This is a genomic window from Acinetobacter defluvii (genome assembly GCF_001704615.3).
Taxonomy (GTDB): Bacteria; Pseudomonadota; Gammaproteobacteria; order Pseudomonadales; family Moraxellaceae; genus Acinetobacter; species Acinetobacter defluvii.
This window is the reverse complement of sequence record NZ_CP029397.2, coordinates 1,211,100-2,133,845: the sequence shown is the minus strand read 5'-3', so window position 1 is coordinate 2,133,845 and position 922,746 is coordinate 1,211,100. Positions and strand designations below refer to the sequence as shown.

Here is a 922,746-nt window from a genome sequence, read left to right as displayed (position 1 = left end):
AAATGCCACGTCCAATTCGTTTCTATGCAGGTGACACAATTAAATATTGTGCTTCGTATGACAGTGAAGCTGAATCAGATTTAATCGTACCATCAAGTTTTGGTAGCAATTTCGCTGTTGACCGTTCAATTATTTTGGGTGGACAAGCAATTGCGGAAGCAATGGCTGCAAGTGATAAGTCTGGCGTACCTTTCTTCTGGTCTGAAAAAGACCTTGATCATGGTGATAAATGGGAATTATTGATCGGTGCCATTCGTGGTACATCAAAAATCCGTTTCGCTGTTGATACTGGTGAACGTACAGAATTTACCGACTATGGTGTAACTGTTGTCGATACCGCTGTGCCAATCATTGGTGCTAATCAGTAATTGTTTTGGGTATGTCCAGTTATGGGCATACCTCATCTTATTCTAATCCTTGGAGATTTTTAAAATGGCGACAATTAAGAAGAAGCCTAGTGGTTATGGTCAGTTTGGTGGATTTAGTCCATTTGGTAATTTAACAACATTGCTATTTCCGTTAGCAACCAATGCAACAGGTGCGGTGATTGACTCAGATACAACGACTGCTGTAGCAAGTGGTGATGTGATTGATTTGGGTGAATTACCGCAAGGTATGCGCCTAGATGATGCTCAAGTCCTGATTAAAACAGGTATGACAGCCACCGTTACAGGGTCACTTGGTTTTAAGTATCTTGATGGTGATAGTACAGAAGTACCACAAGATGCGGCATATTTTATCAGTGGTGGCGATCTTGCAACGGCAGGTCGATTGCGTGCAAATACGGGTAAATTGGTAACTTTACCTAAACCTGCACGATTGATTTTAACCACTGGTGTAGCGGCGAATGCTAAGGCAAGCGACATTAAGGTTATTGTCAGTGGTGAATTGACGGGTCCTCGTTAATGTTTTGATGGTGTAGGTTTTAGACAGACCTACACCATTCTTTTTATTTTTTAACTTATTACGGTGATAAGATGAAAACGATTGCAATAGCGATGATGTGTCATGCAATTAATGCTGCATATTGCCAATCAATGGGTGATGATAGTCAACCTACTTGGGATGACACACCAGAATCACATAAACAAAGTTTGATTGCTGGCGTTGAAATGCATTTGGCAAATCCTGATGCCACACCTGAACAGTCTCATGAGTCTTGGTATAAGGTCAAAGAAGCTGAGGGCTGGAAGTATGGTGAAGTAAAAGATATGGAGAAAAAAGAACATCCATGTTTTTTACCTTATGAAGAATTACCAGATGAACAAAAGGCAAAGGATTATTTATTCCGTACAACGGTGCATTTGGTTAAGCACTTGCCTGATCCTGAAGATTACTTGGCATTGAGTGCGGAAGTTGTGAATCTACGCCAAAAGGTTGAGCATCAAAAGAATGTCGCAATTAATACAGCGACAATAACCCCAACCAATGTTGTTCAAAAATCTGCTGGTGTATCAATTCAGTATATTGGGAATAAATCTCTATATACCGACCACTTATACGAATCAGCTTTAACCTTTGAACAAGGTCAAGTGCGATCAATTCCAAGTGATTTGGCAACCAAGTTTTTAAAACATCCTGAGTTTACTCGTTATGAGGGTGAGCCTGAATCCATTTCTGGTGAATCTACTGAGCAAGGCTTAGATGATGATACGTCAAGTATTCTCAATCGCTCTAAAGAAAAACAGCAAGAAGAAATTGATAAAGAAAATAAAATTCTTGATGAAATTGAAACGATTGGAAAAATGACAAAGGCTGGCTTGGTTCAATATGCTTTAGAAAAGTATGAGCAGAAACTTAGCCCACAAAAAAATCTTGATGAATTAAAAGAGTCAGTTACTCAAATGATTCATCAATACGGGGTTGTGTAATGCAGCTAAATGACCTGATCAGCCGTTTTCGTACACTGGCCAACGATAAATTAGAACCATATTTTATTGATGATGCTAGTGTCATTGATTGGCTTAATGATGCCGTAAGTGAAGCGTGTATCCGTGGTCGTTTATTGCATGAATCTCAAAACAATGATGTTTGTAAGATTAATATATTGATTGGTTCATCTCGTTATCAGTTACATGAATCGTTATACGAATTGACTCGAGTGTGGTTCCAGCCAAGCGATGGAACAAAAGGGCAATACTTGACTTTAATGTCAGCTGAATTACTCGATCATTATTATGATGGTGAGAATTGGCGAGTGAAACAGGGTAAACCTGAACACATTGTTCAGGATGATACTGGTATTCGTCTTGTTCCAATTCCTGATGTAGGCGGTGAATTACAATTGGAAGGCTATCGTGTGCCATTGTCACCAATGGAAAATGATACCGATGTTCCAGAAATTAACCAAATTCACCATGTCCAATTGATTCAGTGGGTACTACACCAAGCATTTAAGGTACCAGATGCAGAATTCTTTGATCCAAATCGGTCAGCATTAGCAGAGCAGGAATTTACAGATTATTTCGGTATTCGTCCTGATAGTGATTTGCGACGCATCACCCGCGAGGATATACCTCATAACGTTATTCCATTCATGCCATGACTTGCTTGTGACATAAGCACCCCTGTAAGGCTAAAGCTTTTCAGGGGTTTTTTACATAATAATTTTACTTATTTTATTTAATCACGCACAAATATGGGCAAACGTATTATTGATTTAAAGACCGAAGATACGCTTTACATTGGCGACGCCAAAGTTCAATTGATCAAAAAGTCTGGGCAATTGGCTCGAATTTGTGTTGAAGCAGACAATCACATCGAAATTAAACATGAGCGCATGAGTGCTTGCGATTCAGCTACGGAGACTCAAGCACATGGCAAACACACTTTATGATTTCGCACGTCAACGCTTCCTTGAAGCACAGATCAATTGGATGACTGACACAATTAAAGTTTTGTTGGTTGATACAGGTGCATATACACCACAAACAGCAGTACATCAATATCTTTCAGATATTCCAACATCGGCACGTATAGCGGGTCCAGTAACACTAACTGCAAAGGCTACCACAGGCGGTGCAGCCGATGCGGCAGATGTGACATTTACAGCAGTATCAGGTGCATCTATTGAAGCAATTGTGATTTATGCGGATACAGGTACCGAGAGTACAAGTCCTTTGATTGCATACATTGACACAGCGACAGGCTTAAATTCGGTGAGCCTCTATCAAGTAATTGATAGCAATCGTTTGGCAGCGTGACCGATTACGCCAAATGGCGGGGATTAACTATAAGTCCCCGAAAAACTTTGTGAATTGCTGGGAGTCCCTTAGAGCCTAAACACTACAACGTAACTAGAAATGGTAAGCGTGAATGTTTGAAAAGTTTAGGATTGGGTAATCAGCAGCCAAGTACCGTATAGGTAAAGGTTCAACGACTAGCCGCAAGGCGTACACTCAAGCGAGTGGAAGCGCAAAGCCCCTGACAACAGGGTGATGATATAGTCTAATCTGCAATGAAAGTTGCAGCAGTCGAAAGGCGGCTTAACAGGTAGCGTAGTTAAGTGAATACAGTTGATTATAGTCACATGGGATAACGGCACCAATAAAATCTTTAAAGTTTAATCAAGAAGGTGGGGTATGGAAAATAACCAAAAACCACCTGCGCAATCAGTAGGTGTAGCAGGATTTAAAGCAGATTTATATGCCAGTGATATTAAAAAAATTGACTGGCATATATTGATTCATTTACCCAAGTTTCAAATGTTTTGTGTAGAACATTCAAAACGTTCAGTTGATAACGTGATGCAGTGGGTCATGGGCTTTGTTCAAGACAAATGCTATCAGGATGAACAAGCGTTTTTTGATAGCTATGTGCAATGGCATGACAAAAAAGGCTATTGGAAGAATGAAGATGTGTATGGCGAGTTGGTGGGGGTGAGTGATGCACAAACAAACACAAACGAAGTTATTTGATTTCAGTGATGTAGGGCTAGATTTTTGTGCGGGTTCAAAAAACCTATTTCCAGACCGCTTTAAGAAGATGTTGGCACAAGGCTATAACGAGAAAACAGCAAATAGTGTAACCATTAGTGGTAGCACAATTACACTTACATTCGGTGTAACACATGGCTATGTGGCGGATAGAGTTCTTCAAGTCACAGCAGCAGGCGGGTTTAATAAAGAAGTTTATATTGATAGCGTTACTGAAAATGCAGTTACTTGCACAGTGCTAGATGGAGTTACATCAGGCTTGACGGGTACTGTAACAACCAAAATTGCTAGCTTAGGATGGGAAATTGTCTACGAACAAGCACATATTCACATTTACAAATTTAAGCACATTGATGATACGGATATGTATGCCCGACTGTGCTTCCAAAATGCAACAGCGGCAGGTAACCGAAACTGCATTGCAGTGGGCATTGGGCGCACGGTAGATCTTGCGCTTGGGCATATCACTGACCCAAATTGCATGCCGGACTTGGCAACCTGTGCCACAGTTGCCGATGCAACATCGAATTTAAGATGGGATTTCACAAATTCTACCGCTGCGACATTTAACAACTACACTTATAGTCAGGGCTTTTCAACTTTTGGGCAGGGTAAAATCGTAGGCAGTCCCTACCATTTGATTGCTATGTATAGACTTTCATCTGGCTCCGGTTTGAATGCTTTTTGTGGAGTGGTGCCTTTTATCTCTAGTTATGAAAATATAAATTATCCAGCATTACTTTGTTCAAATAATGGAGCAGCAACAACTGCAGCATCTTATCAGATTGGGGCTGGTCGCATCCTGGTTGGGAAAATCTTGTGCGGTACAGCATACACCTCATCTAATGGAACAATTTATCCAACCAATACAATGGCATCTAGTTTTCTATCCAATAAAGTGGATGGATTTAACACTACTACTTGCGAGCCATACCGGTTATATGAAGATGAAACAAATCAGTTTCTTGGATGCTTTGCGGGTGGTATTTTTCATGTTCTGTATGGTTCATCAGATCGGCCAAATATTCAAAACGAGTCAGAGTCTCCAACATTAACCCTTGATATTGATTTTAAAAATTTGGTTTTTATTCAGGGCATATCAAGCGGTGGTAGCTCATCTATTCCGCGCCATTATATTGCTGTGCCAGTGGAGGAAATTAAAATTGGCTATTAAAATCAACAGAGTGTTTTTTGGTGGTTATACCCCAAACTACGCAAAGCTTCTAGCAATGAGATATATGGTTGCCCGATTACAACGACCAATAATAACTATTCTTGATGCAGTTCAAGGATTTGGTCAAATCAAAGGCACAACCAAAAAAGTGGGCGCAAATTATTCACCTGTACCTGTTTGTGTATTTCGTCGTGACAATCGCCAATTGCTCTGGGAAGTCAAATCTAAAGCCGATGGCTCTTACACATTTCGAAATATTGCTGTAGGTCTTGAGTGCTTTGTTGTGGCTTTTGACCCTAATAACCAATACAACGCAGTCATTCAAGATAACGTGGTGCCAAAATGATACAACGAATTACGGTGTGTGATGATGCACTACTTGTAAGGTAAGGCGCTGTATGAGCCATACACCCCCAGACTCCCATAATGTTGTGCTTGATTTTGATTCAGAAGTACACACGCCCACGAATCCATATAATGTTGTACTTGATTTTGGTGCGAACTCTAGTACAACACTATATGTCAGTGCGGGCGGCATAGATTCTTCAACTTATGGGCAAGTTGCTGTTAAAGGTTCTCGTGCATTATTCCAGACAGGCTTTATCGCCACATCTTTCGGTGTACAAAAGCTAATCCCATCTCTTTTAATCAAGACTACTGGTTATAGCGCTGCATCTTATGGCGCTGCTTATGTCTGGAACTTTAATAAAGAAATTAAAGTTAGTGGGTTTAATGCATTATCGATTGGAACTCCATCGAAAGTCTACAATTTAAAGCAAATTCTAAATTTAAACGCCAGAGGTATTAATGCTGCATCTTACGGCACCACTTACTTACAAGGTGGTGTTAAGTACCTCAACCTTAGTAATCGCGGTATTAGTGCGGCACTATATGGTTTAGCAACTGTTATTAATACCAAAGCAGACCAGTTTGCTAACTTGGCTAATGAGGGTATTGCACCGCCAACAACCCCTAAACCTAATGTATCACCACGCATTTTATATCCGACAGGTATTTTACCTGGGTTATTTGGTACACCATGGGTACAACGTAATCCATCCCCTAAAGGTTTTGATACATCATCCTATGGTGCAGCATGGGTATCACATAGTCCTCGTTATATTCAGCCTACTAAAGTTGAAGCATTTTTATCAGGCTATCCGAAAGTATTTGACCCTACTCAGAAAATATATGTGACAGGTGCAAATGCTGTAATAACGGGCGGTGTATTTGGTGATATTTCAATAAGAAATACTAGAAGAATAATTACAGTATCAGGTTTGTATGCACAATCATTCAGTGATTGGGGTGTTGTTGAGAGCACTCGTCGAGTTATTGAAATAAAAGGTTTTGATTCAAAAAATTTCGGCATTACCAATATTTATAATAAAACACCATCTATTGCACCAATCGGGATTAGCAGCTTTGCTGGATTAAATGCAGCAATTGGTTATCGTATTCGTACACTGAAGCCAAGTGGTTTTTATCAACCAAAACTCGGCAATCATAGACTTACCAAGACGCCTGAGTTAAAGCCTAGTGGATTGAATCAAAGTACATTTGGCTATACATGGATTTCTAACAAAACTCGAAGTATTTATGCTGGGCTTGGGCGTGAATCCCTTGCGATTGGCGAGTCAAAGATTTGGCATTATTCAAGAAGCATAAGAACAAGTGGTTTAGAATTTTCACAATATGGTACTGCAAGTATTGAACATGGGCGCAGAACAATACTTGCAAAAGGTTCTGCACATGCTACTTATGGCAACAATTCATGGGTATCTTATGCAGTACGGTCATTATCACCAAGTTCTATCGCTTATCCCAACATACCTAATCATCGTGTAGGTGGTACACAAAGGATAAATGTATTTGGTTACGTGGCGACATTGTTTGGTAGTCGTATTATTCCTGAAAGCCAGTCGATTTATCCGAAAGGCTTCATCAATACCTTTGGCATATCTGCAATTGATTTATGGAAAAAATACATTAAACCAAATAGCTTTTTGACAACTGGTCAAGAGGGCGGTCATCGTTTTGGTACGCATAAATTTTGGAATTTACGCCAATACATTAAAATGTACTATGATGCTGATAGTGGTTTAACGCCTCCTAAATGGATTGGATGGACATCTGTAGCCAATAAAAATAAAGTCATCGGAGCAATTGGTGCAAACGTAGCTAAAGTTGCAGAGCCAAGCATAAACAACAATGCACGTTTAATTATTCCAGATGGAATAAATAGTACGCAATTTAGCCAGCACATGATTTCAGATAGAGTTCGTTATTTGCGATTACAGGGTATTGAATATCCCTATATTTCTGGTTGGTCTAACATCCATAATTCTGCATTTGTAATAACACCTAAGGGGATAAATACTCAATATTTTGGCACTGCCAACATGATCAATACTCGTAGGTACTTCAATCGTATTGGTAATTTTGAAAGTCTTGAGTTTGGTAAACCGATGATTGCAGATCGAATCAGGACTTTAAAATTTGAACAACGATATACGATTGCTCCACCTTATATACCAATTCATAAAATTCATTTGCACACTCGATACATCGAAGAAGTTGGACGTTTTGATGATTATCAAGCCTTTGGTGATGCGTCATTAAGCATTCATTGGAATAAAATTACAACTCGATGGGCTCATAGAGATTACTTTGGTGATCCACGATTATTTAATGTCACTCCGGAGTTGAATACACGTGGTCGTAACAGCGAGGAATTTGGACAGGCAAGTATTCGCACACAATGGCGTGAACTGTTACAGCAAGGCAGCGAAAATGTTTTGTGGGGTAAAAGTGAAATTGCCTTTCGAGATAGACAATTTTCTGTTTCAGGATTTACTCAATGGGCTATTCCAACACACAAAGTCACTAAAACAGGTGTGCCACCGTATTTCCCCCAATTTATATGGCTGGATGCTGTAGAAATTGATGGAAAAGAAAATTGGGGGCATGGAATTCCTATACCTGTTGAGCAAGTGTCATGGCCTTCACTAAAAACTAATGTCATATTCACGAATGGTTTTATTGCAACAAAATATGGTGAAGATATTCAGGTTCAGTCAAATGGTATTTTGGTTGAATATGGGATCAGTATGCCATTGTTTGAACAAGGTCCATTGGTTACGTTAAAGAATAGAACCATATCTGTTGAAAAGGGAATTGATTCTACAATAACCGTTGGTACACCAAGATTTACACCTCATACCATTTATGCTGTGATGGAAGCCCCTACACAAGCCAAACAAAATCACCCTTCTTCAAATTTGCACTATGTTAACAGTGATGGTGGATATAGGAAACCTGGTGAAGTCTTTGGACAAACTCGAGTTACATTGAAACATCGTGTACTTCAAAATTTAGGCTTAGGTAATTTATCAAGATATGGAGCTCCTCAAATCCAGCTCAAACGTCGGTATATTGATGTGAAAGGACTTCAATCATATCGAATGGGTTGGCATTCTGTTGGTGATGGTACTCAAAAAATCATTCAATTTAGTTTTTTTATAATGACTTTATTTGGAAGACCTACATTACAACGAAATGAACAGCTACATAGAACCATTCGACCAAGTGGTTTTAATTCATTAGGTATTTCATCAATCAATTGGATTTCACATTTTCATAGGACAGTTCAATCAATTGGTTTTAATTCACAGAGAATGGGTACTAGATTAAGCGATGATAAGCCTTTTATGTGGCAAGGTTTGCGAGTGGGTGAACTGATCAAGGGAAACTATGGTGGTTTTGCCAATGAATATTTTGGTGAGGCTTGGATTTCATTAAAAGTTAGAGATTTGAAGGTACAAGGTTTTGAAAGTTTTAGAATGGAATATGACTATACGCAATTCGATAAAAGAATGAGAGTTACCCAAGAACAAATATCTTTACCAACAATGTTTATTACTGCTATAGGGTTTGATGCTTTAAACAATGGAGTGCCTAATATCAGACCAGCAGCACATTACATTCGTCCAGATGGTAATGCTGATCAATTCAGGAAAGGGGCTTTTTAATGGCAGCTTTAAAATTATTTCCCATCGCAGGCATGAACAATGTTGTTGCAGATGACGGATTGCAGCAAGGTGGAGATTCACCTAAGTTATATTTACGTGATGCAGTGAATCTTGATATTACAGATACTGGTCGTCTTAAATTACGTCAAGGTGCAGAGCAAATTTCGCCTTTCAGTTTCAAGAATATATGGCAAAGTCCTCTGCATAATGATGTTTTCGCAACATTGGAAAGTGAGTTTGTAAAATTAGATTCACAAACATGGCAACATGAAGTATTAGCGAAAATTGGTCATACTCAACTCTGTTATCAGGTCATCAATAATCTGGTTTATATAGCAAGTGAATTAGGTTTGTGGACATATAATGGGAAAGTGATTCATCCATTAACAATTGATACGCCTGCAATGCCAATGCTAACTATGCAAGGTAATGGCGGTTCGCTAAAAAGTGGAACTTACAGTGTGGCAATTTCATGGCTACGCGACCAACAAGAATCAGCTTTATCACAAGTTGTATCAGATCAAATAGAACTTACATCCAGTGGCAATCTTGATGATCAGGCATTTGCCAGTATTCAAATAAATTTACCTTATTGTTTTGACCAGTCCATCACGCATGTAAGAATTTATATAACTGATCGCAATGGTGGTGAATTATTACTTCATTCTGATCATCCAATCAACAAAAGTAACGTCACAATTAGCAGTTTGGATTTGGGTATGACAGCTCGGTTTAAAGGCTTATCCCCTATGCCGACAGGTCGATATATGAAATATTGGCAAGGACGTTTGCTAACGGCAGATAAAAACATACTCAGATTTTCAGAGCCAATGGCATACCATCTTCATGATGAAAAATTTGGCTTTGTCATTATGCCACAACGTATCACTTTCATTTTACCGGTTGATGGTGGTATTTGGATTGGGCAAGTAACTCATGTTGTTTTCCTAACAGGGACTAATCCAGCAGAAATGACATTTCAGTCTAAGACCTCTCATGCACCAGTACCTGATAGTGCGATTGAAATTGACAATAATGATATTGGCCCTGATATATCTCAGGGTGGCAATACGACTGCATTATGGTTGGCAGAGAATGGTTATATTCTTGGAACATCGAGTGGTCAGATTATTGAGTTACAAGCTGGCATATTAAAAGGAATCACTGCAAAGTCTGGTAGGTCTGTAAGGCTAGGGAGAAGGGTTACAACCATTGTAACGTGATGTCATTGTTTACTTACATGGTATCTAATGATGAACTCGAAAGAACTGGCGAATGATTTAAAAGCGGAAAACTATCAGGTGACTGAGCAAGGCATCTATTTTCCAAAACAGGGAATTTTGGCTCAAGGTGAATATTTTGACCGAATTAATGGTGGTGAATGGCAAACGACTCACAACCTTGTGGTGAATGAAGGTCTTGCACATTTGCTCAATGTTGCAATGGGTACAACTGCGAAACCTGCAGGTTACTACTTAGCATTGTTCAGTGGTGCAACAGCACCAGCAGCCAATTGGACGGCAGCAAATTTTGCATCTGTTGCAGCTGAAATTGTGAGTATGACTGAAGGTTATACATCTGCAACACGCCCACAATGGACACCGCAAAATACATCAACCAATTCAATTGATAACTTCAACTCAGTTGCTAAAGTTACTATTGCAACATCTTCACAATTAACAGTGACAGGTGCAGCAATGTTAACGAATAGTACAAAAGGCGGTACAACTGGCACCTTAATTTCAGCATCAAAATATACTGCAGCACGTGTGTTCCAAGACGGTGATGAGTATGAAATTGGTTACCGATTAAGCTTTACCGCAGCATAAATAAATTATGCATAGTCCACGTCCATACGGATTATTGGTTTTAAATGGTCAATTAAGTAATAGTGATAAAAACTTTATTGATCATGAGATTAAAAAGCTATCAAATAATAAAACCGTATCAAAACTTCAGAGCATCAGGCAGGTCAAGAACTTGCCTGATCGTGGCTACGTCATTCTTCAAGATATGGCAGGACTTCTAAAAGCTATTGCACATAAAGAGTTAAAGATCGCTGAATTTGAACCTGATGGTTTAGCAAAACTTTATATTCCAATGCTATATAGCGGAGTCATTACAAAATCCATCCCATTAACAGAAGGTGGAAAAGTAGGTATTAAATTAACTGAACAATCCAGAAGAAGATTAGTTCATTACTCCAATGAGAATTTGCCAGATAAAGACATAGAATTAGAAAAATTTAAAATTGAATATAGTCCAAATTTTCAATACTTCAAACCTCGATATTCTGGAATTTATACACACACTCAATATGTTAAACAGCGTCCTACTTGGTATAGCGGAGCTATGGTTGAAGTTGTACAAATTATTGGTGGCTATGGAAGACAGGATATTTCTAATTTACCTGAGAACGATTTAGAAAAAGCAGCGCTTAAATTACCAGATAGTTATATTGAGAAAATAACTGGTGAATTAGATGGTATTCGATTGCCTGGTTATTCAGGTTTACCCAACATTGATGGCCAATTTCAATACGATTATAAGTTCAGCAAGACTCATCTTGTTTCTTTTGATAGTGAAAATAAACCTTGGTTAATACAAATTGATCCAAGTGGTGTTTGGGCAATGCCTTTACCACTTATACCTGCAACGACCACTGAAGCATTTCGTGAATATATTGAAGAAGTGGGTGATGATGAAATTTTGAAGATATTGGATCGCTTTGGTGGAATGCCAAGTGGTGAAACCTTTCCATTCGGAGCAGATTTTCAAGCATGGCGTAGAGCAGGTGCAGTCATAAAGATATGCGATACATCTGATTTTTATCAATATGAGGCAATGTATAGTGCATGTGGGTGGTCATTCAATTCAAAGGGAAATGAGGGATTTAACACCTGTTGGGGATATGCTGATAATGGCTTAATGTACGCTTATGGATACAAGATTAAGTTAAATTTGGTTCCAGCGCAGAAAGAAGGCTGGCTTGATAAGGTAGATGTTGATAGCAACTATATTGAAGTAATTTCTCAATATTTAAATAAATTAGGGGTGCTTCTTCCTAAAGGCGAGCAAAAGACATTAGCAATATTGTATAAGTTGCGTCGGGTACCACAGGAAGATATTTATCAAAAAGCTTTGAATAGTTTACGTAATCCATCAGGTGTAACCGAAATTGATATTGATTATTGGGATAATTATGAAGTTAAACCCATTGCATCTCACTCAGGGAGTGTGACGCGAGTATCAAGCGGTGCAGTATGTTGGTTGTTAGGTAAACAATACCCAACATCTATGGGGCGTTTGAAATTTCCTGAATTAACAGGGCAAGGATGTGAATCATTTATATTCGCTTCGCCTGATTACACAGGAGAGTTTGTACGTTGTGATACGGTTATGTTTGGCTGTTATGTTGAAGATCAGCTCAAAGTCGTTAAATTCTTTATTGATAACCGTACATTCACTAAAGAAGTACAGTCTACTTTTGAAGATATAATGATCGTTGGCCAATGGGAAAAAACGGAAACAACTGGTTCCACAGGTTTAATGGGGTATTTTTATACATCTGATTTTGATGATCGACGTGAAGCCCCAGAATCAACTATTTACACTCATATTAAGGGAACTGATTTAGGTTATGGAAATCCGGCTTATCAAACCCCTCAATTATTATATACACACGGAAGTTTAAGCCGTTCTAGGTATTACAAACACGAAACTACAATTAAAACCGAATCATCGAACTCTTTAGATATTGGCATATGTGTACCTGCATTTAATCGAGATGGAATTTTGTACGCATATCAAGAGTCAACAATTAGTGAATCAATTAATGAAAAACACACATTGCATTCAATAGCAGATCCAACATCATACCCACTATGGACATATGATCCTGTTTTTTATTGGATTGGCGGATTTGGAAAAGGCGAACCAAAACCAAAAACAGGCGAGTATGTCTATGTATATGGCCCTCCAAAGTACAACCCTAATGATTATAGTGATTTTGCCGACTCTGGTGATTGGTTTGGAGTGGGATCAACCTATAAAGATGTAAGTGGTGTCTGTGCGCCTTACACGAGTAGAGCATCAGGAAATCATCAGGCAGGTGGTGTTGTGATTGGGGGAGAAGGACCAACAATAGATCCTTATGATAAAACTGAAAATTTTAATGGGAAAACAATTGGTAAAGTAAATTTCAGTTATCAAAGTGTTGGGGCAAAGCTAGTGCATCGTAACGTTCCAGATGCATGGTATTTTGCATTCTCACCGGTTGATGCTGGTGGTGACTTGTCATACTTTTATCGTGATGCCTGTAGGGTTGGTTTTGGTGATAGTGAATATGCAAACATATCTGAAACAGACCAGTATAACCGTCGATACAAATGGGGCTATACAAGTTTAGTTGATCATCAATCTTCGTATCATTTTATTGGAGTAATTAACGAGTGACTTTATATCGAGATGATATTCAGGAAACGATAGCATATTCCAATAACACTATTGGGAAGTCAAAAGCAGTCACAGAAGAACTCATTAGGATTAAAGAAGAATCTTTATATCGACTTTTAGTGCTGTCAGGTGATGTTGTTTTAGTCAAAGATGAATTAGTTGATTCTGCTATTTTTCCAGTCAAAGATAAAATCAAGATAATTGATCATTTCACTGGTCGTAAACGCCATGTAGATTTTATCCATGATCAAATAATCGTTTCTGATGATTTTAAAAACCGTCTACGTGCAAAATCATTGATTCAAGATAACATTAGCTCTACAACAGTACAAAAAGATAAGCAACGAAATATAAATATTGAGCGATTGTTAATTGCTGAAAACCTCAACACTAAAAAATATAGTCTGTCTAAATTAAATGAAGCTTTAAAAATTAAAGAGAATTTTAAGACAATTGCTCGTTTTAAAGATTCAATTACTGATGATCTTGATATTTTAGATGCATCTTTAAAGTTTAAATTACGTGCATTTACGAATGATTATGTTATTTATCAAGAAAATTATAGGCTTAAAAAGCTATCACGCTCAGTGATTACAGAAACATTGAAAGCACAGGATAGTTGTGTCACTCGATATTCTGATTTTGTTGTGGATCATATTGCATACTCAGAACAATATACGCAGCGTATAAAGGCAAAACAACGTGTCATTGATACGATAAACATCAATGAAATATTAAAGCAACAACGTAAATCACAAGAAAAAATTAATGAAACATTAATAGCATCTGAGTTTAATCAAGGGAAAAATATTGCCAAGCAATTAATCAATGACCTTGTTTTTATTGAAGATGATTATTCTAAAGAAAAACAATATGGATATGCATGGACAGCAAATGTTGATACATGGGCAATGAGCCGTTACCAAGATTATGGTTTTAGTGAATTAGCTGTAATTAATGGCGTGCTCTATGGTGTTGCTGAAGATGGTTTGTATCAACTGGATGCCAAAGAATTAATAGAAGCAAAATTGGTGACAGGACAATTAGATTTAGGACAAGGACAGTTAGTTCATCCTTTAGGTGCATACTTTGAATATGAACTATCTGGAAATACCAGAAAGTTGGAAATTGGTGTGAGCACTACTCAAAGTGGCACTAAGCAAACCTATTACTATTTGTTGCCTACAGAAAAAGCGGATTATCTGACCAATGGCCGTGTGTTATTTGGTCGTGGTTTACGTGGTCGTCACTTTGCATTTGAAATCAAAATATCTGGTGAACATGGTTATATCAATGATTTAAATATTGATATATCTGCTACAAAACGGAGAGTTTAAAATGACAGTTACAGTTCCTCAGATTGATATTGTGACGAAAGAAGTCACTGAAAAACTCGATTATTTTGAGCGAAAAGTAAATACTTATGCAAATGATGTATCAGAAGCTTTGGGTAATCTTACTGAAATTTCTGTTGCGGAAATTACCCCACCTTCCAATTTAGCTAAACCTAGTGAGTCAGGGTTTGAACCATTAGATGGTTTGAAAGCTCCTGAATTGAATATTGAGCGTCCAGTACCGCCTGTTATCGATCTTGATATTCAGCAGCCTAAAGAAATGGTGAGCCCTGAGTTTTCAGGTTTAAATATTGATATTCCTGAAGCGCCTATTTTTTCAGAGGATTTATCTACACCTGATTTTATTGATGCATCAACAATTCCTGAATTTGATACAGCAATTAACTTACCTACAGCACCAACTTTTGATGTGCAAAATTTTGATGCAGGTGCTTTACCAGATAAGATTAATTTAAATGACTTAATCAAGGATTTAGATTTAAGCGATCTGGAATTACCTGCAACTCCCGAAGCACCAATTTTAAACCTACCTACTGTACCAAGCATGGATGTCATCTCAGCTCCATTACGACCTGAAATAAATGATGACATTGAAATGCCTAGTGCCCCAAGCATTGTGATTCCAGAAATGGAAGTGATGGAGAAGATTGAACTTCCTAATTTCAAATATGAAGAAATTCCTGTATTTGAAGGCAAACCACCTGAGTTCAATATAGCGATTCCAGATAATATTGATGCTTTAATCTCTGATGCCAGTAAGGTTGTTAAACAAGATTATTATGCCTTTAATACTGAAAGTGCAATTAAGCCATTGGTATTGGAAATCCGTTCATGGCTGGATGGAAGCCATACAGGTCTTGGTTTACCAACTGCAGTTGAGCAATCGTTATTTAATCGGGCTAGAGAGCGCACTAGCCGAGAAACTGAACGAGCAGTACAAGAAGCTGTTACTGAGTGGGCAAGTCGTGGTTTTTCAATGCCACAAGGGATGTTGGCAAAGCAGGTCAGCGACATTCGTGATCAAGGTAAACTTGCTATTGCGGATTTAAATCGTGATATTTTAATTCAGTCTTTTGATAAACAGCTTGAGCATATCCGTTTCCTGACTGAGCAAGGTATGGCTTTGGAAAAAATGAAGCAAGATATGTGGCTTGCTTATGTTTCTAACACCATGGAACTGGTTAAGTTTCAAATTGACAGTAAAATCAGTGTGCTAAATGCTCAGATTAGTATTTTTAATGCTCAAAATTCTGCATTTGAGAGTTTGATCACAGTTTATAAAACTAAAATTGATGCAACTATTTCACGTATCAGTGCCTACAAAGCAATGCTTGATGCACAGGCAGTTATTGGGCAACTCAACCAACAAAAAGTTGATGTTTTTAAAGCTAAAATTGAAGCGGTTATGACCAATGTTGAGGTATATAAGGCATTGGTGCAAGGTGCAACTGCACGAGCTGGATTGATTGCGACTAAATTTGATGCATATAAATCTGAGGTTCAAGCGTATTCTGAACAAATTGGAGCTGAAAAGCTTAAAGTCGAAGCATATGATTCTCAAATCAAGGCTGAAACGTCCAAAGCATCCATGTATGAATCGCTTGCTCGTATGTATGCAGCAACTGTAGATGGTGTATCTGCTAAAGCCAATGTTAAATCTAAGCAGATTGAACTCAACCTTGAAGCTGCACGTGTAAAAATATCTGAATATCAAGCAAATATTGAAGCGTACAAGGCGGAAATTGATGCAAAAATGGGTGTTGTTCAAAGCAATACATCAGCATTTAATTCACAAGTAGAATTGTTTAAAGCACAAGCTGACGTTGAAACATCCAGAGTAAATACTCAGGCAAGCGTTATTGACTCAATATCACGTACTAAAATTTCTTTTGCAGATGCACAAGCCAAATTTGCTGAAATGAGAATGCGTGTTGGCATTGCAAATAGTGAATCATTGGCTCGATTTGCTGACATGAAATCACGTACAGCGATTGCGGTATCAGAAGCACATTCACGTTATGCAGACCTAAGTTTAAGAACGACGATTGCGAATGCAGATGTTTATAACCGTTATATTGAATCGAAGTCACGCGTTTCTATTTCAAATGCTGAGATGCAAGCACGTTATGCTGACATGAATAGCCGAACCAATATTGCATTTGCAGAAACTCAGTCACGATATAATGACATGCTACTTCGTACCCAGATTGCAAATGCTGAAACGAAAGCAAGATACGCAGATATGAATGTTCGTACCAATATTGCATTTTCTGAAATGCAATTAAAAGAGTATGAAGCCAAGATGCAAAATGCGATACAAAAAGCACAGCTTGCATTAGAAGCAGCCAAAGCAGTGGGGCAGTTTTCATCTCAATTGGCTGCAGGTGCAATGTCAGCAATACATGTGTCAGCTGGAATAAGTGCTGGAGCTTCAATTGGTGGTAGTGTGTCGGAAGGGACGAGTACTAACCATAATTATAGTTATGGAGGTTAAGTCTGTAAGGCTAATAAGAAAGCCACCTTTCGGTGGCTACTCCTAACTTATCTTTGACGGAAAAAACTTATACGGTCACGTGGATCAAGATCATAAGGCAACTGCAACAAAATACTTTCATTAATTTTTTGTGCTTGATTACGACCAAGAACCAATCCTGCACAAAATGCACCATCGGCAAAGTGATCATTTATCATGCTTGCCATTGTAGGATTTAACATTTGAATTGATCCACCGAAACATTTCCACCAAGCATTTACCCAAAGCATGTGACTTGCAGCATTAATAGCATGACTTTCAAAATACTGACTTCTAGTTTTATTGGGTTGTTTGTTTTGATACCAACCATCGCCAAGCCAATTTAATGCTTCTTCAAATTTTGCCAAAGGCAACTCTTGATAACGTGGAATATCAAATACATTGTAAAACTCATGGTAAATAGATTGATAAGTACGTTTATCACGTTGAGCTTTGCGAAGTACAGCATCTTTAATGGCTTGTTGTTGTTCGAGGGTGATGGTTGGTATTGCTTGAATAGGTTGACCAACTTCTTTATCAAGAATGTCTAAAACCCATTTGCGGAATTGTTTAGCCATTGCTGTACGAGCAAACATAGCAATTAGGTGGCAGCCACGTAGTGAGAAAATACGAGTTTCACGAGCTTGCCCCTTTAACGTCAATTTGACGTTGCAGGTCATCTTATTTGTAAATTCATCAGCATTGCGCTCATAAACCTTGTTTACTGCATCTTCACGAGCGTAACCAAGTGCCTCACCTAATTCACGAGAAGTTAGCCAAATTTGGTTATCTTGCTGTGGTACAGGGTTTAATTTCACATCATGGAAAGATAGTGCTAAACTAGACATATCAATATCCTTTAGTTGGTTTGTTGATAACAAGCCCTTGCCTTTGGTTGGTAGCCTGCAAGGGCTTATTTGTTACTAAAAATAGTAACATTGACATCACTATAGTATATTACTAGAATTAGTGTCAAATATTTTTTGAGAGTCTCTCATGAGCCGAGAAAAACAAGATGACTGGAAACGTACACAATTGCGAATCCCACATAGTCAATACGAAGCTGTTTCTAGATATGCTGTACGAAAAAGTTTATCCTTAAATTCGGCTATGCTTGAGTTGATGAATATTGCATTAAATGCTGAAGACGGAAACTCACAACAAGAGCTAAAGAGAACACCTGTAGTTCACTCAGACTTCATTCATGATCAAATTGGCATTAGCGATCAAGCTATAGATAAAATTGCTGATAAAGTGATTGAGCGTTTAAACAAGAATAAAGAATAACCCTGTAAGGCTAACGCCTATAGCCTAGATTGATTGACCATACATGATATTTATATTGGAAAAATGTCATGTACGGTTTAAAAAAACGCCAAAAAGATGAAAGTGGACTGATTCAAGGTGCAGGTACTGGCACTTCTGATGATATTAAAAAAAATGTTCCAGCAGGTAGTTATATTATGCCTGCTGATTCTACTCAGCAGATTGGTACCAATAATTTAAAAAATATGGGGAGTCCCACGCCGGTTAATCTCAGTAACGGTGAGTTCCAACTCTCGCCTGACCAAGTTCATTCGGTGGGTGTGCAAACACTTGATGCCATGAAAAATCAAACGCATGTACCTGTTGATCAACCTCAATTGGGTTTTAAACCCGGTCAAAATAAACCTGAATTATTTTTTGCGAATGGTGGCTTGGTACCAAGTGTTTATCCAAGTGCAGATGATATTCGTCGTGCACAACAAAATAGAATTGGTGGTCCACAAATGCGTGATGTCACACCAGTAAATCGTCAACTTCCAACGACTTCGACTACACCATCAACAACTAGCACACCATCGACTAGTCCGAATGTAAGATTTCCTCAATTTAACACACCAACAACAGGGCAAATGCTTGCAAGTAGTGCTAAGAATATTGCTGGAGGATTAGCGAAAACGCATGGAGTTGGTGCAATGCTTGGAGGTGCTTATACTGGAATGCAAACTCCCACTGAAGACTATAGAGAGCGTTTCGGTTTTGGCGATTATAACTCTAATGATTCAGACTTAGTACGTCTTGGTAAAGACGTTGGAACTCGTGCATTAGGTGTATTATCTGATGTCGGAAATTCAGCATCTTTTGGTATTTTAGGTCGTAATTTTGCTGATAAACAACGTATCAATGCTGAGAATGTAAATAATGCGCAGCAGAAACGTTTTGATGAGTGGAATGCAAAAAAAAATAATGAAAATGGCACCATCCCTAATCCGTTTGTAAAAGAAACAAATACTGTGCCAACGGCAACGCAAAATACTCAACAACAAGATCCTTATGCTATTCAGCAAAAAGGTAACAGCTTTAGCTATACTAATCCTGGTGCAGCAGCTCAAGCTCGGGCGAATGGGGTTCAAGAGGGTGAGGGATTAGGATTCAGAGTACGTCCTGCAAATGATCCTAAGGGCGTAGCGAATTTCATGAAGAATACTCAAGAAATGGGACCGACTGAACAACAGATTCAAAATGCAATTGCTCAACGTGAAATGAATTTGGGTATGCAAGGTTATGGTGGAATATCGAGACTACCAAGTTCTCCACAACGTAGCGAAGAAGATGAAGCAGAAAGACGCGCACTTTTTAGAGACGCAAGTACTGTGATACCTGGGGCAAGAGGATTGACAACAGGGCAAATGCGAATCCGTCAATCGCTGATTGATAATGATTCCAATCTTGCAAATCAGCGTTATGCTACAGATGCAAATAATGCTACCACTATACAGCGTGAAGCCATGGGGCAAGCTGGACAGAACTATCGTACAGAACTAGGTGAGCAAGGTACAAATAACCGATTTAATGCAAATTTAGGCTTTGATGCGCAAAAATTCCAAGCTACCAATGATTTAGCTAATCGAGAATTTAATCTTAATGCCACTGAAAAAGGTTTTGGCATTCGTAACTCAGCACGATTAGAGAAATTGTATGAACAATATGATTCTGCAAAATCGGATGAAGATCGTAAATCCATTCAAGAAAAAATTAATCGATATACGGGTAATAAAGCTGATACAGGTAAAGATCGTTATATGACTGTGGGTGGTGGTCAGCAGTGGGATGATAAGGCGGAAGGGACACTTACTCAGCCACAAAGGCTGTTTGACACCCAAACACAGCAGTTCATTGATACACCACAAGGTAAAAGCAATAGTCAGCAAATTGAAAATAATTATAAAGACGGTCAAATTTATACAGATGCAAATGGCAACCAAGCTGTATTTCGTAATGGGCAATTTCAACCAGTTAAATAAGCTTTAAATATTTGTTAAGCCACCATGAGGTGGCTTTTTTATTAACCTATCCCCCTCTAAGGTTAGACCATTCTTTATATAAAAATCATTATTGATACATATCATTAGGAGTGTGTCATGTCTGATACTCAAGATAAAAACAAGTCAAAGCCCTCTTTTGACCCTACAACAGCTAAACCAGTTGATACCCCTTTAGTTGCTAAGTCCGAAGGTTTTAATTTCGATCCAAGTTCAGCAAAAGAAACCAAGAAAAGCAAAACTGATCTTATTAAAGATACAGGAGCGTCTTTGGCAGCTGGTATTGCACGCATTCCCGATACTTTAATTGGTATTGGTGATATTTATACAGAAGGACGTTTGGGGCGAGATATTGATAAATCTGATGTTTACAAAACAGGTGAGGGACAAAAGTATTGGGAAGATAAAAAATCAGACATTTCAAAAGAGCAAGAAAAGACTCGACAAAATATAGATGGTATTTGGAATAAAACTAAATATGTTTTAGAAAACCCATCACAAATTACGAACGCTGTTGTCGGATCACTACCTGACATGGCATTAGGCATGGGAATTGGGCGTGCATCCAAAATTGCTAACCCTATAGTTGCGGCATCAGTAGGCGAAGGTGCTGTAATGGCAGGTGCTCAGGCTGAAGGGATACGGCAGCAATCAGATGATCAATTACTTAATAATGGACAAGAAGCAGCAGCATTTGGTACAGGTGTGATTGGAGGTTCTTTAGGTGCCTTTGGCGGATGGGTTGCTAATAAGGTATTTAAAGTTGCAGATGTAGATACTGCACTCCAAACAGGTCGTCTCACTCGTGAACAGATAGGTGAAGCTACTTCACAAGTTAAAGCAAAAGATATTCCTTTATCTATAATTAAAGGTGCATTTTCTGAAGGTTTTTTAGAAGAATTACCACAGTCAGTATCAGAACAGATCATACAAAACCTTGCCCTAGATAAACCATGGAATGACAGCATTGAAGATGCTGCTGTTATGGGAACCCTTGCAGGTATGGCGATGGGTGGGACAGTCAGTGGTGTTGGTAAAACTATGGATTGGATGAACAATCCACGTAGCAACATATCACCACAGCAAGATCAGATCGAACCAAATAACACTGAATCAGTGGGTAGTGTTACGCCTGAGCTTGGCTATAACGGATTGCAAGGTGAGTATATTCCACGTGCTGATCAGGTTGATCCACAACAGGCACAGGCTCGATATACCTATGATCAACAATCGACTGATGCTGAGAACCGTTTAAATTTTGACAATAGAAATGATTTATCAGGGGCAATGGATAATAATGACAACCCAACAGGTCCTGATACACCGCCTACGCCTAATGGCAATTATTTTGATCGTCCTAATACATATGCATCTATAGATCAACCCCCTTCTCAGCAAATGGGAATTGATCCAAACAATGGTCCTTTATCTACAGCAGCAGCTTTGTCAGTGGATAGTGGTGCTTCTCAAATCATCACAACGCCAACCGAGCAATCTACAGAAAGTACAAATAGCATGCTTACAGATGCAGCTATTGAAGATAATTTAGAGGCTCAACCTACAGCACAAAATGAATATACAGACCCAACTGCACAAGATATACAACATGGCATGAGCGAAATTGCCAAAGGTGCAAAAGAGGGTGCGCTTGAGAACACAATTCAACGCCTTGAAAAAGATGGTGAAGTTCAATTATTTAAAGAAGATTCGATAGCTAAAGCACTTGAGGATCAGAATTATAATGTCCGTTTAAATGATGACGGCTCTGCTTCGATTATTGGTGTAAAAAATCCAGCAACCAATCAATGGCATGGGCAAGGTAAGACTGATTTAAATCAGCCTGAAACATCTATTACGGAGGCTCAACCTAAGCAAATTGAAGTATCGCAACAGCTTGCAACTTTACAACAACGATTCGATGAAGCTAAAACTGTTCCTGAAAAGGCAAGAATTCGTAAAGAAATTAATGCACTTCAGCAAAACCATGAAACACCACAGGGAGTAAATTCCAGTGATATTCAATCCACAAATGGAGCTGAAAATAGCACTTCGCAATTACCAAATTCAGCAAGAGTTGACTCAACAACAACAGAAAGCTCACCAGAATTTAATGCAGAAAATGTTCAACCAACCTCAAAAAACGCATCTAACTTACCCACCAAAATAAACAGTGATACTGTATCAGTCGATGATAGTCGTAAGATTCAAAACATCAACAATCTAAATACCACAGAAATTACTGCTTCAGCTTCTGAAAATAATATTTCTATGCCTAAAAATACTATTTTGGATGCTCAAAATAATATTGACATAACCCAAACTAACAATGTTGTAGATCAACTTACACAACTCGAACAACAGTTTTTAGATGCCAAATCTGTTCCACAAAAAGCAAAACTTAAAAAACAGATTGATCAGCTTAAATCTCAGCAAACTGAAATTACTACAACACCATTTGGTTCTGAGCAAATTCAAAAACAATATGGTGATACAGCCGAAAGTGTAATGTCTGATATTGAAATTTTGGGCGATGATTTCACAATTGATTTGCGTGATAAAAATAAAAAGACCAATGCATTAAATAATCCTAATTATAACGCTGTGCAGAAAGCCGATGGTTCAGTAGAAATTGTAGGCATGAAACACCCAACTACAGGAGAATGGGTAGGTAAAAAGCCTAGTACGATTAGTATTGAGGAAAGCGCACAAAATAATATGTCAGAATCCACTCGATGGACAAAGCATCCAACTCGTAAAAAGACTTGGATAGCAGATAATGACATGATGATTACAGATGAGTCGTCTTTAGGGAAAAAAACTTTCTACGTTTTTAAAGATCGTTCTGGATATGAGCAAGGGGATTTTCTAGCTCGTACTGAATCTTTAAGAGATGCCAAGCAAAAAGCTGTCAATATTCTCACTAAAAATAGTAGTGAAAAACTTCCTAAGAATACGAAGCTAATAGAATCTGACCCAGTTACTCAACCTAAAAATTTTAAAGACAGTATTGAAAATATACGTGCCGAAAAAATCCGACAAAAAGACTTAGCTGATATGCACAACAGTGTATATGGATTGGCTTCAGATGAGCAATTACAGCAATCACTGAAACATCTAAATAAAGAAATTGCCAAGGCACAAAAGCAAAGCGAAAATGAGGTGGTGAACGGGAAACGTAGTACACGTAAGGCGGTTGCAGCCGGTGCGTTGGATCGGTTTTTAAAAAATCGTGTGGATTTGGAAACCTATATTAAGGCACGTAAGAATGGGGAATTAAAGCAAAGAAATAAAAAAATAGATGACTATAGCCGTGACAAATTAAAACCTGACAACGAGCGTAAAGGTGCATCACCATTATCAACTTTATTCTCGCCTCTTCCTAAAAATGTCGTAGATCGGCTTGTAACGGATATACTCCTTCGGATCACGAAAGGGAGCACGCCAAGTGGGGCGAAAAGTGTAGTCAACAGGGTAGTACAACCCAAATTTCCGTTTATTGTCGTTGAATCGTTTGAGGCTTTGCCAGAAGCGATACAGCAAGACAACTATTACCAAGACAAAGATGGTAATACTCAACGTTATGAGGTAAGTGCTGTTTGGCATAAGGGTACACTTTATATTAATGCTGGCGATGTCCAAGGAAATCATAATACACAACAAACTACTTATGAAGCATATGAGGAAGTTTTATTACACGAAGTGGTTGGGCATTTTGGTGTTCAGCAATTATTTGGGAAAGAGTATAAAGTCAAATTTCAGCAACTTTTTAATGCCCTAGGTGGGGTTGACGGTGTTCGAAAAATTGCCAAAGAAAATGGCGTTGACATGGATCAATTTGAAAATGCCTACCTAAAACCATTTAAAAAAGGCGTGGATGAAGGGCTTTACGATCCTCTTGATGCTCAACAAGCAACTGTAAGTGAGTTATTTGCCTTTATCGCTCAAAATGCTAAGTCACGTCCTTTTGTACGTCAAAAGCTAAAAGAAGTTATTGGATATATTCGTCAGTGGTTCCGCGATCGTGGCTTTGATAAATTCCTTTCACGTTACAATGATGCCGATTTGATGATGTTTTTGTCAGAAGCTCGTAAGGCTGTAGTTGATCGAAGCTATTTTGGTAAATATAAAAATCAAGAATTTTCATCTAAGAACAATTCTAATACTCCACTTTATAGCCGTCGCACTAAGAGCAATTCAGGTTCTACAACTCAACAAGTACGAGACGTGTTGATTGATCGTTTTGGTAAAGAGACCATTGATGAGCTTGAACGACAAGGTAAGCTTGAGATTATTCAGGATTATCAGGTTGAAGGTGTTGAGGGCTTCTATTACAAGGGTAAAGCGGTACTCGTTGCATCGAATCTGACTGCTGAAAGCACAGTGCCAACATTCTTACATGAGTTGGGTGGTCATGCTGGTTTTCAAAATATGATGAACCAGAAACAATATAATGAATTGATGAATCAATTTAATAAATTAGTTGAGCAGGGTAATCCTGTTGCTTTAGCTGCAAAGATGCTTGCAGAACGTGAACAAGGCTCTGAACGTCAGCAGCTTGAATATTTACCATATTTATTAACGCTTTCGGCAACGATGCAACAAAGAAATGTGCTCCAACGGAATGCATTACAAAAATTGATTAACAATATTATTTCGTATGTAAAAGCATGGGTATTTGATCATTTTGGTATCAATCTTAATTTAAATCCTGACGATATGCTCGCATTGTCAGAGCGCATGATTGGGCAAATTAAACATCAATCATCATTGGATCTAGTTCGTCAAAAATATCATGGTACAAATCAATGGATGAAAGCACCAAACGGTGCAGCCACCCATCTTTCAGAACAGCAATGGTTACAAGTCCGTACACCTGAGTTTAAAAAATGGTTTGGTGATTGGGAAAATGATGCTGCAAATGCTTCACAGGTATTAGATGAAAATGGGGAGCCTAAGGTTGTTTATCATGGTACTGCCACCGAGTTTAATGAATTTAAGCAGGGTCATGGCTTATTAGGGGATGGCATTTACTTAACTGATAGTTTTGATACAGCAGATGTATACGCCAATATCCGTGGGGAAAATGGCTTTGTACTTCCATTATTTGTAAACATTCGGAATGCGTTCAAAACTACAGGTAATGTTTCACGTGAGGAAGTTGTAGAAGCGACAACTTCTGGGAAATATCAGGGAATTGTTCATCAGTTTGAAAATCAAGAATATATTGTTGCGTTAGAGCCTAATCAAGTAAAAATGGCTGAGGGGAATAAAGGCACATTTAATAGTGAAAGTTCAGATATTAGATTTAGCCGTAGTTCTAACTATGATGATATTACCAATCGTATCGCTAATGGGTTTAAAAATTTGCCCAAAACAGGTGACTGGATTAATAAAAAAGGTGTCGATTGGTTGAAATTCGGCTTACAAGCTTTAAGTCGCCGACATTTAACTGAGATTTATGGAAAATTATTACCACCACTAAATAAATATAATGAACTTGCAGCTCAGATGGATGCTGATAAGAATGATATTGCTGCTGAAGCGGATAATATTGTACGTGAGTGGTCTAAATTAAAGGATGAAGAAGCTTTAGCAAATGTAATGCATGATGCAACTTTAGCTCAAATTGACCCTGCTAAACCATACCAACAGGGCGATAATAAAGTTAAATATCAACAATTACTCCATGCGTATAATAATTTATCCCCTGAAGCACAGGCAATGTATAAAAAGGCTCGAAATGCCTATAGTGGGCATTATGCCAAAGTTCGTGAAGCGATTAGAGAACGCATTTTGCGATCAGCTTTAAGCAGCCAGAAAAAAGCAGATTTATTGCAGAAAATAGAGGGTTCTTTTGGTCAAATTAAAGGTGTTTATTTTCCTTTAGCTCGTTTTGGTAAATACGTGGTGGTACTGCGTAACCAAAATGGTGAGGCTGAGGTTGTTAGTCGTGCTGAAACTAAAAATGAAGCTGAATCGGTTCGTGCAGAGTTAATAAAAAAATATCCACAATATAAGGCTGATGACGTAAAAAAAGATGCGGAGTTCAATGCAAGTCGTGACAGCGTTGGTCGTGGATTCATGTCTGATCTTTTTGATGAGGTGGGAAATTTGGGTTTGGATGCAAAATCACAAGCTGATTTTGAAGACACTCTAAGTCAATTATATCTATCATCTATGCCTGATTTATCCTGGGCAAAACATGGGATTCACCGTAAGGGTACAGCAGGCTTTAGCAATGATGCACGTCGGGCATTTGCACAACATATGTTTAGTGGTGCAAATTATTTAGGGAAGTTGCGTTATGGCGATCAATTGGCTCAACAACTTGATGAAATGAAAAAGTATTCTGAAGATCAATTTAAAAAAGGTGTTGGCTATGACCAGAATTCTGCTAATGATGTTATTGATGAAATGGAAAAAAGACATGAACTTTTAATGAATCCTAAAGGGAATCCATTATCAAGTTTTCTTACAAGTGTCGGTTTCATGTATTACATGGGATTATCTCCCGCTGCTGCCATGGTCAATTTATCTCAGACAGCTTTGATTGCTTATCCAATCATGGGTGCGAAATGGGGTTTTGATAAAGCTGGAAAGGAATTATTAAAAGCATCACAAGACTTTGGAATTGGTTTAAAAAGTGGATATAAAACGCCAGACTTTTCAAGCTTAGAGGGCTTTAAAAATAGTGTTGGTGATATCTATAACCCAGATATTGCATCAATATTAAAAGGTGATGAACTAGTTGCGTATGAAGAAGCTGTAAAGCGTGGTGTGATTGATGTTACGCAGGCTCATGATTTAGCAGGTATTGCTCAAGGTGAAGATAGTAAGGTGATGTGGTATTTCCGACCAGCTATGCGTTTGGCAAGTGGCATGTTTCATCATGCAGAACGGTTTAACCGTGAAGTAACTTTCATTGCAGCCTATCGTCTAGCACGTCAGCATGTTAATACTAATGGTTCAAAGGCAACACACAGTGAAGCTTTTGAACAAGCAATCGATGCTGTATATAAAGGTCATTTTGATTATTCAACAGGAAACCGAGCACGTTTTATGCAAGGTAATATTGCAAAAGTGGTATTACTATTTAAACAATATGCTCAGAATATGATTTATACCTTGGTACGCAATGCCCATCAGTCAATTTATGCGCTCGATCCTAAGGAACAAAAAGAGGCTCGTCGTGCTTTGGCTGGTATTTTGGGTATGACGACTTTGGCAGCTGGTGCAATTGGATTACCAATTACAGGAATGCTTTTCACTGCCTCTATTTTAATCGCAAAGAAAAGTAAACTCGGTTCTGCTGCATTTTTTGCGGCTTGGGCTGTGGCGTTCTTTGGTGCTGCGGATGGCGACGAGGAAGACCCTTATGAGTTGGAAATTGTAATCCGAAACTGGTTGGCAGATATTCATCCTAAGTTTGCTGATTTGGTATTTGGTGGTGTACCTCGCGTATTCAGCCCAGTGGATTTATCAGGTCGAGTCGGTCTAAACAACTTAATTATTCCTGACGTACAGGAAGGACTTGAAGGTGCAGATTGGGCAACTGCAATGCAATCTGCATTACTTGGACCAGTCGTAGGTATTAGCACAAGTACAGTAAAAGGCTTGCAACAAATTCAAGAAGGTGATTACGGTCGTGGTATAGAGACTATGCTGCCGATTTTTCTTAAAAATGCGATGAAGTCTTACCGTTATGCTGATGAGGGGGTGTTAACCAAAAATAAGGATGTGATTCATGATAAGGATGTCACAGGGGTTGAGTTATTTTCTCAAGCCATTGGTTTTTCACCGGCATCGGTAAGAACCTCATACGAGGGGCGGTCTGCGATTTTCCAATATAGAACTAAGCTGGAAGATCATCGACGTGAGTTGATGCGCAAGTGGGTGGTGGCTCGACAAGAAGATGACAGTGATGGCATGAATAAAGTATGGACTGAAATTTTGGAATTTAATGCAAAAACTGCCGAGAAAAATCCAAAGATGCGAATTAGTCGCATGAACCTTATGCAAAGCTATAAAGCTACTGAGCGTAAAGCAAAAGAAACTGGTGATGGAGGTGTATACCTTACTAAACGGCAGAAAGGTGCTGAGGAGCAAGGTGGGTTTGCGTTTAATCGTTAAAGGGAAAAGCCACCTTGCGGTGGCTTCTTTATTGGATTTTATTTGAGTTTTTCCTTATTTACTAAACCTGTAATCCTAGTCAAGCCAAATGCTGTCACTCGCATGTGTAAAAATACACGCTCTTGACCATCATTTTGATTTTTGATTACTGGTGATGCTTTATTGGTAAAAACACCATTCAACACATACTGTGCATGTGGTTGTAATTTCTTTTCAGCATCTCGATAACACCATTTTTTTTGAAGTAAAAGATTAATGAGATCCTTTTCTTTTATTCCAATTGTTTTGGCACATTCACGGATACAGTAGGTATGTACTGTTTCAGCAATGGTATCGAGTGCTTGCGCTTTGGGCTCAAGTTTTTCAACTTTTTGGGTTAGCTCGATATTTTGTTTTGCCTGAGTTTCAATTGCTTGTAGTAGGTGATAAGGATTTGAAATATCAAATACTGGTTGAGCAACCTGAGCCTCAAGTTCTTGCCAACGATCTACCAAGCGAGCTGTAAATTCAGGGCATAATTGAGCAACTACAATAATACTGTCACGCTTACCTTGTTCACCTGTGAACTTATAAACAATAGTGTTTTGTTTTCGACCAATTGAATTTAGAAAAGACGTTTCCTCAAATTGAGGAAGCGTTATAACTCGTTGATCTACTAAATTTTTGATTGTACGCTTAACATTGTCATGGCGTTTTTCAACAAGCTCAGCAATTTCCAAACTTGTCATCATTTGAATTTGTACAGGAACAATTGCATTCATGCTGCCAACTCCTCTGCAAAAAACTTTACCAAATCTGGTGAGCGTTCTTTGAAGTTATCAAATTCTTCAACACAAATATCTTGAAAGTTATTTGCTATTGATGAAGCTAAATGTGCCAAAGTTTTGATTGTTGGGGATAGTTCTGACTTTTCAGCAATTACAGTTGTTAATGCTGAAATTTCATCAAAACGATTATTTGCGATACGCACAAATTCAAGCAAACTCCGTAATTGTTGCTCACTGACTTGAACTTGCTTGTCTTGGGTGAATTGAGTTATATTGTTCATAGGTATTCATCCTTAGTGATGGCAACTGAACCTTGTGCGATGTGGTAGTTGAACAAGGTTTTTTTGTGCCTGTTGATTTCATGCTTTCGCACTCTTTCTATTTTCAATTAATAATTTAACTGCCTCATTCAATAGAAATACCATTGAGCGTTTTTCTGAATTAGCAATAACCTTAAGTTCTTTGTGAAGTTCTTCTTCTAAGCGAGCTTTCACATAAACAAATTCATTCTCCACTATCTTCTCCTAGTCCCCATTATGGGGTGTTGATTTATAGTACCCATTTTGGGGTTATTGGTCAAGACCCATTTTGGGGGTAATATTCGTTTTATTTGGGTTAATTTTTCATGAGTGAAGATCAAAACAGTGTTGTGACGCTCAAAGTTCGAGTATCACCTGAATTTAGAGAGAAAATTGTAAATACAGCAAAAGCAAATAATCGTTCTATGAATCAAGAAATTGTTGCTCGTTTAGAAAAGAGCTTTGAAAACAATATTCCTTCAACATTAGTTTCTGAATACATGCAGGCTGTTGAAGAAAAAAATGATATGATTAAAAAACAATTAGAAATCTCTAATCTTCTTGTACTTAAACTAGCTGAAAAGCTACCTGATGACGATCCATCGAAAAGCAGAATGTTAGAATTAATTAATCAATTGAATTAAAAAAAGCCGACTTGATGTCGGCTTTAATTGTTTAATTACACTGCATTTGTCCGCCGACATTTTGGCATGAGCCACCAGTAGAAGGAAAGTAAGTATCACCAGCACCACGATTATAACGAGTACCATCTGATCCCCAGCAACCTGAACTATCACAATTTGATACTGTCGATGGTTGGCGTTGAGAACTATTTGAATAGCCACCGCTAGAATTATCACCACCATTTAAAGTTGATAGTGTATTGCGTTGACTGGCTGTTAAACCTCTTGCTCCACTATATGGAGTGCTTGCTGACCTTAATAACGCTTGTCTTTCAGCCTCTTGTTCAGCAGAGCGTGTTGGTTGTCGAGGTGGACTATATGTTTGGCGACTATAATTTTGCGACTGATAGGATTGTTGCGCAGAATTTCGATTGCTCTGTGAATATGCTCGTTGAGGAGCAGGAGCTGATCCAAGCGAGCGGATCGTTTCAATCTTCTGTTGTTTTGCACCCGTTGGTGGTGGTTTACTTGAATAGGTAACATTACCTTTTGCATCAACCCATTTGTAAACCCCTGCATATAGATTTACTGGAATACACAGTAAAATAAATGTTGTAATTTTTAATACACTCATGCGCATCTCAAAGATAATAATTATATGAAATTACGATAGATTAATTTTAGAGCAGTATCAACCCCCTGTAAGGTTCGCTAAATAACCACCTTTAAATAAAACTCTACGAAATAAAGTAGAGTTTTATTTCGGGGCAAGTTATGCAAGAAAACACAATTCCATGGATCATCAAAGTTGTGCCTGCCGTAGTGGGGGCTATTCTTGCCCTGGTATTAAGTGGTGACATTGATAAAAACGGAAAAATTCAAGTTTCTTTGGGTGTTATAGGCAAGTTTCTATTCAGCGTTTCAGTCAGCCTTTATGGCGGTTCGGCATTTATTGAATATTACGAATTATCAAAATATTCTCACATGGCTCAAGGCTTTGTGATGCTTATGTTTGCAGTTTTTGGATTATTAGGGATTGGCATTCTTTATCAGTCCATTGCACTGATGCAGGGTAAGCCTTTATCCGAGGTTATTAGTGAGGTCAAAGCTGCCTTTATTTCAATACTTAGTAATGGTAAAGGTGGGAAAAATTGATGAATACTCTTGATATTACACAACTTCAAAAAGCCGTTGGCGTGAAAGCTGATGGAATTCTTGGGCGTAATACTTTAACAGCTGTATTTCAAAAACTTGGTGCTAATCCTGCACGAGCTACTGAATTAGCATTAGCAGCAAATGTGCACTTAGAGACATATTCAATCAAGACGCAGTTACGCTTTTGTCATTTCTTTGCTCAACTTGCTCATGAAAGCGGAAATTTTCGCTATATGGAAGAAATTGCTTCAGGTACAGCTTATGAAGGTCGAAAAGACTTAGGTAATGTAAACAAAGGCGACGGTGTACGTTATAAAGGTCGAGGACCAATCCAGTTAACTGGTCGAGCTAATTATCGTAAGTATGGTCAAGAACTTGGAATTGATTTTGAAAATAACCCTACAATTGTTGCGCTGCCAAGTGTTGGAATGCTTGTAGCTTGCAAATACTGGTCTGAAAATAACTTAAATGTATTTGCAGATTATGATGATGTAACCACGATTACTCGTCGTATTAATGGCGGTTTAAATGGCTTTGATGATCGTAAAAATAAACTTTCTATGATTAAAGGGTGGTTTAAATGATTGATGCTGTGTTAGGTAAATTTTACAAATACATTATTTTAGGCTTGATGATATTTATCTTTGGATATGTTTTTTATGCCAATTCTCTTGCTGGAAAATTGGCAAATGCTGAAAAAGTTAAAACTAAAGCAGTAGCTGATGCTATTAAGCCTTATCAAGATGCAATTGATCAGGCTCAAAAGGAAAAAGCCGCCATTATGCAAACATGGTCAGCTAAAATTATAGAGGTAGAACAAAATGCGATTAAAAAAATACAAGATGCGAATGCTGCCGCTCGTAGTGCTGACTTGGCTGCTAGTGGGTTGTCAAAGCAACTCAGTGAAGCCAACAAACGTTTGTCCAGTGCTCCCAAGCAAACCATCATTAACTACACCATTGCCAACTCAGAATTACTCGAAAGTTGCACAACAGAATATACAAAAATGGCAGAAATTGCAGATGGACACGCAATTGATGTCAGGCGATTAAATGAAAGTTGGCCAGAACTAAATAAAACCCTCAATTGAGGGTTTATTTCTTGATAAGGTTTGAAATATCGGCATCAAAATATTTAGTAATATCGAACCATTTTTCTATTTCTTTTTCCCATTTATACACATGTTCATTTTCAATTTTTAATACGTCTAACCCTTTGATGCTAAAGTGAGTTGTATCATCTGGAAGCTGTTTCCAATCAATATTTCCATTGTCATTAAACCAATTTTCCCAAGCATTTTGTATGTATGGGACTACAAAAGACTGTTGCACATCATTCCATGCAAATATGTTCTGTATATTGGATTTTTCTTTATACATATCTTTAACACTTTTAGTCGGGCGGAATGATTTCATAAATCTTTCCAATTGTTCTTTGATAAAAGAAAATTCAGTATTTATAACGTCAGGTGTTTGAACTTGAGAATAAGCTTCCTCTGCATCCGCAATATCAGCAGCTGATACATACCTTTGTTTTAAAGCAAATTTAGAATAATTATCGTCATATTGTTGTCGGGCAAATTGAATAGCTGCTTGGTAATCCAGGCGTTCGCCACGCTTCCTTAAATTCACATAACGTTTAAGACTGTTCCATGATGAATGTAGCGTGATAGTCTGAAGCTGAGGTATCGTAAAACCATCCTCTGCATAGCGTGTTGCAGCTTCATGGCGTAAATCATGGAACCTTAAATCTTCAATACCATTTAAACGACATGCTCTACGAAAATAATCACTGACCGTCTGTACATTGACAGGTAATAAAAGCTCATCACTATAACCCAGCTCCAGCATTCTTTTTCGAGTAGAAGGTTCAAGTAATTCTTCAATAATGAGGAGGGCATTAGGCTCTAAATGGGCAAACTTATGATTTCCTTTGGATCCATCTGGATTTTTAACGTCTCTGATCTTCCATTGACTATTTTTTTTGTCAAAATCAGCTAAACGCATTTCACATAGTTCACCTTCACGACGACCTGTATAGATCGCAAGCCACATGACCAGGTGCATAGGAATGGCATTGCGAACTCGTTTCCAGCCTTTATAAAAGTGATTGGTCAGAATATGAAGTTCTTCTGATGTGATTAAACGATCACGTTCCTTTGATTTAGTAACAATACGAGCTTTTTTTAGACCGATCAGCGAATGTGATAATTCATTTTTTGCATGTGCAACATCTTCACCCCATACAAGTTCAGCATGGTTTAGAACCGATGAAATATGGGATAAATCTTTTAATGCAGTTGCTGGGGCAACTCCATCTATCATTTCAATTGGATTGCCTTTTCGTCGCTCAATGGCAAATGATGAGAAATCTTGACGTGAAAGGGTATAAGCATCTTTATGGGCAATATCATAATTACATATATTTTTTAGTGCTGCAGTTTTGGTATCAGCAAATTCATCACTAATTTCATCTAAATATTGAGTGATGAATTGTTCTAAAGTTTTTGACACAACCTTAGCTTCTGGATTTAGAATAGCAGGATTAACAAGAATCTCTGCTTCAAGTCGCTTAATCCATTCTTTGGCTAATGACTCTTTTGCAAAAGTTCTTGTTTTAATAAATGGTGGTAAGCCTTTACGAGTTATTCGTATTTGAGCTCTGTATCGAGTTTTACCATCTGCTGTAGTTCGTTCTGCAATTGTTCCCATATTTACGCCATAAAGTTGGATTTACGCCACAAGGGTGATTATGGCGCAAATAAGGCGTAAAGAATAGTTAAGAATGATTGAAAATGATGTAAAACCTTTGAGAATATGGGAAAGTGAAAATTGAGTAAAAACAACGTAATTGCAGAATTGTTTGATAAATCAAAGCATTCCCCTATTTTTGTCGCCCCGATGGCAGGTGTCACAGATCGCCCTTTTAGAACTCTGTGCAAGTACTTTGGTGCAGGTCATGCGGTCAGTGAAATGATGACCTCTGATCAAACTTTGCGTATGACCAAAAAAAGTTTGTATCGTGCCAATTTTGATGGTGAACTCGCACCGATTTCAGCGCAAATTGCAGGTTCAGAACCTGAACAATTAGCTGAAGCAGCCCGCTATCAAGTGTCTAATGGTGCCCAAATTGTCGATATCAATATGGGGTGTCCAGCCAAAAAAGTCTGTAATAAATTAGCAGGCTCCGCTTTACTCAAAGATGAAGATTTAGTCGCTCGAATTTTGGATGCTGTTGTAACTGCAGTGGATGTGCCTGTGACCTTAAAAACTCGGTTGGGGTTTTTAAATGGACATGAAAATATTATGCGTGTTGCCAAGCGAGCAGAAGAAGCTGGCATTGCTGCACTTGCTTTACATGGACGTACCCGTGAAGATATGTATTTAAATACAGCACGTTACAGCTTAATTAAAGATGTTAAACGCATGTTGAATATCCCTGTCATTGCCAATGGTGACATTGATAGTCCAGAAAAAGCCAAATATGTGTTGGACTATACAGGGGCAGATGCAGTGATGATCGGGCGTGCAGCACAAGGTCGTCCATGGATTTTCCGTGAAATTGATCATTATTTAAAAACAGGTGAGCATTTAGCAGCACCCGATATTCAAGAAGTGAAAGACGTATTACTTGGGCATTTATCTGAGTTGTATCAGTTTTATGGTGAGTATTCGGGTTGTCGCATTGCACGTAAGCATATTGCTTGGTATACCAAAGGTTTACGTTCAAGTAATGAGTTTCGCCAGAATATGTATAAAGTTGAAAATACTGCGGATCAAGCCAAAGTGGTCGAAAGCTATTTTAATGATTTACTTGCACAAGGAAAAATTATGAGTGATGTACAAGTAGAGAAAGTGAATTTACTTGATGTATAAATAAGATTAACGACTTAGATGCTTTGATCAAGCTAACTTGAATAGATGGGTGATTTTTAAGCAATGAATAAAGCGACATTTCAACTTCTTGCTCAATATAATCTTTGGGCAACTCAAGGTTTGGTTAAACATTTAAAAAAAATGCCAGATGATGATTTTCACCAAGATGTAGGACTATTCTTTAAAACTATTTCAGGTACTTTAAATCATTTATTGCTTGGAGAGCATTATCTTTGGTATCCACGCTTTAAAGAGGAGGTTTCACCTCGAATAGCTTTAGATCACACTATTCATACGGAAAAATATGTACTGTTAAATGAGTTAGAGCAGAAATCCCAAAACTGGATTGATTTTGTAGCAACAATTCCAGAGTCTATGTTGAATGGAAATTTAACCTATCAACGCGCTTCGGGTCAAACCTTGACATTGCCTTATGCAGCAACATTATTGCATGTGTTTAATCACGGGACGCATCATCGAGGGCAGGTCACGGCTGCAATGACTGTTTTAGGTTATGCATGTCCTGAGCTTGATTTAGTATATATGTTGGCAGAGAAAAATCAGGCTTAAAGTTAAACCTGATTTTTTAGCATTAAGATTGATTCATTTCTAAAATTAATTGATTCATCAAATCCTGAGCTTCTAATTCACGAATTAGCGCAACATTTGAACCCGCCCAAAAAGCTCCATAACCGCTCTCACCCTGTTGAACAGCTAAAGTATTTAATTGTTTTGCCAAATCATAAGCATAAGGATAGGGCGCAACATTTGGACGATCAGGCAAATCAACAAAACACGCCCATTGATTGATCAAACCACGTGCAGGACGACCAGAAATACTGGCAGTGATTTGAGTAATAGGATGATCAAATAAAGCTTTACGATATGCAGCATTGGCATTGGAGCTTTTGCATTGTACAAATGCTGTCCCGAGCTGCACAGCTTCAGCACCCAAGTTCAAGGCTTGTTTTGCTTGCTGACCATTCATAATACCACCTGCTGCCACTACAGGGATTTGACAATATTTTTTAATCAGTTGAATTAAATCAAAAGTTTTAATTGCACCATCTAAGTTTGGATTGAAAATTCCACGATGTCCGCCAGCCTCAACACCTTGAGCAATAATGATATCAATACCTGCCTCTTCAATTGCTTTGGCTTCAGCAAGATTGGTTGCAGAAACCATCGTAATGATGCCAGCATCCTTTAGTTTCTGAATTTGGTATTGATGAGGAATACCAAAATGAAAGCTGACAGCTTTCGGTTGAGTTTCTAAGACTAAATTTAAAAAATCATCATTGTCTAAAAAACTTGGATAAATACATTTTAAATCTGTAGGAACTTTAGAGTTAAACTTTGCAAATTCAGGTTGTAAATGTTCAAGCCAAATTTGATTTGCATTTTCATCTAAAGGTTCTGGTTGATGACAAAAAAAGTTAACTTGGAAAGCATGCTCAGTCAAAGCCTGTGTTTTCAAAATTTGCTCACGTGCAGCCGCAACTGAACTTGCGCCTAAACCCAATGATCCAAGTCCACCTTGATTTGACACTTCTGCTGCGAGTTCAGGTGTTGAAACTCCCGCCATTGGTGCCAGAAAAATCGGATGCCGAATCTCTAATCGTTGTAATATATTCATCGCTAAACTCCCTCAATGATGTTATTAACTTAGCTGATCTATATAAAAAATGGCAAATAATAATCATTATTTAATCAGGAAATATCATTCGAGATAGTAATAATTAATACGACACGGTTTGTCGTTTAAAAGATCATTGAAAAAATATGTTGTGATTAAAATTTTATAATTTAGACATCTCGATAACAGGTGATCAAAGTTATGTCTGATCGTATCAGTGAAAAGTTAAAAATTTTAGCTGATGCTGCCAAATATGATGTGTCATGTTCGTCCAGTGGCAGTAATCGTAAAAATAAAGAAAAAGGCTTGGGAAATACGGGCTCTGGCATTTGTCACAGCTATACCGAAGATGGACGCTGTGTATCTTTGTTAAAAATTTTATTTTCAAATGTTTGCATTTATGACTGCTCTTATTGCGTTTCTAGACGTTCAAATGATGTTCAACGTGCAGCATTTACGGTGCAAGAAGTTGTTGATTTGACCATAAATTTTTATCGTAGAAATTATATTGAAGGGTTGTTTCTAAGTTCGGGTATTTTTAAATCTGCTGATTTTACCATGGAGCGAATGCTGCAAGTCGTTAAGAAACTTAGACTTGAAGAAAATTTTAATGGTTATATTCATCTTAAAACTATACCTGGTGCATCTCCAGAAATCATTCATGAGGCAGGTTTATATGTTGATCGTATGAGTATTAATTTAGAAATGCCTACCGAAGCAGGGTTAAAACAATTTGCACCCGAAAAATCGCACCAAGAAGTTCAAAAAGATTTGGGAATTGTGCGAGATCGTTTGATTCAATTCAAAGATGAACGAAAAATAATTAAATCTGTACCTAAATTTGTTCCTGCAGGGCAGACCACACAAATGGTCATTGGTGCACATCATGAAACCGATCAAGATATTATTTTAATGGCGGCTCACCATTATCAAGAGTTTAAATTAAAGCGTGTTTATTTTTCAGGTTATATTCCGATTAATCATGAAGAAAAAATGTTGCCAGCGATTGGCTCAGCACCGCCTTTATTACGTGAAAATCGTTTATATCAATCTGATTGGCTGATGCGCTTTTATGGTTTTGATGCGACAGAAATTGTGGACGAGCAGCATCCAAATTTAGACTTAGAGGTTGATCCAAAACTGGCGTGGGCTTTAAGAAATCCCCAACAATTTCCTGTAGATATTAATAATGCAGAGTATCGTATGATTTTGCGTGTACCTGGAATTGGCGTGCGTTCTGCTAAGAAAATTGTGCAAGCCCGACGTTTTGGAAAAATCCATATTGATCAATTAAAACGTTTAGGTGTGGCATATAACCGAGCGCAGCATTTTATACGCTGTGCAGATACGCCTAAGTTTTTAAAAGAGCAATTGCCAAGTCAGATTCGTCAGCAAATTTTGCAATCGGGTCAATCAAAATATCAGAAACAACTTTCACCACAGTTAGGTTTTGGTTTTTAGATGGCTAGCTATATTTTTGATGGCAGCATGACAGGATTATTGTGTTGTGTATTTCGGGCATTTCAATTCAGAGAATTTGAAGTTGAAATTCATCATGAAGCAGATTCGCAACAGGGGCTATTTGGTGAAAATATTCATGTTGCATCTGATGAAACCCAAGCACTGCGTGTTTGGCAAGGCTTACAACAAAGAATCTCAGCCAATGCGATTAGAAATTTTTATTACACATTTTTATCTGAGCAAGCTCAAGCTTTTCAGCAGCTTTTTGAGTTTAGCGTGTATGTTTTTTTATCCCAGAAAAATGTAGATCAAAACTATGGTCATACCGCTGTTTTAGCTTTATCGCAATGGACGAAGCAAGTCGGACGAGAAAAGCATCGTATGGAGGCTTTTGTACGTTTTAAAAAATCTAAAGATGGATTGTTTTTGAGTTTGATTAAGCCAGATTTTGATGTTTTACCTTTAATTTTGAAGCATTTTAAAGCACGTTATCAAGATCAACGTTGGCTGATTTATGATGAAAAGCGCAAATATGGAATTTATTATGACTTAAAAAATGTACATCAAATTCAAATGAATGCCAAAGAAGTCGATCAAAACTTAGTGACTGGGCGTAGCCAAAACTTTAATATTGAACTTGATGAGAAAGAAGTATTATATGATCAACTCTGGAAGGATTATTTCAAAAGTGTCAATATTCAAGCACGGCAAAATATGAAACTACATATCCAATATGTGCCAAAACGATATTGGCGTTATATGAATGAAAAAATCATCACTTAAGCATCTGAATACGTTGAAGTCTTAAGGGGATTCTTTTCTGCTATGATTAAGCGAGGCTTTTACATTGGATTCACTTCAAATAAAGAACCAATCCACATTGCAAATGCCATGGCGATGATTCCCCAAATCACAACACGTAAACTTCCTTTAAGCATAGACGTTCCAGCAAAATAGCTGGACAATGCACCTAAAGTAGCCAGTGATAAAATACCCACCACTAAAACTACGTGTTCTAAATAGGCTTCTGGACTGATTAAAATTGATAATGTGGGAAATAATGCCCCTAAAGTAAAGGAAAGCGCAGATGAGCCTGCTGCTTGTAATGGTTTTGCGGCAGTCATTTCATTGATACCAATTTCATCACGTGCATGTGCCTCTAAAGCATCTTTTTCAGTTAATTGAACAGCAACTTGATGCGCTAAATCAGGGTCTAAGCCACGATGAATATAGATTTGAGTTAATTCTTTAAGTTCTAAATGTGGATTATTTTTTAATTCTCGTGCCTCGATTTTGAGATCTGCTTCTTCAATATCTGTTTGAGATTTAACAGAAATGTATTCGCCAGCAGCCATTGAAGTTGCGCCCGATATTAGACCTGCGATACATGTGACCAACAATGTGTGACTAGATGCGCCACTGGCTGCCATGCCAACCACTAAACTTGTTACTGAAATAATGCCATCATTTGCCCCAAGTACTGCTGCACGAAGCCAACCTGCGCGATGAATAAAATGTTGCTCGTGGTGAGAAAAATGTGAAGACATATTTATCTATTTAATAAAAAAAATATTATTATCAATATAATAGAACGCTGGTTAAAATAAAACACTTCGTCAAAAATTATCCATAAAAAAACTCCCGAAGGAGTTTCTTTAGTGACTCATTATCTTAGTTTTTGGCAGCTTCTTTAACATCTGCAGCACCTTTTTCAACTGCGCCAGCAGTTGCAGCAGTCGCATCTTTTGCTGCATCTACAGTTGCATCCGCAGCATGAGCAGTTGCATTTGCAGCATCATGAGCAGCATTTTCAGTAGCGCTTGCAGCATTGTCTACAGCAGTTGCAGTTGCATTAGCCGCATTTTCAGTTGCATTTGCAACATCATGACCCGCTTGCTCAGCAGCATTTTCTAAATGCTCACCAGTCGATGCACCCGTTTCAGGTGCTTTGTCTTTATTACAACCCACAAGTGCAACGGTAGCAGCAAGACCTAGAGCAACAAGTAATTTATTCATTTGTTTTACCTTCTTAACCTATTATTTTTTTATCCATAGCAATGGATATTCTGAATATAAACAAAATAATGAGAAAAAAATATTAAAAATTGTTAATGCTACAAAAAAATTAAAGCCTTTCATTTCTAAAAATAAAAGGCTATATAAATTCAGATCAATTTTGTGTTTAAAAGCTTACTGTCCAGAACGAATCATATAATCAAATGCAGATAATGCTGCTTTCGCCCCTTCACCTGATGCAATGATGATTTGTTTGTATGGTACCGTCGTACAGTCACCCGCAGCAAACACGCCTTTGACATTGGTTTCGTTACGCTCATTGACTACAATTTCATTACGGTTTGAAAGCTCAACAGCTGTATCTTTTAAGAAATCAGTATTTGGCAATAACCCAATTTGTACAAAGATCCCTGCAAGTTCAACGATATGTTCTTCATCCGTTGCACGATCTTTATATTTTAATGCGGTCACTTGTGAACCATCACCAATGACTTCAGTAGAAAGCGCATTCATGATTACTGTGGTATTTTTCAAACTATGCAATTTGTCTTGAAGTACTTGATCCGCACGAAGTTTGGTATCAAATTCAACCACAGTCACATGCTCTACGAGACCAGCAAGGTCAATTGCAGCTTCTACACCTGAGTTACCGCCACCAATCACTGCAACACGTTTTCCTTTGAATAATGGACCATCACAGTGTGGACAGTATGCAACACCACGTGTTTTATAGTCTTTCTCACCCGGCACATTCATTTCTCTCCAACGTGCACCTGTAGACAAGATGACAGTTTTCGATGCCAGTTTGGCGCCATTTTCAAGTTCAATTTCAACTAAGCCCTTGGCAGTTTGATCTGCACCCACAATATTTTTCACTTTTTGTAGGTTCATGATGTCCACACCGTACTCACGTACATGTGCTTCCATATCTGCTGCAAATTTTGGACCTTGGGTTTTTTGCACGGAAATAAAGTTTTCAATGTCCATGGTGTCCATCACCTGACCACCAAAGCGTTCAGCGACAATACCTGTACGAATGCCTTTACGTGCAGCATACACTGCAGCAGTTGCACCTGCAGGTCCACCACCGATGACTAAAACATCAAATGCTTCTTTAGCGTTTAACTTTTCGGCATCTTTAGCAGCAGCTCCTGTGTCCAGTTTTGCTATGATTTCTTCCAAGGTCATACGACCTTGACCAATATGTTCACCATCTTGGAACACCATCGGTACAGCCATGATTTTGCGTTCTTCAACTTCATCTTGGAAGAATGCACCATCGATCATGGTTGTAGTAGTACCTGGGTTGTTAATGGCAATCAAGTTCAATGCTTGCACGACATCAGGACAGTTATGGCAGCTTAAAGACACAAATACATCAAAGTTTGCTTTCAGGTCTAGGCTTTTGATTTGTGCCAAAATTTCATCAGATACTTTAGGCGCGTAACCAGACACTTGTAATAACGCCAAGATCAAGGAGGTAAACTCATGTCCCATCGGTAAGCCAGCGAAGAATACACGTGGTTGTTCGCCAGTTTTAGCAATACCGAAGCTAGGTTTACGCTCATTTTGACCGTCAAAACGTGCAGTGACTTGGTCTGAAAGTGCAGCGATTTCAGTGACTAACTCTTTAATTTTGTCTGATTTATCAGAGTCATTTAAAGAAGCCACGATATCAATTGGGCTTTCAAGACGTTCAAGTAAAGTTTTAAGTTGTGCAGAAGTATTGGTATCTAACATTGCTAACATCTCCAAGGGAGTAAATTTATTCATTGAGCTTATAATAATTCAAATTAAATCATAGGTAAAACAGTTTGTTTTTATGGTTGTGATCATTTTTTTCGATTTTATTAAATCATCATTTTATTTTTATATAAGCATATCGGGAAATATAAAATAATGCATGGAACAGTATTCATTATTTTATTTAGAAAATATGAAAAGTAAATTAATTTAACTGTTAAAATTAATTATACAAAATCTAGAATATTTTCAAAATAACAAAATATTTTGCCAAAAATGTATTAAATATTAAATTTTATGTGATATATTTCGCATAGATTGGGGCGATATAAAAATTAATTAATTTTTTATGAGGTATAAAATCATGAAAAGTAAATTAATTTAATCAGTGAATAAGGTGGATTATGTTAGATGTAAATCTATCAAGAAAAATTCCAGATGAATTTGTAAAATTTGGGGAACAAAAGATTAGAGAGTTGCTGAACAGTGTTTCTGGCATTGATTTTGTGATGTTATGTTCTTCTGATGGCTTTGAGGTAACACTCGCAAATAAAAAGCAAGTCAATAATTCAGGTAAAATTGCTGCTGTGAGTAGCTCTATTCTTGCAATGGTGACGGCGTTTATTTCTGAAATTAATTTGGTTGGTTGCCAAACGATCACGCTTGATGCTGAAAATGGTAAAGCTTTATTAACTTCGGTGCCTCATCCAAAATATCCAATGGTATTGGTTGCTTTGACATCTAAAGATATTTTAATTGGACAGATGTTATATGAAACTAAAGTGACAGTTGATCAATTAACTAAATATTAAGTTATATTAATGTGTAATATAAAAAGGCATATAAGTTTAAATTATTTTCAATGAACTATATACATCCGATTATATATTGTTATATTAGTATAAAATTATGTAGAAATAAAAATTTGATATTGTAGTGAATAGAATTAACAACTCAATATTAATTTTTAAGAGAACTCGATTTAAAGTCGAGGGCAGATGGTTTTAGTTGTATTTCAAATACAATTAAAGCAAAAGACACGTTAAACAAAAACAATGGGGAATCCTATGGCACGTATTACTTTAGAACCTTTAACGGATATTGATGGTTTCGTTTGTGCTGCATTAGTAGATAGTGAAAGTGGTTTATCACTTGCTACGGCTGGTACAGGTCTTGATTTAGAATTAGCTGCTGCTGGTAATACAGAAGTAGTTCGTGCTAAACGTAAGGTTGCGAAAGCATTGAAATTAGATGACCAAATCGAAGATATCTTGATTACTTTAGGTAAACAATATCACTTGATCCGTCCTTTAGAATCTAATGAGAATCTATTCCTTTATTTGGTATTAGATCGTAGTAAATCAAACTTAGCTATGGCTCGCCATGAGTTAAAAGGTTTTGAAAAAGAATTAGATTTTTCTTAATTCAAAATCACAAAAAGAATCCGCTATTTATAGCGGATTTTTTATTTAAGATTTGTATAAATAGATGTTGGCTTTTATACTTATATTTTGATCATACAGTGTAAGAATATGCAACAAGGTATATACCGTCATTACAAAGGAAATTTGTATCAGGTTCTGTATGTTGCCACGCATAGTGAAACTCAGGAAAAACTGGTTGTTTATCAATGTTTATATGGTGATTATTCTATTTGGGTAAGACCTTTGAATATGTTTAATGAAAGTGTAATCTTAGAGGATGGGAGTAAAAAATCTAGATTTGATTTTTTATATAAAACAAATGAATTATGACATATTGCAGTATGCCATTTGTTTTATTTTTTAACCACTAACTTTATAAATAAAAAATCAAAATATTTTGATAATTAAGCATACTGGCTATATAAAGCTTTAAATTATATTTTTAATGAATTTAAGATGTTAAGCTGAATAATATTATAATGAAATTATAAAATAATGTTAATTATAGTGAAAAAGTATGCTACTCATTTTAGCGTTACTACACAAAATTATAATATATATAAAACAATCCGAGATTAAAAGCTTTGTATTATTTGGGTTTTGAGATTATGGGTAAGAAACACTTATTAAGTTTGTATTTTTCTAAAAGTAAGGATTTTAGTAATTTAGATTTTACACCATCTCAATAGCTAATATTCTAATAACTTGTGTGGATGAGCTAAAGATATTAAAAAATGGAAAAATATTTGCTAAAAATATTTGCTGAAGTTGCGAGAGTAAACTTTAAAGGGATGAAAACTGAGTTAAGATTGTAGTTAAGTGCAACAATATTATTGATTATTATTTTAAGCTGATAATTTCTATTCACAAAAAAAGCCCTAAAAGGGCTCTTTTCACGCAACAAATTAGTTCGCTAATGCTTTAACTTGTGCATTTAAACGGCTCTTATGACGAGCAGCTTTGTTTTTATGGATGATGCCTTTATCAGCCATACGGTCGATGACTGGTACAGCTGTTTTATACGCTTCAGAAGCAGCAGCATAGTCACCAGCAGCGATAGCAGCTACTGTACGTTTAAGATAAGTACGAACCATAGAACGTAAGCTTGCGTTGTGTTTACGTGCTTTAACGTTTTGTTTAGCACGTTTTCTAGCTTGAGCAGAGTTTGCCACTCGTGCACTCCTTGAAAATAGATTGGTCTGGGCGGGCTGAAATTACATCTGAAAACCTACATCAGAGAATTTTCACCAGCCCGTAAACAAGTGCCATATTTTGATTAAAGCGCACATTAAAGTCAAGTCTTGACATGCTTTGACACCAATTAGATGCAGAAAAAAATTCAACAAAGCGTTAGATTATTTATAAATCAAGGAGATTGTTTAAAAATGACACAAACGATTAAAAATGCAGTCGTGATTGGTGCAACAGGTTTGGTGGGTAAAGCTTTAGTCAAACAACTAGACCAATTAGCGCAATGTGAAAAAATTACAGCAGTTGTTCGACAGGAAGATATTGAGCTTAAACAACGCTCTAAAGTGGAACAATTGGTATTAGATGATTTTCTTTTACTGAATGATCAGGATGTTCATGGCTTTAGCCACGCCTTTAGTTGTCTAGGGTCAACTCAGAAAAAAGCAGGATCTAAAGAAAAATTTTATGCCATTGATTTTGAGATAAATGCACATTTTGCTGATTTGTTCGAAACTACGGATACTCACTTGATTTTAGTGAGTGCAATGGGGGCAAATGCAAATTCTAAGATTTTTTATAATCGAGTAAAGGGTGAGTTGGAAAATTACTTACAAAGTTTAGGTTTGGCACGCATTTCTATTATTCGACCTTCTTTGTTGTTAGGTGAGCGAAATGAGCAACGAACATTTGAAGATCTGGGACAAAAAGTTTTTCAAAAATTGTCGCATTTCATTCCAAATACATTTAAATATAAGCCAGTGACAGCCGAACAAGTGGCTCATACTATGGTCGAGATTGCACAAACTCAGACGGATAAATTTGAAATTTATGATAATTTACGCATACAAAATTCCAAATAAAGGAGAATTAAATTGACTTCACCCGCTTTTGTAACTTGCGATTTACTGGATGATCATCCTGAAAAAGACATTCAAACTTTAATTCCTTCTTTAGATGGTCGTTTCTTTAAAAGTTATGGTGCACGCAAAAGTTTTGGCGGTCAAATCGTGACCGTAAAATGCTTTGAGGATAACTCTCGTGTTAAAGAATTATTAGCGACGGATGGCACAGGTAAAGTTTTGGTGGTCGATGGTGGGGCTTCTATGCGGTGTGCCTTGATGGGCGATATGATTGCTGAATCTGCTGTCAAAAATCACTGGAATGGTGTTGTTATTTACGGTTGTGTACGTGATGTGGATGCAATTGCTGAACTTGACCTTGGCATACATGCATTGGCTTCAATTCCACAAAAAAGTAACCGTAAGGGCATAGGCGAAGTCGATGTTCCTTTGTATTTTGGTAGCGTAACTTTCAATTCTGGCGATTTTATCTATGCAGATAACAATGGAATTGTGGTTGCCAAAGAAAAATTAGTTGATCTTTAAAATAAGGGTGCTTAAAACCCTAAGGATAACAAAATGGTGCATCATCAGATAAAAGTTGCTCAAGCATTGATTTCAGCAATTACAGAGGGTGGGCGTGGCGCAAACGGTACGCCATTTCCTAATCAGCCTGAAAAAGCGTTAAAGTTATATGAATTTGAGGGGTCACCATTTTGTCGTCGTGTTCGGGAAGTGATGACATTATTGAATTTGGACTATGAGGTTTATCCATGTCCAAAAGGTGGCACAAAGTACCGTGCAATTGCCAAAGAGCAAGGTGGAAAAGCCCAGTTTCCGTTTTTAATTGATGAAAATACAGGTGAAAAGCTGTATGAATCTCAAGATATTATTAATCACTTATTTAAAAATTATGGTAAAAATGGCAAAACACCGAAAAGATATGCTCGTTATCCCAAATTGCCTATTGTGGCATTTGCAGGGACATTGATAAATGGTGCACGCGGTGTTTGGGTTGATAAAAAAATTGTCAATCGTGAAGCGCCTAAACAACTTTTAGAGTTATGGGGTTTTGAGGCGAGTCCATATACCCGTGTGGTGCGTGGCGTTTTAACTGAGCTAGAACTGCCTTTTGTTTTTCATAATGTGGCAAAAGAGCGTTGGCAAGATCAGGGTCCTTCATTTTTGCGTTTGAAACCTGGTAAATATGTACCCTTAAAAGAGGGTAAACGTTCAAAAGTTGTGGATGTTATGGGGCGTCATAAAAAAGACATTCAAGTGCCATACTTGGTTGATCCAAATACAGGTGCTCAATTATTTGAGTCTGAAGCAATTGTTGATTATTTACAAAAAAAATATGGTGCTTAAATTTTAAGCCTGAAAACATCCGTAAAGGTGCTTTTTTATTGAGATCGGGGATGAGTTTAGGCAAAATATTATACCACTCTTGGAAAGTAACATAATATAAGTGGTTTGTTTTCGACGGAGTCTTACATCTAAAGTTTATATTTTGGAACTAGCCTTCGGCTCGACCTACTTTTGTTTTGGCAAAAGTAGGCAAAACCATTGTCATCCGCAAGACTCGACAAATACCGCAAATTGATTGATGTATTGCAAAAACATTATTCATCATTGGTAGTCCTGCCTCAGACAATTGCGGATGACGTTTCCGCGTCTCAATGTATGATTGGAAGCAGAAAAAAACATTCCGAAATATATTATAAAACTTTTATTGATTGGTATTAAATGACTAGCGTTAATGTTTGAGCAAGAAAATAATTGCTTTAAAATTTGGGTTTATCGTGGACTTGAAAAGCCAATGCTAAAACAAGTGTTGAAAGATGAAATATTTTTCTTCATTTTAGAACATAGAAATTATGTTAAATTAAAATAAATATAACGAATTTAGGAAATATGATGGCGAACACTCGAATTCAACCGGTTATGAGTCGTCCTGGTGAAAATGCGCTATTCATCGTTTTAGGTTTAAATCCAAGTGAAGATGCGATCAGTACAGTGCTCGATTTTGCAGCAAATTTTTCGGCTTTAACACGTAGTTTAACGGGGCGTTATCCAGAAGCACAGTTCAACGCAATTTTAGGTTTTAGCTCAAATGCATGGGATCGTTTATTTCCACATCAAGTAAAACCTAAAGAATTAGAAACATTTAAAGAAATTAAAGGTCCAAAATATACGGCAGTTTCAACTGAAGGGGATTTATTTTTCCATATACGGGCTGATCGTCAGGCTTTGTGCTTTGAGTTAGGCAGTATTATTCAACAACAACTGCAACAGGCGACTTATTCAATCGATGAAGTGCATGGCTTTCGCTATTTTGATGGGCGTGCCATCATCGGTTTTGTGGATGGTACAGAAAATCCTGAGCCTGAAATTGCCGCAGAATACGCTTTAGTCGGGGATGAAGATGCTCAGTTTAGAGGTGGAAGTTATGCCTTTATTCAAAAATATACCCATGACATGCAAAAATGGCGTGCTTTAAGTGATGAAGAACAAGAAAAAGTCATAGGACGTAAAAAGTTTAATGATGTAGAGCTCAGTGATGAGGTAAAACCACTTACCGCACATAATGTAGTGAGTAAGGCACATGATGAACAGGGCAATGAGTTAAAAATCATGCGTGCCAATATGCCATTTTCAAATCCTTCTAAAAATGAATATGGAACATTCTTTATTGGTTACGCACGAAAATTTAGTGTGACTCGTCAGATGCTTGAACATATGTTCCAAGGTGATGCTGCTGGAAATTTAGATCGCCTGCTTGATTTTAGTACAGCACAAACAGGGACTTTATTCTTTGTCCCTACGGTTGATTTCCTTGATGATTTGGGAGATGAGTAACTTTCTAACTAGTCGCTAAGGGATGTGGTGGCGTCCTTTTTCGCTTAATGTTGAATGATTTGCTAAAATGAGATTTTAATCAGGATGAATTTCAAGATGTTTGCAAAAATTGCCGAGCTATTTAAAGCGAATAAAAATACAGCAGAGCAAGCATTTTTACAGGAAAATAATATTCAAATCGATGCTGAAAAAGGTTTTATTGTCGATGGAATCATGGTGAATGATTTATCTGAGCGTCTTGAATATTTTTCTAATCGTAAATTAAATCATTTTGATGACTTAGAGGCATTATTTTATAAAGCAATCTTGATCAATGAAAAAATTGATTTGGAAATTGCTTCAGGGCGTTATGTTCAAAGGCTTGGAAATAATGAGGAAAATTTGAAACAATTAAAAGAGATTATACGAAAATTAAATGCGTATTATAAAGAATTTAAAAGAGAGAAATAGAAAGCATTAAGTAAAACAAAATATGAGCATAACAACTGATGTAAATATAGTGATTTTATTCTGAAGCAAAAAAGTGATATTTAGTCATTTTAAAGCACCACAACAAGATAAACAAAATCACTCAACTGAATAAAGTCATCATGTTAAACTATCGCTCATGTCTTTTAGACCTAAAGCGATTATGTTTAAACAAGAAATTTCTGATCTTCATTTAAAACAACTCAAAGCAGGTGAAAAACGTTGGATCGGCTCCATGCTCGGTTCTTCGGCTGCACTATTATTCAAAGAAATTTCAGAGCAATCTGAGCAGCTATTTGTATTGGTGGCTCGAAATAATCAGCATGTGGGGCAGCTTGAAAGTGAACTTGAGTTTTATGGCATAAAACCGACCATTTTTCCTGACTGGGAAATCTTACCTTATGATCGTTTATCCCCCCATCAAGATATCATTTCAGAACGGCTTTCAATCCTTTCAAATATGCCAACTAAAGGCATATTACTTGTTTCAGCGACAACTTTGGCACAACGTGTTGCACCTACATCATGGGTTCTAGGTGAGCATTTTGATATTAAAGTTGGACAAAAATTTGACTTAGAACAACAAAAAATGCGTTTGATTCAAGCAGGTTATCACTTGGTCGATACTGTTTATGATCATGGTGAGTTTGCGGTACGTGGCAGTATTATGGATATTTATGCCTCTGGGCAAAATGCTCCGATTCGCATAGATTTATTTGATGATGAAATTGATAGTTTAAAATTTTTCGATCCTGAAACGCAAAGAACTACCACCAAACTAGACAACTTTACAGTATTGCCTGCTAAAGAATTTCCACTGAAAGAAGCACGTTCGACATTCCGTGATCGTTATGCAGAGAGTTTTCCAACGGCAAATCCAAAGAAAAACCCGATTTATGCTGATGTACTTGATGGGATTGCTTCAGCAGGATTAGACTTTTATTTCCCATTATTTTTTAGTAAAGAGGCGATGCAAGGTCAAAGTAGTCTGACAGCGTACTTACCTGAGCATTGCATTGTCATTACAGATACACATTTGGATGAAGGTTTAACTCATTTTTGGAAAGATGTGATGCGTCGCTATGAAGATCGTCGTCACAATGTGGATCAGCCTTTATTGCCGCCTGAAGAACTGTTTATCCAACCAAATCAGTTGTTTGAATATTTAAATCATTTCCCAAGAATTATTGCTTCCACTGAAAAGATTGAGTTAAAAGCGGGTGCACTTAACTTATCAGCAGAATTACCGCCTCGTTTGCCTGTCGATCCAAAACAAGAGCGCCCCTTCAGTGCTGTTAAAACTTATATTGATGAAGCCAATCATCCTGTATTACTGGTGGCTGAAAGTGCGGGTCGTCGTGAAACCTTAAAAGATGCCTTGCGTCCAAGTTTGGGTGAAATTCCAGTTGTAGAAAACTTTAGCGAATTTCAAAGCTCAAATTTTTCAGTTGCGATTACCCATGCGCCTTTAGATCGTGGTTTGGTAGTCACAGATAGTTTGTCGGTTATTTCTGAAAATCAATTGTATGAACATCGTGTGGTACAGCGTCGTCGTAAACGTCAACAAGAAGTTTCTGAAGAATTTTTAATTAAAAGTTTAACGGAACTGAATATCGGTGCGCCTGTGGTGCATATTGATCATGGTGTGGGGCGTTATGCAGGTTTGGTTACCTTAAACATTGACGAGCAAGATTATGAGTTTTTACAGCTCAATTATGCAGATGAAGCAAAAGTTTATGTGCCTGTGACGCATTTACATTTGATTAGTCGTTTTAGTGGTGGTGATCCTGATCTTGCGCCTTTACATAAGCTCGGTACCGATGCTTGGAATAAAGCCAAACGCAAAGCACTTGAGCAAATCCATGATGTTGCAGCCGAATTATTGCATATACAGGCACGTCGTCAGTCTAAGCCTGGTATTAGTTTTGAGCTTGAACAAAGTGCTTATATGCAATTTTCAAGTGGTTTTGCTTATGAAGAAACGCTTGATCAAGCCAATGCGATTGAGGCGACTTTGCATGATATGCAACTTGCTAAACCGATGGATCGTTTGGTCTGTGGTGATGTGGGTTTCGGTAAAACAGAAGTGGCGATGCGGGCAGCATTTGTTGCAGTACAAAATGATAAGCAAGTTGCAGTGCTTGTACCGACTACACTTTTAGCACAACAACATTATGAATCATTTAAAGATCGTTTTGCCGATTGGCCAATTCGTATTGAGGTTTTATCACGTTTCGGAACGAGCAAAACTCATACCAAAACCATTGAAGATTTAGCGGAAGGTAAAGTAGACATTGTCATCGGCACGCATAAGATTTTGCAAGAAAATGTGCAATTTAAAAACTTAGGTTTGATGATTGTTGATGAAGAACATCGTTTTGGTGTGCGTGACAAAGAACGTATTAAAGCCATGCGTGCGGATGTGGATATGTTGACGCTGACAGCGACTCCGATTCCACGAACATTGAATATGGCATTTTCAGGCATGCGTGATCTATCCATTATTGCCACGCCACCTGCACGCCGTTTAGCTGTCAAAACCTTTGTCAATGAACAAACTAACGAAACCATGAAAGAGGCGATTCTGCGTGAATTGTTACGTGGTGGTCAGGTGTATATCCTACATAATGAAGTTGAAACCATTGAACGTGCCGCTGAAAATATTCGCAATCTTGTACCTGAGGCACGTGTTGCGGTAGCACATGGGCAAATGCGTGAACGTGAACTTGAACAAGTCATGCAGCAGTTTTATCACAAAGAATATAATGTTCTTGTCTGTTCAACCATTATTGAAACAGGCATTGATGTGCCGAATGCCAATACGATTATCATTGAACGTGCTGATAAACTAGGGCTTGCACAACTACATCAACTTCGTGGACGGGTGGGGCGTTCACATCACCAAGCCTATGCTTATTTGATGGTACCGTCGATCAAAGGTTTAAAAGGTGATGCAGAAAAACGTCTTGATGCGATTTCACGTGCATCGACTCTGGGTGCAGGCTTTATGTTGGCAACTGAAGACTTGGAAATTCGTGGTGCAGGTGAATTACTCGGTGAACAGCAAAGTGGTTCAATGAATGCGATTGGTTATAGCTTGTATATGGAAATGTTGGAAAAAGCCACCAAAGCTATTCAACAAGGCAAGACCCCGAACTTCGATGCACCATTGTCTTTAACTTCGGAAATTACTTTGCATATGCCAGCATTGATTCCAGATGATTATTTGGGAGATGTACATCAACGTTTGATGTTCTATAAGCGGATCAGCAATACCGATACCCAAGAAAAGCTCGATAATATTCGTATGGAGCTGATTGATCGCTTTGGTGTACCGCCGATTGCAGTCAAACAATTGTTTAGTGTGCATCAGATTCGTATTCAAGCCGAACAGTTAGGCATTACTAAAATTGATATTGGTGCAAATGGTGGTTCTATTGAGTTCTCACCAGACACACCAGTGCAAGCCATAACCATTATCCAACTCATGCAAAAGCAACCTACTTACTATCGTATGGAAGGGGGGCAAAAACTCAAAGTGATGGTGATGCTTGAGGAAAATGACAAACGTATTCAGTTTATTTTAGACTTACTGAATAAGCTTCTCGCTGACTTAAAATAGTTCAAACGCCAATCGTTACACTTTTGTGGTGTAACGATTGCAAAAATAGACGGCAATATATCAGCCAATGTGTGTACCTAATATGTTTATCACTTTTTAGTCAATAGATTTGTCATCCAGATCCAAACAAACTGTATTTATTTGTACCAAAACACAAGCCTAGCAATATTCACGCTAAAACTGATGTGTTAGTATTAGATATCGTTTTTACTTTTATGTCATTTATAAAGATATGTTTAGTTTGCATCCCCAACTTGCTCAAGATACGTTTTTTGTCGGCGATTTTCCGCTTTCTACATGTCGTTTAATGAATGATATGCAATTTCCTTGGCTCATTCTCATCCCTCGTGTGCCAGGGATTACTGAGCTCTATGAACTCAGCCAAGCCGATCAAGAACAGTTTTTACGTGAATCAAGCTGGCTCTCAAGCCAACTTTCTCGTGTATTCCGTGCAGATAAAATGAATGTCGCTGCTTTAGGAAATATGGTGCCACAATTACATTTTCATCATGTGGTGCGTTATCAAAATGATACAGCGTGGCCAAAACCAGTATTTGGTTTACCCGCAGTGCCTTATTCAAATGAAGTTTTAGCACATATGCGTCAAACTTTGATGCTTGCGCTTCGTGGTCAAGGGGATATGCCATTTGACTGGCGCATGGACTAAAGACTTGCATATGGATAAGTGAATAATAAATGACATTCGAGGTCATCATTTGCCATTAGAACGTATGTTTGATAAGCAACCTAAGCAATTTGAAATATTTCAGCGTTTGATGGGATATATCATGATTGCGGTGATGTTGCTGATTTATTACTTCACTTCTCCCAATGCACATAATCAGCTTTATGTGCCGATCTTTATTCTTTTTATTTTTCTCATTAGTCCTCGCTTGTCACGTTGGCTAGAATATCAATATGGTTCTGTGGTTCGCAAAAGTGTCTATTTCCTGATTGATATTGTGGTCATTGCAACCGCTTTAGCTGCTGTCCATCTCAGCCTTGTCATTACCTTTATTTTATTATTTGTTGCGATTTATTTGGCAGTAAATCATAAAATTTCGATGATGATTGGTTCGTTAGCGCTTTTAATCAGTATTTTTGTTTTTTATTTTAATATTATTTTTATCTTTGGTTTTGATGATTATTTTCAGCAAACTTCTATAGAACTGACTGTGCTAAGTTTTATGGGATTGATTATTTTTATTAATATTTCAAATTATTATCAAAAAAGAAGAATGAAGCGAGTCGATTTACAGCGTCAAAATTATTTTAATGAAATGAATCGATATATTCAGCTTTCTAATCAACTGAGTCGCTATGCGCCATTACAATTATGGCAATCTATCATGCGTGGTGAAACTGAGGCAAAGTTAGAATATAAACGTAAAAAAATAACAGTATTTTTTTCAGATATTCAAGGTTTTACAGAGCTTTCTGAAACTTTAATTCCCGATGATTTGGCTTTTGTATTAAATGATTATTTGAGTCATATGACAGAAATTGCCAAGCAATATGGTGCAACCATTGATAAGTTTATGGGGGATGCTATTTTAATCTTCTTTGGCGATCCTGAATCACAGGGCGTAGAACAAGATGCAAAAAACTGTTTAGATATGGCACTGGCAATGCGTCAGCAAATGAAATTTTTGCGAGCACGATGGGAAAAAATGGGCTATGCACCGCTACATATTCGTATGGGAATTAGTACGGGGTATTGCCACGTAGGCAACTATGGTGCAGTGCATCGTATGACTTACACCATTGTTGGGCGTGATGCAAATTTAGCAGCACGTTTACAAAGTGCTGCTGAAATTGATGAGATTTTAATTTCAGATGATACTTATAAATTAGTAAAAAGTTGTTATTTATGTGCACCTAAAGAGCCGATGGAGTTAAAAGGTATTCAAGATGCTGTGAAAACTTGGCAAGTTATGGAAAAATATTCAAATATTCAGAATGAAAATGAGCAATGGTTTGACTACGAGTACAAAGGTTTTCATTTAGTTTTGGATATGCAGGAAGTTCAAAATTTTGAATATATTGAATTAATTAATGTATTAGAAAGTATGATTAAGCGTATTCAAGCTCAAGAGCAGTTGACCAATACGCATGGGGTTGCAAAGTTAAGATTAGAGGATGAAGTGATATCTTTCGAAAAAACTTTAGATTTGAGTGATGAGAAATAAGGCATAAGTTGTTGATTTCTTTTTTGACTTATATTCAGCAAAGTGTTTCAAAAAAGTATGCTAACGATATTTTATTGGCTATATTGGTGTCGTAAGATCTTAAAAGTAAATTTAATTTATTTTTTCTATCGGCAGATTTGACTAACATATAATATAATTTAGAGCACGAAGGCTGAAGCAGTATCAGCCTTATAAGATGTTTTATTCTGTTTTTTGATATTCATTAATGACTTCGAGTGCAGCACGAAATGCTTCTTGAGTGGCTGGTGCGCCGCAATATGGCAAGCTGTGTAGTAAAACTTCTTGGATTTCCTCAACCGTTGCGCCATTGTTTAATGCGCCACGAACATGACCTTTGAGCTCAGTCGGGCTTTTTTGAGCAGTTAAAAAAGCAATGGTAATGAGAGAACGATACTTACGCGGTAAAACACCTTCACGTTGCCAAGTTGAGCCCCAAGCATGTTCATTGATCCAGTCTTGTAAGGGTTGGGTGAATGGTACGGTATTGTCTTGTGCGCGCTTTACAAAACTTTCGCCCATCACTTCGGTACGAACTTTTAAACCATTTTCATAGTCTTGTTGTGACATGATTGCATCCTAAAATTTAAAAATATATGTATTAGCCTAACCTTTTTTATTAAGAATGCCATAGTCGAAACGTCTAAGTATGCAATAAAAAAGTGACCCCGCAGAGTCACTTTTAATGACGTATAAAACTTTATTAAGTCAACACAATATGTTCATCAACTTCACTTTGTTGTGCGGTGATCGCTGGGGCAATGTGCGGATTTTCTAAGGGTAAAACCTGTTGTAAAGATTCATCAAAAATGTCGGTGAGCATACTGTCATAACGCATCGCGTTATAAGTTGTTAATTTTTCCGCTTGTTCAGCATTGATAAATCCTGTTTCAAGTGCATTTTGAATGTGTTCCTCAAAACTTAAACCCGTAAATTGTCCTTTAGATTCCGCTTTTTTGAATTTATCCCAAAGTTGTTCAATGTCCAATAACATTTGGAAAGTGATTTCCATACGTCCGAATGCACTGTTTGGATCAAGTGAATAATGTACATGCTGTTTCAGTACATCTCGGAAAGGATTTTCCTCAAGCATTTGTGCTGCTACGGTTTGTTTAAGCTGATCGCTTACAGCTTGAATTGGACGACCAAAAGGAAAGCACATCCATTTCACTAATTTTGCTGGGAAAGCTTTTGGAAAATTATCAAATAAGCCCAAAAATGCTTCTTGCGCTGCAAGTAAGGCTTTATTTAATGCCAGTTTTGCATGCAGCTGCTCTTGTTCAGAACGATTGCTTTGCTCATAAAATTTTAAAATGGCGGTGCTAATAAACATTTGTGCATGAATATCTGCTAAACGTCCTGATAGCATTTCTTTACGTTTAATATCACCTGCTAACAGGCCTAAACACATGTCTGCGGTGAGGGCAAAATTGGCACTGAAACGATTTAAAATTTTATAATAAGGACGAGTAAATTCATCGGCAGAATCAGGGGCTGCATTTGATGCACCAATATAACCATAGGTAAATGAACGTGCAGCACGATTAAAAGTATAGCCTAAATGTTGATACAACATTTCGTTAAAAGTTTTTAAGGCAGTACTTTTATCTTCTGCTTGCAACAATTGTAATTCTTCAAATAGATAAGGATGGCAACGCATTGAACCTTGACCAAAAATCATCAGTGAACGACTGAGAATATTTGCCCCCTCCACCGTGATCGAAATAGGAATTGCTTGATACATATTCGCAAGGAAATTACGAGGTCCTTGTTGGATGGCACGACCACCCACCACATCCATGCCATGATTGACAACTTTACGCATGGTTTCTGTGGCATAGTATTTTGCCATTGCGGTCATGACGGCAGGTTTACCGCCCTGATTTAAGCCACAGGTGACCAAATAACGAAATGCCTCAAGCATATAGGTGTCACTCGCCATGTCACTCATGACTTCTTGCACACCTTCGAATTTACCCACAGACAGTTTGAATTGTTGGCGAACTTTAGCAAAAGCACCAACAGACAAATAGCTCATTTCACCAGCTGCTGTAGACAGGGCAGGCAGTGAAATGCCACGTCCTACACCTAAACATTCCATCAGCATACGCCAGCCTTTACCTGCGTTTTTAGGTCCACCAATGATCCAGTTGATTGGAATAAATACATCTTTTCCTTCCACGGTACCATTCATAAATGGTGAGCCGCCAGGGTGGTGACGAGGACCAACACGTACACCTTCATGGGATGCTGGAATTAAGGCGCAAGTAATGCCATATTCTATTTTATTTTCATCGCCCAATAATCCTTCAGGATCATAAAGTTTAAATGCCAAACCAATTACAGTGGCAACAGGTGCTAAGGTAATCCAGCGTTTAGAAAAGTTCATTTTCAAGCCAAGCACTTGCTGACCTTCAAACTCTCCGTAACAGACGATACCAGTATCTGGAATTGCACCTGCATCTGAACCTGCTTCAGGACTGGTTAAACCAAAACATGGAATTTCAGTACCTGCGGCTAAACCAGGTAGGTAACGGTCTTTTTGTTCATCTGTTCCATAATTTAATAATAATTCACCTGGTCCAAGTGAATTTGGCACCATACAGGTCACTGCCGCAGTTAAAGATTTGGAGGCAATCTTGCTCATGATGCGACTTTGTGCAAAAGGGGTAAATTCACGTCCACCATAAGATTTTGGAATGATTAAACCAAAGAAACCGTTGTCTTGGATAAAGTGCCATGCTTCAGCAGATAAATCTTGTTGTTGATGAATTTCCCATTCATCTAACATTGCGCACAATTGTTCTACTTCATTGTCTAAAAAAGATTGTTCTTCCGTCGATAATGTTGGATAGGGGTAATCATTCAATTTTTTCCAATCGGGTGCCCCCATAAATAACTCTTTTTCCCACCAACTGGTGCCTGCATCTAGTGCTTCACGTTCAGTGGTACTCATACTTGGCATAGCATTTGCCAATATTTTATAGGCAGGTTTTGAAATTAAAGCCATTCGTAAGGGTGAGATCAGCACAATCAAACTGATCAGTATGAGTGGCACACCAAGTAGCAGTGACCACGGGTTTAAAAATGCAGTTGCGATACCCATGAAAATGACAGTCACGGCGCCTAGCGTACGCGGAAAGGCAAAAAAGAAAACTGTCCATAAACTTATAATTTGTAAAAGAATTGCGATAACAAGGCTGAGCCATAGCATGAATGTCTTACTCCTCTTGCATGTAATTGGTTTTAATCGGTGGCTTAAGACAACAACAGAAATAGAGTGAAATCGGTAAAAGTTCTATTTCATGAATATGTATAAAAAACAATGTACTGTTTATTGTTTTAGTTTTAGTCAATTTGGAGGGGGTGTTTCAACCAAGATTGTTAGGTATTTTGTGAGGAAAAGTTAACCACGTAATCAAGTTGAAATTTAAAAAGTTAAGCAGATGAATCCGTTGCTAACTTTTGAAAGACAAAATAAGGCGTTTTGGGTTTATTTTTTCAAAATAAAAAGCATTAAAATTACAAATAGAAATAAATTAAAAATAAGCATTTATGTAATAAAAAAGCCCACATTTGTGAGCTCTATCTAACGGCTAAAACTTAACGTCCACTCCGTCCACGACCACGTGGAGTTTTGGTATTCGGGCGAGTGGTTCCATTGGTTCTACGTTTTGGTTTTTCATGCTCTTCCATTTGCCAAATACGTTTAGTACCTGATTTTTTAACAGAACCATCTTTGTTTTTACGTACCATTGGCTTACCACCTGTACCACCTGGTTTTTTTACATAAGATCGAGAACGATACGGTTCTTCAGCAGGAATATTTTGGAAGTCTGGATACAGTAATGGTTCGATTTCTTTGGTTTCACCAGATTTTAACTGCATTTGTACCAAATCAATTGCACCAATTTTGGTGCGAATTAAACGTAAAGTTGGAAAACCAACGGCTGAAGTCATACGACGCACTTGACGATTACGCCCTTCACAGATTGAAATTTCAATCCAAGATGTAGGAATATTGGCACGGAAACGGACAGGCGGATCACGTTCCCACAACCAAGCAGGTTGCTCAACCTTTTCAGCTTTAGCAGCTAAAGTCATGCCATCTTTGAGTTCGACACCTTTACGTAGTTGCTCTAAAGCTTCTTCAGTGACATCACCATCGACCTGAACCAAGTAAGTTTTAAACTTTTTATTGGCAGGGTTGGTGATATATTGGTTTAGACCGCCGTGATCAGTCAGAAAGACCAAACCTTCAGAGTCCATGTCCAAACGACCAGCCAAACGTAAACTAGGATCATCTACGAAGTCTGACATCGTCATATGTGCTTCGTCTTTACGGAATTGGGAGAGAACACCGTAGGGTTTGTTCAAGATGACGATTTTCATAAAAATGCTTCTTTGATTCAGATAAATTCTAAAAACAATGTGTTTTATTTAATAGAGAAATGTTGTTATTCCTCATATAAATCTCAAAAAACACTGGAATTCAATTAATCTATTATGCGTGAAGAAAGGTAGAAAGTATCGTTTCTCGGCAATTATTTTTAAAAATCGCCAATTATAAAAAGGGAGAACCTGAATCATGGGTTATCAAAAAATCGTAGTACCTGTAGATGGAAGTAAAATTACAGTTAACGCAGATTTATCCTTAAATGTCCCAAATCATCCGATTATCCCTTTCATTGAAGGTGATGGAATCGGGGTGGATATTACTCCGACCATGCAAGCTGTGGTCAATGCCGCAGTACAAAAAGCTTATGGTGGCAAACGCTGTATAGAATGGATGGAAGTCTATTGCGGTGAAAAAGCAAACAAAATTTATGGCACTTATATGCCAGAAGAAACATTTGAAGCATTACGTGAATATGTTGTTTCCATTAAAGGTCCTTTAACCACGCCTGTGGGTGGTGGAATCCGTTCATTGAATGTTGCTCTGCGTCAAGAATTAGATTTATATGTTTGTGTGCGTCCTGTACGCTGGTTTAAAGGAGTTCCTTCTCCTGTAAAACATCCAGAACTCACAGATATGGTGATTTTCCGTGAAAATTCTGAAGATATTTATGCTGGTATCGAGTGGAAAGCTGATTCTCCTGAAGCGAAAAAAGTCATTAAATTTTTAAAAGAAGAAATGGGCGTTACCAAAATTCGTTTTGAAGACAATTGTGGTATCGGGATCAAACCTGTTTCAAAAGAAGGAACTGAGCGTTTAGTGCGTAAAGCTATCCAATTTGCGATTGATAATGATAAGCCAAGTGTAACCTTAGTACATAAAGGTAATATCATGAAATATACCGAAGGTGCGTTTAAAGAATGGGGCTACGAACTTGCGCTTGATCGTTTTGGCGGTGAGTTACTTGATGGTGGTCCTTGGGTGAAAATTAAAAATCCAAAAACGGGCAAAGACATTATTATTAAAGATGTGATTGCGGATGCTTTCTTACAGCAAATTTTAATGCGTCCTGCAGATTATTCTGTGATTGCGACTTTAAACTTAAATGGTGACTATGTTTCCGATGCTTTAGCTGCAGAAGTTGGTGGTATTGGAATTGCACCTGGTGCGAATATTGGTGGCGCAATTGCAGTATATGAGGCAACGCATGGCACAGCACCTAAATATGCAGGTCAAGACAAAGTCAATCCTGGCTCGATCATTTTATCTGCGGAAATGATGTTGCGAGATATGGGATGGATCGAAGCAGCTGATTTGATTATTAAAGGTATTTCAGGTGCGATAGCAGCGAAAACCGTGACTTATGACTTTGAGCGTTTAATGGAAAATGCCAAATTATTACGTTGTTCTGAGTTTGGTGAAGCTATCATAGTGCACATGGGCGACTGAACACATTCCAATGCAATAAAACCCATAATCTATTTATGGGTTTTATTGCCAGCTTAATACTTAATTCTGTTGATATTTGTGTGTGCTTATTCGCATGCTATAAACAAAAAACTGCACTGTTCCCAATAATAAAACTGCTGAAGCTAAAATAAACTGTTGATGATAAGACACCCCAAAATGTTGTAAAGCGCTAAAACACAAACCACCGATCAGTTGTGTCAACGCAAAACATAAGGTAGCGATACTCCATAATTTTTTATACGCAATTCCATATAAATGCATGATGGTATAAGAGGTTAAAAACACAACAGCAGGATTGAGCAGACCTGTAAAAAATGAGGATGCATACGTAAAAATAGGATGAATATTTAAAACAGCAATAATAATCGCAATCACATAAGCACTATATAAGATTTTTAATGCCATAAAATGCCCAAATTTTCTTGCACAGAGATAGGCGGTTACTGCACCCAATGCACTACCTGTACCATATAAAATCCAATTAAAATTGATATGATATAGATTTAAATGCAAGGTGTTTTTTAAGTAATCAATCCAGAATAACGAATGAGGTACATAAGCAAATGCACTACAAGAATAGACAATCAACAAACAAAAATACATAGCGTCGATGCTGTTTGCTTGTTGAGTCGGAGCTTGAATATTACTTAAATGGCTTTTGAAAATATTGAGTAAATACAAAAGAATCAAACTAATTAAAAATGCGAATGCAAACAAAATCAGCCATGCTGTTTGGGTCGCAATTCGGTCTAAAAATGGCATGAATAACGTTGCCAATAAAACACCAATCCCAATCCCACTAAAGCCAATAAAATTAATATTTAAGCGATCTTGTGCAGCACAGCATTGTACAACCACACTTGGTGCAAGAATCATGAGCAAGCCACCACTAATCCCTGAGATGGTGCGCCAAACTACATACCAAAGGTTTGGAAAGTCGGAAAATGCACAACTTAATAAGCTAAGCGTTCCTACAAAAGCTGCATACAGCAAATACTTTGCCATGCTTTGGTTTTGCGGTAATTTCATCGCTACAAAAGCCCCGATCAAATAACCGAGCAAATTAGCACTGCCTAAAATACTAGCAAAATTTGCTGACCACTCATAACTCTCACGAGTGGAGGGTAGCAGTGCGGTATAAGAAAAGCGTAATAAGCCGATTCCTAGACATGTACTTAAGCACAAGAAAAGGCTCAGTTTAATTTTACTAATATAAGTATTATCATCCATGCTATTTTTATCTTTTGGTTAAGATTTGAACTTACACTAAATATCTTATGCATGCTTGGCAAGCCATAATCATCATTTATTTAATAAATATTTTGGGTTGAAACAACTTTGTTTTTACATGAAAAGGAAATTAAAAATATAAAAAGATGTGAACTGTATCTATTTTAAAAATAAAATTATATCTGTCATCATTTTCAGCATTGCTTAAAATAATAAAAAATGGAGATATGCGATGAAAATGTACCAAGTAGACGCTTTTACACAAAGCTTATTTAAAGGAAATCCAGCAGCTGTATTGGTTTTAGATGAATGGCTCGATGATGCCTGGATGCAAAACATTGCTCAGGAAAATAATCTAGCAGAGACAGCTTTTGTTAAAAGAATCGATGACACTCATTATGAAATTCGATGGTTTACACCTACTTTAGAAGTCGATTTTTGTGGACATGCGACTTTAGCATCTGCATTTGTACTTTTTAAAGAGTTTACGATTGCAAAAACTGTCCATTTGCATGTTAAAAATTTAGGAATTTTTATCATTGAACAAGCGGAAGATGGCAAAATCAAAATGAATTTTCCAATTCGTGCAGCGCAGCCACTGACAGATTATCCAGAATTACTTAATTATGTGATTGACCAACCTTTTAAAGCAGTTTATCAAAATGCACAGGCATTTATTTTAGTATTGGAATCAGCGCAAGCTGTAATCGATGCTGTGCCAGATTTAGTTACTATACAAAAGTTAGCAGCAAGTTATCAAGTGAGTACTGCCATTACCGCATATACAGATCAGCCAGATGTCACCATTACTGCGACTTCTGAGCAATATGATTATGTTGCGCGTTATTTCGCACCACATAAAGGGATCAATGAAGATCCTGTGACAGGTTCGATGCATACAGGTTTAGCACCTTTATGGGCGGAGAAATTAGGGAAAAATCAATTGATTGCGTATCAAGCCTCAAAGCGTGGCGGTCAGTTATATTGCAAAATTTTAGATGAAAATCGTATCGAAATTTCAGGTTATGCAAAATTATATATGCAAGCAGAAATAGAGGTTTGATTGGATCAAATAGCACATGATTAAGCCGTAGAATGTATGTGTACTGATCAGATTAATGAAGCGATTTAGCGTATTGGGAAGGGCTTTGTCCGAGTACGCGATGAAACATGGTGCTAAAGGCTGCAGGATTTTGAAAGCCAAAATGATAAGCAATATGTTGGATCGACTGTCCTTGCATTATTTTTTCTAAACTAAGAAGCACACAGGCATGTTGTCGCCATTTTGAAAATGACATGCCGACTTCATTTTTGAAGAGGCGGCTAAAGTGTCGTTCACTCATAAAAATAGATGTTGCGATGTGCTCTGGGGATAAATGGATATTGGGATTTTTTAAAAATTTTTGACAGATCTCTAAAATCAGTGGTGTTTGTGGTAAAGGCAGATGTAGCGCAATGCTGGATGCAATTTTTAACTCCGATAAAATTAAATCAAAAATTTGCGTAGCATACAGTGAGTGAGGATCGTTTAATTCAGGTGCTTTTAGCAAAAGCTGTCGTAGTAAAGGGGTGATCGATAAAACTTCACATTGTTGAGAGGGTCTTGGTGAATATTCAGGTTGAATATACAAACTACAGGTTTTGACATTAAATAAAGTTAACTGATGCGGAGTGTGGGCAGGAATCCAAACAGCACGTTCAGGAGGAATAATCCAATTTCCTTGGGGTGTTTCAACATGGATGACACCTTGCGCACCATAAAGAAGTTGTATGCGTTGATGTGTATGCATCTCTAAGACGGTATGAGCTGCGTACTGTGTTTCAATTGCAAGAATTTTTTGTTCTAAATGTTCAACACTATGAATAGAAATCTGTTTCATATTCTTGTCTGATTGGCGTAATTAAAAGCGGAATATAACAAATTTTAGTGTGCTATCTCATCCTAAACTGGTCACGATTCGTTAAATTGTGATTGTGTATGGAAATTTATATTGCTTTATGTGTGGTAGGAATTGTGAGTGGCATGCTTACAATACTATTTGGTTTTGCGGGTGGTTTTGTCATCATTCCCATTGTATATAGTACGATCCGTCTCACCCACACAGTAGATTCTGCTGCTTATGCGATGGCATTCAAAAGTGCAATTGCAACGTCATTGTTATTGATGGTTTTAAATTCAGCATTGGCAAGTTATCAACAATATAAAAATAACCGAATCCAATTTCAGTATATTTTCCCACTCGCTTATTGGATTGCTTTGGGTGCGATCGTCGGAACAACACTCTCTTTTTTTATAAGTGCTTCTCTATTGAAATGGATTTTTGTCATCTATCTGCTTGTCACGATTGTGGATTGCCTCAAGCGACAGATGTTTTCAGTACATCATATAGTTGAAGAGCAAACACGTACATTAACCAGTACAGAAAAAACGCTGGGTGGTTTTTTGATTGGAAGTATTGCTGCTGCGTTGGGTGTCGGAGGAAGTGTGATGACGGTACCTTTATTTCGCCGTTGTGGTTTAAAAATGCTATCCGCCGTTGCATTAGCCAACCCTCTTTCAATACCTGTTGCAATTGCGGGGTGTCTAACATATGTATTTGGATCTATTCTGCACCCAATTTTTTTAGGAGCGCAATTCATTGGCTATTTTTATCTTCCTGCCTTGATTTGTTTGATTGTTGGAAGTTTTATAGGAATGAGAATTACGAAAAATTGGGGAACTAAATTTTCTAATACGATACATGAAAGAGGCTACATTATTTTGTTGATGTTGGTTCTTGCAGTTATATTGTTTCAATAAAACACATAAAGTCTAGAAATAAACAGCAATTTTTTCAAAAATTTACTGTATTTTTATGTAGGATTTTTTAAGATGAATGGTTGATAAAATTTAAAAAATTTGGACTTTTTATGTTAATGCGGTTGAAGAAACTTACTTTATCTCTTTGTTTATTGGGAATCAGTGCGACAGGTTTTGCACAAACGGTTTTAGTTAAAGCTGAACATGATATTGAAGAATATAAACTCGATAATGGCTTTCGAGTTTTACTTGCACCAAATGATAAAGAAAGCAAAGTTTTTGTAAATACAGTGTATTTCACAGGCTCTTTGAATGATCCTCAAGGCAAAGGTGGTTTGGCACATTTATTAGAACATTTGGCATTTAAAGGAACAGAAAATGTCAAAGGCGAAGAGTTTCAGCGCCGCCTAGATCGCTATACTTTGATGACCAATGCCAGTACAGATTACTATTCGACAAAATATACCAATATCGTCCGCCCTGAAACAGCAGCGCTCAATGAGATTATTTATTTAGAAGCTGAGCGTATGGACAAACTCGTCCTACAAGAAAAATATGTACCTTCTGAAATTAACATTGTCATGCGTGAGCGTGAAGTACGTATGGATCAGCCTTTTGCTGTGCTCATGGATCAAATGTGGAAAGCAGCTTATGGCAATCAGTCATTAGGACGTTTACCCATTGGTGATTTATCGGAATTACAATCGATTAAAATGAATGAGTTAAATAAATTTTATAAAGATTGGTATGCACCTAACAACGCGGTCATGGTGATTTCAGGAAAATTTGATAAAGCCGAAGTATTAAAGCAAATTGATAAAAACTTTAGTCCGATTCCTGCACGCAAGCTACCACAGCAAGCGCAAGTTCCATTGTTAGATTCTGCAAAAGTTAAAAATCGTCAATTCCTCGTAAAAAAGGGCAGTGACTTAGCCAAGTTTAATATTTATATGAATGGTAAAAATGAAGCCATTCAGCCAGTATTAGCATTAGCACCTTATTTATATACCTTACAACCGAGTGGTCATCTATATTCCAACATGGTGGAAACAGGAATTGCAACCAATGTGCAAGCTAGCACGTGGTTAGATGAAGATTTTAACTTGGTGTTTATGGGGGCAATTTACTCACCAAAACACGATGAGAAACGTATTGCTCAGTCTTTGATCGCTGAAGTCGAGAAAAATCCTAGTTTTAATGAGGTTGAATTAAAACGTGTTAAAAATCTCATGAAAAATGCACAAGATAATTTATTGACTAGTGCAACTGCAGTGGGTTCAATGCTGAGTGATTATGTGGTGTCTTCACAGGGTGACTGGACGCAATATTTTAAAGATCAGCAAGCCATTCAAGCGCTTACTGTCGAACAAACCAATCAAACTTTACAGGCATTTTTAACTACACAGCACCGTTTCAGTGGAGATATCAAACCCACCCCTGAAGAGCAAAAAAAAGCTTTAGAGCAAAAGCAAAGTAGTGAAACTGCGAAGACTTTAGATCAGCAAGCAGTTGCAGAAGAACCTTTAAAGTCGGCAGATGAGTATAAAAATGAAGTTGCTGAATATGTGAAAAGTTCAGAAAATTTATTAAAGCAAACGGAACAAAAAATTCAGCGTGGTAAGCTAAAAAATGGCATGCAATATGTGCTATTTCCAACCACTACTCGTGATGATAAAACCTATGCTACGATAAATATCGGCTTTGGTACTGCAGAGTCTTTGTTCAATAAAGATGAAGTTATTGAATTTACTTCTTATTTATTATTAAGAGCTTCAGATAAATATAGCTTGCAAGATATTGCAGATAAATCTATTGAATCTGGTGGTTTGGCAACTGCTTCTTCTGCGAATAATGGGATTGAAATTCAAATTTCAGCAAAAAGTGAAAAATTTGATGATTTCTTTGCTTATATCGTCGATGTGATGAAAAATCCAAAATTTGAGCAATCGCAGTTTGATTTGATCAAATTACAAAGCTTAGCGACTTTAGATCGACCTTATACCGAGCCTGAAACTGTTGCTGCACTCACGATTTCTCGTTTATTGGAAACGTATAAAGCAGGTGATTTACGTTATCATTATGAGCCTGAGCTTGCTAAGAAACAAATCAAGGCGATGTCTAATCAGCAAGTCAAAGATTTATATCAAAAATTCTTTACAACTGAACATGCACAAATTGCAATTACAGGAAAATATGACGCCAAACATATTCAAAATGTCTTAAATCAACAACTTGGAAACTGGAAAAGTAAAGAAAAATATCTGCGTTTAAGCGGAGATTTTGATCAATATAAAGCGCAAAAAGTTCATGCTTTATCAGAACAACGTGAGTTTGGTAATTATCAAAGTATTTTAACCATTCCTGTCGGAGCATATCATAAAGATGCACCTGCTTTGATTGTGTTGGATAGTATTTTAGGCGACTCACAATTGTCCTCACGTTTAGGTAAAGAATTACGTGAAAAGAATGCTTTAGTCTATGGTTTTGGCAGTCAGTTACAATTAGATGATGTGGTCGATTCAGGTGCGATTAAGGTCGAAGCAAATTATACAGCAGGTAAATCTGCACAAGTGTCACAAGTCATTCATCAAGTATTTACTGAGCTTTTAAATACGGGTGTGACAGAGCAAGAAGTGGAAGCAGCCAAAGCACGCATTATGAAAAAACGTGTTACTTCCCTTGAAGATGACCGTATTATTCATCAGATGCTTGTGCCCCAAATGCAAAATCAAAAAACGCTTATGGATCGTGCACAACGAGATCAGGAGTTTGCCAAGTTAGGCAAAGTTGATATTGATGCGGTAATTAAAAAATATATTAAGTTAGATCAACTAGTTGAAGTGATGGCAGACCAATATGGGAAGCCGCAAAAGCCTTGAGGAGCTAAGTGAGATATATAGTATTTTACTTAAAACCGAGTTAAGAAATTTGCTCGGTTTTCTTTTACTTAAATATTTGATCAGCGCTCAATATACTTAGGTTTCAATGTACTTTAAATTTTAATCATGCTAGCTTTTGCATTTAAACAACCTAATTTTTATGTAAGCTAAACTGTGCTAGGTCTATCATAATCCTAATTTTCTTAATCCTTATAAAAAAAGACCCTTATAAAAAAGACCCTTGCAAAAGCAAAGGTCTTTTCTAATAACTTAGCTTAATTGTTTAGGTCAAACCAAATGAATTGGCTGTTTTTGTTGGCATTGATGGTAGCGTTCTCATCAAATAAGTAAGCATCACCAGCCTTAACCACTTGACCTGCAATCTCAATTTCACCTTCAATCACATGGACATAGTTAAATTTTTGAGTGGCTTCAACAAGTAGTGAATGACCTTGCTCCAAGTATGCTGCTTTGATTTCAGCATTTTGACGAATGTGCATAGGCGCATTGTCATTTGGACCTGCTATTAATAGCCATTCATTTGGTGACTTTTTAGGATCACGCTCAATTTGTTGATAATTTGGTTCAGCATCACGTACATTCGGAATTACCCAAATTTGTAACATATGTACAGGCACATCACCATTGTTCATTTCACTATGTTGAACACCTGTACCAGCACTCATCAGTTGCCATTCACCTGCATTGATATGGCGTTCATTACCCATCGTGTCTTTATGAGAAATTGTACCTTGAAGCACACAGGTTAAGATTTCCATATTGTCGTGCGGGTGTGTACCAAAACCGTTATGTGCTGCAATAGTATCATCATTGATCACACGTAAAGAACCTACGCCCATATATTTAGGGTTGTACCAACTGCCGAATGAAAAACTATGTTTGCTGTCTAACCAACCAATTTGAGCATGACCACGGTCTTCACTACGGTGTAAGAAAGTATTCATATCAAATCTCCAAATCTTTATTATTAACTGAGTACTATCTTAGTCTTTGCAAATTTGAGTTGAAATATTAAACATGCAACGTATTGTTGTATTTTTGGAATGATCTCGTGTTGAAGATGCCTTGCTAAACATTTAGTGTAAATATTGGGTCTAATAAAAAACCAGTGCGAACACTGGTTGAATACTGATTACAAATAATATGGATTATTCTAAGAATTTAACAGTAACACCAGACTTAACTTTTTTACCTAAGTCATTAGCATCCCAGTTGGTTAGACGGATACAGCCATGTGATGCAGTTTTAGAAATTGCAGACGGATTTGGTGTACCGTGAATACCAAATGATTTTTTACTCAAACCAATCCAGATATTACCTACAGGACCATTTGGACCGGGTGGTAAAGATAAAGGTTTACGATTATTACCTTGCACAAAGTTACTTGGTGAATAGCCATACCAAGGATTTGGTGCTACACCTGTCACCTTATATGTACCAGTAGGTGATGGTGTGTCGGAACTCCCAATTGTTGCTGGGAATGAACCGACCATTTGGTTTTGAGCATTAAATAAATAAAGTTGTTTTGCACCCTTATGCGCTACGATCAAATGAATATTTTCAGGTAACTCATTGCGAATATTGGTCACAACGATTTTTTCACCTGCTTTTTTGAAAGTCGCTTTTGGATTTAATTTCTTTAAGAAATCTTCATCCATGTGAAATTTTTCAGCTAACATTTCAGTTACACGTGTGTAATACAAACCTTTCATTTTTGCTTGTAAGGCATAGTCACGTGGAATAGATGCAGCATAAGGACCTTTGAGGTCTGCTTCTGTGATGGTGTATTCTACAAATGCGGGTTTACCACCTTGTTTTGCCACTAAGGTATCCCAAGTTTCTTTGGTCAGTTCACCTGTTGGTTTTAAACCATTCATTTGTTGAAATGAAGAAATGGCTTTCAGGGTATTCATACCACTTGAACCATCGATTGCACCTGGTGAAGCATGTGAGTTGTTTAACATCACATGGGCACGCGCATACACAGGGAATTGACCTTTACCAATATTTTCATACCATTCAGCATTATTGATACCATCTAAAGTCCAAGATGCTTTATTAGCATTGCTTGATTTTGTTGTTGATGGTGCTGTACTAGGCGTTGTTGTTTCTGTCGTACTTGGTGTCGCTTTTTCTGTGGTTGTGCTCGGTGCAGCAATGGCTGTATCAGCAGTTTTATCTTCAGTTTTTTCTAAATTTTGCAGTGTATTGGCAGCTTGATCTAAATCATTCAGCTCTTGTTGAGAAATTTGAGCTTCGCTTGCACTGCCAGTATTGACTGTAGAGGCAGCGGAAGATTCGACAGCAAGAGGATCAATAGGATCTTCAATTGCTATAGATGTTACTTTATGAGGGCTAAGGGGTTGCTCAGCAGTTGTAGGTGCAGCAAATGCTGTGCCAGTGAAAATACAACTTAAACTCAAAGCAAGAATTGAGCGAACGAACATGTAATTCAACCTTAAGAATTATTCATACTGATTTAATAAACTAGGCAAGTATTGCAGAAAATAAATGGAGATGCAGTATTTGTTTTGTTTAAATCTTATTTTTTATGCAATTCTATGCCTGTGATAAAAATGAGATTTCAAATAATTTTCAAAAATTAAAATCTCACCAGAAATGACGATATGGGATAGATTTTTGCTATGATGAGCGACATTGTTCAATTTAAAAAATAGGAAAGTAAATGACGACCCTCAAGAATGATCGTTTTCTACGTGCTTTGCTACGTGAACCTGTCGATACCACGCCTGTGTGGATGATGCGTCAAGCAGGTCGTTATCTACCTGAGTATCGTGAAACACGAGCTAAAGCAGGTGATTTTCTTTCTTTGTGTAAAAATACTGAATTTGCTTGTGAAGTGACTTTACAACCTTTGCGTCGTTATGATTTAGACGCTGCGATTTTATTTTCTGATATTTTAACAATTCCTGATGCATTAGGCTTAGGTCTGTATTTTGAAACAGGTGAAGGACCTAAGTTTCATAAAACGATTCGTACTGAACAAGACGTTGCCAATTTGCCTAAATTCAATGCTAAATCTGATTTGGATTATGTCATGAATGCAGTTTCGACCATTCGTTCTGCTTTAGGTGGGCAGGTGCCATTGATTGGCTTTTCGGGTAGCCCATGGACGTTGGCCACTTATATGGTTGAAGGTGGCTCGAGTAAAGATTTTCGTTTTACGAAACAGATGATGTATGCCCAACCCGAAGTTTTGCATGCATTGTTAGAGCGTTTGGCTGATGCAGTCACAGAATATTTAAATGCACAAATTGATGCAGGTGCACAAGCGATTCAGATTTTTGACAGTTGGGGCGGGGCACTTGCCCATCGTGAATATATTGAATTTTCATTGAAGTATATGCAGAGAATTGTATCAGGTTTACAACGTGAAAAAGACGGGCGTAAGATTCCTGTAATTTTATTTACCAAAGGTGGCGGGCAATGGTTAGAACCTATGCTTGCAACGGGTGCGGATGCTTTAGGTTTGGATTGGACAACCTCGCTCAATGTTGCACGTCAAACTGTCAATGGTCGTGTAGCATTACAAGGGAACTTAGATCCTGCAACTTTATATGGTTCAGCAGCAAGTATTGAAAAAGCGACGAAAGCCATGTTAGATGACGCCTATGCCAACGGTGAAAAAACAGGTTATGTTGCCAACTTAGGTCATGGTATTACCCAATGGGTGGATCCTGCACAGCCAAAAATATTTATCGATACTGTGCATGAATATAGTGCAAAATATTTGGGCTAAGTTATTCGACACATGCGGTATTTAAAATCAAGTATAGAATTTACCTTTAAGGCAGCATCGGCTGCCTTATTTGGTATTTTATTGCTTATCGCTTTTGCTTTGACAGCAAAAATGGGCAGTCATGAATATTACAGTTTGTTTCGCTATGATTATTTATTGATCTATGCTTTACTGATTCAAACATGTTTGCTTTATCTCAAGCTTGAATCTTGGGCAGAAGCCAAAGTGATCGCACTATTTCATCTCATGGCAATGGTTATGGAAATTTTCCTTACCCATCCTCAAATTGCTTCATGGCAGTATCCACAGCCTGCTGTTTTTAAAATTATGACGGTGCCTTTATTTGCTGGATTTATGTATTCGGCAGTGGGAAGTTTTTTCGCACGTTCACTTAGACTATACCAAGTTTCATTCACACATTTACCTCATTTTGCCAATATGCTGTGTTTAGCGGTATTGTCTTATATCAACTTTATGAGCAAATTTTTTGTGCCAGATATTCGTAATATTTTGTTTGCTTGGAGTATTTTTATTTTCTGGAAAACAAAAATTCGTTTTCGATTACAACAACATCAATTTCAACTACCGATGTTACCTATTCTTATTTTATTGGCATTTATTATTTGGATTGCAGAGAATATCAGTACTTTTTATAAAATTTGGTTATATCCGAGTCAGGTCGATGCATGGCATATGGTCGGCTGGGGGAAATTAGGTTCATGGTATTTATTGTTATTGCTTAGTTTGGTTTTGGTTTTAAAGATTTTGGGAAATAGAACAGATACAGGGGATTGGACAGTACGGCAGCTAGAAAAATAATCAATGCAGTAATCGTGATAGCGATTTTTGTTTGATTTAGTTATTGAAAGGCGATTTGCGACCTTATATTAGAGTGTTAATTTATTGATTATGGAATTAATAGAGGTAGTTATAAGATTCTAAAAATAAAAATTGATATAGGGGGCAGCTTAACTTGATCTCAAATATCGAAAATAATAGAACTAGAAATAGTCTGCAGGGATCTTATTGAAACTAAAATGAAGAACATGACTTTATAATAATTTGAAAATAAAGCCATGTCGATTTTGTAATACTTGAACATTAAAAAAGTGAAAATTTATTTACCCGTTCGTAAAGTAATTTTCCTAAAAGTTAAATCATTTACTCTGTGCTTCACATTCACGGCGAAGTTCCTCAATGATTTTTAACTCTTCATCACTAAAAGGGGTTTCTTTGGCTTGCTGTTTATTAAAGGTGGGATCAAGCAAAGATAAACGATGACATAAATTGTTCATTCGCATTTCATTGTGTTGAATACGCTCAAGTAAAACACGCATACCCTCAAGCATCGGGTCAGACTGATCTTGGGTTGCTGCATAGGGTTGGAAACCAATACTTTCAGCATAATCACGGCGTTGTTTTTCTTGCACATTGTCTTTTTCTTTATCTTTAAAAATTAAACGAGCAGGACTTCCGACAGCAGTTACACCTTCAGGAATGGCTTTGGTAACGACTGTATTTGAACCAACTTTGGCATTTTTACCGACAGTAAAAGGTCCTAAAATTTTTGCGCCAGCACCCACGACAACGCCGTCTTCGAGGGTCGGATGACGCTTGCCTTTATTCCAAGTTGTACCACCTAAGGTTACGCCATGATATAAGGTAACATCATCTCCAATTTCAGCAGTTTCACCGATCACTACCCCCATGCCATGATCAATGAAAAAACGTTTGCCGATTTTTGCACCTGGATGGATTTCAATGCCTGTGGCAAAACGACTAAAAGAGGACAAGATACGTGCTGAAGTTTTACATTCTTTTTTCCATAATTCGTGTGCAACCCGATGCATAATTAATGCATGAATGCCTGGATAAGTGGTTAAAACTTCAAATGTATTGCGTGCAGCAGGATCTCGCGCAAATACAGCTTGGATATCTTCTTTGAGCTGTTTCAGCATCAGTTTTGATCCTCTTTCGATTTTGAACTTTTCCATGTGCCATTATTCAAGGCTTGAACTCGACTAAATATGCCTCGAAGTAAATGATATTCCATTTTATCTAATTGTATACGTCCAAATAAACGGCGCAAGCGTAATGGTAATAATCTTGGATTTTTTGGATCCATAAATTCAATTTCAGCCAACATTTTTTCGATATGCGGATAAAATTGTGCCATTTGTTCATGCGTGACCAAAGGTTCGTCCCAATGCATATCTTCGGAATCGGTCACATGCATTACCGCTTGATCATCATGTTTTTTATCTGAAAACTCTATAGCTGCCATACGCATTTCATAGCAAATCACTTGAATGGCTTGTGCAACATTGAGCACACCATAATCAGTATTTACAGGAATAGTCACATGATAGTTGGCTAATGCCAATTCTTCATTGGTCAGTCCTCGATCTTCACGACCAAAGACAATGGCAATTTCTTGCTGTCCTTGTATCACGGCTTGCATTGATTTTTGTGCAGCAGGACGTGCATCTAGTAAAGGCCAAGGAATAGTACGACTACGTGCGCTTGTACCAAATACCAAATGACAGTCTTTAATTGCGTCTTCTAAAGTTTCAACGATTTCAATCTGTTCAATCAGATCGGCTGCACCTGCTGCCAGCGCATCAATATCGGGATGTGGATAGGTTTTTGGTGCCACCAAGACTAACTTTGATAACCCCATCGTTTTCATGGCACGTAAAGCACTACCAATATTTGCAGGTAATGTGGTATTGACCATGACAATACGCACATGGCTTAAATGCTGCGAAAGTGCAGCATTATCAATAATATCCATGATATTTCCAAAATATAGCTTGAATGAGAAGATGTTAAGAAAATTGACTGACTTCAGCGTTATACATGTCCATTGCATCATCCATACTCATATCCTCTGGCGGAGGAGCAACTTGGGTAGGTTGGGCAAGTTCTCGATGATCCACAGTTTTTGCAGCCTTAGACTTGACTTGATACTGGATATGAATGGCTTCTTTACCAAAATATTCACGCAGTTTAAACAGCAAATCATCCAGTGGCGCAACTTTCCATTGTGCACCCAAATGTACATCGGCACTGGCATAGTCATAATCAACTTGGATTTGAAATGGAATATGCTGACACATATCAACATTACAATAGGGGAGGAGAATTTTTTGTAGATCACTAGCTAAAGTTTTGCTGATTATATCGGGCTTGAGTTCAATGGCGATAGAGTTTGCCCGTTTTTGACGGATTTCATTGAGGCTAAAAGCTTTGGTTAAGCGTCCCATCGGGCGATCATAACCTTCACGCTCATAAATTTCACCTTCAATCACCACCACTTTTTCATTTTGTAAAATGTCTTTAAAGCGTTGGAAACGCTCATGATTCGCTGAAACCTCAATACGTGCTGTACCATCATCGAGCGTAATCATCATACGGTTCGGGAAGTTGGCAACATCTACCACTAATCCTGCAAATACCGTGGTGACACCACGACGAGTAGGCGTAAGCTCATTAATCCGTTGAGAAATAAAAGACTTTAATTCAGGACGATAAACATCAATCGGATGACCTGTTAAATACAAACCTAAAGTATCTTTTTCACCTTTTAAACGAACTTCATCTGACCATGGTTTCACCGGTTTGGCTGGTTTACGCTGAACTTCTTCAACTTCACCAAATAAGTCCATGATGCCAGTTTCACGGTTAGAACGAGCTTGTTCAGCAGCTTGCACAGCTTCAGGTAGTTGCGCCATGATGGTCGAACGTTCCATGCCTAAGCAGTCTAAAGCACCTGCACGAATCAGCGCTTCAAGGGTGCGTTTATTGATTTTTTTCAGGTCAATACGATGGCAGAAATCAAATAAATCTTTATAAGGACCCTCTTGTTCACGTGAATCAATCACGGATTGCATGGCTTGTTCACCAACCCCTTTGATCGCACCTAAACCATAAATGATGGTTTTTTCATCGCTGGCATAGAAATGGTAAAAGGACATATTAATAGACGGTGGCAGTACTTCTAAGCCATTGATACGACAGTCATCAATCAAAAATACGATGTTATCGGTATTTTGCATTTCCGATGACATCACTGCGGCTAAAAATTCAGAAGGATAATGTGCTTTAAGCCAAGCAGTTTGATAAGCTACTAAGGCATAGGCAGCCGCATGGGATTTGTTAAAACCGTAGCCAGCAAATTTTTCCATATAGTCGAAAATATGGTTGGCTGTTTTTTCGTCAATGTCTTTTTTCGCAGCACCTTCAATAAAGATTTGACGTTGCTTAACCATTTCTTCGGGTTTCTTTTTACCCATGGCACGACGTAAAATGTCCGCACCACCCAAAGAATAGCCTGCACAGAACTGAGCAGCTTGCATTACTTGTTCTTGGTACACCATGATGCCGTAGGTCGGTTCGAGTACACTTTCAAGCAAAGGATGTAAATACTCAAACTCCCCCCCATGCATACGGTGAATAAAGTCTGGAATAAGATCCATTGGACCGGGGCGGTACAAGGACACAAAGGCAATAATTTCTTCAAACTTACTTGGGCGTGCTTCTTTGAGCATTTTTTTCATGCCCACGGATTCAAACTGGAATACCGCAGTGGTATTGGCATCAGCGAATACGGTATAGGCATCTTTATCGTCTAAAGGAATATGTGCTATGTCTAGTGGCGTTTCTGACAGAATACGTTTATTAATATTTTGAACAGCATCTTCGATTACGGTTAAATTTCGCAGACCCAAGAAGTCAAATTTAACCAAACCAGCAGCTTCAACATCATCTTTGTCAAATTGGGCAACACGGTTGGTGCCATCTTCATCACACAAAACTGCTGAATAATCAGTAATTTTAGTTGGTGCAATGACCACACCACCTGCGTGTTTTCCTGTATTTCGGGTAATGCCTTCGAGTTTAAGTGCCATTTCCCAAATTTCGGCAGCATCTTCATGATCAGGATTAGATGGATTAGTGACAATATCTTTGAGTTGTGGCTCGGCTTCTATTGATTCTTCTAAACTTAAACCTAAAGGTTTAGTTGGGATCATTTTGGAAATACGATCAGCCAAACCATAAGATTTACCTAAAACACGTGCTACATCTCGAATCGCACCTTTGGCTGCCATCGTACCAAATGTTGCAATCTGAGAAACAGCATCACGACCATAATGACGTGCCACATAGTCAATGACTTTATCTCGACCTGCGATACAAAAATCGACGTCAAAGTCGGGCATGGATACACGTTCAGGGTTTAAGAAACGTTCAAAGAGTAAGTCATAACGTAATGGGTCTAAATCCGTAATTTTTAAACTGAAAGCGACCAATGAACCTGCACCAGAACCACGCCCCGGACCCACAGGAACCCCGTTATTTTTTGACCATTGAATAAAATCCATGACGATCAGGAAGTAGCCTGGGAATCCCATTTTATTAATAATGCCAAGCTCATAGGCAAGGCGCTCATCATAAGGCTTACGGATTTCTGCCCAATCTTCATCTCGTTTTTCAATCGGATATAAAACAGCTAAACGCTCTTCTAAACCTTCTTCAGATAAATGTTCAAAGAAGGTGTTAATAGTATGACCTTCAGGGATTGGATAATCTGGTAAGTCATGGAAACCTAAGCGTAAAGACACAGTACAACGTTTAGCGATTTCAACGGTATTTTGAATCGCACTTGGGATATCTGAAAAGAGCTCGACCATTTGCGCTGAACTTTTGAAATATTGTTCAGGGCTGTAGTTTTTGGGACGTTTGTCATCACCTAAAACATAACCGTCGGCAATACAAACACGTGCTTCATGTGCTTCATAATCTTCAGGTTTAACAAAATGCACATCATTATGTGCAACCACACCGATGTTATATTTACATGCAAGTTTTACTGCTTCTTGGTTAAAGTCTTCTTCTCTCGGGCGGTCAGTACGTGTCAGTGCTAAATAAACACGATTGCCAAATTTTTCGATCCATTCTTCAAGCAAAGGCTCGGCTTTCTGTGGGTTCGAAGACACCAACATTTGCCCAACATCACTATGTAAACCGAGCAGCACGATAATGTCCTGCTGCTGTTCTAAAACCCATTGTTTTTGAATACATGGGATAGAAAGTTGCTGACCTTCAATGAATCCACGGGACACAATCTCAGTCAGCCCACGCCAACCTTTTTTGGTCATCGCCAGTAGCGTTACTTTATGCTCAGCATCATTTAAACGAATAGTGCTACCAAAAATAGGCTTAATGCCTTTACTTAGACATTTATTATAAAATTTAACCGCTGCATGTAAGTTGGATAAGTCTGTAATCGCTAACGCAGGCATTTCATCCTTAGCAGCAGCTGAAATCAGATCAGGTATCCGTACAATCGATTCTGTAATCGAAAACTCTGTATGAATACCAAGATGAACAAACTGCATAGATGAATCCCTTTTTAAACCGCCTCCGATTTTACCACGCTTCATTTATATATGCAGATGAAACTTAAGTGAACTTATTTTGTTAATGGCTGGATGAATATTTTGCAATCAGTAAAAAAAATTAATATCATCGGGTTTTACAATAATCTGCGGACTTTCTGAAAGGAAATACATGAAAATTAGAACACTTTTACTCTTGGGTTGTTTGGCATTACCTATCACCACGATGGTTTATGCAGAAGAAGTTCAATATAGTGCAACATTGCTTAAAAAAGCACAATCTGGTGATGCGCAAGCGCAATATGATTTGGGTGAAGCTTATTATCAAGGTTATGGTGTTGAAGAGGATTTAGATAAAGCTTTAGAGTGGTATAAAAAAGCAGCCGCAAAAGGCAACTTAGATGCAATTTACTCGATTGGGTATATGTATGATGAAGGCGAAGCTGTTGAAGAAAACAATGTAGAAGCCATGAAATGGCTGTTAAAAGCAGCGGAAAAAGGGCATTTACTGGCACAATATCGTTATGGCTTTACTTTGGAGTCAGGTGAGGATGGCGTAAAAGCTGATCCAAAGAAATCAATGATGTGGATTACGAAAGCTGCCGATGGTGGATTGTCTGATGCACAATATCACCTTGGTTATAACTATGAAATGGGTGAGTTTGTAGAAAAAGACCTTAAAAAAGCCATTAAGTATTATGAGCTTGCAGTTGCACAAGAAAACCGTGATGCGCAAAATAATCTAGGGGTTTTATACCATGATGGTGAGGGCGTAACCCAAGATTATGCCAAAGCACTTAAACTATATACGGCAGCTTCAGAACAAGGAAATGAGCTTGCATCTTCAAATATTGGTGTTTTGTACGAAAATGGCGAAGGTGTGAAAAAAGATTTTAAACGCGCAGCAAAATATTATGAGTTAGCCTATGAGCAAGGCGACCATTCGGCACTCGAAAGTTTGGCAAACTTATATGAAACAGGTGGTTTTGGTTTGAAGAAGGATTTAAGCAAAGCCAGAGAATATCGTGAAGCCATCGATGCGACTGCAGCAGCAGAAGATTAATAGTTATTTTTTGAATAAGCGCCAAATTGGCGCTTATTTTTTTAAACATTTAAATTAATACTCCCAAAACATACGTTGAATTTCTTTAGCATTTTTGGTTTTAGTAAGCGCAAGAGCAGCAAGTAGTTTCGCCTTTTGCGGATTTAAATCATGGGCAACTACCCAACCATATTTATCATCAGGTTGTTCAGCGTTTCTGAGTACAAAACCTTGTGGAACTCGTGCTGAGCGAATGATTTGTACGCCTTGTTGCTGTAATTGATTCAAAGTAGGTACGATATAATTGGGAATTGAACCATTTCCTGTCCCTGCATTAATAATCGCTTTCGCACCTGCTTTTGCATAAGCTTGATACGCATCAGGCAGCATATTGCCAGAACCGTATACAATTTGTACCAGTGGTAAAGCATCTCCTTGAATATTTTCAATATTAAACTCAGAAGAATTGTTAAATCGTTTTGCAACATTTCTGAACCAATAAGGTTTACCTTCAACCAATGTTCCTAAAGCACCCCATTGGCTAGCAAAAGCATTGGTATGAATATTGATAGTCTTGGTGACATCACGTGCTGCAAAAATACTATCATTCATGAGCACAAAAACGCCTTTACCTTTAGCACTATCGGCTGCTGCAAGTGCAACTGCACTATAAAGATTCAAAGGACCGTCGGCAGAAAGTGCTGAAGGTGGGCGCATCGAGCCAACCACGACAATTGGTTTATCTGTATGTACGGTTAGACCTAAAAAGAATGCTGTTTCCTCTAAAGTATCTGTACCATGTGTAATCACCACACCGTTTACATCTGGTTTTTTGACCAGCTCATTGACTTTACGGGCAATGGTTAAAAGTTCTTTATCCGTGATACTTTCAGATGCAATTTGTAAGGCTTGTACACCTGTCACATTGGCTAAATTTTGAATCTGTGGAACAGCATTCAATAAATCATCTACAGGAACTTTGGCAGCGGTGTAAGTTGCACTATTGGTTGAGTTTGCACCTGCACCTGCAATTGTCCCGCCTGTAGCAACTACCACAACATTATTTTTGGCAAAAGTTGAAAAGGGTAATAATAAACCCAAGCTTAAAGTCAGTGCCGTCAGTGTTCTCTTCATTGTCTTTCCTTATTGAAGTTCGGTACAGTCCAAGCATTTTTGTACTACTTTTAACTTAATATAAAGAATAATGTTTTGCACATACCTTTTTTAAAATGTGTTTTTTTGAATAATCACTCAAATTTATAGTCAAAATACTTGATCATGTGAAAATAGATGAGCACTGTGTGAGTATAGAGCTGAAAAGTGATAATTTATAAGCTAATAAAGATTCTAAATATGAAAAATTTACCTATTTTGGCTAAAAAGGTTATTTTGATTCAAAGTAAAGACTTCCTTAAAATTAAGTATTTTTAAGGAAGAAATTTTTAGTAAAATAGAGTTACTTTTGAAGTTGTTTAATTCGCGGATTCAAAATGAAGTTTACTGTTTTTTTAGAATATAAATAAAACCGAATTCAGGTGTGATATATAAAGATAATTGTTCATTAACAAATAAAAAATGAGTTCTTTCTTTCAAATAAGTTTGTTCGACGAAGCTGATAGCATGATATTGCTTTTGTGGGTCAATCATCTTGAGGAAGGTGGATGAAATATAAAATTCAGACTCAGGGTGACTATTAACTTGTTGTTTATTGATTCGATCAATAATTTTTTTACCTTGAATATAAACGATTTTTTGATCCATGCTTTTAGGAAAGTTTGTTTCAGATTTTGAGGTGGAGGGGTAAGGTGGGTAATCTTCCATTCCATATTTAGATACTTCAATGGTATCCGTATTAGGATAACCCTCCCATTTGCCATAAGAGGCAGCGATATTATTAAAGTCGGCAAATATACTTGGACTTTGAAACACCATTAGAGTGAATAAAAGTATTTTAATTTTTTTCATACGTGGTAAATCTCATTTAAGTATTTGTTTTATTTTTTAATTTAATGGCTAATGAAACTGTGGTAATAAGCATAACAAGTTTTTTTAAATTTAAAAATAGAAGTTAAGCGGTTTGCTTAACTTCTATTACATAATATTTTTGAATCTTAACGGATTTTAGATAAGAAACGACCTAAACGCGTGAGTGCTTCGCGTAATTCATTTTCAGCAGGTAAGAACACTACGCGGAAATGATCAGGGGTTGGCCAGTTAAAGCCTGTACCTTGAACTAACAATACTTTTTCAGCTTTCAAGAAATCCAACATGAACTTTTCGTCATCTTCAATTGGATAAATTTCAGGATCAAGTTTAGGGAAACAATACATCGCACCTTCAGGTTTAACACAGCTTACTCCCGGAATGTCATTTAACATTTCCCAAGCGATATTGCGTTGTTCATATAAGCGACCGCCCGGACGAATCAAATCATTGATCGACTGATAACCGCCAAGCGCTGTTTGGATCGCATACTGAGCTTGGTGATTTGCACACAAGCGCATAGAGGCAAGCATATCTAAACCTTCAATATAATCCATCGCACGAGATTTATCGCCTGTGATCGCCATCCAACCTGAACGATAACCTGCGATACGATATGCTTTAGACAACCCGTTAAATGAAATACAGAGTTGATTGCCTGCCAAAGCTGCAACTGATACATGTTCAATACCGTCATAAACAATTTTGTCGTAAATCTCATCAGCAAACAAAATTAAGTCATATTTTTTAGCCAAAGCGACAATTTGCTCTAACACATGACGCGGATAAACTGAACCTGTGGGATTGTTTGGGTTAATAATCACAATCCCACGCGTATTAGGTGTGATTTTGCTTTCCATATCAGCAATATCAGGATACCAGTAGTTTTGGTCATCACATTTATAATGAATCGCTGTACCACCAGAAAGATTGACCGCAGCCGTCCATAAAGGATAGTCAGGCATTGGAATCAACATTTCATCGCCATCATCCAGCAAACCTTGCATCGCCATCACGATCAGTTCAGATACGCCATTACCGACATACACGTCATTGACGTGCATATTCAAAATGCCTTTTTGCTGATAATACTGACAAATGGCTTTACGTGCAGGGAAAATCCCTTTTGAATCTGTATAGCCAATCGCATTCGGTAAATTCAGCGCAACATCATTAATAATTTCTTGTGGTGCTTCAAAACCAAATGGGGCAGGGTTACCAATGTTTAGTTTAATAATTTTATGCCCCGCTTCTTCCATCTCGTTGGCCGCGCGTAACACAGGTCCACGGATGTCGTAGCATACATGCTCGAGCTTAGACGATTTTTTTATTTCGCGTGGGGTTTGGATACTGTTCGGCATTTTGAGGTTCTCGGAAAGAGTGGAGTTCACTTTTGCATAACGATATAAGTAACTTTTAAATGTTTCTGTTGTTACAAGATCAAGATCATGTTTGTCTTTGAGTAAAGCGACAATTTTTTCATGGGTAAATCCTTCCTGTTGATATTGTTTAATCACAGGGAGAAGATTTTTGAAAATTACGCTTTTTTTCTGCGACATTTTTTAATCCTGAACAAGAACAAGCCTAAGGTTAACACTAAATTTGCTCACAAAAAAGAATTAATTGAATAAATTTGCTTACCTTGAGTTTAAATTTGCTTTCTTTTTGCTATTGGTGTCATTGGTAAGTCTTTTGTAAATTGTGAAGTTAGGACTAGAAATTTTAAGATGAATCACGTAAATATAAGATTATCCTATTTTAAGTGGCATGATCGTAAAGGAAATAGTCATGGGAAAACTCAATAAAACAGAAAGAGAGTGGCAAAGAGAATTATCGCCAGAAGAATTTAAAATAACACGCCAAAAGGGAACTGAACCTGCATTTACAGGGAAATATTGGAATACCAAGCAGCAAGGAACTTATGTATGCCGTTGCTGTGGCACGCCTTTATTTTCCTCAGAAACCAAATATGACAGTGGTAGTGGTTGGCCAAGTTTTTATAAACCTATCAATGCTGCTGCGGTTGAAGAGCATGATGATGGTTCGCATGGTATGCAACGTACAGAAATTATCTGTCACCATTGTGATGCGCACTTAGGACATGTCTTTGAAGATGGTCCACAACCCACAGGTTTGCGCTATTGTGTAAACTCAGCTTCATTAGAACTCCAAACAGAAGAAAAAAGTGACGAGGGAACTTATCCATGACCAATATTTATCAGTTTGAAGCTGAGTTATTAGAGGGGGAAAATAAGGCTTTTTCAGATTATAAAGGGAAAGTTTTATTGATTGTAAATACTGCGAGTAAGTGTGGATTTACACCACAATTTGCAGGTTTGGAAAAGTTATATGAAAAATATCATGATCAAGGCTTTGAAGTTCTAGGTTTTCCATGTAACCAATTTGGTGGACAAGACCCCGGTAGCAATGAACAAATTGGAGAATATTGCCAGCGGAACTATGGTGTGAAATTTCCAATGTTTGCCAAAGTAGATGTTAAAGGGCCTGAAGCACATGTGATTTTTCGTTATTTAACCAATAACAGCAAAGGTGTATTAGGTAATGGCATCAAATGGAATTTCACTAAATTTTTAATCAATAAAAAAGGTGAAGTGATTAATCGTTACGCCCCAACGACTAAGCCAGAAGCTTTACAAGAGGATATTGAGAAAGCATTAGCTGAATAGTTTTTTTAGAAATTGTTCGGCTAAAACGATGCAGTCTGCAAATATTTTGAAGTAGGATAATCTATAAAAAGCAAAGCCTTGCATAGAGCAAGGCTTTTTTGATGCATGGCAGATAAATTAATGCTCATGATCATGTTTATGTGTATGAAAATCTTCATTTTTACGGAAGCGTAAATAATTTTCAAATTGTTCACAGTATTCATCATAATTATCTTCTAACATCATTTGAAACTGTTGAAGAATGTAAGACATCACTTGATCTTTGGCATCACGCATCTCATTAGCGTCTTTAAAGGTATTGGCAGCTACCCAAGTATTAAAACGGGCTGTGCCGAATAACATCGCTGCACTGACTTGACTGCGTAACTCACTTGGATCCGGCTTTTCACCTTTGGGCGGACGACAAAACTCATTGGCTTGTTTAATAAATTCGTCAGCACGCTCAAAAAAAACCGCATTTAACGCTTCTTCTTCGGTGACATCCGTCGCATCAATTTTTTGAGACATGAAAATTTCCACAACAATGGTTTAAATATAACAACATTATAGGCAATCTTGCCCTTAAACGAAACGTTTAACTTCATCCTCAGGCGGATTCATATATTCTTCAAAATTATTGGAATATTCTTCAAAATTATCTTCAAGCATCAATTTATATTGTTCTAAGAAATAGTTTAAAACTTGTTCTTTGTTGGCTTTTAAATCTTCAGCTTTGTTATAACCGCATGCGGTTAACCAAATGTTGAAACGTGCATTGGCATACATCAAAGATGCACTCACTTTTGCTGCGGAATTTGCAAATTCTTCATCACCATTGGATGCATCTGAAAGCTCATTGGCAAGGGCAATAAACTCATCTGCACGTTGGTAAAATTGTTCATCTGCAACGGTTTCAACAGGCTCTAATAAACTGTCAAAATTATTAGAATTTTCTGACATATTAAATTTCTCAATGACTTGTATGTATAAATGAACTATAGCATACTTAAAATAGCCTAAGTATTTAAATCACAAACTTTCAGGATGCCTTATGCAAGATGCAATCGCAGTACAAAGTTTAAAAAGTGACATTGCTTTATTACGTCAAAATATTTGGCCACCACTAGAATTAGCCAATGTTGAAGGCTTGCCGATTTATTATGGAACGAAACAACAAGTTGCTGATTATTATCAGCAATGGACAGGCTTGATTGAACGGGCGCAAGATTTATTTCAGCCGTTTATGCAAGATGAAGTTTTGGATGTAATTCATCTGCCGAGTCATTTAAATTTACCGCTATTTTTCTTTCATGTAGACCGCATTCGCATTAATAAAACGCGTGCCAAAGAATCTAAAACGTTTCGTGGTCTTGCCAGTTTAATGGAAAAATGTGGACAGTTTGAGCCTGAGCAAGTTCTTGCAATGAAGCAATGGTTAGACAGCGATGATACCGCTGCATTGGTCGCACATCGTGAATTTATTGATTTGCGTACTTATATTTTCCAACATGGACAAAGTGAATATACACGCACCCGTTTTTATGTGAATGGCTTGGTTTTAAGTACAGAACAACATTTTGAATTGGTAGACGCGCGTGATAAACCCAGAAAACAGCGCAATGACAGTTATAGCGATCCTTTAGCAGACAATACGACTTGGAAGGTTTTTGGGAAATATCGTTAAGTGTATTTCCCAAAGTATTTTAAAGACCGCTTAGGTTCTACTTATATAAGCAAAGTTTACCAAAAAGGCTTTGCAGCTGAAAAAAGAGCTAAATCTTGTGAGGTTTGTTCTAATAAAAGTTGTTGGCGTGCCGCAAGCCAACCCAACGCAAACCATGCTTTAGGTTCATGCTCCACCATACTTTTAAACAAATCCTCAGCAACAATTAAGTCATTATATTGCCCTAAGCTTTCTTGAGCAGGTTTAAGTGCTTTGAGATATTTTTTAACTTTTTCAGTATCATAAATAGATGAAATAAACTCAATGCTATATCTTAAACGTTTTAAGCGTTTACGTGTGCGATGACGTTCATCAATCGTTAAATCTAAATAATGCTGTGCATCATCTACAATCTGTTGATGAAGTTTTTTAATGTCTTTTTCAAATTTTTTCTTTAAGTTTTCTTTGGTTTTTTCACTATTTTTTTCATTTACATATTGGATCAGAGACAAAACTAAATTATTAAATTGCATCGATTTAAAAACACTGTCTAAAGCTATTTCATTTTCATGAGAAGGGGAAGTTAATTCAAACTCAGGTGCACCCGCCATTTTAAGCTGCGGCAATAATTCTTCTTCGATGACATCGAGGTCACGCGTTGTACCCAGTTGCCTAAAGAGTTGTGCCAGTTGTTCTTCCCACGTTGGATCAAGATGATTTGACCATTTAGAAAAAGTTTTTAAAGCACTTCTTAAACGACGAATAGCGACTCGTGCTTGATGGACATGTTCACTGTGAAAATTGCCTGAAGCAATTGCTGTACTATTTGGCAAAATATGTTGTAAGGCATTATTTATAATATCTTTAAGTGCTTGTTCTGGCGACTCATCTGCATTTAGAGTTAGTGGTGTTTGAAACGCAACAGGATTTTCGGGACTATTTTGCGCTAATAAAAAACCACGTTGGGCTTTACTGCGAACATCAAGCCATAATCCATAACGTTTAACACGCGGTAAAACAAAAGAAATCAAATCTTGGATCGTGCCTTGTTTAAGTTCAAATTCTATTTCAAAAATTTCTGTGACTTGGTCTTGGTGAGTGATTTTGCCTATATCTAAGCTGACTTCTATTTGGCTTTTTTGAAAGTTAAAGACTGTGACAAATCGCTCAACTTGTGTTTCAAACTGGATATGCAGATCTGGCTGTATTTTTTTAAAGAGTTTGAGGGTTTTTTTATCAATGTCTTTTTGCTTTTGATAAATATCTAGATCTAAATTCTCGGGTTCTTGCTCTCCTAAGTCTTGTTCAAACTCTGAGCGTTGTAATTGCTGAACAGTTGGTAGTTTAAGTGTTTGTATCCAATCTGAATTTTCTAAACGTTGTCGTAATGAAATTTGTTTCTCGGAAAGTTTAAATTCATCAGTATCAAAATATTTTGCATTGAGTTGTAGGGTGTTAAAGTTTTTTCTTTGAATGGTTTTGACCAACAAATCTTGTTTATCTGGTGCAATTTGAAATTTTAATTCTACTTCGAGCATAGCAATACATCCTAAATTAAGACTTATTGTTCGTATTAAAACAATACCTTATCCATATCTGAAAGGAGTAAAAATATTGTATATAAACGTGTCATGTCTGTATTTTGTTTTAATTGGTTATTTCTACGGAGATTTTGGATTGAGTTTTATACAATGAAATAGTTCATTAGAATGAATGTATTATAAAAATTATGTTAAACAATCACTTAGAAGTATTGAAAATTTACCACTCAGTTTGGAATGTGGTCAAAACTCGTTATGAGCATCCGATCCGAGATATGTTGATCTTGGGATTTATTTTATTCATCCATACGTTATTGTCTGTTGCAGTGCCTTATATTTTAAAAGAAATTGTCGATCAGTCGAAGTCAGGTACAACTCAGCTAGAAATAACACAGCTATTTACATGGATGAATCTCTATATTTTAGCAACAGCTTATGCACTAGGTTGGTTGCTGATGAATCTTTTAAACCATGTGCAAGGATTTCTTAGTGCAAACTTACAAACTAAATTTAAAATTGCATTATTACATGGAAGTGTACAACAGTTTTTTAAGACCACATTTGCTGAGCAGAAGAAGATAGAGGTAGGTGTTTATCAAACAGATATTTTACGTGGTGCGACCTCATTTGGCACGATTACTTATGTGATTCTTTTCGTATTAATTCCTATTATTTTTCAAATACTAAGTATGGTATGGGTATTAGCACAGTCTATTGCCTTAAATTATGCTTTGTATTTTATGATTTTTGCTTTTGTTACCTTTGTATTGAATATTTATTTTACAGCCAAAGGAAATGATATTTTTACCGCTATGTATGATGCACAAAATCAAGTGGGTCAGTTTTTTGTGGAAAAAATTCAAGCCAATTATGATATTAAGGTCAATGGTGCACAACAGTATGAAATGAATTTATATGAAAAGCGTTTAAATCACTATAAAAATGAAATGGTCAATAGTTATCGAAAATTAGCTTGGATTATGGCGATACAAGTATTTTTTGTGGGTGCATTTTTGCTTACGTTTATGCTTTTTACAGTATATTTATTTAAACATCAAAATGTTACGTCAGGTGACTTTGTTCTGATCAGTACTTATATAATTGCATTAACCATGCCGCTGCTCATGGTGTCACAAAGTATTATTCACTTGAAAGGTGACTTTATTGCCATCGAAAAATTTTACCAATATTTTAACTTGGAAACTGACCAATTGAAACTTGAAAACATCATAGATCAGCCAGTTTTCTACACCTTTAAAAATGCTCAATTGTATTTAGGAAAAAACTTAATCCAAAATTTTAACTTGGAAATCGAGAAAAATAAAATCTATGTCGCAATTGGACAAACTGGTATAGGAAAGACCAGTTTGATTAACTATTTAATTGGTTTAGAACGTATAGAAGCAGGGCAATTATTTTATAAAAATATTGAGATCAGCCAGCAATTCTCGGAAAATATTTTTAAGGAAATTGCGGTGGTTAGCCAAATGCCTATGGTTTATTCAGGCACACTTCGGGAAAATTTAATCCATAATAGTCCCTATCATTATAAAGATGATGAGTTGAAAGAGTATTTATCTAAATTCAATTTAATCAATTTATTAGAGAAAAATAATTTAAGTTTAGATGATGACCTACAACATATTTATAAAAGTTTTTCAGGTGGGGAAAAACAACGAATTAGCATTATTCGCGCATTGTTGAAAAAGCCGAAGTTGCTGATTATGGATGAACCTACAGCAGCATTGGATGAGCAAACTAGTCTAGAAGTGATACAATTTATACGCAATCAAGTGTCGACTATTTTCATGATTTCTCACGCAAACTATGCAATCAAATATGCAGATAAAGTGATTAATTTTGATGAGCTCATTCAGCAAGATCAGCGCAGCGAAGACGACTTTTAGATTACGCTGCGCTGATTCAATTATTTTAAAAACTTACGGCTGACGAGGAATTGCTCTGTCGCTTCTAATAGTTTTTCTGCATAAACTTCTTGTTTTGCCGTGAGCCAACCTAAAGCAAACCAGTCGCTCGCTTCTAGATCGCTTTGTTGTAGATATGATGCAGATGAAGCAAGTACTTGATATTGTTCAGAAGCATGTTGTGCATCATTCAGTGCTTTGCCATATTTTTGCAAGTTTTTGACATCATAAATCGTGGTTAAAATTGGAAAACTAAATTTTAATTCACTTAATCTTAATGCGAGTTCCTCTAAGGTTTCGAGGTCAGCAAGATCAGCATGAGTTAAGCTTTCTTGCAATTGTTTATACTGATTTTGCAAAGTATTTTGCGCAAACCATTTTAAATCATGTGCTTGAGTTTGCTTTTCGTCATTTAGACTGAACATAAGCAGCTCTAAATAATGTTGAACATTCAGCGTAGATTTCACTAAATTATTTAACTTTTCTTTAGCATATAAAATATCTTTGTCCAAGCTCTCTGCAGTTTTGGGATTTTGTAATAACGCACCCAACGTATTTTGCATATGTTCAAAATGCGCTAAGTTTTGGAAATGACTTTTAAATGCTGCCAATTGATACGCCCATTTATCTGAAATATCCTCACTCCATTCCTTAAATAAACAAATACTTAAATGTAAATGATGCAGTGCAATTTGTGCCTGTTGTAAGTGCTCAGGCTCAGCAACATGTGCGGAAATTGCAGCGATATTGGGCAATAAATGCTGTAATTGATTAGCAATAAGCAATCTTAAATTAAAATCTGCAGATTCTTTTTTATTTAAAGTGAGTTCTTTAGCAAGCTTGGCTGGACTGACAGATTTATTTTCAAGTAATAAATTGCCAAATTCGGCTTTACTGCGTACATCAAGCCAGAGTTGATATTTTTTTACCCATTCAAAACTAAAAGCAAGGAGGGATTGGATTGAGCCATTCTTAAGCTCAAATTCTACTTCATAAATGTCTCGCTTAGCCGTTTCGGTACGAATTTTCCCAATATCGAGACTGATTTCAATTTCTGCATCTTGGTACTGAAACACACGAAAAGTACGTTGAATATCAGTTTCAAACTGTAGTTTCAGCTGGTCATGCGTTTCACCTAAGGCATTTTTTAAAATTTGTAATGCTTCAGGATTTTGTTGATAAATCTCTAAATTTAACTCAGGTGCTTGTTCTGACTCCCCCAGATCATGATTATCTTCAAAGCGATGGAGTTGACTTTTTCCCATAGCTTTTAAAGTTTGAATCCATCGACTGCCTTCAAGCCGTTGGCGTAAAGCTGCAGAATGTTCTGCCAATGCTTTTTTTTCAGTATCGTAATATTTGGCTTGTAATTGAATTATTTCAGATTTTTTGGGGTCTAAAGCCTTGAGAAGTGCATTGCGACGAGCCTCTGGAATCTGAAACTTTAACTCAACTTCAAGCATGGAATTTTCCTAAACAACAATAATCATCACTTTAATCTTAGCGTAAATTTTTCTAAAAAATGTTGAAATATCAACTCAAAATACACTAAGACTGAGAGATTGAAATTGTAACGGATATTGAAAAATAAAGCAGATCAATCCTGTTACCATCTTAGGCAAAACACAAAAAATCTGTCGAAAAGCAGATTGCCTTTTTTAAAACGAAACTATACTCTGAAAGAGATAAAAATTATTCAAAAGGAAACCATCGTGAATAGCCAAGTTGAATCTAAGCAAGAATTGATGACCCAACCACAATTTCAACTTCCCATTAAAAACTATTCTGAATTTTATCGTTTTTATTTAACTGAACATCGCAATATTAGCAGTCGTCGTTTGCATGCCTTGGGCAGTAGTGTCGGTTTGTATTTTTTTAATAAAGCCATTCGTCAGCGTAAAGCAAAATATTTCGTATATGGTTTAGTGTCTGGTTATGCTTGCGCATGGGTGGGGCATTTTGTATTTGAGAAAAATAAACCTGCAAGTTTTAAGCAGCCTTTATATAGTTTTATTTCTGATTGGAGAATGTTGGCAGATATTCTTCGTGGAAATTTAAGTTTAAAAGATCGTGCTTTAGATAAAATCGAAAGCTAAAAATCTAATGAAATTTTAAAATAAAAATTGAAACTTCTTTTATTTGAATGAACTAGCTGAACAGTTAAGTTGTGAGTAAAAGAAGTGATTGAACTTTATAAAGTAAAGTTGTGAGGTGAAATATGGCGAAAATTGAGTTAACTCCACCAGATACAGTCCCTTTGATTGAAGAAAAACAAGTGGGTGGCGCAGTAAAAATCAAGCCAGAAGTTGTGCAAGTTTAAATTTACAAGTTAGCTGCCTAAAATCTCCCAAGTGGAAGTGTCCTGTTATTTCAGCACATATCAATGGTGTATATGCATATATTTTCGGATCCAAAGCGATTTTAATTCATGATTGAAAGAATAAATCATAACCCATTCGTCCAATTAAAAAGATTAATAAAATCAAAAAGAAAATACGGATAAATCCACTGCCATATTTCATAGCAAGTGCTGTACCTGTGATCGCACCTAAAATGTTACATATTGCTAATATCATTGCAGCGAGCCAAATCACATGGCCTGTGGGAATAAAGAAAAAGATTGCAGCAGCATTGGTTGAAACATTAACCAGTTTTGCAGAAGCGGAAGCATTTAAAAAATCGAAAGCAAACACCTTTACAAATAAAAATAATAAGAAACTGCCTGTGCCCGGACCAAAATACCATCATAGAAACCGATAACTGCACCAAACAAGATTCCAAGCGCGATTTCTTTTTTACCTGCTTGTAAAACCGTATGAATCTTACCCAAATCTTTTTTAGCAAAAGTATAAATTGCAATGGTGATTAATAAGAAAAATACGATATATCGCATGAATTCTTTGGGAATCATTGAAACTGACATTGCACCAAAGAAAGAAAATATAAAAGCAGCCAGCATAGTTGGAAGTACTAATTTCCAATTGATTGTTACTTTCTTAAAGTAAGCAAAAGCAGAAGAAACTGTACCTGCCATAGCGATGATTTTATTGGTACCAAAAACAGTAGCTAAACTGTGTTTTGGAAGTGCATGAATTAAAGCAGGTAATTGGATCAAGCCACCACCGCCAACCGCAGCATCAATAAGCCCACCACAAAAGGCGAAAAAGCCAAGGCTCAGCAAAATACTTTGATATTCCATTATCGATCTGCTTGGAGGAAGAGTGGGAAGTTTATGCTAGAAATATTGGGAATAAAAGTAATGATAAACCATGAAATCTCATTAAGTGAAACTTGATGGGTTGGATAAGGCTACATTCTCATTTACTTTATATAGCCTTTATCAATAAAAGGCTTAAAAACACGATAATAAATTGCCAAGACTAAGTTTAAAATAAAGTCTTTATATTTGTGCCATAACGCTAGTCCAGAAATATTGACTAATAACGCCAGTAGAAAAGCGCCCAACATATCAATAGGAAAATGTACACCCACATACACACGTGACCACGCGACTAACCATGCGATAAGTATGAGTAACTTGCCAAGTTCACGTTGTACTGAAAAGTAATAAGCAAACGCAATACTACTAAAAATAGTCATGTGATTGCTTGGAAATGAACCAGTTGGCTTATGTTGAATGAGTGTAATTCCCAAGTCCATCATAAAAGGTCGTGGTGAGTAAAAAACATGAGAAATCAGTTGACTAATTGAAAGTGTAATACAGGTAAAAATAAACGCTTTTAAAATCTGTTTTTTGACATTTTCGTTACCACGAAACCACATGATAGCAAACGCAAAAATCATTAAATACAATAAATCATTGGCAATGAAAATCGCATAGCGCACCATAAATGATGATGCATGTTCTGGTGCATTTAAAAGATTAAATAAGGCAAGATTTAAGTTTTCAATCGACATTATATTCAAACAGGCAAATCGTCGGCTGCTTACTTTAATCATCTTGTCATTAAAATGAAATATATAGGTAACTTAAAGGCAACATTGTAAATAAAATTTGTGATGACCATCTGTATATTTCTAATAAAAAAACAGCAAAACGATATATCGGTTTGCTGTTTCTATGTATTCAAATAAGTCCTGCCTAAAATAGGCAACAGTCCTTATTTAAACTGAATTGAACCGTTTGCATTTACAGTAATTTTAGACTCGCCAGCAGCCATATTTTGCCCACCCCCCGCATCAGCGGCTTCAAACTTTGCCATGCTTGCACGCATCATGATCGGTTGAGGTGCATAATTATTGGTATTGATATTTAAACTAACTAAATTATATGCAGATTTATTCCATGCTTGGGTTAAAATTTGTGCACGTTGTTGGAAGTTTTTCGATGCTTCCACCATAAGTTCATTTTCAACTTTTTTGCGTTGTTCATCTGAAACAGTAAAGTTGATCGATTGGGTTTGGAAATTCTGTTGTAGTTCATTGATTAATTGGCTTGCTGCCTTGAAATCTTTACTTTCTAGACGAACCTCAGCACGACCACGCCATTCTTTTAATTTTTGGCTGTCATTGTCATAAATCGGATAAGTGGTTTGTGAACCCGTTTCAACTTTCACTTGTGGGTATTTTTTTGCAGTGGCAATCGCTTGGTTCATGAGCTGGGTAATTTGTGCAGACAGCTCAGCAGGTTGTTTGTTGGTTTTCTCAATGAAAAGAACTGCATGCATTTCATCATTTGAAACTTGACGTGTTGCGTCAGCTTGCACATTGACAATGTTGTAATTTAAAGGCTCATTTTCAGCGGCGTTGCTCATAGTGCTTAGTGTTGTTCCTAAAAGTAGAGTAGTTAAAGCTAAATAACGCATGTTAAATCCTTAAAAAATATTGATATACAAATATATTTTTGAATAAATTTGAAGATACTTCGATCTTAAAGCCAAGTTTAGGAATAGATTCGAGGATATTGTGGTGGATTTGTAATGTTTCAGGTGTATTTTGAAATCATTTTATTTTAAAAAAGATTTTAAATATTAATCTGTTATTGTAATTTTTCTAAAAAAGCTTACTACGAAAACTACATAAATAAAAATCTTTAAAATATTTCAAAGTTTTCTTTCATCTGTCACATAGTATGATGATACTCTTAGTCTAAGTTAGGATGAATGTTTTTTCCAATGAACTACTAAGCAATAAGTTCATAAAAGATATTTATTTTCTTGAAAAAAACTGTATTATCGCCCTCCTAGTTAGGGCTATGAAAAAATTCTGACTAACTAGATTTCTATAAAGCACCGAGTCAAAGGACCGCAAGTCACCCGACTTATTTCTTTCAACCCATATCAGAGATGGTAATTCGATATGAGCGTTACTTCTGTAAATCCTGCTGCCACTTCCACAAACGAATACTACTTGACTCGCCAAAGTCAGATGGAATCGAATGTTCGTAGTTATCCACGTAAATTACCGTTAGCGATAGCGGAAGCACATGGTTGTTGGGTTACCGATGTTGAAGGTACAAAATACCTCGATTGTTTAGCTGGGGCAGGAACATTGGCTTTAGGCCATAACCATCCTGCGGTGATTAAAAGTATTCAAGACACTTTAGCCAGTGGTTTGCCTTTACATACTTTAGATTTAACAACGCCTTTAAAAGATGCTTTTACTGAAGCGCTACTTGAGCAATTACCTGGTGGTAAAGAAGAGTATTGTCTACAGTTCTGTGGTCCATCTGGTGCAGATGGTACAGAAGCAGCGATTAAGTTGGCTAAGACCTACACTGGTCGTAGCACAGTGATTAGTTTTTCTGGTGGCTACCATGGTATGACCCATGGGGCACTGGCAATGACGGGTAACTTATCTGCTAAAAATGCGGTGAATGGCTTAATGCCAGGTGTACAGTTTATGCCATATCCGCATGAATACCGTTGCCCATTGGGGGTTGGCGGTGAAGCAGGTGTTGATGCGCTTACTTATTATTTTGAAAACTTCATTGAAGATGTAGAAAGCGGTGTAACCAAACCTGCTGCTGTGATTCTTGAAGCGATTCAAGGTGAAGGCGGTGTTGTGACTGCACCTACAAAATGGTTGCAAAAAATCCGTGAAGTGACTGAGCGTCATAACATCGTTCTTATTCTTGATGAAGTTCAAGCTGGATTTGCCCGTTCAGGAAAAATGTTTGCTTTTGAACATGCAGGGATTGAACCTGATGTGGTGGTGATGTCGAAAGCAGTAGGTGGTAGCTTACCGCTTGCAGTATTAGGAATTAAACGTAAGTTTGATGCTTGGCAGCCTGCAGGTCATACGGGTACTTTCCGTGGTAACCAACTTGCAATGGGTACAGGTCTTGCAACGATCAAAACCATCAAAGAGCAAAACCTTGCGCAAAATGCACAAGAGCGTGGTGATTTCTTACAAGCTGAATTGAAAAAATTAGCACAAGAATTCCCGTGTATTGGTAATGTTCGTGGTCGTGGCTTAATGATCGGTGTTGAAATTGTAGACGAGCGTAAGCCAGCAGATCATATGGGTTCACTTCCTGCGGATTCACAATTGGCTGCTGCAATTCAAACAGCATGTTTCAACAATAAATTATTGCTTGAAAAAGGTGGTCGTGGCGGAACAGTAATTCGTTTGCTTTGCCCATTGATCATTACTCAAGAAGAATGTGTAGAAGCGATTGCACGCTTTAAGAAAGCAGTTGCAGAAGCTCTTGTTGCAGTTCGAGGCGCGTAATTTATGGTAGATTTTGCAGAACATCGTAAAGCGTTACTCTGCAATGATGCTAAGTCCATTGCTGACTATGAGTCAGCAATGGCTGAGGCGACCAAAGCGGTCGCAGCATGGTTGCAAAACGATAAAATGTATACGGGTGGTAGCATTAAAGAACTTCGTCAAGCGATTTCTTTTAACCCATCAAAAGAAGGTTTAGGTTTGCACCAATCGCTTGAGCGTATGGTGGAACTTTTCCTCAATAAAAGTTTAAAAGTACATCATCCACATTCTTTAGCGCATTTGCATTGTCCAACCATGGTCACCAGTCAAATTGCTGAAGTGTTGATTAATGCAACAAATCAATCTATGGACTCATGGGATCAAAGCCCTGCGGGTTCATTGATGGAAGTGCAACTCATTGACTGGCTTCGTCAAAAAGTCGGTTATGGTGCAGGTCAAGCAGGTGTGTTCACTTCAGGTGGTACGCAGTCGAATTTAATGGGTGTACTTCTTGCACGTGACTGGTGTATTGCCAAGAACTGGAAAGACGAAAACGGCAATCCGTGGTCTGTACAGCGTGATGGCGTGCCAAATGAAGCAATGCGCAATGTCAAAGTAATTTGTTCTGAAAATGCACATTTCTCAGTGCAAAAGAACATGGCGATGATGGGCATGGGCTTCCAATCTGTTGTGACTGTTCCTGTGAATGAAAATGCACAGATGGATGTCGATGCACTGGAAAAAACCATGGCACACCTTCAAGCTGAAGGCAAAATTGTGGCATGTGTGGTTGCAACTGCGGGTACGACTGATGCAGGCGCAATTGATCCATTGAAAAAAATCCGTGAAATCACCACCAAATATGGCGCTTGGATGCATATCGATGCGGCATGGGGTGGGGCATTGATTCTTTCAAACGATTACCGTTCTATGTTGGATGGTATTGAATTGTCAGATTCGATCACGTTGGATTTCCATAAGCATTATTTCCAAAGCATTTCTTGTGGTGCGTTCTTGTTGAAAGATGAAGCGAACTATCGTTTCATGCATTATGAAGCTGAATATTTGAACTCAGCTTATGATGAAGAGCATGGTGTACCAAACCTAGTATCTAAATCACTACAAACAACGCGTCGTTTTGATGCGTTGAAATTGTGGATGACGATTGAAAATTTAGGTGAAGAACTTTACGGTTCGATGATCGATCACGGTGTGAAGCTGACACGTGAAGTTGCAGACTATATCAATACAACTGACGGTCTTGAAATGTTGGTTGATCCACAGTTTGCATCGGTATTGTTCCGTGTTGTGCCAGAAGGTTATCCAATCGAACTACTCGATACACTGAATCAAAACGTGGCAGATGAACTGTTTGCGCGTGGTGAAGCAAATATTGGTGTCACCAAAGTTGGTAATGTTCAATCATTGAAAATGACGACTTTAAGCCCAGTTGCAACTTTAGAAAACGTACAGAACTTGTTGGCACTCGTGCTTGCAGAAGCTGAACGCATCAAAGGTGCTATTGCAGATGGTACTTATACACCTGCGATTGATTAATTCATTTCGTTGATCTTAGTAATTTTTGAAAAACCGAGTTAAGAAGTTAGCTCGGTTTTTTATATTTTTAAAAATCTAAAATAAGTATTTAAAATATTGAAGATGCTATTGCTTTTTTATTTCAATAATTTAAAGCATAATTATATCTGCACAATATATTTATTTAATTTTTTATTTTAGGTCAATTATGCCTATCGAAGTCGTTGAAAGATGGTTGCATTTGACCACACAAAAAAATCAACAAGTGATGCACAATGTTGCACGCTTATGGGAAATCGGTCAAAAGGCAAAATCTCAACAAGATATTTTAGATGGTCTGCATCCGTGGGGCGATTGTAAGGATTTATATTTCCATAATTTTATTGCACAAATTTGTTTTATTGTGGGGGTATTCATTGTAATTTTTGGGTGGGTTATTCACGCTTATATTGCTTTTGCTTTAACGTTTTGCATCGGTGTTTTGTGTTTATTTATTGCTTACCTGATCTATGAGCCGAGTCAGCCTGTCGATGAGGTGATTGAGTTTTTAGAACATCGTATGATTGAGCTGAAATATAATTTTAAAACCAATCAGATACCAGAGTATTTACCGCAGTATAGCCACTCCGTCTTGGTGATAAGTAAGCTGAAACAGGCATTCCCTTTATTTTCCAAAGGTAATGCAAGCAATGAAATTACACAATATATTTCAACCATATGGCAAATTGAAAATAAAAAACTGCCTGTACTATTATTTCATTATCGTTATATGAGCGAATTATCCATCAGTCCTTTAAATAATGAACCAAATAAAATGAAAAGTACTTATAAAAATCAATGGGGCGCTTTTATTTTTGGCACAGAGCCGCTAGGTATTGCTACAAATAATCGACATAGCAGCTTTTTTGAGCCTTATACAAAAAAGTGGTCAACCAGTGATATCTTTCTAAATGAAAACGTACATATTTTTGGTTATGATCAACAACAACTTGCACGTATAATTAGTCCAATGTTAACTTTAAAATTAAGTGATTTTTTTCAAAACTATTCGGGGGAAGTGATCTTTCACTTTGAGGAAAGAATGTTGTGTTACATGGGGGATCAAAATTTATTGGCTCGTCGTCAACAGAAACAAAAAATTCGTGATACTTCTCAGTTACGAGGACATTTGCGCACATTACGTATGCCAGAATATGAATTATTTAAGCAGCAAATGACGAGTTTGATTTCATAAATACATTAGGGGAAATAGGCATGGGGATTTTAATTTTTATTACTATTTTTATGGTATTGATTGTCTGGGGAATTTTAATTCGCAATAATATTGTTCGGTATTTTAATGCAACTCGTCGTGCATGGGCGGAAGTTGCTAATTTTGAAGCACAAAAAGCTAAAATTTTAGAAGGATTGGAGCGGATACTCTCGCGATATACCCAATTTGAAAAATCCACTTTGGAAAAAGTAACCGAATTACGTCAACAAATTTTGAACTTAAATATGAGCAATGCCGATGTTTCCCAACTACAGCACATTGAAAAATTAAGCCAAGATTTAATGAAAAATTTAAATGTCGTGGTTGAGAATTATCCTGAATTAAAGGCAGATCAGTTGTATTTAACCATGATGGATGATATTCAAGAGCAGAATGAAAATGTCGGAGCAGCCATTACGATTTTTAATCGGAATGTTGAAGCCTTTAATAATACCATTCAAATCTTCCCTAATAATGTGATTAATACTTTAACCTTGTCTAAAAAACCAATTCGTCCCTTTTCAGATCCGATTTTATTAAAAAACTTTAATTATCGCCCAAATTTTTAAATTGAATTTAAATTTCTGTTATTTATAAGTTTATTTGTGAATGGTCTTGGTTTTAAAGATATTATGTTTTGATTTTCTTATATCTAAAAAGTAAAAAGATGAAGTTGAGATAAATTTTAATACATGTTGAATAATTCTATTCGAGAATTTTTTCAAAATATGGCAGAATATGCGGTTTTAAAGTTTTTAGAGGATTGGCAGCATGCGCTTTGTTGATGAAGCAGTCATTACCGTAGAGGCTGGCGACGGTGGCAATGGCGTAGCCAGTTTTCGCCGTGAAAAGTTTGTGCCATTTGGTGGTCCAGATGGTGGTGATGGTGGTCGTGGCGGCAGTATATATATCCAAGCCGACGATAATACCAGTACCTTAGTAGATTATCGTTATACCCGTAAATTTCGTGCAGAACGTGGTAAAAACGGTGCTGGCGCAAACTGTGCTGGTCGAGGTGGTGAATCGGTCACATTGAAAGTTCCAGTGGGAACAACCATTGTCGATACTGAGTCAGGCGATATCATTGGTGATTTAGTCGAAAATGGTCAACAAGTTTTAGTTGCAGGTGGTGGTGACGGTGGATTGGGTAATACCCATTTTAAATCATCGACCAATCGTGCGCCGCGTAAGTGTACACATGGTACCAAAGGTGAGTTTCGTGAAATTCGCTTAGAGTTAAAAGTATTGGCAGATGTAGGTTTACTGGGTATGCCAAATGCAGGTAAATCTACTTTTATCCGTGCAGTTTCTGCGGCAAAGCCAAAAGTTGCAGATTATCCATTTACTACGATGGTACCGAACTTAGGCGTGGTCGATGCAGATAGTCACCGTTCATTCGTGATGGCAGATATTCCAGGATTGATTGAAGGTGCGGCTGAAGGGGCTGGACTTGGGATTCGCTTCCTAAAACATTTGGCACGTACACGTATTTTATTGCATATCGTAGATGTTCAACCCATCGATGGTTCTGACCCTGCATATAATGCGAAAGCCATTTTGGAAGAATTAAAGAAATTCTCTCCAACATTGTCAAAACTTCCAATTGTTCTGGTTTTAAACAAACTTGATCAAATTGCTGAATCTGAACGAGAAGAATGGTGTAATCATATTCTTACAGAATTACAATGGGATGGACCGGTATTTAAGACTTCAGGTTTAACTTCTGAAGGAACCAAAGAAGTTGTGTATTACCTCATGGATCAAATCGAACAACAACACGAACGTGAAGTTGAAGATCCTGAATATGCAGCGGAAATCAAAGCCTTCCGTGATCAGCTTGAGGCTGAAACACGTGAGCAAACAATTGCCGCAAAAGAAGCTTATCGTGAAATGCGCCGTCAACAACGCCTTGCAGGATTGTTGGGTGATGACGACGAAGATGACGATGGTGATGATGGCGAAATGGAAGTGTATTACGTACGTTAAGCAAACGTACAACTGAGGACAAGATGATAGAAGTGGTAGATGGGCAACGTCAGCTCAAGGCTTTAAAACGTATCGTTGTTAAAATCGGATCATCTTTACTCACAGCAAATGGGCAAGGTTTAGATTTGGAAGCTATTTCGCATTGGGCGAAACAGATTGCGGATCTACACAATGCAGGGCACGAAATTATTTTAGTGTCATCAGGTGCTGTGGCTGAAGGTATGGTTCGTATGAAGCTAGAGAATCGACCCACCGATCTACCCAGTCTGCAAGCTTGTGCTGCCATTGGTCAAATGGGACTGATTCAAACTTGGTCAAGCGTATTGGAAAATCATACCATTCAAACTGCACAAGTATTGTTGACGCATGATGATTTGGCAGATCGTCGTCGTTATTTAAACTCGTGTGATGCACTGCAACACTTGATTGATTGGCGGGTGATTCCAGTCATCAATGAAAATGACACAGTCTCTACTGACGAAATACGTTTCGGGGATAATGATACTTTGGCTGCGATGGTTGCAGGTCAAGTGCATGCAGATTTGTTAATTATCCTCACTGATCAACAAGGCATGTTTGACTCTGATCCTCGTTCAAATCCAGATGCGAAACTTTTCCATACTGTTCGTGCGATGGATGAATCTCTGTTTGATATGGCAGGTGGTGGTGGTAAGTTTGGTCGCGGTGGGATGTTGACTAAAGTCCGTGCTGCGCGTTTGGCTGCAAAGTCAGGCTGTCCAACGCTGATTGCGAGTGGTGAAAGTGACAATGTCCTTGCTCGTTTAATGGCGGGTGAGATGCTCGGTACATTATTTATCACCGATGATGATCGTGTAACTGCGCATCAACAATGGCTTGCTGCACATTTACAAACCGCAGGGCGTTTAGTTTTGGATGATGGTGCTGTGAAAGCCATTAAAGAAAATCATCGTAGTTTATTGCCTGTTGGTGTAAAAGCAGTTGAAGGGCATTTTGAGCGTGGTGATGTAGTGGAATGTGTCGATACACAAGGTCATCGTGTGGCAGTAGGGCGTGTCAACTTTAGCTCTCGTTCTGCTGAGATCGTTAAAGGGCTAGCTTCAGATAAAGTGCATCAGGTATTGGGTGAGGCACGTTCTTTAGAAATGATTCATCGCAATCATATGGCAATATATTAGCTTTAAAAGTTAAGAATAAAAAACCTCGCACGTTAGCGAGGTTTTTTATTCTATGAATATCTTTAAATATCATCATAGCTCTATAAATTTTCATTTAAAGCTTGTTCAATTCGAATAATCTCATCAAATGTCAGTTGTTTATATTGAAAAAGTGGTGTTTTTAATAATTCATTGATAGCAAGAAGTGCATCCGTTTCAGGCTCAGTAATTTGAAGCACACTATTGTTAAAATGGAAACATGGATATTGTTCAATGGTCGCTTTGAGCAATACAGGAGAATCGCTTAACTCGTGTAAAGAGCCTACTAATTTTTCTGGAATATTTTTGGCAATAGTATAATTATTGACGAGTTTTTCTAAAGTTTCAGCTTTACTGAGAAAAATTTGTGGTGGTTCAAGTTCAGGAACATTCGCATCATTGATGTCGTAGTCATTTTCTGCTGCATTCCATAAGACATAAAATTTAGTTTAGTCAATATATTCAATACATGAAAAAATATTGGCATCTAATTCGATTAAAATATTGAATAGATCTTCTCGGTTTAATTCACTGAGCACTTGGTAAACGTCAGTCTTATGGTTCTGAATGATTTTTTGAAAAGTTGAGCTTGTATCCAAACCATTTTCATTATTGATAATTTGCAGCCATGAACTCTGATGCGCGAATTGAAATTCTAAGGATTTCCACTGCTCAGTTAAGCGGTCAAGATCGTGACTTTTATACAGTATCGCACCATATTTACCATCAAGTACACAATGATAATTTTCATCATTAAACATAAAAGATCGCTGTTTTAATAAATAGGTTTTATTCATAAAATTTCTCTTATTTTATTGTTTATATGTGGATTATTTAAAACGGCACATTGTTGAAATAAAAAAATCAGCAAGTTTTAGGCAAATTTCTTTTGTTGCTTGAGTACAGGTAAATCTTGATCTTTACCTACCATAAAGGGATGATCCGCAAGGTTTAACATTTCTGTATCTTCAATGCTATTCCCATAAGCATAAATTTTATCATACTGATCTAGATTATATTTTTCTAAAATACGAGTTCTTTTCTGATCACAACTACAATCGGGCGTCGAATAATGTCCTGTAAATACCTGATTTACAATTTCAGTTTCAGTACAAATGAGATCGACTTCTAACAGCGCACAAATATATTCCAAATAAATATCCACCGAGGCTGAAACAATGACAATCTCATCACCTAGATTTTTGTGTTTTAAAAACTGCTGATACAGTTTTTGATCAAGTTGTGTGAGTAGATATGGCGCATATTCTTCAGCGAGTTGCTGAATTTCAGCAGCATTTGCTTCAGTAAACATGGCTTTAAAGAGTTTAGGACGCATCGCAGCAGCAGGATAAATATTTAAATAATAGGCTTGTATCCAAGGCAAAATTTTAATGCCTTGTTTCATGATATGACGTTTTGATAAGGCGTAAAAAATGAACCCTGTGAAACTATCTTTTCTACACAAGGTACCATCAAAATCAAATAAGGCTAGGTTTTTATACGTTTTGCGCGTTGCATGCATGTTTCATAGCGTCCATTTACACGGCTTGCATACCAATTGGTATTATAATCACGGCTCAGTTTTGGTCCAGAAATGACCACTTCAGGCATGATCGCATACATCGGCTCATTACCTGTCTTTTCTTTATATAATTTACCAATCGCAATGTAAGTTTGAGTTTTCTCAAAGCCTTTTTCTTTCTCTTTTTTTAAGTCATTACGCAACTGACGGGGCGTAACCAATATATTATTTTTCGCAAATAAAGCAATAATCGTTTTTTCAGTGGTCGTTGTCGTAGTCCGTGGATTGCCATTTTTGTCGTAAGAGAGCAAATCGCCATCTAATGCTAAATCCGCACCTGCCAATTTATCTATCATCTTTTGGAAAGCAGCATTTCGACTTGAATACATTCCTGAATTATAGTCAGCAAAACGATAAATCGCCTTGTCATAATCGGCAGGGTAGAGCATCAAACGATGAATACCATAATATAAGCCACCATATTCGGTGTATAAATCATCACGTAATTGATTGGTGCTCATGCTACTGCGTTTATTTTCTTTGGCATAATTAATATGCACTTGCATAGAACCCAATGTGGTAATTGGATTCATTTTTTCACCAATGTCTTGTCCAACCAGTTTTGCAGCGCCTGTGAGGGCACTGACATGATAATGTTGTGCCATATAGGCAAAAATTTCTCGATACAAAACGTCTAAATCTTTTTCTGTTTTAACTTTACGCATTTGTTTAAGATAGTTGTCATCGGGTGTGGGTTGAGTTTTTAATACTTGCTCAAAATAGGTAGCAACTGTACCGCCGATGGTGGCACCAAGTTTATCTTCAAATTTCTCATTTAAACGTGTAGTAACTTCTTTGACGGCTTTATCGCCTAAGCCTGGCACAACAGGGTTGGCGATGAAGTTTGATTCCTGATCGACCACAGCAATCATGGTGCAGACATTGTCTTTGGTGGTCGGAATATTTAGCTCTTGAGAGATATCAAACATATCTTTTGCCCAAGATTCTCGGTTTTGCACACGGTTTGGAATGAGTTTACGAATTTGTTCCGTTTCAAGCTGAGGCTCATCTTCAGCAAACCATGAGCCTTTGCCACATGCAACGAGCCCAATGGAGATCGCTAAGACACTTAAAGATTTCACAAATGTTTGGGATAAACTGGAATTTTTCATAGTGATGAAAATGCACTCAGAAAGAAATGAGCTAAATAGATCACAGCAGTATACTATGTCGAATGATAAATGTAAGAAAATATATGTATATGAATTTTACTTAGAAGACTAAATTCATTAGCTTGAAAATAATACAATTTAGATGTTCATCTTAAAAATGTAAAAATTAGGAGTGGGGTTTACGGATTTTAGATGGTTATTTAAAAAATATTAAATTTTGCGTATTTAAGAAAATCATGTATGTTGGTGTAAAACATAATTATTTAATAGGAATTTTTATCGTGTTTTGGGGACAAAAAACAAAGCAAAATGAGACAATTGATTTAATATCTGAACAGGAATTAACCCCATTTTATGAAAAAATAGATGCTTTTTTACAACAAATCAATAATATCGTTTTAGATAAACCGCAACAAACAAAGCTGGCATTGTGTAGTTTACTTGCAGGTGGTCATCTGTTGTTTGAAGATTTACCGGGTTTAGGAAAAACCACATTGGCAAGTGCTTTGGCACATTTGGCAGGGCTTGATTTTCAAAGAATTCAATTTACCAATGATATGTTGGCAAGTGATGTTATCGGCATCAATATGTTTAATCAAAGTGAACACGTGTTTGAGTTCAAACAAGGACCAATTTTTACGCAAATTTTATTGGCAGATGAAATTAATCGTTGTAGTCCAAAAACACAAAGTGCCTTGTTAGAGGCAATGGAAGAAGGGTTTGTGACCATTGATGGAATGCGTTATGAGCTACCCCAGCCATTTTGGGTGATTGCCACACAAAACCCATTGTTTCAAAGTGGGACTTATCCTTTGCCTGAGTCACAATTAGATCGATTTTTGATGCGTTTATCTTTAGGTTATCCATCACGTGATGCTGAAAAACTTTTATTACAGCAACGTCCTCGTCATATATTAATTAATAATGTGAATGCTGTTTTTAAAGCTGCTGAAATTATAAAACTACAACAACTTGTACAAAAAATTTATTTAAATGACTTAGTGTTTGACTATTTGCTTGATTTAGCCAATGAAACACGCAAAACCCAACATGGCTTATCTACACGCGGTTTGTTAGCTCTAAAGAAAGCTGCACAAGCCTATGCTTTGCTAGAAAAACGTAATTTTGTCACAGTTGATGATGTAAAAGCTGTTTTTGTTGCTGTTGCCTCACATCGGCTGAATTTAGGAGAAAAAGATACTTTTGCCTTAATGCAAAAAGTTGCGGTAAATGGTTGAGGATGCCTAAATGCTGCAACAGCGATTTTTAAAATGGTTACATCAACGCTTTCAATATGAAGGTATAAATGTATTAAAACAAAAACAAGTTTTAGTATTTTTATATCAACAAGGTTATTTATATGTAGTCTTAATTTTGATTACATTTATTGCAGGTGTGAACTATGCAAATAATTTGATTTTAGCTTTTTGTTTTCTGATTAGTGCAATATTGTGTATTAGCTTTTATATTACTTTTAAACAACTTTATGCCTTGAAAATTGAAGTAGTTTTTCCAGAGGTAGGGAGAGTAAATGAAGTACTCCCATTAAAATTAATACTTCATAGCCCCGATCAAGCAATAAAATTTTTAAATTTTAAAATAGATAACCAGTTTCAGCATATCGCAGTTCATTCTCAACAACAAATAGAATTTAACTTCCAACCTCCACAAAGAGGAAAGTTTAAACTCCCCACGCTTCAAATTTTCTCAACGTATCCTTTAGGTTTGGTTCGAGCATGGACATATATCTATATGTCTGAGCCGATTTGGATTGCACCTGAACCCTATAAGTCGGAAAATGAGTTATTCAGCTCACGAAGTTCTGGTATGCCAGACTGGGATGAGTTCTATGAATTAAATCAATACAAACAAGGTGACTCGCTTAACGCAGTGTCATGGAAGCAAGCTGCACGCGGTCAGGGGCTATATATTAAAAGGTTTGAGGATCATATAGATCAAGAAACCATGCAGATTGATTATCATCGTATGCCTGCAGATGAACATGAAGTTAAACTCAGTTTAATGATGGCTCTTGTAGATGAATGTGAACAACAGCAGCGAGTTTACCAAGTCACTTTGCCTCATGTAGAAATAGAACAAGGTGTAGGATTTACACATTATCAAATGGTTAAAATAAAATTAGCGCAGGCATAATTATGCATAAATCACTACAAATTATGATTCTCGCAATGCTTGGACTGATTTGTTTAGCCTTGGTTGCTTTTATTCCAATTGCTTTATCTTTATTTTATATAATACAAATTTTTATTATTTATCAGTTTAATAAAAAACCATCACGAGATAAAATACCAAAATTTTATTCTTATTATAAATTAATCTTTGTTCTAGTTAGTTTAGCCATAATCTATTTTAATTATGCTACTTTTCTTGGCGTAGATGCCGGTGTTCCTGTGTTGGCAACTTTTTTATTTGCAAAAGCTTTAGAAACTAAAAAACAAAGGGATTTAATTATTTTATTTAACTTTGCATTATTTGTAAGTGCGAGTTTATTTTTATTTAGCCAGTCATTTATTATGGCAGTGGTGGTTTTGCTATGTTTGACGCTTGGTTTGGTTGGGCTATATCGTGTACAAATGGCATTATTTTCAGTTACCGATGTTTATACTGAAAATTTAAAAACAGATCTCCTGAATGTGCTGAAAGTAATGGCTTTAGCCGTACCATTTTTTATTTTATTATTCTTGTTTTTTCCAAGATTTCCACCTTTATGGCATGTACCTATTCCTAAAAATAATGCTGTAACGGGTTTAAGTGATCAAATGTCACCGGGTAGTATCGCTGAGTTATCACAATCAACAGCATTGGCATTTCGAATTATTGGAAATATACAACAATTACCGCACAGAGAAAATTTATATTGGCGCGCCATGGTGTTGGATCAATATGATGGTCAAACATGGACACGAAATACACTAAATACCTTACCTCAAAAAAATCTAAATATTCATTTAAATAAGCATTTGAATTATCAATATTTAAATGCAGATCAAAATCAAACATTGATTACTGCTTTAGAGCAGTCTATACCGAATGAATCTCGTTATTATTTACATCAAGATGGTGCGATTACAGCACGTCGCGCAGTTCAAGTGAATAGTCCCATAAATTTACAATGGGTTGGCAATAAAGAAATATTTGATGATCATCATCGAGAAAATAGAGAAAGAATTAATTTAAAATACCCACAAAAATTTGATACCAAGGCACAACAATTGGCAACGCAACTTTTTGTCCAGAGCCAATCTAACCCTGAAAAGTATGTCAATAATGTTTTGAATTGGTATCGCATAAATGGCTTTAGCTATACTTTGTCACCCGGTCGCTTAGGAGAAAATCGTGTTGATGATTTTTTATTTGGGAGCAGACAAGGATTTTGTGAGCATTATGCGTCAAGTTTTACCCTTTTAATGCGTTATGTGGGAATTCCAGCACGTGTGGTGATTGGTTATCAGGGCGGACAATTTGCCCCCGATCAAAAAAGTTGGGAGGTACGTCAATTGGATGCACATGCTTGGTCTGAAGTTTATTTAAATGGAAAATGGCAACGTATTGATCCGACAGCAATTATTTCACCGCAACGTATCGATCAAGGGATGCAGGATTTAATCAATCAAGACCGTAATATTTTAGGGGATTCAAATTTTAGCTATCAGCATTATTCGGTGTTAAAAACTTTACGTGTTTGGAGTGATTATGCAAGTTACCAATGGCAAAGCAAAGTTGTGGGTTATGATACGGATAAACAAAAAAATTGGATGAAAAAACTAGGACTGGACTCAAGTTATAGTTATGGGATGATTTTAATTGCTGGAATATTATTTATTGTATTGACTTATTTTTTAATTAAAACTGCCAATAGTTATATGAAACAAAGTAAATTTGAGCGAGTGATTGCAAAATTTTCTAAGCATTTAAATAATGAAGATCGACAAAAAGAGTATGAAAGCTTTCAGCAGTGGATGTTACGTTTGGCTGAATATACAGATCAGCCACAATGTTTTAAACAGAGTTATCTCATGTATCAAAAAATAGTTTATTTAAAACAAGAAAATAGCGAGTTAGTTGTAAAATTTGAAAACTTGCTTAAAGAATGTTCGACTGAATTAAGAAATGTGAAAAAAACTTGTCATCATCAAAAATAGTGAATATGATCTACTGCATTCTAGGTTTATAGCTCAGTTGGTTAGAGCGCTACGTTGACATCGTAGAGGTCACCAGTTCGAATCTGGTTAAACCTACCAAAATTTTTATTGATATATATCAATAATATAAGGGCAAAATTGTAATGATTTTGCCCTGTTTTTTATGTCAAATAGGTCAGCTTTGAGTAATCAAAATACTCAAAATTTGCATTAAAAACTGCTTTATATTTCGCTTTTGGGCGCCAAATTTGAAGAACGTATGTGTCTTTAAAGATTTTGGTGCCCAAATTACGGCCCCAAATATTTAGAGTTAGTAATTATGCAAAAACCTGTCAAACGTGGCAATGCCTGGCGCATCCAAGTCAAATACAAACATCTCCGTGATGCAGCTACTCGCGATACTCCTGAAGAGTGCACTCAATGGGCATATAAACGCCTAATAGAATTGCAACTTGAATATGAAAAAGAACTAGAAAATCTGAATAAACCTAAATGTACCTTACGCGAGCTTTTCCACCTCTATTATGAAAAGTGTGGCCAATTCAAAAAAAGCAAAGAATATACACGTAATCATCTAAAGTGGCTTGATCGTTACTATGGCGATCTAGTTGATAAATCTATTCATGAAATCACACCAAAACTTATTACAGAAAATCGTGATAGACGTTTGAAGATGGTACAACCTGCAACTGTACATAGAGAAATGAGTTTAGGATCCGTGGTATTTACCTTTGCTGTACGTGAAGCATTTCTAATTCCATCAAATCCATTTAACTTGGTTAAGAAACCTATTAGATCGCAATCACGGCAAAACCGTATTAGCCAAACACAGATTGAACAGATCCTAAAAGGTTTGGATAATTATCATGAAAATATGGTACCCAATACACCAGGACATTTTGTTGCTTGGTCTTTCTTATTTGCGCTTGAAACAGCAATGCGTAAAGGTGAAATTTTAGGTATCCATAAAGAACATGATCATGGTGATTATGTACATTTGCCTGATACCAAGAATGGTACTTCACGTGATGTACCACTTTCACATAAGGCTAGAAAGCTTTTAGATTTATTGCCAAATCGAAAAGGTGGTTTAATTCCTCACAGTTCTAATTCATTTAGACTTTTATGGCAGAGAAATTTAAAACGTATTGGCTTAGATGGTGATTTGACGTTTCACGATACACGTCATGAAGCAATTACACGTATGGTAAATAATCAAAAACTACCTGTAGAGATACTGGCAAAGGTGACAGGGCATAAAACCCTCAGTGTATTAGTGAATACTTATTACAATCCAACAGCTTCCGAGATAGCAAAAATGTTGAATGCTGCTTAAAATTATGCCCCATTGAATGGGGCTTTTTCTAATTCTTACGTCTAGCACCACGTTTGGTAGCGATAACATTTAAGTTCTCTAGAACAGGTAAAACTTCTTTTGGATCGTATAGGTGTTTATTTTCATCACCTTTATTAAACGCACCAACTTTTTCAATAATTGTTTTGCGAGAATAATTAAAACGTTTTGCAAGCCAAGCTGCTGTTACACGGTGAGGTAATTCTTCAGCTTTTAATTCAACGATTGTTCCACCAGCGAAATCATCACCTAGGAATAATTGTGGTGGTTTACTTGCTTCAATGACAACAATATATTTATTCATCATATAATCTTAATCCCAATCAGATTGGATCGCAGAGGGTCAGCTATACGATCCGATTTTTCTTTGACTGGCGATTCCTCCATTAATATATTTTTAATGTGGCCAAACTGCTTTAAGCTGTGATTTCTGCTTCACGACGTTCGGCAGCTTGCTCAATTAACAATTTTTCTTCAGGACTAAATTTGTTATAAGGATTACTTTCGAGTTCAGCCCAAACCTGATTTATTTCATCTTGAGTCGTGCATTTTTCAATTCGTGTAATTGCACGATCTACCGCTGTGTCTGGTGCCGACTGCGCCTCGCCAAAAATATCACCTTGGCTTAGGATCTCTTTGCGTTGTGCATAAGAGGTTAAAACTATTTGGTGATGCTCATCTGTCATTTGAGCCTTATTTTCAGTGATGCGTTTAGCGACCACTTCAAGTTCTGCAACGTCTTTTGACTCTTGGATTTGTCTAATCAAACCACCTTTAATGCTATTGCTCTTGATCTCATTAATCACAGGTGCTTTTGGTTTGTTGGGTTCATCAATCTTTTGCTGAACTGCATTTAAAACATAGGTCTTATGAGCATCAGTTAAGATTTCATCACTCTGAATAAAGGGAATGATTGCTTGTAAATCTTGAGAGTTTGTAAAGCCATTAATTTGATCCAGCATTTGCTTACGCACCTGTGCCGAAGTTGGTTTTTTCTCTTCAACTGGTGGTGCTTCTTGCTGAGTTGATTTAGGCTTTTTTGCTTCAGTTGTTTTAACTGGCTCAACGTCAGTCACTTTGTATTTTTCTGATTGAGCAGTCCAAAACTTAATTAATTCATTACGTTCTGATTCATCAGCAAGAGCATAGATGCTGCTTTCCAATTCTTCCAAGGCATCCATTGATTTCGCTTTTAAGATTAAGTTTTTAATGTGTTTAAAATCAGACGCATTGATTACAACGGATTCACTTTCAGGTGTAACATCAATCATACGGTCTTGTTCTTCTTCCGCAGAACGTAAGCCCATCAATAGCTCAGGTGCATATACACGACCAAAGAACGAAGCAGCACGATAACGTAACATTTGCTCAGACATGGTTTGCCATTTGCTACCATCTTTCGTGTACCAGCCTTCTTTTACAGCCATTTCAATTGTGATTTTTGAAGAATCAAGGCGTTCACCAGTGTCCTTCTCAATAGCCCAAGCAACACAGCTATAGTCATGAATTTTAATAGTCTTGGTTATGTTTTTCTTCTTACGGTTTTCCCAAACCGTTTCTGTATATTCAATTTCCTTTTCGCCTAAATCTTCAAATGCAAAACGCAATGCAGAAAAACGACCACTGCTATTAATGCTGGCCATAATGTACTGTGATGACCAGCTAGGGCGACCATTCACAATGTAAAGGTTTTGCATGATCATGATTGGATCTGCGCCCATACGGTTTGACATATTCAAAGCAATGATGCAGTTCGGCAAGCCGTTCGGATTTGGTTCTTCACGCCATAGCTGATTTCCATAATCATCTTTACCAGCTTTCTTTTGAATCGTTGCGCGATATTGTTCAGGCACAAGGGTAGAGCTAGACAACATTTTCGCAATGCGTTGTGATAGCTCGAAAGACTCAAGGTTTAATAATCCAACTGATTGTTGAGTTGGTGCAGACATTTGTGTTTGAGCGTTCATGAATAAAATTCCTTAAATTTGAATAAAACTGTCTTAAAAATGAATAAAATTAGTGAAAATCAGCATCTAGGGCTTGTTTGGCCATATAAGATGGTAAAAAAATGTCTTCAATTTCTTTTGAATAACCATCCCACTCATTGATCAACAGCGACTCGGCAAGCAATTCTTTCGCTTTGTTATAGCGAGCATCACCAACACTTAAAAATAGATCAGAAGCGTTGTACTGCTTAACGTTGAAGGGAATAGAACTTTCAGCGGTGAGAAGAATAAAAGGGGGCTTATCCTCTGTTTGGTAGTACTGCTGGAAGCCTTCGCGGTACATCGATGCTGATAGGTCATAACCAAAGTCAGCACATTTTTTCGAGAAAGCGTGAGGACGTGCATCCGTTGTTGTTTTCACATCAAGAATCAAGCCGTTTGGAAAATTCTTGCAGGGCACTATATGGTAGTCGGGACGTACACGAAGTTTTAAGCCATACACAGGATCTGTGAAGAATATGCTTGCTTCTGCCATGCCGTATTCATTCATCATGAATTGGTATGTACTTAACGTACGCAAGTTATTTGCGATGCGTTCAGCGCCATCTACCTGTTCTTGAGTAACCAAAATTTTTCCCTGGTTCGCTTCCTCCCAAGCCAAAGCTTCTTCTTTGCCAGCTTTGGTGCGCTTATCAAACTTTGGAGCAATCACAAATTCTGATTCAAATTGCTCAGGTTCAAGAAACATGGTGTGCGCTAAAGTCCCAAAGTTCATTGCCTCTTTGGTTTCTTTTTCTGTTTCTTTCAAAATATTTTTTGAATAGAAATGAGCACCTGAGCGAAGCATGTCTTTAAGCTGACTTGAGCTAAATTCATGACGAGCGTGATATTCATCGTTACTCATTTTTTCAATGAGTTGGGCAGGGGTTGAAAGTTCTACATAGGCGTTCATTGGTTAGCTCCCCATTTTTCTGCACAATTGTGTGCGATTAAATTGCCAGCTCCAGTGCGCCAAACAATGCCGTACTCACCATCCATTCTGAAACGTAAGATTTCATCTTGTGCAAGATGGGCATAAACATCAGCACCATTATCTATAAGCCAATTACTAAATTCTTCAACTTGGCTTGGAAACACTGCTATACGCTTTTTATATTGTTTTGTGCTGCCATAGCGAGCACGTAGTTTTTTCCAATCGTTCACAGGTCAACCTCCAAACATTGCAACTAATGCAGCAGTGATAGCAAACCAAAACACCAAGGCAATAAGTGCAAAAATCGCGAATTCTTTAGCATTGGCAAGGATGATCGAGAGGCGTGAAGTACGCATTTCAGCAGCAGTTGGCTCTTGATAGAGCCGAGTCGTTTGACTCTTAGTAGGTTTTTGTTTCATAATGATCTCGCTTTATGTAAACCGCCAAGGGTCTCAGTTCTTCGGCGGTTTTTTTGTAGGTACGAGATAAATATCGCATTAACGATATGTTTATGTCAATAGCGATAGATTGAAATATGGCTAAAATGATAAAATATTTTTATAGCAATAAAAAAGCCGTCAATAAAATGACGGCTTTAGTTGAGATTAAATATCACTCTCTATAGTTGGGCATATTTATGCTGTATTTCCTCAAGATTTTTATAGTGTTTTTATGTTGATCATGAGATATATGGCAATATTTTTCGGATAGTAAATCACGTATATAGAATGCCTCGTATTGTATTAGATCTAGCATCATTTCCATATTTTCATTAATCCCACCTCGTTTCATTAATTTGTTAATTTTCTTATTGTTAGAGTAAAGATCATATAAATTTAAAGCTATCTCGTAACTAACGTCAACAGGCAACCTCGTATCGAGTTGAAGTAAAGTTCCAGGCAAGGACTTGTGTATCAGCCTTTTGGGTGCAATAAAGAAAAGAAAATAAGCTACTATTATGTTAATAATTCTCATATTACCAATTTTCCATTGCTTGCCAAGACCATGCCCAACCAATAATTTCAAATTGCTGGTCAATAATTTCCTGTGCTGTTAAACGCTCTTCTGGATACTCAATCGAGTTATCACTCACTATTCGCACACCACCAAGTGGTAAGTTGTAAAGCCTTTTAAACTTAAATAAACCACCATGACAAACAGCAAAAATCTTCCCATCTTTAACAGTGTTTCTAGATAAATCAACATATACCAAATACTTATCCTTAATTGTTGGATCCATTGAATTTCCTATTGATGGAAAAACAACACAGTCATTAGGCCTAATCCCTCTATCCTTGAGTGGCTGGAAGTTTGTTTTTAATACCTTGAAGTCACTCTCCATTATTTCGCCGATCGCACCATTTCCACAAGAAATAGGTAATTGATCAAAATATTTTATTTCCACTTCATCAATTTCATTAAAGTCTAAAATATTTTTAAAGGGGCTTTTTTTTGAGTGAAAATCCAAGTTTTTACTCATATTTTCATTAAATTCAATCCTTTCAATTTGTTCTTTATTTAGTTGAAAAGTCTCATCCTTACCAGTCAATAAATATTTAGCTGTTGTATTTAGTGCAGCAGCAATTGCATCCATCTTTTCTGCAGATGTGCTTTTCTTATCATTCTCTAAATCAGATATTGTTGATTGTCCAACTTTAGCTTTTTTAGCTAAAGCAGGTTGCGATAAACCACAACTAGATCTAAGAGATCGAATTCTATTACCAACAGACATATAGATTACCTATTTTTATTTATCGCTATTGTGATATAAAAAAGTATCGCAATGGCGGTTGATTAAATATTGCAATCGAGATACATTATCGCTATAGCAATACTTAGAGTGAATAAAATGACTTACTGGAGTCAATTAATTAACGAGCTGCAAGACAAAGAAAAGGGAAACATGTCCCAGCATGAAATTGCAGCCCAAGTTCCATGCTCACAAAATTATATAAGTGAGCTAAAGGCAGGAAAAAAGGGCAAAAGAATTTCTCATGAAATTGCAAAAGGCCTTGAAGATTTACATAAGAAAAAAGTTCAAGTTTCTTGAAGGGTGAACCTATGTCCGAAAAACTCACCGATAGCATCACATTTAAATGTACATATGAAGAAAAAAAAGAATTTGAAGCTATCGCATTGGCTGAGAAATCTGACATTTCTAAATTAAGTCGTGTGTGCATGAAGAAGAAAATCCAAGAAGTTCGGGAATATCTTTATTCTCTCCAATCACTTACATGTCTTACCACAGATACAAGAGATACGTTTGAGCTAACAGCTCCTTTACGTGATGTCACCCCACCAAAAACTACAGCCACAAAAAAAGCCCATCTGTGCGACCAGTTGAGCTTGATTTGCCATACCAATGAATTGATATGAGGGATTTACCGATGACCAATGTATCACACACAAATGAATTGGCAAAAGAAAAATTGCCAAAGTATATCGAAACAGAATTGGGCAAAGAAAAACTTTGCATTGAGTGCCAAGAGTATTGGCCACTGGACGAGGAATTTTGGTGGACACGTAAGAACAAGTCCCTCAAAGACCCAAACGGCATTAGATACGAAGCAGCTTGTAAATGTTGTTACAACGTCCGCTATCGCCCTGGTCATGTTAAAGGCACATACAAAGTTAAATCACAGCATGAGAAGGTGGCAGCATGAGTATTGCAGAAGTAATTCCATTTCGCGCGCCTGATCCGCAAGTCAAAGAGGTAGTTGTGGACAAGGAAGATAAGAACAATGGTTATACACCGTTGCCTAACTTCATCTGTGATGAGGGTTATTTAAGTGCATTAAGTGGCGAGGCTATTAAGTGCTTAATTCTTCTTAATCGTCATATCAATGGCTTTCATGTTGAAAATAAAGCTATCGGTGAAGCACTGATTATGAAATTAACAGGGTTCAAAGATAAACGCACTGTGCGTAGAAATATGGCTGAATTAGCAAAGTTCAAGTTAATAGAAATAGTCAAGGAAAAGGGTAAATCATCAAACTATTTTCTAACATTTGAAAAGCGAATTACCTTAAAACTAGTGACATTGAATGATACTAGTTTGGAGAAAAAAGAGTATCTAAAAGTAGTAGCATCGAATGTACCCACCTCAAGCAAACTAGTAGCATCACATGTCACTACACTAGTAGCATCGAATGTACCTACCACTAGTGACATTGAATGTACCCCTGTAAAAGAAATATATTTAAAAGAAAATATTAAAAAAGATGAAGAGGAAGCACAGGCGAAATTTCAAGCTCAAAATCGTCAGCTCAATTTCATCGAATATCACACTTCGGATCGTGAAGCGATTTCACTGAAAAACCTATTTCAAAAATATCCAGCACAGGTCGATTTTTACGATCAAGCCAAAATGAGTTTTCCTGACCACAGTCACGAACAAATCGTCACTGAGTTACGAAAACTTGCCCAGTGGTCACTGTCAGCAGCAAACCACATGCCGCAAAAGTGGATGAATATCTGGCTTGGTTGGATGCAAAAAATTCCAACTCAAAGCGAAATTGCAGCAGCCGAAGCACGTAAACAACAAAAATCTCAAACTCAAACGCCTAAGGCTGAAAAACCGAAACGTGTCAGCCGCTTTGGAAAATATTTAAAACCGCAGCAACCGCAGCAAGGGGAGATCTACGATGTTTGAAGTTCAGCAGTACCAGCAGGCACTTGAACAAACCGTCACTTTCCCGATCGAAGTTGCTCAAGAAATTTTAGGAATTATCGAATCGATATTTGGATCTGATTTTGAACGTGTACACGGTGCAACGGATGAAGAAATTTTGATTGAAACGTTTCGTGTGGTCCTGGATGGACTCACTCCAGGACAAATTAAAAACGGCATCAAAAACATGCGATCTGAAAAATGGTGTCCAACGCTTTCTGAGTTCAGACGTTTGTGTTTACAAGATGATTCTTGGTGGACAGCGGAAATGGCTTGGGCCATGGCACTGAATTGGAAAAAGGACAATTCAAAACCGATCACAACTTTGACAAGAAAAACCATTCTCGAAGTGTCTGAAATCCTGAATACACAAGGGCAGAAGGCAGCATACAAGCCATTCATCGAAACGTATGAATTTAATTTACGTGAAGCGAAAAAGCAGAACCGTACGCAGCTCATGTGGATTAAACCAACTCGTACAAATAACGATGAAAAACAAAAGGAATTTGAGCAGAAACAGGTTGAACGCACTAGAACAGCATCACCAATGCCAGCGAATTTAGCCGCAGCAGCAGAGCTGATTTACAAACGTGCAGGTAAACCGATATGAGCGATACAAATTTAATCAGAATCGGGTGTTTTTTGTTTTTATTGGTGTGGTTTTTAGCAACGATGCAAAAAGAGGAGTTTTAAATGCGTTGGAGTGAACAACAGCTAGAAGCGCATTTAAAAGCGCACAGGAATAAGGCAGAACGCTCGAAATTGCGATTAAAAAGCGAAAATGATGCAAAGGTACATCAAGCTAGGAAAAACATCGTACAAGAGAAATTAGAGCCAAATACGGAATATGACGAAAAACAAGTTTTATTTTGTGAAGTGGCAGCAACACCGCCATCTGTAAATCATTACTGGGAACGCACAGAAAAGGGAATGAAGTTATCTGAACGAGCACAACGGTTTCATGCATTGATGATTGCCCTTATACCAGCTTTGAGACTGTCATCACGTTTGAAATTAGAAGTTGTTTTTCATTTTCCTGATCGTAGACGTAGAGACATAGATAACCCACTTAAAGCAACGATCGACAGCTTAGTGAAGTGTGGACTTTGTGATGATGATGAACAGTTTGATGAGTTAATCGTCAAGCGTGGTGCGGTCGTAAAAGGCGGTCTTATTCGCTTAAAAGTTTGGGAATTATAGGGGGTAGGGATGGTTGTAGGTGCTGTTAGAGATAACAAGTATGGAATGGCTAGAGATAGCGATTTGATGGAGTATTCGAACTCTCCTCGCGCGCGCGCACGTTTTGTTGACGCCCGCAAACAAGCCAAGGCTTTCATTGTTAAAAAACGTGCCTACAGGTGTCCTGACTTCAACAGAATTATCCTGGATCTTCGCAACCTAGGTTGGTCACACGAAAAGATAGCGCACGTGCTAGATGTTTCAAGCGCTTCAACTGTGTCGGCTTGGTCTACAGGGACAAAACCATTTTACGAAAACGGCGAACAACTCATCATGCTATGGCAAGAGCAAACAGGCATTGAGCGATACCCGCGTGAGGGTGAATGGCAAACATATAAATACAGGGTGGGACAGTTGGATCTATTAGACATATTAGACGATGTGATCGACCAGTTAGATGAGGAAATTAGGAAATGACTACTAGGAAAATTAAGCAAGTTCTAAAAAAGAAAGGGTATGAACTTTTAGACATGAGGATTTTACCTTGGACTTGGCAAGGTGAAACAGAGTGGTTGATTTTGGTCCCGAAAGATCAGCAGCAACTCATCATTAAACATGGGAGTGATTATTTTTGCGCCCAAGACTTTTCTGGTGATGGGTATTTTGGTGGCAATGCTGAAGTGATTGCAGAGTCGTTAGAGTTCTTACCTGATTTGAATAGCTTGGAAATCTAAAAATAAAGGGTTTTATGGTAAATTAAAAAAAATAACTTAGGAGTAAAAATGTATATTTTAGAGGAATTTAAAAGTTCGCCACTGGCAGAGAAGATAACAGCTATCTCAACTGCAATTATAATTGTGGGTATTAGTTATAAATTTGGATATTATAAATTTACACCCTTAACAAGTGGTTGGGTTTTGCCATTTTTTAACTTATTTGATATTGCATTTTCAGCTTCAAAATTAATAGGAATTTATATTAGTGGTCTCTTAATTTTGGATAAAAGTTTTACTAGTGAGAATGGTAAACAAGAATCACAAAAAATAATTTTTTTGATAATTATTGTTTGTATTGTATGTTACTTCCTGGATACTACTGTAATTGATATTTTATCAATAGCAGTACCAATTATCTCCGCAATCTTGTTGGTAGGCTTTGATGGAATCACAAAATATATAGCCTTGGCTTTATTGATTTTTATTTCTCCATTTGTAAATGGATTGGCTGACATTAAGAATGATTTAAAATATGATGCTTTACCAACTGTTGTTTTAAAGGAAACAAAACCAATAGAGGATTGGCGTCTACTTGATAAAGCCAATGAAAAAATACTTTTAATAAATTTCAGAAAAAAAGAAGAAATAAAGATTGTTGAATTTGGCGAGATAGAGAAAATCATTAATAAATCACCCAACCAAAGCTAACTACTCACTTTGCACACTAGCCCTATCACAACGATGGGGCTTTTTTATGGCACGTACTCTTAAAACACCAGGCGAAACCACAACTACAGAAACCGAAGTAGATACATCAAATGTACCTACATCTGATGCAGCTACATTAAATGCTACTACTTCCGAAACAGAAGCAGAGCAAGCCAAACCAGAAACCACCACTACAGAAACCGAAGTGGGGCAAATGTCACCTGCAGAAATGCAAGCCATGATTTTGTCTTTGCAAAAACAGGTAGCACAACAAAAACCAGCAGAAGTTATGCCTGTTGCAGAACAAAAAACAGTTGAACAGCGTTCACGTGTGGTACTGGGCAAACATGGCTGGACTCGGGAGTACTACTAATATGTGTGGTGGCAAAGTAGTTAAACAAGATCCTGAAGCTGACGCAAAAAAAGCAGCGGAAGAAGCTGCAATCAAAGCAAATGCTAAGGCAGCTCAACGTAATCAGTCACGCAGTCAATCTATGTTATCAAGCACGGACACTGCAGCACCTCAGCAAAAAACAACCTTAGGCGGTGGCTAAATGAATTTGACTGTTCAGATGTGCCAACGGCACGGACAAATGAAACTGCAACGATCAATGCACGAAGCTCATTGGCGTGAATGCTATAAGTTTGGTGCACCTGAGCGTCAGCAAAGTTTTAGCGGCGGTGATGTTGAATCAACACGTGAAACTGAACGTGCAGATCTATTTGATTCAACTGCTGCTGAGTCTGTCCAGTTGCTTGTGGCGTCAATCATGTCAGGTGTTACACCTTCCAATGCACTTTGGTTTAAAGCCGTACCTGATGGTGTGGACGACATTACAGAAGTGACAGAGGGTGAACGCTGGCTTGAAGAAGTTTGTCAGTTCATGTGGCGCAATATTCACGCTGCTAACTTTGACAGTGAAGCACCTGAAACCGTAACTGATGTGACCGTGGCTGGCTGGGGTGTTCTTTTTGTTGATATTGATCGTGAAGCTGGCGGCGGTTACGTCTTTGAATCTTGGGCCATTGGTGATTGTTTCTTAGGTTCAAGTCGTGCGGACGGAATGGTAAATATAATTTATCGTGAACACATGATGACGTGTGAAGCCATGATCAATGAGTACGGCGAAAAGAATTGTCATCACTCAATCTTAGAAGCTGCTAAACGCAATCCTGAAGAACGTTTTAGAGTTCTGCATGTGATTAAGCCAAGAAAGGTTAAAGGCGCAGGGCAGCTTAGTAAAGACATGCCTTTCGCTTCATATCACATTGATCTAAACAATAAGCACATGATGAAAGAATCAGGCTTTCATGAATTCCCTTGCGCTTGTCCACGTATGCGCCGAATCCCTAATTCAGTCTACGGCAAAGGACAAATGGCAGTCGCTTTACCTGATGCTAGATCTGCAAATCATTTGATGCGTAAAACATTGGAATCAGCAGATTTAGCTGTGGCAGGGATGTGGATCACAGTAGATGATGGTGTACTCAATCCGCATACAGTCCGTATTGGTCCTAAAAAAATCATTGTGGCCAATAGTGTGGATTCAATGAAACGCTTGGATGATGGATCTAATTTCCAAGTATCTGAATTGATTTTAGACCGCTTACAAGGCGGTATTCGTAAAAAGCTGATGGCTGATCAGTTGCCACCAATTGGCACACAACAAATGACAGCGACCGAGATTAATACACGTGTTGCAATTATTCGTCAGATGCTTGGGCCTTTGTATGGACGTTTTCAGTCTGAATACCTACTTCCACTTTTAGATCGTTGTTTCGGTTTAGCTTTGCGCTCAGGTGTTTTGGGTAATCCACCACAGGAGCTTCAAGGACGCAATCTTTCATTCAAGTTCATGTCACCAATGGCACGTTCTCAACAAATGGAAGAAGTCGTAGCAACTGAACAATACATTGCAAGTATTGCCAATGCAGCGCAGATCGATAACACCATTTTAGACAATATTAATTTTGATGCAGCAGCTCAGATCATGGCAACAGGTCGTGGTGTACCAGCCGCTATTTTGCGAAGTACTGAGGAAATTCAGGATCTACGTAAAGCACGTCAAGAAGCCCAAGAAAAACAAGCTGAAATGCAACAGCAACAAGCCATGCAGCAAATGGCAGGTCAAGCAATGGCAAAGGGTATTGAAGGGCAAATGGCACAGCAAATGGGTACTGAGGTGATGCAATGATTTATTTCTTAATTGTCCTGGTACTTATCTTCGCAATAGCAACTGTGATCTGTGGCCTTGGTTGGTTAGAGGCTCATCGAGCGTTAGAAGAAGAACGTTTGGTGAATCATCGAATCAAAGAAGATGCACAGAATGTAGGTACATCAAATGACACTACTTCTGTTTCAGAAGTGGAAACAGGACATCAAATTAAACGCAAGTTTTATCGAAAGCCTACAGCAGAAACATACCGCAATGTCTTTGATTTCGACATCAATGGACAACGAATTTTAGAAGATCTAACCAACGTATTTTGTCGATCGACTTATGTACGTGGTGGTCAAGATGCAGAACGAGAGTCTTGTTATAGAGCTGGGCAATCGTCAGTGGTAAACCATATTTTGGCAAAAATCAATCAAGCCAATGATCCAAACTTTAAGGAACAATTAGATGACTGATCCAGTAATTACACCTGAACCAATCGAACCAGCACCAAGTTTATTGGGTGGAGATCCTCAGCCTACTGAGCCAACAGAACCCACTGAACCAAGTGAGCCAGTATCAACCGCACCTGAATCGATTGATGGTTATAACGTTGAAGTTGAAGGCTTTGACTTTGAAGAATTTAAAGCAATTGAAGAAAATCAGGCATTTTTAGAACGTGCACGTGAAGCAGGTTTAAGTAATGAAAGCCTGAATTTCTTGCTGAAAGAATATAACGACATTATTCCGGGGCTGATGGAAGCCAATGCACATTTAGACAATGAGGCATGTGTCCAAGCAATGACTGATGTGTGGGGTAATGAGACGCAAGCCAATTTTGGTTTTGCCCAAGCTGCCGCAAACAATGCAATTCAAAACGGTATTTTGACTACAGAAGAAGTGAATAGCGCAGCCTTTGGGAATAATCCAGCCGTTTTAAAAGCTATGGCGTATTTCGGTCAACAACTTGGGGAAGATTTACCCCCTCAAAATACACAAACAAACACAGCTACAGACGTTACAGAATTGATTTCATCAGAAGCATACATGAATGAAAGTCATCCTGATCATAAGCGTGTCTATGCTCAAGTGGAAAAACATTTCCAGAAAAATAGTCGTTAAAGGGGAATAATCCAATGGCTACAGTGAACGAAAATAAAATTACGGCGGCGTTTGTACAGCAGTTTCACAACACCTATGAAGTTGCAGCAATGCAAAATGAATCACGACTGCTTAAAACAGTTGTGAATCGTGGTCGTATTGAGGGTGAATCATTTACGATCAACGATATGGGGCAAGTAGAAATGCAAGCCTCAGGTGCTCGTTTTGGTGATACCAATTGGCAAATTCCTGACGCTGGTGTGCGTACTGCTTTAATGTCAGATTTTGATTGTTTTATTCCAATTGAAAACCGTGATTTACCGAAATTAAAAGCCCTACCAAATGACAAGTACATGAAAAACTTGATCAGTGCGAAAAACCGTAAAACGGACGATATTATTTATCAAGCATTGGTGGGTTCTATCACTCGTACAACGGTGAATGATGCAGGTGCTAAAACTCCAACATCAGTAGCATTGCCAGCAGCTCAGATCATTCTTTCTTCTGCTGGAACGTTGAAACAACAATTGATTCATGCAAAATCATTATTCCGTAAAAATGAATGCGATGAGCAAGCAGGTGAGCAGCTCTATATCCTGTACACATCTGACATGCTGATCAACATTTTGTCTGATACCACACTTACATCTGCTGATTTTATGGCAGGTAAAATGCTGCAAGAGGGTGCAGTCGGTGGTAAGTGGTTGGGCTTCAATTGGATTCCATACGAAAAACTGAATCAAGGTGCAGCAGTTGGAGAGCTACGTACTGTTGCTTACTGTGGATCTGCCGTGCATTTCGGTGATGCAGCGATTACAGGTTTTGATATTTCTACCCGTCCAGATAAGAAAAATATCAAACAGGTTGGTGGTGTGCATTCGTTTGGCGCAGGTCGTGCGAATGAAAAGAAAGTCGTTGCAATTGATTTTGTAGTCTAAGTTTTTGCTCTGCATCTTCTGGCGAGGTGCAGGGCTTTTTTATTATTTAAGATAGGAAAGTGAAATGATTAAAGGTATTACAGAACAAGAGTTAGCAGCAAAAGCAGTAGCACCACGTGTAACCGCTGATCAAATTAACGCATTGATGGAACGTGTAACATTTGTTCCTGTTATGCAGCCAGGTGGTACAACTTCAACATTTGTACATGCATTTCTTGATGGTAGTTTCTTTTTAGCTACTGGTTTTAGTGCGTGTGTAAATAAAGCAAATTTTGATGAAGAAATCGGCTTCCATATGGCACGTGATGACGCATATAAAAAAGCGCAATCTAAGCTGTGGGAATTAGAAGGCTATCGTTTGTTTGCTTCTCAGAACAAGCTTTAACACCCAACCGAACCACATTAAATCCCAGTCATGATGTTCAAAATGATTGGGATTTTTATTATGTCTACAAAAGTATCTATCTGTAATGAAGCGCTGAATATGATTGGTTCTAAATCAATCATTTCATTTGATGAAGCAAGTCACAGTGCCAGACGATGTGCCACGATTTATGATCAAACACGTAAAGCATTGCTGCGTATGCATCCTTGGTCATGTGCTAAAAAACGTATTCAACTCGCACCAATTTCAACTTATCCAAGCTTTGGTTATGCCAATGCATTTGTTTTACCTAAGGATTTTATGCGTTTGATTGATGCTGGTACAAAAGAGTTTGAAATTGAAAATAGACACATCTTGGCGAACACAAATATCATTAATTTGGTCTATGTTTTTGATAATGATAATGAACAAACATGGGATTCATTGCTCACTGAGAGCATGATTTATTACATGGCTTCAAAATTAGCCAAAGCAACAACGGGTAGTAATGCAGAAGCTGATAGTGCTTGGCAAAAGCTTCAAGTGACATTAAAACAAGCACGTGCAATCAATGGTCAAGAACGACCAAGTCAAAGCTTTAGTGATGATTACGACAGTACTTCATTAATTGGAGTGCGCTACTAATGCCTAAATACAGCCTAATTAAAAATAATTTTAGCTCTGGTGAGTTGTCACCAATTTTAAGTACTCGAACCGATGTAGCACAGTACTCGAACGGCGCACGCAAGCTTTTGAATGTTATTCCATTGATTGAAGGTGGGGTAAAGAAAAGACCAGGCACATATTTTCGCTCAATTATGGATGGTGCTAAACGGCTTTTACCCTTTGTTAGCACATCAAAAGATGCTTACTTAATTATTTTGAAAGAAAAAATGTTATTGGTGTATGACCCAAGAACAAATACAGTGATCAAAACACTTATCACCCCTTATTTAGCTGCTGCAACGTTAGAGCTGCATTATGTGCATACACGTTATGTCATGTACTTTACACATCAATCGTATCCAGTCCATTTGCTTGAATGCTCGGAGGACTTTAGCAATTGGGAATTTCGGGCGATGTCATTTGATATTCCCCCAATTGATGAGGTGACTACAACACCAAACGTCGCTTTAACACCAAGCGATAAGGAATTGGGAATGACCATCTCATTGATTGCAGCTGAATATCCAACGTGGTCAAACACAGTCACTTATTTTCAGAATGACCGTGTGATTTATGCAAACAAAACATGGCGTGCGGTCACTGATAACACTAATTCAGCACCCACCGTGAACAATGCAGATTGGGATGAGGTGACGGGATCAGAAGCAAATGTATTCACTAGTGCACATCTAGGCGCAATTGTTGAAATCAACGGCGGTCATGTCCGTATCACTCAAATCGTAGATCCTGGAAAGGTGATGGGAGAGGTTGTTGTTGAATTAACTGCAGTCGTTCAAGCGATTGCTAAATCTTGGGTGCTAAAGACTGCAGCATTTAACGCAACTTTAGGTTACCCAAAGTGCTGTACTTACTTTAAACAGCGTCTAGTTTTCGCAAATACTCGAAAGTTTCCGAATAAAATTTGGTTCAGCCGTATTGGTAACACAACCAACTTTTTAGAAACAACTGACGATGCTGACGCTTTTAGTGTTGTTTCATCTTCCGATCAGTCTGACTCAATCACATTCTTGGTACCACAAAAAGGATTAGTCGCGCTAACTAGTGGTGCTGAATTTCTCATTGGATCTGAGGGGGCACTTTCACCAACAACCGTACAAGTGGATGAAAACACGGCCTATGGAGCATACCCCTTAACACGTCCTTGTCGAGTGGGTAATGAGATTTTATTTGTACAGCGTGGCGGTGAACGTTTACGTGCATTGTCGTATCGATATGAGGTTGACGGACTGGTATCGCCTGAGGTGAGTGCGGTCGCTGGGCATATTGGTGAAATGCATAAAGGAATAAGTGAAGCAACGTATCAGCAAGAACCTGAATCGCTTGTATGGTTAGTTTTGGGTGACGGCAAAGTTGCCAGTATTACATTCAATCGAGAGCAAGAAGTAATTGCTTGGGCACAACATGATTTTGGTGGTGCGGCACTATCCATGTGTTCAATCCCAACCGAATTGGGTTCAGATTATTGTTATATGCTGATCAATCGGAAGGGTAAGGTAGTGTTAGAAGAACTGTCTTTTAATGCATACACGGACTGTCAACGCACAATAACAATGACGGGTGATACTTTTGATAATCTGCAATATAACTTTCTTGAAAATTTAGCTGTTTATCAATCTTCAAATACTTTTCAGTTCTACATTGATTACAAGAAAAACGGGGATCAATACACGCTAAATAACATCACTGATAAAACTCAAAAAACTTACTATGTTGGACAGGGATTTACTTCTGAAGTTGATTTATTTCCACCTGAATTGACACAGGTACCACAATCATCCTTATCGAATAAAGCAAAAATCCAGTGTGTTTGGCTTTTCTTTTATAAGACACAAGCACCTAAATTAAACGGTGAAATTTTAGAGCTTTATACCTTTCCTGAATCACCCATTAATTCACAAAAGCCTTTTACTGGTCGGCACTTGTATGAGGGTGGAGACTGGTCAGATCTCTATGACGTAAAACTCACGATAACACACGACAAACCGTTGCCATTTCATCTGCAAGCTATAGCTATCGATATTTCAATCAATGAGCGTTAGTCATGAAAATACGTGTAGCAACACTGAATGACATACCAATTTTATTAAAGTTTGGAGCAGCCTTTGTCCAAGAGTCACCAAACTATAAAAATCGTGAATTTATTGCACAAGAAGCACAGCAACATTTTGAAAGTTTGATTAATGGCCAAGGCGTTATTTTTGTCATTGAGAGTCGCCGAAAAGTGATTGCAGGCTTTGCAGGTAGCATGGGTAAAGACTGGTTTAACAATCAAAAAATTGCCATTGATCATGTGATGTATGTACTTCCTGAATTCCGTAAAACACGTGCTGCATATCTACTGATCCAAACTTTTATTGGGTGGGCGGCTGGTATGGGTGCGAATCGAATCCAGTGTGGTACCACAACAGATGTGGAGTCAAAAGGCTGTATTCGTTTGTATGAACACTTTGGATTTAAGCAATACGGCACAGTTTTGGATATGGAGCTATAAACATGTCAGAAATTATTTCACCAGATAATACGGCGCTTTTAACACAAATCTTGGGTGACATTCATAACAAAGCTTACATCGATGTTGTGCGTAATGTGCAGCAACAAGTGACCGAACATGCTGAATTAATCGATGTGCCTATTCAGAATCATTTTGCTCCCGGTGTTTATATGCGTCAGATGGATGCCAAGGCTGGAACGCTCGTTGTAAGTAAGATGCATCGGACTGAGCACATGAATATTTTGCTTAAAGGCTCATTAACCGTGGTAACCGAAAACGGTATTGAATTATTAAAAGCACCAGTGGTTTTAAAATCCATGCCTGGCACAAAACGTATTGGCTATTTTCACGAAGATAGTTCATGGATCACCGTGCACCCCACGAACAGCACAGATTTAGAGGAAATTGAAAAAGAAGTCATTGTCCCGGATGAGGATATTGACGACTTCTTAAAATCTATTGGTCACAACTTTAAGGAGTTTACATTATGTCATGGGCAGCCGTAGCAGCAGTTGCAGCCGTAGCAGGTGCTGCAATCAGTGGATATTCTGCATACTCATCAAATAAAACAGCAGCAGAACAAGCGGAAGCAGATGCAGAGGCGCAAGTAAAACAAGGGCGTGTCGAAGCTGAGCGTATTCGCAAACAAAAAGAGAAGGTGCAATCAGCAGCACGTGCAGCAGCTGCGGAAAATGGACTTGATGTGAACGAAGGTACTTCGGTTGTAATTAACGATCAAATTGAGCGTGACGGATTGTATGACGAAGAGATGGCACGTTTAACTGGGTTTAATTCATCTCAAAAATTAAAAGCAGCAGCAAGTGTTTATCGTAGTGATGCGAATACTGCAGCAGCCACAGGTGTTTTAAATACAGTCTCGGCTGGTGCAAGTGGTCAAGCTAAAGCACAAGGTGGGTGGAAATAATGGCTAGAATCCCGATGGGTAATTTCGGTCAGTCTATGCCACAGGCTGAACGGACTCAATTACCACAATCCCAAAGCGGTCAGATGATCGCTAATTCACTGCAAAATGTATCGCAAGTTGCACAACAGCTTGATCAACAGCAACGTGAAAAAGAAGCGCAACAGAAGCAAATTGCGCTATATCACGATAAGTTAGCGACTGATGAAGCCAAGATAAAACTTGATAATGTACTTACAACAGAAATGAGTGATCAGGTTGTATCGATCAAAGACCAAGTTTCCAAAGGTGTAATCAGCGCTGAAGAAGGTAAAACACAACTGCAAACTTGGTCAAAAACGAAATACGATGAGTTTGCACCCACACTTCCAATGCATTCTAAGCATGAGCTAGATGCATATTGGAACGATAATATTCAGCGTCAAGAAAATGATTTTTTACCACTGCAGTTACGTGCAGATCTGCAAAAGTCATCGCAGTTGGTTGATCGTTCTTTTGATATTGCGACGCGTTATGATGAGCAAAAAGGACGTGAATATCTTGAAACTTATTTAACAAACTCGAATTTACCTGAATCTGATAAAGCTGCTTATCGTCAAAAATACAACACAACACGTAATTTAATGTCGATTGATGGGCGCATTAATACAGCTTTAGAAAATGGAAGTGTTGAAGAACTGAACGGTTTACTGACTGATTTACGTGGTGGTCAGTATGCCTATGTTGATGGACCAACAATTCAGGATAAACAAAAACAAGTTTTAAGCCGTATCGATGCACTGAATCAACAAAAACAAGTTGAAGAAAACAAGCGTGTCACAATGGCAGGTAAGGTTTTTAGCGACTTTAAAGCCAATGTCTTGACTGGTCGTGCAATAGATTCTGAATATGCATCAAATGTAGGTACATCTGTTGCAGGTACTGAATATGAAGGTGAGTATCAATTTTATAAAGCACAGTCTGAAAATTTTCAAAAGTTCAGTCGCTTAAAAACAAGTGATCAATTGGCAATGATCAATCAGCAAAAAGCCAAAATGAAAAATAGTTCTTCTACTGATGCTCAGACTGAAGAAAAAGTACTGGCTGTTTATGAAGAAATCTATCGCGATAAACTTGGCACAATCAAAGACAATCCAAACCAAGCAGTACGTGAAGCAGGTTTACAACCACACGATTTGACTGCAGCAGAATTAAAAACAGATTCAGGATCATTTGCTAAAAAAGCAGTTGAAAACGGCGTGAATCAAATTGCTTTAAAAGATGCCAACATTAAACTCCAGCCCATTTCTAGTGAAGATCTGCCAGAAGCAAAGCAGGCTTTTGAAAGTCTTGGTGTGAATGGAAAGCTTAATTTTATTGGCAGTTTGATTGGTCAGTCTAAAGGGTTGCCGAATGGCCATAAAATTTGGGGTGCAACATTAGGGCAATTGGGTGGGGGTGATCAGTCTTATATTTTGGCTGGAATCGCTCGTTTAAATGGTTATAAATCCACTGAAGGAGAGGATGTAGCAACCGCCATTATTAGTGGCACGCAAGCACTTAAAAATAAGCAAATGATCATGCCTAAAGATGAGTTATTAAAACAAGAATTTAATAAGTATGTAGGAAATTCAGCAAGTGGCCAAACTGCAAATATGACCTTTGCTGGCTTTAAATCTATCTATGCACATTTAGTTGAACGCGATAATTACCAACACAAAGACAAAGATGACATAAGTAAAACTGCTTTAAGTACTGCACTAAGTTTGGCGACAGGTGGTGTGTATGAACAGGATCTTAAATTTGGCAATGAAAAATGGAAGGTTTCCAAACCCTACGGTATGGCAAATGATGCTTTTGAAGCCAATGTCACATCTGGTCTTAAATACATTTCATCTAAAACCAATATTAATGTGAATGATCTTGAATCGTTACGTTTAAGACGCTCAGATCAGCGCTCAGCAAAAGGTGAAATTCAATATGATTTAGTCAATGCACGTGGCAATCCATTGATTGTGAATGGTGTTGTTTGGCGAATTAACATGAAAGGTAAAACCAAATGAGTAATTGGCTATCTGAGTTTTCAGGCGAAGAACAACAACAAGTAGATACATTAAATGCTATTGGTATCGCTCATAAACCTACGCAACAAAAAACACCTGGTTTATGGGATGGGGCTGCATTGGCAGTTCCTAAAGGCATGGTTGCAGGGACAATTAAGGTTATTGATACAGTTGCAAAACCTTTTGAGCGCATTAAAGACCATGTGCAATATGCTTATGAGGATATTGAAAAAAACGGCATTGATGGTGGTATCAATGTCGCAGATCCGTCATTTAGTGAAGTACATGAAGCTAAAAACAAAGTCAGAAAACAAGCATTGGTATCTGAGATTGAGCAGCTTCAAGATGCAGAAAACACAGGAACTATTGGGAATATTGGTTTTTCACTTGGTGACTATGTAACTCGTGCTGTTCTAGGTTCACCATTAGGTGTTATTGGTGCAGCTAGTACAACAGGTTTATCTGAAACAAATTTCGTATATGACAACCTTACAACCAAAGGAGTTGATGAGGGTACTGCATTAAAAGTTGCTTTGACCGATGGTGTCATTGCAGGTGGTGCGACTGCTTTACCCATCACTTATGGTTTTAAAGGTACAAAAGGTTTGCTTGCTGATGCAGGGTTATCCATCGGCGGTGCGACTGGGATCATGACCGCCGGACAATGGGTTAGTGGTGATATTTTAGAATCAGCAGGGTATGACCAACAAGCCAAATATTATGAAATTACCAAACAGAGTGTAGGAACAAACTTTATTCTAAATACTATATTTTTTGGTGGTGCACGTGGTTTAAAACATATTCAGCAACGTAATTTAAATGAAAGTGTAGATGCTGAAATACAGTCATTAGATGCAGACACCGCACTAGCACGGCAAGATCTAGCAGAACATACCTTAGTTGCTAACGAGCTTGATTTAGATAATATCTCAACACCAGTACGCACGACAGATCCAATCCAGCACAATAATAATTTAGTCAATTTAGATACTGCACGATCGCAAATTGAAAGTGGCCAACCTGTCAATGTACCTCATAACGTGCAAGGTGCACCCAAAACAATAGTTTTAACTGCTTCAAGAGTTGCAAGCTATACCAACAAGCCTTGGGCAAAAACAATCGCAACTGAAGCAGAAAAGCGTGGTATTGACCCCATCAATGCGGTGGTTATTTCTCACATTGAAACAGGTGGCACGTTTGATCCTAAAATCCAACCCAAGGATAGAAATGGAAAGTTGCTTTCAAGTGCCAAAGGTTTATACCAAACACTTGATAGCACATTTGATTCAATGGGCGGTGGTGATCGATGGAATGGTAACGACCAGATTCGTGCTGGCTTAAACTATTACCAACACAATGCCAAAATATTTAAAAATAAATTTAATCGTGATCCGTCAGGGCTTGAAGTGTACTTCATGCATTTCTTTGGTGAAGGTGGTGGTCCCGTATTCTTAAAAGCTGGTGATGATGAGTTGTTTGTTAATGTGGCCACACGTTGGAGTAAAACATATAAGAATAAAAAAACAGGTCGAATGATTACTGCAGCAGAACAAGGGGCAAGTATCACCAAGTCACATGGCTTTAATGGTATGACCGTCGGGCAAGTGAAAGCAAAATATCAAAAAAGATGGAATGATATTGCTAAAAAATATGGTGGTGATGGTTCAAATATTCAGACTGTACATGCAATGGACAATACCAGCTATGACGTATCCTATGATGTGAAACCTTTGGGTGAGCTAATCGCATCAAATGATACGGCTTATGGTGTAAATCCACGTTATCCAGCCGAACTACAGCCACGTGATCGGACACGTGAAGCATCACGCCAACAAATTGAAAGCATGGCCAACGACTTAAAACCTGAATTACTGGGTGAATCTTACAAGTTGTCAGACGGCGCACCAATTATTGGTTTTGATAATGTTGTTGAATCGGGCAATGGTCGAACATTGGCGATTAATCGTGCTTATGAAACAGGTAAAGCAGAAGCATATCGACAATTTGTAAGTGATTTTGCAGCAGCTCGAGGACTTGATATTTCAGGTATTGAAAACCCAGTTTTAGTGCGTACACGCTTGACTGATACAAATCGTGCAGACTTCGCAAAGCTTGCAAATCAAAGTGATGTAGCACAATTCAGCGCAACGGAACGGGCAAAAACAGATGCTGATCGTTTACCTGATTCCTCACTTTTAAAGATCAATAATGATGGTTCGATCAATCTCGAGAGTTCTATGGACTTTGTTCGGGGCTTTGTTGATCAACTTCCACAGTCAGAGCGTGCAACAGCAATCACACCTGAAGGACGTTTATCACAAGAAGGAAAACGGCGTATTGAATCTGCCCTGGTGCAACGCACTTACGGTGATTCCAACCTTGTGACACGACTTGCTGAAAATCTTGATGAAGATGGGAAAAATATTTTAAATTCTTTGCTTCGTGCTGCACCACAACTCGCACAGCTTGCAGATTTAGTGAAGCAAGGCGGTAGACATCAAAATACAATTGCATCTGATCTAGCGCAAGCCACGCAAAAATACAGCGACATTAAAGCTAGTGGTTCAAATATCCGTGACTATCTTGATCAGGGTCAGCTCATCGATGATGGTTTATCTGCAGGTGCACGTGACTTCCTCAATGTTTTTGACAGCAATAAGCGAAGTGCCAAAGCTATTGGTGACAACATTCAATCCAAAATTAATGAAGTGGAAGCAATGGGAGATCCACGCCAAGGCAGTTTATTTGGTGAATCACCTGAAGAAAAAGCAGCTTTAGAAATTATTACTAATAATCCTGATCAGCAAATTACTGTTTCTCGTACCAAACCTGATGGTGAGGTGGAAGAAATTACAATGACTTTGCGTGAGCGTTTGGATGAATTAGATGCTGAAGCAAAGGCAGCAGAGCAAGATGTTTTAGCAGCACAAACAGCACTGACTTGTGCTTTACAGTTTGGAGTTTAATCAATGAAAGACCAATGTAAACAAGCCGTAGCACAAGCCCTAGGCAAACAAACATTAAACGCACAAGAAGTTGCGGCAGTTGAAAAAAGCATTACCAAGACAATGCAAAACTTAGCACGTGAAGATCGTCAAAAATGGCAAAACATGAGCTTGAACGATCGTATTTCTGCGGCTGGTCAACGGATTGCCCAGGATATTTTAGGCGAGGTTAGACGTAAAAATAAAATAGCTGCAAATGACATTATTATTCAGGCACGAAATTTAAATCAGTTGGATCACCCAAGCTTACCAGCTTCCCAAGTTGTCGATCGTATGATTGCACCACACGGCGACATGTCAGGCATTCAGTCTTTTAGTTCACAAGCACGTGCCATTGCAGGGATTTATCGTGGTGAGCTCATGGATTTTTACACAAACGTAAAAGGAGGTATTGGCGTATGGACTGATAAAGCATTGGTGCATGACATTATCAAAGAACGCTTTGGTGAAAGCTCAGGTAATGCGCTGGCCAAACAGATTTCTAACAAGATGGGCGAAGTTTTTGAAGGGATGCGAGAGCGTTTTAATCGCTCTGGTGGTGATATTGGAAAGCTTGATAATTGGGCATTACCTCAAACCCATAGCGCACAGAAACTGATTGAAGCCAAAAAAGACCAATGGGTACGTGATGCTGAAAATGTGATTGATCGTGAAATGTATGTCAAAGAAGATGGTTCTTTATATTCTGATGCGGAAATCAAAGCATTATTAGAATATTCATACGACTCAATCACCAGTAATGGTGCAAACAAATTAGAGATTGGGCGAAATAATTTTGGTGGTAACTCTAAAGTCACTAGTAAACATAGTGAAAGCCGTGTACTACATTTCAAAAATGCTGATGCTTGGCTTGAGTATCAAGAGAAATACGGTGGTATGCAGTTTGTAGATCTAGTTGAAGCGCATATCAATGGACTATCTAAAGACATTGCTCTGGTCGAAAACTTAGGGAGTAACCCCAAAGGTGCTATGCGTATTCTTATGGATGCAGCACGTCAAAAAGATTGGGAGAAAGGTGTTGATTCAAATGATACTAAAAAGGGTTTGAATCGCTCTCAAGTCATGTTTGATGAATTTATGGGTGCAAACATGCCAGAAAATGAAGTATTGGCAAATATCGGTTTAACTTATCGCTCTACAAATGTTGCATCAATGTTGGGTGGTACTACGCTTGCATCATTGACTGACCAAGCAATGACATTTAAAACAGCGCAGATCCACGACATTGCGTATCGTAAAATCTTTGGCGAAGTCATCGGACAATTAAACCCAAAAAATAAAGCAGATCGAGAGTTGGCACACAGCCTAGGTTTAGCCACTGAAGAGATGTTAGGTACAATTACGCGTTGGTCAGACGATGGCTTAACATCAGTGCATGGTAAAGCGGAAAAGGCTGCAAAACTGTCAAGCTCATTGGCAACCCAAGTATTAAGACTATCTGGATTAAATGCTTTAACAGCAGCCAATAAAGTTGGTTTTTCAAAAATGCTGATGGATAAGTACGGACGTTTAACACGTGAAAAATCATGGAATGATTTAGAAGCAATTGACCGTGAGCTGCTGCAAGGTACAGGTTTAAATGAACGTACATGGGAAATCATGCGTTTGGCTGAGCCAGTTTTAGATCGTAAAGGTAATCAACTCATGAGCGCCCGATCCATCTATCAAATCCCTGATAACTTGCTGACTCAATTTGGAGATCCAAAACGAGTACGTGACGAAGCAGCTTCACGCTTTCAAGCGCATTTGTTAGATGAGCAAGGCATGGCTGTCATTGAAGCTGGTTTACGTGAAAAAACATGGATGACTGGCGGTTTACGTAAAGGTACTGCAATGGGTGAGATCCTACGCTCAATGCTGCAGTTTAAATCATTCCCAGCAGCTATGCTTATGCGCCACGGTAGCCGAACTTTTAGCAGACCAACAACAATGAGCAAAGCAACTTATGGTGCTTCATTGGTTGCGCTAACTTCGTTACTTGGTGCATTTGTAGTACAGCTTCGTGAAATTGTAAACGGCAATGATCCGCTCACCATGTGGGACAGTGACGATCCTGAAAAGACAGTGGACTTTATGAAACGTTCGATTGCTCAAGGTGGTGGTTTGGCGATCATGGGAGATATCGTTGTTGCCGGTATGGATCCAACAGGGCGAAGTACTGAGAATGTTTTAACTGGTCCTTTTGGATCTGATGTAAAAACTGCACTTAATGTGACTTTAGGTAATGCTACTCAACTCGCCAATGGCATTGAAACCAATGCAGGGAATGAGGCTTTTAAAGCTATTAAAGGAAAAATACCGGGACAAAATCTTTGGTACACAAAAGCTGTGCTGAACCGTATGATTTTTGATGAATTGCAAGATACCATTGCACCAGGATATCGTGAAAAAGTTTTACGGAAAGCTGAACGTCAGCATGATAAAACACGCTTTTGGGGTGATGATCTTTCTGATATACAAATGCCTGATTTTGAGCGTGTAGTCCAATAGTACCCAACCAAACACAAGTCTTTCACAGCAACACTAGCCCTATCGAAACATGATGATAGGGCTTTTTTATGCGTGACGATCAAGTTGAAAAAATGGAAAAACTAGCAGAAGAAGTTGCAGATGATTTCATCATTACAACTTGTGCAGCTATCAATACTTCAATTGCAGATAAACAGGGACGAGGTGATAAAGGTTTTCTATACAAAATTTCAAAAGATACTGCAGGTGTGCTTGCAACAATTGAACGAGTACTAGCTTTTAAAAATGGGAAACTTCCACCAATTAGTGCTACTGCTGAAACACAAGAAAAATATGAACAGCAATTGATTAAGAAGGCAGAAGAAGAAGCGGCAAAAGTTAGACAGCGTGTAAGCTAATGACTAAGCCAAAAATTAGTTTTCTTGCATTCTTTCTACTGTGGGCTGAATTTCAGGGATGGAAAGTACCTGATTTTCATGTTCGAGTATGTGAGTTTTTAGAGTATTGGTATATCAATGGGCGTACTGCGTTATTGATGCTGCCACGTGGACACTCTAAATCAAGCATGTTGGATGTGTTTAATGCATGGGTAATTTATTGTTGGCCTGAAGAAACTATGATTTTGCATCAAGGCACAACCGATCCTGATGCTTACAAATGCTCAAATGGTACGAAAAACGTTCTTGAAAATCATCCGCTCTGTATCGGAAATGAATCTGTAAAGCGTAGAAGCGGAGAGACTGAACGGTGGTGGGTTCAAGGCTCAAAGGATATTCGATACGGCACAATGTTATCAAAAGGTATTCTTTCCGGGGTAACAGGGCATCGTGCTACATTCATTCAAAATGATGACGTTGAAACTCCTAAAACAACAGGTACACCTGATCAGCGTGAAAAATTGCGCTTTCGATTATCTGAGCAAACTCATATTGCTATTCCAGGTGCAAAAAAGCTTTGGATTGGCACACCTCACTCTCATGACTCTCTGTATGACGAAATTAAAAAATTAAGAAGAGTAAGCGTATTGGTGCTGAAAATGTTTGAGCATGAAAGGCGAATTAAAAAAGCTGAAGCAGATAAAGTTTATACGATTAATTTTAATCCTATTCATGCTTTCTCTGGAATTGGTGAGGGTTCAAAATATCTTCATAAAGGCGAAGATTATGAATGCTTTAAATCTGGTGATCTATTTAAGGTAGTTTTAAAAAAATCTGCTTTTGTTGTGGATTTTTATTCTGAAGGTATATGGGCAGAGCGATTTACACCTGAAGAAATGGAAGCACGTCGTGAAGAATGTAAAACTTTAAACGAATGGGATTCCCAATATCAGATGCATGCCAAGCCTGTTGGTGATGTGCGTCTTGATCCTAGCTTCATGATTCCTTATGAGTGTGAGCCTGTACTTCGTCGTGCGAATGGTCAGTACATCATGATGTTGGGCGAACGACAAATTGTTGGTATCACTCTGCAGTGGGACCCATCATCTGGTAAAACTAAATCTGATATTTCATCTACTGCATTGGTGCTACATGATGATTTCGGAAATAAGTATTGGCATAGATCGCTTAATCTGGTTGGTCCTGTTGTTGAACATAATGAAAATGGTCATATTAATGGTGGCCAGGTATGGCAATTATGCGATCTGATTGAACAATTCCATGCACCAAGGGTAACGATAGAAACCAACGGTATTGGTGGTTTTGCTCCTGCAGCTCTTAAAGGTGCATTAAAGGCAAGAAAAATAAAATGTGGTGTCACTGAAAAACATAATACAAAACCAAAAAATAAACGTATTTTAGATGCGCTTGAAGGTCCATTATTATCTGGTCTTTTATGGGTGCATACGTCAATTATTGATAAGCCTGAAGGGGGTGAAAATAACTCTGCAGTTTATAAAAAATTCAGTGCTTTTAATCCAGCAATCACAGAACAAGAAGATGATGAAATGGATTCCCTAGCTGGAGCAATCACTGATTCACCTGAACGCATCGGAAAAATACACAGACAAAACGAAGCGAATGACAGGCCTAATTGGAGAACGGACGGTGGTGTTATTGAAGCCACCTTAGATTTTGAATATTAAGGTGAATTTACCATGGCAGTGTCAGAGCAAACACCCTACATTGAATATATTGGCAATGGCATAACAAAAAGTTTTGCACTCGGATTTGATTGTGAAAATCAGGATCATTTAATTATCACGATTGATGATATTGAGCCTTTAGTTGGTGATTGGTCTTTAGTAAATGGGAGTATTATTTTTAATATAGCGCCAATAGATGGAGCTTTAATTACTATTCAGCGTAATACACCTTTCTCACGCACTACAGATTATCAGTCTTATAACAACTCATTTCGCCCACAATCTGTAAATAAAGATTTTGACTGGATATGGTTGAAGCTTCAGGAGCTTGGTCTTTCAGACTGGTTGTTATCAAAAAGAATTGGTAAAGAAATTTCAGACAGAATATTGGTAGATAATCAGCTGAAAGAATACATTGATAATCAAGACAATATATTCCAAGCTGATTATATCTTGCGTGATGTATCCTTAAAAAAATACATTGATCAAATGATCGCACTCGTAACAGGAGATTCATCATTTGAAGGCATAACAACTGACTTTGTTTTTGATGCGCTAACTGGTAAAACACAAGAAAAAATTAATGTTGAGAGAGTCGAAGTAGTTAATTATTATTCTGATTTATCGGATTTAGATACATTCGATGGCAAAGTAGTTTTTGTTAACAGTTTTTCAGAAAATTCAGCAGAAATGGGGGCAAGTTTATACCAGTATAAAAAAGGCTCTTGGAAAAAAAGATCAGATTTTCTGACAGTATTTGATTTTGGGGCAAGTGCTACAACTAATGTCGATTCAACAGATTCTTTAACCATTGCACCGCCTAAGACAGAACTGCCAGATGGCTTTACAGTTAGTGCAGATAATTCTAATTTTGATACATCAAAATTTAAGGGTAATGGTAATTTACGCTTTTCAAATCATAACCGAATAATGAAAGCTGAATATCGGAAAGGGGCGAATAAGAACGGAATCATCACGCTGGAGGATGAATTTGGTCAGCATGTAGATGCTAATAATCGTTACTCTGGATTTGGATGTTCATCTATTGCAAATGGTAAAGAATATATAGCTGTGCGATGTGGACAAAATCATTATTACAATACAAGTGTTTCGTCACATTTAGTTATGTATATAATTGATAGAAATAAAAATAATACAGTAACAAAACAAGTATTATTAACAAGCCCACAAGGGCATGATATTCGTGACATTAATATCTCGATCATGCCTCAATACGCTAACCGTCTATTGATTAAATTTGCTATGCAAACTAGCTCAAATACATTTGAGACTTATTTACTAGTTTACAACTGCACAAATAATACTGTAGAAAACACTCGTAAAATCACACTCCCAACAAATCAATTTACATGGGGTAATTCAATAATTACACCGACAGGTTATTTGTTAGTGCCAAGTTATGGACTAGACGGTTCTTGCCGCATTTATCGATCAACTACAATTTTTGATTATAGTCTTTCAACTGATATTGCTGTAACTCAAGCTGCACAATTTGAATCAGGTGGCTCAGCAGAACCAACAATATGTTATTACGATGATCAATTAATATGTTTTTGGCGTATGGGTGCAGGCGTAAATGGTAAATACAATAAAACATACAATCTTGAAGGTACAAGCGGTTGGGGAGCAAATTTAAACATGGCACGTGAAATTCACGCTCCATATGTTGATCCATACAATTTTGGTAAAAAAGAATTATTGATGATGTGTTCATTAGGAAACGCAAGATCATTACTTGCTACTTTTGCGACGCAAAATCTTGAGAGTTGGTACACAACTGCCCAACTTTATATTGCTGGTGATACTACGCTTGCAAACGGTCAAAGTGGCGGGTATCCGTCATTTGTAGATTATGGGGAAAATCTCAGTGTTCAAAGTTATGCGGATTTTCGAAGTTCTAACATGGCGTTGATGTCTCGCCTAGATGTTAGAATGACTAAAAAACAAATGTTCTCAGCATTAAATAGCTATGAAGCTCAACGAATTACTTATAAAGACTCTAGTTTAGATTGGGGGGAGTATTCATTAGAAACAAGTGCAGCGACAATTGATATTGCTATTGGACTAAAACGTAGTCTAAGTGTAACGAAGGTTCGTATTCGCATGACAGGAGTAAGTACAAACACTTTTGTTGAAATACTTAATAGTAGTGGTTCTGTGATAGCTACAAGTGCTATTTCAAATATCAATACAACAGGATACCAAGACGTTGAGTTTGTTTTTTCACCAACTGCGCTGACAGCTGGAAATTATACTGTTCGTATTCAGCGTCGAGATACAGCAAATCCTTTAGTTTTTAATTGGAATAATGGGTCAATCGTAAAAAAACGCGTTATTAAAAACCGAATTTTAGATATTCTAGGTTTAATTAGCGCAAGCAATTCAACCCTATGGAATAATGCTGGCATTCATATTGATTTAAGTTAGAAAAGCGCATTAAGCGCTTTTCTTAATAGTATTGTTTGAGTGAATAATAAATAGTAAAAAGAACAATACTGTATCATAAGGAGTAAACAAACCTAGTTGATCCACAAAAAAACGACTAAGTATCACTACCCCAAATAAAGTTAAGGTCAGGTTTCTCGAAAGAACAATATATATTAATATTCCTACAGATAGCAATGTATGAGCTATTCCATAGCGCAGATGACCCATTATAAAAGAATTATGGGGGTTATTTTGAAACGATTGAATCCATGAGCAACAGTCAGAAAGCTTTCTACCAAAGAAAAAATCTGAATTATTATGCATAATACCAGTCAAATATTCAGTTAAGAATATTGATCTTTCTGAGCTCAATCCATTAGTAAAATTGGTGTTTAGTTCTATGAAATTAATAATAGTATTAAATTTTATTATACAAATGACGATAATAGTCGCAAAGAAAACGCCTATCAGTTTATAGTTTTTCTGGCGTGCCATAATAAATATAAGCATGACTAAAGAGAATACAATACCGCTACGACCAAACAATCCCACACAGCAAATGAAAGTAACTAATGGATAAATTAAAGGAGTTGGCTTTTTAATTTTCTCAAAAGACAGTGCTAATAGAGCCAATAAGATGACAAAAATTGCACTTAAATAGTTTCGACTAGAGCCTTTTAATACTTCATTGTATAAGTCTGGATCAGAAAATCCAAATGCATAAAAATAATACAGAATAAGGGATGTATAACACCAGAATAGAATTTTTATGAACGTTTCACTATTTCGCAATGTAAATAATGCATATGCAGTAATTAATGAAGAGATACCATAAAGTAAGTTGTAATATGTTATTAAGGTTGGAAATTCTTGTGAAAACAACCCAAAAGTAGCTAAAATTAATGTTATCAAACCTAAAAGAAGGAAGAATTTCTGATTTATTGCTTTATTTAGCAATACCATTAATAATGGTAAAGATATAAGAAAATACGTGCCTAAAAAAATGTAACTTTCAGTTCTTAAGTACATGAAGTACATAAAAAACTGAATTACTATCAAAGTGCCAAAAATATAGCTTTGATCCAATAAGTATTTCTGATTTTGATTCATATTCATGACATGAAGTCTTTTGTAAAATTCAGAAAAGAGTTTAGCTTCTAAGTTGTAAATATCAATCAAATTTAATAAATTAAAGCAAATTTCATCCTTTAACCTTAAGTTGAGTGAATCTTGAAGAAAATTAGAACCATTTTGATGATGATTATTGCAGGATTATTAATGCAAGCTTGCAGTATGTCAGAAGACAAAGTTTTCGCATCGCAAACAGTTTGTAAAGAGAAGCAGTGCCCACTAATGGCAATTAAAGAGTCAGAAAATAAAAATTATAGTTTGTTTTTTGATGTGGAAAATGATAATTCTGAAATAGAACAAGTAAATTTAGTTTTGGATAATCAGCAGCATATATATAAATTGGCTGATGAGAATGTAGAATATTCAAATACCGGCGAGAGTACTTACATTGTGTTGAATGTAAATAAAGATCTTGTTGATAGCTTAGTTGCAGCAGAAAATTCATCTCTAAGTATCAAAACAAAGAGTAGAACATTTAATGGAATTATTCGTACTGGACAGCAAGAGAGTGAATTATATAAGGCTGCTAAAGAGTTTAAAAGCAAATTGAATTAATCACCCAAACAACCACACCTAACCCTGATCTTTAATACGAAGATCGGGGTTTTTATTATTTAAAGTTGAGGTGGGTATGCAAGAAAATACGATTCCGTGGATCATCAAAGTTGTTCCAGCGGTTGTAGGGGCGTTATTAGCATTAGTGTTAAGCGGTGATATTGATAAAGAGGGGAAAATTAAAATCTCATTTGCTGTAATTGGTAAATTTGTTGCAAGTGTGACAGTGAGTTTGTATGGTGGTTCTGCCTTTATTGAGCATTTTGACTTGCTTGAAAAGTCAACGATGTATCAAGGTTTTGTGATGTTGATCTTTGCTGTCTTTGGTCTGCTTGCGATCGGTATCGTGTACCAATCAATCGCACTCTTAAAAGGCAAGCCGTTATCTGAAGTTATTTCCGAAATTAAAGCTGCATTTATTTCAATTATTGGGAATGGCAAAGGAGGGCAAAGCTAATGAATAAAGATCAAATTAAAAAGCTGCAAAAGAATGTAGGTGTGAATTCTGATGGTTTTATTGGTCGCGACACATTTACAGCATTATTTAAAAAACTAGGTGCATCAGATGTACGTGCTAATGAATTAGCACTTGCAGCAAATGTACACATGCGTACTTATAAGATTTTAGATAGTGCAAATCGTTTTGTACATTTCATTGCTCAACTTGCACATGAATCTGGCAACTTTCGATATATGGAAGAAATTGCATCTGGTGCAGCGTATGAAGGTCGAAAAGATTTAGGTAATGTGATTGCAGGTGATGGAAAGCGTTATAAAGGACGTGGTCCTATTCAACTCACTGGACGTGCAAACTATCGAAAGTATGGCCAAGCTTTAGGTTTTGATTTTGAAAATCATCCTGAGATTGTCGCTTATCCAAGCGTAGGTATGCTGGTAGCGTGTAAGTATTGGTCTGATAATAGGCTGAATGAATTGGCAGATCAGGACGATGTTTTAGCGATTACCAAAAAAATTAATGGTGGTACGAATGGTTTGGCAGATCGTAAAGCACATTTTGCAAAATTGAAGTCATGGGTTTGATTTTATTGTAACAAAAATATTGGGCGCAACTTGGGCACCAATAATATTTAACTAATTGATTTTTAAGGTTGTACTGTTCTTTGACATCGTAGAGGTCACCAGTTCGAATCTGGTTAAACCTACCAAATACCTAAAATCGTATAAACTTATATAGTCTTATATGTATGATAAAGCCTTGAATTATAAAGATTCAGGGCTTTTTTATGTCCTTTTATAACCTATCTTAAACTCATATAGCAATAGCATCCGTGTACACAGTGGTGTACACTGAATGCCTACCTTAACTCAGTGTACAAGGTTGTGAGCATGAAAAGACAAGACATTAAGAAAAGACCTTTATCCGATACCGTCTTAGAGAGTTTAGAACCCGAAGATAAAGAATATCGGGAGCTTGACGGCAACGGCTTGTATTTCCGTGTACAACCAAATGGGAAAAAGGCTTGGTTATTTCGTTATAAAAAAGAAAATGGGAAATGGTCATGGCTTGGACTTGGTACTTACCCCACCATAAAAGGGGCTTTGGCAAGAAAAAAGGCAAATGAGTTTGCTGATAAGCTTTCTAATGGTGAGCCACTAACTACTCGAAAGATGGTGAATCAACAAAAGATAGAAAATGAAAATCTACGTTTCAAAGTTTTAATGTTTGATTGGTTAGATACTAAAAAATCGAATTGGGGATTTGATACCTATGATAAAGCGGTGAAGTCGATCAAACGGCATATCATCCCTGAATTTGGTGAAAGGGATTTTACAGCTATATCACCAAAAGAATGGTTTGATTTTTTTCAGGGCTTGCAACGTGATTTGGGCATTTATACCCAAGTCGAGAAATTAACCTCGTATGTCCGTAATGCTTATGATTGGGCAAAGTTCCAAGAGAAAATTGTATTTAATCCACTGGAGGGCATCACTAGGCATTTGGATAAGAATAATGGCGGTAATATGAAATTTGTTGAAATAAATGAATTTCCGTCTTTGATCCATGCGATAAGAAGATACCCCAAAAGAGATATGGCAATCGGTTTAGAGTTGTTTGCTTTGCTATTTCCTCGTCCTGTAGAGCTGAGGTATGCCACTTGGGAACAGTTCGATTTTGATCAAGCTGTATGGATTAAGCCCGCAGAAATTATGAAAAAAGATATTGCTCATGCAGTACCTTTACCAAAACAAGCAATTAAGCTGTTAAAGGAATTAGAAACGTATCGGACGGAATCAAATCTATTGTTTGCAGGGAGGGGGAGCTTAACCGAGCCTGTATCTGACAATACATTCAATCAAGCTTTAAATCGTCTAGGTTATCAAGGGCGACAAAATCCACATGGTTTTAGACATATCGCCAGTACACAGTTAAATAATAAATTCAGCGATAAGGAGCAAGTCGTGGAAGCTTGTTTGGCACACCTTAAAAAAGGGGTAAAAGGAGTTTATGACAAAGGCGCACATTTTGAGGAACGTATAGGGATGATGCAGTGGTGGGCAGATGAAATAGATCGTATGACCAACACGCCGTAATATGTCGCACTAGATAGCCTTATATATTCTTATTTAACCTTTTATCGTATATATTCAGTTTGCTAAGCCTAGGTTGATCCCCGAAAGTCGAATACCCAATTCGATTGGCTTAGTCATTTCTATTGGGTGTTGCTGTGGGAGGCAAATAGGTGAATTTATTTGAAGATATAGAAATAGAAAATACCAAATTTATAAATATTGTTGAGGCTTTAGAGTTAGCATCAAGAAAAATAAGTTATGGGGTTTCTGATATTGCTAGAAGATTGTTACTTGATGAGTTTAATAAAACTGCTTGTATGTTTAAGTTAAATGATTATGGAAAGATAGAATTATATTGTTCTGAACAAGAATTCAATGGCAATTATGGAGTAACTACCGAGTTTCTAAAGCTGGCTATATCAACTGATGGAACTTTTGAATATGTAGAAACAGATGTTTATGATAATGAATATGAATATACTAAAGATCATTGGCTTGAGTATTATTGGTTAAAATCAGACTTTTTTAATTTTTCATCAATTAAAAAAATAGATATATCGGAAGAAGACTATAAAAACTTTTTAGAGGCGGATAGCCAAGAGTGCCTTTATGATTTTATGGCTCAACTAAACAAGCAAGAGGACGATAAAAAATTTAAGGAAAAAGCCAAAAATGTATCTATCAATTTTTTTCAAGAAGTAACAGAATTTGAATCTATTCAAGAATTGGGTGAAAATACAGTTAAAAATTCTAATAATCAAAGTGATTTAGTAAAAGAATTAAATGAAGAAATAGAAAAATTAAAAACCGAGCTTCTAAAGAAAGAGGAAGAAATGCAATGCCAACAAGATAAAAATGCAATGGAACCTCAGGAAATAAACTATAAAAACAGTGACTTGTTATTAATAGCGGCTTTATTGAGTGCATTGCAAAATGAAATAAAGGTTAAGGCGAATAGGTCACAATCGAAAATTTTGCAAAAAATAGAAGATGAACATATTGGCATCAAAGGTTTTTCAAAAAGTCGTACTGAAAAAATTATTGCAGAGGCAAACAAGGCATATAAATTATTGAAAAATTAAAGAATGAAATAGTAAATAATTGCAATGCAATTTTATTTCATTGCATTGAAATGAATAAAAAAATAATAAATCAAATACTAGCTCCACGTTATACAACTATGTGGAGCTATGTACATGCAACCCATCCGAATTACATTTAACCAGACATGCGAGTTATTAAGCATAAAGCGCAATGCTTTACGTGAACTCACATTGAATGACCCTACATTCCCGAAGCCATATAAAGCAGGCACCACACGCCAAGCCCCTGTTTATTTTGACTATGCACAGTTAATCGAATGGCATAACAATCAAATGAAAAGCCTTGCTGTACTGGAGGCTTAACCATGACTAAAACCCAAATTAAAGCCATCGGTTTAAATGCCAGTCGCCAATTAAACGCCGTGTCCAAGGACGTTTATAACCGTGATTTGGTTACAGCTCTTAATCATGAACAGTTAAAAGCAGTATCTGTATTCCTTAATGATCTATACGGCGTACTCGATACGTTCTATGAGCGTAACCTCAAATCATGTTTTACAGAGGCTATGGAATACACCGAGCTTGTGAAAAAACGTATTGATGCATTAGCCGAATACATCCGACCAACACGCCTTAAAACTACACATATATCGCCTAAAACAATTGTTCAAATGCTCGATACAGAGCAACAGGCAATGCACCACCTTTCTACGCTACTCGACAATATCAAAGTGGGAGAAAAAGCATGAATCAACTCGTTAATTTACCCACTGTGACAATGAACAGTATCCAAATTGCTGACTTAGTTGAATCTGAACCACGAGCAGTAAACCTGTCAATTGAGCGCTTAGCCAAAAAAGGAATTATTCAACTTCCTCCAATGGTGAAAGTTGAGAATAAACAATCAACTAGTCCAAATAGATTTGCAAATGTTTATGAGTTTTCAGGTGAACAAGGTAAACGTGATTCAATTATTGTGGTTGCTCAATTATGCCCCGAGTTCACAGCTCGTTTAGTCGATCGGTGGCAAGAGCTGGAGAACCAACCTAAACAACATAATGTTGATTTAAATAACCCTCATGCACTGCGTAAGGCATTGCTTGAATATACAGAACAGGTCATCGAGCTTGAGCATAAAAATTTAGGCTTAGAACAATCTATTCAAACCATCACCCAAACACCTGCAGGTGTGAAGTTCCAACAGGCTTGTAAGATTCTCAATATCAAACGTCATGTATTGGCTGAATGGCTTTCTAAGCATGGTTGGGATAGACGATTGAATAATACTCGTGCATCGACTTACTACAGCCAAGAACGTGGTTATTGTGAAACTAAATACGAGGAAGTCGTAAAGATCAAAACAAATGGTGAGCTTGGGAGTTATACCAGGATCGAGTTTTTTATTCTGCCGAAAGGAATGCAGATCCTCGTCAAGCATTTTGGGAGTGCTGCAGCATGAGTACAAACCATCAAACCCAAGTCTTAGCCCACCTCAAACAAGGTAAAACTCTAAGCCAAGCCGAGGCAATTAATCTATTTCACTGTTATCGCCTCAGTGCTGTGATTAATCGCCTACGCAATTCAGGTTATGACATCGTAACTCACCAAGAACCCAACCATAACCGAGATGGTTATCACGCTCGCTATGAATATCGGGAGTTGAAAGTATGAAAGAGTTTTCAATAAATCTTTTAAAACTCGCTTTAGTTTGGGTAATTGCTATTTTTCTTATTGCAAGCTGTAGCAAACCATCTTATGCTAACGGCGTTCAGTGCCAAATCACTGAATTTGCCTTGGCCGGCAATAAAATTAACACAAGCGCATATAGTCCGCTCAGGGCTTTTTTTATGCGTACTATCTCTATGCGTTCGCATTTTATGGTGAAGCTGGAGAGGGACACTTTCGAGTGTGCAGGTTTCTTGTGTTACCTGTCGGCCAACCCTTTTCAGCTTTGCCACCCTCATCACTTGGCCGTGATTGGCAAAGCTCCAATGAACACAGGAGCGCATTAATCATGCCTAAAAATACAAACACGCCTAAAATTTATAATGATGCTGATCTAGCCAGTATGTACGGTGAATCATGCGAGTTCACGGAATGGCTATCTACTCTAATTGCTCAAGTTAAAAAAGAAACAGACCAAATCAAAGAGAAATTATCTACGCATTACAATGTAGATAATTGTCATTTTTATACCCTAGATAAGCTTTTAGCCCTTTCCGAGTTTATGGCTGATGAACGTGTGGCAACTTTGGAACGCTTACACCAAGAACATGCTCAAGAATGGGCAGCACATAAGGAGGGCGTTTAACATGACTAAACATGACACAAATAACGCTCTACAGACTTATGATGCAGGTGAATTGGTTGATGCTCATACCTTAGCAAAATCACATCTATCATGGGTAAATGCACTGGTATCTACAGTCATTCAGAACAATAAAACAGGTAAGACTTTTTTCAACCAAGAATTATTAGATGTAGCCCAATATCTATCTGATACATTTGCCGATGAACACGATCTACAGCGTGAAGCCTATCAAAAGGAAGTAGATTCAAATAAAAAGGCGGTGACACTATGAATATCACCACCTCCATCAAACCCGATTCGATTCTAGCAAATTGTACGGTACTTAATCCACTCGATGACGCTTATATCAATCATCCGATTATTCAGCGTTTTGGCAGTCCATCACAGCCGATCTACGTGGAACAATGCAATGTAGAGATTAACGGCGTGAGCTATGAACAGCCTTTGATTCTACCGATCTATAACGCTCGATTGGAACTCGTACAATGTGCTGTAGTACAAGATAGACAACTCATTCAAGTCATGCCTGATGGCTTGGCAAAAGGCTTTGCCTACTTTGGTGACTTGCACCAGGATAAACATGTCATCGTCACACATAGTTTAGAAGCTTTCTTTAAAATTGCTTCAAGTATAGCGATTGGTTTTGAGCCACCATTACAGCCCTTTGCTGTGGTATTGGTCATATTGCCCCACCTATACCATGCCAATAAAACAACACTCAAAGCCTTTGATTTTGAGCAAATACAGTTTGTGATTAATCAACTCTCACAAACAGGCTATACACAGATCTACATGCCAACACGAGCAGAGCATATAAAACTTAAACCCTATCAAAACCTCGAGCAAAATACGGTGGTACGCTTATTAAATCAAACCATGCAGTATGGCGATAAAGCATTTCATATTGATTTAAATCGTGATGATGATACTGCAGAAGTACAAGCTTTTATTCATGAGGCAATCAGTCAATTGCCTAAACAGGATGACCACTGGGGCGAGTTGCTACCACTGACACAAGCTGAATCCGCTATAAATACCCCTTATCCGATTCATGCTTTGCCACCATTGGCGAGAGAGGCTGTACTTGCCATTGCTGAGTATGTGCAAGCACCAATAGCCATGGCTGCCCAATGTGTTATAGGTGCCATGTCCCATATTGCCCAAGCCCATGTAAATGCACCACATCCGTTCAATGCTCAAGGTGAGCCATGTAGCTTATATCTTTTGACAGAGGGACAAAGCGGAAGTCGTAAGAGTACAAGCCGAAATATGGCAGACAAAGCCATTATTCAATATGAGCGTAAACAATACGAGCAGTACCGCCGTGACCTTGAACAATGGAAAAGCGGACAAGCCTCATTAAATAAAAAGGATCGTGAAGCCTATTGCGCTGAGAATCCGCCACCACATGACCCAAGTACGCTTTACAGTGACATTACCCTTGAATCTATTGCAGGGCTTTATGTGGATGGTGTACTCAATAACGCCTCTATTGCCAGTGATGAAGCAGGGCAATTTTTTGGTGGCTATACCATGAAAGGTGACACTCGTACTCAAGCGATTGGAGGCTATGCCAAGTTATTTGATGATGGTTTTGTAGAACGCACCCGGTCTAAGTCCAATTTGAATGGTAGCGGTCGTGCTTATGATGTTCGCTTGACGTTCAACCTACAGGGACAACATGAGGTATTAGCCGATGCACTTAAAGACCCAGTGTTAAGAGGACAAGGCTTTTTACCTAGATTTATTCTCACTATTCCTGAGAACTTGGCAGGTACACGGCTACAGGATGCAATCTATCAAAATAAGAATGCCAACACGGACCATCGCTTAATTGCTTACTGGACACGTTGCGAATACTTGCTTGATGACTGCCCACGCCCTCATGCCGATCAAGAGCTGTATAACGGTCGCTACGTCATTCCCATGAATGAACAAGCAAGAGAAATAGATCTAGCCTTTTACAATATGTTTGAGGAATTACAAGGCAAAGGTAAACGCTATGAATATCTACAGGCTTTTGCTAGTCGAGCGAGCCAATTAGCACGGCGTTTAGCGACCGTGTTCGCTTACTTTCAGGGTTTACAGTGGATTGATGCCAGTACCTTAAAAGGAGCGTGTGAAGTCGTTAAGCATTCGTTAAATGAATGGGCAATGTATGCAGATATTGAGGTTAAAACAGAGAGTGATGCAGAGAAGTTGATTAAGAACATTTTGTCCAAATGTATTAAGGAGAATACAAACCGTATTTTAAAATCTTTAGCTGCAAAAGGTGCGCCGTCACATCTAAGAAAGGCTAAAGCATTTGATCCATGCTTAAACGAGTTAATTGAATTTAATTATGTTCGATTGGTCATTATTGATAAGTCTACATACATTGAATTGAATCCATTACTATTGAAATAGATGCGATTTTGCGGTTTATGCTTGAAAGCCTTTACTGATAAGGCTTTGCATACCGCAAATGGATTGCGGAGCGACTGCGGAGGATTGCGTTTTTTGTGAAGAGCTATATTTTTAGATGTACTATTCCGCAGAAACCGCAATCATACGCAAGGTGTCGCAAATAGATTGCGGAGCGGAAACCTTTATATAGCAATGGATATAAGAGGAAACCGCAAAATCGCAAAGATTTCTAAGAAAATATATAAAAATGAAAAAATTAAACGGAGAGACTGTAAATAAAACTGTGTAAACGCTTAGACTATCCCTCAACGCTGTTAGGGGCAACACAGGTGTTTACCATGAAAGATGAAGCAATGCTGGCATTAGCCAAAGAATTTGCCAAGAACTTAAAGACAGAAGCTGACCTGAATAATTTCAGTAAAGCTCTAAAGAAATTAACGGTGGAAACTATTCTAAATGCTGAACTCACTGACCATTTAGGTTATGAGAAGCATAGTCCTAGAGTAGGTAAAAATGCTCGTAATGGCTATACAACTAAACGCCTACTGACTGATGATGGTGAGTTTGAGCTAGACACGCCTAGAGATCGTGATGGTACATTTGAGCCTCAGTTCATCAAGAAAAGTCAAACTCGAATCACGCAAATGGATAGTCAAATTCTATCCCTTTATGCTAAAGGAATGACGACACGAGATATCGTTGCCACGTTCAAGGAAATGTACGATGCAGATGTCTCTGCTACCTTAATTTCCAAGGTGACAGATGCTGTGATCGACCAAGTCACTCAATGGCAAAACCGCCCTTTGGATGCATTCTATCCAATCGTTTACCTAGACTGTATTGTCGTGAAGGTGCGACATAACAACACCGTCATCAACAAGGCTGTATTTCTTGCTTTGGGTGTCAATGCAGAGGGGCAGAAAGACTTACTTGGACTGTGGATGGCTGAAAACGAAGGGGCGAAGTTCTGGTTATCAGTTCTCACCGAACTGAAGAATCGTGGCTTACAAGATATACTGATTGCATGTGTAGATGGATTAAAAGGCTTTCCTGATGCGATCAATACGGTCTATCCTGATACCCATATCCAGTTGTGTATTATCCATATGGTACGCAATAGCTTGAAGTATGTCAGTTGGAAAGATTATAAGGCCGTTACATCTGATTTGAAGAAAATCTACCAGTCGGTAACCGAAGATGAAGCTTTACACGCCCTTGATGAATTTGGTCAGAAATGGGATGACAAATACCCTCAAATCAGCAAATCATGGCTCGGGCATTGGCCGAATCTCAACACGTTCTTTGCTTATCCTATGGATATTCGTAAAGCAATCTACACAACGAATGCGATTGAATCATTGAACAGCGTGATCCGTCATGCGACCAAGAAAAGAAAAATCTTCCCGACTGATGATTCAGTGAAAAAAGTGGTATATTTAGCGATTATGGCAGCAAGCAAAAAATGGACAATGCCTATCCAAAATTGGAAATCTGCTATGAACCGCTTTAGTATCATGTTTGAAGAGCGTGTAACCAAGTATTTTTAAAACTGTATTTACACAGAATTATTTACACCCTCTAAACGGATGTTGGACGGTCATTCAACACATATCAAAATTAAATGAATTTGATCATCACCCCTATATTATTTTTAAACAATTACTTAAATACCTAAATCGTCACTTTGGTCATCACCCAAAACTATACTTTATGACGTAACAAAGCCTAAATTGCAGCCAGTGTATGACGTAACAGTGATTACATATTGCCCACTTTATGACGTAACAAAAATATTACTAGATAAAATTTGCGGTGAGTAACAGTAGTTTTGCATATAAAATACTCAAAAAACCGTACTAACTTTATAAGTGAGAGCTTTGTTTATTTCTTAATTTTCCTGTAATTGCATTAAAAGGTCTGCAATCACAATACTTGAAATCTCATTTAAAAACTCATTATATTGATTTACCTTTGAAGATGTTATTTCTAAAAATTGTATATACTCCGAGTAAGATTCTTCATCTTCATTCTTAGCACTTACCTCTCCAAACCTAATTAAAAGAGAATTTGCTATTACAAATATTTCCTTTTGTTTTTTTTCAACTATTCCCCAATACCTTAATTTATCTAAAAATATATTAAACTCTTCTTGTATATCATTAATTTTTTTAAAAAAACTAAGAATTAACACTTCATTTTCTTTAAATAATTTATCATTTATATAAATTGGTCGATATTCTAAGTTGAGTTTATTCTTAAATTTATCTGGTACTAAATGGTCCATTTCGATCCAGATCATTCCAGCATTATGAATTTCTTTTTCAAGGCTTTCAAATTGATTGAATACCTTTAAAGCGAAATCATTTTTTACGGACTTATTGTGCTGTTCTCGCCAATCATTAAAAAGTACAAAAGCTACTGCGGGAGCAAGAAAATATGCAGATAGAGTCAATCCATCTCTAAGAACTTCATAGGCTTTAATAAGATTAAAAGAATATTGATAAGTTGGGTAATTACTATTTAAGAAAAAACCAATAACCAAATACCCAAAAAAAAATGTAAAAATATACATTCCAACCTTTTTTAATTCCTTTTTTAAATCATTAATTTTCATAATTTCCTCCTATTTTAGGGGGATGTTAATAGAATGATGGGGTTTTGCAATCAATATATTCACAATGTGAGATTAAAATTTAGATAGTGGTGCCGAATTTAGGTGATACCACAATGGGTATGTTTAGGTGGTGCAGATCGGTAGGCATTACTATTGCTTTAAAAAAGAAGCTCCTTAAATATGAGGAGCTTTTAATATCTGCATGGTCATTTTAACCATTGAGGCTTAACTTGCTGCGATTCTAAATACGACCAAGTTGATATATCACTGAAGCCCTGATGGTTGAAAGCTCGTTTTATTTAACAGGCTTAATAAACTACAAAACGCATTTTTGCACTTTGCTTTGAAAAAAATAACTTAATTCTCAATTTGAGTTCATTTAATTTAGGTTGACGAGGTATAGCGAAATAACACATAAAATCACCCCCAAAGCCTTACGCCGTATAACTATAACCGATATTAATAAAACTCCATTCTGTCAACCTACGTCAACCTAAATGGGCGAATTTAGCGATACAGCATCTTTAGTATTTACCTTGATGACAACTAACGCCAAAGCACTATAAAACCCTATCAAAACCTTACTAAATAAGCATTACAGCCATTTTATTAAAACCGCATTCCATCAAGGTACATCAAGGTAAAAGTTTAAAAGCTGTATTGTTAAGATGACAACGCAGCTATTGAGTGATGATCAATTCATATTGCTAAATCTTGCATGACAGACCTTTTTTATTTGTTGGACAAGGTACGTATGAAATTAACTATAAAAACACGTTAAAAGCCATGCCATATAAGGCATACAGCATTTTTAATAAACACTCGTTTTGTCTAACTACATCCAACAAAAAAGTTGGTTTTGTCATGCTACGTCATGCAAGATTCCCCCTTATAGATTTGAAATCCAATAGGGATTGGAGTACTTTTATACCCCTAATCTGTATCACAAAATCACTTTAAATCTTGCTATACAAGCGGAGTTTGAAAACACTTGTAAAAACCCCTTCAGAGCCATGCTATGTAAAGCATACAGGGATTTAATAAAACTTAACTTTTGTATAGCTACGTATAGTAAGAACACGTCCTATCACATTTGAAATGTCAAAGGGTCGCATTTCAAATGATATCCTGTATTTAGTCTTACAGCTCAGCATCCAAAATCATCATAAATTAGGCTTAGAGCTATATGGTGTAGGCTTTACGTCATCTTTGACGAATATTCATTTTGTAAGACTACGTAAGACAAAAAATCAAAACCAAATATTGAATCCAGGGATACTAAATATTTTTGTGGTTAAGTAAGTTAGAACTTGATATTTTGTCATATTGATTAGTTTAAGTTTTAAAAGATATTTATGAAAAAAGTTGATTATCCAGAGCGTGGTTACTTTGAAATTAATATTGATCATATAGATAATTTTATTGAGTTAATTAGACCAGATAAAGAAAATCTTAGACAGTATTTAAATTATGCAAATAAAAAGCTCCTATTTAGAGGCCAAGAGAACTCAGAATGGGAGCTGACTCCCAATTTATTTAGATCAATACCTCATTTTATAGCAAGAAAATTTGATGGCTTAGCCTTTGTAGAATGGACTTATTTACATTCATTTGTTAAGGCATGTGATTTAAATGGCGTTCAAATACCCTATGATTCAATGATATTTAGAAACAATTTTCTAAATGAATTTCCAAACTCTTGTGCATTAGCTCCAGCAAAATGGCCTCTGAGTGAATATTATGAATTACTAAGTTTTGCACAGCATTATGGCATTTCGACTCAACTTTTAGACTGGAGCTATCAACCTTTAGTTGCATGTTATTTTGCAGCTTCAAATGTAGTTAAGAATAACAATATAGAGGGCGACTTCTCAATATGGTGCATGGATATTGAAAAAATCAATTTACTTAATGATTTTGAGAAAAAAAATATAGAAATAATCGATGTTCCCAAGTCATTAAATCAAAATATTTCTTCCCAACAAGGGTGTTTTACTTTAGTTCGACAAGATGTTACTAGGGATTCCAAATGCACATTCTGTGATGAAAAAAAAAGAATTAAGGAAGTCACGTTGGTTAATGATTTAGTTGCTAAAAAAGAACAACACACTATGCTATTAAAAATAAACTTACCAAATAAGTTTGCAAGTGATGTATTAAATTTTTGTGATGCTTACTCTATTAATGCCACTACAATTTTTCGGGGAGTCACTGGAGCATCTCAACATGTTAAGGATCAGATTAATAAAAATAAATTTGATGATTGCTTAAGAAGTAGAAATTAAAGCTTCATGGCCATTATTAATCTATCTAAGAATAATGAAAAAGCACTATCGATAAATGGTACTGCTATTACCTCATCCTTCATTTAAGGGAGCAGCTCAGATATGCCTGTCCGTCTTTTTTGACGACAAGCTTTTGGACGGTTGTTTTTAGTTGTCATTGTCTACAGATCAAGGCGATTGAACTCGCCATTTGAAATGTGAAAAACATAATGAACCCGAACAACTCACCAGTAGAATAAAATGCACTGAAGCGCATGAAGGAAAGCAGCCGATCAGTTCACTTTAAAGCTAAATCTCCTTATCTAGCTACAATACATATATCTAAATGGTTATTTATTTAGCTCAAAGTATATGAGTTTTATCTTGCTTTACCTAAATCATTAGGGTAAGCGTCCGCTGAATCCCATACCAATTTTAATTCGATTTAGGTTTCCAGCAGTGTGGCAGTAACTCTTCAATCTGGGTCACTTTATGTGTCGGCAGCCTTTTCAGCACATCACTTAAATAGGCATACGGATCCAAGCCATTCAGCTTTGCTGACTGGATTAACGTCATGATGTTTGCCGCTCGCTGACCACTGCGCAGCGAACCTGCAAACAGCCAGTTCTTGCGCCCCAACGCCCAGGGACGCATCTGATTCTCGACCCAATTATTGCAAATAGGTAGATTGCCATCATCCAGATAGCGGCTTAAAGCTGGCCAACGCTTCAGAGTGTAATTGATGGCCTTGGCGGTGGGAGAACTCGATGGCACTGTCAGATGATGTTGGTTGAGCCATTCATATAGTTGTTGCATCACTGGTTGACTATGCTGTTGTCGGTATTCGCGGCGGTCTTCCGCTGTACCATCGGTCTTTTTCCTGAGCTCTGCTTCTATCGCATACAGTTTCTGAATCAGCACTAATGCCTGTTCAGCGACCTGACTTTTCCCAGTTACATGCAGTTCATGGAATTTACGACGTGCATGGGCCATGCAGCCCACCTCAATGACCTGGCCTGATTTAAAGCGTGCTTTATAACCACTGTAATCATCACAGACTAGATAACCCTGCCAGCCTTTCAAGAACTCTGCAGCATGCTGGCCTGAACGACTATCCTGAAAGTCATAGATCACCGCCTGAACTGGATTGTACTGTGTAGTGGCATAGGCCCAGACATAACCTTTCTTCGGTTTTTTATCATTCTCACCCATCCGCATGATGGTGACCGGTGTTTCATCTGCATGCAGCACCTGCTGTTGTAGTACCACCTCTTTTAAGGCATTGGCTAGAGGTTCCAGTTCTACACCGCAGCGACCTATCCAGTCAGATAAAGTTGATCTAGAAAGTTCGATTCCCGCCCGCTGATAGATCAGACGTTGACGGTACAGCGGCAAATGATCGGCATATTTCGATACCAAAACATGGCTGAGCAGTTCAGGTGAAGCAATGCCTTTATCAATCACATAGGCGGGCATCGCTTGCTGAGTCAGGGTGTCACACTGATCACAGACCCATTTACCACGCACATGCTGTTCCTTATAGAACTGTGCCGGTCTGAAATGCAGTTTTTCACTGACATCTTCGCCGATACGACGGAGTTGGCAGCCACAAGCGCATTGGGTTGATGCAGGTTCATGCTCAATACGGATGGTGTGTAGATGATCTGGCAGTGGTCGACGTTTAGGTTTATTGGTTTTGGCTTTCTGTGTCGCTGCATCGGTTTTATCTGCATTTAGCCGTTCCAGTTCTAGATCAACCGCAGCAATATCTTCTTCAACCGCTTCATCCCACAGGTGGATTTGTTTTGCAGTGAGATGTTCGTTTTTACTGCCGAATTTGTGCTGTTTAAATAGTGCGAGTTCATGCTCGTATTTTTGATTGAGAATAGAAAGATGTTGAACTTTAGAATCTAATTGCTGATTGGTGACTTCAAGATGTTGAACTTTGGCATCCAATTGCTGGTTTGATTTTTCTAATTCTTGATTTGATTGTGCTAGAGACTGATGCTGCATCGCCAACTGTCTGGTGAATTCCAGCAGTTGTTCATGGGTCAGTTGGCTTAAGTCAGGCAGCGTATTCATGACCGCAGTATGCCTGAGGTCATGAGAAGAATGAAATAGAACGTTTGGAGAATAGCAGAATGGAACAGCCTGGTTTAAAGCATCGTCACCACCTGCTGTCGTCCAATGCGCTGCCAGGGCAAACCTTGGATCAGTGCCTGTAACTGTTCCGGGCTGAGGGCCACGGTTTCACCTTGGTGAACTTGAGCCCAGTGAAATTTGCCCTGTTCCAGCCGCCGGGCACACAGCCAGATGCCCAGTCCATCATGTACCAGTACTTTCATGCGATGGCCACGTTTATTACAGAACAGGTAAGCACAATGCGGTTTGATGTAGCCAAAGGCTCTCACCACCTGAGCCATGGTCGTATCCATACCTGCACGCATGTCCATGGGCTGAGTAGACAACCAGATTTCATCAATGCGGATCATGTTGCAAGTGCCTTGAGTAATTCTGCCAAGGCAGGTATTTCTGATGTCTGCCATTTTAGCTGAATATCATTATTCGTATGAGGCACGGTGATACACAACGTGATCCTCTCATCAATAGGTTGGCTGATTGCAGCAGTGTAAGGCAAAGCAATAAATGCTGGATTCACATGAGTAGGATCCTGCACGGCACCCTCATGATGGCTGAAGATCCTGATCCAACGACTGACAAGGTTGGCATTAATACTATGTTGCAGTGCGACCGAAGCGATCGAGGTATTAGGATTTTTACAGGCATTGACAATACTGAGTTTGAATTCTTTGCTGTATGTTCTGCGTTTTTTAGCAACAGGAGGTGTTGCTGAATATATATCCATGTTCATGGATTAAGTCCCCACTTGTTTTTAGGTGGGAACTAAATTAAGGCTTATAGGATCGCTTGGTAAGGCTGTGTTAGCCGGATGCTTACTCATTAGGGAAAAAGTGCAACGGAAAAATGCTTAAATTCCTTGTAATTATTGCTGTATAAGGCTTAGAGCCGCGTTATACAAAGTGCTAACTGTCAAGGTAAAATAGCGAGTTTTTAGTTGTTTTATAGCTATTTCTAGTCATTTTTAGCCCTATTTTCATCAAAAATAAGCCTTTTTATTCAAAAATAGTGAGTTTTGAGGATGTTTAAGCAATCAAAAGTACAAATTGAGAGCCTAAGAGCAATGGATAGCCGAGTGATGCAGAAACAAGGCATCTTTAAAAATGGTACAGGCTCATATTACTGGAGAGATGCAAAGACCAATGAAACAAGAGCTAATATTGATTACAGATATCAAGATCAACAATTAACGCTTTCTTATCACTGCAATGGTGAATCTTATTGCTATATCATCCGTATAGATCGAACTACCTGTCACTACGGCGGAACACGGTCATGGTTTATATGTCCATCCCAAAAATGTAGAAAGCGAGTTGCCAAACTGTATTTTTCGGAAAGCGGATATTTCACATGCAGACATTGTAATAATGCAAACTATGCCATTCAGCAAATGAGCGAAAAAGATAAGCCACGTTACCACATGCACAAAATGAGGGATAAGCTAGGTTGGAGTTATAACCATGTGCCATTTATTAAAAGAATAAGCAAACCTTTAAACATGCACCATAAAACATTTAAGGCGATGGTCGCCAAGCATGATGAGTATGAAAGGCAATTTTTAGTAAACTTTCAAGCATTCATAGATAAGTTTGAGAATATGTGAATGAGGTATTTAATTTAAAAATAATAAAATGACCATACCTTTAATGTTATGTATTAGGCTTATTATAAAACCTAGCAACAGATAATTTGTACACTGTGGTGTACACTAAAATTTATCTTAAAAATAATTAAATATAAAACAATTGTTTATATAAAAGTTTGGTAGAGGTTAAACCTACCAAGATACAAGCCTTATGGCACAAGGGTTTTAAGACATTTCAATGGCTTAAAACCCTTTTTAATGCCTGAAATTTATATACTGTTATCAGTAATATCGGCATAATCTGCGCTTTTTGCCGTTTTCACAGTTAAATTTACGTCAAGGATTTTAGGTTTTTATGAAACTACCAAAACCAATAAAGCGTGGTTGATACGATGTGCGAAAATACAGGTAAATACTCTCAAGTTGCGTGAGGAAAAGCAAATGGCATTGAAATTAGCAACCTTAATACCTGATTTTGCGAATAATAAAAGCGCCTATGGGGATATTTAGTTTACTCCATATTTCAGCACACAGCAGTTAAAAGTGCGTCACAAAAAAAGATGCAATACATTGATATTACATCCTTAAGAAAAAAATAAATTAAAATTGCAGAGTAATTACTTAATAAACTGGCGTACTGCTTGAGTAAACTCTTCTGGACATTCGATATTTGAAATATGGGAAGCATTGATTTCAAACAGTTGACTGTTTGCAATACGATCTACTATAAACTGACCATCTGCAACAGTTGTTACTGGGTCTTGTTGACCCGCAATGACCAAAACGGGCACAGTTATACTTTTTAAGTTTTCACGTAAATCCGCCTTAGCCAAAGCTTCGCAACAACTTGCATAACCTTCTGCGCTGCCAGCTCCTAAGTCGTTACTTAAAGACTCTACAATTGCGGCTTGGCTTTGGATAAAGCGTTCTGTGAACCAACGTGTAGCTGCAGTTGCAGCAATTGGTTGTAGCCCTTGTTCACGTACCAGTTTGGCACGATCATTCCATGCTTGTTGTTGACCGATTTTGGCTGCGGTATTACATACAACGACATGGTTAAAATATTCGGGTTTATGAATGGCAAGCCATTGACCTGTCAAACCTCCCATTGAAATACCACAGAAATTGGCTTTTTTAACATTTAGATGGTCAAGTAGGTTGATTACATCTTGTCCAAGTTGGTCAATGGTATAGGGACCTTGTGGGGCAGAAGATGCGCCGTGACCACGCGTGTCATAGCAAATGATAAAGAAATCATCTTTTAGGGCATCAATTTGCGGTTGCCACATGCTGTATTTTGTACCCAGTGAATTTGAAAATACAACGGCAGACTGATTGGCATTACCAAAAGTTTGGTAGTTAATTTCGGCATCGTTAGAGGTAAATTTTGGCATTTTCTTTTCCTAATCCTCCCTCAATCCCTCCTTTGAGAAAGGAAGGAAGAAAGAGCTGTTATTTCTTAAACACGTTCAATAATCAAAGCGATCCCTTGACCGACACCAATACACATTGAACACAGTGCATATTGACCATGGGTTGCTTCAAGTTGATTCAGGGCTGTTGTGACTAAACGTGCACCTGATGCACCAAGCGGATGACCAATCGCAATTGCTCCACCATTTGGATTGACGTGTTTTGCACCATCTTCTAAACCGAGATCACGCGTGACTGCCAAAGCTTGTGCTGCAAAAGCTTCATTCAGTTCAATTACATCCATTTGATCTAAAGTTAAACTTGTTTGAGCAAGCAATTTTTTGATTGCAGGCGCAGGTGCAAATCCCATGATGCGAGGTTCAACACCAACCGTGGTTGCACCAATAATTTTAGCACGCGCTTTTAAACCATATTTTGCAACTGCATCATCCGATGCAATTAAAAGGGCTGCTGCACCATCATTAATTCCAGATGCATTACCTGCGGTGACTGTTCCATCAGCTTTAACTACAGGTTTAAGTTTGGCTAAGCCTTCAGCTGTGGTTGATGCACGAGGATGTTCATCGGTATCAATGACAATGGCATCGCCTTTACGTTGCGGAATGGTGACAGTAATAATCTCTTTGTTAAAGAAACCATTGGCTTGTGCAATTGCAGTTCGTTTTTGGCTTTCTAAGGCAAATCTGTCTTGATCTGCACGATTGACATTGAATTGTTCAGCGACGTTTTCGGCTGTTTGTGGCATGGTGTCAACACCATACATTTCTTTCAGCTTTGGATTGATAAAACGCCAACCCATGGTGGTGTCTTCAAGTTTTTGACTACGCCCATAAGCACTGTCAGATTTGCCCATTACCAATGGTGCACGGCTCATGCTTTCCACACCGCCTGCAATAATCAGATCAGCTTCACCTGCTTTAATCGTACGCGCTGCCATTGCTACAGCATCTAGAGACGAACCACATAAACGATTTACTGTCGTTGCAGGCACTTGATACGGCACACCTGCCAAAAGTGCAGACATACGTCCAACATTACGGTTGTCTTCACCTGCTTGGTTGGCACAGCCATAAATAACATCGTCAACCAATTCCCAATTCACAGATGGATTACGTTCCATCAATGCCTTGATGGGTAATGCACCAAGATCATCAGCACGAATTGGCGCAAGACCGCCTGCATAACGTCCAAATGGGGTACGGATGGCATCAATGATATATGCGTTTTTCATGTTCTATATTCCAAAATCTTTGAATCCCTCCCTTGCGAAGCAGTGCTTCGCAAGAGGGGAGATTTATGCTTTGAAGTCCCTTTTTGAAAAGAGGGACTGGTCCATTCGCGATTCAATACTGTTTTAATGCTTCACCTCCCTTAGTCCCTCCTGAGAGGAGGGAGACTTTCCAATGTGAAAAGAGGTTTATTGGTTATATTCACATTTAAAAAAGGTACTTAGGGAGTTTTTAAATATCGTTAAGCTGTTTTAAACCGTGGTATCAATCAACTTAGCACCTGTCATCGACTGCAATTCCTCAAAGCTTAAACCATCTACTTTTTCAATCACTTTCAGACCTTCTGTTGTTACATCAATCACACAAAGATCAGTGTAAATACGGTCTACACATTTCAAACTTGTAGCTGGATATGACAGTTCAGCGACAATTTTCGGTTCGCCTTTCTTGGTGACATGATCAGTAGTAATAAACACTTTCTTCGCACCAACGGCTAAATCCATCGCACCACCCACCGCAGGAATCGCATCGGGTGCACCTGTATGCCAGTTGGCCAAATCACCATTTTCAGCAACTTGAAAGGCGCCCAATACAGCAATATCTAAGTGACCACCACGCATCATGGCAAAGGAATCACCATGATGAAAAAATGCTCCACCCGTCAGCATGGTGACAAATTCTTTACCTGCGTTGATTAATTCAGGGTCTTCTTCACCTTTTTCTGGGGGAGGACCAAAAGCGAGTAGACCATTTTCAGAGTGTAAAAAAACATCTTTGTCTGATGGCAAATAATTTGAGATTTTAGTCGGTAAACCAATACCCAAGTTCACATAAGCGCCATCTGGAATATCTTGTGCCACACGTTCAGCAATTTGATCACGGCTTAATTTGTTATAACTCATTTTAATTTCTCCGTATCTTATGACTGTGCTTTATTGTCAGTAGAACCGACAGCAACAACATGTTGAACAAATATTCCTGGTGTGATGATGTGTTCAGGATCGAGCGCACCCAGTTCAACGACTTCAGATACTTGTGCAATGGTGATTTCTGCTGCCATCGCCATAATTGGACCAAAGTTACGTGCAGATTTACGATAGACTAAATTGCCCCAACGGTCGCCTTGGTGGGCTTTGATTAAGGCAAAATCCGCTTTGATTGGATTTTCTAAAACGAAATCTTTACCTTCATAATTTAAAGTTGGTTTACCTTCTGCCAACAAAGTTCCAAAACCTGTCGGTGTGTAAATTGGACCAAGCCCCATACCTGCCGCTTGGATACGACAAGCTAAATTGCCTTGTGGTACGAGCTCGAGTTCAATTTTTCCTGCACGATACAATTCATCAAATACCCATGAATCAGACTGACGTGGGAATGAGCAAATAATTTTACGGACTGCACCAGATTTTAAAAGTTTGGCTAAGCCATAGTCACCATTACCTGCATTGTTATTGACAATGACAAGATCTTTGATACCTAGCTCAATCAATCCATCAATCAGTTCAGCAGGTTGTCCTGCTGTACCAAACCCACCAATCATTACAGTTGAACCGTCTTTAATTTGCGAAAGAACTTCCTTGAGGGAAGTTGAGCTTTTATCAATCATGACCTTAACCTTATCTACATTTCCATATATTGCTATGCGTAAATATCACTTCAAAATACTTATGCATAAAAATTATGCTGTCTATTCTTTACAAGCCGAATATCCATTTGAAACATTGTGCTGAGTTATTCAGCTTTAAATAATGGTGTATAAAATGGATTCAAACCATCCTAAATAATTAGAATGGTTTGGCTTTTTTGATCAGGTGTCATCTTCACGAATTGAAGATGGATGACGATTTAAGGCAGTCACCTGAATATCCATATAAGGGTAGAGCGGTAAGCCTTGTAAGATATTGTGCAATTCTTCATTACTCTCAACATCAAAAATACTAATGTTTGAATATTGACCTGTAATGCGCCAAATGTGACGCCATTTCCCTTGACGTTGCAAATCTTGAGAATATGCTTTTTCAACGGCTTTAATTTCATTGGCTTTTTCAGTTGGCATATCGAGTGGGATATGAACATCCATTTTTACTTGGAAAAGCATGACGACTCCTTCAATTATTGACGACGTAGGTTGTCGATTTTGTCTTCATCCAATTCAATCCCTAAGCCATGTCCTGTTGGAATTTTTAGCTCAAAGTTTTCGTATTGAAGTGGTGTTTTTAAAATTTGTTCAGTAAGTAGTAATGGACCAAAAAGTTCAGTGCCATAAGCTAAGTTACTGAATGTAGAAAATACGTGTGCCGATGCAATTGTTCCTACAGGACCTTCAAGCATGGTGCCACCATAAAGGTCGATCCCTGCTAAATTGGCAATTTTCCCAACTTCACAGCCTTCGATTAAACCGCCAGACTGTGCAACTTTAACTGCAAAAACAGAAGAAGCATTACGTTTAGCCAGTTCATATGCACTTTGTGGGCCCATTAAAGATTCATCAGCCATAATGGCAATATCAAATTTACGCGTCAGTCGTTCCATTGCATCAATATTGTGAATGGCACAAGGTTGTTCGATGAGATCAATGCCACCGTCTTGGAGCATTTGAATACCTTTAATCGCAGTTAACTCAGACCAAGCACGATTGACATCAACACGAATTGAAATGTCATCGCCCAATGCTTTTTTAATCGCTAAAACATGTTCAACATCTTGTTCTACAGGACGAGAGCCAATTTTTAGTTTGAAGACATTGTGGCGTTTGCTTTCAATCATTTTTTGCGCTTCAGCAATGTCTTTTTCCGTATTGCCAGATGCAAGCACCCAAAGCACCGAAATGCTGTCACGCAAACGCCCACCAAGTACTTCACTTAAAGACAAACCTAAGCGTTGTGCTTGAATATCAAGTAGAGCCGTTTGAATCGCACATTTTGCAAAACGATTACCGTTGATATTGCGGTTAATTGTTTGCATGGTTTGTGCGACATTCAAACCATTGAGTGTTTTTAATAATGGCGCAAAATAAGTTTCAATATTGGTTTTAACACTTTCAGGGCTTTCTTCGCCATAGCCTAAGCCACCAATTGTGGTTGCTTCGCCCCAGCCGATCAAGCCGTCTTCCGTGCTTACTTTCACCAGTACTAAGGTTTGTGTTTGCATTGTTGCAACCGCCATCTTGTGCGGACGGATGGTTGGTATCTCAACAAGCAATGTTTCTATGGACTTATACATTGCAAATATTTCTTAAGTGTTTAGCTATTTATATACCCTAAATTAATGTAATATCTTAAACTAGAGCCAAATTGGTATTTTTAAATACTTAAAAGGTATATAAATGGAGGTTTAAAAAATGGAATTACGTCATTTACGTTATTTTGTCACGGTTGTCGAAGAGCAAAGTATTACCAAAGCTGCGGAAAAGCTTTGTATTGCTCAACCGCCTTTGAGCCGACAAATTCAAAAACTCGAAGAAGAATTAGGAATCTTATTATTTGAACGTGGTTCTCGTCCTGTAAAAACCACAGAAGCAGGGCAGTTTTTCTATCAACATGCAGTACAAATCCTAACCCATACTGCACAAGCGACTTCTATGGCAAAGCGCATCAGCTCGGTGAATAAGGTCGTGCGCATTGGGTATGTGAGTTCTTTGCTTTATGCATTATTGCCCCTGATTATTTTTTTATTTCGTCAAAAAAATCCTGACACAGAGGTTGAGCTGATCGAATGTGGTACCAAGGATCAAATTGAAGCATTAAAATTGGGTAAAATTGACATCGGTTTTGGTCGTCTCAGAATCAGCGATCCTGCAATCAAACGGATCTTAATGCGTAAAGAAAAGTTACTACTGGCAGTGCATAAAAATCATTTTCTTGCACAATATATTGAAAAAGGCGTGTATTTATCTGAAATTACCAATGAGTTGATTTTTTCTTATCCTGCCTCACAAAAACCCAATTTCTCTACACTGATTCAGTCTATTTTTACCGAATTAGGATTGGTTCCTAAAAATATGCAAGAGGTGCGTGAAATTCATATGGCATTGGGTTTGGTTGCATCGGGTGAGGGCATTTGTTTGATTCCAGAAAGTGCCAGTGAAATTGGGATGCGTAATTTAGTTTATATTCCAATTTTAGATTTGGAGGCTTATAGCCCGATTTCGATGTCTGTTCGAAACATGGATCAGAGTGCTTATATTCCTAACATTTTAGAATGTGTGCGTGAGGTTTTTGAAGCAGAAGGGATTGCTTTATTAATGAATGCAGACTAAAGGTTATTCTATTTTTAGTTTGAAATAGATCGACTTATAAGGAATTTTGTGTGTCACGATGCAGGAATAGAACAATATTTTACTGATAAAATTTATTTTTAAATTGAAAATTACATTTAAATTTGTATTATTGGTAAATCATTGGCGCTGAATAAGGATAAATTATGGCTCTAAATAAAGAAGCAGCAATTCAAAGTACTTACACTTTACATGAATTGATTCAAGCGGTATTTAATGCAAAAGGTACGGATGCACAACTTGCCGAACTGGTAGAATATTTCACACAAGACTTTGAGATGGTGGGTGCAGCAGGTAAACGTATTCAATATGAACAGGTTGTGCAGTTGTTTAAAAATAACCAAGGCAATATTGCTGATTTAAAAATTGTCATTTCTGATGCAGAAATTGTAATGCAAAAAGATGATGCAATTTTGATGAATTATACTGAAACCCATCACAAAGATGCAGGTGTAACCAGTCGTCGTGCTTCAGTTTTGTTGGTGGAGCAGAATGGGAAAATGTACTGGCGTTATCTACAAGAAACTTTCTTAGCTTAAATCTCTATTGCGATTTAGAAAAATAGCGAGTCAGAAATAGCTCGCTATTTTATTTTCAAATGAATCAAATGACCTTGAAATATATAAACATTTTTAGAATATTAAAATAATATAGCCAAAAAGTATAAATATATACTTAAATTTATATGGAAAATTACATTAATAATTAAAATAATACAGTGAGAGATAAATCTTTATATGCTTATAAATCTTTTAAAAATAAAGGGATTTATAAAATATAACGGAGTGGTCTTTATCTCTACACGGTCGTGATGACTGCATCTAAAGACTGAGTACAACAATTTTAAAATATTTGGAAAGGATTTCCATAATGTTCAAATTCAATCGCTTATACCAAGCACAACATGGTGTAAATCTAGCATTTTTAGCTTTTTTAAGTATAAATACCGCTTATGCAGATTTTTGGCAAGACAGTCAGAAGTCAGTATATTTACGAAATTTTTATGTGGAACGAGATTTAGAGGGGACAAACAAAGATCTTGGAAGTTGGTCACAAGGATTCACTGGTCGTTTTGAGTCAGGCTATACCGATACGCCAGTGCAAGTTGGTTTAGACCTTGGTTTTCAATATGCGCTGCGTTTAAGTGATCATAACGAAGAACGATTGGATACAGTATTTCATTATGATTCCTCGGCAGCTAAACAAGAGCGTGATTTTTTTAAACTGGGTGCAACTTTAAAACTGAAATATCAAGATACTGAACTCAAAGTAGGTGAGTTATTTCCCAAAACACCTGTATTGGCGATTGATGATTCACGGCAGTTGGTTACTACTTTTGCAGGTGCAATGTTAGAAAGCAAAGAGATTGAAAATTTAAAAATCTCAGCAGGTCGTTTTACCCATATCAATGCACGTGATGATGATGAGTTTGAAAAATTAACTTTAGCAGGCTCAAACGATCCAAACAAAAAAAGCGATGGTTTAAATTTTGTCGGGTTGGATTATAACTTTAATACAAAATTATCAGGTGCATACTGGTTTGGACAACTCGAAGATATTTATCAACAACATTATTTAAATGCGGTTTATACCGAACAAGTCGGTAAAAGCAAAGTCAAAGTCGATGCACGCTATTTTAATTATACTGAAGATGGCGATGCTTATTTGGGTGATATTGATACACAGTCAGTTGGCTTACAAACAACCATTCAAAATGGTGCAAATACTTTAACCGCTGGTGTGCAAAAGCATATGGGTGAACATGCGATCCCTGTATTAGGGGGGTATGTTCCACAGCCATTTTTACAAAGTTGGTCATCGTTAGGTTTTTATCGAGCCAAAGAGTTTACTTGGCATGTTTTATATAGCTATGACTTTAAAGAAGCAGGCATACCAGGTCTAAAACTTACTTTACGTTATTTGAACGGGAGTGAAATTTATCGTCCAGGGTTAAAAGATAACCAAGAAACTGAGAAAAATGTCATTGTCAATTACACCATACCTGAAGGCACCTTTAAAGGTTTAGGCTTTGAGTGGCGACATATTCGTGCAGATATTAAATATGGGGCAGGAAATACACCAGGCACAGATTTTGTTGAAGATCGTATTGCAACTACATATACCTTTAAATTTTAAAGTCTTACACATGGAGGTATAAAAATGAAGGATCATTCTGTGCACGATTTAACATCAGCAAAATTGCTAAAAAAAGCATGGCTAGTCACTGCTTTACTGATGATTTTTCAAATGATCAATTTTGCTGATAAAGCAGTTTTGGGACTTGTTGCTGAATCAGCAATGGCAGAGCTTGCAATGACCAGTACGGAGTTTGGTTTTATTGGTAGTTCATTTTTCTTTTTATTTGCAATTTCAGGGGTTGTGGTTGGTTTTGTCGCAGGAAAAATTCAAACCAAATGGATCATTTTAGTGATGGGCGTGAGCTGGGCAATATTACAATTTCCAATGCTGTTCGGTGGTGGTGCAATGGCGCTATTGATTACCCGAGTGATTTTAGGTGCTGCTGAAGGACCTGCATCTTCGATTAGTTTGCAACATGTACAAGGGTGGTTTGAGCCCACTTCACGTGGTTTTCCAAGTAGTATGGTGGCGGCAGGTACTACAATTGGTCCGATTATTGCTGCGCCAGTCTTGGCGTATATCATCGCACACCCACAATTAGGCTGGCGCTGGGCTTTTGGGTTTTTAGGCATCGTTGGTCTGATTTGGACAGTGATTTGGTTTTTTGTTTGTAAAGAAGGTCCATATAGCCACATCGGTGATACATCTGAGCAAAAAACAGTACAAAGCGATGAGGTTTTAAATGTTGATACACACAGTATTGCAGCAGTTGTAGATCAACTGCAACCTGTTTCATATTTTAAGATTTTTAGTTCGAAAATGTTTATTGTGGCGGTATTAACAGGGATCGGTTGCTTTTGGCCATTAGGTTTTCTCACCACGTGGTCACCTAAATATATTGCGACTGTGGCACAGTTAACTCCGCAAATGGTTGGTACACTCTCCACATTGCCATGGATTTTGGGAGCTTTTGCGTTGATGTTTGCAGGTTATATTTCACGGCTACTTATGAAAAGAGATCATACTGTTCATGTTGCACTTGGCATCAACTTTGGTGTAATTATTTTAATCTCTGGTATTTCATTTTTGTTATTACCCCACACTCAAGCAAATCTGGCAATTTTATTGATCACGATTGCTGCTGGCGCAGCTATGACTTTTCCATTAGCAACCATGACAGTAGGTTATAGTGTGTGCTCACAACAACGTGCAGCAGTGATGGCAACATTGGTGTCCTTGTCATCTATTGGTGGAATTGTATCACCTTTAATGGTCGGGCATTTGATGGATCGGGCAGGGTATGTACAACCGCATAAGGGGGAAATGTTGTCAGAACAGATGGCTGCAAACTTAATTTATGGAATGAATCAAAGTTTTACTTATATTGGTGTGTATTTGGTTGTTGTGGCTATTTTAGCGATTTTATTTCTAAATCCAGATAAAACTGCAAAACAACTGAACTTTAAATCTATCTAACAAAGATTATCTTATTTCCGTTGCTAAAAAGCCTGCGCTTTGGCTCAGGCTTTTTATTTTTAGCTGAATTAAGGTTTGTATAAACCTAAATGCACTAAATGTAATCTTAAAATTCGTCTTAGCTCAAGCACAGCTTGTGGCGTTTCTTGAATAGAATGTCCCCCTTTGATAATAATCTCAGAAGCAGCACCATCTAAATGCGCACTTTTATAAGGTACAATTCCATCTGACATTACATCAGGGTCTTGGCTGTTGGTGCTATTGCCGATGATAGAATGATAAACCATTCCTTTTTTAGGCATGACATTTTCAGTAAGTTGAGTGAATTTTGAGTTATTACTGAGGTCACTCGGACCATTTTGAATCAGACCATTACCTACATCTTTCACAAAGTTTTGTACATTTAAGTCTTGCTCTTGAATGGTATCAGCCAAAGCACCTAAGAAAGCACCAGGAAGTTTAATAATTTTACGTGCAGCTAAAGTAAACCAACGATCAGCAAACTCAGTACCGCGATGTGGCGAGGAAAGGAAAATCGCACGATCAAAGTTGGGGATTGGTTGCATATTTAAACGTGCGCTAAGAATAGGATCATCTTTAAAGCGGTTTAATTGGCGGTTTTTTAGTAGTTTAAATGCAGGCTGAGTTAAATTAATATCACTCACCAATAAGCGAGAAATAATACCACCCATACTGTGACCCACTAAAACTGCATCTTTAGCAGCAGGCGTGTCTTGTCCAATATAATTGAAAGTTTGATTGATAATGGCATTAATTTGATAACGACTTTCTAAAATAGGCATATTGGTTGAGTAGAACACTTGCCAAACTTGATAATGTTCACGCAGTACATGGTCACCCATAATATCGTTGGTTAAACGAATCCAGGCTTCAGGGCTGCTGGCTAACCCATGTACTAGAACAATCACCTTTTTGTTAGGGTTGAACGGCTCTAACATATATAAATGTGGCATGGTTAGGTGCTCATCTCGATCAATCAAAGTGAGATACGCTGAAGCGCCTAAATTATTTTCAGCCAACCATAAACCATAAGGTGCAGAGAAATTTGCAGCAAGCGGATATTGTTTTTTTGCTACTTGGATCTTTTCTATCGAATAAGGATCATAAATTTTTAAGCTAAAATTTGGATTATGCAGAATTTCATCCACACTTTCGCCTGTTCGGGGTTGTGCGGTAATACTGACTGCCAAGTAACGTGGGTCATGGATATTCGGGTTGACTCCACCTTGATAATGATGATGGAGAGGATCAACAATATATTTGTCTTCCTCTGCTTTTTTAGGCGCAGTCAAAATGGCAACGAATTCTGCACCGAAACCGTCTCTGCGGTTAAGAGAGCGTAAACCCGAAAAGTTAAGGTTATAACTCGACAGTAAAGTTTCAACTTCTTGTGTATTTAATTGCGGATAGTGACTGTAGTCAATGCTATAAATACTTTTTCCAATTTTAATATCTTTGGGAACGGTTTTATTGCCTTTGTAACGTAAAGCATAGCTAGTGATCATTTTAGCTAAGGCTTGATTGTAAAAATCTCGAATCTGAACCTGTCTATTATCAAAAATTCGATCTTGGGGTTGGCGTTCTGTTTTAAACAAGTAGGCGTAACTATAACGAATGCTTTTGTCTAGCATGACTAACTGTTGGTCTAAGCAATCATCATACGCCGCTTGATTCAGTTTTTGCTTTTCTTCTGATTGGTGTTTAGAAATGATACTAACTTTGCAGCTAGATGAATTACTGAGTGCAATCGCTTTTGCAAGATAAACTTCACTTGCTGTAGATAATAATTGTTCATCTTGTATCTGTGGAATTTTTTCTAAGTCTTGAATGCATTGATCAGGTTGTTCAGTACACTTTTTAGCTTCACTGCCTGTCATTGACAAGACATTTAAACTTGCCTCGCTGATTTTATTACGTGTCAGAATGCTATCCCGTTCATTGGCGATAGTCACATTGACTTTCTGATTCTTTACACTGACAACTTGACAACCATTGAGGAGCAAAGGTGTCATTGCAGCAAGGATAAGCAGTATATTTTTTTTACTGTGCTGCATGAGCATCCTCTATAAATTAATTTTAGAAAAATCATACGATATTGTATGAAAAATTCAATTTTTTTCACAAAAAAATAGGTTGATAAAACTCAACCTATTTTTTATCTTTCAATCTAGAAAAGTTGCCCAATTATTTAGATTGAGCAGGGTTTTTCAATATTTGCCAAACATTGTAGCGACCTTCTTTTTCAACTTCTTGAACTAAGCGGTCAACAACTTCTGTTTCATCTGGATATTTCACTTTGTAGTTTTTCAAAGTTTGAAGCGCATTTTTTTTCTGATCCATCCATAAGTAATTATTTACAGAAGATAAATATGCTTCTTGTACGCCAGATTTCATTGCATTATTTAAATAAGGCATTGCTTCTTTTTGACCGCCACCTTCAGACAAAGAGAAACCAAACCATAAGTTTGCTTCTTGGTCATCTTTGTTAATTTTTAAAATACGTTGTGCGTAATCCAATGATTTTGTGGTGTAACTTGAACCTAAATCTAAATTACGCCCCATGATGCTGGCTTTAAATGCACGGATCAAGATATCAAATGATGCATTTGGATTTGCTGCAAGTGTATCTAATTGAGCAGAAACCTCTTTCAATTTACTTTCAAAACCACGACGTTCTTGGCGATCGGTAAACTGTGGCGGATAGTGACGTGCTTTACCTTCAACCATTTGTAAAAAATCATCGATATTGGTGATATCAATTTCATCTTGTCCAGCAATTACAGCATATTTCATTGCACGCTGGGTATTGTTGACTGTTGGTACAATTAGTTTATTGGTATCTAAAATGATTTTTGCAGTAGGATTATTTGGATCAGGCACTTCCATTTTTTGTACAGGTGCTGCTGCTGCTTTTTGTAATTCTAATTCAAAAACAGGAGGTTGGTCATAGTTAAATGGATTTAGTGCATAAAATGGTGGTGATATTTCTGGTTCAGTGTAGACGATTGGTTCATTGTTGACAGCTTTTTCGGGAGCTTTATTGATTGAGGTTGTAGAACACGCAGCTAGTAATGAAGCTGAGAAAATAGCGACTGCTAAGGGCTTAATCGTCATATTTGTCTTCCAAGAATTTGTTGTATAAGTCAAAATAAATATGCGTATCAGTCTAAGAAAAGTCATGTAAACATGCAACGTTTAAAGCTTTAAGTTTTAAAATTTATACAGAATATACACGTGTTTTACTGAATTTATCTGGCTTAACTTTCATTTGATTACTTAAGCATATTCAAGTCATACATTAAACTGATAATTGTGTGTCGATTTATATGGTTTATATCTTAATTTTTTATTTATCGCTGTGTTAAATTGCTCAATAAAAAATGGAGATAAATATATTTAAATTTACTGTATTTTAAGTAGATCAAACTATTTTAATTTGGCAGTTGAAAAAAGTATCAGTATGCTTTTAAAACCCCCACTATATTTTGAATACCTTATAAAATCCCATAAGTTCTATTCAACTTATGGGATCCATTCACCTAAGTATTTTTATTGTATTAAGCTCTCGGCTGACAAGTAAAGGTGAGTGTAGTTTGATAGTCTGTATCTTTTTCAATTCCTCCTTTACCAATCACTGAGCCTAATACACCTGCCGCAGCCGTAATCATTTTTCCTGTTTCTTCATCAAATACACCTTTTAAAGCGCCATTAAATTCAACTTTTTCATCGACTACGATAGGGGCCGCTTTTTTACCACAAGCATTGTTAGCAGCGCTAATGGCATTATTTTTAGAAATGACTTGGCTTTTACCTAAGCCCGTGACTTCATATTGATTGTTGGGCTTTTGAATAGCCTGAGTTTGTGTTGGATTTGAGCTACAAGCCGTAAACAAAAAAGCACTAGATAGCATAGATGCGATCACGAGAGTTTTTTTCATAAGTCCGCCCTAAATAAAACATGAATATCAGATTATTGCAGCATAGGAATGCAGATAAAAATGTCCAAATATGTATTAAAAATGCTGTTTTATATGGTAATCCTGTGAAATCAGAGAATTTGTATTGGGTAAATACAGCAAATAACACGCTTTTTTAAAAGTTTATGCTAATCTTGTGGGAAAAGTTTTTTATAGAACACGGTCAATGATAGATTCAAATCTTCAAATTGTGCATCAGAATATTCATCAACGTCAGTCGGTTGGTAACTTAGTTGAACCCGCGCCGAGTATGGAACAATTAGAGCAGGCATTTCAAGCTGCATTAACAGCACCTGATCATCATCGTTTAAAGCCAACGCGATTTATCGTGGTAGCAGGTGAACAGCGTCTGGCATTTGGTGAATTACTGGCACAAGCTGCACAAGATTTAGGTGAAATTGATCCTGCACAAGTAGCGCGTGTCAAACAGCATCCATTTCGTGCGCCCTTGTTGATTTTAGCGGTGACAAAATTTGTTGAGCATCCAAAAGTACCGAAATTTGAACAAGTTTTAAGTACTGGTGCAGCGATTCAAAACTTATTACTTTCTTTACAAGCACAAGGTTTTGCGAGCATGTGGCGTAGTGGTGCTGTGGTGGAGTCGGCATTATTAAAAGAAAAATTAGGCTTAAATTCACAAGATTTAATTTCTGGCATTATTTATGTGGGGAGCGCAGCCAAAGCAATTGCTCCACGTTTGGAACAACACACACAAGATTATGTCAGTACTTGGCAAGCACTTTAAAATTAAAATACTAACCATACGATTGGTATAAATGGACAAGAGTTTAGTAGGATAACAAAAATGTCAGAGTTAAAATTTTCAGATTTGGTTGAACCTGTCGTATTAAATCAAAAAACAGCACTACGCGTGACAGTCTTAGGTGGAGGAAGCTTCGGAACTGCTATGGCAAATACTGCCACGCGCAATGGGTGCGATACCATGATTTGGATTCGTGATGCAGCAGTTGCCAAAGAAATGAATGAAACGCATATCAATCAGCGTTATTTACCTGATTATCCTTTAGAGGAAGGATTAAGAGCTGAATCAAATCTTGAAAAAGCAGTTCGAGATCGTGACATTATTTTGGTGGCGATTCCGAGTCATTCATTTCGAGATGTTTTAAAGCAAATTAAACCTTTTATTAGCGCACAAGCGGTGGTGTCTTTGACTAAGGGTATTGAGGCGAAGACCTTTAGTTTTATGAGTGATATTATCCGTGATGAATTGCCTGAAGTTCCTTATGGAGTGTTGTCAGGACCAAATTTAGCCAAAGAAATTATGGCAGGACAACCTGCAGGGACAGTGATTGCCAGTGATTCAGAGCTGGTACGTTATGCAGTTCAACAAGCTTTGCACAGTGCTTTATTTCGGGTATTTGGTAGTGATGATGTGCATGGCGTTGAGCTGGGCGGTGCGCTGAAAAATATCTATGCTGTCGCAATGGGAATGGCTGCCGCTTATAACGTGGGTGAAAACACTAAAAGTATGATTTTGACACGTGCTTTGGCAGAGATGAGTCGTTTTGCAGTAAAACTTGGTGCAAATCCTTTAACTTTTTTGGGATTATCAGGAGTAGGTGATCTATTTGCAACTTGTAATAGTCCGCTCAGTCGTAATTATCAAGTAGGATTTGCCTTGGGTTCTGGTCAAAATTTAGAACAAGCCACTAAAGCTTTGGGGCAAACTGCAGAAGGGATCAATACCATTGTGCAGGTTAATACCCGTGCGAAAGAGTTGGATGTCTACATGCCCATCACTACGGCATTACATCAAGTGATCTTTGAGGGGGCACCACCTTTGAATATTGCAGTGTCTTTAATGAAAAGTGGACATCGTAGTGACGTTGAGTTCGTGTTACCGCATCATGCGGTCTAAAAAAATAGCAAACTGAGATAGTGTTGTCATATAGAATTGGTATAATTCATCATAAAGCAATAAGGAAATTTTATGCAACTGACTTTAGTTCGTCATGGGGAAGCAGCACCTCCAGTGAATGGAAATGATCATAAACGTCCATTAACTGAGCGTGGTCATGCACAAGCGGAGCAAACAGCCGACTTTTTAAAAGACATGCTGAAACCTGATATCTTTGTGGTGAGCCCGTTATTGCGTGCACAAGAAACGTTGGCGCATATCCAAAAATATTTTAGCGATGTGAATGTATTAATTTGTGATAAGATCAAACCTGATGATGATGCAAAACAAGCAATTGATTGGCTTGCACAATTGCCTTTTGAAAATATCGTAGTGGTGTGTCATATGAATGTCGTTGCGCACATTGCTGAACAGTTAACCAATGAAAATTTTCATCCATATGCATTAGCCGAAGCTCGTATTTATGAGCAAAGCGTAGTTGCACAAGGGTTATCTACACAACAAACAGCCTTTATTCCAACAGTATAAAAGTCTTTTAAAAACAAATTACACGGCAGAACACAATCGATGTTGTATTTATGGATGCCAGAAGCCGATGGGGTTTGGCAATGGTCACGTGGTGAAGAATGGAAAAGTGCAGCAAGTCTTGAGCAATTGATTCAAGAATTGAAGGCAAATCAAGCAGAAGAAGCGGTTGTTTATTTTCCGAGTCGTGAAGTACAAATTCTTCAACAAACCTTAAGCAAAGAACAATATAAAAAGCTTGGTCAGGAAGGCTTAAAATACCTCCTTGAAGAATACGTGATTGTTCCAATTGACCAAATGAAAGTTTTTTCACACTTTCAAGCGCCCAATCAAGTGACAGTATTGGGGATTAATCAACATGCTGTGACGACCATGCAGCATTCATTGTCATTGTTGCCGATAAAGATTGTTTCATTATTGCCAGATTTTCTCGTTTTACCTGTACCTACTGAAAATCAGACAGTACTTGCAAACTTAAATGGACGTTTGTTGGTACGTGAAAATGAGTGGATGGGAAATTCTGTTGATGATTTGGGTTTGTATTTAGAGTTTGCACCCAAAGAACAACAGTATAAATATGCTCAACTCAGTGCTGAACAATTAGAAAATGTTTTTGCGATCACCACCTCTGACCACTTGGAACAGTTTAATTATCAGTTTGTTGTACCGAAAAAACCAAAAAATCACCCATTTAATGTTTTGCCTAAAGCGAAGCAAGAAAGTGGGGGTATTTCAGGTTATTGGAAAGCCTGTGCAATGCTATGCGTTGCTTTGATTTTAGTACAATTGAGCTATGATGCTTTGCGTTGGGTGAAGTTAAGAAAAGTTGCTGACCAAACTGCGGTGATTGCGATTGATCAATATAAGTCATGGTTTGGTGAAAATAGTCGCGTGACTGAGCAAAATATCAAAAGTCAGTTTGAGAGTAATTTACGTTTAAGTCAAAGTGCTAATACCCAAGCCTTGCAATTGCTCAGTCGGGTGGGACCGATTTTGATGCAACATCAAATTGTGGCAAATAAAGTCAATTACGATACTGCAATTTTAAATATGGACTTGGTGGCAAATAGCTCAGATAAACTTCAAGCACTCGTGCAACAACTGAACCAACAAGGGTTTAAAGCAGAATTGGGAACGATACAGACACAAGGCGCTTCAGTCATAGGATTGGTGAAAATACAATAATGAAAGCACTTGAGAATATTCAAAATAAGTTTGATGCTTGGGCAGATCAGATCGCTGATCAGCTTGACAAAATGTCAACACGTGAACGTGTGATGGTGATCTTCACCACGATTTTTGTGGCCGTGGCGATCATTGGTTCAGCACTGTGGTATATGCACCGCGCAGCAGAAAATCAACAAAAGCGTTTAAATGAACTCAAAGACCTTGTAGTTTGGATGCAAAGCAATGTGGTTACCATGAAGCCTGCAGATGATTTGTCACTCACCGTCCCTGATAAAATTCAGCGTGTGGCACAGCAACAAGGTTTATCTATTGCTAGTCAGCAAGTGGGAGAGCAGTATCAAATCGTGGGGCAACATGAAAACTATGCAATTTTGGCAAACTTTTTAACGCAGATTGCGCAAATGGGTGTCAGCATTGAAAAAATGGAATTAATAAAAGCAGATGGGGAGATTAAATTAACAGCGACAGTACACTAAGCAGTGAAAATAAAGCAGCGAGAAGCATAGCCTTTTTTACATACTGTGCCTATAATACGGCAACTTAAAAAGCAGTAGACTTTTCTAGCTATGATGTATTCACTTGCTCGCCCAATGTTGTTTTCTTTAGCACCGGAGCGTGCACATGAGCTGACATTATCGCTGTTAAAATCAGCGCATAAAGTAGGCGCAATGCGTCAAAAAATTGCACCTAAACCTGTTACCTGTATGGGAATTGAATTTCCAAACCCAGTGGGTTTAGCCGCAGGTCTAGATAAAAATGGTGCATATATTGATGCCTTAGCTGCATTAGGCTTTGGTTTTATTGAAATTGGCACCATTACTCCAAAACCACAAGAAGGCAATCCAAAGCCTCGTTTATTTCGTATTCCTGAAGCAAAAGCCATTATTAACCGTATGGGGTTTAATAATGCAGGTGTGGATCAACTGGTTGAAAATGTAAAAGCTGCCAAATTTAAAGGTATTTTAGGTATTAATATTGGCAAAAATGCCACTACACCTGTAGAAGATGCGGTTTCTGATTATTTGATCTGTTTAGAAAAAGTTTATAACTACGCTTCTTATATTACGGTGAATATTTCTTCACCAAATACAAAAAACTTACGTTCATTACAAAGTGGTCATGCTTTAACAGAACTGTTAGAAACATTGAAAAACCGTCAACTTGAACTTGCTGAAGAACATCAGCATTATGTCCCTTTGGTGTTAAAAGTTGCGCCAGATTTAGAAGCGGGTGATATTCAGTTTATCGCCTCTCAGCTTTTAGAGTTTAAAATAGACGGTTTAATTGTCACCAATACGACTTTATCTCGTGAAGGGGTTGAAGGCTTGCCTTTTGGTGATGAGGCTGGCGGTTTGTCGGGTGCGCCTGTATTTGAAAAAAGTACTGCATGTTTGGCAGCATTTTCAAAATTACTCAAAGGTCAAATTCCTTTGATTGGTGTCGGTGGAATTTTGTCTGGCGAACATGCTGTTGCAAAACAACAAGCAGGTGCAAGTTTAGTACAAATTTATAGTGGTATGATTTACACAGGTCCAGTTTTAATTAAAGATTGTGTTGATGCCATGACCTAAAATGAACACCATTGATATTATTGTACTTGTGCTTTTGCTCATTGGAGGGCTAAACGGTTTGCGAAAAGGATTCGTCAATGCCTTTGCGAACTTAGTCGGTTGGATTTTTGCATTGATTGTTGCAGCAAAATATTCAGCAGTTTTCGCACCTGCCATGCAAGTACTCAGTCAAGATCCTGTAGTGCAAAAAATTTCTGCATTTGCATTTATTGTTTTAATTATTGTAGTTTTAACATGGATTGTGTCTGCACTACTCAATAAAATTCTAAAGACTTTTAAGCTTGGTCCACTTAACCGTTTAGCAGGAGGCACCTTGGGCACCTTGAAAGGTTTGTTCATCGTCCTCATAACTATGCAAGGATTAGGTCCATGGGTGGAAAGTTCACCTGTTTGGAAACAATCGAAAGTCATTCAAACACTTTTACCTTACGCGCCTTTAGCAACAGCTCTTTCTAAGGATGCTGCAAATGAAGCGCTCAATCATATTCATACTGAAGATCATCTCGATGATACTTCAAAAAATGAGTCTTCGAGTCAGTCTTCCTCGCCAGAAGATCGCTCGGCACACTCAACCAAGAACCCGTTTTATTAATCCTAGCTGGTCTGCGAGGTAGCTATGTGTGGAGTCGTTGGTATAGCCGGTAAATCACCTGTTAACCAAATGTTATTTGATGCGTTAACGATGTTACAACATCGGGGACAGGATGCAGCTGGGATTGTAACTTGTCACAACGGTCGATTATTTCTCAGAAAAGACAATGGTATGGTGCGTGATGTATTCCATACTCGTCATATGCGTGCATTACTTGGAAACTATGGGATTGGGCATGTCCGTTACCCAACGGCAGGTTCATCGAGTAGTGCAGAAGCACAGCCATTTTATGTAAACTCACCCTACGGGATTACACTTGCACATAATGGCAATTTAACCAATGCTGCTGAAATTCATGATGATTTATTCAAAACTGACTTACGTCATATGAATACTGACTCTGACTCTGAAGTCTTATTGAACGTATTTGCCCATGAACTGCAAAAATGTGGCACTTTGACACCGAAAGCAGAAGATATTTTCCATACTGTAAAACGTGTACATGAGCGCTGCAAAGGTGCTTATGGTGTTGTGGCAATGATTACGGGACATGGCATTGTTGGTTTTCGTGATCCAAATGGGATTCGTCCACTGATTTATGGTTCACGTTTAACTGAAACTGGTGAAAAAGAATATATCATTGCGTCTGAGTCCGTTGCGATCACTGCGCTTGGCTTTAAAGTTGAGCGTGATATTGCACCAGGTGAAGCGATTTTCATCAATGATCAAGGTGAATTGTTTACGCAGCAATGTGCGGAAAATTCACGTTATCGTCCGTGTATTTTTGAGTATGTCTATTTTGCACGTCCAGATGCGACCATAGACGGCATTTCTGTGTATAAAGCACGTTTGAAAATGGGTGAAACTTTAGCCAAGAAAATTCTTCGTGACTGGGGCGAGGATCATGATATTGATGTGGTGATTCCAATTCCAGATACCAGTCGTACCTCTGCTTTAGAGCTAGCAAATGCGTTGGGTGTAAAATTCCGTGAAGGGTTTATGAAAAACCGTTACATTGGTCGTACCTTTATTATGCCAGGTCAACAGCAGCGCAAAAAGTCAGTACGTCAAAAATTGAATCCTGTAGAGCTTGAGTTTAAGGGTAAAAATGTATTGTTGGTAGATGATTCCATTGTACGTGGTACAACGTGTAATGAAATCATTCAAATGGCACGTGATGCAGGTGCGAAGAAAGTGTATTTTGCTTCAGCAGCGCCTATGGTGAAATATCCAAATGTGTATGGTATTGATATGCCAGCAAAAGCTGAATTGATTGCATCCCATCGTACTGTTGAAGAAATTCAAGACATTATTGGTGCTGATCGTCTTATTTTCCAAGATTTGGATGATTTAAAAGCGGCGGTCAAAACCCATAAAGTACCTGAAGTAGAAGAGTTTGACTGTTCTGTTTTCGATGGTATTTATGTGACGGGTGATATTGATGCACAATATCTCACTAATCTAGAAAATAGTCGCAGTGATTTGGCGAAAAAAGAAAAAGATGGTTATATTGATGTCAATATCGATGCTGCATCGGTTGATCTAAGTGGCATTAAAGAAGAAGCTTAAACCTTCAAATAAGGTGAAACTCTTAAAAAGCGGGTAATTCCCGCTTTTTTACTTTATGATATTTCGCATGATAAATCCTGTATCATGTTCTTAATATCCTAACAATGTAATGAGGATGTTTACATTGAAAGATGTCAGCCATTATTTAATAAAAAACAAAAATATACTGTGGTCTGCAAGTATTTGCTCAGTTGCTGTACTGATTACGATTTTTATTTTAAATACGGTTTTAGGCTTATTGGTTCATTATGTTGATCCTTTAGAGTCAATATTTTGGCATTTTTTGAGTCCATTTTGTGTTGGGCTTTTATTGACTGTGATTTTAAGCTCGATCATTTATGAGTTTTATGTATTTCGTGAGGGGGGACATTCTTTAGCAAAACAATTAAAAGCTCGTCGTTTAACTTTGATCGAAAGTACCCCAGAAGAAAATGTGGCATTGAAAATTACTGAAAAACTCGCTGAGAATTTTGATATTGATGTACCTTCCGTGTATGTGTTACCAGATGAAGTTGGGGTAAATGCTTTAACAGCCGGTTTCCATCCACGCGATACGGTGATTATTTTAACGTGGGGAGCTTTGCAAAATTTAGATGAATTAGAGCTTTATGGATTACTTGGGCATGAGTTTAATCAAATTTTGTCAGGCGAAGCGAAAGAAAATACCCGCTTAAAAATTTTGTATAGTGGCTTAACCTCATTTAGTCAGTTGGGCAGTAAAATTGCTAAACAAGGTTTTGGTGTATATGAAAAAAGTCGTCGCCATAAATTTGAAACCAGTTTTGTGGCAGTCGGTGGGGTGATTTGGCTGATTGGCAGTATGGGGATTTTAATTTCTCGTTTAATCAAATACGTTACTTTGGGTGGGCGGACATTTTATAACGATTACAAAGCCAAGCGTTTGATGTTAAATAATGCCAATATCCAAACTTTATTAAGAATTTATGTGCACCATGCCGGTTCACAAATCCATAGTGAATATTCAGAGTCTATTGCACATATGTGTTTTGCAAACTCACTCAGTCCGCAAAGTTGGTTGAATATTCATCCTAGTATTGAGGATCGCATTTATGAGTTAAATCCGACATTATTACAAGATTTACAAATTGAAAATTTAAAAAAATTACGCAGCCAACCCTTGTTTGTATTGATGCGTCCTTTGGAAGAATTAAACACGGAAACCTATAGTCCTTGGATTTCACCACAACCTTTGCCATTGATTCGTTTGTCCCCGATTAGTTTTGCTTTGAATGATGCAATTAAGCCATTAAACTCGGAAGTGCGCTGCCAAATGCAACGCCCAGACTTGTTGCAACGTGCGATGCAAACCTCCACAGGTTCACGTGAAGTGATGGTGGCGATTTTAATGATTCGTCAGTATCGTGAATTTATTCCCTCAAATGCGGAAGTGAGTCGTGCCATTGTGGATGCTTTATTAAATTTAGATGGACGTGTACATATTCAAATTTTTCATGATGCCTGTGCTAATTTGGGTAATATGCCTGCAACCAGCGCACGTCAATTCGTAACAAAGTTGGCTAAAATTATTCAGGAAGATGGTGAGATTGGCTTATTAGATGCATTGTTAATTGAACGGGTCAAAGCAGAACTCAACTTATTACCATTACACACCCCATCGTCTTTAGAAACTGTTAAACCCCAAATCGTGCGCTTGATTGATGCCTTATTACATGTGCAGCAGATCAATAGTGAAAATCAGCTTGAAGTGCGCTATGACATTTTACAGCGAGTTTTAAGCAAAGAAGAATTAGAGTTGTTTCGTGAAATATCGGATGAACCAATTGATTTAAGTGAAGTTTTAAATGATATTGCGGGTTTACTATTGCGAGATCGCTTAAGTATTTTAGGGGTTGCTGAAGTCTGTTTATGGCATGATCGTATTATTACCCAAGATGAATTAGATGTTTTGGAATTGCTGTATTGGCGTTTAGGTTTTGAAACTGAAGAAATTGTTGATCAAATGCATAAGAAAAATAGCGTGATGATTATCTAGTATCTAACTTTTTGATCTATATGCTATTTTAGAAAAACCTGTTGGTTTTGTATGCTGATGAATATAAATCACAACAAAAGTGTGCAAAGCTCGGTAGAATATGCAGTGAATTAAAAGTTGAATAATGTGATGAATGTGAGTGTACAACAACACCAGCGGAGTCTTTTAGCTGCGATGGGAATCGATGTCTGGGTTCCCAAGTTAGATGTGCCTGTTCGTCACATGCAAAGTCAATTATATCGTGACAGTGCAGCACCAGAAAACGTATCAGAAGCAGTCATCTCAGATCTACTTCAGACAGAACTTGTGATAACGGAAGATATTCCTGCGCAACAACAACCAGAACAACGGTCTATTCAAGTAAAAGTTGGCTCTATTCAACACGCTGAAGTTCTTTCAGAAAAACAGCCAATAAATAGTCCAACTGAACCTATAGAAATAAAAAATCTTGCAGCTTTTGAGTTGCAAGCCATTTGCTTAAAAAGTTGTGTGATTGTGATCGATGCAACACAAATCAGCTCAGAACAACAGAAACTTTGGTTTAACATTCAAAATGCTATGATCAGTGAATATTTTGAGTTGAAATGGCCATTTCCTGTGACGCAGTTTCAAGATGGACGAGGCGTACACATGTATATTCAGGGTTTTTTGGATGCTTTGAAACATGATAAAGTGATCATCACATTGGGTGAAATTTCACACTTAAAAAATACGGATGCGATCCAATTGGCAAGTTTGCAAGAAATGTTAGCGCAGCCAAAATTAAAACGTCGTTTGTGGAAGTTTATGCAGAAATCATCAGTAAATTAAAATGATTGGGAATGCAAAACAACAGGGAAATGTCATGCAAAAGAAAGTTGTAGTGTTTAGTCAAATAGACACTGAAATTTTAGAGAAATTACAAGCACGCTATCAAGTCGTGATTATTAACCCCAAAATGGGCGATGTGAATGAGCAAATGCAGCGTGAGCTTGTCGATGCTGATGGCATGATTGGGGCTGGACGTGTACTCAATGAAAAAAATTTAGCCACTGCACAAAAACTAAAAATCATTTCTTCAGTCAGTGTTGGCTATGATAATTATGATCTTAGTTATTTAAATCAAAAGAAAATCTGGTTAAGTCATACACCGCATGTCTTGACTGAAACGACCGCAGATTTGGCTTTTACCTTACTGATGAGTGCAGCACGCCAAGTTCCGAATTTAGACCAATGGACCAAACAAGGACAGTGGAAAAGAACAGTAGGTACAGCCCAATTTGGACAAGATATTTTTGGGAAAACACTCGGCATTATTGGCTTAGGACATATTGGGGCAGCAGTGGCTCGGCGTGGTTTTTATGGTTTTAATATGAATATTTTGTACCATAATCGCCGTGAAAAAATAGAATTGGTACAACCTTTAAATGCCCAATATCGAAGTTTAAAAGATTTATTACAACAATCTGATTTTGTTGTGGTTGCTGTTGATTTAAATGCAGATTCAAAGGCTTTAATAGATGCGAATGCTTTTGATTTGATGCAGAAGCATGCTGTTTTTGTGAATATTTCACGTGGTTCAGTGGTCGATGAGCAAGCATTAACTGAGGCTTTGCAGCAAGGTAAAATTTTTTCTGCAGGTTTAGATGTCTATCAAAAAGAACCGTTACAAGTGTCGCCATTGTTTAGTTTAGAAAATGTCGTGACATTGCCACATGTGGGTTCTGCAACGGCTGAAACACGTAAAAAAATGGCAAATTTAGCTTATCAAAATCTTGTAGATGCGCTTGAAGCACGTACCCCACGTTATTTAGTGAATGAAAATTTTTCCAACTAAAATGTTGTTAAAAAACTGCTACATTTTGTCTCGAATTTGTGCTAAATCCGATGCTATAGTGGCAGTAAATATTTGTTAGAGCATGGCATTGAAAAAGATTTTACTGACACTGGGTTTAAGTCTAAGTTGTACGGTAAATGCAATGGAAGATTTCTATCCCATACATAGCCCACAGTTAGAGATTCCTGACATTGGTGGTGGTGTGGGCTTAATTGATCAGCAAAAAGAAAAAATGATTGGTGAGAAAGTCTATCGTGAAGTTCAACACCAAATGCCGATTGTGCAAAACCCATGGTTAGAAGATCAATTTATGTTGGTCTTTTCTAAAATCTTAAGTCAAACCCAAATTGGTTCACCCATCGGTTTGGTGATTGTCAAAGACCCTCAAATTAATGCTTTTGCCGTACCAGGTGGGTTATTTGCTTTAAATACAGGGATGGTGACTTCATCAAAAAATATGGATGAGGTTGTGGGGGTTATGGCGCATGAGATTGCGCATGTGACACAGCGCCACTATAGTCGCTCGCAAGAAGCATTTAAAGGGCAGGGGTTATTGGCATTGGCAGGGATTATTGTCGGTGCTGCATTAGCCTCAAAAGCAGATGGCGATGTAGGAAGTGCCGTAATGTTGGGATCTCAGGCTGCACTTTGGGATAAGCAACTTAGCTATAGCCGTAACCAAGAGCGAGAGGCAGATCGTATTGGTATGCAATTTATGTATAATGCAGGCTATAACCCTGAAAGCATGGCAGATTTTTTTGAAACTATGCATCGAGCAACCAGTCGCTTAAGTTTTTTGCCTGATTTTTGGTTAACCCATCCCTTAAATACTGAGCGTATGAGTGAGGCACGCTTACGCGCCAATCAATTCCCACGTGTGCCTTTTAACAATAACCAACAAGAGTTTGATCTGGTCAAATGGTACACTGCAGCCGTTTCAGGGCAAACCTCACAACAACAACTTGATATATTGGTAAAGCAAAATAGCTATGCAGGACTATTGGCAGCGAGTGAATATAATTTACGTCAAGGCGACTATGTACAGGCACAGAGTTATTTAAATATTGCGAGAAAAATGAATCCTGATTACACCTTGTTTAATATTATCCAAACAGATGTATACTTGGGGCAAAATAAAATTGAAGATGCTTATCAAACCATTATTAGTAAGCAGCGTATCATGCCTGAGAATAGAGCACTGACTTATAAATTAGCTGAGGTACTCATTCGTCAAAATAAAGGAAAAGATGCTGAAAAATTGGTGAATCGTTTTGTGAATAAAAATAAAACAGATATTCAAGGTTGGCAGTTATTACAACAAGCATCCAATTTAGATCAAAATAACCCAATGCGTACGGTCAATGTGTTGCGTTATCGTGCGGAAGCACAATATTGGGGAGGTGACGAAGAAGATGCTATTAAATCTTTATTACATGCACAGCGTTTGGCAAAAGATAATAATGCGATGCGCGCACGTATTGATATCCGCTTAAAAACAATGCAAGATGACCGTAAATTACGTATTTAAGTTGGTTGATGTGTGCTGAAATAACAGGAGACTTCCACTTTGGAGATTTTAGGCAGCCAACTTGTAAAAGTCCTCTGCTATAGTCAATCCGACAAAAAACAAATACAATGATGATATGAGTTATCCAATACCTTTTAGAAAGAAAATATTAGCCAAGCTTGAAGAAGGCTAGGGTCTGTTGACATTTATTGCCTAAAAAAATAGCGAGATAGTAAAATCAAATCGCCAAACCCAATTTTACTCTCGCTATGCCTCGTACAATGCTGAATGATCAACACTGGTCTAAGTTACTTGCTATTTTCCGTCACTTTAATATTTATCTCAAATTAAATTTAAGAAATTTTATTGAAGCCATTCTGTTTCGTATCAGAACTGGCTGTCCTTGGAGGGATTTGCTTCAAGAATTTGGCAATCATAACTCTATTTTTAAGAAGTTTAATCGCTGGTCTAAAAAAATAAGTTTATGAATATTTTTTAAATTATTTAGCAAACAGGCTGATAAAGAATGGATTTTTATTGATGGCAGTCATGTCAGAGCCCATCAACATTCAGCAGGGATTAAGAATCAAGATATTTCTAAAAGTATTAGTGGTAATAGTTCCAAAATTCATTTAGCTATCGATTCTGATGGTAATCCTATTGAGTTTATCATTTCTGATGGAACTTCCCATGATATCAAAATCGCTCCTGATCTTGTATCCAAATTAGATCTAACTGATCCAGATATATTATGTGCTGATAAAGGTTATGATTCAGATGGTTTCAGAAATCAAATTGAAGCAACAAAAACCAAGTCTAATATTCCAAGGAGATCAAATACTAAATCTAATAATAATCATATGGATTGGTATATTTATAAAATCAGATACTTAGTTGAGAATACCTTTTGTAGATTGAAACAATTTAGAGGGATTGAAACTCGCTTTGACAAGCTAAAGCGTAATTATCAGAGTGCTGTCGCTCTAGCCTGTATATTTATTTGGTTGCCTTTATAGAACAAATTACACTCTACAAATGTCAACACACCCTATTCTATTCGAGAAGTTGCTCTACAATTTGAAATTGATAAAAATACAATTGTTGAATGGAAGAAGCGAATCGAAATAAAAAAACTCGACCAAGGAAACCCTCTAAAGTTGATGATGATGCACTACGTGCAGATGTTGAAAAATATCCTGATGATTTTCAATATGAAAGAGCTGCACGTTTTGGCTGTGGTAAATCTACAATTGGCGATGCCCTTAAGCGGCTAAAAATCACAGTTAAAAAAAGACCTTACGCCACCCGAAAACAAAAACAGAACTCAGAGAACAATACTTAAAAGATTTAGAGCAATTGAAGTGCCAACAACCCGATCATATCTTGATGAAAGTGGCTTTAAATCACATGAACATAGAGCGCATGGTTATTCTAAGAAAGGAATACCATGTTATGGGACATACAACTGGCAATTAAAAAATCAGACCAATGTGATTGGTGCAATTTATCAAAATAAGTTATTTGCAGTGGGTTTACTTGATTGCAAAGTGAATTCAGATGTATTTCACTTTTGGGTAGAGAATTTTTTGATACCAGAATTGCCAGAGAACAGTGTAATTGTCATGGATAATGCCGCATTTCATAAACGACAAGATATTCAAGACTTAATAATGCAACACGGACATCAAATACTATGGCTCCTACCTTGCAGCCCAGATCTCAATCCTGAACAAACTTCAAGCACTGCTTGAAGTGTAGTGCAAGACGAAGTGGAGAAAATATGGGTATGGGTGAAGAAGAAAAGGAGAGAATGGTTGGTTGATTCGATAGATACTCTTTTTAGTCAATTTCTTGATGTATGTATGGGGAATTACGCGGTTTCACTATAGATTTATTACTTTTCAAACAGCGAAAAATCTCGTATCTTTCATTTTGAGAAAGTTGGGTGTATTGCTTCATGTTGTGCTTTCCAATTGAGAGTTGAAAAAATCATAATGATTATAATTCACTTAATTTTCTCAACCCATTACAAATGTGTTGTACTTAACTTTTGAATCCGCGTTATCTAAACTTTACTTTCTATTTTCTTTTAAATATCCTTTCGAGATCATTTATCAAAATCGTCTGTTTTCTTGTTAATTGCTTTCATTATCGCATCCATTTCAAAGCCTCGATATTGTAAAAAACGGATTTGTTTAGCTTTAGTTTTCGGGTCGTGACTCACTTCAGTCCCATATTTTTTAACTTTTAGTTGGTGGGCTTGCGCATACCAATCAATGTCTTGTAAATCCTCACTGACCAATGACTTATCTAAGTGTTTATTACGTAATGCCATTTTGATGCGATTAGGTCCTTTACCTTGGCGAATTTGGCTGCGTACAGTCATTTCAGCAACACGTTGATCACTTTGATAATTTTCATGGGCTAACTCTTCTACCAATGCAATAACTTCATTTCGATCTGCTGCGTATAGACACAGTTTTTCGATTAAATCTACTTTGGAATATTCCTTACGGGTTAATGTTGCAAAAGCATAAGAACGTAAACGAGTGCCTGTTAAGCCTTGCGATTTTTTTTCAGACTCTTGCTCAAAACTTAATGCTTGTTGGTCATGCGTGTCATGTTGTGCGATTTCAGGTGCAGATTCAGCAGAGAACTGTTGTTTTAATGCAGCGTAATTTAGCATTTTAGGAAATTTAGAAGCAGACATGGCAGTAGAGGAGTTCAACCTTTAAATAAGAGGTATCTAGTTTAATGCTTTTGGTGTGACGATTCCAAAATTAGATTGTATGGGTTTAGCATGATAAAAACGCCCAAATTTGGGCGTTTAGACATAGCATATACACTTAAAGATGTAACTTAGACATCTAAAAAGTCTGATTCTTCTTCGTCTTTTTCTTCAACTGGTGCAGCATTTGATGTGGTGAGTAACTTTTCACGAATCAATTTTTCGATTTCGGCTGCCATTTCTGGATTTTCTTCCATGTGACGGATGGCATTGTTTTTACCTTGACCGATTTTGTCACCTTGATATGAATACCAAGCACCTGCTTTGTGCACGATATCCTGTGCAACGGCAAGATCGACTAACTCACCTAAATGGTTAACACCTTTACCATACATGATTTGGAAAACTGCTTCACGGAACGGAGGTGCCATTTTATTCTTGACAACTTTAACACGTGTTTCAGAACCAACGATCTCATCGCCTTCCTTGACTTGACCGATACGACGGATATCAAGACGTACAGATGCATAGAATTTTAAAGCATTACCACCAGTAGTGGTTTCAGGGCTACCAAACATCACCCCAATTTTCATACGAATCTGGTTAATGAAGATTACCATACAGTTTGAGCGTTTGGCATTACCTGTGATTTTACGCAATGCTTGGCTCATCAAACGTGCTTGTAGACCCATGTGTGAGTCGCCCATTTCACCTTCAATTTCAGCCTTTGGTGTGAGTGCTGCAACTGAGTCGACTACGATCATATCAATCGCACCTGAACGAACCAGCATATCGGCAATTTCAAGGGCTTGCTCACCATTATCTGGTTGAGAAACCAATAAATTATCAATATCTACACCAAGTTTACGTGCATATTGAGGATCAAGTGCATGCTCAGCATCAATAAAGGCACAAGTTCCACCCGCTTTTTGGCATTGTGCAATCGCTTGTAAAGTCATGGTGGTTTTACCTGAAGATTCAGGACCATAAATCTCAACAATACGACCTTTAGGCAAACCACCGATACCCAATGCGATATCTAGTGTTAAAGAACCTGTAGAAACTGACTCTACTGCTTGGACAGTATTGTCACCCAAACGCATCACTGTATTTTTACCAAATTGTTTTTCAATTTGACTTAATGCAGCATTGAGCGCTTTACTTTTGTTATCATCCATCTTGAAACCTCAAAACAATATAAATTCACTATTCGCTAAAGTGGATGTCTTTAAATTTGATCTTCGTCCACATCAGCAATAGTGACAGAAAAATAATTATTGATCTACATTAAACTGCGTCATTACGACATAAGATGTCGCATATGCAATCTTTAATTTTATTCATCATGATATGACCAATTTTGCGCATAACCAGCATCATTTTCTTGTCTAAACCTACTGATGTCTCGACGGTCTTTTTTACTTGGTCGATGCTCAGGTCGTGCAAGATTATGCAATTTTCTTTGGGTTGAAATCAATTCTCGTCGTGCAATACTGACCTCGGTTTCTTCATATAATAGCTGGGCAGCGGGCGCACCACCACGAATATTCGACAAGGCTTTAACCACCACAGTTTTACGATCAAAACCTTGTTGGATAGTCAGCTCCATACCGATACGAATTTCTTTCGAAACTTTGATACGTTCGTTATTGTGGTGGACTTTACCACCTTCGATTGCTGCTTTAGCAATGGAGCGAGTTTTAAAAAAGCGAGCAGCCCACAACCATTTGTCGGCACGTACACTATCTGTTTCTTGGGTGTTTTGATCTTTCTGATTTTTAGGCTGTTTTGACATCGACATCCTTACTTTGATATTGCGCCAAAATTGGCAATAATTCTGTTAAATGTTGAATCGCTGGATAACGTAACTCTAATGGATTACGTGCAGCTTTTAAACTGGAAGGCTGCGTAATGGTGATTAGATTTGCAATTCCAAAACGTTTCGCACCTTCAAGTACTGGTGCTGTATCATCAATCATAAATGCGTGTTGCGGATCGAAAGGGTGTTTTTGTTGTAAAATTTGCCAAAACTCTACAAACTCTTTGGAATATCCGATTTCTTGACTGCTGACAACCACTTCAAAATAGGGTGCAAGATCGACATTTTCAAGTTTTAATTTTAAACCTGCACTGTCGGCATTGGTCAGTAACCAACAATGATAACCTTGTGCTTTTAAGTTTTCTAATAATTCAATACAGCCTAGGCGTGGTTGGATTTTATCTTGAAAATCATATTGTAATTTTAAAACATCAACTCCGACTTTTTCACTCCAGTATTGTGATGAATACCAAAGAATCGTATGTTTATGTTCTTGATAAAATTCAAATAAAGCACTTTTACTTTGTTCTAATGAACATTGATGAGTCTGAGCATGACGCTCAGGTAGTTTTTGATTCCAAATAAAATCATCAAATGCTAAATCAAGAAGAGTTCCATCCATATCAAACATCAGGATAGGTTGCATAGTTCAAGTACCTTTAACTGTTTTTAAAGTACAAATAATTTGTACTTTTTATTTGTTAATGATTGAAATTTAAATAAATCAAGTTATTCGATCTCGATGTATTTTTAAAGTTCAACAAGTTTTTCAGCTTTTTAAATAAAAAATGTGTACATATTTTTAAAAATCAATAGATGATCACAAGTATAGCCATAAATTTCTGAAAAATCTTTATATTGATGTAGAGACAGAGGTACTCTTAAAACAAAATCATCCTCAGTCCTAAGAAATATCTGTAAAACACGAGTAATTCATTGTATTAAAACATAAGTTTTCGTTATATTGTTTTTATTGAAACTATAAAATTTTATAGAAAATATGCAAAAGTCTAAAAAAACAGTGGTCATTGGTTTTGTTGGCTCAACGCTAGATCAAGGGAAAAAAGAAGAGCGTTGGCAGCGTTGGCGTCCGACCATGAGTTTGCTGATGCATGAGGATTTATTGGTTGATGAATTGATACTTTTGCATGACCATCGTAGTATAAGTTTAATTGAGCATCTAAAAAAAGATGCTATTCAAATTTCACCCTCTACGCAGATTACAGGACAACAAGTCAATATCCGTGATCCGTGGGATTTTTCTGACATGTATGGCGTACTGTATGACTTTGTCAAATCCTATTCATTTGATACTGAAAAGAATAATTACTATCTGCATATTACTACAGGTACCCACGTTGCACAGATTTGTTGGTATTTACTCATCGATGCACATTATTTACCTGCAAAGTTGATCCAAAGTTCACCTGCAGGCAAGCAACAGCCTGAAGGTGAATATCGCATTATTGATTTGGATTTATCACGTTATGCGGCTTTAACACAGCGTTTTGAAAATGAACAATCTGCCAATTGGCAGCAGCTTAAAGCCAATATTGCTACGAAAAATAAAGACTTTAACCAATTGATTCGAGAGGTTGAATTGGTCGCAACACGTTCCAAAGCCCCAATTTTAATTATAGGGGCAACAGGCGTGGGGAAATCACATTTAGCCAAACAAATTTATCAATTGAAAAAAGAGAAATTTCATTTAGAAGGGCGGTTGGTCGATGTCAACTGTGCGACTTTATGCGGTGATGGCGCAATGTCGGCATTGTTTGGACATATCAAAGGTTCATTTACAGGTGCAGCCAATGCCCGTACAGGTTATTTAAAAAGTGCCGATGGCGGGATTTTATTTTTAGATGAAATTGGCGAATTGGGGCTCGATGAACAAGCCATGTTACTCAAGGCTTTGGAGGATAAATCCTTTTTTCCTGTTGGTGCAGACAAAGAAGTTCAGGCGGATTTTCAATTGATTGCAGGAACCAATAAAGATTTACGGACAGAAGTGCAGGCGGGACGTTTTCGGGAAGATTTGTGGGCGCGTTTAAATACTTGGACTTTCTTTTTGCCTGATTTAAAACACCGCCGTGAAGATATTGCACCAAATATTGAGTTTGAATTACAGCGTTTTGCGATGCAGCAACAGCGTCAGTTGCGTTTTCATAGTGATGCTTTGGAAAAATATTTAAAATTTTCACAATCTTCTGAAGCGACGTGGCAGGGTAACTTTCGTGATTTAACCGCAAGTGTGACTCGAATGGCGACTTTGGCAAATGGTGAGCGGATCGGTTTGCTTGAGGTTGAAGCGGAAATTAAACGGCTACAACGCTTATGGCAGAGACAGGCTGAACCTGAAAAAGTTTCAAATTTGACCACTTTGTTTAGTGCAGAGCAGTTGGCGGAGATCGATGAGTTTGATCGGATTCAGCTTGAAGGTGTAATTCATGTATGTAAACAATCAAAATCAATGGCAGATGCAGGCAGACGTTTATTTGCCATTTCCCGTGAACAGCGCCAAAGTACCAACGACTCAGATCGAGTGAAAAAGTATTTGGCAAAGTTCGGTTTAACGTGGGCGGATATCGCTTAATTCCGTTGTAAATTTGACATTGCTTGTGCTAAACCAGCTTGATCACGACCTTTAAGTCGTTTAATCACTGCATTAAAGTCAGTTGGCTCACGGTTTTGACTGAGTTTAGATTGGGCTTGAATACGTGTAACCTCAATTTCAAAGACGACTAAGTCTTCAAGTAATGCCAATAAATAATCTTTGGGGGCATCGGACATTTTCCACGCCTGTGCGCTATTGGTTTTTTGTTCTTGTATTTTGGTCAGCATTCCGACAGCAGCAAGTTTAGATTTCTGATCATCATAAAATTTGAGTGTGCCATGCACATGAACGGCTTGATAATTCCAAGTCGGTACTTTTTTATGGTCAATGAGTTTACTTGGATAATCATTGGCAGAAATATAAGCATCTTCACCTTTGAAAATAGCAAGAACACTTTGATTTTCAGTGATTAGAGCATACATTTCATTGGCTTTGGCAATATGCCCAATGAGTATGTTATCTGATTTAAAAAGTAAAGGAATATGGTTGGCAATTAAACCTTGATCAGTGTGTGCAACGATCGTTGCTAAAGGATAATCTTGAACAAGACGTTGAATTTCTTTGGGTCGGTTTTCTTGGAATTCAGGTGCAATGAACATATAACTTCACTTTTTAACATGATGATTCTGAATTTTGATTTAAATATTTTCCTCAATTAAAAAAAATGAGGAAAATATCATTTTAAAATAATTATTTCGCCATTTTTAAAATCGCTATTTGTGTTTTACATACTTCAATTGCTTCCTCTTTCTTCATTTTATTCACCTCTTCTTCAAAAGCTTTTTTCTGCGTTTGAATTGAGTCTTCAGGAATACCGCTAGTTTTTGCCATTTTTTCAATATGTTGCCAAGATTCTTCACATTCTTTTGGCATATTATTGCGACTACATGCACTGATAAAAATACTGATCATTATCATGCTTAGACATATTTTTTTCATTGTTTTTACTCGGTTTAATTTAAAAATTAAAAGTTATAATTGCCGATTGATGTTAGCAGCACTTTGATAGAATGTCTGCATAAAAGCCGTGATTTGAAAGCAAAAACATTGAACAAAGCAAGGTCTTATTTTCTTTGTAAAAGTACTGGGTCTTGAATGTTGTAACCGGTTTCAAAAGGAATACCTAAGTATTCTACAGTCACTAGCATTGTGTTTTGTTTGGGAATTAAGAACTGCTGTACCACTTTTAAGGATGTATCATAAGCGATAGCTTTTTGTGGTCTGCTTTGAAACTTCGTATTAGATACTGTAAAAGTATAGCGAATTTGTGCTTGTGTTTGTTTTGGGTCGTACCAAGTTGCTACCTGTTTAATGTCTTTCTGAGAATATACAATACGATTTTGCATGTTGCTTGACTGAAGGGGTTGCAACCGTTTTTTGATTTTATTGAGTGCTTGATTAAATTGAGTATCATCTTGATCATAGTCAATTTTTTTGGTTTTAGGGTTGATATATAAAGAATTAACTTGAATAATTTTGCTTGGATTTTTATTGTTTTTAAACTGATAGTAGTACAGTTGTGGGAGTCGTCCACGACCATCTTCATAATGTCTTAATACATAAACTTTTTGTTCTTTGGCTTCATAACCTAAAACTTCAATACTTTCAGGTCCACCTACAGTTGCAAATACAGGCGTTGATAGACCTGCACTGCAGCTCAATATAAATGTTCTAATGAATTTCATTTTTTATTCCAAAAGTTGTATTTCAAATATCTTGGCAGAAAAATCCATAGAAAGCATGAATACTTTGTGAACTTGCGAATATCTGTTGTTTTGGATAGTGGCTTATTTATGTTTTAAACCATGAAAATCACTGAAGGTATAAAAATATACTTAAAAAGTTATGGAAAATTACATTTAAAAGTGTAAATAATGTTGGCTCATGGACAGGGTTATTCACAATGTAGGTTAAATGTTGATGGCTTTTTAAATCGCTCATTTCACCATTCTTTTATTGAAAATAGTGACATTTTAAAATTGAAGTTTTACTCAAAATTTTAACTTTACATTGTGTGTTGCTTAAGGAAAACGCAAAACGATTAACGTAAGTTATCGTTTCACAGGATGAAAATGGATGAGTAATTTAAATATCCATAAGGAACAACAACAAAGTAAATCAAGTGCTTATGCATGGTATGTAGTTTTACTGTGCATGCTGGCATATATCTTTTCATTTATTGATCGGCAAATTTTGGCATTGATGATTGAGCCCATCAAAGCTGATTTAAATCTAACCGATACACAGTTTAGTTTATTACATGGTTTAGCATTTTCATTGTTTTACGCTTTTATGGGTTTGCCATTAGCATATTTGGCAGATCGTTTTTCTAGACCCAAAATTATAGCCGTTGGGATTATCTTTTGGAGCATTGCCACTGCACTGTGCGGTTTAAGTAAAAACTTCATCCAATTGTTTTTAAGTCGTATGGGGGTGGGTGTTGGAGAAGCAGCTTTATCTCCTGCAGCATATTCAATGTTTAGTGATATGTTTAGCAAAGATAAGCTTGGTCGAGCAGTCGCAGTTTACTCGATAGGTTCTTTTGTTGGCGGTGGTATTGCATTTTTAGTCGGTGGTTATGTCATTGGCTTATTGAAAAATATGGATTTAATTCAAATTCCTATTTTAGGTGCAATTAAGGCATGGCAAGCAGCCTTTATTATTGTGGGATTGCCGGGTATCTTTATTGGCTTATTGTTTATCTTGACTGTACGTGATCCTATCCGTAAAGGTCAGCAATTAAATGCAAATGGTCAAGCAGAAAAAGTGACCATTCGTGCAGCGTTTAAGTTTTTGAAAAAACATCGCACAACATTTACCTGTCATTATTTAGGCTTCACTTTTTATGCAATGGCATTGTATTGCTTGATCAGCTGGTCACCCGCATTTTTTATGCGTAAGTTTAATATGACACCGACTGAAGCCGGCTATATGTTGGGTACAGTGTTATTGATCGCAAATACTTTAGGCGTGTTTTGTGCAGGATGGTTGAATGACTGGTTTATTCAAAAAGGACGTAAAGATGCGCCAATGATCACAGGTGTAATTGGTATCATTGGTTTAGTTTTACCTTTGGTTGCATTTACTCAAGTATCTGAGTATTGGTTGGCAGTGACTTTACTTGCCCCTGCAATGTTTTTTGCGTCATTTCCAATGCCAATTTCTACTACAGCGATGCAAATGTTAGCGCCTAATCAGTTACGTGCACAAATCTCAGCAATATTTCTTTTGATTAGTAATTTGGTTGCTGTCGGCATAGGTACAACTTTGGTTGCCTTAGTGACCGATAAAGTTTTTGAAAATCCACTCATGGTGGGTACCTCTTTATCTATTGTCGGTGGAATTGCCTGTGTCTTAGCGTTTATTTTATTAAAGAAAGGAGGCAAAGCCTTTGCAAACAGTATGCAGCAGGAACATTCAGCCTAATCTGATAGGTCAATCATTTCATTCTAACAAAGTGATTTCGCTAGCGCTTGAATTGAAAAAATAAATAAACAGTTAAGTTGTAATACGTGATTGCCCATTGTGAATAAATGGGCTTTTGCATTAAAAATATCGTCAATGGAGTGCAGTGATGAATCAATTACTTAACTTTAATCATTTGCATTATCTGGATGAGTGTTTGCTTTTTAATTCAGATGATTATCAAACGATCAAGGATCAAATTAGTCATTATTTATGTCCGCATCAGTTCGATGTTGATGCAATTGCCAGTTTGAATACCCGATTAAATGGTTTTAGTTTTGGAAATTCAGCCCTCTATGATCTGAAATATAGTGCCCCAGTGGCGATCACCATCGATGAAGCATCACAAAACTATTTGTTTCGTATTACGTTAGAGGGGCAATGCAAAGTGGAGCATGCTCAGAATCAAGTGCTGCAATCCGTTGGCATCATGACGGTGACCCATCCAAACACTAAAAATCGTATCATCACCAATCATCGTTGTCGCAATATTATTTTAAAATTGCCCCAACAAGATGTTGAAGCACAATTATTTAAGATGTTGGGTTATACCAGCACGGATGCTGTGATTTTTGATAGTGGCATGTTGTGTACCGATGAGGGGTTGAGTTCAATCCTTGAAACACTCAATTATTTATGTCATGCCTATTACAATATTCAAAATTGGAGTTTTATTTCAGCAAGTTTTACCCAATATTTGATCGAATTGATTTTATTAAAAGTTCCGAATAATTATAGTCAGCAGCTGAATGAGCAACGGCAAAGGGTATTGCCAAGTTATATGAAGAAGGCACAGCAATATATTCAACAGCATATTAAAGACACTATTGCTTTGTCTGCGTTAAGTGAGTTTTGTGGTGTCACCACTCGTACTTTGCAAAAAGGCTTCAACCAATATTTTCAACAAACACCGATAGAGTATATCCGTCAGCTACGGGTCGAGTTGGTACATCAAGCATTACTAAATAGTCAAAAAAACCAAACAGTGACTAATATTTTACTGGAAAATGGCATTCAAAGTTTTGGACATTTTTCTAATATTTATAAAAAGCGTTATGGCTGTTTACCTTCATATACCTTAAAAATGCGTGCCGCTTAAAGGTGTAGTTTAGAGTTTTTAACTTCGTAAATTGAACACTTCATTCGCATATGGAGAAGTCATAAACTAACTAATTTTCTATGATGAATTCAGTTAATCAGGAGGATTCAATATGAAAATTACAGTACTTGGTGGCGGTCACGGATGTTATGCAGCAGCTTTAGAAATGGCAGAAAAAGGGCACGATGTAGTGTTATGGCGTCGTGATGCAGAAGCATTACATGCACTTGCTGTGGCAGAAAAACTTTTTGTTAAAGACTTTCAAGGTGAGCGTTCAGTAACAGTAGGATTTGAAAATAGCCAAATCAATTTACAAGATAATTTAGAAAAAGCGATTGCTCATGCTGAGTTGGTTATTATCCCATTACCCGCAACAACACATGTGAATCTTGCTGAACAAGCAGCAGCATACTTTAAAGAAGGGCAAGTGGTGTATCTACCACCTGGTACTTTTGGAAGTTTCATTTTTGCAAAAGCCATGAAAGACGTTGGAAATAAAGCAAAAGTTGCATTTGCTGAAACAGGGACATTGCCTTATTTGGTGCGTAAACATGCTGTAAATAATATTGTAGTGAGTGGTTATGCAACACGTTTACCGACAGGAGTATTCCCAAGCAATTTATCCGAACATGCTTTCAAAGTTTTAAAACAAGCCTATCCAAGTGTAGAACCCATTGAAGATGCTTTAAGTGGTGCATTGATGAATGCAGGTCCTATTATTCATCCCCCTTTGATCATAATGAATGCTGGACCTCTAGAGCATTTTGAAGCATGGGATATTCATAATGAAGGGACCCAACCCTCGATTCGTCGTGTAACTAATCAACTAGATAGCGAGCGTATGCGTATTCGTGAAGCATTGGGTTATACAGCACCGCACTTCCCATTGGCAGATCATTATAATATGCAAGGTGAGGGGGATGAGTGGATGTATGGTCGTGGTGCGCACGGTAAGTTAACTGACAGCGGTGACTGGCGTGAAGACATTAATTTAAAAGAACATCGTTATATGCTTGAAGACACCCGTTTAGGTTTATCTTTGATTGTTTCTGTAGGGCGTTGGGCTGGTGTACCAACGCCAGTTGCTGAAGGTTTGTTAAATATTGCTTCCGCAGTGTCGGCTCGTGATTTATATGCTGAAGGACGTACCTTAGAAAATTTAGGTTTGTCTAATCTTTCTAAACGAGAAATGCAAGCATTACTGCAACAAGGAGTATGAAACAATGTCTAAAATTCAAAACGTTGCAGTGATTGGTGCAGGACGTATGGGCAAGGCAATTGCGATTGCTTTTGCCTATGCAGGGCTGCAAGTGAAACTGGTTGATGCCAAAGTGCGTTCTACTCAAGAATTTTCCCAATATCAACAGCAGATCCAACAAGATCTCGTACAAGAGTTGACTTTACTGAGCAGCATTCAATTTATTCAAGCTGAGCAAATTGTAAGTATTCAAGCGAATATTCAAGTACTTGCCAAGTTGGATTCAGTTACATTTTTAAAACAATGCGACTTGATTATGGAAGGTGTACCTGAACAACTGCAAGTCAAGCAAGAAATTTTTGCTTGGTTAGATCAATATCTTCCATCTCAATGTATTGTCGCTTCAACGACATCTACATTTTTAGTCACGGATATTGCCAAAATGCTGTCACATCCTGAACGTGTAGTGAATGCCCATTGGTTAAATCCTGCTTATTTAATTCCACTGGTTGAGCTTAGTCGTTCAGAGGAAACCTCTGCTGCTGTAGTTGAACAGCTAAAATCATTTCTTACAGAAATCGGTAAAGTGGCTGTGGTGTGTAATGCCAAAGCAGGTTATATCGTTCCACGCATTCAAGCTTTAGCCATGAATGAAGCAGCACGTATGGTTGAAGAAGGTGTTGCATCGGCTGAGGATATTGATATAGCAATCCGTACGGGCTTTGGTCTGCGCTTTTCTGTACTGGGTTTATTGGAGTTTATCGATTGGGGCGGTGGCGATATTCTGTATTATGCTTCGCAATATCTACAAAAAGAATTGGGAGAGCGTTATCGCACGCCACAGATTATTGCGGATAATATGCAAAATAAACGAAATGGTTTACGTGAACGTCAAGGTTTCTACGATTATGAATCAATGGATATTGATGCCTATAAACTAAAAGTATTAAATACCTTTAGTCATCGTATTGAAACGGCTGAATTAAAGCCTAAATTTAATGTGTTGAAAAGTTAAATGGTTTTTTCAAGTTCAATAAAGGAATACTGCTCATTTCAAAACAAAAAACTCATCCAAAAAGATGAGTTTTTATATTTTTATAACTGTCTGATTATGAGTCAAAATATAGGTTTTAAGTATTTGATTCAATAACGTTTTAAAATAATTTTTTTAACTGATCGGCATGAGCTCAAATAGCTTTTTTAATTGTGCATTTAAGTGATGTAACTCTTGTTCCTCAAAAGCATTTAGGATACCTGCCAACGTTACATGACTGATTTGATTGATTTGTTCAACCAAAGATCTTCCTTTTTCAGTGAGTTTTACCATCGAAATCCGTTCATCATGTTCTGAAGAAAAAACTTCAACAATGTCATCTTCTACCAGACGATACACTGCTTTAGTCGCAGTGGTGAGTTTAAGGGTAGAAAGGTTTGCAATTTCAGTAATGCTGGCTTGTCCTAAGGCATTCGTACTTAAAATTATTTTACGGCGAGTATTGTCTATACCTAATTTTTTAATAGATTTTTCAATAAGTTGAGTATATTTTCCATTCACTTGGGATATCCAAAAAAATGGATAACTTTGTAAGCTTTGTGGCTCATTATTTGGAAGAAATTGTTCTAAATTGGTAAGCATGGCGAAAGCAATAACTTAATAAAAAATAAGAAGTTTGATTATACAAAAAATTAAAGCAAAAAAACTTTAATTCTAGTAATAAAAAATTGCTTGACAATTACATTACTTTTTCTATTATTATAGCTATATATAAAAATACATGGAAAAGTGAATGAATATTGTAGCAAAGGATATGCTATTAGGATCTGGAAAACTGACGGTGATGGTCAAAGATTCTATAGATATTCAAGGATTTAAAACGCTTTCTGGAAGTCGTGCATTAGAAAATAGTGCACCAGCAGCACAAAATGCGGAAGTGATTGATCGTATTCTCAATGCTGACTGTGTCATTACAGCAAAAACCAATTTACATGAACTGGCTTTCGGGATTACAGGGATTAATCATGCATTTGGTACACCGATAAATCCGAAATATTCAGATTTAATTCCAGGGGGGTCATCAAGTGGTTCGGCTGCTGCGGTGGCTGCCCATCTTGCAGATTTTGCTTTAGGTACAGATACAGGCGGTTCGATTCGTATGCCCGCTGCGTGTTGCGGTGTTTATGGTTTAAAGCCGACATTTGGTCGAGTAAGTCGCAAAGGTGTTCATCCTGCACAAAGTTCATTGGACTGTGTGGGTCCATTCGCTAACTCAGTGGATATGATTGAAACGGCGATGCAGATTATTGATCCAACATTTGTGAAGACTGCGTGTGTGACCGCGCCAAAACTAGCATGGTTGAATGTTGAGGCAGACACAGTTGTTACTGAATGTATAGAAAGTTTCTTAGAAAAAGCGAAGGTGTCAGTCACAACTGTAGAGGTGCCATCTTTTCAGGCGGCTTTTCATGCTGGCATGCAAATTATTAATTATGAAAATTGGCAAGCTTATGCTGATTTAACTCGAACAGGGTTGATTGGTGCTGATGTACAAGCGCGTTTGTTGAAAGCCGCTGAAACAACAGTGGAACAGGTGCAACAAGCCGAGCAGATCAAAACTCAATTTATTCAAGAAATCGATGTTTTGCTTGAGCAGTATGATGCTTTGATTTTGCCTACACTTCCGCAAATTCCACCCAAAGTGGCAGATGCTGAAAATACCGTTGCATTTTTAAATTTAACTGCTTTGGTTCGTCCATTCAATTTGTCAGGGCATCCTGCAATTTCAATTCCATTGGAAACAAAAAATGGTTTACCTGTGGGGTTACAAATCGTAGCGAAACAGCATGCAGATGCACAGTTATGTGCAATTACAAAATTTGTCGTGAAGGCAGCACAATAACCTACAAGGAGTGAGGGAATGAATGATTTATCAAAAGGATTTAATGCGAGCTTTACAGCAGCCCCTATTGATGTAGAACAGCTTTGTCTGGAAATTCGTCAACGTGCCATCACAGGTGAGTTCGACCAACAGGCATATGTAAGCCAAGACATTATTGACAAGCTCAAACAGCTTGGGGTGTATCGAGCACTAGTACCTAAACGTTTTGGTGGTTTGGAGGTTTCTCCTCGTGAATTTTGTGAACTGATTGAAAAGCTGTCTATGGCAGATGGTTCTGTCGGTTGGGTTGCAAGTTTTGGTATGAGCCCTGCTTATTTAGGTAGTTTGCCTGAAGAAACATTAAACCTTTTATATAAAGAGTCACCTGATATTGTCTTTGCAGGTGGTATTTTCCCGCCGCAACCTGCTGAAATTACGGATCAAGGTGTTGTGGTAAAAGGACGTTGGAAATTTTCAAGCGGATGTATGGGGGCAGATATTGTTGGGGTAGGAATTTCTCCACGCAAGGACAATGAAGCACCAGGTTTACCACGTATGGCAGTGATGCCAGCAAAAAAAGCCAAAGTAGAAATGACATGGGATACGGTCGGTCTTAAAGGTACCGGGAGTCATGATCTGGTCGTGGACAGTGTACTGGTAGCAAAAGAATGGACTTTTGTTCGTGGTGAACCCTCAAAACTGCCTGAGCCATTTTTTAAATATCCATCTTTATCTTTGGCGACACAGGTACTTACTGTGGTTGGGATTGGTGTTGCTGCAGCAGCTTTAGAAGAGTTTAAGAAACTTGCACCAAGTAAAGCCTCGATTACAGGTGGTTCAGAAATAGCCAATCGTCCTGTGACGCAATATGAATTTGCCCAAGCCGAAGCTGAATTTAAAGCAGCACGTACATGGTTCTATGAAACGATGGATGTGGTGTGGCATGAAGTGCTTGCAGGAAATAAGCCGACAGATGAGCAAGTCAGTGATATGCGTTTGTCTTGTACCCATGCTGCTCGTGTTTCTGCACAAGTTGCTCGCAAAATGCAAATGTTGGCAGGGATGACTGCGATTTATACCCACAATGTATTTAGCCGTTTTGTGAATGACACCAATGTCGTGACACAGCATGCCTTTATGGGCGATGCCACCTTGCAAAATGCAGCCGCTATCAGTTTTGGGCTCAAACCAACACCGGGTTATTTATAAGAGAAAATAGAAAAGATGAATGCACAAATGGATTTGACAGCCATCTTAGAACGCCTTGCCAAGCTTGAAGCTGAAACGGCGATCCGCAATTGTATCAACCGTTATATGGAAATCTGTGATGCTTTAAATGCACACACAGACTTGAATGAGTTGATGAATTTGTTTGCTGATGACGCAGTTTGGGAAGGGGTTGGCGAAAAATATGCAGCCTCTTTTGGGCGCTATGAAGGTCGTCTTGCGATTGGGAAAATGTTTCAAAGCTATATGCAGCAAGACTCGCACTTTATTTTGAATGCGCATTTTGTCAGTTCAGAACAAATCTATGTAAAACAGCAACAAGCCGATACCTCGTGGCTGATGTTACAAAGTTCGACTTTTCGAGATGGTCGTAGCCATTTAAATGCAGCCAAACTCACGGTGCGGTTTCAGCAACAAACAGATGGCACATGGAAAATTCAACATTTTCAGACTGAAAATATTTTTAGTCGCCCTATATCACATTGGAACAGTACTGCCGAACTGCCTGTACCGAACCAGAAATAAACCAAGGAAAAATTTAAAAAGGATCATTTTTATGAATAGTTTAATTCCAATGCAAGACATTGATCGTGATTACAATGAATTAGTACAAAGCGATCGTGCACATACTTCGCTGTATAAAGACCCAGCAATTTTTGAAGATGAAATGGAAAAAATCTTCTATAAAACATGGGTGTGGGTGGCACATGCCAGTGAAATCCCAGATGCAGGCAGTTATAAAACCATGAATATTGGTAAGCAACCAGTTGTTGCGGTACGTGACCGCAAAAAGAAAGTTCATGTGTTATTAAACCGTTGTCGTCACCGTGCTGCGACGGTTTGTGAACATAAAAAAGGTAAAACCAATAGCTTCGTTTGTCCATATCACGGTTGGAGCTATGCACTTGATGGCAGTTTACGTGGTGTGCCATCCCCTGAAAGTTATGGTGAATGCTTAGATAAATCAGAATTACCAATGATTAGTCTGCGTGTTGAAGAATATAACGGCATGATCTTCGCTTCATTTAATCATGAGATCGAACCACTAGAAGACTTCTTGGGTGCTGCGAAAAAGTGGATTGATTTATTCATGAAACAAGGTGCAGGTTATCCAGTGAAAGTCTTAGGTGAGCACCGCTTTAAATTCCCAGGCAACTGGAAAATTCAGTTGGAAAATACCACGGATGCGTATCATTTCCCATTGGTGCACAAATCTTTCTTAAGTTCAGTTGATGAAAAAACCGAAGAATTATTCAACTTTGAAAACCAACCAGGCTTTGTTGAAGACTTGGGCAACGGTCATAGTGTCATGGTCATGATTCCTGAATTGGTTGATTTGGATGAAGAACTGATGGAACGTCCAATTCAAAAACGTTTTGAAGATTTAGCACAAGCCTTACGTGACGAAGGTCATGCTGAACTTGAAGTACGCCGTATTGTTCGGGCTGTTGGTGGTTCAGGCTTTAACTTAAATATTTTCCCAAATATTGCGTGTTCTATGGCGTTCTTCCGTGTGATGCAACCAATTTCGGTAGAAAAAACTGAAATTCACCATTCTGTGATTACGATGGATGGTGGTCCACAAATTGCCAATCAATACCGCTTACGTTTACATGAACATTTCCAAGGTCCGTTTGGTTTTGGGACGCCTGATGATGCGGAAGCATGGGAACGTGTACAAAAAGGTGCGAGTGCAGGTGATGATTTATGGATCATGCTCAATCGTGGCTTACCGGGTGAAGTCAAAACCGAAGATGGCTTAAAAAGTGATGTCAGTGCAGAAACAGGGATGCGTGCTGCTTATCAGCAGTGGAAAAAGTTGATGACGGCTTAAGGAGAATGCTATGAAAATTGATTTAAACTTACTCAATGAAGTGACTGCTTTTGTATGGGCAGAAGCAGATATGTTAGACCATTCAGAACATGAAGCTTGGTTGAATTTGTGGGATGAGCAGGGTGTTTATATTATTCCGATTGACCCAACATTGACCGATTATGAAAATAATTTGAATTATGCCTATGACAATCATCACATGCGTCAATTACGTGTTGATCGTTTGAAAAATGGTGAAGCGATTTCAACATCCCCCAAAGCCAATACGGTACGTAGCGTATCACGCATTCGTGTGATTAAAGATGAAGAGGGTGAAATTATCTTGCGCTGTGCACAGAACTTACGTGAATTTCGTAAGGAAAACTTAAAGCACTATACGGCTGATGTGACCTTTCATTTGGTGCGTGATGCGGAGCAAGGCTTTAAAATTAATCGTAAAATTATTAATTTAGTCAACTCTACTGATACTTTGGCAGGGATTAGCTACATTCTCTAGGAGAACACAATGAAACAGGTTGTTTTAGTGACAGGTGCTGCCTCTGGTTTAGGAAATGTCATTGCAGAATATTTTGCAGCGCAAGGTCATCAAGTCATTCTATCTGCGAGTACATTAGAAAAGGCTGAAAATGCGAAGGCACGTAGTCCGCATCCAGACAATATGTTTCCACTTAAACTGGATATTTCAGTTGAAGCTGACTTTCATACCGCAGTGCAGTGGATTGATGAAAAATTCTCAAAACTTGATGTGTTGGTTAACAATGCCACGGTCACTAAAGCTACGCCTGTTTTAGAGATTACTGCCGCAGATTTTGACTGGATTACACAAGTGAATCAACGCGGTACATTCCAAGCGTGTCAAATCATCGGCAAATACATGGCAGACAGAGGCTATGGGCGCATCATTAATATGGCATCACTTGCGGGGCAAAATGGTGGTACAGCAACAGGCGCACATTATGCGGCAACAAAAGGTGCAATTGTGACTTTGACCAAAATTTTTGCCAAAGAATTTGCTGCCAAAGGTGTCACTGTGAATGCCGTTGCGCCAGGTCCGATGGAATCCCCGATTGTACATAGTGTCGTTTCTGATGAAAAAATGGCACAGTTTATTCAAAACATCCCTGTGAAAGCTTTGGGCAGTATGGAATTTATTGCAGAAACCTGTGGATTATTGGCAAGTCCAAATGCAGCATTTGTCACAGGTGCAACATGGGACATTAATGGCGGATTATTTATGCGTTAAGCGATCAACTTAACGTATAAGAGGGAGAAGAATCATGACAACACTTTATCATGTTGTGGTTAAAAATCGCCATGTCGAAGGTGAAAATATTGCAGTCATGGAGTTTGAATCTGCAACATCGACAATATTACCTAAAATTGAAGCAGGCGCGCATATTGATGTACATTTGCCCAATGGCATGGTACGCCAGTATTCATTGTGCCAGAACCCAAAACATCAAGGTGTTTTCCGTTTGGGTATTTTACGTGATCCTGAGTCCCGTGGCGGTTCATTTTCGGCATTTGATGATTTAAAAGAGGGTATGACAATTCAGGTCAGTGAACCTAAAAATCTATTTCCATTGGTTAAAGCTAAACATTCAGTGTTGATTGGTGGTGGCATAGGTATTACGCCATTGATCACGATGGCGTATCAGTTGGCACAAGATGGGGCATCCTTTGAGTTGCATTATTGTGGTGCGAGTCCTGAGCGTTGTGCTTTTGTAGATGAAATTAAAAATGGTGAACTTGCAGCATTTACAACGTTTCATTTTAAATCAGAAGGTGCAAGTCATCGTGAGTTCTTTGAAGCTGCAATACAAGATATTGATGCAGAGAGTCACATCTATACCTGTGGTCCAAATGGGTTTATGGATTGGGTGATTAATTTAGCGACAACGCAACATTTCCCAGACAGTCAAATTCATAAAGAATATTTCCAAGTAGATGTGGAAACAGGTGGTAATGCTTTTGAAGTGGTGGCACAACAAAGCGGTAAAATTATCATGGTGGATGCCGAAGAAACCATTTTACAAGCATTGGCACGTGAAGGCATTGAAATTGAAATGTCATGTGAACAGGGTGTCTGTGGAACATGTATGTGTGATGTGATTGAAGGCGAGCCTGATCATCGTGATGTCTATTTTACTGATGAAGAAAAAGCCAGTAATGAACAAATTTTAGTGTGCTGTTCACGATCTAAATCAGCGCGATTGGTACTCGATATTTAAGACATTTATTTTTTAATATTAAGTATATAGCAGTAATACAAAGATTCAGGAGAGAATAATGAATACATTAAACGCTATGGATGGCGTAAAAATAGATCCAATGAAGTTTCGTCGTGCTTTAGGTAATTTTGCCACAGGTGTGACCATTATGACTGCACAAAATGCTGAAGGTGAAAAAGTTGGGGTCACTGCAAATAGCTTTAATTCCGTATCACTTGATCCTGCATTGATTTTGTGGAGTATTGACAAAAACTCTTCAAGCTTTCACGTTTTTGAGCAAGCAACACATTTTGCCGTAAATATTTTATCGGGTTCACAAATTGAACTATCTAATAAATTTTCACGCCGTAATATCGATAAGTATGAAGGTACTCGTTATCATGAAGGTGCAGGGAGTGCGCCGATTTTAGAAAACTGTTCTGCGGTATTTGAATGTGAACGTCATCAAATCTTAGAAGGTGGTGATCATTGGATTATCGTTGGCAAAGTAGTGAATTTCCATGATGAAGGTCGTAGCCCATTGGTTTATCATCAAGGTGCGTATTCGGGGGTAATTCCGCATCCATTGCTACAGCTCAAAGATACCGTTGAAGCGGAAGTCGATGTGGGTGAAATGCATCAAGGACATTTGCACAGTAATGTGTGCTATCTGATGAGTCGGGCATTTAAGTTTTACCAAACTGATTATATTCCAAAGCAATTGGTAACAGGTTTTCGTACCAGTGAAGCACGTTTACTTTTAGTGTTAGGTAGCGGGACAGCCTCAAATAAAGCGGATTTACCACGCGATATTGCTATGCCTATGCGTGAAGTTGAGCAAGCAGCTGAAATTTTGAAAAAAGATGGATTGCTGGTTGAAGCAGAAGGGTTCTTTAAACTCACTGAAAAAGGTAAAAAAACCTCGCATTATCTGTTTGATATTGCAGACAGTCATCAAAATGAGGTATTTGCAAAATATCCTGAAAAAGAAAAGGAAATTTTTATTAAAATCTTAAAAGATATTGCAGGTATTGTCTAAGTATCAAACCGATATATCAAAATGGTATATCGGTAATTTATTTTGTAAAACAAAGAAGCTGGTTTGTTTGGGATTGTATGATAGTCAGCGATGAGATATTTGAGAAATATAAAAATAAGTGCTTACATCAGTTTTTACATTGAAAGCGATGTAATGTTATCATGAAGCACTGCTTTTACCGTGTTGTCTCGATTTATGCAATATTCATTTAAACTCAGCCTCAGCAATGAACAAGATACTCAAAAGTTAGCCCGTATTTTGGCGCAAAACTTTGCTCAAGGTGTAATTTATTTGATTGGTGATTTGGGTGCAGGTAAAACCACATTAACGCGTTATTGGTTACAACAGTTGGGACATCAAGGGGCTGTAAAAAGTCCAACCTATACCTTAGTTGAACCTTATAAAATTCAAGGAAAAGAAGTTTTTCATTTTGATTTATATCGTCTAAATGATCCTTACGAACTTGAGTTAATGGGAATTCGTGATTATTTAGATATTGAAAATGCTTTATTTTTATTTGAATGGCCCTCTAAAGGTGGAGATGAAATCCCACAAGCGGATATGATTTTAAATATTTTAAAAACTGATACTGAAGAGATGCGAGAGGTCATCATTGAGTTAAATGATGTAGCACTTTATACCCAATTACAGGAAAATTACGCATAGGTTTTGGCATGTCGACAGTAGAATTAAGCCAAAAAAGAATTCATACTTTACAACCAGCACTTGCCAATCAGATCGCAGCAGGAGAGGTGATTGAGCGCCCATCTTCTGTGGTCAAAGAATTATTAGAAAACTCAATTGATGCGGGTGCAACTGAGCTCATTGTCAGAATAGCCAATGGTGGCAGTACTTTGATAGAAATTATTGATAATGGACAAGGCATTCATCCTGAAGATTTAGCGCTTTCTGTAACCAGACATGCAACCAGTAAAATTCAAACCGCAGATGATTTACATGCTATTGTGAGTTTGGGCTTTCGAGGTGAAGCGTTGGCTTCGATTGCTGCTGTTTCACGTCTGACGCTAAGCAGTAGTCAAGATGAGTCCGGTGTAGGTTATCAAGTTGAAGTGAATGGTACGGCATTTGATCACCAAGAAATTCAAGCGGTAGCTGCTCAAAAAGGAACGCATATTCGAGTACAGGATTTATTTTTTAATGTGCCTGCACGGCGTAAGTTTTTAAAGAAACCCAATACTGAGTTTGGTCATATTGAAGAAATTGTTCGACGTTTGGCTTTAACCCATTTTGATATCCGTTTTGTGTTAGAACATAACGAGAATATTCGCTTGAATCTTCCGATTGCGGACAGCGGTGAATTACGTTTTCAGCGTGTGCAACAGCTCTTAGGTCGTCAATTCACTGAAAATGCGTATTGGATCGATGCAGATAGTATTAGCATGCATTTGTCAGGTTGGTTGGGGCATCCATCCGATGCCCGTGCACAAGCAGATTTACAGTATGTTTATGTGAATGGGCGGATTGTCAAAGATAAAACCATTTCACATGCACTGCGTATGGCATATGACGGTATTTTGCATGGACATCAGCACGCAGCATATTTGTTATTTTTAGAAGTTGATCCTGAAAATATTGATGTTAATGTACATCCAACTAAACATGAAATTCGTTTTCTAAATCAACGAGAAGTCCATGAGTTTGTGCGCCATTTTGCCAAAGAAACCTTAGCACAATTTCAAACAGCAACGTCTGATCTATCCAGTGCCATGAAAGTTGAGCAAACCCAACAGGAGAGTCAAACAGTTCAGCCTCGTTATCAAGAACAATTTCAATTGCATCGAGATATTACAGCTACACCACAAATGTCACAGGAAAATAGTCGAAGTCAACATGGTAATGATTCTTCACCTGAACCTGAGGCATTGACTGATTTTAGTTCCAATCAACCACAAACTGTGCACTATCAGACACAACAACAATATCGTGGTACGCAGCAACTCAATAATGCTTTAAAAAGTTATCTTGCGCCTTTACGTGAAGTTTCTCATCAAGATGAAGCGCAGGGAGCTTTGTCTGACCAAGCTTCATTTGAGCAATCCGTTGCAGCATTAAATACAGCTAAAGTAGCGCAGATAGATGAATATCCTTTAGGCGTTGCAATCGCACAGTTACACGGTATTTATATTTTGGCGCAAAATACTGAAGGCTTGATCATTGTCGATATGCATGCCGCACATGAGCGTATTTTGTTGCAACAAATGAAAATGGCGTGGGACAAACCTGAGTTTTGGACATCACAACAATTGTTGATTCCAAAAGTGATCTCAATTACCCGTATGCAAGCAACTCGAATTGAAGAATTAAAGCCACAATTAGAACGCTTAGGTTTAGACATTGACCAATATGGCGATGAACAAGTGATTGTTCGTGGTGTGCCTGCGATTTTGCATAAAGCTGATTTTGCCGCACTTGTCCCTGAATTATTGAATGATTTAGATCCAAATGACGAAGCGCAAGCACTACAACAAAAGCGTGATCATATTTTGGCAGGTATGGCATGTCATGGTGCGGTACGTGCCCATCGAATGTTAAGTTTATCTGAAATGAATGCTTTACTTCGTCAGATGGAACAAACCGAATTTGCCAGTCAATGTAATCATGGTCGTCCGACTTGGCGTGCGTTTCCATTGACACAATTAGATAAATTATTTGCTCGAGGAGAGTAGTTGTTCATGTCAAATCAATTGCCTGTTATCAATTTAATGGGACCTACTGCAAGTGGTAAAACTGCTTTGGCATGTGAACTCTATGAGCGTGGTGATGTAGAGCTAATCTCGGTAGATTCTGCTTTGGTGTATCAAGACATGGATATTGGAACAGCAAAACCCAACAAAGCTGAACAACAGCAGTATCCTCATCATTTAATTGATCTTATTACCCCTTTACAGGTGTATTCTGCTGCAGAATTTGTTGAAGATGCATGTAACTTAGTTGAGCAAATACATGCACGTGGCAAAATGCCTGTATTGGTGGGTGGAACGATGCTTTATTTCAAAGCATTGCTGGAAGGCTTATCTTCAAACTTACCGAGTGCTGATTATGCTGTGCGTGCAGAAATCGAGGCAAAAGGTGAGTCTGAAGGTTGGCAAGCTGTGTATGAGGAATTAAAAACAGTTGATCCGCTCGCAGGTGAAAAATTTAAAGTCAGTGATAAACAGCGTATTATTCGTGCTTTGGAAGTTTATAAATTAACAGGGCAACCGATTACAAAACTACAAGCAGAACAACCTAAAAATGTTGCATACCGTTACAGTTTTTATAATTATGCTTTATTACCTGATCGGGTAGAATTACATCAAAGAATCGAACATCGTTTAAAAAATATGTGGAAAATCGGATTTTTGAATGAGGTTGAGAATTTGATTGAAAAATATGATCTAAATGATAATTTACCTTCAGCTCGCTCTGTTGGCTATCGTCAAGCCTTAGATTATCTAAAAAACAGTGACAGAAGTCTTAAAAGTAAGCAAGAAATGGAGGATAAAGCGTTATACGCGACACGACAATTAGCAAAACGTCAATACACTTGGTTGAGATCTTTGCAAGAATCCCACCAATTTAAAACCTATTTGACTATAAAGCAAGCGCAAGAAGACTTGCGAAACTTATATGGATAAAGCAAAATTTACCTACTATCTTTTTTATAAATTTTAATTGAAAAATAAAGATAGTTTTTGCGCTGATTTTTAAAATTTTTTGGAGTATAAAATGTCTAAAGGTCAAACTTTACAAGATCCGTTCTTAAATTCTCTCCGTAAAGAACGCATTCCAGTTTCTATCTTTCTTGTAAACGGTATTAAGCTACAAGGTCATATTGAATCGTTTGACCAATATGTAGTGTTATTAAAAAACACAGTAAGCCAAATGGTTTATAAGCATGCAATTTCTACTGTAGTTCCTGCACGTAATCCACGTCCAGCAGGTGCTCCAGCAGGTGCGGCTGGTCAAACTACGGGTGGCTTTGGCGGTCAAGGTGGCTTTGGTGGTAACCAAGGTGGTTTTGGTGGTAATCAAGGCGGCTTTGGTGGTAATCAAGGCGGCTTTGGTGGTCAAGGCGGCTTTGGTGGTCAAGGTGGCTTTGGTGGTAATCAAGGCGGCTTTGGTGGCCAAGGTGGCTTCGGTGGTCAAGGTGGCTTCGGTGGTCAAGGTGGCTTCGGTGGTCAATCAAGCTCTGGTTTCGAAGCTGAAACTAAGTTTGAAGATACACAAGATGATGAAAATAATCGTTAATACTGATTTTAACGATTTAAAAAGAGCGCACATTTTGCGCTCTTTTTTTATAAATCATTGATGATTCAAAAAGTAAAAGCAATAAAAAAGCCAATTATGTGATTGGCTTTTAAATCACTAGACTTTATTGCGGTTGATAACTTTTATCGTCTAAGTTTTTGTCTTTAATTTCAACGTAGGTATTGGCACGTAATTCACGTAACCAACCATCAAGTTCAGAGTCAAATTGACGTTCACCTAAAATTTGACGTGCCATACGTTTTTGATATTCATTGGTCATGTCTTGTTTACGAATATCTTGAACTTTTAAGATATGCCAACCAAACTGAGTTTCAAAGGGTTGACTGATTTCACCAGCAGGCGTGTTTTGCATGACTTTATCAAATTCAGGTACCATCATTCCAGGACTCACCCAGCCTAAACTTCCGCCATCACGTGCTGAACCTGGATCATTTGAATAAGTTGCAGCAAGGGTTGCAAAATCATCACCCGCTTTTAAACGATTATAGATACTTTCAATACTTTGTTTGGCATTTTCAGGCGTTACAATTTCAGAAGGCTTAATGAGGATATGGCGTGTTTCGTATTGGGTAACTAGTGCTTTTTGCTCATTGCCTTTACGTTCAATCAGTTTGAGTACATGAATACCATCTTGTGCTTTGATTAAATCGGTCGTTTGTCCTGTATTCAGTGAACTGACACGTGCTGCAAGATCTGCTGGAATGGCAGAAAGTGGACGGAAGCCCATGTCGGCACCTTCAACCTTCACTTTATCATTGCTAAACTTTTGCTCTAAGGCTTTCACATCATTATGGCTATTTAACTCAGTTTTAATTTGTTTTGCTGCATTTTCAAGTTGGTTTGTACTTGCATCACCTGAAATACGCACATGAATCACATGTACTTGGCTACCCACAGCAGCTTGACCTTCAGGAGATTTAAGGAAATTTTCCACATCTTGATCAGAGATCTTGATACGAGACATGACTTGTTGTTGACGTAAGCGTTGAATGAGCAAATCATCTGAAATACGATTACGTAAGCCTTCATAAGTTCCTGGTGCCATCGCATCCAATTTTTGTTGGAAAGCTTCAAGTGTGGTTACACCTGATTGATTAGCAACTTTAAGTACTGCATCATTTAAAGTTTTTTCATCAATTTTTAAATTATAACGTTTGACTTGTTCCAGCTGAGCATTTTGTATGATTAATTGGTTTAAAATCTGACGTTGTAAAATCTGAGCTGGTGGAACTTCTTTCTTTTGCGCTTGCAATTGGTGTGCAGCTTCAGCCATTCCTTGTTGTAAATCACTTTTTAAAATTGCACGATCACCCACGACTGCGATCACTTGGTCAGTAGGTGCAGCAAATGTCGGCATTGATGAAGAAATGAATAGTGCTAATGCGCTAGCCTTAAAAAGTTGTTTTAAATTTTGCGTCTTCATTAATGTGTCCAAGTTTGATTAACTTTATCGAAGCCTAAGATACGGTTTTCTAACAGCGAACTTAATTTATTATTTAAGCCACCTAAGCCTTTTAATGTAAATTCTACCATCACAGCACGTTTAGGCTTGGCATCTGGTGCATTTACATCGTCTAAATCATTAAAATATTCACGACCATACAGTGAAACACCCCAGCAGCATGATTCATAATTGATTCCTGCAAGATATTCACGTGCAACGTTATTGTCTATATCATATTGCACATGGCCCATGATACGCCAATTGTCTTTTACAGGTTGTATAAATGATGCAACCATTTGATCATATTGTTCTTGTCGATCTGGTAAATAATCTCGGTAGAAATAACCGATGTTATATAAATTTCCTTTGTTACCTGTGTAATACAGTTGGAAATCACGCTGTGCGTTATCTCCATTGGACATCCATGCTGAGTTTGCGCTTACAGTAAAATTTTCTGTCAACTGGCTAGATAAACTCACCACAGGTCCTGTTTTACGTTCTGTATTAAATTCATCACTACGTTCATTCAGGGTTACACGACGATCTTGGAAATAATAACTTTGACCAATACCTGCACGTAGACGCTCTAAGCCCACTGTATCAAATAAACTATAGCTTACGCCCAGCGATAGGAAGTTATTGTCTTCTAAACGGTCATGTCCGTAGAAACGGCGCGGGTTAAAGAGTTGATCATAGCTGATGGATGCAGTGGTAGAGTCAAAGTTAGGATAACCATTTTGATTCTCATAGGGCGCATAAGCATAAAATGCGCGTGGTGAGAGGGTTTGTAAGTATTTACCTTCACGCTCAAAGGTTAAGCCTGTGTCAAGTGTAAATTCAGGCACAACAACCGATTTATTCTTATTATCACTGCTCTGGCTTGGGTTAGCAGCATCAATACGATCAATGGTTTTTTGATCATAAAAAGTATTTAAAGTGCGCACACTGGCTTGTGGAATGGCAAAACCCCACGGATTTCTAAAGTTGTAACGTGCAGAAAATTCGTTATAAAGTCGCGTACCACTGGGTTGATATATAGAGGAGTCGGTATTGGTGGCTCTATTAAAGTCATTTATATCTTTTTGGAAATAAGCAGTATCGTTATTAAATTCGAACTCTAAGCCTTGAGGATTACCTTTGACATAATTCACTAACAGCTGTGGTAGACGTGCATAGGGCTTATCTACATCTGCTAAGGTTTTATCAAGTGTTTGGAAGTCTTCGACACGTAGCTTTGCATTTAAACCAGGAATGCCATTCCCATAGTTTAACTCCCAAGTACGACGCTGATTGAGTTCTGTACGTGAGTTCGGGTCGCTGTCTAAGTCTGAGAAAAAATCTTTATCAGAAACATAGTTGTATTCTAAATTGGTTGACCATTGATCATTGATTTGCCAAGCATGTAAGAAATGTAAATCTTTACGATCTTTGTCTTCATATTCACGGTCAGAAGGTAAGTAGCTTCCCCAAATACGACCTGCACCAAAATCCTCTGTTAAATAGCGAAATGAACCAGCAGCTTGTACGCCACGATCACTAATCACACGTGGGGTCACTGTTGCATCGTAATTGGGTGCCAAGTTTAAATAAACCGGTACTGCAACTTCAACACCACCATCGTTGGTAAAACCAAATGTTGGATTTAAAATCCCGGTGGTACGACGGTCGTCAATTGGGAAGTTGAAATAGGGTACGGCTAAAACTGGGGTATCTTTAATATATAGTTTTGTACCCCGTGTCACACCACGACCAGTATCTTGGTTTAACTCAATCTGTTTGGCTTTTAGCTGCCATGTTGGTGATTGTTCAGGTGGACAAGTGCTATAGCTTGCATCTTCAAGTACGACTTTTTCAGGCGAAGTTCTTTCGATTTTTTTAGCATGACCGTGAGCATGCGTTGCTTCAGCAATATAGAAACTATTGTTAAGTTCGCCTGTTTGGGTCTTTAAATTGTAATCAATTTGATCACTTTGTGCGATTAAGCCACCTTGTGCCATTTGCACATTTCCTTTGGCTTTGGCAAAGGTTTGGGTTTTATCAATAATGACTTCATCAGCACGTACCATACGACCATCTTGATCAATGACCACATCCCCTGAAAGGGTAGAATCCCCATTTGGATTGTAATAACCATGATCCGCAGTAATCACTGAGGTGGTTTCTTCAGGTGATGCTGCTTTTTGTTCGGTGCTAAAAGGTGTGACCCAAACCCCATCACAATAACGATTGCTGATAGCATCAGGATCTCGCACTTGGGCTTGTGCAGATTCTTTGTCTACATAATATTGATTAAAAAAGTTTTGCCCTGGATAGCTTTCCTGAATGGCTGATTTTAATGTTTCATTATCGACAGCAGGCACAGTGTCCGTAGGTTCGGCATAGCTGGATACTGAACTTCCACAAAGAAGTGTCAAAATAGCAGTCGCTAAAGGATTAAATTTAAACTGATGCTTCATTTGTCTCATTAACCAAGTATGCAGATCGCAATTAATTATTGTCGAATCATAGAGAAAAAGTTGATAAGTAGCTACACTTAGCACTTCAAAAAATCAGCCTGTAATAGATTTAATTGCAAATGAAAACACAACGTGAACAATTGATACAAACATGGATAACATCTGTACTCAATTCAGATCAATTTGAAATCAACTTTTTAGCAGGCGATGCTAGTTTCCGTCGTTATGCACGAATTAGCTTGAATAATAAAACATTTATGTTGATGGATGCACCACCTGAACAAGAAGATTGTGTACCTTTTGTGTCGATTGATGAATTCTTTGACCAACATGGTGTGCGTGTGCCACATATTGTGGCAAAAGACTTGGAGCAAGGTTTTTTATTGCTTGAAGATTTTGGTGATGTTTTGTTATCAACTTTGCTGAATGACGAAACTGTAGATGCCTATTATGCACAAAGTTTTAAGCAGTTGGTGCAACTACAATCCATTGATGGCGAAACACATTTCCCAGCTTATGCTTATGAAAAGCTGATTTCGGAAATGGAATTGTTGACTGATTGGTTGTTACCGTCCCTCAATATTCAGCCGACTACAGATCAAAGCGCTTTAATCAAACGTACTTTTGCGATTTTAGCTAATGCAGCGTTGGCGCAGCCACAAGTCATCGTGCATCGTGATTTTCATAGTCGTAACCTGATGAAGTTGGATAATGAAACGGACTTAGGGGTGATTGATTTCCAAGATGCCGTAATTGGTGCAGATACTTATGATCTCATTTCGATCACTCGTGATGCTTATGTGCAGTGGAATGCTGAACGTGTTTATACATGGTTTAAAGTATTTTACGATTTATTGCCAGAAGTACAAAAACAAGATCGGGATTTTGAACAATTTAAAAAAGAAGCCGATTTTATGGCGATTCAGCGTCATATCAAAATTTTGGGTATCTTTGTGCGTTTGTTTGAGCGGGATGGAAAGTCTGGTTACTTAAAAGATTTACCACGTGTGATGTGGTACTTAGTTGAAGAATCTAAACCGTATGCAGAACTACAACCGTTTATGCAATTTATCCATGCTAAAGTTTTGCCCGCTTTTGAAGAGAAATATGGCAAATACGAGGTTGTAGCATAATGAAAGCTATGATTCTAGCGGCAGGTTTAGGTAATCGCATGCGTCCTTTGACACTGTATAAACCAAAGCCTTTACTTGAGGTAGGTGGAAAAGCCTTAATCGTTTGGCACATCGAAAAATTAAAAAATATCGGTGTGACGGAGATTGTGATTAATTCGGCTTGGTTGGCTGATATTTTGATTGGCACATTGGGGGATGGCTCTCAGTTTGGTGTGACGATTCGTTGGACACGTGAAGATGAAGGCTTAGAAACCGCAGGCGGTATTATCAATGCTTTGCCTTTGTTGGGGGATGATCCCTTTATTTTGCTAAATGGCGATGTGTGGACGACTTTTGATTTTGCATCATTATTAGATGTAAAACTGGGCGAAGACTTGGCACACTTGGTTTTTGTAGAAAATCCAAGCCAGCATCCAAATGGTGATTTTACCTTAGCCAATGGTCGTGCTTATACCTTTGATCAAGATGTGCAAGGTGAAAATTTAACTTTTAGTGGCATATCTGTGATTGACCCGAAAATGTTTAATGGTTTGGAACAAGGTAAACGACCATTAGCACCTTTACTGAAACAAGGCATGCTGGATGCGAAGGTGTCTGCGGAAAAAATGGCTGCTGCATGGGTCGATGTGGGAACACCTGAGCGTTTAAGCGCTTTAGATTTACAAATTCGACAAGGTAAATACGCTTAAGTGTGCCTGAATACGCTTGATTGCGTATTAACTCATCGTTCACTAGTGTTCCACGACCAAGAAATCGGTATACTTTCACTAACTTTTTAGAGATGTTGTGCGTTTATGCATCCATATTTTCAAGACTTAAAGCAAGGCAGTGAAAAGCTTGGGTTAAAACTCAGCGATGAAGCACTTGGGCTTTTATTAAAGTATCAAGATGCACTGGTGCTGTGGAACAAAGCATATAATTTGACCGCCATTCGTGATCCCAAAGAAATGTTAGTGAAACATCTTTTAGATAGCCTAAGTATCTTAAATGATTTGCCACAAGGTCGCTTGCTCGATATTGGTACAGGTGGCGGTATGCCAGGCATGATCATTGCTTTATGTCAGCCAGAGCGTCAATGTGTGTTGCTTGATTCAAATGGTAAGAAAATCCGTTTCCTGAAACAGTTTATTGCGGATTTAAAATTGCAAAATGTGGTTGCTGTGCAAACACGGGTAGAAAATGAAGACAGCATCCAAGAATTAGGTCAATTTGATGTAATTACCAGCCGTGCTTTTGCATCATTGACCGATTTTGTTGCAGCTTCAAAACCATTTATGCATACTGAAAGTGTAATAGCATCAATGAAAGGTTTGATTCCTGAAGATGAAGTGGCGCAGCTGAAAGATCAATTCAATTGTGAAATTATTGAGTTACATGTACCTCGCTTAGATGAGCAGCGTCATCTACTTCTATTAAAACAAATTTAAATCATCTTGGAAATTGGGGTTACCATGGCTCAAATTATAGCAATTGCGAACCAAAAGGGTGGCGTAGGTAAAACCACAACCGCAGTAAATTTAGCTGCCTCTTTGGCGGTGTTGAAGAAACGTGTGTTATTGGTCGATATGGACTCACAGGGCAATGCCACAATGGGTTCAGGTATTCAGAAAAATGACCTATTGTACTCTGTGACGGATGTTTTGCTCGGTGAAGTACCTATAGAAACTGCCATTACCAAAGCTGAAGTCGGCTATAAGGTGTTGGGTTCAAATCGTGATTTGGCGGGCGTGGAGCTGGCAATAGCAGAACAAGAGGGACGTGAGTTTATTCTGCGTGAAGCACTCAAAGAAATTAAAAATCAGTTTGACTATATTATTGTTGACTGTGCGCCAAGTTTAAGCTTGATTACTGTTAATGCATTGGCAGCAGTACAAGGTGTTTTAATTCCAATGCAATGTGAATACTATGCCTTAGAAGGTTTGGCAGACTTAACCCAAACTATTGATAAAATCCAACAAGCATTAAATCCTGAGCTAGAAATTATCGGGGTGCTGCGTACCATGTATGATGCACGAAATGCATTAACCCGTGATGTGTCGGCAGAGCTTGAACAGTATTTTGGCAAAAAGTTATACGATACTGTTGTACCTCGTAATGTCCGTTTGGCTGAAGCACCTGCACATGGTTTACCGATTATTTATTTTGAGAAAAGCTCTAAGGGGGCGATTGCCTATCTAAACTTAGCAGCGGAAATGTTGAAAAAGAGTAAAGTGAAAAAAGGAAGCAAAGCATGACCATTAAAAAACGAGGATTGGCAAAAGGTCGTGGCTTAGATGCATTATTAGGTTCAATCCAAAAAGAAAAATTACAGCTTGAAGCGCAAGCCTTAGATCATGGTCAGCTGAAACAAATTGAAGTTAACCAATTGAAGCGGGGCGAATATCAACCACGTCGTTTTATTGATGAACAAGATTTACAAGAGCTTGCAGCATCGATTAAAAAGCATGGCGTGATGCAGCCGATTGTCATTCGACCAGTGGATGATAACGACACACCTTATGAAATTATTGCAGGCGAGCGACGTTGGCGTGCAGCACAAATAGCTGGTTTGACTGAAATTCCTGCGATTGTGCGTGATTTAACCGATCAGGTTGCGATAGCTTTGGCGCTGATTGAAAATATTCAGCGTCAAGACCTTAATCCCATTGATCAAGCTTTGGCACTACAACGTTTCCATGAAGAATTTGGCTTAAGTCATCAAGAAATCGCTGAAACAGTGGGCAAGGCACGAACCACAGTAAGTAACCTGTTACGTTTGTTAAGTCTTGCAGATGAAATTAAGGATCTGATGCAACAAGGTTTGTTGGATATGGGGCATGCTCGTGCCATTTTAACTTTAAAAGCCAAAGATCAATTACAGATTGCAAACACTGTGATCGAAAAAAGTTTATCAGTGCGTCAAACTGAGCAATTGGTACGTGATTGGAATACACCTAAGCAAGAAAAAGCCAAACAGATTGCGCCAGATGTGGAACAGTTAACACAAAAACTTTCTGAGCGTTTTCGTGCCAATGTTAAAATTGACTATAATAAGCAAGGCAAAGGCAAGCTTGTGATTAGTTATAACTCACTTGATGAGTTAGATGGCATTCTAAATATTTGTTTAGCTGAAGAATAAAATTTATAGCGCATGTTTTAAAAAATTAAATTTGGGGAATAAATATGTGGGAACTTATTAAAGCAGGCGGGTGGCTGATGCTACCGCTTGTCCTATGTTCAATTTTTACCGTGGCAATTTCAATTGAGCGATTTATTCGTTTAAGACGTATATCAGTGCTGCCAAAAAGTTTATTGATTCAAAAAAATCAGCCACTTGCTACAGTGATAAATAATTTAAAAACCGACGCAAATGCAAGCCAAAGTTCATTGGGCTTTATTTTTAATGAGGGCTTAGACGCATCCAAAAATGGTGAGCAATTTGCTCGTGCACAAATGGAAGCGACAGCTTCTCGTGAAATTTCATATTTAGAAAAAAATATTAACTTTTTAGGAACATTGAGTGCTGCTGCGCCACTGTTAGGTTTATTGGGAACTGTAGTGGGAATCATTGAGTCATTTTTAGTCATAGATTTAGGCTCAAATTCTAATCCCACAATGATGATTCCGGGGATTTCTAAAGCGTTAATTACCACAGCAGCAGGTATGCTTATCGCAATCCCAGCATTATTTGCCTATCGTTATTTTCAACGTCTAGTACAAGAATATGTAGCAGAACTTGAACAACAAGCAACTTTATTTCATGCGGCTTTGTTTTATCAGGAAAATGATGATGCACAAGTTAAGAATGATTTAAAAGTTGCAGGTTAAAGATAGGCGACTTCAATGAAATTTAAAAGAAAAACTGTTGAAGATCTACATATTAATCTCACCCCGATGATTGATTGTTTGTTGTTTATTTTGGTGTTTTTATTACTTACCACCACATTTACCCAACAAAGCCGTATTAACTTATCCTTGCCGGATGCACAAGGCGTGCCACCAAAAGACTATCAACACAAAATTGAAGTGGTGGTAGACTCAAGTGGACATTATGCGGTGAATGGTCAAGCCCTTTCATCCAAAGAAACAGCAGATTTGAGTACAGCCATTAAACAATCTTCACAAGATCGTCGTGATCTGATGTTCGTAATTGCTGCTGATGCAAAAGCGACTCATCAAGATGTGATTCGTGTTATGGATGTTGCAGGTCAACTTGGTTTTGTGAATATTAACATCAGCACCAAAGTCCCTTCCCGAGGTTATTAATTAGTGAAACAGGATTTCAAAGTCTATTTACGACTATTAAGTTATTTAAAGCCGTTTTGGGGCATAGCGATTTTAGTCGTCATAGGTTTTGCATTGAATGCTGCTACAGAAGTATCTGTAGCAAAACTGCTTGAAAAGATTATCACCGCTATTCAAGAAAAAGACCGCAGTTTTACGGCGTTATTTCCTGCACTTGTTGTCTTACTGATGTTTTTTCGTGGCGTAGGCTTGTTCATGGGTGGTTATTTCACTGCGGTGATTTCACGAAATTTAATCTTTAATATTCGTCAGGAAGTCTTTGCCAAGTTACTAAGGCTACCTGCGCAATATTATTTGGACAATAGCAGTGGGCATATCACTGCTAAAATTATGTATAACGTTGAACAGCTTACAGCAGCATCAACAGAGTCATTAAAAACCATTGTACAACAAGGCTTAATTACCATCGCTTTAATGGGTTATCTGTTTTACATCAACTGGAAATTGACTTTCTGTATTTTAATTTTTGCGCCATTGATTGGGCTTATTATTCGTAAAGCCTCAAAACGTATGCGTAAATTATCGACACAAGTGCAAAACACCATGGGTGATGTTAACCATGTGGTACAAGAGTCGGTGAATGGTCACTTGGTGGTGAAAGGTTTTGGGGGGCAAACTGCTGAGCAAACTCGTTTTCGAGATCACTCTTTAGAAAACCTTAAACGTGGTTTGAAAATGGTGGTGGTGCAACAGCTAAATAGCCCTATTGTACAGCTCATTATGTCAATTTCTCTCAGTATTATTATGTGGATTGCGCTTAGACCTGAAATTATTGGTGATATTTCTGCAGGTGAGTTTGTATCTTATATTACTGCTGCAGGGATGCTGAGTAAGCCGATTAAAACGTTGACAGATGTAAATGAAAAATTGCAGCGAGGGATGGCAGCCGCACATTCAGTTTTTGAATTGTTAGATTTACCTGAAGAAAAAAATACGGGGACATTAACACCACAGTTACAAGGTCATGTTGAGTTTAAACAGGTCAATATGATTTATCCCGATGGTTATCAAGCCATTTCAGACTTTAATCTTTCTATTGAGAAAGGGCAGACTGTTGCAATTGTAGGACGTTCAGGCGCAGGTAAATCCTCTTTGGTAAATCTACTCATGCGCTACAATGAAATTAGTTCAGGGCAAATTGAACTAGATGGCTATCCAATTCAAGATATTGAAATCACATGCTTACGTACACAAATTGCAATTGTGAACCAACAAGTGGTTTTATTTAATCGAAGCATTCGTGAGAATATTGCCTATGGTCAGCTGGAAAATGCAACCGATGAACAAGTGATGGCTGCTGCAAAAGCAGCTTATGCACATGATTTTATTATGGCATTGCCACATGGCTATGATACCGAAATTGGTGCACAAGGTTTAACATTGTCGGGTGGTCAACGTCAACGTATTGCTATTGCGCGTGCGATTTTAAAAAATGCACCAATTTTGATTTTAGATGAAGCGACCAGTGCATTAGACAATGAGTCTGAGCATTTTATTCAAAAAGCATTTGATCAAGCGATGCAAGACCGAACCACTATTGTGATTGCGCATCGTCTTTCAACGATTGAAAATGCAGATTTGATTGTGGTGATGGATAAAGGGCGTATTATTGAACAAGGCACGCATGCCGCATTATTAGCAAAGCATGGTGCATATCATCAATTACATGAACGTAGCTTTGAGGAATAAATCTCTATGTCTATAGCGCAAATCATTCAAGATGCTTGGAATCGACAAGCAAAATGGTTGATTGTTTTGCGTCCATTGTCATGGTTATATCGTTTGGGCTTTGTGTTGAATCGTCAGCTTTATCTCTCGGGGCTTAAACAGCGTTATCATGCACCCGTACCTGTGATGATCATTGGAAATATTACCGTGGGGGGGAGTGGCAAAACCCCACTGTTGATTCATTTGGTGAAATATTTACAGGGAAATGGTGTGCGTGTTGGCGTGATCAGTCGAGGTTATGGGGGGAGTGGTCCTTTTCCAGCTCAAGTAACTTTAGACGCTGTGCCTGAAACGGTGGGGGATGAGCCGTGTTTGATCGTACAATCTACCGATGTACCCATGGTTGTTGGTTCAAACCGTAAAGCTAGTATTGAGTTGTTACTCCAACAGCATGATTTAGATTTGATTATCAGTGACGATGGTTTGCAGCATTGGGCATTAGAGCGTCAAATCGAGTGGATTGTGTTGGATAACAATCGTGGTTTAGGAAATGAAAAACTCTTGCCCGAAGGTTATTTACGAGAACCGATAGCCAGATTGAATCAAAGTACGGTCATTGAACATGCATATCAGCCGAAATCTGCATTGAGTATGCATTTACAAGTAGCTGAACCGTATTTATTGAATCCAAGTTATGATCAAGCTGAAATTTTTGATACAAGTTTAGATTATTATGCGGTGGTTGGAATTGGTTTTCCGCAGCGCTTTTATAATACCTTGGAAAGTATGGGAGTGTACCAATTTCAATGCCATGAATTTCCAGATCATTATGACTATGAAATTCAAGATTTACAGTTTGAAGATACTAATCCGATTATTACCACTGAAAAAGATGCAGTGAAATTATTACCCTTATTAAAACAACATCCAGATTTTCAACGTGAAATTTGGGTGGTTCCAGTGGAGGCTGTGCTTTCATCTGAATGTTATCAAGTCTTAAATCAGCAATTGGCTGAGTTGGGTATTACGCTTTCACAAGGTTGATGCAATGAAACATATCATTATTCCTGCACGTTATTCGAGTTCTCGATTACCTGCTAAACCCTTATTGCTGATTCATGGTCGTCCCATGATCTTACGTGTGGTTGATCAAGCCAAAAAAGTTTTGGATTTTGATGACTTATGTGTTGCAACGGATGATGCACGTATTGCAGAAGTATGCCGTGCTGAAGGGGTGGATGTGGTGATGACCGATCCTGATCACCCTTCAGGAACGGATCGTCTTAGTGAAGTAGCTCGCATCAAAGGCTGGGCAGCTGACGATATTATTGTCAATGTACAAGGTGATGAGCCTTTATTGCCTGCAGCATTGGTACGTCAAGTGGCAGACTTGTTGGTGGCGAAACCAGATTGTTCAATGTCGACCTTGTGTGAACCGATCAATCAACTTGAAGAGTTTGAACGTGACAGCATCGTCAAAGTGGTGATGAGTAAGTTTAACCAAGCTTTGTATTTTAGTCGTGCGACTATTCCTTATGATCGAGAAGGTATAAAGCAAACTCCTAAAACTTTACATTCTCAAGCGTATCGTCATTTAGGTTTATATGCTTACCGTGTACGTTTGTTACAAGACTATGTGACTTGGGAAATGGGCTCACTCGAACAACTAGAAAGTTTAGAGCAGTTACGTGTTTTGGAAAATGGTCATCGTATTGCCATTGATATTGCACAAGTGAGCTTACCACCAGGTGTGGATACGCAAGCAGACTTAGATCGTTTAAATGCGATGGATGTGTCAAATTTTGAATAATTGGATACAGCAATGAAGATGAGTTCATCTAATGATCAAGTCTATCCTTGGCAACAACACGTATGGGAAACGCTGACAGGGCGTTTTCCAAAAATTGGTCATGGATTATTATTTTATGGTAAAAAAGGCTGTGGTAAACATGCATTTGCCCAACATTTTTTAGCTTGGGTGTTGTGTCTAAATAGACAAACCCACGCTGCTTGTGGTGAGTGTAGTAGTTGTTTGTGGCTCAAATCAGACACCCATCCTAATTATGTCTATATCAGTACCGATGAAGACAATAAAAAACAAAATGCTAAAATTAAAATTGAAAAGATTCGAGAACTTTTGCCTTTTGTACAGCAAACGGTAGATGGTTGGCGTGTCATTGTCATTGAGCCTGCGGAAGCATTAAATATCGCTTCAGCCAATGCGTTGTTAAAAACCCTAGAAGAGCCAGGCGAAAAAGTAGTGATTATTTTGTTGGCAGCGCATTATTTAAAATTGCCTGCTACTATTCGCAGCCGTTTACAACATTTTGCCTTAGATCGTATTTCACTTGAACAAGCGCAAAGTTATTTACAAAATCATTTCACCGCAGCATCCACACAGCAGATTCAGTTATTGATGAATTTATCCAATCAAATGCCTTTACAAGCCATGCAGTTGGCAGAAAAAGATTGGTTAAATCGTCGTGCTGAGTTTGTGCACGACTGGCAAAAACTAGTGACGCAAAAAAGCATGCCGATGCAGTTTGCAACAAAGTGGAATAAAGAACTCAATTTTCAAGATTTTGTGGAAATGTTTGAGTATTTATTGGGGGATGTGGTGGCAATAAAGTTGCAGCAAACAATAAAAAATACAGATTTAGCTTTAAATACACTCGCGGAGCAATATGCTTTAGAGGTATTATTTTCTATCTATGAAAGTTTGCAGCAATCTAAAAGAAATGCTGATCAAAATGTACAAACTAATCTAATGATTGATCAACTTTCAATACAATTAATGAATGTTTCATAATTTGGGGGAATAATCATGCAACCACGTATGGGCGGTTTAATACAAGTAGTCATTCCAGACCGAGCAACTTTGCAGGCGAGTTATATGCCTTTTGTGCAAGGGGGAGGGTTATTTGTTCCTTCTACACAACATGTAAAAATGGGTGAAGAGATTTTTCTGTTAGCAACTTTACCCGAACAGTCGCAAAAAATTCCATTAACAGGAAAAGTCGTTTGGATTTCGCAAAAACAATCTGGTAAAAAGCCGCAAGGTTTTGGAATCCAACTCAGTGGTGAAAAAGGTATGTATTACAAAAATGAAGCAGAAAGATTACTGGCAGGGGTGAAAGCCTCTGAACGTAATAGTTTCACCATGTAAGCTGCCATTAATAGAAATGTAGGAAAAATCGTGTTTGTTGATACCCATTGTCATTTAACTTTATTAGATCTTAAACCTTATGGTGGAGATTTGGATGCAGCGCTACAACAAGCACGTGAAGGCGGGGTGTCTAAATTTATGGGCATTTCTGTAGATTTGGACGATCATATCGCTTTATCTGAGATTGCAGCTCGACATGCTGATGTTGGTTATAGTGTTGGTGTGCATCCGTGTGAGGATGCTGTAACCATGCAAAGGGCAACGGTTGAAAAATTAGTTGAGTTAGCACAAGCTGAAAAAGTATGGTCACTGGGTGAAACAGGTTTAGATTATTTTCATAGCACTGAATTTATTTCTGAACAAAAAGCGTGTTTTGCTCGACACATTCATGCATCACAAATTATTAGAAAACCAGTGGTGGTACATACACGTTCTGCAAAACACGACACAGTAGATATTATTCGTGCTGAAAAATCGACGCATGGTATTTTGCATTGTTTTACTGAAGATTGGGAGACTGCCAAAGCTGTTTTAGATTGTGGTTATTACATTTCATTTTCAGGCATTGTGTCGTTTAAAAATGCACAAGATCTTAGAGATGTTGCCAAGCAAGTGCCATTAGATCGCGTGTTGATTGAAACGGACAGTCCGTATTTAGCACCAATGCCTTATCGCGGTAAAACCAATGAACCAAAATACGTTCCTTATGTAGCCAAAGCTTTAAGTGATGTATATGATAAAACAGTTGAGGAAATTGGATTGATTACATCGCAAAATTTTGAAAATTTGCTCAAACAAAATTGAATTGAATGGCATAGATATAAGATTAAGAAGAGAGTTTATCGAGTGAAGATGGATCGTCAGGCTCAGTTTAGAGCAAGAGAAGCTTTAATTTTTCAGGTCGCTGAGCAGTTATTGCTAGAAAATGGTGAATCAGGCATGACGCTTGATGCTTTGGCTGCCGAATTAGATCTTGCAAAAGGGACGCTTTATAAACATTTTCAGAGTAAAGATGAGCTGTATATGCTGCTGATTATTCGTAATGAGCAGATGTTATTAGAAATGATCAAGGATACAGAGAAAGAATTTCCTGAACATTTGGCATTTTTTATGTTGCATCATTTGCATCACCCAGAACGTACAGTGTTATTTCATCAAATCGAAGAGCGCTTATCCACTACAGGACAAGGGATTCATCACTTATTTCATGAGCTATATCAAGTTCGTAAGCAGCGTTTACGCATTATTATTCGTATGACGGATCAATATTTAGCAGATATTGAAAGTCAAATGTCAGGACGTGATTATCTTGCATCGATTTGGTCAATCACCCATGGTGGGGCAGCAATTCTTAACTCAAGCTTTTATCAGCGTTATTTGGGCTCACGAGATACGCTACGAGTTGCCTTGATTGATCAAGCTTTACTAATGCCAAGACATGCGCAGTCTGTTGAATTAAGGGCTTAACTTCAGCATGAATACGCCATCATCAGTTACCCTTCAAAAAGGTTTTACCTTGATTGAATTGATGGTGGTCATTGTAATTATTAGTATTATGGCATCCTTGATCGTATTAAATATCGATGGAGTGGATCATCGTAAGGCATTACAAGCACGAGAGTTTTTACTGCTTGATCTAAAGAAAATTAATCGGGATGCCAATGATCAAGCACATGTATACGCACTAGATATCTTACCCGCAACTGATGTTGCACCATTTCGCTATAAGTTGGTGCAATATCAACCTTATACTGAAAGTGCAGATAAAAGTTTAAGAGTAATCGAACAAAAACCGTGGAAAGATGTACCAAATTTTGATTTTCGTAGTTTGCCTGAACGTATTTCATTTACAGTGCAAAGCCAAGAGCATCGTTATCAAAATGCCAATAATGCAGACTTGTTGGGAAATAATGCCCCAAAAATGATTTGGTTTGGCAATGGTGAAGCCAAACCAGTCAAAATTCAAATGTATTATGATCAAAAGCCAATTGGAGATTTGATTGATTTGGATTACTTGGGGAAAGTCACAGATGAAGAATAAAGACACGATACGCACTTGCTCATCTTGTACTCGGATAAAGCATTGTCCTGCTTATTCTTTATCTTCAAGCAGAGCTTTTGATCTTACAGCAAGATCGAATACCAATGTGAACTACTCGAAACATAATTTCTCATCTTGTGCTCAGGCAAAGGGTTACTTTGCTATTCCTCGCTCAGGATTTACTTTAATCGAAGTGGTCGTGGCACTGGCAATCTTTGCTGTAGCTGCGATGGCACTGACCAAAGTTGCAATGCAATATACTCAGTCTACTGCAAACTCCATTTTAAGAACGAAAGCGCAATTTATAGCGCAAAATCAAGTAGCATTGATGGAAATTAATCAAGAGCAACTGACAGGAACACAGTCTGAGCAAATCTCCTCGCAAGGTGAAATGTGGCAAGTCGATAAAAAAGCTGAAAATACGATTAGTCCAGATATTAAAAAAATTGATATACAAATAAGTTTATATAATCCTGACACTAATAAAGTGGAAGCAGGCATTACCAATGTTGTGTTTTTTAATTATCCACAAAAAAATGTACAGTGATAGTTTGAGTGGAATGTATGTCGAATAAGACTAAAATAAAAGGATTTACACTGATTGAACTCATGGTTGCTATTGCAATCTTTGCTGTTTTGGCGGCATTGGGGTGGAAAATTTTTGATTATTTGAGCAAAGTCAAAGATCGTAATGCAATGCATGAACAAAATCTTGATCAATTACAACAAGCCTATCAGCAAATTCAACGTGATACTTTACAGACGATTCCTGTGACTGGCAGTCTAGGGCAACAGATTTTACCTGCGCTACAACTTGAAAATCAAAAAATGAGTTTTAGTAAAACAGGCATGACTGATCCTTTGAAGCAAGGTATTGCCAGTTTTGAGCGCATTGAATATGTTTATAATGTACAGGATAAAAAGCTATATCGTTTAAAATACAGTAACTTAAATTTATCTGCTGCGGCACAGCCTTTATCTAGTGTATTGCTGAGTGATGTGGATCAATACCAAATCAGTGTGCTTAATCCAAATGAGGGGGATCGTTGGCCGGATGAAAATGCCTTTAATGAGCGTCAGTTACCACGTGGCATCAAGATCAAAGTTATGATTCATGATGTGGAGTATGAATGGATTTTTAGTTTATTAAATACTGAATTTTTGCGTGAGCAAAATAATGGTAATAATTCCCCATAATAAATATAACTTGAGAGAAATATGAAGCAGCAAAAAGGGATCGCATTAATTACCATCTTGGTGATGGTGGCTTTGGCTACCATTCTTGCTGCAAGTATTGCAAAACGCCAGTACGCTACCAATGAAAACACCGCAGTTTTGATGCGTCAGAATCAAGCTTTAAATTATGCAAAAAGTGCAGAAGCTTTTTTCTCAGAACTTCTTATTCAAGATACACAAAACAGCCCCAATACAGACAATTTACAAGAAGTTTGGGCAAAACCAATGCCTGCTTTTCCTGTTGAAGGTGGATTTATCTCGGGTACACTCAAAGATGAGTCTGGAAAATTTAATTTAAATAGCTTATTCACATCAGATGGAAAAGTGGATGAGGAAAATAAAGCCTATTTTGAGCGTATTTTAGTACGTGTAGGTTTGCCAGCAGAGATCAGTCAAGCAGTGATTGACTGGCAAGATCAGGATGATATTCCAATGGGGGCGATGGGCGCAGAAAGTAATTATTATAATGGTTTGCAGCCGCCATATTCTGCAGCAAATCGTCCATTTTTTAGTGTGGAAGAATTAAAACTAGTGCGTGGTTTTGAAGGTGGAAAATACGATCTAATAGAGCCTTATGTGTCTGCACTGCCTGATGTTTCTACCAAAATTAATATAAATACTGCACCAGCATTACTACTCGCTGCACTTGATCCAAAAGTCGATGTTGCGCAAGTGGCAATCTTACAAAAACAAAAACTTGAAAAAATGGAAAATTTTAATAATGTGCAGGATTTGTTAGTGACCGATTTATTTAAGTCGATAGAACCTGCAAATAAAGCGATTGCAGAAAAAGCTTTTGATGTACGGAGTAATTATTTCAAAGCTGAAATCGATGTGGCATTAAGTCAGCGTAACCGTCAAATGAGCAGTTATTTGATGCGAAAAAATAATCAAGTCACTGTATATGCTCGAAGTTTGGCACCATTTTAAATTGCATTGTTGGACAAAAACTACATATTTCACATTTAAATAAAATATGCTGTAACTCTGAGTCGATTTTATGCACTAAATTTGATTGATTTTTGTTTATACCTTTTGCCTATTGCAACGAACGATAAAATTAATCCTCAGTCCCTGTATTTTGCTTTATAATCAAATTTCTTTACTATTGTTTTTATATAATTTGACCCATGCTAATTCGTAAGTTATTTAAATTTGAAAATGCGCATATTGTGCGTAACTGCACCTCGGATCGTTGTAAACGTTCGATTCATGGGCACAGTTATAAAGTAGAATTACTGCTTAAAGCTTCGAAGCTTGATCATGGTCAAATGGTCTATGACTTTGGTCTGCTCAAAGGTGTGATTAAAGACATTTTTGATAGTTTTGATCATGCGATTTGCTTTTGGCAAGAGGATAGCTTGGACTATACTCAAGCCTGTAAAACTTTTAGTGCACGTTGGGTATCTTTACCTGTATCGCCTTCAGCCGAGCAATTTTCACGTATTTTCTTCTTTCTCGCTCAACAAGTTCTCCAGTCAACCATTACTCAAAATGGGGAGGGTGATGTTGAAGTTTATTCTGTAATCGTGCATGAAACAGATACAGGTTATGCACAAAGTTTTCTTGAAGATATTGAAAATGAACAAATGGGTATTTTAAATTTGGATCAAATTGTATTTTCAGAGCAAGTTCAAGCTGAATGGCATGATCCTGAGATGTATGAAAAATTGAAAAAAGGGGTGAAGTTTCAAAACCCTGAAGTGGATTTACAAGTAAAGCTGTAATTTTCCATAAAATAAAGATCATTTAAATTTAAGAAAGATTAGCTTCAGTTAGGAATGAAGGAAGGAACACAGTGCAATTCACTGAACAAGAGCAAGCAAAGTTAAATCACGTTCGCTTGGATGAAAGTTGGAAAGCAGGATTGGCTGAGTTTTTGCTGAGTCCAAAAATGGATCAGCTACGTGAATTCTTAAAGTCACAATTTGCCCAAAATAAACAAATTTATCCTGAAAATTCATTGATTTTTAATGCCTTGGATACCACACCTTTGCATAATGTAAAAGTTGTGATTTTGGGGCAAGACCCATACCATGGTCCAAAGCAGGCACATGGCTTAAGTTTTTCTGTGCAAAGAGGGGTTGCATTACCGCCATCTTTGCGTAATATCTTCCATGAATTAAATACTGACCTTGGTGTGAGTGTGTCTAAACATGGTGACTTGACCAAATGGGCAGAGCAAGGCGTACTTTTACTCAACAGTGTTTTAACGGTTGAAGCGGGGCAGCCTACTTCGCATCAAAAACAAGGTTGGGAAGAGTTTACCGATACAGTCATTGATGTGATTAATGAGCAATGTTCGCACGTGGTGTTCATTTTATGGGGCGCTTATGCACAACGTAAAGGGCAACGTATAGATCAAACAAAACATCTGGTGTTAAAAGCTGCGCATCCTTCTCCTTTGGCAGCGAATCGAGGTGGTTTCTTTGGTTGTAAAGTATTTTCAAAAACAAATAATTATCTGAAACAACATGGCATTGAGCCAATTGACTGGCAGCTGGACGCATGACAAATTCTCCTGAAATCAACACTTATCATCCTGATTTAATTATCGAAGAAGCAGCCAATGGTTGGCGAATTATTCGTTTAAATCGCCCAAAATCTTTGCACGCTCTGGATGAGTCCATTGTGGCAGCTTTATTGAAGTTGTTTGAAGACTTTCATTCGGATGATCAGGTTAAAGCCATTTGGTTAGATTCAACTACACCAAAAGCATTTTGTGCGGGTGGCGATGTCAGAAAACTTCGCCAATTGGTCATTAATGATGAGGTTGACACAGCCAATCAGTTCTTTAAAACTGAATACGCATTAGATTTGCTTTTACATGACTATGCTAAGCCTGTGGTGGTATGGGGTGAGGGTTATGTGATGGGTGGTGGTTTAGGTTTGTTTATGGCGGCACCATTTCGTTTAGTGACGCCTTACTCACGTTTAGCGATGCCGGAAGTGAATATCGGCTTGTATCCAGATGTAGGTGCGACACGCTTCCTTGCAGATCGTGGACCAGTAGGTTTATTTACAGGTTTAACAGGCTCAATCATGACTGCGGCAGGGGGTTATGGTATTGGTTGGGCGACACATATTTGTGATGCGCAGCGTGATGTAGTGTTGCAAAAGCTGATTGATATCGATTGGGATCATTATCCAGCGGGTGACTTCCGTGCCTTAGATGACACTTTAAATAGTTTGCATCGTCCTGTTTCTCCGGGTCCATTACAAAACTCACTTGATGTGATTCATAGTGTTTGTCGTGGTGTAAATTTCCAACAAGACTATGAAGCGATCATTGGTCTTAGCGAAGCACGCAGTGATTGGTTACGCCAAGCCAGTGAAAACTTGCAAAAAGGCTCACCAAGTACAGCAGCGATCACATGGTTGCTTTGGCAATGGGGACGCCAAGTGCATCCTTGGAGTGAAGTGTTTGAGTTAGAAGCGCAAATTTCTGATTGGAAAATTCGTCATCCTGACTTTGTAGAAGGTGTACGTGCACGTTTGGTGGATAAAGATTTATCACCTGAATGGCAAGCGGTTGAGTCAATGACGCTAAAAGGCATTCTTGCAAGTAATCCACCAACGACGACTATTGAAAGTTGGAATGTATTGCTTAGACAATATGATGTGATTGCTTAACTTTGATCAATGACAGATACGCAAAAAATACAAGATGAATTTTGGATGCAGCAGGCTTTTGAGCAAGCTGCATCTGCTGCTTTGCAGGGAGAAATTCCTGTGGGTGCGGTGCTTGTAAGCGAAGGTGAAATCATTGGGCAAGGCTACAATACGCCTATTTCGGCACATGACCCTACTGCACATGCTGAAATTCAAGCTATTCGCCAAGCTTGTTTAAATATTCAAAACTATCGTTTACCTGAAGATACAACCCTGTATGTCACTTTAGAACCTTGTACAATGTGTGTAGGGGCATTAATTCATGCACGCGTGAAACGTGTAGTTTTTGCGGCAGCAGAGCCTAAAGCGGGTTCTTTAGTCAGTAGTCGGCAGTTGTTAGAAAATGGTTATTACAATCATATTTTTGAATTTGAAGGTGGCTGCATGCAACAACAATGTTCACAACAGCTTTCTGATTTTTTTAAAATGCGCCGTGAACAAAAAAAGCAGCAACGTTTACTCGAAAAGTCATTAAAAGATCAAATAAAATAAGTTAAACTCACAAAACTTTGACAATATTAATTGTCATTTTATAAAGGAAATAACAATGAATTCAATTCAAGTAAAACAAGAGTTTAATGCACCCATCGATCAAGTGTTTGATTTATTATCAAAACATGCCACTTATAATGTTGCCTTTGCGCCTATCCAAGTAGTGCGTGTGAAAGATGCTGCTGATCCAGAACGCCCAGATGGTCTCGGTTCTGTGCGCCGTATGGGATTTGGTCCAATTAAACCGATTCAAGAACAAATTACTTTAGTTGATGTGAATAAACGCATTGAATATAAATTGATTAAGAATCCTTTGATCAAGCACCATCTTGGAATGATTGAGTTTACTGAGCTTGCACCAAATAAAACACAAGTGGATTATACGATTGAATTACAAGCACGTGCACCTTTTGTGAGTAAATTAATACTTGCACAGCTCAAGCTAGCGATTACACTTGGCTTTAAGAAATTAGCAAAGTCTATAAAGTAAACTGGAAGATTAATGACGATTCAAATTATTACGATTGATGGGCCAAGTGGTTCAGGTAAAGGTACACTTGCAGCAAAATTGGCTGCGCATTATCAATTTCATTTATTAGACTCGGGTGCGATCTATCGTTTACTTGGATTATCATTGCATAAACATAATTTGCTTGATTGTTTGGATGATGTAGAAGCCTTAAAACAATCTGAAAAAATTGCAACAAATTTAGATATTAAATTTGTCACAGAAGCCGCATTAGCAACACAAGTTTTTTTAGATGACGAAAATGTCACTGAAACTATTCGTACTGAGCGAGTGGGTGAGTTTGCATCAAAAGTGGCAGCAATTCCTGTCCTTAGAAGCGCGCTTTTTGAACGTCAACGTGCTTTTGCGCAAGCTCCTGGTTTGGTTGCAGATGGTCGAGATATGGCGACCTCTATTTTTCCAGAAGCACAAGCGAAAATTTACTTGACCGCCTCAGCGGAGTCTCGTGCAGAGCGCCGAGTAAAACAGTTGCAGGCGATGGGCTTGGATGTTAAAATAAGCGACATTTTAGCTAACATACAGGCACGTGATAAGCGTGATATGGAACGTACAGTCGCTCCACTCAAGCCAGCACAAGATGCATATATTATTGATAGTTCTACATTAAATATCGATGAAGTATTCAAATTGATGACTGATTTTATCGATGCGCAGTTAGCAAAATAACAAATTTAGTGGAAGCATAGCCTGATCAGTTTTATACGGACTATGTGGAGACTTAACTAAACCGGCCTTGTCTGATCCAAGACCGCTGACTTTTCTAGGTATATCATGACCGAATCTTTTGCAGCCCTCTTTGAAGAAAGCGAATTAAACCTCAACGTTGAAAAGGGTGCAGTCATCCAAGGTATCGTTGTTAGTATCGATTCTGACTGGGTAACTGTTGATACTGGCCTTAAATCTGAAGGCGTTGTATCACGTGCTGAATTCTTAAACGAACAACGTGAGCTTGAAGTTCAAGTTGGCGATACAGTAGACGTAGTTGTTGAAGCGCTTGACAACGGTATGGGTCAAACTGTTTTATCACGTGAAAAAGCAAAACGTGCTGAAACTTGGACTAAACTTGAAAAAATCTTTGAAGATGGCGAAATCGTTACTGGTGTTATCTCTGGTAAAGTTAAAGGCGGTTTCACTGTTGACATCGGTCCAGTTCGTGCGTTCTTACCAGGTTCTTTGGTAGACACTCGTCCAATCCGTGATACAACTCACCTTGAAGGCAAAGAGTTAGAATTCAAAGTAATCAAACTTGATGCTAAACGTAACAACGTTGTTGTATCTCGTCGTGCTGTTATGGAAGCTGAATCTTCAGCTGACCGTGAAGCGCTTCTTTCTCAATTGGAAGAAGGTCAAACAGTTACTGGTACAATCAAAAATCTTACTGACTACGGTGCATTCGTTGACCTTGGTGGTATTGATGGTCTTCTACATATCACAGATATGGCTTGGAAACGCATTAAACACCCTTCAGAAGTTGTTGAAGTGGGTCAAGAAGTTACTGTTAAAGTACTTAAATTTGACAAAGAGCGTAACCGTGTATCACTAGGTCTTAAACAACTTGGTGAAGATCCATGGTTAGCGATCATGAACCGTTATCCTAAAGGTTCTATCGTTAAAGCACGTGTAACTAATTTAACTGACTACGGTTGCTTTGCTGAAATCGCTGAAGGCGTTGAAGGTTTAGTACACGTTTCAGAAATGGATCACACAAACAAAAACATCCACCCATCTAAAGTTGTTCAGATTGGTGACGAAGTTGATGTTATGGTTCTTGAAGTTGATGAAGAACGTCGTCGTATTTCTCTTGGTATCAAACAAACTCGTGCGAATCCATGGGAAGAGTTTGCTAAAGCACATGAGAAAGGTGAAAAAGTTTCTGGTACGATCAAATCTATCACTGACTTTGGTATCTTCATTGGCTTAAACGGTGGTATCGACGGTCTAGTTCACTTGTCTGATATTTCTTGGAACGAACAAGGCGAAGAAGCGATTCGTCGTTACAAGAAAGGCGACACAGTTGAAGCTGTTATCTTGTCTGTAGATGCAGAAGGTAACCGTATCAGCCTTGGCGTGAAACAATTGAACAGCGATCCATTCAATGACTTCTTAGCTGCTAACGAACGCGGTGCGTTGGTTAAAGGTACAGTAACTGCAGTTGATGCGAAAGGCGCAACTGTTAAGTTAGCTGACGAAGTTGAAGCTTCTTTGAAAGCATCTGAAATCAATCGTGATCGCGTTGAAGATGCAACTAAATTCTTAGAAGTAGGTCAAGAAGTTGAAGCTAAAATCATCAACGTTGATCGTAAATCTCGCTCTATCAACTTGTCTATCAAAGCGAAAGACGAAGCTGAAGAGAAAGAAGCGGTTGCTAACTTGAAAACAGCTACAACTGCTCAAGACAATGGTCCAAAAACGATTGGCGACTTGATCAAAGCTCAAATGAATCACTAAGTTGCTGTAAAAAAGTATTATTTAATGTAATTAATTAATACTTTTTATACAAATACTGTAAAAGGTAGCGTAGTATACGATTACTGCGCTACCTTTTTGTATTTAAAAAGGATATTATTTAAAGTAAGCTAAATAGCATTAAAATGAAATTGAGGTCGTAGGATGACAACTGAAGCATTAAACAAATCTGACTTAATTGAAAGAATTGCGCTTAAAAATCCACACTTAGCTGAACCCTTAGTGGAAGAAGCAGTAAAGATCATGATTGATCAAATGATCGCATCATTATCGGCTGATAATCGTATTGAAATTCGTGGCTTTGGCAGTTTTGCGTTACATCATCGCGAGCCACGTGTAGGGCGTAATCCTAAAACAGGTAAATCAGTAGAAGTAGCTGCAAAGGCTGTACCGCATTTCAAGCCAGGTAAAGCTTTACGTGATGCAGTAAACGAGTCTGCGAATAAATAAAATTCGAATGGGGTGTTTATGCGCTTTATTTTAGGTCTACTTTTGGTTGCAGTGTTTGTTTATTCTTTAGCACTGGTTTTAATCAATGGGACAGAATTACCAGTAGACCTTTGGTTTACTCAAGTTCCAGCAATGCGTTTAGGGTTATTGCTTTTATTAACTTTAGCCATTGGAATTGTCTTAGGGCTGTTAGTGGGTGTTCAGGTTTTCCGAGTATTTCAAAATAATTGGGAAATTCGCCGTTTGCGCAAAGACATTGATCATTTACGCAAAGAGCAGATTCAAAATGCTCAATTGGCAGCAGCCGAAGCAGCCGCAAGTGTACGCCATGAAAAAACTGTGATGGATGTATATCCTGAAGATAAAAATTCTAAGCCATTATAATTTTTATAAACCCTCAATCATTGAAAATAATGAAAGATTGAGGGTTTTTACTTTCATAATAAATATATTAAATCTGGTTTACATTTCACATTAATTCTTGGTACTCCTGAGGAATATCCCTATAATAAGGCACCTTATTGTGATGGAAATGAATCTCTTGAGTATTATTGTTGCCTTAGATGCTAAAAGCCAATATGACGCATTAAAAATTGCTGATCAATTAGATCCATCACTTTGCCGTTTAAAAGTGGGTAAAGAACTCTTTACGCACGAAGGTTCATCGATTGTAAAAGCATTGCATGATCGTCAGTTTGAAGTCTTTTTAGATTTAAAATTTCACGATATACCAAACACAACAGCACAAGCTGTATGTGCCGCAGGTGATATGGGGGTATGGATGGTCAATGTCCATGCTTCAGGTGGTCGTAAAATGATGGAAACCTGTGTCGAGCGTTTAAAAGCAGGAAATTATCAGACGCAATTGATTGCAGTAACTGTATTGACCTCAATGGGGCGTGAAGACTTACGTGATATCGGTTTAGATATTGAGCCTTTTGAGCAAGTGAAGCGTTTAGCGAAACTCACCAAAGACAGTGGCTTGGATGGTGTAGTATGTTCTGCACAAGAAGCAAAAATGCTACGTGAAGACTTGGGGAAAAATTTTGCTTTAGTGACGCCTGGAATTCGTCCTGCAGGTTCAAGTGCAGATGATCAAAAGCGGATTGTGACCCCGAAACAAGCGATGTTAGATGGTTCTACACATTTGGTAATTGGTCGTCCGATTACGCAGTCAGAAAATCCAAGTCAAACTTTGAAAGATATTTTGGCGACATTGTAATATGTGCTATTGTAAATAATATCTAGTAGAAAACCTTTTACAAGGTTTTTCTACTTATTGAAAAATATTGATTTATATAAATTAAAATAATAATAAGGTATATGTTTAGTGTTTAAAATTAAACTATTGGTTATTATTTTGCTGTTAATTTTATTGCACTTTGATGTTTAGAACTCTATAAACAGAGAGTTTATGCTCATGCGATGAAAAAGTTTTGTGTGCAGTCGTACATAGAAAACGGTCAATTAAATTTTAGTAATGATTGCTAAAAGCGGTCAATTTAAACTTATCGAAACCCTAATCAGAAAAATTAAAATTTAAGTAAAATGAACATTTTTCTAAAAACCCAAGCTTAGATACAGCACTTTTTCAGCTAGAGATTAAGAACAATAAAGTGATTCATATTCGTTATTCTCCAGCCGAATATGGGTGCGAAAACTTATAACGCTGCTAAAATACTCACAGCAATCGGTGCAAGCACGGACAATATAAAACCACTCACCATTGCATGGGGAATAAAATCATTCCCACACGCTTGTTTGACCATGGGTAGGGTCACATCCATTGCGGTTGCACCGGCAGAAGAAATTGCAGAACGTGGATAACGCCAACCGATCATATACATCAATAAAATCGCAAAAATTTCTCTAAATAAATCATTAATTAAAGCAATACTGCCAAGGTGTGCATTTTTCAGTTCAGTGACTACAATTCCTGTCATAGAATAAAAGCCATAACCTTGTGATAACATAATTAAGTCTTTTAAGCTAATGTTGCTTATCATGAACGAGCAAACCACCGCACCTAAAATAGAACCGATAATACACCCAACAGGTACGAGTAAGATTTTCCAATTTAGCCAAGAACGATCTAATGGAGAATAAGCGAGGTCTAAACCGATTAATGACATGAAAACGAGAAGTAAATACCATGTACTCACATGGAGTTGATAATCAAAATAATTAAATAATATAGATAAGCCATATCCCAAAGCCAATGCAATAAAGGCATAACTGATATTGAGTAATGAACCTATTAACAAGTCTATTGAAACTTTGCCTTGTGTAGGCTGAAAACCGATACTTTTAAATAAAATATAACAGCATAAAAAAGCACCGACAGAGGTTGCTAAAGCAATCGAAATGGCATCACTTAGAATTTGGGTAGGATGAGCAATACGATCTAAGGTTTGTGCAAATTCAATTGCTATCGCAATCAATAGAATGTAAGTAAAATAAGGAAGGATTTTTAAAGCAATTTTTTCTAGCCATTGCGGTAGCCTGCGTGCCAGAATAAAACCGACGAATAGACAAAATAAAAGCTGAAAGATAAGCCAAAGAGATTGCATAAAAAAGGGCAGATAATCAATATCTGCCCATTATAGCGAAAGTTTTAAGCAGCACGTGTGCTTTTATTTGTATTTTGCTTTTGACCTAGCAGTACATAATCGGCTGGATTAGCTTTACGGGTTTGTAACCAAAATTTCCATGTATAGGTTGGCCATAAGGCAAAGTTTTTACCGCCATCTTGTTGATACCAACTGACACAGCCAGACTGCCACACTGTACCTTTCAGTTTCTCTTGTACATCTTCATTAAATTGATCTTGAACTTCAGGTTTTACCATCACAGATTGGGTTTTAGTTTTATCGACCAATTGGATCAGTTGTAAAATATAGTTAACTTGAGATTCGATCATGAAAATAACTGAGTTATGTCCAAGTACGGTATTTGGTCCTAATAATTGAAATAAATTTGGGAAATTTTTTGTGCTGATGCCGTAGTAACTTTCAGCACCATCTTTCCAAGCGTCTTTGAGTTCAATCCCATTTAAACCATAGCATGCAAATGATTTTAAATAAATGCGAGGGTCAGTGATAAAACCTGTACCATAAATTAAACAATCAATAGCACGCTCTTTACCATCTTTGGTGATGATACTATTTTCAGTAAGTTCCTGAATCGCATCCGTAATCAGTTCCACATTTTCACGGTTAAATGTTGGGAAATATTTATTGGAAATTAAAATACGTTTACAACCCATCACATAATCAGGTGTCAATTTTTTTGCAATCGCTTTATCTTTCACTTGAAACTTAATGAAGGCTTCAGCCAGTTTTTGTCCATATTTCATGATTTGTGGTTGTACAATGGGTACAACACGGAATTCATTTGACCAATATAAACGAGCACGATGCAGTTTTCTAAACCATTCAAAGCGACTAAATAATTTTTTATCTACATCGTTGTATTTGCGTTCATCACGTGGAATGACCCAAGCCGCTGTACGTTGGAAAACGTATAAATTTTTAACTTTAGGTGCAATTTCAGGAATATATTGAATCGCACTCCCTCCTGTGCCAATCGAAGCGACATTTTTTTCATTCAAATTATATTGATGATTCCATTGTGAAGAGTGGAAAACTTCACCTTTGAATTTTTCAATGCCTTTAATTTTTGGAATTTGTGGGACATGTAAAGGACCAGATGCAAAAATTACAAATTGTGCATTAATTTTTTGTCCATTTTTTAAGACTAAATGCCAATGACATTGCTCTTCATTGTATGTAGTAGAAACAACTTCTTGGTTGAATTGAATATATTTTTTAAGATTATATTCTTTAATGAGATCTTGGATATAGTCAAAAATTTCAGGTGCTTCGGCATAACGTTTTGACCAATCTTTCTTCGGGGCAAAAGACAATGAATACATGTGGGATTGCACATCACAAGCAGCGCCAGGATATTGATTTTCACGCCACGTTCCCCCGACATCACTTGCTTTTTCGAGGATGATAAAATCATGAATATTGGCTTGTAACAAACGAATCGCCATCGCTAATCCGCCAAAACCTGCACCAATAATGGCAATTTGCGTATTTTGTTGATTATTGTTAGTCATGGAGCTTGCTGCACACATTTTTAAAACCCAGTTTTTTTGATTTTGCCAAGATTAAATTAATTTTGGCAGCAGTAACATGATTCTATTAACAGAAAAATTGATCAAATCGGCAATGTTCAAAGTGGATAGAGTATAGTAAAAAACAGACAGCAAAAAATATTGTAATGATGATGAAAAGATCGATACTTGGTTTGATGTACTTGATTCAGGGCATGCGTAATGCAGGAATTGATGTGGATGAACGTCTAGCTAGCATCGGAATTCAGTCAGATGCCCTTGATCCAAGTTCAATTATTCACCCAAGTTTAGAATGGGATATTCAAAAAATTATTGGGCAAGGGGTCAAGCCAGAAACAGGATTATTTATTGGTCAACATTATGCTTTGGCTGGCTATGGTCCTTTACTGATGCTCTTGGTGACATGTAATACCGTGGGTGAGGCTATTGAAAATGGCATACGTTTTCAGGGTTTAACCCATTTATATGGTGAATTAAGTACGATTGAGAATCATCGACAAATCGCTTTGAGTTATCAGCCTGTTGACTTAACTACAGAAATGGGTTTGTTACGGGCGCAGTGTGAAATCTCAGGGACTTATAAATTTCTTCAAGATATTTATAAAATGATGGGATTATTTGTACCTGATATGCGAATCGAATTGCCATTTCAGCAGCCTGAAGATGCAGAAACATTGCAACAGTTTTATGACTATTATGGTGTTAATTTATATTTTGGTTGTAAAACGGCAGCATTTTGGTTAGATAAATATGTGGTCGATGTTAAAATTCCATCCGCAGACCCAATTACCAATCGAGTTTATGAAGCAAAATGTATTGAGGAAATTCAAAGGCTTAGTTTTGTTGAGAATGAAGTTCCTGTCCTAATTCAGCGGGTGAATGATTATTTGGAATTGCAACAAGGTGTCATTCCAACAATGGCAGAAACAGCACATGCTTTAAATCTACCAGAACGTACGTTGCGTCATCAATTGCAGCAACTGAATACCAGTTATAAAGCAATTCGAGAGCAATTAATCAAACATAAGGCATTGCGTTTGATTGAATATAAAGAATATTCAATTGAAATGATTGCTGAGTTATTGGGATATTCTGAACCTGCGGCATTTAATCATGCATTTAAACGTTGGTTTGGACAAAGCCCACGCCAATATGGCAAGTAAACAATTTTTCTGTATAGCAAGGATGAATTAATGACAAAGTCTTATTTATCACATTGTAATTTTCGCTATACTTCCATCAGCCCTTAAAAGTATTCGTAATATGTTAGACAAGAAATCAGCACATAGCACCGCATTTACACCCGTATCTCCTGCTGAGCGTTATGCTCAAGCTTTATCATCTGGGCAGTTTTTGCCCGATGAAGCACAGGCGCAAGCAGTGCATGAGTTAGATCGTGTTTGGCAAGAACTCATTCATCGTTATAAAGCATCTAAAAAAGCTTTCCGTCGTTTCCGCCGCCAGACTTCGCCAAAAGGTGTATATATGTGGGGTGGCGTAGGGCGTGGCAAAACATGGTTAATGGATCAATTTTATGATTCGATTCCATTTCGTCGCAAAACCCGTATGCATTTTCATCATTTTATGCAATTTGTGCATAAAGAATTAAATAAACTTTCAGGACAACGTAATCCTTTGGATTTGGTCGCTGATCAAATTTATAAAGATGCAGTGGTGATTTGTTTTGATGAATTTTTTGTATCTAATGTTACCGATGCAATGATTCTCAGTGATTTATTCCAAAAGTTATTTTCCCGTGGTATTACCTTAATCGCCACATCAAATATTGCACCAGATGGTTTATATAAAAATGGTATTCATCGTGATCGTTTTTTACCAACCATTGAAATGGTCAAGAAAAACTGTGTTGTCCTCAATGTCGATGCAGGAGTGGACTATCGTCTACGTGTGCTAAAACAAGCGCAATTGTTTAAATCTCCTCTCAATGAGGCAAATTCTGCATGGATGGCGGAACGTTTCAAGGCTTTAGTGTCGTCACAAGTAGTATCTAAAGATCCGATCATGATCAATAATCGTGTGGTACAAACTTTGGGGCATACTGAGGATGTGTTGTGGTGTGATTTTTCTGAACTATGTATGAAACCACGAAGTCCGTCTGATTTTATTGAAATAGCCAATATTTATAATACGGTTTTAGTTAGTAATGTGCCGCACTTAAATGATTTTCTGTCAGAAGGCACACGCCGTTTTATTTATTTGGTGGATGAGTTTTATGATCGTGGGGTAAAGTTGCTCCTGACTTCAGCAGACACGATTATTGAGATTTATGAAGGTGAAAAGTTAGCATTTGAAATTGAGCGGACGCGGTCACGTTTACTTGAAATGCAATCAGATGATTATTTGCAATCTGAACATCGTCAAATTCAAGGCAAAGATTTACAAGTTGAATAATCTCAAATCAGCACTCGAAAGAGTGCTTTTTTATGAAAAAATGAAACACATTGTTCACAAGCTTTTATCGACATTCGATATTTTTCATGGCTTAATCGGGGATGATAAAAAGTATATTGGCATTAAAATGAAGAAATAATCGGCGTTCTTGGCACTTAAGTCTAATGTCGACATTTTAAAAACTTTATACACTGTGGAAAGAGTATTCAAATTGTTGATGTTGTGCGCTTCTTGAATGGTATTTAATTGAATGATGTAACCATGTATTCAATTTAAAATGCTTACTATTTAGGAATGTGATATTACTATTCAGCAAGGTATAAATCGGTATACTAAGAATCTCTTGTTATAAAAAGTAGCAATATCAGGAAAGACAATGACTGCACGTATTCAAAAAGGCAAGTTAGCGATTGCTAAAGAACTCTACGATTTCATCGAAAATGAAGCTTTACCAGGCTCAGGTCTAGACAGCGAAAAATACTGGAAAGATTTCGAGCAAGTTGTTGTCGATCTTAGTCCAAAAAATAAAGCATTATTGGCTAAGCGTGACGATCTTCAAGCAAAAATTGATGAATGGCACCGCAACAATAAATTTGAACTCGAAGCTTATAAAGCTTTCCTTACAGAAATTGGCTACTTATTACCAGAAGTAGAAGATTTCCAAATCACGACCGAAAATGTCGATGAAGAAATAGCATTATTGGCTGGTGCGCAACTGGTTGTACCTGTACGTAATGCACGTTATTGCTTAAACGCTGCCAATGCGCGTTGGGGCTCTTTATATGATGCACTTTACGGTTTTGACGTAATCTCTGAAGAAGGTGGTGCGGAAAAAGGTAAAGGTTATAACCCTGTTCGTGGTGACAAAGTTATTGCATTTGCTAAGAATTTCTTAAATGAAACATTCCCATTGGCGAATGGTTCACATGCTGATGCAACTAAATATGCAGTTGAAGCTAAAAAACTTGTTGTTACCTTAAAAGATGGTTCAACAACGACTTTGGCACATGAAGCACAATTTGTTGGTTTTAATGGTGAAGAAGCTGCACCAAATGAAATCGTATTATTAAATAATGGCTTACACGTTATTATTGAAATTGATGCGAACAGCCCAATTGGTAAAACTGATGCTGCTGGCGTAAAAGATTTAGTACTTGAAGCTGCTGTAACGACTATTCAAGACTTAGAAGACTCCATTGCTGCAGTGGATGCTGAAGAAAAAGTTGAAGGTTATCGTAACTGGTTAGGCTTGATGAAAGGTGATCTTTCAGAGTCTATCGAGAAAAATGGTAAAACCATTACACGTACTTTGAACAAAGACCGCACACATAAAAACCTGATCGGTGGTGAAACGACGCTTCATGGTCGTTCATTGATGTTGCTTCGTAACGTAGGTCACTTGATGACAAACCCTGCAATTCTTGTAGATGGTGCTGAAATCTACGAAGGGATTATGGATGCATTAATCACACCGTTATTAACTTTTGCAGACATCAAAGGTCAAAATGAGAACAAGAACTCACGTAAAGGTTCTATGTATATCGTGAAGCCAAAAATGCATGGTCCTGAAGAAGTTGCATTTGCTGTTGAGCTATTTGAACGTGCTGAACAAGTGCTTGGTTTACCAGCGAAAACGTTGAAAATCGGGATCATGGACGAAGAACGCCGTACATCTGTAAACTTGAAAAACTGTATTGCGCAAGCGAAAGATCGTACGATCTTTATTAATACAGGTTTCATGGACCGTACAGGTGATGAAATTCATACCTTCATGGAAGCGGGTCCATTTGTTCGTAAAGGCGAAGTGAAAGCACAAATATGGTTCCCTGCCTATGAAAACCGTAATGTGATGATTGGTTTACAATCAGGTTTACGTGGTAAAGCACAGATTGGTAAAGGCATGTGGCCTAAACCAGACATGCTTTTAGACATGTACAAAACCAAGATCGAGCATCCTGAAGCAGGCGCAAGTTGTGCATGGGTTCCATCTCCATCTGGTGCAGTGATTCACGCAATTCATTACCATCAATGCAATGTTTCAACTCGTCAACAAGAGTTGTTAAAAACAGATGCATTACCATTAGATGACTTGTTAACACCACCTTTAGCGACAGATACAAACTGGACTGAAGAAGAGAAAACCAAAGAGCTTGAAAATAACTTACAAGGTATTTTAGGTTATGTGGTTCGTTGGGTTGACTTGGGTGTGGGTTGTTCGAAAGTTCCAGATATCAACAACGTTGGTTTGATGGAAGACCGTGCAACGTTGCGTATTTCTTCTCAACACGTTGCGAACTGGTTACGTCATGGTATCGTAACCAAAGAACAAGTTGAAGAAGTCATGCAGCGTATGGCTAAAATTGTGGATGAGCAAAATGCCAATGATCCACTTTACACGCCAATGGCACCAAGTTTTGATGGTTTTGCTTATAAAGCCGCTTATGATTTAGTGTTTAAAGGTGCTGAGCAGCCATCAGGTTATACAGAGCCATTACTTCATGCATATCGTTTAAAATTAAAAGGTTATACAGGTGACTAATCTGTAATTAAAAGCTTTTAAAGTCTAAAAAACCTCTGATTATTCAGGGGTTTTTTAGTTTTCACTCCTCAATAAAATAACAAGATATTTTTCAAATTTTTAAAGTAGAATAGTTTTTTGAAATAGCATTTATTGATGAATCAATCAGATAAATTGGTTTGCATTTGCGATTGGATAAAAAAGGATTTGTTGCACTTTATTTTTAAATGTCACGTGATTGACCTAAATAAATGCAATATTAAAACTAAAGAAAATAGGATATGGGTTGAAATTATGAGCTTAAGTTTAGACTTTGTTGAGAAAGTTAACCATTTATATCAGTCTTTTATCAAATATGATGCAACCCAATGTGATCGGCTTAAGCGTTATCGCAATATAGAGCCTGATTCTGCTCAATTTTTAGCGATGCAAATTCGTATTCAAAATTCTAAGAGAATCTTAGAAATAGGAACTTCTACAGGGTATTCAACTTTATGGTTGGCAGATGCGGCGCAGGTGACGCAAGGACAGATTACAACTTTAGAAATAGAAGAGCAACGCACACTTCAAGCTAAGAATTATGCTAAAGAGTTCGCGGTCGATGATGTTATTGAATTTTGGGTAGGGGATGCTTACGATTTTTTAATACAATCCCATGAAAAATATGATTTTATTTTACTGGATGCAGAGCGTGATCAATATCTTAAATATTGGCCGCATTTAAGTAAAATGATCAATGAAAATGGTGGCGTGCTTTTTGTGGATAATGTGATTTCACATGCCAGTGAGGTAAAAAATTTCATCCAAGAAGTTAAAAAAGATCAACGGTTTTTAAGTACAACATTATCCTTAGGGGCGGGGCTGTTTATGGTCACCCGCAAGGATTATCTATTATAAAAAAATCAGGACAAGCCTGATTTTATAAAATGCTAATGCGCGTAAAGTGCAGATCATACTCTAAATATTTTTGCACAAATACCGTTTTGTCTGGATAACGTAATAGATTATTGTAGATGAATTGTGGCACAGGATGGTAAAGCTCACCAGAACCATTGTTATAAAAAATTTTTAAATAGCGTGAAGATGCATTGTACTTCCAAGAAGTCACGGTCACCATTGATCCCATAAGCAACCCCTTATAATTTTTGATTATTTTGTAGAAAGTTGTTTTCTACATATTTTGAAATTAGTCTATTTATATTAGGGAATATATGACAGATTTGTAATTTAATTCTTCATTTTTCTGCTATTTATATGTTATTCGCCACTAAATTAAAAAGTTATAGCTTAGGTATTTTATGATTATCGCTTTCGATGTTGCCTATACTGAAAGTTTCGCACATGTTGTGGCTGTAGTTTTTGAAGATTGGACAAGCAAGCTTTGTACGCAAAGCTATACTTTAAATGTGCAAGAAATTGCGGAATATGAATCTGGACAATTTTATAAACGTGAATTGCCATGTATTTTGGCATTATTTAAACAAGTAAAAGAGCCAGTTACCATGATTTTGATTGATGGTTATGTCACTTTAGGAGAGGATCAACACAAGGGCTTAGGTCAATATTTATATGAGGCTTTAGACAGTGAGATTCCTGTGATTGGTGTTGCAAAGAATAGCTATAAAGGTACACCTTCGGACTGTGAAATTTTAAGAGGTCAAAGTACAAAACCTTTATATATTACAGCCAGAGGGATACAACTTGAGCAAGCAAAAAATAATGTGCAGAAAATGTATGGAAAATATCGTATGCCAGAGCTATTAAAACAAGTTGATCGTTTAAGTAAGGCGATATAATACTAATCGAGCATTTCTTGAAATTATTAAAAATGAACATAGGGCTTAATGATATCAACATCTATTTATATCTATAAAATAAAAGAGAGATAAAAATGATTCAGACCTCAGTTAATGAGAAAATATCAATTAATTATATTGAATTTAATGTTAAAGACATTAAGCAGACCAAAGCGTTTTATCAACATTTAGGTTGGACTTTTACTGACTTCGGCTCATCTTATTGTGAGTTCGATAGTGGCGTGATTAAAGGCGGTTTTGCCCAGTCTGATACAGTCCAAAGCGGAGGTGGTGCATTGGTTATTTTATATAGTGATCATCTCGAGCACAGTTTACAATGTGTCAAAGAGGCTGGTGGAACGATTGTACGCGACATTTTTAGTTTCCCTGGCGGTCGTCGTTTTCACTTTAAAGATTTAGATGATTATGAACTGGCGATTTGGTCAAATTGAAATATTCATAAAAAGTAAAAAACCACGCTTTTTAGCGTGGTTTTTTGATCAGATCAATCTAATAAAATTAGATTTTACCGACTAAGTCGATTGAAGGCGCTAAAGTAGCGTCACCTTCTTTCCATTTAGCTGGGCAAACTTCACCTGGGTGACCGTGAACATATTGAGCTGCTTTAACTTTACGAAGAAGTTCAGAAGCATCACGACCAATACCACCCGCATTGATTTCGATGATTTGGATTTTACCTTCTGGATCGATAACGAAAGTACCACGATCAGCAAGACCATCAGCTTCAATTAAAACTTCGAAGTTTTTAGCAAGTGTCCAAGTTGGATCGCCAACCATTACATATTGGATTTTTTTGATTTCTTCAGAAGAGTCGTGCCAAGCTTTGTGAGTGAAGTGTGTGTCAGTAGAAACTGAGTAGATTTCAACGCCTAACTTTTGGAATTCAGCGTAGTTGTCAGCAAGGTCGCCAAGCTCAGTTGGGCAAACAAAAGTGAAATCAGCAGGATAGAAGAAAACTACAGACCATTTGCCTTTAAGATCAGCTTCTGTAACTTCAATGAATTGACCGTTTTGGAATGCTTGTGCTTTAAATGGTTTAACTTCAGTATTAATTAAGCTCATCATTATCTCCATGATTGAGGTTAGTCTTTAATTTAAAAATAGAATAATGCAATTTTACTTATTGAGGAAATAGTATTTTTTTATGGTTAATATCGGAAAATCCGAATTAGCCAAACTCCAGAACTACTCCTCCAAATTGATCATTTTGTTCATACAACATAATTTCTAAACTATTAAAACATTAAAAATATGATGATTGAATGACAAAGTAATCTTTTCACTCTTTAAACAACATGCAGTCAGCGGTTGCTATTTTCAAGGGTGATTCTCAAAAAAATGCTAAAAAATGTTTCATTGTCTAAAATACATTCATATAAGATAACTTTTTAGATAAGAATACATTGATGATCATTAGTCAGATTTTGAGAGCTTTAGCGATTATTTTTCTTTTGATTGCTTCTTTGTGTGTAATTGGGGGAAATGGTTCATTTTGCCTATATGAATATGCAGGGCAAAATACAGTTTGGTCACTTGATCAGTTAAATGGCGGTATAAGCAATGATCCAAGTATCTTTGGCATAAGTGCCATGACGGCATTGATTTTTTTTTTTGCCTTTACTATTGTCTTATCATCGAGGTTGGTATTTGCTATTTTTTGTTGTGTTGATTCTTCTGCAAACAATTTTCCTGAGTAGCATGATCGATTCGCCATCAGTATTGGGCTTGGTTTATGACAGTATTGTTTATTGTCAAAATTATTGGTTGTTGGCTTGGGTGATTGGAGAATCACTATTTCTTATTTTAAGTTTGATGTTTATTTTTTATGAATTTGAAAATTAAGAACATCTTTGGAGTAAACCATTTTAAAATAATAATTTTCATTTCTTTAGTACTTGCAAGTTTTTCTGCATTGAGCGTAGAAGATGCAGGTCTGTGTTATAAACCTCTACGAAAATGGTGTATTGATCAATATTCAGGAGATCCAAGGTTCGCAAGCTGATGATAGTATGGTGTTTGGTATTGCTGGAATGTTGGGTTTTATTTTCTCACCGATATATTTTTTCAAACCTCCCCGTTCTTGGTGGATTGGATTATTTACAAGTTTGTGTTTATTACAGTTTCTAAGTTTGTGTATGGTGACGATTCCACTTGATCAAATTATTCACGACAGTGTGAAATTCTGCGACAATCTTTGGTTGCTTAGTTTTTTAATTTTCCAATCGATTTTTATTATTTTAAATTTGATGTATCCCAATTTTTCCTCATATTGGAAATAGAATGGTGAAAGCAAAAAAGTATCAATTCCTCGCTATTGTAATTCTAGTAATTGCTTCGTTGAGTACATTTGTAGCATTTACGTATGATGATGCTTTTTGTGTGACAGGTTATACGCGGGAAGGTATTATTCGTTTTAATGAGTTTAGTACATATACTTCTGATGAGCCGTTATTATTTATTTTTGCAGGGATCATTGGACTATTTTTTGCCATTCTTTTGAGTTTCACCACAACTAAATTTTGGTTTTTCGTAGTAAATTTCGTCATGTTGATGTTTATGGCGATTCCAATGAATATGTTTTCTGCTGCACCTTTTTATCAAGTTATTTATGACAGTATTTTTCAGTGTGGGCATCGTGCATTGCTTAGCACTGTTTTAATGTTCTATCTGTATTGGGGTTTTGTGGCGATTTATCTCATAAAATCTGAAAGCTAAAAATAGATTGATCTTTAATTCTGCAAGCGTACAGCGTAAAATGTTGCGTTCAATTTTTATGTTTAGGAAAGTGTATCTGTGCCAAATCAGCTCAATGTCGATCAATTGGTCATGGTTCGGGATCGTCATCGTTTAAGTCGGCTGAAAAAAGGCAAAGAGGCGAATCCTGAAAAATTTCAAGAATTATTTGAAAAGTCTAATCATCAGGTCAAAAAAAGATTCGCAAGTTTACCCACGATTAAACTGAATCAAGACCTACCTGTGACCCAATATGCTGATAAATTGATTGAAGCGATCCAAAAGCATCAAATCATCATTGTGGCAGGGGAAACAGGTTCGGGTAAAACTACGCAGCTTCCACAAATTGCGATGCTTGCAGGTCGTGGTTTAACAGGCATGATTGGGCATACTCAGCCTAGACGTTTGGCTGCTCGCAGTGTGTCGCAGCGGATCGCTGAAGAAGTCGGCGAAAAACTTGGACAGTCAATTTCTTTTAAAGTGCGTTTTAATGAACAAGGTTCAAATGACTCTATTGTACGGTTGATGACGGATGGTATCTTGCTTGCTGAACTGTCTAATGATCGTTATTTAAATAAATATGACACGATTATTATCGATGAAGCGCATGAACGTTCGCTGAATATCGACTTCATCATGGGCTATTTAAAACAAATTGTTAAAAAACGCCCTGATTTAAAGATTATTATTACTTCGGCAACTTTAGATGTAAATCGTTTTAGTCAGTATTTTAATAATGCACCGATTTTTGAAGTAGAAGGGCGCAGTTATCCTGTCGAAGTCCGTTATCGTCCTATTTCAGAATTGACGATTGGTGGTAGTGATGATGACGATTTCGATGATTTTGAGGAAAATCTACCTCGTGCAGTCGTGTCTGCTGTTGAAGAATGTTTTTATGATGCTGAAACTAAAGGGCATCCTGAACATGCGGATATTTTAATTTTCGCAAGTACCGAACAAGAGATTCGAGAATTACAAGAAACTTTACATAAATTTGGTCCAAAACACACCCAAGTTTTACCACTGTATGCACGTTTAGCACTTGCTGAACAGCAGAAAATCTTTAATCCATCAGGTGGTGGACGACGCATTATTATTGCCACCAACGTAGCTGAAACGGCTTTAACTGTACCGAATATTCGTTATGTAATTGATAGTGGTTTTGCCCGTATTTCACGTTATAGCTACCGTTCTCGTATACAGCGTTTACCGATTGAAGCTGTATCGCAAGCAGCAGCTAATCAGCGTAAAGGGCGTTGTGGTCGTATTGCACCCGGCGTGTGTATCCGTTTGTATTCTGAGGAAGATTTCCAAAGTCGTCCTGAATTTACTGAACCTGAAATTAAACGTACTAACTTGGCGTCAGTTATTCTGCAAATGCAAAGTTTGGGTTTGGGTGCTGTTGAATCTTTTGATTTTATTGAACCACCGGATCATCGTTTGGTGAATGATGGTCGTAAGTTGCTGATTGAGTTAGGTGCATATAACGAGCAAAAAGATGAGTTAACTAAAATTGGTCTACAAATGGCGAAAATGCCGATTGACCCACGGCTTGCACGGATGATTTTAGGTGGTGCGCATTTTGGTGTGTTGAATGAAGTCCTCATTATTGTCGCGGCACTTGCGGTACAAGATCCGCGTGAACGTCCTGCCGATAAACAAATGCAAGCGGATCAAAAGCATGCATTGTTTAAAGAAGCGGATTCAGACTTTTTATTTTATTTAAAATTGTGGAATACACTAACTGAGAATCGTGAAAATTTAAGTGAAAATAAACGTCGTACTTTTGCCAAACAGCATTTCTTGAGTTGGTTACGTTTGCGTGAATGGAAGAAAACTCATGAGCAATTGCTTGATTTAGCACAAGGTTTAAAGCTGTCTTTTAATGAAAAGAAAGCCAATTATGAAAATCTGCATCGTGCTTTATTGACAGGATTATTGTCTTTTATTGCCAATAAAACTGATGAACGTAATGTGTTTATGGCAGTGCGTCAGCAAAAAGCCCGTATTTTCCCTGCATCAACTTTGCATAAAACCAATACGCCGTGGGTGATGGCATTTGAAATGGTGGAAACTTCGCAAGTGTATTTGCGAACTTTGGCAAAAATTGAACCTGAATGGATTTTATTAGCCGCTCCAAATTTATTAAAACATCATTATTTTGAACCGCATTGGGCGAAAAAGCCGGGTGTGGTCAATGCTTATGATCAGATTTCTTTATTTGGGTTGATCATTGAGCCGAAACGCGCGACCAATTATGAAAAGGTGGATCAGCCTGCGGCACACGAGATTTTTCTACGTGATGCTTTGACCACAGGGAATTTGGGAATCACGCCACCATTTTTAAAACATAATTTACTGAAACTTGAAGAGGTAGAGCGTGTAGAGGACAAGTTGCGTCGTCGTGATTTGGTGGTCGATGAAGAAACTATTTTCCAGTTTTATGCATCTAAAGTGCCGGCAGAAATTGCCAGTCGTCGTAGTTTTGAAGATTGGCGTGCAACGATTGAACCAAAGAATCCACGTTATTTGTTTGTCGATGATGATGCGTTGTGGATGAATGATCGCCCAACCACGCAACAATTCCCAGATTATTTACATAATGGACAATTGCGTTTGGCTGCAAGCTATCGTTTTGATCCAAGTCATGATGAAGATGGTGCAACGGTTAAAATTCCTGTACAAGCTTTGCCACAAGTGGATGAAAATATTTGGTCATGGGGTATTCCGGGATGGCGTTTGGATTTAATTGAAGCATTGCTCAAAACTTTACCAAAAGATAAACGCCGTAATTTGGTACCAATCCCAGATACTGCGAAAAAGTTCATGAATTTCGTGGATGCACAGCATTTATGTGAACATATTTTTGAATTTTTGGCTTTCCAGTTGCGTGGCGAACAAATTACTGCCAAGGATTTTTCCTTTGAACGGGTAGATCAATATCTGTTGCCTTTGATCAAAGTAATTGATGAGAAAGGACGTGTGATTGAGAAAGGACGTGATTTAAGTGAGTTGAAAGCCCGTTGTCGCACTGAAACACATAGCCCTGTGAAGCAATTGAAAGGAGAGTTTAAAACATTCCCTGAACAGTTTGTTTTCGAAGCTTCACAAAAAGTCACAGGCGTCGTGGTCAAACAATATCAAGCACTTGTCGCGACTAAAGACTTTGCTAAGCTCGATGCTAAAGATGAATCAGGCATTGTGATTCAGACTTTTAATGATCAAAATGAAGCCATTAAACAACATCGTGAAGGCGTGATTCGGCTGATCCATATGCAACTCGGTGATTTGATCCGTCAGTTGAAAAAGCAAATCTCTAAGCCTTTGGCATTGGCATATTCACCTTTGGGCGATAAAGCACAGCTTGAGCAAATGTTGGTTTATGCAACCTTACAAATGGCAATCAAAGACTTACCGATTAATGCCGCAGAATTTGCGACATTAACAGATGAAGTGAAAAAGTCATTTTTAAGTCATGGGCAAGAAGCCTTAAAGCTGATTAGTGATATTTATATTCAATGGCAAGAGATTCGTCAGCATTTACTTATGCTGGATCAGTCTGTATTTGCTAAAAATATGGATGATATTGAAGATCAATTGGATTTAATGAATCTAGCAAATTTTGTTTATTCGAAATCTTCCGATGTATGGCAAGAATATCCACGTTATTTAAAAGCCTTGTTATTGCGTTTGGATCGCTTGCCGAATAATCTAAATCGAGATGACGCTGCAATTCAACAAATTGATCCTTGGATGGATAAATTATTTAAGTTTAAAAATGATGCACGTTTGAAAGAACTTTACTTTATGGTGGAAGAGTTACGTATCTCATTATTTTCTCAACCTATGAAAACCAAGATGCCGATTTCACCAACTCGCTTACAAAAGGTATGGGAAAAGCTCGGAATCGGGTAGAATAGACATAATTTGAAATATTTGTGAATTTTGAAAAAGGAGTTTTACATGGGCATCCGTATTACTGGTACTGGTCTGTATCATCCTGAAGAAGTGATTACCAATGAAGAGTTGGTCGAAAGTTTAAATGCTTATGTGGAACAGTTTAACAGCGAGAATGCTGAAAAAATTGCATCGGGTGAGGTCACGGCTCGTCGTGGTTCAAGTGCGGAGTTTATTGAAAAAGCTTCTGGTGTTAAAAGTCGTTATGTAATTGAAAAATCAGGTGTATTGGATATTAATCGCCTGCGCCCACGCTTAGAAGAACGTTCTGAAGATGAGCTTTCTATTCAGGCAGAATGGGGTGTGATTGCAGCAAAACAAGCCATGGAAAATGCAGGGGTTACTGCCGAAGACATCGATGTGGTTATTTTGGCATGTTCAAATATGCAACGTGCATATCCAGCGGTTGCGATTGAAATTCAAACAGCACTGGGTATCCAAGGCTATGCTTATGACATGAATGTGGCGTGTTCAGCAGCAACTTTTGGTTTGAAACAAGCTTATGATGCAGTGAAAACTGGCGCACGTCGTGTGTTATTGGTGAATGTTGAAATTACATCAGGGCATACAGACTATCGTTCACGTGACTGTCATTTCATTTTTGGTGATGTTGCTACAGCTTCAATCATTGAAGAAACGACCACTAAAACAGGTTTTGAAATTGTAGATACGCATTTATTCACACAATTTTCAAACAATATTCGTAATAACTTTGGTTTCTTAAATAGTTCTGAATTGACTTCACGTGACGATAAACAATTCCGTCAAGATGGACGTAAAGTATTTAAAGAAGTCTGTCCTTTGGTTGCAAAGATTATTACCAAGCAGTTAGAAAAAAATCAAATCCAAGCTGAAGATATAAAACGTTTTTGGTTACACCAAGCCAATGCCAATATGAATGAGTTAATTCTAAAATTGGTTGTAGGGCGAGAAGTTGCCGAAGCAGACCCAGCTTTAGTGCCAATTATTTTGGATGAGTTTGCTAATACTTCATCAGCAGGTGTGATCATTGCTTTGCATCGTACTGCTGATCAAGTCAATGATGGTGAATATGGTGTGTTATGTTCATTTGGTGCAGGCTATTCTGTCGGTTCGATTCTTGTACAAAAGCATGTGGTTTGATTTTTTGATCCTCATCCTAACCCTCTCCTTTAAAAAAGAGAGGGAACTCGCTTTGTGAAAACTCTGTATACGTAATTGTTATAAAATATAGATTGAAAGTCCTATATGGCTCAGGGAGAAGGTTAGGATGAGAGAGATTTACTAAATTAACCTCTCCCTCTTACGCAGCAGTGCTGCTCATCTCCTAAAAGCAGAGGGGATTCTTATTATAAAATGGTTTAGATCAATGTTTTGTAAGGATACAACATGACATCAAAGCATTTAGAAATTAAACATAACTCAAAATTATTACGTGCAATTAGCGCCTTGCAGCGCTATTACTTTCGTCCAACTTTCCTCGGTGCTGAAAATCTCAATCCACAAAAACCTGCCATGTATGTCGGTAATCACACCATTTATGGTGTATTAGATTCGCCGATTCTGATTGATTACCTATTCAATGAACATAACATTGCGGTGGTAAGTATGGCTGACCATATGCACTTTTATATTCCTGGCTGGAAAGAAGTGGTCAAGCGAGTGGGTGGTGTAGATGGCATCCAAGAATATGCCAAAGAAGCCATGCGACAAGGCTATTCAATTTTGGTTTTTCCAGGTGGTGGGCGAGAAGTCATCAAGCGTAAAGGTGAGGCTTATCAATTGATTTGGAAGCAACGCTTTGGTTTTTTAAAGCTTGCCAAAGAATTTAATTATGAGATTGCGCCTTTTGTCGCTTTAGGGGGAGATGAGGTCTTTGATTTAGCCTTAGATGTCAATATTTTGTTAAAACAGAAATGGTTTCAAAAAATACTAAGTCAACCTACAATTGGCAAATTTTTAAGACAAGGTGAAGTGATTCCTTCTATTCCAAAGAATATGATTCCTAAAAGAATTCCGTTTTATTTTAAATTTATGCCACGTTTATGTACAGACCAGATTGAAACAGTGCAGGATATGGTTGATTTTCGAGAAGAACTACAGCAACAGATTTATAAAGAAATTGAAGATTTAAAAGTATATCGAGAATTGGATTTGGCGTATAAAGTCAAGGCATAACATATCAGAAGAGAGTAGGTTGACTGGAAATAATTTAAAATAAGAGTCAATCAAATATAGCTATAGGAGTGGATAAAATTACTTAAATCTTTTTAGACAAACAAAATGAGTCTGAGAGATTGGATGTTTTATCAACATAAAACATGATTTAATTTTTTTTTACTTTAAAAATGCATATTTATACAGCAAACAATTCATTTCTTTATATTATTTGGTTGACGAGTTGCGATTTCCTCCCTAAAATGCGCATCAGATTCTCCAATAGCTCAGTCGGTAGAGCGACGGACTGTTAATCCGCAGGTCCCTGGTTCGAGCCCAGGTTGGAGAGCCATCTATTTTTCTCCCATAGCTCAGTCGGTAGAGCGACGGACTGTTAATCCGCAGGTCCCTGGTTCGAGCCCAGGTGGGAGAGCCAAGATTTTAAAAATCCCATGCATAACGATATGGGATTTTTTATTTGCAGCAAAATAGTTTGTATTTCAACATTATGCTTTCATATTAAGAACGATCTTAATTCATTGATTAATCGGGTATAAATAAGCTATTCACTTAGTTTCCCCATGCATCTGATCAAAGCTATTGTTTAGTCATGATTTTTGAGATAGAACACATAAATATTAAAAAGCCGATATAACCATTATCGGCTTTTTATATGACTGAAAATAGATTATTCCACTTGAATTGGTTGACTGCGCTTTTTACGTTTAAAGAAGAAATTTTCAATATCATCAATAAATGTATATACCACAGGAATTACCAAAAGCGACAAGAAAGTACTGGTAATTAAACCACCAATAACAGAGATCGCCATAGGTGCGCGGAAACTTGGATCTGTGCCGATGCCTAACGCAATCGGTAACATGCCCGCACCCATTGCCAAAGTCGTCATAATGATCGGACGTGCCCGTTTATGACAAGCATCTAGCAGCGCATTAAAACGTGAATAATTTTTTTCATGTCGGGCGATGAGGGCATAATCCACCAATAAAATCGAATTTTTGCTGGCAATCCCCATCAACATAATCAGACCAATTAAACTCGGCATAGAGAAGCTACTTTTTGCTAAAAGCAACAATACGAATGCACCCCCTAATGATAAAGGTAGCGCAACCAAAATGGTAATGGGTTGTAAAAAATCTTTAAATAAAAGTACCAATACCACATAAATACACAACACGCCCGTCAGCATCGCTAAGCCAAAGCTAGAAAATAGTTCTTGCATGACTTCAGCATCGCCAATGTCTGTACGCTTCACAGTGGGAGGGAGGTTTTGCATAGTGGGGAGCTGATCCACTTGTGCTGCAATATCACCTAAGGGTTGGTTATTTAGTTCGATGCTAAAGTTAATATTTCGCATGCGATTAAAACGATCAATTTGTGAAGGGCCACTTTCGATGCTTACATCAGCAATCGTGCCAAGCATGACAGGACCATGACTACCTTTAACCATTAAGCGTTTAATCAAATCTTGGTCTTGGCGTGCTTCAAGACTCAGTTTGATCACCACAGGAATTTGACGTTGTGAAACATTCATCTTGGCAAGATTTTGATCAAAATCTCCCGCAGTTGCAATACGCAAAGTTTCTGCGATATCTTGTGTGGTAACACCCAAATCAGCCGCTTTGGCAAAATCAGGGCGAATGACCAGTTCGGGACGAATTAAGGCGGAGCTTGAGGTTACGCTTCCGATATTGGGGATGGTGCGTAGTTCACGTTCTAGCTTTAATGCAGTCGCCATGAGGCTTTCAGAATCATCGCCTGAAAGCGCCAATTGGTATTGACTGTTATTTCCTGCAATACCCACTTGAACACGTGCACCTGGTAGCGGTGCTAATCGTTGTCGAATTTCATTTTCGATCTCTTGTAAGCTTATTGAGCGATTACTGCGTTCAGTGGTTTGAATGGTTAAAGTTGCTTTGCGTGGTTCAGATGATGCACCACCAGAAAATGGATCTGTACCTGCTGCACCACCGCCAATGGTGGTATAAATGCTTTTAATTTCAGGATGATCTTTGATTAACTGTCGTGCATATTCTGCAGTTTTTAAAGTTTCATTAAATTGTGAACCTGGTGTTAATTCTAAACGTACTTGGGTTTGTCCTGTATCTGGTGGAGGGACAAAACCTGTTGGTAGTAATGGAATCAAGGAAATTGAAGCAATAAAAAATAAAATCGCACCCGCTAAGGTTAACCAACGATGATTTAAACACCACGTTACCATCTGCATATACCCTTGCATGATTCGACCATCTTTTTTTCGGTCTTTTGCAAGGGTAGCATGACCTTGATCAACGAGAGCGTCTTCTGGAGTGGATTCATGATTTTCAATTTTGCCGACCCACGGCTTTAACATATAGGCTGACATCATTGGGGTAAGTAAACGTGCTACCAATAGTGAGGCAAAAATAGCCAGTGCAGCACTCCATCCAAATTGAACAAAGAAACGTCCTGCAATACCACTCATAAAAGCAGTAGGTAAGAATACTGCAATCAGAGTAAATGTAGTTGCAATGACCGCTAAACCGATCTCATCAGCGGCTTCCATCGCCGCTTCATAAGGGGTTTTGCCCATCCTCAGATGGCGGATGATATTTTCAATTTCAACGATTGCATCATCGACTAAAATCCCCACCACGAGGGACATGGCCAGCAATGTCACCATGTTGAGTGTAAAACCTAAATAATACATGCCGATCAAAGCAGGTAAAATCGATAAGGGAAGGGCAGTAGCTGCAATAATCGTTGCTCGCCAATCTCTTAAAAATAGCCACACCACCAAAACAGCTAAAATGGCACCTTCATAAAGTAGTGACATTGAACCTTTATAGTTATCGACAACAGGTGTTACAAAGTTAAATGCTGGGGTGATCTTTAGGTCGGGATGTGCTGCTTTAAGCTTATCTAAAGCGTCAATCACACCCTTTTCGACATCTACTTCGCTCGCACCTTTACTTCGAGTAATTTCAAAACCGATCACAGGTTGACCGTTTAACAATGCTGCTGAGCGCCGTTCAGCAAAACTGTCTTTGACTGTGGCAACTTGATCTAAACGGATATGCCGTCCATCACTTAAGGCGATGTCCATGGCTGCGATTTCATCGGCTGTTTTGACTGTCGCAATGGTACGAATGGACTGTTCACTGCCGCCAATTTTAGTTTGACCACCTGAAGCATCTTGTTGGGTTAAACGCAGTTGGCGAGTAATATCAGTCGCTGTGGCATTCAATGCCAATAATTTTTCAGGTTGAATTTCAACTTCAACTTGGCGTGTCACACCGCCAACACGAGAGACTGCACCGACGCCTTTGACTTGCAGCATGGCACGTGTAATGTCGTAGTCGACAAACCAAGATAAGGCTTCTTCGTCCATACTTGGAGATTGGATTGCATAGGTTAAAATCGGTGAACCTGATAAGTTGATTTTGCTGACAATAGGATCACGTACATCTGTGGGTAAGTCTGAACGTACTTGTGATACCGCATTTCGAACATCATCAACTGCTTCTTGTAATGGTTTTTCAAGTTGAAATTCTGCAGTAATGGTGACCACACCATCTTGAATATTGGCATATTGGTTTTTTAAACCTTGAATGGTGGCGATCGAGTTTTCGATTTTGCGTGCTACTTCAGTTTCAAGTTGTGGGGGAGCAGCACCTGGCAAAGTTGCAGTCACAGTCACCATAGGCAGTTCAATATCAGGGAATTGTTGAACTTTCATCCAGTGAAAGCACATCAATCCTGCCAACCCCATCATAATAAATAGTAAAATCGCAGGAATAGGATTACGGATCGACCACGCAGAAAAATTCATATTTAATTCTCCTGATGGGGCGCAAGTTGCTTGCTTAATGGAGTTTCAGGAATATTAGCAGCCACTTTGACTAAATCACCATCCGCTAAGAATCCCGTTCCTGAAGCAACCAATTTGACATTTTCAGGCAAATCTAAAATTTCAACCAAATCATTTTGGCGACGTCCAACACTGACTTTCTGCTGCTTCACACGATTATTCTGCTGCACGATAAACACATAAGAAAAACCATCACGCAGTAAGAGTGCAGACTGTGGAATGGTGAGCGCAGATTGTTCGCCGAGCTCGAATTCACCTTTGACGAACATGCCCATGCGCACTGCTTGCGTAAGGGGTAAATCGACATAAACCAAACCATAGCGAGTTTGTGGGTCGATCACAGGAGCAATCATGCGGACTGTGCCTGTCACTGCATTTTGATTTGGATCAGGTGAAATGATTTTGGCCGTCATGCCTTGTTTAAGTTTGTATAGATCCGTGGTTGTAACTTCAGCACGCCATTCCAGACGATGATCACGGATGAGACGGAAAAGCTCTTGTCCTGTTTGTGCCAGTGAACCCACAGTGGCTGAACGTGCAGAAATGACACCATTGTCAGGAGCAACTACACGTGTTTGCGCTAAGCGTAACTCATTGCTTTTGATTTGTGCATCTGAGGCTTCTAAACGCGCTTGAGCTGTTGATTGTGAGGTTTGATATTGAGTGGCTTCTTGTGCGGAAATCGCACCCGTATTTCGCAGTTGTTGAATACGTTGATTGTTAATCACTGCATCGTTGAGTACCGCTTGTGCTTCTTTATAATTGGCTTTAGCGGTGGCTAATTCTGCACGAATACTGTCACTGTTAATTTCAGCCAGCACTTGCCCACGTTTTACTTGATCACCAACATTAACATAAACTTTGGTGATCCGTTGCCCCGACAGCTCGCTGCCGATCACCACTTCTTGCCAAGCGGCAATATTGCCATTTGCAGTCAGTTTTTGCTGCCAGTTTTGTCGCTCAGGTTGAATAACCGTAACAGTCAGTGCTGCTTTGGGTTGGGTGCTTGCCGATTTTGGTTGAGAAACCGTTTTTTCAGTTTTTTTACCCTTAGATTGCCAAAACCAAATAAGCGCTAAAATAACAAGGATGAGTGTTGCTAAAATGAGCCAGTGTTTTCGGCTAAAACGCTGATGAACAGGTGGTTCTGAGTGATTCATTGTGTTTCTTATCAGATTTATTTACATTTTAGCAGTATAGACATATTTTTTAAAAATGTTTATGGGTTGTGTAACCCTTTTGGAAATAAAAAAATCCTCGACAGGTCGAGGATTTTTTAGTATGAATAGTTTTAGCGTGAAATATTAAAAATAATGTTAAATTCGCAAAATTATAAAATGGCTTTTAAGCGCTGAATGACTTGTTCACATTGTTGAATGTCCGCCACCAATGCCATACGCACATGGTTTTCCCCTGGATTACCTTGTTCAGTATCTCGTGACAGATAACGTCCCGGTAGCACTTTAATATGGGCTTTTTCCATGAGCATTTTGGCAAATTTTTCGTCATTGTCGACTTTTAACCAATAATAAAAACCTGCATCAGGCTTCTGTAAGGGCAATAAATTTGCTAATTCATTTTGAAATAATTCAAACTTAGCACGGTACAATTTACGATTTTCTTCCACATGCGCTTCATCATCCCACGCAGCGATTGAAGCCAGTTGATGTTGTACAGGCAACGCAGCACCATGATAAGTACGGAATTTTAAATAAGGTTGTAATAGTTGGGCATCACCTGCCACAAAACCTGAACGCATGCCTGGCAAGTTTGAGCGTTTCGACAAGGAGTGAAATACAATACAATTTTTATAGTCATTACGCCCAATTTCTGCACACACTTCAAGTAAACCGACAGGTGCTGCATCGAACCATAATTCTGAATAACATTCGTCTGATGCAATGACAAAATTATATTGATCAGATAGGGCAATCAGCTTTTTAAATTGTTCTTTTGAGAGTACTGCACCAGTTGGATTGCCCGGTGTGCAAACAAATAACAGTGCTGTTTTTTCCCATACTTCGGCAGGTATGGCATCAAAGTCGCCTAGATAACCATTTTCTTCAGTGCAGTTAATAAAATAAGGTTTCGCACCTGCAAGCAGCGCTGCACCTTCATAAATTTGATAAAACGGATTTGGCATTATCACATACGGTGCATCCTCCCGATTGATCAAGGCTTGAACAAAAGAAAAAATTCCTTCACGTGTGCCCGAAACTGGCAAGATATGCGATTCTGCATCGATGGCGTTAAGTTTAAAGCGCTGTGTTAACCAATTGGCAATGCTTTGGCGTAATTCAGGCAAACCTTTGCTATTTGGATAAGTCGAAAGATGTTGAAAATGATCAATAATGGCTTGCTTCACAAACTCAGGTGCAGGATGCTTGGGTTCACCAATTGATAAGGGAATCAAAGGCATCGCTGCGGGTTGTACATCCTTAAATAATTGATTAAGTTTTTCAAATGGATAAGGATGTAATAAAGACAAACTTGAGTTCATGAAATAATTACCATGATATGAAAATAAAAATAAGTGAAAACACTAAAAATTAGTGTGGATGGGAAACCTGATGCGACGCTTCATCCAAAGCGGCTTTTAACTGCGAAGCAAACAAGTCTGATTCTTCCGTATTTAAAGGCGTACCATCATTTTTGGTGACAAAGAAAATATCCTCTGCACGTTCGCCTAAGGTGGCGATTCTAGCGGAATGAATATCTAAACCTTGCATCATAAATAAGCCCCCGATTTTGGCAAGTAAACCTGGTTGGTCTAGGGTCGCAATCTCCACCATGTTTTGCTGTAAGGCTTCATTCAAACTGACATCGACTGTATTTTCAATATCAAAATGGCGCAGCTGGCGTGGAATACGACGTTGCATAACCCCGGGATATTTATCCGACTGATTTAAAGCTTTGACCAAGGCTTCTATAACTGTTGCCTCACGATCAGGATCAGTTAATAAAGTGCCAAAACGATCTAACACCACATAAGTATCTAAGCTAAATGCTTTGGTTGCAGTGATAATGCGTGCGTCCTGCACATCCAAATTCATACGATCTAGCACAGCAACTGTTGTTGCAAATAAATTGGGTTGATCACGGGTGTAAATAAACAGTTGTACCGCATCTTGTGCTGCTTTTCGGTGCGCACGTAAGAGCACTAATGGTGCAGGATTATCACCATGCTGCAAAATAGCGCGGGTATGCCATGCGATTTCATCGGCAGATTCTTTTAGGAAATAGTCATCACCGAGCTCTTGCCAGACTTTTTCAACATCATCGAGGGCAAACTCATCGACTAAAACTTCACTGGCTGCAAACTTGGTGTCTTCGATTAGCATTTGATAATCGACTGGACGACCTAAACCTGAGCGAATCACGTCACGAGCATGCGTATAAAGTTGACGCATGAGGGATGAACGCCAGGTATTCCAAAGCTTTGGATTGGTGGCATTGATATCTGCAACGGTGAGGGTGTACAGATAATCCAAATGTTCCATATCGCCAATTTTTTCAGCGAATTCTTTCACAACATCTGGATCGGAAATATCTTTTTTCTGTGCCGTGATCGACATGAGTAAATGATTTTGAATCAGATAAGCAACAAGGTTACATTCACGCTCAGTAAAACCATGTGCACGACAAAATTCGATCGCATCAAGCGCACCGAGTTCACTATGGTCACCCCCACGACCTTTCGCAATATCATGGAATAGTGCTGCGAGGAAAACAATATCTCGACGATTTAAACGTTGGAAAACAGAGCTGACTACAGGATAGTCTTTGGCAAATTCTGGTTCTTTAAAGCGATTTAAATTACGAATCAACAATAATGTATGCGCATCAACGGTATAAATATGGAATAAATCGTACTGCATCAAGCCCATGATTTGCCCAAATGCAGGAATGTAATTTCCTAAAACACCATAGCGTTTCATCGCCACCATCGTGTCATACAGACGATAAGGCGAGCGAATAATTGCCATAAATAAAGCTTGGTGGGTTGGATTGTTACGATAATGATGATCAATACGTTTAGCCGCTAAAGTTAACAAACGTAAAGTTCGAGCACGTATGCCTTGAATTTCAGGACGATTTGCCAAGAGATAAAAAATTTCTAAAATAGCACTTGGGTTTTCTGAAAAAATTTTGTGGTGTTGTACTGCAAGTTTGCCATCGACCAATTTGAAATGTTCATTAATCATTTCAATATTACGTTCATAGTTCGGCAAACGTGGGGTAATCACCGACTCGTTAAAATAGGCAAGCAGCATTTCATTTAAGGTTGACACTTGTTGCGCAGTTCGATAATAGCGCTTCATAAACTGTTCGATTGGGTAATTGATGTGTTTACCTTCTTCTTTTTGATAACCGAAAATACCAGCAATTTCACGTTGATAGTCAAATAATAAACGATTTTCATCTCGCTTGGTTAAACGATGCAAATGATGACGAATTTCCCAGAGGAAATTTTCAGCCTCTTCAAGTACACCAAGCTCAAACTCTGAAATAAAACCTAAATGCACAAGATCATAAATACGATTGACACGGAAATGACGTTTGGCAATCCAACCGATTTGGTTGATATCACGAATTCCACCTGGTGCATTTTTAATATCGGGTTCTAAATTGCTTTCAGTGTGGTTATGTTGTGCATAACGGCGAGCCTGCTCATCCATTTTTGCATCAAAGAAGGTTTTATCTGTCCACGTTTGTGACACGATACGGCGTGGCCATTTGATTAAATGCGGATTACCTGTAATTAGGCGCGCTTCAATCAAGGCTGTGGCAACAGTTAAATCGCTTGTTGCTTGTTCAAAACAAGTTTGAATGGTACGAACACTTACCCCTGGTTTAAAATTGCCGACATCCCATAAGGAAGAGATAAAGTTAGACACGATTTGCTCTTGTTGAGCATTTAAATCACTTTCTGACAAGATCATGATGTCAACATCAGAGTAGGGCAACATTTCACGGCGACCATAACCACCGACTGCGAAAAGACTGAGATTCGTTTGAGCAAGTCCAGCATGTTCCCATAAAAAAATCAACGCTTCATCAATAAAATTAGAACGGGCATGGATCACCTCACGAATCGGTTGTCCTTGTTCAAATGCCTCTTGCAACTGTTGTTCTACATCGGTACGCCATTGGTTAATAGCTTGAATATCATGATTACTACTGACGTAATTCAACAGAGGAGAGGTGTTGATCATAAAATTATTGTCCGTAAATTTTTAAAAACATGGGTTCAATCATTCAACTGAACGGTGACTTTGGACGCTGTATCAAAAGCCCATTGACGTGCTTGCTCAGTGCTTTCAGCACGTGCAGTTGCCACACCCATACGACGACGCTCAAAGCCTTCTGGCTTACCAAATAGTCGTAAGTCTGTATTTGGATTTTCTAAAGCAAGATTCAAGCCAGAAAATGTAAGATTTTGAGCATCAACACCTGCATAAATGACAGCACTCGCTGCAATGCTATGACGTGCAGTATTCACAGGTAAACCTAAAATCGCACGTGCATGTAACTCAAACTCACTTTGATATTGCGAAGCTAGTGTCACTAAACCTGTATCGTGCGGGCGAGGTGAAACTTCACTAAACCATACTTTGTCACCTTTGACAAATAGTTCTACCCCAAAAATACCACAGCCACCGAGTGCTACAGTAACTTTATTGGCGATACGTTTTGCTTCGATGAGTGCCGCTTCAGTCATAGGCTGCGGTTGCCAACTTTCCACATAGTCACCAGCATCTTGGCGATGACCAATCGCATCACAGAAATGGGTCTCAATTTCGCCCGTTTGTGGGTTTTTGGCACGAACGGTTAAAAGGGTAATTTCAAAGTCAAAATCAATTTGTGATTCTACAATTACTTTACCTTGATTCACCCGACCACCTGTTTGTGCATATTCCCAAGCCGCATCAACTTCAGCAAACTCTTTCACGCGAGATTGACCTTTACCTGATGAAGACATGACAGGTTTAACAAAGTTTGGATAACCAATGTCATCACAAGCTGCACGGAAACTTTCTAATGAATCTGCAAAACGATATGCAGAAGTGGGTAGACCTAACTCTTCAGCAGCTAAACGGCGAATACCTTCACGGTTCATGGTTAAATTCACCGCTTTTGCTGATGGAATGACTGTTGTGATATTTTGTTCTTCGACTTCAACTAATACTTGCGTTGCAATGGCTTCAATTTCAGGAACGATTAAATTCGGTTTTACTTTTTCGATGAGTTGTTTGAGGTGTTCAGGGTCAGCCATATTTAACACATAAGAAAAATGTGCAACTTGCATGGCAGGCGCATTTTCATAACGATCTGCTGCGTGTACTTCGACACCTAAGCGTTGTAATGAAATAACGACTTCTTTGCCCAATTCCCCAGAACCTAAAAGGAGTACTTTAAAAGCAGAAGATTGGAGTGGGGTGCCAATTGTTACGCTCATGCGATTCATCCATGCTTAAGAATAAGTAAGCTTTAGCATAGCAGAACTGAGCGATGTGTTAAGTCTTGATGATGAGAAAACTTAAAGATTGTTGGACAATACATTTTTATTTCAGTATGAAAATAGACTCTATGGAAAGAAGAATGAGTTAAAATTGATGAATAAAAATAAGCTGGTTAAGCTATTATTTTCTAAAAATGAAGACATGATCAAAAATGACAATGCCACACCTACTTTTAAATTATCGTTTAGCTTTAATCAACGACATTCCGCAATTGATAGCGTTAATCAATTCGGCATATCGTCAGAAAAATAAAAATACATGGACAACGGAAGCCGACCTTGTTGCAGGCGAGAGGATTTCACAAAATCAGCTAGAGCAACTATTAGAAAATAACAATTTTTATTTGATTGTTGCTGAGCATGAACATCAGATCGTGGCATGTATTGGTTTAACTTTTAATGATTTCGCCGTAGAAATCGGGACTTTTGCCACTGCACCTGATTGGCAAAATCAAGGGTTGGGAAAATTGGTTTTAGATTATGCTGAAAAATATGCTACATCTGTTCAATCTGATTTAAAAACATATGTGATGTGGGTACTGAATGTTCGTACAGAATTAATTGCATTTTATGAAAGACGAGGATATATCCATACTGGCGTTGAGGAGGATTATCCATTGGATGCGAATGTGGGAATACCGATAGTAAAATTAAATTTATTAGAAATGAGGAAAGTTATTTAGATTTCTAATATTTTATCATTAAGAAAAATGAGAAGAAGGTAAATGGGAACAGATATTCATGGTTTTTTTCAAAAATATGAACCAAACTTAAATTTATGGGTTGATGTCGCATCAGAATACGATGAGAAAAGAGATTATTACTTATTTTCGATACTGGCTAATATGCGAAATTCCAATGATTTTAGTTATATTGATTTACCTAGAGGATTACCCAAAGAAGTTTATTTAAATGAAGAAAATATGTATAAAACTCACTCTCTAAACTTGTGGAATAGTCGCATTCAAATTGAAACTTCCTATCCAGAAGATAACTATGAAATATGGCTAGGGGATCATTCTTATTCATGGTTAAGTGATCATGAAATGATTGAGTGGAATTCATCACCAAAAATAAGCTGGTTGGATGGATTGATCCTTTATAGTGAATATTCAAAATGGAATAAAAAGTCCGATCCAAATTTTGATTATTCTCAGTATAAACCTAGTACCACTATTGTGACCGAGGAAGAATATTTAAAAGGAAAAATTGGTGATTGTGTAAAGGTTAATTGGCAACAGGACATTCGTGAATATCTAGCGTATTTTTTTAATGAAGTTATTCGATTAAAAAAATTGCATGGCAAAATACGTTTTGTATTTGGATTTGATAACTAGATATAAAAAAACCCTGAATAAATCAGGGTTTTCTTTTAAATCATTAGGTTAAGAACCAAGTGTAGTAACCCCAAAGCATGAGTGGCCATGCAACATAAGGGCTAAACAACCATTTCCATAACCAAAAACGTGGCAGAAATCCTACGCCATAAATAAAGCCACCAGAGATACCAATCATCACCATCATCAAAGCTGTATGATTATAGTGACCATTGGCATCCAGCATCATTGCAGGGTGAACCAATAAAACCGTAGCTAAAGGCAATGCCAATAAAAATGAAACAACCATTGCAAATTTGTTAGGCTTTCTTTCTTCAGTAGTCATTGCGATTTCTGTCATGTTGTTATTCCTCATCTAAATCTTGATGATGCTCGATATATAGGGCACTGAGTACACCTGCAAAACATGCCATCAAAATTCCAAGAATCCAAGCGAAATACCACATATTTGTTTCTCCTTAGACTTTAACTTAATAAAGACTGTGTGAATTTTCTTGTACATGTTTGTTGGTGATAACACCCCACATTTTGTAGTAACACCAAGTGGTATAACACAAAATGATTGGCACAAATATACAAGCTGCAACAGTCATTACAGTTAAAGTATTTTTACTTGAAACTGCATCCCACATGGTCAAGCTTGAAACAGGGTTGATGCTTGAAGGCATAAGGAATGGGAACAATGCAAAACCAGCAGTTAAGATTGCACCCACAATCATGAGTGAAGTTCCAGTAAAACTCAAGCCTGCTTTTGCTTTACCAGCAGCAGCGATCACGATCAAACTACCTAAAATAGCGGCAATAGGAGCAAAAATGGTAATCGGATAAGTTGAGTAGTTGTTCATCCAACCATGGTTATTGTTTGTAATCACTTCTTTTGCCAATGGATTAGCAACAGCATTGGTGTCAAATGGCTGCGCTAGTGTATAACCTTCGATATTACCAAAGTATAACCATGCGCCTGCACCTAAGAAACACACAAGGAAGACGATCCCCATAAGCTGAGTGGCTTTGGCAGAACGTTCACGTAAAGCACCATCAGTACGCAGCATAAGCCATGCACCACCATGAGCATTTAACATTGCAAGGCTAACTAAACCGCAGATCAATGCAAATGGGTTAAGTAGCGCAAAGAAACTACCTGTGTAAGTTGAACGTACAGTTTCGTCTAAAGTAAATGGTACGCCTAAGAACATATTACCAAAAGCTACACCAAATACGAGGGCAGGTACAGCACCACCGATACATAATCCCCAGTCCCAAGACTTACGCCATTTGGTATTTTCAAGTTTGGAGCGATAGTCAAAACCTACTGGTCGTAAGAACAGGGCAAACAACACCAAGAGCAGCGCCCAATACATTCCAGAGAACGCTGTTGCATACACCATAGGCCATGCAGCAAATAATGCACCACCTGCGGTAATGAACCAAACTTGGTTGCCGTCCCAGTGTGGAGCAATCGTATTGATTGCCGCACGACGTTCATCGTCAGTTTTACCTACGAATGGCATGATCGCCATTGAACCCATGTCGAAGCCATCGGTGAGGGCGAAACCAATCAGCAACACCCCAACGAGAACCCACCAAATAATTTTCAGTAATTCATATTCGATCATGATTGAGCCTCCCCAACAGCTTGGTTTTTAGCTTCTAATTTTTCAAAATGATATTTACCAGTATGCAAAGAACTTGGTCCTAAGCGAGCAAATTTGATCATTAAGTACATTTCAATGATGAGAAGTACAGTATAGAACGCTGCAAGTGCAATGATTGAACCCCAAACATCACCCGTACTTAAACTAGATGTAGATAAATGAGTCGGAAGTACTTCACCAATTGTCCATGGTTGACGACCAACCTCTGCTACATACCAACCTGTTTGCGCTGCAATCCAAGGCAAAGGAAGTGAAAATAATGCAAATTTCAATAACCACGGTTTGCTTTCAGCATTACGTTTTACAACTGCGAAAGCAGCAAGTGCAAATAACAACAGCATTAAGAAACCAGAAGCGACCATTGCACGGAATGACCAGAATAAACTTGGTACATGTGGAATAGTATCTTTTGCAGCAGCTTTGATTTGATCATCTGTCGCATCTACTACATTGGTAGTGTATTTTTTAAGAAGTAAGCCATAGCCTAAGTCTTTTTGAGTTTGTTCAAATGCTGCTTTTAATTCAGCAGAAGTATCACCTGCACGTAATTTTTCTAGTTGATCATAAGCAATCATACCATTACGAATACGTGCTTCATGTTGAACCATTAAATCCTTGATACCTGTTACTTCTTTATCAAGAGAACGTGTTGCAATGATCCCCATGACATATGGGATTTTAATTGCATAATCTGTACGCTGTTCTTCTAGATTTGGAATACCAAACAGTGTGAACGATGCAGGCGCTGGGTGAGTATCCCATTCTGCTTCAATTGCTGCGAGTTTAGTTTTTTGTACGTCACCAATTTCATAACCCGACTCATCACCGAGTACGATTACAGAAAGTGTAGACGCTAAACCGAATATTGCTGCAATCGCAAATGAGCGACGTGCAAAAGGTAAATCTTGTTTTTTCAAAAGGTAATAACTTGAAATCGCAAGAACAAAAATAGCGCCTGTCACATAACCCGCTGACACGGTATGAACGAATTTTACTTGTGCAACAGGGTTGAAAATCAACGCACCAAAATCCACAAGTTCCATACGCATTGTTTCGTAGTTAAATGCTGAACCTACAGGGTTTTGCATCCAACCATTCGCAACAAGAATCCAAAGAGCAGACATATTTGAGCCAATAGCAACCAGCCATGTAACTACTAAGTGTTGCACTTTAGATAAACGATCCCAGCCGAAAAAGAATAAACCAATAAAAGTCGACTCAAGGAAGAAAGCCATTAATCCTTCAATAGCAAGTGGAGCACCGAAAATATCACCCACGTAATGTGAGTAATACGCCCAGTTTGTACCAAACTGGAACTCCATGGTTAAACCAGTAGTAACCCCTAAAGCGAAGTTAATACCAAAGAGTTTTCCCCAGAACTTAGTCATATCTTTATAAATTTCTTTACCAGAAATCACATACGTGGTTTCCATAATGGCAAGAATAAAAGCCAAGCCCAGAGTTAAAGGTACAAAAATAAAGTGATACATTGCGGTCATTGCAAATTGGAACCGCGAAAGATCGACCACGCTTTCAGCAATCATCAACGTGTCTCCTTGGTTTGGGAAGGATTGCCAGCAATACGCTCAGCAACTTGATTGTCAAAATTTTTAGGTATTGTCGGTGCGTCAAACCAGATATGCTTGATCACAAGTAAGAGCACGATCTTAATTATTAAAATGATCGTAATTTCTCTAACCAGACGACGATTTATATCAGTATGTTTAAAGCTCATAACAAAGCCTATATTTAAACTCTATTTATATTATTAAACAAAATACAACATAAAATAAATAGATAAAACAGTTAAAATATAAATATATTATTAAATTTTTATAAAACAATAGTTTAGTGTTGATTTAATTAAAAAATAAACTAAAAAATAAAGTTGATTAAAATGCTTATGATTATATTTATTAAATCCGACTAAAATAGTATAAATTGATATTTTAATCCGACTAAAATGCTTTGTATTACAATAATTATGTTACATAAGTATGGAATTAGACAAAAATAAATGCAATAAAAACCAGAAAATTATAACCTTAATAGGACTTATATGAGTGTTTTTAAGGCAATTTGTAAAATAAAATTATTCTAAGTTGAATAAGTCATTCGGTTTTGAAATTTTTTTAGCAATGTAATGGGATTTACGAAAGCGAATGAGAATAATTTGTGATTGAAACTCTAATTCACCAAATTCGGGTTCAACTTGAACATAATGCAACTGACCAAATTCATCTCGGACACGTGCTTGGGCGGAAAACCCAGGACGTGCGTTGCCACTAGACACTGTTGCTAAACGACCTAATAAATTAACCGTTGTAGGGGTAAATTTAGGTTTAATCACTTGGTCTAAGCAATGAATCATAAATACGGTAAAGAAAATCGCAATCACAGAAGCAGGTAGGATCACATAATACCAAGGGAAAAATTGTTCTTGGCTTGCAAAAATACATAATTGTAGAAAATAACCTGCGAAACTAAAGTTAATTAAGAGAAAGACAAAAATCAATACACGGGCAAATTTTACTTGCAAGAGTGGGGCATCTGAGAGCCAATGCGGAGAGATACGCTTCAGAAAGGTACTGGGTCTGAGACCGATATAATAACCCACAGTTTCAGCCATGCTTAATAAAATTAATGCTAAAACACTGAAATGAAAAGGCATTAGATCGTATTCTAAAAAAAATTCAAGCATGGCTGTTCCTGAGAGGGAAATCATTCTTCTATGATGTAAATACCACCATCAGAATGTACTTTGATATTTACTTTTTCAAGTGTATCACCCAAACATGGTCCAGAAATACATTCACCTGTTTCAACATCAAACAAAGCGCCATGTGTTGAACATTGAATATATTCACCATCTTGGTCTAAAAACTGATTTTCTAGAAATTCGAGTTCAGTTTGTAAATGTGGACAAACGTTTTGGTAAGCATAAAAAACACCATCTCGTTGCGTGATAAAAATTGTATCGCCCGTCATGGTATCAAAAGCACGCGCTTCACGTTCTGGAATCTCTTCCATCATGGCAATTTTTTCAGACATTTTATGCACATTCCTTTTTAAATTTTTCAAGTAAGTTTGCGTACTCTGCAATCGCTAAACGAGGACCAAACTGAGAAACCACTTCGCTAGAAATGAGGATGGCCAGTTGAGCGGCAGTTTGGAGTGATTCACCTGCATTTAAAGCATATAAAAATGCACCTGCAAAAGCATCGCCAGCACCATTGGCATCTACAGCAAACACTTTACGACCTTGTACATAAAATTGTTGCTCTTGATTGGAAACTAGCGCACCTTTTTCACTCATTGTAATGACAACATCATTGCTTAGTAATTTTAATTTTGCCAAGGCTGCATCTACTGAACCAGTTTCAGTATACATCATGGCTTCTTGTTGATTACAGAAAATCAGATCTACACCATCATCAATTAGTTCATCTAAACCTGTACGCGCATATTGCACCATTGCTGGATCAGATAAAGTCAGGGCGATTTTTACACCATTTTCTTTAGCAATTTGGCGTGCAACTTTTACAGCTGCACGAGCTGAGTCACTGGTGGATAAATAACCTTCGATATACAGCCATTTTGCTGTTTTTAGCGGTTCAAAATCCATTTGCACATCCGAGAGTTCAGCGGTGATCCCTAAGTAAGTATGCATCGTGCGTTCTGAGTCTTCACTTACCAGCACCATGCATGTGCCTGTAACACCTTCACTGATAGATTTTTTAGAGGTCTGAATCCCTGCTTCATTTAAGCCATCGAGATAAACTGCCCCCAACTCATCATTTCCGACACGGCAAGCATAGAAAGCTGAAGCACCCAACGCACTAAATGCCACTGTAGTATTGGCAGCAGAACCGCCTGAAGCCTGACCTTTATAGTTTTGACTTTGTTTTAAATGTGCATAGAGTTGGGCTTGCGTTTCACCATCGGTAAGTTGCATGGTGCCTTTTTGCAAATTTTCTTGTGTTAAAAAATCATCAGAGACTTTAAATTCTTGGTCAATAAGCGCATTGCCAATTGCAAAAAGATCAACAGTTGCCATGTTATTCATCACAGTTATGCTTAAAAAACCTAAAGTTTACACGAATGCTCAGTTTTACAATAGTTTGTTGAGGAAAATTCAGCTTAAACACTAGATTTCATCAATGGCACAATACGTTATGATAAAACCGATAGCGTTATTAAAAAAGGTAGATAAATATGCCAAAAATGCAGCGAGCTTTGATCGGCGTTGGGGTCATGTTGCTCGATGACACTCAACAGGTTTTATTAGGAAAAAGAATTAAACAAGATGAAGCGGTGACATGGTGTTTTCCTGGTGGAAAAGTAGATGAACATGAAAGTTTTGAAGATGCTGCTGTGAGAGAGCTATTTGAAGAAACTCAATTACAACTTGCATCTGAACAGGTACAAGTCTTTATTTTAATGAGTGATTTGCAGCGTGATTATTTAAATTTGACCACAGGTGTTGTGTGTCAGCTTGATCGTTCACAGCACCATTTAAAACAGTCGATTCAAGTCACTGAACCTGACATATTTGAGGTTTGGCAATGGTTTGCTTTGGATAAATTGCCTGAAAATTTATTTCCTGAAACACAAATTATGTTGGACTATTGGTTAAAAAGACCAACTGCGACCAAATTTAAAATTTATCCAATTTTAAGTAGTTGATTTTTTCACAGTAAAATTTAAAAAAATAATGGTGTAATGTTGAGTGCTTATTTTAATGTGATGCAGTAAGAAAAACGTTTGAATCCTCACAGTATTGACTTACTAAATTTTGATACTCAAGTTTTACAGGATGTTTTTTCATCCATAATGCCCATATAAATACATGATGTAAAATGTTTGAGTTTTGAAAAGCTTAAGCTCAAATTAAGTTCTTCCACCAATCATGATACTTTCTTCAATATTCAGAATGTTGTCATGCAAAACTTTAAATCTGAGCTTATTTCTAAAGTTCCTCAAGTCACTTTGCTGTTTTGGATCACTAAAATATTTGCCACAACATTCGGTGAAACAGCAGGTGATGCCGTTTCTATGTCTATGAATTTAGGTTACTTGGTCAGTACCTTTATTTTTGCTTTTATTTTCATTACCTTTGTCTTCTTTCAAATTCGTTCTAACATTTATCGACCCTATTTATATTGGTTCACCATTATTGCCAGTACCACTGTAGGAACAACATTAGCAGATTTTGTAGATCGTTCATTAGGGATTGGCTATCTTGGTGGAAGTGCCTTATTACTTAGCTTAGTGCTCATTTCTTTGTATAGTTGGTATAAAGTTGAAGGCACAATTTCTCCGCACGCGATTGATCACCCACGTAAAGAACTGTTTTATTGGTTGACCATTACGTTTTCGCAAACCTTAGGCACAGCATTAGGTGATTGGTCGTCCGATAGCGCAGGATTGGGCTATACAGGGGGTGTTTTCTTATATGTAGGGTTGTTGGTGGTTATTGTTGCATTGTATTTTGGGACGAAAGTATCACGGACGGTGTTGTTTTGGGCAGGCTTTATTTTGACACGTCCTCTGGGGGCAGTCGTGGGAGATTTTTTAGATAAACCTATCGATCATGGTGGTTTGGATTTGAGTCGCTTTGCTGCATCTACAGTATTGTTGGTTGCAATTTTAGTCTGTATTTATTTGTCAAAAAAAATCAGTTGAGTTCAGATATAATCTTCTTAATCTACTATTTAAAAGTACATCCTGATATTTAAATAGCCTAAGCAATTGGGCTTTATTTTTGTGATTTAAAAACATCAATAGAAAGTAGTTGTATATTCAGCGCTATTTTAAGTAATAAAAGCTTGAGAATACGCGCAGCGAGCATTGTCAGCCTCCTAAAACAAGCCATTTTAAAATTTTATCAATAACTTGAAAAATAATTAAATTTACAATTCCGAGTATAAAGCTAGGGATTTTTGTAATGACAATACTTTTAATAGATGAATTAGATTGAATTCTGAATGTATAATGCCATATTAGATGTCATAATTTTTTAATTTTAGGAGATCACATGACTGTAGATGTCACTGAAACCTTAGCCCAAACTGTTCATCCTGCGTTTCAGTTGGTACGTCAACACCATGTTGAAGCTTTAGATATTTTAGTTTCAGAATATAAGCATAAAGTGACAGGTGCGGTACATTTTCACTTAGCGACAGAACATGACGAAAATGTATTTCTGGTTGCCTTTCGTACCCAGCCGATGGACTCCAAAGGTGAAGCGCATATTTTAGAGCATACTGCATTATGTGGTTCTGAAAAATTTCCCGTACGTGATCCATTTTTCTTAATGATCCGCCGTTCAATGAATACATTTATGAATGCATTCACCGCAGCGGATTGGACAGCTTATCCATTTGCAACTCAAAATAAAAAAGATTTTCAAAACTTACTTGAAGTGTATATGGATGCAGCTTTTGCAGCCAATTTAAATCCATTGGATTTTGCTCAAGAAGGCATTCGTATTGAACTTGAAAATGGCGAACCTGTGTATAAAGGTGTAGTTTTTAATGAGATGAAAGGAGCAATGAGTTCTCCTTCAGACCAGCTCTATCACCAACTGGCACATCATTTATTTCCAAAAACGACGTATCACTACAATTCAGGCGGTGATCCAAAAGACATTCCTGATCTGACTTACGATGAGTTAGTGACTTTCTATAAATCACATTATCATCCAAGTAATGCAATCTTTATGACTTTTGGGGATCAAACAGCCTATGATTTACAAGAACAGTTTGAAAAATTAGCCTTATCAAAATTTGAAAAAGGTCAGACTTTATACTCAAAACCTGAACAGCGTTTGGCTGCGCCGATTACGGTGCAAGAAAGCTATGCACTAGATGGTGATGAACTTAAAGACAAAACTTATCATGTTTTGTCATGGTTATTGCCTGAGGCGAGCAATATTAAAGTTCGTTTAGGTATGCGTTTAGTCGAAGGAATTTTATTAGAAAATTCAGCTTCACCATTACGTCATTATTTAGAAACATGTGGCTATGCACAGTCTACAGGTCCATTTATGGGCTTAGATGATTCTAACTTTGAAATGACATTCTATTGTGCTGTGCAGGGTTCAAATCCTGAACATGCTGAAGAATTTAAAAATGGTGTATTGCATATTTTACAACAAGCCGCAGCTCAACCTGCTGATCCTGAGATTGTAGAGGCAATTTTACATCAAATCGAATTGCATCAACGTGAAATCAATGGTGATGGTACGCCATATGGTTTATCTTTGATTTTAAATGGTTTAGGAAGTGCGATTCATCACAATGATCCTGTACATGTATGGGATGTAGATACTGCCATTGCTGAAGTAAAAGAAGAACTGAAAGACCCAATGTGGTTGTCAAACTTGATTCAAACCTATCTTTTGGACAATACACATCGTGTGCAATTGACTTTAGTGCCTGATGCCAATAAATCAGCACAAGAAGCCGCAGATGAAAAAGCACGTTTAGCAAAAATCGGCGCAGCATTAACAGAGGCTGAAAAAGCAGAAATTATTGCGCAAACTGAAGCGTTAAAAATCCGTCAAGAAACCGAAGATGATTTAAATTTATTGCCGAAAGTGGGCTTGGAAGACATTCCTGCGGATTTATATATTGTGCAAGGTCAACTTCGTGAAATTATTTCTAATCAAGTCGATACACCTTTAAATCTGTATCATGCGGGTACCAATGGAATTTATTATCAACAAGTCTTGATTCAAATTCCTGATCAAATTGTAAAATCACCGTATTTCAATTTGCTGTCGATTTTGATGGGTGAAGTCGGTGCGGGACAATATGATTATCTTGAGTTACAACAACTGCAAACTGCGGTAAGTGGTGGCTTGGGAATGGGTGCTTCTTTGCGCTCAAAAATCAATGATAAAGGTAAAATTACCGCTTGGTTGACGTTAACGACTAAGTCTTTATCAGATAAACTTGACGCAATTGGCTTGTTAAAATTGGCATTTGAGCAATTACGTTTCGACGAAAAAGATCGTATTTTAGAATTGTTGCAGCAACGCAAAACACGTTGGGCATCGCGTTTGTCTGGTTCAGGACATAGTTATGCGATGCAGATTGCATCTCGTAACAGCAGTGCCTTAGCACAACGTGATTATCAAAATACAGGCTTAGGCGCGTTAAATTGGTTGACTGAATTAGTCACTAAGATTGAACAAGATCCAACTGAATTTGATGCGCTGATTGATGAATTAAAATCTATTCATCGTGGCTTAATGCTTGCACCTAAACAATTTTTGTTGGTATGTGAAGAACACCATTCTGAGCGTTTACTTGAAGAGATTCAAAATGTTTGGGATAAATTAGATGTAGATCATGCACCCGTATTGTTAACCGAAGTCGAACAGTCATCCAGTGATGCAGATGAAGCGTGGCTGATCCAAGCCAATGTGCAATTCTGTGCATCTGCATATCCAGCAGTTGAAGTATCGCATCCTGATGCTGCACCCTTGATGGTTTTGGCAGCGTATTTACGTAATGGTTTTTTACACAGCGCCATTCGTGAAAAAGGTGGCGCGTATGGTGGTGGTGCAAGTTATGATGGCAATGCGTGTGCATTCCGTTTCTATAGCTATCGTGATCCACGTTTAGCAGAAACTTTTGCAGATTTTGAAGCAAGTTTGAATTGGTTAATGACGGAAGAACAGAAACCACATCAGCTTGAAGAAGCAATATTAGGTTTAGTTTCTAGTATGGATAAACCAGGTTCACCAGCGGGCGAAGCAATTACCGCATGTTATGCGCTATTGCATGGACGAACACCTGCATTTAGACGTCAAATGCGTGAACGTTTACTCAAAGTGAGTCTAGAGGATTTAAAACGTGTTGCACAAACTTACTTAATCGATCAAAAGCCAACAAAAGCAGTGGTCGCACCATTTGCCAAAAAAGAGGCTTTAGAACAATTAGGTTTTGACATTAAAAAAGTAAATTAAAACTCTTTTTGGAGAATACTATGTCGTTCAAAAATTTTGAACGCACACCATTGAACCTGAGCATCTTAATGATGCTCAGTTTTGGTTGGGTGACTGCTACACATGCAGAAGATGCTGCTTTAGTGAATCCCGCAAGTACTCAAGCATGTGTGGCTTTAGAGTCGAATGCAGATCGTTTAGCTTGCTACGATGCGATTTTTAAAGTGGGGACAACTGAGCCTGTACCTGTGATTGTATCAGAACAGCGTGCAGCCAAAGAGCTCGAAGCACCAAAAGCTGAGCAGCCACAAGGTATTAAAGCTAAAATTGAAGATAAAGTGGACAGTCTATTTGCAGTACACGCTGCCAAAATTGACCCAAATACTTCATTATTAGATAAGCGTTGGGAACTCTCGCCTGACAGTAAATTAGGGACATGGAATATTCGGGCATATCAACCTGTGTATTTATTGCCTGCTTATTGGACAAGCAATAAAAATGAATTTCCACACAGCCCAAATCCGCAAAATACCGTGGAAGAAGAACAAGATTTAAAATCCACTGAAGCAAAATTTCAGATTTCGTTAAAAACCAAAGCGGTTGAAAATTTGATTGGGGATAATGGTGATCTCTGGGTGGGTTATACCCAGTCATCTCGCTGGCAAGTATATAACGAAGATGAGTCTCGTCCGTTTCGTGAAACCAATTATGAGCCTGAAGCGAGTTTGATGTTTAGAACCAACTATCAGGTATTGGGATTGAATGGACGTTTACTCGGACTGACTTTAAACCATCAGTCTAATGGACGTTCTGATCCTTTGTCTCGTAGTTGGAATCGAGTAATTTTAAATCTTGGTTTTGAAAAAGATAATTTTGCTTTGATGGTTCGCCCGTGGTATCGCATCAGTGAAGACTTTAGCGATGACAATAATCCTGATATTAAAAATTATATCGGACGTGGTGATATGACAGCTTTTTATCGTTGGAAAGAGCATGATTTTTCCTTGATGCTACGTCATTCACTGAAAGGAGGGGATGATTCACATGGGGCGGCACAGTTTGATTGGGCATTCCCAATTAAAGGTAAACTTCGTGGACATTTCCAACTGTTTGATGGTTATGGTGAAAGTTTGATTGATTATAATCATCGTGCAACTTATGTCGGCTTAGGCGTTTCATTGATGAATGCTTATTAAAAGAAAAGAAATAAAAAAACCGCTCAAAATTGAGCGGTTTTTTTTATGAATGAAAATCATAATGGATTAACCCACTTGAATTTCAGCATTAGGATGACTAACTCGGCTTTTATTCGGTGTTGCAATCAAATATGCCAAAGTTAAAGGACCTAATCTTCCTGCAAACATCAGTAGCATTAATGCAATCAAACTTCCTGTGTGTAAGTCCTCAGTGACTCCACGTGAAAGACCAACAGTACATGCTGCAGATACTGCTTCAAACAATAAATCCAAGAATTTTTTGTTAGGTTCAAGTACCAAAAGGGTAAAGAAACCAATCAAAATCAACAGGGAATTAATCGCAATCACTGCAAGTGCTTTAAATGTGGCTTGGTGAGAAATCGAGTGACCAAATACTGTAATTTCGTCTGAGCGTTTTAAAAAGGTGATGACACTTAAAATCATGATAATAAATGTCCCAATTTTAATACCGCCAGCAGTACTTAAAGAACCACCACCAATAAACATTAGCACCATTGTTACTAAGGTTGAAGCATTGCTCATATTACCGACTTCTAGACTATTAAAGCCTGAAGAGCGTGGTACAGTGGCATGGAACCATGCATTTAAAGCTTGATCACCTACAGACATTGGCGCAAGTGTTAAAGGATTAGATGCTTCAATGAGCCAGATAGTCACAAAAGCAAACAAGTTCAAACCTGCAATGGTGGATAAAACTAATTTACTATTGGTGGATAGTTTTTTCCATTTTTTTGCACGTTTAATGTCCATCAATACCACAAAACCAACACCACCGATCATGTACAACATACTGATGGTTAAAGTCACCATATATTGGTCAGAAAAGCTCATTAAACTATTGGGAAATAAAGAAAAACCCCCATTATTAAAGGCGGAAATACTATAAAAAAGGGCGTAGAAGAAAGCATGTTCAATATCATAGTGATTTGACCATGCAATGGTTAAAATCGTGGTACCAATTGCCTCAAAGAATAAAGAATAAATCAGTACACCTTTAATCGTGGTCGTGGCTTTAGATAGGCTAGTTTGTCCAATAATTTCTTGTGCCATCACTTGCTGTTTTAGACCAACACGAGATGACAAACTCAACGCAGCCAAAATCGCAAAGGTCATAAAACCCAAACCACCACATTGGATGAGCAACATGACCACTACTTTACCAAAAGTCGTAAAGGATTCACCGATATTAACCACAGATAAACCCGTAATGGTTACAGCTGAAGTTGCTGTAAACAATGCATTAATCCAGGAAAGATCGCCATGATGTGCAAAAGGCAGTTTTAGTAATAAAGTACCAATGATAATGAAACTTAAAAAACCTAAGGCTAATAAACTCGGTGGACTGAGATTAATGCGATTATGCTTTTTATTGATCAATTCTTTTTTAGATAAACGCATAATTCATTCTATAAAAAGCGATTAGAAAGTTGTCGTAATTGTTCCACCGGACCTTCAACAATCAAAATATCTTTTTCTTGTAAAATAGTGCCAGGTGCAATTTGATAAATCACATGTGATCCACGTTGTAATAATAATGTTTGAATCTCACTATTACTATCGTCCATCAAACTTTGAAATTGAGCGCCTTGTAAATTTGAAGCAATTTCAATTTTTACAATATAACGTTCATTATTTAATGCCATATAACGACGAACCATTGGGTAACTTAAGGATTGTGCGATTCGAATTCCCATATCCTCTTCTGGATGGATGATTTGATCAATACCTAAGTGCGATAAAATCATATGATGTGCTTTAGATTTTGCTTTGACTAAAATTTGCTTAATACCTAAATTTTTTAAATGTAATACGCATAAAATACTGGCTTCAATATCTTCCCCAATGGCAACTACCACCGCATCACAATTTTGAATATTCAGTTCGTCAAGTACATGCTCATCTGTACCATCTGCAATGACTGCATGGCTAATTTGATCTGCTAAGTTTTCTACATTTTTTTTAAGGGTATCAATACCGATAACATCATGTTTTAAATGGGTCAGTTCCAATGCAACTGTACCACCAAAACTTCCCAAGCCAATGACTGCAAAGAGCGCCATAATTTAATCTATCCTTACATATGCAGATCAATGATTGAATAATAACTGATATTTTGTAAAAATTAACGCATGTTTGATATTGAATCATCACTTGAGTCTATAAATAAAATTTAAAAATGCAAGCTAGGGCAGTTGAATCCCGAACTTTCTCAAAATCTCACATAATTGAATCATTGGCATCCCCATGAGCGTGGTTTGATCTTGTCCAATCATGTGCTCAAATAAACTTATTCCTAAACTTTCACACTTAAAACTACCTGCACAATGTAAAGGTTGATCTTTTTCAACATAACGCTTGATTTCAGCAAGGCTTAAAACTCGAAATTTTACATGATAATGTTCAACCAACGTTTGTTCGAAACCTGAAGCGAGATGTTGCACACTGAGTGCAGTACTAAAATAAACATTCTGACCTGAGTTGGCTTGTAGCTGTTGGATGGCATTTTCTACAGATAAAGGTTTGCCAATAAAGTCTTGAGGAGCATGTTCTCGCCACGCCACTTGATCTGAACCAATGACGATGGCATCAGGATGATCTTTGGCAATCACTTGCGCTTTTTCAAAAGCTAAACGCTTTGCCAAATCATCAGCATGTATTTCAGCCTGTGGAGATTCGTTAATATTAAGTGAAATACAACGATACTCCAAACCCAAACGATTCATTAAATCTTTTCGGGTTTGACTAGAGGAAGCCAAAATAACTTCACTAAATGGGGTTGTTGAAGTACTCATAATGAATTAAACCGCATATTCCATCAAAATATCTAAAGGAACATAAGCCAACACGGCTTGATGACATGCTTCTACTTTAACTCTTGGTGCTTGCCCATCTTGATAAGCCTGAACCCAACGTGTTACACATAAACACCAAAAATCACCAGGTTGCAAGCCAGGGAAACCATGCTCAGGCAGTGGGGTGATCAAGTCATTGCCCATTTTTTGTGAATAACTGAGAAAATCAGAGGTCAACTCCACACAAACTGTATGTTGTCCAACGTCACTGGGTGCTGTATGACAAAAACCATTACGAAAATAGCCTGTGATTGGTGAGAAACAACAGCTTGCTAAAGGTTCACCAAAGACATTTAAACCATTAATTTTAGGATCAGGATGAAAAGACATAAGCGCATAAATATTTAAAGTTTTGCTTATAATAATCAAATCTCAATATTTCTACAGCTTTTCTACAAAAGTCGCTAACCTTTTTTTGTGTAATCATTTAGAATCAACGCGATTTTAATATCTATAAAGTGAGCGATACATGAATTTTCAGCGTATGACTGACCTTAATTTAACGGGCAAGCGTGTTTTGATCCGTGAAGATTTAAACGTTCCTGTTAAAAATGGTGTAATTACCAGTGATGCACGTTTACGTGCTGCATTACCGACCATTAAATTAGCCCTAGAAAAAGGTGCAGCGGTCATGGTTTATTCTCATTTAGGTCGTCCTGTTGAAGGTGAAGCAAAAGCTGAACAATCTTTAGCGCCTGTAGCAGCATATTTGACAGAGGCTCTGGGGCAAGACGTTAAACTGATTACTGAATATTTAGATGGTGTTGAAGTTGCAGCAGGTCAAGTCGTGTTACTTGAGAACTGCCGTTTTAATGTTGGTGAAAAGAAAAATAATCCTGATCTTGCTGCAAAATATGCAGCACTTTGCGATGTATTTGTCATGGATGCTTTTGGTACAGCGCACCGTGCAGAAGCATCAACTGAAGGTGTTGCACGCTTAGCAAAAGTTGCAGCAGCAGGACCTTTACTTGCAGCAGAATTAGATGCTTTAGGTCGTGCATTACAAACGCCTGAAAAACCAATGGTTGCAATTGTTGCTGGTTCAAAAGTATCCACTAAACTGGATGTTTTAACATCACTTTCTGATATTTGTGATCAATTGATCGTTGGTGGTGGTATCGCTAATACTTTCTTGGCAGCAGCAGGTTATAACGTAGGTAAATCATTATGCGAAAATGATTTGATCGATACCGCAAAAGCCATCGCAGCAAAAGTGTCTGTACCTCTTCCTACTGATGTGGTTGTAGCGGATGCTTCTGAAATCAACTTTGATGATTTCTTGGGTTCTTTAGCAGCAGCAAAAGCAGTTGTGAAAAAAGTTGAAGATGTTGCCGACAATGACATGATTTTAGATGTCGGTCCTGAAACTGCAAAAGCATTTGCTGAAATTCTAAAAACCTCAAAAACCATTCTTTGGAATGGTCCTGTAGGGGTATTTGAGGTGGACCAATTTGGTGAAGGGACAAAAACATTGTCTTTAGCAATTGCTGAGTCTGAAGGTTTCTCGATTGCAGGCGGTGGTGATACTTTAGCTGCAATTGATAAATATGACGTTGCGGACAAAATCGGTTATATCTCGACTGGTGGTGGTGCTTTCCTTGAGTTTGTAGAAGGTAAAACATTGCCTGCGGTTGCTGTTCTATTAGAACGTGCATAAGCATACATTTCGGTTTGTAATGACAGAAGGTTGACTACGGTCAACCTTTTTTCATGGGCTATTCATTTGTTGGTCATGAAAATGAAATATATCTGAAATAAACTGATAGATATTAAATCACCCGCTGTGGAAATTACGTGATGAAATTAAATCTTGCACTTGCTGTACTTCTTATTGCTCCTTTAACTCTAGTTGCTTGTTCTAAACAAGAAAAAGCACCAGCTGCTGAACAAGGTACTGCTTCTGAAGCTGTAGCAACAGATACAGCATCTGAAACAGTAACAGCAGAGCAACAAGCAGCTATTGATGCGCTTGATCAACCTGTTTTAGATGAAAAAAATACAGATGTTCCTGCTGAAAAAGCCAATGCACCAGCTGATGCTGCAACACCAGCAACTGAAGAAGAAGCAGCTGCACACTAAACTTTTCAAAGTTTTGTAGTAGTTTGTTTAAAAGTCCCTGCAAATGCAGTAATGCCAGTCAGTTAAGAAATTGACTGGCATTTTCTTGGATATTTTTGTGCTTTAATTTTCACGACTCGTGAACATTCTCTCTGCCTTTTTTCAGGTAATACAAATATTTTTGATTGTTCAAATAATTGTGCTAAATGTTTAGGTAAGTTTCCTGCTGACTCTAAAGGCGTATGTCTTAAGATATTGATAATACCTATGGATGCAATATGGAAACTGATCCTTAAAGGACTGACATTTGCATGTTGGGCGATAAATTTCATCTGTCGTCTCAAAATATTATAAGCTATAAATACACCCCACAATTCTTGATACACCAAATCAGGTTGCTTACTTCTTAAAACCTTTGAATCCTGTAAATCACTTTTAATTTCTCGATAACACATTTCTATTTCCCAACGCTGCATATAAAGCATCGCAAGGTCTTTGAATGGATACGCTTTAGAATCTGTCAATGATGTAATGTAACGCCTCGTTTTTCCTGCATATTCAACTTCAAGCAAACGGGCTTCCCAATAATCACCTAATGCTGGATTGATCTTTTTTGCTCTTGGTGAAACAGGCATTTTTATCTGAAAGTCATGGGCGGCATTATTGTGAATAACTTCATAACGAAGGTTATCTTTTGCACGCATCAACCAATGACTTTCTTCTGCCTGAGATTGCCAACTCACTAAAAAATCAGCAGAGAAGTAAGCACGATCAAATAAGGTAATACTATGAGCAGGTGCTTTTAATTGACTAGCTAAGGTTAATTCACCTTGATCCATACTGCCAATTTGGGCATCGATCATTTCATGTGTATTGGTATTCACAAGACAAGTTGCTCTAACTTGTGGATAAGGAACAACTGCTGTTTTCCCTTTAGAAGAGCCAAAGTGCTTAAAGTTTTCTTCGGTATGAGGCATAGACCAAACCACGCCGTCTACAGCACAAACGCACAGACCATGAAAGTTATTATATTGTTGTTGTGAGTCTTTAAGCCATGCCTGACTTAATGTTGAAAATAAAGCACTCATAGGTTCTAAACCTAAGCGCTGTCTTGCCTGTACCGATGCACTAGGTACACAGTATTCTGTTGTACCGAAAACAAGTTGTAATTGCTGAACTACATACCAAATTGGTTGGTTTCGAAATAGAGCAAGTCCAATGACTAACCAAACAACATGTTCAGCAGGAAGTTTTCTTTTTCGAATGGATGCTTTACCTGTTTGATTTAAGCAATCTTCAATCCAGTTTAAATCAATTAACTCACTAAATTGAGAAAGTGAAGGCAAGGTTTGTTGTAATGTTATATCTAAATTCTGAGATAATTTCATAAAAAAAAGAGCGTATTTACATACACTCTTTTTACAGCATTTTAACTTTTTTTGCTTAACTGACTGGCATTACCTGCAAATGCAGGGCTTTTTTTTGAAATAGTCAATATTGTTGCTGAATTGAAACAAATCACAAGGTAGAATATGCGACATTACCTGGGAGGATATTATGGCTCTTATTTCATTGCGCCAGCTCTTGGATCATGCCGGTGAACACAGTTACGGCGTTCCAGCGTTTAACGTAAACAACTTAGAACAAATGCGTGCAATCATGTTAGCCGCAGATGCAACGAATTCACCTGTTATTGTGCAAGCTTCTGCAGGCGCACGTAAATATGCTGGTGCACCATTTTTACGCCATTTAATCTTAGCAGCCATCGAAGAATGGCCACATATTCCAGTGGTAATGCACCAAGATCATGGTACCAGCCCAGATGTATGCCAACGCTCAATCCAACTTGGCTTCTCATCAGTGATGATGGATGGCTCTTTAGGTGCTGACGGAAAAACACCAACAAGCTATGAATATAACGTTGATGTAACACGCCGTACTGTCGAAATGGCACATGCATGTGGTGTTTCTGTTGAAGGTGAAATTGGCTGTTTAGGTAGCCTTGAAACGGGCATGGCAGGTGAAGAAGATGGTGTGGGCGCTGAAGGCGTACTTGACCATTCTCAACTGCTTACTTCAGTTGAAGAAGCGACTCAATTCGTAAAAGATACCAATGTAGATGCTTTAGCAATTGCAGTCGGTACTTCACATGGTGCGTACAAATTCACACGTCCACCTACAGGCGATATTTTAGCGATTGACCGTATTAAAGAAATTCATGCGGCACTTCCAAATACACACCTTGTAATGCATGGTTCAAGCTCTGTACCACAAGAATGGTTAGCGATCATTAACCAATATGGCGGTGACATTAAAGAAACTTATGGTGTTCCTGTTGAGCAATTGGTTGAAGCAATCAAACACGGTGTGCGTAAAATCAACATCGATACAGATTTACGTTTAGCCTCTACAGGTGCGATGCGCCGTATGATGGCTGAACAACCAAGTGAATTCGATCCGCGTAAATTCTTTGCAAAAACTGTTGATGCAATGAAAGATATTTGTGTTGCACGCTATGAAGCATTTGGTACAGCAGGAAATGCTGACAAGATTCGTCCTATTTCTTTAGAGAAAATGGTAGAACGTTATAAATAATTCGTTTTGAATGGTTTATACAAATGGATCTTGACCTAAAAGTAGTTAATTAAATAAAAATCTAAAATGCTGTAAGAGTGAGCATATGTAAATATGCTCATTTTTTATGAAATTTATCTGCGAGTTTAGATGGAATGCCCGATTGTAAAAGCAGGTTCAATCAATAGCTAGTTATCGGTTTTCAAAATAACCCATAATATGTGGAAATTTATAGACTTGAACAACGACGATAATTTCCTTATTGTGTCTTAAACTACGATGTTTTGATACTTTGGCATCCATGGTTGTGCTTGCTCAAGCTGTGCTGCGAGCTGTAACAGTAAATCTTCTCGTCCAAACGGCGCAATGAACTGTGAACCAAGTGGTAAATTATTTTTATTCCAATACAAGGGGACTGACATAGCAGGTAAGCCAGTGATATTTGCCAATTGAGTAAACGGAACCCATTGCAAATTATTTTTAATCAGATGTTCAACCAATTTTCCTTTTGCTAATAAATGTGCTTGATCTAATTTTAATAAACTTTTTAAAATCGGTTTTTGCCAAGCAGGTGTTTTAATTTCACCGTTTTTAGGCGCTACAGAAGCGGTTGCAGGTGTTAGATAAAGATCATAGTCTTCAAAAAAATGATTCATGCTTTGTACATAGTTTCCCCAGTTATTGAGGTTTTGAATATAATCTAATGCAGTGGCTTTGGCACCAAAAGCAGCAATGGCGAGTGTGTCGAGTTCAAAGTCTTTGTCTTTTGCACCAAACTCACGTTTGAACTGTTGTACCGTAAAAGCGCATTGACTAAACCATGTGATAATGAAGTCTTTGGCGAGTTGCATACCATCAATTTTTGGTGCGGTTTCTTCAACATGATGACCAAGGGACTCTAACAGTTTTATAGTATTTAAAATGGCAGCTTTGGCGTCTTGAGAGACCAGTGTTCCAATTGGGGAGTCAATAGAAAATGCAATTTTTAAGGGTCTTGGTGCTTGCTGGATCAGCTCTAAATACTTGCCTTGAGGCTGTTCAATTTTGAATAAAGAGTTCTGTTCAGCACCTTGTGTCATATCTAACATGGCAGCACTGTCACGTACGCTCTTAGTAAGTACATGTTGAGAGGCTGCACCATGCATTGCTTCACTCATCTTTGGTCCCCAAGGCGTGCGACCACGACTCGGTTTTATACCAAATAGACCACAATAAGATGCAGGAATACGAATCGAACCACCCCCATCACTTGCACCTGCAATTGGCACAATACCAGCTGCTACTGCGGATGCTGAACCGCCTGAAGAACCCCCACTATTATGTTTTAAATGCCATGGATTATGGCATGCGCCCCATGCTTCAGGTTCTGTGATGCCCTTAATGCCAAACTCAGGTGAATTGGTTAAACCAAATGGAATTGCACCCGCATTTTCCCAACGTCTTACAATCTCGGAATGTTGAGTAGAAACATAATTAAGTTTTTTTAATGAATTTGAACCAAAAGAAGTAGGGACACCTTGATACTCTTGATGTAGGTCTTTGAGTAAAAAAGGAATACCTGAAAATAAACCACTATGTTTTTGCTTTGAACTTTGAAGAGCTTGTTCATACATTGTAATGACAACAGCATTTAACTTTGGATTAACTTGCTGAGTGCGTTGCCAAGCGAGTTGTAATAGCTCAGTGGAAGTGACTTGCTTTGTTTGAATAAATTTGGCTAAAGCCAAGCCATCATATTGGTCATATTCTGTGTATTTCATAAAATTCCTATTTAATAAAAATTTAATTAGAAAGAGTTTTGTAAACCTATTTCTAAACAAATTTGATTGCGTCCTTTTTCTTTTGCTTGATACAAAGCTTGGTCTGCACGATTAATTAAATGTTGCAGAGGTAGAGCTGAAGGCAGTTTTTCAAAACTTAAGCCTATACTAACACTAATATAGATGTGTTGATGTTTATCTAACTCTATAGGCAATGATTGGATGGTATCTCGGATTCTATCAGCAATACTGATACTTTGCTTAAGACTGACATTTTTTAAAAGAATTGCAAACTCCTCACCTCCTAGACGACCAAGCAAATCATCTTCACGTAATACAAGTTTTATTCTTTCACTAAAAATTTGTAAGACTAAATCACCATTATAATGTCCATATTGATCATTTATATTTTTAAAATGGTCTAGGTCTAATAATAAAATAGCAATAGTTTTTTCTGCCTGCAGTTTGTTTTTTGCCCTAATAATGTCTTCACTTTGTTCGTAAAAAAACCGACGATTCATAACAGTTGTCAGGCTATCGTAGTTCGCAAGATATAAGATTTGTTGATACAGTTTTTGTCGGTTTAAACTATTAATTGCTAAGGTTAAAGGTCCAAGTGCAAGCATGAATAGACCAATCCGTATAGAAATCGTTGTACTTAAAAATGCGTCAGAAGATTGATCAATATAAAATTCATTCAATGTATTGTTCAATAACATGCACACAATACAATTAATAATTGCAACATAAAACAAGTTATAACTCAAAGATGCCCAGACCAAAGCTGCAATAGGAAACATAATTGCCCCAGGACCAATAAAAAAATGCGTCAAACCCACAGAAATAATCACCGCAATTAAAGGCAATAAATCCTGATAAGAAAACTGCTTGAATTGAAGGTTTTGTAAATAACTTTTAAGATTCTGTTTCTCGGGAATGGCAAGTACAATCGGTAAAAAGGCGATCATATTTAAAATTTCACCTGACCACCACATACCAAAATCTATCCACACTCGCTCTGGTGTCATGAATGTATTTTCAACGTATGGAATGGTCAATGCTGCAAAAGCAGGACTTGCTAGACAGCCGCCGATTGAACAAAGTAAAAACAAATACAGGAAAGTAAGCCCTTTGTTATATTCTTTATAATTAAGCTTAAATAGCGCAATCAGTGCTAGGGTGACGACAGGATTAAGTAAATTGGCAATGGTTAATAAAAAAGTCACTAAAAGTGTATTGCCTGTTAATAAATCAGCAAGCATAAAACCTATAAATGCACCGAACCATCCACTAAAATTATTCAGAGATCTAAAACGAAGCAATAAGCCCAATAACACGGCGTTGGCAGGCCAGCAAATAGAGAGGAAAAATAAAGGTCGTGCTAAAATGCCACACAGCGCACAGATAAAAATAATGCTCGCAACAATGATAAAAGCATTTAAATGCTGCCTAAAACCATGTTGGAATGTTTGAGCAAATATAGGCAAATGGTTGATCCTACACGAGACAGGGTGTATCACTACACAATTATTTTATTAAGTGAATGGTATCGTTTAATTATTTCATATAAATACCTATTTTTGTATAAGAATTATTTTTTTGTAGTGTAATTGACGTATTTTTTACAGTTTATTTATTGAAATGAAAAGATATAAAATATTGTTCGTATATGGTTATTTTTACATGCTTTATTTGCAAAATATGTTAGTTTAAAGACAAACAAATCGCGGTATACACTTAGGTATGAAAAAAACACTATTAATTTCTTTATTGGTTTGTGCATCAAATTTAGTATTTGCTGAATCACCTACAGCTAAGTCGGCTGCAACGACACAAGCGACAGCAACTTTAGCTGCAAATACGATTCGAATTTCAACACGTCCTGAAATTTTAGGTTTGTGGGGCATGGAAATACCCAATAATAAAAAATGTGTAGAATATTATAACTTTCGTGGTGGGAATGAAGTTGTTGTGAATAGTGGTAAAGAGTGGTCAGCAGGTTTGTATGATTACCAGCCTTCACCCGATAATTCAAAAGACAAGCCTCCCGCTCTAATCATGCAAATTAAGTATGAAAATAATGAAGCTGATTGTTCTGGTCGTCAGGAAAATCAAGCAGGCGAGGTGTCGCAATATTTTGTACGTTGGAAAAATAACAATACAATAAATTTTTGTGCTTCTGAAAAAGAAGAACAATGTTTTGCTACTCTAAACCGTGTTTTACCATAATGTTAAGTGCTGAGTGAATATTGTTATTTCACCTTATTTCAAAAATCTAAGCACTAAAAATGAATAAATAAAAAACCGAGTTGATTTAAACTCGGTTTTTTATACGTGTAAAAATTATTTTTCTACAAATGCACGTTCGATCACGTAGTCACCTAGAACACCCATTTTAGGTGACTCTTTTAAGCCATGTTGATCAAGTAGTGCTGCAACATCATCAAGGAAAGCAGGGCTACCACATAGCATTGCACGGTCAGTTTCAGGATTGAAACGAGGTAAACCAATCTTTTCAAACAATTGACCAGTTTCAATCGCAGTAGTAACACGACCTTGGGTGTGGAATTCTTCACGAGTCACTGTTGGATAATAGATTAATTTTTCTTTTGCACCTAACTCTGAGAAAAACTCATGATTTGGTACTTCATTTAAAATCAAATCTTGATATGCCAACTCTGAAATAAAGCGTGTACCATGTACCACAATAATTTTTTCAAAACGTTCGTAGGTTTCAGGATCACGAATTGTAGAAAGGAATGGAGCAAGACCCGTACCAGATGAAAGTAAATAAAGGTTTTTGCCTGGATTTAAGTCATCTAGCACCAAAGTTCCTGTTGGCTTTTTAGAAATTAAGATCTCATCGCCTACTTTTACTTTTTGTAAAATAGACGTTAATGGACCATCAGGAACTTTAATAGAGAAGAACTCTAGCTCTTCTTCATAATTTGCGCTTGCGATTGAATATGCACGCATTAAAGGCTTACCATTCACTTCAAGACCAATCATCACAAATTGACCATTTTTAAAACGGAGTGCGGCGTCACGTGTTGTTTTAAAACTGAATAATGTGTCATTCCAGTGGTGTACGTGAGTAATCTTTTCGACGTTGAAAGCAGCCATTAAAGGTCTCAATATAAATTATCAAATTAGAACAGCTTGCTATTCTAATCTAAAATCATTCTCTATAAACTGAATATATTTAATTGAACTTATCAGAAAAAGTGATTATGCCTGATCTTCAACTCCCTATTATTGGATATATGCACTCACCTTATCAAGAAAAATTTGGAATTCCACGCCAACCCAATTTAGTACAAGTTGAATCTTATATTGAGATGATTGCCCCATATAATGACTTATGCGCTTTTGAAGGCATTGCTGAGTTTAGTCATTTATGGTTGATTTGGCAATTCCATGAAAATAAAAATAGCAATGAAAATCATAAATTTAGACCACAAGTTAGACCACCTAGGCTGGGTGGGAATCAAAAAATAGGTGTATTTGCTACTCGCAGTATGTACCGTCCTGCACCCATAGGTTTATCTGTTGTACAACTTAAAAGTGTGAAAAAAGTAGGAAAATCAGTGCATGTTTATGTGACTGGAAGTGACTTATTAGATGGCACACCGATTATAGATATTAAGCCGTATATCCAATATTCTGATGCCATCCTACATGCAAAAAGTGCTTATGCTCAGCAAGCACCTGTAAAAAAACAAGTTATTTGCTCTAAAAATGTACAATCTAAAATTCAGCGTTTGATCGAAATGGACAAAATGACTGTTCAGACTCAGGATGAGTTAGAGCAAGTCCTGTCTTTAGACCCGCGACCTGCTTATCAAGATGATGAAAAACGTATTTATAAAATGAAATTTGCAGGTTTAGATGTGAGTTTTACAGTGCATGAACACGAAGTCAGCATTACTGATATTGTTGAAATGGATTGATTGAAAAATTATTATAAAAAACAAAATTTGAAAATAGATGGAATGTTTTCCCATCTATTTTCCATGATTTTATTTAAAAATAATGATCAGTATGAGCACAACACTGATGCCGAGCAAAATACGGTTGATCCATTGTGCAGTGGTTAACGGTTGATCTATTTTGTGAGTATGTCGTCTGCGTGTCGTGCTTCCATTTAACTGTCCAACATCAGGTTTTTCTGCTGTTGCACGATCAAACTCTGCTGCCAAGCTTAACAACCACTCTTCAACGTCAGGATCATTTTTATTTAGATCATTGCTCGGTGAGGCATAAAAACGCATCGCATTTTTGAAAGAGATTTCATCCATTTGAATTTTAGCGGTTTCAACCAAGTAGAAGAAAGCTTGTTTACTGTCTTTTTCTACATATTTTCCTTCAGTATGAAAATGTGCCATTAGTTGCATGGCTTCAGGATCATCGTTCATCACTAAACTTGCAATAATACCAATCGCTTGTTGGGCTTTTTCATGGTCATCTTCATTGGTTTTTAAGATTTCAAGTGCTTTGATAAGTGCAGGATTGCTTACATCAGGAATGGCCGCAACTGCGGAAATTTCGTTATTTGCTTCCACAGCTTGAATAGGTATGTTTGTCTCTGATGTGAATGGTTTTGTTACTTCTACGATTGTGGGGAATATCGTGCTAAGTGTTAAGAGAAACTCATCAGCTTGCGTATCATTGAGTAAATAACCCGAAGGTCTGCGCAAAATTTTGTCTTTAAAATGCGCTTGCCAAAATGATTGTTGAGTAAAACTGTCTTGGAACTCAAAAGCACTTTGATAAAATGCAGTCATCGCTGCTTCAAATTGCGCAAGTGACAAATCAGAAGGCGTGTATTGAATCACAGAATAAATCTCTTCAATTTTATTTTCAGCATTTTTAGTGTAGGGAATCACTAAACTCACAGCGGTTTTTGTTGGGGTATAAATCTGAATTTTAAGATAAATTGCATCAGTTCGCCCTGTTGGCAAATAAGCATGAATATCTTCACAAAAAATTTGGAATGGATGGTTCTGCGGATTATTTTCAAGTTCTGTAAATGCTTTTTCCCTAGGGTTGTCTTGCATGAGCTTAATAATTTGAATTTTATTTTCTTTGGTGACCAATAAACATGGCGTCAAACTTGAGCCATCAAGCATAGAACTCGCATAACCTGCTAAAAAGCCCGCATGTTTAAATGCACGTATAATATTGGCAGTAATTTCAGGTTGTTCTACATCTTTTAAAGATGAAGGAAAATAGACTAAATGATCAGAGGACAGCGCCATGTATTTTTGAACATACTCAAGACAGCTTTGAACTGGCTGAGCATCATCAAATAAAATGGCAGTAAGTACACTCATCGGGAAAGAAATCTGATTTTGAAATACAAATACTTGAGCTAATTCATAGCGGAAAGTTTCGTCTTCATCCTGGCTAAACATGGCTTTATATTCTTCAAAACTAAACCATTTCACGCTACTCAATGTTTGATGGGCAATCGTTGTGCCCAGATAATAACTTAGTGCAACTAAGAAATTAGATTTTTCTTTATTTTGCATAAAGTCAGCATATTTTGTTGGATTGAGCTGTTCATGCTGACGAATACTATTTAATAGTAAATCAATTTTTTGAATACTGGCTAAGGAAAAATCAAAATCAATTAAATCCGTAGCTTTACGGTAGGCGTTTCCTCCTGAAATATAAGCATGTTGTTGTAATGCTTGAACATAATTAGCACAATATTCATTAATATTACGAGTGTTTGAGCCTGCAATGACAGTTTGACGAGAATGCACATAAGTTAGACAAGTTCTGTCAGAGGTTTCACCTTGTGTGAGCAGATCAGAAATCACCCCTAAAGGTAAACACACTTGGTGATGAATAATCGCAACCATTGAGCTAAAAAAGTCAAGGGGTAGCTCATAATCCGAAGGTAAAATTTTGATGGCTTCGTAATAATTATACCATTCCACTTTTTGTTGGGTACGCTCTGCAATGACATCGCAAAGATAGCCAATCACCACCATCAAAAAATTTAAACCATCTTTTTCAGTAACAAGATCATTTGGACGAATATTTTGATGGTGTAATGCAAGTAAAAGTTCATCAATTTGTTTTAAGCTGTCATCACTAAAATCAGCTGTAATTTGAAAAAGGGTGTTGGCATACTTTAAGCCAAGAGGAGGCATTTTCTTATGATAAAAGCATTGCAATAAATCTTGCATGTCTTGTTGCGTTTTTCGGTTCATAATGCACTTGATTATTGATTTTTTAACAGATTATCATAAATAAAAACAGTGATGTAGCTATTGGTTTGCTTAGTTGAGTTATATTTTTACTAAAAGTGACTGAAAAGCAAAAAATAGTTCAAACCTATAAAAAATATAATTAGAAGAATATGCTTTTTTAGAGTTTAAATATTGTTTTTCAGATTGTCTAATGCAAAGTAGGCGAAAAATTGTATTGGTTTTAATAGAAGCATTGCATAAGTTGGTTTCATCAATCATATAAACGATAAATCCCACTAAAGCGTTCACAGCCTTTTTGTTCGGTTTTTACAGTTAAAATCGCCTTTTGGAAATTCATTTGATATTTACAGTCATGCTCATTGTCTATAATCTCATTTTTTTTGTCAGGTGTCGTATAAGCAAGCAGGGGTATGGTTTGTTTATCTTGATGGTTGTTTGGACTACGATAAGCTAAGCCTTCGATTTTAATGCGATCTTTGGTAAGTTGATGTACTTGAATATGAATCGGTTGTTTGGCGATTTCACCATGTTCATATTTAATAAAATGTTGCGTTAAGCTTTGATTCATTGACGTATAAAAATTTAGGTCTTCAAGGCGAATATCGAATTGTTGCTTAAAACATTGTGTACTTTTACATTGTTGGATACGGTTTAACCAAAGTTGATTGGTGTCATCAATTAGACGAATAGGTGCATCTGTGACCAAATAAGCAGTAAGATATTTTTCATTTAACTCATTGCGAAGCGCTTCAAAATCGGCACTACATATTCTGGCGATTTTGTTTGTTTGGGTTGTATCGCATTGCACAGGAAAAGCATGCGTAATGACACAGATCCCATAAACAAAGAGACCTGAAATTAAGCTTTTAATCGGATTAAATTCTGTATTCAACAGCATGATCGCTTATACTTTCACTATGTTTGCATCCGTACTATACGAATTAGAAAGTACGAATACAAGATGATTCAACTTAAAATCTGTATAAAGGAGCTGAAAATGAGCATACCAATTCGCATTGGACAAGGAATGGATGTGCATGCTTTTGAGGATGGTAGTTTTGTGACTTTGGCAGGCATTCAAATTCCACATACGCAAGGTTTAAAGGCACATTCTGATGGTGATGTAGTGCTACACGCTTTATGTGATGCGTTGTTGGGGGCTTTAGCTTTGGGTGATATTGGGCAGCATTTTCCAGATACAGACCCTGAGTTTAAGGGAGCAGATAGTCGTAAATTACTTAAGCATGTTTATCAATTGATTTTAGATCGTGGTTATCGTTTAAATAATGCTGATATTACCGTAGCGTGTGAACGCCCAAAATTGGCAAAACATAATCTGGCAATGCGTCAAAGTATCGCAGATGTACTTGATGTTGATGTGACGCAGATTAGCATTAAAGCAACCACCACAGAAAAGCTCGGTTTTACAGGACGTCAGGAAGGGATTTTATCGACTGCAACGGTTTTAATCAGTCATCAAGGTAAATAATGTTAAAAATCGCTGAAATAGAGTTATCATCTTTATTTCAGCATTATGTGCAGATTAATGTTGCCCAAAACCTGTGAATGTTAAATTTAATTAATGATCTTCATCTTGAATGAATTTGAAATGTTTAGATTAGCTGTGAAAAACGCAAAAAAGAGCGTTAAAACCCTGACATACAAAGATATTTAAGTGTTTTTCAGGACTTTCTTTTTTCTGAACAGTTAAGTTTGCTGATTTATCTGAGTGAGGATTTTGAAGGTGGCGAAACTAAGTTTTTTAATCAAACTCGTCATATGCCAATATTTAATATTCAGCCGAAAATAGGGCAGATTTTAATTTTTGAACATCGTCAAATGCATTCGGGAGCACCTGTTTTTTCAGGGCAGAAATATGTTTTACGGACAGATGTCATGTATAAACACGCTGTATTTAATCGTGACAATAAAAGTTAAAATCGCTAAAAAGACTCAAGCTCAACACTTGAGTCCAAAATACTTTTAAGCAAAATGATCTGCATTCATTAAAGAATGTTGTAAATCGATGGTTGACTTACGTCCTTGCAGTTGTAAACTCACAGCATGGATCAAACCTGTCCACGTTTCATTGGGTTCCCAAATCTCATGCATGAGTTCTTGTGCTGTTGGCATATCGATATCCATAAAGTACTGACGATACAAATACATCAAACTGCTGACACGCATGTTTTTAGCACAGTGTACCCACACCATTTTTTCTTGCACTAAATGTGCAATCATGTCTAAAACAAATAGACACTGATCATCGGCAGGCGTATCCCAAGAGATTGGAATTTGAATATAGTTTAAACCCAGCTCAACGCAGATTTTATCTTCATGCACAAGATGTGGCTTAGCGTCATTAAAAGCCAAATTGATGACTGTATCTACACCATATTCTTTAATATATTGTAATTGTTCAGCCGTAGGTTGCCCTGAGGTAAACAAATGTTCATGTACAAATTGAAAATTTGCAATGTGGCTTAATTCAGTTTCAAGTTCATTCATAATTTTCATTCAGTTACTTCAATAAAAAAGCCATCCCATCGGATGGCTTCTTGTGATTATCGGTTTGCTAAAACGTCTTTTAAAGCAGCATCCATTTCAAGTAACGTCTTTTCAGTGGTTTCCCAGTCAATACAACCATCGGTCACTGATTTACCATATTCCAAATCGCAAAGATTTGCAGGGATGTCTTGACGCCCACCTTTTAAATGACTTTCAACCATAAGTCCTACAATAGATTTATTACCTTCTAAAATTTGTTCAGTAATATTTTTCAGAACCAAAGGCTGTAAGTACGGGTCTTTGTTTGAGTTTGCATGGCTTGCATCAATCATGATTTTATTGCTGACTTTGGCTTTGGCTAAAGCATTTTCAGCTTCAGCAACCGAACCAGCATCGTAGTTAGGTTTACCATTTCCACCACGAAGTACTACATGTGCATAAGGGTTACCTTTGGTGCGAATGATCGACACTTGCCCTTGATCATTCAAACCTAAAAAGCTATGTCCATGTTTTACAGATTGCATCGCATTGGTCGCAACGGTTAAACCACCATCAGTACCATTTTTAAAGCCTACAGGTGAAGATAACCCAGAAGACATTTCACGGTGAGTTTGACTTTCAGTGGTACGTGCCCCAATTGCAGACCAAGAAATGAGATCTTGATAGTATTGGGGTGAGTTTGGATCAAGCGCTTCTGTTGCACAAGGTAAGCCTTTTTCATTTAACTCAAGTAAAAGTTTACGACCAATGCGAAGACCTTTTTCAATATTAAAAGAGTCATTCATGTCTGGGTCATTAATTAAACCTTTCCAACCTACTGTAGTACGTGGTTTTTCAAAATAAACACGCATCACAATATAAAGTGTATCTTTGACTTTTTCACTTAAGGCTTTTAAGCGATCTGCATAATCATGTGCAGCAACAGTGTCATGAATCGAGCATGGACCAATCACAACAAAAAGACGTTTATCATTTCCATCTAAAATATTACGAACAGTTTCACGACCATGAAGAACTGTTTGATAAGCTTTGTCATTTAATGGTAATTCAGCTTTTAATTCTGCAGGAGTAACTAAAGTTTGAATGCTTTGTACATTCACATCATCAATATCTGATTGATTAATAAGATTAGAATTAAGTGTATTCATTGCCGTCACTGGTAGTAGATCATACAAAACTATTTATAGTAGTTTGAATATAACACGATTTTATTGATATTTTGCGAAAAGAAAACATCAATAAAATCTATAGGTCACATTAATAAAATTTGTGAGTTGATTCACTGTTTGATCAAAGTCTGGAAGTTTGAGTATGTTGTTGGCTGATGAGCATAGCCGTGTGTGGTTTTTCTACAGGTTTTGATTTTACAGGATGAACAATAAAGTTAATGCCCAGTGCAAAAAGCGTGACGCCTAAAACCTTTCGAATTAGTTTTTCAGGCATATGAGAGCTAATCAGAGTTCCCACGATAATTGCAGGAATTGAACCTGTTAACAACCAGCCAAGCAAATGAAAATCTACATTTCCCGAGGTCATGTGTGCAAAACCTGCAGCAGCCGTCAGCAACACAGCATGCACCACATCCGAGCCAATAATACGGATCATAGGCAAATTAGGGAACATTAAAATTAACGCCATAATTCCAAATGCGCCTGCACCTACAGATGAAAGTGTCACAAATATGCCCAAGACAATGCCCATGAATACCACAAAAAAACGTTTACCTTCGATTGAAAAGTTTTCAGCGAGTAGATCATCGTGTTTTTTGTCACGAAACTTGGCAAAGAACTTCTCGATTTGTGCTCGAAACATAATCGAAAGACCTGTGATGGTGAGCATAAAGCCAAGTACCATGGTCAAAACAGCTTTGTAGTGGGTTGAACTACTGAGATAATTATCTAAAACCCAATGTGTGGCAAATGAAGCAGGAATACTACCCAATGCCAGCCAAAGCACGATAGGCCAGACGATATTTAGTTTTCTGGCATGTACTAGCGAGCCACAGAATTTAGAAATTGCGGCATAAAGTAAGTCAGTTCCGATGGCAATGTGAGGTTCAATTCTAAATAAACTAATCAGGATTGGCGTCATTAAAGAGCCACCACCGACACCTGTAATACCCACGCAGAAACCGACCAATACACCGGCTAAAATAAATTCGACTGGACCAACCATGACTGCAAATGCCAAATATCAAAAAACTGGCATATCTTATGACTATTTTATATAAGTAGTTGTCTTGATTGTTGATTTACTTATTCTAAAAAATGCTAAAGCTCATTCAGGGCTTTTATTGCAAGTTTCTTTGTATTGCTATGCTGAAATGAGCTAAAAATAAATTTGGATGAATCGCTTGACTTATTTTATAGCTCTACTGAAATTCTTTATATTTTTCACTTCTTTCATTAAAAACATCTACGAAAGGCATCCAATAATTTCGATCAATACATTCCTGCAAACTAGGTTCGCCTGTATGTAGCCCCCGTTTAAACAGTAAGAGATCCTTAAATAATCCTTCTTTATATTTTTTAAATTTTGGATAATATTTACTCTGCTCTTTATAAATAGAATAAAGAGTACTTGCCGCTGCTGCTGTATCGCAAAGCTCAGCCTCTAGGATCATGTAACTTGAAGGTCTTGAATTTGAGCGAGATAGACGTCCTACAGCATGTGAATTTCCATTCTTTATTTCATCCCCAATGTAAGATATAAATTTATATGCTTCTGATAACTCACCTTCAGTAAGTTTTCTATCTTCCCAAAAATAATTTTCGTAAAATATGTTATCTCGAATATCATACCCATCTACTGTTTCTGCTTGAGAAACTGTAGCTGAACTACACAATATTAATAGACTAATTAGTAATCGTTTCATTTGTAAGTTCTTGTAAATTTTAAGATAGTTCAGTATAGCATTCACGGATTGATTTATTAAAGCTTATTTGTGGTTTGTAGAGGCTATGAAGAAATAGGGGCATTCATCACCATGTTGTTATATTTATCATTTTAAATTTTAAAAAGTGCTGAATCATGAAGCAACTTCCAAAATCATAGATCAGAAATGCAGTTGAGAAGATGTCAACTTCATTGATCTCAAGGACATTGCCGCATCATCAGGATGCTTATGCTAGAATACACTGCATAATGCGCTATAGGATGAAAACGTGCAAAATCGAAAACTTAAAATTGGAATCGTGGTGGGTGAGGTATCGGGTGATACCTTGGGCGCAAAACTCATCCGTAGTTTTCGTGAACAAGGCATTGATGCAGAGTTTGAAGGCATTGGTGGACCGCAAATGATCGCTGAAGGCTTTCATAGTGCGTACCCGATGGATATTTTGTCGGTGATGGGCATTGTTGAAGTACTAAAAGACATTAAGAAATTATTTGCGGTACGGGATGGTTTGGTTGAAAAATGGACGACAAATCCTGTCGATATTTTTATCGGCATTGATGCGCCTGATTTTAATTTACGTTTAGCAAAAAGCCTAAAACAAAAAAAATTGCCGATTAAAACGGTACAATATGTGAGTCCATCAGTATGGGCATGGCGTCAAGGGCGGGTACATGGCATCAAAGCCAGTATTGATTTGGTGTTGTGTTTATTTCCCTTTGAAAAAACTTTCTTTAAAAAATTTGCTGTGCCTGCAGCATTTGTGGGGCATCCATTAGCCAGTGAGTTGCCGTTACAAAATCCGATTTTGGATGCCAAACAAGAATTAGGTTTAGAGATAAGCCAAAAACATATTGCATTATTGCCTGGAAGTCGTCGTGGTGAGATTGAGCGTTTAGGTCCTTTAGTATTGGATGCTGCCCACATTATTTCTAAAAAGCATCCTGAATATCGGTTTATTATTCCTGCAATTAATGATGCACGGAAACAACAAATTTCAGACTTATTAAAGAACTATCCGCAAGAATTAACCGATAAAATTCATTTACTGGAAAATACCGATAAAGAATCTAAAATTGGTCGACAAGTGATGAATGCTGCCAATATTGTCGCATTAGCATCTGGGACAGCAACGCTTGAAGCTTTGTTATTGCATCGTCCGATGGTGACATTTTATAAGTTAAATTGGTTGACTTATATCATTGCTAAGTTAATGGTGAAAATTCAGTACTATTCTTTGCCAAATATAATTGCAGGTAAAAAAGTTATTCAAGAATTGATTCAATCTGATGCAACACCTGAAAACTTAGCTACTGAGATTGAAAGATTAATGAATATCGAAACTTCTCAGATTCAAGTGATGCAACTACTCACCATGCATAAACAATTATTGTCAGATAATAGTGAAGATCCTGTGCAGGCGGTTTTGGGTCTATTGAACTCTTGATTTTTTAGTATGAGTAATAGTTTGAGTAAGAGAATAATGCTCCTTTATAACCCAAGATCATAAAGGAGATTTTTGTCTACTTTATTGATGCCTTACTCAGCTCTAATTTTCAATTCATAACCTGTATATTTACGGATATTAATTACACCTGTATCTAAAATCAGATATTGACCTTTAATGCCTTGTAATTTACCTCGAATAATCGGGGTTTTATCCAAATTATGCGATTTGATTTTTTCAGGATAAACATCAACAGGGTAGACAAACTCACGGGGTAACTCATCTTCAAGTAATTCTACAGTTTCATTAAATTCAATATTTTGTGCAAACTCATTACGAATGGTTTGGATTTTTGGTGAAAACTCTTCAACCAATTGATCACGAATTTCAATTAAATTAATCGGTTCTGCTTCACCTTTTAATAATTTACGCCAATCAGTTTTATCTGCAACTTGTGTACCAAACATGACTTCGAGCTGACCTGAAAGACGACGAGAACCGACTTTCATAATCGGCAGTGCTTGGGTTGCACCTTGGTCTAACCAACGTGTTGGCATCTGCCCAAGACGAGTAATTCCTACTTTTAAGGCACTAGAATTGGCTAAATAAACAATATGTGGTTGAAAACAAACCTCATGAGCAAAATCATCTTCACGACAAGTACCTAAATGATAATGACAAGTTTCTGGTTTCATAATGCACATATCGCAAGATGCTTTGGTCTTCATACATTTGAAGCAGTGTCCTTGCGAATAAGATTTTGGTGTTTTTGTACCACACGACACGCAATAAATATTACCTGTGGCTTCGATTTCGATTTCTTGACCTAAATTAAACGGAAGATCGATTTCTGAGCGATCTAGAATAAATTTATATTCAACATTTGCCTTATGTGTTTGCTGATCAGTTAAACTAAGGTCTTTAAGACCTGCATGCATTTTGTGGCAAATGCCTTGTAGTTCCATGTTAAATTACTCACTTCAGTAAAGGTGCAGTTATGGCTGAGCAAAATGTCATCACTTCAATGCTAGACGATTTATCAACAGAACAGCCAATTCAAACTGCATTGTGTATTGGGCAAAACTTGGCACAATACGATACAAATCATTTAATTCAATGGACTCATTTTAACGTATCTGAGTTTTTAAATCTGCCTTTTACTAGGCGATATGATTTAGGTTTTGTGTTATTTGATCTTGATGAGATGTTAAATCTACCAGTACCACAAAAATCCCAAATCTTGGTCAAATTACGTGATTTATTTGCCAAGCGTATAGTGGTGACTTGTGCATTAGCTGATGAGCAATTATTGAGATCATTAGGCTTTACCCAATTGATTGATAAAACTTCACATGAGCAAAATTTTGCATTATGGCAGTTTAATATTTTGACTTATAAGCATGTACCAGATTGGTTTAACTCTAAATTTTGGGCAAATCCTGAAAATTGGAATAAGTTTCGTTGGTGATTTATTTTTAATAAATTTTAAAAAATTATCTTTAATTTTTCTATCGTTCTTTGCTAATGCCATAAGCATTTATAGATCATGAAAATGATTATATCGATATTCTTATGGCTATTTTATTTGCCTAAAATATCCAAAATATCAAATTACGATAGCTTATTATTTAACAAGCATAAATAAGCCTTGCAAAAACATAACAATTTGTATTTTGGTAATTGCCAAAAAGCACAGTATTCTTAAATTGTACAGATAACATAAAGCGATCAGGAAAAAAATATGACAAACTTAACAAATATTGTAGAAATTTTGGCAAAACAAGCATTGGGTGGACAGCAACAATCACAACAAGGCGGACTCGGTGGGATTTTAGGTTCAGTTTTGGGTGGTTTAGGTGGTAGTCAACAACAATCACAACAAGCTGGTTTAGGTGGAGTGTTGGGTTCAGTTTTAGGTGGCTTAACAGGTGGACAGCAACAACAAGCACCGCAAACACGACAAAGTGGATTGAATGCTCAGTCTTTATTAATCGCTGTGGTACCGTTGGTGTTGGCGTGGATTCAAAAAAATGGCGGTTTACAAGGAGCGCTAGACCAACTCAAAGGTCAGGGTTTAAGTAGTCAAGTGGATGACTGGGTGTCTACGGGTGAAGGTGCAAACGCAAGTGTTAATCAACAACAAGTTCAAAATTTGTTTGATCAAAATGAAGTTGAACAGGTCGCACAACAAACCCAAGTTCCAACTCAGGATGTATACAGTGCAATTTCTTCTGTTTTACCTGAAATTATTGACTCGCTTACACCACAGGCTGAGCAAACAGACCCAAAAGAAGCCAATGATGATATCCAAAATGTATTAAATCTGGTATCTGGATTCCTTAAGCGTTAATAGTCTAAAGAGCCTTTAATAGATGTGATGCTTATTTGAATGTGTAGGCATCACTGATTTAAAGATGCGAAAGAAAATTTTAAGGCGCTGAAAAGGAAGCTAAAATAAAGGTAATTATAATAACAACCGCCAATAGTAGGTGATGAGGCGACTCAAACATAAAATTAATATGTATTTCAAAATACTTAAATATCGAATAGTCACAATATTATATAAGTTTATTGAAATGGATATTTCAATTTAAAAGTGAATGAAAACCAATGTTTTTGTGTGATTTAAGTTATTTAGATTGTGACATAACGACAGGTTTTGATTGAGTCGAGCTATCCCAAAAACAGTTTAGAAATCAAATATAGGGCTATATCAACCACATCTATAGACTTCATGCTCTGAGCTATAGCGAATATAAGGAAATCCTATGAGTGATACACATGTTTACCATCCCCACGAAAAACGTAATCGGATTATGTCCATCGTGGGAGCAGCATCGGGTAATTTAGTTGAATGGTTTGATTTTTATATCTATGCAGCTTTCGCCATTTATTTTACCCATGCACTCACTGCGCCTGATATGAGTGACTCCACCAAAGCGATTTATGTTTGGGGTGTTTTTGCTGCAAGTTTCTTTATGCGTCCAATTGGTAGTTGGTTATTTGGACGCATTGGTGATAAGTATGGACGCAAACGCTCCATGATTATTTCTATCAGTTTAATGGCAGTAAGTTCATTTTTATTTGCCTGTTTACCGACGTACGAACAAGTGGGTATGGCAGCACCATTTTGTTTATTGGCAGTTCGTTTATTACAAGGCTTGTCTGTAGGTGGAGAATACGGCACTGTCGCAACTTATATGAGTGAGGTGGCTTTAAAAGGTCAACGTGGTTTCTATTCATCATTTCAATATGTAACTTTGGCAGGCGGTCAGTTACTGGCAAGTTTGCTCGGTGTGATCATGTTGGCGCTCATGAGCAAAGAAGAACTGATGAATGGTGGGTGGCGTATTCCATTTATTATTGGTGGTGTGGTCGCAATTTTATCATTCTTTGCACGTCGTCATTTAAAAGAAACCTTGTCAGAAAATGACAGTCAAAAAGAAGGATCGGGTAGTTTAAAAGAGTTGCTAACCAATAACTGGCGTACCTTCTTATTGGTGGTTGGTTATACCTCAGCAGGGTCTTTATGTTTCTATGTCATTACCGTGTATTCAAAAACCTATATTACTAGTCTGGGTTTTGAAGACCGTACAGTTGGTTATATGATGACCATTGCACTGTTTGTTTTTATGTGTGCTCAGCCATTATTTGGAATGTTAGCCGACCGCATTGGTCGCCGAGCATCGATGATGACTTTTAGTATTACCTGTGCGATTTTCATTTATCCTGTAATGGTTATTCTTATGCCGCAGTTTAGTGGCTCTGCGTTCATCGTGACTTTGCTGCTTATTTTCTTAATGTTAATGTTAAGTTTTTATACGTCCATCAGTGGCTTGGTCAAAGCAGAGATGTTTCCACCGCATATTCGTGCTTTAGGTGTTGGTTTTGCCTATGCAGTCGGGAATGCCATTTTTGGTGGTTCTGCACCTGCGGTTGCATTGAAATTTAAAGACTTAGGACATGAAAATACTTTCTTTATTTATGTGGTCGTGATGCTAATTATCTGTTTGTTTTGTAGTATGCAGCTACCAAAACAACCGAAATATTTACATCATGATGTATGAGTTTTTCATTGCGCAAAATCAAAGGCCGAACAGAATGTTCGGTCTTTTTTATTTTTGAGTCAGTTATTGTATGATCTTCTTCAACATAACAACGAAATATGAGATATGAAAAAAATTGTAATATTTTCAGGTGCGGGTATGAGTGCGGAAAGCGGAATTAGCACTTTTCGGGATAGCAATGGCTTATGGGAAAATTATGATGTCCGTCAAGTTGCTACACCAGAAGCATGGAAAGCCAATCCAGCTTTAGTACAAGAGTTTTATAATCAAAGACGTAAAAATATCTTAGAGGCAGAACCAAATTTGGCACATCAGATCATTGCTGATTTGGAAATGGACTTTAATGTGCAAGTGATTACTCAAAATATTGATGACTTGCACGAGCGAGCGGGGAGTACGGATGTTTTGCATTTACATGGTAATATTCGTTTGGCAAAAAGTTCGAAACCTGATGCACAATATACGACCGAGTTTTTTCCTATCGAAGGCTGGGCATTGGATTTAGAAAAAGACAAATGCCCAGAAGGTTATCCCTTACGTCCGCATGTGGTTTGGTTCGGTGAAGCTGTACCCGCTTATGAGCAAGCTATTCAGTTGTTACACAATGCTGATATTTTCATCGTGATTGGCTCAACCTTGAGTGTTTATCCTGTCGCAGGCTTGATTCATGAAATATCGGCACAGTGTCAAGCATATTATATTGACCCGGAAGCAAGCTATGCACGTGTGCCACAGCAATACCAATGTTTAAAAATGAATGCAACAGAAGGGATGCAATATTTGGCAAAACAATTATGTGCTTAATTTTGTTTTTGTCATTTATCCAAACGTTTTGAGCATCCAGATTTCACACGCCTCGCTATGTCCCGTGTTACCTTTGGGTGCTGTTAAATGTTGAAAACCTAATTTTTCATAAAGTTTTACCGCTTGTTGTAATTGTGATGTTGTTTCTAAATAACACGCTTTAAAGCCTTGTTGTTGGGTAAAATCAAAAGCCAATTCCAAAATTTTTCGGGCAAAACCTAAACCACGGATTTCAGGTAAAAAATACATTTTTTGAATTTCTAAAATCGTAGCATCGCCTTGCAGAGGGGACAAACCACCACCGCCAAATACTTGTCCTTGTTCATCTGTAATCACCCAATATTGGCTATGAGGGTGTGTATATACTTCAGAGAGTTCATCTAAAATAGGATCAGCAACTGCAAAACCCGACTCAGCAGCTAAACCAAACTCTTTGGAAACTTCACGTATAATGTGGGCGATTTGTGGATTATCTTGAGGTTGAATTGGACGAAGTGAATACATAAATTTAAAAATAGAGAATTTAATCATAAGATTTTTATAACAAATAAATTGTAGTTTGGGTAATTTTTTGAGAGAGATGTGCTTAAATATTGATTGAATCTGAGTGAAATATTTGCGTTATCAATCCCCAATCCTAAAAAACCTCCTTTGTATAAAGGAGGTATGAAAAATAAGAAGAGTTGAAATACAACTTATTTTAATTCACTTGAAGATTTGCCAAGTTCACGGCGTGCAACAATCAATTGCTGAATTTGCTGTGTACCTTCAAAAATATCAAGAATTTTAGAATCGCGTGCCCATTTCTCTAACAATTCTTCTTCGTTATAGCCAACGCTTGCAGCAAGCTCAACGCATTTAAGTGTGATTTCATTCCCTACACGACCCGCTTTGGCTTTAGCAATAGAGGCTTCACGTGAGTTTGGTTTTTTGTTATCCGCCATCCATGCTGCTTTAAGCATGAGTAGGCGAGCTGCTTCCCATTCTGCTTCCATGCGGTAAATTTGCGCAGCAATATTAGAGGATTGTAAATATGGCGTGGTATAGCTAGCATCTAGTTGATCTTTAAAAATTTCTTTAATCCGTTCTAAGGATGCTTTGGCACAACCAACCGCCATCGCTGCCACCAATGGACGCGTATTATCAAAAGTTTCCATAACGCCAGCAAAACCTTTGGCAACATCGATTTCAGCATTGCCTAATAAGTTTGCAGCAGGCACACGACAGTCAATAAAACTAATGGCTGCAGTATCTGAAGCTTTAATGCCCAGTTTATGCTCAAGGCGTTCAACTTTCATGCCGGGTGTACCTTTGGGTACAACAAAAGATTTGATTGCAGCACGACCCAGTTTTTTATCTAAAGTTGCCCAAACCACAACTGAGTCAGCACGTTCACCAGAGGTGACAAAGATTTTTTCACCATTTAAAATATAGTCATCGCCATCTTTGGTTGCAGTGGTACGAATTGCTGCTGAGTCAGAACCACACCCTGGTTCTGTAATTGCCATGGCTGCCCAAGTCCCTTTAAAGCGTTCAAGTTGTTCGTCATTGGCAACCGCAGCAATTGCTGAATTTCCTAAACCTTGACGTGGCATAGATAATAATAAACCTGTATCGCCATAACACATTTCAATGATGCCAAGAGCTGTTGACATATTGGTGCCATTTTTATTGCTCTTGTCTTGATCACCACGTTTGTTGATTGCTGCCCCTGCATTTAAGCCATCACCGCCTTCATTCATACCATCGAGTAATGACGCTAACATATCTAACTCTTTGGGATAGGCATGTTCTGCTTTGTCATATTTACGTGAAATTGGACGTAATACATTTAATGCGGTTTCATGAGCTTGATCAACCAACATTTTAAATTTTTTAGGATTTTGTAAATTCATGATAATTTATTTCCTTGAATTTTATATTTTTATGGTTGATTAAGCATGTAAGCCAGAGTGTAAAATCGCTGTAGCACGTAAGTCACGGTACCAACGCTCAACAGGGTGTTCTTTGGTAAAACCATGTCCACCTAGGACTTGTACGCCATTGGTGCCGATTTGCATGGATTTTTCAGCACAAAGTAAACGTGCAAGGTAGGCTTCACGGTGAAATGGTTTGCCAGCTTCAGCTAAGCTCGCTGCATTTAAGACCAACATACGCATGGCATCAATTTCAATTGCCATATCTGCGATCATAAATGCCACACTTTGACGATGTGAAATTGGCTCACCAAAAGCTGTACGCTCATTGGCATATTGGATACAATACGTTTTGACTGCTTCACAAGTTCCCACAGCCATCGCACACCACATTAAATTACCTAAATCTAAGAATGCGGTATAATTAAAATCTTCATCACCTAAGCGCAGAGCAGGGCTTTGATTAAATTTTAAAGTGACTGTTTCAGTCCCTTTTAGACCCATTGCAGGATTTTTTTGGTAGCTGATGCTTTCGTCACGTTTAACCACAAATACATCAGGTTTGCCATGAAACTCTGCACTGACAATGAAAATCTCAGCACTTTCTCCCAATAAAACTAACGTTTTTTCACCTGTGATGCTAAAAGTACCATTGTTTGAGCTTGCTTGAGTTTTTAAACGATAAGGATCAAAAGCAGGTGTGGCTTCTTGAACTGCAAAAGTGACTTTGAGTAAAGGGTCTTCTGCAAAAGCGGGTAAATAGGTGGCTTGTACTTGCGCTGAGCCCCAAAGGGTGATGGCATTAATACTACTAAAGGTCGAGAGTAGACCTGCAGCCAGTGAAAAATCACCTTTGGCTAAGCTTTCAGCAATTAAAATATTGCTTAAAATATTTTGTTCAGTGGCTACACCACCTAAAGCTTCTGGCAAAGCATAATAATTTATACCTAAATCAAGGCTATGTTGCCATAACTCTTCTGGATACTTTTCATCGTGATCAGCTTGATGAGCAAGCGGATAAAGCACTTCAGATGCAAATTGTGACATTGCATCAACAGTCATTTGCTGTTCTTCAGTAAGATTTAAATCAAATAAATTTTTAGACTGGGCAGGTAAACGTTGCTTACTAGTATCTTTTTTGGGTTGAAATGCTTTTTGTGACGCTGAAAGTGTTTTAAAACCCGCTTTAGAGCCTTGATAAAGTGATTTTTCTACAAATTTACGAAGTTTTAATTGATCTAATAATTCGCTTCCCGCAATTTTTGTAATGAGATTTAAGCCCAAACCTTGCGCTTTATTTACCATGTTGGTCATTTGAATACCTAAATAAATATGGTGGTGGTATGCAAACTATCCTGACATGCGCTTTTATAAAAAACTATGTCAAAGCTGACGAAGTCATATAAACTTGATAAATGGAAAGTTAGATTGGCTTTATCTATTTAACTATTTGATTTTTATTTATAATAATTTAAATTTAAAAAACAACAAAAGTTGGATATTGACTAAAATGACAATATAAAAATTTGCCATTTTAGTCAGATGATCTTTTTTAAATAAAGGGAGTGATCATTTTGCGCACATTGGTTTTTGCATCGATCACCGTCATGAAAGTATAAGCACCAATAAATTTACGACTAATAAACATAAATTCTTTAGGGGGTACACTGAAATAACGAGAAGCCATTGATTTAGAAGCCTGTTGCATGACACGGCTATGTAATTGGCTTTTTTTCCAATCATAGCGATTATGTTCATCCATTACGCCTTGTGGGAGGTCATGATTATTCATTGGAGAACTGAATGCTTCTGTTGCCAATAAAAATACTTTTGCCATATCAGGTTTAATACTTGTAGGCATACCATCAAAGAATTCATAACCCGTCATGGCATTGACCATTTCATTCGCATCGTGATCATAACCAGCTTTGATCAGATTACGTGCAACCTTTAAAAGCTGTGCATCAAACTGACGAATCGCTCCGAAGTCGAGCAAAATGATTTTATCTTGAATATTTGTCCCATTACCCAAACGCACCAAGTAATTACCAAAATTTGGGTCAGTTTGCATTTCACCCCATTCAAAAATTTCACGTACTGCGATTTCTAATGAAGCCTCCCCAAGTGCATTACGACGTTCTTGTGGTAAAGACAACATCACAGGGCTATTAATCGGGACACCACGTTCAAACGTCATACATAAAACACGGTCAGTACAATATTGATCAATGATTTGCGGTACAGCATAACGTGCATCATTTTTCAGACGTTCAGCAAAACGACGTGTGGTTGCAGCTTCCACATGATAATCGACTTCACGATGCATCATCTCACGGACTTCATCAAACCATTGGTCAAATTCACGGGTTTGCGGTACCATGCGGGTGAGTTTGAGCATGTTTTTAAATAAATTCATATCCGAATCAATGGCTTCAGCCACACCAGGATATTGAATTTTTAAGACCAGTTCCAAACCATCAGATTTGCGGGTAGCACGATGTACTTGAGCAAGTGATGCAGTACCAATTGGTTCATGATCAATGGTTAAATCATCCAGTTTAGATCCAAGTTGGCTGACCAGTTGTTCTTTGATAGCAGGCCATGCTAAGGCAACTGTTTGATTATTTAAAGTATTTAAAGCTTGTGTTATTTCTTCTGGTAGAAAATGTTCACCATACAACGCCATCATCTGTCCAATTTTCACAATTGAACCTTTGAGTTTGCCAATTTCAGTAACTAAATAATCCGCTTGCTCTTTCATGGCTTTTTTACGCTTTTTTTCTTTTTCTTCTTCACTTGAAAAGATTGAACTTGCGCTCGAAGCAGCCCAACGAGATCCTGCTAACAAAGAGGCTTTGGCAATTGATAAGCGTCTGTCCAAGGAAGATGTTTTTAACTGTTTAAGCTTATCGTTCTGATCTGACATGAAGATTAAATCCTTTAAGTAAGCAATTGAGCGTACGATAGTGTGTAGCATATTACATGCTATCCACGTATTAAAATAGTTTTACCTGACCAATATCGTGTATTTTCAATATAATAAACTTGAATATTCACCTAGCCTTAAAACCATTTGGATCTATAAAATGAATGAGATTACATGCGGTACTGAATTTTCAGGGATTCATGCTTCATTAAACTACTTTTATTTTCATGAATATATTGAGAAATCATGTTTTTAATGTCACTGTTAGTAAAGCCTAGTGCATAACCTTTAACAATAATAATACTGGGTAAACTAAAGAAAAAATATTTTACATCTTCAGGGGTAGGCGTTTGAAAGACACCATGTTCGACGAGAAGTTGTTGAAAAAACTGCTTTTCTACTTGGACAGAATGGGTGTCTACATCATTCCAATAACGTAAACGCATTGCCATCAAGTTGTTGTGTTTATAGCTCATTTAAATTTGCCAATAACATAATTCACTCAATAGATGGAGGAGTCTAAAAACAAAATCAAGGTTAAATTTCAAATTTCTGTCATAGAAGTGCAAATTAACTGTGCTAAAACTATAGAAAATATGAGGTGTTTGGCAGATGAAAGAAATAAACTTGAAAGTGATTAATGATGCGATTGAAGAGTTTAAAAAAACGGGGAATACTCCAGAAAAGTTAGAGATAGGCTATAAAACCTATTCTCGCTTAGTGGGTCAAGACAAGTTTTTTGATCATGTGACTAAGTCGGAAGATAGTCTAAATCGTTTTTATAAAGGTATTAGGATCAAGTTAGTAGCAGAAAAGCATTTTTTTGCTGTAAAATAATTTTGTCTACATCATGATTCATACATGTAAATAGATGATTCTTACACTTAATCATCTATTTTACTTTGCAATTTTCTCTGAGTCTTTTATTATTTTAGGCTTTATACTGATTTGAAATAATAAATATTAAATCTTGATTTGGGGAAAAGCATGAAATTAACATTTTGCGGTCTGGCATTGTTTGGGGTTTTAACTACAAGCACTTACGCTATGGGGTATTCATCAGACTATTTAAGTTGTATGAACAATTCACAAGCATCGACTGCACAAGCTGCGATGTGTATGAAAGCAGAATTAAAACAGCAAACCAAACGTTATAACTATTTTGCAGATAGTCATGTGAAAGCCTTGTCCAAAGACAAACGTAAAGAACAAGAAAAAGTGAATAAAAAATGGTTAGATTTTCGTGATGAACAATGTTTGATTAAAAATGTAGCATTATCAGTTGGACACGCCAGTAAATACTATTCTTGTGCGCTAAAGGTAACCCAAGCCCAAGCAGATATGCTGGAAAAACGAGCGTATAAATATCGCTGATTTTATGTTGAAGCCATTTAAAGCATTATAAATGTAAACAAAACAAGGTATCATTAAGCAGTTTTTTTAAATACTGCTCTTGGAGAAACCTTAAGTGGATCGACCGACTATTCGCCCTGAACATTTACAGGAAGCTGCTGAAAACCTCGTAACAATACGTGATTTTATTCGTTTTGGGGTGACAGCATTACGTCAATACGATGCACATTTAGGTCAAGGTACAGAAGATTATTTTGCAGAAAGTTCAGCATTGGTTTTGCAAACGTTATCTTTGGACTGGAATGCTGATGCAGAAATTTTAGACGCAAAATTATTACCGAGTGAAAAAGCGGAGTTTTTGAGTCTATTGGAACGTCGTATTAATGAAAAAGTACCGACGTCTTATTTGCTTAACTTGGCTTATTTCTTTGGTAAGCCTTTTTATGTGGACGAGCGTGTGTTGATTCCACGTTCTCCAATTGCAGAATTGATAGAAAATCGCTTTGCACCGTATTGCTTAGATGAAAATGGGCAAATGCGTCAAGCAGATAATAATTTACCTGAAAATGCACATCCTAAAACGCCACAACGTATCTTGGATATGTGTACAGGCTCAGGTTGTATCGCAATTGCACTGGCTTATGCATTTCCCGAATCTGAAGTCGATGCAACCGATATTTCCAAAGAAGCTTTAGAAGTTGCTTCAATCAATACAGAACATCACAATAAACAATATCAAGTGGCATTACTTGAGTCAGATTTATTTGAAAAAATTCCTGCTGAAAATCAATACGATTTGATTGTTTCAAATCCACCTTATGTGGATGCAGAAGACATGGCGGACTTACCTGAAGAATTCCACCATGAACCAGAACTTGCACTTGCTGCAGGTCAAGACGGTTTAGATCTTGTGCGTAAAATGTTGGCTCAGGCGGCTGATTATTTAACTGAAAATGGTTTAATAGTCATTGAAGTCGGTAATTCTGAATGGGCAATGAAACAAAATTTCAATACGATTGATTTTTATTGGTTGCAGTTCCAAAAAGGCGGTACAGGTATTTTTGCACTGACTGCTGAACAGTGTCGTACATTCCGTGATTTATTTATTCAATCTATTCAAGCTTAAGGAGTCATGAGCGTGGCAGGTAATAGTATCGGACAACTTTTTCGTGTAACGACTTGTGGTGAATCTCACGGTGTAGGCTTGATGGCAATTGTGGATGGCGTGCCACCAGGATTGGAGCTTTGTGCTGAAGATTTGCAAAAAGATTTGGATCGTCGTAAACCGGGAACGTCTAAGTTTGCAACACAACGCAAAGAACCAGACGAAGTGGAAATCATTTCAGGGGTATTTGAAGGAAAAACCACGGGTACGCCAATTGGTTTGTTGATTCGCAATACCGACCAAAAATCCAAAGATTATGGCAATATCGCGCAAACTTTCCGTCCAGGGCATGCCGATTATACTTATACACAAAAATATGGTTTCCGTGATTATCGTGGTGGTGGTCGCTCAAGTGCACGTGAAACTGCGATGCGTGTAGCTGCGGGTGCAATCGCCAAGAAATTTCTTGCGGAAAAATTTGGTATCGTGATTCATGGACATGTGACACAAATCGGTCCTGAAGTGGCGGAAAAGCTGGATTGGAATGAAGTTCCGAATAATCCATTTTTCTGTGGTGATATTGAGGCTGTGCCACGTTTTGAAGCATTGGTTACTTCTTTGCGTGAGCAAGGCACAAGTTGTGGTGCAAAACTTGAGATTCTTGCTGAGAATGTCCCAGTAGGTTGGGGTGAACCTGTATTTGATCGTTTAGATGCTGATATTGCACATGTCATGATGGGCATTAATGCGGTAAAAGGAGTGGAAATTGGCGATGGTTTTGCTGTTGCAGGGCAGTTTGGTCATACAACCCGTGATGAACTCAGTACAGAAGGTTTTTTAGCCAATCATGCTGGTGGAATTCTAGGTGGGATTTCAAGTGGTCAAACCATTCGTGTAGCGATTGCTTTAAAGCCAACAGCAAGTATTACTACACCAGGTAAAACCATTAATATGGAGCGTCAAGATACCGATGTCTTAACCAAAGGTCGCCACGATCCTTGCGTCGGTGTACGTGCAACACCAATTGCAGAAGCGATGCTTGCGATTGTGTTAATGGATCACTTTATGCGTCATCGTGCACAAAACGCCGATGTGGTTGCACCTTTTTCACCGATTGAACCGAAGTAATTCTTATAATTTGATTCGCATAAAAAACCAGATATAACATCTGGTTTTTTATTGGTCTATATTTTAATTATTGTGCAGCTTCACCAGTATAACCCTTTAAGAAAGTTAAATATGCTGAAGACTTTTGTCCATCGGCTGTTAAAATTGGACGATCAATTTCGCCTTGATCTGTAATAAGTTTAAGAGAAATATCTTGACCATTACGGAAAGAGTTCAAAAAACTTACAGGGACAATAATCGAGTTAGACGAAATTTGTTCTGTATATTGGGTTGGAGTAACTGTTGAATATGTATAAGGTTGCCCATCCACTAAAAACACAAATTGTTTGATATCGTATTTTGTTGGATTATTAATTTCAGCTGTGATTTTAAAGCCATCACGCTTTTCATCAATCCAACGCATAGCAAGTTCTGGACAAACTGCCTCAGATTCACAAATTAATGGTCCTTTAGTTACAACGCGTTCAGGATAAGAACCCGCACAACCTGTAAATAATGCAACTGTAGCAACTAAAGCCAATTGGAGTTTCATAAAATTACCCATCGTTATGTGATTGTTATTTCTCTGTAGAGAATATGTTAAATTTAACGTTTTCATGCTCAAAAGTGAACAATTGTTAACAAATTTAAAGTTTTAAATTGTAGTTAAATTAAAAATATTTTTATTACATAAGATTTAATAGCTCTTTTGCAACAAGCTCTGTTAATTGTTGCAGTTTTTCTTCTGGAGTGCCTGGAATAAGATATTGAAAATTATAAATATTGGCAGCGTGATAAATGCTAATAAAAAATGTACCTACTGGCTTATGTGTGGACTCGCTACCGCCATGTTTGAGTAGCCCTGTGCAACTGACAATAAAATTTGCTTGATCAAATAAGTCTTTACCTTTAATCGCCATTTCAGTGGTGACTTCTACAGATTCAGCTGTATATTTTTCAATAAGTTGTGGCTCAATCCCTAATATTTTTATTTTAATCGATGGGTCATAACTCACTAACCCTCCGAGTAGAATTTCTGCGCCACTGTTTTTATAAATGGAGAATTGTGCGCTTAAGTGACCTGAACTGGCACTTTCAATAAATGCAATTTTGAAGCCTTTTTGTTCAAGGAGATTACAACATTGCTTTAAATACATAAAGTTCGCCTAATCGGATGAAGATCTGTACAGCAAATTAATGCGTGTTCGCATTCGTCTATCATCTTAGCGAAAATATAAACAGGATGTAAGTTGAAAAATGAATTAATTTATAGGGTTAAGCAAATAAATCGGGATATACATGTTTTAGTAAAAAATATAAGGCTGTGGTATAGGGGAGGTAAATAGAAAATAGTTTTTATGATTAGAGCCGATTAGAATGCTTAAAAAGCGCGTTCGGGGAAATAGTAAACGATCTTAAGCAGAAATGACTTTATTGTTCTGCAAAAGCTGTTATAACTAAAAATAAAGGATATGAAAAAAGGAAGTAACTTATGAAAACGACTGTAAAATACGTGGTTTTGAAAAGTAAAGACTATCAATTAGGCACACCATTATTTGAAGAAAATCTAGAAGCTGGAAGTCAGTATTTTGATGAGATTCCTAATGTTATTCAGTATCAAAATCATGATTTTAAAGTGAAGTCAAAAGAACTGAGCCGTAAGCAAATTTTTGATGATTTTGAAGAGTCACAAACGATTTTAGTTAAAGTGATTGCCATTAATTAACTCTCAAATCTAAAAATCTTTTATCAATTGTTTAAATAAAAGAAAGCCTGCATATATGCAGGCTTTCTTAATGAATCAAACCATTTATTATTCTTTTACAATCAATACAGGCAGGGTAGTTTGATTTAAAACATCTTGTGCAAAACTTCCCAAGAAAAACTTTTTAAAACCTTTACGACCATGTGACCCCATGACAATTAAATCAACATTTTGCTTTTCAGCAGTCTCAATGATAGTTTCCGCAGTGACATAACCTTTCACCACTTCGGTATTCACTGTGACGCCTTCAGTAGCTGCAAATTGTTTCACTTGATCTAATGCTTTGAGTGCGTTTTTTTGTGCTTCTTCTAGATATTCTTTCATCATGGATGCATTGTAATAAAAGTCTGCACCTGAAAATGGGTCTTCAGCAACTAAGCAAATTGCTGTAATTTGGCAATTAAATGCTTTTGCAATAGCAATAGCTTGTTTTGACGCAGCATAAGAAATTTCAGAGCCATCTACAGGGACTAAGATATGTTGATAAGCCATTTTGTTCTCCATTGTCGTTGTGTCTTTGTCATAGGAAAGAATGAATCTAAACAATAAGTAACATATAAATTAATGATCGCCAATGTTGTGTTTACATTTTCTAAAAATAACTTAATGTTAATGTGATGTGAATCATAAATATAAAAATTAAAGAGAAACCTTGTACTACTGCTTTACGATCAAAACGGGTACAAAACTTTCCCCGAGGACTTCTTGTGCAACGCTACCTAGTACAAATTTCTTTAAACCTTTGCGACCATGTGACCCCATGACAATTAAATCCGCATCAATTTCATTTAAAGTATTTAAGATACCTGTTGCTGGTGAAACCTCTCTGACAATTTTGGTTGTTACGTCAGTGACGCCATGAGCATTTAAAGTGGTTTTAATATCATTTAATCGTGCTTGGGCGTTTTTTTCTGCAGCTAAAACGTACTCAGTAATAGAGGGTGCAACTTGATAAAAATCAACACCAAACATAGGATCAACCGCAAGCACACTCACTACGGTCACTTTTGATTTATTGCTTAAAGCTAACTCTTCGGCATGTTTTAAGGCAGCATAAGAAATAGGGGATTCGTCGACAGGGACAAGGATATGTTCATATGACATAATTATTTACCTCCTAAAGCATTAAAATAGTTTAAAAAATTAAATTTAATAAAATTATTGATATATCAAAGTAAATGCTCTTTCCTTAGTTATAGCCTAAAAGCCAAATAGATTCACTATTATTTTGCATAAAAATAAATTAGAAGACAAAATAGCCTAAGCAAATATTCATTGCTTTATTCTTGTTGTTAGGTATTTATTTTAACTTGAATGTAACAGTTTTAGAAACTGACTTGAATCCTGAGAATAAAAGTACTTAAGGTGTTGTTAAAAGCCCCCACTTTTTGTAACCATTAGAATTATAATTTAAGGATAGAAAAATAAGGGGTGCTAACGATACTCACCCTTGTCAAAGCTTGTTATTTTTATATATTGGATATATGGGAGTGATATTTTCTTAAATTTTGCTCGCCAACACTTTAAAAATGTTGAAATGCCCATATAAAACTTTCAAGTATGCAAAAAATTGTATGCCTTTTTTATTTAAGTTGAGAATAGATAAATTTTCATGAAATTAGCTCTGGTTGTATTGGTTGGTTTAGTCTTAGAAATTTTTGTCTGGATTGGGGTAGGTGATCTAGTCGGAAGTATGTGGTATGTGTTTTTTTGGTTCGTGATCGCCTTTTTTATTGGTTTGAATCTTGTACGTGCCAATGCAACAGGTTTGATGCCACAAATGCAGCAAATGCAAATGGGGCAAATGAATACAGACCCGCAACTCGCTAATAATTTACCTAAAATTCTAGCGGGTATTTTATTGATTATTCCAGGGTTAATTACCGATATATTGGCTGTTTTAATTTTAATCCCTCCTGTGCAACAAGCTTTTAAAAATGCAATGATGAAAACTATGATGAAGCGTCAACAGGCGATGATGGAAAAGATGATGGGTGGCATGATGGGAAATATGGGAGATAACGCACAAAATCCATTTGCTGACCTAATGCGTCAAATGCAAAATCAACAAGGTAGTCCATTTCAAGACTCTTCAGTTATTGATGGGGAAGCTCGTGAAGTTGAACCAGAACGTAAGCAAATCGAACTAAAAGATATCAATAAAAAATAATGTCTTAGAGCTACACGTTATAGTTAGTGTGATCTGATGAGTATTTAATAAAGTTTCTTTAGCTCATCAGTTTTAGCTATTTATCCCACTACAAGTGGTTACTCAAAATATAAATATTTTCAAATATAAGTTGAACAAAATACCTCATTTAGCGCTATTTTTTAATATGTCCAACTTTTTAATTGGAGTGTTAGGTTTTTGGTTGGACCAATTTCTAAAATTTGTGCCTGATTTGCTCGCCAATCACCTAATACTATTCTCGTTTTGTTATTCACATCATGAATATCAGGTCGATGTGTATGTCCATGAATGAGTACATTGACATCATTTAAAGCATTTTCTACTGCAGATTGATTTACATCCATAATATTATAGGATTTAAATTGTTGAGCTTCTCTGCTTTTTTTTCGAAAGCCATTTGCCAGTTTTTGCCTAAAACTTAAAGGTGTGCTTTTTAAAATAGTAAGTATGATTGGGTGACGAATGATCTTTTTAAAACGTTGATAAGCGATATCATCAGTGCATAACGCATCACCGTGTTCAAGTCTGAATGTTTGATTGGCAATTTTTAAAATGTATTCATCGGGTAGTAATTTAGCATGAAATTGATCAAGAAACTTTTGACCTAAAGCAAAATCTCGATTACCCACTTGAAAGTAGATTTGGTTACCAGCTTGAGTGAATCGTTGTAAATGCTCAATAATCTCATCTAGCCAAGGAGCAGAGTAGTCATCACCAATCCAAACATTGAACCAATCACCTAAAATATATAGTTGCGTGTTTTTATTTTGATAGTGTTGTAATAAATCTAAAAACCCTCGAATAAGTCGAGGGTGTTCAGGTGACAAATGTAAATCAGCGATAAACAAGTAGGTCACTTAGCTTTCCTTTTGGTAATCTCTCTAAATCCCTCTTTGATAAGAAAGAACTTTCCATCGTTCAGAACGCGGAAACTTCTTTCTTTTATAAAGGCACTTGCGTAGCAAAATACTACTCAGGAGGAATTCTTATTCGGAAATAATTTTTGCAGATTCAATCACAACATTTTCTAATGGAACATCAGCGTGATAACCACGATTACCAGTACGAACGCCTTTAATTGCATTTACAACGTCCATGCCTTCAACCACTTTACCAAACACAGCATAACCCCAACCTTGTGCAGTTTTGCCTGTATGATTAAGGAAAGCGTTGTTTTTTACGTTAATGAAGAATTGTGCAGACGCTGAGTGAGGCGCTTGAGTACGCGCCATTGCAATCGTACCTTCGTCATTGCTCAAACCGTTATCAGCTTCATTTTCAATCGAATCGCGAGTCGCTTTTTCTTTAAAGTTTTCATCCATACCGCCGCCTTGAATCATGAAGCCATCAATAACACGGTGGAAGATTACGCCATCATAAAAACCATCACGAACATAGTCTAAGAAATTAGCAACAGTTTTCGGTGCTTTTTCAGAGTTAAGTTCAAGAACAATGCGTCCTTTGTTGGTGTTTAATTCGACTTGAGGAAAACTCATTCTATAATCTCCTAATCATGACAAAAATGTCATGGGTTTTTGGTTGAGAGAAGCATAAGCAAACTGTAAACTACATAGCAAGCAAAAACGTGATTTTCTTTGTTAATATTTTCAGAAAAACGTTTTTATTGATCCTATTTTAACTTTTAGAAGTGATTTATCAACTATGAAGCCAAATGATGTTGTTTCAGAACTGCCGAAGACCCCGACAACCAGTACTACTCCTGTCGATGCTGTGCAGCAAGAACAACAGGCGGGCTTAGACTTTGTGCGTCAAGTCATTACTGACGATTTAGAAGCAGGACGTACAAAAACTGTAGTAACACGTTTCCCTCCTGAGCCAAATGGTTACTTGCATATTGGTCATGTTAAAGCGATTTGTTTGAATTTTGGTATAGCCCAAGAGTTTGATGGTTTATGTAACCTCCGTTTTGACGATACAAACCCAGATGCTGAAGAGCAAGAGTATGTAGATGGTATTGCCAATGATGTGAAATGGTTAGGTTTTGAATGGGAAGGACAACCACGTTATGCATCTAGTTATTTTGATCAATTGCATACATGGGCGATACAATTGATCAAACAAGGTGATGCCTATGTCGACTTACAAACACCTGAAGAAATTAAACTGAATCGTGGTAATTTTGTTGAACCTGGCAAAAACTCACCTTATCGTGAAACCAGTATTGAAGACAACCTTGCGCGTTTTGAAAAAATGAACAATGGTGAGTTTGCTGAAGGTGAAGCTGTACTCCGTGCTAAAATTGATATGGCGTCGCCAAACGTACATATGCGTGATCCAATTTTATATCGTGTATTACATTCTGAGCATCACCAAACAGGTGATAAATGGAAAATGTATCCAATGTATGATTATGCACATCCATTGTCTGACGCAATTGAAGGCATTACCCATTCATTATGTACATTAGAATTTCAAGATCATCGTCCATTTTACGATTGGGTTGTTGAAAAAGTTAAATCTCCTGCTGTGCCTCGTCAATATGAGTCTAGCCGTTTAAATATTGATTATACCATTACCTCTAAACGTAAGTTGCGTAAGTTGGTTGAAGGTAATTATGTTAATGGTTGGGATGACCCTCGTATGCCTACAGTGGTGGGAATGCGCCGTCGTGGATTTACGCCTGAAGGTTTACGTGATTTCTGTAAACGTGTCGGTGTATCTAAAACTGATGGTATCGTCGATGTGGCAATGCTTGAGTTTTGTATTCGTCAGTCACTTGAAAACACCGCAGCACGCGGTATGGCGGTCCTGAATCCATTAAAAGTGACATTAACCAATCTGCCTGAAGATATGGATTTAAGCCACGCACGTCATCCAAATGTTGATATGGGGGATCGAGTGATTCCTTTGACGTCTGAGATTTATATTGATCGTAAAGACTTTGAAGAAGTACCGCCAAAAGGTTTTAAACGCTTAGTTCCAAATGGTGAAGTTCGTTTACGTCATGCCTATGTAATCAAATGTGACGAAGTGATTAAAGATGCAAATGGTGAAGTTGTTGAACTAAAATGTTCGATTGACCCTGAAACTTTGGGTAAAAATCCAGAAGGGCGTAAAGTGAAAGGGGTGATCCACTGGGTTTCTGCAAGCAAAGGTATTGCTGCGGAAGTACGTGTTTATGACCGTTTATTCACAGAAGCTGCACCTGATGTAGATGATGACTTCTTGAAACATTTAAATCCAGACTCTTTAAAAGTTTTACAAGCCGTGATTGAGCCAGCTTTAGCACAGGCACAACCTGAAGATCGCTTCCAATTTGAACGTGAAGGGTATTTTGTTGCTGATCAATACGATCATACTGGCGAAAAACCAGTATTTAACCGTATTTTAGATTTAAAAGACAGTTTTAAACCTGGGAAATAATTGCTATCGAAAAAGCCCTATCTTTGGATAGGGCTTTTTATATTGTGGTGATGTTTTAAAAAGTACTTTAAAGACTACGTCATTGTTATAAATTATTGAAAATATATTTTATTTAGATATTTTTGATAGACTTGATTAGCATGAAATTTACAGCCTGTCGATTTTTAACTTATCAGTTATAAGGAATTGTACTGAACTATTATGATCAATGATTTTAATTGACTATCGTAATGTACTTTTACTTTAGCCTAAAAAATCATCTTAAAGTTATTCAATATTATTTTTTAGAATGTTGCTCTCGCAAAGACAAATAGGTGGTTAAATCCATTTTTGCCCGTTCACGAAGTTTCATTTTTATATATAAGACCAATGCAAAACAAGTGGTTGCAAGGGTAATAAACAAACCATTCATGTACGTCATGATTGAACTCACATAACCAATGGTGGTAAGGCGATGCATCATTTTGACGACTTGCGGGCTGCTTTCAATGCCTGTAATTGCCCAAGTACATAAATGTTCGCAATTATTGACAATTAAATGATAATTATTTTCATGCATACGACTACGCATACGACGAACAATATGACGACCTTTGAATTTAGGTTGATCATATGAGCGAATCATTATTTTACGATTTCGTGCAAATTTATCTAACGTTGTAATTTCAATGGGTTGTTTTTTAAAGAAATGGGCAAAACCAGAGTAATGAATTACTCGACCTTTACCTGCATAAATACCATGATGACTATAACCTAAATTTTTTACAATCAGATGTGCTCCGATTGGATACCGAACAAAACGTTTTGTTTGCATATTTCCCTTTGTTCTAATAAAAAATATACAGCTGTATTTTATAAAGATGAATGACATTATAGTCAAGATCCAATAAAAATGTAGAGGTAAACTAAACAATTAAGTAAAGATTTATAAATCAACATTTGAATTCTACTCATGCATAATTTTTATCAGTATGATTGATGGAAATAAACAATGGTTTAAAAATGAAAATTTTAAATAAGGCTGAACGTGGTGTATTGGGTGTTTTTTCGCTATTTGCACTTTCTACTGCAAATGTTCAGGCAACAACTGAATATATTAAAATCGAAAAAAATCAAAAAATTATTGCAGATGTGGTGCATATTCAACAGTTGGATCAGCTTCAATTATTTTTAAATAATGCCAAGCAACAACCTTATAACAAAATCAAAGCTATCGCAAAAGATTTACCCATATGTCAGTTTTTAAGTTTTGCAATGAATGCTGGAATGTACCATGCAGACTATTCTCCAGTGGGCTTATACATTGAAAAATCGAAACAATTCTCTAAACTCAATATGCAAACCAAAGGCTTTGGTAATTTCTTAATGCAACCGAATGGTGTTTTAGCCTGGAATAAAAAACGGGCAACCATTCAAACCACACAAAACTATGCACAGTCAGCTTTTCAAGCTGAATATGCAACACAATCCGGACCGATGCTGGTCATTGATGGCAAAATTAACAGCCAATTTTTACCTCGGTCTGATTCTTTAAAAATTAGGAATGGGGTAGGTATTAAAAATAATCAGCTTTACTTTGTGATTAGCCGTGAACGGATCAATTTTTATGATTTTGCACAAATCTTTAAACAAGACTTAAAAATCGATCAGGCGCTGTATTTGGATGGCTCAGTGTCGAGTGCCTATATTCCACAAGCAGGGCGGAGTGATCATCGGTTTAATTTAGGTCCGATAGTTGGTTTTGTAGAGCATAAAAATTGTCAATAAATCCATTTTAACTTGTGAATGTCACGGAAAATAATCGCGAAGCTTCATGTGAAACTTCGCTTTCATTTGATAAAAAATAAAAAACTTAGATATGCTTAAACAACGCTGAACGAGACTGTCCATTTGCACCATCTGCCGCACTCAAGAAGCGTTCGGTATGAATGTCTTTTTCAAATAAACGGCTTTGCATCAGTGTTGAAATGGCTGCATCAATCATTGGTGGAGGACCACATAGATAGGCTTTATGCCCACTGCATTTGTTCTCAAAATGATTAGCAACCGCTTCATGTACAAAACCTGTGAAACCCGTCCAAGCATCTTCTGTCTTAGGCGCATTCAATGCAGGAATGTAGTGAAAGTTTGCATGCTCTTTAACCAGATTTTCAAAAATTTCACGGTTATACAGCTCTGAAACATCACGTGCACCTTGGAATAAATAAATATTCCTTGTTTCACCCGCTTCAAGTAAATCTAAAATCATCGATTGTGGGCTTGATAAACCAGAACCGCCTGCGATAAAAATCACGCCACGATCATCAGACTTACGCACAAAGAATTGTCCATAAGGGCCTGAAATATTCAGTTCATCGCCTTGCTTCAGAGTTTCATGTACATAAGTCGTGGCTGCACCGCCTTCGACTTTACGGATATGCAGCTCGATTACGCCTTCTTCATTGGGTGAATTGGCGATTGAAAATGCACGTGTACCTTCAATATTCGGCAATTGGATATTTACATATTGACCCGCTTGGAATTGCATCGCACGATCAATTTGAAGTCGAATGCCTTTGATGGTTGGTGACAGGTCTTTAATTTCAATGACTTTAGCTTGGTAATCTTCAACCAAATAGCCTAAGAAGTCTTCATCCTCATCGATATCCGCTTCAATAACCATGTCAGATTCAGGTTTACAGCAACAGGCTAAAACTTTATTTTCTTCACGTTCAATGTCCATCAGTGCAAAAGGAGAAGCTTCACCAACATCGTAAAAACCATCAGTCACTTGTACTTTACACGTACCACATGTGCCATGTCCGCAAGCGAAAGGGAGCCAAACCCCTTGACGCAAAGCTGCATCAAGGATGGTTTGATCTTCTTCGACTTCAATCGTGGTACCGATTGGTTCAATGGTAACTTGATAACTCATCCGCGTACTCCCTTAAACATGACTGCCTTTGTAACCCGTTAAATTCGGCGTGACAAAGCGTAAAAGAGATTTATGATCGAAGCCTTGTTCTGCCAATGTTTTAGAAAAATCAGCATTCAGTGCTTCACGGTTTAAGGTAAATTGCACAGTTGACCAATCGATTTCTGCAAATTCAGGATGTTGGCTGAATCCCCCAGCGATTTGTTGGTCAATCAATTCTTGCAAAGTTTGTTGTGGTGACACCACAAAAGCATGCGCTGAACAAAAAAGGGTATGGTGATCCCAACCAATAAATAACAGCATGTTATCGCCATAATTTTTTTGTTGATCAAGAGCTTCAAATTGATAATTGTCTTGGATTGCTTGTACTGGCATGAGAATACTCCTAAATTCCTTGAGCGAAGCGCATGCTGTGCGTGGCGTTGAAAATGGCTGACACAGCAATGAACTTCATCTTTTATTCCTGATGATGCTTATGCACCTTTCCATTTTTTCCAACGTTCTTGGTCTGGTGAACCTTCAATATCTAAATTGTCCGCACCAACATTAAAGTTGTAATAGTCACGTAAAATCGTTTCTAAATCTGGACCACCACAGTTGCCTTGTAGGATTTGGTTCACAGGTAACCATGCTTGGATGTATTTCTCAGGTTCACGTTCGAAAATGTCATGACAACCATCTGAACAAGTGTGATAACGCTCACCTTTATAAATGCTGTCACGGTAACTAAACATGGTTTGGTCGCCATCCATTTCCGTAAAGGTCATTGGAATCTGACAGATTTGACACAATTGTGGTAAGCCGTTGCTATAGAAACGTTTGCCTTCAGCTTCTAATTTACGTGCCATTTCCCATTTTGGACGATAGTATTTATCGAAGGTGTCAGGGTATTTCGCAGATAACCAATCCATTTCTTCATCCGTTGGAATCCACGTATGGAAGCCAGCTGCATGACCGAAGTTATAGAAAATCCACCATGCTTGATGCGAAACGTGTTCTTTCTCTTTTTCAATCACTTCTGAGTATTTCGGCATACGAATACCGTAACGGCTCAAGTCTTTGAATAATGCACCGCCTGCTTCTTCAAAATAAGTTTCCCATGCTTCTTTCCAAGACATGACTTTATTTGGAAGCATGTAATCCATCATCATGCCGACGATAGAGAGTAGGCGAGTACCACGCCAGAACCATTTATCAATCCATTCTTGAACGATTGGTACGTTGTCTTCATGTTGCTCAAGTAAGAATTTGACAATTTCTAAACCGAGTGTCATATGGCGTGCTTCGTCAGACTGTGCTGAGAAACCAAAAGTCACGGTTGCCATATCGCCGTTGTAAGCCGCACCAGACATGAACGGAACAAACAATAAGTTGGTCAATACATATTCAAAGGCAAAGCTGATCGCCAATAAAAACTCGAATGGACCTGCTGAACGCGCATCTTCAAAGAATGATTTCGGTACAGACAAATACCATACACGGTCATGCATGTGTGACCAATCTTGGAAGCCATCAAAGAATTTGTTGTAGTGGCTCATGGCATGGATTTGAGTTTGCACATGACGTAATTCATCAATAGATTGCATTTGTGAAGCAATACGTGCACCGATTCCGCTAAACTGACGACCTACATGGGCATAGCCTTGATACGCTTGATATTCCAAAGGTGTAACGGCAGTTAAAAATAGTTTAATGGCATTTAAATAGCGTTCATTGGAAACATTCATTTGCCCATTATTTTGTGCAAAAGCATCGAAAATGGCATAGAGTTTTTTCTCTTTTTCAGCCTGATATTTCCAATATGAATCCATGGTTAAACGGAACGGATCTTCCCATTTTGACCAATCCGTGATTTTAATGCCTTCAAATTCCTCATAAGGAAAGGCATCTTTACGATCTGCATAGGAAAAGTCCCAATCCAGATCACGGGTCAGCATGCGATAGCGGTCTTTGGCATTCAGCTTTTTGGTTGCGGTTTTCGTCGCTGTTTTTGTATTTTTAACATCAGTATTCATTTTGATCATCCTGTTCAATCATTGAAATGCTTTGTTTTAAGGCTATTTAGTTCCATTTCAGGGTAAAGGTGTCATCGTCTTCATCGACGTTGCCACCCAGCGTGATCATATTCAGTTGTAACTCTTGAATATCCCAATCTTGTCCGAGTTTTTCAGACACCGTTTCTGCACGAATGATCAAACCTGTTTCACTTTCCACACGGATCATGGCAGGTAAATATTGAATCGTTGCATCGGGATTATCTTGTTCAATCGCTTCGATGATGTAGCGAGAGGTATCGTTGTCTTGTAGCGCTAAATAAACTTTTGAAGTCATGGTGCAATTCCTTATGCAATATTAAATATCAGCTAAACCCGCTTTTTTGCTACGCTCTGTGATCAGTGCAACAGCTTGTTCAATATTGCTATCGCCTAAAGCAAGACCTGCCCATGCACTAAACGCTTCTTGAACTTGTGGCAATAGTTCAGCAATCCAGCCTTGAATCAAGGCTTTATTCTCCTCAGATTCAGCAATGGCAAGCTTAAATACTGGATCAGACCATTTACGTAAATCGGTTAAACAGTCCTGCATAAATTCGGTCAGCATTGCCACATCACGTGCGCCATTTTCAACTAAGTATTGATCAAACTGTCCATAGACAAGGCTTTGGATACAGCTATCAATCAATAGGTTTTGCAGTACATAGAGTTTGAACCAATCTTGCTCAGTCAAACTTTGTTCGCATAATTTACGAAGCGGTTGCCAAGCTGCATCATTCATCCAAGCCTCTTTGGCTTGTTGTAAAGATTCACCTGTATTGCCATCCAGTGCCAAGCCAATACGTGAAATGTATTGCGCCATACCAAGACGATCCATGGCAGCAAAAATACAGGCTTGAGTAATCACTGTGCCATAACCATAAGCACTGCCTGACATCATGTGTAAATTTGCTGTTTGCTCGACATAGCGGAATGGCAGTAAGCAAGTAATAATTTTTTGCTTTACGTCTTCGCTGATATTTTCAACAAGGAAACGCTTTTCAAAGAACGCATAATTACTTTCAGCGGTATCCTGTAAACGTGCACGATGTTGTACATAAGCGCCGTAGTAGAACTGACGAGGGTCTTTAAACACATACCAATCTTGCATCTGTAAGGCAGTATGGGTTTTATCATTCAAGGTCTTATCAGGTTTCCATAAAGGACGATAATGGAAATTGGTGGTTGCCTGTACATCAAAACTTACTTCTTGATAGCGTGTTGCTGGCTTATTACCAAAACGGCGTTCAATGTACGCGTAAGTTTGGCGAATTGGCGCTAGGTTCGATGTTTTAATTTCTAAAGTCATCTTGATCTCCGTATGGACTTAAGCATGATCGTCTTGATCTACATGAGGTTGGGCTGGGTTGAGGACAGTAGGTTCGACGCCATAACGCCATTTGTCTTCCTGTGCGTCATTCCAAGCTTGCTGTTCTTCGGTCATTTCTACGACTTGGTTAATCTCACAAAAATGCTGAAAAGCGTCTTGTGGTAAAACCAATTCGACAAATAAGGTTGGATCGTGAATCGCAAAATCGAATTCAACAAATTTGGCATGACGATCACCTGTAATACGAATGTATTTGGTGAGTTGGTCTTGTTGTGTCTGATGCATAACGATCATCCTTCTATCTCTGCACTAACTTCTTGTCAGTGACGCAACCTTGCGTTTGTTATGTATATTCCAAAAAGCGTGCCAACTTTATAATTTTTATATTTTTCAAATGGTTATTATTTTTAAATAAAATCTTGATCAATTTGATCAGAATAATTTCATCATTTGGTGAATCACTGTTTTTGAGGTTTTCATGTTTTGATGAATTAAAAAATACAATGCTAAAATTAAGAAAAATAATATGTAGGTTTTAAAGTATTGCTTTTCAATCTAAAAATAAATTCATGATGATTTTCTTTGAATTTTCTTTTTGAATCTCAAAAATAAGCAAGATAAAATCGTATATTGATAGAGGGAAAGTAGAAAAGCATGTGATCATACTCAAAAGGTATGCTGTTATGCTTTTAAGAGCATATTTATTCTGCTCCATAATTCGGTATGATCATAGGTGGACATTAGCCAAGGATGGAAATGAGCCATGCCTCAAGCCAAAGATGCAAAGTTGTATAAACATTATTTTGAGCATAATAAAGATATTCAAGACTTGCTCGATAAAATCCATTTTGATACTGAGAATGGTCAAATTTGGTTTGATGAAAATCGTATGTTGTTAATGCACACCAATATGATGGGCTATCTACGTAAAGATTTATATGAAATGTTGGGGTGGGAACGTACCAAACGCTTTTTTATACGCTGTGGCTATCAGGCGGGTATGCGTGATGCGCAAGTGACTTCAAAATTACGACCCAATTTAAATGAAATAGATGCATTTATGGCAGGGCCGCAAATGCATGGAATTCGTGGCATGGTACATGTTGAAGTGAATGATTTGCATATTAGCCATGATTTAAAAAAATTTTATGCAGATTTTAACTGGAGAAATTCTTTTGAAGCTGAAGTGCATCTAAATGAGTTTGGGGTAGCGGAAGAACCATCGTGTTGGATGTTATTGGGTTATGCGTGTGGTTATACCAGTTTTGTGATGGGACAAACCATTATTTACCAAGAAACGCATTGTGTGGCACAAAGTGATGAGTGTTGCCGCATTGTAGGTAAACCTTTAGGGGAATGGGAAAATGCCGATGAACTGATTCAATTCATGTCACCCGATCCTGTTTCGGATGAAATTATCGCTCTACAAGCTGAACTTAATACACTCAAACAAAATATTTATACTGATGCTGAGTCAGATTACACCATGTTTAAAGCGGTAGGTGAATCAGCAGCCTATCGTAAAGTTTGTGATTTACTGAAAAAAGCTGCAGGCAGTAAGGTTGCCATTTTACTTCAAGGTGAAACTGGTGTAGGGAAAGAAGCCTTCGCACGTGGCGTGCATGAAGGTAGCCAAAGACGACATCAACCTTTTGTAGCGGTGAACTGTGCCTGTATCCCACCTGATTTGATTGAAGCTGAGTTATTTGGGGTGGAAAAAGGGGCTTTTACAGGTGCTTCACAAACGCGAATGGGGAAGTTTGAACGGGCACATGGGGGAACAATTTTTCTGGATGAAGTGATTGAACTCTCAGCGAGAGCACAAGCAGCACTGTTGAGAATGTTACAAGAAGGCGAGTTTGAACGGGTAGGTGACCAACAAACCCGTAAAGTTGATGTGCGGATTGTTGCTGCAACCAATGAAGATTTAGAGCAAGCAGTGAAAGAGGGACGTTTTCGTGCTGATTTGTATTATCGTTTAAATATTTTTCCTGTGCGTATTCCTACATTACGTGAGCGTCGTGAAGATATTCCTCTATTGATTGACTATTTTATTCAACGTTTTGAGAGTTTATATAGTAAAACTTTAAAAGGTCTGTCAGACAAAGCTTATAGCTTTGTGATGAAATACGATTGGCCAGGTAATATTCGTGAGTTGGAAAATTTATTGGAAAGAGCAACATTACTGACTGATCATCAACAAGAAATTAAATTAAGTAGTTTATTTCCGCAATTAGACCAATCCACACTTGAACAAACACCAGTAAAAAGCTCTTTGGATGATTTATTGGCAGATGGTTTCTCTTTGGATCAATATGAACAAGAAATTATCTTAACTGCCATGAATAAATGTCATCAAAATGTGTCTGAAGCGGCACGAATTTTAGGAATTAGTCGAGCAACGTTGGATTATCGTTTAAAGAAAATGGTTTGAGGGGTTGTAAACCATTTTCAGACTCAGAAACTGACGGATTAAGCAATGGTTTTAATCACGCGTTGATCCATTAAATATTGTTGAGCAATAAAAGCAGCTTCTCCAGTATTAGGTTTTAAAGCAGTCCATTGTGCATTACCATCGAGTTCCCATGCACGAACATTGTCTTTTAAATAGTTGAGTAAACCATCTTCAACTATTTGTTTACGCAGCTTTTTATCTTCAATCGGGAAACAGGTTTCGACACGAGAGAATAAATTACGTCCCATCCAATCCGCACTCCCGCAATATAATTTTGCGTCATCATTATTTTGGAAATAATAGACACGAGTATGCTCAAGAAAACGTCCAACGATGGAACGTACTGTGATATTTTCAGATAAACCCGTGACTTGTGGACGCAAACAGCAGATTGAACGAATAATCAAATCTACTTTAACACCTGCTTGTGAGGCTCTATATAAGGCTGAAATCAGTTTTGGTTCAGTTAACGCATTGACTTTAATGATAATACGTGCGACTAAACCTTTTTGTGCGTGTTGTATTTCTTGCTCAATCAGATTTAAAAGCTGTGCATGTAAAGTAAATGGCGCATGAAACAGCTTTTGCGATTTTGCCATGCGCCCCATGCCTGTGAGCTCTTGGAAAATTTTATGTACATCTTCACAAATATCTGCATCGGTCGTCATTAAACCATAATCAGTATACATTTTGGCATTGCCGGCATGGTAATTGCCTGTTCCTAAATGCACATAACGTTTGAGTTTATCTGCTTCACGGCGTACCACCAAAATCATTTTGGCATGGGTTTTATAACCCACAATGCCATATACCACGACTGCACCTGCTTCTTGCAAAATATTGGCGACAGTAATATTTGATTCTTCATCAAAACGTGCACGTAACTCGATGATTGCAGTAACTTCTTTGCCATTGCGTGCAGCTTCTGCCAAGACTTGCACGATTTCGGAGTCAGGACCACTGCGATACAAAGTTTGTTTAATCGCTAAAACGTTTGGATCTTTGGCTGCTTCTTTTAACAGATTAATGACAGGTGCAAAAGAATCAAAAGGATGATGCAGCAAAATATCACGTTTGCTTAGAACTTCAAAAATCTGTGGTGCATTGCGTAAAGCTTTTGGAATCACCGCTTGATAAGGCTTAAAGCGTAATTCAGGAATATCAAAGTTAGCCACTAAGCGTGCTAAGTTAACAGGACCATCGACTTGATATAAGTGCATGGGATCCAAATCAAACTGCTCAAGCAGATAATGACTGATGTCATTTGGGCAGTTTTTGGTGACTTCTAAACGCACTGCACGACCAAAACGACGAGAAGATAGTTCATCTTTTAATGCCACAGCCAAATCATCCACATCTTCTGCCAAAGTCAAATCAGCATTACGCGTGACGCGGAATTGATAACAGCCTGTTGCTACCATACCTGGGAAAAGATCACTGATATGCTGTTGAATAATTGCAGACAATAAAATGTAATGTTCCTCGCCACCAGTAAGTTCATTTGGTAATTTGACCAAGCGAGGCAATGAGCGAGGTGCAGGTACGATAGCCAGTTCAATCTGACGACCGAAAGCATCTTTGCCTTCAAGGGTGACGATAAAATTCAGGCTTTTATTTACTAACCTTGGAAATGGATGCGCAGGATCAAGGCTGATAGGCGTTACCACGGGTTGTACTTGTTTAAAAAAGTAATCTTTAATCCACGCCTTATGTTTTTCTAAAATATCAGCAAACTGGATATAACGAATCCCAAAGCCTTGTAATTGGGGTAATAAATCGTAATTTAAAATTTTATATTGTTCTTCTAATGCTTGATGTGCGATCTCTGAGATTTGTTGAATAATGACTTCATTAGGAATACCATCAGGCGAAGTGGTAATGCTATTCATATCCAATTGTTTAATCAGACCTGCAACCCGAATCTCAAAAAACTCATCCAAATTACGTGAAAAAATGATCAGGAAATTTAAACGTTCAAGAAGCGGATGATTTGCATCTTTGGCTTGTGCTAAAACACGTTTATGAAATTCTAAAAGTGAGATCTCACGATTAATATAAGTATCTGAACTATGCTGAAAATCTTCTAAATTGGGCATGATCTGCGTCATTTTTAAGTGTCTGAGTTACCTTGCATGGCATACTATGATTTATATATGACAATTATGTTACATTGTTAGAATTTAAAAAATATTTTAATTCAAGAAGTAACCATATTCAACAAGGAAAAATTTGTGAGTGAGAGAGGGTCTATAGTTGAGTTAAGCGAAATATTCATTTGGAAAACATTAATATTAAAGAGTGTAAGGCAACATTTATGTTGCCTTAGGAAATAGCAAAATATCAATTTATATTTGGTTCTAAACTGCCGCCATAGCATCAATAGAAAGCTCAGCAGCAGTGGGTTTGGCTTTTTCAGCTTTTAAACCTAGCTTATCAAACAATTGCTTATCTTTGCCTTCGCCAGCATTTGGTGTAGTCAGTAATTTCTCGCCACTAAACAATGAGTTTGCACCTGCCATAAAGGCTAAGGCTTGATCGGAATCACTGAGTGCTTCACGTCCTGCTGATAGGCGAATATAACTTTGTGGCATGATGATACGTGCAACCGCAATGGTACGAATCCATTCTGTAACATCTAATCTTTCTACATCTGCTAAAGGCGTCCCATCAATCGGTACTAACATATTGATCGGCACAGATTCAGGATGAGTCGGTAAAGTTGCTAGTTCTAGTAATAATCCAATACGATCATTACGATTTTCACCTAGACCCACGATACCGCCACTACAAACTTTCATGCCTGCGTTACGTACATGGTCTAAAGTATTTAAACGGTCATCAAAAGAGCGTGTACTGATGATGTGAGAATAATATTCACGTGAAGTATCTAAGTTGTGATTGTAATAGTCTAATCCCGCTTCATGTAAACGTTCAGCTTGCGATTGATTAAGCATGCCTAAAGTCATACAAGTTTCAAGTCCAAGTGCTTTAACTTCACGCACCATTTCTAAGACATAAGGCATATCACGTTCATGCGGATTGCGCCAAGCAGCTCCCATACAAAAACGTGAAGAACCTGAAGCGAGTGCTTCTTTGGCTTCACTAATGACTTTATCGACTGCGATACGTTTTTCTGCTTCGAGTTTAGAATCATAATGTGCGGATTGAGAACAATATTTACAATCTTCAGGACATTTACCTGTTTTAATCGAAAGCAAGGTACTGACTTGAATGGTATTTGCTTCAAAATGGCTACGATGAATTTGTTGTGCTTTAAACACCAAGTCTAAAAAAGGTTGTTCGTATAAAGTTTGGATTTCTTCACGTGTCCAATCATTTCTTACTAAAGGCATAGGTCAAATCCCTGAAAATATTGCTATCCGTATTTATCATACACAAATCATGCCAAAGCCAAAGGGCAAAAATGTCCAAATGGTTATTGGTATCCTGACTTAAGATTAGCATATAAATTAAAAATAAAAATAGTGATTTACTCACAAAGTTAGCTTATTTCCCTGCTATTTCGCTACATAAATTTATGTGTGTTACTGGTTAAGTTCTGAGTATTTGTTACTAAAAAAAAGAAATCTGCCTAAACTTGTTCACAACGTGCTTAGATGAAAATAGTATAAAAAAGTAAAAAATAATAAAAAATTATTTTGCTTTGTTGTGTTGTTCTGCGATTGCCCAGTCTATATGGACTTGCACAATCTCATCATGACGGGAACGTGTTTGTTGCAATGCGAGTAAAATTTCAGTAGAAAATGGTGCATTTCCCAAACCAATGGCAATGTTTCGCATAAAACTTTGGTAACCTGTGCGGCGAATTGGGCTACCTTCAGTACAACTTAAAAATGTTGCTTCATCCCAGTGCCATAAATCTAACAGTGTTACACGCTCCAAACCATGACGAGGATAAAAATCTTCGACTTCAGTTTTTTGAGCAAAGCTATTCCATGGACAAATCAGCTGACAATCGTCACAACCAAAAACACGATTTCCGATACCACGTCTTAATTCCTCAGGAATGATGCCTTTATATTCAATAGTCAAATAAGCGATACATTTACGTGCGTCCAACATATAGGGTTCAACAATGGCTTGAGTTGGGCATATATCTATACAGGCTGTACATGACCCACAATGCTTAGTGGTAGGTTGGTCAAAAGGTAAATCTAAAGAAGTAAATAATTCACCCAAAACAAAAAATGAGCCTGATTTTTTATGAATCAAAAGCGTATGTTTACCTGTCCATCCCATCCCTGCATTTTCAGCCAAAGATTTTTCAAATATCGGTGCAGAGTCAGCAAAAGGACGAGATTCAAAGTCACCTATTTTTTCTTTTATTCGATTGGCTAAGGTTTTTAAGCGTCCACGCATGACTTTATGATAATCCCGTCCACGGGCATAACGAGCAATAATGGCTGAATTAGGATGATCGGGTACATAGCGAGGCTTAGGTGTTTCCACCAAATAATTCATACGTACACAAATAATACTTTTGGTGTTGGGTACTAATAAAGTCGGATCAGCACGTTTTTCTAAATTTTCCTCTAAAAACTTCATATCACCATGATAGCCGCGTTTTAAATATTCTTTAAAACGTGTTAATTCTGCTTGAGCATCTGGTTGAGCAATGACACAATCAGCAAAGCCAAGTTGCAAAGCTTGCTCCTTAATCCAAGCTTTAAGTTTTTCAGGATCAATCTGTTGTAGAGCAATGTGTGTTGCTGATGAAGAAGCCGACATAGAAAATATGGGAAAGAATAATGCATTCGCAAGTTTATCATAGTCACGAGATTCAAGCATGGGAAGGACGTTGGTTTCGTCAACAAAATAGCTCTTTTGGACTGATGCAACAAGTGGCTTGGTTAATTGCACAGCGCCTAGATGATGTATTTTCTACTCAGCAAAATATTCAGTCCATTGCCATTTGGTGTGGCTCAGGCAATAACGCAGGTGATGGTTATTGTTTGGCAAAATATTTACAAGATTTAGGTTATCAGGTTACTGTTTTTGCAGCAGAACGTGGGCAATCAGCAGATTTAGACAAAGCGTGGCAACTTGCACACGCACATCATGTCAATATTCAAGCTCATTTTAATATTGAAAATAGCTTTGACTGCCATGTAGATGCACTTTTTGGAATTGGTTTAAATCGCGATTTGGATGAAACTTGGCAAGAAGTTATTGAAATTTTTAATGCGCAATCAGGTCTTAAAATTGCGATTGATGTGCCGAGTGGATTGCATGCTAATACAGGGCAGCCCTTGCCTAAGGCGATCAAAGTTGATCGAACTTATACCGTATTAGGACTTAAAGCTGGTTTATTTACAGGTCAAGGGAAAGAGTTTTCTGGAAAAGTAGAGTTAATTTCTGCGATACCCCATGATGATCAATTAAAAAAACTCGCTGATCTGTCACCTACAACAGTAGTCTTAGCACAACGTAAAGCTTTTGGTCATAAGGGCAGCTATGGACATATCTTAGTAGTTGGTGGGCATGCAGAAATGGGTGGGGCGGTCATGATGGCTGCTGAAGCGGCATTTAGTGCTGGGGCTGGCAAAGTAACGATGATTTGTGATGCTAAGCACCATACTGCAATTTTAGCACGATCACCGAATATTATGCTGCGTGATATCAATGCCTTAACTAATATTCAGATCGAGAATCTGCTTCAGCATGTAGATGCTGTAAGTTTCGGTATGGGATTAGGTCGGGATGATTGGGCAGAACAACAGTTTTTTAAATGGTTTCCTAAAATACACCAATTACAACATTTACAGACAGTGCTTGATGCGGATGCTTTATGGTTTTTGGCGAAACATCCTGTACGTGCGAATGAAAATACCTATTTAACGCCACATCCAGGTGAAGCTGCAAAATTGTTGAATTGTAGTGTAAGTGAAGTTGAGGCGGATCGTGTTACTGCGATTCAAAAACTACAACAAAAATATGCAGGACAATGGGTACTAAAAGGTGCTGGAAGTTTGATTTTAGAGGATCAACTCTGGATCTGTACTGCAGGAAATGCAGGTATGGGAACAGGAGGGATGGGGGACGTGCTTGCAGGAATGATCGCAAGTTTAAAAGCACAATTTAAAGAAAAAATTCACTTACATCAGATCGTAACACTACATGCTTTAGCAGGTGATTATTTAGCACAAAAAGGACAACGAGGATTACAGGCACAGCATATGCGAGAAGCCGTGTATTATGTCGTAAATCATCAGGATGATAAAAATAAGGTAAAAGCAAATGAAAGCTGTTAAATTGATTATTCAAGGTAAAGTACAAGATGTTGGCTATCGCCGCTGGTTTGAAAAAGAGGCAAATACTTTAAATTTAAAAGGATATGTGATGAATTTACCTTCAGGTGAGGTTGAAGCGGTAGTGCTTGGCAATGAACAAGATATTTTAGAAATTATTCGTCATAGTTATGTAGGACCTTTGCGCTCGCAGGTGAGCAGCATTGAGCAAATCGCATTAGTTGATTTACCAAATTATCATGAATTTACCATGATTCGATGAAAATATTTTCAGGATTTTCACAAAACAGGCGTTAGAATAAATGGAAAAGTATTTAATCGTTGCAATTGTATTGGTAGCATGTATTTTGTTGGTCATTTATACGCAAATTGACCATTCTAAATCCTCAAAAAAACTGAGTTTAAAAGAGAAAATTCAACAAGAATTTCCACAGTATAAAGTGATTGAGCGCAATGAAAATATTGTCATCTGTAAGCCAATAGCAGGTTCTCGTATTGATGAGGAGTTGGCTTTAATTCGCATTGATCCCAATCAAAACAAAAATTTAAGAACAGTGGGTAAAATGTTGATTGCAACATATAGCAAACAGCCATCTCTCCGTGAAATTCGCAAAGATGTTGCAGATTATGTGTAATTTTTAGTGTTAAATCTCTTATAAGTATTAAGCAACTAGCGTCTTCTTCCACTATTTCGACTACGCCCTCGTGCCATACCACCTAAAGCATTAAGTACTGCAAGTTTGCTCATGCTACCTGAAGCATGTGCATGACAAATTGCTGCTGCAAGTGCATCAGCAGCATCCGCTTGTGGTTGTATAGATAAGTTTAATAGCTTCATCACCATCATTTGTACTTGTTCTTTGTCGGCGGCTCCATAGCCTACCACTGACTGTTTAATCTGACGAGCTGTATATTCTGCAACTTGTAAATCTAAATTGACTAAAGCTGCAATGGCTGCACCTCGTGCTTGCCCCAGTTTTAATGCTGAATCAGGATTTTGAGCCATAAAAACTTGCTCTACAGCAGCTTCAGTGGGACCATGAAACTTAACAATACGGTCTATACCTGCAAAAATTCGCTTTAGACGTTCAGGCATTTCAGTGGTTTCTGTGCGAATTGTTCCTGCATCTATAAAGCTTAGTTTTTGCCCATTTTTTTCAATAATGCCATAACCAGTCAATCTTGAACCCGGGTCAATACCGATAATCAGTGACATATGCCTACTTAAGATATATAAAATTGAGTTAATTATATGATTTTTTGAAAATAATTTCTGTATATTTTTAAAGCTTAAATATCAAGCGGATTGAGAAGAAACGACACCACAGTACAGTTATAGCACTCTAAAGCAATAAATAAACATCATGTTTAGTCAGGTATTTCGAAAAAGTAAAATTAAAAAATGTATTTTGATAAGCATGTAATATATTGCAAATAAATGTAATAGTTAAAAATAAAGCATTATTTATGTAAATAAATGTAATTAATGAAAATGATAATATATTGCAATTTAAATTATCATGTTTTATATCTCTAAATAGTAGTTTAAGTAATTGATTTATATTTGATATTTAAATGATAAAGATAAAGTGAAATGTATATTAATTTTTAATTTGGAATTAAATCAAAAGTGTATGTTTTTATAAACTATTGTATAATTTGTGTGAATTTATTTTATATGCTGTTGCTTTATCATGAATATTGTTAAATTTTTAGTAAGTTTTAATACGGTAAATACATACTTAATCTTAGCAATTTGTGCTTTATGTGCAATTTCAGGTTATTTTTATTTAAATCCGTAAACTCCCCAAAAGACAAAAAACCTGTTTAAAAAACAGGTTTTTTGTTTATAAATTGATCATCTAATAAATACTAAATAATGCAGATTCAAATTTTAAATTGCTTGAAATTGCATTGAATTATTAAAGAAAAAATGGTGCATTTGTGTCGTAGATAGTTTGAATTTACGACCTGAAGAATTAAATAGAGCAGGCTTTACATTTAAACGCGTTAATGTTGGAAGTAAGGCTTCTTGAAAGTCTTTCGGCGTAATCCTTTTCGGTGTATATTGCGGCCAATGTAAGCTAGCATATTGATATGCTTGCAAAGAATTAAGCCAGAAAGGGAAATAAACATCATTTTTATCGGTTTTCATTGCCCAACCTTGATGGTATAAGCCCCATAAAACACCGCAATACATTAAAGATTTTAAAATAGAAAGTTTAATAATAAGTTCTTTGGGAATTGGTTGAAGATGAATGTATTTTTTCATGATTAAGCAATCGAATTTGATTCCCTACTATTGTAAGCGATTCGGCAATTTTTTTGATGAAAGCTTGATGTTAATTCGTAAATAAATATGAACAGCAAAAGGTAGCATTAAAAAACGCCACCTAGGTGACGTTTGATTATGCTTGCATCGTGGCCATTTTTTGCCAGTATTGTGCTTTTAATGAGTCACGTTCTACACGGAAACCTTGATAATAAAGTTCTGCTAAGAACATTGCTGCTTTACCATGACCTGCTTGTGCTGCATCTTCTAACTGTTTAACCGCATCTATAAAATTCATTTCAGAATGAATTGTATTTACCGCATTTGCATAAACATGCTCTAAGTCATGTTGAGAGATTTGATGAATCATATATAACTCCTTATTGTAATTATGATCATTTAAGACCTCCCATGAGGTCTTTTTACTAAACACTACTAATTTAACTTCTCTTTATTAAACTAATATTACAAATTACTTAACTTGTCAACTATTTTTGGAGACTAGATTGAATAATGTATGATTACATGATTAAACATTAATCAGAACTAATTTTTATTAAAATCTATATTAAGGAAGACGACTAAAAGGGAGAACAAATATGAACAAGATCATAGATGGTTTTAATTTTGATGTACCTCCAACTGAGTCTCAAATAGTTGCACTTGCTCAGTATCACCGCAAACAATTGGACGATGCAATTTTTCATCAAGAGATTCATCTTGGTGATTTTTGCTTGGCACAACGTAAGCGTATTTACGATTATACACGAAATCTGGAGCCTTTGCAAAAAGCAGGATTTTATCGTGTGTATGATGGTGAGTTACGTCGTCTAGCGGACGATGATGATTTACATCCAGTACATGCTGAAGCAGGAGTCAGTATTTTCGCAGTATTCTTAGCTTTGGCGATTATTGCACTGATTTTATATTTTGCAGTTATTCGTTCTATTTTAAGTTAAGGGTGCTTAATTAAGATATTACTTTTTTTATAAAGTTTATCTCTGAATAAGGATGATTAAGCTTTGCTGGCTTAATCTTCCTCGAATTTATATGCATTTCGCTGAAGCACTATATTTTTAAAGCTTTCGAGCTTAAACTACCTATATATTCGAGGTAGTGCATGCTCATATCAAAAGATCAATTTTTAAAATTTAAGTCAAAAATAACCTTGGAGTCTGTTTTGAAAATGGGGATCATGCTGATCGTGATCTTCATTTTATTCGTTGCAAGTTTTGCATTGTTTCGCCCGATTAGTATTGAAAAATATCAACATGTTAGTCAATTATCACTCCAAGCAACCTATCCACATACACAAAGCTTTGCGCAACATTTACAAGCGCAACCACAAATTTTAATGCATGAGTATTTGAGGTTAATGCGAGCTTATGCTTATGAAGCGAAACATGTTAAAGAATATCCAGCAATGGCAATAGAAGATGAATAAGTATCAGCTAGTTTTGTTTGAGTTCGTAGGGCTATTCTAACTTTTTACTCAAGTTTTTCATACTTAGCCTTTATCTTTTGTATCAGTTTTTTCACTTAGCATAGTCTTAGTTTCCGATGATGAAGTATTACCTAAATTTTCATTTAACATTTTCTTTAAAGCGGGTTGATCAAGTGTATTAGCAACAATCACAAAAGTTAAGCGATCTGCACGAATATGTTTTTGTAAAGCAGCTTGTACTTGTTTGGCGGTGATAGCACTGAGTTGTTGTTGATATTGCGAAAGATAATCTGCAGGTAAGTGATAGAAACCAATAGAAGCCAATTGTGCATTGATATTGGCATTACTACTAAAAGACATTGGGAATGAGCGTAACATTCCTTCTTTGGTTTCTTCTAATTGTTTACGTTGAATGGGTTGTTGTACAAAATCTCTTAATGCTTGATGGGCTATTCGAATACTGTCCATCATTTGCTCTTGTTGGGTGGCATAACTTAGACTGAAAAGTCCACGTGATTGCATTGATGTTAAATTACTATATGCACCATAAGTATAACCACGTTTGACTCTTAACTCTTTCATTAAGATGGAGTTAAAGCCACTTCCACCAAACATTTGATTGGCGACTTCAAGCGCAATTCGATCTGGATTTTCACGGGTGATGCCGAGATGTCCGATCATGATGTTGGCTTGGGTAGATTGGTAGGGAATAAACTGAATATTGAAATCTGCTTGCTCAAGTGGTTCTGGCAGTTCAGGTGCTTTTTCACCTTGGGGTAAATTTTGTAGTAATAGATGACTTAAATTCGTTGCCTGCTCAGTTGTGAGATTGCCTGTGATCGCAATATTCATATTCTGGGAAACTAAGAGTTTATTTCTAAACTGTACAAGCAGTTCAGGGGTGATTTTTTGAATACTGGCATTTGTTCCTACACTCGGTTCAGCATAAGGATGGGTACCATAGATTGCGCGATAGAAGCGAATTCCCATTAAACGGTTGGGGTTTTCTTGAATTTGTTTTTGTCCAACTTTGGTATTGTTTAACACCAAATTTAGCCCAGAATTGTTGAATGTCGCATGTTTGAGTATATGTAACATCATATCAACAGCGGGATTAAGCTTATTCGGGTCTGAAAGCACGCGCAAACGTACCGTAAACATATCTCGATAGGCATTTACACTGAATTTTGCACCTAAGCCTTCAAAAGTACTGGCAATTTGCTTGGCAGTATATTGCTCTGTGCCTTCAGTCATTAGCCTTGCTGCCATATTTGACAGTCCGTACATGCCTTTTGCAATATTTTCGTCTTGAGCAGAACCTGCATTAAATGTCAGTTGAATATCAACAATAGGCAAGTCTTGTGTAGAAACAAAAAGTGTTCTGACTTTCTGTGGATTGTTGAGCTCTTGGACAAAAGGTGCTTGATAGCTTTTTTGCTGACTGAGGTTTTTAAGACTTTGTAAAGTTGTGATGGACTTTAATGGCGTGTCATCGAGTATCGAATCTACATTTGCTTGATTGTCGGGTTCTAATTCAGCAAAACTCCATGTTGAACATAATAAAGCGGAAATAAGTAAAGTATATTTGAGTTTTTGCACGGATAACTCCTGATTTTTATTTGTCGTTATTTGATTCAGGACTTAAGTACAAAGTGCTTAAGTTATCTCGAACAAAATAAATATTGGCGATACGCTGTAAATCTTGTGGTGTGACTTTGTCGTAATGTTGAGGAAGTTCATCCATTAAACGAAAACTTAAACCATTCACTTCTAAGTTTCCAATCATGTTAGCCTGTCCAATAATATCGTCTTGGCTGTAAACCAAATTAGAAACGAAATTATTTTTTACACGCTCTAGTTCAGTTTGATTGACTAATTCTGTTTTAAATAAATCCATTTCTTTTTCAATCGCTGCTTGTGCTTGTACCAGTGTGACATTTTCAGAAGGTAAAGCAGAAATCACAAAAAGGCTATCGCCACGGTTATAAGGGTCATAGCTGACGCTAATTGCAGTCAGTATTTTTTTATCTCTCACTAAACGATCTTGTAGTCGTGCTGATATCCCACCATCCAGTAAGGATTGGATAATAGTTAAGGCGTAAGCATCTTGTGGGTTTTTTGCAGTCGCTAATGAGCGAACATTCCATGCCATAAATAGGTTTGCTACTTGAACAGGCAGTGATAACTCCATATGACGATAGCCTAAACGGTCAAACTCAAGTACATCATTACGATCGGGTGTCGCTTTTTTAGCGATACCCCCAAAGTATTTTTCGACTTGTTTTAAAGCTTGTTCAGCATTAACATCTCCCACAATCACCAGCGTTGCATTATTTGGGGTATACCAAGTTTTGTACCATTTTTTTAAATCATCTAATTGAATGTTTTGTAGATTTTTCATATAGCCAATGACAGGTTGGCGATGGTGGCTTGTCGGGTAAGCAATCCATTTAAAGCGTTCATAAGCGAGATTTCGAGGGTTATCATCAGTACGTTGACGACGTTCCTCCATTACTACTTTTATTTCAGGCTCAAAATCTTGTTGGCGGAGCACTAAGTTTTGCATGCGATCTGCTTCAAGCTCTAGCGCTAAAGGAAAGTATTTTTTGGGATAAAGCTGGTAGTAGTTGGTGTAATTGGTATAGGTAGCAGCATTAATTCGCCCGCCATAGATACGACTTAAACGTGTGAACTCGTCATTAGGAACTTTATGTGTACCTTTAAACATCATGTGTTCTAGTACATGCGACATGCCCAGTAAATTGCCTGATTCATCGCTACTGCCAACGCCATACCAAATTTGGGTCATTACAATCGGAGCACGATGATCTTCTCGAATAATCACTTTTAAGCCGTTGTTTAAACTGGTTTCAAAGGTGGTACGTGCGAGTTGACTTTGTGTGTTGGCAAGACTGCTTTGACTAGAAAATGTTGCCAGAATAATACTGCCACATAGGGCAAAACGAGATAAAGTAGTTGAAAAAATATAAAAAGGTATTTTTTTGATATTGAACACTACCTATCCTAAAAATTTTAAAGTATGTAGCTTATTCTTAAAAAAAATATGTTTTAAATCAATATTGAAATGTTGCATTTTGGTTGATTTGTAGGAACATTGCTTTAAACAGTTAAAGCAGGCACTTTAATATAGCTTAAACGCTTATCAATAGGACAATCTGTGCTAAACTCTTTCTTTTTTAACACTATGCTTTTCAAGGAATCGGCATGCAAGAACAGCAAAATAAATTCTTGATTGATGCGGAAATTGGTGATGATGATGTCACATTACCGAGCTTACCCGCCGTTGATGTGCCTATTGTTGAAAATAAAATTATAGAAACACCTATTGCAGAAGAGCAAACATCAGTAGTAACAGAACCACAAGATACCGAAGCGCAAGCTAAAGGTGGTTTCTTTAGCCGTATGAAAGAAGGTTTAACCAAAACCCGCAAAAATCTTGCAGATGGTATGGTAAACATCCTCATCGGTGGTAAAGAAATCGATGATGAGTTGCTAGAAGAAGTTGAAGAACAATTATTAGTTTCAGATATTGGTGTAGATGCCACTAAAACCATTATTGCTAACTTAACCGAACGTACTGAACGTGGCGATTTGATTTACTCACATTCTTTATATAAAGCTTTGCAAGAAGAATTGGTGGCTTTACTTGCGCCACGTGTCAAACCTTTACATATCGACCCAAATAAAAATCCATTTGTGATTTTGGTGGTCGGTGTTAACGGTGTAGGTAAAACCACAACCATTGGTAAGCTTGCAAAACGTTTACAAGGCGAAGGTAAAAAAGTCATGTTGGCTGCGGGAGATACGTTCCGTGCCGCAGCGACAGAACAGTTACAGATTTGGGGTGAGCGTAATAACATCCAAGTGGTTGCACAAGGGCATGGTGCAGACAGTGCTTCAGTGATTTTTGATGCTTTTGAAAGTGCACGTGCCAAAGGGGTAGATGTGTTGATCGCAGATACTGCAGGACGTTTACACAATAAAAGTAACTTGATGACAGAGTTAACTAAAGTTAAGCGGGTTATGCAAAAAATTGATGCGACTGCACCTCATGAAGTAATGCTAGTCGTGGATGCAGGTACTGGGCAAAATGCAATTAATCAAGTCGAAATGTTTGATGAAGCAGTGGGTTTGACAGGTTTAACCATTACTAAACTGGATGGTACAGCCAAAGGGGGCGTGTTGTTCAATATTGCAAGTCGTACTCATGTCCCAATTCGCTTTATCGGTGTCGGTGAGAAGATTGATGACTTACGTCCATTTTCTGCAAAATCATTTGTTGCTGCTTTATTTGAAACTGAAAAATAATTAATTTAACCCTACGTTGAATAATTGTACAGAAACTCCGTAATATGCGGAGTTTTTTGTTTTTTAAAGATTTTTTGTCTTAAAAATAGCCATTACAGCCAAGATAAAATATACAAAGCCTTAACATTAAAGATAAAATACTTAAAAAAATTATGCCTTTATTTTTAAGTCTTTGGGGAAATGAAAATGACACTTCTGTCTAAAATTGGTCATGTGTTAACAACTGAGCTATCTAGAGATTTACTTTTTAAAAAGAAGGATAATCAATTGGATGAGTATCAGTTTTTAGAAGATCTGCGCAAGCGCCGTAGTGTTTATCATCTTGGTAAAAAGGTTGCCTATCCACAAGAGGAATTAGTCGCTTTAATTAAAGAAACTGTATATTGCTGTCCATCAGTATTGAATTGTCAAAGTGCACGTGTTGTTATCTTGGTGGAAAAAGCACATGAACAATTTTGGAAAATGGTCAAACAAATCCAAAAGAAATACATGAATGAAAAAGTCTATGATGGCATGGTTATTAAAATTGATGAATGTGTTGCAGCATATGGCACAATTTTGTTTTTCGAAGATACGCAGGTCATTCAAAAACTGCAAAAATTTAAACCATTACAAGCCCATGATTTTGAAATCTGGTCAGAGCAAAGCTCAGGTATGGTGCAATTCGCAGTGTGGAGTCTATTTGCAAGCTTAGACTTGGGGGCAGCTTTACATCACTATAACCCAAATATTAATGATGAGATTTTGCAACATTATGAGTTACCTAAACATTGGCAACTTAAAGCACAGATGACGTTTGGCTCGATTGTGACTCCAGCAAGTACCAAATCTTATGAAGATGAAAATCAAATATTTAGAGTTTTTTCCTAATGTTGATATTCAGGAACGATGCTAAGTTATAGAGCGTTCTATTTATGCAACAGAATGTCATAAAGATAATGCTGACGAAAAGAGTTGGAATACAATACACTTAAATCATCTTAGAACATGACCAAAATGGTCAAACAAATATTTGAGGATTACGATAATGTCATTTTTAGATCAAATCAAACAACGCCGTTCAATTTATGCAATTGGCAAAAATGTAAAATTAGACAATGTAAAAATTGAAGAAACCATCAAAGAGGCAATCAAACTTAGCCCATCTGCATTTAACTCACAAACTTCACGTGCAGTGACTTTATTTGGTGACTCACATGTGAAATTTTGGACGATTGTTTTAGAAACTTTACGTAAAATCGTGCCTGCAGAGGCATTTGAAGGTACAAGTAATAAAATTAATAGTTTTATTGCGGGTTATGGCACAGTGTTATTTTATGAAGATCAAGATGTGGTAAAAAGTCTTCAAGAACAATTTGCGCTTTATGCAGATAACTTCCCAGTTTGGTCAGAGCATTCTACAGGTATTGCACAGTTTGCAACTTGGACAGCGCTTTCAGAAGCTGGTTTGGGTGCATCATTACAGCATTACAACCCAATCGTAGATGAAGAAGTAGCAAAAACATTTAACGTACCAAGCAACTGGAAACTTCGTGCACAATTAGTTTTTGGTTCAGTAGAAGCACCTGCGGGTGAAAAACCATTTATGGATGATGCTGAGCGTTTTAAAACATTTAACTAAGTTAAGTATAAAATTTAAGAGCGCTTAAGCGCTCTTTTTTTATTTTTAATATGACTGAAATTTTGGCTATTACAATCCAGAATAACAATTGATTCATACATCAGGGGCAAGTTAATATTCACAAAATTTTAAAAATAGAAATATTTTAATGAAAGAAAAATGTTTATCTTGTGGGCGATATAGTGTGTCGACTTATCGAGGAAGTATTTTTATTACGTTATTGCTTTTATGTTTTGCCATTATTCCGGGTGTGATCTATGAACTGTGGCGTAGACATTTAGGGAAAGTATGTCGACATTGTGGTGCACAAAACTTTTATATACTGAATGAATCTTTAAGTGCGCTAAAAAATCAAAATAAGGATACAAATTGTTGAAAGCCATTGCTTAAAATTTTTATATAAAAATTTATTTTTCAAATACTTTGCCATTAAAATTTTATGAAAAATTGAATTGTCATAAAATTGTCATGAGGACATAGCATAGTGCATTAAATTTTACAGTTTATTGACATTTGAGAAATACCTATGCGTTTTAAATTTGCAGCAAGTGTAATCGGTTTGGGCTTGGTCATGAGTGGCTCGACTTTTGCGGCAGTGACCATTACTGCACCTGAGGAAATAGTGGTCTTGGCTGTAAATGAGCAGGAAGTAAATACAGGTATTTTTAGAACCAAAAAGAATGAATATAAAGTAGATGATGGTCAAGTTGCATTGAGTGTTCGTTATCAGCAGTACTTTGAACATTTAAATAACGAACACGACATTTTAAAATCAGGTGTGGTCACCATTACTGCACCAGATTTACAAGATGGTAAAACCTATAAATTAAATTTGGTCAATGCGCCAAAAGATTTTGATGCTGCAAAAAAATATGCTGAACAGCCAACAATTGCTTTGTATGACCAAAATAACCAAATGATCGTACAACAAACAGGTGCAAATAACGAAGCTAAGCCTTGGTTATCAGGAGGCGTTTTTGGTCGAGTATTTGATTTAACGACTTCTAAGAAGTCTGAAAATCAACCCGCACCAGTTTATGCAAATGCACCACAAGCGGTAGCGACGACCAACGTAAATCTGGCAACTACAAATGGAAATTCGGCGGATCAGCAGATGATTCAAATTTGGCAAAAAGCATCTAAAGCTGAACGTCAACGCTTTATGAGTTGGTTGGCTGAACAATAATTGATTCATTAAAAAAGGATGGGAAATATTAAATTTCGCATCCTTTTTTATCTAATTCATTTAATTATTCTGTTAACAACTTTATTAGTCTCTATTTAGGTTAAAACCACCGCCTTTAGGCGGTCAGATTTATTTTTTAACTCCACCAATAACGTAAGATATGAAAGAAAATCGGGGCTGAAAAGCATATTGAATCAATACGATCTAGCATACCTCCATGCCCATGAATCAACTGTCCCCAGTCTTTGACCCCACGATCACGTTTGATCGCAGACATGACTAGACCACCAAAAAAACCAAAAACGCAGACAATTAATCCTATAAAAGCAGCCTGTAAATGGGTGAATGGAGTGAGCCATGCCATGAGTACGCCTAAGCCTGTAGCTAAAACAATGCCTCCAACTAAACCCTCAACTGTTTTAGAAGGTGATAATACAGGTGCAACTTTATGTTTTCCAAATAATTTTCCACAAACATATTGTAAAACATCAGATGCTTGCACCACCATAATGAGCCAAATTGCTAACCAAATTTTCTCACCATCAAAGCCTGGAAGTTTTAGATTCAATAAGGCGGGAACATGAGAAATACAAAATACACTGACCATTAAACCCCATTGAATTTTAGAACTACGCTCTAAAAAATGGGTTGTGTCTTCTTGCTTTAGGCTGGCGATTGGAATCAGTAAAAAAACATATAAGGGAATGAAGATTGAATATAAACCGTACCAGTCGGTATAAATCAAATAATATTGATAAGGAATAACAAAATAAAAAGCGATCAGTAATGGAAAATAATCACCACGCCGTGTGGGTAATAAACTAATAAATTCACGTAATGCAAATAAAGAAATAATACCAAAAAGAATGATAAATGCAGTTTTTCCGAGCAAAATCGCTGCACCAATCACAATTAACATCACCCACCAGGCATTGATGCGCGCATTTAAATTGTCAATGACAGGCGAGGGTGCTGTGCCTGCACGCTGCTTTAAAATAAATCCAACTGTTGATGCAAAAATTAAAATCGCTGCGAAAATAGCAAATAATAAATAAGTTTGTTCTAGGTTATCCAAGGTCATTGGTTTTCAACCTCTTTTAATTTCAGGAGTTGTTGCTGTGCATACGCTAAAAATTCGGTTTTATCCATTTCAAAATGCTGTTCCAAAGGACAACCAAAGCAGACGGTAGACAATAAAGGCAAAGGAATAAATGCTCCTTTAGGCATTACACGTTTTAAGTTGGAAATCCATACAGGAACAATTTCGATCTCAGGAAATTGTTGATGTAAATTAAATAAACCACTTTTAAATTTTAATAATTCAACATCATCATTTAAATTACGTGTGCCTTCAGGAAAGAAAATAATAGAGTAGCCTTGTTCTAAGGCATCTATAATCGGCTGTAATGGGTCTTGATTATTCTCACGATTGCGCTGAATGGTCACACCATTAAACGTATTATGGATCAGAAAACGGCGCATGCCATCTTTAAGCCAATAATCAGATGCTGCCACAGGTTTGGTTTTTCTGCGTATCGCAGTGGGTAAAGATGACCACAACAAAATAAAGTCAATATGACTATTATGATTGGCATAATAAATACGTTGTTTACATTCTTCAGGCTGGCAACCGACCCATAAACTGCGTGCACCAGTCAATAAGCGTGCGCCACGCCGAGTTAAAAAAGAGATAAAACGAGCAAGATAGCTTGAAACGCCTGTTTTTTGTTGGCTTGTTAAATGTTGTTGATTATTATCCTGTGGTGCTATTTGCGTCATAATAAAACCAAGTTTGTTATTGTACGAATAAGATGAAATAAAGCTATTAAAGCAAGATATTACATGAGGAGTAAAGTAATTTATAATTTCAAACACTTAAAGCTGTTGTATTTTAACAAGTGATGTAATTAAAATTATCAGTAAATCAGCTGATCGAAAGAGCCTAAAATTTTATAGTTTTGAAATATTGATCATTTTTGAATGAGAAGAAAATAAAGTGAAAAAGCAAAAATTGCAATTTCACTGCATGATATGTTAAGCGTTTAATTTAAATACATCGCTTTGCTGGATTAGGTTTGATTTATTTAAACCAAAGGTTTTATAGCGTAAAAGTACCATTTCAGCCCAATTGCGATGTGTTGCAGGTTCTAACATTGAACCTTGGCTTTTGAACACACTTTTTGCATCGATGGCTAACACTTGTTGCGCTTCTTGAAACTCTTCTGTAGACACTTGAAATGCTTGATGAATAAAATCGATTTGTGTTGGATGAATGGCAGTTTTGGTATAAATGCCATTATTCATGTCTTGTATGAGTTCACTCGATAAAATTTGTGTATTTTCAATATGTTCACACACTGGAGAACTGAGTTGAAACCCTGCAGGAATATATAAACCTGCCAGTTGTGAGATCAGCATACCCACAGGGGTTTGATAAATCGTAGTATTTTTTGGGCGACGTAGATGTAAACAGGACAAAAGATCATTGCCACCGATTCTTAAACATAAGGTTTTATGAAAGTCGTATTTCAATGCTTGCTGTAATTCAAGATTATGCCCCATATCAAAAATTTCTTTGGTTTCGAAGGTGGGCATTAAATTGATATGAGAAGGCAAGACCTCCATCCATTGCATTAAATTATGCAAAGTAAACTTCGGTAAAATCATACCACTAATGGTATGGTGTAAATCCCAGTCCACAATATATTTTGCCATTTCGATATGACGTGGACGGATAAACAGAGCGGGTGCTTTTAGGTTTGGATGTTCTGCACGTTTTTGCAAAAGTGCTTTTAAATTCACCATTGCTGTTTGTACATCTTTTTCTAAAACAGCATCTTCCAAACATACAGCGATAGATTTTAGATTGGTAAATTTATTACCTTCCGTCACGTCCCATAAATTTTCATGCGTGGCAGGAATATACATCGTCGCACCGAGTTCAATGGCGTATTGTAATTGTTTCATTCTATTATTTTCCAACCTTTTTGATTAAGGTCACTGCATGATAGGGACCTAATTTTGAACCTAAAATATCAACTGGGACATGCTGTTGTTGCGCAAAGTGTAACAGGAGCTGAACATGAGGATTGTGTTCATCTCGGATTAAAATACGTTCAGGCACACGTCTAAGTACGGCACGGGTCGCTTCTGCGATACTCGGTTTAATATGATTAATGTTATTGATTTGGTATTGTGCTGCTATCCAGTCCACTGTACTTAAACAGTGTTTTTGCTGGGTTAAGCGAATCTGGTTATTCCACTCAATTTTTTCTTGGGTTGGTTGTTGCGCAATAATATTTAAAATATCTTGGATGAATTGTCGTGATAAATCGTGTTGCTCAAGATGTGTATAAATCACACAATCATGCCATTTTTCAGGATTAAAACAGTCTAATTTCGCTTCGTCTTGATCAATATCTTCTCGTAAAATACTGCGCGAAGTTAGACCTGAAATGACTGAACCTAAGATGCCAAAAGGAATGAGCCAGTCTTCACAACTGGCACTCAACCAAGAATACCCTCCCAAATCTGATAAGGTTACAAGGCGAGGAATCTCCCAGCCTGCATCAAATAATTCAGGATAGCTTTGTAAGTTTTGGGTCAATTCACGACAAATCGCACCTTTGCCTGTCCAACCATCGACAAAGACAATATTTTTAGCACCATGTTGTTGAATGATGGCATTGAGCGCAGCGAAATCAATGCCACGATCACGAATAATACTAATACCATAATGAAAACAAGGTTGATTTTGGTGAATACAATGTTTAAGTAGAACACCTAAGGGTACGCCTGCACGCACCAAACTCACCAAAATAATGGGCTGATTGGGAAAGCGTGCCATTAAAGCTTGACTGAGTTGTTGAGCTTCTCGTGCTAAACGTTCTGCACCATGTTTAAAAGCATGTTGAAAATGTTTTAAATGTTCAGGTGAGGGGGCTTTCTCCTCACTGATCATTTCTGAATAGTGTTTTTTGCCTGATTGAATCAGACGCTCTTTTTCTGCTACAGGCGTCGGTTTAAGCTGGGTGATATTAAGCAAAAATGTAATATCTTGTGGATGATACGAGCCGTGAAAACCAAGATTTGCCAATGTTTGATTAATATCATTTAAATTAGACATGCCCTAAGAATCCTTTCTGTCGATGATCATTGCTTAAGTTGTGTGCTAAAAAATGGTCGAGTTGGCTGTTTTTGGGCATACCAAACCAATCACAGCAACCCAAAAATCCTGCATCAGAGAGGCTATCGCCCCAACCCAAAATGACACGTTCACCTTCAGGGTCATATTTTTTAATAAAAAACTCAACCGCTTTTTGTTTAGAAACAAACTTTGGAATAACTGCTAAATTATTGCCATTAATATGGATATAGCAATGTTCTAACACATCTTTGGGTAAATGTTGTACCAATTGGTCTAAAAAAAGCCCGTCTTCTGGTTGGTTTTGTTTGGCAACCGTATAGATTTTGAGATCATTTTCCTCGACTGTCCATGTACGAATCGAGCCTAAGTCATGGGCTGTTTTCAGTAAAATGTCAGGTAATTCATGTAATAAGTCATTTAACTCAGCAACAGCTTGCTGTTGAATATGAAACCAATCTAGATCGATATTTTGCTGTGCATCAATCACCGTACCGCCATGTGAACATATTGCACCATATTGAAAAGGTAAATGCACACGTTGTAAAGCTTCAACTGAACGCGCAGTCACAGGCACAACCTCAGCAGAGTCTAATAACCAATTCACAAAAACTTGCTGTTTTGGCTTCATATAAGACAACGGTTGCCCAGACTTATCTGTAGTCGCAATCTTATGCAAATCCGTCGGTGCAGATTTGCGATTGGTTTGAAATAATGTATCGTCTAAATCGACAAATACCAAAGGCTTATGCTTCATAATGAATAACTTCTAAATTTTCAATTTGCTCAAATAGTGTAGGGTCTACACTGTGTTGTTCTGTTTCGATGACCAATAACACACGGTCAAACTGTTGATGTCTAACGTTATAGGCATAATTATTGATATTTAGCCCATAATTGTCAGTGAAGGCACAAATGCTTTGAATGGCATGTCCTTGCATAATTGGGGAACGGGTGGTGGAACTGTAATAAACCTCAGCACCTTGTTGCTCTAATTGTTCTGCAATGAGAAAAGGAATCCAACTAAACTCACCAGAACCTAGTACTAAGATTTTTTCATTCGGTTTTTTAACTTGAACATTCGACCAAGCTTTACAGTCTAAGTAACTCGGTTCACGTCCCCAGTCATGGGGTGCAATGATACGCTGTGCTTCTTGATTGGTTTTATTAACATCAGGCATGTTGATTTCAATCTGATTTTGATTGGCTTGCCAATGCCAAGAACCATGCAGCAGTGACACAACTTCAATGGGAATACCCACATCGAGGTCATTCAAATGTTCTTCTGCCCAATTGACCAATGTCACCAAAATGATCCGTTCTACTTGCTCAAGTCCAGCATTTTTTAGACTTGTAATCAGGTTTTTAAAGGTTTTACCCGTAGAAATTTCATCATCCACCAAAATCAAAGTTTTGGATTGAATTAAATGTTGATGTTTTTTGCGATCGTGACTGCTCAAAATAAACTGATCTTGGGCATGACTATGTTCTTCTAAAAATAAACCTAAAGTTGGTAAAGCATCTACTGGGTGACGGGTCGTAGTAACAAACAGTGCATTTTCAGCAAAATCTTTTTTCAGTTCACGATATACGCCCGCACCTAAACCTACAGCTGTTTCAGCCATACCAATTACGGTAATTGGATATGGTAAATCTTTAGGGATTAAGGCACATAAATCTACATAACTGCGTTGCATGGTAGAAGGTGCAACAGGAATATGTTTACCTAAAACTTTGGAAACAAATAAAAAAGCACGTTTGGGATTAATTCTTTCTGCAAAACCTAATAATTGATCTAAATCCCAATGCGGGTGATGTTGACGAACCGAAACACGAAGATAACCACGACTTAATTCAATTTCTTTCATTAATTAATCTTAATCCATTTTAAAACTTTGTACTAAAGGCAATACTTTGACAGGGGAAATGGTTTTTTCACGCTGTAAATTGAGATTTAATTTTTGTGCAAAAAGTTCTGCAACCAAGTTCACCCCAGTATGTAAGGTATAGGCAAATCCACCTGCGGGACGTGCATTAATTTCTAAAATATGCCATTGCTGCTGTTGGTCTTTTTTAAATTGGATATTAATCAAACCGTCACAATGGAAATGTTGAACTAACTGTGTGCAAATTTTATGACAGGGATGTTGCAAAAAGCATTCTTGATGAAATTGATACTTAATACGAGTTACTTGTGCCAAGATTTTGCCTTGATCACAAGCAATGTCAACCGAACATTCTTCACCATCCAAATAAGGCATAACCAAATAATCAATGGGCTGTTTGAGCTGCGCATAGGCTTCAATAAATTGCTGTGTATTGGCGATAAATGGTGATTTAAAATGTTGAAAATAATCTATATCATCTTTTAAACATACAAAGCCAGCACCATACACCCCATGCACAGGTTTGACACAAATTTCACCAAATTGTTGTTTGGCTTGCGAAATTGCACTTTTTAATGTGTCGGATGAGTCCGCTTTGAGTGCAGGAATATAAGGCAAATTTAAAACTTTACATTTTTCCGTAAATGCAAATTTATCATCTATGCTTTCAAGTTGGTTGAGTGACATTGCCCCCGTAATCAATTTAACATTATGTTTTTCAAATTGTTGTCGGTACGGCTCAATATATTGCGCTCTTTTTCCACAAAATAGCACGTCAACTTTGTATTGAATACATTGTTGTAATAACCACTCGGCAGCATCCGCAATATCAGGTTGTTGAATAAAAAGATCAGCAACATCGTGTAATTCAGGTCGCAATAAATGATGTGAGCAAATGATTTTCAAATTGGTGGCAAGTGAAGAATCTTTTAAGGCTTGAATAATATCTTTTTGACAAGAAAAACTTTCAGCAATCCAAACGGTATAATGATCTTTCACGATAAACTTTATTCTCAACAAGGCAGGGGTTAAATCAAATAATAAAAACCTTCACAGTTTTTTAAGTATTTCTCAACATAAGAGAAATTAAACAACTTATAAAAGCAAGATAACTATTATTTTAAATCAATGAATAAAAGTGAGCGCAATATATAATTAAAATAGAATGACTTGCAATCTTTTTTTACTGATTATTTGTTTGTATTTTTGTTAAAAAAAAGATTTTTATACTATGGTCTGTCATATTTTTATGGTAAAACTAAGTGGTTCAAATATATTAAACCTACTTAGTTTAAATTTTGATTTCATTCAGAAATTCACTTTTTATAGATTTATAACAAAGTCTTTGAGGATAATATGCAATTGATTGCAGGTAGTAATCTTGGTTTAACGCAACAAAATGTTGAGATTTTAATAAAAACAAACGTTCCTGCGCATATTGATTTAGATATTACAGCTTACCAGTTGGCGCAAACTACGCAAAAAGTCCGTGGCGATCAAGACATGATCTTCTATGGACAACTAAACACTGCAAACCGTAGTGTCGTTTTAACTGAGTCTTTAAGTAAAACCCCTTATCTTGCAAAATTAAATTTCAATACGCCCTTAATTGATCCACAAATAAGCAAAGTTGCCATTTGTGCCACATTAAGCGAAGCATATGCAGTCAATGCTTTAGCACCGATTCAATTGGAAGTGTTGGAGAATGGTCAAGTTGTGGCAACTGCCACGGTAGAAACGCAACAGAAAACTGAAAAAGCGTTGATCTTAGCGGAAGTGTATAAGCACAATGATAAGTGGAAATTCCGTTTTGTAAATCAAGGCTTTAATGGTGGTTTGAAACCGTTAGCAGAAAATTTTGGTGTTGAAATTGCGGCAGATACGACCCAAGCTACGCCAACGCCAACGCCAACGCCAACGCCAACGCCAACGCCAACGCCAACGCCAACGCCAACGCCAACGCCAAGTTCAGGTTTAAATTTATCTAAAATTAAACTCGATAAGACCAATTCAAGTATCAACCTTACCAAAAAAGGAGTAGGTTTTGGTCGAATCTCGGTGAATCTCAACTGGAATCAAGGTCAACAAGCCCAATCAGGCTCATTCTTTAAAAAGTTAGTCGGCGGTAATAAAACCATCGATCTAGACCTTGGGGCAATGATTCAGTTTAAAGGTGGTCAGATTGCACTGGTACAACCTTTGGGTAATCAATTTGGACATTATGATCGTCCACCATTTATTCATTTAGATGGGGATGACCGTACAGGTGCGAGAAGCACAGGTGAAAACTTACATATTAATGGCGACCGTTGGGATGAAATTGAACGGATTGTGATTTATACCTATATTTATTCAGGTGTAGCACAGTGGGCAGCAACGGATGGTGTAGTGACGATTCGTATTCCAAATCAACCTGAAATTGAAGTACGTTTGACTGATGGTAATCATTTGACTACTTGTGCCATTGTCGAACTTAAAAATGTCGGTGGTAGTATTCAAGCCAACCGTGAAGTTCGTTATTTCCAAGATCAACAATATTTAGATCAACATTACCGCTTTGGCTTCCGTTGGACGCAAGGCTCTAAAGATTAATATTTAAATTTTTTAAACAACTTTCATAGATAAAAGGATATGCAACATGGCTATTTCTTTAAATAAAGGTGGAAATTTATCACTGAGTAAAACAGATCCATCTCTTTCTCACGTGCTTGTGGGTTTGGGTTGGGATGCCCGTGCAACCGATGGTGCTGATTTTGACTTGGACGCCTCTGCATTTTTATTAGGTGCGAATGATAAAGTTCGTGGTGAACATGACTTTATTTTCTATAACCAAACTCGTTCTCCTGAAGGTTCTGTTGAACATACAGGTGACAACCGTACAGGTGCAGGGGATGGTGATGATGAAGCCGTGAAAATCAATTTAGGTTTAGTGCCTGCGGATATTCAAAAAATTGCAATTACTGTCACCATTCATGACGCTGAACAACGTGGTCAAAACTTTGGTCAAGTACAAAATGCGTTCATTCGTGTGGTCAATGATCAAAGTAATGTTGAAATCGTGCGTTTTGATTTGAACGAAGACTATTCAACTGAAACAGCAATGGTGTTTGGTGAATTGTATCGTCATAACGGTGAATGGAAATTCCGTGCAGTGGGTCAAGGTTATGCAGGTGGCTTGCGTGCAATGTGCCATCAGTATGGCATTAGCATCTAAGATGAGTGGAATGAATGAAGCATTTTAGATTTTCGATAATTTTCACCGTTATATGTTTGGCAATCTCTGCATATTGGGGTTTTACTCACGGACCTGAAGCTGGTTTGATGATGATGCTTAAAGTACTTGCGATCACAGGTATTTTAGCCATCATGGAAGTGTCTTTGTCTTTTGATAATGCTGTGGTCAACGCCTCAGTATTGAAGCATTGGGATGCATTTTGGCGTAAGTTATTCTTAACTGTGGGGATCATCGTTGCTGTTTTTGGTATGCGACTGATCTTCCCATTACTCATTGTTGGTGTAACTGCTGATATGAGTATGCTTGAAGTGGCAAAACTTGCGCTGAATGACCCGAAAACTTATTCAGAAAAGCTGATGGCACATCATGCTGAAATTGCTGCTTTTGGTGGTATTTTCTTATTACTTGTGTTTTTAAACTTCCTTTTTGATGATGAAAAAGATGAACATTGGTTTCATTGGTTGGAGTCCAAACTGGCGGATTTAGGTAATATTCAAGCGATTTCAGTTTTTATTTCACTGATCGTACTATTAGTCATCGCAGGTTTTGTTCCAGATGCACAGCGTTTAGTTGTGGTGATGGCGGGAATCTGGGGTATCGTGGTGTATGTGGGTGTGCAAGTCATTGGACATTTACTTGAAGGCAGTGGCTCAGATGACGATGAGGACGAAAATGAGAAATCTACATCAAATGGCAACGCCACAGTTACAGGTACAGTGGTAAAAGGCGGTATCGGTGGCTTTTTATATCTAGAAGTTTTAGATGCTTCATTTAGTTTCGACGGTGTAATTGGTGCTTTCGCAATTACCAATGATGTTGTTGTGATTATGTTAGGTTTGGCAATTGGTGCGATGTTTGTTCGTTCTATGACCATTTACCTGGTTGAAAAAGGCACATTGGATGCCTATGTATATCTAGAGCATGGTGCACATTATGCAATTGGTGCTCTGGCATTGATTATGTTGGCAAGTGGTACAGGTGTGCATGTACCAGAAGTTGTCACAGGATTAATTGGTGTGGCGTTCATCGTATGGGCGGTTTTCTCATCAATTTCTTATAGTAAAAAGCAGCAACAACTCGAATCAAATCAAGAAGGAAATTAAAAAATGGCAATTAGTTTATCTAAAGGCGGTAACATTAACCTCTCTAAAACTGCACCTACCATGAACAAGGTAGATTTAGGTTTAGGTTGGAATCCACGTGTAACTGACGGTAAAGCATTTGACTTAGATGCTGTGGCATTTTTAACAGATGAAAATGGCAAAGTAACAGGTGACGGTGGTTTTATTTTCTTTAACCAAAAAGTTTCTCCATGTGGTTCTGTCACCCATCAAGGTGACAACCGTACGGGTGATGGCGACGGTGATGATGAAACGATTTCTGTAGATTTGTCTAAAGTTCCTGCGGATATCGCAAAAGTGGTATTTGCAGTGACGATCCATGAAGGTCAACAAAACGGTCAAAACTTTGGTCAAGTGGATAAAGCGTATATCCGTGTGATCAACCAAGATGCAAATGGCGAAGAACTTGCACGTTTTGACTTGTCTGAAGATGGTAGCACTGAAGTTGCGATGATTTTTGGTGAATTGTACCGTCACAGTGGTGAGTGGAAATTCAAAGCAGTAGGTCAAGGCTTTAACGGTGGTTTAGGTGCATTGGCTGCAAGCTATGGCGTTGCTGTTTAAGTTGTAATTTAAACACAAGTACTAAAAGAGCAATCTTTTAGTACTTGAAAATGATTTTATTCCTTTGGCTGTTTTATAGATTATTTTCAAGTACTAAAATAGAGAACAATTATGCAATTGGTTTCAGGACAAAAGTTCGCATTGGCACAACTGTTACAGTCTACTTTACAATTTACTGTACGCGTTCAAGTGCAAGCCAGTTTTGAGATTGATGTCTCTAGCTTCGGTTTGGGGGGAAATAATAAGCTCTATCATGATGATTATATGACTTTTTATAATCAGCCTAAAACGCCTGAACAAGAAGTACAATATTTTCACAAAGCCCAACAGCATATTTTTCAATTTGATCTGAGTCAGATTGATATTCAAAAAACACCTCGATTTGTTATTTGTGCGACAACTGACCATGTAACTTTAAACAATATTCAACACATTCAAGTCGAGTTACTGAATTTACACGCGCAAGTTTTGGCAAGTTACCAACTTACAAGTACACATTTCCAGCAAGAAAAAGCTGCTATGTTGTGTGAAATCTATTTTAAAAATGCTGATTGGCGTATGGCTGCGATAGGTCAAGGCTTTAATGGTGGGTTAAAGGCTTTGGTTGAATATTTTGGTGGAGAAGTTGCAGATGAGAATACACCTGTTCAAATGGAACATGCGATAACTTCACAAAGCATTTCTTCAAGCACATCGACTTTAGATTTAAAGAAAAAAGTAGTTTTAGATAAGATCGAAAAATCTGCACCACAACTTTTAGACCTCACCAAAAAATCATTGCTGAGTTTAGAAAAAAATAATTTATTGGGTGTCAAAGCGCGTGTGGCGTTGGTACTAGATTATTCAGGTTCGATGAATCAGCAATATAAAAAGGGTGATGTGCAAAAAGTTTTAGATCGCATTATGCCTTTAGCGGTGAATTTTGATGATGATGGTAGTTTTGAATGTTGGGCATTTGCACAGCATGCTTTACGTTTAAGCGATGTACATTTAGGCAATTTAAAAAACTATATCAATACAGAACAGGGTGGGCATAAAAAATGGGACGCAGGCGCACGTTTTAATAATGAACCTGCTGCGCTCCATGCAGTTATAGATTATTTCAGCAAAGAAAGTCCATCAGAATTGCCTGTATATGTGGTGTTTATTTCAGATGGTGGCGTGTCTGAAACCAAAAAGATCAAACAGATTTTAAAAGATGCTTCAAATCAAGCGATATTTTGGCAGTTTGTCGGCATCGGCGGGCGTAACTACGGTGCGTTAGAACAGTTAGATGAGATGGCAGGACGTGTGGTTGATAATTGTAATTTCTTTGCGATGGACAATATTGACAGTATGCCTGAGGCGCAACTGTATGATTTATTGTTAAATGAATTTCCAATGTGGCTCAAAGCTGCACAACAGAAAAATATAATCAAATAGGACAGAGAGCAATGGCAACATTTACTTTAGTCGGTAGTCCAGAACCTTTTTTGCATGTCAATATGAGACATGGTGAGTCAATTTACTGTGAGTCGGATGCAATGGTAATGGTCGAGCAAAATCTCGAAGTCACAGGCAAATTACGTGGCGGTGTCTTTCAGGCATTCATGCGTAAATTTACTTCGGGTGAGTCCTTATTTCAGCAGCAAATTAAGGCATCGAAAGGCGATGGTGAATGTTTGTTATCCCCAAATTTAGATGGTGATATGCAGATTTTAGATGTAGGACAACGCCAATATATTTTATCAGATGGGGCATTTGTTGCTGCAACTGAACATACCAATATCAAAGCCAAAGTGCAAAGCAATATTGGCGGTGCGTTGTTCGGTGGGACTGGTGGTTTTGTGGTGATGGAAACCAGTGGGCAGGGACAAGTCTGTATCTCAGGTAGTGGGACATTACTTGAGCTAGATATTACGCCTGAACAAGGTGAGGTGACGATTGATAATGGTCATGTTGCGGCATGGGATGCGTCTTTAAATTATAACATTGGCATGCCGACCTCAGGCGGAGGTGGCATTGTTGGAAATATTTTTAATAGTCTCACCAGTGGCGAAGGTTTAGTAATTAAGTTTCGTGGGCATGGCAAAGTAATTGTTTGCTCTCGAAATCGTGCAAGTTATTTACAATGGTTGGCATCGGCTTTAGGTCGTGGAAATTCAAACTAAAGGAAACAATAAATGGGTATTAGTCTCGTTAAAGGTCAAAAAATTTCGTTAGAAAAACCTGATGGTTCTTCATTAACTAAAATTTATTTGGGTGCTGGTTGGGACGTTGCGAAAGGCGGCGGCTTTTTAGGTGGTTTATTTGGTGGTGGCGGTTCAATTGATTTGGACGCTTCTGCAATTTTATTTGATGCCAATAAACAAGTAATTGATAATGTTTGGTTTGCTCAGCTTCGTAGCCGTGATGGCAGTATTCAGCATTCTGGTGACAACTTAACAGGTGAAGGTGATGGTGATGATGAGAAAATCTTTGTCGACTTGACACGTGTTCCTGCACAAGTTCAACAAATTGTATTTACAATTAGTAGCTTCCGTGGTCAAACTTTTGAAAAAGTTGAGAATGCATTTTGTCGTGTAGTGGATGAAACTAACAATACTGAAGTTGCAAAATATAATTTGTCAGCACAAGGTAATTACACAGCTTTGATTATTGCGAAAGTATATCGTCATAATAATGCTTGGAAAATGGCTGCGATTGGTGAGACCTGTAATGGTAAAACCATTCATGATATCGTTCCTGCAGTGTTACCTTTATTATAATTGATAATTTTTAGTGATTTAAAAGTCTGATTTTTTAAACTAGACTTATATTTAACACTATATTATTTAAAAAGTTCACTTAAAATTAATTTAGGTGAACGATTTTATTTAGTGCTTACAATTTCAGTTTGAACTTACTGCACTTTTTGATGTTTAGTTAAGATTAAATGTGCCACAATGCCAATACAAATGCCCCAAAATACCGAACTTAAACCTAGAAAGCTCATACCCGAAGCTGTTGCTAAAAAGGTTAATAGTGCTGCATCACGTTGATTTTCATTCTTCATCGATACGGCCATATTGGTAGAAATCGCACCGAGAAGCGCAAGTCCTGCCAAAGCTGCAACCAATTCTTTTGGCAGTAAAGTAAAAAGCATCACAATACTGCCTGCGAATAAACCACCTAATATATAAAAGATTCCATTGGCAATCCCTGCAATATAACGCTTTTCTTTTAGTTCATGTGCATCTTTGCCCATACACAAGGCTGCTGTAATTGATGCCAAGACAATGGTAATCCCACCCACACAAGCTACAGCCATAGAAGCTAAACTTGTGGTAGTAATAATCGGTTTGGCAGGGGTGTCATAACCACTGAGTTTCATGATCGCCATGCCAGGTAGAAACTGCCCCGACAAGCTGACTAAAGTCAGTGGAATGGCAAGATTGAGCGTTGAGTTCCATGTCCATTCAGGCATGATAAACTGAGGAATTGCCAATGAAAAATCGACATTGACAGGATTCATTTTGCCCAAAGCCAAGCTTAAAATCACGCCTGAAATCAATACAAAAATCATGGCATAACGGGGATTGATACGTTTTGCGACCAAGTAGACCATAAGCATACCAAACACGATGATGGGCATGGTGTCTGTGGCTTTAAATAAACCTAACCCAAATTGAAATAAAATCCCTGCCATCATACCTGCGGCAACATCGTGTGGAATCCATTTCAATAATTTATCAAATGAGCCAGAGATGCCAATCAAGAAAATCACCACGGCTGAGGTGATATAAGCAGCAACGGCTTCATTTAAAGAAATATCTGGAAATAGGGTGACGAGCAGCGCCGTACCGGGTGCAGACCATGCAGTAATGACAGGCACTTTAAATTTGATGGATAAAAATATCCCTGCAACTGCTGCACCAATTGAAATGCCCCAAATCCATGAAATCATCATGGCATGACTGACATTGGCTTGTTGAGCAGCTTGGAAAAAAATAATCAGGGGACCTGAATAGGAAATCAAGACTGCTAGAAAGCCTGCAACTGTGGCTGAAATTGACCAATCTTGTTTTAAGGTTTTAAACAGGGTTGCCATTAAGCATCTGCCTCCATGCATGTTTAATTCAATGATCCTGCTGAATTATGTTTAAAATTTTGTTCAATCATGTATTTACTAAAAAGTAAAATCCACATCGTGATGCAGATTTTAATTATTTAATATTTTCAATGTGATATGGTAAATAAGTTTTACCCCTGATCTCCACCACCAACAGGAACGACCGTGCCTGTAATATAAGATGATTCATCTGAAGCTAAGAATAAAATTGCATTCACTTGTTCTTGAATCGTACCGTATCGACCAAGGAAAGTACGATCAATGGTTTGATCTACTACTTCTTGCATCCATTGTTTCTCATTGTCTGATAATGGATTTGCATTGCGTGGGACTTTACGTGGAGGTGCTTCTGTACCGCCTGTGGCAACAGCATTGATACGAATACCGTCTTTGGCGTGTTCAAAAGCAATCGCTGCGGTCAGTGCATTGACACCACCTTTTGATGCCGAGTAAGGTACACGGTTAATTCCTCGTGTTGCAATCGAGGATACATTTACAATCGTACCTTGTTGATTTTTAATCATTTCAGGCAATACTGCACGGCAACACCAGAGTGTTGGGAACAAGGAGCGATTGACTTCCTTGATGATTTCTTCTTCAGAAAACTCTTGGAAAGGTTTCATCCAGATTGCACCGCCAACATTGTTGATTAAAACATCAACACGACCATATTTTTCAATCGCTTTAGCGACAACAGATTGAGCGCCTGTAAAAGTTTCTAAATCTGCTTTAATCGTGATCGCATCACCTTGATGCTGCAAAACTTCAGCTAAAACTTCGTCTACAATTTCAGCGCGATCTGCGAGTATCACTTGTGCGCCTTCAGTTGCAATTTGTAAGGCAACACCACGTCCGATGCCTTGGGCTGCACCTGTAACGATCACGACTTTATTTAAAAATCTTTGTGGGTTTGACATTTTATTCTCCTAAATGATTGAATACTAATTAAATGAAAGCCTAGTGCGATGACTAGGCTTATGAATACATCAATTTGCAGAGAATTTTTCAAATAAGAAATTGGCAGGTTTTACACCTTCCGTATCTAACCAACCACGGACAGCTTCAACCATTGGAACTGGACCACAAAGGTAAATATCGACATCACCGGCATTTAACCATTCATTTTCAATATGTGCAGTGACATAGCCTTTACGTTCATGGTTTGAGTCAGGATGTGCAATCACCGTACGGTATTCGAACCAAGAAAATTTTTCTTGTAATTCATTGAGTTTTTCAATCGCAACAAGGTCGCAATCATTGGTTGCACCGAAGACTAAACGTACTGGTTGTTCAGAACCTTTTTCTTCTAGAACTTGTAGCATTGACATAAATGGTGCAATACCTGTACCCCCTGCAAGCATAAGAACAGGGCGCACTACATTACGTAAATAGAAGCTACCAAAAGGACCTGTGAATGTCATTTTGTCGCCAACTTGAGCATTTGCACTTAAAAACTCGCTCATTTTACCATTAGGTACATTACGCACAACAAAGCCTGTTAAGCGGTTGCTTGGTTTTGAACTAAATGAATAAGAGCGTGTTTCTGTTGTGCCTGGCAATGCAACATTGACATATTGACCTGCAAGGAAATGAATATCTGGCTGACCTTCATCGAGTTGAATATCAAAGGTAATGGTTGAGTCAGATAGATTTTCTACACGTGCCAGAGTACCTTGGAATGCATGAATTTGTGTTTTACAGACATCCGAAGTGGCTTGGATTTGGAATACAGCATCAGATTTGGGTTTACATTGGCACGCCAAAATGTAGCCTTGTTCTGCTTCTTCAGGGGTTAAAGCATCTTCAATATAGTTTTCTTCAGGCATGTCATAAGTGCCAGACTCACAAAACGCACGGCATGTACCGCAAGCACCATCACGGCAGTCTAAAGGAATGTTAATTTTTTGGCGATAGGCTGCATCAGATAAAGTTTCACCTTGAGCAACACTAATAAAACGAGTAACGCCATCTTCAAATTGAAGTGCAACATTGTGGTTTGACATGGCTAGAATCCTACTTAAACTGTGATACTTTTGACATTCAGCATAGGGAGTTTGCTGAATGTCATCCTTGTTTGTTTTTAGAGGTGGTCAATATCAGAGGTGATAAATATCAATAACTTGGTTGATATAATCATTTTTTAACACCACATATTTACTTAAAATTTGTGGTTGTTCACCTGAGAAATCAATCTCATAGCGTGACATGCCAAAGTAGCTATAACTGTTTTTGTAGCGGAAACTTAACGTGTTCCAGTTAAAACGTACTGTGACTTTGTCACCATCACGTTCTACGACTTCAACATTAGCAATGTTGTGTGCAGTACGTGTATCAGGCATGGTTGCAGATGAACGTTCGGTTTTGATACGAAATACACGATCTTCTAAGCCTTGACGGTCAGGGTAGTAAATCAATGAGATTTCAGCTTGTGGATCTTCAGTGAGTTTATCGTCATCATCCCAAGCAGGCATCCAAAATGATGCTGTAGGCGCATAACAATTTAACCAATCATCCCATTGTTCATCATCTAAAAAACGTGCTTCACGGTAGAGGAACTGGGCGATATTTTCTAAAGATGCTTTATCTTGTGCACTCATGCTGTTTCTCCTTGTCAGCCGTTTCTAATTCTGCAAGTTCTTTTTCAGCAGAAATTGCATGTTTCATGGTTTTGAGCCAATATTGATGTTGAGCAAGATATAAGCCTTCATCTTCAGTTTTGATACAGCTCAATGCAGGTTTTAAACCAATTTCATTTGCAGCATCATCAGGACCTTGAATCCAATGTTTTGAACCACGGCACATGTCGTTCCATTCAAGTTCAATGCCTGCATAACCTGCTTGACATGCACGGAATTCTTCAAGGTCATCTGGTGTTGCCATACCAGAGGCATTAAAGAAATCTTCATATTGGCGGATACGGCGTGCACGCGCTTCAGGTGCTTCACCGACAGGCGCAATACAATAAATCGTCACTTCAGTTTTATTGACTGAGATCGGGCGTAATACACGGATTTGTGAGCCAAACTGATCCATCAAATAGACATTTGGATAGAGGCATAAGTTACGTGAACGTTCAATCATCCATTTCGACATCGGTGCGCCAAATTTTGCAGTATATTCTTCAGCTTTAGGGTAGTTTGGACGGTCTTCTGGGTTTGCCCATTGTGTCCAAAGTAGCATGTGACCATGATCAAAACCGTATGAACCACCACCTTGTTTTCCCCAAGAACCAGCGCTCATTGCACGCACATTATCAAGCTCTTGTTGCTTTTCTTTACGATGTTGTGTGGTTGCGGCATAGTTCCAATGCACCGCAGATACGTGATAACCATCTGCACCATTTTCAGCAGTGAGTTTCCAGTTACCTTCGTAGGTGTAGGTTGATGAACCACGTAAAACTTCTAAACCTTTTTCAGATTGATCAACAATCATGTCAATGATTTTTGTGGTTTCACCTAAGAATTCTTCTAAAGATGGTACATCAGGATTTAAGCTGCCAAATAAAAATCCTTTATAGCTTTCAAAGCGTGCCACTTTTTTCAGATCATGTGAGCCTTCTTTATTAAAGCAATCTGAATAACCTGCATCGCTTGGGTCTTTAACTTTGAGTAATTTACCTGAGTTGTTAAATGTCCAACCATGGAAGGGACAGGTATAGGTTGCTTTATTGCCACGTTTATAACGGCAAAGCTGCGCACCGCGATGAGAGCATGCATTGATCATAGAATTCAATTCACCATTACGATTGCGTGCAATGATGATTGGTTGACGACCAATATGGGTTGTGTAGTAATCGTTGTTATTTGGAATTTGACTTTCATGTGCCAAATACACCCAATTTCCTTCGAAAATGTATTTCATTTCAAGGTCAAATAAAGTTTGATCAGTAAATACTGAACGGTGAAGTTTAAATTCACCTGTTTCGAAGTCATCGACAAGAAGCTCATCAATGCGATCAAGATGACTGGTATTAATTACTGGAATACGTGGCATGTCCGTTCTCCGACTGTCCAAATGTGGGCAAGATCCGAATCATTTTCAAACATTAAAAAAATTTCGGGTCTAAATAGGTTTTTAAATCAAAAAATAAGGTTTACTAAAATGCGATAAATCAACTTCATTTATTTTTCTAATAGATTTGAGGTGATAATTCATACTATGCTCCTAGCGTATGAGACATCCTGAGCGACAAGCATTCCTTTTGTAGCTGGCTGACAGGCTGGCTTAAATGTATCTGCAACGCATTTATTCTTTTTAAGGTTCGGAATGAAATTCCGTTTAAAAAAACTTCACTTTGCTGCTTATTTGCTTCATGCTATATACCTTAAATGAATGAATTAGGTCTTGTCGAAGATCAAATATGTATTTTTTTATACTTTAAAGGTATTTGTTGTCATGGAACTTAGACACTTACGTTATTTTGTTGCCGTAGTTGAAGAACAGAGTTTCACCAAAGCTGCTGAAAAACTATTCATTGCGCAGCCACCATTGAGCCGTCAGATTCAAAATTTGGAAAATGAGTTGGATGTTCAACTGTTTGTGAGAGGTAGTCGTCCGCTTAAGACCACAGAGGCAGGTCAATTCTTCTATCAACACGCTGTTAAACTTTTGTCTAATGCGGAAGAAGTTAAATCTATGACCAAACGGGTTGGACTTGCTGATCGTACATTAAATATCGGTTTTGTCGGTTCACTCTTGTTCGGTTTACTTTCAAATATTGTTTATTTGTTTAAACAACAAAATCGTGATGTCAAAATCGAAATGATTGAAATGACCACCACAGATCAAATCGAAGCATTGAAAGAAGGACGCATAGATGTTGGTTTTGGACGTTTGCGTATCTCTGATCCAGCCGTAAAACGCGTATTACTACGTGAAGAGCCTTTAATGGTGGCTGTGCATGGCAGCAGTCCTTTGGTACGTCAATATAAAGATGGCATCCATTTGGCTGATTTATTAGATCAACGCATGCTTTTATATCCAAATCACCATAAACCAAACTTTTCGACACAAGTTCGGCATCTTTTTTCTGAGTATGGGTTGGACTTAAAAAATGTACGAGAAGTCCGTGAGCTGCAATTAGCACTTGGTTTCGTGGCAGCAGCAGAAGGTATTTCAATTGTTCCAAGCAGTGCACAAAATATTCATTTGTCTCACTTACACTTTATTCCATTACTCGATGATGCTGCAGTTAGCCCGATTTTTATGGCAATGCGCAATATGGATGAAAATAGTGATATTCACTCTTTATTTGACTGTGTATATCAAGTTTATGATTTAGAACATATCGAATATGATCGGCGAGTGCTTTAAGTACTCGTCAGATTTTAAGCTTAAAATTTTTATAAAAGCCCCAAAAAATTATAATTAATAAAAATAAAGTTATGTTCATATATGAAGAATAAATATCATCATTATTTTAATTTTTTCATATTTTATTAATTAATTATCTTAGTGTGAATATATTTTAAATAATAATTTATAAACTAATTAAAATGATTTTTTATTTAACTTTTGAATTTAATCTAAAGTTTACATTATTTAACTTATTGTTATTTAAAATATAAAAATAAATTCTACTTTTAAGGTATACATTTATACGCAATCGGTTTTGGACTTTAATAATAGTTTAATTCATTGTTTGAGAAATTTTAAACCGTTCACGCGCAGGAGGCGCAAGTGCATGGCGAATCTCAATATAAATACAATTGTGGATGAGGCGAAGTTCACCCCATTTCATTGGAATGTCCTGATTTGGTGTTTGTTAATTATTATTTTTGATGGTTATGATCTGGTGATTTATGGCGTTGCCTTACCATTATTGATGCAAGAATGGGGCTTAACGGCTGTACAAGCGGGAATGCTTGCCAGTACGGCTTTATTTGGCATGATGTTTGGTGCAATGTCTTTTGGAACATTGTCCGATAAATTAGGTCGTAAGGAAACCATTATGATCTGTGTGGCAATTTTCAGTGGTTTTACTTTCTTAGGTGCTTTTGCTTCCAATCCAATCGAGTTCGGTATTTTACGGTTCTTGGCTGGCTTAGGTATTGGTGGTGTGATGCCAAATGTCGTGGCACTCATGACTGAATATGCACCGAAAAAAATCCGCAGTATTTTGGTTGCCGTGATGTTCAGTGGTTATGCCATTGGTGGAATGGCTTCGGCATTACTTGGAGCATGGTTAGTAACAGATTATGGTTGGAAAATCATGTTCTATATCGCAGGTATTCCATTTATTGCGCTGCCTATTATTTGGAAATTTTTACCTGAATCGTTAATGTTTTTGACCAATAAAGGCAAAACTGAAAAAGTCCGCCAAACTGTACAAAAAATTGCACCTGAAAAAGTCATCACTGCTGATACGGTATTCGTGTTAAATGAAGCAACAGCAGGAGATGAAGCACCATTACGTGCTTTATTTCAGCAAGGGCGTACCTTTAGCACCCTCATGTTTTGGGTTGCGTTCTTTATGTGTTTACTCATGGTATATGCTTTAGGCAGTTGGTTGCCAAAACTGATGATCCAAGCAGGCTATTCACTCGGCGCAAGTATGCTTTTCCTATTCGCCTTAAACATTGGTGGAATGGTTGGTGCAATTGGTGGAGGTGTATTGTCTGACCGATTCCATTTAAAACCTGTACTCACGATTATGTTTACGGTGGGTGCAATTGCATTAATTTTACTGGGTTTCAAAAGTCCACAAGCCATTCTTTACACCTTAATCGCTATCGCTGGTGCTGCCACAATTGGTTCACAAATTTTACTGTATACCTTCGTTGCGCAGTTTTACCCAGCAGCAGTACGCTCAACAGGTATGGGATGGGCATCGGGAATTGGGCGTATTGGTGCAATTGTTGGACCAGTCTTAACAGGTGCTTTGCTGACTTTGCAACTGCCACATCAAATGAACTTTATGGCAATCGCAATTCCCGGTGTGATCGCAGCTTTAGCTATTTTTTGGGTGAATTTAAAAGCATCGGTAGATCAAACAAAAACTGTGAAACAGTTGTCATTGGTTGAAAATGAATCAGTGATTAAATCTTCTGTCAATTAAACCAAAGAAAAATAATTTAAATTTTCTTTAGTTTTTGAATCAGATACATTTAAAAGTGGCATCAAAGGATGATGCTACTATGATTAAGAAATGAGGTTTGGATGAAGACTCACAACAAAAGCTTGAAAGTTAAAACACTGTTATTGGCAATCGGTGTTTGTAGTGCAGCAATGTCACATGCAAAAGAAGCAGATCCTGAAATTGAGCAGTTACGTAATGAAATTAATGAATTACGTCAATTACTAAATCAGCAAAGCCAACAACAGCAGCAACAAGCGGTTCAGCTACAGAATTATCAAACTGAAAAAGTTCAGCTTTCAAACAAAGATAATGCCGTTCAGCGCAGTGGTTTAACCCTCACTAAAGGTGGTGCTGAAATGACTTTTTACGGCAATGTGCGAGCAGATTTGCAGTATCAAATTGAGGGTGGTCCTGCCAGCCGAATCTACAACCAAATCAGTACTGTTGCCTTGGATGGTGTGAGTGAAAATAGTGACAACTTAAAATCAACATTGTCAGCAACACGTTTAGGTTTTGATTTTAAAACGCCAACAACAGCAGGCGATGTTGGTGGTAAAGTTGAAGTCGACTTTTTGGGTGGTTCATCATTAGATACATTGCGTATTCGTCATGCATATTTAACTTATGGCAATTGGTTGATTGGTCAAACGTGGTCAAACTTTGCACCACCAGACTTTATGCCAGAATCCATTGATGCATTAGGTTTTGTCGGTGGGGCGGTGAAACGTACACCACAAGTACGCTATACCCAAAAGTTAAATGCTGATACTAACTTTGTTTATGCATTAGAAGATTCTAAAGATGCAAGTTCTGATATGCGCTTACCTGCATTCACAGCAAGAGCAAACCATAAATTTTCAGATAGTCTTTTGTTGAGCGCACGTGGTATGGTTACTGAAAAACGTACCAAAGCAGATGAAGAAGCAGCTTGGGGCGTGGGTGTTGGGGTTAAATATGATGTAACACCAAAAACATCAATTAAAGCAGATTATTATCATGTTAATGGTGACAGTAGCTTCGTGTCTTGGACGAACCAAGGTTTTGTCACAGATGCAAATAATCAAATTCTTGAAACCAATGAGTTTGATTCGATCACTGTGGGGATTACACAGCAATTTAATGAAAAACTACGTGGTACTTTAGGCTATGGTTATATGAAAGCGGATAATAATGACCGCTATATTAATGCACTTGCAGATAAAACCAAAGCCAATAAAGACTTGTGGCAAGCTTGGGGAAATGTTTTCTATAGCCCAGTCAAACCGATTAGTTTAGGTGTCGAATATGTCTTTGGTGAACGTGAAGCATTTGGTGCTGCACCGAATGGTAGCAAAACTGGTGAGGACAACCGTGTAAATGCAGTCGCAATTTATAACTTCTAGTTGATATAAATTGTACTAGTTTTATCCAATAAGCTGAGTTTGGCTTATTGGATTTTTAATTTTAATCTATAGTTCTGAGTTGTGGTTTAAATAGTTACCCTATGCCCACCTATATATGCACTTTAATGTCACATAATGTAATGGGAAAAAGCTTTTGATGTTTGAACAAGGGCAATTAAAGAGATTAAATTAAACTCGTCTTGTCATAAAATAGTTTGATTGTATTTTATTCAAAACGAGTTAAGTAATTTATTCTAGGTTTCATTGTTTTTACATTGCTACTCAACATTAAGCTAGCTTTCTAGTGCTGACATTTTTTCCATGTAAAGCATAATAAATGACGATGCATAATAAGGAAGTAATCGCACTATACATATAAAGTGTTGAATAACTGATTGAGTTTAAAGTCATTCCTAAAAAATAAGGACCAAAGCCTAAACCTGCGTCCAAAAAGATAAAAAAGGTCGATGTTGCAAAACCCATACGCTCGATACTGGCACTTTTTACTGCAACAGTTTGACAGACAGATTGGATATTCCCATAACCTAAACCGAGCAATGCCGCACATAGCAATAACATCCATGAGTTTTGTGCTTGGCTTAAAAGCAGTAAAGCAATTGCCATGATGACAAATGCAGGATACATAATGATATTTTCACCCTTACGATCCATTAACGGTCCTGTAAATGGACGCGAAATCAAAATTGCAACTGCATACATGAGAAAGAAAACAGAGGCAGCTTCAACCAAATTAATTTCTTTTGCATAAAAATTAACAAAAGACAAAACCCCAGAATAACAAATTGAAGTCAACAACATGATGAAGGAAATAGGCAATGCTTTTTTCTCAACAAATTGGGAAAGCCAACTATTTGTCTCCACGTTTACTGCACTTTGAGCAGATTTTGTTTGTGGCAAGTCTGAAATTTGAATAAATAAAGCGACCACTAAACAGAATACAGCAATGATAGAAGATAAGGTAAAAATAGCATGATAACCAATATGTAACATCATCCAAATTGCTAAAAATGGACCAATTGCTGTACCTAACGTGCTACTCATACTGTAATAGCCAATCCCTTCACCACGCCGAGTCGGTGGTAAAATTTGCGCAATAATTGTGCCTAAAACCGTAGAGGCCATGCCCATCATAAAGCCGTGCATAAAACGTACTAACAGCAACATGCCGACATCAAACTTGATAAAATATAAGCCAGAAAACATTAAAAAACCCGTTAAACCGACTATTAAAGTGGTTTTACGCCCAAATTTTTCTAAGAAGTTTCCAACCAATAAGCGCCCAATAAGTGTTCCTACAATGAACAATCCAGACACTAAACCTGCTTGGGCGGTCGTTGCAGCGAGTTCAGATACAGCATAACCAACAATGACGACTACCAAGAGATAGAAAGTCAACACTAATTGAAAGTTGATCGCACTGACCAAAATAAAGTTTCGCGTCCACAAAGGTGCTTGGCTATTCATATCACTCTCGATTTTATTTGTTGTAGTTGTTGCATCATTAAGGTTAAAGTAAGTTTTAACTCACTTTGCTGTTCTTTAGCTACCTCGCCCAATAATTGCTGCTCAAACTCATTAATAAGTGTGGAACAAGTTTGATAAACCTGTTGACCTAGAGGGGAAAGTGCTAGCATTTTTTGTCTTTTATCTGGGCTGTCAAGCTGTGTGAGTAAATTCATATGTTCCAAAACTTGCACACGCTTGGTAATAGAAGGTTTAGAAACATTTAAATATTCTGCAATATCTAATGATGTACAATGTTTTTTGAAATGAATCACATAGATCACTTGCCAAAGCGAATAATTTAAATTTTCGGTTTCTAAAACTTGATTAATACCTTCACTGAGCATTCGGGCACATTTCAAAATTAAAGCACGTAAAGTTGGGGTATTGGGCATAATAGTTAACCAGGCTAACTAGTTTATGGGAAATATACGCTTGTCCATTTAAAAATTCAACTGAGATTAAGTTGTGTGCTAATTCACGTTTATACCGTCTATAACATGTTATGTTTTTGTATCTATTACGGTATTTGGGTATTCAAAATAAAAATAAATTTTCAATAAACAAAACTGCCACGAAATCTTTAAATAAAAAAATACAATTTAAGATTTTGAAAAATATAAATAAAATAATTTTTTATATTTACTTTCACGAGACTGTTCTTTAAAAAAGAATAAAAACTTTCAGATCGTTCTATCCATGCAACATATCGTTTTATGGATAAAGCTGCATTAATATCTCAAAAGCGTAAACTAACAATCATTCAAAAGCGAGATTAAAAAACATGAACTTTAAAGCATTAACACTTGGTTTGGCTGTTGCGTCAGTGGCAACATTTTCTATGGCAAAACCTGTAGCGTATCAAATTGACCCAACTCATACAGCAACTGTATTTTCTTGGAATCACTTTGGTTTTTCTACACCTTCTGCAAACTTTAGCAATATTCAAGGCACAATTAATGTTGATAATGAAAAACCTGCAAACTCATCTGTCAATGTGACTATTCCGCTTGAAAGCTTGAATACGAACGTAAAAGCACTTGATGAACACTTGAAAAAAGCAGATTTTTTTGATGCTGAAAAATATCCAAACATCACATTTAAAAGCACTAAAGTTCAAGCCTTAGGGAAGAATAAATATAAAATCACAGGTAACTTAACTGTAAAAGATGTCACTAAGCCAGTGGTTTTAGATGCCGTGCTTAATAAACAAGGTGAGCATCCAATGACTAAAGCACAGTCAATTGGCTTTAATGCGACGACTTCATTTGATCGTTCAGTATTTAATGTCGGTGGGTATGTGCCAAATGTTGGCGATAAAATCACTGTAAACATTACTACTGAAGCTTCTGTGGCTACTAATAAGTAATAAATTCAACAACTTGTGCTGAAATTAATTTTATTCAGCACAAGTTTTTTGTCGTGTATGCTGCGCTAAAAGGTGAGTATTTTACCTATTTTTACTATAAAATAAGAATAATTGTAAGTTTATTACGCCAAGATTACGCCAAAAATGAAGATCCCAAAGCCACGTAAAAGAGGTAACTCTTTCCGCATTGAATTAATGTTTAATGGGAAGAGAATTAGTGCCACAAGAGACACTGAAAAAGAATGTGAACAATGGGCAGCATTAAAATTATTAGAGTTAAAGACAGGCAAGTCGAAAGAAGAGCAAGGCATAAAGCCGATTTTTCCTTTTGATCAGCTTTGTGAAAAATATTATCTAGAAAAGGGTAATAAATTAAAATCTGCCAGAGTCATAAGAAATAAACTAGATAATATTCATAGGATTCTTGGTGGTCTTGCAACAAAATCAATTCACGACATAAAACCAAATGACATTGTTCAATGGAGAAACAAACGCATACAAGAAGTCAAAAGCAGTACTGCATTGCGAGAGTTTGCAATGTTTTCATCCATTATTAGCTATGCTCAAAAAGAATTATTTTTAATTGAAAATAATGTTTGGCAAACCGTTGTTAAGCCAGATAAAGGTAAGGGACGTAGTCAGCGGATCAGTATTGAAGATCAAGAAAGATTAATTCAGTTTTTTAAATGGGATATAACGAAAAAACCAACTAGAGTGATGCATTACACATGCTGGGCTATGTTATTTGCACTTGAAACAGCAATGCGTCAAGGCGAAATACTAGCAATGAAGCGTGAGCACATAAAAAATGGCTTTATATTTCTACCAATGACTAAAAATGGTGAATCTAGAAATGTGCCACTATCAAAAGAAGCTAAAAGGCTTTTGGACCTAATACCGTTAGATCAAGATATTATTGTTCCTGTAAAACAAAAGTCTTTAGGCAGAACATGGATTAGAGTAAGAGGCGAGGCGGGTTTAAACAATATTAATTTTCATGACACACGACATGAAGCGATTACGAGAATGGTTAAAATAAGAAAATTACCTGTGGAAGTTTTGGCAAAAATTACTGGGCATAAGACTATTGGGATATTAATCAATACTTATTACAACCCCGATGCTCAGGATCTTGTGGAAATGTTTAATGAAACCGAGAGCTAATTAGCTCTCGGTCTGCCTCTTTGGTTTTTTGTAGTAAGTACATTATGTGCAAGTTGGGGGTTGTACAAACATTTTCCCGCTGTGCCTTGATTAATACTGACCAATTTATCTCGAATTGTATTTACACTGAGGTTGTAAATTTTGGCAAGTTGAGCTGCTGAAACTAACTTAACCTCAACTTCTTTCAATTCTTTAACAACGGCACCGCCAATATTTTGCCCAATTGTGACATGGGGTGGCTTGTTAGATTCGACCACAATTAAATATTCTTGCAATGCTCCCATCACACCACCTTTCCATTTGCCAAAAAACAAACATTATTTTCAAATTTGAATTCAGTACACTGAAGAATTACCTTAACTGTTTTTGCACTCAGTCTAGCAGCTGTCATTAATTGACTTACTGATAATCCAAATGGTTCATTTTGCAAGACTTTGATTACTTTATTTTTAGCATTCTCAAAATTCTTACTAGCAACTTCTTTTTGAAAATCTTTAGCTGAATCCATCACCAACTCCATACATCAAAATTAACTACAATCGTTCCGTTCACCACCAATAAAATTTCAAGCAACAAAAGATAAAACTCCATTTTCATCTCCTTTCATCATGTGTCGAATTTCCATTTCAGCTTTTTCTGTACAAGTTTGCTCAGGTGCACGAAGATGATCTTCAAATTCTTTGCCGAGTTTAAAAGCTGCATCATTACCACCTAGTGAGTCAGTGACTAATACATAGTGAAAGCACTTTTTTATATATCGATCATTGGTACGGGCAGTGAAGCCTTTACCACTTAAGCATTTAACTTGATATCCGAGTTTGTCGAACCAGATGCGAAACGCATCTAGGTTCTTCGGTTTAACAACCTGTTTCATTGAGCAGCTCCATTAGGTCCATTCTCTAACTCAAATCGACGTGCGCGAACATAACCCATGAGTTTTGGTTGAATATCTGGATGACGAGATCGAATTTCAGGTAGTAGTTCATTTAGCTCGTGTTCATTCTTTGAGTTTTGAATACGAACCATTAGCGAAGGCAGTTGAACATCAGCCTCTACCCCCACATTCAACTCATTTAAGCGTTTATGAATTGCATCAATTAACGGCTTGCGCTGTTCTTCAGTCCACGATTTTGTATATGTGGTTAAAGCTGTTGCCTCAACTGGCGTTTTAGCTTCTTCAGCTTTTTCAAGTAATTCATTCAATAAATTTTTATATTGATTATCTTGAGACGTATTTAAATCCAAACTAAGTTCAACGAGTTTGCATTCTTTAGCAACTTTGATTTCACTAAGCTGGTTCTCATTGAAACCAACTCTATGAACATCAAACAAGGTGCAGTTAATTTCTTCTTCACTCGTACAAGCCTTAATTCCATCTAGATAAAGTTGCAGTTCAGTTTCGATTGAAATTTCAACTTTAGGTTCAGAGTGCTCCTCACTGATAGATTTAGCAGGCTCAGGAGCATCTAATTTTTTACGAGAAGCTCGAGTCTTTTTAGGCTTATCGTTAAAACCGTCTTTCACCTCAATTTCAGTAATCATGTTTCCAAAAGATTTACCGAATGCCTGAAGTTGTAATTTCGCATTTTCTGCATCAAGTTGCGCAAAGCCATTCGCAACACTTATACAAATATCACCATGTTCGTGGTCATATTGAGTGCGTAAGATACAAGTGGGCATAACGATATAGATTTCTTGGCCAACTTCTAAATCATGGGGCATAACAGGTTTAGTAAATTGAATGTCTGCCAATACGGTTGTTTCTCGTTTGATACAAAACTCATAATTTTGCATTGCAAAAACAGTAGCAGGGAATTGGTCTAAGTCATCAAACTCAATTAACTCACCTGCAGCACGACACATGATATTTTTGCCTGCCATTAATGCCGCGAATGCTTCATTTCCATTTAAAATATTCATACCTTATCCCTCAGTGATGCATTGCTTGCTGGTTTGAGTTTTGGTTTAGTTGAGCTTGTTTGATTGGCCAACCCATCATGTCAGCACGGGCACAGCAGGCATTTTTGATACCAGCCTCATAAAGCGTGCCTTTAAATTTCTTCATTGCAGCATTTAAGATTTTTGTGTCAGGAGCATCTTTGATTGCATTCAAAGCATCGTTATACAGTTGCTCTTGAGTGCGATTGTCTTTAGGTTTCTGCTGTTGAACTGGCTGTTGTTGTGGGTTTGAATTTTGCGGTTGAGCAGGTACTTGACCTTCTTGATATGCATGATCGTATTCATATAAATATTTACTACCATCATAATTCCCAAGATAAACATCGGCAGCCACACCAATCGCTTTAAACGCAACACCAAGAGCATCAGTAACTGCTTTTTTATAACCCTCATCATTTGCTTTTAATTGTCCTTTAGCGAGTTCCACAATTTCTGAACCACCCACACCAGAGAACTCTTCACCCCAAGCGCCTTCAAATTTAGTTTTTACTGCAACTTCTGCAAAGCACATCACTGAGCCAGAAGGTGCTGTTTCAGACCAAGTTCGGACAATTCGATAAGTCCATCCATGACCAACAGGACCGAATGCCTGTGTCATTGCCATTAATCGCCATTGTGGATTGATGTCAGATTTACCTTTGAGATAACCAAACTCAATTTTCTTTAAGAAATTGGTCGGAGTTTGTTTTACATCATTCCAAATCTTTAAATTTGTAATAGGATTTTGATTTGACATTACACAGCCTCCACTAAATGATTTTTCTCAATAAAACCAACAAGCAAATTATTAAAATTACGGTGGTCGAGCTGGTCAGTGAAGTCACGATATGGATTACCTTTGTCGTCAAAGACTTTGATTTCTCCGAGTTCTTTAATTTCTACAGTAGTGAAGTCAGATCCTGGTACACCATAGTTGTCTTTATGTGCTACATATTCAAAAGGGAACTTCACAGTAAAGTCATCGAGCTGAATAACGGCGTAGCCAGTACTCATCGATGTGATTTCAATTGTTTGCACAGCGTAAGTAGAAGGGATGTATTCAGTTGCTAGAGGTGGCTTGTATTCAGTAGCTTTATGATCAAAAGCTAAAGAGATAGCGCCAAAAGCGAATAAACTCGTAGCAGCAGCGACTTTTAGAAAGCCTGTAGGTACACGATGTGTAACAGTAGGGTTGATGGAATTTAGTTTTGCATTCATACTAATCTCACTCTTTGAGTAAAAAGTCCCTCTCCGTCGAAAGCTAGGGGCTTTTTTGTTTTCTGATGAGATTTAATTTAGTATTTACTAAATATATTGTCAATAGTATTTACTAAATATTTAGTGATTTAATTTAGTATTGTGTTTTAATAGACAAAAGAAAACCCAACTCCTAAAGGTGATAAGAATGAGCATGCAGCTTTCGAATGAAATATTTGAATGGCGTAAACAATTTGTTGAAAAGCTAATACTGAGCGGTGTGAAGCCTGAAGATATAGAGAAACAGGTGGGTGCTGCACAAAAACTTATTTATGGAAATTATATTAGTACGGTCGAGATTGAATGCCCACTGAGGGTTTTAGGTGAACTAAAAGCCATTCTTCTGGAATTTTCACAAAAGAATGGTTGTCATGTGATTTCTAAGGTAAATCGTTAAACACACGTGAACCACCAGCAAGTGGTTGGTGATGTACACGTCCTTCATCACATACTTCTTCAATCTCTGCATGTGATTCCTTATAGGCTTGAACCCAATCAGATGCAGTAGTTTCTTTATTAGCAAGTTTTGATTTAGTAAGCTCTAACGCTAGGGCTTCTATAATTTCAGGTTTAATATTTTCTCCGATATTTATGGATGTTTTGAGAACAATGTTGGTGCAGAGTCTCAGCTTCATAATATCAGGGAAAGTATGGATTTTTAAAAGAAAACCCACCAAAAGTGGGTCGTAGAATTTATTATGGGGAAAAATATTAAACGTCACACATCTCTAAATATTAACTTAAGATGTGATCTATAAAATCTTAAGCTTAATAAATATCAATAGTTATTAAAAATCTAAAGAATTACCCCAATAGAAATGCCTTTAACGAAACAAGATGCGGGAGACGACTAGATTAGGTACCTTTATTAAAATATTTTAAGCTATGCAAAGGAAATAAAAATAAATTTGTAGTCAATATCTCCTATCTAATAAAAGTACTATTTGATTTAATTGAGGCTTTGTCTTTGTACATTTTTTTATCGGCTTCTATAATAGCGGCCGATAATCCATATGTTGGATCCCTCATTTCTAAACCAATTGCAGCGCTAATATTGGCTTCTAGTAAAGCATTTTTGATTCTTAATACAAGCTTTTTAGCATTCTCCAAATTAGTTTCTATACTAAGTATGGCAAATTCATCTCCACCCAAACGAGCTACAATATCATTGCTGCGTACATTATTTTTTAAAGTTAAAGCTGTTCTTTTAATAAGCATATCACCCGCAACATGACCTAAAGAGTCGTTTGTAATTTTTAAATCATTCAGATCAATTATCAATACTGCAGCAGGATGACCATATTGTTGACAACGCTTTTCTTCTGATTTAATTAATTTATCCCAAGCTCTACGGTTAAACAGACCGGTAAGTGGGTCACTATGAGCTTGTGCTTCAAAATGTTCAGTTTCACGTATTTGTTGTGCTTCTCTTAATTCAGCTTGTAAGATATAACTCAACATCTGTGCTAACAGTTCAAATAGTTCAGCATTTTCCAGAATATTTTCTGACTGAGGTTGTGGGTCAATGGCACAAAGCGTACCAAAAAGCGTTCCATCTTCTTTTGTGAGTGGTTGACCAACATATGATTTTATGTTTACTAACTGATTTATACCAGCTTCACGATATAATGGAATATGACCTGATGAAGGAGCTATTCGAGGAGCTCTGCCTTGTACCATTTGAGAACAAAAAGAATCTGCCCAACGAAATACTTTACCTTGCTTAACACCATAGCAATTATCTTCACTTTGCAACACAATCCAATCGTCACCCTCAGTTCGAGTAATCATCCATAAACTGAAATCAAAGTGATTGTGCAGGTATTTTAAAACCATTTTACCTGCCTCTTCAAAGCTTTTAAAACCATGGTGACTTAACATAAATATTCACTGTTTAGATTCTTAAATGAACTATTATTATTGTATATATAAAACATGAATAAATACATAAATATAAAACTTAAATAAAGAGTTATTAATATCAAAAAATATTAATAAAAATAAATATTTTCAATCTATATAAATAAAATCCCCCATTATAAAGAATGGGGGACTTGAATCGAATGAACTATTTTTTTACTTCAATAATGCTAATAGATTTATCTTTAATGAATTCCACAATACCTTCACCATTCTTAAAGTGAATTGATACCCCATCATCATTTGCTAAACGCATACCGCTTCCTGATACTGCAGCTTTTAAGTGAATCACTCGCCCAGAATTATCAGTCATTTCTGCAGTTTCAAAGTTGTCTGATGATTTTAGTTGGATGGTAAGATCCATTGGTCCTACAAAGTTAATAACTTGGGTTTCTGCAGGAGTACTTAGTGTGCTTTCCACGGGTTTGGTTGATTGTATAGGAGACGAGTTACAACCTGTTAGTGTCAATGCGATAGCAATTAGTGAAGAACTAATTAAATATTTCAAGTTTTATTTCCTTAAGTAAAGTGTAAAAAATATGATTATACTAGAAAAAAAACCACACTGGGTGGGTTATGGAGTTTGTTAAAATGACTAGAACTGAATTTAGGGCAGGGTTGTATGAAGCTTATATTAAATCAGGTTTTCAAGATCCTGCATTGATACAAGGGTATATATCTATTGCTGAGACATTTGTATTTGATCAAAAAAAACATTCAGAAAAAAAGCAGCCTAAAAAATCAAAATGGAGACTCAACAAAGCCATCCTCAAAACCTCTAAAAAAGATAAAAATCAGGAAAATGGCTCTAATGCTTTAAAAGGATGATATTTATTTTTTACTTGATTTAAAAAATTGTTTTACTATTTTTGGTAGCTTAACAATATTGCTATCAATATTAGAAGTTATGACTTCTATGTTTTCAATTTTTTTTCTGAGTTGAGAAAGAAGCCATTCTGAATTTTTCTCCTCTAGAACTCCAACAACACTTCCACAAGATGAGCACTGGATGAATGTAAAAGGGTATGCAGAACCTTTTACATCACTCTTTATTTCCAACTCAAATGATGCTGAATTACAGTTACCACATTTAGATGTTGCCACTTCATTTCTCCACCCGATCAGTAAGTTGCGTCGGGTTCGCAGTTTTAATTATCCGTTTTCTTAGGAAACATTGGTTGCCCTGGTAATTTGGCAACTTGCTCCATAGTTAACACTGGAATCATGCGCAGATGACCAATACCTTCTGCCAATAATTTTGTTTCCTCTGATGTTAGATGAAGGTCTGAACCCTCAGCCGCAGCAGCTCGGACTCTATCTAAGATTTCATTTACTGGATAAGTGGGTAGCATATTATTCTTTTCCTCTTTAAAAGTTTTATCTACAAGGTGTTTTATGGCTTAACCAAAGCCAACTCTAAACGCCCCACAAAATTAATTTCATTAAGCTGTTCATTGGTAATAAATTCATCTGGGTATCTATTTTTATCAGGATTGTCACTTGTGAGTTTTACTGTGTTAGATCCATAGCTCACGAAAACCCGCTTCATTCTTAACTCATGATTATGAGTGAACACATAAACATTGCCACTTTTTAAATTATTTGGATCTTTATCAGAAACATCTACAAAGAGCGGGCTATCAGGAGCAACAGTAGGGTACATACTGTATTCAGCAGAATAGATAATTTTTAGATTTTTAGGATTAGTTTGTATACCCATAAGCTTTAGGATCTGTGAGTCAATATCCAGATACTCACTAGCATCCTCTAAAAAGTTTTCTATACCCGCACCACAAGAAGCTTTTACATCTTTATAAACAGGGATGCGTACATTACCTGGGCGACCTTTTGTATCCGCACTCCTGAACTCAACTGGAGAAAAATGAATATCACCCTTAGAATTTTCTAAAGCTTTATGTTCGTTATTATTTTTTTCTAAGTCTAAGATTGGCTTATCTAATAGACCCTCATCCCATCCAACTTTCTTTTCAAGATTACGAGCTGCTCGCTCCCCAAAACTCCCATGACCATTCATGAGTTGAGAGATATGACTAGGGTTTAAATCATAGTGTTCGCAAAAAGCAACATCCGATTTAAAACCGTTATTTTCAAGAGCAGCATTAATAGCTGTGCGCAAATTTTTGCGTCTTAATGTGATCGTATCCATATTTAGTATTTCATATAGTTTTTAGTAAAAAGTAAATTCGTAATTGCTAAACTTCTGTTGACATGAATCATAATTAAAATTAGTATTTACTAAATAATTTAGTAAAGGTTATAGGAATGACTTCATCAAATACTGAACAACTAAAAAGTTATTTTTTAGGTCTAACCCCAGAGCGCCGTAAAGCATTTGCAAAAGAGTGTTTAACCACTGTTGGAAACTTACAGCAAATTATTTATGTCAATAAGAAGTGTGGCGCTCCACTGGCTATTCGTATTGATAAAGCAAGCAATGGACAGGTTTCATGCGATTTACTGTGTCCTGATGCTGATTTTAATTATTTGCGCAATAGCAATCTTCAAATAGCGAGTCAACTTGCATAGGAGCTATTCATGTCCTCAACTTTCATCCAACCCAAACTAGGAACTCTAGTATCAGCAAGACTTCCAGCTGACTGGAACGAAGCAATAGATAGTATTAGTGCCAATCGTAGCGATTGGATTCGTGAAGCAATAAAACAAAGACTCATAGCTGAAAACCTAATTGATTTAACTGAGTCTCAGTTTTTACATGAATCAGAAAGTATACCAACGTATACATTGAATACATCGTATACACCAAAGAATACAGGTGTATTCAAAAGTTTATTAAATTTTTTAACCAAATCTGAGGCACAAAAAAAGCCCGAGTTCGCACCTCAAGCTTTTTCTGCTCATCAATCTTTAGGATCAATGAAATGAAGAACCCTAATATACCAAAATACCCGTGCTCTGGCAAATGTAGCGAGTTTAATCCGTGCGAAGCGTGTTGCGAAGTACGGTCGTTTTCTACAGATCAAGGAAGGTGAGCAATGAGTTATTTTAGCACTGGACATGATGTTGTAGATCAAGTGGGGAGTGTACACCTCGAGGGAAATATTTTACCTACAAGCTGGTTTAGCACATTTTGTTTAGAGAGCGGAAAACCAGATTTAAATGCAATTGTTTTACTTTCTGAAATCGTCTATTGGCATCGTCCGACTGTGGTGCGAGATGAGTATTCTGGACAAATTGTACGGGTAAAAAAGAAGTTTAAAGCAGACCTTTTGCAACGATCTTACCAAAGTTTTTCTGATCAATTTGGGTTTTCAAAGCTGCAAGTAAAAGATGCTTTTGATCGTTTAGAAAAAATCGGAGTGATCAAACGTCATTTTCGTACAGTTGAAGCTAATGGTCAGAAATATAACAATGTTTTATTTATTGAATTGATTGCCCCTGTGCTTTTTGAAATGACCACCCTCCCTGTTTCAAAAGAGGGAGGGTCTACCTTTTCAAATGGGGAGGCTCCCCATTTCAAAAGGGGGACAAATACAGAGAATACTACAGAGATTACTACAGATATAAACACACAAGAGAATTCGCCTAAAAATTCTGTTGATGAAGTTTTAAATCTTTGGGTACCTGATTTGCATTCTTTGAATTCTTGGTTGCAGCGCTCTGGTGAACAACCAATGACACGAGACCAAGCCGAACAAGTTTTGATTGAGGTGAATTCGCATTATTCACCAAACTTAAAACTAGGAAAAATCACTGACACGCAAATGTATTCAAATTTTGTGAAGTGGATTAAGCGCAATAAATCAACAGCGAAAAAACCAACACGCTCTGAAAACAAAAAAACTCAACCTATAAATCGCAACGTCAACGATGCATGGAAAGATATTCCTGAATTCCAAGGTCATGTTGAGCCAGTTGAAATACCGGAGGACTTTTACTGATGAATGCAATTTCTCTAATCAACCACGGTTTTCAACAGGTGGAAGCGTATTGCGCTACACACCGAGTTGCCAAGGTTCAATCAGGACCATATCAAATTTGCCCTAAATGCGCCGTGAATGATGTTGAAACAACGAATCAAGATCGCCAAGCTGAAGTTGATCGTATGGTTCGCGATAAACATTTTTCAGGAGCAATGCTTCCAGCTCGTCATGCAAATTCAGGATTTAGAAATTACATGTTGGATTCAAACAATCTTGGTCAAGCGAATGCAAGAAGCCAATGTGTGAATTACACCAAATCGATTGCAACAGGTGTTAAATCCAATTTGATTATGGTGGGTAGTACTGGTGTGGGTAAAACCCATTTAGCTTGTGCAACAGCAAGAACCTTACTTAACAAAGGGCTTTATGTTCGTTACATCACAAGCGAAGAACTTGCACAACGAATCATGAATGCATGGGACAAGGATAGCAAAGGTCAATCTGAGGAATCTGTAATTCATGATTTTACGCAATACAACCTACTGATCCTAGATGAGTATGGTTTGCACGATCGTGAAAAGCGCTTGGAGCTGATTCATAAAGTTTTATATGCACGTTATGGCGCAGGCAAGCCAACCATGCTTATTTCGAATTTTACTTTGGCTGAATTGCAGAAAGATCTAGGAGATCGTCTTTGGTCTCGTTTTCAGCATGATGGATTGATGGTGGTTGAGTGTAATTGGGCGGATCAGCGTGTTGGAGGTCGTCATGTTTGATAAGCAGTCTATTCTTGCACTAACAGATATTATCCAATTGCCTGAGGCAGATCGCTTGCAAGCAATCCAAGCTCAATTTGGCGGCAAATCGAATGATGAGTTATTGGTATTGCTTAACAGCGTTCTGAATATTTCAGTGAATTACGCCGCTTCTTGTGATGAAACACTATATCTGCATCTAGTCACATCGGGTGATATGCATCCAAATACAATTGAAAAATTAATCTCACCTAGTTTTCATGGTGCTCTAAATGGACTGATCTTGGCAAAGAAAGCACCAAACCAGAAGGTTTTATGCGATGGCTGTGCATACCGTCATGGAACTCTTGCAAATCATTGCCTGACAACACAGTCCGATCTAATGACAGCGTTGAATTCGGAATCTATTTTTTATTGTCATGAAGGTGTTGAGAACCTTGATGTGCCTACCGAAAAAGATCGTAAGTGCATGAAGCCTTGTAAGGGTTGGGCGCAGCATGTGAAGAATAGAGGTGCTGCATGAATTTCCAAATAGGTAAATACGTCACACACCCAAGCACAGGTCGCCCAAATATGATTAAACAGGTTCGAATCAGCAAGGGTGTGAAGTGGTTGGGATTTGGTTCAAACACAATCGGTTGGGTTAAAGCCGAAGATTGTAAGGCTTGGGATGGTCCTAAAGTTTTTGGAGGTGCGGTGTGAATAACGAGTTCAAAGCAGGCAATAGAGTTCATGTTGATTTTCTCAGTGAAAACCATACCGAATTCTCAGGCAAGAAAATTGAGGGTGAGGGTGTAATTGACCGTGCTGAAGATGGTTATGTATATGGTCGTCTTGATAGTGGTCAAACTTTTATGTGCTCTGAAGCTGATGTAGTTGTAATTAATGATGATGCTGAAACTGAATTTAAGAAGTGGATTGAAGTATCACCAGAATATCAAACATTAGTTTTTCAACATGGCGAGCGTTTGTTTATCCGTCGTAATGGTCAGTATGAAATTTTATCTGTTCGTTTGGCTCGTAGACTTTGGGCAATGATTGAGGGTCATCGGTTTACGATTAATGCAATGGGTGAAGTATTGGTTGAGAAAGATAATCGGATTAAAGAGGCTTTGAGCTTGATTCAGGCATGGAATGATCAAGGTTATAGGGATGATGCTGAGCAATTAATTAATGTTGATTTGGTTGAAGCCCTGCGAGGTGAGCATGAGTAACCCATTTCGTATTGGTGATAGCGTGATGCATGACGTTGAAGCATGGCAACAGCCAACAAGTACGCTCATTGTTACACATGTTAAAAATCTTGTAGTTGCTGCAATTGATGATAGTGGACAGAAGTTTGTTGGGAATTATGGATGCTTCACTTTGATTAAGCGAGGTACCAGTGTCCAGCATCTCCATCGCTGATTACAAAGCTAAATACGCTAAACCACGCCGCAGTAAACGCCGTGTGTCAGTGAAAAAAGAACGCGTGGTGAGCGAGGGAGAGGCTACCCTCGTTCAACATTTAAAGACGTACAACATCGAGTTTCAGAGCGAGTTCAAATTTAATCCAGAACGCAAGTGGAGAGCTGATTTTCATCTAATTGGAAAAATGATTTTGATCGAGGTTGAAGGTGGTATCTGGAGTAATGGGAGGCATACGAGAGGTAAGGGGTATTTAGGGGATATGGAAAAATACAATTCAGCTCAGGAATTGGGTTATTCGGTGTATCGGTATAGCACTGAGCAGGTGAAAAGCGGTAAGGCGATTGATGAGATTAGACGGTTGATTGGGTGATGAGTATGAATGCAGCTATAACAATTATGCAGGCAACAAATTGGAAGAAGTATAGCTTTGAAGAATGGTGCCGTCAGCTCGGTGCTTGGATCAATGGTGACAATGAAACAATGGTACGTGTTGTAAAAACAATGCCAACCAAACGTATTACACAGCAACAGCGTGAAAAATTGATGGCTATGTATATGAATGACGTTGAGCTAAAGGATCGTTTATGTGTACGTCGCAAAGGGACGTGTTGCCAGTTAGATAGTAATGAGGCTCGTGCGATACATAAGTTATTTTTAGATATTCAAGCTATTGATGATGAGGTTGTTGAGGAGTGGATCAGCGTTATTTGGTCACATTATGTTATGGGTAATTCTGTGCGAGATATTGCAAAAAGTAATGATACATATGTGTCGCAGATACAACAGGATATTAAATGTGGGTTAGCATTCATTAAGTCACGCTATCCTCATTTCCTAATCGAAAAGTTTTTAAAAAAGACAGAAACTGAATTCACTTGACTGTATATACGGGATATGGCATATTTCTGCTATAGTGGACGAAGTTATAGTAATTCACACTAAATTGTACGATTAATATACCCACTCACCAAATAAGTGGGTATTTTTTTGTTTAGTGGAATTTAGTATGTGTAATAATTTGATATAAAATATCAAAAAAAATATTTGTTATTTCTTTCTAATTTTTGTATAAAAAAAGTACAGCAAAAATGAAAGGGGAAATTGAATGCTTAATAATTCTATAAATTTCTTGTTTTTTGTTTTTATGTACCTAGCGCTTACAACATTGGTATACATGATTGGAAATTTACCAATGTAGTAAGTTTAATCAATCTAAAGAAGCTCACAGAAATGTGGGCTTTTTGTTGCTTTAGGCAGAAGGTGATCATGGGTATGCAAATCAAGATAACGATATGTATCAAGGTATAAAATTTAAATAGCGCCTTATGCCAACATATGTATAAGGGTAGTGCACCACCCGAAACAAGGGTGATTTCGATTTGTGACGCTGTACAAATTGTTCAGCTATAAGCGCAAACGGTGGGATGCAGAAACCAGCCGTATAAATCGGTTTGAATCCAATGTGTTTTCGTCACACATTGAGTTAGCCTCAGAGCCTTAAGTTGTGGGTGACTCCCCGCCAAAATGGAATTGAAAGACACAAAAGCAGATCAATAGCTAACTTTGAGAAGTGAGTCGTGTTGAGTAGCGGTAGATCAGTTGCCGAGCTGATCAGTATCGTAATCTAAGGCAGGGATGTGGCAGATCACCACATCCTTTTTAATACGCCATTAGCTCAGTTGGTTAGAGTCTAGGTGCACAGGTTTAAGTCCTGTATGGCGTGCCATAAAACTAATGTTATATTTAATTATTTAATTTTGTTATATTAAAATTTTTATAATGATTTTAAAGATATGAAAAAATCTACTATTGGGTGGGGATTTGCAGGGGTAGTTGGTTTGGGTGCTTTATTTGGTGGTGATGATACACCTAATACAAATCAAAATACAAAAGAGCCAGTAATAGAGGAGCGATTTGTTAATACTGCAATTCTTAATGTTAGGGATAAGCCTAATGGAAAAATATTGAGTAAAAAACAACGAGGGAACTCAGTTTCAATTTACGAAATTAATAATGGTTGGGCGAGAATCGCTGATAATAGCTTGGACCCAGAATGGGTTTTCTTTACATCATTATGTAAAGGTGAAGGCTGTTATATCGTTAAATCTGAAATCAAAAAGCAAAATTTTGTTCATCAGAGAAATGCTAATTCAATACCATCAGTATCTAATAATAGTGCATCCTATAGCAACTCATACGACAGTGATTGCTCATGTGCTGTTGTAGATTATTGTGTTGGACCTCGTGGTGGGCATTACTGCATCACCAGTAGTGGTAATAAACGATATTTACAAAGATGATAACTAGAAAAAATTTAGTTTAAACTTGAAATTATGAAACTTAATTGGCGTCATTGCATCATTTTAATTAGATTGATTTCTTGCTTTTAAACCTATTGAATCTCAATCTTTAGCTTGGTATATAATCATTTCCAAGCCCTTTATGAGCTAGTTCTAGGCTATCATAGAATAGTTTTTTAGTTTTAATAATGGTGCCATTGATATTTTTTAGGAAATAAAAAAAGCTCACATAAGAAGTGTGTGAGCTTTATAAACCTATTTATTGTTTTTGCGCTGATTTTTTATTATGCAAATGATTATATAAGTGTTTTTCAATTAGTGCGGAAATAATAAAAATTTTAATTAAAAATACAAAGTAACCAGATAAAGATTTAATTAATTGAGTTTTAATCAAAAAAATTATTAAAAATTACTAAAAGTAAGTTAAAGTAAATATGAAATAATGGATTCTGCAGGATGCTTATTGAAGAAATATGATTGATCGCACAAAGGTTGATGCACAGAATAGTTTTACATAAGATTTTTATTTCAAAGATAAACTTATTTAGCGAGATTTTTCTAATATATTTTTTAAATTTTCTATTGTTTTATTAAGTTAAATATAATACTATTTCTTTGCTAGAAATAGCATGTTAGTACAATTTGACAGCTCGGAAAGACGAGCACATCGTCACGGGACGTTAACCGTAGTCTTCTGTTAATTCAGGAGCATCAATTTAAGGTAAAAGTATATACTTTTATAAGATCTTAAATAAAAAAGTTTTGATATAAAGTTTAATATTTATATTGTCCCTAAATTTAAAGGTCTTAAAATATTGTTTAGAGTTTACATTCCTACCCTGTAAGTGAATGTTATCCACCTCCTTTTTAGGAGGTTTTTTTATTGTATATTGCTTTTAATTTTAATCACAATTAATTATAATAGTGTGATTGTTTATTCATTTTAATGAGAAACATACAACCCTGACTCAGCGCAAAAAAGATCGGGGAAAGCCCTTCTGTAATGGAGGGCTTCTTTTTCACTGAGTAAAATTTACAAACTGATATTGATTATAAAAATAAATTACTCTATTAACTTTTTTCAAAATTTCTTATGTATGAATTTTATGTCTATTATTTTTTATAGAATTATAAGTTTTTTATTTGGTAAAATTTATGAATCCATCTCAATACACCCAACTCACCAAAAAATCAGAAATAAAACGAAAGCCGAAAACTCGCCCATTACCGAAAGCTAAAGAAGCATACATAGAAGCTGAGGAGAAGTTTGAGCACGCATTGAATGTATTTGAAATTAAATATCAAAAGAAATTCCAGATTAAATCAACCAAGCATTGGCGTTTTGATTTCCTATTAATTGAGCACAGGATCTTAGTTGAGATTTCAGGTGGACCATGGTCAGGTGGAAGAAAAGGGAAACTCGCAAATAAAGCATGGAGCTTGGATCGTTACGATGTTGCAGCTGATTTGGGTTATACCGTTGTACGAATAGAGTCAGTACCAAGATACAAAATTCAGGAAGATGGACCATTGCAGGTTGAGGCTAATTTTTCGAGTCAGTGGCTTAAGAATTTGAAGGGTAATATTTTTAATTAGGTCTATTTTTATGCATAATATTTTTTATTTTTTTATTAACATTCAATGTTAATCATAGTAATATGGTTGGAATAGGTAATACCCCAGTTACCTATGCAATTTTATGCCCACAATCTTTCCCTAAAGTTGTGGGTTTTTTTATTAAAAAGATTATTATATATTGAGAATAATAATATTAATTAGGGGAATACAATGAATATTTGTATAGGCGGTTGTTGGCATGGTAGTAAATTGTTATCAGTCCCCAAAGCGAATTATTTTTTAGCAAAAGATAGATTAACGAGTAAACCTACAAGATATAATAGATTAGAGATAGTTTGGTTAGATCATCCCAAAATCTTTTGGGTTGCAGATAATTTAAACAATTTAGAGATTACTCAGAAGATCCAACCTTATTTAGAGCATTTTCGTTCCAATTTAGATTATCAAATTTAAATAAGTAATAATTTCTTAGTTCGGAAAGTATTAATTATGAAAGCACACCTACAAATTCTTTTCCCCAAATTTCCCCAATAAAAGAATAAGTAGGTGTGCTCGTTACTTTTAATAGTTATTGGCATTGAGTATATTCACAATAAATAAAATAGCAACTAAGTGTTTGTTTTGTAATATAAAACAAAGTTGGTTAGTTGGTTTTACCTAGTGAATTGATTTTTAATCAATATCTTAAAGTCAAATGATTATTTATTATAAATTAGTGGTTTATAAATAATTAAAAATAATATTGGATTGTTTAGTTTTAGGTCATCTGTTTTCATTTTCTAAGTTTTAGATGTTGTTACTCATAGGTATTTAAATGCAACAGACCAGACCATTCCCACCAACTGAGTTGATTGACCAAGCAGAGGAAGAAGAAGCGATACGCTTGGCACCTGCACCAGATCTAAAAAATTGGGTTGTTGCAAACTTTCTTACCATTGGTGGTACGTTACATAATCCAGATCATGATCATATTGCGGAACTACTTCACGACAATGACGAGTTCTTGGCTTTTGCTTGGGCATCATCTGCCGCCGTTGCTAAAAAGAGAATGGTATTGGGTCAATGTGAAAAGATAATGTTCAACCAAGGTGGATGGAAAAAAGCTCGACAAGAACAACAGATGCGGGACTGGTTCGGGTTTGTACCGACTTATTTAATTACGATTGATGCGAGTTATTGTGAAAATACCAATGACCGCAATTTTTGCGCGTTACTCGATCATGAGCTTTATCACATCGGTGTAGAACGCGATGAAGAGGGTGAAATGCTGTATAGCGATATGACAGGTTTACCCAAGCATTATTTGGCAGGTCATGACGTTGAAGAGTTCTTCGGTGTGGTTAAACGTTGGGGAGCGAATGAAAGCGTCAAGCGTTTAGTTGAAATCACAAAGAATGCGCCGTTTGTTCCTGATGTTGATATTTCCAAGTGTTGTGGGACGTGTATGATTTGAGCTTTAGGGCTCTTTTTTTTGGCTATCTTACATGACGTAGCATGACAAAGGTGAGTTTATGGCGGCACTTAAAGAGCCTGTAAAAATGTTTATAGTTCAGTCTCTTGCTTGCTTTGAAACCCCTCAACAAGTGGCTGATGCTGTCATGCAAAGATATGGCATCGAAATTGATCGCAGACAATGTGAAAATTATGATCCAACAAAGCTTGCAGGACGAAACTTAAGTAAAAAATTAAAGGATCTATTTGAGCGCACTCGAACAGACTTTAGAGAAAACATTGAGGACATTGCGATTGCGAATAAAGCATTCCGACTGAAAGAACTTCAAGGGATGTATGACGACTCTGGTAGGAATAAGCGACTTAAGCAGAATCTACTAAAACAAGCTTTTCAAGAAACAGATGGGCGAGTTACACGGCAGGAACATACTGGCGCAAATGGTGGTGCAATAAAAACCGAGACTGAACAAAAACAATCTCTACCAAAATACACACCAGATGAACTCGCCAACATGACACCACAAGAGCTTTCACGTTTAGCGATTACAGGTAAGTTATGACTTATGCATTAGAAGAAATCGCACCACTCATTAAAGATTGGACGATGAACACGCGTTTGCCTGAAGTTGTAGCTGAAATGACACGGCGCTATTACTACAAGGCTTTAATTGAGCAATGCGAGTTGAGCCAAGAGGCAGAGATTTACAAATGCAAGAATGATCCTGTGCATTGGTTTAATCAGTGGATCTGGACATATGATCCACGTGGTATGGCATTTGGTTTACCTGCAAATATTCCGTTTGTACTGCGACCTAAGCAAGTCGAGTTAGTTGATTGGTTGTTGGAGCGTGAGAACACGCAAACACATGGCTTAATTGAAAAAAGCCGTGATGAGGGAATGTCTTATGTTGTTTTAGGTTTTTTCCTGCATCGCTGGTTATTTGTTGAGGGTTTTGCAGGTGGTGTGGGGAGTCGTAAAGAAGAACTCGTGGATAAGAAGGGAGATCCTAAAACTTTATTTCATAAGTTCCGTGACATGTTTTCAAAAATGCCAGATTGGATGAAGCCTAAAAAGTTTGTCGAAAAAATTCATGACAACTACATGCGAATCCTTAACCCGGACAATGGTGCAACGATCACAGGTGAGGCTGGTGATAACATTGGTCGTGGTGGACGTACCACAATGTACTTTCTAGATGAGTGGGCATTTGTGGAACGTCAAGAAGCTGTAGATGCTGCTATTTCGCAGAACACGAACGTACACATCAAAGGATCTACGCCCAATGGTATTGGCGATCGATTCTATCGAGATCGTTTTAGTGGTCGTTACTCTGTTTTTACAATGCCGTGGCGAGCTAATCCTGATAAGAATTGGCAAGTCGAATTGCGTGGAAAATTAATTCACCCGTGGTACGAAAAACAAATCGCAACTTTAGATGATGTGGTTTTAGCGCAAGAAGTCGATATTAACTATGCAGCTTCTGTAGAAGGTGTGTTGATTCCGAGTGCCTGGGTCCAAGCTGCCGTGGATGCACATATTCAACTTGATATTCGACCGTCAGGTGAGCGTATAGGTGGTCTTGATGTTGCTGACGAAGGTAAGGATAAAAACTCGTTTGCTGATCGCCATGGTGTTGTACTGCAATATTTAGATACGTGGTCTGGTGTCGGTGATGACATATTTGGAACCACTCAGAAGGCGATTGATATTAGCCTTGAGCGTAATTTAAATCATTTTCTTTACGATGCTGATGGGCTGGGTGCTGGTGTACGTGGTGATGCACGTGTAATCAATGAGCTAAATCAAGAAAAAGGTATTCCTGAGATTGATGTTGATCCATTTAGGGGGGCGGTTTCTGTATTTGAGCCAGATGAGGAAATGGTTGAAGCGCGAAAGAATGTCGATTTCTTTGCGAATCTCAAAGCACAAGCTTGGTGGTCACTTCGCTTGAGGTTCCAAAATACGTATCGTGCGCTTAAAGGGATGGAGTTTGATCCTGATTCAATTATTTCATTATCAAGCGCAGATTTACCTGCGGCAGAACTGGAAGCTTTAAAAATCGAGCTTTCACAACCAACATACACAAAAAATGGTGCAGGCAAGATTTTAATCAATAAACAGCCTGATGGTGCATCATCTCCGAACCGAGCAGATAGCGTAATGATCTGCTTTAGTGGTGTTCAGGGGCGTAAAGGTCTTAAACCTGCAGGCGCAGGCAGTCGAGTTTTTTAATTCATAGGTACATACATGGCAAAGTCTAATAAAGGCAAAGCGTCAAAAAACGCTTTGTCTAGTGGAAGTTTATACTCTCAAGAAGCTGTAACGCAGTTTTTAGTAAGTTTTGGTCGCCAACCTGACATAGATGAGGTTTTAAGAAAGGCAGGAATTGCACGCCATAAACTCAAAGTTATGCTCGATGATGATGAGATTGCTCAAACTGTGGAAACGCGTTTAGATGCACTGCTTGCTGCACCATTTAGAGTGGAGCCAAATGACACACCAGAAGCGGAATTACTAAATGAAATAATTAAGGAATGGTACTTTGAGATCGTATCTTGTGGCTTAAATGCTTTGTTCTTTGGTTATTCTGTTCAAGAAGCTGTATATGAGTTAAAGCCTGCAGGCTATATTGGCTTAAAGTGGATTGGTGAGAAGCCAATGCAATGGTTTGAACCAAAGAATGATGGGTGTTTGATTTATCGGCAAGATGGTATGATGACCGAAAAAGAAGTGGATCAGACCTTTAAGTTTTTTCTAACGCGTCGTAAAGCGAGTTATGAACAACCATACGGTAAAGCATTGTTGGCCACTTTATATTGGTTGTTCTTTTTCAAGCAAAATGGTTTCAAGTTCTGGGCAAAATTCTTAGAACGTTTTGGCACGCCAATTTTACTCGCAAAAGTAAAAAGTAAAGGTACAACCACAGAGAGTATGAATAATGCATTATTGAATGCGCATGCCCAAAGTGTATTAACAATTGATGGTCAAGATGATGTACAGATGCTTTCAACTTCTGGCACCAGTGGATCTGCAGGTGCTGCTTTTGAATCTTTTAATAATCAGTTGCTTCGTCAAATTCAAAAAGTTGTGTTAGGTCAAACACTCACGAGTGGGAATGATCGTGGTGGTAGTAATGCTTTAGGTCAAGTACACGAAAATGTACGTCTTGATAAATTGAAATCAGATATTCGCTTAGTCACACCTACACTTCAAGCAGTCGTTAATGCATTGTGCAAATTAAACAATTGGAAAGAGCATAAGGTGATGATAGGTGAAAAACCTAAGCCTCTTAATAAGGATCAAGCTGAGCGTGATGCACATTTAAAGGATGCTGGAGCAAATCTCACACCTCAGTACTTTAAGCGTGAATATGGCTTACAAGAAGGGGATGTTGCAGAGACTGAGGTGTCGAATACCCAATTTAACGCGCTACCAAAGCGAGTTTTTAGTTTTAAAGCGAGTTCACAGAATACATCCCCACAGCAACAAGAAGTTGAAGAATTAACGGACGGTCAAGGTGATTTACAGCTTTTAAGTAATGAACAGATTAAGCAGCTTGCTGCCGAGTCAAATAATCCAGAAAGCCTGATATTTAACTTAACGCAGTTGATTCCTAGTGCAACACGCACTCAGTTCACAACTGCCTTGGATCAAGCCTTATATGCTGCTGATATTTTAGGGTATGCAACAGCGAGTGAGGAATAATGCGACCAGTTACATTTCTTGAAGCGCTTCATTACGCTCATAGTAAAAACATTGTATTGCCTGATGAGTTTTATTCAATGGATCTTAAGACGCGACAAATGGCAACCACTGTGAGCTTTTTGTCGAGTCTTGAGCAAGTTGAGTCAGTGATTCACTCGCTAAATAAAACTTTGGCAAATGGTGGTACTTTTCAAGATTTTCAGAAACTTGTCGCTGATGCCGAAATTGTATTGCCGAGATATTATTTAGATAATGTATTTCGAACTAATATTCAAAATGCATACGGACATGGGCGCTGGATACAGCAGGAAAGAAATAAGTCTAGTCGTCCTTATTTAATGTATTCAGCGATCGAAGACAGTCGAGTTCGCCCAAGTCATCTTGCTTTGAATAGAATTGTGAGGCATATCGATGATCCATTTTGGCTGACACATTATCCACCATTAGGATTTCGTTGTCGCTGCACTGTTATAGCGCTTACGGAAGCAGAAGCACTCAAACATGGAATTACACCTGATGACAAATTGCCTGAAGTTGCTGAAGCTTTAGACTGGAGTTCACATCCATTGCAGTTTGGCGAGTTGGAAAGTCTGGTTGATAAAAAGATTAATGCTTCAGCTTTAGATCAGGAGTTTCTGCTCAGTCAAAAACAAGCAATAAAGGCAGAATGGACTGCATCTAAAAAGTTAAATAGTCTTTTTGCGCCAATGAGCCCATCAAGTCGAGATTTATTTGACACAATTGCAAATACTGTTATTCCGCTAGATCCATCTATTAGACCAAGTGCTATTAAAACATTGATTGATTATGTGCAAAGTAATGATGTTGCTTTAACTGCTTATTTAGCTCAGCCATCAATCAGCCTTGCCGATGATGTACTTAAGCGTTGGGTAAAAGAGGACATGGCAAAAATTCAAGCAATATCCGTGAATACAGCGAATACAATAGTAGGCTCAACAACACTTGCTTATGCGGCATCTCTTGAAGTTGGTAAGACTATCACTCTAAACGCGCCATTACTTTTGTTAGGTCAGTCAGATGTGATGATTCAAGTTGAAAATGCCAAAGGTCTTGGGATTGATCTTGAAAAGTTGAACGCTGGGCAAGGTGTTTTATTTGAGCTTGGTTTTGTATTTGAAGTAGTTTCGATTGAAACTAAGGATGGGCAGATGATTTATACAGTCAAAGTGTTGGAGGGGTAAAATGGAAAATCTTTTAAAAGGCATTAAAGCTGGTGATTTGGTTGAATTTGATCTTATGACAAATCCTATTGAAGTTGATCAAGTGGAGCGCGAATCAGAACAAGGGGTATTACTTAGTTTTAAGTGTCATTCGGGTTATTGGGGGTTGAGTTTTAATTGGGATGGCACTCAAACAGATAGTCACTGTTTTGCTGAAACAGGCATTCACGACGCGTTTGATATTGTAAAAGTAACTCGAACATAAAGTAATGAAAATAAGATAGCCGCCTTAAAGGGCGGTTTTTTATTAACAGAGGAATAAATATATGCGCGTTTCTGGAATTGATTGTGTGGTACCTCATATTGAAGTGAAAGAAGGTGTGGAGCTTCCCAAATTTATACGAACTATTACAGTTGAGACGGCTAAGGAGGAGCAAGAGATCCGCTTGTTCTTGACGGGGGCTTTAAGCATCGATAATGGTTCGAATGCCTTAGCGGTAGATCCAGATGTATCAAACGGAAGTCGAGCGCTAGGTAATGAGGCAACCAAGTATGCTGACTTAAAATTCAACTACTCACTAGAAGAGAAGTTACGAATTATTGATACATTGGCTTCTATTCTTAAAAGAGAGAATTCGGTGTTCCATGAACACACCAAAGAAACTAAAGAAAAACTCTTGGCATTAATTCGAAGTATTTAAAAACACAATCATTCAAGACCACCTTCTCAGGTGGTTTTTTTATGGAGCATGAAAATGTCAGAGGTAAACAAACAAAGTGAATATTGCTTTCAGCTTGGGCAGTTGAATGTCAATCAAGCCGAAGAGGGTAAGAAAAAACGAACTTTCTCGGGTGTTGCTTATAGTGGAGAACCCATCACTGACCATTGGTATTGGGATCGAGTCGTTTTTGATTTGGATTCTATGGAGGTTAAAGGGCGTATTCCTGCCTTGTTAGAACATTCACCACGACAACGTGCAGGGGCAATCAATACACACTCTATTGACCATCAAACAGGTTTAACCGTTTCGGGTGATCTGATGAGTAATGAGTTTGGCACTCAGGTCGCCCAAGACTCGGACGATGGATTTCCGTGGCAGATGTCTGTGCGAATTGAACCGTCAGCCATTGAAGAAATTCAGGCAGGTGCATCTGTATCAGTCAATGGAAAGATCCACCAAGGCCCAATCACTGTGTTTCGTGGTGGACGTATTCGTGAAGTGTCTTTCTGTGCCTTGGGTGCGGATGACAATACCAACGCTGTGGCAGCAAGTCACACCCCTAAAACTAATTTTAATCAAGAGGACACAGACGTGACCGAACTCGAACAAGCCAATGCTCGAATTAAAGAGCTAGAAGAGAAAAATACAAATCTTGAAAAAGATATCCAGAAGTTCAAAACAGATAAACGTGAAGAGGACATCCAATCGCTTGAAGTTGCATTGAATAAACAATTTAGCGCAGAAGAAAAAACATCTTATACAAATATGGATGACACTTCTTTTGCATTCATGTCGCAACAAATGAAGCAGTTTGCAGGTGGGCAGCCTGCACCTACACCACAACAAAACAATGCAGTGCCACCGCATTTGGCGCATTTATTTAGTCATCAGGCAACAGGTGGTCAAGGTGGCGGGCAACAGGGTGGTGAAGATAAACACCAATTTACAGCGGGTGCTCAAGCATTTGCAGCGCAAAACAAGGGGGCTTAATCCATGAGTAATACAACATATTTAGGCACAGTAACTCGCGAAACTCGCCCATTTAATTTGGATGTTTCTAAATTACGTCGTGCGAATGCCAAAGTTACAACTGCAAAGGCATATAAAGCAGGTGATCTGCTAACGCTGTCTGAAACCAATGTAGTTGATCATGCACTTGATGAAAAAACATGGAATGTTGTTTGCGGTCAAGATGTAACAGCTGTTCAAGCAACCAAAATGGCGGCAGACGGGATAGAAATCCCGATTTATTTTGGTGGCGTGTTCAGTATTGAAGCGATCTGTTTAGCAGGCGTGTATTTAGATACTGCCAAATATGATGCAGCACGCGCCAAAGCAACCCTAAACCATATTGAATTTTCAAAAGTATAAGGATCTAAATCAATGGCTCAATCATTTATTATCGATGGTGCACCACTCGAATTACTCGACGTAGGCGAGTTGGCGCTGATCCACTCAAACTACAAACCAATGAGCACTTGGATTTTAGAAAAGTTTTATCCAAATCGCCCTGCATTTGATCGTGACGAGGTTCCACTAGCTGAACTTAATACGGTCCACGATCTTGCTCCATTGGTTTCACCACATCAACCTGGTAAACCATTTGACACTAAACGCGCTGCAAAAGTTGATTTTGTTAAACCTGCATACTACAAACCTAAAAATATGGTTACTGCTGCAACGTCATTTGATGAAGCCTTAATGGAGCGTTTGCGTACTGCAGGTATTATCTCAACAGGTAGTCAAAAATTATCTGATCAAGAGAAAATGATCATTGCTCAAATTGCGGTAATGAAGCGCAACCATGATGCGATTGATAACTCAATTTTACTGATGGCGACAGAGTTATTATTAAATGGTAAGTATCTGCTTCAGTCAGATGATTATGAGTACAACATGGTTGATTATGAGCGTGACGCATCTTTGACATTTACACCTGCAACCCCATGGAACCAACCTGGTGCAAAACCAGTTTCAGATTTAGAGTTGATCGAAAAGCGACTACTTGATGCAAATGGTGGAAGCTCGAAAGCTTATTTGATGTCGGGCAAAGTTTGGGCTGCATTATTTGCAAATGAAGAGTTTAAAGAGCGCTTCATTAAGCCTTATGCGGGTATTGCTGTGCCATACAAACCTAGTCTAAATGTTCAGGAAGATGCCTCTTTTAAAGGCTACTTGGATGATAAAGAGCTTTGGGTTTATGACGGTACTTATCGCCTGAAATCTGGTGTTAAGCGCTTTATTCCTGATGATTATTTTGGCGCTATCTCTGATCTAAATGGTTCTATTGCTCAGTGCAAAATTAAAAACACATTAGCAAATGGCGCTGTACAGAAATATTTTGACCGTCAATGGTATAACGAAGATCCAAGCGGTATTTTCTTAATGACCGAATCTGCTCCACTTGCCGTGCCATCAAATAAAAATGGCATGTGTGGTGGTACAGGCTTTATTGTATAAGGAGTAAAAATGTCAAAGTATATTGCGCAACAATCCATCGGGCATTTTATGCCGGGTGATGAAATTAAGGGCTTGAGTGATGAACGCATTCAAGCCCTTTTAGTATCTGGTGCTATCGCAGAGCCGAAAGAGCCAGAACTCGAAAATAATGATGGTGCAACAGCTCAGTTAGCGAGTTTAACCGCTGAGAATGTTGAGCTAAAAGCCAAAGTGACAGAACTTGAAAAGTCGCTTGCTGCATCTGAAAAGAAACTCGCTGCTGAAATTAAAAAGACAGTAGCGCCTGAAAAATAGGTGATCTATGTACGCCACCCGAAATGATTTAGAAACACGTTTCGGGGAAGGGGAAATGCAGCAATTAGAAATAATGCAAACGGTTAGTAATTCAATCGAAGAAGCTCTACAAGATGCATCTGAAGAAATTGATAGCTATATTGCTGTGCGTTACAAGCTCCCCTTGCCTGAAACACCAAGTACCCTGAAACGAATAGCGTGCAATATTGCGCGTTACCGACTTTATTTTCAGCGACCAACTGAAGAAATTGAAAATCGCTATAAAGCTGAGATTGATTTTTTAAAACGTATTGCCGATGGAAAGGCTGTTTTGAACATTCTCAATACTCAAAATGAAGTGACTGAGGAAAAACCTATCAACTCGCCAACAACGATGCCGATCGGCAGCACTTATCGTGGTGGTGTGTTTGGTGATGTGGTGTTGGACATGATGCCAAGCGTCAAGTGAGGTATTTATGTCGGGTATTGGTATTACGATTGATGCAGATGTTCAATCTGCATTAATGCAAACACTCAATCACCTAGCTGCTTTTGATCAACAAAAACCTGAACTATTCGATGCGATCGGTCATTCGATTGTCAGCAATATTCGTAGCAGATGGTTTAAGGGTGAGGGGCTTGAAGGGAAGTGGCGTATCTCAGGGCGAGTAAAGCGACAAGGCGGGACAACCTTACGTAATACATCGCGCTTAATAGATTCCATTACTCACAATGTTACAGCAACTGGTGTTGAGGTTGGTACAAATGTTGAGTATGGAGCAATTCATCATTTCGGTGGTGAGATTCACTATGCTGCACGTATGCGCCGTATGTACTTTAGACAAGATCAGCGCACAGGTTTGGTAGGTAATAAGTTTGTAAGCAAAGCACGCTCTAACTTTATGCAGGAAGTAATGGGTAAAGCATACAAAGTTAATATGCCGCGTCGTCCATGGCTGGGTTTAACAGAAAGTGATGAGCTAGAAGTGTTGGGCATAATTCAGGAGCACTTAATAAATGACAGAAGAAAATAACTTTTTTGCTGTACGCAGTGAAATTGCTGAGAAATTAGCTGAGATTGTTGATTTTAAAAAGATCTACACACCTGCAAATTCAGCGCAAGTGACAGAGTTGTCTCAAGTGACTCCTAACGCCCAAGTTTACTATCGTCGTGTACGTAAAACTGATGATGCAGGTAAATCATCAGCAAATATGCTGAATCAGCAGTGGGAAGTCACGATTAGTGAACGTCATGCTGCATCTCAATTATTGGATGGTTCAGCGGTGCTTGAAAGCGTGGGGCAGCTTACAACAAAAGCATTAAAGCTATTGTCGGGTTGGCAACCTAAGTCGAGCATTCGACCTTTGAATCTGATTGCTATTGAAGAAGATTATTCAGCAACATGTGTGTATATCACGCTTGTTTTTGAGTCTAAATTTATTGTTTAAGGAAAATTATGGATAAGCAATACAAGGCTTTAAAGCCAGTCGGTCGCTTTGAAAAAGGCGAGATCGTGGGTGGTCTCTCAGATGAGCAGATCAAAAAATTAGTAGCAGATAAAATCATTGAAGAAGTAAAAACATCTGCAACAGTAAAACTCGCTAAAGAGGTAGGTAAAACAAATGGCTAAAAACTACATTTCGTTGCAGGGTAAATTTTATTTATCTGAAATCGTGAACGGTGTTGCAGGTGTAATGCGCCACATTGGTAACGTTCCTGAATTTGAACTTGAAATCACCACAGATCAAGTAGAACATCAGGAAAGCACATCTGGGCAACGCACAACGGACTTTGTGTTGACAAAGACAACAGGTGTAAATTTCTCAGGTCAGCTTGAAGAAGTTGATGCTGAGAATTTGAAGTACATCTTATCGGGCATGACTACTGAGGTTGCAAGTGCCCCAGTAGTAGATCAGGCATTGGGTACTGTGAAAGCTGGGCAGGAAATCAAACTTAATGGTTATGCGCTGACTAATGTTACTTTTAATGCAGGTGCTACACCTGTAGACGAAAGTAAATACACGCTTGATGCAGTGTTTGGTACTGTGATTTTTCATGAAGTAATTGCAGAGCCTGTAACAGCGAGTTATACCACTGGCGCAGTCAGCAGTACTACGATTGCGAGTGATTTCAATAAAGAATATGAGTTGTTCTTTAAAGGTATTAACACAGCAACAGGTAGTCACATGGCGGTAAATTTGTGGCGTACTAAAAAATCACCTGAAACAGCATTCCCCCTAATTCATGAAGAATTAGGTCAGTATGAAATTTCAGGGCAGGCGCTTTCACATACTGAAAAAGGTTTAGATCCAACGCTTGGCTTGTACGGGCATGTTGTAAATATTCCAGCAGCATAAAAAATTATAGGCACAAACTATGGCGCTTAAGTGTCTTTTTTTGTGCCCTAGAAAAGTAAAAACCCAAGACTGCGAATCTTGGGTTTTTTGTTTTCAAGTTCAAATGATTGAGATAAGAACAAGACGGAAAACATACATGAGTCAAAATAGTACCACTAAACCTAATATAAGTATAGAGGGTAAAATGAACGCTAAAGATGCTGGGCGAGTTGCTGTAATTATGGCGTATGGTAAAGCGATTTCTCTTATTCTAGGAAGTCTTGCAGGATTAATTGTTGCTGTTGTGGGTTTGATTAAATTAATAATGGGAATGTAGTTAAAACAGTGAGTAACATTAATGAATGATTTTTTTCTTGCTGAAAATAGAACATATAGCGTTGAGATTGATGAAGATAGTGTTGTAGAGGTTCGGCAGTTCTTGGTTCGGGAGCTTGATAAAGTCGAAGTATTTGCAAATCAGATTCGTTTAGCTCTGAAAAAAGACTGGTGTACTGACGATCTACACCCACTTATCAATACAAATCAAATCGCCGTGATTATGTTGATTAGTGAATTAACAACATTATCAAAAGATTTGACCATTAAATTAAAAGAAGATTACCCAAACAAGCTTATTGAAATTTTTGAAATGCTTTTGGTTGTGAATAAAGCATACTTTGAGCAAGAGAACGCTAAAAAGCCGCAAGACAAAAAAGAAAAAACGACATGGTTTGATTCGTTTCAGTTTCTCATTAGTAAAGGGCATCGGCATAAGGATATTTTAAACTATAGCTTCGGTGCATTTTTAGAATATTTAAAAGCTGCTCAACGACATGAGCGCAACAGTATTCTAAGTCAAAGCTCTGTGATGCGAGTTGCTTATCATGCTGATAAAAAAGGTTTTAGCAATTATACAAATGAAGTCAATAAGGACTAAATGAGCATTGCTCAAAAATTAACTTTTAGATACTCTTGTTTAAAAATATGGGGGTATTTATGAAAAAGTTGTTTTTGGTATGTTTACTGTGTGTTTCCACATTTGCTGCTGCGACAGAAGTTCGCTCTATTCGTACATCGAATGATTTTGTTGAAATCGGAAGCTCTAAAGATTCTGTTTATCAGAAGTTAGGTAAACCTAACAGCGTTAACCACTATGTATTGAAAGATCGTGCTGGTTGGTCTCATGCTGCTACAGATTTGAGTTATAAAGTCGATAATGAAAATTATATTGTCACCATTGTGAATGGCAGTGTTTATAAAATTGAATGGGTGCGTTGATTATGAGTTTTATTAAGGCTTTTCAAGTCATTGATAAAAAATTAAACACTTAGTAGTATGTTTTGACTTTGGACACTTAAGTAGAAGAATATGGGAAATTATATTGAGGAAAACTTAGCAAGAGATGAGAAAATCATTGTTAAGGCGCAGGTAACATGGTTATCTCAATTTTGGTATTTATTGTTTGGTGGTTTGTTTGTTTTAATGGCTTTACCATCAAAAAATGTAATCTTTTTCCTATTGGGTATTATTTTTATTGCTATTGCAGTAATTCATGTTGTTACAACAGAGTTAGCACTAACTAGTAGGCGTATTATTGCAAAATCGGGTTTGGTGCGACGAAATACTATTGAATTAAAAGTTAATCGTATTGAGAGTCTTGGTGTTGATCAAGGGGTATTGGGGCGTATATTAAATTTTGGTTCAATTACAGTTAAGGGGATTGGTGGATCACACGCTCCCATCCCATATATTGCACGCCCAATGGAATTTAGACAGCAAGTGAACAACTTCCTAGACGAACTTGATGATCAAGAAAAGAAAATATCTTAAATTAAAAGCACCCTAGGGTGCTTTTTTAACACCTAAATTTAACCTTTCTAAACCCTGAACTTTTTGTTCGGGGTTTTTTAATGCCTGTCTGTTTAGTTTGCATTCTGCATTCAGGCTTACCACAACTCAAAAGGAGTTATTTATGAATGCTATGCCTAAACCAATCGCAATTGTAAACGTGGAAAATGGTGAACCAACTACAACCACTATCCAAATTGCACTAGGGTTAAATATTCAGCACGCAACAATAATTAAATTGGTGCGTACTTATATGCCAGACTTTCAAGAATTTGGCTTGGTCAGATTTAAAATCCAACCAAGATTGAAGGGTCAGCACGGTGGCGGTGATGTGAAGTTTGTTCAACTAAATGAACAGCAAGCTACTTTTTTAATGACTTTAATGCGAAATAGCACACGTGTTATAGAATTCAAAAAAGCTTTAGTTAAAGCCTTTTTTGAAACTCGTGAATTTCTTCGCTCACAAGATCAAAGCTACAACATTATTCACAATAAATTAACACTTCAACTTGATTTAGAAAAATCAGATGCAAGCTTGGCTGGGCACATATTGGGTAGCTATCGTAAAAAGCGAGATTTATTACAGACAGCTATTACTGAGGTTGAGTTACTTATGCAACCTTGTTTGTTTGACCAATAAATTTTTAATACACCGCCGTAATTGGCGGTTTTTTATTGCCTATAGAAAAGTCGAGATAAATATATGGCTAGAGAACTTACATTTAAATTAATACTTAATGCAGACACAAATAACTTAACGCAAAATTTAGAAAGAAGTTCTGATGCTGCCAAGCAAATGTTTGATCGCATTAAACAAGAAGCAGATCGTTTACGTCAGTCGATGCAAATGTCGAACGAAGTCAGCATGCTTGTTCAAAGTTTTGATAATGCACGCTTAGAACTAAATCGACTTTCAGATGCATCAGAGGTCAGCTCTGAAAATATTCAGCAGATGGGGGAGTATGGTCAGCAAGCAATTAACCGAATGCAAGGTGAGTTGCAAGAGGCGCGCTTAGAATTAAACCGTTTGTCTGCTACAAACGCTACACCGCATGATATTCAGAACGCGCAAGATCGAGTTCGCCAACTAGAACGTGGCATTGATCAAACACGCACAGCAGTTGAGGCATACCAAGACGCAGCACGTGCAGCCTCACAAACTCCGCCTGTACCTACGCAATTTCAGCAAGATATCTCACGCCTTGTTACGAACTTAGATCAAGCAAGACGCAGCATCGATGCAACAGGCAATAGTTCAACACATACGCGTGAGCAACTAGAGCAAATGGCTCAAAATGCAGCACAAGATATTCAGCGGTATGAGCAAGATTTAAGTGAAGCGCGTTTAGAGTTAAATCGTTTAGCTGCTACAAATGCCACACCTGAGGACATTGAACGCGCCCGTCAGCGTGTTCGTGAGCTTGAAACGGGGATTGGTCAAGCGCGAACAGCACTTGATAGCTTAGGTAATACTTCCGAGCTTTCACCTCTGCAACAACAGATTTCTCGACTTGTTACAAACTTAGATGATGTTAGAAGTAGTATCGATCAAAATGGTCGAAGTGCAACACATACAAGAGAACAATTAGAGCAGCTTGCGCGAAATGCAACGCAACAATTGCAACTGTATGAGCAACAGCTTGAAAGTGCGCGTTTAGAAGTGAATCGCCTTGCTGCCACTAATGCATCTCCACAAGACATCGAGCAAGCAAGACAGCGTGTTCGTGAATTAGAGACAGGAATTGATCAAGCGACAACATCATTACGTGGCTTTGAGAACGCAGCACGTAGAGGCACGAACGAATTAGAGCAAGGAGCGGATCGGTCAGATTCAGCGCTTGGAAAAGTTGGTCGTAGCATTAATGTGTTGCAAGGTGCAATGGCTGCGCTTGGTATTGGTTTTGGTGTACATGAACTCGCACAGATTGCTGATAATTTTCAAAATATTTCAGCGCAAGTAAACCTTGTCTCTAATGATAGTAAGGAATTACACAGCTCACTTGAAGGTGTGCGGCAGGTTGCAATTCGTACCACATCAAGTTTGGAGGCAACGGCAAACTTATATGCCCGTATTAATCAAGCGGGTAAAGACTTAGGTGTTACTCAGAAGCAAGCACTACAAATTACCGAAGCAATCAATCAGTCAATTCAAATCAGTGGTGGTAGTGCAGCATCAGCAGAGGCGGCAATTACCCAGCTGATCCAAGGACTTCAATCGGGTGTTCTTCGTGGCGAAGAATTTAACTCTATGATGGAGCAAGCGCCACGTTTAACTACAGCATTAGCTGATAGCTTGAATGTCACCAAAGGCGAATTGCGTGAAATGGCAGGTGAAGGTCAGTTAACTGCTGAAGTTGTAATTAAGGCGCTTAAAGAACAGTCTGATGTCATTAATGAAGAATACAAGAAAATCCCGACCACGATTGGCGGTGCATTAACAAACCTGAAAACAAATTTCACAATGTTGATTGGTGAAATTGACTCAACAAATGCAGCAAGTAAGGGAATTGTTAGCACATTACTTGCGCTGAGTGAAAACTTAGATGTTTTAAAAGTCTTGTTTAATGACGCTGCTCAAGTTGCCGCCTATTTTAGTGATCGACTAGATAAGACTGACCCATCCACGATTGAAGCTGTAAAAAATGCTGTTATTACAGCTTATGATGCATTAAAGACATTAATTTCAACACTTACGGAAGTTGGCGACACAATCAATGACGTGTTTTTCACCGGATTAGATGTTTTATTTAACTGGGGTGGTGCAATTGATGGAACATCTGAAAAAGTTAATGGCTTAGCTGTTCTTATTAATGGCTTAGCGGTTGCTATAGGCGCTTTGTCAGATGGAACGAAAACGATAGGAATTGGAGTTAGTCTTTTAATAGGTGCTTATTACGATGTTGCAGCAGCAGCTACGTATTACATTAAAATGTTTACATGGGGTGATGTTCGAGCAAAATTAGATAATGACTATAAAGTATTAACAGAGCAGCGTGATAAATATTACGCAAAAGCCAAAGAAGATGCTTTGAACTTTGAGTCTGACACTCAAAAAGCCCTAGATAATAGTGTCCTTAATGCAGAGCAAGCGAACCAAAAAAAGGTTGAGAGCAGCAAAAAGGCATTACAAGACATACTTGATGCAGAAGCAAAAGCAGATCAACAGCTTGTAGATAATGCAACCAAGAAAGCTGAGTTAGATAAACAACTCATCGAGGCGAGAAAAGCAGGTAACGATGAACTAGCTCGTGAGATTATTTCAAAAATCAAAGAGATTGATGATTTTGAAGATAAGAACAATCAAGCGAGTGCGCAGCGTGATAAAGATCGCTTGAAGTCTGCTCAAGAGTTAGCAGAAGCCTCAATGCAGTTAAATAAAGGTAAATTGGATGACCTAACAAAAGAGGAGTTATTAAGATCAGGCATCATTGCTAAGATTGATGAACAAGGCAAGCTAGAGTTGTCTGTGCATGAAGATAATACCAAAGCCAATGCTGATCGTATGGCAAAGCTGGAAGCTTTATCCGTGAAAGAAAAGGAGCTCGGTCAGGGTCGAGTGGTTGCAACACAAGAAACTGGCAATGCAATCGTTCAAAATGAAGCATTTATAGCATCTGAAAAAGTGCGTTTGAATGATGTGGCGAATGCAGCATTGAAGTCGGGTAATTTTGAAGCATACAGTCAAGCAAAGTTAGATTTGGATGCTTTAAGTAACGCTCAGACACAAGCAAATCAACAGCGTTTAGATCAACACCAGCAGTCAAATGATGAGATTCAGCAGATAGATGCATCTTCTTTTGCAATGCAAAAAAATTACTCAGATGAACAGGTTCGTTTATCACAAGTTGCAGCACAAGCGAAAAAAGATGGCAACTTTGAAGCGTATTCACAAGCAATGTTGCAGATTGATCAACTTACGGCATCACAAACCCAAGCTGATCAACTTGTTTCTCAAAGTGATTTAGATACATTACGCAAGAAAGAGGAAATTACCAAAGAAAAAATCACGCTTGCTCAGCAAATTATTGACTCAACAAATGGCATCATCACGAAAGAACAAGAGTTGCAATTTACATCGCAAGGCTTAGTGGTTGAGTATGATGAACAGGGCAAGGCTGCCATTAAGAGAAGTCAGACTTTTTCGGGAGCTGCTAAGGCACTAGGATTGGATGTTAGTCAAGCTTTAAATTTGGTTTCAGAGGAGTTTAATAAATCAGAGGAGAGTCTTGATACTGTTGTTGTTGGCTTAGGAGAAATGGGTGCTACAGGTCAGCAAGCCACTGACATGATTTACCAAGGTTGGCAAAAATGGGCTGAGCAGGCAAAAAACCAAGCTGAAATTGATGCTGCAAAAGCCAAGTTGGTTGAGTTTGAAAAACAAGGTGTGTTTTCAGCGAAACAAGTTCAAATGGGTATGGAATATCTTGATCAGGTAAATGGAAAGATTCCTGAAAACATCTCTGAAATTGAAAAAGCCTATAAATTGCTTGGTATAACCTCAAGTGCAGAAGCAAGCAAAATGGCATCCGCTCAAATGAATGCATTTAATGTGATGAAACAGTCAGGCACTGCATCTGCTGAACAGATCAAGCAAGCTCTCATTAATATGGCAGATAAAATCTATGCTTCTGGTGATGCTGCAAAAATCGCTTGGTATGAGGGGCAATTGGCAGCAAATGGCTTGTCATCAACAGTGGATGAAACAGGTAAAGCCTCAGTACAATCAATGGACAACCTAACATCATCTGTTGAGCGTCTAAGTCGCACGGCAGGCGGAAGTGCTGTCCAAGGATTTCGGGCTATGGGAGAGGCTGCCAAAGATGCAGCAAGAGAAGCAAAAAACTCTATTGATGAATGGAATGATGCACTTACAGCTAAATCAGATGCTCAAAAAGCCGAACGCGATAAAAGTAATAGCAGTAAAGCTATTGGAGGCTCATTTAAGTCATATAGTAGAGCTGAAGTATTGGCTGAACTTAAAAGTATGGGTTATGACGAAAAAATGGCGAATAGACTTGCTGGTTCAATTATGAGTTCAGCTCGTGATGCAGATAAAGCAACAATGAGCAGAAATATTGATCCTTTTATGAATGCTGAATTTAATAAAATACTTGGGCAAGGTTTAACAGCATCAGCAGGTTCTGCGGAAGTGCAAAAACGATTGGCAGCATTGGCAAATGGCACAGGACTGGCAACGATGTCAAATCCTGCGCCAACTCGAAGAATCGAAATTACCAATGGTCAGCAAACAACAACATTGTCGGGCAACCCGAATGATGTTGATGCGCTTGAAGACATGCTTGGGCGTTTAGAAGCAATTAAAAAGAGTAGTTAAATGAAACTAATACGTGTAGCAACAAGCGAAGCCGTTCTTATTGAGAACGGTTTTTTTTGGTCTGATGAATTTGATTACAAGCCGATTGAACAGAAACAACAGTTTGCGATTGATGGCTCATTGATTATTCAAGAAGGCAAAAAGAAATCAGGGCGACCTATTACTTTAGTACCAGCAAATGACGGTATGGGGTGGATCAAACGCCGTGAGTTGTCAAAACTGCAAGACTGGTCAGCATTGCAAGATGAGCAATTCACACTCGAGTTTGATTATCCACACGACAATCGCCGTTTTAATGTGATGTTCAATCATCAAGAGGGTGCAATCTCAAACCCTAAAACTGTCAAGGATATTCCTGCGGTTTCTGATGACGATTACTACTCAGTCACGATTAAATTCTTGGAGTTAAAAGATGCCGATTGAAACCAATAACCTTGTCATTTATAAGTCTGAACGTTTGAGTGATACTGCGGATGGCGGTGGCAAGTACTCAGGTCAACAGCTTGTTGATGGGCAAAGTAACAACCTGTTCAATGATATTTCAGAACTCGACCGCACTATGGGTGATGTGTCCATGCGGAAGATCTTTCCCGCTGTAACGACCAATGATACTGATGCGCTGATGGGTGCAACGGTATTTATTTCTGAATTACCTGAAGATCCGAATGTTTCAGCCACTTTATTCAGCACCAAAGACTGGATAGATGAGCGTCAAAGTGCACAAAACCGTGTTGAGAGTTATCTTGCAAAAGGCGGTCAAGCAGTCGGTTTGCCACTCGACACGCATTGGAAAGGCATGAAGATCCTGCAAACTGTGATGTTTCCAAGTGAAACGGAACTCAGTGCAGGGAATTCTTTCGTCATCATCTCCAATGAAGGTAAAGCTTTAGAGTTTGAGCAATATGTGCGGATTACTAAGGTTGAAACTCGCATTGCTAAGATGATTGTTGACGGTAAAGAAGTTGAATATAAAGTTGCGACTTATACACTGAATGATCCATTACTTATGGATTTTGTCGGAGTATCAGTTAAACAATGGTACAACGGTGAAAAATCTACTTCGATTTTACGTGAAACGCTTGTTGCAGACACAGGAAATTATTATTCAAGCACAGGTGTTGCTGATGATGTGAATGTGGGTACATATACAGTCAATGCAAAGAGTATGTTTACTCAACTTATTCCTGCGGCTCAGTCTGAAACCCCGATTATTGATGTGAATGCTAACTCTGAAAATATGACATTAATTGCAGGGAATAACGGGACCATCTCAGCGAGTTATCCAACCAATATTGGTGAAAATCAAAATCTGTATTTAGCATCGAGCGTGATGCCGGGTACTGTGGCTTTTAGCTTGTTTAATCAGTCGATCACAGATCAGGGTGGCATTTTAAAAAATAGTAATGGTATTCAGGTTGGAACAATTGATTATCAACGCGGTTTGATTCGGTGGACCCAATCCGCAGGCACAGGCAATACAACGTTAAATATTACCTTTAAACCCGCTTCTGCACCTGTGCAGCCTTATCATTCTTATGCTTTACCAGTTACTCAAAACAACCAAAGTGCCAATTGGACAGGCGTGATTACGCCAATTCCTGCACCTGGTTCTTTAACGATTTCATATATGGCGCAAGGTAAGTTCTATGTGTTGAAAGATGATGGTTCAGGCATGTTAAAGGGTGCGAGTTCGTCTTTTGGTTCGGGCACGATCAGCTATGAAACTGGATCTTGGCTTTTAACTACAGGTTATTTGCCTGATGTGGATACCCCCATTTTGCTGCTTTGGGGGACACCGATCACGACATTTATTCGATCAAATTTGGCGGTTCAACCTGCGGCGTTTGAATTTGATTTAGGTACGCCTGAACATAGTTTAGAAAATGCGTGGGTGAGTGGCTTAACTGTGAAGTGGTTACTTGAAGGTGTAGAAAAGACTGCAACCACAAGCGGCAATAAATTTACAGGGGATGCAACTGGAACATTTAACCCATTTAACAATACAGGTCGTTTAGTGCCGAACAGGTTGCCACAAAAGGGTACTGTATTTAATTTTGAGTTTAATTTTAGCACATCATCTAAAGCAGATATCACCAACATTGTACCTGATAGTGCTAATAAATTGACTTTCTCATTACCAAGCGGAACAAAGCAACCGGGAAGCATTCATTTATCCATTCCACTGACTGCTGAAAATGGTCTTGAGCGTGAGCATTTAAATGTTTTTGATATCCCTGTAAATGACACAACAGGAAATCTGGTAGACAGCAACGGCACAGTATTTGGCACAGTAAACTACACGACCAATCAAGTTGTGATTACCCCTGTGCTGATGGCAAAAGAATTTACGCAGGTATATATAGCTAATCGGTATTCAACTGCTGTTTATGCTTCTGCATAGGTGAATTATGAGTTTTTTTAAATTACCCAAAATTAGTGATGTTTCTGAGAAATTAGTAGAGCTAAAAGCACGCTCTATCACAGACATTCAGGCAACTTTTGTTGATGCAGCAGGCTCAACCGTAAGTACAAAACAAGTTATCGCAAACAGTCTAAAATTTGATGTTACCAATGGTTTTGATGAGCAAATTATTGCAGGGTCGGTGCGTTTTAAATTGGGAAATAATACTTTTATTGATCGAGCTGGTACGCTGTATCGTGATGTGGATCCCGCGAATAACAGTGGAACATTGTCAGGCACTGTGCAATATGGCACAGGCAAAGTCGAACTAAGCAGCTGGACACCGAATGTTGACAACACTCTTGTTTTGCAAAGCTTAACAACAACAACTGATATCCCACCAATCAACCAAGTCAGTTTTCGCACACCCGCAATTCCAATTCGACCAAGTTCTTTAACTGTGGTTGTAGGGACTTTGGAATTTGGTCAACTCACTTTACGAGCGGATGATAATGGTGTGATTGAAACTGCCGAAGCGCATGGCGGGATTAATTATGAAACAGGCTTTGTAGACTTATATTTCTATAAAAAGACTGAAATCACTGCTGCAAATCGTGAAGACATTGAATCGAAGAATTGGTATAGCGTGGAGCTTGAATACGCTGAAAATGCTAAGCAATATATCAATTATCCAGTGTGGGTTGCGCCTGAATCTGTACGTTATAACGCTGTAGCTTATAGTTATATTCCGCTTGATGCTGAAATTCTTGGCTTGTCTGCAACACGCTTACCGCTTGATGGACGCGTTCCGATTTTCCGAGTGGGTGACATTGGTATTATCAGTGCGACAAAAATGTATCAAATGACTGATCACGTTGCAGGGAAAACGTATGAGTTAGGTGATCAGCGTATTGCTTATTGTGAACTTGAAGATAGTGCAGGAACAAAGGTCCCATACGACATGTATGTAGTGGATTACGATTATGGCAAATTCACTTTAAGTGGTGACTTTGCGCTAAATGCCTTAGTTCCGCCTTTGTCTGCAAAATATAGTTATCAAGACATGGGTTTGATCAAGGATGTGCAGATCAATGGGCAAGTGACATTTACTAAACCTGTGACACATAACTATAGCGCTGCTGACTCGATTGTTGGATCTGCTTTGGTCATTGGTGATATGCAAGCCCGCTACACACGTAAATTTGTGCAACCGACTTGGAGTAACGATTGGAAAGATGAAGCCTCAGGTGGTGCAATTTCAGCACAGTACAACGATGCTTTATACCCAATTCAAGTCACCAATAACGGGGCAACGCAGGAGCGTTGGGCGTTGGTCTTTACTGATAATACAAATTTTAGAATCATCGGTGAAACATCGGGGCAGATTGGCACAGGTACTGTGAATACAGATTGCTCCCCAATCAACCCAGTCACCCATGCACCTTATTTCACCATCAAAAAGGAAGGTTGGGGCAATGGCTGGGCAAGTGGCAACGTGCTGCGTTTTAACACCATTGCAGCTAATCATCCGATTTGGGTAATTCGTACTGTGAAGCAGTCTGAACCAACAGTGTTGTCTGATTCATTCCAAATCATGCTACGCGGTGACATTGACCGGGTGGCTTAACTTTTAATTCAAATATGACCGCTTCGGCGGTCTTTTTTATGGGTAAAACATAATGACAATGAAGCAAACACAAACAAAAATGTTTGATTTTTCTGACGTTGGTTTGGATTTTTGTGCTGGATCTAAGAATCTATTTCCAGATCGTTTTAAGAAAATGCTTGCGCTGGGCTATAACACTCAAACTGTTTCAAGTGTTGCTGTGACAGGTAATCAGGTGGTTCTGACATATGGTGTAAACCATGGTTATGTTGCTGATCGAGTGCTAAAACTTAATGCTCCAAACTTAAATGGTGAGTATGTAATTGACAGTGTGACCACAAACACTGTGACGCTGACAATTGATAATCCACCTGCGGATGTTGCGGGTGGGTTTACAACATTTATTGCATCGCTTGGATGGCAACTAGTATATGAGCAAGCACACATTCATATCTATAAATTCAAGCACATTGATAACACAGATATGTATGCTCGTCTTTGTTTTCAGAATGCAACAACAACAGGCAATCGAAATTGTATTGCTGTAGGTATTGGGCGCACTGTTGATTTAAGTCTTGGTTTTATTACTGATGAAAATTGTTTACCAGATCTTTCTACATGCTCAACCGTTGCTGATGCCACTTCTAATATTAGATGGGATTTTACAGCAAGCACGGCATCAACGTTTAATAGCTATAGTTATACACAGGGCTATTCAATTTTTGGGCAAGGGAAGGTGATTGGAAGCCTTTATCATATTATTCTTTTGTTTCGAGTGGCTTCTGGATCTGGGTTGAGTGCGTTTTGTGGATTAGCTCCCTTCTATTCAGTGTACCAAAATATCAATTATCCAGCACTTTTATGTACAAATAATGGAGCTTCAACAACTTCAGCATCATTTCAGATTGGGGCTGGTAAAATTTATATCGGAAAACAATCATGTGTTTCGGCTTATGCGGGTGCAACAAGTCTTGTTTACCCAACAACCACAAATTCAAATAGTTATCTACCAAGTGATATAGATGATTTCAATACAACGACATCTGAACCATACCGAATTTATGATGAAAAAAGTCAACAGTTTCTGGGTTGCTTTATTGGTGGTATATATCGAGTAAATTACGATTCAAGCAATAGACCGGATATCAATTCTTTGGCTGAGTCACCAATAAAAACAGTAGATGTTGATTTCAACAACATTGTATATATCCAAGGGATTTCCAACACGGGTAGTTCTTCTATACCACGGCACTATGTTGCAGTAACTGTTGAGGAGATTAGAATTGGCCATTAAAATTGCTAGGCTGTTTCTTGGGGGGTATATAGCTGATTATCCCATGTTAATTAAAAAAGGTTATACGATTATTAAGCTACCAAAACCAATCATCACAGTGTTAAATGCAGATCAAGGTTTTGGGCAAATCAAGGGGGCTACCAAGAAGCTGAATACGATTTACCCGAATGTTGAAGTTTGTGTTTTTAAACGAAGCGATAAAAAAATGTTATGGACAACAACATCAAAAGCAGATGGTTCATATGCTTTTAGAAATATTGCTGTGGGGCTTGAGTGCTTCATTACAGCATTTGACCCAAAGCGCGAATACAATGCAGTGATAGCAGATGGAGTAAAAGCAAAATGAGTGTAGTAATACCATCATTAAATGCAAGCCTTGCTCAGCTTAAAGCACTTGCGGATTACATCGATCTAGGTAGCAGTAATGCTACCTTTGTTTTTTATGATGATGCCAAACCCACTTCGGTAGATATTAATGCAAACAACTCTGCAAAACTTCTAGTTCTTGATCTACAAAAACCATGTGTTAAGGCAATCAGCGAAAATAATATTGAGCTTTTCCCAACAAATGCTGGGGTTGCGACTAAATCTGGGATTGCTAAATGGGCAAGATTATTCAATGGTGAGGGTTTTGCTGTTGTAGATGTTGATGTGGGCGCTGGAATGGATATTGTTTTAGATAATCATGACATTGTCATAGGTTCAAGTGTAAAGCTTGATGTGATTTATTTAAGCCCGTTATTTTAAAAAATGAGGTGGTAAATGTCTGACTACACGCCACCAGATGCTTTAAATGTTGTTCTGAACTTTACACAAGAGTTAAAGCTAACCGACTCTCACAATTTGGTTTTAAATTTCGGTGCTGAAAATGGGTTTAATTATGCAAATATCAGCATCGACACATCATTTAGATTTAGAGCAATTGGAGCAGTTGAGCCACCAATTGATGTGCATGGCTCAGCCAATATTCATATTGACACATCATTCGCTTTAGAGGCTGTAGGCACTTTCGATATCAACCATATCGTCGGTGTGACATTAAACAGCGCCATAGGTTATCAAAAAGCTTTGCCGTGTTTGAGCGCCATACAAACGCCTTGGTCTAAACCAATATTAAGAGTCTCAAATGAGGCTCTTTTTTATGATGCTGGATTAACTCAGATAAATGCCGTGGGTATCAGATATGAAGAAGGAGGATTACTCACTCGAAACATTTGCAGCATTTTTGAAGAAACTACAGGTCTGAGTTCTGACTTAAATTTGGATTGGCAAGAGAATTTAAGGCTAAGAAAAGCCAATGCATTTCAGTATGAAACAGCCAAAAAACTATCAATCAAAAGGCATTTTGATTGGGTTGAATTAGTCAGAAAGCGTAAGCAAATTACATACTCACACGAAGTTGCTCAACACTTTGAAAAAACGTATCAATTTGAATGGGATAAAGGTCTTGAAATAACCACGACAAGTGAATTTGCGTGGCAAAAAGCTCGACCAATTTATTATCGCAAGCATCCAGTTCAACCGTGGCCAGAGCCTGAAATTCCTCAATATGTTGGCTCAACTGATCTTAATTTTATCTGCTTATTACATGAAGTGGATTCACACAATGTTGTTTTAAATTTTGGTGATGAAGATTGTATACCGAGTCTTTCACCTCGAAACTGGTGGTATATCGTGAATAATATTGAAGTCAGTCGTCTAGATAATGGCGAAAAAATTACAGTGATTGATGGGGGTTACAACACGAGTCGTAGCCAGTGGTGCTGGTCTTACAACTTAACTGTACCTGCATCTGAAATTTCTAAATTAGAGCCAATTGCAGGTCAGCCTGTGATTTTGAAGATTCAAGTGAATGACAATATTCACCATATGTTGCTTGAAAATCGTAGTCGTTCAAGACGTTTTGCAGAAGATGTGTGGAAATTGACAGGGCGAAGTCAAACGGCATTGCTTGATGCGCCTTATTCGCCAACACGCTCATTTCTACAAGAGAATGAACGAACTTCTGTGCAGCTCGTACAAGCTGAATTGGATCGAGTGAATAGCGATGCACAATTAAATTGGCAACTAATTGATGAACTCGGTTGGATCGTACCCACAAATAGTTTGAGCTATGTCAATCAAACCCCAATCGCAACGATTAAACAGATAGCCGAAGCAGGTGGTGGCTTTGTATATAGCGAAAAAGGCTCTAATACATTAAGCATTCGAGCAAAATACAAAAAAACCTTCTGGGATGCGATGCAATTTGATGATTATGATCGGCTGCTACCTGAGGGTTTGGTGACAAGCCAATCCACAGATTATGAACCTTATCCCGACTATAACAGTGTCACATTAACCAATGACCGCACAGGCTTTACGGGTCAAATCAAACGCACAGGTACGGCAGGTGATGTATTGCAAGAAACGGTCAGTAATCCATTATTTACGGCAGTCAGCATGGGTGGCTATGGTAAAGCATTACTTGCCAAAGCAGGGATGATTGAAACCCATAGTTTAGAAATCCCTGTGCAAAAAGATGTTGGTGAGTGTGAGCCGGGGGATGTGATTGCATTTAATGCAGAGTGGTGGGGCATTGTAGAAAGTGTATCTGTGTCATTCTCACATGCAGTGATCAATCAAAACTTAACCGTGGAGCGTGTTCTCAATGAGTAATGTTTTACAACGTTTAATTGATCTCATGCCGAAAGCGCCTGAATTCGTTGGCGCGATTACGAGTGTTGATCATCCAAATTATAAGGTTTTAGTTGCGGATGATTCAGGGCTTGTGATGTGTACGAGTAGTACAGTGTATAAGTTGAATGACCGGGTTTTTGTATCAGATCAAGAGATTAAACGACTTGCACCTACAGGTGAGGTTGTACAGATAGAAGTTTAAAACGTCAGAAAATCCAGCGCCCAACAGGGCGTTTTTTATTGCCAAAAATTAGGAGAAACCAATGTCAGAAACAACAGCCGCAGTTGCAGAAACATCAGCAGCAATTGCGGGGAAAGTAACAACAGTAACAGGTACAGGGGTGACTTTAGTGTCATGGGCAGCAGCATTGGATTGGGGTTTTCTAATTGGTGTGGGTATTGGTTTGGCGGGCTTAATCATTAGCTTTATGAACTTTTTATCAAATCGCCAATTTCAAAAACGTAAAGACAAACGCGAACAAGAACTGCATGAGATTGAAATGCGTAAAGCAGAATATAAACAACGAATGATCAATTCAAAAAGCGAGTTAGAACATGAAATTAATCAATGAAAGTGCGTGGCAATACTTAAGCGTAAAGCTCCCGATGTTGGGAGCTTTTTTTATGCTTATACTTATTCCGCTTTTACAGTGGCTTGTAGACTATAAGTTGATTCCAGATCAGTATTATGCTGTGGTGACGGGACTAGTAATTCCTGCACTTGCTTGGCTTGGTCGCAAGATTGCACAGCCAAATTTACACAATGTAAATTCATTCGTCACAGTCACAGCAGGGCACAGCAATGTAGATCCGGGTGCGATCAATGGTAAATTCAAAGAAGCTGAATTAGTCACAAAGTTCCGTAATGCTGTAGCGCATTATTTAAAAGAAGAAGGCATCGCAATCAAAACCGATGGTGTTGGCTCTGATAACCATAATTTAAACACCGCAATCAAACTGATTAAAGGTTCTGATGTTGCTGTTGAATTCCACATGAATGCAGCAAGCAACAAGGCAGCTTATGGTATTGAAACCATTGCACTGCCGAAAGATAAAAAGCTTGCACAGGATCTGTCAAAAGTTGTGGCCAAAGCTTTTAATTCAAAACTTCGTGGAGATGCCGGCTGGATTGATCAAAGTCAGTCAGCACGTGGAAAGCTTGGCTTTATTAGTAATGGTGGCTTGATTGTAGAGCTTGGTTTTATTTCAAATGACGCTGAGCTGAAAACTTTTAATGAAAAGTACTGGTTAGCTGCACGTGATATTGCGGATGTTTTGATTCGTCATGTGAAATAATACAGTTGTGTATGGTTTTTATGATAATAGCTTGTTAAATTAACTTATTGGGTAAGAGATGATTCTACCCAATATTTTTTGACTCTTTAATAAATTAATAAAATCAATGAGTTATAAGCATGGTTGAAAACTTAGGTATTTTGATATTTTAAGTTTTAACTCACTGTTATATCTTTGCTTTTTGCTATATTATTACTGTTCACTGCCGTATAGGCAGCTTAGAAAGCTTGAGGGAATCAAAACATGGAAAGATGTAAGTTCACTGCCGTATAGGCAGCTTAGAAATTTGCTAAAGAGGGTTGGGAACGTCGTTTATATGTTCACTGCCGTATAGGCAGCTTAGAAAGCAAAAGATGTAACAAAATATATCGAGGAAATGTTCACTGCCGTATAGGCAGCTTAGAAAGGACGTCGGCTGTAAAGAAGCGCGTCAACTTGGTTCACTGCCGTATAGGCAGCTTAGAAAAATACGGTCTAGTGATATGCAAATGACATGAAGTTCACTGCCGTATAGGCAGCTTAGAAACAGTGGACTTTTTATTTGTCAATGTTGCGAAAGTTCACTGCCGTATAGGCAGCTTAGAAAAAAGACATTGTGACCTTGCAGAATCTTCGCAGGTTCACTGCCGTATAGGCAGCTTAGAAAATATTAAAAACCTTAACTTAACTAAAAATGGCTCTACGGAATAACGTGTGTAAAACTATCCTGTAGAGCTAGTTTAAATTTACTCATTCCGTGTGGAATCAAATCTATTTCTACACTGTTTACAAAGCAAAGTTGCATTATTTACAGAGTACTCTTTGTTTTTGTTTAACCAAGTTGCCATCAGTTCGGATGAATGAAATATACCCAAACAAGATTGGCAACGATATTCATATTTAATTAGCAAGAGATGCCTGATGTTTGCATAGTTTGTTCTTGCAGATATTACAATTGATGGGTCGTTCACTTGTTCATTAATGGCAACTATTGAACCAAGTTTTTCATAGTTAAAATGCTCTTCGCTTGGCATCTTTCTGAATAAAAATTTAGCTCTAATCATTTCATAGCTATACCCACGACCCTGCCTATTCATAACTTTAGCAACACCATTTAAAGCCTCTGTATAGCCATTAGTGATTCTATGATCAAAATAGGCTAAGAGTTCTTTTCTCCAATTTGTTGCAGCGGTTTTTAAAGCTTTAAAGTCAAGCTTGGTTTTACACATTTCATCAGGAACAATAGATAGCCATTCGTCAAGAATCTCAATTGCATCATCTTTGGTTTTTTGATCATAGATCGTATAAAACAGTTCTTTAAGATAGTAAGCAATTGCTAAATCAGGCTCGTTATCAAGCCACATATCAAGATTGAATTTTCCATGCTCATCAAGTTTATGAGCTCTTAAGCGGAGAAGCACTTTCTTTCTCTTCCAATCAAGTCCAGTAGCAGATGTTTTCTTTTTAGCTACTCGCTTTCGAATCTCATCCATTGCTATATTTGCCATTCGGACGACATGAAACTTATCAATTACGATTGGAGTACCAGGAAATACTGTATTGATTGCTTTCTTGTAAGCCTTCCACATATCCATTGAGAAGCCTTCTACAGGATCATTGCGGTGCTTCCATAGGTAGTTAGAAACGGTGGCATATTCACGATCTGGAAGCATATCCAATGGTCTTCTATTGGTAAGATCACATACTACAAATCGCAATTTCCCATCAATTGTTGTCTCATCAATTCCGATCCACCCTACCAATGTTGGCTCGTAATATCGGTTTAGGTCAGCAATATATTCATGAGCGATAGAGCGCACCGTCTTATCATCACAGCCAATGTTGTTGGCAATACGTGTAAATGTATCGTCAAATGCTTGAGATTTGATGTACTCGTAACAGCGCTCAGTCATCCGCATATCTAGTTGCATGCCAGTTACAGGCTGAATAAACGTACCACCACAAACACGGCAACGATAACGCTTTAGAGTTGCATTAATAACCACAGGTGAGCCACGCACAGGACTGTCGCGATATGAAGCAGATTTAGGACCATGCTTGTAAAATGATTTAGATCCACACTTTAAACAACATTCAGGCTGTATCAAATGCTCAGCATTAATGATTAACTCATTGCCACGCTCAACACTCAATACTGCCCAATTTGGAAGATCAAGAATGTCAGTCATTAGAATGCTTCAATAGATTATTAAGCTCGTTAATGTTTAATTCAAATAATCTACCATCTGTTGTTTTTAACTCAAGCCAACCAAAGATTGCATTTTTTTCCTGTCCAAGAAAATACTCAACATCCTCTTTAGTTGTTTTTTCTAGAAAATCTTTTGGGCTTATTTTTTCATACTCAACACCCTCATAGAATGTGAAGTGACCGCAAGTGAAGTCATCAAAACCCCATTTATCCTGCTTACACAAAACAGGATCAACACCAAATATTTTTGTATAAACATTCTCACCACTCTTAAATCTACGATATGCATCATATCCAGAACGGATAGGTTTTAATTGCATTTTAATTATTCCACATGATAATCCGAAATCAGAATATAACATGATTTAATTAATTACACACGATATTCCGAATAGCCCTAAAAATTTTGTTCACTGCCGTATAGGCAGCTTAGAAAAAACATTAGTATAATGCCTTGTAGATTATGTGAACTTCGACTCTAAACTTGCATTCGGATATGTTAGGGGGATGCAATCAAGGTGAGTGAGATTTGAAATTAAAATATCTACCTTTGTTCTGTATAGCTTGTTTTATAAGTTGCACGGTTTGATATTATTTACTTCTTTTAGTATTAATAGATAAAACCCAATGCTGTTTTTGGCAGCGCTCACATGTTTCATTAATTTTTTTAATTAAACGAGTATTTCCACAGAACATACAGGAATAAAATCTTTCTGGGTAATAATCAATAGTTTGTTTGTATTCATTTGGAAAAATTGGAAGTCCCCATTTTACTTCACTATCGTGAAATAGTATTAAACTTAAGCAACCTTCGGTTTCCAATAATGCAATTTTTATCTGCCCTAGATGTTCAACTTGCTGTTGGCGCATTTCAGAAAAAAATTCATCATAAGAATATTTTTCATTTTTAATGCCTTTTAAAACCAACATACCATCTTCAACAATATACATAGGCTTGCCTTCTAGCAAGCTTTCTATTTTTTTTGATTTCATTGTTAAATAAGTTGTACATCGGTAGAGTACTAAAATACTAACAAAAACAGTAAGAGCTTGTATAAGAGGAAGATCTTCTGTAAACATTGGATCACCAGCAATTGATCCTAAACATAAGATAATAGCAATTTCGAAGATCGAAAGTTGTCTTACGCCACGCTTACCAGAAAACCTTAAAAAGATAATAATCATCAAATACATGACGATACATCTTAAAATGATTTCAAGAATAAAGCTAAATGATGAATCATGAATAAAAATTCTAAACAGTTCCATTATTAAAATTCTTATATAAATAACTATAGTTTACTCTAATTGGGAGTATAATTTCTTTATCACTTTTATAATTAAGGTGAACAATTAGAAAAGATCCACTCTCGCCTAACTTTTTCCCATAAAACATTAAAAGCCATTGTCAATTTGAGTCAAAGAGATTTTATTTGTCATCAATAAAAATTGCTACATTGATCTAATCTATTCATGTTTTTTTGCATTTTAGAATTTTATAGATCAGCAGGATCAAAATTTGCTATGGTCAAAGGGGGGGAGATAATTGTGCTATATTTATTGAAATATGAGACCGATTTAAAAGTAATTCTAAGTCGGTTTTCTGCTATTTATAACTGTGGATAACTTTTTATTTACGCCAATAGTTCGCCAAATTATTTTAAGTTATTGTATTCAATTAATAAAATTAACATGCCAAACGTAGGTGATAAAATTACTGTAAATATTACCACTGAAGCTTCTGTGGCTACTAATAAATAATAAATGCAATAACTTGTGTTGAAATTAATTTTATTCAGCACAAGTTTTTTGTCGTGTATGCTGCGCTAAAAGGTGAGTATTTTACCTATTTTTACTATAAAATAAGAATAATTTTAAATAAATTATGCCAAAATTTAAGAATAAATATGCCTTTTAAGGTGTGTTTTTTAATTTTGTAGTTCACCTAATTCTTTTCACACAGCGTATAATAAATCTTTTATATTCATCATTTAAGCTACATGTCTTTGTTATTGACCATTTGTTCGTTACATTTCTTTGCCCAACTTAGTCCTGGTCCTGATGTCTTACTTGTTGCAAAAAGTTCTGCCTCAACCACACGTCAAAATACCTTAAAAATAATATTGGGAATTTCTGTAGGAATTATCGTATGGGTATTACTAACACTCATGGGGTTTACGGTTTTAATTGAACAATGGCCTTGGATTCAGCAAATTCTCATGCTAATTGGTGGATTATTCTTAGCGAAAATGGGGTATGCGATGCTAAAGGGAGGAATTTTAACTTTAAAACAAGAAACAATATTAGAAGGAGTGATTCAGCAACAACCTAAAAACTATTTTATGTTGGGATTGTTAACAAATCTATCCAATCCTAAGACTTTGATTTATTTTAGTAGTGTATTTTCTCTAGCACTTAGCTCATCTGCCAGTATCCATCTAAAAACACAATTGGCAATCATCATTCCTATTCAAACATTTTTAGTATTTACATTGTTTATGTCCATTATGTCTCTGCCTAAAGTAAAAAATATTTACCAAAAATTAGGAGGTTATATCGATATCGTGTCAGGCACTTTGTTCGTTATTTTTGCTATATGGTTGTGGTTGGATGCGTTTCGTCTGTTGTAGGTTCGACTTGGTTTGCTGGACGTGCTTCATCTTCATTTAGTTTAAGGTTGGTTTTTAATTTTTGGCTATGTTGATATGTATTTGCAAACAGTGTAGTTTCAGTATTTTCAGAACCTTGATAGTGACGACTGCGATTTGCACGTTCACGTAAGCCACCTTTTTTAATGAGTTTAATCACAATCAAAATCTCTTCATAATTTGCTCATATTTTAAAGAATTTATGTGAATAGGGGAATATGAATAAGAGGTTAAATATATTTCTGAAATGAGCAATGACTTTAAAACTAAATTTAATTCTTTGATAAAATTAAAAAATATTATAAAAGCGGAATAATTTTTAAAAGTAGATACAAAAATTAGATTGTAAAGTTCACATATATCTGATTATTTAATCATAGTGACATCTTGTAAAAATAAAATGGTCACGTCTAGAAAAACAATAAATGTTTTTTAATAGCAGGAGGAAGATATGCTATACCAATATCATTGCGCTTGTTGTAATAAGGTAGTTACTGCAAACGACAAGGAATGCCAACACTGTGGCTCACAACATATTCGAAGTCCTTATGGGTTTTGGATGTTTTGTATTGTTGCATGTTTATTTGCAGCAATTAGTTTTAAACTTGGACAAATTTATTTAAATAATCATCAAACAGATACACCAGAACCAGTCACGCTGTTAGATGTTTTAAATCAAGATTCGAATAAGCCTAATCATTGAAAAAATGAATCTTCACCATGCTTTTCAAATGGAGTGCTTGAAAAGCATGTTTTATTTAATCCATCGCACTAGTATGATTTATTTTTTAACTAAAAAATTAGCTTGATTGATTTTCGATAAAGGAAAATTGACTGAAAAACATTTTGTACGAATATTTTTGATTCCAAAACTCTGTAAGCGTAACGTGTGCATTTTTGCATAATTTTGTGCATTTTCTTCATTATCAAATAAATAGATACCACCAGCTTCTTGGCTTTGACTATTTTCAGTCCAAATTTTCCATAAAAACCCTTTTTCTAAGTTAATACTTTCAGCAAGTTCTTTAAATGCAATCGACATTTCATCTGAAAAAGGTCCTTGGGTAGGAAAGTCAACTTGTAGTAATACTGGCATGGGAAATTCCTTCATTTGAAAGCTGTAAAGTTATCATTCTATGATTTTATAGAGTATGTGCGTGAGAAAAATTTTAAATAAAAAAGCCCTGCATTTGCAGGTAATGCCAGTCAGTTAAGCAAAAAAAGTTAAAATGCTGTAAAAAGAGTGTATGTAAATACGCTCTTTTTTTTATGAAATTATCTCAGAATTTAGATATAACATTACAACAAACCTTGCCTTCACTTTCTCAATTTAGTGAGTTAATTGATTTAAACTGGATTGAAGATTGCTTAAATCAAACAGGTAAAGCATCCATTCGAAAAAGAAAACTTCCTGCTGAACATGTTGTTTGGTTAGTCATTGGACTTGCTCTATTTCGAAACCAACCAATTTGGTATGTAGTTCAGCAATTACAACTTGTTTTCGGTACAACAGAATACTGTGTACCTAGTGCATCGGTACAGGCAAGACAGCGCTTAGGTTTAGAACCTATGAGTGCTTTATTTTCAACATTAAGTCAGGCATGGCTTAAAGACTCACAACAACAATATAATAACTTTCATGGTCTGTGCGTTTGTGCTGTAGACGGCGTGGTTTGGTCTATGCCTCATACCGAAGAAAACTTTAAGCACTTTGGCTCTTCTAAAGGGAAAACAGCAGTTGTTCCTTATCCACAAGTTAGAGCAACTTGTCTTGTGAATACCAATACACATGAAATGATCGATGCCCAAATTGGCAGTATGGATCAAGGTGAATTAACCTTAGCTAGTCAATTAAAAGCACCTGCTCATAGTATTACCTTATTTGATCGTGCTTACTTCTCTGCTGATTTTTTAGTGAGTTGGCAATCTCAGGCAGAAGAAAGTCATTGGTTGATGCGTGCAAAAGATAACCTTCGTTATGAAGTTATTCACAATAATGCCGCCCATGACTTTCAGATAAAAATGCCTGTTTCACCAAGAGCAAAAAAGATCAATCCAGCATTAGGTGATTATTGGGAAGCCCGTTTGCTTGAAGTTGAATATGCAGGAAAAACGAGGCGTTACATTACATCATTGACAGATTCTAAAGCGTATCCATTCAAAGACCTTGCGATGCTTTATATGCAGCGTTGGGAAATAGAAATGTGTTATCGAGAAATTAAAAGTGATTTACAGGATTCAAAGGTTTTAAGAAGTAAGCAACCTGATTTGGTGTATCAAGAATTGTGGGGTGTATTTATAGCTTATAATATTTTGAGACGACAGATGAAATTTATCGCCCAACATGCAAATGTCAGTCCTTTAAGGATCAGTTTCCATATTGCATCCATAGGTATTATCAATATCTTAAGACATACGCCTTTAGAGTCAGCAGGAAACTTACCTAAACATTTAGCACAATTATTTGAACAATCAAAAATATTTGTATTACCTGAAAAAAGGCAGAGAGAATGTTCACGAGTCGTGAAAATTAAAGCACAAAAATATCCAAGAAAATGCCAGTCAATTTCTTAACTGACTGGCATTACGCCTATGGCGAGCTTTTAGAAAGTCATTAAAAATTATAGATTAGCTGATGCTTTTAAAGCTTCAACTTTATCTGTTTTTTCCCACGTAAATGCATGATCCGAACCTTGACGACCAAAGTGACCATAAGCAGCAGTTTGCTTATACATTGGTTGTAAAAGGTCTAACATACGGGTAATACCATAGGGGCGTAAATCAAAGTGTTCACGAACCAATTGAATAATTAATTCATCAGAAACTTTGCCTGTATTAAAGGTATTGATTGAGATAGAGGTTGGTTCAGCAACACCAATTGCATAAGACACTTGGATTTCACATTTGTCAGCAAGACCTGCTGCAACAATATTTTTTGCAACATAGCGCCCTGCATAAGCTGCAGAACGGTCAACTTTTGATGGGTCTTTACCTGAGAATGCACCACCACCATGACGTGCCATACCACCGTAAGTATCTACAATGATTTTACGACCCGTTAAACCACAGTCACCTACAGGACCACCGATCACGAATAAACCTGTTGGGTTGATATGGAATTTTGTTCCTGCATGAAACATATCTGCTGGAATGGTTTTTTTCACGATTTCTTCAATCACAGCTTCTTTTAAATTGGCTTGTGAAATATCGGGATCGTGTTGAGTGGAAAGTACTACAGCATCTAAACGTACAGGTTTGCCATTTTCATAAGCAAAAGTGACTTGACTTTTTGCGTCAGGACGTAACCACGGTAAGGTACCACTACGACGTAATTCTGCTTGTTTTTCCATTAAACGATGCGCATAAGAAATCGGCGCAGGCATAAGTACGTCAGTTTCACGGCTCGCATATCCAAACATTAAGCCTTGGTCACCCGCACCTTGATCTTCTGGTTTTTGACGATCAACACCTTGTGCAATCTCTGGAGATTGTTTACCAATCATATTGATGACGGCACAAGTCGAACCATCGAAACCTAAGTCAGTATGATGATAACCGATACCTTTTACGGTATGACGAACAATAGATTCAAAATCCACATTGGCAGTGGTGGTAATTTCACCAGCAAGCACAACTGCACCTGTTTTTACTAACGTTTCACAGGCAACTCGTGCATATGGGTCTTCTTTTAAAATTGCGTCCAAAATAGCATCGCTAATTTGATCCGCCATTTTGTCTGGATGGCCTTCGCTTACTGATTCAGAAGTAAAAACACTGTACTCGCGCATGAAAATCCTACGGCTATTATTTTTTCGATGCGTTATGTTACATCTTGTTGTGCATAATCACTAGGCTATTATCATGAAAAAAATCAATTTAATATATAAAATAATTCATTTAATGGGATAAAAAACATTAATTTTCAATTAACTTAAATTTTAGAGTAACTGAATTTTTTGATAAATATATCATTTTAAAATCAAATTTATTAATATATATCATGTATATATTCTACGTCGAAACATACATCCCTTCATATTTAAAATAAAAAAAGAAAAACAGAAATTACTTTAAGTTTAATTGGGCTATTTTCAGACAAAGAACTGTTTTATTTTGTTTAATTTATTTTAAATAAAAAGAAAACCAACTGAAATAGTTTAGAAAAGACAAACTTCCTGTCATACTAGCACATGAAAATGGATACTTTTGAATTTGAGGTAATAAACGTGATTTCAGTTGGTATTGTCGGTGGTACAGGTTATACAGGCGTTGAATTGTTGCGTCTTTTACTGCGACATCCGAATGTACAGGTGAATGTTCTTACATCACGTACTGAAGCAGGGAAGCGTGTAGACGATATGTTTCCAAGTTTGCGTGGACATACCGATCTTCAATATTCAGATTTAGAAATTGATACTTTAAAGCAATGTGACGTTGTGTTTTTTGCAACGCCGCATGGTGTTGCTATGAAGCATGCAGCAGAACTCGTTGCTGCAAATACCAAGGTGATTGATTTAGCTGCTGATTTTCGTTTGCAAGATTTGGCGCAATTTGAAAAATGGTATGCGCTTGAACATGCGTGTCCTGAGATTTTAAAAGACTCTGTTTATGGTTTATCTGAGTTAAATCGTGACAAGATCAAGCAAGCAAAAGTAGTGGGTAATCCAGGCTGTTATCCTACTACGGTACAATTAGGCTTAGCACCATTATTTAAACATACAGACATCTTAGTGAAACCAGAAAGCATTATTATTGATGCAAAATCAGGTGTTTCGGGTGCAGGGCGCAAAGCCAGCCTAGGCATGATTTATTCTGAAAATGCAGATAATTTTAAAGCGTATGGTGTGGCAGGACATCGCCATCATCCTGAAATTGTGGAAGCATTGGAAAATATTTCAGGACACAAAGGTGTATTTGACCATATCGTTTTTGTTCCACATCTAGTGCCCATGATTCGAGGAATGCTCAGTACGATTTATATCGATTTAACAGATGTAGGTGATGCACTTGATATGCAAAGTTTGTATGAAGAGTTTTATGCCAATGAGCAATTCGTGGATGTGATGCCAGCCAATAGCTCACCTGAAACGCGTTCCGTGCGTGGTGCAAATCAGTTGCGTATCGCGCTATATAAACCACAACCAAAAAAATTGGTGATCTTGTCAGTACAAGATAATTTGGTTAAAGGCGCAGCAGGTCAGGCTGTACAAAATATGAACTTAATGTTTGGTTTTGATGAAGGTGCTGGACTACAAAGCATCGGATTATTACCATAAAAAACGCTTTTCAACTTCACACACATTTAACTTTACGGTTAAATGTGTGTTTTGATGCAACTACTGATCAGAGATGACGATGCCAAATACACAAACAAATACTGCGTCACAACAACCAGCGCCAAAACCTAAAAAAAATTTAATGAATGGCAGTTTGCCACTTCTAGCAGGTGGTGTCGTCTTATGTGCAGGAAGTATGCTATTAGGTTATACCGTTGGGCATCGTCAAGGTTTAACGGTTGTGGGGTATGATGCTGATGCAGAGCAATTGGTCGAGGTTGTGGAAAAGCAAAAAGCAACATTAGCCAATTTGAATAAAACGTTGAATGCTGCTGTGCAAGAGCGTGATGTTGCGGTAAGTAATACCAAAGATTTGTTTGAAGCATTGAATCAAGCCAAAGCTGAAAAAGAGCAAGTGGATGGAAAAAACAAGGTTTATCGTGATGTATTAAAGCAGCGTGGTGGTTTGAGTTTGACAGTGCAAAATATTGCAGTCAAAGCTTTGCCTGAAAATGCTTATGAATATCAGATTGATTTGGTTCAAGTGAGTCCAAATAATCGCCGTGCAACAGGTTCAGCAGAACTGCGCTTAATTAGTGGTACAGAAGTGCTCACCATTCCAATGGAAGACGGGGGCTATAATTTTGAAGACTTTGAACGTTTAACAGGACGTTGGACGATGCCGAAAGGTTTTACTCCTCAATTTATTGAAATTCGTTTAAATGGTGCAGCACCAGTAGTAAAACGTTTCAGTTGGTCGAGAGGTAAACCTGTAGAAAACTCAGCAGCATTTGCTTCTGAAATTCCTCAAGCTGAAGCCAATGCTCAATAACTTATGAATTTAAAATATATGCGAACCCATAAACGTAAAACCAATTTAAATGAAATAAAATTATCCTTTCAACAAACAGGATATGTTGATTGGCATTTTAATCCACGCTTAAGTGATTCGCAGCAAAATGAGGAGATGGATGGCGATGTGGCAGTGGAAACTGCACCACCACAATTAAAACGTCCACCGATGTACGCTGTTATTTTAATGAACGATGATTACACACCAATGGACTTTGTAATCGAAATTTTACAACAATACTTTGCTTTGAATCTTGACCAAGCTACTCAAGTAATGTTAACAGTACATTATGAAGGAAAAGGTGAAGCTGGCGTATATCCAAGAGACATTGCGGAGACAAAAGCCAACCAAGTAAATAATTACGCTCGATCACAAGGTCATCCATTACTTTGTCAGATTGAGCCAAAAGAATAAGGGGATTACATGCTCAGTCGTCAATTGGAAGTTTCTTTACGTTTGGCTGTTAGCATGGCTCGTCAAAAGAGACATGAGTTTCTTACGGTTGAACATTTGTTATTGGCTTTATTAGACAACGATTCTGCAGTAAATGCACTTAAAGCGTGTGGTGCAGAAATTGTAAGTCTTCGTAAAGAATTAGAAGAATATGTAGAACAGCATACACCTAAGCTTGGTGAAAATAGTGACCAAGCACCACACCCAACTGAAAGTTTTGATCGTATCTTGCAACGTGCAATTTTCCATGTGCAATCGAGTGGTGGGGATCGCACTGTCGAAGGTGCAGATGTTTTGGTTGCAATGTATTCAGAGCGTGATTCATTTGCAGTGTATTTACTGAAACGTCATCAAATTAATCGTTTAACCTTGACTCAATACTTATCACATGGTCAACGTAAAGACGAAATTCAGGTTGAAGAAGAAGTTGAAGACTTAGATGGTGAGTCTGCCTCGAATGTGAATGCTGGTCCACTAGAACTTTATACTTTAAATTTGAATACTGAAGCACAAAAAGGCAAGACTGATCCACTCATTGGGCGTGAAAAAGAAATTGAGCGTACCGCGCAAATTCTTTGCCGTCGTCGTAAAAATAATCCACTTTTAGTGGGTGACCCAGGTGTTGGTAAAACTTCAATTGCTGAAGGTTTGGCTTGGTTAATTGTCAATGGTAAAGCACCTAAGCCGCTTGCCAATGCGGAAGTGTTTAGCTTAGATATCGGTGCTTTGGTTGCAGGTACAAAGTATCGAGGTGATTTTGAGAAGCGTTTAAAACAACTTTTAAATGCGTTAAAGAAAAAACCAGAAGCGATTTTATTTATTGATGAAATTCATATGATTATTGGTGCAGGCTCAAGTATGGGCAGCACGATGGATGCATCAAACTTAATCAAACCTGCTTTGGCAAATGGAACTTTACGTTGCATCGGTTCAACGACATTCCAAGAATATCGTCAAGTTTTTGAAAAAGACCATGCATTATCACGTCGTTTCCAGAAAATTGATGTAAATGAGCCATCAATCTCAGAAACTGTTGATATTTTACGTGGCTTAAAAACCAAGTTTGAAGAGTTCCATCATGTGAAATATGAGGATCAAGCTTTAGTTTCTGCGGTTGAATTATCTGCAAAATTTATTAATGATCGTTTTTTACCAGACAAAGCCATTGATGTGATTGATGAAGCAGGTGCACAACGTCGCTTAAAAGCAGAACAAGACGATACACTGATTACTGTAGAAAATATCGAAGATATTGTGTCAAAAATTGCACGTATTCCACCAAAAACCGTATCGAAAGATGATAAGTCTGTATTGGAACATCTTGAGCGTGATCTTAAACGTGTGGTATTTGGTCAGGATGAAGCGATCACTGCCTTAGCATCTGCGATTAAGTTGTCCCGAGCAGGTTTGAAATCACCTGATAAACCAGTGGGTAGCTTTATATTTGCAGGTCCTACAGGTGTGGGTAAAACAGAAGTCACCAAGCAATTAGCAAAATTACTCGGTGTTGAGTTTGTTCGTTTCGATATGTCTGAATATATGGAACGCCATGCAGTATCTCGTTTGATCGGCGCACCTCCAGGTTATGTGGGCTATGATCAGGGAGGGTTACTCACTGATGCGATCCATAAAAATCCGCACTGTGTGTTATTGCTAGATGAGATTGAAAAAGCACATCCCGATGTATTTAACTTGTTATTACAAGTGATGGATCATGGCGCATTAACTGATAACAATGGTCGTAAGTCAGACTTCCGTAATGTGATTATTGTCTTGACAACCAATATCGGCGCAGAAAGTATTTCACGTACCAGTATTGGTTTCACTGAACAAGATAATAGTAATGACAACCAAGAAGCAATGAAACGTGCCTTTGCTCCTGAGTTCCGTAACCGTTTAGATGGTGTGATTCAGTTTAAAGCATTGCCGACCACAGTGATTGATTCAGTGGTAGATAAATTCTTAACTGAGTTGCAAGCACAATTGGATGAGAAAAAAGTCGTGCTTGATGTCGATCAATCCGCACGTGATTGGATGGCGGAAAATGGCTATGATCGTTTAATGGGTGCTCGTCCAATGCAACGTTTGATTCAAGAGCACTTGAAAAAACCGCTTGCTGAAATGATTTTGTTTGGCGAGCTTGCAGATCATGGTGGTAATGTTGCTGTTTCTGTGAAAAAAGAAAACGGCAAAGCTGTTGGTCTTACGCTTGAAGTTTTTGAAGATCAAACTGCAGAACCTGCGTAATTTTGTACTAAAATTTAAAAAACCCGTGTAGATCACGGGTTTTTTATGTGCTTATTTTTTTAATTTCATTATGTCTTATCAAGAGAATTTTAAAATCATGGATATACACATCACAAAGATACTAAGTACTTTTATATTATTCTTTGTGACTGCAATTGCTGAGATTTTAGGATGTTATTTCCCCTATTTAATTTTAAATCAGAGTAAAAGTCAGTGGTTATGGCTGCCTACCGTCCTCAGCCTAGCTATTTTTGTATGGCTGTTAACGTTGCATCCTGCTGCTTCAGGGCGAATTTATGCTGCATATGGTGGAATTTATATTTTTACAGCGTTGATGTGGCTAAGATTTGTTGATCACATCAGTTTAAGCCGTTGGGATATGATTGGTGGTGTCATCGTGTTGTGTGGTGCAGCATTAATTATTTTACAACCGAATGGTTTAGTGCGCTAATTTTATTTCCAATTGATATTTTTAGTTTTAACCAAGATTTCATCAAACTTAAGCATGATTAGTGTGATTTAGCTGAAAGTTATATAAAAGGGTTTTAATAATCTTATATGTTAATTTCTAAATTAGCGTTAAATCTATTTTAGATATCAATTTTTAAGATATTGAAGTTTATATATATTGATTTATCTGTTAATCAATAAAATCTATCAGTTTAAAATACGGTTAACTTGCATATTTTTTGTTCTTTTACGTGAGGAATAAATAAATATGCCTTTGTAGGCTTTACGCTTGATCGTTTTTTTACGACAATATAGAGGTTTTTGAATCTCTATTCATCTTGTTCTATTTTCAAATTTATTGGACTCTGATCTATGACAACCCCACTGAATGAACGTCGTATTGCCAATGCAATTCGTGTACTCGCAATGGATGCTGTGCAAAAAGCAAACTCTGGACATCCAGGTGCACCAATGGGGATGGCTGATATTGCTGATGTGGTGTGGCGTGAATTTTTAAACCACAATCCAACTAATCCACAATGGGCAAATCGTGACCGTTTTGTATTGTCAAATGGTCATGGTTCAATGCTTCAATATGCATTATTACATTTGACAGGTTATGATCTTTCAATCGAAGATTTGAAAGCATTCCGTCAATTACATTCAAAAACACCAGGTCATCCTGAGTTAGGTTATGCACCTGGGATTGAAACGACCACAGGTCCATTGGGTCAGGGCATTGCCAATGCCGTTGGTTTTGCACTTGCTGAAAAAACCTTAGCGGCACAATTTAACAAAGAAGATATTAAAGTTGTTGATCATTACACTTATTGTTTCTTAGGTGATGGTTGCTTAATGGAAGGTGTTTCTCATGAAGCATGTTCATTGGCAGGGACTTTAGGTTTAGGTAAATTGATCGCCTATTATGATGATAATGGGATCTCGATCGATGGGGAAGTAGAAGGTTGGTTCTCTGATGATACAGAACAACGCTTCTTGGCTTATGGTTGGCAAGTGTTGAAAGTTGATGGTCATGATGCAGATGCAATTCGTACAGCGACTGTTGAAGCACAAGCTGAAAAGGCTAAACCAACATTAATCATTTGTAAAACTGTGATTGGTTTAGGTTCACCAAATAAACAAGGTAAAGAAGATTGCCACGGTGCGCCACTTGGTAATGACGAAATTGTTTTAACCCGTGAAGCATTAGGCTGGAAAGAAGAACCTTTTGTGATTCCTGAAGATATTTATACGTCTTGGGATGCCAAAGCCAAAGGAACTGCGTCTGAAGCAGCTTGGAATGAAACATTTGCAGCGTATCAAGCAAAATATCCAACAGAAGCTGCGGAGTTAAAGCGTCGTTTAGAAGGTGATTTACCTGCTGATTTTGCTGCAAAAGCGGATGCTTATATTGCAGAAGTGAATGCAAAAGCTGAAACCATTGCAACACGTAAAGCCAGCCAAAATGCGATTCAAGCTTTTGCACCACTACTTCCTGAAATTTTAGGTGGTTCTGCTGATCTTGCAGGTTCTAACCTAACCCTTTGGAAAGGTGCGAAAGGCGTTGAGTCTGATGCTGCGGGTAATTATGTACATTATGGTGTGCGTGAATTTGGTATGACTGCGATTGCCAATGGTGTTGCATTGCATGGTGGTTTCATTCCTTATGTTGCAACATTCTTGATGTTTATGGAATATGCACGCAATGCTGTGCGTATGTCTGCGTTAATGAAACAACGTGTGATCCATGTGTATACGCATGACTCAATCGGTTTGGGTGAAGATGGTCCTACACACCAACCTGTAGAGCAAATTGCATCTTTACGTGGAACGCCAAACTTAAATACTTGGCGTCCATGCGATACAGTCGAAGCGTCTATTTCTTGGAAATCTGCTTTAGAGCGTAAAGAAGGTCCGACTGCATTAATTTTCTCTCGTCAAAACTTAGCTTTCCAAACACGTACAGCAGAGCAGATTGTTGACGTTGCGAAAGGTGGTTATGTATTGGCACAAGAAAAAGGTGAATTAAAAGCAATCATCATTGCAACAGGTTCAGAGGTTGCGTTAGCAATGGAAGCATATGCACAACTTGAAGGTGTGCGTGTCGTGTCTATGCCATGTGCTGAAGAATTTGTAAAACAAGATGCTGCTTATCGTGAAGCGGTTCTTCCGTCCAATATTCGTGCGCGTGTTGCGGTTGAGGCAGCGCATGTCGATTATTGGTGGAAATTTGTTGGTTTAGATGGAAAAGTGATCGGTATGACCACTTATGGTGAGTCAGCGCCAGCAAAAGACTTATTCCAATTCTTTGGTATTACGACTGAAGCAGTGGTAAAAGCTGTAAAAGAATTAACAGCTTAACTTTTTCAGTCAGATATGGAACGCCTCTACGTGAGGCGTTTTATTTTGGATATATCTTTTAAAATTGCTGGTAAATTAACCAAATTATACTGGCAGTTTTTAGCAAAAGGTATATAGTTATGCCATTCATCCAATGTTCTTGAAATATGGTGAAACATTTGCCATAAGTGAGGAAAATATGAGCCTTTATGATCAAATTAATGATGAAATTATCCTGATGGATGCAGGAGAACAGAAGTGGATTGGACAAGATTTACCACTTGAGTCGATGGTTGCTGTTGAGTTGTTATTACAAGATTTGGCTGATGATAAGCAAATTAAAATTCGCCGTAAAAACCATGAAAAGCAAACTGGTTTAAAACAGATTGATCGAATTTTGGTAGAAAAGTTATAAGTATTTAAGTGTTTAGACTACGAAGCCCCAAATGGGGCTTTATTTTATTGATAATTTTATAATTTATTTCAACTTCTTAAATTGGCTATAGTAAACTACAAAAGGTTCACTAAACTTAAACTCAACCTTGAATGTAGAACGCCTCTTAAACAAAATGATAAAATAGCCTAAGCAGTTTAACATCTCATATAAAGATGGCTTATAATTATCACTCATTTTCAAAGAATTCTAAATTATGACACCAGCATGTAAAGTTTTGAAATCAAACAAAATCGAATTTTCAATCCATGAGTATGAACATGATGTCAATGCCAAGAGTTTTGGTTTGGAGGCAGCAGAAAAACTAGCTTTAAATGTAGAAGAAGTATTTAAGACTTTGATGGTGACCGATGACAAAAATTATTTCGTTGCAGTATTGCCTGTCAGTCATCAACTGAACTTAAAAAAAGTTGCAGCAGCTTTTGGTACGAAAAAACTACATATGGCAAACCCAAAAGATGCTGAGCGCTTAACAGGTTATTTAGTGGGTGGAATTAGTCCAGTTGGGCAAAAAAAGCGTTTAAAAACCGTAATTTGTGAAAGTGCAAAAGACTTAGAAACAATGTATGTTAGTGGTGGGAGAAGAGGGTTAGATATAGGTATTCATCCAAGTGATTTAGCTAAGGTTTTAGGTGCTCATTTTGCTGATATTGTGGAAGAATAACCACCTCTACTTCTTATATTGGTAAATATCTTTAATCTTATAGCAAAATAGCTTTAAATTTATTAGTCAATGTAATGGTGAAAATATTTTGTTTTTGAGCTGTGGAAATTTAACTGAAGAAAAATAAATTTATTTGCAACATTTCTATCCAAGTTGATATGCTAAATTAAGTTGATTTTTGAAAATAGAGTAAAAATTATGCAAGAATCTACTCCTCCAGAAGTGATAACAAATGAAGAAGTTGAAATGGAACAATTAGATCAGGCTGAGCAAGAGCAACAATCTTCAAGTTTTGATGGTTCAGGAGCGGTTGATCTTTTTGATTTGACAGAGCTGGTGATGGAACTGGGAAAAGGCGCAAAAGATATAGTCGGCTCTATTCTTGACAATATTGATTTAAATTTTTAAATTGAAATAAAATTGAGTCGTATTTCACGGCTCAATTTTATTTCTCGTTTTATATTGCTTTGCGATTTACAATAAATTTATAGAAAATTAAGCTACATGCAGTGATCATTGCACAAAGTAAATAAGTAAAACTATAGCCAAAATCCGCAATGATCATACCAAGCAGAATAGAACCTAAGGCAATTCCGATGTCATAACAGGTAAAAAAAGTAGAAGTTGCATGTCCAATTCGCTGTTTAGGTGAGCGTTGAATAGCAAGGGTTTGTAAGCAAGGTTGCGCTGAACCAAAACCCATACCTATCAATACAGCAGCAATAAGAAAGCAATTGACATTTTCAACTTGACTTAAAACAATCAAGCCTATTGCAAACAGTGTAATCGCAGGGTAAATCACATAATTTGCACCTTTACGATCATAAATTTTACCGGTAATTGGACGTAGGCTCATCATGGAAATCGCAAAAACTACAAAGAAGGCACTGGCATAGGCAAGTAAATGTTTTGATTCTGCAAAAGTAGAAATAAATGACATAATACTGGCATATGAAAATGACGTGATCATTGCCATGATGGATACAGGAAGCGCATTTTTTTCAACAAAATCATGAATATTTAACTTTCTTTTTTTTGTATTCTCCGACGTTATTGGAGTTTGCTGAATAGGAATCAAAAAGCATAAAGCAAAACCTAAACAAATAATCGCAGCTAAAATGGCGGTAACAGTCAAATATGAAGTAGATTGGATCAAGGTTAAACCGATTAAAGGTCCGAGTACAATACCGAGATTGATCGACATTACAAAATAGCCCATACCTTCACCTTTTTGTTGTTCTGGTATAAATTCATTGGCAATCGGAACAGTGACCGTGGTTAAAATACTGAACCAAATCCCATGTAAAAAACGAATAATCATTAACATGGTTAAATTATCAGCCAATAAATAAGCCACCGCAAATAAGCAAAACAGTGTTTCAGAGATATATAAGGTTTTTTTACGCCCAAGTTTTTCGATGATTAATCCACTAAAAGGGCGAACTGCGATGGATGACAACATAAATAAAGTCATTGCCAAACCCGCTTGAGCTAGACTTCCACCTAAGTCGTTTAAAATATAAATAGGCAAAATCGTGGTTTGCGCAAAGTAAAAAATGAATAAAAATAAGTTATTTGCTAAACAAAGAATAAAGGATTTATTCCATAAATGTTGTGCATTTACAGTTGACATAAATTACCTGAGGATTGAAGGAGATGTAAATAACTTTAAAAGTCGTTTAATGAGAAAATATGTTTAATTTTAGTACAATAGTAGGCAAGAGTATAGTTGAAATATCATGTTAAATAATGCAAAAAAGGAATCACGATGATTCCTTTTATATTTAGATGGTTATTTGTGTAGTCAAGTTTATAAACCAGCTTCGTATTTAGTATGATTAAGTAGCTTTTCTACATCAGCAGGATTATCTGCTTTAATTTTATAGATCCAACCTTTGCCATACGGCTCATCATTGACAAAATCTGGATCATCATCAAGTGCTTCATTGATTTCAACGACAGTACCAGAAATGGGTGCATGAATATCCGATGCTGTTTTTACTGACTCAACTACACCTACAGCCTCCCCAGCAGTCACTTGGCGACCTACTTCTGGGCTTTCTACATAGACAAGGTCACCAAGCGCATCTTGTGCATGATCGGAAATACCTGTAACAATTAGATCGCCTTCGATACGTACCCATTCATGGGTTGCAGCATACTTCAGTTCAGAAGGATGATTCATGAGGACTCCTTAAAGCTTCAATTTATTTTTCTACGTGTTATACAGGGTTTTGTGAAAAAACAAAAGATTTAAAACTGTTATAAATACGGGTCTTTACGCCAATTGCTTGGGCTACGCCCACTCCAACGTTTAAAGGCACGACTGAAATTGGCAACATCGCTATAGCCAAGTTCATCAGCGATTTGCTCAAGCGTATAGTCTGTTCTAGACAATAATGAGGTCGCATGACGATAACGCACTTCATCTACCAACGTAGAAAAAGAGGTACCTTCTGCTGCGAGTTGACGCTTTAAAGTGCGATCAGACATATGTAAACGTTCAGCTACATTTTCAATGCTGAGGTAGTGTTGCTCTGAATGTGTCAAAATATCACGTACACGCATTGACAAACGGCGACGTTCACCGATCGCAGACAACTCAGCTTCACATTGATTAATCGCAATTTGACTGGCAATTGGGTCAGCATTGACCATTTTTAAGCCCAAATAAGACTTGTCAAAACTGGCAATCAGATGCGGTTGTTCAAAACGCATTTGATAGCGATTTTGTAGTCTATCTATATATTTATCAAAGCCTTCAGGTTTTGGAAAATCAAAGTCAATATCACCTTTTAGATCTTCAATACCAGTTAATGCTCTTGCCATGGTCATAATACCAAAGGTAAGTCCCATGACAATTTCAGTTCTTAGAGGTTCGATATCAATATCACATTGTAATTGTAAAGTCGCTTTTTCTCCAAAAGTGGAAAAATACAATTGTAAAAAGGGCATACGTAACTGAATAAAACGATTGGCGAGCACGAGCGCATCGGTGATGTCATTGGCAGTCATAATGGCATAACCAATAAAACCATGGATCGAGATGCGCATTTGTGTCCCGATATGATAGCCAAGCGTACTTTCACCTGTTAATTTTAAGGCGTGTTTAACCAACTCATTGGCCATGGGAGTAGGTACACGAAAATCCGGCTCAGCCAGTTGTTCACTTTTAAAAGGAAAAGGCGCAAAAAAAGTTTCAGCGCTGTAACCCCAACGAGATACGATATCTAATAATAAAAGTCCATAAACACCAGGAATTCCCTGATCTTGGCGAGCTGAAGTATTCTTCATATGCTATCCATTGCTCTCAACATATGTTCTTAGTGTGCATATTGTCATGATTTAAAAAAAATACTGAAAAAATTGTAAGACAACAGCGTGATTAAACTTTGTCAAAGTCTTTTTTAAAAACCATAATTTTTGTTGTAGAAATCAGTAATACGTCCTGATGCTGATTTTTTGCCTGAGTAATATAACTGACAATACCACGATCTGTTTTTGTTTTCGATGGGGTAATTGACACAATTTCAACTTCAACAGAGATTTTATCACCCACACGGGTTGGACGAGGCCAGCGTAAACTTGAGTCTGATCCTATTAAACCATATGCCACAGGAAAACACTCTGTCCATAAGCGCATTACAATAGCAGAAGTATGCCAACCACTGGCTGCTAAACCTTTAAAAATAGGATGATCTTTGGCTTTTTCAGGATCTGTATGAAACACTTGTGGATCGTATTTTTGTGCAAAATCTAAAACTTCTGCCAAAGTAATTTCGTATTCACGACTCTTAAATTGATCACCTACGTTTAGATCTTCTAAATACAACATTATTCATCTTCCTTTTCTTTCATACGTTGTTGTTCTATCAAAAAACCGCCAGTTTGTCTTTGCCATAAATTGGCATAAATGCCATTTTGAGCAATTAACGCATCGTGTGTACCTTGCTCAACGATTTTACCTTGATCTAAAACAATTAATCTGTCCATTTGTGCAATGGTGGATAAACGATGTGCAATCGCAATGACTGTTTTATTTTGCATTAGATCATCTAGACTTGACTGAATGGCTGCTTCTACTTCTGAGTCTAAAGCACTGGTTGCTTCATCTAAGATGAGAATCGGTGCATCTTTTAAAAATACACGGGCAATCGCAATACGTTGACGTTGACCACCAGATAATTTTACCCCACGTTCACCGACAAAAGCATCATACCCTGTACGTCCACGTAGATCAGAAAGCTGAGGAATAAATTCTTCTGCTTTGGCTTTTCTGACCGCTTCAAACATTTCTTCATCACTGGCATCGGGGCGACCATATTTAATATTTTCTGCCACAGTCCGGTGTAATAAAGATGTGTCTTGTGTCACCAAAGCTATATTTTTTCTTAAGCTATCTTGAGTAACATCTTCAATGTTTTGTCCATCAATAGAAATGCGACCATGGTTGATGTCATAAAAGTGCAAAAGTAGTTGAATTAGGGTTGATTTTCCTGCACCAGAGCGTCCAACGATGCCAATTTTTTCACCAGGTTTGATGTCTAAATTAAAATGATCAATCACATTTTTATTATTATAAGCAAAGCTGACATCTTCAAACTTGATATTACCTTGCTGAATTTGTAGGGGTTTGGCATTTTGTTTGTCTTGAATTTTAATCGGCTTGCCTAGAGTATTCATACCATCTTGAATTGTCCCAATATTTTCAAATAGCATTGAGGTTTGCCACATCATAAATTCAGCCATGCTGTTGAGCTTTAAAATCATGGCTGTGGTCGCTGCGATCACTCCAATAGCTGCATGACCTTCTAACCACAACCAAACTGCTGTGCCTAGTACTCCAAAAAATAGAACAAACGTCAGTAAATTAATGCAAATTTCATACATCGAGCCTAAACGCATCTGATGAAATACAGTCAGCATAAATTTTTGCATAGAGGCTTTGGCATACTGGCTTTCACGACCTGCATGTGCAAACAGTTTTACGGTTTGAATATTGGTATAAGCATCTGTAACACGTCCAGTCATTTCTGCACGTGCATCCGCTTGTTGCTTAGAAATCGCACCTAAACGAGGAATAAAATAATAAGCAGCACAAATGAAGAGAGTTAACCAAATCAACAATGGAATCAGTAAAATAGGAGAAACAGCACCGAGAACAACACTAATGGTAATAAAATAAATAATCACATAGGTCAGCATATCGCCGAGAATTACCCAAAATTCACGGACTGCCAAAGCAGTCTGCATCACTTTTGCAGACAAACGCCCCGCAAAATCATTATGGAAGAAATCTAGTCCTTGACCTAATAGCAAATTATGAAAACGCCAACGCAAACGCATTGGAAAACTACTGTACAATACTTGATGTCGGATGATAGATTGCATATTGGCAAAGAAAATATTACCAATTAAAAATAAAGATAAAATAATCAGATTATTCTTGTGATTTTCAATAAAATTCTCAGGTGTGGACTGTGTTAGCCAATCTACTAGATGTCCGATTTGTGAGAAAAAAATTGCTTCAAAACTCGCAGTTGCAGCAGTAAATAAAATCAATAACAGCAAATATTTTTTTACGCCAAAAGCAGATTGCCAAACGAACGCAAAAAAAGTTTTAGGCAAGGGCTCATTGAGTCCTTCATTAGGATAAGGATCAACACGATTTTCAAACCACTTTAATAGACTATTCATAGAAAAAAAGCGACATCCTTTAGTCTGGATCATATTGATTTAACGTCATAAATAAACAAGCGAGGGGGATGATTTTTATATCCATAAAAGTAGGATAACATGAGCAAGTTGCAATATTAAATCAATTCAAAGATTTTAAAAATTACAATATCAAAAAACACCATGAAAAGAAGGACTAAAATGTTGGACGAAGTTAAGTTTTTTGTCTATCTGCAATCTCAGATAGAAAGGACGATTGCTACAAATTATCGTCACAATATCCCTATAAAATGAAATTTTTTAAAAATAAAATCATCTAAAAATTCTGCTATTATCATGCAATGAAAAATCATCGTACTCATAGAAATCAAGTCTATGTCTCATCTTGGACAACAGATCAAGACTGTTATTTGATAGAACATCATCATTTATCTCTTCAGGAATTGTGTCAACATTTACCTTATTCTGAAGAAGAAATTCAGATGCGTAGAAAAGTTTTAGGTTTAACGCAAAGAGATCGACAAATGCTTAAATTGCTATAACTTAAGCATTGGAGAGTGTTATTTTAAGTTTTTGATCACGCGTGTTACTACGCCCCAGATCACCATTTCTTGACCGTCATTAAAATGTATATCTGGAAATTCTGGATTTTCAGCTTGTAACCATTTTTTCTCACCGTCCATCATTAGACGTTTGACTGTAAAATCATTGTCCACCAAAGCCACCACAATATTGCGGTTTTTCGCAGGAATACTGCGATCTACAATTAAATCATCATCAACATCAATCCCTGCACCCAGCATAGACAAAGAGGCAACTTTGACAACAAAAGTAGTGTTTGGGTTGCGAATTAGATATTCATTAAAATCAATCGATTGTTCGGTATAGTCTTGAACTGGAGAGGGTAAACCTGCTGCAATTTTACTTTGAGCCAATGGAATAGAGGCCGAAGTTTTGCATTCAAAAATTGAAATAGATGCAACTTCTCTAATTTTTTGCTTTTGTGCTTTGTTATTTAAATATTGTTTGACTTCGTTCACTTGGGATTTTGGAACACGAACAATTTCAGTATCTTCCTCTGAAGTCGAGGATGGATTTATTGCTTTAAGCGTACTATTGAAATTAGCCGAATTTGTCATGTCTTTTATTCTTGATTACCTAAACCATGTTCAAAGTTTATAGTGAGAAATAGTGAATATCAAATTTAAAATATATTTAGTTTCAAAGATATAAAGAAAATTATTTTAAACAACAAATGTGTGTTTTAAAGCCATACAGTGTAATTATAATGTAATTGCAAAAGGAAGAGTAATTTGAAATTTAAATATTTAACTTCCGTAAACCAAATAATAAATTAGGTGAGAAAATTTAAAAATAATAATCTTCTTAGATAAATCGTGTCATTTACTTATAAATAATACTTTTAAAAAAATCACAGGATCATTACAGTAAAATAGGCGCTAAAAATTTAAGCCAACGACGAAATCGGTGAACAACTTTGTCCACTTGCACGTACTTTATCTGTAATTGGAGATCGTTGGACACTTTTGATGATACGAAACTCCGTACTTGTCACCATGTATTAAAATCAGTGTTGATTTGTCCAGATTGTGATGAATTCTTAGATTTACAGCAAATAAAAACCTATTTTTAATTCAGCACGAATACACGCGATAATAAAAATAAGTTTAAATTTAAACAGTTTCAAAGTTATAAGCAGTTTGCAGGCTTTGGAATACCCGCTAAACGACTTAAATGGCGCGCAACCAGTCCTGTTTGAAATCTTTCTTGAAGCATCGCGTTGCTAATGTCTGTACTGATAGTTTTCATTAAAAATTTAATCAAAGGCCGTGTCGCAGGCGAGTGACCAAATTGCATATAGAACTGACGTACTGCATGTAAAATTTCAAAGTGCCACACAGTGAGATCCAAGTCTAGACTTTGAGCAAGTTGTTTTGCAACATCTTCATTCCACACCGTATAATCAAGTAAATGTCCATCTTGATCAAGTTCTAAATTCATAAAATAGCCTAAGTAAATGAGTTCACTCATTTTTAAATGGGGTAAAATCACTATTTTAAACAAATACAACGTTTAAAGTCTAAAACTAAGTCAGCAAAAGTTGCATAAGAAAGCACATTAATATGCTTTGGTAAAACGCCTGCAATTAAATCTATTTCCGTTTCAAGCATGTAAACAAATGAGTATTTTTCTAAACGGGTATCCTGTGCAAATAAAACAGAATCACCCATTAAGATGATCGTATCTTGTAGAGTTGCCATTTGGCATAATTGATCTAAGCATGGATTGGTTTTAGCAAATTCGGATTGAACCAAAAATAGTGTGTGTTCTGACATTTCAACTTCTCTTCAGTTTTTAAATTTTTGGTGGAAAATTACCAATACAAGACATGATCAAAAGAATGGATAAATGCTGGATTTAAATCAATGAATTCAATTTCTTGTTGAGATTGTTTAACAAAAGGCGAGTTTTTATCCTTATTTTCTACTAAAACGGGTGTTAAATCATAAAATTCAAAACTATCCAACATATTTGAGGCTAACTTAAAGGCATGTTTTAAGCTATCAAAATCAAGCTCAGATTTAAGTAAACTGAGAGCAGCATCTTTTACTAACACGCTGACTTTACTACCGAAAGTAGCAAGTACCATCGTGGCAGAAATGCTTTCATTGACTTGTAATGAAGTGAGGTTGGCTTGGGTTAAAATAACGAGTACAGTTTTCACACAATTCACCTTTGAATTACAACGTTTGATTAAATTATAGCTGCCTAGAATTGAAGAAGGCGGTCACAGGATTCAACCGCATCTGCAAGTTCTCCTAAACCGACTAGCTCAAAACCTTTTGCAAGATTATGTGCTGGAATTTGATGGCGTTTCGCATTTTCTAGGTCTGTGATGCCACGTGCTAAGGCAGCACTGACGCAAACAGGTAATCGAACCTTTAGTTTTTGCCATTCTTTAAGCAAATTTCGTTGATCATCGGGCAACCATTGCAAATTATTAGCAATCGTTACACCATCTTGATAGAAGAAGACACGAAAATCTTGATTTTTTGCTTGTAAGGCTTGAGCAAGACCTAAAGCGTGCCAAGCATGGATTGAGCTTGGTGCAGAGGTGATTAGTAATAGAGTACTCATTGAAACTTCACTTGAAGAATAGAGAGGATAAAGACAGCAGCGTCTTTATATACTTGATAACAATAGTTAGTATACAATGATTTTGGATGACATCCATATCAGCAGTAATGGATAGATAAGAGTAATCTCTAATTAATTTTTTTAAACAATAAATTAGACTTTTTAATTGTGCTTTTAAAGTATTATACTGAAAAAATTATAATAATTGTATTGAATGCCTGGAGCATTCTACATATGACTTCAGGCATAGTGATCTCAAAAAAATTCAATTTTTTAAAAAAATGTTGAAGACAATTGGCTTGTGAAAGAAAGAGGTTTATTGTCTAGTTATTATTCTAAAGGTTTCAAATAAAATTTTGAGCATCAAATTTGATAAGTCACCATTAGAAATTAAACATGTATTTAACTCCGAATTGGCTTGAAATATCGTAAACCCAATCCTTTATTTGATCTGCTGACATGACTTTAAAATCACGCCAATGATATTTCATTTGCTTCCATACCATCTCGATTCTATTTAATTCAGGACTGTAGGCAGGGATAAAATATAAACGTGTTGAATATTCACTTTCAAGCAACTCTCGAAAAGCTTTCATCTTTTTACTACGATGAATTGAAGCATTATCTAATATTAAAATTAATGGAATATCGTAAGCTTGCTTTACTCTTTGCGCTATACCCAATAAATAAGCATAAAACCACGTACTACAGACTGATTCTTCTAGACAACTGGTGATGAGTTGATTTGTAGAGAGCAAGCATCCCATCACATTAATTCTTTTGGAGCGAAGGGCTGTAACAGTGTGAACTTACCTTCGTTGCGTCCAGGCATAGCGATTATTAGGTGTAGATGAAAAGCCCGATTCATCTACATATCCAAGTATGATTTCACCTCGTGCTGCTTGTATACGCAGGGAGTCAATATCTTCCTGAGCTTTATTAAATGCAATCGGATTTCTTTTTTTTCAAACTGTGTCGGGTTCGCTTAAAGACCATCCCTGAAAGTTTCAAGAATCTTCGAATATTTTGAACATCGATATCTAAGCCAAATTGCTGATGTAATCTTGTACGGACTTGTTCAGCAGTTAGAGGTTCTGCTTTGACCCAATTCAAAATAATGGTCTGATATTCACTAGATATTGTACTGGGTCGACCTGATCGATAACCTTCTTTAATAGATTCAAATTTATCTTTTTTCCATTTGCGTCGCTGCAATCGTATTGTTTCAGGTATCCGTTGTTGTCGTTCAGCAACTTTTTCTACGGTTTCACCATGAGCCAACCACAATATGGTTTGGGCACGTTGTCTTTCACGCCAATGTTTTGCATGCTTGGTTAAGTCTTCAAGTTGCTTTTTTTCATCAGGAGTGAGTAGGGTTTTAACAGTACGAGCCATAAAAAAGAACTTGAAATAAAATCTAATATACAGGATTAGTTGTTATATTTAACTTAGTAGGTTTTTAAAACAATTTTAATGTCAGTTTTAGATTGTATATTTAAAATAGAATTTAAAAATATTTTAGATAATAAAAAACCAGTCATTATAAATAGACTGGTTTTTTATTGCATATTGAGAAATAAATATTAGTTTTTCAATGCAGGTGTAGCAGCAGCGATTGCAGCAGCGACAGCATCATCTTCAGTTTGAGCTGTAGCAGAGTTTGCTTTGGGTGCTGGAGTTTCTGTACGTGCAGTTTCAACAGGAGCAGGCTTAGGCGCAGCAGGTTTTGGTTGTTCAGTGCGAGTAACCTCAGTCGTTTGTACGGCTTTCGGTTGTTCAACACGTGGGGCTGGTGCTGGCTGAACATTATTACGAGGAGTTGTTGTTTCAGTTTGACCTGCATTTACTTGTTCTGAAGAACCGCCTTGATTGATTTGTTGATCATGTTCTTGATCCACTGTTTCAAGATTTTCAAACTGAGCAGGTTGTGGTTCAGGTTGCTGCGTTTGAGTGGTTTCAACTTTTTCAGGTTCATCATTTTTAGGTTCTTCTTTTTTCACACATGCTGTTAAAACAAGACCTGTTGCAATCAAACCACAAATTAAAAGTTTCTTATTCATATTGACACAAAATATAGCTTCTAGAGAGTAGACCTATTATAACAATAAAATTAGAGATAAAAATCATGTCTTGTAATGTTAATTTTTTATTGGAAATGCTGATAGAATAGCCAATTGTTTATTGTTCTATGAATTGATGTGAATTGACTTTGCTTTCTAGGTACAAGGTAAAGTAAAATCGCACAACATTGTAGGCCAATTTAGGCTCCATTGTACGAGAAACTTAATGACCCATTTTATATTCGTCACTGGTGGTGTTGTATCATCACTAGGTAAAGGTATTTCAGCTGCTTCAGTTGCTGCACTTTTAGAAGCCCGTGGTTTAAAAGTAACCATGGTCAAAATGGATCCATACATTAATGTCGATCCTGGGACTATGAGCCCATTTCAGCACGGTGAAGTCTTTGTCACTGAAGATGGTGCTGAAACTGACTTAGACTTGGGTTATTACGAGCGTTTCTTACGTCGTGCCAAAATGACCAAGTTAAATAACTTTACTTCAGGTCGTGTTTACCAAGATGTTTTAAATAAAGAACGTCGTGGTGACTACCTTGGTGGTACTGTACAAGTTATTCCACATATTACGGATAATATTAAAGAGCGTGTTCTTCGTGCAGGCGAAGGCTATGATGTGGCGATCGTTGAGATTGGCGGTACAGTAGGTGACATTGAATCTCTCCCATTCATGGAATCTGTACGTCAGCTCATGGTTGAACTTGGTCATAAACGTACCATGCTCATGCATTTAACTTTACTTCCATATATTAAATCTGCGGCTGAGCTTAAAACCAAGCCAACCCAGCATTCTGTGAAAGAATTATTGTCGATCGGTATTCAACCAGACATTCTCATCTGTCGTACTGAGCATGATGTGGATGCAGATACGACCCGTAAAATCGCGTTATTTACCAACGTAGAAGCACGTGCTGTGGTGGTATGTAAAGATGCACGTTCGATTTACCAAATTCCTCGTACCTTCTATGAGCAAAATGTTGATGATTTAATTTGTGAACGTTTTGGTTATGATAATTTGCCAGAAGCTGATCTGACCGATTGGGACAATGTGGTTGAAGCATTGTTAAACCCTGAATATATCGTTCGTGTGGCGATGGTGGGTAAATATGTTGAACTTCCAGATGCGTATAAGTCTGTAAATGAAGCATTATTGCACGCAGGTATTCAAAACCGTGTCAAAGTACAGATTGACTATATCAATGCGGAAGATTTAGAAGGTCAAAACCCTGCTGAAGTGTTAAAAGATGCAGATGCGATCCTTGTTCCAGGTGGGTTCGGTGAGCGTGGTACTGAAGGCAAAATGAAAGCGATTCAGTATGCACGTGAAAATGGCGTACCATTCCTTGGTATTTGTTTAGGGATGCAATTGGCTGTGATCGAGTTTGCACGTCATGTTGCTGGTATGCCGGAAGCGACTTCGACTGAGTTTAACCGTTCTACGAAATTCCCACTCATTGGTTTAATCACTGAATGGTTGGATGAACGTGGTGAGATTCAACACCGTTCTGTAAACTCTGACCTTGGTGGAACCATGCGTTTGGGTGCTCAAAAATCAGAATTGGTTGAAGGTACTAAGACACGTGAAGTGTATGGGAATGCTGAAATTATCGAACGTCACCGTCATCGCTATGAAATGAATGATCGTTTCATTCCTGCAATTGAACAAGCTGGTATGAAAGTTTCAGGTTATTCGGCAGATCAACATTTAGTAGAAACTGTGGAAATTCCTGAACATCCTTGGTTTATTGCTGTACAATTCCACCCAGAATTTACCAGCTCACCACGTGATGGACATCCATTATTTGCAAGTTTTATTGATGCTGCAAAAAAACAGTATCAAAAAAGCAAATAAGCGAGCGAACATAACTAGGAAGTTTAAATGTCACAATTAAAACCACAAGAAATTGTACGTTTAGGCGATATACAAATGGCAAATCATTTGCCATTTGTACTATTCGGCGGAATGAATGTACTTGAGTCGAAAGACTTAGCTTTTGAAATTGCAGAAACCTATGTGGATATCTGCAAACGTCTCGACATCCCTTATGTTTTTAAAGCAAGTTTTGATAAAGCCAATCGTTCGAGTTTACATTCGTTTCGTGGTCCAGGTTTAGAAAAAGGTATTGAGTGGCTTGCGGACATCAAAAAACATTTTAATGTGCCAATCATTACCGATGTACATGAGCCATATCAAGCCGCTGAAGTTGCTGAAGTTGCTGACATTATTCAGCTCCCTGCTTTTTTAAGTCGTCAAACTGATCTAGTTGAAGCAATGGCAAAAACCCAAGCCATTATTAACATCAAAAAAGCACAGTTCCTTGCACCACATGAAATGCGTCATATCCTCAATAAATGTTTAGAAGCAGGAAATGACAAACTGATTCTGTGTGAGCGTGGTTCAGCATTTGGCTATAACAACTTAATTGTTGATATGCTGGGCTTTGATACCATGAAAGAGATGAATGTACCCGTATTTTTTGATGTGACACATGCGCTTCAGACACCTGGGGGACGTGCAGATTCTGCAGGTGGACGCCGTGCGCAAATTACCACACTGGCACGTGCGGGTATGGCGACAGGTCTTGCAGGTTTGTTCTTAGAAGGGCATCCAGATCCTGAACAAGCCAAATGCGATGGACCTTGCGCATTACGTATGTCTCAGTTAGAGCCATTCTTAGCACAGCTAAAAGAATTGGATACCTTGGTCAAAGGTTTCAAAAAGCTAGATACACACTAATTTTTACAATTAGATGCGTCTGAGAGATGGCGCGTCATTTTATTAATCAACTGAGGAATTGTTCATGAGTCAAATCGTTGACATTCGTGCACGTGAAATTTTGGACTCTCGTGGTAACCCGACCATCGAAGCAGACGTTATCCTAGACTCTGGCGTTGTTGGCCGTGCATGTGCACCATCTGGTGCTTCAACTGGTTCTCGTGAAGCTTTAGAACTTCGTGACGGTGACAAAGGACGTTACTTAGGTAAAGGTGTTCGCACTGCGGTTCAAAACGTAAATGGTTCAATCAAAGACTTATTAAAAGGTCAGAACGTATTTGAGCAAAAAGCGCTTGATGACAAAATGATTGCGCTTGATGGCACTGAAAATAAAGAAAAATTAGGTGCAAATGCAACTTTAGCTGTATCGCTTGCTGCTGCACGTGCTGCTGCAACTGAAAAGAAAACTGAATTATTCCAATATATCGCTGACTTACGTGGTCAAACGACTTTGTCTATGCCTGTTCCAATGATGAACATCTTAAACGGTGGATCACATGCGGACAACAACGTAGATATTCAAGAATTCATGATCGAGCCTGTAGGTTTCACATCTTTTGCTGAAAGCCTACGTGCGGGAGCAGAAATTTTCCATTCACTAAAATCTGTACTTAAAAAACAAGGTTTAAATACAGCAGTAGGTGATGAAGGTGGTTTTGCGCCTAACTTGCGTTCTAATGAAGAAGCGATCACAGTGATTCTTTCTGCGATTGAGCAAACAGGCTATAAAGCAGGTTCTGACATCATGCTTGCACTTGACTGTGCATCTTCAGAATTCTACAAAAATGGTCAATATATACTTGCAGGTGAAGGCAATAAAGCATTCACAAGCAACCAATTTGCAGACTATTTAGCAGGTTTAGTGAAGCAATATCCAATTATCTCAATCGAAGATGGTTTGGATGAGTCTGATTGGGAAGGTTGGGCTTACTTAACTTCGATCCTTGGTGACAAAATCCAATTGGTGGGTGACGATTTGTTCGTGACGAATCCTAAGATTTTACAACGTGGTATTGATGAGAAAGTAGCAAACTCGATCTTAATCAAATACAACCAAATCGGTACGTTGTCTGAAACTTTAGATGCGATCTATCTTGCGAAAGCAAATGGTTATAGCACTGTCATTTCTCACCGTTCTGGTGAAACAGAAGATTCAACGATTGCCGATCTTGCAGTAGGTACAGCAGCAGGTCAAATCAAGACAGGTTCACTTTGCCGTTCTGACCGTGTTGCAAAGTATAACCAATTACTTCGTATCGAAGAATTAACCAATGCAGTTTACCGTGGTAAAGCTGAATTTAAAGGTTTAAATTAATACTAAATTATTGATTTAGATTGAAAAAACCACTCTAAAATAGGGTGGTTTTTTGATTTTTTAGAGAGTGGTTTTATATGTGTTCGGTTGAATTATTATTTTGAACTGATATGAATAACTGCATTCTCAGGAATTAAAGGGGTGTAATAAGTTAAGCAAACCTCTTGATCTACAACCAAGTTATCTAATCCAATGGTTCGATATGTAAGTAAAAATAGTTTCATAGAATTATCATTTTTAATTTTCGCATATTTAAAAGTTGAAGAACTACGAGACTTTTATTTTCATAATGCTCTATAAAATAACCACAAAACTCCTGATTTTCAGCAATTGCTTGAAGTCTTCTTTTTTCATGACAAAAAATAAGAATAAATAAGAGGTAACAAGTAAAAATTGTACCAATTAAAATTATTTATAATAACATTCTAAATTTTATTTATATATTTATATAGAATTATCAATGGGTATAAAAGAGGGTATCGCAGTGATGAGTATTACTACCATTAAAATAATAAATAACATGATTTTAATATGAAGTTGAAAGAATATTTTATTTTAATGTATGAAATTTTCTCTGAACTATAAATTTTAAAGAAGTCTGTATAGGTTTGCTTACCATTTGCATATTTACCACAGTAAAGAGTTCTCCATGCCTCTGATTTGATGTATATTGAACGCATAATTCAATGCTGCTCTAATCCACATACACTATGCCAGAAGTCCTCAAATCAACTTCAAGTAAAATTATCTTAGTTATTGCATTTATTATCTTTGCAGTACTCCAATATCGCTATTGGTTCGGTGAGGGGGGATATTTTCCGCACCAAGCCTTGCTGCAACAAATTCAACAACAAACTGAAGTCAATAACGAGCTCAAAGAGCGTAACCGTATTCTTGCTGCAGAAGTGTATGACTTAAAGAATGGTGCAGAAGCCATTGAAGAACATGCACGCCTTGATTTAGGGTTAATTAAGCCACATGAAACCTTTGTGCAAATGAGTACGATTAGCACCCATTATAAGCCGATTTATATTGATCCAAATGCAGATGTAGATAATAGAACCAATGAAGATAATGATGCAGACTCTATCCCTCAACAACCGTAAAATTTGGGCGATTGTTCCTGCTGCGGGCGCTGGAAGTCGATTTTCAAAAACAGAATTAAAACAATACCAACGTATCCAAGACAAAACAGTTTTAGAACATACTGTAAATCGTTTGAACCAATTGCCGTTGGCAGGTTGTGTTTTGGCAATTGGTGAACAAGATGATGTTGCACAAACATTAAAATTTGAAAATACTGAAAATATCCATTTTTGTCACGGTGGGGCAGAACGCGTTCATTCAGTTTTAAATGCTTTGATTTATTTGAACAAGATCGCGGCATCTGAGGATATTGTTTTAGTACATGATGCAGCCCGACCTTGTGTGACGCTAGCATGTTTGAATGATCTGATAAATACGGTTATAAACTCAACATCGAGTGCAATTTTAGCCATTCCTGTACGAGATACCTTAAAACGAATCGTAAACAATCATGATATTCAACAAACCGTCAGCCGTGAACAATTATGGCAAGCTCAAACACCTCAAGCTTCACGTCTTGAAAAATTAAAAAATGCTATAGAAGCAGCCTTAAACAATCACATTGTCATTACAGATGAAGCCAGCGCATTAGAATATATCGGTGAGTCCGTACAAGTCGTGCAAGGTCGATCGGACAATATTAAAATTACTTATCCTGATGATTTAGAGTTAGCACGTCTGATTTTAACAGCGCAACAAGATACAAGGTCTTCTCATGAGTGAGAAATACGATCTAAGGCTGTATTCTCAGTCATTTCTCTTTATAATTTTGTTTTCCCGTTTTTGTTGTAGAAAATAACATGCAACCTACTGAGCAATATCGCTTCTTGCGACACTCCTTGAGGGATGGTCGGAGTTTTAATGAAAATACCTCAAGATGGGATAAATTGCATTTAGATCCTTGGTTATTAGCTCTTCTGATCATCAATGCTATCTTAGGTTTGTTAATGGTGTATAGCGCATCTGACCAAGATGTTGGCATGCTGACGCGCCAAGCGATTAGTTTTGCTGTTGGGTTTGTTTTGTTGTTCTTGTGTGCTCAAGTCCCCCCAAAGGTTTATCAAGCCGTTAGTCCATGGTTTTACGGAATAGCCATACTCTTGCTGATTTTGGTGCTTTTAGTTGGAGATGTACGACTTGGAGCAAAGCGTTGGTTAACTGTTCCTGGGATCGGCAGTATGCAGCCGAGTGAATTCACTAAGTTTGCAATGCCTATGGTGATGGCATGGTATTTTTCACGACAGCCATTACCGCCTAAGTTTAAGCATGTGATTGGTGCTTTGATTTTAATGGTGCTTCCATTTGGCTTAGCTTTATTGCAGCCTGATTTGGCGATCGGGATTGTGATCGGTGGAGTATTTGCATTATTTTTAAGTGGAATGTCGTGGACATTGATCATTGGTGCAATTGCAGCAGCTGGCATGGCGTTACCTTTGGTCTGGATGTTTGTATTACAAGCCTATCAAAAGAAAAGAATTTTAACGTTATTTGATCCTGAGTCAGACGCTTTGGGGGCAGGTTGGAATATTATTCAGTCAAAAATTGCCATTGGTTCGGGTGGTTTAACGGGTAAGGGATACTTAGGGGGGACGCAGTCACAATTAGGGTATTTACCTGAGCATCATACTGACTTTATTATGTCGACTTATGCAGAAGAGTTTGGTTTTATTGGTGTTTTTCTACTTTTTGTATTGTATGCTGCAATTATTTTTCGTTGTATGATGATCAGCCTAAACTGCTTCCATAATTATGGTCGAATTTTGGCAGGTACGATTGGTTTATCCTTATTTTTCTTCGTGTTTGTTAACTCTGGCATGGTGAGTGGGATTTTACCAGTAACTGGTGATCCATTGCCTTTGATGAGCTATGGTGGGACAGCGGTGATTACACTCTTGGCGAGTTTTGGGATTGTGATGTCGATTCATACCCATCGATAAGATAATAAAAGGGATATTTGGAAAAATATCCTTTTTATTTTAAAAATAAATCTAAGTTATTGTTCACTAAATATAAATATTTTCACTTTTTATAAATAAAGGAAATCATCCATGATTCACCGTTTTTTATTTTCAACGCTTGTTATTTTGAGTTGCACTGCTATAGCGCCTACATATGCAGCCTCACAACAACATGCAGTACAAACTCTAACTGAAACCTCAAAAGCAAGCGCAAGTCATCAAGCTGATTTTAATTTGTTCATCCGTTTGATGGAGCAAGTGGATATGCATAAAATGACAATGATGACAGAAGAAGACGAACAAAATGCAAGGGTTGAACAGAAAGCACAAGTGGGTGAAGTGATTAAAAATTTACAAGCTTTAAGTCATTCCTTAGATCAAGCAAATTTTATGACAGCTGAAGGTAAAAAAGTTAAAGCTGCTTTTGTGGCTTATAATGATGATTCAATTTATTTGCTAAAAAATCAAGAACAATGGGAAAATGATGAAAAACAAAAAGAAAAATTGATAGAAAATTCTACGCAGTTAAATCAAAACTTAATAGAAGCTTTGCAAAACTTAAAAATGCTTGCAGGGCAATAGTAACTTATTGAAGTGATATCCATGTGGCTAAATTCACACACCTTATATCCTTGTTATTATTGCCATCATCAGTATTTCAAAGAAGATACACTAAGTTATGCTGATGGGCGAATGCTATGTAAAGATTGTGCTAAGCACATTATTGTTACCACAGCAAATTTACAACTTGTCGCAGAGTGGGTGCTGAAACAAATTGACGTTTTAGGTTTGCGGTTTATGCGTGGTTATACGCATGTCAGTCTGATCAGTAAAGAAAAAATGAAAAGCTTGGGCTTTGATCATGCCGAAGGTTTAGCAACCAATACAGTCAGTACCAATATGTTTTTTAAAAATCATCACTTGCATGCGCAAATTAATGTGGTTTACGGTATGCCGACTGCAAATTTGGTTTGGGTTTTAAGTCATGAAATAGGGCATGTGTTGCTGTCACAACATCAATATCAATTTAACACGATGGCTGAAGAAGAAGGCTTTTGTCAGCTCATTGCACTATTAATAAGTCAAAGATCACAAAATCCTTTAATGCCACGGGTATTACATAAAGAGTTGAGTAACCCTGATCCGATCTATGGTGATGAATTACGAAAAGCCTATGCCACATATCAACAACAAGGCTTTTCACAGTATTTTCAAAAATTTATTTAGCTTTTAAAACGTTTTTATCATTTTAAAGTGGTAAATAGGTATAAACCAAACCATAGGAAATCGCGGCAACTAAAGTTGCTAACACGATTTTTTTAAACTTAAAATAAATCCCTGTTAAGACCACAAAACCGACTAACATTGCAAAGCTTTTATTGGGCGCTTCAATCAAAGGTGGTAACGTAGCAACAACGAGCATCGAACTAATCGCAGCAATACCAATACTTCCCAAAGCAATTTTAAGCCATGTTGCACCACGGGCTTGCTGATTTTTTTTGCTTTTTTGAATAACAAAGAGTGGACCAAAACGTGAAGCAAAGTTTGCTATTCCAACAATGATGCCGACCAAAATGATTTCAAGATCCATGTTCTTCTCCTACATGATTCATCGTGACATCATCATGTTGTTTTAAGACATAATACTTGAATATACCTGCCAGTATTCCTGAGAGTATTCCAATAAAAATTGCAGCAGATAAGTTGATAAAATAACAAGAAATCGCAGCCACAATCAAAGATACACTTACGACAAGGGTGTGTTTCTTTTCAAAAGCAGCCAGAAGAAAACTTAAAAATAAAGCGGGTAATAAAAAGTCTAATGCCGCCTGTAAAAATTGAGGTAAGTTTGCCACTTGGTCAGAAAATAAACCACCCAAAAGTGAACCCAAAGCCCATGACATCCAACTGAAGAGGCTTAAACCCAACATCCAAGACTCAGACCATTCTTGGCGTCTTTGTGATAGCTTAATCATCCCCGCAGCAAAAACTTCATCGGTTAAACCCCACGCCCAAACTGCTGTTTTCTTTAAATTTAAACGATCTTGAATCAGGTTTTGTAAAGCAGGACCATATAAAACATGGCGAATGTCTAATGCAATTACTGTCAGTGCAGTCATCCAAATCGAGGTACCACTGCCAAGCAATGCCACAACTAAAAATTGACTTGCACCTGCATACATGGAGCAAGACAAAAATAAAGCTTCCCAAGGAGTAAAGCCAAATTGAGTTGCGGATACACCAAAAGCAAAAGACACAGGTAGGTAGGTAAAAATAATCGCTTGACTATCTTTAGCGCCTTGCCAAAAACCTGCGGGTTGAATGGAGGAAGTTGTGTGTTGGGACACGTAACACCTAATTGGGAGTAAAACAAAAGGTAAAATCAAGATTGTGTATTGTACCTGAATTTACTAGCATAGTGCTTAATTGTTTAATTTGGCGATGTGCTATGTTTTCAGTGAAATTTTCTTCTTTGCTTAAGTCAGGCTTAATATTGAGTATTTTGCTGGCACAAGGCTGTGGTAATTCATCATCTGAACCTAAAGCACCGTTGAAACCAGCACCAAAATTAACTAATGATGCAACAGCTTATGCACAAGCAGCATGGCAATTGATCAATGAGGTTGAACCTTTTGTTTATCGTAAACAGCTGAATTTAATAGAAGAAAAAGTAAGAAAACCAGTTAGAAAGTTGAGTACAGACTGGCGTATCAATGTCAAAATGACAGATTCAGTGACAGAAGGAAAGTATGCATTGTGTCGCAAATCTTTAACCAGTTTGGATAATTTTGCACGAGCAACCCTTGAAAAAGATAAAAATTTAAACCAAAAAAAGGCAGATTACGAACGTGATAAAGCGCAATGTAAAGATGCAATTGACAATCCGAGTTTAGGTAATACCAAAGCCAATACAAATTTATTTTAAAACCTGTTTTTAAATTCACCAAGTCTTTAAAAATTTAGTTTTAACTAAAATAGCCTAAGTAATTTTTAATGAGGTGTTAAAAAGGTGTTTGACGATACTGACTTGGACTCATTTCAAATTGCTTCTTGAAGGCTTGACTAAATGCAGTTTCAGAAGAATAGCCAACTTGATGGGCAATTTGTTGTACGCTGAGTTGCCCTTGTTTTAAGTATTGGCTGGCTAAACGCAAACGATGTTGTTGTAAATAGGCAAGTGGTGTTTCACCGACAATTTGGTTAAATAAACTGGCAAATTTAGAACGAGACATACAACATTGTTCAGCTAGACTCTCAACTGTCCATGCGATTTCGGGTTGACTGTGAATCACTGCAAGTGCATTGGATAGCTCAGGATGAATTAAGGCATTTAACCAGTTATTTTGATCTTGTAACTGCTCGATATAATCACGCACACATTCGATCACCATAATACTGACAATATGATCCATAATTTTATTTTTGCCTGCTAAGGTTCTTTGTGTATCTGAAGCAACAAAGTATAAACCGATGCGTAACCATTCTGGTGCTGTATCACTCAGTGCGTTTTTGATATGAATAAATGGTGGAAGCGCATTGACCAAAGGACGAGCCATGATCGCATTGAGATGACAGCGTACTGCTAAAATCAGTGTTTTTTCAGAATTACCTTCTCCAAACTCAATCGCATCATGTCGCAAACCACAAAACAAGGGATTGATCTCTAAAGATTCTACTAATTTGGTGTCAGCTTGATTTGAAACTGCATGGGCTAAGCCCGCAGGAATTAGAATCATATCTCCAGTATTTAAATGAATATCTAGCTGATCTGAAAAGCGTAAATGCGCTGTACCATACAAAATGATATGTGCGATCACAGCATCTTGGGCAGCACTGTGAAATGCCCAATTGCCTTGAGCTTGTAAATAAAGATATTCAGAATGGTTAAGATGAATATCATCAAAGATTTTACTGAGAGCATCCATATAAGTAAAAAATATCAAAAATACAGCATAGAAGTGATATTGCTATTAAAACATGTGCTTAAAGGACAATCTCTAGCTTAAACAAGCCAAAGACTTTTTCATAGCTTTTTTGGACGCTTACAACTGTTTTGCTTGCATAAATTTAGCAAAGATAAAGATAAGAAATAAAAGGATGATTATTATGAATGCACCAATAATTTTAAATGAACAGCAATTACAGGAAGTATCAACAAAATCTTTGTTAGAACTCGATAAAAAACGTTATCTTTGGGCAATTAGCCCAGCATTACCTGTGATTGGTATTGGTATTTTAGCAGGTTATCAATTTGCGCCTAAGCCTTTAAAAAAAGTTTTTGCGCTAGGTGGTCCGATCGTATTGCACTTGGTCATTCCTGCGATTGATTCAATCATTGGAAAAGACAGCAATAATCCAACAGATGAAGATATTAAACGTCTTGAACAAGATCCTTATTATTCACGTTTAGTAAAAAGCTTTATTCCTTTTCAATATATTGCAAATGTTTATGCTTGTTACTTGGTAAGCCGTGAAAACACTTCTTTTATAGATAAAGTTTTACTCGGTATTTCCATGGGGGCGATTAATGGGATTGCGATTAATACCGCACATGAGCTTAGCCATAAACATAATAAACTTGATCAATATGCCTCACATTTAGCACTTGCACCTTCGGGATATAATCATTTTCGTATTGAACACACTTATGGGCATCATAAACGTGCTGCAACACCCGAAGATCCAGCATCAGCACAAATGGGAGAAACTTTTTATGAGTTTTTACCACGAACAGTGATTGGTTCTTTTAAATCTGCCATTGAAATCGAAACCCGTCGTTTAAAAAGAAGAGGATTAGCTTTTTGGACAAAAGAAAATGAGCTTTTACACGGTTGGTTAATGAGTGCAACTTTCCATGGCACAATGCTTAAACTTTTTGGGAAGGGTACTTTGCCTTACCTCATTTCTCAGTCTGTATACGCTATTGGCTTATTTGAAGTTATTAACTATATTGAACATTATGGTTTGTTACGTCAGAAAGATGAGAATGGTAAATATGAACGTACTATGCCTGAACACAGTTGGAACAATAACAATATTGTGACCAATTTATTTCTGTATCAGTTACAACGTCATTCTGATCATCATGCTTATCCAGCTCGACCTTTCCAAGCATTGCGTCATTTTGATGAAGCGCCTGAACTGCCAAGTGGTTATGCCACGATGTTATTACCAGCACTCATCCCCGCAATTTGGTTTAAAATGATGGATAAGCGTGTGTTTGAACACTATAACGGTGATTTAAACAAAGCCAATATTTATCCAAAACGCCGTGCAAAATTGTTTAAAAAGTTTGGTATGATTGATAAATTATTGAATAAATAGTTTTATATTTTATGTGAATATGAAAGAGATTTACGAGAGTGAGTCTCTTTTTTATTTGGGAAATTATACTGCATTTAAATCATAATTTTTGTTAAGAATATTCCTATATAAATAAATGCTTTAAAATAGATTTGATCTAAAACCATGAAAATAAGAAATGAAAAATAGTCGCTGTTATTTATATCTTTAAGCAGTTTTATGGGGTAAATATGAATAAACCACTCTTAATCATTATGGGAATAGGCATCAGCATTATGGCTGTCAGATGTGCGAGTACCTATCATACTCCCGGAAAATTACCTGAAGGTTGTATTTCACCAATTAAGGTTGATCCTGATTTTAAAATTCCTATGGGACCTTATGGCTTGCCTTATCGTGTCGGTAACTTAGGTGGTAAGCCTGTCATGCTAGGCGAAGAGTTTGATATGGCTGAATATTGTGATGATCCCACTATTACAGGTGAAAAAGGTTGGAAACGCTATGAGCGTCCAAAACGTAATTTTGACTCATCATTAACTAGTTTTTATTGGGATTTTAAATATACCACAGGGCTCATATTGGTAACTTATAGAAAAGCACCTCCACAAAGTGAACAAGAATATAAAGCTGAAAAAGATCAGCCTCATAATCAATGGGTCACTACTTCTGTACTTGCTGGCACACGTTATTATGACCGTGATGTACATACGACCTTTTTAAGGTCTACCGTTGATACAGATATTGAAAGTTTGGAAAGTTTAAAAAGATTTCATTATAGCGGTGTTGTTGTACCCACTTCTAAACAAGTCTTTGGTTTAGATGAATATGTTGCCCATCCTGAATGGGTCAAACATTGGGAGTATCGAGATACCTATGATATTTATGTACAAAAAAATAGCCAAGGCAGGGTGATGACCATGATTAGGTGCGATAACGCACCACAAAATACCACATGGCGTCCTAGATGTGAAATGCAATGGTCGCTTGAACCCTATATGAATAAAGTTGCATTGCGAGCTCGCTTTTTTCGAGTTCATTTAAAAGACTGGCAAATCATTAAACAACAGTCCGAAAAAATTTTAAAAAGCACAGTGGTTGATCCTAAAACCTTTAAATTTATCCATCCATATCATCCGCAAACGGTTAAAAAACAAAAATCCCCACAAGATTGACCTTATGGGGATTTGAGTTTTATTTCAGTATTTATTACGGAAATAAAATATTATTTTTCTACAATCGCTGTTACGCCTTGACCGCCTGCAGCACAGATCGAGATTAAAATCTTACCTGAACCTTTTTGGTTGAGGATTTTTGCAGCAGTTGCCAAAATACGACCACCTGTTGCAGCAAATGGATGACCCGCAGCAAGCGAAGAACCATTGATATTGAGTTTAGCCATATCAATTGAACCCAAAGGTGCATCTAAACCTAAACGCTCTTTACAGAATTTTGGATCTTCCCACGCTTTCAGTGTTGATAATACTTGCGATGCAAATGCTTCATGGATTTCATAATAGTCAAAATCTTGAAGTTTCATGTTAGCACGTTCAAGCATACGAGGAACTGCATAAGCAGGTGCCATCAGTAAGCCTTCTTTTTTACCTACGAAGTCAACTGCTGCAGTTTCAGAGAATGACAAATATGCCAAAACTTCATGACCATTGGCTTTTGCCCATTCTTCAGAAGCTAAAAGCACAACAGAAGCACCATCTGTTAAAGGCGTAGAGTTACCTGCTGTCATTGTTGCATTTTCGCCTTTACCAAAAGCAGGCTTTAATTTTGCAAGCTTTTCTACAGAAGAATCAGCACGTAAGTTGTTGTCACGCTCAAGACCCATAAATGGTGTCATTAAGTCATCGAAGAAACCTTCTTCATATGCTTTTGCCATTTTCTGATGTGAAGATGCAGCAAGTTGGTCTTGTGCTTCACGAGAGATTCCCCATTCAAGCGCAGTAATCGCTTGGTGATCACCCATTGATAAACCTGTACGTGGTTCACCATTTTTCGGTGCATCAAGTAGATCTTTAACATTAATTTTTGTTAATGCTTTAAGGCGGTCTTTCCCTGTTTTTGCGATATTTAGCTCAAGTAACGCTTTACGTAAACCATCACCAAAAGCGATTGGTGCATCAGAAGTCGTGTCTACACCACCTGAAATACCCACTTCGATTTGACCAAGTGCAATTTTGTTGGCAACTGCAAAAGCTGCTTGTAAACCTGTACCACATGCTTGTTGTAAATCATAAGCTGGTGTTTCAGGTGCAAGTTGGGTGTTTAAAACACATTCACGTGTCATGTTAAAGTCACGACTATGTTTTAATACTGCGCCTGCAACCACTTCACCTAAACGTTGGTCTTGTAGTTTATAACGTTCAATCAAGCCATTGAGTGCCGCAGTCAGCATATCAATATTGGTTGCTTTAAAATATGCACCGTTTGAGCGAGCAAATGGAATACGGTTACCGCCAATAATTGCAACACGGCGAATGGTATTTTGACTCATGGTTTTTCCCTGTGAAACAGAAGTTTGAAAAGTCGATGGAGTAGTAACTGGATCAGCTTTTTGTGAGGCAGCAGCAGTCGTTTTACGTGCAGTGGATGCATTGGTACGACGTGGTTTACTTGTGCTATTTGTAGTACGAGCAGGGGTTGTAGTACTTTTGCTAGCACGTGTACGTGGCTTTGATGTATTTGACACTTCTTCCGCCGTAGAATTTTTGACTGTTGGATTTTCTTGAGTTGTTTTGCTCATAAGGCTTTTCCAAGCATGTGGCTAATCTTCTTAGGTGTAACACTATCATAATTGTGCGTTAGTCGAATTGACTATAATGACATTTGCCATTGCATTCAGGTCAAGACATGTAGCGTACAACTCAAGTATTATTTAACTGAAACAGAATAAGTCTATTAAAATATAAGTATCTGAGATTACACTGAAGTTAAAGGATACCTACTGGCTTATTTAAAAATTTATTTACTGAGAGATTATCACCATGACTGATCAATACCAAGCATTTGCAAAATCCCCAATTGGTAAATTTGTCATCAAAAATTTAGGTTTACCTTCACCCCTTGAGTTAGATCGTTTTGAATCAGCAAGCCCTGTTGTAAAAGGTGCGGTTTTATTGGGTGCTGCACCTAAAGGATTGTTTTCAAGTGAAATTGCGCAAGTATTAAGTAATATTCATGCCAATAGCTATGTCGGCAACAATGTTGAATTACAACAAGAAGCTGCAAAAGTGGGCTTAACTGTTGGCGCATTTAACGAAGGCGATAAAGAGTCTAAATTTAAAGCAGTGATTTTTGATGCATCAGGTATTCAAAACTCAGAAGACTTAATTGAACTCCATAAATTTTTTAATCCAATTTCACGCCAAATTCAAAACTCTGGTCGTGTAATTGTGATTGGTTTAACGCCTGAAACAGCGCCGACTGTAAAACAAGCAATTGCTCAACGTGCTTTAGAAGGTTTTGTAAAATCTGTAGGGAAGGAGTTCAAAAAAGGTATTGCGGCTGATTTAATACTTGTCGATGCAGATGCTGCAAAAAATTTAGAATCTTCTTTACGTTTCTTAATCTCGCCTCGTTCAGCGTATGTTTCTGGACAAGTGATTCATGTTTCAAAAGCAAATGTGGTCGATGTGGATTGGGCAAAACCTTTAGCAGGTAAAACTGCTTTGGTGACAGGTGCAAGTCGTGGCATCGGTGAAGCCATTGCACATGTGCTTGCACGTGATGGGGCGCATGTGATTTGTTTAGATGTGCCACAACAACAAGCTGACTTGGACCGTGTTGCAAGTGAAATCGGTGGTTCAACACTTGCAATTGATATTACGGCTGCTGATGCAGGTGAGAAGATCAAAGCTGCTGCGGCTGCACAAGGCGGTTTAGATGTTATCGTACACAATGCTGGTGTGACTCGAGATAAAACTTTGGCAAATATGAAGCCTGAAATGTGGGATCTTGTCATCAACATTAACTTGTCTGCGGCTGAGCGTATTAACGATTATTTATTGGCAAATAAAGGTTTAAATGCCAATGGTCGTATCGTATGTGTATCTTCTATTTCGGGTATTGCAGGAAACTTAGGTCAAACCAACTATGCTGCATCTAAAGCAGGTGTGATTGGTTTGGTGAAATTTACTGCCCCAATTCTAAAAGATGGTATTACCATCAATGCGGTTGCGCCTGGTTTTATCGAAACACAAATGACTGCTGCGATCCCATTTGCAATCCGTGAAGCAGGTCGTCGTATGAACTCCATGAGTCAAGGCGGTCAACCTGTGGATGTCGCAGAAACGATTGCACTCTTTGCAGCAACTGCATCGACTGGTTTAAATGGTAATGTGGTACGTGTTTGTGGTCAAAGCTTGCTAGGGGCTTAATAATATCGCTTTATTCCCTCTCCTTTAAGGAGAGGGTGACTAGCGCCCTCAACCTCTTGCGGAGCATGCTCCTCATCCCTGAGAGAGAAGGGGTTTTAAATATCGAAATAAAACATGCAAAGGTCTAGTATGAATACTCGCCATTTTAGTCAACTGCCAAAACCTTATGTTGCTTATGCGAAAGTTGTACAAGGTTTAATCATTAAAAAGCCGAAAGGTGAAAAAGTGCTACCACAAGTTGAATATGTGGTGGATTCTTTACAAGTCGACCAACAACATTTAAGAGCATATAACGAAGTTTGTGGCTTTAAAAATAATGGTTATATTCCAGCGATTTATTTGGCTGTATTGTCACAAAGTTTGCAAATGCATATGATGACTACAGAAGCATTTCCATTTGCAATTTTAGGTTTGGTACATATTCGTAATCAAATTAAACAAACACGCAAAATTGGGGTAAATGAAAAGCTGACCTTGTCTTGCGCATTTGGTGAGGTGAAGCCGCATGATAAGGGGCTGCAGTTTGACTTTGTTACTACTGCAAAAGTGGGTAATGATGTGGTAATGGAGGGTTTAACGACCTATTTATCTCGTCAAAAAACCGATGCTCAGGCAGCTGAAAAAACCAAAGAAAACCCAACACCTGATTATCAAGTGCAAGCTGTGTGGCGTGTTGCTGAAAATACAGGTCGTCGCTATGCGAAAGTGTCAGGCGACTTTAATTTGATTCATGTACACGCTTTAACGGCTAAAGCATTTGGTTTTAAACAGGCGATTGCACATGGGATGTGGAGTAAAGCGCGTGCATTGGCGAGTTTGACTTTGCCAGATGCGTATGAGGCGGATGTGTATTTTAAATTGCCAATGTTCTTACCTTCAACCGTTGAGTTTTTGACAGCACAACAAGCGCAAACAACAGATTTTCTGATTCGCAATGAAAAATCACAAAAACCGCATGTGTCAGGTGTAGTCAAAGCATAATAAAATCAAATAAGATAGACAGCCTAAGTCGAGATGATTTAGGCTTTTTTTTTGAGATGAAATAACAATAAGGGGTTGAACATGAGTGCGATCAAGGAAATTTTGTTTGCGGATAAGAAAAACTTTCACGGTGATGTAGATGAACGTTTTGTGGATTTAGCAGAACAATTTAGCCGTTTACAAGATGGTCGTACCCAACTTGGTGGTGCAGCATTGACAGTTTATTTTCAAGGTAAAAAAGTCGTTGATATTTTTACGGGGAAAAAGTCAGAAACTGAAAATTGGACATCAGATACATTGTCTGTATGTTATTCCACAGGAAAAGGCGTTTTAGCAACACTTGCTCATATTTTAGTGAGTGAAGGTTTTCTTGATTATGATACGCCCGTGCTTAAATATTGGCCTGAGTTTGGACAAAATGGCAAAGAAAAAATGACCTTACGTCATATTTTGAGTCATCAAAGCGGCATGTTTGATATTCGAAATATGATAGCCCATGCAAATGAAATGGCAGATTGGCAACATATGCTCAAAGTGATTGAGCAAGCAAAACCTCGCTTTCAAGTCGGTGAAGATATTGCTTATCAAGCTTTAACGTTTGGTTGGTTGGTGGGGGGTGTCTTAGAAAAAGCCACTGGGCAGCCACTAAAATGGTTAATGCAAAAATATTTGGTTGATCCTTTGGCGCTTGATGGGGCTTATTTTGGTGTACCCAGTGTTGAGTTAGTCAATGTCGCAAGGCTGATTCCAAAAGCACAAAAGCACATAGCTGAACAGGTGGCACAACCTAAAAAAGCCAAGAAAAAATCTAAAATTTCATTTTCAGATAAATTGATCGAACTCAGTGGACAAAACCCACAAGACTTTTTAGATGCTATGGTTCCTAAGAGCATGAGAGAATTTAGCTTTTTTAGTGATGAAGGATTACAGGCTGTAATTCCTGCAGCAAATGGGGTGTTTACAGCCAAAAGTTTAGCAAAAATTTATGCCATGCTTGCCAATAAAGGAGTATGGGAAGGGCAAGTGCTGATTAAACCTGAAGTATTTGCAGAACTCAGTAAAATTCAGAACATAAAGCGTGACCGAGTAATGCCAATTCCAATGAAATGGCGTTTGGGTTATCACCGTGTCATTACCATGGGAAAGCGTGCAAAAAAAGGTTTTGGACACATTGGCTATAATGGTTCAGGGGCTTGGTGTGATCCGCAGCGTGAACTCAGTTTTGCTTATACCCATAATTTTGCGATTGGTTCGATCACAGGCGACTATCGTTTGTGGGGGCTAACACAAGAAGCATTACGTTGTGCTGATGCTGAGTTAAAGGGAAGTAAGGGTTGGTTCTAAACCGTAGGTTAAAATAGTTCTAATTTAAGCATCATTTCAACATGGTGCTTATAGCTATGTTCATCTAAACCATTTAAACCCAGTTGATAGATTCCTTCTAGCCCACATACAAATGCGATTAATCGCCATGCAATATCTTGACTTGAACTATATATGGATTTTTTAAACTCTTGTTGAGTAATACCATATTCAATGGTACTGGCTAACGCTGTATGCCATTGTTGCATGGCTAAATTGTAGGCTTTTTTGATCTCTTGATCTTGTGTAATCAAAATTTCAGCTTCATTCCATAACCGTAAATAAGGTTGAGTTTGTTCGATATTTTCACAACCTAGCAATAAAGACAAACGTTCAAGATGCGTGTGGGTGGTAATCTGGTTCTCAACTTCATTCAGTTGATTCATTAATTCATTAAATACTTCTGCTTTTAAATGGGAGCTAGATGCAAAATGATGGTGTACTTGTCCTGTTGATACTTGTGCTTCATTTGCAATCCTACGTACGGTTAAGCCACTTAGTCCTTCTAGTAATGCAACACGTTTGGCGGCTTCTAAAATCATATTGCGACGTTGTTCACGATTTAAATAACTCATAACACTATCCTTATATTCTTTACTAAAAAGAATCTTAAACAAAGTTGGACAAGTGTTCAAGTATGGTTATAATGTGAGAATTGAACAAGTGTCCAACTTTAATTGGGTGTGTTATGTGCCGTAAATGGGTGATTTTGGCCATCATCGTATTGATTTATTTACCTGTCTCAATTGATGCAACAGTGTTGCATGTTGCGATTCCGACTTTGAGTACAGATTTATCTTTATCTGCCAATGAAATGTTGTGGGTGATTGACATTTATTCATTGATTATGGCGGGATTGATTTTGCCCATGGGTGCATTGGGAGATCGTATAGGCTTTAAACGGCTTATGTTGATCGGTGCAGGTATTTTTGGTATTGCCTCATTGTTTGCTGCATTTGCAAGTTCGGCGTATATGTTGATTGTTGCCAGAGCATTTCTTGGCGTTGGGGCAGCCATGATTTTACCTGCGACTTTAGCGGGTGTCCGAAATACTTTTTTAGATGAAAAGCAACGTAATTATGCTTTAGGTATTTGGGGAACGGTCGGTGGTGGTGGAGCTGCATTTGGTCCATTGCTAGGTGGATTTATTTTGGAGCATTTTAGTTGGGGGGCTGTGTTCCTGATCAATGTACCCATCATCATTCTGGTACTGATTTTAATAGTAAGCTGGATCCCTAAACAGCAGGTGTATACCAAGCAAACTTTAAATTTGAAACAAGCATTAATTTTGGTCAGTGCGATTTTAATGTTGATTTATGCTATCAAAACATCTATTTATGCCTTTAGTGGATCAATGCTTTTGATATTCGCACTGGGATTATGTCTTTTATTCGGTTTTGTACGCCATCAACTTCGTACAACTCAACCCATGATTGATTTTAGTTTGTTTAAAAATAAAGTCATTTCGACCAGTATTGTGATGGCAATGGTGGCAATGATTGCTTTAGTTGGTTTTGAGTTGCTGCTCTCTCAAGAACTCCAGTTTGTGTATGGTTATAGTCCACTTGAAGCAGGTTTATTTATTTTACCCTTTATGATTGCCATCTGTGTTGGTGGACTTTTTACCAGCATATTAATGAATAATTTTGGTCTTAGACCTGTTGCCACCGCAGGAATGCTGATGTGTGCGTTATGTTTCTTTGCATTGGCAAGGACAGATTTTGATGCACAAACCATTCAGGCATGGGTGTGGATGGCATTGATGGGGATTAGTGTAGAAATTGCATTATTATCATCCACAGCAGCAATTATGTCCTCAGTTTCTGCAGAAAAAGCCACTGCAGCAGGTGCAATTGAAGGAATGGCTTATGAGTTGGGTGCTGGTTTAGGCATTGCAATTTTTGGCTTATTGCTCTCGGTGTTTTACGCACAATCTATGGTTTTGCCCAATACGCTTCCTGAAAATTTAGTTGTTGAAGTGAGTTCCTCTATTGGCGAAGCTTTGGCTGCCATACAACATGCAGATCCGATCTTGATACAGCAGGTGCAACACGCTGCTTCTGAAGCATTTATTCACTCGCATAGTAAGGTTTTGACGATTTCAGGTGGAATGTTCTTGGTTTTATCGCTGTTTGTTTGGCGAGCTTTACCTGCACAGCAAAAGCTAGTAGATCAATGATATCGTTGAGAGTTCATGGATACTCGAGTGAGTACTAATTGAAGATATTTCAATGGGTGCTCATTTGAGTGACCTCATAGGTTAAATTAAGATCAATGGTACTAATTTTAAACATTACTCAATTTGATGATTAAAATTGTCAAATTTGAAATAATTGATCGAATTATCTCTAATAAAAAAGAACTCTACAGTTCTTCATTCACTAATCACTAAAAAAACAGTATCCTTAACGCAATAATGAGGAGCTTTCATGTATCAGGTACTTGCACGTAAATATCGCCCACGTAATTTTAATGAATTGGTCGGACAAAATCACGTATCACGTGCATTGACCAGTGCATTAGACCGTGGTCGTTTACATCATGCATACTTGTTTACGGGAACGCGTGGGGTGGGGAAAACCACCATTGCCCGTATTTTAGCTAAATGCTTAAACTGCGAAACAGGTGTGACCTCTACGCCGTGTGAAGTTTGCGCAACGTGTACAGCCGTCAATGAAGGGCGTTTTATTGATTTGATTGAAATCGATGCGGCTTCTCGTACCAAAGTTGAAGATACCCGTGAATTGTTGGACAACGTACCTTATGCACCGACACAAGGACGTTTCAAGGTTTATCTGATCGATGAAGTACATATGTTGTCTACGCATTCTTTTAATGCCTTACTGAAAACATTGGAAGAACCGCCTGCGCATGTCAAATTCCTCTTTGCCACTACAGACCCGCAAAAACTGCCAATTACGGTCATTTCTCGTTGTTTACAGTTTACATTACGCCCTTTGGCAGTCGATGAAATCACGCATCATTTGACCGATATTTTACATAAAGAAGACATCCAATCTGAACAGGATGCGATTTGGCAAATTGCAGAATCTGCACAAGGTTCATTACGTGATGCGCTATCTCTGACAGACCAAGCGATTGCCTATGGTCAAGGTGCGATTCACCATCAAGATGTCAAGGAAATGTTGGGTCTGATCGACCGTACCATTATTTATGATTTGATTTTAGCGATTCACCAAAATCAGCGTGAACGTGTCAGCCAATTATTACTGCAATTTAGACAGCAAGCTTTAGATGTGTCATTGGTCTTGGATCAATTTATTTCGACCTTGCATGAATTGGCAATGTTGCAATATTTACCTGATTTAAGCCTCAAGTATAGCGCTGAAATTAATCAGAAAATTATGACCTTGTCGCAATTGGTCGCTGCACAGGATTTACAGCTTTACTATCAAATTGCTTGTAAAGGACGTGCGGATTTGCAACTTGCTGTGACGCAAGAACAAGGTTTTGAAATGACTGTATTGCGTCTACTGGCATTTAGACCTTTGCAAGTGAATGAAATCACTATTTCGCAAACAGTGGAAAGCCAACAGACGGTATCACAGATATCAGAACAACAAACCGTATCTACTGAGCAACATATTTTTGAAAGAACTGAAACTCAGACACACACAACAGTACAAGAGATTAAAAATAAAACTGACGGTTATGTTTCTGAGGTAGGGGCTGAGCCTGATCTTGAGCAGCAAGTAAGCACTGAAAATATTGAAATTGCAACGCAAAATCATACTGAGGAACAAAGCATTGCTCGCTCTGAGCAGATTGTAGATTCAAGTTCTACCTTGGATACTCAAACGATGATTGAGGATTCAGGTGCTGTATTTGAAACCTTACCGCTTCAAGATAATCTGCATGTTGTAGAGCAAAATGAAAATCAAATTCAGCAGAAGCAAGCACAGGATCCAGATGAGCTGAGTTTAACTTCATTTGGTACAGATTTCTCTGCATCTATGCCAGTAGAGAATACGATTACAACGGAAGATATTTTTTTTCTTGCCCCTGAAACAGATGTATCAAGGTCGGCTGAACAATCAAACCTAAAAAATATCCCTGAGCAACCCGCGAGTGAAAATGTTGCAGCACACCTTGCTACGCAAAATCTAAGCACGATTACTCATGTGCAACCCTCCGATTCGAAACACACTCCACAAGAGATTTTAAAACTTGCCCCACAGCAACTCGAAGGGGAATGGAATGTAGATAAATGGGAATTTTGGTTTAGAAATAGTAGCTTATCACCCGCTGTTCAAGAGTTAGCGCAACATGGTGTCATGATGGGACAAATTGATGGTCACTCTACTTTTCAAATTTCCAAGCAATATGAAAATTTATTGCATCAAACCCAACATGCGCTAGAAGCATCTTTAAAGCAACAATGGTCAAATACGGTATTTAATGTGCAATATGGTGAAGTGGAAAGTATCACCCCATTTCACATGCAAAATGAGCGTAAAGTTCGTGCATTTAATCGTGCAACAGAGATGTTACATGCTGAGCCTGTGATTAAAAATCTATTGGATGCTTTTGATGGTGAACTACAAAATATTCAGTTGAAAATTTAATTTATTCAACTAAATAAGCTCGTAAAGCATCTCGCATTTCTTTGGGAATGGTGGTGCTTTTTTTAGTTTCACGCTCAACAAAGACATGCACAAAACTGCCTTGTGCAGATGCTTGGTTTTGCCCTTGTTTGAAAATAGCCAAGTCGTAAGTGAGCGAGGAATTGCCAATTTTTGCAACTGCCACACCCACTTCAATAATTTCAGGATACGTCAGCTCTTGTAAGAAATTACAACATGAGTTGACCACTAAGCCTATGATTGGAGAGTGATGGATATTAAAGCCTGTTTTTTGAATCAATAGAGCATTGGCTGCGGTATCGAAATAGCTGTAATAGATGACATTATTGACATGCCCATAGATGTCATTGTCTGCCCATCGAGTTTGGATGGGAAATAAAAATGAATAGGCTGAACGCATTTTGATTTCGGGTTTCATGTTTTTCGTCTAATTAAAATCAATAAAAAATAAGCGCTTAATAAATGGCTTGGTAAATTTCTAAAGCATCTTGCTTGCTCATTTCTCTTGGGTTGTTTTGCAATAAACGCGTTTGCAACATTGCATCCTTTGCCAAGCGTTGAAGCATATTTTCAGGTACATTCAGTTGGCTAAGCTTGAGGGTTAAGCTGCTTTCATCTAAATGGCGTTGCATGTGGTCAATAAATAAATCACACAAACCATCCGTGCTACCTTTGCTATATGGATCAAGCCATTGCATCAGCTGCGCATAAAGCTGTTTGGCATGTGGTGAATTAAACTTTAAAACTTCAACTAAAACCAAAGCATTGGTATGTCCATGCGATAAATGGAAATGTCCACCGAGGGGATAAGCCAAAGCATGTACAGCACCGACTGGTGCATTGGCAAAAGCTTGTCCTGCGAGCATTGAACCCAATAACATATTTTGACGTGCTTCTAGATTTGCACCATCTTTTAAAACGAGAGGCAAATTTTTATTTAACAGTTTAAGCGCTTGTTTGGCGAGCATATCTGCATAGAAATTTTTCTTAATTTTAGAAGTATAAGCCTCAATCGCATGCACCATCGCATCAATACCCGTTGCCGCCGTGATGTGTGCAGGCAAACCCACTATGAAATTGGCATCTAAAATGGCAGCATCTGCATATAAAATCGGAGCAACTATGCCTGTTTTGGTGGTTTCACCAGTCGTCACGATCGAGATTGGGGTGACTTCTGAACCTGTGCCTGCGGTGGTTGGGATTAAAACTAAAGGCAAGCGTGGCGCTTTGGCATTATTTACACCATAAAGGTCTTGAATGCTTTGTTGTTGCTGAGGTTCAGCTAAAATTGCAATGACTTTGGCAACGTCCATTGAGCTACCACCACCAAAACCGATTACACTGTCAACCTGTTCACGTTTGGCAAGATCGACAGCATTTAAAATAATCTGTTCTACAGGGTCGGCTTGTACATCGGAGTAAATCACATAATCAAGTTTGAGTTGTTCAATAATCTTTAAAATTGGACGATGAAGCTGATGTTGAATCATGCCTGCATCAGTCACTAAAAGTATTTTTTTACAGTTTTGAGTTGTTAAAATCGTGCTAAGTTCTTGTATTGAGCCTAAACCAGAGATGATATTGGCAACTGTTTGAAATTGAAAATGGCTCATGTGTATTATCCTTAATCTATCATCATAAATTAAACATTATTGTTTTGTCTGACTATGGGATTCATGCTGTAAATAACTTAACATAAGCCAAGCGAAAAGAAATGATCAATTGAGGTTGTTATGTCATCCAAAACGCCATACAAGGTGTTATGTGTGTGTTTAGGAAATATCTGTCGTTCTCCAACTGCTGAAGTTGTGTTGCGTCAATACTGTGACACACACCAACTTAATATTCAGGTCGATTCCGCAGGAACGAGTAATTATCATCCTAATAAAGCACCTGATGAACGTAGTCAACAACATGCCAAAGCTCGGGGATATGATTTATCTGCATTACGGGCTAGACAATTACAAATGGTCGATTTTTTTGAGTTTGATTTAATTTTAGCGATGGACTTAGAAAATTTACACAATATTCAAAATTTAAAACATAAAACTGAACGTGAATATCAAGGTCGTCAGATTCGTGCTGAAATTGCCTTAATGAGTGAACATGATCCAATGTATTTAAAACAAGCTTTACCTGACCCTTATTATGGTGGGGCAGAGGGCTTTGAACGTGTGCTTGATCAATGTGAGTCAAGTAGTCAAGCATGGATTGAACACTTTAAAAAACAAGCGCAGTACTAAAAGGTTGACGATGAACATTCAAAAAAACGTTTCACTGAAAGCATTTAATACCTTGAATTTAGATGTGCTTGCTTCAGATTATGTGCAAATTCATTCACCACAAGATGTGGTAGATGCTTTGGCGTATGCCCATTCGGAACAATTAAATGTTTTGATTTTATCAGGTGGGAGTAATCTACTACTACCAAAGAATATTCATGCTTTGGTGATGCATATGGATATTCAAGGTATTGAGCTTTTATCTGAAAATGAAAGCAGTCGAACTTTAAAAGTGGGTGCAGGACAAGCGTGGCATGATTTTGTGTTATGGACAACCACACAAAAATTGTATGGTTTACAAAATTTAGCGTTAATTCCTGGTCGAGTGGGTGCTGCGCCTGTACAAAATATTGGTGCTTATGGTGTTGAGGCGGGTGAGTTTATTGAGTCGGTTGAAGTTTATGATCGCCAACAGCAACAGTTTAAATTGATTAATGCCCAAGAATGTCATTTTTCATATCGACATAGTATTTTTAAAGATGATCCAAATCGCTATGTGATTGTGGCTGTTATTTTTAAACTTTTAAAACATCCTGATCTAAAAATAAACTATGGCGACTTAAAAGCAGCTATGCAAGATGATTTTTCTGCGGAAAATTTACAAAAACAAGTTATTCACATTCGTCAAAGTAAACTGCCAGATCCAAAAGATTTTCCAAATGTGGGGAGTTTCTTTAAAAACCCAATCATTGATCAAGCAAAATTATTAAAATTATCAGTGGAATTTCCAAACATTCCGCATTATCCTCAAATAAATGAACGAGTTAAAATTGCAGCAGGTTGGTTAATTGATCAAACTGGTTGGAAAGGCAAACGCTTAAATCAGGTAGGAATGTTTGAAAAACAAGCGTTGGTTTTGGTGAATTATACAGATGCCACTTTAGATGATGTGCAAGCGACTTATCGTGCAGTACAACAAGACGTTTACAATAAATTTAATGTTTTACTAGAGCCAGAACCTGTATTGTTTAACGAACTGGGTTTGATTGAGCCACATCTAAGGTAAATAAAACATGAAAAAACAGCATTGGATGGTCAAAACAGTACGAAGGATAGCAGTCCTGTTCGTCTTTTTGGCTGCTCTAATGGTTTTTTGGTATACGCCATTTTATTCAAATTTAATGGTGAGGCTGCTTAACACGTTTGTTCCTGTCGAAGTAAATCAGTTGGCTGCTCAGAGTCAGCAAAATGCGGCATTGTCAGACTCGGAAAACTTAGAACCTGGCTCAAAACTCTGGATTGCACGCCAAGCTTATTTAAAATTGATGGAACAGGAAATTAACAGTCAAGATGCACAAGGTTTAACAACACTGCAACTTAGATATAAGGCACTGCAAGAGCAAATTAATGATAAGCAAAAAGAAAAACAGGAAAATGAAGATAAACCCCTCATTCCTTTGGTGATGGAGCAAACAGCTTCAGATGTGCAACCTGATGAAAGCGCAACAGTCAAAGCTTTACTGGATTTAAATAGCGAAAATAATAAAGCCTTGATGGATCAATATCTGAAATTTCTAAAAACACATCCAGTTGAGGTAGTCAAAGATGAAATGCAAGATATTCAAAATGAGCAACTCGCAAGTTCGCAAGTGCAAGAAGATATTGCCAATATACAAAGTCAAACTAATGTAAAAAATAAAAGCACCAATCAACCCTATGCAATTGTGGTATTGGGCGGTGGATTAACTTTAGATAAAAATCAAAAAGATATTATTGTGAATGCTTATACTCGTGTAAGATTAGAAAAAACTATAGAAGTTGAAAAGAAAACAAAATTACCTATTGTATTGAGTGGCGTTGAGTCTCCTTATATGCAGGCATGGCTTAAACAACGAGGTGTAGATGCGAATCTCCTTGAAAACAGAAGTATGAACACTTGTGAAAATACTCGTTTTAGCTCACTACTTTTACAGAAAAAAGGAGGCGCACCTACAGTATTGTTGATAACAGACCGTTATCATATGCCAAGGACACGTCGATTATTTGCTTTAAATGGCATAGAAACCATTCCAATCGAAGCAGCGATGCCTACACCTTTAACAGAATGGCAACCTAGCCAACAAAACTACAATCACAGCCGTCGTGCCAACTATGAAACATTAGCGACCATTCGAGATGTTTTATTTGGTTCAAGCGGTTGTCGTGAGGTGCCATAATGTCAAATATTCCATTTTTAAATCCAACGATTTTAAAGCAGCTTGATTTACCTGTTCCAAATCGAGAACAGACCCCACAACTGTTAGAAGCATTAAATTTAAACAAGCCCTATCAAGCATCGCGAGAGATTGATGCATATCGCCGTTTATATGGTTTAGATCAATTGCAAGGATACCATTGGCAGGGCTTTGTGGAAATGCCGCTCTTTAAATTACATGTACAAGTTTTTCAGCCCAATATGGATAAAATAAAAGGTACAGTATTTTTATTACATGGTTATCTTGAGCATAGTGGTATTTATCAACCGATTATTCGAGAAATTTTAGAACAAGGTTTTAGCGTCATTACATACGATTTACCAGGACATGGTTTAAGTAATGGTTCACCTGCAAATATTCAAAACTTTGACCATTATCAGCAAGTGTTACATGCGGTTTATCAATATGTAAAAAATGCCAATCAACTGCCAAAACCGTGGTTAGGTATTGGACAAAGTACAGGTGCGGCGATTTTGATGCATCATTTATTAGAATATGCTCAGCGTCGTGAAAACCCGATTGTAGAGCGTGTATTACTCCTATCACCCTTGATTCGACCAGCAAAATCGGCATGGTGGCATAATTCGGTGGGTTTGGGCATTATTCGTCGAATTAAACGAGAAGTCCCACGTCATTTCAAACGCAATAATCATAATCCTGAATTTTTACGTTTTGTAAGACTGAAAGACCCATTACAACCTCGTATGATGGGAATGGATTGGATTTTGGCAATGTCGAAATGGATGCAAGAAATGGAAAATCGCCCAGCTTGCCGAATTCCTGTATGGCTTGCCCAGGGTGCGCAGGATCAAACCGTAGATTGGCGTTATAATATTGAATTTGTGCGACACAAGTTTAGATTGCAAACTTTACTTATGTTAGAAGAAGGTTCACATCAACTCATTAATGAAAGAGCTGACATTCGTGCAGCATTAACAGGTTTAATCCCTGCCTTTTTACACGCTAACTCAGTTGGTTCATATTATTAGCTAATATCGACTCTAACATGGCTCTAATTTTAAAGGTTATTAGACTTTTGCTTAGAAGGGTGATGACTAAATAAACAAAAAAGAAGTTTTTTACTAAAAGTGATTAAAAAGAGCACAGATGATGAAAATAAATAAAAATAGGGCTTGCGTTCATTTAAAAACTCTATAGAATACGCTGCATTCCAACGCGATACAGCAAACGAACTTAGCTTAACGGGTTAAGTTGTTAAAAGTTTATTGCGTTTTATTTATCACTGACGAGGTGGTAAATAATTCATTAAGAGTATATGAAGAACAACTTGTGTGGATTTTTACTGATTGATTGATCGAAATATTATCATTGATTGATTGGTTTAAATTACTCGAAGTTTATTTGAGAGAATTTGTCAGAAAATTGATGAGCCAGAATTGGTGTCTTATTCTATAATAAAGGCACAAATGATTTTAACTGAAGAGTTTGATCATGGCTCAGATTGAACGCTGGCGGCAGGCTTAACACATGCAAGTCGAGCGGGGTGAGTTACTTCGGTAACTGACCTAGCGGCGGACGGGTGAGTAATACTTAGGAATCTGCCTATTAGTGGGGGACAACGTTCCGAAAGGGACGCTAATACCGCATACGCCCTACGGGGGAAAGGAGGGGATCACTTGTGACCTTTCGCTAATAGATGAGCCTAAGTCGGATTAGCTAGTTGGTGGGGTAAAGGCCTACCAAGGCGACGATCTGTAGCGGGTCTGAGAGGATGATCCGCCACACTGGGACTGAGACACGGCCCAGACTCCTACGGGAGGCAGCAGTGGGGAATATTGGACAATGGGGGGAACCCTGATCCAGCCATGCCGCGTGTGTGAAGAAGGCCTTATGGTTGTAAAGCACTTTAAGCGAGGAGGAGGCTCCTATAGATAATACCTATAGAGAGTGGACGTTACTCGCAGAATAAGCACCGGCTAACTCTGTGCCAGCAGCCGCGGTAATACAGAGGGTGCGAGCGTTAATCGGATTTACTGGGCGTAAAGCGTACGTAGGCGGCTTTTTAAGTCGGATGTGAAATCCCCGAGCTTAACTTGGGAATTGCATTCGATACTGGGAAGCTAGAGTATGGGAGAGGATGGTAGAATTCCAGGTGTAGCGGTGAAATGCGTAGAGATCTGGAGGAATACCGATGGCGAAGGCAGCCATCTGGCCTAATACTGACGCTGAGGTACGAAAGCATGGGGAGCAAACAGGATTAGATACCCTGGTAGTCCATGCCGTAAACGATGTCTACTAGCCGTTGGGGCCTTTGAGGCTTTAGTGGCGCAGCTAACGCGATAAGTAGACCGCCTGGGGAGTACGGTCGCAAGACTAAAACTCAAATGAATTGACGGGGGCCCGCACAAGCGGTGGAGCATGTGGTTTAATTCGATGCAACGCGAAGAACCTTACCTGGTCTTGACATAGTAGAAACTTTCCAGAGATGGATTGGTGCCTTCGGGAATCTACATACAGGTGCTGCATGGCTGTCGTCAGCTCGTGTCGTGAGATGTTGGGTTAAGTCCCGCAACGAGCGCAACCCTTTTCCTTACTTGCCAGCATTTCGGATGGGAACTTTAAGGATACTGCCAGTGACAAACTGGAGGAAGGCGGGGACGACGTCAAGTCATCATGGCCCTTACGACCAGGGCTACACACGTGCTACAATGGTCGGTACAAAGGGTTGCTACCTAGCGATAGGATGCTAATCTCAAAAAGCCGATCGTAGTCCGGATTGGAGTCTGCAACTCGACTCCATGAAGTCGGAATCGCTAGTAATCGCGGATCAGAATGCCGCGGTGAATACGTTCCCGGGCCTTGTACACACCGCCCGTCACACCATGGGAGTTTATTGCACCAGAAGTAGGTAGTCTAACCGCAAGGAGGACGCTTACCACGGTGTGGTCGACGACTGGGGTGAAGTCGTAACAAGGTAGCCGTAGGGGAACCTGCGGCTGGATCACCTCCTTAACGAAAGATTGACGATTGGTAAGAATCCACAACAAGTTGTTCTTCATTGATGTATCTGAGGGTCTGTAGCTCAGTTGGTTAGAGCACACGCTTGATAAGCGTGGGGTCACAAGTTCAAGTCTTGTCAGACCCACCATTCTGACTAACAAAATATTTGAATGAGAGTTTAAGTATTGAATGCAGGAAATTAGATATATTGGTCTTAAGCTGGGGACTTAGCTTAGTTGGTAGAGCGCCTGCTTTGCACGCAGGAGGTCAGGAGTTCGACTCTCCTAGTCTCCACCAAGTACTTTCAAGAGTACGAGCTAAAATAGATTATAGAAATTAATGAATTTGATGAAAATTGAATTGATTAATTTCTGTGATTTATCACAGTTTACTACGTGCTGACGAGGCAGTAGTTAATCATTAACAGAATATATTTGAGTTGAAATAAATTGTTCATACTCGTTTCAATTAAACATAAGAATATGACACGCAAGTGACATGTTTGAATGTTTGAAAGAAATTGAGTTACTAGCGATAAAACTGAATCAAGCGTTTTGGTATATGAATTTAGATTGAAGCTGTACAGTGCTTAAGTGCACAGACAACAAACTGTAGGTTTGATAAATATGAATATTTATTAAATTGTCTTAATCCTACTTGTAGGGATTAACGACTGTTTGGGGTTGTATAGTCAAGTAATTAAGTGCATGTGGTGGATGCCTTGGCAGTCAGAGGCGATGAAAGACGTAATAGCCTGCGATAAGCTTCGGGGAGGCGGCAAATATCCTGTGATCCGGAGATTTCTGAATGGGGAAACCCACTTACCATAAGGTAGGTATCGCATGATGAATACATAGTCATGCGAGGCGAACGAGGGGAAGTGAAACATCTCAGTACCCTTAGGAAAAGAAATCAATTGAGATTCCCTCAGTAGCGGCGAGCGAACGGGGATCAGCCCATTAAGTTATATGTGTTTTAGCGGAATGCTCTGGGAAGTGCAACCGTAGAGGGTGATAGTCCCGTACACGAAAGGGCACATATAATGATGACGAGTAGGGCGAGGCACGTGAAACCTTGTCTGAATATGGGGGGACCATCCTCCAAGGCTAAATACTCCTGACTGACCGATAGTGAACCAGTACCGTGAGGGAAAGGCGAAAAGAACCCCTGTGAGGGGAGTGAAATAGATCCTGAAACCGCATGCATACAAGCAGTGGGAGCCGACTTGTTCGGTGACTGCGTACCTTTTGTATAATGGGTCAGCGACTTATATTCAGTAGCAAGGTTAACCGAATAGGGGAGCCGTAGAGAAATCGAGTCTTAATAGGGCGCATAGTTGCTGGGTATAGACCCGAAACCGGGTGATCTATCCATGAGCAGGTTGAAGGTTGGGTAACACTAACTGGAGGACCGAACCCACTGTCGTTGAAAAGCCAGGGGATGACTTGTGGATAGGGGTGAAAGGCTAATCAAACTCGGTGATAGCTGGTTCTCCCCGAAAGCTATTTAGGTAGCGCCTCGGACGAATACCATTGGGGGTAGAGCACTGTTTCGGCTAGGGGGTCATCCCGACTTACCAAACCGATGCAAACTCCGAATACCAATGAGTACTATCCGGGAGACAGACTGCGGGTGCTAACGTCCGTAGTCAAGAGGAAAACAATCCAGACCGCCAGCTAAGGTCCCAAAATCTATATTAAGTGGGAAACGATGTGGGAAGGCATAGACAGCTAGGAGGTTGGCTTAGAAGCAGCCACCCTTTAAAGAAAGCGTAATAGCTCACTAGTCGAGTCGGCCTGCGCGGAAGATGTAACGGGGCTAAAATATAGTACCGAAGCTGCGGATGTATACTATGTATACGTGGTAGGGGAGCGTTCTGTAAGCCGATGAAGGTGGATTGAGAAGTCTGCTGGAGGTATCAGAAGTGCGAATGCTGACGTGAGTAACGACAAAACGGGTGAAAAACCCGTTCGCTGAAAGACCAAGGGTTCCAGTCCAACGTTAATCGGGGCTGGGTGAGTCGACCCCTAAGGCGAGGCCGAGAGGCGTAGTCGATGGGAAATTGGTTAATATTCCAATACTTCTGTGTAATGCGATGAGAGGACGGAGAAGGTTAAGTCAGCCTGGCGTTGGTTGTCCAGGTGAAAGGTTGTAGGCATGTATCTTAGGCAAATCCGGGGTACTCTATGCTGAGAACTGATAGCAAGCTGTACTTGTACAGTAAAGTGGCTGATACCATACTTCCAAGAAAAGTCTCTAAGCTTCAGTTACACAGGAATCGTACCCGAAACCGACACAGGTGGTCAGGTCGAGTAGACCAAAGCGCTTGAGAGAACTCTGCTGAAGGAACTAGGCAAAATGGTACCGTAACTTCGGGAGAAGGTACGCTGCCGGTGGTGATAGAACTTGCTTCTTGAGCTGCTGGCAGCCACAGAAACTAGGCCCCTGCAACTGTTTATTAAAAACATAGCACTCTGCAAACACGAAAGTGGACGTATAGGGTGTGATGCCTGCCCGGTGCTGGAAGGTTAATTGATGGGGTTAGCGTAAGCGAAGCTCTTGATCGAAGCCCCAGTAAACGGCGGCCGTAACTATAACGGTCCTAAGGTAGCGAAATTCCTTGTCGGGTAAGTTCCGACCTGCACGAATGGCATAATGATGGGGGCGCTGTCTCCAGCAGAGACTCAGTGAAATCGAATTCGCCGTGAAGATGCGGTGTACCCGCGGCTAGACGGAAAGACCCCGTGAACCTTTACTGCAGCTTGACATTGAACTTTGATCTTACTTGTGTAGGATAGGTGGGAGGCTTTGAAACCGAGACGCTAGTTTCGGTGGAGCCAATCTTGAAATACCACCCTGGTAATATTGAGGTTCTAACTCTGTCCCGTTATCCGGGACGAGGACCATGTCTGGTGGGTAGTTTGACTGGGGCGGTCTCCTCCTAAAGAGTAACGGAGGAGTACGAAGGTGCGCTCAGCGTGGTCGGAAATCACGCGTAGAGTATAAAGGCAAAAGCGCGCTTAACTGCGAGACCCACAAGTCGAGCAGGTACGAAAGTAGGTCTTAGTGATCCGGTGGTTCTGTATGGAAGGGCCATCGCTCAACGGATAAAAGGTACTCTGGGGATAACAGGCTGATACCGCCCAAGAGTTCATATCGACGGCGGTGTTTGGCACCTCGATGTCGGCTCATCTCATCCTGGGGCTGAAGCAGGTCCCAAGGGTATGGCTGTTCGCCATTTAAAGAGGTACGCGAGCTGGGTTTAGAACGTCGTGAGACAGTTCGGTCCCTATCTACCGTGGGCGCTGGAAATTTGAGAGGATCTGCTCCTAGTACGAGAGGACCAGAGTGGACGAACCTCTGGTGTACCGGTTGTGACGCCAGTCGCATCGCCGGGTAGCTATGTTCGGAAGGGATAACCGCTGAAAGCATCTAAGCGGGAAGCCTACCTCAAGATAAGATTTCCCCGAGGCTTTATGCCTCCTAAAGAGCCGTTCAAGACTAGGACGTTGATAGGTTGGATGTGGAAGTACGGCGACGTATGAAGCTGACCAATACTAATTGCTCGTGAGGCTTGACTATACAACACCCAAACAGTTGTATGTTTCGATAAATTCAATGCAAAATACTTGATTTAGTGAAAAAGCTAGTTAAAATATCCAACTCAAATAAATTTCTGTTAATAACTCATTTGACCAAAGCTAGGCACATCGAAGCACAAAGCATCGTAATTAAGACCAAGTGATTAATCATAAACAGTTTGCTGGCGACAATAGCAAGAGTGAACCACCTGATCCCTTCCCGAACTCAGAAGTGAAACCTCTTTGCGCTGATGGTAGTGTGGGGTTACCCATGTGAGAGTAAGTCATCGCCAGCTTTTAAATTCAAACACCCTCTGTCAGAAGACAGAGGGTGTTTTTTTATGGGGATAAAAGAATAGGGAGCAGATAAAATAATTTAGATATACAGGATTATTTTATAAATATTCGATTTTTAAATTTAATTACTAATAGTTTTTAGGTAGATAGTTGATTTTATTTATATTATTTGGTAGATCATCTTAAAAATATGTAGAAAACGTGAATTGGCTTAAGCAGATTTTAATTCAATAGGTCTTAAAATCTGCTGAATTCCTGAATTATATCCATTCACAAGTACCAACGCATATAAAGTTAAAGCTGAAAATTTTGAAATTACGACTCCCTGTTAAATGAAACCACAATAACAAAGTGAGGACTTCAGAGGCACTGATTTTACTTTGACGCAATCGCTTAGCTTGTCCTGAAGTAAGCCTATATTGTTCAACATTATTGGTAATATCAGCACAAAAATCATCAATTAAACAAAAAAGTGTTGTAAGCTGTGTATCGATAGGCATTTGAGGTTATTCAGTTTTTGTCGTGATTAAATTGTGACTCAAATGCCTATTCTTTATCAAGTTTCTTATCCCGAATTCACGTTAGAAAGTAAACAATCAATTTAAACAGGTCATTCACAATTAAAGCTTACTTGTTAAAGTGAGCTTTAAGACTTATTTAGTGAGATGTATTATATTCTTTTAAATTGACCTGATTTAATTTACGCTTAATGATAAATCCAAACTCAGGCCAAATAATGTGATTTCGTCCTGCATCATCCAGATAATAACTTTTACACACATCAGGACGCACAGGCATTTTCACTAAGCGTTGATCAATTTTGCGGTTAAATTGATCCTGTACAGATTGCTTCACTTCAATGCGTTGCAATCCTTGATCCATCAATTTTTGAATCGTTTTAGAAATATAAATCGACTGTTGTTCCGACGTCCACATCACCGAACCGACTGTATTCTGCGAGTTTGGCCCCAGCATCATAAACATATTGGGGAAACCATGAATCGTCATGCCCATATAAGCCCGTGGTTGACGTTGCCAGATTTCGCTAAGCGTCTTCTGATTTTTACCTTGAATAATTTGATAAATCGCAGGTTCAGCGACCGCATAACCTGTACCAAAAATAATGGTATCCACTGCAATTTCCTGACCATCTTCACCGACCACACCGTGTTCAGTAATGTGCGATAAACCCTGAAATAACACGCTGACATTGGATTTTGCCAAAGCACTGTACCAATTGTTGGAAAACATTGGACGTTTACACCCCAGTGTATGATCAGGTGTCAGTTTTTGACGCAGATCAGCATCTTTAATGCTCATATTGATGTTTAATTTGCCCAAAGCTTGCAATTTTTGCATCAATTTTTCATTCATAAACACAGGCAACGACGGTTCCAAACTCCATAATGCCGACTGACGTACTGTTTTTTCTAGCAACGGTAATTTTTTAAAGAGAATTTTGACCGCTTGCGGTACAGCAAAATCAGGCTTTGGCAACACCCATGAAGGTGTCCGTTGAAAACTGTAAATATGTCCTGCTTTGGGTTGAATCGCAGGTAGAAATTGAATGGCGGACGCACCACTACCGATGACAGCGACTTTTTCTCCTGTTAAATCATGTGCATGATTCCATTTTCCTGAATGAAACATGATGCCTTTAAATTTTTCCTGACCGGGAAAGCTTGGCATTTTCGCTTCGCCAATAAAACCTGTCGCAGGCACAAAAAACTTAGCGACATACTGTTGACCATCACGTGTTTGAATATTCCAGACTTTTTGGCTTTCATCCCAAATGGCTTCGGTCACTTCGGTATTGAGTTTAATCTGATCCAAAATTTTAAATTTAGTCGCAACACCTTCTAAATAATCACGAATTTCGGCTTGTGGTGCATAAGTACGTGACCAGTTTGGATTCGGTGCATAGCCCAAGGAGTACATTTCACTTGGTACATCGCAGAATAGACCAGGATAATCATTCAATGCCCATGTACCGCCAATTCGGCTCGCCATATCTAAAATAATACTATTGCGAATACCTTGTTCATTCAGTTTGATACAGGTACTCAGCCCTGATGGTCCTGCACCAATGATTAAAACATCCACATAAATTTTGTTTTGCTTTGCTGTATTCATCTTGTTCTCAGCTCTAAAATGAAGAAAGGGTTTGAAAATGTTGAATTAAATGCGTTGCAACCACTTGCGGTTGTTCTGCCTGTAAAAAATGCCCACAATTTTCGATATAAGCCGTGTTTAGATCAGCTTGGAAATATTGCGACTTGGCTAAACTTCGATGCAGCTTGATATTCATACAACCATCATCCAAACCTGCAAGAGCAAGCGTGGGCACAGCAATCGGTGCAAAAAGTTGCTGATTTGCAGTCAGATTTTTTGATTGATGAATGGCGAATAAATTACGGTAGTAACGTGTGGCTGCCCATGCAATTCGACGCTGTTTAAAAATCTGTCGTGTCGCTGCAAAATCCTGTTCAGAAAATCGCCATGTCGGTGACCATTCTTTCCAGATATTTTCCACAAATTTTGCCTGATTTTTCGCAAGTAAATAGGGCGCAATCTGTGACTGCATCAGCAACATATAAGAAGACATCAACAATTGTTTGGGTATGGCTGAAATCGCTTTATGCAAAAACTGCATCTGTGGAATCGGTGGCACAGCCAAAACACTGATACTATGCAAATGCGCAGGATGCTGACTGGCATACGCCATCGCAATGGCCGCGCCCCAATCGTGTCCAACCAAATGACATTTAGATATGTTTAAAAATTTCAGCCATTGATGAACATCTGAAGCCGCTGAAGCAATGCCGTAATGCGCTTTTTTATTTACCGATTCAAGGGTGTAGCCCCGTAACCACAGCACAAGCACCTGATAACCTGCATTCACCAAGGCAGGATAAACCTGATCCCAACTGTGCGGTGTATCAGGAAAACCATGCAATAAAATCACCAATGGATCATTTTCATTTCCATATAAATTTGCCGTTAAACGCAGCTGATCGACATTTAAATGAAGTAATTTTCCCTGCATCTCAACCTGCCTGTGCAATACGTGCAGCATGTGATTTTGCTAAATAAGCAAGGGCTTTGTTCACATCACCATCATGTTCAGGGTGATAGTTCAAAGTTGACCAATGCTTCAATGATTTAAAAATCATGTCTAAACTGGGTACACGGTTTTGCCTGGAAGATTGGTGAAATTGTTTCAGCGCCCGAATTGGATTTTTAAAAGCATATTTTTTGGCATTGGCATGTGGGTCGATATGACATAAGTAAGATGCCGTGCCTAACCAACCTATCGCCATGACAGGAAAGGCAAGGGCAGCACTACTTTGGCGTAATACATAAGCGCTTAGTCCATCGCCTGCAAGTCCACGAAAAGCATCATAAGCTACTGTACGATGTTCAACTTCTTCCGCACCATGCCAACGTAAAATATCTAACATGACAGGATCAGCATTGTCCAAACCTTCTGCATCCAATACCCACGTCCCAAAGGAACAGAAATAATGTTCCCACACTGCAATCATGCCCATACGATAGGCAAGCCATAGTTTTTGAAGTTGTGCAGTTGGGAGTTTTAGCCCAAAAGGTTGGTCGGACAATGCATTTTTAAATGCCCAATCCAAAAAAATTTTATAGTCCTGAATCTCAATATTGTGCATTTTAAAATAGTGTTCAGCGCCCTGATGTGCCATCGCATGTGCGCCTTCCTGTGCAATAAAGCCTTTAATATCCGCAATCAAATTCGGGTCAGACACATGCTGCAAGGTCTGATTGGCCAAGCGACAAAACCAATGTTCAATCTGGGTAATGGCAATATTCAACACATTCATGATATGGGTTGCATAAGCATCGCCCTCAATCCAATGCACAGGCGTTTGGCTAAAATCAAACTTTAAACGGCGTGCGCTAATTTGATGATTGATAAATTCCCCCATCACACAACTCCTGACCTTTTAAATCGAGATATTTTCGATTTTTCTGATTAAAGATTGATTGTGAATGTAGCCATTTTGTGCAAACCATTGCAGCGAATCCCGAATGGCGATTTCAATCGGTGTTTGCGGTAGACCCAATTCGGAAATGGCTTTGCTACAGTTAAATGAAGTACCCAATTGTCCAATTTTAGCTGCGGATGGCGTTACCAACGGGGCTTTATGGGTAATATGCTCCGTCACCCAAAGCGCTAAATGACCTGCCATTTGTGAAGATACCCCTTCAATGAGCGAAGGAATCGGCATCACAGGGCGCCAAATACCCAGCAAACGATGCACCATTTTCGCCATTTCAATGCCTGATAAATCACGGTTGCCAAGGATATAAGTTTCGCCTGAACGCCCTTTTTCTGCCGCAAGTAAATGACCTTGGGCAACATCACGCACATCGACCATATTGTTAATGGCAGCAGGAACAGCAAGCGCAGGCATGGCTGCTACGGTTAAAATGAGTTTTCCTGTTGGCGTTGGAGCAATATCACATGGACCGACCGGACCTGTCGGGCAGACAATCACCACATCCAAACCACCTGCGGCAAATTGCAAAGCCACTTGATGCGCTTCAAACTTGGTCAGTACATAGGCATCACCTGTCACCCCCAAAGCGAATGGACTATTTTCAGTGCCTTGAATGCCTTTGGGTTGACCCGCAAAACATGCGCCTGTACTTGTATAAACCACACGTTTGACGCCTGCTTTTTTTGCTGCATTGAGCACCGTCCGTGTACCCTCGATATTGACTTTGCGCATCAATTCAGGCTTTGGAAGCCACAACGCATAAATGGCTGCGGTATGAAATACCCAATCACAGCCTTTCACCGCTTCGTCCATTTTCGCAGCATCGGTAATGTCACCTGCGAGCAGTTCGACATCCAAACCTTTTAAATTGTCTAATTTTTCATTGGGTAAATGTAAAACACGCACTTCATGATTTGCGTTCAGCAAAGTTTTTACAATATGCGAGCCGATAAATCCTGCACCACCTGTCACGAGAACTTTCATAGTAAATTTCCGAAATTGCCTGTCGTTTTACGATTGAGTTGTAAGATTGATTTTTAGGGTCAAATTTAGTTTTCAACGACACTATGCGTGAATGTAAAACTGTGGCATAGTTCATAAGCTGACAATTTTTACCATTTTACGCCAATATGACAGAAAAATAAGATGAGCCAAATACAACCTGCATTGCCTGGGACTTATGTACACTTATTGATTGATGTGGTTCAGCGTTGGGAAATTTCCATCGAGCAACTGCTCAAATCCACCAAAATTCAGGCAGAACAACTACAAGAAGCATTTTGGTATGTGGATTTTATTGAATTTAATCGACTACTTGAAAATGCTGAGCGTCTCACCCATGAGCCTGCGCTTGGAATCTATTTGGGTTTGCAAATGACCGTGTCTTGTCATGGCAGTGTTGGCATGGCGGCGATGGTGTCAAAAAATTTAGGGGAAGCTCTGGCGGTCATGGAACAGTTCATTGGTATGCGCTGTGCAGCGTTAAAGCCACGTTTAGACATTGAAGGCGATATTGCTTACTTATATTTAGATCAGCCTTTGCCTGAATATCGTTTAAATCAGACAGGGTTAATTTTCTTAATGCTTGGTTTTGTACAAATGTCCAAAGCTCTGACAGGAAAGGATTTATCGGGATGGCTTGAATTCGATTTTGCACAACCTGATTATTTTGAGCGAATCCAATCTGAATTATCAACTCAATGTGTATTCAATCAATCGGTGAATCGTTTGGTTTTTCCCAAGCAATATCTGGAACTTGGCTTGGTTATGGCTGACCCAATGATTGCCCGTTTAGCCCGTGAGCAATGCAAACGAGATATTAATAAACTCTCCGTCAAACTTGGCGAAAAAATCAAACCAGTGTATTGGTCAAAGAGCTATTATTTGATGAAGTGCAGGGCTTTTTTAAGCTGAATGAAGTAGCTGAAAAACTGAATATTTCTGAGAGAACGCTACAACGGCAACTTTCAGCCGAAGGTACAACCTTCTTGAAACTTCAGGATGAAGTCCGAAAAAAACACGCCAAGCTTTTATTAAATAATGAAAACAAAACGATAGAACAAGTTGCCCTACAATTAGGATATTCTGAAACATCCCAATTTACCCGTGCGTTTAAGCGTTGGATGAAGATGACGCCTAAAAGTTATCAAATGATCGTAAAAAATAAATTGCTTTAAATATAAGTGATTTGCACATCACTACAATGGATATGCAAAAGACAAATAATATATCATTGTAATTTTAATGAAATACTTTCAAAATTTGCATTTCCATATCAGTCATGGGTTAGATTTAAATGAAAAAATTAGGTGAACTTGCCTTCAAACTTGCGGGTGTAAAATATCATGTTGAGCCTGATGTTCTAGAAAAAAAACAAGTAATTATTGGTTTTGAACATACTTCAATGATGGATGCTGTACTTTCATTGGCGATTTTCCAAATTTATAATCTTAAAATTCATACTTTAATTAAAAAAGAACTGTTTAAAGGACCATTTAAACCTCTGCTTGAAGCATTGGGAGGAATTGCTGTAGATCGTAGGTCGAATAAAGACATCGTTTCTCAAATGGTTGAGCATTTTCACGCCAATGAGGAATTTAATCTCGTGATTGCACCTGAAGCAACACGTGCCAAAAATGGTGAAGCACGTAAACCTATTCGTACTGGATTTTGGCATATTGCAAAAGCGGCAAATGTCCCGATTGTGTTGATGTACATCAATAATAAAAATAAGCAGGGCGGGATTTTTGGTAAAATTTATCCAACTGAATTAGAGCATGATTTGGCATTGATTAAAGAACTTTATAAAAAGCATGCAGATTTGGATATTGTTATTCCACACACTCAGAAAAGTTAGTTATTTGTATATTTTCTCAAAAAAAGACACTTTCTCAAAAAAAAGTGCTTATGGTAGAATCACTTTCAATTTGATATGGCATAAGGCCATTCTACAAGGAGCATATTTCGCATGGCGGGTCATTCCAAGTGGGCAAACACCAAGCATCGTAAAGCAAAACAAGATGCGAGCCGCGCTAAAGTTTTCACTAAGTTTATCCGTGAAATTGTAACAGCAGCTCGACTTGGCGGTCCAGACGTTGCAAGTAACCCTCGTTTACGTGCTGTAGTTGAAAAAGCATTGGTTGCAAATATGACACGTGACACGATTAATCGTGCTATTCAACGTGGTGCTGGTGGTGAAGATAATGAAGATTTAAAAGAAGTCACTTACGAGGGGTATGGTGTCGGTGGTGTTGCGGTTATTATTGAAACCATGACGGATAACTTGAATCGTACCGTTCCTGAGGTTCGTCATTGTTTCTCTAAAACTGGCGGTAACTTAGGGACAGCAGGTTCAGTGGCTTACATGTTTACCAAACGTGGTGAGATCACGTTTGAAGATGTGTCTTTAGAAGATAAGATCATGGAAGTTGCTTTAGAAGCAGGTGCTGAAGACATCGAAGTGGCTGAAGATGAAATCTTGGTGATTACGACACCAGAATCATTTGGTGAAGTTCAAGATGCGCTTGCAGCAGCAGGCTTGAAATCTGATAATGCCGAAGTAGTCATGAATCCCTCGACTAAAGCAGAAATCACAGACATTGAACAAGCTAAACAAATTTTGAAAATGATTGATATGTTTGAAGATTTGGATGACGTACAAAACGTGTATACCAACGTTGAATTTAGTGATGAAGTATTAGCTGAATTAGATGCGTAATCTACTCAAATAACATATGTGTTAAAGATGAAACGCCTAATTTTAAATTAGGCGTTTTTTTATTAGCGGATTCAGAAGTTAGATGTGAACATACTTATTTGTTGCATAAATATTTTCTACGGTATCGACCAAGGTACGTGTAGTTTGATCGATTTCAAAATTTAAAAAATCTCCAATGTTTAATTCTGAAAAATTGGTTAGGCGAATAGTTTCTGGGATTAAATCCACAGAAATGAGATAATTTACTTTATCTACTTGGTTTACAGTGAGACTGCATCCATGTAGACCGATAAATCCTTTGAGGAAGAAGTATTTAATTTTTTCTTTTGGAATTTCAATATCTAAATGCAAAGTCTGACCATTTTTAAGAATATTTTTAACTTGTGCTGTACCTTCGATGTGTCCATATAAGTTATGTCCACCATTCTCCATTCCAATTTTAAATGAACGCTCAATATTTACCAATATATTTGGCTTTAAATTACCAAGCGTTGTAACGGATAGTGTTAGGTCAGAAATATCAAAACTGACTAGGCTTTTATCTGGATTAATCCCTGTTACGGTTAAACATGTTCCATCAATTGCGACACTCGCACCAATAAATACATCATCCATAAACCCTTGACTATTTTCAACAAAAATGGTGGCATAGCCTTCATTTTTTTCAATCTGATGAATTTTTTCAGTGCCTAGAACGATACCTGTGTACATGGTAAATCTCATTTCTATGTTTGTAAGCTACTGCTATTAATAACATAAATTAAGAGATTTGCATTCAGCTTTGTACGCGAAAAGAAGATGAATTTTCCCTCTTTTTTGCAAAGAGGGAAACTCAAAGTGTTAAAAACTTTAGGGCTATATTGAAAATGCTTTTAAATAAATTAGTTTTCTAATAAAACAGAACCGTATTGATCTCGCAGATCCTTTTTTAGCATTTTGCCTGTGCCTGTTAAAGGAATTGAATCAACAAAGATGACTTTATCTGGAATCTGCCATTTGGCAATTTTATCAGCATAATAATTCAAAATATCCTCTTCAGTGACGTCTGAGCCTTGTTGTTTAATCGCAATTACTACAGGACGTTCATCCCATTTTGGATGAGTTGCTGCAATGACAGCAGCCATGGCAATCTCAGGGTGACTCATGGCAATATTTTCTAATTCCACAGAAGAAATCCATTCACCACCCGATTTAATTAAATCTTTAGCACGATCACTCAGTAGTAAATAACCATCTTCATTGATTGAAGCAATATCGCCTGTATCGAACCAACCATCAGTAGTTAAGGCATTATTAGGTTTACCATAATAAGATTCAATGATCCAATGTCCTTTGACCTGTAAATTACCTGTGCTATGTCCATCACGAACAACTTCATGAGTACCATTTTCTTCATCGGTAATCCGTAAGTCGACTCCAAAAGGTGGGCGACCTTGCGATAAGCGTACATTAAGTTGCTCATCTGCGGATAGTTTATGATGTTTGGCTTTAAGTTGATTACTGGTGCCGAGTGGACTCATCTCCGTCATGCCCCAAGCATGGATGGTTTCGCAATCATATAAATCTCGAAAGGCTTTCATCATGGCAGGGGGACATGCAGAGCCACCTACGACATTTCGTTTTAAAGTGGCTAATTTACTGCCACATTGTTTGGCTGCTGATAATAAACCTTGCCAAATAGTCGGAACACCCAGTGCAACAGTAACATCATAATCATCAATCATTTGTACCAAACTTGCACCATCTAAACCAGGTCCTGGTAAAACAAAAGTACAACCTACCATCGCTGCCGCATATGGAGTGCCCCAAGCATTGACATGGAACATAGGCACGACAGGTAACATGACATGATTGGCAGATAGGTTGAGTGAGTCTGGAAGGCAGATTGCGTAGGTATGTAAAATGGTAGAGCGATGACTATATAAAGCCCCTTTAGGGTTGCCTGTCGTCCCAGAGGTATAGCACAGTGAACTTGCCGTATTTTCATCAAAGCTTGGCCATTCAAACTGTGCAGAGTGGTCAGCAATTAAAGCATCATAAAATTTAACATCAGGTAAAGCATCAACCACTTCTTGGTCAAATGCACTGAGACAAATAAAATGTTCAACAGTTGGCGTATGCGCTTTAACTGCACGAATCAAAGGCAAGAAAGTTTTATCAAATAAAACGACTTTATCTTGGGCATCATTAATAATAAAAATTAATTGTTCTGGAAATAAACGCGGGTTAATTGTATGACAAACCATACCGCTACCAGAAATGGCATACCAAGCTTCTAAATGGCGATGATTATTCCAAGCAATCGTTGCAATACGATCGGCATGTACTGCGCCTAAATCAGCCAAAGCATTGGCAAAACGTTTTGAGTTCTCTGCAACATGTGTCCAATTGGTCGTGGTAATTGTGCCATCAGTATTTTTAGAAATAATTGCGGTATCACCATGATAACGTGCAGCATGTACGATTAAGTTGCTAATCAACAGAGGCTGAAACATCATATTTCCTTGCATACAAGATCCTTTTATTTTGTTGTGATTGGTTGATTTAATTTATGTTTATTCAATCCATTCCATTTAAAAAACTATTAAATAGAAAAACATAATTTCATCCTAACTAAAAAAAATCTGAATGCAATGAAAATATTGACATTTTTTTTGTAACAATAGCCAAACTAATTGATGATGAAAAACAGAGAGTTATTAAATTCTCACAATTTGAAAATGACTCATAAAATTAGACTAAAGTCTTAGCTTTTTTCTGGATAAATAACTTGAATTGGTGCACAGATATGTTAAAAGTATGAGACACCTTCATTACAAAATGATGTTTTAGGATAAAACATCAATGAAAGGTGAATGCATAATAGGAGAAAATGAATGCTACAAACCTTAAAGAAAATCTTGTGTATACACAAATTTGAATATGAAATTGATGCGAATGCCGTAGTGAAAAAAGAATGCCGTAAATGCGGAGTTTGTCACTGATTTTATATGAAAATTTGTCTGCCATATCATCATATTAAGGTTAAAAACCAGTATGATGATATGTAAAAATATATCCTATAATGACAACACCTCAAATGTACTTGTATTGAAGTTTTCATTCTCATATTTTGATTTATTATTTAAAAGCTATAAAAAATTACAATGGAAATATTGCCAATCCTTTGACTTAAATTAATTTTTATAAAAAATTTCAAACTTTATCTATATAACCGTATTATTTAAAAGTTCTCTATATTTTTATGAAGCATGTTCATATAGAAAGATATCGAGTTTTTGACGTCTAAATTTAGTTAGAGCAATTCGTTATTTTAAACTCTAAGTATAAAGACCTTAAAGCGAACCGAAGTTCGCTTTAAGAAATTTATTTTAAAATTCTTTCAGCTTGAGCTTAGAAGAAGCCCATAGCTTTAGTTGAATAACTCACCAGTAAGTTTTTAGTTTGTTGATAATGATCAAGCATCATTTTGTGGTTTTCACGCCCGATCCCTGATTTTTTATAACCACCAAACGCTGCATGAGCAGGGTAGATATGATAGCAATTTGTCCAAACACGTCCTGCTTGAATCGCACGACCTGCACGATATGAGGTATGTGCTGAACGTGACCAAACACCTGCACCTAAACCATACATGGTGTCATTGGCAATGCGAATCGCATCATCATAATCTTTAAATGTGGTTACAGATAACACTGGTCCAAAAATTTCTTCTTGGAAAATTTTCATACTGTTATCACCTTTGAAAATGGTCGGTTCAATATAGAAACCTTGACCAACTTCTTGACGATCACCACCACCTGTGAGAATTTGAGCGCCTTCAGCACGACCTGTCGCAATACAACCTAAGATTTTATCTTGTTGTTCTTGTGATGCTTGTGCACCGATCATGGTGTCGGTGTCGAGCGGATGACCTGTTTTTATGCGCTTCACACGCTCAACCGCCATTTCTAAGAATTTATCTGCAATGCTTTCTTGAATCAGCGCACGTGAAGGGCAAGTACACACTTCACCTTGGTTGAGTGCAAACATTGCAAAGCCTTCAAGCGCTTTGTCTAGATAGTCATCTTCTTTATCCATCACATCTTCAAAGAAGATATTTGGTGACTTACCACCTAGCTCAAGCGTCACAGGAATGATATTTTCAGTCGCATATTGCATGATCATTTGACCAACTTGCGTAGAACCCGTGAATGCAATTTTAGCAATACGTGGATTAGTCGCCAGTGGACGACCGACTTCTACACCATAACCGTTGACGATATTTAATACACCCGCAGGAAGAATATCTTGAATGAGTTCTGCAAGAACCAAGATACTCGCAGGTGTTTGTTCCGCAGGCTTCAGGACAATACAGTTACCGGCTGCTAGGGCAGGTGCAAGTTTCCACGCTGCCATTAAAATCGGAAAGTTCCATGGAATAATTTGACCGACTACACCTAACGGCTCATGGAAATGGTAAGCGATGGTATCCTCATCGATTTCAGAAATACCGCCTTCTTGTGCACGTAAGCAACCCGCAAAATAACGGAAATGGTCGATACATAGCGGAATATCTGCTGCTAAAGTTTCACGGATAGGCTTACCGTTTTCCCATGTTTCAGCCACTGCAAGGAGTTCTAAATTTTCTTCTAGACGATCAGCAATTTTTAATAAAATATTTGAACGTGTGGTAGGTGAGCTGCTGTTCCATTGTGCTTTAGCTGCATGTGCAGCATCAAGTGCAAGTTCAATGTCTTCAGCAGAAGAACGAGGAACTTTGGTAAAAACTTTACCATCAACTGGAGAAATATTATCAAAATATTCACCTTTGACTGGTGCAACCCATTTGCCACCAATAAAGTTTTCATATTGTGATTTAAATTGTACTGTTGAACCTTCTGTATTTGGATCTGCATAGCGCATAAGAATTTCCCTTTACTTATTTTAACGTTGCAAGGATGACGAATAGTTTCGTCATTTGTGGATGATTCGAGCTTATGAAATAAAAGGTTGGTAAAAGGTTGGAGTTAAAAATTAAAATTTGAGCTATGCTTTAAATTTTAGCAGTATTTTCTTTTATATAAGATGTTTGAGAAAATTAGATACACTTTAAATTTAACTAACGCTTTGGTAGTAAATGCCTTGACGCTACTTCGATATTTTGCAAACAATGGGGTTAAGAGGGAAACAATAAATAGAATGGCACGTAAAAATGACATGGATGTAAAAGGGTGTTGAATATGCAAAACTTAATGCAAAAGCGTCAACAAATTGAAAAGTTTAGACAAAGTAGCAGTCTATCCTTACATCAAGCCGATCAATTGGGTCAAAGTATTGTAAGCTCTTGGCAACGTTCACAACAAGCAGATATCCCAATTGACCGTGAAGCAGCGCCATTACAAACTCAGAAAAACAATAAAAATAAAGGGACCTTAGCGGTGGCACTGGATCACTGTGCTGATGAGCTCAAACATATTGCAGAACAGTCAGCAATGGTGATTGCAGTAGGAGATGTAGGTAGCACGATTATGTGGTCGGCTGCTAGCGGGAAAATGCGTAATGCTGCGGAAAAAGTCCACTTTGTTGAGGGAGGGCAATGGCGTGAAGACTTAGTGGGTACCAACGCTTTGGCGCTATCATTAAAAACACAGCAATCAAGTTGTGTTTTTTCCAATGAGCATTATATGAGTTCTATTCATGATTGGGTGTGTTATGCAGCACCTGTGATTGACCCTTATTCCAAAAATGTTTTAGGTGTGATTGACCTATCAACGACATGGAGTAATCACAATAGTTTAGGCTTGTTGGCGGCTGAACGTTGTGCATCTATTTTGCAGTCAGCATTGTTGAATTATCAGCAGCAACAATTATTTATTCGTGCTTTTGCTGTTCCGCAAGTTTTATTTAATGGCAAAATTGTAGTACTTACGCCTCGTCAAATTGAGATTTTAACAATTTTAGCTTTATGTCCACAAGGTTTGAATTTAGAAAGCTTACATCAGGCTTTATATGGTGAGCGTAAAGTCAGTATGGGGACTTTAAAAGCGGAAATGTCACAGTTAAGAGAGATTTTAGGTGGAATGCTAGGTTCTCGTCCTTATCGTTTACTGGCACATGTAGAAGCAGATTTTTTACAGGCTGAAAATGCATTAGATGCAGGCTATACCGAGTCTGCATTAAAATTATGTAAAGGTGTATTTTTAGCAAAAACAGAAAGCCCATTTTTATGTGCGTGGCGTGATTGTTTAGAATCTCGTTTGAGTGAAGCAATTTTTAAAGCCAATGAGTCTGATGTTCTACTCAAACATTTGGCGCATTTTCCAGAGGCGATTGATGCGGTAGAGCGTTTAATTGAGCTTACCCCATGTGGACATCCTGCCCATCAGATATTATTAAAATATAGAGAAGAGCATTAAACAGTTCATTTTAGATGATTTAAAATGGTGAAAAATCCAGAAGCTGTTTTTCACAGCTTCTTAAAAGGTGGATCGATTAGATTTTTTGCTTTAACCATCCAAATAAGCTTTCATACACTTGGATACGAACTGGTGATGCTGAGAGCACTAAATCATGTAGTCCATTTTTAATCGTCATGATATTGACATCACCTTGTAGTTTTTTTGCATACTTTTCAATGTCTTTTACCTCTAAAATGATGTCACTTGTCTTGGCTGCTCGGTTCATTCTTTTAGGATTTTTGGTTTGATGAGAATGCATAACCAAGGTTGGAACACTGACTTTTGCACCCGCATGTATTTCTCTTTGTGCTTCAAAAATGGCATGCACAAAACTTAAATACACTTTTGGATACTTGGTTGGTTTCCATGTCAGATTAAAATCCCATTCCCCAGACAAATCTTTGTGTAAACTTGGTACATAATTTTTATTTAAGTCACTTGGAAATTTAATATTTGGGAATTTTTTTCCCAGTTGACTTAAACGAGGCAGTGCCAATTTTTTCTTTAAAATATTCATATTAAAGTCATAAAATGGACTATTGCACCATAAGGCTTTGATCGTTGGATGGTCGAGGTTATGTGCTGCAAAAAGCGTGGCAATCAGTCCACCTGTAGAGTGTCCTGCCAAAACGATGCTGTCATGTTGCTCAGATGCGATGATGTCGAGGGCTTGATGAATCTCGGCATCATATTCATTGAGGTTTTTGACATAATAATATTTCTGGTGTGGACGATATGAACGACCATATTTTCTTAAATCAAGTGCATAAAAATCATAACCCTGCTGATTAAATTGTTCAGCCATTTCAGTTTGAAAAAAATAGTCGATAAACCCATGAATATACAGAACAGCCTTGTTGGTGGTATGTTGTGCTTTTTTTCGAACAAGTGTGGCAACCACTTTGCCTTCATCATCGTCTGGTAAGTTTAAAGTAAGTTGTTCATAACCTGCACCTAATAGGTCGGGTGCGTAAGTTATAGGATGCTGTATCGCCATTTTTATACCCAAATCCAGTGAGTTGTTTATCCTTGATCATAAAATGTTTTTACTCAATGATGAAGGGCTTAATTTTTATTAAAATTTTTAATGCGAATGATAGGGGATTTTTAAACTCGCTATGAGTAGAGATCTATTTATAAAAAAAGAATATCACCGAAGTGATATTCCAAAGGTCACAGAAAGTAAATTAAAGTGTTGGGAGAAATTTTAACTTACATAGCCGCTTCGAAAATTGAAATAACTTGTGCATCTGTAGCTTTACGAGGATTCGTCAGCATACAGGCATCTTTCTGTGCATTTGCAGTCATGACCGCATGGTCTTCAGCTTTTACCCCAAGCGCTGCTAAACCTGAAGGAATACCAATCGATACAGATAATTCACGAATGGCATCAATCGCAGCGTATGCAGCTTCAGTAACTGTCAAGCCTTCTATACTTATACCCATGAGCTGCGCAATTTTTGCATAACGGTCTGGGCAAGCAATCAAGTTAAATTCACAAACATGCGGTAATAAGATTGCATTACATACGCCATGAGGAAGATTATAGAAGCCGCCTAATTGGTGCGCCATCGCATGCACATAGCCAAGTGACGCATTGTTAAATGCCATACCTGCAAGATATTGTGCATATGCCATTGCATCCCGAGCTTCGATATTTTCACCATTGGCAACCGCAGGGCGTAACCATTCACTGATCATGCTGATGGCTTTTTCTGCACAAGCATCTGTGATTGGGTTTGCAGCAGTAGATACATAGGCTTCTACTGCATGTGTTAAAGCATCCATTCCTGTCGCTGCGGTTAATGCAGCAGGTTTTGCAATCATCAGCTTAGGATCATCAATAGCTACGAGTGGTGTGCAACGCCAGTCCACAATTGCCATTTTGACATGTGTTTCAGTATTGGTAATGATACAGAAACGTGTCATTTCAGATGCTGTGCCAGCGGTCGTGTTAATCGCAACAAGCGGTGTCATTGCTACTTTACTTTGATCAATCCCTTCATAATCACGAATATGACCACCACCTGCAGTGACTAAACCAATTCCTTTGGCGCAGTCATGTGAAGAACCACCACCTAAAGAAACAATAAAGTCACAACCATTGTCATTATATTCTTTTACCCCATTATGGACATTGATATCCGTTGGGTTTGGTTCAGCACCTGCAAAAACGTGACTATCTACGCCAGCATCTTTTAAATAACCTACAATAATGTCAGCAACGCCAAATTTAAATAAACCAGCATCTGTGACAATCAATGCTTTTTTAGCACCTAAATTTTGAGCTTTGGTGCCGACTTCTTTAGCACAACCTGGTCCAAAGAGTGAAACACAAGGGATATAAAAACCGTTTGTTTGGTCTGCAATATTTTTAAAAGCCATGGTGCGATTCCTTCTACCATATTTGTTATTCATCATCCAACAGGTGATGCTCACCTTGAGAATGAGTATTGCCTGAGTGATTTTATTTTTATACCTACTAAACACCTACCAAATAAAAATAAATAAAATGAATCGGTTATTGAAAGTATAAATTTAAAAATATGAAAAATGCAGAAAAAATAAAGCTTAAAATAAAACAAATCTCGCAGAGAGAAGGCTTATAATGATGCGTTATTGGGGAATATTTGAACTGAGATACCGATCTACATGTTGCCATTTGATGCTCAACAGCACATACATCCACATCAGTGGACAGCACAACAATTATTGAAAATTGCACCGACACTGCTGCATGTTTTTCAAGAACAATGGGCATATTTAGAACATATTCATGCGCAAAATATGTTGCAAATCGATGTGGGCAATAAACAGTTTTCTATTGCCAATGGCTTGTTGGTTCTTGATTTTAATCATCAAAGTGAAATATTGCAGTTTCAAGTAAAAAATATAGATTTACCCATAGATAAAATTTCAAAATTTATTTTACAAGAAATGATCTTTTTTACAGGCAATCGTTTATCACAACATCCAACAACAGTGAAAACCAATGTGCAAGTGCTACGTCAAATTTTGATGGAGCAAGTGTTTCAATGGGTCGATGCTGAGAATCGTATAGAACAATTTATTTATAATATTTCCATACAAGATGCGGCTTTGATTGATCAGCTATTGATACAACAACAGTACTATGATCAACCGCATTTAACTGTATTTGCTGAATATGGTACACAAATTCCTTTAGATGTAGAGTTAAATATCAAACATTTATGCTTAGTCAATTCAGTCAAAGGTGAACAGTTTATTGCTGTGAATGAGTTGATTCCAATTTATGAAGACTTGTGTTTTTCTGCACAGCAATTTTTACCTGAAGCAATCTATCGTTTGCTGCAATGCTTCTATCCTGAACAGTTTAGTTTGATGAACCTGATTGATCATCAGCAAGATTTTCAGCTATTACGTCAACATGCGATCGAAAAGCCCAATGTAATTGCGTATGCGAAACTGATGCATCGTGGTTATTGGCAATATCAGGATTTATTGGATAAAAAACATTTTTTAGATGTAAAAAGCCCATATTGGGATGACTCACAACTGGCACGTTTACCCGTGTTTTATCAAGCCAAAGCGGTAAATTGGATTTTTAAGCAAAAGCTTGAATTGAATTTATGGTTAAGCCAAGTGATTCAAAATCCAAATGTACGTGTTGCAGTCACTGCATTGAGCTTTGTTGATTGTAGTCATGTACATCCGCAAGTGATTTTATTGACATTAAAATATTTTCAAAATATTGCCGCACGTTTATTTTTATTTGATTGCCAGAATCTCTCCGAACAACAACAATGGTTCTTAAATCCTGAAAATCAAAAATATCGTTTAAATGAAAATCGTGAGCATTTAGATCAAAAAGTTGCCATCAGTGCTTCCATGTTATACATCGAAGAATGGCTAGAATTGGTTGATCTTTTATCTCAAAACAACACAAAAAGAGTTAAGCACTGTTATGCAAAACTTAGTCGAGTGATGCAAGCGTATATGTTGTTCTTACAACAAATTGTACAGACCTTACCTACAGAGTTATGGGATTTTATTGATCCTAAAACCCATCAACAGCATGATTTTTTTAAGGCTTTAAAACAGTCAAAACTGGAGGTTTCTGAGTTTCGTCAATATTTTCGACACCAATTCAACAATCAAATTCGTTCAATCAGTATTTTTGATTCGTATGTGGCTGATTATTTAATTGATCATTTTTCACAACACCGTGTTTTAAATAAAAATCTAACTTGGCAAGGTTTATTCCATCAGGCATATGCATGGCATCAACAACTTGAATTTGATAATACATTAGACTATCTAAAAAATAGAGTTGACATAGAACATTGGCAACGGATTTCACCTGAAGCGATTATGCATTTTGAGGGTTGGTGCTTTGAGGAACTACATGAATTAGAACGTGTCATTCAAGAATCAGTCGATTATAAACATTGCTTGGCACATTCATATACTGAACGCATGTTGGCACAAGAATATGTGGCATTTCATATTTATCCAGAAAAACAGCCAGCACAATGTTTGACTTTGGGCTGTATTTATAAAGAAGATCAATTGCATTTTGATCAACTGAAATATCCTAGTAATCGTGCTGCGGATGAAGCTTGTTTAACTAAAGTTTATGCTTTTATTACTGAATTTAATTTGATGCTGCGAAAACGACGTGCAGATGAACGGATTTTGGCATAAAAACTTAACTTTTGGGGTAAAAATCGTTAGGCTATAGCGGTCTGATAAGGTCTAGGTTGTTATGAAACAAGAAACTGCACTGAAGCTCATGAAAACAGGTGAAAATGTCTTTTTGACAGGTTCCGCAGGTGCAGGGAAAACATATACCTTAAACCAATATATAAATTACTTGAAAGTTCGTAAAGTTCCTGTCGCCATTACTGCATCGACTGGGATTGCTGCAACGCATATGAACGGGATGACCATTCATACATGGGCTGGCATCGGCATCAAAGATATACTTTCAGATGACGATCTGAAACGCATGAAAGAGCGAAAATATTTAAAAGAGCATTTGGAAAATGCCCAAGTTTTGATTATTGATGAAATTTCCATGTTGCATGCCAAACAACTGAATTTGGTCAATCAAGTTTTAAAATATTTTAAAGAATCAGATGACGCTTTTGGTGGTATTCAAGTCATTGCAGCAGGTGATTTTTTTCAGTTACCGCCTGTTGGAAAAAATGATGAAAAAAACCGTGATAAGTTTTGTTTTATGTCGAATGCTTGGGTTGAAGCAAAATTTCGTGTGTGTTATTTGACTGAGCAACATCGTCAAGATGATTCTGCGTTAAATGATGTTCTCAATGCCATTCGAGCACAAAATATTCAACCACAACACCTACAAGCCTTACGCAATACCCGAAATCAAGACATTGGTGACACTTATACGCGTTTATATACTCATAATATGGATGTAGATAATATTAATTATAAACATTTAAATGAAATTTCAGGTAAAGAACATCAGTTTATTGCAGTCACAGATGGCAATGAGAAACTGATCGAAACTTTAAAGTCTTCCGTCCGTGCGCCTGATGAATTGACTTTAAAAAAACATGCTAAAGTGATGTTTGTTAAAAATAATTTTGATATGGGCTATATTAATGGCAGTTTAGGAGAGGTGGTCGGTTTTGAGGAAGATGATGAACTCGGAGTATTGCCAAAAGTAAAACTTACCGATGGTACGACGCTATTGGTAGAGCCTGAAACATGGTCAGTAGATAATGACGCAGGCAAAACCATTGCCAGTTTACAACAAGTGCCTTTACGTTTGGCATGGGCGATTACCATACATAAATCTCAAGGCATGACCTTAGAAGCAGCTGAAATTAATTTATCGCATACTTTTGAAAAAGGGCAAGGCTATGTAGCGTTGTCCCGTTTAAAATCTATCGAAGGCTTACGTTTACTTGGTTTTAATGAACAAGCTTTAGAGTTGGATAGTTTAGCGATTAAGGCAGATCGCCGTTTCCAAGAACTTTCAACTGAGGCAGAGCAACACTTTGCTGAAGAAGATTTAACTGTTCAACATAATGCTTTTATTCGTCATTGTGGCGGAACACTGAATGCATCTGAAATTCAACGTAATGAGAAAAAGTTAGCAAAAAGTGCAGGAAAAACCAATTATGCCACAGCGACTTTGGATGAAACCCGTGAGTTGTTTGAAAATGGCTATGAGATTCAAGATATTGCTCATGAACGTGGTTTGACACCTGCAACGATTATTAATCATTTGTCAAAATTGCATCGTGAGCAAGGCTTGGATATTTCTGTGGCAAGTCCTGGTGAAGATGTATTAGAGCAAGTGCGTAAAATTTATAAGAAATTACAAAAACGTCAAGACCCTAATCATTTTAGTGAAGATGGTGCTATTAAACTACGCCCGATTGTTGAGTTGAGTAATCCGAAAATGGGCTATGATCAAGTGCGTTTGGCTTTATTGTTTATTGAATAGTTTATAAAGTTGCAAAAGATATTGAATATTACATTAAATTGTTTTAATTTGATCAAATAAGATTTTTAAAAGGAATTTTTTGTGCCGCAAATGATTGTTGAATATTCAGATAATATTAAAAATCTGGACCATCAAGCGCTCATGTTAGATTTGAATCATGCATTGTTTGATACAGGTTTGATTGATCATTCTTTTAATATCAAAACACGTATTCGTGCCAATCAAGATTTTTTGATAGGTTTTGGTGATAATAACCAAGCCTATATTCATGTACGTTTAGCCATCATGACAGGACGCACTTTAGAACAACGAAAATTAATTTCAGATCAGTTATTTCGTTGTTTAAAAAACTTTGAAAAATATCAAGCAATAGGCTTAGAAGTACAATTATGTGTAGAACTTGCTGAGATGCTGAGAGATGTTTATGGAAAAATCAGTGTGGTGAAATAATCTATAACGACTATTGATCTATATAAAATGAGAGTTTTAAAATAATAGTGTCGTATTAACTTTTAAAAAATATTACACTATTATTTTGATTTTCTATAAATACTATCAGTTAGTTACAATTATAACATGGCTATGAAGTGAAGTTTAATTGACAACTTTGACTCAAAGCGCAATCGTACTTATTTTACTGTAACTTTGAATCTTGCTGTAATTGTTGCAAATATTGCTGAAAAATGTCCTGTGCTTTCGGTTCTAAGGATACTGCAAATTTTTGATTATCCGCACGTAAAGCAGAAATATTGAATCCAGCGTTGCGTAACTCACACGTATGTCCAATTAACCATTTTTCTAAACTCTCGGCTGCAACTTCAAGATGAAACTGTAAAGCTAAAAGCTGTGACCCAATACGGAAAGCTTGGTTAGGATAAAGCTCAGAACTCGCGAGCAATTCAGCATTTTCTGGTAAATCAAAGGTATCGCCATGCCAATGTAAAACTTCAGTATTTTCTAAAGCAAGCAGCGGGTTGTCAGCTAAACTCTTTATGTCTAATTTAGACCAGCCGATTTCTTTTTGAGGTCCTGCATAAACTTTTGCACCCAAAGCATGCGCCATCAATTGGGCACCTAAACAAATTCCAACTGTTGGACGTTTTTGTTGAAGCCGTTGTTTTAAATACGCAATTTCATCTTTTAAAAAAGGATAATCCTCGGTTTCATAAACGCCAATAGGACCACCTAAAATGATCAGTAAACCCTCATGTGCAAAGGCTTTTTTTAGATCATCAACGCCTGCTTCAAAATAACGTACACGATAACCGAGTTGATAAAAAATATCTTCAAGGCTGCCTAAGTCTTCAAATGCTAAATGTTGAATTGCATAAATGGTTTTCGGAAAGTTGCTATTTGTCATGCGTTGTTATCATAGAGAAATTTAAAAATACTGTAGCAAAAGTGTAGGAAAAAATAAAAGCTATTACAGGGAAATGGATAGATAAAACACAAAAAACACACCAATTTAATCGATATTTAGAAATATATTTCATGTGGTTGGACTTTGAGTTTAAAACTCATTTTGAGGTTGATGTTGTTTTAGTGCGGTATGAATAAAGTATTTACTTGATTCTAAAATAGATCTTCGGATGTTATCATCCAACATGCTTCTTGCTAATAAAATTGCCCCTACTAATTGCGTCATAAAACCCCAAGCCAACTGTGCATCACCTAAATGTTGTTCAAAAAGCTGATAGCCTCGTATGAGTTCTTGTTGATAAGCAAGTTTGATTTCATTGTCAGCACGGGCAACTTCAGTGGCAAGAGTAGGTAAAATACAACCTTGATCAGGATGATTTAAGTGTTGTTCCGATAAATAACGCTCAAGCTCAAAATCAACCCACGCTGCAAGTTCATCATGTGGATTTTTTTGCCATAAGTGTACACTACGTTGTAATTCATTTTCTAGCAATGCTTTAAAGAGTTCATTTTTAGAAGAAAAATGCGAATAAAAAGCACCACTGGTCACACCAGCAGCCTTCATAAAGCTGTCTACACCTGTGGTTTGAAAGCCATGTTTCTTTGCAACCTGTCCAGAGATTGCGAGCAATTCTTGTCTTTTTTGTTGTTTATAATCTGCTTTATAGCGCATACGAAATCTCCTATATTTTTCTTGACGCTGTTTAAAAACTATAACATAGTGATCGTTATAGTAACGATCGTTATCGTATGAAATGCGAAAAAGGAAGAATAAATGGGTGAAATAGTGCATAAAACTCAGACACAAAAGAAAGTCGCATTGGTCATTGGTGCGGGGGAGGCAACAGGTGGAGCAATTGCCAAACGCTTTGCTCAAGGCGGATATATCACTTGTATGACACGCCGTAATGCCGATAAATTACAGCCTTTAATTGAAGAAATTCAACAACAAGGAGGTGAAGCTTATGGTTTTTCTTCTGATGCACGTAAAGAACAACACGTCATTGAGTTGATTGAACATATCGAAAATAATATCGGTGCAATTGATGTGCTCATTTTTAATATTGGTGCAAATGTACCCTGTAGTATTTTAGATGAAACTGCACGTAAATATTTTAAGATTTGGGAAATGGCGTGTTTTGCGGCATTCTTAGTGGGTAGGGAAGTTGCAAAACGTATGGTTACTCGCCAACAAGGAACGATTATTTTTACAGGCGCAACAGCAGGAATGCGTGGTTCTGCCTATTTTGCTGCATTTGCAGGAGCAAAGCATGCTTTGCGTGCATTGGCACAAAGCATGGCACGTGAGTTAGCACCACAAAATATTCATGTAGCACATATCGTTGTAGATGGTGCAATTGATACAGAATTTATTCAAACTAATTTTCCAGAACTTTATGCAGAAAAAGAGCAAGATGGTATTTTAAACCCTGACCATATTGCTGAAAATTATTGGCATGTGGCACAGCAACCAAGAGATGCTTGGACGCATGAATTGGATTTGCGCCCTTGGATGGAGAAATGGTGATTAATATTGCTTATGATTTAAGCCATTAATTTAAATAAGTTTGCAACCAACAAAAAGTAAGTTAAACAAAAAAGGAATCGGACATGAATATTATTGAGTTTTATTTTGATGTTGGTAGTCCATATAGTTATGTGGGATTTCATCAAATTCAAAAAATTGCTGAAAAATATCAAGCAGAAATTATATGGAAACCGATTTTGTTAGGTGCTGTTTTTAAAGCGACTGGAAATAATAGTCCGATGGCTGTCCCTGCAAAAGCTCAATACTCTATGACCGATTTGAAACGTTGGGCAAAATTGTGGAATATTCCTGTAAAAATGAACCCTAACTTCCCGATCAATACTTTAAATGCAATGCGTTTAATTACCGCTACTCAACTTTTTCAGCCTGAACAGTTTTTAAAAGTTCTCACAGGTGTTTTTGATGCGATGTTTCATGATCCTAAAGATTTAAATGCGTTAACTGAATTGCTTCAAGTTGCTGAAAGTGTTGGCTTGGATAAAGACCAAGTGGAAGCTTGGCTGAGTGATGAAAAAGTTAAAAATGAGTTGAAATTTTTAACAGAAGAAGCCGTTAGTCGTGGTGTTTTTGGTGCACCGACCTGGTTTGTTAAAGATGAAATGTTTTGGGGCGTGGATCATCTGCACTTTGTTGAAAATAGCTTACAGAATATTTAAATTAAACGAGGATAGTATGTAAGTGCATTATTTATAGTGATAAATGATGCATGATTGAGAATTTAAATTTATCTTAAAAAATCACTTGACCTTACCATGATGTCAATCTGTATGCTTAAGACAGAATCTTAAATGGGAGGTCAATATGAGCTCACAACAAAAAAATGCAGTAACATACCAAGAAACTTTGATCATTGAGGGAATGACCTGTGCCTCATGTGTAGGACGTGTTGAGAAAGCGCTTAAAAAAGTTGAAGGCGTGGATCATGCAAATGTCAATCTTGCGACTGAAAAAGCAGTTATCAGCTCAGCTCAGCCTTTGGATCGTCTTCAGTTAATTAAAGCTGTAGAGCGGGCTGGTTATGATGTGGTAGTAGCTCCTGCTATTGAGCTGGCAATTGAAGGGATGACCTGTGCATCTTGTGTAGCACGTGTGGAAAAAGCACTTAAAAAAGTCGAAGGTGTACAACAAGCCAACGTGAACTTAGCCACTGAACAAGCATGGATTCAAGCAGATGCGAGTGTGAGCAGTGAAAGCTTGATTCAAGCTGTAAAAAAAGCAGGCTACGATGCCAAAATTGTTTCAGACAATAAAACGGAACAACAAGATAAAAAAGCCAATGAATTACAAGAGTTAAAACGAGATTTAATCATTTCTCTGGTTTTGGCTTTGCCTGTTTTTATATTGGAAATGGGTTCGCACATGATTCCCGCATTTCATATGTGGGTCATGCACAATATTGGACAACAACAAAGCTGGTTAATTCAATTTGTACTGACAACCTTAGTGTTGATCTTCCCAGGGCGCAGATTTTATCAAAAAGGTATTCCTGCACTACTACGCTTTGCACCTGATATGAACTCGTTGGTGGCGGTTGGAACGTTTGCAGCCTATAGCTTTTCATTAGTGGCAACCTTTTTACCGCATGTGTTACCCAAAGGTACAGTCAATGTCTATTATGAAGCGGCTGCCGTGATTGTTAGTTTAATTTTGTTAGGACGTTATTTCGAAGCCAAAGCCAAAGGACGTACTTCTGAGGCGATACAACATCTTATCGGTATGCAGCCTAAAACGGCACGTATTCATCAAAATGGACAGATTTTGGAAGTCCCAATTTCCAATGTAACCAGTGATAGCATTGTTGAAATTCGTCCAGGTGAACGTGTGCCTGTGGATGGTGAAGTGGTCGAAGGACATAGTTATATTGATGAATCTATGATTACAGGCGAGCCGATTCCTGTTGAAAAAGTGATAGGTCAATCAGTTGTCGGTGGCACAATCAACCAAAATGGCACTTTGAATATTCGTGCGACTGCAATAGGTGAATCATCTGTTTTGGCACAAATTATTCGCATGGTTGAGCAAGCACAAGGTTCAAAATTACCGATTCAGGCTGTGGTGGATAAAGTCACCATGTGGTTTGTTCCTGTGGTAATGGGCTTAGCACTTCTCACTTTCTTGGTTTGGTTGTTTTTTGGTCCAGATCCTGCGTTGACTTTTGGTTTGGTAAATGCTGTTGCGGTATTGATTATCGCTTGTCCGTGTGCAATGGGCTTAGCCACACCAACCTCTATCATGGTCGGTACAGGTCGTGGTGCAGAAATGGGCATCTTGTTTCGTAAAGGTGAAGCATTACAACTTTTGCAAGATGTACAAGTGGTTGCCGTTGATAAAACAGGCACATTAACTGAAGGAAAACCGACATTAACTGATTTTCAGGTCTTAGACGGTTTTCAACGTGAGCACGTTTTGCAGATTGTTGCATCGGTTGAAGCCAAATCTGAACATCCGATTGCATTGGCGATTGTAGAAGCAGCGCAACAAGAAAATATCAGTTTCTTGCCTGTGACTGCTTTTGACTCCGTGACGGGTTCAGGGATTCAAGCTGAAGTTGAAGGGCAAGCGGTACAAATCGGAGCTGACCGATATATGTACGAGATTGGTGTAAATGTCAGTGCATTTGAAGCCGAAGCCGCACGATTAGGAAATGAAGGAAAAACCCCGATTTATGTGGCGATTGGGCAAAAGCTTGCAGCTATTGTTGCTGTTGCTGATCCCATTAAAGAGTCCACTTATGCTGCGATTGAGGCTTTACACCAACTTGGTTTAAAAGTGGCAATGATCACAGGTGATAATCGCCATACTGCACAAGCCATTGCCAAAAAGTTAAAAATTGACCAAGTCGAAGCTGAAGTTTTACCTGATGGCAAAGTCGATGTGGTCAAACAATTACAGCAAAAATATGGTCGTGTGGCATTTGTTGGGGATGGCATCAATGATGCGCCTGCCTTGGCACAAGCAGATGTTGGTATTGCGATTGGTACAGGAACTGATGTTGCGATGGAAGCTGCTGAAGTGGTCTTGATGTCAGGGAGTATGCAAGGCATACCGAATGCTATTGCGCTGAGTAAAGCCACAATTCGCAATATTCACCAAAATCTATTTTGGGCATTTATTTACAATATTGCGTTGATTCCGATTGCGGCAGGGATTTTATATCCAAGCTTTGGTATTTTGCTGTCACCGATCTTTGCAGCAGGGGCGATGGCGTTGTCTTCAGTATTTGTTTTGGGTAATGCTTTACGTTTAAAATATTTTCATGCACTCAAATTTGATGCATAAAAAGTCGTATTTTCAGGGTTTAAGTCGTTTGATTTAAACCTTGGGAATTTATCAGGAGCTGAAGATGAATATCGGTCAAGTGTCTAAGCAGTCTGGCATTTCTAGTAAAATGATTCGTTATTATGAGAAAATTGGCTTATTAGATGCGGCAAAACGTGCGAGTTCAGGCTATCGGGTTTATTCAGATCAAGATTTAAAAACTCTAAATTTTATTCGACATGCTCGTGATTTGGGTTTTTCTTCTGAGCAGATGAAAGAGTTGTTGTCTTTGTGGAAAAACACCGAACGGCAAAGTGCCGAAGTCAAACAACTGACCTTACAGCACATTCAAGTCTTGAATGATAAAATTGCACAATTACAAGCAATGGTAAATTTATTGCAACATTCAGCCAATCATTGCTTTGGAAATGAACAAGCTGATTGTGCGATTTTAAAAAATATTGAGTTGGGTGTTGTGGAAGAGAGTTAAGTTTATTGTTTTTTGCCTTTAATAACATATCTCACTTTCCTAAAATTGATGGATAATGCAAAGTAATCCAAACTAATTTGATTTATTTTGCAATTATTTCTCACCATGTGTTTTAAACTCATTATGTTAATGATATTATAATACTATGTGATTTTAAAGTTTATACCTGCATCTAACCCAATCGATGCAGGTTTTTTTATGGTCAAAATAATTCAGGGCTAGTGAATATCAGTATTCAAAATTTGAATAAAAACCAGTAAACACAGCACTGGTTTTAATCTTTTTATTGTAGATAATCAAGACGATCTTAACTTAGATAACCAATCCCCTAAGCTTTGTACCAGTTGTACTAAGATCAATAAGACGATCACGGTTAGAATCACTACGCTGGTATCAAAGCGTTGATAACCATAAGAAATCGCTAAGTCACCAATACCACCTGCACCAACTGCACCAGCCATCGCTGTAGCACCAATTAAGCTAATCGTGGCAGTGGTTAAATTTAAAATCAATGAGCTACGTGCTTCAGGAATGATGAATTTAAAAATAATTTGCCACGGTGATGCACCCATCGCCTGAGCTGACTCAATAATACCTTCATTCACCTCTAAAAGTGAAGTTTCAACCAAACGCCCAATATAAGGACCTACGTAAATCGTCAATGGTACGATAGCAGCCCAAGTGCCGATAGATGTTCCTACAATCAGCTTAGTGAGGGGAATAACCGCAATCAACAAAATGATAAAAGGCAGGGAACGTAAGGCATTTACAATTGGATTTAGCACGTGATAAATCACTTTATTTTGCAAAATTCCATTTGGACGCGTCACCAATAAAATAATAGCCTGAATAAAGCCCCAAATACCGCCAAATAACATCGCAAAAAATACCATATGCATGGTTTCTTGCATGGCAGTGACAAATTGGTCGATGGACAATGAACTTTGCCAATATGGTGCAGTGACCTCAGTGAGCCAATGAACGATCAAATCTCTCATTCTGCAACTCCTGACTGCGATACTTTAACACCTTGTAAAGCAAGAAATTGTACTGCTTGTTGGATCACAATCGGATCACCAAGCAACTGCACGAACATTTGTCCAATCACCGCACCATTAATTTCGGTCATATTGGCAAATACAATATTTAAACGAATATCAAACTGCTGAATCAATTTTTGAATCACTGTTTCTTGTGCAGAAGTACCTAAAAATTGTAGGTTATAAATACTGTTATGATTTTTATTTTCGAGATTATTCAAGATATTCACAGGCAATTGCTGCTGTAAAACAGTTTGAATGAAATTACGTGTCGTGGCTTGCTTAGGACGGCTGAAAATATCTAGCGTTGAACCTGTTTCAATGACTTTACCAAACTCCATCACAGCAACATAGTCACAGATCGACTCAATTACATCCATTTCATGCGTCACCATCACAATAGTAATACCTTGTTCTTTATTGATTTTTTTCAATAAAGCAAGTACGGATTTGGTGGTTTGTGGATCAAGTGCAGAAGTCGCTTCATCACAAAGTAAAATTTTGGGATGATTGGCTAAGGCACGTGCGATGCCTACACGTTGTTTTTGTCCCCCTGACAATTCATCAGGAAAAGCATCCTTTTTATGTTTGAGGTCAATAAACTCAAGCAATTCATTTAAACGTTTTTCACGTTCAGCCTTAGAATAACCTAATAGCTTCATTGGCATTTCAATATTTGCAGCAACGCTTTTCGTTTCAAGTAAATTAAAATGCTGAAAAATCATACCAATATTTGCACGTTCTTGACGTAATGTGCGTGCATCTAATGCAGTGAAATCTTGGTCATTAATGATCACTTGCCCTTGGGTTGGACGTTCCAAGAGATTGATCATGCGGATAAGGGTACTTTTTCCTGCACCACTATAACCAATAATGCCAAAAATACTGCCATTTGGAATCTGTAAATTAATGTCATCCAAGGCGCGCACGGTTTGACCTTTGAGATCATAATGCTTTGAGATATTTTTAAATTCGATCATGTTGTCAAAAACTATACAAAAATGAAAAAACAGGCAAAATCATTTTGCCTGTTTCATGGACATCCGAATAGATGTTATTTGTTTTCTGTCAAATAGCTAACAGGTTTGTTTACATCTACTTTAGTGCCACCAAAATGCTCTTGCACATATTTACCTACCGCAGCAACATGGTAAAGTTCACCGACTTTTTTCAAGACTGGATCATCTTTACGTGATTCAGCAACTGCAAGAACATTCACGTTCATTTTAGTGCTTTGGTCGATTGGTTCATAGTAAATTGAATCTTTTAATACATTCAAACCACCTTCCATTGCCAAAGTGTTTCCTAAAACAATGGCATCTACTTCATCTTTTGCACGTACAGCAGTTGCCATTTGAATCGGTTTAATCACGATTTTTTTGCTATTTTCAATGATGTCAGCAGGTGTGCCTTTGACATTATCAAAATCCGCTTTTAATTTCACTAAACCTGCCGATTGTAACAACAATAATGCCCGTGACTCATTTGCACCATCATTTGGAATCGCAATTGTTGCGCCTTGTGCAAACTCTTCAACTTTTTTCACTTTGCTTGAGTAAATGCCCATTGGCTCCAAATATGTAGTTGAAATAGGTGCGATTTTATCTTTGTTTGAATCGTTAAATGCAACTAGATATGCATAAGATTGGAATGCATTAATGTCAATTTCTTTATTCGCAACAGCAGTGTTCATCGACACATAGTCAGTAAAGTTTTTAACTTCGAGCTTAATCCCTGCTTGTTTGGTTTCTGGTAAAGTTGCGATATAGCGCCAGATGTCTGCATCTGAACCCGTTGATGCCATAACAACAGTCTGTTCTTTTGCATCACCAGATGTCGTTTCAGTTTTAGGTGCTTCTTGTTTACCACAAGCTGCAAGAGAAAGTACTGATGCACTGAGTAAAACACCAAACAATTTGTTCATGTTTAAATCCTGAATATAATATTATGTAGGTTAACGACTACACTTTTAAATAAATACGCTCAATTACCCAATACAGCTTAAAACAAATTTGTGTCTTCTCTATATGATTGATATGACATACAAAAATTTTTCAATTTGAGATTGGTTTGCTTGGCTTTTTATTGATTCAATAATAAAAAGCGTAACTAAATACGACCAAGACTAAGTTTTTATGAATCATACCAATAAATTTAATTTATACATAGTCGTGCTAAAGTTTTGTATTCCTTAGGAAAAAGCTTGAGAAGTGAATCAATTGTCTAAAAAAACAAGTAAAACAAAAACTTTTGTTGAATTGTGTTATAAATGTAGAAGTTTTTCTGTTTAGACTTGGTATATAAAATATGATGGAAAGCTTAGCTTAAAAATGGATATAAAAGTTTTTGGATGATGTTCTAAAGTGTATGAATGCGACTCAGTTCAGTTTGTCAATAAAAAATTAAAAACATATAAATGAAATTCACTGTATTTTCAATATGAGCTAGTCAGGTTCTTTTATTTCAGAGTGAAGAGAATCATGCGATTCGTGCAAATTTGGTAGAGCAAATTATTATTTTATTGATAAAAGTTGCTATTACACATTATTTATATATGGCATCGTAGGTAAAGAGGATGCCGAGAAAAATTAGAGAAAACCTACGCTACGATATACACTATTGAGATAAATGTCTTAAATTGAAAGCCAAAGTGTTCCCCAAATCCCCCAATTACACTTTGGCTTTCTTTTCCCCTAATAAGATTTATTGTTTTTAATCTTAAAGCTGATCCTCTCAACTTCTTTTATTATTTATCGTTATCCTTAAATTTATTTAGGAACGATCAAATAAGTTTAAAGCATGAAACTTTTCCAGTAATTTTTCTTTAGATTCTCGATGCTCTGGATGCGGTACGATGCATTCGATTGGACAAACCTCAACGCATGTTTGATGCTCGTAAAACCCAACGCATTCTGTGCAACGTTCTACATCGATTTCATAAACTTTTTCACCTTCAAAAATAGCTTGATTGGGACACTCTGGAACACACATGTCACAATTGGTACATTCATTCGTGATAAATAGTGCCATGATTAACTCGCTTGATAAGCCAAAGAAGACGCTGAAATATCTGCACTAGACTCAGGTAAGTTACGAATGAGTAAAGCAAAGCGCATATCAACATCAGCAGGAGTAGGAATATCAACGATATATCCCGAACCTTTTGCATCAAAAATAGGATTGCCTTTTTTATCTCGCATTTCAGTAAGCTCAAAAGTAATATTGCCCGATGTAGTCATTAACTCTAATGAATCACCCACAATAAAACGATTTTTTACTTCAACTTTCAAATAATTTCCGTGGCGTTCTAGCACTTCACCCACAAACTGTTGGTGATCAAAACGAGAAGAACCAGTTTCATAGTTTTGATATTCAGTATGCACATGACGGCGTAAAAAACCTTCGGTATAGCCACGATTTGCTAGACCTTCGAGTTGTGTCATCAGCGCAGGGTCAAAGTTTTTTCCTGCTCGCGCATCATCAATGGCTTTACGATAAATTTGTGCTGTTCTAGCACAATAAAAATAGGACTTGGTACGACCTTCAATTTTTAAAGAATGAATCCCCATTTTTGTCAGACGATCGACATGCTGAACAGCACGTAAATCTTTAGAGTTCATGAAATATGTGCCATGTTCATCTTCTTCTGCGGCAAACATATCTTCTTGATTACGTTGTAATAAAACTGGCTCGCCAAATTGATTTTGCTGATTTTTGTTGTAGTGGTGGGCGTGTTGCTCATCGGCATCTTTATGGGTGCAGCATGTCGATGTTGCCTCCAGTTGTTGAACTGGAATGACATCCCCAAGCACATCTTCTGCTGCTTCGTGAACTTTATAATCCCAGCGACAAGCATTGGTGCAAGCGCCTTGATTGGCATCACGTTTATTCATATAGCCTGAAAGTAAGCAACGACCAGAATAAGCCATGCAAAGCGCACCATGTACGAAAACCTCGATTTCCATATCAGGTACATTTTGCTTAATCTCTTCGATCTCTTCGAGGGATAATTCACGTGATAAAATCACACGTGTTAAACCCATATTTTTCCAAAATTTGACCGTTGCCCAATTGACTGCATTGGCTTGAACAGATAGGTGAATCGACATTTCTGGAAAATGTTCACGCACCATCATAATCAAACCAGGATCAGACATAATTAAGGCATCAGGTTGCATCGCAACTACAGGTTCTAAATCTCGGATAAAGTTTTTTAACTTAGAATTATGTGGCTGAATATTGACCACAACATAAAACTTTTTACCTAAGGCATGTGCTTCTGCGATCCCAATTTTTAAATTGTCATGATCAAATTCATTGTTACGAACACGCAGACTATAGCGTGGTTGACCCGCATAAACTGCATCTGCACCATAAGCAAAGGCATAACGCATATTTTTTAGTGAGCCAGCAGGAGAGAGAAGTTCGGTAACGTGTGAAATAGTCATGTCGCAAAAGGCATAAAAACTTTATGGGTATTATTTTAGTGATAAAAAAAATAGATTCAACCTAGTAAAAAGCTCGGAATTACACATGATTAATCACAAAATACTGTTAAATGGCTCATTTTAAGTTTAGTATATGTGGAAATACATATATCCATATATGCTTATGAATCAAGTTGATTTTTTTAAATGTCTCGCTGATCAAACGCGGCTCGATATTTTGCTAATGATCGTGAAGCAGGGTGAACGATGTGTCTGTGATTTGACTGAAAGTTTAGAACTCAGTCAGCCAAAAATTTCACGGCATTTGGGGCTATTGCGAACTTCGCAGATTTTGCAAGATCGTCGCCAAGGGCAATGGGTTTACTATCAGCTTCATGATGAGTTGGCTCCATGGTGTAAAGAGATTTTATTTAAACTCGCAGAACAGGATCAGCGTTTTGATTTGGCTGAAAATAATTGTTCTGAAAATCTAAAATGTTGTGAATAGGTGATTGAATTAAGATGAAAATTTTATTTTTATGTACAGGGAATAGTTGTCGAAGCATTCTTTCGGAAGCTTTATTTAATGCACAAGCGCCGACAGGTTTCGAGGCATGTAGTGCAGGCAGTCATCCATCAGGACAGGTGCATCCACTGACCTTGAAAACCTTACAAAGTTTGAATATACCGACTGAGAGTTTATTTAGTAAAAATATGCAGTCATGTGAAGCATTTTCCCCTGACATTGTGGTCACTGTATGCAGCGAAGCTGCTAAGGAGTCTTGCCCACTCTATTTGGGTAAAGCTTTAAAAGTGCATTGGGGTCTAGATGATCCTTCGCATTTAGATTTGCCAGAAGCAGAAAAATTACAGGGATTTAATTCAACCGTGCAACATATTCAACGTCGTTTTGATGCATTTTTTGCACTGAATTTTGAACAATTGAATGCACAGGAATTAGCCGAAGCACTCGAAAAAATTGCTCTGATTGCGTGAAGATTAAGCTATGTCCGTTCAGAAACTTTCTTTTTTAGATCGAAATCTCACACTTTGGATTTTTATCGCCATGGCTGTTGGCATTGCAATCGGTCTGTTTTTACCCGAAACAGCGCAAAGCTTAAATCAGATGAGTATGGGAACGGTGAATTTACCCATCGCCATTGGTTTGATTTTGATGATGTATCCGCCTCTAGCCAAAGTGGATTATAAGAATTTAAGCCAAGTCTTTCAGGATAAACGCACCTTGCTTTTGTCTTTAGTGCAAAACTGGTTGATTGCACCATGTTTGATGTTCGCGCTTGCGATTCTGTTTTTGCAGGACTATCCAGAGTATATGACAGGGCTAATTTTGATCGGCTTGGCACGTTGTATCGCAATGGTATTGGTGTGGAATAATCTCGCATGTGGTGATAATCAGTATGTTGCAGCCTTGGTGGCATTTAACAGTATTTTTCAAATCCTGTTTTTTAGTAGCTATGCATGGTTATTTTTAACCTATTTACCGCCGTTTTTTGGTGTTGAATCGCAAGTGATCAATGTCAGTTTTTGGACGATCACACAAGCGGTACTGATTTATCTCGGTATTCCATTCTTATTGGGTTTTTTAACCCGTTCGATTTTGGTCAAACAAAAGGGTCTGGACTGGTATCAAAATACCTTCATACCTAAAATTAGTCCGCTGAGTTTACTAGCATTGCTATTTACCATCGTGGCGATGTTTAGTCTAAAAGGAGCGGATGTGGTGGCATTGCCATTGGATGTGCTGCAAATCGCTCTTCCTTTGACAGTGTATTTTATCGTGATGTTTTTCATTAGCTTTTTTATGAGCAAATGGATGGGCAATGATTATCCGAAAACAACTGCCATTTCATTCACAGCAGCAGGCAATAACTTTGAGTTGGCACTTGCTGTGGCGATTGCAACTTTTGGTTTGGCTTCACCTGTGGCATTTACCACGGTGATCGGTCCTTTGGTTGAAGTGCCTGTATTGATTGCTTTGGTGAGTGTGTCGTTGTGGTTACGGAAAAAACTATTTAAAGAGGTGGGTAGTCAATGACATTGCCAAATATAGATGTAGCATTGTTTGAGCAGCCGAGTTTCGAAAATGTTCAAGCACAGAAGCTTCCACATGCCCCTCGAATTTTATTGCTCTATGGTTCAAATCGTGAGCGTTCGTTTAGCCGTTTGGCGGTGATGGAGGCAGGACGAATTCTCGAGCATTTGGGTGCAGAGGTGAAAATTTTCCATCCCAAAGGCTTGCCACTTCCTGAAGATGCAGCGTCATCACATCCAAAAGTTCAGGAATTACATGAACTTTTGGCATGGTCTGAGGGGATGGTGTGGTGTTCGCCTGAACGTCATGGTTCAATGAGTTCTATTTTCAAAGCACAGATTGATTGGATTCCTTTGGCAGCTGGGGCGATTCGTGCAACTCAAGGCAAGACTTTGGCACTGATGCAGGTCTGTGGCGGTTCGCAGTCATTTAATACGGTGAATCAATTGCGGATTTTAGGACGTTGGATGCGGATGATTACGATTCCAAATCAATCCTCTATCCCAAAAGCATTTTTAGAGTTTGATGAAAATGATCGGATGAAACCTTCATCTTATTATGATCGTATTGTGGATGTGATGGAGGAATTGTATAAGTTCACTTTGTTGACTCGTGGGCAAGCAGGGTATTTAACGGATCGTTATTCTGAACGTAAGGAATCCGCAGAGCAGTTGTCAAATAGAGTGAATCAGAAGTCGATTTGATGATTGACATCGAAAATTAGCATAGCCCAATATTTTTTTGAAAATCAATTTATGTCGGCAGTATTTTCGATTCAAAGATGAAAAGAAATTTTTGTTAGGTGAGAAATTCATCCTGGAAAGCTCTCCCAACAGCAATCCATGTCAACTTCTGCAATAGATAAAATATGTGGTAATCGAATTTTGAATTTGTGTGTTTTTCAGATCATATGATTTATTCAATCGAAGCCTCTAAATTTTTAACGATCTGACAATGGTCAATGGTACTGTCCGAAGCACAGCTTTGACGTAGAGCAACCAATTGTGTTTTAAAACTCTGCAATTCTAGAATCCGTGTTTCCACATGCTGAATGTGTTCTTCAATCAATTGATCGACAATTTTACAGCCACGTTCAGGATGTTGCACCTGTTCCAATAATACCACAATTTCATTTAATGTCATGTCCAAAGCACGACAGCGTTTGATGAAAATTAAACGTTTCAGGCATTCATCATCATAATATTTATAATTATTTTCAGCTCTAAAACTTGCTTGAATCAAATTTTTCTTTTCATAAAAACGAATGGTATCAGTACTCAGTTGGGTGTTTTTAGCCAAATCACTGATTAAATAATGTTGCATGATACATTTCTCCAAAAATACTCAAACAAGGCTTGACCTTGGAGTTAGTCCATAGTTTTAAATAGCATAATACAGATGAATAATTAATCAAGGGGATGTGAAATGGCGTGTACTTGTAGTCATGAACCTGCACCACAAAAACCAAACAGTAAGTTTAGAACAGCACTGTGGATTGCATTGGTGATTAACCTTGCGATGTTCTTTGTTGAGTTGATCGGTGGTGCTTATGCGCATTCATCAGCGCTGTGGGCGGATTCTTTAGACTTCTTCGGTGATGCGGTGAACTATGGTATTTCGCTTGCTGTTTTGGGAGCGAGCCTATATTGGCGTGCAACAGTTGCATTGCTAAAAGGCTTAACCATGGCGTTGTTTGGTTTTGTGGTCATCGGTAAATCTGCCTATGCTTATATCCAGGGAATTCCACCTGAAGCAATTACCATGGGGGCAATCGGTATTTTAGCGTTGATTGCTAATGTGGTTGCCGCAGTAGTTCTGTACGCTTTCCGAGATGGTGATTCCAATATGCAGTCGGTGTGGTTGTGTAGCCGTAATGATGCGATTGGTAATGTTGCGGTGATTTTGGCGGCAGTCGGGGTATTTGGTACAGGCAGTTTATTACCCGATATTATTGTTGCGGTGATTATGGCGACTTTGGGATTAACAGGTGGTTATCAGGTGATTAAGAAAGCGTTGCAGGAAAGAAAAGACAACAAGCCAGTGTTAACTACTTAAACTTTATAGATTTAATAGCCACCTTTGAGGTGGTTTTTTATCGTCTGTTTAAAAATAATACTTTACAGTTTTAAAATACGATATAGAATTACTCTAAATTAAAAATAAGTTGATAATTTTTATAAATTATTTAGCTAAGTTTAAATAGGGGTTAAGGTGAGTTTTAAAAAGTATTTTATCGCAAGTCTTTTGGTGTTTCTGAGTGGTTGTAGTGCCAAAGTCATTACTTATGATGCAGCAGGTAATGCGATTGGCTCATGTAAAGCGACCCAAGGTTTTATTATTGGGGCAAAAGCTGTTTGTTATGGTCATGGTAATAGCAAAGATATTGATTATCGCCAAGTAAATATCAAGACAGGGTTATTGCCAATGCCACCAGTCAATACACAAATTCAATTAAATTAGCAGGGGTTATTGACACTGAGTCAATACAAAAAGGAAAAATTATGAAAATTTCAGCATTAATCGCACTTTGTGCAGCAGTTTTGATGACAGGATGTGCATCAACCGTAACTACTTATGATTCACGTGGTCAAGTGATTGGTTCTTGTAAAGCAGAACGTGGTTTTGTGATTGGTGGTAGTGCAGGCTGTGTTGGTCATGCCAACCAAGAAGGTCGTAGTCATTAAGATATTAGCATTGAAGATATTGTGATTAGAGTGCCCTGCAAAATAGCCGAACGAACTGTCTCGGCTATTTTTATTTTTGTGGTTTACATGTTGCTATAAATTGTTATAAATTCAGTAGAATAAATTTTTTAAATCATCATTTTAGATGAATGTCAGCAGTTACTTTTAAAAATATAAATACCCTGAAACAACGTATTTAATTTTTTAATAATTCAGCTAAGATATTTTGCAATACGTATTTTAACAATGGATAACAAGGATATAGCAGCATGAGAAGATTACCCGTTTATTTACTGCTCGACACATCAGGCTCTATGTTGGGCGAGCCCATTGAAGCAGTTAAAAATGGTGTGGAAATGTTAGTGTCATCTTTAAGACAAGACCCTTATGCCTTAGAAACAGCTTATCTGTCGATTATCAGTTTTGATACTACCGCAAAACAACTTATGCCTTTAACTGAGTTGGCAATGTTTAATACACCAAATCTACAAGCAACTGGGACAACCCAGTTGGGTGAGGCTTTGTCATTGTTGGCAGATAAAATTGAACAAGAAGTGCAAAAAACTACACCAGATACACGTGGCGACTGGAAACCTTTGGTCTTTATCATGACCGATGGCGCACCGACCGATGACTGGAAAAAAGGTTTTGAAAAACTGAAAAAAGTCAAAACAGGTATGGTGATTGCATGTGCAGCAGGACACAATGCTGAAACGAGTATTTTAAAACAAATCACAGAAGTGGTGGTAGAGCTTGCAACCGCAGATTCAAATACCATTAAAGCATTCTTTAAATGGGTTTCTGCCAGTATTTCTACAGGCAGTCAAAAAGTGGATGCAGGTCAGAAAGAAGTGACGGGTTTGAGTGATTTACCACCGCCACCACCAGAAGTGAATGTTGTGCTTTAATTTCATTTAAATTTTAAAAAATAATTTTACAAAGCTCAAAGACATTAATCTAATAAGGGATGACGAAAATTTAAATTTTCGCCATCCTCACAACTTTTAACTAAAAAGAAAAAAGGAAAACAACATGGGTATTACATTAGCAAAAGGACAGGGTCTAACCTTAGAGAAAGCTGAAAATAATCTTTCACTAGTGACAATCGGACTAGGTTGGGATATTGCTGAACAGAAAAAAGGTTTTTTAGGGGGACTATTTGGTGGGCAAACTGCTGAATATGATTTAGATGTAATTGCATTTTTATGTGATGCTAATGGCAAAGTGCAAAACTTAGGACGAGATGCTTCAGGTCATCCGACTTTAAACAATAGTGATGTCATTTTCTTTAACAATCTCAAACATCCATCAGGTCATATTTGGCTGACAGGCGATAACCGTACAGGTGCAGGCGACGGTGATGATGAACAGATCATTGTTAAACTAAATTCATTATCACCTACTTATCATAAAATTGTATTTATTGTACAAATTTATGAAGGGAATAAAAACAAGCAGCATTTTGGACAGGTACAAAATGCTTTCATTCGTGCAGTTGATGCTTCAGGCAAAGAAATGGTACGTTTTAATTTGTCAGGTCAGGGGCAATATGAACAACAACGTTCCTTACTTTTTGCTGAGCTCGTGCGTGAAAATTCAGGTTGGAAATTTAATGCCATTGGTTCATCGTCTGATTCAGATAACTTTGTAGAATGGTTAAAACAATACGTTTAATCACGTGAATAGTTCATTTTATTAGTAAAAAATAGCTAGAGAAAAATATGCGCCGACTACCCGTTTATATTTTATTAGATACTTCAGGCTCTATGCGTGGAGAGCCGATTCATTCGGTGAATGTAGGCTTACAGTCGATGCTCAGCGCATTGAGGCAAGATCCTTATGCGCTGGAAAGTGTACATTTAAGTGTCATTACTTTCGATATACAAGCAAAGATTTATTTACCTTTAACGCCTTTAGACCAAGTGCAACTGCCTGAAATTGAAGTACCGAGTGTGGGGGCAACCTTTATGGGGGCGGCTTTGGAGCTACTGGCGGAAGATGTGCAAAAAAATATTAAGAAAACTACAGAAGAACAAAAGGGTGATTGGCGACCATTATTGTTCTTGATGACGGATGGTTCTCCTTCAGATGTCTATGCCTATCAGCAGATCATTCCAACTATTCAACAGCTTAACTTTGCAACCATTGTGGCATGTGCCGCAGGTCCAAAGGCTAAAACTGAAGCATTGCAACAATTAACCAATCAAGTTGTCGTGCTAGATTCGATGGATTCAAGCTCATTTGCAAGTTTCTTTAAATGGGTGTCAGCGAGTGTGGTGGCAGGCAGCAGTAGTGCAGGTGTAGTAGATGCAATCGAGTTACCTCCACCACCTTCTGAAATTCAATTGGTACTATAAAATTAGTGAACAATGAAATTTAAGATATTTCAATAAAAAGCTTGGAATAACAACAATGAACAAGGTGAGTTTATGCGTCGATTACCCGTATTTTTCGTGATTGATTGTTCAGAATCTATGGCGGGTCAGCCTTTAGTCGCTGTGCAAGAAGGCGTTGACTTTATCATGAGCAGTCTACGCACAGATCCTTATGCGCTTGAAACGGTGTATGTTTCAGTGATTGCTTATGCTGGAATTGTGCGTACTTTAGTACCACTCACTGAGTTATATGCTTATCAACGCTGTGAATTACCTTTGGGTGGTGGAACCCATTTAGGCAAAGCACTTGAGCATTTAGCTAAAGAAATCGACCGTTCCGTGATTAAAACCACAGCAGATGTAAAAGGCGACTGGAAACCAGTTGTTTATCTGTTTACCGATGGTCGCCCAACTGATGATTATCAGGATGCAATTCAACAATGGAAAGCCAAATATAGCCATCGTGTAACTTTAATTGTCATCGGTCTTGGTCAAGATGTTGATTTTTCTATATTAAAAGAATTGACTGAGCACTGTATTTCGGTTGATCAAATCAACCAAGAATATGTTAAAGGTCTGTGTAAATGGATCAGTGCATCTGTCGTATCGCAAAGTGTCAGTGTGGCAAATTTCCAAAATTCAGAAGAATTAATTCCGCTCGATCAGCGTTATATGAATTTGGCTAAGTCAAAACTGACTTTCCGAAAAAGCCATGCCGATGATCGTGTGGTGACATTTATTGGGCGTTGTCAAAAACTACAACATCCTTATATTTTAAAATATAGTCGAAATTTACAATATGGTGGTTTGTCTGATTTAAATATTAATCTATACAATTTTAAATTAGAAACCTGTGAAGCGATCAGTGAAGAATATTTTAGCTGGACAGATCATCATGCTGAAAAACCACAAATTAATACTTCAAAATTAGAAGGTTGGTCACAATGTCCACATTGTTATGCGGATACTGCATTTGCCATGTGCGGGTGTGGCAATCTGATGTGTTATGACGGTTATAGTGAATATGTTGTTTGTCCATGGTGTCGCCGTCAGGTCAGTTTCAGTGCTGAAGGTGGAGATTTCGATCTGACCCGTGGGCAAGGCTAAGTTATGAAATAATAAATGATTGATCAGTGAAAGAGGGAAGTATGCAGGAATTAACATGTAAAATTAAGAAAATTTTAATAGCCAATAAGTTGGGTTTAGATGATCAATTTATAAATTTTTTTAAAACAGAGCAGCAATTACAACAACTCTCAAAATTAGTGTATGAACTCAAAAAGCAAGCAGCAACTCAGCCCTTACTGACTGAAATTTTAGAGCCTAATCTCACAGACAATAAAGATGAAAATTTAACTGAAAATGCTGAAGAAATTAACACATCTCAGCATGAATTGGATTTGAATGAAACACACATATCGGCAGCACAACATAATATTTCTGAGAGCGATTTAAATCCTCTAGAAAATAGCCTAAGTAAATTAGCGGTGGATAATGAAAATAAATCAATACAAAAAAATCTCGTTATAAACCAAAATCTAGATATTTCCAAAAATCAAATTAATGAAAATATTCAAGAAAAAGAGTCAAATAATTCAAATGAATTTATTAGTGAAATTGATTCAGCGATGAATATTGATAAAATTATTGTAGAGAACGAGCTACAAAACACTCAGCAAGAGCAGCAGGCTGAAATTGATAAAAATAGAGCAGAGATTACAGACGTGTTTAACCAACGAAAAGTCAACAATTTAAAGTTTCAAGTCGATAATGCACGTGCAGGTCAGCTCTATCATTCAAAAATTCAAATATTTTCAGCACAAAATGTTGAAGATATTGAATACCTTGCAGAAAGTTTTAAATTTCCAAATGATGTATTTTACTTTGATGAAATCACCCAAAGTATTCAAGGGCAACCAAATCAGGCCGATGAGTTTAATTTTTCATTTCAATATCGTATGAATAGTGAAATATATACAGGACAGTGTCGCTTAAATGTAATTGCTGACCCACGTAGCTTATGGAAAGTGATTGAGCCTGAAGCTAGGCAGGCTTTCGTGAAAGCACATACAGATCAAGAATGTATAGATACGCCATATTATCAACTTATTGCCGCAAGTCGCCGTGGTCGTTCCCATGAGCATGCGGGAAGTTTTCGAGATGATGATTTTTCATTGATGCAAATTGCTCATAGTGATTGGTCAGTATTGGCTGTCGCAGATGGTGCAGGAAGTGCAGAGTATTCACGTGAAGGTTCAAGGATTGCAGTTGAAATCGTACAAAAAGAGTTTCAACGTTATTTAAATGAACATACCATTGATGCATTAAATGAAGATATTAAGCAATGGCAGTTGGATCAGCCCCAACATGCCGATACACAAAGAATTGCCAATAAATTAAATCAACAATTTTATAATGTTTATTATGAGATTTATCGTTCAATTTTAATGCAGTTAGATCAGTTAGCTGCTGAGAATAATGTTGCAACAAAAGCATTTTCAACAACGTTACTAGTTGCAGTAGTTTATCAACATGCAGATAAAAACTTGATCAGCACATTCTCTGTGGGTGATGGTGCTATTGCTGCATTTGGTCAAGACATGGTGAGAATCATGAATGTTGCCGATGGTGGTGAATATGCAGGGCAAACTAAATTTTTGGATCGAAGTATTCATCAAGAACTCGGCAGTCGGGTTAAGATCGGTTGCTTTAAAGATTTAAAAGCAGTGTTACTGATGACCGATGGGATTTCCGATCCAATTTTTGAAACTGATGCAGGACTTGCAAATCAACAGAAATGGTTGGATTTATATGCAGAGCTTGAACCTGTTTTACAACAAGATCAGCCAGAGCAAGCATTATTAGAATGGATGCATTTTTTTAAAACAGGACATCATGATGACCGAACTTTAGCGGCTTTATATAAGAAAAATTCAACACATTAAAGCCTGAAAAGTAAGAAAATTCATATTATTTAGAGACATAAATTTTAGAAATTAGGTGTTAGCACATGTCGGCAAAAATCGTAAAATGTACTACAGTCGATGGACGTCCAATCGAGTTTGTGGATGAAGTGATCGGTTCAGGGGCAATGAAAGATGTGTATTTTTCACCTGACCGCAGTTATGTGGTGTGTTTTTTTAGTAAAGAAAAAAATAAATTTTATCAATCCAAAGCAGCACTTGAACAGCAAAAAGACCGTTTAAAAGAAATCGTGGGCAATAAATGGCAAGGCATTTTTAATGGCGTGGGGGGAGATTATTGGAAAAATATTTTTTGTTGGCCAGATGGTTTGGTTGAATATAATGATTTATTAGGCATCACCGCACCTACATATAAGAAGCAATTTTTCTTTGAGTATGGCTCAAAAAATAATGATTTTTTAAATATTAAAGGCAAAGAAAAAGAAGGAAAATGGTTTGCCAGTGCCAATAATCAAAACCGTTTTTTGGATGATCGAGAAAAAGGAACTTGGCTGAATTATTTAAAAATCAGCATCTTAATCTCACGAGCAGTGCGCCGTATGCATGCAGCAGGTTTGGCACATTCAGATTTATCCTATAAAAACGTGTTAATTGATCCTGTGACAGGAAGTGCATGTGTGATTGATGTTGATGGCTTGGTTGTTCCAGGCAAGTATCCACCGGATGTCGTTGGTACACCTGATTTTATTGCGCCTGAAGTGGTGATGACCAGTCATTTAAATAAAGATGATCCAAAAAGAATTTTACCAAGCATTACTACAGATAGACATGCACTTGCGGTACTGATTTATATGTATTTATTGTATCGTCATCCATTACGTGGCAGTAAAATCCATGACATGGATGACCCACAAAAAGATGAAAATCTCGGTATGGGCGAACGTGCTTTATTTGTAGAACATCCTACAGATCAAAGCAATCGTGTTAAAGCCAACCAACTTAAACCTTCTCAATTGCCTTGGGCTGATCCTGCACAAATTCCATACACTGTGACAGGTCCTTACTTAACTGAATTATTTAATAAAAGTTTTATTGAAGGTTTGCATGAACCAAGTAAGCGCCCATCGGCAAATGATTGGGAAACTGCATTGGTTAAAACGGTGGATTTGGTGCAGCCGTGTTCAAATCCATCGTGTAGTCATCAATGGTATGTGTTTGATAATACCACGCAGCCAAGTTGCCCATTTTGTAAAACGCCATTTAAAGGCAAGTTGCCGATTTTGAATCTTTATTCAGCACGTCAAGGCTCAAGCTATCGTCCTGATAATCATCGTTTGATGGTATGGACAGGACAATCTTTGTTTGCATGGCATGCCAATAGTATGATCGCACCGAACGAACGTTTAACATCTGAACACACCAAACGTAAAGGTTATTTTGTATTGCATCAAGAGCGTTGGTGGTTGGTGAATGAAGATTTGCCTGATTTAACTGATGTCACTACAAAGACAGCGATTCCCATTGGTGGAAAAGTAGAGTTAAAAGATGGGGCACAAATTTTATTATCTAAACAAGATGGCGGACGTTTGGTTGTCGTGCAGATGGTTGAAGCTTAAATGTTTAAACATAATCTGAAAACTCAGTTGGACATGGAAAAGCTCGATTAATTATTTATTTTTGAAAAAGATTCAAGTGAATGTTAAACATTCACTTGAATATACCAATGATTTTCTTTTGATTCAGTAAATGTAATCTCACAATCTATAAATCTTTGAATCATAGCCGCTTGAGTTCGGGTATGTTCACTGATCATTTGAGCAGAAAACTCACCGCCTTTCCCCAAAGCTAAAGGTAATAGCAGTTGATCTGTTAAATACTCATCTGCTACAGCATCTGTTGCTAAATACGCTTTCACTTCTTTGGCTAAATCATGTGCGACTTTTTCTGCACTCTTTTTCATTTCTCCTAAAGCAGAAAAGATTTGTTGATGATGTTCATAATTCAGTACTACAAATGCTGTATTTCCTTGACTGATACCCTGAAAATTTAACCGTTGACGTTGTGTTAAATTTAACTTGTTATGTAAAACTTCAAGCTCACGATCTGCGATACTACTTGGAATATTGAGTGCAGTCGCATAGCCATGAATATCAATTAATTGACCTTTATCCAAAGCAGTATACTGAGTTTGTTTTATCCATGGGTGGATGGTTGCATTGATCTGACCTGCGCCAATCGGGAAAAAGCCAGCGCGTTCACATTCAAAATCAACTTGGATTCCAATTTTTTCAAGACTAGGTAGAAAACACTGTGAAATAAAATCTGCAGTGGGTGCCATCGGGTTATGTGTTCCTCCATGAATAGTGATGTCGCTTGGTTCGGCTTGAATCATTAAAGCTGGAAGTAGCGTTTGTAAAACTAAAATGGTGCTACCCGCAGAGCCGATCTGAAAATCATATTTTCCAGCTTGAACTTGCTGAGGTTGGAAATACAGTTTTTGTGAATGTAATTCAGCACCTTCTACAACTGCATGGCTAATACGTTCTGATGCCTGTACACAAACTAAATGCTGACGCATTAAGCCTGGTTTTTTCCGTCCCGCACGAATATTGACCAGTTCAAAAGGAATACTTGTGAGCATAGACAATGACAGTGCTGTGCGAAGGATTTGTCCGCCGCCTTCGCCGATTGAACCATCAATTTGGATGGTTTTAGATTTTAATTGTGTGTTCATATTTACCTGTTTTTTAATGTAAAATTAATCTTCCCAGAAAAATAAAGCATCGAAGAGCATATATTCATCTGTGACTGTTAATATAGTTGGAATTGTCCATTGACCTTTTAATGGAACGTTTAATTGTTCTTGTGTTAAACGAATGAGACCGTGTGATTTTAATATAGGTTCAATTGTTTTTGCTAAATCATTAACTGCCCAACATTTTAAATTATCAATCATTTGAGAGTCAGGCATATATGAAATTCCACCTTTGTCATGCCAACTTTTTTCTCCTTGCATAAAAACATAATATGGCGTTAATTTACTAAATAATATGACTAAACCATTAAAATGTTGGTTTGGATATGGAGAGTTTGGAAATTTAAATGAAGATTTCTCTTTATAAAACCATGTATCGTAAAATGATGCATAACCTGAACCATAATCATTGAATTCTTTTTGAGATAAACTTTCAGTTTCTTGCTCAATCTCATTACAAATATTTAAATAAAATTTTTCTATTATTTCTTCTTGATTAGTATCCCATGGATATTGATCATAGATTGGTGAGCCAGAGAGTAAAGTTTTAATTTCAAAGTCTGTTAATTGAAATTTTTCCATTTTCTTATCCAAAATAAGGTGAACATACTGTCAGTACATGGTAATGACAAGTGAGTTGTGACTTGGCTTTATGGGCTAAGTTTTAAATGGTGCAAGGTGATAGGTTGATTTGTGCCTAAAATGTTAAGCTGACCCGCTCGCTCTGCAAGCCACTACACGTCTTTTCAATCCTGTGTTGTGGAGGTAGGGGATCTTGCACTCGCCCAGTATGTTCGGTGTTATCTTAAACAATTATTGGCTTAAGAAGAAATATATTGTCAGTACTTGGTAATGCAGTGTGAATAATAACTTTGATTCACAAAGGTTTAATGGATGAATTGTGATGGATTGATTGGTGCGATTACGCCATAAATCCACTTAGCTCATTTCCAAAAATGTTGCTGACTTTTATTTCAATCTATACAGCCTTAGATCTTGTACTCGCCCAATATATTTCGGATTTGACATAGTGAACTACATCAAAACTGTGTATGGATTGATTTAAAGCTCAAGTAAATCTACTTGCCAGTTGGTCGCTTGAATCAATACATTTAAATCACGGAGTTTGGTACTGATATCATCGGCTTGTTTTTGCAAGGATGATACAGGAATCACTTTGTGCCATTTGATCTCACGGGTACTGTAACGATCAGGTTCGCGATGCGTATTGCTGATCACAGAGGTCAAAATCTTATGACGTTCCACAAGTTCATCACGTTGTGTCAATAACGCAAGTAATGAACGTCCATCTGTTAGTTTTGCCAAAGCATTGGTTTGATGAATCGCCAAAACTAGCTTTTGAGATTCCTGCGTTAAAGCAAATACTTGCTTTAACATCTCGTTTGGGTCTTCTGATGGTTCATCACCATCTTGTACCAATACATTGGCATTGATTCGTTGTTTGAGTGAAGCGAGTTTCTTTTGTTGATCGCTTCGTAATAAAAGTGCTTCTGCAAGTTTCATTTTATTTTCCTTATTAGGTTTGTTTAAATTTGGCTAGCTCTGCGCACCATTCTTTTGATATTTCATATAAATTGAATGCTAAATTTCGGCAACATTCAGGTGTAAAGAAAATATTATCCTCACCTAAATCTTTATTTATGTATTCAAAAATATTTCCATGAGCAAGGTTGTGCCTTACTCTTACTATCTCAACATTAGTTTTAGGCTTAGTTGAGACTAAATTTTCTTGAAATTGAGCTTCATTAGGAAATTTTAAAAATGTTATTGGCATTCCGATAGATTGGGCTTTTATTAATAAACTGTTGCTGAGAGTAGGTGTATCATTTAAATGGTTTATGTCTTTCTGTATTGATTGGGCGTAAATTACTCTAATGGAGGATTCAATCCCATTAATAAATGAAGTACAAGCAGGCAGATAGAGTCCTAACTTTAAGGCTTCAAGAGCTTGGGTAAAAAACCAATGTATTTCTGCTCCTAATCCTAGAGTGAGAAAAAATATTCTCTCACTATGTTCTGCTTTCCAATGCTCAATAATAGGTTCTATCTGTTCATTCATAATCACTTACCCTTTCACACAAACAACTTGATTCAATGTATACACCACCTCCACCAAATCACTCTGCGCTTTCATCACATCTTCAATCGGTTTATAGGCAGACGGAATCTCATCAATCACCGCTTCATCCTTACGACATTCCACACCTTGCGTCTGTGCAATTTGATCCGCTACGGTAAACTGTTTTTTTGCCGCAGTACGGCTTAACACACGACCTGCACCATGCGAGCATGAACAAAACGATTCCTGATTTCCTTTACCTTTGACAATAAAAGACTTCGCACCCATCGAACCAGGAATAATGCCATACTCACCCAAACGTGCACGTACCGCACCTTTACGGGTAATCAAGACTTCTTCACCGAAATGTTCTTCCTTATTCACATAATTATGATGACAATTTACCGCTTCCAATTTGGCATTGAACGGTTTTTTCACAATCGTTGCAAGCGCCTGAATTGCAGCTTCCATCATCAATTCACGATTTTTTAAGGCAAAACGCTGCGCCCAACCCACCGCAAACCAATAATCATCAAAATGCTCAGTACCTTCAACCAAATACGCCAAATCTTTATCAGGCAAATTAATGAAATGCTTCTGCATATCTTTACGTGCAAGATCAATAAAATGTGTCCCGATTGCATTTCCAACCCCACGAGAACCCGAATGTAACATTATCCAAACCTGTTGATATTCATCTAAACAGATTTCAACAAAATGGTTTCCTGTTCCCAAAGTTCCAAGTTGAGTACGGTTATTGGTATTTTTTAAACGTGGATGCTTGGCACAAATCAACTCAAAATCAGCCACCAATTCCGCCCAAGCTGCATCAACACGTTCAGAGGGTTTATTCCAAGACCCTTTATCACGTCCGCTACCACGAGTTTTGGTCATTCCATGTGGAATTAAACGCTCAAGTTCGGTACGAAGTGCATGTAAATTATCAGGTAAATCAGAAGCAGTCAGGGAAGTGCGTGTCGCCATCATTCCGCAACCAATATCGACACCCACCGCAGCAGGAATAATTGCGCCTTTGGTCGGAATCACACTTCCAATGGTTGCACCTAAACCAAAATGTACATCGGGCATCACCGCCATCCATTTATAAATAAACGGCATTTGTGCAGTTCTTAATAATTGATCTTGTGATTTTTCATCGACAGGGACACCTTTAGTCCACATTTTAATTGGAACGCCTTTGGCATCCTGAATAATGTTATAAGCACGCTCATTGGTGGCTTGTTTTTCGATTTGTTCAATGACTGACATGGTCATGGCTTTTTTCCTTTCTCTAAACCTGCCTGCCAAGCGGTTGCAGGCAGGTGAAATTTTTATACATCTTTATGATGTACTGTATCTATTGCAGAGAGCGTGCCAACTTTAAATTTATTTTAATGTTGATTTTTTAAATCATTGATTTGTATTGTATAAATAATTTTTTCATGTTTGATTTTAATGATGCTAAATTTTAAATATTTAAATTAATCTATAAATTAAAATATTTAAATATCCAAAAATATAGGTTTTAATTTTGGTTGTAAAAATCCATGCTTGATTCAGCATGGATTTAAGTTGAGGGAAAATATTTTCACTATGGCTTTTTATTTGTCTTGAGATAATGTTCTTCAAGATGAATGTCCAAGCGTTCCGCCAATGGGTCATCATCTAAAACCTGACGATGCCCAATTAGCAGATTCATATCAGTTTTTTTACGTTTTTTGCTCGGTGGTTTGTCATGATAGGAATGACATTTTTTATACCAGTGATGTGTGGTTAAGTAATAGCTTTTGATACGAAGTTGCTCTAAAGCAAGATCAAGATCGTCATCTTTAACTTGGACTTGAATACTCATAATATGTGTTTTACAGACTGACACCTGTCTTTTGTGATGAAATAAAAAGGAATAAATCGGATTTATCGACTTACAGCAAAAACATTGCTAGTAGCTTGATATGGGGGTGTTAAATCAATTTTTAGCCATAGGTTTGATGGTTTAAGAAAAATGTATTGTTTATTGGAAAGTTGCTCTAAGGCAAGATCAAGATTATTGTCTTTTACATCGACTTTTACGGACATGATTTGCGTTTTAAAGACGGACACCTGTCTTTGTTTTTAAGTTGAACTGTTAAATTAGCAAAAAATAAAGGTATTTGCAATTCATGCGTTCTTTTCTGTTAAAGTGCTTCATGAATTAAAAACAAGAAAGAGAATATGGAAATGAGTAAGTTAGGTTGTGAATGTGGGTATGTAATTCGAGATAATACAGATGATCTTCCACATAAAGCATCATTTATTCCTGATAAATTGGACTATCAAATGCTTGATGAAATTAAGACAAGAATTGAAAATTATAAAGAAAAATTGAATTTAGGTGAAAAAGTGTATGATGATTATTTATTTGATCTAATTTCAACTGTGGATTTAAAATTTCGTAAAGATATTTATGAGTGTATTAATTGTGGTCGCCTCTGGCTACAAACTGCGAGTGGGAATTTTATATCGTATTTATCTGAGACAGGAAAATATGAAGCTATTTTAGATGTAGATAATTAGAACGAGAACGATGTGTTAAAAATAAGCTTTTGCATGTTTTTCATAAAAACTAGATTGAAAACAAATAAGCCAAGACCCATATATAAAAACAACGCTTTACACAGACAAATTGTGAAATTTGACCTATGATCAAATCACCTCACAGATTATAAGTCTGAATCAGACAATAGGATTAGGACATCATATGAATATCGCCGCAAACCCAGTGATCGAAGCAAATCAAACTGTTTATTTAAAAGACTATCAAAAACCTTCTTATCTTGTCGATTCGATTGATTTAGATATTCAAGTCTATGATGACCATACCCAAGTTAATGCAAAACTCGTCATGCAACGTCAGACTGCGGGTAATTTGGTTCTTCTAGGACGTGACTTAGAGTTAAAAAGCATCTCTTTAAATGGTAAACAGTTAACTGAAAATGAATACCTATTAGATGCAGAGCAATTAGTTATTCAAAATGCACCTGATCAAGTGATACTTGAAACGTCAGTGGTCATTCATCCTGAATCAAATACTCAGCTTGAAGGTCTGTATCAAGCCGCAGGAGATTTATTTGTCACACAAAATGAGCCTGAAGGTTTCCGTAAAATCACTTTTTATCCAGACCGTCCCGATGTACTTTCAGTCTTTACTACGCGTGTTGAAGCAGATAAAAAATTTCCAGTACTCCTTGCAAATGGTAATTTGATCGAAGCAGGTGAAGCAGGGGAAAGTCGTCATTATACGATTTGGCAAGATCCAACTAAAAAACCGAGTTATCTATTTGCCTGTGTGATTGGCGATTTGGCAGTGCTTAAAGACCGCTATACTACTTCTGAAGGGCGTGATGTTGCTTTGGAAATTTATGCAGAAGAAAAAGATATTCCTAAATGCCACATCGCAATGGAAGCTTTAAAACATTCAATGCGTTGGGATGAGGAGCATTATGGTCGTCCTTATGACCTTGATAATTATATGATTGTGGCGACCAGTGCTTTTAATATGGGCGCAATGGAAAATAAAGGCTTAAATATTTTCAATACTTCTTGCGTACTTGCAGATGAAGAATATACCACTGATGCTGCAATCATGCGCGTGCAATCGGTCATTGCGCATGAGTATTTCCATAATTGGACAGGTAACCGTATTACTTGCCGTGACTGGTTCCAATTATGTTTAAAAGAAGGTTTAACTGTTTTTCGTGATCAATCATTCTCAGAAGATTTACAGTCGGCTGCAGTACAGCGGATCGATGATGTTGCAGTGTTAAAAGCACATCAGTTTCCAGAAGATTCAGGTCCATTATCGCATCCACCTCGTCCTGACCATTTTGTTGAAATTAATAATTTCTATACCGCAACAGTATATGAAAAAGGTGCAGAAATTAACCGTATGATGGCGACATTGCTCGGTAAAGAAAAATTCCGTCTAGGCACGGATGAATACTTTAAACGTCATGATGGTCAAGCGGTGACTGTAGAAGATTGGATTGCGGCGTTATCTGCGGGATCTGGCGTTGATTTGTCAGCTTTTTTAACGTGGTACAACCAACCGGGTACGCCAAAGTTAGAAGTACATGGTCGTTATGATGCGGGAGCACAAACTTATACTTTGAATTTTAAACAAAGTTTAAAAAGCAATGCTAAATATCCAAATTTAAAAGCTCTCCCGATTCCTGTGGCATTGGCACTATTTGACCAGGCGACAGGCGAACAGCTTGTGTTAAATTCTGAAGCATTATTTGAAAATAGCGTGCAAGATGGCGTGTATTTATTTGATCAAAATGAAGCAAGTATCCAGTTTATTGGGGTAGAAACTCAACCCATTGTATCTTTATTACGTAGTTTCTCTGCGCCTGTAAATCTTGAATTTAATTATTCAGATGAAGAGCTTGCATTTTTATTGCAATATGAAACCAATGGTTTTAACCAATGGCAAGCTGCTCAAACTTTACTTGAACGTATTTTGCTAAATGGTCATGATGCACAAATTTATCTTGATGCGATTCAAAAAACGTTACCTTTTGTCATTGCTAAAGATCCACTATTGGCTTCACGCTTATTTGATATACCAAGTGAGGGTTATTTGGGTAGTCGGATTGATACAGACTACAACCCTATAATCGTGAATGAAGCTCGTGAAGCATTATTAAATACTTTGGCACGAGAATTAGGTAATTTTGTTAAGGATACTTATTTGAGTCTTGATCCTGTCGCACAAAAAGATTTTTCTCAAGCGATGGGTGTACGTTCACTGAAAAATATCATGCTGAATTTTATGGCACGTCAGGGAGATGTTGACGTTTTTGATTTAGCCTATGAGCAATATCAGAACACGAGTAATATGTCTGAGCGTTTAGGTGCTTTGAAAGTTTTAGTATGGAATGATGCACCACAAGCACAAGACGTTTTACAAGATTTCTATACGCGCTTTAAAGATGAAGCTTTGTCTTTAGACCAATGGTTTATGATTCAAGCGGCACATCCAAAAGCGACAGCCGAAACTATTGCTTATTTAACTTCACATGTAGATTATGATTTGGGGGTGCCGAACCGAATTCGTTCTGTTTCAGGTGGTTTAAATGCCAATCCTGTAAATACGTGGAGTTTTGGTGTTCAGCATTTTATCCATCTTGCACAGTATTTAGATGAGAAAAATCCAATTATTGGGGCTCGTTTATTACAAGCGTTATCTCGTTGGTATACTTTGGCTGAACCGCAACGCAGTCAAGTGAAAGCTAAACTTGAAGCATTAAAACCTCAAGTAAAATCGAAAAATGTCACAGAAACTTTAAATAGTATGCTGAGTATTTAAGTTGACTTAAGTGCTTTTATTTAATCATTTAATATACTATTTACCCTGTTTTTTATGGGGTAAATAGCGGTTATTATAAAATAATTATTTTAATTATAGTCTTGTACATAAATTCAGTTTTGTATTTAAAATTTTTCTAGTAATTGTTCTATTTAAGACATTTTTTTACGCAAATTTTACGCTTAAAACATAGGCGTGAATAGAGAATTTACGTTCATATTTTTCATACTTAGACATGGAATCTCCCCGAGTTTAGGATGAAAAAAAGATGAGCGTTAAAACTATCGTGCATCTACACGTACAGCATCCAATAATATGCTTTGTACTCCGATTTAAAAATCATATAGATAGCAGAGTTTCTCTTTCAAATCACACAAGATTAGGAGAAATGCCATGCTAGAGTTTATTTTGCTTTTAGCCATTGTGATCATTTTGGCTTATCCCTTGGGTCAATACCTTGCTGCAGTGATGCAGAATGGTGCGATGAAAGTCGATCCACTTTTTAATTGGATCGAAAAACCGATTTATGCAGTATTAGGCATCAATCCTAAACGAGGCATGAATGTCAAAACCTATACGTTGAGTTTTGTGACCAGTTGTCTGGTGATTGGTTTAATCACTTGGATGCTTTTTATGGTTCAAGCCAGTTTGCCATTGAACCCAAATCATGCGCCCAACATGTCATGGGATTTGGCGTTGCATACCATGATTTCATTTTTAACCAATACCAACCAACAACATTATGCTGGGCAAGCGCAATTGTCCTATTTATCACAAATGGTGGGTATAGTTGGTTTGCAGATTATTACGCCGATGATGGGTCTCGCAATGGTCGTGGCAACGGTGCGAGCATTATTTTATAAAAAATCCAATACATTATCTGAAGATGATCAACAGGCGAGTTTCAACCGTAAAGTTCAACAGATCAATGTGGGAAATTATTGGGCAGATGTCATCCGTCCAACATTTCGCTTCTTAATTCCAATCTGTATGGTTTGGTCATTATTGCTCACAAGTCAAGGTGTGCCATCTACGTTTCAAGGTGGACCAGAAGTTCAAGTGATTGACCAAACAAGTGAATTAAAATCACAAAAAATTCCTTTAGGTCCAGTTGCACCAATGGTAGCCATTAAACAACTCGGCAGTAATGGTGGCGGTTGGTATGGACCAAACAGTACAGTGCCTTTAGAAAATCCAACGCCATTGTCTAATTTCTTAGAAATGATTGCGATTTTATTAATTCCTGTTTCAGTCATATTCATGCTGGGCTTTTTTACCAAACGTGCCAAATTTGCAGGTTTCGTCTTTGCTTCGATGTTGTTGATGTCTGTCATTTCTGCAAGCAGTGCGATTTGGTCAGAAAGCTTATCTTCAACTTCAACCTTACTTTCGGCAATGGAAGGGAAAGAAGTTCGTTTAGGTGAAACTTCTTCTGCAATTTGGGCAGCCATCACCACACAAGTGAATAATGGTTCAGTTGACATGATGCATGATTCATCTGCACCTCTAACAGGATTGATTGAATTATCAAATATGTTGATCAATGCGATTTGGGGTGGGATTGGTTGTGGCTTACAGCAATTTATGATCTATCTATTTTTAGCTGTTTTTATTGCAGGTTTAATGACAGGTCGCACTCCTGAGTTATTTGGACGAAAAATCGAAGCAGGGGAAATCAAATTACTGGCTGTCGTGATTCTGATTCAACCCATTACTATTCTCGGGTTAAGTTCGATTGCATTGTTTTTTCCTGAATTAACAGGAAATAGTAATCCGCAATATCATGGTATTTCGCAAATTTTATATGAATATGTTTCCGCATTTGCCAACAATGGTTCAGGTTTTGAGGGCTTATCTGACAATACAGTATGGTGGAATGTCAGCTGTGCAATTGCTTTATTACTTGGACGTTTCCCGACTTTAATTATTCCGTTATGGATCGCAACACGTTTGGCAGCCAAACGCCAAGCACCTGAAAGTAGCGGTAGTTTAAAAGTTGAAACACCAACATTTGCACTGACTTTGATTGCGATCGTGGTGATGTTGACTTTATTACAATTTATGCCAGTGCTTGTCTTGGGACCAATTGCTGATCAGTTGTTATTGGTACAAGGTTAAGGGTGAATACAATGAATCATTCAAAACAATCTTCTCAAAACAGCATTGCTTCAACTTTATTGCAAAGTGAAGCATGGAAAAATGCCTTCATCAAATTGTTACCACAACATGTGATGAAAAACCCAGTCATGGCTATCGTGTGGTTGGGAACGATCATTACTTTGCTTAGTACCTTGATGGGTTATGCAAGTTTGGTTTTTGGCTTGTTAGTGACCTTAGTTTTGTTTATCACCGTTTTATTCGCCAACTACGCAGAAGCAGTTGCAGAGGCGAAAGGTCGTGGACAAGCATCGTCCTTACGTCAAGCACGTCAAAATTTAACAGCACGTCGTTTAAGTTCTCAAAATGATGCTGAAGGTACGCAAATTCCTGCAACTTCATTGAAAATGAATGATTTGATTGAAGTCCGCACAGGAGAATTAATTCCTGCCGATGGTGAAATTATTCAAGGTTTTGCCACAATCAATGAAGCAGCAGTAACAGGTGAGTCTGCACCCGTACTTCGAGAAGCAGGAACGGATAAATCTGGGGTGATTGGTGGTACCAAAGTACTGACAGATCGCATTATCGTGCAAGTGACTGCTGAATCAGGCAATAGTTTCCTTGATCGGATGATTGCCTTGGTTGAAGGCTCAAATCGTCAAAAAACACCCAATGAAATTGCATTAGGGATCCTACTCACCGTAATGACAGTGACTTTTATTGTCGTTGTCGTGAGCTTACCTTTTATTGGCCACTTTCTACATATCAGTATCAACCCGATCGTTTTAGTCGCGTTGTTAGTGTGTTTGATTCCAACCACGATTGGCGGTTTATTGCCTGCGATTGGTATTGCAGGGATGAACCGCGCTTTAAAAGCCAACGTGATTGCTAAATCAGGTAAGGCTGTAGAAGTTGCAGGTGATGTCGATGTATTACTGCTCGATAAAACAGGAACAATTACTTATGGCGATCGTCAAGCAACTGCATTTTATCCAGTAACAGGTGTCACTGAGTCAGAGCTACGTCAAGCCGCTGTATTGACATCATTGGCAGATCCAACGCCAGAAGGTAAGTCAGTCGTGGCTTTGGCAAAAGATCAAGGTGAACGGATTATTGAACCTACACAAGCTGAGTTTATTGCGTTTAATGCTGCAACGCGAATTTCAGGGGTGAACTTGTCAGATGGGCATCAAATCCGTAAAGGTGCTTTGGATGCCATTTTAAAATTTACATCACAACATATTGATCATCATGCAGAGCTAAAAACGAGAGTTGAACAAGTTGCATCTAAAGGTGCGACACCGCTTGTTGTTGCGAAAGATCAAAATATTTTGGGTGTGATTGAGTTATCTGACATTATCAAACAAGGTATCAAAGAAAAGTTTGCTCGCTTACGTGAAATGGGGATTAAAACCGTCATGGTGACAGGCGATAACCCTTTGACTGCAGCTGCAATTGCTGCTGAAGCAGGCGTGGATGATTATATTGCTGAAGCGAAACCTGAAGATAAATTAAGCTGTATTCGTACTGAACAGAATAAAGGGCATTTGGTCGCAATGGTGGGGGATGGAACCAATGATGCACCTGCTTTGGCACAGGCAGATATTGGTTTAGCAATGAACTCAGGGACGCAAGCAGCCAAAGAAGCAGGCAATATGGTGGATTTGGATTCTGACCCAACCAAATTATTGTCTGTGGTTGAAATTGGTAAACAGCAGTTGATTACACGTGGTGCATTAACCACATTCTCTTTAGCCAATGATGTATCTAAGTACTTTGCGATTCTGCCTGCTTTATTCGTTGCAGCGATTCCTCAAATGCATGTGTTGAATGTTATGCAATTGGGAAGTTCAGAAAGTGCGATTCTTTCGGCGTTGATTTTTAATGCGATTATTATCCCGATGCTCATTCCAATTGCACTACGTGGTGTGAAATTTAAACCTTCAACATCAACACAATTATTGCGCCGTAATATGTTGATTTACGGTGTTGGTGGGGTTGTATTGCCATTCGTAGCGATTAAAGCGATAGATCTTTTGATTAGTCCACTCTTGTCACTTTAATGATTGAGGATGATAAAAATGAATATTGAAAATAATCAACTCATTGATTCATCAATGGCTGAGTTAGTACGTGGTTCTTTAGGATTAACTGTTATTGCACTGGGTTTATGTGGCTTCATTTATAGTAGTGTAGCTACAGGGCTTGGACAGACAATATTTCCAGATCAAGCCAATGGCAGTATGATGATTGAAAATAATCAAATTGTCGGTTCACGTTTGGTGGCTCAGCCATTTACCCAAGTGCAATATTTTCACCCTCGACCATCTGCTGCCAATTATGATCCAATGGCGATGGCTGGTAGTAATATGGCGAGAACGAATCCAGAGTTGAATAAAACCATCAATGAACGGTTGAATAAAATCTCTGTTCAGGAACAGATTGATCCATCAAAAATTCCTGCAGATCTAGTCACTGCTTCAGGTAGTGGGATTGACCCTGAAATTAGTGTGCAATCGGCAATGATTCAAGTGAAACGTATTGCTCAAGCGCGACATCTTGCAGATCAAGATGTGATAAAATTGGTACAGGAACATACAGTTCAGCCGACTTTTGGAATTTTGGGTCAGGCACGCGTGAATGTACTTGAGTTGAATTTGGCTTTAGATCGTGTAGGAAAGTGATTGAGAATTAAAAATGATTATTTAATCACAGTTTTAAAATAGGGATTTGGGCTTTTATTTGAGTAAAAGTCCTCTTTCTGAAGTAATACTTCTCAACCTTTGAAAAGGGAGAAGTTGCGCGAATAAAAAGATTTACGTTGTTTTAAAATTCAACACATATAGCAGAAATCTATGACTGACCAACGAAGCAACAAAGCGGATGTCTTATTACAACATACCCAGCGTTATCAATCTGGGCGACTGACGATTTTTTTAGGTGCAGCGCCGGGTGTGGGTAAAACATTTGCAATGTTAGTTCGTGCACATGAATTGGCACTACAAGGAACACATATTGTTATTGGTTATGTGGAAACGCATGGTCGAAGTGAAACTGAAAATTTAATCGTAGGCTTAACGATTATTCCTCGAAAGGTCATTGAATATCAAGGGCATTCTTTGGAAGAAATGGATTTAGACGCCGTATTGGAGAAAAAACCGAGTATTGTACTTGTCGATGAGTTTGCTCATACCAATATGCCAAGTAGTCGCCATGAAAAGCGCTGGCAAGACATCAATGAATTATTGGATGCAGGTATTGATGTTTTTACCACAATGAACATTCAGCACTTAGAAAGTTTGAATGATGTGGTTTATCAAATTACTGGGGTTCGTGTATCTGAAACGGTGCCTGATCGAGTATTTGAACGGATTCGTGATATTCGTTTGATTGATTTGCCTGTCAATGAACTACTAGAACGCTTGAATCAAGGTAAAGTCTATTTACCAGAACAAGTAGAACAGGCTTTACAACGTTTTTTTAATCATTCCAATCTCACGGCTTTACGTGAATTGGCAATGCAAACCGTTGCAAGTTATGTCGATAGTGATGTCCGAGAAAATTTTGCGATTCAAGGACTCACTCAGATTCCGTTAAAAAACCACGTACTGATTATGGTGGATGGTCATGGTTATGCAGAAGCTTTAGTTCGAGCAGGTTGTCGTATTGCTGAACATCGAATGGCAAATTGGACGGTTGTGGCATTTTCACATGATGCTCAAGCATTAAAAAAACAAGAAAATGCACAAAGTCGCGAAATTGAACGTGCTTTAAATTTAACACGACAATTAGGTGGTATGACTGAAATTCTTCATGGTCAACAACATGCCAAAACCTTATTGAATTATGTCATGGATCGAGGAATCTCAACTTTAGTATTAGCACAAACAGCACAGAATAAGTATGGATTTCAGTTCAGTTTCATGCCGAATTTGATTGATCAATTGATGAAGTATCAGCCAAGTTTTGAAATCAGTGTTGTTCCCATTATTGCGAATAAGAAGCTTGATTTATTTTCAAATCAAAGCGCATTTTTGTCCCTCAGAGAGATGTTGTATGTATTGTTTACAACATTGATTAGTATAGGAATTGCGAGTTTAGGTGAGAAATATTTAGGAATAGAAGAGCTTTCCGTTATTTTTATTACGGCTGTCGTTTATGTTGCTTCTAAAACGCGGATGTTAGTGGCCGTTTTATCCGCAATTTTATTTTTCCTCGCATATAACTTCTTTTTCATTCCACCTAAATTTACCTTTCAAATTTCAGCACATCAGGGGGTGATTACTGTAGTGGCATTTTTAGGCGCAGCTTTAATTGCCAGCCGTTTAGCGTCTCAATTAAAAGAACAGGTTACTGCGCTCAGAACAGCAAATAGCTATAACAGCATAATGCAAGATTTGGGGCAAAAACTGTCGACTGCTGTTGATTTAAAACAAGTACGAGAGATTGCAGAAAATAGCCTAAGTAAGAATTTAAATGCAGATGTATGGTTCTATTTTCCTGAAACTTCAACATCAGAAAACTTAATGCAACAGGTGACTGAAAAAGAAAAAATTTCAGCAGATTGGACATTTAAAAATCATCAACCGTCTGGGTGCTTTACACAAACCTTGACTGAAAATGAATGGTGGTTTTTACCTTTATTGGCATCTAAGCAATGTTTAGGTGTTATTGGCTTAAAGCTAGCTTCGGGACAATCTATTCTAAATACTGAGCAAAAACAATTGGCTGAAACTATGGTGGAATATATTGCGCAAGCGATATCTCGAACTCAGTTAACTAAAGCTTTAGAACTTGCCAATGTGAGCTCTGAAACTGAAAAATTACGTTCAGCACTTTTATCTTCAGTTTCACATGACTTACGCTCTCCGTTGGCTTCGATGATTGGTGCGGCAGATACATTGAGTAATTATCGACATTCTATGGATGAAGCAGACCAAGACAGTTTACTTGAAGCCATTCATTTAGAAGGGGAGCGGCTAGACCGTTATATTCAAAATTTACTTGATATGACCCGTTTAGGACATGAAGGTTTAAGTCTAAAACGTGATTGGATTGGTGTAGACGAGTTAGTGGGTTCTGCAGTACGTCGATTAAAACGTTATATGCCACAAGCACTTGTTGATGTGCATTTACCTGAACAAAGTTTAAGTTTATTTGTGCATGCAGCTTTAATTGAACAGGCAATATTTAATGTGTTGGAAAATGCAGCTAAATTCTCACCTGAGCATCAAGCCGTCATCATTGATATTGTGCAAATGAATGATAATGAAATTGAAATAGCGATTACAGATCAAGGGCAAGGTATTCCTGAAGATGAACGAGATCGTATTTTTGATATGTTCTATACCATGCAACGTGGAGATCGTGGACAGTATGGTACAGGTTTAGGCTTAACTATTGTAAAAGCGATTATTGGTGCACATATGGGGAAAATCATGGCATCATCAGGGAAGAATCACCAAGGTACGTGTATCCGAATGCAATTGCCTATACAACAAATCAGTGAATAGATTGGGCAAAAGGAAAAAATGATGTCCGAGCAAAATGTCTCCACCAGTTCTATGACCAATGTACTTATCATTGATGATGAAAACCAAATTCGTAAATTTTTAGATATAGCGTTAAGAGCACAAGGTTATAAAACCCTGTTGGTTGAAACGGGTCAAAAGGGTTTGGAGTTATTGGCACTTCAAGGCGCAGATTTGGTGGTTCTCGATCTCGGTTTACCTGATTTGGATGGTTGTGAAGTTCTCACTGAACTTCGTACATGGGCACAAGTTCCTGTGATTGTATTGTCTGTACGTGCGGATGAAGAAGAAAAAGTAAAACTATTGGATGCAGGTGCAAATGACTATGTAACCAAGCCATTTAGCGTACAGGAGTTAATGGCACGTATTCGTGTATTACTCAGACAGTTTCAACATACAGCAGTTGATACAGTTATTTTTGATGATGGTGTGTTAAAAATTGATTTTACACAGCGCCAAGTTTTTTTAAATCAGCAGCTTATTTCACTTACACGTAAAGAATATCAATTACTCAGTTTATTAGCTCAGCATAAAGGGCAGCTGATAACTCAACCACAGATTTTAAAAGATCTTTGGGGACCATCGCATCAGAAAGATACACATTATTTACGAATCTTGGTCGCCAAATTACGTGCTAAACTGAATGATAATGCGGTACAACCTAAATATATTGTGACTGAACCAGGTGTGGGGTTAAGGTTTTTAAATATGTCAGTGTAGTATTATTATCAGTGTTAATTTGACTGATCATATAAAACAGATCTATGCAGCAGAGCTGTAGCTACAAACAACTGTCTATAAAAGTGATGTGTGCTGATAAAAGCGTAGACTTTAACTTGGTAAACTAAACGTACTCATCAGGAGTTTACCATGAGCAAAAAGCAAAAGATTTATACAGCAGAATTTAAAGCTGAAGCAATAAAACAAATTGAAGAAAATAAAGGCAATGTTTCGGAAACAGCAAGACAGCTTGGTATTTCCATGCAAACTTTGTCAAATTGGTACAACAAAGCAAAAGCTAGAAGATTAGCAGGCACACAGCAATATTCACCTGATCTCGTTGCTTTACTCGAAGAAAATAAAAAACTCAAACAGCAACTCAAAACTGCTGAAATGGAAAGAGAATTCCTAAAAAAAGCAGCAGCGTACTTTGCCAAGGAAAGTCAGTGAGGTACGCCTGTATGAAACAGTATAAAGATACATATCCAATCACCATGATGGCGAAGCTGTTAAAAGTGTCAGTTTCGCGATTTTATGACTGGTTGAAACGAGGCATGAGTAAAAGAGTTATTCTAAGAAACCAGCAGACAATTCTAGTCAAAATAGCACATCAGGAAACCCATGAAAGCTATGGTTATGTTCGTCTAGCGAAGTATCTACAGTCAAAAGGCATTCAAATCAGTGAGTATGCAGTCCGCTGTATTAAAAAACTAAATCAGTTGTACTTTAAGCGTCATAAACGTTTTAAAAGGACAACAAATAGCGATCATAATCGTTTTGTTTACAATAATTTGTTAGAGCAAAACTTTGCAGTAACTGCTCCAAATGTTGCATGGGTAAGTGATATTACGTACATCTGGACGGCTGAAGGTTGGCTATATTTAACTGCTTTAAAAGATCTTTGTAGTAAACAAGTGGTTGGCTATAGCTTAAGTGAACGGATGACAGCAGATCTCGTTTGCAATGCACTGAGTATGGCGATTCGTAATCATAAGCCATCTCAAGGCTTAATCGTTCATTCGGACAGAGGAAGTCAATATTGCAGTTATGAATATCGTAATATGATTGAAAAATATGGATTTCAAGGTTCAATGAGTAAGCGCGGTGATTGTTATGACAACGCACCTATTGAGAGCTTCTGGGGAATATTAAAAAATGAGTTGGTTCACCATCGCAACTACAAAACAAGGGAAGATGCTAAAGCAGATATTACAAAATACATAGAGCTATTTTATAATCAACAAAGGATTCAGAAAGGACTGGATTTTAAGACACCAAATCAAATGGCAGAGGACTTTTACAAGTTGGTTGCCTAAAATCTCCCAAGTGGAAGTCTCCTGTTATTTCAGCACACATCAATCTTGATAACGCACACTCCAATATTCATCTAAAAGATATACGAAATACTTAAACATGGACCTCAACCGCTGAGTAATGGTCATATAGTTAGCATCTATATTTAATCTAAGTCGAATCAAATTTGTTCCTAACTTTTTATTATTTTCCAAGAAAACAATGAAGTTATCGATTTCATTCAAAAAAATCTCAGGTTCATATTTGGCAGACAAAAAAGATTCACAGAACAAAGTTGAATATTTCTGATACCAAAATTCATACCAAAACTTTAATGCCAGCATATCTGATTGTTGTGTAGCAAAACTTTGAAATCTCAGGACAGTCGTAGAATAGAGTAAAGGATAGAGACAAGGTACTGTAGCTGAAGCATCAAACAATAAAACTATGTGATTTTGATTTGAATACTTTTTTGAAAGTGTAATTGTTTTTACGACAAACATTCTAAGTACCAAGAACTTTATGAAGTAAATAGAATATAAACATAAGTGAATTGAAAGTGAAATGTTATTTTATATAAGTATTTGATTTTAAGTTAAGCAAAGAGGTTTATGAACTTAACGTATCATGTACTCAATTTAACATAATATACATTATGCGAAATAAGAGTTCTGCAAAAAATACCCAAACTTATCAAAATCCAGTATTAATGATAGATTAAATTTTCCCATACCAGTTGTAAATTTGGATTGCGATTAATTTTACTTTTTAAAATATAAATTTCCTGAGTAAAATAAAAATCTGTATCATTTATAATTTTTAACTTATTTTGCTTGATTTCATTATTCACGACATTTCTAGGTAGCCATGCGATACCCAACCCTTGCAAAACAAGCTCTTTTAAATCAAGTGCATTGTCTGTTTCATATAATATTTTATAATCTAAGGGTTGAATAATTTTATCGACATATTTACGCAAATACGCCTTTGAACCATAAGTTAATAGTGGTAAATGTTGATCATTTTCTAAATCATAATTTTGCTCAGTTGTACATACTGGAATAATCTCCATTTCACCCAATTTATGATATGCAATCAAGCTACTGTCTAATGAATTAAGCAACGTTGTATCTGCATAACAAATCAAAAAATGACAAATACCCTCTTTTAAATTCTTCAGTCCTTCTCCTACATTATTGGTGGCAATTTCAAGGTGAAAATCTTTCAACTTTTCAGGTAAATATTTAACAACTTGTGAAAAATAATTCGACATTAAGGAATGTGAAACTGAAAATTTAATAATTTTATCTTGCGTATTGAGTTTATTTAGCAAGCTTAGAGTAAGATCGAGTTGATCTTTAATATTTTTTGCTGTTGATAAAAGCACTTGTCCAACTTCATTAAATTCTATATTTTTCCCATTTCTAACCAAAATTTCTTGTCCTAAGTCGAGTTCAATTTGTTGGATTCTTCGGGTAAAAGCAGATTGGCTCACAAAGCGATGTTCAGCAGCTTTTGAAATAGATTTCATAGCATCTAGTGCCAAAATATCTTCAATCCAGCGAATATCTAAACTCATTTCAACTTCAATAACCTGATTAAAATAACAACATTATATGCAAAATTTGCATACATTTTTTATTTTTTGCATTAGCCAGATGAAATTTTTACTTTTATGCTTTTATTAACCCCTCATTGGACTATGTTCATGTCTCAGCATCGTTTAGAATCAGATTTACTTGGTCAAAAACAAATTCCTGCTCAAGCGTATTATGGTGTACAAACCTTAAGAGCATTAGAAAACTTCAATTTAAGCTCAACCAAACTCTCTCATTTTCCTTTATTTATCAAAGCACTTGCAATGGTTAAATTGGCATGTGCTGAAGCGAATCACAGTACCGACAAACTTTCTTCGGAAAAGTTAAAAGCCATTCAGTTTGCATGCAATGAATTAATACAAGATCAATATCATGATCAATTCCAAATTGATATGTTACAAGGTGGCGCAGGTACTTCGACCAATATGAATGCCAATGAGGTCATTGCCAATATTGGTTTAGAGTTTTTAGGCTATGCAAAAGGTGAATATAAATATTTGCATCCAAATAATGATGTTAATATGTCACAGTCCACCAACGATGTTTATCCAACTTCTATCAAGTTAGGCTTGTTGCTTAGTTTGGAAAAATTAACTCAGCCATTTAATGAATTGGTGGAAAGCCTTGCACAAAAAGGCATTGAATTTGCCAATATCGTTAAAATGGGACGGACACAATTACAAGATGCTGTGCCGATGACACTTGGACAAGAATTTTCAGGTTTTTCAGTCACTTTAAAGAAAGATATTGAAAAAATTCTAGATATTTCATCTGAAACACTCTGCTATGTAAATCTAGGCGGTACTGCAATTGGTACAGGCATCAATGCCTCAGAACAATATAAGAAAAAGGCACTTTCTGCATTGTCTGAAATCACTTGTAGACCGATGATGAGTGCGCCACATTTGATCGAAGCAAGTTCAGATATGGGGGATTTTGTATTGCTTTCAGGTTTATTAAAACGGACTGCAACAAAATTATCCAAAATTGCCAATGACTTACGCTTACTTTCGAGTGGTCCACGTACAGGCATGCATGAGATAAATTTAGAGCCTCGCCAACCCGGTAGCTCAATCATGCCAGGTAAGGTAAATCCTGTTATTCCTGAAGCTGTGAATATTGCCTGTTATCAGATTATTGCCAATGATTTAGCGATCACACTTGCAGCAGAATCTGGTCAATTGCAACTCAACGCAATGGAACCTTTGATTGCGCTTAAGTTGTTTGAATCAATTGATCTATTAGAAAAAACAGTAAAAATGTTCAAAAATTACTGTATTGATAGCGTGACTGCCAACGCCTCACACTGTAAAAATTTAGTGGATAATTCTATTGGTATTATCACTGCATTAAATCCATATCTTGGTTATGAAACCACGACACGCATTGCAAAAGCGGCGAACGAAACAGGCAAAAGTATTCTTGCTATCATTGAAGATGAAAAGCTATTAAGTAAGCAATCTTTGGATGATATTTTTTCGATTAAAAATTTAGCAAATTTCTAAATTTTCTATAAAACCAATAAAGGGAAAAGACTTTGGTGTTTTCCCTTTTTTATTTTGAATTTAATCTAACACTTATAACAAACCAATTTCTTTAAAAAAATGTTGATATGCTTTGGCTTTTTCCGTCAGTGCTAATGGATAAGCACGTGATGATGATGGCATCCGATATAAAGTAATCTCTCTTTGATCAAATACGGTATGCACTGCATGACCAATTTGTGGCTTGTCAGTACCATCTGGCATAGACAGCATCAAAGTATCTGTGGCTTTATCTCCAGTGGTCATGATGTTATTGCATTCAGGCATTTGATCCAATAATTGTTTTAAATCTGTGACTGTTTCGATCTGTAGAAATTTATCCGAAGCATTTCCTTTTAGACGAATAACTTGGTATGCCGTGTCAAATATTGCAATGCCCTTTTCATTTAAAAAATCACGTATTTTGTCTTCTTTAAAATTTTTATTGGGCAAATCTAAAAAATGATCTTTATCTTGAAAAAAAACCAAACCAAAAATTCGCCACATATCATTTTGATAATTCGGATAATAAAAATCCATTTTCCAACGAGTTTTTGGCGGTGGAAAGCTACCGAGCATCAAAAGTTTGGCATTTGTGGGTAAAAAGGGTTTAAGTGGATGCGTTTCAATCAAACTGTCTGTCATTCATCAATATTTTTTTAGTTACTAGTAAGCTAGTCTAACATAGGCATTTTATTTAAATTTATGCGGTTTGATAATTTTTAATTTTATCTAAATTCTATTATTTTATTATAATAAATATATAGCGTCTTTATTTCTTCTATAAAACTATTATAATAGTTTTATGAATACTTATTGTACAATTCAAATTTATAATCAACAACAATGGCAAGACTGTGCAGTTGTTGAATTATTAGAGGCTTCGAGCTTAGGTTGGGAAGCTAAGACACGCACATCTTATCTTCTTGAATATGCAATTTCACATATGGAGCAGCGTGACGCATATGCTCTAAGCTATCATTTTCCTGTCAATGTGCAAAGTCAAAGCTTAAATACTTGGCCAGCATTTTTAATAGATTTATTGCCTCAAGGTTTTGGGCGTAAAGAGCTATTACAGCAGCTTAATTTTCCTGAAAATGCACAGCAGCAAGCAGACTGGGCATTGTTAAATTCGGGTGCAAGTAATCCGATTGGTAATTTAAGAATTAAAGAAGCACATGAATGGTTACAAGCCAATTATCCCAATACGATTAAGGGATTTAGCTTACAAGAAATTATTGAAAGAAAAGAACATTTTATTGAGTCTTTGGCATCTTTTGGTTTATTTGTAGGTGGTTCTTCTGGGGTACAAGGTGAATGGCCAAAGCTCCTCCTTACCCAAGCCAAAGATGATTTGTTTTATTTAGATCATACACTTGTGGATGATCAAGCTAAAAAACACTGGTTGGTAAAGTTTAGTCGTGGGCAAGATTTACGACTAGAAAAAATTTTAACGCAAGAAGCGTTGTATATGAACATTGCGCAGTATCTACAGTTAAATGTTTATCAAGAATTGCAAATGCATGGGCGAACTTTATTTATTCCAAGATTTGATCGTAAAATTGAAAATGGGCAAGTGATACGTATTGCACAAGAAAGTATTGCCTCACTGGGGCAAAAGTCTGGATTTGGAGTAAAACTTTCCCACAATCAAATCTGTAGATTACTTATGGCAAGTTGCACGCATCCTGAAAGTCAAATTTTTGAATATTTGAAACGTGACCTTGCCAATGTTGCTTTGGGCAATAAAGATAATCATACACGCAATACTGCGATTCAAAGAGATGATCAAGGACTTATACAATTAACTCCTTTATATGATTTTGCGCCGATGTGGTTACATCCTGATGGGATTGCCCGAGCGACACGTTGGGAACAAGATGATCAGGGTGGCGCACCGATTTGGCAATCTGTCATGGAACAGGTTTCAGCACTTTGCAACATTGAAAAACAAAGATTAATTGATATTTTTAAACAGCAATTACCCTACTATCAAAATTTAATTGAATTTATGCACGAGCTTGGAATCGATCAAGAAATTATTAACAATAGCCAACCACGCATTGAAAATATTTGTCAACAATTGAGTGAGTTATCATAATGGATAAACGTTTTAAGTCGCTCAGTCCCATTGAGCAAATGCAAAGAAGACAAGCAGTTTTAGATACGATTGAACAGCATCCTGAGTGGGAAATTTATCAGGTCGCAAAATTCTTGCGCACCGAACTGAGATTAACTTTGCCTGAAATGGCGAAAATCACTAAGATTGCTCCACAAACCTTACAGAAAATTGAACAGGCTGAATCTAACCCGACCCTGCAGTCTATTTTAAAGCTATTAAATGCCTTTGGTTTGGATCTGATGGTAAAGCGGAATTAAACATGTGTGAGAGATAAATATCTTCTCTTAACTCCATGAAATTATACAGTTAAACTGTATTAGAACTTTAATCTAATTTTATTAGATAACTCTTTTGCCCAAACTTGATAAATTTCTTTACTAGGATGAAAACCATCATCCGCCATTTGTAAATCTAGTGCTTTAAAATGAGCTAAATCAAATTGAATTAATTGATAATTTTCTTTTTCAGCAACAAACTCTGCAAGTTTTTTATTCATTTCACTTGAGTATTGCCCAAATAACCATCCTAAAGGATTAGGCAATGCTGGAAATAAGTGCATCGGTGGCACACCTGTCACTAAAATCATGTGTGGAGAAAACTTTCTTTCAATGGCTGCATAAAATAGCTGCTGTTGCTGGAGCCATTTTTTTGGTGAAATGAGTTTAGTCACATCGTTCACGCCAACTGAAGTAATTATCACATCGAAATGCTGATGTTCAAGTTGTTGTATACGTTCTAAAACTTGTAGTGTTGTATCACCCGCTTTGGCTTCAAGTTGGTATTGAATTTTAAAATCATGTTGTAATGCAGCAAGTAGAGCACCTAATAATGCATCTTGTTGCTGTTTAACACCCACACCTGCCGCAGCAGAATCACCTAAAATTAAAATGGATAAGGCTTTTCCTTGACCAATACTGCCCTTTCGCACTCCTTCTGGTTCAGGTAAACGAGGTGTATTTTTTTTGACGTGATAACCTTGTACAAGCAATGACGGAATCAAACCAAATGTAATCAGTTTTAACGGGATCATAATATTCAGTCATGCTTATAATGTTGCCATGATTATACTGCTTAATTTGGGTAAATACTTGATAGTAAATAAATAGGAGATATGCTTTTAAAGCATTCTATCTTTTAATATAATGTGATAAATATCACAAATAATAGTTTTTAATGTTCATGGGGATGAATTTTGAATACAAAACTTGAGCATTATTCAAATAAAATGCAAGCATCTACATTTATATCCACTATAAACGCTCAGTCTGAGCTACAAACTTTTATTGATTCTTTAAGAAAATTGATTAAAAATCATAAAAACTTGAGTATTTCTCAGCAACGAGATGATCTTTTAGAAAATATTCAACTTATTCAAAAGCAACCTTTTCTTTCTTTACAATTACAACGTATTTTAAATATTGAACAGCAAAATCCAGATATTACAAAATATTATGCTACTTTTAAGGACGTTTTAGAGGATTATCCGATATCAGTTCAACTACAGTCTAAGCGATGTTTAGATGCTAACTATAAAACCAATATGTTTAGCTCAGCGATCGCAAACTATCAAAAATATTTATTTGATCTGTTGTTTGTTATGTATTGCTTTAATTTTGATAATATTGACTTCACCGTAGATTTTATTGAAGATTATTTAAAATTTATTCATCAAATCCATGTAGCGCAGGTGACAACTAAAATTTCATTACGTGAACAAGCCACGATTAATAGTTCCATACTGGTTGAAATTCCACGCAACAGCATGGTTAAATTTTATGCTCATCCAGTGAATGAATATTGGGTTAAGGTTTTATTTGTTCATCATGATATTGAAATTGAAGGTTATATTCAGTCAATTTATTTAAAGAAAAATAGTTAGGGTATTTTTTAAAGGGTCAAAAAGACTTTTTTAACCCTCATTACTCAATAAAAACTAGCCCAATTTATTGACAATTTTTAAAGGTAAAACTTTCATTGCCAATCCTAATGGTAACCACGGCCATTGTGGTACATAGGCTTTAATAGGTTGTTTTTCAATAGCTTTGACCAATAAATGTGAGCCTGTTTCTACATCCACTTCAAATGGTAATTTTTTCGCACCTTCATTAATTTCAGTACGAATATACCCAGGGAAAATTGTTGAAACTTTAATTTTTGTATCAATCAATTCTGCTCGGATTCCCTCAGCCAATGCTGCAACCCCTGCTTTGCTTGCGCCATAAGCGGTTAAATGTTTTGGCATACCACGAATCGCACTCATGGAAGAAATCACGACCAAATGCCCAGTCTTTTGTTCACGAAAAATTTCAACGGCTGCTTCACATTGTGCTAATGCTGAAATAAAGTTAGTTTCTACTGTTGCACGATTGATTTCAAACTTTCCATTTCCGATACGACGACCATCTCCCACGCCTGCATTGACAATAATACGATCAATCGTACCAAAATCGTTTTTAAACTCACGAAAAACCTGAAAAATTTGTTCGTAGTTGGTCACATCCAACGTTTTAGCAATAACTTTTACACCGTATTTTGATTCAAGTTCCTGCTGTAGCTTTTCTAAACGTTCTAATCGTCTTGCACAAATGGCTAAGTTATAGCCTTTTTGTGCAAATTCTCGTGCCATACCTGCACCGATGCCTGAACTTGCACCTGTAATTAAAATTGTTTTCGCCATGATGACATTCCTGTTTTATTTGTTTTTAACCCTATTTTATCTAAAAGATGAGATTAAAAATCCAGTTTAAATCCACGTAAGAAGGTTGATATCCTGTGCTTTTAAAAAGTGATGTTCATTTAAGCTCAATAATTGCGGTTCATTTCCAACTAAACGCATCGTGGTTAAGCTGCTATTGGCAATCGCCCAATTTAAAGCAAAAGTACGATTTACATTGAGTTCCATAACTTTTCCTGCTGCAACAGAGATCACACCACCTGAAGTAAAAACGACTGCATAGCGTGGTTTGGTTTTTGCAAGTTCATCACATAAGTTTTGCAAAGCCGATTCCACCCGATTTTTGAAATTTGGCCAAGACTCATCATATTCATGATGAAAATCCCCGCCCGTCCATCGCTCAATCGCACCATCAAAAATTTTAGCCAAATATGCGCGTGGACTTTGTTCTTTTGCGACTTCTTGTTTTAATAAATGTGGCTCATTGAAACGAGGATCGTACTGAGCAAAGACTTGTTGGTGGTTAAATTCATTCCAAGCAGGATTGATATGAATTTGAGTTTCAGGAAAACATTCTGCAAGCGCAAATTCAGCGGTTTGTTGATGACGTTGCATTGAACCTGCCACAACATAAGGTTGTTCTTTTAAAATATTTCTAAAAAATTGACCTAATACTTTGGCTTGTTGCTCACCATGACACGATAATTTATCGTAACTTTCCGCACCAAAAGACGCTTGCCCATGACGGACGAGATAAATTGTGGTCATTTTCCTAAAATTTCCTTAAATTTAGCCATGTATTCTTGTACGAGTTCATTTGCTTCAATTTTTTGCTTGCCAATCAATTTTAAAGCACGAATATGTAGTGCATGAATCACAATCCAAAAGTCTTTAAATGCAGGATTATTGGTTTGCTTATGATAATAACGATAATAAATTTGCTGTGCGATAACCGCTAAACGGAAAATACCAAATACTTCATAAAACGCCCAGTTTTCAGGTTGTAACCCTGTTTTTTCTAGGTAGTAATCCACCACTTCTTTGCGTGTAAACATGCCTTTTAAATGAGTAGGTTGGCGACGAGTGGATTTAAAAATCTGGTTATCTGTGTCCTCAACCCAATAAGCCAATGCCGACCCTAAATCCATCAATGGATCACCGATGGTTGCCATTTCCCAGTCTAAAACCCCAATCACTTGGGTTGGGTTTTTAGGATCAAGAATGACATTATCAAAACGCCAATCATTGTGAATTAAACAACTAGTTGAATCTTCAGGAATATGCTCAAGTAGCCATTTACGTACGAACTTAAAACTTGGCACATTGAGGGTATGCGCTTTTTCATAACGTTTGTCCCAACCTTCCACTTGTCGGCGGCAATAGCCATCTCCTTTACCCAGCTGTTCGAGTTTTGTACCTTTATAGGGAACTTGATGTAATTCAATCAATTTATCCAGTACATTGACACATAATTCATGCACTTGTTCTTCATTAAACTTTAACTCTGCTGGAAGTTTTGCCCGTGGAATAATGCCTTCGATACGCTTCATCACGTAAAAATCACATCCAAGCACAGATTCATCTTGGCATAAGCCAACCATTTCGGGGAGAACTGGATAATAAGGCGCAAGCCAACGTTGTACGTTATATTCACGTGCCATGTCATGCGCTGATTTTGCTTTTGTACCTTTTGGTGGACGACGTAAAATCAAGTCAGCATTGGCATATTTTAAACGATATGTCCAGTTTGATGCGCCTCCTGAATATTGAGTGACTTCTACAGGTCCTGAAATTTCAGAACCATTTTCAATTAACCAATTTCCAACAGCTCGGACATCGAGTTCTTCACCTTCACGTACATTTCCACCAACATCAATCACCGACATGATTTTTCCCTGATTGTTTAATTTTCAATACTGGTCATTTTTCCATATTATCATTTCACAGAAAAATGACGTTTTTAATTCATTCAAATTAGATTACTTTTTACGGCTAGCATATCCCCTTTTTTTTAACTCAAGTTTAGCAATCATGCCTTTATGCACTTCATCTGGTCCATCTGCCAAACGTAATGCCCGAGCCTGAGCAAAGAATCCTGTCAGTGGTGTGTCATGTGATAAACCTTCACCACCATGAATTTGAATCGCCATATCAACCACTTGCTGCAATACATTTGGCGCAACCACTTTAATGGCTGAAATTTCAGTTAATGCTGCCATATTTCCTAAAGTATCCATTTTATAGGCTGCATACAAGGTTAAAAGTCGTGCTTGATCAATGGCGACACGTGCTTCAGCGACACGTTCCAGATTTCCACCGAGTTTTAAAATTTCTTTACCAAAAGCCGTCCGACGCATACCACGATCAATCATCAACTCTAAAGATTTTTCAGCAGCGCCAATGCAACGCATACAGTGGTGAATGCGTCCTGGTCCTAAACGCCCTTGTGCAATTTCAAAACCTTGTCCTGCACCACCAATAAAATTTGAGATCGGCACACGTACATTGTCAAAACTGACTTCACCATGACCATGTGGCGCATCATAATCACCAAATACAGGTAACATACGTTCTATTTTTACACCTTGCGTATCTACAGGAACCAAAACCATAGAATGTTGGTGATGGCGATCTTTACTTGCATCTGGCGTATGTGCCATGAAAATAATAATTTTTGCATTTGGATCGCCTAAACCCGATGACCACCATTTACGACCGTTGAGAACAATTTCATCACCTTCCACAATTGCCGTTGCTTGCATATTGGTGGCGTCACTGGATGCAACTTCTGGCTCAGTCATACAAAAAACAGAACGAATTTTCCCATCCAATAGCGGTTTTAACCATTGTTCTTTTTGTGTTTCGGAGCCATAACGCCATAATACTTCCATATTGCCGCTATCAGGTGCATTACAGTTAAATACAGCTGGCGCAATTAAACTACGCCCTGAAAGCTCTGCAATATGTGCATATTCTTGTACAGATAAACCTTGACCAAGTTCGGCATCAGGCAAAAACATATTCCATAAACCTGCTGCTTTGGCTTTTTGTTTTAATTGTTCGAGTTGCGCTGGCCACTGCCATGTCGTCCAATCATCACCTTGATTAAGATGATGCATTTCCTTCCAAAACTCAGCTTCAATTGGTTCGATTTCATTTTGAATAAATTGTTGGGTTTTTTCTATAAATTGTTGTGCTCTTGTGGAAAGTTCAAACATTTTTATGTCCTTTAAAATATGAATACGCTTTACAACAGCATACTGTTAACTCTACTATGAATAAAATGATTTAATTAGATATATTAGTATGAATCATATTCATAATCAAAACAGCTTGGATTTATCCGTTTTTCATCGTATAGATATTAATTTATACCCTGTTTTTATTGCAATTTATCAACAAAATAGTATTACTCAAGCTGCACATCTTTTATGTGTGAGTCAATCTGCGGTAAGTCATGCTTTACAACGCTTACGCCTACTCTTAAAAGACGATTTATTTGTACGGCATCATCAGAAAATGCGTCCAACACCATTTGCAGAACAAATTTATCCGCATATTCTGCAAGCTTTAGCGCTATTACAAAAACTCTCTGAGCCACAGCAAAGTTTTAATCCGAGTATGGTAAAAAGCTTAAGAATTGCGATTCATGATGAAATTGAACCCTTAGTATTTCCCAAATTATTTAAACATTTTCAAAACTTAAATTTAGATATTGAATTTTTAAGTAGCAAATTAGACCGTAAAACCGTTCAAACAGAACTCGTCACACAACAAATTGATTTTGCAATCGATCTTCAGCAAAACTATGCACATAACATCGAATTTAAAACCTTGATTCAGGATAAATTTGTCGTATGTTCACAGCAAAAAAATATGAATAAACAACTATATTTTGCTGCGAAACATGTTGGTGTGTCTTCTCGACGTACAGGTGTTTTATTAGAAGATTCATTTATTCAGCAGCAGAATTTTTCTCGGGAATTATTATTGCGTTGTCAGCACTATTCAACCGCGTTACAGATTTTAGAAAGCAATCCAAATGCTGTTTTGACGATTCCCCAAGAGGTTTTAAGTCATTTATCGATTTCTAATCAAATTTGTATTTTTCAACATCCTTTAGATTTACCTTTGATTAATATAGGAATGTTTTGGTTTAAGGATTTGGAGTTAAATTCAAGACATACTTTTTTAAGGAACGAGTTATTGCATGTTTTTAAGCATTTTGAAAATAAAACTACTTAGGCTATTTGGATATATCATTGAAGTTTATTGTTCAGCTTTAAGGATTTTTTATGAAATACAATTTCATCATCATTTGACAAATTGAATTTTTTTCATACAATACTCTTTCTCAACTATTCCCTATAAGAGTAACGCCAATGAAGTAAGTCATTTTCTCATCAAATTCCTATTTTTAATTTTTTGATGTGCAAAATGTCTGAATGCGTGACTTTGTCTATATATTCAAGCAATTATTTTCTCTGATCTTTTATGCGTTTTTTGAAAATAAAATGTGTTATTGCTTGAAAATTACCTCTCAATAAATATTTTTTATTGATAAAATTCAATATTTTGTACATCCTGTTTCATGAGGTTTTATATGACACAACAGGCATGTATCATTTCACAATTTGGTTTAGCCTTTCCTAATCAAGTTTTATTTCAAAATTTAAATTTTAGCCTTTATCCGCATCAAGCCAGCGCCTTGATTGGTCAAAATGGTCAAGGCAAGTCCTTGCTCATGCAGCTTTTACAGGGTGTTCAATCGGATAGTTTTCAGATTAGTGGGCAGATTACATGGAATTTGCCGTATGCATATTTACCTCAGTTCTATCGCCTACCCACTGAAAATATTGCTCAAGCCCTAGGGGTTGAACATTTACATCAAGCTTTTCAACGTATTGAACAGGGTCAAGGCGACTTAGAGGATTATGAACGTGTTGAAGATGCTTGGCATTTACCCAGTAAATGGCACAATCTGCTCAGTCAGGCAAATTTACCTACTGACTTCAGTTTTCCAACTGAAAAGCTAAGTGAAGGTCAAAAAACACGCTTGGCACTTTGTGCACTTTTTCAGAAGAAAGATCATTATCTTTTGCTAGATGAACCTAGCAATCATCTTGATCAAGCGGGACGTTTGTGGCTGCAACAGTCTATTTTAAAGCATCCTGCGGGTGTCTTAGTGATTAGTCATGATCGTGATTTATTAGAACATATGCAGCATATTTATGCTTTAAATGTACATGGTATTCAGCATATTCATGGGAATTATCAGGTTTACGAGCAGCATATAAGTGTACAAACGAAAGCATTAGATCAATCTGTACAACAGCAAAAGCAACAACTTAAACAGTTGAAACAACAGCAACAGCAAAGTTTGATGAAAGCACAAAAACGTCAACATCAAGGGCAACGTTTACGTGAAAACACCTCACAAGCTAAAATTTTATTGGATTTTAAAAAGGAACAATCAGGACAAAGTTTTGCGAAACTCAAAGAGCAGCAAAATCGACAAGTTTTAGCTGCTGAACAGGAATTGAGGGATGCTAGAAGTCAACAAGTATATGTAAAAAATCAACAATTAGAGTTTATTTCCACACCACACAAAACAGGAGAACTGCTTCGTTTTACTGATTTTACTTTACCATTTGGCACGCAATCAGCTATTCATTTTGCACTTCATGCAGGTGAAAAGCTACATTTATTTGGTCAAAATGGCGTTGGCAAATCGACTTTACTCAATATGATTTACCAGCAGAACTTTATAAATGATTGCAATGTATTTATAACAGGACATGCTGTTTATTTAGATCAAAACTTTAGTTTTTTAAATCCTAAATGCAACGCGGTTGAGAATTTAACAGCGTTTAATGCAAGCTACTCTGATACAGAATGGCGTAATTTACTGGGACAACTGCGCCTACGTGGTGACAAAGCGACTCTAGCTGTTGAAAAGTTAAGTGGCGGTGAAAAACTAAAAATTGCGTTACTAGCATTAAGTCAATCTGAACAAGCAGTTGATTTATTGTTATTGGATGAACCTGAAAATCATTTAGATCTCGATTCACGTGAGTTATTGGCGAATGCAATTACTAATTTCACAGGAGCTGTCATTCTAGTTTCGCATGACCAAACATTTGTAGATCAATGTGGTATTACACAGCGATATGAACTGATTTGATATTTAAAATCATCAATTCGCAATTTTTTCAGCCAAGATTGGAATAAATATATTTTAGTCTTGGCTTTTAAATAGATATTTACTATAACGGAACGGATTTGTTTGTTTTTTTCATGTGTATTTCAATCACTGATGCTAAACGGTCTGAACAACAATCTAGCGTGAGCGTAACTAGCCAATTAAGCATAAAAAATCAGTACCATCGAAATAGTACTGATCTTGTTAAATATAGAACTTTTTAACTTAAAAATGAATGACTGTACGAATCGATTTACCTTCATGCATCAAGTCGAAAGCTTCATTAATGTCTTGTAAACCCATAGTATGCGTCACAAAAGGCTCAAGTTGAATTTCACCTTTCATTGCCTCTTCAACCATACCAGGCAATTGACTACGTCCTTTTACACCACCAAACGCTGTTCCCATCCATTTGCGTCCAGTAACCAATTGAAATGGACGTGTGGAAATTTCTTGTCCAGCCCCTGCAACCCCAATAATCACAGATTGTCCCCAACCACGATGTGCACATTCCAATGCTGAGCGCATCACATTGGTATTGCCAATACATTCAAAGGAATGATCTACGCCCCAACCTGTCATTTCAACAATGACTTGTTGAATTGGCTTGTCATAATCTTTTGGATTTAAGAAATCAGTTGCACCAAACTCTTCCGCCAGTTTGAATTTGTCGGGATTGGTATCTACCACAATAATGCGTCCTGCTTTGGCTTGACGTGCACCTTGTACCACAGCAAGCCCAATACCGCCTAAACCAAATACTGCGACGCTGTCACCCTCTTGTACTTTGGCAGTATTGTGTACCGCACCAATTCCTGTAGTCACACCACAACCCAACAGACATACTTGTTCAGGATTGGCTTCAGGATTAATTTTTGCCAAAGAGACCTCAGCAACAACAGTATATTCACTAAAAGTTGAACAGCCCATATAATGATAAATCGGCTCACCATTGTACGAAAAACGTGTTGTACCATCTGGCATCACACCTTTACCTTGTGTAGCACGCACCGCAGTACATAAATTAGTTTTTCCTGACTTACAGAATAAACATTCCCCACATTCTGCTGTATACAATGGAATCACATGATCACCGACAGCAACAGAGGTGACACCCTCACCGACTTGTACCACGATCCCTGCACCTTCGTGACCGAGAACCGCTGGAAAAACACCTTCAGGATCATCACCCGAAAGCGTAAACGCGTCCGTATGACATACGCCTGTATGGGTAATTTTTACCAAAACTTCACCTTTTTGTGGAGGAGCGACATCGATTTCCACAATTTCCAAAGGTTTTCCTGGCGCAAAAGCCACCGCTGCACGTGATTTCATACACGATCATCCTTTACTGAATCAATTCTTTAACAGATTCGCTACAGTAACCTTTTTTGCTTTAATGATTCAACCAATAAGTAGTGTTATGATTTATTAAAATTGACAATTTCGTCCATAAGAATGAAACATGTTCCCTCTTTAATTGCTCTAAGTTTAAGTTTTAGCTTTTTATCTGGATGCAGTTTGCCTATGAATGACTCTAAAAATGAAGCACCCACTCCAGTCCATAGCCAATATTGGTTAACTGATCAAAATGCTGAACATAAATTACAACAAGGTTTAACTGCTTATTTGGCAATGAGTGAGGCTTTTCAAAGTATTGCAGCACGTATTCATCTGATTCGACAAGCCAAATATAATTTAGACTTACAATATTATATTTGGGCAGATGATTTTATTGGTAACTTAATGCTGCATGAACTGCTCAAAGCAGCCGATCGTGGTGTTAAGGTTCGTTTATTGATCGATGATCAAAATGGTACAAAAATCGACAACCAACTCAAAGCCTTAAGCACCCATCCAAATATTCAAATCAGGCTTTATAATCCCTATAAATTTCGAAATTTAAGATTTTTAGACTACATCTTCCGCTTACAACAAATTAACCATCGTATGCATAATAAATTAATCATTGCGGATGGTATTATTGCCGTCACAGGTGGACGCAATATCAGTAGTGAATATTTTGATGCCAGTGAATCATTTCAATTTACCGATATGGATGTGTTATTTTTTGGTACAGCAGTACAACATGCCAATCAAGTTTTCTCGGATTTTTGGAATCATGATTTAAGTTATCCTAACCAACAGTTTATCCCGACAGGAAAACAAAAAGATTTAGAAAAATTAAGACTTAACTATAAAAAGCTTGAACAAAAAGAAAATCCTACAGATATGAAACTCGATGCAGAACAAAAAGAGCTGGCAAATGAGCTTAAACAAAATCATGTCAATTGGGCGCATGCACACTTTCTTGCAGATTCACCTAAAAAAACTCTTGGGCAAGCCTCAGAATCAGAACTTATTTCCTATCAAATTCGACAACATTTGGGAGAACCCAAACAAGAAATGGATTTGATTTCCGCTTACTTTGTACCCACCCAGACAGGAACACAGTATCTGAGCCAATTTCCAAAACAAGGGGTTGATGTACGGGTTTTAACCAACTCTTTTGTAGCCAATGATGTTGCTTTAGTCCATGCTTTTTACCAAAAATATCGGGTAGATTTATTAAAAAGTGGGATAAAACTTTATGAGTTTAAGCCGTATATCGAACGAAAACGACGGACATGGTATGAGGTCTTAACTGGAAACGTTATTCCTAAAAAAGGTAAAGACAAATCAAGTTTACATGCGAAGTTTATTAATATTGATAATAAAGTCTTTATTGGTTCATTTAACCTAGATCCACGTTCTTTTAACCTGAATACTGAGGTGGGTTTGGTGGTTGAATCAAATCAATTACAAGAACAAATCTCTTCATTACTCGACTCATCCTTGTTAAAAGTGGCTTATGAATTAAAGCTCGACTCACAAGGTGAACTGATTTGGTACGATCATCAACCTGATGGAACAGTCAAAAAATATAACCAAGAACCTGAAACAACTCAATTTCAACGTGGCGTGATGCATACTGTGTCTTATTTACCGATCGAGTGGATGATGTAGGTTTATACTATTCTATTCAAGTTGTGAATATTGTAAGTCAATCAGACTTGTCTTTAAAATGTCTATTTTTAATCATCTCAAACTGTTGCTTTGTAAAAATAACTTGCTCTATCTGAGTCATAGCTAATTTTAAATCTTCAAAAGACACTTGTTGATTAGCATTGCTCATATCTGTGTGGTCTCGTAAATGACAGGTTAATTTTTTAATTGTGTATGCGTTAATATTTATACTGTGCGCAATATTTAAAAAAGTACGCCTTAAATCATGGTAGGTAAACGCTATTCCACTTAATTTGCTAATTTTATATCTTGCTTTACTTCGATTAGTAACATGCCCTTCGCCTTGTCTTGCTTGAAAAACATAAGGCTTATCGCCTGAGCGTTCAAATCTGGCGTGTATAATATGCTTTAAGATAGGTCCCATAGGAAGAACCATCGCATTAGCATTGTTAGAATCTATAGCAGTAAGTGTTCCAGTTTTAAAATCAATATTTTTCCATTGCAAACTTTCTACGTCTTTATGTCGCAAACCTGTTAAAAGTAAAATCAGTAAAAAATCCTGATTGGTATAAGCATTATGATTATAATAGTTTTGTCCTACCCACTGCGTTGATAATACTCTATCAATCCAATGGGATAACTGCTCATTAGCAATATATCTTTCCTTTTTATTGAACATATTCCAAAGATTTTTAGCACTCAAAATATTTACAGGATTTGAAATATTTAAAGTACTTCTACCATCGCTATCCACATAATATTCTATTGCAAAATTAAACACAGCACGTAATAAACGCATAGATAAATTTGCACCTGCTTTAGAGTTTAGAGTTAATTCAGCATGTTTTTCTTGAACCATTGGAGCTGTGATATTAATGAGTTGCATATTTTTCCATTCCAGTAAATACGCCTCTACACACCGTCTATAATCTTTTAATGTCTTTTCTGAAAGTTGCCTGTGTTTTATGTAGATATTGTAGGCGGTTACTAATGTAGGTTGCTGGTTAGGTATAGGATAATATTTTTGTTTAGATTTTTTATTCTTCTGCTTTTGCTTGTTTGGATTTATACCCGACGCCATTTGTGCAAGGACTATTTTAGCTTTTTCTCGTGCTTGTTCTAAAGTTAATTCGGTATGCTTTCCTAACACAACACGAACAGAAGATTTCCCATCACCAATTCGCCTTTCTACAACATAAACCTTAGATGCTGTTACACGCAAAGCAAAACCAATCAACTCTGCATCCCGATAAAAAACCTGCTTATTTGGAGATAAGGCTGCAGAATCAACAAATGTTTTTGTGAGCTTTGTTTTTTGATTTGACATCGTATAGAATGCTGAGCGTTAGCAATAATATACAATCCAGTATAGCAATTTATTTACCGCCTACACAGCGCCTACAAAAAATAATATTGCAATTAAAAAAGTTATTGTGTATGATGCGATTCAAGTTAAAGATGTTGATATATATAGCTTTTAACTTTATAGGGCCTGTAGCTCAGTTGGTTAGAGCAGCGGACTCATAATCCGTTGGTCCCCAGTTCAAGTCTGGGCGGGCCCACCAAATAAAACAACCACTTAGGTGTATTAATCCTCAGTGATTTTTTCATTTGCTTAGATGTACACAATGTGTAAGTATCAGAAATTAAGAAAAATCAAACAACGGTACTACTATTACTTATTACTCAAAATTTAATCTTAAATTTGCTAAGTCCATTTTTAAATATCATGACAAACTTTTAAAAGCTCACTAGAATTTTCCCCTCTGTCATATTTCTAGCTCAACATTAAACCTATAAATATCGAAAATATATAAATTAAATTTATTGTACTTTCAAAGCTTCACGGCATTTAAGTGGTGAATAAAAATATAAGTAGCATATTTTTTTAAACACCACCCTATCTCTCAATGATAAGCAATAATTTTACGAATTTTAATAAAGAAAAGAGCTACTGAATTATGATAAATTTCTAATAAATCAGCAGAAACCCTAATCGTTATACCAATCATGAATAATTCTAGCAATTTATTTAGGTTTTCTTATTTAATTTACAACTAGTTAGCTTCATTTTGATACATGAGCACATTGTTAATATAGTAAAGTCCCTTTGTACATTGCTAAAAAGAATGAAACTTATACTAGATAAGTTCTTTAGAATTGTTTTAAAAAACTCGCCATCAACTTCGATGCCCAAGAACGTGCCTGTACTCCCTCATAAAAGCCACAATGACTGCCTTTCTTCGTTGTAACGACAACAATATTCGGCATAGTCTCAATTTTAGCTTTGTGTGGTTCTAAATTCTTAATTGCACAGACTGGATCATCCTCTGCATTCAGCACCATCAGTGGAATTTTCACATTTTCAAACACATACATAGGATTTATGGCTTGATCATAGCTTTCATAATCACTAAAACCCGCCATTTCAAAATATTGAAATTGAAACTCTTGTAAAGTTTTCGTTTTAAGCACAGTTTGTACGGATTCAGTCTGCTGCCATGTTTGCTGATACGGTTGAATAAAGGCTTTAAATAACTTCTTGGTCATTAACTTGCTATAAAATGGATGTACATTTTCAAAGCCATCTTTGGTGTTATAACCAGGGCATAAAGCAAAAGCTGCTTTAAATGGTGTATCTAAACCTTGGTCACCTAAGTAACGCACCAACAAACCAGTACCAGCTGATGAACCTACTGCATACAAGTCTGATTGAGGAAATTGACCTTGAATATGCAAAATTTGTTCTTTTAAATCAGAAACTGAACCAAATAATGACATTTGTGGTACAGGCATTGGTAAGCCTGCATGACCACGACGTAGACATAACGCAACCCGCCAACCCGTATACTCATATAAGTCTTTAACCAATTCACGCATGCTTTCAGGCGAACCAGTAATAGTATGCATAATGACAATAATCGGTGTGTTTTTTGGTAAATGATCACCATACCAAGCGATCGCTGTTACACCACCATCTTGCATAGTCAATTGTTCAATACGATCATACTCAAGATGAATACGTTTCTTCTGAATAATATCAAAATAGGCTAAATGAATATGCGGATTACTCAACCAAGGTGTAGGTCGATATTTTTCTTGTAGTAAAGGAATATTATTCAGCACCTTGACCATGTCACCTTGCCGATGGAAATAAAGCTTTGGTACTTCCGCACCTGTCACTTGATCTAGTACAGATTGTGAAAGTTGGTTAACTTTATTCAAAATAGACATAATATTTCCTAAAACATTGATACAACAGAAGAACAGCAGGAATCCGCATTCCTACTGTTTTGAAACAAAATAAGTACAATCTAGCTTACTTTAAGCAGGCTGATATTTTGCGAAACGCTCACCCATTTGCACAGCTAAAGCCTGTAAACCACTTAAAGGACGAATCATGACTTCAAACTCAACGATTTGACCTTGTTCATTAAAGCGAATCATATCAATACCTTTCAGTTGTTTTTCAGACACCTCGGCTGAAAACTCAAGCACGACATTCTGTTCATCATCGCTATAAAACTCGCGGTGATAGATGAAATTTTCAAAAACTTGAATCACATTGGTCAAAATAAAAAATACGACTTGCTTGCCTTCATAAGGCTTAAATGCAACAGGTGAACGAAACACAACATCATCAGCAAGTAATTCATTCAAAATACTCATGTCACGTGTTTCAAGCATATTGTGCCATTTTTGAATGGCGGGTTTTGTATTTGGGTAGTTCATTTTAATGTCCTTATTGAATCAGAATATTCACACTAAGATTAACGCAATGTAAGCTCCTTCTCCCTCTGGGAGAAGGTTGGGATGAGGGGAAATGAAATTCAAAAGCACCTCACCCTAACCCTCTCCTAAAATGAGAGGGAACATCCATTAAATTATTTAATATGAGAATATAATTAATTTTTAAATCACCATTGCCAATTCAGCACCCTGACGAATCGCACGTTTTGCATCTAATTCACCTGCTTCTTTCGCACCACCGATCAAATGTACTGATTTTCCATCTGCTTGAAGTTGATCAAACATCGCAGTGTAAGATTCTTGTCCTGCACAAATCACCACATTGTCCACATCTAATATCATGGCTTTATCACCCACAGTAATATGTAGACCTTGATCATCAATTCTTTCGTAACTTGCACCTGCAATCATATTGACATGACGATGTTTTAATCCAGCACGATGAATCCAACCTGTAGTTTTTCCTAAACCTGCACCTACCGAATTGGTTTTACGTTGTAATAAGTAAATTTCACGTGGTGATGGTTCAATTATAGGTTGTTTAAGTCCACCGACATGTTCATAAGAGGTATCAATTCCCCATTCATCATAGAATTTATCAGGATTTAAGCTACCACTTTCACCTTCGTGAGATAGATACTCTGCCGTATCAAATCCAATACCCCCCGCACCAATAATGGCAACTTTTTTGCCAACTGGCTTACGGTCACGCAATACTTCAATGTAACTTAATACTTTAGGATGATTAATTCCTTCAATATTTAACTGACGTGGAGTAACCCCTGTTGCTACCACGATTTCATCAAACTGTTCAGCGCTAAGTTCTTCATAGGTCGCGGTATGATTCAGCACAAGCTTAATATTGGGTTGTAATTCAATTTTACGTTTGAAATAACGCAAAGTTTCATAGAATTCTTCTTTGCCTGGAATGGTTTTGGCAATATTAAACTGACCACCAATCTGATTGGATGCTTCAAAAATGGTAACTTTATGCCCACGATCAGCAGCGTACGTTGCAAAACTCAAACCTGCTGGACCTGCACCAATGACTGCTATGTTTTTAAGGGTTGCTGTATCTTTAAAAATGAGTTCAGTTTCATAACATGCACGTGGGTTGACCAAACACGTTGCAATTTTCATCGAGAAAATATGATCTAAACACGCTTGGTTACAACCGATACAAGTATTGATTTCATCTGCGCGACCTTGTTCCGCCTTAGCAACAAAGTGCGAATCTGCAAGCATTGGACGTGCCATCGACACCATGTCTGCATCACCTTGTGCCAATACACTTTCTGCCATCTCTGGGGTATTGATACGGTTTGAAGTGATTAAAGGCACTTTGACTGAGCCTTTTAATTTCTTCGTTACCCAGGTAAATGCAGCACGAGGAACTTTGGTTGCAATCGTTGGAATACGGGCTTCATGCCAACCAATCCCTGTATTAATAATGGTTGCACCTGCTTTTTCAATTTCTTGAGCAAGTTGAATCACTTCTTCTAAAGTTGAGCCACCCTCGACCAAATCAAGCATAGATAAACGATAGATAATAATGAAGTTTTCACCTACTGCTTCACGGGTGCGGCGCACAATTTCAATCGGAAATTTAATACGATTTTCATAGCTTCCACCCCATTCATCATCACGATGATTGGTACGTGCAGCGATAAACTCATTGATCAGGTAACCTTCTGACCCCATGATTTCCACGCCATCATAACCAGCCACTTGTGACATTTTTGCACAGTTAGCAAAATCGGCAATGGTCTGCTGTACTTCAGCAGACGTTAAAGCATGTGGCTTAGTTGGGTTGATGGGCGCTTGAATGGCTGAGGGTGCAACATTTTCAGGCTGATAAGAATAACGTCCTGTATGTAAAATCTGTAATGCAATTTTCCCACCTGCATCATGCACGGCTTGGGTAATGACTTTATGCTTTGCTGCCTCTTCCAAAGTATCGAGTTTAGAGCCACCAAAGAAAGTTACACCATGATCATTCGGTGAAATTCCGCCTGTTACAATTAAGCCGACACCACCTGCCGCACGCTCTGCATAAAATGCAGCCATACGCTCATAGCCCCCCTCAACCTCTTCTAAACCAACATGCATTGACCCCATCAAGACACGGTTTTTTAATGTGGTAAAGCCTAAATCTAAAGGCGCAAGTAAATGCGGATAATTAGACATGTGAACTCCTTGGCTTGCTTTCGCTGGCTAATATTTTTAGTCTACTTTATGAAATCTTTAATGCAACAAGTTGCATAATAGATTTATTTATAATGGAGATTTGCATTTTATGCAACATGTTGCATAATGATTTTACATCCATTTTATTTGCGAAATATGACCAAATGTCTTTAGCCCATGTTTTATTGACGAGTTTAATCGAAAAACCGAGCACTGGTTTTGAACTCGCTCGTCGTTTTGATCGCTCTATGGGTTTCTTTTGGAATGCAACGCATCAACAAATTTATCGTGAACTGAATGCGATGCAAAAAAAAGGTTGGATTTCCACGCTTGAGGATCAAGCAGATACAGGGCGTAAAAAAACCTATCAAGTTGAGCAACTTGGACGTATTGAGTTAACTGATTGGTTAGTTAAGCAAGGTCAACCAGCACAGCTACGTGAAGAGTTAATGGTGCGCCTAAGAGTCGAAGCACAATTTGGTGGAAATACTGTTTTACCAGAGTTACAGCGTCATTTAGAATTACACCGTGACAACTTAAAGCTTTATCAACAAATTTTTGCCAAAGATTTTGCCCATGCAGATCCCCAAGATCGAACTTTGTTTATTCATAAAATGATTTTACAATTAGGCATAGATTTAGAACGTGGTTGGATTGATTGGTTAGAACAACTCATTCCAACTTTACAGCAATTTGAATGCAATACACAAAAATAAAGGAAATGCCATGCCTCATTATACAATGCCAGATGGTGAACAACTTTTTGTCCGAGAAATTGGCAAAGGTGAACCTGTTTTAATTTTATCTGGTTTAGGAATGCAGAGCTGGCAATGGCTGCCTTTTATTTTTACTAATCTTAAAAACTATAAATTTATCATTCCTGACTGGCGAGGTTTTGGGGGTTCACGCACCTGCAAAATTCCACAAGATTTGGATGCTATTCACAACCATTGGCGTGACGTTGATAGCCTCATTCAACAAATGCGTTTGGATCAATTTATGCTCATTAGTTACTCAATGGGCGCAACTACCGCCATGCATGGCATGCAATATGGAAACTTGGCAACAAAGTTAAAAGCGTATTTGCATATTGACCAAACCCCTAAAATTCCAACGGATGATGCTTGGCAGTTTGGTTTATTTGGGAAAAAGCATCTTAAATTTAAACGCTTTCTCAAAGACTATTCGGACTTTTTGCATCAATACCAAGATTATCGTTTTGTGGATGAGCTTCCACCTGAGCCGAGAACTGAACTGGTACAAATGTGGATTAATTTCATTAAAATTCAAGGTAGTAACAAGCTTAGTCCGTTTATTTTTAATTTGGCGCTGAAACGACCACAATTACAAAAACATCTTTTACCGATCAGACGTTTAGACTATATGACATGGTATATCGATAACTATTTAAATCACGATGAGGACTATCGTGCTGCAATTACCCAACTCAACTGTCCAACAACATTCTTTATTGGTGAACAATCTACTTTATATCCTGCTGAAGGACAAAAACGTATTGCCAATCAATTATCAAACGCACAAAGCATTATTTTTGAACGTTCTGGGCATACACCTTTAATCACTGAACCTGTGAAATTTGGTAAAGAAATTTCTGCTTTTTTAGTTAGACATGCGCAGTTAAAACAATCAGCTTAAAAATAGATTGATCACAATTTTTCCATAAACAACATAGCTATCTTTCTTTATGTTGTTTATGGAAGTTGTTCTTTTTATTTAGTTTTTAAATCTCAGTTAAATCAACCCAATAACAATGAAAAACTACTGTCCACAAGGCTTATATGCTTAAAGAGCATCATTAATTTTATTTGAATAAGACAGCATTATTTAAACCTGTTAAGCGTGATAATAAACCATCCGTTTTTTTGAAAAACGATCTAATTGATTCAAAAATCCTTCAAAATAACTTTTCTGTTTTTCTTCAATACGATAGCCTGCATATAAAGTACGCCGCAAACCATTTTCAGCGACACAATCTAAACGTCGTGACGTCACCCAACCTTTTTGTTCATACTCATTCACAACCCAATCAGGTAATGCCGCAATTCCCCGACCACTTGCGACCAACTGAATCAGCATTTGAGTTAAATCTGTCGTGCGAATTTGTTTTGGTTGAATGTTTGCAGGAAGAAAAAGCTTCGACATAATGTCTAAACGATGTTTATCTACAGGATAAGTGATCAGCGTTTCTTCTGCCAACTCTTGTACAGTAATATGCGTTGCACGCACCAAGGCATGTGTATTTGACAAGACTAAACGAGATTCATATTCAAAAATTGGAAAATATTCTATGCCTTTTAAAGCAATAGGATCTGCGGTAATCAACAAATCAAACTCACCAATTTGTAATAATTCATGTGGATTTGCCTCAAAACCAGAAGCAAAATCTAAGTCAACATCAGGATATTGTGAGCGATATTGATTTAACAAAGGCATGAGCCAATCAAAACAACTATGACATTCAGAGGAAAAAATGATTCTTCCTGTTTGCCCGTGCACGATACGAGTAATATCAGTCTGTGTAATTTGAATCTGCGGCAAAATATCATCTGCAAGTTTAAGTAAACGCTCTCCAACATTCGAGAAAGTCACAGGTCGACTACGACGATTAACCACTTCAACCCCATACCAATTATCCAACTCTTTCAGTTGATGGGAAATTGCTGATGGCGTTAAACATAAGTCATTTGCTGCAGCAACCAGTGAACCATGCTCACGTAAAGCGGTTAAAGTTTTGAGATGACGAATTTCAAGCATGGATACATCCAGTAGAATAATATAGTTTAGGCAGATAAATATGCGTTAGCTTTAACTCAAATGAACCAGTAAACATGTCTTGTTAAAGCATTTATAAGTTATAAAAGAATTTTAGAACAATGTGTCTAGCTATATATCTAAGTAATGAATTCCTAAAGCAAAAGCATATACTCACAACCATTTCATCATAAAAAACGTCCATTTTAGCCCTTGAAAATAACTAAATCCAATAAAAAAGAGATGAATTAATTTCATTACAACATGAAATTAATGCGTTTGCTTGATACCGAGTTTTATTTAATGATGAACGGGTTGAAGTTAAAACCACTTAAACCACTCGGGTGAATGAAAATGTCAATTTAAACTTATCTTTTGAGTTATCTCAACAGAGCCTAAACGCTCAGCGTTGAATTGACTCGCATCAATATAACACTTCACACTAAAAATAAATAAACTAACACTTTATAAAATATAAAAGAATGCGCACAGCCTCATGATCATTTTGTCATGAGGAGTTTTTCTGCATTTAAATGATGAAATTCGGAGTTCACCAAGCACACATTAAGCACTTATCTTCATGGGTGTACTAGAAATTCATTACTATCCCAGCACAACTAAAAACATAAAATAAATTTAAAACTTTAAGATATAAAGCCGAGTTAATCATTTAACTCGGCTTTAACGTAGATAATCGCTTTAAATTCTAAAAACGTCTAAATCCCTATTAATTTATGCACTTAAAACCTCAGCAAAAGCTTTAACTTTTTGTAAAGTCGCATCTACCCCCAAGTTTGCAAAACAATCCACTAGTGCTGTTCCTACAATCACTAAATCCGCTTTATTTTTTAGAGCTGCAACGTCTTGTTCTGTTTTAATTCCGAAACCCACCCCGACAGGAATATCAAAATATTGCTTTAATTGACTGATTTTTTCGTCCAAATTTTGCTGTTTGCGCTGCATTCCCGTGATCCCATTTTCAGAAACATGATACAAAAAACCTTGTGCATTTTCTGCGATTAAAGCCAAGCGTTGCTCAGGTGTGGATGGTGAAGTTAAACAAATAAAATGAATATGATTTTCTTCAATTTCATGTAAATATTCACGTTGATATTCATAAGGCAAATCTACAATTAAAAGCCCATCAATCAAACCCTTGGCATCTTTTAAGAACTGTTTAAAGCCATACTGCAATATGGGGTTAACATATCCCATTAAAACAATCGGGGTTTGATCATCTTTTTTACGGATCTCTTTGACCAACTCTAAGGTTTTCGTCAAAGTTTGTCCTTGTGCAATCGCCCGATGATGTGCTGCCTCGATCACCTCACCATCTGCCACAGGGTCTGAAAAAGGCATACCTAATTCAATAATATCTGCCCCTGCCTGACCAATTTGTGTAAACAATTCAACATTGCTTTGATAATCAGGATCGCCTGCGGTGAAATAACAGACCAAACCACTGCGCTGCTTTTGTTTTAATTCAGCTAAACGAACATCTAAACGATTCATTTGATCATTCCTCATTTTTATAATTTTTTACGGTATGCATGTCTTTATCACCACGACCACTCAGATTGACAATGATGACTTGTTCTGGATGCATTTTTTTTGCCAATTGACACGCAAAAGCAACCGCATGTGAACTTTCTAAAGCCGGAATAATGCCTTCTTTTTGTGTCAGTAATTTAAAGGCTTCAACTGCTTCTTGATCTGTAGCACTGACATACTCAACTCGTCCAGTTTCTTTTAACAGCGCATGCTCAGGTCCTACACCAGGATAGTCTAGACCTGCTGAAACGGAATGTGCCTCTTGAATTTGACCATCTTCATCTTGCAACAGATAAGTCAAGTTTCCATGTAATACCCCTGGTTTACCCCCTGATAATGATGCTGCATGAAAAGCAGTGTCTAAACCTTTACCTCCAGCTTCTACGCCATAACAGTGTACACTTTCATCTTTCAAAAATGCATGCATTAAACCTATGGCATTTGAACCACCACCTATACAAGCCACTAAAGCATCAGGAAGTTTTTGTTCCTTGAGTAAAATTTGCTCACGTGCTTCTTTACCAATAATTTTTTGAAACTCCCGTACCATCATCGGATAAGGATGTGGTCCTGCACCTGTTCCCAAGAGATAATACGTGCTCTCTACATTACTGATCCAATCATGCAATGCTTCATTCATCGCATCTTTGAGGGTTGCATTGCCCTTTTTCACACTATGTACTTCTGCCCCTAACAGGGTCATACGCTCAACATTCATTTGTTGACGTTGTACGTCTGTTTCTCCCATAAAAATGACACATTTCATGTTAAATAGTGCGCAAACTGTAGCCGTTGCTACCCCATGTTGCCCTGCCCCTGTTTCAGCAATAATGCGTGTTTTACCCATTTTTCGAGCAAGTAAAATTTGCCCAATACAATTATTAATCTTATGTGCGCCAGTGTGATTTAAATCCTCACGTTTTAAATAAATTTTAGCTCCACCACACAGTGCTGTTAGATTTTTTGCATAAAATAGTGGACTAGGGCGACCTACAAAATCATTTAATAGTTGCTGATATTCTCCCCAGAATTCAGGGTCATTTTTTATTTCATTAAAAGCCGCTTCTAATTCATTAATCGCCAACATCAGGCTTTCAGGTATGTATTTACCACCAAACTGTCCAAAACGCCCCAGTTGATCTGGTCCATCACCTGTATATAAATCTGCCATGTCTTTTATCCAATTTCTTCATTGCTTTTTATTTTATGGATTTTGCAGCATTTGAAAATTGATATAAACTCAGATCATTATGTGAAAAAAACTAACATCATGGCAAAATATCAACTTCCACCTCTTAATTCGCTACGCATGTTTGAAGTTGTTGCACGCAATAACAGTTTTAGTTTGGCAGCTGAAGAACTGTGTGTAACGCATAGTGCGGTGAGCCACCAAATTAAACAACTTGAAACATGGGTTGGGAAAAAATTACTTATTCGTCATGCGCATGGCGCAACACTTACTTTAGATGGACAAGCTTTATTTAGTAATTGTGTAAAATTATTTAGTGGACTTGATCAGTGTCTTGAGCAAATTCGCCAACAACCAACACAGCACAGCTTAACTTTAGCCGCACCAAGTAGTTTTATGGCACACTGGTTAATTCCAAAGTTAGAAAGTTTTGAAGCGCAATATCCTGAAATTTCTATTAAATTAATGACTAGCAATGATTTAAAATTATTAGAAAAACATCAGGTTGATATGGTGATTCTTAACCACACGCAGTTTGAAAAATTTCCAGATGCGATTCAAAATATTACACTTTTTCAGGATCAAATCGGTCCTGTTTGTACAGCTGAACGTGTACAACAATTACAACATAAATCTGATATTTTTCAGCAAACGCTATTACACACGCAGTCAAATCAGCATGCTTGGGAAATGTGGGCAACGCAAAGCAATTTGGACTTAACTCAAGCAAAACAGCAACGTCATTTTGATCATCTTAATTTGATGATTGAAGCGGCTGCCTCAGGTTTAGGGGTTGCGATTGCACCACAAAGTTTAGTTGAAAAAGAACTTTTAAATGGGCGTTTAGCTGCACCTTTTGATTTTATCGAATGTGGTTTATTGTTTTCTTTATGCTGTCAAAAAACACGATTAAAAGATGAAAATATTCAAATATTTAAACGATGGTTATTAACCCAAGTTGAGTAATAATTTAAAGTCACCAGTTTGATCTACTGAGTACAGCTCACACGAAAAATAAGTCAAAATATTACAAAGCATCAAGCAGTTTTAATTTTGATCTTATTTTTCATAGGATTTAAAAATTTACACACGACTTAGCAAACCACTACAATTAAAGACGTTGTATTCTTTGATCACAAAACTCGAATGTAATGCCACTACAAATTCAATTTTACCAATACGTTTCAATAATATTTCGCTATAATTTTCCATATCCTTCGCAACAACTTCCACTAAAAAGTCAGCCGACTGCCCTGTGACTAAAAAAGCATTGATCACTTCGGGAATATTTTCTAATTCTTCTAAAAATTTAGCAAATGTATCAGTATCATGTTTGCTTAATGATACTTGCAAAATCACATGCAATTTGAAGCCCAATTTCTCATAATTAATATCACGTTTTAAATTGGTCATGATGTCCGTTTCAATCAAATGCTTGATACGGCGATGTACAGAACTTACTGATAAATTGATACGTTCAGATAGCTCATTTAGATTAATATCTTCATGGGTTAAAATTTCTAAAATTTGCTTATCGTAACGATCAAGTTCCATTAAAAACTCCATTATTTGGTATAGGTGATATTAGTTCACCCTAAATTATAGCGTTTTATTTTGATAAAATATTTCTCAATTTACAACTATTGTGAAAATGTTTTTCACTACATTTCACTATACATAGAGAAATGCTCTGACTATTTGTATCTTTAAACAAACCATTAAACAAATATATTCACATAATTACTTTGAAATCAAATGACCAGCAATAATTAAAATATCAAAAATACGCAGTGCTTAAATCCCACGCCAGTCCACCCGCGCATTACGTTCTGTCAAATAAATCCGTTGTACATACTGCCCGATTGGCATACTTAATAATGCTTCCTGATAGCTTTTTACCTCATCCGATAAGCTGTCTTCAAACTCGATTTCCCAAGGTGTACCATTGATAAATAATAAAGGTGCAAGCATTGAACACACTGCAATATCTGCTAAACCTAAGCGCTCACCCACGAGATAACGACACTGATTTTCAACTAATTTGTCATTTAATTGTTGGATGATTTCATCCATTTTATATTTAGAGTCTGCAACTTTTTCAGCATCTAATTGATAGCTTTTGGACACCAAAGTTTTTAATATCGGCTTGGAAAATTTCTCAAATTGACGTAAATATCCTTTTTCACCAATCATAATCTCAAGTGGTTCATCACTGACTAAAAGTGCTTGAGCCAACCCCCAACGGCGTACGTGCTGCCCTAATTCATTTGAAATAACATTAATGTCTAAGGCTTGTTGACGTAAATTTGCATCTGAGCGTAACAATGTGTGTTCTGGATAAATGTCATCTAAATACAGTGCGATTTGGGTTGAGTCAGCTATCCAACGATCAGCATCTTTTAAAATTGGAAGCTTATTTTGCCCTGTTTTCAGTTGAGCAAATGCCCGATGTACTCCAGGTATAATATTCTGCGCTACAAAATCTAATTCTTTATGATCAAGTAACCAACGTGCTTTTTCACAGTAATGCGATAAAGGAAATTGGTAAAGAATGCGCATAAAATCTCCAAATTATTTTTTTAATCAAATCTTTAGGATAATTCCTAGTAATTACATTTACTTTAGCGACTCCATTGTTAAATTACAATGTACTTTTTGTTCAAAGAATCAGTCAAATATTCAAATATCAGCACTAAAATTTATATCTCTTTATTCCTATGATGCATAAGGTATTTTTTGTAAATAATATTGCAATAAATTTCTGCGTTTTAATTTATTCTACGTATTGTTGGTAATTAAATAATAGGCAATATAATAATCTTTAGCGCCGATTGGATAATGCTCAAAAAGCCACTGCAAACGTGAAGAACGCTCTACTTTCCAAAACTCTACTTTTATTTGCTTAATTTGTTCTTGTATTCTTGAATATTGAAAGTAGCCATTTTTTATATATACAAGTATTTTGGATTTTTTGAATTATTTAAATCTTAAAGCTTATACCTGACTTTGTCATTGCTTTCATGTAAAATCATCTGCAATTTTTAGATAACACTTTGTGAGTTATTTCATGGGTTTTAATTGCGGTATTGTCGGCTTGCCGAACGTTGGTAAATCTACACTTTTCAATGCATTGACTAAAGCTGCTATTGCTGCGGAAAACTTTCCATTTTGTACCATCGAACCCAATACAGGTATCGTGCCAGTACCTGATCCACGTTTAGACAAATTAACAGCCATCGTAAAACCCCAACGCGTCATTCCAACCACGATGGAATTTGTGGATATTGCAGGTTTAGTTGCTGGCGCATCTAAAGGTGAAGGTTTAGGTAACCAATTCCTTGCAAACATCCGTGAAACTGATGCGATTGCACATGTCGTTCGTTGCTTTGAAGATGAAAATGTCATCCATGTAAATGGTAAAATTGATCCATTAGATGACATTGCAACCATTAACACTGAACTTGCACTTGCTGACTTAGAAACCGTCACCAAAGCAGTGACTCGTTTAGCAAAATCTGCAAAAGGTGGCGACAAAGAAGCTGTTGCAACCAAAGCGGTATTAGACAAAATCTTACCTTTGCTTGATGAAGGTAAACCTGCACGTGCAGCAGACTTGGATGATGATGAACGTAAACTTGTTCGTGGTTTTGGTTTAATGACATTAAAACCAACTATGTACATCGCGAACGTTGCAGAAGATGGTTTTGAAAATAATCCACATTTAGAAGCTGTGAAAAAGTTAGCTGCTGAAGAAAATGCCATCGTTGTTCCGCTTTGTAACCAAATCGAAGCTGAAATTTCACTTCTTGAAGATGAAGATCGTGCTGAGTTCTTAGAAGCTTTAGGGGTGGAAGAACCTGGTTTAAACGTGGTTATTCGTGCAGGTTATGCATTACTTGGTCTGCAAACTTACTTCACCGCAGGCGTTCAAGAAGTTCGTGCTTGGACTGTTAAAGTTGGCGCAACAGCACCACAGGCTGCAGGCGTGATTCACACAGACTTTGAGAAAGGTTTTATCCGTGCTGAATGTGTTGCTTATGATGACTTCATTCAATATAACGGTGAAAATGGTGCAAAAGAAGCCGGGAAATGGCGCTTAGAAGGTAAAACGTATGTAGTACAAGATGGTGATGTTCTACATTTCCGTTTTAATGTCTAAATTCTTCTAACTACTCTATATCTTCCATTTTAAAGCATCCATTTGGGTGCTTTAATTTTTTATCACGCTTTAATTTACTTACTGCATTTCCCTGATTTAAAGCCTTAGAGTCGTTTCTCTTTTTGTTATGTATTTTCTTTAAGCCAGAAAAAAACCTCAGCCTAAACTGAGGTTTTACTCTTATCAAATCCAATTACTTAATTTTTGCATTGGCTTTTAAGTATTGCGTATAGTCATCCAATAATTGTTGACCACGCATTCTTTGGTAAAGTTGAGTTAACTCTTGTGCTTGTGCTGGATCTAAGCTATCAACAGGTGCTTTTTTCACTTCAGCAACACCAACAACGACCATTTCATCAGGTAAAGAAGCTGTAGTGACCGACCACATCCCTGCTTTAGGTGCTGGAACACTGAAGGCAGCACGTTCAATTTCACGTTTTAAGCCTTGAGAACGTGTAAACATTCCTGCTGATTCAAAAGTAAATGGATACTTCGCTAACACTTGTTGTGCAGGCAGTTTCTTAAAGTCCTCCAACATCGCTGCAATTTTCGCTTTTGCCGCAGTTACTGCTTTGTCTTGAATCAATTGAGCTTTAACACGTGCAGTTGCTTGGGCTAGAGGCTGAACCCCTGCTGCATGGTAATCACGCACTTTTACCCAAACGGTATTGCCATCTTTTAACTGAATGCTGCTCGACACATTACGATCACCATTTTTTACATCATCGCTAAATATTTTTGCTTTGACACTTGGATCAGCCAATACAGGATTGGTTGTTGCCACTGTAATACCTTTAACAGATTCGATTTTTGCAGTTTTCACTTCACTTGAAATAATATCTAAAGCATCATTACTGACAACTTGTTCGTTCAAGCTATTTACAGTATCTGCAAATAAATTCGCTGATTTAGACTTCAGTACTTCTTCTGTCAATTCTGCTTTTTTCGCTTCAAATGTTGGAATCTCTCCAACATCACGCTGTACTTCGATCAGATGATAACCATATTGCGTTTTTACAGGGCGAGTAATTTCAGCATTTTTTGCTGATTTCACAGCATTGTCAAAACTACTGTCAAATACCCCTTCAGTATATTCAATCACGCCACCTTTAGCTTTGGATGAATCATCCTCAGAATACTGTGCAGCAGCTTGCGTAAATGTCATGCCTGCTTTAATTTTTGCATAAACATCATTGGCTAGTTTTTCTGCTTCTTGCGCATTACGGTTATCTGTTGTGATCAAGATATGTTTAACTTCACGTTTTGCATTCTGCTTTTGTTGATCCACAAATGCTGCATAAGCCTCTTCCAGCTCAACTGCCGAAACTTGTTGACTTGCTTGTGGCAGCATTGCAGGTGTTAACACCACATAATCGACATCAACAGATGCAACCTGCTTAAATTTATTTTGATGTTTATTATAATAATCGGCTATTTCTTGATTACTGACTTTGACATTTTGTTTGTATTCATCAAGTTTTACACTTGCTAAATAAAGATTACGTTGCTCAGTTTGCAAGTTAGCAATCAATTCTAAGTCGACTTTACTCACCAAGGCGTTATTGGTAAATGTTCCCATCAACATTTGTAATGCGTGGTCTTGACGAAGATTTGCAATCAAAGCTGAACTAGTTATCCCGACTGAACGCAGATAATTTTCATAGAGTGGTTGAGAAAATTTACCATTTTCCTGAAAACTCGGTTGTTGCGCCAACATTTGTTCAATTTGCCCATCACTTAAAGAAATACCTAGTTTTTCAGCTTGCTGAACCAACAAGGCACGTGCAATGAGACTATCCAAAGCTGCATTTTTAATAAAATCATTATTCAATAACGATTCATCACCATTAACCATTTTTAAATATTGGTCTTTCAGACCTTTGGTTTGTGCATCTAAATCTTTATTGGAAATGTCTTGACCATTTACAGTCTTCGCTACGTCTGCTTTATTTCCCCCACTGAAATAACCTTCAATACCAACCAATGCCAATGGAGTTAAAAATAAAACCAGTAGGACTTTTCCGAGCCAGCCTCTTATGAGTTTACGAAACGATTCCATAAATCTTCCAATATTTTATTTGCTAGGGAGTTTAACTGATATTCGTATACGAATGAATGCGCTAAGTCGATTTAATTGCTTGAATACATAAAAAACGCGCCCTAAAGGCGCGTTTAGAACTTTTTAAGATTATGCAACTGAATCTTTAAGTCCTTTACCTGCTTTAAAACTAGGTACTTTACTTGCTTTAATTTGAAGTTCTTCACCAGTCTTAGGATTACGACCTGTACGTGCTGCACGTTCTTTCACACTGAAAGTACCAAAACCAACTAAAGTTACAGTGTCTCCGCCTTTTAACGCCTCACCAATTGAAGCAATAGTCGCATCTAATGCTTTACCAGCATCAGTCTTAGACAATCCCCCTTTTTCTGCAATCGCGTCAATTAATTCTGATTTATTCATGAAGATTACATCCTCTTATATCGTTTGTTTAAGATTCAAGGTTGTGGTTTGAAAGGCCATGCTGACTTTATAGCAATGCTTTGGGGGGAAACGCAAGACTACACCATCGCTTTTCTTAAAAATAAGCACTAAAAAATGCAAAATTAACTCATTCAAGTGAGGAGTTGGCTATTTTTTGGAGTCGTTCTGATAGATTTTTATTCTCTTCGACCAAACCATCCACCTTTTGGTGTAACTGTAAAATTAAAGCCTCCAAATGCTGTATGTCTTTGACTGTGACCAAACCAATCCGATTCAATGAATGATTAACATGCGCATCTAATGTCTTTTCAAACTTTTCCTTAGTTTCAGCTACTGTTTCTTTAGTCTTCTCCACCACTTTATGAGTTTGCTGTTCAACCTCAGTTTCATCGACCTCTACACTTTTAGACTCAAGCTCTTCACCTACTTTTACTAAAGCGTCGAATAACTTATTCCCTTCTTCTTCTGCACGAGAAAAAGCACCTAAACCTGCCAACCAAATTTGTTTAGTATATTTTCTAAAATCAAGAGAAGACTTGCGTGAAGATTTAATTCTTGTATGTTTTTTTTCTTTTTTTGCTTGCACGCTTAGATCATCCTTTGAAATTTGGTTCTCTACATCCATTCCATTTCTCTCCTGTATATTTTCTATACAATATAATCATTAAAATGCGAAATATCGTTATAATAACAAATAAATCACTTGAACCTTTTGTAAAACTGTTCTACAAAGCAAAGTATTATTTTATTTAAATGTGAGCTAGTTCTCCATCATAAATATTACACGGGATTGGATATTCTGTTTAGATTATAGGAATTTTTTATGAGCGAATCGCAACAAAAACAGGGTCAAAGTCGTTTGTTGCTTAATACTTTAATGATTATTTTGGAAACATTTTACTCATTTGTATTAAAACACGACCGTGTTGTTCGCTTGCAAGCCAAACATTTTGTTGCAAAGCAAATTACCATCAAAATAAATAGTTATATTCCTTATGTGGATTTTTATATTCAATTCACAGACAAAGGCATTCTATTTGACTTAAAAGAACCCGAAAAAGCTATAGATTTGGCTGTGAGCAGTACAGTCTTAGATTTGATCCAAATCTTTGTCTTTGCAAATCGGCGTAGTATGAAAAAAATGCGTATTGAGGGTGAAGACGTACTTAAAGAACAATTTCGAGATCTCATTTTATCATTTACTATCCCTAAATTACTTTCGGACTGGAAACAATGGCTTACAAATCCAAAAAATGATGAATCAGGTTTAGGTTCACGCAAAAGAATTGCGCCACTTCTAGATAAAATCGATCAACAACGTTCTAAAATCAATAACTTACAAGTTGAGGTAAAACAATATCAAAATCGTATCCGTCGTATGGAGCAAAAACAAAAAACCACCAATATTCTTTTATCCGTGATTTTTGTTCTATTTATTACGTTAATTGTGTATAATTTATGGCAAATATTTTCCTGATAAATAATAGGAAATTTACAAAACAAGAAATGAATAGAAAAATACCTTACCAATTTAGTCTGAATTATTCCTAAAAATACTTGACTATTTTAGTCAGGATTCATAGAATCATCCTATCTAGTCTAATAACATGTGTATCGAATCATGCGCCTAACTACTCGCGGTCGCTACGCAGTGACTGCTCTACTTGATCTAGCTTTGCAGCCAACTGAACAAACGATCACGCTTGCAGAAATTGCAGCTCGTCAAACGATCTCTGTCGCTTATCTTGAGCAACTGTTTGCTAAACTTAAACGTCATGGTCTTGTTTCTAGTGTTCGTGGTGCTAACGGTGGGTATTACCTAGCGCGCAATGCCGCAGAAATTACAGTATTAGAAATTATTGAAGCCGTAAATGAAACCGTTGATGCAACACGTTGTGACCATAAAGGTAACTGTCAAAACGGTGCAATGTGTTTAACACATGATTTATGGCAAGAACTCTCCCATCATATTGCCGATTATTTAGCTAAAATTACGCTTGCTGATCTTGTTGCACGTGACAATGTCCAAACAGTTGCACTACGCCAAAATACTCCAAGTTTAGATTCAGCCCTTCTATCGGCTACAGGTATTTGACATGAAACGTCCTATTTATCTTGACTATGCAGCAACTACTCCTGTCGACCCTCAAGTTGCAGAGCGTATGATGGAATGCTTAACCTTTGATGGTATCTTTGGGAATGCAGCATCACGTTCACACGCTTACGGATGGCAAGCAGAAGAAAAAGTTGAATATGCACGTGAACAAGTCGCTAACCTCATCAAAGCAGACCCACGTGAAATCGTGTGGACATCAGGTGCAACTGAGTCTGATAACCTTGCACTCAAAGGTATTGCTCAATTTTATGCATCTAAAGGTAAACACATTATTACCTCTAAAATTGAACATAAAGCAATTTTAGATACTTGCCGTGAGCTTGAAGAAGAAGGCTTTGAGATTACTTATCTTGAGCCTGAAGAGCGTACAGGCTTAATTACACCTGAAATGGTACAAGCTGCGCTTCGTCCAGATACTATTCTTGTGTCACTCATGATGGTGAACAACGAAATTGGTACAGTTACTGATGTTGCTGCTATTGGTGAGTTGACACGTGCCAATAAAACCTATTTTCATGTTGATGCTGCACAAGCTGCTGGTAAAGTGGAAATCGACCTAAGTACCATGAAAGTTGATTTGATGAGTTTCTCAGGTCACAAAGTTTATGGTCCTAAAGGAATTGGTGCACTTTATGTACGTCGTCAACCACGTGTGCGTATTAAAGCGCAAATGCACGGTGGTGGTCACGAACGTGGTATGCGTTCAGGTACTTTGGCAACGCATCAAATCGTTGGGATGGGTGAAGCATTTGAACTTGCAGGTAAAAACTTACATGCGGAACAAGCACGCTTACGCATCTTGCGTGACAAACTTTGGAATGGCTTACAAGACCTTGAACAAGTGTTCTTAAATGGTCATCCAGAGCATAATGTTGCCAACTACTTAAACGTTAGCTTCAATTTCGTTGAAGGTGAATCGTTAATGATGGCATTGAAAGATGCCGCTGTATCATCGGGTTCAGCATGCACATCTGCAACATTAGAACCTTCTTATGTATTACGTGCTTTAGGTCTATCAGATGAGCTTGCACACAGTTCTATCCGTTTCAGTTTTGGTCACTATACCACTGAAGAAGATATTGATCATGTGATTCAAATCACCAAAGCTGCGGTTGAAAAGTTACGTGCCCTTTCACCACTTTGGGACATGTATAAAGAAGGTATTGACCTAAATTCAGTTGAATGGGCTGAACATTAATTACAGATATTATTGAGCGCATTTTTTTGAGTAGATCATGTTGATAATCAAAAAGATGCCTCAATATTATATATTATCAACGCTGACCCCGAGGTTTGGAGAAGCATCATGGCTTATAGTGAAAAAGTAATTGATCATTACGAAAACCCTCGTAATGTTGGTGTGTTAGATAAAAATGCTGAAAACGTAGGTACAGGTATGGTCGGTGCACCTGCTTGTGGTGACGTCATGCGTCTACAAATCCAAGTAGATGACAACGGTGTCATTGAAGAAGCACGTTTTAAAACTTATGGCTGTGGTTCAGCAATTGCATCTAGCTCACTGGTCACCGAATGGTTAAAAGGTAAAACTTTAGACGAAGCTCAAGCGATCAAAAATATTGATATTGCCAATGAGCTCGCACTTCCGCCAGTAAAAGTACACTGTTCTGTACTTGCAGAAGATGCGATCAAAGCGGCTGTTGAAGATTATCGCAGCAAAAAATCTAAAGCTTAATTTCTGTTTTTAACCATTTACAGAAAAATGAATTAACGGAGTTTTCATGATCCATCTAACTGAAAATGCTGCAACTCATATCAGCAATTATTTAAAAAATCGCGGTAAGGGTGAAGGTATTCGTCTAGGCGTGAAAACTTCAGGCTGTTCTGGTTTGGCTTATGTGCTTGAGTTTGTCGATGACATTGATACCCATGATCAAATCTTTGAACAGTTTGGTGTAAAGGTTTTTGTAGACCCGAAAAGTTTGGTGTATCTGGATGGCATGGAAATGGACTATGTAAAAAATGGTCTGAATGAAGGCTTTGAATTCAATAACCCAAATAAAAAAGGCGAATGCGGTTGTGGTGAATCTTTTACCGTTTAAGCCGACATTCACCTTTAATATGCATTAAAACAGTGTCCTACACTGTTTTAATCACATTTAATTCTGCTACTTTATACAAAACCTAATCGTGGATGAACTTTCCCCATGAGTCATTTTGAGCTGTTCGATCTCCCAGAAGCACTCGATATTGATTTAGCAACATTAAAATCAAATTTTTTAAACTTGCAGCAACAATATCATCCTGATAAAGCCGAAGACAAAGACCAAGCTCTGATTAAATCAAGTGAGATTAACCAAGCTTATAAAGTCTTATCCAATGTCGACAGTCGTGCTGCTTATCTTCTCTCCTTGCAAAAGCAAGATCATCACTTAGATCAATCCATTAATGATTTTGAATTTTTACAATCTGCTTTAGAAATTCGTGAACAATTGGATGAATCTCACAATATTGAACAATTACATTCACTCAAAAATGAAGTCCAACAATGGATTGATGGCTTGGTGCGTGAGTTCAAAATTGATTATGCTGATGAAGATTGGGCAGATGCACGTGATACTGTACGCAAATTGCGTTTTTTCCAAAAAGTCATGAATGACATTGACAAAGCTGAGGATCGGCTTTTAGATGACGAAGATTTTGACTTAGATGATGATTTTTAATTTATTTATTTTTTTATTAAGGATGTAACACAATGGCACTCTTGCAAATTGCAGAACCAGGACAATCAAGTGCGCCACACGAACACCGTATCGCCATTGGTATCGACTTAGGAACCACACACTCTTTAGTTGCTACGGTGCTTTCAGGCAAAGCTAAAGTTCTCAATGATGAACAAGGTCGCGTGTTACTTCCTTCTATTGTTCATTATTCAAAAAATGCTTCTGACTATGGCGATACTGCCAAACCATTTGTGACCACTGATCCTAAAAATACCATTGTTTCAGTGAAACGCTTTATGGGGCGTTCGAAAGCAGATATTAAATTTCAACATCCTTATACCCTTGTCGGTGAAGACAATCAAATGCCTGCGTTTGAAACGGCTCAAGGACGTAAAACACCTGTCGAAATCTCTGCTGAAATTTTACAACAACTGAAAGATCGCGCTGAATCAAGTTTAAAAAATCCTGTCAATGGTGCTGTGATTACCGTTCCTGCTTATTTCGATGAAGCTCAGCGTCAAGCAACTCGTGATGCAGCACAACTTGCTGGTTTAAACGTGCTTCGTTTACTCAATGAACCAACTGCTGCTGCGGTGGCTTATGGTCTAGACCAAGAGACTAATCTTGCAACCGATCGTAACTATGTAATTTATGACTTGGGGGGCGGTACTTTTGACGTTTCGATTTTACGTTTCGCTCAAGGTGTATTTGAAGTTTTAGCCACAGGTGGTCATACCGCACTCGGTGGGGATGACTTAGATCGTTTAATAGTGAAATGGGCAAAAAAACAACTGAATATCGAAACCCTTGATGATGCTGAATATGCTCATTTTGTAGTTACCGCTCGTAAAGCTAAAGAAGCTTTAACTGAGCATAGCTCTGTTGAACTGAAACTATTAGATCAAGTCTTAACTTTAGACCGTGAAAATTTTGAACAAATTATCAAAGTCGCTTTAGATAAAACCATCAGTGTATGTAAACGTGTACTACGTGATGCCAAACTTGAACTGGCTGACATTCAAAATGTAGTTTTAGTCGGTGGCTCTACCCGTTCATATGCTGTTCAAAAAGCAGTGGCTGACGTATTTAACCAAGAGCCGTTGTGTACGATTAATCCTGATGAAGTAGTTGCTATTGGTGCTGCGATTACCGCCAATCAACTTATCGGCAATAGCCAAGATGGCTCATTGCTTTTAGATGTAACACCACTTTCTCTTGGTTTAGAAACCATGGGCGGTTTGGTTGAACGTTTAATCTCACGTAATACTGCGATTCCTGTAGCACGCCGTCAAGAATTCACCACTTATCAAGATGGGCAAACTGCGATGTTGATCCATGTGGTACAAGGTGAGCGTGATTTGGTTGAACATTGTCGTAGCCTTGGACGTTTTGTTCTGCGTGGTATTCCACCGATGACTGCTGGTCAAGCACGTATTGAAGTGACTTTTCAGGTCGATGCAGATGGTCTACTCACTGTGTCTGCCAAAGAAACAACTTCAGGTGTACATGCTGAAATCGACATCAAACCATCTTATGGCTTATCCGATACAGATACTGAACGTTTGTTGTTAGATGGCTATAAATTTGCCGAAGAAGATAAACATTTACGTCATTTGCATGAAACTAAAGTTGAAGCACAACGTGAATTGGAAGCTTTAGAGCAAGCCCTTAAAGTGGATGCGCAGTTACTCACGACTGAACAGTTAAATGCACTAAATCAAGCCAAAGTTCATTTAAGCACCCAACTGACTACAAATGATATTCAAGCCATTGAAGATGCTGTGGAAAAATTAAAAACGTACAGTGATGCTTTTGCTGCTGAACGCATGAATCAACATATTGATCAAGCGCTCAAAGGCACAAAACTTGATGATTGGTCAAACTCAAACTAATTTATAGGTAAAGACTATGCCACGTATTAAAGTACTACCTCATGCAACAATTTGCCCAAATGGTGCTGAGTTTGAAGTTGAAGCGAATAGCAACCTTTGCCAAAGTCTTTTGGACAATGGCATCAAAATTGAGCATGCATGTGATATGTCAAAAGCGTGTACAACTTGTCATGTTGTTGTACGCAAAGGTTTTGATGAGCTTGAAGAAATGGATGATATTGAAGCGGATCTACTGGATCGTGCTTGGGGCTTAGAACCTGATTCTCGCTTATCTTGCCAAGTTAAAATCACCGATGAAGACATGGAAATTGAAATTCCGAAATACACCATTAACCATGCGTCTGAAAATCACTAATTTTTAAAAACTCCCCATAAAAAGCGGTCTAATATTAGACCGCTTTTTTAATGTTTTACTGGGACTTTTCATTCATCCAACGGTAAATAACAGGTAATAACAACAACGTTAATGCCGTAGAGGATAAAATTCCACCGACGACCACTGTTGCTAATGGTCGTTGCACTTCTGCACCTGTTCCTGTTGCTAAAGCCATAGGTACAAAACCTAAAGATGCCACACACGCAGTCATCAACACAGGACGCAAACGCATCACTGCACCTTGCCAAGTGGCATAGTGAATATCGAACTGCTGACGTAATTCTTTAATAAACGTCAGCATCACCAAACCATTTAATACAGCTACACCTGATAAGGCGATAAAACCTACACCTGCTGACATAGACAATGGTATCTCTCGCAACCAAAGCGCAACCAACCCACCACACAGTGCAAAAGGGACACCTGAAAACACCAATAAGCTTTCTTTCAGGTTATGGAATACCGCCATCAATAAAATAAAAATCGTAATCAATGCCAATGGTATCACCAATTGCATACGTGCTTTGGCTGACATCAGATTTTCAAACTGACCACCATAATCTAACCAATAACCACTTGGTAAAGTTTCTTTGGCTAAAGTGTTTTGCAATTCATTAACAAAAGAACCCAAATCACGCCCTTCCACATTGGCAGTGACGACTACACGACGTTTGGCATTTTCACGGCTGACTTGATTGATTCCTAAAATATTCTCAACTTTGGCAACATCTTGTAGTTGAATCAAACCACCATTGGCAAGTTGAATGGGTAATGTCACCAATTGCTCAGGTGTGCGTTGAGCTTCATCTAAACGAATCACAAAATCAAAACGTTTGTCACCCTCTAAAATACTGCCTACACTTTGTCCACCCATACTCATAGCAACCAAGTCTTGAATCTGTTTCACTGACAAACCATATTGTGCAGCTTTGGCTTTATCCACATCGACATTTAGTAAAGGTAAACCATTGGTTTGTTCGACATTGACTGCTGTTGCACCTGAAATCGCACGAACTTTTTGTGCAATGCGATTGGCTTCTTGGTTTAAGACTGCCATATCATCGCCAAAAATTTTAATCCCGACATCACTACGCACACCTGAAATTAACTCATTAAATCGTAACTCGATTGGTTGTGAAAATTCACTGTTATTTCCAGGTAAGGTTTCTAAAAATGCAATCATTCGTTGGCGTAAATCATCAATGCTTTCTTTTGGATTTGTCCATTCTTCACGAGCTTTTAGCAATAAAACTGCATCGGAAATATTGGGTGGCATCACATCTGTTGCCACTTCCGCCGTGCCTGTGCGAGCAAAAATTGCTTTAATTTCAGGGAAATTTTTCAGCAGCAATTTCTCCGTATTTTCTTGCATCCGCAAAGACTGCTCTAGCCCTGTGCTCGGTGAACGCATTTGTTGTACTGCAAAATCGCCTTCACTCAATTGTGGTGCAAACTCACTGCCAATTTTGGTGGCTAAAATACCTGTTAAAGTCAAAATACACAGCGCCACGGTCAAAACAAATACCCGATAAGCGTAAGCCCAATCGAGCAATTTTTCATAACGTGTTTTCAGTGCATGCATCCAACGGCTTTCAGTTTCTTTAACTTCGCCATTCACCCATAATGCCACTGCCGCAGGAACAAAAGTAATCGACAAAATCATCGCACCCACCAAAGCAAGTACCACGGTCATTGCCATCGGATGGAACAATTTTGCCTCAACACCTGATAACGCAAAGATCGGTAAATACACCACTAAAATGATCAACTGACCAAAAATCAAAGGGCGACGGGCTTGTTTTGCCGCTAAAAATACTTCAGTAAAACGTTCTGAGCGAGTGAGTAAACGTCCTTTGTGTTTTTGTGCTTCCGCCAAGCGACGGATACAGTTTTCAACGATCACCACCGCACCATCGACAATAATCCCAAAATCTAATGCCCCCAAACTCATCAAGTTGGCACTAATTTTCTGTTCTGCCATCCCAGATAAAGTAAACAACATTGACAAGGGAATTACACAAGCAGTAATTAAAGCTGCTCGAATATTTCCCAAAAATAAAAATAGAATGATAATGACTAAAATCGCACCTTCGAGTAGATTTTTTTGTACGGTTTTAATCGCACGATCAACCAAATGGGTACGGTCATACACCGTTTCAATGGTCACGCCTTTAGGCAAACTTTGTTGAATGGTTTTGACTTTGGCATCAATGGCTTGGGCAACAGTTCGACTGTTTTCCCCCATCATCATCATGGCAATACCGAGTACAGCTTCTTCACCATTATAGGTCGCTGCGCCTGTACGTAAGTCTTGCCCGATCGACACAGTTGCGACATCAGCGACACGGATCGGATAACCATTTTTAGTGGCAACGCTAATATTTTCAATATCGCTTAGGCGATTAATCGTTCCTGGGACACGGACTGTAAGTTGTTGTCCATTCTTCTCAATAAAACCTGCACCACGATTTTCATTATTTTCTGTCAATGCCGTTTGTAAATCGCTGAGTGGAATCTGCAACTGTTGCAAACGTGTCAGATCAGGTGCAACCACATAGGTTTTTTCAAAGCCGCCAATGCTGTTGACTTCTGCAACACCCACTACACGCTGTAGTTGTGGACGCACTACCCAATCTTGGATTTCACGTAAATCCATTGCGGTATAAGGCGAACCATCAGGCTTTTTGGCATTTGGCTCTGCCTTAATCACCCATTGATAAATTTCCCCTAAACCTGTGGAAATCGGTGACATGGTCGGTTGAATACCCGTTGGAATATCATTGGCAGCTTCTTGTAAGCGTTGATTAATCAACTGCCTCGCCCAATAAATATCTGTACCCTCTTCAAAAATAATCGTGACTTGTGATAAACCATAACGTGAAATCGAGCGAGTCTGTTCCAGTTTTGGTAAACCCGACATTGCATTTTCAATCGGATAGGTAATGCGTTGTTCAGTTTCAAGTGCGGTAAACCCATCCGCTTGCGTGTTAATTTGCACTTGGGTATTGGTAATATCAGGGACAGCATCTATCGGTAATTTTTGATAGCTATAAATTCCCACACCAATCCATGCCACCACAAAAAGCATGACCCAAATCGCATTTTGAATGGAAAATTGAATAATACGATCAAACCAACCTTCAGGCATTGGTAAATCTTGTTGATTTTGAGACGGTTTAATGTTCATGGGTCGCCTCGCCTTTTTCCAATTCAGATTTCAGTAAGAAACTGCCCTGTGCTGCATATTTTTGTCCAACTTTTAGACCCGAAAGCACATTCACCCATTCAGGATCATTCATTTCAGTATTTAACTGTACAGGTTGCGCTGAAAACTCAATATTTTTACCCTGCGTTGCAGCCACAAAGACCACATTTTGACCTTCGACTTGCTGTACTGCACTTTTTTGAATACGAATACCCTGCGCTGAACCTTGTTGTAAGAGGACATTCACCATCAAGTTCGGTTTTAATTCAGCCGCTTGACTCAGCACTTTGGCACGGACTTGTAAACGTCCTGTTTGCGCATCTGCTTCGGTATTTAAACTTTGAATTTCAGCTTTAAAACGTGTACCTGACTGCAAAGACTCAAACTCAATTTGGCTATTTGGGCTAAAACGTTGAATATCTGCATGCGGAACAATAAACTCAAGCCATAACTGATTCAGTTGATCAATCACAAAAAGCTGATCTGCCAATTGCACATTTTCACCCACCACCAAATCTTTTTTACTGATCACCCCTGAAATTGGGGCTTTGAGTTGGAACTGCCCACGACTCGAACTGGCTGCACCATAGGCATTCAAACGTGATTGGGCTGCTTGTACCTGAATCTGCGCTTGCTGATAGGCATTATAAGCACGTTGATAATCTTGCTTTGCTGAGATTCCTTGCTGCCACAGTTGACGTTCACGTTCATAGTCTTGTTTTGCTAGTGCCAAATTGGATTGCTCCAATTTCAAATTGGCTTGTTGATCGACCAAATCTGGCACAAGTAAAGTTGCCAACACTTGTCCTTTTTTCACGCTTTGTCCTAATTGCACATACACTGCTTCAACATGCCCATTAAAACTTGGCGAAACATGCGCTTGCTGATCGGTATTTACAGTTAATTTGGCAGGATATTTCGCTTGTTGTCGCACTGCTCCGTGTTCAACTGTGGCAAGTTTTACGCCTTGTTCTACCAATTGTTGCGCTGTTAATGTGATCGCTTCAGCATGCTCGTCTTTCGCATGTTCATCCTCAGCATGTGCATGCTCTTCTTCACCTTCAACATGTGCATGAGCTTCTTGTTCAGAATGCCCTTCAGCGTGTCCATGTTCTTCGGTTTTTGCAGCAAATTTATTCAGCCATAGGATTACCGCAGCCAAAACCACTGTGGTCACGATTGCGATGACAATTAAAACGGCTTGAGATATTTTACCTGCTTGCTTGTTTAAATTTTTCTGGTTATGCATCTTAGTTCTCTCCGACCACAGGTGAAGTTTGGATATTGTCCCAAAGTGTTTGATTAATTTGTGCGATTGCATCTGCTGACATCACCACACTTGGCTCAATACCTAAGCTCAAACTTTCCGCACTGATCGCCGTTTGCCACGCTGCTTTTAACAACTCAACTTTACGTTGCCGAATATCTTGTAGTTGCAAAGTGGCTTGTTGCACATCAGTCAGTGCAAATTTTCCTGCACTAAAACCCAACAATGTTTTTTGTTGCACTTCCATAGCGAGAGGTAATTGGGTCTTTTCAACATCTTTAAATTGAGCTTCTAAACCTTGTAATTGCGTCAACAATGTGCCCACTTGTAAGGCATTTTGCTGTGCATAAAAACCTTGCTGACGATTCAAAGCATCTTGTTTGTGTTGATTAATTTTTACATCGTACTGCTGACGATCAAAAATATTTAAAGGTACGCTCACACCAAGCATGATCTGATTTTCATTGCCATTTTCAGGCGCTTTAGTACGATTCATACCTAAGCTTACTGTCGGATTTGGTCGTTTTGCAGCCTGAATATAAGCCAACTGGGCTTGAGTATTTTTGAGTTGTAAAATACGTGATTTTTCAAAATAATTTTCAGCTAAATTAGTCTGCACATTTTGATAACTGTCTTGAGGCCAAAGACGATTTAACGCCAGTTGGATCTGAATCGTTTTATCAGATGCCCCCCAAATATTGGACAATTGCTGCTGTGCCAGTTGTACTTGCAAATCTGCTTGTTTAAATAAACGGATATTTTCCGTATGGCTTAACTGTGCACGTTTTAAGTCAACTTCTGCTACGCTGCCCGCTTGAAAACGTTTCCGAATGGCATTCAAATTGGCTTCACTGACATTCAATTGCGCTTGAACAATATTTTTTTCAAGCTCGGCAATCGCCAGTTGTGACCATAAGTACTTCACTGTCAGTCTGAGTTGTGCAGTATAAATTTTTTGAGCCAAAAGCATTTTTTCTTGAGCAAATACAGCGAGATTTTGATTGGCTTTGCGTACACCAAATACATCAAGTTCTTGCGAAATACTTAGAGAAAATTCTTGCTCTTTGTTGGAGTCAAAACCTGTCTGTTCAATATTTAATTGTGGATTTTTCCACAATTTAGCTTTAGAAAGATTGGCTTGATCGATCTCAGTTTGGGTTGCCCAAATATTTTGTGTTTGTTGATACGTTTCAACTTTCTCAATCGCACTTTCCAAGGATAATGTTTTGGTTTCAGCCAAACTGACAGAACTGACTACCGTGAGCAAAATGCTAGAACATAAGGCTTTCAGACGAAATTTATGACGATGTACAGCAAATTTCTGCTGTTGAATTTGATTTTTTGACATGAACATGCCCCACTTTTAAATGAATGAAAAGTGGTGGGCTGTTGACTACCCCACCTGTAGCGGGGCAAAAATAGGGGGGGGATTATTTTGGGCTAAATCAGGGGATTGATAAAAATTATACCAAGGGAAAAAATTGATCAATGCAATCAGTTGACTAGATTTAAAAATAAATTTGTCTTGCTCATCCACCAAGATCATGGCATTAAAAGAAGGCAAATGATCTTGATGATCATCTTCTAAAAATGAAAAATCACTTGAGGAATGGTTTTGTATCTCTGAGATTTTGAAGTCACTTTGACAATATTTTGTCATTTGATGATGACCAAAATGTTGCGCTGAAGTATTAGTAAAAGCCTTTTCCTCATGCACGCAGAATGCCGCTGCAACATTCCAAAGACTTTGGAAGATCAGCAAAGCAAATAACAGCAAGATGAAATGACTTTTTTTCAGCATTATTTCATTGAGCAACTTAAGAACTTGAACAGCATACCGAAATTTTGCTTGTTATAAAATTACAATTGTATCTTTCATAAAATATTTCGGCTATATACGGCAAAATCACTTATTTGAAAGTTCAAATGTCTAAAAGTATCACTTAGGACAGATTACACTGTGCGGCACACTTCTCGTTTTTCTTCTTTGCTACGCATATCAACAGGATTCTTAACACATTTACAGTAATCATAATATTTGTTTTTATCCAATCCTTCAGGCGGATCTACATCCTTACATTCTGTGAGTATGGTCCCCAACCTAGGAAAGCTTTTAATTTCTTTACTTTTGCTATGCATAGGTTCCACAGCATGATCAGATTTGTACACTATAATAAGCAGTGACACTATCGCTGCGAATAAAAATAAATATTTCAATGGGTAAATAACACGCCTCCAAATCAAATGCTGCCTAATTTATAAGTCAAATACTTATATTTAATCAACTCTTGATTGATATAAAGTAAATTAAATCAAAGAATCTAAAATGAATACTAACCCATATATGGGTTAGTATTCTGTTTTTAATAAAAATTAAATTAAGGCTTTTCACCATTCGCCAAACGTTGTTCAATCGCATCCAATACTGCAGGTAGATCAGCAATACTATCAATCACATAATGTGCGCCCGAAGCATTCATTTTGGCATAGGCTTTTCCTTTTAAACCAGCTTGTTCAGTTGCAGAAAGTGCAGACCATTCTTCAAAGCTTAAACCGACTTCATTACCACTCACAGCCAAGCCAACAGTCCAACAACCACCATTTAAACCTTCTTCAATACCAACCACCGTGTCATCGACTTTCACCACAGTTTCAATATCTAACACATCCAGTTCAATCAAGTTTTTCCACAACATTTCAGGATATGGGCGACCATGTTTCACATCACTTGCCGTGATAATGCAGTCTGGTACATAACCTTGATCTGCCGCATCTTGTACCAATTGACCAATCATCATCGACGCATAGCCAGTATTACTGCCAATTTTTGCACCACGCGCACGAATATCAGCAAAAGCCTCTAATGCACCTGGAATCAACTTTGAACAGGTTGGAATGCTTTTTAATTGGTATGGAATAAAGTCTTGATACAAACGGTCAATGTCTGCAACAGTCACTTCCGCACCAAGTGCTTGTTTCCATGCCTCTGCAACACGTGGCATTTTTAACACGGCAGCAATGTGATCACGTTTCTCTAAACCCATTGGTGCACGTGCTTCTTCGATTGAAATTTCAACTTGATTGTCTGCAAATAAAGCCATGAATGCCAAAATTGGTGCACGTGAACCAAAGTCTACTGTCGTACCTGCCCAATCGAAAATAACTGCTTGTAATGCTGAATGTGAAATGCTCATAAGTTTGTCCTAAAAGTTTGTGTATTAAATTGATATATAAATAAATTGTGAAAATAAAATTAAGCCTGACGATATTGCTCAATCGCTGTTAAAAGTCGTTCAATATCATCCAAATAAACCTCACCGATATTGCCAATACGGAAACAATTTAAATCGGTGACTTTGCCGGGATAAATGACAAAACCTGCTTGTTTCAGATTTTCATACAAGGCTTGGAAGCTAAAATCGTCTTCATTTGGATAAAGGAATGTTGTGATAATTGGAGATTGTGGCGTGTTTTGATCTAAGACCATTTCAAAACCAAGTGCTTGCATGCCTGTAGACAGGCGTTGCTGATTATTCAAATAACGCTGATAACGAGCCGTGACACCGCCCTCTTGCTCCAACTCGAGCAGTGCTTGATAAAATGCACGTACCACATGGGTTGGTGAGGTAAAACGCCATTTACCACCCTGCTGTTCCATGGTGTTCCATTGGTCGTATAGATCTAAACTGACAGAACGTGCCAAGCCTTTACATGCCTGTAATTGTTCTATTTTTGTCAAAATAAAACCAAAACCCGGTACGCCTTGAATGCATTTATTTGCACTTGAAATCAGGAAATCAATGTCTAATTCTGCAATGTCCATTGGCACACCACCAAAAGAACTCATTGCATCGACGATCCATACTTTATTTTTCGCTTTGACAATGCGTCCAATCTCTTGAATCGGATTCAGTAAACCTGTGGTAGTTTCACAATGCACACACGACACATGACTAATGCTTTCATCTTCAAGCGCTTTTTCAATATCTGCGAGTTGAGGAATTTGCATTTCAGGATAGCGTAATTCCACCACATCAATGTTCAGGCAACGTGCCATTTGCACCATACGTGCGCCATAAGCTCCGTTATTGATGATTAAAATTTTGCCATCTTGTGGAATCACAGAACCCAAGACGGATTCAACAGAAAAACTGCCACTGCCTTGCATCAACACCGCACTATATTGCTCAGGTTGCGCTGTCGCCATACCCACCAAACGACTGCGAATATTCTGAACCAAAGCGTTATATTCTTTGTCCCACGTACACCAATCACGTTGCATCACACGGCGCACAGTTGTCGAAGTCGACAAAGGTCCCGGTGTTAGTAGTAAATATTTATTCTCAAGTTCCTGTGCTGCTTGGTTTGCAATTTCGTTTTCAAGTTCAATTTTTGCGTTCATTTCGCCTAACCTTTGTTCAATTTGATACAGTATAAATCAATCTGGTTTAAACCAGATTAAAAAATATAATTTTCTAACATTTCTTTCATAAAACCTGCACCCGTGGTCATGCCCTTTCCTGCAATTGCACTAACGAGGAAAATATTGCGTTCAGCTTCCGTCACGCATGCCAACTCAGTCGGATGGGTGAGGTAATAACCATTCCAACGAGATTCAATTTCAGGGAGTTGCAAGCCAATGTTTTCTTTGCAATATTGCGAAATGAATTGGTTAATTTCTTCACGTTGATTAAATTGTGGTACATCTTCAATTGGATAATATTCATGGCTATCACCCAAAATAATTTGTCCAAATTGATTTTGTTTAATCAGTATGTGAATGCCGTATTTTTCAACCAAGCCGATTTGTGATTCGTTGCGTAAGTCTTGATGGCTCGGACAGATTTCAAAAGCAGGGTAACGAGAAATCGATAGACCTGAATAAATCGACGCATTGAGATTTACGTTGAGTGGTTTAGTGAGCGCCATTTGCAAGGCACAACGCAGTAAACCTTTTTGTTGTAAGAGATCGGGATAGAGCAATTGCGTGACTTCACCATGACAAATCAGCACTTTATTTGCCGTGAAGGTTTGCCCTGTTGCCAAACGAATCTGCGCTATGCCTTGTGACGATTGCGTCTGTACCACGCATGCATTGCATTGAATCTGTACGCCAATTTTTTCAGCATATTGTAATAAACGCTGACCAACCCAATGTGGCTCAACTGAATAATCTTCATGAAATACCATACCACCACGAAGAACCGTTTCAGGATTTAAATAATCATATTGATCAAACAGTTGTGATTTAGACAATAAACTCACAGGGATCTGATAATCAGGCGCAACTTGTGCAAACTCGTTTAACACTTGCCATTCAAGTTCCGTATTTGCCAGATACAGGCCGTTGCGCTGTTGAAATGAAATATCGATGTGTGCCTGAATTCGTTGATAAAATTCACGGGTTGCTAAAGCATATTCACGCCATTTCGCATCAGGACGACTGAGCGTTGATGTTCCAACCATGCCAAAGTTACGACGTGTTGCACCGATAGCTTGCGCATCTTTTTCAAAGACGTGTACTTTTAGTCCTTGCTCTGCTGCTTGGATTGCAGCGGATAATCCTAAAATCCCTGCACCGACAATAATTAAGTCAAATTGTGCTGTATTCATGCTACTTTTCCACCTTATTTACTTTTTTCAGGATGCAGAATCCCAAGCGCCTGAAATCAAGCGTTTAATTCATTTGGTTTAAAAATTTAGAAGTTAATGTTGAATGATCAATCTGTTATCAATGGTTTATGAATGGGTCTGCTCACGCCATCGTTGGCTAGATGCCATCATTTTCCGAGTCAGCAACCAATGCAGCAACTTGACGACACATGATGTCAGTAAAATCAAAATACTCATCGCAACCGCAGCCACGGTATCGCCCGCATCATCCATGTTCAGCACCGCCACCGAAGCCAAATTGGTATCAGGTGAGTAAAGGAAAATCGCAGCGGAAACCGTAGTCATGGCATTGACAAATAAATACACCGACACATCACACAGCGCGGGAAAAGTTAAAGGTAAATAGACTTTACGGAACATGGTCCAATGTGAAGTCCCCAAACTTTGTGCTGCATGATCAAGTTGATTTGGGATCTGTTGAATCGCATGGGTCAGCGTCATATGTGGCACAGTGTAATAATGAATAATGGTCGAAATCACTAACAGCGTCATCGTACCGTACAGCAAAGACACAGGATTTTGCGGTGCATTAAAAAACAAGATAAAGGCAATACCCAACACCAATCCCGGCACAGCCAAAGGCAATAACACCAAGACTTGTATATAATTTTTCAGCAAAGAATGCGCTTTAAAACGTGCGCTGAATAAGGCAATGATGAAGATTAACATCGTCCCAAAAACAGTGCTGAATAATGCTAATTTGATCGAGTTAAAATAGCTTGCCCAACCGCCACCATCGACATAGTCAAAGCGATAATGATTGAACGTCAGTGACAAATCATAAGGCCAGTAGCGAATGAATGAGGCAAGAATCGCAGTGATGATGATCAGTAAAATACCACCTGAAATCACCCCACAAAATACGGTTAAGGCTTTTTCAATGCGAGGATTAGCACGTAGACGATAAGGCTGAATTTGGAAATTTTGATAACGTTCCTGACGACGACTTTGATAACGATCAAAGATGAATGCCAACACTGCAGGACACAGCAACAGAATCGAAATCACCGCACCCATGTTCATATTTTGCTGACCAATGATCTGCTTATACACATCTAACGCCATCATATTGAATGAGCCACCGATCACTTTGGGAATCCCGAAATCGGTAATGACGTAGGTAAATGCCACCAAACAGGCACTGACTAAACCGTAGCGAATCGCAGGAAAAGTCACTGCCCAATGGGTTTCTAAAGTATTTTTTCCTAAGGCATGTGAGGCTTCAATCAAGCGTTGATCTATATGGCGGAATGCGCCCATCATCAACATCACCATGGCAGGAAATAGCCAAAAGCAATAACTGATCAAAATGCCAAGTGGTCCATAAATTTCCACCTCGCCCATGATGCTTTTGAACACACCTTGCTGACCGAACAAATACACCAATGCCAATGAAGGCAAAATCGAAGGTGCAAGAATCGGTAAAAATGCCACCGTTTTAAAGAAAGCTTTGCCTCGAATATTGCAATTGGTTAATGCAAAAGCATAAACACTTGCCACGCTGACCGTGATCAACATTGCCGTGATCGCAATCCACATTGAATTAAAAATGGATGAGATCAAAGCAGGATTGGAAAAATAAGCAGCAAAATTGTCAAAACCAACGAATTGATGCTGTTCATTTAAAAATGCGCTTTGCATTAACACCATTAAAGGTGCGATCAAACTCAAGGTTAATAAAATCGCTGCGACAAATAACACCGCACTTGAACGCAATGAATAACGAGAACGATGCGCTGTCCGTGTTTTTAATAAGGCATCTGCGGCAGATTGGTTTAACATCTCGCACGCCCTCGTGCATCAAATACATGCAAAGCACGAATTGGCACTTGTAAGTACATGTCATCTTGCACAATCGTCATCTGTTGATGATCGACATCGACTTGTAAAACATGCTCATCTGACGCATTGTCATCTGAAGCATTTTGATTTTGAATCACGCAAAATAGACGGCGTTTTGCACCTAAAAACTCAGTATTTACAATACGAACAGCTAAATTTAAATACTCATTCGATGGTTCATTTTTATTCACAAGTTTGACATTTTCAGGGCGAAAAGCGATTTCAAAATGTTCCTCTTTGGCAAATGTTAAATGCGGAAATTCAATCAATGATTGCTCATCCATTTTCAAATGATGTGCATCGACTGCCACCATCTGCATAAAATTCATCGAACCAATAAACTGCGCCACGAAACGGGTTTGCGGTTTGTAATAAATATTATGTGGCGTATCAAGTTGTTCAATCACGCCTTTATTCATCACCGCAACACGATCAGAAATGCTCAAAGCTTCTTCCTGATCATGCGTCACCATGATCGCAGGCAAATTCAATTGACGCTGAATATTGCGAATTTTCTGACGCAGATTTAAACGCACCAAAGCATCCAAAGCTGACAATGGTTCGTCCAAGAGTAAAATATCAGGATTCGGCGCAATGGCACGGGCTAAAGCTACACGCTGTTGTTGTCCGCCTGACAATTGATTGGGATATTTTTCAGCGATGTTTGGCAATTCAATCAGGTGCAATAATTCATTCACACGATATTGGATTTCTTGTGTTGTCCAATCTTTCTTATGCAAACCAAATGCAATATTTTCCGCCACAGTTAAATTTGGAAATAACGCATAGTTTTGAAATACGATGCCACATTTACGTTTTGCTGTATTGAAATGAGTAATATCAATCTCTTGCTTAATCACCTTGCCATAATCAGGCTGTTCAAGCCCTGCAATGATGCGTAGCAATGTGGTTTTTCCACAACCCGATGGACCTAAAAAGCTCACAAACTCACCTGCTTTTAGGTCAAGATTAATGTGTTCCAACACTCGACTTGAACCAAATGATTTTTGAATATCAATCGCTTCGAGTACGGTTTTCGACTCTGCCATTTTAAATGTTCTTAAAGTTGAGAGCAGATGCCCTGCCGAATTTGGTATGGCTTGCCCTGTCCTGCTATTTTGTAAATGCGATGGAATTTGCATATTGCACCTGATTTTAATGCTTAATTTGGAATATCTTGTTGAAAATCATTTGTTTTAAATAAATCGTTTTGAATCGTTGATTCTGAATGGTTCATTACTTTTCAAATTGTGCTGACCACTGTTTTAAAATTGATTCACGATGTTCGGCTGCCCAATAAAAATCATTTTTCACCAACTGCTGTGACAGATTTTTCGGAAAATCTGCATTTTTGCTCTGTACGTTTTGATGTGCCACCATTGAGAAATTTTGTGCATAAGCTTCATTGGCTGCTTGGCTGACTGTCCAATCAATAAACTTTTCTGCGCTACTGAGCTTTTTGGTGCCTTTGACAATTGCCGAGGCTTCCATTTCCCAACCCAAGCCTTCTTTCGGATAGACAATTTCTAAGGGTGCGCCATGAGATTTGAGTTTAAAACCCGGATAACCAAATGAGATGCCAATCACCGTTTCACCTTGCGCTGCCATCTTGCAAGGCTTCGAACCTGAATGGACATATTGAGAAATGTTTTGATCGAGCGCCTGCATATATTGCCAAGCTTGCTTTTCACCAAAAATCTGCATCCAAGCTGTGACATCCAAATAACCTGTACCACTCGATGCAGGATTTGGCATCACAATTAAACCTTTATAAATGGGTTTAGTGAGGTCTTGCCATGTTTGCGGGATTGGTAATTTTTTCTTTTCGAGTTCTACTTTATTCACACAGACAGCCGACTCCCAAGCGGTCATCCCTGTCCATGTCGGAATGTCTTTTTGGCTATAAAAGTCAGTTTTCAGTTGTTCAATATTTTTTGGGCGATATGGTTGTAATAAGTCATTTTCTTCCATGACCAATAAACTCGTCAATGCCAAGCCCATCACCACATCGGCTTGTGGATTTTTTTGTTCTGCTAATAATTTTGCGGTGATTACACCTGTTGAATCACGCACCCATTTTACTTTTAATTCAGGATGCACTTTACGTAATTCCCATTGATAACGCTTCAGTTGATCAGCTTCAACGGCGGTATAAACTGTGATTTGCTCAACATCATTTGAAGTTGAAGATGTGGTACATGCGACACTGACGCAAGCCAATACAACACTTGTGCCAATTGCGAGGAGCTTCTTTTGCTGCTGTTTTAAATACGGGCTCATGGTGACATTCCTAACGAATGCTGCTTCTTGATAAACTGTATTTCAACAAAAGTTTGTGACAGTTTAATTAATCTGGTTTAAACCAGATTAATTATTTTTAAGATCTAATCTTACTCACTGTAAAAGAAAGATATCTTTTTAAACTATTAAAAGCTTGCTTGACGGAGTCTTACATCAAGCATTTGGATTTAGGGATTAGCCTTCCGCAGGACTTATACCAATCTGTTAAATTAACTTTATATAAATTAGCCTCTTTTGCTTTTCTAGACCAATTGCTTTAAACGTGGTGTTGCTATCATGAGGCGACATGGATGTCGCCGTTGGACAAGGGCGATATGGATATCCCCTTTGTCCAACAATGGATTTTTGTCACCTTGCGGAATATATTCCTCATCCTTCAAAAGTGAGGCATCGACTACGCAAAGCAATTTAAACTTGTCAATGTAAGTCGAGTCTGTGCAAACCTTTAATTTATATTATCCAACTTTGATAGAATCGTATTACTTTTCTTTCGGGAAAATGAGCAGTGAAACTGCGCAAGGAAACCATCTTACGAAGCTTCACTTCTCACCACAAAACTCATCAACATCCGTCGAATAATTCACTACATCACAGAAATATTAATTTGTATATCTTGCGCCATGACTGGCTTATGCCTCAAACAGTTGCGGATGACATTTTCGCGTATCCATATTCTTCAAGGTTTAGAGTATGGTTTTTATGCTGCTACGTAACACAGTTAAATTTTATTCTGACGCTTCAAAATGTAAATCAAGCACATCATGCAGCCAATATTCTTGATCAACATCGGTAATCACTCCATTTTGATCACAATTGGTACGGCAAATATACAAGCCCATACTGCCCACATTGACATGCAAAGCCTTGGCTTGTTGCTCCGACAATACAGTTGGATAAAGGCTGATATGTGCACGAGTTAATTGGCGTTGGTAATGTTCCGCCATCAGAATCGTGATTGAATCTTCTAAATTTTGTTCTAAAAATTGGGGAAATAAACTTGCATTAATCCGTAAATGTTCCACTACCGCAGGACGCCCATTAATACTGCGTCGTCGCCACATCGAATAAATGTCATCGCCCACATTCACTTTTAAATGTGTTGCATCCCAAGCGGTTGCTTGTACCAATTCCGCAGAAATCAATTCGGTACTTGGTACACCGCCCTGTTCAGTGACATATTGGTTAAAACTTTTGGTCGATTGCGGACGGTAAATAATGCGTGGCGCACGAACAAACCAACCACGGCGGTCTAAACGATAAATCAGTCCATCCATTTCCAAAGCCAACAAAGCTTCTCGCACCGCAACGCGTGTAGTTGCAAACTGCTCCATTAATACACGTTCAGAAGCAAGTTTGGTATTGGTACTCCATTGCCCTGACTCGATTTCATGGGCAATCGCATCTCGAATGGCAATATATTTGGGAACACGTGAAGATGTTTCTTGGGCAGGCATATAGATTTATTTTGTGAAAGTTTGTTCTAATATACTCAAATATCATGTCCAAGTGATGATTTTTTTAAAATATCAGTTAAAGCACACTTGTTACTGTTGCACATTCAATCTGGTTTAATACACGGTCATGCTCAAATTCATATCTTGAGCAAAGTGTTGATTAAACGCATCTACAATCTGCTGTAATTGCGATTCATCTTGTGATGGTACAACCAACCAATATGGATTTTCTCGAAAAATAACCAGTAATGACAATTGCTTTTGTTCAGCGAAAGTTTTAATTTGATCAAATAAAATTTCTTCAATTTTTTCCTCAATTTCAAAATGAGCTTCATAATCCTCAAGTTGATCTTCGTCTAAACTCTCAAATAATTCATCCACAGTTTCTTCAATCGCTTGATTTAAAGCTTCTGTATCCACTTGTTTTTGTTGAAACATCGTGCTTTCATCAATCCCATTATCATAATATTCTTTGATTTCAACATATTGAATAAAAGAGTGTTCTTGATTTAGCCAATCACAAAAAACACTAAATTCGTTTAAATCTTCAGGTAAAGTTTGCTGTTTAAGTTCAGGAAAAATATCCTGAAAAATTGCATAAATATTTTTTGTCATGGTATTTAGCCTGTTGTTGTAAAAGTCTGCCAATAATTAACCAGATTCATCTTTTAAATGTGGTTAAATTTTGTAAGTATTTAATGTTATTAAATATTAATCAATTAAGTTGAACGGCTACAAACATATTGCTCATAATGTTCAATCATGACATTTTGATCTTTAAACTGCTTATTAAATGACTTACAAAATTTTTCAATCTTTGCTTCATCATTTGGCACCAATAACCAATAATAATCTTCCGCATAAATCAATAAAAGTTCAAACTGAATGGGTTGTGCCACAGTTAAAATTTCTTCTAAAACAATATCTAAGATTTGATCATTGACATTATAATAACGCCCAATCACCGCTTTATGTTGTTCATAATGCGCTAAAATTGGCGCAGCTTTGGCTTCAATATTATTTTTTAATACAGCAAGATCAATCTGAAAATCTTGAAAAATGGTCGACTTTTCCATTTGATTTTCAAAAAAGCAATCAGGCTGCATTTTCATCATATAAAACTGATCGGCAAAACTTGCCTCTTTCATCCATTGCAAAAAGTTTTCAAAATTTTGTCGATGTTTTTTCTTCGGAATATCTTCATTTTTTAATAAAGGAAACCAATGCTGAAGGATTTTATAAATTTTTTTATCGTCCATATTTAGCAGACCTGTTCTTGTTCGCAACCGTAATCTAATCTATTTACTTTGAACTAAGATGACATCCCGCTTTAATTTTGTAGACTTTTGGTTTTTTGCTAAATAATCAATAAAGTCTTGTATTTTCAAACTTTAAAAACAGAAATCTAAGTAGATAGCCAATTTATGCATTTTAATAGCATCCGATTTACAGCTTAATTCGACAAAGACTTGCGCCTTGCTGAATCACATACGACAATAAGCTATATTTGATTTAAACTTGCTTAGGCTATTTTCATGTCACAACCTTTAGACGTTTTAGGCGGAATCACCGCAGAACAATTTCTCTGTGAATATTGGCAAAAAAAACCACTACTTGTACGCAAAGCACTCCCTGAAATTGCCAATATTTTAGTTCCTGACGATGTAATGGAGTTGGCGCTGGATGAAAATGTCACAGCACGTTTGATCAAACAAAAAGACAAAGATCCAAACCAATGGACAGTAAAAAACTCACCATTAATCAAAGGTGATTTCCAGAAAATGCCAAAATTGTGGACACTTTTGGTACAAGCAGTAGATCACTACTCTTTTGATTTAGCTGAACTTTGGAAAAAATTTCCATTTATTCCCCAATGGCGTCGTGATGACATCATGGTGTCTTATGCACCACAAGGTGGATCAGTTGGAAAACATTTTGATTTTTATGATGTTTTTTTAGTACAAGGCTATGGCAACCGCCGTTGGCAACTCGGTCAAATGTGTGATGCTGAGTCTGAATTTGTTGAAGGTCAGCCTCTTAAATTATTGCCTGAGATCGATGTTCATTTTGATGAGGTTTTAGCCCCAGGCGATTTGCTTTATGTTCCACCTGGGCTGTCGCATTATGGTGTGGCAGAAAATGATTGCTTAACCTTTTCATTTGGCTTTCGTATGCCAAATGTGCCTGACATGATGGATCGTGTCTGTGACAAGTTTTCAGAAAATGAAGCTTTAAAAAATCCATTACACGATATTATTCGTGATCAAGTTTCTCGTGCGGGTGAAGTCACTGAGAATGAACTCAGCTATTTAAAATCAGAAATTTTCAAACAATTGCAAAACTCACTGGTACTTGATGATGCCATTATGAGTTTAATGTCTGAATCTAAATATCCTGAAAATATCCCTGAGGCTGAGGAAATTGGTACAGGTGATTTAGAAGATGCCTTAGATCAGGGTTATTTGCTGCAACTCCAACCTGCTTCACGTTTGCTTTATTCAGATCAAGACCAACAGGTGCTATTTTGGGCAAATGGTGAAGGGCTTTGTATTTCCGAACAATTTACGCCTTTTTTGCAAAAAATCGCAGATGGTCAAACCATCGCGCTGAATTTAGACTTGGCAGATGAAGATATTTTAGAAGACGTGGTTATGCTGTTAAATGAATCTATTTTGATGCTTGTACCAACAGAAGAATAACCCTATATTCTAAGAAGTCTAGGAGCAATCTTAGGCTTCTTTTTTAGCTTAATAAGGGCAAAATATGAATGACTTACGTTGTTATCAACAACTCCCCATTTGGCAGCGTGACACTCTTCCAGAAGGCTTTAAACAAAAACATAATACCAAAGAAAATACGTGGGCAAAGTTGAATATATTCAATGGCACTCTAGACTTTGCAATGCTCAATGAACAAGGTGAAATCTTATCTGAACATCAATTTAGTATAGAGCAGCAACCACCTTTTATTGCACCACAAGCGTGGCATAAAATCGTATCGACCAGTGATGATATCGAATGTCAACTCAGTTTTTATTGTGAACCTCAATTTTACTATACGAAAAAATATCAACTGACAGCCACCCATTCAGAAATTTTAGCCGCAACTCCCTCAATTCCTGTCGGAAAAGCCTTAGATGTTGGATGTGGTACAGGACGAAATAGCCTTTATTTAAATCAGCTTGGTTTTGAAGTTGATGCTTTTGATGTGAGCTCAACGAGCATTCAAAAGTTAAATGATATTATTCAAACGGAAAAGCTAGCCCATATTCAGACTGAAATTCGGGATTTAAATACAGATCAACAGATTACGGGAGATTATGATTTTATCTTTTCAACCGTAGTCATGATGTTTTTACAACCTGAAACTATTCCAGCCCTGATTCAAAATATGCAAAATGCAACGCGTTCAGGTGGTTTTAATCTTATCGTTTGTGCGATGGATACTGAAGACTATCCTGTATTGCCAAATTTCCCTTTTAGTTTTAAACCCAATGAATTAAAAGAATATTATCAGGATTGGGAAATCTTAAAATACAATGAAAATGTCGGTGAGTTACATCGTACGGATGAACAAGGCAATCGAATTAAACAGCGTTTCGCAACTTTATGGGCAAAAAAACCGTAATCAGATCATTTATTTAAAAGATATGGTGTTAGAATAATAATACCATCAAATCATTCTAAGTAAGATTCTAAGCTTATGAATTAGAATCTTTCTTATTTCTAACAATTCGACACTTGAGAAAATTCTATAAAATTGGCAACTTAGCGATATAATATTCAGTTGGACAAACTATTCATATGGCAAGCCCTGCTCAAGCAATCAGAAGTAAGTTTTTTAATACTTTTTTCTCTCGATATTCTGTTTGGTTTCTTTGTTTATTTATTGCGCTTTATCTGACATGGACGATTTTCCTGCATGAATCGCATTATATTTATTACTTTTTTTCGGACACAGTACTGCATATAGCTTGTGTGATCAGCATTATTCTGAGTATCGTTGGCTTTTATGACATTCTTCAAAGTAAACATGCCATTCTAAGAAATTATCCAATTATGGGGCATTTCCGTTTTTTCTTTGAAAGCTTTCGCCCTGAAATTCGTCAATATTTTATCGAATCTGACGAAGATGCACTGCCATTTTCACGCTCACAACGTAGTTTAGTCTATCAACGTGCCAAAAATGAAAATGCCGATAAACCTTTTGGTTCGATTATTGATGTCTACCAAGATGATTATCGCTTCTTAAACCATTCACTCTCACCTTGTACGCCTGCTGATCATAATAGTTTCCGTATTGATATTGGCAATGAGCAATGTAGCCAGCCTTACAGTGCTTCGATTATGAATATTTCTGCGATGAGTTTTGGCAGTTTAAGTGCCAATGCCATTCGTGCTTTAAACAAAGGTGCGAAGATGGGGAATTTTTATCATGATACAGGTGAAGGAAGTCTAAGCCCTTATCATCTTGAATATGGTGGAGATATTGTTTGGGAGCTTGGCAGTGGTTATTTTGGTTGTCGAACTTTAGATGGAAAGTTCGATCCTGAGAAATTTCAGCAACAAGCCATCAATCCTGTGATTAAAATGATTGAAATCAAACTTTCACAAGGTGCTAAACCAGGTCATGGCGGCATTTTACCTAAAAATAAAATCAGTGAAGAAATCGCTCAAATTCGTGGTATTTCGCGTGACCACGATTGTGTTTCTCCAGCCTCACACTCAGCATTTCGTACTCCGATTGAAATGATGCATTTCATTCAAAAATTACGTGATCTTTCTGGGGGCAAACCCGTTGGTTTCAAACTCTGTATCGGGCAGCCATGGCAATTTATGGGTATTGTCAAAGCTATGCTCATTACAAAAATTTATCCTGATTTTATCGTGGTGGATGGTTCTGAGGGCGGTACAGGTGCAGCACCAATTGAACTGATTGACCACATGGGTACACCATTGCGTGAAGGTTTATTGTTTGTACATAATACGCTTGTCGGAGCGGGAATCCGAGATAAAGTTAAAATTGGGGCAAGTGGAAAAATTATCAGTGCCTTTGATATTGCCAGTACTATGGCGATGGGCGCAGATTGGGTTAATTCGGCACGTGGCTTTATGTTTGCAGTGGGGTGTATCCAAGCACAAAGTTGTCATACCAACCAATGTCCTGTTGGCGTTGCAACACAAGACAAAGAGCGCCAAAAAGCTTTGGATGTACCAGATAAATCGCAACGTGTTTTCCATTTCCAACAAAATACGCTGAAAGCATTAGCGGAAATGATCGCTGCGGCTGGATTACAACATCCTATTCAAATCAAGCCACATCATTTAGCACAACGTATCAATGATCGAGAAATCAAAAACTACGCACAATTGTATTTTTGGATAAAACAAGGCGAATTATTAAATTGTGAGGATAAAGATGAAGAAAACTTTTATTTTAGAATGTGGAATTTAGCCACTGCTGAAAAGTTTTAAGGCTAATTTTTTATTTAAAATCAATCGGAACAGCATATTTTAAATCTGCTGTTCTGGTTTTAACTTAACACTTATGAATATATATAAAGGAAACGACCTGCTCAAATTACCCAACCAGATACTCATGCGATGGTTGTATTGTTCACCATCTTCAGCCTGAACAATGCCTCAGTAAAATAGCCCATAAAGAGCAAAACTTATATATTAAATAATCTGGTATATCCTTCTCTTTCATCTAAATCACTTGATATTAAGAAAGCCTACAACACAATTTCATGAAATGGCTAAATTTGTGATTTAAATTAAATGAGCATCCCTACACTTTTTTTCGATTTAATCGTATAGAAAAGGGCTTTTCACTTCTAAACAATATATCTAAAGTGAAATATTAAACTTGACTATTTCAGTATGCTAATATCACTTTATGGTAATTATGACAATACAACCTATAGATATATAGGCTTTTAGCCCCAGAGATAAAAGTATTATTTAAATTAAAATCAAATAGATAAAACAAAAATACGTCATATAACACTTTTAAAACATCCTACTCAACTTACATGCTCATTTTTTTAAAATATACCTAAAAGGTATTTATAAAAACTTTTTAGGTTCTAGTTATAAAAAAATAAGCACATATAATAAAAGTCATCGGATGATAACGCACACCCTCGACACAACACTGAAAAATATCAAGACAATCAGTGTTCACAGCAGAGGTATTGTAGAAGTTAAACTCAGTCCCCCAATGTTGTTGTAAGGAACACGATGTGATCAGGGTACGCTGAAATTTACAATATAAAGTTCATATTTTTGGCAAATTTAAGGAGACAGCCATGAATGTAAAGATTTTTGACACACAAGAAGTACAAGATTTTCTGCGTTTAGCAAGCGGTTTAGAGCAAGAAGGCGGTAACCCTCGTGTCAAACAAATCACGCATCGTATTCTTTCTGATTTATTTAAGATGATTGAAGACTTAGATATTACTTCAGATGAATATTGGGCAGGGATTGCATACCTAAATCAATTAGGCTCAAGTCAAGAAGCTGCATTATTATCACCTGGTTTAGGCTTAGACCGTTTCCTTGATATGCGTATGGATGCTGAAGATGAAGCTTTAGGCGTTAAAAATGGTACGCCACGTACAATTGAAGGTCCATTATATGTCGCAGGTGCGCCAGTAGAACATGGTTTTGCACGCCTTGATGATGGCAGCGATCCAGATGGTCAATTGTTAATTATGCATGGTGTTGTTTATGATGCAGATAATCAACCTATTCCAAATGCACAAGTAGAAGTATGGCATGCCAATACCAAAGGCTTCTATTCCCACTTCGACCCAACAGGTGAACAAGTGCCTTTCAACATGCGCCGTACCATTATCACTGATGATCAAGGTCGCTACCGTTTCCAAAGTATCGTGCCTAAAGGCTATGGTTGCCCACCAGAAGGTCCAACACAGCAGCTTTTAAACCAATTAGGTCGTCATGGTAACCGCCCTGCACACATTCACTTTTTCATCACGGCTGATGGTCATCGTAAGTTAACGACACAGTTAAATATGGAAAATGACCCATTGGTGTATGACGACTTTGCATATGCAACACGTGAAGGCTTAGTGGTTCCAGTAATTGAACATACGGATGAAGCAACTATTAAAGCCAACGGTGTAGATGCGCCATTCTCTGAACTGATCTTTGACTTTAAATTAAGTAAGTTGGTAGATGGTGTGGATAACCAATTGGTTGATCGCCCTCGTCTGCAAGCTTAAAAGCAACAATCAATTTACAGTAATGATTTAGAAACTGGTTGGCTGCAAAGTCAGCCAGTTTTATTACAAAGGACATGTAGAGAATAAAGCGATGGATATGCACGTTTTCGAACAGGCAACACAAGATATTTTAACTGTTTTACCGCAAAGTAGCCCAAATTTTGCTCGTCTTAGAGAATTAGCACACACCAACGCAAGTCCTATTGTGACAGTAATTGGTAAATACAACCATGGTAAAAGTAGACTATTAAATGAGTTGATCGGTGAGGATGTCTTTGCTGTCGCTGATCGTAGAGAAACCATCGCCTTGGCTGAACATCAACACCAACAAGTACGATGGTTAGATGCACCAGGTTTAGATGCCGATGTATTCGGTCAAGATGATCATCTTGCGCATGAAGCACTGTGGACACAATCAGATATACGCTTATTTATCCATTCTGTTCGAGAAGGTGAGCTGGATTCTGCCGAACATCCTTTAATCCAACAATTACATCAAGATCAACAATGTAGCCAACGCCAAACCTTACTCGTCCTCACACAAATTGATCAAATTGCAGATCCAAATGTTTTAGCAGATATTCTTGCTACTATTTCTCAACAAGTACCCAATACCCCACTATTTCCTGTTTCAGCAACACGGCACAGACAAGCCATCGCAGGCAATAAACAAGTGTTACTCAAAAAAAGTGGCATGATTGAGCTAAGCGAAGCGCTGACTACCGCTTTAAATCATGTGCCACAGGCACGCTTGCATGAAAAAAAGCACATCATTACTGAAACTCAAAGTCAGCTTCAACAATTAAAACAACAACATCAACAAGATCTTGAACAACTCCAACAGCTTCAAATCACACAACGACAAGCATTTGAACAAGATTTAAATAAAGTACTGGATAAAATTCAGGATGACCTACAGCCTTTATTTCAAATTTCGGGTACTGATGAAGCTTTAGTTCCTGATTCATTTGAAAATATGTTTAAAATGACAGCGGGAAAACAAGAACGTGCTCGCATCCAAGTGGCTTACTCTCGTGCATGTATCGACATAAACAGTCATTTAATTCGTTATGGTGTGGTGGGTTTACCTAGCCCTCAACAAACCAATGTCCGCAGTTTAGATACAGTCATGGTTGCAGTAATGGGTGTGTCGGTAAAGTTCCGTGATGATTTAAAAAAAATCTTCTGCTCAACTTCAGGACGTGAACGTTTACAACGTGAGTTTGCACATTATTTTGAACTTTCGGTAGATCGTGAAGCATTAAAGCAAAATATCACTGCGCTCAATAAATTATTGGCATTAGATGAAAAAGCATCTATTGCACTCCAACATTTGGAGCTGGAATTATGCTAAAAAACAGCGCTATTCAGGCACTTATTCAACTCTGCAAAGTGCCGCAGACACCCTCAGAGCTTAGCTCATCTTTACAAGCATTACAAAACTGGCGAGATCAACTGAACCAAAACCTAGAACAAATTCTGTGCACAAGAAGTCATGCACTACACCCTAAAAGTGTGCTTGCAAAACAACTTCAAACACTGAAGCAATTCCTTTTAGACCATCGACAAAACTGGGACAGCAAATGGCTTGAGTTTGCCCCAGCACAATCACTGGCTGATGCCTTTAACCATAAAGTGATGCTTTTGGTTTTTGGTAAATTTAACGCAGGCAAAAGTTCTTTATGTAATCTCCTTGCGGATTATTTTCATATTCAAGGACAACATGTTCAATATTTTCATTTAGATCAAGGTGAAATTATTTATGCTGATACCCCGTTTAAAGAAGGTGCCACTGAAACTACTGTACGCTTGCAAGGTGTTTGTTTGGGTGAAAGTTTAGTCCTATTTGACACGCCTGGACTCCACTCTGTCACCCCTGAAAATGCTGAACTTACCCAACGTTTTATCGATAGTGCTGATGGTGTTTTATGGCTAAGCAGTTCATCTTCCCCAGGACAAGTTCAAGAACTAGATGCTCTTGCACAAGAGTTACGCCGTCATAAGCCATTACTGCCGATCATCACACGTAGCGACCAAGTTGAAGAAGATGAGATAGACGGCGAAATTTGCACTTTACTTTGTAATAAAAGTACAACACAACGTACCTTACAAGAACATGATGTTTTACAACGTAGCCAAGAAAAACTCATAACAATGGCAGTTGACCCATTACTTTTAAAACATCCCGTTTCTGTTTCAGCACAAATGGCACGCCAAGCTAATTTTTCCACACAAGCAATGTCTGAAGCAGGATTTGAGCATTTATTTAATGCTTTACTGGCTATTATCCGTCCTGTTTTAGACTATAAGCAAAGAAAACCTACTGAAATGTATTTGCATTATTTACAAGAACATATTCTACAAACTTTACAAGAGATTGAGGCAAGCACGGTCAAAGACATTGAAACGCAACTGGCACAGATGCAAGCGGCTTTAGAACGGCAACAAAATAAAATCATTGAACAGACATGGCGTAATGTTGTACCGCAAATCCCTGCTTTACTTGACCAATATCCAGAAAAACAATCTATTCAAGCTATTGTTGAAACGATCCAGCAATGGACAATAGATGCTTTATCTGAACAAATAACATTACAATTTGCAGATTATGCTATTCAGATTGACCCAGTACTTTCTTTGGCTTTAGAACAAGCCCTTAGTCATGAAATCCTTTCAACCACAACTCCCGTACAAGAAAATCTATTTGAACATGAAGTTTTGTATAAGGCGCTCAGCGCACAATTACAGTTGCAACTGCGTGATATAAGCGACAAAATCATTGAGCAATGTACTGAAATTTTAGCAGCTGAAACTTTTGAAATAGAAAAGTTACAGCAACATATTTTAGAATCAGCGCAAGAGCTAAACAGCATTGCTCATGGTATGCGCCATACTACTTAATTATTTTGGGTAAAATTACAATGCTATTAGAAAATAACTTTAGTCCCTAAGGCGAATACTAAAGCATTATCTAAATCATATGAGGCACCTGGATGCACGATATATTGCAAACTTGGACGTAACATCAGCCATTTGGTTGGATTATAGCTATAGTTTAATTCAATATTATACTCTGCATCCGCATCATACTGTGGCTTGCCTTCACGAAAACGATCATTCACATGAATACGGTTAATACCAAAACCTAAATTATCATTTGGGAACTCATCCACTAAACCATAATATTTCAACCCAATTTGTTGAGAGTTATCAACTTTGTTAGTGCTACGATTATGGAAAGTAAAATTAGCAAAACTGTGTAAACCTTGTTGATCTAAACCAGTCGAAGTCAGCTGTTGATCAAAATTAAACCAAAAGCCATAGGTATGATTTTCAGCCTCACCGGTGCGAATATCTTTTTGATTTTTAACCTCATCCGCAGTGTTATACATTGCACCGACACGATATGTTCCTGACAAACCATTCAAAAATGCTTTTGGTTGCCAAATCATTTCGACGGGAATGGTCACACCATCCGCTTGATCAGTATCTAGATTCCAACCATGTCGTTCTAAAGCATTTTGTGGGTTATATTCATATACCCCAATTTGTGCAGCAACTTCAGGGTTGATCTGGTATTTTAAACGCCCACCCCACTGTGCGATGGGCGAGTTATACCAGATTCCACTTTGCCATTTACCCATTTGTGATGCGCAAAATGAATTATTTTGAAAATCACAAGACATCACATTAAAGTCAGCACCAATCCCTAAACGTCCTAACTTAATATTTAATCCTTGATCTTTAAAATTCTTTTCTACAGACAATTCTGTTAGACGACTTTTACTATTGCCCCGTCCATAAATGGCTTGGACATTCGCAATATGAGCGATAGAAGAATCAGAAATAGCGTCCGAAGATACACTTTGCCCTTGGCGAGCGGTTACAGTGCTACGAATGGTAACACCGTCCCAATTTGCCAATTTTTCCATGTCTAAAGTAGAACCTAATAAAAACTGACTGGCATATTTTGGGGTTTGTCCCGAATCATAACCACCATCTGCCAAATATGCAGTATCTACAGTAGTTGTTGCATCTAACTTAATACCTTTTTCGACAAGTTCAGTTCGCTTTCCATTCCAATCCCCCAATAAATAGCGACTATTTTTATCAAAGGCATTTTCTGCTGCATAGACTGGCATAGTCATCAATGAAAAAAGTGGAACTACTTGTTTAATAAAACTTGACATCATTCACCTTTATATTATTTATCACTCTAATCATGAAGCGTTGCTCATGCTTCACTGTGATGATCTTTAAAATATTGTTCAATCTTTTTATTGGGTAAAAACCAAAAAACTGCCAGTATCGCTAAAGTAAGTAAAGTCAATTTAGGATTGATGAAACTAAGAAAAATGGATGTGCCATAAAGGATGACCGAAATAAATAATTTATTATCCTTACCCAATAAGTTGGCAGCTAAAGAATCTGCTCCCTCTGACTTGATCAGCGTTTTTTCCAATAAACGATAAGACAATGAACACATAAACAGAATAAATGCATACAGGGCTGTTGGTATTTGGGCATAGTTACTATAAGCCGACCATCCTGTAGTCAAAGGAATCATGGTGAGCCAAAACATTAAATGCAAATTTACCCATAAAATTTTACCATTAATGCTTTTTACCACTTGAAATAAATGGTGATGATTATTCCAATAAATCCCGATATAAATAAAACTCAAGATATAACTAAAAATCAGATGTAACTCACCTTTAAGTGCGGATAGATCATGACCTTCAGGAATTTTAAGCTCCAATAACATGACCGTAATAATAATTGCAAAAATTCCATCACTGATCGTTTCTAATCGGAGCTTATTCATCTACTATTCTCTACTGAGGCTCAACGAATCGCTTTTTTGATGCAAGATAAGACAAATACAGTATAGGCAAAATAAAAAAAGCGACACTCCAAAAATCTAAAGTAACATATAAAAATGCACCTAAAAATGCGCCAAATACAAAACCAATCACAATACTTAAACTGTGCTGCAACTTCTGTTTGTTATCCTCAGTTTTATTACGGAGATAATTTGAAATATCAATCCCAAGTTGAGTGGTATTGCCTGTCATCATCGTACTTGGACTGATGTGTTTAATTAAAGTTTTGCTTGAAGTATTTCGAATCGCCAAAGCAATCAAACCTAGACCACCTGTGATCGCCACAGTTACACTATTGGCATCTTTAAATGGCTCGAAATATAAACCTGCTAGCATAAAACCTGTTAAAAAAATGGCTTCACCCAAAAACAAATAGCTTAAAGTGCTATGTTTTTGAGTACTGCGGTCAATCCAATATTTGGTAATCATGACAGTTAAAATAAATAATGGAATTGCACCCAGTTTAATCCAAATACCTGCGCCACCTTTGACCCAAGCTGCTCCTGCTAAGACTAAGTTTCCTGTTACATGTGCGGTAAAAAAACCAAATAATGCAATAAAACCAATAGTATCAATTGCACCACCCACAATCGTCAGTAAAATCGGATCTCGACAAATACTCCAAAATCCTTTGGTTTTAGCTGTTTCTACATTTTCCATTTTAAAAATCCTAAATACATTAAACAGTATAAAAATTATGCTTTTTTATAATTTTCTCGATAGATATAAGTTAAAACCAATAAAACTGGTGGAACAATAAACAACCATAGAAGCGCAAACTTATATACGATCGCAGCAATTGCGCATCCCAAAGCAAAACTCAACATGGTCGGCAAGATCGAATATACACGTTGATAAATCTGTGCTTTTTTCTCCGTGGATGGCTTAGAAAAAAGCTCACCAATGTCTAGCATGAGCTGTGTGGTTGAACCTGTCATCACCGTCGTTGGAGATTCTTTTAACCAATGAATACGATGCATGGCATTTTGTATTGCCATTGCTGCCACCAGCAACATCCCCACAACAAAACTAATCAGTGTATCCTGCTTAGGAAAAGGTAAATAAACAACTGAAAGTGCAGCAGCTAAACAAAACAACACAAACATAAGCTTTAGAAGAAATATGTACGAGTTTTTCTGAAGTTTTAAAAATCGCTGATCAATCAGTTTGGTCACTAAAACCATTAGACAAAACATTGGCAAAGCAGCAAGTTTCGCCCATGCACCCGTTTGACTGTCTGAAACTAAAGCAGCCCCTAAAGTGACAAAGTTTCCTGTGACATGTGCAGCAAACAACCCATGCAATGCCAAAAAGCTTGCTGTATCGACATAACCAGCATTAAAACTTAAAATTTTTCCCAGATGAATTCGCATCATGTATTCCAAAGCTTTGGTTTTAAGCCATTAAATTTTTGATCACAGGGATCAATTGCTCACCCACAACCATGCCCAACAAACCACAGAGCGCCACCAATGGCGGTGCTGGAGATTTCACATTGAGTATGTAATACAGAACACCAACAAGCAGTCCAACTGCCAAAGAAATTAAATACATTTTCATAAGGTATGCTCTAAAATCCCACCCTAATCCTCAGGTGGGAATTTTTAAATGGTGTGTGATTAGAAAGCGAAGCATGAACAGCCGAGAGCACCCCAGAATGATTTTTTGTCTTTATCATTCACAGGAACGTCAAGCATCCATGCATGTGAATGTCCGTGCATACCACAGCTGCTAGAACACGCACACATTGCCGAATTGCTTTGTAATGGCTGTAAAGACGGTGCATTTCTATTTTCTGATAGACGCCAATGACCACCGAAACGTTTTACTGGAGACCACTCAGGCGAAGCGGGTGGAAGCGGTGGGTCTTCTTGTTTAAATTCAGCACCGGCATAAACGACTTTGCCGTTCATGACTGTCATAACAGATTCGATAAACTGGATCTCATCACCTTCAACCGTAAAATAGTCATCTGAAAGCACAACCAGATCAGCATGTTCACCCGTAGCTAAAGCACCTTTTTGACTTTGCTCACCAGAGAACCATGCAGAGCCCTTCGTCCAAAGTTTTAAAGCCGTTTGACGGTCTAGCAAATCTTTTTCATCATACAAAGGCAAACCACCCACTGTTTTACCTGTCGTCAACCACGCTAAACATACCCATGGGTTGTAAGATGCTACACGTGTTGCATCTGTACCTCCGCCCACAGGCACACCCAGCTCAAGCATCTTTTTCACAGGTGGTGTGTCTTTTGCTGCTTCTGCCCCATAACGTTGAACAAAGGTTTCACCTTAAAACGCCATACGATGTTGAATCGCAATACCACCACCTAAGGCACCGATACGCTCAATATTTTTCTCAGATACAGTTTCAGCATGGTCAATAATAAAACGTGTTTCAAAAGGTTGCTTATTGGTCACACGATCAAACACATTCAACATACGCTCAATCGTTTCATCATAGGTGGCGTGAATACGAAATGGCCATTTTTTTTCAGCGAGAAGCTCTACAACGTCTTCTAATTCCTTCTCCATTTTTTCAGCGAGATCTGGACGTGGCTCATAGAAATTTTCAAAATCACATGCTGACCATACTAAATTTTCACCAGCGCCATTCATTTTGAGTAGTGAGTCACCATCTCCTGGAAAGGTCATTTCTGTCCATTTCTTATAATCATTAAGTTCTTCATCAGGTTTTTGAGCGAACAAATTATATGCAATTCGGACAGTCATTTGATTATTATCATGCAATTGTTTGATGACTTCATAATCGTCTGGATAATTTTGACCACCACCACCCGCATCAATCGCCGAGGTTAAACCTAAACGGTTCAACTCACGCATAAAGTGACGTGTTGAGTTGATTTGATCTTCAACAGGCAATTTAGGTGCTTTGCCTAAAGTTGAATATAAAATATTGGCAGAGGGGGTCGCTAATAACAAACCAGTAGGTTCGCCTTTTTCATCACGTTGGATTTTACCGCCAGGTGGATCAGGTGTATCTTTATTAAAACCTAAGACATCTAAAGCCGCACGGTTAAGCATGGCATGCATATAAATGCAACACAAACACAGGTGTATCTGGCGCAGCTTTATTGATTTCTTCCAAAGTTGGCATACGTCTTTCAACAAACTGAAATTCTGACCATCCTCCTACTACACGCACCCATTGTGGCGCTGGAGTATTTTCAGCCTGTTCTTTCAATAATCTTAATGCATCTGCAATAGAAGGCACACCTTCCCAACGCAGCTCCATGTTATAACTCAAGCCACCGCGAATAATATGTAAGTGGCTGTCATTTAAACCAGGAATCACACGACGACCATTTAAGCTAATCACTTTTGTTGCATCATTTGCCAATTTCATGATGCTTTCTTCATCACCGGTCGCAAGAATTTTTCCATCAGCAATTGCAATGGCTTCTACTTGTGGTTTTTTTGGATCGAGTGTTGTTATTTTTCCGTTTTTGAGAATCAACTGTACGTCAGACATGATCTTCTCCATTTTCCATTGCGTGGATAATTTAAGTTAAAAAATAAGGCAATGTTTGTTGCCTTACTTAAATCTATTATTTTGCTGAAATTGGTGCTAGCACTTCATGTGGTGTTTTTGTTCTTTCTGGTGCTTTATGTACCATCGTGTAAGCATAGTCAACCCCCATACCATAAGCCCCCGAATGTTCACGAACGATATCCATCACTGCATCGTAAGTATCACGTTTTGCCCAATCTCGTTGCCATTCAAGTAAAACTTGCTGCCATGTCACAGGAATCACACCTGCTTGAATCATGCGTTGCATTGCATAATCATGCGCTTCTTTACTAGTGCCTCCAGAAGCATCCGCAACCATATAAATTTCATAATCAGTATCATGTAAAGCACTCAAAGCAAAAGTTAAGTTACATACTTCTGTCCAAAGTCCAGACACAACAATCTTTCTACGCTTATTTTTTGCAAGCGCATCACGTACTTTTTGATCATCCCAAGAGTTCATTGAAGTCCGTTCCAATAGTGGTGTATTTGGAAATACATCTAATAACTCTGGGAAGGTGTGACCAGAAAAACTTTCTGTTTCTACGGTAGTAATCGTGCTTGGAATATTAAAAACTTTCGCAGCTTTTGCTAAACCTACAACATTATTCTTTAAAGTTTGACGGTCTATGGACTGTACGCCAAATGCCATTTGTGGTTGTTGGTCAATAAAAATAATCTGACAGTTATCTGGTGTAAGTTGTTATAAAATTGATTTATTCATGTGAAATGCTCGACATGGTGATGAGTTGATATAAAAAGATTAATTTTATTTAATACTAAAAACAGCACTATTTTTAGAACGCTGCATCTTAATTTTACTGGAATGATGTGCTGTTTTGATTCTTTGTGCCATTAATGCAGTTATGTAAACATCGTCAGCGCTCATAGCGTCAAGCACCTGAATCCTGACGAACAATATCTATATATATCACTGCATTATAAGAATCACCTTTCGCCCATCATCTAGCTCGTTGCCATTCAAGTAAAACTTGCTAGCGTGTCACTACAATGACACCTATTTGAATCACGCATTGTATTGAATTACATAAACATATGTGAACTTATAAATTATTTTGTGTAAGTTCGGTTTTTATGAATAATCCTTTCATCAATCATGGAATTGATTCCTATAGAAAATCCTTCCTAAAACCATGAATAACATCTACACAAAATTGATATCATCAACTCTCTCACAGCATTTGATATTGCTAAGTAAACAATTTTCTCTATAGAATCATGATGAGAAAAATTTTCTTTTCTTGCTTGAATGACAAAACACACTTTTCAATGACGCAATTGCATATGTGATATACATGGCATGACGTATTACAATACAAACAACCAAATATGGCTCTAACAGCATGAGTTTAAACGCAAAATCTTTTATTATTGATTTATTACTTGCATCTGGTGGGCAAACTTTATCGATCAAACAATTGGTCAGTGCAGCACATATTTTAAATATCAGTGAAAATAATACGCGTGTTGCGGTCACACGTTTATGTCAGGAAGAAATGATCGAATCCGTTGCACGTGGACAATATAAATTAACAGCCAATGCCGAACGTTGGGGTTCAATTGTTATCCATCGCAATCATAGACTCCGCCGTACCAAAGCATGGAATCAACATTATCTGGCGGTACTTACCACAAGCTTAGGACGAACTGATCGCACCGCACTAAACCGCCGTGAAAAAATTTTAAAGCATACAGGTTTTAGAGAGTTAGAAACTGGCTTTTTTGTACGCCCTGATAATTTAAATCTAACCTTAGATGAATTAAAAACAGAACTCACTCAACAAGGCTTAGAAAATGCAGCAACCCTGATGCAAGTTGCCGCATTTGATCCTGCAACACAAACACAAATTTCTACTTTATGGGACACTCAAAAGCTTAACCAACGCTATGAAAAATACAGCGTTCAACTTAAACAATGGCTCACACATGCTCAAGATATGCACCCTCTCAATCTTGCTCGTGAATCTTTTCTATTAGGACGAGAAACAATTGCACTCATGTTAACCGATCCACTATTGCCCTCGCCTTTGGTCGATACAGCATCTAGAGAGGATTTTTTTCAGGCTGTTTTACAACTCGATCATATCGGACAGGAAACATGGCGAAAATTAAATCAAGATCATCTCAACTAATTCAACAAATTCTTATAAAAATATAAGCAATTGTATTTACTTATATTTATTTTTCACTCTCAAATATTACATAGTTTTTATAAAAATTAATTGACTGTAATATTATTTTATCTACAATCATAAAATCCAATAAAAAAATGAAAGGAATAAGTATGAATGCGCGAATCAGTATCACTGAACTTTTTTCTCGTGACGAAATTGATGACCTTACGACACCATCTGACTTCGCTGGTTTATGGGCAGTGGGTTCAACTTGGGCAGTAATCGCAGGAACTTTTGCAGGCGTTGCCCTCTCTTGGGAATATTTACCCACTGGGGCTAAAGTCATCATGATTGCAGCAGCTTTGGCAATCATCGCTGGACGACAACTTTGTTTAGCAATTTTAATGCATGATGCTTCACACAATAGTTTGTTTAAAAAGAAATGGTTAAACAATACCTTGACCGATTGGTTATGTGCCAAACCTATTTGGAATGATTTACAAAAATATCGTGCACATCACACACGGCATCATGCCAAAACCTCGCTTCCCGAAGACCCTGATTTAAGTCTTGTCGAGGGTTTTCCTATTAACAAAAAATCACTTTGGCGTAAATTTCGTCGTGACCTAACTGGTTTAACAGGCATTAAATTTTTAGCAGGTCGTCTGATGATGGACTTAGAACTATTAGAATGGACGGTTGCCAATGATCAACGTAAAATCCCAGTAAATGGACGTACAGCTTTTGATTTTGCTCAAATATTATTAAAAAATAGTTCAGGTATGATCATCACCAATGCAGCCCTTTACTATGCGCTGAAAAAAGCTGGGCATGCCAAACTCTACTGGCTCTGGCCACTTGCCTATATTACTCCATTTCCTTTATTTATTCGTATTCGTTCTATGGCTGAACATGCAGGTATGCAAACTAGCCATAATGCTTTAACCAACACCCGTACTACACATGCCAATTTTATCGCACGCGCTTTGGTCGCCCCAATTCATGTTAATTATCATCAAGAACATCATTTGATGGCTGCAGTTCCCTATTTTAAACTTCCTCGTATGCATAAGTTGCTACGTAAACGTGGTTTTGTAAAACAACCACCGAGTTATTTTGAAGTGATTACATCGTTGTCAAATAAACCTAACTCACAGAGAAGTAAAAATCATAGTTTTTAAATTTAGGTATTTTAAAAAAGTATGTTGGCTATATTTCACTGCCATTGAAATATTTTAATACTTTGAAAATAAAGTGAATTTATTTTATATATTTTCACTTTTCTATGGACAGACTTAACTAGTATACAATTGCCCCCAAACAGTGAGATGACCAAATTAGTTAGAGGGGGATTAAAGTCAGCTCATTGAAATTTCTAGATGTATAGCTGTGTTAAATGAGTTTACAGAATTAGGTAAACCCTCTGATTAAAATTTTATTTAAATTTTAATCACTTAGGATAATTCATCTTTTAAAGGCTATATGCAATAAAGCCATCATCTCCTAATTTCCCATTTTTTGAAAATCCTGAATGGACAATTGATTGACCTCACCACGCCAAATCCATTTTAAATTACTTTCTTCAAAATGGTCGCCTTCAAACCATACAAAAAGGCCTTCCATCATTTGAGGCCAGTCAGCTTTATCTATGTGATGACGTCCAGAAATTACAGCGATAATGGCTGCTAAGATCGTGTCATGACTCACTGCCAGACTAAGCCCCTGCGCATTTTGCGGATGGGTGTTATAAATCAACTCCAGAACATCCACCACACCAGAAATAGGATGTTTCATACCCGGCAAAGCATTATTGACAAAACTATTAATAAAACCTAGAGCGCCTTGTTTTTGAAAATAAGGGGCAGCTTGCTGAATATCTAAAACAAAACTACCAGGTTCAACCAACAAACCTTGTTCAATGATTTCAATCCGATGGGTATTATTATCTGGGTTGGATAAATCTGCACCTTCAATCATTAAAGCTGCGGTATCCACACAACGTTGAATTGGACTAGAAATACAATGCTGAATAACACGATCCGTATTATCCGTGAGATATAAACCCCAAGCCTGAGCCAAATCACGCCCTTGTGATGTTAGTTGCAAATCATAACCCGCTAAGCCTTGCCCACTGACCATTTCACGTATCGAATGGCGTGTAAACAAAGTTACAGGTGTTTTAGGGTCTGGCAATAAATCTATTGCTTTCAACATGCTTTTTGGCAGTAACTCAAGCGCCATAAGGACTCAATATGTATGTTTTCGTCATGTGTCACTATACCATGACCATAAAAACTCTCAATCTTATAAGCTCACGTTACTGAGCGCATCTAATGCTATTTTTTGATTTTCTTTATCTCTAAAAGCAATAAAACCTTCATTTAATACCGTTTCACGCTGATTATAAGTAAAAGCTTGTGCTTTTAAACTTACCAATCCACCACCAATGCTTTCAAGCAAACCCTGCCCAGCACTAGTATCCCATTCCGAAGTTGGATGAAAACGTGGATAAATATCAATTTCACCTTCAAGCATCATACAAAATTTATAAGCACTGCCTGCTTCTCGTCGAATAACAGGATTTTCTTGTTCAATATAATCAATATATTGCTGATATTTCGGGTTTTTACTACTATGACTTAAACCTACCTGAATCGCATCGGTTTCTACATCTTTAAACTTGCTATAACGTTCCCAAGTATTTTGACTAAATGAGTATTTATAAGGTAATTCAGTTAGATACCCCAAATACATCACTTGTTCGGTAGGCACAGCAATCAGAGAAAATATAGTTTGATGATTTTGAATAAGGCTTAAATTAATCGTAAATTCATCTCGTTCATGAATAAATTCTTTTGTCCCATCCAAAGGATCAAGCATCCAGCAAATGCTCCACGCATGCCGCTCAGAATAATCACTTTCTTCAGACAACACTGGAATATCAGGTGTTAGAATTGCCAATTGTTCAAGTAAATAGGCATTTACTTTTAAATCTGCTTGAGTGACTGGTGACTGATCAGGTTTTTCATCGATACTAAACTCACGCCCAGCACAGTATGCTTCATATTCATCCAATAAAATTTGGCTTGCATACGCCAAAATGGGAACTAAATTCAGCATTTGTTGATCTTGTGGTGCTTGGGTGGTAATAAACATTGAGTGCAACCTATCTTCTTTTTTAAATCAGCATTCTTAAACGCATCATTTTAGCCTTTTAAAATGACATAAATATTTTAAAATAAAAGTCATGACGGTATTGAAACAAATTTTTATCTTATTGTCCTGCACAGATTAGATTCTTTTTTCAAATAATGCTCTCTCTACTGCTCTACGATTGATCAGTCCTTGCATGCGTTTACCATTGGCGTAAACCCAAACATCAAATTGTTGGGCTGCTTTTTGATAATCTGCCACATTTAAATAACGTAACAATGTAGAGTTTTTAAACGCATTAATGCCAATGTTATAGCTTAAAGACACTAAAGCATCAAATTGATTTTGATTTAACAGGACTTTAACCGATTGAGTGACTGCATTTTCAAATTTTTGTAAATCATGCTGCATATAAGAGTTTGCCTGTTGCAAACTACAGGTATCAAAAGCTTTTACAGGTGTTTGATCTGGATAGCGTGTAGTTCCATAACCGATCGTCCAGCAGCCTGTACCATCATCATAAGCTGTCAATGCTAAACCTTCAAAACTACAAATGAGTTCTCGCCCTTGAGGACTGACCTGAAGTGTATCAATTACGACTGCGATTTGACTTTCTCCATCTACAGCAATCGCAATATCTGCATTACTCTGTGTCGTTGCCTGTTCAGATTGAAGCAACCATTTTTTTAGCTGTTGAATGAGTATAGACGAGGTCATAAAACGCTCAAGCGATCATATAACATTATTTTGCTTATAACAGTATGATTCATTTAAAATCTATAGCACGACCCTATTTTCATTCAATTTATACTATTACTGTTAAAATCTACTAGATTTTTTTTAGAATATTTCATTATCACTTTAAAATATAACACGCCACTTTAATATAAAGTAGCGTGTTGAATAAAGTAAAGACTGAATATTAAAAATCAAATAAAGTTTAATTTCTAATTTCAGATAACATAGATTAATGCGTTACACGATTCCAAGCATCTTTAACAGCCAGTTTTGCTTCTTCCCAAGTCAGTCGTGACTCACGTTTGGTTTGCTCCCATTTTAAACGTAAATCATTTTCCACGTCTTCAAAGCGAGTTTCATGTGGATAATCATGACGTGTAGAATAACCTAAACGATAGGCATCCTGATAATCTCGATCATAATCTAGATCACTATAAGTGGTTAAGGTTTCACTATAATATGGGGTATTCAGATGCTCTGCACGCCAATAGGCATCCTCTTCGGTAGGATTTACTTTTTCAGCAACCCCTTTACCAGCTAAGCCACCAACTACAGCGCCGACTACACCACCAACGATAGCACCCACTGGTCCACCTACTGCACCAATGGCAGCGCCTGTAGCTGCACCACCTGCTGCACCGACACCCGTTCCGACCGGATGAGCACCTGGTTCACCCGTAATTGGGTCTGCATTTAATTCATCTCTTTGCTCTTTTGATAATTCTTTTACTACGTCACGATCAATGTTTGGGTTAGTCATAATATAAATTCCCTCTGTTATTTAAAATGTAAGTTTTAAAATTTTTAACAAGCGCTAGTTTCAAACAATTACTAAGCTAATCATCATTATTAGTTAAGAAAAAATTTATTAATATTATAAATTAAAACATTTTTTGTATTCTTATGTATATCATGTTAACGATAAATAGGATAATTACATGTAAATATTAAAATTAGCATATAAAGTATATAATTTAATAAAAGAGGTGGTCCCACTTGTTTGAACAACTAAAAGCGTATTTATAAGTGATATTCCGCTCTAGTTAAGCCACCTTGTTTTGTTGGGGTAGCTGATCATAGTAAAACTCATTTGGTGTCATTTTGTCTAGACTCGAATGAGGTCGTTTCAAATTATAAAACTCAAAATATGCACTTAATTGCTTTTTCGCATCTGTGACACTGCTATAAGCTTTGAGATACACCTCTTCATATTTAACGCTCCGCCATAATCGTTCAACCATCACATTATCTACCCATCGACCTTTACCATCCATACTGATTTGAATGCCATTTGATTTCAATACATCAATAAATGCATCACTGGTAAACTGGCTGCCTTGGTCTGTATTAAATATTTCAGGTCGACCATATTTTTCAATTGCTTCATTTAAAGCCGAAATACAAAAATCCACCTCCATACTAATCGATACCCTATGCGCAAGTACCTTGCGGCTATGCCAATCAATCACAGCACATAAATAAACAAAGCCTTTTGCCATAGGGATATACGTTATATCCGTAGACCACACTTGATTACTGCGCTGAATAGCCAACCCTTTGAGCAGATATGGATATTTACGGTGAGCTTGATTAGCCTGGCTTAAATTTGGTTTGCAATATAACGCCTGAATACCCATTTTCTTCATTAAAGTACGTGTATGACGTCGTCCTATATGATGTCCTTGACGATTCAACAAATCACGCATCATACGACTGCCTGCAAAAGGATATTGCATATGTAATTCATCAATACATCGCATCAGCTTCAGATCTGATGCACTCACAGGTTTTGGGCGATAGTAATAACAACCACGGGAGACTTTCAGCAGCTTAGCTTGCTTAGATACTGAAATCTGAAGTGAGTCGTCGATTAACTTTTGTGGTTGAAGCGGCCCAGTTTCTTCAACACACCTTCTAAAAAATCAATTTCTAATGCCTGCTCACCGATTTTTGCATGTAGTTTTTTTAGATCGATGGGTGGTTCTGTTGGAGCTTTTGATTGATCGAAAGCTTGCGAGGAAGCTGAGATCAATTGATTTTTCCAGTCAATAATTTGGTTTTGATGAACATCAAACTCAGCACTCAATTCAGCAAGTGTTTTTTCTGCTTTAATCGCAGCAAGTGCTACCTTAGCTTTAAAATCATTTGAATGATTTCTTCTTGGTCTACGTGCCATAAAATACTCCATATATTGATGTTTATAACATCATTTGAGGAGCAGAATATCACTTATAGGAGTTGTTCAAATTTACGGATCCATCTCTAAACACATTATGATTCGCCTGTTTAATATATAATTCAATCGGTTAAAAACGTACTTATGTTGTATTTTAAAATACAAATATTCTTAAGCAATACTCACAATAAAATCGATTTACACAGCAAGAATAATTTTACAGAAGATATTTAAAACATAAAATATAGATACATATGCTTACTTTAACCAATCCAATTAAAACAATCTTTCTTTAGGTGAGTTAAATTAAGTTAAACAAGGTCAGCCTTGAATACGCATCAGGTTAAATTAAATGTAAATCTGATAGTCTAAAGCCAAAATAATATGGTTTGTAAAAAATTGAAGAGGATTGTGAAATAAAAACTTCAATATTCATGATAGGATAATAAGTAACCTTAAGCACTCTATAAGGTGCTACACATATGAATATTTTAGTGAATATTCAAACCAGTTTATGTTAGGAGTTTCTGATCTTCATGAGTCAGAGTTTTCAAATTGATGCAATGCGTGCATCAGCTACGGATGTGGTTTCCATCTTAAAATCTTTAGCGAATACAGATCGTTTACTCATTTTATGTCATTTGGTTCAACAAGAACTCAATGTTTCTCAAATTGAAGAACAAACTCATATCACACAACCCACACTTTCACAGCAATTAATGATGTTACGCAAAAGCGATGTTGTTACAACTCGGCGTGATGGTAAACAAATTTACTATTCAATCAAAGATCCTAAATTAAGTCTGGTGCTAAATACACTTTATGACTTATATTGCCCTAAATTATAAATTTTCACTATGTATAAACAAGCTATTTACTTGATTTTAAATATTTTATAAAAACAATACCAATCCAATGCTTAAAAAAGATCTATAGCAAGAAATTAAGATGATACTACGAATTAGAGATAAACCTTAACACCCTAATTCGTAGTGTTATTAGACTACCATTAACTTTCAGATACCAATAATTGCTTAAAATTCAGGCACAGTTGACACTGAACTTAAGCCATAAGTACTAAAAACCTGAGTTTCAGATTTTGTCGCAGGTTTCTTTTCGATAAACAGTTTAAAACTTTTGTCAGAGGTTAAACTTTTCATTTGGATATAAGGCAAATCCGTAGTCGTAACTACATTACTATAACGTGCCAATGCTTCATCAAAACCAATATCACCCCGTTTCACACGATGACGTGCTAATCGCTCAGCATTGGTTTTTACTTGTTTACGGCTATAAATTGCATAACCTGAAATTTTAGCTTCAGGTACTTCTCGAACAGATGTAATATGCAAATAATCTGTTAAACGCTCCAACCATTTTTGGATATTTAACTTTTCCAAATCTGCCTGAGTTTCAGCAAAGATCCTAAGCTTATCCCCCAAATGCACTTTCGATTTTTTGGCTTCATCTCCCTGTTCATAAATATATTTTGGGAAACTTAGCCCAATATTTACTTTTTCATTTGCATCTTTGATCTCTGCCAAGCCAATATGTAATTGGGTATAGAGCTTAGACCAAATGAAATATGGGGAAATTTCAGCTTGATCAATCAAGGTGATTTCCTGATAAAATTTCATATTTAATCCTTAGAACTTTGTCCAAATACACCACCACGAACAAGAACAGCCATCACATAATGCTCCTGCTCTGTATTTTCCAAACTCTCACCAAGTGCATATTTATCAAATAAGCTAAAGAAGTCTTGCTTGGCTTTTGGCGTACGATACGCTTTACCTAAGTTGGTCACTGCACCATAGGGTTCAATCGCAATTGCGGTTTTTTTCTCATCAAATTCTGGATACCAAGTATCAATCGTACGCAATGCATTACCCACTTTTTGTGAATGCATCGCTGCGACATCATTCACTTGATAAAGGATTTTACTTTTATCGCCTTTGCCTTTATCCAGAACCAGTTCTTCACTTGGATAAACTTCCTGCGCCTTGCCCACCAAAGCATAGGCTTCTATTTTAATGAGTAAATAAGGTACTTCACCTTTTAGGGCTTGAGCTATTTGATCTGCCAAATGCTGAACTCTTGCATCGACATTGTCAAAATCGTGTAGTGGGTAATCAAAAGCATTAAAAGTCACAGCGTCTTGCTCATTTACTGTGACCACAACTTCAACTTTTTCAGCACCAACACGGTTACGCCATAAAAAACGTGCATTGGCAATATTCAATGCATAGCGTTTTGAAAGCTCACTAAAACCATATTGCGCAATATAGTTTTTTGCCACAATTTGATATGAGTTGAAAAAAGTTTCATTGTTACAAGCAGATGGTTGCTCAATTCCACCCAAAACTTTAAGGGTAAATGCCACTTTTAAAGTATCTTGATTCTCACCCAAAGCACAAGCATCTACTTTTTGTAAATTGGCTTTTTCAACTTCAGCATTGAGTTTTAATGGATCACCTGCAACCGCAGGTTTTAAACGGTTTGAAATCGTACCACGCACTGATTTTTCAATCAGTTTTAAAGCGGATTGTTCTGTACGATTTGCCCAAGTCGTACCATAAAAATAACCATCAGACGGAACCAGTTTCTTTTCAAATGCAAGTACACTTGCAACAGCTTTTTCATTTTTAGCCATAAGAATTTTCCCTATTTAAATTTTCAATTAAAGTGTTGTTAAGTTTTGACAAAGATATAAACCATTTTCTAAATCAACATGGTATTGCCATAACAGCTGATCAATACTTTCAATACGGTAAGGCATTACAAACTCGCCTAAAGTCAGCACACTTTCTGCAAAACGATGGGGTGTATTGGCATCTCGCTGATTTTTGGCTTGCCCGAGCTCAGAAATCCCCTGAAAACCAACTGCAATTGGTACGAGCCAACCTTGCGCTTTCCGTTTTGATGTCCAAGTGACTTTTCCTTCTTCATCTTGAGTCGAGCTATGTGTGACTTTTAGATAGTCTAAAACGCTATCTAAAGCATCTTTACCTTCCCGCATACTCGTTAGAACCAAATCACGGCGTTCAATCAGCACATGCCCAAGCATGAGTTTATTTAAAATTGGACGTAACTGTTCATCCTGATCTTCATTTTCTTTAAAATTCAAAATACTAGCAGGTTTGATAGAAAGTACATCACCACTCGCAAATTTCATATTAATAGCGCACTGATTAACTAAATTCAAAAATTCATCTTTTTCATCAGGATCAATATTTTCACATTCAATTAAAAGTGATACATCTAAATGACAACGAGCTTCTTCAAGTAATGCAGAACGATCACCATGTTTATCAAGTGGATTGCCTGTTCCTACAATCGAATGGACAAAATCACCACGACCTTTATAGGTCTGTAAATTAAAATCATGACAACTCACTGCAACTTTAGAAAGTGTCACATCACAGCCTTGTTGATTCAGTTTACGTTGTAAAGCATGTATAGCACCAAGCCATGCGGTCATTGCAGGAAAACCAATAGTATATGGGCTGCTCATCGCATTGGCATTATGAAGTTTAAGATGTGGAATAAGTAAAAAGTGGCGCATTAGAAAAACTCCTTATCTTCGTCTAAGGCTTCTATTACAATGCTTTTTAGTGCAAGAATTTCAGCACTACTAATTAATTTAGAGCCACAGTATTCATCAAAAGTATCTAATATCCATTTGGCAATTCTTCGAGCAATTTCATCTTTCCATTCATTTTCACTTTCTCGTTGTTCTAAATATGCATCATCAAGCCATATTCTTTGCTCTAAAGCTAAAGATTGATAATTTTCCTTTTTAGACCATGCTTTTTCATTTTTACGTATACAAAATGCAATAAATAAAATATCTCCAACCATTTGGCGTAGAAGTCGTTTTATCTTTTTCCGTGTATGAATATTATTAATTTCAACTATATATTTTTTGAGACTCTCAAATTCGGTACTAAACTTTTTCCAATATAGACATTGCTTAAAAAAATCTGAACTTGGTAATCTCACTTGACGTTTTTCAAAAGTAGGTGGGCAACTTGAAAGTAAATATGCTATTCCCTTATTTTTTACGTTCAATAAACTATAATTTCCCATTTTAATAAAATCACCATTACTGAATCCAATTTCAGTGATGTCAAAAATCTCACTAAATCCATCTTCTAAAAATTTATTTTCTTTTTTAATTGTTCTAGCATGCTTGCCATCAATCCAAACATTCATATCATCAATACGATTCTTCACTTCATACATCAACATAGATGCTGTTTTTACTGACAATAAATGATATTCATTATTTGCTATTGGAAAATAGACCTGTCGAGTTGAACTATGTGTTTCTGCTATTGAATTTTCACCATAATAAACTTTTAAACATTTTGATTTTACATATTCAAAATCTGCATTCAGTTTCTCAACCAATTCAATCAATGAAGCATCATTTTCTTCAAATCTATGAATGACTTTTTGATTCTCTCCAATATCTTGATCAAGTAAATCATATAGCTCATATACTATTGTATTTGTTGCTGAATTACCTGAAACATCAACCTTATTTTTTAAATTCACATTGCCTGTTTTAATGTAACCATCATTTGTATAATGACCTAAAAAAATTTGGCTTGTATCTGTGTCAATTTTTGCATTTGTGAACTTTGCAGGATGTGTCGTTACATTTGGCTTAACTTTACGAATAATATTGTCTAACCAAACCTCTAAATTATATTTAGCATCGGCTTCTGATTGATTTTCAGAACGTACTTTTAAACGAGCTTCTTCATCATGTTCATTTTTTTTACCACGTAATTTAGAATTAATTTTTGCTTGCAAAAAATCTTCTTTTCTTGCTTCCAAATAACCAACAATAATATTTTGCATTTCTACCTCCCTTTATTTTGAATATTGAACCACTAAACCAAATTGGTCTGAATACACTAGCGTTTTATCTTCATCATATTGTGGCAACATGATTTCCCCATAACGTCTTAATAATTTTTCTACTTCATCATCAATATGCTGATTTTCTGAGATTTTTTCAACAGCCATACGACACAAAATGTCGTTATAATTTCTGTCTAACCATAATCGTTGCTGTTCTAACTCAGTCAAATTAGGATAATTAATTTTGTAAGCTTCCCTACGATCACGATACTGCCCAAAACCATCTTTCTCTGAAAATACAAGCTTATGATCTTTATATACGGCAAAAAGCTGAATATTCGGTGAACTTTGTCGAAATGGCGTAAATCGTTGTGGTAAAGCCGTTAAAAACCAATATTGTGTTAGCCATGCATTCAATGGTTCTGCCCCAACTTGTTTATAATTGGTCAGGCTATACGCTAAAACAGCATGTTCCAAATCAGCCAATTTTTCGGTGGCTTTTAATGGATTATTGGCTTGGATACGTGGAATTGCATTAATCCCTGAATGCTCATCCAAATCAATCAACTCAGATAAATTTTTGGTCTTTAATTTAAATTGAAGATTATTAATTTCAAACCCTGGTTTCTCAAATGCGACTTTTGCACCACGAAGCCCTTTTAAGTTGTATTGCAATAACGCAATATTCGGTTGTTGAATGTCTTGCTCTAATCGACGATGACGTAAAACCCGCCCTGCCAATTGAATAATAGAACGATAAGATGAGGGTTCAACAATCGCCCAATCAAAATCATGGTCACGCCCAACTTCTTCCACAGGTGTTGCGACTAAAATAAAAATCACATGCTCGGCATCTGTACTGTCTAAGTGTTGACGAATTACTTCATTTGAAAATGAAGCAGGTTGTTCACCTTGTTTTTCTTTTCGCTTTAAAACCGAGTCTAAATGGCGTTCCTGCTCACTACGCAATAACAACACCTGTCGACTGTGATATGCCATCGAACGTGGCGCAATATTTTCAGACCATTCAGCATTGAGTAAAAATTGTGTCAGTGCTACACATGGTGGAATATTAGCAACCCGAACTACACCAAAAGAAACCTTTTTACCTGTTTGAATATCTATTGTGTGATGATGCTGATGTAACTGCTCTATGTTTTGTCGAATGCGATCAAAATATTGCTGTTGAATACTGTCATCAAGTTGCTTTTGTTCTTTCTGTACAACTAAATCATCACATTCAATGATATAAGCTTTGTGTTTAATAATTTGTTTAGCCAAAGACTTTGCCCGAATAGCAACAAAAGCATCATGACCCTGCTTATAATGTTTAATGATGTTGTCTGATTCACTTAAATCTAGAGTTTGAGTCTGTGCCTTAAACTCATCGACCCACATGCCCACCACTTGCGTCTGTTTTAACTTTTTAAAAGCGCAATACAGCTTCCAACCTTGCTGATAGACATTAAAAAAGCCTTCAGCCAAAGCAGGTGGAATCGTTGCCGACGAGATCATTACTTTACGACCTAGCATTGCGGTTAAATGAATGAGTCGAGCAATGGCAATTAAATCCTGTCCATTAAAATCATCCACTTCATCAATCACTAAATCCGAAGATGACAGCCTTAAACTTGGCAAAATATATTTTCCACCACGTTTGGTTTCCGTTGCCGACATAATGTGGTCAATCGTACATGCCAACACAGGTTTGTATAAAAAGGCTTTATTGCGTTCAGCTTGATTTGAAGGGAATAAAACGTTCATAAAATCAGCTTGTGGCATATCACCATAATCAAGCTCATTATCCAAAAGCTGCTCTAAAGACTCTGAGCCAATTTCATCATAATTTTCAGCTACTTGTTCAGCGGTATTCTGTTGCTTATGATGCAATTCCTGTACCGCTTTAGAACCAATCAGCACCGCCAATTCATCATTACTTAAACCAATATCTTTACGGTATGAATCACCTGTTTGCAACGTTAAAGTTCTCAACCCCAAAGCTAATACATAACGTAAAGACTGCCCATCTTTCGACAAAGCTTGCATAATTTTGGCATTGGCAATGGTTTTCCCCTTGCCTGTACTTGCCATATTGACAATAAACCAACCTTGCTCAGGTGCATCTTCATGTTTTTGCTTAAATTGCCTAATCTCTTTGACTGCATTGTCCTGCCATTCAAAACCTTGTTGACTTTTCTTTTTCAATTTTAGAATGTCATACGCAGGTTCCATTTCATCCGCCAATCGACTTAAGGATTGCGCCACACGCATCGCATTGTCACTGACACGGACTAAATGTTCATCTAAAAACTGTTTTGGTTGTTTAGTTTCATAATCTGTATTGGCAATTAAACTTAAATCAGTTTTCCACGTTTTGTCTGCTTCACAGGATGAATAATAATGATCGCCCATCATCAAACATAAGCGTGCATGATGTAGCACCACACGCCAACTGCCATCTGACAAAGCTTGTGCAATATTATCTTTTTCTTGCAATAAACGTGCAGACCATTTTTCAATTTGTTTTGTCCATTCAACCGATTGGCTGAGTAAACCTTGTTCAAACTGAAAACATTGTAAAAGCCGTTGCTGATATTCTTGTTCATCAAACTTATTTTGATAACCCCAATCTGCTTTTATACTTTTCAATAAACTTGATAATGTTTCTTTATTTATATTTGCATAATCATTATGGCGTTCTTTTTCTTTTAAATCAGGCAAACGATGATATGATACAATCAGCCAAGCGACAAGCTGTGCCAATGGTGGGAGATTATCTAATGCTTTGGTTTTATCTAAATTTTGAGCGACCACATCTTTAAGCTGTTGCTCGCTCCATGATTTATTGATTAATAAATTCAGCCATGCATCATCAGATGATGGATTTTCACAAGATTGTACTAAAGCATTCAGCAAAAGACAGGAAATCCACTCATGCCGTAATGGATCACCTTTAAAAGTACCATTTTTAGCTGTGAGTTTGCTTTGAAATAAAACTGTGGCTTTGCCCCAATCATGTAATAGAGCAGATATTGCAACGAGAGATTTAATTAAAGGTAAATAGTGCCAATCATTTTCCCATTTATTCTGATCGAGTTTCTTCTTCGTCCGATTCACAGGAACAATTCCCTCTGAATTAAACTTATTTCTATTCCCCACCACCCACAGTAACTCACTTCTACGTCGCCCACGTATCCAATGACAACTCACCGCAGTGCTTTTGGTCACAGTTTTACGGAGCAATTTTTTCACCGCAATTAAACCATCTTCCGTAATCACCGTTTGCCATGTGTTATCCCCAATCCGATCTGCAAAGGCATCGAGTACACGTCGAGTACGAGGAATTGCTTTCTTTTCGCATTGGCTGATAAACGTGACAATCATTATTATTTCCCTATTTTAATGAAATACATGTTGAACCATTCGAAAATAATTCAACATAAAGTAGTTATAGAAGTATCAAAAAGCCGAAAGTATGCATCCTATAAGCTGCCTATATGGCAGTGGAAAAATTTACAAATAGTAAATTGCATAGTTTCTAAGCTACTTATTCAGCAGTATTGTTTGATCTCCCCCTGTAAGATTAACATTCACATTTTGTATATAAAAATGGTCTGATAAACCTAAAAGTAAAATGAATGCCAAAATGCCTTTCTTATTCATTGAGTGCTATCTCCTAAAGTTATGTGAGCACGAATGAAGCATAATGCAATCATAAAAATAAATCCACCCTATGCAATTTACTATTAAATTACTAAATATTTAATAATTCACATGATTATTCATTTTTAAAATAAGCTTGCGCTTTCACTTGATCAAACATGAAATCAAGACAGCGATGTTCGGTAAATTTCTGCAAAATCTGCTGACGAAACTCCTGCTCCGTCATTTTTTCTTTTGCACAAATAAAGGCATAAGGTAGAACCACAGCATCCTTAATTAAATCCGCCACATCAAACACCAAAGCCCCACGACGAGTTTTACCATGCATCACCGCAAAACCATGCGGAATGCCTAACACCCAAAGCGTGGTGGCAGCCAAACCATAAGCGAGATAATTGCCATGATTTAAAAAATCATTGGCTAAATCGCCCTGTTCAGGATTACGGCTAAAATCTTTAGAGCCTGTACGTGTCGCAGCGATTTTATAAAGTTGTTTAGTGGTCGCAGCTTCTGCAAGCAATAAGTCACCGACTTTATTTAAATTTGGAATTTTCCTTTCAAAACCATTCAGGGCATTCTGAATATCTAGATCATCCAGATAAAAACCTTCAGCTTTTAAGTCACGATCTTTTTCCCAAATTTTTCGGATAAATTCGATCCGTGCAAGTTGGAACTGTTTAGCAACCTCTAAACGTTTCTGATCATCAAACCAGAACTGCATCCACCCCTGCATGTATTCCGTTGGGCGATATTCACTTTGCGGTGTCACCCATTCGATTTCACAGCCCATAAATAACGGCGTTCCACCGCCACCACAGAAACCGACCAATACACCTGCGCTCGCAAGCATACGCATGGCTGCCTGAGTGATCGATGTACCTGTACCCAACATCACCACTGTGGTATTGGCAATGGGGATATTCTAATATTGATTTTCATTTTTTGCTTCGGTCAGGTATAGTACCCGACCATCTTTTTGCATAACACGAGCGTGTTCTAAGTAGTAAATGTTTGCACGCTTTGAATGCAGTATTGCTTTTAAGTCACTTGGGTTGAGCTGTTCCATAAACATTATTATTTTCAAGTTGTTTAATTTTAAAATAGCAGAATTAAAATTAAATCCTAGTTTTATTTTCAACTAAGCGATATTTTATGACGTTTATTTTTTATTATAAAGCAATACTTTACAGACTATTTACATAGTATTAAACAAAAAAACGAGTGATTTCTTCACTCGTTTTAGTTGCAAATGACAAGTTTATTGAAACACTTTAAAACGTACAGTATCATCCATATAAGTTTTCTCACCCGCAGGCGCTTCTACAGAACCAAATACCAATTGCGCTCGTAATTTCCATGTTGAGGGAATATCCCATGCTGCATGAACTTGTTCATCTACAATCGGATTATAGTGTTGTAAAGATGCACCTAAGCCATCAGCCGTCAAAGCTGTCCATGTTGCAAACTGTGCAATCGCTGTTGAATGTTCTGCCCAAATTGGAAAATTATCTGCATAAGATGGAAACTGCGCTTGCAAGCTTTTTACAACATCTAAATCTTCAAAAAATAAAACCGTTGCAAAACCTGCTTTAAAACTATCAATGCGTGCATTGGTTTTTGCAGCGCCTGCCTCATCTTTGGCATATTCTTGCAATTTTTCTTTTACCATTTCCCAAAATTTTTCATGGTGTGCATCGAATAAAATCACCGCACGGGAAGACTGAGAGTTAAAAGAAGATGGACTTTGCTTGATTGCTGTTTGGATCAAATCAGTAAGTTGCTCTGGTGTTTGTTTTACATCACGACCAATCGCATAAATGGTACGTCTATTTTGAATTAAATCTAAAAACTGATTCGACATTTTTGAAATTCCTTTGATATATCCTCGGGGAAATACGAGACCAAGCACTAAGATTGTTTAGAAAAAATCAACAATCTAAGAGTATCGTGTGTCTATATATTTCTATACTTTTATTAGAGCAAAAAATTAATGCCAATTCATGCCTAATATAGATAAGAATTGTAGATCGCGTATTACATGATCGAAATTTGAGTGAAAAATAAAAAACCAATGAACAAAAAATAATTCATTGGTTTTATTTCAATTAAATTGTTTTGCAGCAAAATAATAATGCTGCATTAAGCTAAAATTTTGCATTTAACACATTGTCTTTCATTTGATTTTCCCAAATTTGACGCAAAGTCGGTAAATAAAATTTCTCACCTAACTCGACCAATTCAGCATCAATCAAAGCATGAATTTCATGCATAAATAAATAATCTAACTCTACTGTTGCTAATTGCTTTTGTGCTTTAGCAAACTCCTTACGTTTGGCTTGGGCTTTTTTTACCAATTGATCAGCATAGCTCTTGTCTTTATATCTGCTAATCGCTTGTAAACGTAATTCAATCACGCCCCAACCACTGAGCAAGAGTTTAAATAATTCAAAATCCTGACTAGTCGATTCCCATGTCATCTTTTCTAAATCTTCGTCTGATGGCAAAACAGGTAACAATAACTCCATGACACTGGGGAATATTTTCTTAAAATTCAAAATAAATTTAACAGGATGTTCACCTGGATAATCCTTAAATTGAACATTTTTCTGAACATCCGTCAAATATATATCTAGCATAATCAATCATCAACAATAAAATTCTAGTGCGTATTGTACGCACTTCATTTGTAGATAGAAACTATTGCTGATGATTTCTGTACAGATGGTAATGCCGTAGGAAAATTATTTCACGTTTGGATGCACCATTTTTTCAGGTTGTACCACTTCATCAAATTGTTCAGCGCTTACTAGCCCAAGTTCAACTGCAACTTCTTTAAGCGTTTTACCTTGTTTATAAGCAGTTTTTGCCACTTTTGCTGCATTTTCATAGCCAATCACAGGGTTTAAAGCGGTGACCAGCATCAGTGAGTTATGTAAAAAATAGTCGATTTTTTCACGATTTGGTTCAATTCCAACCGCACAATGCTCATCAAAACTATTACATGCATCACCTAGCAATTGAATGGACTGAATCAAATTATATGCAATGACTGGCATATAGACATTTAGCTCAAAATTACCTGATGCGCCTGCAAAGTTAATGGTTGTATCATTGCCCATCACCTGTGCAACCACCATCGTCATCGCTTCACACTGGGTTGGATTTACTTTACCTGGCATGATACTTGAACCAGGCTCATTTTCAGGGATGTGTATTTCTCCAAAACCACAACGTGGACCACTGGCTAACCAACGGATATCATTGGCGATTTTATTTAAACTTGCTGCTAAGGTTTTGAGTGCACCTGAGGCAAATACTGCAGCATCTCGTCCTGCCAAAGCTTCAAATTTATTTGGGTTGCTTACAAATGCCAAACCTGTTAACTGTGCCAATTGTGCTGCTGCTTTTTCAGCATATTTTGGATGCGCATTCAAACCTGTACCCACAGCTGTCCCGCCCAGTGGCAGCTCATACAGCCACACCAAAGCTTGTTCTAATCGTTTAATGCCATTATCGAGTTGTTGTACATAGCCACTAAACTCTTGCCCCAAGGTCAATGGCGTAGCATCTTGTAAATGGGTACGTCCAATTTTTACAATATCTTGAAATTCTTCTGATTTTAAATTTAGCGTATGACGTAGACGCTTCACTGCAGGAATCAGTAATTCATTAATATGTAATGCTGCTGCAACATGAATTGCAGTTGGAAATGAGTCATTGGTCGATTGTGCCCGATTGACATGATCATTGGGATGAACTGATTTTTGTGAACCAAGTGGATTGCCTAATTTCTGATTGGCAATATTGGCAATCACCTCATTACAGTTCATGTTACTTTGTGTGCCTGAACCTGTTTGCCAAACGACAAGCGGAAATTGACTATCCCATCGCCCAGAGATCACTTCATCTGCAGCATCAACAATATATTTGGCAATTTCGTCAGAAATTTGTTTAAGTTCGGCATTGGTAATGGCTGCGGCTTTTTTGACTAAGCCCATCGCTCGAATCATTGGGCGAGGTAAATGCTCATTACCTATTTTAAAATTTTGCACACTACGCTGTGTCTGCGCACCCCAAAGTGCTTCAGTTGGAACTTCCACATCGCCCATAGTGTCATGTTCAATACGTGTCTGCATAGCAACCTCTTTTTAATTTAAATGATCAGCATGTTCAAGATTTATGCTAATCAACAACACCACTATTGTAAATAAGAATCATTATTAAATAAATTCTATCTATCCATTATTCAGCGTGTTTTGATAAAATTTCCATTCATCTTGAATCATTTTGTTGATTGAACATTTAGCAACCCATTTCAAAATCTTTTCTGCCTTTTTGCTGTTTGAGCCAATCTGTGCAAGCTCTTCGTATTTATATACCGCATCAACTGTTTTAATCTCCGCTGAAGTTACCTCAGCCACGGTATTAATCAATTGTTGAATGGTGCTTTGCTCCCCTGCGATATCAAAAGTTTCGCAGACATTAAATTGACTTTGTAACCAAAACAAACTGGCTTGAATCGCCTCACACACATCAAGCACATGCACAAAACTACGTTCTACAGTGCCATCTTCAGTATCCACTTGATTTTGTAACTCAATTACATCTCGTTGCCCCGCTGCAACTTGTAAGAGCATGGGAACGATATTCTTAGGTAGTGGATGAACAAATTCACCCAAAACCCCATGCTCAAATGCACCAACAGTATTGGCTAGACGTAAAATGACAATTCGCCATTCATTGTCCGTTTTACAGGTGTCTTGGATAATTTCTTCAATCATCTGTTGCGATTTAATGTATGGATTTGGATAAGCATAATTAAAATCGAGTTGTTCATTCAGGTCTAAGCTGGATTTTCCATATACGGCTAAACTTGATAAATGTACCAAAGTTCTTACGCCAGTACGTTGCATCGAACGCAATAAACTCATAATACAACTGACATTATCATTATAGTATTCAAGCGGTTTTAGTTTAGATTCTTCGATAGATTTAAAACCAGCGGTATGCACCACCGCATCAATAGAATATTGCTCAAAAACTTTGTTTAAAGCAGGTGTATTTCTCACATCAATTTTTACAAATGGAATGTACATTCCAGAAATATATTCAAGTCGTTCTAAAGTTTGTAAATTTCCGTTGGCTAAGTTATCCACAATGACGACCTCTTGCCCTTGAGCAAGCAAGCTAATCACCACATGCGAGCCAATAAAGCCTAAACCACCAGTCACTAAAATCATTGTATAGATACTCCTTATAATAATCATGCACTTAAAACTTATTGATATAATTTTGGTGTTACCACTCATTTATCCATAGCTTTTAAGAACAAAAAAGCCAACTTCAGATTTCGCTTGTGTTAACTAATTTGCAAGACGATTCTTTTACTATCTTACAACCTCCCAATATTACATATGTTGCAGTTATGACTATTAACTGTATCTTGTTTATGATGATAGATAAAATCAACTACTTAGCACACACCTACTTTCTTCTATTTAACAGTTTTATTTTTATGAATTTCAAATAATTAAGCAGTAGCTCAAAGGATTTACCCTCCTCAAATCTAGCTAATTTCCCTAAAATATACTGAATAACGCATAATCATTGTATAAGTTTTATCAGATGAACTATAGAAATAAAATGATCTTAAAAATTGAATTCCATTTCTTTTAATTATCCCTAGATACTCACTTTAAAAATAAAGCTTGATTAAGCAATCTGCTGATGCAGTTTTTGTAAAAAAGCGTCTGCATCTAACTTACTTTGAAACTCTTTATGATAAATACCTGTCGCTTTTTGATTATTTGGTGTGTATTCAATATCTACAAGAAAATTTTGATTAATCATATTCTTAGATACATGTATCGCAATAATATGCGAGGAGTTTAAGTAAAAACCATCTTCGATTTTAACTAGCATAGCACAACCTCAAACTTTATAAGATCAGAAGTAATAATAAAAAAGCTCACCATCTGATGAGCTTTTTTATTTAACTAATTTAAAGTGAATATTACATCAAATTAATTAATAGTGAAAAAATTTAGATCTTTTTATGTAACTGAATACTTATAGCTATTGTAATTATATTGTAAATCGGATAGGAAACTTATACCAAACCAAAACGATTAGTACAATATTGTCGGACACTTTCCTAAATTTTCATAAAAACTTAATGTTAGATTAAAAATACAGTGATGCCGATCACATTTTAAATAAAAGACCTATTAAGTGTCTTTTATGGAGGTTGTTCTAATGAACTATTTAATTATTTTAAATTCAATTTATGAAGATCATTTTGATGAGGTTCATAAAACCATTGAAGATTATGACCATTCGATTCGTATCAACAAAAATACTTGGTTAATTAACACCAAATATGAAGCTAATATTATTCGTCAGCATTTGGCAAATATGATGAGTATCCATGATTCATTACTCATCTTTCAAACAAATGATAATTTTTCTATTGCAAATCAACTAGATGTTAGTGACTGGCTTGAGGATATGCAACAAAGTAACTTAATGACAACCACCTAATCATATTCTATTTAAAAAACCTCCTCACTTATAATAAGGAGGTTTATTATTGAACCTTTTAGATTATCAGTCGTTTACGTAAATTAAATATGTAATAGATCTTCTAGAAGTTTAACAAAATCGCCATTGTGAGGTTTTTATTGCATGTTTACTTCACATACAGTACTTACTTTTTTATAATTATATTTTTAAAATTAAAAGCAATAATATTAAAACCTTAGCCACTAATTTCATGTTTTTATTTGAATATAAATTATGAAGAAATTATGAAGCTAAATTACACATCAATAATTTTTCGTCATTGAAAAATAAGAACAGACCCTTATAATATAAACCTATAAGTGACAATTCAATATGTCCATTTGAGGCAAACTCATGAAAAAAAATTTTATTACGGCTTTTACATTTACAAGTTTATTCGTTGGTTCTTTTGCTTTTGCAGCAGACAATGCACAAGAGTGTAAAAAGCTTCAAGATGATTATAATGTTATTTATGCATCTAAAGGCTTCTGCTTTAAAGATCCCGAAGCAAAAGCAAAATTCGGTAATGAAAACTGTTTTACATCAAAACCTAAATTTTCAGAAAAAGAACAGCAAAAACTTGATCAAATAGCAGAACGTCAAAAAGAATTAAAATGCAAATAAAGGTATGATAATAATATTTCATAGTTTTAACATTGCAAAGAAGGAATTTAAAAATGGCTTATGATGATCAAAATATATTTGCTCGAATTTTACGGGGTGAACTTCCTGCAATCAAAGTCTATGAAGATGAACAAGTGCTTGCCTTTATGGATATTATGCCACAAGCCGATGGTCATACTTTAGTCATTCCTAAAACCCCTGCTATAACCTTACTTGATTTACCTCCAGATGCTGCTGCATATACCATTCAAGTGGTTCAGAAAGTTGCAAATGCAATGAAAAAAGGATTGGATGTTCCAGGCATTGTACTCATGCAGCTTTCAGGTGAGTCAGCGGGTCAAACTGTACCACATGTACATTTCCACCTCATTCCAAGCTCAGTGCATGAACTTGGCAAACATGCAGCACAAATGGGTGATCAAGAAAAAATTAAAGTATTTGCAGAACGAATCAAAGCTGCTCTTTAAAATAAAATACTCAACTCAAAACCTAAAAATGAGGCGTTCAAAGCCTCATTTTTTTTCATTCTTAGAATAATAATCCTCATCATTTCAGACAATTTTTTCCATTTCTCATTTAACGTCATCAAAATGTCATCTAGTCTTCACCCATTTGTAACAAAGTTTACAGATACTGCTTCCAAGTTAGTAAGTCACGTAAAGATTTGTTTCTTGCTTACGCGATATAAAAAATTTATAGGCTTATGCCCAACTAGGACAGATTTGGAGAAATCTCAATGAAAAAAGTGCTACTCGCTGCCGCAGTTGCATCATTCGGCTTAAGCGCAGCGCAAGCAGCGCCAACATTGTATGGTAAACTCAACGTTTCATTAAACCAAGTTCAAAACTATGATTTTGCAGATAATGATGAAACTCAATTAAATTCAAACGCTTCTCGTATTGGGGTTAAAGGCGAAGAAGCTTTAACAGATAATATTTCAGCAGTATATCAAGCAGAATGGGCTGTTTCTACAGATGGTTCAGGTTCAGATACTGACTGGAGTGCTCGTAATCGATTTTTAGGTCTTAAGTTTAAAGATGTTGGTACATTAAAAGCAGGTAACTACGATTCTTATTTCAAAACTGCTGCAGGTAAATACCAAGATATCTTTAATGATGATACAAATCTAGATATCACTAAAACCATGCATGGTGAAGAGCGTCTTAAAAACGTTGTAGGTTTTGAAACAGATAAAAACCTCATCGTTCCAGGTCTACAATTCAACATTATGGCACTTGTAGGCGAACATAACTCTACTGAATATACAACTAAAGAAAATGACAGTTTCAGTGGTGTATCGACTTCAATTTCTTATGAAAATAAAGACATCGGTTTAGCTGCTGCGATTGCGGGTAACTTTGCAGTACCTGGTGACTATGCTGCGCTTAGCTTAAAAGATGTTGAATCTGATGCATATCGTGTTACTGGCTCATTAGACTTAGGTGCTTTAGGTGCGAAAGGTTTAGTATTTGGTGCTTTATGGCAACATGCTGAACTTTCAGACTCTCCTTCTGCTGCTGCTTTAACTGCTGCAAAATTAAAACCTGAAGCAGCTTCTGCTGAAGAAAAAGCATGGGCAATTACTGCGGGTTATACCATCCCTGAAACGCCAGTGACATTAAAAGCACAGTATCAATCTGCTGAAACCACAGCAGATGGCATGACGGATCGCACAATTGACCAATATGGTGTTGGTGTAGACTATAATTTCAACAAACAAACTCGTTTTTATGGTGTGTTAGCACAGCAAAAACACGATTGGAAAGCAGAAGATAAGAAAACTGTCTTTGGTGTAGGTATGGAATACAACTTCTAACCCCTATTCTGCTACAAAAAAAGGAATATGAGCAATCATATTCCTTTTCTTTTCCACCTATTTTTAGGTGATTTCATTTTAGAAAAATCCAAAGTAGTATCAATCTAGGCTATAATCACTTTAACTTGAATATTTTGATGAATTATGGCTTTACTGATTCTGCAAAAAGAACATGATGAAAGTAGCTTTTGTCCCCTGTGTAAAGCATCCATGTTTATCGTTTCTGCAGAACTAAACGATGAGCCTGTTGAATATTTTGAATGCACACATTGTGAACATAAAATCTCTGACTCAAGTCTAATTCATTGTACTTGTCAGACATGTTCAAATGCCCTGCTCGAACAAAAAACCACCTCTCCACAAAATAAAAAAGTTTTAAATGTTCGAAATTTATCAAGCTTATATTTAATCGATAAATTATTTTTATTCGCCATTTTAGATAAAATATCGAATAATGATTATTTTCAAAATGAGTTTATTAACTTTGAAAAAATAAAATGGGAAAAAGTAACAGCGACTTATTCTTTACAAAGCACAATTTTATATCGTTTAGAGAAGTATAATGTCATTACCAAAAAGAAAATGGTAACATTAAAAGATAATGACAATGACTTTTATTTAAATATACGAGTGGATCGCTTTTTAGAACCCTCATTATATGCGATTCATCAAAAATTAAAGCAATGGTTTTTTGAAGATTTTAAATTTGGTGCACCTTTTCAACAAGCTGAAGAAGTACATAGCACCTTATTTATTATTTTCTATCATGAAATTTTGGAGTTCACCCAATATTACTGCAAACGATTAGGTGTTAAGTTTTCTGGTAATAAAAAATTTAAAGAATATTGTTATTACTTATTAAACTATTTATCGTTGGGGCAAATTTATTATATGGTGCAAACGGCATTAGATTACTTATCTGAGCAAAAAAATGCACTTGACTCACTTAATACGGATTTTAATAATACCAATAAATTACGCAAAACTTTAGAAGAATATCGAAAGAACTCAATTACCAGAAAGTTTGAAATATCAACCCTGCCCCGTCCTTATGATTTATATTTTAGTCGGGTCAGTGAAATATTTTTATTTCATTTAATTAAACTCGATGAAAATTATGTTGCGCAAACAATTCCTTCTATTTGGCAAAATATTAAGCCACGTATGGAGTTTTTTTCAAAATTTAACTGTATGTATTGTGGTTCGACAGATTTAATCGTTGAATATGATGATAACCAATCAATTTCTACATTTTGTAACTGCTGTAAACATCAAGATCATTATTTTACCAAGTGAGGACTGAATATGAACCACCTTGAAGATCTTCAAAATATTCATTCTGAACAAAGAAATATTCAAACTGAGATGTTACTTGAAAAAGTGATTAATGCATGGATGCAATTGCAAACGCAACAACCACTTGTGCATTGTATTACCAATAGTGTTGCTGCAAATTATGTCGCAAATGTACTTCTAGCAGCAGGTGCATCTCCTGCCATGATTGATAACCCTTTTGAAGCAGAAAGCTTTGCCAATATCGCTGCTGCGCTTAGCATTAATCTCGGCACGCCTACATCTGAACAAATGCAAGCGATGCGTATTGCAGCGCAAACAGTAGCGACCAAAGCAACTCCTTGGGTGCTAGACCCTGTTGGTTATGGACCATTTTTAAAATGGCGCAGTGACATGGTCGATGAGTTGGTTTTATTACAGCCTACCATTATTCGAGGAAATGCCTCTGAAATCAGTGCGCTTGCAGGTAACCAAATACAGTCCAAAGGTGTCGACAGTACAGTTGCCAGCCATGAAGTCTATCAACAAGCGATGTCACTTTTAACTTATGGTGAATGTGTTGCTATTTCGGGTGAATCTGATTTTATTTTATCGAAAGCGCTGAATTGCGTCATTCAAGTGAATGGTGGTAGTTATTTACAACCCAAAGTCACAGCAACAGGTTGTGCTTTAGGTGCTTTAATTGCAGCGTATAGTAGTGTCACAACGCCCACAATCGCCACGCTTTCAGCACATATCCATTTTGCAATTGCAGGAAAACGTGCTTTTGAAAAATCACAATCGGTAGGTAGCTTCAACGTTGCTTTTTTAGATGCTATTTATGAAATGAATGCTGAAACGATCAGTGCATATGCTGATTTTATTATAATTCAATAAAATCCTTTGCAGTTAACCCTATAAAACATGCATTTTCATTTTTTTAATGTATTGAAAGAGATAGAGAATTTTGGAAAATTTTCTATTTTCAAGTGATCACATTTAAAACTAGACTTTAGAAATAATATAGTTTTCCAGTCACTAAACTGAAATATTTGGCATATTTTTTAACAACTTTCATCCTTAAAATTAGCTATTCATCTTTATTTATCAAGCTAAATCACTTATATCTAAACTATATAAATAGTCCGATGACATATTTGTTGTAAATACAAAACACCAAATCATGAGGGAAAAGGTGTGTGATGGATTTAAACACATATATCACCAATAAATTTAAGAACTTCAATGAGTTTTTAGAAACGCATTGGCACGACTACCCCAATACTTATAAAGAAATCCAAACTTTACTCTTTTTTCAATCTTATACCACCAAAGAGCTTTCAGAAAAATTTGAAATTAATATTTATCAATCTTTACAATATCCAACACTAAGACATTATTTTCAAAGAATTGAAAAACACATTCATACTCCTCCCAAACAACTCTTTCCTGTTTCTTTTCATCGCCCCTATGAACATATTTTAAATGAGTTTAGATATCTTAGCTTTCACCAAGAATCCTATGAACTACATAAAAAAAATTGAAAGAATCAAAGAAACTTTTAATAAAATCTCAATTCCCATTCATAGCCATGAAATTTATACAGAAATTTTACGAATCTTAAATCAAAGCTTTGATTTTCTAGCGGATATAAATGTTGCAACTGAGCATAAAATAAAGCTAATTTATCAGTGGCAAAATATCCAAAATCTAGAAACTGTAACTGCTTATAAATCTCTAGAAAAAATCAAAAATATTCTCAGAAATTACCAACAAAAATCTTCTATTGATTATTATCTCAACCTCATTCGATTGGGTGAAAATCAACGGGTTGAGTTTAAAGAGCGTACCACTGATCTTTTAACCAATCGTAAATCTGATAAATGGGTTAAAGCCTGCTTTGCTTTTATGAATACACGAAATGGCTATGTTTTTATTGGAGTTTCGGATGATTTAAAAATTGTGGGAATTGAACAAGAAATGAAGGATTTTTATAATAATTCTTTAGATTTAATGAAGCGTAGTTTAATCGATAAACTCGCACATGAAAGCCATAAAATTTCAAATATTTATTCAACACTTGAAGATATTAAAATTTATGGTAAAACCATTTTAGTGTTTAAATGTAATAAAGCTGATCGCCCTTTATATTACAAAGGTGAATTATTTATGCGTACTAATGGGCAAACCACACGAGTACCACCAGAACTGGTTGCAAGCTTTAGAGAGGAGTTTTATTGTTAGAAGTAAAATTAAAGAACGCTGTAATTTTCCAGCCTAAAATTATAATACGTCACTCTAATCATTAACCTCAAAGCAAATATGACACTAATGTTGATGAGTTAAATCCAATAAGTGTTTTTTCATCTCCAACCATTCATCACGCACGATACTAAACATCACCGTATCTCGAATCGAGCCATCTTTTCTTAAAGCATCCTGTCGCAAAACGCCATCACGTTTTGCACCTAGACGTTGAATCGCTTTTTGACTTTTTAGGTTTAAAATATCAGTTCGTAGGATCACTGAATTTGCCTGTAATACTTCAAACGCATGTTGTAATAATAGAAACTTACAATTGGTATTGATATGAGTACGTTGTACAGATTGCGCATACCACGTATACCCAATCTCGATACGACGAACATCCCAATTAAAATCACGCAAACTGGTTGTTCCAACAATCCGCCCTGACGTTTGATCCATCACAACAAACGGAATTCGCTTTCCCTCTGCTTTTTGTGTTAAAGCTTTCTGAATATACTCTCGCATTTCCAAATAATGCGGTGCAAATGTATACTCTAACTCCCATAAACGACCATCTTGACTGACTTCAACCAAAGCGGATTCATGCTCCTCACGCAATGGAATGAGCTGCACCTGATTTTGATAAAGTGAAGCATATAACGTCGAGAATATATCTTGATTCATGGTCTTACACCATCGTAAAGAAAGCTCTCGCCTATTTTCTGCTATATTTTTTTAAATTTTATGATCAGAAAATGATGATTTTATGACTTTATTACGTGTTATTTACACACCACTGTCTTGAGCTTAAATTGCCAAGGCCAAACAAATAACACCAGTCAAACCTAAAATCAAACCAAGACAGCTCAATAATTTTAATTTTTCTTTAAAAATTAATAATCCTGCGATCACGCCAAATAATACTACCAAAATATTCATACCTGCAAAAACAACTGCAGGAGAATCTTTTAATAATATATGTGCTTTTACATATAAAGCGATATTCGCAAAATTTAAAACACCCAAAACCCCACCAGCAATCAGGTTTTTAGCATACCATTGGCTTTTTCTTAAAAGTACATACAACACTGAACAGATAAAAGCAAAAATAAACATCAAGTTAAGCGTTACAGCAAACTGCAACCCCAAACTCGTGGTATATTTCAGTAGAATATCAACTAAAGCATAGCCAAACCATACACTTAATAAATACAACATTCCTGTGTGATTTAATGAAGGTTGTGTTGACGTTGTTTGAGGAAAAACAATACAAATAACCGCAATGATACCTAGAATAATTCCAGCAATTTTTAATGAATTAAATTGTTCCTGAAACAAAAAATAAGCAGCTAAAAGCGACAAAACTATAGATAAACGTTGTGCAATTTCAGTTTTAACAATACCTGCTGTATCTAGCGATTTTGCTAAACATAGAAAAATACTTGGTAAAATAATGCCCAATGTAGCAATCAGCCACCAAGGTGTATGTGAAATAGAAATATCTACTAATTCAGGTTTAAACCATACAAAGCATAAAAAACTCGCCACAGCATAATTCCACGCAATCATTTGCAAGGCATCAAAACCTTTACTTTTAGCAAATTTTAAGAGAATCGATACTAAAACGCTGCACAATGCAGCTAAAAAGATGAGTTCCATAATGGTCTGTTTACAATATTTCCAATCTATTTTTTAAGAAAAACCTATAAATACAAGAATGCCAATTAGCTTAACTAACTGGCATTCTTGTAAATTGGGATTCTATGTATTGATCTAAGTAAAAGTCTTAAGCATCATTTTCATGGCCTTGCACTTGTTTAAGCAAGTGTTTTTCAAGGTAATGAATATCCATAGCTTGTTCACAAAAATTTTTATCTTGCAAGATCAAGTCTTTGTGTAATGGAATATTAGTTTTGATACCTGTCAAAATCATTTCATCTAAAGCTTGTTTCATACGTGCGATCGCAGTATCACGATCTTTACCATGTGAAATTAGTTTAGCAATCATAGAATCATAGTATGGTGGAATGCTATAACCCTGATAAATATGAGAATCTAAACGAATTCCTGCTCCACCTGGGGTATAAAAATTTTCAATTTTACCCGGTGAAGGTAAGAAGGTTGAAGGATCTTCAGCATTGATACGACACTCAATCGCATGTCCTTGAACATGAATATCTTCTTGTTGAAGATTCAAGCCTAAACCTGCTGCAATCCTTAATTGCTGTTCAATAATGTCTATACCTGTCACCATTTCTGACACAGGATGTTCAACCTGAACACGGGTATTCATTTCAATAAAGAAGAACTCACCCTCTTCAAATAGGAATTCAAATGTGCCTGCGCCACGATATTGCATAAGTTTACATGCATTGACACATGCTTCTAAAATATGTGCACGTGCTTCCTCTGGTAAACCTGGTGCAGGTGCTTCTTCAAGTACTTTTTGATGACGACGTTGTAATGAACAGTCACGGTCATATAAATGTACGGCATGACCATTACCATCTGCTAATACTTGCACTTCCACATGGCGAGGTTTTTGTAAAAAACGCTCCATATAGACCGTATCATCACCAAACCACATTTCAGCATCACGTTGCGCTGCCTGAACGGATTCAAGTAAAGTATCCACACGTTCAACGATACGCATACCACGACCACCACCGCCAGAAGCCGCTTTCACGATCAATGGAAAACCAATTTCTTTGGCTTCAGCCAAAGCATTATTTGGTGTTACTGCATGAGCAGAACCGGGAACAGTCGGCACACCTGCTTTACGCATTGCCATAATCGCTGAAACTTTATTTCCCATCAAACGGATGTGTTCAGGACGAGGACCAATGAAAATAAAGCCAGAGCTTTCTACAATTTCAGCAAATTCCGCATTTTCAGATAAGAAACCATAGCCCGGATGGATGGCATCAGCACCCGTAATTTCTGCTGCTGTAATGATTGCAGGAATATTTAAATAACTTTCGCTGCTTGCGCCTGGACCGATGCAAACTGCTTCATCAACAAAACGTAAATGCATCAAATCTTTGTCAGCATCGGAATAGATCCCAACTGTTTTGATCCCTAAAGTTTTACAAGCACGTGTGATGCGTAATGCAATTTCACCGCGGTTTGCAATTAAAACTTTTTGCAACATATCAACCCCCTAGCGATTACGCGCGGTAGCGGAATAAAGGTTGACCGAATTGGATCACATCACCATTTTTCACTAAAATTTCTTCAATCACACCGCTTTGTGTTGCTTCAATTGGGTTCATGATTTTCATTGCTTCGATGATTCCTAAAGTTTCACCTGCAGAAATTGTTTGCCCCACATTAACAAATGGGGCTTCACCTGGATTAGGTGCGGCATAGAACACACCCACCATTGGCGAAGTTTCAACAGCACCACGTGATGCTGCTTTTACAACAGGTACTTCACTTACAGGAGCAGCGATTGGTGCTGCAACACTTGCGGCAACAACAGGATTACGACGCGTCAATGCAATCGACTGATCACCCTCTTTAACTTCGATGGCTTGAAGGTCAGATTCGATCATCAAATCGATGAGCTTTTTGATTTTGCGGATATCCATGGATTCGTATTCCTAATATTATGAATGAGTTGAAGAATTAATTTTTTCGATCGCATAGTCCAATGCAAAAGAATATCCTTTTGCACCTAGACCACAGATCACGCCAACGGCTTTATCGGATAAATAGGAGTGATGTCGAAATGCTTCTCTTGCATGCACATTGGACAAATGAACTTCGATAAAAGGGATTGCAACACCCAATAACGCATCCCGAACTGCAACTGAAGTATGCGTCAATGCAGCAGGGTTAATAATGATGAATTTCACGCCTTCTTGTTGAGCTTGGTGAATACGATCTACGACAGCGCCTTCCCAGTTACTTTGGAATGTGTCCAATGTCATATTTGACAACTGTGCTTGAGTGATAAGTTGTTGGTTAATATCTTCTAAAGTAAGGTGACCATAGACTTCTGGTTCGCGCTTTCCTAGCAAGTTTAAGTTTGGTCCGTGAATGACCAAAATGGTCGAACTCATTGAGCCTACTCCAATTTCAAAGTTGCAAAAATCTTTGCAAGATGTCTGCAAAGTTTGCATATTATGGCACAATTTTCCACATGAACTTTATAATTTGTTTTAATTGGTGTAGAAATCACATACCGACGATGTGCTATATATTGTGAATTTTGCCATTAAATAACAATGTTAAAATATGACAAATTTTCTAATCTTTTTCAATTATTCTAGTCTAAACCTAATTGACCAAAACTGTTGTTTTAATTTGTATAATCAGCCAAAGTTAAGATAAATAATTCTATAGAAATAAGGATAACTTTGTGCAATTTGAATAAAAATGATTTAAATTACACAATTTTTTAAGACTCAAGAGATGACTAAAATAAATATTGCTTATATTTGATAACGAGCAAATATTTTCTTCATTTTTAAACTGACACTAAAAGATGTTCTTAAAATATCCATTCATTCTTAGAAATATAAAAAATAACTTTAAAAAATAGATTCTTAAATTTATTTTCAATACATTTATATACTTATAGCACTCAAACTCTAGTATAGATAATGTACGCATCATTACAAATATACAATGATTAAAAATTATCATTTTTTACTCACAGCAAAGCTGAATGTTTACTTTTTAAGAGTAACCATAATTATTAGCCATCTGCTTAAACCTATATTAGACATGGCATTCAAAAAAATTGATGAGGATCAAAAACTAGATCTATTTGAAATTGACCGAATTGCTCAGTGGCTGTATGAGGACTAAGCAGATTGCATCTCCTTTATAAAAAAGCGCATTGGCAAAACATTATTGTTGTGTTGCGATGATATTTTAGGGTGAGAATGTCTTTATTGCGTTTAGCCTTTATAAGCTCTATTTTTATGAATAAAAAATTATGTAATGTAACGAGAAAATAAACTTGAATTGACTTAAGTAACCAACGTAATTTCGACATTTAAAAGTCTTTTTGAATTGAAAGACTTATATTTTAAAGCTTACATTGTTTAAAAATGACACATTTGTGTGCTTGTCCAGCTCTGAAAAAGTTTTAAAGTAAGTCTTGTCGTTATTCATACGGCATTCCCATAATTTAAAAGGAAGATGATGAAAATGGCTAATCAAAACAATCAGCATAACCAACACAATGGTCAGCAACAACAATCTGACCAACAAGGGCAAAAACAGCACAACCAACAGAATGATCAGAAACAACAGCAGCAACAATCTGATCAACAACGTCAACAAAATGCTCAACAGCAACAAGGTCAACAGAAATAGTTTTTTAAACCGCATACTATGGATAGAAGTGACAAAACCCCGAATTTTCGGGGTTTTGTCATGTTAGAGAGTAGATTTTAAATTAAAAACAAATGCATAAGCTTACTAAAATTAATTCAGTTATTTTCCTTATGCTGCATTGTACATCTACCTTGAAATGCATAGAATTTAAAACAAACTTATTTGTGTGAAATACCTCATGTTGCAAGATTTTATTGAAGAACAAAAATTGGTATGTGAAGAGTTTGACTCTCGCTATATCAAAGTAAATGAAACAGATGTGGTTGCCATTGCAAAACACACATTAAACCAAGAACCGATTGTCGGTCTGCGTAAAGCGCCTGATGAAAATCAGGTGGCATGGTTTATTTACGGTGGAGAAATTGCTGCTGATCAGGACGACTTTGAATTGGTGACGGTTAAAGAGTTAGAGGATATTTTTCCAGACGCTATTCCATATTTGGCATTAGAACAAGGATTCCGTTTTATGATTGATGCTGATGAATATGAAGATGTATGGAAAGCAGATGCATTCTAAGCCAATGAAAATAAGAATTTTGAAAACTTGCGCACAGATTTTCTTTGTGATCAGTTTATTGAGTGCAACATTGACCTTTGCCCAAGAAAATTTAAAATTCAAAAATCAGAATTTGACACAAGATCAATATAACCAATTGATTGACCAGTTTACCAATAAAGTCAATGCAACCAAAAAAGTACTAGATGAGTCTGAAAATGCAGATGCGTCTGCACAAAAGCAAGCTTTTTGTACACGCTTATATGCCTATCAACAAATTGCAGATATTTCTAAAAATAATCTAAATTTAGATACTGCAAATCTGATGCTCATCATTGCCAATCAGTTTTTAGAGCGCCAACAGCAGTCATTTGTTGCGTCAGGTATGACCCAAGAAGTGTTTTGTGGTTCAGTAAAGGTTAAATTGTCAGAAAATGACATAAAAATGGCTAAAAATGATAATTAGTTCAAAGATTTTTTAGCGATAATTGTTGCATTAAAACAATGCGATAAAGATTTTCCCTGGTCTTATTGTGCCGTGTTTTAAAACATCAATGTAAAAGTTGATAAATTAAACCCGCCCTTTAAAGGCGGGTTTTTCTATAAGGCATTCTAATTAAATCGAATTATTAAAAATTTTTAGCAAATAGCGTCCCATTCGACCGCCAACGCCAACGATTGCAATTTTTATTTCATCATTCATTTTAGTCATACTTATTTTAAATATAGGAGATTATCTATGTGCATTACTTATTTTAATCATTTTTCGACTCAATTTAAACCTTGACCTTACCATCATGATAAGGTTTAGACTTAAGTCAGAAAATAATGTTCTAGGAGAATGAATATGAAACTCTTCATTGAAAATATGACTTGTGGTGGTTGTGCACGTGGTGTAACAGCAACAATTCAAGATATTGATGCTAATGCAAAAGTGGATGTAGATTTGACCACTAAAATCGTGACGGTAGAAACAACTGCAAGTACAGACAAAATTACTGAAGCATTAGCAGAAGATGGTTTCCCTGCAAAAGTTCAGTAACTCAAGTGATTGATTCTAAATCCTTTAAAGCCAAAGAAGTATACTTATTTGGCTTTTTAATTTGGGACAAATTTTATAATGATCAGAGCATATTGTGTTCTTTAAAAATCGATGACTTATTTTCACTAAAATCTTAAAATTTTACTATTGCTTAAGTTATTCTGAGTTCTGTACTATCAAAATATCTTCAAAATAAAAATGAAAATCGATGAAAAAAAGCAAAAGAATTCTTTATCAATTTCCACTCTCACTTTATTGTGAAAAAATGCGATGGAATTTGGATTTTAAAGGTTTAGATTATTCATGTAACAACCTCTTACCTGGACTGCATGTATTTTCTGCATGGGCAATTGCTCAACAAAGAAGCCTTCCCATTCTACGAGATGATCAACGAGTCATTGGGGATTCAACAAATATTGCATTATATTTGGAAAATCTATATTCACAATTTCCACTGATTCCCTCTGAACTCGCAATACAAAAACAAGTATTGGAATATGAACAATATTTTGATGAACTTGGTGATCATGTGCGTAGGCTGTGTTGGAGTATGGTTATACAACAACCTGAAATCGTGGAGATTTTTTTTAATTTTACTGGATATAGTCCATTGCAACGCTGCATAACCCATTATAGGGAAAGCATTTTAAGACTAATGATCCGAAAAACCTTTCAAATTTATGAACCACAAGTGATAAATTCAAATCAAAAAGTAAACGATGCGCTAGACTTATTAGAACGACACTTAAATGGAAATGAAAGAAATTATTTAGTAAACAATCAATTTAGTTTGGCTGATTTAACTGCGGCAAGTATGCTTGCACCATTGATTGGACCGAATAACAGTCCTTGGGCTGACTCAAGATTACCTGAAGTTGCATCACAACAGCGGCAAGAACTGAGAGACCGTATTGTAGGTCAATGGGTGCTGAGAATATACCGTGACTACCGCTCACTTAATGGTACAGATATTATACAATAAATGCAAAAGTAGAAAAATATCATAGAGAATATTTGAAATATTTAAACTCATTCAAAATTAGTGTGTTCTATAAATAGAATACTGTGTCATAACTTTATAGATTTTAAGCCTTTCTATTTTTGATATATTCAATTTCATGTTTTATATATCAAGGTCTTAACATGAACGCTCTACATATTGATTCAAGTATTTTAGGTGATGCTTCGATTTCCCGCCAGTTGAGTCAAGCGATTATCACTCAGTTACAGCAACAAAATACCGACTTGAATGTTGAATACTTAGACCTTGCGACTCAACCTATTCCACATTTAACTGCTGAAATTTTAATGGGTCAAAATACAGAACAAAGCCAGCTCAATGAAAAGTTAATTCAACAATATCTGAATGCCGACATCGTGGTGATTGGTGCTGCCATGTATAATTTTGGTTTGGCATCGACCTTAAAAGCATGGATTGACCGTATCAGTGTTGCAGGCAGAACCTTTAAATATACTGAGAATGGTTCAATCGGTTTAGCAGGCGACAAAAAAGCTTATATTGCCAGTAGTCGTGGGGGTATTTATGGTGAAAATAACCCTATGGATTTCCAAGAAGGTTTATTAACCACTGTACTGAATTTTACAGGTGTGACTGATATTCAAATTATTCGTGCAGAAGGTGTCAATATGGGTGCAGAGTTAAAAGACAAAGCCATTGAAGAAGCCTTAAATCGTATTAAAACACTTTAAAAAATACAAAAAAAGCGTGATAAATTCACGCTTTTTTTGTGCATAAATTAACCTTTAGAGGCAGCCACAAATCTTGCACGCGCTGCATGCAGTTTTTTATAGCTATCAATTAAACGTAAATGGCGATCTAAACCTTCAAGTTGCATATTGGTTTCAGTTAAGCCATAAAAACGAATGCTACCTTCCATTGAGCCAATCACCGCATCCATACGTTCATCACCAAACATACGTCGGAAATTGTGCTCATAATCATTCAGGTCAAGTTCATCATCCAGCTCAACTTCTAAGACCACATTCATACATTGATAGAACAAACCACGCTCTACCGTATTGGTATTGTATTGTAAAAATTGTTCAACCAAATCTTTCGCTGCTTCAAATTCTTGCAATGCAATATAAATTAGAAGTTTAAGCTCCAAAACAGTCAATTGTCCCCATACGGTATTATCATCAAACTCAATCCCGATTAAAGTCACAATATCCGTATAATCATCAACCTCAACTTCTTCTAAACGCTCAACCAAAGCTGCAAGCTGTTCTTCATCCAAACGGTGAATATTTAAAATATCTTCACGGAAATCCAATGCTTTGTTGGTATTGTCCCAAATCAAATCTTCAACCAAATAAATTTCAGAATAATCAGGCACTAAGACACGGCAAGCAGTTGCACCCAAATGCTGATACACCGCCATATAAGCATCTTTGCCCATATCCTCTAAAATACCGAACAAGGTTGCAGCTTCGGCTTCATTATCACCATTGCCTGTAAAGTCCCATTCCACAAAGTCATAATCTGACTGCGAACTAAAGAATTTCCATGATACGACACCGCTTGAATCAATAAAATGTTCAACATAATTATTCGGTTCAGTCACAGCATTGCTACTAAAAGTTGGTTTTGGCAAATCGTTTAAACCTTCAAAACTACGCCCTTGTAACAACTCAGTTAAGCTACGCTCTAAAGCCACTTCAAATTTTGGATGTGCACCAAATGATGCAAAAAACCCACCGGTGCGAGGATTCATCAAGGTGACACACATCACAGGATATTTCCCGCCAAGTGATGCATCTTTGACTAAAACAGGAAAGCCTTGTTCTTCTAAGCCTTTAATGCCTTCTACAATTTTTGGATATTTTGCCAAAACTGCTTCAGGCACATCAGGTAATGCGATTTCACCTTGGATAATGTCACGTTTCACCGCACGCTCAAAAATCTCAGACAAACACTGCACCTGCGCTTCCGCTAAGGTATTACCTGCGCTCATCCCATTGGAAAGATATAAGTTTTCAATCAGATTCGATGGGAAATACACCGTTTCACCATCTGACTGTCGTACAAATGGTAATGAACAAATGCCACGTACTTTATTGCCTGAGTTGGTATCATATAAATGTGTGCCTAAAAGTTCATTTTCAGGATCATAAATTTCACGCGTATAATCATCTAAAATTTCAGTCGGTAATTCACCATTTGCACCAGGCTGAAACCATTTTTCATCTGGATAATGCACAAACTCAGCATTTGCAATGTCTTCACCCCAAAACTGATCGTTATAGAAGAAGTTACAATTCAGACGCTCAATAAACTCACCCAAAGCCGAAGCCAAAGCGCTTTCTTTAGTTGAGCCTTTACCGTTAGTAAAACACATCGGAGATTGTGCATCACGGATATGTAACGACCATACGTTCGGGACAATATTCCGCCATGAAGAAATCTCTATTTTCATGCCTAAACCTGCCAAAATTCCAGACATATTGGCAATGGTTTCTTCTAAAGGCAGATCTTTTCCATGAATAAACGTGGTAGTTTCTTTTGCTAAATCAGGCATGAGCAAAGCTTGTGCATCTGCATCAATGCTTTCAACTTCTTCAATGACAAATTCAGGTCCCGTTTGAATGACTTTCTTCACAGTGCAACGGTCTATTGAGCGCAAAATGCCTTGGCGGTCTTTATCTGAAATGTCCGCAGGTAATTCGACCTGAATTTTAAAAATTTGTTTATAACGGTTTTCTGGATCAACAATATTATTTTGAGATAGGCGAATATTATCGGTAGGAATATCACGTGCAGCACAATAGACTTTCACAAAGTACGCTGCACACAATGCTGATGATGCTAAAAAGTAGTCAAATGGACCTGGTGCAGAGCCATCGCCTTTATAACGAATTGGCTGATCGGCAATCACCGTGAAGTCATCAAACTTCGCCTCTTGTCGAAGATTGTCGAGATAATTGACTTTGATTTCCATGTGAGCACCTAAAGCTTTTATGTGTATTTACAAGCACATAAATTTCAAAATATTTAAATCAGTCGAATTGTAGCAATTGACTAAAAATAGAAAAACGAGTTGATCAATGAAATTTCAATATTTCAACAAACACAACTCGAAAAGAATGGGCACTATTATAAAGAGATTTTAGGCAGTTGATAATGTTTGTCTGCCATTCGAGATGAATTTGCTTAAATTTTCAATAAATGCACTGATTGGATAAAGAAACGGAAAAAGTGGATAGAGCCAATATCTGATTCGGGTTTCAATCATCTCAAAGATGTATTGAAATGGAGAATAACGAATGGAAGCTCGCAATACTGCCCAATGGCAAGAATTTGTTAATAATTGTTTGGATTTCCGTCCTGAAGATGGCGTGTATCGCATTGCTCGTGAAATGTTCACAGAAGCAGAGTTATTCGACTTGGAAATGGAACATATTTTTGAAAAAGTATGGATCTATGCCTGCCATGAAAGTGAAATTCCAAATAATAATGACTTTGTCACCGTACAAATTGGTCGTCAACCGATGATCATCAGCCGTGATGGTTCAGGTCAACTGCATGCTCTGGTCAATGCTTGTGAGCATCGTGGTGCGACCTTGACTCGTGTAGCAAAAGGTAACAAATCAACCTTTACCTGTCCGTTCCATGCTTGGTGTTATAAATCTGATGGTCGCTTGATCAAAGTCAAAGGTCCAAGCGAATATTGTGATGATTTTGATAAATCTAGCCGTGGTTTAAAACAAGGTCGTATTGAAAGCTATCGTGGCTTTGTATTTGTCAGCCTTGATACTCAAGCAACAGACACTCTAGAAGAATTTTTAGGCGATGCTAAAGTATTTTTGGATTTGATGGTGGAACAGTCACCGACAGGCGAACTTGAAGTTTTACAAGGTAAATCTGCTTATACTTTTGCAGGCAACTGGAAACTACAAGATGAAAATGGTTTAGATGGCTACCATGTCAGTACAGTTCATTATAACTATGTATCCACTGTGCAGCATCGCCAACAAGTCAATGCTGAAAATGGTCAAGATATGGACACGCTTGATTATAGTAAATTAGGCGCAGGTGATGGTGACACCGATGATGGTTTCTTTAGCTTTAAAAACGGTCACAGCGTTTTATTTAGTGACATGCCAAACCCAACTGTACGTCCAGGTTATGAAACTGTCATGCCCTATTTGGTTGAAAAATATGGCGAAGAGCGTGCCAAATGGGCAATGCATCGCTTACGTAATTTGAACTTATACCCTAGCCTATTCTTTATGGACCAAATCAGTTCGCAATTGCGTATCGTCCGTCCTGTGGCTTGGAACAAAACGGAAGTCATTAGCCAATGTATCGGGGTGAAAGGTGAGTCTGCTGAAGCACGCCGTAATCGTATTCGTCAGTTTGAAGATTTCTTTAACGTTTCAGGCTTAGGTACACCAGACGATTTAGTCGAGTTTAGAGAACAACAAAAAGGTTTCCAAGCCCGTTTAGAGCGTTGGAGTGATATTTCACGTGGTCATCACAATTGGAACTACGGCACAAGTAAAAATGCCGAGATTCTTGGGATTAAGCCTGTGATCACAGGACGTGAAATTACCCATGAAGGCTTATATGTCAACCAGCATGGGCATTGGAGAAAACTACTCCTTGATGGTTTAAATAAAAGTGCTTTGAAAATGCATGACATGACTTTCCAACACGCAGAAACTGAGGAGATCTAAGTATGAACATGGAGTTAACCTTTGCAGTCACTCAGTTTTTAAACCAAAAATCTGAATATTGTGATAACTATCAATGGAATGAGTATTTAGAGTTGTATGATGAAGACAGCCTTTACCACATTCCACAATGGATCGATGACCATACTTATGTGACTGATCCAAACCAAGGTATGTCTTATATTTACTATGAAGATCGTACAGGTTTAGAAGACCGTGTCTTCCGTATCGAAACAGGTAAAGCAGCATCAGCAACCCCCTTGCCACGTACTGCACATTTTATTAGCAATGTTCGTGTAAAAGAATTGGCAAATGGTTTGATTGAAGCCAAAGTCGTTTGGCAAACATTATATAACCGTCAAGGTTTGGAAGGTTGCTTTTACGGTCATGCAACGTACACATTACGCAAAACTGAAGACAGTTTCCGCATTCGCAAACAACATACGGTGTTGCTGAATGACAAAATTGATTCTGTTTTAGACTTCTACCACGTTTAAGGAGTTTTAAAATGGGACATTCAGTTGCACTAAATTTTGCAGATGGTAAAACCTTTTTTATTTCTGTAAATAATGACGAATTATTACTCGATGCTGCGATTCGTCAAGGCATCAACCTTCCGCTCGACTGCCGTGAAGGCGTGTGTGGCACCTGTCAGGGACAATGCGAAACTGGCATTTATGAACAAGAATATGTCGATGAGGAAGCGCTCAGCGCACGTGATTTGGCTGAACGAAAAATGTTGGCATGTCAAACCCGTGTACAGTCAGATGCCGCTTTCTTCTTTGATCATGATTCAAATATTTGTAATGCTGGCGATACTTTAAAAATTGCTGCGACAGTCACGCAAGTTGAGTTAGTATCTGAAACAACTGCGATTTTACATGTAGATGCAAGTAGTCATACACAACAATTACAGTATTTACCTGGACAATACGCCCGTTTGCAAATTCCGGATACGGATGAATGGCGCTCATATTCATTCGCCAATCGTCCAAACACAAGTAATCAACTCCAGTTTTTAATTCGCCTCTTGCCTGATGGTGTGATGAGCAACTACTTACGTGATCGTTGCCAAGTGGGACAAACCATTGTGATGGAAGCACCTTTAGGTAGCTTCTATTTACGTGAAGTTGAAAAACCGTTGGTATTTATCGCAGGTGGAACAGGACTTTCGGCATTTTTAGGCATGTTGGACAACCTTGCTGAACAGCACAACCCACCCAAAATTGAGCTGTTTTATGGAGTCAATAAAGAAACTGATTTATGTGAACAGCAACGTTTACAAGATTATGCCAATAAAATTGCTAATTTTAATTACCACCCGATCGTCACCCAAGCCACAGAAACATGGTCTGGAAAAACTGGATTTATCCATGAACATTTAAACAAAGATCAACTGGCTGAACAGGCTTTTGATATGTATTTATGTGGTCCCCCCCCGATGATCGAAGCGGTAAAAACATGGCTAGATACAGCTGCTTTAAGTAACTTTAAGATTTACAGCGAAAAGTTTTTATCCAGCAATACTGTTAAGGCTTAAAAATTTATAGATTCTGCTGAAAACTCTCCTTTTCGAGGGAGAGGTATTTCCTGTACGAATTAAGAAAATTCCAAAAATATTTTCTCGTGAAATCAATGGAAAAGTTCACTAAAAATATTTTCAACAACCACTCTATTTGCTAAAGAGAAATGAATAATTTTAATTGAATCAAAAGGTTTTAAATAAACAGCAATAGATAGGCGATAAACATTATCGTGAATCAACACAATCGATTTTCAATTATTAAGGGAATAATTATGCAAACAATCGATGTTAATGCGGTCATTGACCGTGACAAACTCTCACCACTACAATGGCTGGTGTTTTTCCTCGGCTTTTTGGTGTTCTTTTGCGATGGCTTAGACACAGGCATTATCGGCTTTGTTGCACCGTCTTTACTCGAAGCTTGGGGCATCACTAAACCACAACTTGCACCTGTACTGAGTGCTGCTTTAGTCGGTATGTCTATCGGTGCAATCATTTCAGGACCTCTTGCTGATAAATTCGGTCGTAAAAAAGTCATTGTAAGCACCACATTACTTTTTGCCCTCTTTACCATTCTGTGTGGTTTTGCCACTTCCACCAATGATCTAATGATTTATCGTTTTATTACAGGTATCGGTCTAGGTGCAGCAATGCCAAATATCAGTACGATTGTTTCTGAATATATGCCGAGTAAACGTAAAGCTTTTCTGACTGGAATTGCAGGCTGCGGCTTTATGCTCGGAATCTCTTGTGGTGGCGTATTGTCTGCATTTTTATTGGAAAGTTTAGGCTGGGCAAAAGTCATCATTATTGGTGGTGTCATTCCTGTGATTTTAGCAATCGTTTTAATGTTAAAATTACCAGAATCTACTCAATATCTCGTCAAGAAAAACCAAACAGCCCAAGCAAAAAGCATTTTGGAGAAAATCCAAGGTCAAGCATTTGCATCTGATGTGCAATTTAGACTTGCTGCAACCGAAACTAACAACACCGCTGAAAGCCCCGTTAAACAAGTTTTAGGAAAATACTTATGGGGTTCGAGCATGTTATGGTTATGCTGTTTTATGAGTTTATTGGTGTTTTATCTATTAACCAGTTGGATGCCAACAATCTTAAAAACAGCAGGATTTAGCACACAACAATTCAGTTTAATTGCGGCTATTTTCCCATTTGGTGGTGTAATCGGTGCAACGATTATGGGCTACTATATGGATAAAACCAATCCAACCAATGTCATTAAGTATTCGTATTTACTTGCATTTTTACTTTTCCTTTTAACAGGGTTTGTCAGCTCGAATATCCTCCTATTTGGTATTAGTATTTTCCTAATTGGGGCTTTGCTTGCAGGTGCGCAATCATCTTTACTGCCACTCTCTGCGATGTTCTATCCATCGACCTGTCGTGCAGTAGGTGTATCATGGATGCACGGCATTGGACGTGTCGGAGCAATTTTAGGGGCTTTTTTTGGCTCACTGATCTTTACTTTTGAACTAAGCTTAAGTGGAATTTTCTATGTCTTGGCAATTCCAACGCTCATCTCGTTTATTGCACTCAGTTTAAAAGTAATGGGTGAAAAATCAAAAAATAAAGCAGCATTAAATTCACGTGAATTAGCATAGTCAATGCAGCAAAAAACCTGTTATTTTCAGATAACAGGTTTTTATTTATAAGAAAGAAACTTTAATTAAATAAAGACTTTGCCTTTGTTTCACTTGGATTTTCACCAAACTCTTCACGATATTCTTGCGAAAAACGACTTAAATGACTAAAGCCCCAATCATAAGCCAATTTTGAAATCGAGAAGTCTTGCTGTTGGCGAATACTTAGAGTTTGATAAATTTTTTGCAAACGATATTTCTTTAAAAAAGCGATCGGGCTGGTACCATAATAATGCTGAAATTGTTCATACAACTTACTTTTAGATACTCCTGCAACATTTAAAATCATCTCTGCTGTAATATTTTCTTGTGCATGCTCGATCAAAAACTTTTTTACTTTTTGAATATAAATTGGCTCGGCTGAATCTGCCAAACTGCGTAAAGCATTAGAAAAATTATTTTCTTGAGATAACAACAGTGTTTTTATCAAAAAATTTTCATAATCCTCAGAAAACATATTTAAGCCATAAAAACCTTTATATTGCGCTTTGACTAACATAAAATTTTGGATATTTAACCACCATGCAGCTACCATTTGGTCTATACCCAAATTCATCATTGGATTAAAAATAATCTGTTCGTGAATAGGACGATGCAACAGATCAGATAAAACCAATTGCATACTTTTTTCAGGAATCACGACTTGTAATTTTTTGCAGTTTTTATCAATAAATAAATCCTGAGAATCATTATTAGAAACAATGAGCCCTTGCTTTTCATTAGATTGATGCCGTTCACCACGAATATTTAATGATTGTGTTCCATGTAATGGCAGACTGATACTATATGATTTAAGTTGTGAAATATTAATCGCAACATTTGCTCCATACTGAATACAACCAATCGTCATATGTTTTTTAGGTAAACGTAAGCCTTCGTATTGAAAATCTAAAGTATCCCGATACGTTGTTTCTAAATAGTGTGCACCACAAATTTGTGACATCAAATTTTGAGCAAAGTCCGCTTGTTTGGTATCATGTTTTAAATCTGAATGTTGGCTAAATGATTGCATTTTCCCTGCACCTCACTGAGGTTTTTAATCCCTTGCTGTTTCAATTAACATAGTTTAATTTAAACAACTTAAATATCATTTTGGCGAATCAACTGTATTTTTACGGAACAATTCCTGATAAAAATAGTCTACTTTATTAAAACTGAAAAAATAAAAAAAGTTAATAGATAAAATTACATATTTTTATACCTTAAAAGTATAATGTGGTTATTTAACCCCCATACGCCGAGTACATAATAGTCCTCCCTGAGAATAAATAAGTGATCAAAAATCTATATATTTATTATACAAAACACCTTCTAAATCATATACTTGATATATACAATCAAAAAAAGACTTTAGATCTTCTGAACACTGCTCTTTACGAATAGCCATCACTACATTACTGATCGCAGTAGGGTCTAAAATTGGAATAAATTTCAAATTTGTTAGGTGAATATTTGCAGCACTTTTAGGTACAATTACAATACCATCACCCGCTGCCGCAAAACCACAAGCCAATGCCATTTCACGAACATAACGGACATGTTGAGGCGTTAAACCTTGTCGTGAAAATAACGCATGGACTTGGGTGGAAAAATTGATTTGATCATTTTTAGGATAAAAAATTAAATCTTCTTCCACTAAATCTTTAAGCAATATCCCCTCTTTAACGCGTGCTAAAGGATGTCCTGCATGTATGGCGATGACTAAAGGCTCTTCCCTTAAATGTATTCTTTGAATGGCTGGATCAGGGATGTCCACACGACCAAAACCGATATCAATCCGTCCCTCTTTCAAAGCTTGAATTTGCTCGACCGAAGACATTTCAACCAGTTCAATTTTCAAATGTTCATTTCGTTGTTTAAATAAGAAAATGATTTTAGACAAATAACCAAATAATAATGATCCGACAAAACTTAAAGTAATGGTTCGATCAATCACACCAATTCTTTTTGTCATCAGTTTTAATTCATCAGCCTGACTGAGTAAATGTAAAGCGTGTTGATAAAAAAAATGTCCTGCTTCAGTCGTTACTAAAGGGCGGCTTCCTCGTTCAAAGAGTTGAACCCCCAATTCATGTTCTAAATTTTGTATTTGTCGACTAAGTGGTGGCTGTGCAATAAATAACTTATCTGCTGCTTTGGTAAAACTTTGCTGTTCAACCACTGCAACAAAATACTTTAAATGTCTAAGCTCCATAACATTCCCTTATATTGCATTTGAATAAATCAATCCATTTACATTTACTCCACTTAGATAATAACTGAATTTAAAGATGAAAATTTAGTTATTTTAGATTAAATCATCAACATAAGCTGATTCAGTTTTTTATATTAATAATAAGTGATTCGGTTTTATTTTTTATACCACTGATTTAAATGACAACTTAAAAATTAAATATATTAATATTTTATTGATTTATTTATGTTTTTTAAAATTAAATTAGATATAAAAACTAAACAATTTAGAGAAATAAAAGCAACACAAAGTCTTCATTATGTATATTAATTTGAAATACATTTTAGATAAAGCAATGAAAATGTTAAACTCGATTTTAAAGTATATGATTGTCTATGATCGAAATTATATTAATGAGGTTGAAAAATGATAAAATATCTTGGTTTATTAACCGTCTTACTGGTTTCTGCGCACAGTTATGCCAATGATCCTTTGAATGGAACCTTATGGAAAACCATTGATGATAAAACCCAAAAACCGATGTCGATTGTAAAATTTACTGAGAATAGGAACGGGACATTATCTGCAAATATTCAAAAAGTTTTTGAATCAAGTCAGGCACAAAAATGTACAAAATGTGTTGGTAAATATCAAAATAAACCTTTAATTGGTGCCAATATCATTTCTAATTTAAAAAGCGTTGGACATAATAAATATACGGGGGGTCATATTACTGATCCACAAACAGGTAAAACCTATAAGTTCAATGCAACATTATCTGAAAATGGTCAAATTTTGAAAGGTCGTGGTTTTATTGGCGTATCTGCACTTGGTCGTTCACAAACATGGCACCGAGTTCCTTAAGTTTTTATGAGTTGTTCACTAAAAGTAAGTCTTTATAAATTAAAGGCTTATTTTTTAGTAAAATGTTTTATAGAATAAAATGAGTACAATACTTTTAATGCAATGAATTTGTTTAGATTCTGCAATAAAGCTAGGTCTTTGCTAATAACTTTCCTACAATTATATTTTTAAAATTTAGGTATATGTTGCAATGAAAATAAGTTTGAAATTTATATCGACATTGGCAATTTCACTCTATTTTTCAATTTCTTCATCCCATGCCAAAGATACCATTTATCTTATTTCTAGCTCATCTGCTTATGATGAAAGTTATATTCCAAAGATCACTCAAGCATTTAAAAATAAAGGATTTAATGTCAGTACCGAATATTTAAATCAACAACTTTCAGACTTTGGTTATGTCAACACTGACCATGAGCGTGCCAAAAATTTAATTCATGCTTTAAAGAATAACCAAGTCAAATATCTTTGGTTTGTGCGTGGTGGTTCGGGTGCATTAAACTTATTACCAAAACTTCATGCAGAGATTGCACAAATTAAGCAAAGCACACCGAAAGTTTTAATTGGTTTTAGTGATGTTACCGCAATTCATTATTTTATCAATAATGAAATCGGTTGGAAAAGTATTCATGGGACAACCGCAGCAACGGGTAAAATTATGAATGCGCCTGTTACTACACCTAGCGCTATGGATGAAGCCCCAACGGCAAAAGCCAATATACTTAGTGCTGATGAAAATCAAAATGATGTAGTCAATGAAATTTTTACCACCATCCAAAGTGGAATACATTATCAAGGTCTTTTACCTTTGAATAGCGCAGCTAAACAACATTTCTATGAAGGTACATTGACAGGTGGTAATTTAACTTTAGTACAAACTTTATTTTCGACCCAATATGAACGTTCTTGGGACAATAAAATTTTATTACTCGAAGACATCAGTGTAACTTATAAACAGTTAGATCGTTTATTACATCAAATATTATTTAAGAAAGATTTTAAACCCAAAGCCATTGTTTTTGGACAGTTTTATCCAAGTAAAACCAATGATGGTGAACGTTTAATTTATAAAGAAGTCATCCGCACTTTTGCTGAACAGAATCATATTCCAGTTTATTATTATCCTTATTTTGGGCATGGAAAAGTCAATAAACCATTTATTTTAGGTGGAAAAGCCCATATTGCCTGTCCACAAGATTCTGATTATTGCTCTATTTTTCAAGAAAAATTTTAATATTTAAGGTTAATAAAAAACCGAGTTGTATAAACTCGGTTGTTATTTTAGATTATTAACCCAATTCAGCCAAGATTTTATCTAAAATTGGACTTGATTGTTGCCACTTCGGTTGTTTGTCTTTGTCCACAATGAGCGCACGCACGCCTTCGACAATATCACCATGCTCAAACCATACATCCTGTAAGTCACGCTCAATTTGCATACATTGTGGTAATGACAAACCACGTCCAATATGTTGCAGTTTTAAACTCGCCTGTTTTGCTGTTAAAGAGCGTTGTTGTAAAGTATTCAGCGTTTTACTTGCCCATTCTTGATTCTGTTCATCTTGTTCATTTGCAAGACTATTTTCAATTTCTTCTAAACTTTCAAAACCGAAATGTTTACGAATAGTTTCAGAAATCAAGCTGAGTTGACTCTGTTCAGGACGAGTGATAAATTGAGCAATAAGCTGTTGAATGTCTTCTTTATTCAACGTTTTCGCTTGGCTCAATGCCATTTGCAAGTTAGCCAATTTTTCACTCGGCACATGATAATCAATCAAATCTAAATGCAGTGCATCACTACTACTGATCTGATCGCCTGTGATCGCCATATACACCCCGATGTCATCTAATCGTGATAGGAAATGTGTTGCAGCAACATCAGGGAAAAAACCAATCGCAGTTTCAGGCATCGCAAAACGTGACTTTTCACTGCTCACAATGATATGACATGCTTGTGCTAAACCAAAACCACCACCCAATACATAACCATCTAAAAACACTATGATAGGTTTAGGATAAGCACGAATGGCATTCAGCATGTCATACTCAGACTGAAAATATGCTTTATAGTCTTCATTACCATTTTTATAACTATCATAGAGATAGCGAATATCACCACCTGCACAGAATGCTTTAGGGCTATTCGATTTGATCAAAACTGCTTGAATCTCATCTTTATTTTGCCAATTTTCGAGTTGTAGTTGGATGCCATGAATCATGTCTAAAGACAGCGCATTTAAACTCGCTACCCGATCTAAACTGATGATGCCCAACGCACCTTGTTGCTCGATTTGCAAGTCATTTTGCGGCGTATTTTGAAGGGTGTTTTCTGTACTCATCATCGCATCCTTATTGATTTTTAAAGTGGGCTGGACGTTTTTCTACAAAAGCTTGCATCCCTTCTTTTTGATCCAACGTTGCAAAAATCGAGTGGAACGTACGACGTTCAAAACGTAAACCTTCAGCCAAACTCACTTCAAAGGCACGATTAATCGATTCTTTAATCATCATGGTCGCAGTCAATGATCTTTCAGCAATTTTTTCAGCTGCTTGTATCGTGTGTGCAAGTAATTCTTCTTTATTAAACACTTGTGCAACTAAACCACATTGTTCCGCTTCTGCTGCACCCATTTGACGCGCGGTTAAACACATTTCCATCGCTTTGGCTTTACCAATCGCAAGCGTTAAACGTTGTGTACCCCCAATCCCTGGAATCACGCCCAAAGTGACTTCAGGCAAACCAAATTTGGCATTATCTGCACAGTAAATAAAATCACACATCAACGCCAACTCGCACCCACCACCCAGTGCGTACCCACTGACCGCAGCAATTAACGGTTTACGGCGCTGTGCAATACGATCTGCCAAGTTGAAAAAATCATCAAAATAGATATTTGGGAAGGTTAAACTCGCCATTTCTTTAATGTCTGCACCCGCAGCAAAAGCTTTTTCTGAACCTGCAAGCACCATGCAGCCAATGCTTTGATCTTTTTCTAAATCATCCAGTGCTGCATTGACCTCACTAATCAATTGTGAATTTAAAGCATTGAGAGCTTTAGGTCGGTTAAGTGTAATAAGACCTACACCATTTTTCTTTTCTAATAAAATCGTTTCAAATTGCATTTTTTAAATTCCTAATCTAAATAGCTGTTTTTCAGTCCATTTACAAACTACGAGCAATGACTAACCGTTGAATATCGCTTGTCCCTTCATAAATCTGACAAATCCGAGCATCACGATAAATACGTTCGATTGGAAAATCTTTCAAATAACCATAGCCACCATGGATTTGTAGTGCTGCTGAGCAAACACGCTCAACCATTTCCGAAGAAAATAATTTCGCCATTGAGGCTTCATTTAAACATGGTCGACCCGCTTCTTTTAAACGTGCTGCATGATGCACAAGTTGACGTGCTGCTTCGATTTCCGTTGCCATACTGGCTAAACGAAATGCCACAGCTTGATGTTCAAAAATTGGCTTACCAAAAGTAATACGTTCTTTGGCATATTTGGTTGCTTCTTCAAGCGCCGCTCGTGCTAAACCCACCGCTTGTGCGGCGATACCGATACGACCACCTTCAAGATTGGCTAGTGCAATTTTTAAGCCTTCACCTTCTTTGCCGAGCATTAAACTTTCATGTACACGCACATCAGTCAGTGCAATCTGACAAGTATCAGAGGCATGTAAGCCTAATTTCTCTTCGGTGCGAATAACCTCATAACCTTGTGTCTGGCGTGGCACAATAAATGCGCTGATGCCTTTTTTCCCTGCACTTGGATCAGTCACAGCGAAAACAATAATTACACCTGCATTATGTCCCGACGTAATAAACTGCTTTGCGCCATTAATTACCCAGTGATCACCATCTTTAACAGCGCGGGTTTTTATTGCTGCGGCATCCGAACCTGTGTGTGGTTCCGTCAATGCAAATGCACCAATCATTTCACCTTGTGCCAAAGGTTTTAAATATTTCTCTTTTTGCTCATCTGTACCAAACTTCGCAATCGGCACACAACCCACCGAATTATGTACACTCATAATGGTTGAAGTTGCACCATCTGCGGCTGCAATTTCCTCAAGTGCTAAGACGTATGCAAGATTGCCTGTATCAGAACCACCCCATTGATCCGAGATCAACATACCTAAAAAACCCAATTGTCCCATTTGTGACAATGCATCTTTGGGGAATATTCCATGTTGATCCCATGCAGCTGCATTTGGCTTAATTTGTTCTTGTGCGAAACTTCTCGCCATATCCTGAATTAACAATTGTTCTTCGGTAAATTGCATCTCGTTTTCCCTTACATAATTTTTGCTTTCACCGAGTATTTAACACATTGTTTTCAATGATGAATACTCGATGAAAGTCTGATACTGCTTTACTTTTGCTTGATCATGGTGAAATAAAACTTAACTGGCTTTATTTTCCGCCTGTTTTGCAATTTCTTGATTTCTCAATAAGAAGCGTTGAATCTTGCCACTTGGGGTTTTTGGTAGCTCTGTGACAAATTCGACTTGGCGTGGATAAGCATGTGCCGAAAGACGTTTTTTAACAAATTGTCCCAATTGCTCCGCAAGTTCATTCGATGCTGTCGCACCTTCAGCCAAAATCACAAAAGCTTTGACGATTTCAGTACGCTCAGGATCAGGCACACCCACCACAGCCGCTTCAATCACAGCATCATGTTCAAGTAATGCACTTTCCACATCAAATGGTCCAATGCGATAGCCTGACGTTGTAATGACATCATCACTACGCCCAACAAAGCTCATGCTGCCATCAGCATGTAATTCTGCAGTATCACCTGTTAAATAATAGTGCTTTAAAAATGGTGACTTACGACTTTCTTTATAACCGCCAAACCACATCATTGGTGACTGTTCAATATCAACCGCTAAAATCCCAGGGGTATCTGCAGGTAATTCATTGCCTTCATCATCTACAACAGCAACACGATAGCCTGGGCTAGCAAAACCTGCTGACCCTGCTTTAACATCATGACTTAAACCATGATGATTACACACCACCATACCCACTTCAGTTTGCCCATAGTGGTCAAAAATCGGAGCATCTAGGACTTGTTTAAACCAACGAAAGACTTCTGGATTGAGAGGTTCACCTGCACTGCTGACAACACGGAATTTTCCTTTCAGCTTCGCCATTTGTGTTTGATCAGCAGCCATCATCATACGATAAGCTGTTGGTGCACCAGCCAAATTGGTAATTTTATAATCATTTACAATCTGACAAAGACTGTCGATGCTAAAACCGCCTTCATAAAACAAAGTTGCATGACCTAATAACAAGGGACCTGTGATGCCATAGTACAAACCATACGCCCAACCGGGATCAGCAATATTCCAAAAAGAATCATCCTCTTTTAAGCCAATCGCATCACGCATATAGTTACCGTAAGCAATCAATGCTTTTTGAGGAACTTCAAGTGGTTTCGCAGGTCCTGTTGTACCAGACGTAAACATCAACAAAAATGGCGCTTGAATATCTTGCATCACCAATTCACATTGGTCGGATTGCGTATTCACCACATCCCAAAAATTTAAGTCACCTTGCTGTATGCCATTTCCTTCTCGATCAGCTACAGTCACAATCTGAGGGCAATCAGCAACTTCATCAAGCTTGCTACGATTTCCAACATCGGAAATCACCAATTTACTTTTTGCCAATTGCACACGATGCTCAATCGCTTTCGGTCCAAATGCTGTAAATAAAGGTTGATATACCGCGCCAATGCGCCAAGCACCTAAAATAACGACCAAAAGTTCTACTGTTCTAGGCAATAAACCTGAAACACGATCACCTTTTTCAACACCTTGTGATTTGAGGAAATTAGCAAATTGACTTGACCATTTTTTCAATTGGCTAAACGTATATTGCTCTTGTCGCCCATCTTTCCCTTGCCAATACAAAGCGACTTTATTGGCATCTGCTTCTGCATGACGATCACAGCATTCATAACTGGCATTTAGCTGCTCTAAACTGCCTGATAACATTTCTTTTGCAGCATGTTTTAAATCAAATGCTGTTGCTACATCCTGATAGTTCAACATTTTCTAACTCCGTCTAGATTTTTGTTATTCATGACACGAGGAATGTGTATTTGCCATCCATAGGCAATCCAAGAAAGCTAAGCTCTAGTTTTCTTTTGGTAAGTATTGTTGAATAATGCTTGAAAAATCTAACTGTGCATTACCTTGCATGCACAATTGTTGATACATCTGTTGTACCAAGCCACCTAGAAGAATCGGCTGTTTCGCTTGCCCAGCGGCTTCAATCGCTAAACCAATATCTTTCAACATCAATTGTGTGGCAAAACCATCTGTATAACCACGCCCAGCAGGTGCATTGGCAGAAATTCCTGGCCATGGATTACATACATCTGAACTCCAGCAACGACCACTTGAACTATTCACTACACCAGCAAGTGCTTGTGGATCTATACCAAGTTTTGCACCGAGCGCCATACCTTCTGCAACTGCGGCCATTGAAATACCTAATATTAAGTTATTACAAATTTTAGCGATTTGCCCTGCACCCACATCGCCACAATGCACAATGTTTTTGCCCATGTGTTGCAGTACAGTTTTTGCTTGCTCAAATACTGCATCATCACTACCCACCATAAATGTCAATGTGCCTACTTGTGCACCGATCGTGCCACCAGATACAGGAGCATCACAGATTTTAATGCCTTTTTCAGCGCCAACTGCAGCAATGTCTTTGATACTTTGTGGATCAATGGTACTGCTATCAATACATAAGCTACCTGCTTTCAGTACTGACAACACGCCATTTTCACCCAAGTACACATCCTTAACATGCTTAGCAGCCGGCAACATGGTGATCACAATATCTGCATCCTTTGCAGCGGCTTGTGGACTTTCACAGGAAATGCCACCTGCTTCAGTAAAGTGCTGAATCGCGACTTCACTCAGATCGAATCCTGTGATTTTCAAACCTGCTTTAAGTAGGTTTTGCGCCATTTTGCCGCCCATATTACCCAAACCGATAAAAGCAATATTCATCCTTGAACTCCTGTATTTTTATTATCTATTGGTATTAACGAAGGTTAATCGTCGTGTTTACTTCACCCTTTTCTTGGGTATCTTCAAACCAACGGCTGGTAATGGTTTTGGTCTGCGTATAGAACTGAACTGCTTGCTTACCATAAGGACCTAAATCACCAAGTTTTGAACCACGTGAACCAGTGAAGCTAAAGAACGGAACAGGTACAGGAATTGGAATATTAATCCCCACTTGACCGATATCAATCATGTTTTGGAAAGTACGTGCCACTGCACCACTTTGAGTAAATAGACCAACACCATTTCCAAACGGATTAGCATTAATCAGTTCAATCGCTTCATCCAAAGTATCAACATTGATAATAGCAAGCACAGGACCAAAGATTTCTTCTTTGTAAATACGCATATCAGTGTTGACTTTGTTGAAAACGGTTGCGCCAACAAAGTTGCCATTTTCATAACCCACGACTTGTACATCACGACCATCAAGCAACAGTTCAGCACCTTGCTCAACACCGCTATTGATCAAATCCATCACACGCGCTTTAGCACCTGGAGAAATCACAGGACCAATATCGGTATTTGGTTCATGTCCAGCATTTACTTTTAAAGTTTTGGCTTTTTCGACCAGTTCATCGACCCAGTTTTTACTTTCACCGACCATCACAGCAACTGAAAGCGCCATACAACGCTGACCTGCCGCGCCAAATGCTGCACCGACTAAAGCATTTAAAGTTTGATCTTTATTAGCATCTGGCATCACGACCACATGATTTTTAGCACCCATCATCGACTGAACACGTTTACCATGTTGACCTGCGAGGTTATACACATGCGTACCCACTGCTGTAGAACCTACAAATGAAATTGCTTTAATATTTTGATGTGTACATAAGCTATCAACGACTTCTTTACCACCATGTACTACATTTAACACACCTGCTGGAACACCTGCTTTAACTGCGAGTTCAACCAACATCATGGTGGATAATGGATCTTGTTCAGAAGGTTTTAGCACAAAAGTATTGCCGCAAACGATTGCCATTGGGAACATCCAAAGTGGAATCATTGCAGGAAAGTTAAATGGGGTAATCCCTGCACAGACACCAAGCGGTTGTTGTAATGTATATGTATCTACACCACGTGCTACGCCTTCGATATACTCGCCCATTTGCAAAGTACCAATCGAACACGCATGCTCAACCACTTCTAAGCCACGTTGAATATCGCCTTCAGCATCTGCTAAAGTTTTGCCTTGTTCTGCAGTCAGAACTTTTGCAATGTCTTTCATGTTGTCACGAATCAAGTCTTGTAATTTCAACATGATGCGCATACGTGATTGGATTGGGGTTAAACGCCAAGTCTTAAATGCTTCTTGTGCAGCTGCAATCGCCTCATCAACTTCATCCAAAGTTGACATTGGCACACGACCTAGGACTTCTTGCGTTGCAGGATTGACAATATCTTGCCAATTTTGTGTTTTAGACTCTACAAACTGACCGTTAATAAGCAACTTTGCTGTCGTTGACTGAATGTTTGACATGGTGTTCATAACCTCTCCATAGGTTGTATTTTTGTTGTTGCAGATGAAAATATAATAAAACCTAAAGTTGTATTTTCTAAATTCCCATTTCAAATCAGACTAACAAAGAATTTTTTGACGACCAATAGAAATTCATGCACGATTACTGTGCAAATTTGCACAAGGAAGATAAGCTTCATGAAAGTAGACTGGGATCATTTACAATATTTTTTAGTTTTGGCACGTGCCAAGACGTTGACCAATGCAGCCCGTATGATCGGCGTTGAGCACAGTACCGTTTCTCGCAGAATACAAGCCTTAGAGTTGGCTTTAGGTACACCATTATTTAAACGTGAAGCCACAGGTTATGAGCTTACCCTTGAGGGTTTAGCCTTAGTTCCACGTGTTGAGCAAATGGAGCAAGCTTTTTTACAAATAGAAAAACCTCATGAGCCTTTGCAAGGGCGTGTGCGAATTGGCACACCTGAAGGTTTTGGAACCGCATTTTTAGCGAAGCTATTGGCAGAATTGTCCAAACAATATCCTTTACTGACTATTGATTTAATTCCTGTTCCTAAAATGATTAAGTTATCCCATCGTGAAGCAGATATTGTTATTTCAATTGACCGACCAAAATCAGGTCCTTATATCATTACGCGATTAAGTGATTATTGTTTAAAAATTTATGGCAGTAAAAACTATTTAAATAATTCACAACCCATTCATAAACTTGATGATTTAAAATCACATCGCTTTGTTAATTATATTGATGATCTAGTCTATAGCCCCGAACTGTATTGCCTAGAGCGAATCCCTTTGCAGCTGAATGCCAGTTTTAGAAGTAGTAGTATTTTGGCACAGCAAATCGCAGTGTGTGCAGATGCAGGATTGGCAATATTGCCCAAATTTTTAGCCGAAGAAAAACCAGAGCTTGAGCAAGTTTTAAGTGCTGAAGTTCGTTTTGTACATACTTTTTGGATGCTGACTTTGGTGGATTTACAACATGAGCCACGCATCAAATTGGTGTGGGATTTTTTACGTAAACAAGCAGATGAATATCAGTATTTATTGATGGATTAGTGCTTTCAGCGACATTCATACTACAAAAAAAGAATGACTGACCACCAAATATTAAAGACATATATTAATCTTTATCCATGTCAATAAAGGGTAAAAAATTATTGTAGGTTGATAAAGATTATAAATAAAAGGATTTTAAAAGTTAAAGTATTTGAATAGAAATAAACCACCCCCCTAAAAACGATACTCCCCCTAAACTCATCAAATGTTAAAAATGAATTTTATCACGATTTTGATCAACAATATTTAGCCATGCACGAGTCGCTGGACTCATTGCCACGGAAGTATTCCATGCCATCCGCAATGTCCAATGTAAATTTGGTTCAGTCAATAACGCCATATTAAAACGCTCTACATCTAATTGATCACAATAAATTTTAGGCAACAAAGCAAGCCCCATATCAAATTCGACCATTTTTGAAATAAAGTCCCATTGCCCACTTTTACACACAACATGCGGATCAAACCCAACAGAATGAGCAGCATCAATAATCACTTTATTTAGGGTAAATGAATCTTCATACAATAAAAATGATTCATTTTTCAGTTCAATTAAGTCAACATTTATTCTATTTTTCCATCTTGAATGTTTGCTAGACAGTAAATACATGGGGGAATCTAGCACAGGAATGGCAGAAAAATTTGGTCTTAGATTGCCGAGTAAAATGCCGACATCTACCGTTTTTGCAGCAATCGCTTTCTCTACCCCGTTTGCACCAACTTCTAAAAACTTGAGCTCAATCTCAGGATATTGTTGATGGAACAATGCAATCAATGAACTAAACAGCACAGAACCTAAAGGTGGCAAACCAATAGTAAGTTTACCTTTTTTAAGGTATTGGACGTGTTGAATGGTGTCATAAATTTTTTGTTGTTCTTCTAACATGATTAAAGCATGTTGATAAATTAATTCACCTATATAGGTTAAATGTACCTCACGTTTACGTCCTGCTTCACCTTTTTTAAATAATGCAGACTGCAATTCACTTTCTAAATTACTTATGGCTTTACTTATGCTGGGTTGTGTTAAACATAAACGCTCAGCAGCAAGGCTAAAACTTTGATGTTGAACAATAGTCACAAATATTTTTAAACTTTTTAAGTCCATAAATTATACCTATAAAGAATAATAATAATTTAATTATTCATAATTTAGCATAAAAAATCGCAATACAATAATGCCTGTCTTTACTACAAGCTGTACTCCATGTCCCATTTACACATTTTGAGCTGCAAGATGAAGTTCATCGCTAAAATCATTTTACAAATAGGAATATTGTTGGTTTTCCTCGGTATAGGAAGTTTTGTTCAAAAATTATTTAAGTTACCGATTTCAGCTGCCGTTATTGGCTTAATGATTTTATTGTTGTGCTTACTGAGTGGCGTATTTAAATTGCAATGGATTAAAGCAGGTTCTGACTTTATTTTAGCAGAATTGGTACTATTTTTTATTCCTTGTTTCATTGGGTTAATGAAGTATAAAAACCTATTTTTAACAGAGGGTTGGCAGCTATTGATTGCAGTGTTTGTTGGCACCGTCTGTGTGATGGTGTTTACTGCATATAGTGTACATCTTGGTTTTAAATTAGAAAATAAAATTAAACAACTGATCTTAGAACATCGTGAAAAATCTGCGCGGGATCAGGAGCAACACAAATGTCTTTAATTTCAATTTTATGTTTTATAGGAACACTATTCGCTTATGTTTTGGCAAAACAACTCTATCGCAAATTTCCATATTTGATTTTTTCACCTGCGATTTTAGTTTCTGTCGTGATTATGCTTATTTTGCTCACTACTCATATTTCCTATGATACTTATATGAAAGATAGCCAATGGATTGTATGGATGCTTGGACCTGCAACAGTCGCCTTTGCAATTCCAATTTATGAATATCGCAAAGTTATTCAGCAACATATGTTATCTATTTCAATGGGCGTTTGCATTGGGATGTTTGCAGGAATGCTGAGTGCATTTTATTTAGCGAAATTATTTGATTTTGATCAAAGTACCACTTATAGCTTGATGGCTCGTTCTATTTCTACCCCTTTTGCAATGGAGCTGAGTACACATATTGGTGGTTCTGTAGAGCTGGTGATTTTGTTTACCATTATTACAGGATTGATTGGCATGTGTTTTGGCGATGTGATTTTAGCAATCCTTCATTTGAAATCACACTTTGCCATGGGAGCATCTTTAGGGAATGCAGCGCATGGTTTTGGCACCAGTAAAGCTTATATGCGAGATCAACAAGAAGGTGTAATTGCAAGTTTGACCATGGTTTTAGCAGGTATTTTTATGGTGATTTTTGGACCTTATTTGGTACAAATGATTTTATATTTTGCTGTTTAATTGATTCAATGAACTGCCAATCATTCTCTGTATTCGGTGATTGGCATTTTAAAATATTAGATCATAAATTCATAAATCTCTTTGTACAACCAGTTTTCAATATGCATGTTAAGCTTAAAGCATGCTAGACCAAATTTATCACTTTCTAAGAAATTAAAAATAAAAACTCAAAACTACAAAACTAAATAACGTAAGCATTTCCAAAATTTCAATGCTTGCCCCAACAGTATCCCCTGTAATTCCCTCTATTCTTTGAATAAATTTAAGCCGTAAATAAAATAAAGATAAAATAAAAATTAAACTACTGAATATCCCCATCCATGAAAAATATACTGGAATAAGCAAAGCTATCAGAACAGTAAAAATTGCCCATTGTTTTGGAATATATTCAGTTAAAGCCGTTCCTAAACCATTTTTTCGAACATAAGGCGTCGTCAGAAATAAAATCAGAGGAGCAATCCGCCCCAAAACAGGAAATATTACCAAAGCAAACAAGATTTTTTGTTGAAGAAGCACATAAATTGCAGACCATTTAAGCAAACACACCATGATTAAACTTAATACACCAATTGGACCACAACTTGGATCTTTCATGATCGCCAAAGTTCGTTCTTTGTCGCCAAAACCACCTACCCATGCATCAGCGGTATCTGCCAAACCGTCTAAATGTAAGCCACCTGTTAGCCAAATCCAAACAAATAAAATGATGGAAGCCAACAAAATAATGGGTAAATTTTGGAAAATATAAGCGATGAAAAATAGTATAAGCCCAATCAATAACCCAACAACTGGATAAAATAATAAGGATTGTCCATTTTGCTGTGGACTTGGCATACTTTTTAACTGAATTGGAAAGGTTGTTAAAAACTGCAAGGCGATAAGAAATGGTGTCATTTTAAAGTTCTTTGTCGTTAGAATTACTTGATAAATAATTTATTTCTTTGCTATCCGTATCTAACTCAAATGTATGTAATGTACCAAGTTCAGCAGACATTTTTAAAATATCATCTAAGTGTTGTTGTGTAGCTAAGCATTTTAACAGTTTAATCACACCGCCATGTGTGACCAATAAAACACGTCGGCAATGATTGGCTAACATATACTGCTGAATATTTGCAAGCGCTTGAAGAACGCGTTGATTAAATTGCAGCATCGTTTCAGCATGAGGTGGCGTATATTGTGTGGGTGTTTGCCAAAATTGGCTTAGTTGTTCTGGAAAATTATCATAGATCCATTGTGTAGATTGTGCCTCCCAGTCGCCAAAATGCATTTCTCTTAAATTAGGCTCGATAACTAAAGGCTTATCGTATTGTTCACTTAGTTTTTCAGCAAAGTACTGACAACGCTGCAAATCTGAGCTAAAAATTGCTTGCCAAATCATCTGCCCTAAAGATTGATATAAAAATTTCTGAATGGTTGCTTGCATTTGAGCAAGCCCCATTTCAGTGAGAGCATCATCTGTAGAGCCTCTTAAAGTATGGCTCAACCGCGTTTCACCATGCCGAAGTAGATCAAGCTTCAGTTTCATTATATAACTCTAAATTCTAAGCATTTAAATCATCAAAATAATTAAACTTTTTCACCAATCACCGCAGCTTCCGCAAAAGTCGCCATATGGTTATGCAAACGACATGCGAGTTTAATCAGACCAAGTGCCGCCCCTGCACCACTCCCCTCACCTAAACGTAAATTCAGTTTTAATAATGGTTCAGCATTTAATTCAGCCAATAAGCGTTGATGTCCAAACTCTGCGGACTGATGCCCAAATAGCATCCAATCACGCACTGGTGGATTTAAACGAACAGCTATCAATGCTGCTACACTACTAATAAACCCATCAATCACCATCGGCATGCCGACTTGTGCGCAACGAATATATGCACCTACCATCGCTGCAATTTCTAAGCCACCGACTGCACAAAGTGCCTTAAAAGCATCTCCATTTACATAGTCTTGATGAAGCTTGATGGCTTGATCAATAATATTTTTCTTATGTTGTAATTGTTCAGCCCGAATCCCTGTACCTATGCCAGTTAATTTTTCAGCAGACTCATTCAATAAAAAACACGCAACTGCCGATGCTGAACAAGTGTTACCAATGCCCATTTCACCAGCCACATAAATCGAAGCATTTTGTGCAAAAGCCTGATCGGCACTGTTTTTTCCAAGTTGCATAGCTGCTTGACATTGGACTTCATTCATCGCGACTGTTTTTACAAAATTTGCTGTACCTTGTGAAATACAATGTCGCTCAACCCCTTGATAATCATATGGATCACCCACAGAACCACAGTCAATCACTTGTAATTTTGCATTGTACTCTTTCGCAATTACGCTAATACAAGCGCCACCCGTAGTGAAATTTTGCAACATTTGTCGTGTCACGGCTTGTGGATAGGCAGAAATATTTTCTTCCATCACGCCATGATCCCCAGCGAAAATACAAATCCAAGGAAAATCAACATTTGGCTTGACTTGATCTTGCAAACTTGCCAATTGCACAGCGACATTTTCCAAAGTTGAAAGTGAACCAGTGGGTTTGGTCAGTTGCAGTTGACGTTGTTCCGCCTGCTGTTTTGCAATAGTACTTGGATTTTTACATGCCTCTAACCACCAATTCACTGTTTCTCTCCTTTCAAATACATTGGAAAACCTGCCACACAAAAAATCACTTGATCGGCAATTTTTCCAAGTTGTTGATGTAAACGACCTGATTCATCTACAAATTTACGACTAATTTCACCTATCGGGATGACGCCAAGCCCTGTTTCATTACTCACTAAAATAATGTGTGCTTGTAAAGTCGGTAATATTTTTAATAACTTTTCACACTCTTGAATCTGCAACTCGTCATTTTCAACATTTTGTGAATTTTCATCTTGTTTTAACAACAAATTGGTCATCCATAACGTTAAACAATCCACTAATATCACATGATGGGGCTGATCTATTTTTTCTAATATATTTGCCAAATAAATCGGTTCTTCGATGACAGTCCAATCCATAGGTCGCTGTTTTTGATGATGTTCAATCCGTGATTGCATTTCTGCATCCCACGCTTCGGCGGTCGCAATATAAGTCACTTCAAATGGCGATGTTTGAGCGAACTGTTCCGCTAAACGACTTTTTCCTGAACGTGCGCCACCTAAAATAAGTTGAATCATAATGAACTCAAGTGAATATGTTGGTGAGCAAATAATTGCCCTTGAATAATTTTGGCTTTGTAATAACCCAATGTTAAATGTTGAATGTTAATTTCAAAATGTTGTTGCGAAATATTTTCAATGGTCTGAAAAATTTGAGTGGCACTGTATGCTTGATTGTAAAGTCCTAAAGTAATGTGAGGAAGATATGGTAAGGCTGCAATTTCACAATGGTTTTTTGCTAGTAAAGTTCTAATATTACTTAGGCTATTTTCAAGATCAACAATTTCAACAAATAATGCGCTCTCAAAACTTTGAATATTTCCAGTAGAAACTTTAAAACTTTTAAATGCTTGCTGAAGTATCTCTTGAATCTGTTGTTCTAATTGTATCGTGGAAAAATCATCATTTAAAATAGGATTATTGTGTGTTAAAAATCCACAAATAAATAAGGTAATATGAAATTGGCGAGTATTAGGTTGGAATAAAAATGCTGAAAAGTGTGCTCGCAATCTATTCAAATACTTTAACAATGCAGGTTCTGTAATTTCGATATACCACAATGCATAATTTTCCCTGCCCTGATGCCATTCAGCATAGTCATGGGAAAGTGTAGGAACAACATCGGATAAAGGTTGTAGAAGCACAATGTTTTTTTACATAAATCGATATATGTATTAGAACATAAATCCAATAGATTATTTCAAATCACGCTTGAGTAATCTTCAACTTAACAATGAATTCTCTTCATATCTGTTTAAATTCTAAACTTTGCTTTAATTTTTATGCCTTTTTAAAATTTGGAGGTGTCCCAATACCATTTTGATGATTACTAAGTTTCTGATGTATGTATTTTCCTATCAAATTAATCTTTTGACAGTATTCATTGCCAATATACTCGTCTTTATTTTCCTCATCGGTCTTTGCTAAATATAAAAACTTACATTCATAATCGTTGACTAAAAAATCATTTTTAAGTGAGAAAAGTTAACTAAATGTAGCTATATCGTTATCAAAAAAGATATTGTCATTATAAATCAATAGAATAACAATTATCACATAAAATAGAGGTTTTCTCTTTTGGAAAAGTTTGCTTTTATCCAAAATATTCAGGATTGGTCAGATCAATATCCATGGTTAGAAATGTTGACCTCGCTCAGTCTTCTGGTTTTTTTTGCTGTATTGGCAAATTTTATCGCGAAACAAGTTGTAGTTCGTGGTATTCGAAAGCTTATTTTAAAATTAAAATTTGCAAATAGTGAGGTTTTATCAGAACACAATGTTATTCGAAGAGTTGCGAATATTGTTCCAGCCATTGTCATCATTAATGGGATTCCTACGGTTCCACATTTATCTGAAAAAGTTATCACACTGATTCAAATGCTTGGACAAGCGTTTATATTTTTAACCATTGCCCTAGCAATTAGTGAATGTCTAAGTATTTTTAATTTAGTTTATCAAAAGAATCCGAAGTCACGTAACAAGCCAATTAAAGGCTATTTGCAGTTGGTTAAACTGATTATTTATATTGTTTGTGCTTTATTAATTTTAGGTACATTCCTGAAAAAAGATGTCTTTAGTTTACTCGCAGGCTTTGGTGCAATGGCCGCAGTATTGATGTTAGTTTTTCAAAATACGATTTTATCTTTAGTTGCTTCCGTACAAATTTCATCTTATGACATGGTTCGTATAGGTGATTGGATCGAAATGCCCTCTTTAAATGCTGATGGTGATGTCATTGATATGTCATTACATACAATTACTGTCCAAAATTTTGATAAAACATTTACTACCATTCCTACCAATAAATTAGTGACCGATACTTTTAAAAACTGGCGTGGTATGAAGCAATTAGGTGCGAGAAGGATTAAACGTTCTATTTTCATAGACCAAAACAGCGTCCATTTTTTGAGTGCACAAGAGCAGAAAAAGTTACAATCTTTTTTACTTTTAGGTGACTATTTAGATGAAAAACAGAATGAGCTAAAAGAGTTTAATCAACAGTTTTTAAATGATGCTGCTTTTAATCAACGTCGTTTAACAAATATTGGGACTTTCCGTGCCTATGTAACCGCTTATTTAAAGCAACATTCAGGCATCTCTCAAAACCAAACCATTATGGTTCGTCAGTTGCAAGCGACGAGTGAAGGTTTACCATTAGAGATTTATGCCTTTGCAAACACCACAATATGGGGCGACTATGAAATGATTCAATCCGATATTTTTGATCATTTAATGGCAATCTTGCCAGAGTTTGGCTTGAAAATTTATCAAGCACCATCCGGCACAGACCTACAAGCATTATACCCTCAAAATCATGATCAAAAAAATGAGCAGATGTTTTCATCTTAAATCTAATTCTCATTGCACTCTGTTGGGGTGCAATGAGAACTCAAATAATTGTATAAATTAAAAAATTCAGATTTTTATTTTTAGCAGATTCAACTCACAAGTGTCACAGTGAAAAATCCAACGAGAACTTTCCTGAGTATATTTACACTTGCCAGTTAAAAATGAAGCGGCTGTAATGCCCCTAATTTTCTCGACCGATTACAAATATGTTGCATTTATCTTTTGAATCTGCGTATGCTTAAAATTATGATTTTACCATTTATCAGAAAATCCAAATCTTTCTGATGAAAGATTAAACAAAATATTGTTTTTTTCTGAAATTGTCATATGAAAGTATTTGCATTCTTTTAAAATAAAGCTAAGTTAAAAGAGTGCAATAAAAATCGAAAGGAACAATAATTATGACCACCGTTGCTCAAGTCATTCACAATAAAATTGGACAAGAAATCTTTACGGTTTCACCTGAACATACTGTTCTTGAAGCGATCACGATCATGGCAAATAAAGGTATTGGTGCATTAGTGGTCACTCAGGATGAAAAAGTTGTTGGGATTTTATCTGAGCGTGATTACACACGTAAAATTGCACTTATGCAACGTACTTCTGATCACACCACTGTTGCAGAAATTATGACAGCAAAAGTGATTTCTGTTACACGTAACAATACTGTAGAAGAATGTTTAGGTCTAATGACAGATCGTCATCTCCGTCATTTACCTGTGATTGAAAATGAAGAATTAATCGGTTTTGTTTCTATTGGTGACCTTGTCAAAGCAACCATGGAAGATCAACGCCAACTGATTGAACAGTTAAAACAATATATTTCAGGTTAATAATCTGAATAAATATATTGAGATCAATTCAAGTTTGCATAAAAAAACCTAGCCAAAGCTAGGTTTATTAACTTAACTAAAAATCAGTTCAACCTTAATTTTTCTGCAACAAAATCAGAGTCTTTATCGCCACGACCTGAAAGATTTACAACAATCTTGGTCTCTTTTGGTAATTTACCCGCTTCACGAATTGCCCAAGCGACTGCATGAGAGCTTTCCAACGCAGGTACAATGCCTTCAACACGTGATAAAGTCATAAAAGCATCTAAACATTCTTGATCTGTTGCTGTTGAATATTCAACACGCCCTAAATCCTTTAAGAAACTATGTTGTGGCCCTACACCAGGATAATCTAACCCTGAAGCAATCGAGTGTACTGGTAGAGGTTCGCCATGTTCATCTTCAAGTACATAGCATGCCATACCATGAAGCTGACTTGGTTTACCCAAAGTTAAAGTTGCTGAATGTCGGTCTGTTTCCAAGCCATGCCCAGCAGGTTCAACACCGACAAGTTTGACATTTTCTTCATTTAAAAATGCAGTAAATGCACCCATTGCATTTGAACCACCACCCACACAAGCCACGACATAGTCAGGATTTGCACCAAAACGTTGATTGGTCTGAACTTTAATTTCATCACCAATAATGGATTGGAAGTCACGCACCATTTTCGGAAATGGATGCGGACCGACTACAGAACCAATCGCATAAATAAAGTGTTTCGGGTCTTTTAAATATTCTTCAAAAGCACTATCCACAGCATCTTTTAAAGTTGCAGTACCACGTGTCACAGAGATTAGATTTGCACCCAAAATTTTCATTTTTACAACATTGGGATGTTCTTTTTCGATATCCACTTGACCCATATGAATTTCACATGGAATCCCAACCAACGCACATGCTGTTGCAAGTGCTACGCCATGTTGTCCTGCACCCGTTTCAGCAATGACTTTGGTTTTTCCCATATATTTAGCAAGCAAAGCTTCGCCCAAACAATGGTTAATTTTATGCGCACCTGTATGGTTTAAATCTTCACGTTTTAAATAAATCTGTGCACCACCTAATTGCTCAGACAATCGTTTTGCGTGAAATAATGGACTTGGACGACCGACATAATGTGCAAATAACTCAGCAAGCTCATTTTGAAATTCTTCAGTGTGACGAATTTCTTCATATGCCACATTGATTTCATCCATTGCTTGTTTTAGATGTGGTGGAATAAATTGACCGCCATATTCACCAAAAAAACCATCTTCATTGGGTAAGGCAATACCATTAATTTGATGTGTCATCTTATTCCTCTGATCACATAAGTGTTTAAACTAAATCAAAATTATAAATATTTTCCAGTCTAACGGGATAAATATTTAGTCAAATCCTCTATCCCTTTTAGCGTCATTGGATACATATGATCTTCAAAAATTTGTTTAATTAAACCGATGGTTTGAGTGTAATGCCAATAATTTTCTTGTTCTGGGTTTAACCATGCTGTTTTTTCAAAATGATTGCGCAGACGGCGTAGCCAAACTTCCCCAGCTTCATCATTCATGTATTCAACTGAGCCACCAACTGATCTTAATTCATAAGGTGCCATACTCGCATCACCGACAACAATGACCCGATAATCTTTACCATAAGTATTGAACAAATCCCACGTATTCATTCGGGTAGATGAACGGCGAAAATTATCTTTCCAAACATAGTCATATAAGCAGTTATGAAAATAAAAGTATTCTAAAGTCTTAAACTCAGTTTTCGCAGCACTAAATAATTTTTCACATTGGGCAATATGTGCATCCATTGACCCCCCAACATCAAATAACATCAAAACTTTGATGCGGTTACGGCGTTCAGGCACCATTTGTACATCTAAAATACCCTGCTTTGCGGTTTCATAAATCGTACCTTGAATGTCGAGTTCTTCAGCAGCACCTTGTCGAGCAAATTTACGTAAACGACGCAAAGCCATTTGCATTTGTCGGGTACCCAATATTTGCTCATCATCTAGATTTTGATATTTACGTTGCTCCCAAACTTTCACCGCAGAGTTTTTACGACTTGGTCCACCGATCCGCACACCCTCAGGATGATCTCCGAATGCACCAAATGGCGATGTCCCCCCTGTACCAATCATGCGATTGCCACCTTGATGTTTTTTATGTTGTTCACGCAAGCGCTCTTCCAACATTTTCATCAACTCTTCGAGCGAGCCTGCTTTCATTAACTCGGCACGCTGTTCAGGCGTTAAATGCTTTTCTAATAACTCTAAATCAAACCAATCTTTGGGTAAATTTTGGACTTTACTCAATAAATCATCTACATCGAAGGTCTGAATCCCCTCAAAATAGTCTTTCATGGCACGGTCATATTTATCAAAGAATCGCTCATCTTTGACCATCACTGTTTTTACAAGTTGATAAAAATCCTCTTGGCTTGCAAATACCAAACCTGCTGCAACAGCTTGATTTAAATCAATCAACTCACGGGTTGAAACAGGTATGCCATATTTTCTAAGGGTATAAAACAATCGCACAAACATCTGGCGATCCCCCTATTAACGACGTGACATAAAGGCTAAACGCTCAAGCAATTGCACATCTTGCTCGTTTTTAATCAACGCACCATATAAAGGTGGTATGGCTTTAGACTTATCATGATTACGCAAAATATCTTCAGGCATATCGTCTGCCATCAATAAACTTAACCAATCGATAAGTTCCGAAGTTGAAGGTGGTTTTTTCAAACCCGGCACTTGACGAAGCTTAAAGAAAACTTGTAATGCTTCAGAAACCAAAGTCGATGAAATTTTAGGGAAATGTACCGCAATAATTTCACGCATGGTTGCTTCATCAGGGAATTCAATATAATGAAAGAAACAACGACGTAAGAACGCATCAGGAAGTTCTTTTTCATTATTTGAGGTAATAATCACAATTGGGCGTTGTGTTGCAGTAATGGTTTCGCCTGTTTCATAGACGAAAAATGACATTTTGTCGAGCTCATGCAACAAATCATTTGGAAATTCAATATCTGCTTTATCAATTTCATCAATCAATAAAACACAGCGTTCTTCACTGGTAAAAGCTTCCCACAACTTACCCGGTTTAATATAGTTTTTAATATCATAAACACGATCATCACCCAACTGGCTATCACGTAAACGTGATACCGCATCATATTCATATAAACCTTGTTGGGCTTTGGTGGTTGATTTAATATGCCAAGTAATGAGTTTAAGACCTAAACTTTCAGCAACTTGTTCAGCCAGTAAAGTTTTACCTGTGCCCGGCTCACCTTTGACCAAAAGTGGCTTTTGTAACGCACGTGCAGCTTTTACCGCCAGTTTCAAACTATCAGTCGCGATATATTGCGCTGTACCTGTAAATTGTTGAGCTTCAACAGACATAATTAACCTTTATTTTTTATTTAAAGTGGCGAAATGTTTTTAGTCGCAGTTGGTTCTTGCACTGATTTTTTATTTGCTTTGTATTTCGACCAAAAAAAGCCAACAACCAAGCCAATACCGATCACAAAAGTAATCAATGCTGCATTTGACCAAATCAATGGAGAGTCTTTGGTTAAAACACCAAATAACAATCCAAAAAATGCTGGTGCAATCGCAGAGTTAGGTCCTTCTGAAATTGTCGGGGTTGCAATGATTGCAAATACAATAATCCATGTAATCCCACCGACTGGCGAAGGTAATCGTTTTGCAATCGAATACCAACACCTTAAAATAATCAGTGTTCCAAGAATATAGACGGTGATCGCAATATTGTCTTCTGGTATAGAATCAAATAGGTTGAGGAAATTTGCCCATATTCCTGATAACTGTTCAAGCACCACGCAGTCCCTCTGGTTCTACCGCATTTGGATTAATTAATCCCTCTGGCGGCATCTGAATAAAGTAGCCTTTGGTTTGTAATGAATCCATCACATGCAAAACATTCACGCGTGCAAGTTTACGAGATTCACTTAACTCCAAATGCATCACATGCGTTGCACGACCAAATGCAACACGCAAAGCCTCAGACAAAACCGCTAATGGATCTGTATTCTCAGCTTCATTTGAATGATTCGGACGAGCCACATAAAGATACATTTCATCTTTTTTGCTCGACTTATAAATATCACAGTGCATCTTATTCAACGGCATAACTAAAACTCAAGCGACAGCATACATGAAAAAAACAATGGATACATTAGCGTTTGTTAACGCATCAGTCGTTATTTTATGCTGTTTGTAAATTCTTTGACCAATTCATTTTTTAATCTTTTATTCAAGTATTCAATAAAATTCTACACTTCCATTTGAGTGGTTAAATATTGTTTATCTTTAGACAATATTTTAAGCAATGGCTGAGTCAGAATGTCATAACGCCAACCCAGCAAATAACGAGGTAAATCCTGCTCATCACCTTGAAACACTACATGCTGATACAACGCACTTAACCACTTTTTACGCATAATGACTTCTTTAGGAATATCCATTTCAATGCTTGTATTTAAAATCAAATCATCCATTGCCTGTGCAATTTCTTGTGAAGAATGCTTAATAGGACGTGCAATACGTAAAGGCCACTCCTCTATATTTGGCAAAAACTTCAATAAATCTAAAATCGTCTTACCGTGTTCACGCACAATATGAGGACGAATATCTTTAGCGTGTGATAACTGAAAATTATTTTTTGGATTTTTCTCAACCAAATCATTCATGGTTGAGTTTTTCAAAATAAAACTACGTGGTTGATTTAAAGCTTTTGCTAACTCTTCACGCCACAAACTTAATTGTTGTAATTGCATTAATTGTTTGCGTGAATGACGATAATTACCAATATCACAATAAAGTTTGTCTTTCGGCGTTTCTTGTGCAATTTCAAAAGTTAAATGGTTACAATCTTCAACCACACATTCATAAAGATTTTTATCAGTTAATTGCTTTTTTAAATCAGTGGCTAACTGCATGATATATAAAACATCATTTGCAGCATAATTCATTTGTTTACAGCTTAATGGACGTGCCAACCAATCTGAGCGCGTTTGATCTTTATCAATATCAATATTTAAAACTGTTTTCAAAGCAGACTGATAACTAACCTGCAAACCATGTCCTAAAAAAGACATCGCCACTTGCGTATCAAAGACATTTTCTAAACAACTTTTTTGGGAGTAATGATAAATCAAATCAATATCTTCACTACACGCATGAAAAACATTTTGTTCAGCTTGATAAATGGACGCCCAAAATGCTGACAAATCCAATGTCGTGCCATCAAGTAAAAACACTTGATCACAAACATTAATTTGAAACACACCAAGTTTTGGCCATAAAGTATCGACTTTAATAAACTCAGTATCTAGCCCATAAATTGAACTTTGACGCATTAAATGAATAACGTGATCAAGTTCGTTTTGCTGATGAATAAATTGAAACATGCCTGTTTGCGTCAAATGTTGCATTTAGATGAATGTTGATTTTACCTTAATATATAAAATATAAATATAATATTTTTAAAGTAATTTACAACAAAAGTTATATTTTTCAGCAGTATCAATACAACACATGCATTTGACAAATAGTTTTTAGAACTTAGTCTTCTATAAATTCATTTATATTCAAATACTGCTTAAAAACAATCACTTCAATTTGATTTATAGGCATCGTGACATAAAAATGCAAATTTTAAATTATAATTCTGACGAACATTTGTAAACATTTATATTACAGGATAGCGAATTCAAATGTTCTCACAAAAAATAAGCACAGCGTGTGCTTATTTCATTTGCATTCGATTGTGAACCGCTTGGCTTAAGGTATGACTATCCACATATTCAAGCTCGCCCCCTTGGGGAACACCTTGCGCTATACGTGTCATTTGAAGTCCTAAATGTTTAGTTGCTTCCACCAAATAATGTGCAGTGGCTTGCCCTTCAACAGTAGCATTGGTTGCCAAAATCACCTCTTGAATCTGCCCATTTGACAACCTTTGCACAAGATAAGGAATTCCAATTTCTTCAGGTCCAATTCCATCTAAAGGCGATAAATGTCCACCTAAAACGTGATATTTTCCTTTAAAACTACCACTTTGCTCAATTGCCATCACATCCGCAGGCGACTCGACCACACATAAAATCTCATCATTACGTTCTGTAGACTGGCAAATATCACAAATTTCATTTTCGGTTAAAGAATGACAAATGCGACATTCATGAATATAAGAAGTCGCTTCATTTAAAGCATGGGCCAAAGCGAGTGCACCTTCTTGATTTTTCATAATCAAATGCAATGCCATGCGCTGCGCCGACTTTGGCCCAACACTTGGCAATATTCTTAAAGCTTGTACCAATTGATCAAAACGGTTACTAAACACCTAGGCAGTCCTTAGAACATACCAGCAAGACCAGGTGGTAAACCCATGCCTGCATTTGCTTCTTTCATTTTAGCTTCTGATACAGTTTCAGCTTGGCGTGCAGCATCGTTGATCGCAGCAGCAATCAAGTCTTCGATCATATCTGCATCGTCTTGTAATAATTCTGGGCTAATTTCAATGCGTTTTACGACATTGCGGCAAGTCATTGTAACTTTCACTAAACCACCACCTGCTTCGGCATGAACTTCAGTTTGAGCTAGCTCTTCTTTTGCCTTTTTAACATTGTTTTCCATTTCTTTTTGCATGCGTTGAGCTTGCTGCATGAGCATATTAATGTTCATAAAATTCTCCGAACATAAAGTGATTCAAATTTTCATTTCGCAAGTCTAAAATAAAATTTAAACTTGAGCATACAATATATTGCATTCAAACAGATTCTAAATTAAATCTAAGCCATGAGAAAGGTCACCGATAATATCATCGATGTTTTCTAAACCCACAGATACACGAATAAGCCCCTCAACAATACCTGCTGCTTGTTTTGCTTCAGCAGTCATTCTGCCATGAGAAGTCGTTGCAGGATGCGTAATGGTTGACTTTACATCCCCCAAATTACTGGTAATGGATAAGAAACGAGTGTGATCAATCACTGTCCATGCCCCTTCACGCTCACCTTTCACAACAAAAGATACCACGCCACCAAAACCTGATTGTTGTTTTTTCGCCAATTCATGCCCTGCATGATGTGCTAAACCTGCATAATAAACTTTTTCAACTTTTGGATGTGCGTCTAACCACTCTGCAAGTTTTTGAGCACTTTCACAATGTGCTTTCATGCGTAAACTAAGGGTTTCTAAACCTTTCAAAAATACCCATGCATTAAATGGGCTCATCGAGTTACCTAAGGTACGGATCACACTATTAATTTCTTCAACAAGTGTATCTTTACCAACAACTGCCCCCCCTAATGCACGACCTTGACCATCAATATATTTGGTGGATGAATATACAATTAAGTCTGCACCAAATTTGATTGGCTGCTGTAAAACAGGCGTGCAGAAAGTATTATCCACAGCAAACAATGCACCATGTGCATGGGCAATATCCGCAATGGCTTGCATGTCACCCACTTGTGCCAATGGGTTTGAAGGTGTTTCAATGAAAAGTAACCGTGTGTTTGGACGTATAGCATTTTTCCAAGCGTCTAAATCTTCCAAATCTACAAAAGTGACCTCAACTGCAAATTTAACTACATATTTTTCAAATAAAGAAATAATTGAACCAAACACTGCACGTGAACAAATCACATGATCACCCGCTTTAAGATATGCCATACATACTGCATGTACCGCTGCCATACCTGAACTGGTTGCCACTGCGCGTTCTGCGCCATCTAAAACTGCTAAACGTTTTTCAAAAGCCTGTACCGTTGGGTTGGTATAACGCGAATAGGTATTGCCTTCAATTTGCCCTGAAAATTTAGCAGCAGCATCAGCCGCATTTTCACAAACGAAAGATGACGTTAGGAAAATTGGCTCACTATGCTCGCCCTCAAAACTACGTGTATGACCTGTGCGAATTGCTAATGTATCAAGTTGGTATTCTCTGTTGTTTTGATGGCTCATGTTAAATTCAGTGATCCACTGCCTTTGTAAAGTATTGCTAACATTTTGAGCGTCTAATGTATTTAAGGTCAAGGTATAATGTGAAATTATCGCTTAGACTTCGATCAAACTTTTATGATTTCTGGACTAAAACGCCTTATGGAACAATTAAAGAGTATTTCTCAAGTCCGTTCGAGCAAAATTAAAAATTTATCTAGACGTATTTTCAATGGTAAATCATTAGTTTTATCGCAAAGTACCCCCTATGAAGTGATTGCGCAATATAATCATGCCAAAATCCGTTTTTATGCAGCAACTGAACGAAAATACCAAGAACCGCTGGTTTTTGTTGCACCACTTGCGATTAATATGGCGATATACGACTTATACCCTTACCGTTCTTTAATTAAATATTTTACGGAACAAGGTTTTGATGTTTATTTATTGGATTGGGGGAAATTAAGCTACAAACATCGTTATCTTAATTTCTTAAACTTTATTGATGAAGCAATTCCATATTGTATAAACAGAATTCGTGAACATTCTAAAAGCGACCAAATTTCTTTACATGGTTGGAGCATGGCAGGCATTTTTGTGCTGCTTTATACAGCACTAAGACAACCAAATTATGTGAAAAACTTGATTGTTTTAGGTAGTCCGATTGACAGCTATTCCTCAGGCGGTATTGGTAAGTTATATAAACATCTCAATATGCTGTTATCTAAAAATCTTAAAATTCAAAAAACTATCTATCATGGCATTATTCCTAAAAAAGTACTCCATACACCTGGGATTTTAAATGCAATTGGTTTTAAAGTTTTAGACCCAAAAGGTTGGTATGAAGGACATAAACAGCTTTTATTAAATCTAGACAACGAACAACTTTTACACGAACATGCAACTTTGGGTAATTTTTTAAATCACATGATTGATTATCCTGGCGGTGTAAACCAAGACATGTTGTTTAATATTTGGCTGCAAAATCCACTAAAAAAAGGCACAATTCAATTAAGAGATAAAATCATTGAATTAAAAAATATTGATTGTCCTCTCTTGGTTGGTGCAGGAATGAATGATCAAATGGTCACAGCAGCCTCGGTTAAGCCTTTGACCCAATTGACAAACAGTAGTGATGTCACGTTTACTCTAATTCCTGGTGGGCATTTGGGACTGATGTCAAGTTTAAAAAGTGCTGAAGAATTTTGGCCAAAGCTTGCCCAATGGTTAGATGAACGTTCAACAAAATTTAAGGACTAAATAATGATCCAATCAGTTGCATTTATTGGCTTAGGCGCAATGGGCTATCGTATGGCTGCGCACTTACCTAAACATTTTAATGACGTCTATGTATGGAATAGAAATCAGGACAAAGCCAAACAACATGCAGCTGAATATGGGACACAAGCTGTTGATTTACAAAAAGCCGCTCAGGCAGATGTGATTTTTTCTTGTTTACCCACCAGTCAAGAAGTTGATGATATTTTATCACAAGTATATCTTAAAAAAGGCAGTATTTGGGTGGACTGTACCAGTGGTGTACCGGAGTCTGCCAAAAAGCAAGCACAATACTTGGCTGAGCAAGATGTTTATTTTTTAGATGCACCTGTTAGTGGACAAACCGTTGGCGCAGAAAATGCAACGCTGACCTTTATGGTGGGTGGAGATCAAAGTGCATTTGAACAAGCGCTACCAGCCATGCAAGCGATGGGCAAACTTATCAAACTTGTAGGTGGCTCTGGTGCAGGTTTTGCCGTCAAAGCCATTAACAATATGATGATGGCAGTCCACCTGTGTGCAGCTGCCGAAGGATTTACTACCCTTAAAGCACATGGTGTGAATTTAAATGAAGCCTTAGCTTGTATTAATGCTTCGAGTGGTAAAAGTGGCGTTACCGAAACTGCATTACCACAACGTATTTTCAGCCGTGAATTTCCTTTGACTTTTGCCCTACCACTTTTGGCTAAAGACACAGGCATTGCCATAGATTTAATCCGAGAAGCAAAATTATCAGCGCCTGTAATTGGCTTAACGCAAAGCTTAATTCAAGCTGCAGATGCTTTGGCAAAGCCAGATAGTGATTTTTCTACCGCAGTAAAACTTTATGAATCTTGGAGTAAAATTACCTTAGAATAATTTTACAGAGAAATAAATAGAGCTGTAATTGCTTAGGGGCTTAGGAAGTAAACATATCTAAATTATATGGTAACTTCCTAATATGAAACATAAAAATAGATACTATTTACGTTCTAAAATTATAGAAGCGAAATTCAGACAGATTATTCGCTTTTTTGCCATGAATTTTACTGCTACTGACACCGCTGAATTAACCAATATTTCTGTCCGATCTATCAATTCAATCTTCATCAAAAATCATAAAATAGCCCAAGCTTATGAAAAAATTTCTCCTTTTGAAGGTGTCGTTGAGCTTGATGAATCTTACTTTAGGGCACGTCGTGTTCGTGGTAAATAAGATTGAATCATTTTGGGGATATGCAAAAAAGTGTTTAATTAAATTCAATGGAATTGACAAGAAAATGTTTTATCTGCATCTTAAAGAGACGGAGTATCGCTTCAATCATCGGTACAGTAATTTGTACCTCAATTTGCCCAAACTACTCCGTGAAAACCCGCTGTAGCTTACTAAGCCCCTATTAAACTCTATTCTAAATGAAACCTTGTATAAACTTTAAACAAATCATTAATATCAAACCTATTGACTTGTTAAATATCTAAAATTTTACAGCATACGCAAGTAGGAAACGTATAAAAAACTCTATCTTAATTTTCCCAGCTTTAAATGTAACCAAAGTCTACTTTTTAAGCTCTATTTAATTATTAACATGCTTTTCATAATAGTATTAAATTTGGACTATAATTCTTAGCATTTTTTCTGCATAATATATACATAAATGTGATATAGGTTTTTTTATGCCTAAGACTCAGTTCAAATTGAGTTCGATCTTTCCTGCTTGGCAGTGGCTTCAACATTATAATGCTCCATCCTTTAAAGCAGACTTACTTGCGGCGCTGATTGTAATTGCAATGCTCGTTCCTCAAGGCATGGCGTATGCAATGGTAGCAGGCCTACCACCTATTACAGGTTTATATGCCAGTATTCTACCGATGATTGTTTATGCAATTGTCGGGGGCAGTCCAACTTTGTCGATTGGACCTGTGGCATTGATCTCAATGATGACATTCGCTACTTTACAACCTTTATATGAGATAGGCTCGCCTGTATATATTCAAGCTGCATGTTTATTGGCAGTGCTGGTCGGTATCCTTTCCACTCTACTCGGTATTTTTAGATTTGGTTTTTTAATTCGCTTAATCAGCCATCCTGTCATTAAAAGTTTTATTATCGCTTCAGCAGTTTTAATTGCTTTAAGCCAACTCAAGTTCTTGGTAAATCTTCCCTTAAAATCTGGAAATATTATTGAATTTGCACAATCTACTTTTGAATATATTGCACTCATTCATTTTCCTACTTTAGTTTTTGGTATGAGTGCGATTTTATTGTTGATCTATGCCCCTCAACTGATTGGCTTTTCTTTGGCAAAATTAAATAAAAATATTATTATTTTTATTAATAAAGCTATTCCATTATTTTTAGTCTTTTTTTCGATTGCTTTGGTACAATTTTTTCCTCTAGAACAGCTTGGATTAAAAACTGTTGGGGAAATTCCATCAGGATTCCCACCGCTTTCCATGCCATTTTGGTCTTGGGATTTAGTGATTCAGCTTCTTCCTGGTGCTGCCATGATCACAATGGTAAGTTTTGTAGAATCGATTTCGATTGCACAGGCTACCGCATTTCAAAAGCGAAGTGAGTTAAATAGTAACCAAGAGTTGGTTGCACTGGGCTTGGCAAATTTAAGTGCAGGATTTAGCTCTTCTTTCCCTGTCACAGGAAGTTTATCTCGTACCGTGGTCAATGCCGATGCAGGTGCAAAAACGCCTATGGCGGGAGTATTATCTTCCCTCCTAATTATTATTGTGAGTTTATATTTCACTGGAATTTTTAAAGCATTACCCCTTGCAGCCTTAGCCGCAACAATCATTGTATCTATTTGGAAATTAGTGGATTTTAAACCTTTCATTGAAGCTTGGCGTTATTCAAAAGCCGATGGCATCGCCATGTGGGTTACTTTTTTTGGTGTGCTGTGCATTGATATTTCCACAGGTTTAATTATTGGTATTGTTTCAACTTTTATATTGCTTCTTTGGAGAATTAGCCGTCCACATATCGCCGTGATTGGCTTGGTGGAAGGGACTCAACATTTTAGAAATATTTCCCGACATGAAGTCGTTACCAGTGCCAACATTATTTCGATTCGTATTGATGAAAATTTAACTTTTTTAAATGCCAATACCTTAAAAGAATTTATTATTGCCGAAGTCAGCAAAAATCAAGATTTACATCATGTCGTGATGAATTGTTCTAGTATCAGTAATATCGATCTTAGTGCGTTGGAAGCGTTAGAAGATATCAATGCAGAACTCACCAAGTTAAAGATTCAACTACATTTGTCCGAAGTCAAAGGACCTGTCATGGATCGCTTAAAAATCTCTAAATTACTGCAAGAATTAAGTGGTAATCTCTATTTAACTCATTATCAAGCTATGTATGAATTAGATGCACAAACCTTTTGTGCAAGGAAAAGTGAGGCTAAATGATCACTCATCACCCAATCGATTAACCTTGGTTTTTAAAAATTTTTATATTTTTTAATGGTTTATTTTTTATATGAAATTGTTTCAATTTATGAGAAGTTTTAGGTATAGAATAGTAGGCTTGTTTATTGATTTTAGCCCAGTTTAAGGCAACTCAGGTTTCACTATGTTCGCTGCCCTAGCACGTTTAAGTTTAGTTACACGTATTCTTATTGCCATTGTACTTGGCTTTATAGTTGCATATCTTTTTCCAGATGCGGCTGCATATGTCAGTATTTTAGGTGACATTTTCATTAAAGCATTAAAATCTGTTGCGCCGATTTTAGTATTTGTCTTGGTGATGTCATCCATTGCAAATTTTAGAGTCGGGCAAAGCAACCGTCAGTTGAAACCTATTTTAATGTTATATGCGGCTGGCATGCTCTTAGCAGCATTTAGCTCTGTATTTGCAAGCCTTATATTTCCAAGCACTTTAGTTTTTACCAGTGCTTCTGAGGTTGCATTACAACCCCCTGGTAGTGTTTCAGAAGTCTTAAAAAATTTGCTTTTAAGTTTTATTACCAATCCTATCACAGCGCTGTCTGAAGCGAACTTCATTGGCATTCTGGCTTGGGCGGTTGGATTAGGCGCAGCTTTACGTCATGGCTCAGATACGACCAAACAAGTGGTAACAGATGTTGCTGAGGCAATTAACTCGATTATTCGTATTGTAATTAGCCTTGCACCGATTGGTATTTTTGGTTTAGTCGTTGCAACTTTTGCTCAAGCAGGATTAGAAACTTTAGAAAACTATGCGCATTTAATTGCAGTACTTGTTGCAACGATGTTCTTTGTCGCTTTAGTAATTAATCCATTGTTGGTAGCGCTCGTGATGCGCCGTAACCCTTACCCTTTGGTATTAAAGTGTTTAAAAGAAAGTGGAATTACCGCATTCTTTACACGTAGCTCCGCTGCAAATATTCCTGTGAATCTAGACCTAGCGAAGCGTTTGGGTGTCGATGAAGCTACTGCCGGTGTTGCTATACCTTTAGGGGCAACCATCAATATGGCAGGTGCAGCCGTTACTATTACTGTACTAACATTAGCCACTGTGAATACCCTAAACATTCATGTAGATTTTGTAACAATGATGATTTTATCTGTGGTCGCTGTGGTGACTGCATGTGGTGCTTCAGGAGTTGCTGGCGGTTCTTTATTATTGATTCCTGTGGCATGTGGTTTATTTGGTATTCCAAGTGAAATCGCTATGCAAGTCGTTGCGATTGGTATGGTGATCAGCGTGTTGCAAGATTCAACTGAAACTGCACTAAATTCCTCTACCGATGTATTGTTTACTGCTGCTGTAGACCTTGCTAAAAAATAAACTGCTCTTATACTGAATCAAATATTTTTTTGATTCAGTCAGTTTCATGCCTTTTCAAAAACTCCCGCTTTGGATCCAACTCGGTGCTTTTATGCTTGCTCTCAATGCAGGTATGATTAATGTAATCGGCTTAATTACCCTATTACATCAATCTGTGTCACATATGACAGGAAACGCCAGTATGCTTGCAATGAGCATTATCCATGGCGATTTGTCGAATATTATTTTCTTAACTTTGGTGATCCTAAGTTATGTACTCGGTTCTAGCTACAGTGGTTTTATTTTGGGAAATAGCCATTTTCAGCTTGGTCGCCGTTATGGTCTGCCCTTAAGTTTAGTTGCATTATTTATTTTATTTAGCTGGTTTTTTAGCGCAGATTATCCACGCTATGGTTTGCTGTGGGCTTGTGCGGCAATGGGGATTCAAAATGCAATGGTCAGCCATTATCAAGGTGCAATTATTCGAACAACTCATTTGTCGGGTGTATTAACGGATTTAGGACTAGCTTTAGGCTATTTATTTAGAGGTTTAAGCGTTGAAAGAAAAAGAGTAATTTTACATTTACTCATTTTAGTTGGATTTATCTTAGGTGGAGTAATTGCCACATGGGCATATCCTTATTTAAAATTACATACCTTCCTAATTCCTGCGCTGTTAAGTTTTGGCTTAAGCTGCATGTACTGGTTGATTTATTTTCGTATTCATTATCTTAGCAAATAAAAGTAGGTTGTTCACATGGTTAAAAATGCTTTAGCAGCTCAGTTATTAAAAGCGGGCTTAGTCGATAACAAAAAGGCAAAAAAGTTGTCGAAACAAGCACAGCATGAACAGCGTACAGGTCAAAATAATGACGCTGAAATGAAAGCCAAAATCGAGCAAGATAAACAACAAAAACTTGCCAAAGACCAAGCACTAAACCAAGAAAAACAACGTGTTTTAGATGAGAAAGCTCTTGTTGCAGCGATTTCTCAAATGATTTCTCAACATAAAATTAAAGACACGGATGGTGAAATCAGTTATCAATTCATTGATGCGGCTAAAATTAAAAAAGTATATATTAATCAACAAATTTACAATGCACTTGTATCTGGTAGCTTAGTTATTGCAAAGGAAAATAATAGCTATGCATTTTTACCCAAGGCTTTAGCTGAACGTATTAATGAAAAAATGGCAGGTTTTATTATTGTAAATAATACTGAAAACAACCAAGCAACCACTGATGAAGAAGACCCATATGCAGCATATGTGATTCCTGATGATTTAATGTGGTAAATCAGTATCTTACTATTAATATATTTAAATCTTTCTACCAGTAAATTTAAGGATTTACTGGTTTTTTAAATAGCAAACTCATCTAAGGAAATACAAGCAAATAAAAACCTAGGCTGTATTTCCCAACCAGCTACATCTGGCGATTAAATATTCTTAGGAATCTCCATTTCCTCATCAGAAGCCAACAACACTGACATAAGAATAGGGATACCCAGAATAACAGGTACAGTCAAAATCCATAGAATAACTACAGTTGAACCTGAAAATAAAAACTGGATGACGAGTGCATCTAACAACACAACAAAGAACAAGATCACTGCAAAACGAAGTATGAATTTAAGAGGCATTTTTTGCTCCTATCAATTTTTTGATGAGTTAAAGTATATAGACTATTTAATATTTCTCATCTAAGCACATCGGCTATATTAAATACTTAAATAGTATAACATGGATATATTACTCCGTTTAATTTTATTTAATGCATTGAAATATAATTATTTTTTAATTCTGCAGTATTTCCTAAAATACTGCAAAACTTAGCTTTTTACAAATAATCTACTAAGCACAAGACTTATGCTTTGTTGTTAAGCTTTGCAATTGTGCATGTGTCACCAATAGTAAATCTTGTGTTTTGCTCCAGCCCAAACAACCATCGGTGATGGATTGACCATAAACCAAGTTATCAGAAATTTTCTGCTGACCATCCACCAAATGACTTTCCAACATCACGCCACGTACATGCGTTTCATGACGTTCTTGAATAATTTGAATGAGCACTTCTGGCTGCTGGAATGGATTTTTAGCACTATTCCCATGACTACAATCAATCACCAATGCAGGTAAAGCACCTTGATGACGCTCACGAATGGCTTTTATGGCATTTAAATCATAGTTGGAACCAGAATTTGAGCCACGTAGGATTAAATGCGCCAAACGGTTACCTGTACTTTCTAACACACATGGCAAGCCATGCTGTCCCATTCCCATAAATTGGTGTGAATGTGTGGCAGACTGAATGGCATCTAAAGCGATTTGAATTGAACCATCTGTCCCATTTTTGAAACCTATTGCAAAAGGCATATGACTTGAGATTTCACGGTGAATTTGTGATTCACTGGTACGCGCACCAATTGCACCCCACGCCAATAAATCATCAAAATAAGCTGTTGCCATTGGGCTTAAAATTTCACTGGCAATCGGTAAACCCATCTCGATAATATTTAAAAATAATTCACGTGATTTTTCTAAGCCTAATTGTAAGTGAGAAGAACCATCTAAATCTGGATCATACATATAACCTTTCCAACCAATTGTAGTTCTTGGTTTTTCAATATATGTACGCATTACAAGGAAAATTTGATCTGACACTAAGCTTTGTAAGTGTTTTAATTTTTGTGCATATTCTATAGCAGAAATAGGGTCATGCAGCGAACAAGGCCCTGTAATCACCAGCAAACGCTGATCTTTACCAGCAAGGATATTTTGAATGGTTTGACGATGCTCTGCGATTTGCATAGCAAAAGAATGGCTTAACGGAAATTGTTGTTTTAATTGAATCGGTGTGCTGAGTTGTGTTTCTACTTTGCTGGTTTGTTGTAAAGCCTGATTTAACATGTTCATCATGATTTCCTTGGGACTTCAAGTCCAATCTTTTATTTGAGCTTATGGGGTCTATTCGATTGCAGAATACGCATCATCACTTGATTAAAGTTAAACCAATAAAAGTAGCTAAAGTATGTAGTGTTAAATGTGTTCATCATATTCTCCAAAAATCTAAAAATTAAATGCATAAAAAAACCTGATCGGTGTTGCCGATCAGGTATTAACTTTGAAGGGCAACTTTTTTGCCCAAACGTATTCAGGCAATTACTTAAAGAACTGCCAAAAATAATAAGATACGTTATTGATCAAAGGTTTAACTCGCATTTTATTCACATAAAAAAATCTATAAAATTAAAATACTCGGACTTGCCACATTTGACAAGTACTTTTTTAAAAAATTAACTCTTTTATATGTCCAAATGGTTTTTGCTTAACATCTCAGCAACATGGGATGCATCTATTGCACGACTAAACAAGAAGCCTTGCCCAAGACTGCAACCCACTTGTTTCAGACTTTCAAGCTGTTCTTCTGTTTCGATCCCTTCAGCAATAATGTCTAAAGACAAAATTGGACCCAGTTGGGAAATACCTTGCACAATTGCATGAATCGGTAATTCACTATTCATACGATGTACAAAACCGCAGTCTATTTTCAAAGTGTCTACTGGATAATCATGTAGATGTGTTAAAGAGGAATGTCCTGTACCGAAATCATCTAAAGCTATTCGCACACCTTCTTGTTTCAGTTTATTTAAAGCACGTGCTACATAAATATAGCCACGCTCAGCTAAAATATGTTCAGTAATTTCAATTTCAACTAAATGATGAGGGATTTGATATTGCTCAAGCCGTTTGAGTAAAATTTCTGCATAATTATCACGCATAAACTCCACAGGCGAAGCATTAATCGATACAGGTACAACGGCTAGACCTTGTTGAATCCAAAGTGCAATATCATCAAAAATTTTACCATGCATAGTTTCAGCAATTTTTGTAGCCAGCTCATAATCGTTAAATGCTTCTGCAACAGTACTTGGTAATTGAATGTTATTCTGTAGATCTCTCCAACGCAGTAATGCTTCAAAACCAATAATCTTGCCGGTCTCTAAATTTACTTTAGGTTGATAATGCGGTTCGATACTATTTTCACGGACAATTTGACGTGCTATTTCTAATTGCTTGGCTTTTTGAATAGTAATATCCAACATTTCTTGATTAAAGAAACGTACTCCACCGCGCCCACCTTCTTTGAGGTTGTTTAAAGCTGTATCGGCAAATTTAAGAAGATTTGAACTTTCTTTTGCATCATTAGGATATATTGCACAACCAATACTCATCCCGCCATTGATCAATTTACCTGTATAAGTGATTGGGCGGTCTAATTGTTTTAAAACTTTTTGTGCTGCTTGTTTAAAGTGCTCGATATCTTCTACATGATTTACAACCACAGCAAACTCATCACCACCTAAACGAGCGACATAGGTATTTTCATCACAGCTATGACTTAGACGTTTTGATAAAATTCGAAGTAAATGATCCCCAGCAGGGTGACCAAGTGTATCGTTAATATGTTTAAAATGATCTAAATCAATCAACATTAAGCCGAGCATATGCTTATTATTTTTGGCTTTAAGTAAAGACTTTTTAAGTTGTTGTTTAAACAAACGTCGATTCATTAAACCTGTTAACTCATCACGCTCACTACTAATACGCAATTTATTTTCTGCAATTCGCTGTAAGGTGATATCACGTGAAACACACAAAATGCTCGTTGTTTCACCTTCTTCATTCACTACTGGAGTTAAAATATTATCCCAATATTGTCGACCCTCACCTTCTCCACTCATCCCAGCAAAACGCGCATTTTTACCTTTTGCAGCAGACGTGATGGCAATTTGCCCTTTATCTCGCACTTCTGGCGGTAAAAGACTCAACCATTCCATATCAAATTTTTTAACTTTTTCTTGTCCTAATAATGCGATACAGCCTGAACGATTCATATGTGAAACTGTTCCATTTGGGCGTACAATTTTAATGCAATCCACACTCACATCAAGCATATCAGTATGTGCACGTAAACTCTCTGTTGTTTCTCGTAACAACACAGCACGCTCATGGATATTGGTACATGTAACCGTCCAATCAAACTGTTCCGTATTTAAAATATGGCTTTTGGCAATCAATAACAACCATTGAAAATCACCATTCACATCACAGATACGACATTCTTTTTCGAAGTTTTGCCCTGTTTTTTGCGCAATATTCCAAAGATTATATAAGTGCTCAGCATCTTTTTGATGAATGCATTTGAGTAAATCACAGTAAGGAATGAATTGGCTTTCTGCACCAATATAATCTTTTAAACTGCTATTACAATAACTCGCATCTCCTCGTTGAATCCAAATCAAATGCGGGAGCAAGTCTAAACTTTGTTTTACATCATCGCTAATCCCTGTTTTGACAACCGGTTTAGCTGCTTGTGATGCATCTGTCTGATTCTTTTGTGAATCGTAAGGCAAATCTAACATAGCCATAACTATCCTTTTGCAAAATAGAGATTAGGTTTATATTTATCAATATTATTTCAAGAATATATATTAATAAATAGGATTTTATCTAATATTCAACCGATATTAAATATAAATAGATTTAAAAAACTTGTATATACTCATTTCTTGTTTTAAGCGCATTCACACAGTTGATTTTGCCTACACAATGTAGGTAACTATAAACTTATACCAAATATATCACATTTTACCATACGATAAAAAATATTTTTCTAATTCTAATTTTAAATTAAACACAAAAACTTAAGTTATGTCTTCGATAATTAAACATAACTTAAGTGATATATTACTCAATATTAACCAAAAAACTATTTTATTTTAAATACTTAAAAATATGATTAAGTACTTGATCAGGCTGCTCTGCGTGTAACCAATGTCCTGCATTATCCACTGTTTGTATATCTGCTTTTTCAAACTGTGAATGAATAGCGTTTAAATATATATCTTTACCAATATATGGTGACTTTGCACCACGAATAAATAATGTCGGCTTTTCCCATTGTTTAATATCTACCCATCCTAAAATATCATGATAATGTGCAAATAATGCATCGACATTAAATAACCACTGTCCCTTACTAAATGATTTTAAAAGAAATTGAATCACCATTTCCTCTGTTAAATAGTTATGCATAATTTCAGTCGCCTCTTTACGACTGCTTATATTGGCATCTTTGACTGCGAATAATGCTTTAAAAATTTGATCATGGTGATTTTCTTGATAAGCATAAGGTGCTATATCTAAAATGACTAACTGTTGTAAACGATCAGCCGCAAGTTCGGTCAATTTCATCGAAATTTTACCGCCCATACTATGCCCAATAACTGAAAATTGTTGAATATTCAAATGATCCAATGTTTCTAAAATGTCTTGCGCCATCACGTCATAATTCATTTCATCGGCATGAGGGGACTGCCCGTGGTTACGTACATCTAATTGAATCACAGGATATTTTTCGTATAAAGCACGTGCAATTGCGCCTAAATTACTCAAACTACCAAATAAACCATGTATAAGCACCAGAGGTATTTTTTGCTGATCGTGTTTCGGTTGATGGAATTGATAATTTAATAACATAGAACGTCCAAATCATGTATTACTGCAAAGAACAGTTATCATCGCAACATCTGTGAATTTGAACAACAATTTATTGTATCTCTCTCGTATTATTGCTTTATTTTAAAGTATTTATCCGTTTAATCTGTTAGACCTTCTAAGTGTCACATATGTACTGATTTGTGCTCTTATAAATGAAAATTAAGCTATTCATAAGAATTTATCTGCAATCCTTTCTTGAGTCAGCGCAAATATCGCTTATATTAGCTAGACACAATAACTTCGTTTGATTTAGGACTTTCAATCATGTTTCAACATGTCGATCCTTATGCTGGTGACCCGATTCTTTCATTAATGGAAGAATATAGTAAGGATGAACGAGCGCAAAAAGTAAACTTAAGTATCGGTTTATATTATAATGAGGACAGTATTGTGCCTCAGTTAGAAGCAGTTAAAACTGCGCTTAAAAATATTGAACCTCTCAATGATAAAGTGAAACTTTATTTACCTATGGATGGTTCTAAAACCTATAATTTAGCGACACAAGCGTTGGTGTTTGGTGAAAATTCACAGGCACGTAAAGATGGTCGTGTAGTCACGATTCAAACTTTAGGTGGCTCAGGTGCATTAAAAGTTGGCGCAGACTTCTTAAAAAAATATTTCCCAGAATCTGACATTTGGGTGAGCCAACCGACTTGGGACAACCATATTGCGATCTTTAATGGTGCTGGAATTAATGCTCATTTCTATCGTTATTTCGATGCTGCGACCAATGGTGTCAACATCGAAGCAATGCTAGAGGATTTAAATAAGATTCCTGCAAAAGGCATCGTATTACTGCATCCATGCTGCCACAATCCAACAGGTGCAGATTTAACCCCTGCTGAATGGGATCGTGTGATCGAGGTGCTCAAAGTTCGTGATCTCATTCCATTCTTAGACATTGCTTATCAAGGTTTTGGTCAAGGTTTAGAAGAAGATGCTTATGCCATTCGGGCTTTAGACAAGTCAGGTATGAACTTTATTGTCAGTAATTCTTTCTCTAAAATTTTCTCACTCTACGGTGAACGTGTCGGTGGTTTAAGTTTTGTCTGTGATGATGCTGAAACTGCACAAAAAGTTTTAGGTCAGTTAAAAGCAACTGTTCGCCGCATCTACTCTAGCCCAGCAACAACAGGCGCTTTGATTGTCGATACAGTATTACATGATGAAAAACTTGCTGAAAATTGGAAGGCTGAGTTACAAGAAATGCGCGAACGTATTATCAAAATGCGTGATTTGCTGAAAACCAAACTTGAAACTGCATTGCCTGAACGTGATTTTAGTTATCTAGTCAAACAACAAGGCATGTTCAGTTACACAGGTTTAACTGCGGAACAAGTCGATATCTTAAAAGATCAATATGCTATTTATTTGGTGCGTAGCGGTCGTATGTGCGCAGCAGGTTTGAACTTAAATAATATCGACGCAGTAGCCAATGCTTTTGCTGAAGTGATGAAAAAAACAACATAAGTTTGTTTTTTATATGAATCATTTAAAAAACCAGCTACGGCTGGTTTTTTAAATAACGATGATTTAAAAATAATAATCAGAAAACCATTTTTTTTAAAACATAACCATAATATTCAATATTCCATTCAAAAACTATTTTTCAAATACCTCTTTTAAATCTTTTGGCATACCTTGCGTAGACTTAAACTCACCTTGTTGACTTTTCCAAATCACTGCAGGCGTTGCAAAAAATCCATATTTATCCATCAACGCTTGGTTGGCATCAATTTTTGCTGCAATATCAGCAGGAATATTTTGCATTGGTTTTAAAGACTGATCTCCAGATTTTAAATTCAATTGACTAAAAACTTGCTCAGGATTTTTAGAGGTCAATAAAGTTGCCACTTGACCACGACTTTCTTTACGGATCACAGCGACTTGGATATGACGTAATTGAACTTTACCTGACTCCACCCAAGGACGTGCTTTTTGCCAAAATTGATGACAATACGGACAGTTTGGATCAGAGAATACATACACGATACGAGCTGCATCCTTTTTACCATCTTGAATGTAGGTTGACTTTTCCAGTGATTTCCAGACATCATCCAAGACTGCATTTTTGACATGGGTATTCAAGGCATCTACCGACAAATTTTCGCCTTTAGCATTATATAGATCGCCCACGATGTAATATTTTTGATCATTGGAAATAAATACGGTTGCAGGATATTGCTCTTTGTGCCCTGCCCAACCGGTCATATTGGCAGGTGCAGGAATTTCTTTGACAAACTCAAAACCTTCTTTGGCAATCTGCTGTTGTAGTGGTGTCAAGGCAAAGCTTGAATTTACACTCCCTAACACACATAAAGTTAAAGCGATTTTTCTTGATGAATGACGAAAATTTTGCATAATTTCACCTATTTTAAATGATCAGAACTTGAAATTTTCTTTAAATATTGTTGCAACATCGCAGGAGAAAGTTCGCCCATATGTCTGTCAACCAATTGTCCTTGTGCATTAAAAAATAGCGTACTTGGTAAACCAAACATTTTCATTTCTTTGGCAAGTTCACCTTGCGTATCGAATAAAACATTGTGAAATGAAAATTGATTTTTACTTAAATAAGCTTGAACTTTTTCAACACCTTCACCTTGATTTAACATGACAAAGTTGACTTGTTTAAAATCATTTTGCGCTTGTGCCAAAACAGGCATTTCCCGATGACAGGGCGGACACCAGCTTGCCCAAAGATTGACGACAGTAGGTTTACCCACAAATTGTTTTAATGAAATTTGTTGCTGCTCAAGGTTATTAAACTGCATATTGGGATAAAAACTTTGTGGTTTCTGCCACTGACTTAAGCCTAAGCTCAATGCACAGATTAAAGTAAAAATAGTCACAAAAATGACTTTATTTTCCAACTTAAATGTTCTATTTTTCCACAAAAACCATGCTACACCTGCAATCACACCACCATATAGGTGGAAGCCTTTGTCTTGAACTTTGATGATGTCAATCGGTGATGCCAAGTACACATCTAAATTTAATAATACAAAAACCAATCGTGCTGCAACCAGCCCTACCCACAGCATCGTCCATAAAGAATCAGAAAAAGTGCGCCAAGTTTGCACTGACCATTGTTGCTTTTTCTCTAAGATCTTGCCGACTGCATAAACAATCAGCAAGCCGAAAAGTACCAAAAGCAACGGAAATGGCAACATAAAAGGACCTAAATGGATCGCTTCACTAGAAATCATTGTCCACCCGCTTGTTTTAACTGCGCAAGTTTTTGCAAAAACTGTGGTGCTGTAAATGTACCAGTTAAACGTAAATCACGCATTTCTTGCTGTTGTGAATTAAGGAAGATCATAGTCGGCGGACCTAAGATTTGCCATTTTTTCAACAATTCATCTTGAGATGCTTCAGGATGAGTCAAATCTAGTTTGATACGTACCACATCTTTCACAGCTGCCTGTACATCTACACGAGGGAAGATTTCTTTTTCAATCGGTTGACATGCCACACACCAGTCTGCGTAAACATCAATAATGATTGATTTTTGTGGGTTTTTAGCCAATGCTTGTTCAAGTTGCTGTGCGTTAGTGACCTTGATCCAAGGGTGTAATTGCGCTATTTTTTCTGCAGAGTTCATCTGCTGAAGTGCTTGACGAGTTTGCCAAACACCTGCACTCATCACACCCACAACAATGAATACAATCAACAATTTATAAGAAAAATTCACCACATGTCGAATAATCGCAATCAAATAGATTGCCAGTGCAAAAAATAAAACTGCAAATAAAACATAATAAATGCTTATAGGCAGTAAGGGGCGCGCAAAATACACCGCCATTGCCAACATGACAAATCCAAAACTAAATTTCAGACGATCCATCCACAAACCTGGTTTTGGTAAATATTTCGCACCAAATACACTGGCAACAAATAATGGAATCCCGATCCCTAAGCCAAGCAAAAACAGATAAAAACCACCAAATAACGGTTGCTCAAGATGCGAAACATATAGCAAAGCTCCCGCCAAAGGTGCACTCATACATGGTCCAACAATCAGTGCAGAAATTGCACCCATCATCCCTGCACCGACCAGCGTTCCGCCTTTTTGTCGTTGTTGTAATTTATCTAAACTTTGTAGTAGTCCACGTGGTAAAGAAATCTGATACAAACCAAATAAATTAAGAGCAAACACCACAAATAAAATTGCAAAAATACTGATAAATATTGGATTTTGAAACCATCGTTGAATCCCAAAACCAAGCTGAGATACCACTACGCCCATCAATCCATAGACCAAAGCCATACAGATCACAAAAGTAGATGCAATCGCAGCAGCTTTATAACCCTTACTACGTTGCACTAAAATCCCAGACAAAATCGGAATTAAAGGCAATGAACACGGCAAAAATGCCAGTAAAATTCCCAATGCCAAAAAGACCAAGATATTTAAGAAAATATTTTGCTGACTCAATAATTTTAAGAAAAACTGATCGTTATTTAGCTCATTTTGTAGGGATTGATTTGTTTGCTCGGGCACTTGGGGTGCTGTACGAATAGATGTTTGTTCTATTGCTTGCACTTGACTTGCCGATGTTTCCCCTTGTGCAAGCGTAATGTCAGAATTTAGATTTTTTGCTTCATCTAATTCAGATGATGGTTCCTTGTCTTTAACAAGTGTGGCGTTTTCTACAACTTTATCTTTTAGTAAGTTATTATTTTCATTACTCTTATTCTCCAATAGCTTTTCCGATGGATTTAGTCCAACTTTGGCTAACTTCTGTTGAGGCAATAAACCTGCTGCATCAGTTTGGATCGTGATATGTTGCAATGGATAGCACAGACCATCCTCAGAACAGCCTTGCCATTGCACATTATATTTTTGATTTGGTTTAACGTTAATCGTTGTTGTGACTTGATTATAATGCACATTGGTCTTACCAAAGGTTGGATCATCTTTTTCATGCCCTTTGGGTAGTTTTAGTGCCAGCTCTTTTTGCGCTACACTAACTTTAAATTGGTCATGATATAAATAATAATGTGGAGCAACCTGCCAGTTCAGTTCAGCTTGTTGTGAAGAAATAGAATGTGCCTGAAATTTAAAAGCTTGATCTGGGGGTAAAAAATCCTCATTGGCAAAAATAGCTGTCGAAACCAAGCTCAGTACGACACCTGTTAAGGTTTTGATAAACATATTAATCAATCTAAATAATGTGACTGAATGCATTATCATCGAAAAAGGGTTAAGAGAACATTAAGACTTGTTTTTCTTTGTAAAATATCAACATTATCAGAGGAGTATTTATGTTTGTCGTGTTGGTGGAGGATGATCCTTATATTGCACAAAGTATCGTGGCTGCGCTGGATTATTTAAATATTTCAATTGAGCATGTCAATACAGCCCAAGCTGCGGATTATTTTATTCGTAAAACTGCGGTGGATTTATGTTTACTTGACTTAGGTTTGCCTGATCAAGATGGTTTAGAACTACTTGCTTCATGGCGTAAAGATCAACTGCATGTGCCTGTGCTCGTCCTCACCGCACGTAATCAAACTCAACAATGTGTCGAAGCTTTAAATGCTGGTGCAGACGATTACTTAATCAAACCTTTTGATTTAACAGAACTTATTGCACGAATTCATGCCTTAACTCGCCGTCATCGGGGTTATTCTTCTAATATTTTAAGCATTGCAGATTTAGAAATTAATCAAGATACCCAGCAAGCCTACTATCAACAACAGGTTTTGAATTTATCACGCCGAGAATATAGCCTGCTTGAAACCTTTATGCTCTACCCAAATCAAGTATTAAAAACAGATCAATTAATTGATAAAACCTATGGTTTTCAAGACAGTATTGAAAGTAATGCCATTAATGTCCATATCCACCATTTACGGCAAAAAACCCATCCTGATTTAATACAAACGGTGCGTGGTGTTGGCTACATTTTAAAAGTGCCCACTGAACATCTAGAAGAAAAATCATGAAAAGCTATAGTTTAAAATGGCGTTTAGTTTCGACCTTATTGGTAATTTTCATCTTACTTTGGTCGATGGTTTTTTGCTGGCTATATTATGATTTACAAAAACAATTACAACAGACCCTAGATGAGCGTCTTTCTGCTTCTGCACACATGGTTTATCGTTTAATTCGGCACTTACCTGTGCATGATTTACCCGATGTCCTAGAGTCTGTAAATGCTGAAAATGCCAACCAAAACTTAATTGCATGTGAAGTTTCATTTTTTAGTTCACATATTTCCACAGATCAAAAAGTGATTGCACGTACCCAAGATGCACCCGATAACTTAAGTAACCAAAATACAGGTTTTAGCACTTGGCTTGATCATGGAATTGAATGGCGTAGTTATACTTTAAAAAAAGGACAGATTCAGGTCGTTTCTGCTGAAAAACTAGAATTACGTTCAACGCTATTGGCACAAATTTTAAAATCCGTACTAATCCCATTAATTTTCACATTGATTTTATGTGTCTTCCTAATTTTATGGATTATTCGGGTTGAGTTTCAACCTTTGGATCAAATCGCACAAGATGTCACAGAAAAAAAACAGAGTTTATCAGAAGCAGCGAGTTATTTATTGGCACTCAAAACGCAAAATATTCCCACTGAAATCCAACCTTTTGTCGACAGCCTGATCGAACTGATTCAAAACTTACATGAAAGTCTTGAAAATGAAAAAAGTTTTAGTGCCTTTGCTGCTCACGAGTTACGCAGCCCTTTGACTGCCATTAAAACCAATGTACAACTTAGTTTGCTGATGTTGCAACAATCTGATGAACAGCACGCTAAACTTACACTGAACTTACAACAAGCCGATCAAAGTGTTCAACGTTATCAACAGCTCTTGGAACAATTGCTGTTATTGAGTAAGACTGAATTACACAACACGGTACACTGTGAAAATGCAGATGTTGCAGAGGTGTTAAAACAGGTTATTCAAGAATTAAAACATACATATTCGATAGAAAATACCTGCTTGCAGATAGATTGGAATAGTCTTTCCATACTGAAACTGCCTGCCTCTACTTTGTATATTGTATTAAAAAATTTGATTGAAAATGTCTTTTTACATGCACAATCTTATACAGCTATTGAGGTTTTTATGCAGAAGAATCATTTGATTATTCAGGATAATGGTGTAGGTTTAAATGCCACAGATCTGCAACTATTGACTAAACGTTTCTGGCGTAAATCTGCACAAAATACAGGTCATGGCTTAGGTTTGGCTTTGGTCAACATTCTGCTCAATAAAAATGCTCACAACATTACTTTTGAGCATAATTTTCCACACGGTTTAAAAGCTATTATTTCTGAAAATATAGATGAAAAGAAATAATTCTCTGGTTATGGATAAATGTATATAGACTTAAAAATAAAGCTCAAAAAATCAGCAAAAATAGAATATTAAATTATATTTCAATACGTTAAATTTTAAATAAATCCACAAAATCTGTGGATATATCTTGGGATAACGCTGGGAAATTTTATTTAAGCGATATTGAGCTCAATATTCTCATGCCCAAATCACCAAAATTGCAGCAATCACTACGAGAATCAATCCCAAATGCTCAGTTTTTGCTAATTGTTCTTTAAAGAAATAGACCGAAATCATTAAGCTAAATAAGATTTCTATTTGTCCCAAAGTTTTCACAATTGCGACAGACTGCATACTCATCGCTGTAAACCAACCCAAAGAAGCTAAAAAACTACACACACTGACTTTAAAAGTCAGTCCAATTTTATGCCACATTGCCACTAAAGTTTTTCGGCTAAATACAATTAAAAACAATAGCATGGATAAACATTGGAAACCGATAATACTGAGCAAGACCCATGCTGCACGGTATAAATATGGCAAGTTATCAAGCTCTAAACTGGCTTCACGAACCAGCAATGAAGTAATGGCAAAACACAGTCCACTGCCAATGCCAATCGACAAAGTCGATAATGAAATATCTTGCTTTTCCTTGCCATTGCTCAGTAAAAATACTGCTACTCCCCCAAGAGCAACACCTCCCCAGCCTAAAACAGTCAACTTTTCACTTAAAACCACGACAGCAATTATCGCGGCTAAAATCGCTTCACTTTTGGCTAAACCCACGCCAATGGCATAATTTTTTTGTTTAAATAACTGTACCATTAATGCGGTTGCAGCAATTTGACTGATTCCTGCGATGAACACATATAGCCAATAACGTGTAGTAAATTCCACAGCTTGAGCCAAAGGTTGTTGCTGATAAAGTATAAAAATATAGCAAACTGCAAAAGGTAGTCCAAAAATAAAACGCGCTAAAGTAACGCCGTAAACATCAACAGTAAGACTCAGTTGCTTTTGAAAAGCATTGCGCCATGCTTGCATAAAAGCAGCCATGACCGTAAAAAAAATCCAAATGGATGACATAAAGCCTTACTTTAAAGATAAATTTTAAACAAACTTGAATATACACCTTTCAATGAGAAAAATATGATTTTACAGAAAAGTTTAGATAGTTTTTCTTTGGTTAGCTTCTTATGCTCTTAAATGTTAAGTTTAAAAAATTTACCAGACATTCAAATAATCCACTTAAGACTGTCTTTTCGATCTTAAAATCCGTCATCTATTTACTTTTAAAAGCACTATACTGTGCACATAATTTTCCACTCAAAAATGCCTTAACTTTTAGGCAAAAGTAGTACACGTCATGTCAAAAAATCTCGCTACACTTCTTGGCTTTAGTGCTATTTTGCTATGGTCATCTTTGGTTGGATTATTAAAAAAACTGAGTAGCCTGCTCGGTGCAGATTATGCTGTTACACTGATGTATAGCTTAAGCACTGTTATTTTATTGATTATTTTTAAAATTCCAAACTTAAAAATCATTCCAAAAATATATCTGATCGGTGCATCTTTATTATTTTTAGTCTATGAATTGTGTTTTTCCTATGCAATTGCACTTGCCCAAACATCACAGCAAGCCATAGAAATCAGCTTAGTGAACTACTTATGGCCTAGCTTAACTGTAGCGATGTTAATCATTTTTAAAGAATTAAAATTTAGTATATTTGTCATTTTTGGCTTAATGATCAGCATGTGTGGCATTGTTGTCATTCAAACAGGCAATAACCAATTTTCTCTAATAACATTGTGGACACATTTTATGTCAAACCCGATAAGCTATATTTTAGCTTTGATGGGTGCAATCTTATGGGCAACTTATTGTGTAATTACCCGAAAATACAGTCAAGGTCATAACCCCATTGCATTATATTTTGTCCTGATTAGTGTAGTTTTATGGACAAAACTACTGATGACACATTCGATTGATACTTTACCAAACATCGACTTTGAAGTCTTACCATATTTAATTGCTGTGGGTCTTGCTACGGCTTTAGGTTACGCTGCATGGAATATTGGAATTATCAAAGGAAATATCACTTTTTTAGTGACACTTTCTTATTTTAGTCCAATATTTTCAACTTTATTTTCAATGCTAATTTTACAAACTGTACTCTCTTTAGAGTTTTGGCATGGGGTTTATTTGGTCACTTTAGGCTCACTGGTTTGTTGGTTGTCTACCAGTTGGGAGCAAATTAAACCTCGAATTCAAAAAATAAAATTACAATTTTAAGTGAGTATCAATATCTTAAAACCTATCAAAACTATCATAGATTTGGTTTTTATCACTGATCTGTTATATTTTTTTAGCACAGTTCTGTGTCTAGTGATTTCTTCTGATCTTTCCCATACTATAAAAATAGTCTGAAATGAGATCAAAGCCATGAACCATGATCAAGATTCAAAAAAATCTCCCCAATATGCAGACAGCTCTATCTCTGATAAAGCTTTTAAGCGCATGATTTTTTGGTTTTTTATTTACTGTACTTTATTTTGTGTTGGCGTTATTTTGGCAGTGGGTGCAGACCATAGTTACTTAAATTGATCCTTTGAGTTTTTATGTATAAATCTGAGCAATTACCCACCATCTTCAACAATTCATTGAAAATAGTAGGCTAAAACCATACGAAAAATTGCTGAACTTTTACACCAATATCAAGTGTAGTTGATCGAAGATGATCTTTATGAAGAACTGTATGTTGGGCAGAAAAATCGCTTTCCGTAAAACATTTTGATCAGCAGAATTGGGGGCTGCATTGCCCCTCTTTTTCCAAAACTTTAGGTGTGAATCTTCGTATAAGTTGGGTACATGCGGGTAAATTTTCAAATAAAATTCAGCATTTACAGTTAATGAGTACTATTTCAATCAACTCACTTTTACAAAATACGCTAGTCTACTTCCTACATCAGCATCATTATGAAAAACACTTATGCCAACTCAGACGCAATTTAGAACGTAATACAAAACAGATTTTCATTACCTAGAGCAGCATTTATCTGAACAATACCAAGTTTTTTGTTTTGCAAGTGGATTTTTCCTCTGAATTAAACTTCCTATTTTTAGGGATAATATGGACATCTATCATGCTCTTATTCAACAAAATATTGATGTAATCGCTAGTCAACTCTTTAATATGTTAAATTCACAACAGCATTATTTACGCTTGAATTGTTCATTTACATGCTTTACAGCTATTCAATACGGACTGGATTTTAATCAGCAGTATTGAAAATAAAATCAATCAAACTCAAGCGCTGTAATCCTTTAAAAAATTTTGAATTTTTCTAGGATTTAAAATAATTAAATGGAATTTTTAAATAGCGTACACCATTTGTTTCAGCTTCAGGGAAATGCCCTGCCACCATATTAATCTGAATTGCGGGTAAGATTAATTGCGGCATACTCAGGGTTGCATCACGTTGTTCTCGCATAGCGACAAAATCTGCTTTTTTGATACCGTCATGCACATGAATATTTTTTAATTTTTGCTCTTTTACACTGGTTTCACACAGATATTCTGTCCGTGTACTTGGCAAATAATCATGACACAAAAATATGCGATAATGTTCTGGCAAGGAAAATAGCTTTTGTATTGAATCATAGAGTTGTGATGCACTGCCTTTAGGGAAATCACAACGTGCCGTACCATAGTCATACATAAACAAAGTGTCACCGACAAATACACAATCTTCGATGACGTAGCTTAAGCACGCAGGCGTATGTCCTGGTGTAGCAATACTATAAGCTTGAAGTTGCCCAATTTTAAATGCTTCACCAGCTTCAAATAAGTAATCAAACGCAATATCAAAATCTGCCGTATTTTTAAAATGATAAATCTCAGTAAAAACTTTTTGTACTTCGCTGATTTTTTCACTCATTGCAATCTGACCACCCAATTTTTCCTTTAAATATTGAGAGGCGGTGAGATGGTCAGCATGTACATGCGTTTCCAAAATCCATTGAACTTTAAAACCATGTGTTTGGATGTAAGCAATGATCATATCGGCATGGGTGGTTTGCGTACTTGCCGAAGCTGCATCATAGTCTAAAACACTATCAATAATGGCGCATTGTAAAGTTTCTGGGTCAGCAACCACATAACTAAAAGTATTGGTATTTTCATCAAAAAAGTGTTGTATAACAGGTTTTTGCATATTATTTTACTCCAACAAATTTACGATGTAGCCAAACGCCAAAAAACATAGCCGCAAGGAAATAGATTGCTTGATAATAACCTAAACCAATCAAAGTAAAAGCAGGCGCTGGACAAATCCCTGCAATTCCCCAACCGATCCCAAAGATTAAAGCGCCAATACATAAACGTTTATCAATCTGCTGAGAGATAGGCAACTCAATTTTTTCATTAAATATCGTTACAGGTTTACGAATTGCCTTTTGAAATGGAATAAATGCAACACAAATTGCTCCAATCATGACAAACATCAAACTGGCATTCCACTCGCCAAATAGGTCTAAAAAACTCAATACATTTTCAGGATTTGCCATGCCTGACCACATCAAACCAATCGAAAATAAGCCACCAAAAACAAAAGCTAAAATATTTTTCATGATTATTGTCCTAGTATATGGCGCATGATATAAACCGTAACAAAACCAGCAAGCATAAATAAACTTGTAGCGACCATTGATCGAACTGAGAGTCGGCTCATACCACAAATACCATGTCCACTAGTACAGCCAGAACCTAAACGTGTGCCAAATCCAACCAAAACACCTGCGATTATCATTGCCAAGGGTGATGCATGGAGCTCAATTTGAGGATTAAAAAATAATCCATAAATAAAGGGGGTGAGAAATAAACCCAATAAAAACCACGTTGCAGGTCGTTGAAATAAAGCTTCTTTATTAAAAAGTTGTCCAACTAATCCACTAATTCCCGCAATTCTACCGTTAACATATAAATAGCCAACGACAGCGACACCTAAGAGTGTACCGCCCAAAAAGGCATTTAAATATGCGTGCATATTTGATTACTCAATAAACATTATATGTTTTTATAATATATTAATTAACTATGTTTTAAAATAGGATAATGCTAATTAATCATTTCCGTTTACATAACCCATCATTACTCTCAAAGAAAAATAAAATAGGAATAATAGATATAACAGCATTAAAATGTGAAAAATTAGCATGATCAAAATAAGAACACAGCTGTTTAAAAATATCTTTTTAAGGGGTTTATTTGTTGAATATTTAGACTTTTATCTTATGGGTGACTTTGATTTTGAGATTATTTCTAAGATACTCTTTCTATTCAGTTTTAAATCATGAGTTTTACATGTCTAACTTGAGCAATATTACCGTCATTGAACATCCAAATGACAAAGTAGCCCTATTCATCGATGGGCAAGCTATTTCTGAACGCTATGAAATTCATCATGAAAAAGCAATTATTGATGAATTAAAGCATTTAGAAGAGGGTAAAGCGCTTAAGTTATTTGAACAATTCATTTTTTCTCATACAGATCTCAACTTAGAACATAGTTATTTATACAGCACTTGTATTGTTAAGCAAAATCAGAGCTATCAAATTGCACGTAATTTTATTTATCGTCTTACTGTTTCAGGTCAAATGCCCTCTGAACATGTGATTACCAATCAAGGTAAAGCGATGTCACCAGAAGATATTAAGAAATTTATTAAAGATCATGTTGAAATGTCTTTAACCAAATATACTGATCTAAAATATGCATATTAATAATAAAAGCCTTAATTTTCATTAATTAAGGCTTTACTCAATATTTAAAACTTATTTTTATCATCACCAAGTTTTACAAATTGTGCTTCCATATCATTAAAAGCATCCGTAAAACCTATAAGTGAAATCTTGTTCTCAATTTGTTGATTTTTAGCTTTTTGATAACGTGTAAAAGCAAAATTGCCACGTTTTAACTGCCCGATAAGACTATTTGCATTTCTAAATAATCCTTCGCGTTCTTGTAAAGTATTCCCTTGGTCTATACGCACATATGCGGTACTGTTCTTTTCATGCTTTTCACCAATATTCACAATATATTGGTTATTTAAATGTAAAACCGAAATCGGACCTTTGCTCATCACACAGGCTTTAATATCGTCAAATGCTTTATATTGGCATTTAATCTTCCAACTCGCACGTCCCAATAATCTATTTTCCACATCCGTAATTGCATCACTTTTGACTTGACTACTCACTTTCGTAATCAATGAGGATAATTGATCATCAGCGGCATTTACCTGTGTTATAGAAACACCTGCAATAAACAAAATTAACGACCCCAATCGTAATGTATTGTTAAGCATACAATTTTCTCTGCTAAATTCTTGCTGAAATTCGATATAGACACAGCAATTTATAATAATGAATAAATTTGGTTGCACTATACCTTAAAATAGAAAAATTTCACTACTTTTTGAAAAAATAAACTTAAATAACAAACAACTAACAGCAAATACAAGCCATAGTTTGATTAATTCACCCCAATGAAAAATCAGCTGATTAAGTTTATTCACTTTTACAAAGTCATTCCCTATTTTGATGACTTTAAAATAAAAGTTGTGAAATCAATCACAATTATATCCATATATTGCAGAAAACCTTAACAAAAATAGGTGATTTTCATGATTTTACATACACTTTATTTTTATGTAGTTAATTTAAAATTGTATGTAAAATTATTTTTATTCTATGCGTGACGAAGTATTATCAATAACCATTTGATTTATTTTTTATTTTATAATCTTTTTTATATTTAGCTAACACTTCACTGAGTGAATTCATCAATATACTAGTATCGACACCCACCGCTACAAACTCAGTCCCTAAGTCTAAATATTTTTGTGTCACTTCATGCTGGGTTGAGAGTATTCCCGCTGCTTTGCCAGCCGCACGAATACGTTGAATTGCATCAATTACTACTTTTTGTACTGCGGGATGATTCGGATCACCTTGGTAACCCATTGTTGCAGATAAATCTACAGCCCCAATAAATATTCCATCAATACCCTCTACATTTAGAATATCGTCCAAATGTGCCAAACCTGTGACTGATTCTATTTGAATTAATAAACAAATATTTTCATGTGCAGTTGCATAATAATCTGGAATACTGTTCCAACGTGTTGCCCGTGCCAATGCAGCACCCACACCGCGAACACCGTGTGGTGGATAACGCACCGCTTTTACCATTAATTCTGCTTGTTCAACACTTTCCACCATGGGAATCAACAACGTTTGTGCACCGATGTCTAAAAGTTGCTTGATGAGTTGCACACTACCAATCGGTGGACGCACTACAGCTTGTGAAGGATAAGCAGCAATGCTTTGCAATTGTGATAAAGTTGTTCTTAAATCACTCGGTGCATGTTCACCATCAATCAATAACCAGTCATAGCCAACATTTGCAGCAATTTCAGTGCCATAGGCATCTGCTAACCCCACCCATAAACCAATTTGCTGTTCGGTTTTTAATTTCTGTTTGAAATAATTAGTATAATCAATCATATACTTCACTCTTTGGGGCATTATACGTTCATACTTATTAAACGCTGATTAAACCAAAATACCAATATAGATTTTATATTGCATCATGCCTGAAACGTCTTAATCTAAAATAGCGTATAATATTTAATACCATCATGTTGGCAAAATTCTTTGCCCATTTACATGAAGTTTAAAGTAAAATCATTCATTATCAATTTATGGGATTGAAGTATGGATTTGCTCAAGATTGCTCAAAAACGTTATACCACCAAAGCATATGATGCCACTCAAAAAATTCCTCAAGAAAAATTTGAACGTTTACTCGAAATCTTACGTCTAAGCCCTTCTTCTATTAATATCCAACCATGGCATTTTTTTATCGCAGATCGTGATGAAGCAAAACAACGTATTGCAAAAGCTTTGGTTGGAAAATACGCCTATAATGCAGCAAAAGTTTTAGACTCATCTCATACCATTCTCTTTTGTACCCAGGCTGATATTTCGGAACAACATCTTGATCATTTACTTGCACAAGATGATCGCAGCGGTCGTTTTAAAGATGACACCGCCAAACAAGGACAAAAAGACAGCCGCACAGGTTATGTTGATTATTATCGCAACGAAAAAGGTGATATTCAACGCTGGGCAGAAAATCAAACTTTTATCGCACTTGGGCAAGCATTATTGGCAGCAGGAATTGAAGGGATTGATGCCACACCGATTGGCGGTTTCAATGAGGAAATTATTACCGAAGAATTGAGTTTAACAGAAAAAGAACTTATCCCTTCGGTTCTATTGACTTTAGGTTATCGCAGTGAACAGGATTTTAATGCAAAACTACCTAAATCCCGCTTAAATCCCCAAGATATCTTTACTACGCTTTAAATAGCTAGAGGCATCGTAGGAAAAACTCTTCTGATGCCTCAGATTATATCTTATAAGCGCTTATTATTAAAAATAAGAATGCTAGACTAACATGTCAGAGAGATTAATTTAGCACTTTTATTTTCGTGTACATTCAATAGGCTCTAACACTTTAAAAGGCTTGACTACTTCTAAACGCATTTTCTTTTTACTCAACTCTAAAATTTTAGCTTGAGCATTTGGAAATTGTTCATATTCTTTCTCAAGCGCTTTTTCATAGGTTTTATCATCAGAGTCTACTTTTAATAGTTTGGTCTTGGTAAAAATAAGGGTCTGATGCTCATCCAATGCCCATGCACTTTTTGTTTTCATTTGGGTATGAATGGTTTTTACATCATTTCCAAACTGAATTTTAGAATCAGAAAAATATGTTCCATTTTCATAATATTGATCGGTCGACTGGATGAAGACATTGTTATTTTTGATTTCTTGTGTACACATCCATTCGCCTGCGATCAGCGAGGTATCTATTTCTGTTTGTTTTGCAAAGCTTTGTATAGACATTAAACTAAGCAGCAGCGTACTAATTAAGGCATAAGTCTTTATATACATCGTTTCTTCTATTTTATGAAAATTTGCCCAAATTTTAGCTTAATTTATTTGTAAAAAGTAGATTTTAAGGGGGATTTTCATTGTTTTTATCAGTCCACTCTATATTAAAAATTTAGGATCAAGTTTATCTATCTTAGATCCTAAATTTCACTCAAATTATCATGTAAGATTTATTCTGTTTCACTGACAGATGTTTCTTCTTGTAACATGCTTAAGCCAGTGTTTGTCGTAGCGTTTATTTGATTTTCTCTTGTACTTTTTAACTTAATCTGTAAACGTAACTCATTGGTCGAGTCTGCATTTCGCAATGCTTCATCATAGCTAATAGCTCTTTCATTATATAAATCAAACAATGCTTGATCGAAAGTTTGCATCCCAAGCTCCCGAGATTTTGTCATGATTTCTTTAATTTCATGGAAGTTTCCTTTTAAAACCACATCTGAAATTAAAGGGGTATTGAGTAAAATTTCAACTGCTGCACGACGACCTACATCATTTTCTGTTCGAATTAAACGTTGCGAAATGATCGCTTTCATATTCGATGATAAGTCCATTAACAACTGATTGCGGCGTTCCTCTGGAAAAAAATTAATGATTCGATCTAATGCTTGATTGGCGTTATTGGCATGTAACGTTCCTAGACAGAGATGTCCTGTTTCAGCAAAAGCGATCGCATGCTCCATAGTTTCTGTATCACGAATTTCACCGATCAAAATAACGTCTGGGGCTTGGCGTAAGGTATTTTTTAAAGCATTATGCCAAGAATGACAATCTACCCCGACTTCACGGTGTGTAATCATAGATTTTTTATGTTTATGTACATATTCCACAGGATCTTCTACCGTAATAATATGTCCAGCTGAATGCTCATTTCTATAATCAATCATAGCAGCCAATGATGTTGACTTTCCTGAGCCTGTCCCCCCCACAACGAGCACTAAACCACGCTTTTCCATAATCACGTTCTTAAGTGCTTCAGGTAATTTGAGTTTTGTAAAGTTTGGAATTTCTGCGGTAATTGTACGAATCACCATACCGACTTGTAACTGTTGCTGAAAAACATTCACACGAAAACGTGAAACATCAGGTACAGATATTGCAAAGTTACATTCCAATTCTGTTTCGAATTCCTGACGTTGCTTCTCATTCATCAAACTATAAGCAAAAAGTTTAGTTTTTTCCGCAGTTAATGCGTTTTGTCCCAAAGATTTCATTAAACCTTGATGTTTTATACTCGGTGGAAAATCCGCAGAAATAAATAAGTCTGATCCCCCAAACTCTACTACCTTAGTCAACATATGGAACATATAGCGTTGTGCTTCTTGTAATAGTTCTGTTGTATACATATTTTCCCCAATCTTTTGCAAAGTTAATCATTCTTTAATTGGTCAATATCTTATAAATAGTGACTAATTTTTTTGTGCATTCTGTCATATTTTTAAATTTATTCTCAATCAGTTTTTCTCTATAAATTAAATATTTCAAAGAAAAATTATTTTATTTCCTGTTGATTCAATCAAAATCAAATTCTGATCTTGCCTAATTAATCGATTTACCACCGCACAAAAAAGCCTACCAATTTTACTTATTATGTTTTAATAATCCAAAATCAATAGGCTTAAGTTCATTTAAAATCTAATTATTCAGCAGAAATATCTTCAAATAACACAGAAGATAAATAACGTTCCCCCGCATCTGGCAAAATTACGACAATGGTTTTGCCAGCATTTTCAGGACGGGCAGCTAATTTCGCTGCTGCTGCCAAAGCTGCGCCACTTGAGATGCCTACAAAAATCCCTTCTTGAGTTGCAGATTGACGTGCAAAATCAATCGCTTCTTGATTTTCAATAGCAATGACTTCATCTACCAAATCTAAATCCAAATTTTTTGGAATAAAGTTTGCGCCAATGCCTTGGATTTTGTGTGGACCAGGGGTTAACTCTTCACCACGTTTTGCTTGTCCAATAATTGGAGAATCAGCAGGTTCAACTGCCACAGAATAAATGGGCTGATTCTTTACGTGTTCAAAATAACGTGAAATGCCTGTGATCGTACCTCCAGTTCCAACGCCAGCCACAAGAATGTCAACTTTTCCACCCGTTGCTGCAAAAATTTCTGGTCCTGTCGTCGTTTCATGGATTTTAGGGTTGGCAGGATTTTCAAACTGTTGTGGTAAATAATACAACTCTGGCTGCTCTGTTGCTAAACGTATAGCTTCATCCACTGCCCCTTTCATGCCTTTGGCAGGTTCAGTCAACACTAGGTTTGCACCTAATGCTTTTAACACCTTGCGACGCTCGATACTCATACTTGCAGGCATAGTCAAAGTAATATCGTACCCTTTGGCAGCAGCAACATAAGCCAAAGCAATTCCTGTATTGCCACTAGTTGGCTCAACAATATGCATTCCTTTTTTGAGTTTTCCACTTTTTTCAGCATCTTCAACCAATGCCGCACCCACACGGTCTTTCACAGAAAATGCTGGGTTACGGCTTTCAATTTTTGCTAAAACAGTTGCGGCATTTGATACTAAACGGTTGATGCGTACTAAGGGTGTATTGCCAATCGCTTCAGCATTATTGACATAAACCGCAATGCCTAAATTTTCAGTTTGTGGAAATGTAGAATCAGTCGCCATGAGATTTTCCTTAAATTTTAAAATTAATCTGTATCTAACTATCATATCGCCTTTTTAGGCATGGTTGATATTCAGTAAAGTGATTTATTTATAAAAATTTGTGAAATGTATATTTGATAAAAATCAAAAGCCTAGTTTTTATAAACGTTTTCAAAGACTGCTATTTTTCATAGCTGATGGGTTGAAATATTTTTTGGACGAATAATTAAGTTTATGCTAGCAATCTGCAAATTATCTTATACATTTAATGTCAATTTAGACATAATAGAATTTATCAGGATAATAGTATTGAGATTTATATGGGAAACAATGCTTATCAAAAATTTTATCGTCAATTTACCAAAAAAGTTTTAGATAAAATTGTCAGCCCTCAAGTGCTTGGTGATACACAAGCTCTTGAAAATACAATAAAAGAAAAAGACAATCATGTGAATGTTTGTTATGTCATCCAAGATGACTCAACATCCAATAAAGTTCTAATTGACAATGAAACTGAAAAGAGAGATCTACATTCTGCATTTGCACCTTTGATTTTAAATGAATTACAAGAAGACGACTCATTTTTAGTGCTTGAATCATCAAAAAGGAATGCTTCAGCTTATTATCCTGATAAATTGATTCGCTTAGTGGAATATTTACTCAAACATGCTGATGAAGATGTGTTATTTGTTCCTGTAACTATTTTATGGGGACGTGCACCTGAAAATGAAGACAGTTGGTACAAAGCATTGATGGCAGATGCTTGGGCAAAACCCACAGGAATCAAACAAGCTTTAAATATCACGCTGTATGGTCGTGAAAATTATATCGAGTTTCATCCAGCCATTTCTTTAAGATCCTTGATCAACACAGCACTTGAAGTTGCCCCAAACTTTGCACCAGCCCATTATGTGGTGACGCAACTGAACCAATCCTTTAATCAATATAAAGAAGCAATTTTAGGACCAGACTTATCAGATCGTCGCAATGTCATTAACAAATTACTGACTTCGGATGTGATCAAAGAAGCTGTTTTAACAGAAAGTATCCATAAAAAAATCAGTGTGCAACAGGCAGAAGACTTAGCTAAAAAATATTTAGATGAAATTGTTTCAGACTTTTCCTATTCCACGCTACGTTTTGCTGAAATTGCATTAACAAAATTATGGACACAGCTTTACGATGGCATCCAAGTACATAACTTTGAAGTTGTACGTGAACTCGCCAAAGATTATGAAATCGTCTACACACCTTGTCATCGTAGCCATATCGACTATTTATTATTGTCTTATGTGATTTATAAACGCGGTTTAATGGTGCCACATATTGCTGCAGGTATTAATTTGAATATGCCTGTAGTCGGACAGTTAATGCGTGGTGCGGGTGCTTATTTTATTCGCCGTAGCTTTAGTGGTAATGCGCTATATACGGCTGTTTTTAAAGAGTATGTACATAGTTTACTCAGTCGAAATACACCTTTGGAATATTTTATTGAAGGGGGGCGTTCACGTACAGGTTTATTGTTACCTGCCAAAAAAGGTATGCTCGCCATGACCATCCAAAGTCACTTGCGTGGCAATAGTAAGCCAATTGCATTTATTCCAACCTATTTTGGTTATGAAAAATTGCTTGAAGGTTCATCTTATATCAAAGAACTGGGAGGACAGAAAAAACAAGCTGAATCACTATTTGGCTTACTCAAATCAATTCAAAAAATTGAAAAAGTGTTTGGAATGGTACATGTTAACTTTGGTGAGCCTGTATTCCTCAAAGAAATTTTAGATCAAAATAAAGTACCTCAGCATGTAAGTTTACAAGAAGAATTACCCGACTCAGTTAAACTTGCAGTAGATGAGGTGGCTAACGATATTTTAGAAAATATCAATAAAGCCGCAGTGATTAATCCTGTTAATTTATTAGCAACCATTTTACTGAATGCCCCTACTCATGCGCTTGCTGAGCGTGATGTGTTATTGCGTTTAGAACAATTTAAGTCATTGTTAAAACATCATCAATATGATGAAAGAATGCAAATTACCGCACTTTCCAATCATGAAATTATTCAATATGCGATCAAACTGAAACAAGTTGAATTTATTGAACATGACAATGAACGCTGGCTCAAAGTCTGTAACCAACAAGAGGCTTTACTTAAATATTTTAGCAATAACATTTTACATACGTTGATTTTACCTGCGTTGGTTGCCTATATTTTAACGGCACAAACAGAGCCTGTGATTGAAAAAATCAGCAAAGATGAAGTGTTAAATGCAGCCCTGCAGCTCTACCCTGAACTAAAAAATACCTATTTTTTAAAGTGGGAAGTAACGCAAATTTCAAGTGAAATAACGCATATTTTAACGTTCTTTGAAACGGAAAAATTAGTAAAAATTGAAGATCAAACGATCTATATTGATCAAGCAGATGTGTCTTTACGTTTATTAAAAGCTTTTGCTCACTTATATACAGTGAATCTCAAAACTTAAGCGAAAATCATAAAAACCGAAGTCTATCTTCGGTTTTTTATTTCACAGCGAAAACACCATAATAATTCATTACTTGGGCAAAGTTTTCTACAGAGCGAAACCCAACTTTGAGCAGTAATTTTTTTAAATGTTGATTGGAAATGAGGAAAAAGTCATCCTGTAATCGTTCAACCATTGCCTGACTTTGTTTTTCTACCAAACCTGTGAGTTCTGCTAAGTTTTGCAAAGTTTTTAATTGGGATTGATTTTCAATTTGTGTCAAATCATAACTCAAGCAAAATCCTTTTTCGTTTAAAGCATGATAAATCTCTTGAAAATACGTTGTCTTGGCAGTTTCAGGAATAAAGTGTGAAACTAAAATCGACAGCGCAACATCAAATGTTTGTTTTAAATCTTTTAAACCCGATGTATCCATTGCTCTAAATGTAACATTTTGATCTAAATTATCAGTCGCTAATAATGCTTGGGCTTTTTCCAGCATATTCGGGGCAGGATCAATCGCCGTAAATGACCATTGTGGATAGTGTTTTGCAAGATAGCGTAATTCATGCCCTGTACCACAGCCGACTATCAAAATATTCGCATGCGTTGGTGCATAAGTTTTAAGTAAAGCATTGACTTGTAAATGAATCAACTCATAACCAGGAATCAGTTTTCGGATGTGTTCATCATAACTTTCCACAACTTTTGGATGATTAAAATCTTTCGCCATTACAATACTCTTTTTGATTCCTCTAACCTAGTTACAACTTATCAAATCCTCACCAGCCCTCCTTTTAATAAGGAGGGAGGCTTGATGTTTACAGTTGAATTAAGCAATTTCTTGCAAATTTAATTCATTACGCATAAATTCTTGCAACTTAAATTTTTGCGCCTTACCTGAAGCAGTCATTGGAAATTCTTTAAAGAAACGGACATATTTCGGCACTTTATTGTGTGAAATATGCTCTTTGCAGAATTGGCGAATACACTCCTCAGTCACCTCATGATGTTCATGTAAAATAATACATGCACAGAGTTCTTCACCATAGCGTGGGTCAGGTAAACCGATCACCTGCACATCTGAAACATCAGGATGCGTATATAAAAAGTCTTCAATTTCTTTCGGGAATAGATTTTCACCACCACGAATCACCACATCCTTAATGCGACCTTTGATTTTGACAAAGCCCTCATCGTCCATTTCAGCAATATCACCTGTATGCATCCATTTTGCAACATCAATCACTTCTTTGGTTTTTTCTTCATCTTCCCAATAACCGAGCATTACTGAATAACCGCGTACACAGAGCTCACCAAGTTTGCCACGTGGTACGACCTTGCCTTGTTCATCAATAATTTTGATTTCTAAATGAGGTTGAACACGCCCTACTGTTCCTACTCGACATTCGATCGGATCAGTCGTTGAAGTTTGCACACTCACAGGTGCAGTTTCAGTCATACCATAACAAATGGTAATTTCACTCATATGCATACGATCAATCACACGTTGCATAATTTCTCGTGGACATGGACTTCCTGCCATAATGCCTGTACGAAGACTGCTGAGGTCAAACTGATCAAACGTTTCTTGTTCCAGCATGGCAATAAACATGGTTGGCACACCATAGGCTGCAGTACATTTTTCTTGCTCAATGGCTTTTAAACTCTCTAAAGGATTGAACACTGCAGCAGGATAAACCATGGTTGAACCATGCGTGATACAGGCAAGATTACCCATCACCATACCGAAGCAATGAAAAAGTGGCACAGAAATACATACCCGATCTTTTGGGGTTAAATGAATACCTTCCCCCACAAAATAACCATTATTTAAAATATTATTATGCGTCAGCATCGTGCCTTTCGGATTACCTGTGGTTCCTGAGGTGAACTGAATATTGATGGTTTCATCAAATTGTAAGTCTTGCGCAATGCTTTCAAGCTGTGCGAGTTGTTCCGCACTTGGCTCATTGAGTAAATCAGAAAAACGATGAATTCCTTGATGTTGTTCATCAATTTTAATCACATGCTTTAAATGCGGTAATTTTTCAGCATTTAAGATTTTATCTGTAGCACCTTCAAGCTCAGGTGCGATTTGCATTAAAATTTGTTGATAATCCGTTGTTTTAAATGCTGAAGCGATCACCAATCCTTTGCATGACACTTTATTTAAAACATATTCCAACTCATTTTTTTTATAAGCAGGATTTAGATTCACTAAAATAATCCCTGCTTTAAAGGCTGCAAACTGGGTAATTGTCCATTCCACACAGTTCGGTGACCAAATAGCCAAACGGTCGCCTTTTTGCAAACCTAAACGCAATAAACTACAGGCAAAAGCATTCACTTTTTCTTGTAACTGCTTATAGCTTAAGCGTACATTCTGATGAAGACTGACCACCGCATCCTGATCAGCATAAATTTGACAAGCTTCATCAAATTTTTCACCAATGGTCATTCCCACTAATGGGGCTTGACTTGTTCCATATGCGTAACTTAACCGTACTTGCGACATTGAATCATACTCCTTGATTCTTTGTGATTTTGCTCTTTTAATCTGTCATTTAATTGTTTTTCCGTGACTACTTGTCGAAACAGATTTTTTGTGTATTCCTTTACTTGGTTAAATGTGATGACTCCTTATTTTCTACAGCATTTACACAAAAATCGGCAATCTGTTTCACAAAATAATCCTTATACGATTGATCAAACATGACATTTCGAGAAGGGTTTAACGGTTCAATCACCACAAAGGTCATTGCGCCAACCACACACAATGCAGCAGTGTTTAAATCCTCAAAACCAAATTCTCCCGAAGTTTTACCTTGTGCCAAGATTTCCTTCATGGTCTGTTTGATCAATTGCTTACTACGGAAACGTCCATGCTCTAATTCAGGATCAACGGGTTCAAACATCAGCGAATACGCAAGCTGAGGACTATTCATCGCACGTCTTACAAATGTGGTAACTGCTTTATGTAACTTTTCAGTCGCAGTTAACTCACCTGCTGCAATATGATTCAGAATATCAACTTCAACATGAATCGCATCGTCTAGCACCTCTATCAGCACTTGGCTTTTATTGGCAAAATAACGATAGACCAATCCACTTGATACTCCTGCACGATCAGCAATGGCTTGTATCTGTGCGTCTTTAAATCCTCCTTGTGCAATCAACTCCCGTGCGGACTGCAAAATCGTTTTGCGATTTTGCGCCATTCGCTCTTGCATTAAAGATGATCGTTTATAGCTCATATTTTGTATTCTCAACCAATTAAAATGAATTGTAAATCAATTTTTGAATTTATATTCACTTTTTCAAAAAAAACATGTATTGTATTTTTAGAAACAACAAAAAGTGTGTTTTTGGAACAACAAATAAAATCGTTAGGATGACAGGATAATGAACCTACAAAGTATTGATTTCGGACTAGATGAAACATTAATCGCACTCCGTGATTCAGTTGCAGCATTTTGTGCAAAAGAAATTGCACCTATTGCTAAGCAAGTCGATCAAGATAATTTATTCCCACATCACCTTTGGAAAAAATTTGGTGACATGGGGTTAATGGGTTTAACCGTAAGTGAAGAATACGGTGGTACAAATTTAGGTTATCTTGCTCATATTATTGTCATGCAAGAAATCTCACGTGCATCTGCTGCCATCGGTCTATCTTATGGTGCTCATTCTAACCTATGTGTGAACCAAATTAACCGAAATGGTAATGAAGATCAAAAACAACGCTATTTACCTAAATTAATTTCAGGTGAATATGTCGGTGCGTTGGCAATGTCTGAACCTAATGCAGGCTCAGATGTGGTCAGCATGAAGCTCAAAGCTGAAGATGCAGGTGATCATTTTGTATTAAATGGCTCAAAAATGTGGATCACCAATGGTGGCGACGCTGACGTTCTTGTCGTCTATGCCAAAACTGATCTTGCCGCAGGTGCAAAAGGTATGACCGCATTCCTTGTTGAAAAGACCATGGAAGGTTTTAGTCATGGTACACACCTCGACAAACTCGGTATGCGTGGTTCAAATACCTATCCACTGTTCTTTGATAATGTCAAAGTTCCCAAAGAAAATGTCTTAGGTGGCGTAGGCAATGGCACAAAAGTATTAATGAGTGGTTTGGATTATGAACGTGCAGTGCTTAGTGGCGGACCACTTGGCATCATGGATGCATGTTTAGATGTAGTGATTCCATACATTCATGACCGTAAACAGTTTGGTCAAGCTTTAGGTGAGTTCCAGCTGATGCAAGGCAAAATCGCGGATATGTACTCCACTTGGTTAGCCTCTAAAGCATTGGTTTATGCAGTCGGGGCTGCGTGTGACAAAGCAGATCATGATCGTGGTTTACGTAAAGATGCAGCCAGTGCAATTTTGTATTCGGCTGAAAAAGCCACATGGATGGCAGGTGAAGCGATCCAAACTTTAGGTGGGAATGGTTATATCAATGAATATGACACAGGTCGTCTGTGGCGTGATGCCAAACTGTATGAGATCGGTGCAGGCACTTCTGAAATTCGCCGTATGTTAATCGGTCGTGAACTGTTTAACGAAACCAAATAGTTTTTCCAACCTCAACTTGGCAAAGTCCGATCTTCGCCAAGTTGAACATCAAATTCAGTAAGTTTTTTATAATTTATTTGCTGAAATAAAATCGAATATAAAAAAAGACAAGGACGTTCAAAATGAACCAAATACAAAGCAAAATTAATATTCGAAGTGAAGATTTCAAAGCCAATCAAGCGGCAATGCAACAATTGGTCGATGATCTGAAACAAAAAGTGGCGACCATTGCTTTGGGTGGTGGCGAAAAAGCCCGTGAAAAGCATATTGCACGAGGCAAACTCCTCGCACGTGACCGTATTGACCAATTAATTGATGCAGGTACCGCATTTTTAGAAATCGGGCAAATCGCAGGCTTGAATGTCTATGCCGATGATGTTCCTGCTGCAGGTGTGGTTGCAGGGATCGGTCAAGTACAAGGTGTCAGCTGCATGATCGTGGCAAATGATGCAACAGTAAAAGGTGGAACGTATTATCCATTGACTGTGAAAAAGCATTTACGTGCACAAGAAATCGCTGAACAAAACCATTTACCGTGTATTTATATGGTCGACTCTGGTGGTGCTTTCTTGCCGATGCAAGATGAAGTCTTCCCAGATCGTGATCATTTTGGACGTATTTTTTATAATCAAGCCCGTATGTCGAGCATGGGCATTGCCCAAATTGCGATTGTGATGGGGAGCTGTACCGCAGGTGGTGCGTATGTACCTGCTATGTCAGATGAAACTATTATTGTACGTAATCAAGGTACTATTTTCTTGGGTGGTCCTCCTCTCGTCAAAGCGGCAACAGGTGAAGTGGTGACTTCAGAAGATCTTGGCGGTGGTGATGTACATACGCGTCTGTCGGGTGTTGCAGATCATTTGGCAGAAAATGATGAACATGCCATTTTGATCGCTCGCAATATTGTTAAAAATTTAAATAAAGCACCGAACCAGAATCATGTGGAGATCGAAGAGCCGCTTTATGCTGCGGAAGAACTGTACGGCATCATTCCAACCGATACTCGTAAACCGTTTGATATTCGTGAAGTGATTGCTCGCATTGTCGATGGTTCACGTTTAGATGAATTTAAAGCCCGCTTTGGGACGACGTTAATCACAGGTTTTGCCTCTATTTATGGTATGAAAGTGGGCATCATTGCCAATAACGGAATTTTATTTTCAGAGTCTGCCCAAAAAGGTGCGCATTTCATTGAACTGTGCACACAGCGCAATATTCCGTTGTTATTCCTACAAAATATCACAGGCTTTATGGTCGGTCGTCAGTATGAAAATGAAGGTATTGCCAAACATGGTGCAAAACTGGTCATGGCAGTTGCAACAGCGAATGTTCCAAAAATTACCATGGTGATCGGTGGTTCATTTGGTGCAGGCAACTACGGCATGTGTGGTCGTGCCTACTCGCCTCGCTTCTTATGGACTTGGCCAAACTCACGGATCTCAGTGATGGGTGGTGAACAAGCAGCTAGCGTACTCTCTACCTTGAAACGTGACCAAATTGAAGCCAAAGGTGAAAGTTGGAGCGCTGAACAAGAAGACCAATTTAAACAACCGATTCGTGATCAATACGAACATCAAGGACATCCATATTATGCATCAGCACGTTTATGGGATGACGGTGTCGTTGATCCTGCACAATCTCGTCATGTTTTAGGCTTAAGTTTGGCGGCTGCACTGAATGCACCGATTTTACCAACCAAGTTCGGCGTATTCCGTATGTAAGAGGTGCAACATGGATTTTCAATATTTACAACTCGAACAACAGCAACACGTTGCAACGGTGTGGATTAATCGTGCTGAATTGCATAATGCCTTTAACACCCAAGTGATAGAAGAATTAAACCAATGTTTTCAACAGTTAAATACACGTAATGATATTCGCGTGGTGGTTTTAGCAGGTCGTGGCAAAAGCTTTTCCGCAGGTGCTGACCTGAATTGGATGAAACAAGCAGGCGAAGCATCGCAAGCGGATAATCAAGCCGACGCTTTAAAACTTGCGAAAATGCTACAGAGTTTAGCAACGTTAAAACAACCTACGATTGCTCGTGTACAAGGTGTCGCATTTGGTGGTGGGATGGGCTTAGCTTCTGCATGCGACATTTGTGTGGCAAGCACAGATGCAAAATTTGCAACGTCAGAAGTACGTTTAGGTTTAGCCCCCTCTACTATCAGTCCTTATGTGATTCGTGCCATTGGCGCACGTCAGGCATCACGCTATTTCCTCACTGCAGAGCGTATTTCGGCAGAACAAGGCAAAGCGATTGGTTTAGTGCATGAAGTCACCTCACCTGAACAACTCGACAGTAAAATTCAAGAGATCATTGACACCTTAGTTTTGGGTGGTCCTGAAGCACAGTCTGCGTCAAAACAACTGATTCAAATGGTCAGCCAAGAAAGCTTAACTGAAGATTTATTGCTACAAACAGCGCAACATATCGCCCATGTACGTCAGGGGGCTGAAGCAAAAAATGGATTACAGGCGTTTTTAACGAAACAAAGCCCTGAATGGATTACAAACAGTACAGAATAAGGACAACACCATGTTTGAAAAGATTTTAATTGCCAATCGTGGCGAAATCGCTTGCCGTGTAATTCATACAGCGAAAAAATTAGGCATTGCAACAGTAGCAGTATATTCGGATGCTGATGCAAATTCTCAGCATGTCAAACAAGCAGATGAAGCAGTATATATTGGTGAATCCCCTGCTTCACAAAGTTATTTACAAGTTGATCGTATTATTCAAGCCGCTTTAGACACAGGTGCGCAAGCGATTCATCCAGGCTATGGCTTCTTGTCTGAAAATGATCAATTTGCCCTTGCGTGTGAAAAAAATAATATCGTATTTATTGGTCCACCTGTCGCTGCGATCTTGGCAATGGGACTTAAGGCAACCTCAAAAGCGCTCATGGAAAAAGCAGGTGTGCCTCTAACGCCAGGTTATCATGGCACCAATCAAGATGCGGCTTTTTTAAAACAACAAGCCGATGGCATTGGCTACCCTGTTCTCATCAAAGCCAGTGCAGGTGGTGGTGGTAAAGGCATGCGTTTGGTCGAGCGTGAAGCTGACTTTTTAGATGCGCTGTCTTCGTGTAAAAATGAAGCAAAATCAAGCTTCGGCAATGATGAAGTTTTAGTAGAACGCTATGTCGTCAATCCACGCCATGTTGAAGTACAAGTTTTTGGTGACTCACATGGTAACTACGTGCATTTATTTGAACGAGATTGTTCTGTACAACGTCGTCACCAAAAAGTGTTAGAAGAAGCACCTGCACCAAAAATTACTGAAGAAAAATTGGAAGCCATGCGTAAAGCAGCGATTGATGCAGCCAGTGCGGTGAATTATGTCGGTGCAGGCACAGTTGAGTTCATTGTAGAACAAGACGGCACAGCGTATTTCATGGAAATGAACACCCGTTTACAAGTTGAACACCCTGTGACTGAAATGATCACAGGACAAGACTTAGTCGAATGGCAACTACGTGTTGCAAGCGGTGAGCCTTTACCAAAATTACAGCATGAACTTAGCATCCATGGGCATGCGATTGAAGCACGTATCTATGCCGAAGAACCTGAAAAAGGCTACTTACCTGCAATTGGGAAAATTCACTACTTACATTATCCTGAGCAAAATGAGCATGTGCGTGTCGACAGTGGCATTGTGCAAGGCGATGAAATCACCACGTATTATGACCCAATGATTTCAAAACTCATCGTTTGGGGCAAAAACCGTGATGAAGCATTGGTACAAATGCACCATGCGCTTGGGCATTTCCATGTTGAAGGTTTGGGCAATAATATTGCATTCTTAGACCGCATCATTCGTTGCGACTCATTCAAAAATGCAGAGTTGGATACCAACCTCATTCAACGTGAAGACGCATTTTTATTTAAAAATATCCGTGCTGCAGATACCAACCTGATTATTACCGCAGCATTTACCGAGTTACTCAGTCGATTTCAACACAATCAAACAGCAAATAACCCTGTTTGGCAAAATCAATCGACTTGGCGTTTAAACCAAGCTGGACTGTATCCAATTAAACTTAAATTGGCAGATACGCAAATTCAAGTGAATTTTAGAGCAGTTGGCGATCAATTCATTGCTGAATATCAAGATTTAAAATTGCAAATTTCAGGTCAGTTACTGAATGACAATACCATACAAATCGACCTCAATGGCTTAAAGCAAAAAGTGGCATTTAGTCGTAATGCTCAAGCACTCACGGTATTTTCTAATGCACAAAATTATATTTTTGAACAAATTTTGGCAAAAATTAGCAATGAAGATGATGCAGGAAATGAAAGCAATCTGAAAGCACCAATGCCAGGTGTAATTACCAAAGTCTTAGTTTCTGCCAAAGACCAAGTGAAAAAGGATGATATTTTACTGACACTTGAAGCGATGAAAATCGAATATACCATTCGTGCCCCACATGATGGTGTGATTGCTGCAGCGTATTTCCAAGCAGGTGATCAAGTCAAGGCAGGCGATGAATTGGTCGAGTTTGAAATATTAGCGGAGAATGTTGCATGACGATCCCACACGACAACTTCGTTAAAATCGTTGAAGTCGGTCCACGAGATGGACTGCAAAACGAAAAAACACCTCTGACACTTGAACAGCGTAAAGCTTTGATTGTGGATTTAATGCATACAGGACTGACTTCAATTGAAGTCGGCTCTTGTGTCTCAGCAAAATGGGTACCGCAAATGGCAAATAGTGATCAACTGTTTGCTGATCTACCTCAAGACCCCAATATTGGCTTTAGCTTACTTACGCCAAATCTTAAAGGTTTTGAGTCTGCACTCGCGGTAGGTTGCCAAGAGGTTGCGGTATTTACCGCAGCGTCTGAAAGCTTTACCCGTAAAAACATCAACTGTTCAATAGATGAAAGCTTTGAAAAATTTGCTGATGTTTTGGCTGCAGCCAAAGCTAATCATGTCAAAGTACGTGGCTATGTGTCTTGTATTGTCGATTGTCCTTATGAAGGTGCAATCGATCCCAAACAAGTGGCACAAGTGACACAGCGTTTGTATGACATGGGCTGTTATGAAGTGTCTTTAGGTGAAACCATTGGCACAGCAACGCCTGATCGTGTTAAAAAAGTGTGGGAAGCTTGCCTCGCAGAACTGAACAGTAAAGTGTTAGCAGGACATTTCCATAATACCTACGGTATGGCGATAGCGAATATTTATCAATCCCTTGAACAAGGTATTCGTGTCTTTGACTCGTCTATTGCTGGGCTTGGCGGTTGCCCTTATGCCAAAGGTGCTTCTGGTAATGTCTCAACCGAAGACTTGTATTATTTATTGTCAAAAATGGGCTTTGAAACAGGAATTCACCTTGATGCACTGATGCAAGCCAGTCGAAATATTAGTCAAGTTTTAAATCGAACAAATCCTTCAAATTATGCAAATGCCTACTGGCAAACTCAATGTGTTTCATGAGATAAACCTGCATAATTGAAAAAATTAATGGAATAAGCACGTAATAATAAGGTGGAATATGCTCAATAAAGTCTATGCAAATGCCAATGATGCACTCAAAGATATCGTCCAAGATGGACAAACTTTAGCTGTAGGTGGTTTTGGTCTCTGTGGTATGCCCGAAGCCCTTATTGCTGCATTAAAAGCAACGGGTGTCAAAGAGTTAACTTGTATTTCCAACAATGCAGGTGTGGATGGGTTTGGTTTAGGATTGCTTCTTGAAACGAAACAAATCAAAAAAATGATCGCATCTTATGTCGGTGAAAACAAAGAGTTTGAACGCCAATTTTTAAATGGTGAACTTGAAGTTGAACTCACCCCACAAGGCACTTTGGCTGAAAAATTACGTGCTGGTGGTGCAGGCATTCCCGCTTTCTTTACGCAAGCAGGTGTAGGCACACTGATTGCTGAAGGCAAAGAAGTCCGTAATTTTAATGGTAAAGATCATATTTTAGAGGAATCACTGACTGCGGATATTGCGCTGGTCAAAGCCTATAAAGCAGACAAAGCAGGCAATTTAATTTTTCGTAAAACAGCACGTAACTTTAACCCTGACTGCGCTACCGCAGGCAAAATCACCGTGGTTGAAGTCGAAGAATTGGTCGAAGTCGGTGCATTAGATCCTGATCATGTACATCTTCCTGGAATTTATGTGCATCGTATTATCGTCAATGCGCAACCTGAAAAACGTATCGAACAATTGACATTAAAATCAGAGGGATAAGCTCATGGCATGGACACGCAATGAAATGGCACAACGTGCCGCACAAGAACTTGAAAATGGTTTTTATGTCAATTTGGGCATCGGTTTACCTACCCTAGTGGCAAATTATATTCCTGAAAATATGGATGTTTGGCTGCAGTCTGAAAATGGTTTATTGGGTATTGGAGAATTCCCAACTGAAGAAACCGTAGATGCAGATTTGATCAATGCCGGTAAGCAAACCGTAACGGCTCGTTCAGGTGCTTCTTTTTTTGCAAGTTCACAATCATTTGCCATGATTCGTGGTGGCAAAGTCAATATTGCGATCTTAGGTGCAATGGAGGTATCTGAAACAGGTGACTTAGCCAACTGGATGATTCCTGGCAAAAAAGTCAAAGGTATGGGCGGTGCAATGGATTTGGTGGCAGGCGTGCAGCGTGTTGTGGTGCTCATGGAACACTCAGCCAAAGATGGCTCACCTAAAATTGTGAAAAACTGTGCATTACCACTTACAGGCAAAGCTGTCGTAGACCGCATTATTTCCGACTTAGGTGTATTTGATGTGACTGAAAATGGCATCAAACTGGTTGAGCTTGCAGACGGTGTAACATTGGATGAAGTGCAAAAAGTGACAGGTGTGACTATTTTACAATAGTAATCTTATTGTTAAAGATACCCATGCACATAATAAAGTAAAATTTAAATCAACCTCTATAAAATATAAGACTTTCATAGTCTTATATTTTTCATTTAAAACAGTATTTAAAATTTACTGTTATAAATCACTATAGAAACAAACTCGCACGTTATTCAATGCATAAGGCATTTAGCATGTAAAAATAAAATTCAAGGATGAATATAATGGGTGATTCTCAAAATATATTGCAAAAGTTTGCAATTAAAGTCAGTGATTGGTCTGAAAAATGGTTTCCTGACTCTTATATCTTTGCACTTTTAGGTGTCATTATCGTGGCTATTGCCTCTATGGCAATCGGTGCTCCAGCTACACAAGTTGCACTTTCTTTTGGTGATGGTTTTTGGAGTTTGATTCCATTTACCTTACAAATGTGTATGTTAATTGTGGTCGGCTATGTTGTTTCTGTCTCAAAACCAATTAAATTTATCATTAATACACTTGCACGAATTCCAAGTTCAGGAACAGGTGGTATTGTTCTTGTTGCCACGATTAGCTTATTCGTATCATTGATCAATTGGGCAATGAGTACAGTGCTCACAGCCTTGTTAGTGATTGCATTAGCACAACGCAAAGAGTTAAAACTTGATTATCGTGCGGCTGCCGCCGCAGCAATTATTGGCATGGGGGCAACATGGGCGCTTGGGATCAGTTCCTCTGCTGCACAATTACAAGCCAATAAAGCCAGTTTACCTGAGTCGATCTACCAACTCACAGGTGTCATTCCTTTTACCGAAACAATTTTCTTACCACAGTCACTGATCATGACCGCAGTGCTGATCATTGCTTCGATTGCAATTGCCTACTTCTCTGCACCTAAGGGGCAAAATGTCAAAACCATAGATCAGTTCAATATCGAACTTGATCGAGACGATACTGAAGTACAAAATACTGCAAGTCATAAGCGTCCTGGAGATTGGTTAGAAAACTCGCCTATTTTAAGTATCTTGATTGTGATTTTAGGTGCAATCTGGATGTTTAATGAATTCTCTAAAAGTAATCCCATTCTCGCTATTTCAAGTTTAAATACTTATAATTTTATCTTCTTAATGCTTGGTATTGCACTGCATGGAACACCACGCAACTTTTTAAATGCTGTATCAAAAGCAGTCCCTGCAATTTCTGGTGTACTGATCCAATTCCCTCTTTATGGCAGTATTGCTTTTATCATGACTCATGCCATGAATGCACAAGATTTATCACTCTCGCATTATATTGCTGAGTTTTTTGTGTCAATTTCATCTAAAGAAACTTTTGCCATTGTTATGGGGGTTTATTCGGCGATTTTAGGCTTTTTCATTCCATCAGGTGGTGGAAAATGGATCATCGAAGCACCTTATGTGATGCAGGCTGCACATGATTTAAAATATCATTTAGGTTGGTCTGTCCAGATTTATAATGCTGCTGAAGCATTACCTAATTTAATTAACCCATTTTTTATGTTGCCAATGCTCGGTATTTTAAAACTCAAAGCTAAAGATGTGATTGGTTTTACCGTAACACAATTGATTTTTCATATTCCTCTAGTCCTATTTTTATTATGGGCATTGGGTCGTACTCTCACTTACATTGCTCCAACTTTTTAAAGTATAAAGTCAAAATCAATGTACTATCATTCATAATCTAGGAAAAAGCTTAATCTCATACATTAAGCTTTTTTGATCTTCTATGCGAAGATCGTTTTAACCCTTATTGATCCGAATAATAGACCATTCACTTCAAATTTATCTGGGATTCCTACTTATCTAACATATATTGTTACCCTATGATATAAGCAAGTGAAAAAGCAAAAATTAAAGTTTATTTTCTAAGTAAATAAATATAATTAAAGAATTTTATTTAAATAGAACTCACGTACTGTCATTTTTCTAGTCTTTATGGCACTAGATGATTTTTTTGTTTTTATATCAAGATGACTAATTTTTTAATTAATACAATATCTTAAAATCCACACAAACTGAATGAAAAAGCATTAAAATAGATACAAAATCTCCAATCTGTTATACTTTTTTTAAGTGTTTTTATATCTTTCATTTTTTAGAAAATACTTCAAAATGAAACATTATCTGAATAAAGGTTGATTGTAATGAGTTTTTTAAGAAAAAAAAATAAAGCAAGTTTTGTATTTTTTATCATTACTGCATATTCATTGCTTGGCTTTGGTCTAGGGTATATTATCTGGGAATTTATCCTTTCTAAATAAGCTTTTAAGTGGTTTATTTTATAGAAAAATAACGTAATTGAATCAAACTCTTGCATTCAATTACGTATATTTTCAAAGTATTATAGGTCTGTTTTAACGACCAATACTTTTACATTCGCTAGAACCTTCTAAACAAATTTGTGCAAAGCCGAGTTGCCCATAATGGTTGAGCTGGGTTGGATTAGTATGATTTGATTCAGTACTTGATGTAGGACGATCGTCTATGTTCACACCTGAAAGATTGAGCAAATCTGAAGCCAAACTGCGTCCTAAACGCTGATAGCCTGACGCTGAAAAATGCACACCATCTGCACGTCCTAGCCCTTGATTAATCCATGATTTCATTGAGCAGCTACCGCCCATTGCTTTTTGCCAATCCCAATATAAGGTGTGCATAGATTGAGCAACTTCAAGCTGCATACTTTGTACTGCGCTTAATTTGACAGGTCGACTGCCGCATTCCCCTGCTGTACGCTTTAAACTTTCAGGTGCAGACACGATCATGACTGCTGTTTGTGGTGAGCTTGCTCTAATTTTTTGAATTTTATCGACTAAAATAGAACGTGTTTGTTCCACATCTAAATTATCGTTATATGCTTCGTTGGTGCCATATGCCAAAATCACCAGATTAGGCGCAACAGCAGTTAATTCATTCTGCCAATCACTACTCCAACGGTTCCAATAAGACAACTCAGCGCCATTGATTCCTAATGCTGATACAACTGCGCCCGAACCATTTTGGTTTTTCGCCCACCAGCCACCTAAAGCTGAACTGCGGTTATTTTGTGCAGTAATGGTAAATGGCAGTTTTGCGCTAAAACGGACAGTTTGCCAATGATTGTTTTTTATAGGTGCTTCCAGTGTAAAGCTTTTACCATCCGCATCCACACCTGTAAAAGCATCCTCTCCTGCAGCTTGACGAATACTGATTAAAATATTTTGTATTTGTTCAGGTTGTTTGGATTTGATGGTTAAGGTTGCACCTGTACGCAAAGGAACAGCATTTAAACCACCCAAAGTATAGTTTTCATTGCGCTGTGTACGGCTTGAAATCGGTTGCCAACCTGCGTTGTCATAACCAAATCTTGCCATCCGCTGTCCCGAAAAATACATTGGCATGCCCCAGCCCATGCCCCCATTACCTAAAGCATTTTGCAGTTGTTGACGCAATACATTGGTCATTTCATCTGCGGCAGTATGCGAGTCACCAAACTGTACTATATGTACATTGCGATTTTGTATGGCGCTATTTAGCTTGGTTGTATTTGGCTCATTAAAATTGGTTAAATTGCTTGCAAAACTTGATCCAACACTCAACATACTTAAAATACTAAAACCAAGTACTTTTTTAATCATTGTCATGAAATTACCTAAACTCTAAGTTTCTATTATTGAACTACTTTTAAATGCTGCATAATCGTTTCTGCAATAGCTTTTTGCCCTTCAGCAGAGAAATGAATGCCATCTGCACTTCGCATTTTGATTGATTGACCATTTTGAACCAAATAATCGCTATAAACATTGTTCTTATTACCCAAAATAGGTCGAGAATCTATGAAGAATGCTTTACTTTTTTGTACCTGATCTGCAACCACTTGATTCAAATAGATCATTTGCGTATTGAGTTGAGGTTTTTTCATATTCGGTGGTGTTAACCACATCACACGTACATCATGTTGCTTCGCAGTATCAATAATCTCCATGATACGTGAGCGATAAACAGCTTCCCATTCAGGTGATTTAAATTTTAAATATGTTCCACCTTTAGGGTTTGGCATATCCCATGGATCATTTGGCCCTAAAAATACGACTAAGATTTTAATTTGTGGATTCGCTTGGATGGTTTCTTGAATGGTTTTCGGCCAATCAAAAAAGCTGGGATAGGATAAACCTGTACTTTGTTTGCTCAAATTTATTGTTTTAATGTCATAATTTTCCAATAATGCCTTCTGTACAAAAGGTGCAACCCCTTGCATCAACGAATCTCCTGCAAAAAATACTTGATCATTTTTTGTTAAGCTAAATTGATTAAGTAAGTTTTGATGTTCACGGGCAGCCGCTTCTTTGGCTAAACGAATTTTTTCTTGCTTGGCTTTTTCCGCCAAGTGCTGTTTATATTCAGCAGTATAAGCATAGTCCTGATTAAAAAGATGAACAATATATTGATTATTTTCTTGAATTAGGTTTTTAGCTGAATCATGTTCTGCATAAAATAATGTCCCCAATTCACCACCTTTTTGCCACACTGGATATTCATCTAAAAATTTTAATGGACTATCTTGATGATAAGTTTGTTGATAATAAGCATTCACCGAGTTTTGCATAATCCAAATACCCAAAACTGCCGTCACCAGTAGAAACAGCACCGTGTATAGCACCCCTCGCCCATGATCATTCTCAATGTGATGCTGCACGGTAGCCTGTTGATAATCAGCAGTTAAATTTGTTATTTGGTTTGAATTAGAAGTTGGCATAAATAAACCCTGGAATGCCTGATGGCGCACAAATCACAATGACAATAAAAATAATCAGTAGAGGAACAAAAAGCGCATATTTAGGTAAAGCCGCATAACTCATTTTTTGAGTTGAAAATAAACGCTGAATAAATGGATAGGCAATCCAAGAAATTATTAACAAGCTCAGTAAATACAAAGGATTACTTGACCATTGTAAATTTACATAATTAGTCAATAAAGCTTGAAAAACTTGCATGGCTTCTTCGAAAGTTTTGGCACGGAAAAATACAAAACAGAAACACACAAAATTTATCGTGACAAATACACCCAGCACTTTACCGATCAAGCTAGATTTATACAAAGCATCACGAGCGTCTTTGGCAGATACTTTAAAGGTGAGCTCATATACTTTATCTGCGCTGTTTAGCAGTACCAAAGCTAAACCATGCAGCAATCCCCACAAGAAAAAGTTCCAACCTGAACCGTGCCAAACACCTGAAAGCACCATCGCAGACAATAAGTTAAATTGTGTACGCGCAAAACCGCCACGACTTCCGCCTAAAGGAATATAGATATAATCACGAATCCATGTTGACAGACTAATATGCCATTTGTCCCAAAAATCTCGGATATTGTGTGCAAGTAACGGCGCTCTAAAATTGACAGGTAATCTAAAACCAAGTAATAAACCAAAAGCGATCATCATTTCGCTATAGCCAGAAAAGTCTAAAAATAGTTGTAAGGTATAGCCATAAATCGCCACCAATACCTCCAAACTATGGTATTGCATGGGATTGGCAAACACTGGATTAACCCAATTGTCAGCTAACCAACCTGCGATCCACCATTTTTTAACCAAAGCTAATGCAATCAATAAAAAAGCCAAACTCGGAAATAAAATGCTGCGGCGTTTTGATGTGCGAATTTGCTCGCTCATACCACATGCATGACCTTGAATATCTGTCAAACCTTTTGCACTTTGCGCACGAGCAATCGGTCCTGCGGTAATCGTTGCAAAAAATGAAAAATGCATGAGTAAGTCAGTGAGGTTAAAACGCGGCACAGCGGCTTCTTGGCGATAACGACTGACCAAATAACTAATGGCTTGAAATGAATAATACGAAATACCCAAAGGTAAAATCAGATTGGCAACCAAGCCTGAACTGTCTAAATTTATGCTATTTAATACTACAGATGCTTGCGCTTTAAAAAAATCATAAAATTTAAATACAGCCAATTGCGCAATGGTAATAACAAGACCGAGCAATAGCAGTTGCTTTTTATAATCTGGATAACGATCCATTAACACACTAAGCAGAAAAATGAGGCTGGTAAATCCAAATAAAATCAAAACAGGAATTTCGCCTGCCATCAGATAAATAAGGCTGTAACTAAAAACAATTAATATCAAATTTTGTATTTTAGGGCTAAAGCGAAATGCCCAATATATACAAAAAAAAGTGATAAAAATAAGACAAAATTCAATCGACAAAAACGAAAACATTTTAGCTACTGCACTGCGATAACGGCGCCAATATAGCACTTAGGTTACATTTTTAAAACAAAATTAAAATCAATTTTTTCAGAAACTTAAATTAATTTCTTAAAATTATAGGACAAAAATCATATTCTTTGTACACTTTACATACAATTGATTTTTAATGACGGTAAGCACTGTTAATTCATACTTTAAAATATTTCATCATTTTCTTGATTGTGTATGATAAACAATCAAACACTGTCATATCAATTATTTTTAGAATATCCGATCGTAGTCTTTTATTGCTTTGTAAAATCCGAAGATTTTTAAAAATTGCTTTTCTAAAAGTATTCTTGCACAATGATTAGAGCAATTACTCTAATTTTAATGAAAGGCATAAAAATGATTGGTGATCGAGAGTGGATGACACTTACACAAGGCAAATTAAGTTTTAAAAACAAAATAACATTGATGAAAACAGTGATGTTGCCCTCAACACTGACTTTTGTTCAGTCAAAATTCTCTAGATCTGAATTACACAGTGATTTAACCTTAAGCAATATTCATATCCCCGACACCGCTATAGTTAAAGAAGCTATTTCAGCATTAGAACAAACCAAATCACGTGAAATCATTCAACATTCTTGGCGTTGTTTCTTTTGGGGTATTGCCATCGCCCATACAAAACAATGGCAATTTGATGATGAGAACTTTTTAATCGCAAGTTTAATGCATGATGTGGGCTTAGTGGATCACAAAGCAGAATATCAAAGCTGTCAATGCTTCACATTTGAAAGTGCCTTACGTTCAGAGCGTTTATGTCAGCAACATGATTATCCAAAACATAAGACGCAACAAGTTTCAGATGCCATTTGTTTACATATGAATGGCTATTTAGATGAAAATGATCACAAGATCGCCAAAGAAATTTTACTATTACAACAAGCCACAGCTTATGATGTAATCGGTACACAACCTCATTTAATTACTCAACGTTATTATTCTGAAATCTTAGCGCACTATCCTAAAGATCATTTTAAAACACATTTTCAAGACTTGATTAAGCAAGAAACTCAACGCCATCCAAATTCTAGAACAGCACTACTCAGTACTTTGGGTTTAAAGTTGATGCTACAACGCCATAACAACTAAATACAAGGAAAAAGGAAAGATGATGAACAAAACCTATTTACAGCGTCATATTACATTTCCACAGAGCAATCCGATTTTAGTGGATGTTTATCAAATTCCTCAACAACAGCATACTGTTATTATTTTACCTGCACTGGGTGTTGCAATTCAAAAATATGAAAAATTGATTCAGCACTTACTCGAACAAGGTTTGAATGTCGTTGCCGCAGATTATCCTGGCTGTGGACGCAATACACCGCAAGTTTCTGCCACATTTGATTTTGGCTATGCCGACTTATTGGGCTACTTTATGCCCCAACTCGTGCAAATTGCAAAAGAATTGTCATCACAATCACCTGTTTTATTGGGGCACAGTTTAGGTGGACATTTAGCCACATTATATGCACAGCATCATTGGATTAAAGTCATCGGTATTGCTACAGGTAATATTGGGTTAACGCATTGGAATATGAAAGGAAAAATTAATATTTTAAAAGCGGCAGCTATTTTCAATAGCATGATTTTAAAAGATGGTTATCTCGCAGGTCATAAAGTCGGTTTTGGACAAAAAGAAGCCAAAACTTTAATAAGAGACTGGTCAAAAGTGATTTTTACAGGAAATTATCGGCATATTTTGGCAGAAGAAACACTTTCAGAAAATGAAGCATTATTTATACAGTTTATTGGTGATGATTTTGCACCAATGTCATCTACACTGGGACTCAGTCATTACTTTAAAAATCCACATATTTTACAGCTTGATCTAAGCCAGACCTTAAAGGGCAATCAACACAGTGTCTGGCTCAAACAACCTGAGGAAGTTGTAAATATCATAAAGCAATTTATTTCGAGCTAAATACATAAATCGCATCACCCTATACAGCCAGTCATACAACAACCATAATCAGAAGTATTGCTTGAGATTGCACTGAAATTTATCAGCCAATTGCACACACTGCAGTTTTTGTGAATGTTCAACATGCATATGCTTGGTATGACGTTTATATTCAAATCGGCTGTTGCATTTTCATATTTTATCGAAGCCTAGTCTGTGCTTTTTCTGAGTGTAATTTTTTTTAAAAACCACTCACTTCACATACGCTTATTGAATTAACCTTTCCACTCAAAACCACTAAAAGCTTCATCTTGTTTCAGGGTGTTTTCAACAGCATTTGCTAGTTGATTAATCATGCTTTGCGTTTCAATTTTTTTAAACCAAACTTGTTGTTCATCTACATGAGCAGAAATTTGACAAGTCAGCAGCCCCTCTTCATTTAAACGACAATTAACGCCCAAACCTACAGGATGATTTTCAACTGTCACGGCTAGATTTTCTTCAGAAGTTGTGGCTTGCGCTTTAAAACCGTATTGCACAAGTTGTTTTGATAATAAGTCAGTCACATATTCTTGAGTGACATGACATCTATTTGCTCCATGTTCAGCATTTTTCACATGGTTTTCGCAGTTTGCAGTAAATTGTAATGTTCTCATTGCTTCATCCAAAATGCTTTATAGTTGTATGGTTTTAGAATAAGCAATAAAAACTCAACAGCCAAGCGTTTGCTTGGCTGTTGTCGAACAAATATACAAATATTAGACTATTTATTCAGTAACTTGAATATTTAAACCCGCTTGACTTGCTAACTGTGTAAAGGTTGGGAAACTTGTCGCTACAGTTTCAGTACCCATAATTTTAATTTCTTCTGAATTACGTAAACCTGCCATTGAGAAGCTCATCGCAATACGGTGGTCATGATGGGATTCAATTTCACCACCCGTGAAGATTGCGCCCCATTCACCTGATTTGCCTTTTCCTTCAATAATAATGCCATCATCTGTTGGTGTGCAGTCGATCCCCATGGTTTTTAAACCATCCGCCATCACTTGAATACGGTCAGATTCTTTGACACGTAATTCGGCAGCACCCGTCAACACGGTTTGACCTTCCGCACACGCTGCAGCAATAAACAATGCTGGGAATTCATCAATCGCTAAAGGCACTTGCTCTTCAGGCATATGAATACCTTTAAGGGTACGACTGCCACGAATACGAATGTCTGCAATCGGTTCACCGCCTGCAATACGTTCATTTTCAATGGTTAAATCCGCACCCATTTGCTTGAGGATTTCAATCACACCTGTACGGGTTGGGTTAATTCCTACCGCTTCAAGGGTTACATCTGAACCCTCAGTAATTGCTGCACCCACCATAAAGAACGCTGCTGATGAAATATCCGAAGGTACTTGAATCTCAGTACCCACCAACTTCCCACCACCTTGTAGCGAAATACGGTTGCCTTCAGTTTTCACCTCATAACCAAATGCACGAAGCATACGCTCAGTATGGTCACGTGTTGGCTCAGGCTCAGTCACAGAGGTTTCGCCTTCTGCCCACAAACCTGCAAGTAAAATCCCTGATTTCACCTGAGCCGAAGCCATTGGCAAGTCATAATGAATGCCTTTCAGTGCTTGCGCACCTGTGATTGAAATTGGTGGTGTACCACGTTCACCCGTTGTCTGAATCTGTGCGCCCATTTCACGTAAAGGCTTCGCAATACGCTCCATCGGACGTTTAGACAATGACGCATCGCCTGTCATCACAGAATCAAATTGCTGTGCAGCCAACATACCCGACAGCAAACGCATTGAAGTCCCTGAGTTGCCCATATACAGCGCCGTTTTAGGTGCTTTTAAGCCATTGATGCCGACACCATGAATAGTCACTTCGCCATTTTTCGGCCCTTCAATGCTTACACCCATATCACGAAAAGCCTGCAAAGTTGCAAGCGCATCTTCCCCCTCAAGGAAACCTGTCACATGCGTTGTACCTTCCGCAATCGCCCCAAACATGATGGAACGATGTGACACTGATTTGTCACCTGGCACGGTAAATTTACCTTTAAATGTCTTCTCACCCGGCAAAATGGTAAATTGTTGTGTCACCTTATTTTTCTCCATCAAAGGTTTATTGGCGAGCATGTGATTGAAATGCTGACGTACGGCTTGCGCATGTCCAAGCAGTCCCATCAATGCCTGTGAATCTTCATTTTCAATGAGTTGGCGCAAAGTTGCGAGTTGAGTTTCAAAACCATCTACAGCGTTGAGAATGGCTTTTTTATTGGCAAAGAAAATATCGTGCCACATCTGCGGATCACTGGCAGCAATCCGAGAAAAATCACGAAAACCACCTGCGGCATAACGGAAAATATCGAGATTATCTTCACGATTGGCAAGTTGTTCAACCAAATTAAATGCCATCAAATGTGGTAAATGACTGGTATGTGCAAGCACTTCATCGTGCTTATCGACATCCATACAGATCACTTCAGCTTTTGCGGCTTGCCACAGCTGAGTCAGTTTTTCTATAGCCCAGTCGGCACTACTTGCTAAAGGCGTTAAAATCACCTTGTGATTGGAAAATAAATCTACTTTCCCAGCATGTACACCTGTATGTTCTGCCCCTGCAATCGGATGCCCGGGTACAAATCCTACAGGTAAATTTTCACCAAAAACCGTTTTAGCGGCAGCAACGACATTGCCTTTGGTACTACCTACATCAGTAATAATAGTATTTGCAGACAAATATGGCTGAATGGTTTCTAAAACTTTTTGAGTCGCTCGTACAGGTAAAGCCAAGACAACTAAATCCGCATCTTTCACCGCTTCCACAGGATCAGTAAAACCCTCTGAAATAATGCCCAATGCTTTAGCATCTTCTAAGGTTTTTTTAGAACGTGTCGACGCAACAATCGTATTTGCTAACTTTTGTGCAACAATGACACGTGCCAAACTTGAGCCAATTAGTCCAAGACCAATAAATGCAACTTTATTAAATAAAGGTTGTGACATATTCATAACAACCCAAACTTACAAGACAGCGAGGGGGTAAGAACCTAAAACACGCACTTCTTTAACCAATGGACGAATTTCTTCAATGGCAGCTTTAACATTGTCTTGCTCCACATGCCCTTCAAGGTCAATGAAGAATACATATGCCCATTTCTCAGGCAATGCAGGACGAGTTTCGATACTGGTTAAGCTGATATTGTGTTTTGCAAATGGAGCAAGAATTTCCAATAATGCCCCTGCACGGTCATGTGCAGAAATCAGCAATGACGTCTTGTCATTACCACTTTGTGGAATTTTTTCACGACCAATCACAAGAAAACGCGTGGTATTTTCAGGATTATCTTCAATATTACCGTGCAAAATTTCTAAGTCATAAATGCTTGCCGCTACATCAGATGCAATCGCTGCCGAATGCCATTCATTACGGATACGACGTGCTGCCTCCGCATTTGAGCTTAGCGCAACCCGCTCAACTCCTGGATAATGTACATCTAGCCAGCCACGACACTGGGCTAAAGTTTGTTGATGTGCATAAATTTGTTTAATACTGTCTTTACGGGTATTTGAAGAAATCAAGAATTGGTGATGAATACGTAACTCAACCTCACCGATCACATTTAAATGCGATGCTTTAAAGCAATCCAAAGTATGGTTGACCACACCTTCAGACGAGTTTTCAACCGGCACTAAACCATAATGTGCACTGCCCGCTTCTACTTCACGGAATACTTCATCAATGGTTGGTAATGGGCGAACCACTGCATCCTGACCAAAGTGTTTGAGTACTGCCGAATGTGTATAAGTTCCAACAGGACCTAAGAATGCAATACTTTGCGGTGCTTCAAGTGCTAAACACGCAGACATAATTTCACGGAACAAACGTGCCATAGTTGTATCAGATAATGGTCCTTCATTACGTTCCATGACATTGCGCAATACTTGTGCTTCACGTTCAGGACGATAAAACAACGGATTCTCTTCTGCTGCAAATTTTGCTTTAGCAACTGCTTCCGCCAGTTTTGCACGGCGATTAATGAGTTGTTGAATTTGCTGATCTACAGAATCAATATCTTCACGGATTTGAGCAAGATCGAGAGAAGTCGTGTTTTGATCATCGTTGATCATTGTTATATCGCCCTTTTAAAAGTCAAGAATTACGAGAGGTTTGAATATTTAACCGCTGACAGTATAACAATAGTTCAATTCATTTTGTTGCAAAATACTGCTTTTATCTAAGTTTAAATCTAAGCTCTAGCACACTAAAACCCAGTTTTTATTCATTACTTTTAAACAATTTATTTACAAAGCATCTACAGAATTTTATCAAGTGCCATTTATGATAAAAACAACAGCGCAATTCGAGCCATAGAATATGAATAAGAGAATCGCCGTTTTTATTACCCATGATTTTGAAGATACCGAATACCATCAACCTGTCGAAGCCTTTCGCGCAGCCAGTCATTCGGTACGTAACATTGAAAAGACCGCAGGAAATATCGTCTACAGCAAGCAACGAAAATCAGCCGTGAGTATTGATTTTGGTATTGATGAAATTACAGTACAAGATTTTGATGCGTTAATGATTCCTGGCGGAAATTCCCCTTATCATCTTAAGCAAGACACTCGATTTATTGATTATTTACGCAATTTTGCCAACGCACAGAAGCCTATTTTTTTATGTTGCTATAGCCCACATTTATTGATCGATGCACAAATTGCGATAGGACGCCGTTTAACCTCAATTGAAGCGATGATTCAGGAATTAAAAGACGCTGGTGCTGTAATATTTGATCGTGAGGTGGTCAACGATAATAATCTTTATATTTCATCACGCTCTACGCAAGAACTTCCTGTATTTATTGATGAATGCTTAAATGTTCTACGTGCTTGAGTCTCTTAGGACTTACTGTTTAGCTCATGGCAATGATAACAATCTTTTAAAAAACCACTCTAAACCTTATAACCAAAAAAGAAATACTGCTTAGACCATAGGCAAATATCTTTCATTAAAAATCCAAAACCACAAAAATAAAGCCCAATTATTCCAACCATCATGTTCAATACAAATGCTAAGCCTTGACTAAAAACACCATGTTAAGCAGTGAATAAATCATAAAAACTGAAAAATTAAAATAATTAAATCCATGCCCCAATGATTTCTTACCCACAATGGCTTTTTATACTGTGCTAAAGTCGTCAATTGTTTATTCATAGCTAATTTTGAATGATTGAGTGAGGTTATTAAAATATTGGCTCTGTTATAGTAAAAAAGCCACCTAACGGCAACTTCTTTTGGTACAACCTTCGATACTACAACACTTTTATATGATGCAATGCGAAAAATAATTAACGCCCTAACATACCACGTGCTACGATTTCTTTCATAATTTCATTCGTTCCACCATAGATACGCTGGATACGTGCATCTACAAAGAACCGTGAAATAGGATATTCAGTCATATAACCATAACCACCAAATAACTGTAATAAACTGTCGATGATTTTCATTTGCATGTCGGTGCTAAAGCTCTTCAACGCAGCGGCAGTTTCTACATCTAGCTTGCTTTCTTTATATAAAGCTAAATTTTGATTATAAAATGCTGCTGTTGCCAACTCATCAATTTTTGCTTGAGCTAAAACAAAACGTGAATTTTGGAAGCTGCCAATTTTTTGTCCAAATGCTTGACGCTCTTGCACATATTGAGTGGTTACATCAATTGCACCACGAATCGCACCCAACGCTGTTGCAGCAATTGCTGTACGTTCACGTGGCAATTCTTGCATCAAATATGCAAAGCCTTGCCCTGCATTACCCAATAACTGATTTGCAGGAACTTTGACATTGTCAAAGAATAACTCTGAAGTATCTTGTGAATGTAAACCAATTTTGTCTAGATTTGTGCCTTTTTTAAAGCCTTCTAAATGCGTATCCACTAACAATAATGAAACGCCTTTTGCTCGTGCTTGGGGATCAGTTTTTGCAGCCAAAACGACCAAATCTGCATGCTGACCATTAGAAATAAAGGTTTTTGAACCATTTAACAGATAATGATCACCATTTAAAATGGCAGAAGAACGCATACCTTGTAAGTCAGAACCCGCACCTGGCTCCGTCATTCCGATTGCACCAACGACTTCGCCTGAAACCATTTTAGGTAACCAATATTGTTTTTGCTCTTCATTGGCAATATGTAAAATATAAGGTGCTGCAATTTCAGAATGACAAGAAATCGCTGTAGAAAGTGCGCCATAACCTGCACGTGCAGACTCTTCCACCAACATTAAAGAATATTCTGTTGGGACACCATAACCGCCATATTCTTCAGGGACGTCTACACATAAGAAACCATTTTCACCCAAAAGTGTCCAAACTGAACGAGGCATTAAGCCTTCTTTTTCCCATTGCTCATAATGTGGAGCAATATGTTCACTCATAAAACGTTTGAAATTATCTTTAAAGAGTTCTAAGTCTGCATCATATGCCAACATTTTTTGATATTCCTTTTACTACACTTATTTTTGGGTTTAATTTCTTGGATGTTATATAGTTTTTAATGTTTTGTCATGAACATCAGTGACACGCCTTGAATGTTAGAAATGTCAATACGATTAAAAAACATCTACTCTATTTAAAAAATTGTTAGTAATCGTTTTTAGATCTTAATTATTGAGCGTTTAAATTAAACATCAAAAATCGTTCAAAAAGTAGACTAAATATATCTCCATCACCTACATATCATAAAATATTGAAAATAAATTAAATTTATATGTTTTTAATTTTATATTGAAAAATTGAATTAGCATAACATTTAGAATATTTTTAGAACATTCACCAACTTAGTGGATAATACCCGTCTAACAATCATTGTGGGATGATGCACTTGATTAACAACAATTAAATACAAGATTAAAGCGTATTTACAGTGTTTCAATAGATTAATTTTTGAGTTAAATATGGGTAGATTCAAAAAGGAATTGAAGGCTTTTTAGTAGGCTGAAACTTGTTAATCAAATCAGCATAAAATTTATTGTAGAATAATAAATCTGTGTACTTTGATGTAAACAGAATAAAATTTCATACTGGTAATCATACAAATATTGCATATAATAAAAACCATACTTCCAATAAGACTTAATTTAATTATGAAATTTACGACATTTTTATTCGGTTCTAGTCTATTTATTACCTCCTTGTTTAATATTACTCAAGCAACTGAGCTTGATGATTATTTGGTTCAACAGAAAATTATCGATGCAAACTATAAAATAAAAAACACAAAAAGATTAGCGAATGTTTTAAGTTATCTCAGTGATGAAGATTCACGCACTTTACCCTTACAAATTGATCAAAACACTTTAATTGAAAAATTACGCTTATATCCGAATTATATCGAAATTCAAGGCATTATTACTTCACCAGATTTTAAACAATTTACTCAAAGTATGCCTCCGCAAGATGTTAATAAATTATTTACAGATAATTTAATACGAAACTGTAATCATTTATTTGAACATCAATTTCAACGGGTAAATCCTTATGAAGTACGAATGAAACTTTCTACTGATGAAAAGCAATATGCTTTAAAACTACAAAACACTCAATGTCAGTTTTGAACTAAGAATAATGCAAAAGTTTTCATTAAATTAAATCATTAGGGAACTTTTGCATTATCAATTTATTATATGCATATCAATCCTGATCATTATCTAGACACCTTGCATGGTCGTCTTTGGACATTAGAAAGAAATGTTGCAGCATGGCGACAATGTTTCACCGATCTTCATTATACTTTAAGCCATAATACTCAAAATCATGATGTATATATTTTAATTGGCTGTCAGGCGAGTGGTAAAAGCACATGGGCTAAACAGCATCTTTTAAAGCATCCTGATGATATTGTATTCGATGCAATTTTAGTGAAAAAGTCTGAGCGACAGCCAATTATAGAGCTCACCAAAAAATTCAATCAAAATTGCATAGCGGTATACTTTCAGACTCCTTTAAAAATTTGTCTGCAAAGAAACCAACAAAGACCTCAAGATCAAGTCGTCAGTGAACATGCTTTAACAAATGTCTATAAAGCATTAGAACTACCAACACATAAAGAAGGGTTTGATCAGATCATCATCATTGATACTTAGAAATAATGTTATACGTTTTATTTTTCATAAATACCTCATTAAAATAGATTAATATTTTCACTAATACTATTAATTTTTAAATATCTATTTAATAAAATAAAATCATGAGAAAGTTATAAATAAATTTTATTTATCTTTTATCATATATATTATATTCACAAAATTTTACTAAACTGCATAATAATTAAATTCTATGTATAAGATATTTAGTTAAATTAAAAACTATAAAACTTATTTAGGTCTATTATTTATGTTGAAATCAAATTTTAGAAGATTGCTGTTGATTGGTGGTGTTGTAGTGTTAGCAAGTGCAACTTTAGTGCATGCGGGAAATGAAGATATTCCTACTGTACAACAAGTGGACTTAAAAAAATACTTGGGAGAATGGCATGAAATTGCACGCAAGCCATTATATTTTCAAAGAATGTGTGACTATAATGTAACAGCACACTATTCATTAAACAGCAATGGTAATGTTAAAGTAGATAATCAATGTTTTGATAAACATGGTAAGTTAAAGCAATCAATTGGTGAGGCATTTGTTAAAAATTCACCCAACAACTCCAAGTTAAAGGTCAGCTTTCTACCTGATATAATCCGTTGGTTGCCTATTGCTCGTGGTGATTATTGGATATTAAAACTCGATGAAAATTATCAAACAGCATTAGTCGGCAGTCCCAATAAAAAATATTTATGGGTTTTAAGCCGTACAACTACACCAGATAAAACTATTATTGATGAGTATTTAGATTATGCCAAATCACTAGGTTATGATTTAAGCGACGTTATTTACACCAAACATAAATAATATATAAATTGTAAATACCTTTCTCCTCTTATTTATATTAAGAGGAGAAGTTCTAAACTATATACAACTATGAGTGATTCTAATGTGTAGTCCACCACCATGGCATTACAGCACTTTTTAAAATTTTTCGATGTTTTTTATAATTTTCATCATGCTTTTCAACTTCTGACCAAAATGCAGAACTATGATCAAAATGCCGTGTATGTGCTAACTCATGTATGCTGACATAACGGGTAATTGCTTGATCACATAACACCAAAGCACTATTCAACATAATATCATGTCGAGCGGTACAACTCCCCCAACGGGTTTTCGGCTGACGGATTGCACATTCACCAAACTTTAAACCTGTTTCAACACTGACCTGTTGTAAATAAATCGGTAAATAATGCTTTGCATAAGCGATTACAAAAGCTTTTAAATAACTTTCAGGCTGACGATCACTAATGAAAAGTTGATAACTTTTCTCATCGAAAATAAAAGAGTTTTTCTGCCTTTGATAATTAATTTGTAAAGGTTGCTGTAAATTAAATAATTTTAATTCTGCTGGTAATATTCTATCTAATTGTTCTACTTTTTCTTGTTGTTTTTGCCAAGTTTCTATCATCCATTGTTCAGATTGTTGTAAAAAATCTTGAATCTGACATTTTGTACAAAATCTAGGTACAGTTAAGCGAATTTGAGTTGGCTCAACACGTAAACGCAATCGAGTTGCTCGTGCATGATGAGTGATTTGGATTTCAGGGAGATTTGGCGTCATTTATTTTATAATTAGTTTTGAAATTCCCTCTCCTTTCAGGATGAGAAACTAAGTTTCGCAAGAGGGAGAGGTTTGCTTTACCCTTCATCCTCTTGCGGAGTAAACTCCTCATCCCCAAGGGAGAAGGAACATTAATACAAATTCAATTAAACCGCAGTACGCTCTTCAATACCGTTATCCGTCGCAACAACAGCAATATCCGCTTTATTAATGGCGAAAATACCATTACACACTACACCCGGAATATCATTCAAGGTCTTTTCTAACTCTAAAGCATTTAAAATATTTAAATTGAATACATCCAAGATCACATTACCATTATCCGTTACAACACCTTCACGGTAAACAGGATCGCCACCGAGTGATACGATTTTACGTGCTACCGCAGAACGAGCCATTGGAATCACTTCTACAGGAAGCGGAAATTCACGTCCAAGTTGCTCAACCCATTTAGAGTCATCTACGATACATACGAATTTTTTCGCAATTGAAGCGACAATCTTTTCACGTGTTAAGGCAGCACCACCACCTTTGATCATGTGCATATGACGATCAATTTCATCAGCACCATCGACATAAGCATCTAAACCGCCTACATGGTTCATATCAACCACTTCAATGCCAAGCTTTTTAAGACGTTGCGCAGTTGCTTCAGAACTTGCCACCGCAGCTTCAAGTTGTAGCTCAGGTAAAAATTCGATCAGGAAGTTGACTGTACTGCCTGTACCTACACCCAAAATGCCCCCTTTTGGTAAGTGTTTTAAAGCAGCTTTTGCTGCTGCTTGTTTTTTCTCATCTTGGGTAGCATAAAGACTCATGACATCTCTCAATAAATTTTCAAATTTCTGCACATTTCGCATAATTTTAAATCGCAAATGCGCAGGGGTTTGTTACAATCAATGCTCATTTTAAACTGTTATATGGAAAATTAACATGCTGTCTCGTTTGGTTCGACAAATATTACAGGCAACGGTGTATGACGTTGCGATCGAAACCCCACTCGAAGCAGCGCCACGAATTAGTGAAAAACTAAACAACAACATTCGCTTTAAACGCGAAGACTTGCAACCTGTCTTTTCTTTCAAACTGCGCGGTGCGTATAACCGTATCAGTCAATTACCGAAATCTCAGTTGGAACGTGGCGTTATTACTGCTTCTGCGGGTAACCATGCTCAAGGCGTGGCGTTATCTGGTCAAAAGTTGGGTATTACCGCCATTATTGTGATGCCAAAGACAACACCTGATATTAAAGTTCAAGCTGTAAAACGTTTGGGTGGGCAAGTCGTTCTACAAGGCGATTCTTTTGATGTTGCCAATAAATACGCGATTCAACGTGCTGCTGATGAAGGCATGACTTTTATTCCACCGTATGACGATGAATTGGTGATGGCGGGTCAAGGGACGATTGCCAATGAAATTTTACGTCAATGGCGTGATGTCGATTATGTATTCGTTGCTGTAGGCGGTGGCGGTTTAATCGCTGGTGTTGCTGCTTACTTAGGTGATGTTGCACCACATGTCAAAGTCATTCCAGTGGAATATGACGAATCAGCATGTTTAAAAGCAGCTTTCGAAGCCAATGAACGTGTCATTCTTCCATCTGTAGGCTTATTTGCCGATGGTACAGCGGTTGCGCAAATTGGTGAAAAACCATTTAAAGTCATTCAATTACAAAAATCAGATAACTCAGGTCCAATTGTTGAACGTGATGTTGTACTTGTGAATACCGATGAAATATGTGCAGCGATCAAAGATACTTATGACGAATGTCGTAGCATCGTTGAACCATCGGGTGCAATGGCTTTGGCAGGGATTAAAAAATACGTTGCTGAACATGGTATAGAAAATAAAAATATGGTCTCAATTGTTTGTGGTGCCAACATGAACTTTGACCGTTTACGTTATATCGCAGAACGTACCGAACTTGGTGAACGTAAAGAAGCGATTTTTGCGGTCACGATTCCTGAAGAAAAAGGTTCTTTCTTAAATTTCTGCCGTGCTTTACAAGGTCGGAATATTACTGAGTTTAACTACCGTGCAAGTAGTTCTTCTGCGGCACAAGTTTTTGTCGGTATTAGCTTAAAATCAGGAGATAAAGAGCGTCATGACATTTATGATCTGCTAAGTGCAAATTATGATGTGGATGATCTGTCTGATGATGAAGTAGCGAAATTACATATTCGTTATTTGATCGGTGGTCATGCAGACATTGAAAATGAACGTTTATTCCGTGTGGAATTTCCTGAGCGTCCAGGCGCATTACTGACTTTCTTAGAGCGCTTAGGTCCAACCCATAACATTACCCTATTCCACTATCGTAATCATGGTGCGGCAGAAGGACGTGTTTTGGTCGGCTTAGATGCAGAAGATGCACAGCAAAATCCTGATGGTTTAATCGAGACTTTAGAAACGATCACTTATCCATATCAAGAGATTACCAATAATTTGGGTTATCAGCGTTTTTTAAAATAATGGGCATTTAACGATAATTTTATAAAACCAAGCCAGTTTATTATGTAATAGACTGGCTTTTTAAATTTGAGAAATGTTCTAAAAACTCAAATATATAACCACTGTTTTATTTTTCTAAGAAATGCATTAACTCTATCCTGAAAAGCTGATGCTATTGATTTATGTTATGCTTTTTAATTATAAATTGAAAAATCAAATGATTGTTATTCAAGTAATTTACTTAATCCACTACAAATGTGTTGTACTTAAATTTTGAATCTGCATAATTCAAACAAAATTATGTATAAAAAAAATACAATTAAATATAAAATAACTAATTCATCAAGATTTTTTTAGCCAATCTTTTTTTGAAAACTCAACAGCAGAAAAATGAAGGAAATCACACTTAAATCATTGTTTTATATTACTTCTATAAGATCTATGTTTGCGCTCTAGTGTGTGTATTATGACAAAAACATTTATTTATATATCAATTAATTAGCTTTATTTCATTCTTACACATAACAAATATCAATAAAAGCAATTGTTAGTTGTCCCCATTTTTGCCTAAAATACAACATTATTAATTAGAACCATATTTTTAGGTAGCTGACGCCATGACCTTTGTTGTCACTGAAAATTGTATTAAGTGTAAATATCAAGACTGCGTAGAAGTATGCCCAGTGGACTGCTTCTATGAAGGACCTAACTTTCTTGTTATCAATCCAGATGAGTGCATTGACTGTGCGCTTTGTGAGCCAGAATGTCCTGCAAATGCAATCTTTTCTGAAGATGAACTCCCAGAAGGTCAAGAAGTCTTTATTGAACTTAATGCAGACCTTTCACAAAAATGGCCGAACATCACACAAATTGGTGATCAGCCGGAAGACCGTGAAGAATGGAATGGCAAACCAGATAAATTGCAATATTTAGAAAAATAATCCATAAAAAGATCAGCTAAGCTGATCTTTTTTATAATTCCAACTAAAATTGTACATTTGTTTGCAATTTATACAGATTATCTCCTCAGTATTGACATAAAATAGCAAGTTAATTCACAAGCACATTTATTAGAATGAAAGATATTTTGAAGGGCTTATTAGCCATCAGCATAGTTCCAATGATGATGATCGGATGTACATCCACCCCTCAAAAAGGTCAAACGATTGGCACGCCTACACCTAGCCAACGCATTTATATTCCCCAAGAAAAAGTGGTGATTCAACCTACTACACCACAAAAAACCATGCCCGCATCATATCGTTATTGGTTAATGCAAGGTGACAATCAGGCACGTGCACGTGAATACGAACGTTATTTAGAACAAAATAATGTAGGAAATATCATTCCTAGTTTTGAATTATTCCGAACTGCACGGGATTGGCAAAAATGTGGACGTGAAGAATATATGATCCCAAGTCGTGAAGTGTGGTCGAACCAAATTGCGACTTTACGTGTGTTTAAATATTTAATTGCCAGTAAGGTTTTAACTGATTTTGAAGTGACCTCAGTTTATCGAGATTTACCACTTAATCAATGTGCAGGTGGCGCAGGCTCTTCACGCCATTTATTTAACTCTGCCATTGACTTTCGGATTGGTCCAGCCTACCCACAAGCACAAGATTACGCATTTATTGAAAATACCAAATTTAAACTGTGCCAATTTTGGTCACAATATGGTCAAAACTTCAATATGGGCTTAGGTTTATACGCTTCTGGTCAAATTCATATTGATACACAAGGTTATCGTACGTGGGGACCTGACCACAGTCGAAATAGCTCAATGTGTAATTTCTAATTTAAGAACAAAGCATTTCTAAATAAAGAGGTCAACTGACCTCTTTTGTATATTCTGATGTTAAAAATTTAAATTGGTATTGAAATAAACCAACGAGAATTGCACTCTGCGTATAAAAGTTTAAAATGCAGCTCATTCAAAATAGCCAATCTTATTTAGGTGAAATCATATGCAACAAATGTGGTCAGACATCGATGCTTATATCGAATCACATTTAATTCCAGAAGATTCAATTCTTACGCAAACTTTAAAACATACTGATGAGCGAGGCTTTCCTGATCATTTAGCCGTTGCGCCCAATCAAGGTATGCTATTACAAATGCTCATTCAAATGAACCAATGTAAACGTGTTTTAGAATTAGGAACTTTTGCAGCATATAGCACCATGTGGTTGGCACGTGCGCTACCCGAAGACGGTTATATTTTAACAATTGAAGGACGCGATACCCATGCGGCTTTAGCGCAAGAAAATATCGACAATGCCAAGTTACCACAAACTATTGATCTGAAAGTAGGACGTGCCGCTGAAATTTTAAAAACTTTACCGAATGATACAGCAGCATTTGACTTTATTTTTGTGGATGCCGATAAACAAAGCTATCCTGAATATTTAGAGTTAAGCTTAAATTTATCACATTCAGGAACGATCATTGTGCTAGACAATGTCATTCGTGCTGGCGATATTTTAGACCCAGAAAACATCAAACCAAGTATTCAAGGCATTCGTGACATGTATAAAGCCATGCAAAATCATCCAAAGATTTTATCATGCACTGCGCTACAAACTGTGGGAAGTAAAGGGCATGATGGTTTTGCTATCGCCATAGTAAAGTAATCGTTTTTTTGTATTAGTAATTAAGCTATTTGAATTACTCATGATAGACATAACACTGTAGGCTAAATGCTTAATTTTAAAATGAGTTATCCACTAAATTTGTTTGTAGATGTGTGGATAACTCATTTATAACTAGATAAGTTAATGAAAATAAATAAATATTTTTAAAAGATCGTTTTTTATACGATTTAACTCTCCACAAAAATATTGATAAATATTTTAAAAAAATCAAGTGGTTTGGTCATATTTTTTATTACAAACAAGAAAATACCATAATTACATTGTAGTTATGGTATTTTTTAGGTCTAAGTTTTGAATACTTCTATTTTACAACTAACAACGGCACATTTGCGCTTCGGAAAATACTAGTGGTGACACTTCCTAAGAAAAATTGATGGATTTTACTGTGGCTAAATGCACCTAAAACGATGAGTTGGATCTGATGTTGATTCTGATAATCTAAAATATTGTCAGCAACATCACCGTAACGATATTCAATCACCACATCTAAACCAGCCTCTTTCAGACGGTTTGCAGGCTCATTTAAAATTTCTGGATTATCTCCAACATACAACAAGTGGCATTGTAACTGGCGCAATAAATCACTTTTTGCAACACGTTCTAGCATTTTCTGACAAGTTTCAGAATATTCATATGCAAAGATAAAACGTGTCGGTGCTTTGAAGGTTTCACCTACAGTTAATACTGTACATTTTGCACCACGAATAAAGTTTTCAACGTTGCTGCCAATTGTTTTATTTTTCTCAGCTGAACGCTCCCCCACTCGACCAATCACAACAAAGTCATCTTCTCTCAGCACATTAAAGCTTTGCTCTAAAAAATCCCCTTTTTCTTGTATATGTGATGGAATAATGCCATATTTTTGCTGAATGGTTTCAGAAATATGTTTAAGTAAATTATTACTATAATCTAGTGCCAGATCACTCTGCTTTTGTTCTAATTCTGCTAGCTCTTTGAGCAACATCGCATTACTTTCAAATCCAATTACCCCACTGATCTCACCTAAGTGATAACTCGCAGGATAATAATCAAGTACTTGTAGCAGCACCAACTCACGGTTGGTTTTTTGAGCAATCCAAGCAGCAGCCTCAGCCAAAGCATTAATACAAGGTGAAGAATCAATACATGCAATTACGCGTTTCATAGTTGCCTCTCTCTGGCATTGCAGCCCTAGGTCTATTTCTTATGAATAAAAGTATCATAACTTTTTTATAGATTGGGCGTGATCATGTAATTAATTTCATTAAAACACCATGAAATTGTACAAAATGTTAATTTAATCACGATATCGGATAAAACGAGCAGGATTTCCCGCCACAATTTCTTTTTCAGCAACATTTTTTGTCACCATACTATGCATTCCAACCACAGCATGAGCAGCAATGCTAACTCCATCCTTGATACCCACATGTGCACCTAACCAAACATCTTGCCCAATTTCAATCCCTTTAGAAGTTACAGCTTGTTGATAAATCGGTAAATTTAAATCCATACCGTGATCAAAAGCATATAAATGACAATATGCTGCAATACGCACTTGATCATGTAATTTAATCCCTGAGCGCCCACCATCTAAAATACAATGATGATTTATTGCTACTTCATTACCAATGTCTAAGGGACCATGCAAAGTACAATCTGCTGCAATAAAAGTATTATCCCCAATTTTTATAGTACGTCCTGGCTCAGCAAAAATATGAGCGAATGGTGAAATAAAACAGTTTTTGCCAATTTCAACAGTTTCCATTTCCATTAAATACTGCTGATATTCTTGTTGCCATTGCTCTGCCCAAACACGATGTTTCGGTTTAAGCGAATAATACAACCAAGGCATATAATTTAAACGATGTTTATGTTGCTCTCGATATTTTAATAAACGATCTTCAGTCATTATGCTCATCCATGACTTTTAAAGTTTCTCGCCCACGTGTGACGTGTTGAATTTTTTCTGCCAAAGGTACTATTTGATGTCGTTGTAAACGTGCAGAAACGATAACCCCTTCTGCATGATATTGTTCAGTAAATTCAATATTATGTTGATTCAATTCGTATTGAAAAATTGCCCATTCACTAAACCAACATTCAAATTGTACATCTTTTTTTTCAATCAACTCGATCTTTTCAGTCAAGAGTAAACATTGCCCAGCACAACCACCGTAAGCACGCACCAACCCGCCTGTACCGAGTTTAATACCGCCATACCAGCGATTTACCAAGATAATAGTGTTCGTCAGCTCATTACCTTCGATGGTCGCTAAAATCGGACGTCCTGCCGTTCCAGAAGGCTCCCCATCATCATTAAAGCGAACATTATGTCCTATTTTCCATGCCCAGCATTGATGTGTGGTAGACCCATCCAAATGTTTTTCGAGAAAATCTTTAACGTCCTGTTCACTCTCAACAGGTGCGGCAATGGCTTGAAAACGACTTTTTTTAATGTCTTCTTCATAAAAAACTTCGGTTGCAAGGGTAAAAGGCATAAATCTAAAATTTTAAAACATCAATCGACTTACAGTATAACGTGTTTTATTTTTAAATCAGTATTCGATAGGTATAAGAATTTAAATAAAAAAAGAGAGCTAAGCGCTCTCTTAAATTGTAAAAATGAATGCCTAAACGATAAAATCATCACCTAAATACACTTCACGTACTGTTTCATTTGCTAATACTTCTTCAGGCGTGCCTTCCGCAATCACTGCACCCTCACTGACAATATAAGCATGTTCACAAATCGCCAATGTTTCACGCACGTTATGGTCTGTGATAAGCACACCAATACCACGATCTTTCAACTGACGGATGATATCTTTAATATCCCCTACCGAAATCGGATCGACCCCTGCAAAAGGTTCATCAAGCAACATAAATTTTGGATCTGCCGCTAAAGCACGAGCAATTTCTGCACGGCGACGCTCACCACCCGATACGCTCATGCCCAAAGAATCTTTGATATGGGTGATTTTAAAATCTTCCAGTAATTCTTTCAGACGTTGTTGACGTTGTTGCTTATTTAAATCTTTACGAGTTTCTAAAATTGCCATGATATTTTCAGCAATGGTTAATTTTCTGAAAATAGACGCTTCTTGTGGTAAATAACCAATGCCTTTTCGAGCACGTTGGTGCATAGCTAAATCAGAAATATCTTCATTATCTAAATGAATTTCGCCTTTGTCCATGCGCACTAAGCCAACCACCATATAGAAACTGGTGGTTTTTCCCGCACCATTAGGTCCAAGCAGTCCAACAATTTGACCACTTTGCATACTAAATGAAACGTCTTTGACCACCCAACGTTTGCTATATACTTTTGCCAGATGTTTGATACATAAGGTTTGTGGTAGGTTGAATGCTTCTGTCATTAATCACGTGCCCCTGGGAAAGTTTTGCTGGCATTCGGTGGAATAATAATTTGCACACGCCCTTTAGATGTTCCAGTTGAACTCGCCCCACCCTCGGCTTCGATATCGCCTTTATTCATACTGTATTTTAAAGTACCACTACGAATACTTGCACCATCTTGGTTTAAATAAGCATTACCAATTAGGTTAATAATCCCAGTTTCAGCGTTATATATGATTTTTTGTGCTTGACCACGTGCTATGCCTTTTGCAGTATCCACTTGTTGCTCAAATTTTGCAGGTGAACCTGTCGCAGTAATGGTACTAATTTGTTTATTTTTATTGAGCTGAGCAACAATTGAAGCAGCTTGTAGCTTCATCGTACCTTGTTCAATTACGACATTACCCGAATAAGTCGTTACCCCAGTTTTATCATTATAGGTTGCTCGATCTGCCAACAATGAAATCGGTTGATTACGGTCAGACGGCAATGCAAATGATGCTGCAGAAACACAGAATAAGCCAGCAAGCCACAAAGATTGTTTTAGGAAAGTTTGTGGTTGGGATAAAAGTTTAGTTCGGTACATACTTTCCTCGAATATGTGAAAATTCGTATTCACCTGTGTTTAAATCTGCATTTAAACCTTGGCTAATAAATGATGCATTTGGTGCCGTTACAGTGACTTCATGCGTTGTTTCTAACACTCGGCGTTTAGGATAACCTGTTAATTCATCCGTTAAAAACACCATTTCACCTTGCTCACCCATTTTTGTGGCTTTGACTTGTCCAGTCAAAATCACTTTTTGGTTATCTTCATAACCATTGGCTTGTTTGGCATAAAATGTTGAATTGACTTGATTATTTTCATACATAGATGCATTCAGATTGGTCACTTTTGAAGTTTGTTTTCGCAAATCCTGCTCAAGATGATCAACCGTCGCACGTAAATATAAATTACCTTTTTCATCAGTTTGTACCACATGGATACCTTCAGCAGAATAGGTCATGCTCTGGGCAGAATCTGCATCCAGTTTTTTACCTTTTCCACTGTAATAGTAATAACCACCACTGACTGCTGCAATGAGCACGGCGGTGACATACAAAACTTTAGTATCCATAAATACTCATCAACATACTGAATTTAAATATAGGACTGCACTATTAATGTGGGATTGAAATGAATTTTTCAAGGAGTTCTTGGTAAACGCCTTTAGACATCAGTAACATATCGCACACTTCACGTACTGCACCACGACCGCCCATCGCCTGAGTAACCAAGTCAGCACGACGACGTACTTCAACATGACCATTCGGTACCGTCACCTTCATGCCTGCGATGGCAAATGCTGACAGATCAGGCCAGTCATCCCCCATATATAAACAATCTTCTGGATCAATATTCAACTGAGCGCAAGCTTCTTTCAATGCAACGCCTTTGTCTTCACGCCCTTGATAGACCAAGTCTACACCCAAATCAGACATGCGTTTTTCAACAATATTACTTTTACGACCAGTGATGATAATGACTTTGATGCCTGCTTGTTGTACTAGCTTCATACCAAGACCATCACGAATATCAAAGGATTTAATTTCATCACCTGAGTTGGTCAGTGTGACAAAACCATCACTTAAAATACCGTCTACATCTAAAATCAACGCTTCAATATGACGTGCTTGTTCCAATAAAACATAAGAAGCCATGCTTTAGTTTACTCCCGCTTGAATCAAATCATGCATACTGATCACGCCAATCACTTTATTGGCATCATTCACTACAATAAATTGATTAATTTTCTTTTCATTCATTTTTTCTAAAGCTTCCACCGCACGTGCTTCTTGTGAAATCGTAGATGGATGTTGAATCATCACCTCAGACACCGCTAAATTCACGTCAAAGCCTTGTTGTTTATCAATCAAACGACGTAAATCACCATCGGTAAAAATACCAAGCAAAGTATCATTTTCATCAACAATGGTGGTTAAACCTAAACGTTTATTGGAAATTTCATACAAGACTTTATTCATTGGGGTATCAGGCGATACTTTTGGCAATTCATCACCTGTATGCATCAAATGTTTGACATGCAACAACAAACGCTTACCCAACGCCCCCGCAGGATGTGAACGGGCAAAATCATCCGACGTAAAACCACGTGCTTCCAATAAGGCAACGGCAAGGGCATCACCCAATGCCAAAGTCGCAGTCGTGCTTGAAGTAGGCGCAAGACCGAGTGGGCAGGCTTCTTGAATATCGCCCAAAGTTAATGCGACATCGGCATTTTGTGGCATCGGTCCCTTGTCATGACCGCTAATGGTAATTAGAGGCACACCCACATGCTTGATCAATGGCATCAGCATCATGATTTCATCGCTTTTACCTGAATAGGAAATCGCAATCAGTACGTCACCTTTGACCAACATACCAAGATCACCATGCCCTGCTTCACCAGGATGCATAAAGAATGATGGCGTTCCTGTCGAAGCAAAAGTTGCTGCCATTTTACGTCCAATATGACCTGACTTACCCATGCCCGTGATCACTAAACGTCCTTTGCACTGTAAAATAATTTCACAAGCTTGGCTAAAGCGTTCATCAATTTGAGATGCTAGGACTTCTAAAGCATGCTCTTCGATACTTAGGGTTTCGAGTGCAACTTTCTGAAAATCAATCTGATTCGGTATATTTGGAGGATTCAAAGTCGATTTACCTGATCTTTGCGAGAGGATCACTCTCTGCAAGCAAAAAATAATTTTGGCAATTTTATCATAGCTATGCAGCGAAGGTATTTTCTAAATGTATAATTTTCATTTTCTTAGCAAAGAATGTGCATAATTTATGTAGAGTGGCAGAGTTTACTGTTTTTTTAATTCACTCTATCTAGGCTATTGGTGTACCCAATAACCATATTTTCCTACAAAATACGTGTGATAATCTTCAACTTCAATATTATAAACATAATCTGAAAAAGCACCTTCAAATCGTTTTTCTATGTCCTGCAATAGTTCAACATTAATTGGCTTTTCAGATAATACATAATTACGATCATGTAAATCTAAATCAAAATCTTGTAATATTCTAGAATACTCTGCAATTTCGATATCATCTCGTCCTTTTCTTAGGACAACGTACTGATCCTTTTCTTGCTCTAGTTTATCCAGATCAAAGCTAAAGTAACATTGATTTTTCCAATAGCCCAAAAGACTGTCATTATCATCTGTTAAAATATACTGAGCAGGGTATTTTCTAAAATCGATAAGTAAATATCCACCATCTTTTGCTCGATAGTCATATTTATTATTACTAAAATAAGCTAGAGCAACACCTTCTATACCCGAACGTGCCAGATAAAAACCACCTAAGTTAAATACATCATGGGTGCCTTCATCTACTTCAAAAACTTGTAATGCTCCCCTAATATTATTATCCAGTGGTGATTCATTTCTATTTAAATTATAAAAAGAAAAAACACCTTTTCCATCCAAATACATATCTTTCAATGGAACCCAGCCTCTGCCAATTTCCCAAAATGGATGGTCATCCGTACAGAAAATACCAAACAGACCTCCCATTAACTCTTTTTTCTCAGCAGATTTAAAAGTATTCACTACACGCTTATAAGCTGTATCACCTTCACCATTTTCAGACAAGGATAAAACCATATCCCCAACTTTGATCTCTTGAATAGGCACTAATCCTTCATTTGTATGTACCAATGTCCCTGCAACAAAACCACTTTCATTGCTCATTTTTTATAGTTCCTTTTACAGGTTTTTATTTTTACTGATGGACCCACAAACCTTGCTCACCCACAAAGTAGGTATGATAATCTTCAACTTCAAAATTATAAACGGAGCATTGCAAGGTAGGAATTTTTTCAAGATTACCACCCACCTTAGCACAGATTTGTTCATAATTTTCTCTAAAATCTTTTACAATCACTGAATGATTTTGAAAATTTGCTTCCACATAATTACCAATAAAATAATTCCTTAGGCTTGATCTACCTTCAAGGATATTTCCACCTACAATCTTATAATTATGTTGATCAAAATAGACAATGGTATCAAATGGCTTATTATTATCTATTGATGATCTATCGACAAAACCATAATCACGATTAACGTCTTGCACTGGTGCAATGTTCACAACTTCATAAGTGTTACTATCACTATATTGAGGATGAGCAACTAAAACTCGATCATACATTTTTAAATCACGTGCTGCTTGCCAGCTACCACTACGCGCATTAATTTGATCTATATCATTTTGACTATCCCATTCTTCAATAAACAGGCTATTGATGACATAGATAGGATGTCCTGCTGTTAAATAAATCATTTCATAAATATTGTGTAGAATTCCATCTTCAACATACTCTAGATCTGGATTTAAAGTCTTTCTAATAATGAGTTCATAAATTTCTTCTGACTCTGCCTTAAATGTATTCACAACACGTTTATATTCACGGACTGTCCTATCCCTTTGCTCAGGACTCGATAGCACCATATCCCCAACTTTGATCTCTTGAATAGGCACTAAACCTTTATTTGTATGAACCAACGTCCCTGCGACAAAACCACTATTTTTCTTCATTTTATTTTCCCCAAGCATTTAGCATTCTTTTATACAAATTTGTTATTTTGCAAAACAACTGCAATTTAAAAGCATTTCTCTCAAAACGCAATCAAAAACCTATCTTTCTTTTCATTTTAACTTTATGAAAAAAAACACATAGGTTAAGATGACTCACCATTTTCATGAAGCATTTAGAAGACCTATGCAACCTTTTGTTCTTTACAACTCTGAGCAACGTAAAAAAGTTGAATTTGTTCCACGTAAAGAAGGACATATCGACATGTATGTATGTGGTATGACAGTTTACGATTACTGTCATATTGGACATGCGCGTGTCATGGTTGCATTTGACTACATTATCCGTTTCTTACGTAGTCAAGGTTGGAATGTCAAATATGTTCGTAATATCACGGATATTGATGACAAAATCATTGCTCGTGCCAACGAAAATGGTGAAAGCATTACTGCATTAACAGACCGCTTTATTAAAGCCATGAATGATGATGCAGCACGTTTAGGTTGTGCTGAACCTGATGAAGCACCACGTGCAACAGAATACATCGATCAAATGCAAAACATGATCGGCACTTTGGTCAATAAAGGCACTGCGTATCCATCTGAAAATGGTGATGTCTATTTTGAAGTTGAAAAATTTCCAAAATATGGTCGCCTTTCAGGTCGTAAACTGGAAGATATGCAAGCAGGTGCATCTGAACGTGTTGATGTAGAAGTTGAGAAAAAACATCCTTTCGACTTCGTACTTTGGAAACATGCCAAAGAAAATGAGCCTTCATGGGCTTCACCTTGGGGCAATGGTCGCCCGGGTTGGCATATTGAATGTTCTGCCATGTCGACCTGCTGCTTAGGTAATCACTTCGATATTCATGGTGGTGGTTCAGACTTAACTTTCCCGCATCATGAAAATGAAATCGCCCAATCGGAAGCATCAACAGGCGAGCAATATGTGAATTATTGGATGCATGTTGGTTTCATCAATGTTGATGGCGAGAAAATGTCAAAGTCTTTGGGCAATTTCTTTACCATTCGTGATGTGATGGAAAAATTCCACCCTGAAGTGATTCGTTATTTCATTGTGTCTTCACACTATCGTAGCCCTGTAAACTTCTCTGACTTTGCTTTAAAAGAAGCAAAAAATGCCTTAACCCGTTTCTATCATGCGTTTAAAGCCTATGAGCAAGTTTATGGCGACAAAACAGTTGATACTTTAGATGAAACTTTGGTTGAACGCTTTAATAGTGCCATGCGTGATGACTTTAATACCTCAGAAGCGATTGCAGTTCTGTTTGAAATTATCAAAGAGTTAAATCGTGCAGTGAAAGATGAAAATGCTGAACAATCTGCGATTTATTATTCAACTTTACGCTATCTGACAAATATTTTAGGTTTAGGTCAACATAATGTCGATGAGTTTTTAAAGTCAGATATTGGTCAGGAAGCACTTGGTCTGTCTGAAGCTGATATTGAAGATTTGATTCAACAACGTGTTGATGCCAAAAAAGCCAAAGATTTTGCTAAAGCTGATAGTATTCGTCAGTCTTTATTAGATCAAGGCGTGGTATTAGAAGATACTCGTCAAGGTACTGTTTGGCGTCGAGCAGATTAAAGACAATTTATTTTCTATGTTTGATGAGTTTAAAAAGCAGGATTTTTCCTGCTTTTTAAATTTAATGACAATGATAATCGCCAGTTTTACTATTGGTATGACAACCTTGTGAGTTTGTACCACCTGAATGAGCATTTGCAGCATTTGCTGTTAAAATAGTTATTCAATTATTTCAAGTTATATTAAAAAACCGCATTCAAATATGATGCGGCTGTCTAGTTCTTAATTAAAAAAATAGAAATTATTACAACCGTCAAGCTGACTTCATACTTCCTGTTTCTTCAAACTGTGCATGCCAAGACAAAGCTTCACGCAATACATGTGGGGTTTGCCCCCCCAAGGCACATGCACGTTCAAAATAATTCAACAAATCAGCCTTATAGCTTGGATGCGCACAATTTTCGATAATTTTTAAGGCACGCTCACGTGGTGCAAGTCCACGCAAATCTGCCAAACCTTGCTCAGTCACCAACACATCAATATCATGTTCAGCATGGTCACAATGGCTTACCATCGGCACAACCGAAGAAATTGCGCCACCTTTGGCAATGGATTTAGTCACAAAAATCGCTAAATGCGCATGACGGGTAAAATCACCCGATCCCCCGATGCCATTCATCATTTTTGTACCCGTCACATGAGTTGAGTTGACGTTGCCATAGATGTCGAATTCAAGTGCCGTATTAATAGCAATAATACCTAAACGACGAATAATTTCCGGATTATTAGAAAGCTCCTGCGGACGCAAAACGATTTTATCTTTATAGCGTTCAAAATTATTCATCACACGCTTGGCACATTCATCCGACAAAGTCATCGAACAACCTGAGGCAAATTTCATTTTCCCTGAATCAATCAACTGAAAAGTACAGTCTTGTAAAACTTCGGAATACATTTCCAAATCGTGAAAATTTGAATGTTCAAAACCTGCAAAAACTGCATTAGCAATCGAACCAACACCCGATTGAAGTGGTCCTAAATTTTCAGGCAAACGTCCGACTGCAACTTCATTTTCAAAAAAGTGAATTAAATGCTTGGCAATCGCAAGGGTTTCATTATCTGCCTCATCCATTTTGAATGACGTATCTGGAATATCATTTAAAACAATGGCAGAAATTTTGCTTGGATCAACATGAATACCGATCGTACCAATCCGATCCCCCGCTTCAGTTAAAGGAATCGGTTCACGATTTGGACGTGCCTTAGGTACATAAATATCATGTGCACCTTCTAAGACTGGGCTAATAGTGTTGTCAATTTCAATAATCACATGATCTGCCATTTCAATAAAATTGGCAGAGTTACCACATGAACCTGTAGGAATGATTTGACCATCTTCGGTAATTGCAGTTGCAGCAACCACCGCAACATTAATTTTAGGGAGGTTTTTATGGCGAATGTTATCTGCTAATTCTGATAAATGTTGATCGATATACATCACTTCACCATTGTTAATGGCTTTACGTAAAGTCGGATCTGCCTGATAAGGATAACGACGTGCCAAAGCATGGGCATCATTCAAACGTCCATCAATGCGATTGCCTAAACTCGCACCTGTCGCCAAAGTAATTTTCATCGGATGATTTTGGGCATAATCTGCCAACGCTAGCGGTACAGTTTTTGCCTCACCTGCACCACCAAAACCACTTAAACCTACTACAGCACCATCTTGAATAAATGCAATTGCCTTTTCTACAGACATGACTTTTTCGTGCAAAGCTGCACAGCGAATACGTTCTAAACCGTTAATCATTGAAAAATCTCAAAAATACATCTAAAAATTAAAAATACAGCATGTAAATATCCAACACCCTTGCGCGCAAGGATGTTGGTCAATCTTGAGTAATCAAATTTTAAAAAATTAACAAATGGACGGATTAAACCAATTCAATCGCAATTGCGGTTGCTTCGCCACCACCAATACACAATGATGCAATCCCTTTTTTACCACCAGTGCGTTTTAGAGCATGAATCAAAGTTACGATGATACGTGAGCCTGAAGAACCCAAGGGATGACCAAGTGCACATGCACCGCCATTGATATTGACTTTTTCACGGTCTAAATTAAAACCATCAATTGCAAGCATAGCCACCATCGCAAAAGCTTCATTGACTTCCCAAAGATCAACTTCTTTAGCTTTCCAGCCTGTTTGTTTTAATACTTTTTCAATTGCGCCTACAGGTGCAATGGTGAACTCAGATGGATGTTGTGAGTTGGTTGCGTATGCTAAAACTTTGGCTAATGGTTTTAACCCGCGTTCTGCTGCAATTTCTTCCGATGTGACAACTAGTGCTGATGCACCATCTGAAATTGAACTGGCATTGGCAGCAGTAATCGTACCGTCTTTCTTAAATGCTGGGCGTAAGGTTGGTATTTTATCCACTTTAGCATTTAAAGGTTGTTCATCTTGATCTACAACCACATCGCCTTTACGTGAAGATACTGTGACAGGTACGATTTCATCTTTGAAATAACCATTATTCACCGCTTCAACCGCTTTATTTAAAGAGCTCATCGCATAAGCATCTTGTTGTGCACGGGTATAGCCTTTTTTATCTGCCATTTCTTGTGCAAGAATACCCATCGATAAACCTGTTTCAGCATCTTCCAAACCTTCTTGGAACATATGGTCAGTTACTTTACCATGTCCCATACGATAGCCTGCACGTGCTTTATCGAGTAAGTATGGCGCATTTGACATGGACTCCATGCCCCCTGCGACTACGATATTTGCTGAGCCTGCTTTGATGGCATCGGCTGCTTGCATTACCGCCTTCATCCCAGAACCACAGATTTTATTGATAGTAGTTGCCCCTGTAGTATCTGGCAAACCCGCCTGACGCATTGCTTGACGTGCAGGACCCTGTTTTAAACCTGCTGGCAGTACACAGCCAAAAATCACTTCATCAATATCAGTTGGCTGCAAACCTGCACGTGCAACAGCTTCTTTAATCGCTACTGCACCTAGATCAGGTGCAGTACATGCTGATAATGCACCTTGAAAACCACCCATTGCAGTACGAACTGCGTCTACAATTACGATCATTGTTATCTACCTATTCCATCTATTTTCAGTTTTGTTGTGAGTTTTGAGTCAGCGAACTGACTCAAAATTGTCCATGATTGATTTTGAATCATGTTTGAATAAACAATTGTTAGCGCAGATGAGAGCATTACATAAGTAATGATCTTTCCCTCTCCTTTCAGGATGAAAAACATCATTTCGCAAGAGGGAGAGGTTTATTTATGTAAACCCCTCATCCTAACCATCTTCCTGAGCCATATATAGCGCAAGAGGAGGAACTCTGATTGCAAATTTTTAACCTACCTAATTCATACTTCACGTCTAAAAACTTATTTAAGCCTGCGCTGTAAAATAATCTTCAGGCAACTGCATTACCAACGCTGCACCCGCATGAATACGTTGTGTACGTGCAGCCAAGTCAGGAAGCACTTTCGCAACATAATACTGCGCCAAAACCAATTTATTTTGGTAGAAGCTTTCTGACTTCGTTTGTGCAGCTTGTGCAATGCGTGCAAACATATAAGTGAAGCTGAGTAAGCCAACTGCATGCAAATAGTCTACCGCTACAGCATTCGAAAAATCAGGATTGCTCTTCGCTTGCTCAATAATAAACTGTGTCAATGCTTCAACTTGATTACATACATCTAAAGTTGTAGCTTTAATGCTTAAATCATCCTCCATAGACGCTGCAAACTCACGAATTTCAGCGATATATTCAGCAATGAATGCACCATTGGATTTAATGGTTTTACGACCAATCAAATCAATTGCTTGCACACCATTGGTTCCTTCGTAAATCTGAGCAATACGCAAATCACGAATACACTGTTCCATACCCCATTCACGGATATAACCATGCCCACCAAAACACATTTGCGCCTCTAAAGCCGAATCCAAAGCTTTATCTGTTAAATAGGCTTTCGCAATTGGTGTGAGTAATGCGACACGATCATTGGCTTTACGCACTGCCTCAGCATCGTTGGAGAATTTAGTAATATCTAATTGCTGACCTACATAAACAGCAAAAGCACGAGATGCTTCATTATTGGCACGTATATTCAACAACATGCGACGCACATCACCATGCACCAAAATAGAGTCAGCAGGTTTTTCAGGAGATTTCGCACCTGTAGCAGCACGACCTTGTAAACGATCAGTCGCATATTGCGCTGCATTTTGATACGCATATTCAGATGCACCAATACCCTGAATACCCATAGATAAACGCTCATAGTTCATCATGATAAACATCGCTGCCAAGCCTTGATTTTCTTTACCCACCAAGAAACCTTTGGCTGCATCAAAATTCATCACACACGTAGCAGAGCCTTTGATGCCCATTTTATGTTCAATTGAGCCTGCCCCAAGTGTATTACGCTCACCCAAAGAACCATCTGCATTAACTAAAAATTTCGGCACGATAAACAGTGAAATACCACGTGAGCCCGCAGGTGCATTCGGTGTTTTTGCCAAGACGAGATGAATAATGTTTTCACATAGATCATGTTCACCACTGGTAATAAAAATCTTAGTACCCGTGATGTTATAAGAACCATCTGCATTGGGTTCAGCTTTGGTTTTGATAATGCCTAAGTCTGTGCCTGAATGTGGCTCAGTCAGACACATGGTGCCTGACCACTCACCTGTATAAAATTTTGGTAAATAAGTCGCTTTTTGCTCTTCAGATGCAGCTTGATCGATTGCCATACCCGCCCCCACAGTCAAAAGTGGATACAGCATAAACGATGGGTTCGCACTCCAGATCATTTCATCTGCAAGGACAGTCAGCATTTTAGGCATGCCCTGACCACCCCACGCTTCATTTGCACCTAAGCCGACCCACCCCCCTTCAGCAAATTGTTGGAATGCTGCTTTAAAGCCTTTTGGTGTTGTAACCACACCATGATTAAACTGAGCACCGCCTTCTTCATCGGCTGTCCGATTTAAATCAAGGATGACATTTTTAGAAAATTTTGCCATTTCTTGCAAAATAGCGTTGGCTGTTGCCATATCCAAATGAGCTAAATTTTCATTGTTTTGCCAAAATTGTTCCGCTTTAAACACATCATTTAAAATAAAATCCATGTCTTTGAGCGGTGCATTATAGATAGGCATGTCGCATTCCTTTTTGCAAGCTTCTGTTTACGCAGAAGCCTTTTTACATAATAAAAATTATTGAAATGACATTTGTAATTTCAATAAGCATATGACAGGTTCAAATTTGCTTGAAATATCAAGTTTTAAAATATTTCTCTAAAATGTTTTTATAGTGCAATCCATAGAATTCTAAGCGAAGTGAATGCCTTAAAATCAATCTCATTGGCTTAAAATAAATCTAGTAATATTCAAAACACTCATTGGCAAATATTAAACAGTATATGCTGATGTAAGCCCCAAAATGGCATTACATATTTGTACATTTCAAACTTCTTAAAGTTTAAATTGCGCAAAAACAATAAATGAAATTTTTGAAAATTGGAATTTTATTCCTTGATAATGACCTCATAGGTTCAGTTTTCTTGACAACTAAAACATCAAAGTAGGATATTGAATGATTATGTGATTTTTATAGTTAAATTTAGAATTTCTAGCCAAAACTAGACGATAGTTTTATTCATACCTAAGAATACCTGTTATAATTCATGTTCGCTCTTTAATCCATCATTTGGAACTATTTCAATGAGTACAGTTCGCCAACAAAATTTTCTACTCAGAAAAGAGAAAATTTTAGCCATGGCAGAAACCCTTTTACTCGATAACAACCAAGATATTACCCTTGCTGAATTGGCGGCAGAGTTAGATATTGCCAAAGGTACCATTTATAAACATTTTAAAAGCAAAAACCAGTTGTACCTAGAATTGATTATCCTTAATGAAAAACGCTTATTGGAAATTTCTAAAAACCATAATCACGATATTAAGACCTATGTATCGCAATATATGCTTTACAACATGCTTAATTCAAATCGTACGATTTTACTGCATGTCATTGAAGAACGCCTCACCAATAATGAGCGTAAACTCAAAGACTTATTTGAACAATTATATCAAGTTCGTGAAGCTCGGATTTTAGAAATACGAGATTTATTTGCGGATCATTTAAAATCTTTGAACAGCATCATGTCCATCCGAGATTATCTTTCGTATATTTGGACGGTCACCTATGGAGCCTCACTCCTGTTAAATTCAACCCATTATCAAAAATCAATTGGCTCTCGTGAGCGTTTAATCAAACTTTATGTAAATCAAGCCCTGATGACACCAGATAAGTTAACAGATGCAGATCATCAAACTGCATAAATTTTGAAACAAAGTTTTATTCACTGACATAAGTACTTATTTACTATCTATCTTTATGATTTTTTCTAGGGTCTTGATATTTTAAATTCAACAACTGACTGGGCAAAGGCATCGAATTTACCTGACTGAAAATCTCATAGCACATATGTCTCAGCCACTGATGACTGGTTTTATGATGGCAAGACATATGCCAATACTGCTTAATCGAATAAGTTGGAAATGAAATGGGCGCAGGTAAAATCTGTAAATTTCCTCGTGACAATAATACTTGACTTAAATAATACGGTACAGTTGCAATCGAATCCGTATCTTGCACTACCAAGCCTACGCCTAAGTAACTCGGAATACGCATCAAAACATGACGTTTTAAATCCAGATTTAACAACTCATTGGCAATGTGGTAATGCCCTACACCTGCATCAATGTCAATATGCGATTCACTTAAATATTGCTCAACCGTAATTTTTTGCTCGCTCAAACGTGGGTGATCTTTCGATGCAATCACCACATAAAATTGTTCAAATAATTTTTGTTGATAAAAACCGTTTTCTAGATGTGGTAAAAAACCGATAGCTAAATCTATTTCACCATTTGCCATTTGATAACTGGTTTCAGAAGTGATCGCACGCACATTTAGTTTTACATGTGGTGCATGTTGTTTTAAATATTGGGAAATTTTTGGTAATAATACCAAATGTGAAACATCAGTCATGGCAATGGTAAATTGCTGCTGTGATGCGGCTTGATCAAAATTAACACTAAAGTTATTGATAATTTCAACTTTACTTAAGGCTTCGCTGACCAAGGGAAATAACTGCTTCGACAACTCAGTCGGCACCATTTCATTGCCTATACGTAAAAACAACGGATCATTATAATGTGCACGAATTTTATTTAGGATGTTACTCACCGTCGGCTGACTCATTTCCAAATGATCCGCCGCCAACGATACGCTTTTAAATTTATAAATATGATAAAAAATGCTGAGTAGTTTACAATCCAGTTCAAACACGTATTTCAATCTCACCTTTTATTGTGACGTTAAATTAGTCATATGTTGTCATCCACATTACTTTATATAATCTACCTTTTTTACTTATTTTCCAATGTTCAAATTTAGTCATATTTAGAGAAATAACCTAGTTTCAATGTATTTGTACATTTTTATTTCAAAATAAAAAAGAATATCCTTATGAGAATATTCTTTTAACTGCAAAAGCAGTTTATTTTTGAGCTGTAGGACAATTATTCTTCAACAAATAAATCAACCATGAGTTCTTCATCTGAGTTCTCATAACGGTATTGATCTAAATTGGTTTCGCCACGTTCTTTTAATATCTGCTCATCAATTATCAAACGACCTGTTAAGGCTCGATTTTCACTGATTAAAATCTGATATGCTGCATCTGCCATAATGCTTGGTTTGCGAGATCGAGGGAATAAGGCTTTCCCTGCTGAAAATTCAACTGCGGCTGTAGCAATAATGGTTCTTGGCCATAATGAATTGACACTGATCCCATAATTAGCAAATTCTTGGTTCATGCCAATTGTCAACATACTCATACCATATTTGGTGATGGTATACGGTGCATAACTTGTAAACCATTTTGGATCCAAATTTAAAGGTGGAGAAAGATTTAAGATATGCGGATTTTTACTTTGTTTTAAATATGGCAATGCCGCTTGGCTACACACCAACACCGCACGGGTATTAATTTGATACATCAAATCAAAACGCTTAGGATCAAGTGCTTCTACACCTGATAACTTAATTGCACCTGCATTATTAATTAAAATATCAATGCTCCCAAAATGGTCAAAAGCTTGTTTCATTGCCAGAGCAACTGCCTCTTGATCACGTACATCGAGCTGCAATGCTAGAGCTTGACCACCTGCTGCTTCAACTTCTTTGGCAACAGTATAAATAGAACCACCTAATTTTGGATGCGCTTCGGTAGATTTTGCAGCAATCACGATATTTGCACCATCACATGCAGCACGTAAGGCGATTTCACGTCCAATTCCTCGACTTGCACCTGTAATAAATACAGTTTTTCCTTTTAATGACATAGTTGCCTCAATTATTTATTTTTTTACTCTCCGAATGTACTGAATAAAATGCCACCACCCTAGTACAAAATGTTCCAAAATCATGGTTAAACTCAGGAAAATCTTTACTTCATGCCAACTTATCAGTCATCTAAAAAGATTGTAATTTTTTAAAAATGCTATCAGCCCTCAGCTATATGCAATAAATTTTTATAATTGTAGAGGCTCTAAACTAGCAAAATGGTAATGTGAGTTTAGCGCTTTTAATTTTAAATAGAATGAGAAATATCGCTATACAACATTTCTCATTCAATTCCCTTGATCTAAATCACAAAAACTAAATCACAGAAAATTATATAAAAATCAAAATCTTAAATTTTGAGTTCACATCACTATTTCACACCTGTTGAATCGTGAGATTTTTCAGGACGATAATCGATTAAATACTCTTTTAAATCAAAATGTTTTAGTTTTTGCTTTAACCTAAATGTCGTCCAAGGCCAAACCGTACTATTACGTCCATTTTTATCAATGAAATAGCTATGACATCCACCTTTATTCCATACGGTTTTTTGCAATGCAGTTTGGACTTTCTCATTGTATTTTCGAGTAATTTCTGGTTCTGGTTCTATGGTTTGGATACCCAATTCCAAAGCCTGTTTGATTGCAGACATAATATAAGTTAATTGCGCTTCAATAATAATAAATGCTGACGAACTCACCGCAATGTTTGGACCAAACATCAAAAAGCCATTTGGACAGCCTTCAACCATCGTGCCTAAATAACCTTCGGCACTTCCTTGCCACACATCTGACATTTTTTGATTAAAACGGTTATAAACACGGCTGGCAATCGGTGGATTTGCGATCTCAAAACCCGTCCCTAGAATAATAATGTCTGCTTCACACTGTTCACCATTACTCGCAATCAACGTATTACCTTCAATTTTACTTAAACCACTGGCAATCACATCGACATTTTTTTGAGCCAGTGCGGGATACCAATTATTTGACTGTAAAATACGTTTACAGCCAATAATAAAATTCGGTGTTAATTTTTCTCTTAAAGCAGCATCCTTAATATGAAAATTTAAATGCCATTTAGCTAATTTTTGAAATTGCATCATTGCAGCAGGACTTTGAATGCCACCATTAATAGTTTCAAAAATCCCATAAACAGAACCACGCATCAATTGTTGTGTCAAAGGCAACAATTTAAACATAGCCCGGACAGGTGCAAGCAAAGGCATATCTGATTTTGGTAAAATCCATTGTGCGGTACGCTGAAATACCGTGAGTTGTTTGACTTGTGGTTGGATTTGTGGCACAAACTGAATCGCTGATGCCCCCGTACCAATGACTGCAACACGCTTTCCTGTTAAATCAATATCATGACGCCAACGAGATGAATGGAAAATTTCCCCTGTAAACGATTCAATTCCGTGAATATCTGGCATCACGGGTTCATGCATCGGACCACATGCCATAATGGCAAATTGTGAACGAAATTCACCTTGATTGGTTTGAATAATCCAACACTGCTCTGCGTCCGACCATTTTGCCGTTAAAGCTTCATGCTCAAGTTTGACATGTGGCATGATTTTATATTTATCAGCGACATTGAACAGATATTCTTTAATTTCAGCTTGTGGGGCAAACACACGTGACCATGCTGGATTTTGTTCAAAAGAATAAGAATATAATGCTGAAGGGACATCGCACGCACATCCTGGATAGGTGTTTTCACGCCAAACACCACCTAATTCTTTTGCTTTTTCTAATAGCACAAAATCATCTATGCCCATTTCTTTGAGCTTAATGGCTGCGCCCAAGCCTGCAAAACCGCCACCTAAAATGATGACACGATGATAATTGTTTGAATCACTCAAATTCTGCTTGTTGTTGTTTTGCTGCATAATCAAAATCACAAAAATATAATCTTTGTAAATCTGTCAAAATGGTCATTGCTTGTCAATTTCCTTGTCAGACAGTTTTGCATTTTTTTGGTAGTTTTTATCAACTGCGACCGCATAAGCGCTCGCTTAGCAAAGTTCATTTAACAGCTAAAATATCACCACCACAACAAGACTTTGATAAGTTTACAATTTATCAAAAAGGAGGATTATCATTGTGATAATTAGAATACTTCTCGAATTTCGACATTTGGATCATAAGCATCTAAGCGTTTCGCTAAAATATGTAAATTTCGAGTGGGTACAGCAGGAAATAAATGATGCTCAACATGATAAAACATATTATAGGTGATGACTCGCTTGAACTCATTGCGAACAGTACGAGCCATATAAATATGATCTTCTGTATCATGATGCACAGTCCATACAGCGAAAAATGCTGTCATGCATTGCCCAATCAGCATCGCAATCACATGATATTTTAAAAATGTCACATCTAAAACAAAAAATACCAAAACCAATACCACTAAATTCGCTAAAATCTCAGCCCTCATCCATTTTTTCTGTGTTGCTGTTCCAACCTCAAAGGCTTTTTTATGCAACATAAAGGGAAAAATTGGACCAAATAAAAGCGCTTGCCACCATTTCATACGTGCACTTTTTGCTTCAACATCTTGTTCTTGCATACAGTATTGATGATGTCGTAAATGATTTATCTGCACAGCATGCATTGAACCCAACATCAAAATACTGAGGATTAACATCGACCAATGAGTCTGTTGTCGAGTGACTCCCAAAGCAAAATGGAAAGCATTATGAACTTGTCGCAAACCTGTTAAAAAGAACATAAATGAACAAAATAATGCGATTGGATACCAAGCGAAATACGCCAGGATGAATGATAAAATCAACCAAGGCAGCGAGATCATTAATTCAAAAACAACATCTTTTTGACGTAAAGAAACAAGATCTCGCCATTGAACTTTTTCTAATAAGTGCGTGTGTGAGTTCATTTTATTGCAGATTTATTATTGATCATCTTGCTTTGAAGATAAGATGAACATTCCATAAAATCAAGTAAAAGTACGATATTTATAATAATTTAATGATTTTTTCTTTGCATAATTTGCTCACTGAGTAGTTGATAGACCTGTGCTAAATCTTCACGTTGTGCAGATGCGAGTAAATTTTGATGCATCGTTAAAATATTTTGATCACCACGCATCGCTGGTCCTGTTTGGACAATTTTAGGGGCATTGTGGGTGGCTTTATTGGCGGTTTCCAAAATCAACGGATAAAGCAAATTAAAATCTACTTGATGCTGATCAACAATTTGTTTTGCCATGTCATAACAATAATTACTGAAATTACATGCAAAAACAGCCGCTAAATGCAAACTTAAGCGTTGTTCTGAGGAATATAAATAAACACGATCACTTAGGCTATTTGCCAGATTAAGTAAGGGTGTTTGTTGGTTATCTAAGGCTGCTTCAATCAATAAAGGGGTATTTTTCCAATCAATTTTACTTTCAAAACTGAAGGTTTGTAATGGATAGAAAACCCCAACATTATCATAGTGCTGTTTTAATACATTTAAATGCGTACTTCCTGAAGTATGCACAATCAAAGTTTGTTGGAAATAATGTGATAACTTTTGAATGGTTTGTGAAATCATCTGGTCACTCACTGCGATCACGCACATGTCTATGCTTGGCTCAATGGCTTCAAAAACATCTATGGCTTGTGCATCCACTAAATCTGCGAGTTTTTGTGCATGTGCTAAAGTCGGACTCATAATTTGCACAATCTGATGTTGTTTCGCAAAAATCTGTGCTAAATGTGTCGCAACTCGACCTGAACCAATAAAACTTATCCGCATGATAATATTTCACTTTTTATGATTAAACAAAACAATAAAACCCTATGTATTTTTCAATGAATCCCTACTGAATGCAAATAAAAAACGAGTGATCATTGTCACTCGTTTTTACTATGAGAAATATATATTAGGAAAAAATTAATTTTTCTCTTCTTCTACACCTTGCTCATCAACTTTTCGCACAGTTCCAGTTTCAGTATTAATCACTTCAAACTCGATACGACGATTTTTAAACTGACCTTCTTTAGTCGCATTGTCCGCTACAGGATCAGCCTGACCGAAACCCTGTGCTTGTAATTTACTTGGGTCTACCCCTTTACTGACTAAATAATCCACTACAGATTTTGCACGTTTTTGAGAAAGTGTTTTATTGGCATCAGCATTCCCCGTTGCATCGGTATAACCTTTCACAATCAACTCAACATTGGGTACTTTGTTAATTAAAGCAGCAGCTTGATCTAATACAGATTTATTCACCTCTGGAATTTCTGCTGATGCAGAAGCAAAGTTAATAATTTGTAAGTTTAATGCCGTAGCAATATCAAGTGGACGCACTTGATTTGGATCAATTTGACTTAAAGCTTGTTTGGCTTTATCAATACTAGTATTCACCGCTGCATTTTCATCCAAAACAGCAGGTTGCTCTACTACAACTTGTACATCTTTTAGCAATGGTTTGATTTTATCCGCTAAGCTTTGCAAAGTAGCTGTATCTGCACCTTGTAAAGTAATTTGATTGCCTGTCCATATCATCGATACATTCGGCACGCCTTTTAACAGTTTTAAAACACTCACGAGCGCATTTTGATCTACCAATGCAGCATTAAAGTTGTTGCTTGAATCTGCACCACAGCCATTTACATGTGTGAAAATTTGCTTCACTTCTTTTTGTAAAATATCAATATAATTTGGATCACCTATCTTCGCCTGACAGGTTACCAAACCACCCGTGGTATCCGTTGAAATTTGAAAATAAGCAGGCTGCTGATTTGTATTAGCTACTGTACTACTGCTCACTGGCGCAGTTTCTTCAGTTTTACAACTGCGTAACAACCAAAATGCCAATAATAATAAAATTAATAAAGCAATTAACGGAATCCAAGGGTTAGATTTCTTTTTTTCTTCAACAATGGGTTGAGGTGTTGGGGTTACAGGTTGAGAGGTTGCATTTGCAGTTGTGGCTAATGTACCAAAACCTAACGCAGCCAAAATACCTCTTGCCCAAGGCGCTAAACCTGTTCCAATATCGTGATGATGTTGCTCTAAAAAATGCTGGATGACGGTCGGATCACTTGAGCCTGCTTCATCTTCAAGCACATTTAAAGTTGCAGGAATCGAGCGATTGAGTACATTTTCAATTTCACCTCGCGGAACATGTTGACTAACACTATCCAAATATTGTTCTTTCAACTCAGATTGAGTATTAAAAACATCACTTAATCGAGGATTTAAATTGTTTTGAAATAATGAAATTAAGCTCGGTTTAGCTTTTAAAATCGCCAATAAAAATGGAAAAAACTCAGCTAAGGCTGTGCTTTTTTCTGTTAAATATGTAGTTTCACCTTTTAAAACTACTGGAATGACTTTTTCTTTTAACAGTGAAATTAGATCCATTCTAACGCTCCTCACATGAAAATTTTTTGTTATGTGACTTTTTATTACAGACACTAGTATGCGCCTAAAATTCCTACAATTTATTTAAGTTTTGTTATTTTACTGATATAACAATTTATTCAGAGTAATCGAAGCAACTGCAAATATTTAAGTTTTATTTGAATATAAATGCTGTACTTGAAGTAAACATACAATAAAAACCTCACACTGCCTCTTGTGTTTAAACTTATACAAAATCTATGACAAGTTTAGTAATGTAGACCACTTACCATGCTCCATATTTTAATTTAAGCCATTATCTTTGCTAAATCATCAACTAAAGCTTTAATTTGAGAGTCATTTAAGTTTGATAAAGTCATGCGGATACCCAACTGGATATTTTCCACAAAAAAATCCTTGCCTGTACGTACAGACCATCCTTTTTCTAATAATTTTTTGACATACTCTTGTGGGCGATCTTCTTCTAACCACACATTTAACCCATCATATTTTGCAGCACAGGATATTTTTTTTTGTTGCATTAATTCTACAAAATATTGATTATTCGTTGCATAATGCTGTCGTGCTTTTGCGACTTGTTGCTCAAACTTAGGATGAGTGAGTAATTGATAAACAATATCTTGCTGTAAATGACTGACCCAAGTCGTCCCCGCATTCATTTTTCGAGATAATAAATTTGCAGTATGTTGGTCACAACAAATAAAACAAAAGCGCAAATCAGGTCCTAAAAATTTAGATACAGAGCGTAATACCGCCCAATGTTCAGCATTATCGGGAATAATATGCTGATAATCTTCATTTGAAATTAAGGAAAAATGATCATCTACTAAAATTAAAGTATTAGGATAATCACTGAGCATATTTTTTATATTTAACGCTTCCTCCGCTGTTAAACTATAGCCCGTTGGATTATGTGCACGTGGCGTAATAATCAGCGCTTTAATATTATTTTTTAATGCTTGTTGAATATCTGCTAAATGATAACCCTGATGATTTACTTGAATCGAATAAATATGAAAGTTCTGATTTTCTAAAATTTTGATACTATTAATATAACCAGGACTTTCAATCGCAACAGGATCTTGTGCTAATAAATATGCAGAAAGAATTTTTTCTATACCGTCCGTTGCTCCATTGGATAATGTATAACAAGCATCGGGATGATAAGTTAAAATATCTGCAAATAAATGACGAATTGCATATTGCTTTAATGCTTCATGATAAATATTTTCACCATATAATCCGGCGGATAAATCTTTAAAATGGATATGCTTTAGTTTAGGCAATAATTCTCGACTTGGATTACCATGGGTTAAATCACAAATTTTTGCTTGTAAATCTGATTGTACGCCTTCGCCACCCCGTGATTTTATAGGACTGACTTGCGTACCTAAACGCTTATTGGTTTGAATCACCCCTAACTTTGCCAAAGCAGCATAAGCCGTTGAAACGGTATTCCGATTTACATTCAACTGTTGGGCTAGATCACGAATATTCGGCAAAGTATCACCTTCCTGATAAACACCTTGTGCAATTAAAAGTCGAATACTGTCTTGTATTTCTTTACCATTCTTTCCTTGAATTTTCATATAATTTCATTCAAAACCAATCTGAGAATATTATAAGGAAGTTAAATTATTTAACCAATCTTTTAACATCCGTGGACCTGCCTGTTTAATGCAGCCCAAATACCAGACTATCTGCCCTTAACTTTTGCAGATCCATCCGTGCTTGACTTTTAAAATAATCAGAACTCGCTAAATGAGCATATTGACTAAGTCAATCCAAAGTATCTACCATACCAACCTAGAACATGTTGAATATCCTAAAAAAGCAATCGTAATGTAAACTCAAGAGCATTCAAGTGTAATACTTAAATGCTGTATAAGCTTAATTTTTTATTCCAAATATACTTTATTATTGATATTTTGAGTCTTTATAAAGTCATATAAACTTTGGCAAAAATATTGAATGTCATCTTCTGTAATCAGGAAAGATGGCAATAATCTGATGATTTTATTTTGCGTTATATTAATGAGTATTTTATGCTGTAAAAACAGCTGCTGCGAAATATCATCTATCGTTTCATTCAGTTCAATTGCAATCATTAAACCGACACCTCTTATCGATTTTATACCGTGTACACTGGTAAATTTTGACTGTAATTGATTGATTAAATATTCTCCTTTTTGTTTATTATTTAAAATAAGCTCATCTCTTTCTATAATCTCTAAAACTTTTAAAGCCACACGACAAGCCAATGGATTTCCACCAAAAGTTGAGCCATGCAACCCTGGTGTTAATAGATCATTTAATCTTTTATTGACTAAGCATGCACCAATGGGTAAGCCATTCGCCAAACCTTTTGCAATCGTTAAAATATCAGGAACTATCTCCGCTTTTTGATGGTAAAACCAATAGCCTGTTCGCCCTAAACCACATTGAATCTCATCTAAAATCAATAAGATTTTATACTGGTCACATATTTTTCTCAGTTGTTTAAGATATAAAGTCGAAGCAATATGAATACCGCCTTCACCTTGAATTGGCTCTAACATAATAGCGCAAACATGATGTTGTTGAATTGCATCAAGTATGGATTCAATACAATTAAAATCGACAAAAATAAAATCATCCAGTAACGCACCAAACTTTTCTTTATATTTTTGATTTGAAGTTGCGGATAAGGCACCTAAAGTTCGACCATGAAATCCTTGATTCATCACAATAATTTTTGCATTTTCAATATTTTTCTCAAAGGCATATAACTTTGCTATTTTAATCGCAGTTTCATTGGCTTCTGTCCCAGAGTTGCAGAAGAAACTAGCATTGAGTTGTGTAATTTTCACCAGTTGATCACTCAACTTTTCTGACCAAGTATTTTTAAATAAATTTGAAAGATGAATATAGTTTTGTATTTGTGCCTGAATCTCAATATTTAATTCGGCATGTGAAAATCCTAAATTATTTACACCAATACCAGAAGTCATATCCAAATAACGATTTTCTGTCTTATCCCACAGATAGCATCCTTCTCCACGAATGAAGTCCGCATCTAGTTTTTGATAAAAATGAATCAAACTACTCACTCTTCACTCTCCCAGTCATCACATTTTTGAAAATCAAAATGGGTAGCAATCACTTTGGTAACGCCATTTTCTACAGTTAATATTCTTTTTTCATTCAATCCTTTATAAACCTGAATCTCTAAATCTTGTTGAGGCATGTTTTGTAGAAAGACAGATAAGTCTTGTTTGGGAAAGTTATTCCCTGTAACAAATTTTCCAATCAAACGTTGCTGATGAAAAAGTTCTACTTGATAAATCACATTCATGATTTTGCTCCTTGTTCTGGCCAATAATAGGCATCTGGTAGATTGCGTTGACCAAAAATCGCCTGTCCCACCCGAATATCAGTCGCACCTTCTTCAATCGCAATCTCAAAATCACCTGACATTCCCATCGACAAACGTGAAATCTTTGGATAATCAATACGTGATTTATCCAATAGTTTTTTTAATAATCGAAAGCATTGTCTGATCTGTAGTTCATCCTCAGTATGTAATGCCAAAGTCATTAAGCCCACAACATTCAGTTGCTCAAATTGCTGCATTTCATTTAAAAAACCTGCCAGTCGTTCGGGTTGAATACCATATTTACTGCTTTCATTGGAGGTATTGACTTGTATAAAAACATCTAATTTTTTATCAATATATTGCAACTCTTTATTTAACTTTTCTGCTAACTTAATACTGTCTAATGCATGAAACTCTTGTATATATTGAATTATTTTTTTCACTTTATTACTTTGTAAGTGCCCAATAAGAATCCATTCAAGTTTTTCGTCCTGAAGCTGTTCTGCCTTACCAATAAGCTCTTGAACTTTATTTTCTCCTACATGACTCACGCCTAATGCTATAGCCATTTGGATCATCTCAACAGATTTAGTCTTAGTCACAGGAATTAAGCGAATTTCTTTCACTTCTCGATTTACTTTTAAACAAGCATTAGCAATACGCTGCTGTAATTGTTGTAAATTTTCATTGATATCTTGGCTATTCATCATTATTCACCCATTTTGACCTAGGTCAAAGATAATCTATATTGTGATTTGAAAATAGTGACTCTCAAACAGTAAATGTAACTAAATATTTTTAAATTTTAGAAATATTTATGCCAAATCAATGTATAAACAGGTACTTTTAATTAAAATATCCGTATATCTTATATTTAGTATTTCTTGCATATGTCCACTTCAAAATTTAAACCACCGATGCGCAATGGTGTGAGTGCAAGCCAAGTTTACCTTCCAAAACTTAAAACTCAGCCTGAAACTTTGTTAAGTTACTTAGCTGAAAAATTTCCACATATCTCAGTCCAACAGTGGCAACAGCGTTTTCAAGATCAATTGATTTTTGATGAAAATGCGCAAACCTTAAATGTGGATAGTAGGTATTTAGAAAATAGTCATATTTTTTATTATCGTTTTTTAGAGCATGAGGTTCACGTTCCATTTCAAGAACAGATATTATTTGAAAATGAGCATTTTATTGCAGTTGATAAACCACATTTTTTAACCATTAGTCCAACTGGGCAATATTTACAAGAAACATTATTAGTTCGTTTAAAAAAAGCCACCAATAACCCTGATTTAACCCCAATTCACCGTTTAGATCGTGAAACGGCAGGGATTGTTTTAATCTCTAAATGTCTCGAAACACGGGGAATTTATCAGCAATTATTTGCAGAACAGCAAGTACACAAAATCTATCATGCGATTGCAGCTTATCGCCCCGAATTAAGCTTTCCCCAAGAAGTGAATCTTAGAATGGAAAAAGGGCAGCCTTTTTATACCATGCGTGTTACTCAAGGTGAAACCAATTCATGTACACAAATTCAATGCGTGGCTCATAATCACATGTGGGCAAAATATCAACTTCAACCAAGAACAGGCAAACAACATCAACTACGTGTTCATTTAAATCATTTAAATATTCCGATAAAAAATGATCCTTTTTACCCCACTGTCCTTCATAAAAGTGCGAGTGACTTTTCAAACCCTTTGCAACTGCTTGCCAAAGAAATTAGCTTTAAAGATCCAGTCAGTCAAAAAGAAATGCACTTCACCTCCCTAAAAGAACTGACAATAGAGTGACATTGTAATGACATTTTTTGTTTTTTCCTGTCTAATCATTGAAATTACATTTAGTTTGATTAAAATAAAAACCTTAAACGACTCTATGATTTGGCTCATTCATGCGAAAAACTGAAGTTTATCAAGTCCGCCTTGATTCACAAGAAAAAAAACAAGCTTTTGCTGTCTTTAAGCAATTGGGAATCACACCCGCCCAAGCAGTCCGTTTATTCTTTAAACAAGTGGTTTTGACCAAATCCATTCCTTTTGCGATTGAGAATCAAAACATTAATATGGAACAGTTATTAAAATTAAAAAAAATCAAACAAGAGCAACTGCCTGTATCTGAACCAAATAACGCTTCACTTTTGGATGAAGATGATATTTTTGCAGAGTTGAATGCGATCTTAAATGAACAAAGTGACAAAACTTAACAGTGTCGCATTTTTAAACAATTTTTTTAGTTGAATAATCAGTTTTTTAGTTATGCTCTTTTAGAAAGATAACAAAATAGAAGAGAAACAAAATGATTGTAAGACGTGCCACAGAAACTGATTTAAAGCAACTCGCTATTCTGTTTGATGAATATCGACAATTTTATGGTGCTTCTTCAAATTTCTCAGAATCTTATAACTTTCTTAAACAACGCTTTGAAAACAAAGAAAGTGTAATTTTCATTCACATTAAAGATGATGCGATTACAGGTTTTGTTTTGCTGTATTTAGGTTTTTCATCTTTGGCATGTTCTACTTACTATATTTTAGATGATGTTTATGTTACGCCTGTTTATCGTCGTCAAGGCTCTGCAAAACAGTTGATTGATACCGCAATTTTATTTGCACGACATGAGAATGCACTGCGTATTAGCTTAGAAACACAAAAATCAAATTATCAATCCCATCAACTCTATGAAAAAATGGGATTCGTCCGTGATGAAGAGTTTTGCACTTATCATTGTTTCTTAAAATAATTTTCCTTTAAAGATGGAACTGGCTTTATTTTTAAAAAAATCAGCATTTACGTGGCTATTCTAAAGATTGAATAGATTCACTCTGATTTTTTGCAGCTTGAATCTGTTGTTCATTCAAATAGAGATACTGCCCTTCTTCTAATTGTCCTAAATCTAACAGCCCGACTTGTTGACGATGCAACTTAATCACTTTATTTCCAACGGCTGCCAACATACGTTTAACTTGATGATACACCCCTTGATGAATGGTTAATGACAGTTTATTTTCTGCCAATTTTTTAACCTGACTTGCCGTATATATACCTTTTTCGTTGCGTAACTCTACTCCTTTTAACAGCTGTTCTATTTGTGCTTGGCTAATCGGATCAGTCGTTTCTACCTGATACACTTTTGGAACATGTTTTTTGGGATGGGTTAAAGCTTGTAAAAACTGACCATCATCCGTGAGTAACAACATTCCCGTGGTATCTTGATCTAAACGCCCGATACACTGCACGCCTCGATTTAGCAATAACTCATCGATCAAATCAAAAACACTAAAATGATGTGTTGCTTGATGTGAGCATTCATAATTTTGTGGTTTATTTAATGCTAAATAAACATGTTCTCGATATTGGTATTCTTTTGAATAAACCTGAAACTTTAATTGTTGTTCGGCAATTTTAAATTTCACATCGCTGATGACTTGTCCATCTATGCTTACAGCACCATTTTTGATTAATTGCTGGCAATGTTTACGACTACCAAAACCTTGCGACTGTAAAATTTTTTCCAATAACATCATTTATTCACCATACATCAAGCCTCGCCATTGTAACGGAATCTCTATGAATTGTATGCTGTGCCCTAAAGATTCGGTTTATTGTGGTGATCTCGTTATACTATTCATGTTTTCCACCAACACAATTACATGACGATCATGAATTTTGCATCACATCTCGACTTGAACTTAATGGTACTTTTAGTTTTATTGGCATGTGGTATTTTTAGTCATAATAGTGCTGTTACCATCGCTGCTGCCGTACTGATCGTTTTTCGTATCACACCCTTAAGTGAATATTTTTATTTACTGCAAAATCATGGTTTAAATTTCGGTATTATTATCTTAACCATTGGTGTACTGACACCCATTGCCAGTGGCAAAATCCCTGGTGATGCAATTTTAAAATCCTTTCTCAGTTGGAAATCTCTACTCGCTATTGCTGTTGGTCTATTGGTCGCATGGCTCGGTGGACGTGGTGTCAAACTCATGACTAATCAGCCCAATATTGTTGCAGGGCTTTTAATTGGAACTGTTGCAGGGGTTGCCATTTTGCGTGGTGTTCCTGTTGGTCCACTGATTGCAGCGGGAATTTTATCCCTAATCATCGGGCTTTCTTGATGATTTTAAATCACCCATCTTGTCCACCCGATCATTGTCATTATTTTAAATTTTAAAAAAACTTAATAATGGTCTGTATCACCACTGCATTAATAATATCAATAAAAAATGCACCACATAAAGGAATGATTAAAAACGCCTTATGTGATGGTCCATAAGTATTGGTCACAGCCTGAATATTCGCAATTGCAGTCGGGGTTGCACCCATGCCGAAACCACAATGCCCTGCAGCCAAGACTGCCGCATCATAATTACTGCCCATCACTTTAAACGTCACAAAACTGGTATATAACGCTAAAGTCACCATTTGCAGGAGTAAAATAATCACCAATGGACCTGCCAAATCAGCCAACAACCACAATTGTAATGACAGCAATGCCATTACCAAATAAAGCGATAGTGAAGCATTACCAAATACATCAATGGCACGGTCAAATATTTTCACTTTCACGACATGTTCTAAGAAGTTTCTCAACAAAACACCACAAGCCAAAGCCCAAACAAAGGTTGGTAATTCAAACCATTGTCCCTTGCTGACCTCAGTCATCCAGTTTGCTACAAAGATGCACAGTGAAAACATTCCCAAAGTAGTAATTGCATTATTTGAGGTAATCAAACGTGTTTTTCGTGGAAATTCAAATGCGGCACTTTCTTCTGCAGCTGGTGTATCATCATGCTCATCATGAGCACCTTCAGTTGCAAGTTTATGTCTTTTGATCAAAAATTTAGCAACAGGTCCACCAATGACCCCACCAATGACTAAACCAAAAGTTGCACTCGCCATTCCCAGAACCACAGCGCCCTGTATACCATGTTCACTTTCAAGAATTGTACCCCATGCTCCTGCTGTACCATGTCCACCCGTTAAAGTAATCGAACCAACAATTAAGCCGATCAATGGGTCTAAGCCAAGCGCTTTCGCTAAACTCATCCCCACAGCGTTCTGTACCAATACAAAACCTGCTACACAAAACAGGAATAATACCAAGGACCGCCCTCCTTCTTTGAGCTTGGCAAAACTGGCACTCAAACCAATCGAAGTAAAGAACATCAGCATTAATGCTTTTTGAATACTTTCACTAAATGTCGCACTAATTCCTGCAAATTGATATAAAGCAAATGCAACCATTGCAGCAATCAAGCCACCTACCACAGGTTCAGGAATATTATAATTTCGTAAAAAAGATATTTTTTGAACTAAAATTCGCCCAATAAATAAAACAAATACAGCGATTACAATCGTTCCGAATGCATCTATTTCAAAGGTCATGATTCATCCATTTATTCGATTTTATTGTAATATTTAATAAAAATTTTAAATTTTTTTCATCTATAGAAGTGTAATGATAATTTATATTTTTTGTTTTTATTTCAATGAATAGACTTTATTTTTGGCTTAAAAGTATAAAATTTTTTAGTGAAAAATGACTTTTCACGTCTTCTTTACCAATAAAAGCTGTCAGTTGATTGATCATTTCAACACATCTTTCAAATTGTCAGCATTCCCACTCTCCAAGTTGTGGGTCAAATTTTGCAAATTCACCTGTATCAGTAAATTCTGAAGCAGTCATTGAGATTTCAAAAGCGTCTTCTTGATTAAAACTTGCTGAAAAATAAATTGCATATCGTGTTAAATATGCCACTGCTGAACTTGCATCATCAGCCTTTTTAAAATGCAGTGTATCATCTACAATGCGGGTAATTTCATAATCATAACTCAATAATCTGGCTTTTAATGCTTCAAATTGAGTATTGGAAAATTCAGTAAAATTATCCACATGTTCAAAAAAATCCTCATCATTTAAGTTTTTAGCGTCATGCATGGTTTGCAGGTGAAATAGCTGAATATCAAAACTCATCTTATTTTCCTTTTGGCTCAACATCGTCATTCAGGAAGTTTATGCCCACAATTTGGACAGAAACAATATTTATTTTTCTCACGCTGTAACGCCTCTTCTTTACGCTCATGGATGAGTTGTAAAATAATATCTCGTGTTTGTTCAGAAGATAAGCCTACTTCTCTTCGAATATCGTCTATTTTCTCTTCATCATCAATAATATCAATTTCACAACTTGCCAATAGATCTCTAAATTTTAATTCAAGTTGTTGTTTTCTTTGCTCTAACTCATTGGCTAAACCATTTGCCAAAATACCTGCTGGTAAAGCTGCCAACCCCACTCCAAGTATGGTAATTAATGCACCAAGAAAACGTCCCAAAGGCGTAATCGGTGTGACATCACCATAGCCTACCGTGGTCAAAGTGACCACCGCCCACCACATAGATGCAGGAATGGAACTAAAAACCTCGGGCTGGATACGGCTTTCAACAACATAAATGCCTGCTGCCGCCATTACGATCATAATGAGTAAAATAAAAATTACGGCTTGAAATGAACCTTTTTCACGTTCAATCACACGTAATAAAATCTGCAGAGATACAAAGTAGCGTGTTAATTTTAATAGTCGTAGCAAACGTAAAATACGCAAGAACCGTAAGTCAATATGCACAAAGAAATTAAGATAAGCAGGTAAAATTGCCAATAGATCGATAATTGCAGCACCACTAGTAACATAATGCCAGCGCTGCTTCCATTCAGGAACAAAAGGATCTTTTTCAGCGATACTCCAAAATCTTAAAATATACTCCACTGTAAACACCACAATCGAAATATTTTCAAAAGCATCAAAATAAACCTTATAGAGTTTATAAATATCGTTGATGGATTCTAGTAAAACTGCAACCACATTTCCAATAATTAAAAAAATCAGTAAAAAGTTAATTGCTCGACTAAACTTAGTTTCATATTCATCGTCATGTAAATTGTTATAAACAAATTTACGTAGTGTGTACCAAGCGCTTAGTCTCATATCTTAGGCTATATTTTTTCGATAGATTAATGTTAATAGCTTAGAATATATCTTGAAATTTTTTAGCTAATTTTTTAAAAAAAATTATACATAATTCATGTTTTCCCGATTTTAATCCCTCAGAATACCTAATATTCATAAATTAGATTTCATTTATACATAAATTTTTATTATAGTAACCCTCACTTATTTTTCAGCCTCCGCTGTATTTCTCACCTATCACATAAATGGATCATTTATGTCATCGCAAAAACCAAGCCAACTCAAACATGGCTTAAGTAACCGCCACATTCAACTCATTGCTTTGGGCGGCTCGATTGGAACTGGACTTTTTCTCGGTATTTCACAAACCATTAAACTCGCAGGACCTTCGGTTATTTTAGGTTATGCCATCGCAGGTTTAATCGCCTTTTTTATGATGCGCCAACTCGGTGAAATGGTGGTCGAAGAACCTGTCAGCGGCTCTTTTAGTTATTTTGCCTATAAATTTTGGAGCCCATTTGCAGGCTTTATGTCAGGCTGGAATTATTGGGTGCTAAATATTTTAGTATGCATGGCAGAACTCAGCGCCATCGGTTTATATGTGCAATATTGGTGGCCTGACATTCCAACTTGGGTATCGGCACTGGCTTTCTTTTTATTAATCAATGCGATTAATTTAATGCATGTCAAAGTGTTTGGGGAAATGGAGTTTTTATTTTCCATCATTAAAATCGTGGCGATTGTGGGCATGATCGGCTTTGGAGCTTGGTTATTGGCGAGTGGACATGCAGGAGAAACCGCATCTATTTCCAACTTATGGGCATTAGGTGGCTTTTTCCCGAATGGATTAACTGGTTTAGTCATGGCAATGGCTATCATCATGTTTTCATTTGGTGGAATTGAATTGGTTGGGATTGCTGCAGCTGAAACCAAAGACCCTACTAAAACAATTCCTAAAGCGGTAAATCAAATCGTCTATCGAGTTTTATTGTTCTATGTATTAACGATCGTCGTTTTGCTGTCTTTATTTCCTTGGAACCAAATTGCGGAAGGCGGCAGTCCATTTGTGCTAATTTTTGATTCATTGGGCAGCCAAGGTGTAGCGACCATTTTAAATTTTGTGGTTTTAACTGCTGCCATTTCTGTTTATAACGGTACAAGTTATGGAACCAGCCGTATGTTGCTTGGACTTGCAGAACAAGGCAATGCACCCTCATTCTTACGCAAAATTAATCAACGCGGCATTCCTTATGCTGCGATCTTAACTTCTGCATTGGTGACATTGATTTGTGTAGTATTGAATTATATTTTCCCAGAAAAAGCTTTTAAATTACTGATGAGTTTGGTCGTGTCGGCCATTGTAATTAATTGGATGATGTTGGCATGCACACATTTAAAATTTAAACAGAAAATGCAAAGTTTGAGTAAAACAACACTTTTTCCTGCGATTGCTTATCCATTGAGTAATTATATTTGTATTGTTTTTATGCTTGGTATTTTAGCGATCATGTGGCTGACGCCTGATATGCGTATTGCAGTCTTACTAATTCCCGTTTGGATTATTTGTTTAAGTTTTGCTTATTGGTTAAAGCAGAAAAAGCAAATCTGATGTAAAAAGTTTGTATTAAACACTTAGTACAAATCAGATTTTAATTAAGGAGTTAGTCTGAAGTTAACATTTTAAACTGGCGACTGTGAACATAATTTATTCAACACCCACTCAGTTTTCAATGTTGATTGATGGATTTGATCATTTAGAATAAATAACAAGAGCCTTATATAAGACTCTTGTTAATACAATTTGGACTCATCAAGCAATAAAGGTTTGAATAACTTTACCTTTAATCGTTTGATCTATTAAAGGGGTATTTTTTCCATGTGAAAGAATACTGTCTTGATTAATCAACCATTCCAATGTTGGATCAACCAAAACCAAACCTGCTTGTTGTTTCCAAGATTCGATCATATTCGCCACTCGTGCAGGAGCCAGCGTCACTTTTTCCACCCATTCTAAGGGAGTAAATAAGCCTTCCTCTACCAGTTTTACCCCTAAAGCGACATAAGTATCAAATGCTGTAATTCCTGGTAAAGTTTCTGCAAAAGGTGCAAGTTTTGCAGAACCTGTTAATGGTTCATGGTGAGTACAGATGGCATCAATTACCCCATCTTTTACACCTTGACGTAACAATTGTTTGTCTTGTTCTGAGCGTAAGGGTGGACGAACATGTGCCAAAGTATTAAACCCATCAATCAACGCATCAGTTAAATGCAATTGTTGCATTGCGACATCGGCTGTAATAGGTAAGCCTTTCGCTTTGGCATTTTTAATTAATTCAACAGATGCACCACTAGACAGTAGACCGAAGTGTGCTTTCACGCCAGTTGCTTCAATCATTAACAAATATTTAGCAATCGCAACTGTTTCTGCCAAAGTTGGAATCATCGGTAAGCCTTGACGAGATGCGATAAATCCTTCGTGAACACAACCATCTTTGGCAATTTGATGTTCTTCTGCATAGAACACTACGGTCATATCTAACCCCGCAGCATATTCTAATGTACGAATCACCACATCGTCATTTTCAAAGGTTGCATAAGCATTTGAAACTGCACTACATCCACCTTTTTTTAAGCCCGCCATATTTGCAGGTTGTTTCCCGAGTAAACCTTGTGTTTGCGCACCAATGACTTGTAAATAAATTCCACCATCTAACATGGCTTTTTCCACTAAACCATGCACCAATGCACCATTGTCTTGCACAATTGGTTTTGAATCTGGTGGAGTAAATACATGCAGAATCCCATTTTCACGGGCAGCTTTACCTTCCGATTTTAATGTACCATGTTGTTGTTGCCCCGGCTCACGTAAGCGTGCGCATAAGTCAACCATCGTCGGCATTAACCATTTTCCACGTCCATCAATCACTTCAGTAATTTGACTTTGATCTGGATGCGTGTTTAATAATTTACCATTTTCAATAAATACAGTGTCTATACGATCAGTTTTTTGAATTGGGTCTAAGACACAGACATTTTCAATTTTTACAATACTCATGACTTACCTGCCTTATAGCACCATTGTGTCTAACAAACCTTGTTCTTGTAGCTGACCTTGCATCGACAGTGCCAAAACTGCCATACGTACTGCGATGCCATTGGTCACTTGATTCAAAATCACCGACTGCGCACCATCTGCAATACTCGAATCAATTTCTACACCACGGTTCATTGGACCAGGATGCATCACGATACAATCAGGTTTTGCCAAAGCCAAACGCTCTTTGTTCAAACCATACATTTTATAAAATTCAGCTTGTGAAGATAATGCAGGCGAATCAATACGTTCATTTTGAATGCGCAACGTAATGATCACATCACAATCTTTGATACCTTCATCCATTTTGTTAAATAAACGAATGCCCTCGCCATAATCATTAAAACCATGTGGTAACAAAGTATTTGGGGCAATCACACGAATATCTTTACAACCTAAAGTTTGCAAAGCAGCAATATCAGAACGTGCAACACGTGAATGTTTAATATCACCGATAATCGCAATAGAAATGTCTTCAAAATTCTTTTTAGTTTCGCGGCGAATCGTCAACATATCCAACATGGCTTGAGTTGGGTGAGCATGGCGACCATCGCCCGCGTTGATGATTGCAACATGTGGGCAGACATTTTTGGCTATAAAATGTGCAGCCCCCGAAGAAGAATGACGTACCACAAAGATATCGGCTGCCATTGCTTCAAGATTCCACAAGGTATCACGTAATGTTTCACCTTTTGAGGTACTGGAACGTGCAATATCAATATTTAAAACATTGGCTGATAGACGTTTTGCAGCCGCTTCAAATGTGGTTCGTGTGCGTGTTGAATTTTCAAAAAACAAATTCATCACGGTACGACCTTCAAGCAAGTTATTGGTAATTAGCTGATTTTGGTCATTAAAAAAGGACGCCGCAGTGTCCAATATTTTGGTGAGAGTGTCTTTGGAAAGACCTTCGATGGTGATGAAATGTTTTAAATTTCCATCTTTATTGAGTTGAATCTGGCTCGGTGTATGCAATGCCGCCAAGTGCATGAGAGATTCCTGAATCGTTAAGTTAAGGTATTATACAGATTTTCTTTTTGCGTGGCAGATGAAGATTTCAACACTTAAGCTAAAATACTGTTATACATTGAATTATAAAATAAAATTTATAGGCATCATTTCAAAGAGATAATTTAACTACACTTACATACTTCAAAAAGAACGGGTGAATAAATTAATCTGATAATGGCTCTAAACTCAATCAGAGCCGAGCAATTATTTATCTTAATGCACCAATATAGTGATGTGGTACTTGTGCTTTATAAATTTCTTCTTCCGTCACCTCCGCTGCATATTGGTCATATAATATATCTTCAGAGGATTTTTGGGGTGTAATCGTTAGATGAATTAAATTTAATAATTCCTCTGAAATTTCTTTTAATTCCACATCATTACAATCTAGTGCATGTTTTACAACATATTCTGCATATTGTTTATTTTCAATCAGATAGCGAACATCTATTACTCTACCTGAAACTCGTCTAAAACGATTATATAAACGTGTTGCAACTGTAAATGTTAAATTATTTGCACGATATTCATCAACAATTCGTTCTTGCATTTAATTTCCCCAAGCTCTCAAAATTTTATAGTACCCATTAATTTTCACTTAAATAATGAGTAATTTTATATGAGCAAAATACATACCAAAATTATTGTATTTATTAAATATAAGTAAATTTTCATTCAATGGGAAAATCTAATTTTAGGACTTATCTTGCTATAAAATGCTGCCAACACATCTGTAATGAAATACCTATTAAAACAGCTCCCATGATTCTATTAAAAATTTTGGCACGATGTCTTTCATTTAAGAAACCCGCCAGTTGTTGCCCTGCAATCCCCCAAATTAATAAAGATAAATAACACACGATAAAGTAAATCAGTACAAAAACAGCCAAATAAAATTGATTATGAGATGCTGAGAATAAGGCGGTACCTGAAACCGCAGCAATCCATGCTTTCGGATTTAACCATTGCATCAGCATGCCTTGCATAAAACTTGGCATTGCAATCTTTTCTTGTCCATTTGTCTGTATTTTTTCACCATCTGCTTTGAAAATATTCCACCCGATCCAGATCAACAACACTGTCCCTAAAATACATATGCCATCCAATAAAACTGGATAAATCGCAAGCAATTGATATAAACCAAAACAGACTGCTGCGAGTAACAGCGTAAATCCTATTGTTGCACCTGAAATAAACCCAAACGTCTTTTTCACACCATAATTCATACTGCTACTGAGAATGGTTAAATTTATAGGACCAGGGGAAATTGACATTGAAAGCGAAAAACTAAACATGGAAAATAAAAGGCTGAGCATTTTTGGGATATTTCATTTTATAAAGTCACTCTTCAATAGGGTTAAATCGCATATTTTTCAAGCGAAACAGCGCTCAATAAATATCTATTTCTAATTTTTTAAAATAAATCCTCTGGTAAATCATAAACCCTAAGTTTTCGTCATAAAAATACGTTAAAATATGCGATTGCTTTACAGTCTTTGGAAATGTTCATGAATTCGAAACCACGTCTTTCTACATATTGGGTTACCTGTGCGGATGGACTAGAAACCTTACTACAAGAAGAAATAGAAGGTTTAGGCGTTGAAAATGTTGAACGTTTTCCGGGTCGCCTTGTCTTTAAAGGAACACTTGAGCAAGCGTATCGTGTATGTATGTGGTCGCGTTTAGCTTCACGTGTACTGACCCCGATCCATGTGCATGAGTTAGATTTTACCCATGATGCACGTGATGTGGCTGAAGAATTATATGAGGGTGCGATTAATTTTGATTGGTCACTGATTTTTGCACCACAAAGTACATTTGCTGTTCGTTTGCATGTAGAACGTGAGATTAAAGTCAATACTCAATTTGCCACTTTACGTGTTAAGGATGGTGTGGTTGATTCATTTATGGAAGCGGTTGGCAAGCGTCCAAGTATTGATATTAAACAACCTGAGATCACTTTATATGTTTTAGCTGGTAAAACTGAACATACCTATTGCTTAGATTTATCAGGCGATTCTTTACACAAACGTGGCTATCGCCGATTTATGACCGATGCACCGATTAAAGAAAACCTTGCCGCGGCAATTTTACAAAAAGCCAAACTCAAACAGCGTCATCCTGACATTATTCTTGACCCAATGTGTGGTTCAGGTACATTTATTATAGAATCTTTAATGGTTTTAACTGATCGTGCACCTGGTTTAGTCCGCCGTTTTGGTTTCTTGGGGTGGAATGGGCATGATCATGATCTTTGGATGAATATCAAAGCCGAAGCTGCAGAACGTCATAAAGATGCAATGGCGCAGCCATTACCACAGTTTTATGCCTATGATGCTGACTGGGAGGCGGTAAAAGCCACCAAACAAAATATCATTGCCGCAGGTTTTGAATCTGTGTTAGATCAAATTAAAATTGAAGAGCGAACTCTAGCAGACTGGCCAGATTTTCAAGCAGAAGGAAAATCTGCTTTTGTCGTGACCAACCCACCGTATGGTGAGCGTTTAGGTGATAAAGCATCAAACCGTGCCTTATATTTAGGTTTGTCTGCCCTTTTACAAAAGAATTTCCCAAATCAATATGCGGCTGTGATCGCTGCTGCTGTTGAGCAAGCCGACGTACTTGCATTTAACAATCCGCAAATTTTACGTTTAATGAATGGTAAATTACCGATTTACGTTCGATTTGGTGATATTAAGCCTGCAACCGTTGTGAAACCGTTCCTTGCTGACTGGCAGCCACAACAATTTGAAAAAATTGAAGGCGCTGAAGATTTTACCAACCGTTTGCAGAAAAATATGCAAACTTTGAAGAAATGGGCAGTCAAAGAAAATATTCATTGTTTACGTTTATATGATGCTGATTTACCAGACTTTAATGTTGCTGTAGATTTGTACGGTGAACGCCTACATGTACAAGAATATGCACCACCAAAAACAATTGATCCTGAAAAAGCTAAAAAACGTTTTAATCTTGCATTGGCTGCGATTCGTGCTGTGACAGGTTTAGGTCGTGATGCTATCTTTATCAAAACCCGTGCGCGTCAAGAGGGTAAAACTCAATATTCAAAACAAAGTACAGCATCAAAACGTTTTATCGTACAAGAAGGTAAAGCCAAAATTTTGGTCAATTTAACGGATTATTTAGATACGGGATTATTCTTAGATCACCGTCAAATGCGTTTAAGAATTGCTGCCGAAGCCAAAGGCAAGCATTTCCTAAACTTGTATAGTTACACATCTACTGCAAGCTTACATGCGGCTTTAGGTGGTGCAGCGAGCACAACCAGTGTTGACTTATCCAACACCTATTTAAACTGGTCAAAAGAGAATTTTGTCTTGAATGGTTTAACTGTAGACCATGCAGACGAGCAACACCAATTTTTCGCAAGTGATTGTTTTGAATGGTTAAAAGAAGGTCATGAACAATATGACTTGATCTTTATTGACCCTCCAACATTTTCAAACTCGAAAAAATTCTATGGTACTTTTGACGTACAACGTGATCACATTTCACTGATTAAACGTGCAATGAATCGTTTAAGTACACAAGGCACTTTATATTTCTCAAACAACTATCGTGGTTTTGAAATGGATGAGGAAATTGAAGCTTTATATGATGTACAAGAAATCAGCCATGAAACCATTGGCTTAGATTTCAAACGCAATCAAAAAATCCATAGAGCTTGGAAAATTAACCATATTCAAAATTAAAGCCTAGCTTTTAAGGAGTTAGTGTGCATCCTGACTTGTGTAAATTGTGATTTTATCTTCACCATGCACTGTTATCGTATTTCCAAGCACACTAATTCCATATTCTGTAACTTTTGCTTTATTTGGAATAAGTGGTTTTTTCTGTACTAAACTCTCCGAAAAATGCGCTTCTTGACGCTGTTGTTCATAATCATTTAACACTACATAAGCCAAATGATCTTTTTTAATTGCATTAGACTGCTGATCTGCCAATTGGTGGTTGGTTTCATTTTGATGCTCTACGGAGTTCTGAACATCCCGTTTTACTGCAGTGATCACTAAAGGAGTAATTGTTCCTACATAATCCACATCTGTAGCAAGCACCTCATCTTTAATCGGTGAAATCGAAAAAGCGGTCGAACACATACAACTGAGCAAAATCCCGAACAAATAGCGTTGTGGATTTTGAGTATGTTTTTTCAGCTCCATGCCCATTTTAAACTCCTATCTGTATTTTTATTATCCTATTCAACTTAACAAGTTTAATTTACGACAACAACCTTAAATCTTAACTTCCCGATAATTAGCATTTTTTAAATAAATTTATTATTTTAACTCAATAACTTAAATCTATTTATAAATAGATTTTTTAATAAAATGCTATTTACTTTATTTAAACATACTCGATTATTCAAATTTTATTTATGAAAAAAATGAAAATAACTTTTTGGCTCATTGGTCAGTCTTATATTTAAAATCTGAATCAGAGCCATTCAAAAATTTAATAAAATATGACAAATCTATCACTTTAATTTGATCTTTTGACATATTTAACAATTGATAAAATTTAAGTTTAATTCTAAAGTGATGATGAATATCCAAATAAAGTTTGAGAGAAATCATGCGATATAAAATTATTGATACTTATCATCATCATAATACGCAACGCTATATCGCAAAATGTCTAAAACCGCACTCTCCGTTATTTATCACTTTAGAAAGTGAGCGTACTTTATGCAAAGAAATTGACATCATTGATGTTGACTTAGAAACCAATAAAGCCACATGGGCAACTGGAGAAAAAATCTCCTTAAATGTTTTAAATCATTTTGATCATTTAGAAAAAATTTATGAGTTAAACTAATACTAGCCGCCTAAATGAAACATAGAACTCATTAGAATTAGCAACTTAAAACTTGAGCCAAATTGTTTTTTGCAGCGTCTTCAAATTTTTGTTGAAAATATTCAGTCTGAAATAATGGCTGTTGTTGGTAAAATTGCATCAAAACTTCTGTCCTTTTAACTTGATAAACCTCAGGACTGACCCAAACATATTCTTGTTGTATTTGCTTTTCATACTCCATAAAGCGTTGTGGTGAAGCGCCTAAGATAGCAAGATCAATATCGAGTAGATATTTTAAATCATGCACTTTGCTAGGCAAATGCTTTTTAGTCGCAATAATCCATCGTGCGACTTTTTCAAGTTCAGCTTTTTTTAAAATACCCACACCATGTTTAAGCATTAATTTCGCACTTTGTTCTTCATTATCAGATGTTTGTGGATCATAAATTACATCATGAAACCAAATAGCTAATTCAACTGCAATTGGGTCATTGAGTTGATCTTTTATTTCATAAAATAATTCAAGACATTCCACAATATGTTGATGGGTATGATAATAATTATGTGAATAAGCATAGTCTAGGAGCGAAAATAATGACGCTGATTGTACGCTTGTTAAATTTACATGCTCAGAAAACTGTGTCCAATACAGTCGAAATTGATCTTGATCATTTTGCATTAGACACACTCCTCTTATAATCTAAAATCTTAAATGGCTAACTCATCTCGCTTAAACACTAATTCACCTTTTAGCGAGCTTTCGACATCAAAATAATAACCTTCGCTATTAAAGGTTTTTAAAGCTTCAATGCTTTCAATCTGATTTTCAACAATAAATCGTGCCATCAAACCACGGGCTTTTTTTGCATAAAAACTAATCACTTTATACTGACCATTTTTTTGATCAAGAAAAACAGGTTTGATAATTTCAGCATCAATTTTGCTTTCTTTCACCGATTTATAATATTCATCAGAAGCTAAATTTACTAAGATTTTTGAACCTGCCTGTTGTAAATCTTGATGAATCAGATCGGTAATTTTATCTCCCCAAAATTCATATAAATTATTTCCCACTGAATTTTTCAATTTTGTACCCATTTCCAAACGATAAGGCATCATTAAATCCAAAGGTCTTAACAAACCATACAGCCCAGACAACATACGTAAATGTTTTTGTGAATATTCAATACTTTTTATAGATAAATGATAAGCATCTAAACCTGTATAGACATCACCTTTAAAAGCGAAAATGGCTTGGCGTGCATTCGAGAAGTTAAAATCAGTTGTCCAGTCATGGAAACGTGCAGCATTCAAACTGGCAATTTTTTCACTGACGCTCATTAAAATTGCGATTTCTGTTGCAGATAACGCTTTGCATACTGTAATTAATTGCTCTGAAGCATCCAACAACCTTGGCATTGTGTGCTGATCTGTTGGCAAATCTGTTTCATAGTCCAATGTTTTTGCAGGAGAAATTAGAACAAGCATAAAGATTTCACTTCAAAAATTAACCTAAACAATATAACAGTTGCACTGTATTTATGCGAATTGTGTTTTTCGTAGCAAATTATCGTTAAAATAAATCACTTTTGTAAATATTGAGGTTACCTGTCTAAATATCTCTTCATTCAGCCGCATTCAGAATGTCACAACAGTTAAAGTATTTGAGTAGAATATAGTCCATCTATTTTTTGAAATACTATTTATATGCTTTTTTGGCTTTTCCTTTTTATTAATCTATTGATCTTTGCTAAAATTGAAAGATTGACTGAATGATCTCCCTATCGCAGATAAATTACCTAGCTAAACTTTAAAATTCTCAAAAAGTACGATCCTTTTAAAGCTGCGTTTATATTTATACTGCTTTGATAAAGTGTGAGAATCTACATCCTCCTCATTTCTATTTAATTTAAGGTTTTTATTTTTTATGAATATGACTGAAATCATGGCGAATATTTCCAACCATACACCAATGATGCAGCAATACTTAAAAGTAAAAGCCGAATATCCACATTCCCTCATGTTTTATCGCATGGGGGATTTTTACGAATTATTTTTTGATGATGCACAAAAAGCAGCCAAACTATTAGGGATCACACTCACGCATCGTGGCAAAACCAACGGCAACCCGATTCCAATGGCAGGCGTCCCTTTTCATGCCGCAGAAGGTTATTTGGCTCGCTTAGTCAAAAAAGGCGAAACCGTTGTGATCTGCGAACAAGTCGGTGAAGTTACAGGCAAAGCCCCGGTTGAGCGTGCTGTGGTACGGATTATTACCCCTGGAACATTAACTGATGATGCCCTATTAACTGCACATCAAACTTCCAACTTGCTCGCACTGTGTATTCAACAAAATCAAATGGGTATTGCGCTGTTAGACTTAAGTGCTGGTATATTTAAAGTACAACAGCAAGTCTATAAACCTGAACATCTACCTTTAGAATTGGCACGTTTGATGCCAAGTGAAATTTTAATTGATGAGGATTTGGTAGATACGCATATTATTGAGGCGATTAAAAAACAAATCGAATGTCCAATTACCAAACGTCCAAATGTTGATTTTAATATTAACAATGCACAGAAAACTTTATGTGATCAATTTGCTGTGTCAACCTTATCTGGTTTTGGGATTGATCATTTACCTTTAGCCAAAGCAGCTGCGGCATCGTTAATTCACTACGCCAAAGAAACTCAAAAAACGGCTTTACCTCATATTCGCTCGCTCAAACTTGAGCAAAGTAGTGATTTTATTGCGCTTGATCCAGTGACACGCCGTAATTTAGAAATTATTGAACCGCTATTTGAACATGGAACTTCTTTATTTTCTTTGATCAATGACACGCAAACTGCAATGGGTGGGCGCTTACTAAGTCGTACCCTGATGCAACCGCTGCGTGATACTGCAATTTTAGATGCACGTTTAGACGCAATTGATATCTTACTCAAAGGATATCATGAAGCGCCTGTTCGTTTGGTTTTAAAAGAAATTGGCGATATTGAGCGAGTTTTAAGTCGAGTCGCTTTGGGCAGTGCCCGTCCACGTAATTTGGTACAATTACGTCAAGCATGTGCACAAATTCCATTTTTAAGACATGCCTTGCAACCGATTTTAAAACAAGCAAAATCAACTGACTTATTACAACAACTTAATCAAGAACTTGGTAATTTTAACGGCTTACATGCTCGCTTGATGTCAGCGATTGTGGAAAATCCACCTGTTTTGTTGCGTGATGGGAATGTGATTGCTGAAGGTTTTGATAGCGAACTGGATGAACTACGTAAAATCCGTGATCATGCTGGACAATTCTTGATTGATTTAGAAATACAAGAACGTGAAAATACGGGCATTAATACTTTAAAAATCGGCTATAACCGTGTCAGTGGTTATTATATTGAATTGACCCGTGCGCAAGCTGAGCAAGCACCTGAACATTATATTCGCCGTCAAACTTTAAAAAATGCAGAACGCTATATCACGCCTGAACTCAAAGCCTTTGAAGACAAAGTGTTATCCAGTGAGTCCCGTGCTTTAGCGCGTGAAAAAATGTTATTTGAAATGCTCTTAGAAGAGTTACGTGCGGATATTGCCAATTTACAGATGATGAGCAGCGCCATTGCTCAAATTGATTTAGTGGCAAATTTCGCCCATCAAGCACGTTTAAACAATTGGAATCGCCCTGAGTATAGTCCTGAGATCGGCGTAAATATCATTGGTGGTCGCCATCCTGTAGTTGAGTCTTTAAGTAAAACACCTTTTACTCCCAATGATACCCAACTAGATTTTAATCATCGTATGGCGATTATTACGGGTCCCAACATGGGTGGTAAATCGACTTTTATGCGTCAAACAGCGTTAATCAGCTTACTCGCCTATTGTGGTAGTTTCGTCCCTGCAAAATCAGCCCAACTTGGACCAATTGATCGCATCTTCACCCGTATCGGTTCAGCCGATGATTTATCTTCAGGAAAATCAACCTTTATGGTGGAGATGACTGAAACTTCACAGATTTTACATCATGCCACCAATCAATCCTTAGTCCTGATGGATGAAGTCGGTCGTGGTACAAGCACTTACGATGGCTTATCTCTCGCTTGGGCGTGCGTGCTTGATTTGACCAAACGCATTAAATGTTTATGTTTATTTGCGACACATTATTTTGAGCTGACTGAACTTGCTAAAGAAAATGCAATTGATAATTATCATGTCACTGCCAAAGAACTCAATGGTAATCTAATTTTATTGCATAAAGTACAGAAAGGTCCCGCTAGCCAGAGTCATGGTCTACAAGTTGCAAAACTGGCTGGTATTCCTGAAAGTGTAATTAAAGAAGCACAAAAACGCTTAAAAACGTTAGAGAAACAGCAACATCAGCAAATAAATCATACTGTGCAAAATGATTTATTTACAGATATACATGGCGAACCTGAAGTGATTGAAAAAATCATTGAAATTGAAAAATCTTCTCCAGTATTGGAAGCACTTGCTCATATTGAGGTAGATGATTTAACACCTCGTGAAGCATTGGCTCAGTTGTATCAACTCAAGGATTTATTAAAAAGTCAATAGATTTATAAACTTAGATCAACAGACCTATTTCTTCTAGGTCTGTTGATCCTTTTCATTTAACTGACTTTGGCTTCAGTAGGTTGATGTTGATACTGCTGTTTTAGCTCTCGTTTTAAAATCTTCCCACTGGCATTTTTGGGTAAAGCCTCCGCAAAATGTACCATTTTTGGCATTTTATAAGCAGATAAATGCTGTGCACAAAACTCAATAATCAATTTTTCTGTTAAATACTGATCAGGATGTAAAATCACAACAGCTGTGACTGCTTCAATCCAGCGTGGATGCGGTGTTCCAAACACAGCAACTTCTTTCACAGCATCCATACGATAAATAACTTCTTCTACTTCACGTGTTGAAACATTTTCCCCGCCTGATTTGACCATATCTTTAATACGATCGACCACAAAAAGATAACCTTGTTCATTAAAATAACCGAGATCGCCACTATGAAACCAACCATATTTAAAACTTTCAGCATTCTTTTCTTCATTTTGATCATAGCCTTGGGTCAAATGCACACTGCGATGCACGATTTCACCCACTTCACCTTGTGGCAAAATCTCTCCATCTTCTGCCATAATTTGGGTTTCCACATTAAATGCGGGTCTACCCACTGAGTCTGCATATTCAAAATGATCTTCTGGATGTAACACGGTGGCTACAGGCGCCATTTCTGTTTGCCCATAAAATTGCCAAAATCGAATATGAGGCAATTTTTGCAATAACTCCTCAATCACTGCTTTAGGCATAGCAGATGCACCATAATAGGCTTTGCTTAATGAGCCCAATTCTGCTGGATTAAATTTTTCAGAGTTGAGCAAAGCGATCCAAGCTGTAGGTGGACAAAATAATTTGGTAATTTTTTCTTTGGCAATGGTATCCAATACCGCTTCTGGATCAAAACGCCGAAAAATATAACTGGTTGCCCCTAAAATTAAATCAACATTTAAAAAAGCATCCAATTGTGCGCAGTGATACATCGGAAAAGCATGAATTTCTCGATCATTTGAGCTCATCTGCCCTTCTACCATACAACTGGTATATTGCGCCATTAAGGCTTCACTATTTAGTAGTACACCTTTTGGCAAAGACTCTGTGCCACTGGTATACATCATGCGGATTGGCTCATGTGCATGCAATTCTATCTCAGGCAACGTAATCTCTATATCCTGTAAAAACGTATCAAAATTTTGCCACTGTGCTGCAACATTTGATTGATTTAAATCAATCACCACTTGCTGGGGTGGTATGAAATCAGTTTTTATCAATGCCCGCTCCATCACAGTGCATAAGCTATCTTCAACGACCACCATTTTCGGTTGTGCATGTTGCAATAAATAATTCACTTCTGCTGCATTCAACATAAAGTTAATCGGTACACTGATCACCCCAAGTTTGGCTGTCGCATATAAAATCGCTGGAAATTGCCAACAATTATGCGAAAAAATCATCACTTTATCGCCTTTGCGCAGACCTTGATCGTATAAATGCATCGCAATTTGCTCAACACATTGATGAAATTCTTTAAAACTCATCTGATGTTCGTGATCAACAAGGGCGATTTTATTTCCAAAACGTTGTGCACTACGTGTGGGAATATCAGCAATATGCATACGGCGGGCACGTTGAATATCATTTTGAATCATGTTGCAAATCCTTTGCAGCTTTAGAGTTATTAATCTTAAAATTTTAAATGATTGAAAACAGAAGCCTCTTTCTTCTTTTTTGAACAAAAAGAAAAATTTATTCTTCTATTTATCGAATCTATCACTGTTGGATTTTTAAACAAGCCAACTATTTCTCATTTTTAAACAAAAAATTAGTCTATACAGTTCAGTTTTTAATATTTTTAGAACTTAACGATTGACACACTACAAAAAAATAAGAAATAAGCAGTATAAGGAATCAATTTAATCATACCCTATGCGTCTGATCAGCATGGTAAGAAAGTATTAAAAAGCATGAGAAATAAGCCTTCATGCCTTTTATTCATTGAATAATACCAAACTTCAGATTTCCATATCACATAACGATTCCGTTAATTCAAACGGTAAGATTGCACCACGCTCATCATAAATATGGTTCACTTCACATTTAGAATCTCATTGGCATTTTAATTACGTTTTTTACTTTGATTTTGCATGATGAACACAGAAGTTTCATTCATCTTACATCTCTCGTTGGATCATGAGTTTATTCAACGCCAAAGTGAGAGATAAATATTTAGCGTCATCAAATGACATTTTCAAACAAATAAGCAAACGTCTAAATTTAATACAATTTATTTTTTAGCTCTATGATTATTTTAACTTTAGTTTTGATACTAAAAAATATATTTCAGTACAAAACCATCCGAAAAACGCTTAATTAAGCGAATGTAGAATGTAGAATGTAGAATGTAGAATGTAGAATGTAGAATGTTATGACGAAAAAAAACCTGTTGTAATTAACAGGTTTTTTTAGAATCTTGGCAGAGGATCAAGGACTCGAACCTTGACGAACGGTTTTGGAGACCGTCATGCTACCATTACACCAATCCTCTATTGCAGATTATCAAGTTTTTATTCCACTTAATAATACTTGGTGGGGACGGAGAGACTCGAACTCTCACACCTTGCGGCGCTGGAACCTAAATCCAGTGCGTCTACCAATTTCGCCACGTCCCCAATGGCTGTGTATATTATAGAGATCATTATCATCTGACAAGCCCTTTTTTCAAAAAAAGAAGCTGTTTGTTTAAATATAAAACAAAATCATATGTCTTCACTTTTCGTTTAGACAATTTGGCTTAATACTTGTTTTATTTGATAAATATTTATACAACGTTGAGAGAGTTGCTTGTTTAACATCTGCTCCAAGATTTCTTCCAATACTGAAAATGACTCAGGTAAATAAATTTTTAAGTTTTGACAATGCAAATATGCCCACTCTTGGTAGGTTGTGGCTTGTAGTTTTTCTTGGTTCAACCACTCCAGCCAAATAATCCCTAGAGCATAAATATCGCTTTGTACCGACTTGGGCTTTGCATGAAAAAGCTCAGGAGCCATATAACGTGGCGTTGCTGTATTTAGCATATTCGTCACATCATCAAAATGGGAACTTTGTTCAAAATCAATTAAACGAACCTCATCATTAAAAAGCCTGAAATGTTCTCTTTTCAAGTCCCCATGAATAAACCCCAATTCATGTAAATTTTCCAGCACCCCCACGCTTTGTTTTAACACTTGCATCACGTTAGAAAATGCCATTTCGAAGGGATTTTTAGCAAAAAGTGCATCTGTATGTGCTACACATAATTCTTGATTTAAATAGCTAGCATGATTTGGCTCGTTATTACTTATATCTGAAATCGAAAAATCACACAAAATATTTTGATCAGGTAATGCTAAAGAGTTTAATCGTGTATATATTTCTAATTCATTTAAAAAACCACGCTCATATTCTGTACTCACATGGGCAAGTTGACGTTTGAGCCAAGATTTACCCATGCTATTTTCTACACAATACACTCTACGCCCAAAGCTTTGGCTTCGAGCAGAATTCAGTGCTTTACCTAGTGATTGTTTGCTCATATCTCAACGGTTTGTGCTGATGTTGATTTATTTTTAAGACTAAACTCTAATAACTCTAAACAGTGTTGAATCGTCTTACCAATCCGTGCGTGGGTTTCAATACTTGAAATTTTAGGCCAAGTCGCTCTCTCACCCTCTCTTTGTAATAATTGAAATAACTCTGGACGAGGGTTTTGCAACATATATTGATAATGTTTCAAACTATAATTTCCAATGATATTTACATCACCATAGTAACGTTGATCAATAATGCCATAGCCATGCTCTAAAAGCCTGCGGACTGATGGAATACGCCCCATACGATCCCGCGTAAAATCCATCACATCCATCGCAATGGTTTTACCGTGTTTACGTACAATGCGCTCTGGCCAACTAAGTAAATCCTTTCTAAAGCGTTTAGTATCGGTTTGCATAAATGGGACAATGTGTGGATTGACCTGACTGGCAATGGTGTAGTTGATGTTATATAAACGTGACATTTTCTCTTGTGGGAAATCACTGCGCACACTGCCATCGACCCAACGTGTGCTCGCAAGATAAGGTGTATGCACCGTATCATAACGCTTTCCTGTTAAACGTACTGGCGGAAATAAAATCGGAACTGCACAAGATGCCAGCACAGCACTCCATACCAACAAATCGGGTGCGGTATATTTGTTCATAATACGTGCATCTTCATGTGAAACATTATAGGGTGCAACACTGATATTAATATCTAAACCAGATTTTTGATAGGCTTCTTCAAAGCTAAGATCTCCCAAATTTTCAACCAAAAATTTCTTCAAATATTTAACATCTGCAAAACCACCATTCCCCTTGAGCAACTCTTTTAAACTTCTAAAATGAAAAGCCTCACTATAAAAATGCTCACCTGATAAAATGTCAGGAATTTGACTTGGTTCGGAGATTCCTAGCATTGCCGTCATAATTGCACCCGCGCTTGAGCCAGAGATGACTTTCGGCATGAGATCTTGTTCCATTAATGCTTTACACACTCCAGTATGGAACAAACCCAGCGTTGCCCCCCCTGAAAACATAATTGCAGGATGTCCATACACCATTTCACAGTTTTTAAAAAATTCAATTTTTTCTTTTAAACTTAAATCTTCACATGCCACAGAGGCCACAAATGCTAAGCTTTGACTGACCTCTTCAACATAATCTTCAATCAGTTTTTTAGTCCCTACATAGGTTTCTGTAAAAAGCAATGGATGGGCGATATTGGCAATATCGTGGCTTAAACCTTCACTTAAAATATAAATTAGATCGGCTGTACGCTTTTGATGGCGATAACGTCTTAAAATATTTAAGCGATGCGCAATAATTTCAGAGTCAAAATAAGATGAACTATTATCATATTTCCATTCTTGTGTACCACTTTCCTCATCGAGCTTAAGTGCGACTGCCTTCCACTCTTCATAATTTTCAGCGTGCTGAAGTTGCCTTTTTAATTTTTTTATACGGTATGCTTGATGTGGGTTGAGATCATGTTTAAATTCTATGTTCATTTTTTAGCATGGTCCTATAATCCGACTCTAAAAATAGAGTACATGTTTCATTCACTATGCTGAATATTTTTTAGAGAAGCAATTCCTCAAAGCGATTATTTCTTGACTAGAATGTTCATTTTTACTACAGCACATTCACAGTCAAAGGATTCTAGTGCTAATATCTCATCAAATGATAATTTTTAGTGAATATTTATGGCATCTTTTGATTTACCTCATTCTCTGATCCAATCACTTTCAACCGTGCTTGAGCAACTTAAGCACGTACTCCCTGAACCAAAACAAGAAACTGATTTTTCTGCACCTGCTTATCGTTGGCAAGACAAACAACTGAAACCGATTTATCAACCCAAAGCAATGCACTTAGACGATTTAAAAGGCATTGAACGCCAGCGTGATAAAATTTTGCAAAATACAGAACAGTTTTTAAATGGGTTTCCAGCCAATGATATTTTGCTCACAGGTTCTCGTGGGACGGGTAAATCGTCCATTGTACGGGCTTTATTAACCAAATATCGTGATCAAGGCTTGCGTTTGATTGAAATTGAACGTGATGATTTATCTGATTTACCTGAAATTCAAAAAATTATTGAAAATCGCCCTGAAAAATTTATCGTATATTGTGATGATTTGGCATTTAATGCAGAAGATGAGAATTATCGAAGCCTAAAAAGTGTTTTAGATGGTTCATTACAGTCAGGTTCAAGCAATTTTATTATTTATGCGACCAGTAATCGCCGCCATTTATTGCCTGAATTTATGCATGAAAATACCCCTGTCACCAAAGTCGATGTTCCTCAATATAAAGAGTTACACCCGCAGGAAGCAATTGAGGAAAAAATTTCTTTATCAGACCGTTTTGGATTATGGTTGTCTTTTTATCCCATGGATCAAAACCTGTATTTAGAGATCGTTGAGCACTATTTAGCAAAAGAAAACATGCCTTTCGATGATGCAACTCGTGCTGAAGCACTACGTTGGTGTCAAAGTCGTGGACAACGCTCTGGTCGTGCAGCGTATCAATTTTCTAAACATTGGATTGGTTCAGAGAAATTAAAAGCCTTATGAGTTCGATGAAATTATGATTTACCTAGAGCTATAAATAAGCTAAATAAAAAAGACCGCATTTTTATGTGGTCTTTTTTTATGGCATAACAAAATTATTTAAATAAAAATAATAACTCATAAAACTTGCGATCAGTGTTAACCAGACAGGCAGTTTCGTTTTTAATAATAAAATCACCATCATGACAAATACCACATCCAACCATTGCACAATATATTTTTCAGTCATTTGTATGATCAAGCACAATAATAAACCCACCACTGCGGCATTGATTCCTTGAATAGCTTTATAGATTTTTTGCTGTTGCATCAACCAAGACCAATAGGGCAAAGTTCCAAAAACCAATACAAATGAAGGCAAATAAATCATGATGGTCGCAAGACTTGCATTGATTAAAATCGATGATGTAAACGGTAATAATGCCCCCAAATAACTGGCAAAACTAAACAAAGGTCCTGGCATTAACTGTGCAATCGCATAACCTAAATCAAATTTTTCATTTGAGATTAAACCTGTCGCAACAAAATCCTGATGCAATAAGGGTAAAACAATATGTCCACCACCAAAAACCAAAGAGGCTGAGCGATAAAAACCTGCAAAAGCTTGTATAAATAATGATGGATGTACATGATTTAAAATAGGAAATAATAAAAATGGTAAAGCAAATAAAATTAACCACAAATAAGCTTTAGAACTTTTTAGTTGAAATTGGGTATTTTTAACCTCATTTTGCTTGGGTTTTTCTTGCGCTAACAATAATCCTAATAGTGCAGCAAGCAAGATAACAATAATTTGATTGGCAGATAATGGCACAGCATAAATAAAAACTGCTGAAAATAACATGACAATATATTGCCAAACATGATGACAAAGGCTGCGTAACATTTGCCAAAATGCCCAAAATACCACAGCCAATACAATTAGTTGAATAATATGAAAAAAGTATAAATTTAGGTTTTCAAAAAAATATTGTCCCAACCATGCTGCGCCTGCCATCAAGATCGCAGAAGGTAAAGTAAAACCTAACCAAGCACAAAATGCCCCTGAGTAGCCATTTTTTAAATAACCTAGGGTGATCCCTACTTGACTACTGGTGGGTCCTGGAATGATTTGCGCCAATGCCAAAACTTTAAAATATTCTTGCTCATCCAACCAAGATAACTTCTTGATCAAATAATTATGAAATAAAACAATATGTGCTGCAGGTCCACCAAATGCAATGCAGCCTAACCTTAAAAAGGTCATAAAAATATAAAAATTTGAAAACTTATTTTGGGTGATATTGGACATAAAAATAATTCAATCAGGCGAATAACCGTGTTATTTCACTTTGAAATAACATGGTTATAGAATAATTTAAATACTTAAGGGATTGGTTTTAAATCTAAACCATCCACAATATAGAGCGTATTTCCATCAATCACTTTTTTATCTTTATCTAAATATTTCTGCTCAAGCACGCCTTTATTGACCCAAAGTGCAAAATCATCATCATTAATTAAAGCCAAACGCTGTTGATCAATTAACCATAAACCTTCCATTTTGTCATGGGGAAATTTAACTTGCTGATTCATGTCTAAAGTTAAGATTTTGCTAGGCGGTACAATATTCAGAGCTTTCAAGCCATCCCAACCTTTTGCTAAAACATATTGCTCTAAAGTTAACCCATCAATAGTCAATCCTAGTTTCTGATCTTGTTTAATTTGCGCAGTTTCTTTGACCTCTTCTAAATTGGTCGCATGACGTAGATCGATTTTATAAACACGCTTAAAGACATCTGGATTGTCTTTATAAAAATCGCCATCACGTTCAAGTACTAAGAATGAAGTATTACTTAAAGCGGTAATCGCAGAGTTAGAATATGCCTTTGCACCGCCCTCTTGTTTATACAGATATTGTTTTATGACTTTGCTCGCCAAATCAATCGTCACGATACGGGTTAAGTCCGATTTATTTGTGCTACTGTCAGGATTATCCATTGTGGATTGCATAATTCCGACCAGTGTCTTGCCATCAGGTGTGATGGTTAAACCTTCCATACCACGATTTGGACGGCGCTTTGAAAATTCAGCAGGTAACAGATACCCTCCAATACGGCGATTATCCTCTGCAAAAGCATTGATACGGTCTATTTCTTTACCTGTCGCATCATAATGTACAATGTGCGGACCATATTCATCACTCACCCAAAATGTACCATCCGTTAATGCCACGATTCCTTCAGGATCTAAACCATATTCATCAGTTTGTTGTTGGAGGAGTTTTCCATACCTATCATAAGCCGCTTCTTTGGTCGCACCAAAGTTGAGATTAGGCAACCCTGTGATATTTTTGCCTGTGCGATCTTTTAATAAAATTTCTTTGAGTTTTTTGACAGTACCATCGCTTTGTACTTCAAACAAACCAATGCGTGGCGTATAGCTTGGATCTGGGAACATTTTCCCATTGTCTTTATTTAAATTATAATCTGCATTTGGACCACGATCTGTCAGTGCATAAAATTGATTTTTTTCAGTTGGATGAGCCACCAAGTCTGAACCAAAACCTCCACGACGAAACTCGATGTGATTGCCTGCTTTAGCACCGTCTACGATGCCTTTAATGTCCATCACTTCATAATTTAAACGCACGCCATGGGCAAATACATTTTCTGTTAAACACACATTTTCTGTTTTTTGAATTTCATTTGTATCTAACTTACCATTCGCATTTAAATCCAAACCACTCGATTTAGCAGTTCCACCCAACCAGCAATTTTTATCTGCAAATTTAAGTGTTTGCTCAAGAGTTAATGGCTTTGATGGTTCTGGCTTTGTTGAATTAGTATTTGTATTATCCTTATCATTTCCACACCCGACCAAAATCATTGTCGTTAAAATTGAGAGCGCCAAAAGCTGTTGTTTCATTGTTGTTTTTCACACTGATAAATTGTGTTTCGATGCTAATGGGCTTCAATGACAAATCTATGAAATTTTTATTTTTTTAAATATGTTCAAATTGTATTTTGCTTATTTTTCAAAAATATCACTTTTGAATCAAGATTCATTTCATAATTTCAACAATGCAGAACTTCAATCGACTTTAAACTAAAAATCATACTCCAATACAACATGATCACAATGAATATTGAGAATTTTAAAGAAATTATTCCCCCCTTCTTTTGGGTAAAACATGAAAATAGCTGCTCTATATGTTTAAGTGATTTAAATTTCCAATCGCAAATTTTTCAAAGTCGTGTTGATGAAAGTGTCGAAGGCAATGGTTATGATTGGGCATCATTGGCTAGTATTTATGTAGACAAACAACTTCCTGAGATTGGTTGAGATTATTAAATTTGATCCTGAAGCAGAAATGTTTTGTGCTTATTCAAGTGATGCTGAAGCATTAAAGAAATTTACGCCATTTTTAGACAGGCTTTAGATAAACATGAGTTTATGATTGAAATATTTTCAGATACAGATTTAGATTAAGCACTTTATTTCGCTTCCATCATTGAATTTTAAAAGAGGCATTTCGCCTCTTTCTAGCATCTAAAAAACTTTAACACGATTCAGGCTTGCTTAATTCAGTCATCGGCCAACGTGGCGTGGTGGTAACTGACAAACCATCTTTCTGTCCTGCTCTTAAACGCTGATACCCCGCAAAAGCAATCATTGCACCATTATCCGTACATAAAGCAGGTTCTGCATAATAAACAGTCGCTTTGATTTTGGCTAAATCTGCCTCAAGACGTTCACGTAAACGCTTATTGGCACTGACACCACCAGCAATCACCAAGCGTTTTAAACCTGTTTGTTTTAAAGCTTTGATAGATTTTTTCACCAAAGTATCCACCAATGCTTCTTGAAATGATGCTGCAATATCCGCATCCCGATTTTCACCCTCTAATTTTTTCAGTTGAACCGAAACGGCAGTTTTTAGACCACTAAAAGAAAATTGCAGACCTTGGTGCAACATTGGACGTGGAAATTCAAAGGTATTTTTATCACCTTGTTCTGCTAAACGGGAAATATTGGGCCCACCTGGATAAGGTAACTTCAACATTTTTGCCACTTTATCAAAGGCTTCACCTGCTGCATCATCAATCGATTCGCCTAATATTTCATATTCTCCAATGCCATGTGCTGCCATCAGTTGAGTATGTCCACCCGAAACCAATAAAGCGACAAACGGAAATTCTGGTGGTTGAGCAGATAAAAGTGGTGCAAGCATATGACCTTCCATATGATGCACACCGATTGCAGGCTTATTCAGTGCAAATGCCAATGTGCGACCAAACAATGCGCCTGTCATCAATGCGCCCATAAGACCCGGCCCACGCGTATAAGCCACAGCATCGATCTCAGATTTGTTTACATTGCTTTTCTCAAGCAATTGATTAATCAATGGAATTAGCTTTCTTACATGATCACGAGATGCAAGTTCAGGAACAACACCACCATACTCAGCATGCAATTTGATCTGGCTATACAGTACTTGCCCTCTTAAACCGAGTTCACTGTCATAAAGCGCTAATCCTGTTTCATCACAAGACGTTTCTAAGCCAAGAACGATCATTAAATTGCCTTTTACCCGTATCAAAATATTGCTAAAGCTATTATAGACTTGTGATATGAGATGTAAATGAGTAAAATACTGTCCTTCACTTGTGATCAAGGGTAATTCAACCCTGATCTTATCCATAAACCAATGAGGATTCTTCATGCCACAAGTTAAATTGAAAGAAGGCGAACCAGTAGACGTAGCTATCCGTCGTTTCAAACGTTCATGCGAAAAAGCAGGTGTTCTTGCTGACGTTCGTAAACGTGAATTCTACGAAAAACCTACTCAAGAACGTAAACGTAAAAAAGCTGCTGCTGTTAAACGCTACCAAAAGAAATTGGCGCGTGAATCAGTACGTACTACTCGCCTTTACTAAGATTTATTTGTGAATGATTGACTGACTGGACAATTTCAATGACTACTTTAAAAAACCAAATCACTGACGTTTTAAAAGCCGCTATGCGTGCAAAAGAAATGGATAAGTTAACGGTAATACGTGGTCTACAGGCAGCAATCAAGCAAATCGAAGTCGATGAGCGCATAGAGCTTGACGATACTCAGGTTCTTGCGGTCATTGAAAAGCAAATCAAACAACGCAAAGAGTCGGTTAAAGCCTTTTTAGGGGCTAATCGCGAAGATTTAGCTAGTAAAGAACAAGCCGAAATTGAGGTGTTATCTCAGTTTCTACCTGAAGCTATGTCAGAGGACGAGCTTGATTCTCTCATTGCGCAAACAATTGAAGCGCAAGGTGCTACTAGCATGAAAGATATGGGTAAGGTGATGAATTCTCTACGTCCGATCATAGCCGGACGTGCCGATCCTGCACAAGTATCGAGTAAAATCAAAGCAAAACTTGCTTAATTTCCCGATCTCAAAATCTTTTATTGTTTGGTTTGGTCTATTTAAACAGAAATTTAAAAGTTATTTTGCAATGAAATAATTCATTTATTTAAATAGTCCAAATTGATTTAAATTCTTTTTCTAACACCATATAAACTCAATAGATTTATATTTCAAGCTTCGCCATAGATGAGATTGTTCAAATTTTCTATAAATCCGCTAAATTAGAATATTCTCTACTTAAGCACACTTTTACTACTTATTTCAAAATGAAGCGTATATCAATCCATTTCTAGAATTTAACGATTGTTTAAATCACACTGAATATTATATTTTTTTAAAATTTGCATTTCAGGTGAGCTATTTACTTTATTGATAATATCCTGTTTTGTGATCGACATATATGAAGGCGGTAAATTACTGCGATTTTCATCGGTTGCTTTATACATGTCATCCACATAAGTTTTAACAATATCGCAATACTGTGCCTTTTGCTGCGCATCGAATTGAGTGATTTTAGGATTTAAACTCCGCAAAAAGCTTTTCATTTGCGTATTATATTGTGTTGAGATCTTTTCAACTTGGCGTGCATAATGTTCTGCCGCATCTGCAAAGACCAGTTGTGTAGAACCTATTAACACTAAAACTGCCATTATTTTTTTCATAGACTTACTTAAAACTTAAAAAAATTATTTTAGAACAAGATTAACTTTTTCTATAGAAAATAGATATTTATATTTGTTACAAAGTGAACATTCAAATAATTTTATCAACCACGGATTCAAAAGTTAAGTGCAACACATCTGTAATGGGGGTGAAAAAATTAAGTGAATTACAATCATGATGATTTTTTCAACCCTCAATTAGAAAGCACAATATCAAGCAATACACCCAACCTTCTCAAAATGAAAGATACGAAATTTCTCGCTGTTTGAAAAGCAATAAACCTAAAGCACAATTAGCTCGTGAATTAAATCATTCCCGTTCAACTCTTTATAGAGATATTAACCATAATAAAGGACAGCGTGGCTATCATCCTAAACAAGCGCATCAGTTAGCTCAAATTCGTCACTATATGCATACTTCGAGTTTTACTGCGTTTGCCTGTGAGTACATTAATCATCTATTGAAAAGCACATGATCTCCTGAACAAATAGCTTCAGCTTTACAAGTACGTGGATGATTGCTTCATCTCATGAATGGATTTATCAATATATTTGCAGTGATAAGGCAAAGGGTGGAGACTTAAGCAAATGTTTAAGAAGCCAAAAAATGTATAGAAAAAGAGGGCTTAAGAATATAGTAAAACCGTTTAATTTCTCATACATTCATTAAAGAGACGAATAAAAAGCTTACCTATTGAGTTAACCAACCATTTTTTCTTTTTCTTTTCACCTATGCCCACATTTTTTCAATAGGATTAAGGTCAGAACTATAGGGTGGTAATCAAAGTATTTGATGCCCATGTTGAATTAATAAATCTTGTATATCTTGTCGTTTATGGAATGCCACATTATCCATGACAATTACACTATTCGATGGTAATTCAGGTAATAAAAACTCATCTACCCAAAAATGAAATAGATCCGAATTTACTTTGCTATCAAATAAACTAACTACACATAACTTACCCTCATAGATTACTTCAATTACATTGATTTGATTTTTTAATTGCCAATTATATGTTGCATAACTAGGAGCTCCCTATTTTAAATAAACATAAGGTCTATGTTGATCAGATTTCAATTCACTTTGATCAAGATAGATCGAATGTTGATACCTTAATCGGTCTAAATCTTTTAAATACTGCTCTCTGAGTTCCGTTTGTTGCTTTCGAGTGATGTAAAATCTTTTTTAACTTGTGATATTTATACGCTTGAGTGCATCTCAAATTGTAGAAGTACCACAACCAAAACGAGCAGCGCGTTCATATTGATAATCATCAGGATATTGTTCAACATCTGCACGTAATGCATTATCATCAACTTTAGATGGTTTACTTGGCCGAGTTCTTTTTATTTCGATTCGGCTTTTCCATTCGACAATTGTATTTTTATCAATTTCAAAGTGCTGAGCAACTGCTCGGATAGATTGACCTTCTAAGCTTGGCTAATATTTTGCTTCTAAAATGTATTGGATAGCCCATATCTGCATTGTATTGTTTTTTAGTGTGCTGAGACTATAATGATCAACAAGGTCAACTCACAAATCGAATGAGTATTTATTCATTGGAGACCTAAAGAAATATACCAACGTGAAAGATTGGGAGATTTTGAAAGAGATAGGGTCATCGGTAAAAATTATAAAAGTGAAATATTAACCTTGGTTAATCGAAAAGCCTTTATCTTCATATCGTACACTTAGGTACCGCAAGGCGATCCAAACATATCATTTCGCAGCGTATTGAACGATTAAAACTAAGTCACGCCTATGCCTATAGTGTATAACGCTTGACAATTAAAGAGTTTTCAGAGCAAGAGAGGATTACACATCAAGGTATAGCAACATACTTCGCAGATCTTTATAAGTCTACTCAACGTGTAAGAAATGAAAATACCAATGGTTTGATTCGACAGTTTTTGCTAAAATCATCATCATTTGAGCATATTACAGAACCTCAAACACAAGCGATTGAAAACAATTTAAATCATCATCCTCGTAAGTCACTTGGATAGCATATTCCTAGTGAGGTGATGGCAAGGTATTTTACTTTCGCACTTGCTAGTTGAATCTGCCTACTATAAAAAATAAGATTATAATTTTAAATCTGGTGGCAACCCTACTAGCAAAACCTCGGCACATCGTAGTTCTGATACCGTTGCTACCTTCCGGTCCTGGCGGGGTTCTCAGAGTACAATTGCGAAGCCACCAGCAGGGCTACCATTGCAAGATCAAAGTATAGAGATTTTTAAATTTCTTGCAAGTAGCCATTTCTATTTTTAATGATTTTCATGACTATTTGATTAATTCCTCAGCAAGATCAATAAAAACAGGAGTATAAATAAACAAATTCAGACTATTTTCTGTATATTTCCTTAAAAATAATCACATTTTTAGAGAAATGCTAGAACATTGTAAAAGCAGCTTGCATTTCCCTGCCGAGCCGTTTTAAATAAAACCCATTCTCGAATGATATGACTGATTTCTCAATAAGAAATACAGGCAGTAAAGCTACTTTTATGGATTTAACATTATGCTAAAAAAGCATGCGCTCCTTTCAATCGCACTTTTAAGTTCAGCGACTTTGTATGCTATTCCTATTGAATCTAGAGGTTTGAGTAATCAAGACTCAACAGGCAACATTTCTGGTTCCCCTACGCCTATTACTGGAAATATGAACTGGGATTTAATGCAAAAAAATCAACAATTAGAAAATCAAATTCGTGAACTACGTGGCAAGATTGAAGAACAAGACAATGCGATTGAACAGCTCAACAAAGAACTGACAAACCGTTATACGGATTTAGATCAGCGTTTAGAATTGATGGCACAAAAATTAGATGCTGATACTGGCACAACAGATGAAAGTAGTCCTGATGCAACACCAGAAGCTCAACCTCCATCTGATCCAAACACGTCTACCCCAAATCAAGCGCCTATTGCAACTACACCAAACTCGCAAAGTACAACCGAAGCTCCCACTCAAGAAACCGTGAATACCAGTAATACTGCTGATTTAGAAAAAGCAGCTTATACTGTTGCTTTGGATGCTTATAAACAAGGTGGCGCTAAAAAAGCCATTGAGCCAATGCAAAATTTTATTAAAAATAATCCGAATGGCATTTATACAGGCAATGCATATTTTTGGTTAGCTGAGTTCAACTTAGCCATCGAACCACCAAACTATAAAGAAGCCAAAAAAAATTATGAAATCGTTGCTGCAAAATACGCAAATTCATCTAAAGCACCACGTGCCTTATACCGTTTATATAGCATCGCAATGGAGGTAAATAAAAACCCTCAAACTGCAAATGTCTATAAAAACAAACTATTAACTGCATTTCCTAACTCAGAAGAAGCCACTTATTTAAAGAAAAGCTAAGAGCACTTCAGTTCTTATGCTCCAATAAAATAAAAAAGACATCCAAGAGGATGTCTTTTTAAATTTATCGAGTTTAATTTAAAATCACAATATTAACGAACAATACCACGTTTTGATTGGATTAAAGAGTCTAATAATCGCTGCGCTTCTGGAACTTCAGGCAAAATATCTGCTGTGATTTTTGCAATTGCTTGTTCAGTAGTTAAATTGTCTTTATAAATCAATTTAAATGCTTCACGTAAACCTTGAATCACATTTTTCGACCAACCTTTGCGACGCATGCCTTCGACATTCATCCCAAATGCGTGAGCAGGATTACCAGAAACCATCACATAAGCAGGCACATCTTTTAAAATCAAAGACGCCCCACCAATCATGCTATAAGAATCGATCTTACAAAATTGATGAATCCCAGAGTTTCCACCAATAACCACATAATCACCAATGTGGACATGCCCTGCTATTCCAACATTATTAGCAAAGATATTATGATCACCGATCTGACAGTCATGTGCAACGTGCGTATTGACCATAAGCAAATTATGACTACCAATCTTGGTTAAGCCATGATCCTGAACTGTACCACGATGTAAGCTACAATGTTCACGAATTTTATTTGCATCGCCTATTTCTAACCAAGTTTCTTCACCTTGAAACTTAAGGTCTTGGCATACTTCACCCACACTTGCAAACTGAAAAATTTCGTTATCTTTACCAATGCGTGTAAAGCCACCTACCACAACATGAGAATGAAGCTTAGTACCAGAATCAATGCTAACATTCGGTCCAATAATACAATACGGTCCAATTTCTACATCAGCAGCAATCTGTGCAGTAGCGTCAATAATAGCGGTAGAATGAATTAAATCTTTGTTACTCATGCCTGCTCTAATTTTTGATGAGAGATGATAATTTCAGCAGTTGCTGCTACCATGCCGTCTACACTAGCAGTACATAAATATTTGTAAATGCCACGTTTTTGCATAAGTAATTCAGATTTTAGCACAAGTTGGTCACCTGGAACGACTTGTTTTTTGAAACGCACCTTCTCAGCACCAGCAAACAAAAACAATGAACCAGGTCTTGGTTTTTCATTATTCATGATAAAACCTAATACACCTGAAATTTGCGCCATCGCTTCAACGATCAATACTCCTGGCATAATCGGATAGCCAGGAAAATGACCTTGCATAAATTCTTCATTGATGGACACATTTTTATAGCCAACAATGCCATTTTCTGTGACTTCTGTTACACGATCTACAAGCAAAAATGGATAACGATGTGGTAAATACTCACGAATCGTTTGGGTTTGCATAGGTAATTCAGGAACCGTGAAAGGTAGAGATTTAGACTCAGTCATAATTATTTACGCGATTTTAAAGTTGATTCAAGGTGCTCGATTTGAGCCTGCATATGATCTAGTTGTTTAACTATCTTGGTCAATGGCACATCTGCTAATTGTCGAAGTCGAACAACAGTACGTTTCCAATGATTTGATTCAAACTGTCCAGTCCCAGAAGAGTAAGAACCTGCTACAGAAATAGTTTTTGTCACCATTGACATTCCTGTAATAGTTACATTATCTGCAATATTAATGTGACCTACGACACCAACTCCACCTGCTAAAATGCAGTTTTTGCCAATCACAGTACTGCCTGCGATACCACACTTGGCTGCTATTGCTGTATTTTCACCAATCACCACGTTATGTGCGATTTGCACAAGATTATCAATAATGACACCATTTTTCAGAATCGTATCATCTAAAGCGCCACGATCTATACTACAATTTGAACCAATTCGCACATCATTACCAATCTGTACAGACCCCAATTGCACGATTCGGTTCCATTTACCTTGATAAGGTGCAAAACCAAAACCTTCACCACCAATCACTGTATTGGCATGTACACGCACACGATTGGCAATTTTAGCTTTGCCTGTAATCGTGACATGTGAATCAATAAAGCAAGCCTTTCCAATCTCAACATGATTATCAAGCTGCACATGTGATTGGATTACTGTATCCTCACCCACCACACAATTTTCACCAATCACCACATAATGACCAATATAGGCATTATCAGCAATGATCGCTGAATCTGCAATTTGTGCAGTTGCTTCAATTCCACGTTTTAGCACCTTATCTTCAAAATGATGCGTCAAAATGGCAAAAGCTAGATAAGGATTATCTACGACGATGAAATTATGATGATTATTCAATTGATTTTTGAGCGTAGCAGTGACTATTAAAGCACCTGCGTGAGAAGCCCGCGCTTCTTGTAAATATTTTTCACCATTTACAAAAGAAATATGCTGAGATTGCGCTTGTTCTAGACTCGATAATCCAACTAGAACAAGATCAGATTGACCAATTAGCTCACCTTGGACAAGCCGAGCTAATTCATCGAGATAAAATTGATGAGATGTCATTGATTATTTAATTGCATTAACCTTTTGGATCATTTTAGCAGTTAAATCATTCTTTGCGTCATAAGCTAAGGCTGAGTTTTTATTCAAAACCATATCTAAGTTATTTTCTTGGCGCAATTGTTCAGCAGCTTGCTTCACACGTGTTTCAAAAGTTTTGTTGGTATTTTGAATTGTGGTTTGTACTTTTGCTTGTACAGACTGCTGAATAGATTGATATTCTGTTACTTTCGCTTGGTATTGCTTTTGAATCTGTTCAGGATTTGCACCTTTTGCTTGCGCTTGTTGTTGCAAACTTTGGATATCTTTGGAAATTTTTTCAAGCTTTGCTGAATCAGGTTTAACCATTTGCTCCAAGCTTGCATTTTGTTGTTTCAAATAGGTACTGCTTTCAACTACTTTTTCGATATCAACAACACCATAGCCAGCAGCATTGACTAAACTGGTAAAGCTTAAACCCAATAATACGCATACTATTTTTTTCATAATTTTTCCTTCAAAATACTTTAAATTTCAAAATATAAAATGATCGAACTTAGAAAGTTCGACCGATCTCAAATTGGATTTCCTTTGTTTCATCACCTGGTTTATCATTCAATGGGAATGCATAACTGAGTGACAATGGACCAATCATGGTGATCCATGTGAAGCCTACACCTACACTATAACGCATATTATCGAGTTCAAAACCAAAATTATCTTTACAGTATTTTTGTGCATCAATACCTGTATGATCTTTATCAAAATTTAGGTTACCTTTAGGTACATCACATTGTGTATCAAAGACTTGTGCACCCTCAGCGAAGATAACAGGACGTACTTGACGTGTCCAATCTCCTTTAAATGGTAATGGTAGCGCCAGTTCAGTACCAAATTGAACTAAAGCATTCCCTCCTACTTCCTCAAAGTCATAGTCTTTGGTTTGACGCTCATTAAAGGTCACACCAGGGTATTTCGGACCTAAGGTACTATTATCATAACCACGTACCGAACCATAACCACCTGCATAGAAGTTTTTATAGAAAGGTAAATCATTACCATAACCCAGTTTACCATAGCCACGTAACACAAAATCTTTACCTAATGGCAAGAAAGCCTGTGCATCGTAAACTACTTTTTGATATTCAACATCACTGCCTGGTAATGCTATTTCAGCATTGATACGATGTGACATACCACTGGTTGGAAAAATCGGGCGGTTTAAAGTATTATATGACCAACCTAAATTTAAGTTATAGGTTAAAAACTTACCTTCAAAACGGTCATCATAAGCAACTTCATCTACTTTACATTTAACACCAACAACAACATCTTCCTCTGTTGTCGGATCTTTTTCTGTAATCTCTTCTAATTGCGAATTCCCCGCATCATCTGTAGGACAATAGGTTGTACTATTGGTTGCTTTACCACCATTCGCTAATAAATAGTCGCGTACATAAGTCGATACATAAGGGCCTGTAGTGACTTTCGTACTGTCAATATTTAAACCTGCACTCAGGCTTTGGTTTTCATCAATTGGATAAGCAAAGTTAAGCCCACCACCAAAACTATCAGTGACATAGTTATTAACGTTATAATCATTATTCAATTTAGTTTTACGATAGTACATATTATAACCACGACTTACCCCATCAATGGTAAAATATGGGTCAGTCACACTTAAGTTATAATAGTCTTGTGTTTCAGAACGCGATAAATCAATAGAAACACGGTTTCCTGTTCCTAAAAAGTTAGTTTGGCTTAATCCTGCCTGGAACGTGACACCACCATTTTGTGAATAACCTACAGCCAAAGTACTTGTACCAGAATGTTGCTCTTCCACTTCAATATTTAAATCAACTTGATCAGGTTGATTAGGAACACGAATAGGCTTAACATCAACTTTACTAAAGAAACCCGTACGTTCTAAACGGACTTTGGACAATTCAATTTTTTCATTACTGGCCAAAGCACCTTCCATCTGACGCATTTCACGGCGTAATACTTCATCGGCAGTTTTCGTATTACCTGAAAAATTAATACGACGCACAGTCACTTGTTGCCCTGGATTTACATAATAGTTTAAATCTACCGTATGCGAACTGGCATTAATTTCAGGGACAACATTGACTTCGGTATAGTAATATCCTGCATTACCATATTTACGCAATAACAGCTGTTTAACCGCATTGACTTTTTCTTGTGAATAAGTGGTACCATCTTTATAGATCTGCAATGCTTTTAATTCTTCTGGTTTATATAACGCATCACCTAAAAATTTAGACTCGCCAAATTTATACTGTTCACCCTCATCGACTGACACTTCAATAAAGATATTTTTCTTATCTTCACTGATATTTAAATTTGAACTATTAATATCAAAATTGATATAACCCTTATTCAAATACATTGCACGCAAAGCTTCTAAGCTTGCAGACATTTTTTCACGTGCATAACGGTCATTACGTGTAACAACTGACGCCCAACCTGTTTCTTTTACCGCAAAAGCACGTTTAATATCTTCATCTTTAAAAACGGTGTTTCCAATAATATTAATATTAAAAACTTTGGCAGGTTTACCTTCATTAAAATTAATATTTAGATCAACACGGTTATTTGGACGAGCCACAGATTCAACTGTGATATCCGAGTCATAACGACCTTGCTGTGAATACTGTTGTTCAAGTTCAGTTTCTAAAGTCTGTAAAGATGACTTCTTCAGAACTTCACCCTCAGCCAATCCCATTTTTTTCAAGCCTTCTTCTAAAGCTTCTTTAGGAATTAACTTATTTCCTTTTAAGTTGATTTTTGAAATGATTGGACGCTCAACCACTTTAAAAACTAAAACATCATTTTCTTTACTTGCTTGAATATCATCAAAAGAATTTGAGGCATACAATGCACGAATCGCATCTGCAATGGCAGGATCGTTAACACGATCACCACTATTAATCGGAAGCAAAGCAAGCACATTACTTTGAGTTAAACGAACCAAGCCATCCACACGAATGTCACGCGCAATGAACTCATCTGCTGCATGTACCTGTTGTACTGCTGCCATTGCACTAACGAGTGCCAATGGCATAAATAAATGTGAGTGCTGCATGCCTATTATTTTCCAGTAAGTTAATTTTTCACTCTTGCGTCTTATAAACGCATAAAATCATTAAATATTGCCAGAAGCATCATACTTCCAAGCAGTACCATACCAATTTTCAAGCCAACCAATTGTATTTGTTCAGAAACAGGTTTGCCACGCAAAGCTTCAATAAAATAGTAAACCAAATGCCCACCATCTAACATTGGAATCGGCAATAAGTTTAAAATACCAAGACTTACGCTCATCAGTGCCATAAATGAAATGAAGGTTTGCCATCCCATTTCAGCACTTTGACCTGCAACTTTAGCAATGGTAATTGGACCAGATAAATTATCCAAACCAATTAAACCACGTACCATTTTCACCATTGAATTCAAAATCATGCTAGAAAGTTGTCCTGTTTTTTCAACAGCGACTAGCAAAGCCTCAGCAGGATTATACTGGATGGTTTGCTTATATTCTGCAGGAATATTAACTTTGCCTGTTTGTGCTTGTACACCGAGCATGCCTGTGACTTTACCCATATTGTCACGTTGGCCTTGTGGCATCACTTGTAAATGTGTCACTTGCCCATTACGTAACACATCAATATTTAATAGTTTTTCAGGCGATTTTTGCACCACATCAACCACATCAAACCAATCGTTCATTTTGACTTGATTAATGGCAATGATTTGATCGCCTTGCTTCATTCCTTGGCGAATAGCAGCGCCATCTTCACTAAGCTTATACACTGTAGCAGGAATGTGCGGGCGATACGGTACAAATCCCAATACATCAAAAGGAGATTGAGTTTGATCTTTCAAAAACCCCTGAATAGGTAATTCAAAGGTTTTGATTTGACCCGCACGCTCTGCTTGAACTTCAATATGCCCCGTTTCACCAACACGATTGACAAGCGCATAATTCAGCTTTTCCCATGTGGCGGTTGGCGTCCCATCAATGGCAACAATTTTATCACCTTGTTGCATCTGAACCGTTGCTGCTGGCGTATTTGGCAAAATTTTACCTATACGAGTATTTAACTGCTCTTGCGCCGGTAAAAATAAAATCCAAAACAACAAAATTGCAAAGATCAAATTGATCAATGGTCCTGCAGCAACAATGGCAATACGTTTCCACGGTGACTGACGATTAAAAGCATAAGGTAAATCTTCTGCACTTACATTGCCTTCTCGCTCATCCAACATTTTCACATAACCACCTAGTGGTAATGCTGAAAGCTGATATTGAATGCCTGATTTTTTCGATGTCCATTTCAACAGTGTTGGACCAAAACCAATTGAGTACACCAAAACCTTAACACCAAGTTTCCGTGCAACCCAATAATGTCCAAACTCATGAATCGCAATCAATGGACCTAAGAGGAAAATGGCAGCAACAATGATAAACAGAACATTCATAGCTTAGCTTTCCAATTGCGCAATGTATTCAGTTGCAAAATGTCGAGCAACTTGATCTGTATGCAAAATCTTTTCAATAGATTCTGCAGAACTATTTTGAACGTGATTTAGCGTATGTTCAACCACTTGTGCAATTTGCAAAAACTGAATTTTTTCATTTAAAAATGCAGCTACAGCAATTTCATTCGCAGCATTTAAAATTGCAGGCGCTAAACTACCTGCTTGCATCGCTTGACGTGCTAATTTTAACGCAGGAAAACGCATTAAATCAGGCTCTTGAAAATCTAACTGAGAATGTACAAACAAGTCTAATGGTGGTACAGGTGTGGTGATACGCTCAGGCCATGCAAGTGCATGTGCGATCGGCGTACACATATCAGGATTACCCATTTGAGCCAAAGTTGAACCATCTACATATTGAACCATTGAATGAATGATACTTTGTGGATGAACTACCACTGTAACAAATTGTTCTTTAATTGAAAATAAATGACATGCTTCAATCAACTCTAACCCTTTATTCATTAAGGTTGCCGAATCGACTGAAATTTTTTGTCCCATTGACCAATTCGGATGCTTTACTGCTTGAGCTGGGGTTACCCGTTTGAGTTGCTCTAAACTATGATGAATAAAAGGTCCACCCGACGCAGTTAATAAAACTTGCTGCACACCCAATAGAGGTTCACCATTTTTTTCTATTTGTAAATAATTTTGCGGCAGACATTGAAAAATAGCATTATGTTCAGAATCAACAGGCAATAGTAACGCTTGATGCTGTTTTGCTGCTTGTAGCATCAAATCACCAGACATCACCAAAGCCTCTTTATTAGCTAAGAGAACACGTTTGCCTGCTTTGACAGCTGCTAAAGTCGGTAATAGTCCTACACCACCAATAATTGCCGCCATGACAATATCGACATCCGCATGTTCAGCAACCTGAATCAGCCCTGCTTCATCTGTTAGAATTTCAATATTTTCAATTTGATGTAATTTAAATAATTGCTGTAAAGTATCTACTTGATTTGAGGGTACAACAACAACTTTAGGTTGATATTGTTTACAGATCTGTGCCAGTTCGTGAATGCGACTATGTCCCGTTACAGCAAAAATTGAATATTTTTCAGGATGTTCTGCGACAACTTTTAAAGTACTCTGACCAATCGACCCTGTAGCACCCAAAATACAAATAGATTGAGACATCTATAAATTTACACCTATCAACTTTAAAACATACATTCCTGCTGCAAAAATTGGAGCGGCAGCCAGCAATGAGTCTATTCGGTCTAATACACCACCATGACCCGGTAAAATACGACCAGAATCTTTAATACCTGCACGACGCTTGATCATCGATTCAAACAAATCACCAAGTACAGAGCTAAACACTGTCACAATAGACAGAATTAAAAACAAAATATGTTGTGGAAGCGTTAATGCCAAATAATTGTATTGCACTATGACGATCACAATTGCAACCGTCACAATACCACCAATCAAGCCTTCAATTGATTTGTTTGGGCTGACATCAGGTGCTAACTTGCGCTTACCGAGTTTACGTCCAACAAAGTAAGCACCGCTATCTGCACCCCAAACTAACAAGAACAAATACATCAACCACCAAGGTGAACTTTCCCAAACTTTAAAGATAGCAGTGACTGCTGCACTAATCAGCACCAAACCAATTAAATGCAATGTCGCATTATACCAACCATCATATTCAGGATAAGACTTCACCCAAAATAGGCTACATAACCATGTCAAAATGGATGCGCTCCACAATAGCAAAGCAAGATCACTAAAATATAACGCTAAACCAGAAATAAAAGCGGTAAATACACCAAAGCCTGCTGCTTTGAGTTTACGCACAGATTCAGTTTGATGGGGCATGAGTTTAAACCACTCATAACCTGCTGCACCTGCTGCGATAATCATTAACACTAACATTGGATATTGCGAGGTCGTTGCAAACATACAACTCAGTACAACTGCAACCAAAACCAATGCGGTTATTATCCGCTCTAACATTATAAGTTCTCTATATGCTCTTGTTGAATTTGTTCAGAGGTTTTCCCAAAGCGCCGTTCACGACCAGAAAAAACATTAAACGCATATTCTAATTCTTTGACGGTAAATTCAGGCCATAATGTTTGAGTGAAATACAACTCAGCATAAGCAGCCTGCCAAAGTAAAAAATTGGATAAACGAAAATCACCGCCTGTTCGAATCAATAAATCTACAGGTGTTAAATCCCCTAGACTGATCATCTGACCAAACATTTCAGTGTTAATTTGATTCACATCAATTTTTTCATCTTTTACCAATTGCGCAATTTGCTGGGCGGTATGGGCAATATCCCACATTCCGCCATAACTGATTGCAATGGTTAAAGTCATGTGAGTGAACTTAGCAGTCCTTTGTTCAGCATGCAACATTAATTGTTTCAATTCAGTTGAAAGCCGGCTGCGATCGCCAATAAAACGTAAAGAAATTTCAAACTTTTCCATACGTGGAATTTGCTCATGAATTGTTTCTTCTAACAACTTCATTAACAAATCCACCTCATATTGGGGACGATTCCAATTTTCACTTGAAAATGCAAAAACAGTCAGTGCTTGCACACCGACTTTACGACAATGCTCTACGATTGGGTCAAGAACATTTTTACCTTCACGGTGTCCATCCCCCTTTTGCAATTGTTTCTTTTTTGCAAAACGATTGTTGCCATCCATGATGATGGCAACGTGTCGAGGAAGATGGTTGTCTTCAGATGTGGTCATTATTAGTCTTAGACCTTCATCAATTCAGCTTCTTTGGCAGCCAAACGTTTGTCTACTTCAGCAACGTATTTGTCTGTGATTTTTTGGATCTCATCACCTGCACGACGTTCATCATCTTCAGAAATTTCTTTTTCTTTCAATAACGCTTTGATATCACCCAAGACATCACGACGAATGTTACGAATCGCAACTTTGGCATTCTCAGCTTCATTACGTGCAACCTTTTGCATATCGCGGCGAGTTTCCTCAGTCAACGCTGCCATTGGTACACGAATTGAATCTGCAGTCACTGGGTTTAAACCCAAGTCAGATTCACGAATCGCTTTATCAATTGCATTTACCATTGAGCGTTCAAACGGTTGCACCAATAAAGTACGAGAATCCTCCACACCAATGTTTGCCACTTGGTTTAATGGCACATCAGAACCATAGTAAGGAACCATTACACCATTGAGGATAGATGGATGCGCACGACCCGTACGAACCTTTGCAAAACCGTGGTCTAACGAGTCAAGTGACTTGTTCATACGGTCTTCAGCATCTTTTTTAAGATCGTTAATCATATGATCTTCCTTACTTATTTATCTAAATTGTATAACTAAAATTGCAGTAGTATAAAGAGCTTTATGGCTCACGTACATTAGTTTGTAACGTGAGTTCCTTCTTTTTCACCCATCACAACTGAAAGTAATGAACCCGCTTTGTTCATATCAAATACTTGCAATGGCACATTATGGTCACGACACAAGCAAATCGCGGTTAAATCCATCACACCCAACTTCTCGTCCAATACCTGATCGAAAGTCAGTGTTTCGTATTTTACTGCATCTTCGTATTTACTTGGGTCTTTATTATAAACGCCATCCACTTTGGTAGCTTTTAAAATTAAATCTGCTTCAATTTCAATCCCACGTAAACATGCTGCTGTATCAGTCGTAAAGAATGGATTACCTGTACCCGCAACAAAGACGCACACTTCACCTTGAGTTAAATGACGAATCGCATCACGGCTTGAATAAGCCTCTACCACCGCACCGATTGGCAGTGCTGACATTAAACGCGTTTTAATGTTGCGGCGTACTAATGCATCACGCAGTGCCAACCCATTCATCACTGTTGCTAACATACCCATTTGGTCGCCTGTTACACGACCCACTAAGCCGTCTTTTTGTAACTGGCTACCACGATATAAGTTACCACCACCCACTACGATACCCACTTGCACACCTAACCCAACTAAATGTGCAATTGACAATGACATTTGGTCTAATACTTGCGCATCAATCCCCATGTCTTTATTGCCAGCAAGTGCTTCACCTGATAATTTCAACAAAATACGTTCAAAACGTGGTTTTTTTGAATCTAACATTGTAAAAACTCCAATTTCTATACTTAATATTTTTTAAATTTCAAATTTTTAAGCGGACTGAATGCGAATCAACTTAGCAAATAAATCATATTCATCTGCATCAGTAATTTCGACTTCAAGTAAGTCACCTGCTTTAATCAAAGACTTATCAATATCTTCAACAAAAACATTACCATCAATCTCTGGTGCATCTGCATAAGAGCGTGCTACAGCCACTGGGAACTCTTCTTCTAAGTCATCCACCAGCACCGTCATGGTTTGACCGATACGCTTTTGTAATTTAGCCGCAGAAATCGCTTGCTGAACTTCCATAAAACGTTCATAACGCTCTTGTTTGATTTCTTCAGGCACGTGATCTGGCAAATCATTGGCAGTTGCACCTTCAACAGGTGAATAAGTAAAGCAACCCACACGATCAAGTTGCGCTTCTTGCAACCAATCCAATAGTGTTTGAAAATCTTCTTCGGTTTCACCAGGAAAGCCAACCACGAAAGTTGAACGAATCACCAAATCAGGGCATTTTTCACGCCATAATTTTAGCCGTTCCAAAGTATTTTCACTGTGCGCTGGTCGCTTCATCAGTTTTAAAATACGTGGACTGGCATGCTGAAAAGGAATGTCTAAATAAGCGAGAATCTTGCCTTGTGCCATCAAATCAATGACTGCATCCACATGCGGATATGGATAAACATAATGCAAACGCACCCAAATTCCGAGTTGACCCAATGCCTCACACATGTCAAAGAATTTAGTTTTAACAGGCTGACCATTCCAAAAGTCGAGTTTGTATTTGGTATCTACACCATACGCTGAGGTATCTTGGGAAATTACTAAAACTTCTTTTACACCTGCTTTTTTTAATGCTTGTGCTTCACTCAACACAGAACCTACAGGACGAGACACCAAATCACCACGCATGCTTGGAATAATGCAGAATGTGCAACGATGATTACAGCCTTCTGATATTTTCAAATACGCATAATGTTTTGGAGTCAAACGAATCCCTTGTTCAGGGACAAGATCAATAAAAGGGTTGTGTTTTGGTGGCTCAGGAACGTACTCATGCACAGCTTCCATCACTTCTTGATATGCTGCTGCACCTGTCACTTTTAAAACATTCGGATGCATTTGGCGAATTTTGTCTTCGTCTTTACCCAAACAGCCAGTGACAATCACTCGACCATTGGCATTCATTGCCTCACCAATGGCATCTAAAGATTCTTGTACTGCAGATTCAATAAAACCACAGGTATTTACAACAACCAAATCGGCACCATCATAATCCGATGCCACATCATAACCCTCAGTTTTTAACTGAGTTAAAATTCGTTCAGAATCTACCAATGCCTTAGGACAACCTAAAGAAACGAAACCGACTTTGGGGGACTTCATGAATCTGCGCTCCACTAGAATGCGCGTATTGTATGTCTTTTCTTGCGATAAAAATAGTTGAAATAGCCACTCTTTGCATAATGCACCAAAATACAACCATAAAAAATTATAAATAATGCAAACGCACCATTTTAGAACATTTTGATTTTCCAGTATAATAAAACAGATGGTGTAATTCTGAATAAAGGGCAGTTTGTGCACACATTTAATTAATCGCTCTAATTTTCTGCACAAATATGAAAAGTTGGCTTAGTTATTGCATTATATCGGGTCAATTGAACAACAATGAATTGTCAGTTTAGGGAATTCAATCCCTCAGGTTCAGATGCCATTGCGCCATTTTAAGACAGGAATATTCAGCTAATGGATCAACACCCAAGCATTGATTATCGTTTATTGGTGGATAATTTAACCACTGCCATCCTTTTAGTCGATTATAACTTAAATATTTTTTATTTAAATTCATCTTGCGAAGCATTGTTTGATATTAGTCTATTACGTGCAAAAGGTCAGCCTGTCATCAATATTCTACATGCACCCAGTGATGATTTTAACACGCTTGAGGCTTTACAAAATTCAATTCAAACAGGTCAAGCTTATACTCGCCGTGAAGCCATTATCAATGTCAATTTTAAAGACATGCATGTGGACTACTCTGTTTCACAACTCAACACAGGAAAACCATATCACCCGCTACTTTTAATCGAATTAAATCCGATTGACCGGATGTTAAAGATTTCCAAAGAAGAAAACCTCATTCAACAACATCAAATCACACGCCAATTGGTGCGTGGTGTGGCACATGAAATTAAGAATCCTTTAGGGGGGATTCGTGGTGCAACCCAGCTGTTGGCACGTAGTTTAAAAGACCCTGAATATAATGAATTTACTGACATTATCATTAGTGAAGTGGATCGTTTAAGAAATCTTGCTGATACCATGCTTGGTTCACGCCAACTGCCAAGTTATGAACCTGTGAATATTCATGAACCCTTAGAGCGTGTTCGAGCTTTAATCACTAACCAAACTAAAAAGAAAATTAAAATCACCCGAGACTACGATCTGTCGCTCCCCGATGTCTATGCAGATCGAGATCAACTGATTCAAGTTATGCTGAATATCAGTGTCAATGCTGTACAAGCCATGACCGAAAATAAAGAGTTTTTTGTTGAGCATCAACCCGCACTCATTTTACGCACACGTATTCAACGTCTTGTTACGATCAATGGTGTACTCAATAAATCAGCGATACGCATAGATATTGAGGACAATGGTCCAGGAATTCCACAAGAATTATTAGAATCTATTTTTTATCCATTAGTCACAGGACGTGCCAAAGGTACAGGTCTTGGCTTAAGCATCGCACAAAACATTATGCATCAACACAATGGAATGATTGAATGTCAATCCGTTCCGGGCAAAACCGTATTTAGCTTATATTTACCTTGGGAGTCTAACCATGTCACAAAATAAAATATGGGTCATCGATGATGATCGTGCAATGCGTTGGGTTTTGGAAAAGACTTTCAAAGAGGAAGGTTTGGATGTCACCAGTTTTGAAGATGCACAATCTGCATTAGATCAACTGAATACAGATACTCCAGATGTGATTCTAACGGATATTCGTATGCCCGGCATTGATGGTTTAACATTTTTAGGCAAAGTAAAAGGCAGCTTTCCTGATTTACCTGTCATCATCATGACAGCGCATTCAGACCTCGAATCTGCGGTTTCAAGTTATCAAACCGGTGCATTTGAATATTTACCGAAACCCTTTGATATTGATGAAGCATTAGCATTGGTGAATCGTGCAATTTTGCATATTAATAAGCTACAACAACAAGAATCTGCCAAAGCAGCACCGATTCAATCGACTGAAATCATCGGTGAATCGCCTGCGATGCAAGAAGTATTTCGTGCAATTGGACGTTTATCACAATCCCATATTACTGTTCTGATTAATGGTGAATCTGGAACAGGGAAAGAACTGGTTGCACATGCACTGCATCGCCACTCACCCCGTAGTAGCAAGCCTTTTATTGCCTTAAATATGGCAGCCATTCCCAAAGATTTGATCGAAACCGAACTATTTGGACATGAGAAAGGTGCATTTACAGGGGCAAACACCCAACGTCAAGGTCGTTTTGAACAAGCCAATGGTGGGACATTATTTTTAGATGAAATTGGCGATATGCCATTTGAAACCCAAACACGTTTGTTACGTGTTTTAGCCGATGGTGAGTTTTATCGTGTTGGTGGACATATTCCTGTGCGTGTCGATGTGCGTATTGTGGCAGCTACCCATCAGGATTTGGAAAAACTCGTTCATGATGGTCGTTTCCGTGAGGATTTATATCATCGCTTAAATGTGATTCGTATTCATATTCCCAAACTGGCACATCGCTCTGAAGATATTCCGATGCTTGCGCAGCATTTTTTAGCCAGTGCAGGCAAAGAACTTGGCGTTAGCCCGAAAATCTTACGTCAAGAAACCAAAGACTACATCAAACAACTGCCTTGGCCGGGCAATGTGCGTCAACTTGAAAATACTTGCCGTTGGCTCACTGTGATGATCACAGGGCGTGAAGTTTATCCTGAAGACTTACCTTCTGAGTTGAAGCAAATTCCTCTCAATAAAGCTGACGAGCAAAATAAAGCGCAAGGTGCTATTGATCGTATTGCGGTACATCATTGGGATGAACTACTTGGACAATGGGCGATTCAAAAGTTGAAAAATGGCGAAATGAAATTACTTGATATTGCGACCCCCATGTTTGAACGCACTTTAATTAATGCTGCTTTACAACAAACCCGTGGTCGTAAGCGTCATGCTGCAGAGTTACTCGGTTGGGGACGTAATACCTTAACTCGCAAACTGAAAGAGTTAGGTATGGACTCTGCGGATGACGACGAAGAAGATGAGAGTAATAAAGCGGTGAATGAATAATTCATAAGTTTTAGCAAAGTAAATTGAAGAACAGAAAACTTTCGGGTTTTCTATTCTTCATCAAGATCATAGAGCATTTCTAAAAACTCATGCAATCCATTCGCAACAAACTTGATATTTTCAAAATAATTTTCACCACTTTCCTCATGCTCTAACTCATGATCCCAATAGTAAATTTTAGATTTAAATTCATCTCTCCAACCCAATAGCAAATGATCACCTCCACCTGTTGAAGCGATTGGCAACATACTTTTAGGATAACGATCACTCATTGCATGTTGTACGCTATCAAATGAATCCTTCCAATCTAACAAACCATAAAAATAATTAATGACCTCATCACCAAAACAATCTAGTGTCGGTCGCCCACCATTATGTTGCTTTAGAAACAACTGATATTCTATAGGTAAATCAATTGCATACTCTGTTTGAAATGTTTGAATTTCTTCATCTGTTACCTGAGCATGCGCTAACAAATAAAGTTGATATTTTAAAAACTTGTTATTTTTCTTCGTTGGATGAGATTTTAAATAAACCAACTCTTCATCATCTACTGCTAAGCGTTTTATTTCTAACACAATCATTATCACTCTTGATCAATCAATTCTGCATTTAACATCAGATCTTCAAAATTTTTGTACAATTGTCTAACACTCCCTTCATCCAACCAATATTCCCAAATACTCATATCCACTAAATTAAAATAAAGCCGAGTACCATCTCCTGAACGAGCAAATACAAAAATTTTTATAAATTGATCTGATTGATAACTCTGCCAAATTTGTAAATATTCATAAGTACATAGCTCTTGTTTTACTTTAGAAAATAATTTCTGAATAGGATACAAATCAATATCATGCGCATTTTTAATATATAAACAATAGTACTCAAACTGCGTTAAAATCTGTAAATAGCGCGTTGGGAATTTAACTTTATACTTTTCTTCAATATTTAAAAATTCTTGAATCATTTTTTATATCCTATTATTTTTTTAAAATAAAAAAAGGCATGCAATACGCATACCTTCTCTTTACACCATAACATATCATCAATGCGCAGGCTGAAAACCTAAGCGTGCTTCAATTGCGTCATAACACCATTGGAAAATAAAGGTATACACCAAAATACAAGACGTCATTCCCAAGTCAAGTAATATCGCTTGCCATAGACTCATATCCATCGCATACGCCACCATCGGAATGGTCGCCAACATCAAACCACCTTCAAAACCAATCGCATGCAAAATACGAATACCTATCGTCCTTCTAAACTTATATTTATACTCTAATTTTTCAAAAAAATGATTAAAAATCATATTCCATAGCACAGATGTAACTGCCATCGCTACACCCAAAGTCCCCGTCACTTCCATCGGAACTTCAAAAATAAAACTCAATGCAATCGCAATGATCACCAATAAGATGATTTCATAGCTGAGTGCATGAATAATCCTTCTTTTGGAAATCAACATGTTTAATACTCTAAAATTTTCGATGAGGGTGATTTTATGTGCATAATAGTGAATAATAAAGTTAGATTCTTTCAATAATATTGATAGATAAAATTCAATTTCAACGCTTAAGTCGATTACATGAACATTAACCAAGAACAACTCAGCATTTTTAAAGCCGTGATGGAGTCTGGCTCATTTTCTGCGGCTGCTCGTAAACTCGGCAAGGTTCCTTCTGCGGTGAGTATGTCGATTGCCAATTTAGAAATTGATTTAGATCTTAAACTGTTTGAACGAGTTGGTCGTGAGCCTATGCCTACCCCACAAGCACACGTTTTATATGAAAAGACTGAACAATTACTCATTGAAATGAATCAATGGAAACAACAAGCACTTGCTTTAGCCAACGGATTAGAAACCTCCCTCAATATCGTGGTGGTGACCGAGCTTTTACACACCGATTGGACGGAGTACATCTCCCTGCTCGCTGAACATTTTCCAACTTTACAAATCAATATTTTTTCAGCACCACAAGAAGATGCTTTAAAAATGTTAATTAATCAAACAGCGCAACTCGCCCTCATGTTTGAACGTGAAATTTTAGAAAGCCGTGAACAGTTTGTAGAAGTTAAACGTGAAGCCTTAGTGCCAGTAGCAGCACAACATTTTCCGCTTGCACAAAAGGTCGTAGTGACATTTGAGGATATTTTACAAAGCCGACAAATCGTAGTGGCTAGTCGAGATAAAAGTATTAAACCTGAATTGCTTTATTCTAAAAATTATTGGCGGACGGATAACCATCATTTAGCCTGTTCGATGATTTTACAAGGCTTAGGTTGGGGCGTATTACCCGTACAAATTTTTGAGGAGAATAGCCAATATAAAAAGAATTTGAAAATTTTAAATCTGGCGGATTTCACACCAAAGTTTGAATATTATGTGGATTTGGTTTGGAGTCGAGAAAGTCATCTCGGTCAAGCTGCTCGTTTTTTGATTAATCACATCCGAAATCAACGAATTCATACAAAATAAACCATGCAAAGCGCATTTAACCACTTTCGCTGAAAACACATTGTGTTATAAATAAAGTTACACGTATTTTTTATCTAAGAATTAAACAGCAATGACACAATCAGCATTAGAGCAATTAAAACAACTCACCACTATTGTTGCCGATACAGGTGATTTAACTGCTATTCAACAATTTCGTCCTTTAGATGCAACCACTAATCCTTCATTAATTACTGCAGCCGCACAACAACCTGAAAGTAAAGAACTGATTGAATCAGCATATTTTCAAGCAAAACAAGAAGGTTATACAGCAGATCAATTGATTGAACGCACCATTGATATTTTGACTGTAAAATTAGGTGCTGAAATTTTAAAAATCGTGACTGGGCGTGTTTCCACTGAAGTCGATGCAGCATTGTCTTATGATACTGAGGCAACGATTGCCAAAGCCAAAGAATTATTAGCACTTTATAAAGAACATGGGGTTGATCAAAATCGAATTTTGATCAAAATCGCTTCAACTTGGGAAGGCATTCAAGCTGCGAAAGTGCTAGAAGCAGAAGGAATACATTGTAATTTGACATTGTTGTTTGGTTTACATCAAGCCAAAGCTTGTGCTGATGCTAAGGTCACTTTGATCTCACCTTTTGTGGGACGTATTTTAGACTGGTACAAAAAAGCTGAAAATGTAAATCATTATCCGATTGATAAAGACCCTGGTGTGCTTTCGGTAAAACAGATTTATCATTTTTATAAGCAAAATAATATTAAAACTGAAGTGATGGGCGCAAGCTTCCGTAGTGTTGAGCAAGTGCTTGGCTTGGCAGGCTGTGATCTACTCACGGTTGCCCCGAGTTTATTACAACAACTTGAACAAGACACACGTATAGTGACTGCGCAAATCTCAGAAAATCATGCACATTCACATCAAGAATATGCGCATACTGCACTTGATGAAGCACAGTTTAAACATGAACTAGAGCATGACTTGATGGCTTTTCAGTTATTACAGGCAGGTATTGATGGTTTTATCAAAGCACGTGAGCAATTACAATCTTTATTGCGCCAGTCTTTTGGCTTAGATGCTGAGATTCAAGCTTAAGTTTTAGAATCAATATAGTATTAATTCTAATATAGAAAAACCGAGTTTAGACTTATAATCTTACTCGGTTTTCTCTTTTATTATCCAGTGAGTGAGTTGTGTTTGGTATTACTGATATCGTGACCTTTATTATCGGTACAATTTTTATTGTGATTTTACCTGGTCCTAACTCACTATATACCATGTCTATCGCCTCTCGTTTTGGTATTAAAGTCGGTTATATTGCGGCTTTAGGGGTATTTACAGGCGATTTGATTTTAATTTTATGTACGATTTTAGGTGCAGCATCTTTATTACATGCTTTTCCTTGGTTATTCATTTTACTGAAAATTATTGGTGCAACTTACCTTTCTTATCTCGGGATACTTTTGATCATTGCCAGCTATCATACTTGGCTCAATGTACAACACAACAAAATAGAAAGATCCGTGCAAGCGACATCAGAAAAAGTCCATCCTTTTCGTACAGCACTCACCATTAGCCTGTTAAACCCTAAAGCTATTCTTTTTTACTTATCGTTTTTTATTCAGTTTGTCGATCCCAATTACCATTATTCAGCCTTAAGTTTCGCAATTCTCTCTGTAATCGTACAGATCACCAGTATGCTGTATTTAAGTATTTTGATCTTTTCTGGTTTTAAATTGGCACACTTTTTTAATCGTCGTTATAAAGTTGCGGCAATTGGTGTGGCGTGTGTTGGATTATTATTTTGTGGTTTTGGCTTAAAACTTGCGTTTTCAACCATGTAAGCATTTAATAAACTAAAAATAATAACAGAATGAGAATTTTTCAGGTCAATGTTGTTTTTGCAATCTCATGAAAAGTGTATGATTTAGCCAATTTTCAGTTCAAATATTCGCAGCAGATTATGCAAAAACTTTTCCAAGACGTCTCTATTCCTGCTGTTTTTGCTGGCTTCATTACCTTTTTAGTTGGGATCAGTGTTTCTTCCGTTTTGGTCATTCAAGCTGCACAACTTTTAGGAGCAAGCGATGCACAAATTACCTCATGGTTTTGGGCATTGGGTTTAGCCATTGGTTCGTGTGGTTTATTTTTATCTTGGAAATTTAAATATCCTGTTGCGACGTCATGGTCTACCGCAGGACTAGCATTGATCTTAGCTTCTGGCAGTGGCTATACGCTTTATGAAGCGATCGGTGCTTTTTTAGTCTGCGGTCTTCTTACTGCTATTTTAGGTTTTTTAGGTATTTTTGAAAAAGTACTAACTTATATCCCACAAAGCTTAACCAGTGCCATGCTCGCAGGTGTACTACTAAAATTTGGCATTGGAATCTTTGCTAGCATGCAAACAGACTGGGGATTTATTCTTTCTCTTTTAGCGATTTATATTATTAGTAAGCGCTTATTTCCACGTTATTGCATTGTCATTACAGTCATTTTGGGTGTAATGATCTGCCCTTTGTTTATGCAATTTAAAACCGCCAATATTCATTTGGCGTTGGCACAACCTGTTTGGATGAAACCCGAATTTACATGGTCTGCGTTATTGGGCTTAGCGCTGCCTCTCTTTGTGATTAATATGGCTTCACAATACTTACCGGGGCTTGCCATGATTAAAAGTTATGGCTACCAACCTCATGTCAAACAGTTGATTGGTTGGACGGGTTTGACCCAAGTAATCCTTGCACCTTTTGGCTGTTTTAGTGTCAATATTGCTGCGATTAGTGCTGCCATCAGCTTAGATCATCAAGTCCATCCTGATCCCGAAAAACGTTATATTGCAGGAATGAGTTGCGGTATTTTTTACATCATCATGGGATTATTTGCAGCAACATTAACCAGCATTTTGATGTCATTTCCGCATTTATTTATTACTGCACTCGCGGGCATTGCACTTTTTGGCACGATCAGCCATAACATTGCCATTGCCTTTCATGCTCTTGAAGATCGTGAAGCTGCTTTACTTACATTCTTATTCAGTGCTTCTGGTGTGCAATTCTTCGGCATTGGTTCTGCTTTTTGGGGCTTGTTATTTGGTTTAGTTGTTTCGATGATTTTAAAGTTTAGAAAAAGTAGCTGACCAATTAAACTCCACATTAAATGTACTTTTAAAATTTTTAAGAAAAAAAAGCTTATCCTAGGATGGATAAGCTTGAAAAACCAAAAATAGAAACTACAGCGAGAATCTGTGTCGTAGAATAATCCCTGTATAGAAAACACACAAATATATTAAACCAATCAATATAAGCTTTAAAAAATCAAATTTTTTATAAGAATAAGTGGAATTTCAAGATCAAATCTCAAACTTGCTACAAGATTAAGACATAAAATGCAGCTTAAATCCTATCCCACCCTTCTTGTTAGACCTTTGTCTTAGATCTCTGGGTAAGTTCCTGTTCCTTCTGGCCATGGTGATAATAACTCAAAACCTGTATCCGTTACATAAACCATGTGTTCCCATTGCGCTGTTAAAGAACGATCTTTAGTCACCACGGTCCAACCATCATTTAACTCTTTCACGCCGGCTTTTCCTGCATTGATCATCGGCTCGATGGTAAATACCATACCCTTTTTTAACTTTAAACCTTGACCGGGTTGACCATAATGCAAGACATTTGGCTGTTCATGATAAACTTTACCAATACCATGACCACAATATTCACGTACCACGCTATAGCCTTCACGATGTGCAACAGATTGAATTGCATAACCAATATCCCCCAAAGTTGCGTCAGGTTTTACTGCATGAATTCCTGCAACCATCGCTTCGTATGTTGTTTCTACGAGTTTTTTTGCAGCAGCACTCACATTTCCCACATAGTACATACGACTCGTATCACCAAAATAACCATCTTTAATAATGGCAACGTCAATGTTAATAATATCGCCATCTTTTAATATAGTTTGTGCTGAAGGAATACCATGGCAGACCACTTCATTGGGTGAAATACAGGTGGTTTTTGTATAACCATAATACCCCACATTGGCGGGAATCACTTTCAACGTATTTACAATAAAGTCATTACAAATATCATCTAAATATTCGGTACTTACACCAGGCTTAACATATTGTCCTATCATTTCCAAAACTTGCGCGGCTAAACGCCCCGACACTCTTAACTTTTCAAGATCATGTTCGGTTTTAATGGTGATAGTTGAAGCTTTCATGTCATCTGCCCTCAAATGTAAGCTGCTATTATATGCCCTATATTTTAAAAATGGGCAAAGTGCTCAACGAAATTAACTTGTTAATTTATTTTTTCCAATTACTGTTATAGCAATGCTCAATTTTAAGACAGTTAAAATGCACTATCTGAAATATTTAAAATACTTTTTAATAACTAAATCTAATAAAAATATAATATATTCATTGAGATAAATAAATTTTCTCAATTTATTTGAATAGTTTAATAATTTATTTTAATACGTTTTATAAAATAAAATACAAAACCTGCAAATTTTCACCTAAAATCTACAGTTTTTTGTAATTCCACCTCTCCTATGACGAATCTCCGTACTAAGGATATTATTGCATTAGGGTTTATGACTTTTGCCTTATTTATTGGGGCAGGCAATATTATCTTTCCACCGATTGTTGCACAACAAGCTGGTGAGCATGTGTGGTTGGCAGCATTTGGATTTCTTATCACTGCTGTTGGTCTTCCTGTGATCACGATTATGGCACTTTCTAAAACCGAAGGCTCCATTACCATCTTAAGTTCACCTTTAGGTAAAGCTGCAAGTTTACTGTTAACGATCGTTTGTTATTTATCTGTTGGTCCACTGTTTGCAACCCCAAGAACTGCCACTGTTTCCTATGAAATCGGTTTTTCTTCATACTTTGGCGATTCTAGCCAGAGTTTATTTATTTACAGTGTTATTTACTTTGCTATCGTGACTTTGGTTTCACTCTATCCAAACAAACTTTTGGATACTGTCGGACATATTCTTGCACCTTTGAAAATTATTTCATTGGCAATTTTAGGTATTGCCGCAGTCATGATTCCGGCGGGTATCATTCCCCCTGCAATTGATGACTATGTCACTAGCCCTGTATCTGAAGGTTTTGTGAACGGCTATCTGACTATGGATACGTTAGGGGCTTTAGTATTTGGTATTGTTATCATTCATGCCATTCGCTCACGTGGCGTAACAGATCGCAAACTGATTACCAAATATGCGATTATTGCCAGTTTAATTTCAGGCATTGGCTTAACATTAGTCTATTTAAGTTTATTTAAATTAGGACTTGGTAGTCATGAAGTTGCGCCAAATGCAAGTAATGGTGCTGTGATTCTGCATGCCTATGTACAACATGCATTTGGTGACTTAGGTTCACTCTTTCTTACAGCTTTGATCTTTCTTGCCTGCATGGTGACTGCGATTGGCTTAACCTGTGCCTGCGCAGAATATTTCTCTTTACTTACTAAAATCCCATATAAAATTTTAGTATTCATTTTGGTTTTATTCTCTTTAATCATTTCCAACTTAGGTTTAACTAAACTGATTGCAGTTTCTGTACCCGTTCTTAGCGCAATTTATCCACCTGCTATTGTGGTGATTATGTTGAGCTTTTTCTGGAAGTACTTTAATCAACCTAGCTTAGTTATTGCACCTGTAACAGCCATTGCGTTTTTGTTTGGAATCATCGAAGGCATCAAAGTGACTGCTTTTGCTGATATATTACCAAACGCGATACAGCACTTACCTTTAAATGAGCAAAATCTGGCATGGTTACTTCCATCTAGTGTTGTTTTAGTTGTTTTTATTGTCATCGACAAATTTAAAAAATAGTTTTCGGATGATTGTTTTAAAATCGTATTTTACCCAAATATAGATTTTAAAAGCACTCAATAATGGTTGCGTTTATCCAACCAACTTTTATTGCTTGCAAACATCCATTGCTCTTTTAAATATTTTCTGTGTCTTTGAGCCTATAAAAACACGTATTTATAAAAAATTACAAATTTTACAATAAAATCAAAAAATATCTATATAGTCACAATTTTATCTTATTACGCTATTTCCATATCATAAATAATATTGTATTTTAAACACTTGCATTATGCTGCTATGGACAAATGATTTGTCATATTTGTTTACTATTTAAGCTATTTAAAAAATAAATACTTAAATTTAGTATTGTCATAAATATGTCATATAAGTTTGGGATAATAGAGGTATTTGCATTTGAAATAATAATTTGCTATGGTAAGGATCAACCAAGCAATTCTGACTAAAACAATGAGGTTTTTGTCGAGCAGACAGGAGGGATGAGGATGTTATCATTACATTCAAACAAGCAAGTCTTCATTAATTCTTTGAAGGCTAACAAAAAACTGGTGGTTTATCTTAGTACTACTTTCGCATTGATGACGATTTTATTTTTACATGGTTTGATTCAAGGCAACTTAAAACCTGAGTTTTTTGTATATGCTGTATTTGTTTCTGCTGCATTCTGCATTTGGGAATTAATCGACCATAAAACACGCAAATCTGCAAAAGCCGCAGCAACAGCTGAATAAAAGATGGATGCACAGCATCCATCTTTAAAGGCAAAAGAATAATTTTAAATAAAATACCAATATATAAAACCTATAAAATCTCTTCAATAAAAATTCATCAACACACCTAAAATCAAAATCCCTGTCGCTACAATTTCTCCAATCACTAAGAGCAACATTGCCATCGACATCATCCAGCTTGGTAAATGCCACTTGGCTAATTGATGCGGCTGTTTAAATTGATTGGTTGTATCCTGTAACATTCCATGCAAAATATAACTCGCAATCGCAAAACTAAAAAAGAATAAATTAATTACAATACAAATCAAATTTAAGCTTTCTGACCATGCAGAAAAATAAGCCAATACTGCCAAAATCAAAGTAGCAGGCGCATAAAGTAAACTGCTTCTATGTGCGATATCTACATAATAATGCGCTCGTGAATGTTTAGAATTACGAATTTGTGCATATTTCCAAACACCGGTTAACATGCCCACCCATAAATATAAGCCACTGAAAATAATTGCTATTTTTACTGAACCCAACAACTGTAAGTTTTCCATATGTATTTCACTGTCCTTAAATCACTCATGTAGTTTAGCTGTGTTTAATATTATTTCCTGACTTTATAGTCATATTTACCGTAAGTTTCTTTTGGAAACTTGTGTATGGTGTAATGCATATAAACAAAAACTCTTTGCTCGCTATGCCAAATCCAGAAAAATTAAATATTACCTGTAAAGACGGTTACTCACTCAGTGCCACTTTTTATGACAGTTCAGCAGCAAATGCTAACTTACCTATTTTGATCAGCCCTGCTACAGGAATTACACAAGGGTTTTATCGTGCTTTTGCAGAATGGTTAAGCGAACAAGGTTACCAAGTGATGGTATTTGATTATCGTGGTATAGGGGCATCATTACATGGTCCATTAAAGCAATCAAATGCCAGTATTCAAGATTGGGGACAGCTTGATATTCCTGCTGCAATCGATGCACTATTATTAAAAACAGGAAAAAAACAAGTGATATTATTGGGACATAGTGCTGGAGGGCAACTTCTCGGCATTACCCCAAATTATAAAAAAGTTGCGAAAGTCATCGCCGTTTCAGGCTCAACAGGTCATGTAAAAGGCTTAAAAGGTCGTACCAAACAACTTGCGCCTGTCATGTTTCATGTTATTTTCCCACTTTCAAATCTCTTCAAAGGTTATGGTGCAACCAAAATGCTAGGTATGGGGGAAAACCTACCTAAAAATGTGGCAAAACAATGGGCACAGTTTTGTAGTCGCCCTGGTTATGTTGAAAATGCGATTGGTAAAACCGTTTTTCAAGATTTTCATCACGAAATTAGTTCACCGATGACTGTATTTTGGTCATCTGATGATGAAATCGCCACAGAAGCCAACGTAAAAGATTTGATTCGTCTTTATCCAAACGCAGCAACAAAAATGCATGAACTTGTCCCACAAGATTTAGGGCATAAATACATTGGACATATGTCAATGTTTAAAAAATCACATCAAAACATTTGGTCAATTATTGCCAAAGAACTAGAAATTTGAAATTCAACAATATTTTCATAACATTAAAGTTTATACACTTAAAGTCATCATCCACTTTAATTTTTTAGAGTAGGTTCAATAAAAAATGCCTCACATACTGAGGCATTTTTTAATTCTTAAATTTAATCCATTAAATGGATAAGTAGCTAATTTTCACAGTTTTAATGCGATTTTCATCCATTTCTATTACTTCGAAATGCACGCCCGCTTCTTCAATTTGCGTTCCAACTTTGACATCCGACTGTGCTTTGTCAAAAATTAACCCCGCAACACTGAAATAACCAGAGTCTTCTTGCACTAAATCCACAGTTTCCAACGCCAACTCAAGCTGATACAAATCAAGCATGCCTGAAGCATTCCACGTATTGTCATTGATTTTCACCAACTCTAGCTGTTCGTCTGCATCTGGGAATTCACCTGCAATTGCTTCAAACACATCCAATGGTGAGATTAGACCTTGAATATTACCAAACTCGTTAGTCACTAAAACCAGCGAACCTTTGGAGGTACGCAATGTATGAATCGCATCAATAACTTTCATTTTTTCAAAAATAAAAATTGGACGTTGGCGTTTAATCAAAGCTTGTAATTGTTCAGCATCATCCAAAGCATCAATTAACTCTTTGGCACGAACAATCGTGACAACTTTGTCTAATTGCCCTCGACACACAGGGAACAAACTATGTGGTACTGAAAGAATTTGCTCACGAATGCTCTCTGCATCATCATCCAAGTTGACCCACGAAATTTGATTTCGAGGTGTCATGATCGAAGCAACACTACGCTCTGCCAAAGTTAAAACCCCGCCCACCATGTAGCGCTCTTCATCCACAAAGGTTTTTTGTGCTTCTACAATTTCTGCCGACTCTAATACATTGGCATCTAATTTGCTGCCCATTAATTTTAAAATCGAGTCAGCAGTACGATGACGTAGTGGAATTTTAGCCTGATGTTTTTCAGCATTACGATTACTAAATTGGTTAAATGCTTCAATTAAAATCGCAACACCGATACCTGAATAAATATAACCTTTTGGAATATGGAAACCAAAACCTTCCGCAATCAAGCTAATACCAATTAACAATAAGAAGCTTAGACACAGAATCACCACAGTTGGATGTCTATTTACAAATGCTGTCAAGGGTTTAGAAGCCAACAACATCACAGCCATCGCCACAATCATTGCAGCCATCATGACATAGATATTATCCACCATCCCAATCGCTGTTATGACTGAGTCTAATGAAAATACAGCATCTAAAATTACGATTTGAAGCACGACAGCACTAAAACTTGCATACACCACGTTGCTGGTCACTTGAACTTCTGGCTTACCTTCCAGTTTTTCATGTAATTCTGTGACCGCCTTATACACAAGGAATAAACCACCAAATAACAAAATTAGGTCACGTCCAGAGAAGGTTTTCTCAAAAACGGTAATCAAAGGTTCGGTCAGTGTGACTAACCAAGAAATCGCAAACAACAACCCTAAACGCATAATTAAGGCAAGAGAAAGACCTAAAACACGTGCTTTATCTCGTTGTTCGGGAGGAAGTTTTTCTGCCAAAATAGCAATAAAGACAAGGTTATCAATACCCAGTACAATTTCTAATACAATAAGAGTAAGTAAACCTACCCAAATACCAGGGTCTAATAAAAATTCCATTATTAGATCTCCCGCTCATTTTTATAATAAACAACAGACAACTTAAACTTTAACAACCTACACGGCGACGGATCCATGAATAAGACCTTTTCAACTAAATTGCATTTAATTATGCACAATTTGAATATTTTGTAATTATTTTTTTTAATATTTTACAAATAAATATAAAATTTAAGTGATGTATGAGTCCTACATTTATAAGATTTTATATTTTATTAAATTTAAATAAATTAGATTAACCATACACTTAAATTATGATTAAGCTTATGTTTTTACTCAGCCCAGTATGAAGTTCAATTTAATTGAATTTTACAATATGACATTTTCGACATATTTTTTTGCTAATTGCGCCAAATCTAAAACATACCGCAATTCATAAAATATTATGTAATACATTTCATATTTAATTGGCTAAATACAATTGAGTAAAGTAAGTTAACATCCAGTTTTAATCATTTAACTCGCTGCATCTCAGTATAAAATTCATATGCCGCCCGCTAAACTTTATGGAGGTTTAACGTTTTTATACAGGAATGAATTATCCATTTTATCCTGTCGATCCTGAGTACTTAACTAAACCATAGTTAGATTCTGTGTCAAATAAGCGGCTTTGCATTGATCAGCATATTATTATGAAATGTGTCATGAGCAAAATAGACCTTTTTCTTTATAAACAAGAAATGCGACTTCGCTTTGTGACGAAGTTAAGAAATAGAATTAAATTGTTAAGAGCTTCTTCACAATTACTTCTTTTTTAGCTCAATCTCTTTATTTTTATATTGATTTAGGCGCTGTATTTACAATACTATTACAATTGTTATTACATTTGGCTAATAATTAGAAAAAACCAAGGAACCTTTTTGATGACCAAAAAATATTCAAAATTTTTACCAACAACTGATAATTTTAATTTGGAAGATTTTCCTTATTATTGGATTACGCAGGTTCATTCACAATATGTACTGAATGTTGATCATGCTTTAAAAAAATATGGGGTAGATAATTCACGACGCCGCTTATTGTTAGCGCTTGAGTCAAAACCCGATGCAAGTGTTTCAGACCTCTCTGATATGATTGTTTCAAAAATGTCCACTACCACCAAAATCGTCTATCGCTTAAAAGATGAAGGTTTGGTAAACACCTATTCTTGTAGTCAAGATGCACGTATTACACGTGTCAATTTGACTGATGCAGGCAGACAAATGATTGTTAAAATTAATGATTTAATGGGTGTTGTTTTGGAACAATCCTTTGAAGGCTTAACGCCACTTCAAATCGAAAAGATGATGGAAAGCTTGAAACATATTTTCAAAAATTTATCTCGTTGATTTATCCCTCATCAAACATACTTAACTGTAAAGAGTTTTTTGCTTGACGTTGTTGGGGACAGTAAAAGCACTCAAACTCTTCAACAGGAAAACCTTGAATAAATTGGGAAATATCTGAACTTTCCCAATTTAACCATTGCAGAATATGTTGGTGTGGAATCACAATAATTGAACGCTTGATATTACCCGGCTCATGAAACTCTTTCATCATGGGATGATCTAGTGCATCCATAGTTAACATACAAGCTGAACGAATGATCTCCTGATTGATTTTGGTAATCTCATACAATGCGGCGATAAAAAAAGCCTGCCCATCTTTACGTTTAACACCCCAACGCTGTGCTCGGGCATTGATGTATTTGGCTTCGTAGAACTCAGTCACTGGAATCAGTCCAAACTTATGTTTGAATAGCGATTCTTTAAAACTCGCTTTTTCAATTAAGGTTTCATTTCTTGCATTATAAGTATGTTTGGCAATCTCTCGACTTTCTGCCCATTTGGGAATTAAACCAAAATTCACTAAGCGCCATTCAAGTCCTCGATCTGATTGAAACAGCAAAGGGGTTTGAAAATTAGGATAAATTTCATTTTCATAAGCAAATGGAATCGCAGGCAAATTTAACTCGGCAATTTGCGCTAAAGTTGCTGGTTTATAATTTGCACACATAATTTATGTCAAAAGTATGGCTGATAGCACTTTATTTCAACAGATTATATGTGCTTTGCAAAGCCCGTTTTTATTATCTGGTTTAAAATAAACGCCCCTAACGTGAATATTCATTGATGTTATTTCACCCATCAATAATGCCTTGTTCACGGAATTTTTTTAGCTGCTCTTTAGAATAAAATTCTTGTAAAACTTGTCCCGTATGTTCACCCAGTTGTGGTGGCGCATGATGATATTCTACAGGCGTACCTGACATTTTGATCGGTGAAGCAATCATTTTGAAGTTGGGATTAAATGCATGCGGCAAATTGACCACCATTTCTCGATGTTGGATTTGCGGCTCTTGCAAAGCATCTTCGATAGAGTTAATCACGCCCACTGGTACTTTAACTGCATGGATTGCATCCACCCAATATTTCGCATTTTCTGTTAAAAAATAATGAGATAATATTTCAATCAACTCAACCCGATGTTTAACTCGATCTTGATTACGAATGTAATTTGGATTTTGTAACAATTCAGGTTTACCAATCGCAATACACAGTTCTTTAAACTGTTTATCGTTTCCACAAGCAATAATAAACTCTTTGTCTTTGGCTTTAAAAGTTTGATACGGCACAATATTGGGATGACTATTGCCCATTCTTACAGGTGAAATGCCTGTCGTTAAATAGTTCATACCTTGATTGGCTAAGGCTGCAACTTGTACATCGAGTAATGACATATCGATATGTTGCCCTAGCCCCGTATGCTGTCTTGCGATTAATGCTGCTTGAATTGCGATGGTTGAATAAAGACCAGTTTGAATGTCCACCACTGCAACACCGACTTTTTGCGAGCTTGCGCCTAATTCCCCTTGTTTTTCACCCGTAATACTCATTAAGCCAGACATTCCTTGGATAATAAAATCGTAACCTGGCTCTTCTGCACGTGGTCCATCTTGCCCAAAACCAGTAATAGAACAATAGACCAATTTGGGATTAATCGCCTTCAAACTTTCATAATCTAAGCCATACTTTGCTAGAGAACCTGCTTTAAAGTTCTCAATCACGACATCAGCAGTTTTCGCAATCTCTTGGATAATTTGTTGTCCTTCTACAGATGCAATATCCACAGCAACAGAAAACTTATTGCGGTTGGCACATTGGAAATATCCTGACTCTTTGGTGGCTTGACCAGCTTGGTTGAGCATCCAAGGGGGCCCCCACATGCGAGTATCATCACCAACTTTTGGGCGCTCAATCTTAATGACTTCTGCCCCCAGATCAGCCAAGATTTGCCCACACCAAGGTCCTGCTAAAACTCGACTCAAATCTAAAACTCGAATTCCTTGTAATGCACCCATTCGTATGTCCTCTTACGTAAGCGCCATACACGACGCTTACTGTTATTTTTTAAGATGTTGCTTGATTAGATTTTTTGTTTAATGTTGCTGAATCATCACTGACTGCATCATTTTCTATAGACTCTGCCTGTTCAGCAGTCGCTAGACTGGATTGTTGTGGATCATACTGACGCTCACGAATAAACAAGCCCGGAATCACGCCTGCAATAAAATAAGCAGCGCCCATCACAATAAATGCCATTGTAAATGAACCACCTGCGGCAATCATCCCAATCGTTGCTGGCGCAATCGCTGCCCCCAAACGTCCCATGTTATAAGCACCACCAATCGCTGTGCCACGGACATCCGTTGAGAAAGATTCCGCCATATAGGTTGCGTTTACACCATACGGAATACCGTATAAGAATCCAAAAGTCACCAATAAATAGGCAATATTCTCTGGTGTATTAAAGAAAATAATCACCGGTAGAAATGCGGCTGTTGCTACTGTTCCAAAGACAAATGTTACTTTACGCCCCAGTTTATCTGCAGCATAGCCTGCTAAAATCTTACCTAAAATCATTGCGGTATACGCACCAACCATATAGCCCGTTAATGATTTGAAATTCATATTTAATTCAGTTTCAAGATAGGTTGGCATCCAGTTATTGACACCATAATAACCAAACTGTAAAAATGCCGCGGTTGTCATCCAAAACAAAAACATTTTGCGATGTTGCATATTGCCAAAAATACGCTTGTAAATACTTTCACTTTTCACTGGTGTCGCTTTTACATGCCCTGTATTTTCAGGCTGAAGATGAATACCTTGTGCAAGTTTAATTTTGGCTTCTTGCCATGCTGCTGGCTCAGGAACAAAACGCATGAAAATCAGCGCAAAAGCAGCAGGAATAATGGTCACATAAAACAACATGCGCCAACCATGCTCAGGAATAATTGCACCTGCCATCAAAGTTGCTACGATATAACCAACAGTTTGCCCTGTTTGTAATGTTCCTAAAACTGTGGTGCGATACTTCGTTGGCACATATTCAGCCATTAGAGTATTACATGCCATATAGAGTGAACCTAAGCCAAACGCCCCAATAAAACGTAATACCATGAATTGTTCATAGCTCTGTGTCATCCCTAAAATACACGTCATAATTGAAAAGAAAACTACAGACCATGCAATGGTACGCACACGACCAAATTTATCACATGCCCAACCACCTGAGATTCCACCTAAAGCCATCCCTGCCAGTGACGCACTGCCCAACATACCTGCTTGAAATGTCGTCAGACCAAATTCTGCTTTTAAACTGGTTAAGCTAAACGACAATAACATAATGTCTACGCCATCGATCACCAAGGACACAAAGGCAAAAATAAATGCCAACTTCCAAGTGCCACTATGGATTTTGTGAGTTGTACCCACATTTGATGGTAATTTAGCACTGAGTGTATTTGCCTCAGCATTTGTATCTTTATTCATTCCTTTACCTCATTTTCCCAAATGAGACATCGCTGTTCCTTGATCCTAGCTACCTCATTTTTTCATTCTTATTATGTTTATATTGAAAAGTTAGGCTTTTCCTGCTGTAGATTTTTCAGGCTTATTCACGATGAATCCTTTATGTGTTTTCTATATTGACCTTTTTTAGGCAAAATTATCCTCAGGATGCTCAATGATGAACATCCTCACAAACTTAAAAGATTGATTTAAATTGGTTTAGTTACAAAATGCCGCAATACCTGTTTGCGCACGTCCTAAGATCAAGGCATGTACATCATGTGTTCCTTCATAGGTATTTACTACTTCAAGGTTGACTAAATGGCGTGCTACACCAAACTCATCACTGATTCCATTTCCGCCCATCATGTCACGTGCAACACGTGCAATATCAAGCGCTTTACCACAGTTATTACGTTTAATCAGTGAGGTCCCTTCAACTGACGCAATCCCTTCATCTTTCATTCGTCCAAAACGCAAAGCGATTTGTAAACCGAGGGCGATTTCGGTTTGCATGTCTGCCAGTTTCTTTTGGATCAATTGATTGGCAGCCAGTGGACGACCAAACTGTTTACGATCCATCGTGTATTGATGTGCCGTGTGCCAACAAAACTCAGCAGCTCCCATCGCACCCCAAGCGATGCCATAACGAGCACTATTTAAGCAAGTAAATGGACCACGTAAACCACGAATTTCAGGAAAAGCATTTTCTTCAGGTACAAAAACATTGTCCATCACAATTTCACCTGTGATCGAAGCACGTAAACCAACTTTACCGTGAATCGCAGGTGCTGAAAGCCCTTCCCAACCTTTTTCTAAAATAAAGCCACGAATGTCACCGACATTTCCCTCTGGAGAAACTTCTTTTGCCCACACCACAAAAACATCTGCTATCGGACTATTGGTGATCCACATTTTAGCGCCTGTTAAGCGATAACCACCCTCGACTTTTTTGGCACGGCTGATCATGCTACCTGGGTCAGAACCATGATCAGGCTCAGTTAAACCGAAACAACCAATGTATTCTCCAGAAGCAAGTTTTGGTAAATATTTTTGCTTTTGTTCTTCTGAACCAAATTCATTGATCGGCACCATCACCAAAGAACTTTGCACACTTGCCATTGAACGATAGCCTGAATCCACACGTTCGATTTCTCGTGCAATCAAGCCATAGCTGACATAATTTAAACCTGCCCCACCATATTGTTCAGGAATCGTTGGCCCTAACAAACCTAACTCACCCATTTCACGGAAAATAGACACATCCGTCGTTTCATGGCGAAATTGCTCAAGCACACGTGGCATTAATTTATCTTGTGAATAGGCATAAGCAGCATCACGAATCATGCGCTCTTCTTCAGTTAATTGTTGTTCGATTAGAAATGGATCTTGCCAGTTAAATCGAGCATGTGATTTTTTTGTTGAATTTACCATTTGATTAATTGCATCCTCTGCACATTATTTGTTTTGCTTGTCTTCGATGCTATTTCCAATCGTGATTTCTTTCAAACGATTAATTTGCACTCAGATATTCCATTTATGCATAACTTATGTTTTTATGCTGTGAGCATAAAGGTTTATTTTGCTTTAATTTACGATGATTTTAAATTAGTTATATTTTAAATACGTTTTAAAACAATCAAAATAATATCATTTATTCAATAGGTTATTATTCAACTAAGTCACACAAGGATAAGTTATGCGTAGAATGATTCCATCGCTCCAAGCATTATTATGTTTTGAATCAGCTGCAAAACATCATAGTTATACGCATGCTGCACAGGAATTACATCTCACCCAAAGTGCTGTTTCTAGGCAAATCCAACATTTAGAAGATTTTTTAGGTTTACAACTATTTAACCGAACCCGTCATGGTGTAGCCTTAACTTATGCAGGTGAGCAATATTATAAAAATATCAAATTACATTTATTGGGCATTGAGCAAAGTACACTTGATTTAATTTCGCATAAAGGCTTAGGCGGAACGCTGAAACTTGGTGTCGTACCCACTTTTGCAACCCGTTGGCTATTACCACGTTTATATAAATTTAATGAAATTCATCCTGAAATTACCATTCATTTAGAAACCAGTACCAAACCTTTTTTATTTAGTGAACATATTTTCGATGCAGCCATTTATACAGGGACTGCGGAGCAAGTTGAAAATTGGCCTGATACCAAAGCGCATTATTTAATGAAAGAAGAAGTTGTGCCTGTGTGCGCCCCAAGTTTAATTTATAAATATTTTCCTGAATATCAAACAAAAATAGAACTCTCAAATCTTTCTCTCAATGCTGAACAAATTGCACGTTTCCCCCTACTACAACAAACTACACGCCCAAATATTTGGAAAGAATGGTTTGATGTATCCGCTTATGATCATCCCCATGCACGACATGGGCAACGTCATGAATTATTTTCTATGTTGGCTGTGGCAGCCACGCATGGTATGGGGGTCGCACTCATCCCCCAAACCCTTTTAGAAAAAGAGTTAAGTTCAGGTGAGTTGATCATTGCCTCACAGATTAAATTAAAAGGCATTCGTTCTTATTATTTTGTCTATTCAGAACGTCAGCAAAGTCCATTGATCGCAAAATTTGTAGAATGGTTAATACAAGAAGCAGCACAATCACAGCCTAAATAATGTGGCAATGATTGTTTAAAGAATATGAATATCAATGAAATGAATAATAAATATTACGCATACCAAAATAAGTTTTTTGGTAAAACTTGAAATATGATCTACTATACACTCTGCAAAAGTATAAAACTGAAACGCCTTTTAGATATGATTCCAGAAATGAACTGATAATAAACAAATCTCCTTTCAGGATTTTATTTAAAACCATTCAATCACAACAAAATATTCGATAGATTTTTGAAAAAATAGATATTTTGTTGCATATTTCAACGAATTTAAATGTTAAATCACCTCATTTGGGCTAAAGCCAATATAACGGTACAAGCCTTCTACGCCTAAATCCATTTTATACATTTGATATTCAGTAAATGTTGCTTGAGAAATTTCATTAAAGATATGAATACCTTGCTCATCATTCGCATGAATTTCGTCCACACTGCGTGGCATACTTTGCTCAAAAGCGTCCGAAATAAATTCAAAACCTAAATCCATTGCGATAAACAAGGTATGTTCGCACGGTTGGATATATTGTTCTTGTGTCCAATCCAAAACAGCTTGGTGACAATAAGGACATGTTACATTTTGCTCAGTAGTATTAATTTCAATCAGTTGAAAAGCCATCTTTTTAAGCACAAAATAAAAGCTTAGTTTAAACGAGTTCTTAGATTTATCGAATATCTCGTGAGTTGATTTTTTAGACTTTAAAACTTTAAATAAGGATTTTATGTCAACCATTGAAAAAGCCATTGCTTTGGCTGCTAAAAAACATGCGGGACAACTTGATAAAGGTAATCAGCCTTATATTTTCCATCCACTACGCTTAATGTTTAAAGTAAACACACCCGAGCAACAAATCGTTGCTGTTTTACATGACATTTTAGAAGATACCGATACCACCATTGTCGACCTTATCTCTTTGGGGTTTAGTCAAACAATTGTGGATGCAATTGTGTCATTAACTAAAAAGTCAGGAGAGTCTCGCATCGATGCAGCCCATCGTGCTGTACAAAATCCGATTGCCCGTGTAGTAAAACTTGCTGATGTCGCTGACAATATGGATTTAAGCCGAATTGCAAATCCCACACAGAAAGACTTACAACGCCTAGAAGAATATCAAAAGGTTCGTGATATATTACTGTCTTAAATCTTGTAATCAATAGCACTTTGTTCAGTCATTTCTGAAGTGTAATCGTTAAATTTTGCTAAAAATTTTATCGTGCTGACATTTTATTGATTGAAGAGAAGTAAGTTCATAATTTTTAAATACACCATTCTCATAATTTTGGAAGACTAAATGCTCACTGATTTAGATGATTTTTACTGTTTTGCATTGGTAGTTGAACATGGTGGATTTAGTGCAGCAGAACGTGCAACAGATATTCCAAAGTCGAAACTCAGTCGCCGAGTTTATAACCTAGAAGAAAATTTAGGTGTACGCTTAATCCAACGCAGTTCTAGACAATTTGCTGTTACTGAAATCGGCATGAATATTTATCGCTATGCGCAAGTCATGATGAACGCAGCACAATCTGCACATGATTTGGTCGATCATTTGAGTGAGCAACCTCGGGGCTTAATCAAAGTAAGTGTTCCTGTTTCGATTGCTCAAAATGAAATTGCACGTATTTTACCGCAATTTTTAAAAGATTATCCTGAGATTAAAGTTCAACTGTTCGTCAGTAATCGTCGAGTTGATATTGTGAATGAAGGTATTGATCTGGCTTTACGTGTGCGTGACAACTTAGACGATGATCCAAATCTGGTGTTACGCAAGTTTGAACACATTGAGCAGCATTTATTTGCCAGCCAAGCTTATTTAAATGAATTTGGAATGTTGAAAAAGCCTGAGGATTTATCTGAACATCGTATTTTAAGTATGGTAGATGAACACATTGACCAACAAATTATCTTGCATGATGAAGACGGTCATCAAAAGAAAGTCAAAGTAAATCCAATCCTTATGGGTTCTGACTTGTTGATGCTTGCCAAACTCGCCAGCCAAAATTGTGGTGTGGTGCTACTGCCCGATTCTGTTGTCGAAGACTATGTCACCACAGGACAATTGGTCCGAGTACTTCCGAACTGGAAAGTTCCTCAAGGTGTTTTCCATGCGGTGTACCCTTCTCGTCGTGGTTTATTACCCGCAGTACGTGTTTTTATCGATTATTTGGTTGAACATTTAACAAAAAGATAGCTTTTCATAGCGACAAACTCAGTTAATTGCAGCTAATTTGACTAATCTTTGTTACCATTCTAGCTGCTTTAAACTTGTATCTTTGATATTTATATGACTTCAACTTATCAGCTTCAGCTCGATGCCAAAATTGAGCGTATTCGCAATCAATTTAGCAAATTCAATCCACCAGAATTAGAGGTTTTTGCTTCCCCTGAACAAAACTTCCGTATGCGTGCAGAGTTTCGAATTTGGCATACTGAAGATGATATGTTCTATGCCATGTTTGAACGTGATGCTGATCAGCAAAAAACCGTCGTACGTATTGATGAGTTCCCGATTGCTGATCAAAGTATTAATACGTTAATGCCTGTTTTATTGGCTGAGTTAAAAAGTCATGATATCCTTTCTAAGCGACTATTTGAGGTACATTTTTTAGCCACCTTAAAAGGTGAAATGTTGGTGTCTTTGATTTATCGTGCCCCCTTGACTGAAGAATGGGAAGCCTTAGCCAAGTCCCTTGCAGAAAAGCTGAATATTAAAATAATTGGGCGTAGTCGTGGTCAAAAAATTGTCTTAAGTGATGAGTTTGTGGTTGAAGAACTACAAGTCTTTGAGCGTAGATTTAAATACAAACAGATCGAAAGTAGCTTTACCCAACCCAACGCTCAAGTCTGTCAAAAAATGTTACAGTGGGCATGTACTTCAGCAGAAAAGTCTGAAAAAGACTTACTAGAACTTTACTGTGGTAATGGTAACTTTACCCTACCACTTTCTTTCCACTTTCGCCGTGTACTTGCCACAGAGCTTGCAAAGTCTTCCGTGTATGCAGCACAGTGGAATATCGAGCAAAATCAAATCGACAATATTCAAGTTGCACGTTTGTCTGCGGAAGAATTTACCCAAGCTTATCAAGGTGAGCGTGAATTCCGCCGTTTACAAGAAGCAAGTATTGATATTTCAAGCTATGATTTTGATACAGTTTTTGTTGATCCACCACGTGCAGGTATCGATATGGATACCTTAAAGCTTCTACAAGGTTTTCAGCGTATTCTTTATATTTCATGTAATCCTGACACATTATTTGAAAACTTAGAAACTTTAACTCAAACCCATAAAATCCAAAAATTTGCGTTATTTGATCAATTTCCATATACTCATCATGTAGAGTCTGGCGTACTCTTGGAAAAGATTTAAACAATTTATTTCAAATAGGTTTAGGTTACTGAAAAGTAGCCTATTTTTTAAATAATAAAATTTAGATGGATTATCAACTGCTTATTGTAAGAAAAATATAAAGCTGTCATATTTCCGTTAAATTTATACTTTATAATCGTTAAAATTAGGGTGATTTTCCGCTGACTAGACCTTCGCATAGCTTGTATTTTATTTAAAACACTCTATATTTCAAACTATGTTAGGTTGCATTAGAAGGCTCTATGAGTTTTTGGCAAAAGCTGTTTAATACAGATGCACAGCAAAATGAACATAAGAATCAGATTGCTTGCGTGGAAAATGATTGCTCTTGTAAATCCAATGATCAACTTCTTACTGCTTTAGCGAAAGCAGAAGATGAAGATACAATTATTGGAATTAAAAAAGTTCTCATCTCTCGAGGCTTCAGTCGTAAAGAGCTAAATGAACTTCAGCATCCACCGATTCAATAGCGATAGGTGGTACAAAAAGGCATTCAACTGAATGCCTTTTTTAATGTCTTGAGTTAAATGCTTTAAACATACTCAAACCTAGGTTAACCACCGAGGAAATTATCAATAATAAAACTTAAACATCTTTTATAGAAATTAACTCCAAGTGGAATCTTAGCCTATTTACTGATCAAGAATCTTAAATGCAAAAAAGCCCAATAAAAATATTGGGCTTTTAAAATACTATTTAGATTCAATAATATTTTGAATTAAACTGCTGAACGCTCAGCAATCGGTACAACTTTACGTAGTTCGGGACCTGTATAATCCGCACTTGGACGAATAATACGGTTGTCTGCACGTTGTTCCATCACATGCGCTGCCCAACCTGTTACACGACTCATCACAAAGATTGGCGTGAACAATTTGGTTGCAATCCCCATGAAATGATAAGCAGATGCATGGAAAAAGTCTGCATTACAGAATAATTTCTTCTCACGCCACATCACTTCTTCACAACGTACTGATACAGGATAGAGTACAGTATCACCAACATCTTTAGCTAAGCGCTCAGACCAGATTTTGATGATGCCATTACGTGGGTCATTGTCTTTATAGATCGCATGACCGAAGCCCATGATCTTTTCTTTACGTTCCAATTTGCCCAACATTTCACGTTCAGCTTCTTCTGGCGATGTCCAGTTTTCGATCATTTCCATTGCAGCTTCGTTGGCACCACCATGCAGTGGACCACGCAGTGAACCGATCGCACCTGTGATACAAGAATGCATATCTGACAATGTCGATGCACATACACGCGCTGTGAATGTAGACGCGTTGAATTCATGCTCAGCATATAGAATCAACGATACGTTCATCACTTGTTCATGTAATTCATTTGGTTTTTCACCACGAAGAAGGTGAAGGAATTGAGCACCGATTGAATCATCATCGGTATTTTCTTCGATACGCACACCATCATGGCTAAAACGATACCAATAACAAATGATCGCAGGTAATGTTGCAAGAATACGGTCTGCAACATCTTGCTGTTCATCGAATGATTTTTCTGTTTCAAGGTTACCGAGCATTGAAACACCTGTACGCATCACATCCATTGGGTGTGAGTCAGCAGGAATGCGTTCTAATACTTCTTTCAATGCTTGTGGCAATTGGCGAAGTGATTTTAATTTTGCTTTATAGGCAGCCAATTGTTCTGTTGTTGGTAATTCACCAAAGAAGATCAAATAAGCGACTTCTTCAAATTGGCAGTTTTCAGCCAAATCTTGCACATCATAACCACGATAAGTTAAGCCTGCACCGCTTTTACCCACGGTTGATAATGCAGTTTTCCCTGCAACTTGTCCGCGCAATCCTGCGCCAGTCAATACTTTGCCTTCAGCCATTTTTATTTTCCTTCAGTGAATAATTTGTCTAATGTATTTTCAAAGGTATGATAATCAAGGAATTCGTAGAGTTCTTTGCGTTGTTGCATCGTGTCAAGCACATTCACTTGCGTACCATTTTCACGGATAGAACGGAACACTTCGAGTGCTGCTTTTTGCATGGCACGAGTTGCAGACAATGGATAAAGCACCATTGAAATACCTTGCTCACCCAATTCTTGAGTGGTGTAATATGGCGTATCACCAAATTCAGTGATGTTGGCAAGTACAGGAACACCCACTGCATCACACACGGTTTTGTACATGGTAATGTCTGTCATTGCTTCAGCAAAAATAGCATCCGCACCTGCTTCGACACAGGCACAAGCACGGTCAATTACCGCTTGTAAGCCTTCTTTTTGAAGTGCATCAGTACGTGCCATCACCACAAAGTTTGAATCGGTTTTGGCATCGACTGCGGCTTTGATACGATCTACCATTTCTTGTTGCGACACGATTTCTTTGTTTGGACGGTGTCCACAACGTTTTTGTGCCACTTGGTCTTCGATATGTACTGCGGCTGCACCTGCGGCAATCATTTGTTTGATGGTACGTGCAATATTAAATGCACCGCCCCACCCTGTATCAATGTCTACCAGTAGCGGTGTATCTACACGTTCTGTAATACGACGCACATCTTCTAAAACGTTATCTAAGCTGGTCATACCCAAGTCAGGCAAACCATAAGAGTAGTTTGCAACACCTGCACCCGAAAGATAAATCGCTTTATAACCGACTTGTTTCGCCATCATCGCTGCATAAGCGTTGACTGTACCGATGATTTGTAATGGTTTTTCCACTTCCAGTGCTTGTCTAAATCTTAAGCCTGCAGACGTTTCTTGTGTCATATTCCTTTCCACAGTGGTATATATTTATCGAGATTTGAGTATAGCCATAAAAAGTGTCTTCGCCATGACTTTTTAGGCTTAAAGCTCTAAAACTTTAGTCAAATAAAAACTGAATTAACATTCATTAATTTAATTATAGTATTTCTTTTCAAAATAATACATTCATTTATCAACAGAAATTTCTTGACTTCTTTGTTATAATCCATACAAAGGTTAGGTATTTTTGAATTATTGGTTCTATGCAAAAAAAATTCGCAGAAATTGAAACAGTCAGTTGCGGTGAGCAACCGCAAACACGTCGTGGGCAAGAACGGCGTTTAGCACTGTTGCTGAGTGCGAACGAATTATTTTTAGAGCATGGTTATGACGCCGTATCTTTAGATGATATTGTGAATCATGCTGGTGGCTCAAAAGCCTCTATTTATAAATATTTTGGCAATAAAGAGGGTTTATTCACGGCTATTTTTGATTATCGTCGCAGTTTATTTTTTAAAGATATTTGTTCTTGTTATAATCCTGAAAAAGACCAGTTACGTCATTATTTAAATCAAACCTTAACCAATTTTTATTTTCACCTCAAAGCCCCTGAAAATATTTCTTTTATTCGTTTAATTATTGAACAAACCCAAAAGAATCCTGAATTAGCTTTATATATTCATGAAAAAGGTGCGCATTTTATTCAAATTACCATCGCAAAAGCTTTGGAGTGTGCACACCAACAAGGCTTATTAGAGTGCCCTAGTCCACTGAGCTCTGCCATGATGTATTTTGGGATTTTAAGAGATTATGAATGGCGCATTATCATGGGGCTGGAAATCGCCCAACCCGAACAAGAAGTAATCAAACACATTGAATATTGTGTAGATCACTTTCTAAAAGGTCATCAAAAAGTCTAGTTTTTTTGCATTTGAACATTGTTATAGTATATTAGAAGATTCTTTTTCGTTTTTAATCAACCAACAATGAATTGTTGGTCAATCGCTATTTGTGTTTTGGCTAAGCAATTATTGTGGAGTAACCATGACTCTACGACATTTTCTAACATTACGTGACCTATCCACTGCTGAATTGAACCGCATTATTGACCGTGCGCAGGAATTGAAGCGAAAACAGCATAACAATGAAACTTTCCAACCTTTTGTTGGCAAGGTCATGGGCATGATTTTTGAAAAGTCGAGTACCCGTACTCGTGTTTCTTTTGAAGCAGGTATGAGCCAGTTTGGTGGTAGTGCAATTTTTTTATCTTCTCGTGACACACAATTAGGTCGTGGTGAGCCGATTGAGGATTCTGCACGTGTGATTTCCAGTATGTTAGATATTGTGATGATTCGTACTTTTGGTCATGATATTGTTGAACGTTTTGCCGAATATTCTAAGGTGCCTGTGATCAACGCATTGACAGATGATCATCATCCCTGCCAACTTTTAGCTGATATACAAACTTTTGTTGAGCATCGTGGTTCTATCGAAGGTAAAACCGTTGCTTGGATTGGTGATGGCAATAATATGTGTAATTCTTATATTGAAGCTGCACATATGTGGGGGTTTAAATTAAAAATTGCATCTCCTAAAGGTTATGAGCCAAAACCAGAGTTTTTATCTGAGTTTGGACATTGTGTTGATTTAGTTGATTCTGCTGAAGATGCTGCGGTAAATGCTGACCTGATCGTGACTGACGTTTGGGCAAGCATGGGGCAAGAAGAAGAACAAAAAATCCGTGAAAAAGCCTTTGCTGACTATCAAGTGAATGAAAAATTAATGGACTTGGCACACCCTGATTGTTTATTTATGCATTGCTTACCTGCCCATCGTGGTGAGGAAATTTCTGAAAATATGCTTGACCATAAAAATGCTGTGGTTTGGGATGAAGCAGAGAACCGCTTACATGCGCAAAAAGCTTTGGTTGAGTTTTTACTCAATGAAAACTTAAAGAAAGCATAACTATTTAAAATATTTAAAAAGGCTTTGTAAATCAAAGCCTTTTTGATTTTTTAATAATACCCATACTCAATTAAATTTTTCATTTAACAAACATAAGCCATAATTCGCCAATTTCTCAAAAATATGCTAGAAAAGTTATTGAGTCTGATGGTATAGACACAGGAGAAAAGATATAAAAACCGAGCCAATAGCTTAACTCGGTTTTAAATTAGACTCACACTCACTTATTCTCAAAAGAAATAAGGTTAAACAGTTTTTTGCGTATTTGCTTCTAACATTTTTTTATCTAATTCTTCTGGATGATTTAAAGCATGATGTAGTTTGTTTTCATCCAAATGCCCCACCCATTTTGCAACCACAATCGTTGCCAAAGAGTTGCCCACTAGATTGGTTAAAGCCCGCGCTTCTGACATAAAGCGATCAATACCTAGAATCAATGCCAAACCAGCAACAGGAATATGCCCAACTGCCGACAATGTTGCTGCCATAACAATGAAACCTGAACCTGTTACACCTGCTGCACCTTTAGATGAAATTAATAACACCACCAATAAAGTAATTTGGTGCGATACATCGAGTTGTGTATTGGTCGCTTGTGCAATAAAAATTGCCGCCATTGTTAAATAAATAGAAGTACCATCCAAGTTAAATGAATAACCTGTAGGAATCACCAAACCAACCACAGATTTCTCACAACCTGCAATTTCAAGCTTTTTCAACATTCTCGGTAAGACGGACTCAGAAGAAGAAGTACCAAGTACGATCAATAACTCTTCACGAATCATACGAATAATTTTTAGAATGCTAAAACCACAAATACGACTGATTGTACCTAACACAATGAAAATAAATAATAAACATGTGATATAGAAACAAATAATCAATTGTGCAAGTTGTGCTAGACTTCCAATACCATATTTACCAATGGTAAATGCCATCGCACCAAATGCACCGATTGGTGCAAGTTTCATGATCATATTTACAATGTTAAAGAATACATATGCAACTTGATCAACCAACTTCAACACAGGCTTTCCTGCATCTCCTAATTTATGCAGTGCAAATCCAAATAAGATTGCAAACAGTAAAACTTGTAAAATCTCACCTTCTGCAAATGCCCCAACCACTGTATTTGGAATAATATTCATTAAGAAATCAATAGTTGACTGGGATTCACCCGACTCAACATATTTAGAAATACCTGATGTATCTAATGAGGCAGGATCAATATTCATGCCTACACCAGGTTTTGCAATATTGATAACCAACAAACCAATCAATAACGCAATGGTAGATACAATTTCAAAGTAAAGTAGAGCAATACCACCTGTCTTACCAACAGATTTCATACTTTCCATCCCTGCGATGCCACTGACCACGGTACAGAAAATAACAGGTGCAATGATCATCTTAATGAGACGAATAAAAGCATCTCCAAGGGGTTTTAATTGCTCACCAATACCCGGAATATGTTTTTCAACACCATTGATTAATTGTGTGGTACTTGGGAAATAATGCCCCACCAACACACCTGCAATAATGGCAACAATCACTTGAAAGTAAAGTGATTTATACAAAGGTTTTTTAGCCATAATGATAACTTCTTTCGATATTTCCAACAGCAGAAATATTTTATTTGTAGTGATCCTGAACAGAAACACAGCCAAGTCATTCTCATCAAACTCTACAAAAAACCAATTTTTAAAAATAAAAAATCCCCTAGAAAATGGCATTTTCCAGAAAATTTATATCATTAAAAATTTTTATAGGTCTTGATTAAGATTTAAAAGCAATAAAAAAATACTTTTAAATTTTAAGAGAACAGGAGATAAATAAATTAAACATGCTAATTCTAGTCAAAAAACCTCTATTGGACTTGCTCAAAATGTAATTTCTGTTTAATTATTCTACAAAATCGTATTAGACCTTAGTCTTATATAAACATCATTACAGCCTTTCCATACTTTTTATGTCATAGTATTTTCCAAATATTTTTATTTTTTATCATCAATTTATGAATACAAAGCGTAATTTATATCAAGATTTTGAACACCCTTTTGCCCAATATATCCGTATTATTGGAAAAGGCAAAAATGGTGCACGTTCTTTGACCTATGCAGAAGCCTATCAAGCATTTTCCATGATTTTAAAAAATGAAGTTTTGGATGTGCAACTCGGTGCTTTTTTAATGTTACTGCGGGTGAAAGAAGAATCAGTAGATGAACTGGCAGGCTTTGTCCAAGCGACCAAAGACCAATTGAACTTTAAACCTTTACATGTTGATTTGGACTGGTCATCTTACGCAGGTAAACGTAAACATTTCCCTTGGTTTTTATTGTCTGCTTTAACTTTGGCGCATCATGGCTATAAAGTTGTCATGCATGGTGCTGCTGGACATACGATCAATCGTGTTTACACAGAACAAGTTTTACAATACTTAAGCTATTCGATTTGTCAAAATGAAAATGATGTCGCTACACAATTAGCCAAACATAATTTTGCCTATTTACCGTTAAACGTGATTTCTCCAATTTTAAGTGATTTAATCGGTTTAAGAAATGTGATGGGATTACGCTCACCGATTCACACCTTAGCACGCTTAATCAATCCTTTTAACGCCCAAGCAACCATGCAAGCAATTTTTCATCCAGCTTATCGTAGTTCACATCAACAGGCGGCATTTAAACTCGGTTATCAAAATAGTGCAGTGATCAAAGGTGAAGGCGGTGAATTTGAACGCAACCCTGATGCCAAGACCTTAATTTGTGGGATAAAAAATGGTGAATTGTATGAACATGAATTACCAAAACTGACAGATAATCGTAGTCCTGCCGAAGAAGAATTAGATTTAGAAATCTTTAAAGCGATGTGGTTAGGTCAGCAAAAGCATGAATATGGTGAAATGGCTGTAATTGAAACAATGGGCATCGCACTTTATACTATGGGTGTAGTCAGTGACTATCAACAAGCAATGCTCAAAGCCGAAGAGTTGTGGAATACACGCTTTTAAGTTTGATATTTTTAGCTATATTTTAATCAAAGAAAAAGGACGAATATCTCGTCCTTTTTCTTACTTATACAAAACGAATCGGTTTAAATTCAGGCTCAGGTACATGAGAGTCACACTCTTCGCCTTCTTCTTTATGCCCTTTGTCAATATAGCCAGAACGTTCTTTTTCATCTAAATTTTGATGTTCCCATGCAATTACCGCTTGCATACAGATTTCACGCTGCTCTTTGGTCAAGACAACACCATTTGGCCATTTACCAATTTCAACGGCAGTTTTCAAACGTGCTACGACATCTGCGTCAAGCATAGAAAGCATTTGTTCAATATTCATGATTAATCCTGCTGTTGCAATGAATCAAAATCTTGGTTCCAACCAAGTTTAGTACGACATGCCATATAAAAGTCATAACCCGGTGGATGTATAAGGGTTAATTTAAAGGGATGTTTACGAATATGCAAACAATCACCGACATTTAATGAAACACTACTTTGTCCATCTGCACTGACCATTGGCAAGACACGATTTTCACGAATTTCAATTTTAATTTCACTTTGCCCGCCCACCACGATTGGACGAGAAGATAAAGTATGTGGATGCATTGGAACGAGTGCGATGGCATCCATACTTGGATGTAAAATTGGACCACCACCTGACAGCGCATAGGCTGTGGAACCTGTTGGCGTTGACACAATTAAACCATCACTATGTTGGCGATAGACATATTGCCCATCAATTTTTAAATCAAAATCGATCATATGGACGGATTTACCCGAATGCAAAACCACATCATTCAAAGCAATCGCCTCATAAATGATTTGTTTTTGACTGCGGATTTCCATTTCCAATAAAAAACGGCGGTCGACCTGAAACTCACCTTTTAAGACTTGATCTAGTTTAAAAATGACTTCAGTGGGTTTAATATCCGTTAAAAAGCCTAGACGCCCACGATTCACCCCAAGTACAGGCGTGCTGTATTTCACTAAAGCACGTGCAGCATGCAACAGTGAACCATCCCCCCCAACCACAATCACCAAGTCCACCACTTCACCAAGCAAATGTCGGCTTACGGTTTGTGTATTGCGATAAGGGACGAGTTCGGCTGTTTCAGAATCAAAAACGGGATGTAAACCTAAACCCAGCAAATGATCGTGAATAAGACATAATGTGTCTACCACAGATGATTTATCTGGACGACCAATCAGACCAATATTTCTAAATGCTTTTGACGAGATATGTGTTGGGTTCATCAATTTCCTTTTTAACAATCTGTTGAAAATACCTTGACATAAACAGCAAACTGTCTATGTCTAATTTTCGTTAGACTGTATTGTAATTCTAAACTACACAATGAATTATACATATTAAAGATCATGGCTTAAACTTTTATTGCAGGCACAGATTTATTTTTGATTTTTCGGCTAGTTTGTAGTGCGTGTTGTTTACTTTCTTTAAATCAAATAAAACTCAATGACTTAATTCAATCCATTTTTCATTCATAAAAAGATGATGCGTACTTAAAAATCTGCTTAATTTGAGGATTTTATATTTTATTGTCTTGTTTTATAGGTAAATTGCTTAATTTCACAGTTTAATTATTGCAAATTCTGAAAAAGCTTCGCATGATTGACAAAATTTCTCAGGTTTTTTGCATATTTTTATGAAGTCAGAACGTGGAATAGGCATCATTGCACTCATTTTCTGTGTGCTCATTATTGCTGCATTTTTAGCATTTAGTATTTATTTGGTGCGATTAGACACTATTATTCGAGATAAGTTTGAAGGGAATCGATGGGATATTCCTGCAAAAGTTTTCGCACGTCCATTAGAGCTTTATGCAAATGCACCTGTTGCTGCCAATGATTTTGAACAAGAATTAAAATTATTAGGTTATAGCAAAAAAGACAGTTATGACAAATCAGGCAGTTATGTGGTTCAAAATAATAGTTATTATGTCCATACACGCGGTTTTGACTATGGAGACAGTGTAGACCCTGAGCAAATTTTACAAGTTTCTTTTAATGAAAATACAGTTGCAGATATTAAAGCCACTAAGCCCTCAAGCACAGGAATCGCTCGTTTAGAGCCGATGTTGGTTGGTGGAATTTTCCCGCAACATAATGAAGACCGTGTACTGATCAAACTCAACAAAGTACCGAAGACTTTGATTGAAGCCTTAGTCGCAACTGAAGATCGTAATTTTTATCATCATCATGGAGTTTCATTTCGTGGTACAGCACGTGCGATCGTCAGTAATGTCACGGGTGGCAAACGTCAAGGTGGTTCTACGCTAACGCAACAATTGGTTAAAAACTTTTACCTTTCACCTGAAAGAACCTTAAAACGTAAAGTCAATGAAGCCTTTATGTCTTTGCTTCTTGAGTTTCATTATGACAAAGATGAGATTTTAGAGGCTTATTTAAATGAAGTGAACTTAGGTCAAAATGGTAATTATTCTATCAATGGTTATGGCTTAGCTTCACAGTTTTATTTTGGTTTACCTTTACGTGAACTTAATATTGCACAACAAGCCTACTTGGTGGGTTTAGTACAAGGTCCAACTTTATACAATCCATGGAAAAATCCAGAAGGTGCAAAAAAACGTCGCAATATTGTCCTGAACAATATGGTGGTAATGGGTTATTTAACCCAAGAAGAATATGAACGCGAGTCTGCTCGACCACTGAATGTAGTGAAAAAACCGACCACAGGACCTTCAAAGTTTCCTGACTTTTTAGACATTGTGCGTCGTCAATTGAAAAAAGAATATCAAGAATCTGATTTAACCAATCAAGGTTTGCGTATTTTCACCACGCTTGATCCAATTTCACAAACCAAAGTACAAAATAGCTTCCGTGATACAGTCAGTCGTTTAGCTCGCTCAAATCCTTCACGTTTAAAAGACTTACAAGGTGCTGTACTGATTACTCAACCTGAAAATGGCGAACTAATTGCAGCAGTAGGCTCAACACAAGATTTTACTGGCTTTAACCGTACCATTGATGCAAAACGTCAAGTCGGCTCTTTGCTAAAACCGATTATCTATCTCAGCGCGCTTGAATCTGGTCGTTATACTTGGGCAAGTCAAGTTGAAGACAGCCCAATCAATATTCCGATAGATGGAAATAAATCTTGGACACCGAAAAACTATAGTGGTGGTGGTCACGGCTATGTGCCAATGGTTCAAGCTCTTGCAAACTCTTACAACTTATCTGCAGTACGCTTAGGACAAGAGTTTGGTTTGTCTACCTTTAAAAACCAACTGACCAAATTTGGTGTAGAGTCCACCATTCCCAATTATCCATCTATTTTCCTTGGTGCTGTTGATATGTCACCGATGGAAGTAATGAGTATCTATGGCAACTTTGCCACAGGTGGCTTTAAATACCCTGTTAAAGCCATTCGCTCTGTGGTGGATTCGAATGGACGCTTATTAGAACGTTATAATTTAAACGTACAGCAAACCATTGACCCTTCTGCTGCTTATATTTTGAATTATGGTTTACAGCAAGTTATGTCTTCTGGTACAGGTCGCTCAGCGTATGCGAGTCTTTCACCTGAACTGAAACTTGCAGGTAAATCTGGCACAACCAACGACACACGTGACTCGTGGTTTGCTGGCTACTCAGGCAATCATTTGGCTGTGGTTTGGTTAGGATTAGATGACAATAAAGTCACGGGCTTGACAGGATCATCAGGTGCATTGCCTGTGTGGACCAATGTCATGAAACAATTACGTCAGAAACCTGTCAACCTACGTCAAACTGACAATGTACAATGGCAATGGATTGACAGTGACAGTGGTCAGCTTTCAGCACAAGGTTGTGATCATAGTTTCTATATTCCGTTACTGCGTAACTCAGTGCCACGCCAAGCAACCGCATGTGGCATGCCACATTATGAGGTTGAACCGACTTACATTCCTGATACGGAAAATAACCCACCAACCGATAACTCCAACGATAGTATTGAAAACTACATTCGTGAAAGTGAAAGCAACATGGATCAAGATTTAAATAATCAAGGACGTGTGATTTCAAGTGGTAGTTATCAAAATTAAGAGTGGTTGTTATGCAAATAAAATATTTAGGTGTTGCTGTACTTTTTTTAGGATTGGGAGCCTGTCAATCAACTCCAGTACAAACAGGTTCAGGTAAAAAACCTGAACCAGCGCCAACACAGAAGCCTAAAGTTGAAACTCCTGATGGCGTAAAAATTATTCCTTATGAACGCCCTGAAATTAAACGTCAACCAATGCAAGTGATTGTGCCTGATCAAAAAGTACAAGCCCAAAAATTTGATGATGGGCATGATATTCCTGCATTTAATCAATTGATTAAAAAAACTGAAGCTGCATTTCGTCAAAACAAGTGGAGTGAAGCAGAAAATTATGCATTACAAGCTCAGCGTTTAGCCCCTCAGTCTGCTGAAACCTATTTATGGTTGGCACTCATTGCAAGTCATAAAAATCAAGCGAAAAATGCGGAGTCTTTAGCAAGACGTGGTTTAAGTTTTGCACAAAATGATGCAATGCGTAAACAATTATGGTTAGCGATTTTAAAGTCAGCTCAACAACAACAAAATGCTAAAACCATTGCCGAAGCACAAGCAAAGATCAAGGCACTTTAAGCTTTGATCTTTGCTTTAAATTGATCTAGGTTTTTAACTAGAACTATTATTTTAAACTGCCTATATGGCAGTGAACCTTTTTTTCAATTCAATCATTTTCTTATACTTTTCTAAGCTGCCTATACGGCAGTGAACAATAGTTTTAAAACAAAAACTCTAAAAATAACATAAGGATCTTACTAGAGTGTGTCGTCATAAGTTTTAGTGTATAATTTATTCAATTAAAAATGAATTTTATCACTAGATGGCAGATTACGAACGACATGATTTATCTGATGAACTTTGGATAAAATTGGAACCATTGCTCACAGGCAAGGTTGGTGATTGGGGAGCTGTAGCTAAAGATAATCGTAAATTTATCAATGCAGTATTATGGATATTGAGAACAGGTGCTCCTTGGCGGGATTTACCCCCAAGTTATGGTGGATGGAAAAATACACATCGTCGTTTTTGCCGCTGGCGTGATAAAGGTGTTTGGGAAAGGATCTTGGAAAAATTAATAGATGAACCTGATCTTGAATGGCTTATGATCGATTCAACACATATTAAAGTACATAAGCATGCCACAGGTGCTGTGGGAGGTAATCAGGAAATGAGCCTTACAAAAGGGGGCTCAATACAAAGATACATCTTTCCGTGGATGCGCATGGTATGCCAATCAGAGTTATTATTACAGCAGGTTCCGAAGCGGATTGTAAATATGGAAAAGCTTTAATAAAAGATATTTCAGCACAACAAGTATTTGGAGACAAAGCTTATGATACAAATGAAATTATTGATTATCTTCGTGAACAAAAAATAGAAGCTGTCATTCCACCAAAATATAATCGAAAACAACAACGAGCTTATGATAAGCACTTGTATAAATACCGCCATTTAGTGGAAAATGCATTTATGCAATTAAAAACATGGCGAGGTATTGCATTTCGCTATGCAAAAAGAACAGCTTCATTTAAAGCTGCACTTCAAATAAAATTTATTATGATGTGGTTGAGAATTTCATGACGACACACTCTAAAAAGTCAGTTTTACCCAAATTTATTCAAAATATTGTAATACATTGATTTTATTAGGCTATTAAAGAGTGTGAAATTTTTGGGTTAAAATTTCATTAGACTAAAATTTATACTCTATTTTTACACAATTTTTTATATAGTCTTTGCAACATTTCCATTAAGAAGAAATATACGATGAGTTAAAGCGACATTTATTATCATTTATAAAATACTATTCCCCCTCTTTGACGCTGCAGCCTTGCATCGCCAATCAGTTTTATACATCATTTGTCAAAATGCACTGATACCTGCTACACCATAAGCATGATGCTGCTGTGCTTTAGCTAAATCTTCAGGCTTTAAACCACCCAAAGCAAAGACTGGAATTGCTGACTCCTTCGCCAAACTTTCAAAAATTTCCCAACCAAGCGTCTTTGTATCAGGATGACTTTGTGTTGCTAAAACCGGGCTTAAAAACACAGCCTCAAATCCTAACTTTTGAGCTCTATCTAATGATACCAAATCATGACATGCCGCAATACAACGTACATTCATATTTAAATCCTGCGGCTGCGCTTGCATCACTTGTGATTGTTTAAAATGTATGGTGAAAATTTGACTTTGAAGTGACTGAGGTAATTGTTGCCAAATACTAATATTCACAATTAAACGCTTTAACAATGCTTCATCTAATTGCATTAAATATTGAATATCATCATGCTCCAAACTATTAACTCGCCAATACATTAGATAATTTGTATTTAGCGCTTCGATTTCAGATAAATGCTCAGAAATTTTAATAAAATGTTGCCAAAATAGACGCTGTAGAATTGTCTGATTTGCTTTGGGAAAATTTAGCTCAAGCAGTTGATCGCGTGTATACCACGTCCAAGGTTTTTGAATCTCCTCTAAATAGGCAGTTTCAACTTTTGCATGAAATAAGTGTAAATTTACAATAACATCGTCATATGCGTGCGAGATCACATCAAAGATATGCCAGTCTTGGATACCGATCCCAACCTCTTCAAACACTTCTCTACGACATGCTTGCTCAGGTGTTTCACCTTGTTCGATTTTACCACCTGGAAACTCGTACTTATTGCCTTGATGTTGTTCAGCATTTCTCCAACCTACCAATACTTTTGATTGATGAAATAACAAGGCAATTGCTACATTTACAACAAGTTTTGTCATGACTTTTCCAAAGCGTATTTTACAATAATGTAAGTGAATAGATTTTTTTTGCAAATAACAATAATTATCGTTGACAGCCACATTCGATAATGATTATCATTTAAACCACTAACTGACGTCCCACACGGAGTAACAACAATGAACGCACCTTTTAGCTTATTTACACGTAATAACGACTCAACCCATGCTTTACCTATGCTACATTCTAACAATCTTTTCGCTTTAGGACGTGAAATTCGCATCATGCATGCAGGTGAAGAATACCGCTTACGTTTGACTCGTAACAACCGTCTTATTTTAACCAAATAAGTATAAAAATAATTTTATAAAATAAGAATTGTGGGAATAAGCAGTATGAATCAGCGCATACTGCTTTTTAGTTAAAATATATCCAAGATCATTGAATGGCTTTCAAGATTAGGTCAAATTTCATGCCAACCATACTTTTTCAAACAAAATCTGCATTTTGCGGTTATTTTTTTCGGAAGATCTCATTGTACCTTAATACATTAAGGTAAATTTTTACTTAATTTTTCTTCAACATTTTTACAATTTACCACACTATTTGAGCTAATATATTGCTTACCTAACCAAACTAAATGTGGATCTCGCACATGTGGATTAACATAACCATATTCAACGAGTACTGAGGTTAATACATTCCAAAGTTGTTGATGCTGCTGATATCCAAATGCTGACATATTGACAGGTTTAGCACGATTAACATATTCCGTATATTTATTTGTTAACATACAATTGTTTAATTTTTGAGCAACATCTTGCACCAGTAAAGATGTCATAATATGATCAGAATGATCTTTTGGATTAATATATGAATTATCCTCTGCAATATTAAAGGTAATTTCTTTATTGTCTGCTTCAAATTGAATAATCGTGGATAATATATCTATGAGCTCCTGTTTATTATAAACACTTTTTCCATCCACACTGTTTATCTTCTTAATTTTACCTTGGTATAGCTTTTCTAAACTTTGAAATTGTGTAGTGGCAAAGCCGTTTCCATTTATGTTTCCATCAGGCAATAAAAAATTATAGAACACTACATTGTCACCAAATTGCTTGCGTTGCAATGTATGTTGATTAATTTTAACCTGTGTTTCTACGATGTTGTTTTTATAATTATTCCAATAATGAATAGATTTTTCATGCGCTAAAAAGCGTGCTTCCCAGAATGTTTTTTTCATAGGAGAACTATTCGGAAAACTTAATGCCTCTCCACCATCTCCTGCTGTTGTTAGAATAAAGATATTTTTACTATTATGTTGCACATAAAACTGTGCATTTTTTGCCATAAACAATTGAATATCATCAGGATGTGCTGCAATAAAAAATTGGACAGTTTTATTTATTCTCGGCATCACCTGAGGTTGCATTGGAGGCGTATTATCATGCTCAGAAGATGAACTATTCCCGCAAGCAACTAACCCTAAGCAGCCAGCAATGATTGAAAGTCGAATAAAATTGAGCATGCGATAAGATTTATTGTTTAAAACGTGTTTGATCATACACTTTTTATCTAAGACGATCTACCTCAAAACACCAACTCAAAACAATTGAAAATTTGTATATTTTTTATAACTTTCAATTCACCTATGGGCTTCAAGTAACTTTCTCCCCATCTAAATTTTATATTACCCAAATTATAGAACTCTAAACTCAAAGATAAATGGAAAATATTTATAAACTAATTCAACGGTACTACTCGCAACACTTCTTCTAAAGTCGTTAGTCCTTGTAATACTTTGTGTGCCCCTGCGATACGAAGTGGATCAATACCCTCTTTCTTTGCTTGCTCACGCAACTCATCCAAAGTTGCATTGGCTGAAATTTTTTGTTTAGTTTCAAGACTGATCGGCATAAACTCATAAATCCCCACACGTCCTTGATAACCTGTATGACGACACTCTTCACAACCTACAGCTTTAAACACAAAATCAGGCATTTGCATCTGATAACCAAAAGTTAAATGTTTCCATTCTTGGTCATTAATAAAAGTTTCTTGTTTGCAATGTGGGCATAATTGTCGTACTAAACGCTGTGCCAAAACCCCCAAAATAGTGGCTGCCGTTAAAAATGGCTGTACCCCCAAATCATGTAAACGAGTCAAACTTGAAGGGGCATCATTGGTATGCAGTGTGGAAAGAACCAAGTGTCCTGTAAGTGCCGCTTGGATTGCCATATTAGCAGTATCTGAATCCCGTATTTCCCCGACCATAATAATATCAGGGTCTTGACGCATCAATGCACGAATCCCATCAGCAAAACCAAGTTCAATGCCATGATTAACCTGCATTTGATTAAAACTCGGTTCTAACATCTCAATTGGGTCTTCAATAGTACAAACATTAACTTGCTCAGTTGCCAATTGTTTTAAAGAAGAATATAAAGTTGTAGTTTTACCCGAACCTGTTGGACCAGTCACTAAAATAATGCCATGACTATGTTGAGTAATGGCTTGCCAATCTTCCAATAATTTTCCATCAAAACCGAGCTGCTTAAAACTACGTACCAATACTTCGGGATCAAAAATACGCATCACCAGCTTTTCACCAAAGGCTGTCGGCAAAGTTGCTAAACGTAGTTCTGTTTCCTGTCCTTTGGGGGTACGTGTCTTTAAACGCCCATCTTGTGGTTTGCGTTTTTCCGCAACATTCATACGTCCTAAAATTTTAATACGAGAAATCACCGCCGTTAAGGTATTAGCTGGCATGTTATAAATTGTATGCAATACTCCATCAATACGAAAACGGATTTTACCATTATCTTTACGAGGTTCTAAGTGAATATCACTGGCACGTTGTTCAAATGCAAATTGTAAAACCCAATCCACTAATTTTACGATATGTTGGTCATTTGCATCAGGATTTTGTGTATCGCCCAATTGCAATAAAGCTTCTACACCTTTATTTTCTTTTTGGTGTGCGCCAGCTTTTTGTGATGAAATGACTGCACGACTGACTTGATAATATTCCACCAAGTAGCGTTGCAATTGCTCAGGATTTAATAAAACTCGTTGGATTTTTTTAGGCTTTAAACTGCTTTCAAGATTTTGTACCCAATCACGTATAAAAGGCTGATCTGTTCCGATTAAAACTTGATCTTGTTGAATTTCAACTGCCAAAATCCGATTACGTAATGCAAACTCTTGTGACATGACACCAGTCAAGCTAGAGACATCTGCTTTTAAAGGATCAATAGTATAGACAGCCAAATCTGTTTTATCTGCCAACCATTGACATAAGACACTTAAAGTTAAGCGTTTTTGCGGTTCCCTTTGATCGATTAAATTAAAGTGGGCGATCCATTGTAACGGATGCCATTTTAATTGATCACGTTGGCGATGTGTGGTTTGTACCAACACTTTGTCCCGCTCTGTAATGCGTTGATCTTTTAATAGTTGTTCTAAACACCACGTGGTATCAATTTCAAAATTAAATTGCATTATTGTTTCCCCAATCTTACAAACACTATAGCAAATAATGTTGGGTGATGAGGTACTTCTATTTATTTTTTCGGCAGCGGCTTAACTTTATAAAATCTGTACATAACATTTGTCCTTTAGACATTTTATTTATCCTGTGAGACTAAATTTTTGCATTGCCTGCTTTTGTCTGTAGCAAATATCATTTGCAAAATATACACTTGAAGCTCATATTTAGTTCCAAAAATCCTTTGATATCTGTTAAATTTTTAATATATTCAAGGTTTGTTTGCATTAAGCTAACTACATATTTGGAGTATTTATTCAAAATATCTATCGCGTTATCTTCAATGCAAAATACTTGAACTATCATTCATGCGCTAATTTACATACAATAAAAATAAGATGCAGCAATGGAAGCCACAAAATGTCTTTTAAAATTCATGTGATCGATGTTAAAAATCAACTACAAAACTATATTTGGCTGCTTGAACACACGCAAACGCATGATGTGATTGTCATAGATCCCACTGAAGCACATTTAGTTATTGATTATTGTCAAGAAAATCAACTTAATCTCTGCCAAATCTGGCTGACACACTGGCATAAAGATCATGTTGGGGGTGTTCCAACGCTGATTGCTGAAAAAAATATTCCTGTTTATGGTCCTCGAGATGAATTAAGTCATCTGCCTTTTATCACTCATCCGCTACAGCATGATGATCACTTTGAATTCCATCACTTAAATATTGAAATTATTGCTGTGCCTGGACATACCCTTGGACATATTGTTTACTTTATAGATGAATTAGACTGCGTTTTCTGTGGTGATACCCTGTTTGCAATGGGCTGTGGTCGTATGTTTGAGGGTACGCCTGAACAATTTTACCACTCATTAAATCGGTTAGCAGCTTTGCCACCACGTACCGAAGTGTATTGCACGCATGAATATACCCTTTCAAATGCTGAGTTTGCACTCCATATTGAGCCTGATAATCTTGCTTTACAACAACGTACTGAAAAAGTTCGCCAACTGCGAGCTCAAGGTCAAATCACTTTACCAACCACGATTGCACTAGAGCTTGAAACAAACCCTTTTCTACGTGTCGACAGTGCTGAAGAGTTTGCTCGAATTCGTGCAATGAAAGATAACTTTTAATTTGCTGATAAAGCTCACTCTAATTGCGATGAATCATTACTTTAAGCAAAATGGAATCAAAAACATATATCACTAAACAGAGTCTAGTCTATAAAAGCAGATGAACTGCGAAACTACAAAATAATTTTTTGAAAATATTAATTTTTTGTTCATCTGCTATTTTCAAAATTCAAACAATTATGATTTCTGATATATTTTCTTACAGATGCAACAAAAACCTTTATGGAAAAAGAGTTTATCAAATTATTTCAACACTGGCTCAAATGACTACGCTAAAAAATAAATAATATATTATTTATCAGTATCTTAAAATAAAAATAGTAATTTAAAAAATAAAAAACTTTGCTACACCATAAAAAATTAACTTTGAAAATTGATCAAAAATTGCTATAAAAAATTTATTTCATTTATTTCCCCCTTTAAAAGTTTGTAGCGCATCCCTATTAATTTTTATAGACAGGAATTAAGGAGAACCTTCCATGAAAAAGGTAGTTAAAGCTAAAAATCTTATTGCGTTTCGTATTTGGTTGGAAAAACTTGGATATTCAGTCAAGAATTTAGCCGACGGTAAGGGTTTCACCTTTAGTTTCAAAAAAGAATATGGCTTAGTCACCTGTGATCTTGCTGGAAATAATTTGGCTTTCCAACTCGGTGAAGAGTTTGAAGATCATTTAAAAGCTTAAAATTTAAAATAATTTTATCGCTTAACGTACACAAAAAGGCATCTCTTAGGGATGCCTAAAATTTTTGTATTTTTTATATAGACATAAAAAAAGCAAGGTCTATTTACCTCGCTCTTTTAAATATGGTGGGGACGGAGAGACTCGAACTCTCACACCTTGCGGCGCTGGAACCTAAATCCAGTGCGTCTACCAATTTCGCCACGTCCCCATATATCACTATTGCGATCTATTTAAGTATACAAAATTAAGATTTAAAACTTAACGTGCATCTCATCGCAAACTTTGTGAAACGAATTTTAGTCGTAATCAAGGGCTTGTGCAATGTGTTTTTTACAGAATCTGCTTGGAATTTAAACGAATATGACAGAATATATAGTGAATGTCTGAAAATCATACAACTCTAGATCAGATTGCCATGTATGAACGCTAAACGTTTATTAAATATTTTATCGAATCCAAAAATATTATTATTCTCATGACTGCTACATACTTTTCTCTTTTTACTATATATTTTAAAAGAGATATTTATCATTTTAGGTAAGTTTTGACATGCCCAATTATGAACTTGAAACTCATCGTTTACGCTTAAGACAATGGAAAAGTTCAGATTTGATAGCATTTGCAGCACTCAATGCTGATCCTGAAGTGATGCAGTATTTTCCAAAATGTCTAAGCAATGATGAAAGCCAGCAATTAGCCATGCGTTTTCATCATTTGATTCAAAAGCATCAGTGGGGATTTTGGGCTGTAGAATTAAAAGAGAATCAAAAATTTATTGGTTTTGTCGGTTTACATGCTCAGCCCGAACAATTCACATTTTCACCGTGTGTTGAAATTGGTTGGCGCTTAGCAAAACAGTATTGGCATTGCGGCTATGCAACCGAAGCTGCTCAGGCTTGTTTAACATTTGCTTTTGAAGTATTAAAATTAGATGCTGTGGTTGCATTTACAGCTTATCCAAACTTAGCCTCAGCCAAACTCATGCAACGTTTAGGCATGACTTATTTATATGATTTTAATCATCCTAGTTTATTACAAGATGATCCATTATCACGCCATGTTTTATATCAAATTACGCAAAGTAAATTTTTAGCACAAACGCACGTAGGACATTTTTACAGCTATTCATGCATTTCAGACACTTCACTCAAAGGGCGGCTTTGACTCTCAAGAAAATCACGATGAATATGACTTAGATCAATAAGATCTTGTTTTTCAAGCTCTAGAATCTGCCAAATCTCAATAAAATCCTCTTTTAAATCAACATGGCTTGACGCCACTTTAGCCACTTGCCACTGTTGATCTGAAATCCACAAATATACTTGTTGAGTTTCAGTATTGATCGCTTGGACTTTACCCTCAGCATTGATCCCTAATACTTTGCCTTGTTTCGGTAAAGTTGCTTCAATTTTTGGAAGACTCAACTCAACAAAATGCTTAACTTGACGCAATCCATAGCCACGAAAAATTTCTTTTTGTGCTTCAGTCAATTGTTGATATTTTTGCTCAAGCTCAGGAATCATTGTATTACCCAGTACCTGTTAGATCTATTTATCAAAAAAATAAAATTAAAGTAATCCTATAAACCACTTTATTTCGTCTAAAACATATACAGTAGAGTGGCTTGAAAAACAATTATCCTTTTGGTTTTTTTATAAAGAAAAGATACTAAGCATATTCAAAAATACTCTTAGCACATGATTTTTACCACTATTTTAGATTACATTCACCTAATGAAAGATATTCTGAACCACTTGTCATTTCAACTGTACATTTTACTTGTACTTTTTGTCCTTCTTTGAGTTGACTAAATTTCGCTGCTGCACGATCAGCAGGTGTTGCCCGTGTTAAAGCTGTTTCGGGATCATTTGGACTGGAAAATTCAGCTAAAACCCCACCCTCCATATTCTCATCAAGTGCAGCCACCACTGCTTTGAAATCAACTTCATTGTTATATTCAGGCAATTCCAGTGAGGAATAATCCGCCTCAACATAGCGTTGATATAGTTCATCTAATTGTACAGTTTGTGCAAAGCTTACACTTGTTTGTGAGAGCAAAATTGATAAGGCAATTTTTTTAAGCATTTTTAGATATTCGCATTATTTAAGCATCATGAAATATAAAGTGCAATAATGCCTTAAACAATGTCGTTTTTTGTTTTTTTGATTGTATGCAAAGCTACTTTTTTACTGCGCGAGGATGTGCTTGATCATAGACTTGTGCCAAACGATCAAAATCAATATGTGTATAAATTTGTGTAGTGGTCAAATTGCTATGCCCAAGCATTTCTTGTACTGCACGTAAATCTCCACTGTTTGAAAGCATATGACTTGCAAAACAATGTCTTAACAAATGAGGATGTAAATCAACATTTACTCCAGCCCTTTGCGCTTGATATTTCACTCTATTTTCAATCTGACGTGGCGTAATTGCATTACCTTTTTGAGTAATAAAAACAGAAGAATCAGGCTTAAATTCACCTTGCCAAATTCGATAAATTTTTAGCCAACTAATCAAACTTTGTTTGGCTTTACTTCCAAAAGGTACAATTCTGGTTTTATTACCTTTCCCTGTAATGCGTAATAATTGACGATTAAAATCAATATCTTGAATTTTTAATCCTTGTACTTCTGCTAGACGCAAACCACTCGAATATAACAATTCTAAAATTGCTTTATCACGTAACCATAACTGCTGCTCTAAAGGCTTTTCTGGTGCAGCTTGATCCATAATTTGATAAACAGTTTCAATATCAATCATGCCAGGCAAAGGTCGTGGTTGTCTTTTTAGTTGTAAATCATCTGCAGGATTCATTTGTAAATAATGCCCTTGCTTTGCCCATTTCATAAACTGACGAATTGAGGTGAGATGACGCTGCAAACTACTTGAGCTGAGATGATCTTTTTCAACTTTATAAGCAAGATATTCTCTTAAATCTGAAGCTTCAATCTGGTTTAATTCTATGTGTCTTGTATAACAGAAGTCGATAAAACCTGAAACATCACGAAAATAAGCATCTAAGGTATGTTCGGATTGGTTTTGGATTTGGCGATCTTTTATCCACATAGAAAGCAGTTGCATTGCCCCATATTGCATAAACGATCTCACCAAATAAAAACTTAAACTAGTTTAGCAAAAATTCTTACTTTCATCAGAGTATTTATTCGCACCTTATATTTAGAATAAAAGTACGATAGCTTAATGAGACATTTCTCTAAATTTACTTATGCATGATCTGTTTTAGCAATGACTTCAAATTTACCTTGAGAGCTTTTAACCAAGATCATCCCCTCTGCACTAATATAAAAATCTCTGGGATAATCAAAGTCTAAAGCCAGTTTAGGATGGCGCAATGCCACGAATTGAGCTTGCTTATACCCTTCGGCTGTTCGACCTATTTCTAAATAAGTCACTTCGGAAAAATTGAGTTTAAAACCTTTCTCATGATCCTTTGGATCAATCCAAGGGAAAAAACCTGTATGTTTTTTACGTTGTGCCATATAAATAAATCAATGCTTGATATAAAGCTATCATACAAAAAAGACCCGCACAAGGCGGGTCTTTTTACAGCAAAATTCTCAAAAGAATTACAAGCTGTAGTACATATCAAATTCAACTGGGTGTGTTGTAGTATTTAAACGACGAACCTCTTCAGTTTTAAGCTCAATATAAGCATCAAGCATATCTTTAGTAAATACACCACCTTTCAACAAGTAATCATGATCCGCAGCCAATGCTTCAAGTGCCATATCTAAACTATGTGCAACAGTTGGGATTTTTGCTTCTTCTTCAGGAGGAAGATCATACAAGTTTTTATCAGCAGCATCGCCTGGATGAATCTTGTTTTGAATACCATCAAGACCTGCCATCAATAATGCAGCAAAACCTAAGTATGGGTTCATCATTGGATCAGGGAAACGCGCTTCGATACGTTTACCTTTAGGACTAGACACGTAAGGAATACGGATAGAAGCCGAACGGTTACGTGCTGAATAAGCAAGCATAATCGGTGCTTCAAAATGTGGTACTAAACGTTTATACGAGTTCGTAGATGGGTTAGTGATCGCATTTAATGAACGTGCATGCTTGATGATACCACCGATGAAATACAATGCCATTTCAGAAAGACCAGCATACTCGTCACCAGCAAACAAGTTTTTACCATCTTTAGAAATTGATACGTGAACATGCATACCAGAACCATTATCACCTACCATCGGTTTAGGCATAAAGGTTGCTGTTTTTGCAAACTGATGTGCAACATTCCAAACTGCATATTTGAACTGTTGAACTTCGTCTGCTTTACGCACTAAGGTATTGAAGCTTACACCAATTTCTAATTGGCAAGAAGCAACTTCATGATGATGTACTTCTACACGACCTGGCCCCATGATGTCTTCAATACGTGCACACATTTCAGCACGCATATCTTGTGAAGAGTCAACTGGTGGTACTGGGAAATAACCACCTTTTACGCGTGGACGGTGACCTGAGTTACCTGCTTCATAGTCTTTACCTGTAGACCAAGCAGCTTCTTCAGCGATCAAAGTATGACGAGCGCCAGACATATCAATGTCCCACTTCACTTCATCAAATACAAAGAATTCTGGTTCTGGACCAAAGAATGCAGTGTCACCGATTCCTGTTGATTTTAAATATTCTTCAGCACGACGAGCAATAGAGCGAGGATCACGTTCATAACCTTGACCAGTTGATGGCTCAATCACATCACAAGTCACAACCACAGTCGCTTCAGCAAAGAATGGATCAATAAAAGCTGAGTTAGCATCTGGGCGAAGAATCATATCTGATGCTTCAATGCCTTTCCAACCAGCAATTGAAGAACCATCAAACATTTTACCGTCTTCAAAAGTATCTTCATCAATACTGTCAGCAGGATATGTTACGTGTTGTTCTTTACCCTTCGTATCAGTAAAGCGAAAATCGACCCATTTTGCGCCACTTTCTTGGATGAGTTGTAGGACCTTGTTCGCCATGCTCATTTTGCTCCGATGATTTTTTGTTGCACGTTTTATGGTGCGTGTTAGTAGTTGGTGTTTATATAGCAATTACCGTACCAACTTCAAGAATATTTGCTAAAAGATTGAATTCACTATTAGAAAATATAACTTTAATTTGTTTAGATCTGCTCTATTATACAAGCCGCATTTATAAATGCACCATCTTCATACACACTTCTTTGTTTTAAATATTTATTCAATCTATTGATTGCACTATTATTGTGCGATTATTTATAAATGTATTATCTTGGTGCTAATTTGGTTTCAAAGTGAAGTCTTTCCAGTTTAATTTAAGTGTTTTTAATATTAATATTTTAGATATAGTAAATTTTTCACATTGTTTTTATTGATAATTTATTTAATGAAAGTAAAACCTAACAACTGGATTAAGCTTTACTTTTATACGGCTAAAGCTTATGACATTTCTATTTCAGCACGTGCAATTAATGCCTCTACGACCAATAACACATCGTCTTTTTTACGTGCGTCAACTGCAAATATAGGTAAATGATAATTTTCCATTTCACTAAAATCACGATATATTTTTAAAAGACTTTCTGGGTTTTCATCAACATGAGTAATCCCAACAATGATATTACCCACATGTGCTTTAAATGATTCTAGATAAAATTTTAAATCGTCTAATGCATTTTTACGAGAATGATCAATCAGTACAATTGCGCCAATTGCACCTTTACAGATCACTGACCAAATAAAGTCAAAGCGATCTTGCCCTGGTGTACCATATAAACCGACCACAACACCGTCTTCAAGTTTAATTTCACCATAATCAATACCCACCGTTGTTAACGCTTTAGTATGTGCATCTTGATCTGTATTTAACGCTTCCGTTGAAAGTACTGAAACCTCAGAAAGTGATTTTATGGCTTCTGTCTTACCAGCTCCCATTGTGCCACCAAATACAATTTTGTATTTCTGTAAGATCAATTTTTTCTCCCTTGCCCATAGATGGACGATAAACCACTTTTTATTTATTGAATTCGACTTTAAAGCTTAAAGCAAAACTTAATCATGTATCTTACAAACCAAGTTTACGTCTTAATTTACCAAAGAAGCCTTTAAGTACACCTTCATTTTTTTCAGATTTTACAATTAATTTTGCATCTGTTTCATTAATTTCTTGCACAGCGTCCATTAAAACCGCCACTGAAATAAAATGCTGAATTACGGATTGCTTAATTTCTAGCTTTTTCTCAACTTGATGAATACTAGCACCTTTTTCAAAACAAGCAGCGATTTTAAAAACATTTTGTCGATCATAAGCAGATAATGGCTGTGGCCAAAATTTTAACTTATAAAATGTATTGCTATTTTGTTCTTTCAATAATTGGGGAGAATTCCAAAGTAGATTCCATAGCCAAATTTTAAGATCTTGTCCTTGAATAGAATCCACACTTTGCACTTTTTGCATAGTTGCATAAGTATAATTCAATGAGCTGTCTGTGCTATTTATACGACGCTCTGAATCAACCCATACTTGCTCTTTTCGAATATTAATTAAAGCGATATTGCCTTGCTGATCAAAAACCTGAATATTACTGTTTCGCGGATCAACTAATTCTTTTACAAGTTTATTTATATCGGTAGTTTGAGTCGACTTGGTAGTTTGAGTTTCATAATTTGATCGTTTAAGTGGCGTGCCCATATACCGTGCTTTAAACCAATTACGAATCTCATCGGTCGCAGAAAATGGTAAATACAACGCATCATTTTCAATAGAACCCGCTTTATCTTGTTTATTGACCAAACGCAAATAAGCAACTTTTTGATTACCTACCAAGTTTTGAATCGTAGGTGAACCAAAAAACATATCATTAACCAATAGAATATCTAATTGGGGATCTGCAATATTAACCCAATTAATGTGAATAGATGTATCGTATAATGCCTGAATTTTTTGTTTTAGGCTCTCTAATACGTTTAAACTCAATCCAAAGATGGCTATTTTTACTTGTTCACTCACAAAACTTCCCCTTAAACATATGTGACAATTTTATCATTTTTAAAACAAAAGGCAAAACAATTAACAAAATTCAAAACCCTAATATACTATTTTTTTTAAGATGAATATCAATAAATTAGCCTCATCCTCATTTTTTTAGACACAGTAGTCACAAAAGTTGCATACTAAATATATATTTACATAATTTTAGACCGCTGACTATCAAATTTTAGATTATTTTTAAACCTATAAAATTTAAAAAACATATTAAAATTTACAAAATTATTATTTATAAATTTATACATCTATATTTTAAACAATGATCCAAATTGAATAGATTTGATATTGTTTTTATTTAATTTAAATAAATTAAATATTAAATTTAATTAAATAATTATTATATTTCATTCCATCTATATTATTTTTTAGTATGTATAAAATGATATTACCATCATATCCATTCTATTTAGTTTATTGATATATTTAATAAAAAATCTCACTTAGCGAGCTAGAAAATAGTTAAACAGTAAACAAACTTTTTTGCTATGATTAGCCTCTGCTTGTGAGTTGTAACTATGATAGAAACGTTTTTTAGGAAAATTAGCGCTCTACGACTCAATAAGTCTTTTCGGACAATAAGCATATTTAATGCATAGATTTTAATAGGTTAAGCTTATGCTTTTAATGATCGACAACTATGACAGCTTTACTTACAACATCGTCCAATATTTTGGCGAGTTAAACCAAGAAGTGAAAGTCGTCCGTAACGATGCCGTGACATTAGAGGACATTGAGCGATGGCAACCGAAATATTTAGTGATTGGTCCTGGACCGTGCTCTCCATCTGAAGCAGGTATTTCTATTGCTGCAATTCAACATTTTGCAGGAAAAATACCATTACTTGGCGTATGTTTAGGACATCAAGCCATTGGTCAGGCATTTGGTGGAGATATTATTCGCGCTAAAACCGTGATGCATGGTCGTTTATCGGATATGTATCATAGTGATATGGGTATTTTCAGCAACCTTCCCTCTCCTTTTTCAGCAACACGTTATCATTCTTTGGTGATTGATCAAGCGACCGTGCCTGAGTGTTTGGAAGTGACTTGCTGGACCAATCAAGCTGATGGTGCTATGGAAGAAATCATGGGTGTTAAACATAAGACATTACCTGTCGAAGGCGTGCAGTTTCATCCTGAGTCGATTTTGAGTCAACATGGTCACCAAATCTTTAAAAACTTTTTAGAAATTTATGCGTAGTTAAAATGAATATTCAACAAGCTTTAAATAACATCACAAAAAATATTGAACTCACTCAACCGCAAATGGAACAAGTGATGCGCACCATCATGAATGGTGAAGCCACAGATGCCCAAATTGGTGCATTTATGATGGGACTTCGCTTAAAAGGTGAAAGTATTGACGAAATTACGGCTGCTGCACGGGTGATGCGTGAGTTAGCCATTAAAATTGATGTCAGTGATTTACCCCATTTGGTCGATATTGTCGGCACAGGGGGGGATGGTCAAAACCTATTTAATGTCTCTACAGCTTCAAGCTTTGTGATTGCTGCTGCAGGCGCAACCATTGCTAAGCATGGTGGTCGTGGCGTGTCATCTAAATCTGGGTCATCTGACTTGCTTGAACAAGCGGGCATTCATCTCGACTTAAATATGCAACAAACTGAACGCTGTATTCGTGAAATGGGCGTTGGTTTCTTATTTGCCCCAAATCATCATAAAGCGATGAAATATGCTGCAGCACCCCGAAAAGAGTTAGGTTTCCGCAGTATTTTTAATTTACTTGGTCCGCTTACGAATCCGGCTGGAGTAAAACGTTTTGTGATTGGCGTATTTTCTACAGAATTATGTCGCCCAATGGCAGAGGTACTCAAACAACTCGGTGCTGAGCATGTATTGGTGGTACATTCCAAAGATGGCTTGGATGAAATCAGTCTTGCATCATCAACCTATGTTGCTGAACTCAAAGATAGTGAAATTACTGAATGGGAAATCCAACCTGAAGAAGTAGATATTGAATCGCAAACATTAACAGGTCTTTCTGTTGATAGTGCTGCTGAAAGTTTAGCTTTAATAAAAGATGCTTTAGGCAAAAACAAATCTACCAAAGGTGAAAAAGCGGCAAGTATGATTGCGCTCAATGCTGGTGCTGGCATCTACGTTTCTGGTTTAACCAAAACCTATAAACAAGGCGTAGCCTTGGCACATGACATCATCTATGGTGGACAAGCCTTAGAAAAAATGGGGGTTTTGTCTGAGTTTACTAAAACATTAAAAGAATATGAAGCTTAAACACTTCAAAGCCAAATTAAGGAAATTGTTATGGTAGATATTGCCAATACCATGCTTGGTAAAATCGTTGATCGTAAATACGAAGAATTTGCTGCACGTTTAAAGCAACGTAGTTTAAAAGATGTCGAAGAACTTGCACAAGCTGCAACACCAGTTCGTAGTTTCGCCAAGTCTCTACACAGTAAACGCCCTGCGGTCATTGCTGAAATTAAAAAAGCATCTCCATCAAAAGGTATTATTCGTGAAAACTTTAATCCTGCGGAAATTGCACAGCAATATGAACAAGCAGGTGCTGCATGTTTGTCTGTATTAACGGATGTCGACTTCTTCCAAGGCGCAGATGAAAATATTCAGATTGCACGTAACCATTGTTCGCTTCCCGCTCTTCGTAAAGATTTTTTAATTGATCCATACGGTGTGATTGAAGCCCGTGCTTTGCATGCAGACTGTATTTTATTGATTGTTGCAAGTTTGTCTGATCAGCAACTTGAAGAAATGTCTAAAACTGCTTTTGAGCAAAATTTGGATGTATTGGTTGAAGTTCATGATGAAGATGAACTTGAACGTGCTTTGAAATTATCTGATCGTTGTTTGTTAGGCGTAAATAACCGTAATTTAAAAACCTTTGATGTCGACTTAGACACTTCATTTCGTTTAAAAAAATTACTTGATCCATCACGTTTATTAATCACGGAAAGTGGCATTGCTACACCTGATGATGTACGCAAAATGCAGGAACATGATATTCATGCATTTTTGGTCGGGGAAAGTTTTATGAAACAACCTAGACCTGATCATGCGTTTACTGAATTATTTGGTGTGCCTGAGAAACTATAAACCAATTTTAAATTGCTCATTCAGGGTAAGTTTACTTACCCTGATCAAATAAAATTTTTAATGCTGATCAGTTTTACTTTTTTAAAAATAATTTTGAGAATGGAAAATTAGAAATGATCAGCTTAGACTTCACTAGTCCATTTGGTACACAAATTTTAGAAAATGGAAACGTTCTGGATGAGTATCAACTCGGGCAAACCTTAATTTATATAGAATATAACAATAAAAAACAACTCACTGATTTATATACATGTATAAAAAATAGGTATCTAGATGACTATAAAAGGATACCGCAAATCAATCAATTTGCTCACAATATTTTTTTGAATCGCCATCCTGAATACAAATCATTATTCGATAATCAAAACTCAACTTGCCTCATCGTCTATAGCTTCCATTACTATTTTGACGAAGACTATATTGAATACGATTGCTATATTAATCATGATTTTGCTGATACTTCTGACGAAATATTAGAGTTTGCTGCTATTTTTATCAGATATAAAGATGGGAAATTAGAAGAAGCTTGTTATTAATTATTTTAAATAGACAAATTCAATAAATTTTCAATTTTTAAGTTGTCAGTTCAATTTTCCTTAAATACGGACTATAATTCACAGTAAATATGGTCATTTACTGTTTTTTGCAAATATGAGTAATTCAGATTCACCTTTCTCAAAATCACAGCTTGATTTATTAAAACAATTCAAAAAACAAATCACTCATCCACATTCTTCCAAAGTGGCATCACAGCCTGAGCCGAAGAAAGTACAGGAAGTTACACCTGAAGAAATCAGCGATGCCGATTTATTTAAAACAGCACTCGGCGGTATAAAAAAGCTCGACAATAGCAATATTGCCAAAATTGAACGTACAGAACTTCGAAAAAAACCAGATGCAAAAACCTTAGCCAAACGTGCTGCAGCAGAAGGTGCTTTTGAAGTCAATGATGCAGAACTCTCTGATACTCAAGCAGTTTTAAACCCTGTCGCAAGTCAGGCAACTTTGAGCTATCGTATTGCGACCTTGCAGCATAAGGTTTTTGAAGATTTAAAAGCAGGTAATCTACGTTGGTTTGAAGCGGTAGATCTGCATGGTTGTAATGTAGAAGAAGCACGCACAGCAGTATTGCAGATCATTCAAATTGCCAAAGATGAAAATCAAAATGTGATCAAAATCGTGCATGGAAAAGGTCCAGAAGCGATTCTCAAAACCTATGTCAATGGATGGCTACGTCAGCATCGTGATGTATTGGCATTTGTCAGTGCACCTGAAAAACAAGGCGGAACAGGTGCAGTTTTAGTCCTACTAAAACGTGCTGAGAAAAATCCCAAATTTTCAAAATAATTGGTTTATCTTGTAGTAGGAAATATTCGCTATTTTTCTGTTACAATGCCCTCCTTGTTCAATCAGTGTAAGTGAACACGTTCTATGTCTATGCAGCAATCATACGCTAATATTTTAACCGCCGTTGGCGAGGACTTAAATCGTCCTGGTCTTAAAGATACACCTATGCGTGCTGCTAAAGCCTTTTCGTATTTAACTTCTGGATATAGCAAAAGCTTAGCAGAAGTGACGAATAATGCAGTTTTCCCATCAGATAATGATGAAATGGTGTTAGTGAAAAATATCGAATTTTATTCACTTTGCGAACATCATTTATTGCCTTTTTATGGGCGTGTGCATATTGCTTATCTTCCTTCAGGCAATGTCTTAGGTTTATCAAAATTTGCCCGAATTACTGAGATGTTTGCACGTCGTTTGCAGATTCAAGAGCAACTGACCAAGCAAATTGCGGATGCAGTTGCAGAAGTCACCGATGCACGTGGTGTGGCGGTTGTCATTGATTCTGCACACATGTGTATGATGATGCGTGGTGTCAGTAAACAAGAGTCCACCACACGTACTGTGTCTTTTGTGGGTGATTTTAAAACCGATAAAGAAGCTCGCCGTGAGTTTTTATTGGCAGTCCCTGAAGCACATTAATTTTATCAGCCTCAATTCAATTGGGGCTTTTTTTTAGGAATAGAGCTTACCCGATCATGACATTCCTTTATATTGCAGGACAAGGCTTAGCACAGTGTGAAACAACCGTAGACTATCCAAAGCCTGAGCGTTTAGTCAAAGCTAATCCAAAACGCTTAACTCAAAGTTTATATGCACATCCCAATATGAACTGCGGTATTTGGCAATGTGAAGTGGGTGCTTGGAATATTGTATTTGCAGACAATAAACAAGAGTTTTTTAATGTCATTGAAGGTGTGGTTCGTATTCATCATGCAGGAAACGATTCATTTATTGAAGTTAAAGCAGGTGAAGCTGGCGTGATTCCACCCTCCTTTATAGGAACTTTTGAAGTGGTGGAAGCAGTTAAGAAATATTTTGTGGTGGTAGAAGTCTAAGTTTTAGTACTGTAATAAAAGCTCTTGTTATCACTTTTTACTTCAATACTTAATGTTGAAATGCCACCCTATTTCCAAATTAAGTCTCATCACATGATGATATTGGAATACAAATATTTTTAAATTAAAAAATTGAGTTATATTTAACCTACAACTCAATTTAATTCAGTGAATCATTTAAAATTTGGATGCGTTCAAAAACCAACATCTTCTAAATTTCAAACTCAAAAATTAGCAATACCCATCTAAACGAGTCAAAGGTAGTTTTTGCCCAATTGCCTTCTCAATTTCAGGTAAATAAAAAGCATCATCTTCTGACAAGAAACTAATACTCACCCCTTGAGTGCCTGCTCGCCCTGTACGACCGATACGATGCACATAATCATCCGATTGTTCAGGTAAGGTATAGTTAATGACATGCGACACACCGTCCACATGAATGCCACGACCAGCAACATCAGTTGCAATCATAATATTGTGTTGACCATTTTTAAACTGATCTAACATTTTTAAACGTTTGTCTTGTGCGATTTCACCTGACAACATCACTACTTTATAATGGTCACGTTTTAAATGGTCATATAGTTTACGCACCTGATCACGGCGATTGGCAAAGATCATCACTTTCTCAATCGGCTCATCCGCTAGGATTTCACGTAATAATTTATATTTATCGCGATTTTCAACCATATAAACACGTTGCTCTACATCGGCATTGGTTTTCTTTTCTGGCTCAATTTCAACAGTTACTGGCTCATATAGCCATTGCTGAGCCAAGTTCAACACATCATAGCTAAAAGTTGCAGAGAACAATAAAGTTTGACGTTGCTCTTTACGTGGTGAATAGCGCACAATACGTTTTACTGACGGGATAAAGCCCATATCCAATAAACGGTCTGCTTCATCAATCACTAAAAACTCAATCTGATCTAGCCAAACTTCTTTTTGCTCAGTAAAATCAATCAAGCGACCAGGTGTTGCCACTAAAATATCAACGACATTTTGATCCAGTTGCTTTTTCTGTTTATCAAAATCTACACCACCCACTAAAGTTAAAACATTCAAACCTGAAAATTTAACCAATTCACGGGCATCATTTTCAATCTGAATCGCAAGTTCACGTGTTGGTGCTAAAATTAAAGCACGAGGTTCACCACGAAAGCGTTTTTCCTTGATGGGATTATTCAACAAATCATTAATAATACTGACTAAAAATGCAGCAGTTTTTCCTGTGCCTGTTTGTGCACGTCCAATTGCATCATGCCCTGCCAACGTGTATTTCAATACTTTTTGTTGAATCGGGGTCATTTCTTTAAACCCTAAAGCATCAATTGCTTGCTTCAGTTGCGGATGTAAATTTAGGGTTTCGAAACCTGATGACATATATACGTGCTCTAACTATTAACGACTAAAATACAGCTATTATAAACAAAGACGACAATAAACAAAAACGCCCCAATTCATTAAAATTGGAGCGTCACTTAAGTGTATAAACTTAAGAATTAGTCTAAAGGCTGAACTTCTTCAGCTTGAAAACCTTTTTGACCTTGAACAACGCTGAATTCAACACGTTGACCGTCACGTAATGAACGATGACCGTCACCTTGAATTGCACGGAAATGAACGAATACATCGTCACCACCAGCACGTTGGATAAAGCCAAAACCTTTAGTATCATTGAACCATTTAACAACGCCTTGTTCACGAGCTGTCATAAGTTAATCCTCAGTTATTTAGAAAAAAGGACCACCCGGTGTTGCAAACAGCAGAGCAAACAAAGTTTTAAAATTTCTTGTAATTTCAAAGCTTGTAATCATTCTGTAAGACTATTAACAAAATCCCGGTTACATCCACTTGTAATAAAGGAGATTTTATAGTTTTCACTAACCCATCTCTTAAAGTACGCAACGAGCTTAACATGGGTGAATCACAATTAATAGAATTTTTTTAGATAATTATGAGATAATTATTTTCAGTTTTTAAGTTTGAATGATCAATTTAAGTCAAAAGTGTTTTTTGTACCTCTAAATAAATTAAAGCTTTGGGCTTAATACTTTTATTTGTTAAACTCAATTATTGTTTCTATATAAATGTTATTACTGAAAAAATGTCTGAAAATTTTGATTTTAATTTGATCTACATAGATGCAATAGGAAAACCTTGTCCTATGCCCCTCTTATTGCTCAAAAAACAACTTAAAAAGTTACAAATTAATCAGGACATTTTGTTAAAAGCGTCAGACCCGCATAGTGAAATTGATATTTTGCGTTATTGTGAGTTGCATCAGTTACGCTGCGAAATGACTCAAATTTCACCACATGAGTTGCATTTTTTAATTAAAACTTAAGTTTCTTGATTTTTAATTCATAAAGATTCAGTATTTTGCGTTAATACTTGTATAATCGAATAAAAGTTTACATTTCTATACCCAATTTTCCTTAATTATAAATGCAAAACCAATTAAGATGAAAGTCATGGTATTACCACTATTATCCTATAAGGAGAACTCATGAGTGACAGCAGCAATCAATTGATGCCCCTGTCCTTATCTGCGCCAGGTGTAAATCTGGGTGCTTATATCAGCACTGTTAACCAAATTCCTATTTTGACAGCCGAACAAGAAAAAGAGTTGGCTGAACGTTATTTTTACGATCAAGATTTAGATGCAGCCAAAATATTAGTGATGTCACACTTACGTTTTGTCGTTCATATTGCCCGTAGTTATGCTGGTTATGGCTTACCTCAAGGTGACCTTATTCAAGAAGGCAACTTGGGCTTAATGAAAGCTGTTAAACGTTTTGACCCGAGTATGGGCGTACGTTTAGTGTCTTTTGCTGTCCACTGGATTAAAGCTGAAATTCACGAATATGTGATTCGTAACTGGCGTATTGTGAAAATCGCAACCACCAAAGCGCAACGTAAACTATTTTTTAATTTACGTAGCTTAAAAAAATCAAGTAAAAAGCTAACTTTAGAAGAAGCAAAATCGATTGCCAATGACTTAAATGTGACGCCTGAACAAGTCTTGGAAATGGAAGGTCGCTTGACGGCTTATGATGCAGCTTTTGAAGCACAAGGGGATGACGATGATGAAGGTTCAACGCATGTTGCACCTGCATTGTATCTTGAAGATAATCGTTATGATCCTGCTCGTTTGGTTGAAGAAGAAGATTACGAAGATCAAAGCACCTCCGCATTACATGATGCAATGGAACAACTGGATGATCGTTCTCGCAACATCTTACAGCGCCGTTGGTTAGATGATGATAAATCTACCTTACATGAGTTAGCTGCTGAATATAACGTTTCTGCAGAACGTATTCGCCAGTTAGAAAAAAATGCGATGGAGAAAATTAAAGTCGCAATGTCATCTAATTAATTCTTATTAAAATAAAAGGGCAACATGCCCTTTTATTTTGTTTGAATTTTATGCGGTTGGCTAACAATGAAGAGCATTTAAAGTTCAATCCGATTTACAAAGTATGTTAAGGTAATGTGCAAATTATTTGGGGTGAGATAGATTATGTGGATCGCAATCTCGGCACTAAATCTTGCTCTTGCTGTTATGTTGGGAGCATTTGGCGCACATGGCTTAAAAGCACGTGCAAATCTAGAACAATTGACTTGGTGGCAAACAGCAACTGACTATTTTTTCTATCATGCTTTAGGTTTACTCGCACTTACGATACTCAGCAAAGTGATTCCTACCCTCCCAATAAAAACCAGTTTTATTCTTATCCAAATTGGGATTTTGTTCTTCTGTGGTTCACTCTATATCATGGCATTGGGCTTACCTCGAATCCTAGGTGCCATCACACCGATTGGTGGCGCACTGATGATCGCAGGTTGGTTAGTTTTGGCGTGGAATGCAGCCAAACATGCAAACTAAACACATCTCTTTGAAATAAAATAGATCTGGATTTATCATGCAAATATTTTTAAATGGCGAAGCTCAACACACTTCTTGTAAAAACCTATTGCAATTGATTCAAGAACTTGAACTTGAAGGCAAACGTTTTGCGGTAGAAAAAAATGAAATGATTATTTCAAAAAGTAAACTTGAGCAAACCCCGATCGCTGATCAAGATCGAATTGAAATTATTCAAGCTGTCGGTGGCGGCTAATTCGGAGCATATCCATGCAAGACTCTCCTCTTATTATCGGTTCTCGTACATTTAATTCTCGCCTGTTGGTTGGAACAGGGAAATATAAAGATTTAAATGAAACTGATTTAGCAATCCAAGCCAGCGGTGCAGAAATCGTGACTGTGGCGATTCGCCGTGTCAATATCGGTCAAAATCCTGACCAACCTAACTTATTATCGGTCATTCCACCTGAAAAATATACCATTTTACCCAATACCGCAGGATGTTTTGATGCCAATAGCGCTGTGCGTACCTGTATGTTAGCACGTGAGCTTCTAGATGGTCATAATCTAGTAAAACTTGAAGTATTGGGTGATGAAAAGACACTTTATCCAAATGTCACTGCAACTTTGAATGCAGCACGAACACTCATTGACGACGGTTTTGAAGTGATGGTTTACACCTCTGATGATCCAATCGTAGCGCAAGAACTGGAAAGTATGGGCTGTGTTGCTATTATGCCTTTGGGTAGTTTGATTGGTTCGGGTTTGGGGATTTTAAACCCGCATACAATTTCCATCATTCAAGAAAATGCGAAAGTGCCTGTCTTAGTTGATGCAGGCGTGGGAACTGCCAGTGACGCAGCGATTGCAATGGAGCTAGGTTGTGATGGTGTACTGATGAATACTGCAATTGCCGCAGCACAAAACCCTATTTTAATGGCATCTGCCATGAAAAAAGCTGTTGAAGCAGGTCGTGAAGCCTATCTTGCGGGGCGTATGCCACGTAAACGTATGGCAAATGCAAGCTCACCTGAAACAGGTTATTTCTTTAAATAAACAGTTAGTTACCTGTTATAAATAAAAAGGCTGTCCAGTTAGCTGAGTTGGGCAGCCTTTTTAATTGGCATGCTAGATTAAGGAATCAAACCTTCATCACGCATCGCAATTTGCACTGATTGGCGTTCTGCAACCAAGTTACGTAGTGCAACGATATTTTTAAATGGTGTTAAATCATGCTGAATTACATTTGACCAATTCGTTAATACAAATAAATAGGCATCTGCGGGACCAAAACGATCATTTACAAGATAATCGAACTCAGACTCCCCCAAATAATCATCGATATATTTCAGCATTTTATCAATCGTTACATAACCACGTTCTTTTTCTTCTTCAGAAACTTGTGGATTAAAAAATACTGCATATTCATCATGTAACTCAGAATTCAAATATCCTAACCATTCTAAAACTTTTGCCCGTCCTAAGCCCGAAGGTGGAATTAGATCTTGTTTTGGGTCATGCTGAGCAATGAATGGAAGAACAGCAACATTCTCAGTCAAAATTAAACCAGGATTAATCTCTAATGCTGGTACATAACCTTTAGGATTAATTTCATAATAATCTGCACCCTTTTCTGTTTGGTGCGTTTTTAAATCAACACGTTCTAAATCAAAATCTACATTAATTTCATTCAATAAAATATGGGCTGCTAAAGAGCACGCACCTGGAGAATAATACAACTTCATATCTAATCCTTGTTATATGGCTGTTTCAGTTTTAAAGGGCTTATATATTAATTTCAAGTTTTAAAACGTGAAAATTGCAAATAAGCGTAAATTTTATAAATTCGGCTACACTTTGAATATTCAGTAAAATGAAGTTTTTTTCAAGTCAAAGTTTAGCGTATTCGACTAAACGCTGTTTTAACATACATTTCTTTAAGCTTGATGAAATAGCTTAATCACAGATGATTAAGATAAGTTGAATGTTATTGTAAAACGATAAATGAGAAAATTTAGCTTTCATTTTATCAGATTGGATATCCTTAAAAATTAACTCTATAAAAATCAAGCATTTTCTTACTTTTATTACATAAAAAACGGCACTCAAAAGTACCGTTTTGGTTTCGCACATTTAAATTAACATGGGCATTTCTTTAAACCGCCTTTTGCCGATGGGTAGCGCGCGTCAACACAATAGCGATAAAACGTTTTTGCATCCATAGCTTCCAAATCAGGATGATGTTTTTGCATGTGTTGCAAATAGTTTTGGTAATCAGGAACACCGACCATTAAACGAAAACTCTGCTGTAACCGCGCCCATAAAGTTGCAATTCGAGACCAATTCTTAGGATTAAAAATAAGATCCTTTTGCGACATAATGGTCATCTTAATGATTTTATAAATCACAGTCTTACCACTTTTAGCAAATTTAAGATTCATAAAAATTCACCTCTCAAGCATTAATGTTTAACGGAAGTGACCACTGTTTCTTCTGGGTCTGCATAAACAGCTGGCGCTTCATTTACAGTGGGTGTCGGACTTGCTAATGCACGCCGAATCACACCAATTGCAGCAATAATCATAATCACAGCCACGATCATAAAGAATGCACAAAGTACCGCATTAATTTGATTGGATAATACAATGGTGTGCATTTCTTCAAGTGTTTTTGCAGGTTTTAAAATCTCACCTTTGGCAATCGCATCAGAGAATTTATTGGCTTGTGCCAAGAAGCCTATTTTTGGATTTTCATGGAAGATTTTTTGCCAACCTGCTGTCATACAGGTAATGATCAAGAAAATGGTTGGGAGAATGGTTACCCACACATATTTTTCCTTTTTCATCTTAAAGAGAATCACTGTACCTAAGGTTAATGCCATTGCCGCAAGCATCTGGTTACCAATACCAAATAAAGGCCACAGACTATTAATCCCACCAAGCGGATCGACCACACCTTGATAAACAAAAAAGCCCCAACCAGCCACTGCAACCGCAGTTCCAAGCATATTACCCACGAAATTATGTGAATTTTTAAGCGCAGGAATAACGATACCAACCGTATCTTGCACCATGAAACGACATGCACGCGTACCTGCATCCACCGCAGTTAAGATAAATAATGCTTCAAATAAAATGGCAAAGTGATACCAAAATGCCATCATTGAACGGTTATTGAAAATTTCCGTGATAATATGTGCCATACCAATGGCGAACGTTGGTGCACCACCAGTACGAGATAAAATTGTACTTTCACCGACTTCTTTAGCAAGTAAACTTAAAGCTTCAGGGGTAACCACAAAACCTAAATTACGCACCGCTTCAGAAGCTGACTCAACTGTAGTACCCAGTACCGCAGCGGGGGCATTGATTGCAAAATACACGCCTGGCTCTAGAACTGTTGCACAGATCATTGCCATAATGGCAACAAAGGATTCCATCAGCATCCCACCATAACCAATGACACGAATATTGACTTCGTTGTCGACCAATTTAGGTGTTGTACCAGATGATACCAATGCATGGAAACCTGAAATTGCACCACAGGCAATGGTAATAAATAAGAATGGGAACATAGAGCCTGCAAAAACAGGACCTGTTCCATCAACAAAATGAGTAACCGATGGCATTTTCAACATCGGCATAGCAACCATAATCCCAACTGCCAAACCTGCAATTACACCGATTTTTAAAAAAGTTGATAAATAATCACGTGGTGCTAACAACAACCATACAGGTAAAACAGAAGCTACAAACCCATAAATGATCAATGCCCAAGTCAATTGAGTGCCGGTCAATGTAAACAATGGTCCCCAATAGGGATGTGCAGCAACATCTCCACCATAAATAATGGCTGCCATCATCAGCACAAAACCGATAATAGATACCTCTGCAATTTTCCCAGGGCGAAGATAACGCATATAAACGCCCATAAATAATGCAATCGGAATCGTTGCTGCAATACTAAACACACCCCAAGGACTATTGGTTAATGCTTTTACCACCACTAATGCCAACACGGCAAGGATAATGATCATTACCCCCAACGCACCAAGCATGACGATAACACCCGCAAATGAGCCGAGCTCTTGTTTTGCCATTTCACCCAATGATCGACCATCTCTTCGAGTTGAAATAAATAAAACCAAGAAATCTTGCACTGCACCAGCAAGAACAACACCCACCAAAAGCCAAATTGTTCCGGGTAAATAGCCCATTTGTGCTGCGAGAATCGGCCCAACCAACGGTCCTGCACCTGCAATCGCTGCAAAATGATGTCCAAACAAGACGTATTTATTGGTTGGAACATAATCCAAGCCATCCGCTAGACGATGTGCGGGCGTTAACCGTCTAGGATTAAGTTCAAAGACTTTATTGGCAATAAATAAACTATAAAATCGGTAAGCAATGCTATACACACAAATTGCAGCTAAAACTAACCAAACTGCATTAACATGCTCTCCCCGACTGACCGCTAAAATTCCAAATGATATTGCGCCTATAATCGCAACAATGACCCAAATCAATTTTGATAAAGGGCTTGATTTTTTCTGAATATTTTCCATGCATACCTCATATCTTAATTACAAAAGCAATTCCCTTGTTTTTTTATTAACATAATGCAGTTCCCTGTGATCCTTTTGTTTTGCTACCCTACTCCTTGAGTCCTTATTTTCATGTACGACTTTGGCATAAAATTGGTTCAAATATATCCATTTCGTATGACCAAGTAATGACGTATATTTTCGAGTGTACCGACTTGCTGATTTGCTGTGTAAATAATTTTCCTTAATTTTGTTAAAATCTCATTTGCCTTAAACGTTCCAAATCAAAAGGGGATGATTTTCATCATCCCCTTTTGATCATAATCTATGATTTAAAGATTATGCGCGCTCTAAATAATCGCCAGTACGCGTATCTACACGAACGCTTTCATCTTGTTGTACGAATAATGGAACACGTACTACAGCACCTGTTTCAAGTTTTGCAGGTTTACCGCCACCACCAGAGGTATCACCACGTACACCTGGATCAGTTTCAACAACTTTTAATACCACAAAGTTTGGTGCGTTTACTGTTAAAGGCACACCATTAAACAACATGATTGTACAAAGCTCATTCGAGTCATCTTTTAACCATTTTGCTGCATCACCCATTGCAACTTTGTCAGCTGCAATTTGTTCAAATGATACTGGATCCATGAAGTTCCACATTTCACCATCATTGTATAAGTAGTTCATTTCTACTTCAACAATATCAGCCGCTTCTAATGAATCACCAGATTTAAAAGTTTTTTCTAAAACTTTGCCAGAACGCAGGTTACGCAATTTTACACGGTTAAACGCTTGACCTTTACCTGGTTTAACGTATTCATTTTCCATGATTGAACATGGGTTGCCATCAAGCATAACTTTTAAGCCTTGCTTAAAGTCATTTGTAGAATAATAGGCCATGAAAGGCTCACTCCAAACTTAAATCTTTAATTTATTCATGTAGTCTAGCCATGCTAGAAAACCTATAACAACGAAAATAAGTGCCAAACAAAAGTTAACATTGTCATTTTAGAATATTCTAAATGAGCATGGACTGATGAAGCAATGTAAAATTCTTCAGTAATCTAGCAAAACTGACTGATCATCACGCATACAGATAAAACAAATGTAGTTTATCCTTGGTCTAGATCAAGGTAAGATCAGCAGTTATCCAATGTAAGATTTTCAATGACACTTTAAATCGTTAAGTTTTACATCATTTTCAGGGTTTAAATACAGCTTTAGCTTTTACAGCTGTGATTAACCCTAAACTCTCTCAATTAGTACGTGGCATGATAAACTATTTATATCAAGAGCAAAACTGGCAAACTCAACTGAGTCAACTAATTACTGACCCACATGAGCTGCTTGATATTTTACAACTTCCCCCTGAGCAATTGTTATCTGGCGCAATTTTAGCCAGTGCCGAGTTTAAACTGCGTGTACCACGCGCCTTTGTTGCAAAAATGCAAAAAGGTAATCCTTTAGATCCGTTATTGTTACAGGTATTGCCTCATCACTTAGAACTTGAAGAACATACAGGCTTTGTCACTGACCCTTTAGGTGAGGAAGCTGCCAACCAACTTGCGGGTGTATTACATAAATATAAATCACGTTTTCTCCTAACCTTGACAGGCGCATGTGCAGTTCATTGTCGCTATTGCTTCCGCCGTCATTTTCCTTATCAAGAAAATTTGCCCAAAAATGAAGATTGGCTCCCGATTAAAAACTATTTATTACAACACCCTGAAATCAATGAAGTGATTTTAAGTGGCGGTGATCCCCTAACTTTATCTAATCGTAAATTAGCGGTATGGATTGAGCGGCTTGAATCTTTAGAACAAATTAAAATTTTAAGAATTCACTCACGCGTTCCGATTGTGATTCCTGAAAGAATCGATGAAGAGTTGACTTATTTATTGAAAAACAGCCGGCTACGTGTCATTCTAGTAGTACATGCAAATCATGCTGCAGAGCTTGACGATACCACCTGTACAAAACTTTCAACTTTGATTCAAGCACAAGTTTTAGTGTTAAACCAGTCGGTTTTACTTAAAGGTGTGAATGATTCCGCTGAAGTTTTGGTTGAACTGAGTCAACGCTTGTTTGAAGCAGGAGTATTGCCTTATTATTTGCATGTGTTAGATAAAGTTAAAGGTGCTCATCACTTTGATTTATCAGCAAATGTGACTAACCAAATTTATACAGATCTCCTTGCCAATCTACCAGGATATTTAGTGCCAAAATTAGTTAGAGAGATTGCGGGAGAAAAAAATAAAACACCACTGTATGGGGCTGTAACTTTTTAAAATTCTTTAAATGAGTTTAATATAAATATGATAATTAAGGAAATTTCTAATATTTTCCATGCTTCTACGGTTTTAAATCGTGAACAGTTGAGTTTCTCTGCTGCGTCAGTTGAAGCTTTACATCAATGGGTGTCAAGTTTATCTATTATGAAGCTTGGGGATAGCTCTGAAGCATTATTAAATGCGATGTATGAAGTTGCAGCCTTAAATTGTAGTGAAACATTGCGCTTTGATTTGCTGCAAGTCTTACATCCAAGTATTGAAAATGTACTAATTGGATTGGAAAAATATTTTCTAGATCAAGGCTTATCGCACTCTGATCGTAACGAACATATTATTGAACTTACCACCTTGATGCGTGCATATTTTGCCAAAATTTATATAGATATTGCGCATCGTAGTTCTCAACACTTGGCTCAGCATAAGTATGCGATTTTAAAATTTGCTCAGAATCGTAGTTTTAAAACAGCAAGAATTTTATCTAGTTACTATGCCTTACAACAGTTAGGCTTGCTATTAACGCAACAACAAATGCTGTATAGCCAAGCACTTCCTCACCAATGGCAAAATATTCACCATTTATATGAATTAGCCGCAAAAAATGATGAGTTATTAATTAATGTCAACCAATTACAGGGGACGCATTACCCTGTTCAAAATATTCTGCAAGCCTATGCACAAGTCTTACTATTGGATATTTTTAATACACATCAAATTCGCCCGAATGAAATTCAAGCACTGTATCAATGTAGTCTAGACTGGGCAAAGCTTACACAAATCTTACCGAGAGAAAGCTCGCTTTCTCGTTATATTGTAGATAGTAGTAAAGATCACGCCCCCATTTATAATCGTAAACATCAGGAAGATTTTAAACCAAACGTGTTCATTTCAACACAGCAGTTGCTTGAACATATCAATGATACTATTCAAAATGAATCCGCTTATTTATCTAGCAATGAAAAGGATCATTTGTCTTCAGCGCTAAAATTTCATGTACAAAATGTGTTAGGGACCCATTCTGAACGTCAATATGAACGTTATGAATATTCAGCTCAACTGCAAATTTGCTTTACCTTGCAGACAGCACATTTTTATTTATCAAATGCCAAAAACTTTGATGAAACTTTACAAATCAGTCAAAACTTTGGTTTTAGATCTGAAACCAATGTCCAAAGTAGCATAGCCAACAGTAGTCATGATGCAACACAAATCCAAAAAATTAAGCAAATTGATCGTGAAATAAAACAAATTTACCAAACCCAAGTTTTAGATATTAGTATCAACGGTTATCGTATTCATTGGTCTGGCGAAGCACCAAAAAATTTACGCACAGGTGAGTTGGTTCTCGTGAGTGAAACCTTACAGAATAAATGGAAATGTGCAGTAATTCGCTGGATTAAGCAAACTGTAAATAAAAGCTATGAAGTCGGGATTGAAATTTTATCGCAAGATATTTATCCATGTGCCATAAAAGTGCCCTCTGAGATCAGTAGTTTTAGTTATCAGCCTTGTTTATTGGTTCAAACTGAACAAGATGAACACAGTAAACTGTCTTTAATTTTACCTAATCTTCCTAACTTTAAAGAACAACAAGCGTTGTACTTACGCTTTAATCACCAAGAAATTAAGGTCTATTTGTTAAAATCACTTTTTATTACTCAAAGTTTTGTACAATTTGATTTTGAATTGCTCAATGATGAGGAACAATTGTTAATAGATCAATTTATCCAACAACAATTAAATGATTTAAATCATCATGACTTATGGGACACTTTAAAGTGAGAAATTTATTATTATCCAAGAAGTTAAAACTCTCTGAAACACGAGTATTGATTATTGATGATAATCAAATTCGATATAATGCACTCATGGAGTTATTTCAAAGTAATGACCATTTAGCACAAGGCTTATTACTTGATGATTTAAAAAGTTTTGAAAAACAATTAAACACCTCATGGGATTTGATCATTTTTGGTCGTGCGTATGACTTAAAAATGGAGCAAGCCGTCACTTTAATTCAAGCCTCTGAACAAGTAAACATTCCTGTCATTTTAATTCGTCCCACAGAATATAAACCTGAACAATATGAGTATTTTATTCATAAGGGTATATATGACATTATTGATTTAACAGAACCAGAGCGTTGCTATATCAGTTTAGTGCGCGCTTTATCCTATAGTCGCACCCTACAATCAAAACAACGCTTATTGCAAGACTTAGAAAGTGCTAAGACTCAAGCACAAAGCTTAGTCGAAGAACAGCATAAAGCCAGTGCTCTAATTGAAGAGGGTATTCACACACAAGCCAATCCTGAATATTTACAACTGTTTGGAATAAGTAGTGAAGACGATATTATTGGCTTACCTGTCTTAGATATTTTACAACCCGAAGACTTGAATGATTTTAAAAATCGCTTCAAGAAAATTTCTCAAGGACAATTTGATTATGGTCGTTTTGATATTAAAACACGCAATCAAAATGCACAAAGCAAAAATCCTTTAAAAATTGAGTTTTTACCAGGTTTAGAAGAGGACTCTTTACATCTTACCATTGAGATGGCTTCAGCAAAGGCGAAAGTCAATGGTCATGATACTTCTTCTTCAACCACTGCCGTTTTTGCACAAATTAACCGTGCAATGATTAACCAACCTGCTAAAGCCAATGCTTTAATTGTATTTAGTTTAGCCCAATGCCCAAATGAAATTTTCAATCTTACATGGCAAGATACTTTAAAATATTTTGAAGGCATTCAGCTATTTATCAAAGAACAGACCAATCAAAATGTATTGACTATTGATACAGGGGTGTATGGTATTTTATTACAGGCAGGTTCTGAATCGCTGCTAGAATCCCGTATTTCCAATTTAAATGTCTTACAAAAACCACAATTACTTGAAATCAACCAAAAAAACTATAGTTTTCATGTAAAAATTGGATATGCTTCTATCCAAACAGAACATTTCAATGAAGCATATTTTTCAGCGTTAGTGAGTCAAGCCTATAATTCTCGTTTATCAACTCAACAATCTGAATCAGATTTGCAGATGAGTGCATCGTTACAAGAAACACAAATTGAATTAGCACCGCTTAAACTTGAAGAAATTCGTCTTGAAGATGTACCGTCACAAAGCGTTTCGGCTCTTGAAAATACGAAACTTACACTAGAAGCTCAAGCAGAGCCAACGCCAAGTATTCATATACCAACAGCAGCTTCAGTTGAAGAAAAGAGTGTACCTGCTGCAGTACAGCTGACAGATTCCCCAATTTTACGTCAAATTACTGAAAAATTAGAACAAGGTGAAATCCGGATCAAGTATCAACAACTCTATGATAAACAAGATACAAATCTTTATACTTATGAGGTCACCAGTGGTTTCATTTATGAAAACCAATGGAAAACTATCAGCAATTTAGTTGAACTTGATGATGATATTGAACTTTCAATTAAATTAGACCGTTGGATTTTGGTAGAAGCCTGTAAACAATTACATAATTTTATTCATCAATACCCTGCTGCAAAAATTGTCGTTAACTTAAATCGTCATGTTTTATTTCATGACAAACAATTCCCCGAACTTATTTCTAAACTCATTACGATTGTGGGAAGTCGAGCGACACATCCAATTATTTTGCAATTTGATGAAGAAGATATTGCCAAAAATATCCTTGAGGCACAAAAACATATCTCAACTTTACGTGAATATGGTGCTGATATTGCAATCCGTCGATTCGGTTCAACGATATCTAGTGAAACAATTTTAAAACAAAGTGATATTACTCATCTAACTTTAGATGAAAAATATACTCACATGTTAGCCAAAGATACGACTTTGCAAAGTTTACAAGAGATGATCCAAAAATATATGGAAATCAAACCTGTAGAGTTTTTATTAATCCACCTTGATGATATGAATGCTTTTGCAAATGCATGGAATGTTGATGCACGTTTCTTACAAGGAGACTATTTCCAAAAGAAACTTGATCAATTAACAGATGTACAAGATCAATAATTTGTATAGCGCAGGGCTGATTTGAATCAGCCTTTTATTTACTTTCACTTTTACATAGACATAAAAAAACGGGCAAAATGCCCGTTTTTTTGGTTTTGCGTATTAACGTTTTATAGAACGTGACATACCTGCAAAACGTTGTTTGAACTTGTCGATACGACCACCAGTATCTACATTTTTTTGCTTACCAGTGTAGAAAGGGTGGCAAGCTGAACATACGTCTAGATAAATCGTTTCTTTACCTAAAGCAGAACGTGTTTCGATCACGTTACCACATGAACAAGTTGCAACTAATTTTTCGTATTTTGGGTGAATATCGGCACGCATGGTCGATTCTCCTAAGTTAAGAAAGGTTTTGCTGTCATCGCAATTAACCACTCTCAGTAACACTGAGGCCAGGTTGAATTTAAAAAAATCAACAGGTTAACACCATAACAGACCATTTCTTTTGAGCCCACCGAGACTATAAGTGTCAGAGCTAAGCACAACAAGTGGACGTTATTATACAGCAGTTTTATAAATATGCGAATAAAATTACCAACCTGTTTCTTGTTCAGCTTCAGATGTATTTCGCTTAGACCAATAATTCGCAATTATTCCACAGACCATTAACTGGATCTGATGAAAAATCATAATGGGTAAAACAATCATCCCAATAGGTTGCCCAATAAATAATATCTGTGCCATCGGCACACCGCTTGCGAGTGTTTTCTTAGAACCACAGAAGAAAATTGCGATCTGATCTGGCTTATTAAAACCTAGCCATTTTGGAATATACAAAGCCAGCAGCATAATAATGGTTAAAAATACTGAACATGCCAAGGTCAAATAAAATAAGGTCGTCCAACTCACTTGATGCCATAATCCAGCCACCACTGCCCCACTGAATGCGCCATAAACCACCATCAAAATGGTCCCTTGGTCAAATGTTTTGACAATACTTGGGACTTTCTTCATCCACGGAAACACATAAGGACGCAATAATTGCCCTGCAATAAATGGCACTAAAAGCAATAAAGTAATTTCGATAATTGAAGAAGTTGGGTCATAGTCATGTTTAGATTGACCAAAAATAAACAAACTCACTAAAATCGGGGTAATAAACATCCCGATCAAGTTAGAAAATGATGCACTACACACGGCTGCTGCGACATTCCCTTTGGCAACAGATGTAAAAGCAATAGATGACTGTACTGTCGATGGCAAGAAGCACATAAACAAGAAACCCCAATATAGCTCTTGCCCAAGTACAGGGAGCAATACGGGCTTAGCCAATAAACCAATGATTGGAAAAACTGCAAAGGTAAATGCAAAAACTACTGCATGTAATCGCCAATGCAATACCCCTTCGATAATCGCTTCTCTTGATAGCTTTGCACCATGCAAAAAGAATAAAACTGCAATTGCAATCGTGGTAATTTTGCTAAAAATATCCGCAGCTTGCCCATGAACAGGTAGAAAGGTCGCTAAAATCACCATCACAATCAATAGAATAGTAAAGCGGTCTAATGCCAATATTTTTAGTATATTCATCTGAAACATCCTATGTTTATAGCGAAATTTAAGCTGATAAAAAAGCTCAGCAGGATAAATTTACTTAGAGGTAAATTTTGATCTTACTGAGCTTTTTCAATAAAACGAACATTTTCTTGAAAATGTTCACTATTTCATTTGGCTATATCATGCACAAAAATTAATTATTTCGTGCATTTACATCTTGCTGAATCAATTCAATTTTATAACCATCTGGATCTTCTACAAAGGCAATCACAGTCACACCACCTTTCATCGGACCTGCTTCACGCACAACATTGCCGCCTCGTGCTTTGATTTCTTCACACGCTTTATAAGCATCGTCTACTGCAATCGCAATATGTCCATAAGCATTGCCCAACTCATAACTTGAAGTATCCCAGTTATGAGTAAGCTCTAATACGGTATGATTTGCTTCATCGCCATAACCCACAAAAGCCAAAGTAAAACGACCTTCTTCATAGTCACGTTTACGAAGTAAAGTCATTCCAAGCACTTCCGTATAAAACTTTAATGACTGTTCTAGATTACCTACACGTAACATGGTATGCAGCATGCGCATATAATTCACCTTTTAATTTGGAGAAGAATTTTGATGTTCTCGTAGCAATTTTGCGACCCAAACCACCAAAATCAAAATTGGAATACCAATAAATGTGGTCATCAAAAAGAATTTTGGATAACCGATATTGCTCACAATAGTACCTGAATATCCCCCTAAAATCTTAGGTGTAAGCGTCATCAAAGAACTAAAGATTGCATATTGCACAGCCGTAAAGGATACGCTAGTTAAACTAGATAAGAATGCAATGAATGCTGCGCCTGCTAAACCTGAAGCCATATTATCGACAATAATCGCAAAATATAACCAACCTGAGCTATAGGGTTCGATCAGTTTACCTTTAATTTCAATGGTATCATCTGAATTATTTACTTTAACTGCTTGGATCGGATCGACATCTATAGCCAACGTATTTTTTTTATCAGCAATTTGATAGCGCATTTGAGTCATTATTTTTTGATTTTCTTGATTAAAACTCACTATCGCAGTAATTGTTTTAGTTGAGGCATTTTGCAAAGTTTGTCCATCAATTGAACCTGTGAATATCCCAGCTTTGTCCAATTTTGCAGGGAATTCTTTACCGTCCAGTTTCAAAATAATAGGTTGCTCTGTGCTTAATTGATTTTCATTTACACCTACCAGTTGTCCTTTTACCACCACATTTTGCTTTAACTCTGCCTTAGAGAGAGTGTTGTCACTACTGATCGGTAGCAGTTGAATTTGGGCTGTGCCATTCTCCTGTAAATAGGGCATCATCGCAGCAACACGTTCCGATTGGTCTTGATATTGTGAACTAATTTTTAATGTAGATGCAGCTGCTAAAGCTTGGTTTGGTACTTGAACTTTCCAATAGCCTACTTCATCAGGTGTAGCCTGAAATTGTTGCTGTCCCACTTGTACAGTGACTTGATCCATGGGTTTACCAGAATTGACCAAACCAATAAAAATCAAATTGGTCGAACTCGCTAAAACCGCACCGACAAACATCAACTTCATAATATTCATGCGTTGAGCGAGTAAACCACCGAGAAAACCACCAACTAAGCTAAAAATTACCCCGTAAATTTTAACTGCTTCAGCAATTTGCTCTTTGGTAAAATTGAGGTCTTGATAATAAACATTAGAAATCACACCTGCAATGATGTCAGAAATACGATAAAAACCAATCAGCAATAACAAAACAAGGGCAAGTTTAACGCCATAACGTTTAAAGAAATCTGCAATGGGATTAACCCAAGTTTCATATGCCATTTGTTGATTTACAGCACCCATTTGGATGAGTACATACGCAGCAAAGACAGCAACAGCACCTGACCCAATGAAGCGCACAGCTTCCACACAAAACAGTAAGAAGCTGTCTTGAATAGTGAATTGTTCAATTAAAGCAGATGTAAGCCAGCCTGATAAAATATAACTGGCTACAAAGCTACTGACAGCAACAAAAAAAACGGCAACCAAACGGAAATAATCTGTACGTTGATAGTCTTTATGTACACGATTGACTTGTGGTTCTCGAATGCTCAATGTGGTCACGATTCCCACACACATCACCGCAGCCATCGCTAAATAAGTATATTTCCACGCCTGATAAATATAATTGCCTTTGGCTGTACCCAATTTAGCCGCTAAAAATAATGCCCCAGCTCCTGCAATGATCATCCCAATGCGATAACCTGCATTATACGTTGACGCCAAAACTGTTTGCATTTCTGTTTCAGCCAACTCAATCCGATAAGCATCAATGACAATATCTTGTGTTGCTGCAGAGAAACCCAGTAGAACAGCACCTGCTGCCATTTGATATAAATAACTTTGCCCTAGAGCAGGATCAGAAAAAGCCATGATACAAATGGCACAAATAATCAAAATTTGTGCCATCAATAACCAAGCCCGTCTACGTCCTAGCTTTTTGGTCAGTACAGGTAGTGGGATTTCGTCAATTAAAGGTGCCCAAACAAATTTAAATGAATAGCCCAACGCAGCCCAACTAAAAAAAGTCACTGCACTTTTATCAATGCCTGCCTCACCTAACCACAAGGACAAACTTGAAAAGATCAGTAGAATCGGAATCCCTGCGGAAAAACCAAGGAATAACATGATCAAAGCACGGCGATCTAAAAATGCTTGGAAGGCAGATTTCCAGCCTGTTTTTTGCTCAGGCAATTGAGCTGAGTTTTGCGTAGACATTCGGTTGTTATTTTCTGCAAAATGAAATAATGCTATTCAACCGCTTAATGCAAATGGTTTCAATCACTTTTATGAAACCAAGCTGCAAATTTGTTGTTATTTACGGCATCAATGCTTGATCTTTTAGGGTAAACCTGTATACCTTAAAGCTTTCAACTTCTATTTAGTTTTGGATTTCACCTGTGACCCAAAGACACGACCAATTAAGTTCAACTGCTGTTTCAACTGTAACCACAACAAATCATTCAAAACAAATCGAATCCACTTTAGCTTCAGTATTTGATCAGACGGAAATTCAAAATACCTTGACAAAAACAGCCTTAAAACCAGAACAACTTACACATGTTCCCAACAGTTCAAATATTCCATTTTCAACCAAACGTATTAAACCGCTGAATAATTTTTTAGGACAAGACCGTGCCCGTGCTTCAGTTGAAGCAGGGATTTCATTGCCTTATTCTGGCTACAATATTTTTGCAGTCGGTACAGCAGGTTTAGGCAAGCGCACCATGATTAAGCGCTTACTACAACAACACGCCAAAACCATGCCGACACCTGATGATTGGGTGTATGTCAATAATTTTAAAAATGCACGCCAACCTTTAGCTTTGCGCTTCCCTGCGGGACAAGGTAGTAAATTTCAGACGTTACTCCATCAAGCGTGGCAAACCATTTTAAAACAGCTTGAGCGCCGTTTTAGCGCAGAAACCTATCACAACCGTATTGAACAAATTCGCCAGATTACAGGTAATGAACAACAACAAGCCTTGGTCGAACTCACCAAAGAAGGTGAAGTTTTAGATTTAAAACTTATTAATCGCCATGATGAACATGTTTTTGTTCCTGTACATTATGTTGATGACAAAGCACAAGAAATGTCACAAGAAGACATTAATGCTTTAACCAACAAAGAACGTGCGGAAATTAATGCCAATATCCGTTATATGGATAAAAAGTTAGAGCGTTTAGGTTTGCAGTTGGGTGATCTCGAAGATGATGCCCGTGATCAAGTTTCTGAGTTAAACCGAGAAATTGCCAAGCAAGTCGTTATTCCCCGTATGGAACAAATTTTTAATAAATTTGATACGGTTCAAGGCTTAGAACAATATTTAAAACTGTATGCACAAGATATTATTGAAAATGTTGAAACGGTCATTGACCAAGAAGGCGTTGAGTTTTCCCCTTCTTTGTTCAACCGTGTGCCTGCGCGCTACCAAGCCAATGTGGTAATTAGCAATAAAGCTAACGCTGGCGCACCTGTCATTTTTGAGGATTTTCCAACCCATTACAACTTACTTGGACATGTAGAACAACTCACACAAAATGGCACCATTACCACCGATTTTACATTAATTCGTCCTGGAACTTTACACCAAGCCAATGGTGGTTTTTTAATGCTCGAAGCAGAACACCTGCTAGAACAACCCTACGCATGGCAAGGTTTAAAACGTGCTTTAAAATCAGGACAACTCAAACTGTCATCGCTTGAACACATGCTGACTTTAACAGGCAGTATTTCAATTGAGCCTGAATCTATTCCTTTAAATTTGAAAGTTGTTTTATTAGCAGAACCTGAAATTTATTATGAAATTTTAGAGGTTGAACCAGAGCTTGGCAGTGTCTTTAAAATTCGTGCTGACTTTACGGATACATTACAACGTAATGACGAAAATGAACAAGCTTATATGCAATTGATTGCTGACTATGTACAGCAAGATAAATTATTACCTTTTGATCGCTCCGCATTGTCAGCGTTACTCACCGATTCAAGCCGTCAAGCAGAAGATCAAAGCTCCCTGTCATTGCATGCCTCAACTTTAGGTGATTTGATCCGAGAATCACACCATCATGCAGCACAACAACAAGAAAAAATGGTCACCGCAGAACATATCAATACTGCACTCAAACATCGTCAATATCGCTTAGGCTACTTAAGAGAGCTGTATTGGCAAGACCTGTCACGTGGTACGCAACTGATCGAAACGCGTGGACATCGCTTAGGTCAGATTAACGCCCTTTCTGTAATTCAGTATGCCGATGTAGAGTTTGGATTACCTTCTCGTTTAACGGCTTCAGTCTATCAAGGTGGTGGCGATATTCTCGATATTGAACGTAGTGTGGAACTGGGTGGCTCGCTACATGCCAAAGGCGTGTTACTCATGTCCAGTTTTTTAAAAGCACACTTTGGACGTGAACAAATTTTGCACTTCTCTGCTGCCCTAGCTTTTGAACAAAGTTATGGTCAAGTGGATGGAGACAGCGCAACCGTTGCCGAATTATCCGCATTAATTTCTGCAATTAGCCAACTGCCGATTGATCAATCTTGGGCAATCACAGGGTCAATGAACCAACTCGGTCAAGTACAACCGATTGGTGGTGTCAATGCTAAAATCGAAGGCTTTTTTGATGCTTGTAAATTACAAGGCTTTACAGGCAAACAAGGTGTAATTATTCCTCGTCAAAATATGCAGCATTTGATGCTTCGCCAAGATGTGATTGATGCTGTAAATGATGGTCAGTTCCATATTCATGCCATTGATACCATTGACCAAGCCCTAGAGATTTTAATGGCTCGTCCTGTGGGAACATTAAATAAAAAGGGCCGTTATAGCAAAGACTCGATTTACGCTGCTGTGATGGAACAGCTAGAATATTGGCAAGCCATCGAAGATGGTGCAGAGCTTGAGGAAGAACCAAAGAAAAAGAAAAAAAAGAAGAAAAAAGACAAAGAAAAATCTGCAAAGAAAAAAGTAGTTGAAGAATCAGCAGAAACTCGTAGTGAGATTACTGCTGAAGCAAGTGGAGTTACACAGCCTCAATCTGAATAAAATTTTTATTATAAAGCTTAACCCATAAACAAAGCCCCTGATTGATTCAGGGGTTTTGTGAGATAAATATAGTTTGATATTTGATAATTCGCTGATGAGCTTTCATCCTCATAGAGCGTTATGTTCATTTTGTTAATATGTAATCCATTTATCAACAGGATTTATTTTTCTTTTTACAATACTGTATCAGATTAAATCGTAACGGCTTTGTTGCATAAAGATTTTAAATATATAACTTTCCTCAGTTGCTCAAATTTAAGTGACAACTTGGGTATGAGGTCGGCCTAACTCTGTAAATTTATTTAACACAGCTATACGTGCATGGATTTCATTGACCTGACCGTCAAAACGCTTTGCACTGAGTTTATCCCCCAATAATTTGATGCAGTGCATCTTGGTTTCGACCAAACTACGTCGATGATAACCAGACCACTTTTTCCAAAGTGCTCTTCCTAGTCGTTTGACTGTTTTCAATAATTCATTTCTCTCTAAAGATCCAGATTTCTTATCTTTCCATGGCCTGGCATTTTTTCTTGGAGGAATTATCGCATGTGCATGACGATCTGAAATCACTTGTCTGCATAATTTCGTGTCATATGCTCCATCCGTATAGACAGAATCAATCGGTTCATCAGATGGGATTTGATTCAGCAGATCACTCAAGACTTGTGAATCACTGACATTATTTGTTGTGAGCTGTACAGCTCGTATTTGCAAGGTTTTAGCATCGATACCAATATGCAGTTTACGCCATTGCCGACGATATTCAGGTTGATGTTTTTTGCGTTTCCATTCACCTTCGCCTAAAAACTTAAGGCCTGTTGAATCTACGAGTAGATGTAATCCTTCATGACTTTTTTGATAGCTGATCGCAATATCAATCTGCTGTTGTCGTCTGCAAAGTGTGGAATAATCTGGTGCTGTCCAACTTAACCCACTGAGTTGAATAAGGCTTTGCACAAAGCCTGTGACCATACGCAAAGAAAGTCGAAAGATAGATTTGATCATCAAACAGCACTGAATTGCGGTATCAGAATAAGTTTGATTTCTTCCATGCTTAGCTTGTGGCTGAGCATACCATTGTGTTTTTGGATCAAACCAAATTGAAATATTTCCTCGCTTGATTAAAGCTTGGTTATAGGAGGACCAATTCGTTGTTCGATAGATTTTAGATGCAGGCTTCTTCATTTGGTAATTATATTGCTAAAGAAGTCTACACCTAAAACTTTAAAATCTTTATGCAACAAAGCCAATCGTAACTCAGACAACTTAAAATAAATTGCGGACAGTATATTTAAAGGCACCCTTCCTCCAAAGATACTATCCGCAGAATCAAAGCCAGTCTCCCAAATGTCTTTGATTGAATACATTTATTTTAGGCAAATCCACATTAAAATGTTTTTCCTATTTCAGCTTAATTTCAGCTACTTTTGAAATATTTTTTCTGTACATAAGAAATTTAAGAAAATATTTATCAGCACTTTACTTTAAAGCACTGGCTAACCTCTATTTTTCAGCAAAATAATGAAAATTTTAAGCATACATATTTAAAATCTAATCATTTTTTACTTACGCTACTGAAAAGACACTTAACCACACTTTTATTTTTCAATTTTAACTGATTTCCTTTCCCGCTTGTCTTCATACATGTTTAGATCTGCACATTCGATCAGTTGATCAATACCTTCTGCATCTTTCGGAAAAATTGCCAAGCCCAAACTTGCACCTATTTTTAAATCAATGTTTTCAAATACAAAAGGCAAGCCACATGTTTCAGAAATACGATTCATTGCTGTTTTTGCCAACGCTTGATTTTCAACCGAAGATAAAATCACAGCAAACTCATCACCGCCTAAACGTGCGACTAAATCATCATGTCGTGTAGATTTTTTGATACGCTCAGCAATTTCTTTGAGTGCTGCATCGCCCAATCGATGCCCATATTCATCATTGATCTGTTTTAAACCATCCATATCAATCATTAAAACACCCAGTTTTTTATTATTTTGTTTTGCAGTAATTAATCCTTGACGTAGACAATCTAAAAACAATGCCCGATTTGCCAGACCTGTCAGTTGGTCTTGGGTTGCCAACTTATACAACTCTTGTGCGCCAAATCGCGTAGCATGATACATTGCTGCCGCAATCAGTTCGGACATTAGGGTTAAAAGTTGTAAATCACCTTCTTTAAATGCTGCCACTTGTTCCGCATAAATTTTAAGTACACCGATTGCATCACCACAATGAATCAGTGGCACCACCGCCATCGAGCGTAGTCCAACTTTTCGACAAGCGATCTTATCTACCCGTTGATCAAGTTCGCTGTCTTCGCAATACAAGATTTTATTTTCTGCAACACATAAGCCTGACAAACTATTTTCTTGGTTCAAACGTAAGCCCAATAAATGCGCTGCACCGCCTGATACAGCCCGATAAACCATTTCTCCATCTTCGGCTAACTCCACTACTGCCCCTTTTGCTTTTGTTATTAATTGGGCTTGTTCCGCTACCAAGGTCATGACGGCATTTAGATCTAAACCAAGTTTCGCAATCGCAGTTTGAGTTTGAATAACTGCCATCAGTTGTTTTTGGGTTGGTTGTTTGGTTTTCGGCATATTCTAAAAGGTAGAATTTGGAGATAATTTTATTCTAAAAATAATTTTATTTTTTGTATAGTTAGTTTCAGTATAGTTGTTTGACAGGTTTCAAACTTTCAAATGCTTAATGATGCTTTTTACAGCAAACTGACAAAGATTTGTTGTTTTGCATTTCATCATTGAGCATAGTGTTATAAGCTTTTTTAATTGAAATATCATTTAATTTGCCATGACTGATTCTGTTTACCCGCTTGATCGTATTGATCGAAAAATTTTATCTGAACTTCGCAAAGATGGTCGGTTGAGTGTGACCGAACTGGCTGAAAAGGTAAACCTTTCGACTTCTCCGTGTTGGACACGTTTAAAGCGTTTGGAAAATGCCAATATTATAGATGGCTATACAGCAAATATTAATCCCAAAGCCCTAGGCATTAATGAGTTATTTTTTATTGAAATTACACTTGAACGGCATGATGATGAAATTTTAGATGAGTTTAGCCATACCCTTGCCAATATGCCTGAAGTGGTTGAAGCTCATTTGGTCACTGGTGATTATGATTATTTGGTGAAAGTTGCAGTAAAAAATGCAGAGCACTATGAACGTTTTTTACGGAAAAACTTGTACTCGATGAAAGGCATTCGTCATACACGTTCTATTTTTGCGTTAAGACCGTTGAAGTTAGCAAATAGTGCAGACTTGTTAATGATTGAATAATTTAAAATTTATCATCATTATAGAGTTCTATTATAGGTTTTAAATTTTTCTCATTTTAAAATGAATGAAGAATTAGCACAGATACATAGATCTAGCTGTGCTAATCACGACTATGGTTTATCTACTCTATTGAGCAGTATAACCACCATCTACCAAGATCGCTGCGCCATTCACAAAAGAAGCTTCATCACTTGCAAGAAATACCACAACATTTGCGACTTCTTCAGGCTGACCTAAGCGTCCAATTGGATGTAGTTTAGCCAGTGTTTCTTTTTGACGTTCATCAGCCGCACTGAGTAATGGGGTATCAATATAACCTGGGCAGACAGCATTAACTCGTATTCCTTTCGCTGCATAATCGGTAGCCAGTGTTTGGGTGAGTAGTTTTACACCAGCTTTTGCTGCTGCATATGCAGTTACACCTTTTTTACCGACCCAGCTATGGATTGAACCACAATTTACGATAACGCCCCGTTTACTTTCTGCTAGCCAATATTCAATGGCATATTTATCCAGTAAATACACGGCTGTTAAGTTAATATCTATGGTTTTTTGCCAGCGATCCAAGGGTAATTGATCAATTGGTGCATCCATTGCCACTCCTGCATTGGCAAAGATAATATCTAAACCAGAAAATGTATCTACAGCGTGTTGGATCAGGGCTTTATTTTCTAGTTCGTTGCGCACATCTATTTGAAAATAACTGGTGCTAAAACCTTGTTCATTAAGCTCCTCACTCACTATTTGCCCCTGCTGACTTAGATCGGCAATAACTACTTTAGCGCCATTTTTGCAGAATGCTTTAACTGTTGCTAAGCCAATCCCACTTGCGCCGCCTGTTACGATCACTACTTTATTATGAAAACTCATCTGTTTGATCCTTCAGCCATTCTCTATTTTATAAATAACATATCTCAGGCTAAAAACCCATCAAGTAAAATAAGTATGCTGACTTCTACTTTCATTTTTTCAAATTTTTAGAATCTTATTTTGGCTAAATTTCTTGTTTTATGTTTTAATGGCGACAGTATGAGATGAGCCTTATATGAGTATCACGGTAAGTGATACGACTAGCCCCCTGAAAATGGGGGCTTTTTAATGCTTTTTTTTAACCTAATAAATATTGATTGCCATTAATTGGTTTTCTTCAATTTCTTAAATTTACATAAGTTCACTATTTATACAATTTTTGTTCATTATTATTTATAGATCGCATTCAATAAAAAGTAGGAATAAAGAAATGAAGAAGTTTTTAAAATACCTGCTCATCCTTATCATTATTGTTCTCATCCTTGGTCTACTCTTTTTATTTCGCCCTATAGCCTCCAAAAAAATTGAAACGAAGAGCAATGAACCTATCGTCGATGT

Annotated in this window: 889 protein-coding genes, 10 tRNA genes, 3 rRNA genes, 1 other RNA gene, 13 pseudogenes and 1 CRISPR repeat array (2 of these 917 running past the window's edge); of the genes and pseudogenes, 501 read left to right on the top strand and 415 right to left on the bottom strand. The window is 37.3% G+C overall.

Translation table 11 applies throughout. The features are described 5' to 3' along the window. From DJ533_RS12585 to DJ533_RS12515, 15 genes are all read left to right on the top strand, one after another. A protein-coding gene (locus DJ533_RS12585) for a phage capsid family protein (protein ID WP_065992555.1) crosses the window boundary here: on the top strand, positions 1-368 show its final stretch. The gene continues 922 nt to the left of window position 1, outside the view; only the last 368 of its 1,290 coding nucleotides appear in the window; its start codon lies off the left edge, out of view; it ends in the stop codon at positions 366-368. 64 nt (positions 369-432) lie between these two features. Beyond that, positions 433-906 (top strand): hypothetical protein, encoded by a 474-nt coding sequence (locus DJ533_RS12580; protein WP_065992561.1) that lies wholly within the window; start codon positions 433-435, stop codon positions 904-906. Positions 907-977: 71 nt separating this feature from the next. Next, the gene (locus DJ533_RS12575) at positions 978-1,871 is read left to right on the top strand and encodes a RyR domain-containing protein (RefSeq protein WP_065992566.1); all 894 of its coding nucleotides are present in this window, start codon (positions 978-980) and stop codon (positions 1,869-1,871) included. Further along, positions 1,871-2,545, top strand: coding sequence for a phage adaptor protein (locus DJ533_RS12570; RefSeq protein WP_065992567.1), 675 nt, complete (start codon positions 1,871-1,873; stop codon positions 2,543-2,545). Before DJ533_RS12575 ends, DJ533_RS12570 begins: the two co-directional genes overlap by 1 nt. 93 nt (positions 2,546-2,638) lie before the next feature. Next, complete coding sequence (locus tag DJ533_RS12565) at positions 2,639-2,836, top strand: hypothetical protein (protein ID WP_065992568.1); 198 nt, start codon at positions 2,639-2,641, stop codon at positions 2,834-2,836. Continuing rightward, entirely contained in the window at positions 2,817-3,203 is a 387-nt protein-coding gene (locus DJ533_RS12560) for a hypothetical protein (protein WP_065992569.1), read from the top strand. The genes DJ533_RS12565 and DJ533_RS12560 overlap by 20 nt, the downstream gene beginning before the upstream one ends. A gap of 378 nt (positions 3,204-3,581) precedes the next feature. Further along, positions 3,582-3,917 carry a hypothetical protein gene (locus DJ533_RS12555; RefSeq protein WP_065992570.1) on the top strand — a complete coding sequence of 112 codons (336 nt, stop codon included), beginning with the start codon at positions 3,582-3,584 and terminating at the stop codon, positions 3,915-3,917. Next, complete coding sequence (locus DJ533_RS12550; RefSeq protein ID WP_065992579.1) at positions 3,886-5,109, top strand: hypothetical protein; 1,224 nt, start codon at positions 3,886-3,888, stop codon at positions 5,107-5,109. Before DJ533_RS12555 ends, DJ533_RS12550 begins: the two co-directional genes overlap by 32 nt. After that, positions 5,099-5,455, top strand: coding sequence for a hypothetical protein (locus tag DJ533_RS12545; protein WP_065992581.1), 357 nt, complete (start codon positions 5,099-5,101; stop codon positions 5,453-5,455). The genes DJ533_RS12550 and DJ533_RS12545 overlap by 11 nt, the downstream gene beginning before the upstream one ends. Before the next feature lie 52 nt (positions 5,456-5,507). Further along, positions 5,508-9,140 carry a hypothetical protein gene (locus DJ533_RS12540; protein ID WP_215900539.1) on the top strand — a complete coding sequence of 1,211 codons (3,633 nt, stop codon included), beginning with the start codon at positions 5,508-5,510 and terminating at the stop codon, positions 9,138-9,140. After that, complete coding sequence (locus DJ533_RS12535) at positions 9,140-10,363, top strand: hypothetical protein (protein ID WP_065992584.1); 1,224 nt, start codon at positions 9,140-9,142, stop codon at positions 10,361-10,363. Before DJ533_RS12540 ends, DJ533_RS12535 begins: the two co-directional genes overlap by 1 nt. A 30-nt stretch (positions 10,364-10,393) precedes the next feature. Beyond that, positions 10,394-10,969 (top strand): hypothetical protein, encoded by a 576-nt coding sequence (locus tag DJ533_RS12530; protein ID WP_065992588.1) that lies wholly within the window; start codon positions 10,394-10,396, stop codon positions 10,967-10,969. 7 nt (positions 10,970-10,976) lie between these two features. Continuing rightward, on the top strand, positions 10,977-13,595 hold the full coding sequence (locus DJ533_RS12525) for a hypothetical protein (protein WP_065992590.1): 2,619 nt from the start codon (positions 10,977-10,979) through the stop codon (positions 13,593-13,595). Then, positions 13,592-14,932, top strand: coding sequence for a hypothetical protein (locus DJ533_RS12520; protein ID WP_065992591.1), 1,341 nt, complete (start codon positions 13,592-13,594; stop codon positions 14,930-14,932). Before DJ533_RS12525 ends, DJ533_RS12520 begins: the two co-directional genes overlap by 4 nt. A gap of 1 nt (position 14,933) precedes the next feature. Continuing rightward, the gene (locus DJ533_RS12515) at positions 14,934-17,444 is read left to right on the top strand and encodes a hypothetical protein (protein ID WP_065992594.1); all 2,511 of its coding nucleotides are present in this window, start codon (positions 14,934-14,936) and stop codon (positions 17,442-17,444) included. Positions 17,445-17,491: 47 nt separating this feature from the next. Here DJ533_RS12515 and DJ533_RS12510 read toward each other — a convergent pair whose 3' ends face one another. Further along, a complete protein-coding gene (locus DJ533_RS12510) occupies positions 17,492-18,310 on the bottom strand; it encodes a BRO family protein (RefSeq protein ID WP_065992596.1) in 819 nt (272 codons plus the stop codon). A 148-nt stretch (positions 18,311-18,458) separates the two neighbouring features. On the opposite strand from DJ533_RS12510, the gene DJ533_RS12505 reads away from it, so the two are divergent. From DJ533_RS12505 to DJ533_RS18805, 3 genes are all read left to right on the top strand, one after another. Continuing rightward, entirely contained in the window at positions 18,459-18,749 is a 291-nt protein-coding gene (locus DJ533_RS12505) for a hypothetical protein (RefSeq protein ID WP_065992597.1), read from the top strand. 68 nt (positions 18,750-18,817) lie between these two features. Beyond that, complete coding sequence (locus DJ533_RS12500) at positions 18,818-20,749, top strand: hypothetical protein (protein ID WP_065992599.1); 1,932 nt, start codon at positions 18,818-18,820, stop codon at positions 20,747-20,749. Positions 20,750-20,866: 117 nt separating this feature from the next. Further along, positions 20,867-28,897, top strand: a complete 8,031-nt coding sequence (locus DJ533_RS18805) for a PLxRFG domain-containing protein (protein WP_065992600.1) — start codon at positions 20,867-20,869, stop codon at positions 28,895-28,897. A gap of 38 nt (positions 28,898-28,935) precedes the next feature. On the opposite strand, the gene DJ533_RS12490 is transcribed toward DJ533_RS18805, so the two are convergent. The 3 genes from DJ533_RS12490 to DJ533_RS18700 form a co-directional block, all read right to left on the bottom strand. Then, a complete protein-coding gene (locus DJ533_RS12490; RefSeq protein WP_065992602.1) occupies positions 28,936-29,658 on the bottom strand; it encodes a phage antirepressor KilAC domain-containing protein in 723 nt (240 codons plus the stop codon). Then, on the bottom strand, positions 29,655-29,945 hold the full coding sequence (locus DJ533_RS12485) for a hypothetical protein (RefSeq protein WP_065992604.1): 291 nt from the start codon (positions 29,943-29,945) through the stop codon (positions 29,655-29,657). The genes DJ533_RS12490 and DJ533_RS12485 overlap by 4 nt, the downstream gene beginning before the upstream one ends. A 78-nt stretch (positions 29,946-30,023) precedes the next feature. Further along, entirely contained in the window at positions 30,024-30,179 is a 156-nt protein-coding gene (locus DJ533_RS18700) for a hypothetical protein (RefSeq protein ID WP_165382487.1), read from the bottom strand. A gap of 110 nt (positions 30,180-30,289) precedes the next feature. Here DJ533_RS18700 and DJ533_RS12480 point away from each other — a divergent pair, with 110 nt between their 5' ends. After that, positions 30,290-30,607: an Arc family DNA-binding protein gene (locus DJ533_RS12480; protein WP_065992606.1), complete on the top strand. Its 318-nt coding sequence runs from the start codon at positions 30,290-30,292 to the stop codon at positions 30,605-30,607. A gap of 31 nt (positions 30,608-30,638) precedes the next feature. Here the strand turns inward: DJ533_RS12480 and DJ533_RS12475 are convergent, their stop codons facing one another. After that, positions 30,639-31,220: a DUF4124 domain-containing protein gene (locus DJ533_RS12475; RefSeq protein WP_065992607.1), complete on the bottom strand. Its 582-nt coding sequence runs from the start codon at positions 31,218-31,220 to the stop codon at positions 30,639-30,641. A 140-nt stretch (positions 31,221-31,360) separates the two neighbouring features. Here DJ533_RS12475 and DJ533_RS12470 point away from each other — a divergent pair, with 140 nt between their 5' ends. The 3 genes from DJ533_RS12470 to DJ533_RS12460 are packed head-to-tail and all read left to right on the top strand — an operon-like array spanning position 31,361 to position 32,831. Further along, a complete protein-coding gene (locus DJ533_RS12470) occupies positions 31,361-31,741 on the top strand; it encodes an SLAC1 family transporter (RefSeq protein ID WP_042890510.1) in 381 nt (126 codons plus the stop codon). Further along, positions 31,741-32,325 carry a glycoside hydrolase family 19 protein gene (locus tag DJ533_RS12465; RefSeq protein WP_065992608.1) on the top strand — a complete coding sequence of 195 codons (585 nt, stop codon included), beginning with the start codon at positions 31,741-31,743 and terminating at the stop codon, positions 32,323-32,325. Before DJ533_RS12470 ends, DJ533_RS12465 begins: the two co-directional genes overlap by 1 nt. Then, complete coding sequence (locus tag DJ533_RS12460) at positions 32,322-32,831, top strand: hypothetical protein (RefSeq protein WP_065992610.1); 510 nt, start codon at positions 32,322-32,324, stop codon at positions 32,829-32,831. Before DJ533_RS12465 ends, DJ533_RS12460 begins: the two co-directional genes overlap by 4 nt. 4 nt (positions 32,832-32,835) lie before the next feature. Here DJ533_RS12460 and DJ533_RS12455 read toward each other — a convergent pair whose 3' ends face one another. After that, positions 32,836-34,452: a tyrosine-type recombinase/integrase gene (locus tag DJ533_RS12455; RefSeq protein WP_065992612.1), complete on the bottom strand. Its 1,617-nt coding sequence runs from the start codon at positions 34,450-34,452 to the stop codon at positions 32,836-32,838. 189 nt (positions 34,453-34,641) lie between these two features. Here DJ533_RS12455 and dusB point away from each other — a divergent pair, with 189 nt between their 5' ends. Both dusB and DJ533_RS12445 read left to right on the top strand, forming a co-directional pair. After that, positions 34,642-35,616, top strand: coding sequence for a tRNA dihydrouridine synthase DusB (gene dusB, locus DJ533_RS12450; RefSeq protein WP_267285741.1), 975 nt, complete (start codon positions 34,642-34,644; stop codon positions 35,614-35,616). A gap of 63 nt (positions 35,617-35,679) precedes the next feature. Beyond that, positions 35,680-36,186 (top strand): DinB family protein, encoded by a 507-nt coding sequence (locus DJ533_RS12445; protein WP_065992616.1) that lies wholly within the window; start codon positions 35,680-35,682, stop codon positions 36,184-36,186. Between the two features lie 22 nt (positions 36,187-36,208). Here the strand turns inward: DJ533_RS12445 and DJ533_RS12440 are convergent, their stop codons facing one another. Beyond that, on the bottom strand, positions 36,209-37,252 hold the full coding sequence (locus DJ533_RS12440) for an NAD(P)H-dependent flavin oxidoreductase (RefSeq protein WP_065992618.1): 1,044 nt from the start codon (positions 37,250-37,252) through the stop codon (positions 36,209-36,211). Between the two features lie 201 nt (positions 37,253-37,453). Here DJ533_RS12440 and DJ533_RS12435 point away from each other — a divergent pair, with 201 nt between their 5' ends. Beyond that, positions 37,454-38,713: a putative DNA modification/repair radical SAM protein gene (locus DJ533_RS12435; protein ID WP_065992620.1), complete on the top strand. Its 1,260-nt coding sequence runs from the start codon at positions 37,454-37,456 to the stop codon at positions 38,711-38,713. Further along, a complete protein-coding gene (locus tag DJ533_RS12430) occupies positions 38,714-39,496 on the top strand; it encodes a TIGR03915 family putative DNA repair protein (protein WP_065992621.1) in 783 nt (260 codons plus the stop codon). A gap of 59 nt (positions 39,497-39,555) precedes the next feature. On the opposite strand, the gene DJ533_RS12425 is transcribed toward DJ533_RS12430, so the two are convergent. The 3 genes from DJ533_RS12425 to ahpF all read right to left on the bottom strand — a co-directional run bounded on the left by DJ533_RS12425 (position 39,556) and on the right by ahpF (position 42,469). After that, entirely contained in the window at positions 39,556-40,260 is a 705-nt protein-coding gene (locus DJ533_RS12425) for a VIT1/CCC1 transporter family protein (RefSeq protein WP_065992622.1), read from the bottom strand. 124 nt (positions 40,261-40,384) lie between these two features. Then, a complete protein-coding gene (locus tag DJ533_RS12420) occupies positions 40,385-40,729 on the bottom strand; it encodes a hypothetical protein (protein ID WP_065992623.1) in 345 nt (114 codons plus the stop codon). Positions 40,730-40,903: 174 nt separating this feature from the next. After that, a complete protein-coding gene (gene ahpF / locus DJ533_RS12415) occupies positions 40,904-42,469 on the bottom strand; it encodes an alkyl hydroperoxide reductase subunit F (protein WP_065992625.1) in 1,566 nt (521 codons plus the stop codon). Positions 42,470-42,876: 407 nt separating this feature from the next. On the opposite strand from ahpF, the gene DJ533_RS12410 reads away from it, so the two are divergent. From DJ533_RS12410 to DJ533_RS12400, 3 genes are all read left to right on the top strand, one after another. Continuing rightward, positions 42,877-43,284 carry a roadblock/LC7 domain-containing protein gene (locus DJ533_RS12410; RefSeq protein ID WP_065992626.1) on the top strand — a complete coding sequence of 136 codons (408 nt, stop codon included), beginning with the start codon at positions 42,877-42,879 and terminating at the stop codon, positions 43,282-43,284. Between the two features lie 255 nt (positions 43,285-43,539). Next, complete coding sequence (locus tag DJ533_RS12405; RefSeq protein ID WP_065992628.1) at positions 43,540-43,896, top strand: roadblock/LC7 domain-containing protein; 357 nt, start codon at positions 43,540-43,542, stop codon at positions 43,894-43,896. A 108-nt stretch (positions 43,897-44,004) separates the two neighbouring features. Further along, positions 44,005-44,226, top strand: coding sequence for a DUF1653 domain-containing protein (locus DJ533_RS12400; RefSeq protein ID WP_065992629.1), 222 nt, complete (start codon positions 44,005-44,007; stop codon positions 44,224-44,226). Positions 44,227-44,801: 575 nt separating this feature from the next. Here DJ533_RS12400 and rpsT read toward each other — a convergent pair. After that, positions 44,802-45,068, bottom strand: a complete 267-nt coding sequence (gene rpsT, locus DJ533_RS12395) for a 30S ribosomal protein S20 (RefSeq protein ID WP_065992630.1) — start codon at positions 45,066-45,068, stop codon at positions 44,802-44,804. A gap of 213 nt (positions 45,069-45,281) precedes the next feature. On the opposite strand from rpsT, the gene DJ533_RS12390 reads away from it, so the two are divergent. From DJ533_RS12390 to DJ533_RS12350, 9 genes are all read left to right on the top strand, one after another. Beyond that, positions 45,282-45,947: an NAD(P)H-binding protein gene (locus DJ533_RS12390; RefSeq protein WP_065992631.1), complete on the top strand. Its 666-nt coding sequence runs from the start codon at positions 45,282-45,284 to the stop codon at positions 45,945-45,947. A 12-nt stretch (positions 45,948-45,959) separates the two neighbouring features. Then, positions 45,960-46,472 carry a ribonuclease E activity regulator RraA gene (gene rraA, locus DJ533_RS12385; protein WP_065992633.1) on the top strand — a complete coding sequence of 171 codons (513 nt, stop codon included), beginning with the start codon at positions 45,960-45,962 and terminating at the stop codon, positions 46,470-46,472. Positions 46,473-46,505: 33 nt separating this feature from the next. Then, positions 46,506-47,294 carry a glutathione S-transferase N-terminal domain-containing protein gene (locus DJ533_RS12380; protein ID WP_065992634.1) on the top strand — a complete coding sequence of 263 codons (789 nt, stop codon included), beginning with the start codon at positions 46,506-46,508 and terminating at the stop codon, positions 47,292-47,294. Between the two features lie 391 nt (positions 47,295-47,685). Further along, complete coding sequence (locus tag DJ533_RS19060) at positions 47,686-47,820, top strand: hypothetical protein (protein ID WP_267285733.1); 135 nt, start codon at positions 47,686-47,688, stop codon at positions 47,818-47,820. A gap of 23 nt (positions 47,821-47,843) precedes the next feature. Next, the gene (locus DJ533_RS12370) at positions 47,844-48,785 is read left to right on the top strand and encodes a Dyp-type peroxidase (protein ID WP_065992635.1); all 942 of its coding nucleotides are present in this window, start codon (positions 47,844-47,846) and stop codon (positions 48,783-48,785) included. 96 nt (positions 48,786-48,881) lie between these two features. Then, on the top strand, positions 48,882-49,235 hold the full coding sequence (locus DJ533_RS12365) for a hypothetical protein (protein WP_065992636.1): 354 nt from the start codon (positions 48,882-48,884) through the stop codon (positions 49,233-49,235). 181 nt (positions 49,236-49,416) lie between these two features. Then, entirely contained in the window at positions 49,417-52,875 is a 3,459-nt protein-coding gene (gene mfd / locus DJ533_RS12360; RefSeq protein WP_065992638.1) for a transcription-repair coupling factor, read from the top strand. Positions 52,876-53,107: 232 nt separating this feature from the next. Continuing rightward, positions 53,108-53,542, top strand: coding sequence for an HIT domain-containing protein (locus tag DJ533_RS12355; RefSeq protein ID WP_065992640.1), 435 nt, complete (start codon positions 53,108-53,110; stop codon positions 53,540-53,542). A 49-nt stretch (positions 53,543-53,591) separates the two neighbouring features. Continuing rightward, positions 53,592-55,064, top strand: coding sequence for an adenylate/guanylate cyclase domain-containing protein (locus DJ533_RS12350; RefSeq protein WP_065992642.1), 1,473 nt, complete (start codon positions 53,592-53,594; stop codon positions 55,062-55,064). A 201-nt stretch (positions 55,065-55,265) separates the two neighbouring features. Here the strand turns inward: DJ533_RS12350 and DJ533_RS12345 are convergent, their stop codons facing one another. The 3 genes from DJ533_RS12345 to DJ533_RS12335 all read right to left on the bottom strand — a co-directional run bounded on the left by DJ533_RS12345 (position 55,266) and on the right by DJ533_RS12335 (position 59,474). Next, positions 55,266-55,652, bottom strand: a complete 387-nt coding sequence (locus DJ533_RS12345) for a carboxymuconolactone decarboxylase family protein (RefSeq protein WP_004863731.1) — start codon at positions 55,650-55,652, stop codon at positions 55,266-55,268. Between the two features lie 133 nt (positions 55,653-55,785). Next, a complete protein-coding gene (locus DJ533_RS12340) occupies positions 55,786-58,296 on the bottom strand; it encodes an acyl-CoA dehydrogenase (protein WP_065992647.1) in 2,511 nt (836 codons plus the stop codon). 389 nt (positions 58,297-58,685) lie between these two features. Beyond that, positions 58,686-59,474 carry an rRNA large subunit pseudouridine synthase E gene (locus DJ533_RS12335; RefSeq protein WP_065992649.1) on the bottom strand — a complete coding sequence of 263 codons (789 nt, stop codon included), beginning with the start codon at positions 59,472-59,474 and terminating at the stop codon, positions 58,686-58,688. A gap of 196 nt (positions 59,475-59,670) precedes the next feature. On the opposite strand from DJ533_RS12335, the gene icd reads away from it, so the two are divergent. After that, a complete protein-coding gene (icd, locus tag DJ533_RS12330; RefSeq protein WP_065992651.1) occupies positions 59,671-60,927 on the top strand; it encodes an NADP-dependent isocitrate dehydrogenase in 1,257 nt (418 codons plus the stop codon). A 60-nt stretch (positions 60,928-60,987) separates the two neighbouring features. Here icd and DJ533_RS12325 read toward each other — a convergent pair whose 3' ends face one another. Further along, a complete protein-coding gene (locus DJ533_RS12325) occupies positions 60,988-62,178 on the bottom strand; it encodes a YbfB/YjiJ family MFS transporter (RefSeq protein WP_065992653.1) in 1,191 nt (396 codons plus the stop codon). A gap of 232 nt (positions 62,179-62,410) precedes the next feature. Between DJ533_RS12325 and DJ533_RS12320 the strand changes: the two genes are divergently transcribed. Beyond that, complete coding sequence (locus DJ533_RS12320; RefSeq protein ID WP_065992654.1) at positions 62,411-63,241, top strand: PhzF family phenazine biosynthesis protein; 831 nt, start codon at positions 62,411-62,413, stop codon at positions 63,239-63,241. A 52-nt stretch (positions 63,242-63,293) separates the two neighbouring features. Here the strand turns inward: DJ533_RS12320 and DJ533_RS12315 are convergent, their stop codons facing one another. Then, entirely contained in the window at positions 63,294-64,058 is a 765-nt protein-coding gene (locus DJ533_RS12315; RefSeq protein ID WP_065992655.1) for an AraC family transcriptional regulator, read from the bottom strand. A 98-nt stretch (positions 64,059-64,156) separates the two neighbouring features. On the opposite strand from DJ533_RS12315, the gene DJ533_RS12310 reads away from it, so the two are divergent. Both DJ533_RS12310 and DJ533_RS12305 read left to right on the top strand, forming a co-directional pair. After that, entirely contained in the window at positions 64,157-64,978 is an 822-nt protein-coding gene (locus tag DJ533_RS12310) for a sulfite exporter TauE/SafE family protein (protein ID WP_065992656.1), read from the top strand. Positions 64,979-65,088: 110 nt separating this feature from the next. After that, positions 65,089-67,857, top strand: a complete 2,769-nt coding sequence (locus tag DJ533_RS12305) for a M16 family metallopeptidase (protein ID WP_065992658.1) — start codon at positions 65,089-65,091, stop codon at positions 67,855-67,857. Positions 67,858-68,132: 275 nt separating this feature from the next. Here DJ533_RS12305 and DJ533_RS12300 read toward each other — a convergent pair whose 3' ends face one another. After that, positions 68,133-68,822: a pirin family protein gene (locus DJ533_RS12300; protein ID WP_065992660.1), complete on the bottom strand. Its 690-nt coding sequence runs from the start codon at positions 68,820-68,822 to the stop codon at positions 68,133-68,135. Positions 68,823-69,026: 204 nt separating this feature from the next. Beyond that, on the bottom strand, positions 69,027-70,325 hold the full coding sequence (locus DJ533_RS12295; protein ID WP_065992662.1) for a L,D-transpeptidase family protein: 1,299 nt from the start codon (positions 70,323-70,325) through the stop codon (positions 69,027-69,029). Between the two features lie 239 nt (positions 70,326-70,564). On the opposite strand from DJ533_RS12295, the gene hemE reads away from it, so the two are divergent. Then, the gene (hemE, locus tag DJ533_RS12290; protein ID WP_065992664.1) at positions 70,565-71,638 is read left to right on the top strand and encodes a uroporphyrinogen decarboxylase; all 1,074 of its coding nucleotides are present in this window, start codon (positions 70,565-70,567) and stop codon (positions 71,636-71,638) included. A 12-nt stretch (positions 71,639-71,650) separates the two neighbouring features. Further along, complete coding sequence (locus DJ533_RS12285; protein WP_065992665.1) at positions 71,651-72,457, top strand: DUF817 domain-containing protein; 807 nt, start codon at positions 71,651-71,653, stop codon at positions 72,455-72,457. Positions 72,458-72,795: 338 nt separating this feature from the next. Here the strand turns inward: DJ533_RS12285 and cysE are convergent, their stop codons facing one another. From cysE to dnaE, 3 genes are read right to left on the bottom strand one after another with little or no spacing between them, the layout of a single operon-like run. Next, positions 72,796-73,596: a serine O-acetyltransferase gene (gene cysE / locus DJ533_RS12280; protein ID WP_065992667.1), complete on the bottom strand. Its 801-nt coding sequence runs from the start codon at positions 73,594-73,596 to the stop codon at positions 72,796-72,798. Further along, a complete protein-coding gene (locus tag DJ533_RS12275) occupies positions 73,596-74,432 on the bottom strand; it encodes an RNA methyltransferase (protein WP_065992669.1) in 837 nt (278 codons plus the stop codon). The genes cysE and DJ533_RS12275 overlap by 1 nt, the downstream gene beginning before the upstream one ends. 34 nt (positions 74,433-74,466) lie before the next feature. Continuing rightward, positions 74,467-78,039 (bottom strand): DNA polymerase III subunit alpha, encoded by a 3,573-nt coding sequence (gene dnaE / locus DJ533_RS12270; protein WP_065992671.1) that lies wholly within the window; start codon positions 78,037-78,039, stop codon positions 74,467-74,469. 172 nt (positions 78,040-78,211) lie between these two features. On the opposite strand from dnaE, the gene DJ533_RS12265 reads away from it, so the two are divergent. Continuing rightward, positions 78,212-79,102, top strand: a complete 891-nt coding sequence (locus tag DJ533_RS12265) for a tetratricopeptide repeat protein (protein ID WP_065992673.1) — start codon at positions 78,212-78,214, stop codon at positions 79,100-79,102. A gap of 54 nt (positions 79,103-79,156) precedes the next feature. Here DJ533_RS12265 and DJ533_RS12260 read toward each other — a convergent pair whose 3' ends face one another. From DJ533_RS12260 to DJ533_RS12250, 3 genes are all read right to left on the bottom strand, one after another. Continuing rightward, on the bottom strand, positions 79,157-80,215 hold the full coding sequence (locus tag DJ533_RS12260) for a type II asparaginase (protein WP_065992675.1): 1,059 nt from the start codon (positions 80,213-80,215) through the stop codon (positions 79,157-79,159). A gap of 363 nt (positions 80,216-80,578) precedes the next feature. Then, positions 80,579-81,046, bottom strand: coding sequence for a hypothetical protein (locus DJ533_RS12255; protein ID WP_065992677.1), 468 nt, complete (start codon positions 81,044-81,046; stop codon positions 80,579-80,581). Between the two features lie 146 nt (positions 81,047-81,192). Beyond that, entirely contained in the window at positions 81,193-82,623 is a 1,431-nt protein-coding gene (locus tag DJ533_RS12250; RefSeq protein ID WP_065992679.1) for a pyridoxal phosphate-dependent aminotransferase, read from the bottom strand. Between the two features lie 229 nt (positions 82,624-82,852). Here DJ533_RS12250 and msrB point away from each other — a divergent pair, with 229 nt between their 5' ends. Together msrB and DJ533_RS12240 are read left to right on the top strand one after the other, a co-directional pair. Continuing rightward, on the top strand, positions 82,853-83,272 hold the full coding sequence (gene msrB / locus DJ533_RS12245) for a peptide-methionine (R)-S-oxide reductase MsrB (RefSeq protein WP_065992681.1): 420 nt from the start codon (positions 82,853-82,855) through the stop codon (positions 83,270-83,272). Next, positions 83,269-83,751 (top strand): glutathione peroxidase, encoded by a 483-nt coding sequence (locus tag DJ533_RS12240; RefSeq protein WP_065992683.1) that lies wholly within the window; start codon positions 83,269-83,271, stop codon positions 83,749-83,751. Before msrB ends, DJ533_RS12240 begins: the two co-directional genes overlap by 4 nt. A 117-nt stretch (positions 83,752-83,868) precedes the next feature. On the opposite strand, the gene DJ533_RS12235 is transcribed toward DJ533_RS12240, so the two are convergent. Both DJ533_RS12235 and DJ533_RS12230 read right to left on the bottom strand, forming a co-directional pair. Continuing rightward, positions 83,869-84,258 (bottom strand): DUF3144 domain-containing protein, encoded by a 390-nt coding sequence (locus DJ533_RS12235; RefSeq protein ID WP_065992685.1) that lies wholly within the window; start codon positions 84,256-84,258, stop codon positions 83,869-83,871. Positions 84,259-84,312: 54 nt separating this feature from the next. Continuing rightward, positions 84,313-84,690 (bottom strand): DUF3144 domain-containing protein, encoded by a 378-nt coding sequence (locus DJ533_RS12230; protein WP_065992687.1) that lies wholly within the window; start codon positions 84,688-84,690, stop codon positions 84,313-84,315. A 91-nt stretch (positions 84,691-84,781) separates the two neighbouring features. Here DJ533_RS12230 and DJ533_RS12225 point away from each other — a divergent pair, with 91 nt between their 5' ends. Next, positions 84,782-85,414, top strand: a complete 633-nt coding sequence (locus DJ533_RS12225; RefSeq protein ID WP_065992689.1) for a hypothetical protein — start codon at positions 84,782-84,784, stop codon at positions 85,412-85,414. 56 nt (positions 85,415-85,470) lie between these two features. On the opposite strand, the gene DJ533_RS12220 is transcribed toward DJ533_RS12225, so the two are convergent. After that, complete coding sequence (locus DJ533_RS12220) at positions 85,471-86,931, bottom strand: CYTH and CHAD domain-containing protein (RefSeq protein WP_065992691.1); 1,461 nt, start codon at positions 86,929-86,931, stop codon at positions 85,471-85,473. Positions 86,932-87,122: 191 nt separating this feature from the next. Between DJ533_RS12220 and DJ533_RS12215 the strand changes: the two genes are divergently transcribed. Next, the gene (locus DJ533_RS12215; protein WP_081406069.1) at positions 87,123-88,841 is read left to right on the top strand and encodes an ATP-binding cassette domain-containing protein; all 1,719 of its coding nucleotides are present in this window, start codon (positions 87,123-87,125) and stop codon (positions 88,839-88,841) included. Positions 88,842-88,861: 20 nt separating this feature from the next. Here DJ533_RS12215 and DJ533_RS12210 read toward each other — a convergent pair whose 3' ends face one another. Beyond that, complete coding sequence (locus DJ533_RS12210; protein WP_065992695.1) at positions 88,862-90,322, bottom strand: CYTH domain-containing protein; 1,461 nt, start codon at positions 90,320-90,322, stop codon at positions 88,862-88,864. 282 nt (positions 90,323-90,604) lie between these two features. Between DJ533_RS12210 and DJ533_RS12205 the strand changes: the two genes are divergently transcribed. Continuing rightward, on the top strand, positions 90,605-90,955 hold the full coding sequence (locus DJ533_RS12205; RefSeq protein WP_171488617.1) for a DUF962 domain-containing protein: 351 nt from the start codon (positions 90,605-90,607) through the stop codon (positions 90,953-90,955). A gap of 330 nt (positions 90,956-91,285) precedes the next feature. On the opposite strand, the pseudogene DJ533_RS12200 reads toward DJ533_RS12205, so the two are convergent. The 3 genes and pseudogenes from DJ533_RS12200 to DJ533_RS12190 all read right to left on the bottom strand — a co-directional run bounded on the left by DJ533_RS12200 (position 91,286) and on the right by DJ533_RS12190 (position 93,685). Further along, a pseudogene (locus tag DJ533_RS12200) lies at positions 91,286-92,058 on the bottom strand (sulfite exporter TauE/SafE family protein). A 122-nt stretch (positions 92,059-92,180) separates the two neighbouring features. Then, positions 92,181-92,777 (bottom strand): undecaprenyl-diphosphatase, encoded by a 597-nt coding sequence (locus tag DJ533_RS12195; RefSeq protein WP_065992699.1) that lies wholly within the window; start codon positions 92,775-92,777, stop codon positions 92,181-92,183. Positions 92,778-92,980: 203 nt separating this feature from the next. Continuing rightward, positions 92,981-93,685: an SIMPL domain-containing protein gene (locus tag DJ533_RS12190; protein ID WP_065992701.1), complete on the bottom strand. Its 705-nt coding sequence runs from the start codon at positions 93,683-93,685 to the stop codon at positions 92,981-92,983. A gap of 493 nt (positions 93,686-94,178) precedes the next feature. Here DJ533_RS12190 and DJ533_RS12185 point away from each other — a divergent pair, with 493 nt between their 5' ends. The 6 genes from DJ533_RS12185 to proB all read left to right on the top strand — a co-directional run bounded on the left by DJ533_RS12185 (position 94,179) and on the right by proB (position 101,462). After that, positions 94,179-95,552, top strand: coding sequence for a diaminobutyrate--2-oxoglutarate transaminase (locus DJ533_RS12185; RefSeq protein WP_065992703.1), 1,374 nt, complete (start codon positions 94,179-94,181; stop codon positions 95,550-95,552). Positions 95,553-95,555: 3 nt separating this feature from the next. Next, positions 95,556-97,088 carry a pyridoxal phosphate-dependent decarboxylase family protein gene (locus DJ533_RS12180; protein WP_065992705.1) on the top strand — a complete coding sequence of 511 codons (1,533 nt, stop codon included), beginning with the start codon at positions 95,556-95,558 and terminating at the stop codon, positions 97,086-97,088. A 187-nt stretch (positions 97,089-97,275) separates the two neighbouring features. Then, positions 97,276-98,301, top strand: a complete 1,026-nt coding sequence (locus DJ533_RS12175) for a cation diffusion facilitator family transporter (protein WP_065992707.1) — start codon at positions 97,276-97,278, stop codon at positions 98,299-98,301. A gap of 20 nt (positions 98,302-98,321) precedes the next feature. Next, positions 98,322-98,888 carry a LemA family protein gene (locus DJ533_RS12170; RefSeq protein WP_065992709.1) on the top strand — a complete coding sequence of 189 codons (567 nt, stop codon included), beginning with the start codon at positions 98,322-98,324 and terminating at the stop codon, positions 98,886-98,888. A gap of 202 nt (positions 98,889-99,090) precedes the next feature. Further along, complete coding sequence (gene cgtA, locus DJ533_RS12165; RefSeq protein WP_065992712.1) at positions 99,091-100,305, top strand: Obg family GTPase CgtA; 1,215 nt, start codon at positions 99,091-99,093, stop codon at positions 100,303-100,305. A 23-nt stretch (positions 100,306-100,328) separates the two neighbouring features. After that, positions 100,329-101,462: a glutamate 5-kinase gene (gene proB / locus DJ533_RS12160; RefSeq protein ID WP_065992714.1), complete on the top strand. Its 1,134-nt coding sequence runs from the start codon at positions 100,329-100,331 to the stop codon at positions 101,460-101,462. 80 nt (positions 101,463-101,542) lie between these two features. On the opposite strand, the gene DJ533_RS12155 is transcribed toward proB, so the two are convergent. The 4 genes from DJ533_RS12155 to DJ533_RS12140 form a co-directional block, all read right to left on the bottom strand. Further along, entirely contained in the window at positions 101,543-101,680 is a 138-nt protein-coding gene (locus DJ533_RS12155; protein WP_171488562.1) for a hypothetical protein, read from the bottom strand. Positions 101,681-101,929: 249 nt separating this feature from the next. Further along, positions 101,930-102,277 carry a hypothetical protein gene (locus tag DJ533_RS12150; protein WP_065992717.1) on the bottom strand — a complete coding sequence of 116 codons (348 nt, stop codon included), beginning with the start codon at positions 102,275-102,277 and terminating at the stop codon, positions 101,930-101,932. Between the two features lie 77 nt (positions 102,278-102,354). Further along, entirely contained in the window at positions 102,355-103,002 is a 648-nt protein-coding gene (locus DJ533_RS12145) for an HAD-IB family hydrolase (protein WP_065992719.1), read from the bottom strand. Beyond that, complete coding sequence (locus DJ533_RS12140) at positions 102,969-104,174, bottom strand: DUF1615 family protein (protein ID WP_065992721.1); 1,206 nt, start codon at positions 104,172-104,174, stop codon at positions 102,969-102,971. The genes DJ533_RS12145 and DJ533_RS12140 overlap by 34 nt, the downstream gene beginning before the upstream one ends. A gap of 281 nt (positions 104,175-104,455) precedes the next feature. Here DJ533_RS12140 and DJ533_RS12135 point away from each other — a divergent pair, with 281 nt between their 5' ends. From DJ533_RS12135 to DJ533_RS12115, 5 genes are all read left to right on the top strand, one after another. Beyond that, a complete protein-coding gene (locus DJ533_RS12135; RefSeq protein WP_065993054.1) occupies positions 104,456-105,412 on the top strand; it encodes an AAA family ATPase in 957 nt (318 codons plus the stop codon). 10 nt (positions 105,413-105,422) lie between these two features. Continuing rightward, positions 105,423-106,328, top strand: coding sequence for a DUF58 domain-containing protein (locus DJ533_RS12130; protein WP_065992723.1), 906 nt, complete (start codon positions 105,423-105,425; stop codon positions 106,326-106,328). Between the two features lie 2 nt (positions 106,329-106,330). Next, positions 106,331-108,337: a transglutaminase family protein gene (locus DJ533_RS12125; RefSeq protein WP_065992725.1), complete on the top strand. Its 2,007-nt coding sequence runs from the start codon at positions 106,331-106,333 to the stop codon at positions 108,335-108,337. Between the two features lie 22 nt (positions 108,338-108,359). After that, a tRNA-Val gene (locus DJ533_RS12120) sits at positions 108,360-108,436 on the top strand. A gap of 220 nt (positions 108,437-108,656) precedes the next feature. Further along, positions 108,657-109,673, top strand: a complete 1,017-nt coding sequence (locus tag DJ533_RS12115) for a tyrosine-type recombinase/integrase (RefSeq protein WP_065992727.1) — start codon at positions 108,657-108,659, stop codon at positions 109,671-109,673. A gap of 28 nt (positions 109,674-109,701) precedes the next feature. Here the strand turns inward: DJ533_RS12115 and DJ533_RS12110 are convergent, their stop codons facing one another. The 6 genes from DJ533_RS12110 to DJ533_RS12085 all read right to left on the bottom strand — a co-directional run bounded on the left by DJ533_RS12110 (position 109,702) and on the right by DJ533_RS12085 (position 114,342). Then, entirely contained in the window at positions 109,702-109,995 is a 294-nt protein-coding gene (locus DJ533_RS12110) for a hypothetical protein (RefSeq protein WP_065992728.1), read from the bottom strand. A gap of 112 nt (positions 109,996-110,107) precedes the next feature. Further along, positions 110,108-111,658: a hypothetical protein gene (locus tag DJ533_RS12105; protein ID WP_065992729.1), complete on the bottom strand. Its 1,551-nt coding sequence runs from the start codon at positions 111,656-111,658 to the stop codon at positions 110,108-110,110. Positions 111,659-111,707: 49 nt separating this feature from the next. Then, a complete protein-coding gene (locus DJ533_RS12100) occupies positions 111,708-112,589 on the bottom strand; it encodes a PD-(D/E)XK nuclease-like domain-containing protein (protein WP_065992731.1) in 882 nt (293 codons plus the stop codon). Next, on the bottom strand, positions 112,586-112,840 hold the full coding sequence (locus tag DJ533_RS12095; RefSeq protein ID WP_065992733.1) for a hypothetical protein: 255 nt from the start codon (positions 112,838-112,840) through the stop codon (positions 112,586-112,588). Before DJ533_RS12095 ends, DJ533_RS12100 begins: the two co-directional genes overlap by 4 nt. A 3-nt stretch (positions 112,841-112,843) precedes the next feature. Further along, positions 112,844-113,029 (bottom strand): hypothetical protein, encoded by a 186-nt coding sequence (locus tag DJ533_RS12090; RefSeq protein ID WP_065992735.1) that lies wholly within the window; start codon positions 113,027-113,029, stop codon positions 112,844-112,846. Between the two features lie 557 nt (positions 113,030-113,586). Further along, positions 113,587-114,342, bottom strand: coding sequence for an XRE family transcriptional regulator (locus DJ533_RS12085; RefSeq protein ID WP_065992738.1), 756 nt, complete (start codon positions 114,340-114,342; stop codon positions 113,587-113,589). Positions 114,343-114,459: 117 nt separating this feature from the next. Between DJ533_RS12085 and DJ533_RS12080 the strand changes: the two genes are divergently transcribed. The 27 genes from DJ533_RS12080 (at position 114,460) to DJ533_RS11950 (ending at position 139,589) form a co-directional block, all read left to right on the top strand. After that, positions 114,460-114,660: a hypothetical protein gene (locus DJ533_RS12080; RefSeq protein WP_065992739.1), complete on the top strand. Its 201-nt coding sequence runs from the start codon at positions 114,460-114,462 to the stop codon at positions 114,658-114,660. A gap of 11 nt (positions 114,661-114,671) precedes the next feature. Then, positions 114,672-114,986 (top strand): hypothetical protein, encoded by a 315-nt coding sequence (locus DJ533_RS12075; protein ID WP_065992740.1) that lies wholly within the window; start codon positions 114,672-114,674, stop codon positions 114,984-114,986. After that, positions 114,983-115,273, top strand: a complete 291-nt coding sequence (locus tag DJ533_RS12070; RefSeq protein WP_228716476.1) for a hypothetical protein — start codon at positions 114,983-114,985, stop codon at positions 115,271-115,273. The genes DJ533_RS12075 and DJ533_RS12070 overlap by 4 nt, the downstream gene beginning before the upstream one ends. Further along, complete coding sequence (locus DJ533_RS12065) at positions 115,270-116,262, top strand: hypothetical protein (protein WP_065992743.1); 993 nt, start codon at positions 115,270-115,272, stop codon at positions 116,260-116,262. Before DJ533_RS12070 ends, DJ533_RS12065 begins: the two co-directional genes overlap by 4 nt. Further along, complete coding sequence (locus tag DJ533_RS12060; RefSeq protein WP_065992744.1) at positions 116,255-116,890, top strand: hypothetical protein; 636 nt, start codon at positions 116,255-116,257, stop codon at positions 116,888-116,890. The genes DJ533_RS12065 and DJ533_RS12060 overlap by 8 nt, the downstream gene beginning before the upstream one ends. An 83-nt stretch (positions 116,891-116,973) precedes the next feature. Further along, positions 116,974-117,480, top strand: coding sequence for a RusA family crossover junction endodeoxyribonuclease (locus DJ533_RS12055; RefSeq protein WP_065992745.1), 507 nt, complete (start codon positions 116,974-116,976; stop codon positions 117,478-117,480). A 45-nt stretch (positions 117,481-117,525) separates the two neighbouring features. Next, positions 117,526-117,936 carry a hypothetical protein gene (locus DJ533_RS12050; protein WP_065993058.1) on the top strand — a complete coding sequence of 137 codons (411 nt, stop codon included), beginning with the start codon at positions 117,526-117,528 and terminating at the stop codon, positions 117,934-117,936. Continuing rightward, positions 117,933-118,193, top strand: coding sequence for a hypothetical protein (locus DJ533_RS12045; RefSeq protein WP_065992748.1), 261 nt, complete (start codon positions 117,933-117,935; stop codon positions 118,191-118,193). Before DJ533_RS12050 ends, DJ533_RS12045 begins: the two co-directional genes overlap by 4 nt. A 48-nt stretch (positions 118,194-118,241) precedes the next feature. Beyond that, the gene (locus DJ533_RS12040) at positions 118,242-118,883 is read left to right on the top strand and encodes a hypothetical protein (protein ID WP_065992750.1); all 642 of its coding nucleotides are present in this window, start codon (positions 118,242-118,244) and stop codon (positions 118,881-118,883) included. A 46-nt stretch (positions 118,884-118,929) separates the two neighbouring features. Next, complete coding sequence (locus tag DJ533_RS12035; RefSeq protein ID WP_065992752.1) at positions 118,930-119,256, top strand: hypothetical protein; 327 nt, start codon at positions 118,930-118,932, stop codon at positions 119,254-119,256. Continuing rightward, complete coding sequence (locus DJ533_RS12030; protein ID WP_228716475.1) at positions 119,231-119,437, top strand: hypothetical protein; 207 nt, start codon at positions 119,231-119,233, stop codon at positions 119,435-119,437. The genes DJ533_RS12035 and DJ533_RS12030 overlap by 26 nt, the downstream gene beginning before the upstream one ends. Beyond that, positions 119,438-121,078, top strand: coding sequence for a portal protein (locus DJ533_RS12025; protein ID WP_065992756.1), 1,641 nt, complete (start codon positions 119,438-119,440; stop codon positions 121,076-121,078). Further along, a complete protein-coding gene (locus tag DJ533_RS12020; RefSeq protein ID WP_065992757.1) occupies positions 121,075-121,515 on the top strand; it encodes a Bbp19 family protein in 441 nt (146 codons plus the stop codon). Before DJ533_RS12025 ends, DJ533_RS12020 begins: the two co-directional genes overlap by 4 nt. After that, positions 121,508-122,161, top strand: a complete 654-nt coding sequence (locus tag DJ533_RS12015; RefSeq protein ID WP_215900538.1) for a hypothetical protein — start codon at positions 121,508-121,510, stop codon at positions 122,159-122,161. Before DJ533_RS12020 ends, DJ533_RS12015 begins: the two co-directional genes overlap by 8 nt. A 14-nt stretch (positions 122,162-122,175) precedes the next feature. After that, complete coding sequence (locus DJ533_RS12010) at positions 122,176-123,078, top strand: phage capsid protein (protein WP_065992761.1); 903 nt, start codon at positions 122,176-122,178, stop codon at positions 123,076-123,078. A 64-nt stretch (positions 123,079-123,142) separates the two neighbouring features. Next, entirely contained in the window at positions 123,143-123,463 is a 321-nt protein-coding gene (locus DJ533_RS12005; RefSeq protein ID WP_065992762.1) for a Gp49 family protein, read from the top strand. Between the two features lie 57 nt (positions 123,464-123,520). Next, positions 123,521-124,087 carry a hypothetical protein gene (locus DJ533_RS12000; protein ID WP_081406070.1) on the top strand — a complete coding sequence of 189 codons (567 nt, stop codon included), beginning with the start codon at positions 123,521-123,523 and terminating at the stop codon, positions 124,085-124,087. Next, positions 124,087-126,168, top strand: coding sequence for a phage nozzle protein (locus tag DJ533_RS11995; protein ID WP_065992765.1), 2,082 nt, complete (start codon positions 124,087-124,089; stop codon positions 126,166-126,168). Before DJ533_RS12000 ends, DJ533_RS11995 begins: the two co-directional genes overlap by 1 nt. A gap of 2 nt (positions 126,169-126,170) precedes the next feature. Next, entirely contained in the window at positions 126,171-126,620 is a 450-nt protein-coding gene (locus DJ533_RS11990; RefSeq protein WP_065992766.1) for a GNAT family N-acetyltransferase, read from the top strand. A 2-nt stretch (positions 126,621-126,622) separates the two neighbouring features. Continuing rightward, positions 126,623-127,126 carry a hypothetical protein gene (locus DJ533_RS11985; RefSeq protein WP_065992767.1) on the top strand — a complete coding sequence of 168 codons (504 nt, stop codon included), beginning with the start codon at positions 126,623-126,625 and terminating at the stop codon, positions 127,124-127,126. Then, entirely contained in the window at positions 127,108-127,545 is a 438-nt protein-coding gene (locus DJ533_RS11980) for a hypothetical protein (protein WP_065992769.1), read from the top strand. The genes DJ533_RS11985 and DJ533_RS11980 overlap by 19 nt, the downstream gene beginning before the upstream one ends. After that, entirely contained in the window at positions 127,545-129,584 is a 2,040-nt protein-coding gene (locus tag DJ533_RS11975; RefSeq protein ID WP_065992770.1) for a methyl-coenzyme M reductase, read from the top strand. Before DJ533_RS11980 ends, DJ533_RS11975 begins: the two co-directional genes overlap by 1 nt. Continuing rightward, positions 129,581-132,550: a transglycosylase gene (locus DJ533_RS11970; RefSeq protein ID WP_065992771.1), complete on the top strand. Its 2,970-nt coding sequence runs from the start codon at positions 129,581-129,583 to the stop codon at positions 132,548-132,550. Before DJ533_RS11975 ends, DJ533_RS11970 begins: the two co-directional genes overlap by 4 nt. A 3-nt stretch (positions 132,551-132,553) precedes the next feature. Next, positions 132,554-135,079, top strand: a complete 2,526-nt coding sequence (locus DJ533_RS11965) for a hypothetical protein (RefSeq protein WP_065992773.1) — start codon at positions 132,554-132,556, stop codon at positions 135,077-135,079. A gap of 68 nt (positions 135,080-135,147) precedes the next feature. Continuing rightward, positions 135,148-135,456 (top strand): hypothetical protein, encoded by a 309-nt coding sequence (locus tag DJ533_RS11960; RefSeq protein ID WP_065992775.1) that lies wholly within the window; start codon positions 135,148-135,150, stop codon positions 135,454-135,456. Beyond that, positions 135,456-137,141, top strand: a complete 1,686-nt coding sequence (gene terL, locus DJ533_RS11955; protein ID WP_065992776.1) for a phage terminase large subunit — start codon at positions 135,456-135,458, stop codon at positions 137,139-137,141. The genes DJ533_RS11960 and terL overlap by 1 nt, the downstream gene beginning before the upstream one ends. A gap of 12 nt (positions 137,142-137,153) precedes the next feature. Continuing rightward, a complete protein-coding gene (locus tag DJ533_RS11950) occupies positions 137,154-139,589 on the top strand; it encodes a hypothetical protein (RefSeq protein ID WP_065992777.1) in 2,436 nt (811 codons plus the stop codon). Positions 139,590-139,598: 9 nt separating this feature from the next. Here the strand turns inward: DJ533_RS11950 and DJ533_RS11945 are convergent, their stop codons facing one another. Next, entirely contained in the window at positions 139,599-140,705 is a 1,107-nt protein-coding gene (locus tag DJ533_RS11945; protein ID WP_148245836.1) for a hypothetical protein, read from the bottom strand. Between the two features lie 138 nt (positions 140,706-140,843). Here DJ533_RS11945 and DJ533_RS11940 point away from each other — a divergent pair, with 138 nt between their 5' ends. The 14 genes from DJ533_RS11940 (at position 140,844) to DJ533_RS11875 (ending at position 151,114) form a co-directional block, all read left to right on the top strand. Beyond that, positions 140,844-141,275, top strand: coding sequence for a hypothetical protein (locus DJ533_RS11940; protein WP_065992781.1), 432 nt, complete (start codon positions 140,844-140,846; stop codon positions 141,273-141,275). Between the two features lie 76 nt (positions 141,276-141,351). Further along, complete coding sequence (locus tag DJ533_RS11935) at positions 141,352-141,732, top strand: hypothetical protein (protein ID WP_065992784.1); 381 nt, start codon at positions 141,352-141,354, stop codon at positions 141,730-141,732. After that, positions 141,732-142,316 carry a glycoside hydrolase family 19 protein gene (locus DJ533_RS11930; protein WP_065992788.1) on the top strand — a complete coding sequence of 195 codons (585 nt, stop codon included), beginning with the start codon at positions 141,732-141,734 and terminating at the stop codon, positions 142,314-142,316. Before DJ533_RS11935 ends, DJ533_RS11930 begins: the two co-directional genes overlap by 1 nt. 306 nt (positions 142,317-142,622) lie before the next feature. Further along, positions 142,623-143,828: a tyrosine-type recombinase/integrase gene (locus tag DJ533_RS11925; RefSeq protein WP_065992789.1), complete on the top strand. Its 1,206-nt coding sequence runs from the start codon at positions 142,623-142,625 to the stop codon at positions 143,826-143,828. 149 nt (positions 143,829-143,977) lie between these two features. After that, on the top strand, positions 143,978-144,889 hold the full coding sequence (locus DJ533_RS11920; RefSeq protein ID WP_065992790.1) for a hypothetical protein: 912 nt from the start codon (positions 143,978-143,980) through the stop codon (positions 144,887-144,889). Positions 144,890-145,003: 114 nt separating this feature from the next. Continuing rightward, a complete protein-coding gene (locus DJ533_RS11915; protein ID WP_065992793.1) occupies positions 145,004-145,213 on the top strand; it encodes a helix-turn-helix transcriptional regulator in 210 nt (69 codons plus the stop codon). 2 nt (positions 145,214-145,215) lie between these two features. Next, entirely contained in the window at positions 145,216-145,599 is a 384-nt protein-coding gene (locus DJ533_RS11910; RefSeq protein ID WP_065992794.1) for a hypothetical protein, read from the top strand. Next, on the top strand, positions 145,596-146,309 hold the full coding sequence (locus tag DJ533_RS11905; protein WP_065992798.1) for a phage antirepressor KilAC domain-containing protein: 714 nt from the start codon (positions 145,596-145,598) through the stop codon (positions 146,307-146,309). The genes DJ533_RS11910 and DJ533_RS11905 overlap by 4 nt, the downstream gene beginning before the upstream one ends. After that, the gene (locus DJ533_RS11900; protein WP_065992802.1) at positions 146,306-146,521 is read left to right on the top strand and encodes a helix-turn-helix domain-containing protein; all 216 of its coding nucleotides are present in this window, start codon (positions 146,306-146,308) and stop codon (positions 146,519-146,521) included. The genes DJ533_RS11905 and DJ533_RS11900 overlap by 4 nt, the downstream gene beginning before the upstream one ends. Beyond that, positions 146,518-146,862 (top strand): hypothetical protein, encoded by a 345-nt coding sequence (locus DJ533_RS11895; protein WP_065992803.1) that lies wholly within the window; start codon positions 146,518-146,520, stop codon positions 146,860-146,862. Before DJ533_RS11900 ends, DJ533_RS11895 begins: the two co-directional genes overlap by 4 nt. A gap of 2 nt (positions 146,863-146,864) precedes the next feature. Next, positions 146,865-147,161 (top strand): hypothetical protein, encoded by a 297-nt coding sequence (locus tag DJ533_RS11890; protein WP_065992804.1) that lies wholly within the window; start codon positions 146,865-146,867, stop codon positions 147,159-147,161. 1 nt (position 147,162) lies between these two features. Continuing rightward, complete coding sequence (locus DJ533_RS11885) at positions 147,163-147,432, top strand: hypothetical protein (protein ID WP_065992806.1); 270 nt, start codon at positions 147,163-147,165, stop codon at positions 147,430-147,432. Next, on the top strand, positions 147,429-149,567 hold the full coding sequence (locus DJ533_RS11880; protein WP_065992811.1) for a DUF3987 domain-containing protein: 2,139 nt from the start codon (positions 147,429-147,431) through the stop codon (positions 149,565-149,567). The genes DJ533_RS11885 and DJ533_RS11880 overlap by 4 nt, the downstream gene beginning before the upstream one ends. Positions 149,568-149,905: 338 nt before the next feature. After that, positions 149,906-151,114 (top strand): IS256 family transposase, encoded by a 1,209-nt coding sequence (locus DJ533_RS11875; protein ID WP_065992812.1) that lies wholly within the window; start codon positions 149,906-149,908, stop codon positions 151,112-151,114. A 341-nt stretch (positions 151,115-151,455) separates the two neighbouring features. Here DJ533_RS11875 and DJ533_RS11870 read toward each other — a convergent pair whose 3' ends face one another. Next, positions 151,456-152,181 carry a hypothetical protein gene (locus DJ533_RS11870; protein WP_065992813.1) on the bottom strand — a complete coding sequence of 242 codons (726 nt, stop codon included), beginning with the start codon at positions 152,179-152,181 and terminating at the stop codon, positions 151,456-151,458. A 1,355-nt stretch (positions 152,182-153,536) separates the two neighbouring features. Here DJ533_RS11870 and DJ533_RS11865 point away from each other — a divergent pair. After that, positions 153,537-154,466 (top strand): FRG domain-containing protein, encoded by a 930-nt coding sequence (locus DJ533_RS11865; protein ID WP_065992815.1) that lies wholly within the window; start codon positions 153,537-153,539, stop codon positions 154,464-154,466. Positions 154,467-154,880: 414 nt separating this feature from the next. Here the strand turns inward: DJ533_RS11865 and DJ533_RS11860 are convergent, their stop codons facing one another. The 3 genes from DJ533_RS11860 to DJ533_RS11850 all read right to left on the bottom strand — a co-directional run bounded on the left by DJ533_RS11860 (position 154,881) and on the right by DJ533_RS11850 (position 157,317). After that, positions 154,881-156,527, bottom strand: a complete 1,647-nt coding sequence (locus DJ533_RS11860; protein WP_001094417.1) for an IS66-like element ISAba16 family transposase — start codon at positions 156,525-156,527, stop codon at positions 154,881-154,883. Between the two features lie 74 nt (positions 156,528-156,601). Continuing rightward, positions 156,602-156,937: an IS66 family insertion sequence element accessory protein TnpB gene (gene tnpB, locus DJ533_RS11855; RefSeq protein ID WP_000618091.1), complete on the bottom strand. Its 336-nt coding sequence runs from the start codon at positions 156,935-156,937 to the stop codon at positions 156,602-156,604. Further along, complete coding sequence (locus DJ533_RS11850; protein WP_001055589.1) at positions 156,934-157,317, bottom strand: transposase; 384 nt, start codon at positions 157,315-157,317, stop codon at positions 156,934-156,936. The genes tnpB and DJ533_RS11850 overlap by 4 nt, the downstream gene beginning before the upstream one ends. Positions 157,318-157,605: 288 nt before the next feature. Between DJ533_RS11850 and DJ533_RS11845 the strand changes: the two genes are divergently transcribed. Then, complete coding sequence (locus DJ533_RS11845; RefSeq protein ID WP_065992816.1) at positions 157,606-158,187, top strand: hypothetical protein; 582 nt, start codon at positions 157,606-157,608, stop codon at positions 158,185-158,187. 599 nt (positions 158,188-158,786) lie between these two features. Here the strand turns inward: DJ533_RS11845 and pcaD are convergent. The 6 genes from pcaD to DJ533_RS11815 all read right to left on the bottom strand — a co-directional run bounded on the left by pcaD (position 158,787) and on the right by DJ533_RS11815 (position 164,054). Then, positions 158,787-159,563 carry a 3-oxoadipate enol-lactonase gene (gene pcaD, locus DJ533_RS11840; protein WP_065992817.1) on the bottom strand — a complete coding sequence of 259 codons (777 nt, stop codon included), beginning with the start codon at positions 159,561-159,563 and terminating at the stop codon, positions 158,787-158,789. A gap of 65 nt (positions 159,564-159,628) precedes the next feature. Then, on the bottom strand, positions 159,629-160,834 hold the full coding sequence (pcaF, locus tag DJ533_RS11835; protein ID WP_065992818.1) for a 3-oxoadipyl-CoA thiolase: 1,206 nt from the start codon (positions 160,832-160,834) through the stop codon (positions 159,629-159,631). Positions 160,835-161,083: 249 nt separating this feature from the next. Continuing rightward, positions 161,084-161,734 (bottom strand): 3-oxoacid CoA-transferase subunit B, encoded by a 651-nt coding sequence (locus DJ533_RS11830; protein WP_065992821.1) that lies wholly within the window; start codon positions 161,732-161,734, stop codon positions 161,084-161,086. Positions 161,735-161,751: 17 nt separating this feature from the next. Then, a complete protein-coding gene (locus DJ533_RS11825) occupies positions 161,752-162,438 on the bottom strand; it encodes a 3-oxoacid CoA-transferase subunit A (RefSeq protein WP_065992823.1) in 687 nt (228 codons plus the stop codon). 201 nt (positions 162,439-162,639) lie between these two features. Further along, entirely contained in the window at positions 162,640-162,930 is a 291-nt protein-coding gene (gene catC, locus DJ533_RS11820; RefSeq protein ID WP_065992825.1) for a muconolactone Delta-isomerase, read from the bottom strand. A 14-nt stretch (positions 162,931-162,944) separates the two neighbouring features. Then, entirely contained in the window at positions 162,945-164,054 is a 1,110-nt protein-coding gene (locus DJ533_RS11815) for a muconate/chloromuconate family cycloisomerase (protein ID WP_065992827.1), read from the bottom strand. 118 nt (positions 164,055-164,172) lie between these two features. Between DJ533_RS11815 and catM the strand changes: the two genes are divergently transcribed. The 4 genes from catM to DJ533_RS11795 all read left to right on the top strand — a co-directional run bounded on the left by catM (position 164,173) and on the right by DJ533_RS11795 (position 168,663). Beyond that, positions 164,173-165,090, top strand: coding sequence for a cis,cis-muconate-binding transcription regulator CatM (gene catM / locus DJ533_RS11810; protein ID WP_065992828.1), 918 nt, complete (start codon positions 164,173-164,175; stop codon positions 165,088-165,090). Positions 165,091-165,254: 164 nt separating this feature from the next. Further along, the gene (locus DJ533_RS11805; protein WP_065992831.1) at positions 165,255-165,647 is read left to right on the top strand and encodes a DUF4440 domain-containing protein; all 393 of its coding nucleotides are present in this window, start codon (positions 165,255-165,257) and stop codon (positions 165,645-165,647) included. 331 nt (positions 165,648-165,978) lie between these two features. Beyond that, positions 165,979-167,244 carry an OprD family outer membrane porin gene (locus DJ533_RS11800; RefSeq protein WP_065992833.1) on the top strand — a complete coding sequence of 422 codons (1,266 nt, stop codon included), beginning with the start codon at positions 165,979-165,981 and terminating at the stop codon, positions 167,242-167,244. A 24-nt stretch (positions 167,245-167,268) separates the two neighbouring features. Continuing rightward, entirely contained in the window at positions 167,269-168,663 is a 1,395-nt protein-coding gene (locus tag DJ533_RS11795; protein ID WP_065992835.1) for an MFS transporter, read from the top strand. Positions 168,664-168,731: 68 nt separating this feature from the next. Here the strand turns inward: DJ533_RS11795 and DJ533_RS11790 are convergent, their stop codons facing one another. The 3 genes from DJ533_RS11790 to DJ533_RS11780 all read right to left on the bottom strand — a co-directional run bounded on the left by DJ533_RS11790 (position 168,732) and on the right by DJ533_RS11780 (position 172,622). Beyond that, positions 168,732-170,744 carry an esterase/lipase family protein gene (locus DJ533_RS11790; RefSeq protein ID WP_065992838.1) on the bottom strand — a complete coding sequence of 671 codons (2,013 nt, stop codon included), beginning with the start codon at positions 170,742-170,744 and terminating at the stop codon, positions 168,732-168,734. 124 nt (positions 170,745-170,868) lie between these two features. Beyond that, positions 170,869-171,798, bottom strand: a complete 930-nt coding sequence (locus tag DJ533_RS11785; RefSeq protein ID WP_065992840.1) for an ABUW_2363 family tetratricopeptide repeat lipoprotein — start codon at positions 171,796-171,798, stop codon at positions 170,869-170,871. 443 nt (positions 171,799-172,241) lie between these two features. Next, entirely contained in the window at positions 172,242-172,622 is a 381-nt protein-coding gene (locus DJ533_RS11780; protein ID WP_065992841.1) for a hypothetical protein, read from the bottom strand. A gap of 205 nt (positions 172,623-172,827) precedes the next feature. Here DJ533_RS11780 and DJ533_RS11775 point away from each other — a divergent pair, with 205 nt between their 5' ends. The 15 genes and pseudogenes from DJ533_RS11775 to DJ533_RS11700 all read left to right on the top strand — a co-directional run bounded on the left by DJ533_RS11775 (position 172,828) and on the right by DJ533_RS11700 (position 187,073). Continuing rightward, positions 172,828-173,406, top strand: a complete 579-nt coding sequence (locus tag DJ533_RS11775) for a nitroreductase family protein (RefSeq protein WP_065992846.1) — start codon at positions 172,828-172,830, stop codon at positions 173,404-173,406. Positions 173,407-173,466: 60 nt separating this feature from the next. Then, entirely contained in the window at positions 173,467-174,540 is a 1,074-nt protein-coding gene (locus DJ533_RS11770; protein ID WP_065992848.1) for an NAD(P)H-dependent glycerol-3-phosphate dehydrogenase, read from the top strand. Positions 174,541-174,612: 72 nt separating this feature from the next. Continuing rightward, positions 174,613-175,068 carry a phosphohistidine phosphatase SixA gene (gene sixA, locus DJ533_RS11765; protein WP_065992853.1) on the top strand — a complete coding sequence of 152 codons (456 nt, stop codon included), beginning with the start codon at positions 174,613-174,615 and terminating at the stop codon, positions 175,066-175,068. A gap of 39 nt (positions 175,069-175,107) precedes the next feature. Next, the gene (gene gspL / locus DJ533_RS11760) at positions 175,108-176,250 is read left to right on the top strand and encodes a type II secretion system protein GspL (protein ID WP_065992857.1); all 1,143 of its coding nucleotides are present in this window, start codon (positions 175,108-175,110) and stop codon (positions 176,248-176,250) included. After that, positions 176,250-176,729 carry a type II secretion system protein GspM gene (gene gspM / locus DJ533_RS11755; RefSeq protein ID WP_065992859.1) on the top strand — a complete coding sequence of 160 codons (480 nt, stop codon included), beginning with the start codon at positions 176,250-176,252 and terminating at the stop codon, positions 176,727-176,729. Before gspL ends, gspM begins: the two co-directional genes overlap by 1 nt. Positions 176,730-176,819: 90 nt before the next feature. Continuing rightward, entirely contained in the window at positions 176,820-177,824 is a 1,005-nt protein-coding gene (locus tag DJ533_RS11750; protein ID WP_065992861.1) for a quinone-dependent dihydroorotate dehydrogenase, read from the top strand. A 1-nt stretch (position 177,825) separates the two neighbouring features. Beyond that, positions 177,826-178,416, top strand: a complete 591-nt coding sequence (locus DJ533_RS11745; protein WP_065992862.1) for a CvpA family protein — start codon at positions 177,826-177,828, stop codon at positions 178,414-178,416. Between the two features lie 24 nt (positions 178,417-178,440). Beyond that, on the top strand, positions 178,441-179,985 hold the full coding sequence (purF, locus tag DJ533_RS11740; protein ID WP_065992863.1) for an amidophosphoribosyltransferase: 1,545 nt from the start codon (positions 178,441-178,443) through the stop codon (positions 179,983-179,985). 124 nt (positions 179,986-180,109) lie between these two features. After that, complete coding sequence (locus DJ533_RS11735; protein WP_065993060.1) at positions 180,110-181,999, top strand: M48 family metalloprotease; 1,890 nt, start codon at positions 180,110-180,112, stop codon at positions 181,997-181,999. A gap of 129 nt (positions 182,000-182,128) precedes the next feature. Continuing rightward, positions 182,129-182,809, top strand: a complete 681-nt coding sequence (locus DJ533_RS11730; RefSeq protein WP_065992864.1) for a hypothetical protein — start codon at positions 182,129-182,131, stop codon at positions 182,807-182,809. Between the two features lie 34 nt (positions 182,810-182,843). Then, a complete protein-coding gene (locus DJ533_RS11725; protein WP_065993062.1) occupies positions 182,844-183,815 on the top strand; it encodes a 2-hydroxyacid dehydrogenase in 972 nt (323 codons plus the stop codon). 88 nt (positions 183,816-183,903) lie between these two features. After that, complete coding sequence (locus DJ533_RS11720; protein ID WP_065993063.1) at positions 183,904-185,343, top strand: M48 family metallopeptidase; 1,440 nt, start codon at positions 183,904-183,906, stop codon at positions 185,341-185,343. A 248-nt stretch (positions 185,344-185,591) separates the two neighbouring features. Further along, positions 185,592-186,338: pseudogene (locus DJ533_RS11710) on the top strand (IS5 family transposase). Between the two features lie 39 nt (positions 186,339-186,377). After that, positions 186,378-186,664: pseudogene (locus DJ533_RS11705) on the top strand (IS630 transposase-related protein). A gap of 19 nt (positions 186,665-186,683) precedes the next feature. Further along, positions 186,684-187,073, top strand: a complete 390-nt coding sequence (locus DJ533_RS11700; protein ID WP_171488561.1) for a transposase — start codon at positions 186,684-186,686, stop codon at positions 187,071-187,073. Positions 187,074-187,429: 356 nt separating this feature from the next. Here the strand turns inward: DJ533_RS11700 and DJ533_RS11695 are convergent, their stop codons facing one another. The 4 genes from DJ533_RS11695 to DJ533_RS11680 form a co-directional block, all read right to left on the bottom strand. Next, on the bottom strand, positions 187,430-188,032 hold the full coding sequence (locus DJ533_RS11695) for a regulatory protein RecX (protein WP_065992870.1): 603 nt from the start codon (positions 188,030-188,032) through the stop codon (positions 187,430-187,432). A gap of 149 nt (positions 188,033-188,181) precedes the next feature. Then, positions 188,182-189,228: a recombinase RecA gene (gene recA / locus DJ533_RS11690; RefSeq protein ID WP_065992871.1), complete on the bottom strand. Its 1,047-nt coding sequence runs from the start codon at positions 189,226-189,228 to the stop codon at positions 188,182-188,184. Positions 189,229-189,386: 158 nt separating this feature from the next. Beyond that, positions 189,387-189,845, bottom strand: a complete 459-nt coding sequence (locus DJ533_RS11685; RefSeq protein ID WP_065992873.1) for an RNA-binding S4 domain-containing protein — start codon at positions 189,843-189,845, stop codon at positions 189,387-189,389. After that, on the bottom strand, positions 189,829-190,515 hold the full coding sequence (locus DJ533_RS11680; protein ID WP_065992875.1) for an HAD-IA family hydrolase: 687 nt from the start codon (positions 190,513-190,515) through the stop codon (positions 189,829-189,831). Before DJ533_RS11680 ends, DJ533_RS11685 begins: the two co-directional genes overlap by 17 nt. A gap of 354 nt (positions 190,516-190,869) precedes the next feature. Here DJ533_RS11680 and rtcR point away from each other — a divergent pair, with 354 nt between their 5' ends. Further along, complete coding sequence (gene rtcR, locus DJ533_RS11675) at positions 190,870-192,462, top strand: RNA repair transcriptional activator RtcR (RefSeq protein WP_065992877.1); 1,593 nt, start codon at positions 190,870-190,872, stop codon at positions 192,460-192,462. Here rtcR and DJ533_RS11670 read toward each other — a convergent pair. From DJ533_RS11670 to DJ533_RS11660, 3 genes are all read right to left on the bottom strand, one after another. Beyond that, positions 192,459-193,082, bottom strand: coding sequence for an FMN-binding negative transcriptional regulator (locus DJ533_RS11670; RefSeq protein ID WP_065992879.1), 624 nt, complete (start codon positions 193,080-193,082; stop codon positions 192,459-192,461). The two genes, rtcR and DJ533_RS11670, sit on opposite strands and share 4 nt — an antisense overlap. Positions 193,083-193,173: 91 nt before the next feature. Continuing rightward, a complete protein-coding gene (locus tag DJ533_RS11665; RefSeq protein WP_228716474.1) occupies positions 193,174-193,395 on the bottom strand; it encodes a hypothetical protein in 222 nt (73 codons plus the stop codon). A gap of 152 nt (positions 193,396-193,547) precedes the next feature. Then, positions 193,548-194,168, bottom strand: a complete 621-nt coding sequence (locus DJ533_RS11660) for an aminotransferase (RefSeq protein WP_065992882.1) — start codon at positions 194,166-194,168, stop codon at positions 193,548-193,550. A 391-nt stretch (positions 194,169-194,559) separates the two neighbouring features. On the opposite strand from DJ533_RS11660, the gene DJ533_RS11655 reads away from it, so the two are divergent. The 4 genes from DJ533_RS11655 (at position 194,560) to DJ533_RS11640 (ending at position 199,260) form a co-directional block, all read left to right on the top strand. Then, positions 194,560-195,909: a spinster family MFS transporter gene (locus DJ533_RS11655; protein WP_065992884.1), complete on the top strand. Its 1,350-nt coding sequence runs from the start codon at positions 194,560-194,562 to the stop codon at positions 195,907-195,909. Positions 195,910-196,057: 148 nt separating this feature from the next. Next, on the top strand, positions 196,058-197,047 hold the full coding sequence (locus DJ533_RS11650) for an AraC family transcriptional regulator (protein ID WP_065992885.1): 990 nt from the start codon (positions 196,058-196,060) through the stop codon (positions 197,045-197,047). Between the two features lie 112 nt (positions 197,048-197,159). Continuing rightward, positions 197,160-198,266: an NAD/NADP-dependent octopine/nopaline dehydrogenase family protein gene (locus tag DJ533_RS11645; RefSeq protein ID WP_065992886.1), complete on the top strand. Its 1,107-nt coding sequence runs from the start codon at positions 197,160-197,162 to the stop codon at positions 198,264-198,266. A 4-nt stretch (positions 198,267-198,270) separates the two neighbouring features. Beyond that, positions 198,271-199,260, top strand: a complete 990-nt coding sequence (locus DJ533_RS11640) for a 3-hydroxybutyryl-CoA dehydrogenase (protein ID WP_065992887.1) — start codon at positions 198,271-198,273, stop codon at positions 199,258-199,260. A 153-nt stretch (positions 199,261-199,413) separates the two neighbouring features. Here the strand turns inward: DJ533_RS11640 and DJ533_RS11635 are convergent, their stop codons facing one another. Next, the gene (locus DJ533_RS11635) at positions 199,414-199,881 is read right to left on the bottom strand and encodes a MarR family winged helix-turn-helix transcriptional regulator (protein WP_065992889.1); all 468 of its coding nucleotides are present in this window, start codon (positions 199,879-199,881) and stop codon (positions 199,414-199,416) included. A gap of 151 nt (positions 199,882-200,032) precedes the next feature. Here DJ533_RS11635 and DJ533_RS11630 point away from each other — a divergent pair, with 151 nt between their 5' ends. The 12 genes from DJ533_RS11630 (at position 200,033) to hfq (ending at position 211,682) form a co-directional block, all read left to right on the top strand. Beyond that, a complete protein-coding gene (locus DJ533_RS11630) occupies positions 200,033-201,142 on the top strand; it encodes an amidase (RefSeq protein ID WP_065992891.1) in 1,110 nt (369 codons plus the stop codon). A gap of 18 nt (positions 201,143-201,160) precedes the next feature. Further along, positions 201,161-202,330 carry an acyl-CoA dehydrogenase family protein gene (locus DJ533_RS11625; RefSeq protein ID WP_065992893.1) on the top strand — a complete coding sequence of 390 codons (1,170 nt, stop codon included), beginning with the start codon at positions 201,161-201,163 and terminating at the stop codon, positions 202,328-202,330. A 15-nt stretch (positions 202,331-202,345) separates the two neighbouring features. After that, complete coding sequence (locus tag DJ533_RS11620; protein WP_065992895.1) at positions 202,346-202,873, top strand: nuclear transport factor 2 family protein; 528 nt, start codon at positions 202,346-202,348, stop codon at positions 202,871-202,873. A gap of 31 nt (positions 202,874-202,904) precedes the next feature. Further along, positions 202,905-204,182, top strand: coding sequence for an aromatic ring-hydroxylating oxygenase subunit alpha (locus DJ533_RS11615; RefSeq protein ID WP_065992897.1), 1,278 nt, complete (start codon positions 202,905-202,907; stop codon positions 204,180-204,182). 10 nt (positions 204,183-204,192) lie between these two features. After that, complete coding sequence (locus DJ533_RS11610; RefSeq protein ID WP_065992899.1) at positions 204,193-204,678, top strand: aromatic-ring-hydroxylating dioxygenase subunit beta; 486 nt, start codon at positions 204,193-204,195, stop codon at positions 204,676-204,678. A gap of 9 nt (positions 204,679-204,687) precedes the next feature. Then, positions 204,688-205,425, top strand: coding sequence for an SDR family NAD(P)-dependent oxidoreductase (locus tag DJ533_RS11605; RefSeq protein WP_065992901.1), 738 nt, complete (start codon positions 204,688-204,690; stop codon positions 205,423-205,425). Between the two features lie 34 nt (positions 205,426-205,459). Next, positions 205,460-206,413 (top strand): PDR/VanB family oxidoreductase, encoded by a 954-nt coding sequence (locus DJ533_RS11600; RefSeq protein WP_065992904.1) that lies wholly within the window; start codon positions 205,460-205,462, stop codon positions 206,411-206,413. Between the two features lie 55 nt (positions 206,414-206,468). Further along, positions 206,469-207,431, top strand: coding sequence for a p-hydroxyphenylacetate 3-hydroxylase reductase component (locus DJ533_RS11595; RefSeq protein ID WP_407647746.1), 963 nt, complete (start codon positions 206,469-206,471; stop codon positions 207,429-207,431). Between the two features lie 195 nt (positions 207,432-207,626). Then, entirely contained in the window at positions 207,627-208,097 is a 471-nt protein-coding gene (gene tsaE, locus DJ533_RS11590) for a tRNA (adenosine(37)-N6)-threonylcarbamoyltransferase complex ATPase subunit type 1 TsaE (RefSeq protein WP_065992908.1), read from the top strand. Positions 208,098-208,105: 8 nt separating this feature from the next. Continuing rightward, the gene (gene mutL, locus DJ533_RS11585; RefSeq protein WP_065992910.1) at positions 208,106-210,118 is read left to right on the top strand and encodes a DNA mismatch repair endonuclease MutL; all 2,013 of its coding nucleotides are present in this window, start codon (positions 208,106-208,108) and stop codon (positions 210,116-210,118) included. A gap of 6 nt (positions 210,119-210,124) precedes the next feature. Further along, complete coding sequence (gene miaA / locus DJ533_RS11580; RefSeq protein ID WP_065992912.1) at positions 210,125-211,069, top strand: tRNA (adenosine(37)-N6)-dimethylallyltransferase MiaA; 945 nt, start codon at positions 210,125-210,127, stop codon at positions 211,067-211,069. Between the two features lie 91 nt (positions 211,070-211,160). Next, on the top strand, positions 211,161-211,682 hold the full coding sequence (gene hfq / locus DJ533_RS11575) for an RNA chaperone Hfq (protein WP_065992914.1): 522 nt from the start codon (positions 211,161-211,163) through the stop codon (positions 211,680-211,682). Positions 211,683-211,806: 124 nt separating this feature from the next. On the opposite strand, the gene DJ533_RS11570 is transcribed toward hfq, so the two are convergent. Together DJ533_RS11570 and DJ533_RS11565 are read right to left on the bottom strand one after the other, a co-directional pair. Next, positions 211,807-213,126: a peptidylprolyl isomerase gene (locus tag DJ533_RS11570; RefSeq protein WP_065992915.1), complete on the bottom strand. Its 1,320-nt coding sequence runs from the start codon at positions 213,124-213,126 to the stop codon at positions 211,807-211,809. Then, entirely contained in the window at positions 213,126-215,603 is a 2,478-nt protein-coding gene (locus DJ533_RS11565; RefSeq protein WP_065992917.1) for an LPS-assembly protein LptD, read from the bottom strand. Before DJ533_RS11565 ends, DJ533_RS11570 begins: the two co-directional genes overlap by 1 nt. 119 nt (positions 215,604-215,722) lie before the next feature. On the opposite strand from DJ533_RS11565, the gene DJ533_RS11560 reads away from it, so the two are divergent. From DJ533_RS11560 to pyrF, 28 genes are all read left to right on the top strand, one after another. Then, positions 215,723-216,736 (top strand): aminoglycoside phosphotransferase family protein, encoded by a 1,014-nt coding sequence (locus tag DJ533_RS11560; RefSeq protein WP_065992918.1) that lies wholly within the window; start codon positions 215,723-215,725, stop codon positions 216,734-216,736. Then, on the top strand, positions 216,736-217,425 hold the full coding sequence (murU, locus tag DJ533_RS11555) for an N-acetylmuramate alpha-1-phosphate uridylyltransferase MurU (RefSeq protein ID WP_065992920.1): 690 nt from the start codon (positions 216,736-216,738) through the stop codon (positions 217,423-217,425). Before DJ533_RS11560 ends, murU begins: the two co-directional genes overlap by 1 nt. Before the next feature lie 105 nt (positions 217,426-217,530). Beyond that, positions 217,531-218,163 carry a 16S rRNA (guanine(527)-N(7))-methyltransferase RsmG gene (rsmG, locus tag DJ533_RS11550; protein ID WP_065992921.1) on the top strand — a complete coding sequence of 211 codons (633 nt, stop codon included), beginning with the start codon at positions 217,531-217,533 and terminating at the stop codon, positions 218,161-218,163. 24 nt (positions 218,164-218,187) lie between these two features. Continuing rightward, positions 218,188-218,970 (top strand): ParA family protein, encoded by a 783-nt coding sequence (locus DJ533_RS11545; RefSeq protein ID WP_065992923.1) that lies wholly within the window; start codon positions 218,188-218,190, stop codon positions 218,968-218,970. Next, on the top strand, positions 218,967-219,854 hold the full coding sequence (locus tag DJ533_RS11540) for a ParB/RepB/Spo0J family partition protein (protein ID WP_065992925.1): 888 nt from the start codon (positions 218,967-218,969) through the stop codon (positions 219,852-219,854). The genes DJ533_RS11545 and DJ533_RS11540 overlap by 4 nt, the downstream gene beginning before the upstream one ends. A gap of 44 nt (positions 219,855-219,898) precedes the next feature. Continuing rightward, complete coding sequence (locus DJ533_RS11535; RefSeq protein ID WP_065992926.1) at positions 219,899-220,543, top strand: MotA/TolQ/ExbB proton channel family protein; 645 nt, start codon at positions 219,899-219,901, stop codon at positions 220,541-220,543. Positions 220,544-220,558: 15 nt separating this feature from the next. Then, positions 220,559-220,981 carry an ExbD/TolR family protein gene (locus DJ533_RS11530; protein ID WP_065992927.1) on the top strand — a complete coding sequence of 141 codons (423 nt, stop codon included), beginning with the start codon at positions 220,559-220,561 and terminating at the stop codon, positions 220,979-220,981. Positions 220,982-220,984: 3 nt separating this feature from the next. Continuing rightward, positions 220,985-222,709, top strand: a complete 1,725-nt coding sequence (gene msbA / locus DJ533_RS11525) for a lipid A export permease/ATP-binding protein MsbA (RefSeq protein WP_065992928.1) — start codon at positions 220,985-220,987, stop codon at positions 222,707-222,709. A 6-nt stretch (positions 222,710-222,715) separates the two neighbouring features. After that, positions 222,716-223,732, top strand: coding sequence for a tetraacyldisaccharide 4'-kinase (gene lpxK / locus DJ533_RS11520; protein WP_065992930.1), 1,017 nt, complete (start codon positions 222,716-222,718; stop codon positions 223,730-223,732). A gap of 4 nt (positions 223,733-223,736) precedes the next feature. Next, a complete protein-coding gene (kdsB, locus tag DJ533_RS11515; protein ID WP_065992931.1) occupies positions 223,737-224,498 on the top strand; it encodes a 3-deoxy-manno-octulosonate cytidylyltransferase in 762 nt (253 codons plus the stop codon). Positions 224,499-224,516: 18 nt separating this feature from the next. Then, a complete protein-coding gene (locus DJ533_RS11510; RefSeq protein WP_065993065.1) occupies positions 224,517-225,497 on the top strand; it encodes a DNA polymerase III subunit delta' in 981 nt (326 codons plus the stop codon). Positions 225,498-225,512: 15 nt separating this feature from the next. Then, the gene (locus DJ533_RS11505) at positions 225,513-225,854 is read left to right on the top strand and encodes a PilZ domain-containing protein (RefSeq protein ID WP_065992935.1); all 342 of its coding nucleotides are present in this window, start codon (positions 225,513-225,515) and stop codon (positions 225,852-225,854) included. Between the two features lie 30 nt (positions 225,855-225,884). Beyond that, positions 225,885-226,658: a TatD family hydrolase gene (locus DJ533_RS11500; RefSeq protein ID WP_065992938.1), complete on the top strand. Its 774-nt coding sequence runs from the start codon at positions 225,885-225,887 to the stop codon at positions 226,656-226,658. A 48-nt stretch (positions 226,659-226,706) separates the two neighbouring features. Then, on the top strand, positions 226,707-227,321 hold the full coding sequence (locus DJ533_RS11495; RefSeq protein ID WP_065992940.1) for a TetR/AcrR family transcriptional regulator: 615 nt from the start codon (positions 226,707-226,709) through the stop codon (positions 227,319-227,321). Between the two features lie 7 nt (positions 227,322-227,328). After that, entirely contained in the window at positions 227,329-227,895 is a 567-nt protein-coding gene (locus DJ533_RS11490; protein WP_065992942.1) for a type II secretion system protein, read from the top strand. A 163-nt stretch (positions 227,896-228,058) separates the two neighbouring features. Beyond that, the gene (gene gspI, locus DJ533_RS11485) at positions 228,059-228,442 is read left to right on the top strand and encodes a type II secretion system minor pseudopilin GspI (RefSeq protein WP_065993067.1); all 384 of its coding nucleotides are present in this window, start codon (positions 228,059-228,061) and stop codon (positions 228,440-228,442) included. 17 nt (positions 228,443-228,459) lie between these two features. Further along, positions 228,460-229,092, top strand: coding sequence for a type II secretion system minor pseudopilin GspJ (gene gspJ / locus DJ533_RS11480; RefSeq protein ID WP_065992944.1), 633 nt, complete (start codon positions 228,460-228,462; stop codon positions 229,090-229,092). Between the two features lie 21 nt (positions 229,093-229,113). Then, positions 229,114-230,061: a type II secretion system minor pseudopilin GspK gene (gene gspK, locus DJ533_RS11475; RefSeq protein WP_065992946.1), complete on the top strand. Its 948-nt coding sequence runs from the start codon at positions 229,114-229,116 to the stop codon at positions 230,059-230,061. A 200-nt stretch (positions 230,062-230,261) separates the two neighbouring features. Then, a complete protein-coding gene (locus tag DJ533_RS11470; RefSeq protein ID WP_065992948.1) occupies positions 230,262-230,858 on the top strand; it encodes a 6-pyruvoyl trahydropterin synthase family protein in 597 nt (198 codons plus the stop codon). A gap of 71 nt (positions 230,859-230,929) precedes the next feature. Next, the gene (gene ung, locus DJ533_RS11465) at positions 230,930-231,643 is read left to right on the top strand and encodes a uracil-DNA glycosylase (RefSeq protein ID WP_065992950.1); all 714 of its coding nucleotides are present in this window, start codon (positions 230,930-230,932) and stop codon (positions 231,641-231,643) included. Beyond that, a complete protein-coding gene (locus DJ533_RS11460) occupies positions 231,640-232,764 on the top strand; it encodes an enoyl-CoA hydratase/isomerase family protein (protein ID WP_065992952.1) in 1,125 nt (374 codons plus the stop codon). The genes ung and DJ533_RS11460 overlap by 4 nt, the downstream gene beginning before the upstream one ends. Before the next feature lie 9 nt (positions 232,765-232,773). Beyond that, entirely contained in the window at positions 232,774-233,295 is a 522-nt protein-coding gene (tadA, locus tag DJ533_RS11455) for a tRNA adenosine(34) deaminase TadA (RefSeq protein WP_065992954.1), read from the top strand. 55 nt (positions 233,296-233,350) lie between these two features. Then, the gene (locus DJ533_RS11450; protein WP_065992956.1) at positions 233,351-233,785 is read left to right on the top strand and encodes an SRPBCC family protein; all 435 of its coding nucleotides are present in this window, start codon (positions 233,351-233,353) and stop codon (positions 233,783-233,785) included. Positions 233,786-233,797: 12 nt separating this feature from the next. Further along, a complete protein-coding gene (gene cmk / locus DJ533_RS11445; protein ID WP_065992958.1) occupies positions 233,798-234,490 on the top strand; it encodes a (d)CMP kinase in 693 nt (230 codons plus the stop codon). A gap of 105 nt (positions 234,491-234,595) precedes the next feature. Beyond that, entirely contained in the window at positions 234,596-236,272 is a 1,677-nt protein-coding gene (gene rpsA, locus DJ533_RS11440) for a 30S ribosomal protein S1 (RefSeq protein WP_065992959.1), read from the top strand. 162 nt (positions 236,273-236,434) lie between these two features. Further along, entirely contained in the window at positions 236,435-236,740 is a 306-nt protein-coding gene (locus tag DJ533_RS11435; RefSeq protein WP_065992960.1) for an integration host factor subunit beta, read from the top strand. Positions 236,741-236,758: 18 nt separating this feature from the next. After that, entirely contained in the window at positions 236,759-237,124 is a 366-nt protein-coding gene (locus DJ533_RS11430) for a lipopolysaccharide assembly protein LapA domain-containing protein (RefSeq protein WP_065992962.1), read from the top strand. 142 nt (positions 237,125-237,266) lie between these two features. After that, positions 237,267-237,962, top strand: a complete 696-nt coding sequence (gene pyrF, locus DJ533_RS11425; RefSeq protein WP_089024774.1) for an orotidine-5'-phosphate decarboxylase — start codon at positions 237,267-237,269, stop codon at positions 237,960-237,962. A 439-nt stretch (positions 237,963-238,401) separates the two neighbouring features. On the opposite strand, the gene DJ533_RS11420 is transcribed toward pyrF, so the two are convergent. Both DJ533_RS11420 and DJ533_RS11415 read right to left on the bottom strand, forming a co-directional pair. Then, on the bottom strand, positions 238,402-239,310 hold the full coding sequence (locus DJ533_RS11420; protein ID WP_065992964.1) for a lysine exporter LysO family protein: 909 nt from the start codon (positions 239,308-239,310) through the stop codon (positions 238,402-238,404). Positions 239,311-239,354: 44 nt separating this feature from the next. Continuing rightward, positions 239,355-240,863 (bottom strand): flavin-containing monooxygenase, encoded by a 1,509-nt coding sequence (locus DJ533_RS11415; RefSeq protein ID WP_089024775.1) that lies wholly within the window; start codon positions 240,861-240,863, stop codon positions 239,355-239,357. Positions 240,864-241,033: 170 nt separating this feature from the next. Between DJ533_RS11415 and DJ533_RS11410 the strand changes: the two genes are divergently transcribed. The 4 genes from DJ533_RS11410 to DJ533_RS11395 all read left to right on the top strand — a co-directional run bounded on the left by DJ533_RS11410 (position 241,034) and on the right by DJ533_RS11395 (position 246,708). Then, positions 241,034-242,044 (top strand): AraC family transcriptional regulator, encoded by a 1,011-nt coding sequence (locus DJ533_RS11410; protein ID WP_065993075.1) that lies wholly within the window; start codon positions 241,034-241,036, stop codon positions 242,042-242,044. Between the two features lie 100 nt (positions 242,045-242,144). Further along, positions 242,145-243,293, top strand: a complete 1,149-nt coding sequence (zapE, locus tag DJ533_RS11405) for a cell division protein ZapE (protein ID WP_065992968.1) — start codon at positions 242,145-242,147, stop codon at positions 243,291-243,293. Between the two features lie 376 nt (positions 243,294-243,669). Continuing rightward, a complete protein-coding gene (locus DJ533_RS11400; RefSeq protein WP_065992972.1) occupies positions 243,670-245,832 on the top strand; it encodes a malate synthase G in 2,163 nt (720 codons plus the stop codon). A gap of 273 nt (positions 245,833-246,105) precedes the next feature. Then, the gene (locus DJ533_RS11395) at positions 246,106-246,708 is read left to right on the top strand and encodes an O-methyltransferase (RefSeq protein WP_065992974.1); all 603 of its coding nucleotides are present in this window, start codon (positions 246,106-246,108) and stop codon (positions 246,706-246,708) included. A 22-nt stretch (positions 246,709-246,730) separates the two neighbouring features. Here the strand turns inward: DJ533_RS11395 and DJ533_RS11390 are convergent, their stop codons facing one another. After that, entirely contained in the window at positions 246,731-246,937 is a 207-nt protein-coding gene (locus DJ533_RS11390) for a KTSC domain-containing protein (protein WP_065992976.1), read from the bottom strand. A gap of 172 nt (positions 246,938-247,109) precedes the next feature. On the opposite strand from DJ533_RS11390, the gene DJ533_RS11385 reads away from it, so the two are divergent. Together DJ533_RS11385 and DJ533_RS11380 are read left to right on the top strand one after the other, a co-directional pair. After that, entirely contained in the window at positions 247,110-247,607 is a 498-nt protein-coding gene (locus tag DJ533_RS11385) for an endonuclease V (protein ID WP_065992978.1), read from the top strand. 95 nt (positions 247,608-247,702) lie between these two features. Continuing rightward, positions 247,703-248,059: a VOC family protein gene (locus tag DJ533_RS11380; protein WP_065992980.1), complete on the top strand. Its 357-nt coding sequence runs from the start codon at positions 247,703-247,705 to the stop codon at positions 248,057-248,059. Positions 248,060-248,126: 67 nt separating this feature from the next. Here the strand turns inward: DJ533_RS11380 and ahpC are convergent, their stop codons facing one another. Then, positions 248,127-248,690 (bottom strand): alkyl hydroperoxide reductase subunit C, encoded by a 564-nt coding sequence (ahpC, locus tag DJ533_RS11375; protein ID WP_065992982.1) that lies wholly within the window; start codon positions 248,688-248,690, stop codon positions 248,127-248,129. A gap of 344 nt (positions 248,691-249,034) precedes the next feature. Here ahpC and DJ533_RS11370 point away from each other — a divergent pair, with 344 nt between their 5' ends. The 9 genes from DJ533_RS11370 (at position 249,035) to DJ533_RS11335 (ending at position 256,890) form a co-directional block, all read left to right on the top strand. Continuing rightward, positions 249,035-249,325 (top strand): hypothetical protein, encoded by a 291-nt coding sequence (locus DJ533_RS11370; protein ID WP_065992983.1) that lies wholly within the window; start codon positions 249,035-249,037, stop codon positions 249,323-249,325. A gap of 1 nt (position 249,326) precedes the next feature. Next, a complete protein-coding gene (locus DJ533_RS18695; RefSeq protein ID WP_171488558.1) occupies positions 249,327-249,470 on the top strand; it encodes a hypothetical protein in 144 nt (47 codons plus the stop codon). Positions 249,471-249,553: 83 nt separating this feature from the next. Further along, the gene (locus DJ533_RS11365; RefSeq protein WP_065992984.1) at positions 249,554-249,907 is read left to right on the top strand and encodes a hypothetical protein; all 354 of its coding nucleotides are present in this window, start codon (positions 249,554-249,556) and stop codon (positions 249,905-249,907) included. A gap of 1 nt (position 249,908) precedes the next feature. Further along, positions 249,909-250,343, top strand: coding sequence for a hypothetical protein (locus DJ533_RS11360; RefSeq protein WP_065992986.1), 435 nt, complete (start codon positions 249,909-249,911; stop codon positions 250,341-250,343). Positions 250,344-250,421: 78 nt separating this feature from the next. Next, on the top strand, positions 250,422-254,276 hold the full coding sequence (gene hrpA, locus DJ533_RS11355; RefSeq protein ID WP_065992988.1) for an ATP-dependent RNA helicase HrpA: 3,855 nt from the start codon (positions 250,422-250,424) through the stop codon (positions 254,274-254,276). A gap of 48 nt (positions 254,277-254,324) precedes the next feature. After that, entirely contained in the window at positions 254,325-255,440 is a 1,116-nt protein-coding gene (locus DJ533_RS11350; protein WP_065992991.1) for a beta-ketoacyl-ACP synthase III, read from the top strand. Between the two features lie 246 nt (positions 255,441-255,686). Continuing rightward, positions 255,687-256,475, top strand: a complete 789-nt coding sequence (locus tag DJ533_RS11345) for a lysophospholipid acyltransferase family protein (RefSeq protein ID WP_065992993.1) — start codon at positions 255,687-255,689, stop codon at positions 256,473-256,475. 255 nt (positions 256,476-256,730) lie between these two features. Next, positions 256,731-256,806 (top strand) — tRNA-Asn (locus tag DJ533_RS11340). Between the two features lie 8 nt (positions 256,807-256,814). Beyond that, positions 256,815-256,890, top strand: a tRNA-Asn gene (locus DJ533_RS11335). A 252-nt stretch (positions 256,891-257,142) separates the two neighbouring features. On the opposite strand, the gene DJ533_RS11330 is transcribed toward DJ533_RS11335, so the two are convergent. The 5 genes from DJ533_RS11330 to purT all read right to left on the bottom strand — a co-directional run bounded on the left by DJ533_RS11330 (position 257,143) and on the right by purT (position 266,794). Continuing rightward, complete coding sequence (locus DJ533_RS11330; protein WP_065993000.1) at positions 257,143-260,286, bottom strand: efflux RND transporter permease subunit; 3,144 nt, start codon at positions 260,284-260,286, stop codon at positions 257,143-257,145. Positions 260,287-260,288: 2 nt separating this feature from the next. Continuing rightward, the gene (locus tag DJ533_RS11325) at positions 260,289-261,485 is read right to left on the bottom strand and encodes an efflux RND transporter periplasmic adaptor subunit (RefSeq protein ID WP_065993002.1); all 1,197 of its coding nucleotides are present in this window, start codon (positions 261,483-261,485) and stop codon (positions 260,289-260,291) included. A 170-nt stretch (positions 261,486-261,655) separates the two neighbouring features. After that, positions 261,656-262,825, bottom strand: a complete 1,170-nt coding sequence (gene dapC / locus DJ533_RS11320) for a succinyldiaminopimelate transaminase (protein ID WP_065993004.1) — start codon at positions 262,823-262,825, stop codon at positions 261,656-261,658. Positions 262,826-262,874: 49 nt separating this feature from the next. Further along, positions 262,875-265,541 (bottom strand): [protein-PII] uridylyltransferase, encoded by a 2,667-nt coding sequence (gene glnD / locus DJ533_RS11315; protein ID WP_065993006.1) that lies wholly within the window; start codon positions 265,539-265,541, stop codon positions 262,875-262,877. 35 nt (positions 265,542-265,576) lie between these two features. After that, the gene (purT, locus tag DJ533_RS11310; protein ID WP_171488557.1) at positions 265,577-266,794 is read right to left on the bottom strand and encodes a formate-dependent phosphoribosylglycinamide formyltransferase; all 1,218 of its coding nucleotides are present in this window, start codon (positions 266,792-266,794) and stop codon (positions 265,577-265,579) included. 212 nt (positions 266,795-267,006) lie between these two features. On the opposite strand from purT, the gene DJ533_RS11305 reads away from it, so the two are divergent. Then, on the top strand, positions 267,007-267,531 hold the full coding sequence (locus tag DJ533_RS11305) for a GNAT family N-acetyltransferase (RefSeq protein ID WP_065993076.1): 525 nt from the start codon (positions 267,007-267,009) through the stop codon (positions 267,529-267,531). Positions 267,532-267,573: 42 nt separating this feature from the next. Further along, positions 267,574-268,185: a hypothetical protein gene (locus DJ533_RS11300; RefSeq protein ID WP_065993010.1), complete on the top strand. Its 612-nt coding sequence runs from the start codon at positions 267,574-267,576 to the stop codon at positions 268,183-268,185. A gap of 43 nt (positions 268,186-268,228) precedes the next feature. On the opposite strand, the gene DJ533_RS11295 is transcribed toward DJ533_RS11300, so the two are convergent. The 8 genes from DJ533_RS11295 to DJ533_RS11260 all read right to left on the bottom strand — a co-directional run bounded on the left by DJ533_RS11295 (position 268,229) and on the right by DJ533_RS11260 (position 273,897). Then, positions 268,229-268,525 (bottom strand): cyd operon YbgE family protein, encoded by a 297-nt coding sequence (locus DJ533_RS11295; protein ID WP_065993012.1) that lies wholly within the window; start codon positions 268,523-268,525, stop codon positions 268,229-268,231. 4 nt (positions 268,526-268,529) lie between these two features. Beyond that, a complete protein-coding gene (gene cydX / locus DJ533_RS11290; RefSeq protein WP_002120988.1) occupies positions 268,530-268,631 on the bottom strand; it encodes a cytochrome bd-I oxidase subunit CydX in 102 nt (33 codons plus the stop codon). 24 nt (positions 268,632-268,655) lie between these two features. After that, the gene (gene cydB / locus DJ533_RS11285; RefSeq protein WP_065993013.1) at positions 268,656-269,801 is read right to left on the bottom strand and encodes a cytochrome d ubiquinol oxidase subunit II; all 1,146 of its coding nucleotides are present in this window, start codon (positions 269,799-269,801) and stop codon (positions 268,656-268,658) included. Continuing rightward, positions 269,798-271,384 (bottom strand): cytochrome ubiquinol oxidase subunit I, encoded by a 1,587-nt coding sequence (locus DJ533_RS11280; protein ID WP_065993015.1) that lies wholly within the window; start codon positions 271,382-271,384, stop codon positions 269,798-269,800. Before DJ533_RS11280 ends, cydB begins: the two co-directional genes overlap by 4 nt. Beyond that, positions 271,384-271,575 (bottom strand): cytochrome oxidase putative small subunit CydP, encoded by a 192-nt coding sequence (gene cydP, locus DJ533_RS11275; protein WP_065993017.1) that lies wholly within the window; start codon positions 271,573-271,575, stop codon positions 271,384-271,386. The genes DJ533_RS11280 and cydP overlap by 1 nt, the downstream gene beginning before the upstream one ends. Before the next feature lie 357 nt (positions 271,576-271,932). Further along, positions 271,933-272,541, bottom strand: a complete 609-nt coding sequence (locus DJ533_RS11270; protein ID WP_065993019.1) for an OB-fold-containig protein — start codon at positions 272,539-272,541, stop codon at positions 271,933-271,935. A 20-nt stretch (positions 272,542-272,561) separates the two neighbouring features. Then, positions 272,562-272,873 carry a Rieske (2Fe-2S) protein gene (locus tag DJ533_RS11265; RefSeq protein WP_065993079.1) on the bottom strand — a complete coding sequence of 104 codons (312 nt, stop codon included), beginning with the start codon at positions 272,871-272,873 and terminating at the stop codon, positions 272,562-272,564. Positions 272,874-272,892: 19 nt separating this feature from the next. Next, positions 272,893-273,897, bottom strand: a complete 1,005-nt coding sequence (locus DJ533_RS11260; protein ID WP_065993024.1) for an adenosine kinase — start codon at positions 273,895-273,897, stop codon at positions 272,893-272,895. Positions 273,898-274,055: 158 nt separating this feature from the next. Here DJ533_RS11260 and DJ533_RS11255 point away from each other — a divergent pair, with 158 nt between their 5' ends. The 4 genes from DJ533_RS11255 to DJ533_RS11240 all read left to right on the top strand — a co-directional run bounded on the left by DJ533_RS11255 (position 274,056) and on the right by DJ533_RS11240 (position 279,992). Then, positions 274,056-274,526 (top strand): nucleotide triphosphate diphosphatase NUDT15, encoded by a 471-nt coding sequence (locus DJ533_RS11255; protein ID WP_065993029.1) that lies wholly within the window; start codon positions 274,056-274,058, stop codon positions 274,524-274,526. A gap of 255 nt (positions 274,527-274,781) precedes the next feature. Beyond that, positions 274,782-275,525, top strand: coding sequence for a COG4705 family protein (locus DJ533_RS11250; protein WP_065993080.1), 744 nt, complete (start codon positions 274,782-274,784; stop codon positions 275,523-275,525). Between the two features lie 352 nt (positions 275,526-275,877). Then, positions 275,878-278,817: an insulinase family protein gene (locus DJ533_RS11245; protein WP_065993031.1), complete on the top strand. Its 2,940-nt coding sequence runs from the start codon at positions 275,878-275,880 to the stop codon at positions 278,815-278,817. Between the two features lie 20 nt (positions 278,818-278,837). Continuing rightward, positions 278,838-279,992, top strand: coding sequence for a phospholipase A (locus tag DJ533_RS11240; RefSeq protein WP_065993033.1), 1,155 nt, complete (start codon positions 278,838-278,840; stop codon positions 279,990-279,992). Between the two features lie 66 nt (positions 279,993-280,058). Here the strand turns inward: DJ533_RS11240 and DJ533_RS11235 are convergent, their stop codons facing one another. The 4 genes from DJ533_RS11235 to DJ533_RS11220 form a co-directional block, all read right to left on the bottom strand. After that, on the bottom strand, positions 280,059-281,411 hold the full coding sequence (locus DJ533_RS11235; protein WP_065993034.1) for a TrkH family potassium uptake protein: 1,353 nt from the start codon (positions 281,409-281,411) through the stop codon (positions 280,059-280,061). A gap of 8 nt (positions 281,412-281,419) precedes the next feature. After that, positions 281,420-282,073, bottom strand: a complete 654-nt coding sequence (locus DJ533_RS11230; RefSeq protein WP_065993035.1) for a potassium channel family protein — start codon at positions 282,071-282,073, stop codon at positions 281,420-281,422. A gap of 123 nt (positions 282,074-282,196) precedes the next feature. Further along, complete coding sequence (locus tag DJ533_RS11225) at positions 282,197-282,805, bottom strand: Maf family protein (RefSeq protein ID WP_065993036.1); 609 nt, start codon at positions 282,803-282,805, stop codon at positions 282,197-282,199. A 6-nt stretch (positions 282,806-282,811) separates the two neighbouring features. Continuing rightward, positions 282,812-283,195 (bottom strand): DUF2237 family protein, encoded by a 384-nt coding sequence (locus DJ533_RS11220; RefSeq protein WP_065993038.1) that lies wholly within the window; start codon positions 283,193-283,195, stop codon positions 282,812-282,814. A 139-nt stretch (positions 283,196-283,334) separates the two neighbouring features. Here DJ533_RS11220 and DJ533_RS11215 point away from each other — a divergent pair, with 139 nt between their 5' ends. Further along, a complete protein-coding gene (locus DJ533_RS11215; RefSeq protein ID WP_065993040.1) occupies positions 283,335-284,522 on the top strand; it encodes a phosphoglycerate kinase in 1,188 nt (395 codons plus the stop codon). A gap of 140 nt (positions 284,523-284,662) precedes the next feature. Continuing rightward, positions 284,663-284,944, top strand: coding sequence for a hypothetical protein (locus DJ533_RS11210; protein WP_065993041.1), 282 nt, complete (start codon positions 284,663-284,665; stop codon positions 284,942-284,944). A gap of 62 nt (positions 284,945-285,006) precedes the next feature. Here the strand turns inward: DJ533_RS11210 and DJ533_RS11205 are convergent, their stop codons facing one another. Next, positions 285,007-286,311 carry an IS4 family transposase gene (locus DJ533_RS11205; protein WP_109849248.1) on the bottom strand — a complete coding sequence of 435 codons (1,305 nt, stop codon included), beginning with the start codon at positions 286,309-286,311 and terminating at the stop codon, positions 285,007-285,009. Between the two features lie 169 nt (positions 286,312-286,480). Between DJ533_RS11205 and fba the strand changes: the two genes are divergently transcribed. Further along, on the top strand, positions 286,481-287,518 hold the full coding sequence (fba, locus tag DJ533_RS11200) for a class II fructose-bisphosphate aldolase (RefSeq protein WP_065994962.1): 1,038 nt from the start codon (positions 286,481-286,483) through the stop codon (positions 287,516-287,518). A 248-nt stretch (positions 287,519-287,766) separates the two neighbouring features. Here the strand turns inward: fba and DJ533_RS11195 are convergent, their stop codons facing one another. Further along, positions 287,767-289,257, bottom strand: coding sequence for an amidase (locus DJ533_RS11195; RefSeq protein WP_065994963.1), 1,491 nt, complete (start codon positions 289,255-289,257; stop codon positions 287,767-287,769). Between the two features lie 26 nt (positions 289,258-289,283). Then, the gene (locus DJ533_RS11190; RefSeq protein WP_081406136.1) at positions 289,284-290,744 is read right to left on the bottom strand and encodes a GGDEF domain-containing protein; all 1,461 of its coding nucleotides are present in this window, start codon (positions 290,742-290,744) and stop codon (positions 289,284-289,286) included. A gap of 256 nt (positions 290,745-291,000) precedes the next feature. Here DJ533_RS11190 and DJ533_RS11185 point away from each other — a divergent pair, with 256 nt between their 5' ends. Beyond that, positions 291,001-291,486 carry a hypothetical protein gene (locus tag DJ533_RS11185; RefSeq protein ID WP_065994964.1) on the top strand — a complete coding sequence of 162 codons (486 nt, stop codon included), beginning with the start codon at positions 291,001-291,003 and terminating at the stop codon, positions 291,484-291,486. A gap of 114 nt (positions 291,487-291,600) precedes the next feature. Here DJ533_RS11185 and DJ533_RS11180 read toward each other — a convergent pair whose 3' ends face one another. Next, entirely contained in the window at positions 291,601-292,380 is a 780-nt protein-coding gene (locus DJ533_RS11180) for a ferredoxin--NADP reductase (protein ID WP_065994965.1), read from the bottom strand. Between the two features lie 107 nt (positions 292,381-292,487). Here DJ533_RS11180 and tsaA point away from each other — a divergent pair, with 107 nt between their 5' ends. After that, complete coding sequence (gene tsaA / locus DJ533_RS11175; RefSeq protein ID WP_065994966.1) at positions 292,488-293,207, top strand: tRNA (N6-threonylcarbamoyladenosine(37)-N6)-methyltransferase TrmO; 720 nt, start codon at positions 292,488-292,490, stop codon at positions 293,205-293,207. A 69-nt stretch (positions 293,208-293,276) separates the two neighbouring features. Here the strand turns inward: tsaA and DJ533_RS11170 are convergent, their stop codons facing one another. Further along, positions 293,277-295,478 carry a hypothetical protein gene (locus DJ533_RS11170; protein ID WP_065994967.1) on the bottom strand — a complete coding sequence of 734 codons (2,202 nt, stop codon included), beginning with the start codon at positions 295,476-295,478 and terminating at the stop codon, positions 293,277-293,279. 250 nt (positions 295,479-295,728) lie between these two features. Continuing rightward, the gene (locus tag DJ533_RS11165) at positions 295,729-296,376 is read right to left on the bottom strand and encodes an A1S_1983 family putative colistin resistance protein (protein WP_065994968.1); all 648 of its coding nucleotides are present in this window, start codon (positions 296,374-296,376) and stop codon (positions 295,729-295,731) included. Between the two features lie 99 nt (positions 296,377-296,475). Here DJ533_RS11165 and ispF point away from each other — a divergent pair, with 99 nt between their 5' ends. Further along, the gene (gene ispF, locus DJ533_RS11160) at positions 296,476-296,967 is read left to right on the top strand and encodes a 2-C-methyl-D-erythritol 2,4-cyclodiphosphate synthase (protein WP_065994969.1); all 492 of its coding nucleotides are present in this window, start codon (positions 296,476-296,478) and stop codon (positions 296,965-296,967) included. Between the two features lie 224 nt (positions 296,968-297,191). After that, positions 297,192-297,416, top strand: coding sequence for a 2OG-Fe(II) oxygenase (locus DJ533_RS11155; protein WP_065994970.1), 225 nt, complete (start codon positions 297,192-297,194; stop codon positions 297,414-297,416). A gap of 45 nt (positions 297,417-297,461) precedes the next feature. Here DJ533_RS11155 and DJ533_RS11150 read toward each other — a convergent pair whose 3' ends face one another. The 4 genes from DJ533_RS11150 to DJ533_RS11135 all read right to left on the bottom strand — a co-directional run bounded on the left by DJ533_RS11150 (position 297,462) and on the right by DJ533_RS11135 (position 300,861). Beyond that, on the bottom strand, positions 297,462-297,986 hold the full coding sequence (locus DJ533_RS11150; RefSeq protein ID WP_065995028.1) for a protein tyrosine phosphatase family protein: 525 nt from the start codon (positions 297,984-297,986) through the stop codon (positions 297,462-297,464). 56 nt (positions 297,987-298,042) lie between these two features. Beyond that, a complete protein-coding gene (locus DJ533_RS11145; protein WP_065994971.1) occupies positions 298,043-299,134 on the bottom strand; it encodes a 3-deoxy-7-phosphoheptulonate synthase in 1,092 nt (363 codons plus the stop codon). A gap of 142 nt (positions 299,135-299,276) precedes the next feature. Next, entirely contained in the window at positions 299,277-300,161 is an 885-nt protein-coding gene (locus tag DJ533_RS11140; RefSeq protein WP_065994972.1) for a sulfite exporter TauE/SafE family protein, read from the bottom strand. 196 nt (positions 300,162-300,357) lie between these two features. Then, positions 300,358-300,861 carry a hypothetical protein gene (locus DJ533_RS11135; RefSeq protein WP_065994973.1) on the bottom strand — a complete coding sequence of 168 codons (504 nt, stop codon included), beginning with the start codon at positions 300,859-300,861 and terminating at the stop codon, positions 300,358-300,360. 289 nt (positions 300,862-301,150) lie between these two features. On the opposite strand from DJ533_RS11135, the gene lpxB reads away from it, so the two are divergent. Continuing rightward, a complete protein-coding gene (gene lpxB, locus DJ533_RS11130; protein WP_065994974.1) occupies positions 301,151-302,326 on the top strand; it encodes a lipid-A-disaccharide synthase in 1,176 nt (391 codons plus the stop codon). 92 nt (positions 302,327-302,418) lie between these two features. Here the strand turns inward: lpxB and DJ533_RS11125 are convergent, their stop codons facing one another. Next, the gene (locus DJ533_RS11125; protein ID WP_065994975.1) at positions 302,419-303,291 is read right to left on the bottom strand and encodes a DUF2797 domain-containing protein; all 873 of its coding nucleotides are present in this window, start codon (positions 303,289-303,291) and stop codon (positions 302,419-302,421) included. Between the two features lie 32 nt (positions 303,292-303,323). Between DJ533_RS11125 and DJ533_RS11120 the strand changes: the two genes are divergently transcribed. The 4 genes from DJ533_RS11120 to DJ533_RS11105 all read left to right on the top strand — a co-directional run bounded on the left by DJ533_RS11120 (position 303,324) and on the right by DJ533_RS11105 (position 307,197). Next, a complete protein-coding gene (locus DJ533_RS11120) occupies positions 303,324-303,794 on the top strand; it encodes a DUF6231 family protein (protein WP_065994976.1) in 471 nt (156 codons plus the stop codon). A gap of 273 nt (positions 303,795-304,067) precedes the next feature. Next, positions 304,068-304,676: a YidB family protein gene (locus DJ533_RS11115; RefSeq protein ID WP_065994977.1), complete on the top strand. Its 609-nt coding sequence runs from the start codon at positions 304,068-304,070 to the stop codon at positions 304,674-304,676. A 418-nt stretch (positions 304,677-305,094) separates the two neighbouring features. Then, complete coding sequence (locus DJ533_RS11110; protein WP_065994978.1) at positions 305,095-306,393, top strand: MFS transporter; 1,299 nt, start codon at positions 305,095-305,097, stop codon at positions 306,391-306,393. 105 nt (positions 306,394-306,498) lie between these two features. Further along, complete coding sequence (locus tag DJ533_RS11105) at positions 306,499-307,197, top strand: SIR2 family NAD-dependent protein deacylase (RefSeq protein WP_065994979.1); 699 nt, start codon at positions 306,499-306,501, stop codon at positions 307,195-307,197. A 15-nt stretch (positions 307,198-307,212) separates the two neighbouring features. Here DJ533_RS11105 and DJ533_RS11100 read toward each other — a convergent pair whose 3' ends face one another. The 5 genes from DJ533_RS11100 to DJ533_RS11080 all read right to left on the bottom strand — a co-directional run bounded on the left by DJ533_RS11100 (position 307,213) and on the right by DJ533_RS11080 (position 312,515). Continuing rightward, positions 307,213-307,701, bottom strand: coding sequence for a GNAT family N-acetyltransferase (locus DJ533_RS11100; RefSeq protein ID WP_065994980.1), 489 nt, complete (start codon positions 307,699-307,701; stop codon positions 307,213-307,215). A 191-nt stretch (positions 307,702-307,892) separates the two neighbouring features. Then, on the bottom strand, positions 307,893-309,092 hold the full coding sequence (locus tag DJ533_RS11095; RefSeq protein WP_065994981.1) for an acyl-CoA dehydrogenase family protein: 1,200 nt from the start codon (positions 309,090-309,092) through the stop codon (positions 307,893-307,895). A 39-nt stretch (positions 309,093-309,131) separates the two neighbouring features. Continuing rightward, positions 309,132-310,418: an acyl-CoA dehydrogenase family protein gene (locus DJ533_RS11090; RefSeq protein ID WP_171488615.1), complete on the bottom strand. Its 1,287-nt coding sequence runs from the start codon at positions 310,416-310,418 to the stop codon at positions 309,132-309,134. Between the two features lie 247 nt (positions 310,419-310,665). Continuing rightward, positions 310,666-312,039, bottom strand: a complete 1,374-nt coding sequence (locus DJ533_RS11085) for an ABC1 kinase family protein (protein WP_065994983.1) — start codon at positions 312,037-312,039, stop codon at positions 310,666-310,668. Between the two features lie 170 nt (positions 312,040-312,209). Further along, positions 312,210-312,515: a hypothetical protein gene (locus tag DJ533_RS11080; protein ID WP_065994984.1), complete on the bottom strand. Its 306-nt coding sequence runs from the start codon at positions 312,513-312,515 to the stop codon at positions 312,210-312,212. A gap of 136 nt (positions 312,516-312,651) precedes the next feature. On the opposite strand from DJ533_RS11080, the gene DJ533_RS11075 reads away from it, so the two are divergent. The 4 genes from DJ533_RS11075 (at position 312,652) to aroC (ending at position 315,625) form a co-directional block, all read left to right on the top strand. Then, complete coding sequence (locus DJ533_RS11075) at positions 312,652-312,876, top strand: hypothetical protein (protein ID WP_065994985.1); 225 nt, start codon at positions 312,652-312,654, stop codon at positions 312,874-312,876. Between the two features lie 150 nt (positions 312,877-313,026). Continuing rightward, positions 313,027-313,413: a lysozyme inhibitor LprI family protein gene (locus DJ533_RS11070; protein ID WP_065994986.1), complete on the top strand. Its 387-nt coding sequence runs from the start codon at positions 313,027-313,029 to the stop codon at positions 313,411-313,413. 94 nt (positions 313,414-313,507) lie between these two features. Beyond that, positions 313,508-314,518 (top strand): 50S ribosomal protein L3 N(5)-glutamine methyltransferase, encoded by a 1,011-nt coding sequence (gene prmB, locus DJ533_RS11065; protein WP_065994987.1) that lies wholly within the window; start codon positions 313,508-313,510, stop codon positions 314,516-314,518. A gap of 12 nt (positions 314,519-314,530) precedes the next feature. After that, on the top strand, positions 314,531-315,625 hold the full coding sequence (aroC, locus tag DJ533_RS11060; protein ID WP_065994988.1) for a chorismate synthase: 1,095 nt from the start codon (positions 314,531-314,533) through the stop codon (positions 315,623-315,625). A 67-nt stretch (positions 315,626-315,692) separates the two neighbouring features. Here the strand turns inward: aroC and DJ533_RS11055 are convergent, their stop codons facing one another. Continuing rightward, positions 315,693-316,157: a hypothetical protein gene (locus DJ533_RS11055; protein WP_065994989.1), complete on the bottom strand. Its 465-nt coding sequence runs from the start codon at positions 316,155-316,157 to the stop codon at positions 315,693-315,695. Between the two features lie 133 nt (positions 316,158-316,290). Next, on the bottom strand, positions 316,291-316,761 hold the full coding sequence (locus tag DJ533_RS11050; RefSeq protein WP_065994990.1) for a CinA family protein: 471 nt from the start codon (positions 316,759-316,761) through the stop codon (positions 316,291-316,293). A gap of 335 nt (positions 316,762-317,096) precedes the next feature. Between DJ533_RS11050 and DJ533_RS11045 the strand changes: the two genes are divergently transcribed. Next, the gene (locus DJ533_RS11045) at positions 317,097-317,330 is read left to right on the top strand and encodes a hypothetical protein (protein ID WP_065994991.1); all 234 of its coding nucleotides are present in this window, start codon (positions 317,097-317,099) and stop codon (positions 317,328-317,330) included. 87 nt (positions 317,331-317,417) lie between these two features. On the opposite strand, the gene DJ533_RS11040 is transcribed toward DJ533_RS11045, so the two are convergent. Both DJ533_RS11040 and DJ533_RS11035 read right to left on the bottom strand, forming a co-directional pair. Beyond that, positions 317,418-317,861 (bottom strand): universal stress protein, encoded by a 444-nt coding sequence (locus tag DJ533_RS11040; RefSeq protein WP_065994992.1) that lies wholly within the window; start codon positions 317,859-317,861, stop codon positions 317,418-317,420. A 165-nt stretch (positions 317,862-318,026) separates the two neighbouring features. Next, positions 318,027-318,473, bottom strand: a complete 447-nt coding sequence (locus DJ533_RS11035) for a universal stress protein (protein WP_065994993.1) — start codon at positions 318,471-318,473, stop codon at positions 318,027-318,029. A 508-nt stretch (positions 318,474-318,981) separates the two neighbouring features. Between DJ533_RS11035 and DJ533_RS11030 the strand changes: the two genes are divergently transcribed. Then, on the top strand, positions 318,982-319,539 hold the full coding sequence (locus DJ533_RS11030) for an FxsA family protein (RefSeq protein ID WP_065994994.1): 558 nt from the start codon (positions 318,982-318,984) through the stop codon (positions 319,537-319,539). Between the two features lie 161 nt (positions 319,540-319,700). Here DJ533_RS11030 and DJ533_RS11025 read toward each other — a convergent pair whose 3' ends face one another. Continuing rightward, positions 319,701-320,417, bottom strand: a complete 717-nt coding sequence (locus DJ533_RS11025; protein ID WP_065994995.1) for a UDP-2,3-diacylglucosamine diphosphatase — start codon at positions 320,415-320,417, stop codon at positions 319,701-319,703. 129 nt (positions 320,418-320,546) lie between these two features. Then, positions 320,547-321,056 carry a peptidylprolyl isomerase gene (locus DJ533_RS11020; RefSeq protein ID WP_065994996.1) on the bottom strand — a complete coding sequence of 170 codons (510 nt, stop codon included), beginning with the start codon at positions 321,054-321,056 and terminating at the stop codon, positions 320,547-320,549. 166 nt (positions 321,057-321,222) lie between these two features. Here DJ533_RS11020 and DJ533_RS11015 point away from each other — a divergent pair, with 166 nt between their 5' ends. Then, a complete protein-coding gene (locus DJ533_RS11015) occupies positions 321,223-322,944 on the top strand; it encodes a glutamine--tRNA ligase/YqeY domain fusion protein (RefSeq protein ID WP_065994997.1) in 1,722 nt (573 codons plus the stop codon). Positions 322,945-323,221: 277 nt separating this feature from the next. Here DJ533_RS11015 and DJ533_RS11010 read toward each other — a convergent pair whose 3' ends face one another. Continuing rightward, positions 323,222-323,758, bottom strand: a complete 537-nt coding sequence (locus DJ533_RS11010; RefSeq protein WP_065994998.1) for a lecithin retinol acyltransferase family protein — start codon at positions 323,756-323,758, stop codon at positions 323,222-323,224. A gap of 188 nt (positions 323,759-323,946) precedes the next feature. Between DJ533_RS11010 and DJ533_RS11005 the strand changes: the two genes are divergently transcribed. Beyond that, on the top strand, positions 323,947-324,711 hold the full coding sequence (locus tag DJ533_RS11005) for a phosphodiester glycosidase family protein (RefSeq protein ID WP_065995029.1): 765 nt from the start codon (positions 323,947-323,949) through the stop codon (positions 324,709-324,711). 85 nt (positions 324,712-324,796) lie between these two features. Here DJ533_RS11005 and DJ533_RS11000 read toward each other — a convergent pair whose 3' ends face one another. From DJ533_RS11000 to DJ533_RS10975, 6 genes are all read right to left on the bottom strand, one after another. Continuing rightward, on the bottom strand, positions 324,797-325,858 hold the full coding sequence (locus DJ533_RS11000; RefSeq protein ID WP_065994999.1) for an NADH:ubiquinone reductase (Na(+)-transporting) subunit F: 1,062 nt from the start codon (positions 325,856-325,858) through the stop codon (positions 324,797-324,799). Between the two features lie 12 nt (positions 325,859-325,870). After that, the gene (locus DJ533_RS10995; protein ID WP_065995000.1) at positions 325,871-326,233 is read right to left on the bottom strand and encodes a phenol hydroxylase subunit P4; all 363 of its coding nucleotides are present in this window, start codon (positions 326,231-326,233) and stop codon (positions 325,871-325,873) included. 98 nt (positions 326,234-326,331) lie between these two features. Beyond that, the gene (locus DJ533_RS10990; RefSeq protein WP_065995030.1) at positions 326,332-327,873 is read right to left on the bottom strand and encodes an aromatic/alkene/methane monooxygenase hydroxylase/oxygenase subunit alpha; all 1,542 of its coding nucleotides are present in this window, start codon (positions 327,871-327,873) and stop codon (positions 326,332-326,334) included. Between the two features lie 46 nt (positions 327,874-327,919). Further along, positions 327,920-328,189 (bottom strand): MmoB/DmpM family protein, encoded by a 270-nt coding sequence (locus tag DJ533_RS10985; protein WP_061524789.1) that lies wholly within the window; start codon positions 328,187-328,189, stop codon positions 327,920-327,922. Between the two features lie 21 nt (positions 328,190-328,210). Then, a complete protein-coding gene (locus DJ533_RS10980; RefSeq protein WP_065995001.1) occupies positions 328,211-329,200 on the bottom strand; it encodes an aromatic/alkene monooxygenase hydroxylase subunit beta in 990 nt (329 codons plus the stop codon). An 18-nt stretch (positions 329,201-329,218) separates the two neighbouring features. Further along, positions 329,219-329,506, bottom strand: coding sequence for a phenol hydroxylase subunit (locus DJ533_RS10975; RefSeq protein WP_065995002.1), 288 nt, complete (start codon positions 329,504-329,506; stop codon positions 329,219-329,221). Between the two features lie 478 nt (positions 329,507-329,984). On the opposite strand from DJ533_RS10975, the gene mobR reads away from it, so the two are divergent. Continuing rightward, positions 329,985-331,655, top strand: a complete 1,671-nt coding sequence (mobR, locus tag DJ533_RS10970; protein ID WP_065995003.1) for a phenol degradation transcriptional regulator MobR — start codon at positions 329,985-329,987, stop codon at positions 331,653-331,655. A 38-nt stretch (positions 331,656-331,693) separates the two neighbouring features. On the opposite strand, the gene ppk1 is transcribed toward mobR, so the two are convergent. The 3 genes from ppk1 to queG all read right to left on the bottom strand — a co-directional run bounded on the left by ppk1 (position 331,694) and on the right by queG (position 336,425). Continuing rightward, complete coding sequence (ppk1, locus tag DJ533_RS10965; RefSeq protein ID WP_065995004.1) at positions 331,694-333,784, bottom strand: polyphosphate kinase 1; 2,091 nt, start codon at positions 333,782-333,784, stop codon at positions 331,694-331,696. A 249-nt stretch (positions 333,785-334,033) separates the two neighbouring features. Next, positions 334,034-335,029 carry a biotin synthase BioB gene (bioB, locus tag DJ533_RS10960; RefSeq protein WP_065995005.1) on the bottom strand — a complete coding sequence of 332 codons (996 nt, stop codon included), beginning with the start codon at positions 335,027-335,029 and terminating at the stop codon, positions 334,034-334,036. A gap of 301 nt (positions 335,030-335,330) precedes the next feature. Then, positions 335,331-336,425, bottom strand: a complete 1,095-nt coding sequence (gene queG / locus DJ533_RS10955; RefSeq protein ID WP_065995006.1) for a tRNA epoxyqueuosine(34) reductase QueG — start codon at positions 336,423-336,425, stop codon at positions 335,331-335,333. 20 nt (positions 336,426-336,445) lie between these two features. Here queG and DJ533_RS10950 point away from each other — a divergent pair, with 20 nt between their 5' ends. Genes DJ533_RS10950 through DJ533_RS10940 form a run of 3 tightly spaced genes read left to right on the top strand, consistent with a single transcriptional unit; the run spans position 336,446 to position 338,580 of the window. Next, positions 336,446-337,948 (top strand): bifunctional ADP-dependent NAD(P)H-hydrate dehydratase/NAD(P)H-hydrate epimerase, encoded by a 1,503-nt coding sequence (locus DJ533_RS10950; RefSeq protein WP_065995007.1) that lies wholly within the window; start codon positions 336,446-336,448, stop codon positions 337,946-337,948. Next, positions 337,935-338,207 carry an acylphosphatase gene (locus DJ533_RS10945; protein WP_065995008.1) on the top strand — a complete coding sequence of 91 codons (273 nt, stop codon included), beginning with the start codon at positions 337,935-337,937 and terminating at the stop codon, positions 338,205-338,207. Before DJ533_RS10950 ends, DJ533_RS10945 begins: the two co-directional genes overlap by 14 nt. 40 nt (positions 338,208-338,247) lie before the next feature. Further along, positions 338,248-338,580 (top strand): hypothetical protein, encoded by a 333-nt coding sequence (locus DJ533_RS10940; protein WP_065995009.1) that lies wholly within the window; start codon positions 338,248-338,250, stop codon positions 338,578-338,580. Between the two features lie 35 nt (positions 338,581-338,615). Here the strand turns inward: DJ533_RS10940 and ruvC are convergent, their stop codons facing one another. The 3 genes from ruvC to DJ533_RS10925 all read right to left on the bottom strand — a co-directional run bounded on the left by ruvC (position 338,616) and on the right by DJ533_RS10925 (position 340,587). Further along, positions 338,616-339,161, bottom strand: a complete 546-nt coding sequence (gene ruvC, locus DJ533_RS10935; RefSeq protein ID WP_065995010.1) for a crossover junction endodeoxyribonuclease RuvC — start codon at positions 339,159-339,161, stop codon at positions 338,616-338,618. Positions 339,162-339,839: 678 nt separating this feature from the next. Beyond that, on the bottom strand, positions 339,840-340,217 hold the full coding sequence (locus DJ533_RS10930; RefSeq protein ID WP_065995011.1) for a DUF2750 domain-containing protein: 378 nt from the start codon (positions 340,215-340,217) through the stop codon (positions 339,840-339,842). A gap of 136 nt (positions 340,218-340,353) precedes the next feature. After that, on the bottom strand, positions 340,354-340,587 hold the full coding sequence (locus DJ533_RS10925) for a hypothetical protein (RefSeq protein ID WP_065995012.1): 234 nt from the start codon (positions 340,585-340,587) through the stop codon (positions 340,354-340,356). A gap of 229 nt (positions 340,588-340,816) precedes the next feature. Here DJ533_RS10925 and DJ533_RS10920 point away from each other — a divergent pair, with 229 nt between their 5' ends. After that, positions 340,817-341,176, top strand: coding sequence for a hypothetical protein (locus tag DJ533_RS10920; RefSeq protein WP_065995013.1), 360 nt, complete (start codon positions 340,817-340,819; stop codon positions 341,174-341,176). Between the two features lie 161 nt (positions 341,177-341,337). Further along, the gene (locus DJ533_RS10915) at positions 341,338-341,661 is read left to right on the top strand and encodes a hypothetical protein (protein WP_065995014.1); all 324 of its coding nucleotides are present in this window, start codon (positions 341,338-341,340) and stop codon (positions 341,659-341,661) included. 63 nt (positions 341,662-341,724) lie between these two features. On the opposite strand, the gene DJ533_RS10910 is transcribed toward DJ533_RS10915, so the two are convergent. Both DJ533_RS10910 and DJ533_RS10905 read right to left on the bottom strand, forming a co-directional pair. Continuing rightward, a complete protein-coding gene (locus DJ533_RS10910) occupies positions 341,725-343,260 on the bottom strand; it encodes a M16 family metallopeptidase (RefSeq protein WP_065995015.1) in 1,536 nt (511 codons plus the stop codon). 16 nt (positions 343,261-343,276) lie between these two features. Beyond that, the gene (locus tag DJ533_RS10905; RefSeq protein ID WP_228716540.1) at positions 343,277-344,605 is read right to left on the bottom strand and encodes a M16 family metallopeptidase; all 1,329 of its coding nucleotides are present in this window, start codon (positions 344,603-344,605) and stop codon (positions 343,277-343,279) included. A 281-nt stretch (positions 344,606-344,886) separates the two neighbouring features. Here DJ533_RS10905 and ftsY point away from each other — a divergent pair, with 281 nt between their 5' ends. From ftsY to DJ533_RS10885, 5 genes are all read left to right on the top strand, one after another. After that, positions 344,887-345,990 (top strand): signal recognition particle-docking protein FtsY, encoded by a 1,104-nt coding sequence (gene ftsY / locus DJ533_RS10900; protein ID WP_065995016.1) that lies wholly within the window; start codon positions 344,887-344,889, stop codon positions 345,988-345,990. Positions 345,991-346,176: 186 nt separating this feature from the next. After that, positions 346,177-346,860, top strand: coding sequence for a nitroreductase family protein (locus DJ533_RS10895; protein WP_065995017.1), 684 nt, complete (start codon positions 346,177-346,179; stop codon positions 346,858-346,860). 154 nt (positions 346,861-347,014) lie between these two features. After that, a complete protein-coding gene (locus DJ533_RS10890) occupies positions 347,015-347,611 on the top strand; it encodes a nitroreductase family protein (protein WP_148245846.1) in 597 nt (198 codons plus the stop codon). A 184-nt stretch (positions 347,612-347,795) separates the two neighbouring features. Continuing rightward, positions 347,796-347,987: a hypothetical protein gene (locus DJ533_RS18690; RefSeq protein WP_171488556.1), complete on the top strand. Its 192-nt coding sequence runs from the start codon at positions 347,796-347,798 to the stop codon at positions 347,985-347,987. 150 nt (positions 347,988-348,137) lie between these two features. Beyond that, positions 348,138-348,797 carry a YccT family protein gene (locus DJ533_RS10885; protein ID WP_065995019.1) on the top strand — a complete coding sequence of 220 codons (660 nt, stop codon included), beginning with the start codon at positions 348,138-348,140 and terminating at the stop codon, positions 348,795-348,797. A gap of 136 nt (positions 348,798-348,933) precedes the next feature. Here the strand turns inward: DJ533_RS10885 and DJ533_RS10880 are convergent, their stop codons facing one another. The 7 genes from DJ533_RS10880 to DJ533_RS10850 form a co-directional block, all read right to left on the bottom strand. Next, positions 348,934-349,878 (bottom strand): phosphatidate cytidylyltransferase, encoded by a 945-nt coding sequence (locus tag DJ533_RS10880; protein ID WP_065995020.1) that lies wholly within the window; start codon positions 349,876-349,878, stop codon positions 348,934-348,936. Further along, positions 349,875-350,576 carry a lysophospholipid acyltransferase family protein gene (locus DJ533_RS10875; protein ID WP_065995021.1) on the bottom strand — a complete coding sequence of 234 codons (702 nt, stop codon included), beginning with the start codon at positions 350,574-350,576 and terminating at the stop codon, positions 349,875-349,877. Before DJ533_RS10875 ends, DJ533_RS10880 begins: the two co-directional genes overlap by 4 nt. 255 nt (positions 350,577-350,831) lie before the next feature. Continuing rightward, the gene (locus tag DJ533_RS10870; RefSeq protein WP_065995022.1) at positions 350,832-351,764 is read right to left on the bottom strand and encodes an HpcH/HpaI aldolase/citrate lyase family protein; all 933 of its coding nucleotides are present in this window, start codon (positions 351,762-351,764) and stop codon (positions 350,832-350,834) included. Between the two features lie 4 nt (positions 351,765-351,768). After that, positions 351,769-352,923 (bottom strand): cysteine protease StiP domain-containing protein, encoded by a 1,155-nt coding sequence (locus DJ533_RS10865; protein WP_065995023.1) that lies wholly within the window; start codon positions 352,921-352,923, stop codon positions 351,769-351,771. After that, entirely contained in the window at positions 352,916-353,698 is a 783-nt protein-coding gene (locus DJ533_RS10860; RefSeq protein WP_065995024.1) for an HAD family hydrolase, read from the bottom strand. Before DJ533_RS10860 ends, DJ533_RS10865 begins: the two co-directional genes overlap by 8 nt. Continuing rightward, positions 353,688-354,809: a phosphoribosyltransferase domain-containing protein gene (locus DJ533_RS10855; protein WP_065995025.1), complete on the bottom strand. Its 1,122-nt coding sequence runs from the start codon at positions 354,807-354,809 to the stop codon at positions 353,688-353,690. The genes DJ533_RS10860 and DJ533_RS10855 overlap by 11 nt, the downstream gene beginning before the upstream one ends. A gap of 9 nt (positions 354,810-354,818) precedes the next feature. Beyond that, positions 354,819-355,826 carry an ATP-grasp domain-containing protein gene (locus DJ533_RS10850; protein WP_065995026.1) on the bottom strand — a complete coding sequence of 336 codons (1,008 nt, stop codon included), beginning with the start codon at positions 355,824-355,826 and terminating at the stop codon, positions 354,819-354,821. Between the two features lie 357 nt (positions 355,827-356,183). Between DJ533_RS10850 and DJ533_RS10845 the strand changes: the two genes are divergently transcribed. The 7 genes from DJ533_RS10845 to DJ533_RS10815 all read left to right on the top strand — a co-directional run bounded on the left by DJ533_RS10845 (position 356,184) and on the right by DJ533_RS10815 (position 362,494). Further along, positions 356,184-357,419, top strand: a complete 1,236-nt coding sequence (locus DJ533_RS10845; RefSeq protein ID WP_109849258.1) for a TerD family protein — start codon at positions 356,184-356,186, stop codon at positions 357,417-357,419. Positions 357,420-357,465: 46 nt separating this feature from the next. After that, positions 357,466-358,041: a TerD family protein gene (locus DJ533_RS10840; protein ID WP_065995111.1), complete on the top strand. Its 576-nt coding sequence runs from the start codon at positions 357,466-357,468 to the stop codon at positions 358,039-358,041. A gap of 14 nt (positions 358,042-358,055) precedes the next feature. Continuing rightward, a complete protein-coding gene (locus DJ533_RS10835) occupies positions 358,056-359,165 on the top strand; it encodes a DUF475 domain-containing protein (RefSeq protein ID WP_065995110.1) in 1,110 nt (369 codons plus the stop codon). Positions 359,166-359,168: 3 nt separating this feature from the next. Then, positions 359,169-359,747, top strand: coding sequence for a TerD family protein (locus tag DJ533_RS10830; RefSeq protein WP_065995109.1), 579 nt, complete (start codon positions 359,169-359,171; stop codon positions 359,745-359,747). Between the two features lie 111 nt (positions 359,748-359,858). Continuing rightward, positions 359,859-361,169, top strand: coding sequence for a vWA domain-containing protein (locus DJ533_RS10825; RefSeq protein ID WP_065995108.1), 1,311 nt, complete (start codon positions 359,859-359,861; stop codon positions 361,167-361,169). Between the two features lie 11 nt (positions 361,170-361,180). After that, a complete protein-coding gene (locus tag DJ533_RS10820; protein ID WP_065995107.1) occupies positions 361,181-361,897 on the top strand; it encodes a TIGR00266 family protein in 717 nt (238 codons plus the stop codon). Positions 361,898-361,909: 12 nt separating this feature from the next. Next, complete coding sequence (locus DJ533_RS10815) at positions 361,910-362,494, top strand: TerD family protein (protein WP_065995106.1); 585 nt, start codon at positions 361,910-361,912, stop codon at positions 362,492-362,494. 134 nt (positions 362,495-362,628) lie between these two features. Here the strand turns inward: DJ533_RS10815 and benE are convergent, their stop codons facing one another. The 5 genes from benE to benA all read right to left on the bottom strand — a co-directional run bounded on the left by benE (position 362,629) and on the right by benA (position 367,830). Then, positions 362,629-363,816 (bottom strand): benzoate/H(+) symporter BenE, encoded by a 1,188-nt coding sequence (gene benE, locus DJ533_RS10810; RefSeq protein WP_065995105.1) that lies wholly within the window; start codon positions 363,814-363,816, stop codon positions 362,629-362,631. A gap of 152 nt (positions 363,817-363,968) precedes the next feature. Next, positions 363,969-364,754 (bottom strand): 1,6-dihydroxycyclohexa-2,4-diene-1-carboxylate dehydrogenase, encoded by a 786-nt coding sequence (locus tag DJ533_RS10805; protein ID WP_065995104.1) that lies wholly within the window; start codon positions 364,752-364,754, stop codon positions 363,969-363,971. Between the two features lie 69 nt (positions 364,755-364,823). Next, positions 364,824-365,840 (bottom strand): benzoate 1,2-dioxygenase electron transfer component BenC, encoded by a 1,017-nt coding sequence (gene benC / locus DJ533_RS10800; protein WP_065995103.1) that lies wholly within the window; start codon positions 365,838-365,840, stop codon positions 364,824-364,826. Between the two features lie 93 nt (positions 365,841-365,933). Then, on the bottom strand, positions 365,934-366,434 hold the full coding sequence (gene benB / locus DJ533_RS10795; RefSeq protein ID WP_065995102.1) for a benzoate 1,2-dioxygenase small subunit: 501 nt from the start codon (positions 366,432-366,434) through the stop codon (positions 365,934-365,936). Then, positions 366,418-367,830: a benzoate 1,2-dioxygenase large subunit gene (benA, locus tag DJ533_RS10790; RefSeq protein WP_065995101.1), complete on the bottom strand. Its 1,413-nt coding sequence runs from the start codon at positions 367,828-367,830 to the stop codon at positions 366,418-366,420. The genes benB and benA overlap by 17 nt, the downstream gene beginning before the upstream one ends. Positions 367,831-368,232: 402 nt before the next feature. Between benA and DJ533_RS10785 the strand changes: the two genes are divergently transcribed. The 3 genes from DJ533_RS10785 to DJ533_RS10775 all read left to right on the top strand — a co-directional run bounded on the left by DJ533_RS10785 (position 368,233) and on the right by DJ533_RS10775 (position 372,297). Beyond that, entirely contained in the window at positions 368,233-369,150 is a 918-nt protein-coding gene (locus DJ533_RS10785; RefSeq protein WP_065995100.1) for a LysR family transcriptional regulator, read from the top strand. A 370-nt stretch (positions 369,151-369,520) separates the two neighbouring features. Next, positions 369,521-370,894, top strand: a complete 1,374-nt coding sequence (locus DJ533_RS10780; RefSeq protein ID WP_065995099.1) for an MFS transporter — start codon at positions 369,521-369,523, stop codon at positions 370,892-370,894. Between the two features lie 101 nt (positions 370,895-370,995). After that, complete coding sequence (locus tag DJ533_RS10775) at positions 370,996-372,297, top strand: DcaP family trimeric outer membrane transporter (RefSeq protein ID WP_065995098.1); 1,302 nt, start codon at positions 370,996-370,998, stop codon at positions 372,295-372,297. 288 nt (positions 372,298-372,585) lie between these two features. Here the strand turns inward: DJ533_RS10775 and DJ533_RS10770 are convergent, their stop codons facing one another. Both DJ533_RS10770 and DJ533_RS10765 read right to left on the bottom strand, forming a co-directional pair. Beyond that, complete coding sequence (locus DJ533_RS10770; protein WP_065995097.1) at positions 372,586-373,782, bottom strand: MFS transporter; 1,197 nt, start codon at positions 373,780-373,782, stop codon at positions 372,586-372,588. Continuing rightward, positions 373,779-374,216 (bottom strand): MarR family winged helix-turn-helix transcriptional regulator, encoded by a 438-nt coding sequence (locus DJ533_RS10765; protein ID WP_065995096.1) that lies wholly within the window; start codon positions 374,214-374,216, stop codon positions 373,779-373,781. The genes DJ533_RS10770 and DJ533_RS10765 overlap by 4 nt, the downstream gene beginning before the upstream one ends. 389 nt (positions 374,217-374,605) lie before the next feature. Between DJ533_RS10765 and DJ533_RS10760 the strand changes: the two genes are divergently transcribed. Both DJ533_RS10760 and DJ533_RS10755 read left to right on the top strand, forming a co-directional pair. Further along, on the top strand, positions 374,606-375,190 hold the full coding sequence (locus DJ533_RS10760) for a YceI family protein (RefSeq protein ID WP_065995095.1): 585 nt from the start codon (positions 374,606-374,608) through the stop codon (positions 375,188-375,190). A gap of 144 nt (positions 375,191-375,334) precedes the next feature. Further along, positions 375,335-376,354: a tyrosine-type recombinase/integrase gene (locus DJ533_RS10755; protein ID WP_065995094.1), complete on the top strand. Its 1,020-nt coding sequence runs from the start codon at positions 375,335-375,337 to the stop codon at positions 376,352-376,354. Here DJ533_RS10755 and DJ533_RS10750 read toward each other — a convergent pair. The 6 genes from DJ533_RS10750 to DJ533_RS10725 are packed head-to-tail and all read right to left on the bottom strand — an operon-like array spanning position 376,351 to position 379,510. Next, on the bottom strand, positions 376,351-376,638 hold the full coding sequence (locus DJ533_RS10750; protein WP_065995093.1) for a DNA-binding protein: 288 nt from the start codon (positions 376,636-376,638) through the stop codon (positions 376,351-376,353). The two genes, DJ533_RS10755 and DJ533_RS10750, sit on opposite strands and share 4 nt — an antisense overlap. Further along, the gene (locus tag DJ533_RS10745; protein WP_065995092.1) at positions 376,638-376,862 is read right to left on the bottom strand and encodes a hypothetical protein; all 225 of its coding nucleotides are present in this window, start codon (positions 376,860-376,862) and stop codon (positions 376,638-376,640) included. Before DJ533_RS10745 ends, DJ533_RS10750 begins: the two co-directional genes overlap by 1 nt. A gap of 57 nt (positions 376,863-376,919) precedes the next feature. After that, positions 376,920-377,228 (bottom strand): hypothetical protein, encoded by a 309-nt coding sequence (locus DJ533_RS10740; RefSeq protein ID WP_065995091.1) that lies wholly within the window; start codon positions 377,226-377,228, stop codon positions 376,920-376,922. Further along, positions 377,225-378,274, bottom strand: coding sequence for a hypothetical protein (locus DJ533_RS10735; RefSeq protein WP_065995090.1), 1,050 nt, complete (start codon positions 378,272-378,274; stop codon positions 377,225-377,227). The genes DJ533_RS10740 and DJ533_RS10735 overlap by 4 nt, the downstream gene beginning before the upstream one ends. Before the next feature lie 10 nt (positions 378,275-378,284). Then, on the bottom strand, positions 378,285-379,049 hold the full coding sequence (locus DJ533_RS10730; RefSeq protein ID WP_065995089.1) for a hypothetical protein: 765 nt from the start codon (positions 379,047-379,049) through the stop codon (positions 378,285-378,287). Then, a complete protein-coding gene (locus DJ533_RS10725; protein ID WP_065995088.1) occupies positions 379,049-379,510 on the bottom strand; it encodes a hypothetical protein in 462 nt (153 codons plus the stop codon). The genes DJ533_RS10730 and DJ533_RS10725 overlap by 1 nt, the downstream gene beginning before the upstream one ends. 187 nt (positions 379,511-379,697) lie before the next feature. Here DJ533_RS10725 and DJ533_RS10720 point away from each other — a divergent pair, with 187 nt between their 5' ends. Next, positions 379,698-379,946 carry a hypothetical protein gene (locus DJ533_RS10720; protein WP_215900537.1) on the top strand — a complete coding sequence of 83 codons (249 nt, stop codon included), beginning with the start codon at positions 379,698-379,700 and terminating at the stop codon, positions 379,944-379,946. Here the strand turns inward: DJ533_RS10720 and DJ533_RS10715 are convergent. The 3 genes from DJ533_RS10715 to DJ533_RS10705 form a co-directional block, all read right to left on the bottom strand. Continuing rightward, on the bottom strand, positions 379,930-380,184 hold the full coding sequence (locus DJ533_RS10715) for a hypothetical protein (protein ID WP_148245834.1): 255 nt from the start codon (positions 380,182-380,184) through the stop codon (positions 379,930-379,932). The genes DJ533_RS10720 and DJ533_RS10715 overlap by 17 nt on opposite strands. A gap of 289 nt (positions 380,185-380,473) precedes the next feature. Further along, positions 380,474-381,430 carry a GGDEF domain-containing protein gene (locus DJ533_RS10710; RefSeq protein WP_065995086.1) on the bottom strand — a complete coding sequence of 319 codons (957 nt, stop codon included), beginning with the start codon at positions 381,428-381,430 and terminating at the stop codon, positions 380,474-380,476. 187 nt (positions 381,431-381,617) lie between these two features. After that, positions 381,618-381,977: a hypothetical protein gene (locus DJ533_RS10705; RefSeq protein WP_065995085.1), complete on the bottom strand. Its 360-nt coding sequence runs from the start codon at positions 381,975-381,977 to the stop codon at positions 381,618-381,620. An 83-nt stretch (positions 381,978-382,060) separates the two neighbouring features. Here DJ533_RS10705 and DJ533_RS10700 point away from each other — a divergent pair, with 83 nt between their 5' ends. After that, the gene (locus DJ533_RS10700) at positions 382,061-382,297 is read left to right on the top strand and encodes a hypothetical protein (protein WP_065995084.1); all 237 of its coding nucleotides are present in this window, start codon (positions 382,061-382,063) and stop codon (positions 382,295-382,297) included. A 3-nt stretch (positions 382,298-382,300) separates the two neighbouring features. Here DJ533_RS10700 and DJ533_RS10695 read toward each other — a convergent pair whose 3' ends face one another. Genes DJ533_RS10695 through DJ533_RS10685 form a run of 3 tightly spaced genes read right to left on the bottom strand, consistent with a single transcriptional unit; the run spans position 382,301 to position 383,636 of the window. Then, positions 382,301-382,573 carry a hypothetical protein gene (locus tag DJ533_RS10695; RefSeq protein WP_065995083.1) on the bottom strand — a complete coding sequence of 91 codons (273 nt, stop codon included), beginning with the start codon at positions 382,571-382,573 and terminating at the stop codon, positions 382,301-382,303. Positions 382,574-382,617: 44 nt separating this feature from the next. Next, positions 382,618-382,821 (bottom strand): hypothetical protein, encoded by a 204-nt coding sequence (locus tag DJ533_RS10690; protein ID WP_065995082.1) that lies wholly within the window; start codon positions 382,819-382,821, stop codon positions 382,618-382,620. 41 nt (positions 382,822-382,862) lie between these two features. After that, on the bottom strand, positions 382,863-383,636 hold the full coding sequence (locus tag DJ533_RS10685; protein ID WP_065995081.1) for a S24 family peptidase: 774 nt from the start codon (positions 383,634-383,636) through the stop codon (positions 382,863-382,865). 116 nt (positions 383,637-383,752) lie between these two features. Here DJ533_RS10685 and DJ533_RS10680 point away from each other — a divergent pair, with 116 nt between their 5' ends. The 46 genes from DJ533_RS10680 (at position 383,753) to DJ533_RS10460 (ending at position 420,004) form a co-directional block, all read left to right on the top strand. Further along, the gene (locus tag DJ533_RS10680) at positions 383,753-384,016 is read left to right on the top strand and encodes a helix-turn-helix domain-containing protein (protein ID WP_065995080.1); all 264 of its coding nucleotides are present in this window, start codon (positions 383,753-383,755) and stop codon (positions 384,014-384,016) included. Between the two features lie 9 nt (positions 384,017-384,025). Continuing rightward, on the top strand, positions 384,026-384,373 hold the full coding sequence (locus DJ533_RS10675) for a ribbon-helix-helix domain-containing protein (protein ID WP_065995079.1): 348 nt from the start codon (positions 384,026-384,028) through the stop codon (positions 384,371-384,373). A 110-nt stretch (positions 384,374-384,483) separates the two neighbouring features. Continuing rightward, positions 384,484-385,389, top strand: coding sequence for a hypothetical protein (locus DJ533_RS10670; protein WP_065995078.1), 906 nt, complete (start codon positions 384,484-384,486; stop codon positions 385,387-385,389). Then, on the top strand, positions 385,389-386,147 hold the full coding sequence (locus DJ533_RS10665; protein ID WP_065995077.1) for an ATP-binding protein: 759 nt from the start codon (positions 385,389-385,391) through the stop codon (positions 386,145-386,147). The genes DJ533_RS10670 and DJ533_RS10665 overlap by 1 nt, the downstream gene beginning before the upstream one ends. Then, the gene (locus DJ533_RS10660; protein ID WP_228716469.1) at positions 386,125-386,649 is read left to right on the top strand and encodes a hypothetical protein; all 525 of its coding nucleotides are present in this window, start codon (positions 386,125-386,127) and stop codon (positions 386,647-386,649) included. Before DJ533_RS10665 ends, DJ533_RS10660 begins: the two co-directional genes overlap by 23 nt. Beyond that, a complete protein-coding gene (locus DJ533_RS10655) occupies positions 386,646-386,828 on the top strand; it encodes a hypothetical protein (RefSeq protein WP_065995075.1) in 183 nt (60 codons plus the stop codon). Before DJ533_RS10660 ends, DJ533_RS10655 begins: the two co-directional genes overlap by 4 nt. Continuing rightward, positions 386,825-387,340 carry a hypothetical protein gene (locus DJ533_RS18800; protein WP_065995074.1) on the top strand — a complete coding sequence of 172 codons (516 nt, stop codon included), beginning with the start codon at positions 386,825-386,827 and terminating at the stop codon, positions 387,338-387,340. The genes DJ533_RS10655 and DJ533_RS18800 overlap by 4 nt, the downstream gene beginning before the upstream one ends. Then, positions 387,333-387,533 (top strand): hypothetical protein, encoded by a 201-nt coding sequence (locus DJ533_RS10645; RefSeq protein WP_065995073.1) that lies wholly within the window; start codon positions 387,333-387,335, stop codon positions 387,531-387,533. The genes DJ533_RS18800 and DJ533_RS10645 overlap by 8 nt, the downstream gene beginning before the upstream one ends. Then, positions 387,511-387,906 (top strand): PDDEXK family nuclease, encoded by a 396-nt coding sequence (locus DJ533_RS10640; protein ID WP_065995072.1) that lies wholly within the window; start codon positions 387,511-387,513, stop codon positions 387,904-387,906. Before DJ533_RS10645 ends, DJ533_RS10640 begins: the two co-directional genes overlap by 23 nt. A 5-nt stretch (positions 387,907-387,911) precedes the next feature. Further along, positions 387,912-388,415, top strand: a complete 504-nt coding sequence (locus DJ533_RS10635; protein WP_065995113.1) for a hypothetical protein — start codon at positions 387,912-387,914, stop codon at positions 388,413-388,415. Positions 388,416-389,200: 785 nt separating this feature from the next. Next, positions 389,201-389,262, top strand: a tRNA-OTHER gene (locus DJ533_RS10630). A 67-nt stretch (positions 389,263-389,329) separates the two neighbouring features. Beyond that, the gene (locus DJ533_RS10625; protein ID WP_065995071.1) at positions 389,330-389,836 is read left to right on the top strand and encodes an SH3 domain-containing protein; all 507 of its coding nucleotides are present in this window, start codon (positions 389,330-389,332) and stop codon (positions 389,834-389,836) included. A gap of 1,155 nt (positions 389,837-390,991) precedes the next feature. Next, positions 390,992-391,432 carry a hypothetical protein gene (locus DJ533_RS10620; protein WP_065995070.1) on the top strand — a complete coding sequence of 147 codons (441 nt, stop codon included), beginning with the start codon at positions 390,992-390,994 and terminating at the stop codon, positions 391,430-391,432. 192 nt (positions 391,433-391,624) lie between these two features. Beyond that, positions 391,625-391,867 carry a hypothetical protein gene (locus DJ533_RS10615; RefSeq protein WP_065995069.1) on the top strand — a complete coding sequence of 81 codons (243 nt, stop codon included), beginning with the start codon at positions 391,625-391,627 and terminating at the stop codon, positions 391,865-391,867. 361 nt (positions 391,868-392,228) lie between these two features. Further along, positions 392,229-392,867 (top strand): putative metallopeptidase, encoded by a 639-nt coding sequence (locus tag DJ533_RS10610; protein WP_065995068.1) that lies wholly within the window; start codon positions 392,229-392,231, stop codon positions 392,865-392,867. A 58-nt stretch (positions 392,868-392,925) separates the two neighbouring features. Beyond that, entirely contained in the window at positions 392,926-393,426 is a 501-nt protein-coding gene (locus DJ533_RS10605) for a DUF2280 domain-containing protein (RefSeq protein ID WP_065995067.1), read from the top strand. Beyond that, positions 393,423-395,099, top strand: a complete 1,677-nt coding sequence (locus DJ533_RS10600; protein WP_065995066.1) for a terminase — start codon at positions 393,423-393,425, stop codon at positions 395,097-395,099. Before DJ533_RS10605 ends, DJ533_RS10600 begins: the two co-directional genes overlap by 4 nt. Before the next feature lie 15 nt (positions 395,100-395,114). After that, positions 395,115-396,572 carry a phage portal protein family protein gene (locus DJ533_RS10595; protein ID WP_065995065.1) on the top strand — a complete coding sequence of 486 codons (1,458 nt, stop codon included), beginning with the start codon at positions 395,115-395,117 and terminating at the stop codon, positions 396,570-396,572. Then, positions 396,572-397,774: a phage head morphogenesis protein gene (locus DJ533_RS10590; protein ID WP_065995064.1), complete on the top strand. Its 1,203-nt coding sequence runs from the start codon at positions 396,572-396,574 to the stop codon at positions 397,772-397,774. The genes DJ533_RS10595 and DJ533_RS10590 overlap by 1 nt, the downstream gene beginning before the upstream one ends. Before the next feature lies 1 nt (position 397,775). Next, positions 397,776-398,018, top strand: a complete 243-nt coding sequence (locus DJ533_RS10585) for a hypothetical protein (protein ID WP_065995063.1) — start codon at positions 397,776-397,778, stop codon at positions 398,016-398,018. Between the two features lie 61 nt (positions 398,019-398,079). Next, positions 398,080-398,454 (top strand): hypothetical protein, encoded by a 375-nt coding sequence (locus DJ533_RS10580; RefSeq protein WP_065995062.1) that lies wholly within the window; start codon positions 398,080-398,082, stop codon positions 398,452-398,454. Between the two features lie 54 nt (positions 398,455-398,508). Further along, positions 398,509-399,465, top strand: coding sequence for a hypothetical protein (locus DJ533_RS10575; protein ID WP_065995061.1), 957 nt, complete (start codon positions 398,509-398,511; stop codon positions 399,463-399,465). 3 nt (positions 399,466-399,468) lie between these two features. Further along, the gene (locus tag DJ533_RS10570; protein WP_065995060.1) at positions 399,469-399,846 is read left to right on the top strand and encodes a hypothetical protein; all 378 of its coding nucleotides are present in this window, start codon (positions 399,469-399,471) and stop codon (positions 399,844-399,846) included. A 12-nt stretch (positions 399,847-399,858) separates the two neighbouring features. Then, entirely contained in the window at positions 399,859-400,935 is a 1,077-nt protein-coding gene (locus DJ533_RS10565) for a major capsid protein (RefSeq protein ID WP_065995059.1), read from the top strand. A 9-nt stretch (positions 400,936-400,944) separates the two neighbouring features. Further along, positions 400,945-401,229: a hypothetical protein gene (locus DJ533_RS10560; RefSeq protein WP_065995058.1), complete on the top strand. Its 285-nt coding sequence runs from the start codon at positions 400,945-400,947 to the stop codon at positions 401,227-401,229. A 7-nt stretch (positions 401,230-401,236) separates the two neighbouring features. After that, the gene (locus tag DJ533_RS10555) at positions 401,237-401,677 is read left to right on the top strand and encodes a gp436 family protein (RefSeq protein ID WP_065995057.1); all 441 of its coding nucleotides are present in this window, start codon (positions 401,237-401,239) and stop codon (positions 401,675-401,677) included. A 7-nt stretch (positions 401,678-401,684) separates the two neighbouring features. Then, the gene (locus DJ533_RS10550) at positions 401,685-402,242 is read left to right on the top strand and encodes a phage virion morphogenesis protein (RefSeq protein WP_065995056.1); all 558 of its coding nucleotides are present in this window, start codon (positions 401,685-401,687) and stop codon (positions 402,240-402,242) included. Further along, positions 402,226-402,657: a phage tail terminator protein gene (locus DJ533_RS10545; protein WP_065995055.1), complete on the top strand. Its 432-nt coding sequence runs from the start codon at positions 402,226-402,228 to the stop codon at positions 402,655-402,657. Before DJ533_RS10550 ends, DJ533_RS10545 begins: the two co-directional genes overlap by 17 nt. An 8-nt stretch (positions 402,658-402,665) precedes the next feature. Further along, the gene (locus DJ533_RS18685) at positions 402,666-402,839 is read left to right on the top strand and encodes a hypothetical protein (RefSeq protein ID WP_171488555.1); all 174 of its coding nucleotides are present in this window, start codon (positions 402,666-402,668) and stop codon (positions 402,837-402,839) included. Then, a complete protein-coding gene (locus DJ533_RS10540; RefSeq protein ID WP_065995054.1) occupies positions 402,832-403,566 on the top strand; it encodes a phage tail tube protein in 735 nt (244 codons plus the stop codon). The genes DJ533_RS18685 and DJ533_RS10540 overlap by 8 nt, the downstream gene beginning before the upstream one ends. 136 nt (positions 403,567-403,702) lie before the next feature. Then, positions 403,703-403,882 carry a hypothetical protein gene (locus tag DJ533_RS10535; protein ID WP_148245833.1) on the top strand — a complete coding sequence of 60 codons (180 nt, stop codon included), beginning with the start codon at positions 403,703-403,705 and terminating at the stop codon, positions 403,880-403,882. A gap of 21 nt (positions 403,883-403,903) precedes the next feature. Further along, positions 403,904-404,482: a hypothetical protein gene (locus DJ533_RS10530; RefSeq protein WP_065995052.1), complete on the top strand. Its 579-nt coding sequence runs from the start codon at positions 403,904-403,906 to the stop codon at positions 404,480-404,482. A 59-nt stretch (positions 404,483-404,541) separates the two neighbouring features. Continuing rightward, on the top strand, positions 404,542-404,823 hold the full coding sequence (locus tag DJ533_RS10525; RefSeq protein WP_065995051.1) for a hypothetical protein: 282 nt from the start codon (positions 404,542-404,544) through the stop codon (positions 404,821-404,823). Positions 404,824-404,913: 90 nt separating this feature from the next. Continuing rightward, complete coding sequence (locus DJ533_RS10520; RefSeq protein ID WP_065995050.1) at positions 404,914-405,375, top strand: PH domain-containing protein; 462 nt, start codon at positions 404,914-404,916, stop codon at positions 405,373-405,375. Positions 405,376-405,517: 142 nt separating this feature from the next. Beyond that, entirely contained in the window at positions 405,518-406,033 is a 516-nt protein-coding gene (locus DJ533_RS10515; protein ID WP_065995049.1) for a Rha family transcriptional regulator, read from the top strand. Positions 406,034-406,096: 63 nt separating this feature from the next. Continuing rightward, the gene (locus DJ533_RS10510; RefSeq protein WP_065995048.1) at positions 406,097-410,728 is read left to right on the top strand and encodes a tape measure protein; all 4,632 of its coding nucleotides are present in this window, start codon (positions 406,097-406,099) and stop codon (positions 410,726-410,728) included. After that, the gene (locus tag DJ533_RS10505; RefSeq protein WP_065995047.1) at positions 410,729-411,151 is read left to right on the top strand and encodes a hypothetical protein; all 423 of its coding nucleotides are present in this window, start codon (positions 410,729-410,731) and stop codon (positions 411,149-411,151) included. Then, complete coding sequence (locus DJ533_RS10500) at positions 411,141-413,129, top strand: hypothetical protein (RefSeq protein WP_065995046.1); 1,989 nt, start codon at positions 411,141-411,143, stop codon at positions 413,127-413,129. The genes DJ533_RS10505 and DJ533_RS10500 overlap by 11 nt, the downstream gene beginning before the upstream one ends. A gap of 7 nt (positions 413,130-413,136) precedes the next feature. Then, a complete protein-coding gene (locus tag DJ533_RS10495; RefSeq protein WP_065995045.1) occupies positions 413,137-414,756 on the top strand; it encodes a hypothetical protein in 1,620 nt (539 codons plus the stop codon). A 52-nt stretch (positions 414,757-414,808) separates the two neighbouring features. After that, the gene (locus DJ533_RS10490) at positions 414,809-416,029 is read left to right on the top strand and encodes a hypothetical protein (RefSeq protein WP_065995044.1); all 1,221 of its coding nucleotides are present in this window, start codon (positions 414,809-414,811) and stop codon (positions 416,027-416,029) included. Continuing rightward, entirely contained in the window at positions 416,019-416,375 is a 357-nt protein-coding gene (locus DJ533_RS10485) for a hypothetical protein (RefSeq protein ID WP_065995043.1), read from the top strand. Before DJ533_RS10490 ends, DJ533_RS10485 begins: the two co-directional genes overlap by 11 nt. Next, positions 416,372-416,776 (top strand): hypothetical protein, encoded by a 405-nt coding sequence (locus tag DJ533_RS10480; protein ID WP_065995042.1) that lies wholly within the window; start codon positions 416,372-416,374, stop codon positions 416,774-416,776. Before DJ533_RS10485 ends, DJ533_RS10480 begins: the two co-directional genes overlap by 4 nt. Positions 416,777-416,791: 15 nt before the next feature. Next, positions 416,792-418,687 carry a hypothetical protein gene (locus tag DJ533_RS10475; RefSeq protein ID WP_065995041.1) on the top strand — a complete coding sequence of 632 codons (1,896 nt, stop codon included), beginning with the start codon at positions 416,792-416,794 and terminating at the stop codon, positions 418,685-418,687. Continuing rightward, complete coding sequence (locus tag DJ533_RS10470) at positions 418,680-418,910, top strand: hypothetical protein (protein ID WP_065995040.1); 231 nt, start codon at positions 418,680-418,682, stop codon at positions 418,908-418,910. Before DJ533_RS10475 ends, DJ533_RS10470 begins: the two co-directional genes overlap by 8 nt. Before the next feature lie 61 nt (positions 418,911-418,971). Continuing rightward, positions 418,972-419,280, top strand: a complete 309-nt coding sequence (locus DJ533_RS10465; protein ID WP_065995039.1) for a hypothetical protein — start codon at positions 418,972-418,974, stop codon at positions 419,278-419,280. Further along, on the top strand, positions 419,264-420,004 hold the full coding sequence (locus DJ533_RS10460; protein WP_065995038.1) for an N-acetylmuramoyl-L-alanine amidase: 741 nt from the start codon (positions 419,264-419,266) through the stop codon (positions 420,002-420,004). The genes DJ533_RS10465 and DJ533_RS10460 overlap by 17 nt, the downstream gene beginning before the upstream one ends. Positions 420,005-420,201: 197 nt before the next feature. Continuing rightward, positions 420,202-420,650: a CRISPR direct-repeat array (repeat unit 28 nt; unit sequence GTTCACTGCCGTATAGGCAGCTTAGAAA). A 79-nt stretch (positions 420,651-420,729) separates the two neighbouring features. Here DJ533_RS10460 and DJ533_RS10455 read toward each other — a convergent pair. The 3 genes from DJ533_RS10455 to DJ533_RS10445 form a co-directional block, all read right to left on the bottom strand. Continuing rightward, positions 420,730-422,172: an ISL3 family transposase gene (locus DJ533_RS10455; RefSeq protein WP_065995037.1), complete on the bottom strand. Its 1,443-nt coding sequence runs from the start codon at positions 422,170-422,172 to the stop codon at positions 420,730-420,732. After that, entirely contained in the window at positions 422,165-422,512 is a 348-nt protein-coding gene (locus DJ533_RS10450) for a hypothetical protein (RefSeq protein WP_065995036.1), read from the bottom strand. The genes DJ533_RS10455 and DJ533_RS10450 overlap by 8 nt, the downstream gene beginning before the upstream one ends. Positions 422,513-422,783: 271 nt before the next feature. Continuing rightward, positions 422,784-423,461 (bottom strand): DUF421 domain-containing protein, encoded by a 678-nt coding sequence (locus DJ533_RS10445; RefSeq protein WP_065995035.1) that lies wholly within the window; start codon positions 423,459-423,461, stop codon positions 422,784-422,786. A gap of 731 nt (positions 423,462-424,192) precedes the next feature. On the opposite strand from DJ533_RS10445, the gene DJ533_RS10440 reads away from it, so the two are divergent. Further along, positions 424,193-424,822: a LysE family transporter gene (locus tag DJ533_RS10440; RefSeq protein WP_065995034.1), complete on the top strand. Its 630-nt coding sequence runs from the start codon at positions 424,193-424,195 to the stop codon at positions 424,820-424,822. Here DJ533_RS10440 and DJ533_RS10435 read toward each other — a convergent pair. Beyond that, the gene (locus DJ533_RS10435; protein WP_065995112.1) at positions 424,785-425,000 is read right to left on the bottom strand and encodes a hypothetical protein; all 216 of its coding nucleotides are present in this window, start codon (positions 424,998-425,000) and stop codon (positions 424,785-424,787) included. The genes DJ533_RS10440 and DJ533_RS10435 overlap by 38 nt on opposite strands. Before the next feature lie 291 nt (positions 425,001-425,291). On the opposite strand from DJ533_RS10435, the gene DJ533_RS10430 reads away from it, so the two are divergent. Beyond that, complete coding sequence (locus DJ533_RS10430) at positions 425,292-425,543, top strand: hypothetical protein (RefSeq protein ID WP_065995033.1); 252 nt, start codon at positions 425,292-425,294, stop codon at positions 425,541-425,543. A gap of 78 nt (positions 425,544-425,621) precedes the next feature. Here DJ533_RS10430 and DJ533_RS10425 read toward each other — a convergent pair whose 3' ends face one another. Continuing rightward, positions 425,622-425,936, bottom strand: a complete 315-nt coding sequence (locus tag DJ533_RS10425) for a monooxygenase (RefSeq protein ID WP_065995032.1) — start codon at positions 425,934-425,936, stop codon at positions 425,622-425,624. Positions 425,937-426,109: 173 nt separating this feature from the next. On the opposite strand from DJ533_RS10425, the gene DJ533_RS10420 reads away from it, so the two are divergent. After that, entirely contained in the window at positions 426,110-427,414 is a 1,305-nt protein-coding gene (locus DJ533_RS10420; RefSeq protein WP_109849248.1) for an IS4 family transposase, read from the top strand. A 47-nt stretch (positions 427,415-427,461) separates the two neighbouring features. On the opposite strand, the gene metK is transcribed toward DJ533_RS10420, so the two are convergent. Next, the gene (gene metK / locus DJ533_RS10415) at positions 427,462-428,628 is read right to left on the bottom strand and encodes a methionine adenosyltransferase (protein ID WP_065995315.1); all 1,167 of its coding nucleotides are present in this window, start codon (positions 428,626-428,628) and stop codon (positions 427,462-427,464) included. A gap of 432 nt (positions 428,629-429,060) precedes the next feature. Here metK and argC point away from each other — a divergent pair, with 432 nt between their 5' ends. The 9 genes from argC to DJ533_RS10370 all read left to right on the top strand — a co-directional run bounded on the left by argC (position 429,061) and on the right by DJ533_RS10370 (position 437,985). Further along, complete coding sequence (argC, locus tag DJ533_RS10410) at positions 429,061-430,116, top strand: N-acetyl-gamma-glutamyl-phosphate reductase (RefSeq protein WP_171488613.1); 1,056 nt, start codon at positions 429,061-429,063, stop codon at positions 430,114-430,116. A gap of 142 nt (positions 430,117-430,258) precedes the next feature. Then, a complete protein-coding gene (locus tag DJ533_RS10405; protein ID WP_228716539.1) occupies positions 430,259-430,948 on the top strand; it encodes a DUF6776 family protein in 690 nt (229 codons plus the stop codon). Positions 430,949-430,966: 18 nt separating this feature from the next. Then, positions 430,967-431,383, top strand: a complete 417-nt coding sequence (gene clpS, locus DJ533_RS10400) for an ATP-dependent Clp protease adapter ClpS (RefSeq protein WP_065995313.1) — start codon at positions 430,967-430,969, stop codon at positions 431,381-431,383. 9 nt (positions 431,384-431,392) lie between these two features. Further along, positions 431,393-433,669 carry an ATP-dependent Clp protease ATP-binding subunit ClpA gene (gene clpA / locus DJ533_RS10395; protein WP_065995312.1) on the top strand — a complete coding sequence of 759 codons (2,277 nt, stop codon included), beginning with the start codon at positions 431,393-431,395 and terminating at the stop codon, positions 433,667-433,669. A gap of 97 nt (positions 433,670-433,766) precedes the next feature. Then, a complete protein-coding gene (locus tag DJ533_RS10390) occupies positions 433,767-434,120 on the top strand; it encodes a YnfA family protein (protein WP_065995320.1) in 354 nt (117 codons plus the stop codon). Between the two features lie 371 nt (positions 434,121-434,491). Next, positions 434,492-436,480: a transketolase gene (tkt, locus tag DJ533_RS10385; RefSeq protein WP_065995311.1), complete on the top strand. Its 1,989-nt coding sequence runs from the start codon at positions 434,492-434,494 to the stop codon at positions 436,478-436,480. A gap of 178 nt (positions 436,481-436,658) precedes the next feature. Beyond that, positions 436,659-436,874: a hypothetical protein gene (locus DJ533_RS10380; RefSeq protein WP_065995319.1), complete on the top strand. Its 216-nt coding sequence runs from the start codon at positions 436,659-436,661 to the stop codon at positions 436,872-436,874. Positions 436,875-437,109: 235 nt separating this feature from the next. Continuing rightward, the gene (gene ybaK, locus DJ533_RS10375) at positions 437,110-437,577 is read left to right on the top strand and encodes a Cys-tRNA(Pro) deacylase (RefSeq protein WP_065995310.1); all 468 of its coding nucleotides are present in this window, start codon (positions 437,110-437,112) and stop codon (positions 437,575-437,577) included. Between the two features lie 198 nt (positions 437,578-437,775). Further along, positions 437,776-437,985 carry a hypothetical protein gene (locus tag DJ533_RS10370; RefSeq protein WP_065995309.1) on the top strand — a complete coding sequence of 70 codons (210 nt, stop codon included), beginning with the start codon at positions 437,776-437,778 and terminating at the stop codon, positions 437,983-437,985. A 49-nt stretch (positions 437,986-438,034) separates the two neighbouring features. On the opposite strand, the gene DJ533_RS10365 is transcribed toward DJ533_RS10370, so the two are convergent. The 5 genes from DJ533_RS10365 to DJ533_RS10345 form a co-directional block, all read right to left on the bottom strand. Continuing rightward, positions 438,035-439,210 carry an MFS transporter gene (locus DJ533_RS10365; protein ID WP_065995308.1) on the bottom strand — a complete coding sequence of 392 codons (1,176 nt, stop codon included), beginning with the start codon at positions 439,208-439,210 and terminating at the stop codon, positions 438,035-438,037. Positions 439,211-439,387: 177 nt separating this feature from the next. Then, positions 439,388-439,762: a glycine cleavage system protein GcvH gene (gene gcvH, locus DJ533_RS10360; protein WP_065995307.1), complete on the bottom strand. Its 375-nt coding sequence runs from the start codon at positions 439,760-439,762 to the stop codon at positions 439,388-439,390. Between the two features lie 77 nt (positions 439,763-439,839). Beyond that, complete coding sequence (locus DJ533_RS10355; RefSeq protein ID WP_065995306.1) at positions 439,840-440,871, bottom strand: AraC family transcriptional regulator; 1,032 nt, start codon at positions 440,869-440,871, stop codon at positions 439,840-439,842. A gap of 91 nt (positions 440,872-440,962) precedes the next feature. Further along, positions 440,963-441,412: a MaoC family dehydratase gene (locus tag DJ533_RS10350; RefSeq protein WP_065995305.1), complete on the bottom strand. Its 450-nt coding sequence runs from the start codon at positions 441,410-441,412 to the stop codon at positions 440,963-440,965. Beyond that, positions 441,412-443,274: an ABC transporter ATP-binding protein gene (locus DJ533_RS10345; RefSeq protein ID WP_065995304.1), complete on the bottom strand. Its 1,863-nt coding sequence runs from the start codon at positions 443,272-443,274 to the stop codon at positions 441,412-441,414. The genes DJ533_RS10350 and DJ533_RS10345 overlap by 1 nt, the downstream gene beginning before the upstream one ends. Positions 443,275-443,594: 320 nt before the next feature. On the opposite strand from DJ533_RS10345, the gene DJ533_RS18920 reads away from it, so the two are divergent. Further along, the gene (locus DJ533_RS18920; protein ID WP_081406154.1) at positions 443,595-443,795 is read left to right on the top strand and encodes a hypothetical protein; all 201 of its coding nucleotides are present in this window, start codon (positions 443,595-443,597) and stop codon (positions 443,793-443,795) included. Between the two features lie 18 nt (positions 443,796-443,813). On the opposite strand, the gene DJ533_RS10335 is transcribed toward DJ533_RS18920, so the two are convergent. Then, a complete protein-coding gene (locus DJ533_RS10335) occupies positions 443,814-444,392 on the bottom strand; it encodes a LexA family protein (RefSeq protein ID WP_081406153.1) in 579 nt (192 codons plus the stop codon). Positions 444,393-444,737: 345 nt separating this feature from the next. Here DJ533_RS10335 and DJ533_RS18915 point away from each other — a divergent pair. Then, positions 444,738-444,830, top strand: a pseudogene (locus DJ533_RS18915) (winged helix-turn-helix transcriptional regulator); the annotation flags it as partial. Between the two features lie 133 nt (positions 444,831-444,963). Here DJ533_RS18915 and DJ533_RS10325 read toward each other — a convergent pair. The 7 genes from DJ533_RS10325 to DJ533_RS10295 all read right to left on the bottom strand — a co-directional run bounded on the left by DJ533_RS10325 (position 444,964) and on the right by DJ533_RS10295 (position 448,472). Beyond that, positions 444,964-445,275: a TusE/DsrC/DsvC family sulfur relay protein gene (locus DJ533_RS10325; protein WP_065995317.1), complete on the bottom strand. Its 312-nt coding sequence runs from the start codon at positions 445,273-445,275 to the stop codon at positions 444,964-444,966. A 50-nt stretch (positions 445,276-445,325) separates the two neighbouring features. Continuing rightward, positions 445,326-445,610, bottom strand: a complete 285-nt coding sequence (locus DJ533_RS10320; protein ID WP_065995303.1) for a hypothetical protein — start codon at positions 445,608-445,610, stop codon at positions 445,326-445,328. 38 nt (positions 445,611-445,648) lie between these two features. After that, the gene (locus DJ533_RS10315; RefSeq protein WP_065995302.1) at positions 445,649-445,999 is read right to left on the bottom strand and encodes a hypothetical protein; all 351 of its coding nucleotides are present in this window, start codon (positions 445,997-445,999) and stop codon (positions 445,649-445,651) included. Positions 446,000-446,043: 44 nt separating this feature from the next. Continuing rightward, positions 446,044-446,412 carry a sulfurtransferase complex subunit TusD gene (tusD, locus tag DJ533_RS10310; protein WP_065995301.1) on the bottom strand — a complete coding sequence of 123 codons (369 nt, stop codon included), beginning with the start codon at positions 446,410-446,412 and terminating at the stop codon, positions 446,044-446,046. 383 nt (positions 446,413-446,795) lie between these two features. Next, a complete protein-coding gene (locus DJ533_RS10305; RefSeq protein WP_065995300.1) occupies positions 446,796-447,179 on the bottom strand; it encodes a transposase in 384 nt (127 codons plus the stop codon). A 172-nt stretch (positions 447,180-447,351) separates the two neighbouring features. Then, complete coding sequence (locus DJ533_RS10300; RefSeq protein ID WP_065995299.1) at positions 447,352-447,807, bottom strand: helix-turn-helix domain-containing protein; 456 nt, start codon at positions 447,805-447,807, stop codon at positions 447,352-447,354. A gap of 188 nt (positions 447,808-447,995) precedes the next feature. Then, positions 447,996-448,472, bottom strand: a complete 477-nt coding sequence (locus tag DJ533_RS10295; RefSeq protein WP_065995298.1) for a hypothetical protein — start codon at positions 448,470-448,472, stop codon at positions 447,996-447,998. Positions 448,473-448,698: 226 nt separating this feature from the next. On the opposite strand from DJ533_RS10295, the gene DJ533_RS10290 reads away from it, so the two are divergent. From DJ533_RS10290 to DJ533_RS10255, 8 genes are all read left to right on the top strand, one after another. Next, positions 448,699-450,339, top strand: a complete 1,641-nt coding sequence (locus DJ533_RS10290; RefSeq protein ID WP_065995297.1) for a CTP synthase — start codon at positions 448,699-448,701, stop codon at positions 450,337-450,339. A 27-nt stretch (positions 450,340-450,366) separates the two neighbouring features. Then, positions 450,367-451,224 (top strand): 3-deoxy-8-phosphooctulonate synthase, encoded by an 858-nt coding sequence (gene kdsA, locus DJ533_RS10285; protein WP_065995296.1) that lies wholly within the window; start codon positions 450,367-450,369, stop codon positions 451,222-451,224. Positions 451,225-451,288: 64 nt separating this feature from the next. Further along, positions 451,289-452,578 carry a phosphopyruvate hydratase gene (eno, locus tag DJ533_RS10280; protein WP_065995295.1) on the top strand — a complete coding sequence of 430 codons (1,290 nt, stop codon included), beginning with the start codon at positions 451,289-451,291 and terminating at the stop codon, positions 452,576-452,578. 710 nt (positions 452,579-453,288) lie between these two features. Next, complete coding sequence (ftsB, locus tag DJ533_RS10275; RefSeq protein ID WP_065995294.1) at positions 453,289-453,684, top strand: cell division protein FtsB; 396 nt, start codon at positions 453,289-453,291, stop codon at positions 453,682-453,684. Further along, a complete protein-coding gene (gene ispD / locus DJ533_RS10270) occupies positions 453,656-454,387 on the top strand; it encodes a 2-C-methyl-D-erythritol 4-phosphate cytidylyltransferase (protein WP_089024807.1) in 732 nt (243 codons plus the stop codon). The genes ftsB and ispD overlap by 29 nt, the downstream gene beginning before the upstream one ends. A 77-nt stretch (positions 454,388-454,464) precedes the next feature. Next, positions 454,465-455,601 carry a rod shape-determining protein RodA gene (gene rodA / locus DJ533_RS10265; RefSeq protein ID WP_065995292.1) on the top strand — a complete coding sequence of 379 codons (1,137 nt, stop codon included), beginning with the start codon at positions 454,465-454,467 and terminating at the stop codon, positions 455,599-455,601. A gap of 111 nt (positions 455,602-455,712) precedes the next feature. Beyond that, positions 455,713-456,204, top strand: coding sequence for a hypothetical protein (locus DJ533_RS10260; RefSeq protein ID WP_065995291.1), 492 nt, complete (start codon positions 455,713-455,715; stop codon positions 456,202-456,204). A gap of 21 nt (positions 456,205-456,225) precedes the next feature. Beyond that, the gene (locus DJ533_RS10255; protein ID WP_065995290.1) at positions 456,226-456,849 is read left to right on the top strand and encodes a protein DA1; all 624 of its coding nucleotides are present in this window, start codon (positions 456,226-456,228) and stop codon (positions 456,847-456,849) included. Positions 456,850-456,871: 22 nt separating this feature from the next. Here the strand turns inward: DJ533_RS10255 and ygaH are convergent, their stop codons facing one another. Beyond that, positions 456,872-457,213: an L-valine transporter subunit YgaH gene (ygaH, locus tag DJ533_RS10250; RefSeq protein WP_065995289.1), complete on the bottom strand. Its 342-nt coding sequence runs from the start codon at positions 457,211-457,213 to the stop codon at positions 456,872-456,874. Beyond that, positions 457,203-457,946, bottom strand: coding sequence for an AzlC family ABC transporter permease (locus DJ533_RS10245; RefSeq protein WP_171488612.1), 744 nt, complete (start codon positions 457,944-457,946; stop codon positions 457,203-457,205). Before DJ533_RS10245 ends, ygaH begins: the two co-directional genes overlap by 11 nt. 125 nt (positions 457,947-458,071) lie before the next feature. Here DJ533_RS10245 and DJ533_RS10240 point away from each other — a divergent pair, with 125 nt between their 5' ends. Then, entirely contained in the window at positions 458,072-458,548 is a 477-nt protein-coding gene (locus DJ533_RS10240; RefSeq protein WP_065995287.1) for a hypothetical protein, read from the top strand. Positions 458,549-458,624: 76 nt separating this feature from the next. On the opposite strand, the gene DJ533_RS10235 is transcribed toward DJ533_RS10240, so the two are convergent. Then, a complete protein-coding gene (locus DJ533_RS10235; RefSeq protein WP_065995286.1) occupies positions 458,625-459,548 on the bottom strand; it encodes an AraC family transcriptional regulator in 924 nt (307 codons plus the stop codon). Positions 459,549-459,729: 181 nt separating this feature from the next. Here DJ533_RS10235 and DJ533_RS10230 point away from each other — a divergent pair, with 181 nt between their 5' ends. Next, the gene (locus DJ533_RS10230; RefSeq protein WP_065995285.1) at positions 459,730-460,947 is read left to right on the top strand and encodes an alkane 1-monooxygenase; all 1,218 of its coding nucleotides are present in this window, start codon (positions 459,730-459,732) and stop codon (positions 460,945-460,947) included. 209 nt (positions 460,948-461,156) lie between these two features. Continuing rightward, complete coding sequence (locus DJ533_RS10225; RefSeq protein WP_081406151.1) at positions 461,157-462,098, top strand: hypothetical protein; 942 nt, start codon at positions 461,157-461,159, stop codon at positions 462,096-462,098. A 50-nt stretch (positions 462,099-462,148) separates the two neighbouring features. Here DJ533_RS10225 and DJ533_RS10220 read toward each other — a convergent pair whose 3' ends face one another. Beyond that, positions 462,149-463,678 (bottom strand): acetyl-CoA C-acetyltransferase, encoded by a 1,530-nt coding sequence (locus tag DJ533_RS10220; RefSeq protein ID WP_065995284.1) that lies wholly within the window; start codon positions 463,676-463,678, stop codon positions 462,149-462,151. A 241-nt stretch (positions 463,679-463,919) separates the two neighbouring features. Between DJ533_RS10220 and DJ533_RS10215 the strand changes: the two genes are divergently transcribed. The 3 genes from DJ533_RS10215 to DJ533_RS10205 all read left to right on the top strand — a co-directional run bounded on the left by DJ533_RS10215 (position 463,920) and on the right by DJ533_RS10205 (position 467,636). After that, positions 463,920-465,311 (top strand): 3-oxoacyl-ACP reductase, encoded by a 1,392-nt coding sequence (locus DJ533_RS10215; RefSeq protein WP_065995283.1) that lies wholly within the window; start codon positions 463,920-463,922, stop codon positions 465,309-465,311. A 129-nt stretch (positions 465,312-465,440) separates the two neighbouring features. Then, on the top strand, positions 465,441-466,292 hold the full coding sequence (locus tag DJ533_RS10210; protein ID WP_065995282.1) for a MaoC family dehydratase: 852 nt from the start codon (positions 465,441-465,443) through the stop codon (positions 466,290-466,292). Between the two features lie 81 nt (positions 466,293-466,373). Beyond that, a complete protein-coding gene (locus DJ533_RS10205) occupies positions 466,374-467,636 on the top strand; it encodes a serine hydrolase domain-containing protein (protein WP_065995281.1) in 1,263 nt (420 codons plus the stop codon). A gap of 8 nt (positions 467,637-467,644) precedes the next feature. Here DJ533_RS10205 and DJ533_RS10200 read toward each other — a convergent pair whose 3' ends face one another. After that, positions 467,645-468,229, bottom strand: a complete 585-nt coding sequence (locus DJ533_RS10200; RefSeq protein ID WP_065995280.1) for a TetR family transcriptional regulator — start codon at positions 468,227-468,229, stop codon at positions 467,645-467,647. Between the two features lie 113 nt (positions 468,230-468,342). Between DJ533_RS10200 and DJ533_RS10195 the strand changes: the two genes are divergently transcribed. Both DJ533_RS10195 and dnaX read left to right on the top strand, forming a co-directional pair. Continuing rightward, positions 468,343-469,833, top strand: a complete 1,491-nt coding sequence (locus tag DJ533_RS10195) for a SmvA family efflux MFS transporter (protein ID WP_065995279.1) — start codon at positions 468,343-468,345, stop codon at positions 469,831-469,833. Between the two features lie 250 nt (positions 469,834-470,083). After that, a complete protein-coding gene (dnaX, locus tag DJ533_RS10190) occupies positions 470,084-472,240 on the top strand; it encodes a DNA polymerase III subunit gamma/tau (RefSeq protein ID WP_065995278.1) in 2,157 nt (718 codons plus the stop codon). Between the two features lies 1 nt (position 472,241). Here the strand turns inward: dnaX and DJ533_RS10185 are convergent, their stop codons facing one another. Continuing rightward, complete coding sequence (locus tag DJ533_RS10185; RefSeq protein WP_065995277.1) at positions 472,242-472,676, bottom strand: acyl-CoA thioesterase; 435 nt, start codon at positions 472,674-472,676, stop codon at positions 472,242-472,244. Between the two features lie 37 nt (positions 472,677-472,713). After that, positions 472,714-473,871: an iron-containing alcohol dehydrogenase gene (locus DJ533_RS10180; protein ID WP_065995276.1), complete on the bottom strand. Its 1,158-nt coding sequence runs from the start codon at positions 473,869-473,871 to the stop codon at positions 472,714-472,716. Between the two features lie 120 nt (positions 473,872-473,991). Between DJ533_RS10180 and DJ533_RS10175 the strand changes: the two genes are divergently transcribed. The 9 genes from DJ533_RS10175 (at position 473,992) to rrf (ending at position 483,573) form a co-directional block, all read left to right on the top strand. Next, complete coding sequence (locus tag DJ533_RS10175; RefSeq protein WP_065995275.1) at positions 473,992-474,501, top strand: low molecular weight protein-tyrosine-phosphatase; 510 nt, start codon at positions 473,992-473,994, stop codon at positions 474,499-474,501. A gap of 10 nt (positions 474,502-474,511) precedes the next feature. Continuing rightward, positions 474,512-475,546: a UDP-N-acetylmuramate dehydrogenase gene (gene murB, locus DJ533_RS10170; protein WP_065995274.1), complete on the top strand. Its 1,035-nt coding sequence runs from the start codon at positions 474,512-474,514 to the stop codon at positions 475,544-475,546. Between the two features lie 7 nt (positions 475,547-475,553). After that, on the top strand, positions 475,554-476,696 hold the full coding sequence (locus tag DJ533_RS10165) for a YdcF family protein (RefSeq protein ID WP_065995273.1): 1,143 nt from the start codon (positions 475,554-475,556) through the stop codon (positions 476,694-476,696). After that, a complete protein-coding gene (locus DJ533_RS10160) occupies positions 476,696-477,724 on the top strand; it encodes an alpha/beta hydrolase (RefSeq protein ID WP_065995272.1) in 1,029 nt (342 codons plus the stop codon). The genes DJ533_RS10165 and DJ533_RS10160 overlap by 1 nt, the downstream gene beginning before the upstream one ends. A 445-nt stretch (positions 477,725-478,169) precedes the next feature. Continuing rightward, positions 478,170-479,708, top strand: a 16S ribosomal RNA gene (locus DJ533_RS10155). Positions 479,709-479,767: 59 nt separating this feature from the next. Next, positions 479,768-479,844 (top strand) — tRNA-Ile (locus tag DJ533_RS10150). Between the two features lie 73 nt (positions 479,845-479,917). Beyond that, positions 479,918-479,993, top strand: a tRNA-Ala gene (locus DJ533_RS10145). 392 nt (positions 479,994-480,385) lie between these two features. Continuing rightward, a 23S ribosomal RNA gene (locus DJ533_RS10140) occupies positions 480,386-483,278 on the top strand. A 180-nt stretch (positions 483,279-483,458) separates the two neighbouring features. Beyond that, positions 483,459-483,573 (top strand): 5S ribosomal RNA (gene rrf, locus DJ533_RS10135). The 16S, 23S and 5S rRNA genes sit together here with 2 tRNA genes alongside, the layout of an rRNA operon. A gap of 303 nt (positions 483,574-483,876) precedes the next feature. Here rrf and DJ533_RS10130 read toward each other — a convergent pair. The 5 genes and pseudogenes from DJ533_RS10130 to DJ533_RS10110 all read right to left on the bottom strand — a co-directional run. Further along, positions 483,877-484,074: pseudogene (locus tag DJ533_RS10130) on the bottom strand (IS982 family transposase); the annotation flags it as partial. A 157-nt stretch (positions 484,075-484,231) separates the two neighbouring features. Then, positions 484,232-485,707, bottom strand: a complete 1,476-nt coding sequence (locus tag DJ533_RS10125; protein ID WP_065993868.1) for a flavin-containing monooxygenase — start codon at positions 485,705-485,707, stop codon at positions 484,232-484,234. Between the two features lie 13 nt (positions 485,708-485,720). Continuing rightward, positions 485,721-486,620, bottom strand: a complete 900-nt coding sequence (locus DJ533_RS10120; RefSeq protein WP_065993869.1) for an alpha/beta fold hydrolase — start codon at positions 486,618-486,620, stop codon at positions 485,721-485,723. 1 nt (position 486,621) lies between these two features. Continuing rightward, positions 486,622-487,530, bottom strand: a complete 909-nt coding sequence (locus tag DJ533_RS10115; protein ID WP_065993870.1) for a metal-dependent hydrolase — start codon at positions 487,528-487,530, stop codon at positions 486,622-486,624. Positions 487,531-487,548: 18 nt separating this feature from the next. Continuing rightward, positions 487,549-488,589: an NAD-dependent epimerase/dehydratase family protein gene (locus DJ533_RS10110; protein WP_065993871.1), complete on the bottom strand. Its 1,041-nt coding sequence runs from the start codon at positions 488,587-488,589 to the stop codon at positions 487,549-487,551. 162 nt (positions 488,590-488,751) lie between these two features. Here DJ533_RS10110 and DJ533_RS10105 point away from each other — a divergent pair, with 162 nt between their 5' ends. From DJ533_RS10105 to DJ533_RS10095, 4 genes are all read left to right on the top strand, one after another. Further along, positions 488,752-489,519, top strand: a complete 768-nt coding sequence (locus DJ533_RS10105) for an AraC family transcriptional regulator ligand-binding domain-containing protein (RefSeq protein WP_323809371.1) — start codon at positions 488,752-488,754, stop codon at positions 489,517-489,519. Further along, positions 489,498-489,782, top strand: coding sequence for a helix-turn-helix domain-containing protein (locus DJ533_RS19095; RefSeq protein ID WP_323809370.1), 285 nt, complete (start codon positions 489,498-489,500; stop codon positions 489,780-489,782). The genes DJ533_RS10105 and DJ533_RS19095 overlap by 22 nt, the downstream gene beginning before the upstream one ends. A 119-nt stretch (positions 489,783-489,901) precedes the next feature. Next, a complete protein-coding gene (locus DJ533_RS10100; protein WP_065993872.1) occupies positions 489,902-490,462 on the top strand; it encodes a 1-acyl-sn-glycerol-3-phosphate acyltransferase in 561 nt (186 codons plus the stop codon). A 111-nt stretch (positions 490,463-490,573) separates the two neighbouring features. Further along, positions 490,574-491,323 carry a YebC/PmpR family DNA-binding transcriptional regulator gene (locus tag DJ533_RS10095; RefSeq protein WP_065993873.1) on the top strand — a complete coding sequence of 250 codons (750 nt, stop codon included), beginning with the start codon at positions 490,574-490,576 and terminating at the stop codon, positions 491,321-491,323. Between the two features lie 78 nt (positions 491,324-491,401). On the opposite strand, the gene DJ533_RS10090 is transcribed toward DJ533_RS10095, so the two are convergent. The 3 genes from DJ533_RS10090 to exaC all read right to left on the bottom strand — a co-directional run bounded on the left by DJ533_RS10090 (position 491,402) and on the right by exaC (position 496,228). Then, positions 491,402-492,034, bottom strand: a complete 633-nt coding sequence (locus DJ533_RS10090) for a riboflavin synthase (RefSeq protein WP_065993874.1) — start codon at positions 492,032-492,034, stop codon at positions 491,402-491,404. A gap of 170 nt (positions 492,035-492,204) precedes the next feature. After that, a complete protein-coding gene (locus DJ533_RS10085) occupies positions 492,205-493,833 on the bottom strand; it encodes a long-chain-fatty-acid--CoA ligase (protein WP_065993875.1) in 1,629 nt (542 codons plus the stop codon). A gap of 883 nt (positions 493,834-494,716) precedes the next feature. Beyond that, positions 494,717-496,228 (bottom strand): acetaldehyde dehydrogenase ExaC, encoded by a 1,512-nt coding sequence (gene exaC / locus DJ533_RS10080; RefSeq protein ID WP_065993876.1) that lies wholly within the window; start codon positions 496,226-496,228, stop codon positions 494,717-494,719. 317 nt (positions 496,229-496,545) lie between these two features. On the opposite strand from exaC, the gene DJ533_RS10075 reads away from it, so the two are divergent. Then, on the top strand, positions 496,546-497,721 hold the full coding sequence (locus DJ533_RS10075) for a helix-turn-helix domain-containing protein (protein WP_407647738.1): 1,176 nt from the start codon (positions 496,546-496,548) through the stop codon (positions 497,719-497,721). Between the two features lie 76 nt (positions 497,722-497,797). Here the strand turns inward: DJ533_RS10075 and DJ533_RS10070 are convergent, their stop codons facing one another. Both DJ533_RS10070 and mdh read right to left on the bottom strand, forming a co-directional pair. Next, the gene (locus DJ533_RS10070; protein WP_065993878.1) at positions 497,798-498,760 is read right to left on the bottom strand and encodes an alpha/beta hydrolase; all 963 of its coding nucleotides are present in this window, start codon (positions 498,758-498,760) and stop codon (positions 497,798-497,800) included. Positions 498,761-498,975: 215 nt separating this feature from the next. After that, positions 498,976-500,148: an iron-dependent methanol dehydrogenase gene (gene mdh, locus DJ533_RS10065; protein WP_065993879.1), complete on the bottom strand. Its 1,173-nt coding sequence runs from the start codon at positions 500,146-500,148 to the stop codon at positions 498,976-498,978. A gap of 267 nt (positions 500,149-500,415) precedes the next feature. On the opposite strand from mdh, the gene DJ533_RS10060 reads away from it, so the two are divergent. The 3 genes from DJ533_RS10060 to DJ533_RS10050 all read left to right on the top strand — a co-directional run bounded on the left by DJ533_RS10060 (position 500,416) and on the right by DJ533_RS10050 (position 504,676). After that, a complete protein-coding gene (locus tag DJ533_RS10060; RefSeq protein WP_065993880.1) occupies positions 500,416-502,449 on the top strand; it encodes a hypothetical protein in 2,034 nt (677 codons plus the stop codon). 61 nt (positions 502,450-502,510) lie between these two features. Beyond that, positions 502,511-504,226 (top strand): AAA family ATPase, encoded by a 1,716-nt coding sequence (locus DJ533_RS10055; protein ID WP_065993881.1) that lies wholly within the window; start codon positions 502,511-502,513, stop codon positions 504,224-504,226. Between the two features lie 90 nt (positions 504,227-504,316). Continuing rightward, positions 504,317-504,676, top strand: coding sequence for a 5-carboxymethyl-2-hydroxymuconate Delta-isomerase (locus tag DJ533_RS10050; RefSeq protein ID WP_228716537.1), 360 nt, complete (start codon positions 504,317-504,319; stop codon positions 504,674-504,676). A gap of 184 nt (positions 504,677-504,860) precedes the next feature. On the opposite strand, the gene DJ533_RS10045 is transcribed toward DJ533_RS10050, so the two are convergent. Beyond that, a complete protein-coding gene (locus tag DJ533_RS10045) occupies positions 504,861-505,586 on the bottom strand; it encodes a glutamine amidotransferase (protein ID WP_065993883.1) in 726 nt (241 codons plus the stop codon). A gap of 150 nt (positions 505,587-505,736) precedes the next feature. After that, positions 505,737-506,318: a TetR/AcrR family transcriptional regulator gene (locus DJ533_RS10040; protein WP_065993884.1), complete on the bottom strand. Its 582-nt coding sequence runs from the start codon at positions 506,316-506,318 to the stop codon at positions 505,737-505,739. Positions 506,319-506,420: 102 nt separating this feature from the next. Between DJ533_RS10040 and DJ533_RS10035 the strand changes: the two genes are divergently transcribed. From DJ533_RS10035 to cueR, 4 genes are all read left to right on the top strand, one after another. Next, complete coding sequence (locus DJ533_RS10035; RefSeq protein WP_065993885.1) at positions 506,421-507,173, top strand: SDR family oxidoreductase; 753 nt, start codon at positions 506,421-506,423, stop codon at positions 507,171-507,173. 83 nt (positions 507,174-507,256) lie between these two features. After that, a complete protein-coding gene (locus DJ533_RS10030; RefSeq protein ID WP_065993886.1) occupies positions 507,257-507,850 on the top strand; it encodes a 2-hydroxychromene-2-carboxylate isomerase in 594 nt (197 codons plus the stop codon). 145 nt (positions 507,851-507,995) lie between these two features. Next, a complete protein-coding gene (locus tag DJ533_RS10025) occupies positions 507,996-510,473 on the top strand; it encodes a heavy metal translocating P-type ATPase (RefSeq protein ID WP_065993887.1) in 2,478 nt (825 codons plus the stop codon). Positions 510,474-510,537: 64 nt separating this feature from the next. After that, positions 510,538-510,942 carry a Cu(I)-responsive transcriptional regulator gene (gene cueR / locus DJ533_RS10020; protein WP_065993888.1) on the top strand — a complete coding sequence of 135 codons (405 nt, stop codon included), beginning with the start codon at positions 510,538-510,540 and terminating at the stop codon, positions 510,940-510,942. Positions 510,943-511,238: 296 nt separating this feature from the next. On the opposite strand, the gene DJ533_RS10015 is transcribed toward cueR, so the two are convergent. The 5 genes from DJ533_RS10015 to trhP all read right to left on the bottom strand — a co-directional run bounded on the left by DJ533_RS10015 (position 511,239) and on the right by trhP (position 516,430). Further along, positions 511,239-511,940: a methionine ABC transporter permease gene (locus DJ533_RS10015; protein WP_065993889.1), complete on the bottom strand. Its 702-nt coding sequence runs from the start codon at positions 511,938-511,940 to the stop codon at positions 511,239-511,241. Further along, positions 511,937-512,962 carry a methionine ABC transporter ATP-binding protein gene (locus DJ533_RS10010; protein ID WP_065993890.1) on the bottom strand — a complete coding sequence of 342 codons (1,026 nt, stop codon included), beginning with the start codon at positions 512,960-512,962 and terminating at the stop codon, positions 511,937-511,939. Before DJ533_RS10010 ends, DJ533_RS10015 begins: the two co-directional genes overlap by 4 nt. Before the next feature lie 74 nt (positions 512,963-513,036). Beyond that, positions 513,037-513,906: a MetQ/NlpA family ABC transporter substrate-binding protein gene (locus DJ533_RS10005; protein WP_065993891.1), complete on the bottom strand. Its 870-nt coding sequence runs from the start codon at positions 513,904-513,906 to the stop codon at positions 513,037-513,039. An 848-nt stretch (positions 513,907-514,754) separates the two neighbouring features. Next, the gene (locus DJ533_RS10000) at positions 514,755-515,012 is read right to left on the bottom strand and encodes a YfhL family 4Fe-4S dicluster ferredoxin (protein ID WP_065993892.1); all 258 of its coding nucleotides are present in this window, start codon (positions 515,010-515,012) and stop codon (positions 514,755-514,757) included. 2 nt (positions 515,013-515,014) lie between these two features. Continuing rightward, entirely contained in the window at positions 515,015-516,430 is a 1,416-nt protein-coding gene (gene trhP / locus DJ533_RS09995; RefSeq protein ID WP_065993893.1) for a prephenate-dependent tRNA uridine(34) hydroxylase TrhP, read from the bottom strand. Positions 516,431-516,593: 163 nt separating this feature from the next. On the opposite strand from trhP, the gene DJ533_RS09990 reads away from it, so the two are divergent. From DJ533_RS09990 to arsH, 4 genes are read left to right on the top strand one after another with little or no spacing between them, the layout of a single operon-like run. Continuing rightward, entirely contained in the window at positions 516,594-516,917 is a 324-nt protein-coding gene (locus tag DJ533_RS09990) for an ArsR/SmtB family transcription factor (protein WP_065993987.1), read from the top strand. 14 nt (positions 516,918-516,931) lie between these two features. Continuing rightward, positions 516,932-517,405 (top strand): arsenate reductase ArsC, encoded by a 474-nt coding sequence (locus tag DJ533_RS09985; protein WP_065993894.1) that lies wholly within the window; start codon positions 516,932-516,934, stop codon positions 517,403-517,405. A 10-nt stretch (positions 517,406-517,415) separates the two neighbouring features. Beyond that, positions 517,416-518,465 (top strand): ACR3 family arsenite efflux transporter, encoded by a 1,050-nt coding sequence (gene arsB, locus DJ533_RS09980; protein ID WP_065993895.1) that lies wholly within the window; start codon positions 517,416-517,418, stop codon positions 518,463-518,465. Further along, positions 518,462-519,166, top strand: a complete 705-nt coding sequence (gene arsH / locus DJ533_RS09975; RefSeq protein WP_065993896.1) for an arsenical resistance protein ArsH — start codon at positions 518,462-518,464, stop codon at positions 519,164-519,166. Before arsB ends, arsH begins: the two co-directional genes overlap by 4 nt. Positions 519,167-519,377: 211 nt before the next feature. On the opposite strand, the gene DJ533_RS09970 is transcribed toward arsH, so the two are convergent. Further along, complete coding sequence (locus DJ533_RS09970; protein ID WP_065993897.1) at positions 519,378-519,785, bottom strand: Cd(II)/Pb(II)-responsive transcriptional regulator; 408 nt, start codon at positions 519,783-519,785, stop codon at positions 519,378-519,380. A gap of 102 nt (positions 519,786-519,887) precedes the next feature. On the opposite strand from DJ533_RS09970, the gene DJ533_RS09965 reads away from it, so the two are divergent. The 9 genes from DJ533_RS09965 to DJ533_RS09925 all read left to right on the top strand — a co-directional run bounded on the left by DJ533_RS09965 (position 519,888) and on the right by DJ533_RS09925 (position 528,061). Next, positions 519,888-520,517, top strand: a complete 630-nt coding sequence (locus DJ533_RS09965; protein WP_065993898.1) for a cation transporter — start codon at positions 519,888-519,890, stop codon at positions 520,515-520,517. A gap of 156 nt (positions 520,518-520,673) precedes the next feature. Continuing rightward, entirely contained in the window at positions 520,674-520,922 is a 249-nt protein-coding gene (locus DJ533_RS09960; RefSeq protein WP_065993899.1) for a hypothetical protein, read from the top strand. A 41-nt stretch (positions 520,923-520,963) separates the two neighbouring features. Then, positions 520,964-521,146 (top strand): hypothetical protein, encoded by a 183-nt coding sequence (locus tag DJ533_RS09955; RefSeq protein ID WP_065993900.1) that lies wholly within the window; start codon positions 520,964-520,966, stop codon positions 521,144-521,146. A gap of 269 nt (positions 521,147-521,415) precedes the next feature. Then, complete coding sequence (locus DJ533_RS09950) at positions 521,416-522,054, top strand: vWA domain-containing protein (RefSeq protein WP_065993901.1); 639 nt, start codon at positions 521,416-521,418, stop codon at positions 522,052-522,054. Positions 522,055-522,178: 124 nt separating this feature from the next. Beyond that, positions 522,179-522,820: a TerD family protein gene (locus DJ533_RS09945; RefSeq protein ID WP_065993902.1), complete on the top strand. Its 642-nt coding sequence runs from the start codon at positions 522,179-522,181 to the stop codon at positions 522,818-522,820. Between the two features lie 47 nt (positions 522,821-522,867). Beyond that, the gene (locus tag DJ533_RS09940; protein ID WP_065993903.1) at positions 522,868-523,503 is read left to right on the top strand and encodes a vWA domain-containing protein; all 636 of its coding nucleotides are present in this window, start codon (positions 522,868-522,870) and stop codon (positions 523,501-523,503) included. A 72-nt stretch (positions 523,504-523,575) separates the two neighbouring features. After that, positions 523,576-524,628 (top strand): TerY-C metal binding domain-containing protein, encoded by a 1,053-nt coding sequence (locus DJ533_RS09935; protein ID WP_065993904.1) that lies wholly within the window; start codon positions 523,576-523,578, stop codon positions 524,626-524,628. Positions 524,629-524,669: 41 nt separating this feature from the next. Further along, positions 524,670-526,466 (top strand): PP2C family serine/threonine-protein phosphatase, encoded by a 1,797-nt coding sequence (locus tag DJ533_RS09930; protein ID WP_065993905.1) that lies wholly within the window; start codon positions 524,670-524,672, stop codon positions 526,464-526,466. A gap of 65 nt (positions 526,467-526,531) precedes the next feature. After that, the gene (locus DJ533_RS09925) at positions 526,532-528,061 is read left to right on the top strand and encodes a helix-hairpin-helix domain-containing protein (protein WP_065993906.1); all 1,530 of its coding nucleotides are present in this window, start codon (positions 526,532-526,534) and stop codon (positions 528,059-528,061) included. 83 nt (positions 528,062-528,144) lie between these two features. Here the strand turns inward: DJ533_RS09925 and rtcA are convergent, their stop codons facing one another. The 7 genes from rtcA to DJ533_RS18680 form a co-directional block, all read right to left on the bottom strand. Further along, on the bottom strand, positions 528,145-529,179 hold the full coding sequence (gene rtcA, locus DJ533_RS09920) for an RNA 3'-terminal phosphate cyclase (protein ID WP_065993907.1): 1,035 nt from the start codon (positions 529,177-529,179) through the stop codon (positions 528,145-528,147). Between the two features lie 24 nt (positions 529,180-529,203). Beyond that, positions 529,204-529,782: a hypothetical protein gene (locus tag DJ533_RS09915; RefSeq protein WP_065993908.1), complete on the bottom strand. Its 579-nt coding sequence runs from the start codon at positions 529,780-529,782 to the stop codon at positions 529,204-529,206. A gap of 480 nt (positions 529,783-530,262) precedes the next feature. Beyond that, positions 530,263-530,724 carry a DIP1984 family protein gene (locus DJ533_RS09910; RefSeq protein WP_065993909.1) on the bottom strand — a complete coding sequence of 154 codons (462 nt, stop codon included), beginning with the start codon at positions 530,722-530,724 and terminating at the stop codon, positions 530,263-530,265. A gap of 13 nt (positions 530,725-530,737) precedes the next feature. Continuing rightward, on the bottom strand, positions 530,738-531,280 hold the full coding sequence (locus DJ533_RS09905) for a hypothetical protein (RefSeq protein WP_065993910.1): 543 nt from the start codon (positions 531,278-531,280) through the stop codon (positions 530,738-530,740). 6 nt (positions 531,281-531,286) lie between these two features. Further along, positions 531,287-532,549: an RtcB family protein gene (locus DJ533_RS09900; RefSeq protein ID WP_065993988.1), complete on the bottom strand. Its 1,263-nt coding sequence runs from the start codon at positions 532,547-532,549 to the stop codon at positions 531,287-531,289. A 322-nt stretch (positions 532,550-532,871) separates the two neighbouring features. Then, the gene (locus tag DJ533_RS09895) at positions 532,872-533,132 is read right to left on the bottom strand and encodes a hypothetical protein (protein ID WP_065993911.1); all 261 of its coding nucleotides are present in this window, start codon (positions 533,130-533,132) and stop codon (positions 532,872-532,874) included. A 62-nt stretch (positions 533,133-533,194) separates the two neighbouring features. After that, positions 533,195-533,356 (bottom strand): hypothetical protein, encoded by a 162-nt coding sequence (locus tag DJ533_RS18680; RefSeq protein WP_171488554.1) that lies wholly within the window; start codon positions 533,354-533,356, stop codon positions 533,195-533,197. A gap of 141 nt (positions 533,357-533,497) precedes the next feature. Here DJ533_RS18680 and DJ533_RS09890 point away from each other — a divergent pair, with 141 nt between their 5' ends. The 8 genes from DJ533_RS09890 to DJ533_RS09855 all read left to right on the top strand — a co-directional run bounded on the left by DJ533_RS09890 (position 533,498) and on the right by DJ533_RS09855 (position 546,294). After that, positions 533,498-533,833 carry a hypothetical protein gene (locus DJ533_RS09890; RefSeq protein ID WP_109849257.1) on the top strand — a complete coding sequence of 112 codons (336 nt, stop codon included), beginning with the start codon at positions 533,498-533,500 and terminating at the stop codon, positions 533,831-533,833. Positions 533,834-534,017: 184 nt separating this feature from the next. Beyond that, positions 534,018-536,627 carry an aminopeptidase N gene (pepN, locus tag DJ533_RS09885; protein WP_065993913.1) on the top strand — a complete coding sequence of 870 codons (2,610 nt, stop codon included), beginning with the start codon at positions 534,018-534,020 and terminating at the stop codon, positions 536,625-536,627. Positions 536,628-537,020: 393 nt separating this feature from the next. Beyond that, on the top strand, positions 537,021-538,745 hold the full coding sequence (gene kdpA, locus DJ533_RS09880; protein ID WP_065993914.1) for a potassium-transporting ATPase subunit KdpA: 1,725 nt from the start codon (positions 537,021-537,023) through the stop codon (positions 538,743-538,745). Between the two features lie 11 nt (positions 538,746-538,756). Then, on the top strand, positions 538,757-540,790 hold the full coding sequence (kdpB, locus tag DJ533_RS09875; RefSeq protein ID WP_065993915.1) for a potassium-transporting ATPase subunit KdpB: 2,034 nt from the start codon (positions 538,757-538,759) through the stop codon (positions 540,788-540,790). A gap of 18 nt (positions 540,791-540,808) precedes the next feature. Further along, positions 540,809-541,411: a potassium-transporting ATPase subunit KdpC gene (gene kdpC / locus DJ533_RS09870; protein ID WP_065993916.1), complete on the top strand. Its 603-nt coding sequence runs from the start codon at positions 540,809-540,811 to the stop codon at positions 541,409-541,411. Between the two features lie 171 nt (positions 541,412-541,582). Beyond that, positions 541,583-544,240, top strand: a complete 2,658-nt coding sequence (locus DJ533_RS09865) for a sensor histidine kinase (protein WP_065993917.1) — start codon at positions 541,583-541,585, stop codon at positions 544,238-544,240. 21 nt (positions 544,241-544,261) lie between these two features. Beyond that, on the top strand, positions 544,262-544,978 hold the full coding sequence (locus DJ533_RS09860) for a response regulator (RefSeq protein ID WP_065993918.1): 717 nt from the start codon (positions 544,262-544,264) through the stop codon (positions 544,976-544,978). Positions 544,979-545,128: 150 nt separating this feature from the next. Continuing rightward, positions 545,129-546,294, top strand: a protein-coding gene (locus DJ533_RS09855; RefSeq protein ID WP_089024785.1) for an IS3 family transposase whose coding sequence is annotated in 2 segments (ribosomal slippage) — positions 545,129-545,396 and positions 545,396-546,294 — 1,167 coding nt in all. Because the reading frame shifts where the segments join, the coding sequence is not laid out codon by codon here. Positions 546,295-546,333: 39 nt separating this feature from the next. Here DJ533_RS09855 and DJ533_RS09850 read toward each other — a convergent pair. Next, positions 546,334-546,774, bottom strand: a complete 441-nt coding sequence (locus DJ533_RS09850) for a hypothetical protein (protein WP_065993921.1) — start codon at positions 546,772-546,774, stop codon at positions 546,334-546,336. Between the two features lie 203 nt (positions 546,775-546,977). Continuing rightward, positions 546,978-547,850, bottom strand: coding sequence for a LysR substrate-binding domain-containing protein (locus tag DJ533_RS09845; RefSeq protein WP_065993922.1), 873 nt, complete (start codon positions 547,848-547,850; stop codon positions 546,978-546,980). A 129-nt stretch (positions 547,851-547,979) separates the two neighbouring features. On the opposite strand from DJ533_RS09845, the gene DJ533_RS09840 reads away from it, so the two are divergent. Next, the gene (locus tag DJ533_RS09840) at positions 547,980-549,374 is read left to right on the top strand and encodes an aspartate ammonia-lyase (protein ID WP_407647737.1); all 1,395 of its coding nucleotides are present in this window, start codon (positions 547,980-547,982) and stop codon (positions 549,372-549,374) included. A 72-nt stretch (positions 549,375-549,446) separates the two neighbouring features. Here DJ533_RS09840 and DJ533_RS09835 read toward each other — a convergent pair whose 3' ends face one another. Then, a complete protein-coding gene (locus DJ533_RS09835; RefSeq protein ID WP_065993923.1) occupies positions 549,447-550,037 on the bottom strand; it encodes a uracil-DNA glycosylase family protein in 591 nt (196 codons plus the stop codon). A gap of 160 nt (positions 550,038-550,197) precedes the next feature. On the opposite strand from DJ533_RS09835, the gene DJ533_RS09830 reads away from it, so the two are divergent. Both DJ533_RS09830 and DJ533_RS09825 read left to right on the top strand, forming a co-directional pair. After that, a complete protein-coding gene (locus DJ533_RS09830; protein WP_065993924.1) occupies positions 550,198-551,493 on the top strand; it encodes a type II toxin-antitoxin system HipA family toxin in 1,296 nt (431 codons plus the stop codon). Beyond that, entirely contained in the window at positions 551,493-551,771 is a 279-nt protein-coding gene (locus DJ533_RS09825; protein WP_065993925.1) for a helix-turn-helix domain-containing protein, read from the top strand. The genes DJ533_RS09830 and DJ533_RS09825 overlap by 1 nt, the downstream gene beginning before the upstream one ends. A gap of 59 nt (positions 551,772-551,830) precedes the next feature. Here the strand turns inward: DJ533_RS09825 and DJ533_RS09820 are convergent, their stop codons facing one another. Next, positions 551,831-552,541 (bottom strand): SGNH/GDSL hydrolase family protein, encoded by a 711-nt coding sequence (locus tag DJ533_RS09820; RefSeq protein WP_065993990.1) that lies wholly within the window; start codon positions 552,539-552,541, stop codon positions 551,831-551,833. A 165-nt stretch (positions 552,542-552,706) separates the two neighbouring features. Here DJ533_RS09820 and DJ533_RS09815 point away from each other — a divergent pair, with 165 nt between their 5' ends. Further along, on the top strand, positions 552,707-553,393 hold the full coding sequence (locus DJ533_RS09815) for a hypothetical protein (RefSeq protein WP_065993926.1): 687 nt from the start codon (positions 552,707-552,709) through the stop codon (positions 553,391-553,393). A 54-nt stretch (positions 553,394-553,447) separates the two neighbouring features. Here the strand turns inward: DJ533_RS09815 and DJ533_RS09810 are convergent, their stop codons facing one another. The 4 genes from DJ533_RS09810 to DJ533_RS09795 form a co-directional block, all read right to left on the bottom strand. Continuing rightward, on the bottom strand, positions 553,448-554,191 hold the full coding sequence (locus DJ533_RS09810; protein ID WP_065993927.1) for an SDR family oxidoreductase: 744 nt from the start codon (positions 554,189-554,191) through the stop codon (positions 553,448-553,450). Between the two features lie 66 nt (positions 554,192-554,257). Further along, positions 554,258-554,956, bottom strand: a complete 699-nt coding sequence (locus tag DJ533_RS09805) for a histidine phosphatase family protein (protein ID WP_065993928.1) — start codon at positions 554,954-554,956, stop codon at positions 554,258-554,260. Further along, on the bottom strand, positions 554,953-556,074 hold the full coding sequence (locus DJ533_RS09800) for a phosphotransferase family protein (protein ID WP_065993929.1): 1,122 nt from the start codon (positions 556,072-556,074) through the stop codon (positions 554,953-554,955). The genes DJ533_RS09805 and DJ533_RS09800 overlap by 4 nt, the downstream gene beginning before the upstream one ends. A gap of 93 nt (positions 556,075-556,167) precedes the next feature. Next, positions 556,168-557,406 (bottom strand): acyl-CoA dehydrogenase family protein, encoded by a 1,239-nt coding sequence (locus DJ533_RS09795; RefSeq protein ID WP_065993930.1) that lies wholly within the window; start codon positions 557,404-557,406, stop codon positions 556,168-556,170. A gap of 88 nt (positions 557,407-557,494) precedes the next feature. Here DJ533_RS09795 and DJ533_RS09790 point away from each other — a divergent pair, with 88 nt between their 5' ends. Then, positions 557,495-558,433, top strand: a complete 939-nt coding sequence (locus DJ533_RS09790) for a LysR family transcriptional regulator (RefSeq protein ID WP_065993931.1) — start codon at positions 557,495-557,497, stop codon at positions 558,431-558,433. 358 nt (positions 558,434-558,791) lie between these two features. Next, positions 558,792-560,372, top strand: a complete 1,581-nt coding sequence (locus DJ533_RS09785) for an ATP-binding cassette domain-containing protein (protein ID WP_065993932.1) — start codon at positions 558,792-558,794, stop codon at positions 560,370-560,372. A 243-nt stretch (positions 560,373-560,615) separates the two neighbouring features. Here the strand turns inward: DJ533_RS09785 and DJ533_RS09780 are convergent, their stop codons facing one another. Continuing rightward, on the bottom strand, positions 560,616-561,725 hold the full coding sequence (locus DJ533_RS09780; RefSeq protein WP_065993933.1) for an S-(hydroxymethyl)glutathione dehydrogenase/class III alcohol dehydrogenase: 1,110 nt from the start codon (positions 561,723-561,725) through the stop codon (positions 560,616-560,618). Between the two features lie 192 nt (positions 561,726-561,917). On the opposite strand from DJ533_RS09780, the gene DJ533_RS09775 reads away from it, so the two are divergent. Continuing rightward, complete coding sequence (locus DJ533_RS09775) at positions 561,918-563,396, top strand: phospholipase D family protein (protein WP_065993934.1); 1,479 nt, start codon at positions 561,918-561,920, stop codon at positions 563,394-563,396. Positions 563,397-563,433: 37 nt separating this feature from the next. On the opposite strand, the gene DJ533_RS09770 is transcribed toward DJ533_RS09775, so the two are convergent. After that, the gene (locus DJ533_RS09770; protein ID WP_065993935.1) at positions 563,434-564,723 is read right to left on the bottom strand and encodes an integrase family protein; all 1,290 of its coding nucleotides are present in this window, start codon (positions 564,721-564,723) and stop codon (positions 563,434-563,436) included. Positions 564,724-564,884: 161 nt separating this feature from the next. On the opposite strand from DJ533_RS09770, the gene DJ533_RS09765 reads away from it, so the two are divergent. After that, positions 564,885-564,961, top strand: a tRNA-Ile gene (locus tag DJ533_RS09765). 345 nt (positions 564,962-565,306) lie between these two features. On the opposite strand, the pseudogene DJ533_RS09760 reads toward DJ533_RS09765, so the two are convergent. From DJ533_RS09760 to DJ533_RS09745, 4 genes and pseudogenes are all read right to left on the bottom strand, one after another. Next, positions 565,307-565,473 (bottom strand): annotated as a pseudogene (locus tag DJ533_RS09760) (IS1595 family transposase); the annotation flags it as partial. Between the two features lie 77 nt (positions 565,474-565,550). Continuing rightward, positions 565,551-566,630: a YheT family hydrolase gene (locus tag DJ533_RS09755; RefSeq protein ID WP_065993936.1), complete on the bottom strand. Its 1,080-nt coding sequence runs from the start codon at positions 566,628-566,630 to the stop codon at positions 565,551-565,553. Positions 566,631-566,720: 90 nt separating this feature from the next. Beyond that, positions 566,721-567,128: a nuclear transport factor 2 family protein gene (locus tag DJ533_RS09750; protein WP_065993937.1), complete on the bottom strand. Its 408-nt coding sequence runs from the start codon at positions 567,126-567,128 to the stop codon at positions 566,721-566,723. 180 nt (positions 567,129-567,308) lie between these two features. Beyond that, positions 567,309-569,333 (bottom strand): NADPH-dependent 2,4-dienoyl-CoA reductase, encoded by a 2,025-nt coding sequence (locus DJ533_RS09745; protein ID WP_065993938.1) that lies wholly within the window; start codon positions 569,331-569,333, stop codon positions 567,309-567,311. 164 nt (positions 569,334-569,497) lie between these two features. Here DJ533_RS09745 and DJ533_RS09740 point away from each other — a divergent pair, with 164 nt between their 5' ends. Together DJ533_RS09740 and DJ533_RS09735 are read left to right on the top strand one after the other, a co-directional pair. Next, complete coding sequence (locus tag DJ533_RS09740) at positions 569,498-570,049, top strand: PadR family transcriptional regulator (protein ID WP_065993991.1); 552 nt, start codon at positions 569,498-569,500, stop codon at positions 570,047-570,049. A gap of 10 nt (positions 570,050-570,059) precedes the next feature. Beyond that, positions 570,060-570,989, top strand: coding sequence for an alpha/beta fold hydrolase (locus DJ533_RS09735; RefSeq protein ID WP_065993939.1), 930 nt, complete (start codon positions 570,060-570,062; stop codon positions 570,987-570,989). A gap of 198 nt (positions 570,990-571,187) precedes the next feature. Here DJ533_RS09735 and DJ533_RS09730 read toward each other — a convergent pair whose 3' ends face one another. From DJ533_RS09730 to trpB (DJ533_RS09720), 3 genes are all read right to left on the bottom strand, one after another. After that, the gene (locus DJ533_RS09730; RefSeq protein ID WP_065993940.1) at positions 571,188-572,108 is read right to left on the bottom strand and encodes a LysR family transcriptional regulator; all 921 of its coding nucleotides are present in this window, start codon (positions 572,106-572,108) and stop codon (positions 571,188-571,190) included. Positions 572,109-572,837: 729 nt separating this feature from the next. Then, positions 572,838-573,617 (bottom strand): tryptophan synthase subunit alpha, encoded by a 780-nt coding sequence (trpA, locus tag DJ533_RS09725; protein ID WP_065993941.1) that lies wholly within the window; start codon positions 573,615-573,617, stop codon positions 572,838-572,840. 4 nt (positions 573,618-573,621) lie between these two features. Then, positions 573,622-574,827, bottom strand: a complete 1,206-nt coding sequence (gene trpB, locus DJ533_RS09720; RefSeq protein ID WP_065993942.1) for a tryptophan synthase subunit beta — start codon at positions 574,825-574,827, stop codon at positions 573,622-573,624. 81 nt (positions 574,828-574,908) lie between these two features. On the opposite strand from trpB (DJ533_RS09720), the gene DJ533_RS09715 reads away from it, so the two are divergent. After that, the gene (locus tag DJ533_RS09715) at positions 574,909-575,811 is read left to right on the top strand and encodes a LysR substrate-binding domain-containing protein (RefSeq protein ID WP_171488553.1); all 903 of its coding nucleotides are present in this window, start codon (positions 574,909-574,911) and stop codon (positions 575,809-575,811) included. Positions 575,812-575,928: 117 nt separating this feature from the next. Here DJ533_RS09715 and DJ533_RS09710 read toward each other — a convergent pair whose 3' ends face one another. Further along, on the bottom strand, positions 575,929-576,399 hold the full coding sequence (locus tag DJ533_RS09710) for an Lrp/AsnC family transcriptional regulator (protein WP_065993943.1): 471 nt from the start codon (positions 576,397-576,399) through the stop codon (positions 575,929-575,931). 240 nt (positions 576,400-576,639) lie between these two features. Further along, a complete protein-coding gene (locus DJ533_RS09705) occupies positions 576,640-577,404 on the bottom strand; it encodes a glutathione S-transferase family protein (RefSeq protein WP_065993944.1) in 765 nt (254 codons plus the stop codon). Between the two features lie 508 nt (positions 577,405-577,912). On the opposite strand from DJ533_RS09705, the gene ychF reads away from it, so the two are divergent. Further along, positions 577,913-579,004 carry a redox-regulated ATPase YchF gene (gene ychF / locus DJ533_RS09700; protein WP_065993945.1) on the top strand — a complete coding sequence of 364 codons (1,092 nt, stop codon included), beginning with the start codon at positions 577,913-577,915 and terminating at the stop codon, positions 579,002-579,004. 193 nt (positions 579,005-579,197) lie between these two features. On the opposite strand, the gene DJ533_RS09695 is transcribed toward ychF, so the two are convergent. The 3 genes from DJ533_RS09695 to DJ533_RS09685 form a co-directional block, all read right to left on the bottom strand. Then, positions 579,198-581,063, bottom strand: coding sequence for a SurA N-terminal domain-containing protein (locus tag DJ533_RS09695; RefSeq protein WP_065993947.1), 1,866 nt, complete (start codon positions 581,061-581,063; stop codon positions 579,198-579,200). Positions 581,064-581,192: 129 nt separating this feature from the next. Continuing rightward, positions 581,193-581,465, bottom strand: coding sequence for an HU family DNA-binding protein (locus DJ533_RS09690; RefSeq protein WP_065993948.1), 273 nt, complete (start codon positions 581,463-581,465; stop codon positions 581,193-581,195). 148 nt (positions 581,466-581,613) lie between these two features. After that, positions 581,614-582,111: a phasin family protein gene (locus DJ533_RS09685; protein WP_065993949.1), complete on the bottom strand. Its 498-nt coding sequence runs from the start codon at positions 582,109-582,111 to the stop codon at positions 581,614-581,616. A 198-nt stretch (positions 582,112-582,309) separates the two neighbouring features. On the opposite strand from DJ533_RS09685, the gene DJ533_RS09680 reads away from it, so the two are divergent. The 8 genes from DJ533_RS09680 (at position 582,310) to fdx (ending at position 588,530) form a co-directional block, all read left to right on the top strand. Further along, positions 582,310-582,963, top strand: a complete 654-nt coding sequence (locus DJ533_RS09680; protein WP_065993950.1) for a hypothetical protein — start codon at positions 582,310-582,312, stop codon at positions 582,961-582,963. A 144-nt stretch (positions 582,964-583,107) separates the two neighbouring features. Further along, positions 583,108-583,581, top strand: coding sequence for an Rrf2 family transcriptional regulator (locus DJ533_RS09675; protein ID WP_065993951.1), 474 nt, complete (start codon positions 583,108-583,110; stop codon positions 583,579-583,581). 1 nt (position 583,582) lies between these two features. After that, complete coding sequence (locus DJ533_RS09670; RefSeq protein ID WP_065993952.1) at positions 583,583-584,800, top strand: IscS subfamily cysteine desulfurase; 1,218 nt, start codon at positions 583,583-583,585, stop codon at positions 584,798-584,800. 108 nt (positions 584,801-584,908) lie between these two features. Further along, positions 584,909-585,295, top strand: coding sequence for a Fe-S cluster assembly scaffold IscU (iscU, locus tag DJ533_RS09665; protein ID WP_065993953.1), 387 nt, complete (start codon positions 584,909-584,911; stop codon positions 585,293-585,295). A gap of 46 nt (positions 585,296-585,341) precedes the next feature. Further along, positions 585,342-585,662 carry an iron-sulfur cluster assembly protein IscA gene (gene iscA / locus DJ533_RS09660; protein WP_065993954.1) on the top strand — a complete coding sequence of 107 codons (321 nt, stop codon included), beginning with the start codon at positions 585,342-585,344 and terminating at the stop codon, positions 585,660-585,662. Between the two features lie 105 nt (positions 585,663-585,767). Then, positions 585,768-586,283 carry a Fe-S protein assembly co-chaperone HscB gene (gene hscB / locus DJ533_RS09655; RefSeq protein ID WP_065993955.1) on the top strand — a complete coding sequence of 172 codons (516 nt, stop codon included), beginning with the start codon at positions 585,768-585,770 and terminating at the stop codon, positions 586,281-586,283. Positions 586,284-586,315: 32 nt separating this feature from the next. Beyond that, the gene (gene hscA, locus DJ533_RS09650) at positions 586,316-588,175 is read left to right on the top strand and encodes a Fe-S protein assembly chaperone HscA (RefSeq protein ID WP_065993956.1); all 1,860 of its coding nucleotides are present in this window, start codon (positions 586,316-586,318) and stop codon (positions 588,173-588,175) included. Between the two features lie 16 nt (positions 588,176-588,191). Beyond that, positions 588,192-588,530, top strand: a complete 339-nt coding sequence (fdx, locus tag DJ533_RS09645; RefSeq protein WP_065993957.1) for an ISC system 2Fe-2S type ferredoxin — start codon at positions 588,192-588,194, stop codon at positions 588,528-588,530. Between the two features lie 55 nt (positions 588,531-588,585). Here fdx and DJ533_RS09640 read toward each other — a convergent pair whose 3' ends face one another. The 14 genes from DJ533_RS09640 to DJ533_RS09575 form a co-directional block, all read right to left on the bottom strand. Continuing rightward, positions 588,586-591,738 (bottom strand): efflux RND transporter permease subunit, encoded by a 3,153-nt coding sequence (locus tag DJ533_RS09640; protein WP_065993958.1) that lies wholly within the window; start codon positions 591,736-591,738, stop codon positions 588,586-588,588. Continuing rightward, positions 591,728-593,005, bottom strand: a complete 1,278-nt coding sequence (locus tag DJ533_RS09635; RefSeq protein ID WP_065993959.1) for an efflux RND transporter periplasmic adaptor subunit — start codon at positions 593,003-593,005, stop codon at positions 591,728-591,730. Before DJ533_RS09635 ends, DJ533_RS09640 begins: the two co-directional genes overlap by 11 nt. 1 nt (position 593,006) lies before the next feature. After that, positions 593,007-594,371, bottom strand: a complete 1,365-nt coding sequence (locus tag DJ533_RS09630; RefSeq protein ID WP_065993960.1) for a TolC family protein — start codon at positions 594,369-594,371, stop codon at positions 593,007-593,009. Positions 594,372-594,416: 45 nt separating this feature from the next. Beyond that, on the bottom strand, positions 594,417-594,824 hold the full coding sequence (locus DJ533_RS09625) for a cation efflux protein, CzcI-like (protein ID WP_215900548.1): 408 nt from the start codon (positions 594,822-594,824) through the stop codon (positions 594,417-594,419). A 577-nt stretch (positions 594,825-595,401) separates the two neighbouring features. After that, entirely contained in the window at positions 595,402-596,217 is an 816-nt protein-coding gene (gene phnX, locus DJ533_RS09615; protein WP_065993962.1) for a phosphonoacetaldehyde hydrolase, read from the bottom strand. A 59-nt stretch (positions 596,218-596,276) separates the two neighbouring features. Continuing rightward, positions 596,277-597,425, bottom strand: a complete 1,149-nt coding sequence (gene phnW, locus DJ533_RS09610; protein ID WP_065993963.1) for a 2-aminoethylphosphonate--pyruvate transaminase — start codon at positions 597,423-597,425, stop codon at positions 596,277-596,279. Positions 597,426-597,481: 56 nt separating this feature from the next. Next, positions 597,482-598,636 carry a TIGR03364 family FAD-dependent oxidoreductase gene (locus tag DJ533_RS09605; RefSeq protein ID WP_065993964.1) on the bottom strand — a complete coding sequence of 385 codons (1,155 nt, stop codon included), beginning with the start codon at positions 598,634-598,636 and terminating at the stop codon, positions 597,482-597,484. A 126-nt stretch (positions 598,637-598,762) separates the two neighbouring features. After that, a complete protein-coding gene (locus tag DJ533_RS09600; protein ID WP_065993965.1) occupies positions 598,763-600,478 on the bottom strand; it encodes a putative 2-aminoethylphosphonate ABC transporter permease subunit in 1,716 nt (571 codons plus the stop codon). After that, on the bottom strand, positions 600,472-601,680 hold the full coding sequence (locus DJ533_RS09595; RefSeq protein ID WP_065993966.1) for an ABC transporter ATP-binding protein: 1,209 nt from the start codon (positions 601,678-601,680) through the stop codon (positions 600,472-600,474). Before DJ533_RS09595 ends, DJ533_RS09600 begins: the two co-directional genes overlap by 7 nt. 94 nt (positions 601,681-601,774) lie before the next feature. Then, positions 601,775-602,818, bottom strand: coding sequence for a putative 2-aminoethylphosphonate ABC transporter substrate-binding protein (locus DJ533_RS09590; RefSeq protein WP_065993967.1), 1,044 nt, complete (start codon positions 602,816-602,818; stop codon positions 601,775-601,777). A gap of 263 nt (positions 602,819-603,081) precedes the next feature. After that, positions 603,082-603,246: a hypothetical protein gene (locus DJ533_RS18675; protein WP_171488552.1), complete on the bottom strand. Its 165-nt coding sequence runs from the start codon at positions 603,244-603,246 to the stop codon at positions 603,082-603,084. Between the two features lie 318 nt (positions 603,247-603,564). Next, positions 603,565-604,293, bottom strand: coding sequence for a UTRA domain-containing protein (locus tag DJ533_RS09585; RefSeq protein WP_065993968.1), 729 nt, complete (start codon positions 604,291-604,293; stop codon positions 603,565-603,567). Positions 604,294-604,407: 114 nt separating this feature from the next. Further along, positions 604,408-604,908: a hypothetical protein gene (locus tag DJ533_RS09580; RefSeq protein ID WP_065993969.1), complete on the bottom strand. Its 501-nt coding sequence runs from the start codon at positions 604,906-604,908 to the stop codon at positions 604,408-604,410. 104 nt (positions 604,909-605,012) lie between these two features. Continuing rightward, entirely contained in the window at positions 605,013-605,552 is a 540-nt protein-coding gene (locus DJ533_RS09575) for a hypothetical protein (protein ID WP_065993970.1), read from the bottom strand. A 276-nt stretch (positions 605,553-605,828) separates the two neighbouring features. Between DJ533_RS09575 and DJ533_RS09570 the strand changes: the two genes are divergently transcribed. From DJ533_RS09570 to DJ533_RS09545, 6 genes are all read left to right on the top strand, one after another. Further along, positions 605,829-606,992: a ribosomal protein uL16 3-hydroxylase gene (locus DJ533_RS09570; protein WP_065993971.1), complete on the top strand. Its 1,164-nt coding sequence runs from the start codon at positions 605,829-605,831 to the stop codon at positions 606,990-606,992. 64 nt (positions 606,993-607,056) lie between these two features. Further along, positions 607,057-607,920 (top strand): SAM-dependent methyltransferase TehB, encoded by an 864-nt coding sequence (tehB, locus tag DJ533_RS09565; RefSeq protein WP_065993972.1) that lies wholly within the window; start codon positions 607,057-607,059, stop codon positions 607,918-607,920. Positions 607,921-608,096: 176 nt separating this feature from the next. Continuing rightward, positions 608,097-609,767, top strand: a complete 1,671-nt coding sequence (locus DJ533_RS09560; protein WP_065993973.1) for an FMN-binding glutamate synthase family protein — start codon at positions 608,097-608,099, stop codon at positions 609,765-609,767. 836 nt (positions 609,768-610,603) lie between these two features. After that, entirely contained in the window at positions 610,604-611,539 is a 936-nt protein-coding gene (catA, locus tag DJ533_RS09555; RefSeq protein WP_065993974.1) for a catechol 1,2-dioxygenase, read from the top strand. Positions 611,540-611,630: 91 nt separating this feature from the next. Beyond that, the gene (locus DJ533_RS09550; protein ID WP_065993975.1) at positions 611,631-612,893 is read left to right on the top strand and encodes a GTPase; all 1,263 of its coding nucleotides are present in this window, start codon (positions 611,631-611,633) and stop codon (positions 612,891-612,893) included. Further along, complete coding sequence (locus DJ533_RS09545; RefSeq protein WP_065993976.1) at positions 612,887-614,440, top strand: dynamin family protein; 1,554 nt, start codon at positions 612,887-612,889, stop codon at positions 614,438-614,440. The genes DJ533_RS09550 and DJ533_RS09545 overlap by 7 nt, the downstream gene beginning before the upstream one ends. 26 nt (positions 614,441-614,466) lie before the next feature. Here the strand turns inward: DJ533_RS09545 and DJ533_RS09540 are convergent, their stop codons facing one another. The 7 genes and pseudogenes from DJ533_RS09540 to DJ533_RS09510 all read right to left on the bottom strand — a co-directional run bounded on the left by DJ533_RS09540 (position 614,467) and on the right by DJ533_RS09510 (position 620,632). After that, complete coding sequence (locus tag DJ533_RS09540) at positions 614,467-615,729, bottom strand: carbohydrate porin (protein ID WP_081406099.1); 1,263 nt, start codon at positions 615,727-615,729, stop codon at positions 614,467-614,469. Between the two features lie 44 nt (positions 615,730-615,773). Further along, positions 615,774-616,364, bottom strand: a complete 591-nt coding sequence (locus DJ533_RS09535; protein WP_065993977.1) for a TMEM175 family protein — start codon at positions 616,362-616,364, stop codon at positions 615,774-615,776. Positions 616,365-616,374: 10 nt separating this feature from the next. Then, entirely contained in the window at positions 616,375-617,082 is a 708-nt protein-coding gene (locus DJ533_RS09530) for a YoaK family protein (protein WP_065993978.1), read from the bottom strand. Positions 617,083-617,117: 35 nt separating this feature from the next. Continuing rightward, positions 617,118-617,795 carry a YoaK family protein gene (locus tag DJ533_RS09525; protein ID WP_171488551.1) on the bottom strand — a complete coding sequence of 226 codons (678 nt, stop codon included), beginning with the start codon at positions 617,793-617,795 and terminating at the stop codon, positions 617,118-617,120. Between the two features lie 22 nt (positions 617,796-617,817). Next, a complete protein-coding gene (locus tag DJ533_RS09520; RefSeq protein ID WP_081406100.1) occupies positions 617,818-617,982 on the bottom strand; it encodes a DUF1427 family protein in 165 nt (54 codons plus the stop codon). Between the two features lie 59 nt (positions 617,983-618,041). Further along, a pseudogene (locus DJ533_RS09515) lies at positions 618,042-619,914 on the bottom strand (amidohydrolase). A gap of 76 nt (positions 619,915-619,990) precedes the next feature. Next, entirely contained in the window at positions 619,991-620,632 is a 642-nt protein-coding gene (locus tag DJ533_RS09510; protein ID WP_228716536.1) for a hydrolase, read from the bottom strand. Positions 620,633-621,317: 685 nt separating this feature from the next. Here DJ533_RS09510 and DJ533_RS09505 point away from each other — a divergent pair. Both DJ533_RS09505 and DJ533_RS09500 read left to right on the top strand, forming a co-directional pair. Further along, positions 621,318-622,106: a PaaX family transcriptional regulator C-terminal domain-containing protein gene (locus tag DJ533_RS09505; protein WP_065993981.1), complete on the top strand. Its 789-nt coding sequence runs from the start codon at positions 621,318-621,320 to the stop codon at positions 622,104-622,106. A 152-nt stretch (positions 622,107-622,258) separates the two neighbouring features. Beyond that, positions 622,259-623,269 (top strand): fatty acid desaturase family protein, encoded by a 1,011-nt coding sequence (locus DJ533_RS09500; RefSeq protein WP_065993982.1) that lies wholly within the window; start codon positions 622,259-622,261, stop codon positions 623,267-623,269. Positions 623,270-623,591: 322 nt separating this feature from the next. On the opposite strand, the gene DJ533_RS09495 is transcribed toward DJ533_RS09500, so the two are convergent. The 5 genes from DJ533_RS09495 to DJ533_RS09475 form a co-directional block, all read right to left on the bottom strand. Beyond that, positions 623,592-624,329: a histidine phosphatase family protein gene (locus DJ533_RS09495; RefSeq protein WP_065993983.1), complete on the bottom strand. Its 738-nt coding sequence runs from the start codon at positions 624,327-624,329 to the stop codon at positions 623,592-623,594. A gap of 63 nt (positions 624,330-624,392) precedes the next feature. Beyond that, positions 624,393-625,244 carry a 3'(2'),5'-bisphosphate nucleotidase CysQ family protein gene (locus DJ533_RS09490; protein ID WP_065993984.1) on the bottom strand — a complete coding sequence of 284 codons (852 nt, stop codon included), beginning with the start codon at positions 625,242-625,244 and terminating at the stop codon, positions 624,393-624,395. Between the two features lie 135 nt (positions 625,245-625,379). Beyond that, positions 625,380-625,958, bottom strand: a complete 579-nt coding sequence (locus DJ533_RS09485; protein WP_065993985.1) for a lysozyme — start codon at positions 625,956-625,958, stop codon at positions 625,380-625,382. A gap of 250 nt (positions 625,959-626,208) precedes the next feature. Beyond that, complete coding sequence (locus DJ533_RS09480; protein WP_065993986.1) at positions 626,209-626,739, bottom strand: hypothetical protein; 531 nt, start codon at positions 626,737-626,739, stop codon at positions 626,209-626,211. A gap of 283 nt (positions 626,740-627,022) precedes the next feature. After that, a protein-coding gene (locus tag DJ533_RS09475; protein WP_223155595.1) for an IS3-like element ISAba14 family transposase occupies positions 627,023-628,155 on the bottom strand; the annotation gives its coding sequence in 2 pieces (ribosomal slippage) (positions 627,023-627,903 and positions 627,903-628,155; 1,134 coding nt in all). Positions 628,156-628,691: 536 nt separating this feature from the next. Here DJ533_RS09475 and DJ533_RS09470 point away from each other — a divergent pair. After that, complete coding sequence (locus DJ533_RS09470; protein WP_065992427.1) at positions 628,692-629,003, top strand: ArsR/SmtB family transcription factor; 312 nt, start codon at positions 628,692-628,694, stop codon at positions 629,001-629,003. A gap of 186 nt (positions 629,004-629,189) precedes the next feature. On the opposite strand, the gene cas6f is transcribed toward DJ533_RS09470, so the two are convergent. The 11 genes and pseudogenes from cas6f to DJ533_RS09415 form a co-directional block, all read right to left on the bottom strand. Continuing rightward, positions 629,190-629,792 (bottom strand): type I-F CRISPR-associated endoribonuclease Cas6/Csy4, encoded by a 603-nt coding sequence (cas6f, locus tag DJ533_RS09465; RefSeq protein ID WP_065992425.1) that lies wholly within the window; start codon positions 629,790-629,792, stop codon positions 629,190-629,192. 2 nt (positions 629,793-629,794) lie between these two features. After that, complete coding sequence (gene csy3 / locus DJ533_RS09460; protein WP_065992423.1) at positions 629,795-630,808, bottom strand: type I-F CRISPR-associated protein Csy3; 1,014 nt, start codon at positions 630,806-630,808, stop codon at positions 629,795-629,797. A 27-nt stretch (positions 630,809-630,835) separates the two neighbouring features. Then, on the bottom strand, positions 630,836-631,720 hold the full coding sequence (csy2, locus tag DJ533_RS09455; RefSeq protein WP_065992421.1) for a type I-F CRISPR-associated protein Csy2: 885 nt from the start codon (positions 631,718-631,720) through the stop codon (positions 630,836-630,838). Beyond that, a complete protein-coding gene (locus tag DJ533_RS09450; protein ID WP_065992419.1) occupies positions 631,720-633,024 on the bottom strand; it encodes a type I-F CRISPR-associated protein Csy1 in 1,305 nt (434 codons plus the stop codon). Before DJ533_RS09450 ends, csy2 begins: the two co-directional genes overlap by 1 nt. Before the next feature lie 12 nt (positions 633,025-633,036). Then, a complete protein-coding gene (gene cas3f, locus DJ533_RS09445) occupies positions 633,037-636,411 on the bottom strand; it encodes a type I-F CRISPR-associated helicase Cas3f (protein WP_065992417.1) in 3,375 nt (1,124 codons plus the stop codon). 394 nt (positions 636,412-636,805) lie between these two features. Next, positions 636,806-637,756, bottom strand: a pseudogene (gene cas1f, locus DJ533_RS09440) (type I-F CRISPR-associated endonuclease Cas1f). A gap of 192 nt (positions 637,757-637,948) precedes the next feature. Next, positions 637,949-638,551 (bottom strand): nitroreductase family protein, encoded by a 603-nt coding sequence (locus DJ533_RS09435; protein WP_065992415.1) that lies wholly within the window; start codon positions 638,549-638,551, stop codon positions 637,949-637,951. 283 nt (positions 638,552-638,834) lie between these two features. Then, complete coding sequence (locus DJ533_RS09430) at positions 638,835-639,326, bottom strand: hypothetical protein (protein ID WP_065992413.1); 492 nt, start codon at positions 639,324-639,326, stop codon at positions 638,835-638,837. A gap of 105 nt (positions 639,327-639,431) precedes the next feature. Beyond that, on the bottom strand, positions 639,432-640,826 hold the full coding sequence (fumC, locus tag DJ533_RS09425; RefSeq protein WP_065992411.1) for a class II fumarate hydratase: 1,395 nt from the start codon (positions 640,824-640,826) through the stop codon (positions 639,432-639,434). Between the two features lie 99 nt (positions 640,827-640,925). Further along, the gene (locus DJ533_RS09420; RefSeq protein WP_065992409.1) at positions 640,926-641,930 is read right to left on the bottom strand and encodes an SDR family NAD(P)-dependent oxidoreductase; all 1,005 of its coding nucleotides are present in this window, start codon (positions 641,928-641,930) and stop codon (positions 640,926-640,928) included. Between the two features lie 472 nt (positions 641,931-642,402). Then, positions 642,403-642,612, bottom strand: a complete 210-nt coding sequence (locus DJ533_RS09415) for a hypothetical protein (RefSeq protein ID WP_065992407.1) — start codon at positions 642,610-642,612, stop codon at positions 642,403-642,405. A gap of 333 nt (positions 642,613-642,945) precedes the next feature. Here DJ533_RS09415 and DJ533_RS09410 point away from each other — a divergent pair, with 333 nt between their 5' ends. The 8 genes from DJ533_RS09410 (at position 642,946) to DJ533_RS09380 (ending at position 649,207) form a co-directional block, all read left to right on the top strand. Further along, positions 642,946-643,230 (top strand): hypothetical protein, encoded by a 285-nt coding sequence (locus DJ533_RS09410; protein ID WP_065992405.1) that lies wholly within the window; start codon positions 642,946-642,948, stop codon positions 643,228-643,230. A gap of 375 nt (positions 643,231-643,605) precedes the next feature. After that, a complete protein-coding gene (locus DJ533_RS09405; protein WP_065992404.1) occupies positions 643,606-643,875 on the top strand; it encodes a YARHG domain-containing protein in 270 nt (89 codons plus the stop codon). A 53-nt stretch (positions 643,876-643,928) separates the two neighbouring features. After that, positions 643,929-644,342, top strand: a complete 414-nt coding sequence (locus DJ533_RS09400) for an HIT family protein (protein ID WP_065992403.1) — start codon at positions 643,929-643,931, stop codon at positions 644,340-644,342. A 269-nt stretch (positions 644,343-644,611) separates the two neighbouring features. Beyond that, the gene (locus DJ533_RS09395) at positions 644,612-645,691 is read left to right on the top strand and encodes a porin (RefSeq protein WP_065992401.1); all 1,080 of its coding nucleotides are present in this window, start codon (positions 644,612-644,614) and stop codon (positions 645,689-645,691) included. A 144-nt stretch (positions 645,692-645,835) separates the two neighbouring features. Continuing rightward, the gene (locus tag DJ533_RS09390) at positions 645,836-646,987 is read left to right on the top strand and encodes a hypothetical protein (RefSeq protein WP_065992400.1); all 1,152 of its coding nucleotides are present in this window, start codon (positions 645,836-645,838) and stop codon (positions 646,985-646,987) included. A 9-nt stretch (positions 646,988-646,996) separates the two neighbouring features. Further along, the gene (gene thiM, locus DJ533_RS09385; RefSeq protein WP_065992397.1) at positions 646,997-647,860 is read left to right on the top strand and encodes a hydroxyethylthiazole kinase; all 864 of its coding nucleotides are present in this window, start codon (positions 646,997-646,999) and stop codon (positions 647,858-647,860) included. Positions 647,861-648,162: 302 nt separating this feature from the next. Beyond that, on the top strand, positions 648,163-648,507 hold the full coding sequence (locus tag DJ533_RS18905) for a hypothetical protein (RefSeq protein WP_228716528.1): 345 nt from the start codon (positions 648,163-648,165) through the stop codon (positions 648,505-648,507). Then, positions 648,449-649,207 carry an AlbA family DNA-binding domain-containing protein gene (locus DJ533_RS09380; protein ID WP_228716527.1) on the top strand — a complete coding sequence of 253 codons (759 nt, stop codon included), beginning with the start codon at positions 648,449-648,451 and terminating at the stop codon, positions 649,205-649,207. The genes DJ533_RS18905 and DJ533_RS09380 overlap by 59 nt, the downstream gene beginning before the upstream one ends. Before the next feature lie 84 nt (positions 649,208-649,291). Here the strand turns inward: DJ533_RS09380 and DJ533_RS09375 are convergent, their stop codons facing one another. The 5 genes from DJ533_RS09375 to aroQ all read right to left on the bottom strand — a co-directional run bounded on the left by DJ533_RS09375 (position 649,292) and on the right by aroQ (position 653,274). Beyond that, positions 649,292-649,894 carry a GNAT family N-acetyltransferase gene (locus tag DJ533_RS09375; protein ID WP_065992395.1) on the bottom strand — a complete coding sequence of 201 codons (603 nt, stop codon included), beginning with the start codon at positions 649,892-649,894 and terminating at the stop codon, positions 649,292-649,294. Positions 649,895-650,017: 123 nt separating this feature from the next. Next, a complete protein-coding gene (locus DJ533_RS09370; RefSeq protein ID WP_065992393.1) occupies positions 650,018-650,869 on the bottom strand; it encodes a DMT family transporter in 852 nt (283 codons plus the stop codon). 127 nt (positions 650,870-650,996) lie between these two features. Then, positions 650,997-652,361 carry an acetyl-CoA carboxylase biotin carboxylase subunit gene (gene accC, locus DJ533_RS09365; RefSeq protein WP_065992391.1) on the bottom strand — a complete coding sequence of 455 codons (1,365 nt, stop codon included), beginning with the start codon at positions 652,359-652,361 and terminating at the stop codon, positions 650,997-650,999. A gap of 16 nt (positions 652,362-652,377) precedes the next feature. Then, positions 652,378-652,800, bottom strand: coding sequence for an acetyl-CoA carboxylase biotin carboxyl carrier protein (accB, locus tag DJ533_RS09360; protein WP_065992389.1), 423 nt, complete (start codon positions 652,798-652,800; stop codon positions 652,378-652,380). An 18-nt stretch (positions 652,801-652,818) separates the two neighbouring features. After that, the gene (aroQ, locus tag DJ533_RS09355; RefSeq protein WP_065992388.1) at positions 652,819-653,274 is read right to left on the bottom strand and encodes a type II 3-dehydroquinate dehydratase; all 456 of its coding nucleotides are present in this window, start codon (positions 653,272-653,274) and stop codon (positions 652,819-652,821) included. 1,096 nt (positions 653,275-654,370) lie between these two features. On the opposite strand from aroQ, the gene DJ533_RS18670 reads away from it, so the two are divergent. From DJ533_RS18670 to DJ533_RS09330, 6 genes are all read left to right on the top strand, one after another. Beyond that, on the top strand, positions 654,371-654,538 hold the full coding sequence (locus DJ533_RS18670; RefSeq protein ID WP_171488550.1) for a hypothetical protein: 168 nt from the start codon (positions 654,371-654,373) through the stop codon (positions 654,536-654,538). 199 nt (positions 654,539-654,737) lie between these two features. After that, entirely contained in the window at positions 654,738-655,076 is a 339-nt protein-coding gene (locus DJ533_RS09350; RefSeq protein ID WP_065992380.1) for an immunity protein Imm33 domain-containing protein, read from the top strand. Between the two features lie 4 nt (positions 655,077-655,080). Further along, entirely contained in the window at positions 655,081-655,521 is a 441-nt protein-coding gene (locus tag DJ533_RS09345; protein ID WP_065992449.1) for a hypothetical protein, read from the top strand. A 375-nt stretch (positions 655,522-655,896) separates the two neighbouring features. Beyond that, positions 655,897-656,097: a heavy-metal-associated domain-containing protein gene (locus tag DJ533_RS09340; protein ID WP_089024768.1), complete on the top strand. Its 201-nt coding sequence runs from the start codon at positions 655,897-655,899 to the stop codon at positions 656,095-656,097. Positions 656,098-656,362: 265 nt separating this feature from the next. Continuing rightward, positions 656,363-657,079 (top strand): glutathione S-transferase family protein, encoded by a 717-nt coding sequence (locus DJ533_RS09335; protein WP_171488549.1) that lies wholly within the window; start codon positions 656,363-656,365, stop codon positions 657,077-657,079. A gap of 161 nt (positions 657,080-657,240) precedes the next feature. After that, positions 657,241-657,807: an FMN-dependent NADH-azoreductase gene (locus DJ533_RS09330; RefSeq protein ID WP_065992372.1), complete on the top strand. Its 567-nt coding sequence runs from the start codon at positions 657,241-657,243 to the stop codon at positions 657,805-657,807. A 47-nt stretch (positions 657,808-657,854) separates the two neighbouring features. On the opposite strand, the gene DJ533_RS09325 is transcribed toward DJ533_RS09330, so the two are convergent. Continuing rightward, on the bottom strand, positions 657,855-660,056 hold the full coding sequence (locus DJ533_RS09325; protein ID WP_065992370.1) for an OsmC domain/YcaO domain-containing protein: 2,202 nt from the start codon (positions 660,054-660,056) through the stop codon (positions 657,855-657,857). Positions 660,057-660,381: 325 nt separating this feature from the next. Between DJ533_RS09325 and antA the strand changes: the two genes are divergently transcribed. The 4 genes from antA (at position 660,382) to DJ533_RS09305 (ending at position 664,935) form a co-directional block, all read left to right on the top strand. Beyond that, positions 660,382-661,794, top strand: coding sequence for an anthranilate 1,2-dioxygenase large subunit (gene antA / locus DJ533_RS09320; RefSeq protein WP_065992368.1), 1,413 nt, complete (start codon positions 660,382-660,384; stop codon positions 661,792-661,794). A 2-nt stretch (positions 661,795-661,796) separates the two neighbouring features. Continuing rightward, entirely contained in the window at positions 661,797-662,288 is a 492-nt protein-coding gene (gene antB, locus DJ533_RS09315) for an anthranilate 1,2-dioxygenase small subunit (protein ID WP_065992365.1), read from the top strand. 11 nt (positions 662,289-662,299) lie between these two features. Next, a complete protein-coding gene (antC, locus tag DJ533_RS09310) occupies positions 662,300-663,331 on the top strand; it encodes an anthranilate 1,2-dioxygenase electron transfer component AntC (protein WP_065992363.1) in 1,032 nt (343 codons plus the stop codon). A gap of 257 nt (positions 663,332-663,588) precedes the next feature. Then, positions 663,589-664,935: an MFS transporter gene (locus DJ533_RS09305; protein ID WP_065992361.1), complete on the top strand. Its 1,347-nt coding sequence runs from the start codon at positions 663,589-663,591 to the stop codon at positions 664,933-664,935. A gap of 61 nt (positions 664,936-664,996) precedes the next feature. Here the strand turns inward: DJ533_RS09305 and DJ533_RS09300 are convergent, their stop codons facing one another. Both DJ533_RS09300 and DJ533_RS09295 read right to left on the bottom strand, forming a co-directional pair. After that, positions 664,997-665,986 (bottom strand): AraC family transcriptional regulator, encoded by a 990-nt coding sequence (locus tag DJ533_RS09300; protein WP_065992359.1) that lies wholly within the window; start codon positions 665,984-665,986, stop codon positions 664,997-664,999. Between the two features lie 264 nt (positions 665,987-666,250). Beyond that, a complete protein-coding gene (locus DJ533_RS09295) occupies positions 666,251-667,168 on the bottom strand; it encodes a LysR family transcriptional regulator (RefSeq protein WP_065992357.1) in 918 nt (305 codons plus the stop codon). 405 nt (positions 667,169-667,573) lie between these two features. Between DJ533_RS09295 and DJ533_RS09290 the strand changes: the two genes are divergently transcribed. Then, positions 667,574-668,011, top strand: coding sequence for a DUF2147 domain-containing protein (locus DJ533_RS09290; protein WP_065992355.1), 438 nt, complete (start codon positions 667,574-667,576; stop codon positions 668,009-668,011). Positions 668,012-668,201: 190 nt separating this feature from the next. Then, a complete protein-coding gene (locus tag DJ533_RS09285) occupies positions 668,202-669,245 on the top strand; it encodes an LD-carboxypeptidase (RefSeq protein WP_065992354.1) in 1,044 nt (347 codons plus the stop codon). Between the two features lie 55 nt (positions 669,246-669,300). Here DJ533_RS09285 and DJ533_RS09280 read toward each other — a convergent pair whose 3' ends face one another. The 6 genes from DJ533_RS09280 to DJ533_RS09255 all read right to left on the bottom strand — a co-directional run bounded on the left by DJ533_RS09280 (position 669,301) and on the right by DJ533_RS09255 (position 676,608). Further along, on the bottom strand, positions 669,301-670,350 hold the full coding sequence (locus DJ533_RS09280; protein ID WP_065992352.1) for an enoyl-CoA hydratase/isomerase family protein: 1,050 nt from the start codon (positions 670,348-670,350) through the stop codon (positions 669,301-669,303). 10 nt (positions 670,351-670,360) lie between these two features. Next, positions 670,361-671,134: an enoyl-CoA hydratase gene (locus tag DJ533_RS09275; RefSeq protein WP_065992350.1), complete on the bottom strand. Its 774-nt coding sequence runs from the start codon at positions 671,132-671,134 to the stop codon at positions 670,361-670,363. A gap of 40 nt (positions 671,135-671,174) precedes the next feature. Continuing rightward, a complete protein-coding gene (locus tag DJ533_RS09270) occupies positions 671,175-672,302 on the bottom strand; it encodes an acyl-CoA dehydrogenase family protein (protein WP_065992349.1) in 1,128 nt (375 codons plus the stop codon). A gap of 120 nt (positions 672,303-672,422) precedes the next feature. Beyond that, complete coding sequence (locus DJ533_RS09265) at positions 672,423-674,081, bottom strand: AMP-binding protein (RefSeq protein WP_065992347.1); 1,659 nt, start codon at positions 674,079-674,081, stop codon at positions 672,423-672,425. 84 nt (positions 674,082-674,165) lie between these two features. Beyond that, complete coding sequence (mmsB, locus tag DJ533_RS09260) at positions 674,166-675,056, bottom strand: 3-hydroxyisobutyrate dehydrogenase (RefSeq protein ID WP_065992340.1); 891 nt, start codon at positions 675,054-675,056, stop codon at positions 674,166-674,168. 34 nt (positions 675,057-675,090) lie between these two features. Further along, positions 675,091-676,608 carry a CoA-acylating methylmalonate-semialdehyde dehydrogenase gene (locus DJ533_RS09255; protein ID WP_065992338.1) on the bottom strand — a complete coding sequence of 506 codons (1,518 nt, stop codon included), beginning with the start codon at positions 676,606-676,608 and terminating at the stop codon, positions 675,091-675,093. Positions 676,609-676,776: 168 nt separating this feature from the next. Between DJ533_RS09255 and DJ533_RS09250 the strand changes: the two genes are divergently transcribed. Further along, positions 676,777-677,658 carry a LysR family transcriptional regulator gene (locus tag DJ533_RS09250; protein ID WP_065992337.1) on the top strand — a complete coding sequence of 294 codons (882 nt, stop codon included), beginning with the start codon at positions 676,777-676,779 and terminating at the stop codon, positions 677,656-677,658. 208 nt (positions 677,659-677,866) lie between these two features. Here the strand turns inward: DJ533_RS09250 and DJ533_RS09245 are convergent, their stop codons facing one another. Then, positions 677,867-678,766 carry a LysR family transcriptional regulator gene (locus tag DJ533_RS09245; protein WP_065992335.1) on the bottom strand — a complete coding sequence of 300 codons (900 nt, stop codon included), beginning with the start codon at positions 678,764-678,766 and terminating at the stop codon, positions 677,867-677,869. 129 nt (positions 678,767-678,895) lie between these two features. Between DJ533_RS09245 and DJ533_RS09240 the strand changes: the two genes are divergently transcribed. Further along, positions 678,896-679,324, top strand: a complete 429-nt coding sequence (locus tag DJ533_RS09240; protein ID WP_228716526.1) for a CidA/LrgA family protein — start codon at positions 678,896-678,898, stop codon at positions 679,322-679,324. Further along, positions 679,315-680,010, top strand: a complete 696-nt coding sequence (locus tag DJ533_RS09235) for an LrgB family protein (RefSeq protein WP_065992329.1) — start codon at positions 679,315-679,317, stop codon at positions 680,008-680,010. The genes DJ533_RS09240 and DJ533_RS09235 overlap by 10 nt, the downstream gene beginning before the upstream one ends. 153 nt (positions 680,011-680,163) lie before the next feature. Here the strand turns inward: DJ533_RS09235 and DJ533_RS09230 are convergent, their stop codons facing one another. Genes DJ533_RS09230 through DJ533_RS09210 form a run of 5 tightly spaced genes read right to left on the bottom strand, consistent with a single transcriptional unit; the run spans position 680,164 to position 683,800 of the window. After that, complete coding sequence (locus tag DJ533_RS09230; RefSeq protein WP_065992327.1) at positions 680,164-680,904, bottom strand: adenosylcobinamide-GDP ribazoletransferase; 741 nt, start codon at positions 680,902-680,904, stop codon at positions 680,164-680,166. 1 nt (position 680,905) lies between these two features. After that, positions 680,906-681,538: a histidine phosphatase family protein gene (locus tag DJ533_RS09225; RefSeq protein ID WP_065992325.1), complete on the bottom strand. Its 633-nt coding sequence runs from the start codon at positions 681,536-681,538 to the stop codon at positions 680,906-680,908. A 41-nt stretch (positions 681,539-681,579) separates the two neighbouring features. Continuing rightward, entirely contained in the window at positions 681,580-682,632 is a 1,053-nt protein-coding gene (cobT, locus tag DJ533_RS09220) for a nicotinate-nucleotide--dimethylbenzimidazole phosphoribosyltransferase (RefSeq protein WP_065992320.1), read from the bottom strand. Continuing rightward, the gene (cobU, locus tag DJ533_RS09215; protein WP_065992318.1) at positions 682,629-683,174 is read right to left on the bottom strand and encodes a bifunctional adenosylcobinamide kinase/adenosylcobinamide-phosphate guanylyltransferase; all 546 of its coding nucleotides are present in this window, start codon (positions 683,172-683,174) and stop codon (positions 682,629-682,631) included. The genes cobT and cobU overlap by 4 nt, the downstream gene beginning before the upstream one ends. Further along, the gene (locus DJ533_RS09210) at positions 683,171-683,800 is read right to left on the bottom strand and encodes a 2'-5' RNA ligase family protein (protein ID WP_065992314.1); all 630 of its coding nucleotides are present in this window, start codon (positions 683,798-683,800) and stop codon (positions 683,171-683,173) included. Before DJ533_RS09210 ends, cobU begins: the two co-directional genes overlap by 4 nt. Before the next feature lie 433 nt (positions 683,801-684,233). Between DJ533_RS09210 and DJ533_RS09205 the strand changes: the two genes are divergently transcribed. Next, positions 684,234-685,505, top strand: a complete 1,272-nt coding sequence (locus tag DJ533_RS09205) for a mechanosensitive ion channel family protein (RefSeq protein ID WP_065992312.1) — start codon at positions 684,234-684,236, stop codon at positions 685,503-685,505. Between the two features lie 401 nt (positions 685,506-685,906). After that, entirely contained in the window at positions 685,907-686,338 is a 432-nt protein-coding gene (locus DJ533_RS09200) for a CBS domain-containing protein (protein WP_065992310.1), read from the top strand. Between the two features lie 83 nt (positions 686,339-686,421). Here the strand turns inward: DJ533_RS09200 and trpB (DJ533_RS09195) are convergent, their stop codons facing one another. The 9 genes from trpB (DJ533_RS09195) to DJ533_RS09155 all read right to left on the bottom strand — a co-directional run bounded on the left by trpB (DJ533_RS09195) (position 686,422) and on the right by DJ533_RS09155 (position 694,334). Beyond that, a complete protein-coding gene (gene trpB, locus DJ533_RS09195) occupies positions 686,422-687,630 on the bottom strand; it encodes a tryptophan synthase subunit beta (protein ID WP_065992309.1) in 1,209 nt (402 codons plus the stop codon). Between the two features lie 59 nt (positions 687,631-687,689). Then, entirely contained in the window at positions 687,690-688,877 is a 1,188-nt protein-coding gene (locus DJ533_RS09190) for a vWA domain-containing protein (protein ID WP_065992308.1), read from the bottom strand. Positions 688,878-688,892: 15 nt separating this feature from the next. Beyond that, positions 688,893-689,744 (bottom strand): AAA family ATPase, encoded by an 852-nt coding sequence (locus DJ533_RS09185; protein ID WP_065992307.1) that lies wholly within the window; start codon positions 689,742-689,744, stop codon positions 688,893-688,895. Positions 689,745-689,764: 20 nt separating this feature from the next. Beyond that, complete coding sequence (locus DJ533_RS09180) at positions 689,765-690,181, bottom strand: hypothetical protein (protein WP_065992306.1); 417 nt, start codon at positions 690,179-690,181, stop codon at positions 689,765-689,767. Further along, positions 690,174-690,479, bottom strand: coding sequence for a YcgL domain-containing protein (locus DJ533_RS09175; RefSeq protein WP_065992447.1), 306 nt, complete (start codon positions 690,477-690,479; stop codon positions 690,174-690,176). Before DJ533_RS09175 ends, DJ533_RS09180 begins: the two co-directional genes overlap by 8 nt. A 158-nt stretch (positions 690,480-690,637) precedes the next feature. Further along, positions 690,638-691,774, bottom strand: coding sequence for a ribonuclease D (locus DJ533_RS09170; protein ID WP_065992445.1), 1,137 nt, complete (start codon positions 691,772-691,774; stop codon positions 690,638-690,640). A 338-nt stretch (positions 691,775-692,112) separates the two neighbouring features. After that, on the bottom strand, positions 692,113-692,709 hold the full coding sequence (recR, locus tag DJ533_RS09165) for a recombination mediator RecR (protein ID WP_065992305.1): 597 nt from the start codon (positions 692,707-692,709) through the stop codon (positions 692,113-692,115). 11 nt (positions 692,710-692,720) lie between these two features. Then, a complete protein-coding gene (locus DJ533_RS09160) occupies positions 692,721-693,050 on the bottom strand; it encodes a YbaB/EbfC family nucleoid-associated protein (protein WP_065992301.1) in 330 nt (109 codons plus the stop codon). 96 nt (positions 693,051-693,146) lie between these two features. Beyond that, positions 693,147-694,334: an O-succinylhomoserine sulfhydrylase gene (locus tag DJ533_RS09155; RefSeq protein ID WP_065992299.1), complete on the bottom strand. Its 1,188-nt coding sequence runs from the start codon at positions 694,332-694,334 to the stop codon at positions 693,147-693,149. A 138-nt stretch (positions 694,335-694,472) separates the two neighbouring features. On the opposite strand from DJ533_RS09155, the gene DJ533_RS09150 reads away from it, so the two are divergent. The 7 genes and pseudogenes from DJ533_RS09150 to DJ533_RS09120 all read left to right on the top strand — a co-directional run bounded on the left by DJ533_RS09150 (position 694,473) and on the right by DJ533_RS09120 (position 701,623). Then, the gene (locus DJ533_RS09150; protein ID WP_065992293.1) at positions 694,473-695,570 is read left to right on the top strand and encodes an alpha/beta fold hydrolase; all 1,098 of its coding nucleotides are present in this window, start codon (positions 694,473-694,475) and stop codon (positions 695,568-695,570) included. A 3-nt stretch (positions 695,571-695,573) separates the two neighbouring features. Next, the gene (locus tag DJ533_RS09145) at positions 695,574-696,446 is read left to right on the top strand and encodes an NAD(P)-dependent oxidoreductase (RefSeq protein WP_065992292.1); all 873 of its coding nucleotides are present in this window, start codon (positions 695,574-695,576) and stop codon (positions 696,444-696,446) included. A gap of 82 nt (positions 696,447-696,528) precedes the next feature. Beyond that, a pseudogene (locus tag DJ533_RS09140) lies at positions 696,529-696,949 on the top strand (hypothetical protein). Positions 696,950-697,241: 292 nt separating this feature from the next. Next, the gene (locus DJ533_RS09135; protein WP_065992291.1) at positions 697,242-698,990 is read left to right on the top strand and encodes a SulP family inorganic anion transporter; all 1,749 of its coding nucleotides are present in this window, start codon (positions 697,242-697,244) and stop codon (positions 698,988-698,990) included. 163 nt (positions 698,991-699,153) lie between these two features. Beyond that, positions 699,154-700,350, top strand: coding sequence for a serine/threonine transporter SstT (gene sstT, locus DJ533_RS09130; protein ID WP_065992290.1), 1,197 nt, complete (start codon positions 699,154-699,156; stop codon positions 700,348-700,350). A 46-nt stretch (positions 700,351-700,396) separates the two neighbouring features. Beyond that, positions 700,397-701,071, top strand: coding sequence for a YoaK family protein (locus DJ533_RS09125; protein ID WP_065992287.1), 675 nt, complete (start codon positions 700,397-700,399; stop codon positions 701,069-701,071). A 15-nt stretch (positions 701,072-701,086) separates the two neighbouring features. Then, positions 701,087-701,623 carry a DUF2058 domain-containing protein gene (locus DJ533_RS09120; protein ID WP_065992282.1) on the top strand — a complete coding sequence of 179 codons (537 nt, stop codon included), beginning with the start codon at positions 701,087-701,089 and terminating at the stop codon, positions 701,621-701,623. A gap of 143 nt (positions 701,624-701,766) precedes the next feature. Here the strand turns inward: DJ533_RS09120 and DJ533_RS09115 are convergent, their stop codons facing one another. The 4 genes from DJ533_RS09115 to DJ533_RS09100 all read right to left on the bottom strand — a co-directional run bounded on the left by DJ533_RS09115 (position 701,767) and on the right by DJ533_RS09100 (position 706,870). Next, positions 701,767-701,970 (bottom strand): hypothetical protein, encoded by a 204-nt coding sequence (locus tag DJ533_RS09115; RefSeq protein ID WP_065992280.1) that lies wholly within the window; start codon positions 701,968-701,970, stop codon positions 701,767-701,769. A 211-nt stretch (positions 701,971-702,181) separates the two neighbouring features. Continuing rightward, positions 702,182-703,243, bottom strand: a complete 1,062-nt coding sequence (locus DJ533_RS09110; protein WP_065992276.1) for a 3-deoxy-7-phosphoheptulonate synthase — start codon at positions 703,241-703,243, stop codon at positions 702,182-702,184. A gap of 389 nt (positions 703,244-703,632) precedes the next feature. Continuing rightward, a complete protein-coding gene (locus DJ533_RS09105; protein WP_065992275.1) occupies positions 703,633-705,759 on the bottom strand; it encodes a sensor domain-containing protein in 2,127 nt (708 codons plus the stop codon). A 346-nt stretch (positions 705,760-706,105) separates the two neighbouring features. Continuing rightward, positions 706,106-706,870: an alpha/beta fold hydrolase gene (locus DJ533_RS09100; RefSeq protein WP_065992274.1), complete on the bottom strand. Its 765-nt coding sequence runs from the start codon at positions 706,868-706,870 to the stop codon at positions 706,106-706,108. 285 nt (positions 706,871-707,155) lie between these two features. On the opposite strand from DJ533_RS09100, the gene DJ533_RS09095 reads away from it, so the two are divergent. After that, entirely contained in the window at positions 707,156-708,361 is a 1,206-nt protein-coding gene (locus DJ533_RS09095) for an amino acid aminotransferase (protein WP_065992273.1), read from the top strand. Positions 708,362-708,493: 132 nt separating this feature from the next. Here the strand turns inward: DJ533_RS09095 and dsbG are convergent, their stop codons facing one another. Genes dsbG through dsbD form a run of 3 tightly spaced genes read right to left on the bottom strand, consistent with a single transcriptional unit; the run spans position 708,494 to position 712,049 of the window. Further along, positions 708,494-709,252 carry a thiol:disulfide interchange protein DsbG gene (dsbG, locus tag DJ533_RS09090; RefSeq protein WP_065992272.1) on the bottom strand — a complete coding sequence of 253 codons (759 nt, stop codon included), beginning with the start codon at positions 709,250-709,252 and terminating at the stop codon, positions 708,494-708,496. A gap of 8 nt (positions 709,253-709,260) precedes the next feature. Further along, positions 709,261-710,100 (bottom strand): TlpA disulfide reductase family protein, encoded by an 840-nt coding sequence (locus DJ533_RS09085; protein ID WP_065992271.1) that lies wholly within the window; start codon positions 710,098-710,100, stop codon positions 709,261-709,263. Next, complete coding sequence (dsbD, locus tag DJ533_RS09080) at positions 710,097-712,049, bottom strand: protein-disulfide reductase DsbD (RefSeq protein WP_065992268.1); 1,953 nt, start codon at positions 712,047-712,049, stop codon at positions 710,097-710,099. Before dsbD ends, DJ533_RS09085 begins: the two co-directional genes overlap by 4 nt. Before the next feature lie 110 nt (positions 712,050-712,159). Here dsbD and DJ533_RS09075 point away from each other — a divergent pair, with 110 nt between their 5' ends. Together DJ533_RS09075 and DJ533_RS09070 are read left to right on the top strand one after the other, a co-directional pair. Continuing rightward, complete coding sequence (locus tag DJ533_RS09075) at positions 712,160-712,843, top strand: response regulator (RefSeq protein WP_065992266.1); 684 nt, start codon at positions 712,160-712,162, stop codon at positions 712,841-712,843. Further along, entirely contained in the window at positions 712,840-714,213 is a 1,374-nt protein-coding gene (locus DJ533_RS09070; protein ID WP_065992264.1) for an ATP-binding protein, read from the top strand. Before DJ533_RS09075 ends, DJ533_RS09070 begins: the two co-directional genes overlap by 4 nt. A 177-nt stretch (positions 714,214-714,390) precedes the next feature. Here DJ533_RS09070 and DJ533_RS09065 read toward each other — a convergent pair whose 3' ends face one another. Next, positions 714,391-715,278 (bottom strand): DMT family transporter, encoded by an 888-nt coding sequence (locus DJ533_RS09065; RefSeq protein ID WP_065992262.1) that lies wholly within the window; start codon positions 715,276-715,278, stop codon positions 714,391-714,393. 280 nt (positions 715,279-715,558) lie between these two features. Between DJ533_RS09065 and yddG the strand changes: the two genes are divergently transcribed. The 3 genes and pseudogenes from yddG to DJ533_RS18900 all read left to right on the top strand — a co-directional run. Further along, positions 715,559-716,485, top strand: coding sequence for an aromatic amino acid DMT transporter YddG (gene yddG / locus DJ533_RS09060; RefSeq protein ID WP_065992260.1), 927 nt, complete (start codon positions 715,559-715,561; stop codon positions 716,483-716,485). A gap of 150 nt (positions 716,486-716,635) precedes the next feature. Continuing rightward, positions 716,636-716,797 carry a hypothetical protein gene (locus DJ533_RS18665; RefSeq protein WP_171488548.1) on the top strand — a complete coding sequence of 54 codons (162 nt, stop codon included), beginning with the start codon at positions 716,636-716,638 and terminating at the stop codon, positions 716,795-716,797. Positions 716,798-716,884: 87 nt separating this feature from the next. Further along, positions 716,885-717,482, top strand: a pseudogene (locus DJ533_RS18900) (aminotransferase class I/II-fold pyridoxal phosphate-dependent enzyme); the annotation flags it as partial. Between the two features lie 55 nt (positions 717,483-717,537). Here DJ533_RS18900 and DJ533_RS09055 read toward each other — a convergent pair. Genes DJ533_RS09055 through DJ533_RS09045 form a run of 3 tightly spaced genes read right to left on the bottom strand, consistent with a single transcriptional unit; the run spans position 717,538 to position 719,238 of the window. Next, entirely contained in the window at positions 717,538-718,407 is an 870-nt protein-coding gene (locus DJ533_RS09055; RefSeq protein WP_065992258.1) for an MBL fold metallo-hydrolase, read from the bottom strand. 1 nt (position 718,408) lies between these two features. Continuing rightward, positions 718,409-718,822 (bottom strand): DUF6691 family protein, encoded by a 414-nt coding sequence (locus DJ533_RS09050; RefSeq protein WP_065992256.1) that lies wholly within the window; start codon positions 718,820-718,822, stop codon positions 718,409-718,411. 2 nt (positions 718,823-718,824) lie between these two features. After that, on the bottom strand, positions 718,825-719,238 hold the full coding sequence (locus DJ533_RS09045; protein ID WP_065992254.1) for a YeeE/YedE family protein: 414 nt from the start codon (positions 719,236-719,238) through the stop codon (positions 718,825-718,827). A 317-nt stretch (positions 719,239-719,555) separates the two neighbouring features. Between DJ533_RS09045 and DJ533_RS09040 the strand changes: the two genes are divergently transcribed. Continuing rightward, positions 719,556-719,975 (top strand): hypothetical protein, encoded by a 420-nt coding sequence (locus DJ533_RS09040; protein ID WP_065992252.1) that lies wholly within the window; start codon positions 719,556-719,558, stop codon positions 719,973-719,975. 44 nt (positions 719,976-720,019) lie between these two features. Here the strand turns inward: DJ533_RS09040 and DJ533_RS09035 are convergent, their stop codons facing one another. Together DJ533_RS09035 and hpaI are read right to left on the bottom strand one after the other, a co-directional pair. Next, positions 720,020-720,559, bottom strand: coding sequence for an invasion associated locus B family protein (locus DJ533_RS09035; protein ID WP_065992251.1), 540 nt, complete (start codon positions 720,557-720,559; stop codon positions 720,020-720,022). A 403-nt stretch (positions 720,560-720,962) separates the two neighbouring features. Further along, a complete protein-coding gene (gene hpaI, locus DJ533_RS09030; protein ID WP_065992250.1) occupies positions 720,963-721,760 on the bottom strand; it encodes a 4-hydroxy-2-oxoheptanedioate aldolase in 798 nt (265 codons plus the stop codon). Positions 721,761-721,970: 210 nt separating this feature from the next. Here hpaI and nfsB point away from each other — a divergent pair, with 210 nt between their 5' ends. Further along, positions 721,971-722,624, top strand: coding sequence for an oxygen-insensitive NAD(P)H nitroreductase (gene nfsB / locus DJ533_RS09025; protein WP_065992249.1), 654 nt, complete (start codon positions 721,971-721,973; stop codon positions 722,622-722,624). A 117-nt stretch (positions 722,625-722,741) separates the two neighbouring features. Here nfsB and DJ533_RS09020 read toward each other — a convergent pair whose 3' ends face one another. The 3 genes from DJ533_RS09020 to cysK form a co-directional block, all read right to left on the bottom strand. Beyond that, positions 722,742-723,167 carry a hypothetical protein gene (locus DJ533_RS09020; RefSeq protein ID WP_148245832.1) on the bottom strand — a complete coding sequence of 142 codons (426 nt, stop codon included), beginning with the start codon at positions 723,165-723,167 and terminating at the stop codon, positions 722,742-722,744. A gap of 218 nt (positions 723,168-723,385) precedes the next feature. Then, entirely contained in the window at positions 723,386-724,561 is a 1,176-nt protein-coding gene (locus DJ533_RS09015; protein ID WP_065992243.1) for a PilT/PilU family type 4a pilus ATPase, read from the bottom strand. A 293-nt stretch (positions 724,562-724,854) separates the two neighbouring features. After that, positions 724,855-725,853 (bottom strand): cysteine synthase A, encoded by a 999-nt coding sequence (gene cysK / locus DJ533_RS09010; protein WP_065992242.1) that lies wholly within the window; start codon positions 725,851-725,853, stop codon positions 724,855-724,857. Between the two features lie 299 nt (positions 725,854-726,152). Between cysK and plsB the strand changes: the two genes are divergently transcribed. After that, the gene (plsB, locus tag DJ533_RS09005) at positions 726,153-728,318 is read left to right on the top strand and encodes a glycerol-3-phosphate 1-O-acyltransferase PlsB (RefSeq protein ID WP_065992241.1); all 2,166 of its coding nucleotides are present in this window, start codon (positions 726,153-726,155) and stop codon (positions 728,316-728,318) included. Positions 728,319-728,355: 37 nt separating this feature from the next. On the opposite strand, the gene DJ533_RS09000 is transcribed toward plsB, so the two are convergent. The 3 genes from DJ533_RS09000 to DJ533_RS08990 all read right to left on the bottom strand — a co-directional run bounded on the left by DJ533_RS09000 (position 728,356) and on the right by DJ533_RS08990 (position 731,554). Beyond that, positions 728,356-729,030 (bottom strand): class I SAM-dependent methyltransferase, encoded by a 675-nt coding sequence (locus DJ533_RS09000; protein ID WP_065992240.1) that lies wholly within the window; start codon positions 729,028-729,030, stop codon positions 728,356-728,358. 99 nt (positions 729,031-729,129) lie between these two features. After that, positions 729,130-730,815 carry an AMP-binding protein gene (locus DJ533_RS08995; RefSeq protein ID WP_065992239.1) on the bottom strand — a complete coding sequence of 562 codons (1,686 nt, stop codon included), beginning with the start codon at positions 730,813-730,815 and terminating at the stop codon, positions 729,130-729,132. Positions 730,816-730,915: 100 nt separating this feature from the next. After that, positions 730,916-731,554, bottom strand: coding sequence for a TetR/AcrR family transcriptional regulator (locus tag DJ533_RS08990; RefSeq protein WP_065992237.1), 639 nt, complete (start codon positions 731,552-731,554; stop codon positions 730,916-730,918). A 148-nt stretch (positions 731,555-731,702) separates the two neighbouring features. Here DJ533_RS08990 and DJ533_RS08985 point away from each other — a divergent pair, with 148 nt between their 5' ends. The 9 genes from DJ533_RS08985 to DJ533_RS19165 all read left to right on the top strand — a co-directional run bounded on the left by DJ533_RS08985 (position 731,703) and on the right by DJ533_RS19165 (position 741,965). Then, a complete protein-coding gene (locus DJ533_RS08985; RefSeq protein WP_065992235.1) occupies positions 731,703-732,875 on the top strand; it encodes an isovaleryl-CoA dehydrogenase in 1,173 nt (390 codons plus the stop codon). Positions 732,876-732,997: 122 nt separating this feature from the next. Continuing rightward, complete coding sequence (locus DJ533_RS08980; protein ID WP_065992233.1) at positions 732,998-734,599, top strand: carboxyl transferase domain-containing protein; 1,602 nt, start codon at positions 732,998-733,000, stop codon at positions 734,597-734,599. Positions 734,600-734,609: 10 nt separating this feature from the next. Then, the gene (locus DJ533_RS08975) at positions 734,610-735,407 is read left to right on the top strand and encodes an enoyl-CoA hydratase/isomerase family protein (protein WP_065992231.1); all 798 of its coding nucleotides are present in this window, start codon (positions 734,610-734,612) and stop codon (positions 735,405-735,407) included. Between the two features lie 10 nt (positions 735,408-735,417). Further along, entirely contained in the window at positions 735,418-737,412 is a 1,995-nt protein-coding gene (locus DJ533_RS08970) for an acetyl-CoA carboxylase biotin carboxylase subunit (RefSeq protein ID WP_065992229.1), read from the top strand. Beyond that, complete coding sequence (locus tag DJ533_RS08965) at positions 737,409-738,326, top strand: hydroxymethylglutaryl-CoA lyase (protein ID WP_065992227.1); 918 nt, start codon at positions 737,409-737,411, stop codon at positions 738,324-738,326. The genes DJ533_RS08970 and DJ533_RS08965 overlap by 4 nt, the downstream gene beginning before the upstream one ends. Before the next feature lie 58 nt (positions 738,327-738,384). Continuing rightward, positions 738,385-739,089, top strand: a complete 705-nt coding sequence (locus tag DJ533_RS08960; protein WP_065992225.1) for a CoA transferase subunit A — start codon at positions 738,385-738,387, stop codon at positions 739,087-739,089. A gap of 4 nt (positions 739,090-739,093) precedes the next feature. After that, on the top strand, positions 739,094-739,723 hold the full coding sequence (locus DJ533_RS08955; RefSeq protein WP_065992223.1) for a CoA transferase subunit B: 630 nt from the start codon (positions 739,094-739,096) through the stop codon (positions 739,721-739,723). A gap of 206 nt (positions 739,724-739,929) precedes the next feature. Beyond that, on the top strand, positions 739,930-741,348 hold the full coding sequence (locus tag DJ533_RS08950) for a short-chain fatty acid transporter (RefSeq protein WP_065992221.1): 1,419 nt from the start codon (positions 739,930-739,932) through the stop codon (positions 741,346-741,348). Positions 741,349-741,848: 500 nt separating this feature from the next. Further along, entirely contained in the window at positions 741,849-741,965 is a 117-nt protein-coding gene (locus DJ533_RS19165; protein ID WP_089024767.1) for a hypothetical protein, read from the top strand. A gap of 93 nt (positions 741,966-742,058) precedes the next feature. Here DJ533_RS19165 and DJ533_RS08945 read toward each other — a convergent pair whose 3' ends face one another. From DJ533_RS08945 to DJ533_RS08935, 3 genes are read right to left on the bottom strand one after another with little or no spacing between them, the layout of a single operon-like run. Then, on the bottom strand, positions 742,059-743,327 hold the full coding sequence (locus tag DJ533_RS08945) for a GDSL-type esterase/lipase family protein (protein WP_065992219.1): 1,269 nt from the start codon (positions 743,325-743,327) through the stop codon (positions 742,059-742,061). A 26-nt stretch (positions 743,328-743,353) separates the two neighbouring features. Then, a complete protein-coding gene (locus DJ533_RS08940) occupies positions 743,354-744,439 on the bottom strand; it encodes an SGNH/GDSL hydrolase family protein (protein WP_065992212.1) in 1,086 nt (361 codons plus the stop codon). Further along, entirely contained in the window at positions 744,426-745,724 is a 1,299-nt protein-coding gene (locus DJ533_RS08935; protein ID WP_323809369.1) for an MBOAT family O-acyltransferase, read from the bottom strand. The genes DJ533_RS08940 and DJ533_RS08935 overlap by 14 nt, the downstream gene beginning before the upstream one ends. Positions 745,725-746,303: 579 nt before the next feature. Here DJ533_RS08935 and DJ533_RS08930 point away from each other — a divergent pair. Together DJ533_RS08930 and DJ533_RS08925 are read left to right on the top strand one after the other, a co-directional pair. Next, positions 746,304-747,053: an HD domain-containing protein gene (locus DJ533_RS08930; protein WP_065992210.1), complete on the top strand. Its 750-nt coding sequence runs from the start codon at positions 746,304-746,306 to the stop codon at positions 747,051-747,053. A gap of 19 nt (positions 747,054-747,072) precedes the next feature. After that, positions 747,073-747,888, top strand: coding sequence for an alpha/beta fold hydrolase (locus DJ533_RS08925; RefSeq protein ID WP_065992209.1), 816 nt, complete (start codon positions 747,073-747,075; stop codon positions 747,886-747,888). A 254-nt stretch (positions 747,889-748,142) separates the two neighbouring features. Here the strand turns inward: DJ533_RS08925 and DJ533_RS08920 are convergent, their stop codons facing one another. The 3 genes from DJ533_RS08920 to pheA all read right to left on the bottom strand — a co-directional run bounded on the left by DJ533_RS08920 (position 748,143) and on the right by pheA (position 752,006). Beyond that, positions 748,143-748,523, bottom strand: a complete 381-nt coding sequence (locus DJ533_RS08920; protein WP_065992208.1) for a hypothetical protein — start codon at positions 748,521-748,523, stop codon at positions 748,143-748,145. Positions 748,524-748,634: 111 nt separating this feature from the next. Then, on the bottom strand, positions 748,635-750,881 hold the full coding sequence (locus DJ533_RS08915) for a bifunctional prephenate dehydrogenase/3-phosphoshikimate 1-carboxyvinyltransferase (RefSeq protein ID WP_065992443.1): 2,247 nt from the start codon (positions 750,879-750,881) through the stop codon (positions 748,635-748,637). A gap of 18 nt (positions 750,882-750,899) precedes the next feature. Beyond that, on the bottom strand, positions 750,900-752,006 hold the full coding sequence (pheA, locus tag DJ533_RS08910) for a prephenate dehydratase (RefSeq protein WP_065992206.1): 1,107 nt from the start codon (positions 752,004-752,006) through the stop codon (positions 750,900-750,902). Positions 752,007-752,253: 247 nt separating this feature from the next. Here pheA and DJ533_RS08905 point away from each other — a divergent pair, with 247 nt between their 5' ends. Continuing rightward, on the top strand, positions 752,254-752,772 hold the full coding sequence (locus DJ533_RS08905) for a DJ-1/PfpI/YhbO family deglycase/protease (protein ID WP_065992205.1): 519 nt from the start codon (positions 752,254-752,256) through the stop codon (positions 752,770-752,772). 455 nt (positions 752,773-753,227) lie between these two features. Here the strand turns inward: DJ533_RS08905 and DJ533_RS08900 are convergent, their stop codons facing one another. After that, positions 753,228-754,370, bottom strand: a complete 1,143-nt coding sequence (locus DJ533_RS08900) for an acyl-CoA dehydrogenase family protein (RefSeq protein ID WP_065992204.1) — start codon at positions 754,368-754,370, stop codon at positions 753,228-753,230. A 654-nt stretch (positions 754,371-755,024) separates the two neighbouring features. Between DJ533_RS08900 and DJ533_RS08895 the strand changes: the two genes are divergently transcribed. The 3 genes from DJ533_RS08895 to DJ533_RS08885 all read left to right on the top strand — a co-directional run bounded on the left by DJ533_RS08895 (position 755,025) and on the right by DJ533_RS08885 (position 756,831). Then, positions 755,025-755,495, top strand: coding sequence for a hypothetical protein (locus DJ533_RS08895; RefSeq protein WP_065992203.1), 471 nt, complete (start codon positions 755,025-755,027; stop codon positions 755,493-755,495). Between the two features lie 69 nt (positions 755,496-755,564). Further along, positions 755,565-756,023, top strand: coding sequence for an AAA family ATPase (locus DJ533_RS08890; protein WP_065992201.1), 459 nt, complete (start codon positions 755,565-755,567; stop codon positions 756,021-756,023). Between the two features lie 250 nt (positions 756,024-756,273). Further along, entirely contained in the window at positions 756,274-756,831 is a 558-nt protein-coding gene (locus DJ533_RS08885; protein WP_065992200.1) for a lipocalin family protein, read from the top strand. Between the two features lie 79 nt (positions 756,832-756,910). On the opposite strand, the gene DJ533_RS08880 is transcribed toward DJ533_RS08885, so the two are convergent. After that, positions 756,911-757,591 (bottom strand): YgjP family zinc-dependent metalloprotease, encoded by a 681-nt coding sequence (locus tag DJ533_RS08880; RefSeq protein ID WP_065992199.1) that lies wholly within the window; start codon positions 757,589-757,591, stop codon positions 756,911-756,913. A 146-nt stretch (positions 757,592-757,737) separates the two neighbouring features. After that, the gene (gene rpiA, locus DJ533_RS08875) at positions 757,738-758,409 is read right to left on the bottom strand and encodes a ribose-5-phosphate isomerase RpiA (protein WP_065992197.1); all 672 of its coding nucleotides are present in this window, start codon (positions 758,407-758,409) and stop codon (positions 757,738-757,740) included. 115 nt (positions 758,410-758,524) lie between these two features. Here rpiA and ilvA point away from each other — a divergent pair, with 115 nt between their 5' ends. The 4 genes from ilvA to DJ533_RS08855 all read left to right on the top strand — a co-directional run bounded on the left by ilvA (position 758,525) and on the right by DJ533_RS08855 (position 762,675). After that, positions 758,525-760,063, top strand: coding sequence for a threonine ammonia-lyase, biosynthetic (gene ilvA, locus DJ533_RS08870; RefSeq protein WP_065992195.1), 1,539 nt, complete (start codon positions 758,525-758,527; stop codon positions 760,061-760,063). Between the two features lie 596 nt (positions 760,064-760,659). Further along, on the top strand, positions 760,660-760,983 hold the full coding sequence (fdxA, locus tag DJ533_RS08865; RefSeq protein WP_054582200.1) for a ferredoxin FdxA: 324 nt from the start codon (positions 760,660-760,662) through the stop codon (positions 760,981-760,983). A 134-nt stretch (positions 760,984-761,117) separates the two neighbouring features. Continuing rightward, a complete protein-coding gene (locus DJ533_RS08860; RefSeq protein ID WP_065992193.1) occupies positions 761,118-761,840 on the top strand; it encodes a D-Ala-D-Ala carboxypeptidase family metallohydrolase in 723 nt (240 codons plus the stop codon). A gap of 169 nt (positions 761,841-762,009) precedes the next feature. Beyond that, positions 762,010-762,675, top strand: coding sequence for an O-methyltransferase (locus DJ533_RS08855; RefSeq protein ID WP_065992190.1), 666 nt, complete (start codon positions 762,010-762,012; stop codon positions 762,673-762,675). A 322-nt stretch (positions 762,676-762,997) separates the two neighbouring features. On the opposite strand, the gene DJ533_RS08850 is transcribed toward DJ533_RS08855, so the two are convergent. The 10 genes from DJ533_RS08850 to DJ533_RS08805 form a co-directional block, all read right to left on the bottom strand. After that, entirely contained in the window at positions 762,998-763,840 is an 843-nt protein-coding gene (locus DJ533_RS08850; RefSeq protein ID WP_065992188.1) for a universal stress protein, read from the bottom strand. Between the two features lie 132 nt (positions 763,841-763,972). Then, the gene (locus tag DJ533_RS08845) at positions 763,973-764,587 is read right to left on the bottom strand and encodes an acyltransferase (RefSeq protein WP_065992186.1); all 615 of its coding nucleotides are present in this window, start codon (positions 764,585-764,587) and stop codon (positions 763,973-763,975) included. Next, a complete protein-coding gene (locus tag DJ533_RS08840) occupies positions 764,580-765,176 on the bottom strand; it encodes an IMPACT family protein (RefSeq protein ID WP_065992184.1) in 597 nt (198 codons plus the stop codon). The genes DJ533_RS08845 and DJ533_RS08840 overlap by 8 nt, the downstream gene beginning before the upstream one ends. 132 nt (positions 765,177-765,308) lie before the next feature. Beyond that, the gene (lptB, locus tag DJ533_RS08835; RefSeq protein ID WP_065992182.1) at positions 765,309-766,055 is read right to left on the bottom strand and encodes an LPS export ABC transporter ATP-binding protein; all 747 of its coding nucleotides are present in this window, start codon (positions 766,053-766,055) and stop codon (positions 765,309-765,311) included. Beyond that, positions 766,055-766,621 (bottom strand): lipopolysaccharide transport periplasmic protein LptA, encoded by a 567-nt coding sequence (gene lptA, locus DJ533_RS08830; protein WP_065992176.1) that lies wholly within the window; start codon positions 766,619-766,621, stop codon positions 766,055-766,057. Before lptA ends, lptB begins: the two co-directional genes overlap by 1 nt. Continuing rightward, entirely contained in the window at positions 766,608-767,153 is a 546-nt protein-coding gene (gene lptC, locus DJ533_RS08825; RefSeq protein ID WP_065992173.1) for an LPS export ABC transporter periplasmic protein LptC, read from the bottom strand. Before lptC ends, lptA begins: the two co-directional genes overlap by 14 nt. Positions 767,154-767,196: 43 nt before the next feature. Next, positions 767,197-767,736, bottom strand: coding sequence for a KdsC family phosphatase (locus tag DJ533_RS08820; protein WP_065992172.1), 540 nt, complete (start codon positions 767,734-767,736; stop codon positions 767,197-767,199). A gap of 3 nt (positions 767,737-767,739) precedes the next feature. Beyond that, positions 767,740-768,717 carry a KpsF/GutQ family sugar-phosphate isomerase gene (locus tag DJ533_RS08815; RefSeq protein WP_065992441.1) on the bottom strand — a complete coding sequence of 326 codons (978 nt, stop codon included), beginning with the start codon at positions 768,715-768,717 and terminating at the stop codon, positions 767,740-767,742. 201 nt (positions 768,718-768,918) lie between these two features. Continuing rightward, positions 768,919-769,782, bottom strand: coding sequence for a hypothetical protein (locus DJ533_RS08810; protein WP_065992171.1), 864 nt, complete (start codon positions 769,780-769,782; stop codon positions 768,919-768,921). 31 nt (positions 769,783-769,813) lie between these two features. Next, positions 769,814-770,629, bottom strand: coding sequence for a Hint domain-containing protein (locus DJ533_RS08805; RefSeq protein WP_065992439.1), 816 nt, complete (start codon positions 770,627-770,629; stop codon positions 769,814-769,816). Between the two features lie 184 nt (positions 770,630-770,813). On the opposite strand from DJ533_RS08805, the gene cysS reads away from it, so the two are divergent. Beyond that, entirely contained in the window at positions 770,814-772,235 is a 1,422-nt protein-coding gene (gene cysS, locus DJ533_RS08800) for a cysteine--tRNA ligase (RefSeq protein WP_065992170.1), read from the top strand. 61 nt (positions 772,236-772,296) lie between these two features. Here cysS and DJ533_RS08795 read toward each other — a convergent pair. The 4 genes and pseudogenes from DJ533_RS08795 to DJ533_RS08780 form a co-directional block, all read right to left on the bottom strand. After that, positions 772,297-772,374: pseudogene (locus tag DJ533_RS08795) on the bottom strand (YHYH domain-containing protein); the annotation flags it as partial. Between the two features lie 114 nt (positions 772,375-772,488). Then, complete coding sequence (locus DJ533_RS08790; protein WP_065992169.1) at positions 772,489-773,988, bottom strand: succinate CoA transferase; 1,500 nt, start codon at positions 773,986-773,988, stop codon at positions 772,489-772,491. Positions 773,989-774,112: 124 nt separating this feature from the next. Beyond that, positions 774,113-775,288, bottom strand: coding sequence for a thiolase family protein (locus tag DJ533_RS08785; protein ID WP_065992168.1), 1,176 nt, complete (start codon positions 775,286-775,288; stop codon positions 774,113-774,115). 306 nt (positions 775,289-775,594) lie between these two features. Continuing rightward, positions 775,595-777,376: an acyl-CoA dehydrogenase C-terminal domain-containing protein gene (locus DJ533_RS08780; protein WP_065992159.1), complete on the bottom strand. Its 1,782-nt coding sequence runs from the start codon at positions 777,374-777,376 to the stop codon at positions 775,595-775,597. A 564-nt stretch (positions 777,377-777,940) separates the two neighbouring features. Between DJ533_RS08780 and DJ533_RS08775 the strand changes: the two genes are divergently transcribed. Continuing rightward, entirely contained in the window at positions 777,941-778,561 is a 621-nt protein-coding gene (locus DJ533_RS08775; RefSeq protein ID WP_065992157.1) for a TetR/AcrR family transcriptional regulator, read from the top strand. Positions 778,562-778,604: 43 nt separating this feature from the next. On the opposite strand, the gene DJ533_RS08770 is transcribed toward DJ533_RS08775, so the two are convergent. The 10 genes from DJ533_RS08770 to DJ533_RS08725 all read right to left on the bottom strand — a co-directional run bounded on the left by DJ533_RS08770 (position 778,605) and on the right by DJ533_RS08725 (position 790,078). Then, entirely contained in the window at positions 778,605-779,573 is a 969-nt protein-coding gene (locus tag DJ533_RS08770) for a LysR substrate-binding domain-containing protein (protein WP_065992155.1), read from the bottom strand. Between the two features lie 233 nt (positions 779,574-779,806). Next, complete coding sequence (locus tag DJ533_RS08765) at positions 779,807-780,631, bottom strand: SDR family oxidoreductase (protein ID WP_065992153.1); 825 nt, start codon at positions 780,629-780,631, stop codon at positions 779,807-779,809. A gap of 371 nt (positions 780,632-781,002) precedes the next feature. After that, positions 781,003-782,526, bottom strand: coding sequence for a flavin-containing monooxygenase (locus DJ533_RS08760; RefSeq protein ID WP_065992151.1), 1,524 nt, complete (start codon positions 782,524-782,526; stop codon positions 781,003-781,005). A gap of 221 nt (positions 782,527-782,747) precedes the next feature. Beyond that, complete coding sequence (locus DJ533_RS08755; RefSeq protein WP_065992145.1) at positions 782,748-783,536, bottom strand: fatty acid desaturase; 789 nt, start codon at positions 783,534-783,536, stop codon at positions 782,748-782,750. Between the two features lie 89 nt (positions 783,537-783,625). Then, positions 783,626-784,402 (bottom strand): Rossmann-like and DUF2520 domain-containing protein, encoded by a 777-nt coding sequence (locus DJ533_RS08750; RefSeq protein WP_065992140.1) that lies wholly within the window; start codon positions 784,400-784,402, stop codon positions 783,626-783,628. Between the two features lie 138 nt (positions 784,403-784,540). Further along, positions 784,541-786,016, bottom strand: coding sequence for an OmpA family protein (locus DJ533_RS08745; protein WP_065992138.1), 1,476 nt, complete (start codon positions 786,014-786,016; stop codon positions 784,541-784,543). 287 nt (positions 786,017-786,303) lie between these two features. Further along, positions 786,304-787,605, bottom strand: a complete 1,302-nt coding sequence (locus DJ533_RS08740; RefSeq protein WP_065992136.1) for an aminotransferase class I/II-fold pyridoxal phosphate-dependent enzyme — start codon at positions 787,603-787,605, stop codon at positions 786,304-786,306. 309 nt (positions 787,606-787,914) lie between these two features. Beyond that, entirely contained in the window at positions 787,915-789,105 is a 1,191-nt protein-coding gene (locus tag DJ533_RS08735; RefSeq protein WP_065992134.1) for an aspartate aminotransferase family protein, read from the bottom strand. Beyond that, the gene (locus DJ533_RS08730; protein ID WP_065992132.1) at positions 789,102-789,350 is read right to left on the bottom strand and encodes a hypothetical protein; all 249 of its coding nucleotides are present in this window, start codon (positions 789,348-789,350) and stop codon (positions 789,102-789,104) included. The genes DJ533_RS08735 and DJ533_RS08730 overlap by 4 nt, the downstream gene beginning before the upstream one ends. After that, a complete protein-coding gene (locus DJ533_RS08725; protein ID WP_065992437.1) occupies positions 789,347-790,078 on the bottom strand; it encodes a YggS family pyridoxal phosphate-dependent enzyme in 732 nt (243 codons plus the stop codon). The genes DJ533_RS08730 and DJ533_RS08725 overlap by 4 nt, the downstream gene beginning before the upstream one ends. Positions 790,079-790,261: 183 nt before the next feature. Here DJ533_RS08725 and DJ533_RS08720 point away from each other — a divergent pair, with 183 nt between their 5' ends. The 3 genes from DJ533_RS08720 to DJ533_RS08710 all read left to right on the top strand — a co-directional run bounded on the left by DJ533_RS08720 (position 790,262) and on the right by DJ533_RS08710 (position 792,119). After that, a complete protein-coding gene (locus DJ533_RS08720) occupies positions 790,262-791,170 on the top strand; it encodes a pseudouridine synthase (RefSeq protein WP_065992130.1) in 909 nt (302 codons plus the stop codon). Between the two features lie 101 nt (positions 791,171-791,271). Then, entirely contained in the window at positions 791,272-791,583 is a 312-nt protein-coding gene (locus DJ533_RS08715) for a type II toxin-antitoxin system RelB/DinJ family antitoxin (protein WP_065992128.1), read from the top strand. A gap of 92 nt (positions 791,584-791,675) precedes the next feature. Beyond that, positions 791,676-792,119, top strand: a complete 444-nt coding sequence (locus DJ533_RS08710) for a GNAT family N-acetyltransferase (protein WP_065992126.1) — start codon at positions 791,676-791,678, stop codon at positions 792,117-792,119. Between the two features lie 55 nt (positions 792,120-792,174). Here DJ533_RS08710 and DJ533_RS08705 read toward each other — a convergent pair whose 3' ends face one another. Then, positions 792,175-792,900, bottom strand: a complete 726-nt coding sequence (locus DJ533_RS08705) for a pseudouridine synthase (protein WP_065992124.1) — start codon at positions 792,898-792,900, stop codon at positions 792,175-792,177. 138 nt (positions 792,901-793,038) lie between these two features. Here DJ533_RS08705 and DJ533_RS08700 point away from each other — a divergent pair, with 138 nt between their 5' ends. After that, positions 793,039-793,500, top strand: a complete 462-nt coding sequence (locus DJ533_RS08700) for a DUF441 domain-containing protein (protein WP_065992122.1) — start codon at positions 793,039-793,041, stop codon at positions 793,498-793,500. A 52-nt stretch (positions 793,501-793,552) separates the two neighbouring features. Here the strand turns inward: DJ533_RS08700 and gltS are convergent, their stop codons facing one another. The 3 genes from gltS to DJ533_RS08685 form a co-directional block, all read right to left on the bottom strand. Then, positions 793,553-794,770, bottom strand: a complete 1,218-nt coding sequence (gene gltS / locus DJ533_RS08695; RefSeq protein ID WP_065992120.1) for a sodium/glutamate symporter — start codon at positions 794,768-794,770, stop codon at positions 793,553-793,555. 226 nt (positions 794,771-794,996) lie between these two features. Continuing rightward, positions 794,997-795,359 (bottom strand): hypothetical protein, encoded by a 363-nt coding sequence (locus DJ533_RS08690; RefSeq protein WP_065992119.1) that lies wholly within the window; start codon positions 795,357-795,359, stop codon positions 794,997-794,999. Between the two features lie 26 nt (positions 795,360-795,385). Next, entirely contained in the window at positions 795,386-796,369 is a 984-nt protein-coding gene (locus DJ533_RS08685; RefSeq protein ID WP_065992118.1) for an ion transporter, read from the bottom strand. Positions 796,370-796,607: 238 nt separating this feature from the next. Between DJ533_RS08685 and DJ533_RS08680 the strand changes: the two genes are divergently transcribed. After that, a complete protein-coding gene (locus tag DJ533_RS08680) occupies positions 796,608-797,960 on the top strand; it encodes an amino acid permease (RefSeq protein ID WP_065992117.1) in 1,353 nt (450 codons plus the stop codon). Positions 797,961-798,161: 201 nt separating this feature from the next. Here DJ533_RS08680 and DJ533_RS08675 read toward each other — a convergent pair whose 3' ends face one another. From DJ533_RS08675 to DJ533_RS08660, 4 genes are all read right to left on the bottom strand, one after another. After that, complete coding sequence (locus DJ533_RS08675) at positions 798,162-799,406, bottom strand: dihydroorotase (RefSeq protein ID WP_065992115.1); 1,245 nt, start codon at positions 799,404-799,406, stop codon at positions 798,162-798,164. A 12-nt stretch (positions 799,407-799,418) separates the two neighbouring features. Next, complete coding sequence (locus DJ533_RS08670; protein WP_065992113.1) at positions 799,419-800,435, bottom strand: aspartate carbamoyltransferase catalytic subunit; 1,017 nt, start codon at positions 800,433-800,435, stop codon at positions 799,419-799,421. Positions 800,436-800,664: 229 nt separating this feature from the next. Continuing rightward, positions 800,665-801,006, bottom strand: a complete 342-nt coding sequence (locus DJ533_RS08665) for a hypothetical protein (protein WP_065992111.1) — start codon at positions 801,004-801,006, stop codon at positions 800,665-800,667. 151 nt (positions 801,007-801,157) lie between these two features. Further along, the gene (locus DJ533_RS08660) at positions 801,158-801,730 is read right to left on the bottom strand and encodes a LysE family translocator (RefSeq protein WP_323809368.1); all 573 of its coding nucleotides are present in this window, start codon (positions 801,728-801,730) and stop codon (positions 801,158-801,160) included. 234 nt (positions 801,731-801,964) lie between these two features. Between DJ533_RS08660 and rlmKL the strand changes: the two genes are divergently transcribed. Continuing rightward, positions 801,965-804,169: a bifunctional 23S rRNA (guanine(2069)-N(7))-methyltransferase RlmK/23S rRNA (guanine(2445)-N(2))-methyltransferase RlmL gene (rlmKL, locus tag DJ533_RS08655; RefSeq protein WP_065992107.1), complete on the top strand. Its 2,205-nt coding sequence runs from the start codon at positions 801,965-801,967 to the stop codon at positions 804,167-804,169. 18 nt (positions 804,170-804,187) lie between these two features. On the opposite strand, the gene DJ533_RS08650 is transcribed toward rlmKL, so the two are convergent. Next, positions 804,188-804,643, bottom strand: coding sequence for a hypothetical protein (locus DJ533_RS08650; protein ID WP_065992101.1), 456 nt, complete (start codon positions 804,641-804,643; stop codon positions 804,188-804,190). Between the two features lie 406 nt (positions 804,644-805,049). On the opposite strand from DJ533_RS08650, the gene DJ533_RS08645 reads away from it, so the two are divergent. After that, on the top strand, positions 805,050-805,292 hold the full coding sequence (locus tag DJ533_RS08645; RefSeq protein WP_065992099.1) for a hypothetical protein: 243 nt from the start codon (positions 805,050-805,052) through the stop codon (positions 805,290-805,292). 37 nt (positions 805,293-805,329) lie between these two features. Here DJ533_RS08645 and DJ533_RS08640 read toward each other — a convergent pair whose 3' ends face one another. Next, positions 805,330-805,950: an HD domain-containing protein gene (locus DJ533_RS08640; protein ID WP_065992097.1), complete on the bottom strand. Its 621-nt coding sequence runs from the start codon at positions 805,948-805,950 to the stop codon at positions 805,330-805,332. A 29-nt stretch (positions 805,951-805,979) separates the two neighbouring features. Further along, positions 805,980-806,759, bottom strand: a complete 780-nt coding sequence (gene yaaA / locus DJ533_RS08635) for a peroxide stress protein YaaA (protein ID WP_065992092.1) — start codon at positions 806,757-806,759, stop codon at positions 805,980-805,982. Between the two features lie 439 nt (positions 806,760-807,198). On the opposite strand from yaaA, the gene mutS reads away from it, so the two are divergent. After that, positions 807,199-809,838, top strand: a complete 2,640-nt coding sequence (gene mutS, locus DJ533_RS08630) for a DNA mismatch repair protein MutS (RefSeq protein ID WP_065992090.1) — start codon at positions 807,199-807,201, stop codon at positions 809,836-809,838. Between the two features lie 56 nt (positions 809,839-809,894). Here mutS and DJ533_RS08625 read toward each other — a convergent pair whose 3' ends face one another. From DJ533_RS08625 to DJ533_RS08605, 5 genes are all read right to left on the bottom strand, one after another. Continuing rightward, complete coding sequence (locus DJ533_RS08625) at positions 809,895-811,484, bottom strand: fatty acyl-CoA synthetase (protein ID WP_065992088.1); 1,590 nt, start codon at positions 811,482-811,484, stop codon at positions 809,895-809,897. 822 nt (positions 811,485-812,306) lie between these two features. Next, positions 812,307-812,380: transfer RNA gene (locus DJ533_RS08620), tRNA-Trp, on the bottom strand. A 39-nt stretch (positions 812,381-812,419) separates the two neighbouring features. Beyond that, positions 812,420-812,504 (bottom strand) — tRNA-Leu (locus DJ533_RS08615). A 108-nt stretch (positions 812,505-812,612) separates the two neighbouring features. After that, positions 812,613-813,410: a protein kinase domain-containing protein gene (locus DJ533_RS08610; protein ID WP_065992086.1), complete on the bottom strand. Its 798-nt coding sequence runs from the start codon at positions 813,408-813,410 to the stop codon at positions 812,613-812,615. Further along, on the bottom strand, positions 813,407-814,918 hold the full coding sequence (locus DJ533_RS08605) for a DUF3336 domain-containing protein (protein WP_065992084.1): 1,512 nt from the start codon (positions 814,916-814,918) through the stop codon (positions 813,407-813,409). The genes DJ533_RS08610 and DJ533_RS08605 overlap by 4 nt, the downstream gene beginning before the upstream one ends. Positions 814,919-815,113: 195 nt before the next feature. Here DJ533_RS08605 and DJ533_RS08600 point away from each other — a divergent pair, with 195 nt between their 5' ends. Beyond that, entirely contained in the window at positions 815,114-815,986 is an 873-nt protein-coding gene (locus DJ533_RS08600) for an ATP-binding protein (protein ID WP_065992083.1), read from the top strand. A 76-nt stretch (positions 815,987-816,062) separates the two neighbouring features. On the opposite strand, the gene chrA is transcribed toward DJ533_RS08600, so the two are convergent. Further along, a complete protein-coding gene (gene chrA, locus DJ533_RS08595) occupies positions 816,063-817,274 on the bottom strand; it encodes a chromate efflux transporter (protein WP_065992082.1) in 1,212 nt (403 codons plus the stop codon). 74 nt (positions 817,275-817,348) lie between these two features. Beyond that, complete coding sequence (locus DJ533_RS08590) at positions 817,349-818,890, bottom strand: esterase-like activity of phytase family protein (RefSeq protein ID WP_065992080.1); 1,542 nt, start codon at positions 818,888-818,890, stop codon at positions 817,349-817,351. A 213-nt stretch (positions 818,891-819,103) separates the two neighbouring features. On the opposite strand from DJ533_RS08590, the gene DJ533_RS18795 reads away from it, so the two are divergent. Together DJ533_RS18795 and DJ533_RS19160 are read left to right on the top strand one after the other, a co-directional pair. Beyond that, the gene (locus DJ533_RS18795; protein ID WP_215900547.1) at positions 819,104-819,307 is read left to right on the top strand and encodes an Imm51 family immunity protein; all 204 of its coding nucleotides are present in this window, start codon (positions 819,104-819,106) and stop codon (positions 819,305-819,307) included. 28 nt (positions 819,308-819,335) lie between these two features. Then, positions 819,336-819,404: a hypothetical protein gene (locus DJ533_RS19160; protein WP_407647745.1), complete on the top strand. Its 69-nt coding sequence runs from the start codon at positions 819,336-819,338 to the stop codon at positions 819,402-819,404. 120 nt (positions 819,405-819,524) lie between these two features. Here the strand turns inward: DJ533_RS19160 and tsaD are convergent, their stop codons facing one another. Then, positions 819,525-820,541 carry a tRNA (adenosine(37)-N6)-threonylcarbamoyltransferase complex transferase subunit TsaD gene (tsaD, locus tag DJ533_RS08580; protein ID WP_065992078.1) on the bottom strand — a complete coding sequence of 339 codons (1,017 nt, stop codon included), beginning with the start codon at positions 820,539-820,541 and terminating at the stop codon, positions 819,525-819,527. A 145-nt stretch (positions 820,542-820,686) separates the two neighbouring features. Here tsaD and rpsU point away from each other — a divergent pair, with 145 nt between their 5' ends. Together rpsU and DJ533_RS08570 are read left to right on the top strand one after the other, a co-directional pair. Beyond that, positions 820,687-820,902 carry a 30S ribosomal protein S21 gene (gene rpsU / locus DJ533_RS08575; RefSeq protein WP_001136722.1) on the top strand — a complete coding sequence of 72 codons (216 nt, stop codon included), beginning with the start codon at positions 820,687-820,689 and terminating at the stop codon, positions 820,900-820,902. Between the two features lie 38 nt (positions 820,903-820,940). Then, positions 820,941-821,387, top strand: a complete 447-nt coding sequence (locus tag DJ533_RS08570) for a GatB/YqeY domain-containing protein (RefSeq protein WP_065992076.1) — start codon at positions 820,941-820,943, stop codon at positions 821,385-821,387. 278 nt (positions 821,388-821,665) lie between these two features. On the opposite strand, the gene DJ533_RS08565 is transcribed toward DJ533_RS08570, so the two are convergent. The 3 genes and pseudogenes from DJ533_RS08565 to DJ533_RS08550 form a co-directional block, all read right to left on the bottom strand. Next, positions 821,666-822,031 carry a hypothetical protein gene (locus DJ533_RS08565; RefSeq protein ID WP_065992074.1) on the bottom strand — a complete coding sequence of 122 codons (366 nt, stop codon included), beginning with the start codon at positions 822,029-822,031 and terminating at the stop codon, positions 821,666-821,668. Positions 822,032-822,812: 781 nt separating this feature from the next. Next, complete coding sequence (locus DJ533_RS19155) at positions 822,813-823,007, bottom strand: transposase (protein ID WP_407647744.1); 195 nt, start codon at positions 823,005-823,007, stop codon at positions 822,813-822,815. 158 nt (positions 823,008-823,165) lie between these two features. Next, positions 823,166-823,512 (bottom strand): annotated as a pseudogene (locus DJ533_RS08550) (IS630 transposase-related protein). 77 nt (positions 823,513-823,589) lie between these two features. On the opposite strand from DJ533_RS08550, the pseudogene DJ533_RS18895 reads away from it, so the two are divergent. Further along, a pseudogene (locus tag DJ533_RS18895) lies at positions 823,590-824,041 on the top strand (IS30 family transposase); the annotation flags it as partial. Positions 824,042-824,143: 102 nt separating this feature from the next. Here the strand turns inward: DJ533_RS18895 and ffs are convergent. Beyond that, positions 824,144-824,240, bottom strand: an RNA gene (gene ffs / locus DJ533_RS08540) — signal recognition particle sRNA small type. A gap of 316 nt (positions 824,241-824,556) precedes the next feature. On the opposite strand from ffs, the gene DJ533_RS08535 reads away from it, so the two are divergent. Continuing rightward, a complete protein-coding gene (locus DJ533_RS08535; RefSeq protein WP_171488609.1) occupies positions 824,557-825,408 on the top strand; it encodes a YbgF trimerization domain-containing protein in 852 nt (283 codons plus the stop codon). A gap of 92 nt (positions 825,409-825,500) precedes the next feature. Here DJ533_RS08535 and lpxA read toward each other — a convergent pair whose 3' ends face one another. The 12 genes from lpxA to rimO form a co-directional block, all read right to left on the bottom strand. After that, on the bottom strand, positions 825,501-826,289 hold the full coding sequence (gene lpxA, locus DJ533_RS08530) for an acyl-ACP--UDP-N-acetylglucosamine O-acyltransferase (RefSeq protein ID WP_065992067.1): 789 nt from the start codon (positions 826,287-826,289) through the stop codon (positions 825,501-825,503). Beyond that, complete coding sequence (gene fabZ, locus DJ533_RS08525; RefSeq protein WP_065992065.1) at positions 826,286-826,771, bottom strand: 3-hydroxyacyl-ACP dehydratase FabZ; 486 nt, start codon at positions 826,769-826,771, stop codon at positions 826,286-826,288. The genes lpxA and fabZ overlap by 4 nt, the downstream gene beginning before the upstream one ends. 2 nt (positions 826,772-826,773) lie before the next feature. Continuing rightward, positions 826,774-827,844, bottom strand: a complete 1,071-nt coding sequence (lpxD, locus tag DJ533_RS08520; protein ID WP_065992063.1) for a UDP-3-O-(3-hydroxymyristoyl)glucosamine N-acyltransferase — start codon at positions 827,842-827,844, stop codon at positions 826,774-826,776. Between the two features lie 3 nt (positions 827,845-827,847). Further along, positions 827,848-828,327, bottom strand: a complete 480-nt coding sequence (locus tag DJ533_RS08515) for an OmpH family outer membrane protein (RefSeq protein WP_065992061.1) — start codon at positions 828,325-828,327, stop codon at positions 827,848-827,850. Positions 828,328-828,376: 49 nt separating this feature from the next. Continuing rightward, positions 828,377-830,926: an outer membrane protein assembly factor BamA gene (gene bamA, locus DJ533_RS08510; RefSeq protein WP_065992059.1), complete on the bottom strand. Its 2,550-nt coding sequence runs from the start codon at positions 830,924-830,926 to the stop codon at positions 828,377-828,379. A 41-nt stretch (positions 830,927-830,967) separates the two neighbouring features. Further along, complete coding sequence (gene rseP / locus DJ533_RS08505; RefSeq protein ID WP_065992057.1) at positions 830,968-832,323, bottom strand: RIP metalloprotease RseP; 1,356 nt, start codon at positions 832,321-832,323, stop codon at positions 830,968-830,970. Positions 832,324-832,326: 3 nt separating this feature from the next. Continuing rightward, positions 832,327-833,523 (bottom strand): 1-deoxy-D-xylulose-5-phosphate reductoisomerase, encoded by a 1,197-nt coding sequence (ispC, locus tag DJ533_RS08500; protein WP_065992055.1) that lies wholly within the window; start codon positions 833,521-833,523, stop codon positions 832,327-832,329. Continuing rightward, positions 833,524-834,348, bottom strand: coding sequence for a phosphatidate cytidylyltransferase (locus DJ533_RS08495; protein ID WP_065992053.1), 825 nt, complete (start codon positions 834,346-834,348; stop codon positions 833,524-833,526). Further along, positions 834,348-835,100: a polyprenyl diphosphate synthase gene (uppS, locus tag DJ533_RS08490; protein WP_065992052.1), complete on the bottom strand. Its 753-nt coding sequence runs from the start codon at positions 835,098-835,100 to the stop codon at positions 834,348-834,350. Before uppS ends, DJ533_RS08495 begins: the two co-directional genes overlap by 1 nt. Before the next feature lie 8 nt (positions 835,101-835,108). After that, complete coding sequence (gene frr / locus DJ533_RS08485; RefSeq protein ID WP_065992051.1) at positions 835,109-835,663, bottom strand: ribosome recycling factor; 555 nt, start codon at positions 835,661-835,663, stop codon at positions 835,109-835,111. A 77-nt stretch (positions 835,664-835,740) separates the two neighbouring features. Beyond that, positions 835,741-836,469 (bottom strand): UMP kinase, encoded by a 729-nt coding sequence (gene pyrH, locus DJ533_RS08480; RefSeq protein WP_065992049.1) that lies wholly within the window; start codon positions 836,467-836,469, stop codon positions 835,741-835,743. A gap of 48 nt (positions 836,470-836,517) precedes the next feature. Then, entirely contained in the window at positions 836,518-837,861 is a 1,344-nt protein-coding gene (gene rimO / locus DJ533_RS08475) for a 30S ribosomal protein S12 methylthiotransferase RimO (RefSeq protein ID WP_065992047.1), read from the bottom strand. Between the two features lie 363 nt (positions 837,862-838,224). Here rimO and glnL point away from each other — a divergent pair, with 363 nt between their 5' ends. Both glnL and glnG read left to right on the top strand, forming a co-directional pair. After that, positions 838,225-839,334 (top strand): nitrogen regulation protein NR(II), encoded by a 1,110-nt coding sequence (gene glnL / locus DJ533_RS08470; RefSeq protein ID WP_065992045.1) that lies wholly within the window; start codon positions 838,225-838,227, stop codon positions 839,332-839,334. Beyond that, positions 839,321-840,808 carry a nitrogen regulation protein NR(I) gene (gene glnG / locus DJ533_RS08465; RefSeq protein WP_065992043.1) on the top strand — a complete coding sequence of 496 codons (1,488 nt, stop codon included), beginning with the start codon at positions 839,321-839,323 and terminating at the stop codon, positions 840,806-840,808. Before glnL ends, glnG begins: the two co-directional genes overlap by 14 nt. A 50-nt stretch (positions 840,809-840,858) precedes the next feature. Here the strand turns inward: glnG and DJ533_RS08460 are convergent, their stop codons facing one another. From DJ533_RS08460 to aceI, 3 genes are all read right to left on the bottom strand, one after another. Further along, positions 840,859-841,392 (bottom strand): SMI1/KNR4 family protein, encoded by a 534-nt coding sequence (locus tag DJ533_RS08460; RefSeq protein WP_081406064.1) that lies wholly within the window; start codon positions 841,390-841,392, stop codon positions 840,859-840,861. 2 nt (positions 841,393-841,394) lie between these two features. Then, positions 841,395-841,778, bottom strand: a complete 384-nt coding sequence (locus tag DJ533_RS08455) for an SMI1/KNR4 family protein (protein WP_065992041.1) — start codon at positions 841,776-841,778, stop codon at positions 841,395-841,397. A gap of 78 nt (positions 841,779-841,856) precedes the next feature. After that, complete coding sequence (gene aceI / locus DJ533_RS08450) at positions 841,857-842,279, bottom strand: chlorhexidine efflux PACE transporter AceI (protein WP_065992038.1); 423 nt, start codon at positions 842,277-842,279, stop codon at positions 841,857-841,859. A gap of 120 nt (positions 842,280-842,399) precedes the next feature. Here aceI and aceR point away from each other — a divergent pair, with 120 nt between their 5' ends. The 4 genes from aceR (at position 842,400) to DJ533_RS08430 (ending at position 846,412) form a co-directional block, all read left to right on the top strand. Next, positions 842,400-843,290 (top strand): HTH-type transcriptional regulator AceR, encoded by an 891-nt coding sequence (gene aceR, locus DJ533_RS08445; RefSeq protein WP_065992036.1) that lies wholly within the window; start codon positions 842,400-842,402, stop codon positions 843,288-843,290. A 91-nt stretch (positions 843,291-843,381) separates the two neighbouring features. Further along, positions 843,382-844,371, top strand: coding sequence for a transaldolase (gene tal, locus DJ533_RS08440; RefSeq protein ID WP_065992032.1), 990 nt, complete (start codon positions 843,382-843,384; stop codon positions 844,369-844,371). A gap of 98 nt (positions 844,372-844,469) precedes the next feature. After that, positions 844,470-845,120 carry a leucine efflux protein LeuE gene (leuE, locus tag DJ533_RS08435; protein ID WP_065992030.1) on the top strand — a complete coding sequence of 217 codons (651 nt, stop codon included), beginning with the start codon at positions 844,470-844,472 and terminating at the stop codon, positions 845,118-845,120. Between the two features lie 119 nt (positions 845,121-845,239). After that, complete coding sequence (locus tag DJ533_RS08430) at positions 845,240-846,412, top strand: benzoate/H(+) symporter BenE family transporter (RefSeq protein ID WP_065992435.1); 1,173 nt, start codon at positions 845,240-845,242, stop codon at positions 846,410-846,412. Positions 846,413-846,705: 293 nt separating this feature from the next. Here DJ533_RS08430 and map read toward each other — a convergent pair whose 3' ends face one another. Next, the gene (gene map, locus DJ533_RS08425; RefSeq protein ID WP_065992028.1) at positions 846,706-847,500 is read right to left on the bottom strand and encodes a type I methionyl aminopeptidase; all 795 of its coding nucleotides are present in this window, start codon (positions 847,498-847,500) and stop codon (positions 846,706-846,708) included. A gap of 333 nt (positions 847,501-847,833) precedes the next feature. Between map and brnQ the strand changes: the two genes are divergently transcribed. Continuing rightward, the gene (gene brnQ / locus DJ533_RS08420) at positions 847,834-849,126 is read left to right on the top strand and encodes a branched-chain amino acid transport system II carrier protein (protein WP_065992026.1); all 1,293 of its coding nucleotides are present in this window, start codon (positions 847,834-847,836) and stop codon (positions 849,124-849,126) included. 485 nt (positions 849,127-849,611) lie between these two features. Continuing rightward, positions 849,612-849,857: a hypothetical protein gene (locus DJ533_RS08415; protein WP_065992025.1), complete on the top strand. Its 246-nt coding sequence runs from the start codon at positions 849,612-849,614 to the stop codon at positions 849,855-849,857. A gap of 83 nt (positions 849,858-849,940) precedes the next feature. Here the strand turns inward: DJ533_RS08415 and DJ533_RS08410 are convergent, their stop codons facing one another. Then, complete coding sequence (locus DJ533_RS08410) at positions 849,941-850,399, bottom strand: hypothetical protein (RefSeq protein WP_065992024.1); 459 nt, start codon at positions 850,397-850,399, stop codon at positions 849,941-849,943. Positions 850,400-850,542: 143 nt separating this feature from the next. Between DJ533_RS08410 and DJ533_RS08405 the strand changes: the two genes are divergently transcribed. After that, positions 850,543-851,400, top strand: coding sequence for an alpha/beta hydrolase family protein (locus DJ533_RS08405; protein WP_065992022.1), 858 nt, complete (start codon positions 850,543-850,545; stop codon positions 851,398-851,400). A 130-nt stretch (positions 851,401-851,530) separates the two neighbouring features. On the opposite strand, the gene DJ533_RS08400 is transcribed toward DJ533_RS08405, so the two are convergent. Continuing rightward, positions 851,531-853,066 (bottom strand): TerC family protein, encoded by a 1,536-nt coding sequence (locus tag DJ533_RS08400; protein WP_065992020.1) that lies wholly within the window; start codon positions 853,064-853,066, stop codon positions 851,531-851,533. A gap of 863 nt (positions 853,067-853,929) precedes the next feature. Between DJ533_RS08400 and DJ533_RS08395 the strand changes: the two genes are divergently transcribed. After that, positions 853,930-854,394 (top strand): MarR family winged helix-turn-helix transcriptional regulator, encoded by a 465-nt coding sequence (locus tag DJ533_RS08395; RefSeq protein WP_065992018.1) that lies wholly within the window; start codon positions 853,930-853,932, stop codon positions 854,392-854,394. A 1-nt stretch (position 854,395) separates the two neighbouring features. Here the strand turns inward: DJ533_RS08395 and DJ533_RS08390 are convergent, their stop codons facing one another. From DJ533_RS08390 to DJ533_RS08375, 4 genes are all read right to left on the bottom strand, one after another. Continuing rightward, complete coding sequence (locus DJ533_RS08390) at positions 854,396-855,061, bottom strand: SOS response-associated peptidase family protein (RefSeq protein ID WP_065992014.1); 666 nt, start codon at positions 855,059-855,061, stop codon at positions 854,396-854,398. A gap of 124 nt (positions 855,062-855,185) precedes the next feature. Then, complete coding sequence (locus tag DJ533_RS08385; protein ID WP_065992012.1) at positions 855,186-856,406, bottom strand: CaiB/BaiF CoA transferase family protein; 1,221 nt, start codon at positions 856,404-856,406, stop codon at positions 855,186-855,188. A 49-nt stretch (positions 856,407-856,455) separates the two neighbouring features. Then, a complete protein-coding gene (locus tag DJ533_RS08380) occupies positions 856,456-857,880 on the bottom strand; it encodes an MFS transporter (protein ID WP_065992011.1) in 1,425 nt (474 codons plus the stop codon). Positions 857,881-858,117: 237 nt separating this feature from the next. Then, the gene (locus tag DJ533_RS08375) at positions 858,118-859,341 is read right to left on the bottom strand and encodes an acyl-CoA dehydrogenase (RefSeq protein WP_081406063.1); all 1,224 of its coding nucleotides are present in this window, start codon (positions 859,339-859,341) and stop codon (positions 858,118-858,120) included. Between the two features lie 256 nt (positions 859,342-859,597). Here DJ533_RS08375 and DJ533_RS08370 point away from each other — a divergent pair, with 256 nt between their 5' ends. Next, positions 859,598-860,542: a LysR substrate-binding domain-containing protein gene (locus DJ533_RS08370; RefSeq protein WP_065992006.1), complete on the top strand. Its 945-nt coding sequence runs from the start codon at positions 859,598-859,600 to the stop codon at positions 860,540-860,542. Between the two features lie 279 nt (positions 860,543-860,821). Here DJ533_RS08370 and DJ533_RS08365 read toward each other — a convergent pair whose 3' ends face one another. Further along, complete coding sequence (locus tag DJ533_RS08365) at positions 860,822-861,160, bottom strand: hypothetical protein (RefSeq protein ID WP_065992004.1); 339 nt, start codon at positions 861,158-861,160, stop codon at positions 860,822-860,824. A gap of 103 nt (positions 861,161-861,263) precedes the next feature. Here DJ533_RS08365 and DJ533_RS08360 point away from each other — a divergent pair, with 103 nt between their 5' ends. The 4 genes from DJ533_RS08360 (at position 861,264) to DJ533_RS08345 (ending at position 864,379) form a co-directional block, all read left to right on the top strand. After that, positions 861,264-861,683 carry a guanosine-3',5'-bis(diphosphate) 3'-pyrophosphohydrolase gene (locus tag DJ533_RS08360; protein WP_065992003.1) on the top strand — a complete coding sequence of 140 codons (420 nt, stop codon included), beginning with the start codon at positions 861,264-861,266 and terminating at the stop codon, positions 861,681-861,683. 150 nt (positions 861,684-861,833) lie between these two features. After that, positions 861,834-862,733 (top strand): LysR family transcriptional regulator, encoded by a 900-nt coding sequence (locus DJ533_RS08355; protein WP_065992002.1) that lies wholly within the window; start codon positions 861,834-861,836, stop codon positions 862,731-862,733. Positions 862,734-862,826: 93 nt separating this feature from the next. Continuing rightward, complete coding sequence (gene trmA / locus DJ533_RS08350) at positions 862,827-863,909, top strand: tRNA (uridine(54)-C5)-methyltransferase TrmA (protein ID WP_065992000.1); 1,083 nt, start codon at positions 862,827-862,829, stop codon at positions 863,907-863,909. Positions 863,910-864,151: 242 nt separating this feature from the next. Then, positions 864,152-864,379 (top strand): hypothetical protein, encoded by a 228-nt coding sequence (locus tag DJ533_RS08345; protein ID WP_065991998.1) that lies wholly within the window; start codon positions 864,152-864,154, stop codon positions 864,377-864,379. 248 nt (positions 864,380-864,627) lie between these two features. On the opposite strand, the gene prpC is transcribed toward DJ533_RS08345, so the two are convergent. Beyond that, the gene (prpC, locus tag DJ533_RS08340) at positions 864,628-865,764 is read right to left on the bottom strand and encodes a bifunctional 2-methylcitrate synthase/citrate synthase (protein WP_065991996.1); all 1,137 of its coding nucleotides are present in this window, start codon (positions 865,762-865,764) and stop codon (positions 864,628-864,630) included. A gap of 2 nt (positions 865,765-865,766) precedes the next feature. Further along, complete coding sequence (prpB, locus tag DJ533_RS08335) at positions 865,767-866,651, bottom strand: methylisocitrate lyase (protein WP_065991994.1); 885 nt, start codon at positions 866,649-866,651, stop codon at positions 865,767-865,769. Positions 866,652-866,890: 239 nt separating this feature from the next. Between prpB and DJ533_RS08330 the strand changes: the two genes are divergently transcribed. After that, positions 866,891-867,547: a TetR/AcrR family transcriptional regulator gene (locus DJ533_RS08330; RefSeq protein WP_065991992.1), complete on the top strand. Its 657-nt coding sequence runs from the start codon at positions 866,891-866,893 to the stop codon at positions 867,545-867,547. A 124-nt stretch (positions 867,548-867,671) separates the two neighbouring features. Beyond that, entirely contained in the window at positions 867,672-868,592 is a 921-nt protein-coding gene (argF, locus tag DJ533_RS08325) for an ornithine carbamoyltransferase (protein WP_065991991.1), read from the top strand. 245 nt (positions 868,593-868,837) lie between these two features. Here argF and DJ533_RS08320 read toward each other — a convergent pair whose 3' ends face one another. Next, positions 868,838-870,184, bottom strand: coding sequence for a dicarboxylate/amino acid:cation symporter (locus DJ533_RS08320; RefSeq protein WP_065991990.1), 1,347 nt, complete (start codon positions 870,182-870,184; stop codon positions 868,838-868,840). A 422-nt stretch (positions 870,185-870,606) separates the two neighbouring features. On the opposite strand from DJ533_RS08320, the gene DJ533_RS08315 reads away from it, so the two are divergent. Further along, entirely contained in the window at positions 870,607-871,602 is a 996-nt protein-coding gene (locus tag DJ533_RS08315; protein ID WP_065991989.1) for a glycosyl transferase family protein, read from the top strand. A gap of 64 nt (positions 871,603-871,666) precedes the next feature. Here the strand turns inward: DJ533_RS08315 and DJ533_RS08310 are convergent, their stop codons facing one another. After that, on the bottom strand, positions 871,667-871,933 hold the full coding sequence (locus DJ533_RS08310) for a YeaC family protein (protein ID WP_065991988.1): 267 nt from the start codon (positions 871,931-871,933) through the stop codon (positions 871,667-871,669). A gap of 2 nt (positions 871,934-871,935) precedes the next feature. Continuing rightward, positions 871,936-872,850 carry an NAD(+) kinase gene (locus DJ533_RS08305; protein ID WP_065991987.1) on the bottom strand — a complete coding sequence of 305 codons (915 nt, stop codon included), beginning with the start codon at positions 872,848-872,850 and terminating at the stop codon, positions 871,936-871,938. A 410-nt stretch (positions 872,851-873,260) separates the two neighbouring features. On the opposite strand from DJ533_RS08305, the gene mrcB reads away from it, so the two are divergent. The 3 genes from mrcB to DJ533_RS08290 all read left to right on the top strand — a co-directional run bounded on the left by mrcB (position 873,261) and on the right by DJ533_RS08290 (position 877,234). Beyond that, on the top strand, positions 873,261-875,660 hold the full coding sequence (gene mrcB / locus DJ533_RS08300) for a penicillin-binding protein 1B (protein WP_065991985.1): 2,400 nt from the start codon (positions 873,261-873,263) through the stop codon (positions 875,658-875,660). Positions 875,661-875,671: 11 nt separating this feature from the next. After that, complete coding sequence (locus DJ533_RS08295; RefSeq protein ID WP_065991983.1) at positions 875,672-876,229, top strand: hypothetical protein; 558 nt, start codon at positions 875,672-875,674, stop codon at positions 876,227-876,229. Between the two features lie 244 nt (positions 876,230-876,473). After that, a protein-coding gene (locus tag DJ533_RS08290; RefSeq protein ID WP_407647733.1) for an IS5 family transposase occupies positions 876,474-877,234 on the top strand; the annotation gives its coding sequence in 2 pieces (ribosomal slippage) (positions 876,474-876,828 and positions 876,828-877,234; 762 coding nt in all). Positions 877,235-877,515: 281 nt separating this feature from the next. Here DJ533_RS08290 and DJ533_RS08285 read toward each other — a convergent pair. Beyond that, positions 877,516-878,418: an NUDIX domain-containing protein gene (locus DJ533_RS08285; protein ID WP_065991975.1), complete on the bottom strand. Its 903-nt coding sequence runs from the start codon at positions 878,416-878,418 to the stop codon at positions 877,516-877,518. A 138-nt stretch (positions 878,419-878,556) separates the two neighbouring features. Between DJ533_RS08285 and hemP the strand changes: the two genes are divergently transcribed. Then, positions 878,557-878,727: a hemin uptake protein HemP gene (hemP, locus tag DJ533_RS08280; RefSeq protein WP_065991972.1), complete on the top strand. Its 171-nt coding sequence runs from the start codon at positions 878,557-878,559 to the stop codon at positions 878,725-878,727. A 200-nt stretch (positions 878,728-878,927) separates the two neighbouring features. On the opposite strand, the gene DJ533_RS08275 is transcribed toward hemP, so the two are convergent. Continuing rightward, positions 878,928-879,944, bottom strand: a complete 1,017-nt coding sequence (locus tag DJ533_RS08275) for a PIG-L family deacetylase (RefSeq protein WP_065991971.1) — start codon at positions 879,942-879,944, stop codon at positions 878,928-878,930. 179 nt (positions 879,945-880,123) lie between these two features. Further along, positions 880,124-881,881, bottom strand: coding sequence for a GspE/PulE family protein (locus tag DJ533_RS08270; RefSeq protein WP_065991970.1), 1,758 nt, complete (start codon positions 881,879-881,881; stop codon positions 880,124-880,126). A gap of 406 nt (positions 881,882-882,287) precedes the next feature. Here DJ533_RS08270 and gloB point away from each other — a divergent pair, with 406 nt between their 5' ends. Both gloB and DJ533_RS08260 read left to right on the top strand, forming a co-directional pair. Next, complete coding sequence (gene gloB / locus DJ533_RS08265) at positions 882,288-883,019, top strand: hydroxyacylglutathione hydrolase (RefSeq protein ID WP_065991969.1); 732 nt, start codon at positions 882,288-882,290, stop codon at positions 883,017-883,019. Between the two features lie 479 nt (positions 883,020-883,498). Then, positions 883,499-883,702 carry a hypothetical protein gene (locus DJ533_RS08260; RefSeq protein ID WP_065991968.1) on the top strand — a complete coding sequence of 68 codons (204 nt, stop codon included), beginning with the start codon at positions 883,499-883,501 and terminating at the stop codon, positions 883,700-883,702. Between the two features lie 123 nt (positions 883,703-883,825). Here DJ533_RS08260 and DJ533_RS08255 read toward each other — a convergent pair. Then, positions 883,826-883,910, bottom strand: a tRNA-Leu gene (locus DJ533_RS08255). A gap of 341 nt (positions 883,911-884,251) precedes the next feature. On the opposite strand from DJ533_RS08255, the gene DJ533_RS08250 reads away from it, so the two are divergent. Beyond that, positions 884,252-884,866, top strand: a complete 615-nt coding sequence (locus DJ533_RS08250; RefSeq protein WP_065991967.1) for a GNAT family N-acetyltransferase — start codon at positions 884,252-884,254, stop codon at positions 884,864-884,866. On the opposite strand, the gene DJ533_RS08245 is transcribed toward DJ533_RS08250, so the two are convergent. From DJ533_RS08245 to DJ533_RS08215, 7 genes are all read right to left on the bottom strand, one after another. Then, the gene (locus DJ533_RS08245) at positions 884,824-885,225 is read right to left on the bottom strand and encodes a hypothetical protein (RefSeq protein ID WP_065991966.1); all 402 of its coding nucleotides are present in this window, start codon (positions 885,223-885,225) and stop codon (positions 884,824-884,826) included. The two genes, DJ533_RS08250 and DJ533_RS08245, sit on opposite strands and share 43 nt — an antisense overlap. A 187-nt stretch (positions 885,226-885,412) precedes the next feature. Beyond that, positions 885,413-885,787 carry a hypothetical protein gene (locus DJ533_RS08240; protein WP_065991965.1) on the bottom strand — a complete coding sequence of 125 codons (375 nt, stop codon included), beginning with the start codon at positions 885,785-885,787 and terminating at the stop codon, positions 885,413-885,415. Positions 885,788-885,881: 94 nt separating this feature from the next. Beyond that, positions 885,882-886,769 carry a site-specific tyrosine recombinase/integron integrase gene (gene xerA / locus DJ533_RS08235; protein WP_171488607.1) on the bottom strand — a complete coding sequence of 296 codons (888 nt, stop codon included), beginning with the start codon at positions 886,767-886,769 and terminating at the stop codon, positions 885,882-885,884. 158 nt (positions 886,770-886,927) lie between these two features. Continuing rightward, positions 886,928-887,203 (bottom strand): hypothetical protein, encoded by a 276-nt coding sequence (locus DJ533_RS08230; RefSeq protein WP_065991963.1) that lies wholly within the window; start codon positions 887,201-887,203, stop codon positions 886,928-886,930. 87 nt (positions 887,204-887,290) lie between these two features. After that, positions 887,291-888,706, bottom strand: coding sequence for a type I glutamate--ammonia ligase (gene glnA, locus DJ533_RS08225; protein ID WP_171488547.1), 1,416 nt, complete (start codon positions 888,704-888,706; stop codon positions 887,291-887,293). Positions 888,707-889,138: 432 nt separating this feature from the next. Next, entirely contained in the window at positions 889,139-889,672 is a 534-nt protein-coding gene (locus DJ533_RS08220) for a GTP-binding protein (protein ID WP_065991960.1), read from the bottom strand. A 91-nt stretch (positions 889,673-889,763) separates the two neighbouring features. Beyond that, positions 889,764-890,708 (bottom strand): hypothetical protein, encoded by a 945-nt coding sequence (locus DJ533_RS08215; RefSeq protein ID WP_065991959.1) that lies wholly within the window; start codon positions 890,706-890,708, stop codon positions 889,764-889,766. 654 nt (positions 890,709-891,362) lie between these two features. Here DJ533_RS08215 and DJ533_RS08210 point away from each other — a divergent pair. The 7 genes from DJ533_RS08210 to DJ533_RS08180 all read left to right on the top strand — a co-directional run bounded on the left by DJ533_RS08210 (position 891,363) and on the right by DJ533_RS08180 (position 896,238). Then, positions 891,363-891,947 carry an anthranilate synthase component II gene (locus DJ533_RS08210; RefSeq protein WP_065991956.1) on the top strand — a complete coding sequence of 195 codons (585 nt, stop codon included), beginning with the start codon at positions 891,363-891,365 and terminating at the stop codon, positions 891,945-891,947. A 5-nt stretch (positions 891,948-891,952) separates the two neighbouring features. Beyond that, positions 891,953-892,999 carry an anthranilate phosphoribosyltransferase gene (gene trpD, locus DJ533_RS08205; protein WP_065991952.1) on the top strand — a complete coding sequence of 349 codons (1,047 nt, stop codon included), beginning with the start codon at positions 891,953-891,955 and terminating at the stop codon, positions 892,997-892,999. A gap of 30 nt (positions 893,000-893,029) precedes the next feature. Then, entirely contained in the window at positions 893,030-893,836 is an 807-nt protein-coding gene (trpC, locus tag DJ533_RS08200) for an indole-3-glycerol phosphate synthase TrpC (RefSeq protein WP_065991951.1), read from the top strand. Between the two features lie 113 nt (positions 893,837-893,949). After that, positions 893,950-894,372, top strand: a complete 423-nt coding sequence (locus tag DJ533_RS08195) for a hypothetical protein (RefSeq protein ID WP_065991949.1) — start codon at positions 893,950-893,952, stop codon at positions 894,370-894,372. Positions 894,373-894,487: 115 nt separating this feature from the next. Continuing rightward, the gene (locus DJ533_RS08190; RefSeq protein ID WP_065991947.1) at positions 894,488-895,183 is read left to right on the top strand and encodes a Smr/MutS family protein; all 696 of its coding nucleotides are present in this window, start codon (positions 894,488-894,490) and stop codon (positions 895,181-895,183) included. Between the two features lie 90 nt (positions 895,184-895,273). Beyond that, positions 895,274-895,822 (top strand): GTP cyclohydrolase I FolE, encoded by a 549-nt coding sequence (gene folE, locus DJ533_RS08185; protein WP_171488605.1) that lies wholly within the window; start codon positions 895,274-895,276, stop codon positions 895,820-895,822. A gap of 56 nt (positions 895,823-895,878) precedes the next feature. Continuing rightward, on the top strand, positions 895,879-896,238 hold the full coding sequence (locus DJ533_RS08180; protein WP_065991944.1) for a cupin domain-containing protein: 360 nt from the start codon (positions 895,879-895,881) through the stop codon (positions 896,236-896,238). Positions 896,239-896,469: 231 nt separating this feature from the next. Here DJ533_RS08180 and rhlB read toward each other — a convergent pair whose 3' ends face one another. Both rhlB and DJ533_RS08170 read right to left on the bottom strand, forming a co-directional pair. Then, complete coding sequence (gene rhlB / locus DJ533_RS08175; protein WP_065991943.1) at positions 896,470-897,621, bottom strand: ATP-dependent RNA helicase RhlB; 1,152 nt, start codon at positions 897,619-897,621, stop codon at positions 896,470-896,472. Between the two features lie 119 nt (positions 897,622-897,740). Continuing rightward, entirely contained in the window at positions 897,741-897,953 is a 213-nt protein-coding gene (locus tag DJ533_RS08170; RefSeq protein ID WP_004822370.1) for a cold-shock protein, read from the bottom strand. A 392-nt stretch (positions 897,954-898,345) separates the two neighbouring features. Between DJ533_RS08170 and DJ533_RS08165 the strand changes: the two genes are divergently transcribed. From DJ533_RS08165 to DJ533_RS08145, 5 genes are all read left to right on the top strand, one after another. After that, positions 898,346-898,585 (top strand): sulfurtransferase TusA family protein, encoded by a 240-nt coding sequence (locus DJ533_RS08165; protein WP_065991942.1) that lies wholly within the window; start codon positions 898,346-898,348, stop codon positions 898,583-898,585. A 162-nt stretch (positions 898,586-898,747) separates the two neighbouring features. Then, positions 898,748-899,617 (top strand): RNA polymerase sigma factor RpoH, encoded by an 870-nt coding sequence (rpoH, locus tag DJ533_RS08160; RefSeq protein ID WP_065991941.1) that lies wholly within the window; start codon positions 898,748-898,750, stop codon positions 899,615-899,617. A 144-nt stretch (positions 899,618-899,761) separates the two neighbouring features. Then, the gene (locus DJ533_RS08155; protein ID WP_065991939.1) at positions 899,762-900,127 is read left to right on the top strand and encodes a DUF423 domain-containing protein; all 366 of its coding nucleotides are present in this window, start codon (positions 899,762-899,764) and stop codon (positions 900,125-900,127) included. Positions 900,128-900,164: 37 nt separating this feature from the next. Then, positions 900,165-900,362: a sulfur carrier protein ThiS gene (gene thiS / locus DJ533_RS08150; RefSeq protein ID WP_065991937.1), complete on the top strand. Its 198-nt coding sequence runs from the start codon at positions 900,165-900,167 to the stop codon at positions 900,360-900,362. Positions 900,363-900,376: 14 nt separating this feature from the next. Then, complete coding sequence (locus DJ533_RS08145; RefSeq protein ID WP_065991935.1) at positions 900,377-901,162, top strand: thiazole synthase; 786 nt, start codon at positions 900,377-900,379, stop codon at positions 901,160-901,162. Between the two features lie 77 nt (positions 901,163-901,239). On the opposite strand, the gene DJ533_RS08140 is transcribed toward DJ533_RS08145, so the two are convergent. From DJ533_RS08140 to efp, 4 genes are all read right to left on the bottom strand, one after another. Beyond that, a complete protein-coding gene (locus DJ533_RS08140) occupies positions 901,240-901,851 on the bottom strand; it encodes a glutathione binding-like protein (RefSeq protein WP_065991933.1) in 612 nt (203 codons plus the stop codon). A 393-nt stretch (positions 901,852-902,244) separates the two neighbouring features. Next, entirely contained in the window at positions 902,245-902,547 is a 303-nt protein-coding gene (locus DJ533_RS08135; RefSeq protein ID WP_065991931.1) for a YbdD/YjiX family protein, read from the bottom strand. A 20-nt stretch (positions 902,548-902,567) separates the two neighbouring features. After that, on the bottom strand, positions 902,568-904,670 hold the full coding sequence (locus DJ533_RS08130) for a carbon starvation CstA family protein (RefSeq protein ID WP_065991929.1): 2,103 nt from the start codon (positions 904,668-904,670) through the stop codon (positions 902,568-902,570). Between the two features lie 318 nt (positions 904,671-904,988). Continuing rightward, positions 904,989-905,558: an elongation factor P gene (gene efp / locus DJ533_RS08125; protein WP_065991924.1), complete on the bottom strand. Its 570-nt coding sequence runs from the start codon at positions 905,556-905,558 to the stop codon at positions 904,989-904,991. A 371-nt stretch (positions 905,559-905,929) separates the two neighbouring features. Here efp and epmB point away from each other — a divergent pair, with 371 nt between their 5' ends. The 3 genes from epmB to DJ533_RS08110 are packed head-to-tail and all read left to right on the top strand — an operon-like array spanning position 905,930 to position 910,956. Next, positions 905,930-906,946: an EF-P beta-lysylation protein EpmB gene (gene epmB / locus DJ533_RS08120; RefSeq protein ID WP_065991923.1), complete on the top strand. Its 1,017-nt coding sequence runs from the start codon at positions 905,930-905,932 to the stop codon at positions 906,944-906,946. 27 nt (positions 906,947-906,973) lie between these two features. After that, complete coding sequence (locus DJ533_RS08115; protein WP_065991922.1) at positions 906,974-908,728, top strand: GTPase; 1,755 nt, start codon at positions 906,974-906,976, stop codon at positions 908,726-908,728. Beyond that, positions 908,710-910,956 carry an EAL domain-containing protein gene (locus DJ533_RS08110; protein ID WP_065991921.1) on the top strand — a complete coding sequence of 749 codons (2,247 nt, stop codon included), beginning with the start codon at positions 908,710-908,712 and terminating at the stop codon, positions 910,954-910,956. The genes DJ533_RS08115 and DJ533_RS08110 overlap by 19 nt, the downstream gene beginning before the upstream one ends. 102 nt (positions 910,957-911,058) lie before the next feature. Here DJ533_RS08110 and rpmE read toward each other — a convergent pair whose 3' ends face one another. The 4 genes from rpmE to DJ533_RS08090 form a co-directional block, all read right to left on the bottom strand. Next, positions 911,059-911,283, bottom strand: a complete 225-nt coding sequence (gene rpmE / locus DJ533_RS08105; RefSeq protein ID WP_001200845.1) for a 50S ribosomal protein L31 — start codon at positions 911,281-911,283, stop codon at positions 911,059-911,061. A gap of 207 nt (positions 911,284-911,490) precedes the next feature. After that, entirely contained in the window at positions 911,491-912,489 is a 999-nt protein-coding gene (locus tag DJ533_RS08100; protein ID WP_065991919.1) for a bile acid:sodium symporter family protein, read from the bottom strand. 160 nt (positions 912,490-912,649) lie between these two features. Next, positions 912,650-913,051 (bottom strand): lactoylglutathione lyase, encoded by a 402-nt coding sequence (gene gloA / locus DJ533_RS08095; protein ID WP_065991918.1) that lies wholly within the window; start codon positions 913,049-913,051, stop codon positions 912,650-912,652. A gap of 12 nt (positions 913,052-913,063) precedes the next feature. Further along, positions 913,064-915,238: an AmpG family muropeptide MFS transporter gene (locus DJ533_RS08090; RefSeq protein ID WP_065991917.1), complete on the bottom strand. Its 2,175-nt coding sequence runs from the start codon at positions 915,236-915,238 to the stop codon at positions 913,064-913,066. Positions 915,239-915,420: 182 nt separating this feature from the next. Between DJ533_RS08090 and DJ533_RS08085 the strand changes: the two genes are divergently transcribed. Next, positions 915,421-918,066 carry a Lon protease family protein gene (locus DJ533_RS08085; protein ID WP_065991916.1) on the top strand — a complete coding sequence of 882 codons (2,646 nt, stop codon included), beginning with the start codon at positions 915,421-915,423 and terminating at the stop codon, positions 918,064-918,066. Between the two features lie 255 nt (positions 918,067-918,321). On the opposite strand, the gene DJ533_RS08080 is transcribed toward DJ533_RS08085, so the two are convergent. Next, positions 918,322-919,254 carry an IS5 family transposase gene (locus DJ533_RS08080; protein WP_065991915.1) on the bottom strand — a complete coding sequence of 311 codons (933 nt, stop codon included), beginning with the start codon at positions 919,252-919,254 and terminating at the stop codon, positions 918,322-918,324. 413 nt (positions 919,255-919,667) lie between these two features. Next, positions 919,668-920,681 carry a sensor domain-containing diguanylate cyclase gene (locus DJ533_RS08075; RefSeq protein ID WP_065991912.1) on the bottom strand — a complete coding sequence of 338 codons (1,014 nt, stop codon included), beginning with the start codon at positions 920,679-920,681 and terminating at the stop codon, positions 919,668-919,670. A gap of 211 nt (positions 920,682-920,892) precedes the next feature. Here DJ533_RS08075 and DJ533_RS08070 point away from each other — a divergent pair, with 211 nt between their 5' ends. Then, positions 920,893-921,378: an Lrp/AsnC family transcriptional regulator gene (locus DJ533_RS08070; RefSeq protein WP_065991911.1), complete on the top strand. Its 486-nt coding sequence runs from the start codon at positions 920,893-920,895 to the stop codon at positions 921,376-921,378. Between the two features lie 126 nt (positions 921,379-921,504). On the opposite strand, the gene DJ533_RS08065 is transcribed toward DJ533_RS08070, so the two are convergent. After that, on the bottom strand, positions 921,505-922,248 hold the full coding sequence (locus tag DJ533_RS08065; protein ID WP_065991905.1) for an SDR family NAD(P)-dependent oxidoreductase: 744 nt from the start codon (positions 922,246-922,248) through the stop codon (positions 921,505-921,507). A 370-nt stretch (positions 922,249-922,618) separates the two neighbouring features. Here DJ533_RS08065 and mqo point away from each other — a divergent pair, with 370 nt between their 5' ends. Next, on the top strand, positions 922,619-922,746 hold the beginning of the coding sequence (gene mqo / locus DJ533_RS08060; protein WP_065991903.1) for a malate dehydrogenase (quinone). 1,516 nt of this gene lie beyond the right edge of the window; the window shows 128 of its 1,644 coding nt (coding positions 1-128); the start codon lies at positions 922,619-922,621; the stop codon falls past the right edge of the window.

What these genes read in the sequence shown, in the direction of transcription:
- lpxK (WP_065992930.1), top strand. Translation starts at nt 222,716, where the DNA reads ATGTCTATAGCGCAAATCATTCAAGATGCTTGGAATCGACAAGCAAAA.
- DJ533_RS10120 (WP_065993869.1), bottom strand. Translation starts at nt 486,620, where the DNA reads ATGCAGGGAAAATTACTTCATTTAAATGTCGATCAGCTGCGTTTAACG.
- rpmE (WP_001200845.1), bottom strand. Translation starts at nt 911,283, where the DNA reads ATGCGTGCCGATATTCACCCAAAATACGAAAAATTAGTTGCAACTTGT.
- DJ533_RS12555 (WP_065992570.1), top strand. Translation starts at nt 3,582, where the DNA reads ATGGAAAATAACCAAAAACCACCTGCGCAATCAGTAGGTGTAGCAGGA.
- DJ533_RS09550 (WP_065993975.1), top strand. Translation starts at nt 611,631, where the DNA reads ATGGATATGCACGTTTTCGAACAGGCAACACAAGATATTTTAACTGTT.
- DJ533_RS09730 (WP_065993940.1), bottom strand. Translation starts at nt 572,108, where the DNA reads ATGCTTGAAATTCGTCATCTCAAAACTTTAACCGCTTTACGTGAGCAT.
- DJ533_RS08810 (WP_065992171.1), bottom strand. Translation starts at nt 769,782, where the DNA reads ATGAGCAATGAAAGTGGTTTTGTTGCAGGGACATTGGTACATACAAAT.
- DJ533_RS08725 (WP_065992437.1), bottom strand. Translation starts at nt 790,078, where the DNA reads ATGAATAGCCAAGATATCAATGAAAATTTACAACAATTACAGCAGCGT.
- DJ533_RS10755 (WP_065995094.1), top strand. Translation starts at nt 375,335, where the DNA reads ATGAAGATCCCAAAGCCACGTAAAAGAGGTAACTCTTTCCGCATTGAA.
- trpB (WP_065993942.1), bottom strand. Translation starts at nt 574,827, where the DNA reads ATGGCAGATTTATATACAGGTGATGGACCAGATCAACTGGGGCGTTTT.
- DJ533_RS18695 (WP_171488558.1), top strand. Translation starts at nt 249,327, where the DNA reads ATGATCGATTCGCCATCAGTATTGGGCTTGGTTTATGACAGTATTGTT.
- DJ533_RS11965 (WP_065992773.1), top strand. Translation starts at nt 132,554, where the DNA reads ATGAAAGACCAATGTAAACAAGCCGTAGCACAAGCCCTAGGCAAACAA.
- thiM (WP_065992397.1), top strand. Translation starts at nt 646,997, where the DNA reads ATGAACCACCTTGAAGATCTTCAAAATATTCATTCTGAACAAAGAAAT.
- DJ533_RS09520 (WP_081406100.1), bottom strand. Translation starts at nt 617,982, where the DNA reads ATGAAAATGTATTTAATTTCTTTGGCAGTTGGACTGCTTGTTGGTGTT.
- DJ533_RS09135 (WP_065992291.1), top strand. Translation starts at nt 697,242, where the DNA reads ATGCCTAAGACTCAGTTCAAATTGAGTTCGATCTTTCCTGCTTGGCAG.
- DJ533_RS10670 (WP_065995078.1), top strand. Translation starts at nt 384,484, where the DNA reads ATGAGTTATTTTAGCACTGGACATGATGTTGTAGATCAAGTGGGGAGT.
- DJ533_RS09065 (WP_065992262.1), bottom strand. Translation starts at nt 715,278, where the DNA reads ATGTCATCCATTTGGATTTTTTTTACGGTCATGGCTGCTTTTATGCAA.
- DJ533_RS08570 (WP_065992076.1), top strand. Translation starts at nt 820,941, where the DNA reads ATGACTACTTTAAAAAACCAAATCACTGACGTTTTAAAAGCCGCTATG.
- DJ533_RS11400 (WP_065992972.1), top strand. Translation starts at nt 243,670, where the DNA reads ATGACTGCACGTATTCAAAAAGGCAAGTTAGCGATTGCTAAAGAACTC.
- DJ533_RS12355 (WP_065992640.1), top strand. Translation starts at nt 53,108, where the DNA reads ATGTTTAGTTTGCATCCCCAACTTGCTCAAGATACGTTTTTTGTCGGC.
- DJ533_RS08660 (WP_323809368.1), bottom strand. Translation starts at nt 801,730, where the DNA reads ATGTCAATTTCCCCTGGTCCTATAAATTTAACCATTCTCAGTAGCAGT.
- DJ533_RS10725 (WP_065995088.1), bottom strand. Translation starts at nt 379,510, where the DNA reads ATGAATGCAAAACTAAATTCCATCAACCCTACTGTTACACATCGTGTA.
- DJ533_RS12190 (WP_065992701.1), bottom strand. Translation starts at nt 93,685, where the DNA reads ATGCGTTATTTAGCTTTAACTACTCTACTTTTAGGAACAACACTAAGC.
- DJ533_RS08415 (WP_065992025.1), top strand. Translation starts at nt 849,612, where the DNA reads ATGTTATCATTACATTCAAACAAGCAAGTCTTCATTAATTCTTTGAAG.
- DJ533_RS09835 (WP_065993923.1), bottom strand. Translation starts at nt 550,037, where the DNA reads ATGACAGACAGTTTGATTGAAACGCATCCACTTAAACCCTTTTTACCC.
- DJ533_RS12240 (WP_065992683.1), top strand. Translation starts at nt 83,269, where the DNA reads ATGACCAATATTTATCAGTTTGAAGCTGAGTTATTAGAGGGGGAAAAT.
- pepN (WP_065993913.1), top strand. Translation starts at nt 534,018, where the DNA reads ATGAATATCGCCGCAAACCCAGTGATCGAAGCAAATCAAACTGTTTAT.
- DJ533_RS12535 (WP_065992584.1), top strand. Translation starts at nt 9,140, where the DNA reads ATGGCAGCTTTAAAATTATTTCCCATCGCAGGCATGAACAATGTTGTT.
- DJ533_RS08080 (WP_065991915.1), bottom strand. Translation starts at nt 919,254, where the DNA reads ATGAAGAAGCCTGCATCTAAAATCTATCGAACAACGAATTGGTCCTCC.
- DJ533_RS11785 (WP_065992840.1), bottom strand. Translation starts at nt 171,798, where the DNA reads ATGACGATTAAGCCCTTAGCAGTCGCTATTTTCTCAGCTTCATTACTA.
- DJ533_RS10325 (WP_065995317.1), bottom strand. Translation starts at nt 445,275, where the DNA reads ATGAATTTAGAACTTGATCAAGATGGACATTTACTTGATTATACGGTG.
- DJ533_RS09040 (WP_065992252.1), top strand. Translation starts at nt 719,556, where the DNA reads ATGTCTAACTTGAGCAATATTACCGTCATTGAACATCCAAATGACAAA.
- DJ533_RS11360 (WP_065992986.1), top strand. Translation starts at nt 249,909, where the DNA reads ATGGTGAAAGCAAAAAAGTATCAATTCCTCGCTATTGTAATTCTAGTA.
- trpA (WP_065993941.1), bottom strand. Translation starts at nt 573,617, where the DNA reads ATGAATCGTTTAGATGTTCGTTTAGCTGAATTAAAACAAAAGCAGCGC.
- cydP (WP_065993017.1), bottom strand. Translation starts at nt 271,575, where the DNA reads ATGAGCTTTAAACATACTGATATAAATCGTCGTCTGGTTAGAGAAATT.
- DJ533_RS11245 (WP_065993031.1), top strand. Translation starts at nt 275,878, where the DNA reads ATGACTGTAGATGTCACTGAAACCTTAGCCCAAACTGTTCATCCTGCG.
- ychF (WP_065993945.1), top strand. Translation starts at nt 577,913, where the DNA reads ATGGGTTTTAATTGCGGTATTGTCGGCTTGCCGAACGTTGGTAAATCT.
- DJ533_RS10560 (WP_065995058.1), top strand. Translation starts at nt 400,945, where the DNA reads ATGTCAAAGTATATTGCGCAACAATCCATCGGGCATTTTATGCCGGGT.
- DJ533_RS11010 (WP_065994998.1), bottom strand. Translation starts at nt 323,758, where the DNA reads ATGCAAACAAAACGTTTTGTTCGGTATCCAATCGGAGCACATCTGATT.
- aceR (WP_065992036.1), top strand. Translation starts at nt 842,400, where the DNA reads ATGAACATTAACCAAGAACAACTCAGCATTTTTAAAGCCGTGATGGAG.
- DJ533_RS11695 (WP_065992870.1), bottom strand. Translation starts at nt 188,032, where the DNA reads ATGTCTGCTTCTAAATTTCCTAAAATGCTAAATTACGCTGCATTAAAA.
- DJ533_RS08700 (WP_065992122.1), top strand. Translation starts at nt 793,039, where the DNA reads ATGAATTTTGCATCACATCTCGACTTGAACTTAATGGTACTTTTAGTT.
- DJ533_RS08305 (WP_065991987.1), bottom strand. Translation starts at nt 872,850, where the DNA reads ATGAACCCAACACATATCTCGTCAAAAGCATTTAGAAATATTGGTCTG.
- DJ533_RS11435 (WP_065992960.1), top strand. Translation starts at nt 236,435, where the DNA reads ATGACAACTGAAGCATTAAACAAATCTGACTTAATTGAAAGAATTGCG.
- DJ533_RS09570 (WP_065993971.1), top strand. Translation starts at nt 605,829, where the DNA reads ATGTCACAACCTTTAGACGTTTTAGGCGGAATCACCGCAGAACAATTT.
- lptC (WP_065992173.1), bottom strand. Translation starts at nt 767,153, where the DNA reads ATGGATACTAAAGTTTTGTATGTCACCGCCGTGCTCATTGCAGCAGTC.
- DJ533_RS08210 (WP_065991956.1), top strand. Translation starts at nt 891,363, where the DNA reads ATGCTTTTAATGATCGACAACTATGACAGCTTTACTTACAACATCGTC.
- DJ533_RS11930 (WP_065992788.1), top strand. Translation starts at nt 141,732, where the DNA reads ATGAATAAAGATCAAATTAAAAAGCTGCAAAAGAATGTAGGTGTGAAT.
- DJ533_RS08245 (WP_065991966.1), bottom strand. Translation starts at nt 885,225, where the DNA reads ATGATTCCTGAGCTTGAGCAAAAATATCAACAATTGACTGAAGCACAA.
- DJ533_RS10765 (WP_065995096.1), bottom strand. Translation starts at nt 374,216, where the DNA reads ATGCCCAATACCCCAACTTTACGTGCTTTAATTTTGAAATGTGCCCGA.
- DJ533_RS09295 (WP_065992357.1), bottom strand. Translation starts at nt 667,168, where the DNA reads ATGGAGCTTAGACATTTAAAGTATTTTGTTGCAGTGGTTGAACAGCAA.
- DJ533_RS10610 (WP_065995068.1), top strand. Translation starts at nt 392,229, where the DNA reads ATGCAACAGACCAGACCATTCCCACCAACTGAGTTGATTGACCAAGCA.
- DJ533_RS11015 (WP_065994997.1), top strand. Translation starts at nt 321,223, where the DNA reads ATGAAGCCAAATGATGTTGTTTCAGAACTGCCGAAGACCCCGACAACC.
- DJ533_RS12100 (WP_065992731.1), bottom strand. Translation starts at nt 112,589, where the DNA reads ATGAACGCCTATGTAGAACTTTCAACCCCTGCCCAACTCATTGAAAAA.
- DJ533_RS12215 (WP_081406069.1), top strand. Translation starts at nt 87,123, where the DNA reads ATGTTAAACAATCACTTAGAAGTATTGAAAATTTACCACTCAGTTTGG.
- DJ533_RS09400 (WP_065992403.1), top strand. Translation starts at nt 643,929, where the DNA reads ATGGCTTATGATGATCAAAATATATTTGCTCGAATTTTACGGGGTGAA.
- DJ533_RS09095 (WP_065992273.1), top strand. Translation starts at nt 707,156, where the DNA reads ATGTTTCAACATGTCGATCCTTATGCTGGTGACCCGATTCTTTCATTA.
- DJ533_RS11110 (WP_065994978.1), top strand. Translation starts at nt 305,095, where the DNA reads ATGAGTGATACACATGTTTACCATCCCCACGAAAAACGTAATCGGATT.
- msrB (WP_065992681.1), top strand. Translation starts at nt 82,853, where the DNA reads ATGGGAAAACTCAATAAAACAGAAAGAGAGTGGCAAAGAGAATTATCG.
- fdx (WP_065993957.1), top strand. Translation starts at nt 588,192, where the DNA reads ATGCCACGTATTAAAGTACTACCTCATGCAACAATTTGCCCAAATGGT.
- DJ533_RS11825 (WP_065992823.1), bottom strand. Translation starts at nt 162,438, where the DNA reads ATGATTGATAAAAGCTCAACTTCCCTCAAGGAAGTTCTTTCGCAAATT.
- ispF (WP_065994969.1), top strand. Translation starts at nt 296,476, where the DNA reads ATGAGCATACCAATTCGCATTGGACAAGGAATGGATGTGCATGCTTTT.
- ppk1 (WP_065995004.1), bottom strand. Translation starts at nt 333,784, where the DNA reads ATGACGCAGATCATGCCCAATTTAGAAGATTTTCAGCATAGTTCAGAT.
- DJ533_RS10295 (WP_065995298.1), bottom strand. Translation starts at nt 448,472, where the DNA reads ATGAATAAGAAACTTTTAATTTGTGGTTTGATTGCAACAGGTCTTGTT.
- DJ533_RS10545 (WP_065995055.1), top strand. Translation starts at nt 402,226, where the DNA reads ATGACAGAAGAAAATAACTTTTTTGCTGTACGCAGTGAAATTGCTGAG.
- DJ533_RS09625 (WP_215900548.1), bottom strand. Translation starts at nt 594,824, where the DNA reads ATGCTGAAAAAAAGTCATTTCATCTTGCTGTTATTTGCTTTGCTGATC.
- DJ533_RS09270 (WP_065992349.1), bottom strand. Translation starts at nt 672,302, where the DNA reads ATGCAATTTACCGAAGAACAATTGTTAATTCAGGATATGGCGAGAAGT.
- DJ533_RS09540 (WP_081406099.1), bottom strand. Translation starts at nt 615,729, where the DNA reads ATGTCAAGTTTTATTAAACAAGTAGTTCCACTTTTTTCATTGATGACT.
- dsbG (WP_065992272.1), bottom strand. Translation starts at nt 709,252, where the DNA reads ATGCAAAATTTTCGTCATTCATCAAGAAAAATCGCTTTAACTTTATGT.
- DJ533_RS09450 (WP_065992419.1), bottom strand. Translation starts at nt 633,024, where the DNA reads ATGCAAAATATTATTGTTGGTTATTTGGAAGCAAGAAAAGAAGATTTT.
- DJ533_RS10820 (WP_065995107.1), top strand. Translation starts at nt 361,181, where the DNA reads ATGGCAACATTTACTTTAGTCGGTAGTCCAGAACCTTTTTTGCATGTC.
- uppS (WP_065992052.1), bottom strand. Translation starts at nt 835,100, where the DNA reads ATGACCACATCTGAAGACAACCATCTTCCTCGACACGTTGCCATCATC.
- DJ533_RS11995 (WP_065992765.1), top strand. Translation starts at nt 124,087, where the DNA reads ATGCCTAAATACAGCCTAATTAAAAATAATTTTAGCTCTGGTGAGTTG.
- DJ533_RS10230 (WP_065995285.1), top strand. Translation starts at nt 459,730, where the DNA reads ATGAATGCACCAATAATTTTAAATGAACAGCAATTACAGGAAGTATCA.
- DJ533_RS09830 (WP_065993924.1), top strand. Translation starts at nt 550,198, where the DNA reads ATGAATACTTATTGTACAATTCAAATTTATAATCAACAACAATGGCAA.
- mutL (WP_065992910.1), top strand. Translation starts at nt 208,106, where the DNA reads ATGTCGACAGTAGAATTAAGCCAAAAAAGAATTCATACTTTACAACCA.
- metK (WP_065995315.1), bottom strand. Translation starts at nt 428,628, where the DNA reads ATGCGCGAGTACAGTGTTTTTACTTCTGAATCAGTAAGCGAAGGCCAT.
- DJ533_RS11850 (WP_001055589.1), bottom strand. Translation starts at nt 157,317, where the DNA reads ATGAACATGGATATATATTCAGCAACACCTCCTGTTGCTAAAAAACGC.
- DJ533_RS11195 (WP_065994963.1), bottom strand. Translation starts at nt 289,257, where the DNA reads ATGAAATACACAGAATATGACCAATATGATGGCTTGGCTTTAGCCAAA.
- DJ533_RS12230 (WP_065992687.1), bottom strand. Translation starts at nt 84,690, where the DNA reads ATGTCAGAAAATTCTAATAATTTTGACAGTTTATTAGAGCCTGTTGAA.
- cydB (WP_065993013.1), bottom strand. Translation starts at nt 269,801, where the DNA reads ATGATCGAATATGAATTACTGAAAATTATTTGGTGGGTTCTCGTTGGG.
- DJ533_RS08645 (WP_065992099.1), top strand. Translation starts at nt 805,050, where the DNA reads ATGCGATATAAAATTATTGATACTTATCATCATCATAATACGCAACGC.
- DJ533_RS10060 (WP_065993880.1), top strand. Translation starts at nt 500,416, where the DNA reads ATGTTGCCATTTGATGCTCAACAGCACATACATCCACATCAGTGGACA.
- DJ533_RS10390 (WP_065995320.1), top strand. Translation starts at nt 433,767, where the DNA reads ATGGATATACACATCACAAAGATACTAAGTACTTTTATATTATTCTTT.
- DJ533_RS08690 (WP_065992119.1), bottom strand. Translation starts at nt 795,359, where the DNA reads ATGAGTTTTGATATTCAGCTATTTCACCTGCAAACCATGCATGACGCT.
- DJ533_RS10635 (WP_065995113.1), top strand. Translation starts at nt 387,912, where the DNA reads ATGAATGCAGCTATAACAATTATGCAGGCAACAAATTGGAAGAAGTAT.
- glnA (WP_171488547.1), bottom strand. Translation starts at nt 888,706, where the DNA reads ATGAGCATGGCGAACAAGGTCCTACAACTCATCCAAGAAAGTGGCGCA.
- DJ533_RS10365 (WP_065995308.1), bottom strand. Translation starts at nt 439,210, where the DNA reads ATGTCAACTGTAAATGCACAACATTTATGGAATAAATCCTTTATTCTT.
- DJ533_RS12460 (WP_065992610.1), top strand. Translation starts at nt 32,322, where the DNA reads ATGATTGATGCTGTGTTAGGTAAATTTTACAAATACATTATTTTAGGC.
- DJ533_RS11235 (WP_065993034.1), bottom strand. Translation starts at nt 281,411, where the DNA reads ATGCGTTTATCTAAAAAAGAATTGATCAATAAAAAGCATAATCGCATT.
- DJ533_RS09020 (WP_148245832.1), bottom strand. Translation starts at nt 723,167, where the DNA reads ATGTCTATACAAAGCTTTGCAAAACAAACAGAAATAGATACCTCGCTG.
- DJ533_RS09535 (WP_065993977.1), bottom strand. Translation starts at nt 616,364, where the DNA reads ATGAATAAGCTCCGATTAGAAACGATCAGTGATGGAATTTTTGCAATT.
- DJ533_RS11890 (WP_065992804.1), top strand. Translation starts at nt 146,865, where the DNA reads ATGCCTAAAAATACAAACACGCCTAAAATTTATAATGATGCTGATCTA.
- DJ533_RS09770 (WP_065993935.1), bottom strand. Translation starts at nt 564,723, where the DNA reads ATGTCAAATCAAAAAACAAAGCTCACAAAAACATTTGTTGATTCTGCA.
- DJ533_RS11080 (WP_065994984.1), bottom strand. Translation starts at nt 312,515, where the DNA reads ATGAGCTATAAACACAACAACTTGATGGCAATGCGTTTACGTTATTGG.
- DJ533_RS10775 (WP_065995098.1), top strand. Translation starts at nt 370,996, where the DNA reads ATGAAGACTCACAACAAAAGCTTGAAAGTTAAAACACTGTTATTGGCA.
- rpsU (WP_001136722.1), top strand. Translation starts at nt 820,687, where the DNA reads ATGCCACAAGTTAAATTGAAAGAAGGCGAACCAGTAGACGTAGCTATC.
- DJ533_RS12235 (WP_065992685.1), bottom strand. Translation starts at nt 84,258, where the DNA reads ATGTCTCAAAAAATTGATGCGACGGATGTCACCGAAGAAGAAGCGTTA.
- DJ533_RS11655 (WP_065992884.1), top strand. Translation starts at nt 194,560, where the DNA reads ATGAGTAATTTAAATATCCATAAGGAACAACAACAAAGTAAATCAAGT.
- DJ533_RS10460 (WP_065995038.1), top strand. Translation starts at nt 419,264, where the DNA reads ATGAAATTAATCAATGAAAGTGCGTGGCAATACTTAAGCGTAAAGCTC.
- DJ533_RS10305 (WP_065995300.1), bottom strand. Translation starts at nt 447,179, where the DNA reads ATGGGATGCTTGCTCTCTACAAATCAACTCATCACCAGTTGTCTAGAA.
- DJ533_RS10470 (WP_065995040.1), top strand. Translation starts at nt 418,680, where the DNA reads ATGAGTAATGTTTTACAACGTTTAATTGATCTCATGCCGAAAGCGCCT.
- DJ533_RS10370 (WP_065995309.1), top strand. Translation starts at nt 437,776, where the DNA reads ATGCAAGAATCTACTCCTCCAGAAGTGATAACAAATGAAGAAGTTGAA.
- DJ533_RS11605 (WP_065992901.1), top strand. Translation starts at nt 204,688, where the DNA reads ATGAAACAGGTTGTTTTAGTGACAGGTGCTGCCTCTGGTTTAGGAAAT.
- DJ533_RS11325 (WP_065993002.1), bottom strand. Translation starts at nt 261,485, where the DNA reads ATGAATCACTCAGAACCACCTGTTCATCAGCGTTTTAGCCGAAAACAC.
- mdh (WP_065993879.1), bottom strand. Translation starts at nt 500,148, where the DNA reads ATGGCTTTTAAAAATATTGCAGACCAAACAAACGGTTTTTATATCCCT.
- DJ533_RS11745 (WP_065992862.1), top strand. Translation starts at nt 177,826, where the DNA reads ATGAACACCATTGATATTATTGTACTTGTGCTTTTGCTCATTGGAGGG.
- mrcB (WP_065991985.1), top strand. Translation starts at nt 873,261, where the DNA reads ATGAAGTCAGAACGTGGAATAGGCATCATTGCACTCATTTTCTGTGTG.
- DJ533_RS12530 (WP_065992588.1), top strand. Translation starts at nt 10,394, where the DNA reads ATGAACTCGAAAGAACTGGCGAATGATTTAAAAGCGGAAAACTATCAG.
- DJ533_RS12175 (WP_065992707.1), top strand. Translation starts at nt 97,276, where the DNA reads ATGCCTATCGAAGTCGTTGAAAGATGGTTGCATTTGACCACACAAAAA.
- DJ533_RS11020 (WP_065994996.1), bottom strand. Translation starts at nt 321,056, where the DNA reads ATGAGTTTTCCTCAAGTCGAATTAAACACCAACAAAGGACGCATTGTT.
- DJ533_RS11925 (WP_065992789.1), top strand. Translation starts at nt 142,623, where the DNA reads ATGAAAAGACAAGACATTAAGAAAAGACCTTTATCCGATACCGTCTTA.
- DJ533_RS09935 (WP_065993904.1), top strand. Translation starts at nt 523,576, where the DNA reads ATGCGTCGATTACCCGTATTTTTCGTGATTGATTGTTCAGAATCTATG.
- DJ533_RS12435 (WP_065992620.1), top strand. Translation starts at nt 37,454, where the DNA reads ATGTCTGATCGTATCAGTGAAAAGTTAAAAATTTTAGCTGATGCTGCC.
- DJ533_RS09915 (WP_065993908.1), bottom strand. Translation starts at nt 529,782, where the DNA reads ATGGAAAAATTTCAATTAACAGACTTTGAAATTAAAACTTTACTCTCT.
- DJ533_RS08275 (WP_065991971.1), bottom strand. Translation starts at nt 879,944, where the DNA reads ATGATCAAACACGTTTTAAACAATAAATCTTATCGCATGCTCAATTTT.
- prpB (WP_065991994.1), bottom strand. Translation starts at nt 866,651, where the DNA reads ATGACACAAGAAACGTCTGCAGGCTTAAGATTTAGACAAGCACTGGAA.
- DJ533_RS12420 (WP_065992623.1), bottom strand. Translation starts at nt 40,729, where the DNA reads ATGAATAAATTACTTGTTGCTCTAGGTCTTGCTGCTACCGTTGCACTT.
- DJ533_RS11680 (WP_065992875.1), bottom strand. Translation starts at nt 190,515, where the DNA reads ATGCAACCTATCCTGATGTTTGATATGGATGGAACTCTTCTTGATTTA.
- DJ533_RS09900 (WP_065993988.1), bottom strand. Translation starts at nt 532,549, where the DNA reads ATGTCAGTCATTGAACAAATCGAAAAACAAGCCACCAATGAGCGTGCT.
- DJ533_RS10515 (WP_065995049.1), top strand. Translation starts at nt 405,518, where the DNA reads ATGAATGCTATGCCTAAACCAATCGCAATTGTAAACGTGGAAAATGGT.
- DJ533_RS08965 (WP_065992227.1), top strand. Translation starts at nt 737,409, where the DNA reads ATGACGATCCCACACGACAACTTCGTTAAAATCGTTGAAGTCGGTCCA.
- DJ533_RS10845 (WP_109849258.1), top strand. Translation starts at nt 356,184, where the DNA reads ATGCAATTGATTGCAGGTAGTAATCTTGGTTTAACGCAACAAAATGTT.
- DJ533_RS10825 (WP_065995108.1), top strand. Translation starts at nt 359,859, where the DNA reads ATGCAATTGGTTTCAGGACAAAAGTTCGCATTGGCACAACTGTTACAG.
- DJ533_RS09795 (WP_065993930.1), bottom strand. Translation starts at nt 557,406, where the DNA reads ATGTTTGAACTTTCCACAAGAGCACAACAATTTATAGAAAAAACCCAA.
- ispC (WP_065992055.1), bottom strand. Translation starts at nt 833,523, where the DNA reads ATGTCTCAATCTATTTGTATTTTGGGTGCTACAGGGTCGATTGGTCAG.
- DJ533_RS08140 (WP_065991933.1), bottom strand. Translation starts at nt 901,851, where the DNA reads ATGAAGTTGTATTATTCTCCAGGTGCGTGCTCTTTAGCAGCCCATATT.
- DJ533_RS08915 (WP_065992443.1), bottom strand. Translation starts at nt 750,881, where the DNA reads ATGTCACAACCTTTATTTAATAAAGTTGCATTTATTGGTCTTGGACTA.
- DJ533_RS09970 (WP_065993897.1), bottom strand. Translation starts at nt 519,785, where the DNA reads ATGCAACATTATTTAATCAGTGATTTGGCTAAAAACACCCAACTGAGT.
- DJ533_RS08370 (WP_065992006.1), top strand. Translation starts at nt 859,598, where the DNA reads ATGCGTAGAATGATTCCATCGCTCCAAGCATTATTATGTTTTGAATCA.
- DJ533_RS09175 (WP_065992447.1), bottom strand. Translation starts at nt 690,479, where the DNA reads ATGCACTGTGATATTTATAAGTCGAGCAAAAAAGATGAAATGTATCTT.
- DJ533_RS09755 (WP_065993936.1), bottom strand. Translation starts at nt 566,630, where the DNA reads ATGTCTATTTTGAATAAAGTTAACCAACTTTCACAATCTGTACTAGAT.
- trpC (WP_065991951.1), top strand. Translation starts at nt 893,030, where the DNA reads ATGGTAGATATTGCCAATACCATGCTTGGTAAAATCGTTGATCGTAAA.
- hpaI (WP_065992250.1), bottom strand. Translation starts at nt 721,760, where the DNA reads ATGATTGATTATACTAATTATTTCAAACAGAAATTAAAAACCGAACAG.
- DJ533_RS10085 (WP_065993875.1), bottom strand. Translation starts at nt 493,833, where the DNA reads ATGCAAGGAAATATGATGTTTCAGCCTCTGTTGATTAGCAACTTAATC.
- DJ533_RS10575 (WP_065995061.1), top strand. Translation starts at nt 398,509, where the DNA reads ATGTCAGAGGTAAACAAACAAAGTGAATATTGCTTTCAGCTTGGGCAG.
- DJ533_RS11330 (WP_065993000.1), bottom strand. Translation starts at nt 260,286, where the DNA reads ATGAATTTTTCTGCGTGGTCGATCCGTAATCCTATTCCTGCGATTTTA.
- cydX (WP_002120988.1), bottom strand. Translation starts at nt 268,631, where the DNA reads ATGTGGTATTTCGCTTGGATTCTTGGAATTTTGATGGCATGTTTTGCA.
- DJ533_RS08840 (WP_065992184.1), bottom strand. Translation starts at nt 765,176, where the DNA reads ATGCCTTTTACCCTTGCAACCGAAGTTTTTTATGAAGAAGACATTAAA.
- DJ533_RS11880 (WP_065992811.1), top strand. Translation starts at nt 147,429, where the DNA reads ATGAATATCACCACCTCCATCAAACCCGATTCGATTCTAGCAAATTGT.
- DJ533_RS08860 (WP_065992193.1), top strand. Translation starts at nt 761,118, where the DNA reads ATGAAAGATATTTTGAAGGGCTTATTAGCCATCAGCATAGTTCCAATG.
- DJ533_RS08880 (WP_065992199.1), bottom strand. Translation starts at nt 757,591, where the DNA reads ATGACGCCAAATCTCCCTGAAATCCAAATCACTCATCATGCACGAGCA.
- DJ533_RS11115 (WP_065994977.1), top strand. Translation starts at nt 304,068, where the DNA reads ATGACAAACTTAACAAATATTGTAGAAATTTTGGCAAAACAAGCATTG.
- DJ533_RS08925 (WP_065992209.1), top strand. Translation starts at nt 747,073, where the DNA reads ATGATGAACAAAACCTATTTACAGCGTCATATTACATTTCCACAGAGC.
- rodA (WP_065995292.1), top strand. Translation starts at nt 454,465, where the DNA reads ATGCAACCTACTGAGCAATATCGCTTCTTGCGACACTCCTTGAGGGAT.
- DJ533_RS09110 (WP_065992276.1), bottom strand. Translation starts at nt 703,243, where the DNA reads ATGAACATGTTAAATCAGGCTTTACAACAAACCAGCAAAGTAGAAACA.
- DJ533_RS08990 (WP_065992237.1), bottom strand. Translation starts at nt 731,554, where the DNA reads ATGAGCTATAAACGATCATCTTTAATGCAAGAGCGAATGGCGCAAAAT.
- DJ533_RS12275 (WP_065992669.1), bottom strand. Translation starts at nt 74,432, where the DNA reads ATGGATATTATTGATAATGCTGCACTTTCGCAGCATTTAAGCCATGTG.
- DJ533_RS12485 (WP_065992604.1), bottom strand. Translation starts at nt 29,945, where the DNA reads ATGAACAATATAACTCAATTCACCCAAGACAAGCAAGTTCAAGTCAGT.
- DJ533_RS08455 (WP_065992041.1), bottom strand. Translation starts at nt 841,778, where the DNA reads ATGATTCAAGAATTTTTAAATATTGAAGAAAAGTATAAAGTTAAATTC.
- catC (WP_065992825.1), bottom strand. Translation starts at nt 162,930, where the DNA reads ATGCTTTTCCAAGTAAAAATGGATGTTCATATCCCACTCGATATGCCA.
- DJ533_RS09790 (WP_065993931.1), top strand. Translation starts at nt 557,495, where the DNA reads ATGAATCATATTCATAATCAAAACAGCTTGGATTTATCCGTTTTTCAT.
- murU (WP_065992920.1), top strand. Translation starts at nt 216,736, where the DNA reads ATGAAAGCTATGATTCTAGCGGCAGGTTTAGGTAATCGCATGCGTCCT.
- DJ533_RS10450 (WP_065995036.1), bottom strand. Translation starts at nt 422,512, where the DNA reads ATGCAATTAAAACCTATCCGTTCTGGATATGATGCATATCGTAGATTT.
- DJ533_RS08705 (WP_065992124.1), bottom strand. Translation starts at nt 792,900, where the DNA reads ATGTTATTGGAAAAAATTTTACAGTCGCAAGGTTTTGGTAGTCGTAAA.
- DJ533_RS09255 (WP_065992338.1), bottom strand. Translation starts at nt 676,608, where the DNA reads ATGAACACCATGTCAAACATTCAGTCAACGACAGCAAAGTTGCTTATT.
- DJ533_RS09185 (WP_065992307.1), bottom strand. Translation starts at nt 689,744, where the DNA reads ATGTCTGTTGAAGCTCAACAATTTACAGGTACAGCGCAATATATCGCG.
- DJ533_RS08270 (WP_065991970.1), bottom strand. Translation starts at nt 881,881, where the DNA reads ATGCAATTTAATTTTGAAATTGATACCACGTGGTGTTTAGAACAACTA.
- DJ533_RS09100 (WP_065992274.1), bottom strand. Translation starts at nt 706,870, where the DNA reads ATGTTATTAAATTATCAATTCCATCAACCGAAACACGATCAGCAAAAA.
- pheA (WP_065992206.1), bottom strand. Translation starts at nt 752,006, where the DNA reads ATGATCAACGATGATCAAAACACGACTTCTCTCGATCTTGCTCAAATC.
- DJ533_RS10405 (WP_228716539.1), top strand. Translation starts at nt 430,259, where the DNA reads ATGAATGGCAGTTTGCCACTTCTAGCAGGTGGTGTCGTCTTATGTGCA.
- DJ533_RS09985 (WP_065993894.1), top strand. Translation starts at nt 516,932, where the DNA reads ATGAAAATTTTATTTTTATGTACAGGGAATAGTTGTCGAAGCATTCTT.
- tkt (WP_065995311.1), top strand. Translation starts at nt 434,492, where the DNA reads ATGACAACCCCACTGAATGAACGTCGTATTGCCAATGCAATTCGTGTA.
- ispD (WP_089024807.1), top strand. Translation starts at nt 453,656, where the DNA reads ATGCAGACTCTATCCCTCAACAACCGTAAAATTTGGGCGATTGTTCCT.
- DJ533_RS11910 (WP_065992794.1), top strand. Translation starts at nt 145,216, where the DNA reads ATGACTAAAACCCAAATTAAAGCCATCGGTTTAAATGCCAGTCGCCAA.
- DJ533_RS11560 (WP_065992918.1), top strand. Translation starts at nt 215,723, where the DNA reads ATGAAAACACAACGTGAACAATTGATACAAACATGGATAACATCTGTA.
- DJ533_RS09415 (WP_065992407.1), bottom strand. Translation starts at nt 642,612, where the DNA reads ATGCTAGTTAAAATCGAAGATGGTTTTTACTTAAACTCCTCGCATATT.
- DJ533_RS11300 (WP_065993010.1), top strand. Translation starts at nt 267,574, where the DNA reads ATGGGAACAGATATTCATGGTTTTTTTCAAAAATATGAACCAAACTTA.
- tusD (WP_065995301.1), bottom strand. Translation starts at nt 446,412, where the DNA reads ATGAGTACTCTATTACTAATCACCTCTGCACCAAGCTCAATCCATGCT.
- DJ533_RS12315 (WP_065992655.1), bottom strand. Translation starts at nt 64,058, where the DNA reads ATGAAACAGATTTCTATTCATAGTGTTGAACATTTAGAACAAAAAATT.
- DJ533_RS12490 (WP_065992602.1), bottom strand. Translation starts at nt 29,658, where the DNA reads ATGAATGCAATTGTTCCTGTACAAATTCAAATGATGACAAGTTTGGAA.
- DJ533_RS11505 (WP_065992935.1), top strand. Translation starts at nt 225,513, where the DNA reads ATGCAACCACGTATGGGCGGTTTAATACAAGTAGTCATTCCAGACCGA.
- DJ533_RS09710 (WP_065993943.1), bottom strand. Translation starts at nt 576,399, where the DNA reads ATGGAACTTGATCGTTACGATAAGCAAATTTTAGAAATTTTAACCCAT.
- map (WP_065992028.1), bottom strand. Translation starts at nt 847,500, where the DNA reads ATGAAAGCTTCAACTATCACCATTAAAACCGAACATGATCTTGAAAAG.
- DJ533_RS10625 (WP_065995071.1), top strand. Translation starts at nt 389,330, where the DNA reads ATGAAAAAATCTACTATTGGGTGGGGATTTGCAGGGGTAGTTGGTTTG.
- DJ533_RS08190 (WP_065991947.1), top strand. Translation starts at nt 894,488, where the DNA reads ATGAGTAATTCAGATTCACCTTTCTCAAAATCACAGCTTGATTTATTA.
- DJ533_RS12340 (WP_065992647.1), bottom strand. Translation starts at nt 58,296, where the DNA reads ATGCTATGGCTCAGCCTTGTTATCGCAATTCTTTTACAAATTATAAGT.
- DJ533_RS10875 (WP_065995021.1), bottom strand. Translation starts at nt 350,576, where the DNA reads ATGACGCAAATAGCACCACAGGATAATAATCAACAACATTTAACAAGC.
- DJ533_RS10735 (WP_065995090.1), bottom strand. Translation starts at nt 378,274, where the DNA reads ATGAATATTTTAAATGGAAATGAAGCATTCGCGGCATTAATGGCAGGC.
- dapC (WP_065993004.1), bottom strand. Translation starts at nt 262,825, where the DNA reads ATGAACTCAAGTTTGTCTTTATTACATCCTTATCCATTTGAAAAACTT.
- DJ533_RS12080 (WP_065992739.1), top strand. Translation starts at nt 114,460, where the DNA reads ATGACTTACTGGAGTCAATTAATTAACGAGCTGCAAGACAAAGAAAAG.
- DJ533_RS11225 (WP_065993036.1), bottom strand. Translation starts at nt 282,805, where the DNA reads ATGAGTACTTCAACAACCCCATTTAGTGAAGTTATTTTGGCTTCCTCT.
- DJ533_RS10350 (WP_065995305.1), bottom strand. Translation starts at nt 441,412, where the DNA reads ATGTTGTATTTAGAAGATCTAAACGTAGGTGATCAATTTAAGAGTCGT.
- DJ533_RS09050 (WP_065992256.1), bottom strand. Translation starts at nt 718,822, where the DNA reads ATGAAAAATATTTTAGCTTTTGTTTTTGGTGGCTTATTTTCGATTGGT.
- kdpA (WP_065993914.1), top strand. Translation starts at nt 537,021, where the DNA reads ATGCTAGAGTTTATTTTGCTTTTAGCCATTGTGATCATTTTGGCTTAT.
- DJ533_RS11045 (WP_065994991.1), top strand. Translation starts at nt 317,097, where the DNA reads ATGAAAACGACTGTAAAATACGTGGTTTTGAAAAGTAAAGACTATCAA.
- DJ533_RS09950 (WP_065993901.1), top strand. Translation starts at nt 521,416, where the DNA reads ATGAGAAGATTACCCGTTTATTTACTGCTCGACACATCAGGCTCTATG.
- DJ533_RS11280 (WP_065993015.1), bottom strand. Translation starts at nt 271,384, where the DNA reads ATGATTGCTGAAAGCGTGGTCGATCTTTCGCGGTTCCAATTTGCAATG.
- DJ533_RS09495 (WP_065993983.1), bottom strand. Translation starts at nt 624,329, where the DNA reads ATGGCGCTTGAGTTACTGCCAAAAAGCATGTTGAAAGCAATAGATTTA.
- DJ533_RS08610 (WP_065992086.1), bottom strand. Translation starts at nt 813,410, where the DNA reads ATGAGCAAACAATCACTAGGTAAAGCACTGAATTCTGCTCGAAGCCAA.
- DJ533_RS08065 (WP_065991905.1), bottom strand. Translation starts at nt 922,248, where the DNA reads ATGAGTTTTCATAATAAAGTAGTGATCGTAACAGGCGGCGCAAGTGGG.
- DJ533_RS12400 (WP_065992629.1), top strand. Translation starts at nt 44,005, where the DNA reads ATGCAACAAGGTATATACCGTCATTACAAAGGAAATTTGTATCAGGTT.
- DJ533_RS10985 (WP_061524789.1), bottom strand. Translation starts at nt 328,189, where the DNA reads ATGACTTCAAAAGTTTATTTAGCGCTACAAGACAACGATACCTCTCGC.
- DJ533_RS10760 (WP_065995095.1), top strand. Translation starts at nt 374,606, where the DNA reads ATGAACTTTAAAGCATTAACACTTGGTTTGGCTGTTGCGTCAGTGGCA.
- DJ533_RS11865 (WP_065992815.1), top strand. Translation starts at nt 153,537, where the DNA reads ATGAAAAAAGTTGATTATCCAGAGCGTGGTTACTTTGAAATTAATATT.
- DJ533_RS12265 (WP_065992673.1), top strand. Translation starts at nt 78,212, where the DNA reads ATGAAAATTAGAACACTTTTACTCTTGGGTTGTTTGGCATTACCTATC.
- DJ533_RS11625 (WP_065992893.1), top strand. Translation starts at nt 201,161, where the DNA reads ATGAATGATTTATCAAAAGGATTTAATGCGAGCTTTACAGCAGCCCCT.
- DJ533_RS08590 (WP_065992080.1), bottom strand. Translation starts at nt 818,890, where the DNA reads ATGAAACAACAGCTTTTGGCGCTCTCAATTTTAACGACAATGATTTTG.
- DJ533_RS08330 (WP_065991992.1), top strand. Translation starts at nt 866,891, where the DNA reads ATGCAAAAAAAATTCGCAGAAATTGAAACAGTCAGTTGCGGTGAGCAA.
- DJ533_RS10490 (WP_065995044.1), top strand. Translation starts at nt 414,809, where the DNA reads ATGACAATGAAGCAAACACAAACAAAAATGTTTGATTTTTCTGACGTT.
- DJ533_RS19060 (WP_267285733.1), top strand. Translation starts at nt 47,686, where the DNA reads ATGTTTGAGCAAGAAAATAATTGCTTTAAAATTTGGGTTTATCGTGGA.
- DJ533_RS08115 (WP_065991922.1), top strand. Translation starts at nt 906,974, where the DNA reads ATGATAATTAAGGAAATTTCTAATATTTTCCATGCTTCTACGGTTTTA.
- DJ533_RS09780 (WP_065993933.1), bottom strand. Translation starts at nt 561,725, where the DNA reads ATGAAATCACGTGCAGCGGTGGCTTTTGCGCCAGGAAAACCTTTGGAA.
- DJ533_RS10035 (WP_065993885.1), top strand. Translation starts at nt 506,421, where the DNA reads ATGGGTGAAATAGTGCATAAAACTCAGACACAAAAGAAAGTCGCATTG.
- DJ533_RS09015 (WP_065992243.1), bottom strand. Translation starts at nt 724,561, where the DNA reads ATGTATACAACAGAACTATTACAAGAAGCACAACGCTATATGTTCCAT.
- DJ533_RS09505 (WP_065993981.1), top strand. Translation starts at nt 621,318, where the DNA reads ATGAGTTTAAACGCAAAATCTTTTATTATTGATTTATTACTTGCATCT.
- DJ533_RS11985 (WP_065992767.1), top strand. Translation starts at nt 126,623, where the DNA reads ATGTCAGAAATTATTTCACCAGATAATACGGCGCTTTTAACACAAATC.
- efp (WP_065991924.1), bottom strand. Translation starts at nt 905,558, where the DNA reads ATGGCCTATTATTCTACAAATGACTTTAAGCAAGGCTTAAAAGTTATG.
- DJ533_RS11615 (WP_065992897.1), top strand. Translation starts at nt 202,905, where the DNA reads ATGAATAGTTTAATTCCAATGCAAGACATTGATCGTGATTACAATGAA.
- DJ533_RS11905 (WP_065992798.1), top strand. Translation starts at nt 145,596, where the DNA reads ATGAATCAACTCGTTAATTTACCCACTGTGACAATGAACAGTATCCAA.
- hfq (WP_065992914.1), top strand. Translation starts at nt 211,161, where the DNA reads ATGTCTAAAGGTCAAACTTTACAAGATCCGTTCTTAAATTCTCTCCGT.
- DJ533_RS10175 (WP_065995275.1), top strand. Translation starts at nt 473,992, where the DNA reads ATGTCATCCAAAACGCCATACAAGGTGTTATGTGTGTGTTTAGGAAAT.
- DJ533_RS11220 (WP_065993038.1), bottom strand. Translation starts at nt 283,195, where the DNA reads ATGTCTTTTCATCCTGATCCTAAAATTAATGGTTTAAATGTCTTTGGT.
- DJ533_RS12505 (WP_065992597.1), top strand. Translation starts at nt 18,459, where the DNA reads ATGAGCCGAGAAAAACAAGATGACTGGAAACGTACACAATTGCGAATC.
- DJ533_RS09605 (WP_065993964.1), bottom strand. Translation starts at nt 598,636, where the DNA reads ATGAATACAGCACAATTTGACTTAATTATTGTCGGTGCAGGGATTTTA.
- gcvH (WP_065995307.1), bottom strand. Translation starts at nt 439,762, where the DNA reads ATGAATCATCCTTCTGAACTGAAGTATGCTGCAACCCATGAATGGGTA.
- DJ533_RS10495 (WP_065995045.1), top strand. Translation starts at nt 413,137, where the DNA reads ATGAGTTTTTTTAAATTACCCAAAATTAGTGATGTTTCTGAGAAATTA.
- DJ533_RS11255 (WP_065993029.1), top strand. Translation starts at nt 274,056, where the DNA reads ATGCCAAAAATGCAGCGAGCTTTGATCGGCGTTGGGGTCATGTTGCTC.
- benE (WP_065995105.1), bottom strand. Translation starts at nt 363,816, where the DNA reads ATGGCAACCCTGTTTAAAACCTTAAAACAAGATTGGTCAATTTCAGCC.
- trpB (WP_065992309.1), bottom strand. Translation starts at nt 687,630, where the DNA reads ATGACACATCAAATTAATGGTATTGCCTTACCCAATGAAGATGGTTTT.
- DJ533_RS11620 (WP_065992895.1), top strand. Translation starts at nt 202,346, where the DNA reads ATGAATGCACAAATGGATTTGACAGCCATCTTAGAACGCCTTGCCAAG.
- DJ533_RS10950 (WP_065995007.1), top strand. Translation starts at nt 336,446, where the DNA reads ATGCATTCGCAAGTTTATCATAGTCACGAGATTCAAGCATGGGAAGGA.
- DJ533_RS10715 (WP_148245834.1), bottom strand. Translation starts at nt 380,184, where the DNA reads ATGAAGCTGAGACTCTGCACCAACATTGTTCTCAAAACATCCATAAAT.
- DJ533_RS09840 (WP_407647737.1), top strand. Translation starts at nt 547,980, where the DNA reads ATGTCTCAGCATCGTTTAGAATCAGATTTACTTGGTCAAAAACAAATT.
- fdxA (WP_054582200.1), top strand. Translation starts at nt 760,660, where the DNA reads ATGACCTTTGTTGTCACTGAAAATTGTATTAAGTGTAAATATCAAGAC.
- DJ533_RS11295 (WP_065993012.1), bottom strand. Translation starts at nt 268,525, where the DNA reads ATGACAGAAATCGCAATGACTACTGAAGAAAGAAAGCCTAACAAATTT.
- DJ533_RS09485 (WP_065993985.1), bottom strand. Translation starts at nt 625,958, where the DNA reads ATGACCTCGTCTATACTCATTCAACAGCTAAAAAAATGGTTGCTTCAA.
- DJ533_RS10000 (WP_065993892.1), bottom strand. Translation starts at nt 515,012, where the DNA reads ATGGCACTATTTATCACGAATGAATGTACCAATTGTGACATGTGTGTT.
- DJ533_RS09745 (WP_065993938.1), bottom strand. Translation starts at nt 569,333, where the DNA reads ATGTCTAATTATCCGCATTTACTTGCGCCTTTAGATTTAGGCTTTACC.
- DJ533_RS11170 (WP_065994967.1), bottom strand. Translation starts at nt 295,478, where the DNA reads ATGAACCGAAAAACGCAACAAGACATGCAAGATTTATTGCAATGCTTT.
- dsbD (WP_065992268.1), bottom strand. Translation starts at nt 712,049, where the DNA reads ATGTTTATCAAAACCTTAACAGGTGTCGTACTGAGCTTGGTTTCGACA.
- zapE (WP_065992968.1), top strand. Translation starts at nt 242,145, where the DNA reads ATGTTAGACAAGAAATCAGCACATAGCACCGCATTTACACCCGTATCT.
- DJ533_RS12440 (WP_065992618.1), bottom strand. Translation starts at nt 37,252, where the DNA reads ATGAATATATTACAACGATTAGAGATTCGGCATCCGATTTTTCTGGCA.
- DJ533_RS11665 (WP_228716474.1), bottom strand. Translation starts at nt 193,395, where the DNA reads ATGATCAGTATTTTTATCAGTGCATGTAGTCGCAATAATATGCCAAAA.
- DJ533_RS12285 (WP_065992665.1), top strand. Translation starts at nt 71,651, where the DNA reads ATGCGGTATTTAAAATCAAGTATAGAATTTACCTTTAAGGCAGCATCG.
- DJ533_RS11830 (WP_065992821.1), bottom strand. Translation starts at nt 161,734, where the DNA reads ATGAGTTATAACAAATTAAGCCGTGATCAAATTGCTGAACGTGTGGCA.
- chrA (WP_065992082.1), bottom strand. Translation starts at nt 817,274, where the DNA reads ATGTCCAATATCACCCAAAATAAGTTTTCAAATTTTTATATTTTTATG.
- DJ533_RS09965 (WP_065993898.1), top strand. Translation starts at nt 519,888, where the DNA reads ATGGCGTGTACTTGTAGTCATGAACCTGCACCACAAAAACCAAACAGT.
- DJ533_RS11845 (WP_065992816.1), top strand. Translation starts at nt 157,606, where the DNA reads ATGTTTAAGCAATCAAAAGTACAAATTGAGAGCCTAAGAGCAATGGAT.
- DJ533_RS08170 (WP_004822370.1), bottom strand. Translation starts at nt 897,953, where the DNA reads ATGACAGCTCGTGAACAAGGCGTTGTTAAATGGTTCAATGATACTAAA.
- DJ533_RS09305 (WP_065992361.1), top strand. Translation starts at nt 663,589, where the DNA reads ATGCAAACAATCGATGTTAATGCGGTCATTGACCGTGACAAACTCTCA.
- glnD (WP_065993006.1), bottom strand. Translation starts at nt 265,541, where the DNA reads ATGATCAACACCTCTCCTCTGTTGAATTACGTCAGTAGTAATCATGAT.
- DJ533_RS12040 (WP_065992750.1), top strand. Translation starts at nt 118,242, where the DNA reads ATGTATATTTTAGAGGAATTTAAAAGTTCGCCACTGGCAGAGAAGATA.
- DJ533_RS11600 (WP_065992904.1), top strand. Translation starts at nt 205,460, where the DNA reads ATGACAACACTTTATCATGTTGTGGTTAAAAATCGCCATGTCGAAGGT.
- DJ533_RS10420 (WP_109849248.1), top strand. Translation starts at nt 426,110, where the DNA reads ATGAAATTATCTCAGAATTTAGATATAACATTACAACAAACCTTGCCT.
- DJ533_RS09575 (WP_065993970.1), bottom strand. Translation starts at nt 605,552, where the DNA reads ATGGACGATAAAAAAATTTATAAAATCCTTCAGCATTGGTTTCCTTTA.
- brnQ (WP_065992026.1), top strand. Translation starts at nt 847,834, where the DNA reads ATGACGAATCTCCGTACTAAGGATATTATTGCATTAGGGTTTATGACT.
- DJ533_RS12465 (WP_065992608.1), top strand. Translation starts at nt 31,741, where the DNA reads ATGAATACTCTTGATATTACACAACTTCAAAAAGCCGTTGGCGTGAAA.
- DJ533_RS10525 (WP_065995051.1), top strand. Translation starts at nt 404,542, where the DNA reads ATGAAAAAGTTGTTTTTGGTATGTTTACTGTGTGTTTCCACATTTGCT.
- DJ533_RS12365 (WP_065992636.1), top strand. Translation starts at nt 48,882, where the DNA reads ATGTTTGCAAAAATTGCCGAGCTATTTAAAGCGAATAAAAATACAGCA.
- DJ533_RS12475 (WP_065992607.1), bottom strand. Translation starts at nt 31,220, where the DNA reads ATGAGTGTATTAAAAATTACAACATTTATTTTACTGTGTATTCCAGTA.
- DJ533_RS12250 (WP_065992679.1), bottom strand. Translation starts at nt 82,623, where the DNA reads ATGTCGCAGAAAAAAAGCGTAATTTTCAAAAATCTTCTCCCTGTGATT.
- DJ533_RS12225 (WP_065992689.1), top strand. Translation starts at nt 84,782, where the DNA reads ATGCAAGATGCAATCGCAGTACAAAGTTTAAAAAGTGACATTGCTTTA.
- tadA (WP_065992954.1), top strand. Translation starts at nt 232,774, where the DNA reads ATGACAGATACGCAAAAAATACAAGATGAATTTTGGATGCAGCAGGCT.
- DJ533_RS11005 (WP_065995029.1), top strand. Translation starts at nt 323,947, where the DNA reads ATGAAAATTTTAAATAAGGCTGAACGTGGTGTATTGGGTGTTTTTTCG.
- DJ533_RS08110 (WP_065991921.1), top strand. Translation starts at nt 908,710, where the DNA reads ATGGGACACTTTAAAGTGAGAAATTTATTATTATCCAAGAAGTTAAAA.
- cobU (WP_065992318.1), bottom strand. Translation starts at nt 683,174, where the DNA reads ATGATTCAACTTATTTTAGGTGGCGCACGTTCAGGAAAAAGTCGTTTA.
- DJ533_RS10870 (WP_065995022.1), bottom strand. Translation starts at nt 351,764, where the DNA reads ATGAAACAATTACAATACGCCATTGAACTCGGTGCGACGATGTATATT.
- DJ533_RS12295 (WP_065992662.1), bottom strand. Translation starts at nt 70,325, where the DNA reads ATGTTCGTTCGCTCAATTCTTGCTTTGAGTTTAAGTTGTATTTTCACT.
- DJ533_RS11815 (WP_065992827.1), bottom strand. Translation starts at nt 164,054, where the DNA reads ATGTATAAGTCCATAGAAACATTGCTTGTTGAGATACCAACCATCCGT.
- DJ533_RS09290 (WP_065992355.1), top strand. Translation starts at nt 667,574, where the DNA reads ATGATAAAATATCTTGGTTTATTAACCGTCTTACTGGTTTCTGCGCAC.
- DJ533_RS10550 (WP_065995056.1), top strand. Translation starts at nt 401,685, where the DNA reads ATGTCGGGTATTGGTATTACGATTGATGCAGATGTTCAATCTGCATTA.
- DJ533_RS10240 (WP_065995287.1), top strand. Translation starts at nt 458,072, where the DNA reads ATGTTTTCAGTGAAATTTTCTTCTTTGCTTAAGTCAGGCTTAATATTG.
- DJ533_RS09190 (WP_065992308.1), bottom strand. Translation starts at nt 688,877, where the DNA reads ATGTTTGTGCGATTGTTTTATACCCTTAGAAAATATGGCATACCTGTT.
- DJ533_RS08600 (WP_065992083.1), top strand. Translation starts at nt 815,114, where the DNA reads ATGGCATCTTTTGATTTACCTCATTCTCTGATCCAATCACTTTCAACC.
- DJ533_RS11495 (WP_065992940.1), top strand. Translation starts at nt 226,707, where the DNA reads ATGGATCGTCAGGCTCAGTTTAGAGCAAGAGAAGCTTTAATTTTTCAG.
- DJ533_RS09150 (WP_065992293.1), top strand. Translation starts at nt 694,473, where the DNA reads ATGGAACAATTAAAGAGTATTTCTCAAGTCCGTTCGAGCAAAATTAAA.
- DJ533_RS12345 (WP_004863731.1), bottom strand. Translation starts at nt 55,652, where the DNA reads ATGTCACAACAAGACTATGAAAATGGTTTAAAAGTTCGTACCGAAGTG.
- kdpB (WP_065993915.1), top strand. Translation starts at nt 538,757, where the DNA reads ATGAATCATTCAAAACAATCTTCTCAAAACAGCATTGCTTCAACTTTA.
- DJ533_RS09860 (WP_065993918.1), top strand. Translation starts at nt 544,262, where the DNA reads ATGTCCGAGCAAAATGTCTCCACCAGTTCTATGACCAATGTACTTATC.
- DJ533_RS08760 (WP_065992151.1), bottom strand. Translation starts at nt 782,526, where the DNA reads ATGCAGCAAAACAACAACAAGCAGAATTTGAGTGATTCAAACAATTAT.
- DJ533_RS09940 (WP_065993903.1), top strand. Translation starts at nt 522,868, where the DNA reads ATGCGCCGACTACCCGTTTATATTTTATTAGATACTTCAGGCTCTATG.
- DJ533_RS08750 (WP_065992140.1), bottom strand. Translation starts at nt 784,402, where the DNA reads ATGCGGATAAGTTTTATTGGTTCAGGTCGAGTTGCGACACATTTAGCA.
- DJ533_RS10940 (WP_065995009.1), top strand. Translation starts at nt 338,248, where the DNA reads ATGGAAAAGTATTTAATCGTTGCAATTGTATTGGTAGCATGTATTTTG.
- DJ533_RS11545 (WP_065992923.1), top strand. Translation starts at nt 218,188, where the DNA reads ATGGCTCAAATTATAGCAATTGCGAACCAAAAGGGTGGCGTAGGTAAA.
- DJ533_RS10785 (WP_065995100.1), top strand. Translation starts at nt 368,233, where the DNA reads ATGGAACTTAGACACTTACGTTATTTTGTTGCCGTAGTTGAAGAACAG.
- DJ533_RS08320 (WP_065991990.1), bottom strand. Translation starts at nt 870,184, where the DNA reads ATGGCTAAAAAACCTTTGTATAAATCACTTTACTTTCAAGTGATTGTT.
- DJ533_RS08890 (WP_065992201.1), top strand. Translation starts at nt 755,565, where the DNA reads ATGCATATCAATCCTGATCATTATCTAGACACCTTGCATGGTCGTCTT.
- DJ533_RS08365 (WP_065992004.1), bottom strand. Translation starts at nt 861,160, where the DNA reads ATGGCTTTTCAACTGATTGAAATTAATACTACTGAGCAAAATGTAACA.
- DJ533_RS10840 (WP_065995111.1), top strand. Translation starts at nt 357,466, where the DNA reads ATGGCTATTTCTTTAAATAAAGGTGGAAATTTATCACTGAGTAAAACA.
- DJ533_RS09850 (WP_065993921.1), bottom strand. Translation starts at nt 546,774, where the DNA reads ATGTTTGTCGTAAAAACAATTACACTTTCAAAAAAGTATTCAAATCAA.
- DJ533_RS09580 (WP_065993969.1), bottom strand. Translation starts at nt 604,908, where the DNA reads ATGACAAAAAATATTTATGCAATTTTTCAGGATATTTTTCCTGAACTT.
- DJ533_RS08385 (WP_065992012.1), bottom strand. Translation starts at nt 856,406, where the DNA reads ATGGGTGCATTACAAGGAATTCGAGTTTTAGATTTGAGTCGAGTTTTA.
- kdpC (WP_065993916.1), top strand. Translation starts at nt 540,809, where the DNA reads ATGAATATTGAAAATAATCAACTCATTGATTCATCAATGGCTGAGTTA.
- DJ533_RS12115 (WP_065992727.1), top strand. Translation starts at nt 108,657, where the DNA reads ATGCAAAAACCTGTCAAACGTGGCAATGCCTGGCGCATCCAAGTCAAA.
- DJ533_RS11635 (WP_065992889.1), bottom strand. Translation starts at nt 199,881, where the DNA reads ATGCTTACCAATTTAGAACAATTTCTTCCAAATAATGAGCCACAAAGC.
- arsH (WP_065993896.1), top strand. Translation starts at nt 518,462, where the DNA reads ATGACATTGCCAAATATAGATGTAGCATTGTTTGAGCAGCCGAGTTTC.
- DJ533_RS11050 (WP_065994990.1), bottom strand. Translation starts at nt 316,761, where the DNA reads ATGTATTTAAAGCAATGTTGTAATCTCCTTGAACAAAAAGGCTTCAAA.
- DJ533_RS12145 (WP_065992719.1), bottom strand. Translation starts at nt 103,002, where the DNA reads ATGCATGCAACGCGCAAAACGTATAAAAACCTAGCCTTATTTGATTTT.
- DJ533_RS10100 (WP_065993872.1), top strand. Translation starts at nt 489,902, where the DNA reads ATGAAAAAATTAGGTGAACTTGCCTTCAAACTTGCGGGTGTAAAATAT.
- DJ533_RS10480 (WP_065995042.1), top strand. Translation starts at nt 416,372, where the DNA reads ATGAGTGTAGTAATACCATCATTAAATGCAAGCCTTGCTCAGCTTAAA.
- DJ533_RS09230 (WP_065992327.1), bottom strand. Translation starts at nt 680,904, where the DNA reads ATGACACCATTTCTTATCGCCTTGCAGTTTTTAACAACCTTTCCAATT.
- DJ533_RS11460 (WP_065992952.1), top strand. Translation starts at nt 231,640, where the DNA reads ATGACAAATTCTCCTGAAATCAACACTTATCATCCTGATTTAATTATC.
- benC (WP_065995103.1), bottom strand. Translation starts at nt 365,840, where the DNA reads ATGTCAAACCACAATGTTGCACTTCAATTTGAAGATGGCGTTACTCGT.
- DJ533_RS09235 (WP_065992329.1), top strand. Translation starts at nt 679,315, where the DNA reads ATGTCTTTAATTTCAATTTTATGTTTTATAGGAACACTATTCGCTTAT.
- DJ533_RS10255 (WP_065995290.1), top strand. Translation starts at nt 456,226, where the DNA reads ATGTGGCTAAATTCACACACCTTATATCCTTGTTATTATTGCCATCAT.
- DJ533_RS12210 (WP_065992695.1), bottom strand. Translation starts at nt 90,322, where the DNA reads ATGCTTGAAGTTGAGTTAAAGTTTCAGATTCCAGAGGCTCGTCGCAAT.
- antB (WP_065992365.1), top strand. Translation starts at nt 661,797, where the DNA reads ATGAACATGGAGTTAACCTTTGCAGTCACTCAGTTTTTAAACCAAAAA.
- DJ533_RS10690 (WP_065995082.1), bottom strand. Translation starts at nt 382,821, where the DNA reads ATGCTACCCACTTATCCAGTAAATGAAATCTTAGATAGAGTCCGAGCT.
- DJ533_RS10615 (WP_065995069.1), top strand. Translation starts at nt 391,625, where the DNA reads ATGAATATTTGTATAGGCGGTTGTTGGCATGGTAGTAAATTGTTATCA.
- DJ533_RS09245 (WP_065992335.1), bottom strand. Translation starts at nt 678,766, where the DNA reads ATGGACTTAAAAAGTTTAAAAATATTTGTGACTATTGTTCAACATCAA.
- DJ533_RS10095 (WP_065993873.1), top strand. Translation starts at nt 490,574, where the DNA reads ATGGCGGGTCATTCCAAGTGGGCAAACACCAAGCATCGTAAAGCAAAA.
- DJ533_RS09410 (WP_065992405.1), top strand. Translation starts at nt 642,946, where the DNA reads ATGAACTATTTAATTATTTTAAATTCAATTTATGAAGATCATTTTGAT.
- gspM (WP_065992859.1), top strand. Translation starts at nt 176,250, where the DNA reads ATGAAAGCACTTGAGAATATTCAAAATAAGTTTGATGCTTGGGCAGAT.
- DJ533_RS09115 (WP_065992280.1), bottom strand. Translation starts at nt 701,970, where the DNA reads ATGCCTCTTAAATTCATACTTCGTTTTGCAGTGATCTTGTTCTTTGTT.
- DJ533_RS12560 (WP_065992569.1), top strand. Translation starts at nt 2,817, where the DNA reads ATGGCAAACACACTTTATGATTTCGCACGTCAACGCTTCCTTGAAGCA.
- DJ533_RS10590 (WP_065995064.1), top strand. Translation starts at nt 396,572, where the DNA reads ATGCGACCAGTTACATTTCTTGAAGCGCTTCATTACGCTCATAGTAAA.
- DJ533_RS11370 (WP_065992983.1), top strand. Translation starts at nt 249,035, where the DNA reads ATGATCATTAGTCAGATTTTGAGAGCTTTAGCGATTATTTTTCTTTTG.
- DJ533_RS10090 (WP_065993874.1), bottom strand. Translation starts at nt 492,034, where the DNA reads ATGTACACAGGTATCGTTCTAGGCACTGAAAAAATTCATCAGATTGAA.
- DJ533_RS08985 (WP_065992235.1), top strand. Translation starts at nt 731,703, where the DNA reads ATGAACCTACAAAGTATTGATTTCGGACTAGATGAAACATTAATCGCA.
- DJ533_RS08310 (WP_065991988.1), bottom strand. Translation starts at nt 871,933, where the DNA reads ATGAATATTGAACAAATGCTTTCTATGCTTGACGCAGATGTCGTAGCA.
- cysE (WP_065992667.1), bottom strand. Translation starts at nt 73,596, where the DNA reads ATGCTGAAACAGCTCAAAGAAGATATCCAAGCTGTATTTGCGCGAGAT.
- DJ533_RS08090 (WP_065991917.1), bottom strand. Translation starts at nt 915,238, where the DNA reads ATGTCTACGCAAAACTCAGCTCAATTGCCTGAGCAAAAAACAGGCTGG.
- DJ533_RS08710 (WP_065992126.1), top strand. Translation starts at nt 791,676, where the DNA reads ATGATTGTAAGACGTGCCACAGAAACTGATTTAAAGCAACTCGCTATT.
- DJ533_RS10865 (WP_065995023.1), bottom strand. Translation starts at nt 352,923, where the DNA reads ATGTCTAATTTAAATGATATTAATCAAACATTGGCAAATCTTGGTTTT.
- ilvA (WP_065992195.1), top strand. Translation starts at nt 758,525, where the DNA reads ATGCTGTCTCGTTTGGTTCGACAAATATTACAGGCAACGGTGTATGAC.
- pcaD (WP_065992817.1), bottom strand. Translation starts at nt 159,563, where the DNA reads ATGCCAAAATTTACCTCTAACGATGCCGAAATTAACTACCAAACTTTT.
- DJ533_RS09075 (WP_065992266.1), top strand. Translation starts at nt 712,160, where the DNA reads ATGTTTGTCGTGTTGGTGGAGGATGATCCTTATATTGCACAAAGTATC.
- purF (WP_065992863.1), top strand. Translation starts at nt 178,441, where the DNA reads ATGTGTGGAGTCGTTGGTATAGCCGGTAAATCACCTGTTAACCAAATG.
- DJ533_RS11775 (WP_065992846.1), top strand. Translation starts at nt 172,828, where the DNA reads ATGATAGATTCAAATCTTCAAATTGTGCATCAGAATATTCATCAACGT.
- DJ533_RS10055 (WP_065993881.1), top strand. Translation starts at nt 502,511, where the DNA reads ATGAAACAAGAAACTGCACTGAAGCTCATGAAAACAGGTGAAAATGTC.
- DJ533_RS10990 (WP_065995030.1), bottom strand. Translation starts at nt 327,873, where the DNA reads ATGAATACTGATGTTAAAAATACAAAAACAGCGACGAAAACCGCAACC.
- DJ533_RS09420 (WP_065992409.1), bottom strand. Translation starts at nt 641,930, where the DNA reads ATGATTTTAGTGACTGGTGGTTTAGGCTTTATTGGCTCGCATGTGGTG.
- DJ533_RS09685 (WP_065993949.1), bottom strand. Translation starts at nt 582,111, where the DNA reads ATGGATGTAGAGAACCAAATTTCAAAGGATGATCTAAGCGTGCAAGCA.
- DJ533_RS10200 (WP_065995280.1), bottom strand. Translation starts at nt 468,229, where the DNA reads ATGAGTTATTTAAATCGTGAACAACGTCGCAATATGATTTTAGAAGCC.
- accC (WP_065992391.1), bottom strand. Translation starts at nt 652,361, where the DNA reads ATGTTGCAAAAAGTTTTAATTGCAAACCGCGGTGAAATTGCATTACGC.
- DJ533_RS11750 (WP_065992861.1), top strand. Translation starts at nt 176,820, where the DNA reads ATGATGTATTCACTTGCTCGCCCAATGTTGTTTTCTTTAGCACCGGAG.
- DJ533_RS12220 (WP_065992691.1), bottom strand. Translation starts at nt 86,931, where the DNA reads ATGCTCGAAGTAGAATTAAAATTTCAAATTGCACCAGATAAACAAGAT.
- DJ533_RS09910 (WP_065993909.1), bottom strand. Translation starts at nt 530,724, where the DNA reads ATGAAACTTGCAGAAGCACTTTTATTACGAAGCGATCAACAAAAGAAA.
- DJ533_RS08315 (WP_065991989.1), top strand. Translation starts at nt 870,607, where the DNA reads ATGAATACAAAGCGTAATTTATATCAAGATTTTGAACACCCTTTTGCC.
- DJ533_RS08885 (WP_065992200.1), top strand. Translation starts at nt 756,274, where the DNA reads ATGTTGAAATCAAATTTTAGAAGATTGCTGTTGATTGGTGGTGTTGTA.
- DJ533_RS11795 (WP_065992835.1), top strand. Translation starts at nt 167,269, where the DNA reads ATGAAGGATCATTCTGTGCACGATTTAACATCAGCAAAATTGCTAAAA.
- DJ533_RS12110 (WP_065992728.1), bottom strand. Translation starts at nt 109,995, where the DNA reads ATGAATAAATATATTGTTGTCATTGAAGCAAGTAAACCACCACAATTA.
- DJ533_RS11950 (WP_065992777.1), top strand. Translation starts at nt 137,154, where the DNA reads ATGGCAGTGTCAGAGCAAACACCCTACATTGAATATATTGGCAATGGC.
- DJ533_RS08345 (WP_065991998.1), top strand. Translation starts at nt 864,152, where the DNA reads ATGAGTTTTTGGCAAAAGCTGTTTAATACAGATGCACAGCAAAATGAA.
- DJ533_RS11215 (WP_065993040.1), top strand. Translation starts at nt 283,335, where the DNA reads ATGAATTTTCAGCGTATGACTGACCTTAATTTAACGGGCAAGCGTGTT.
- DJ533_RS08650 (WP_065992101.1), bottom strand. Translation starts at nt 804,643, where the DNA reads ATGGGCATGGAGCTGAAAAAACATACTCAAAATCCACAACGCTATTTG.
- DJ533_RS10895 (WP_065995017.1), top strand. Translation starts at nt 346,177, where the DNA reads ATGACACTTCTGTCTAAAATTGGTCATGTGTTAACAACTGAGCTATCT.
- DJ533_RS12010 (WP_065992761.1), top strand. Translation starts at nt 122,176, where the DNA reads ATGGCTACAGTGAACGAAAATAAAATTACGGCGGCGTTTGTACAGCAG.
- DJ533_RS12550 (WP_065992579.1), top strand. Translation starts at nt 3,886, where the DNA reads ATGCACAAACAAACACAAACGAAGTTATTTGATTTCAGTGATGTAGGG.
- DJ533_RS10945 (WP_065995008.1), top strand. Translation starts at nt 337,935, where the DNA reads ATGAAAGCTGTTAAATTGATTATTCAAGGTAAAGTACAAGATGTTGGC.
- clpA (WP_065995312.1), top strand. Translation starts at nt 431,393, where the DNA reads ATGCTCAGTCGTCAATTGGAAGTTTCTTTACGTTTGGCTGTTAGCATG.
- DJ533_RS10005 (WP_065993891.1), bottom strand. Translation starts at nt 513,906, where the DNA reads ATGAACAAATTGTTTGGTGTTTTACTCAGTGCATCAGTACTTTCTCTT.
- DJ533_RS09600 (WP_065993965.1), bottom strand. Translation starts at nt 600,478, where the DNA reads ATGTTAAACCAATCTGCCGCAGATGCCTTATTAAAAACACGGACAGCG.
- DJ533_RS11380 (WP_065992980.1), top strand. Translation starts at nt 247,703, where the DNA reads ATGATTCAGACCTCAGTTAATGAGAAAATATCAATTAATTATATTGAA.
- frr (WP_065992051.1), bottom strand. Translation starts at nt 835,663, where the DNA reads ATGATTAACGATCTTAAAAAAGATGCTGAAGACCGTATGAACAAGTCA.
- DJ533_RS18680 (WP_171488554.1), bottom strand. Translation starts at nt 533,356, where the DNA reads ATGTCCGTAAAAGTCGATGTAAAAGACAATAATCTTGATCTTGCCTTA.
- DJ533_RS11970 (WP_065992771.1), top strand. Translation starts at nt 129,581, where the DNA reads ATGAGTAATTGGCTATCTGAGTTTTCAGGCGAAGAACAACAACAAGTA.
- DJ533_RS11660 (WP_065992882.1), bottom strand. Translation starts at nt 194,168, where the DNA reads ATGAAATTCATTAGAACATTTATATTGAGCTGCAGTGCAGGTCTATCA.
- catM (WP_065992828.1), top strand. Translation starts at nt 164,173, where the DNA reads ATGGAATTACGTCATTTACGTTATTTTGTCACGGTTGTCGAAGAGCAA.
- fabZ (WP_065992065.1), bottom strand. Translation starts at nt 826,771, where the DNA reads ATGACTGAGTCTAAATCTCTACCTTTCACGGTTCCTGAATTACCTATG.
- xerA (WP_171488607.1), bottom strand. Translation starts at nt 886,769, where the DNA reads ATGTGGATAAAAGATCGCCAAATCCAAAACCAATCCGAACATACCTTA.
- DJ533_RS12090 (WP_065992735.1), bottom strand. Translation starts at nt 113,029, where the DNA reads ATGAAACAAAAACCTACTAAGAGTCAAACGACTCGGCTCTATCAAGAG.
- cas6f (WP_065992425.1), bottom strand. Translation starts at nt 629,792, where the DNA reads ATGAAATTTTATCAGGAAATCACCTTGATTGATCAAGCTGAAATTTCC.
- DJ533_RS09740 (WP_065993991.1), top strand. Translation starts at nt 569,498, where the DNA reads ATGTCTTTAGCCCATGTTTTATTGACGAGTTTAATCGAAAAACCGAGC.
- DJ533_RS10345 (WP_065995304.1), bottom strand. Translation starts at nt 443,274, where the DNA reads ATGAATAGTCTATTAAAGTGGTTTGAAAATCGTGTTGATCCTTATCCT.
- rseP (WP_065992057.1), bottom strand. Translation starts at nt 832,323, where the DNA reads ATGAATGTTCTGTTTATCATTGTTGCTGCCATTTTCCTCTTAGGTCCA.
- iscU (WP_065993953.1), top strand. Translation starts at nt 584,909, where the DNA reads ATGGCTTATAGTGAAAAAGTAATTGATCATTACGAAAACCCTCGTAAT.
- DJ533_RS08135 (WP_065991931.1), bottom strand. Translation starts at nt 902,547, where the DNA reads ATGAATCTTAAATTTGCTAAAAGTGGTAAGACTGTGATTTATAAAATC.
- DJ533_RS09750 (WP_065993937.1), bottom strand. Translation starts at nt 567,128, where the DNA reads ATGAACTACCCAAATACAAAACCCGCCATTCAAAAATGGCACAATATG.
- ftsB (WP_065995294.1), top strand. Translation starts at nt 453,289, where the DNA reads ATGCCAGAAGTCCTCAAATCAACTTCAAGTAAAATTATCTTAGTTATT.
- DJ533_RS10290 (WP_065995297.1), top strand. Translation starts at nt 448,699, where the DNA reads ATGACCCATTTTATATTCGTCACTGGTGGTGTTGTATCATCACTAGGT.
- DJ533_RS08720 (WP_065992130.1), top strand. Translation starts at nt 790,262, where the DNA reads ATGTCCACTTCAAAATTTAAACCACCGATGCGCAATGGTGTGAGTGCA.
- DJ533_RS09705 (WP_065993944.1), bottom strand. Translation starts at nt 577,404, where the DNA reads ATGCGCATTCTTTACCAATTTCCTTTATCGCATTACTGTGAAAAAGCA.
- arsB (WP_065993895.1), top strand. Translation starts at nt 517,416, where the DNA reads ATGTCCGTTCAGAAACTTTCTTTTTTAGATCGAAATCTCACACTTTGG.
- fba (WP_065994962.1), top strand. Translation starts at nt 286,481, where the DNA reads ATGGCTCTTATTTCATTGCGCCAGCTCTTGGATCATGCCGGTGAACAC.
- DJ533_RS09640 (WP_065993958.1), bottom strand. Translation starts at nt 591,738, where the DNA reads ATGAACATTAAACCGTCTCAAAATCAACAAGATTTACCAATGCCTGAA.
- DJ533_RS08230 (WP_065991963.1), bottom strand. Translation starts at nt 887,203, where the DNA reads ATGGCACAACGTAAAAAACATACAGGTTTTTTCCCTTGGATTGATCCA.
- DJ533_RS12310 (WP_065992656.1), top strand. Translation starts at nt 64,157, where the DNA reads ATGGAAATTTATATTGCTTTATGTGTGGTAGGAATTGTGAGTGGCATG.
- DJ533_RS12380 (WP_065992634.1), top strand. Translation starts at nt 46,506, where the DNA reads ATGGTGCATCATCAGATAAAAGTTGCTCAAGCATTGATTTCAGCAATT.
- DJ533_RS11105 (WP_065994979.1), top strand. Translation starts at nt 306,499, where the DNA reads ATGAAAAAAATTGTAATATTTTCAGGTGCGGGTATGAGTGCGGAAAGC.
- DJ533_RS08240 (WP_065991965.1), bottom strand. Translation starts at nt 885,787, where the DNA reads ATGCTTAAAAAAATTGCCTTATCAATTTTGCTCTCACAAACAAGTGTA.
- DJ533_RS10700 (WP_065995084.1), top strand. Translation starts at nt 382,061, where the DNA reads ATGACTAGAACTGAATTTAGGGCAGGGTTGTATGAAGCTTATATTAAA.
- DJ533_RS09630 (WP_065993960.1), bottom strand. Translation starts at nt 594,371, where the DNA reads ATGTCAAAAAATCAAATTCAACAGCAGAAATTTGCTGTACATCGTCAT.
- DJ533_RS08515 (WP_065992061.1), bottom strand. Translation starts at nt 828,327, where the DNA reads ATGAAAAAAATAGTATGCGTATTATTGGGTTTAAGCTTTACCAGTTTA.
- DJ533_RS09225 (WP_065992325.1), bottom strand. Translation starts at nt 681,538, where the DNA reads ATGAAACTGAAGCTTGATCTACTTCGGCATGGTGAAACGCGGTTGAGC.
- rpoH (WP_065991941.1), top strand. Translation starts at nt 898,748, where the DNA reads ATGAGTGACAGCAGCAATCAATTGATGCCCCTGTCCTTATCTGCGCCA.
- ruvC (WP_065995010.1), bottom strand. Translation starts at nt 339,161, where the DNA reads ATGTCACTGATTATCGGTATTGACCCGGGTTCAAGATTGACTGGTTAT.
- tsaE (WP_065992908.1), top strand. Translation starts at nt 207,627, where the DNA reads ATGCAATATTCATTTAAACTCAGCCTCAGCAATGAACAAGATACTCAA.
- DJ533_RS09125 (WP_065992287.1), top strand. Translation starts at nt 700,397, where the DNA reads ATGCCTTTTCAAAAACTCCCGCTTTGGATCCAACTCGGTGCTTTTATG.
- DJ533_RS18795 (WP_215900547.1), top strand. Translation starts at nt 819,104, where the DNA reads ATGAATATTGAGAATTTTAAAGAAATTATTCCCCCCTTCTTTTGGGTA.
- DJ533_RS09120 (WP_065992282.1), top strand. Translation starts at nt 701,087, where the DNA reads ATGGTTAAAAATGCTTTAGCAGCTCAGTTATTAAAAGCGGGCTTAGTC.
- terL (WP_065992776.1), top strand. Translation starts at nt 135,456, where the DNA reads ATGACTAAGCCAAAAATTAGTTTTCTTGCATTCTTTCTACTGTGGGCT.
- DJ533_RS11945 (WP_148245836.1), bottom strand. Translation starts at nt 140,705, where the DNA reads ATGAATATGAATCAAAATCAGAAATACTTATTGGATCAAAGCTATATT.
- DJ533_RS11805 (WP_065992831.1), top strand. Translation starts at nt 165,255, where the DNA reads ATGGCTCTAAATAAAGAAGCAGCAATTCAAAGTACTTACACTTTACAT.
- DJ533_RS09825 (WP_065993925.1), top strand. Translation starts at nt 551,493, where the DNA reads ATGGATAAACGTTTTAAGTCGCTCAGTCCCATTGAGCAAATGCAAAGA.
- DJ533_RS10195 (WP_065995279.1), top strand. Translation starts at nt 468,343, where the DNA reads ATGTGCCGTAAATGGGTGATTTTGGCCATCATCGTATTGATTTATTTA.
- DJ533_RS10805 (WP_065995104.1), bottom strand. Translation starts at nt 364,754, where the DNA reads ATGTCAAACCCACAAAGATTTTTAAATAAAGTCGTGATCGTTACAGGT.
- DJ533_RS10015 (WP_065993889.1), bottom strand. Translation starts at nt 511,940, where the DNA reads ATGAGAGATTTGATCGTTCATTGGCTCACTGAGGTCACTGCACCATAT.
- DJ533_RS08430 (WP_065992435.1), top strand. Translation starts at nt 845,240, where the DNA reads ATGCAAAAACTTTTCCAAGACGTCTCTATTCCTGCTGTTTTTGCTGGC.
- lptA (WP_065992176.1), bottom strand. Translation starts at nt 766,621, where the DNA reads ATGTACCGAACTAAACTTTTATCCCAACCACAAACTTTCCTAAAACAA.
- DJ533_RS12575 (WP_065992566.1), top strand. Translation starts at nt 978, where the DNA reads ATGAAAACGATTGCAATAGCGATGATGTGTCATGCAATTAATGCTGCA.
- DJ533_RS09390 (WP_065992400.1), top strand. Translation starts at nt 645,836, where the DNA reads ATGGCTTTACTGATTCTGCAAAAAGAACATGATGAAAGTAGCTTTTGT.
- DJ533_RS10645 (WP_065995073.1), top strand. Translation starts at nt 387,333, where the DNA reads ATGAGTAACCCATTTCGTATTGGTGATAGCGTGATGCATGACGTTGAA.
- DJ533_RS11565 (WP_065992917.1), bottom strand. Translation starts at nt 215,603, where the DNA reads ATGAAGCATCAGTTTAAATTTAATCCTTTAGCGACTGCTATTTTGACA.
- DJ533_RS11145 (WP_065994971.1), bottom strand. Translation starts at nt 299,134, where the DNA reads ATGAATACACTTAATTCTAATCTTATTAATCAATCAGATATTGATGAT.
- DJ533_RS11230 (WP_065993035.1), bottom strand. Translation starts at nt 282,073, where the DNA reads ATGGCGCTCTTTGCAGTCATTGGCTTGGGAAGTTTTGGTGGTACAGTT.
- exaC (WP_065993876.1), bottom strand. Translation starts at nt 496,228, where the DNA reads ATGCGCTATGCAGATCCAAATACAGAAGGTTCAACAGTACAATTTAAA.
- DJ533_RS09160 (WP_065992301.1), bottom strand. Translation starts at nt 693,050, where the DNA reads ATGAACATTAATATGCTCATGCAGCAAGCTCAACGCATGCAAAAAGAA.
- DJ533_RS12170 (WP_065992709.1), top strand. Translation starts at nt 98,322, where the DNA reads ATGGGGATTTTAATTTTTATTACTATTTTTATGGTATTGATTGTCTGG.
- DJ533_RS09055 (WP_065992258.1), bottom strand. Translation starts at nt 718,407, where the DNA reads ATGCAAAAACCTGTTATACAACACTTTTTTGATGAAAATACCAATACT.
- DJ533_RS08955 (WP_065992223.1), top strand. Translation starts at nt 739,094, where the DNA reads ATGGCATGGACACGCAATGAAATGGCACAACGTGCCGCACAAGAACTT.
- cysS (WP_065992170.1), top strand. Translation starts at nt 770,814, where the DNA reads ATGCAACCTTTTGTTCTTTACAACTCTGAGCAACGTAAAAAAGTTGAA.
- DJ533_RS10835 (WP_065995110.1), top strand. Translation starts at nt 358,056, where the DNA reads ATGAAGCATTTTAGATTTTCGATAATTTTCACCGTTATATGTTTGGCA.
- DJ533_RS12455 (WP_065992612.1), bottom strand. Translation starts at nt 34,452, where the DNA reads ATGGGAACAATTGCAGAACGAACTACAGCAGATGGTAAAACTCGATAC.
- DJ533_RS08195 (WP_065991949.1), top strand. Translation starts at nt 893,950, where the DNA reads ATGATCAGCTTAGACTTCACTAGTCCATTTGGTACACAAATTTTAGAA.
- DJ533_RS12390 (WP_065992631.1), top strand. Translation starts at nt 45,282, where the DNA reads ATGACACAAACGATTAAAAATGCAGTCGTGATTGGTGCAACAGGTTTG.
- DJ533_RS11305 (WP_065993076.1), top strand. Translation starts at nt 267,007, where the DNA reads ATGCCACACCTACTTTTAAATTATCGTTTAGCTTTAATCAACGACATT.
- DJ533_RS09490 (WP_065993984.1), bottom strand. Translation starts at nt 625,244, where the DNA reads ATGTTTATTACCACCCAAGCACCACAAGATCAACAAATGCTGAATTTA.
- DJ533_RS12150 (WP_065992717.1), bottom strand. Translation starts at nt 102,277, where the DNA reads ATGAATAAAACCTATTTATTAAAACAGCGATCTTTTATGTTTAATGAT.
- DJ533_RS12255 (WP_065992677.1), bottom strand. Translation starts at nt 81,046, where the DNA reads ATGAAAAAAATTAAAATACTTTTATTCACTCTAATGGTGTTTCAAAGT.
- DJ533_RS11935 (WP_065992784.1), top strand. Translation starts at nt 141,352, where the DNA reads ATGCAAGAAAATACGATTCCGTGGATCATCAAAGTTGTTCCAGCGGTT.
- DJ533_RS10475 (WP_065995041.1), top strand. Translation starts at nt 416,792, where the DNA reads ATGTCTGACTACACGCCACCAGATGCTTTAAATGTTGTTCTGAACTTT.
- mmsB (WP_065992340.1), bottom strand. Translation starts at nt 675,056, where the DNA reads ATGAATATTGCTTTTATCGGTTTGGGTAATATGGGCGGCAAAATGGCG.
- DJ533_RS11975 (WP_065992770.1), top strand. Translation starts at nt 127,545, where the DNA reads ATGGCTAGAATCCCGATGGGTAATTTCGGTCAGTCTATGCCACAGGCT.
- DJ533_RS09690 (WP_065993948.1), bottom strand. Translation starts at nt 581,465, where the DNA reads ATGAATAAATCAGAATTAATTGACGCGATTGCAGAAAAAGGGGGATTG.
- DJ533_RS11365 (WP_065992984.1), top strand. Translation starts at nt 249,554, where the DNA reads ATGCAGGTCTGTGTTATAAACCTCTACGAAAATGGTGTATTGATCAAT.
- tsaA (WP_065994966.1), top strand. Translation starts at nt 292,488, where the DNA reads ATGCCTGATCTTCAACTCCCTATTATTGGATATATGCACTCACCTTAT.
- DJ533_RS08180 (WP_065991944.1), top strand. Translation starts at nt 895,879, where the DNA reads ATGACATTCCTTTATATTGCAGGACAAGGCTTAGCACAGTGTGAAACA.
- rlmKL (WP_065992107.1), top strand. Translation starts at nt 801,965, where the DNA reads ATGAATTCGAAACCACGTCTTTCTACATATTGGGTTACCTGTGCGGAT.
- DJ533_RS12125 (WP_065992725.1), top strand. Translation starts at nt 106,331, where the DNA reads ATGCATAAATCACTACAAATTATGATTCTCGCAATGCTTGGACTGATT.
- DJ533_RS11780 (WP_065992841.1), bottom strand. Translation starts at nt 172,622, where the DNA reads ATGAAAAAAACTCTCGTGATCGCATCTATGCTATCTAGTGCTTTTTTG.
- dusB (WP_267285741.1), top strand. Translation starts at nt 34,642, where the DNA reads ATGGCAGGTGTCACAGATCGCCCTTTTAGAACTCTGTGCAAGTACTTT.
- DJ533_RS12570 (WP_065992567.1), top strand. Translation starts at nt 1,871, where the DNA reads ATGCAGCTAAATGACCTGATCAGCCGTTTTCGTACACTGGCCAACGAT.
- DJ533_RS08355 (WP_065992002.1), top strand. Translation starts at nt 861,834, where the DNA reads ATGCTCACTGATTTAGATGATTTTTACTGTTTTGCATTGGTAGTTGAA.
- DJ533_RS10565 (WP_065995059.1), top strand. Translation starts at nt 399,859, where the DNA reads ATGGCTCAATCATTTATTATCGATGGTGCACCACTCGAATTACTCGAC.
- DJ533_RS11070 (WP_065994986.1), top strand. Translation starts at nt 313,027, where the DNA reads ATGAAATTAACATTTTGCGGTCTGGCATTGTTTGGGGTTTTAACTACA.
- tal (WP_065992032.1), top strand. Translation starts at nt 843,382, where the DNA reads ATGACACAATCAGCATTAGAGCAATTAAAACAACTCACCACTATTGTT.
- catA (WP_065993974.1), top strand. Translation starts at nt 610,604, where the DNA reads ATGAATGTAAAGATTTTTGACACACAAGAAGTACAAGATTTTCTGCGT.
- DJ533_RS08855 (WP_065992190.1), top strand. Translation starts at nt 762,010, where the DNA reads ATGCAACAAATGTGGTCAGACATCGATGCTTATATCGAATCACATTTA.
- rtcA (WP_065993907.1), bottom strand. Translation starts at nt 529,179, where the DNA reads ATGAACACACAATTAAAATCTAAAACCATCCAAATTGATGGTTCAATC.
- DJ533_RS08820 (WP_065992172.1), bottom strand. Translation starts at nt 767,736, where the DNA reads ATGGCTTCTTATGTTTTATTGGAACAAGCACGTCATATTGAAGCGTTG.
- csy2 (WP_065992421.1), bottom strand. Translation starts at nt 631,720, where the DNA reads ATGCGCCACTTTTTACTTATTCCACATCTTAAACTTCATAATGCCAAT.
- DJ533_RS12335 (WP_065992649.1), bottom strand. Translation starts at nt 59,474, where the DNA reads ATGAAAATCGTCATCTTGAACAAACCCTACGGTGTTCTCTCCCAATTC.
- DJ533_RS11630 (WP_065992891.1), top strand. Translation starts at nt 200,033, where the DNA reads ATGAATATTGTAGCAAAGGATATGCTATTAGGATCTGGAAAACTGACG.
- pcaF (WP_065992818.1), bottom strand. Translation starts at nt 160,834, where the DNA reads ATGAAAAACGCATATATCATTGATGCCATCCGTACCCCATTTGGACGT.
- DJ533_RS10925 (WP_065995012.1), bottom strand. Translation starts at nt 340,587, where the DNA reads ATGATTCATCAAATCTCTCAACATGACTTAGAGCATGTTTATGCAAAT.
- DJ533_RS10220 (WP_065995284.1), bottom strand. Translation starts at nt 463,678, where the DNA reads ATGAGCAAAACAACTCAAGAAAATCCAACAGTCAAAAATTCTACGGCG.
- DJ533_RS10445 (WP_065995035.1), bottom strand. Translation starts at nt 423,461, where the DNA reads ATGGAACTGTTTAGAATTTTTATTCATGATTCATCATTTAGCTTTATT.
- DJ533_RS09775 (WP_065993934.1), top strand. Translation starts at nt 561,918, where the DNA reads ATGAATGACTCTAAAAATGAAGCACCCACTCCAGTCCATAGCCAATAT.
- DJ533_RS08390 (WP_065992014.1), bottom strand. Translation starts at nt 855,061, where the DNA reads ATGTGTGCAAATTATAAACCAGCAACTTTAGCGCAAATTGCCGAGTTA.
- DJ533_RS09250 (WP_065992337.1), top strand. Translation starts at nt 676,777, where the DNA reads ATGAAAGTAGACTGGGATCATTTACAATATTTTTTAGTTTTGGCACGT.
- DJ533_RS08970 (WP_065992229.1), top strand. Translation starts at nt 735,418, where the DNA reads ATGTTTGAAAAGATTTTAATTGCCAATCGTGGCGAAATCGCTTGCCGT.
- DJ533_RS10920 (WP_065995013.1), top strand. Translation starts at nt 340,817, where the DNA reads ATGAACAAGATCATAGATGGTTTTAATTTTGATGTACCTCCAACTGAG.
- DJ533_RS11205 (WP_109849248.1), bottom strand. Translation starts at nt 286,311, where the DNA reads ATGAAATTATCTCAGAATTTAGATATAACATTACAACAAACCTTGCCT.
- DJ533_RS08980 (WP_065992233.1), top strand. Translation starts at nt 732,998, where the DNA reads ATGAACCAAATACAAAGCAAAATTAATATTCGAAGTGAAGATTTCAAA.
- DJ533_RS10025 (WP_065993887.1), top strand. Translation starts at nt 507,996, where the DNA reads ATGAGCTCACAACAAAAAAATGCAGTAACATACCAAGAAACTTTGATC.
- DJ533_RS08155 (WP_065991939.1), top strand. Translation starts at nt 899,762, where the DNA reads ATGTGGATCGCAATCTCGGCACTAAATCTTGCTCTTGCTGTTATGTTG.
- DJ533_RS12445 (WP_065992616.1), top strand. Translation starts at nt 35,680, where the DNA reads ATGAATAAAGCGACATTTCAACTTCTTGCTCAATATAATCTTTGGGCA.
- benA (WP_065995101.1), bottom strand. Translation starts at nt 367,830, where the DNA reads ATGCCACGTATTCCAGTAATTAATACCAGTCATCTTGATCGCATTGAT.
- dnaE (WP_065992671.1), bottom strand. Translation starts at nt 78,039, where the DNA reads ATGCAGTTTGTTCATCTTGGTATTCATACAGAGTTTTCGATTACAGAA.
- sixA (WP_065992853.1), top strand. Translation starts at nt 174,613, where the DNA reads ATGCAACTGACTTTAGTTCGTCATGGGGAAGCAGCACCTCCAGTGAAT.
- DJ533_RS11875 (WP_065992812.1), top strand. Translation starts at nt 149,906, where the DNA reads ATGAAAGATGAAGCAATGCTGGCATTAGCCAAAGAATTTGCCAAGAAC.
- DJ533_RS10215 (WP_065995283.1), top strand. Translation starts at nt 463,920, where the DNA reads ATGACTGATCAATACCAAGCATTTGCAAAATCCCCAATTGGTAAATTT.
- DJ533_RS11870 (WP_065992813.1), bottom strand. Translation starts at nt 152,181, where the DNA reads ATGAAAATTAATGATTTAAAAAAGGAATTAAAAAAGGTTGGAATGTAT.
- mfd (WP_065992638.1), top strand. Translation starts at nt 49,417, where the DNA reads ATGTTTAAACAAGAAATTTCTGATCTTCATTTAAAACAACTCAAAGCA.
- DJ533_RS08940 (WP_065992212.1), bottom strand. Translation starts at nt 744,439, where the DNA reads ATGCCAACTTCTAATTCAAACCAAATAACAAATTTAACTGCTGATTAT.
- DJ533_RS12085 (WP_065992738.1), bottom strand. Translation starts at nt 114,342, where the DNA reads ATGTCTGTTGGTAATAGAATTCGATCTCTTAGATCTAGTTGTGGTTTA.
- DJ533_RS10930 (WP_065995011.1), bottom strand. Translation starts at nt 340,217, where the DNA reads ATGAAAAAATACATTCATCTTCAACCAATTCCCAAAGAACTTATTATT.
- DJ533_RS08930 (WP_065992210.1), top strand. Translation starts at nt 746,304, where the DNA reads ATGATTGGTGATCGAGAGTGGATGACACTTACACAAGGCAAATTAAGT.
- DJ533_RS11040 (WP_065994992.1), bottom strand. Translation starts at nt 317,861, where the DNA reads ATGGCTTATCAACATATCTTAGTCCCTGTAGATGGCTCTGAAATTTCT.
- icd (WP_065992651.1), top strand. Translation starts at nt 59,671, where the DNA reads ATGGGTTATCAAAAAATCGTAGTACCTGTAGATGGAAGTAAAATTACA.
- DJ533_RS11165 (WP_065994968.1), bottom strand. Translation starts at nt 296,376, where the DNA reads ATGCTGTTGAATACAGAATTTAATCCGATTAAAAGCTTAATTTCAGGT.
- DJ533_RS11980 (WP_065992769.1), top strand. Translation starts at nt 127,108, where the DNA reads ATGTCATGGGCAGCCGTAGCAGCAGTTGCAGCCGTAGCAGGTGCTGCA.
- DJ533_RS08805 (WP_065992439.1), bottom strand. Translation starts at nt 770,629, where the DNA reads ATGAAGAAAAATAGTGGTTTTGTCGCAGGGACGTTGGTTCATACAAAT.
- DJ533_RS08395 (WP_065992018.1), top strand. Translation starts at nt 853,930, where the DNA reads ATGACCAAAAAATATTCAAAATTTTTACCAACAACTGATAATTTTAAT.
- glnL (WP_065992045.1), top strand. Translation starts at nt 838,225, where the DNA reads ATGGATCAACACCCAAGCATTGATTATCGTTTATTGGTGGATAATTTA.
- proB (WP_065992714.1), top strand. Translation starts at nt 100,329, where the DNA reads ATGATAGAAGTGGTAGATGGGCAACGTCAGCTCAAGGCTTTAAAACGT.
- lpxA (WP_065992067.1), bottom strand. Translation starts at nt 826,289, where the DNA reads ATGAGTAACAAAGATTTAATTCATTCTACCGCTATTATTGACGCTACT.
- DJ533_RS11800 (WP_065992833.1), top strand. Translation starts at nt 165,979, where the DNA reads ATGTTCAAATTCAATCGCTTATACCAAGCACAACATGGTGTAAATCTA.
- DJ533_RS10605 (WP_065995067.1), top strand. Translation starts at nt 392,926, where the DNA reads ATGGCGGCACTTAAAGAGCCTGTAAAAATGTTTATAGTTCAGTCTCTT.
- DJ533_RS10745 (WP_065995092.1), bottom strand. Translation starts at nt 376,862, where the DNA reads ATGGATTCAGCTAAAGATTTTCAAAAAGAAGTTGCTAGTAAGAATTTT.
- DJ533_RS11125 (WP_065994975.1), bottom strand. Translation starts at nt 303,291, where the DNA reads ATGGAACTACAAGGCATTTGCCACAAAATGCATGCAGGTCTTAAAGAC.
- trpD (WP_065991952.1), top strand. Translation starts at nt 891,953, where the DNA reads ATGAATATTCAACAAGCTTTAAATAACATCACAAAAAATATTGAACTC.
- DJ533_RS11180 (WP_065994965.1), bottom strand. Translation starts at nt 292,380, where the DNA reads ATGGCTGCTTTCAACGTCGAAAAGATTACTCACGTACACCACTGGAAT.
- DJ533_RS10430 (WP_065995033.1), top strand. Translation starts at nt 425,292, where the DNA reads ATGCTATACCAATATCATTGCGCTTGTTGTAATAAGGTAGTTACTGCA.
- DJ533_RS08380 (WP_065992011.1), bottom strand. Translation starts at nt 857,880, where the DNA reads ATGAATAAAGATACAAATGCTGAGGCAAATACACTCAGTGCTAAATTA.
- DJ533_RS09370 (WP_065992393.1), bottom strand. Translation starts at nt 650,869, where the DNA reads ATGGAACTCATCTTTTTAGCTGCATTGTGCAGCGTTTTAGTATCGATT.
- yaaA (WP_065992092.1), bottom strand. Translation starts at nt 806,759, where the DNA reads ATGCTTGTTCTAATTTCTCCTGCAAAAACATTGGACTATGAAACAGAT.
- DJ533_RS08895 (WP_065992203.1), top strand. Translation starts at nt 755,025, where the DNA reads ATGAAATTTACGACATTTTTATTCGGTTCTAGTCTATTTATTACCTCC.
- DJ533_RS11990 (WP_065992766.1), top strand. Translation starts at nt 126,171, where the DNA reads ATGAAAATACGTGTAGCAACACTGAATGACATACCAATTTTATTAAAG.
- ftsY (WP_065995016.1), top strand. Translation starts at nt 344,887, where the DNA reads ATGCAAGAACAGCAAAATAAATTCTTGATTGATGCGGAAATTGGTGAT.
- DJ533_RS12140 (WP_065992721.1), bottom strand. Translation starts at nt 104,174, where the DNA reads ATGAAAAATTCCAGTTTATCCCAAACATTTGTGAAATCTTTAAGTGTC.
- DJ533_RS09070 (WP_065992264.1), top strand. Translation starts at nt 712,840, where the DNA reads ATGAAAAGCTATAGTTTAAAATGGCGTTTAGTTTCGACCTTATTGGTA.
- DJ533_RS09785 (WP_065993932.1), top strand. Translation starts at nt 558,792, where the DNA reads ATGACACAACAGGCATGTATCATTTCACAATTTGGTTTAGCCTTTCCT.
- DJ533_RS09930 (WP_065993905.1), top strand. Translation starts at nt 524,670, where the DNA reads ATGCAGGAATTAACATGTAAAATTAAGAAAATTTTAATAGCCAATAAG.
- DJ533_RS10855 (WP_065995025.1), bottom strand. Translation starts at nt 354,809, where the DNA reads ATGAAAGAAATTGAATTAAGTCGTGGTTATCTTCGTGTTTCGGTTCGT.
- DJ533_RS11895 (WP_065992803.1), top strand. Translation starts at nt 146,518, where the DNA reads ATGAAAGAGTTTTCAATAAATCTTTTAAAACTCGCTTTAGTTTGGGTA.
- DJ533_RS12065 (WP_065992743.1), top strand. Translation starts at nt 115,270, where the DNA reads ATGAGTATTGCAGAAGTAATTCCATTTCGCGCGCCTGATCCGCAAGTC.
- DJ533_RS09590 (WP_065993967.1), bottom strand. Translation starts at nt 602,818, where the DNA reads ATGAGCCCGTATTTAAAACAGCAGCAAAAGAAGCTCCTCGCAATTGGC.
- DJ533_RS11915 (WP_065992793.1), top strand. Translation starts at nt 145,004, where the DNA reads ATGCAACCCATCCGAATTACATTTAACCAGACATGCGAGTTATTAAGC.
- hscA (WP_065993956.1), top strand. Translation starts at nt 586,316, where the DNA reads ATGGCACTCTTGCAAATTGCAGAACCAGGACAATCAAGTGCGCCACAC.
- dnaX (WP_065995278.1), top strand. Translation starts at nt 470,084, where the DNA reads ATGTATCAGGTACTTGCACGTAAATATCGCCCACGTAATTTTAATGAA.
- DJ533_RS08075 (WP_065991912.1), bottom strand. Translation starts at nt 920,681, where the DNA reads ATGCCGAAAACCAAACAACCAACCCAAAAACAACTGATGGCAGTTATT.
- DJ533_RS11885 (WP_065992806.1), top strand. Translation starts at nt 147,163, where the DNA reads ATGACTAAACATGACACAAATAACGCTCTACAGACTTATGATGCAGGT.
- mutS (WP_065992090.1), top strand. Translation starts at nt 807,199, where the DNA reads ATGAATATGACTGAAATCATGGCGAATATTTCCAACCATACACCAATG.
- DJ533_RS12005 (WP_065992762.1), top strand. Translation starts at nt 123,143, where the DNA reads ATGATTAAAGGTATTACAGAACAAGAGTTAGCAGCAAAAGCAGTAGCA.
- DJ533_RS11120 (WP_065994976.1), top strand. Translation starts at nt 303,324, where the DNA reads ATGGCTGAGCAAAATGTCATCACTTCAATGCTAGACGATTTATCAACA.
- DJ533_RS10885 (WP_065995019.1), top strand. Translation starts at nt 348,138, where the DNA reads ATGCGTTTTAAATTTGCAGCAAGTGTAATCGGTTTGGGCTTGGTCATG.
- DJ533_RS10675 (WP_065995079.1), top strand. Translation starts at nt 384,026, where the DNA reads ATGTCCTCAACTTTCATCCAACCCAAACTAGGAACTCTAGTATCAGCA.
- DJ533_RS12045 (WP_065992748.1), top strand. Translation starts at nt 117,933, where the DNA reads ATGACTACTAGGAAAATTAAGCAAGTTCTAAAAAAGAAAGGGTATGAA.
- DJ533_RS08745 (WP_065992138.1), bottom strand. Translation starts at nt 786,016, where the DNA reads ATGGATCTAATTTCACTGTTAAAAGAAAAAGTCATTCCAGTAGTTTTA.
- DJ533_RS10595 (WP_065995065.1), top strand. Translation starts at nt 395,115, where the DNA reads ATGGCAAAGTCTAATAAAGGCAAAGCGTCAAAAAACGCTTTGTCTAGT.
- DJ533_RS12070 (WP_228716476.1), top strand. Translation starts at nt 114,983, where the DNA reads ATGAGGGATTTACCGATGACCAATGTATCACACACAAATGAATTGGCA.
- DJ533_RS11860 (WP_001094417.1), bottom strand. Translation starts at nt 156,527, where the DNA reads ATGAATACGCTGCCTGACTTAAGCCAACTGACCCATGAACAACTGCTG.
- aceI (WP_065992038.1), bottom strand. Translation starts at nt 842,279, where the DNA reads ATGTTGATTTCCAAAAGAAGGATTATTCATGCACTCAGCTATGAAATC.
- DJ533_RS09035 (WP_065992251.1), bottom strand. Translation starts at nt 720,559, where the DNA reads ATGCTTAACAATACATTACGATTGGGGTCGTTAATTTTGTTTATTGCA.
- DJ533_RS12580 (WP_065992561.1), top strand. Translation starts at nt 433, where the DNA reads ATGGCGACAATTAAGAAGAAGCCTAGTGGTTATGGTCAGTTTGGTGGA.
- DJ533_RS10655 (WP_065995075.1), top strand. Translation starts at nt 386,646, where the DNA reads ATGAATTTCCAAATAGGTAAATACGTCACACACCCAAGCACAGGTCGC.
- DJ533_RS11430 (WP_065992962.1), top strand. Translation starts at nt 236,759, where the DNA reads ATGCGCTTTATTTTAGGTCTACTTTTGGTTGCAGTGTTTGTTTATTCT.
- DJ533_RS09085 (WP_065992271.1), bottom strand. Translation starts at nt 710,100, where the DNA reads ATGATTTCTAGTGAAGCGATCCATTTAGGTCCTTTTATGTTGCCATTT.
- DJ533_RS10685 (WP_065995081.1), bottom strand. Translation starts at nt 383,636, where the DNA reads ATGGATACGATCACATTAAGACGCAAAAATTTGCGCACAGCTATTAAT.
- eno (WP_065995295.1), top strand. Translation starts at nt 451,289, where the DNA reads ATGAGTCAAATCGTTGACATTCGTGCACGTGAAATTTTGGACTCTCGT.
- DJ533_RS10045 (WP_065993883.1), bottom strand. Translation starts at nt 505,586, where the DNA reads ATGACAAATAGCAACTTTCCGAAAACCATTTATGCAATTCAACATTTA.
- DJ533_RS09395 (WP_065992401.1), top strand. Translation starts at nt 644,612, where the DNA reads ATGAAAAAAGTGCTACTCGCTGCCGCAGTTGCATCATTCGGCTTAAGC.
- sstT (WP_065992290.1), top strand. Translation starts at nt 699,154, where the DNA reads ATGTTCGCTGCCCTAGCACGTTTAAGTTTAGTTACACGTATTCTTATT.
- rhlB (WP_065991943.1), bottom strand. Translation starts at nt 897,621, where the DNA reads ATGTCATCAGGTTTCGAAACCCTAAATTTACATCCGCAACTGAAGCAA.
- DJ533_RS08145 (WP_065991935.1), top strand. Translation starts at nt 900,377, where the DNA reads ATGCAAGACTCTCCTCTTATTATCGGTTCTCGTACATTTAATTCTCGC.
- DJ533_RS09280 (WP_065992352.1), bottom strand. Translation starts at nt 670,350, where the DNA reads ATGAGTACAGAAAACACCCTTCAAAATACGCCGCAAAATGACTTGCAA.
- DJ533_RS08250 (WP_065991967.1), top strand. Translation starts at nt 884,252, where the DNA reads ATGCCCAATTATGAACTTGAAACTCATCGTTTACGCTTAAGACAATGG.
- DJ533_RS09265 (WP_065992347.1), bottom strand. Translation starts at nt 674,081, where the DNA reads ATGTTGAACTATCAGGATGTAGCAACAGCATTTGATTTAAAACATGCT.
- DJ533_RS10555 (WP_065995057.1), top strand. Translation starts at nt 401,237, where the DNA reads ATGTACGCCACCCGAAATGATTTAGAAACACGTTTCGGGGAAGGGGAA.
- DJ533_RS11725 (WP_065993062.1), top strand. Translation starts at nt 182,844, where the DNA reads ATGCAAAAGAAAGTTGTAGTGTTTAGTCAAATAGACACTGAAATTTTA.
- DJ533_RS10225 (WP_081406151.1), top strand. Translation starts at nt 461,157, where the DNA reads ATGAATAAACCACTCTTAATCATTATGGGAATAGGCATCAGCATTATG.
- DJ533_RS08850 (WP_065992188.1), bottom strand. Translation starts at nt 763,840, where the DNA reads ATGAAACGCGTAATTGCATGTATTGATTCTTCACCTTGTATTAATGCT.
- DJ533_RS09905 (WP_065993910.1), bottom strand. Translation starts at nt 531,280, where the DNA reads ATGAATGAACAGATAGAACCTATTATTGAGCATTGGAAAGCAGAACAT.
- DJ533_RS11540 (WP_065992925.1), top strand. Translation starts at nt 218,967, where the DNA reads ATGACCATTAAAAAACGAGGATTGGCAAAAGGTCGTGGCTTAGATGCA.
- DJ533_RS11140 (WP_065994972.1), bottom strand. Translation starts at nt 300,161, where the DNA reads ATGGTTGGTCCAGTCGAATTTATTTTAGCCGGTGTATTGGTCGGTTTC.
- murB (WP_065995274.1), top strand. Translation starts at nt 474,512, where the DNA reads ATGAACATTCAAAAAAACGTTTCACTGAAAGCATTTAATACCTTGAAT.
- DJ533_RS09325 (WP_065992370.1), bottom strand. Translation starts at nt 660,056, where the DNA reads ATGGAAATCAAAGTCAATTATCTCGACAATCTTCGACAAGAGGCGAAG.
- rimO (WP_065992047.1), bottom strand. Translation starts at nt 837,861, where the DNA reads ATGAAGTCCCCCAAAGTCGGTTTCGTTTCTTTAGGTTGTCCTAAGGCA.
- DJ533_RS08780 (WP_065992159.1), bottom strand. Translation starts at nt 777,376, where the DNA reads ATGCCTATCTATAATGCACCGCTCAAAGACATGGATTTTATTTTAAAT.
- DJ533_RS10110 (WP_065993871.1), bottom strand. Translation starts at nt 488,589, where the DNA reads ATGAAAGTTCTCGTGACAGGTGGTGCAGGATTTATCGGCTCGCATATT.
- DJ533_RS11570 (WP_065992915.1), bottom strand. Translation starts at nt 213,126, where the DNA reads ATGAAGACGCAAAATTTAAAACAACTTTTTAAGGCTAGCGCATTAGCA.
- DJ533_RS10105 (WP_323809371.1), top strand. Translation starts at nt 488,752, where the DNA reads ATGAGCCAAATACAACCTGCATTGCCTGGGACTTATGTACACTTATTG.
- DJ533_RS11100 (WP_065994980.1), bottom strand. Translation starts at nt 307,701, where the DNA reads ATGTATTCACTTCGTCCAATTCAACCTCAAGATAATCCACAAATCGCC.
- DJ533_RS19165 (WP_089024767.1), top strand. Translation starts at nt 741,849, where the DNA reads ATGAGTTTTTTAAGAAAAAAAAATAAAGCAAGTTTTGTATTTTTTATC.
- DJ533_RS09330 (WP_065992372.1), top strand. Translation starts at nt 657,241, where the DNA reads ATGAACGCTCTACATATTGATTCAAGTATTTTAGGTGATGCTTCGATT.
- DJ533_RS18670 (WP_171488550.1), top strand. Translation starts at nt 654,371, where the DNA reads ATGGCTAATCAAAACAATCAGCATAACCAACACAATGGTCAGCAACAA.
- DJ533_RS10980 (WP_065995001.1), bottom strand. Translation starts at nt 329,200, where the DNA reads ATGACTTTAGAAATTAAAACATCGAACCTAGCGCCAATTCGCCAAACT.
- DJ533_RS11610 (WP_065992899.1), top strand. Translation starts at nt 204,193, where the DNA reads ATGAAAATTGATTTAAACTTACTCAATGAAGTGACTGCTTTTGTATGG.
- DJ533_RS08360 (WP_065992003.1), top strand. Translation starts at nt 861,264, where the DNA reads ATGTCAACCATTGAAAAAGCCATTGCTTTGGCTGCTAAAAAACATGCG.
- DJ533_RS10210 (WP_065995282.1), top strand. Translation starts at nt 465,441, where the DNA reads ATGAATACTCGCCATTTTAGTCAACTGCCAAAACCTTATGTTGCTTAT.
- DJ533_RS08975 (WP_065992231.1), top strand. Translation starts at nt 734,610, where the DNA reads ATGGATTTTCAATATTTACAACTCGAACAACAGCAACACGTTGCAACG.
- pyrF (WP_089024774.1), top strand. Translation starts at nt 237,267, where the DNA reads ATGGAAATGAATCTCTTGAGTATTATTGTTGCCTTAGATGCTAAAAGC.
- DJ533_RS09990 (WP_065993987.1), top strand. Translation starts at nt 516,594, where the DNA reads ATGAATCAAGTTGATTTTTTTAAATGTCTCGCTGATCAAACGCGGCTC.
- rpsA (WP_065992959.1), top strand. Translation starts at nt 234,596, where the DNA reads ATGACCGAATCTTTTGCAGCCCTCTTTGAAGAAAGCGAATTAAACCTC.
- DJ533_RS09430 (WP_065992413.1), bottom strand. Translation starts at nt 639,326, where the DNA reads ATGCTAGATATATATTTGACGGATGTTCAGAAAAATGTTCAATTTAAG.
- DJ533_RS12055 (WP_065992745.1), top strand. Translation starts at nt 116,974, where the DNA reads ATGCGTTGGAGTGAACAACAGCTAGAAGCGCATTTAAAAGCGCACAGG.
- DJ533_RS08165 (WP_065991942.1), top strand. Translation starts at nt 898,346, where the DNA reads ATGTCTGAAAATTTTGATTTTAATTTGATCTACATAGATGCAATAGGA.
- gspL (WP_065992857.1), top strand. Translation starts at nt 175,108, where the DNA reads ATGTTGTATTTATGGATGCCAGAAGCCGATGGGGTTTGGCAATGGTCA.
- DJ533_RS11510 (WP_065993065.1), top strand. Translation starts at nt 224,517, where the DNA reads ATGAGTTCATCTAATGATCAAGTCTATCCTTGGCAACAACACGTATGG.
- DJ533_RS08605 (WP_065992084.1), bottom strand. Translation starts at nt 814,918, where the DNA reads ATGAACATAGAATTTAAACATGATCTCAACCCACATCAAGCATACCGT.
- clpS (WP_065995313.1), top strand. Translation starts at nt 430,967, where the DNA reads ATGCGAACCCATAAACGTAAAACCAATTTAAATGAAATAAAATTATCC.
- prpC (WP_065991996.1), bottom strand. Translation starts at nt 865,764, where the DNA reads ATGGCTGAAGGCAAAGTATTGACTGGCGCAGGATTGCGCGGACAAGTT.
- DJ533_RS09865 (WP_065993917.1), top strand. Translation starts at nt 541,583, where the DNA reads ATGACTGACCAACGAAGCAACAAAGCGGATGTCTTATTACAACATACC.
- DJ533_RS08400 (WP_065992020.1), bottom strand. Translation starts at nt 853,066, where the DNA reads ATGGAATTTTTATTAGACCCTGGTATTTGGGTAGGTTTACTTACTCTT.
- DJ533_RS10235 (WP_065995286.1), bottom strand. Translation starts at nt 459,548, where the DNA reads ATGGATGCTCTCAGTAAAATCTTTGATGATATTCATCTTAACCATTCT.
- DJ533_RS10180 (WP_065995276.1), bottom strand. Translation starts at nt 473,871, where the DNA reads ATGAGCCATTTTCAATTTCAAACAGTTGCCAATATCATCTCTGGTTTA.
- DJ533_RS11150 (WP_065995028.1), bottom strand. Translation starts at nt 297,986, where the DNA reads ATGAATGAACTTGAAACTGAATTAAGCCACATTGCAAATTTTCAATTT.
- iscA (WP_065993954.1), top strand. Translation starts at nt 585,342, where the DNA reads ATGATCCATCTAACTGAAAATGCTGCAACTCATATCAGCAATTATTTA.
- DJ533_RS08790 (WP_065992169.1), bottom strand. Translation starts at nt 773,988, where the DNA reads ATGATTAACGGTTTAGAACGTATTCGCTGTGCAGCTTTGCACGAAAAA.
- DJ533_RS08495 (WP_065992053.1), bottom strand. Translation starts at nt 834,348, where the DNA reads ATGTTAGAGCGGATAATAACCGCATTGGTTTTGGTTGCAGTTGTACTG.
- DJ533_RS18920 (WP_081406154.1), top strand. Translation starts at nt 443,595, where the DNA reads ATGAAAAATCATCGTACTCATAGAAATCAAGTCTATGTCTCATCTTGG.
- DJ533_RS12565 (WP_065992568.1), top strand. Translation starts at nt 2,639, where the DNA reads ATGGGCAAACGTATTATTGATTTAAAGACCGAAGATACGCTTTACATT.
- DJ533_RS08260 (WP_065991968.1), top strand. Translation starts at nt 883,499, where the DNA reads ATGAAAAAGGTAGTTAAAGCTAAAAATCTTATTGCGTTTCGTATTTGG.
- gloA (WP_065991918.1), bottom strand. Translation starts at nt 913,051, where the DNA reads ATGCGCATGCTGCATACCATGTTACGTGTAGGTAATCTAGAACAGTCA.
- DJ533_RS12130 (WP_065992723.1), top strand. Translation starts at nt 105,423, where the DNA reads ATGCTGCAACAGCGATTTTTAAAATGGTTACATCAACGCTTTCAATAT.
- DJ533_RS11395 (WP_065992974.1), top strand. Translation starts at nt 246,106, where the DNA reads ATGAGCTTAAGTTTAGACTTTGTTGAGAAAGTTAACCATTTATATCAG.
- DJ533_RS10710 (WP_065995086.1), bottom strand. Translation starts at nt 381,430, where the DNA reads ATGTTAAGTCACCATGGTTTTAAAAGCTTTGAAGAGGCAGGTAAAATG.
- DJ533_RS12425 (WP_065992622.1), bottom strand. Translation starts at nt 40,260, where the DNA reads ATGTCTTCACATTTTTCTCACCACGAGCAACATTTTATTCATCGCGCA.
- DJ533_RS09340 (WP_089024768.1), top strand. Translation starts at nt 655,897, where the DNA reads ATGAATATGAAACTCTTCATTGAAAATATGACTTGTGGTGGTTGTGCA.
- DJ533_RS10530 (WP_065995052.1), top strand. Translation starts at nt 403,904, where the DNA reads ATGAATGATTTTTTTCTTGCTGAAAATAGAACATATAGCGTTGAGATT.
- cysK (WP_065992242.1), bottom strand. Translation starts at nt 725,853, where the DNA reads ATGGCGACTGATTCTACATTTCCACAAACTGAAAATTTAGGCATTGCG.
- DJ533_RS18805 (WP_065992600.1), top strand. Translation starts at nt 20,867, where the DNA reads ATGTCTGATACTCAAGATAAAAACAAGTCAAAGCCCTCTTTTGACCCT.
- DJ533_RS10075 (WP_407647738.1), top strand. Translation starts at nt 496,546, where the DNA reads ATGCAAAACTTAATGCAAAAGCGTCAACAAATTGAAAAGTTTAGACAA.
- DJ533_RS09170 (WP_065992445.1), bottom strand. Translation starts at nt 691,774, where the DNA reads ATGTTTCAATTTATTCATCAGCAAAACGAACTTGATCACGTTATTCAT.
- DJ533_RS10570 (WP_065995060.1), top strand. Translation starts at nt 399,469, where the DNA reads ATGAGTAATACAACATATTTAGGCACAGTAACTCGCGAAACTCGCCCA.
- DJ533_RS09955 (WP_065993900.1), top strand. Translation starts at nt 520,964, where the DNA reads ATGAAAATTTCAGCATTAATCGCACTTTGTGCAGCAGTTTTGATGACA.
- DJ533_RS11530 (WP_065992927.1), top strand. Translation starts at nt 220,559, where the DNA reads ATGAAATTTAAAAGAAAAACTGTTGAAGATCTACATATTAATCTCACC.
- cueR (WP_065993888.1), top strand. Translation starts at nt 510,538, where the DNA reads ATGAATATCGGTCAAGTGTCTAAGCAGTCTGGCATTTCTAGTAAAATG.
- rpiA (WP_065992197.1), bottom strand. Translation starts at nt 758,409, where the DNA reads ATGAGTCTTTATGCTACCCAAGATGAGAAAAAACAAGCAGCAGCAAAA.
- DJ533_RS09500 (WP_065993982.1), top strand. Translation starts at nt 622,259, where the DNA reads ATGAATGCGCGAATCAGTATCACTGAACTTTTTTCTCGTGACGAAATT.
- DJ533_RS09375 (WP_065992395.1), bottom strand. Translation starts at nt 649,894, where the DNA reads ATGAATCAAGATATATTCTCGACGTTATATGCTTCACTTTATCAAAAT.
- DJ533_RS09240 (WP_228716526.1), top strand. Translation starts at nt 678,896, where the DNA reads ATGAAGTTCATCGCTAAAATCATTTTACAAATAGGAATATTGTTGGTT.
- DJ533_RS10260 (WP_065995291.1), top strand. Translation starts at nt 455,713, where the DNA reads ATGATTCACCGTTTTTTATTTTCAACGCTTGTTATTTTGAGTTGCACT.
- DJ533_RS10815 (WP_065995106.1), top strand. Translation starts at nt 361,910, where the DNA reads ATGGGTATTAGTCTCGTTAAAGGTCAAAAAATTTCGTTAGAAAAACCT.
- phnX (WP_065993962.1), bottom strand. Translation starts at nt 596,217, where the DNA reads ATGAGCATTTCACATTCAGCATTACAAGCAGTTATTTTCGATTGGGCA.
- DJ533_RS08740 (WP_065992136.1), bottom strand. Translation starts at nt 787,605, where the DNA reads ATGAAAATTCAAGGAAAGAATGGTAAAGAAATACAAGACAGTATTCGA.
- DJ533_RS10580 (WP_065995062.1), top strand. Translation starts at nt 398,080, where the DNA reads ATGCGCGTTTCTGGAATTGATTGTGTGGTACCTCATATTGAAGTGAAA.
- DJ533_RS11210 (WP_065993041.1), top strand. Translation starts at nt 284,663, where the DNA reads ATGAAATTAAATCTTGCACTTGCTGTACTTCTTATTGCTCCTTTAACT.
- DJ533_RS08935 (WP_323809369.1), bottom strand. Translation starts at nt 745,724, where the DNA reads ATGGATCGTTATCCAGATTATAAAAAGCAACTGCTATTGCTCGGTCTT.
- DJ533_RS09925 (WP_065993906.1), top strand. Translation starts at nt 526,532, where the DNA reads ATGTCGGCAAAAATCGTAAAATGTACTACAGTCGATGGACGTCCAATC.
- DJ533_RS12185 (WP_065992703.1), top strand. Translation starts at nt 94,179, where the DNA reads ATGAGCGTTACTTCTGTAAATCCTGCTGCCACTTCCACAAACGAATAC.
- DJ533_RS09155 (WP_065992299.1), bottom strand. Translation starts at nt 694,334, where the DNA reads ATGAGCCATCAAAACAACAGAGAATACCAACTTGATACATTAGCAATT.
- DJ533_RS11450 (WP_065992956.1), top strand. Translation starts at nt 233,351, where the DNA reads ATGAATTCAATTCAAGTAAAACAAGAGTTTAATGCACCCATCGATCAA.
- phnW (WP_065993963.1), bottom strand. Translation starts at nt 597,425, where the DNA reads ATGAACGCAAAAATTGAACTTGAAAACGAAATTGCAAACCAAGCAGCA.
- DJ533_RS09285 (WP_065992354.1), top strand. Translation starts at nt 668,202, where the DNA reads ATGAAAATAAGTTTGAAATTTATATCGACATTGGCAATTTCACTCTAT.
- DJ533_RS11730 (WP_065992864.1), top strand. Translation starts at nt 182,129, where the DNA reads ATGAATGTGAGTGTACAACAACACCAGCGGAGTCTTTTAGCTGCGATG.
- DJ533_RS08665 (WP_065992111.1), bottom strand. Translation starts at nt 801,006, where the DNA reads ATGCAAGAACGAATTGTTGATGAATATCGTGCAAATAATTTAACATTT.
- DJ533_RS09735 (WP_065993939.1), top strand. Translation starts at nt 570,060, where the DNA reads ATGCCTCATTATACAATGCCAGATGGTGAACAACTTTTTGTCCGAGAA.
- DJ533_RS09890 (WP_109849257.1), top strand. Translation starts at nt 533,498, where the DNA reads ATGAGTAAGTTAGGTTGTGAATGTGGGTATGTAATTCGAGATAATACA.
- DJ533_RS12020 (WP_065992757.1), top strand. Translation starts at nt 121,075, where the DNA reads ATGATTTATTTCTTAATTGTCCTGGTACTTATCTTCGCAATAGCAACT.
- DJ533_RS12325 (WP_065992653.1), bottom strand. Translation starts at nt 62,178, where the DNA reads ATGGATGATAATACTTATATTAGTAAAATTAAACTGAGCCTTTTCTTG.
- DJ533_RS08730 (WP_065992132.1), bottom strand. Translation starts at nt 789,350, where the DNA reads ATGAATGTGATTTATCAAGTAGAACTTTTTCATCAGCAACGTTTGATT.
- DJ533_RS12510 (WP_065992596.1), bottom strand. Translation starts at nt 18,310, where the DNA reads ATGTCTAGTTTAGCACTATCTTTCCATGATGTGAAATTAAACCCTGTA.
- gspK (WP_065992946.1), top strand. Translation starts at nt 229,114, where the DNA reads ATGAAGCAGCAAAAAGGGATCGCATTAATTACCATCTTGGTGATGGTG.
- DJ533_RS18665 (WP_171488548.1), top strand. Translation starts at nt 716,636, where the DNA reads ATGAACCATGATCAAGATTCAAAAAAATCTCCCCAATATGCAGACAGC.
- DJ533_RS12410 (WP_065992626.1), top strand. Translation starts at nt 42,877, where the DNA reads ATGTTAGATGTAAATCTATCAAGAAAAATTCCAGATGAATTTGTAAAA.
- gltS (WP_065992120.1), bottom strand. Translation starts at nt 794,770, where the DNA reads ATGACCTTTGAAATAGATGCATTCGGAACGATTGTAATCGCTGTATTT.
- DJ533_RS11670 (WP_065992879.1), bottom strand. Translation starts at nt 193,082, where the DNA reads ATGTTCATTGCACCTGAATTCCAAGAAAACCGACCCAAAGAAATTCAA.
- DJ533_RS10720 (WP_215900537.1), top strand. Translation starts at nt 379,698, where the DNA reads ATGAGCATGCAGCTTTCGAATGAAATATTTGAATGGCGTAAACAATTT.
- DJ533_RS11350 (WP_065992991.1), top strand. Translation starts at nt 254,325, where the DNA reads ATGGGCATCCGTATTACTGGTACTGGTCTGTATCATCCTGAAGAAGTG.
- accB (WP_065992389.1), bottom strand. Translation starts at nt 652,800, where the DNA reads ATGGATATCCGCAAAATCAAAAAGCTCATCGATTTGATGATCGAATCT.
- DJ533_RS09585 (WP_065993968.1), bottom strand. Translation starts at nt 604,293, where the DNA reads ATGCCTGCCCAAGAAACATCTTCACGTGTTCCCAAATATATTGCCATT.
- DJ533_RS10770 (WP_065995097.1), bottom strand. Translation starts at nt 373,782, where the DNA reads ATGAATAGCCAAGCACCTTTGTGGACGCGAAACTTTATTTTGGTCAGT.
- DJ533_RS11390 (WP_065992976.1), bottom strand. Translation starts at nt 246,937, where the DNA reads ATGGGATCAATGGTGACCGTGACTTCTTGGAAGTACAATGCATCTTCA.
- DJ533_RS10680 (WP_065995080.1), top strand. Translation starts at nt 383,753, where the DNA reads ATGACTTCATCAAATACTGAACAACTAAAAAGTTATTTTTTAGGTCTA.
- DJ533_RS08130 (WP_065991929.1), bottom strand. Translation starts at nt 904,670, where the DNA reads ATGGAAAATATTCAGAAAAAATCAAGCCCTTTATCAAAATTGATTTGG.
- DJ533_RS11640 (WP_065992887.1), top strand. Translation starts at nt 198,271, where the DNA reads ATGTCTAAAATTCAAAACGTTGCAGTGATTGGTGCAGGACGTATGGGC.
- DJ533_RS10535 (WP_148245833.1), top strand. Translation starts at nt 403,703, where the DNA reads ATGAGTCAAAATAGTACCACTAAACCTAATATAAGTATAGAGGGTAAA.
- DJ533_RS10620 (WP_065995070.1), top strand. Translation starts at nt 390,992, where the DNA reads ATGAATCCATCTCAATACACCCAACTCACCAAAAAATCAGAAATAAAA.
- DJ533_RS09335 (WP_171488549.1), top strand. Translation starts at nt 656,363, where the DNA reads ATGCGATGGAATTTGGATTTTAAAGGTTTAGATTATTCATGTAACAAC.
- DJ533_RS09595 (WP_065993966.1), bottom strand. Translation starts at nt 601,680, where the DNA reads ATGCAAATTCCATCGCATTTACAAAATAGCAGGACAGGGCAAGCCATA.
- DJ533_RS09675 (WP_065993951.1), top strand. Translation starts at nt 583,108, where the DNA reads ATGCGCCTAACTACTCGCGGTCGCTACGCAGTGACTGCTCTACTTGAT.
- DJ533_RS11420 (WP_065992964.1), bottom strand. Translation starts at nt 239,310, where the DNA reads ATGCAATCTCTTTGGCTTATCTTTCAGCTTTTATTTTGTCTATTCGTC.
- DJ533_RS09530 (WP_065993978.1), bottom strand. Translation starts at nt 617,082, where the DNA reads ATGGAAAATGTAGAAACAGCTAAAACCAAAGGATTTTGGAGTATTTGT.
- hscB (WP_065993955.1), top strand. Translation starts at nt 585,768, where the DNA reads ATGAGTCATTTTGAGCTGTTCGATCTCCCAGAAGCACTCGATATTGAT.
- DJ533_RS11415 (WP_089024775.1), bottom strand. Translation starts at nt 240,863, where the DNA reads ATGACTAACAATAATCAACAAAATACGCAAATTGCCATTATTGGTGCA.
- bioB (WP_065995005.1), bottom strand. Translation starts at nt 335,029, where the DNA reads ATGCCTTTAGTAAGAAATGATTGGACACGTGAAGAAATCCAAACTTTA.
- hemE (WP_065992664.1), top strand. Translation starts at nt 70,565, where the DNA reads ATGACGACCCTCAAGAATGATCGTTTTCTACGTGCTTTGCTACGTGAA.
- DJ533_RS12480 (WP_065992606.1), top strand. Translation starts at nt 30,290, where the DNA reads ATGAGTGAAGATCAAAACAGTGTTGTGACGCTCAAAGTTCGAGTATCA.
- kdsB (WP_065992931.1), top strand. Translation starts at nt 223,737, where the DNA reads ATGAAACATATCATTATTCCTGCACGTTATTCGAGTTCTCGATTACCT.
- bamA (WP_065992059.1), bottom strand. Translation starts at nt 830,926, where the DNA reads ATGCAGCACTCACATTTATTTATGCCATTGGCACTCGTTAGTGCAATG.
- antA (WP_065992368.1), top strand. Translation starts at nt 660,382, where the DNA reads ATGGAAGCTCGCAATACTGCCCAATGGCAAGAATTTGTTAATAATTGT.
- rtcR (WP_065992877.1), top strand. Translation starts at nt 190,870, where the DNA reads ATGCAAAAGTCTAAAAAAACAGTGGTCATTGGTTTTGTTGGCTCAACG.
- DJ533_RS10185 (WP_065995277.1), bottom strand. Translation starts at nt 472,676, where the DNA reads ATGAAACCCGAAATCAAAATGCGTTCAGCCTATTCATTTTTATTTCCC.
- DJ533_RS08765 (WP_065992153.1), bottom strand. Translation starts at nt 780,631, where the DNA reads ATGTCATTAAAAGGAAAAACTGTATTTATTACAGGTGCAAGTCGAGGA.
- DJ533_RS12320 (WP_065992654.1), top strand. Translation starts at nt 62,411, where the DNA reads ATGAAAATGTACCAAGTAGACGCTTTTACACAAAGCTTATTTAAAGGA.
- DJ533_RS09635 (WP_065993959.1), bottom strand. Translation starts at nt 593,005, where the DNA reads ATGCATAACCAGAAAAATTTAAACAAGCAAGCAGGTAAAATATCTCAA.
- DJ533_RS11410 (WP_065993075.1), top strand. Translation starts at nt 241,034, where the DNA reads ATGAAAAGATCGATACTTGGTTTGATGTACTTGATTCAGGGCATGCGT.
- DJ533_RS08100 (WP_065991919.1), bottom strand. Translation starts at nt 912,489, where the DNA reads ATGAATATACTAAAAATATTGGCATTAGACCGCTTTACTATTCTATTG.
- DJ533_RS10860 (WP_065995024.1), bottom strand. Translation starts at nt 353,698, where the DNA reads ATGAAGCATAAGCCTTTGGTATTTGTCGATTTAGACGATACATTATTT.
- DJ533_RS08285 (WP_065991975.1), bottom strand. Translation starts at nt 878,418, where the DNA reads ATGACAAAACTTGTTGTAAATGTAGCAATTGCCTTGTTATTTCATCAA.
- DJ533_RS09895 (WP_065993911.1), bottom strand. Translation starts at nt 533,132, where the DNA reads ATGAGTATTCAAGTCCAAGTTAAAGATGACGATCTTGATCTTGCTTTA.
- DJ533_RS09200 (WP_065992310.1), top strand. Translation starts at nt 685,907, where the DNA reads ATGACCACCGTTGCTCAAGTCATTCACAATAAAATTGGACAAGAAATC.
- DJ533_RS08715 (WP_065992128.1), top strand. Translation starts at nt 791,272, where the DNA reads ATGCGAAAAACTGAAGTTTATCAAGTCCGCCTTGATTCACAAGAAAAA.
- trmA (WP_065992000.1), top strand. Translation starts at nt 862,827, where the DNA reads ATGACTTCAACTTATCAGCTTCAGCTCGATGCCAAAATTGAGCGTATT.
- DJ533_RS11075 (WP_065994985.1), top strand. Translation starts at nt 312,652, where the DNA reads ATGAAAGAAATAAACTTGAAAGTGATTAATGATGCGATTGAAGAGTTT.
- DJ533_RS10500 (WP_065995046.1), top strand. Translation starts at nt 411,141, where the DNA reads ATGCCGATTGAAACCAATAACCTTGTCATTTATAAGTCTGAACGTTTG.
- DJ533_RS12060 (WP_065992744.1), top strand. Translation starts at nt 116,255, where the DNA reads ATGTTTGAAGTTCAGCAGTACCAGCAGGCACTTGAACAAACCGTCACT.
- DJ533_RS10750 (WP_065995093.1), bottom strand. Translation starts at nt 376,638, where the DNA reads ATGGGAGCATTGCAAGAATATTTAATTGTGGTCGAATCTAACAAGCCA.
- antC (WP_065992363.1), top strand. Translation starts at nt 662,300, where the DNA reads ATGGGACATTCAGTTGCACTAAATTTTGCAGATGGTAAAACCTTTTTT.
- DJ533_RS12525 (WP_065992590.1), top strand. Translation starts at nt 10,977, where the DNA reads ATGCATAGTCCACGTCCATACGGATTATTGGTTTTAAATGGTCAATTA.
- DJ533_RS10320 (WP_065995303.1), bottom strand. Translation starts at nt 445,610, where the DNA reads ATGTCAGAACACACACTATTTTTGGTTCAATCCGAATTTGCTAAAACC.
- DJ533_RS10455 (WP_065995037.1), bottom strand. Translation starts at nt 422,172, where the DNA reads ATGACTGACATTCTTGATCTTCCAAATTGGGCAGTATTGAGTGTTGAG.
- DJ533_RS09045 (WP_065992254.1), bottom strand. Translation starts at nt 719,238, where the DNA reads ATGCACGCATATTTAAATGCCTTTTTGGGCGGTACACTCTTAGGTGTC.
- thiS (WP_065991937.1), top strand. Translation starts at nt 900,165, where the DNA reads ATGCAAATATTTTTAAATGGCGAAGCTCAACACACTTCTTGTAAAAAC.
- DJ533_RS10160 (WP_065995272.1), top strand. Translation starts at nt 476,696, where the DNA reads ATGTCAAATATTCCATTTTTAAATCCAACGATTTTAAAGCAGCTTGAT.
- DJ533_RS11385 (WP_065992978.1), top strand. Translation starts at nt 247,110, where the DNA reads ATGATTATCGCTTTCGATGTTGCCTATACTGAAAGTTTCGCACATGTT.
- DJ533_RS10440 (WP_065995034.1), top strand. Translation starts at nt 424,193, where the DNA reads ATGTCTTTGTTATTGACCATTTGTTCGTTACATTTCTTTGCCCAACTT.
- DJ533_RS10505 (WP_065995047.1), top strand. Translation starts at nt 410,729, where the DNA reads ATGAAACTAATACGTGTAGCAACAAGCGAAGCCGTTCTTATTGAGAAC.
- DJ533_RS08565 (WP_065992074.1), bottom strand. Translation starts at nt 822,031, where the DNA reads ATGAAAAAAATAATGGCAGTTTTAGTGTTAATAGGTTCTACACAACTG.
- DJ533_RS12050 (WP_065993058.1), top strand. Translation starts at nt 117,526, where the DNA reads ATGGCTAGAGATAGCGATTTGATGGAGTATTCGAACTCTCCTCGCGCG.
- ahpC (WP_065992982.1), bottom strand. Translation starts at nt 248,690, where the DNA reads ATGAGCTTAATTAATACTGAAGTTAAACCATTTAAAGCACAAGCATTC.
- DJ533_RS10780 (WP_065995099.1), top strand. Translation starts at nt 369,521, where the DNA reads ATGGCGAATCTCAATATAAATACAATTGTGGATGAGGCGAAGTTCACC.
- epmB (WP_065991923.1), top strand. Translation starts at nt 905,930, where the DNA reads ATGATAAACTATTTATATCAAGAGCAAAACTGGCAAACTCAACTGAGT.
- DJ533_RS12035 (WP_065992752.1), top strand. Translation starts at nt 118,930, where the DNA reads ATGGCACGTACTCTTAAAACACCAGGCGAAACCACAACTACAGAAACC.
- DJ533_RS08460 (WP_081406064.1), bottom strand. Translation starts at nt 841,392, where the DNA reads ATGATTGTGTTAGAAATAAAACGCTTAGCAGTAGATGATGAAGAGTTG.
- DJ533_RS08950 (WP_065992221.1), top strand. Translation starts at nt 739,930, where the DNA reads ATGGGTGATTCTCAAAATATATTGCAAAAGTTTGCAATTAAAGTCAGT.
- DJ533_RS10030 (WP_065993886.1), top strand. Translation starts at nt 507,257, where the DNA reads ATGAATATTATTGAGTTTTATTTTGATGTTGGTAGTCCATATAGTTAT.
- DJ533_RS09560 (WP_065993973.1), top strand. Translation starts at nt 608,097, where the DNA reads ATGGCAAGCCCTGCTCAAGCAATCAGAAGTAAGTTTTTTAATACTTTT.
- DJ533_RS12205 (WP_171488617.1), top strand. Translation starts at nt 90,605, where the DNA reads ATGACCCAACCACAATTTCAACTTCCCATTAAAAACTATTCTGAATTT.
- nfsB (WP_065992249.1), top strand. Translation starts at nt 721,971, where the DNA reads ATGGATTTGCTCAAGATTGCTCAAAAACGTTATACCACCAAAGCATAT.
- DJ533_RS11135 (WP_065994973.1), bottom strand. Translation starts at nt 300,861, where the DNA reads ATGAAACGATTACTAATTAGTCTATTAATATTGTGTAGTTCAGCTACA.
- recA (WP_065992871.1), bottom strand. Translation starts at nt 189,228, where the DNA reads ATGGATGATAACAAAAGTAAAGCGCTCAATGCTGCATTAAGTCAAATT.
- hemP (WP_065991972.1), top strand. Translation starts at nt 878,557, where the DNA reads ATGAACGCACCTTTTAGCTTATTTACACGTAATAACGACTCAACCCAT.
- DJ533_RS09945 (WP_065993902.1), top strand. Translation starts at nt 522,179, where the DNA reads ATGGGTATTACATTAGCAAAAGGACAGGGTCTAACCTTAGAGAAAGCT.
- yddG (WP_065992260.1), top strand. Translation starts at nt 715,559, where the DNA reads ATGTCAAAAAATCTCGCTACACTTCTTGGCTTTAGTGCTATTTTGCTA.
- gloB (WP_065991969.1), top strand. Translation starts at nt 882,288, where the DNA reads ATGTCTTTTAAAATTCATGTGATCGATGTTAAAAATCAACTACAAAAC.
- DJ533_RS12300 (WP_065992660.1), bottom strand. Translation starts at nt 68,822, where the DNA reads ATGAATACTTTCTTACACCGTAGTGAAGACCGTGGTCATGCTCAAATT.
- trhP (WP_065993893.1), bottom strand. Translation starts at nt 516,430, where the DNA reads ATGACTATTTCACACGTTACCGAACTTCTCTCTCCTGCTGGCTCACTA.
- DJ533_RS10205 (WP_065995281.1), top strand. Translation starts at nt 466,374, where the DNA reads ATGAGTGCGATCAAGGAAATTTTGTTTGCGGATAAGAAAAACTTTCAC.
- DJ533_RS12105 (WP_065992729.1), bottom strand. Translation starts at nt 111,658, where the DNA reads ATGAACGCTCAAACACAAATGTCTGCACCAACTCAACAATCAGTTGGA.
- DJ533_RS11790 (WP_065992838.1), bottom strand. Translation starts at nt 170,744, where the DNA reads ATGCTCATGCAGCACAGTAAAAAAAATATACTGCTTATCCTTGCTGCA.
- DJ533_RS09680 (WP_065993950.1), top strand. Translation starts at nt 582,310, where the DNA reads ATGAGCGAATCGCAACAAAAACAGGGTCAAAGTCGTTTGTTGCTTAAT.
- DJ533_RS11470 (WP_065992948.1), top strand. Translation starts at nt 230,262, where the DNA reads ATGCTAATTCGTAAGTTATTTAAATTTGAAAATGCGCATATTGTGCGT.
- DJ533_RS10975 (WP_065995002.1), bottom strand. Translation starts at nt 329,506, where the DNA reads ATGCATCAGACACAACAAGACCAACTCACCAAATACATTCGTATTACA.
- DJ533_RS10465 (WP_065995039.1), top strand. Translation starts at nt 418,972, where the DNA reads ATGTCAGAAACAACAGCCGCAGTTGCAGAAACATCAGCAGCAATTGCG.
- DJ533_RS10730 (WP_065995089.1), bottom strand. Translation starts at nt 379,049, where the DNA reads ATGTCAAATCAAAATCCTATTACAAATTTAAAGATTTGGAATGATGTA.
- DJ533_RS10355 (WP_065995306.1), bottom strand. Translation starts at nt 440,871, where the DNA reads ATGAAGAATACTTCAGCTCGCCAAGATCAGGGAATTCCTGGTGTTTAT.
- kdsA (WP_065995296.1), top strand. Translation starts at nt 450,367, where the DNA reads ATGTCACAATTAAAACCACAAGAAATTGTACGTTTAGGCGATATACAA.
- DJ533_RS09105 (WP_065992275.1), bottom strand. Translation starts at nt 705,759, where the DNA reads ATGGCTATGTTAGATTTGCCTTACGATTCACAAAAGAATCAGACAGAT.
- DJ533_RS08775 (WP_065992157.1), top strand. Translation starts at nt 777,941, where the DNA reads ATGAGTACAGTTCGCCAACAAAATTTTCTACTCAGAAAAGAGAAAATT.
- DJ533_RS08070 (WP_065991911.1), top strand. Translation starts at nt 920,893, where the DNA reads ATGACTGATTCTGTTTACCCGCTTGATCGTATTGATCGAAAAATTTTA.
- lpxD (WP_065992063.1), bottom strand. Translation starts at nt 827,844, where the DNA reads ATGACATCTCATCAATTTTATCTCGATGAATTAGCTCGGCTTGTCCAA.
- DJ533_RS09800 (WP_065993929.1), bottom strand. Translation starts at nt 556,074, where the DNA reads ATGTCGGTGATTGATGTTGGTGGAAATGTACGTGAAGGTGAAGAACTC.
- miaA (WP_065992912.1), top strand. Translation starts at nt 210,125, where the DNA reads ATGTCAAATCAATTGCCTGTTATCAATTTAATGGGACCTACTGCAAGT.
- DJ533_RS11035 (WP_065994993.1), bottom strand. Translation starts at nt 318,473, where the DNA reads ATGTCATATGAACATATCCTTGTCCCTGTCGACGAATCCCCTATTTCT.
- DJ533_RS10520 (WP_065995050.1), top strand. Translation starts at nt 404,914, where the DNA reads ATGGGAAATTATATTGAGGAAAACTTAGCAAGAGATGAGAAAATCATT.
- DJ533_RS12015 (WP_215900538.1), top strand. Translation starts at nt 121,508, where the DNA reads ATGACTGATCCAGTAATTACACCTGAACCAATCGAACCAGCACCAAGT.
- DJ533_RS12405 (WP_065992628.1), top strand. Translation starts at nt 43,540, where the DNA reads ATGGCACGTATTACTTTAGAACCTTTAACGGATATTGATGGTTTCGTT.
- DJ533_RS10915 (WP_065995014.1), top strand. Translation starts at nt 341,338, where the DNA reads ATGCTCATATCAAAAGATCAATTTTTAAAATTTAAGTCAAAAATAACC.
- cgtA (WP_065992712.1), top strand. Translation starts at nt 99,091, where the DNA reads ATGCGCTTTGTTGATGAAGCAGTCATTACCGTAGAGGCTGGCGACGGT.
- DJ533_RS11085 (WP_065994983.1), bottom strand. Translation starts at nt 312,039, where the DNA reads ATGTCAGATCAGAACGATAAGCTTAAACAGTTAAAAACATCTTCCTTG.
- DJ533_RS10665 (WP_065995077.1), top strand. Translation starts at nt 385,389, where the DNA reads ATGAATGCAATTTCTCTAATCAACCACGGTTTTCAACAGGTGGAAGCG.
- queG (WP_065995006.1), bottom strand. Translation starts at nt 336,425, where the DNA reads ATGTCGGCTTCTTCATCAGCAACACACATTGCTCTACAACAGATTGAT.
- DJ533_RS08625 (WP_065992088.1), bottom strand. Translation starts at nt 811,484, where the DNA reads ATGATTCAAAATGATATTCAACGTGCCCGCCGTATGCATATTGCTGAT.
- DJ533_RS09695 (WP_065993947.1), bottom strand. Translation starts at nt 581,063, where the DNA reads ATGGAATCGTTTCGTAAACTCATAAGAGGCTGGCTCGGAAAAGTCCTA.
- DJ533_RS10740 (WP_065995091.1), bottom strand. Translation starts at nt 377,228, where the DNA reads ATGAAACAGGTTGTTAAACCGAAGAACCTAGATGCGTTTCGCATCTGG.
- DJ533_RS09810 (WP_065993927.1), bottom strand. Translation starts at nt 554,191, where the DNA reads ATGGCGAAAACAATTTTAATTACAGGTGCAAGTTCAGGCATCGGTGCA.
- DJ533_RS10380 (WP_065995319.1), top strand. Translation starts at nt 436,659, where the DNA reads ATGAGCCTTTATGATCAAATTAATGATGAAATTATCCTGATGGATGCA.
- DJ533_RS09525 (WP_171488551.1), bottom strand. Translation starts at nt 617,795, where the DNA reads ATGCGAATTCATCTGGGAAAAATTTTAAGTTTTAATGCTGGTTATGTC.
- DJ533_RS18685 (WP_171488555.1), top strand. Translation starts at nt 402,666, where the DNA reads ATGGATAAGCAATACAAGGCTTTAAAGCCAGTCGGTCGCTTTGAAAAA.
- DJ533_RS10600 (WP_065995066.1), top strand. Translation starts at nt 393,423, where the DNA reads ATGACTTATGCATTAGAAGAAATCGCACCACTCATTAAAGATTGGACG.
- DJ533_RS08675 (WP_065992115.1), bottom strand. Translation starts at nt 799,406, where the DNA reads ATGAGTATTGTAAAAATTGAAAATGTCTGTGTCTTAGACCCAATTCAA.
- DJ533_RS08405 (WP_065992022.1), top strand. Translation starts at nt 850,543, where the DNA reads ATGCCAAATCCAGAAAAATTAAATATTACCTGTAAAGACGGTTACTCA.
- csy3 (WP_065992423.1), bottom strand. Translation starts at nt 630,808, where the DNA reads ATGGCTAAAAATGAAAAAGCTGTTGCAAGTGTACTTGCATTTGAAAAG.
- DJ533_RS10040 (WP_065993884.1), bottom strand. Translation starts at nt 506,318, where the DNA reads ATGCGCTATAAAGCAGATTATAAACAACAAAAAAGACAAGAATTGCTC.
- DJ533_RS08670 (WP_065992113.1), bottom strand. Translation starts at nt 800,435, where the DNA reads ATGCACTTGGCGGCATTGCATACACCGAGCCAGATTCAACTCAATAAA.
- fumC (WP_065992411.1), bottom strand. Translation starts at nt 640,826, where the DNA reads ATGCAGACACGTATTGAACATGACACTATGGGCGATGTGGAAGTTCCA.
- DJ533_RS11185 (WP_065994964.1), top strand. Translation starts at nt 291,001, where the DNA reads ATGAAAAAAACACTATTAATTTCTTTATTGGTTTGTGCATCAAATTTA.
- DJ533_RS11270 (WP_065993019.1), bottom strand. Translation starts at nt 272,541, where the DNA reads ATGCTTGAATTTTTTTTAGAATACGATCTAATGCCTTTTCATTTCAGT.
- DJ533_RS12180 (WP_065992705.1), top strand. Translation starts at nt 95,556, where the DNA reads ATGGTAGATTTTGCAGAACATCGTAAAGCGTTACTCTGCAATGATGCT.
- DJ533_RS08960 (WP_065992225.1), top strand. Translation starts at nt 738,385, where the DNA reads ATGCTCAATAAAGTCTATGCAAATGCCAATGATGCACTCAAAGATATC.
- DJ533_RS11055 (WP_065994989.1), bottom strand. Translation starts at nt 316,157, where the DNA reads ATGAAACTCCAATTGGCTTTAGTTGCTACAGTTGCATTATTTACAGGT.
- plsB (WP_065992241.1), top strand. Translation starts at nt 726,153, where the DNA reads ATGGGAAACAATGCTTATCAAAAATTTTATCGTCAATTTACCAAAAAA.
- DJ533_RS08945 (WP_065992219.1), bottom strand. Translation starts at nt 743,327, where the DNA reads ATGACAATGATTAAAAAAGTACTTGGTTTTAGTATTTTAAGTATGTTG.
- DJ533_RS11770 (WP_065992848.1), top strand. Translation starts at nt 173,467, where the DNA reads ATGTCAGAGTTAAAATTTTCAGATTTGGTTGAACCTGTCGTATTAAAT.
- DJ533_RS09300 (WP_065992359.1), bottom strand. Translation starts at nt 665,986, where the DNA reads ATGCAATCATTTAGCCAACATTCAGATTTAAAACATGATACCAAACAA.
- DJ533_RS11535 (WP_065992926.1), top strand. Translation starts at nt 219,899, where the DNA reads ATGTGGGAACTTATTAAAGCAGGCGGGTGGCTGATGCTACCGCTTGTC.
- DJ533_RS12430 (WP_065992621.1), top strand. Translation starts at nt 38,714, where the DNA reads ATGGCTAGCTATATTTTTGATGGCAGCATGACAGGATTATTGTGTTGT.
- pyrH (WP_065992049.1), bottom strand. Translation starts at nt 836,469, where the DNA reads ATGTTAGATTCAAAAAAACCACGTTTTGAACGTATTTTGTTGAAATTA.
- purT (WP_171488557.1), bottom strand. Translation starts at nt 266,794, where the DNA reads ATGAATCGCATGAGCGTAACAATTGGCACCCCACTCCAATCTTCTGCT.
- DJ533_RS11250 (WP_065993080.1), top strand. Translation starts at nt 274,782, where the DNA reads ATGCAAAACTTTAAATCTGAGCTTATTTCTAAAGTTCCTCAAGTCACT.
- lptB (WP_065992182.1), bottom strand. Translation starts at nt 766,055, where the DNA reads ATGACAGAAGCATTCAACCTACCACAAACCTTATGTATCAAACATCTG.
- DJ533_RS08640 (WP_065992097.1), bottom strand. Translation starts at nt 805,950, where the DNA reads ATGCAAAATGATCAAGATCAATTTCGACTGTATTGGACACAGTTTTCT.
- tehB (WP_065993972.1), top strand. Translation starts at nt 607,057, where the DNA reads ATGAATGACTTACGTTGTTATCAACAACTCCCCATTTGGCAGCGTGAC.
- DJ533_RS10880 (WP_065995020.1), bottom strand. Translation starts at nt 349,878, where the DNA reads ATGACCTTGGATAACCTAGAACAAACTTATTTATTATTTGCTATTTTC.
- DJ533_RS11940 (WP_065992781.1), top strand. Translation starts at nt 140,844, where the DNA reads ATGATGATTATTGCAGGATTATTAATGCAAGCTTGCAGTATGTCAGAA.
- DJ533_RS09435 (WP_065992415.1), bottom strand. Translation starts at nt 638,551, where the DNA reads ATGTCGAATCAGTTTTTAGATTTAATTCAAAATAGACGTACCATTTAT.
- DJ533_RS08295 (WP_065991983.1), top strand. Translation starts at nt 875,672, where the DNA reads ATGCAAATAAAATATTTAGGTGTTGCTGTACTTTTTTTAGGATTGGGA.
- DJ533_RS08410 (WP_065992024.1), bottom strand. Translation starts at nt 850,399, where the DNA reads ATGGAAAACTTACAGTTGTTGGGTTCAGTAAAAATAGCAATTATTTTC.
- DJ533_RS11090 (WP_171488615.1), bottom strand. Translation starts at nt 310,418, where the DNA reads ATGGTAAATAAAGCGCAAGGTTTGGGCTTAAATCTCATTACAAAAATT.
- DJ533_RS10510 (WP_065995048.1), top strand. Translation starts at nt 406,097, where the DNA reads ATGGCTAGAGAACTTACATTTAAATTAATACTTAATGCAGACACAAAT.
- DJ533_RS08905 (WP_065992205.1), top strand. Translation starts at nt 752,254, where the DNA reads ATGAATAAGAGAATCGCCGTTTTTATTACCCATGATTTTGAAGATACC.
- DJ533_RS10070 (WP_065993878.1), bottom strand. Translation starts at nt 498,760, where the DNA reads ATGGCGATACAGCATCCTATAACTTACGCACCCGACCTATTAGGTGCA.
- ygaH (WP_065995289.1), bottom strand. Translation starts at nt 457,213, where the DNA reads ATGGATCTTGAAATCATTTTGGTCGGCATCATTGTTGGAATAGCAAAC.
- DJ533_RS09380 (WP_228716527.1), top strand. Translation starts at nt 648,449, where the DNA reads ATGAGTTTAGATATCTTAGCTTTCACCAAGAATCCTATGAACTACATA.
- DJ533_RS10335 (WP_081406153.1), bottom strand. Translation starts at nt 444,392, where the DNA reads ATGACAAATTCGGCTAATTTCAATAGTACGCTTAAAGCAATAAATCCA.
- DJ533_RS12515 (WP_065992594.1), top strand. Translation starts at nt 14,934, where the DNA reads ATGACAGTTACAGTTCCTCAGATTGATATTGTGACGAAAGAAGTCACT.
- DJ533_RS11000 (WP_065994999.1), bottom strand. Translation starts at nt 325,858, where the DNA reads ATGAGTTATCAAGTTACCATTGAACCAATCGGTACCACGATTGAAGTC.
- DJ533_RS12075 (WP_065992740.1), top strand. Translation starts at nt 114,672, where the DNA reads ATGTCCGAAAAACTCACCGATAGCATCACATTTAAATGTACATATGAA.
- DJ533_RS11650 (WP_065992885.1), top strand. Translation starts at nt 196,058, where the DNA reads ATGAATCAATTACTTAACTTTAATCATTTGCATTATCTGGATGAGTGT.
- DJ533_RS10165 (WP_065995273.1), top strand. Translation starts at nt 475,554, where the DNA reads ATGAAAAAACAGCATTGGATGGTCAAAACAGTACGAAGGATAGCAGTC.
- tsaD (WP_065992078.1), bottom strand. Translation starts at nt 820,541, where the DNA reads ATGATCGTTCTTGGCTTAGAAACGTCTTGTGATGAAACAGGATTAGCG.
- DJ533_RS12305 (WP_065992658.1), top strand. Translation starts at nt 65,089, where the DNA reads ATGTTAATGCGGTTGAAGAAACTTACTTTATCTCTTTGTTTATTGGGA.
- DJ533_RS11345 (WP_065992993.1), top strand. Translation starts at nt 255,687, where the DNA reads ATGACATCAAAGCATTTAGAAATTAAACATAACTCAAAATTATTACGT.
- tnpB (WP_000618091.1), bottom strand. Translation starts at nt 156,937, where the DNA reads ATGATCCGCATTGATGAAATCTGGTTGTCTACTCAGCCCATGGACATG.
- glnG (WP_065992043.1), top strand. Translation starts at nt 839,321, where the DNA reads ATGTCACAAAATAAAATATGGGTCATCGATGATGATCGTGCAATGCGT.
- DJ533_RS11960 (WP_065992775.1), top strand. Translation starts at nt 135,148, where the DNA reads ATGCGTGACGATCAAGTTGAAAAAATGGAAAAACTAGCAGAAGAAGTT.
- DJ533_RS10425 (WP_065995032.1), bottom strand. Translation starts at nt 425,936, where the DNA reads ATGCCAGTATTACTACAAGTTGACTTTCCTACCCAAGGACCTTTTTCA.
- DJ533_RS09345 (WP_065992449.1), top strand. Translation starts at nt 655,081, where the DNA reads ATGAAAATAAGAATTTTGAAAACTTGCGCACAGATTTTCTTTGTGATC.
- DJ533_RS10115 (WP_065993870.1), bottom strand. Translation starts at nt 487,530, where the DNA reads ATGGGGGAATTTATCAATCATCAAATTAGCGCACGCCGTTTAAAGTTT.
- DJ533_RS10300 (WP_065995299.1), bottom strand. Translation starts at nt 447,807, where the DNA reads ATGGCTCGTACTGTTAAAACCCTACTCACTCCTGATGAAAAAAAGCAA.
- folE (WP_171488605.1), top strand. Translation starts at nt 895,274, where the DNA reads ATGCAGCAATCATACGCTAATATTTTAACCGCCGTTGGCGAGGACTTA.
- DJ533_RS08900 (WP_065992204.1), bottom strand. Translation starts at nt 754,370, where the DNA reads ATGTTGGCATATGATGCAGACTTAGAACTCTTTAAAGATAATTTCAAA.
- mobR (WP_065995003.1), top strand. Translation starts at nt 329,985, where the DNA reads ATGCCTCAAGCCAAAGATGCAAAGTTGTATAAACATTATTTTGAGCAT.
- DJ533_RS08845 (WP_065992186.1), bottom strand. Translation starts at nt 764,587, where the DNA reads ATGACTGAAGATCGTTTATTAAAATATCGAGAGCAACATAAACATCGT.
- DJ533_RS12030 (WP_228716475.1), top strand. Translation starts at nt 119,231, where the DNA reads ATGGCTGGACTCGGGAGTACTACTAATATGTGTGGTGGCAAAGTAGTT.
- DJ533_RS10050 (WP_228716537.1), top strand. Translation starts at nt 504,317, where the DNA reads ATGATTGTTGAATATTCAGATAATATTAAAAATCTGGACCATCAAGCG.
- DJ533_RS12195 (WP_065992699.1), bottom strand. Translation starts at nt 92,777, where the DNA reads ATGTCGATTGAAAACTTAAATCTTGCCTTATTTAATCTTTTAAATGCA.
- DJ533_RS08680 (WP_065992117.1), top strand. Translation starts at nt 796,608, where the DNA reads ATGTCATCGCAAAAACCAAGCCAACTCAAACATGGCTTAAGTAACCGC.
- DJ533_RS09275 (WP_065992350.1), bottom strand. Translation starts at nt 671,134, where the DNA reads ATGCAATTTGAAACGATTTTATTAGAAAAGAAAAATGGTGTAGGTCTT.
- DJ533_RS09145 (WP_065992292.1), top strand. Translation starts at nt 695,574, where the DNA reads ATGATCCAATCAGTTGCATTTATTGGCTTAGGCGCAATGGGCTATCGT.
- DJ533_RS11685 (WP_065992873.1), bottom strand. Translation starts at nt 189,845, where the DNA reads ATGTCAAAACAGCCTAAAAATCAGAAAGATCAAAACACCCAAGAAACA.
- DJ533_RS11095 (WP_065994981.1), bottom strand. Translation starts at nt 309,092, where the DNA reads ATGAATTTACAAAATCCTAAAAAATTTAAAATGTTGGTTGATCAAGCT.
- DJ533_RS11900 (WP_065992802.1), top strand. Translation starts at nt 146,306, where the DNA reads ATGAGTACAAACCATCAAACCCAAGTCTTAGCCCACCTCAAACAAGGT.
- benB (WP_065995102.1), bottom strand. Translation starts at nt 366,434, where the DNA reads ATGAGTGCACAAGATAAAGCATCTTTAGAAAATATCGCCCAGTTCCTC.
- DJ533_RS08685 (WP_065992118.1), bottom strand. Translation starts at nt 796,369, where the DNA reads ATGAGACTAAGCGCTTGGTACACACTACGTAAATTTGTTTATAACAAT.
- DJ533_RS09670 (WP_065993952.1), top strand. Translation starts at nt 583,583, where the DNA reads ATGAAACGTCCTATTTATCTTGACTATGCAGCAACTACTCCTGTCGAC.
- DJ533_RS11240 (WP_065993033.1), top strand. Translation starts at nt 278,838, where the DNA reads ATGTCGTTCAAAAATTTTGAACGCACACCATTGAACCTGAGCATCTTA.
- DJ533_RS11265 (WP_065993079.1), bottom strand. Translation starts at nt 272,873, where the DNA reads ATGATGGAAGAGATTCCAGAACGTGAAGCGCGTGCTTTTGATACCATG.
- gspJ (WP_065992944.1), top strand. Translation starts at nt 228,460, where the DNA reads ATGTCGAATAAGACTAAAATAAAAGGATTTACACTGATTGAACTCATG.
- rsmG (WP_065992921.1), top strand. Translation starts at nt 217,531, where the DNA reads ATGCATCCATATTTTCAAGACTTAAAGCAAGGCAGTGAAAAGCTTGGG.
- DJ533_RS12540 (WP_215900539.1), top strand. Translation starts at nt 5,508, where the DNA reads ATGAGCCATACACCCCCAGACTCCCATAATGTTGTGCTTGATTTTGAT.
- DJ533_RS10830 (WP_065995109.1), top strand. Translation starts at nt 359,169, where the DNA reads ATGGCAATTAGTTTATCTAAAGGCGGTAACATTAACCTCTCTAAAACT.
- DJ533_RS12470 (WP_042890510.1), top strand. Translation starts at nt 31,361, where the DNA reads ATGCAAGAAAACACAATTCCATGGATCATCAAAGTTGTGCCTGCCGTA.
- DJ533_RS09350 (WP_065992380.1), top strand. Translation starts at nt 654,738, where the DNA reads ATGTTGCAAGATTTTATTGAAGAACAAAAATTGGTATGTGAAGAGTTT.
- ybaK (WP_065995310.1), top strand. Translation starts at nt 437,110, where the DNA reads ATGACACCAGCATGTAAAGTTTTGAAATCAAACAAAATCGAATTTTCA.
- DJ533_RS10010 (WP_065993890.1), bottom strand. Translation starts at nt 512,962, where the DNA reads ATGATCGAATTTAAAAATATCTCAAAGCATTATGATCTCAAAGGTCAA.
- DJ533_RS08920 (WP_065992208.1), bottom strand. Translation starts at nt 748,523, where the DNA reads ATGAGAACATTACAATTTACTGCAAACTGCGAAAACCATGTGAAAAAT.
- DJ533_RS08995 (WP_065992239.1), bottom strand. Translation starts at nt 730,815, where the DNA reads ATGTCGCAAGTACGGTTAAGTTACGCATATGGAACAAGTCAAGCCCCA.
- DJ533_RS11645 (WP_065992886.1), top strand. Translation starts at nt 197,160, where the DNA reads ATGAAAATTACAGTACTTGGTGGCGGTCACGGATGTTATGCAGCAGCT.
- DJ533_RS11030 (WP_065994994.1), top strand. Translation starts at nt 318,982, where the DNA reads ATGAAATTAGCTCTGGTTGTATTGGTTGGTTTAGTCTTAGAAATTTTT.
- DJ533_RS12370 (WP_065992635.1), top strand. Translation starts at nt 47,844, where the DNA reads ATGGCGAACACTCGAATTCAACCGGTTATGAGTCGTCCTGGTGAAAAT.
- DJ533_RS12260 (WP_065992675.1), bottom strand. Translation starts at nt 80,215, where the DNA reads ATGAAGAGAACACTGACGGCACTGACTTTAAGCTTGGGTTTATTATTA.
- DJ533_RS08755 (WP_065992145.1), bottom strand. Translation starts at nt 783,536, where the DNA reads ATGAACTCACACACGCACTTATTAGAAAAAGTTCAATGGCGAGATCTT.
- DJ533_RS10125 (WP_065993868.1), bottom strand. Translation starts at nt 485,707, where the DNA reads ATGAATACAGCAAAGCAAAACAAAATTTATGTGGATGTTTTAATCATT.
- DJ533_RS09405 (WP_065992404.1), top strand. Translation starts at nt 643,606, where the DNA reads ATGAAAAAAAATTTTATTACGGCTTTTACATTTACAAGTTTATTCGTT.
- DJ533_RS12500 (WP_065992599.1), top strand. Translation starts at nt 18,818, where the DNA reads ATGTACGGTTTAAAAAAACGCCAAAAAGATGAAAGTGGACTGATTCAA.
- DJ533_RS09845 (WP_065993922.1), bottom strand. Translation starts at nt 547,850, where the DNA reads ATGAGTTTAGATATTCGCTGGATTGAAGATATTTTGGCACTAGATGCT.
- DJ533_RS10585 (WP_065995063.1), top strand. Translation starts at nt 397,776, where the DNA reads ATGGAAAATCTTTTAAAAGGCATTAAAGCTGGTGATTTGGTTGAATTT.
- DJ533_RS10995 (WP_065995000.1), bottom strand. Translation starts at nt 326,233, where the DNA reads ATGCCAGTACAAGCAATCCAAGACAATTATCAATTTGAAGCTCTTGAT.
- DJ533_RS09480 (WP_065993986.1), bottom strand. Translation starts at nt 626,739, where the DNA reads ATGACTAACCCAAACATTGATCGTGACGTAGTAAAAGAATTATCAAAA.
- ahpF (WP_065992625.1), bottom strand. Translation starts at nt 42,469, where the DNA reads ATGTTAGATACCAATACTTCTGCACAACTTAAAACTTTACTTGAACGT.
- cas3f (WP_065992417.1), bottom strand. Translation starts at nt 636,411, where the DNA reads ATGATTGTCACGTTTATCAGCCAATGCGAAAAGAAAGCAATTCCTCGT.
- DJ533_RS09545 (WP_065993976.1), top strand. Translation starts at nt 612,887, where the DNA reads ATGCTAAAAAACAGCGCTATTCAGGCACTTATTCAACTCTGCAAAGTG.
- DJ533_RS09805 (WP_065993928.1), bottom strand. Translation starts at nt 554,956, where the DNA reads ATGACCACAATTTATCTCGTCCGTCATGGGCAAGCGTCTTTTGGTGCG.
- DJ533_RS11490 (WP_065992942.1), top strand. Translation starts at nt 227,329, where the DNA reads ATGAATACGCCATCATCAGTTACCCTTCAAAAAGGTTTTACCTTGATT.
- DJ533_RS09000 (WP_065992240.1), bottom strand. Translation starts at nt 729,030, where the DNA reads ATGGCGAAAGATTTTAATCATCCAAAAGTTGTGGAAAGTTATGATGAA.
- DJ533_RS09470 (WP_065992427.1), top strand. Translation starts at nt 628,692, where the DNA reads ATGAGTCAGAGTTTTCAAATTGATGCAATGCGTGCATCAGCTACGGAT.
- aroQ (WP_065992388.1), bottom strand. Translation starts at nt 653,274, where the DNA reads ATGAGTTCGACCATTTTGGTCATTCACGGACCAAACTTAAACTTGCTA.
- DJ533_RS11260 (WP_065993024.1), bottom strand. Translation starts at nt 273,897, where the DNA reads ATGGCAACTGTTGATCTTTTTGCAATTGGCAATGCGCTTATTGACCAA.
- argF (WP_065991991.1), top strand. Translation starts at nt 867,672, where the DNA reads ATGACTCTACGACATTTTCTAACATTACGTGACCTATCCACTGCTGAA.
- DJ533_RS10540 (WP_065995054.1), top strand. Translation starts at nt 402,832, where the DNA reads ATGGCTAAAAACTACATTTCGTTGCAGGGTAAATTTTATTTATCTGAA.
- DJ533_RS12025 (WP_065992756.1), top strand. Translation starts at nt 119,438, where the DNA reads ATGAATTTGACTGTTCAGATGTGCCAACGGCACGGACAAATGAAACTG.
- cmk (WP_065992958.1), top strand. Translation starts at nt 233,798, where the DNA reads ATGACGATTCAAATTATTACGATTGATGGGCCAAGTGGTTCAGGTAAA.